This is a genomic window from Bordetella genomosp. 9, assembly GCF_002119725.1.
GTDB lineage: Bacteria > Pseudomonadota > Gammaproteobacteria > Burkholderiales > Burkholderiaceae_B > Bordetella_C.
The window spans coordinates 338,850-1,240,462 of record NZ_CP021109.1; the positions used below are offsets into that span (position 1 = coordinate 338,850).

The following is a 901,613-nucleotide window of genomic DNA, read 5'->3' on the forward strand; positions in this document are numbered from 1 at the left end:
ACAGCGCGAACTGCACCACGCTCACCGTGACCACGGTCTTGAGGTCATAGGTGCCGATCAGCAGCGCCAGCGGGATGCAGATGACCAGCGCCATCTTGAGCAGGGACAGCACCATCGGCAGCGCCTGCCGCACCACGTCCATCGCCGGGAAATAGCCCAGTGATCCGACGGTCAGCCCCACGTCGCTGGCGGCGCGGGTGACGATGTTGGGCAGCGTCATGTCGATCTGGCCACCGTAGTCCGTGTAGACCGCCCCCCGGTTGAGCTTCTGTTGCCGAGGGCTCGCGACGGCGCGGATCACCGAGTCGTTGACCTCGGCCTGGCTCAGGAAGCCCGCCCAGCCGGCCAGTCGTGTCAGCAGGCTGGGATCGACCTGGGCCAGCAGTCGTGCCCGCAGGCCCTGGCTGCCGTCGGCCCACCACTGCCGGCAGGTCGGGTAGCCGCCCCCGCCGGGCACCTGGGCCAGGCCGGCGTCGCGCGTGGCGTCGAACGGCCAGGCATCGCGCGGTGTCCTGGAGCGGTAGCTGTCGTAGAAGCCTGCGGTGCCGACGAAGTAGCTGGAACCGATCCAGGTGACGTCGTGCATCTGCTCCTCGCTCAGGCTGGGCCGGGTCATGAACAGCTTGGCGCGGGCGGGGCCGTAGCAGTCTCGGGTGAAGTCGCTGATCTCCTGGGCCAGTACCGGGTCGTCGATGCGGGTCGCGTCGATGTCCATGCGGATCTGCCGCAGGTCGGTGCCGCAGGGAATGGCCGCGACCGAGGCGCCGGTGATCGCGCGCGAGATCGCGTGCATGGCGAACCACCACACCGGCACCTTGGCCGACTGGTTGTTGATCGTGCTGAACGATTGCGACCAGCCCGTATCGGTCGGCTCTGGCACATTCACTTGGCATTGGGTCGAACGCGAACGGTCGTACTTGATGGTGTTGAAATCGACGTCGATGAAGGGGATGCCCGCGAACATGATCACCACGATGGCGACGAAGACGCGGTTCTCGATGCGAGCCGAGGACAGCACCCCCTTGTTGCCCTCGTCCGCGCCTTCCGCGCGGGCCTTCAGCCATTCCTGGATGATGATCGCCAGGAACGGGACGGCGAACATGCCGCTGGCGACCAGCACCGACCAGATGCCGTTGTGGACCACCCAGGACACCAGCGTCAGGTAGTACTCCAGGTAGTCGGTGGTGAACAGCGTCATGGCGAACCTCGCGCTACCGTGCCTGCATCAGCAGGCTGGCTTCCAGCGCGATCACGGCGACGATGGACGCAACCTCCGCGCGCAGCAGTCGCTGCCCGGCAGCGCGCTCCGGTTCCCGCGTGCGCAGGCGACGGCGCATCCAGAGCCAACCCCAGGCAGTGATGGCGTAGAGCAACAACCGCCAGACCAGGAAGGCCCCGGATTGCGCCGCCATCCAGCGCTGCCAGCCCTCGATGCTGCCCGCGATGCGGATGCCGACCACATTGACGGCGGTCGCGGCGATCAGCAGCGACACCGCCCACACCAGTACCCGGATGGCACGCCGGCTGGACAGCCAGCGCGGGCACCGCCCTGCGGCACTCATGGATGGCTTCCGCCGGACGGCGGCCGCTGCAATTCATCGACCCGATTGCGTACCGGGTCGCCCTCGTAGATGCCACGCGCACCGGCGGCGCGGGTGCTGTGGCGCTGGATGATCGCCATCGGCGAGTTGCTGGCCAGTTCGCGGCGCAGCTCCAGCTCTGCCTTCAGGTTGTGAATCTCGCGATCGAGGATGTCGCTTTCGTGGGTGACGGCCTTCTGGGCCAGTTCGTTGGCGGCCACGTTGGGCTCCTTGCGCCCGGTCAGCAGCGTGCGTTGCAGCAGCAGCGCCTTCTCCAGCACGCTGGCCAGCGCAACCTCCGAGGCCAGGCGCCGAGCCAGGATGTCCTGGTCCGTCTCGTCGCGCAGCGCCTCGATCACGCCACGGGTGATGGGCAGCGACGCGCTGCCCGCAGCCTGCAGGTTCTGCGCCGTGGTTGGACGGCTGCCGGCGACCAACTCCTGCAGGGCCTGCAGCTTGTCCTCGTATTCCTCCTGGATCAGCGGGGTCAGGCCAACGCCCGGCGTGGTGACGGTCTTGGTGCATGCATCGCAGGTGCGCTGTTCCTGCTCGCCTAGCACGCGAACGGCCCAGGCCGCGGCGGCATCGGGCGAACTCCAGGTCTGGCAGGCCATGTTGCCGCCGCAACTGGCTTGCGGAATCGAACTGGCATCGCCGACGCCACGGCCATTGAGCAGGTTGTAGCCGGCGCGGGTCACGTCGCCGACCACGCGCACCGGACGTTGGCCCGCGCCGCCGGCGTTGTCTCCGCCGACCCACGGTACGCCATTGTTGCCACGGTTCGCCTCGGCGTCGTCGATGGCCGAGACCGCATCGGTGCTCGCGACGGCCTGCTTCAGCGCCATGCCTTCGGCGAGTTGGCCCCAGCCGAGCTGCCCACCCGCCATGTCGGCCATGCGGTTGGCGATGGCACGGCAGGTCAGCTTGCTGCGATCGAAATCCAGCCTGGCTTGCAGCACCCCATTGGTCAGCAGGTTATACAGCCCTGGATCGGCGCGCTGGATGATCAGCGCGGGCAGCGACGCCACGGCAGCGGTGGCGTTCTGGATCACCGAGGACATGATGGCCTGGAAGCCGTTGGTGATGCCGTTCAACTGGTTCTGCAGCGTGGTGGTGATGCTCATGTCGCCACAGATCAGGTTGCTGTTCCAGCCGACGCCAACACCGATGGAGTGCATGTTGGCCGCACCGCTCATGGATACCGCGCGGCCGCCCCCAATGCTGTAGAGCACGTCGTCGCCGATCACGCTGCCCTGATGCTGGACGCCGTACTCGTTGACGCTGGTCTGCGCCCCGGCGCCGGAGCAGCACATTGCTGCAACGGCCAATGCGACGCAAAGAAATCGACGGGCGCTCGGCGGTGGAGTCGTCATGGCATCGGGCCTCACAGGAAATCGACGCTGCCGAGGAACACCTGGCCGCGGCGCTGGCAGCAGCTATAGGGACGCCACAATGCCCAGGCGTAGTCGCCTTGCCGGGCCTGCACCTTGGCATTGCCGTGGGGGAATACCGCGCAACTGCTGGACAGCGTGGGGGTCAGCTCCTGCCACTTGCCCGTGGCGGCATCGGTTTCCATCAGGGCGCCGGCCGGCCAGTAGCCATCGCGCGAACTGGCGAGCAGCGGTTGGTAGACGTGGATCTGGTTGCGGCGCGTCACGATGTCACCCGCGCGCTGGGCGACCACGGCTGCGGCCTTGTGGTCATCCACCTGGTGCAGGAAGCCGCCACGCGGATAGACGTTGCCCCAGAGATTCATGGCCGTGCGCGTGCCGATCTCGCGCCGGCCGGGAATCAGTGCTTCCGGATACAGCGCCTCGGGGATGTTGTAGCGCCATGCCAGCGTGTCGAGCGTGCTCAGCAGATAGGGCATGAAGGCGGTGCCGGCGCCCTCGCAGGTGTAGCCGGAGGCGCTGGCGAACTGGCTGAACACATAGCCACCCGGATGGCCGATGACGTCGGCGTTCTTGAACTTCGCCAGGTTGTTCTCGTGATCCTCGTTGGTGGTGCCGTCGCCGCCGGCCTTCGCGGTCGGGTTCGGCAGGCTCATCGCCCGCACCTCGACCCAAGGGTTCTCGCCGGTGTTCGAGTAGCTCGACACCACGGCATCCGGGATGTAGTGGCGCACCTTGACCGAGGTGCGTACGGTGCATCCCGTCCAGGTGCAATAGAGCCAATAGCAGATGCCGGTGACGCGGTATTCCAGGCAATCCGGCGACAGGGTGGAGGCCACGATGGTGGCGGTGTTCAGTGCAAAGGACGATGCGGAACACCCCAGCAGCAGCGCTGCGATGGCCAACCGCTGGCGCCGGGATGGCGCGAACGGACGCCTCGTCATGGCTGCGTCCTCCGGTATTGGTCGATGCGGGCTACCGCACGGGCCACGTCCGTCTCGCCATAGACCACGTATCGGCGATCCACCACGATGGCGGGAATCTTGGTGACGCCAAGGCTCCAGGCATCGGCAATACCCTGGTAGGCGGTGCCGATCCTTCGCTGCAGGTCTGTACCGCCCAATTTCAGGCGTTGCTGGACGATGGCGCTGGCGCGCTCAGGATCGGTGGGCAGGTTGTCGGCCAGCTCCGCTTCGAGCACCGCGGCCGCGTCCAGGATGAGGTGTCGGTCAGCCTGGCCAAGGACCGGATGATGCGAGTCGGTAACGACCCAGACTTCCGAAGCGGCGGCGCGAGTGGCCAACGCCAGAATGGCGATGGCCGTAGCAATCCATGCTGGGCGAGCGCGAGCGGCATGAGGAACAGCGCAAGAGTCCATGGGACAACACCGGAGGGAAGCCAATCCGGTGGCAGTCGAACCGAAACCAGTCCTCGACGCGACAAACAAAGCGGAGACCACCTCGCCCCGTTTTCACCATCCTTGTCTGCCCCGACTCGCTGATCCGGACCTACGCGCGTGCCATGAGCTGACTGTGTGCAGTGGATGGGTATGGGCCGATCCGGCCCCGTGGCCCAAGCTGTTCACATCGGACGCCGATGTGGCTTGATTGCTGGCCGAGATTGATATCGGCGATGACAACGGCCACGTATCTGGTTGTTGCGACTTGAGCCTAGACGATGTCCCCAGTCCTACTGGATGTCCTCGGCGGAAGGAATGCCGCGGCAGACCACATGGTCGCGGGAGGCGTTGAGCGCATAGACGTACCCGTACTGCCCTTTGCTGGCCGGGAACGCTTTGAGCTCGTGGGCGATGAGGCCAACGATCAGATCGTTGACCTGCATTGTGGACTAAGAGCGGCTAACAAAACCGCCTTGTACACCTGAGCGGTGATGACAAAATCGCCTGCATGGCACGTCGCAAAGAGATTCCCGCCGCGCTGTGGAAGCGCATCGAACCTTTGATCCCGCCCGTGAAGCCCTCGCCCAAGGGAGGGCGACCGCGCGTGAGCGACCAACAAGCCCTCAACGGTATCGTCTATGTCCTGCGCACCGGCATCCCGTGGGAGGAGTTGCCCCAGGAACTGGGCTACGGCAGCGGCATGACCTGCTGGCGGCGGTTGCGCGACTGGCAAGCCGCCGGGGTCTGGCATCGTCTGCATCAGGTCCTGTTGGCCGAACTGCGCCGGGCCGACAAGCTGGACCTGAGTCGAGCCAGCCTGGACGCGGCCAGTGTGGCCGCCCCCCGGGGGGCGCCTACACCGGGCCGAACCCGACCGATCGCGGTAAGCTCGGTAGCAAGCGGCACCTGATCACCGACTGCAACGGCATTCCCTTGGCGTTCTGTGTCACCGGAGCCCACCGGCACGACTCGGTGGTATTCGAGGAGTTGGTTGATGCACTGCCCCCGATCGCTGGCAAGCCGGGGCGTCCGCAACGCTGGCCGGGCAAGCTGCACGCCGACAAGGCCTACGACATCGACCGCTGCCGCGATCACCTCAACCAGCGAGGTATCACCCCGCGTATCGCCCGCAAGGGGATAGAACGCAACGATAGGCTGGGACGCTATCGTTGGGTAGTCGAGCGCACTCATGCTTGGTTCGCGGGCATGGGCAAGCTGCGCATCCGTTTCGAACGCCGGATCGATATCCATCTGGCCCTGCTGTCTCTCGCCTGCTCGGTCATCTGTCTTCGCCATCTTCCCGGGTTTTGTTAGCCGCTCTAATTGTGATCTCTCAGTAGGTTGTTCATCCGGGGCATCTCTGGAAGATGGGGGTTACGAAGCCAAACCAGCCCCCAGGAGCCCCGGATGAACAACCTACTGAGAGATCACAGCTAGAGGCAGAGAAGACTAAGCCACCAGCATCACCAGCAGAACGACGCACAGCAGCGTGATGTATGCCTTGGCGTGAATGGTATCGGGAATCCGGCCAATCCACCTCGATGTGGCCCGGATACCCAGCCATGAACCAACCGCCAAGACCGCGCAAGCGCGCAAGTCGATGTAACCCGCGTGCCATGCACCCAGCGGTGCATCGTTCCACGCCAGCAGCGCATAAGTCGCCGAGCCGACCACGGCCATTGGCAGCGACAGTGGGTTGGCCGCTGCTGTCGCAGCGGTCATGCTGGCGCCGCGGCGGCGCATCAGCGGCACGGTCATCACGCTGCCGCCCACGCCCAGGAAGGCGGCGATCGCACCAATCGCCGTGCCTGCGGCAGCGGTCATCCACCGTCCCCATGGACGAATCCGCGCAGCCGTTTCCTGGGTGAAGCCCGGCCGCAGGATGCTGTCGAGGATCGTCAACCCCAGGTAGAAGATGAAGGCCCAGCGTACCCAGTCCCCGCTCAATGCCAATGCGGCAGCCGCGCCCGGTATTGCGCCCACGGCGATGTAGCCCAGTAGCGGGCGCACCTGATCCCACGGCACCGTGCCAGCTTTGTGATGGCGCATCGTCGCCAGCCCCGCACCGAAGATCATCACGCAGGTGGACGTGGCAACGGCCACGTGCATGGCGGCGTCGCCCACGGCGCTGCCGCCATGCGTAGCCAGGAGCACGGAATACAGCACGGGCACGACGACGAAGCCACCGCCGAAGCCGAACAGCACGGTCGTTATCCCGGCGAGGAAACCAAAGAACAAAAGCAGGAAGTACATGGCGGAAACCGCATCGTGAGAGGACGAAACTTCACGATAGGGTGCGCCGAATTGGCTGTCTCTCGCTGATTGGTCAATAATCCTTTTGTTTAGGCCATCCATTGCCATGCGCAACATACCGCTGGACTCCGTGGATGCCGTGGCGCGCCCCGTGCTGGCCATCGGCACCGATTACCCGCCGGGCACCTTGCTCGACACCCATACGCACCGGCGCGCCCAGGTGCTGTACGGCATGAGCGGGGTGATGGAAGTGGAAACGGACGATGGCGCATGGGCCATTCCACCGTACAGCGGCGTGTGGATTCCCGCCGGCAAACCCCACCGCGTGCGGATGCAGGGTGTGAGTACGCGCAGCCTCTACATCGAGCCGGCTGCCGCGCCGCGCCCGGCAGATCACTGCGAGGCGCTGGTCATCTCCCCTCTGCTGCACCAGTTGCTGCTGGCCTCGGCGGACATGCCCGCGCTGTACGACGAGGACGGGCGCGACGGTGCGCTGGCGCAGTTGCTGCTGCACGAAGTGCGCCAGACGCAGACGATGCCCCTGTTCGCGCCGATCCCCCAAGACCGCCAGCTTGCACGGCTGTGCAAGGCGTTCCTGAAGTCGCCCAGCATCCAGGCCACGCCGCAGATGTGGGCGCAACGGCTGCACAAGAGCCTGCGCACTTTCACCCGGTTCTTTCACCAGCAGACGGGCATGAGTTTCGGGGCATGGCGGCAGCAAGCCTGCCTGCTGGCGGCGCTGCCCCGGCTATCGGCTGGGCAGTCCGTCACGCAGGTGGCGCTGGATCTGGGCTACGACAGCCCCAGCGCGTTTTCCACCATGTTCAAACGGCGGCTCGGCAAGACGCCGATGAACTTCATCAGCGAATCCGACACGGCCGCATCTCGGTAGGGGGTTCCGTGTCCCTGTCGTGAAATACACATCGCCCAGCCGCCGCAAGCAGGCAGTGGCTGAACGTTAACCATCCGTTCCCCATGATCGCCATGTTCATCGCTACCTTTCCTTTTCGGAGGACAAGGCCTGTCCTTGGCTGCGTACGGAATTCAAGCCCGCACCGCGTTTTCTTGCCCGCGTCCTGGCGATATCGACACGGCACCAGGGACGTACCTGCCAATGCTCAGCTTCGAACCGGTCGATGGCTGCTGCATCGCGCAAGGTCATGCCGATCATGTCCAAGCCATCGACCAGCATCCGCTTCTGCCTGGGTTGCAAATCGAAGGGATATTCATCGCCCTGCGGCGTGGAAACGATTTGCTTCTCCACGTCGATGGTCAGGCGCTTTTCCTGGCCATGCGCCACGCTGTCCATCAACGCCTGGACCTGCTCCGGCGGCAAGGTGACAAGCAGCAGGCGATTGTTCATCGCATTGAAATAGAAGATCTCTCCGTAACTCGGCGCGACGACAGCATCGAACCCGGCCTGCTGCAATCCCCATACCGCGTGCTCCCGGCTCGATCCGCAGCCGAAGTTCGCCCCGCCCAACAGAATGCGCGCGCCGCGATATTCCGGACGGTTGAGCACGAAGTCCGGGCGAAGCCGCCCTTCGGTGTCGAAACGCAGGTCATGCAGCAGTCCGTCTGCCAATCCGCTCTTGTCGATCCCCAGCAGGAACTGCTTGGGCATGATCTGGTCGGTGTCCAGGTTGCCGATTGGCAATGGCGCCGCCACGCCTGTGATACGGTGCGTTTCGCTCATGCACGGAACTCCTTGCGAATGTCGACGATGCGTCCGGCGATTGCGGCAGCGGCAGCCATGGCCGGACTCATCAGATGCGTGCGGCTGCCCCGGCCCTGCCGACCCTCGAAGTTGCGGTTGGTCGTAGAGGCGCAACGCTCGCCCGGCGCGAGTACGTCGTCGTTCATCGCCAGGCACATCGAACAGCCCGGCTGTCGCCATTCGAACCCTGCCTCGACCAGCACCTGCGCGATCCCTTCGCGTTCGGCCTGGTCACGGACCAGCCCGGAGCCAGGCACCACCATCGCCCGCACGCTTGGTGCAACCTTGCGCCCCTGCACCACCCGCGCCACCTCGCGCAGGTCCTCGATGCGGGCATTCGTACACGAACCGATGAACACGCGGTCGATCGGAATACCTTCGATCGGCGTGCCAGGCGCCAAGCCGATGTAATCCAGCGCCTTGTGCCAAGTTGCCTTCTCGATATCACCCGAGGCGTCGCTCAATGGCGGCACGGTGCCATTCACCGGCAGCGCCTGGTCGGGACTGGTCCCCCAGGTGACATAGGGGGCGACCTCGGAAGCATCGAAGCGATGCTCGGCATCGAAACGCGCCGATGCGTCCGTGCGGAGTTGCTTCCATGCCGTGTGCGCGGCCGCCAGCGCAGCGTCGTCCATATCGCAGATCCGCTCGGACACGTAGTCGGATGTGATCGCGTCAGGCGCGATCAGCGCCGCGCGGGCACCGGCTTCCACGGTCATGTTGCACAAGGTCATGCGCGCCTCGGCGGACAGTGCGGCGATAGCTTCGCCGACATACTCGACCGCATAGCCACGCGCGCCTTGTGCTCCGATCTTGGCGATGATGTGCAAGATCAGGTCCTTGGACGTCGTCCCCAGAGGCAGCCGACCATCGACCTGGATTCGCATGTCCTTGGCCACGCGGTACACCAGAGTCTGCGTGGCAAGCACATGCTCCACTTCCGACGTGCCGATCCCGAACCCGAGTGCCCCGAGGGCACCGTAGGTCGTGGTATGGCTGTCGCCGCATAATACGACCATGCCGGGACGGATCAGGCCAAGTTCCGGCGCGACGACATGCTCGATGCCTTGCATCGGATCACGCACGTCGAACAGCTCGATCCCCTGCTCAGCACAGTTGGCGGCAAAGTTCGCCGCTTGCCGTGCGGCGGGGGCGATGTCGATCGTACGCGCCGCGATCGGCACCGGGCGCGTGGGGATGACGTGATCGACCACGCCCATTTGCTGGTGTGGGCGCCGCACCCGCAATCCACGTTGCGCCAGTCCTGCAAAAGCTTGTGGGCTGGTGTATTCGTTCATGATGTGCAGGTCGACATATAGCAGCACGTTGTCGACATCCAGGCGTTCGACGGTGTGCGAATCGACCAGTTTTCGGTAAAGCGTCGTCGCTGGCATGGGCAGGCTCGAGGACATTCATGAAGGCAGGAAGGCGAGGACGTGATCGAGCAACACCTTGGGTGCTTCCTCCGGGATGTAGTGGCCGCAGGGCAGCGCCATACCCTTTACGCCGGGATTCCAGCGGCGCCACTCGGCCAGAGGGTCGAAGCACCGTTCGATCACGCCATCGCGTCCCCACAATGCCAGGAAGGGACATTGGATCTGCTTGCCCGCGGCAAGATCGGCCTGATCGTGTTCGAGGTCGATACCTACCGAGGCACGGTAGTCCTCGCAGATGCCATGTGCGGTTGCCGGATCGGACAGGCAACGCAGATAGGCAGCATAGGCCTCCGGCGCGAAAGGCTTCAGGCCGGCACTGCGGGCTCCCATGGTCTGCTTCAGGTAGAGATCCGGGTCGGCCCGGATCAACGTCTCTGGGAAAGGCGACGGTCGCACGAGGAAGAACCAGTGCCAGTAGGCGTGCGCGAATTCGAATGAGGTCTGCTGGTACATCGCCAGCGTGGGTGCCACATCCAGCGTGACCAGGCGGGATACCACATCTGGATGATCCAGCGCCATCCGCGCCGCGACCCGACCACCCCGGTCATGACCGATCACCGCGAACGTCGGCAGGCCCAGCGCCTGCATTAATCGCACTTGGTCCAAGGCCATCCGACGCTTGGCATAGTTGGCGTGGTCTGGCTCGCCTGGCGGCTTCCCGCTGTCGCCATAGCCGCGCAGGTCCGCAACGACAACCGTGAATTGCCGCGCCAGCGTCGGAGCCACCTTGTGCCAGATCGCGTGTGTCTGAGGGTGTCCATGCAGCAGAAGCAGCGCCGGCCCGGTGCCGGCCATCAACGCATGAATCTTGATGCCATCGACCGTGGCGGATACGTCGGAAAAGCCTTCGAACATCCCTTGCCTCCATGTTCCGACGGCCATTCTATTCCTGCATCAGAACGGCGTTATTGAATTATATTTATTCAATTCATAACTTATAAGAACGAATTGGAGCATCATGTCCGAGTTCTCCGACATCCGCCTTTTCACCCTAGTGGCGCGCCATCGCAGCTTGGCTGCGGCCGCGCGCGAACTTGGCGTCACCCCGCCAGCGGTCAGCAAGCGCCTGGCGCATTTGGAAAAGCGGCTCGGCGTGCGCCTGACCCATCGCACGACACGACGCCTGACACTCACGCCGGAGGGCGAACGCTACCTGGCCGAGGGATCACGCCTGCTCGGGGAATTGCAGGAACTTGAGCAAGTGCTGATCCGCGGCCATGCCGAACCGGCCGGACTGCTCCGTGTCAATGCCTCATACGGTTTCGGTCGTGCGCGGGTGGCACCGGCCATTTCGGCGTTCGTTGCCCGCTATCCCGCCATACGGGTGCAACTGCAATTGACCGACCAGCCCTTGAACCTGCGCGAACACGGTTATGACATCGGCATCCGCTTCGGCGATCCCCCCAGCACCCGGATCAATGCAAGGTTGTTGCTGCGCAATCACCGTCTTTTATGCGCTTCGCCGGCCTATGTTGCCCAGAACGGTAAGCCGAACGTTCCGCACGACTTGGTGCGTCACGCCTGCTTGATCGTTCGGGAAAACGATGCGGCCTACGGCGCTTGGCATTTCCGCCGCGGGAAGTCCACCGAGACGGTCAAAGTCGACAATGTGCTATCGAGCAACGATGGCAACGCCGTGCTGCGCTGGACGCTGGACGGCCATGGCATCGCCATCCGCTCAGCATGGGAAATCGCACCCTACCTGGCCCGGGGCGAACTGATTCCATTGCTGGGGGATTGGAAGCTACCCAACGCCGACATCTACGCGACCTACCTGGAACGCAGCGAGGTGTCGTCTGCCAAAGTGCGCGCGTTTCTTGATTTCATAGCAGAATATTTGACGACGAGTTGCAACGCCATCAAAAGGCAGCAATAAGCATTTCCAGGGGAGGAGTCATCGTGACGCCAAGGGCGATCACGCACTCGAGAGGCCGATGCCAGGCGGATCACACATCGGCACTGTTGCAATGCCCCATCAACAACGCCGATTCCACCATCCCCGGCAGCAGACTGCGCTGGGCGAGATCGCGCTTGAGCCCTCGCCGAGGTTGCGCCGCCAGAGTCCAGCAACAGCCGCGGCAGCGGACTTCAGTGCTTCATTTGTGATGCGCACAATCTCGTTGACGAACCTCATCCCGGCGCGCTTGGTCACGCATGAATGCAACCCAGCGGTCGGAGGCGAATGAGGTGTCGCTGGGGAGTGCAAACGATCACATGGCTTGACCGGCAGGTGCGACGGCGATGCAGTTGACATCGCCATTGCTACGGAATAGCATTCTAACTAACGATCGTTAGGTATTCTCGGATCGTTATCGGTTGTTGACCGATACGAATTCACCACATGGAGAGTTCTCGAATGAGTGCGGTTGCAGGACCAGTCGATGGTGAGGCGGGATTTCCGCTGAAGATCTACGACTTCCCTCGGGGCCCTTACCCGACGCGTGTCCGGATCGCCCTAGCAGAAAAAAACCTCCTGTCACGCGTGGAGTTCGTGATGGTTGATCTCCGCAAGGGGGAGCACAAGGATCCCAGGTTCATCTCGGATAAAAACTACTCCGGAACGGTTCCGGTGCTTGAGCTTGCGGATGGAACGTGCATTGCCGAGTGCACCGCCATCACGGAGTATCTCGATGCGCTTGTCGGCGGTCCGGTTTTGACGGGCTCCACAGCGTTCGAGAGGGGAATGATTCACATGATGAGCAAGCGCGCCGAACTGGAGCTGCTTGACGCCATCAGTGTTTACTTCCACCATGGAACGCCGGGTTTGGGGCCACTGGTGGAGCAATACCAGAACAGGGAATGGGGACTCAGGCAGCGCGACAAGGCCTTGCGAGGCATGCATTATTTCGACGATGTGCTTCGCAAGCGAGCTTATGTTGCCGGCGACGCGTTCTCCATGGCCGACATTACGGTCATCGCCGGACTGATATTCGCTGATATCGTCGACTTGGCGGTACCCGCCGAATGCACGGCGCTCTTGGCATGGTACGAAAGGATGAAAATGCGCCCCAGCGTAAAGAGCCAACCCGCATTTGCTCGCAGGTAGGCCGTTCGACGTACTCGTAACCAGACGGTCGCAAGACAAGATACCGCAGTGGAGCGTCATTACACAAGTCGAGGGCGACAGCCGTGGAGAGTCAGAGAAACACGAACTCCAGTGACAAGATCTTGTCCATTGCAACACGAATCGCCCAGGCGCACGGTTACGGTGGCTTGAGCGTTCGCCGCTTGGCCGAAGAAGTCGGTGTCAAACCTGCAAGTCTTTACCATCATTTCCCGAGCAAGGCGGCTCTCGCTGCTGCAGTTGCCAGGCGATACTGGGAAAATTCGTCGACGCAATTGGAAGAACTGTTGAATCGGCTTCCGGACCCCACAGATTGCTTGCGCAGATATCCCAATATGTTCAGGAAGGCGCTGGAGAACGACAACCGCATCTGCCTGTGCAGTTTCATGACGGCTGAATACGATGACCTTCCCGAGAATGTGAGGCAAGAAGTTCGAACATTCTCTGATGTGCATATCACATGGCTGGCTAAGGTTTTGGCGAGCGCCGGGATTGTCAATCCGAACATCGCGAAAGAACGCGCGCAGGCCATCTATGCTGCAATCACAGGAGCGCAGCTGATGGCACGTGGGCGTTCCGACTTAAGTCTTTTCGATACGTTGATCACGAGCTACAGGGCAACCGGGCTTCTGCCGGCCTAGAGGCGAGGCCAGCGGACGCACCACGAAGACAAGCGCTCGACTGCTGTTTGAGCAAGGCAACCGCCACGCTACGTTTGGGGCGCGTCCAACGCCCGGCATTCTCAGGGCTGGGGCTATGCATTCCAGGGCTCAGGGGCAACCTCAAGCCGTAGTGCTCCTATGCATGAGATCCCACGGCTGCGTGTCGTCGAAGCTCATGCTCAGATGCTCGATGAAACGGCGAACTTTCAACGACACATGGCGCTTGCTCGGATAGATGGCATGAATCGCCAAATCCTTTGTTTTGTGGTCAGGCAGCAGGACACGAAGCGCACCGCTGGCGATGGACTGCTCGAACACGAAGCTAGGGCCGTAGACCACCCCCGCCCCTGTCAGCGCTGCCGCGAGCAGCATCTGCATGTTGTTTGCAGCGAGCCGGATCTCACCATCAATGTGATATGTCTGGCCGTTAGCATCCGTAACGCTCCAGTCTCCGGCTGAAACCGCCTGGGAGAAAGCGAGCCGGGGTGCCTGGCGGAGCTGTTCGACGGTTTTCGGCTCGCCATGTCGTGCCAAAAAGGATGGGGCTGCACAGAACATCATGCGACACGAGGCGAGCCGCCGAGCAACGAGGTCGGAGTCCTGCAGACGGCCGATGCGGATAGCAACGTCGATGCCATCTGCCAGTAGATCGACATAGCGATCGCTCAGCGTGGTCTCGATCGAGACATCGGGGTATTCAGCCAGATAATTCGATACAACACGACCAAGATGCAGTGCCCCAAAGGTTGTCGGCGCAGCCACGCGCAAAATTCCATGCACACTCTGTTGCGCGTCCTGGGCTTCGCGGTTCGCGTCCTCGTATTCTTCCAGCAAGCGCTTGCATCGCGTGTAGTAGGACCTTCCTACATCCGTTAGCGTCAACTTGCGCGTGCTGCGTTGAAGCAACCGAACTTTCAGCTGTTCCTCGATCGCGGAAACGTGCTTGCCCGCCATCGACGGTGACAGGCCAAACCGTCGAGCGGCGCTTACCAAGCTGCCTTCTTCGACTGCGGAGACGAACACCGCCATGCTGAGCAATCTATCCATACCACCTCATTCGATATCCTGATTATCAGGTGGTGATAAATCTAGGCCTATTATCGTCCGAATGGAATGGGTCTAGCCTAGCACTGTAGCCAGCCGATCCCCGGTGGGCTTTAGCAAAAGGATGTTCCAATGAAGGTCGAATCGAACGGCATAGAGATCCATGTCGAGGAGCAAGGGCAAGGCGATCCGTCACTCGTTTTTCTGCATTACTGGGGCGGCTCCTCCCGCACTTGGAAGCACGTCTGCTCCAGGCTGGCGCCGAACTTCCATACGCTTGCTCTCGATCATCGCGGCTGGGGTCAATCCGACGCGCCTTCGATGGGCTACGGGCTGGCAGACCTTGCAGCCGATGCAGAGGGCGTGATTGCAGCGCTGCACCCGAAGCGCTACGTTCTGATCGGTCACTCGATGGGGGGCAAGGTCGCTCAGCTTATGGCTTCGCGGCGGCCTGCCGGACTGGCCGGGTTGGTTCTCGTCGCTCCTTCACCGCCATCGCCAATGATCTTGCCGAAAGAGGCACGCGAAATGATGGCAGGAGCCTACGCAAACCGTGAAACAGTGGAGGCGACTATCGATAACGTGCTGACGGCCCTCCCGCTGTCAGCGGAGGATCGCGAACAAGTGATCGCGGACAGCTTGCGTGGCGCGCCAGCGGCTAAGCTAGCTTGGCCCAGAGCGACCAGCTTGGAAGACATCACTGGGCAGGTAGGTGCCATCGACGTACCTACGCTTGTTATTGCGGGTGAGCTGGATCGCGTGGATTCGCCCGAGGTACTGAGGAAAGAATTACTTCCTCGCATATCGCAAGCCGTCATGACCGTAGTACCAGGTACAGGGCATTTGTCCATGTTGGAAACACCGGATGCATTGACTCCATTGATTGAGAATTTCTGCCGTTCACTGCCAGGGAAGGGGTGAAGCGGACATCGCGGCGGTGCGCAATCGAAGCGCCTCGCAGCTAATACGCGGCGAAAAGCTCGCCCCCCGAAGGGCGTTGCACGGACGTGGGCGGCGCAGTTCGTGCACTGGTACAACCACGAGCACCTGCACAGCGGGCTGCGCTTCGTGGCCCCGGCCGTTCGCCATGCCGGTCAGGATGAGGTCCAGTTGCAGGCACGCAGATGGGTATACGAGCTTGCCCGCCAGCGTCATCCGCAGCGCAGGACCGGACCGACCCGCAACTGGAGCCGCGTTGGCGCCGTCACCCTCAATCCCGACCGCGATGCGGGCGCGCCGAGGCAAAGCCGACAGCATGACAAGTAACCGATTAGCTGCATGAGATCAGGCGACAACTACCTTGACACGCACCGAGAGCACGCCGGCAACGGCGTGTTCTTACCCGAAGTCAAGGTCAGATCCTGAGCGAAAGTCCGTATCGCTACCACACTGGATCAGTGCAACGCCTTTTCGCCCGGGCGCAGCGTCAAGACACGCACACCGTTCCCGGTGACAGCAACGGTATGCTCGAACTGAGCCGACAATTGCCCATCGCGCGTAACCACCGTCCAGCCGTCGTCCTCAGTTCGAATGGCACGTCGTCCTTGGTTCACCATCGGCTCTATGGTGAAAACCATGCCTTCGCGCAGTACTAGCCCCGTTCGCGGCTTGCCCCAGTGCAAAACCTGGGGGTCCTCGTGCATTTCACGACCGATACCGTGCCCACAGTATTCCCGGACGATCGAATAACCATTCCTGCGGGCATGCCGCTCGATGGCGTGGCCCACGTCACCGAGCGTGGCACCTGGGCGGACAGCCTGGATGCCTTTCCACATCGCTTCATAAGCCACTTGCACGAGCCGCCGTGCCGGCTGCGACACCTGGCCCACCAGATAGGTCTTGCTGGAATCGGCGATGTAGCCATTCTTCTCCAGCGTGATGTCGAAATTGACGATGTCCCCGTCCTGCAGGATGTCCTCGGCGGAAGGAACGCCGTGGCAGACCACATGGTTGCGGGAGGCGTTTAGCGCGTAGGCGTAACCGTATTGCCCTTTGCTGGCCGGGCGTGCGTTGAATTCATGGACGATGAGGTCATCGACCAGATCATTGACCTGCATCGTGGACATGCCAATCAGATTCAGCCGATCAAGATGGCTGAACACCTGCGCCAAAAGCTGGCCTGACTCTGCCATCAGCGCAATTTCTTCTGGCCGCTTGGTCATGCCGCCCCCATCTTGATGGGTTGTGCCACAACGCCCGCGGCCCGCAGTTCACGGGCAACGATATCGTTGAAGCTTTGCGTTGGATTCATTTCGCACAGCATGCCGATCCTGATCCAGAAGGCTGCCTGTGCGTTGATCGACCGGCACGATACTGCGCTGGCCTTGCGCAGTTGGTCATGCAGATCGTCGTCGATGTTCACGATACCCATGTGTCTAGTTGCATATGAAACGTATACGAATCATATAGGCGTCTTGGCCGTAGCGCAAGTGAACTGCGCTGACGTGACCAAGTCGACGCCATGATGGTTTCCTAGGAGCCGGTAGCGCAGGCCTGACTCGGCGCGATAGCAATGGCGGGCCGAGTTCGCCGATCGGGCTATGACGGCATGGGCATCGGCAAGCTCGGCCAAGCTCCACTCTCGACCGAGGGCGTCGCCTTGACCTCGAACCTTCAGTCCCTGGCAAAAAAGGCATTCATGCCCGGCAGGTCGGACAGGTAGGTCTCGATAGCAGCGATCTTGCCATCGCGCAAGGTGCAGACCGTAGCCAGATGCTCGTCCAGTACGAGGTCATTCCGGCGTGCAGTGTTATGCAGCGAGAGCGCGACATTATCCCGGCTTACCAGAATGTGCTTGAGCTCGAAATTCAGGCCGAAGCTGGCAATTAGCTCAGCTCTGGCAACGACTGCTTCCGCACCGACCGCTGGACCAGAGATCTGATTGTCTCCGGGCAGAACCCAGGTGGCATCGTCGGTAAGAAGCTTACGGATCGCCTGCCAGTCGCGGCGGGTCAGTGCGGCATGAAACTGCTTGGCCAAAGCAAGCTTTGTTTCGTAGGTATGCATGACTATTCTCCTGTAGCGGGGTGTACAGCGAGATTAGACAGCGCCAGGAATGGATCTGTAAAATTGATATTTGATAGTAGTTAGCAATAGATTAAAGTTATGAAGAAGCACGACATGGGTCTACTGGTGTCGTTGGATGTTCTGCTTGAAGAGGCCAACGTCACTCGTGCAGCACGACGCTTAGCCATCAGCCAGCCTGCACTCTCAGCCCAATTGGCCCGCTTGCGGCAGGTGCTTGATGATCCTTTGCTGGTGCCGGCCGAGCGCGGCCGAGGTATGCGGTTGACGCCACGTGCAGCGCAGCTGAAATCACCCCTGCATGAGTTGCTGACACGGCTTGAGGATCTTGTCGAGGCGCCCTACGCTTTCGATCCCAGCACGGCCAAGCGCGATTTCACGATCGCCCTCAATGACAATGCCGCGATGACGATTGGACTGGATCTCATCGAGTGCATTCGGAAGCAGTCGTATGCAGGCATTAGATTGGCCATGCTCCAGATACCCCGGGATGAGGTCCTGGATCTTGCAGCTCGCGGCCGCATCGACCTGGTGATCGGCACCCGAGCCTTCATGCCCCCTGGTTTGCGCACCCATGATCTGGTCGACGACAGGTTTCAGGTGGCCCAACGCAAAGGGCATCCTCGCGGCACGGCTGCAATGACGCTGGAGCAATACTGCGCTTATGAGCATGTGCTGGTGTCTACCAATGGCAGTTATCACAGTGGGATCGATGATTTTCTTGCAGAGCTGGGGCATTATCGACACACCACGGTATCCGTGCAGTACTACACAGCGGTGCCACCGATACTTGAGCGCACGAACTGCCTGGCGACGTTGCCTGAGCGCTTCCTACACCGCTTTGATCACATGATCGACCGCTTCGACCTCCCATTCGCATTCGATCCGTTCCAGCTGCAGGTCGGTTGGCATCCGCGCTTTGACGAAGATTTAGGACATCAGTGGCTGCGTGAACAGCTGATTGCGGTGAGGCTGTTGGTTTCCACGCAGAACTGAGCCAGTTAGGCAGATAATTTCCATTGAGAACTGAGCCATGTGAACCTTCCCCCCAACGCGGTGAGCGACGGGGGCAGCGGAGTGATCCACATGGGACTTTTAAACATCATCCGGCGCATGGCGCTGCGAGAGAAGCAGTCGATCCGCGAGATCAGCCGGCGCACCGGTCTGTCGCGCAACACGATCGCGAAGTATTTGAGCGCGGGTACGATAGAGCCGACGTTCACGGTACCGGAACGACCGAGCAAGCTTGATCCTTTTGCCGACAAACTCGCGGCCTGGCTGAAGACCGAGACCGGAAAGTCGCGCAAGCAGCGCCGAACACTGAAGCAGCTTCATTCCGATCTGGTGGTTCTCGGCTTTACCGGCTCCTATGGTCGGGTCGCCGCATTCGCTCGTGATTGGCGGGCTGATCGGCAACGTGAGCAGCAGACGACGGGCCGCGGCATATTCGTTCCGCTGTCTTTCCGACCAGGCGAAGCATTCCATTTCGATTGGAGTGAGGACTATGCCGTGATAGGCGGCGAGCGCACGAAGCTTCAGGTCGCGCATATCAAGCTATCGCACAGTCGCGCGTTTTTTGTCAGGGCCTACCTGTTGCAGACGCATGAGATTCTGTTTGACGCCCATTGGCACGGCTTCCGCGTGTTTGGCGGCGTGCCTGGTCGTGGCATCTACGATAACATGAAGACAGCGGTCGATCGTGTGGGCCGCGGCAAGGAGCGACAGGTCAACATCCGTTTCCTTGCGATGACGAACCATTACGTCTTTGCGCCAGAGTTCTGCAATCCCGCCGCGGGCTGGGAGAAGGGGCAGGTCGAGAAGAACGTCCAGGATGCCCGACCGCGGCTGTGGCAACAGATGCCCGACTTTCCAGATTTGGGGGCATTGAATATCTGGCTGGAACAGCATTGCCAGGACCTGTGGCGGGAGACAGCGCATGGCACCTTGTCCGGCTCGATCGCGGATGTTTGGGCTGATGAGCGGGCAGCATTGATGGCGCTCCCCGCCATGTTTGACGGCTTCGTCGAGCAGAGCAAGCGCGTCTCGCCGACATGCCTGATCACCTTCGAGCGCAATCGTTACAGCGTGCCTGCGTCTTTTGCGAACCGGCCCGTCAGCCTGAGGATTTATCCCGAGCGACTGGTCGTTGCGGCCGAGGGCAATATCCTTTGCGAACATCCGCGGATCATAGAACGCAGCCACGACAAACCGCCGAGGACGATTTACGACTGGCGCCATTACCTTGCGGTCATCCAGCGCAAGCCTGGAGCACTGCGCAATGGCGCACCCTTCCTGGAATTGCCGCTGGCCTTTCGACAGCTGCAGGAGCAGATGCTGCGCCGCCCTGGTGGTGATCGTGAGATGGCCGATATCCTTGCCCTCGTCCTTCATCACAACGAACAGGCCGTCATCAGTGCTGTGGAATTGGCTTTGGATCAAGGCGTGGCAACCAAAATGCATGTGCTAAACCTGCTGCATATGCTGATCGACGATAAGACGACTGACGGTCCCGACGTCGATACGCCACAGGCACTGACTTTGCTGCGCGAACCCAAGGCCAATGTCGAACGCTATGATGGCCTGCGTGTCCGGATCGTTGGAGGTCGCCATGCGTCATGATCCAGCCAGTGCCGCCGTCGTCATCATGCTGCGAAGCCTGAAGATGTATGGCATGTCCCAAGCCGTCAGTGACCTGATCGAGCAAGGTGCTCCAGCCTTTGATGCAGCCGTGCCGATCCTGTCCCAGTTGCTGAAAGCCGAGATGGCCGAGCGCGAGGTCCGGTCCATCGCCTATCACATGAAGGCTGCCCGCTTCCCAGCCTACAAGGACCTCTCCGGATACGACTTCGCCGCCAGCGAAATCAACGAAGAGACGGTGCGCCAATTGCATAGATGCGAGTTCATCGACGGCGCGCAGAATATCGTGCTTGTCGGCGGACCGGGCACAGGAAAAACACATGTCGCCACCGCCCTCGGCATCCAGGCGATCGAGCATCACCGTCGAAAGGTCCGATTCTTCTCGACCATCGAATTGGTCAACGCGCTTGAGCAGGAGAAGGCTAAAGGCAAGGCGGGGCAGATCGCAGAGACCTTGGTCCGCCTTGATCTGCTCATCCTCGACGAGTTGGGATACCTGCCGTTCAGCGCCTCAGGGGGAGCACTGCTCTTCCACCTTCTGAGCAAGCTCTATGAACGGACGAGCGTTGTGATTACCACCAACCTCAGCTTCAGCGAATGGGCAACCGTCTTCGGCGACGCCAAGATGACAACCGCATTGCTCGATCGCCTGACCCACCGCTGCCATATCCTGGAAACAGGGAACGACAGCTTCCGCTTCAAGGCCAGCTCGGCAGCCGCAGCACAGAAGAGAGGACAAAACGCCAATCCCTTGACTAAACCCTGATCAGAAAACCATACTTAGAGGTGGCTCACTTCTCGGTGGAAAAACTGGCTCAGTTCCGCGTGCAAACCAACACCTTGAAGACCTAGAGCCGTGCCCGGACGCCAAATGCGACCGATTATCCGCCAGAAGGACTCCCGTTGACCCGCATGCGGTGCCACCGCTGGCAGCCGATAGATGGCAGCTAACCCGACGAGTGGCAGCACCGTGCAGGCAACCATCAGCCAAGCGAAGCCGAGCCTATTCAGGAGCGCAAGTCCCAATGGACCACCCGCTGCGTAGGCACCGTACATACCGACGCCAACGAGCGACATGACCCGGCCAGTTCTCGCCTGCCCCATCAGCCCAATGGCCCAGCTTATCATGCCCACATTAGCAACGCTCTCGCCGAGACCAAGCAGAAGGCGCCCGACGATCAGCACCGCGTAGCTGCCGCCCATGGGAAGTTGAGGCCAACTCGCGGTGAAGCAGATCAGCCCGGCCGCAGCATAGAGGAACAGGCCCCGCTGCATACAATGTTTGCCTCCGAGTCGATCAACATGGGCTCCAGCCCAGCCACGCGTGAGGATCGTCGATACAAAGGTAATCCCGACAGCTAGCCCCCCGTAGGCGTTATCCAGCCCCAGGCCATGCACGACGTGGACCGGCACCGCCGGCAACGACATTGCAATAGTAAGATACGAGAGAAACAATGCCGCTGTGAGGGCCAGAACCCGGCGATAAGCTAATTCGGGCTGTTCAACATCGGACATGGGCACGCACTCACCAGCAGGGTTGATTTGATTCTAGTTTGCTAGCATACTAGCTCCTATGGCTAGCGAAGATGTCAAGCAGTTCAACGTTTACCTTCCGGTCAGCCTGATCCGAGAGGTCAAACATCATGCGATTGAAGCCGAAATGTCGCTCTCGGCGCTCGTTGCCGACGCGCTACGCGCGTATCTGAACGAGAAAATCAACAAGAGAGGCGATCTTCCGCGCAGCCAAAACAGACGTAGAAAAGGAGATGAACAATGAAGACCGAAGGTGTGAAAGCAATCTTCCTGACGACCCATAATTGGGGAAAGTCCGCAAAGTTCTTTCAGTCCTTGGGATACGAGCTTGACTTTGAAACCGATCATAATTCTGGACAACTGCGCAACGAGGCGGGCCCGTATCTTTTCATCGCCGAAGTGCCAGAGAACGAGCAGCCTGCCATCCAAATGGTGCTAAAGATTCGCGATGGCGAAACCCTTGACCTTGCCCCCCCGTTTGAAGTCGTTTCGCCGTTCGCAGATACCCATTGGGGTACGCGGGAAATGACTGTCCGCGATCCGGATGGGCGGACCTGGAGCCTGGAAGCCCCAGCACAGACAAAAGCCGGCGCATCAACATGATGCAAGGCAAGGCGAACTTGGCGCCGGAGAGCACGGCAGAACGTACCGCGCTGTGGCGTGCCCTGCACGTCGAGATCGATGCAGCGCCTCACGTCTTTGAGGACAGGGTTGGGCTTCGCCTTCTGGCGCCCGGCGCGGAGTGGCGGCGTCGTCCCGACATGGATCCCGATTTTACAAAGACCTTTCGTGCGTCGATGGTTGCCAGAGCGAGGTTTGTCGAAGATCTGGTCATTGAACAAGCGGATCGCGGCGTTGCGCAGTATGTCATTTTAGGCGCCGGCCTCGACACCTTCGCCCAACGCAGGACAGACGTTGCGTGTCGGATGCGCATCTTTGAAGTCGATCAGCCGGCGCCCCAGGAATGGAAACGCCAACGGCTGACCGCGCTTGGCTATGGCATTCCTGAATGGTTGCGCTTTGTCCCGGTTGATTTCGAAGCAGGAGGCTCTGTCTGGCAGGCACTTGCGGAGGCGGGCTTCGATGCGAAGCAGTCGGCCATCATAGCTTCCACCGGCGTCAGCATGTACCTGACGAAAGAAGCAACTCTGGCAACTTTCCGTCAGGTCGCGGCGCTTGCGCCAGGATCGACACTCGCCATGACGTTCATGTTGCCGCTCTATCTCATGCCGCCTGATGTTCGGCTACAGCTTGGGCAGGCGCTCGAGGGTGCACGCGCAAGCGGAACACCATTCATTAGCTTATTCGCGCCTGAAGAGATAATGGCCATGGCTCGGAGTGCCGGCTTTCAGGATGTTCGGCATGTCCCCCCGAGCGCACTTGCACAACGCTACTTCACGAACCGGAAGGATGGCTTGCAATTATCGAGCGCGGAAGAGTTCTTGGTCGCGACGACCTAGAACTCTGGTTGACGAGGCCCTTTCAGCCAGTCTTCAAACTCAGACAGGCTGGTTACGCCGTATTCGAGTACAGCTTCATAAACTTGAAAGCTGGATGGGCGTCTACCTGAACAGGAACCGTTCGCCAGCGCGGTTTTGATCGCCAAAATCGACTGGCGAGCGGAAGTGGTCAGCTTTGACGGAATTGTGCGAAGATGTTTGAGATCAGGCTGCCTCTCCGGCTCGTCGACAAACCAGATGTCAAAGGTCCAGTCTCGGCCGGTCTCGTCGCGACAGGTTACCCCCAGATACAGGCCATCGGGATATTTTTCGACATCACTGTTCCAGATACCCGTATCATTGCGGAATTGAACAGAGCCTATAGAAGCATGCATAGCCAGCTTCCCGCCAAGTTCAGCCACCGCGCGGTGCGTCTCCTCATCCAGCTTCTTGCACGTAACGGTGATGTCGATATCCCGGCGGACCATCAGACCCAGTGCGGAACTTCCCACGCGCGTCGGACTTCCGATCTCTGACAGCAAGTTGTCCAAGCCGAGCGCATCTATTAGCGCGTCGGCTTCGGCCTGCAACTTCGCTTGATGAATGAGTAATTCTGATAACCCATCAGTTTTCGACATCTATACAACCCCTTTTACCGCTTATCAGCGCTGTCATTTTGAGTTTCCAGGTTTCTAAGGCTTCTAACGAAATCGCTCGCGATCTCTGCGCTGCGTTCTGTAAAATCTATGAGCAGGTTCAATTCGGCCGCCGAGTAGCGGTTAAACAGCCGTTCCGTCGCCGCCTGGAGAGGATGATAGATCGCTGCGAGTGCGCCTATGTTCTCGGGACGCAGCCGGACGTAGACACGTCGACGATCTTGCGGATCACGCTCACGAGTGACGTAACCGCCCTGCTCCAACCGATCGATCAGGCTCGTGACGGCTCCGGTCGTCAAGCCAGTATGCCGCGCCAAGTCACCTGCGGTGGCACAGCCGCGTAATTGAATCAGATCGAGGCACTCAAGGGCTGTAGGAGTGAGCCCGACTGCGTCGGCGACTGCCTGGCTAATTAAGATACTCTGGGCGCTAGCTATCCGAAGCGCTACGCCAAGCCTCGTCATCTGGTCTGTCCGCCGCTGATTTGACTTTACCATCAGATTCCCTTGGCAATCAAGATAATTGATCGTCAAGATATCACAGTTGGAGGCATCCGCAATGCATGGCGTGCTCGCTCCCTTCGCAGCCTTTACCGCGCTTGCTCTTGCCGCCATGAGCCTAGGCGGCGCGTTGTACGAGTGCCTGTTGGTGGATCGGATATGGCCTGCGAATATTCACTTGATCCAGCCGGAACAGGGTGGGCTCAACCGGAAGCTCTTCTGGATGCCTGTGCACTTTGTCTTTGAGTTCACTCTCATCGCCGCCTTGTGGCTGGTCTGGGCACATCCATCTGCACGCCTGTGCCTTTTCATTGCGGCGGCAAGCCATCTCGTTATGCGTGCCTGGTCAGGTATCTATTTCATCCCCCGCGCACTCGAGTTCGAACGAGCGAACCAAATGACGCCGGCTATGCAGGAGAAAGCAAGGAGATGGGTGCGGCTGAGCATTTGGCGCGTACCTCTAGACTTTGCGACACTGCTAGCGTTGTGTGGCGCAGTCACTGCCCTGCTGATTAGCCAATAGCTGCATGCCTGACCTCTTTGATATCGTTCTCCCGGAGAAAAATAGCATGATCGACATGACGACAATGGTTACGTACTGCGCAGTTGTTCTAGGCTTTGTCTTTATTCCGGGGCCAGCCACGCTGCTCACCGTGGCGCGGGCTACAACTTCTGGAACGAAGGTCGGGATCGCCACCGGAGCTGGGATTGCCGCTGGCGACCTGGTACACACGCTCATGGCCGTGGTCGGTATCTCGGCAGTCATAGCCGCCTCTGCCATGCTGTTCAGTATCGTCAAATATATCGGCGCTGCCTATCTCATTTATCTCGGTATACGCGCGCTTCTGGAAAAAACCTCAGTCAATCCGTCGGCCGGCGCAGTGCGGATTTCCGCTGGTCAGGCTTTCAGTCAGGCAATTTTGGCGGAAGTCCTTAATCCCAAGACAGCGTTGTTCTTTCTTGCATTCCTCCCGCAATTCGTTCGGCCAGAGAACGGGTCGATAACGCTTCAACTCATCATTCTAGGGATCATCTTTGTTGGCCTAGGCCTCGTCAGCACAATCCTATTCGCAGTGGGCGCGAGCGGGCTGGGCAATTTCCTGCGCCGGAACCCGTCGGTGATGAAATGGCAGGGGAAAGTGGTCGGCTGCGTGTACTGTGCTCTAGGGGTTCGACTAGCGCTTCAAGAGCGCTAGCACCTATGCCGCTTCAGCTTAAATGCCCGAGAGTGCAGCACGCCGGCGAGCTGCTCGATCGCCGGACCAATTTACTGCCGGGGCTCCTTCAGCAGATGGCGGAGCCCCGCACGGACCGGCCGCAAGTTCGCATCCGCATGCTTCATCCAGCGCAAAATCACGGAACGCCATCAGCCGTTGGTCTGTAGCCAATCCCTCCGGCCATGTGAGCGCATATACGTGGGGCGCGAGCGCCTTGACATTGTCACCATATGGCCGAACCAGACGACCGGCCTCCAGTTCCGCGTTGATCATCGGTGAACGACCTAGAGCAACGCCCAACCCATCGATAGCCGCGGAAAGCGCAACGCCATAGTGGCTGAAGCGGAGCCGTGGCTGTGTGTTATCGGCGCTCACTTTCAGCCGCTCCAGCCAATACGACCACGCCAACGCTCGGTCAGGCGCAGGGTCCTCCTCGATGAGCGTATAACGAGTCAGATCAAACTGCTTGTCTTCCCTAGGCTGCTTCAGCAAGATCGGGCTACAGACAGGATAACTCTCTTCCCGGAAGAGAAAAATCTCGTTGTCTGTCAGCCCGCCCGCCATACGGGCCAGCGCAGCATCGATGAATGCCTGCGGGTCGGCGGACAGTAGCTTTTCCGGGAGCCCGAATGGCTGGGCCAGGAAGAACCAATGGAAATTGGCGCGTCCAAATCGTTCGTCCACCAGATCCCATGCATCCAGAGTCGGAATCACGGCCAGCGAGGCGAAGTGCGTCACCTGCCCCGGGTAATCGAGCGCGAGGCGGTATCCGGCGCGTGCCCCCCGGTCGTGTCCCACAACGGCAAACCGGCGGTGTCCAAGTTTGGCCATCAAGGCAATCAAGGCGCTGGCCACGCGACGCTTGGTCCAGCGAGGCCGATCCGAGTCGGGCCGACTGCTACCGTAGCCGGGCAGGTCCGGCGCCACGACCGTAAACGACTGTGCCAGCCGTGGCGCGACATGTCGCCATGCAAGATGGGTTTGTGGGTAGCCATGTAGCAGCAGCACGGGCGGTCCTCCGGAGCCGCCAGTGACGCCGCAAAACGCCACGCCGCCCGCCTCGATGTGCAACTCTGAGAATCCAGCAACTGAGTTCCACGATGCAATGCCGTCGATACCCGACATCATCAACTCCGTACGGTATGGATCGCTAGCGTGAAAGAGCCATACGAACGAAATCCGACAGGTCCCGGTTGAAGCGCTCCGGTTCTTCGAGGAACGGCGCGTGCCCTGAATCGGCATACAGCTCGCTGCGGATCTGTGGGTTGAGGCTCGTAGCCCTGGCGATGCTGGGCTTGGCCTTCACGAGCGCATCCTGGGTGCCGTAGATCAGCAGGAGCGGAACCTCGGCCTTGCTCAATCCTTTGCCTGCCTCGACCGTCATCGACTGCACGGCACGTTGCATGTCCCACGATGCCAGCGCTGCGTTGGCCAGCAGCAAGGAGAACGTGGCCGCGTCGGGCTGGCGGCGGAAGCACAGCCGCAGGAAAGCGCGCTCGCCGTCCAGATAGGTTTGCAAGTCCGAAGCGATCATGTCGCGATAGACTTCAGGGTGCGCCACGATCTGGTCGGGCTTCAGCTCGATCACTCCGCCGACATAGACGGCACCGGCGATGGCTTTGTCGCCATAGACTGCCAGGTAGTTCGATATCACGGCACCGCCCAGCGACCATCCCACGAGCACCGGCTTGCGCGCGTGTGTCGATTCGATGATCGCGGCTAGGTCATCGGCCCAGCGGCGCCCGTCGGTGTAGGAACTGGCCTCGGCCGGTTTGCCCGACATGCCGTGCCCACGCAGGTCGTAAGTGATCAATCGATAATGCTGGAGTCGAGGGTCCTGTAATTGCTTACTCCAGTTCAGCCGGCTGCCCAGCAGGCCATGGATGAAAATGATGGGAGAACCCTCGGGATCACCAGCTTCCTGGACGGCCAGCACCACTCCATCGGGGGCAGTGACGGTGTAATTCCGGGTTGCGGCGAACGTAGCCGGCGCGGCGGCCAGTAGCGCGAATGTTGCTATCAGTGCGCCGAATGCACCACGAAGTTTCGACAAAGACATAGACACGTACTCCTAGGTTCCTAGAACACACCTAGTCTCAAGCCTCACATTGATGTGAGTGTCAAGCGGGGAAATGGTATAGTGGGTCCATGTCCAAGCCTCAAAGCCCCATGACCATTGGCGAGCTCGCCCACAAGACAGGGGCAAGCCGGCGCTCGATTCGGCACTACGACGACAACGGACTGCTAACTTCCGTACGCGCGGAAAACGGCTATCGGATGTTTCTCCCAGTCGCCGTCACTCAGGTCCGTCAGATCCAGAGGTTGATCGCCACAGGCTTCAGCTTGGCGGAAATCCGCGGTTTTCCCGATTGCATGCGCATGATCGAAGGCGCTGCAGCGTGTCCTGAAACGAGTGAAGTGCAACGCCGACGGCTCGCTTCCATAGAGCGGCAGATCGCGGACCTTGAACAGCGACGCGCACGGCTGCGCCAGATGCTGGTAGAAGAGGCCTAACAGGCTGTTGAAGTACACCCCATCCTCGATAGTCGATCGACATCAGTGTGAACCGCCCCGGGAATCCCGGAGACTCGTTGGTGTAAGTCACGCCGCTATAGCGAGCTCACGGGTCTGTTGATAGTAGTTCGCTTCGGCCCTCGGCCGGTGGGATGTCGCCGATCGCCCCAGCAACCGCTTGTGGTTGAACCAGTCCACCCACTCCAGGGTGGCCAACTCGACGTCCTGCAGGTTCCGCCAGGACCACCGGTGGATGACCTCGGCCTTGTACAGGCCGTTGCTCGCAGTCTTGCCGAATCATGTGTAGGCACAGATCCATTCCGGCGCACGCGCCCGCGACACCGTGGCCCCGAGGAACATGCGATAACCGTTGCTGGCACGCGCGGAGCTCAACAGGCCGTGCTCGTCGTAGTGGCGGATCAAGCGCACGCTGGCGTCGCCGCAGCACGCCAGTTCGCCGATGGAGAGGAGCGCGTGGGGCTCGCTCGGTTCATGGGGCATGGATACGCCGTTTCACCCGCTTGACGGGTTCACCCCCGATATCACGGACACTTACAAGAAGGCCGATGAAGGCCCTGAGGAGTGTTCATGTCGAAGCGAAGGAAGTTCAGTGCGTCAGTGCGGAGTTCAAGCGAGAAATCGTCCAGGCAGTTCAGCGCACAAGACTAAAGGATTTTCGATAGGCCGTTGGGCTGACTCCCACGATCCGACCGAAATGTTCCCGCAGGGAGGTGGGGCTTCCAAAGCCCACTGCACTAGCGATGTGCTCAACGGGTAGGTTTGTCGTTTCTAGCAAAGTCTGCGCACGCCTGACACGCGCCCTTAGAAGCCACTGGAGAGGGCTAGTGTTCAGTTGTTCCTGAAACCGTCGATTCAAGGTGCGGCTACTCATCGCAGCCCGCCCAGCCATGTCCTTCAGGGTTAAATCTTGATCTAGCCGCTCTTCGATCCATTGCAGCAATGGGCTGAGATTGGAAGATGCGTCTGGGGGATCGTAAGCGATGAACTGCGCCTGCCCGCCATCTCGTGCAAGAGGCATGACGGCACATCGTGCTGTGTCTGCTGCAACGGCATTGCCGCAGTCTTGTCGAATCATGTGTAGGCACAGATCCATTCCGGCGCACGCGCCTGCCGAGGTGAGTATCCGACCGTTGTCCACGAAAAGAACATTGGGGTCGACTGTGACCTGTGGGAAGAGATCTGCCAGAAGTTGTACACCACGCCAGTGGGTGGTGGCACGCAAGCCATCTAGCAGCCCCGTGCGTGCCAGGATGAAGGCGCCACTGCACAACGATGCGATCCTCGCACCATTCTTTTCCGCTGCTCGGATGGCTTCCAGCAGGGTGTTGGGGATAGGGGAAAGGACATCGTCGAGCCCCGGAATGATGACAGTCTGGGCATTCACGGCATGGCTCAAGCCCCAGCGGATACGCATGTCGAACAACTTTGTTCGAATACGATTCGACTGGGCGCATACGAGAACCTCGTATGGGATCTTCCCCGGCGGGAGGGGCGCGCGCCCGAACATCTCGCAGGCCATCGTCAGGTCAAACGGCACAACGCCATCAAACGCCAGGATGGCTACCCTGTGTACTGCACTTTGCTTCACAGAACTCGCTCCCTTGATTGGCGAGAATCCTTCGATAGATGGCATTCTAGCCAATTGGCGAACTTCCGACATGTCGACATACTTGCGCTTCCGGCGAGAGGAAAGTCGCTGAAAACATAACCATTGAACAAGGTCGAGGCATGCCTGCATCAATCAGGCGCCTGGATTGTTCTGACATATTGAGCCACCCAGCGGATGAGTCATGACCACAAGCGCACAGGCAGAAAAGAACTCACTCGATCAAATCAGAAGTATTGAATCCAAACAACTGAGGCGCCTGGAGAAGGCGTCGATCGTCGAGGCGACAACTCTGATCCTGCTAGTGTTCGTTGCGGCACCTCTCAGGCATTTCGGGGATTGGCCGTATGGCTCGAAGCTACTTGGGCCAATACATGGGATCGCATTCTTGGCGTACCTATGGACTGCCTTGCAAACTGTAGCCGGCGGCGGCTGGCATAAACGTGAAATGCTTCGATTGTTCGCAGTTGCGTTCCTGCCATTCGGCGGCTATCTCAATATCCGGTGGCTACGTGAACGGGCGAGAATATTCAACGATATCGGACAGGCCTGATGATGATTGCGGCGCTCTATCCCTATTTGGTGGCGACGCACGTGACAGCGGTGGTGTTTCTGGTAGGCGGCTTGCTTGCGCAAGAATGGATAGTAAATGCCATTTCGCAGTCCCCACCGGAAGAACAAGCAGGGATGCTGGCTGCATTGCAGCGCTTTGATCTCCTTGTCACGACACCTGCATTGTTGTTGACCTGGATCTTCGGGTTATCACTAGCGCTCAGCGCAGGATGGCTGTCGTCACGATGGTTGCTGGTCAAGCTGGCTTTCGTCGTCGCGCTCTCGGCTTTGCATGGGTTCCGTTCCGGGCGAATACGTCATTGCATTCGAACTGGAGCAGCTATAAGAAGAATTCCCGGTGCTGATCTCGGCATCGTGATTGCGATGCTAACCATAGCTGTGTTGGCATTTGTGAAGCCGGTCTAGCACGATAGCGGAAAGTCCTTCATGTCCCCGGACGTGGCGAACCTGTCTGCCGGCACGGGCCAGCAGGACGCGGGGCGAGATTCCGGAGCGTAACGATGCTGATGCGCCATATCCGGTATTTCATCGCCGTGGCGGAGGAACTCAGCTTTACCCGTGCTGCGGAGCGACTTCACATCGAACAGTCGCCGCTGTCGCGATCCATCCGCCAATTGGAGGATGATCTGGGCGTCCGGCTCTTCGAGCGTAACAGCCATGGCACCCGGCTCACCTGGGCTGGACAAGTCTTCCTTGAGGAGGCACGGCGCGTACTGGCAGCGGTCGAGCAGGCCCGTGCCGGCGCAAGGGCCGCCGCGACCGGATACCGCGGGCTCCTGAGAATCGCGCTGTCCGACGGCATCTCGCCATCGCACTTGAGCAACCTGCTGGCTCGCTGCCGCGAAGAGTCGCCCGAGGTCGAGATCAGCCTGTTCGAAGTGACACTCGCACAGCAGCTGAAAGGCCTGAGAGAGGGCGACTACGACGCGGGGTTCGCGAAGGCGGAGCATCCGGGGGAAGGATTGCTGGCCACGCCGGCGTGGAGCGAGCCTCTGGTCGTCGCGGTGCCGGCGCGGCATCCCGCCTTGATTCATCCCGAGCTTTCCCTGATGGAGCTGCTTTCCCATCCACTGGTGCTGTGTGACCCGAACGCGTGCGCAGGATGCAGCCGGCAACTCGACAGGCTGTTGCGTGCCGCGGAATGCGAGGTCAGGATTGCCGAAAGGGTGGCATCCCATGACCTGCTGATGGCGCTGGTCGCGGCGGGCTACGGCCTCGGGATCACCACCCGCACGCATCTGTCCCTGTGGCGGCACCCGGATGTCGTCTCGCGTCCGTTGGCCGGTGAAGTCCCCCCGTTGACGACCTACCTGTTGCGCCGGGATGCCGAAGACTCGGTGCAGTTGCGGAGCTTCGTCGAACGATTGCGAGAAACCACGATGCCTAACCTCGAAAAGGCGTAGGTAGGTGCGAGGGAGTAGGACGAGGTCCGGGACAAGACGGCAAGCTTGTTCACTTGTCTTCATGTAGTGGCGACCCCAATGCGGAGCATGGAAAGAGGCCATGATGGGTGCGCTGATCAAGCCTGTGAGTGTCCCGACAGCAGCGGATACAGGGACATCACGAGCAGCACGGCCATCGCGATGTTGAAGATGCGCAGGCGGCGCCGGTCCGTTGACAACGGCGTAGAGGGCCGCGATGGCCATCACCTCCAGCGCGCCGCCCTCGGTGGCTGAGTAGGTGGCAATGGCCCCGATGGCCATGGTGGCACGCCTTGGGATTGCCCCACTGGAAGGCGGCAGCCTTCCAGAAGCCGAATGGCCGATCTGGGGCGGCCGTCTCCCGCAACGGTTGTGAGGTATCAATCTTCCAGCATCAGGGTTAAACCTCAGGTCAACTTGAGGTCAAGCGAGGTTTCAGGCAGTGCGAATCGGCTGTTGGCGATCGGCCGCCCCCTCGCTAAGCGACCTTCTCGCGCGGACCCATGGCAAGGCCTGGACAGGCCGCGAACTCGGGTACGGGTGACGACATCACCGGATGGTCGTCATTGCGGGGGTGCGGGTGTCTCCGCTGAGTGCCGCGTCGGCGGCATGGGTGGGTCCTGGAGCGCGCGATGCATCGCTGGCGACCAGATCGAGTGCCGACAGAAGCGCATCACCGTCGATCGGCCCATGCAGCAGCAGTGATCCTCCCGTCAGGCTGTCTTCCAGCCGCACGGTGGGCGTGGCGTTGATACCGCTGCGCAGGGCCTCGTCGGCCTGCGCGCGAACGATAGCTGCGGAACGATCGCTGTCCAGGCATGCCTGGATGGCGGTCGTCAGGCCTGGCCAGGCCTGATCGGTCGGCAGCCCCTGGCCATCGCCGCGGGTGTTTTGGTAGAGCCAGGCGATGGCACCGAAGAAGGCCTCGTGGCCTTGCGCTTCGCCTGCGCACTCGGCCACGCGGGCCAGCCGGCTTGCCTCGGGATCGTGCATCGCCAGCGGCAGGTGATGCCACCGCAGGCTGGCCTCTGGATGGGCATCGATCCAGGCCACCAAGGTCGGGTAGTAGGCCTTGCAGAACGGACATTCCAGGTCGGCGTACAGCGTCAGCGTGAAGCGCGCATCGGCAGGGCCGTGGCGCCAGGGTGGGCCGGCCGGATGCGCCTGCGCGACCTCGGGCTCCGTGCGCGGTGTAGGTGCACCGGGCGTGCGGTACAAGAGCCAGCCCAGCAGGCCGGCTACAAGGATGCCGGCGACCACCCAGGGCAGCCGCGGGAGTCGCCCGGCGCGCTTGCGAAGGGCCTGGGACCGGCTCGGCAAGGTGGTTTGCTTCGAGGACATGACGCGCTCCGGTCATTTCGGCAGAGACAGCGGCGGCGATGCGATGCCACGCGCCTGGTCGATCTTCTCGGCTACCTTGAAGGCGGCATCCAATTCGCCGATACCGTACTGGCGCATGAGCTGGTAGCGCTCGGCCTTCTCTTCCGGCTCGGTCTGCGCAAGGGCCAGATAGAGGCTGGGCGGCACGGCGCGGAACAGCACTTCCATCGACTTGGACAGGATGACGCCCTCGCTGAACTTGCCCGCCTCCTTGCGCGCGGACAGCATCAGCGCCTTCTGCGCGGGCGACAGTTCGCGGAACCGGGCGATCTTCTCCACCTCGTCGGGCGGCATCGACAGGCAGATCCACCACTCGATCATGTTGAGCATGGGCTCGGCAGCCTTGGGCAGGTCGTCGATGTTCTGCGTCGCCAGCCAGTACCACGCACCGAGCTTGCGCCACATCTTGGTGATCTTGACCACGTAGGGCGCGAGCAGCGGGTTCCTGGTGATGATGTGGCCTTCGTCGGTGACGTTGATGATCGGCCGGCCCAGGAACTGGTCGCGCTCGGCGATGTTGTTCACCGTGTTGATCAGCGAGATGTAGGCGATGGAGAGCTGCGCGTTGTAGCCCTCGCGCGCGAAGGTGGCCAGATCCACGATGGTGATGTCCGCCTCGGGCCAGGGCGTGCCCGGACGGTCGAACATCTCGCCGTCCGCGCCCTGGCAGAGCATGTCCATCGCATCGGCCATCTCCAGCAGCCGCGCGCGCCGGGCATCCGGCAGGTTGGCGTCGCGGGCGCGTTCGCGCAGCGCGTCGCGCACGTCGCGGGTTAGCACCGTGCGCGCCTGTTCCACGCAGCGCTGGGCGGCGTCCAGGATGCACTGGCGAATCAGGCTGCGGTCGGCGCGCGTCATGCGCGCTTCCTCCTTGTCCTCGCCTCCGGTGATCATCAGCCGGGCGGTGATTTCGAGTTCGCCGAGCACGTCGCGCTGGTCATCCCCGTCATCAGCCGGATGGGTGTCGCCGTCCTCGTCCAGGGCGTCGGCATCCAGCGTCTGCACCTGGCCCGGTGTATCGACCAGGCGCCAGGCATCGGCGAACGGCGCCAGGCTCACGCCCGCGCCGGGTGCCAGCTTCACGCGATGCACGCTCAGGCCCAGCCGAGCGGCGAAGTCACCGAACAGGCCAAAGCTGTTGCCGGCCTCGACGATGAACAACCTCGGCCGGTAGATCGCCGTGACCTGGTTGAGGATGTTGTTCAGCGTGGCGCTCTTGCCGGAGCCGGTCGGGCCGAAGAGGAACAGGTGGGCGTTCATCTGCCGGTCGAGCCGGTTCAGTGGATCGAAGGTGATCGTGCCGCCGCCCCGGTTGAAGAAGGTGATGCCCGGATGGCCGGTGCCCTGGCTGCGCCCCCACACCGGCCCCAGGTTGGCCGCGTGCTGCGCGAACATCAGTTGCGTGTACCACTGCCGCTTGTCCGCCGCCGGGTCGAACAGGCAGGGCAGCCAGCGCAGGTAGGTGTTGAGCGGCGCCACCTCGTCCTCTTCGCGCACCGGCTGCAGGCCCGCATTGAGCATGACATTGACCAGTTGCAGACCGCGGGCGTCGAGCTGCGCCATGTCGCGGCCGCGCAGATAGAACGCCAGCGTGCCCCGGTACAGCTTGTGCGCGCTGCCGATGAGGCCGCGGGCCTGCTGCACGTCCTGGCGCGCCTGCTCGCTGGCGAGCGTCTCGCCGACCGCCTTGCGGGCCAGGTGGTTGAGGTGCGCCTCCAGCACATCCTGCGGCGTGGCGACCAGGGTCAGGCACATCACCGTGTCCTCGGGCATCTGGTCGAACAGCGCGTTCATCGCATCGCCGCCCTTGCGCGTCTCGCCGGTCACGTGCCCTGTCGCGGGCGGCGAGCGCAGGCGGTCCATGACGATGGCCCGGTGCGGCATGCCGTCGAAGAACCACAGGCCGCGGGCGACATCCGAGCGCGGCTGGCCGAAGAACAGGCGCTGCGCGAAGTCGCCGCTGGCCAACTCGATCTCGCCCTCTTCCCGGTCTTCCGGGTAGCGGGCCAGCGCGTAGAAGCGCTCCCGGTCTTCGGCCGTGCTGCCCAGCGCGCCGGGATTCGGGTTGAACCAGCGCAGCAGCCAGTCGTGAATGTCCGCCGCGCCAAGGCGCCGGGCCTTGACGCCGGCATTCGCCAGGCCGCCGACCAGGCGGTCGCAAATCGTCGCCAGGGCCTGCTCGGGCGATTGCCCGCGCCGGACCGATGTGGCGTCCGGGGTGCGCCGATAAACCACCATGCGCACGCGCCGGGTCTGGCCGCGCCACGGCAGGCGTGTGACCGTGGTGTCCTCGAACAGGCCACCGGGCTTGGCGATCGCGCGCAGGTGGTGACCGAAGAAGCGCAGATAGAACTCGCTGAACGCGCTGCCCTGCGCGCGTGGATGCAGGTACGCCCCCAGCGTGCGCAGGTAGTGGTCCCAATCGGCTTCGTCCTGCGCATAGAGCTGCACCACCCACGGGTTCTCGTCCAGTTCGTCGAAGGAGTCCTGCAGCGCGTTCTCCAGGGCATCGCGGGCCTGCCACAGCCAGGCGGTCTCGCGCCCTTCGGTACCGATCGGCTGTAACTCGAAGAACGCCGCCACCGATTGGCCATCTTCGAGCAGCATGCACCTCGTGGCCGGCAGGTACTCGACCCAGGGCAGCAGGTCGGCGAAAGACGGCGCCACGTCGTAGAGCGCCGCGTGGTCGGCCCGCGTCGCGGGTCGCCGATGATTCGACCCAAGGGCGGCGCCAGGTGCGTCGATGCCGTGCGCAGCGAGGCGGTCGACATGCCGCGTCCAGGCGTCCGGCTCGATGTCGGCCTGGACTGGCCTGGGGGCCGGACGACGCGGCCACGGCAGTCGCCAGCCCATCAGTAGTCCTCCAGCCGCTCGCCGGGCATCGCGTACTGCACGCGCTGGTAGAGCGGGAAGACGGTGCTGTAGCCGGGCACCGGTACTGGGTCGGTGCCGGCCAGGTGCGGAAAGACGTACATCACCAGATCGGGGTTCGGCAGTCGATGGAACTGTCGCTGGATCTCGTTCGCTGCAGTGCGGGTGTAGGCCGCGTTCCGGGCGGGCGCTGCGAGGGTGCCGGCGTCGGTCAGCGGACGGCGCAGGTCCTGGCGTGCGTCGAGCAGCAGGCGGCCGGCCTGGCCGCCGCTGTAGCCGCCAGTCTCGTGCTGCCAGATGTCCAGCATGGTGTGCTCGCCCCGGGGCAGCAGCTTTTCCGAGCTGGTGGCACAACCCGCGAGAACGGCGGCGGCGAGCAGGACAAGGGGGCGGTCAATCCAGGTCCGGCGCATGCACTTCTCCCATGAGGTGATTCACCCGGCGCCCCTTGGCGTCGTGGTCGATGGCGATCGGCTGCTCCAGGTGCACGGCCACCCTGGCGCCGGGCTGCACGTAGACCGCAGCGAAGGCCTGGCCGTAGAGCTTGTTGACCCAGTCGGCCATGTCGCGCACGCCACCGGCAAGGATGCGGCCCATGGCCTCGTTGCCCGAAATGCCGACCGTGCCCAGCGAACCGTTGTTGCTGGCGACCACGGCCACGCTGCCGTTGTCGGACTTGATGAGCGAAGCGGCGCCTGCGCCGGCCGCGGTGATCAACGCCTGCGATCCCAGGTACTGCTGGGCATTGCTGCGCCGCTCGCCCGAGACGCACGGGATGCCGTAGGGATCACTGATCCAGCCCAGGCCGTCCAGCAGACTGGTGCTGTTCTGGCTTTGATTGCGCTTGCCGTCGTCCTCCGGCACCGTGCGGATGGTGCCGTCGGTGAACACGAAGGTGATGGAGCGGACCTGCCCACGCACGCACGAAAGCGTCCAGTCGCCCGAGGCCGTGCCGCTGACCACCGCACCGGCCACGTCGGGAATCTCGATGCCGTTGGCCGCCAGGTTGTCCGCCCCGATCAGCACCTTGAAGGGAAACGGGTCGTTGACGGTGCCGTCGATGGGAATGCGACCGATCAGCGCGGTCATGGCGACCGAGCCCATCAGCGTGGCATTGGTGGGCACCGTATAGACCGCCTGGGTGGTGCCGCCAACGGCCTGCGCCGTCCTGTCGCCGACGGCCTCCGCCGCGGCCGACAGCTCCGGCGAGGCCGGGCCGAAGCTGGAGGGAAAGGCGGGCAAGCGCAGGCTGCTCGAACCGCCCTTGGGATCGGGCCGGGCGTCAGCCGGTTCGATCCAGCGCATGCCGCCATCCGTGAGCGGCCCGCCGTCATGCCCGTCCAGCCCGAGGCCGATCGGCAGGTCGGCGGCATCGCCCTTGCCGGACAGCCCGTCCAGGCGGCGCTGCAATTCCTGCATCAGCCCTTGCGTCTGCTGCCGGTCGCTGGCGGCCTGGGTTCGCTCCTGTTCCAGGCGGCGGCGTTCGCTGTCGAGGGCGTTCTGGATGCGCTGGTCGATCGCACCCTCGCGGGTACGCAGGCGCTCGTTCTCCGCCTTGTGCTGGCGGTTGTCGCTCAGCGCGGTCTGCAACTCGGTGCGGAGCTGCTTGACCTGCGCCACCAGGGTGGCGATGGTATCGCGCGGGGTGTCGCCCGCGATGCCGAGCGCCTTCATTTCTTCGGGAGTGAGCTGCCCCGAGACATCCTGCTTGCCAGGTGCAGCGTCACTGCCTGAGAACAACCTGGCACCGACGAACACCAGCAACAATGCCATCGGAATCAGCAGCCACTTCAACAGGGGATTACTCCTCATCGGACGTCCTCCCCGCAGCGGCGGCCGGCGGCAGGTTCGTGCCGGCATCGATGGGACTGAGCACCGGCATCAGGGACTCGGCCAGGCCACGGCCGCGCGTGACCAGATCCGAGCTGGATCGCTGGATTGCTAGCAGCATTAGCAAGATGAAACCGGATGCTTCGGGCTTTCGCGCGGCGTCCGAGGCAGTGATCAAAGAGGAGCGCGAGAAGAACCATCATCTGCTCGCAAATGACCTTGAGCGCTTGCTTTACGGCGATCAGGCAAACTTCGGGAAGAATGCGCGGAAGCTGCAAAGTTTGCCCAGCGTGCCGACAAATAAAGACAACGGGCTTGCGCTACTAGAAGAGCGTGCCGTGATTCGAGAGGAGAAAGACATCATTCTCTCGGATGCTTCGCAGTCGGCACTCGATGAAATCCTGATGGAGCACAACCGGGCGGACGTGCTCCGATCCTATGGCCTGCAACCCGCGCAGAAGCTGTTGTTTTGCGGGCCTCCCGGCTGCGGCAAGACGCTGGCCGCAGAAGTCATCGCGCATTCCCTGTCCATGCCACTCGTCCTCGTTCGGCTGGACTCGATCATATCGTCGTTTCTGGGGGAGACGGCTGCCAATTTGCGAAAAGTGTTCGATTACGTCGCAACGCATCCCGTGGTCGCATTGTTCGATGAATTCGACGCCCTGACCAAGGATCGTGGCGACAGCGCCGATCATGGTGAGCTCAAACGCTCCGTAAATGCCGTCTTGCAGATGATGGACGGTTATCGAGGCGAGAGCATCCTGATCGCCACCACCAACTACGAAACCCTATTGGACAAGGCGGTTTGGCGACGCTTCGATGAGGTTGTGCGCTTCGAGATGCCGAATCTGGAGCAGATCAAACGCTTGTTAGCTCTGAAACTCTCCGGTGTCCGCCGCAATTTCGAGCCCGACGATGGCCAGGTGGCATCCGTGTTCAAGGGGATGTCGCACGCCGATATCGAGCGTGTACTGCGGCGGGCCGTTAAGGAAATGATCCTGTCTGGGCGGGAGTTTTTGGAGAAGAGTCATATCGATAACGCACTTGCCAGAGAGTATCGCTACAAGAGTTAAGGCATGGAGGGGAGAAGATGGCCTATGAGCACCTGCGTCTAGATCGTGAAGAACCGATCAATCTTCGCCACCCGCGGAGGGGCGGGGGCGGTTTTACACCACAAGACCCACGTGCTTACGGCGCGGCGCTTGGCACAAAATTCCAGGCTGCAAGGGGGCGTATCACTGACCCGGATCAGGCCGACATTGGCGGCTACGATGATCGCAAGCTGATAAAGATTCAGCTGCGTCATGGAGAAAGCCTACCTCCGGACTCTTTCCAGGCTATTCCCGGTGTGGAAATCGTCAGCCAGGAAGAAAAAACTGTTGTTTTGGCCTTCGCCACTGATGAAGGTTTGGACGAATTCGAACGGCGTTTGGCAACGTTGGCGCGTGACGGTAGCGAAGCAGGTCGTTGAGCTGCTTCTCGTGCGCCTGACCTTCCTGCTCTTCGTCGAGATGCGTCAGCGCCTTAAACGGCGTCGCCGACAGCAGAAGCGTTGCATAACCGGTGCCTTCATGCAGCACCCGTCGCGCGATAATGTGTTCCTCCGAAACGGAGTCCTCGCCGGTAGCCGCATCCGGCGTAACGGGACCGGCGTGCAACAACGTCGAAAACCGCTGGAACTCATCGAGAATGAAGATACCCGTAGACAGGCTGATGGAGGAACATCGAACCTTCGAATATAGTCTGACCAACATGCCGATACGGGTGATGGTCTCCCACTACATCGCATTCTGCCGCGATAAGAGAAAGCGGCCGGAGTTCTTCTGCTGGCCAGGCATATGGATGGCTGCGAGCAAGGCCACCGCCGAGCATCGATCCCTCTTCCTTGCCCATCTGTCGCTGTTTCAGGACCGGGAAGACACGAACAAGATCTTCCCGCGTGCTATGCCAGGAAAGAGCCCGGATAACCTCAGAAGGCTGGTCAATGGCTTCTACAGCTCCATGCTTGTCTTCGATCTGGCGCGGCAGTGGGTGGTGGCCCCCGGTCCCTTTCGATATGATTTTTCGTGGCTTACCGGGGAGTCCGATAACGCTGAGCTGGTGACCAGCGCAAAGCGTCAATTCGTCCAGTTCTACGGGGTGGATCCCGACTCATTCGACCTCATAGACGGCGTCAACGTGCAGACCGTCGACAAGAGCGACGGATGAAGAAAGAAACCGCGCAGCACGCCAATCTTTGTCACCATGACTCGAGAACGGTCAGCTACTGACCGACCACAACCGCCCTGGGTGGATTCCCGGTTCGAGCTCGCCCGCGTCCAACAGCAGGCAATCGAGGCACGCTCGTCCGCCTTGCAACTATCCGTTGCGCAGGCTGCGTATCTGGCCAACGCCTGCGCCGCCGATGATCCGCTGTCGGTCTTGCGCGTGTTGGGCTTGGACGTCAGCACGCTGCAGACACTGCCTCCAAGGCCTTGGGCGGACATGGCGGCACGAACGTGCAGCGTGAGCTATCGCGGGCGGCTCCCCACCGACGTACTACGCGCCATGCTGCTCAGAGGCGAAACGTGGGATCCTTGGTGCCCTCATCTGGCTTACTTGCTGGACGAGGCGCCGCTATCGCTTCTTGTGCTCGCGCTCGAGGAAACGTCGCGGTACCACGACGTGCCCATAAAATGCCTCTGGCGCAACCTGGCTCGGCTGGTGGTCAGCTGCCAAAGTCGCCGGCTCGCCGATTGGCCGGCGCTGGTGAATGCCGGTTAGTGTCTTGGAACCTTCCCTACCGGCATTCACACCGTGAGCTTCGTCGCTGCTGTGGCGCGCCGATCGCGTCGCGCCATCGTGGGGAACGTGATCTCACAGGCTCGTTGGCGCGTTCCATGGATACAATCGCGGCACGACGACGAATCCCATGCGGGCGACGCGGGAATGACAAGACATTTACTCGGACAGAGCCGGCGCTTCGATATGGCCGGCTTGGTCTTCGGCGGCGCGGTCACCCTCGCTCTGCTGATTTCCTTGCTAGGCGCAGCAGCCCTCTACCAAATGCGCCGCGACATCCTGGCCAGCAACAAGGAAGCCGGGGCCAATCTCGCGCTGACGCTCGAGCGCAGCATCTCCCGCACACTGCAGGTGCATGATTTGGCCATCGCCGGCGTCGTCACTTCGCTGCAGGACCCCGCTGTCATGTCGCTGCCGCCCATCCTGCGCCAGCGCGCCCTCTTCGACGTCGCCATCAATGCCGAGGACATGGGGTCGCTGTTCGCCAGCGATGCGCAAGGCAACGTGCAGCTCGACTCGCAACAGTGGCCTCCCAGGTCGCTCAATGTCGCCGATCGCGATTACTTTCAGGCGCACCACCGGGACCCGGAGGCCGGACTGTATGTCAGCCGGCCGTTTCAAGGGCGCCTGCAGCCGAGCGACACATTTTTGGCGCTGAGCCGGCGCCTGGTTTCGCCAGATGGCAGCTTCGCTGGCGTCGTCAGCGGCAGCTTGCGGCTGTCGTACTTTCGCAAGCTGTTCAACGGGGTCAGCCTAGGGGGCGGCGGCACCATCACGCTGGTGCGTACGGACGGCACCATCGTGATGCGGCGCCCGTATGACGACGCGGTCATTGGCCGCGACATGTCGAACAGCGCTGTGTTCCCTCCCATTCTGCGCGGCAGCCACGGCACCTTTGTCGGCACCACGCCCATCGACGGCGTGCGCCGACTCTACAGCTACCACCGCACGCCCCAATTTCCGCTGGTCGTTGTGGTCGGACGTGCCATGACCGATGTGCTCGCACCCTGGTACCGCCGGGTGTGGACATTCGGCGGCATCATCGCCGCAGTCGACGTGTTTATCATTGCGCTGGCAGCGATGCTCGCCCGTCAATGGCGCCGGCGGCAAGCCATCGAGGACCATCTGCGTCACATGGTCGCCACCGATGGACTGACCGGCCTGGGCAGCCGGCGGGCGCTGGACGACGTCACCGATCGGGAATGGCGTCGAGCCCACCGCGAAAAGCAGCCCTTGTCACTGCTGATGATCGACGTTGACCATTTCAAGCAGTTCAACGACCTCTATGGCCACATGGCCGGGGATGATGCCCTCGCCGCGGTCGGCCGCTGCATTCAGCAGCATATCCGCCGTCCCGGCGACTATGCGGGCCGCTATGGTGGCGAAGAGTTTGCAGTGCTACTGCCGGGCACCGACGCGGCCGGCGCTGCGCTGATCGCGGAGCACATCCGCCAGGCGGTGGAACGGTTACACCTGGCTCATGCCGGCAGTCCGCTCGGCAGCCTGACGGTCAGCATCGGCACCGTGACGGACGGCGCAGACTGGAACGGTGGCCGCCATTTTCCGGATGTGCGCGCCTTCTTGCGTGCCGGTGATGAAGCGCTGTATCAAGCCAAACGTGCGGGGCGCAATCGGACCGTTGGCTCGGGCGTCCACGCGCCGGCGATCCCGGCCTGACCAAAAAAAAGCGCTGCCTTTGTTGCAAAAGCAGCGCGCTACAGTCCGTGTCGGAAGGCACGGACGGGGGACCCGGTCGACGCCATTGTGGCGTCGCTGATCAGGTCACAACGCATTATTGCAAGGAGGGACGGCACGTTTAAACTGGCAGACGAATAACCTGCTGCGGAGACACGCCCCTTCGCACGCTACCTTACAGACATGCCTTCACAGAGTTCGGTAACTTAGGACGCTGATGTAATCCGGCATCTTGTGAAATACAACGTTGCGCCCTTAGCTTCCGGCTTCGGTGGATGCCTTTCGCAGCGATACATCTGTCGGGGGATTCTTCGTCATCCGTCTTTGTCTACCGGTCAAAGAATGGTGCGGTAAGTCGCGAGGGTCCTGGTCGTTTGAACCAGGCCTTGGCGCAGCAAAATGTCGAGGTAACGGTCCACATCAATCGCGGGCTCCCTGAGTTGAGCACGCTGGCGTTGCGCCGCCGACACGACCGCTGCCGCGTCCAGGTCCAACAGGTTGTCCACGAACTCGTCGGGATGCTGCGATTCGATGCCGTAGGGCGCCAGCATCTCTGTCGGGAAATCCCGCTGGTTGAATGTCACGATCACGCTCGCGCCACAGCGAATCGCCGCAGCCAGCACATGGCGGTCGTCTGGATCTGGCAACGCCAGCCCAGCCACGAGCGCTTCGTATCCCTCCACCAAGGCGTCCGGGATAGCGCGATCCATCAGGTCGGATGTGCGGTCGACCTGGGCCTGGGTGAGATCTGGCCGGTTGGTCAGCAGGTTCCGTTTCCACTCATCGTGAATAGCCCGGCTCCACCGCGCCCGAAACCGCCCAGACAGTCCCAACCACATTAAGAAATCCCGCAGAGGCGCCGGATAGAGGACACATGCGTCGTAGACGGCGGTGAAGGAGGAATGCCTCATTCGTACCCCATTCCCAGCTCCTGCGACTGCTGGGCGAGTTCCGCCATTGCTTGTTCACTAGCGCGTTCACGTGCTTCTTTGTACTGCATCAGGTCGGCAAACCTTACCCTGCGGTGCTTGCCAGTCCGATGAAACGGCAACACACCGTCTTCGAGCAACCTGACGAAATGCGGGCGAGAGACGTTAAGCAGGTCCGCCGCCTCTTGGGTCGTTAACTCTGCATGGACTGGTACCACCTTCACGGCGTTCCCGTCGGCAAGTTCGGCCAGGATGTCAACGAGCAGGCGCAGCGCCGAGGTGGGCAGTTCTACTTCGTGCGCTTGTTTCTGGTCATCGAAAATCTGAATGTGTTGCGTTTCGAATTGAGTCGCCAAATAGGCTGCCAGGGCACGCTGACCCTGCACGGCCGCTTTCACCTCCCCCTCAGCGGGCAAGGTCATCTTGGATTGGGCAGTGTTGGTCATAAGTTACTCCTAGAAAGACGACTACAAGGCACATTGTATTCGAAATAAACGAAACATGCAATAGTGCGATTTGCACACCCAAGGTGGTCATGGGGCTGGGACCATTCCGAGCCCGTCGGCGATGCTCAACGGCCTCCGTTCGTCTTCGGTGAGGGAGTGCGAACTGTCCAGCGTCGCGGTGCGGCCCGCCAGCGAACCCCGATGTTCGCGAACGGATCGCTGAGTACGTACTGGTGATGGACCAGCCAGCGGAACATCGCACCAAGGATCGACAGGACATGTGATCGACCCTGCCCACAATGCCCGCGCGAAGGCCGCCAATCTGGCGACGAACATGGATGCCGTGGTCCCTTCCACGGGTCACCGCCTTGTAGTCGTTGTCTGCGGTAGATGCAGGGCTACCGGGAGCGCGAGACCGCCCCTGGCGAGCCGTCGATATGACGGAGCATGGCGCGACGAGCGCCCTTGACTTGCTCATCGCCGCGCATGCCCTTGATATCGGTGCCGTGCTGGTGACGAACGACCAGGCATTCAGGCGTGTCCCCGGGCTCGTGGTAGAAGATTGGTCGACGCCCACCGGCAATTGAAGGCGACCACCTTTTTGAGCAGCACAGACGCGCCGGTCACAATCTGACGTTCATCCTCTCCAGCGCACCATCGCCGACGCCGCGCACACACAACCTTGCACGGACCTCCCCGTCGCGCTCTGAGCGTGTTTGCGGTGACCCGTCCCGAGAAACGGAAGTGGCATGGCGGCGTGCCGCCACGTCCCTGGGAGTTCGGGGGCCGCAAGACCCCCCGATGCCCGGCACGCCAACCCATCCCTACCAGCGCCAGCGCGCGCCCAGATTGCCGAAGATGGCGTCGCGTTGGTGACCGTCCAGATTGGTCGTATAGCCGACCGTCGCATACAGGCTGCTGTGCTTGCCAAGGTTGGCCGCCACGCCGGCGCCGATCTGCCCCGCCGTGCCGCGCACGCTGGTACCGAGCGTGGTCGCACCGCCATAGGTCGTGTCGTCGCTGCCGCCGAACGAACGCAGCAGATTCACGCGCAACCACGGCTGCCACTGCACGCCGCGCGTCTCGAAGGTCGTTTCCAGGCGGGCGCCGATGCGGCCGAGCCAGCCACTGGTTCCCTGGAACGATACGTTCGAGATGCCATCGTTCAGCGAATCGACCCACACACGCTGCCAGATCAGCTGCGCCTGCGGCTCCAGGATCCAGCGGCCCGACAACGCCAGCGGCACACCGGCCTCCAGCGAGGCGGCCAGCGCCTTGCCGTCGGTCTCGGCGCCGACGCCGCGGCGCGATCGCGGATCGATCGTCAGCTTGCTGCCTTGCACGACCGCATCGGTGTACCAGCCGCTCGGGCCGACATGGGTCCAGTAGCCGCCGATGCTGTAGGCGTCGACCGTGATGCGGCCGGCGTCGTAGTCGGGAAAGCCGAGCGCGTTGCCGCTGACATCGCCAGAGGCGCGGGCGTAACCGAAGTAGGCCCCATAGTGGTTGCGATGGCCCTGCGGCGTGCCGTCGGCGTAGAGGTCGTGCCCTACCTGCAGACCGACCAGATTACCGTCGAACGCAGGCCTGGCCTCGCCGCCTTGGCGCGCCTCGTGATGGCCGCCCCAGACGCGTCCCCATGCCGCCGCGACCCTGCCCTTTTCGGCGAGCAGCGATTGCCGTCCCTGCCGGTCGTGGAACGTGCCGAGCTGCTCGATACCCAGTTGCCGTGCCACGGCGGGCACCTGGGCATAGACCGGCACCTCCATCCGATACAGCGGGGTGGCGGGCGCGCCAGGCGGCGGCGCTGGCGGCAGAGCGGGGGTACCGGGCGCGGCCACCGGTTGCACGACGGGCGCCGGAGCGGGGGCGGGCCCGGGGCCTGGGCTGGGCGCGGGAGCCGGAGCCGGCGCCGGACCTGGTGCCGGTGTCGGTGTCGGGGGCGGCGCGGGAGCGGGAGCCGGCTGCGGCGGCAGGCTTGAGCGCAGGTACCAGTTCTCGCTGGTCCCGGCGTTGACCCCGCCTTTGAACAGATAGTAGGTATAGGCGCCCGCGCTCAGCGACCCGCCGGCCAGCGCGAAGCTGCCGGCAGCCGTGGTAGCGCCGTCGCTCGTCATCACGACCGGAATGCCGTCCCCCGTGGTCAGCCCGCCGGCACCGCCGACATTGGTCACGCCGATGGTCGTGGTGCCGCTCCCCGCGCCGCGCGCGATCGCCAGCGCATCGGAGGGCGAGCCGTCACCGCCGAGCGCGGTCTGCACCAGCAGTTGTCCGTTGTTGCCGGCGTAGTTGCCGGCGATGGTCAGGCGGTCGGCCGTGCTGTTGCCGCCGGAGGTCAGATCGATGAGGCCGGCATTGGTCACGTTGACCAGCCCGCCGCTGTTGGCGCTGGCGATCGTGCTGGCGCCGATGCCGCCGGCCGACAGCCGGCTGGTGGCGTCGATCGTCAGCGCGCCCGCGCTGGCGCTGCCGTCGCCGAGGGTCAGCGCGGGATCGATGGTCAGCGCGCTGGCATTGGTCAGCGCCAGCGTCTCGAAATTGCGCAGCCGGCCGGCGCCGGTCAGCACCGTGTTGTCCAGCGTCAGGCTGTCCTCGCCCAGGCCACCATCCATCGCATTGAGGTTGGCCAGATTGGCATCGCGCAGATTTCGCAGGATCGCGGTATCGGTGCCGGCGCCGAGCGATACCTGGCCGCCGATAGTGCCGCCCTCGTCCCAGGTGAACCGGTCGGTGCCGGTCCCGGTGAAATAGCCTTGCCCTATCGTTCCCCCGGTCACGGTGGCGACGTTGTTGCCGTTGCCGAAGTCGACCACGCCGCCGACGCTGCCGCCGGACATGATCAGCGTATCGTTGTTGCCCCAGGCGACGATATCCCGATCGACTGTGCCGCCGGACATCCGCATTACGTTATTGCCGATGTTCAGGTCGATCATGCCGATGCGGCCGCCTGTCATCGTGGCGAAGTCGCCGTTGGAAAACACGTCGACGATATGGCCGCCGGACATCGTGAAGTTGTCAAGCGCACCGCCCTGATCCAGCGAATCGATCTGGCCGCCCGACATCGTGAAGTTGTCGACCCCGTCGGCGGTACGAATGGCGCCGCGCACGGTGCCCCCGCGCATGTCGAAGTTGTCCGCCCCGTTGTTGGTCTGCACCGCCGTCCCGACGCCGGTGATATTGCCGGTATTGACGATCGACACGGAAACGTTCGGCGCCGCACCGGCGGTAGCGATGGCCGTGCCTGCCGTCGCAGTGATATCCCCGCTGTTGACGATGGTTGCCGCACCGCCCAACTCAATACCGCGGCTTGCACCGACGATGGTGCCGGCGTTGTCGATGCTGACGGGGCCGCCTGTCGTAACCACGGCGCGGCCAGGCTGGCTCGAGATGGTGGCGCCAGTGACCTGCCCCCGGTTTTAGTACGAAGCGCAGGTGGAGTCCGAGGTTAAAAACTCTTTCTGCTCATGCCCCTGTGCAAACTGCGCCGGGGTCAGATAGCCGAGCGAGCTGTGAGGCCGCTCGGTGTTGTACTCGATACGCCATTCCTCAATCAGCTGCCTGGCGTGGCGCATTGAGACGAACCAGTGCTCGTTCAGGCATTCATCGCGGAACCGCCCGTTGAAGCTCTCGATGTAGGCGTTCTCCACTGGCTTGCCGGGCCTGATGAACGACAGCGTGACGCCCGCTTCGTAGGCCCATGCGTCCAGCACCTTACCAGCGAACTCGGGACCATTGTCCACCGTGATGGAAGCTGGCAAGCCTCGCATCTCCTTCAGCCGTTCCAGCACTTGCTTGACCCGCAGGCCCGGCAATGAGGTGTCAACCTCGATGACCAGGCACTCGCGCGTGTAATCGTCGACCACGTTCAGGCATCGAAACCGCCGACCGTAGGCCAGCCCATCGGAAACGAAGTCCATCGACCAACTCTGGTTCGGGCCGGTTGGCAGCGACAGCGGCTTGCGTTCGACCGCCGCAATGCGCTTGCGTCGCCGCTTGCGCACACTCAGGCCCGCCTTGCTGTACAGGCGCCAGATGCGCTTGTGGTTGGCCAGCCAGCCCTCCCGTTGCAACAGCACGTGAATCCGGCGATAGCCATAGCGGCGCTTCTGCGCGGCGATGGCCATCATCCGACCCGTCAGCGCTTCATCGTCAACGCGGCGGCGCGATTCGTAGTGGAACAGCGAGCGCGAAATCCCTACCAGCCCGCAGGCCCGGGTGACCCCCATGGCGCGTTCGGTCATCAATACCTGGACCGCTTCGCGCTTGGCCTGCGGGCTTGCTACTTTCGGGACAGCAGGTCCTTCAGTGCCGCGTTGTCCAGCATCGATTCGGCCAGCAGGCGCTTGAGCTTGTTGTTCTCCTGCTCCAACTCCTTCAGCCGCTGCGCTTCGGAGACCGTCATCCCGCCGAACTTCGCCTTCCAGTTGTAGTAGGTCGCTTCCGAGATGCCGTGCTTGCGGCACAGCTCTGCTGGCTTCAGGCCGGCCTCGGCCTCCTTCAGCACGCCAATAATCTGTTCTTCGGTGAATCGCTTTTTCATGACCGCTCCTCTTCGGAACGGACTCTACATCGTCAGCGTACTAATCGCGGGGAGCAGGTCACCAGCGGCATTGGTCAACGTGGAATCGGCGCCTAGCGAGACACCGATGCTGGCGGCGCCCGTGCTGGAGATGCTGCCCTGATTGGTGACGCGGCTTTGCGCATTGACCGCGACTGCAGTGGTATCGCCCACCGCGATGCCGGCGCTCGGCAACACATTGACCGTGACGTCGGTACTGGCCGGTGCCGCGGCGAGGGGCGTGGTCGCCGGATTGGGTGCGCCGGTACCGCATGTCACCGTCTGTCCTGTGGCGGGATTGAAAATATCGCACGTGGCCAGCGCTGCTTCCGGCCGGGCGATCGACAGCAGACAAAGCACCGGGGTCAGGCTTTGCGGACGGCACAAAACCCGGATAGCGGCAGCGATCCGCCGTAGTTTCATCGCGTTCTCCTCAATTCTTTTCGTAGGCATTCGATCACATGCCGCGAAATTATTGGAGAAAAGCCTTCACGGCGTTCTTCTTTTTTTTGTAATCAGAGTTCAGCAAGACCATTGCCGCAATACCACGGATCACTGGCTGGCCCGGCCGTCAGAAAAGCCAATTACCCTCCCGAAGCCGCCGCGGCACTGTTACTGGATATGGCGCTTGATGGTAGCGTTCCACCTGCGGATACCCTACGGAGAAGTCAGCTTGGAAGGTTGGACGACGCGCGCTCCAACGTTCCGAGCAGTTCCTTGAGTCGCTCGGTGTCGGCCCGTGACGCGTCGCCGCGCGCGAGTCCGCGGGCCAGCGATTCGATCAGCTCCGCCGCATCCGCGATCTCGCCCATGGCAACCGTCAATGCCGCCCCTTTGATGCGGTGCGCCTGGCGTGCTGTCTCTCTCCAGTCGCTCTCGCGGATGCAATGACGCAGCATTCGGACATCGTCGCGCATGGTCTGCTGAAACAGCGCGTGCAGGCTATCGCCATCCCGCTGGAAGGGTTCCGGCGCAGGCATCTCGAACTCCTCGCCAAGGTCGAGATCGCACCACATCTCCATCATCTGGGCCAATTGCCGCATGCGCACGGGTTTACTGAGCACCCCGTCCATACCGCTCGCAAAGCATCGTTCCTGGTGTTCTGCGTCCGACAAGGCGGAGATGGCAATGATGGGCGTATGGCCGCCCTGCTTGGTCTCCTTGAGTCGAATACGTTCGGCCAGCGTGTAGCCATCCAAATCAGGCAGATTGCAATCGAGCAGGACCATGTCGAACTGCGTCGGGTCGAACAGCGCCAACGCTTCGCTCGCGCTCGCTGCCATCGTGGCGCGACAACCCAGCGTCTGCAACTGTCGCCCTATGCTGTCACGCACGGCCTCGTGGTCATCGACGACCAGAATCCGAGCTCGCTCAATCAATGAATCCGGGGCAAGCGAGTCGGCAACGGGATTGGTTGCCTCCTCTGCGGTTGTGAGATCGGCTTGCGATGCCGGCGCTGTGCCCTCCGTCAACCTTACGCGGTCGCAGACCTCGACAGGTACGGTCACGGTAAAGACAGTCTGCACATTGGGTTCGCTGCGTACGCCAATCGTACCGCCCATCAGGGTCACGAGTTCCTTGCAGATCGCAAGGCCGAGCCCGGTGCCGCCGAACCTGCGTGTCGTGCTCTGATCGGCTTGCTCAAATGGCTCGAAAACGCGGCGCAACTGGGCTGGCGTCATCCCGATACCTGTGTCGTGGACCTCGAGCGTGAGCGTCCCGCGCCGATTCATGGTCGCTGCCCGCTTGCCGGGCTGCAATTTGCCCGCCTGATAAATGACGCTGACAGTAATGGCGCCGCGCTCGGTGAATTTGATGGCATTGGATAGCAGGTTCAGCAAGACCTGGCGAAGACGCGTCGGGTCGATCTTGAGCTGCAGTTCCGGCGGGCATTTGAGCGCAAGAGTCAAATGCAGCCCCTTGTCTTCTGCTCTCCGGCGCAGCATATCGACCGACTGCGTTGCCCACGTCCAGATTGGCGTCGCAACCATCTCCGGGGTCACCTTGCCCGCCTCCAGCTTGGAGAACTGCAGTACGTCGTCGAGCAGCGACAGCAGCGCTTCCGACGCGGTGACGGCGCTCGTCGTCAGCTTGCTCTGCTCCGCATCGAGACGCGTTCGTCGCAGCAATTCGACTGACGACAATATGGTCTGCATTGGCGTGCGGATTTCGTGGCCCATCACCGCAAGGAACATGGCCTTGGCCCGCTCGCTACGATTCGCAGCCAGCTTGGCTCGCCAGGCGAATCCGGCAAGCAGCGCGATTGCCAACACGATGGCAGCAAGGGCGAGGGCATGCGGCGCATAGTATTGCAGCACCGCCCGCATCGTTGGTTCGCCATAATCCGCCCCTTCAATCCATCTGTCGACGATGACGTCGGTTTGCTTTGCCGTCAACGCATTGAGGGATTTATCGACAATGGAGGCGAGCAATGGCAGGTCCCGGCGAACTCCCATCGACAGCTGCACCGGCAGTTCCGCAAGCGTGCCCGATACATGCAACTGCCCGAAATACATACGCCGCATCGTGGGCAACAGCATCAAGTCGGTGCCAATTGCCGCGTCCGCCGTGCCGTCGAGCACCGCTGCCAGAACGGCCTCCGCACTGGCAAGAGGCAACACCTTGATCTCGGGATAACCAGTCCGTAAAGCGCTCTCAAATGCGCCACCGCCTTTTGTTGCTACCGTCTGGCCGGCCAAGCGGCGAGCGTCGAACACCACCGGACCTCGCTCTCGCGTTACGACGATCGTAGCGGCGACAAAGTATGGCGAGGTGACCAGGATCCGGTTGTCGAGATTTCGCGGTGAATGCTCATACGATACCGCGGGAAGAAGATCGACCTGATGCGCTTCTAGGGCCGCACGCGCCTTACCCCATGCCATGCCGGGCACCGGCTCGAACTTCAGGCCGGTCAGCCGAGATATCGCCTCCAGATAGCCGGCGGACAGTCCCTTGTGGACGCCATCGTCCATGTACTCCACGGGGCGAAAATTCGGGTCTACTGCCGTGCGTACGACCGGATTGGCTTTAATCCATGCCATTTCCTCCGGCGAAAACAGCGCCTGCGACTGGGCGGCGGACCGAGACGGCATCAGAGCCAGACAAAAGGAAAGAAAGACGGCCAGGATCAAGTAATGCGAGCATGATCCGGGATCTCTGGACGATGCGGCGACCAACGTCATATCTTCCCGATTTCCTGGCGCAGGCGCGCCAATTCCATATCGGAATGCACGCCCAGCTTCCTGAAAGCCGATTGCTTCTGCGTGCTTACCGTCTTGATGCTTCGCTGCAGTTTGGCGGCGATCTCCGAAACGGTCATGCCCTGCAAATAACAACGCAGGACTTCGTGTTCCTTCTTTGTGAGTTGCGGGAAATAAGCCTGCAACCGCTCACCTTCATCGGTGTCCCCGATTGGCTCGACGACTGGCTGAACTACCGCGGGCCGCTCCCCCGCCTCTGGGCTGGGATACGGTTTTCCGGCAGCCACGGTCCGGATCGCATTGGCCAGCTCGCTCAGATCCTTCCGCTTATCGTAAAAGCCCAAGGCCCCTACCCGGCGCGTCAACTGCACCGTCGCCTCGCCTGCATGCGACGAACCGATCAGCAGGCGGAATTGCGGGTAACGGGCATGCAGGCTCTGGATAAGACTCAATCCGTCGACCTCGTCTGGGCCAAGTTCATAGTCGAGCACGAGTACGGTGCGCGAAGGAAAGTTCTCCGCCGCCTGCTTGCGAAGCCAGTCGAGCAATGCCTTGCCGGAAGAAAAACTGCCCAGCAGGCGTATGTCGGGACAGCCTGCAAGCTGGTGTTCATAGCCACTTCGCACGACCGGGTGGTCATCGAGGATTACCACGCCGATCGCCGTTTCGGCAGACAGAGTCACGCCATGCCCCTTTGGCCGGCAGACGCCGGCACGCGAGATATTGAACAAATGCAAGCCTGCCGGATTTTAGGGCAATTCCTAAATGAACGGGATCTTCACGCCGGTGCGCCGGCTTGATTTGCGTCCAATCCGATCGGCATCCTCCCTTTCGGAGCGATCCGATGGCCCCGCATCCACGCGTTGCCTACGATTCCCGTGTCGGCTCGTTTGCGTTCTGACGAACGCCCCTCCTGGCGGCCGATAACGGGCCACCGCCTGACTCTCCCGTGGATCCAGCGCTTTGCGCCCATTCTTTGCTCCCCGGGCTGCCGCCGTCAGTACGGAATTCTTACGCAAGATGGAAAACCCCATGCGGAACAAGACAAACTCGCGCGTACTCGCCCGAATACGGGCCTGGCGCTCAGCAGCATGCATAGCCGTCCTGCTGACCGCCTTTGCTGGCGGCGCCGTCCTGCACCATGTGGGAAGCAAAGTCGGCGCCTCGGCCCCGGAGCTTTCGCCGCTATTGCCGGTGGAAGAACTTCCGGAATGGAGCGATGAATCGGTTCCCTTTGGGGAGGATGAGCGCCTGCATATCAAATCGGGGTTGATCACCGGTGGCATTGCCGCCAGCCTGGCTCGCGCCCGGGTGCCCCAGTCCGCCATCAATCAGGCGCTCGCGCTGGCGTCAACGCGTGCGCCGGACGGCGCCGAAATGCTTCGCTTCAAGATCGCCTATGCGGTACGCGAGTACGCCGTGGAAGAGGTGACCCCGCGGCTGGTGGCCCTGCAGATCGGCGACGGAGAAGCGTCCATTGCCGCCGTTCGCTACCCGCTGCGGGGCGATGGCGAGCCGACCTATTACGACTTCCATGGCAACCCTTGGGGACCCACCTCCTTTGCGTGGCCTGTGGCACGCTCGCGTGCGTCGTCGCCGTTCGGTGGTCGAATTCATCCGGTTCTTGGAGTTGCGAAGTTTCATCGCGGCGTCGACCTCGCCGCGCCGCAGGGCACGCCGGTAATGGCCAGCGCGCCGGGCACAGTGACGTTCGTCGGGAACGTACGCGGATACGGCAATCTTGTCGCTCTACGGCACGCCAACGGTCTGGAAAGCTACTACGCGCATTTGCATGCGATCGCGTCCACCGTAGGCGTCGGCACCCGCGTTGCGCAGCGCGACGTGATCGGGACTGTGGGTGCGACCGGCACAGCCACTGGACCGCACCTTCATTTCGAGATCCGGCAGCATGGTAGACCGCTCGACCCGATCACCCTGATGCCCTCCCGCCCGAGGAGCGATCCAGACTTCTCCCGCGATCTGCGCAAAGTGCGCGCACATTTCGCTCCGGAAGGCGTCGCGATGCACCGATTCGTGCGGCTCTACTCGCAGGACACTTCACGCCGCATTTAGGACTGATCCGATTGCCGCTGATAACAGCTGTTATGGAGAATGGATCCATGCCAATCGCGAGTATCCTGATTCCCGCTGTCAAGCCCACTTATCTCGAACGTGCTATCCGTAGCGCATTGTTGCAATCGCTGCGCGATATCGAGATTCTGGTTGGCGACGATACGCCGGACGGCTCCTTGGCTCATGTGGTCGAACGATTTCATGATTCCAGGCTTCGCTACTTCCATCACGGCCATCAGAACGCGAAGCAGAACGCGGCGGCGCTGTGGCGCCGGGCCAATTCACCTTACGTCAAGTGGTTGCACGACGACGACGTCCTGTTGCCGCTATCGGTTGAGGTCCTCGTGGAAGCACTGCGGGCGCACCCGGATTCCAGGCTTGCATTCCATGGTCGCGTGTTTATCGACGATACGGGCGCGGTTTGCTGGTGCCCCGGCTCACCCATTGCCGACGGCGACACGGTGGCGATCACCAGGGCCGAACTGAGCCGCAGCCTCGTCGGGCGGCTGTACAACTGGGTGGGCGAACTGAGCAATGTCATGTTGACGCGGGACCGCGACGAAGCGGCGTACTTGTTCGATTACCGCGGCTGGCCAATTGATTGCCTTCAGGACGTCGCGATGTACCTGAATGCGGCTGAGGATGCGCCCATCATTGGGGTTGGAGGCGTCTATGGCGCCTACCGCCAGCACGACGGCCAGATGTCGAACTACGCGAGCCCGTATTTTCCGGCAATTCTTTACGAATGGGAGTTGATGGTCCGCGGCGAAGCGGCATCGAAGGGACTTTCGCGCAAGCGGCTGGTGGAAGCGAAGGAGCGCCTCATTGCGCATTATCGATTGCATGCCCGACTTTATCCCGAAATTGCACCATTGATGCACGGTGCAGACGAGATTGATCGCCTGCCAGCAGCGCAGCTGCTCCAAAGTACACGCTTTGCCGAGAACCTCCTGAGCGCTCGGACAGCAATCCAGGCCCGTATCGCGCAAGCCTGCGGCCGCGATAGCAATCTCTCCCGCCAATACGCCTGACGGTGCGATGCGCTTTAGGACGGATCCGATGGCACATGTAACGTGCCTCATGGACAATGAATTCCGGGAACTGCAAAACGGTTCCTGCTTGTCGCCTTAAGTCCCGCTTCAGGCGCCTCCCCGCACGCCCAGCGATCCTGGGCGTTCTTTTTGTGCGTGAACACATGCGGCACATCGCCAAGCCTGTTCCGCGTCCACACCTTCTGGCCATCGAGCCGGACAACCGCCACGCGGTGCACCGGTCTGCGCCCCGGAAAAGGAGGTTTTCACATGAATCAAGCAGTCGGCTTCATTGGTGCCGCCATTTTCGCGCTGGCACTGTTGCACACCGTTTTTGCGCACCGTGTCGATGCGCTCGGGACTCGATACCCCCGCCACGCGGGCCTATTTCACTTGCTCGGCGAGGTGGAGGTCGTCTTCGCGGTGTGGGCTCTGATCCTGGCGATTGCCATGACTGCCCTCATTGGACCGGCACCAACGATTGCCTACCTTGAATCCCGGCAGTTTGTTGAGCCCTTGTTCGTCTTCGCCATCATGGTCATTGCGGCGAGCCGCCCTATTCTCGACGGTGTCTCCGGGCTGGTGTTTGCATTGGCCCGCCTGCTGCCAGTGCGCAGGGAAACCGCTGTGGTCTGGCTTTCGCTCACCGCGATTCCGCTGCTTGGTTCGTTCATCACCGAGCCCGCCGCGATGACGCTCGCCGCAATGATCCTGCGCGACCGTCTGTTCACCACGGACGTCGGCGCGCGATGGAAGTACCTGGCGCTCGGCGTGCTGTTCGTCAACATCTCGATCGGGGGCACGCTGACCGCTTATGCAGCCCCTCCCGTGCTGATGGTTGCCGCCGCCTGGGGCTGGGACTCCTGGTTCATGCTGACTCAGTTTGGATGGAAGGCTGCGATCGCGGTGATGATCAATGCCACGGCACTGTCCTGGTTGATCGGCCCCAGGTTGTCGACTGCTCGCCGTGAAACGTCCGCCGGCGCGGCCGATCGGGTTCCCTTTGCCGTTACGCTGATTCACCTCGGCTTCCTGTGCCTTGTCGTCGCCACCGCGCACCATCCCGCGGTCTTTCTAAGCCTGCTGCTGTTCTTCCTTGGCTTCGTGCACGCCTATCGGCGATATCAGTCCCCGCTGATTCTGAAGGAAAGCCTGCTGGTAACCGTATTCCTTGGGGGACTGGTGGTTCTTGGCGGTCTGCAGCAATGGTGGCTACAGCCGCTCGTGGCGTCGATGAATTCCCTTGGGCTGTATGCGGGCGCGCTTGGACTGACCGCCGTCATGGACAACGCTGCCATTACGTATCTCGGGTCACTGATCGTGGGCATCGAAGATCCGGCCAAATACATGCTCGTGGCGGGCGCGGTGGCGGGGGGAGGTCTGACCGTCATCGCGAATGCCCCCAACCCCGCAGGCGTGGCCATCGTCCGCGCAGGCTTCGACAACGGTGCGGTCCGCCTCGGTCAACTGCTGCTGGCGGCCCTGCCGCCCACGGCTGTTGCCACCGGTGCTTTCCTGGCGTTGTAACCGGCTCGGCGTTATTGACGGCATATTTTTCTTCAATCTGCATAAAGAGTAATTGAATGGCGGCATTGCCGCCATTTCAGTATTTTCCACACGTCACTACGTCTCCCTCATCAGCACTGGAACTTAAGGACATTGATGTTACAACTTGATATCTATGAAACTTTGGTGGCAGCCGCACTGGTTTTGTTGGCCGGTCGGTTGCTGGTGGCGAAGCTGTCGTTCCTGAGGGCATTCAACATTCCGGAGCCGGTCGCCGGCGGGCTGGTGATCGCTGCGATTTTGGCAATCGCGCGGGCGGGCGCCGACGTCAGCGTGCAGTTCGATACCAGCATGCAGACTCCATTCATGTTGGCGTTCTTCGCCACCCTCGGTCTGAGCGCGGACCTGAACAATCTGCGCAAGGGCGGCAAGGTGATCTTTGTCTTTCTGGCAGTTGTAGTCGGACTGCTGGTACTGCAGAACGTCATCGGCGTCGGCATCGCCACAGCGCTGGGACTGAACCCGTACATCGGCATTCTGGCGGGCTCGGTCACCCTGTCCGGTGGGCACGGTACCGGCGTCGCATGGGGCGAAACGTTCCAGAACCAGTATCACGTCGCGTTGGCCCCTGAGCTTGCCATCGCCTGCGCCACCTTTGGCCTCGTGCTGGGCGGACTGATCGGCGGCCCAGTAGCCCGGCATCTGCTGCGCAAGGTCACCGTTCCGAGCACTGACAAGACCGACAGTGAGCCGATGCATTTCGAGCACCCGCAGGCGGTGCGGCTGATTACCGCGCCGTCGCTGGTGGAAACGCTAGCTCTGATTCTGGTCTGCCTCAGCGCTGGGCACGCGCTCTCCGCGACGTTCTCGACCACCGCACTGGCGCTTCCCACCTTCGTCTGGACCCTGTTTGTCGGCGTCCTGCTGCGCAATGTCCTTGCAGCTCTGAAGTACGACGTATTCGATCGCGCGCTCGCGGTACTCGGCAATGTCAGCCTGTCGATGTTCCTTGCGATGGCCCTGATGAGCCTGCGGCTTTGGGAACTGTCGTCGCTCGCCTTGCCAGTGCTATTGATCCTGGTTGCGCAGACGGTCGCGATGGCAGCGTTCGCGGTCTTCGTGACGTTCCGCGTGATGGGCCGGAACTACGACGCAGCGGTGCTCGCGGCGGGCCATTGCGGCTTTGGACTCGGAGCGACACCGACCGCGATTGCCAATATGCAAGCGGTCACCGACCGCTTCGGCCCTTCTCATTTGGCATTTCTAATCGTGCCAATGGTCGGTGCGTTCTTTATCGATATCGCCAATGCCGTAGTCATCAAGCTATTCCTCAGCCTGTCACTCACCTGAGTGGGTGAGGTTCTCCGACAGACTGGCGGCCCAGTCCCTTCCGGCTGCGGAGTTGGCCTGCCGTGTCATGCCAAGAATATGTTCGGCGGATCCACTGCTCAACTCTGATCAAGATTTTTTTCAATAGCGGCGACACGATGCCATTTCTTAGAATGGCACCGTGTCGCTGTCGCGCTTGATGCGCGCCATGGGCATGCCGGTCGGCGCCTCGCCGATTGGCGGCAAATGGTTCATGACCACCCCATGAAGAATGCGATACAAAGATCCCTCGACTTCGGTCGTTCTTCGACGGGATCGCCGCGCCTATATGGCGCGCTTTTTTTAATACGAGTTTCCGTAGGTCAGATTTTTGACAAATAAAATCAGACCTATAAATCTTTCAATAGCCACGGCCAGTTTATCAAGCATACAATCGCCGTGCAGAATTCGGCTTGTGATCGGCTGCTTATGTCGACGCATCATCGTTAAATAGAGCGGCATTTTTCCTTTTGCAATCACTCCGATTCCAGGGAACTCGTTCGTCCGCCGATATCGCCCAATATGCGAATCTACCGGTCCGGCCGATCCGTTCCCGGCATTACCGACGTAGAGCCTTTCTCTCAAACCTAGGAGAAGTGAATGCTTGATCCACGGGTCATCCAACAATACAAGAACTCGATCCGCGACGCGGCGTCGCCAATGCCAGATATCTCTGGAAAGACCATTCTGGTTGGCTTCTGGCACAACTGGCCAGCGCAACCGGGGCAAGGGTATCAGCAGGGTCGTTTTGCCGAGATGGCTCTGACGGATATCCCTCCTCAGTACAACGTCGTGGCCGTTGCCTTTATGAAAGGCAGCGGAATTCCAACGTTCAGGCCATACAACGTCACCGACAGCGAGTTCCGACGTCAGATCGGAATCCTGAACTCGCAGGACCGCGCGGTTCTGATTTCCCTCGGAGGCGCAGACGCTCACATCGAGTTGCATTCAGGCCAAGAAGAGGCGCTGGCCTACAAGATCATCGAGTTGGTGGAGACTTACGGGTTCGATGGCTTGGATATCGATCTCGAGCAGCAGGCGATTGCGGCTGCAGAAAATCGCACGGTAATCCCCGCGGCGCTTCGGATGGTCCGGGAACACTACGCCAAGGAAGGAAAGCACTTCATCATCAGCATGGCGCCGGAGTTCCCCCATCTAAGAATCACTAAGGATTACGTACCCTATATCAAGGCGCTGGAGGACCTCTACGACTTCATCGCCCCACAGTATTACAACCAGGGCGGCGACGGCGTGTGGGTCGACCACTTGAACAAGTTTGTCACTCAAGAGAACGATGCACTGAAGGAAGAATTCCTTTACCACCTCACAGACTGCCTGATCCATGGCACGCAGGACTTCACGCCGATCCCGGCGAATCGGCTGGCCATTGGACTTCCGTCGAACGTCGATGCCGCAGGTAACGGCTATGTCATTGACCCACAGCATGTTGTCAATGCATTGACCCGACTAAAGAATGCGGGCAACCCCATCAGGGGCTTGATGACATGGTCGGTCAACTGGGACAACGGTCAGAACAGATCCGGGACGCCATACAACTGGGAATTCGTCACCAGGTACGGTTTTGTATCCAGCGGTGAGGATGGAGGCGGCGAACGGCCCAGCGCGCCTGCCAATCTCACGTCGCCCGCTCACTCCGAAACCGGTATCGATCTGCGCTGGGACCCGTCCACGGGCGAATATCCCATTCAGTTCTATTCGGTCTATCGCGACGGGCGGATCATCGGTCGGTCTCAGACCACCCGATACGCCGATGAGGGGCTGTCTCCCGGGTCTGAGTACCGCTACTTCGTGACCGCCACCGATAGCAAGGGCAATGTATCGCCGAACAGCGCCACCCTGACCACATCGACATTACCCGGAGCAGCGCCACAGTGGCGCGAGGACCAGTGGTACGACCGCGGCGCCATCGTCGCGTTCGCGGGTAGCCAGTACACCTGCGTCCAGGAACATACGTCGAACCAGTATTGGAAGCCGTCGCTGGCAACGATGCTGTGGCAGAAACTGGCACGCGGCCGGTAAGGGGCCACGGTGGGCCCTGACTTCGCAATGCAACTCTCCATCCTTTTGAAAGCCGGAGATCAATGATGACAACGATTCGCCGCAATATTCCCCGTCACGGCCATGTCTTCTCGCCGGAATCCAGAGCCGTATTCGCCTATCTGAATGGCGATCTTGTGGAGAACGACCAGAACTCGCTGGAGGCGGGCAAATTCTTCCCCGCTACGGAGGGGAATCTAACAGACCCTATCGCGCCGACCGATATCAAGAACAATCCCCCTCCGGCCGACGGACAAATTGCGAGTGCTGGCTGGCCGTACGCCCGTTTGTTGGACGAGCCGGGAACCCATTGGCGCAAACATAAGGTTCGCGCGGGCCAGCCCCTGACGGTTTCCTGGAATTATTCCGCCGCCCACGTGACTCGGCGTTGGGTGTACTTCATGACCAAGAGGGGCTGGGATCCCCAACAGAAGCTGACGCGAGCCTCCTTCGAGGATAAGCCGTTCTTCACGGTCGAACTGCGCGCTCAGCCATACTGGGAGCACACCGACGCCCTTTGGCCGCCTTCGCCGACGGTACATGACGTAGTCTTGCCCAATCGGGAGGGGTATCACGTCATGCTGGCGATCTGGGAAGTGGCAAATACCGGTGCCGCCTTCTACCAAGTGATCGATCTCGACTTTGAGGCCAGCGGTGGGGGCGGCGAGCGTCCGAATCCGCCATCCCAGGTTCAGGCCGAGGTTGTGGCATCGACCGCGGCTGACCTGACATGGAGTGCGGCAACGGGGGGACAACCCATCGCCTACTACACCGTTCATCGTGACGGCAGCGTACTGGCGCGGGTCGATGCACCGTTTCGAAACTATCATGATGGCAGCCTCGCCGCGGACACCGAATACACGTACTTCATCTCCGCGACAGACGTCGATGGCAACCAATCCCTGCCGAGTCATACCGTCGTCATTCGGACTCCGGGGTCCGGGGAGGACATACCTCCCACCCCGCCTCGTGACCTACACTCAATGGAGACCACTGCCAGTTCGGTGCATCTGATGTGGGGTGGCTCCAGCGGCAGCGCGGGTATCAAGAACTATCTGGTGTACCGGAACGGCCGACAGATTGGCACCACCGAACCTTCTCGGCTCGAGTACACGGATAGCGGTTTGGCCGCCAACACCGAGTATCGCTATTTTGTCGCGGCACTCGACAATCAAGGGCGATTGTCAGTGCCCAGCAACGTGCTGACGGTGAAGACACGAGGCGATGGCGGTGCCATTCCGGAATGGGCGCCCAACGTGCCATACGAAGTGGGCGACAAGGTGACCTACTCTGGCCGCACCTATCAATGCCTGCAGGCGCATCCATCGAACTCCGGCTGGACTCCGGTCGACACCATCAATATCCTGTGGAAGGAGGTAGCCGTGCGACGATAGCGGAGGAGTTCTGGCCCTCGTCCCATGAGGGCCAGAACCACGCGTCTGCGTTTGCTCTGGCGGCCCCGTTTTCCGGGACCGTCTTTCCTTTCGGCGCGGCCGCGAAATGGCTGATGCCTGTCAGCCACCGGACTGAACTGGCCTGCCGTTCAGAGGTTGCACCGGGCGCGCGTTCATTGGATACAGCTGCTGGAAAGCCTGCAACTGTTCCGCCGAAATCTGCATAGGTTGCTTGAGTATTCGCCATTGCACGCCTTCCGTGCACGGCGGTGTTGTCAGCGAGCCCGCAAAGGCGTAGTACGACCGTTCGGCTGGAAGCAGCGCATTGGCTTGGATACCACCCGGAATCTTGATGGCCGTCCCTACTCGCGCGGACATTGTCGAGAACACCTTTTCAAGCAGCGGGCTGTGCTCGCCAACCTCGAACAGCACGCCGACGACGGCGAGGCGACCAGCATCGCTCCGATGCACAAGATGCGCCACCAACGGATAGGCTTTGCCATCGATCCGTTCTTCGCTCGGCGTGTGGAAATGGAACTGCAGCAGCTTGTACTTGCCGTCCTGCAGCGCGATGGTACCCCCGTCGGCAAGGTCGACTTGAATCGTATGGCCATTGTTGATCACGTTGGCCACGCTCTGGCGATAGTCGAATGCGATCGCCGGTAGATCGGCGTCGACGACATCCCGGATATCGATCGGGGACTGCTCCTTGCCAAGCTTGCACATGGCGTAGTCCTGGGCGAGATCGCCCCATTTTCCTGCTCCTGTCTCTCCGTGGTAGCTCCATGAGGGAGAGGACTGCGCCGCATGATCGGCGGCATTTGCCTGAGGCGATATATGCCCATCTCGATCACAACCTGATCCTGCGCGCGTACGACCGCCCTCCATCGGGCATGCAGGGCTATCTAATCACGCCCCGTGCGGCTCGCCGGTTGGTCGCCCACGCGAATCGGATCGTTTGGCCGATCGACGAAACGCTGGACCAGTACTGGAAGCACGGACTCCGACTTTGTACTGCCCTGCCCGCGGCGATTGGGATCGCAGACACATTCGAATCGACCATTGGCGACCGCGCACCGCGTCGCCGGCCTAAATGGAGAAAGGTGCAGCGCGAGCTGATCAATGCCTCTCAAGCGTTGCAGCGCAGGCTCTTCAACTTGAAGCACTACGGCTTCCTTCGGGGCAGTGCGTGATTCCTGGGCGCTGGATTCGCGCCCTTGCGCTACCGTCCCGGAGCCCACACAAGCATCGTCCCTCCATCATCCGCCAGGATCTGACCATCGCCTAACCTTGCAAAAAAAAAGCGCCCGGCGATTTACCGGGCGCGCGAAGGTCGGAGCGGGGAGCCCTGACCGTGGAGGTAGACAACAGAACAGGTGTCGAGTCGCTAATGTACCGCTTACAACTCCTCGCATGAATCGGATTGCTCCGAAATCCATGGTGCAAATTTTCTATCTGACTCCCGCCCCTTCGTTTGACCACCATACGCGGCATAACCGCTTCTCTCTCCCGCGAACCCATCCCGAACGCTTACGCGTCGGTCAATTGCGCAACTTCGATAGTTCTACATGCATAAACTTCGCTTCATTGCATTGACATTGGCCTCTGTGCTGTTCCACGGAGTCAGCTACGCCACTTCATCCTCCATCTCGGAGCCGACACAGGCGTCTCTTGCCCTCCTGTTGTTGTTCGCGTTCATCGGCGGTGCACTGCTGAATTTGATGCCCTGCGTGCTGCCGGTGCTCTCTCTCAAGCTGCTGTCGCTAGTGACGGGCGGCAATAGCAGAGCACAATTGCGCAGCTGCGCGACTTGGTACACGGTGGGCGTCGTCACGTCGTTTGCAGTGATCGGCATCGTAATTGTCGCGGTGCAATCCACGGGCAAGGCCTTGGGGTGGGGCTTTCAACTACAGGAGCCGACCTTTGTCGCCGTTTTGGCGTGGCTGATGACGTTGATCGGCCTGAGCTTGGCGGGACATTTCACGCTGGGCGGCGGCGGCGGCGGGGCCAGTACAAAGCTGTTGAATCGGAGCGGTCGCGCCGGCGACTTCTGGACCGGTGCGTTGACCTGTGTGGTGGCAAGCCCTTGCGTGGCGCCACTGATGGGCGCCCCTTTGGCGTATGCCTTTACGGCCCCCTGGCCGCTGGCGATGGCCGTGTTCGTGACATTGGGCTTCGGCGTAGCTGCCCCGTTCCTGGTGGTCGGATTCGTACCTGGGCTGGCCAGCCGACTTCCCAAGCCCGGCGCGTGGATGGACACCTTGAAGACGGTACTCGCATACCCGATGTTTCTCACGGGAGTCTGGCTGCTGTGGGTCCTGGGACGTCAGCTCGGCATCAATGCGGTCGCTGTTGCGCTGATCGCCGTCGTAGCGCTTGCACTGGGGCTCTGGCAATACGAGCGTTCCCGATGGGCCGATCGTGTTTGGGGCAAGCGAATGGGAGCCCTGGTCATCCTGGCCAGTCTCGCCATCTCCATCAGTGCGGGAAGAATTCCTGCGACCGGTATCCCAGAGCTCAAACCTTCGAATCTGAGCATCGCGACGCCGTACACCCCGAAAGACCTTGAACGACTCCGGAACGAAGGCCGCAGTGTCTTCGTCTCCGTTACCGCGGATTGGTGCATTACCTGTATCGCGAACGAGCAGGCGGTCCTGAGCCGTGCGGAGTTTGTGGATCTGTTACGCCGCACGGAAACGGTATATATGAAGGGCGACTGGACCAACGGCGACCCGGTCGTAGATGCCTTCCTGAAGGGCCATGGGGTAGCTGGCGTCCCGCTGTATGTTCTGTATCGGGGCACTGACGACAACGCGACAACGGTCCTTCCGCAGATTCTCACGATGGACAGCATTCGTACCGCGTTGGAGCGGCAAAGAATGACCTCAAACGATACTGCGTCATTTCAGGGGCGCTAACGACTTTCGGAACGCCTCGCGCCGTATCCTCGAATAGGCGCTTCGCTGCGGCTCCGTGCCTTCGGAGAGTCCAAGGGCGCCGGGGTTGAGAGCGAAAAGCTAAAGCAGTACGATTACCCCGCCCAGGTTCCCAACCGAGGCATCGAGCCTGCCCCAACGGGCTCATTCATGCGCTTGCCCCAGCAGGCGCATTTTTTTTCGTCGAACTCACGGGAGCGCTGCGCGGACTCTGCGTCCGCCTGGCGTCTATTGGGGCACGCCACCGTTTCCGCCATGATTGGCAGAGATCGACTGCAGCCCACCGCTAGTTCGCACACCGCGCGGGCCTGCGCGGTGCTGGTCGTCAATTCCTATCCTCAGCAGCGTGCCAAGGCACCTCAAAACCTCAGCCCTCCGGCTCCGAATCGAATACCACGGTAATCGTGCCGCGGTATTTGGCGCCAGGGTGTTTCACCATATCGGCCACCCCTTGCTCGCCGACCTCGATGTGTAGTCTGGAATCGGCCATCAGAACATATCCCTCCGGTTCGATCCTGGTCTGCTGATCCGCGACCAACGGTAAGCGCGTCACCGGTTGTCCGCTTTCCGTACGCATCCTTGACATGGTCAGCGCTACATCCAGCGGTGCGCTGGCATTCTGCTCGGTACTACGGATGACGCAGCGCCCATTCTGCGGAGCACCATCCGGACATGTCAGCTTGACGCTGAAGGGGTGGATGTGGTAAAGCTGAATGGCACATCGCGGAAGATCTTTGTCGGTCGACGTCCGCTGTTCAACCACGCGCCCCAGCCCCCCGGCGGCTCCAAGACGGCGCGGTCCGAGCCGGGAGGAAGGTGAAGTTCAAACTGATGATGGACGAAGAGCTCCAGCGCAATGACGATGGACGACCTCTCCACCGTAGCCCGATCACCGAAGTCAAAGTCGCCGCCCGGCCCAATCGTGAAAGTGTGCTCGCCCCGATAGGTACCGCTGGCCATGCGCAAGGGGTTCGGTGCAACGAGTTCATACCCGATGGACGTACTGATACCGTCGAAGCGAAATCCGTGTTGAGACTGCGGAAGATCGAACTTGGGAATCTTGATACATGCACCAGCGTCTTGTGGGAATTTCCACATAAACATGTACGAAGCCGGCCAAATCGCGCCAACACCGCTCTGTTGACAGGGTTGCGGTGCAGATACCCATGAGCCCCCGATCCACAACGCCCTGTGTGATTCTACGGCATCTGGAACTCCGGTGATCTCGGAGGCAGGCGTATTCAACTCATACTTTGCTGAAAAGGCCGACACACGGAAGCTCAGAATCTCTCTTTGTCCCGTGCGATCGTTTGTCACTGGGATTTCGACAAATCGCGAGGGAACTTTAATATGTGCTGCGTCCCTTCCACCTCGCTCGGCCTCCAAATCATAAGCGATTTGTCCGATCGGTAATGAAACGCTAAATGTTCCGTTGGAAACGCATTGATTTGGAAACTCCACGCAATATCCCGACAGCGGCGTCGTGTTGACAAAGCGGTTATTAGCGGGATTCTCCACGGAAGGCTTGAACTCGGCGGTAAAGGTGATGTCTGCCGCCACCGCGTATCCCGAAAAGACCGCGGACGCCAACGCCAACGCCAACGCCAACGCCGTGGCCGCTTTCCAATTATTGCTCTTCATTTCTACCCCTCCGAACAGATCAGCCGCGCAGTTGACTTTTTAACCGCCTGGCGCTTCAAGTTTAGACGCAGGGCATTGCAAATTACTACCATGCTCTATTCCCGCCCGGATCGGCTCGGTGAGCCATCCCCCAGTAAGTCGTAAACATGATTGCGCAGCTTGTACAGCTCGCCGAGACTGCGCAGCCCGAGCTTGCGGAATGCTGAAGTCTTCTGTGTGCTGATCGTCTTGATACTGCGCGAAAACTTGGCCGCGATCTCGCTGACCGAATCGCCCTCCAGCAGGCAGCGCAGCACTTCATGCTCTCTTGAGGTCAGCACAAGCGGATCGGCGGGACGATGCCTGATCCGCTCGCCCGCCTCCCCCATCGGCACACCGATCTCAGCTGCCACCGGCTCACTGACATAGCGCTTGCCGCTGGCGACGGCCCGGATTGCAGCAGACACCTCCGACATCGGCCTGTCCTTGCTGACATAGCCGCTGGCGCCGGCCCTAAGCGCCAATGAGATGGTTGCCGGGCTGCGCAACCCTGACGCCACTACGATGGCAGTGGCGGGATGACGGCTACGCAGTAGACGTATCAGATTCAAGCCATCAATGTCCCCGGGCCCCAGCACGTAATCGATCAGCAACAGATCCGCCGGCGATCGGCCAAGATGCTCCAGCAGATCGACGCTCGCGCGGAACAAACCGGCCACCTGAATACGCGGATCCTTGGCGAGGCATTGCTCCAGCCCCTTCAAGACCACCGGGTGATCGTCCAACACCGCAACCCGCAGCGGTAAGCTCGTTTTCCAATTCATGGTTCTTCCTGCCACGCGAGACAATGCCCTCTTATCAATAGCGTGCCGAGGCATGCCATAACCTTAGCCTTCCGGCTCAGAATCAAATACCACGGTAATCGTGCCGCGGTATTTGGCGCCAGGGTGTTTCACCATATCGGCCACCCCTTGCTCGCCGACCTCGATGTGTAGTCTGGAATCGCCCATCAGAACATATCCCTCCGGTTCGATCCTGGTCTGCTGATCCGCGACCAACGGTAAGCGCGTCACCGGTTGTCCGCTTTCCGTACGCATCCTTGACATGGTCAGCGCTACATCCAGCGGTGCGCTGGCATTCTGCTCGGTACTACGGATGAGGCAGCGCCCATTCTGCGGAGCACCGTCAGGGCACGTCAGCTTGACGCTGAACGGGGTCGATGTGGTGAAGCTGAATGGCACATCGCGGAAGATCTTTGTCGGTCGACGCCCGCTGTTCACCCACGCGCCCCAGCCACCCGACGGCTCCAGCACGGCGCGGTCCGAGCCTGGAGGAAGGTGCAGTTCAATCTGATGATGGACGAAGAGCTCCAGTCCGATGACGATGGACGACTTCTCCACTGTGGCCCGATCACCAAAGTCAAAGTCGCCGCCCGGGCCAATCGTGAAGGTGTGCTCGCCCCGATAGGTGCCGCTGCTCATTTTCAATGGATTCGGTGTAACCAGCTCATAGCCGATAGAGGTGTTGGGACCGTCGAAACGAAACCCATGCTCAGACTGCGGAAGATCGAACTTGGGAATCTTGATGCAGGCGCCCGGACCCACAGGGAAATTCCACAAGAACGTGTAATGCAAATCTGAAAGATATCCCATACCGGTGCCGCTACAGGGCGCCGGAGCATTCACCCACGAGGATCCGTGCCATAGCGATCGGTGTCCTGCTTGGGGGTTTTCAGCGCCCGTAATGGTCGTCACTGGGGTATTCAATCTATACGCTGTAGAGAAAGATGACACACGGAAGTTGAGGATCTCGCTAGCACCTGTTCGGTCGTTTACCACCTGAACCTGGACAAACTGCGATGGTAATTTGATATGCGCCGCTTCTCTGCCGCCCCGATCCGCCTCCAAATCAAACTGAACTTGCCCAATTGGCAATGCCACGCTGAACTGTCCATTCGGACAATGTTCTGGAAACGAGGCGCAGTACCCGGACTGCGGCGTCGTGTTGATAAAGCGGTTATGCGTGGGGTTCCCCACCGAGGGCTTGAACTCCGCGGTAAAGGTGATATCCGCCGCCACCGTCCGGCCCGCAAAGAGTGCTGCTCCTACCGCCAAGGCAATGGCCGCTTTCCAACTATTGCTCTTCATTTCCACCCTCCGGTCAGATCAGCCGCGTGGCTGAAGTTTCTCGTCCTGGCGTACCACCTGCTGCGCACCGCACTGCAGGTCCCCCACCATCAACGTATCGGCATCACGCTCGATATTCGGGCCGTCAAGTGAGAGCTCGCACTGCGCCACGTCGCGATGCCGGATGGTCACCGTTGGCGTCCGCTCGCTCATCTCCAGCGTAAAGAACCCATCGGCCTCCGTCACCGCCCGACCAGCGTGGTTCACCACATGCGCGCCCTTCAGCGGCTCCCCTTCTTCATCCACCACGCGGCCCATCACGGTGACGGTCTTCATCACGCGCACCTTCTGGTAGCCCACACCGCCCTTGTTGAGGTGATAAGAGCCTAGCGCGGGTTGCACCGCGGCCGCCGGCGCGTCGCCGCCATCAAAATCGAACTGCAGCTTGCCAGGGCGATACGCCGTGACCGGTACGAAGTTGCGACCCGGCTTCAACGTCGCACTGCCGCCGTGGCTATCGAACGCGCGCAAGGGCACTTCAGGAAGGTCCGACTCAACGTCGACGATCATGCCCGTGTCCCGACCCAGCATCTCGGAGCTCCCCGAGGCCGCAACCGCGCCCCCGCCCACGGCCATCGAGCTGTACAGATTGACACCGCCGCTCAGCGTGCCTCCGATCGAAGAGCGACTTGCGAACACGTCGCCATGTGCCAGCCTATGCTGAATCAACGCGTTGCCAGTCACGCCGATCCCGTAACGATCGCCAGTAGCACTCGCACCCACGCGCTTGATAATGTCGCCGTTCAAATCTTGCTGTACGCCCGCCGTAAAGTACTGGTCCCGACCACCGTTGGAAGCCGAACGCGTACCGACGCTGGCGTGGTACCGGCGTCCTTCCTTGCCAAGCATAAAGTTCAACGTCACATCGACGCCGCGGTTGCGGCGGCCGTTCAGCAGGCCCGCGGGGCGATCGAATGCCGACACACGCCAGTTGAGTTCGGTGCCGAAGAGCGTGTGGCGATGAGAGAGACCCAGATCGAGCCCAAGACCACTGGTCACCCCACTGCTGTGCGAAACCCGCCCCGTCAGAGCCGACGCTGACCCAATACGGTGGTGCACGGAAACGCCGCTGTTCTTGACGTTGCCGGCTCGCCGTTGTGCCAACGGATCGGCGTACTGCCAAGTGCGATTGTGATTCAGCGTAACCGTACCGCCGTTATAGCGGAACATTGCCTGGACGTCGGTCCCCATGCCATGCTGCGTCGAGTGATACAAGTTGGCATAAATGTTGGCCATATTGCTGACCTGCCAGTCCAACGATCCGCCGATCGAGCGATTACTGCCGATCTGCTGCGCCGACGCGCCGACGATCACGCGAGGATGCGCGAGATAGTTGATCACGCCGCCCATCGCCATATCGTTTTCGACGCTGCGGTCGCCGCTATCCAGCAAGCTACGCTGTTGCCCGGCAAAGACGGCGTATCGCCAGCGCTTTTCCAGATTGCGCCAGTTGTTCGGCTTGTATATCAATTCCGTTCGCGTGGACGTGACGTTACCGTCCTCGACCACCCGCACTTCGACCTCATAGATTCCGCCGGGAAGACGGCGCGTATCCAGCGCTTGCAGTCCCGGCTCGACTGGTTGGCTATGCATCATGACGCCATTGCGGTACACCTCGACGGTGCCCTGGCGATTGGCCGTGACATAGACGGGATAAAGGCTTGGCTTCTCGCTGGCAATCTCGAGGGCATCAGAGGTACCGGCCATCACGCCGAATGTTGTCGCGGGCAGCCCGCCGGGCGTACGCGGCGGACGGACGGCGCCTTGCATATCCGGAACAAAGAAGCCACCACGAACGAAATGCCCCTCCATTTCACGCTGCAGATACGCCCGCGGCGCCGAGTACTGGCGAGTCGAGTAGGTATCCGCACTCTGGGCTGCCAGCAGGCTACCCACCGCGGTCCAGTTGCCGACGCTACCGACCAGGTCGACGCTGTAGCGGCCCGCCAGGCTCTGCCGCTGGCCGCCGGTTACATTGAGGTTGTTGTGAAGAATCACGCCACGGCTGCCGGCTTCCGGCAAGGCGTAATATTTTGCCGTGGTCTGATCCCGCTCTGCCGCATTCGTGGCGATGCTCAACACCGAATTTTCCAGGCTGTAATGCAGCGCCATCAATCCGGCCTCGCACTTGCCTTCGCACTGGCCGAGACGGCGCGGTTCAGCCAGGTATGTGGCCCAACGTTGTCGCTCCTCCGGCGCGAGCGTACTGCCTTCGAAATCCGTGAACTCGATCAACTGGATCTCCGCAGTACGTGAAAGGGTCACGAGTGCATCGCCAAGATACTGGCCGTCTCGCTCCACGCGCACGCCCAGCGGCACCTCGAAGAAGTGTTCACGAAAATCCTCCGGCAGTTGCTCCGCTTGCTGAAGCACGGACAGAGCAGCTGCGGGCGGCTGAACGACAGCATGGCTGCTCGAAGCGAACGCCGCCATAGTCAACAACGTGGAATATACAAGTGTCTTCAACCGCATCGCGAATCACCCAAAAATAAGGGGGGCCAAGCCCCCCTCGCCGTTCAAGGTTAAAACGTAAGATTTCGCTGGGACAGTGCGCCGCTACGTATTACGGGGCAACCGATTCGAACACCATCGCGACGGTGCCCGTGTACTTGCCGGGATTGAAAGTGTTGCCATTGGGGGCAATGTGCAGGGGATATGCACGCTCATTGGCAGCATCGGCAGCCGTGATCAGCTCCGGCGCGCTGGTTGCACCGACCGGCAGCGTCTTCTTGTTCACCTGCACGTCCAGCGCAATCGAGTTCGCGCCGTCTGCCGTCGAGATCGTCGGCTCCGAAAGCAGGTAGCCGGTGATCGGGCCAATCGTGCTCTTTGCCAGCAGGTTGCGCTGCAGGGCGCCCAGCTTGCCGTTGGTGGCATCCCACGGCATGGCCTGCACTTCGCCGGCGTTCCAGTCGCTCGTCGTCGTCACGTAGAAAGTGGAAGTCGGAATGTCGGCCGACACCGTCACGGACATGTTTTGCGTTTCGGCGACGGCAACGCCCGAGGCCAGCACCAGCGACGAAATAGCAACAAGATTCTTGAACATAATTTGATTCTCCAAATAGAGACCCCTATCGGGTCGGTTTAAAAATGCCCCGAATCAGGGCTTACTTGCCGAAGCGAACTTCACGCTTGTGTTTCCCTTCGATCAACTCGAATCGGTAGGTCCGACCTGCGGTCTTTGCTACCACCATCTTCTTTCCCGGTAGCACGTGATGCACTGTCGGGCTCTCACAATTCTTGGCGTCGGCGGCACAGTTGAAGAAAGCGTCCAGCACCACCGTCGCATTACCGTTATTGGCTACCGTGTAGGTATCGCCGCCGTCGATCAGCTTGGTGTCGTAGCGCTCCTTTGCAGGACGCACGATCACAAAGGTTCCGTAACCGGCGAGCACGTTGACACCGGCCGACATGGCTTCGTTGTATTGCTCCCGCTCTTCTTCGCTCACGGCGAACTCATCCTGCTTTTCGGGAAGCACCGGAACGAAACGGACCCGGTAATAACGTTCCCGCTCGCGTGAACCTCGATACAACAATCGCGCTGCCTGGGTTCCACCGGCAGGGACGATTAGCCTGGTCGGACTGGCCACCATTCCTTCGCCGCCTTTCTTGCTGAACGTTGCGACATCGGTAGGACGTTCGCTCGGCTTACCATCGCTGTCGTAAATCACTTCGCTGACGCTTACCTTGACGAAAGCTGTCACGTCGCCGTTGTTGCGGACACGTTTCAGCATGCTGCTTTTGCCAGGCTCGAGATAGTCGTACAAGGTGCCGATACTGATCTCCGGCGCGCTGTAGACCGGCAGGGACAACATGCCCAGCATCGCAGTCAGCAGCGCTCGCTTGCCCATTGCATTGACTCTCATGACATCTCCTTGAATAGAGAATTCATCTGAACGCTACGCTCGCGTCGTTCGCCTCGCCGCTGGTTTGGTGCTCTGCTGCGGCTCGCTTACAACGCCTTGTGCTGCTTCTTGCTACTGCACTGCGTCGACCACGGAACGAATTATGGAAGCTAGGCCTTTTTCCCTCCATCGGAACGCTCCTAAGTCGACATTCGGAATACTCCGAAAACATCTGGTATGCGCCCAGGACAGGGCTGCATATCTGTGAATTCGCATGGACGCGGTTCGCGCCGCGCTGTTCGGTCGATGCTCGAAACATATCGACGAGGAAGGCGATATGGACCGATGCCGTCGTTGCGAACAGGCAATATTGAGAGAGAGAACCCGCAATGAACCACGCCACACGCGTTTTCGGCTTGGCGATGCAAGCACCATGTAGCATCGCGTGCGTGGAAAGGAGAAAGGATGGTGAGGTAAAGCAGCGCTGCCGCGGGTATCACCCGGCAGCCGTGCATCCAGCGCGCGACGATGCCAAAACATCGAACCGCGTACTGGCCCATTAGAGAGAATTTTCGGAGCGTTCCGATGGCCCCGCGGCGACTGGATGACAAGAATAGGACATCACGCCCCGCTCGTAGGACGAGCGTGTTCGACTCTCCTCTACGGATGGTATGTCCACGTAGGCGAACGGCTGACCAATGCAGCGGCCGGTCCGAGCCGGGGCTCTCTTTCACCGACTTCTGATTCCGGTACTGGGTCCATGACACGAGCACTCAAACATCTGATCGGCCCGCAAGCCCACCTGGTTTCGCTGTTCCGTACAATTCGTGCGGTTCCGTATGGCCTGCGGCTTCCTATCTTCGGCCCTGTCTCGACGCTCAACGAGATATTGAACATTCATGACAATTTCGGCAAAGGCGAGTTGCGCCACGTTGAAATTGAGCGATATCTGCGGCAAACGGCCGCCCCCGTCATCGTTGATTGCGGCGTTAACGTCGGCATCACGGTGCGCTGGTGGCGCCATTTGAACCCGCAGGCCCGAGTGATCGGCATCGACATGATGGAGGAAGCGCACGCTTTTACGAAGGCCCGGCTCCCTGGCATGGCGGACTGGTATGAACCTGTGACGTGTGCCTTGGCTGCTCAGCCGGGCCTGAGCATGGAGATCAGCTTCGACGACCCGCTCCTGGGCGAGAACAGCGTGACGTCGGGCCCCAAGGCGCATAAGCGGCGCGTCGTGACAGCGACGTTGGACGGTGCGTTGCTCCATCAGGGGGTGCGTCAGATCGACTTGTTGAAGATCGACATCGAAGGCTATGGCGCCGAAGCGCTCAAAGGCGCGGGCAATGTCTTGCCGATGGTGCGCTACGTCTTCTTCGAGACACATTCGCGATCCGAAACCTCAGAGGCCGCCGCTTTGCTCCACAACGCCGGCTTCAATCTGATTTCATTGCGCAATCGATCGTTCGTCTATGAGAACGTCGCTGCGTGCCGGCCATCGCGGCGGAGCTGATCCCGCGCATCGACCCTTCGCATTGCGGCCAGCGTGGCCGACGCCAGAACGCCCACGAGTTGCGTCGATTCTGCCTTTTGTTCATTGAACGACCGCTCCAAGCCTTTTCTCGCCGCGTATTGTGGAGAGAATTATTGATTGGCACAGCGAATGATGCCAGCACGGCACATTTCAAATTTTTTTATTCAACATTAAGCGGCATGCAATACGCTTGATGAAGCGCCCATTGGAGACCTTGCAAGGCAAGGTCGCGTTATCATGGACTGGAATTGATCCCCCATCACCCGCGGGCGCTGTGCGGCCTGCACGTGCGACCATGCCACTGCGCTACGCCAACCTTCGCGTCCTCGTCGTAGAAGATCACCCTTTCCAGCGGCTTGCGGCCGAGGCATTGCTGCATGAGTTGGGCGTCCGTACCGTGATATCGGCCGAAGGCGGAGTGCTCGCAGCGGACATCCTGTCGAGCGCCTCGTTCGATGTAGTGCTGTGCGATATCCAGATGCCGGAAGGCAACGGGCCGGAATTGATCGCCGAACTGCATCGGCGTGGTCAAGACGCGTTTGTCGGGATCCCACCCACTTGGATCTGGATGAGCGCGCTGGCCGCCGATATCCTGGAGTCGCACCGCGCACTAGCTCGTGCAGCCGGCATCGCGCGCGTCCACGCGCTGCGCAAGCCGCTCTCGACGGAAGCCGTCGAGGAGATTCTGTCCAGTACGCTGACGAAGCAGCCCACTGGTGAAACGACGGCGCCTTGGGTGCCTGACGATGCGGAACTGCTCGACGCCGTGCAGTCGGCCGCCGGCCTGACGCTCATGCTTCAGCCTCAGTACGAACTCGCCACCGGCCGCCTAGCGGGGGCTGAGGCGCTGGTGCGTTGGCGGCATCCCGAGCACGGCCTGGTGCGGCCCGATGTCTTCATCCCGCGGCTGGAGACAATGGACGCCGCCGATCCCGTCTTTTTCTTCGTCACACGGCAATGCCTGGCGGCGCAGCAGCGATTGCGTGCGGCGAGTATCGACATCAAACTGGGCATCAACGCCTCGGCACAAACGCTGTGTCGGCCTGGTGTGCTGGAACAATTCGATGCCATGGTGGCGGGCAGCGGCCTCCCGCCATCGGTATTGGCCATCGAATTGACCGAGGGCTATCCGGTGAATAATCCGTTGGCGCTGTCGGTAACAATGAACCGATTGCGGCTGATGGGTTATGGCGTGGCGATCGACGATTTCGGCATCGGCATTGCCACGCTCAAGCTACTCGCCGATCTGCCCTTTACGCAAATGAAGCTCGATCGTTCATTCGTGAGCGATGTCAATGGGGATAACCAGCGCGCCGCCATCTGCCGCAACATGATCGCACTCGCGCGAGATCTCGGCATCGAGTGCGTGGCGGAAGGGATCGAAACTGACCCGCAGCGTGTCGCACTGCGGGCCCTGCAATGCAGGTTTGGGCAAGGCTACCTGTGGTCGGCACCAAAACCCGTGGAGGCTTTCGTCGCGGATGCCATGGAGGAACAGGAGCGCTCAAACCTGTCTCCGGGAAGCGCATCGGTATCTTAGCGGTCTACGGCCTAGACATTGGGCTCGCAACCCACCATGGCCGCGTTGATACGCGTACCCGCCTGCTGCGGCAAGTACATCTAGGCAATGTATCTGGGGCCAGACGGAAAGATCGGCTTGATCGAGAAAGACCAGATTGGACGCGCCATGTCGCAGCCGTTTTTCTCGGCAGCCGGTCTTCTCGGCACAACGAGATCAGCGGCTGCGCCCTCACCTGGCACTTATGGGTCTCGGGGCGAAGCCCTGAGTTGAATGGAAAGGACAAAAGCGGGATGGGGGCGAATGCCACCGAGTGCTTCTGTCCGGTGTATGTGCGAGACTTGTCGCGTACGTACATTCCCTATCCTGTCCGAGAGCTTGCTGCCCAGAAGTCGAAGCTGCCGTCGAGTCTGGCGCAGAAGCTGTCCTGGAGGCCGACGTGACGGTCCGCGTTGGACTCTACGGTGAAGGGGAAGGTTGGCGGTGAAGCAAAGCCCCTTGATAGGCGCGAGGCGAAACTCAGTGCTGCAGCACTTCAAGCCACTGTGCGGCCTGCCTTTGGTAGCCGTACTTGCGCAAGAGCTGGCCGAAGACCGCCCATACCTCACCGATGGGAATCCTTTGACGTAGGGCGACCAGCTCGATCGCCATACCGACCACCTGGATCGGCGACTCATTAACGAAGTGCCCAACATGCGCCTCACGCCCAACAGGAACATTACCGGTGATGAGGATGTCTTCGAGTTCGTCTTCTCTAAGCGTTCCGCGGTAGCTCACGCTCGAAGACTGAGCGGCCATCCAAAGCCAACGGCGCACCTTCAGTGGCTGCAGTGTTGTCGTGTCGAGCCCCAGCGCACGGGCAAGGGCGCGGGGGTCAGTAGCGCTCAGCATGGAAGCTAGACGCCGCGCCTGCTCCATCGACAGTCCCACCGCCCGGCATCGTTCAGCCACGGCTTGCGGCGGGTCGCCTTGCGGAAGAGGTATCAGCTGTTCCAGATTTCCCAATTGTCGGAGCACTCATTGCTATGGCAAGGCGAGCATAGCCGCTTTTCCACGCCTACCAGATTGACTTTGATTGCCGGCATGGCACCGCATGCGTGACACGGCATCACGACGTCTTCAGGACGCTTACCAGCATCAAATAGGCTCTTCAGATGATCTGCGTCTAGCCGTGGGGGCAAAGGCATGCGTTTCGTCCTCTTAGATAAATGCTTGGTTTATTCTCAGCCGCCACGGCCACGCTCTTCGCGGGTCGAGCGAATGGTCCGAATCTTCGCCAACTCAACGTCCGCCACTGCCGGCACAACGGTCCGCCCTTCACCGCCCTTCGCTATGACAGCGGGATTGGCGGCCGGCAGGTCAAACAGCGCAGACAGCCTTGCGAAGGCGGTCACTTCGCCCGCTGCCGGCGTAGCCCTTGCTGCGCCCGTAAAGTTTCTATTCTGAATATTAATAGAGTTAGTGCTAAGGCCACCGCGGTCAGATAGCCTGACGATCCGTCGCTCCACATCGACCTGTGAAAGCCGCAGCCCAGTGATTTCGGACGAGCGCATGCCGCTCTTTATGGCGAGGGTCGAGTGCTGGGACGTGAAGCGCTCGCTGCGCTGGGTCGTCCGCTTTTGGGTCGTCGACACTTCCGCCAGGTAGCGCTTTAGCGTCGCGGATACAGTCAGCTTCTCGGACCGTGCGCCAGACAGATACACACCGCGGACCATCTCGTCCTTGGTTTCTTCGCGCCCAATCCTCGGCATCGCGCTTGTTGCGGAAGGTCTTGGCCGTAGTCCGCCAGCCGATCCTGCGGATGACTGACTTCCTCGTGCCGGAAGGCGTCTTGACGATGTCGCCATGAACCTGTTCTGAGAGCTGACTGTACCGAAAATTTACTTTTCAACACCCAGAACGCACAACGGGTCACGTGGCGAAGCTGGTCGCAATGCCATTGGCTGTGGTGGCCAGGCTGATTGCCGCCTCTTAGTCCGTGCGCCATATGGACTCGTTACTGCGCACCGCAGCAAGCGCGACGCCTACCGTCAGGAACACACCTGGTTTCAGGGCGATGCTTGCCAGGTGCTCTACATCTGCAAGCCTTGCCCTACGGTAGATCCCCTCATAATCAGTCTCGCAGTCCCCATAATGTCGCCGTTAATGGATAACGCAACCCTGCTTTATGGGTCTGTGCGCAGATCCGTTCGATCTACGCTACAAGAAACCTGTTGGGGTTTTTGCCAATCCAGCCCGGGGCGCGTCCACGCCCCGACCAAGTCGTGCCGGTCTTGGGGTTTCGGTACTTCACCACGGTGGGGCGCGCAGCGGGTCCCTTATCCTTCTTGGGACGGCCGCGCCGGCGCGGCAGCAAGTCGTCCACGGTCAGGCCGTACTCGTCCATCTTGGCTCGGATCTGCGTGATTACTTCCGCCACTTCGGCTTCCCTGGCCGCTGCCAATTCTGCCTCGATTCGCTCTTTTTCCTGCAACAGCTCTCTGTACGTTGCCACGGTGTTCTCCGTCAAATATTGCCTTCAGGCCGGATCAAGAATCGTTCGGGATGCGCTATGTCAGGCTTCGGGCGGCCCAAAATTTCCACCCGCGTGGATTCGGCGACCGAATGCTACAAAGGACGACGCTCGTCAACAAGTTCGCATAAAGTTGCTGTGTCGAAATCCAGGACTCTTTTGATGAAGACTACACTGATATTGCTGGCCATGACTTCCCTTGTATTCGTGGCTAACGCTGCGCAGCAGATTCCAGAATATAAGCTCATCGAACGGGACGTACACAAAAGCAAGGGTCAAGTCTACCTTAGAGTGGAGCTCAAGGCCCCTCCCCAGACCCGCGATTCTGCTCCTATCGAGACCCTTTGCAAATCCCTGGATACCGACGGCGCTCGCAAATTCGTCGTGTTTGTGCATCTCCCTGGAGAAGGCGCTCGGTCCGCCTATGCGTTTTGTGGACGTCTTCCAAAAAGCGACGGACTTGAAGTTCGAATGCTCTAGAAAGATGATATCTGTGAAGATTACGGCACTGGCCGCTTTGACAGTGACGTGTTCCACAGCGCCGCGCTCACGGGGACTGATTTTCAGCGGGCTTACATGGCGAAGCAGGAGGCTGCGGTCATCAATTACCTCACCGGCGTGCTTGACGGTACCGGAGCGGGCCATCGATATCGGCGTAACCGCGAGCGCAGAGGCTGTCAAACGGGGTGAAGCTCTGAACGGGATTTCATGATTGCACAACGACTTCCACGTCTGGATAGGCGGCGCAAATAATCGGAGAGAAGAAGCGATAGCTCTTTGATTCCATGAAACGCCAGCGAAGGCGAATTGCCTGCCGTGGCCGCGCGGCAGCTGCTTGACGACGCTTCCGCTTCAATGGCCCCGGACCCCTCGCCCCACCAAGGCTGGATCTGCCCAAACTCATCAAAATACGAAGGGCAACAGGAGTGCTCTTTGCTTGCCCGGCCTCTTCGGCGCGTTGACGCACCTGTCGCTCACGGTCTGGTGGCCGCGTCCACCAGGCGGGCGGGCAGCACGGCGCGAAGGTGTTGGATCGCCTTCGGGTTGACCGGCCCCCTGCCACGGTCGGCCAGCTGAAAGCCGATCACCAGTCCGGAAAGGGTATTGCCGTAGCCCGGTGCGGTGCCGAATCCCCTGATGCTGGACACGATATGGTCCGCGTAGAAGGCTTCGGCGGTGGTCGGCTGCACGAGATCGCAGCTGCCAAACTGCTGGGATGCCGTGCCATCGGCGTAGATCAGCTGCAGCGCATCGACCGCATAGCCATAGCAAACCTTGACGCGCTGAATTCCACCCCGCGGTACCACGGGCTCCCAACCCGAGCATCGACCTCCCTGGCCGCCGAACGTCAGCTGGGAAGCGCCACCGGGTCCTTGTCCCACGTCGTACCGCATCGCGATCGAATCGATCTTGACGCCACTGCAAACACGGATCTCCCGCACTGGACCGCGTGGTGGCGTGACCGCAGGGAGCGTGTCCGGCGGCTGAGCGCCATCGAAGTACGAACCCATCAGGATCGAGAAGATCTCGCGATCGAGCGAAACCATGACATTGACTGGATACTCATCGGGATCGAAATACGGCCAGCAATCGCGTATATCGCGCATGGCAATCTGCTGCCTGGCCTGGAGCGCCAGCACGCTCGCAAGCGGCTCGCTCCGGTTCATCGGACCAAACGGGTTCTGTCTGACGACCCGCTCGATGTCCTTCGCACAGGTCCTGTCGACATGATCGCCGTACGCGGCGATGCAGTCCTTCAGCTGCTTGCGGTAGTCGGCAATCACACTGGGAGGCAGACCGAGATTGGCGCCTTTCAGGCACAGGTCGCGCAGCAGCCCAAGATGAAGATTGGCGGCCTGGACGAACAGCGGCAGCAAGGCGATCTCGTGCCCAGCGACGCTGAACTGCGGGATGGCTTGTACGATCGTGACATTAAGCGACTCCGATACCCGCAAGATATGGTCCCGATCGCCGGTACCGACCGCGCTCGAGTACAGCTTCATGCCATCGGTAAGCCCGACGAGCGTCTGCCGCACCAGCGCGAAGATCGCCGCATCGATCTTCTCGTCGACGACCTTGTTCATGGCGTCGACGAATTGCTGCCACAGCGCCGTGGAATCGGGGCTGGGGAACAGCCTGTCAGGGATGAAGATCGAGCCTAACAACGAGAGGACGCCGCCGATCTCGGGCACCATCGCGAGTGCCCGGATCGTCAGATCGCGAAGGGTTTTCCACCACCAGTTCGCGTCGAACGTTTCGCCAAGGGAGAACGGGCTTTGCGGCGGTGCGGAGCCGGGCCCATCACCGCCGTCATTGTCGACGCCACCACAGCCATACAGCATGGGGTAGACGCCAGCGAGGGCGATGACTATACCGGTCTGGATGAACCTGCGTCGATTGATAGGTATGGGCGTTGCACTGGCACGGGAATCGAAGCAAAACGGGAACTGGTGCTGTCCCGCTTTGCTGTTTGCACCGACAATATCCGGCTCATGCTCGTTGCCGCCATTCGGGGAATCCTTATGCGCATTTGGGACAATTCCGATTGCGCAGGGCACGCCTATCGGCGGCAGTTTCGGCATAACTAGGCAACGTAAATGTCGACCAGCATTTCGTGGAAGTCCTGCGTGTACGTCTAAATCCGCGGCGGGAACTGCGCTTCTAGCGAACTACTGTGCAGTCCCTTGCTGACATCCTCGGGCGCGACTCATCACCGCATCGACCTCGCCGTCGGCATTGACAGGAACTGCATCACAACCGCGTCTGTGGACGCCTGCCGTGCAAGTAAAGCGCCATGCTGCGGTTGACCTTTGCTCCATGCACTCCCCACCTCTTCGCCATCAGTTCTGCTCGCAGCGCCTCAATCTCAGTCCAGACCAGGTTGTCGCGCGGACCTGCGAACACGCATTCAAGCATTCCAGCTTACGCAATGATGCTGTGACTCGATTCGCACGGGAGCGGAAACTCTCGCTCGAGCAAAGCCAAAAGCCGGTAGCACACTGCCGCCGCCCGAAGCAAAAGACTCCACCGAGCTGCGCTACCTAGACGATATTTCCGGCTATCTGGTGCGCCAGGACATTCGGCGCGATCGGGACCGTTGCGTAGGGTTGTTCAAGCATGTCGTGCCGCCGGCGGAGCGCTTCATGAGGAAAAGTCATGTCGATGCCGGCCCAGACTTGGCTCGACATCCAGGACGGAGCGATGCTGCTGCTCATCGTTGGGTCTGGCCTATACCCCGGCGAGATCATTACCCTGACGGTGCCGATGCTACGACCGGACAGCTCGGTCCCCAACATCGCTGTGCCGGCGCATGGTCGCGTCCCCAAGTGCGCTTGCCTGGTGTTGCCGTTCGCGGCAGAACGGGTGCTGCAAGTGATGTCCGGGGAAAGTGGGGAACCGGGGACCCGAGCCGTTGATCGGGCAACTGAGGTTTGCTTTGGCCGCGGCCCACGCCAACGAATAAGAAGAGGTGCCGTTCGCACGCCCCCTTTTGTCATTACGCCTCGATCGTGATCTTCACGTTTTCCGGCGAGACCCCGAATGCCTCGGCTAGCCGGCGTTTCGCTTCCGCGATGGTGAACGGCACAACTGAAGGCTGCTCGGCTGCCTGCTAAACTTTCTTCGCGACCCACAAAGTCCAGCGATCTTTTTCAAAAATGGCCTGAGACTTGTCAATTTGATTGCCGATATGCTCAATAAGCTGCTCAATTTCGCCGTCGTCCAGTTCATGAAGAATGGAACGACCCGTCCGGCCGCGCAGATCTTGGGCGAGCAAATCAAAACGATCATAAACTTTACGAGTTTCCCAAAGATTCTTGGACTCAATATTCGAGAATCCTGCTTTTAACAAAGCGTCATGCACGCGCTCATCTTTCGGTCTGCGCTTGGTTTCAAACTCGGTGAGCCTGGGGAAAAGCTCAAAAAAATACCCTCGAATGTGCTCCGATGAGCCAGGTATTTGCACATCTTCAGGCGTCCGATCCTGAATGATCAACTTGCCGCCAGCGACGAGCAGGCGGTAAGCCTCGGCAAAGCAATCGTCGAAATCCTGAAGATGATGAATCAATGCACGTTCGAACACGACGTCGAAATTCTCCGAAGACAGTCCCGTGTTTTCCGCCGATCCTTGTTGAAATGACACATTGGGACGCTCCTGCGCATTTTCCCTGGCGGCAATAACCATTTGCTCCGAGAAATCGACGCCGACCACGGCAGCTACTCCTAAGTCAGCCCAGGCATTCGAGTAAATGCCTCCGCCGCAACCCACGTCCGCAATACGAGCACCTCGCGGATCGACAACATCAAGGATGGCTTTCGCCCAACCGTCGTGAGCCTCTCTGCTGGCGTACGTATATCTGTTTTTCTCAGAATGAAAGTCGATGGTCATGATAAAGAACCCTTTCTATGAATTGACCATGCCATCTTACGAAGATACTTTGGATATGTAAAATATATTAAAAATACCGATTTGAAACTTTGTAAGTTTCAATTCGGCTTCACCCATGATCCGGGCCTGAAGTCGTATCCGGAATGCAGCAAGCTATGAACTGGCCCAGCGATGCCTTCGCTCATCGGCTAGACTGGCGAACCGCCCCAACGGCGAGTCCGTTGGTGTCTCTCGGTAGGCCAGTGTGAGCGGTGTCGTGAACGCATGGTCACCCGTCAGAGGGCGATAGACCACATTCCGCGTCAGAACACATCTCAAGGTCTGCGGGAGCACTGATATGCCTCTACCGGCGGCAACCAAGGTGACTGCGGACAGTAGACGAGGAACGTCCTCCGCCACTTGCGGTGCAAATCCGGCGGATCGGCACGCAGCAAGCAACCGGTCTTGCACACCGGGGCCATCCGCCTGGCGATAAAGAACGAAGGGCTGGTCGCGCAGTTGATCCAGGCCAATCGGGTCTGTGGTTTTAGCCAGCGGATGGTCGACTGGAAGAGCCGCAACCATGGGCTCTTCGCTGAGCAAAATCGAGCGCAACGAAGGATAGCGCTCGACGTTGGAACGCACGAACGCGGCGTCGAGTTGTTGTGCCTGAACCGCATCCAGCAGCGTGCGCGTGTTGTTTTCCTGCACGCTCATCTCAATCAGTGGATAGCGCGTCCCGAAGGCCCTGAGCAGTGCGGGCACGTCTTCATGCATTGCGGCGGAACTGGTGTAGCCGACGGCGATGCGCCCTAGTTCGCCTCGGGCGCTTTTCCGAACATGCAGCACGGCTTCATCCGCTTGAGCCAACAGCCGTCTTGCTTCCACGAGGAACACCTCGCCTGCGGCGTTGAGCCGGATACGCCGGGGAGCGCGGTCGAACAACTGCACCTCCAACTCTGCCTCCAGATCCCGAATCTGCTGACTCAAGGGCGGCTGCTGGATGCCCAAGCGATGGGCGGCCCGCGTCATGTGCTCTTCTTCCGCGACGACGACGAAGTACCTGAGATGCCTCAACTCCATAGGGCTGACTCCTAGGATGAAAAAAATATCAATCAGGTACTAATTATATATTTTACATTTCCTGCGTCTACCCCTACCATCCCTGTCAAATTGACCGATGTTGAGATGACCGAAAGTATTTCGTCACCTGCATAAAACGTGGAAGAAATTAGACTTCAGGGATTAACTTTGCCACAAGTATTCAACATACCGCTCGCAATTAAATCTTCATCTTTCACTGAGATTTAATAATCGAGGTTCACCATACCAAGAAGAGTTTGAAAGTAATCAGACGCCTTCCTAAATCACTTGGTAAGGTAATCTCATGCATCGTGTTTTGGTTAAAACGCTGCTCACCGCAGCTATGTAATGACCCAGCAGAACCTGCTCAGGTTAAGCGGCTAATGCAAATGCCTCAGCCGGGGTCTTCATGCCGAGCGCCTGGTGCGGTCGTCGGTCGTTGTAAAAGCGTATCCAGTCGCCGATCACGCGGCTGGCATGCTGGATCGTCTCGAAGCGATGCCGATGTACACACTGCTCTTTGAGCGTGCGGATCACGCGCTCGACCATACCGTTTTGCTGAGGGCAATGCGGCGTGATGAACTCCTGGCGCAATCCATAGCCGCGTACCAGTGCGGTGTAGCTGCGCGACGTGAACACCAGCCCATTATCCGAGCGCAACAGGAACGGCATCGGCACGCGACCCAACGTCCCGAAGCGGGCAATCAAGGCATGTTCCAGGGCGCTGCCCGCGGTGCAGGTCTTGCCGCTGCGAGATAGGTGCCAGCCTAAGAGTTCGCGCGTATGGCAGTCGATCACCAGCGCCAGCGTTGCCCAACCGTCCCGGCCAGCCCACACCCGGCACATATCCGTGGACCAGCGCTCGTTCGGCATCGTTGCCACCGATGGCAGGGCCTGGATCCGGGGCCTGAACCCGATCGGCCGCTTACGAACCTGCCAGCCCATCAACTGGAACACGCGTTGCACGGTGTTCTTGTTGAACCCCAGCAGATGCGCCACCGTCCGGTACCCAAACGACGGCGATTCCTCGATCATTGCCTTGATCGGCACGGCGAACTTGGGATCGGCCTTGGGCGCGGACTTCACCGGCTTGTAGTACACCGTGCGGCGCGGCACACCGAACCAGCGACACAGCTTGGCGATCGAGACGGTGATACCGTCGGCTTGCAGTCCCTGGCGGATCGTCTCGATCACTTCTCGTCCTCGCCCAGCAGGGACTGCAATTTTTTTCTGGCGCGCAGCTCCAGCATCGCTTCGCCGTACGCCTCTTGCAGGTCTTTAAGCTGGCGCTCGTACTGCTCACGCACATCCTGCGGGTTGGCTCGCAGGGCGTTCTCCATACCCCGCTTGCCGTCATCGACCCACTGCTCGACTTCCGATGGTGACAGGTCGTATTGGCGGCTCGCCTCGGCCACTGTCGTCTTGCCCTGAATGATGTCCAGCACCAGCGCGCTTTTGCGCTTGGCTGTTCAGCGTTTGATGTCTTCTTCCATCTTCGTGCTCATCGTCATTTCCTCGATTATGACGTGAGCAGGTTTTCACTGGGTCAATACAGGTGCGCCCACGCTGCTGATCCTCGATGAAGCCTGGCTGTTCCTCGATGACCCGGCGTTTGCCGCGCGTATCCGCCAGTGGCTCAAGACGCTGCGCAAGAAGAACGTCAGCGTCATCTTCGCCACGCAGAGCCTCGCCGACATCAAGGATTCGAGCATCGCGCCCGCGATCATCGAGAGCTGCGCGAGTCGGATTTTCGTGCCCAACCCGCAGGCGACCGAACCGCAGATTCGCACGATCTACGAGGGCTTCGGCCTCAACAAGCGGCAGATCGAAATCGTCGCCACCGCGCAGCCCAAGCGCGACTACTACTACCAATCCCGCCTCGGCAACCGCCTGTTCGACCTCGACCTGGGGCCGGCGGCTCTGGCGTTTGCGGGCGCTTCCACGCCGCAAGACCAGCGCGACATAGACCGCGTGCTGCTGGACGCCGGCGTGCCCGGCTTCGCGGGCGCCTGGCTGCGCCATCGCGGCCTCGATTGGGCGGTCGACCTGCTGCCCTCGTTCCCCGGCCTCGCGCCGGGCTCCCTCGCTGACCAACCCCTGGAGAACCTGTCATGAAAAAGCGCCTTATCGCCGCCGCCATCGCGGCCATGCTTTGCACTGCCACCGCCCATGCGCAATGGGTGGTGATCGACCCCACGAACCTCGTGCAGAACACGCTGACTGCAATCCGCACGCTGGAGCAGATCAACAACCAGATCCAGCAGCTTCAGAACGAAGCGCAGATGCTGATGAACCAGGCGCGCAACCTCGCCAGTCTGCCGTCCAGCGTGGTCGGCCAGTTGCGCGCCAATCTGGCGACGACCGAGCGGCTGATCGCCCAGGCTCGCGGCTTGGCCTACGACGTGACGAATCTGGATCGGGAGTTCGCGCGCCTGTATCCCGAGCAGTACGCCGCCACGGTGAGCGGCGACCAGATGTACCGCGACGCGCAGGAGCGTTGGAAGAACACCCTCAACGGCTTGCAGACCACGATGCAGATGCAGGCCCAGGTGTCGCAGAACCTGGGCGAAGACGAAAGCGTGCTGGCCGATCTCGTGGGCAAGAGCCAGTCGGCTCAAGGTGCGTTGCAAGCCATGCAGGCCATGAACCAGTTGCTGGCATTGCAGGCCAAGCAGTCGATCCAGTCGCAACGGCTCCAGATCACGCAGGATCGTGCGGCCTCGCTGGAACTGGCGCGGCAGGCGGCGGCCACCGAGCGCGCCCGCGAGGTGCGGCGACGTTTCCTGGGCGATGGCACGCAGTACACGCCGCAGCGCGTGGATTTCTACGGCAACTGACGGGAGGCCGCCATGCGATGCGTCCTCGCCCTTGGTGTCGTGCTGCTGGCCGCTTGCGGCGAGCAGCCGGCCGACCACCATGTCGATGCCCTGGCCGCCGATCCCGTGCGGCTGAAGGCATTGCGCGCGCAATGCGCGGCCGACCGGCAGGCCACGGGCGAGGACGCTTGCCGTGCCGCCGCCGAAGCCTTCCGGCGGCGCTTCTTCTCCGGCCAGGCCGGGCCGGATGAATACCAGACGCTGGCCGACCTGCCGCCGATCCCGCCGAGCTTCGAGGAACCGGCCGATGGCATGGCGCCGGCCGTTCCCGCCGAACCGGAGGACACGCCATGAATGACGTGACCATCATCGACCAATTCCTCAACACCTTTGCCGCTTATATCGACTCGGGTTTCGGGCTGCTGCGGGGCGAGGTGGCGTTCCTCACGGCCACGCTGATCGTCATCGACATGACGATCGCCGGCCTGTATTGGGCCATGAGCCATGCCACCGGCCAGGGCGAGGACGTGATCGCCAAGCTGCTGCGCAAGGTGCTCTACGTCGGTGCCTTCGCCTACATCATCAATAACTTCAACTGGCTGGCCAGCATCGTGTTCCGCTCGTTTGCGGGATTGGGCATCACCGCAACCGGCTCGGCCATCACGATGGAGAACTTCTTGCAGCCGGGCCGGCTGGCGAAAACCGGCATCGACGCCGGGGCGCCGATTCTGGAGCAGATCGGCGAGATGGCGGGCTTTCCCGAAGTGTTCGTGAACCTCGACCCCATCGTGGTGATGTTCCTCGCGTGGCGGGTCGTGGTCTTGTGCTTCTTCGTGCTGGCGATCCAACTGTTCATCACGCTGATCGAGTTCAAGCTGACCACGCTCGCCGGATTCGTGCTGGTGCCATTCGCGCTCTGGAACAAGACCGCGTTCCTCGCCGAAAAGGTCTTGGGCAACGTGGTGGCCTCCGGCGTCAAGGTTCTGGTGCTGGCCGTGATCGTCGGTATCGGCTCGGGCTTGTTCGCTCAGTTCCAAGTCCATCCCGCCGAGCCGTCTATCGACCACGCGCTGGTCATCATGCTGGCCTCGCTCACCTTGCTGGCGCTCGGGATCTTCGGCCCCGGCATCGCCACGGGCCTCGTGTCCGGTGCGCCGCAGCTCGGCGCGGGCGCAATGGCCGGTGCTGCTGTCGGCGCTGCCGGCACGGCCGTCGCCATCGGCGCCGCCGCGACGGGCGTGGGTGGCGCCGTGGCGGCTGGCGCGCGCATGGCCCCGGCTGCCGCAAAGCTGGCCGGTAGCGGCGCGCGCGCCGCCACGTCGGCGGCCAGCAGTGCGAAGTCAGCGTTCCAGGCCGGTTCCGCCGCCGCTGGCGGCGGCGCAAAGGGCGCGATGGCGGGCTTGGGCAACGTCGCCAAGACCGGCGCGCAGGCAGCCGGGCGAGGCGCTGCATCCCGCGCTTCCGCTGCCGGGCAACGCATGGCCGCTCCCTTCCGCGCTGGCTGGAATGGCGCTGCTGCCGATGGCGGCGCGGGTGCGGCATCCGGTCAGGGTGCCGCAGGCGAGGCCGCATCCGGCGCCGCTACGGCGCAGACACAGGAACAGCCCGCTTGGGCCAAGCGCCTGCATCGCCGCCAGCAACTCACCCACGCCGCGACCACCACCGCCCACGCACTGCGCGGTGGCGATGGCGGCGGCTCCGGCCAGGGGCCGAGCCTGCGCGATTCAGATTCATAAGGAGAACTGACCATGCGATTCAAGAAACCGCAGGTGCGCTACGCCGACACGCCGCAGCCTGCCACGCCGTACCAAGCTGCCGGCCAGGTGTGGGACGACCGTATCGGTTCGCCGCGCGTGCAGGCGAAGAACTGGCGCTTGATGGCGTTCGGCTGCCTGACGCTCGCGCTGCTGATGGCCGGCGGCCTGGTGTGGCGCTCGGCGCAGTCCTTCGTGACGCCCTACGTCGTGGAGGTGGACAACGCGGGCCAGGTGCGCGCCGTGGGCGAAGCCGCCACGCCGTATCGGCCCAACGATGCGCAGACCGCGCACCACATCGCGCGCTTCGTGACGCTGGTGCGCTCGCTGTCCATCGACCCCATCGTCGTCCGCCAGAACTGGCTCGACGCCTACGACTACACGACCGACAAGGGCGCGGCCGTGCTCAACGACTATGCACGGGTCAACGACCCGTTCGCGCGCATCGGCAAGGAGTCGGTGACGGTGCAGATCACCAGTGTCGTGCGCGCCAGCGACACGTCTTTCAACGTGCGCTGGACGGAGCGCCGCTACGTCAGCGGCGCCGCGGCGGGCCTGGAGAGGTGGACGGCCGTGGTGTCCATCGTGCTCCAGCCGCCGCGCACCGAAGAACGCCTGCGCAAGAACCCCCTGGGCATCTACGTCAACGGCCTGTCGTGGAGCCGCGAACTGGATTCTTCCGAAGGAGCCAAGCCATGAATGATCTTTTCCGTAAATCCGCCTTGCCGGTGATCTTGCTTGCCCTGGCGGGCTGCGCCACGCAGGGCAAGCCACCGCCGACCATCTCGCTCGATGAGCCGGTGCAGGCCCAGCCGCTACCCGAGCCACCCGCGCCGGTGGAGGTGGTGGCGGTGCCCGAGGTGCTGCCGATGCCGGCGCAGTTGAAGCCATTGCCCGAAGCCGAGGACGCCAAGCCCACGCCGGAGCCAGCCGACGAGAAGGTGCGCGTCTCGCGCGCCAATGCAGAGGCCCGCGTCGCGCCCACGCGCGAGGGCTACGTCAACGCAATTCAGGTGTGGCCATTCACCGATGGCGCGCTCTATCAGGTCTATGCGGCCGTGGGCCGCGTGACCGTGATTTCGCTCCAGCCGGGCGAGGAGCTGGTGACGGTGGCCGCTGGTGATACCGTGCGCTGGATCGTGGGCGATACGTCGAGCGGCAGCGGTGCTGATCTGCGCGTCAATGTGCTGGTCAAGCCGATCCGCTCGGGCCTCAAGACCAATCTCGTCATCACCACCAACCGCAGGACGTACCTGCTGGAGTTGGCTTCGACGGAAAAGACGTGGATGGCGTCGGCTTCTTGGGAGTATCCGCGTGACCGGATGCTGGCCTTACAGCGCCAGGCGCAGGCGGCCAGCGCCGCCGCGCCGGTGGACTCCGGCTTGTCGCTGGAAAACCTGCGCTTCCGCTACGCGGTCAGCGGTAGCAACCCGCCGTGGAAGCCGCTGCGCGCCTTCGACGACGGGTAGAAGGTCTATATCCAGTTCCCCGCCGGCATCGCGCAAGGCGAGCTGCCGCCGCTGTTCGTGATCGGGCCGGAAGGCGACGGGCAACTGGTCAACTACCGCTTCCGCTCGCCGTACTACATCGTGGATCGGCTGTTCGGTGCCGCCGAACTGCGCCTGGGCGGGGACAAGGGCGACGTGGTGCGAATTGAGCGCACGGACGGCGTTGCGCGGAGGAACTGACCATGAGCCAGGACGACACCCCCGACCTCGCCACGCCGCAGGCAGGCAAGGTCGTGCCGGAAGCGGTGGCGCTGCGCGCCCAGCCGCGTCCGGTCACTCGCCTGAACCGGCGCACGCTTGCCATCCTCGTCGGCGGCCTGTCGGTCGCCGTCCTTGGGGCCACGATCTGGTCGCTGCAACCGCAGCGGCGCGGTACGGGCGAGCAAACCGAGCTTTACAACGTCGATCGCGTCTCGAAGTCCGAAGGGCTGGATGCGCTGCCGACGGACTACTCGAAGCTGCCACCAGCCTTACCGCCCGATGTGCCCGAGCTGGGGCCGCCGTTGCCCGGCGACCTTGGCCCGGCCATCGTCGCTTCGCAGCAGCAGGTGACGCCGGGCTATTCGCCGCCAGGCCATGATCCCGAAGATGCCTTGCGCAAGGAGGCGGACGCGGCGGCGGCCTCGTCGGTGTTCTTCCGCTCGGGCGGCCAAGGGCAGACCGCCGCCACGGTCGCGCAGGCAGCGCCGGGGGCTGCAAGTACGCTTGCGGCCTTCGATCCGCTCGCTGCTGGGCCTGCCTCGACGGCGGCCCAGCCCGCCGACCCGACCGCCGTGCAGAACCGGCAAGACCAGAAAGAGTCGTTCCTGAAAGCCGGTTCTACGGAAACCCGCAATTCCGGCAATCTGGCGCTGCCCGCGTCGCCGTATCAGGTGATGGCCGGAACGGTGATCGCCGGTGCGCTGGTGACAGGCATCAAGTCGGACTTGCCGGGCGACGTGATCGGCACTGTGACGGAGCCGGTCTATGACACAGCCACCGGCAAGTTCCTGCTGATTCCGCAGGGGTCGCGCATCCTCGGGCGCTACAACAGCCAGGTCAGCTACGGACAGAGCCGCGTGCAGGTGGTGTGGAACCGGATCATCCTGCCCGACACGTCCTCGCTGACGCTCGACAACCTTGTCGGCACCGACCCGGCCGGCTACGCGGGCTTGGAGGATGACGTGGACTGGCACTGGAACAGCTTGCGCTTGAGCGCGGCGAGGATCAGTTGCCGATGCGCCCGCACCTGGCCGGTGTAGACCGGCGGATTGGCGCGGTTGAGTGAGTCGAGCAGTTCGTCGCCGAACTCGGACACGAAGTCCTGCAGGCTGAGTGTGAGGGGTGAAGCGGCCGCTTCGAGCAGGTCGCCCTGCACAGCGGTTTCGGGAACGGTTTCGAGATCGAGGGACATGGTGATGCTCCAAGGCAATGGGGCATGCACCTCCCACACGGGGCGGTGACATGCCCCTGGGTGCGAAGAAAGACGCGGCAAAGAAACGTGTAGGTGCCGCTGGATGCGGATCAGTATTCGCTGGGCAACAGCAGTGTGGTAACGCTGCGATCCCATTCGGTGATGATCCAGAGCTTCAGGTCGCACGTGACCTGGTAGGACGAGAACAGACGATCCTCGCCGGACTTCAGCGCGGCGTCGTTCTGCCGCCGATCGCTGTCGTCCAGGTCGCCCCAGTCGCCATGAAGATGGCGGCGCAGGTACGGCGTGGGGTTGAGCCGGCCCTGTCGGACCAGTTCGTCGACGCCGGCGGTCATGACCACCTGCCCGGGCGAAAAGCGTGCGTGCGACGCGAGGTTGAGGACTGCGAGTGCCATGGTGGTATCTCCTTCTGGAAGAAGGGGCCACGGCACCCCATCGGGGGCAACGTGACCCCGGTGGGTGGATGAAAGCGACGGCGAACCGTCAGGGAACAGCGATCAGCGGATGGTCAGCACTTCGCCCCACGTGGGCGAGCCCAGCGTCAAGTCCCATGCACGAATGACCGGCACGAACTTGTCGGTGAGGATGCGCGTCTCGGCCACGGAGCCGTCGTCGCGTTCGGTGTACTCCGTCTGGAGGGTCTTCTCCTTGTGGGTATCACCTTTGACGACGAGCACGCGCCCGCTCTTGGACGTCACCACGCCGGAGATCGCGCCTGCGGCCAAGGCCAGGGCGAGATGCCAGTGCGACAAGGCCCGCGCGGGCGGACGCAGCGATTGCTGCGCGGCGCCCAGGTGCGTATCGAGCGCCGGCCAGAGACCTTGTAGCCGGCCGACTTCATCGGCGAACTGCTCGGGCTCCATCGTCACGCGATAGAAGTGCTCCGGCTCGGCCGGGCTGGCAGGGACGGTGTACGGCAGGAACGGCCATTCGAGCGGCAGTTCCTCGGCTTCGGCGTCACCCTGTCCGATCTGCAGCAGCAGACCGCGGGTGGCCTTGACCGAATCCGATGCCTGGTCGCGTTGACGAATCCTGCGACCGAAGATCACCACCTGCTTGAACTGCGTTTCCACCGCACGGTAGATGCGCAGGTCGGCGAAGTGGCGCGTCAGCCATCCGACCAGCTCGGCGTCGAGCACGTAGGACGGCACGATGAAGACCAGCACGCCACCGTACTGCAGCAGCGGCAGCGCGCGCTGATAGAACAGCTTTTCCAGCCGCGCACGGCCCTGGCCTTGATAGCCGATGTTGCCGTTCACGTCCTTGCTCAGGTCGCCATACGGCGGGTTCAGCCACAGCAGCCCGAAGGACTGGCGCGAGATCAGCGTGTCCATCAGGTCGCCGTGGATGCAGCGATCGACCAGTTGCCGTGCGTGGCGGGCACGCTCGGCGTCGTACTCGACGGCGAAGGCCTTGACCTGCTCGCGCCCGAGGGCATGGGCCGCTTCCGCAATTGCCATGCCTTCGCCAGCGCAGGGATCGAGGATGGACATGGAGCCGGGAGACGGCGCCAGTGCGGACAAGGCCCGCTCCAGCGTCGGTTCGTCGGTGGGGAAGTAGCCATTACGAATGAAGTTGCGCGCCAGGCGCGGAAACATGAGTGCCATGGATCTCTCCTGGTGATGGATGAGGGAAGGCGGGCACGCGCGGCGCGCATGCCCGCCCGTTGGGATGGCTCACGCCACACGCCGAAGCGGTGCGTTCGCGGCCAGTTCGTACCGCGTGGCGCCGAGGGTGCCGTTGCGGATCAGCTCGCCCAACGCCTTCGTCAGCGCCGGGACATCGAGGGCCAGCCGATGGCCTTCCAGCGGCCCGAGGGCCAAGGGAAGACCGGTCAGCATCCGCCGTGTCTGCAACAGCGCCAGCACGGTGTCGCGCCAGTGGTCGAGCAGTGGCAGCGGGCAGGTCTCCTGCACCAGCGTCCACAGCCGGTCGAGCCGGTGCGCGGAATCCCTGGGCAGAAGCGCCAGCGCGCTGGCGTTGGCCTTGTCTGGCTTCACGCAGCGACGATCGAACAGCCACACGTTCGTCAGCGAACCGAACAGCGTTCGCCGATAGGCGCGGGTGATGCGCTTTTCCAGGTCCTCGACGTTGCCGACGAAGACCGGGATGGATGCGCCCTGCTCGGTGATGACGTGGAACTGATCCAGTCCCTGCTCATCCCGGCCGAGGGTCAGGCGGGCGAGGAACTCCTGAACAGCGGTGTCGCGCGCCCAGATCGAGAGAAAGACGAGATTGCCCTGCTCGTCACCGACGCAAGCGTCGGCCATGAGGTCGGGGCATTCGTCGATGCGGTACAACGGTTTCGCGGAAGAAGGTGCAGGCATGGTGATGTCCTCTTGGAAAAGAAGGAGCAACCACAGCCCGTGGGGCCATGCTCGCCCCGGTTGGGTGAAGGAAGATGCGTGCCGCTAGACAGCGCGCCCCGCGTGGAAGCGGTGAACCCGCTCGCGCCACTCGGGGCTTTGCACCGGCGCCATGTCGAGATAGCGCAGCGGGCACGAGTAGTAGTACGGATGCACGGACTCATCGAGTGACTTGTAGCCCCACTCAAGGCCCGCGCTTTCCAACAGATGGCAACCGATGTAGCAGACGGACTCACCGGCCGCGAGGCCCATGACGCCCGCCTGCCTGGCGGTGACGCGAACCACGGTCCACAGAACGTCGCCGTCCAGCGTGTGGTCGATGACTTCGCAGCAAGCGCGTTCGGACGCCTGCGGAGCGAGCAGCTCGCGGATCACCTGATCGCGCGTCTGACGAACGAAGGTCCAGCCCATGAAGGTCTCCTTGAAGAAATGGCCGGAGCCCTCCCCGTCGGGGGAGAACCCCGGCGGGTGGCGGAATGCCGCGCAAGGCGGTGGATGGATCAGGCAGCTTTGAGGTGCCAGTCCTGGGACAACGGAGCGAACTCGTAGCCCAGCTTGTCGAGACGGTCGCGCTGCTGACGCAGCACACGACGATCCACGGTCGCATCGAGCTTCACGGTCTCGCCCAGGGGCCACAAGGCACCGAACAGCGCCGCGTCGTCTGCCTCGGCCGAGGCCGCAGCGGACACGGGAGCCGGTTCGCTGCCGAACGGCGTGGTATCGACCAGGGGATCGCGCGGACTGCGCGGCTTCGCCTTCGGCTTGGCCGGGGGCGATGCCGGCACGGGCGCCTGCGCTTCCTCGTCGATCGGATCGACTTCCTGCGGACTCAGCCGGCGGGCCTCGTCGCGGCTCAGGGCGTCGATGTTGGACAGCGTCATCCCGCCCAGATGGGCGCGGATCTCGATGACCATGCGGCCGTTGGCGTTGTACGTGGAGGGGCGAATCTCGACGATGACGAAATCACCGTCGTACTTGCCCTCGTGGTACTGATCGAGTTCGGCGTTCTTCACGACGAACTCGCCGATCGAGGTTGCCAGGCGGCCGACGTTGAAGTCGCCGTTCCTGCCGTGGATGGTCTTGATGGCCAGTTGGCCGGGGATGGTGATCATGAAGGTCTCCTGCTGACGAAGAGAAGACAAGGCCCCGGGAATGGGGCCTTGCGGATCAGAACGACTCGGCAACGGCCAATGCGGGGGCATCGGCAGCGTCGTCGGCAGCATCGTCGGCAGCATCGGCGTCGGGCCTGGAAGGCTCCAGTGCCGAGGCCTGCTGCGCGGCGTGCGCATCGGACGTCGCAGGGACTTCCGGGTCGCGCTCGTCGGTCTCGGTCGGCTTGGGCTCGGCCTTGTAGACGAGCTTGCCGTCGACCTTGATCCAACTGACGAACAGCAGGCGGGCCTTGAGGCTCACCCCCTGCTCGCCGGCACGCTTGCCCTTGGAGTAGGTGAAGGTGTCGGTCCACAGGTCGCCCAGGCGGAAGCCGATCATCACCTTCTTCTCGGCGTCGACCGCCTGAATGCAGCGGCGCACCAGGTGCTGCGCTTCCGATCCCGATACGCGCGTGTCGAAACGCACATACGAGACGTCATCGCTGGGACCGTTCAGGGCTGCGATGTCGCAGGCCAGGAACGCATCGCCTTTCTTGGGCTTCACTTCGCGGATGCGATTGAGATACCCGAGGCCGGTGATGTGCAGATCGAAGTAGGATTTTTCATTGGAAGTGGTCATGGTGAATCTCCTGGGAACAATGAGGCGGAGACACACCCGACCCAGGCGGGGAAGGTGTGGAACCCCCGCGTGGGTTGATGGAACAGCTTGGTGGCATCGCCATCGAGAACCGATGGCCGTTCGCGCATGGATGCCGGTGCGAACTGGGGTGATCAACGCGGTCAGAACCGCGTCGCAGCCTTGAAGATCGTGGCTGCCTGGGCATGTCGCAGACGGACGTCAGCGGAACATGGCCGGAAGCGTGGCGCCGGGATGGCGCGCAGGCGAGCGGCAATCGGCACTCGCGGCTGTCCGCATTGCCGGGAAGAAAGAGGCCCCCGGAGCGGGGGGCCAGGGATGGGCGGTCAGTTACCGCTCGGCGTGGGAGGAACCGCCTGCAGCGACAGGTGTGTCGTGGTAGCGGACTCGTCGAGGTCGTCCTCGCTGCGCAGGATGCGCGCAAACACGCCCTCCTGCGGATCGAAGAACTCGCCGAAGTCATCGCCGCCGAACTCGGCACGCGCCAGTTCCCACCAGTCGTCGAAGCCATCGACATCCGGGTTGCAGCCGGCGGCATAGGCGATGGTCTTCTGGCGACCATCGGGTCGGCGCTCGCCGCGCTCGGCCAGGAAGTACACGCCCTGATCCTTGATCAGGATGACGCGGCATTGATTCGCCACTGCTTCGGCGAGCACGGGCCGCAGCTCCGTGCCTTTGAATCGAACAGTCATGGGTGTGGTCTCCAGGAAAAGGAATGAAGGGCCTCCCGCCGAGAGGACGGGAGGCCGTATGAAGGTCAGTGCCGGACGGCCTTGCGACCCGACAGGCACTGCACGCGGATGCGCCTCCAGCTCCCGTCGTCGATCAACCGTTCCAGCGTCTCGCCGAGGGTGTCGAAGAACACCTCATCGACCCGTTCGACCAACTCGCCGTCGCGGCGCAGTTCCACCGCGTAGAGGTCGAGGCCACGCTCATACAGCACGGTGACGCGACCCTGGAACTTCATCGTGGCGACGGTGAAGCCGATGGCCGGCGGCGTGCGGATGATGTCGGCGGGCAGCGGATCGACCCAGGTGATGTCCCGCGCACCGGCATCCACCAACATGTGGGTGATGCGCCGGAAACCATCGGGAGCGGGCAACTGCTCCAGTTGGTCGATCAGTTCCTGCAGCTCGGGGCAGCGCGGCTCGGGAATCGGCAGCTTCGCCGGTGCGGACCCGAGCACGAACCGCTTCACCGTGTAGGGCTGGCCGTCGCCGGTGAACTCGGTGTGCTCCTCGGGCGTGTCCGCCCGCTGACCGTCGAAGCGGCGTCTGACATAGGGTTCGACCTGCACCTTGGCGCCCTCGTCGGGCACTTCGGTCACGAGGGTGCGATCGAGCACCGCGAACTCGGCCCGTCCCGTCTTGACGACGATGGCCTCGTCGGTGGTGGCGATGACCTTGCCCTCGAAAGGCTTCGGGTCGATGTGAAAGCCCAGCGTCGAAACTTTGGGCTGGCCGTCGAAGATGTTGAACTTGAACGAACGGACGTTGGAAGGCACATGACCGACAACGAGCGTCGGCATCTGTGCGCGGATGGCTTGGGTATCCATGGGGAGACTCCTTGTGGCAACCAAGGGACTCCCGCCCGCAAGGGAGGTATGTCCCTTGAGGGTGAGGTGGATGGACGCGGTATGCGTCCGGCGAAAGAAACGACCAGCACGGCGAACCGCGCCGCAGTCTCGAAGGTCTCGACTGCCTGGGCATGCTGCCGGCAACGCCAGCGAACATGTGGCCAGCGTGCAGCACATGGCGGCGGCCGTCCGCCTGGAATCGGCAATGCGCCGGCACCGCGTTCCGCGAAAAAGAAGAGCCCCGACGTGGGGGCTCGAATGGGTTGCGGGTTACTCGTCGTCGTAGAGCGTCAGCCCGTCCAGCACTGGCGCGTCGGCATCGAACACCAACATGCGAACGTCGGCGAGCGCAGCCAGGTGCAACACTTCCACGAGGGACTCCGGCACGCCCTTGGCCCGGTGCTCCTGCCGCAGCTCTTCGGCGGTGATGCCCTCGACATGCTGCAGGTTCGCATCCGTCCAGGGCGTGGCGATCAGCTTCACGCCGACCGCCGGGCTGTAGGGAATGCGGAAGGCCACGAACAGAAAACCGCTCGGTGTGGCGATGTCCGCCAGTTCGGCGAGGAAGCGGCCGGCCTCCTCGGTGATGTGCGCCGAACTGATTTCCCAGGCACGGCTGTAGAACCCGGTCTCGAAGCGCAGGCGGCGTACCACCTCGCGCGCGGCTTCCTCGGAGTAGGTATCGCCGACGTGCAGCGGCTGGCCGGCTTCTTCGGCCATGACGGCGTAGACGAGGTTTCGGGCGATACCGTGGCTGGGGCACTGCGCGTCCAGCTCGGGCGGCACGTTCTGGCCCTCGGTGATCAGCGCGAAGTCGTCGCAGAAGACGCAGGCATGGCGCTCGACCTGGCTGTCGGGCAGATGCGACTGCGAGACGTGCAGCGGCAGGTAGCTCAGCGGGCAGTCGTCGTCGTAGGAAATCGCCAGCAGCCGCTGCACGGACAGGCCATCGTAGCCGCGGGCGAAGGGATTGTTGGAATGGGACATGGGATTCCTCCAGCAGAGGATGGCCGAGGCAATCCCCTGCCGGGGATTGAACCCCAGCGGGTGGATGAAGTGGCAGCCGGTCAGCCGGCCGCGGCGTCGGGCCACCTTGGTGGCGGGCGGCGCAGGTCAGTGGAAGATGCTGATTCGGGACATGGCCGCTCCTGCGAACGGAAGGAGGGACATGGCCCCGAACGGGGACGCATGTCCCTCGTGGGGTGGGATGAAAGGACGGTGGGTTGCCAGGCGCGGTTCACCAGCCGTTGTAGTGCAGCGTGAGGTCAGCGATGACCTGGCGCCGTTCCAGATCGAGGCCGCCGAAGTCGGACAGCCCCTCGAAGCCGCAACGCTTGAGCATCGCGCCGCCCTCGCGGGAGTTGTAGAAGCTCACCATCGCGGACAGGAACATGCGTTGACCGCTGCTCAGCACGCCCAGGGCGTCGTTGAGCATCAGCATGTTGGGCCGCAGGTCCCATTTGGTGGTGGCACGCTGCAGACCTTCGCGTGTGCCGTCGCCGAACCATTCGGCACCAGCGATGTTGACGCCGCGCTTCCACGCCTCGAAGAAGGCTTGGGGCGCGGCGGCGAAGTGCTGGTTTTCCAGTTCGATCTGATCAAGTACCTCTTGAGGCAGAGCACGGTTCATGACGGGGGCTCCTGATGATGGGATTCACGGGTGGAGGCGCTGCTGCCAGCGGCCCATTTGCAGGGCGTGCTCGGCAGCGTGGTGCGAGCGGAAGTAGCTGACCGACTCGCGCGAGACGGGACCATCCGCATCGGCGGTGCCGATGTAGTGGCCGGCTGCGCTGCACAGCACCTGCAGGGGCAGGCGCTTGCCGACGTAGGCCAGGGCCTGGTAGCCGATGGATTCGGCGCGGGCCTGTTCAGCACTCAAAGGTGCCGATGCGAACGCGAGGGACATATGGTTTCTCCTGGTGGTTGAAGACCGGGAGCACCACGCCCTGTCGGGAGCGGAGACCTCCCGAAAGGTTGAACATCGAAAGCACCCGCGTCGTGGCGACGCGCGTCCGCGGTGGTCGGTGCGAGGCGGACTGGATCGGTCAACGCGGCGAGGCGCGTTGCAGCCTTGAAGACCGGAGCTGCCAGGGCATGGTGCTGACGACCGTCAGCGACACATGCGGGAAGGATGGAAGCGCGGCGGCGCACCGTCGCCGATCAAACGGAACCGCCCGCCGTCCGGTTTGGCCCGAGCACTGCCGGCAGCAGCAGTGCACGATCCGTCCGCCCACGACAAAGGCGCCGAAGCCCCGTAAGGCTTCGGCTGGAGAAGAATCAATCCACCTATGGGCTGCAAGCAGGCCAGGCCGTCGTCAAAGCCATTCGCTGCGTCAGCAATCTCACCCGGCCCGTTTCGTGGCTGGGGCCGGCATCCTCTGGCGTGCATCCACACACAAAGGGAACCCGTTGTTCCGCCGGCGGGCACCGGCACCGAATACCGTCGACCGCAAGCGGTCTCCTGGCACCTCGCAGCTTTGCGGGCCAAGGCGTCAGGAGACCGCTCGTGGATGGACGGAAGCACTTCGATCAGCGGAATCGCGGCGAGCGCGATTCGACGAAGCAATGACCTTCTCGCCCTGCAAGCCGTGATTGGCCTGTGCAGGACGCGCACACCGTTGCAGAAGGGAACGCGCGCTGGGGAGTTCCGCGGGGCGCGGGAGGTTTGCCCCGCCGTCCGCAAGGGCCGGCGTGGCAGAGGGAGGCGTGGGCGTCAGTTCGCCTTGGGGCGCCGGCGCGGTGTCCTGGAGGTGCGACCGGATGCGCCGCGCTTGCCTGCCGGGACATCTTCGACCGGCTGCGTACCCTTGCAGTCCGGGTAGCGGCTGCACGACCAGAACGCGCCGCTCTTGCCGCTACGCTGGCGCATCGGGGCGCCGCACTGCGGGCAGTCCGGCGCGAGCGGCAGCTTGAGGTCCAGCGTGGCGCCGCGGTACTGCTGCACGAGCCGGGCGACCCAGCTCGATTGCTTGGCGATGAAGGTGTCCAGCGTCATCTGGCCGGCCTCGATCATGTCCAGTGCCTGCTCCCACACCGCCGTGGTCCCCGGGTCGGCGATGGCCGCCGGCACGGCGTCGATCAACGTGAAGGCCGCATCCGATGCACGGATGGCGCGGCCTTTCTTCAAGAGATAGCCGCGGGCCAGCAGCCCGCTGATGATGTTGGCGCGCGTCGCCTCGGTGCCGATGCCCGTGGTGTCCTTCAGCTTCTGCTTCAGGCGCGGGTCGGTCACGAGCTTGGCGACGCCCTTCATGGCCTTGACCAGCTCGCCCTGCGTGTAGGGCTTGGGCGGCAGCGTCTTCAATGCCTTCAGCTCGACCTGACCGACTTGACAGGCATCGCCAGCCTTCAACGCTGGCAATACTTGGTCGCGCCGTGCATCCTCTCCGTCCGTGTCGTCAAGGGCCGGCGCCGCCAGCATCTGGCGCCATCCGGCCACCGCGATCTGCTTGCCCACCGCCACCAGCGACTGCCCGCCGCACGTGAGCTGCGCCACCGTCCGGTCAAACTCGTGATGCGGCAGGAACTGCGCGAGGTAGTGGGCACGGATCAGCCGGTAGACGGCCAGCTCCTTGTCGGTCATCGCCGAGAGATTGGCCGGCTCCAGCGTGGGGATGATGCCGTGATGCGCCGTGACCTTGCCGTCGTTCCAGGCCCGCGAACGCTGTTGGCGATCCAGGCGCTCGATCAGCGGCCGCAGGCTGGGGTCGGTCTTGACCAGACTGTCGAGTACGGTCGGCACCTCGGCCAGCATGCTCTCGGGTAGGTAGCCCGAATCCGAGCGCGGATACGTCGTCGCCTTGTGCGTCTCGTACAGCGCCTGGGCAATGTCCAGCGTCTCCTGCACGTCGAGGCCCAACTGCTTGGAACACACTTCCTGCAAGGTGCCCAGGTCGAACGGCAGCGGCGGACCTTCGCGCATGCGCTCCGTCTCGACCGACACCACCTGGGCGCTGCCGGCGGCGCCCAGGCGGTCGGCGGCCTGCTGCGCCACTGGCTGTTGCAGGCAACGGCCCGCATCGTCGGTGCTGCCTTCGGGCGGTATCCAGTTTGCGGCGAAGGACTGGCCTGCATGCGACAGTGCGACCTCGGTCGCCCAGAACGGCACCGAGACGAAGCGCGCGATCTCGCGATCACGGTCCACGACCAGCTTGAGCGTCGGCGTCTGCACGCGCCCGACCGATAGCACGCCGTTGTAGCCGGCCTGGCGGCCCAGCAGCGTGAACAGGCGGCTCAGGTTCATCCCGATCAGCCAGTCGGCGCGCGATCGGGCGAGTGCGGAGAAATACAGCGGCAGCGTCTCGGCGGACGGCTTGAGCGCACCCAGCGCCTTGCGGATCGACGCATCGTTGAGCGCCGACAGCCACAGGCGCTGAATCGGCCCGCGGTAGCCGCATAGGTCGATGATCTCGCGGGCGATCATCTCGCCCTCGCGGTCGGCGTCGGTCGCGATCACGAGTTCGCCCGCCTTGGCGACGAGTTGCTGCACGACCTTGAACTGCGCCACAGTCGCCGCCTTGGGCTCGACACGCCAACGCTCAGGAACAATGGGTAGTTGCTCGATGGCCCAGCGCTTGTATTGCTCGCCGTAGCCTTCGGGTGGAACTGCCTCCACCAGATGACCGATGCACCAGGTCACGACGACACCCGCACCGCTGTAGCAGCCGTTGCCGCGTTGGCCAGCGCCCAGCACACGGGCGATGTCCTTGCCCTGGGACGGCTTCTCGCACAGGAACACGCGCATGAAGCCTCCTTGAAAATGTGCGGTTCATTGGATGGGCGCCAGCTTGGCAGGGCCAGGAGATGCCGGCAGCAAGGAAGCCGATTGATGCAGACGCCGCTTTGTGATCGGCAGGCGGTCCGTTGCCGCAGCGGTGCGCATAGACCGCAGGAGCTGGCACAGCAAGAGCGTCGTTTCGGGAGGGCGGCTGGAACGCCGTGGACGACCTTGGAGCTATCCCCTGGGGATAGCTCGCTGGTGCATCGCGGGCGCATGAGGGTTGCTACAGCCGCCCTCGGGGGCGGCGGCGATTGGCGAGCTACTGTCCGCCGGCTGGCTTGGGGCTGAGCGCCACCGACGCGATGCGATACAGCAGAATGCCCACGCGCCGCGCTTCGACCTTGAACGTGACGCGCTCGTTCTCGTCGGCGTCCTCCCATTCGTCGCGCACGGTGCGGCCCTCGACCAGCACCCGCATACCTTTCTGGTACAGGTCTTTCCAGTGGTCGGCGTCGCGGTGCCACAGCTCCACCGGCGCCCAGAAGCCGCCGCGATCTTCGTACTCGCCGTCCTTCTTCGGGATCGGGTTGTCGAAGTAGACGTTCAGGCGAAGCAGCCGGCGCGGCTCGTCGTTGCCGTTCGGAAATTCGCGGTAGTCCGGCGCAGAACCGATGTTGCCCTCGCCGACGAAGTGCGTGCTCATGGTGACTCCTTGGTGGTGGGTGGAACGGACGCGGTACGCCCGTGGACGCGCCGCAGGTAAGCCGCTTCGGCCTGCGCGGCCTTGTTGGCGCATTCCAGGGCTTGGCGGGCGATGCTGTGGGTCAGGCTGATCTGCATGTTCAGCACGATGCGCTGCAGTTCGATCGCGTACAGCTCGTCGATCAGCGAGCCCGGCGTCGCGGGGTTGGCCAGCAGGGCCTCCCACAACGCCACGCCCATGGAGGAACGGTCGAGGTTGCGCCAGCGCAGGAAGGTCGTCCCTGCGCCAGTGGCCTGCTGGGCCAGTTGCACGTCGAGCAGGCTGAAGGGGTAGGCGCGTGCCTGGGGCAGCACACGCCGCTGCGCCAGGCCAATTACGTCGTCGCGCAGCGCTGCGCACTGGCTGGCCCAGGTCCCCAGACTCCCCTTACCCTTAAAGGGCTGTAAAAGGCCTTTTAGGTAGCCTGCGTGTTCCAGCCGCTGGAAGTCCGCTTGTTCCAGCGCCACGAAGCGCGTGGAGTGACCGATGGGGGGCGATGCCGTCATGCGTCAGCACCCTCATTACCCGTCGCCGGATTGGCTGCGCCATCCTTGTGAGCCGGCGCATCGGGCTTGATGGCGGGCGCAGCAGGCGGCGTGCCGGGCTTGGTCGTCCGCCGCGCGATGGGTGGCGCGAAACGCGAGCGGCGCGTGCCTTCCAGCACGTCCTGCGGCAACTCGCCGAACTTCTCCAGCGCCGCTCGCGCCGCCGCGTTCTTCGCCGCGAAGTCGTCGCGCGTCGTGCCCGAGTAGCGGTACTGCTGGGCCAGCGAGAACAGGCTGCGCAGCGCGTGCGCGCCATCATTGAGCCAGCGCTCCAAGGTGCTGCGGTCGATCAGCGCCGTGTGGTGCGCCAGGATGAGTTTGCGTGCCAGGTCGTCGTAGTCGGCCAGCAGGTACACCGCCATGAAGCCGAGTTGGGCATTCACGAACAGCGGCAGCTTCACCGGCTGCACGTTCATGTTCTCGCCCAGCGACAGCGCCGGGGGTACATCAGCCAGCGCCTGGTCCACCTGCTCGCGCAGCGCCTGCAGCGTGCTCTTGGTCTGCTCCAGCTTGTCTTCGATACGCAGCATCCAGAAATCGGAGTACGGATCGTCCTGTTCGGCGCCGCGCTTCATCTTGTTCATGGCGCTGATGAAGCCGTTGAGACCGATGATGCCGGCGCGTCCCTCGGTCGGCGCACGGCCGTGCCAGATGCGCGAAGCGTGATGAGTGTGCAGCGTCAGCGACATCGCGCTGCGCAGCGACCCGAGATTCAATTGCAGGGGGTCATAGGCCATGGGTGACGACTCGCATTAACGGAACGAGTCGCCAGCATCGGCACCGACCGGAAGGCCGTCAGTCAACAAACCGCAATCGGCGTGCGCCTGGTTTGTCCGTGGCGGGAAGGCTGGCTGTCCCAGCTATCCCCTGGGGATAGCCTCGCGGCGGGTAGCGACGGCAAGCGCCGCCTGCTGTCCCAACTGTGCAATGAAACCTTCGAGTTGGCCGTCGGCGACATCGGCATGGCGGCCGGCGGCGATGTCGGCCCAGCCCATGCAAGCTGCTTCCTGCAGCGCCTTGAGTTTGGCTGCTTCAGGCTCCTTGGCATTCATGGTGAATCTCCACTGATGAAAACCGCCTTCACTCCCGTGCCGGCGGCCACTGCTGCGCGGCGTGCAACACGCGCAGGATGGACACCGCGCGGGTGTCCTCCATGTAGATCACCACGTAGTTCGCACGCACGACCATCTCCCGCGTGCCGGCCACGCGGCCAGGCCGGTAGAGCTTCGGGCGCTCCGGCAGCTTTGCGGCCTTGGCCTCGATGTCGTTCTTCAACCGCTGCGCGGCATCGGGGTTGTCGTCCGAGATGTAGTCAACAATCGCCAGCAGGTCGGCGCGGGCAGCTTGCCGCCACTCAAGTACGCGCACGCCGCTTCCTGTCGATCAGGGCCTGCGCCTCGTCCATGACCTGCTGGTGCGGCACCGGCGGCCGTGTGTCGGCCAGCGCCTCCTGGACCTTTGCCCGGAACCAGGCATCGTAGGCCTCCGGGTCGGCCGTGAGGCCAGCCGGCAGCGCACCTTCCTTGACCACACGGGTCAGCAGGATGCGCACGGCGTCCGAAACGGTGAGGCCGACCCCGGCGAGCTTCTCGGCGGCATCGGCCTTGAGCCTGTCGTCCACGCGGATGTGCAGCATCGAAGTCTGTGCGGCCATCGTTGATTCTCCTGTTATGCATTAGCCCCTATTTTGTATCTCAATTGAGACCTTGGCAAGGGTGTGGCCGGATCGACCCGCCAGAAGGCTCCCTGTCCCAGCTATCCCCTGGGGATAGCTCGGCCGGTCACGGGTCGCGCAGGGCCGCCCGCAGCCGCGCCAGGTGGGCGCGCGCCACTTCGGGGGATACCGGCGGTGCCGATGGCGCCGGTGCCGGTGCGGGTGGACGGGAAGCAGGCGACACCGTGGCGCTGTCGCCCGCCCAGGCCTTGAACTCCCCACGGATCGCCTTCTGGATGATGCCGAACAGGTAGCCAGCCGGGTTGCGCACCGTGCTGCCGCCACTGCGCGCCGCCCACTCGTCGAGCACCGCCTGGCGCTGCGCTTCGTCCACTTGCTGCAGGGCCACCAGCGCACCGGCCTGTTGCTCGTCCTTCAGGCGCAGGAAGCGCTCGGGTAGCCGCAGGTTCTGCAAGGCCCTCGCGCGCGGTACTGTACGTACTTCTTTATTTATACGATTCATACGTACTGTACGGTCCTCCTTCGGAATCCGAAGATGGCCGTCCTGCGCGGGTTCCAGCCCTGCTTCGGATTCCGAAGACGGGCGCACACCATTCCGAAGAAGGGCTTCCTGGCCTTCTTCGGATTCGTGGTCGGCACCCTCCTGTAGATAACCTGGCGTCGTCCAGCCATGCAGCGCCATGCGCTGCGCCAGCACCTGCAGGCGGGTCGGCAGCGTGCGGCCGCTGAGCAGCGGGTCTTCGGCAATCTCCTTGAGCGTGTTCATGCCCACGATCTGCACCGCCTTGGCGGCATGGGTCAGCGCCTGGCTGACCAGGCCGAGGTAGTCGGCATCGAGCTGCATCGCCTCGAAGGGCGACAGCGGTTCGTCGTGCAGCACATAGAGGTTGCCTTGGATGCGGCCGGTCTTCGGGTCGCGCCGTCGTCGCACCAGGCTCAGCCAGCGCGTCAGCCGCAGCAGCGTCAGGGCGCGCGCCACGGTCTCGTGCGATGCCTGCGCCGCGCAGGGCATCGAGGCCAGGTAGGGGCGCAATTGGTCGTAGGTGGGAAAGGCGGTCACGCCGTCGTCGCTGAGCTGCAGGCGGAACACCTGCCAGGCGTTGCGCTCCAGCGGCGTCAGGCGCCGGTCGAGGAACAGTCGGCGCGGCACGCTCTCATGGCGGTTGCCGCTGTAGAGGAAACCGTCCTGGTTCGGCGCCGTGCCCTGCGCCAGTTCCTTCGGCTCAAGGTGCCGCAGCGCCTCGTCGAACAACGCCGACAGCGCAACTGGGCCATCGCGCCGTGGTGCGCCGCACGTGGCCATGGCTACACCAGCCCCTGGTCGATCCAGTTCCGTATCGCCGACCAGATCACCGACATGGGCAGAGTCATGGCCTCGGCCAGGTCCATGGTCAGCGCCAGCATCGCCATGTCGTCGGTCAAGGCGATATGGCGCTCGGCGACGCCGGCCTTCCAGCGTTCCCACAAGGCCACGTCCTGCGCCTCGTCGAGCACCGGATGCCGGCCCTTGCGCTTGGGCAGCCCGAGGATGTCGCGGCGCAGCGCCACTTCCTGATGGGTGAGACCGTAGAACTTGCTGACCATCTCCGTGCTCGCCCCCAGGCGCAGCATGCGGTCCACCGTGGCGATCTCCCGCTCCACGTCGTGCACCTGGCTAAGCAGCCGCTTCAACACTTCCCGGTTCACCGACACCGAACACCACGACACCGTGGCATTCACCAGCATGCTCACGAGTTCGGGGTGCTTCAGCGCATCCAGTTCCTCCTCGCCGAAGCCCATGGCCTTGCAGCGGCGCAACTGGCCGTTGCGCAGGTCATGCAGGGCCTGGGCGATCACGGCCTGGTTGAGCGGGTGCGGTGCCGACATACGGGAGCCTCCTGCGCTCAGGAATCCTGGCTCGCTACGCCGGCTTCCAGATCCAGCAGCCGGCGCGCGAGGCGCAGGAGACGGAACAGCTTCACCAGCGCAGCATCGCTCAGCCGTGTGGCCGAGCCGCCGTGGCCATGCAGCAGCGCCGCCAGTTCGTCGGCCAGCAGTGCGCGGTCCAAGCCGTTCGCGGCGGGTGGCACCGAACTCAGCGCATCCAGCAGGGTCAGCACCGCCCTTGCGAATGCTGGCAGCGCCTTCGCGTGGCCCACGGCCGGCGCCGCGCAGACGAAGCCGATGCCACCGAGGCTGGCCTCGATGTGGTCGGCGACGGCCGCTTCCTCGGCGATCTCGCGCGCGAACTGCGCAATGTGCACGCGCAGGCGATCCGGCACGTCCAGCCCCGGCTCGATGTACCAGACGTCCGAGATGGGAAAGAGCCCCCCGGCCTGCACGGGGATCGCACGCAGCGCGTCGGCCTCGAAGTCGGGCAGCTTGTCGCCGAACTGATCCGCGACCATCCGTTGGATGGATTGCAGGCGCTCGGTGGTCGGCGCCGGTGTCACGATGTGCCCTTGCAGGCGCTCGTCGCGTGGTCCGCGCTGGTCCTCTGGCGCTTCGGGCGATGCAGGCGGTGTCGCTGCTGACACCGCATGCGAGACCGGCGTGGTGTCGCGCGGTACGGACGACACGGGTAGCTGCTGAGGTGCGGAGACCGGTGCGGAAGGAGCAGCAGGCACGACAGACGCCGCCGAAGGCATCGGCGCCGCCGGTTCGCTGGTCAGCGCACGCTGGCGGCTTTCGCTGTCGTTGATCTCCAGCGCCAGCGTGTCGTAGTCCGCCTCCAGCAGTTCGGCCATCTGGCCCACCAGTTCGTCCTGCACCCGCTGCGGCGAGAAGTCATCCGGCTGCGTGTCGAACTGCGCCAGCACGTCCTGAAACAAGGTGGCGAAGTCCACGGCCACGGTGCGGCCCAGCGCACGCCGCTCCCAGGTGCGCTCGCACGCCTTGCGCAGTACCGCGAGCCGGTCCACCTGATGTCGTCCCAGGCCGCCGTAGAGCAGGTTCGGTATCGCCGGCAGCAGATAGCGCACCGCATCGTTCATGCGGCTGATGTGTGACTGTGGCACCGGATAGCCGTCGGCCGTCAGCCGCCGTGCGAGTTCGCTCTGTGACAGCGCCTGGCCGCTTTCCTGCTCGTAGAACTCGCGCGCCTTCTCGATGCCCAGGGCGCGCTCGATGAAGGTCAGCCCACCGCGCAGTTCGTTCTCGGCCAGGTGCCCGGTCAACGCCACGATTTCGCCGCGCGCCGGCCACGGGCGGAACAGGCACGCGATCCGGAAGAAGCGGTCTTCCTTGGTTTCGCTCCACAGTTCGCGCAGGATGGCGAGCCGCGTATTGCCGCCGTTCCTGATGATGTAGTGCGCCTCGCCCGGCCGGCGGGTGATCGCGGGCGGGGCGTCCAGCCCGCGCTCGCGGATCGAGGCCTTGATTTCCTCGTAGGCCGGGTTGCGCGTCACGCGTGGGTCGTGTTCATAGGGGCGCAGCTCGTCCAGCGTCACCACCATCGGCGTGTCGGCGATGGGGTCGCTCAAGATCGCTGCCGACGGGCCGCTGCGGTCGAAGCCCTTGGTCAGCAGCTTGGCGGCCATGTCCTGAGGCGTCGGCTCAGCCATCGCTGCTCTCCCGAGATGCCGCTGGTGCCTGACGATCGGCGCGGCGAAGCTGCGCGCGAGCGTTGCGGCTCGCGCGGTGATCGCTCGCGGTCGAGCTGGTGTAGATCGCGGCGCAGCCGGGCTTGGTGAACACCAGGTGCCCGCCGCGCGTGCGTTTTACGTGCCAGCCTTCGCCCAGCGCGAACTCGATCAGGGTACGCAGCCGCGCATGGCCGCGCGCCAGTTCATGCGCGTTCGCCATGACTGGCTCCCGCTGCGTGACCTCTGCCGGTAACGCACGCAAAGCGTTCCCGCCAGGCCGGGAACAGTTCTCCCGCCAGCGCACGCATCGTCTCCAATGCCGCAGGCGCGTTGCGGCCTACTGGTTGCCGATACTCGACGCGATGCACTGGCAGCCCCCGTGTTGCGGCACGTGGGTAGGCTTCGATGGCCGGGACGTCGGTGTTCAGGACCTGTATGCCAGCGTGCGCCTGGAACACTTGTCGCAGGGCCTGCTGGATCAGTCGGGCGTTCGACGAAACCGGATGCACACGGTTGATGAGCAAGCGCAGCGGTGGCGGCTCGATGCCGAGGTGCCGATACGGAGCGATGTCCTCGATCAGTTGCAGCGTGCCGCGCCTCAGCTCACGCGCCGCCAGGATTTCCGGCGTCACAGGTGACAGCGCCAGACTGGAGGCCAGTACCGCCATCTCCAGCAGCACACTGCGCGCTCCCTGGGTATCGATCAGCAGCAGGTCGTAGTGCGGCGCCAGCGCGGGGAGCAGGTGACGCAGGCGCAGCCGGCCGTCGGGTGCGTGCAGCAGCAGTGTGTTCAGTTCGCCGCGGTGGTCATTCGACACCACTAGGTCGAGACCCGCCACAGCGGTCTGCGAAGCCAATTGCTCGATACGCTGCTCGTTGAAGGCCAGCATCTCGTAGATGCCGGCAGGCGCATGCGTGCCGAGCGTGAAGTAGCTCGACAAGGTGGGCTGTACGTCCAGGTCCAGCAGCAGCACGCGCAGCCCTGCATCGGCGATGAAGCCGCCCAGGTTCGCTGCGGTGGTCGTCTTGCCGACGCCACCCTTGGTCGAGATGATGGATACCACCTGCATGGCGCGACTCCTCGTGGAAGGGATTCCGACGGAGCGCGGGCTCACGCCCGTTCCCTGAGTCGATCGGTGATCCACTGATCGATCTCCACCGAATCCCAGCCGATGGCGCGTACCCCGAGGCGCAGGGGCTTGGGAAACTTGCCCTCCTTGATCAGGTTGTAGATGTGGGCGCGCTTGAAGCCGGTCTTGGCCTCGACTTCCGCGCGGCGCAGGATGCGGTGTTCGTTCGGCGTCGCGGTGGCGATGGTCTGGGCAGTCACGAGGGGCACTCCTTGGCGCTGTGTAGCGGCGGTGATGGACGTGCCCCGTATTCAATAGCGCGGTTCCCGCGCAGTCACCGCAAGTGCAGGCTCGGCGTCTGCACTTGCAGTCAGCGGTCCTGGGTGGCGAGATGACGCCTGGCTGCCGAAAACTTCGCCCACAGCGTTCGCTCGCTGATCCCGGACTTGTCGCCGTAATGGGCAACCAGCGCACTGATGACCGATTCCAGCGTCTCGAAGGACGAATAGGGAACGCCATTGGGCGACTTGCCCAGCAGCAGGGTCAGAAGACCGCCAACGATGTTCAAGTAGGTGGACTCACTGCGGGCGCCCGGCACCCCGGAACGCTTCTCGCGCTCCGTGCGCGCCTGGTGCTCCTGGCTGAGCGTCTGGAACTGGGCATAGAGCGCATCCCAGGCTTGCACCCTGTCGGCAAGCTGGAGCTTCAATGCCTCGCGATCCATGACCAGTGCCTGCACAGCATCGACACTGACGGCCGGATGCAGGTGACGCTCGAAGGCATCGAACAGGAAGGCCGGTCGCTGGTCGGGATAGAAGCGGATCATCCAGGCCTTCAGATCGACATGTCGGATCGTGAGGCTGGGGTCATCGAGCAAGGCGGGGTCGTTGCTCGTGATGCCGTCCTTGCCGTAGGGAAGGTCGAGATGCACCAGTGCGTCGTAGATCCGTTCCGCGTTCAGGCGAAGCTGTGGCCAGCGTGCCAGTTCGGGGTGCTCCGGCAAGCGGTTCATCCCCTTGGCGACATCGAGGATGCGACGCTCGAAACGCGACAGCCCTGCCCACTGGATGGCCGCCTCGATCGGACGGTAGAAGACCTTGGCGTGGGCGCCGGAAGAAGATGACTTGCGCATGACTGCTCCCTGGTAACCGGATTCAGGACATCTGCTTCCCTCGTTGATTGGAATCGCTGCCGGGACGCGCCTTCACGGCGCGAGACGGTGGCGGCTTGGCTTGTGGGAAAGGCCAGGATGACGGATGTTCGGCAGAGCAGCCGCTCTGTCGATATGGCGCTTGTCCACCAGCACCGAGCCTCTGCGTGGCGGTATGCTTCAAGCGGTTGACTGCACATGGCAGGATGGCTCGATACCGAGGTTTTGCTACAGACGCCATCGCGGCGAAAGACGGATTCGGTCTTCTCGCGTTCGAGCCAGGGCGTTACCGGCGTGCAAGACAGCGACGGTCCATCAGCAGACGCAGTGCGGGCGGAAACAGGTGTGGCGATGCCGCCTCGACGGGGTGCAACCAGGTTTCGGGCAAGACCCGAGGGGTCTGCCTACAGATCGACAAAGCATGACAGTCCGGTTCCGCACTCATGGGAAGGAGCGATTGGGTGGTTCCGACGACAGGACTAGCGATGACGAGGGGATTGCCTGTCGGGTCTCATTGGGCATTGGTGGCCTGATCGTCGTGCAAGATCAGGACAGCACGATGGCGTAGCGCGGTCCCCAGAACTGCAAGCAGGGTAACGGACCGAGAGCAGCCAGCCTTTTCATGGCCTACTGATTCCAAGCTTGGGCTTGTTGACCAGACCATACTTATGCATTCAAATTTGAATGCTTATTGCTGAATTAAGTTCATATCTGAGGCTTAAGCTATGTCCTCTTCCGGTCAGAAGCGCTCCGGTGCCCAGGTAGCCATGCCGCAGCCCGTCGCGCGTGCGCTGCATCGCCTGGGGCAGGACATCTCGGCGGCACGGCGCATGCGCCGCCTGAGCCAGGAAGACCTTGCTCAGCGCATCGGCACGTCCCTGAGCACCGTCAGGCGCATGGAAGACGGCTATCCCGGCACCGCGCTGCACACCTTCCTGCGCGCGCTGCACATGCTGGGCCGGCTCGATGACCTGTCAAGGGCGATGACCCTGGAGAAGGACGCCCTTGGCATGGAACTGGTGCGGGAATCGTTGCCACAGCGGGTGCGCAGCGTTTCCCGCTGGCAAGGGCAGCCGGCTGGGCGAACTTCGGGAGCCGGCGATGGTGACGCGAGCGGGAGTGTCGACGTACTGGAAGGCTTTTGACGGCGCCTTCTCCTTGGCTTGCGTCCCCCTGATCCAGCCGCATTGAGCAAGTCCCCTGGAATGGATGTCAACCATGGTGTAAACTGGCAACTGAAGTGTCAACCGAGAAGATGGAGCGGCCTGTGAGCGAACGAATGTCCAATGCGCCGGTGTACTACGCGCTGGCACAGGCGCATTTCAATCCGGTGGCGGCCATGGTCAAGTATGTCGACCAAATACAAGATCGACTGCGTCGTGAAGGGTACCCCTTGTTCGAGCCGCAGCAGGTCACTCACTTGGTCGTGTCCGGGCCAGGCCAGGCACAACAAGCCGAACCAAAGATCCAGCAAACGGTATCCTGGCTCCTGACCAGGAGCGATCGATCTGCGGGCTTTATCCTGTCCCCTTCGACAATCACGTTTCATACGACGCATTACGACACCCACAAGACATTCATTCCGGAATTACTGCGGGGGTTGGATGCCGTGCATGAAGCAGTCAGCCTTGACCATGTGGGTCGGCTTGGGTTGCGCTACCTGGATGCGGTGGTGCCGGCAGACGGGGAGTCCGTCGAACAGTACCTTGTCGGTGGCGTCCATGGGGTGGGATTCGACGCGGTTCGCCGGCACGCAATGAGCGAATCCGTATTCTCGACCGATGTTGGTCCACTCGTTCCCGGCGGAACCTTGGTTGCAAGGGTATACAGGGCAACGGCGCAGCTTGGTTTTCCTCCCGATATGTTGCCGAACGGGCTGGCACTGAATCCGCGTTTCGCCATGACCGCGCCACGCGAGCATGGTGTGCTCGATACCGACCATTTTTGCGAAGGTCGCATGCCTATCGACCTCGGCAAGCTCGAAGAACAACTGCGCTCGTTGCATGCCCCGATCAAGTCCGTGTTCAAGGCAACCATCACGGATCATGCGCGCCGGGCATGGGCGTAGCACTGGAGACCCGCATGTACACCGAGACGTTTCCAACAATCAGGACTTCGCCGTCGATCGTGCCCGTTCGGGTCGCGGCCACGGCCGCCTTCGCCCTGATGGGGATCACGCAGTTGGTTGGCGGTACTGGCAGCGTGTTCGATGTGACCCGGGCGGGGGAATGGCGCAGGCTGGTGGAGGCGCGGACTCCCATTCACGTCGAAATCGAGGTGGATGGCGAGGAGGCAGCTCGTCCCGATCTGCGAAGCGCTTCGGAGCATCTGGCCAACATCCGTGAGGTGCTCAATCCAGCAATCGCCGATCTCGCCGGGACCTTTGGCGTTTCCCGGCAAGCGATCTACAAATGGCTGGGGGGAGAGTCGACGCCAGAAGCGGACAACTTCGCTCGGATACAGGCACTCAGCCAAGTGGCCGACGCCTTTCGCGAAGCAGGCGTCAAACGGGGGCCAATGATGCTGAAGATGAAGGCGTTTGACGGCAGGTCTCTCCTGGATCTCATCGCTGCAAACCAGACTGTCATGGAGCATGTCCAAACGCTGATCTCAGAGGCTCAGGCCATGGATGCGGCATACGAAAGGTCGGGACTGGCCAAGAGCAAGGCCGCGCCAACGGATGATTGGCGTTCCGCTGCTTCCATTCCTGGCTATCCCGAGCAGTGATTCGGGGATCGCGCGATGCTGGACCGGGAGACGTCATGGCGGCAGGGAGATTTGCTGACCAGCGATGGATCGCTGCAACTGGGATTGGTCGAGTCACTGGAGGATGGCCGTTTCGCTGTCGTGATCTCCCACGACTGTGACATCCCCCACCCGCACGAACCCTGCATTGAGGTCATCGTGGCGGACTTGATCGGCGATGCCCGTGGGGATCCGCAACTGTCCCATGCCAAGAACCCCCGGCGGCTGCATCTTGCGTATGACAAGGCGGATGGAGGCTCGATGGTGCTGGAGTTGCGGCATGCAGAGAAGAGATCCATCCCGAGAGTCGAGTTTGGCCAGAGTGCGTCTCGGTTTCTTGAGGCGTCGCTTTCGGATGAATCGAAGCGCACCCTGAAGCAATGGCTGGCGGCACGCTATGGCCGGCCCGCGTTCCCCAACGCCTTCGAGAACCGGCTTGCGAAGCGTGTCGGCAAGAGAGACGTCAAGAGCCGGATCGCCCGCATCCTCGCTCCCGAAGCCCGACATCTGGTGGGATTGTTCTTCGATCTGGGTGAGCAGCGGGGCATTGAGGCTTCTGATGGTGAACCCTATGCGTTGTCCATATCGGTGGCCTATGACGCCATCGAAGGTGGGCCAGGTGCGCGTGAGTCCGCCGAGAGCGTAGTACAACAATTGCGAGAGCTTTTCATCGAAGCGTACGGCCCTCCCGATGCGGCAACGGAAATCGCCCTCGACGCCTGCGAGCCAGTCCCAGATACACACATGACCCTCGCCGACCTTCGGCGTGTGGATCAATGGCGACTTGAGTACCTCAGCCTGCATGACGATGAACATGGTGGCTTCCTGCCGGACGGCGTTGCCCCTGCGTGAGACGTGAGGTGGCTGGATGAGCCTGGGATTGGCTGGGGGCTCTTGCATTTGGCACAGGGCAGCGTCTGACGGCTCTGGGTAGGCCAATGCGGCAGTAGCGGGCACGCCGAGTTGCCGAGGGCTCGCTACAGGTACATAATCTGGCCTGAATCCGTAGCGCCAACGGAATAAACCCGTTATCAATCAACGATTTGAGTGCGGCGTGATGTTCCCATCACCCGCTCCACATCGACTTTCCACGGACTTCCACTGAACCTTAAGGGTGGGCGTGTCCTATTTCTGCTGACTCACCAGATAGCGTCGATGTGCCTGGAGAGCAGAAAAGATCGCAGGGATCAGCCGAAGGTTTGGCGGCTTCCAGGCCATAGCATCACGTCGGTTGCAGCCATCGCCACGCAAGGTTCCAAGACAACGCACCGTCCGTAGCGATCCGGGGCATGGCAATTTTCGGAGCGTTTCGATCCGGCCCAGCCTGTAAAAAGCCTATCCCAATATCGATGCCCCAGCGAGATATGAAGATAGCGGACAGGCCTGGCGCGGCGTTTCGCCGATTTGCCGTCTCGAATCTATGCGCACAGGCGGCCGAGCAGATCGGTCTAGCCACAGCGCCCATCATCGCGGTGTATTTGTTCCAGGCGACGGCGCGCGAAACCGCCATGTTGCAGATGGTGCAAAGCGCGCCCTTCCTATTGATGGCGATTCCCGCTGGGATGCTGGCGGATCGCACATCGCCTCGCGCCATGCTGATCGGCGCGGAGCTGATACGCAGCGCGAGCGTTTCGATCATCCTGTTGCTGCTCTTCTCGGATACGCTGACCCTTTCCTATCTGGCGGCACTCGGATTCCTGGGCGCGGCCGGTACCGTCGGCTATAACGTGACCGCGCCCGGCACGACGCCGATGCTGGTGGACCGCGCCGACCTGCCCGTGGCGAACAGCAGGCTGGAATTGGCGAGAAGCGTCGCCTTTACCGCCGGCCCGGGCATTGCCGGCCTGTTCTATCACGCCACCGGGGGTGCCGCGTCCTATGCGATCGCGCTGGTGTTGTCCTCGACGGCAGCTGGCATGGCCGCGACGCTGCCGCTACAGCGGCGGCCTGCGGCACAACGGCGCCATGTCCTTCACGAGCTGAGCGAAGGCTGCCGATTTACGTTTCTGAACCCGCATCTTCGTCCCGTGCTGATGACGGCCGTGGTATTCAACGTCTCCTGGTTCATCCTGCAAGCATCGTTCGTTCCCTTCGCCGCTCAGCGCTTGAATATGAATGCGGCGGACGTGGGCGCGGCCATGGCTATCTATGGGGTTGGAATGGTATGCGGCGCGCTGATAACACCCCGCCTGGCCCGTGCCCTGCCGTTCGGGATGCTGATAACCGTGGGCCCAATAGGCGGCCTCCTTGGCGCGGTGCTGATGGCGTCGGCAATCTGGCTGCCCGTCATCGCGCTGGCATGGGCGGGATTCTTTTTCTTTGGCGCCGGCCCCGTGGTCTGGGCCGCCACCACCGCGACGTTACGGCAAGCAGTAACTCCAGCGTCGTTGATGGGGCGCGTGTCGGCGGTTGTCACGACATGTACGTTCGGGGCGCGGCCCATTGGCGGGTTCGCCGCGGCCGTGATCGCGGCGGCGTACGGTCCCTCCGCGTGCATCCTGGCCGCGGCGGCGGGTTTTTTCGTGCAGGCCGCCATCATTCTGTATTCCGATATACGGCGACTGACCGCCATTCCCGCGCCAGGTACGGCCTGAAATGCGGCAAGCTCGCGACGATCCTCGGGAAAACGACGGCCCGGTACGCCTGCGCTTGCGCGAGGCTTGTCAGGACGATGAGAACGTCACCCCGCGGCAACCGGGCGAAAATGAACGGGATATTCTGCCGCCACAAGGGTCTGGTTCCATGAAAGGGACATCATTGAGTCATTCCGCCACCCCGTTTTTCGTCCATAATTGGCCAGCAGCCGCGCCGGCAGGCGTCAGCCTCCTTCCGCTCGTACGCCGGAACGCCGATACGCAGCCGGTGTACTGTAAAGGCTGCTTCTTTTGTCAATCAAGTTGGTCGCCGGTCGGCGTTCCAGCCCCGATTTCAAGTGGCCCCCTGTCGGGCATCACAGCAGTCGCCGCCGATGCGAGCGGCGATTCAGATGAGCTTTAGCGCCTTGCAGGACCAGGGAGATATTCATCCAATGCTGAGCCGCCGCGTCGCTGTTCTGTTTTTTGTTGCCATCGTTTCCGGTTGCTCGTCGACCAAGACGAGTCCCGAGGCGCCGGGCCCGCGCGCTGCCGCTTCGGTTTCGGGATCGAAGGCCGCCTCTGCCACCGGCGACCGCTGTACCTGGAACCGCAGCAAATGCATATTCGAAGGCTCGTATGAGCCTGGCGAACGCGACTATGCAGAGCAGGAAGCGAAGCGGCTCAATATGGCCGAAATCCAGCGCCTGCGCCGCAGCTTCGGAAACTGAGCGCTGACGGTAGCCGCCGTCCGGCCCGATCACTTCAAAACGAACGGCTGGCTGTCCGGCTTGCGCGACCCGTCATCCAACTGGCCGTCGTTCACCAAGGGACGCGGGATGGCGTCGTCGATGCGGTTCTGCGCCTGAACGATGGCGTTGTAGCGGCCATCGACATACGGGCGGATATCCACTTTCGTCCGGAGTGCGCCTGTCTCCACCAAGCCGTCGGCGATCTGCTGGAAGACCTCGGTCAGCTCGGCGTCGATGGGGTAGTAGGTGCCCATGCCTTCCTCCTTCAACAACAGCTTCCCCTGCTCGAAGGTCATGCCACGCTGCTTGACGTAGTTGGCGGTGATCCAATCGTCGGGGTGCTTCGCCTGCCAGTTGTACATGGCGACGGCGCGGCGCAGGAAGTCCGCAATGGCGGCGGATTTGGCGGGGTCATCCAAAGCGGACTTGCGCGCGACGATGGGGTTCAGGCCCCAGTTGTGGCCGGCGCCATTGGCGAGGACGGGCGGCGATCCCAGGCGGAAGTATTGGTGGCCAAGTACGATGGCCGCGTCCACCGCGCGTGACGAGAAGGTTGGCGCCACTTCGGATCCGGCCACCTGTACGCCTTTGACGTCCTTGCGCAAATCCAGGCCGTGATCGTGCAGGATGCTCGCCAGGATCATGTGGCGGCCGGTGCCGGCCGGATAGGCCACGGTGCGGCCGCGCAGGTCTTCGACCTTGCGGATGCCGCTCTCCGGCTGGATCACCAGATATGTGTTGGCGGGGCTGCCCGGGTTGGCCGTGATGGCGATGGCGACCAGGTCCTTCACACCCGCGCCGACGGCGATGGGCAAGGGCGCCTCGCCGATGTAGCCGACATCGACAGCGCCGGACACCAGCGCCTCCAGGACGGCGGGACCGCCGTTGAAGGTGGCGAAGGTGACGGCGTAAGGCGCGTCGGCGCCCACGCCGGACAACTTCCAGGGCACCGATCCTTCGCCGGCCTGTTCGGCGACGATCAGGCGGGTGCCGCGCGGCACGGCCCGCGCCAGCCTGGCGGCGAGCGTGCTGTCGTCGGCGCCGGACGTGGCGGGGACGTCAGCCGCTCGCGCCGCGCATGGCGCGATGGCCTGGGCAAACACCAGACCGATCGCGGCCAGCGTCGCGAGTCCTCGCCCGCGACGCTTCGGGATACGGCGGGCCGGCCAACCTGCCGGGCCGCAAAAAGACAAAGACGTCAAAAGCCAACGCATCCATCACTCCATCGAATAAAAAAAGACGCCCGGGCTGGACTGCCCTAGTCGGCTTCCACGTCCAGCGCTCGCAACAGCCGTTCGCGCAGGGCGGCGAAGCGCGGATCGGCGTGGTGACGCGGCGCTGGAATCGCGACCGAGGCATCGAACGCAATCCGCCCATCGCTCAGGACCAGCACACGGTCGGCAAGTGCGATGGCTTCGTCAACGTCATGCGTGACGAGCAGCACCGCGGGGCGATGGCGGCGGTGCAGATCCTGCAGCAGACGATGCATGCGGATGCGCGTTAACGCATCGAGGGCGCCAAAAGGTTCATCCAGCAGCAGGAGCTGCGGCTGGCGTACGAGTGCGCGGGCCAGCGCGGCGCGCTGCGCTTCGCCGCCGGAGAGCGTGCGGGGCCAGGCGTCCACACGGTGCGACAGACCCACCTCGTTCAGCGCGGCCAACGCCATCGCGCGGGTGCGAACGTCGCGCGGCAGGCCGACCAGGACGTTGCGCAGGACGCGCTGCCAGGGAAACAGCCGGGGGTCCTGGAATACGACGGCGCGCCGCGCCGGCACACGCAGTTCCCCCGACACGTCGCCGTCCAGTGCGCCCAGCACACGCAGAAAGGTGCTTTTGCCTGAACCGCTGCGGCCCAGCAGCGCCACGAATTCGCCTTGGGCGATGTCCATGGACAAATCGCGCAGCACCGCATGCGGGCCGAAACGCTTGTTCAGTCCGCGCGCGATGACGGCGGGAGGATCGGCAAGCAGGCCATCACGCGCCATCGAAAGCCCTCCGCCACACGAGCAGGCGCGCTTCCAGATAACGCACGAACGCCAGCGACGCCAGGCCGAGCAGGGCGTAGACGGCCAGCAGCACGAAGATCACGTCCACGCGGAAGTACTCGCGAGCGTCGCTCATCATGCGGCCCAGGCCGACGGGCGCGTTGATCGTTTCCGCGAAGATCAGCGACAGCCACGCGCCGGTCAGGGCCATGCGCAGGCCGACGAGGAAGCCGGGCAGGGCACCCGGCAGGATGACGGCGGCGATCAGTTCGCGTTGGCCGACGCCGAAGGTGCGAGCCGCCTCGATCAGGCCCGCGTCCACGTTGCGTATGGCGCTGTAGGTGTTGATGTAGACGCACACCACGACGTGCAGCGCGATCAGCAGCACTTTGGAGACATCGTCGATGCCGAACCATGCGATGAGAATCGGCAGCAGCGCAAAGTTCGGCACCGCGCGCAGCACTTCCATGTTCGCGTCGATGATGTTTTCACCGGCGCGCGACAGGCCCGATGCGACGGCGGCCGCCAGGCCGAGCGACAGGCCCAGCGCCAGTCCCTTGACCACCAATTGCAGCGAAGCGGCCAGGTTGTCCAGCAGCGCACCGCTGGCGGCGAGCTCGGCGGCCGTGCGCAATACGGTCAGCGGCGCGGGCGTCGTGCGCGGGTCGAAGACCTGGGCCAGGGTCAGCAGCTGCCATGCGGCCAGCAGCAGCGCCGGCCCCAGAAGCCGTTGCAGCCAGCGCGGCAGGGCCCCGGCGCCCGCCGGGCGGACGGCATATGCGCGGGGGTCGACCAGCCCCACGGTCCCGTCGTCGGCCGGACGCTGTCTGCCGACGGCGGCCGCATCGATCGCGCCGTCCATGGTCATGCTCCGCGGAACGGTTCGCCCGCCAGGGACTCGGACGGCCGGCCGTCCACTCCTACCGGCACGTCGCCTTCCAGCGTGATGCGATGCAGGACCCGGTCGAAGTCCAGGTGCTCGAAGTCGCGCGGCGCCAGGTGCAGCACGGCGCGGTTGTCCCAGAAGGCGATGCTGCCGGGCTTCCAGCGGAAGCGGTCGGTGTATTCCGGCCGCTGTATCTGGTCGAAGAGCAGGTCCAGGATATAGCGGCTTTCGCGAGGCGACACCCCGACGATCTGCTTGGTGAAGCTGGGGTTCACGTAGATGACGCGTTCGCCGGACTCGGGGTGCACGCGCACGACAGGGTGAATCGACGCCAGCGGTTTGGTGCGCACCCATTCGCCGATGCGCTCGTCGCTGCGTTCGGCGTTGTAGTTGGATCCGAAGCGATGCTCCGCGCGCAGGCCGTCGATGAGCTTGCGTATGGGCTCGGACAGCCCCTGGTAAGCGGCGGCGACGTTGGTGAATTGCGTGTCGCCGCTGTAGGGCGGCACGACGTCCGCGCGCAGGATCGAGTACGCCGGCGGGTTGATCAAAGGAGTGACGTCCGCATGCCAGCCGGGACCGTTGGCGCTGAGCTTGCGCGTGTAGTTCTTGCCGTAGCGCTTTTCGTAGGCGCGCGGGGAGACCGTATGGATTTCCGGAAAGCCGGCGGGCGCGACGTCTCCCTCGTAGGGATGGCCGGGCGTGACTTTGCCGAATTGCCGGCCGAAGGCGATCTGCTGCGCATGGTCCAGGAACTGGTCGCGGAAATAGACGACCTTCCATTTGCGGAGCGCGTCCTTGATGACGTCGATATGCTCGGGGGGAAGGGGCTCGCGCAAATCCACGCCGACGATCTCGGCGCCGGTCCACCCGGACTGCGGCAGTACTTCGATGCGGTTCAATACGGCACTCATCTGGGCCTCGCATGGTTGGAAGAGGGAGGGGCCAATGGTGAAGGGACACGGCCGCAGGCGGAACGAATAACTGCCTATTTGTTAATCCGGCATATGCGAATGACCGCGGGCGCATGATGCCCAATGGATGGAGGTCCTGCCCTGCATAGGGATGAAGGCGTCGTCCCCGCGCCCAAAAGCCGCTATCCTTTTCCGTACCTTGCGAGCAATTCGAGAAGGAGCACCATGATGGCCGACCCGTCCCCCGCTTCCCCGCTATGCAGGACCCGCCTCGCGTGCGTAGCCGTTGGCATGGCGTTGGCCGCGCTGGCAAGCGCGCCCGCGTCCGCGCAGGAGGGGAAGCCGTACGTGCCCATGGTGGGCCAGGAAGGCAAGGACGTCGTATGGGTGCCGACGCCCCAGCCGGTGGTGGACCGCATGCTGGACCTGGCGAAGGTGACGCCGCAGGATCGTCTGCTCGATCTGGGGTCGGGCGACGGCAGGACGGTGATCACTGCGGCCAGGCGGGGCCTGCGCGCCCAAGGCATCGAATACAACCCGAAAATGGTAGAGCTGGCGAGGCGCAACGCACAGGAGGCGGGTGTCGCCGACCGCGCCACCTTCATCACAGGGGATCTGTTCAAGGCCAACCTGACCGATGCGACGGTCATTACGATGTTCCTGCTGCCATCGATCAATGAGCAGCTTCGTCCCCGGCTGCTGCAATTGCGGCCCGGGACGCGCATCGTTTCCAACAGCTTCGGCATGGGGGACTGGCAACCGGACCAGTCCACGTCGGTACAGGGCGGCTGCGAACACTATTGCACCGCGCTGCTGTGGATCGTGCCGGCAAGGGTAGGGGGGAACTGGCGCATGGGGCAGCAGGAGCTGCGGCTGACGCAGAAATACCAGATGCTGAGCGGCACGCTGGATGCGGCGCCCATCGTCAACGGGCGGCTCGATGGAAGGCGGATTTCGTTTACGGCGAATGGCGTGCGCTACAGCGGCACCATCGAGGGGACGACGATGCAAGGCACGACCAGCGGCGGCGCGGACTGGAGCGCGACGAAACTTTGAACGGCCATGGGCCCTTGCGGGACGGGCGCCTGGGGAATGGCCGCGAGAATCAGCGGCTTGGCGGGCCGGCATCCGCCGCTGCGCCGCGAGTGAGGTGCTCGACGAACAATTTCGCGGCGGTGGGCAGGGTGTGAAAATCCCGCACACAGATTCGCAATTCCCGCTGCGCCCAAGGTTCGTCGATCGGCAGGATGCCGATGTCGAAGATGCGGGAATAGCGTTGGGCGATATCCATGGGCAGCACCCCCAGCCCCAGCCCCGCCTCAACCATTAGGCAAAGGGTATCGAAGCCGGTTACCTGCACCTTGACGCGCAGCGGATGGTCGAGCCTGTCGGCCGCGTTGGCGACGATCTGGTTGATGGCGCTGCCGGTATGCAGCCCCACGAATTCGTAGGCCAGGGCGTCGGCGAAGCGAAAGCCGGGCTTTTGCGTCAGCGGGTGGCTGGCGGGCGCGATCAGCACCAGGGTGTCGCGCCGGTAGGGCAGCACCTCCACGTCGCGTGCGGGGATCATCCCGGAGAAGATGCCGATATCGGCGGCGTTCTCCTGCACGGCCTTCAGGATGACGGGCGTGATTTTTTCTTCGAGCTGGAGCTGGATATTGGGGTAGGCGCTGGCGAAGGACTGGATGTCCCGCGGCAGGAATTGCGTCAGCGCCGAAATATTGGCGTAGACACGAATAAATCCACGCGCGCCGCTGGCGTACTCCCGCATCGAGACGGCGATGTCGTCCAGCTCGCGCAGCGCGCGGCGCGCCATGGCGGCCAGCGCCATGCCGGCGTTGGTCGGCTGGATCCCCTTGTTGGTGCGTACCAGAAGCTGGCTCTGCAGCTGGTCTTCCAGTTCGCTCATGCGCTTGCTCACCGCGGCCGCCGCGATGTGCTCGCGTTCGGCCGCGCCCGTGATCGTCTTTTCCTCGATCACGCTGATGAACAGGCGCAGGGATGTCGGGTCCAGGTGCATGCGGCGCAGTATATAAGTAAGGCCGCCGGCCCCCGGGGCGGGCGCGTCGCCGCTGGGCCGGCGAGGCCCCGCGCGCCGGTGCGGCATTCCGGGGCCGCGCCATCGCGGTTCGCGATGGCGCCATCGTAAAACGACGATTCTTCCGTATGCGCGGCATTGCTAGACTGCCGGTCCAGGAAGGAGGCAAATCATGAGCAGGCCCAGACTGTACATCCAGGAAGTTGCGCCGCGGGACGGTCTTCAGAACGAAGCCCGCTTCGTCGAAACCCAGGACAAGATCCGCTTCATCGACGCGCTGTCGGCGTGCGGTTACGCCAAGATCGAGGCGACGTCCTTTACTTCGCCCAAGGCCATTCCCGCCCTGCGCGATGCCGAAATCGTCATGCATGAGATCGCGCGCCGGCCCGGTGTGGTCTATACGGCGTTGGTGCCGAACGTCCGGGGCGCCGAGCGCGCACTGTCGTGCGGCGTGGATGAGGTCAACCTGGTCATGTCGGTCAGCGAGACGCATAACCGCGCCAATCTGCGGATGTCCCGCGAAGAGTCCTTTGCCCAGCTGTCGGACATCGTTGGCGCCGTGCGCGCAAGCGGCAGCGCGGTGGCGGTGAACGTGTCGCTGTCCACGGTGTTCGGCTGCCCGATGGAGGGGGATATCGACCGCTACGAAGTGTTCGAGCTGATGGACCGTTTCGCCCAGCGCGGCGTGGACGGCATCACGCTTTGCGATACCACCGGCATGGCGTATCCGGTGCAGGTGGGCGAGATTGCGGCGCAGGCCAGATCGCTCTTTCCCGGCCTGACGCTGACGCTGCATTTCCACAATACGCGAGGCATGGCGCTGGCCAACACACTGGCCGCGCTGGATGCCGGAGTGGACCGCTTCGATGCGTCGCTGGGCGGCATCGGCGGGTGCCCCTACGCGCCGGGCGCCAGCGGCAATGTGTGCACCGAGGAGTTGGTGCACATGCTGGAGCTGCAGGGGTACGACACGGGCGTGAACCTGGCGGGCATCCTGGCCGTGGCCGAGACGCTGCCTGGCCTGATAGGCCATGACGTGCCGAGCCAGATCCTGAAGGCCGGGACGCGCGAGCGCCGCCACCCTGCACCATGCGCGTGATCCCGCCAGGGCGATACCTGCGCACCGTGGGGCGGGCAGGGCAGCCCTGAAATGCGCGCGGCGCCCGCTCCCCGGGGCACGGCCCGTTCATTCCTGCGGCCCGATCTCCTGCAGAAGCCAGCCGCGGAACGCCGTCAACGCGGGCAAGGCCGCGTTGCGCGGCGGGTAGACCAGGTAATAGTTGCGGCGGCTGGCCACCGCATCGCCCGCCGTGGCGAGTTGTCCCAGCCGCAGTTCTTCTTCCACCAGCACGCGGGGCACCAGGCCGATGCCGATGCCCGCCATGACGGCCTGGATCAGATGCGAGGTCAGTTCGAAGCTCGGGCCCATGCGCATTCCGCGATGGGTCAGCCCATGATGCCGCAGCCACTCGCTCCAGCCCTGCGGATGCGTCGCGACGCTAAGCAACAGGTGCTCGCCCAGGCCCTTCTGCGTCAGTCTGAACTTCGGCGTGACAATGTCCGGGCTGCCGATCAGCACGTGGTGTTCGGTATGCAGGCGGTGTGCGGCCAGGTCCGGCCAGTCGCCGCTGCCGACGGCGATGGCGGCGTCGATGTCCGAGGTATTGAAATCGAAGGGGCGGATGCGCGAGTGCAGGTGAATGAGCGTGCCGGGATGCGCTGCATAGAAGCGGTGCAGCCGCGGCAACAGCCATTTGGAGCCGAACGTGGGCAGCGTGGCTAGCCTGAGCGTGCCGTGTCCGGACTGGAAGGCCAGCGCCTGCAGCGTCGCGCCGCGTATCCGCTCCAGGGCGGGCGCCAGCTCGCGCAGATACAGCCGCCCGACGTCGGTCAGCGCGACCTCCCGCCCCGAGCGCTGGAACAGGCGCGCGCCCAGCGTGGCTTCCAGGGCCTGTACCTGCCGGCTGACCGCCCCCTGCGTCAGCGAAAGTTCGGTGGCGGCGCGCGTATAGCTTTCGTGCCGGGCGGCCGCCTCGAAGGCAACCAGCTGCGACATGGACGGCAAAAGCTGACGGGGATTCATTACAAAACCTCATGAATAGCGCGCGGAATTTTCGCTTGTCCGGCGCGAATCGCCGGATGGAAAATCGCCGTAGAGCAGTTTACCGCCGCCCCGAATTCAGAAAAGGCCGCCGCCCCGTGGGACGCAGATTCCGCCGGCCAGCGGACCGCCCTTTGCATCCATGCAGAAAAATCACCTTTCCCGCAGTGCTGTGGCAATCGCCCGCCTTCCCCTCCACTCGACGATCCAGCCGCCGTACCGCGCTTTCCTCGACGATCTGGCGGCCAGCGGCTTTCGGGGCGAAATCGACGCGCGCGAGAGCTTGCGCACGGTTCTGTCGACCGACAACTCGATCTACCAGCGCGAGCCGCAGGCGGCCGTTTTCCCGAGGGATGAGGAAGACGTGCAGCGGGTCGCACGGCTATTGGCGCAGCCACGCCACCGGGCCGTGGCGGCGGCCCCGCGCGGGGGCGGCACGGGGACCAACGGGCAGTCGCTGACCGAAGGCATCGTGGTCGACCTGTCGCGGCATATGAACCGCATCCTGGAAATCGATCCCGCGGCGCGCCGCGTCCGGGTGCAGGCCGGGGTCGTGAAGGACCAGCTGAACGCCGCGCTGAAGCCGCACGGGTTGTTTTTCGCACCGGAACTGTCGACCTCGAATCGCGCCACCATCGGCGGCATGGTCAGCACCGACGCCAGCGGACAGGGCAGCTGTACCTACGGCAAGACCAGGCATCACGTCCTGGCCCTGGACACGGTTTTCCTGGGCGGCGAACGGCATGTGAGCGAAGCGGTGGACGATGCGCGGCTCGATGCGCTGTGCGCGCGCGACGATCGCGTCGGCGCGGCCTACCGATACGCGCGGCGGATTCCAATCGAGCATGGGGACGCCATTGCCCGGGTGTTTCCCCCGCTGAACCGCAGCCTGACGGGCTACGACCTGGCGCATCTGCGCGAAGCCGATGGACGCTTCAATCTGAACAGCGTGCTGTGCGGCGCGGAAGGTTCGCTTGCTTTCGTGGTGGGCGCCACCCTGAACGTCCTGCCGATACCGAAGCATTCGGTGCTGGTGAACGTGCGCTACGCGAGTTTCATGGATGCCCTGCGCGACGCCAAGGCGCTGATGGCGATGCGTCCGTTGTCCATCGAAACGGTGGACTCAAAAGTGCTGGCGCTGGCCATGAAGGACATCGTGTGGCGCGGCGTGGCCGACTTCTTCCCGGAAGACGGCGCGGCGCCGACGCGCGGCATCAACCTGGTGGAATTCTCCGGCGACGACCCCGCGGACCTGCGCGCGCGCGTCGCCGCCTTCCTCGAACATCTGCGGGCCGACCGCGGCGTCCAGCGGCTGGGCCATACGCTTGCCGAGGGCCATGCGGCGGTGGAGCGCGTTTACGGCATGCGCAAGCGCGCCGTAGGCCTGCTCGGCAACGTCGCGGGAGAAAGCCGTCCCCAGCCCTTCGTGGAAGACACCGCGGTGCCGCCGGAACACCTGGCCGACTACATCGCCGAATTCCGCGCCTTGCTGGACGGTCATGGGTTGGAGTACGGCATGTTCGGCCATGTGGACGCCGGCGTGCTGCACGTCCGTCCCGCACTGGACATGAAGGACCCGGCGCAGGCAGCCCTGGTCCGTCCCATTTCCGACGCCGTGGCGGCGTTGACTCAGAAGTACGGCGGACTGCTCTGGGGCGAACATGGCAAGGGCGTGCGATCGGAATACGTGCCGGCGTTCTTCGGGCCCTTGTATCCGGTGCTGCAGCAGCTGAAGGCGGCATTCGATCCGTACAACCAGTTGAACCCCGGAAAGATCGCCACGCCGGCGGAAAGCGAGGCGGTGCTGCTGAAGGTCGACCAGGTGCCCAGGCGCGGCGACCGCGACAGCCAGATCGACGAACGGGTATGGCAAAGCTACGGAGCGGCCATGCATTGCAACGGCAACGGCGCCTGCTACAACTACGACCCGGACGATGCCATGTGTCCGTCCTGGAAGGCGACGCGCGACCGCGTGCATTCGCCCAAGGGGCGCGCCTCGCTGATACGCGAATGGCTGCGGCGGCAGCAGGTCGAAGGCGTGGACGTGCTGGCGGCCGCGGCGTCGGCGCCATCGTTCCTGCGCGGCCTGCCGGCCCGCTGGCGCAACGACCGCGCCCGGCGCCGCGGCGAAGCGGACTTTTCGCACCAGGTCTACGACGCCATGGCTGGCTGTCTGGCGTGCAAATCCTGTGCGGGCCAGTGTCCGGTCAAGGTCAATGTGCCGGCGTTTCGCGCGCGCTTCCTGCAGCTTTATCACACGCGCTATGGCCGGCCGCTGCGGGACTACCTGATCGGGTCGCTGGAGTACCTGCTGCCGCTGCTGGCAAGGCTGCCAGGGCTCTACAACGCCACGATGCGCGCGCCTGCGGTTCGCGCGCTCATGGCCCGCGGCGCCGGCATGGCGGACAGTCCCCTGCTTAGCCGCTATGACTGGACGCGCCGCATGAAGGCGCTGGGCGCCCGCGACGCGCGGCCCGCGGACCTCCAGGCCTTGACGGAAGACCAGCGTGCCCGCAGCGTCATCTTCGTGCAGGACGCGTTCACGCGCTATTTCGATACGCCCGTTGCAGCGGCCTTCGTCGAGCTGGCCGTGCGCATCGGCTGCACGGTCTATATCGCGCCGTTCCTGCCAAACGGCAAACCGCTGCACGTTCATGGGTTCCTGCGCGCGTTCAATCGCGCCGCGCGCCGCAACGCGGCGCGATTGAAGGAACTGGCGGCAAGCGGCGTCCCGCTGGTCGGGCTGGATCCCGCAATGACGCTGACGTACCGGCAGGAGTATCGCGAGGCATTGGGCGACGACGGGTGTCCGCCCGTGGCGCTGCCGCAGGAATGGCTGGCGCGCGTTTTGCCCGCCCTGCCGGGCGACGGCACGTGCTACCGCCTGCTGGCGCATTGCACGGAAAAAACCAATGCGCCGGACAGCGCGGCGCAATGGAAGACCCTGTTCGCCCGCGCTGGACTGGCCCTGCACGCGCAAGCCAGCGGATGCTGCGGGATGTCGGGCACCTACGGCCACGAGACGCGCAACGTGGAGACGTCGCGCCGCATCTTCGAGCAGTCCTGGGCGCCCATTGTGGATGCCCAGGACGATCAGGGCGAATGCCTGGCGACGGGCTACTCCTGCCGCAGTCAGATGCACCGCATGCGCGCACGCACGCTGCGCCATCCGGTGCAGGTGCTGCTGGAGCGTTATTCCGCCTTGATGCCCAGTCCGTTGATGATGTCGGCGAAGCGCTTGATCTCCGACTGATAGAACGTGCGGAGCTGATCCGGCGTCATGTACTCGGGGTCGGCGCCCTGGGTCGCCAGGCTTTTCTTGACGTCGTCCTTCCCGAGCACCGTCCGGGTCGCCTGGTTCAGCTTGTCGATGACGGGCTGCGGCGTGCCTGCGCGCGCGAACAACGCGTACCACTGCGCGAACTGCAGGTCTTTGTATCCCGCTTCCGCGAAGGTGGGAACCTTGGGCAGGGAGCCCGACCGGTGCGTGCTCGCCACGCCCAGAATCTTGATCTTGCCCGACGCCACCAGCGGCGCGGCCGACGCCACGCCGACGAACGCCATGGATACCTGTCCGCCCATGGCGTCCGCCACGGCGGGGGCGTCACCCTTGTAGGGAACGTGCACCATGTCCAGGCCGGTCGCGGCCTTGAACGCCTCGCCGCACAGGTGCCCGGTGCCGCCCACGCCGCTGCTGCCGAATGCCAGCTTGCCGGGGTGCGACTTGCCGTAGGCGATCAGTTCCGCCACGCTGTTCACGCCAAGGTTGCTATTGACGGCCAGCACGATGGGCACGGACGCGACCATGCCGACCGGGGCGAAGTCCGCGTTCGGATCGTAGGACAGCGGCTTGTACAAAGTGGGGTTGGTGCCGTGGGTTGCGCTGTTGCCCATCAGCAGTGTGTATCCATCGGGCGCGGATTTGGCGACGTAGCCCGCTCCCACGATGCCGTTGGCGCCGGCGCGGTTCTCGACCACGATCTTGGCGTCCATCACGCCGGCCATCTGTTGCGCCATCAGGCGCGTCAGGAAGTCGTTGGCGCCGCCGGCCGCATAAGGCGAGACAGCCTGGATCGGCCGATCGGGGTAGTCCGCGTGGGCGATGCCGGCGCACAGCGCGAGCGTCAGGCCGCCGGCCAGGCGGCCCAGGCGATGGGAAAGCAGTCGTCTCATGATCATCCTCCGCCGCCATCGGTGGCGACTTTTCTTTTGAACACACGTATGCGCGCTGTCCGCGTGGCGCCGCGCATGGAAGAAAAGTCTACGGAGTTGCGCGCGCCGTACACGGCCTGAGGACGACGGGAATGGAATTTCAAGTCCACAACATGGACTTTCCGGTTTTGATTGCGAAATGGCGGGGGCCAACGAATGCGGCAGCGGGCGACGCTCCCTTCAGCGGCAAGGCTCCTGCCGTTGTCGACAAAGCTCAGACGTCGCTCCCGCGTTCGATGTGCTTGCGCAGCTCGGCTTCGATCGATTCCACCGCGTCGCCGAGGCACCGGACGACCATCTCCAGTCTGTCCTTGCCCAGACGGGACGCAAGGGTGGATACGCTGATGCCCGCGGCGGGCGAACCGTCCGGATAGCGGACTACGAGTCCCACCGAATGCACCGGCGGATCGTCCATGACCTTGTTGGTCGCATAACCGCGCCGCCGGGTGGCAGCGATGCTCGCGCGCAGCTGCGCCTCGGTGAAGCGCGGATTCTTGCGCCGCGTGCGCTCGACGTTGATGCGGCAAATGCGCTGCACGTCTTCGTCGGGCAGGGCGCTGAGCACCGCCAGGCCGCCGGCGCCGACGTTCAAGGGCCGATGCCGGCCGACGTCATGGACGAACATCTTGATCGGAAAGGAGCCATCGGCGCGCGCCACGCACACGCCGTCGAAACCCGAACGGACGGTCATGAAAACCGTGTCGCCTGTGTGTTCGGCGATCGCTTCCAGGTAGGGGTGGCAGATATCGCGCAACGCCAGCTTGGGCGCGGCGGCCAGGCCCATTTCGTAAAGCAGCGAGCCCAGGTAATAGCGTTTCGATTTGCTGTCCTGGCGGATCAGCTGTTCGGCGATCATCCCTTGCAGGATGCGGTGCGCCGTGGGGCGTTCCAGTCCGGTGCGCCGGTACAGGTCCACCAGGCGGCTGCCCGTGCGGTTGTGCGCGGTGATCAGCCGCAGCAGCGCCACGGCGCGATGCAAAGTCTGTGTGCCCACGGCGGCGGACGTGGCGGGGGCGGGCGTGGTCGGGCTCATCTGTCTCACTCCGGCTGGCGTGGCTGGCCGGAAACGCCGCCGCGCGCTGCGCGTCCTCTCCGGGACGACGGCCACATTCTATATGTTGGACGTTCGCGCAAGGAAGGCCGGGCCAGGGCGGAATCACGCTGCCGCGCGGCGGTATCTCGATATGTGGACGTTTTATTGGACGCGCGGCCTGCCGCCGGCCAGGGTCTTCACCTAGCATATAAAAAAGCACGCACAGGAAGGAGACATCGTGACCCAAAGCGGACGCTCGGGATCGTCATCGGCCGACCCGGTCAATGCGGCAGGCGACGCCGGCCTGCGGCAGACCCGGCATGGCGGTGTGTTGGTCTTGACCCTTGACCGTCCGGAGCGCCGCAATGCCTTGAGCCTGGCGCTCTACGAAGCACTGCTCGCGGCCCTGCGGGACGCCGGCACCGATGATTCGATCGGCGCAGTGGTCCTGACCGGCGCGGGGCAGGCGTTTTGCGCGGGCGGCGATGTGGCTCGAATGGCGGGGGCCGCCGATGCGCCGCCGCCGGCCTTCGAGAACAAGATGCGCGGCCTGCGTCGCCGCGCCACGATCAGCGAACTGCTGCACACCATGCCCAAGCCCACCATCGCGATGATGCGTGGACCGGCCGTGGGCGCGGGCCTGAGCCTGGCGCTGGCCTGCGACCTGCGCTATGCGGACACGTCGGCGCGTCTGCGCACCGGTTTTGTCAACGTCGGCCTGCCCGGCGACTTCGGCGGCCATTACTTCCTGCCGCGGTTGGTGGGCATGGCCAAGGCGCGTGAACTGTACCTGACGTCGCCCATGCTGGACGCCGCCGCCGCGCTGTCGATCGGACTGGTCAACGCGGTGCTGGCGCCGGACGCGCTGGAGCCGGCGGTGCTGGAAATCGCGAGCCGTCTGGCCGATGGACCGCGCACCGCCATCGCGCACATCAAAGGCAATCTCAACGATGGATTGCATCTCGGTTTGAGCGAGATGCTGGATCGCGAGTGCTGGCGGCATGTCCGCTGCCAGGAGACCGAGGATCACCGCGAAGCGGCCCGCGCCTTCGTGGAGAAGCGGGCGCCCCGTTTCGGCAAGGCGGGCGCTTGACCGCCGGGGCGGCGCGAGCGTGCACCGCCGGATGGAATTTTCAGGAGGATGGCATGAGCAAGTTATGTGAGGGGCGCGTGGTCATCGTGACCGGCGCGGCACGCGGCATCGGCCGCGAGTATGCGCTGCAGCTGGCTGCGCACGGGGCCAAGGTGGTCGTGAACGATCTTGGCGTGTCGCGGGACGGCATCGGCCAGGACCTGAGCGCCGCGCAGGCCGTCGTCGATGAAATCCGCGCCGCGGGCGGGGAGGCCATCGCCAACGGCGACGACGTCTCGGATTGGGAAGGCGCCCGTCACATGATCGAAAGCACCGTGGCGCACTACGGCGACCTGCACGCACTCGTGAACAACGCCGGCATCCTGCGAGACCGGATGATGGTGAATATGGAAGAGGGCGAGTGGGACGCCGTCATCCGCGTGCATCTGAAGGGCACGTTTGCGCCGTCGCACCACGCGGCGGTGCATTGGCGGGCGAAACAGAAGGCGACGGGCGAACCGGTCGATGCCCGCATCATCAATACGTCGTCCTCGTCCGGCCTGTACGGCAACGTCGGGCAGTCCAACTACGGCGCGGCCAAGGCGGGGGTTGCAGCCATGACGATCATCGGCGCCCGCGAACTCAAACGCTATGGCGTAACCGTGAACGCGATTTCGCCGCATGCGCAGACGCGCATGACCGAAGGACTGCGCGAGCGCACGCCGGAAGAGATCGAAGCCCGGCATCCGCGCTGGATCGCGCCCGTGGTGGTATGGCTGGCCAGCCGGGAAAGCAGCGACGTGACGGGGCGCGTCTTTGAAGTGGGCGGCGGTTTCCTGTCCGCCATGGAAGGCTGGCATCGCGGGCCGGAAGCCGAGCCGATCGACGACGCCACGCGCATCGGTCCGGTGCTGCAGGACCTCGCGCGCCGGGCGCGCCGCAACGCCGATATGAAGGGCAAGGATCTGGATTGAGCAATGATCGATAAACGCGTCAAACACATCGCGGACGCCGTCGCGGGCATCAAGGACGGCGACGTGCTGCTGGTGGGCGGCTTCGGCTCCTCGGGCCGGCCCGCCGAACTCATGCAAGGCGTGCTGGAGCTGGGCGTGCGCGACCTGACCATCGTCGCGAACAACGCCACGATCGGCCCGGACATCATGGGCGAACTGATGCGGGCCGGCCGTATACGAAAAATGGTGTGCTCGTTCCCGCGCGGCCTGCAGGGCAAGACCATCTTCGACGAGCTGTATGCCGCGGGCAAGATCGAGCTGGAACTGGTGCCGCAAGGAACCCTGGCCGAACGCATCCGTGCCGGCGCCGCGGGCATCGCCGGATTCTTCACTCGGACGGCGGCCGGAACGCGGCTGGCCGAAGGCAAGGAGACCCGCATCATCGACGGCCAGGAATACGTACTGGAAGCGCCCTTGCGCGGCGACGTCGCCCTGATCAAGGCATTGCGCGGCGACCGCTGGGGCAACCTGGTCTATCACCGCGGCGCCCGCATCAACAACCCCGTGATGGCCGGCGCGGCGAGACTCGCCGTCGCGCAGGTCAGCGAAATCGTCGAGCTGGGCGCCCTGGACCCGGAGCACATCGTTACGCCCGCCAATTTCATCGACCGGCTCGTGGAGGTCCCGCAATGATCAAAGGACTTAGCCGCCAGGAAATGGCGCGTGTCGCGGCGCAGGACATTCCGGAAGGCAGCTGCGTCAACCTGGGCATCGGCGTGCCCACGCTGATCGCCGACTACGTGCCGGCCGGACGCGAGCTGCTGCTGCACAGCGAGCAGGGCCTGCTGGGTCTGGGACCGGCGGCCGCGCCGGGCGAGGAGGATCCCGATGTGCTGAACGCCGGCAAGCAATTCGTGACGCTGCTGCCGGGCGCTTCGGTATTCAGTCACAGCGATTCCTTCCTGATGGTGCGCGGCGGCCATATCGACATTGCCTGCCTGGGCGCCTTCCAGGTTGCCGCGAACGGAGACCTGGCCAACTGGAGCACCGATGCGCCGGGGCAGATACCCGGGGTGGGCGGCGCGATGGACCTGGCCGCCGGCGCGGCGCAGGTGTGGGTGCTGATGGAGCATTGCCAGAAGTCGGGCGAGCCCCGCATCCTGGAGCGATGCACCTATCCGCTGACCGCGGCCGGCTGCGTCGACCGCGTGTACACGGACCTGGCCATGATCGAGGTTACGCCCGCCGGACTGGTGGTTGCGCGCATCGCCGACGGCCTCGATTTTTCAACCCTGCAATCGCTGACCGCCGCGCCGCTGACGCTCAGCCCCGATTGCCAGCCTTATCGTCCGGCCATGGACGAACCGGCCGCGGCCCGCGCGGCGCCAAAAGGAGTTTGACGGTGCAAACCGCTATCACCCGACTGTTCGGCATCGAGCACCCCATCGTTCAGGGCGGCATGCAATGGGTCGCCCGCGCCGAGCTGGTGGCCGCCGTATCGAATGCCGGCGCGCTGGGCGTGCTGACGGCCTTGACTCAACCCAGCCCCCAGGCGTTGCGCGAAGAAATTGCACGCGTGCGCTCGCTGACGGACCGCCCCTTCGCCGTGAACCTGACCTTCCTTCCCACGCTGAAGCCGGTGCCGTACGAGGCTTACCGCGACGCCATCATCGAAAGCGGCGTCAAGATCGTGGAGACGGCGGGCAACAACCCGGCCGCCCACATGCCGGCCTTCAAGGCTGCGGGCGTCAAGGTCATCCATAAATGCACCACGCCGCGCCATGCGCAGAAGGCCGAGCAGATCGGCGTGGACGCCGTCAGCATCGACGGCTTCGAATGCGCGGGCCACGTGGGAGAGGACGACATTCCGGGCCTGATCCTGATCCCCGCCACGGTGGCGAAGGTCGGCATTCCGGTCATTGCGTCCGGCGGCTTCGGCGACGCGCGCGGCCTGGTGGCCGCCCTCGCGCTGGGCGCGGAAGGCATCAACATGGGCACGCGGTTCATGTGCACGCGCGAATCGCCGGTGCACGAGAACATCAAGCGAACCATCGTCGCGAACACTGAGGCCGATACCTGCCTGATTCTGCGCAGTTTGCGCAACAGCAGCCGCGTCGCGCGCACGGCGCTTGCCCGCAGCGTGATTGAAATGGAAAAGGCGGGCGCGGGCATCGAGCAGATCGGTCCCAAGGTCGCCGGCGGCAAGGGCCGGCGGGTCTACGAGGAAGGCGATGTGGAAGAAGGTATCTGGACGGTCGGCATGGTGCAGGGCCTGATCCATGACATCCCGAGCTGCGACGAACTGGTGCGGCGCATCGTCGGGGAAGCCGAAACCCTCGTGCGCGGGCGGCTCGAAAACCTGCTCGCGACGGCGTGAACGAAGGAGAATCGAAATGCTGGAAGTGAATACCCCTTATGACCTGGAGCCCTATGTGGGCAAGCTGCTGGGCACCAGCGACTGGCTGGAGATAGATCAGGCCCGCATCGACGCCTTTGCCCAGGTCTCCGGCGACGACAATTGGATTCACGTCGACGTGGAGCGTGCGCGCCGCGAGTTGCCGGGCGGCAAGACCATCGCGCACGGCATGCTGACGCTGTCGCTGGTGACCTATCTGGGCGCGGATATCTGCCGCGTCCGTGAGCGCGCGCGGGGCATCAACTACGGCTCGAACAAGGTGCGCTTCACAGCGCCGGTGCAATGCGGGGCGCGCATCCGCCTGCACCGGACACTGGAGCGCTACGAACCCGTCGAAGGCGGCGTGCGGCTGACTTTCGGCAATCGCATGGAAATCGAGGGCGTCGAGCGGCCGGCCATGGTGGCCGAGACGATCTCGCTCATGTACGCGAAGGGACACTGACGATGAATGCCCAAACTGCGGCCGCGGGGGCGGCGCGATCGCCCTACGCCGTCTACCTGGAGCACCTGAAGGCGGGGCGGCTGGCTTACCAGTACAGCACCGTCGCCGGCAGGCCGGTCTTTTTCCCCCGGGTCCTGTGCCCCTACACCGGGTTGGATTGCCTGGAATGGCGGACCAGCGGCGGCATGGGCACCGTCTACAGCACTTCGGTCGTTTACCCGCGCAAGGGCGATCCCTACAACGTCGCCCTGATCGACTGCGATGAGGGCTTTCGCCTGATGAGCCGGGTCGAAGGCGTCGCGCCGCTGGACGTGGCCATCGGCATGCGCGTGCGATTCGAGACGCACGCGGCGGAATCGGACGATGACGATCCCTATCCCATCTTCAGACCGCTGCAGGCGGCCGGTGGTGCCAGCAATGACTGACTTGAATCCCATTCTGCATCGAGGACGCGCCGCCATCGTGGGCGCCGCGGAATCCGACCTGGGCGAGGTCGGGCCGGGCTTCTCCGCGCTGGACCTGATGGCGCAGGGCGTGCAGCGCGCGCTCGCCGACAGCGGCCTGGGCCTGCGCGACGTCGACGGCCTGTTCTGCGCGACGACGCAGAGCCGCATGGCCGGCCTGGCGCTGGCCGAGTACCTGAACCTGCCTGAGGCCTATATCGATTCCACCTCCACCGGCGGCTCTTCCTTCATGGGGCATCTGGCGCGCGCCGTGCAGGCGGTGGAGGCCGGGATTTGCAAGGTGGCCGTGGTGGCATACGGCAGCACGCAGCGGTCGCTCGGCCGCAAGAACACCAGTCCGCCGGAACGCAATCCTTACGAAGCGCCTTTCAAGCCTTTTCTGCCGCCCACCGCTTATGCGCTGGCGGCGGCCCGGCACATGCACGAATTCGGCACGACCCGCGAACAGCTTGCCGAGGTCGCGGTCGCGGCGCGGCAGTGGGCGCTGCGCAATCCCGTTGCGTGGGAAAAGGAACCGCTGACAGTGGAGCAGGTGTTGGCATCGCGCATGGTCAGCCACCCGTTGACGATACGCGATTGCTGCCTGGTGTCCGATGGCGGCGGCGCCATCGTCGTGACGTCGGCCGAGCGCGCGCGCAGGTTGCCCAAGCCGCCCGTGCATCTGCTGGGCGCGGGCCATGTCACGACGCACCTGACCATCTCCAATATGCCGAACCTGGTCGAGACGGGCGCGCGGCGCGCCGGCGAAATCGCGTACGCGCAAGCGGGCGTCGGACCGCGGGACATCGACGTCGTGGGCGTGTACGACGCGTTCACCATCAATACCATCCTCTTCCTGGAAGACCTGGGCTTCTGCGCCAAGGGCGAGGGCGGCGCTTTCGTCAGCGGGGGCAATATCGCGCCCGGGGGCAGCCTGCCCGTAAACACCAATGGCGGCGGGCTGTCGTACTGCCATCCCGGCATGTACGGCCTGTTTCTGTTGATCGAAGCCGTCCGGCAACTGCGCGGCGAATGCGGGGACCGGCAGGTGCCCGGCGCGGAAATCGCGCTGGCGCACGGCAATGGCGCGGTGCTGTCGTCCCAGTACACGGTCATCCTGGGCGGCGCGGAAACGGCATAGCGCGCGTCCGCCCGCCATCTTGCTGGCGGGCGGACAGCGGCCGGGACCGGCGGCCGGGCCGGCGCCAACCGAGCCCCTCAGAAGTCGATCTGCGCCGACAGCAGCACCGTGCGGGGTGCGGCGGGCGTCACGTAGCTGCCGCTGACCAGCCAGTAGTCCTTGCCGAACAGGTTCTCGATGTTGGCGCGCAATATCACAGACTTGCCCATGACCTCGGTCATGTACCGCGCGCCCACGTCGTAGCGCGTCCACGAGGGCACCTTCACGGTGTTGGCGGCGTCGTAGTAGGTCGAGGACGTATGGATGACGCGCGCATTCAGGCTAAGGCCGTCCACCCAGGGCGTGTCCCAGTCCACTCCCAGGTTCCAGGTGTTGTCCGGCACCCCGTTGGCATCGTTGCCGTCATTCATGCCGCCCGCCGTATGGGTCAGCTTGGCGTCGAAAAACGTCGTGCTGGCCATCACGCGCAGACCGCGCACCACTTCCCCGTAGGCGGACAGTTCCAGGCCGCGATTGCGCTGCTCGCCGCCGTAGCTGAAGACGTTCGTGACCGGGTCTGTCTGGGAATTCGGCTTCTTGATCTGGAACACCGATGCGGTGGTGACGACGCTGCCCCAATCCACCTTGACGCCGGCCTCGTACTGCTTGGATTTGTACGGCGCGAACGCCTGGCCGGCGTTTGCCGTGCCGATCGGCGCAACGTCGCCCCGCGTCAGCCCCGAGGTGAAGTTGCCGTACAGCGATACGTTGGACCAGGGCTTGAAGACGATGCCGGCCAGGGGCGACACCGCGTCTTCGTCATAGGACGAGGTGCGGGCGCCTGTCAGCGTGTCATAGTTGTCGAGCTCGACCCGCTGGTGGCGCAGGCCGCCGGTGATCAACAGGCGGTCGTTGGCGAAGGACAACGTATCGGCCAGCGCGATGCTCGACAGCGTGGTTTCCGAGGCCTTGCTGGGCGAAATCCGTTCAGCGGTGACCGGCGGCAGCGGCGACGGATGGTAGATGTTGGACGGGACGGTGGTATCCGAGGTGATGTAGGCGTTGCCCTGTTCCTGATGCAGCCGGTTGGCGGCCAGGCTCACGGTATGGCCGACCCCGAACGTGTCGAAGCGCGCCCGCGCGCCGATCTCGCCCGTGGAGGTCTTGCTGTACGAGTCGTAGTAGGCATTGAGGACATCGAAGTTGCCGCGTTCGTCCGCACTGGCCCACGGGAAGGTCTGGTCCGCCGATCCATAGCGATACCCCGCGGCGCCATAAACGGTGATGTGCTCGTTGACGTCGTATTCCAGCCGCGTCATCGCAGCCGAATCCTGCAGCTTCAGCTTCGTGCCCGGGAAGAAATTGCGGTGGCCCGACGGCGCGGACGGCAAGGATCCGATGCCAGGCTGGAAGCCGATCTGCGGGCGGAAATTGTCGATATCCTCGCGCGTGTCATAGGCATCCAGCGACCAGCGCAGCGCCTTGCCGCGATAGTCCAGACCGACGGCGCCGACCGTTTGCTGGTTGTTGCCTTTGTCGATGGCGGTCGCGCCGTCGCGGTAGACGCCGTTGACGCGGATGCCCCAGGCGTTGTCCTCGCCGAAGCGCCGGCCCACGTCGAACTGGCCGCCGAGCCTGCCCTTGCTTTCGTAGGTGGTGGTCAGGCGCGTCAGGGGATCGTCGCCGGCGCGCTTGGTCACGATATTGATGCCCCCGCCGATGCTGCCGTTCGGCGGAATGCCGTACATCAGCGTGCCCGGTCCTTTCAAAACTTCCACGCGTTCCATGATGGCTGCGGGCATCCGGCTGGACGAGGTCAGGCCGTACAAGCCGTTCAAGCCGATATCGCTGCTGCTCACGGTGAAGCCGCGGATCTGGAAGTCCTCGCCGAAGCCGCCGCTGGATGTCAGCGTCCGTACCGAGGACTCGTTGACGACCACGTCGGCGAGCGTGCGGGCCTGGATGTCTTCCAGCGCCTGTTCGGTGTAGTTGGTGGTGCTGAAGGGCACATCCATCGCGTCGGATGTGCCGAGCAGGCCCAGACCGCCGCCGGTCGCCACCTGGCCGCCCGCGTAGGGCGCGGGCAGGGCCGGATCCGCCGCGGCGCTGACGGTCACGGTGGGCAGTTGCACGGCCGAGGCCGCCGCAGCCGCGCCGGCGTCCGCCGGCGCGTTCAAAACATAGCCGCCGTTCGATTGCTCGATGGCCTGGATCCCCGTGCCCGCGAGCAGTGCGTCCAGGCCGCCCTGCACGGTAAAGCCGCCCTGCAGGCCGGCGCTTTGCCGGCCCTGCGCGATCTCCGGCCGGAAGGACAGCATGATTCCCGATTCGCGGCCGAAGCGGTTCAGCGCATCTTCCAGCGTGCCCGGGGGGATGTCGTAGTGGCGTGTAGCCGCGCCCTGGGCATGGGCAGCCGGCGCAAGGGCCGCGCCAACCGGAACCGCGAGGGCGCCAAGGCAGATGCGCCCCGCCACCCATGCGGAGGCGGTGCGGCGAAATAGGGCGCGCGGGTGGCGCGCGGGCGCAAAAACGTGATTCATAAGTGGCCTTTCGTGCGGATTGTGGAGTGACGCTTTCAATCCCATGACACGCGAAAAACCAAAAGGGATCAGTCCGCAGCAAATAATTCCGGCCGGCCGCTCCGGCGGCCATCGTACGGCTGGGCTCAGATGCGCTGCGCAGCGGGAACCGGGGTCAGGCGGACAGCCTTGCCACCCCAGAAACGGGAACGGATTTCGATGCGCACGCCCAGCGTCGTTCCGACATTGCGCAGCACCTTATCGATACTGGCGATCGGAAACGAACCGGATACCCGAACGCCGGCGATGGCCGGGTCGCAGGAAAGGGCGTCGGATGTGTAGCGGCCCAGTTCGGCCAGGAAATCGTCCAGCCGCATGCCGCGCGCCACGATGAAGCCGTCCCGCCATGCAATCACGGATTCGTCGGCCCTGGATGGCGGGTCCACGGTCCGCGAGCTGTAGCGCGTGCCGAACCCCGCCCGCACGACAAGGCTTGCACCCGGGTTGTCCCGGGGCCGCACTTCGACCGCGCCTTCGAAGACATCGAGCGCCGTGCCGCCATCGAACCGCCTGACCCGGTAGACGGTGCCCAACGCCCGCGCCATGCCTTCTGCCGTCTCCACCAGGAAAGGCCGGGCGTTGGGCGAGGAGTCCGCCGCCGTGGCGATGACGATTTCGCCTGCGAGCAATGCCACTCGGCGTTGTGCCGCATCGAAGCGGACGTCGATGGCGCTATCGGTGTTGAGCAGCACGCGCGTGCCGTCTTCCAGGACCCATGTGCGGCGCTCGCCGACGCCCGTGCGATAGTCGGAGGCCCACTGGCGCCAGGGCGCGAAGGCTTCCACGCCCCACGCCGCGGCGCCGCCCGCGATCATCACCGCCATCGCCTTGACCGCGCGGCGGCGATGCGGAGCGGGCGGGGGCGCCAGTGTCGCCTGTGCCACCGCGGCGTTGAAGGGCGACGCCAGCGGCTCCAGGCGGCAGCGTACCGATTCGATGCGCTGCCAGGCCCGCTCATGGTCGGGATGCTCTGTGCGCCAGCGTTGCCATGCTTCCTTGATGGCGGGACAGCCGCCGTCGTCCTGCAATGCCAGCAGCCATTCCAGCGCGCGTTCGGCCACCTCCGGAGGCACTTGCGCGGCGTCCGGCGTGGCGCGGTACCACGGCGAGGCGGGCGGGAAGGAGGTCATCCCGCAAACGACGTGAAGGAAAGATCGGCGAAATAGCAGCGCTGCAAGGCCTTGACGATGTAGCGCTTGACCGTCGGGATGGAAACGCCCAGCGCGCCAGCTACCTGGGCATGGGTCCGGCCGTCCAGCTGCGAAAGCAGAAAAGCATGCCGCACGATGGCGGGCAGGCCGTCCAGCAGCCGGTCGAGCTCGATCAGCGTTTCGAGCAGGATGGCGCGTGTTTCCGGCGACATCGCCATTTCTATTGGCGCCTGGGCCAGCGCTTCCAGGTAGGCCCGCTCCAGCTTTTCACGGCGCCAGTGGTTGGAGACCAGGCGCTGAGCCACGGTGGTCAGGAAGGCGCGCGGCTCCTCCAGCCCGGCCGGCACACGGTCGCTGGTCAGCAGGCGGATGAAGGTGTCGTGCGCCAGGTCGGCCGCCTGTTCCGCATTGCCAAGGCGGCGATGCAGCCAGCTCCTGAGCCAGGAGTGGTGATCGCTGTAAAGCGATTCGACATTGGAAGGGATAAGTAGTCCCGGGGTCCGCAAGATCGCGCCTTTCGATCGGGCCGCCGCCGGACGCCGGGTTTGACGCCAGTCAGGTCGACACGGCTTACTACAAATAATAATCGTTATTATTTAACGTGCGCGCGGGCGCCTTGTCAACCCTGCCAGAGGGCAAATTCCCGTTAACATGCCACGGGCTCGCCATGGCGCATGGCCCGGATCCAGCAATCCGCGGACCGCTCTGCCGATCCCTCGCCGCGGCGCGGACATGCCGCCTGTCCTCTATAGGTATCGCCGATCATGAAGTTCTACTTCTCGCCTGGATCCTGTGCGCTTGCCGTGCATATCGCGCTGGAGGAAGCGGGCGCAAACTACGAAGCGCAACGCGTGCACTTCGACCGCGACGAGCAGCGTTCGCCGGAATATCTGCGGATCAATCCGCTGGGCAGGGTCCCGGTGCTGGAAACGCCGCGCGGCGTGCTGACGGAAGTGCCGGCCATACTCGGTTATATCGCCGCGTCATACCCGGAAGCCGCCCTGGCGCCCGCCGATGCCTTCGATCTGGCCAGGATGCAATCGTTCAATGCTTTCCTGTCGTCCAGCGTGCACGTCGCCTATGCGCATCATTCGCGTCCTTACCGCTGGTCTGACGACGAGGCCTGCCGTGCGAGCATGGCGGCCAAGGCCGTCGGCAATCTGGCCGATCTGTTCGGCATCATCGAACGCCATCGCCTGGCGGGTCCGTGGGTCATGGGGGATCAGTACACCGTCGCCGACCCTTATCTTTACATCATGACGCGTTGGCTGGCGAAGCTTGCGGGCGGGCTGGCGCGTTTTCCGGACGTGGCGGCGCACCACGCCCGCATGAATACGCGCCCCGCGGTGCAGCGCGCGCTGCAATTGCAGGGGTTGGAAGCGGTCGCCGGCTGAAGCGTCCGCCAGCGTGGGCGGCATTGCAGCTCGCGCCAATCACGGCTCGCACTCAATGCAAGTTGAACACCCAGCAGCGCAAACTTTTCTGCGAGATCCGGCTGTTCACGACACGCACACCGAGGAAATGCGGATAGCGGCTTTTTTTCAGCTCTTCGCGCAGCTCCGGCGTCAATTGCACGGCGTCGTGCCTATCGGACAGCACGGTGGCCAGATGGCGGAAATTCAAGGCCAGGAAGCGCTCCTTGCGCCGGGCGTGGTTGACTTCGGTCACGCGGTCCAGGATGGTGTTCCAGAACCGCTCCAGACGGGGCGACGCGGCAACGCGGACCCCGATGGGAAATCGGCAAAGCTCGCCCAGTTGCGCGCGCAGGATTTCCTTTTCGATCTCGCTGCCCTCGCTGCGCAACGCATCGGACAGATAGGCTATCTGCGTTTCCAGGCGGCGGAACTGCCGCTTGAGCGAGGCGGCGTCCGTGTCGTCGCGCGAGCTTGCCACGCGCTCGCCCCAGTATTCGAGCAATGTCGGGAAGCCTTCGTGGCGCAGCACCGCGATCCGGCGGCGCAGCGCGGGATCGGCATGACGGTCCGCAAGCCGATCCAGCCAAAGCAGCAGGCCGGCTACGGGCATCAAAGGCGCGCTGGCATAAAGCCCGACTTTGGGATCGCGCTTCAAAAGTTCGCGCAGGTCCGGGTCGTTCGAGATATGGCGCAGCTCGTTCCAGCTGTCCAGCTCCATGGCTTGCAGCAGACCGGGCATCGCCGCCAGGACCGTTGTGCCGTCGTGAATGCAAGGGATAGTGATGTCGGCGAAAGGGGTATCGACGTATTGATGGGACATCGCACGCTCCATTTGGGACGATGGCGTTCCGATGGACGCTCATTCGGTCTGCCGGCGCAGCGGCTTTGCCGTGCCTTGCGGCGATAATCTGCGGCCAGGCTTGAAGCAATGCTAGTGAGCGGGCAGGTCCCTCTGCCTTTAGCTTTGCGTTGAAGCGTTTTGATATATGGAGCGATGTCGCCGTGGAGGCTCGCATTGGATAAAGCGTTTGCATTGACGTTCCGGCCCGCAACGCCGGCCGACGTTCCCGCGCTGCTGGCGCTGCGGCGCGCCACCATGGGCGCGCACCTGGAGCGCGCGAATGCGCCGCGCGATGAAGCCGCGCTGCTCGCGCGCGTGAACTACCGCCTGGAAGACGCGCTGCTGGTGTACGAGGGTGAGGAACTGGCGGGCCTGTTCAAGGTGTCGCGAACGCCCGGTGAATGGAAGCTGATCCAAGTGCAGATCGCGCCGCACCGGCAGGGGCAGGGCCTGGGCGGGCACCTGGTGCGCGGCCTGCAGGCGGAAGCCGCCGCGGCCGGCTGCGCGATCGTGCTGGACGTGTTGAAGGACAATCCGGCGCGGCGGTTGTACGAACGCTGCGGTTTCGTCGTGGTGGGCGAGACCGAGCTGGAGTACGAGATGCGTTGGAGACCTCGAGGCGCCGAAGCCACGAAGCCCTGAGGCCCGAGTTCTTTCGCTTATCAGTGGCCCGGCACGGTCCAGAAATAGATCATGCGCCCATCGACGGTGAGCGTTTTCTCGGGCGCCCAATCGCCCATATCGAAGGCGTGCGACACGATGCGTGTGCCCGGCTTCAACTTCAGCAGCATGGGCTTCAGCTTCAGATTCAGCGACGGCAGCAGGTACAGGCTGATCACCGTTGCCTGGGAAAGATCCTGCTGGAAAAGGTCGGCTTGCTCGAACCGCACCTTGTCCGTGACGCCTGCCTTTTGCGCGTTCGCGCGCGCCTCCTGGATGCGCTGAGGATCGATATCGATGCCGACGCCGCGAGTGCCGAATCGTTTTGCCGCGGTGATCGGGATGCGGCCGTCGCCCGATCCAAGGTCGTAGAGCACGTCTTTCGGCCCGACCTTGGCGACGTCCAGCATGGCGTCGACCACGTTCTGCGGCGTCGGCACGAATATGACGTCCGGCGCCCGGGCTGGGCGCGACGCCGTTTCCGCCGATTGCGCGGACGGCATCGCCGCGTGCGTCAGCAGGACGAAGCCCAGCAATGCGGCTGTCCACGATCGTCTGGCTATGCGCATGATGCAGCTCCTCGAAGAAACCGGGGTTGGGAATGGGGCGCGCCGGCAGCCGCTGTGTGTGGCGGCGTGCGCGCTGCGAGACGCTCGAGTGCGTCAGGCATGGCGCGCCCCGGGCGATGCGTTACGCGATCTCCACGCCAGCACCAGCGCGCCGAGCGCCAGGACCGCCAGCCCGGCGGCGGCGCCGATTCCCGTGTGGCGCACGCTGGCATACAGGAGATAGCCGCTGGTGATGCAGAAAAGCAGGGGCGTGAGAGGATAAAGCGGCACGCTGAAGGGACGTGGCGCCGCCGGGGCGCGCCGCCGCAGCACGAACAGCGCGATGCCCGTGAGCACGAAGAACAGCCAGAACACCGGCGCGGTGTACTCCACCATGGTGGCGAAGCCGCTGCGTGTCGCTGCGCCCAGGCCGACCAGGGCCAGCGCTATGGCGCCCTGGACCAGCAAGGCATGGGTCGGCGTATGGTGGCGCATGTCCCAGCGGCCGAGATAGGCGAACATCGGTTCGTCGCGCCCGAAGGCGTAGGTGGTTCGCGCGCCGGTCAATATGGTGGCGTTGGCCGAAGTCAGCGCCGACACCGCGATCAGCGCGCTGATGATCCGTGCGCCGTTTTCGCCGAGCACCGCGCGCAGCGCGTCGGCCGCCACGGCGTTCGAACCCGCCATGCCCGCCACGCCCAGGACTTTCGCGTATGCCAGGTTCACCAGCAGATACACCGCCGTGACCAGCGCCAGGCTCCAGAACAGCGCTCGCGGCAGGCTGCGGCGCGGTCCCACGACTTCGGCGGACACGTAAGCCGCCTCGTTCCAGCCGCCGTAGGTCAGCATCACGAAGATCAGCACCAGTCCCCAGTTGGTGGCGGACGCCGTGCCGGGCTGCGCGATGTTGCCCTCCGTCGATGGTCCCCCGAGCAGCAGCCCCGCCACGATGATGAAGACCACGCCCCCGACCTCGAACAGCGTCAGGACATTCTGCGTCCATTTGCCAGCCCGCAATCCAACGACGTTCAGCAGCGTCAGGACGACCACTGTCAGCGCGGCGTAGATTGCCGGGGAATAGGGACCGAGGCGAAAAATCTGCGTGGCATAGTCGCCGAACACGTAGCCCAGCAGCGCAATGGAACCGGTGGGAATGACCGTCAGGCGCGCCCATGCGAACAGGAAGCCGACTTTGTCGCCGAACGCCTTGCGCAGATAGTGATAGTCGCCGCCCGCGTCGGGATACGAGGTGGCCAGTTCGGCATAGCACATCGCTCCAGCCAGCGAGATCAGGCCGCCCACAGCCCAGGCGATCAGGATGTGGTTGAGGCTGGCCGCGTTTGCTGCGATCAGGGCGGGCGCGCTGAAAATCCCCGCGCCGATGACGATGCCGACCACAAGCGCCATGACGTCAAGGGTGGAAAGCAGGGGCAGTGGCCTGTCGGCCGGAAGGGAAGCAGCGGAATCAGCGGACGAGGAAGAGGAAGACGCGTCGCGCACGTAAGCCATCCATGACCGTAAGAGGAACGGGCAAGGCCTGTATAAGACGACGCCTTACCACATCGCTAGGCATGGTAGCACCGCATGCTCGAAATTTAAGCCTTTCGTCAGAAACAAAACGTGAGCCCGACTTCTTTCCCAAGGTAGACCGCGCCGGTGAATCCCATGCGGGCGGATCCGATGGCGACGTCGCGGCGCTTCCGGCTAGAAGCGTATGCCGAGGCCCAGATACAGGCCAGCCGTCTTCATGTTGTACAGGAAGTCGTTCGTCTCGTACTTCATGCTGATGATGCGATAGCCGAACTTGCCGACCATGGATTTACTGAAGTCGTAGTTCGTGCCTGCGATCAACTGCCAGGAATAGTCACTGCCGCCGGTGCCGGCGTCGGCATAGCCGATGAGCCGCCATCTGTCCGTCAGCGCATACGACGCCCGTACGCCGATGAAGCCGTCGGTCCAGTCTGTGCTCCGGCTGCGGTTGGCGCCTGCCGGCAGGATTCGGCTGTCGGGGAAGTCGAGGTCGCCTTTCAGGTACACATATCGGATGCCCGCGAGGACATCCACGGGCGTCCTCTCGTTGTCCACGACGCGGTAGGCGCCGGCGGTCTGCAAGATGGTTTGCTGCAGCGTCGCGTCCACCGATCCCCCAAGGCCGCGGGCCAGCGGGCGGGAGCGTTGGCTTACCTTCACGTACATCGCGTCGAACAGGATGCCCCATCGGCCTTTGCGGGCTTCGAAGGTGCCCATCGCGCCGAAGTCCAGATCGTCCCAGATCTCGGAGAAATCGGTGTCTATGCGGACCGTCGGGGTGCGGGCGCCGACGCGCCCCCATCCGTTCATGCCAGCCGCCCAGAAATACGGCGTCAGCTCGAACTGCCAGTCATTGCGATTCGCGGCGTCCTGCGCGGTGGCGGGCATCGCCGCGGCAAGCGCGGCAATTGCGCCCAATAGCCTCGGCACGGTATGCCGCGCGTACGACTTCTCCATGGCCAGCCTCCTGGTAGTGAACCGGGGGGCGGACCGCAACACGGATGGCCCGCCTGGAATGCTTTGCGCAGTGTAGGAGGCCGGCCCAGCCTGGGTCAGCCGTGATTTACCCGACCTTAGGCCTTATGGGGGAAAGTCCGTCGTTGCCCGGTCGTGGCCCATCGTCGTAGCGCCGCCGCTGGGAAGGCCGCGGGACTATGGCTGTTTGCGTATTGGCGCCGCAGGCGCGGGGGAATATCCTCCGAACATCCGAACATGACGGTCGCTCGTCGCACTTCGCGCGCATGCCGCCGGGTGTGGCGCACCGCCCCGTCGGCCATACCTGTCTGAGAAAGCGGGCAGACCGGAACGTGGCTCTTTCCGCCATTGGCTGTTGCAACCAGCGTTGTTATCAAACGGGAGAATGCCATGCACCTGCAAAGCAGAGTTCGGAGTCCGCATGCACGGGCGAAACGGGGTATCGCCGTTCTTTTCGCGTCGGCCGCCGCGGCGGTTTCCATGGCGGTACACGCCGACAAGCTTTCGCAAGAGGAAGCAAGCGCGATCGCCGTCGACGCGTACGTCTATTTTTATCCGCTCGTCTCGATGGACCTTACGCGCAGGCAGTCCACCAATGTCGCCGCGGCCGGTGAAAAGCCCGGATTCGCGCCGCCGAATGCCGTTTCCAACTGGCCGGAATTTCCGCCCGCCCATCTGAAGCTTGTCGTCCGGCCCAACTTCGATACCTTGTACTCCTCGGCCTTTCTGGATCTGAGCAAAGAGCCGGTTGTCATATCGGTTCCCGACACCGGCGGCCGCTACTATCTGCTGCCCATGCTCGACATGTGGACTGACGTCTTCGCCTCGCCGGGCTGGCGTACGACGGGTACGCAAGCGGGTCATTTCCTGATCGCGCAGCCGAACTGGCGGCCCGATCTTCGCGAAAAGTTCGAAGAATTCAAACTGCCCGCGGGAACCACCCGTATCGATGCGCCGACGCCCTATGTGTTGATGATCGGCCGCACCAAGACCGATGGTCCCGAAGACTACGCCGCCGTACACAGAATTCAGGCGGGCTACAAGATCACGCCGCTTTCCAAATGGGGCGGAACGGACCAGGTCGTGGCGGGCGAGGTCGATCCGGACGTGGATATGAAGACCCCGCCGAAGGTGCAAGTGGATACGATGTCCGCCGAAAAGTACTTCGCATACGCGGCGGAATTGATGAAAGTTCATCCGCCGCACATGACCGACCAGCCCATCGTCGCCCGCATGCGGCGCATCGGCATCGATGCCGGCGAAAGCCTGGATTTCGAATCATTGGACCCTGTGGCGCGCAACGCCCTGATGGCGGCGCCCGAAGCCGCACAGCGCCTGATGGCCTGGAAGATGTCCAGCCTGGCGCCCGTGGTCAACGGCTGGCTCATGAACACCACCACGATGGGAGTCTATGGCGACTACTACCTGAAGCGCGCGATCATCGCGCAGCAGGGCTTGGGCGCCAATCTGGTGGAAGACGCCATTTATCCCCTGAATATCGCCGATAAGGAAGGCAGGCCGCTCGATGGCGCGAACCGGTACGTGATCCGTTTCACGCGCGCGGACCTGCCCCCGGCGAACGCCTTCTGGTCGATCACGCTTTACGACGCCGAAGGCTTCCAGGTGGAGAACCGGCTGAACCGCTTTGCGGTCAGCAGCTGGATGCCCTTCAAATACGATGCGGACGGCGGGCTGGAGCTGTATTTCCAGAACGACAGTCCAGGCAAAGACAAGGAAGCGAACTGGCTGCCCGCGCCCAAGGGCCCCTTCAACCTCACCATGCGGCTTTACGCGCCGAAACCGGAAGCCCTGAACGGGAAATGGGCGCCGCCTGTCGTCACCCGGGCCGATGAGCCGATGCCGGTGACCGCCCAGTAGACGGCGCATCCGGCGGCGTGCCCGGCGGTTGGCGTCAGCCGATATTCGCGGCGTACGTATGTTCGACCACCGGCGGCGATGCGAAGTGAGGACCGACCAGTTCGCGCCATTTCGCGAAATCCTCGGAGCCGCGGAAATCCACCATGTGGTTTTCCACGGTCTCCCATTCGACGAACAGACGATAGCGGTTGGGAAACTCGACGGACCGCTGCAGCGTCACGCCGTGACAGCCCTTGGCGCGAAGAAAAAGCGGCTTGGCCTGGGCCACGCCGGCTTCGAAGGCGGCGTTCGCGCCTTCCTTGATTTCGATCTGGGCGATTTCGAAAAACATGCGTGCTCCTTTGTCGTTCCGCGCACCCGGCGCGGCGATTCAGCGCTTGATATGTTCGAGGGCGACCGGATTCGTCACGCCCGATTCCGTCAACGTCCGCGTTGCATGGATGGATGCATAGATCCACAGGATTTTCATCGGCTGGGTGTCCGACAGATTCCGGAAGCGATGCGGGACGTTGGGTGGAATCCAGGTCGTGTCCATGGGCTTGAGCCGATGCGATTCGCCGTCGATGTCGAGCATGGCGTCGCCTTCCAGCAGCATGACGCTTTCTTCGCAATTGTGGCTGTGAAACGGTATGGCGGTGCCGGGTGCGAATTCGGTGATGCCATTGATGAAAGCGGTCGCGCCGGCGCCCGCGGTGACGAGCGGGATGGTCCGGGCGCCGCCGCCGCGTTCGTAGGCCTGCAGTTCGTCCGGCCGGAAGATGCCTGGCCGCGGGCCGGTTCTGCCATCCGGCGCGGCTGTCGTATTCGATGTGGTCATGAGGTGCTCCTTCAACAACGCCGGCCCCGCCCTAGCGTGCCGGGCCGGTCCACACGGATTTGATATTCGTGAATTCCTTCAGGCCGTAGCTGCTCAGCTCGCGGCCGTATCCCGACTGCTTGATGCCGCCGAACGGCAGGCGCGGATCCGATGCCACCGTGCCATTCACGAATACGGCGCCGGCCTCGATGTCGCGGGCCAGCCGCTGGCCACGCCCGACGTCGCCCGTCCAGATCGCCGCGCCCAGGCCGAAGACCGTATCGTTGGCGATGCGGATGGCGTCGTCCGCATCCCGGCAGCGGATGATGGCCGCCGCCGGGCCGAAGGTTTCATCGCGGCCGGCAGCCATCTGCGGCGTCACGCGGTCCAGGACGGTGGGCCCATAGAAGTAGCCCTTGCCTTCGCCGGGCGCCCCTCCCAGCCGCAGCCGCGCGCCCGCGTCCACCGAAGCGTGCACCTGCGCGTGCAGCTCCATGCGCAGATTGTTGCGCGCCATCGGCCCCACATCGACCGCCGTATCGCGCGGGTCGCCCATCTTCAGCGCCCGGGTGTGGGTGACGAAGGCCTCCACGAAAGCGTCCGCGACGCCCTCTTCGACGATGAAGCGCTTGGCGGAGATGCAGCTCTGCCCGGCATTGTGAAAGCGCGCCTTGACCGCCGTGCGCGCCGCCAGATCGATGTCGGCGTCCGCAAGCACGATGAAGGGATCGGACCCGCCCAGCTCAAGGACTTGCTTCTTCAACGCGGCGCCGGCCTGCGCCGCAATGGTGCGGCCCACCGGGGTGGAGCCGGTGAAGGTGACGGCGGCGATGCGGTCGTCCGCGATCAGCCTCTGTACGCGGGATGCATTGACAAGCAGGGTCGAGAACAAGCCGGCCGGCGCGTCCGCGCGCTCGAACAACTTGGCCAGCGCCAATGCGCACTGCGGGACATTGTTGGCATGTTTGAGCACCGCGGTGTTGCCGGCCAGCAGCGCCGGCGCGGCAAAGCGCATCACCTGCCAGAACGGATAGTTCCAGGGCATGACCGCCAGCACGGTGCCCAGCGGGTCGAAGACGACCTCGCTGTGCGTGGCGTTGCTCGCAATGACTTCGGGGGCGAGCAGGCGCTCGGCTTCAGTGGCGTAGTAATCGCAGTTGACCGCGCATTTTTCCACTTCGGCCATGGCCTCGGTCACCGGCTTGCCCATTTCCGCCGTGATGAGCGACGCGTATTCCTGCTTGCCAGCGCGCAGCGTCGAGGCCAGGCGCCGAAGCAGCGCCTGGCGCTCCGTCAGGGACGTGCGGCGCCATTCGCGCTGGGCGGTGCGGGCCCGCGTCAGCGTGGCGTCGACGGCGGCGTCGTCGTGCTCCTGGAACGTTTCCAGGACGGTTTCATCGTAGGGGTTGATCGACTGGATCATGACTGCCTGCATGGCACGGACGTGCCGTTACTCCGCCTGAATGTTGTTGTCCCGGATCAGCTTGCCGTACACGGCATAGCCTTCCTTCGTCCGCTGCCCCAGCTCCTGCGGCGTGGAGCCGATGGGATTGGCGCCTTGCGCGGCCAGCTTGGCCTTGACCTCCGGGTTCTGCAGGACCTGTTTGACGGCGGCATTGAGCTTTTCGATCACCGCGGGGGGCGTCTTGGAGGGAGCGACCAGGACGAACCAGGACGAGAACGTGTACCCCGGGGATCCGGAATCCGCGATGGTCGGCACGCCGGGCATCTCGGCCAGCGGTTTTTCGGATGCGATGCCGAGCAGGTCCACGCGCTTGCCATCGACCAGACTCTTCGCCGTGGCCAGCGCCTGGAAGGCCACCTTGGCTTCTCCCTGCGCCACGCCCAGCGCGGCCGGCGTCGCGCCGCGATACGGCACATGCACCATATCGAGTTTGTTTTTGGAGGCAAACAAAGCCATGGCGATATGCTGTGGGCTGCCGATGCCGCCGGAGGCGTATTCGATGCGTCCGGGCGCGGCCTTGGCGGCGGAGATCAGGTCGCCGGCGTTCTTGTACAGGCCCGGCGTCGCAATCAGTCCCCATTCAAAGGTGGTCACCAGCGAAATCGGCGCGAAGTCCTTCAGCGGGTCCCACGGCGTCTTCGACAGGTTGGGGACCATCGTGAGGATGCTGTCATTGAATGCCCCGATGGTGTAGCCGTCGGGCGCCGCGGTGGCGACGCGGTTCGCGCCGATCGCGCCCGCCGCGCCGGGCTGGTTTTCCACGACGATGGATTGATTGAGGATCTTTCCCATCTCCTGCGCGACGAGCCGCGCCACGTTGTCCACGGCGCTGGCCGTGGCCAGGGGGATGATCATCGTGATGGGGCGGTCGGGGTATTCCGCGCGCGCCTGCGGCGCCACACCGGCCGCCATGCTCAGGGTTGCGGCGATTGTCATGAGTGCCCGACATTTGTTCCATGCCTTCACAGCGTTCTCCTCATTGGGTTGCGTAACCTCGCGGCGACACTCTAGGGACCGGTCCCCTGCGTGTCCAATGGCGATTTTCTATTCCTTGCATCGAAACAGGCCATAATTCGTTACGCTCTCGATTCGCCTGACAGGCGGGGCCGGGGCGCACCAAGGGGAGGCACGATGAGGCCGTTGGACACATGAACAACAAATCCGGAATCAAGCTGCGCCAGCTCGAATATTTCCTGGCCATCGCGGAGACGCTGCATTTTTCAAAAGCGGCGGAAAAGCTCTACGTGACGCAGCCGACGCTGTCCCATCAGCTGGCCGAACTGGAGGCCCATCTGGGCAAGGCCCTGTTCGACCGCTCCGGCAAGCACATACGGTTGACTCAGGTGGGCGAGGTTTTTCACGCTTATGCGAAGCGCACCGTAGACGAGCTGGCCGCCGGACTCGCGGCACTGGACGAACTGGACGCCCTGCGGCGCGGACAACTGAACATTGGCGTCAGCCAATCGTTCATGCGCAAGCTGCTGCCGCCGGTGGTGGCCGAGTTCATGCGGGCTTATCCCGCGATCCGCCTGAACGTTACGGAAATGATGGCGCCGCGCATCGAGGCGCAGCTTGCCGCGGGCGAGCTGCATCTTGGCATCGCCTTCGTGCCCCCGCGTCTGGAAGACACTGAAGTGCAAGCCCTGTTCAAGGAGCGCCTGATGCTCGTCGTCGGCAAGGATCATCGTCTGGCCGCACGCAAGCGCGTGCGGCTGGCGGATCTGGCGCGCGAACCGCTGGTGCTGATGAGCCGGGACTACTACACACGGGCGCTGGTCGAGCAATATTTCGAACAGCGGGGCCTGGTGCCGAATATCGCTTGCGAGACCAACGCGCTGAGTTTGATGATGGATCTGGCGGGCGCGGGAGCCGGGGTGGCGACGCTGCTGCCCGAAAGCGCCATCGACGGGACCGCCGATGTGGCGGTGGTGCCGGTGTACGAACCCGTACCGACCCGGGTAACGGCGCTGCTGTGGTCAAGGCGGCATCACCGCACCGCTGCCGCCACCGCCTTCGCGAGCTTGCTGCGCGCGCGCTTCCAGCCGTTCGAGGCGCCCCGGCGCCGCCGCCCGGCCGGGGCCGCCGGTCCGCTGCCGGGCGGCCGGCGCGCGACGGGTGTGCATACGCGGCCGTCCGCCGGCCCGGTAACGTCGTGAAGCATCCTTTATACGCATGGGCGCGCGCCTGCCTAAAATACGGGTTTTGCCCAGCCAGGAGCTACCCGATGCCGTTTCTTTCCTTGTCGCGCTGCTTGGTCCTTTCCCTTGCCGCCGCCGGCCTGGCCGGCTGTTCGACAACAACGGGGCAGGCGCAGGCGCAAGGACCCGGCGCCCGGCAGGCCGCCACGACCCCGGACTCCCTGGCCCAAACCCAATGGCGCCTGGTGCGCTGGCAGTCCCCGGACGGGTCGGACTACCCCATGCCCTTGGACCGCATCTACCCGCCGATGAGCATCGCCTTCACCGCCAAGAACCGCGACTACCGGGTAACCGGGTATTCCGGCTGCAATGAATTCAACGGGACGTATGCGCTGGAGAAAGGCAAGCTGATCATCACGCTGCCCAGCACCCGGGCGCTTACGTGCGCCACGCCCGATCTGCGCGAGGCCGAGCGCGCCTACCTGTCGGCCATCGCCCATATCTCCACATTCACCTTGGATAGCGGCGGCTCGCCGCATCGCATGACCTTCAACGTCCGCAACGGCGACGTCCTGACTTTCACGCGGGACCGCGACGTCTCCGCGCGTTGAACGGAGAGTTCTTCATGTCCTTGCCCCTCTTCCTGCGGCGCTGCGCCGTCATCGCGGCCGCCGCCTCCATGCTGGGCGCGTGCGCGTCCCCGATGCAGCCGGATCTGGCCGCGGCCCGGTACCAGCCGGCCTATGCCTCCGATTTTCTGGCTCAGACCAGCTGGGTGCTGGCGCGCTGGACGCGCGCGGGCGGAACGCTGCGTCCGGTCCCACGCAACGACGGCCGTGAGCGGCCCGTTACCATCAGCTTTTCGCACGAAGGCACGCAATTGCGGGTGGGCGGCTTTTCCGGCTGCAACAACTACGGCACCACCTATACCGTCGCCAACGGCAACCTGATCATCACCGCCAATCCTGTCATGGCGACGCGCATGGCTTGCGCCTCGTCCGAAAGCGCTGCCCTGGAACGCGAGTATCTGGCGGCGCTGCCGCGCATCCGGTCGACCTCGGTGGACGACATGAACAACCCGCGACGGCTATCCCTGTCGCTGGACAATGGCGAAGTGCTGGACTTCGCGCGTGTCGGAATGGCGCAGTGAGCATCAGGCATGGCCCAGATCACCAATATTGCCGCCTATAAATTCGTCACCATCGAAGACCCCCACGCGTTGCGGCCGGTGCTGCTGGAACGAGCCTCCGGCGACGGCTTGAAGGGCACCATCCTGCTTGCCACCGAAGGCATCAATCTGTTTTTGGCTGGATCGGCGGCGGGTATCGAGACCTTCCTTGCCGCGCTGCGCCAGGACGCGCGATTCGCCGACTTGGAAGTGAAATTCAGCTATTCCGGCGTCGTGCCGTTCCGCAAGCTGCGGGTCAAGGTCAAGCGCGAAATCATCCGGATGGATCATCCCTCCATCCGGCCCGAATCCGGACGCGCTCCCAGCGTGGACGCCGCCACGCTGTCGCGCTGGCTTGCGCGCGGCTGCGACGATGCTGGCCGTCCGCTTGTGCTGCTCGATACGCGCAATGCTTTCGAAGTCGACGCAGGCACGTTCGAAGGCGCGCTGGACTGGCGGATCGCCCGGTTCACGCAATTCCCGGCGGCATTGCAGGCGCACCGCGAGCAGTTGGAAGGCAAGACGGTGGTCAGCTTCTGCACCGGCGGCATCCGGTGCGAGAAGGCCGCGCTCTACATGGCCGAGCAGGGCATCGATCACGTGTACCAGCTGGAAGGCGGCATCCTGAAGTATTTCGAGGAAACCGGCGGCGCCGGTTTCAAGGGCAGCTGTTTCGTCTTTGACGAACGGGAGTGCCTGGGCACCGATCTGGCGCCCGCGCAGGCCTGACGCGAGAAGGCAAATGGTAAAAAAACCGTTGGGTATCATGGCCGCGCTCCACGACGAAATCGCGGGGTTGCTGGCCGTCATGGGGCCCGATGCGGAATGCCGCCGCATCGGCATGCGCGACTACTACGTGGGCGATCTGTATGGCCAGCGTTGCGTGGTGGTGCTGGCGCGGCTGGGCAAGGTCGCTGCCGCCGCCACCACGGTTACGCTGCTGCGCGAGTTCGACGTGCGGGCGGTGGTCTTCGCCGGCCTGGCGGGCGGGCTGGCGCAAGGCGTTCATATCGGCGACGTCGTCGTCGCCGATGCGCTCGTCCAGCACGACCTGGATGCCCGTCCGCTGTTTCCCCGCTTCGAAGTGCCGCTGCTGGGCCTGAGCCGATTCCCGACGGATCTTCGGATGAGCGGCGTGCTCGCGCAAGCCGCCGCGGATTACATGGTGTTGGGATTGTCGCGCGACATCGACGCAGAGACCCGCGATCTGTTCGCGATAGGCGCGCCCATGCTGCATCGCGGCCCCATCGCCAGCGGCGATCGATTCGTCGGCGACGCCGGCCTGGCTGCCGCGCTGCTATCGGATCTGCCCGGGACGCTCTGCGTGGAGATGGAGGGCGCCGCCGTCGCACAGATCTGTTATGAGTATGGCGTGCCCTGTGCGGTGCTGCGGACCATTTCGGACCGCGCCGATGCGTCCGCCCCTGTGGATTTCGCCGCCTTCCTGCACCGCGTGGCGAGCCGCTATGCCAGCGGCATCCTGCAGCGCTTCATCGAAAACTATACCGATTAGCGCACGCGCATCCCGGGTTGCGCGCCGCTGCCCGGCTCCAGCACGTAAATGCCGGGATGAGCCGCCTCGTCGCCGTGGCTGGCCGCCAGCACCATGCCTTCGGACACGCCGAACTTCATCTTGCGCGGCGCCAGGTTGGCGACCATGACGGTCAGCTTGCCGATCAGGTCTTGCGGCTTGTATGCCGACTTGATGCCGGAAAACACGTTTCGGTGGCGCCCTTCGCCGACGTCCAGCGTCAGGCGCAGCAGCTTGCTCGATCCTTCGACTTCCTCGCAATTCACGATGCGGGCCACGCGCAGGTCGATCTTGGCGAAGTCGTCGATGGTGATCGTATCGGCGATGGGCTCGCCGCCCGGCACCGTTGCGTCTGCCTCGGTGGCGGCCGGCTCGGGCGCAGCCGCCGGGGCCGGCGCTTCCACCAGCGCGTCCAGCATCTTCGGGTCGACCCGTTGCATCAAGTGTTTGAAGGGGGCGACGCGGGTGGGCAGCACGGCGGCGTCGCTCCATACGAAGCCGCTGTCCTGTCCGAACAGCTCGCGCGCGACCCGATCGGCCAGCGCCGGCAGCACCGGCGCCAGCATCACCGACAGCGCCTTGAAACCGGCCAGGGCACGTGAACAGATATCCTGCAGCGCGGCTTTCTGATCGTCGCCTGCCGTGGCCAGGCCCTTGGCCAGGACCCAGGGCTGGGCCGCGTCGAATGCCTGGTTGATGCGGTCCGCGTACGCCATGATTTCGCGGATGGCGCGGCCGTATTCCCGCGCCTCCAGCGACTCGCGCGCCGCTTCGGCCTGTTCGGCCAGTTCGCGCGACAGCGCCTGCTTGTCCCCCGCGTACGCCAGCACGCCGTCGAAGTGGCGCGTGATGAAGTTCGCTGCACGGCTGGCGATGTTGACGTACTTGCCGATCAGGTCGCTATTGACCCGCACGATGAAATCTTCCGCGGTGAAATCGACGTCTTCCACCTTGGCGTTCAGTTTGGCCGCGATGTAATACCGCAGCCATTCCGGATCCATGCCGACGTCCAGGTAACGCAAGGGCGAAATGCCGGTGCCGCGGCTTTTGGACATTTTCTCGCCGCTGACAGTGATGAAGCCATGCACGTTCAGCGCGTCCGGCGTCTTGCGGCCGGCGAACTTCAGCATGGCCGGCCAGAACAGGGCATGGAAGTAGATGATGTCCTTGCCGATGAAGTGCACCTGTTCCGTCGAGCCGGCCGGATCGAGCAGCGCGTCGAAGTCCAGGCCCTGCTTGTCGCAATAGGCTTTCAGGGAAGCCAGGTAGCCGACCGGCGCATCGAGCCATACGTAGAAGTATTTGCCCGGCGCGTCCGGGATTTCGATGCCGAAGTACGGGGCTTCGCGGGATATGTCCCAATCGCCCAGTTTCGCTTCGCCATCATCGGCGCCCAGCCATTCCCGCGTTTTCGCCAGGACCTCCGGCTGCAGGTGGCGGCCGCCGGCGGCATTCGTGCCCGCCGTCCACTCACGCAGAAACGCCACGCAGCGCGGATCCGAAAGCTTGAAGAAGAAGTGTTCCGAGCTTTTCAGGACCGGCGTCGCCTTGGTCAGGGTGGAGTACGGCGAGATCAGGTCCGTGGGCGCGTAGACGGCGCCGCACACTTCGCACGAATCGCCATACTGGTCCTTGGAATGGCAGACCGGGCATTCGCCCTTGATGTAGCGGTCGGCCAGGAACATGCCCTTGACCGGGTCGTAGAACTGCTCGATGGTCCGCGTTTCGATCAGACCCTGCGCTTTCAACGCCCGGTAAATGTCTTGCGACAGCGCCACGTTTTCCGGCGAATCGGTGGAATGCCAGTGGTCGAAACGGATGTGGAAACCGTTCAGGTATTTCGGCCGCTCGGCGGCGTAGCGCGCGACGAGTTCGCGCGGCGTAATCCCTTCGCTCTCCGCCTTGAGCATGATGGGCGCGCCATGCGCATCGTCCGCCCCCACGAAATGCACGGTATGCCCGGCCATGCGCATGGCGCGCACCCAGATATCGGCCTGGATGTATTCCATGATGTGGCCGATGTGAAAGGAGCCGTTGGCGTAGGGCAGGGCGGTGGTGACGAATAGGGTGCGTGACATGGCCGAAGGGCAGAGTGGAAAACCGGACCCGGCATTTTAGAGCCTGTTGCGGGGACGGAGCGAAAGCGGGGACGGGCGCCACGGCCGACGCGGCACGGCGCCGGATGCGGCGCATGGAACCAAAGGGCGATCGAGGGGACTGCCGTGGCAGCACTGGCATGCGCGCGGCGGCGCGATGCCGGGGCCCCGGTGGCGGCCTGGGCGTCCGAGCGGCAGCGCCCGGTCAGGCGCTTAGCGGACTTCGCGTACTTCGACGTCGATGACGTCCGGACGCACGGTTTGGAAAGGGCCGGCGCCGGGGGCGCCACGGGTGGCATTGCGCTGGTGCCAGTAGGCACGCACGCCAAAGGGGCGGCCACGAACCTTCGCGATCACGTACAGGATGCCGACCGCGATCGCGGTGGACACCATGAACACGATTGCCATGGCGCCGCCGACCAGAGCCAGTGCCGTGAAAGCGAGGGCGCGAACGAAGCGGGTGAGAGCGTTGTTCATGCTAATGAGGATAGGAAACGCGGCGAAAAGTTCCTGCAGATTCCGCTATCCTTGCAAGTCATAGAAGGCCGCACGGTGCTGAAAAAGCCAGGCTGTGAACCGGGGTAGCCGCGCCAAAGCCCGGGGTGCCTGTAGGAATATAGTGACATGAGTTTGACGATCCAACAAATAAAGGCCGTTGTCGAAGGTGTAACGGACCCGCAGACCGGCGCCAGCATCGGAAAATATGTAAAAGACCGCGACATCCGCATTGATGGGGACGCCGTCACGGTCGCGATCGAACTGGGCTACCCGGCGCGCACGCAGCAGCAGGCTTTGCGGCAGTCCGTCATTGATGCCCTGGCCGCGGCTGGCGCGCCCCAGGCGGAGGTATCCGTCACCTGGAAGATCGCCGCCCATGCCGTGCAGCGGGGCCTCAAGCCGCTGCCCAACGTCGCGAATATCATCGCCGTCGCCTCCGGCAAGGGCGGCGTCGGAAAAAGCACGACCGCTGTCAATCTGGCGCTGGCGCTGGCCGCCGAAGGCGCTCAGGTGGGCGTGCTGGACGCCGATATCTATGGTCCCAGCGTGCCGACCATGCTGGGCATTTCGGGGCGCCCGGTCAGCCACGACAACAAAACCATGGAACCCTTGATGGGGCATGGCCTGCAGGCCAATTCCATCGGCTTTCTCATCGACGCGGATTCGCCCGCCATCTGGCGCGGCCCCATGGTCACACAGGCGCTGGAGCAGCTGCTGCGCCAGACCAATTGGCGCGCGCTGGATTACCTGATCGTCGATATGCCGCCGGGCACGGGCGATATCGCCTTGACGCTGGCGCAGAAGGTGCCGGTCGTCGGCGCGGTCATCGTTACCACGCCGCAGGACATCGCACTGCTCGACGCCCGCAAGGGCCTGCGAATGTTCGAAAAGGTTGAAGTGCCCATCCTCGGCGTGGTCGAAAACATGTCCGTTCATATCTGCAGCCACTGCGGGCACGCCGAGCCGATTTTCGGCGAAGGCGGTGGCAAGCGCATGGCCGAGCAATATGGCGTTGCGTGGCTGGGCGGCCTGCCGCTGACCATCAACATCCGCGAACAGACGGATGCGGGCAATCCGACCGTGGTCGCCGACCCTGCCAGCGAAGCGGCCGCGCTTTACCGCGACATCGCGCGCCGCGTGGCGGTCGCGGTGGCAGAGCTGCCGCGCGACATGGCGGGCCGGATTCCGAACGTCGTCGTGCAGCCGACCTGACCCATGCGGCGGGTCCAGGGCCTTCTGCTATGCGCGCTGCTGGCTTTGGTCCAGATCGCGTATGCCAAGCCCCAGATCGTCATCGAACCCGGCGGCGCCGATCCCGCAACGGTCAAGGCCGTCAATGACGCTGTCGAAGTCATTTCCAGGCTGGCGGCGGATCAGGACGGCGGCGAAGCGGATCGCCTGCGCCGGCGCGCGCGCGACGCGGCGCTGGCGGCCCTTGCCACCCACGGTTACTTCGCGGCGCACGTCAATTTGAGTACCGGGCAGGATCTGGACGCCGGCACGTGGCATATCGCGATCGATCCGGGCCAGCGCGCCAAGGTGGTGGCGGTGGATATCGCGTTCACGGGCCGGATCGCGCAACCGCAATATGCGGCGCGGGTTGCGGCGCTGCGCAAAAACTGGTTGCTGCCTGCCGGCCGGCCCTTCATCAACGACGATTGGAACAAGGCCAAATCCGCGCTGCTGGATGGCGTGAGCCAGCGCGACTTCCTGCTGGCGCGCATTGCCTCGTCCTCGGCGGACGTGCAGGCCGACCAGGGGCAGGTGCGCCTGAAGGTGGTGATCGACAGCGGTCCGGCCGTGCGCATGGGCGCGTTGCAGATCGAAGGATTGAACCGCGTGCCGGCATCGCTGGTGCGGCGCTATGTGCGGTACACGCCGGGCGATGCCTACGATCAGGACAGGCTGAATCAATGGCAGCAGGCGCTGCAGGGCACCTCTTTCTTCCGCGGCGCCTTCGTGTCGATGCAGCAGCCGGGCGGCTCCGCGGCCGAGACGCCGCCGTCGCGCGACCCCGGCGCGTCCACGCCCGAAGGCGATCCGCGCGTATCGGCGGGCGCCCAGCCCGCTGCGCCCGTGGACAGCAATGCCGAGATAACGCTGCCCTTGCAGGTGCGGGTGGTGGAAGGGCCGCCCAAGCGCTTTTCCTCTTCCGTGGGCGTGGACAGCGACGTGGGCGTCGGCGCGGAAGCGATCTACCGGCAGCAGGTGGTGTTCGGCCAGCCTTTGACGATGGAATCCGGCGTGGGCGTGAACCGTCTGCGCCAACGGGTCTATACGGACTTTTATCTGCCGCCGGACGACCGCGGCAACAAGGACAGCGTCGGCCTGCTGGTGGAGCATTCGGACATCGAGGGACTGGAGCGCACGCGTTTTGCCGTCGGTGCGAGCCGGCTGCAGGAGCGCCATGGCGGCCCCGATGGGCGCGTGGACTACGAGACGCGGTGGGGCCTGCTGGCCGCGCACGACAACGTCCGGATCTCCGGCGATGACGCCTACAGCTTCCCAACCCTGACGGGCACCGTGGAATGGCTGCGCCGCGACGTGGACAGCAAGTACAACCCGCGGGAAGGGAATTTGATCTCGCTGGGGGGCGGCGTGGGCGTCAATCTGCAAAACGGACGTCCCTATACCCGGGCCCGCGTCCGCGGCCAGCGGTGGTGGCCCGTCGCGCAACGCGACGTCTTCACATTGCGGGCCGACGTCGGCAGGGTCTGGGCCGACAGCGATACCCTGGTGCCCGACGATTTCGGTTTCCGCACCGGCGGCGCGCGCAGCATACGCGGCTATCGCTACCTGAGCATCGGGCAGGACCGCGGCGATGCGGTGGTGGGGGCCCGCACGCTGCTGGACGGCAGCGTGGAATACGACCATTATTTCAACGACCGCTGGGGCATGGGCGTTTTCGTGGACGCGGGCGACGCGGCGGCGTCGTTCGGCGATATGCGTATGGCGTTGGGCTATGGCGTGGGCGCGCGTGTGCGAACGCCAGCCGGACCGCTGTTCCTGGACGTGGCCTACGGACAGCGCGACCATTCGCTGCGCCTGGCGTTTTCGCTGGGGATCGCGTTTTGAAAAGTCTGGTCCGGCTGCTACGGCATCTGCTCGTGTGGTGGTTGCCGACGCTTTTGCTGTTTCTGTCCGCCATCGCGGCCGGCACGGCGTGGCTGCTCGGTACGCAGACCGGTACGCAATGGCTGCTGCGCAACGCCGGACCGCAGTTCGGGGTCGTCGCTGAAAACGTCACTGGATCGGTTTGGCGCGGCGTGCGAATCGGCCATCTGCGGTACGACTCGGACGGGATCACGCTGCAGGCGCGCGATGTGGCGGCGCAGGTCGTGTGGGCGGAGCTGCTGCAGCGGCGGCTGCGCGTACAAGAGCTGGCGGCGGGCCAACTGGACGTCGGCATCTCTTCTGCGGCTGCGCCGCAATCCGACGAACAGGCAGCGGCGCCGTCGCAGCCGCCTTCTCTGCCGGTCGAGTTGGTCGTGGACCGGCTGGCGCTGGGTCGATTTTCCCTGCTCCAGGATGGCCGGCCATTGCCGGTCGAACCGGCCGGTTTGCTGGCGTCGTTGCAGGTCGGCGCAGAGGGGGCGAGCGCGCGCGTCGATGCTTTGCGTTTGTCGCACCCCATGGGGCAGGCTGACGTGACAGGGCTTGCCACGCTGACGCGGCTTGCAGCGCCGTGGCCGCTGGCGGCGAAACTGCATGTGACGACACGCGGGGCCGCATCGGACTCGCCCTGGTGTGTCGGGAGGTTCGTGCAGGAACTGGCGGCCCGCAAACCGGGCGCGAATGCCAAACCCATCGACGCGTGCCTGGTCAACACCGATATCGAACTGCAGGGATCGCTCGATGGCATGGAGGCCATGATCGCCGCGCAGGGCGGCGGCGCCGCATTGTTCGCCCAGGCAGAGCTGGCGCCCGATGAAGCGCTGCCGGTCCGGTACGCGACGGTGGCGGTGGAGATGCCCGACGGGACGTCCGCGGTTGCGGCCCTGCAGATCGAGTCCGACAAGGCGGCCGCGACGTATCGCGCCCAAGGCAACATCACGGCGGACCGCCTCGATCTGCGGCATTTGTCCGCGGATGCGATCCCTCCGGCGCTGCTGAGCGCACACGGCGCATTCAAAGCCGAATTCACTGAATCCTTCGTGCTGCGCAAAGGCAGCTTCGATCTGACCGTGGACAAAGGCAGCAGCTGGAACCGGCAAGCGCTGGAGGGCACGGCGCGGGCCACCGTGCTGACCGGGCAGCCTTTCGCGCCGGGTGCGGACACCGCCCATGCGGGCACCGCCCGGTCGCCATCGGCTGCGCCCGCGCAGTCCGGGCAGCCGGCGCAGACCTCAACGGCCGTCCAGGCGGCGGACGATTGGGCCGCCGCGCTGGCGGGATTGCGCGTGGAGAATCTGGCCATCGATCTGCGTCTGGGGCGCAACCGCCTGCGTGCCGCCGGCGGCATCGGCGCGGGCAACGGCGCATTGACGCTGGATGCGGCCGCCCCGCAACTGGCCGCATTCTGGCCCGGCCTGGAAGGCGCCGCCACCTTGAAGGCCGATCTGGCCGGCGCGATTGCCCGGCACCGGTTGTCCCTTCGCGGCACCTACACGCCGGCCGCGTCGCGCCCCGGCATGCTGGGGCGCGCGCCAATGCGGGTGTCCGTGGAGGCCGAAGGCGGCTATGGCGCCGGCAAGGGCGATGACGCCGCCGCACTGCAGACGGGTTGGCGCGGGACGGTATCGGCGCTGTCGTTTTCCCACGCGGGTTTCGATGTGGCGGTTCCTCGTCCGGTGGCGGTTACGTGGCTGCCGCATGCGCCCGCGCCGCTGTGGCAATGGCAGCTTGGGGCCGCGCGGGTGGAGCTGGGGCTGCCGGGCGGGGATCGGGTCGTGTTGGACCACGGCGGATCGCGCGGCGGTCCGGGGCGTTGGGAAACAGCCGGGCGCATCGACAATCTGGTGCTCACGCCGGCGCTGGTGCGGCGGGTGCGCCGCGCCATCGACCCGGAGGCGGCCGCAGATGCACCGGCGCGTGCCGATCGCGTCAATGGCAGGCTGCCGGCGAGTCAGCGCCGCATCGCCCTGGAGCTGTCCTGGGACTTGCGTTACGCGGGCGCGCTTTCCGGACGCGCGCGCATCGCCCGTACGTCCGGCGATCTGGTCATTCCCGGCGATCCGCCGATTCCGCTCGGGTTGCGCACGCTGGTCGCGAATCTTTCCGCCACGCCGGTTTCCGCCCGTGGCAGCCGTGTCGATGCGGACCTGCAGGTGGACACCGCGGCGATGGGTTCGCTGCGCGGCTCGGCCACCGCGATGGTGGAAGCCAGGCCGGATGGCGTCATCGCGCTCGCGGCCCGTCAGCCGCTGCGTGCGTCCCTCAACGCCGATATCGCGAACTTGCAGTGGTTGGAACTGTTCACCGGCGACAGCACCGAAGTCGGCGGGGCGCTCAAGGCCAACGTCCAGGCCCAGGGCACGCCGGGCGGCGTGTGGTCGGTAAATGGAACGTTGCGGGGAGAACGCCTGCGTTTCGTGCGCATCGACGATGGCGTGCGTTTGGTGGACGGCACGCTGGCGGCGCGCTTGCAGGAAGACCGGCTGATCCTCGATTCACTGCGTTTTCCCGCCACGCTGCGCGTCCTGCCGCGAGAGACACGCACGCGCGATTGGGTCACGCGGGATCCGGAGGCCAAGAACGGGTATGTCGACGCCAGCGGCGTCTGGCGCCTGGCGGATTCGGCCGGGCAGGTTCGCGTCGTACTGCGCCGTTTTCCAGTGCTGCAGCGCGCGGACCGCTTCGCCATGGTGTCTGGCAGTATCGACATCGATGCGGCGCTCCCGCGCATTTCGATCCATGGCGATGTCAAGGCGGATGCCGGCTGGGCCAGCATCGAAGTCCTGAGCGAGGTGCCTTCGCTGGATGGCGACGTGGTGGTGCACCGCCCTGGCGAGGAAGACGCGGCGCCCTCCACGCCTTTGCAGACCGACATGGATCTGAACGTGGACCTTGGCTCGCGCTTTTATCTGACCGGCATGGGCCTGGACACCACGCTGGCCGGATCGATGCGGATCCGCTACGCGGGCAACCGGCTGACCGGCATGGGGGCGCTGCACACTCGCGCCGGGCGCATCGACGCCTATGGCCAGCGGCTGCAGCTCAGGCGAGGCACCGTCACGTTCCAGGGTCCGCTGGACAACCCGCTGCTCGATATCGAGGCGCTGCGCACCGGCGAGCAGGTGGAAGCCGGGGTGCGCGTAAGCGGCACTGCGCAGCGGCCGCGCATCGACCTGATTTCCTATCCGGACGTTTCCGATGAAGAAAAGCTGTCTTGGCTGGTGCTCGGACGCGGGCCGGACGCCAGCGGCAACGACACGGCCTTGCTCGTGTCCGCAGGCACCGCGCTTTTGGGCAATGGGGAACCTTTCTACAAGCAATTCGGCCTGGACGACGTGACGATACGCAATGGCACGCTGGGCAGTTCCAACAGCTTGCTGCCCGACCAGACCGTGGCGGGCAGGGTGAACCAGGACGCGAGCGAAACACTGGGTACGCAGTTCATCGTCGCCAGCAAGAATTTTGCGGACGGTGTCACGCTCAGCGTCGAGCAGGCGCTGGCTGGTTCGGAAACAGTGGGCCGCCTCAGCTACCGCCTGTCGCGCCGATGGTCGGTCGACCTGAAGGGCGGTTCGGTCAACGGCCTGGAGCTGGTTTATCGGACCTTCCTGGGAGACTGACGCCGCGGGCTGGCCGCCGGGTGGAGGCTAAAATACCGCCCACTTCAACCCCTAGGTTCCCTTCCCATGAGTATCAAGAGCGACCTCTGGATTCGTCGCGCCGCGGCCAATGGCATGATCGAGCCCTTCGAACCCGGGCAGGTGCGCGCGTCCAACGGCGGCCGGATCGTGAGCTACGGCACCAGCAGCTACGGCTACGACGTACGTTGCGCCAACGAGTTCAAGATATTCACGAATATCAATTCGACGATCGTCGATCCCAAGAACTTCGACGAAAAGTCCTTTGTCGACTTCGTGGGCGATGTCTGCATCATTCCCCCCAATTCCTTCGCGCTGGCCCGCACGGTCGAATACTTCCGCATACCGCGCAACGTATTGACGATCTGCCTGGGCAAAAGCACGTATGCGCGCTGCGGCATCATCGTCAACGTCACGCCGCTGGAACCCGAATGGGAAGGCCATGTGACGCTGGAGTTTTCCAACACCACGCCGCTGCCCGCGAAGATCTACGCCGGCGAAGGCTGCGCGCAGATGCTGTTCCTGGAAAGCGACGAAGTCTGCGAAACCTCGTACCGGGATCGCGGCGGCAAGTATCAGGGCCAGCAGGGCGTCACGCTGCCGAAGACCTGACAGGTTCGCTGCCGGATTGGCTGCGGCGGCTACTTCGCCGGCGGGCGCTCATAGTGGATATCCCAGGCGTCTTCGCCGATCTGTACGAATCCGTGCCGCTGATAAAAGCGGTTGGACGCGCTGTCGCGCAACGCGCCCAGCCGCACGGGCAAGCCAACCGCGTCGGCCTGTTCGAAAACGCGCCGCAGCACTGCGGCGCCCAAGCCTTGGCCCTGGAAGCCTGGTAGGACGTACAGATGATCAAGTTTCAGCGCGTCCTTTTCACGCCGCACGGTATAGAAACCGACTCGGACGCCGTCCAGCAAAATCGATCGCGTGTCCGCCGGCGAGTACGTCGCCCGCAGCCGCTGCCGCGCACGGTCCGGGTCAAAGCGCCCAAGGCGTTCCAGGCTTTCCCGCATGGCTGCAATGCGCAGCTCGGCCAGCGCGTCGAAGTCGGCCTCTGCGGCGCCCGCGTACTCGATACGCGAAGGAGTCGAGGCGCCCGGCCGGGCCGGATGCGGCATCGGTGGGGTAGCGCCTGCTGCCGCGAGATCGTGGCTGGACATGAGGGCATGCTTCCTGGAGACGGTGCTCAACTGTAACGCAGCCCGGGTATGGCTTATGCGGGCCGGGCCGCTTTGCCGGCCACGCGGCGGCGCAACGCCGGTGTCGTCCGTCCGCAGTACACTCGCGTCGGCTTTTGGCCTTACCCCGCAGGAGTCCCGCGCATGAAATTCCGCTTTCCCATTGTCATCATCGACGAAGATTACCGTTCCGAGAACGCATCGGGGCTGGGCATCCGTGCGCTCGCGGCGGCCATCGAGGCCGAGGGCGTCGAGGTGCTGGGTGTGACCAGCTACGGCGACCTGAGCTCGTTCGCGCAGCAGCAGAGCCGGGCCAGCGCGTTCATCCTGTCGATCGACGATGAGGAATTCGACGTCGATTCGCCGGAAGACGTGGCAAGCGCGATCAAGAACCTGCGGACCTTCATCGGCGAGCTGCGTTTCCGCAATGCCGATATTCCCATCTATCTGTACGGCGAAACCCGCACGTCGCAGCACATCCCCAACGATATCCTGCGCGAGCTGCACGGCTTCATTCACATGTTCGAGGACACGCCGGAGTTCGTGGCCCGGCACATCATCCGCGAGGCGCGCGCCTATGTGGACAGCCTGCCTCCGCCGTTCTTCCGTGAACTGGTGAAGTACGCGCAGGATGGCTCGTATTCCTGGCACTGCCCGGGCCATTCGGGCGGCGTCGCGTTTCTGAAGAGTCCCGTCGGGCAGATGTTCCACCAGTTCTTCGGCGAAAACATGCTGCGCGCCGACGTCTGCAACGCCGTGGACGAACTGGGCCAGCTGCTGGATCACACCGGCCCGGTGGCGGAATCGGAGCTGAACGCCGCGCGCATCTTCCACGCCGACCACTGCTATTTCGTCACCAACGGCACATCGACCTCGAACAAGGTCGTGTGGCATGCCAACGTGGCGGCCGGCGACGTGGTGGTGGTCGATCGCAACTGCCACAAGTCCATTCTGCACGCCATCACCATGACTGGCGCGATCCCGGTGTTCCTGCGTCCCACGCGCAATCACCTGGGCATCATCGGGCCCATTCCCATCGAGGAATTCGAGCCCGAGAACATCATGAAGAAGATCGAGGCCAACCCCTTCGCTCGCGAAGCGAAGAACAAGAAGCCGCGCATCCTGACGCTGACCCAGAGCACCTACGACGGCGTCATCTACAACGTCGAGATGATCAAGGAAAAACTGGGCAACTACATCGACACGCTGCACTTCGACGAGGCCTGGCTGCCGCACGCGGCGTTCCACGAGTTCTACCAGGACATGCATGCCATCGGCCAGGGGCGCCCGCGCAGCGAGTCGGCGATGGTGTTCGCCACGCACTCCACGCACAAGCTGCTGGCCGGCATTTCGCAGGCGTCGCAGATCATCGTGCAGGAGTCCAAGACCCGCAAGCTGGACCGCAACGTATTCAACGAGGCGTACCTGATGCACACCTCCACCTCGCCGCAGTACGCGATCATCGCGTCCTGCGACGTGGCCGCGGCCATGATGGAGCCGCCCGGCGGCACCGCCCTGGTGGAAGAGAGCATCCGCGAAGCCATGGACTTCCGCCGCGCCATGCGAAAGGTGGAATCGGAATTCGGCCGCAACGACTGGTGGTTCAAGGTGTGGGGGCCCAATCGGCTGGTGGCCGAAGGCATCGGCAATCGCGACGAATGGCTGCTGGAATCCGGCGATCATTGGCACGGCTTCGGCGACATCGCCGGCGGCTTCAACATGCTCGATCCCATCAAGGCCACCATCATCACCCCCGGGCTGGATATTTCGGGCAGCTTCGGCGAGACGGGTATCCCCGCGGCGCTGGTGTCGCGCTATCTGACCGAACACGGCGTGGTGGTGGAAAAGACCGGCCTGTATTCGTTCTTCATCCTGTTCACCATCGGCATCACCAAAGGCCGCTGGAATACGCTGCTGACCGCCCTGCAGCAATTCAAGGACGACTACGACCGCAACCAGCCGATGTGGCGCATCCTTCCGGAGTTCTGCCGGGATCATCGCCAGTACGAGCGCATCGGCCTGCGCGACCTGTGCCAGCAGATCCACGAGGCGTACAAGGAAAGCGACGTGGCGCGCCTGACCACGGAGATGTACCTGAGCGATATGGTGCCGGCGTTGAAACCGTCGGACGCCTTCGCCCGCATGGCGCACCGCGAAGTCGAGCGCGTGGCCATCGAGGACCTGGAAGGGCGCGTCACCGGCGTGCTGCTGACGCCGTACCCGCCCGGGATCCCGCTGTTGATTCCCGGCGAGCGCTTCAATCGCACCATCGTGCAGTATCTGCAGTTCGCGCGGGCGTTCAACGCCCGTTTCCCGGGCTTCGAGACGGATATCCACGGCCTGGCCGAGGACATCGACGAGCGCGGCGAGGTGCGCTACTACGTCGATTGCCTTAAGGAAGACTGAGGCGGGCTTGCCGGAACGGATGTTCGACGTCGCCATCATCGGCGCCGGCGCCGCGGGCATGATGTGCGCCGCGGTGGCCGGCCAGCGCGGCCTGCGGGTCGTGCTGGTTGACCACGCCAAGCGCCTGGCCGAAAAGATCCGCATCTCGGGAGGCGGGCGCTGCAATTTCACCAATACCGGCACGGGGCCGGGTAATTTCCTATCCGAAAACCCGCACTTCTGCAGATCCGCCCTGGCCGGCTACGGTCCTCGGGACTTCCTGGACCTGTTGCGCCGGCATCGTGTTTCCTGGCACGAGAAGCATCGCGGTCAATTGTTCTGCGACGATTCCAGCGAGTCCGTCATACGCGTACTGCGCGCCGAATGCGATGCCGGCGGCGTTCAATGGCGCATGCCTTGCAGCGTGGCGGAAATCGCGCCGGCCGCCGGCCAGGGTTTCGAGTTGCGCACGACCTCGCATGGTGTCCTGCGGGCCGCCAAGGTGGTCATGGCGACCGGCGGCATGGCGATTCCCCAGCTGGGCGCCACCGATTACGCGTTGAAAGTGGCGCGCCAGTTCGGCCTGAAGGTCGTGGAGCCGCGGCCGGCGCTGGTGCCCCTGACCTTCGACGCGGCCCACTGGGCGCCTTTCGCGGCCCTGTCCGGCGTGGCGCTGGAAGCGGGCGTGCGCAGCGGCGCAGGCGAGTTTCTGGAAGATATCCTGTTCACCCATCGCGGCTTGTCGGGACCCGGCATTCTGCAGATTTCCAGTTTCTGGAATCCCGGCCAGCCCGTCGTGCTCGACCTGGCCAGCGGCCTGGACCTGGCGCAGGCGCTGATCGAAGCCAAGCGCGGCGGACGTCAGCAGCTGGAGACGGCGCTGGCGGCGCGCTGGCCCCGGCGGCTGGCGGAACAATGGCTGCGCGGCCTGGATGACGGGCGCGGGCAGCCGCTCGCTACGGCGCGGTTGGCCGACATTCCGGACAAGACGCTGCGCGCCTTGGCGCAGGACATCCATGCCTGGACGCTGACGCCCAGCGGAACGGCCGGCTACAAGAAGGCCGAGGTGATGCGGGGCGGTGTGGACACGCGAGGCCTGGACCAGAAAAGCATGCAGGCGCGCGCGGTGCCCGGTCTGTATTTCATCGGGGAAGCCGTGGACGTGACGGGATGGCTGGGCGGTTACAACTTCCAGTGGGCCTGGGCATCCGCCGTGGCCTGCGGCAAGGCGCTCTGACGGTCCCGCGGCAGCGGTTTTCCGGGGTCTGCATCGGTACCCCATCCATCCAGTCACGCGGCCGGCCCGGGGCGGGTCCTCCGGTCGGCGTCGCGGCGCCCGCTGTGCAACGTTCGCCGCCGGTGGGACACTGATGTGTCCGCGCGGCGGCGCGCTTCTTGCTATGGCCTGCGCACACGGGAAAGGGGACGCCTTTATGAACACCGACATTCGATCGCTGGCCGTCGCCAGCGCCGGCAAAGCCACCGCCGTCGTTGCGGTGGTGCTGCTTGCGCTGGGGGCCTGGGGCCTTTGGCTGATCCTTCGCGATCCCTATCCGCAGGTCGCGAACGCATGGCTCGGCGGCCTGGTGGCGGCAGGCGCGACGGCGGCCGGAACTTTGCCGGTCGTGTTCTCGCAGCGTCTGTCGGACAAGGTTCAGGACACCATGTTCGGTTTTGGCGCGGGCGTCATGCTCGCGGCCAGCGCGTTTTCCCTGGTGGTTCCGGGTATCGAGGCGGCCAGGGAACTGGGGCGCGGCCCGTGGGGCGCCGGCTTGACCGTGGGCGCCGCCATCCTGCTGGGCGCGGCGGCGCTGCTGTGGCTCGAGCGCACGGTGCCGCACGAACACTTCATCAAGGGCAAGGAGGGGCACGACGCCCGCAAGCTGAAGCGGACCTGGCTTTTCGTCTTCGCCGTCATGCTGCACAACCTGCCGGAAGGCCTGGCCATCGGCGTCGGGTACGGCGGAACGGACGCCGTGCGGGGCAGCGCCCTGGCCACGGGCATCGCCATCCAGGACATCCCGGAAGGCCTGGTGGTGGCGGTGGCTTTGCTGGCGGCCGGATACGGACGCACCTTCTCCGTGGCGCTGGGCATGACGTCCGGCCTGATCGAGCCGGTGGGCGCGCTGGGCGGCGCCGCCGTGATGGCCTGGTCGTCGATGCTGCTGCCCTGGGGCCTGGGTTTCGCCGCCGGCGCGATGCTCTTCGTCATCAGCCACGAAATCATCCCGGAGTCGCATCGCAAGGGGCATGAAGTCTTCGCCACCGGCGGTTTGATGATCGGTTTCGTGCTGATGATGCTGCTGGACACGGCCCTGGCCTGACGCCGGCGGCGCAGCGGGCCGGCCCCGGCCGGCGCGTTGGGGCATCTCCCCGTGCGCGTCGCCTTTCTCGGCGGCCCGATTCGTTGTATCCTTCGCCTCGCTGTCACGCATCGTGCGGGAGAGAGCGGCCGCCGCGCGGCGAGCCGCCGCCGAAGGCGCAATTCGCCCGGAATCGCTCAGGCAACCGATACCGCACCTGCCTTGCTCCATCGCGCCGTTCAATGGCGGTGGGGCGAACACAGCGCTCTGGAGAGGGCCGGCCATCCGCATCGCGGTGCGCCCGGACGCCGAAGGTGCAAACCCGCGCAGCGGGGCAACTCTCAGGCAAAAGGACAGAGGGGCGGAAACATCGCCGGTTCCCGGAAGCGTTCCGCATCCAGGCCGGTATTCCGTTACCCGCAGCCCTGTCCGGAGCCCTCCATGTCGCATTCCCTGAAGAACACCCCCCTGGCCGACGAGCACATCGCCGCGGGCGCCCGCATGGTCGATTTCGGCGGCTGGAACATGCCTTTGGCCTATGGGTCCCAGCTGGACGAACATCATGCCGTCCGCCGCGACGCCGGCATGTTCGACGTTTCGCACATGCTCAACGTCGACGTCACCGGCGCGGACGCCATGGCCTTCCTGCGCCGCCTGATCGCCAACGACGTCAGCAAGATCACCGCCACGCCGGGCAAGGCGCTGTACAGCTGCATGCTGAATCCGGAAGGCGGCGTGATCGACGACCTGATCGTCTACTTTTTCGCGCCGGACCGCTGGCGTGTCGTGGTGAACGCCGCCACGGCGGACAAGGACGTCGCCTGGATGAGGCGCGTCGCGCAGGCCGAATCCGTTTCCGTCGCCATCGAGCCGCGGCGCGACCTGGCCATGGTTGCGGTTCAGGGACCGAACGCCCGCGCCAAGGTATGGGCGGCGCGCCCGGCGTGGCAGCCGGACACCGAGGGCCTGACGGCGTTCACGGCCGCGCGGTTCGGCGCCGATACGCTGGTGGCGCGCACGGGTTATACCGGCGAGGACGGCTTCGAAATCGTGCTGCCCGCGGCGGACGTGGCCGCGCTGTGGCGCGACCTGGCCGCCCAGGGCGTGCGGCCCTGCGGCCTTGGCGCGCGTGACACGCTCCGCCTGGAGGCGGGCATGAATCTGTATGGCCAGGATATGGACGAACTGACCCAGCCCGGGCAGGCAGGGCTCAGCTGGACCGTTTCGCTGAAAGACGCCGAACGCGATTTCATCGGCCGTGCGGCCATCGAAAAATTCGCCACCCCCTGCGCCTTTTTCGGCCTGAAGCTGTCCGAACGCGGCGTGATGCGCGCCCATATGGCGGTGCGCACGCCGCTGGGCCAGGGCGAGACCACCAGCGGGACGATGTCTCCGACGCTGGGCGTTTCCATCGCCTTCGCCCGTATGCCGTCGGGCGTGAAGCCCGGCGACACCGTGGAGGTGGACATCCGCGGCAAATGGGTCCCGGCGACCGTGTGCAAATTGCCCTTCGTCCGTCACGGAAAAGCGGTCGAACACCCGTAAACTGACGCTGTCCGCCCAGGCCAAGCCGGAGCGGACGGGGCGCGCATTTCTCATTCTTCATTCATCGGTTCTCGAATTCCCAGGAGTCGCTTTCATGAGCCTGCCTACCGACCGCAAGTACACCGAATCCCATGAATGGGTGAAAGCCGAAGGCGACGTGTTCGTCGTCGGCATCACCGACCAGGCCCAGGAACAGCTGGGCGATCTCGTCTTCGTCGGCGACGTCAAGACCGGCGCGAAGCTGGCCAAGGGCGATACCGCCGGCGTCGTCGAGTCGGTCAAGGCCGCTTCGGACATCTACGCGCCCGTGGCCGGCGAAATCGTCGCGTTCAACGACGAGCTGGAAGCCAACCCCGCGCTGATCAACGAATCGGCCTATACCGCCTGGATCTTCAAGATCAAGCCCGACAATCCCGCCGACCTGGACGGCCTGCTGGACGCCGCCGGCTACGAAGCCCTGTAAGGCCCCCACCTCAAGAGACATCATGTCGCGCCCCCTCGACACGCATACCGATTTCATCCCCCGCCATATTGGTCCCTCGGACGCCGATCAGGCCGCGATGCTGCGCGTGCTCGGCGTATCCACCCTGGACGCGCTGATCGACGAGGTCGTGCCGCCGCGCATCCGCGTCGATGCGCCGCTGGCGCTGCCCGCCGCCCGCAGCGAGCCGGACGTGCTGGCCGAATTGCGCGAGATCGCGCGCGGCAATGAGGTCTACCGGCATTACATCGGCCAGGGTTACTACGGCACGCACACGCCCAATGTGATCCTGCGCAACATCCTGGAGAATCCCGCCTGGTACACGGCATACACGCCCTATCAGCCGGAAATCTCCCAGGGACGGCTGGAAGCGCTGCTCAATTACCAGACCATGGTCGCCGACCTGACCGGCCTGGATATCGCCAATGCGTCGCTGCTGGACGAAGGCACGGCCGCCGCCGAAGCCATGACGCTCGCACGCCGCGGTTCGAGCTCGCGCAGCAACGTGTTCTTCGTATCGCAACACTGCCATCCCCAGACGATAGAAGTGGTGCGCACGCGCGCCGACGGCCTGGACATCGAGGTCGTGGTGGGCGACGAGGCGAAGGACTTGCCCGACTGCTTCGGCGTCCTGCTGCAATACCCGCACAGCCTTGGCGCGGTCGCCGACTATCGTGCGATCGCCGAAGCCGCGCATGCGCGCGGCGCGGTGGTGGCCTGCGCCACGGATCTTCTGGCGCTGGCCCTGCTGACGCCTCCAGGCGAGTGGGGCGCGGACATCGCGGTCGGATCGGCGCAGCGTTTCGGCGTGCCCTTCGGCTTCGGCGGCCCGCACGCCGGTTTCATGGCCTGCAAGGATGCGTTCAAGCGCAATATGCCCGGCCGGCTGGTCGGCGTGTCGAAGGACGCACAGGGCGGCAATGCGCTGCGCCTGGCTCTGCAGACGCGCGAGCAGCACATCCGCCGCGAAAAAGCCACGTCGAATATCTGCACCGCGCAGGTGTTGCTCGCCGTGATGGCAGGCATGTATGCGGTGTGGCATGGACCCGCGGGAATACGCCGCATCGCCCGGCGTGTGCAGCGCGCCACTGCCATGCTGCGCACGGCGCTGTTGGACATGGGCGCCCAGGTGGTCAACGACACCTTCTTCGATACGCTGCTGGTGCGGACCGGCGCGGCAACCACAGCCGTGCGCGACGCGGCCGCCGCAGCGCGCATCAATCTGCGCGAGGTCGATGCGGCACATCTGGCCATTTCGCTGGACGAGACGGTGACGCCCGCCGACCTGACGCAATTGATTGAAGTCTTCGGGCGCGGCCTCGGCAAGGGTACGGAAGCTGTCGATCTGGAAGCGCTGGATGGGCGCGCGCAGGGCGGCATCCCGGCGTCCGTCGCGCGCCAGGGCGAGATCCTGTCGCATCCGATCTTCTCCAGCGTGCAATCCGAGACCGACATGCTGCGCTACCTGCGCAAGCTGGCCGACAAGGACCTGGCCCTGGACCGCAGCATGATCCCGCTGGGCTCCTGCACGATGAAGCTGAACGCCACGGCCGAGATGATTCCCATCACCTGGCCCGAGTTCGCGCAGATCCATCCCTTCGCGCCGGCCTCGCAGACCGGGGGTTACCGCACGCTCATCGAGAAACTGTCGAAGGCCTTGTGCGAAATCACCGGCTACGACGCGATCAGCCTGCAGCCGAATTCGGGCGCGCAAGGCGAATACGCCGGCCTGCTGGCGATCCGCGCCTACCATGAGGCCAACGGCCAGCATCAGCGCGACGTCTGCCTGATCCCGTCGTCGGCGCACGGGACGAATCCCGCATCCGCCCAGCTGGCCGGCATGCAAGTGGTGGTGGTTGCGTCCGACGCCAACGGCAACGTGGACGTGGCGGACCTGCGCGAGAAGATCGCCAAGGTGGGCGACCGGCTGGCGGCCCTGATGATCACGTATCCGTCCACGCACGGCGTGTTCGAGGAAGCCGTCACGGAAATCTGCGACATCGTCCACGAAGCCGGCGGCCAGGTCTACATGGACGGCGCCAACATGAACGCCATGGTGGGGCTGGCCAAGCCGGGCAAGTTCGGCTCGGACGTCTCGCACCTGAACCTGCACAAGACCTTTTGCATTCCGCACGGCGGCGGCGGCCCCGGCGTGGGCCCCGTTGCGGTGCGCGCGCATCTGGCGCCTTATCTGCCCGGCGTGGTGGACGCCAACGGCAAGCTGCCCGAAGGCGCCAAGGTGGGCCCGGTATCGGCCGCCCCCTTCGGTTCTGCCGGCATCCTGCCCATTCCGTACATCTATATCGCGCTGATGGGGGCCGAGGGGCTGCTGCGCGCCACCGAAGTGGCGATCCTGAATGCCAACTACATCGCCGCGCGGCTGCGCGACCACTACCCGGTGCTGTATTGCGGCCGCAACGGCCGTGTGGCGCACGAGTGCATTCTGGACGTGCGTCCGCTGAAGGAAACCAGCGGCGTGACGGCCGAGGACATCGCCAAGCGCCTGATCGACTACGGTTTCCACGCGCCGACGATGAGTTTCCCGGTCGCGGGCACGCTCATGGTCGAGCCCACCGAATCGGAAAGCCTGGCCGAGCTGGACCGCTTCATCGACGCCATGATCGCCATCCGCGGCGAAATCGCGCAAATCGAGCGCGGCGAGCGCGACCGTGACGACAACGTGCTGAAGAACGCGCCGCATACCGCGGCCATGCTGATGGCCGACGAATGGCATCACGACTACACCCGCCGCGAAGCGGCCTATCCGCTGGCCTCTCTGCAGGACGGCAAATACTGGCCGCCGGTGGCGCGGGTGGACAATGCCTACGGCGACCGCAACCTGGTCTGCGCCTGCCTGCCCGTGGAGGCCTATGCCTGAGTCCGTGAGCGTTCCCCGCTGCGCGGGAACGCGCGGAATCGGCGCTCGCTGACCGTCAGCGGCCGCGGCCAATCACGGGAAGCGTCCCGCGACGGCGGGCCGCACGCCCCAAAAGGTGGACCGAAGCCCGCCTTTTGGGGTTTTTTTGCGCCCATTGGCGTTGCATTGGCGCCCGGATTTCCTTTTGGACCTCGGCCAAGGCATACGTGGCGCCCGGATTTCCCTCCCGGACCCCCGCCTGGGTATACGACGCCCGGGGTTTTTCCCATGCCCGATCTCCGTTATTCCTGCACCGGGCTACCGCGCCGGGTAGCGACGCGGAGATTTTTCCTGCCCGCATGACAGGGCATCTGCCGGATCGTTCCAGGGTCGTTGCGCCCACGTATGGCTATCCCGCGATCGTGCAAATGGCGGCGGCCGTCGCCGCGGCGATCGCGGCAGAAGGAGGAACCATGCGTAGTGTCACGACCGGCGGCTTGCCGCCATCCTGCACGGACGTACCGCCGTACGGCGATCCGAAAAGTCGCTGGCGCAAGTTCGCCGTCCGGCTCTCATTGGGTCCCAGGCAGAAGACAGTGAGCGGAAAACCTTGCACGCGGGCCGCCGCCAACGCTGAGCCAAGGCCGTTCTCGCCGCAGAACACCGGCAGCGCGCTGCGCGCCAGACGAGCGATCGAACCGCTCGCCGAGCCCGGCAACGTCTTGACGTGCTCGCACACGGCGCCTGGCGTGGGGGCGCGCGCGGACAAGCCGAAAAGCCGGGTGAGATCGGTGCGCAAGGGATTGATGAACCGCCTTGGCCTGAGACAGAAGGGGGCAGGGCACAGCCAGGATGCCGCGCCGGCGGCAAGCGGCGATCTGGCGGAGGCCGCGGCGACCACGGCCGCGCCGAAGCACAAGCGCGCCGGCGATAACGCCTTGAGCAGGGAAATGGACCGGCAATGCGCGGCTGCCATGCGCGCCCTGCTTGCCGAAGCGGCGGCGTTCGGCGATCGATCGGACGCGTTCACCATCCGCCGGGATCTGAATCACCCCTTGGCCGCGGCGGCCGCGGAGGTGGTCAATTGCTGGCAGCTCGCCGCCGAGGCCAGGCGCGACAGCGACGATGCTGCAGACCGACGCTTGCGCGCCATCGTGGCAGCCGCGCTGGGCGAGATGGACGTACAAACGATCGCGCGCGCGCAGGCGGGGCTGAACTGCGCGCAGGATTTCATGATGAGCAGCTCGCCCGCGGAGCGGGCGCTCGAAGCGATCAGCGACCTGTGGGATCCGGAAGCGATACGGAGCATATGGGCGAAGCATCTCAAAGCAGGATTCGAGACCGGCTCAAAGCTCGACGTCACCGCGGCCGCCCGCGATTTGCGGCAAGCCGGGAAAGGGCCGTTCATCGACGATTCGAATTCCCGGCAGCTCGCGGGGCACCTTCCCGCGGTCATGCTCCATCGGTATGGGCCGGCGATGCTTGCGACGCTACGTGTGGTCTCCAGTGACTGGCTGGCGGTTCATGCGGCCTCGATAAATACATTGCATGAGGCATTCACGGGCAGGCAGGACCCGGCGACGGCCGGCGCCCTGTTGGCGCAAGCGCTGCGGACGATGCTGGACGAGTATCCGGATGCCCGTGCGGACGCGAACTGCGATATCAGATTGACGCAGGCGTTGATGGAGCTGCACGACGACGCCTTGGCCCATGCCGCGCAGCTGCTGCTGGGCAGCGGCCCCGAATACCGCCGGCGAATGGCGGAACTCAGATCTTGCATCGAAGAGGCCGAAACCGAGGAGGCGGACAGGGCCGTCCGGTCACGCCAGTTCGATGCGCTCAGGCAGAACCTGCAGAGGGTCGTCGAAGCCCGTGGCGTCCAAGAGGCCGGGTTGGATCAAACCGAGTGGCGCTGGATGCCGCCTCTGTCGCGGCATGATGCGCCGCCGGTGCGACGCAGTTTGATATCGCGAATCTTCAGACCCGTGGGGCGCCTTCTGCGGCGGGCAACGGCCTTTACCCGGTCCCGCTACGAACGGACTCTGCTCAACGATGCGCGCGAAGACTGCGCGGCCGCGGCGTGGAAACTGGTTTCCGCTGTGTGCGAGCCCGCCGGTGCGCAATCCGCCCGCCTGGAGGGCAGATGGTCGCGCTTCCTTGCGAAAGCCGGAAAGCTGTATGAGCTGGAAACCGGTACGGGGACGTTTCAGGACGCCGCATTCGCCCGCACCGAGTCCGGCGAACAATGCAAGGCTCTGTTCGGGGCGTATATCTTCCAGGCGCTCGCCCGCGTGCCGGGCGCGCATATCGACGCAATCGGCCGGCGGCTGGATGCGCATCCCTGGCTGTCGATGCGTTGCGATCATGCCGGAAAGAACCTTTTCAAGGCATGCCTGCGTGAGGCGCTCCTCAATGAGCCAGCTGTACGCGCCGCCACGGAAATGCTGCGCGAAGTGCCGCCGGCCCTGGATGCGGCGCGGCAGCAGGACAGGCCTGCGCCGGCAGCCGCGCCCGAAGTGCTGATGACCGTGCTGGAGCAGCGTTTCCGTCCACGGGATCTGACGCTGGAGCCTTTCCTGTTGCGCGGGCTGCGCCGGCTCGGGCAGGACGAAAAAGCGCGGCTGTACAAGGCAGTGCGAAGCCGGCCGGACCTGCCCCAGGGCCTGTTGCAGGAAACCTGCGAAATCGTATCGAGCTGGGCGCAGTCTCCCGACATGTAGTCCAGCCGGCATGGCGCTGCGCTGGCCGGAACCTCCGGCGCCGGCCAGCGCCGGCCGCGCCTACTTCGCCACCGGCATGGTGAACTCCGCGCCCTTGGCGATGCTGTCGGGCCAGCGTTGCATCACGCTCTTGTAGCGGGTGTAGAAGCGCACCCCTTCTTCGCCGTAGGCGTGGTGGTCGCCGAACAGGGAACGCTTCCATCCGCCGAACGAATGCCAGGCCATCGGAACGGGAATCGGCACGTTGATGCCGACCATGCCTACCTGAATCTGCCGTGCGAAGGCGCGCGCGACGCCGCCGTCGGACGTGAAGCAGGAAACGCCGTTGGCGAATTCATGCTCGTTGATCAGCTTCACGGCCGCGGCGAAATCGGGCACGCGCACAATGCACAGCACGGGTCCGAAGATTTCTTCGCGGTAGATGTTCATGGCCGGCTTGACGTTGTCGAACAGCGTGCCGCCCAGGAAAAAGCCTTTGTCCCGGCCTGGCACGGTCAGTTCGCGGCCGTCCACGACGAGTGTGGCGCCCGCCGCAATGCCGTCCTCGATATAGCCGCGCACCTTGTTGCGGTGCTGCGCCGTAACCAGCGGGCCCATTTCGGCTTCGGCATCCATGCCATCGCGCACCTTCAGCGCCCGCACCCTGGGCGTCAGGCGCTCGACCAGCTTGTCGGCCACGCTGCCCACGGCCACGGCCACCGAAATCGCCATGCACCGCTCACCCGCCGATCCATACGCCGCGCCCATCAGCGCGTCCGTGACCTGGTCCAGGTCCGCGTCCGGCATCACCACCAGATGGTTTTTCGCGCCGCCCAATGCCTGCACGCGTTTGCCGCGCGCCGTGCCCTGGGCATAAATCGTCTGCGCGATCGGGGTGGAACCCACGAAGGACAACGCCTGTACGTCGGGATGGGCGATCAGCGCGTCCACCGCCTGTTTGTCGCCATGGACGACGTTGAACACGCCGGGCGGCAGGCCGGCTTCGAGCAGAAGCTCCGCCAGGCGCACCGAGGCCGAGGGGTCGCGCTCCGAGGGCTTGAGCACAAAGGTGTTGCCGCATGCGATCGCCACGGGGAACATCCAGCACGGCACCATCATGGGGAAGTTGAACGGCGTGATGCCGGCCACCACGCCCAGCGGCTGACGCATGCTCCAGTTGTCGATGCCGCCGCCGATCTGTTCCGTGTACTGTCCCTTCAGAAGATGCGGAATGCCGCAGGCGAACTCGACGACTTCAATGCCGCGCGTGACTTCCCCCTTGGCGTCGGAGAACACCTTGCCGTGTTCACGGGTGATGAGCTCGGCCAGTTCGTCCTGATGTTTGTCCAACAGCGCCTTGAAGTTGAACAGCACCCGCGCGCGCTTGAGCGGAGCCGTCTCGGACCATGCCGGAAAAGCGGCCCGGGCCGCGGCGACGGCCTGGTCGACCTCGTCGGGGCTCGCCAGCGGCACATGCGAAACGATTTCGCCGCGCGACGGATCGAAGCCGTCGCTGTAGCGGTTGCTGCGGCCTTCGTAATGCTGGCCGTTGATGAAATGCGGAATGGTCTTCATGAAATCAATAACTCCATGGTGCGGCGGCTGCCGCCGTACCGGAACGTTGTAGCCCGTGCCTACGCCACTTCCTTAAGGACGGCGGCAATCGTGTGGAAGATCTCGTCGATCTGACTGTTTTCGATGATGAGCGGGGGCGAGATTGCCAGGATGTCGCCGGTGTAGCGGACCAGCAGGCCGGTGTCGAAGCAGCGCTGGAAGGCTTCGGCGGCACGCGCGCCTGGTGCGCCCGGACGGGGCGCCAGCTCGATACCGGCGACCAGCCCGATGTTGCGCACATCGATCACATGCGCGGCGCCGCGCAATCCGTGCGCGGCCTGTTCGAAGGCGGGCGCGAGTTCGCGCGCACGGGCGAACAGATTCTCACGCCGGTAGATATCCAGCGTCGCGAGCACTGCGGCGGCGGCCAGCGGGTGGGCCGAGTACGTGTAGCCGTGGAAGAACTCGATGCCGCCCGGGCCGCTTTCCACGATGGCATCGTGCACCTCGCGGCGGACGGCGACCGCGCCGCAGGGCACGGCCGCATTGCTGATGCCCTTGGCCATGGTGATCAGATCCGGCGTGACGCCGAAGGCCTCCGCCGCCGTAGCGGCGCCCACGCGCCCGTATGCCGTGATGACTTCGTCGAAAATCAGCAGGATGCCGTGCCGGCTCGTGATCTCGCGCAGGCGCTCCAGGTAGCCCTTGGGCGGCACCAGCACGCCCGTCGAGCCCGCCATGGGTTCGACGATCACCGCCGCGATCGTGCTGGGATCGTGCAGCGCCAGGATGCGTTCGAGTTCATCGGCGAGCTCCGCGCCCCAGGCCGGCTGCCCCTTCGAGAACGCGTTGCGCTCCAGGTTATGGGTGTGCGGCAGGTGGTCGACCGCCGGCAGCAGGGCGCCCGAAAACGCCTTGCGGTTGGCGGGAATGCCCCCTACGGAAATGCCGCCGAAGCCCACGCCGTGATAGCCGCGCTCGCGGCCGATCAGCCGGGTACGCTGCCCCTCGCCGCGCGCCCGGTGATAAGCCAGGGCGATCTTCAGCGCGGTGTCCACCGACTCGGACCCGGAGTTGGTGAAGAAGATGCGGTCCAGGCCGGCGGGCATCAGCCCCGCCACGGCGCTCGCCGCCTGGAAGGCCAGGGGATGGCCAAGCTGGAAGCCCGGCGCGTAGTCCATGGCGCCGGCCTGCTGCGAAATGGCCTGCGTGATCTCGTCGCGGCAGTGGCCGGCGTTCACGCACCACAACCCCGCCGTGCCGTCCAGCAGCGTGCGGCCGTCGAACGAGGTGTAGTACATGCCTTTGGCGGCGACGAGCATGCGGGGATTCGCCTTGAACTGCCGGTTGGCGGTGAAAGGCATCCACAGGTGGGAAAGATCGGGAGACGTCGAAGGCGCGTTCATGGTGGCTCCGGGAAAGGAAGCCCGCGCCGCATGCGCGCCGCCGGCCGCGGTGGGGACGGCGCACGGCGATGCCACGATGGCGCGGGAGGACCGGAGGATTGTGCGGCGGCCAGCGCCGGGTGGAAATATACAATCCGTGCAAAAATGCCAAACCGTACAGTGGATTTCTGGACAACTGTACAGTTTATGTATGGCAGATCCGCTTTTTCCCGATTTCCGTCCCGTCCGCGACCGCGCCAATGCCGCGACGCTCGTACAGCAGTTGGTGGATGCGGTCGCCCGGGCCATCGATACCCAGGCATTGGGCCCGGGCATGCCCTTGCCCTCGGTGCGCGAATTCGCGCGCGCGCATGACGTCAGCACTTTCACCGTGGCCAGCGCCTATGCCCGGCTGGTGGCCCAGGGATGGCTGCAGGCCCGGCCCGGCTCGGGGTATCGGGTGGCGGCGCGCATGCCGGCGTCCGCCGCCGCGCCGGCGCCGCGCGCGTGGGAGCCGCCCACCCCCGGCGCCGAATGGCTGCTGTCCGACGTGTTCGCCGATCATTCGATACCGGTGAAGTCCGGTTGCGGCTGGCTGCCGGGGGAGTGGCTGAACGAAGCCGGCCTGCATGCCGGCCTGCGGCATGTGGCCAGGCTTCCCGGCGGGCAGATCGCGGGCTATGGGCATCCCTACGGTTACGCGCCCTTGCGGGAAAGCGTGGCCGGCCATGTCGCCACGCTGGGCATGGTGGCCGACCCCGGCCAAGTGCTGCTGACCCAGGGTGTGACGCATGGCCTGGACATCGCCATCCGGACGCTGCTGCGGCCGGGCGATACGGTGTTGGTCGAACAGCCGTGCTACGCCAACCTGCTTGCGCTGGTGCGGCTGGCCGGGCTGCGTGTCGTGGCGGTGCCGCGCACGCCGGAAGGACTGGAACTGACGCGCCTGGAGCAGGCGGTCCAGACGCACCGTCCACGCGCCATGATCGTCAATACCGTCCTGCAGAACCCCACCGGCGCCAGCTTGACCATGGCCAACGCCTATCAGGTGCTGCGCATCGCCGAACAGAACGACTGCTGGATCATCGAGGACGACATCTCACGCGAATTGCTGCCCGGCGTCGCGCCTGTGCTGGCCGCGATGGACGGCCTGCGGCGCGTGATTTACCTGAGCGGCTATACCAAGGTCATCAGCCCCTCCGTACGCGTCGGGTACGCCGTCGCGCATCCGGACGTGGTGCGCGACATGGCGCGCACGAAGATGGCCGTCGGCCTGACGTCGCCGGAAATCATGGAACGGGTGGTGCACGAGGCCTTGCGCGAGGGCCGCTATCGCGCGCACGTCGCCGGCTTGCGAGAACGGCTGGCCGTGGCTCATGCGCGCGTCGAGCAGCGCCTGGCAGCACTGGACATGCCGGTGCACGTGACGCCGCGCGCGGGCTTGTTCCTGTGGGCGGGCCTGCCGCCGGCGTGCGCCGGCACCAGCGCGGACGCGCTCGCCGAACGCGCGCTGCGCGACGGTATCTGGCTGGCGCCGGGATCGTACTTCGACGCCGCCCAGGACGATTTGCCGCGCATCCGCCTGAATGTCGCATATTCCGACGACGACCGGCTATGGCGTTTCCTGCGCCATGCCGCGCAGAAGAGCGACGCCCGGCGCGGATGAGGAACGGCGTTTGCTATCGCGCCGCGGTTTCCCTTCCGGAGTTCACATGTCCGCGTCCAACGTTTCCGTTCCTTCCGCCGTTCAACCGTTCTTCGCCGACCGCGAGGCCGCCCAGCAGGCGCTGCAGCTCGTCATGCCCATGATCGACGCGGCCATGTCCAACCGCGAAGTCGGCGAAAGCGGCTTTCTGTATATCGTCATCATGAACCCCGCCGTGCGCCCGTGGGAAGCCAGCTTCGAAGAGGCCATCCTGCTGGAGCACTCGGTGGGCGACCGCGACAAGTGGGACGCGGATTACGCGGCGTACGCACGCGCCAAGGCCCGCACCACCTGGATGGCGCAGCGCGATACCCATGGCATGGCATCGGCGTCGCCGCATCTGCTGCGCGCCGGCGACGCGGGCGTATGGGGCAGCGCGGTGGTGGATGGCATCGTGGTCGCCACCAGCGGCGTCAACGCCTGGTATGACGAAGCGTTTTCCGGCGCCATTGCGTACGCGCTGCGGGCCGTGGCCAAGGGCAGGGCGCAGCAACACGCGCCCTGCATGCGTCTGGGCGAATAGCGGCCGCGGCAGGGGCGCTATCCGGACTGGCGGACCCGCTCGTACGTGACGAAGTCGTAGGCGTAGCCGTTTTCCGCCGGCTGCGGCGCGCGCGAGGTCTCGCGCCACTGGAAGGACGGCAGATAGGGGAAGAACGCATCGCCGTCCACGTCCGCCTGCACTTCGGTGGCGACGATGCGGTCGGCGCGGTCGACCACCGCGGCATAGATCTGCGCGCCGCCGATGACGAAGATCTCGTCCGTGCCGGCGCAGGCACGCAGCGCGGCGTCGATGTCCGGCACCACGGTGGCGCCGGCGGCAGCATAGCCGGCATTGCGGGTAACGACGATGTTGGTCCGTCCCGGCAGCGGCCGTCCCAGAGACTCCCAGGTCTTGCGGCCCATCACGATGGGGCGCCCGAGCGTCGTCCGCTTGAAATGCGCCAGATCGCCCGGCAATTTCCACGGCAGGCCGTTGTCCCGGCCGATGACGCGATTGCGGGCGTACGCCACCACCAGCGTCAGCCGCGGCGCGGCTCCAAATGAAGACTGCGCGTTTGTCGCTTGTCCGGCCGGGTGGGCCCGCGCCTGGTCCGCGTCTGTGTCAGCGCCCGGCTGCGTGTGTCCGCCCTGCTGCGTCATACCGCCACCGGCGCCTTGATGTGCGGATGGCACTGATAGTCCGCGACTTCGAAATCTTCGTACTCATAGTCGAAGATGGACGCGGGCTTGCGCTTGATCCGCAGCTTGGGATAAGGGTAGGGTTCGCGCGAAAGCTGCAGCTCGACCTGCTCGAAATGATTGCTATAGATGTGGCAATCGCCACCGGTCCACACGAAGTCGCCCACGTCCAGATCGCATTGCTGCGCGATCATGTGCGTCAGCAAGGCGTAGCTGGCGATGTTGAAGGGCACGCCCAGGAAAATATCCGCGCTGCGCTGGTACAGCTGGCAGGACAGCTTGCCGTCCGCCACGTAGAACTGCATGAAGGCATGGCATGGCGGCAGCGCCATATTGGGGATGTCCGCGACGTTCCAGGCCGACACGATCAGGCGGCGGGAATCGGGCGTGCGGCGGATCTGCTCGATCAATTGGGATATCTGGTCGATGTGTCCGCCGTCCGGCGTGGGCCAGGAGCGCCACTGGACGCCGTACACCGGACCCAGGTCGCCTTGCGCATCGGCCCATTCGTCCCAGATGGTGACGCCGCGCTCCTGCAGCCACCGGACGTTGCTGTCGCCGCGCAGGAACCACAGCAGCTCTATGAAGATGCTTTTGGTGTGCAGCTTCTTCGTCGTGACCAGGGGAAAGCCCTGCGACAGGTCGAACCGCATCTGGTAGCCGAATACGGACCGCGTGCCGGTGCCCGTTCGGTCCGTTTTGGTGACGCCATGCTCGTAGACATGGCGCATGAAATCTTCGTATTGGCGCATGGGAAATCCAAACGGCGATCAGGAAGCGCCGGCAGCCGAGTCCGCCGGCGCGCCGGCTTCCACGACGTCCACGGAAAACGTCAATTCTGCCGTCTTCGCGAGCATGGCCGAGGCCGAGCAGTACTTCTCATGGGACAGTTGTACGGCCCGCTCCACCGCTGCGCGTGGCAGTTTGTGGCCCGTCACAGTAAAGGCGAAATGGATGCGGGTGAACACCTTGGGGTCGGTGGCGGCCCGCTCAGCCTGGAGTTTCACGCTGCAGCCTGTGACGGCATGGCGGCCGCGCTTGAGGATGAGCACAACGTCGTAGGCGGTGCAGCCGCCCGTGCCCGCCAGAACCATTTCCATCGGCCGGAAAGCCAGATCATGGCCCCCGCCATCCACAGCGCCGTCCATGACGGCGACATGCCCGCTGCCGGACGTGGCCACGAACAGCATGCCCGAAGGGCCGCCCCAATCGATGGTGCATTCCATGTCGATATCCCGAATCGCGTAAAAAAAAGACTATAGCCGAGTGGAAGTCCACCCCCGAAGCGCTGGCGCGCTTCCCCTCGAGACGGCGCCCCGGCTGACCGGCGGAGTTGATCCGCGGCGCTCCGATGGGCTGTCTTTCTTATGAGGAGGGAAGGGGCCACGCCAATGCGTTGGCGCGCTTCCCTTTTATCGGGACGACGAGGGCATGCCGGCGCGTGCGGTCGGCGGCTGCACGGGTGGCGTGCTCTGCAATGGAGGCTGGCGCGGCGCGTCACTAAAATGGGGGGATCGAGCCGATGCCCTTGCAGGGCCGGTCGTTTACCGAAGGAGTTTTTCCGATGCCATCGCCGCAGTCGTCGCTCGCCAAATACCCGCAGCTGGTTCGCCGTGCGGGGCCGCTGGACGCTTTGTTGGGAGAGGCCGATCGCGCCCTGCGGGTGCTGGCGGGGGGATCGTCGGCGGGGCGGCCCTATCCGGCGGGGGCTGAAGTGCCGGAGAACCTGAGCCCGCCGGAGCGGCGGCATGCGGCCGGGCTGATGCGGGTCAATCACGTGGGCGAGGTATGCGCCCAGGCGCTGTACCGCGGGCAGGCATTGGGATGCGCCGACGAAGCGGCCAAACGGATGTTTCACGAGGCCGCTGCCGAGGAAGTGGACCACCTGGCGTGGTGCGAGCAGCGCCTGCGGGAGCTGCAAAGCCGTCCCAGCCTGTTGAATCCCTTCTGGTACGCGGGTTCCTTCGGGCTTGGTCTGCTGGCGAGCCGGGCCGGGGTGCGGCGCAACCTCGGATTCATGGCCGAGACGGAGAGGCAGGTGGAAGCGCACCTGGACAGCCACCTGAAGCGCTTGCCGGCGGGCGACGCCCGCTCCAGGCAGGTGGTGGATCAGATGAAGCAGGACGAGATCGGCCACCGGGTCAGCGCCGAGCGCGCCGGCGCGGCGTCGTTGCCCTTGCCGGTGCGCGGCGCCATGCGTTTGCTGTCCCGTGTAATGACCGGCACCGCTTACTGGCTGTGAGCCCATGCAGGGTTAACCCGCTCGTCCGGCGCGACGGCGGGACCGGAATGTGGCACAATGACTGAACCGGTTTCGCTGGTGGCACAGAGCCCTGGCGGCGTCGGGCGGGGCGGGATGGCCGCGACGCTCATCCATAATGCGATGCACCAAAACAACAGTCAGCCCCCTGTTGAGCGCGGAGAAAAATTCTTCTTGCATCGCACAAAAAGTTTGGCTATGATTCGTACATCGGATGTCGAAACGCAGTCGGCGCGGTGAAGAACCCCGGCAGCGGCAGGGTACCAGGGAGGGTACCCCAGGGTTAACCCTCTGCGACATGCCAAGGTTGTCTCCTCCACCCTCCTCCTTTGGTGGATTTAGCCCGAGATCGTCAGATCTCGGGCTTTTTTTTCGCCGTTTCTCCCCCGCCTGACTTGCGGGAAAACCGCGGGCCGTTATTTCCGGCACGGTGGTGGGCGGGGGCCTTCGCGACCCGGTTGCCGGCGGGTCCATCCTCTAAAATCCCTGGATCGTCAGCCGTAGGAAACCCGTCATGTTGCGCATTCAGGATGTCCAGCTCGCCGTCGTCGGGCTGGGGTATGTGGGGCTGCCCCTGGCCGTGGAGTTCGGCAAGAAGCGTCCCGTCCTGGGATTCGACATCAACGCGCACCGCATCGAAGAACTGAAGCGCGGACAGGACCACACGCTGGAGGTGGAGGCCGCCGAACTGGCCGCGGCCACCCATCTGAGCTACACCAACGACGCCGCGGCGCTGGCCGCCGCGAACGTCTACATCGTGACGGTGCCTACCCCCATCGATGCCTACAAGCAGCCGGACCTGACGCCGCTGCGCAAGGCCAGCGAGACCATCGGGCGCGTCCTGAAGCGAGGCGACATCGTCATCTACGAGTCCACGGTCTATCCGGGCGCAACCGAAGAAGAATGCGTGCCCGTGCTGGAACGCGTGTCGGGCCTCGCCTTCAACCGGGATTTCTTCGCGGGCTACAGCCCCGAACGCATCAATCCCGGAGACAAATCGCACCGGGTCAGCACGATCAAGAAGGTCACATCGGGATCGACGCCGGAAGTGGCCGACCTGGTCGATGCGCTATATGCGGAAATCGTGACGGCCGGCACGCACAAAGCCGCGTCGATCCGCGTGGCGGAGGCCGCCAAGGTCATCGAGAACACGCAGCGCGACGTCAATATCGCCCTGATCAACGAACTGGCGTTGATCTTCAACAAAATGGGCATCGACACCGAAGCCGTGTTGCAGGCGGCCGGCACGAAGTGGAACTTTCTGCCTTTCCGCCCCGGGCTGGTGGGCGGACACTGCATCGGCGTGGATCCGTACTACCTGACGCACAAGGCGCAGAGCCTGGGCTATCACCCGGAGATCATCCTGGCCGGGCGCCGTTTGAACGACGCCATGGGCAGCTATGTGGTGTCGCAGCTGGTGAAGGCGATGACCAAGCGCCGCATCCATGTGCAGGGCGCGCGCGTGCTGGTCATGGGCCTGACTTTCAAGGAAAACTGCCCCGACCTGCGCAACACGCGCGTCGTCGATATCCTGCGCGAGCTGCGCGAATACGGCGTGGAGGCGGACGTTCACGATCCCTGGGTGGATCCGGCCGAGGCGCAAGCGGAATACGGCGTCACCCCTGTGGCCGACCCCGAGCGCGGGCGCTACGATGGCATCGTTCTTGCGGTAGCGCATCGGCAGTTCGCCGAGATGGGGGCGGCGCGGATCCGCGCCTTCGGGAAGCCGCAGCATGTGCTGTACGACCTGAAATACGTGCTTGCTCCCGAGGAATCCGACCTGCGCCTTTGATTGTGACGTTTTCGAAAGGGCCAAGCATGACGCACCGCTATCAACAAATCACCGAAGACCTGCGCCGATCGCCGCGTACGTGGCTGGTGACCGGCTGCGCCGGTTTCATCGGTTCGAACCTCCTGGAAACGTTGCTGAAACTGGACCAGACCGTTGTCGGCCTGGACAATTTCGCCACCGGTTACCAGCACAATCTCGACGAAGTGATGGAGCTGGTGTCGGCGGAACAATGGGGCCGCTTTACCTTCGTCGAGGGCGACATCCGGGACCTCGATACCTGCCGGCGCGCTGTCACGGGCGTGGATTTCGTGCTGCATCAGGCCGCTCTCGGCTCGGTGCCGCGCTCCTTGAAGGACCCGATCACCACCAATGCCGTCAATGTCGATGGCTTCCTCAACATGCTGGTGGCCGCGCGCGATGCACGGGTGCACGGCTTTGTCTATGCCGCATCCAGTTCGACCTACGGCGACCATCCGGCGCTGCCCAAGGTCGAATCCAACATCGGGAACCCGTTGTCGCCCTACGCGGTCACCAAGTACGTGAACGAGCTGTATGCGGACGTCTTCGCCCGTTCGTACGGCTTCGGCAGCATCGGCCTGCGGTATTTCAACGTATTCGGCAAGCGGCAGGACCCCAACGGCGCCTATGCGGCGGTCATTCCCAAATGGATAGGGGCGATGATCCGCGGCGAGGACGTGGTCATCAACGGCGACGGCGAAACCAGCCGGGACTTCTGCTTTGTGGAAAATGCGGTCCAGGCCAACCTGCTGGCCGCGCTGGCCCAGCCCGAAGGCGTGAATCAGGTCTATAACGTGGCCTGCAATGCACGAACCAGCTTGAACCAGCTTTTCGAGCATCTGAGAAACCAGTTGGCCAAGCACGGCGTGAACTACGACAAGCCGCCGGTCTATGGCGATTTCCGCCCGGGCGACGTGCGCCATTCGCAGGCCGACATCGGCAAGGCGAACGACCTGCTGGGATACAAGCCCATGCACGACATCATCGAGGGCCTGGAAGTGGCGATGCCCTGGTATACGCAGTTCCTGCGCTAGGATCGACCGCCAGAAAGCAAGCGCCCGCCATTGCGGCGGGCGTTTTTTTCGTCGATTTCACCGGCCGATGGGCCGTGTCGACCGAGCCGGGGTCCGGCTCGCTTTCGCGCACGGCCTAGAACGGCAGCTTGACGTCGGGCTTCAGCGCCTGCAACTGCTTGCGGAAGTCCTCCTGGATGCGCGCCAGGGCGGCTTCATTGTCGGCTTCGAAACGCAGCACGACGACCGGCGTCGTGTTCGACGGCCGGGCCAGGCCGAAGCCGTCCGGATACTCCGCGCGTACGCCGTCGATGGTCACCACCTGGGTTGCGCCTTCGAACTGGCCTTTCTCCTGCAGGGCCTTGATCAGCGCGAAAGGCTCGCCTTCCTGCATTTCCAGTTTCAGTTCGGGCGTGGACATGGCTTGCGGCAGGGCTTCGAGGACCACCGACGGGTCCGCTTCGCGAGAAAGGATTTCGAGCAGCCGCGCGCCGGTATAAAGGCCGTCGTCGAAGCCGTACCAGCGCTCCTTGAAGAAGATGTGCCCGCTCATCTCACCGGCCAGCGGCGCGCCCATTTCGGCCAGCTTGGCCTTGACCAGCGAATGGCCCGTCTGCCACATCAGGGGCTGGCCGCCGGCCTCTTTCACCGCCAGGCCCACGTGCCGGCTGCACTTCACGTCATAGATGATGGTGGCGCCGGGATTGCGCGCCAGCACGTCGCGCGCGTAGAGGATCAGCTGGCGGTCCGGCCAGATGATCTGGCCCGACTTGGTAACCACGCCGAGCCGGTCGCCGTCGCCGTCGAAGGCCAGCCCCAATTCGCAATCCGTCGTCTTCAGGCACTGGATCAGGTCTTCCAGATTGTGCGGATCGGCCGGATCGGGATGGTGATTCGGGAAGTTGCCGTCAACGTCGCAGAACAGCTCGGTGACTTCGCACCCCATTTCGCGAAACAGGCGCGGCGCCACAGCTCCGGCCACGCCGTTGCCGCAGTCGATCGCGATCTTCATGGGCCGGGCAAGCTTGACGTCGCCCAGGATGCGCTCGAGATACCGCGGCACGATGTCCAGCGTGCGGCGTTTGCCGGGCGTGACGCCGGCAGGCGGCTGGCCGCCCGCGGCTTCCATGGCTTCGCGCAGCTTCTGGATGTCGGCGCCATACAGGGCGGCGCCGCCCAGCATCATCTTGAAGCCGTTGTACTTGGGCGGGTTGTGGCTGCCCGTGACCGCCACGCCCGAGCCGGTTTTTTCGGTGAAGGCGCCGAAATAGACGAGCGGCGTGGGAACCTGGCCGATGTCCAGCGTGTCCACGCCGCCCGCGTTCAGCCCCTCCTGCAGGGCCAGCGACAGTTCTTCGCTGCTCAGGCGGCCGTCGCGGCCGATCACGAGTTCGGAAATGCCTTTTTCCCGCGCGCGCGCCGCCAGCGCCAATCCAAGTTCCCGCGCGAAACGGGCGTTGAGCAAATCGGGCACGGTGCCGCGTATGTCGTACGCCTTGAAAATCGAGGCCGGAAAAGACGACGCATTAGCCACGGTGGTTCCTTTTGTGTCGGAGGATTCAGAACAGGAAGGGCGATTATCCCCGATAAGCGGGGGCGCTCCGCAGCAAGGCGCATGGCCTAGTGCGTTCGGCCGGCGAGGGCGACGGGGTAATCGGCTTCCGCCTGGCATGCCGGCGGCGGCGCGGCGTGCGGCCCGGACGATTCCGGGGCGCCGCGCCGGGGCGGGCGTATGCCGTCGTGGATTGTGGCACGCACGCCGGCCAGCGCGGTGTGTCGGAAATCGACAATTCTGACGGCGTGTTGCCGCCCTACAATAGGCCTTTCTTCCTTGCGCGGGATCCACGCCCGCACCGTGCCGATGACTTTTCTAGCCGAACTTCAAGCCCTGCTTGGCGCCGGGAATGTGCTGACCGGCGACGACGCCGACCCGTATGTCGTTGACTGGCGCAAGCGCTACCGCGGCCGCGCGCTGGCCGTGGCGCGGCCGGACTCCACGGACAGCGTCGCTGCCGTCATCCGCCTGTGCGCCCGGCACGGCGTGCCGGTGGTGCCCCAGGGGGGCAATACCGGCCTGTGCGGCGGCGCCACCCCCTTTGACGACGGCAAGGCGCTGGTGCTGTCCCTGGCGCGGCTCAACCGGGTGCGCGCCATCGACAACGACAACGACACCATCACCGTGGAAGCCGGATGCGTGCTGCAGGCGGTGCAGCAGGCCGCCGAAGCAGCGGGCCGTCTTTTTCCGCTGAGCCTTGCCGCCGAAGGCAGCTGCACCATCGGCGGCAACCTGGCGACCAACGCCGGCGGCACGCAGGTGCTGCGGTACGGCAATACGCGCGACCTGACGCTGGGCCTGGAAGTCGTCACGGCGGACGGCGAGATCTGGCATGGGCTGCGGGGGCTGCGCAAGGACAACACCGGTTATGACCTGCGCGACCTTTACATCGGCAGCGAAGGCACCCTGGGCGTCATCACCGCGGCGACCTTGAAGCTCTTCCCGCTGCCGGTGGCGCGCTGCACGGCCTTGCTGGCCGTGCCCAGCGTGGAGGCGGGGGTCCAGCTGCTGGGGCGGGCGCGCAACGGCTTCGGCGCGGCGCTCACCGGCTTCGAACTGATGGCTGGCAACTGCCTGCAGGCGGTGGTGCGGCTGTTCCCGCAACAGCGGCTGCCGTTCAGCGGCGAGGCGGCGCAGTCGCCCTGGTTCGCGCTGCTGGAGCTGTCCGACAGCGAAAGCGAAAGCCATGCGCGCGAGCGCTTCGAGGCCGTGCTGGGCGAGGCCATCGAAGCCGGCCTGGCCTCGGACGCCGCCATCGCGGAAAACGTCGCGCAAAGCCGCGCCCTGTGGCATTTGCGCGAAAGCATCCCACTGGCGGAAGCGGAGCTGGGCAAATCCATCAAGCACGACGTTTCCGTTCCCATTTCGCGCATCGCGGATTTCGTACGCACGACCAACGGCCTGCTCCAGGCCCGCTTCCCCGGTGTCGGCCATGTGATCTTCGGCCATCTGGGAGACGGCAATCTGCATTACAACGTCACGCGCGCCCCGGATCAGGACGAAACGGCGCTGCTTGCGCTGCAGCCGCAGGTCTATCAGGTGGTGCACGACAGCGTGCACGCGCATGGCGGGTCGATCAGCGCCGAGCACGGCGTGGGACAACTGAAGGTGGACGAGCTGCCGCGCTACAAGGACCCGGTCGAGCTGGCGCTGATGCGGCGGTTGAAGCAGGCGCTGGATCCCGCCGGCATCATGAACCCCGGCAAGGTGGTTCGGGTTTGAGCCGATCATGAGTCCCACGACGCCGCCCGCCGGGCATTACCGCGTTTTGATCGTGGAGGACGACGCCACGATCGCGGGCAACCTCTACAGCTTCCTGGAAACGCGCGGCTTCGTGCCGGACGCCGCCTATGACGGCCGGGCGGCGCTGGCGATGCTCACGTCCCAGCATTTCGATGCGGTGGTGCTCGACGTCGGCCTGCCGGGCATGGACGGCTATGGCGTGCTGCGGGCGCTGCGCACGGAGCATATGCTGCCGGTTCCCGTGCTGGTGCTGACCGCGCGCGACGAACTGGAAGACAAGCTCGCCGGGTTCTCGCACGGCGCCGACGATTACCTGACCAAGCCGTTCGCGCTTGCCGAGGTCGAAGCGCGCCTGCATGCGCTGATCCATCGGGCCAGCGGCACGGTGGGCAACCCGGTGCGCCGCTGGGGGCCGCTCAGCTACGACAGCCGCACGCGCATGGTGTCCGTGAACGGCAAGCCGGTGCATCTGCCGCGCAAGTCCTGCGTCATCATCGACGCCCTGTTGCGCGATCCCGGCCGCGTGGTGCCGCGCTCTGAGCTGGAAAGCCTGCTCTGGGGAAACGAGCCGCCTTCCTCCGACGCCCTGCGCAGCCAGGTGCACCTGTTGCGCAAGGCGCTGTCCGATGCCGGCTTCGACGGCATCGAAACCGTGCATGGCACCGGCTGGCGGTTGGTCGCCGATGTCGACGGCGCAGCGTCATGAGGGCCGGCGGCGGTACGCTGACCCAGCGGGTCGTCTGGGCCCTGACCGGCACGGTTTCCATCTTCGTTTCGTTGCTGGTCGTCCTGGCCTATCTGACCTTCGACCAGATGGAAGACGACCTGGTCAACGATATTCTGACCACTGAAACCAATCGCCTGATCCGGCGCGTCGAGAGCGGGGAAGAGGCGCTGCCGTCGCGCGGCACGCACGAACTGGGCGGCGCGATGCGGGCGTGGATGGAAGCGCCAGGGGCGCCCAATCCGGATATGCCTTCGGAAATCCGCGATCTGAACGACGGCCTGCATCTGGTCGAGCCGGGCACCGACACCTGGCACATACTGGTCGCGGACCTTCCCGCCGGCAAACGGTTGTACGTGATGTACGACGCGACGGACAACGAAGACCGTGTGTTCGACTTCGGCCTTATCGTGCTCGGATTGGGCGTGATCTGCATCGTGGTCGCCTATGGCGTCGCCCGCAAGGTGGCGTATCTGGCGGTGGGGCCGATGTTGGCGCTGACCGATCGCCTGACGACGTGGGCGCCGGGGTCCCCCGACCTGGCCGTCGAACGCGACGACGAGGCAGGACGGCTGATCGAGGCATTCAACCGGGTGCAGAATCAGGTGGACCGGTCGCTGGCGCGTGAGCGCGAATTCGCGGCCAACCTAAGCCACGAAGTGCGCACGCCGCTGGCCGCCATCCGCAGCGATGGCGAGTTGATGCTGATGTCGGACGGGCTGAGCCCCGACCAGCAGACCCGCTTGACCCGCATCGTGAAGAACGTCGACAGCGTCGCCGGCGCCCTGGAAAGCGCCCGCGCCATGGCCCGCGACGAGCGCCGCAAGCCGGAACCGGTGGATCTGGCGGAATGCCTGGACGGCGCGTGGCAAGGCCTGGAGGCGTATGCGGAGCAGGCCGACCTGCGCCTGGTCCACCAGGTGCCTCGCGGCATGGTGCGCGATCTTGACCGCTATGCCGTGCAGACCGTCCTGCGCAACCTCATCCGCAATGCCATCGAACATGCGGCGCCGGCTGTCCTGAGTGTACGGGCCGTCGAGGACGGTCTGGAGCTGCGCGACAACGGCAAGGGCATACGGCCGGAAGACCTGCCATTCGTCTTCGAACGCTATTACAGCGTGCGGCGCCGGGACGTCAGACAGGACGCGGATGCGGCACAGGCAGCGCAGGCGCTGGAGCGGGGCCTGGGCCTGGCCATCGCCAAACGGGTCTGCGACATGCAGGGATGGAGCCTGGACGTCGCTTCCCAGGTGGATGGGCCCGAGCACGGCACCACCTTCACGCTGCGTTTCAGCGGCGCGGCGGCGGACGATGCGGCCGACGGCCAGCCGGCGGCCGCGGCCATTTGACGATTTCTCGATGAGCGGGCGGGTACGGTTCCAGGGTTTCACGCCCTGGCCGCCTCATGCATACCGCCGTCTCCGCACGCCAAAGAACCGCAGTCCGCTCCGATACCTACCTGCTGACCCACGTCCTGGGCGTCACGCTGCTGTTGGCGCTGCTCGCGGAGGCCTCGCGCCTGTCCGGTCTGGACATGGCGATCGCGCGGATGTTCTTCGACGGGCAGGCGAACGCCTTCCCCTGGCGCGACTCGCGTCTGCTCGAGCTGATCGCGCACCGCATCGTGCTGGTCCTGCCCGTGGGCTTGGCGGTGGGCGCCCTGGCCGCCGCCGTCGCCAGTCATTGGTTCCACGTGCTGCGCCCATGGCGGGGAGCCCTGTGGGCCATCGTGCTGACCTGCGCGCTGGGCCAGGTCGTCATTTCGCAGCTCAAGCATTACACGGCCTTGCCGCGCCCCTACAACCTGGACGTGTTCGGCGGCTATGCCCATTACCCGCAGCACTTCTGGGCGGTCAACCGCAAGGAGGCCGGCGGCGCCCTGCCCAGCAATCACGCGGGCGCCGGCTATGCCATGTTGGCGCTGTATTTCGCGGGCTGGGCGCTGGGGAGCAGGACGTGGCGGTGGGCCGGGCTGGCGGCCGGGATTGCGGCGGGACTGCTGTTCTCGCTGGTGCGCATCGTGCAGGGCGCGCACTTTTTCAGTCAGACGCTATGGGCGGCCTGCGTCATGTGGGGGCTGGCCAGCATCCTGTTCTATTTGCCCATCGTCCGGGCCGCGCCCGCCGGGCAGGGCGGGCCGGACGGCGCATGGTCAACCGGCGCCGAGCAGGACGCGCGGCAGCCATAGCGAGAACGCGGGCACGTAGGTGACCAGCGCCAGCGCGGCCAGCAGGGCGCCGTAAAAAGGCCAGATGGTCCGCATGACCGTGCCCACGGAGACCTCGCCGATGGCGCAGCCGACGAACTGCGTGGTGCCGACCGGAGGGGTGTTCAGTCCCAGCGCGCAATTCAGCAGCATGACCATGCCGAACTGGACCGGTCCCATGCCGTACTGCATGCAGATCGGCAGGAAGATGGGCGTGCAGATCAGGATCGTGGCCGCCATGTCGAGGAAGGTCCCGAGCAGGAACAGCACGATGTTGACCATCAAAAAGATGGCCCATGGGCTGGTGGAGATCGAAGCCAGCAGCTCGCCGGTTTTCTCCGCCACGCCGTAGAAGCTGATCAGGTAGCCGAAGGTGGCCGAGATGCCGATCAGCAGCAGTACCACGCCCGTCGTCTTCACGGCCTTGGCCGCCGCCCTGACGAACTGCTGCCAGGTCAGGCTGCGATACACCAGCACCGTCAGCGCGAGGGCATAGATCACCGCCACGGCCGCCGATTCGGTGGCCGTGAAGACGCCGCTAAGTATGCCGGCGATGATGACCACCACGACGAACAGTCCGGGGAGGGCCGCCGCAAGCGAGCGCAGGACGATGCCCCATCCGGGGAAGGTGCCGGCGGTGTAGCCGCGATGGCGCGCGACGAAGTAGGCCGCCGCAAGATTGCAGATGGTCAGGATCAGGGCCGGCAGCAGTCCGGCGGCGATCAGCGCGGCGATGGACACTTTGCCGCCTGCGGCCAGCGTGTAGATGATGATGTTGTGGCTGGTCGGCATCAGCGCGCCGACCAGCGCGGCATGCGTCGTCACGTTGACGGCGTAGTCGGCGTGATAGCCCTCCCGCTTCATCATCGGGATCATGACGGAGCCCATGGCCGATACATCGGCCACCGGCGACCCGGAAACCCCGCCGAACAGCGTGCAGGCGACGACGTTCGACATGCCCAGCCCTCCGCGCACATGTCCCACCAGCGCACGGGCGAAGTTGACGATACGGTCGGCGATGCCGCCGTACAGCATCAGTTCGCCGGTGAAAATGAAGAAGGGAATGGCCAGGAAGGAAAAGGCGTTCATCCCAGAGGTCATCTGCTGGAACGCGACCGCGATCGGCAGGTCCTCGTAAAGGATCGCGGAAATGGACGCCAGACCGATGGCGAACGCGACCGGCACGCCGATGACCAGAAAGCCGAGGAAGGTAACGGAAAGCAGTGTCAGCGCCATGCTGGTACGACCTCCTGACGACGCAGCAGCGCCACGATGTGCTCTATTGAGAACAGCGCGATCAGGCCGCCTGACAAAGTTGCGGGTATGTATTTCCAGCCTTCCGAAATGCCCAGGTTGGGAATCAGGTAGTCGGAGACAGACTCGGCCAGAATGGCGCAGTTCCACGCCATCATCACCCCGAAGAGGAAGACCAGCGCATGAATCAGGATCTGCATGCGCCGCTTCGCGCCGTCCGGAAGAAGTTCCAGCAGCGACTCGAAGCCGATGTGCCCCGCGTCACGCACGCCGACCGCGGCGCCCAGCATGGTCACGTACAGCACCAAAAGCATCGCGATGCTTTCGGCCCACGTAGGCGTGCGGTTCAGCACATGGCGTCCGAAGATCTGGAAACCCACCGCCGCGATCAGGCACGCCAGGCCGGCCACGCTGATCCACATGCAGGCCCGGGCGATCCACCTGCACCCATGGGTGTAGGCGTCCAGCACGCGCGAGGCGCCGTCCCGGCGAGCCGCCGGGACAGTTTGTTCCTGCGAGCTCGCCAGCATGGTGTCACTCCATTGTCTGGATGCGCTGCACCAGCTCTTTCATCTCCGGCGTGGTCACGAACTTCGCGTACACCGGAGCCATGGCCTGCTGGAACGAGGCCTTGTCGACCTGCACGATCTGCGCGCCGCCCTTTTCGACGACCTGCCGGGACTTATCCTCGCGTTCCGCCCACAGCTTGCGCATGTAAGGCACCGATTCCTTCGCCGCGTCGCGCAGGATTTTCTGGTCCTGCGGCGACAGCTTGTCCCACTGGCGCTTGGAGAAGATCAGGATCTCCGGCGTCATGGTGTGCTCGGTCAGGGAAAAGTACTTCGCGACTTCGTAGTGATGGGCGCTTTCGTAGCTGGGGAAGTTGTTCTCCGCCGCGTCCACCAGGCCCGTCTTCAACGATGTGTAGACCTCGCCCATGGACATCGGCGTGGCGTTCGCACCCATTGCTTCCACCATGGCGACGGACAGGTCGGACTGCTGCACCCGGATCTTCAGGCCCTTGGCGTCGGCCAGCGTCTTGATGGGTTTGTTGCGGGTGTACATCGAGCGCGAGCCGCTGTCGTACCACGCCAGGCCGACGAAGCCGGCTTTCTCGCAGGACTTCAGCAGTTGCTCGCCGATGTCGCTGTCCAGCACCTTGTGCAGATGGTCGGTGGAGCGGAACAGGAAGGGCAGCGAAGGCACCCGCGTGTTCTGGCAGATGTTGTGCATGGCCGCGCTGCTCACGCGCGCCATCGTCAGCGCGCCCAGCTTCACCTGCTCGATGGAGTCGTTCTCCGACCCAAGCTTGGATCCGGAGAAGACCGTAATGGTCATTTTGCCGTTGGAGCGCTGCTTGACCAGATCGGCCATGTAGCGCACGGCCTGCACGGTGGGGTAGTCGTCCGGGTGGATATCCGCGGAGCGGAATTCCGCGGCCTGGGCGGACAGGGGCAGGGCGCCCATCGCGGCCAAGGCCAGGCACGCGCTGACGGCGGCTCTCGCGACGCTCTTCCCGCGTGGGGAAGCGGAAGGGCTCTGGCGGCCGCGGGGGCGGCCGCCGGCGACATCGTGGACGGTGTCTTGCAGCGTCTTGTGCAGCATCATTTGTCTACCTCCGTAGTGTTGCCGTCCGCCGTGCTTGTGGCGCGGAGGCGCGGCGAGCCTGTCCGTCAGGCTTCTGTCGCTTGCGGGTACGAAAAAATCGATTGCCTCGCCGGCGGGGAGAACCTTCCCAGTGCGCGCCGGTCAGAAGGGCCCGGCCTTGGTGAAGGCGCCGCCCTGGTAGCGTGCCTCCGGATCGTCGGCAGGCAGCGGCGGCCGCGATTCGACCTTGGCCCGGAACTGCTCCGAAGAATCCTTGGGGTGAAAACCAAGATGCGCCGCCCGCCAGTTGTCCCACCAGCTTTCGCGATTGGCCGAGGCGCCGTATACGATGGTGTGGCCGACGTGGGGCACGAAAAGCGACTGCGCGATCAGATGCGTCAGGTCGTCGTAGCTGAGCCACGTGACCAGCATGCGCCGGTCTTTCGCTTCGGGAAAGGACGAGCCGATGCGCAGGCACACCGTTTCGATGCCGTAGCGGTCGAAGTAGAAGCGCGACAGGTTTTCGCCAAAGGCCTTGCTGATGCCGTAATAGCCATCCGGGCGGACAGGCGCGTCGGCGTCGATGACCTGTCCCTGCCGGTAGAAGCCGATGACGTGGTTGGAGCTGGCGAAGACGATCCGCCTGACGCCGTGCTTGCGCGCGGCTTCGTAAAGGTTGTAGACGCCCTGGATGTTGGCGGGCAGGATCTCGTCGAAGGGGCGTTCGACCGAAACGCCGCCCATGTGGACGATGGCGTCGGCGCCGCGCACCATTGCGTCCACCGTGTCGGCATCGGCCAGGTTGCCCAGCATGATTTCTTCGCCGGGCTGGGCGGGGCCGAGGTCCGCGATGTCCGAAAGGCGCAGCGTCCCGGCATAGGGCTTCAGCCGCTCACGCAGGACTTTGCCCAGGTTGCCGCCGGCCCCCGTGAGCAGGAGCGTGCCGACCCGTGGCGGCTGCGGTGCGGGAAAGGTGCCCGGAAGGCTCACGACTTTGTCTCCGTTCTGCCCGCCCGGCGCCGCTATTTACACCGCACCGGTTTGGGTGTTCAATCGGTTTGCTTATAAGTCATCGTACAACGCCGAGCCAGTATAATGAGGGCCTCAAACGCCCGTCAAGCGGGGCGGGCGCTCCGGAATATCCCTTATGACGACGACATCCATGTCCGCCGAACTTCCCGCGCGCCGCCGCCCACGCAGCCTCGCGCAGGAACTGGTCGAAAGCCTGTCCAACCGGATACGCGCCGGCGAGATCCGGCCCGGCGACAAGCTGCCGACAGAATCCGAAATCATGCGCACGTTCGGCGTCAGCCGTACGGTCGTGCGCGAGGCGCTGTCGCGTCTGCAGGCGTCCGGTCTGGTGGAAACGCACCACGGCGTGGGCACTTATGCGCTCAAGCCGAACAATGGGGGGGATTTCCGCGTGGACCCGGCGGACATCGCCACCGTGCGCGACATACTGGTCATTCTGGAGTTGCGCATCTGCCTGGAAACGGAGGCGGCGGGCCTGGCCGCGGCGCGGCGCACCGAGGAACAGCTGGCGCAGATGCGCGAAGCGCTGGACGAGTTCCGCGCCGCGCTGGTGCCGGGAGGCGATACCGTCACCCCCGATTTCCGGTTTCATTTGCTGATTTCGCAGGCGACCGGCAACAAGTATTTCGCCGACCTGCTGTCGCATCTGGGCGCGGCCATCATTCCGCGCACCCGCATCAATTCCGCCAAGCTGGGCGACGAAGAACGCGAACCTTATCTGGAGCGGGTCAACCGCGAACACGAGGACATTTTCGAGGCTATCCGCAGGCAGGATCCCGAATCCGCCCGTGCCGCCATGCGCACGCATCTGGGCAACAGCCGCGAACGCCTGCGCCGGGCGCAGGAACGATAGCAAGGGCAGGCGTGCCGGGTCTATCAAGTCGTCATACGATGTATGACGACCATCAGGTTGCTGTCAGCGTGGTGGCTCAGGTCAGCGCGGGCAGCACGCGACCGACCGATGCGCCGAAAGACAGGCGCGGATAGTTCGGCTTTACGCATTCGGCGCTAAGCGTCACTTCGTCGCCATCCTCCAGGAAGGTGCGGGATTCGCCCCAAGGCAGCGACAGGGGCGCTTTGCCGCCTTGCGTCAGTTCCAGCAGGGATCCCGCTTCGGATACGTCGGGGCCGGACAAGGTGCCCGTGCCGAGCAGGTCTCCGGGTTGGAGATTGCAGCCGTTCACCGTGTGGTGCGCCAGCAGTTGCGCAACGGTCCAGTACGCGTGCCGGAAGTTGCTGCGCGACAGCGTTGCGGCCGGAGCGCCTTGTTCGCGTGAGCGGCCGGTGCTCAAGGACACCTGCAATCGGATGTCGAAGGCGCCCGCCGCCGTGTTGCGGGACGAAGCCAGATAGGGCAAGGGCTGCGGGTCGCCAGCCGCCCGCTGGAACGGCAGCCGGAAAGGCGCAAGCGCTTCCAGCGTGACGATCCAGGGCGAAATCGTGCTGGCGAAGTTCTTCGACAGAAAGGGGCCCAGCGGCTGGTATTCCCAGGCCTGCAGATCCCGCGCCGACCAGTCGTTCAACAGCGTCAGGCCGAACACATGCGATTCCGCCTCTTCCATCGCGATGCGGCGGCCCAGGGGGTTGCCCGTTCCGACGAATACGCCCAGCTCCAGCTCATAGTCCAGGCGCGCGCACGGCCCGAATGCGGGCGCGCCGCCTTCCTGGGACGGGCGCGTCTGGCCCACGGGCCGCGGGAAATGCTGCTGCACGCCGATGCTGGAGGCCCGCCCGTGATAGCCGATGGGCACCCACTTGTAATTGGGCAGCAGTGGGTTGTCGGGGCGGAACTGCCTGCCTACCGCCGTGGCGTGGTGTACGGAGATATAGAAATCCGTGTAATCGCCGATACGGGCCGGGACCGCAAACTCGGCTTCGGACTGCGGGACCAGCAAGGGTTCCAGCGTGTCGCGCAGCGCCGAGCCTTGCCGTAGCGCGCGCGACAGCGCCAGGCGCAGCGCCGACCACGCCGCCGTTCCAAGCGCCATCAAGGCGTTGAGTTCGGGGCCCTGGCAGGCCGCCAGGGCGCGCGCCGCGTCGCCGGTGAAAGGCTGCGCCTTGGCGAGCGCGTCCAGGTCCAGGATGCGGTCGCCGATGCCGACGCCGGGGCGGAAGTCGCCGGCGCCCGCGCGCCGGAACACGCAATAGGGCAGGTTCTGCACCGGAAAGCCGTTGGCCTCGTCGTTGGCGCTTTCCACCCAGCTGCGCAGCGAGGGGTCATGGGTTTCGTTCAGTTCGGTCATGGTTTCCATCTGTATTGCAGGGGTTGGCGGCTTTACGGGCGCGTCGGATCGAAATGCTTGCGCAAGTCCTTCCAGCATGCGTCGTAGTCGGTCTGCAGCTCCGGCCAGGACAGCGCGGCTTCCGTCGGGCGGATCACGCGCCGCGTTTCGAACATAAAGGCCATCGTGTCGCGGATGTAATGAGGCTTCGAGGTATCGGCATTGGACGCCTTTTCGAAGGTTTCGGCGTCCGGGCCGTGCGCGCTCATGCAATTGTGCAAACTCGCCCCGCCCGGCACGAAACCTTCGGCCTTGGCATCGTAGACCCCCTGGATCAAGCCCATGAATTCGCTCGCCACGTTGCGGTGGAACCAGGGCGGCCGGAACGTGTTTTCCATGACCAGGATGCGCGGCGGAAAGATGGCGAAGTCCATGTTCGCGGTGCCCGGCGTATCCGATGGCGACGTCAGCACCGTGAAGATCGACGGGTCCGGATGATCGTAGGTGATCGAACCCACCGCATTGAAGCGGCGCAGGTCGTACTTGTACGGCGCGTGGTTGCCATGCCAGGCGACCACGTCCAACGGCGAATGGTCGAGGCGGGTGCGCCAGAATCCGCCTTCAAACTTCGCCATCAGTTCGAAGTCGCCTTCCAGGTCTTCGTACCAGGCCACCGGCGTTTCGAAGTCGCGCGCGTTGGCGAGGCTGTTGGACCCGATGGGGCCGCGCTCCGGCGGACGCAGCGGCGCGCCGAAGTTTTCGAGCAGATAGCCGCGCGCCGTGCCATCGGGCAACACGACGCGAAACCGCGTGCCGCGCGGGATCACCGCGATTTCCAGGGGCGCGACGTCCATGCGGCCGAGTTCTGTGTCCACGCGCAGGCGCCCGGCCTGCGGGACGATCAGCAGCTCGCCATCGGCGTTATAAAAATAACGTCTCCGCATCGACGCGTTGGCGGCGTAAAGGTGTATGCCGACGCCGCCGTGCTCGTCGGGACTGCCGTTGCCGCCCACCGTGGCGATGCCATCGATGAAATCGGTGGGGGCGTCCGGCATCGGCCGGGGATTCCAGCGCAGGCGGTTCGGCGTGACGGGCTGCGCGCCGAACCGGCTGACCCAGCCGCCGGCCTGCGCGCAGGGCGCGTAGCGCGCATGCTGCGCGGCGGGACGGATGCGGTACAGCCAGGAGCGCCGGTTCTCCGCGCGTGGCGCGGTGAAGGCGGTTCCGGAAAGCTGTTCGGCGTACAGCCCATAGGGGCAGCGCGCGGGGGAATTGCGGCCCACGGGCAGGGCGCCGGGCAGGGCTTCGGTGGCGAAGCTATTGCCGAAACCCGTCTGGTATTGCAGGGTCTCGGCCTCCACGGGCAGGGATGTCGATGTCATGGCTGTCTCCGTTCTACCGGTTTCAACGGACGCGCGGGCTGGCGGCCAAACGAAACCTGGCTTGTGCGATCGCCATCGATTGTCTCCGGGTCCGCGCAGCGGCGCTAGATGAATGAGAAAATATGCGCCATAAATTTCGTGAATGTCCCCCATGCCCGACCTGCGCGCCCTGGATCTGAATCTTCTGGTCGTCTTCCAATATCTGGTGGAAGACCGCAACCTTTCCGCCGTTGCGCGTCGCATGGGCGTGACGCAGCCGGCCGCGAGCAATGCGCTGCGCCGTTTGCGCGAGGCTTTCAACGATCCGCTCTTCGTGCGGACGCCGCAAGGCATGCTGCCTACGCCCTATGCCCAGCATCTGTCCGGCTCGGTGGCGGAAGCGCTGAGCCTGCTGACGCATGCGCTGGAGGCGCCGCCCGGCTTCGATCCCGCGCACAGCACGCGCCGGTTTCGCGTGGCGATGACCGATGTCGGCGAAATCCACTTCATGCCCGAATTGATGGAGCGCTGTGCCAGGGATGCGCCGGGCGTGCGCGTCGAATCCGTGCGGCTGCAAGGCGCCGACCTGCAGCGCGAACTCGACGCCGGCCATGTGGACCTGGCGTTGGGCGCCTTTCAAGAGCTGGCCGGCGGCCTGCTGCAACGTATGCTGTTCCGGCAGGGGTATGCCACGCTATTCCGGCGCGGCCATCCCACCGCGCATGAAGGCATGGGGCTGAAGGCGTTCCGCGCCGAGCGGCATCTGATGGTTTCGCATGCGGCGCCGTACGGCCAGATCAATCAGGCGCTGGAAAAGGCCGGGGTCAGCCTGGCGGCGCATTTCTCGGTGCCGCACTTCGCGGCGGTGCCTTATATCGTCAGCGCCACGAATCTCCTTGCCACCGTGCCCCGCAAGCTGGCCGAAAGCGCGGCCTCGCGCTTCGGCCTGGGCATTCTGGCGCCGCCCGTCCGCGTCCCCGCGCTGCAGAGCAACGTTTACTGGCACCGGCGCTTCCACCGCGACGGCGGCAATCAATGGCTGCGGAACTTGATCGTCGATACGTTTGCGGAGCGTTGAAGGTGCGCCGCGTTCACGCCCGTTGGCATTTGACGCAGTAATAGGTCGCGCGCTGGCCCTGGACGATGCGGCGGATCGGCGTCGCACATACGCGGCAGGGCTGTCCCGCGCGTTCGTAAACCGCCGCATGGATCGTGAAGTAGCTGCCGGGTTCGCCGCCCGCGCCCACATAGTCGCGCAGGGTGCTGCCGCCGGAGGCCAGCGCGTCTTCCAGGGTTTGCCGGATTGCCGCGGCCAGCCGCTCGCAGCGGGCAAGCGAAAGGCGGCGTGCCGGTGTACGCGGGTGGATGCCGGCGCGGAACAGGCTTTCGGACGCGTAGATGTTTCCGACGCCCACGACTGCCTCGCCGGCCAGCAAAACCTGCTTGATCGGCGCGGAGCGGCCCTGGAAGCGGTCGCGCAGCCATTGGCCGCCAAACCGCGGATCGAAGGGCTCGATGCCCAGATTCGCAAGGAGCGGGTGGGATTCGATCGGGCCGGCATCGGCCGGGTGCCACAGCACGGCGCCAAAACGCCTTGGGTCGTGCAGCCGCAGCGTGGCGTGATCGAACACCCATTCAACGTGATCGTGGCGGCGGGGAGGTTCGCCTTCCGGCACCCGGCGCAGCGATCCGGACATGCCCAGATGCACGATCTGCGTGCCGTGGTCGAATCGCAGCAGCAGATACTTTCCGCGCCGCCCGCATTCCAGCACGGTGCGGCCGGAAAGCGTCTGCGCCAGGTCGGCGGGGACGGGCCAGCGCAGTCTCGGTTCTCTTACGATAAGCTGGACAAGCGGACGCCCTGTCATGACGGTCGCAATCCCGCGCCGCGTGGTTTCCACTTCAGGCAGTTCAGGCATTACCCAGTGTAAGATGATCAGTTGCGTGTACAGATTGTGCCATTTACCGGACGGGTCGCGTGAAGTCGTCGCATATGCATAACAGTTATCCATGGCGCAGCGCGCCGCCCGCGTCGAATGAAGCTGGCGTGGCCCTGACGGGGACGCCGCGAAGCCGGCTTGGCGCGTCCGCCTGCGTCGCCCCCTTCAGACGGAAGCGCGCAGCCCGGGGGCTGGCTTCATTCAAGTACGGGTTCGCGGCCCTGATGCTCGCGCTTGCCGGCGCCCACGCCACGCCGGCGCAGGCCGCCGAAAGGCACACCGCCGACGCCATCGCCCCCCGTGCGCCGCGCGCCCCTCAACCGGAAACGGATGTCATTCAGTTGCGCGAAGGCAAACCGCCTTATGTGCGATTGACGTCCAGCATCCTGTACCGGATTCTCGTGTCCGAAATCGCCGCACAGCGCGGGATGTATGGCACCGCGGCGTCCACGATGCTGGCCCTGGCCAAGGACGTCAACGATCCGCGCGTGGCGCGGCGCGCGCTCGAATTCTATCTGGCGGGCGGCAATCTGCGCGGGGCGCTTGACGCCGCGCGCGTCTGGTCGCGCCTGGCTCCTTCCGATACCGAAGCCAGCGCGACGGAACTGGCGCTGGCCGCCGCCAACGGCCAGACTGCCGGGCTGGCGCCCGCCCTGCGCAAGCGCATCGACGAAGCCAAGGATAAGCCCACCGCGATCGCGCAGACGCTGGCGGTGCTGGGCCGCATCAACGACCGCAGAACGGCCTTGTCCATTCTGGATGAGGCGCTTAGTCCGTCGGTCCGCAAGCTGCCGGCCGCGCGTTTGGCCCTGGCCGACGTCGCCAATGCCGCAGGCGATCGTCAGCGTGCGCTGCAGGAAGCCCGCGCGGCCCTGCAGGCCGACCCGAAATCCGAAGCGGCGGCCCAGCGCGTGCTCGACTATGGCATGAAGGTGGACCCGAAGCAGGCCGCCGCGGACGCCCGGGCTTTCATCGCCCGCCATCCCGATGCCCGGCGCCTGCGGCTGATGCTGGCCGCCCAACTGTCGGAGACGGGCGACTACGAAGGCGCCCTGAACGAACTGCGCGCCATGTCGCGCCGCTCGCCGGAGGACTTCGACCTGCTTTTCATGCAGGCCCAGCTCGCCTACCGGGCCGGCCGTCTGGACGACGCGCGCGGCTTCCTGCAGCAGTATCTGGATGTGCAGAACCAGCGGCAGAATGCGCTGGTGCCCGGCACCTCCGACGCCCCGGCCGCGGCCGCGGACGCGCACATCCTGCTGGCGCGCATCGCCGAGGACCAGGGCCGCTACAACGAAGCCATCGCGGAGCTTGGCCGCATCGACGATCCCGCCATGCGCTTCCAGGCCCGCATGCGCCAGGCGACGCTGCGCGCGAAGCAGGGCCAGGTGGATGCCGCCCTGGACATGGTGGATCAGGCGCAGCCGCAGGACGAGGAAGAACGCGTCCTGGGCGTGTTGACCAAGGCGCAGATCCTGCGCGACGCGGGCCGTACCGACCAGGCGGTGGCTTTGCTGGCCGGTGCGGACAAGGCGCTGCCGGACACCGTGGAGATCAAGTACGAACTGGCGATGCTGTACGAACGCCAGGACAAGATCGCCGACCTGGAACGCCTGTTGAGGCAGGTGATCGCGCTCGATCCCGATCATGCGCACGCGTACAACGCCCTGGGCTATACGCTTGCCGACCACAATATCCGTTTGCGCGAAGCGCTGGAGCTGATTACGCAGGCGCTGGACCTGTCGCCCGACGATCCGTATATCCTCGATAGCATGGGCTGGGTCAAATACCGCATGGGCGACAACGAGGCCGCCCTGACGTATCTGCAGCGCGCGTATTCCCGCCGGCCGGAACCGGAGATCGGCACCCATCTGGGCGAGGTTCTGTGGGTGCAGGGACGGCGCGATGAAGCGCGGGCGATTTTCAGCGCCGCCGCGCGCAAGGACCCCGGCAATAAAACGCTGCGCGACGCCTTGAAGCGCCTGGGGGTTTCGCTGTGATGTTTCGCGGTTGGCGCGCCGCCATGACGGCGGCGCTTTGCATGGTGCTGGCGGCGTGTGCCACGCCGGACCGGATCGCCGGCAGCGGCGCCGCGGGCGAGTTTTCCCGCGTCGGCCGGTTCGCGCTGACGGTCACCGCCGACGATGGCAAGCAGGACGCGGTTCAAGGCGGCTTCTCCTGGCTGGATGACGGACGCCGCTATGTCCTCGATCTGACCAATCCGCTGGGCGCCACGCAGGCGCGGGTGGAAGGACGTCCCGGCATGGCCGTGTTGAACAAATCCGATGGCACCCGGCTGCAGGCGCAGGACCCCGACGGGCTCGTGGAGGACGCCATCGGCAGCCGCGTGCCGGTTTCCGGCCTGCGCGATTGGCTGCGCGGGCGCCTGGCGCCGACGCCGCCCGCCACCCACGTGGAGCGCGATACCGAGCGGCGGCCGGTATCCTTCGACCAGGGCGGCTGGCAGGCCCGGTTGTCCCGCTACGACGCGCTGGGGCCCCAGGTGCTGGTGCTGGAACGCAAGGAACCGGACCGGCGCATTCTGCTGCGCCTGGTCGTGAATCCCTCCTGAACCGTGAACCTGTACGACGTTCCGGCTCCCGCCAAAATCAATCTGTTTCTTCACGTCGTCGGCCGCCGCGCCGACGGCTATCACCTGCTGCAAACGGTTTTCCGCTTCATCGGGCTGGCTGATACGCTGCATTTCGAATCCCGGGCCGACGGCGCCATCGTCCGGGAAGAGCCGTTGCCCGGCGTGCCGCCGGAAAACGACCTGACGGTGCGCGCCGCGCGCGCCTTGCAGGCAGCCGCCGGCGTGCGCCAGGGGGTATCGATCCGAGTGGAAAAACGCATTCCCATGGGTGGCGGGCTGGGCGGCGGCTCAAGCGATGCGGCCAGCACACTGATCGCATTGAACCGTTTATGGAACACGGGTTTGTCCCGCGCCGAGCTGATGCGGCTGGCCTTGCCGTTGGGCGCCGACGTGCCAGTGTTCGTTTTCGGCCAGCCCGCATTCGCCGAAGGGGTGGGCGAAGTTTTGACTGCCGTCCCGCTGCCGGAACGCGCGTATCTGATCGCGCAGCCGGACGCCACCGTGCCGACGCCGGCCGTGTTCGCGGATCCCGATTTGACAAGGGATACGCCATGTATCACAATAGCGGACTTTCTTGCTTCGTCGCGTTTCGAAGCCAGCGCAGGCAGCGATCCGGTTGACCGATCCTTTTCTGCATTTGGCCGAAACGACCTCGAGCCGGTTGTCTTCAAGCGTTATCCTGAAGTCCTTCGGGCGGCGCGCTGGCTGGCAGACCAGGGTCTTGGTATCGATGTGCGCATGTCCGGGTCCGGCGCCTGTCTTTTCGCCGAATTTCCGGATTTGTCCTCAGCGATTTTGGCGGAGCGCGAAATAGCCGCTACAATGCGCGTCGCCGGTAAAATGGCGGAGACGTCGCAGGCAATGCAAGAGCCGCCAGTGCGGTTCCGGTTGGTGCAGGCAAGCCCTGGGTTGATCGAGCATCCGTTGCGGCACTGGATTGCTAGCTAGTTGGGGAGTCGCCAAGTTGGTTAAGGCACCGGATTTTGATTCCGGCATGCGAAGGTTCGAATCCTTCCTCCCCAGCCCAACGATTTAGAAAAAGCTGTTGAACGCGCCTATTCCTTTTCGGCACAAGTTCAGCAGCTTTTTTGTTTTGCGATCGAAACGACCATAGCGTCTGCATCATGACAAAAGATAGTTTCATGATTTTCACCGGCACGGCCAACACCCGTCTGGCCGTCGACGTTGCCAATCATCTGGACATGTCATTGGGCAAGATGACCGTCGGTCGTTTTTCCGATGGCGAAGTCATGGTGGAAATCAACGAAAACGTCCGCGGCAAGGACGTGTTCGTGCTGCAGCCAACCTGTGCGCCCACCAACGACAACCTGATGGAAATCATGGTCATGGTGGATGCGCTGCGCCGGGCGTCCGCCGGCCGCATTACCGCCGCCATTCCGTATTTCGGCTACGCCCGCCAGGACCGCCGCCCGCGTTCGGCGCGCGTCGCCATCTCGGCCAAGGTCGTGGCGAACATGCTGCAGGTCGCGGGCGTGGACCGCGTGCTGACGATGGACCTGCATGCCGACCAGATCCAGGGGTTCTTCGATATTCCGGTGGACAACATTTACGCCGGTCCGATCCTGCTGGGCGATATCTGGCGCCGCAATTTCTCGAACCTGGTGGTGGTGTCGCCCGATATCGGCGGCGTGGTGCGCGCCCGCGCGCTGGCCAAGCAGCTCGAAGCGGACCTTGCCATCATCGACAAGCGGCGGCCGCGCGCCAACGTGTCGGAAGTGATGAACATCATTGGCGAAGTCGATGGCCGTACCTGCATCATCATGGACGACATGGTGGACACTGCCGGCACGCTGTGCAAGGCCGCGCAGGCGCTGAAAGAGCGGGGCGCAGGCGCTGTCTATGCCTATTGCACGCACCCCGTGCTGTCGGGCGGGGCGGTGGACCGTATCGAAGGCTCGGAGCTGGACGAACTGGTCGTCACCGACACCATCCCGCTGTCCGAGCGCGCGCGGCAGGTGGGCAAGATCCGCCAACTGTCCTGCGCCGGTCTGCTCGGCGAAACCATATTGCGTATTTCCAACGCGGAATCGGTCAGCTCGCTTTTCGCCGACTGAACCGAATCGCGTTTTTCCTTCTCGCTTTCACGCTGGTCGCGGCGCGGAAGCGGAACGCACGGTCCGCATGGTGCGGTCGTGTTTTTACCGGGGCGCGTGCGCGCCCCTCTGTCTGGAGTCATCCATGAAATTCAACGCCACTGCGCGTAGCGTTCAGGGTTCGAGTGCGAGCCGCCGCCTGCGCCGCGCGGGCCGGGTCCCCGCCATTGTGTACGGCGCGGGCAGCGAGCCCCTGAACATCGAACTCGACCACAACGAGATCTACCACGCCCTGCGCAAGGAAGAGTTCCACTCCTCCATCCTCGACATGCAGATCGAGGGCGGCAAGAGCGAACAGGTGCTGCTGCGCGCCGTTCAATGGCACGCCTACAAGCCGCAAGTCCTGCACGTCGACTTCCAGCGTGTGGACAGCAGCAAGATCCTGCACACCAAAGTGCCGCTGCACTTCATCAATGCCGAGATCTCGCCGGCCGTCAAGTTGAGCAGCGCCATCATCACCCACGTGATGAACGAACTGGAAGTCGCCTGCCTGCCGGGCGATCTGCCGCAGTTCATCGAAGTGGACCTGAGCAAGCTGATCGGCGGCGCTTCGGTGCACCTGTCCGACATTCAGCTGCCCAAGGGCGTGACGTACCTGGCCCATGGTGGCGATGCCAACCCGGTGCTGGCGTCCGCGCTGGTCAAGGGCGGCGCCGCGGAAGCCGGGGAAGGCGGCGAAGCGGGCGAGGGCGCTCCGGCGGCCTGATCGTCCTGATCCCGTGGCGGCGGGCCTGTCTGGCCGCCGCCTATCCTGCGAACCCTGCGTGTGGAATACCATACGCAGGGTTTTTCACATCTACGCCAGTCATGTCCGTACCGATACGCCTGATCGTCGGCCTGGGGAATCCCGGGCCGGAATACGAAACCACCCGCCACAACGCGGGCTTCTGGTTGGCCGATCACGTCGCCGACGATATGCGCGCCAGCTTCGCGATGGAAAAGGGCTTTTCCGGCTTCGTCGCCAAGGCGCGGCATGCGGGCGACAACGTGGTGTTGCTGAAACCGACCACGTATATGAACCGCTCCGGCCAGTCCGTGGGCGCGCTGGCGCGTTTCTACAAATTCACGCCGGAGCAGATCCTGGTTCTGCACGATGAACTGGACCTGATGCCGGGCCAGGTCAAGCTGAAACAAGGCGGCGGCCATGCGGGTCACAATGGCCTGCGTGATATCCAGGCTGCCTTGGGCAGCCCGGCATTCTGGCGGCTGCGGATCGGCATCGGCCATCCCAGGACGCTCGGCCTGGCGCAGCAGGTGGCCGACTTCGTGCTGCATGCGCCCCGGCGCGACGAGATGACCGGCATCGAGGCCGTGATCCATCGCTGCCGCGCCGTCATGCCGCTGCTGCTCGATGGCGAATTCACGCGGGCCACGCAGCAATTGCATCGAGAAAACGAGGGCTGACGATGCCGCCGAACCGACGGGGCGCCCTGCCGCGATTGCGCGCCGATATCGCCGACTTCTGGCGCTTCGTGCGCCGCCCCACGCTGCGCCGCTTGCCCCCGCGGCGGCAGGGCGCGAGCCTGGGCACGGATTGGAAGCCCCCCGTGCCCGCGCGCCGGCTGCTCGCCTGGGTCGCCTTGCTGTGGGGTATCAACCTGTTCGCCTTGGGGCCGCTGGCGGTGGCGGTCGCGGCGTTGGGCGGCGCCCATCACAAGCTGGAAATGGGCGCCATTCCCTGGTTCACCGCCATCGTATGGGCGCCGGTCGTGGAAGAGATGCTCTTTCGCTACGGTCTGCGCCGGCCGGCGCAGGCGTTGTGGGCGGTTCCTCTGATGATCTGGCCATTGCTGCACGGACCAGGGCCGCTTACCGCCACGGTGGTTGTCGGGGTGCTGGCCCTGGTGCTGGTTGCCCAGCGGCGAAGCATGGTGTCGCGCCGGCAATGGCACTGGGCTTGGCGCCGGCGCTATGTGCGGCATTTTCCCTGGGTGCTGCATGGAGCGGCGCTGGTGTTCGCCGGCATGCACCTGGGCAACTTCTACCTGAACCACACGCCGTTGTGGCTGATGCCGGTACTCGTCCTGCCGCAATGGCTGACCGGCCTGGTGCTCAGCTGGATGCGCACCCGGCGCGGGATCGGCGCCTCGATGGCCATGCACGCCATGTTCAACGCGGGGCCGGTGCTGGTCGTGCTCGCGTTGCTCAAGTGGGCGCCGCAGCTGGTGACGTAGGACAGGCCGCCGCGGCGCGTGGCTGATCCAGCTCCCCGGCGGCACCTCTTGCGGGCCGGGAACGCTTTTCCTTTTTGAAAGCCGAGCCGGCATCGGCGAGATTCTTGTCGCGTCGTCCGCGGTCGGTAAGCACAAGTCAACTCGACTCCAGGCTCGGACCGCGCTTCAAGGTGCCTAATGTGACTCCATCCTTGTTCTTCCATTCGGTCCAGCCGTTAGCGGCTGAGCCACAGACCACGGCTGCCGCAGCGCTAGGAGATTCGAAAAGAACGTTCTCTTTGAAGACTAGAAAGCCGTCATCAATTGCCGCTTTCCCTTGGTCGATGAGACTTTGTCTGAGGTTGAAATAATGATGCGATGTGAAGGAGGCAGTCGGCGTGCCTTTCCCTTTGGCGCCTTTGAGCACAACAAATCCTTCGGACGTATATTCGCCCAAGGCTGCGTTGCCTGCGCGCGGACAGAAGAACAGCTCTTGGTGCTCCGATTCCTGCGAAACCAACGGTTCAAAAATGCGATGGCCTAATGCGGCCGTCAGGATCCGCGTGGTTTCTAACATTTCTAGACATTCCGCCTCTAGTGGAGGCGGCGTATATGGTTTGCTGCCATCATTCCCGTTGATAGTGGCACACCTGCCTACATTCTTTGCTTCCTGGATGCACAACCATTCCAGAAAAAGGGCATGCGTTTGCGTTAGATTGTTCGTCTTGGAGATGAAGATCAACGCTCGTTGCCAGAAATCCAGCTTAGCGTTGTGCTGATCCAGCCGTTTCCCAATTTCACCGGACTGCCCGATATATATCGATAATCCGCCTTCTTCGCTGGCTCCCATCAACACATACACCCCAACGCGCTCGCTTTCTTTGGAAACCCGAAAGTCCTGAAGCAGTGTTCGGGGCACCTCTATTGCCTGGATAATGCGCGTCGTCAATTCAGCAATGCGAATCCCCGTTGGATCACCGCCAGGGAGGAAAATCTGGATGGTTTTGGCCAGGTCTTTCTTGTACATAGTCGTTTCGCTACGGGCTGTCTCGGTTACGACAGTTTAGGGCGAATCCTATGCCGCACGGCTGCGATGCGCAGCGGCCATGGTTTTTGTATGAAGCTGACTCGGCTTCTACATGGCAAAGGCAATAACGCTATGGGTCCAAGTGGTGACGTTGGCGATCATCCCAGGGGGCGGGACGGCATGGGATGCCTACTAAAAACGTCCGGCACTTCGCCCGCCGAAATCGACTTCCTTCCCGGCGCGTCCTTTGTGGTCCTTGCACCGGGCGTTTGGCGGCTACAATCGCTTTATGTGGAAAATAGGGCACATCAGGGCGGAACGGCGTCCAGTCGCAGCAGATCGCATGTCTAGACGATCGCTACGATGGCACGGTTTGCCGCGTTCTATGGCGGCTCCGCCGTGCTGCTCAATGTGCTGACTCATCAAGGATTTTCATGGCTCTGCAATGCGGCATCGTCGGCCTGCCCAACGTTGGCAAATCGACGCTTTTCAACGCCCTGACGAAGGCCGGTATCCCGGCGGAAAACTATCCCTTCTGCACGATCGAGCCCAATGTGGGGGTCGTGGAAGTGCCCGATCCGCGCCTGCAGAAGCTGGCCGAAATCGTTTCGCCCGAGCGCATCGTGCCGGCGACCGTGGAGTTCGTGGACATTGCCGGTCTGGTGGCGGGCGCCAGCCAGGGCGAGGGCCTGGGCAATCAGTTTCTGTCGCACATCCGCGAAACCGACGCCATCGTGAACGTGGTCCGCTGCTTCGAGAACCCGAATGTGGTGCATGTGGCCGGCAAGGTGGATCCCATTGCCGACATCGAAGTGATCGAGACCGAACTGGCGCTGGCCGACCTGCAGACCGCTGAAAAGGCGATGCATCGCCATACCAAGACTGCACGTTCCGGCGACAAGGAGGCCCAGCGTCTGGTCGCGGCCTTGGAAAAGTGCGTGGCGCAATTGAACGAAGCCAAACCCATCCGGACGCTGGACCTGACGGACGAAGAGCGCGCGCTGATCGCGCCCCTGTGCTTCATCACCTCCAAGCCGGCCATGTATGTCGGCAACGTCAACGACGACGGCTTCACCGACAATCCGCTGCTGGATCGCCTGACGGAATTCGCCAAATCGCGCAACGCGCCGGTCGTGGCGATCTGCGCGGCCATCGAATCGGAGATCGTCGATCTGCCGGAAGAAGACCGCGCCGCCTTCCTGGCCGACATGGGCATGGAAGAGCCGGGCCTGAACCGGCTGATCCGCGCGGCGTTCAAACTGCTGGGCCTGCAGACCTACTTCACCGCGGGCGTGAAGGAAGTGCGCGCCTGGACGGTGCGTATCGGCGCCACTGCGCCGCAGGCGGCGGGCGTCATCCATACCGATTTCGAGCGCGGCTTCATTCGCGCGCAGACCATTTCATACGACGACTTCATCGCCTACAAGGGCGAGCAGGGCGCGAAGGAAGCGGGCAAGATGCGGGCGGAAGGCAAGGACTATGTCGTCCAGGACGGGGATGTGATGAACTTCCTGTTCAACGTGTGATGAAGGGAGCCCCCTGGGCCGCCCGGCTCTGACATAAACCCGCCTGCTGGCGGGTTTATCGTTCCGGCAGCCTTGCGCCTACGCCTACACCTGCACCGCCCGGCCTCGCACCGAAGACCGCCGTCCTGCCGCCAGCGCCACCATCGCGATGACGATGGGCGGGAAGGCGATCCAGCAGACGACGTCCCAGCCGTAATTCGTCAGCACGCCGCCGGACGAGAACGAGCCCAGGACCATGGTGCCGAAGACCAGGAAATCGTTGAACGCCTGCACCTTGTTCTTCTCTTCGGGCCGATGGCATTCCAGCACCAGCGCCGATGCGCCGACGAAGCCGAAGTTCCAGCCCAGTCCGAGCAGCGTCAGCGATGCCCAGAAGTGATGGACGGTAAGTCCGCTCAGTCCGGCAGCGGCGGCGGCCGCGGTCAGCAGCAGGCCGGCCATCACGACGCGGGAAGCGCCGAAGCGCGAAATCAGGCGTCCGGTGAAGAAGCTGGGGCCGTACATGGCGATGACGTGCCATTGCAGTCCCAGGTTGGACGCTTCCTGCGGCAGGCCGCATAGCCGCATCGCCAGGGGCGCGGAGGTCATCAGGAAGTTCATCAGGGTGTAGCTGATGACGCCGCAGATGGCGGCGACGATGAAGGCGGGCTGGCGGATGATTTCGGACAGCGGGCGGCCGGCGGCGTTTTCCGCGGCGGTCGGCACGGGAAGCTTGACGCCCATCAGGATGCCGGCGCTGAGCAACGCCACGGCGGCCTGCGCGAAGTAGGTGACGGCGAACATGTGGGGCGGCCACAGATTCATGGTGTAGGTGACCAGCTGCGGTCCCAGCACCCCGGCCAGGATGCCGGCCGCCATGACGGTGGATAGCGCCCGGGCGCGATTCGCCGGCGGCACGCCGTCGGCGGCGGCGAAGCGGAAGGTCAGCACCACGGCGGCGTAGGCGCCGCCGAACAGCATGGCGGCGTTGAAGAGCCAGAAGTTTCCGGCCAGGATGGCCAGCGCCGATAGCAGGCCGACCAGCACGCCGCACGCGGTGCCGAGCAGGAAGGCGGCCCGCCTGCCGTAGCGTTGGGCGATGGCGCCGGCGGGCAGGGTGGACAGCGCCATGCCGACGACGAAGATCGAGATCGGCATGGTGGCGAGCGATTTGTCCGGCGCCAGCGTGTCGCCGATGATGGCCGCCGTGGCGTAGACGACGGTGGTGTTCGCGCCGGCGAGCGCTTGCGCGGCGGCCAATCGCGCCACGTTGCCTTGAAGAATTGCGGTGCCCAAAGCGTTGTCCCTGTTTTCACGCCGGGCGGCGCCCGGGCGTGGGTGCGGTGCGGTGTCGGCCGCCTGGCCTGCCGCCGGCGCGCGCCGCTCCTCCGTTCTTTCCCAAGCGGGACGATAGCTTATTTCTAAAAATTATTTGCTTATGACCATTTCGGCGGCGGGGGGAAGCCGATTGTCCTGGGCCTGCTCCGAGGCGGGCGGCTGCAGCGCCTGCGGGTCGCCGCCTCCCACGGCTTTGTAGACGGCGATCAGGCGCTGAAATACGCGGTGGTTGCTGTCCGCCAGGTCCCGGCGCGCCTGCAGCCATGTGCGTTCGGCGTCCAGCTGCACCAGGAAGTCGGTCAGGCCGCCGGCATAGCGCGCCTTCGCCAGCTCGTAGGCCTGACCGCTGGCCCGGGCTTTGGTGCGCAGTTCGCTGTTGCGGGTTCGCTCCGCGGCGTAGCCGGTGAGCGCGTCGTCGACCTCCTGCCAGGCCTTGAGCACGGTCTGCTGGTAGGCGACCGCAGCCTCCTGCTGCTGCAGCGAGCGCAGTTCGATGACGGCGCGCCTGCGTCCCTGGTCGAACAGCGGCAGGGACAGCGACGGGCCGATGCTCCACGTCCGCGTGCCCCATTCGCCGAAGCGGGAGCCCTTGAAGGATTCGTAGCCGAAGCTGGCGCCCAGCGTGATGCGCGGATAGAGGTCCGCCACGGCGACGCCGATGTCCGCGGTGGCGGCATGCAGCCGCGCTTCGGCGGCGCGGATGTCGGGACGGCGGCGGGCCGCTTCAGACGGCAGCCCCAGCGCCAGATCGGGCAGATGGGCGGGCAAGGCTTCCAGCGATGAATCGGCGCGCGCGGCAAGCAGGCTGTCCAAGTCTCCGGGCCGGGCATCGACGAGCAGGCCGATCTGATTCATCAACGCCGCCTCGCTGGCTTGCAGAGCGGGCGCACGGGCCTGCAGGTCCGCCAGCAGCGATTGCTGGCGGGCCACGTCAAGATCGTCGATGAGGCCGCCGCGCGCCCTGGCGCGCAGCAAGTCGAGGCCGTCACGCGCGGCCGCGATGTCCTGGCGGGTCAGCGCGCGCTGCTGCTGCGTCAGCCGCAATTCGAAATAGTCGCGCGCCAGTTCGCTCGCCACGGCCAGCCGCGTCTGGTCGAACAGTGCTCCCGCGTCGTCGACACTGGCGTCGGCGGACTCGATGGACCGGCGCACGCGGCCCCACAGGTCCGGCTCCCAGGAGGCGTCGAATCCGCCCTGGTACAGGTTGAAGGGTTCGCTGAGTACGGAGATCAGCGCTTCGCGGTTGGCGGGCGCGACGGCATCGGCCAGGCGCGTGCCGGCCGCATATTCGCTTTGCCGTTGGCGGTTGATGGCGCCCGTGGCGTCCAGCGTGGGGCCGCGCTGGGCGGCCACCGTCATGCGCTGCATCCGGGCTTGTGCGAAGCGCAGGGCGGCGGTGCGCAGGTCCGGGCTGCCCTGTGCCGCGCGGTCCTGCAGGTCGTTCAGGACGGGGTCGTCGAACGAGGTCCACCAGCGATCGGACAGCGGGCGGCTCGCCGTGGCGCCAACTGCGCCGGCGCGTCCGCCATCGCCGCTGCGCCATTCCTCCCATCCGGATGGCGCCGCGGTGGCGGGCGGCTGGTAGTCCGGTCCGACGGCGGCGCAGCCGGCCAGCACCGCGACGAGCAGCGGCAGCGCAAAGCCTGCCGCGCGACGGTGACGCCGGGATGCGAAGAAGGAAGCGGTAGTGATCGGCACGTCGGAATCCTCACGCGAGACGATGACGAAACAGCCAGGCCGCGAGCGGCAGGGTGATGGCGGCGATGCACGCGAAGGGCACCAGGTCGCTCCAGATGTCGGCAAGGCCGGCGCCTTCCAGATAGACGCTGCGCACCAGGTCCACGGCGAAGCGCAATGGGTTGGCATACGTGGCAAGCTGGAACGCGAAGGGCATGTTCCGCACGGGCGTTGCCAATCCGGACAGCAGCACCAGCGGCATGAGCAGCACGAAGGTGTAAAGCATGGCTTGCTGCATCGTCGCCGACAGGGCCGAGATGGAAAGCCCAAGTCCCACGATCGCGATGGTGAAGAGCAGCAGGCCGGCGAACAGCACCAGGACGCCGCCCATCATGGGGATCCGGAACCAGAACAGCGCGACGATCAGGATCAGGCCGGATTGCAGCAGGCCGATGACGATGGATGGCAAGGCTTTGCCGAGCAGGATCGCGCCGGGCCGGTAGGGCGTTACCAGCAGTTGGTCGAAAGTGCCTTGTTCGCGCTCGCGCGCGACGGACAGCGCAGCCAGTGTCATGGTTTGGATCATGCTCAGCGTGGCGATGAGCCCCGGCATGATGCTCCAGCGCGTTTCCAGGTTGGGGTTGTACCAGGCGCGCATTTCCACGGCGACCGGCGGCGGCGTGGCGCCGGGGAGCGTGGCGTTATAGGCGCCGACAATGTCGCGGATCTGGCCGGCCGCGGTGCCGGCCGTGGTGGAGTTGCGGCCGTCCAGAATCAATTGCAGCGGCGCGGCCTGGCCGGCGGACAGGGCGCGTTCGAAGTCGCCGTCGAAATGCAGCACCAGCAAGGCTTCGCCGGCATCGATCACGCGCGGAATCTCATCCACGCCGCGCAGCGTGGCGACCCGTTCGAATACCCCGGTGCCGTCCAGGCGCGCGAGCAGTTGTGTCGATGCCGCGCCGCCGCTCTGGTCCAGCACCGCGTACGGGACGTGCGTCAGGTCGTACGTGGCCGCATAGCCGAACAGCAGGCTTTGCAGGATTGCCGGCACGATAAGGATGACGCGGCTGGCCGGGTCCTTCAGAACGGCCAGGAATTCCTTCAGGCATAGATTTCCCAGCGGCCGCAGGAGGGCGGCTATGCGATCCATCGGGTGTCGTAAGGGCATGGCGGGTTCTCCGTGGCGCGTCCGGATCGGGCGGCGTCAGTCCAGCGTCTTGCGCGTCAGGCGGCCGACGGCAAGCAGCAGCGCCACGGCATAGCCGGCCAGGATGGCGCAGTCCTTCGCGATCAGGGGCCAGTAGTCCCCTGCCAGGAATACCGTCCGGACCAGCTCCATGAAATAGGTCGCGGGCAAGGCATGGCCGATGATGCTTACGATGGCGGGCACGTTGCGCAGGTCGAAGACGAAGCCCGACAGCATCATCGCGGGCATGAAGCTGGCCAGAATGGCAATCTGGCTCGCCAGGAACTGGTTGCGGGTGACGGCCGATATCAGCAGGCCGATGCCCAGGGCCACGAGCATGTAAAGCATGGCGCCGGCCAGCAGCGCGGCGAAAGAGCCTTGCAGGGGGACGTCAAACAGCAGCAGCGCTGCCGCCAGGCAAAGCGCCAGGCCCAGCAGCCCCACGCAGAAGTAAGGAATGATCTTGGCGAGCAGGATTTCGGCGGGCCGCACGGGCGTGACGAACAGCGCCTCCAGCGTGCCGCGCTCCCATTCGCGGGCCATGACGAGCGCGGTCAGGAAGGTGCCGATCAGCGTCATGATCAGGACAATCAACCCAGGCACCAGATACCACGTGCTGTCGTTTGCCGCGTTGAACCAGAGCCGGTCGACGACGATCACGCCGGCCGGTGCGGTGGACGCCGCGCGCTCGGCCTGCTTCTGCAGCCAGAGATTGACGGCGGCTTGCACGTATCCCCCCACGGCCAAGGCCCGCGTCGGGTCGCTGCCCTGCACGAGCGTCTGCACGCGCGCGTCCCCCGACTGCAGGCGGCGCGGAAAATCGGCGGGAATGCGCAGCACGGCGTCGGCTTCGTGCGCGTTCATCCGGCGGCGGGCCTCGGCGAACGAAGCCACCGGCTCGCAGGTCAGGTAGGGGGAGAGCGACAGGCTTGCGAGAAGATCATGCGCCTGTGGCGTCGGATCGTCCATTACGACCAGCACGCGCGCGTTCTTGACGTCGAGCGAGAGCCCGTAGCCGAAGATCAGGATCAGCGCGATCGGCAGCGCCAGGCCGATCAGCATATTGGCGCGGTCGCGCAAAAGCTGGCGCACCTCCTTGCGCGTCAGGGACACCAGCCGGCGCCAGAAATCCGCTGCGGGACGACCGCGATGCGTGGCGTTCATGGGGACGTCTCCGCGGCCGGCCGCATCGCGCCCGCCTGTCCGGATGGCGCCGCGTTGCCCGCCTGGCCGTTCATGCGGCTGCGTCCGTGTTCGACGATGCCGATGAAGGCCTCTTCCATCGTCATGCGGCGCTCGGGCGTGGCGCCGGCCTGCGCGCGCACCGCCGCGGGAGTTCCCAGCGCCAGCAGCTGGCCCGCATCCTGGATGACGATGCGGTCGCAGTACTCGGCTTCCTCCATGAAATGCGTGGTGATCACGATGGTGGTGCCCGTATCGGCCAGCGCGGTGATGCGGCGCCAGAAGGCCCGCCGCGCCAGGGGATCCGCCCCGCTGGTCGGCTCGTCCAGGAACAGGATCTCGGGCTCGTGCAGCAGCCCCACCGCCATGGCAAGCCGTTGCTTGATGCCGCCGGCCAGGCGTCCGGCGGCCTGGTCCAGTTGGCCGCGCAGCGCGAACTGCTCGGTGACCGCGTCGATACGCGTGCGCAGGCGCGCGCCGTACAGCCCGTAGGCGCCGCCGAAGAAACGCAGGTTTTCCAGCGCGGTCAGGTCGCCGTACAGGGCGAAGGCCTGCGAGACATAGCCGATGCGCGCGCGCGCCTGCGCCCGCGCGGTGCGCAGATCCATGCCGGCAACGCGGGCGCTGCCTCCGCTGGCGGGCAGCAGACCGCACAGCATGCGGAAAGTGGTCGTCTTGCCCGCGCCATTGGGCCCCAGCAGGCCGAAGATTTCGCCGCGGGACACGCTGAAAGTGGTGCGGTCCACCGCGGTGAAGTCGCCGAACTTGCGCACCAGATCCTTGACTTCAATGACGGGCGATGCGGGATCCTGGCCGCCGTTGCGGCCGGCGGTAGAAGCCGAAGCCAGCGCCGCGTTCGCGGTCTGCGTGGCGGACGCATGCCGCATGGCACTGTCATCCAGTGCATCTGCCGCCATTTCCCGATCTTCGTGGCCGTGAGGCGACGCCTCGTGCCCGCGCTGTGCATCCGCAGCCCGCATGCGCAGCAGCATCATGAAACCATCTTCCAGCCGCGCCGGCGACGGCTCCGCGTTGGCGGCATCCTCGCCCAACGCCGCGATATCGGCGCCGGGACGCAGAATGAAACGCACGTCGCCGCCCCGCGGCACGGCATCGACGACGAGGTCCGCGCGGTCCAACAGGCGTGCCTGACGGCGGCGCGGCGCCTCATCGGGCGCGGGCGCGACGACATAGCAGAGCCCCTGGGCATGCGCCGAGATCTCGGCCGGCGTGCCTTGCGCGAGCAGTCTGCCTTCATGCAGTACGTGCACCTGCGCGCAACGCTCCGCTTCATCCAGGTAGGCGGTCGCCACAAGCACGGTCAGGGTCTCGTCCCGCACCATGCGGTCGATGATCTCCCACAATTCCCGGCGCGAAAGCGGGTCCACGCCCACCGTCGGCTCGTCCAGCAGCAGCAGATCGGGCGATCGCACCAGCGTGCAGGCCAGTCCCAGCTTCTGTTTCATCCCGCCGGAAAGCTTGCCGGCCAGGCGCCCGGTGAAGCGGGTCAGGTCGGTCATCTCCAGCAAGCGCGCATACCGTTCGCGGCGCCCGTCCATCGGCACGCCATGCAGGTCGGCGTACAGGTCCAGGTTTTCGTGCACGCTCAGGTCGGCGTACAGACCGAAGCGCTGCGGCATGTAACTGATGCGGTTTTGCACGGCCTGGGGGTCGCGGCCGGCGTCATGGCCCAGCACCTGTAGATCCCCTTCGTCGGCCCGCATGAGTCCCGCGATCAGGCGAAGAAACGTCGTCTTGCCCGCGCCGTCCGGCCCCACCAGCGCCGTGACGGTTCCGCGTCCCGCCTGCAGCGTGACGCCGCGCAGGGCCTGCACGATCCGCTTGGGCGCCTTGACTTGAAAGCGCTTGCCGACGTCGCGCGCCATGACGGCCACGCCGCTGTCCCGGTCCATCACGCGGGGGCGCGCCCGGATGGCGGCAGCTCGATGCGCACCGTGGCCGGCATGCCAAGGCGCAGCCGGTCCTGCGGATCGTCGACCAGCACGCGGATCTCATAGACGAGGCTTGTGCGCAGCGTCTCCGTCTGCACGCTCTTGGGCGTGAATTCCGCAACGGACGAGATATAGCCAACCTTGCCATCGATCGGCTCGTCAGGATGGCTGTCGGTGTAGACGCGCGCGGCCATGCCCATGCGGATGCGGCCCAGGTCGGGCTCGTCGATATAGGCGCGGACCCACTTGGGATCGCGGATCGCCAGCGTGTACACCGGCCGCTGGGGCGACGCCATGTCGCCCGGTTCCAGCAGCCTGGCCCGCACGACCGCGTCGCGCGGCGCCCTGAGTTCGGCCAGATCCAGCCGGTGCTGCAGCAGCGCCGCCTGCGAACGCGCCGCTTCGAGCGCAGCCGCGGCTTCGGCAATGTCCTCCTTCCTTGGCCCCACGCGCGCCAGACGCAGTTCCTGTTGACGGCTTTCCAGTTGCGCCTGGGCGACCCGCAAACGCGCGGCCGCGCTGTCCAGATCTTCCTGGCTGACGGCGCGTCCCGCCGTGCCGCCCGCAACCGCGCGCAGGCGCTTCAATTGCCGGGCAGCCAGGTCGGCGTCCGCCTGGGCCGCGGCCACCTGCGCCTGCGCCTGCTGGATTTCCTCGGGCCGCGTGCCGTTGCGCAGGCGCAGCAGCGACTGCTCGCGCATGTCGACATCGGCCCGGGCTTGCGCCAGTTGCAGCGCCAGCGTCCGGGTGTCGAGCCGCGCCAGCACCTGGCCGGCGCGCACGGCGTCGCCTTCTTCGACACGCATTTCGGCGATGCGGTCGCTGCCGTCGAAGGCCAGGGAGATCTGACGGATGTCCACGTTGCCGTATAGCGTCAACCGGTTCGGGTCCGTGCTGGGACGATGCAGTATCCAGCCCGTCAAAGCGATGGCGGCCACAACCACGGCCACGACAAGGATTTTCTTCTTCATGGTGGAAGGCGGAAAAAGCCGCTCCAGCGCCATCTTGGCGGCGGATGGGGCCGTTGAAACGGGAACCGCATGCAAAGGCGGTTTTACTATAAATCAAATTTGAATTTGAATTAAACTGAGCGGGTTTTCACATGTTTCATCGCGGACACGGCCGCGTGGCGCACGCTTGCAGGCGCCGGCTGGGCCGCGTTGCCGCCGCCGCCATGCCGCCCCGGACGCCCGCCCATGCCTCGATACCCCTACGCGCCCGCGCGGACGGCGAAGCCACGCGCGCCAGCATCATCGAGGCCGCCGGCCAGTTGTTCGCCGAGCGCGGCTATGCCGATACCACCAGCAAAGCCATCTGCGAACGCGCGCGCACCAACATCGCGGCCGTGAACTATCACTTCGGCAGCCGCGACGACCTGTACCTGGCGTTGCTGCGCGAAGTCCACACGCATGTGATGGGCATGCCCTTCCTGCGCGAAATCGCAGCCAGCCGGCGTCCGGCGGAAGAAAAACTGCGGCTGTTCCTGCAGGGGCTGGTCGAGGCGATCGTGGACAGCGGCAGCTGGCACACCCGCTTGTGGGCGCGCGAGATCCTGTCGCCTTCGCCGCTGCTGTCGCGGGTCATGCGGGAGGAGGCGCTGCCGAAATTCCAGGTGCTGAGCGGCATCGTCTCGCAAATCACCGGCCTGGCGCCCGGCACGCCCGCGCTGACCTGTTGCTCGCTCAGCGTGCTCGCGCCCTGTCTGGTGCTGCTTGTGCTGGACCGGCGGATCGAATCGCCCGTGCAGGCGCTTTTTCAGCAGCCCGCCGCCGAGCTGGCGGCGCAGATGCACGCGCTGGCCCTGCATGGATTGAAGGCAGTCGCGCGTCCGCGCCGTCAGGGCGGCGCACGGCCAGCACGGTCTGCGCACGCGCAGCGTTAGCATCGCACCCCCTTTGTTACCATTGCGGTTTAGGCGCTGGCGCGCCCGCGGCACCCTTGCCGCGATCGCGGCCACCGCCTCAGGACATGGCAGGAGTACGACGCTCCGTATCGCGGGACACCCATGAAGACGTGGATCAAGCGCATATCGATAGGCTTGGCGGTGGCGCTCGCCGTCGTCATTGCGGGGCTGATCGTTTTTGTTCTTACGTTCGACCCCAACACCTACAAGGACAGGTTGCAAACCTGGGTACAGCAGCGCTACCACCGCACGCTGACCATCGACGGCGAGATCGAGGCCACGCTCTTTCCCCGGCTGGGCGTGACGCTGCAGGGCGTATCGCTTTCCGAGCCGGACAGCACGGAAACCTTCGCCGCGGTCGATAGCGCTCGCATGGCGGTGGCCATCTGGCCCCTGTTGTCCCGCAACGTGGTCGTCGACCACGCAACGTTCAGCGGGGTGCGGGCGCGTTTGGTGCGCGACAGGCAGGGGCGCCTGAACTTCCAGGATTTGCTGGGCGGACCTGCCGGGGAAAAGCAGGCGCCCGCGCAGCCCGGGCGCGAAACGGAAGGGCGCTCCGGCGCCTTCGGCATCGATATCGCCGGACTGAACATCAACGACGGCGAAATCCAGCTGCGCGACGATGCGACGGGGCAGGCGCTGACGGTGTCGCAACTGAACGCCAAGACCGGCCGCATGCGTGCCTCCGAACCCTTCGACGTGAGCCTGTCCGCCCACGTCGAAGGCGACAAACCTCGCCTGAACGCCGATCTATCGGCCCAGGGCGTCGCCATGCTCGATCCCGATGCCCGCCGCTATGCCGTGCGCAAGCTGGATCTCAAGGCCACGGGTCTGCTGCCGCGCGCCAACGCCCGCAATGTGTCCCTGCGTGGGGATCTCCACTATGACGAGCGGGCGCGTGCGGTCGAGGCCAGCACGCTGGAATTCGTCTTCCAGGGCGACGTCGAAGACGTGCAGGGCGGCACTGCCAGTGTGGACGCCAGTTTGGCGGCCGAGCATCTGCGCGTGGACCCGCAGCAGCAAACCGTGCAGGCCGCGAAGGCCGCGCTGCGGGCCAAGGGCACGCTGCCTAAAGGTCCGTTCGAGTTTGCGGCGGATGCGCCGGCCCTGGATATTTCGCCCGCAGCCGCGACAGGCAGCGGGCTGGCCGCACGATTGCGGCTGTCCGGCAATGAAGGGCTGGACATCCGGCTCGCCCTCAACGACCTTTCGGGCAACAGCGCCAATCTTGCCGTCGCCGACGCCAGGTTGTCGGCCGAATTGAAGCGCGGCGAGCGCAGCTGGATGTTCGATCTGGCTTCGCCGCTTGCCGTCGACACGGCGAAGCGCAGCGCGACGCTGGCGGCCGTGAACGGACAAGCGCTTATTGCCGGACCCGGTTTGCCGGCCGGCGGGCTGCGCATTCCCTACACCGGCGCCGCCGGCGTGGATATGGCCCGTGAGGCGGCCGACCTGAAACTGAATGCCCAGACGGAAGGCGGCAAGCTCGCCGTCACGGCCAGTGCGGCACAGCTGAAGAAGAAGCCGTCGCTGCGCTTCACGTTGGACGCCGACGCGGTGGACCTGGACAAGCTGATTCCGCCCGCACAGGCCGCCGCCAAACCGGCGAAGGATGCGGGCACGCCCCCGCCCGCGGCGGAAAAGCCGCAGGCTCCCGCCACGCAATCGAGCAACGCGGGCGCGGATGCAAACGCAGGCTCGAAGGCCGGCGCAGACAAAACGTCCCACGCCGCCGACGCGCCCGCGAAGGGCGAGGGGGGCGGCGCGCCGAAGGCCGCCCCGGGCAGCGACGCCGATCTGTCCGCGCTGGTCGGCCCCACGGCCCACGGCACGATCAAGGTCGGACGCCTGACCGGCCGCGGCGTGGCGGTGGAGAACTTGTCGGCCACCCTGCAGCTCGCGCAGGGCAGGCTGGAGATCTCGCCGCTGAACGCGGTGCTGTACGGCGGCAAGCTGGCGGGCGGGGCATCGCTGGACGCGGCGCATGGCAATGCCGTCGCCACGCGGTTCACCCTGGATGGCGTTTCGATCGGCCCGCTGCTGACGGCCATCACCAAACGCTCGTCCCTGACCGGGGTGGGCAGCGTCGCGGCAAACCTGACCACGCGCGGCGTGCACGGCGAGACGATGCGGGACAACCTGGGCGGCACGCTGCAACTGCGCTTGCGCGATGGGGCAATCAAGGGCTTCGACGCGGCCGGCGCGTTGCGCGATCTGAAGCAGGCGCTTTTGGGCGGCCGGCAGGACGGTCCCGCCGATGTTCCCGCCGACGCCGGCCGCGAAACCGTCTTCAGCCGCATGGACGCCGATTTCGCGTTGGCCGCTGGCGTCGCCACCATCAAACGGCTGGATGTGGTCTCGCCGGTGCTGCGGGTCAGCCAGGGCGAACCCGCCGTCATCGATTTGCCGAAAGGCCGGATCGATGTGGTCGCCAATGTGAAAATCGCCGATTCCCCGCCGCCCTATGCAGACGTCAAGGAACTGCGCGGAGTGGTGGTGCCGGTGCGCGTGGCAGGCCCTTATGACGCCTTGCGATATCGCGTCGATTGGCGCGCGGTGGCCGGCGGCGCGCTGTCGCAGGCCCTGCAGCGCGCCTTGGGCGGAAAATCCGAAGAGCGTCAGCGTGACGACTCGCGCCAGGACACCATCAGGGACCTGGGCAGAATCTTGAAGGGGATAACAGGAAAATGAGCGCCATTTACCATCCGGTTGCGCAGTGCGGCGGCCTGGACGATCCGCGTGCGGCGGACTACGACCGCCGCTGGCTGCTGGTCAATTCGGGCGGCCAGTGGGTCACGCGCCAGGCGTGTCCGGCCATCGCGGATATCGCGGTGGAATTGCGTTTTGGCTATCTGGTGCTGCGCGCGCCGGGCATGCTGCGCATCGACGTCCCGCTGGATGTGATCGAAGACGACGACAGCGTGCGCACCGCCGTGCTCGTGGGCGAGCAGGCCGTTGACGTGGTGGATGAAGGCGAATTGGCGGCGGCCTGGGTATCGAACTACACCGGGATCCCGTGCCGGCTGATGAAAGTGCATCCGGACATGGGCCCGGTGCATTGGCCTGAATAACCGGCCTTCAGCGCGCGCGCCGCGCCGTCATGATCGCGTGCGCGATCAGGCCAGCGGCCAGCCCCCAGAAGGCGGATCCCACGCCCAGGAAGGACATGCCCGACGCCGTGGCGAGCAGGGTGATCAGGGCCGCTTCGCGGCCTTCTTCGTCCCGCATCGCGGCCGCCATGCCGCCCATGATGGGCGCCAGCAAGGCCAATCCCGCCAATGCCGCGATGAGCGCGGGCGGCAGGGCCTGGAAAAACACGGCCACGGCGCCCGCGGCAGCGCCAAGCATCACGTACAGCACGCCATAGGTGACCGCAGCCACGTAGCGCCGGCTCGGATCGGGATGGGATTCCTTGCCGGCGCAGACGGCCGCGATGATCGCGGCCAGCGTGACGCTATGTGCGCCGAAGGGCGCCGCGATCAGCCCCACGCCGCCGCTGACTGCGATGATGCGCGATGCCGGCACGTCGCCGTAACCCGCCGCTTGCAGCACGGCCAGGCCGGGCAGGTTCTGCGACGCCATGCCGACCACGAACAGCGGGATCGCCAGACTGACGATGCCGCGCCAGGTGAGGACGGGCGTGGTCCAAACGAATTCGGTAAGGCGCCAATCCGCGCTGTCGAAACGCAGCAACCCCTGGGTTGCCGCAACGGCCAGGCCCATGGCGAGCACTGCCAGGATCGCGTAGCGCGCGGCGTAGCGCTTGAAAAGCAGATAAGTCAGCGCCATCGGCAGCACCAGCACCGCATGCTTGCTCATCGCCGAGAAAACGCCGATGCCGAAATTCAGCAGCACGCCGGCCAGCATGGCGGAGGCGATCTGCGGCGGTATGCGGCGCGCGATCGGGTCGATCCACCCCAACATGCCGCACACGAGCGCGAGCGCCGCGGCCACCGCGAATGCGCCGACCGCTTCGCCAAAGGGGATGCCGGGCAGGGCGGTGATCAGCAGGGCCGCCCCTGGGGTCGACCATGCCAGCACGATGGGCAGCCGCGTGCGCAGGCTCAGGTAGACACCGCCCAATCCCAGCGCAAGGCAAATCGCGCCAAGCCAGGAGCCGATCCGCGCCGCGTCCAGTCCGGCCGCATGCCCGGCCTGCACCATCAGCACAGCGGTGCCGCCGAAGCTGACCAGCACCGCCACCACGCCGGCGACCACGGCGGACAATGAGGTATCGCCGCGCAGCGTCAAGCCGCCGCTGGCGGCGCGATGGCCGGCTGTCGTGGCGTCGGTATTCGTGGAGGGGTCTGGCATGGGCGGAGGGAGTCGTCCGGCGCCTCAGGCGCGCCCGGTCAGCCTGCGGTACTTGGCCATCAACTGTTCCTGCCCTTCATGCCATTGCGGATGGATTTCGATGCATTCCACCGGGCAAACCACCTTGCACTGCGGCTCGTCGTAATGGCCCACGCATTCCGTGCATTTGTCAGGGTCGATGACGTAGTAGTCCTCGCCCATCGAAATCGCTTCGTTGGGACACTGCGGCTCGCAAACGTCGCAGTTGATGCATTCTTCGGTGATCTTCAGGGCCATGGAGGACAGCGGCGGGACGCCGGTCGGGCTTGCGCAACAGACGCGCGAACCCGGCCATTGTAATCCCGCCGTTCAATGCCGGCCGCCATTACCCGATGCGCTATGAAGGTCGCGTGCAACCGCTGCCACCCGATCCGGGACGCCGCGGATCCGGCTCCGCCGGTCCGCCAGCGTCGCCCCCTCGAGGGGGAAGCGCGCAGCGCTTCGGGGGTGGGCTCTCCCTCTCAGCGCGGCCAGCTCTGTTCGCGATGCTGGCGGGCTTTCTCGTGGAGCCAGCGTTCCACCGAGGGGAATACGAATTTGCTGACGTCGCCGCCCAGTTGAGCGATCTCCCGCACGATGGTGCCCGAGATGAACTGGTACTGGTCGGACGGCGTCATGAACAGTGTCTCGACGTCCGGCAGCAGATGCCGGTTCATGCCGGCCATCTGGAATTCGTATTCGAAGTCCGATACCGCGCGCAAGCCCCGTACGATGACGCGCCCGTTCTGCTCTCGCACGAAGTCCTTCAGCAGGCCGCCGAAGCTTTCGACGCGGACGTTGGGGTAATGGCCCAGGACTTCGCGTGCGATGGCGACGCGTTCGTCGATAGTGAAGAAGGGCTTTTTGTTCCGGCTGTGCGCCACGCCGACCACCACTTCATCGAAAAGCGCCGCGGCACGGCGCACCAGGTCTTCGTGGCCGCGCGTCAACGGGTCGAATGTGCCCGGGTAAACAGCGATGATCATGCGCCCTCCCTTGATTTATAGGTGTGTCACCTCTCCGAACCGGGGATTATTGATCGTTTTCTGCATCGCAGCAAACCGCAGTAGCGCATAGTGGACAGCGCCTGCGCGATCCTTGCGCAGTATTTCGAATTGTTCCGCCGGTTCGAGTTCGGATTCGCTTTCAGCGTAGATCAAAGCGTCCTCGTTCAGGATGCCCGGCAGCAGTGGCCAGAGGCGGGGCAGCCAGCCCTGACCGAATGGCGGGTCGAGCAGCACCAGGTCGTAGCGCGACGCGTCCATGCGGCGCAGCGTTTCCAGCGCGTCTCCGGCATGGATGCGCACCTGGGTGGCGCCCAGCTTGTCGCGCAGGGCGCGCAGCGCCGCCAGCGCCTGCCTGTCGCGTTCGACCATTTGCACATGCGCCACGCCGCGGGAAGCGGCCTCGAATCCCAGGGCGCCGCTGCCGGCGAACAGGTCCAGCACCGACTTGCCGCCGAACTCGCCCCCCCACAAATGGCTGAGCCAGTTGTAGAGCGTTTCGCGGACCCGGTCGGGCGTGGGCCGCAGGCCGGGCGCATCGACCACGGCGATGGGTGTACGCCGGTATTGGCCGCCAACGATGCGAATATACTTGTTCGTCATGCTGAATTTCTTCAAGAAAAGATTCCGTTCATCCACCGCCGAACCCGCTCAGGCTCCTGCGCCTGACGAGGCGTCGGCGCGCGCGGATGACGATTCCGGCCCCTCGGCCGATGTCCCCGCCGCGCCGCCGGCGACGGCCGATCAACCCACGCCTGCCGAACCGGCGCCCGCGCGCGAATCCGAGGCGGTGTCCGCGCCCGCCGCTCCGTCCACGGCCGCCGCTGATTCCGCGGCGCCCTCGGCGACCCAGTATGCACCCGAGCGCGCGGGCGCGCCGATGAACCCGCCTGCCTTGGCTCCTGCGGCGGCGCCCGACGCCTCGCCAGCGCCGGGGCCCGCGACGCAGGCCGCGCCGGACGCATCGGCGCCATCGGCGCCCCCCGCCGCCGAGCCTGCGCAGGCGCCGTGGCCTGCTGCCCGGCCCGAGCCGGTGGACCTGGCGGCCGCCGCCACCCGGGTGCCGGGTGAACCGGTCTTGCCCACGCCGCCGGAACCCGCAGCCGATGCCGCACCCGCAGGCCCCGCGCCCGAGGCGGAGCCCGCAACCGGCAAGCGTTCGTGGCTGCAAAGACTCAAGCAAGGCCTGTCGCGCACCGGCCAGAGCCTTGGCGGCCTGTTCGTGGGCGTCAAGGTCGACGAGAACCTGTTCGAGGAACTCGAAACGGCGCTCATTATGGCCGATGCCGGCATGGAGGCCACCGAGTCCCTGCTGACGGCGCTGCGCGCGCGCGTCAAGAAGGAACGCATAGAGGATGCGGGCAAGGTGCGCGAAGCGCTGCGGCAGATCCTGGCCGATCATCTTCGGCCCCTGGAGCGCCGCTTCGACGTGCACCGCGCCAAGCCCCTGGTGATCATGATCGCGGGCGTCAACGGCGCCGGCAAAACCACGTCCATCGGCAAGCTCGCCAATACCTTCCAGCGGCAAGGCGCCAGCGTTCTGCTCGCCGCCGGCGACACCTTCCGCGCAGCGGCGCGCCAGCAACTGATGGAATGGGGCGCGCGGAACAACGTTACGGTGATTGCGCAGGAAGGCGGCGACCCGGCTGCCGTGGCTTTCGATGCGGTCAATGCCGGCCGGGCGCGGGGCACGGGTGTGGTCATGGTGGATACGGCCGGACGCCTGCCGACCCAGCTTCATCTCATGGAAGAGCTGAAGAAGATCCGGCGCGTCATCGGGAAGGCAGACCCGGCGGCCCCGCATGAAGTCCTGCTGGTCGTGGACGGCAACACCGGGCAGAACGTGCTGGCCCAGATCCGCGCTTTCGATGCGGCGATCAACCTGACGGGCCTGGTGGTCACCAAGCTCGACGGCACGGCGAAGGGCGGCACGCTGGCCGCCGTGGCGGCCGGCACGCAAGGCGTGCGGCCCGTGCCGGTGTACTGGATCGGCGTCGGCGAAGGGCTGGAAGATTTGCAGCCCTTCGTGGCCGACGAGTTCGCCGCCGCGCTGCTGGGTATGGGGTAGGTCCACCCCGAAGCGCTGGCCGACCGGGAGGGGAGGCCCACCCCCGAAGCGCTCCGCGCTTCCCCCTCAAGGGGGCGACGCTGGCGGACCGGGAGGGAAAGGCCCACCCCCGAAGCGCTGACGCGCTTCCCCCTCAAGGGGGCGACGCTGGCGGACCGGCAAAGCCGGATCCGCGCGTCCCGGATCGGGGCGCAACCCCGTTTTGCCTTGTTTCGGTGCAGGATCACGCCCCTGGCGATGAGCGCTGATTATGAATTCCGTCCGCTTGAACCGTGTGGTGCGCGGCGATGCCGCGGAGCTGATTGCCGCGAATGCGGCGAGCCGCGGGTATCACCTGCCTTGGGTGCGTCCGTTTACCGATATGGCGGGGTTCGATAGCTGGTTCCAGCGCAGCCTGACGGGACCGAACGTCAGTCTGGTGGCGCGGGAAGCGGCGTCCAGCCGGATCGTGGGCGTGATCAATTTGAACGAGATCGTCGGGGGCGGCTTCCAGAGCGCGTATCTGGGGTACTACGGGATGGTGGAATTCCGCCGCAAGGGCCTGATGACGCAGGCCCTGCGCGAGGCAATCCGCTTCGCTTTCGTGGACCTGGGCCTGCACCGGCTGGAGGCCAATATCCAGCCGGCCAACGCCGCTTCACTGGCGCTGGTCAAGCGGCTCGGCTTCCAGAAAGAAGGGTTTTCGCCGCAATACCTGTTCATCGAGGGCGCATGGCGCGACCATGAACGGTGGGCCTTGCGCGCCGATATGCCGTATTGACGGCGAGGCTGCGCCGCCGTCGCAGCCGCTATTTCCAGAACTTCTTCGCCTGGCCGAGTTTGGCGAACGCATGCTCGGCTTCCGCGATCAGCTTTTCCTGGCGGGCGCTGATCCATCCCAACGCGAACCATGCCTGCGGATGACGGCTGCTCCATTGGCGATACAAGTCGTGCGCCACGGCCAGGTCGTTGATTTCACCCAGTACGTCCTGCACCGCCGCCAGCCGCCGGCGATAGTCGCGCGTTTTGTGTGGCGGCAGCAGCGATTCCGCGAAGCTCAGCCCATAACGCAGCCGCTTGGCGCGCTTTCGCAGGTCATGGCGCGATGGGATGTCCAACTCGGCGAAGCGCCGGCCTTCGCGCAATACGTGGGCGTGCCACTTCCGCAGGCGACGGGCCAGGAGCATGGCCACCGTGCGGGGCGCGCGCGGCGGCTGCAGCGGGATGATGGTCGGCTGAATGGCGCCGGAGGCGGCCATGCTTGCGTCCCGCGAGGCCCCATCGGCGCCGTTTGATGCCTTCGTGGTGTGCGCCGCCCACGCGCCCCGGGGGCCGTTGGCGCCGCTCTGGCCGTTCCCGTTTGCCGGCGCGGCGCTGTCGCCGTTCTTGCCAGATGCGTCATCGCCGCCGGTCGCGGCAGCGGTTTCGCACATCGAAGACGTGCCGGCAAGCGCCGCTTCCGGCGTCCCGATGGACAACGGCTCCCCGCCATCATCGCGATGGCCTCGGACGGGGACGACGACGTGGCCCGCCGCGGGCCGTGCCGATGCGGCGATGGAGGCGCTGGCGGCGTCGATCGGCGGCCGGGCGGTTTCGTCGGCGGGCCCGACGTCCAGGCTCCATTCCAGCGCGCGCAGCAGCCAGCCCTGGAAAGCGGCGCCCGATGCGGTTTCGCGCGCGGCAACGGGCGGGGCTTCCTCGTCGGGCATGTCGAAGGTCGGCATGCCGGCCTTTTCCAGCGCGGGGATGATGGATTCCTTCAATACATCCTGGTCGCGGTTGGCGCCGAAGGCGCTGAAATAGTCGCGCACCTCCGCCTGAATGTCGGCGGGCGGCAACTGCGCCCAACCCCGAAACAGGCGCCATGCCGAGCGCAGCCGGCGTATCCCCACGCGCAGTTGATGCACGTGTTCGGGCTGGCCCGCGCCGTAGACGTCCAGCGTATCGACTTCGGCGAGCATGGCGGCATTGCGGGCGATCTGGTCCAGGCACTCGGCTGCGACGGCGGCCAGACCCTGCGGCGCCGTCATCTCGGGTGTGAGCCGTATCGGCCTGGCGGGGCGCGGGCCCCAGAACTGCGCGATGGCGGCTGACCGCGATGCTTCGGTCAGGCCAGGCTGGGCCAGGGTCTGGGACAGTCGCGCCAGCGCGTCTCCGCGTTCGGATTTGCTGCGCGGGTCCAGCACCAGGCCGTATCGCGCCAACCAGTTCCGGGCCACGCCGAAGATCGCTGCCGCGCGGCCCGAGACGAGCTCGAACTCAACTTCTCGGATCGGCAGTTCCAGGTCGCCGGCGCGCAATACGCCGACGTCGTAGGCAATCTCCACTGTGCCCTGCCGAGTGCGGGTCTTGCGCACCAGCCGCGTGACGTCGGTTTCGTAGCGCAGGCCAAGCGGGCCCTTCAGATCCGCCAGCGCTTCGTGCACTTCCGTGCCGGCGTAGACGGACAGGTCCAGAATGGGGCCCGGTCGCGCATGGTTCATCTCGACGCGCGTAATGGCGTTGGAACCGGGGGTTTTCAGCGTCTGCACCCAGTTGCGACCTTCGCGGCGCAGGCGGATCGCGATGCGGGCGCGCGCGAGTTCGCGATCCGGCGTGTCGAAGTACATGGCGTGCAAGGGCAGCCGTTCCGCGCCGGCCTGCCTGAGTTCGCGCTCCACGCCGGCGCGCGACGCCTCGGGCACGTGCAGCTTGAGTTCCTGTTCCGACATGGCATTCCGCAAAAATCAAAGCCGCGATGTTACCCAGGGGCAGGGGCGAGATTGATGACGTGTAATAAAACTGAAAGAGGAGGAAGGCCCACCCCCGAAGCGCTTAGGCGCTTCCCCCTCAAGGGGGCGCGCCTGCGGACCGGCGGAGCCGGATCCCCGGCGCCCCGATTGTGGGGCGTCTGTTGCTGGCGATGGTGTTGCCGCTGGGCGAGTATGGCGTGCCTTTCGGACAGGGCGGGGTTATGGCTTTGGACTGGTGGCAGCGGTAAAGATTCTTGCGGCGGTGCCGGTCCGGCGGGGCGATACGCAATCCGCGGGTGTGCTTGCCGGCTGGGCGCTAAAATGTCCTGCTTTTTTCCCCTCCGCATATCCCGCCATGTCCGCCCACCCGTCCCCCGTTGCCCTCGCGCCCGACGCCGAGTCGTTCGGCATCTCGCCGGTTACCGAGATCATTGCCGAATTGCGCGCGGGACGCATCGTTATCCTGGTGGACGAGGAAGATCGGGAAAACGAGGGCGATCTGGTGATGGCGGCGGAGTTCGTGACGCCGGAAGCCATCAATTTCATGGTTACGCATGGCCGCGGCCTGGTGTGCCTGACCCTGACGGAGGAGCGCTGCCGGCAGCTCGATCTGCCGCTGATGGCCTCCCGTAACGGGACGCGCTTTGGCACAAATTTCACTGTCTCGATCGAAGCGGCGGAAGGCGTGGAGACCGGGATTTCGGCGGCGGACCGCGCGCGGACGATCCGCGCCGCCGTCGCGCGCGACGCCAAGCCCAGCGACCTCGTGCAGCCGGGCCACATCTTTCCCGTGCGGGCAGTGCCTGGCGGCGTGCTCGTGCGCGCCGGCCATACCGAGGCCGGCTGCGATCTGACCGCGATGGCAGGTCTGACGCCCGCGGCCGTGATCTGCGAAATCCTGAAACCGGATGGCACCATGGCGCGGCTGCCCGACCTGGTCGAGTTCGCAAAGGTCCATGGCTTGAAGATCGGGACCATCGCGGACCTGATCCAATACCGCAGCGAACACGAGTCCATCGTGCAGCGCCTGGGCGCGCGCGCCATGCGGACGCCGTGGGGCGAATTCCAGGCGGTGGCCTACCGCGACACCGCCACCCAGTCCATCCATCTGGCGCTGGTCCACGGGGCGATCGATCCCCAGCGCGAAACGCTGGTCCGGGTGCATGAGCCGGCGTCGGTGCTGGATGTGCTCGATATCGGCGCCAGCCAGCACAGCTGGGGCGTGGCGCAGGCGCTGCAGGCGATCGCCGCCGCGCCTGCCGGCGTGCTGGTGCTGATGAATTGCCAGGGCGAGGGCGAGCATCTGGCATCGCAGATCGCGGCATGGACGGCGCCGGCGGACGACGCGCGCGGCGCCACGCAATCCGGCGACCGCCTGGGCCTGCGCACCTATGGCATCGGCGCGCAGATTCTGCGCGACCTCAACGTTGGGCAGATGAAGCTGCTGGCCCGCCCGCGCAAGATGCCCAGCATGGCCGGCTTTTCGCTTTCCATTACAGGTTACGATTGCGACCCCCCGGCGTCCCCGGTACGCTAGCGCCAAGAGGCCTAGGATCCGAGACGTTCCCGCAACCCATAAGGCAGTCATCGATGAATCCCTACACCTTAACCCCCGACTTGAACGGCGAGGGCCTGCATATCGGCATCGTCCGCGCGCGCTTCAACGAGGAGATCGGCCAGGCCGAACTGGACGCCTGCCTCCAGGAACTGGAAAAGCTTGGCGTCGACGAACGGGACGTCATGGTGGTCACCGTGCCCGGCGCGCTCGAATTGGGCGTGACGCTGGCGCGCATGGCCGAAACCTATGAGTTCGACGCGCTGATCGCGCTCGGCGCGGTGATCCGCGGCGAAACCTACCATTTCGAGATCGTCAGCAACGAAATGGCCGCGGCGATCACGCGCATTACCGTGGAAACCGGCATTCCCATCGCCAATGGCGTGCTGACCACCGATACCGACGAGCAGGCCGAAGCCCGCGCCCCCGGAAAGGGCCGCGATTGCGCGCAGGTCGCCGTCGAAATGGCCAACCTGATCGCCGCCCTCGAACCCGAACCCGACGATGAAGACGAGGAAGAGGACGAGGACGACGAAGATTACGAAGACGAAGAAGACGATGACGACCGCCGCTGATCACGCCGCGCAGACGCGCGCCAATGCCCGCAGCGCTCGCCGCCGCGCGCGCGAGTTCGCCCTGCAGGGCGTGTACGCGTGGCTGCTGCGGGGTGGCGAAGGCACGCAGGACGCAGGTGAAATCGACGCCCACCTGCGCGACGCCGACGACTTCTCCGAGGCCGATGCGCAGTGGTTCAAGACGCTGCTGCACGGGGTGCTGCGCGAGGCGCCGCAGCTGCGCGAACAGTTCACCCCCTTCATCGACCGCCCCCTGAACGAACTGTCGCCTGTGGAGCACGGCATCCTGCTGATCGGCAGCTACGAGCTGATGCATCACGTCGAAGTGCCGTACAAGGTCGCCATCAACGAGGCCGTCGAACTGGCCAAATCCTTCGGCGGCACCGACGGCTTCAAGTTCGTCAACGGGGTCCTGGACAAGCTGGCGGCGGTGGTGCGGGAACAGGAAGTTCGCGCGGCCGCGCGCCGTTGATGCCGATGCCCGCCCGGGCGGCCGCTGTGCAGGAGCGCGCGTGGCTTCCGAATTCGACCTGATCGATCGTTATTTCAAGCGCCGCACGCCCGATGGCATGTTGGGTGTCGGCGACGATTGCGCGCTGTTCGGCGTGCCGGCCGGCATGAAGGTGGCCACCAGCACCGATCTGCTGATCGAAGGCCGCCACTTCTTTCCCGATGTCGATCCGCGTGCCCTAGGGCATAAATCGCTGGCGGTCAATGTATCCGACCTGGCCGCCATGGGCGCCCGTCCCATCGGCTGCCTGCTCGGACTCGCCTTGCCGCAGCCTCGCGAAGACTGGCTGTCCGCCTTTGCCGAAGGGTTTCATGGCATGGCCGATGCGGCCGGTTGTCCGCTGATCGGCGGCGACACCACGGGCAACCCGGGCGCCCTGGCCATCAGCGTGACCGTGTTCGGCGCGGTGCGTGCGGAAGCGGCCTTGCGGCGCGATGCGGCTCGCGTGGGTGACGATATCTGGGTGTCCGGCACGCTCGGCGAGGCGGACATCGCCTATCGCCTGATGAGCGGGCAGATGCCCCCGGATGACGGTTTGCTTGCCTGCGTGCGGCAAGCCCTGGAATGGCCGCAACCCCGCTTCGCATTGGGGCAGGCGCTGGCTGGCATCGCGCACGCCGCCATCGACATCTCCGATGGCCTGTTGCAGGACCTGGGCCATATTCTGAAGGCCAGCAGGGTCGGCGCGCGCCTGCGCATGGCCGACATGCCCGTCTCCCCCGCGTTGGCCGGCGTGCCGGCCGCGCGTCTGAGGCATGCCGTTTTGGCCGGCGGCGATGCGTACGAGCTGTGCTTCACAGCGCCCGGCGACCGCGCGGATGCCGTGCGCGCCGCGGCGGCCCGCGCCGGCGTGGCGGTCACCCGCATCGGATCGGTCGAGGCCGGAACCGGCGTCACCGTGCTCGATGCGCAAGGCATTCCGATGACTGACCTGCCCGCCGGCTTCGACCATTTCCGCTCCCCATGAACCACACACCGCCCAACTCCGAATCGATTTCCATGCGCGACAGGTCGCGCGTCGCCTATCCGGCTTTTTCCTGGATTTGCGGCTCGGCCAACCGCTTCATCGCCTTCGGACTGGGATCGGGCTTGTTACGGCCGGCATCGGGCACCTGGGGCACCTTGCTGGCCTGGCTGCTGTGGCTGCCGGCGGCGCGCTGGCTGAGCGATCCGGCGCTGGGCCTGCTTATTGCTCTGTCGCTGGCCTACGGCTGCTGGGCTTGCCATCGGGTGGGCCGGGAATTGGGCCAGCCCGATCATGTCGGGATGGTCTGGGACGAAATGGCCGCGTTCTGGCTCGTGTTGTGGTTGACGCCAAACGGGTGGCTGGCGCAAGCATGTGCTTTCGTCCTTTTCCGGGCCTTCGACATCGGCAAGCCGCCGCCTATCCGATACTTTGACGCGCGCATGAAGAACGGTATCGGCGTGATGTGGGATGATCTGCTGGCGGCGGCCTATACGCTGCTGGTGATGGCAATCGCGGTGCGTATGGGAGCGTTTCGATGACGAGTTTCGATAGTCACGTGTTGAGCCTCGCTTCGGCGCTGGGTAAGGAATTGTCCCGGCGCGGCTGGATGATGGGGACGGCGGAATCCTGCACGGGCGGCCTGGTGGCCGGGGCGGTCACCGCCATCGCGGGCTCGAGCGGTTGGTTTGACCGCGGCTTTGTCACCTACAGCAACGAAGCGAAGGCCGTGGACCTGCAGGTGTCTCCCGATACGCTCAATCTGTACGGCGCGGTCAGCGAACCCGTGGCCCAGGAAATGGCCAGCGGCGTCCTGCTGGCATCCACCACCGCGCGCGTGGCGGTATCGACTACGGGCATCGCAGGCCCGGAAGGCGGCACGCCCGGCAAGCCGGTCGGCATGGTTTGTTTCGGTTTCGCGATCCGCGCCGGCGACGGCATCACGACCCGCGCGGCGACCCAGGTCTTCCAGGGCGACCGCACCCAGGTGCGCGAACACGCCGTGGCCTTCGCACTCCTGGGCCTGCTTGAAACCATCGGCGCAAAATTGGAACAGCCGGCCCCCACACTCGCCTGAAGCGGTAATCGAAGCCAGTGCCCTCGAGGAGGAAGCGCGGTAGCGCTGCGGGGGTGGACCGCCGCGGGGATCCGGCTTTGCCGGTCGCCGCGTCGCCCCCTAGAGGGGGAAGCGCGGTAGCGCTGCGGGGGTGGGACCGTATCACGCTCTCACGGCGTTGATCTCGTCGCGCAGACGCTTCGCGGCCTGCGCGGCGGCTTCTCGCCAGTCGTCGCCGTTCGATGCGTAAAGAATTGCGCGCGACGAATTTATCAGGATTCCCGTGCCTTGCGCGTTGCGTGCATTGTTCACCGTAGCGTTCACATCGCCGCCTTGCGCGCCGATGCCGGGCACCAGCAGCGGGACGTCGTCGCCCACCCGTGCGCGGACCGCGGCGAGTTCGGCCGGGTAGGTCGCGCCGACTACCAGGCCGCACTGGCCGTGAGCGTTCCACTTGTCCGCCACCAGCCCGGCGACGTGCAGGTAAAGCGGATCGCCGCCTTCCGTTTTCAGGAATTGCAGATCGGACCCGCCGGGGTTGGACGTGCGGCAAAGCACGAAGACCCCGCGGTCGCGCCAGCGCAGGTACGGCTCCACCGAATCCAGTCCCATATACGGACTCACTGTGACGCAATCGGCCCGGTAGCGTTCGAACGCCTCGCGGGCGTATTGCTCGGCGGTGGAGCCGATGTCGCCCCGCTTGGCGTCCAGGACGATGGGCAGACCGGGGTGCCGCTCGCGGATGTGCGCGCACAGCGCTTCCAATTGATCTTCCGCGCGGTTGGCCGCGAAATAGGCAATCTGGGGCTTGAAGCTGCAGGCGAAGGGCGCCGTCGCATCGACGATATCGCGGCAGAAACGCAAGATGGCGTCCGGCTGGCCCGCCAGCTCGCGCGGCAGGCGGTTGACGTCCGGGTCCAGGCCCACTGTCAGCAGCGAGCCGGAAACCTGCCACGCGCGATCGAGTTTTTCCTTGAAATTCATTGTCCGTAATCCATTACGCAGCCCCCTTCCGCATCACACCACCGATCCCGACCGCGCGGATCGGACTCCGCCGGGCCGCCGCCTCGCCCCTTAAGGTGCGCAGCGCGCCAGCGCTTCGGGGGTGGGCACCCCCACCGCTCCCTAGAAGCACGCCCCATCGGGGCGCCGGGGATCCGGCTCCGCCGGTCCGCAGGCGCGCCCCCTTGAGGGGGAGGCGCGCCAGCGCTTCGGGGGTGGGCTCCCACCACGCCCCATCGGGGCGCCGCGGATCCGGCTCCGCCGGTCCGCAGGCGCGCCCCCTTGAGGGGGAAGCGCGCCAGCGCTTCGGGGGTGGGCTCACTTCGGGGGTGGGCTCATCTAGTGCAGCTTTACGCGCGGCCTTGTCCGCCGCAGCAGGACGCGGCCCAATGCCAGACATGCGGTGCGCCACAGTCCCAGCAGGGCACGGTGGTGCATCAGGTGCAGGCTCATATACATGAAGCGCGCCAGTGTACCGCTAACGAAAAGCCCGCGGCCGGCCAGCTTGCCCATCAGGCTGCCGACGCCGGCGCCCTGGCCCAGCGACACCAGCGACCCGTAGTCCTTGTAGACATAGCCCGTAGCCGGCTCGGGCTGCTGGCGGATGCGCGCGCCGATTTTGCGAGCCAGATACGCGGCCTGCTGGTGCGCGGCCTGGGCCCGTGCCGGCACGGTGCCGTGCCCGGTCCATGGCGCAGCGGCGCAATCGCCGAAGGCAAGAATGCGGGGATCCTGGGTTTCCAGGCGATCGTTGACTTCCAGCTGCCCGATGCGGTTCATGGGCAACTGCAGCCCGCGCAGGATGGGCGGGCCCTGTATGCCCGCCGCCCAAAGGCAGAGATGCGCATCGAATACCGCGCCGTCGTCCGTTTTGACGCTGTTCGCGGTGACTTCGGCGACGCGTCGGCCGGTATGAACCTTGATGCCGAGTTCCGCCAGCCGCTGCGCCGCGGCCCGGGACAGGCGCTCCGGCAACGGCGCCAGGATGCGGGAGGCGCCTTCGATCAGCGTGATGGTCAGGTCACGCTCCGGCTGGAAACTGGGCAAGCCGTAGGCGCCAACTACGTGGCTGGCCTCGTGCAGCTCCACGGCCAGTTCCACGCCGGTGGCGCCGCCGCCGACGATCACAATGTTCAATCGCGCGGTGGGGTCGTGAACCTTGGCCTGGTCCACCTGCACCATCGCCTTGAGCAGCGTCAGCCGGAACTCCTCCGCGTTGTCGGTCGAATCCAGGGTGATGGCGTGTTCCGCTGCGCCGGGCGTGTTGTAGAAATTGGCGACGCTGCCCACCGCGAGCACCAGCGTGTCGTAGGGCAGGGCGCGTTCGGGGATGATGGCCTTGCCGGAGGCGTCCACAACGGGCTGCACGCCGACCATGCGGTTGGCGCGGTCCACCCGCTGCATCCGGCCCAGCACAAAGGAAAAATGGCACAGATGCGCCAGCATCAGATAGGACAGCCCTTCCTGGTGGATGTCCAGCGTGCCGGCCGCGGCTTCGTGCAGCGAGGGTTTCCAGATGTGGAAGGGGCGCTCGTCGACCAGGGTGACGTGGGCGGGTCCGTGCGCGCGGCCGAGGCGCGCCGCCAGCTCCAATCCGCCGGCGCCGCCACCCACGATGACGACGCGATGGGCCGGTGTGGATGAGGAGCGCGCGGACATGCGCGAAGTATACGGCGTTAGAGCAGGAAACGGCCGATCGCCACGGCCACCCAGACCGCCACGGTGAATATCAGCAACAGGAGCACCGCGGCGCTGCCCAGGTCCTTGGCCCGCCCGAGCAACGGGTGCATTTCCACCGACAGCGCATCGGCCAGCGCTTCGACAGCGGAATTCAGAAGCTCGGCCACCAGCACCAGCACGACCGACATGATCAAGATGAAGACTTCCAGCACCGAACGGCCCAGCCAGAAGGCCGCCGGAATCAGCAGGATGGCCAGGACCAGCTCCTGACGGAAGGCTGCCTCGTAGCGGATGGCGGCACGCAGGCCCTGCATGGAGTAGCGCAACGCATTGAAAATGCGGCGCACGCCGCCGGTGCTTTTGTAGGGCGAATGCTGCGGTGTAGGCGTCATGGCGGATAGGCTGGCTGACTGGGACGGCGATGATAGGCGATAGCGCGGGCGCGGGCGGGGCGGCGGTGAGGGCTGCGCCCTGGCCCGCCGCAATGATAAGCAGAAACCCTAATTGTTTCATGGCGGGTATCGCGCGCAGTATGCGGTCAACTGGTAAGGCCACTTGACCGCATCCGAATGCCTTTTCAAGCCATCGAACCACGCCGCCTGTATCGGCAGATCGCCGATCAGTTGCGCGCCCTGATCGAAAGCGGGGAGTTCCCCGTGGGCACGCGCCTGCCGCCGGAGCGGGACCTGGCGCTGAAGATGGGGGTGTCGCGGCCGTCGGTGCGCGAAGCGCTGATTGCCCTGGAAGTGGAAGGGCTGGTCGAAGTCCGCATGGGCTCGGGCATCTATGTACGGGCGCGCGGCGAGGACGGGCAGGGGAGCGTGATCGCGGAGAGTCCGCTGGACACCATCCTGGCCCGGCAGCTGATCGAAGGCGAACTGGCGGCGCAGGCGGCGCAAACGATGCGGGCCCGTGACGTGGTTGGCTTGCGCGAAGCGCTGGACGTGATGCGCGAGGAAGCGGCGTCCGGCAATATCCCGGCGCGGGGCGACCGGCTGTTTCACGTCCGCATCGCGCAGGCTTCCGACAATTCGGTGCTTTTGCGGCTGGTGGGGGAGCTCTATGACGAGCGCCACAATCCGCTTGCGGTGCAATTGGGCAATTATTTTGAAAACGCCGACAGCTGGGCGGCCGCCATTGCGGAGCATGAACGCGTGGTGGACGCGATCCAGGCCGGTGACTCGAACGGGGCGCGCGCCGCCATGCGTGAGCATCTGGCGAAATCGCACGACCGCCTGACCGCCAATTGGTCGCCGCCGCGCGGCGACAGGAGGGTGCTGCAGTGAGCCTTGCCTGCAAGATACATGGCGCCCGCGATCTGCGCCTGGAGCCGGATCTTCCCGCTGCCCTCGGGCCGCACGACGTGGAAGTGCGGCTGGGCGCCGCGGGCATCTGCGGCTCGGACCTGCATTACTTCCTGCACGGCCGCGTCGGCGCTTTTGTCATCCGGGAACCGCTGATCCCGGGACACGAGGCGTCCGGCGTCGTCCTGCGCGTGGGCGATGCGGTCACGCGAGTGTCGCCCGGCATGAAGGTGGCCATCAATCCCTCGCATCCCTGCGGCCGCTGCGATTACTGCCGGGCCGGCCGCGACAATCTGTGCAGCAATATGCGTTTTCTGGGCAGCGCCAGCGTCTATCCGCACGTGCAGGGGATGTTCCGCGAACGCTTCGTCATGGGTGAGCGGCAGCTGACGCCGGTGGACGAAGACATTTCGCTCGGCGAACTGGCCTGCGCGGAGCCCTTGTCCATCGGCCTGCATGGCGTGCGCCGCGCCGGTGAAATGATGGGCAGGACCGTGCTGGTCACCGGCGGCGGCACCATCGGCTGCATGACCGTGCTGGCCGCACGGCTGGCGGGCGCGGCGCGCATCATCGTCTGCGATATCGCAGACCGTCCGCTGGAGATGGCCCGCACGGTGGGCGCGGACGAGACCGTGCGGTCCGATCGTGCCGGCGCCGGCGAACTGGCCGACGCGGCCGATATCGCCATCGAAGCCGCCGGCAGCCCCGCGGCGCTCGCCACCTGCCTGACGGCGACGCGGCGGGGCGGGCGCATCGTGCAGGTTGGCACGCTGCCCGGCGAAGGCCTGCACTTTCCCGCCAACGCCATCATGGCGCGCGAGCTCGACTATGTGGGCGCATTCCGCGCCGGCCCCGAGTTCGACTGGGCCGTGACCTATCTCCGTACGCGCAAGGTGGACGTCCGTCCCCTCATGAGCGCGCAACTCCCGCTGGATCAGGCCGCGGCGGCCTTCGAGCTGGCGGCCGACCGATCCCGCAGTACCAAGGTGCAACTCGTATGTGATTGAAGTCCCACGGACGGCGCCGGAGAGCGCATCGACGTCCTGACAGAAGAGAGAGGAGACACACATGAAGCAAGGCCAGGCAGTCAAAATGCTGTTCGCCGCCCTGGCGTTCGCCGTTTCGGCGGGCGCGACGGCGCAGACCAAGCTGAAATGGGCGCACGTCTACGAGACGTCGGAGCCTTTCCATACGCAGTCCGTCTGGGCGGCGCAGGAAATCGAAAAGCGAACCAACGGGCGCTACCACATCGATGTCTATCCCGCCTCGCAGCTGGGCAAGGAAAACGACATCAACCAGGGACTGACCCTGGGCACGGTGGACATGATCATCTCCGGCTCCAGTTTCGCGGCGAAGAGCTTCCCGCGCATCGGCGTCACCTACTACCCGTACACCTTCCGCGATCCGCAGCACCTGCTGGCCTACACCAAGAGCGCCATCTACCGCGAGCTGGCCGAAGGCTACGAGAAGAAGAGCGGCAACCATATCGTCGCCACCACCTATTACGGCACCCGGCAGACCACGTCGAACCGGCGCGTGCAGAAGTGCTCGGACATGCAGGGGCTGAAGATGCGAGTGCCCGACGTGCCGGCCTATCTGGCGATGCCGCGCGCCTGCGGCGCCAACACGTCGCCGATCGCATTCGCCGAGGTCTACCTGGCGCTGCAGAACGGCACGGTGGAGGCGCAGGAGAACCCGCTGACCACCATCGAGGCCAAGAAGTTCTACGAGGTGCAGAAGTACATCGCGCTGACGGCCCACATCGTCGATCACCTGAACACCATCATTTCGGGCCAGCTCTGGAAGAAGCTGTCGCCGGAGGACCGGAAGATATTCGCCGAGGTCTCGCAGGAAGCCGCCGAGCGCGCCTCCAAGGAGATCATCGCGCGCGAGCAGCAGCTGGTCGAGGAATTCAAGAAGAAGGGCCTGACCGTGGACACGGTCGACGTGGCGGACTTCCGCAAGACCGTGCTCGAAAAGGTGCCGTTCAAGCAATACGGCTACGAGAAATCCGACTGGGAAAAGATCCAGGCGGTGCAGTGACGGAGGAGTTTTCATGGCGACCGATGCACATGTGCGCGAGGCAGGCGTATCGGAACCCCGGACGGCGCAGCATGCGTCGTCCGTGGAGTCCATCGTCTCCAGTTTCGAAGAGGCCGATCACCAGGAGGTGGACCTGTCCGGTCATACCTTCGAGGACTGGATCTGCCTGGCCCTGTTCTGGGTGATGGCCCTGCTGGTGTTTCTGCAGTTCTTCACGCGCTACGTGTTGAACGACTCCTTCGCCTGGACGGAGGAGCTAGCCACATACAGCCTGATCGGCGTGGTCTTTATCGGCGCCGCCATGTGCGTGCGGCTGTGCCGCCACATCCAGGTCGACCTGCTGTACCGCTACCTGCCGCGGCCCGTGGGCCGGCTCTTTTCCACGGTCATCGACATCGCGCGCACCGTGTTCTTCGGCTACGTGGCATGGCTGGTCTGGCGCTACATCCAGCTGGTCGGCGACGAACCGATGACCACCATCGAATGGAACAAGGCCTATGTCTACTGGCTGGCCCTGTTCGGATTCGTGCTGATGTTCGGGCGTTCGCTGCAGGTCACGATGACGAACTGGCGGCAAGGCTACTCCAACCTGGAGCGCCCCGAAGCCTACGACAAAGCGGATTGAAGCAAGAAAACAGTAGCTGGCGCATAAGGGGCGTGGCATGTGGATTCTGATCTGTTCTTTCCTGTTGATGATGATCGTCGGCGTGCCGGTCGCCGTTTCGATGGCCGGCGCGTCGCTGCTTTACCTGCTCGTATCCGGCGACGTGCCGGACGTCGTGGTCGCGCAGCGCATGATCGCCGGCGTGGAGTCGTTTCCCTTGCTGGCGGTGCCGTTCTTCATCCTGGCGGGGAATTTGATGAACGTGGCCGGCATCACCGGCCGCATCTATAACTTCGCCGTCGCGCTGGTGGGCTGGATGCGCGGCGGACTGGGGCATGTGAACATCGTCGGTTCGGTCGTCTTCGCGGGCATGTCCGGCACCGCCATCGCCGACGCCGCCGGCCTGGGCACCATCGAAATCAAGGCCATGAAGGATCATGGCTACAACACCGAATTCGCGGTGGGCGTCACGGCGGCGTCGGCCACGCTGGGGCCCATCATCCCGCCGTCGCTGCCGTTCGTGATCTACGGCATGATGGCGAACGTGTCGATCGGCTCGCTGTTCCTGGCCGGCGTCATCCCCGGCGCGGTGCTCACGCTGCTGATGATGTTCACGGTGGCGTATTACGCGCGCAAGAACAACTGGGGCGGCGACGTCGGCTTCGACCTGCGGCGCCTGGGCGAGGCGACGCTGGAGGTCGTCATCGTGCTGGCCTTCCCGTTCTCGATCTGGGTGATGACGCAGGCGGGCGTGTCCACCAACTGGGCCGCCATCATTGCCTTTGCCGTGCTGCTGGTGCTGGACTGGCGCTTCAATTTCTCGGCGGTCATGGCGCTGATGGCGCCGGTTATCCTGATCGGCGGCATGACGCTGGGCTGGTTCACGCCCACCGAGGCCGCGGTGGCCGCCGTGATGTGGGCACTGTTCCTGGGGCTGGTGCGCTACCGCACCATGACGCTGCGCACGCTCGCCAAGGCGACCTTCGACACCATCGAAACCACGGCGTCGGTGCTCTTCATCGTGACGGCGGCCTCGGTGTTCGCCTGGCTGTTGACGACGACGCAGGCGGCGCAGGCACTGACCGACGCCATCCTGAGCGTGACCCACAACAAATGGGTCTTCCTGATGCTGGCCAACGTGCTGATCCTGATCGTCGGCTGCTTCATCGACACGATCGCCGCCATCACCATCCTGGTGCCGATCCTGCTGCCCATCGTGCTCAAGCTGGGGATCGACCCGATCCATTTCGGTTTGATCATGACGTTGAACCTGATGATCGGCCTGCTGCACCCGCCCCTGGGCATGGTGCTGTTCGTGCTGGCGCGTGTGGCCAAGCTTTCGGTCGAACGCACAACCGTGGCGATCCTGCCATGGCTGGCGCCGCTGTTCCTGGCCCTGATCGCCATTACCTACGTGCCCGAGATCACGCTGTGGCTGCCGCGCGCGCTGGGCATGGGCAATTGAGGATGACCGGCATTTCGAAAGAGGAGACGGAACGACATGGGTCAGCGATTGGCAGGTAAATCGGCTTTCGTCACGGCGGCGGGGCAGGGCATCGGCAGGGCGACGGCGGAGGCCTTCCTGCGCGAAGGCGCCCGCGTCATTGCCGCGGACATCAATCCGACCGGACTGAGCGCCCTGGCCGAACTGCCGCACTGCACGGTGTGCGAACTCGATATCACCGATGCGGCCGCGGTACGGGACGCCGTCAAGGCAGCCGGCGCGGTGGACGTGCTGTTCAACGGCGCGGGCTATGTCCACGCAGGCACCATCCTGGAGAGCACCGAAGACGAGCTCACCTTCGCCGTGGACCTGAACGTGCGCGCCATGATGCGGCTGATCCAGGGCTTCCTGCCCGGGATGGCGGCCAGGGGCCGCGGTTCCATCATCAACATGGCCTCGGTGGCGGGCAGCGTCAAGGCGGTGCCGAACCGCTTCGTTTACAGCACCACCAAGGCCGCCGTGGTCGGCCTGACCAAATCGGTGGCCATCGACTTCGTCGGCAAGGGCGTGCGTTGCAACGCCATCTGCCCGGGTACGGTAGAGTCGCCGTCGTTGCGCGACCGCATCGCGGCGCAGGCCCGGCAGACCGGGTTGACGCCGCAGGAAGTCGAAGCGTCCTTCGTGGCGCGGCAACCCATGGGCCGCCTGGGCCGTCCCGAGGAAATCGCGGCGCTGGCGGTGTATCTGGCCAGCGATGAATCGGCCTTTACCACGGGCACGGTGCAGGTGATCGACGGCGGCTGGTCCAACTGAATCCTTATCCATCAACGCAGAAGGAAGCACGATGAAACTCATGCGCTATGGCGCCAAAGGCGCCGAAAAGCCCGCCATGCTGGATCGCGATGGCAAGGTGCGAGACCTGTCCGGCGTGGTCCCGGACATCACCGCGGACTTGTTGACGCCGCAGGGCCTGGCGCCGCTGGCCAAGGTCGACCCGTCCAGTCTTCCGCTGGTGTCCGAACCTGGCCGCATCGCGCCGCCGTGGCGCGGCATGGGCAAGTTCATCTGCATCGGCCTGAACTATGCGGACCACGCGGCTGAGTCCGGTCTGCCGATTCCCGCCGAGCCGGTGATTTTCATGAAGACCACGAGCTGCGTGGTCGGGTGCAACGACCCGGTCGTGCTGCCGCAGGATTCCGTCAAGACCGACTGGGAGGTCGAGCTTGGTGTGGTCATCGGCGCGACGGCCCGCTATGTGTCCGAGGCGGACGCCCTCAAGCACGTGGCCGGGTACTGCGTCGTCAACGACGTGTCCGAGCGCGAATACCAGATCGAGCGCGGCGGCACCTGGGACAAGGGCAAGGGGTGCGATACGTTCGGCCCGGTCGGTCCCTGGCTGGTCACGGCCGATGAAGTGCCCGATGTCCAGAACCTCGGCATGTGGCTGGAGGTCAATGGCAAACGCATGCAGAACGGCAACACGCGCACCATGATCTTCAACGTGGCGCAGGTGGTCAGCTATGTCAGCCGGTTCATGACGCTGTATCCGGGCGACCTGATCAGCACCGGCACCCCGCCGGGCGTGGGGCTGGGCATGAAGCCGCCCGTATATCTGAAGGACGGCGACGAAATGCGCCTGGGCATCGAAGGCCTGGGTGAGCAGCGCCAACGCGTCCACGCCTGGAATCCCGAATTGATCGACGGCTGAGCCGTTTCCCCTCCCGCCGCCGCGCCTTGCGGCGGCATTGAAGCGAAATGCGAGCCATGAGCGCCATCGATAATCCCGTCATCCGGATCCACCCCGCCGACAACGTCGTCATCGCCCGGCGCCAGCTCCTGGGCGGCACCCGCCTGCCATCGGAAAACGTCACGGTGATGGGGCTGATACCGCCGGGACACAAGATCGCCGTGCGCGACATCGCGGCGGGTTCGCCGGTGCGGCGCTACAACCAGATCATCGGCATCGCCCGGCAGGACATCGCCGCGGGGCAGCATGTGCACAGCCACAACCTGGAGTTCAGCGAATTCCAGCGCGATTATGCGGTGGGCCGGGACGCACATCCGACCGACTACGTCGCCGAACCCGCGACCTTCCAGGGTATCGTCCGTCCCGATGGCCGGGTCGCCACGCGCAACTACATCGGCATCCTGACGTCGGTGAATTGTTCGGCCACCGTGGCGCGCGCCATCGCAGACCATTTCCGCCGCGACGTTCATCCGCAGGCGCTGGCGGCCTACCCCAATGTCGATGGCGTGGTGGCGCTGACCCATGGCGCAGGCTGTGCGACGGCAAGCGACGGCGAGCCTCTCAAGGTGCTGCGCCGGACGCTGGGCGGCTACGCCCGCCACGTCAACTTCGCCGGCCTGATGGTGGTCGGCCTGGGCTGCGAGACCAACCAGATCGGCGGCCTCATGGAGCAGGAGGGCCTGCACGAAGGCCGGCAGCTGCAGACCTTCAATATCCAGGACACCGGCGGCACGCGCAAAACCGTGGCGCGCGGCATCGAGCTGGTGGAATGGATGCTGGAAGAAGCCAACCGCGTGCAACGCACGCCGGTGCCGGCGAGTCACATAACGGTCGGCCTGCAATGCGGCGGCTCGGACGGCTATTCCGGCATCAGCGCCAACCCGGCGCTGGGCGCCGCGGTGGACCTGCTGGTGCGCCATGGCGGCACCGCCATCCTTTCCGAAACGCCGGAGATCTACGGCGGCGAGCACCTGCTGACGCGGCGCGCGGTGTCCCCCGAAGTGGCCGACAAGCTGCTGGCGCGCCTGCGCTGGTGGGAAGACTATTGCCGCCGCAACGATGCGGAAATGGACAACAACCCTTCCGCCGGCAACAAAGCGGGCGGGCTGACCACGATCCTGGAGAAGTCGCTGGGCGCCATCGCGAAAAGCGGCACTACCAATCTGGTCGATGTCTACGAGTACGCCGAGCCGGTCACGGCGAAGGGGCTGGTCTTCATGGACACGCCGGGATATGACCCGGTATCGGCCACCGGGCAGGTGGCAGGCGGCGCGAACCTGATCTGTTTCACCACCGGCCGGGGCTCGGCCTATGGCTGTGCGCCGGCGCCCTCGCTGAAGCTGTCCACCAATACCGCGCTGTGGCAGCGGCAGGAAGACGACATCGACATCGACTGCGGCGCCATCGTGGAAGGCGGCGCGACCGTGCAGGAAATGGGCGAGCGCATCTTCCAGCTGATGCTCGACACGGCGTCGGGCCGCACCACCAAAAGCGAGGCGCACGGCTACGGCCAGAACGAGTTCGTGCCCTGGCAGCTGGGGGCGGTGATGTAGGCGGGCCGGCTGGCGCAAGGCTATTCCGAGCGCCGACAGTAACCCGCGACTTGAACAGGCCCTGATCCATGACTCCCATAAAAATCACCAACGCGCGCGTCATTGTCTGCAGTCCCGGACGCAACTTCGTCACGCTGAAAATCGAAACCGACCAGGGCCTGACCGGCCTGGGCGACGCCACGCTGAACGGCCGCGAACTGGCTGTGGCGAGCTATTTGAACGATCACGTGCTGCCGTGCCTGATCGGCCGGGACGCGCATCAGATCGAGGACATCTGGCAGTTCCTGTACCGCGGCGCGTACTGGCGGCGCGGTCCGGTGACAATGACCGCGATAGCCGCGGTCGATACGGCCTTGTGGGACATCAAGGCCAAGGCCGCCGGATTGCCGCTGTACCAGCTGCTGGGCGGCAAGAGCCGCACTGGCGTGATGGTCTACGGCCACGCCAACGGGCGCGATATCGACGAAACCGTCGACGAAGTCCTGCGCTATCGGGAAATGGGCTATCGCGCGATCCGTGCGCAAAGCGGCGTGCCGGGCCTGCAGTCCGTGTATGGCGTGGGGCGGGGGCGCATGTTCTACGAACCGGCCGACGCGTCGCTTCCGTCCGAGCATGACTGGTCCACCGAGAAATACCTGGACCATACCCCGCGCCTGTTCGCGCGCGTGCGCGAGGCCGTGGGTTGGGACGTCCATCTGCTGCACGACGTGCACCACCGGCTGACGCCCATCGAAGCGGCGCGCCTGGGCAAATCGCTGGAGCCGTACCGCCTGTTCTGGATCGAAGACCCCACCCCGGCCGAGAACCAGGACGCCTTCCGCCTGATACGCCAGCACACCGTCACGCCGCTGGCGGTGGGCGAAATCTTCAACACGCTGTGGGACTGCAAGGACCTGATCCAGAACCAGCTGATCGATTACATACGGGCGACGGTCGTGCATGCGGGCGGCATCACGCATCTGCGGCGCATCGCCGACCTGGCGGCGATGTACCAGGTGCGCACGGGCTGCCACGGCGCCACGGATCTATCGCCGGTATGCATGGGCGCCGCGCTGCATTTCGATATCTGGGCGCCGAATTTCGGCGTGCAGGAATACATGCGGCACACCGAGGAAACGGACGCCGTCTTTCCCCATGCCTACCGCTTCGAAGACGGCATGATGGTGCCCGGCGACGTGCCCGGACACGGGGTGGAGATCGACGAGACCCTGGCGGCGAAGTTCCCCTACAAGCGCGCCTACCTGCCGGTGAACCGGCTCGCGCATGACGGGACGTTGTGGAACTGGTAAGGAGGACACCGAATGGAAAAGCCTGCTGCCGGCCAGACCCTGCGCCATTGCCACGCCGACGCGCTGGCCCAGTGGGGCGCCGCCTGCCTGCGTGCTCATGATGTGCCCGAGGATGACGCGCGTCTGTTGGCGCACAGCCTGGCGCAGACCAGCCTGTGGGGCATCGATTCGCACGGCATCGCGCGGCTGCCGCATTATTTGAACCGGCTCGCGCATGGGTCGATACTCGCGCGGCCGTCGATCGTTGTCGAGCGCACCGGCGTGGCGACGGCGCACGTGCGCGGCGGCCAGGGACTGGGAATCGTCGTGGCGCATCGCGCCAATCGCGCCGCCATGGAGATCGCGGCCGAATCGGGCGTGGCGGCGGTCGGCGTATCCGACTCGTCGCACTGCGGCGCGATCGGCCTCTATACCCGCGAGGCTGCCCGGGCCGGCATGGTGGGGCTGGCCTTCACGCATTCGGATTCCATCGCGGCGCCTTACGGCGGCCACGTGCCGTTCCTGGGCACCAACCCCATCTCCATCGCCTTTCCCCGCGAGGGTCGCGAGCCGGTGTGCCTGGACATGGCCACCACGTCGATCCCCTGGAACCGGGTGATGAACGCCCGGCGGGAGGGGCGGCCGCTGCCCGCGGGCGTGGCCTTGGACGCCGAGGGCCGGGACGCGATGGACGCCCAGGCGGCGCGGGCGCTGCGCCCGCTGGGCGGGCCGGAGTACGGCCACAAGGGCTATGCGCTGGCGTTGATGATCGAATTGCTGTGCGGCCCGCTGAACGGCAACCCTTTCGGGCCGCACATCTCGCCCATGTACGAAAAGCTCGAGCTCCCGCGCAGGCTGGGGGCCTTCTTCATCGTCGTCGATCCGCGCCGCTTCCCGGGGGGGCAGACCCTGGCCGCGACGGTCGAGCAGATGGCGCGGGAGCTGGCCGCCCAGCCCGGGCAGCCCCGCATGCCGGGCGATCCGGAGCAAGCATCCGCCGCACTGCGGGACAAAGAAGGGATTCCGATCGAGCCCGGACTGTGGGCGGAAATGGAAAGCTGGAGCCGGCAACTGCGCGTGCCCTTGCCCGCGGTGCGCGGCGCGGGCGCCTGAACGGCTCGCTGCGGGTCGCCGCGCGGCGGCGGCATCTGCGCCGGCTTTCGCGGGTCAGACTTGGCGCTGCCGCAGCGCCATCAGCAGCCCGCGAAGGCGATCGACCTGTCCCATCGCCTGCCGCATCAGCCAATACGGGCCTTGAAGCGCCTCCGGCAAGGGCGGCGCGCCGGCGTCCGGCAAGGATTGCGGCAACAGGTCGCCCGCCGCATAGGACTGGAGCTTCCTCGTGTTTCCCGCGCGCAGCGCACGCGCCATGGTCAGCAGCATGGCGCGCATGGTGCGGCCCTCGCGCCGGAATGCCTGAAGCACCGCCTGATGCGAGCCATCCGCCGATCCCAGCGGCACATTCGAGATCAGCTCCAACGTCGCAAGGAAAGATCGGTGCTGCGTCTGGATGGCTTCCAGCATGCCCAGCGGCACCTGCATTTCCTTGGCGACCGAAGGCATCAGATTGCGCAGGCTGATGGAACGGCGCGTCAGGTCCGCGAAGGCCGCATCGCGTGCTTCCGCCGTGAGCGTTTCGCCCGACAGCAGGCGGTCGATCAGCGCGCCCGCCCGGCGCAGGTTCAGCGCCATGCCGTAGCGCCAGGAAAAGCTCGCCAGCAGGGGCAGCGCAAAGGAAAACACCAACGCCACGACGATGCCGATGAACACGTTCAGCGTGCGCCACATGCCGGTTTCGATCGAATTGTCGCCATGGCCGGCGACGATGATCAGCGTGATGGCGGTAAGCAGCGCGATATAGCCGCCCCGTCCGATCGCGTAATAGCCGCAGATGCCCGCCATCAGCGAAAGCAGCGCGTAGGTGGCGGCGGGCGCCCCGAACAGGTCGTGCACCACGATCAGCAGCAATCCGGCGGCTGCCCCCAGCATGGTGCCGAGCCCGCGCTCCACGGCTTTCTTGCGGATATTGCCATGGTGCTGAATGCCGCCGATCACCACGAGCATGGACACCGACGCCCAATCGCCGTGCGGCACATCGAGCCCGCTGGTGATCAGAATGGTGGTCAGCATCGCGAGTGCGACCCGGATCGCGTGCAGCCCCTGCGCATGGCGGTAGCGCTGGTACGGCGACGCAAGATGCTGCAGCGACAGCGCCATGCGTCGCAGCGGGTCGTGCAGCCGGGAAAGGGTGGTGGATATCGACATGCAATGGCGAGGCGATCAGGACCGCGGCACGGTCGCGTACTGGCCTTCGCGGCTCAGGTACAAGGCATACTGGCGCGTGAACACCGCGCCGAAGAAGAAGATCTGCGCGGAATAGTAGATCCACAGCAGCAGCGCCACGACCGAGCCCGCGGCGCCATAGGCGGACGCCACCGCCCCGTGCCCGAGATACAGCCCGATGCCCCATTTGCCCAGCAGGAACAGCGCGGCGGTGACGATGGCGCCCGGCATGACGTGACGCCACGGAATGACGGCGTTTGGCAGCAGCTTGTAGATCACTGCGAATAGCGCGGCCACCACCGCGAAGGAAAACACGCCCGACAGGACCTCGGCCGCCATGGCGAAAACGGAATTGGCCCATAGCGCGCCGTAGTACTCATGCGCCGCCGACAAGGCGGCGTTCACCGTCAGCGAAACCAGCAGGAACAGGGCCAGCACCAGCACCAAACCGAAGGAAAGCAGCCGGCTGCGGACCAGCTTGTGCACGCCGCTGCTTGCCTTGCCGCGAACTTCCCACAGTTCGTCCAGGCTTTCCTTCAGCTCGGCGAAGGCGGTGGTCGCGCTGAATATCAGAACGCAGACGGAGATCACGGTCGCGATGACGCCGCTGCCGGACTCATGCGCGCTGGCGAGCACGATCTGGATGACTTCCGCCCCGCGGTCGCCCATCAGGTTGCGCAATTGGCCCACCAGTTCGGAACGCACCGCCTGTTCGCCGAAAAAGGCGCCTGCCACGGCGATGACCAATATCAGCATGGGCGCCAGGGAGAAGATCGCGTACAGCGCGAGCGCGGCGCCCTTGCTCGAGGCGCGGTGGTCGGACCACTGTTTGGCCGATGCGACCAGCAGCCGCCACAGTGTGGACGGCTGGGCGCGGAGACGGGAAAGATAGGACATATGCGGACTCGCCATCTTCAAGCGTTGACAACTTTGCGACGTGCCTCATCCGCGATGCGGCACCGGGGGCAGCAAGGTATGTTCCTGCCGGCGGCGCGGAAACGGGCGCGTCCAGTCCAGACCTTAACAGTTGGGCATCCATCGTTCCAATGCGTCCGGCACGCCGGCCGGTGCGCTGGCCATTTTGCCCCGGGACGCCGCCGTCAGCCATTGCCGGTCTTGCCACTGCTTGCAGCGGTTGAAAGATCGGCGCGCCAGAAACAGCAGAGGATGCGTTTCCTGATGCGCCATGCAGACAGGTCCAGTACGTTTGCGGCCTCGCCCTTGGATGCCCGCCGGCCACAACTGTCGCTACCGTGCCGGATACCGCTTGCCGATGGCTGGAGCTGGCTACGCGTTGCGTACGGGCCCGCTACTGGCCAGAAAGTTCTTATTCTGGCGAACAAAAAAATACTGCAGAATCGCCTGGCCTATTCATCCCTCAGTGAAAGCCGCGTCCGCCGTACACGGCGTGCTTGCAACGGGATACCGTTCGTCCGGCGATGCCTGATCACGTACCGGTTTCAAAATAGCGGCCAGAGAAGAGCTATGAGCATCCGTAAAAAGCAGTTCTACGACAAATCGTGCGGTGCAGCCGCCTTGCTCTGCGCCGCGAAAGAGTTGGGTATTCGCCACCTCCCGACAATTCCCGGCACGGCGATGCAAGGGCAAGAATTGCAGGCCGACAATTTCTGCGAATCTGCCCTTTACTATCTCACCAGTGGATCCAGTCTTGGGGCACGCCCAGTCGGAATGGATCTGAATAAAGGCGGCTATTCACTTCCGCATAACCTTGTGTTGGCGGCCCGCCTGATAGGATTGGACGCCCAGATCTACATGGCATCCACCTACCCCACCAAATTGGTGTCCATGCGTTATCCCCAGTGCGAGTCGCTTTGCGAGCAGTCGGGAGTTTCGGTCTTTCACAGGGAACCGCCGCCCTTGAGCCACGCTGAAAGGCTGCTGAAGATCATGGGCGTTATGAAAATGCTGGGCCTCCATTATGTTATGCAGCGGCCGGATTACACCTATATGGATCCCGCCGATGGCCAGGACTATTACTCTTTCCGCGAGCTGAACAACAGCTGGTTGAAGTGCTACATGGACATCGGCATTTCGATTCTTTTGAAAAAATCATAAACGGCCAGCGAAGTTTCCCGACGGAGTGCAATCAGCCTGGGGCATCCCTTGGCTGAAACGTCAATCTCCGGGCGGAGAGGCTACGTATATTTCGCCCGAGACCATCTATCGATCGCTGGTTGTTCAAGCACCGTGGCATGGGGAAACGGACACGATCCGTATGCCTGCTTGAGCTCCCCGCACTCCGAGTTGCGACAGTAGCCTCCGCGCCGAGGCAACAATAAAAAAGCCCCGGGGTCTCCCCCGGGGCCGTTTGCAGTCGGGCCCCGGTCACCCCGGGGCTTCGTACGGCAATACTTCTTAGAAGTCCATGCCGCCCATGCCGCCCATGCCGCCAGGCATGCCGGCCGGCGCAGCGGGCTTCTCTTCGACCAGCTCGACCACGGCGGCCTCGGCCGTCAGCAGCAGGCTGGCGACGGACGCGGCGTTCTGCAGGGCGGTGCGGGTAACCTTGGTCGGATCCAGCACGCCTTGCTCAACCAGGTCGGCGTACTCGCCGGTCGCGGCGTTGTAGCCGTAGTTGCCCTTGCCGCTCAGCACGGCGTTGACCACCACGCTCGACTCTTCACCGGCGTTCGACACGATCGTGCGCAGCGGCTCTTCGACGGCGCGCAGGATCAGCTTGATACCGGCGTTCTGGTCGGGCGTGTCGCCCTTCAGGTCGGCGATGGCTTGCTTGGCGCGCAGCAGGGCCACGCCGCCACCGGCCACCACGCCTTCTTCCACCGCCGCACGCGTGGCGTGCAGGGCGTCTTCGACGCGGGCCTTCTTTTCCTTCATTTCGACTTCGGTCGCGGCGCCCACACGGATCACCGCCACGCCGCCGGCCAGCTTGGCCACGCGCTCTTGCAGCTTCTCACGGTCGTAGTCCGAGGTGGCTTCCTCGATCTGGACGCGGATTTGCTTGACGCGGGCTTCGATCGACTTGGTGTCGCCGGCGCCGTCGATGATGGTGGTGTTTTCCTTGCCCACTTCGATGCGCTTGGCCTGGCCCAGGTCCTGCAGGGTGGCCTTTTCCAGCGACATGCCGGTTTCTTCGGAGATGACCACGCCGCCCGTCAGGATGGCGATGTCTTCCAGCATGGCCTTGCGGCGATCGCCGAAGCCGGGCGCCTTGACGGCGGTGGTCTTCAGGATGCCACGGATGTTGTTCACCACCAGGGTGGCCAGCGCTTCGCCTTCGACGTCTTCAGCGATGATCAGCAGCGGACGGCTCGACTTGGCGACTTGCTCCAGCACGGGCAGCAGGTCGCGGATGTTGCTGATCTTCTTGTCGTAGATCAGGACGAAGGGATCGTCCAGCGCGGCGACTTGCTTGTCGGGGTTGTTGATGAAGTAGGGCGACAGGTAGCCGCGGTCGAACTGCATGCCTTCGACCACGTCCAGCTCGTTTTCCAGCGACTTGCCGTCTTCGACGGTGATGACGCCTTCCTTGCCGACCTTGTCCATCGCGTCGGCGATGATCTGGCCGATCGACTGGTCGCTGTTGGCCGAGATCGAGCCCACCTGGGCGATTTCCTTGCTGGTCGTGACCGGCTTGCTCAGCTTCTTCAGCTCTTCCACGGCAGCGGCGACAGCCTTGTCAATACCGCGCTTCAGGTCGATGGGGTTGAAGCCGGCGGCAACGTACTTCAGGCCTTCCTGAACGATGGCCTGGGCCAGCACGGTCGCGGTCGTGGTGCCGTCACCGGCGTTGTCGGAGGTCTTGGAGGCAACGTCCTTGACCAGTTGCGCGCCGATGTTCTCGAACTTGTCCTTCAGTTCGATTTCCTTGGCGACGGACACGCCGTCCTTGGTCACGGTCGGGGCGCCGAAGGAGCGCTCGAGCACGACGTTGCGGCCCTTGGGGCCGAGGGTGGTTTTCACAGCGTTGGCGAGGACGTTCACGCCGCGGACGATACGCACGCGGGCGTCATCGCTGAACAGGACTTGCTTGGCAGCCATAGTAGTTCCTTACTGGAATTCGGTACGGTGTCGGGGAATTACTGGATCACGGCGAGGATTTCTTCCTCGCGGATGACGAGCAGCTCTTCGCCATCGACCTTCACGGTCTGGCCGGAGTATTTACCGAAGAGCACCTTGTCGCCAGCCTTCAGGTCAACGGGCAGAACCTTGCCGTCTTCCGTGCGCTTGCCGGGACCGACAGCGATCACTTCGCCCTGGTCGGGTTTTTCGGCCGCGCTGTCGGGGATGACGATGCCCGAGGCGGTTTTGCGCTCGTTGTCCAGACGCTTGATGATCACGCGATCATTCAGAGGACGCAGGGCCATGAAGAACTCCTGTAGTTCGATACGGTAGAGGGTTGTCTCACAGAACCGCCCGGGGGAGGGGTGTTAGCACTCGCCGGCGGTGAGTGCTAATTATAGGGGCGGTTGGGCGGGGTTCAAGGGGGAGGGGTGGGGCTGTTACAAGTCTGGGGGAGGATTGGCGCGATGTTGCCCCGTGTTCTCGGAATTCCGGTACGTGGGGCGGTCTGCGGCGATGATCTTGACATTTATGCTGGCGTTCGGCACAGTTGTCCCTTGTCCTAGGAACGGGGACAGCCGACCGCGAACGAAAATGAAAAGTCAAGACGTTTTGCTGCTCCTGAAGTTGGTGAGCTTGTCCAAAAGCGATCGCACCGGCGACAAATATTTGGACAGCCGCTGGCAAGATTGGGAAACCGAGGAGACTGCGCCGACGTTGGAGGTTGCCGCCAGCGGGTTGGAGGATCTGGACCACCTGCATCTACGTCCATTGGCGACACATGAGCACTCGAGCGCGGCTCAGTACGGCATACGACCGTTAGCGGAGATGACTGGAATCAGCAAGTCCCAGGTGAGCCTCTCGCTCGCTCGTTGCTATAAAAGCGGCTTGGCCAAGCCCGACCGCTTGACTGGTCTGCCCAAAGCCAACACGACAGCGTTGGCGGAATTCCTCGTATATGGCTTGAGATACGTGTTTCCGGCTTCCATTGGGCCGTTGACTCGTGGCATTGCCACCGCCTGGGCGGCGCCTGTGTTGGCCGAGACAGTGTTGTCTGGTGGTGAGATGCCACTAGTCTGGCCGGATCCTCGCGGCAAGACAAAAGGGCAGGCGTTGGAGCCTATATATAAAACTGTGCCGTTGGCCGTAAAGAAGGACTCCATGCTTTACAGTCTGTTGGCCCTCACGGATGCGATTCGAATTGGGCAAGCCCGCGAGAGAAGTATCGCAATCGATGTTCTAAACCGTATGTTGGAGCCACCGCGTGTCTGAGGCCGAGGTACATAAACGCATGATTCGGCATGTGGCCGGAGCATTGGGACCGGAACTTCTAGGCAAAGTGGCGTTTGTGGGTGGCTGCACGACCGGCCTGTTGATCACGGACGATTTTTCTCGCGAGCAGGTGCGCCATACCAAGGATGTCGATCTCATTATCCATGTCGTAGGCTACGCCGAGTGGGCAGAAGTGCAGAACCAACTGCGCTCTAAAGGTTTCAAGGACATACTATCCGGCGATGCTCCTATTTGCGCATTGCAACTCGGCGAGCTGCGCGTTGATTTCATGCCAGACGATGCTCGATTGCTCGGATTCTCCAATCGCTGGTATTCGCAAGCGCTGTCGACGGCGGAGCCCTATGCCATCGGCGACGACATAGTGATCCGGCTCGTAACGCCACCATACTTCGTTGCCACCAAGTTGGAGGCCTACAGCGGTCGCGGCAACAATGACCCATTGGGCAGCCAGGACGTTGAGGACATTCTCAATTTGTGCGATGGGCGCGAAGCGTTGGTTAACGAAATGGCGCAAGCGCCAGCGGATTTGAGGAACTACGTGTCCAGTGCCTTACGCCGCTTGCTGGAGCATCCCAGTATGGATCACGCAATCCAGAGCTGCGCTCGTGGAAACGTCGAACAAGAAAAGTACTTATATGGCGTGATCGATTCAATTGTGGCACTGGGTGCTTGATGTGGCAGATCCCAAACCTTGGCATAAACGAGTGGCGAACTAGACGAGGACGGGGCCGGCCCGAGAATCGAGACGCGGGCGGGGTGTACGTCAGCACAGATAAGGTCGTCGCCATAATTGTTGACGGCACGGTAAGCGGCTCCCACGGGGGTGCCTACGCGAACCATTGGGTGGCCAAAGTTATAACGATTGCGCATCAGCTTGACTCACTTGCCCCCAACGACTTTATCGCAGCCATGCGGTTAGCTCATAAAGAGCTTCACAATGGAGTCTACGTCCTTGAAACAGCCGCATATGCTGTCCTGGCCCTGAATAGGGCCGCTTGTAGTGCGTGGGCCATCAATTGCGGCGACTGCCGTGTCGGACAAATAACTGCGACGAACGAAGGGCGCTGGCTTACCCCTGTCCATACCGCCGCGAATGCTTTGGGGGAGTGCTTCAGTAGGGAGCATGCCGTCATGGATGCTCGCCACATTCTAACGCGCCGCCTACGCGCGCAGCGCTTCGATATACCGGAAGTGACATGGCTGGATTGGAACGATGCCGGCCCGTGGGTACTGGCGACCGATGGCTATTGGATAGACCATCTCCTACTGAATCGGCAACTTGACGACTTGGAAGACGATGCCAGCGTCCTTTCCCTTGGTTTGCCGTTGACCCACATCACTCAACACACTGACTGTTCAAATTTCCTTACTACGTTCGTGTAGTAAGCGCGCGTTTGGGCTGCCTTCTTTCTCCGCTCCCGCACCAGATTCTCGACTCCTGAGATCGAGTGCTTCATTAAATCCGGCGTTCTAGATTCGCTCGTCAAACACGAAAATCAACGTAAGCGGCCGGTAATCACGCCTTGACGACGGTTAATCAGGTAGCCGGTGTCCACCGATGCGGCAGCAGTTCGGCGATCCGATGGTTCTTGTGCGTCGGCAGCCGCGTGAGCACGTCTTTTAAGTAGGCATACGGGTCGTGGCCGTTCAGGCGTGCCGACTGAATCAGGCTCATGATGGCCGGCTGCACGCTGCCCACCGCGCAGCGACCCAGCGAACAACCAGTTTGCACGCCCGACCGCCCAGGGACGGATCTGGTTCTCGACCCAATTGTTGTCGATCGGGGCGTGCCCGTCGTTTTCGCATGCAGGTCATGGAACTTGCGCCGGGCGTGTGCCATACAGCCCAGTTCCGTGATGCCGGCCGCGAACCCGGCCTTGTAGCCCACATAATCGTCAGTCACCAGCTTGCCGCGCCAGTCGTCGAGGAACGTGCGGCAGTGCCCACCGGCGCGGCTGGGCGTGAAGTCATAGACCACTGCGCGCAGGCTGTCATAAGAGGTCGGCGTGTACGCCCACAGATAAGCCTTATGCGCCTTACCCGCCCCGGGTTTGAGCATCTGTACCGGCGTCTCGTCCGCATGCAACACGGCTTTGTCCAGGACTTCGGCCTTCAGCGCATCGACCAAGGGCTGCAACCGCAGCCCGCACACACCAACCCATTCGCCCAGCGTCGAGCGCGGCAGCGCCAGGCCGGCGCGTGCAAAGATGCTTTCCTAGCGATACAGCGGCAGGTGATCGGCGAACTTCGCCACCAGCACTTGCGCGAGCAGCCCCGCCGTCGCAATGCCTTTGTCAATGACCTGAGCCGGCACGGGCGCCTGGATGAGCGTCTCGCACTTGTCGCAGACCCATTTGCCGCGGATATGCCGCTGGACCGTAAAGGCGCCGGGCAGGTAATCCAGTTTCTCGCTGACGTCCTCACCGATGCGCTTCAGGCCGCAGCCGCAGGCGCAAGTCGTGGATGCCGGTTCGTGATGGATGTCGGTGCGCGGCAGTTCGGCTGGCAGCTTCATGCGTCGCGGCACCTGCGGCTGCGCAGGCTTGGGCCCGATCGTCTCGCGCAGCGCGTTCACTTCGTCTTCGATGGCCGCCATGTCGGCATCCATCGTCTCTTCCAACAGGCTTGCCTGCGCCGGGTTCAGTTGCTCGCTGCGCTTGCCGTAGCGTCACCGCTTGTACAGCGCCAGTTCCTGCGTGAGGTGATCGATGTGCGTCTGTTTGAAGAGCAGCACGCGGTCGCGCTCGGCGATCACCGCGTCGTGCGCCGCGATCTGGGCGTCACGCGTGGCCACCTCGCCCATCAGGCGTTCGGCCAATGCGCGCAGTTGCTGCGCGTCCAGGTGGTCCAAAGATGCGGTACTCATGGCCGCCAGTATGCCGCAGCGCTCGCGGTGGCGGTATTGGCGTCTTGCCGGATTGCCGGACGCTACAGCACCGAGATCGCACCTGCGGCGCCGACGTGCTGCCAAGGTAGGCCCAGCACCAGCGCCTGCCATTGTTCGGTGTCCAGCGCCATATGCGGACCGCGGGTCGCCTCGGCCCACGTGAACTTGCCGCCATTGAGCCGGCGCGCGGCCAGCCACACGCCGATCCCGTCGTGCACCAGCACCTTCATGCGGTTGGCGCGCCGGTTCGCGAAACAATAGGCGTGGTGCGGGGGTGCAATACCGAACACCGCCACCACCCGCGCCAGCGCCGTCTCGGTGCCAGCGCGCATGTCCAGTGGCTCGGTCGCCAGCCAGATCGCATCGACCCGGATCACCGTAGCCACTCCCGCAGCCACGCCACGCAGGCGCCGGCCTCGCTGACTGGCCATTGCACCGTCGCTTGTACCGGGCCGCGCGACAGCCGGATTTCAATATGCCGGCCCGGTGCCGGCAACGCCGGCGCGACCACAGGCACAAACGCGGCCGTGCCCGCGGGCGCACGGCTGGCGAGTCGGATCCATTTATGCACCAGATTCGCGTTCACGCCGTGCGACAGCGCGACGCTGGCAATCGATGCCCCAGGATGATTGCACTGCGCCACGATGCGCCTTCAACGTCTTCGGGTAAGACCGGCGCTTACGCAGCGGCGCTAATTCTGTCTTCGCCATGGTGCCCACCAAAAAATGGTGGAGACTAAATGAGGACAACGCCGTGGCTCAAGATGGGATCACCGGGCCCTTAAGCTGCTGCTCGGGCATACGAAGCTAGAAGCACAGTTCGCTACCTTGGCATCGACGTCGACGACACTCTTGAGATGGCTGAACAAAGAGAGGTTTGATGCATCCCGGCCGGCGAGCGGTCGCTTGCCGGCCGAAGCTGCTACTCGACCACGGAAGGTGGATCTACGAAAATCCCGCCTGGCCGGCCCGTAGGCCGGGGCCCACTGGACCTTGTCGACGAAAGGGCGAACTCAATGAGTATCGGCAACCCCAACTCCCCCGCTTATCCGCTCTTCAAGAGAGCCGTCCGTAGTGCCACGGAAAATGATTTGTCTATCCTGACTACCATCAGGAATGACGCGACGGCCTACAAGTTGAGTCGGAAAGATTTGGCCTGGGGCGGGAACGAGTGGACGCTAGAGGCGGCACGGCAGGCATTGGAGCAAGGTGGCTTACACGTCATCGAACAGAACGGAATGCCAGCCGGTATGCTGTCGTTGTCGTGGCAAGACGATGAGCACTGGGGACCGCAAGCTCCAAACGCCGGATATGTCCATGGGCTTTCCATAAGAGACGGCTTTCGTGGTCTTGGGCTTGGCGTATACGCCATCAACTGGTGTGCCGATGTCGTGCGCGCCAATGATCGTCAACGTCTAAGGCTCGATTGCGAAGTGACAAATACCAGTCTATGCAACTACTACGAGTCGCTTGGTTTTGCACGTGTGGGCACAAAACCTTTTCCCAGCGGCTATGTTGCATCACTCTATGAGTTGACCATCTACTAGGCTGATGAATCTGGGTGCCATCACGAGCGTTTCAGAAAGTGCGACGCAGATCGCCGTCCGTTGCGGGGCGTCCTCGGGCTTTCGACAATGACGGCTCGTGGCCACAAGCGCCCACCCACGACTGACAGTTTGCGGCGGCTCAGATCAATGTCGGCTCAAGCGATTGATCGAGCTGCCAGCAATGGACCCTGGATCGCACCCTGTGTAGGCGGTCGACAAGGTTCAGGCGGGGTCCATCGCAGTCCTTGCTAGCGGAATTGGCTAAAGGTCTTCAAAAGCTTCATGGTCGACTCGTAGTCGAGCTTGTCGCCCTCGTACTCGCATCGATACAGCCCCTGAAGGTTCGAGGGCAAGTTCACCCCCTTCTCGACCAGGAGGACCATCCTCTTGCCGTATAGCGCCATTGCGGCGCCAATCTCGATAAGCACGTTGTCGTTCAGCTTCGCATGCTGGTTGCCATCTTTGTCGAGATAGTGCCCCTCAGCGCCGACATGAAGCACCCCTGCGCCACACGAACGCATGTCCTCGAACACCTTCTCCGGCACCGCTATTGCGGTTGATTCGCGCTCAATCGAGACGATGGGTTCGAAATTACCGAAGAGGAGAAGTTCTTTGATCTGGCCAACGATCGCGCGCTGTTTGCCGTGCGTAATGAAAACGCGGTTTGCCTTCGAGTCCATCTCCCTAATAGGGGCAGCAGATGCAATAACGGTAGTGACAGGCTGTGCAACTCGTTCAGCGATGGAGCGCAGGCCCTCATCGAGGTTGGCGGGATCTGCTACGTCGTTGTCTTGAACGTCGGCAGTCGCCGCTGCGACGGGAACACTAGGGGAATCCAAGCTAACAAAGGGGCCGGTGGGAGTTGATTTGATGATCCCAGCGTATGCGCCATTCGCCTTGATGATCTCCAGCGCATTAGCCGTGCGGTCAGCCGGTAACCCTAGCGACTTCAACACATTTCCCGCTATGACATCGTTCGGAAGCTTCGCGCGCCGATATTTTTCAAAGAACTCGCGAAGTAGGCGAGGCTGCAATATGGCTTCGCGGCGCGCGACGATGTCCTCGCCCTCGGCCTCTGGCGCGACAAGCCGACGTCCGAGCGCGGTTAGTTTGATTACATTAGCGTTAATTCCGCCTTCAGAAAGGCCGTATGCGATGGACGCGCCAGTCAACGTTTGCCACGCACTACTCGTCGGGCTGATTCCGAGGGCGAGCGCTACGTCAGGCGGCGGCGCAGAGTCTCCTGCGAAGTTGTCTACCAATGCAGAAGCAATTTTTTGTGCATGCTGCAATGTGGCCAGCGGAAATTCCGACTGCTTGAAGTAGACTCGTTCGGACTTCTTCGGTGCAGTCGTCTTAGATCCGACCTTCTTGGCCGAGCCAGCGACAGTTTTCTTCGCCCCGCCTATCTTCTTACGCATTGCAGCCATTCCCACCCCCTTGATTGACCATTAATGATTGTAACGAATGACCCGCTGCGAGTTTCCGCTGCGGCTCGGAAGCAGGCATCAGTGATAGTTCGCTTCCGGCCAGGAACGGACATAAGCCAATAGCGAAACGGCGCTGCGCGAAAACGTTCTCAGGCAAGGGTAGCCACAGCCGCGTCAGGGTTTACCGGCCGACAGATCGATTACTACGACGTCACACGGGGCCAATATGGGTCGCAGGCGTTCGAGTCTTCTATGCCTACGCTTAAGGAATGAGCTGGCCGGTCTCGCGGGAAGGCAAGCCGAGACGGCGTCGCACGATCGAGTCGTTGCCTTGGTATCCCTTGGCTTGCTCCATTGCTGTGATCTCTTCTGCGGAATAAATCCGGATCGCACTGCCGGTGGAACTCGATGTGGCAGGCGGGACTTGAGACATCGTGATATGCGGCTGTACGACAACGCCCGCGGCCGGATTGTGGTACTCGACCGGCCCCAATGTCAGATCGGGCGCGCGCTGAACCTCGCGGTTCGAAGGTGCGAGCGGTGTCATCGGGCTGGTCGGCGTCGGCCGCGTTGGGGTCGCGAGCCCTGACGGTGTCTTTGCATCCCGACTCGGGGATGAAACTGATTTCTCTCCGCCCGAGAAAATTACAAATCCACCGATCACTAGTGCGCCAAGACCCAGTTGTCCGAATAGCCCCATGCCCGCATATCCAACATCCGTTCCTCCACACCCCGGACACTTGAGCGACAAGTTCTTTCCCTTCGGATACCACGTGTACTTGCAGTTTCGACACTTGTTCTGGGATCGCTTGGTCGCCATTTTTTTGTTCCGCAGACATATTTAGTAACTTTGTATACGTTACTGCATCTTTGGGCGCGCAGCAACTAGCGAGGGGCGCGGCCAATCAGCCAATGGTCAGCGCCCATTCAAACTTCTGCTTCGGAGTGCGGAATCGATGGACGGCTTCGGGTCGCGTGCTGTCGGCCCTGCCGTGTCGCCGCGACTCACGCGCTATGCAAAAATGGATTGGAGGGCATGCGGCTAGTACCTGCTGGCCGACGACGCGCTTGGACCGCCGTTCAAACGTCCGCCTTTCTCAACGTAGTGGCCCAGCACCTATCCTAGCAATCCGTCCAAGCGCGCTTCCAAGGTGGTCCCGTCAGATGCTTTGAAGATGCCGGGCTCGGTCTCGTAGATCACGTAGATGCCTAGCTCGTTGAAGAAATCTATCGTGTCGTTTGCGGTGCCATCCACTTCCCCGGGCAGCGTAAGCACGAGATGAGTATCCGGAGTACCACGCTTGCGCCGGTAGTGCAGCAACTGCCCGATCGCCTTGTACAACTCCCCGCCGAGAGATCCAGAAGTCTTTACCTCAAAGATAACCCGAGCCCGCATGTCGTGGCCGACAATCGCGCTATCGATGTTCACTGTGCGGCGAGCGATAAGTGGTTCCCGGCGGGTCCTGAGCTTAATCCAGTCCTCCAGCGCGCTCTTGAGCCGGTTACAAAGCGGTCCATGGCGATATTCGTAGGTTACGCCGTCTCGATTGCCGGCGGTCTTCATGCCTTCGAATTCGTCGCCGTCATTCCATCGCCACGGGTCTTCGTTTTTCGGGGCTTCTGCGGCTTTGTCTTCGTCTCGTTTGGCTTTCTCCGTAAGTTCGCCTCCCGTTTTGAACTGATCTTTGAGATCGAGGACGCGCAAGACGAACGCTTCGATATCTGCGACGAAGGTCGATGAGCCAAGTGCGACTACAGGAATAACTTCACGCTGCCGCTCACCATCTACGACAGAAACTACGAAGTCACGGAAAAAAGTTAGCGACTTTTCGCGCGCAATTTTTGTGCGAAATGCGTTAAACATCGCGCTGTGGCATAACCATGTGTCGCTGCCGTCAGCTGCCAGCATGCCGGCAACGCCTCGTTTTCCCAACAGGGAGACATTCACCTCGGCATTGGGGTAGAACGCATCCGTTGGGTCGCTCCCATGATCGACGAGCTTGAAAATATGGGAGACGACATTAGGTCGTAGCACACCGAATCCGACGTAGATATCGTTTCTTATTCCGCGCAAGATGCAGCTATCGAGTGTTTGGCGGTCGCCGTTGGGAAAACCCCAAGTCACCTTTAGCTCTCGATATGAGTGGCTCTCGATTTCGGCGCGCAGTTGTGCCGCCGCGCGGCGGATGTCCCCTTCGTTGCTAAGCGCACGCATCATACTGTTGAAAGCCCCGTTTTCGCATGGAGTCGCTATTCTAACGATTGTAAGTACGGGCTAATGTGCCGCACTTCGTCCACTTCCACCGGGTGACCGATTGGCCCCAAAAGCCGCCCCTTGCGGCGCTATACGTGAAGGGCTGCTCCGGGTCGGAACCGGACATCGGCCAGAGCCCCCTTCCCGTCAATTGCGGCCTTCGGGTTTAGCCGGTCAAGCAGTGGCTTGCGCCCCGGTATCCATCGCGGAGGCGATTGCGCTGCTCACAACGGATGTTGGGCACGTCCGAGAACGTCGCACGATGACCGTGGTGGCCATACTGCCATACTGTATAGTCACTTTCGCTCGGCTTTTCCGCCCCGTCTCGGCCACCGAATCGATTCAAAAATCTCCCGGCTGTACACATGCGTTCCCAACTTGCTCCATACGGTGCAGTACTTCTGCTGATTGACTTGCAGTGGGCGATTGACCATCCCGGTTGGGGCGAGCGAAATAACCCTGATGCCGAGCGGCAAGTCAGTCGACTCCTCGCCCATTGGCGAACCCAGGGGTGGCCTGTTTGGCACGTTCGGCATGACTCCACAGACTCCACGTCTCACTACAGACCGGGCCAGCCCGGACATGAATTCAAGCCGGAGACAGCGCCCATAACTGGAGAATCGGTCATTCCGAAGCAGACGAACAGTGCGTTCATCGGCACCGACCTGGAAAAAAGGCTTCGAGCCAATGACTTTCACACATTGGTCGTGGCGGGAGTCATCACGAACAATTCAGTCGAGGCAACCGTCCGGATGGCCGGGAACCTTGGTTTCCAGACGTGGCTTGTGGCTGACGGGTGTTTCACATTCGCTCAGACAGACTGGAATGGGTCACCGCGAAGCGCCGAAGATGTTCACGCCATGTCGCTCGCCAACTTGGACAACGAATATTGCACCGTCGTTACCGCAGATGCGCTGTTAAGCGCTCTCAGCTGAAACGAGCGTCCATTTGTTGCCCCTCACAACCATAATGCCGATTCTCCGCGGCTGGCCGATCTAGAGGCAAAGCATGCATTCCTGGCTGCTGGCTTTGGATGGGGCCCATATGCTGTCGCCATGGTTCAGGACCATCTGGATTCCGGCAAGCTCGCGCTCCTGCGGCTCGGAGCGCGAGCTTGGAACCGGTGTTCATTGCTTGGGCTTCCCGCCGGGAAACCGGCGCAGGGGCTGATCAACATTTTGGCGGCGACGGGATGCACTTATGTGGTGTCCTCTTCAACCCAGGATGGCGATAGTTAACGCTAGACCAGAGGCGTAGACACATGCGAGCATTTCCCGTATATCGAGCGCGACTGGGCTTCTATGCCGGGCTGGTTCTATTGCTGGCCGCGATACCCTTGTCGCCGCTCGGAAGGTCTTATTTCATGTGGCTTGTAGTCGCGCCTTCCATTGTGGTTTTCCTCGGTACATCGCTTTTCTTCATTCTGCTTACATATATACAGCCGTCATTCCGCAACCCTGGCGAGTACGAACATCTGCTGGGGATCCGAGCGACAAGGCTCTGGTGGGGTCTTTGTGCGCTGAGTGCAGCTATGACATGTACATTCCCGTGGGCAATGGATAATCCCCCAAGCATTCCCCTCTGGGTGTCCCAGGCAGGATTGGTCGTTTTCCAGGGAACTATCCAGCTTGCCTTGTTGCGGCGCGAGGCGAGGCTTTATGAGCGCATGCGGCAAAACCGAATGTCGTGAGATGGGCGCAAGACCAAGTCAGAAACTCATCAAGCCTTGGATCGGCCGCGTTGTTGACGCGTTCTCGCGCCCGACGCTGGCGCTGCGCACGTTGCCACTCAAGTGTGACGCAGCCCGGTGCAAGCGACGGTGCAACGGCCAGTCGACCTATATGACCCGAAATCCCGAGTCGGATGAAAACGGCAACGGGCAATGCGCGCGCTCATTCCCCACCTGTCGCCGCCGCGACTCCATCCAGCGCCCGCATGGCTTCATCCGGCAGACGAAGCCGTGCGGCATCCAGGTTCTCCTGCAAGTGGGCAACGGAAGAGGTGCCGGGGATCAGCAAAATGTTCGGCGAGCGCCTGAGCAGCCAGGCCAGGGCGACTTGCAGAGGCGTGGCGTCCAGCTCTCGCGCGACATCCGACAGGATGGACGATTGCAGCTTACTGAAGCCGCCCAACGGGAAGAACGGCACGTAAGCGATGCCCGCACGCGCGAGGTCGTCGATCAGCGCATCGTCGTTCCGGTGCGCCACGTTGTACAGGTTCTGCACGCAAACGATGTCGCAGATACCGCGCGCCTCGGCGACCTGCGCCGGCGTGACGTTGCTCAAGCCGATGTGGCGCACCAGGCCGCGGCGCTGCAGTTCAGCGAGCGCGCTGAGCGGCGCCTCGATGGATCCTTCCGCCGGCCCGTGCACGTCGAACATGATGCGCAGATTGACGGCATGCAGCACGTCCAGGCCCAGGTTGCGCAAGTTGTCCTCCACCGCCTGCGTCAGATCCGAGGCGGAAAATGCGGGTAACCACGAGCCATCCGCGCCGCGGCGCGCGCCGATTTTGGTGACGATGGCCAGATCCGCGGGATAGGGCGCCAGCGCCTCCCGGATCAATTGGTTGGTAATGTGCGGCCCATAGAAATCGCTGGTGTCGATGTGGTTCACCCCGGACTCCACGGCCTTGCGCAGGACCGCCAGGGCCGCGGCCTTGTCCTTGGGCGGCCCGAAAACACCGGGTCCGGCCAGCTGCATGGCGCCGTACCCCAGGCGTTTGACGTTGAGGCTGCCCAGGGCATAGGTGCCAGCCTGATCGATTGTCGACATGGTGCGTTCCTTATGAAGGATGGATAAGGCACCAAGATAGCCACCCCGGCACGCCGCGATAAGCCCATACAATCCGTACGGGCTGTGCGAAAAGGCGAACAATCTCATGAAAGTCGATCTGAACGATTTGAACGCCTTCGTGGCGGTGGCCCGCGCAGGCGGTTTCCGCGATGCCGCGCGCTTGAGCGGCGTCAGCGCATCGGGGCTGAGTGAAGCCGTGCGGCGCCTGGAGGCGCAGGTGGGCGTAAGGCTGTTGAATCGAACCACCCGCAGTGTCGCGCCGACGGAAGCCGGAACGGGTCTGCTGACGCGGTTGGCGCCTGCCTTGACCGAGATGCAGGCCGCGTTGGATTCGGTGAACAGTTTCCGCGACCGGCCCGCGGGCACGCTGCGCCTGAATGTGCCGGTCAGCGTGGCGCGGCTGGTCCTGCCCGCGATCGTGCCTGCATTCCTGGCCGCATATCCGGACATCGTGCTGGACGTGGTCGCCGAGGAAAACTTCGTCGACTTGCTGGCGGAAGGATGCGACGCCGGCATCCGTTATGAAGAGCGCTTGGAACTGGACATGATCGCGGTGCCTATCGGGCCTCGCGTCCAGCGCTTCGCGGCGGCTGCGTCGCCACAGTACCTGGAGCGCCATGGCGTGCCGCGGCATCCGCGCGAACTGGTGCATCATGCCTGCATCCGTGGCCGCTTTCCGAGCGGCGCGATGCCCGCATGGGAGTTCGAGCGGGACGGGGAGGTGGTGCGCGTGGATCCAACGGGACCGATCATCGTCCGCATCGGCGGCGCCGTGGACCTGATGGTCGACGCTGCGGTCGCCGGGACCGGCATCGTTTATCTGTTCGAGGACTGGCTGCGGCCGCACCTGGATAGCGGCGCGCTGCGGCCCGTGCTGTCGCCGTGGTGGCCCAGGTTTCCCGGGCCGTATCTGTATTACCCGGGCCGGCGCCTCACGCCCGCGCCGCTGAAAGCCTTCGTGGACTTCATCAAGGCCGGATAAGGCTGCGCGCGGTCACGCGTTGCCGGGAAAGGTCTGCCGCCATGGTCCACATGGCGGCCCATGCGCTGGCAATGCAGGCGCTGGGAATGCAGGCGCTGGTGAAGCACGTGCCGGCAATGCCGGCGCGATGCGGTCGATTCAATCCAGCTTCAGATTCGCTTCCTGCGCCACCTTCTGCCACTTGGCGATTTCGGCCCGGCGGAACTGTTCGAGTTCGGCTGGGGTGGATCCGATCGGCTCGGCGCCAATGCCATCAAGCACGGTCTTCACGCCGGGATCTTTCAGCACCTCGGCCAGGGCCTTGGAGACCTGTTCAATGATGGGGGCGGGCGTGCCCGCCGGCGCGAAGACCGCATTCCATTCGTAGGACTGGTAACCCGGCACGCCGGACTCCGCGATGGTGGGCAGATCAGGGGCTGCAAGCGAACGGGTGTCCCCGCCCACGGCGATGGCGCGCAGCTTGCCATTCTTGACGTGCGTCCACGACGAGCCCATGGAGGCAAACATTACCGGCACCTGGCCCGACATTACGTCGATCATGGCGGGGCCGCCGCCTTTGTACGCCACATGGACGAGATGCGTGCCAGCCAGCAGATTGAACAGTTCGCCGCCCAGGTGCTGGGCCGAGCCGGGGCCGGCCGAGGCGAAATAGACGGGCGGGCCATCCTTGGCCTTGCCGGCCTTGATCAAATCGGCGACGGTGCGCAACGGCGAGCTGGGCGTGACGACCAGCACATTGGGCACGCGCAACAACAGCGAAACGGGCGCGAAATCCTTGAGCGTGTCGAACTGCATTTTGCTGTGCAGCGCCGGATTCTGCGCGTGATTGGAGGCGTCCAGCATCAGGGTGTAGCCGTCGGGCTGGGCCTTGGCGGCCGCGGCGCCGCCGATCATGCCGCCGGCCCCGCCGCGGTTTTCCACGACCACGGGTTGACCCAGCTTCTCGGCCAGCTTGGGGGCGATCAGCCGGGCGACGGCGTCAACCGTGCCGCCGGGCGGGTAGGTGACGATCATGGTGATGGGGCGTTCCGGATAGGCGGCCGTGGCGCTCGCGGCGGCCAGCAGGCTGGCTCCGACGGCAACCATGGCGCGGCGCGCCAGCGTGTTCAATCTAGTCATGGCTTGTCTCCTCGATGCCAAATAACGCCGACGGCGTGTCGGCCAGAATGATGCGGCGCGCCCGGTCGTCTTCGACCCAGGCGGCCAGTCCGCGCCAGGCCGACGCGTAGTCGGCGTGATACTGGTTTTCGGTGTGCGGCCAGTCGCTGCCCCAAAGCAGACGCTCCGGCCCGTAAGCAGCCAGCAGCCGGGTGGCGGCCTGGCGAGCCTGGGCATCGCGGCCGTCCTGCGGCCAGATCCGGTAGGCGGCCGAGAGCTTGACCCAGATGCGGCCGGAGCTGGCCTGCTGAAGCAAGTAATGGAAGCCCGCGTCCTCCACGCCATCGGGGCGGCCGAAATGGTCCACAACGACCCGGCAGCCGCTTGGGATCAGCACGTCGAGGGATTCGCGCAGGCGACCGGCGGGAGCGTGTACTTCGACATGCCAATCCAGGGCCCGCAACGCTGTCAGCAGGCTTTGCCATTCGGCGCCCGCGAGCTCGGGCGTCGGCAGGCCAAACAGATTCAACCGTATGCCGCGCACGCCGGCTTGATGAAGGCGGCGAAGTTCCTCCGGGCTTATGCCGGGCTCGATCACGACGACACCACGCAGCCGGCCGCGGGCCTGAGCCAGCGCTTGCAGCAAAAAGCGATTGTCGGTGCCGAGAAAACTTGGCTGCACCAGCACGCCGTGCGTGAGCCCATGCCGATCGAGATGGCCGAGATAGTCGTCCAGCGTCGCATCGTGGTCCGGGGTATAGCGCCGGCGGTCTTGCATGGGCAGCCCGCGCAAGAACACATGGGCGTGGGTGTCTACGGCGAGGGGAATGCGGGGCGGCAAGCCGGGTCTCCGTCGTTCTGATTTGTATCGGGCGGGATTCTAGGCAGCCGGGATATATTGATCTATAGAGAAAAACCGTTTTTTCAATATCGGATCAATATGGAAACCCGGCATCTGCGCCATTTTCTGGCGGTGATAGATCAAGGCAGTGTCAGCCGCGCCGCCAATTGGCTGGGCATTGCGCAGCCGGCCTTGTCGCAATCGTTGCAGCGCATGGAGAAGGATCTTGGCGTGCGCCTGTTCGAGCGCGGCCGGCAGGGCGCGCATCCCACGCCCGCTGCCCTGGCGATTCTTGAAGACGTACGGGTCAGCGTGGCGCGCATCGATGCGGCAGCCAAGCGCGCGCGGGATATCGCGGCAGGCAGCGCAGGCCAATTGACCGTCGGTCTGGTGTCATCGGCCTTGTTCGATACCCTGCCGCGCGCCTTGAGGGCGCTGCGTCGTCAGGCGCCGGGCGTGAGGGTCGTGCTGCGGGAAATGAGCAATGCCGAGCAGGCCGAGGCGCTGGCCCAGGGTGAAATCGATATTGGCCTGATGCATACACCGGTTGCCGTGGCGGGCCGGATGCGCGAACGCCTGTTGTTGCGCGACCGGCTGGTGGCGGCCGTGCCCGATGAATTCGAGGTCCAGGCCGATGGCACGGTTTCGCTGGCCCAGATCGCGCAGGCCGGTCTGGTGCTGTATCCGCAAACCCAGTTGCCAGTGCTTTATGCCGGCATCCTGGACGCGATGCGCAAGTCCGGGCTCGCGCCCGTGGTGTCCCAGGAAGCCAACCGCACGCTTACCGTGCTGTCCTGCGTGGCGGGCGGGTGCGGCGTGGCCCTGCTGCCAAGCTGGATACGCAGTCTGGATTTTCGCGGCGTGCGTTTCTGCGAGGTCAGCGACGGTCAGGCCTTGCCCAGCTTCGACTTGAGCGCCATATGGCCGGCGCGTTCGGTCCCGACACTGGCCGACGTGTTTGCGAATCTGGATCTGCAGGCTTGAGCTGCGCCGGTGAGCATGGGCTAAGCGTTGGCGTGGTTGTCGGGACCGGAGCCAACTTCATCGCGCATGGCCTGTATGAAATCCACCAGCGCCGAATGGCTATCTTCCTTGCGCCAGACCGTCCCCACCGGCCCGAAGCTGAAGCTGAGCGGCAACCTTTGTACGGCGCCAAGATCTTGCAGCCGCGTCGCCATGGTTCCCGAACACACCGAGACGTAGTCCGTGCTGCGCAGGACGATCAGGGCCGTCATCACCGATGCGGTTTCCACCGCGGGCCGCAGCCCCGCGCCTCCCTGTTCCAATAGCTTGGCGTCCAACTGCATGCGCATCAAGGTGTTCGGTGGCGGCATGATCCACGCGTATTCCAGCAGGTCGGACCACGTTATTCCGGATTGCCCGGCAAGCGGATGCCCAGGGCCTGTAATCACCGCCACGTCGTCATCGAACAGAATCTCGTGAACGAGGTCCGGGCGGTACGTGCGCGCGTCGATGGAGCCGACGATCAGGTCCAGCTCGCGCTTTTCCAGGCCTTCCAGCAAGTCGTCCAGCTTGCCCTCGGACATCCGTATCGAGACGTTGGGGTTGCGGATCTGAAAGGCGCAGATCGCGGCCGGCACCAGGTGAGCGACGCCGGCGGTGACGCTGCCGATGTGCAGCCTGGCCGACGCGCCTTGCTGTATGGAACTGAATTCGTCGTGGGTGCGGTTCAGGTCTCCCAACACCCGGATGGCGAGCCGGCGCAAGGCCTCGCCCGCGGCGGTGAGCTGCAGCTGACGGCCACGCACGACGAGCCGGGTGCCCGCGATGCCTTCCAGATCGGTCAGCCAATGCGAGACCGCGGATTGCGTCATGTGCATGCGGGCCGCGGCCTCGGACAACGTGCGCGAGCTGTTCAGAATCAGGAATCCTTCCAGGTGCCGCATCTTGAGCCGGCGGATCCAGCTCCGTACCGCTGCAGCTTCAGTCATGAATATTTCCTCATACAAGCGTGTCCGGATTTCACTAGCCAGCACACGGCCGATTTCCCAATAATCCCCTGCCGATCGGCATAGAACAGTTGGATGGTACTTCCAGGCAGGGGAACTCAAGAATGAAGATTTATTCAAAGATCAGCGCCCTGATCGGCGCCGCGGCCTTGGCCACGGCGACGCTGGCGCATGCGGACAACTGGCCGGCGCGGCCGCTGAAGCTGATCGTGTCGCAGGGCGCGGGCGGCAGCACGGACACGATCGCCCGGACTTGGGCCGAACACGTGGGACGGACCATCGGCCAGCCCATCGTGGTGGAAAACCGGCCGGGCGCGGGCGGCATCATCGCCGCGCAGGCGACGCTGGCCCAGCCCGCCGACGGCTATACGCTCTTCATGGCGGGCGTATCGCAAATGGTGTTGAACAAGTTCGTCTACAAACCGTTGGCGTACGACCCGGACAAGGATTTCGTCGGGGTCGCGACGCTCAGCGTCGTGCCTTTCGTGCTGGTCGCCAATCCCGCGACGGGTTTCAAGTCGTTCGACGATCTGAAGAAGGCGGCGTTGGCCCGGCCGGATCATTTGAACTTCGCGTCATCGGGCCGGGGCAACTCCACGCACCTGGTTGTGGAGCTGCTGCAGAAGCAGACCGGCATACGCATGTCGCATATTCCCTACCGCGGCGAGACGGATGGGGTGGTGGCGACGGCGTCGGGAAGCACCGACGTCATGGCGCCGACGCTGAGCACGGCGCTGCCTTTGATCAAGAGCGGCAAGCTCGTGCCCCTGCTGCTGCTTTCCAAGCAACGCAATCCGGATCTGCCGGACGTGCCGACGGCGAAGGAGCTCGGCATGGACGGTTTCGACGATATCGGCTGGGCGGGCATCGCCGCCAAGACCGGGACGCCGCCCGAAGTGCTGGAAAAGCTGCATGCCGCGACCAACGCCTTTCTGGACGACCCTGCCACGGCGGCGAAATTCCAATCCATGCAGACCCAGATCCTGAAGACCGGTCAGGAAGCGCTCATGCGCTACACCGCCCGCGACACAATCAAGTGGCGCGATGCCATCGGCAACCTGGAATTGAGCCCGAACTGATATGAGCCGAAAAGCAATGGTGGTGTGCCCGCAGCCGGAGGCGGCCGAGTCGGGCATCGAGATCCTGCAGGCGGGCGGCAATGCCGTCGATGCCGCCGTGGCTTGCGCGCTGGCGCAGACGGTGGTGGACCCCTTGATGTGCGGCATCGCGGGATTCGGCACGGGCGCCGTTTACATGGCGGGCAAGGGCGTTCATGAATACATCGACTTTCATGCCCCGGCGCCCGCCGCGGCAAAGCCCGATATGTGGGCACACCTGCTGGAGGGCGAGGCGCGCGACGGCTTCGGCTTCAGTATCAAGGGCCGCCTGAACGACATCGGCCCGCAATCGATTGCGGTGCCTGGCACGCTGCGCGGACTGGAAGCCATGCATCGGGCCCACGGCCGGCTGCCCTGGCGCGATGTGGTGGAGCCGGCCATCGCCTGGGCTCGCGACGGTTTTTTCGTGCGCCCGGCAATGTATGCGTTCTGGATCGACGAGCCGCACATGGGCCGCGCCAGCAACCGCGAACGCCTGGCGTGGTGCGAGGATGGCCGCCGCCTGTACTGCCGTGCGGACGGCTCCCCGAAGACGATCGGAACGCCGCTGACCAATCCGGATTACGCCGAAACGCTGCGCATGATCGCGGCGGAAGGCGCGGACGCGTTTTATGTCGGCGCCCTGGCGGACCGGATGCTCGAGTTTCTGTCGGCCCAGGGCGCGCTGATCTCGCGCGAGGACCTGGCCGCATACCAGCCCGCGCGCAATGCGCCGCTGTCCGGGACGTATCGGGACCGGCGCATCACCACCAACCAGCCGCCCGGCGGCGGCGCAATGCTTATCGAAATGCTCAACATCCTGGAGCATTTCGATCTGGCCGGTCTGGGACACAACAGTCCTGAATACATCCGGGTGGTGTGCGAAGCCATGAAGCGCGCGACCGCCGACAAGGATCGCTATATCGGCGATCCGAAGTTCGTCGATGTCCCGCTGGACCGCTTGCTTTCCAAGGACTATGCGAGCCAGGCCGCCGCGGCCATCCGCGCGGGCGAAAAGGTGCGGATCGAACGCGTCGATAGCGCCGTAGTCGTTCCTCGCGATACGACGCATCTGTCGGTGGTGGACGGCGATGGCAATTGCGTGTCGCTGACCCATTCGCTGGCCATGCCATCCGGCGTTATCGCGCCCGGATTGGGGTTCATGTTCAATGGCTGCATGGGAGTCTTCGACCCTCGTCCGGGGCGGGCAGGGAGCATCGCGCCGGGCAAAAGCCGGTTCACGTCATCGTGTCCGACCATCGTTTTCCGCAACGGCGAACCGGAGATCGTACTGGGAGCGCCGGGCGGCACGCAGATCGCCATGGGCGTGCTGCAGAGCCTGTTGAATGTCATCGATTTCGGCCACCCGATGCAGACGGCCGTGTCCTTGCCGCGGTTCTCGGCCACCAGCAATGCGATCGATATCTGCAATCGCATTCCGCGCGCGGTGGAGCGCGCGCTGGCGGGACAGGGGTATGAGGTCATCCGCAATCCCTTTGGCTACACCATCGCGTGGGTGCACGCGATACGGATGGCCGATGGGCAGTTGCAAGGCGGCGCGGATCCGGGGCGGGATGGCGTTGCCTACGAGACTGTGGTGGCCGGATAAGCCGCTGCGAGCGGCTGCGGCATGGCGCGGGGAAATGCACGCATGGCCCTAGCGCGCTTGCCCTTGCCGCATTCCGATCATCGCGCGTGACAGGCGGCTTGCGGCAGCCAGGATATGTTCCTTGTGCCCCAGCAGCACTTCTTCGTTCAGGCGCGATAAAGGGCCGGAAATACACACCGCGCCGACCAGGCTCCAATTGATTCCGTAGACGGGCGCGGAGATGCTCGATACCTCTGCGTCGCGCTCGCCCAGCGAGATCATGTAGCCGGCGCGGCGTATCGACTCGTACGGTTCGTCGGGTTCGCCGGAGAAGGCAAGCAGCACGCGTCCCGGGCTGCCCAGGTTCAGCGGCAGCGCCGCGCCGACCCGGACATGATGGCGTATGGACCGGGGCCCTTCCACCCGCGCAACGCAGATCCGCTGATTGCCTTCGCGGACATAGAACGTGGCGCTTTCGCCGGTGACCTCGGATAGTTCGCGCAGCACCGGCTGCACGACTTCGACCACATTGAACGTGGCCTGATAACAGGCGCCCAGCCAGCCGGCCGCGCGGGCCAGCCGCCACGTGCCATCCGGCCGCTGCGCGAGGTAATCGTCCATCGCCAGTGTGCGCGCCAGGCGCAGCACCGTGGACCGATGGCATCCGGTGCGGCGGCTCAATTCCGCCAGCGAAAGATACGCGTCCTCCACGCCAAAGGCCTCAAGGATCCGCATGGCGCGCCGGACGGCTACGACGCCTTCTTCGCCCGCCGTATCGTCCCCGCTTTCTCCGGCCGATTGCTTCATTGTGCGATACATGTCTCGTTGTACGAAATGCCATTGTAATAGGCGGAACACCTGCCCACAATGCGCATCTCATAAAAAACATCGGAGACAGTCATGCGATTCCTGCGCCATGCGTTCGCCGCCCTCCTTGCCGGCGTCTGCGCCCTGCAAGCCGCCGCGGCCCACGCCTATCCCGACAAGCCCATTCGCCTGATCGTGCCGTTTCCGCCCGGTGGCGGGACCGATGCGCTGGCCCGGCAGGTGGCCAACGAGATGGCGGCCAGGAATGGATGGACGTTCGTCATCGAGAACCGCCCGGGCGCGGGCGGGAACCTGGGCGTGGACCAGGCGGCCAAGGCAAAGCCGGACGGCTACACGCTGGTGATCGGGCAGACGAGCAACCTGGCGATCAACCCGACCCTCTACGCCAAACTGCCCTACGACCCCGAAAAAGACCTGACGCCTATCGGCATGGTGGCGGAGGCGCCGCTGGTACTGGCAGTGGCGGCAAACGCGCCGTACAAAACGCTGGCCGACGTCGTCGCGGCATCCAAGGCCAAACCCGGCTCCATCGACGTCGCGACGTCGGGCAACGGCACGGTGGCCCACCTGGCGACGGAGATGTTCCAGAAGGCTGCCGGTATCCGGTTGACCCACGTTCCCTACAAGGGCGCGGCGCAGGGCGCTACCGACCTGATCGGCGGCCAGATCGACATGTACATGTCTTCCGTGCCGACGCTCATCGGTCATATCCGCAATGGGGCGATGCGGGCGCTGGCAGTTACCTCGCTCAAGCGCAGCGAGGACCTGCCTGACGTGCCGACCTTCGCGGAATCCGGCTTCAAGGATTTCGATGCCGTGACGTGGTTCGGATTGGCGGGGCCCTCGGGCCTGCCGGCGGACGTGGTGCGCACGCTCAACCACGCGCTGACCGCAGCCCTGGACGCGCCCTCCACCCGCAAGCTTTTCCAGGCGCAGGGCGCCGAGGTCCGCAGCAGCACCCCCGAAGCGTTCGCGAAGCTGATCCATGACGATCGCGTCCGCTGGGGCGAGATCGTCAAGGCTTCCGGCGCGCGCATCGATTGATGCGGATGGCCCGCGGCCCGCAGCGTATTTCCAAGCGCGTCACGGCGGCCCATCGCGCCGCCCCGCACGTTTTTCCGCAAACAAGGAACACCATGAGCAGCTCAGATATCGTCAAGGACTTTCCCCGCGTGTCTCCGCAGGTCGTCGCGCAGGCCGCACGTTTCCAGCCCGCCATCCTGGCCGACGTGGCCGGGCGCCGCGGCGCGATGCACGGCCGCATCCGGCCGTTGCATGCCTCGATGAAGCTGGCGGGTCCCGCGTTCACCGTGGAAGTCCGCCCCGGCGACAACCTGATGATCCATGCGGCCATCTCGCTTGCGCGCCCTGGCGATGTGTTGATCATCGACGGCAAAGGCGATCTCAGTTCGGCGCTGATGGGCACCATCATGATGACGGCGTGCAAACAACTGGGCCTGGCGGGCGTCGTCATTGACGGCGCGGCGCGGGACAGCCTTGAGATCATGGAAATGGACTATCCGGTGTTCGCGGCCGGGACCAACCCCAACGGTCCGACCAAAAACATTGGCGGGCGTATCGGCCATCCGATCACGGTCGGGGGCATAACGGTGCATCCCGGCGACTTCGTGATTGGGGACAACGACGGCGTGGTCGTCGTCGAGCGCGACAAGATCGAAGGCCTGCTGCCCGCCGCCGAGAAAAAGGTCAAGGACGAAGCAGCGCGCATTGCCGCCATCAAAAGCGGCGATACCGCGGCAAAGTGGCTCGTGTCGGCCCTGCGCACGGCCGGCGTCCTGAAAGAAGGGGAGTCGCTTTGAACGCGCCAGCCCATACGCGCAGCGGCCGCCCGGCGGTGCTTGTGACGGCCGCCGACCTGGCGCCGCAGGCGCTGGCCCTGCTCGCCGACTATGACGTCGTGTACGCCGGCAAAACCCCGGCCGAGGAAGACATCGTTGCGCTGTGCCGCGCGCACGATCCGGTCGCCATCATCGTGCGCTACAGCAAGGTAGGGGCGGCGGCCATGGACGCCGCGCCGTCTCTCAAAGTGATCTCCAAGCATGGCAGCGGCACGGATACCATCGACAAGCAGGCCGCGCAGGCGCGCGGCATCGCGGTGGTGGCGGCCGCCGGGGCCAATGCGGCGGCGGTGGCCGAGCAGGCCATGGCGCTGCTGCTGGCCTGCGCCAAATCGGTGGTGGCGCTGGATGCAAGAATGCATGCCGGCCATTGGGACAAGGCGACGCACAAGAGCGCCGAGCTCGCCGGCAAGACGCTCGGTCTGATCGGCCTGGGCGCCATCGGCCGCCGGATGGCCCGGATCGCGGCCAGCATGGAGATGCGCGTTATCGGTTTCGACCCCTATGCGCGCGAGCTGCCGGAGACCATCGAAAGCGTGGACCTGGACGCGATCTGGCGCGAGTCCGACGCGATATCTCTGCATTGCCCGCTGACCACGGACAACCGGGGCCTGTTGAATCGCGACACGCTGGCGCGATGCAGGCGCGGCGTCATTGTGGTGAACACGGCGCGTGGCGGACTGATCGACGAAGATGCGCTGCTGCAGGCCGTGCGCGACGGCCAGGTGGGCGCGGCAGGACTGGACAGTTTTGCCGTGGAGCCGATGCGCGCCGGCCATCCGTTCCAGTCGCAGCCCAACATCATCCTGAGCCCGCACATCGGGGGCGTTACGCGCGAGGCGTACGTCAAGATGGGCGTGGCCGCCGCGGAGAACGCCCTGGCGGTGCTGCGGCAGGCCGCGGTTCATCCGTGATGGCGGAGTAAACACATGGCGAAACGATGGAAGCACGCGCCGCCCGGCAGCTCCTGGGGCGAGTTCGGCGATGACGACCAGCGCGGCCGCATGAACCTGGTCGATCGGGCCAAGGTCCTGCAGGGGATGGCGGAGGTGCGCGAAGGACGGACGTTCTGCCTGTCCCTGCCGCTGGACCTGCCGGGCGGCATGGCCCTGAACCCCCGGCGCCTGCCGCCGCGGCGCTATGCGACGCTGCGCGACGGCAAGAGCGCGGGCGTGCAAGGCTATTGCTGGTCTTATGCCAGCGAGGACCCGGCGCTCACGGATGTGGTTTGCGATGACGTTCTCTTGATGAACACGCAGTATTCCACCCAGTGGGACAGCCTGGCCCACATGGGTAGCCGTTTCGATGCGGACGGCGACGGCGTGGCGGAAGCGGTGTTCTACAACGGCTTTCGCGCGGGCGAGCATATGCGGGCGGCCGCGGAGGATCCGCGGGCCAGCGAGGACTGGGCGCGTTTTCCGGACCCGCGCGCCGGCGCGCTGGGTATCGAGAATCTTGCGGAACATGGCGTACAGGGTCGCGCAGTGCTTATCGACCTGGAGCACCACCTGGGACGAAAACGCCAGGCCGTCGGTTATGACGCCCTGATGCGCATGCTCGACGCCGACGGCATCGTGGTGGAACCGGGCGATATGGTGTGTCTGCATACCGGCTTCGGCGACACCTTGGTATCCATGCGCGGCAAGCCCGACGTGGCGCATCTGCATGCCACCGGTAGCGGCCTGGACGGCCACGATTCGCGGCTGCTGCAGTGGATTGTCGATACGCGGCTGGCCTGCCTGATTGCGGACAATCCCGCCGTGGAGCTGGTCCAGCCGGTGAAGTTCGGCGAAGCAGGTCAGCCGATGCGAGGTCCGCGTTTGCCTTTGCACGAACACTGCCTGTTCAAGAACGGCATCCATCTGGGCGAGTTGTGGTGGCTGACGCCGCTGGCGCGCTGGCTTCGCGCGCACGGACGCAGCCGTTTTCTGCTGACCGCGCCCCCGCTGCGCCTGCCAGGCGCCGTCGGATCGCCCGTTACCCCTATCGCCACCGTTTGACAAAACACTCTGGTCCTATCCGGAGGAGACGACATGAAACTCTACCGTGCCTTTCTGGCCGCGGCCCTGGCGTTCGCGGCCACGGCCGCATGCGCGCAGTATCCCGACCATCCGATCAAAATGGTCGTGCCTTACTCCGCCGGCGGCGCCGCGGATGCGCAGTCGCGCATCGTCGCCGTCAAATTGAGCGCCCGCCTGGGCCAGCAGGTGATCGTGGAAAACCGGCCCGGCGCCAGCGGCACCATCGGCGCTGCCGCCGTGGCGCGCGCGCCCGCCGACGGCTATACCTTGCTGTACGACGCCACCGCACACGCGGTGAACCCCGTGCTTTACAAAACACTCGGTTATGACAGCAAGCGCGACTTCCTGCCCATCTCGCTGGTGAGCCTGACGCCCAATCTGCTGGTCGTGCGGACCGAGTCTCCGTACCGCACGATCGCCGACCTGACGGCGGCGGCCCGCCAGAAGCCCGGACACATCACCTTCGCCACGCCCGGGCAGGGCACCGCCCAGCACATCGCCGCGGCGCTGTACGCGCAAGGCAACGGGCTGCAGCTCACTCATATCCCATACAAGGGCGGCGCCCCCGCGCTGACGGACCTGATGGGCGGGCAGGTCGACATGATGTTCAGCAACATGGCTGCTTCTTCGCCGCTGGTCAAAAGCGGCAAGCTGCGCGCGCTGGCGGTGAGCGCCCGCGAACGCGTGGCCGGGTTCCCGCAGGTGCCCACGGTTGCGGAGTCCGGTGTGCGCGACTACGCGGTGTACGAATGGAACGGCGTGTTCGCGCCGGCGGGCACGCCGAAGGATGTCGCCGTCCGCCTGGAGACGGAAATGCGGGCGGTGCTGCAGGATCCGGAGGTGCGCCGCAGGCTGGAAGAACTCGGCGCGCAACCCATCGGGTCTTCCTCGCAGGATTTTGCGCGTTTCGTGGACGAGGAAATGCAGCGCGCCGAGCAGGTGCTATCCGCCTCGGGCATCAAGCAGGAATAGCCGGCGCGCATCGCGCCGTGAATCGGTATCCGCATCCAACACGCTGCCCGCAGCGGCAGCGGATCGGCCTTCCTGGGCCGGATGGCGCGCGAGATAAGCAAATACGGCAACCTGGGCCGGCGATCCGGGCCGAAGGCCGAACAGCCCCAAAGGGGCATATGCAAAGGAGGACAGGCGATGTTCCTGCTGAACCCACCCCGCGTGGTGGACTTCGACGTCTGGACGGCGATGCCGGACGCCTATCGAAAACCGCAACGCAGTGCCTGGGCGGATGCCAACCGAGGCGGCGCGCCGGCGGATTCCTTTCTTGAAGGACCGGTGTTCGACGCCCAGGGAAATCTGTACGTGACCGATATACCGTGGGGGCGCGTGTTCCGCATCGACCCTGCCGGCAATTGGATGCTGGTGGCCGAATACGACGGCGAGCCCAACGGCATGAAGTTTTTGGACAACGACCGGCTGCTGATCACCGATTACAAGAACGGCTTGATGTTGCTTGATGTCGCCTCGGGCGTGGTCACGCCTTATCTCGAGCGCCGCAACAGCGAGCGGTTCCGGGGCGTGAACGACCTGGTATTCGATCGCCAGGGGAACCTGTATTTCACGGACCAGGGGCAGAGCGGCTTGCACGATCCGACAGGGCGGCTATACCGCTTGCGCCCCAACGGGCAGCTCGACCTGCTGCTGGCCAACATCCCCAGTCCCAATGGCGTCGCGCTGGCGCCGGACGAACGCGTGCTCTATCTGGCCGTGACGCGCGGCAACTGCGTGTGGCGGGTTCCCCTGATGGCCGACGGCAGTGTGAGCAAGGTCAGCCAGTTCTTCACATCGTACGGACCCAGCGGTCCCGATGGGCTCGCTGTCGACTGCGAGGGCAACCTGCTCGTTTGCAATCCGGGCCTGGGCTACGTATGGCTTTTGAACGCGCGCGCGGAGCCTGTCGCGGTCTTTCGGAGCACGCGCGGCATGTCGACGACGAACCTGGCCTTCGGCGGGCCGGACCGGCGCACCGTGTTCTGCACGGAGTCGGTGTCCGGCAGCATCCTGAAGGCGGTCGCGCCGCACCCGGGGTTGCCGCTGGCGAGTCGGAGCGGAAAGCCCGCTTGACCGCGGCAGATCGCGGCATGCGCATCCCGTAGCTTGTTTTCATCCATCACAGGAGACTGCAATGTCCAATTTCAAAGGCGCAAAGCCTTCGTTCATGCTGCGCGCGGCGCGTGCGATCGCAGCCGCGGCGGCACTGGCCATCGCGGCGGGCGCGCATGCGGGCTATCCGGAACGGCCCATTACGCTGGTCGTTCCGTACGCGCCGGGCGGCGCCGCCGATGCGCTGGCCCGCCTGCTTGCCCAGCACATGGGGACCCGGCTGAACGCCAGCATCGTCGTGGAGAACCGCCCCGGCGCCAGCGGCACCATCGGCGAAAGCTATGTGGCCAAGGCGGCGCCCGATGGATACACCATGCTTTACGACGCCACGCCGTACTCCATCAACCCGCATCTGTTCGCAGAAATGCCCTACAAGCGCACCGCGCTGCAGCCGCTGTCGCTGGTGTCGCTGGCGCCCAATATCCTGATCGTCAAGGCGGACTCGCCGTACAAAGACGTGCAGGCGCTGATCGCACAAGCCAAAGCCCATCCCGGCAAAATCAACTTCGCCTCAGGCGGCAGCGGTACGGTTCAGCGCCTGGCTTCCGAGCTGTTCCGCCAGAAGTTGAGCCTGGATATGGTCCATGTGCCTTACAAAAGTGGCGGGCCGGCCATTACCGACGTGATGACCGGTCAGGTCGATTTCATGTTCAGTACCGTCGCGGCGTCATCGCCGCTGGTCGACGCCGGGCGTCTGCGCGCCCTGGCGATCTCCTCGCCGCAACGCGCGCCGCGCTTGCCCGACGTGCCCACGGTGGCGGAGACGGTGATCCCGGGCTACGAAGTGTACGAATGGAATGGCGTTTTCCTGCCCACGGGCGTGCCCGACGTGGTGGCGAAGAAGCTGCACGATGCGCTGGTGCAGGTGTTGCAGCAGGATGATGTGCGCAAGCGGTTCAACGACCTGGGCGCCGAGCCGGTGGGCTCCACTGCCGAAGCGTTCGCCGAATATTTGAAGAAGGAAGACGCCAAGTGGGCGGAGGTGGTCCAGCGCGGCAATATCCGCCTGGACTGAGGCGCCGCCTTCCTGTCAGATATCGGCCGTGCCGTTGGGCGCTAAGCCGCGCTGATGGTGGGCGCGGCGGCGCCCGATGAAGGTCCCGGCTGCACCGCCCGCAGGCTTTATGGCCTCATGCTTTATGGCCTATTCGACGCTGACCTTGGCCTGGTTGACGACATCCGCCCAGATCTTGTGTTCCTGCACGATCGCCTGGCCGAATTCGGCCGCGGGCGTGTACGAAAGCTCGGCCCCTTGCGCCGACACGGCGGCCTTCAGGTCCGGCATTGCCAACACCTTCTGCAGCGCCTGCGCGATCGTGTCGATGTTGGCCTGCGGTGTGCCCTTGGGCGCGACGAAGCCGAACAGGTTGTCCGCCTGCACGCCTTCGATGCCGGCTTCCTTCAAGGTGGGCACGTCGGGCAGCAGGCTGGAGCGGGTGCCGGATGCAACGGCCAGCACGCGCAGCTTGCCGGCCTGGATCAGCGGCATCGAGCCCGGGATACTGTCGAACATGAACGTGGACGAGCCGCTGACCAGTTCGGGCAAGGCCTGCGAGCTGCCCTTGTAGGGAATGTGGGTGACTTTGACGCCGGTCTTCAGCGCCAGCAGTTCCGATTCCAGATGGGACAGCGTGCCCGTGCCCTGGGATGCGAAGTTGTACTGGCCGGGCTGGGCCTTCAAATACGCGATCAGCTCGCCGACGTTCTGTATGGGCAGCGAAGCCGGCACTTCCAGGATGTGCGGCGAAATGCCCACGCCGGCGATCGGCACGAAGTTGTCGATCAGGCTGGCGGGCTGCTTTTTATAGATGGACGCGGCGATGGCCTGATTGGTGACGGCGGCCAGGTAAAGGGTATAGCCGTCGGCGGGCGCCTTGGCCGCGGCGGCGAGGCCGATGGCGCCGCCGGCGCCCGGCCGGTTCTCCACGATGACCGACTGCTTGAGTTCGATGGCCAGCTTCTGGCTGATTGCGCGCGCCAGGATATCCGTGGCGCCGGCAGGCGGGAAGGAGATGATCACCTGGATCGGGCGCTCGGGATAGGCGGCGAGCGCCGGCGCGGACGGCGCGGCAGCCAAGCCCAGCGCCAGGGCGGTTGCGCCCAGCGCGGCGCCGAGCCGGCGGAAGGAGGAGACGGGAAAATAACGAGCAGACATGCGGGATCCTTGTTTTGCTGGGAAAGCGGCGACGCGCTGGCGGTGGCCGCCCGACCGGAACCGTGGGGTATGCAATATGTATGCCAACTGGCATGACGGCCTGCCTCCCCTATACGTTAAGTAGCGCGGCGCCGGCCGGGCCCGTCGTGCACCGCCGCGGGGCAGGATGGGCGCAAGCTGGTGCGACGAGTTGCCCCCCGCCGACAGGCTTTCACCATAACCGGCAACGGCAGGCCGGCCTGTGTGAGGCGGTCATGGACCTGTCCGTGCAGAGTCCGCATCGCGCGTGCGGGGCCGATCGAACAGCCCCCGCAACAGATCGATCGGAACCGGGAACACGATCGTGGACGCGCGATCGTTGGCGATGTCGTACAGCGTGGACAGGTATCGCAGCTGCATGGCTTCGGGAAGCGCCGCTAGCGTACGGGCCGCTTCGACCAGGCGCTCCGCTGCCTGATGTTCGCCTTCCGCGTTGATGATGCGCGCGCGCCGGTTGCGCTCCGCCTCGGCCTGGCGCGCGATGGCCCGCACCATGCTTTCGTTCAGGTCAACGTGCTTGATTTCGACGTTGGCGATCTTGATGCCCCAGTTGTCGGTCTGGCGATCCAGGATCTGTTGCAGGTCGGCATTCAGCTTGTCCCGTTCGGACAGCATTTCGTCCAGGTCGTGCTTGCCCAGCACCGAGCGCAGCGTCGTCTGCGCCAGCTGGCTGGTGGCCTGCATATAGTGCTCGACCTGGATGATCGCCTTGTTCGGATCGATGACCCGGAAGTACACGACGGCATTGACTTTCACCGATACGTTGTCGTGGGAAATGATGTCCTGGCTCGGCACGTCCAGTACCACGGTGCGCAGATCCACCCGGACCATCTGCTGGATGAAGGGCACCAGGATAATCAGGCCCGGACCTTTTACGCCGGTGTACCGGCCCAGGGTGAAGACCACGCCGCGCTCGTATTCGCGCAGCACCCGCACGGACGTGAGCACGAGCAGCACAACCAGGATGGCAATGGCGATATAGGGGATAAGGGTCAGGATCACGGTGCGTCCTCCCGTTGCGCGGCGTCGGTGGCATCGACGGACAGGGTCAGGCCATCGCGCGCGATGACGACCACGTGGTCGCCTGGATGGAACGGCCGCCGCGCGCGGGCGTCCCAGGTTTCGTCGCCCAGCCGCACGCGCCCTTGCGCGCCGGACCAGAACAGCACTTCCGCGCGATGCCCGACCAAGGTGCTGTCGCCCGCGGGGCTGGACCGGCGATGCGCGCGCACGGCGACGGTGACCACGATGGCCAGCAGCAGGGCGACGACGGCGGTGGCGGTTGCCACGACCGGCACGGAAAGCGAAAAGGCGGCCTGGGCGCTATCGAACATGAACAGCGACCCCAGCGCGAAGATGGCCACGCCCACGACGCCGAGAAAGCCGGAGGCGCCCGTGAAGCCTTCCGCGGCCATCAAGCCGATACCGAGCAACACCAGCCCCACGCCGGCGTAGTTCACCGGCAGCAGGTTCAGCGCAAAGAGCCCGGTCACCAGCGATACCGCGCCCAGGACGCCCGGCAGCACCACGCCGGGCGTCATCAGTTCGAAGATGATGCCGTACACGCCGAGCAGCATCAGGATATAGGCGATGTCCGGGTTGGTGATGACGCCCAGGAAGCGCGTGCGCCAATCGGGCTCCAGGGTCGTCACGGCGGCATCGCGGGTAGCCAGCGTGACCTGTCTGCCCTGTACGTTGACGACGCGTCCATCGGCCTGGGCCAGCACGTCGCGCAGGTCCGGCGCAACGATCTCCACCACCTTGTCTCGCAGCGCTTCCTGCGCCGGAATGCTCACGCCATCGCGCACCGCTTTCTCGGCCCATTCGGCATTGCGGCCATGCAGGTCGGCCAGGCTGCGGATGAAGGCCGCAGCGTCGTTGATCGCCTTGCGCATGGAAGCGTCTTCGGAAGCCGGGTGGCCCGGCGCTTCATCCGCAGGCGGCTCGGCAGGCTTGCCGCTGTCCGGGCGGGCAGGCTCGCGCCGTTCTCCCGGTTGTTTCGGCGCGGGCGACCTGTCCCTTCCCGAGCCGGGAGGCGCTCCCATGCTGACCACGGTGGCCGCGCCAATGTTCGTCCCCGGCGCCATCGCGGCCAATTGGCAGGCGTAGACGATATAGGTGCCGGCGCTGGCGGCCCGGGCGCCGCCCGGCGCCACATAGGCGATGACGGGAACGGGCGAGGCCAGAATGGCCTGGATGATGTCGCGCGTGGATGAAACCAGGCCGCCGGGCGTGTCGATACGGATGACGACGGCGTCGGCATTGCGCGCCGCCGCGGCTTCCAGCCCATGCCCCAGATACTCCGTGGTGGCGGGGCCGATGGCGTCTTTTACGTCAAGGACGAGGACCGTGTGGGCGGCCGCCGAGCCAGTGGCTTGCGCCCAGGCCGCGGGAGCGAGGGCAAAGTTCGCCACGGCTGCCGCCAGCAGACAGAGCGACGGCAGGATGTGCAAAAGACTCCCCCACGCGGGGCCGAGCCGGGAATCGTGCTGTGCCGACATCGCGCCTCCTTGCCGGAGGTATGGCCTGGCGGATCGCGCCATGGCGACTGTACGGCCACGTTACTCTGATTTCCCAGGGCCGGCCAGCAGGCGCATGGGCTGCGCACCATGCGGCGCGAGCCCCCGCCGCGATGACGATATGGGCGTTCCATGTGACTGGTACGTCCGGTCATTCCATGGGAAAATGACCACCCTATCTGACCAGGGTGGCCGCCATGGATTGCCCGCACCACATCTCCAAGACTGAATTCAAAGCGCGTGCGTTGGAGCTGTTTCGGCAGATCGAAGCGACCGGCGAAACGATCATCGTCACCGACCACGGCAAGCCGTCTGTCGAAATCCGTCCTTATCGGGCCGAAGAGGCGCACCCGTTGACGCGGCTGCGCGGATCCGTCGTGCATTTCGCCGAGCCTTTTGCGCCTATCGGCGACGACACCTGGGAAGCTGCCCAATGATCGTGCTGGACACCCATGCCCTGGTGTGGTGGGCATCAGGCGATGCGCAACTGAGCGACCCCGCTCGCGAAGCGATCGAGGCCCAGCAGGAAAGCGGAACTATCCTGGTGTCGGCGATCAGCGCATGGGAAATCGCCATGTTGGTGAAAGCCGGACGGCTGGCCCTGACCATGGATGTGCAAGCGTGGCTGGAAACGCTTTCTGAAGTTCCGGGGGTACGCTTCGCGCCCGTGGGCGTGAGGGAGTCGGTGTTGTCGGTCAATCTTCCTGGCGAGTTCCATAAGGACCCGGCCGACCGGCTGATCGTGGCAACGGCGAGGCAACATGGCGCACCGCTGGTGACCGCGGATCTGAAGATCCGTAACTATCCGCATGTGCAAACAGTGTGGTGACTACACTGATGCCTGAGCGCGCCGCGTTCGATTGCGTCCCTATCCGTCCCTGAACAGCACGGGGTTTCAGCCTTGATTACCAACGTCAGCATTCTCGTCCGCGATCGTTCGGGCCGCACGCTTCTGCAGATGCGCGACAGCAACGCCAGGATCGGCCCGCTGGCATGGAGCTTCTGGGGCGGGGCCGTGGAGCGTGGCGACGCCGACCATACGCACACGGCGTCGCGGGAACTGGAGGAGGAGTTGGGCGTCGCCGCGCATCCCGCCGAGTTCATCGAGATAGGACGGCGCGTTGGCAGCGATGGGCAGGAGGCGCCCTTGATGTTGCTGACCCGCCCGGTCGAATGGGGTGAATTCCGGGTGATGGAAGGGGCGGGCGCTGGGTATTTCCGTGCCGGCGAGATACGGCAATTGCCGGTGACCCGCTCCGTGGCCTGGTATCTCGCCAATAAACCCGGCGTGTTCGATCTTGGCTGAGCGGCCGGCCAGGGCCGGCGCCGCGCCGTTGGGTTAGCATCAGCGCCCATGCGCCAGCCCACGACGCCCGATTCCAATGCAGGCACGCCATCCGCCATGCCCGAGGCGCTGCGGCGGGCCTATGCGCACTGGGATGCCGGACAGGCCCGGCAGGCCGAGATCCTGTGCAGGCAAATCCTGGCCGCCTCGCCGGGGCAGGCCGATGCTTCGCACCTTCTGGGCTTGATCGCGCACGCCTACGGCCGGCGCGAGCTTGCGCTGGAGCTGGTGCGGCAGGCCTGCCGCGCGCAGGACGTTCCTGGCTTGTACTTCAGCAACCTGGCGGAGATGTGCCGCTTGCAAGGCATGCTGGCCGAGGCCGAGGCGGCGGCGCGCCGGGCCGTCGACATCGCGCCGGACCTGGCGGGCGCATGGAACAACCTGGGCATCATCCAGCAGGAAAGCGGCCTTTACGCGGAAAGCGCCGCCAGCCTCGAACGCGTGGCCGCGATCCAGCCCGACAGCCCGGAGGCGCACAACAATCTCGGCAATACGTACGCGCGCGTCGGGCGTCTGCAGGATGCCCGGCGCGCGTACGGCAAGGCGCTGGCCTTGCGCGAGGATTACGCCGAAGCGCATAGCAATCTGGCCTTCGTGCTGGGCGAGCTGGGCTTGTACGACGAAGCGGCCAGCGCGGCGCAACGCGCCATCGAATGCAATCCGCGTCTGGCCGATGCCTATATCAACCTGGCCGGCATCGAGAACGCGCGTTCCGGCCCGGCGCGTGCGCTGCCATGGATAGAGGCGCTTCTGGCCTTCGCGCCCACGCATGCGGCCGCATTGGCGGCGCGCGCCCGATTGCAGGCGCAGCGCGGCGCGGCGCCTGCAACGCAAAACGAGGCCGGCGGCCCGAAGCCGGCAGGTCCGGGGGCGCGTCCGGCGGCGGGTGAGGATGCGGGTGCGGATGCGGGCGACGCCGCCCAACTCGCCCGGCAAGCCATGGCACTGCTGAACCAAAGACAGTACGCGCAGGCCGAAAGCCTGCTGCGCGCCGGTATCGACCCGCGCGGCTCGGCGTCCGCGCTGTGGCGGCTATTGGGGCTTGCCCTCAAGTTCCAGGATCGCGTCGAGGAAGCCTTGCAAATCCAGGAGATGCTGGTGCGGGCGATGCCGGGCGATATGTCCGCGCGTTTCGACCTTGCCGAGACGCTGCTGCTGCAGGGCGACTTCGCACGCGGGTGGCGGGAGTATCGCTGGCGCTACAGCCTTTCCCACACCGTCGAGATGGAGCGCAAGGTGCAGCGGCCCCGCTGGGATGGAAGCCATATCCCCGGCCGGACCCTGCTCATCCATGACGAGCAGGGCTATGGCGATACGCTGCAATTCATCTGGCTGGTTGAAGCGGCGAAGGCGCGCAGCGGGGCCCATGTCGTGCTGCAGGTGCATGGCGACCTGCTGCCGCTTGCGCGGCGCGTGACGGGCGCGGACGCGGTGATCGCGCGCGGTCGGATCCCGCCGTCCTTCGACGTGCACTGCGAATTGATGTCGCTGCCGATGGCGCTGGGATTGCGGCTGGACGACCTGCCGGTCCGGGCCGGCTATCTATCGGCGGATGCCGGGCGCATGGACAAGTGGCGGCAGCGGCTTGCCGCCTTGCCGCGGCCGTGGGTGGCGCTGGTGTGGGCGGGCCGGCCCACGCATACCAATGACGCCAACCGTTCCATGTCGCTTGCCGACCTCGCCCCGCTGGCCAGGCCGGGGGTTTCGTATCTTGCCTTGCAGAAAGGCCCCGCTGCCGCCCAGGCGGCCTCGCCCCCCGCGGGCATGCGCATCGTGCCGCTGGATGCGGAAATCCAGGATTTCGAGGATACGGCGGCCATCCTGGCCTTGGCCGATCTGCTGATTTCCGTCGACTCCGCCCCGGTGCATCTGGCTGGCGGCCTTGGCCGCCCCGCATGGGTCATGCTGCCTTTCGCGCCCGATTGGCGCTGGCTGCGCCAGCGTACCGACACGCCGTGGTATCCCTCGTTGCGGCTGTTCCGGCAACCCGCCCCAGGCGACTGGAACGCGGTGGTCAAGGACATCGCGCAAGCCCTCGCCCGGGAAATAGCGCCCTAATGCGGCATTGATGGCCCGATTGGATTCCGGCTGTCCACGTTAACGTCCCGCCGTGATCATGCAAGAAGTACGTGCGATGTAGCCGGCCCGCCCGTCACCGCGACTGCAACTTGTCTTCCTCACATCCCAGAACTGGCCGCGGAGCAGCCCCCCCGGGGCTGCGCCAGCATTGTCGCCACACCACGAAGGCAGGAGCAATTGCAGTGAAGCAGAAGCACCGGAAGAAGCGCGTCTACGAATCCCACAAAACCACTGCAATGGCCGGCCTGGAGGCACGTCCCCCGCGGATGCAGTTGCTGACCGGGGCCTCCCTGCTGGCCGCCAGCCTGCTTCCGGGCCTGGCGCACGCGGCGTGCGTATCGGCCGCGGGCCCCACCGACGCGCGGGTTTCGGACACTCAGACCTGCTATGTCTGGACCGCCGAGAATTTCGAAGTCACCCATAGCGGCACCATCGCGGGTGGCGACATCGGCGTCCAAGCCTCAGTCAGCGGGTTCGACGGCACGCTGGAGAACTTCGGAACCATCGTCGGTACGCTGGCCGGCATACAGAACGAAGGCAACCTGAGCGAGATATCCAATAGCGGCTTCATCGCGGCCACCGGCACCGGCGTCAACGTGGCCGGTATCCTGAACACGCCCACGGGCGATATCACCAGTATCGTCAATACAAACGGCAACTCCATCACGGGCGACCGCGCGGGCGTTTTCAATCAGGGCAAGATCACCCTGGTGAGCAATCTGGGGATGATCAGCAGCAGCAGCAACACACTGGGCGGCACGGTTGCGGGCGTCTGGAACGACGGCGGAACGATCGGCAATCTGGTCAACAGCGGCACTCTTCGAGGAGCGACGCGATCCGGACAACAGAACGGATTCGGCGTCGTTACGCAAAACGGCGGCGTCATCGATGCGCTGGACAACAGCGGAACCAGCACCGGCCTGGGCGGCGTTCTGGTGCAGGGAAACGGCGTCCTGGGCGCCTTGACCAATACCGGCACCATTTCGGGCGGCGCGGGCGGCATATTCCTGGAAGGCGGCACGATCGGGACCATCGACAATCGCGGCCTGATCGCCAGCATCCCGGTTCCCACAATCGGCGTGACGCCGACGTCCGACTTGTACAACGGCATCTTCGCCATGAACGGATCCAGCGTGGGTCCGGTCAGCAACACGGGGACCATCACTGGGCCCGGCGCGATCAACGTCGATGCGACGAGCTCGATCGGCGCCATCGCCAATAGCGGCCTGATCGCCGGCGATATCACGTCCGCCAGCACCGGCGACCTGGTGATCGCGGGCGGCAGCGGCAATACGGTGGGCACGCTGACGGGAACCAGCGGCGGCGTGGGCGTGGCGGACAAGGGTTTCATCAAGGTCAGCGCGGCCAACCTGGTGTTTTCCGGCGGCAACCTGCTGCTGAATGACGACATCAATGTCGTCGGCCATGCCGTCATCAACAATGGCGCGACGCTGCAGATGCCAAACCCGGTCCAGATCAAGGGCAACTACACCCAGGCCGGCGGCGGCCTGCAGTTCACCGCCGCCAGCCAGAGCGACTATAGCTACCTGGATGTACGGGGCGCGGCCGCCATCAGCAACGCCACCATCAGTCTGAAGGGGGCGGACCTGGCCTATGGCCAGACCTACGACGTGGTGCGCTCCACCGATGGCGCCACGTACAGCAACAACACGGCATTCGTCTCCAGCAACAACGGCCTTCTGGCGAAGCTCGCCAACGTGAACGGCAACCTGGTGGTGGTCCTGGCGCCCGACGCGCAGCACCATTACTGGGATGGCGCCAACACGACGGCCGACGGCGCCATCGCGGGCGGTTCCGGCACCTGGACGGCAACCGGGGCCAACTGGACGAGCACGGACGGCGCCAGCAACGGCAAGCTCGACGATGCCGACGTGCGGCCGGTCTTCGGCGGCGCCGCCGGCACGGTCACCGTGGATAACGGCCAGGGACCCATCAACGTCAGCGGCATGCAGTTCTCCACCGATGGCTACCGGGTGACGGGCGGCGCCATCGGCCTGGCCGCGGCCGCCTCCAACATCGAGGTCGACGACAACGCCACGGCGACCATCGATTCCGTGCTGGCCGGCCCGGGCGGCCTGGCGAAGACCGGCAACGGCATGCTGATTTTGAACGGCGTGAATACCTATGCCGGCGGAACGGCCGTGAACGGCGGCACGCTGGAAATCGGCGATGCCAGCCACCCGGGCGCGAGCATCCTGGGCGATGTCGCGGTGGCGGCGGCCGGCACCCTGCGCGGACACGGTACGGTCCTCGGCAATGTGACCAACGACGGCATCGTCCGTCCGGGCGGCTCCATCGGCACGCTGACCATCACCGGCGACTACACGCAATCGCCCGGCGGCACGCTGTTTGTCGACGTCAGCCCCACCAGCGCCTCGCAATTGAAGGTGGGCGGCAACGCTACCCTGGGCGGCACGCTGAACGTGCTGTACGGCCCGGGCACCTATAGCGCGGCCTCGTATCGCATCGTCGACGCGGCCAGCGTGAGCGGCCGATTCTCCAGCGTCACGAGCAACGCGCCCGCCGAACTGGCGCAGAGCGTGCAGAACCTGGCGGACGGCAGCACCCTGACGCTGGCGGCGCCGGCCGGCGGCGATAGCACCGACACCCCCGTCGATCCGGGCGCGGGCGCGGACCCCGGCCCCGGCGTCGTCGTCATCGCGCCGACCAATGCCACCATCTTCGGCGCCATCGCCTCGGCGGCGATCCGCGAAGGCCAGCGCGTGAACGACACGTTGCTCTCGCGCCTGGGGCAAGCCTGCGCCGACGCCGCATCGGCGGCCGACTGCGCCCGCCCCGGTCAACAGGCCTGGGCCCAGGTGGTCTCCAACACCGTGCACGTGCGCGGCAACAGCGACGCGTCCAGCTATAAGGACAGCCACTACGGCTTCCTGGCCGGCCTGGACCGTCAGGTCGGGGCGTGGACGGTCGGTGTCGCGGGCGGCTACAGCCACGTCGATGTCTCCGAGGACGAGGCAAGCGGCAAGATCGACTCGCTGCGCGTGGCCGGTTACGGCAGCCGCCGCGTCGGTCCCGTCGACATCGCCGCCACGGTGGGCGCGGCCTACGATTTCCTGCAGTCGCGCCGGTCCTTCGCCGGTGTGGGTACGGCTCGCGGCGATACGGACGGACAGGAGATCACCGCCGGCCTGCAGGCCAGCCTGCCCCTGGCCGCCGGCCCCGTGACCGTTACGCCGCGTGTGGGCTTGCGCTATCAGTATTTCCACGCCGACGGTTTCAATGAGACCGGCTCCACCAGCCAGAACCTGGATGTCGACGGCGAAAGCTTCAACAGCCTGCAGCCCTACGCGCAACTGGCGTTCGGCATTCCCTTCAGCACCAGCGCCAGCAAGCCGGCGCTGGTCGAAGCGCGGGTGAGCTATGCCTACGAGACCCTGGATACCCAGCGCGCTTTCAATGTGACCTCCGGCGACGGCACGCGCTTTACGCTGCCCGGTGTGGCGCCCTCGCGCGGCATGCTGTCGGCGGGCCTGGGACTGACGCTGCCCATCGGCAAGGCCCTGGATCTGACCGCCAGCTACGACCGTCTGTTCTCCACCGGCAATGTGTCGGCGCAGACGTTCCAATTGCAGGCCAGCTACCGGTTCTGATCCTGACGCCAGCCCTTGGGCCAGCCGATGGCCCCGGGGCTGGGCCGGCCGGCGCGGCGGCCGGCAAACGTTCAGACGCCGTCCGGCACGCCGTTGAACAGCCGGTACTTCCCGGTACCGGGCTCCCAATCCAGCAAATGCCCGCTGCCCGGTTCGCCCAGCCACGCCAGCACGTGGCCGGCGCGGATGGACGCCCACGTCCCGCTGCGCAACACCGTATTGAACGATTGCCCCGCCGGCGCCGCACGGTCGTAGCGCCGCACGGCCCAGCGGCCGCTGCCGGCATGCCAGAACAGCACTTCGCTGTCGCTGATGGAAAGAATCTGCGTGGCGGTGCCGATCTCGGCGTCGGGGAACGCGCCTTCGGCCAGCGGCGGTTCGCTCACGGTTCCATCGGGTTGTGGAACCGGAACGCCCATCAGGGGATCGGCACGGGCGCCGCGCCGATCCAGCGCCCATATGCGATACGTACGGGTCTGCGGGACCCAGTCCAGTACATGGTCGCCGCCCAGGTAGGCCAGCCTGTGCTCGCGCGCGACGCCGCCGGCCACTTCGTCGCGGATGGTGTACCAGCGTCCTTTGGCGCGCGGCGGGCCGGGCAGGAAGTCGGCCGCGCCCCAGTCCGCCGGGAACAGGCGGTAATCGCCCGTGGCGGGCACGTAGTCCATGACCAGGTCCCCGCCCATGTAGACCAGCACGTGGCCCGCGCCGATGGTCCGCCAGGTGCCCGATCTGACGGCGGGCGAGGGCAGCGGATCGCCGGCAATGGCCAGCGGTTCGAAGGGCCAGACGCGCCACGCTTTCGTGGCCGGCTCCCAGTCCAGGACCAGCCGTCGTCCCAGGTATAGCAGTTCGTGCCCCGTGCGGACGGTGTTCCATTGGCCGGACGGTACCGGGCCGCGGCCCCGCAGCGTGTTGAGCAGATCCGCGATGCGGCGCAGGTTCGGCATGACGCCGATGCGGTCGTTCTGCGGCGATGCCGAAGGCGTGTTCAACGTCCGGTCGCTCAGCACGGCGCGCATTTCGAACGGCGTCAGCCGGCGGCCAAGCGCATGGATCGCCATGCCCTGTACCGAAAGCGCCGCCCCTGCGATCAACGCCGTGGCGCTGGACGTGCCCCTGAAAGCCCAGGTGTACGGCATGCCGGCGAAGGGATTGGGCACGATGGGTCCGCCCGGCCCCGCGCGTAGCGACAGCGGCTGCACCGCCGAGCTGCTCAGGACGTGCTCGCCGTAGGCGAAGCAGTCGATGCGCGCGCCGCGCGGCGTGTATCGGGTGGGCGCGCGGGCCTGGGTGTTCGGGACAAAACCGGAACGGCACGCCGCCACGAGGATGGCGCCGGAGTCCAGGCCCGCGGGCCGGCGCAGGGTGCGCAAGCCGGTGGCCGGCACCTTGTAGCTGTCCAGATCGTAGAAGCGTCCCAAGGTGCCGTTGCCCGGGCCATTGCCGCCGGGCTCGACGACGATGATGCCGCGCGCGACGGCCGCGGCGATCGCGGCGAATACGGCGGGATCGTTTTCCACGGGCGAATAGTCCGCGTCCTGCAGTTCGATCAAAAGGATGTCGCCCGCCGACAGCGCCGCGCTGGCGATCACGATGGCGTTGGGCACGTCGAACAGCACCGTTCCATCCGCCTGGGTGCGAAAGCCCGACGCAACCCGCATGGCAGCGCGCGGGACGATGCCGACACCGCCGGTGGCGTTGTCGCGCATCAGCATGACGCCCAGCGACTCCGTGCCGTGATCGCGCAGGTCGCCCACCGCCTCCAGGGGCACCGCATCCGCATCCGTCAGAAACGTGATGCCCGCGTCGAGCAGGTCTTCGTGCTCCAGGTTCCAGTTGTATTCGACGTCCACCCCGCGCACGCCCTGGCCGTCGCCGCCCGGCTGCGTCCAGGCGAACTTGGCATCGAAGCCGTCCGGCGCGGGCTCCAGGTAGAACTGGCTGCCGACCAGCGGATCATCGGCGAAGTTGACCGCCGACATGGGCGGCAGGGTCTCGACGTAGACGCGGGCGAACAGGGTGTCCAGCGCCGACAGCGCGTCGGCCAGGGGCTGCGGGTCGATGCCGGGCGGGCAAACGACGGTGAAGAAGGCCTGCATCGGCGGGGTGCGCGGCTCCAGATCGCGCGCCTGGGCATTGAACACCGTATCGAGCTGATCGGCATCCACCGCATCGAACAGACGGTCCAGGCGCAGGTCCGGGAACAGGGCCAGCGCCTGGTCCCAAACCTCGCCCAGCAATTCGCGCAGCGCGACCTGGGCGTTATCGGCGTAGGGAATGGCGACGTCGTCGCGCAACTGCACGATCACGCGGCGCGCCAGGGTGCCGGGATCGAACCCGGGTTCGGCGCCGGGCTCGGAGCCGGGCTCGGGATCTTCTTCGCCTTCGCCGGCGCCATCCCCGCCGGCAGGCGGGCTTTCGGTGGGCGCGGGACCGCCGCCGTGCGGCGCAGGCGCGAGCGTCAGCACGTCGTCCAGCAGCACGATTTCCGCATAGACGATGCGGCCCGGCGCCGACGCGCCGGCGCCGGGGGCGGCGCCGCCGAGCATGCCTGTGGCGACATGGTCCGCGGCCACGTACTCGCGTTCCTCGATCACCAGCCGAAAGGCGCCGGACGCGGGCGCCTGCTGGAAGCGCACCGTGCCCTGCCAAAGCACGCCGTCGGCAACCTGGGCGAGCGGGTCGGCTTGCATGGTGGCCACCTCTTCGCCGACGTCGCGCCAGCCCAACTCGCCCAGGCCCGGCGTGGCCTGTTGCACGCGCACGCGGACCGCCGTCGGGGTGGGCGGCGCCGCGCCGGGCCCGGCGGGCGGCGGTCCGGCAGGCGCGGCGCCGCTGACCGTGACGCGCAACAGCGCGGGCCGGTAAGGGTCGGCGCTGATGGTGGCCGCGCGGTCGGGCGCCAGTTGCACGAAGTCGGAAAGGACGACGTTCGAAAGCTTGGCGTCGGCCAGCGCATTGGGCTGGTAGCGCGCCAGCGCCAGCCGTACGAAAGGCATGTAGCCCGGCGCGTCCAGCGCGATATCGGCAAACCACAGGCCGCGGCCGGCGTCGAAAAACACTTCATGGCCCGCGACGCCGACGCGGCCCGGCTGGCCGTCGTTGCCCGCGGGAACCGTCATGCCCAGCGTCAGGTCGTGCTCCAGCGCCACGGCCAGCGGAAAGTCGGATGGGCCGGGCGCGGAAGGCAGGGCGTCCGTCTGCCATATCGGGTCGCGTCCCCATTGCGTGACGAACGGCTTCCACGCATCGCGCAGCGCGGGCGTCGGCGCGCCCGCCTGCCAAAGCACCACGCCCAGCAGTTCGCCATCGCCGGATGCATACCAGGGCCGCTCCAGGTACACGCGTACGCCGCCGCCATAGCGCACGCTGCGAACCAGATTGGAGCCGGCCTGCCGCTCCCAGCCGAAGGCCGGAATCGCATATCGCAAGGCCGGCAGCGGCGGACGCGCCGATGCGGGAATGTTGACCTTGATGGGGTCGCTTTGGCGGGTGACGATGGCGTCTTCGGGAAAGTACTCGCGATAGCGCGAGGTCGCCGTCGCGGTGTAGCGCACGCGCCGGTGCCGCGTATCGCCGAAGTGATGGCGCGGCGCGGCCTCGTCTTCGGTCGGCATGCGGGCGTCGCGCCCCGGAATGTCGCCGCCCGTGGTGAAGAGGATCAGGTCCTGGACCGGGTCGTACAGTCCCACGGCGTGCGTGCCGCCGGGCGCGCGCAGGATGCGGTCGTTGACGGGATCATGCAGCGCGATGGCGTCGGCCGCGCCGGACCGCTGCTGGCGCGACGGCGGGGCGGGCGGCTGGCGGTCCGGTTCGTCGATCCATTCTTCCCATTCCCCGGCCAGGTCGATCTTTGCGGTCGAGGCGCCGTGCACGCGCAAGGCGCCGATCAGGCTGGCATGCAGGGCGCCGGGCTCGCGCCAGCCGGTGATGGCGTCGAGCTGTTCGGCAAGCGGGTCGTAGCGCTGTCCGCCGGCGAATCCGTAGCGCGTGTGCAGCGCCAGGGGTTGCAGGCGCGTCTGCGGCGTCGGGCGCTGTACCGCCAGGGCCTCGAACCGCGGGCGGCCGATCGGTTGCTGGACCGCGCTGACCAGCGTCAGCAGCGTGGGCGGCGTGAGCATCCACATCCCGCCTTCGAGCACGCGCTGCGCCAGCGTAGCCAGGGTTTCGCGCGCGCCGTCGCGGCGGTAGCTTTCGGGCATGGCCGCCGAGCGGTCCGCCAGGTATTCGCGCAGCCACTGCCACTGGCCCATCAGCTTGAGGTCGTCCGGAAGCAACGCACTGCTCAACGTGACGATGGCCGTCGCGCCTTTGGGCAGATGGACCGTCAGCACGCCCGAGGCGGCATCCCAATGCGGCGGATCCTCGCCATCGGCCAGCGCCAGCCGCAGCCCCTTGGCTTGCAGCAGGCCGGGCGCCGTTTCGAACGGGATCAGCGTGACGGAGCCGGCGCGCGGATTGGGGTCGTCCAGCGGCCGATAATGCAGCCCGCCCCCATCCGCCATGCCCACCGTATGCGCCGGGGCGCCGGGCAGGTCGCGGAAGGCGGCGATCCGCGCCAGCGGGTCGGGCAGATAGGGCAGGGACTCGATGCGATCGTGCGTCACGATGGGCAGCGCTTCCCGCTGCCCGGGGACCGGCGCACGCGGAAATTGCGCACCCTGTTCGTCGTCGCGTTCGCGCAAGGCCTGGTAGGTGGCGGCGTCGCCCTTGAGGCGGCCGCTGGCGTCGTCGAGCAGACCATGGCGCTCCAGCATCTCGACACTGGTGCGCGGCGGGGCCACGTGGCGCTGCGCGCCGCCGGTATCCGCGGCGACGCCGTCCTTCGACGGGTCGTCGTTGCCGGTGCGTATCACCAGCCGGTCCAGCGCCGATCCGCGGCCCGCGATGGCGGCATCGTCGCGCCGCACCAGCACCGGGCTGGGCACCGGCTCGTAGCGCAGATAGGCGAAGCCGGCCTCGTCGCGCGGAATGGCGAAAACCCGCGCCAGCGTCTGCCCCAGCGGGTCATCCACCGGCAGGCTGTTGCCGGCCAGATCGACCGCCCGCGCACGCAGGCGATAGCGGTGGCCGAAGCGCAGCTTGGGCAGGCTGTGCGGCACGACGCGGAAGCTGGCCGTCAGGTCGAACGGCGTCACGGCCTCGTTCTGCCGGTCGTCCGGCGCGCGCTGCGCGGGGTCGTCGGGCGGGACGGCCTGCGCCGGATCGCCGCTGCGCCCCAGCGCCTTGCCCGGCGGCGGCACGCTCAGGCTCCAGCCGTTCCAGCGCGCCAGGGCCTCGTGCAGGTAAAGGTCGGTTTCCGGCGCGCGCGCCGGATCGGGCGCGGCCTGCGTGGCCGCCAGCTGCATGAAGCCTTCCTCGTCCTGGGTGTCGAAGGCGGCGCCGGAAAAGGCATAGCGGCCCTGGCGCCGGTGCAGCGATCGCCAGGCGCCGTCGTCGGCGTCCCACACATCCACGCGCAGGCCGCGCAACAGGTCCTCCGCGAAAAAAGGCGTGTCGTCGGCCACGATGCCGGCCAGGCGGTCGTTGTGGCGCCGGGACTGCGCAAAGCCCGCCAGCAACGCGCGCCCGCGTTCGTCCTGCACCAGCGACAGGCCCGCGGATCGCAACGCAGGCACCGTATTGGCGTCATCGAACACCGCGGGGTGCAGCGAGCGGTTGAGCCGGCTGCCCTCCGCGGTCACGCCGCCGGCCAGCGACATCAGCTTGTGCATGGCGCCATCCACGTCGAACTGCGCCAGGCAGAATCGGTCCGGGTCCAGGGCCAGCAGGCCCATGACCGCCGCGCGGTCGCCTTGCGGACCGGGCGCCGTCATCCAATAGCGCTGGCCGTCCTCGCTCCGCAGATATTGATAGGCCGTCGCGCCCGCCGGGCCCGCGGACGTCTCCACGCGGAAGGCGTCCCAGCCGGGCTCCGCGGCCGCGACCGACAAGCGCCCGTAAGCGCCGCCGGCGGTTTCCGGGACGGCATCGGCCGGCAGGTCCAGGTCGAACACCAGGCCGAAGGCGCGCAGCAGCGCGGGGTAGGCATTCAGCGCCGCGATCACGCGATGGAAGTCCAGCACGGTCGCCATGTCCGGCTTGGCGATGGGTGCGCCCTGCGGCATGCGCGAGTACAGCGCGAATGCCGCCGTGACCTGGCGTTTCAGCGCTTGCAGGTCATCCGGGAAGCGCTCCAGTTGCGCGGCGCCGGGCAAGCCGTCCGCGCCGGCGGGCGCCGCCGCGCGCGGCCGGCGCGCGGGCCGCTGCCCGTCGAGCCGAAGGCCATGGACGGCGCGCAGCCGCTGCCGCTGCGTCTCGCTCCAGGCCTCCAATTGAAAACCTTCCACCAGATCCGCCAGCACGCGATCGCGGCGCGCCTGGGCTTCGCGGTCGGCGGAGTCCAGGGGCAGTCCCAGTTCGCGGCCTGCCTGCTGATACACCGACTTGACGGCGAGCATGGCGTCGCGCACCGGGTAGGAGAGCACCGTGCGGTCCGTGTAGTCTTCAAAGACATGATCGTCCACCCGCGTGTCTTCGCGAAACAAGGCGGTCCACAGGTCGGGCCGCAAGGGCGTGGTGTCGATGCGCGCCTCCAACGTCTTGCCCGCCGCGTCCAGGCGCAACAGCAAGCCGTCCTGGCGCAGCCGCTGCGCCCAATGCAGCCAATCGGGAAAGTCGCCCAAAGCGGGGGCGCCGGTCAGGCGTGGCGACACCAGGACCGAAACCGGAAGGGTGTCGCGCACGACGCTGACCGCGCGCGGAAAGACGGTGAACAGCAACGACTGCCGTGCCATGGTTGCCTTGCCTCCCTGCGCTATGCGAACGCGTCGGCGTACTCGCCCCACACATCCGGGGTGTGGATCAGATCGCCGAAGCTGGGGTCGCCGCCGTCGCGCCCGAAACTGCGTTCCACCGTCAGCTCCACGGATTTGCTGAAGAAGGCCACTTCCACGCTCACCATCAGCGTGGCGCGGCCCGTGACCTTGGTTTTGACCGAGTCGTAGGTGAAGCTCAGGTTGAACTCCACGCACACGGTGATCAGGCCCAGCACGGACAGCGCGCCGCCCATGCGCAGATAGCCGGACAGGACAACCTGGTCTTTGCTGTCGCGGATTTCCAGCTTGAAATAGATGCCGGCCAGGATATGCACGTTGCCGGACGCCACGCCGATATCCAGTTCGACCGCCGCGCCGAACTCCAGCGCGGCCTCGACGATGCGGATCCCCGTGGTGTCCAGCTGCAGATGAAAAAAACCGCCGCCGCCCAAGAGGGAAACGGTCAGCAGGAACGGCTTTTCGCGGCGCGAGAAGCCAAAGTCCAGCACCGGGCGGCCGTCGGCAAAGGGCAGTTGCAGGCCGGCATTCAACCCCAGGTTTTTCAGCGCGAACACGCCCACCGACAGCGGCGGCAACCCGATGTCGAAAGCCAGCGCGATGCGGTCCGGGCGCAGGTCCAGGCTGGGGCCATCGCCGAAGACGCCGGGCGGAATCAGGTCGGCCAACTGGCGCACGAAGTCCAGATCGCCGTCGAAAATGATCGGATGGTCCGGGTCCAGCGACACGGCCACGTCCATTTTTTGTCCGGCAACGCTGGCGAAGCGGAATGCGGCGAAGCGCACGGCCACCGCGCCGTCGAACAGCGCGATGCGAAAGGCCGTCAGTTCGCCCCGCATGGACGCTTTGGGCGGCGCGCCGGTCAGGGCCGTCTCCACCCGGGCTTCGATGGCCAGCCGCGCATTGTCATCCGGGTCGAAGGCCGCCACGCCGCCCGGCGCGGTCCAATCCTTGGGCGCGGTCTGCCAGGTGTAACGCGTCACCGCCGTCCCGCTTTCGATGGCCTTGACGATCTTCGGCGCGTTGGCCATCGAAGTGCCGGTGTGCAGGATGTCGGCCAGCGAAAACGCGCCGAACAGCAGCGGTTCGCGGCCTGCGGCCAGGCCGCCGAAAAACGCCTTGGGATCGAAGCGGTCCAGCACCGCTTCGGCCAGATTGCCGGCGATGGGCCCCTGCAGGCTGGTCAGGCCGGTCAGGTTGGCATTGGGCGTGGCGATGCCGCCCGCCTGCTCCGCGGCGAACATCAGGCCCAGCGCGCCATCGGCCAGATCGGCGCCCGCGTCTTTCTGGATGCGTGCGAAGAGGCCCACAGCGTCGTCCAGTCCGTTGGCCAGATAGCCGGGATCGAAGGCGATGGTGGTCCCCGCGCCGCCGCCCACCAGTTGCTCCACGCCGGACAGCGTCACGTCGGCCTTGGCGATCACGGGCATGAAGCCGCCGCAGGCGCCATCGCCGGCCACATCGAAGTACAGCGCGCGGACCGGCAGCACCGCGTTGTCGTCGCCGCCCGGCGCGAAGCGCAGCGGAAACCCGTCCACCGCCGCGCGCCGGCGTAAGGGCCGTCCGGCGAGGCGCGGCGCGCGGCGCCATTCGTCGCGCACCAAATCCATGCGTTCCGGCCCGCGCCGCACGAAAATAAGCGGCATGGCGAAGGGCACGGCGCGGCCGTCCGCATCGAAGCCCGCCACCGCGAAAGGCACGTCGCGCGCGGTCAGGCTGTCCATGATCCAGAACGCATAGTTCGCGCCGTCGATGGCCGCCGGCGCATCGGTGGGCTTGAACAGATGCGGCGTGACGCGCGTGCGTATCTCGATGCGGGTGAACGGCATCTCGCGTCCGTCGCCGGGATAGGCGCCGCGCGGATACGTGCGCACCGGTTCGCGCACCACGACATAGGCGTACTGGCGCAGCAAGGCGACCGGGCCGGGCCCGTTGTCCTCGAAGCGCCGTTCGGTCACCTTGACCAGCGAGGCGCGATGGCCCAGGGGGAACAGGCAGCCGTCGTAGACGATGCGCACGTAATGATCGCGTCCCTGGGCGGCGACGTGGACCCATTCGGTCATGTCCAGGTCGTCCACCGGTCCCCGCGCAAAGATCCCGTCCATGTCCAGCACGTCCTTCAGGCCAGGCGCGTAGGGAATGGCGCGCGCGACCGGCAGGCGCAGCTCGCGGCCGGGCGTGAAGGGCTGGATGCGATGCGGGTCGTGCGGCCCCGGCTGCGGCAGGTCCCAGTGCCCGCGCGAGCGCAGCCACCCGCCCAGGGCGGACAGCATCAACTGCTCGGCCTCCACCGGCGCGGGCGCAATGGGCGGGACGCGCCAGCGCCTGAAGTTGGCATAGTCGCTGGTCAGCGCGACGATCTGGTGGCGGTCGTTGGGATTCATGGCGGCCGTGCCAAGGTCCGGGTCGTCCGCCTTCTTGTCGGGCGCGCCGCCCGGCACATGGTCCGGCGACCAGATCGCCCGCAGCGGCACCGTCGCGCCGGGACCGGCCTCGCGCACGCCGCCTTGCGCATCGCGCAGCGCCACGCGGGTGTGCCACAGCTCGGTGCGGCCGCCATGACTGACCGGTTCGCGGCTATGCGTCCAGCATGCATCGCCGTTGGGCGACAGCAGCAGCCGGTAGGGCAGTTCGATGGCGGTATGCAGCGGCTCCGGCGGTGCGATCGCCGGCGCGCCATCCATCTGCGTGGCATCCGGTGTGCGCGGCAGGGCCGCGAGCGGGGCCAGCACCGGTTGCAGCGCGTCCCAGTCCAGCAAGCCTTCCACGGTCAATGGCAGCCAAGCCCGGTCCACCCGGAACACCAGGCGCGAGGGCCCGGCGATGCGAGCCTTGGCAACGCCGTGGGGCGGCAGGGTATCGGCGGGTTGGGACAGGTCGTCCTGCTCCGGCTGGCCTGGGGCGGGCGCCTGCCGCACCGGCGAAGGTTCGTAGTACGCCTGTTCCCCAATGGCCTGCGGCGGCAGTTCGAAGGCCAGCAGGCTGACGGCGTCGGGATTCAGGCGCGCCAGCCGCGGTCCCGAAGGGTGGGTTTGCGGCCGCAGGTTGTAGGCATGAACGACCAGATGCAGCAGGTCGCCGGGGCGAAGGATTTCGCCGACCCAGTCGGCGGCGGGCAGGGCGGGCGGCTGGTAGCGCGCATCGTGCGGCAGGTGGAGCTCGAATCCGGCCTCCAGCAGCTTCGCCCAGCCGACAGCGTCTCGCAGGTCTGGCATCGCATGCCCCCGGACGCGCGCCACGCGCACGCGTCGATCAAGGAAAGGACAGCGCTCGTCTGACACCGACCAGCGAGTGGCCAGCCATCGCGTGCCGGCGGCGTCAGCGGCCTCGGGGCCTGGGATCCGGCAGCGGCGAGAATTCCAGGAGTCTATGGGGCCTCGGCAGGGGCGGGCAATACGCCATGTGGACGAGCCCGCCCGGCTGAACCGAACCGGCTGTCGGGCAGGATTCGCGCCCCGGTGCGAACGGCTTCGCTGCAGGACAGCGCGCAGCGCGGCCGCCTGGTATCGGCCAGCGTGGACAACCTGAAACGTCAAGGGTCGGCTACCATAAGCCCCCGTATCGCGGCCGCGATCCGCGGCCGCATCGGCAAAACCGTACGCGAAGGCTCGCCGGCGACATCATGACCATCCGCTCACGCCGCCCGTTAGCCGCATGGCTGGCCCTGGCCGCCATGTGGCTGATCGTGTTCGCGCCGCTCGTGAGCCAGTTGATCGAGGCATATCGGCCCATCGACCCGGCCAGCGAAATCTGCTCGGTCTCGCGGCCGCATGGAGGCTCGCACCACGAGTCTCCCGATAATCCGCTGGCGGCCTGCGGCTATTGCGGCTTCCTATCGGGCCATCCCACGGTGCCCACGGCGCCAGCGGCCTTGCTGCCTTTGCTGATCGTGGCCGCCGGCGTGCCTGACGCGCCTCGTATCCGCCTTTTCGTGCCGCTTGGCACCTTTCCATCCGGCCGGCCAAGGGATCCGCCCCGCCACGGTTGATTTTCCTTTCTCCATGCCCTGCTGAAACGACGGCGCGGCGCTGATCGCTGAGCGCGATCGTCGCCGGCTGCCGCGCTTCGGCGGCCATCCGCCATGCCCGGCCGATACGTATCGGCCGGCGCCCGTGCACCCAGGAAACTCATGAAACCGTCTGCCTACCCTGCCGGCGCGTCCCGTCGCGCCCCGCAATTTGCCCCGCCGGTGTTTTTCCCGTTTTTGATCGCTGTTTGCTCGTTCCCCGTTCAAGCGGCCGGCACGGTCGCCGACCTGCCCGCGATATCCGTCACCGCGGACAGCCCTTCGGCGCTGACCGAGGCGGTATCGACCGGCTCTTATCTGGATATCACCCCCATGCAGACGCCGGCCAGCGTTGACACGATCACCCGCGAACAGTTGGACGAACGAGGCGACGCGAGCCTGGTCGATGCCATCACGCGCGCGCCGGGTTTCAGCAACATCGCGCATCCCGGCAACGGCGGCTCAGGACTTTCCGTCCGGGGCTTTACCGACGCGGCGTCCGTCATGCAGCTGTACGACGGCGTACGGCAATACGGCGGCATCGGCATCACCTTCCCTTTCGACACGTGGTCCGTGGACCATATCGAGGTGTTGCGCGGGCCGGCGTCCGTCGTCTATGGCGAAGGCGCGATCGGCGGGGTCGTGAATGTGATCCCGAAAAAACCGGCGCGCGGCCCGATCGAGAACGAAATGCAGGCCACCGCCGGTACGCACGACACGCAGCGCCTGGCGTTCGGCAGCGGCGGCGCCATCGATGACAAGCTGTCCTATCGCTTCGACATCAGCGGCAACCATTCCGGGAACTGGGTCGATATGGGCGATTCGCGCAATGCCGCCGTCTCGGGCGCGCTGCAGTTGGACGTATCGCCGGCGTTGTGGGTAAGGCTCAGCTACGCCCAGGGCTGGCAGCAGCCGATGCGTTACTTCGGAACACCGCTGGTGGACGGCAAGCTGGACGATGCCCTGCGAAGAAAGAACTACAACGTGGGCGACGCGATGATCAGGTATGACGACCGCTGGTGGGAGCTGGCGGCGCAATGGACGCCGAATGCCAATACCACCGTGCGCAGCCGGCTATACCAGGTGGACAGCCATCGCCACTGGCGCGATGCCGAGTACTACGATTACCTGCCGTCCAGCGGACTGGTGCAGCGGTCTTCCTACACGGAGATCCTGCATGACCAGACCCAGATCGGCAATATCAGCGACGCCACTTTCAAGGGCCGCGTGCTGGGCCTGGACAATCAGATCGCAATCGGGTTCGACGTCAGCCATAGCGCCTTCAAGCACACGAACAACTCGCCGTATTCCGGCACGTCGCTGGTGGACCCTTATGACGTCGCGCATGGCAGCTTCATCAACGTGGCCGGGACGACGCCGCGCTACAGGAACAAGGCGTCCCAATACGCGTTCTTCGGCGAAGACCGCCTTGCGCTGACGGACCAATGGTCCATCGTGGCAGGCGTTCGTTACGACCACGCCGACATCTCGCGGCAGGACCTGGTCCTGGACCGGAAGGCGTACGACAAAACCTTCGCCAATGTGGGCTGGCGGGTCGGCACGGTGTACGACATCCGGCCGGATCTGGCCGTTTACGGGCAGTACTCGGAAGCAGCGGACCCGGTAAGCGCGCTGCTGATGATGAGCCCCTCCAACAGCGGCTTCAAGCTGGCGACGGGCAGGCAGGTGGAGATCGGCGTCAAGCAAAGCTTCTGGGATGGCGGGGGAGACTTCACCCTGGCCGCGTATCGCATCGTCAAAAAGAACCTGCTGACCGCCGACGTGACGGACCCATCGGTCAGCGTCCAGGTGGGCCAGCAGTCGTCGCGCGGCATCGAGGCTACCCTGCGTCTGGACCTCGCCAGCAACTGGAGCCTGGACGCCAACGCGGCCATCCTGCGGGCTCGCTACGACGATTTCACCGAATCGGCGGGCGGCGCCGCGGTATCGCGCGACGGCAATGTGCCCGTCAACGTTCCCGAGCGCCTGGCGAATCTCTGGTTGAGCTGGCGCTTCCTGCCGGATTGGACGGCCATCGGCGGACTGCGCTATGTCGGGCGGCGCTACGCAGACCGTGCGAACACGCTCGAACTGCCGTCCTACACCACCATCGACCTGGCCCTGCAGTGGCAGGCGCGGCGTGACACGGCGTTCACATTGCGGGGCTTCAATGTATTCGACCGGCACTACGCCACGACCGCCTACTACAACCAGACGCAGTGGCTGGTCGACGATGGCCGGCGGGTGGAGCTGACGATGAACCATAAGTTCTAGCGGAGCATCGGGGGCTGGTGGGCGAGCGCTGCGCTCGGCTATCCTGAGACCACGTAATCGTCGCGGAGGACGCGATGCCGCCCAGATCTTCCATCGACGCCGACAGCGGCCCGCCGGACGGCGCGCCGCCCTTGGACAGCGTGCGTTTCGCGGCGAACCTCGTCAGCGCGGCGCTGATCATCGCCGGCTTGTACTACGGCCGCGACGTTCTCATCCCGCTGGCCTTCGCCTTCCTCATCAGCTTCGCCCTGAGTCCGCTGGTGGGCTGGCTGGGGCGGCTTCGCCTGCCGCGCAGCCTCAGCGTCATCCTGGTGATGGCCGTGGTGGCCGTGATGCTGGGCGGCCTGGGGCTATTGCTGGGCACCCAGGTGCGGTCCCTGGGCCAGCAGCTGCCAACGTACCAATCGACCATGCAGGCCAAGGTCGAGGAGCTCCGGTCGAGCCTGAAGACGCCCGGCGTATTCGATCGCGCCCTGGACACGATCACCTCGGTCCGCAAGCAGGTGGAAAGCGCGCCGCCGCCAGCGCCGGACGGCGCCCAGCCCGTGGTCGTCGAGCCAAGGGCGGCGTCCCCGCTGGATACTGCCCGCGCCTGGCTCGCGCCGGCGCTCGAACCGTTGGCCACCTTGGGCATCGTCCTGGTCTTCGTCTTTATCTCCCTGTATGACCGCGGCGACCTGCGCGACCGGGCGCTCAGGATATTCGGCGGCAACCTGCATCGGTCCACCGACGCCCTGGAGGAGGCCGGCACGCGCATCGGCAGGTATCTGCGCATGCAGCTGCTGGTCAACCTGAGCTATGGGGTGCCGATGGCGCTGGGCCTGTGGCTGATCGGCGTGCCGGGGGCGCTGCTGTGGGGCACCGTGGCGGCGGTCATGCGCTTCGTGCCGTACGTCGGCCCGATGATATCCGCGATATTTCCCATCGGCCTGGCCTTCGCCGTCGACCCGGGCTGGCACATGCTGCTGTGGACAATCGGCCTGATCGTCGTGCTGGAGCTGATCAGCAACAACGTGGTGGAGCCTTTGCTGTACGGCACCAGCACCGGCCTGTCGGCGATGTCGCTGATCGCCGCCGCAACCTTCTGGACGGTGCTGTGGGGGCCCGTGGGGCTGATCCTGTCGACGCCCCTGACGGTGTGCATCCTGGTGATCGGCCGTTATCTGCCGCACCTGCAGTTCTTCGAAACCCTGCTCGGCGCCGCGCCGGCGCTGGATACGCCCACGCGCCTGTATCAGCGCCTGATCGCCGACGACGCGGACGAGGCGATCGACATCGCCAGCGGCGAAGTCAGGAAGTCCTCGGTGAAGGACTTCTACCACGACGTCGGCATCGAAGTGCTCCGGCTCGCCAGCCGGGAACACCTGCGCAGCGCCACTGCCGAGCATCGCTGGCGGGTGTCCAACGGCATGGAGCGATTGCTGGACGATTTGCGCGAGGAATATCCGCCGGAAGTGCAAAGCCGCAACGCGATGACCGTCGTCTGCATGGGCGGCAAATGGGAGCTGGACAATCTGGCGTCGGAGATGCTGGCGCACGCGCTGCTGATGCAGGGCATCCGGGCGGAGTCGCGCCGGCTTCCGGCGGTGACGGCCAGGGCGATCGACAACCTGGCGCTGGACGGCGCGGAGCTGGTCTGCCTGAGCTATTTCACCGCCAATCCCGCCGCGCCGGCGCGTCATTTCTGCCGGCGCCTGCGCCATCGATGGCCCAGGCTGCGCATCGTACTCGCGCTGTGGAACGCGCCGGCCGAATTGCTGGAGCACGACGCGCACAAGGCGCTTGGGGCCGACGAGGTGGTCACGACCGTGAACGAAGCCGTCCTGCGCATAGAAGCCATGGTTGCGCCCGCGGCGGATCGCGAAGAGCCGCGGGGCGAGGCCAAAGACGAAAGCGCCGCAGCGCCGGCGCTGGACGCGACGGGGCTGCTCGACGGCCAGACGCGCGAAGAGCTCGATGGACTGGCCCAGCGCGCGGCGGACGTATTCGACGTCGGCTTCGCGGTTATCGTCGTGATCAGCGGCGATCGGGAACTCGTTGTGGGCCAGAACCGTCCATTGACAGGCGCCTTGCCGCGCGATGAGCGGGACATCGTGACGATGCCCCGCGACGAGGCAATCGGCAGGCCCGTCGTCGCGGGCGATACGACGCTCGTCGTGCCGGACACGGAACGGGACCCGCGGTTCGTCGATCATCCCGCCGTGCGGTTATGGAGCGTCCGGTTTTTTGCGGGCGCGCCACTGCGCAGCAAGGATAACGGCGTGTTCGGCGCGCTGTGCGTGTTCGACCGGGAACCGCGGACGCTGGACGACACGGCCATCGAGGTGCTGGACAGCATGGCGCAGGAGTTCGCCGCGGTGATCGCCGCGGCGCTGGACGAGCCCGGCGCGGCCGCCGCGCAGGACGAACCGCCGTCGGCCACGCTGGCGCAGCGGGTGCCTGAATAAGGGCCCCCGAAGAAAGCAGGAAAAGAGGCAGCAAATGAAACGCATACGGCAACTGTTGGCGCTGGCATTGCTGGCGTGCGCCGCCGTGCAGGCCGGCGCAAACCCCGTGGAAGGCGAAACGATGACGAAGCCATGGCAGTACCAGATCCGCATGAACGTCTCCCAGGAACTGGCGGACGCGTATCGCGAAGGCCGCGACACGCCGGCCTTGGTCCGGCTGCGCGACGCGCTGGGCCGCCACCATGCGGCCATCACCTCGCAGTACGACGCCTTCGCGCGCTACGTGGCGGAAGCGGAGCGCGAAGGCGTCCAGAACTATCCGCTGTACCAATGGACGCTGGACACGATCCGCGATCCGGACAAGCGGGCCAAGTACCAGCGCGTCTTCACCGTCTACGTGCAAGACCAGGAGGTGTACGACGAGGATGTCGCCAACGCCTTGCAGGCCGAGCTGTCCGCTTTGGGGCAGGCCAGCGGAATATTGCGCATCGACAAGTTCGATACCAACCCCGCACACAATCCCCAGCCGCCGCGCAAGAGCTGAACGCCGCCACGGAGGCCGACGGCCACTCCAAGGTAAACGCCTGCGAGGCTCGGCTACAATCCCCGCTTCAACCGCCCCGCATGGCGCCTTTCGTGCCTTGCCGCGGGCAGCAGGAGGACGACCTCCCCCGTCATGGGCATTCAATCCGGGACGACCCGGCTCTTGTGAGAGGAGAGCCGTCATGGCCTGGATCACACTGGTTTTCGCTGGACTTTTCGAGGTCGTCTGGGCTTACTCGATGAAGCTTTCGGACGGTTTTTCGCGTCTGGGGCCCTCTTTGGCGACGCTGGCGACGATGACCGCCAGCTTCCTGCTTCTCGCCTATTCCATGCGTACGCTGCCGCTCGGTACCGCCTATACGATGTGGACCGGCATCGGCGCGATCGGCGCCTTCGTCGTGGGCATCCTGGTCTTCGGCGAACAGCTCAGCGTCATGCGCGCGGTAGCTGCCGTACTGATCGTATCCGGCCTGTTGCTGATGAAGCTCAGCGCGCACTGAGCCGTCAGGCGTCGATCACCTTGCGGGTGAACGCCTCCAGATAATCCATCAGTGCGTTTGCGCCCCCGATGGCGGTCTTCTCGTCTCCCGTGGCGATGCCCTCGGCCATTACCATATGGCCGCGCGCGCCTTCGGCGACGTCGCCTTCGTGCTGGTAGGCATACCAGAAGCGGCGGCATTGGATGATCAGCGGCTCGACGGCATTGACCGCCGACACATTGCGGCAGGCCTCGTGGCACACGTAATCCAGCAACTGGTCGGCGTGCATGTAGTCGTCCAGATCGCCGCCTTCCGCCGCGCGCACCATTTGCGCGGCGCATTCGACGATGCGCTTGCGCTGCGCCGGCGTGGCGCGGCGCGCGGCGCTTGAAGCGATCAGCTGCTCCAGCGCCCGGCGCGTCTGGATCAGGTCCAGGTGATCGGCCAGCTGGATGGTGGACACGCGCAGGCCGCGCCGCGGTTCCTGGATGATCAGGCCGGCGGACACCATGCGCAACAGCGCCTCGCGCAGCGGCGTGCGGCCCAGGCCGGTCATCTGCACCAGTTCCGCTTCGACCACCGCGCTGCCCGGCTCGAGCTGCAGCGTGGCGATCATGCTTTCGATGCGGTCGTAGGCGACATCCGCCGCCCGCCGCTTGGGTTGTACTGCTGTCATCAGCGATTGCTTTCCTTGATTCTGCGCCATTGGACGTGCGCCAGCCATTCGCCGACGAAGCCGCGCCGGAAGAACGATACGCACAGCACGAAGATCAGGCCGATCACGATGGTCACGACGTCGCCCAGCGTGGCCAGGTAGTTCTGCAGGCTGACGACCAGCGCGGCGCCCACCACCGGCCCCCATACCGTGCCGATGCCGCCCAGCAGCGTCATCAGCAGCACCTCGGTGGACGTGGTCAGCGAGACGTCGTTCAGCGCCACCAGCTGGAGCACCAGCGCCTTGAGCGCGCCGGCCAGGCCCGCCACGGCGGCGGACAGCACGAAGGCCAGCAGCTTGCACCGGTCGGTGTCGTAGCCCAGCGATACGGCGCGCGGGGCGTTGTCGCGGATGGTCTTCAGCACCTGCCCGAACGGCGAGTGGATGACGCGGTACACGAACAGGAAACCCAGCACGAACACCGCCAGCGTGAAGTAGTACATGTGGGTGTCCACGCTCAGGTCCAGCAGTCCCAGGAACTTGCCGCGCGGAATGCCCTGCATGCCGTCTTCGCCGCGCGTCCAGCCGATCTGCACCGCCATGAAATAGGCGACCTGCGACAGCGCGAGCGTGATCATAGCGAAATAGATGCCGGTGCGACGGATGGCGAGCCAGCCGATCGCATAGCCGACCGCCGCCGCCAGCGCGACGCCGCAGGCGATGGCCGCCTCGGGCGGCAAGCCGCGCGCGGCGTACAGGATCATCATCTCGCCGGCGGCATAGGCGCCCCAGCCGAAGAAGGCGGCGTGGCCGAACGACACCAGCCCCGTGAAGCCGGTCAGCAGGTTGAACGCCAGCGCGAACAGCGCAAAGCACAACACCTTCATGATGAAGATGGGGTAGACCACCTGCGGGAACAGCGGCACGAGCAGCGCGGGAATCAGCAGCAGGACCAGTATGCGTATGGAAAGGGGGAACCGGGACACGGCTATTTCTCCTTGCCGAACAGGCCGGCGGGACGCGCCAGCAGCACCAGGGCCATCACCACGAACACCACCACGGTCGATGCCTCGGGGTAGAACACCTTGGTCAGGCCCTCCAGCAGGCCCAGCGCCAGGCCGGTCACGATGGCGCCCATGATGGAACCGAGCCCGCCGATCACCACTACGGCGAACACGATATTCAGCAGGTTGGCGCCCATCAGGGGATTGACCTGCATCACGGGCGCGGCCAGCACGCCGGCCACCCCGGCCAGCGCCACGCCGAAGCCATAGGTCAGGGTGATCATCACCGGCACGTTCACGCCAAACGCCTGCAGCAGCCGCGGGTTTTCCGTGCCGGCCCGAAGCAGGGCGCCCAGGCGCGTCTTCTCGAACAGATACCAGGTCATCAGGCACAGCGCCAGCGAGGCTGCCACCACGAAGCCCCGGTACGCCGGCAGGAACATGAACCCCAGGTCGAAGCCGCCCTGCAGGCTTTCCGGCGGTTCATACCCCACGCCCGAGATGCCGTAGAAATAGCGGAAGCCGCCTTCCATCATCAGCGCGATGCCGAAGGTCAGCAGCAGGCCGTAGAGGTGGTCCAGGTGGTAAAGGCGCTTCAACAGCGTCTTTTCGATGACGATGCCCAGCGCGCCGACGATCAGCGGCGCCAGCACGAGCGCGGCCCAGAAGTTGATCTGTACGCCCAGCACCTGGGGCAGCTGCGTGAACCCGATCCAGGCAAGAAAGGCGGCCATCATGAACTGCGCGCCATGCGTGAAGTTCACGATATTGAGCAGCCCGAAAATAATGGCCAGACCCATGCTCAGGATCGCGTAGAAGCAGCCGTTGATCAGCCCGACCAGCAATTGGGCGAGCATGGCGGGAAGAGAGATGTCGAACATAAGGGCGCGGCAGCCTATGGTTCCGGGATTCGGCGCGGCCGGCGCTCGTCGCGGCGGCCGCGCGGGCGATGCGCCGGACACGGGAAGGGGCCCGCGTCCGCCGCACCGGCCATCACAGCTTGTTCAGCGGGCAGGCGGCCGACGGTTTCGGGAAAACGTCCTCGCCCTTGAGCACCGCCTTCACGTTGTAGTAGTCCCAGGGCGCCTTCGACTGGGCCGGCGTCTTCACCTGCAGCAGCAGCATGTCGTGCACCAGCGCGCCGTCGGCGCGCAGCTTGCCGTTGCGGATGACCGCATCGTTGATCGTCATCTCGCGCAGCTTCGTCATGACGGCCGGCGCGTCATCGGTGCCGGCGGCTTCGATCGCCTTCAGGTAGCTCAGCGTAGCGGAGTACACGCCGGCTTGCGCGGCCGTGGGCATTCTCTTGGCCTGCTCATAGAACTTCTTGGCCCAGGCGCGCGAGGCATCGTCGTAGTCCCAGTAGAACGCTTCCGTCAGGTACATGCCCTGCGCCTTCGCCAGCCCCATGCTGTGCACGTCGGAGATATAGGTCAGCAGGGGCGCCACGATCTGTTTCTTGGTGATGCCGAATTCGTTGGCCTGCTTGACCGCGTTCACCGTGTCGTTGCCGGCGTTCGCCAGCGCGATGACGTCGGCCTTGGACGCCTGCGCCTTCAACAGGAAGGACGAGAAGTCATTGCCGGGGAAGGGGTGGCGCGAGGTCCCGACCACCTGCCCGCCGCTGGCCTTGATGATCTCCGTTGCGTCCTGCTCGAGGGAATGGCCGAAGGTGTAGTCGGCCGTGATGAAGTACCAGGACTTTTTTCCATCCTGCACCAGTGCGCGGGCGGTGCCCGCGCCCAGGGCAAAGGTGTTGGTGGTCCATTGCGCGTTCAGCGGCGAGCATTTTTCGCCCAGGATCGAGGTCGCCACGCCGGCCGACGGCATGGTCACCTTGCTTTTCTGCCGGGCGATCTCCATCACGGCCAGCGCGGTGGAGGTCGTCGGAAAGTCGGTGATCATGTCGACCTTGCCCTGATCGAACCATTCCCGCGCCAGATTGGCGGCCACGTCAGGCTTGTTCTGGTGATCGGCCGCCACCACTTCCACCGGCTTGCCCAGCACTTTGCCGCCCATCTCGGCCGCGGCAAGGCGCGCCGCGATCACGGAACCGTTGCCGGCCAGGTCCGAGTACACCCCGGACAGATCGGTCAGGACGCCGATCTTGACCACATCGTCGCTGACGCCGGCGGCGTGAGCGCTGCCCAGCAGGCCCAGGGCGGCCAGCGTACTTGCTGCGATAGTTTTGCGTTTCATCACTGCGCTCCATATTGAAGTGTGGGTACTGCCCGCGCCGCGTCGCGGCGGCTGTCGCTGCGAAACACTGTTGGTTGCCGGGTGCGCCTTGGCGCCGTCAGACGCCCAGCAATGCGTTGAGGCGTTCCTGCGAACCGGCCACCTCGCTCTTGTCGATGACGGCAACGACTTTGCCGTGCTCGATGACGTAATGCCGGTCGGCCAGATGCTGGGCGAAGCGGAAGTTCTGTTCGACCAGCACCGTGGTGTACCCACGCTCCTTCAGTTGCCGGATCACGCGGCCCAATGCCTGCACGATGACCGGCGCCAGGCCCTCCGTGATTTCGTCGAGCAGCAGCAGCCGCGCGCCGGTGCGCAGGATGCGCGCCATCGCCAGCATCTGCTGTTCGCCGCCGGACAGGCGCGTGCCCTGGCTGCGCGCCCGTTCCTTCAGATTGGGGAACATCTGGTAGATCTCGTCCAGCGACATGCCGTCCGGTCCCACGGTGGGCAGCAGCAGCAGGTTTTCCTCGGCGGTCAACGACGCATAGATACCGCGCTCTTCGGGGCAGTAGCCCACGCCCCGCCGCGCCACCTGATGCGGCGGCAGCTTCGAGATTTCTTCGCCGGCGAGCTTGATCGAGCCGCTGCGCCGGCCCACCAGGCCCAATATGGATTTCAGCGTCGAGCTGCGTCCGGCCCCGTTGCGGCCCAGCAGCGTCACGCATTCGCCGGCCCGCACCTCCAGGTCGATGCCGTGCAGCACATGCGACTCGCCATACCAGGCGTTGAGCCCGCGCACTTCGAGCATGGCGCCCTCACTCATCTTCCACCCCCATATAGGCCTCGCGCACGGCGGGGTTGGCGGAGACTTCGGCGTAGGGCCCTTCGGCCAGGATCTCGCCACGCTGCAACACCGTAATGGTGTCGCTGATGTCGGCCACCACGTTCATGTTGTGTTCCACCATCAGGATGCTGCGGCCCGCCGACACCTGCTTGATCAGATGCTTGACACGATCCACGTCCTCATGGCCCATGCCTTGGGTCGGCTCATCCAGCAGCAGCAGCTCGGGCTCCAGCGCCAGCGTGGTCGCGATTTCCAGCGTGCGTTTGCGTCCGTAGGGCAGGTCGCCGGCGGGAATGTCCAGATGCGAGCGCAGCCCCACCTGGTCCAGCAACGTTTCCACCCTGGCATGCAGGGCCTCGAGCGTGCGTTCCGATCGCCAGAAGCAGTAGTCCACGCCCAGCTTGCGTTGCAGGGCCACGCGCACGTTTTCCCGCACCGACAGCTGACCGAAGACCGCCGATATCTGGAACGAGCGAACGATGCCGCGCCGCGCGGTCTGCGCCGGACGTTCCTGCGTGATGTCGATGCCGTTGTACAGAATCTGCCCGCGCGTGGGGATGTGAAACTTCGTCAGCAGGTTGAAGACGGTGGTCTTGCCCGCGCCGTTCGGTCCGATCAGCGCATGGATGGCGCCGCGCCGCACCGCCAGATCGACGTCCCGCACCGCGACGAAGCCGCGGAATTCCTTGGTCAGACCACGGGTCTGGAGAATGATGTCGTCTTGCATCGCGGCTGGCCTCGGTAAGGGGGGCTTGCGGCGGTCAGGCAGGACGGCCCGGCACGCCGGCAGTGGCCGGCGCGCGCGTGGGGCTCCCGCACGATCGGTTTACTTGGACTGGTACTGCTTCGGGCGCTTGGACAAGGCTTCTTCGATGATGGCCGCGCAGCGGGCCCGCTCATCGCCGGACAGCGGCATGCGGGGCCGGCGCACGTTCTCATTGCCCACGCCGGCCAGCGTTTCGGCCAGCTTGATGTTCTGCACCAGCTTGGTCGACACGTCCAGATGCAGCAGCGGCGTGAACCACTGATACAGCTTCAGCGCCTGCGCCCATTCGCCGGCCTTCATCAGTTCGTAGAGGGCCACGGTTTCGCGGGGGAAGGCGGTGACCAGGCCGGCGAGCAGACCGTCGGCGCCCAGCGCCAGCGCTTCGAAGGACAGATCGTCCACGCCGATGAACAACTGATAGCGCGTGCCCAGCGCATTGCGCAGATCGGTGATGCGGCGGATGTTGTCCGTGCTTTCCTTGATGGCGACCAGCCACTCGCAATCCGCAAGCTGCGCCATGTGCTCGGGCCGCAGATCGACCCGGTAGGCGACCGGGTTGTTGTAGATCATGCAGGGCTTCCTGGCGGCTTCGGCGATCGTGCGCACGTTCTGCATGGCTTCTTGCGGATCGGCCACGTAGATCACCGAGGGCATCACCATGAAGCCATCCACGCCCAGGTCCACGGCGGCCTTCACGTAGCGCAGCGCTTCCCGCGTGCTCGTTTCCGACACGTTGGCAAGCACCGGGATGCGGCCGTTGCTGACTTCCACAGCGGTCTTCGCCACGGCCAGCTTTTCTTCCAGCGACAGCGTGCTGGCCTCGCCGAGCGAGCCGCAGGTGACCAGGCCATGCACGCCGTTGTCGATCAGGAAATTGAAATGCCGGCGCATTTCCTCGTGATCGAGCGATTCGTCCGCATGGAATTTTGTGGTGACGGCGGGGAATACCCCTTGCCAACGCGGGTTGCTCACCTGGAAGTCTCCTCGGTTAGACGCCGTCCCGATGGGGAGGCGATGCAGGCGAGAAGTCTAATATCCCGTAAATATATTTAGAAGATATTTTTGACTAGGGGTTTCACTAGGGGTTTTCCGCGCGCCGCATGAAGACGTCTCCTTCATGCTCGAGCCATGCGCAGAACAGGCCAACGATGTCGTCGCCGCGCTTTTCGTCGGCGACATACGCGCAGTAGCTGCGCGACGGCAGCCGCGGCCCGGCGAACGGCGCGACCAGCCGGCCCGTGGCCAGATCGGCGGATACGAGCGCGGTTGGCCCCATCGCGACACCGATGCCGTCGACGGCCGCCTGCAAGGTCAGATAGAAGTGATCGAAAGTCAATGTGCCGGCCGGCCGCAAACCCGGAATTCCGGCGCTCGCCAGCCAGTCCGGCCACAGGCGCGGCAGGCTGGAAGTGTGCAGCAGGGTGTGCCGCGTCAGATCGTCCGGCGATCGCAGCGGCGCTTCGCGCAGCAGCGCGGGGCTGCACACGGGAAGCCTTTGCTCGGTCAGGAACGGCCGCATCGAATAGCCGTAGAACGTGTCCGGACCGCCGCGGATGATTACGTCGTAGCTTTCCTGCAGGCTTTCGAGCGGCAGGTTCGACGTTTCCACCTGGACTTCCACGTCGGCATGCGCGGCGCGGAATTCCGCCAGCCGCGGCACCAGCCAACGCAGGGTGAAGGTGGCGGGCGCGTTCACCAGCAGCGTGCGGCAGACGGTTTCCGGCACCCCGTATCGCGCGGTGGCGTACGAGAGCCGGTCGAACAGCGGGCCGATCTCCTTCAGATAAGCATGCGCCGCCGGCGTCAGTTTGACGCGCCGGTTATGACGCTCGAACAAGGGCGCGTCCAGCCAGTCTTCGAGCAGACGCACCTGCTGGCTCACCGCGCCGTGCGTCACGTGCAGTTCCGCAGCGGCTTCCTTGAAGCTGCCGAGCCGGCCGGCGGCCTCGAAAGCGCGCAATGCGTTGAGCGGGGGCAGTAGACGTTTCATTTGCGAATTTTTCTAACGCGAACCGGCAATTTATTTGGTTTGATGCGGCTACACAAGATAGATATTCTTCTTTGTCGCTGGCCTTCCGGCCGGCGCCTCGTCCTTCACCTCCCCAACATGCTCAGTTATACCGGCGGTATCGTCCTCCTTGCCGCCATGCTCCACGCCAGCTGGAACGCGATGCTGCATGGCAATCGCGACCGCTTCCTATCCATGACCTGGATGAGCGTCGCCATCGCGGCGGTCGCCACCTTCGTCGTTCTCTCCGTACCCGCCCCGCCGCGCGCCGCCTGGCCCTGCATCGCCGCATCGGGGCTTGTCCACTGCATCTACAACGTGAGCCTGGTGCGGTCATATCGGCGCGGCGACCTGGCGCTGGCGTATCCCATCGCGCGCGGCTCGTCGCCGCTGCTCGTCACGATCGGCGCGGCGATCTTCACGCACGAAACCATCGGCCCATTGCGCGCGGCGGGCATCGCGATGATCTCCGGCGGCATCGTCGCGATCGCGCTGGAAGGCCGCCGGGTGTCGCGGACGGGCGCGCTGGCGGCGCTGTTCACGGGGGCGACCATCGCCGTCTATACGGTGATCGATGGCATCGGCGTCCGCGCGTCCAATGGACAGGCGCTCGCCTATACCGCCTGGATGTTCCTGTTCTATTGGCTGATGCCCCTGCTGTTCGTGGCGGTGCGCGGCGTCGCGCCGTTGTGGCAGCCCCTGCGGGCGGAGCCCTTGTCCGTCATGACGTCGCTCGCCGGCGGACTGGTCTCGATCGCCGCCTACGGCATCGTTATCTGGGCGCTGCAATCGGACGCCATGGGCGCCGTGTCCGCGTTGCGCGAGACCAGCGTGGTCTTCGCGGTGCTGATCGGACGCATGTTCCTGCGCGAGACCGTCAGCGCGATGCGCTGGCTCGCATGCGTCGTCGTCGCGGCAGGCGCCGTTTGCCTGGGGCTGTGAAGCATCGCCGGCGAGCTTGCCGGTTTTTCCATGGAGAACATCGTCAATGAACAACGTATCGCAGGCGCCGGTGATTCTGATAACGGGCGGAAGCCGGGGCATGGGCGCGGCCACCGCGCGGCTGGCCGCCGGGCAGGGCTACGATGTCGCCTTCAGCTTCGTTTCCAACGAAACCGCCGCGCTCGCGGTCGCGTCCGAGATCCAAGCCTTGGGGCGCAGGGCCTTGCCGGTGCGCGCCGACAGCGCGGATCCGCAACAAGTCGCGCAGCTCTTCGCCGCGATCGATGAGACGTTCGGCCGCATCGACGTCCTGGTGAACAACGCCGCGATTCTCGCGCGGCAGTCCCGCCTGGAAGACCTGGCGTTCGAAAGAATGCAGCGCATCTTCGCCGTCAACGCCATCGGCCCGATTCTGTGCGCGCAGCAGGCCGCGAAGCGCATGGCCTATCGCCACAACGGACGCGGCGGCGTCGTGATTAACGTGTCGTCCGCGTCGGCGCGGCTCGGCAGCCCCAACGAATACGTGGACTACGCCGCATCGAAAGGCGCGGTTGAAACCTTCACCACCGGTTTCGCCAAGGAAGTCGCGCGGGATGGGATACGCGTCAATTGCGTGCGGCCCGGACACATCTACACCGACATGCACGCCAGCGGCGGCGAGCCGGGACGGGTGGATCGTGTCAAGGACACCATCCCGATGGGAAGAGGCGGCCAGCCGGAAGAGGTCGCGCGCGCCATCCTGTGGCTGGCGAGCGCCGAAGCTTCGTTCGTGACCGGCACCTTCCTGGACGTGACGGGCGGCAAGTAGAAGGCGGCGAGCAGAGACCTCGCTTCGCCAACCCGTCAGTCGTCGAGGCCCAGCAAGGCCGGAAGCTTCGCCATATCGGCGAACACGGCGATCGCGCCGCTGCCCAGCAGGGCTTCCGCCGGACTGTGGGCCGGCCCCCCGGGGCTATAGCCCAGCACCGTCGCGCCCGCCGCCACGCCTGCCGTCACGCCCGTTACACTGTCCTCGATCACGACACATGCGCCGGGCTCGGTCTTCAGCGCGGCCGCGGCAGCCAAATACACCTCTGGACTGGGCTTGGACTGCGCCATCTCATAGCCGCTGAACGTCCGGCCCTGGAAATAGGGCATCAGGCCGGTCTTGGTCAGCTGCAGTTCCAGTTTCACGCGATCCGCACCGGACGCGCAGGCAATGCGGCCATCCAGCCGCCGGTGCAGCAGTTCGACGGTCTCCAGCACATTGGGAATGGCCTGCACCTGCTTGCTCAGCGCCTCGTTGCGACGGCGCCAGAATTCCGACAGCCACTCCGGCCCGACGGCCCGCCCGGATGCTTCGCTGATCCAGGCCAACTCGTCTTTCATCGTCTTGCCGACGAAGCGGCGCAGCACCGCTTCATGCGTCATCACCACGCCCAGCTCCTGCAGCATGTCGCGCAGAACGCCGGTGGAGATGTGCTCGCTGTCCACAAGCACGCCGTCGCAATCGAAGATCACTGCCTGGAATTTCAAGCGTCCCCCAACTTGTCGGAATGCGGCGGCTCGATGCCGGCCGCGATGGATATCGATGTTACCTGCTTCGGCTGTTGTGCTGATTCCGTGGTGCTGATTCTGTTGTGCCGATCTCGTTGCAGATCTGTTGTGCAGATCCTGTTGTGCCGATCCTGGTGCTGATCCCGTTGCTGATCCCGTTGCCGATCCCGTTGGCGATCCTGTTATGCCGATCCGTTTCGCAGGCGACGCGTATCGCCTTGCATTGCCGTGATCGCGCGCGCCGCTACTTCAACTACCCAGGTGGGACAGCACGTTGAGCACCTTGCCGGCTGGATCGCGCACGTAAAAGCGCCGCACGCCCCAGGGCTCGTCGGTCAAGCCGTAGACGATCTCCGCGCCATGCGAGACGGCCCGCTGATGGACCTGATCGACGTCGCTGACCTCGATGGAGATGTCGGGTACCGGCGTGCCCGAACCGCCTTCCGTCGCCATGCTGATCTGCGCGGCAGCCGTGGTGCCGGAGGACAGTGTGACGATCCACCCGTGGTCCATGACGACGTCCATATCGAACAGATCGTCGTAAAAGCGCTTCGTCTCTTCGAGAGAAACGGAGGCGATATTCGGCACGATGCGCAGCACCGTCATCTTTGTCTCCTTGAATATGACCGTTGTCAGGCTCGATGCCGCGAAGATTCGCGGCATCGTCTGCGCCGCAATTCTATTCTTCAGGCGGGGAGGGCCGCTCGCTCAGCAGAGCCGCGCATGCGGCTGCGAGATCGTCGAAATGATGCAGCAGGATGTCCGGAGCCAGTTCGGCAGCCGGGATTTCGCTGTAGCCGAAGTCGACCAGTATCAAGGGCGTGCCTGCGGCCCTGGCCGCGCCGGCGTCGGTGTCCGCATCGCCCACCATCACCGTGCGGCGCACATCGCCCCCCACCGCTTCCACTGCTTCGATAAGGTGAGCCGGATGCGGTTTGGCCGCGGTGACGGCATCTATGCCGACCACTCCATCGAACAGATCGGCCATGCCGAGCTGGGTTAATAAGCTGCGCGACAAGTCCGTGGGTTTGTTGGTGCAGACGACCAGCTTGGCGCCCGCCTTTCTTATTGTTTTCAGGGCGTCGATCACGCCGGGGAAGGGCAGGGTTTCATCAGCGATATGCTCGGTGTAGTGGCTGATAAAACGGCCGAAAAGCGCCGCTGTCCGACCGGCGGGATCTTGCTCGCCGGCATTTTCAAGGCCCAATTGAAGCAACCATCGCGCGCCGCGGCTGATATAGGGGCGGCCTTCTTCGTAGGTCAGGGGTTTCAGGTTTTCCGCGAGCAGGACTGCGTTCACCGCCGCGATGAGATCAGGCGCGGATTCAACCAGAGTGCCGTCGAGATCGAAGGCGATGGTTGCGTTGTTCAGGGTGGTGAGGTTAATCACGGTGACGGGATGTGCTTGGGATCGCTTGGTGGGGTAGACAAGTAGTTGCCGGAGCGTGGTTGTAGTGTGGGCGGGGCAATGAGGGCCTGAAGTTCTAGGAGCGCAAATTCATCGGCTGCTTTTGGCTCTGGCCCAGAGCGGAAGCTCCGATGTGCGCCTATGGACCGCTCTTACCAGGCCCGGTGCAGTGAAAGGTCGACGGGAAACCAACGATACCGATGTCGAAGTACCTTTTGTCGAAACACGGCACTGCTGAATCAGCTTGACGCCGACGCACATTCGGAAGCTGGCGGCAGCGCAGCCAGCGCCTCCTGCGTGAAGATTGCGCTCCGCGGCAGGATCCCGCTCGCCACGACGTTTTCTACGGTGGCCGCCGGGTCGGCAACAAAGAATGCCAGCACCAGCCCCCGCTTGGCACGGGTACAGCAAACGTACAGCAATCTCAGTGTTCGGCTCCAGGTGTTCTCATCACCGTCCTGTGCTCGTGCACGATCTGCCGCACGGGCGTCAGCGCTCGCGAAGACCCGCTCATAGTTGTACGTGCGGTAGTCGCTCTCCTCCTCGTCCATCACCACAACGACGCGGTCGAACTGAGCGCCCTTTACTCCATGCTGCGTGGCATAGGGAGAACCTTCAGAGACATATCGTTCGTATGGCCGAAGCTCTTGTGCGGCGCACTGGAAGAATTTGAGCATTGCGGCGTCCGAGGATTGCCCTTCGGCAGGAGCGACGTCAGCCGCTTCAGCCTCTTGAGCAACGTCGCCAATGTCTCCGACGAACCCTAGTACTCGCTCATAGCGCTCGTCGAACTCAAATAAACCGGAGTCGCGGAGATGGATGGCTATGTCGCCAACAGTGGTGTCCGCCTTGTCCAGCATGGCGACGAGCTTCAAAACGGCTGCGTGGAGCTCACGCAGTACGCTCGCGGCACGGCGGCCTGCTAAGGCGGCGGGCGCCAGGCGTGGGCTGAACTCCCGGAGCAGGTTCATCACTGCGAACTCGTTGCCCGCGTTCATCGCCGCAACGATCGGCAGCGTGAAACTTAGGAAGGGTCGGACTGGCCAGCCAGTACCGTCCTGCATCCCCTGCTTCATGGCGTCCGACGTCTTGTCGTTCAGCGCCGAGTAGATGCCGCCGAATCCGAGCCGATTTGCGGCCATGCGATGCACGATGACAAGAATTTTTACCGCAAGGTCCGGGATAGTCCAACGTTCGTCGTTGTTCGCTGCCGCGCTCCATGCTCGAACCCTTGCCAGGGCCTCGGTTCGGTTCAATGTGTTCGGTAGGACAAACATCCGAGCCGAGCCCTCCACGAGCTTGAGCTCACCGTCGACCCTCTCGTGCAGCCCGCGAATTTGCTCCATGCCGTCGCCCTGCGCACGCACGGCGTTGGCGACGTCTAGGATTTGCTTGGCGCAGCGAAAGTTCTCCGGCTTCGTGATGGATCGCCAATGGTCTTCGAGGTGGATGTCCCCCACCCCTCTCATGAAGATCGACTGCATCGGGTCGCCAAAAAAACCAAGACAGAACTTACCCCGCATTTGGGTTTCAACTTCCTTGAAGGACTTAACCACGCCTGCGAACGTGTCCTGACTCTCGTCAATGAACACGAACGGATAGTTCAGCGCTACGACCCGTCGGAACAGGGGGCGGTTTTGTAGCAGGAAGTCAGCGAGCTGGAGGATGTCCTCGTGACCAAGGATGCCTTTTGCGTAGTCACTGCCTTTGCCATAAGTGAACGTTCTGACGTGGTCGAGAGCCTCCAGATTTTTGGCGTGGCGCTCCTGATCGGCCTTGTTCCTGTCGCGCGTATTTTGCTGAACACGCGAACCGTAGTTCATGAACTCTTTTTCCAGTTTGGAGATCCGCCTGCGAATGTCGTTCTGCAGCCAGATTTTGATGTCGGCTTGAAATGTCTTGGTAATGCCCCAGTAGAAGCTGTGAATCGTCGAAACATGAACCAGCGGATTGGCGTTGACGTCCGCCAAAATTTCATTGGCCGCGAGATCCGTATAGGTGATGCAGGCGACCCTCTGCTTCCTCGCCCGCATGCTGGCGCCGTGCACCAAAATCACCCAGTCCAGCGCCTTGATAAGGGAGGTGGTCTTCCCGGAACCTGCGCCGGCACGAACCACAAAGGGCTGCGGGGGAGTTGCGGTAATGCACGCGTAGATCTCGCGATCCGCATCTGTGTCCGGGCTATCGACTCGCCTACTCATCACGTCCGCTCCGCGCCAGCAATGACCGCAATAGCAGCGGGCGCAGTTGGCTCAATCGTCGAGAGCCCGGTGGCGATGGCTGCGTCCGCCTCAACTTCGTGGGCCACTTTCGCTTCTAGCCAAGCCAACCCTTCGGCGATGTACGTGGGAACCTTCCATCCATTGACCGGCCCACTTGCGAGGACCTCTAGAGCGAAGCGGGTCTTGTCAAAGTTCTTGCCGATCACCCTATCATGCAACTTTTTAGCCAGTTCCTCGGGGCTACCGGGCGCGCGTCTCAGCTTGAGACCGATCGCTCGATTGGCCTCAGCTTGGCACCAGTCGGCATTCTCAATGCCAAAGGCCTCCTCAAAAGTGCGGCCGCATAGCTGCGCGGTCGCCGAACCGACTGTCACGGAGACTTTTGTTTGATATGCGACTCGGACTGCTGCGCCGGAGCCTTCGGCTAGCGACAGCGTCTTCTGCTCCGGCGTAACTTCCCAGAGTTCGGCCACCGAGCGCTTCTTTGGAATCCAGCTGATGAGCGTTTGGTTGGAAGTGACGGCCCCTTCCACGTGCGCATGGCATGTGCTGCCGCGTTTCTTGGACTTCTTCCTGCCGCTTGGTTGTGTCGCGTCGTCTTCTTCGAGTTCGAAGGGCTTTAGCTCGTCATCTTCGTCATCATCGTCCAGAACGCCGCCAGCACTGGCCGCTTGCGAGGCGGCCTTCTCGTCATCCGACTTGACCGTCACACTGTCAAGGTCCGTAATGACGAGCGTCGTCAGGCCGATGAAGCTGATGAGGTCTTGGAAGCGATGGGCAAACGCTCCACCAACTTCAAGAATGGTCAGGGCGGATGAACGAAGGCGCCTAGCAGCCGACTCGATCATAGCTGGCAGGAGCAGGCGCTCGACGTTGCCCTCTACCAAAATGACCGCGTCCGAAAAAAAGAGGTCGCAATGAGTCAGCTTCAGATATCGCTGAAGGAACTCACGCGCGGAAGCGTCGGCCTCGCCGATCTTGAAGCGGGACAGATTCCGCACGTCCGTGTGATGGTCTAGTTGGTCGCTGACGCGGCGGAAGTACCGGATGGGAGAAAATCCGCGCTCATAGAGGATGTGCGGGGAATGGGTAGTGATGACGAGCTGCGTGTGAAAAAACGTCGCGTGGTCATTGGTATCTTCAAGAAGGCGCAGAACGTTCCTGATAAATACCTGCTGGATCTGCGCATGCAGATGAGCCTCAGGCTCTTCAATGAAGACCAAATGCAGCGGCGGCCGCTTGTCTTCCTCAGCTTTCCACTGCTCGTGTAGATCGAGCAGTTCCACCACCATGTAGACCAGGTTCTTGAACCCCAGGCCGTTGTAGCTGTCGGGCAGTTGAGCGGTGGCTGCGCCCGGAATCACGTAGTGGACCTTGGCGTCTTGCCCCAGGACGGTCGTTGGGTCCAAAGCCGCCCGAATGACGATTTCGGGATTGTTCACACCTGGATAGCCGAGCTTGGCAAGGCGCTTGAGGGTTTCACTGAAGACCTCCTCTAGGTGGAAGTTCAGTTCTTTCTCAGAGGTATCAAGTGCTTTGAGAGCCGCGTGGTCGTCGCCACGCTTCTCCAGGTTGCGGTGGTAGAAGCGGCTGAGGCGTCGCGAAAGGCTTTCGGCGCGATCAGAGCTCGCAGCATCCGGGTCATCGAGGTGCCGCTGCGCGCGCAAGAAGTCCACCCTCACCAGCGACTTGAGAATGGTCGCGCCACCCGGCTCCTTGCCTAGCGGCTGCGGCTCGTAGTCGGCCGCCGCCTGATAGTTGACAAAGACCCTCTCATCGAGCACGTAGTAGCGGAAGGTATATTCCTTGCTCAGTTCCTTGGTGAGGTACTTCGTCAAGCTTTGTGGCCAGGGTTTGTACTCGTCAGCGTCGGCTCCGGTTTCCACCTCGGCAGCAGGTTCACTGGTTGCTTTGCGCTGTGCCGCTAGCGCAATCGCCGCGCTGTTGGCCTTCTCATGCAGGTCATGGAACCGTTGGACGAGTTCGTAGGCATCGCGAGGCTCAAATGCCACACGGATCCCCACGCACTTTCCATCCCACTCAGTGCTCGGAAGCAGCGACATCGCGGTAGCGAGGTCATCTTCGCCTACACGGAACCAGAGATCCAAGAGGATGGACGGCAATCTCTTGGGCGCATTCTCATCCCCTGGATCCGATTTTCCGATGGCATCGATTTCGGCCCATAGCGCTGCGCTGAAGTCAAAGAGCTCAAACTTCTTCGTATCGCCCCGGAGCATGGAATACAGCCCTTGGACTGCGGACGTCTTCCCGCTGTTGTTGGCGCCGACGAAGATAGAAATTTCGTTATCGAGTTCGATGACAACGTCGCGCAATCGGCGGTAGTTCTGCAGCCGATAAGCCTGTAGCTTCATGGTGACCTACCTTAAGGATGGGCGGGAGGCTTGGTGTTGGGCGCGGGGCTGGCAGCACTCCTCACTGCGTTCGCACTCGCCTCGTTGCTGTATTCGATGGTATTTTGCTACAAACTGGTACATCTTGCAGCCTAACCAGATTGTGTAGGCACGCGTGCGGATTCGCCGACAACTATGGAATCCGCACGACTTCAACGGCTCAAGGACCCTGGCGAAGCAGGCGATACGGAATAACCCGGCAGCGAAGCGCCAGTTTTCGCAGTCCAGGCATCGGCAAGGCGCTGTGGGCATACCCCTCCTGTACCGCAAGGTATTTGGTTAGCGGCTGCTTTGCAAAGCTTGGGGCTACGCATCGATGGCATCGCCAGTCTGCCAAGCCTCCGGCGCTCGGAAACAGCTCAGACATGCCCTGCTAAAGGCGGGCAGCGACATCCGGACCGTGCCTCATCTCCTGGTCACGCGAATGTGGAGTACGACCACATCCGCACGCGCGTGTTGTGGATGTAGCGCGGGGCAGAACTTAACGCCTTGAACTTGCTAACTCGCACAGAGGTGCCAAATCGGTCGTTCGTGAAGTTTCTTTATCCAGCCTTCGACGGAAATTCACGTTAATCGAGCGAATATCCGCGTCTGGTCGGACGCGGACGTCGCCCTGGCCCCGGCGACGTCCATTTCGATGGAAGGGTTGGACGGCATAGCTACGGCCTAGCCTTTTCCCCTGCTTTGATCTGTGACGGATATTCTCGGTAGCCTGCTGCCAGCTTCTTGAGATTAAGACGTTCTTCAGCAGTCGTGGAGCATTTGGGGATAGAGATACAACGGCGAGTTCTGCGGATCTAGGCGGTTGTTCCCCTTCACCGTGATCCATTTCCGAACGCTGAAACACGCCTTATGCCCTCAACAGGAAAGCAGGGCGAAGCCGCATGGTGAAAATTGCGGGCTGTGTGCCCGCCCTTGACGAAAGTGTCCAGGGGAAAGTGTTTTTCTTTTTCTCCCTAAAAAACAAAGTCGCGAGTGAACATCCGCGCCCATTCAGATGGGCCGGATGCGCTCACGAGAAGGGATTCAATACTCGGCTTCCAGTACCTACGAAATCATCAATGTTCCGGGACACCACGGTAAGGTCGTGGATCAGCGCCGTCGCCGCGATGAGCTTGTCCAGGGCGTGTTCCGGACGCGGCACTCGGAGACGCCCCCATACCTCGGCGATCTCGGCGCCGATTGGCAAGATGTTGGACCCGTATTCACGCAGAACGATTTGAAGCCAAGCTTCCAATGACTTCGCCTGCGCGATATCGCCACGATGGCGAATCAGTGTGACGCTTCTGCGCAGCTCTCCCACTGTTACGGCGGAAAGGTATACCTCTCGGTCCTCGGCCACCGCATTGCGGAAGAATTGAATTACACCGGCATTGGCGCGACTTCCCTTCCTCACCTCGCTAATGACGTTCGTATCAACCAAGTACACCGGGGCCCTCTGCAGCGTCGTTTACGCGCTGGAAGTCGGCGTCCTTACCAACATCCGGAATGCTCATCAGTACTTCGGCAAGGCTTTTTCGGATCGGCCGTCGGAGCGCGCGGGCAAGGATCTCGCGGTGTTCCGCTTCCGCGCTCCGGCCGTGTGCGGCCGCCACCTCGCGTAAGGTTTGGACAAGAGCTTCATCCACTCCCCGGACCAATAGACTGGCCATGGCGATCTCCCGTTTGGCAATGATATCAATGATATCATGCCCGTTCTTTGCCCGTCCTTCGCCCGTCTTTGGCGCGTCGCTCCCTTCCCGCGGCTGTACAAGCGCGGGCACGAAAGGCATGACCATTCAATCGTCAACGCGCGGATTTATCCTTGCGCAGCATGATTCGATCTGCGAAATGATTCCGCGATCCTTGGAATAAAGGCGTTTGAATGCCGGGCGCGAAGGCTTTACCGCAACATACCCACAGCCAAATCCACAAACGCCCGGACCTTCGCGGGCGCTTGCCGCCCTTCGGTATAAAGCACATGAATCGGCAGCGGCGGCTCTTCATATTCCTCCAGCACAGTCTGGAGCTTTCCCTCACGCAGCGCCGGTTCGATCTGGTAGTGAAGCACCCGCGTCAGTGCCAATCCAGCGATCGCAGTGGCAATCGCCGCTTCATTTGTATTGGACTGCAGCCAGTTCTGAATCGTCACTCGCTGATCACGGGCGAACCGCCATTCGGGCGATACCCACGCCCCGGTCGATGCGGCGATGCGGTGGTTCCTGAGGTCCGCAGGCAGCAGGCGTTTTCGGAACACCGTGCTGCTGAAAATACGCCGGCGACCCGCATACCACCCGTCGCACGGTGCCCACCTGAACCGCCGAAAAGCCTGAATCCTGCAGGCGTCCGATGCGCACGGCAACGTCAATGCCTTCGTCTATCAAATTCACTTGCCGGTCCACGAACAGCACGCGCCCATTAACGGCCGGATAGCGTTTGAGGTATTCGTGCATGATCGGCAAGACGTACATCTGGCCGAAGAGGACCGATGCCGTGACGGATAGCGTGCCGGACGGGGCGGCATAGGAACCGGCTGCCGCGGCTTCGGCTTCTGCGATGTCCGCCAAAATGCGCTTGCAGTCCTGCAGGTAGCGCTTGCCGGGTTCGGTCAGTTTGACCGAGCGGGTGGTGCGGATAAAAAGGCGGGCGCCGATGATGTCTTCCAGCGCCGCGATGCTTCGCGTGACGGCGGAGGCACTCATATGAAGCTGGCGGCCGGCGGCCGCGAAGCTTTCGGTGTCCGCGACCTTGACGAATATCCGCATTGCCTGCCAGCGATCCACCTTGACGCTCCCCTGGTTGTATCGGGCCCCTATATTACGATCCGGCTGGGCGCGATGGCCGGCGGCTCAAAGAAGCGATCTGGAGACCCGGCCGAGACCGCCGGTCTAAAAACCGAAATGACTCAACCCGGGATGATCGTCGGGCCGGCGTCCCAGCGGCCAATGGAATTTCCGGTCCGCCTCGGCGATGGGGTGCTCATTGATACTGGAATGCCGCACGCGCACCACGCCGTTTTCGGCAAGACGGACTTTCTCGATGGCGGTCTGTTGGGTGAAGGCCGGCAGAGGCGGACGGGACATTGGGGTCTCCTGGACTTGGAACAGCGATGGATGGGTCAGCCGAAGATACCGCCATGGCGGACCTTAGAGCGCGAGATGGATGGGCGTTTCCTCGCCCGTATCTTGCCGTGCCGGCACGGCGCAGCAAATCAGCACTTCGTCGTCGGCCACATCGGCCGTCGGCATCCTGACGTAGGCGACGGATCCTTTGAGCAGCTTGGTGCGGCACGTTCCGCAACTTCCCGTACGGCAACCGAATTCCGGCTGAAGGCCGCGCGCTTCGGCAAGTTCCAGCAGGGTGCCGGCCCGCGGCGTCCAGCGCGCTTCCTTCAGCGAGCGCAGGAAGGCGACTGGCACCGGGGTGGTGGCAGCCGGCCGCGGGGGTGGGGCGGCGAGGCCGGTGTCCGCCGTACGCGCCAGGGAAGAGGGGCCGAACGATTCGGCATGGATGCGCCCATCGGCGACGCCGTAGCTTCTCAGGCCGTCGTACAGCGCCTGGGAGAAAGCGGGTGGTCCGCACAGATAGAAGTCGTAGTCGTTGAACGACAGGAAGCGGGTCAACAGCGTCATATCGATGCGGCCCGCGGCATCGTAGTCCCGGCCTTCTTCGGCGCCCGTGGTGTCGCTGAGTACGCGCACGATCCGGACCGCGCCCTTCGCCGCCGCCACAAGTTCCGACAGCTCGGCGTCGAACGCGCGGTCGGCCTTGCTGCGTGCGGCTTGGAACAGGATGGCGGGCCGCACGCGGTGTTTGCGCAGTCCCTCATAAACAATGTGTCGCAGCATAGCGAGCATTGGGGTGATGCCGACGCCGCCGGCCAGCAGCACCGCCGGGCGGTTCTGGCGCGCGTCGATGGTGAACGTGCCGGCCGGCGCCCGTGCTTCGATGACGTCGCCGGCCCGGACATGGTCGTGCAGGTGCCGCGATACCGCGCCGTCGCGCTTCACGCTGATGCGATAGATGTGGTCCGAAGGAGCGACCGAGAGTGTGTAGGTGCGTACGGCCGGCGTGGCGGCGCCCGGCAGGGTGACGCGTATCGGCAAGTGTTGGCCGGCCTGATGGGGCAGCACCCCGAGTCCATCGGCCGGCTCCAGGTGAAACGATCGGATGGACCGGCTTTCGTCGACGATCCGGGCGACGGTGAAAGGCCGCCATTGCGCGGCCAGCTCGCTGGCGCGCAAGCGCTCCGCGGCTTGCCGCCAGTCTCCGGTCATCAGTGAATTCGGTGACCAGCCGTCCTGCTGGAATGTCCAGCGCAGCGCCAGCGCGCCACGGCGGCGCACGATGCGGCGCGGACGAAACGTCCAGAGCCGCTCGGCCCCCTGAAAGGCTGCGATTTCAGGCGAGTCCAGGATGACTTCGGCGTCGCCGGTCATTTGCAGGACGTCGCCGCGTTCGTAGTCCACAAAGAGAAGGCCCGCCTTGCCATTGAGGACGATGTTGCCCAGCGTGGCGAAGAACAGATTGCCGTCGAAGTCCGGGACAGTGAGCACGCCGTCGTCGGCGACGCGCACGAATCCGGCCTTGCCGCCTCGGTGCGACACATCGACCTGGCGTCGATCCTCGCGGTCGGCATACGAGGCGACGAAGAATGCGTCGGCCGCCGCTATCGCCGCGCGCGCATCGGCGTCCAGCTCGGCCAGGTCCTCGCGTGGCGCGGCAAAGGCTTCGCCTGGATCGCGCGCGAAGGCGAAGTCGCGCAGCTGGATGTACCTCGGGCAGTTGCCGAAGCTTTGGTCCACCTGGACACGCAGGCCGTCCGTGACCCTTGCGATGATGCCGTTCATGCGGTTGCGGCGGCGCGTGTGCATTTCGATGCCGAGCAGACCGATGGGCGCCCCGGCGCCCAGGCCTTCGCCCGCGGGATCGCCGCTATCTGCCCGAGCCGAAATGTCCAGGATCGTCGGCGTGGGCGACGTCATGAATCCGGGCCGGCCCGCGAGGGTCGTGGCCCATGCGTCGCCGGCGGCATCGACGCTGCCCAGCACGATGAACGGCAACTGCGCATAGAAGTCGCGGTGCTGGTCCGGCATGTAGTCGCGCACCACGCGCTTGCCGACCACGGCCATGCGCTCGGCGACGCCCAGCTTTTCCTGTATGAAGATCTCGCCGGCGTGCCACGTCGGCAGCTTGGACGGTTTCTGTGCCATGTCGGTGTCTTGGGCGGTTGGGATGCGCGGGCGCGGCCGGCTTCGGCGCCGCGTGCGGCTTCAGGCGGCGAGCCCCGCCGGCGTCTTTGCGAACGGCACGAAGCCGGGCAGCGCTTCCATCCGGCGCAGGAACCCGTTGACCCCCGGATAGCTGGCCAGGTCGACATTGCCTTCGGGCGCGCGCGCGACGTAGCTGTAGATCGCCACATCGGCGATGGTCGGCGCGGGCCCTGCCAGCCAATCGCGATCGCTCAGGTGGTTTTCCAGTTTGGCGAGAATCGCGTGCGCCCGTGCGATGACCTCGTCGGGATTGAATTTGGCGCCGAACACCGTGACCAGCCGCGCTGCCGCCGGCCCGTACGCCACTTCGCCCGCCGCGACCGACAGCCAGCGTTGCACGGCCGCCGCGCCTTGCGGGTCTTCCGGCAACCAGTCGGTGCGGCCGGCTTTCTTCGCCAGGTAGACCAGGATGGCGTTGGAATCGGCGATCACGACGCCGTTGTCGTCCAGCACGGGTACTTGGCCGAAGGGATTGAGCTTGAGAAATTCCGGGGTTTTGTGTGCGCCGGCCTGCAAGTCGACCTCGACGAGTTCGTGCGGCAGGCCGAGCAGCGAGACGAAAAGGCGTGCGCGGTGCGCGTGTCCGGAAAGCGGGTGGTGGTAGAGCTTCATCGCGTATCTCCGAGAGGGACGGGCGGAGTGCCGTGCCGTTCTCGAAGATTAATTGCGGCTCTCGATAAGGAGAATCCGTTGAATGGGCACTTCAAAATTGCGGTCAACGCAATAATGCGGGGCCGTGCCGGCTGCCGGCGGTCGCGGCCTACCGCCACACTCACCCGTTTCGCCGCACTCGCGCCCGTGGCCCAGCCAGAACGCAGCACCGCCCAGACGGCCTACAGCAGATTCGCCCCGGACAGCGCCGGGGTTTGCGCAATGCGCTCCGTGATGGCGCGGCAGGCCTCGAGCAAGGGCGCGACATACGCTTTTTCGGGATCCGGTTTTTGCCGGAAGCGCAGCGTGCTGACGCTGATCGCCGCCACCGGCACGCCATCGCGTCCGAAGATCGGCGCGCCAAAGCAATAGATGCCGGCTTCGTTTTCCTCGGCATCGACGGCCCAGCCGCGGCGGCGGGCTTCCCCAAGCTGACGCCGCAGCGCCGCGACGTTTGCCGGCGTATTGGGCGTGTATTGCGCGAAGGGCTGCGGCAGCGCGTCCAGCGCGGCCTTCTGCGCGTCGTCGGGCAGCATGGCCAGGTAGGCCTTGCCGACGGCGGTGGAGTACATGGAGACGTTGGTGCCGATGCGGGAATTCATCTGCACGGCGCTGGGGCTTTCCAGCTTTTCGATATAGACCATGTGCGTGCCGTTCGGCACGGCCAGATGCACCGTCTCCCCGGTGACATCGCGCAGATGCTTAAGGTCCTCCACTGCGGCCAGCCGGATCTCCGACCGCCCCCAGCTGCGGCTCGCCAGCTGGATCAAACGCGGTCCCAGGGTTAGCATGCCGGTCTGCGTATGCTCGGCCAGCAACCGCTCCGCCGTCAGCGCCGCCACGATGCGATACACCGTGGCGCGCGGATATCCGCTGACCTTGCTCAGTTCGGCAACCGTCATCGGCTGCGGCGTGTCCGCCACGAGCTGCAGCAGATGCATGAACTTCGAAAAAGCCGCCGTGCCCGCAACCTGGGCGGCGGGAGGCGTGGCAACAGAGCGATTGGCTGACATGACGATCAAAAAACCGCGGCCGAGCCGGCCGCTATGAATGGATTCAGGCGCCTAGAGTATTCCACGCCGCCCAAGGAGACGCCCCATCGGGGCGCCGCGGATCCGGCTCCGCCGGTCCGCAGGCGCGCCCCCTTGAGGGGGAAGCGCGCCAGCGCTTCGGGGGTGGACCATCACCCAATCAAATATCCGCCATCCACCGGCAGGATCACGCCCGTCATAAACCCCGCCGCCGGCGTGCATAGAAACGCCACGGCATCCGCCACATCCGCCGGCGTGCCCCATCGCCCCAGCGGCGTACGCGACAGGATCGGCCCCGAGCGGGCGGGGTCATCCTGCAGCGCCTGCGTCAGCGGCGTGGCGATCCATCCTGGCGCGACGGCGTTGACGCGGATGCCGTCGGCGGCATAGGCGAGCGCCAGCGACTTGGTCAATTGCGCCACGCCGCCTTTGCTGGCCGCATAGCCTGGCACCAGCGAACCGCCGAAGAAGCTCAACATCGACGCGGTGTTCACGATGCAGCCGCGCCGGCGCGCCAGGCGTTCGCGCGCCGCGCTGCAGACGCGCATCGTGCCCGTCAGGTTGACGGCCAGCACCTGCTCGAACACCGCGGGGTCATGCTCGGCCCCGCGCCGGATGATGCCGGCGCAGTTGACCACGATATCCAGTTCGTCCAGTCCGCTGAACATGGCTTCGACATCGGCGGCATGGCTGACGTCGCCGATACGCACCTCGATGTCGCGGTTCAGGTCCGTGGCGTCCGAACGCAGGCCGGTGGCGATGGTGCGCGCGCCCAGCGACGCCAGGCGGTTCGCGACCGCCGCGCCGATGCCCTGCGTGGCGCCGGTGACCAGTGCGGTCTTGCCGGCGAATAGATCGGTTTGATACGTCATCGTCGCTCGTTCAGAAAGTGCCGGGATAGGCGCCGCCGTCGGCCAGGATGTTCTGTCCGTTGATATAGGCGGCGTGCGTGCTGCACAGGAAGGCGCAGATGGCCCCGAACTCTTCCGGGTTGCCGAAGCGGCCGGCCGGGATGCCCGCCTGCCGCGCGGCGCGCAGCGCGCCGATGTCCTTGCCCGTCTTGGCCGCCTGCGCGGCGAAGCCGGAATTCAGGCGATCGGTGTCGAAGGCGCCCGGCAGCAGGTTGTTGATCGTTACGCCGCGCGCGGCCAGCCCGGTGCGGGCCACGCCGGCGACAAAGCCCGTCAGGCCGCTGCGCGCGCCGTTGGACAGGCCCAGCACATCGATGGGCGCCTTGACCGAACTGGACGTGATGTTGACGATGCGGCCGAAGCCGCGTTCGGCCATGCCGTCTACGGTGGCCTTGATCAGCTCGATGGGCGTGAGCATGTTGGCGCGCAGCGCGGACAGCCACTGTTCTTCGTTCCAGTCGCGGAAGTCGCCCGGGGGTGGGCCGCCCGCGTTGGTGACGACGATGTCGTAGTCGCGATGCGCCGCGAAAACCGCCTGGCGGCCTTCGGCGGTCGTGATGTCGGCGGCAACTGCCTTGACGAAGCTGTCGCTGCGCGAACGCGCTTGCTCCAGCCGCTGGCGGGCGGCCTCCAGCGCATCCCCGCCGCGCGCGACGATGACCACGTTGACGCCCTCGCGAACCAGGGCCAGCGCGCAGCCGTAGCCCAGACCCTTGCTGGCGCCGCCCACCAGGGCGGTCCTTCCCGAAATACCCAGATCCATCGTTGCTCCTCGTCGCGCCCCCGGATTACGGGCGCATATTGAACTTCTCGATCAGCGCCTTGAAGGTCGCGTTGTCGCGCGCCATCAGCGCCGTGAAGGTTTGCTGGTCGGCCACCACATAGCCCAGGTTCTGTTCGGCCATGAACTTCTTCAGGCTGTTTTCCGCGGCGGCCTTGCGGAACGCATCGCCCAGCGCATCCAGCACGGGCTGCGGCGTGCCCTTGGGCGCCGCAATGCCCCGCCACGTGCCGATCGACAAGTCTATATTGCGTTCCTTCAGGGTCGGCACATTCTCCATGCCGGTCACGCGCTGGTCGGCCATCACCGCCAGCGTTTTCAGCTTGCCGGCTTTCACATACTGGATGACTTCCGCGGGGCTGACCGCCACGGCGTCGATATGCCCGCCCAGCAGTGCCAGCACGGCGGGGTTGCCGCCATTGAAGGGGATGTGGTTGAACTTCGCGCCGGTCTTGTCTTCCAGCGCGGCGGCGGCCAGGTGCCAGATGGAGCCGATGCCGGCGTTGCCCAGCTGGATCGCTTCCGGCTTGGCGCGCGCCGCTTTCAGGAAGTCTTCGATCGTGTTGTAGGGCGAGTCGGCGCGCACCGTAATGGCGGACGGGTCGGCGTTCAGCTGGATGATGGGCGTGAACTTCTCGTACGTCGTCTTGGTCAGGCCCAGGTGCGGAATGATGACCATGTCGGCGGTGACGAGCGCCAGCTTGTAGCCGTCCGGCGGCGCGTTGGCCACCTCGGTCAGGCCGATGGCGCCGGCCGCGCCGGGCTTGTTCAGGACGACCAGCGGTTGCGGCAGATGCGTGCGGGAAGCATCCGCCATGGCGCGGGCCAGGGCGTCGGTGCCGCCGCCCGCCGCGAACGGCACGACCAGTTCGATGGGCCGGGCAGGGAAGTTCTGGGCCTGCGCCGCGGGCAGGGCGGCGAGCAGGGCAGCGCTGCCAAGCAGCGCGGAAAAAAGACCGCGAGTGAACGCGCGACGTTTCATGATGTTGTCTCCGATTGCTGTTATGAGTCCGCGAGGGGTCGAAAGGCTAGTAAGTGGCGCGGCCCCCGGAAAGGTCGAACACCGCGCCGGTGTTGAAGGTGCATGAATCCGAGCAAAGCCAGGCCACGAGTTCCGCGACCTCGTCCGGCTCGCCCAGGCGCTGCATCGGGCTTTTGGCGATCATGGTCTGCACGTGTTCGGGCGCCATCTGCGCCAGCAGCGCCGTGCGGACCGCGGCGGGCGCCACCGCGTTGACGCGGATATCGGTCAACGCCAGTTCCTTGCCCAGGGATTTGGTCAAGGCGAGTACGCCGGCCTTGGCGGCGCTGTACGCCGCGGCGTTGGGCGTGCCTTCCTTGCCGGCCAGCGAGGCGATGTTGACGATGCGGCCCTTGCCGGTCTTGCGCATGTGCGGCACGACCGCGCGGCAGACGTTGAAGGTGCCGGTCAGGTTGACCTGCACGATGGCGTCCCAGGCGGCCGGGTCGTATTCATCGACGGGCAGCGTCGGGCCGGCATAACCCGCGCTGTTGATCAACATGTGGATGCCGCCGAGCCGCGTCAGCGTCTGGGCGCAGGCCGCTGCGACGCTGGCGCGGTCCGTCACGTCGACGGCAAGGGCATACGGCGCCGCCTCGCCGGGACGCAGGTCCCAGACCGCCACGGTGGCGCCATGGGCGCGCAGTTGCCGCGCGATCTCCGCGCCGATGCCGTTGGCGCCGCCCGTTACGACGGCGACGCGTCCGCTGTAGTCATACTTCGCCTTGGCTGGGCGCATGGCTTACCGGATGAATTGCTGAACGTAGTCTTCGCCCAGGCCCACGTCGGCGAAGTGCTTGCGGCACATGTCGATCTTGGTGAAGACGTCTTCGTAGCCCATGCCCTTGCCCCACGGGTCGGTGTAGTACATGACGCCGTTCACCTGGAAATAGGTGATCATCTCTTCCACGTCGGGCGGCACGTACAGCGTGTGCGTTTCACCGGGCGGCTCGAAGACGTAGCTGCCTTCCGTGGCTTCCCAATCGTGTTCCAGGTAGCGCCAGCGGCCCTTGAGCACGAAGCCGTGCACCGCCTGGGGATGGCGATGGCGGCTGAGCACGCCGGATTTGCGCACGCGCAGCAGGTTCATCCAGTAGCCCTGGCTGGCGTTCAGACAGAGCGGGCGGAACCACACGTTTTCCGCTTGCGGGACCCAGAGTCGTTCGTCGGTGGGGATGGCGTTCGGAATGACGATCTCCGGCAACGCCTCGCGCGGGTTGGGATATTGATAAGGGGTCAGCGGTTCGGCATCGGGTCGATCGATAGGCATTGTCCGTCCATCCCGTTGTCCATATTATGGGCAACATGTTTATGTTATGGACAGGCAGTATATCGGCAATGCCGCCGGGCGATAGGGCGGGTAAACCCTTGGACAGGATGCCGGGGCTTGTCAACGCTGGAAGGAGCCCCGCATGGGTACGCAAACAGGCCCTAGGCCACCTGCCGCCGCAGCGCTTCGGGCGTCCACAGCCGGCCCGGCACGGACGCCAGCAGGGCCTGGGTGTAGGGATGCGCCGGGCTGGCGAATATGCGCGCCGTATCGCCGTGCTCGACGATCTCGCCGTTTTTCATTACCGCGATTTCGTCGCAGACCTGTGCGGCCACCCGCAGGTCGTGCGTGATGAACAGGATGGAAAGATTCAGCCGGGCTTGCAGGCTCGCGAGCAGATCCAGCACCTGGGCCTGCACGGACACGTCCAGTGCCGAGACCGGCTCGTCGGCCACCAAAACCTTCGGATCCATCGCCAGCGCCCGCGCCAGGCCCACACGCTGCCTTTGCCCGCCGGAGAACTCGTGCGGATAGCGATCCAGCGCATCGGGCGACAGCCCCACGAGTTCGAACAGCTCCCGCGCCCGGCGCCACGCCGCCTGCCGCGGGACGCCATGCGCGACCGGCCCCTGGACGACGATGTCGCCCACGCGATGGCGCGGATTGAGCGAGCCGTAGGGATCCTGGAAAACCATCTGCACCAGCGACGCATGACGTCTTCGGTCGGCGGCGCGCTTGAGGCTGACGCGCTCGCCGAAGACGTGCATGTCGCCCGTTTCCGGCACGAGCAGGCCCAGTACGTTGCGGGCCAGCGTCGATTTGCCCGATCCGCTTTCGCCCACGATGCCGAGGGTGCGCCCGGCGGGCAGGGTCAATGAGACATTCTTCACCGCATGGGTGACCCGGGCCCTGCGCCGGCCCCAGCGCTGCTTGCCGTAGGTCTTGGACAGACCGGTGATCGTCAACGCGGCGGGCGCGGTTTGCGCCGCAGGAGGCACGCGGCGCGCCGCGGGTTGCAGCGGTGGAACGGCAGCGATGAGCGCGCGGGTGTAGGCGGCGCGCGGACGGTAAAGGACTTCGCCGGCGGCGCCCAGCTCCACCAGCCTGCCTTTCTGCATCACGGCGACGCGATCCGCGATCTCCGCCACGACGCCGAAGTCGTGCGTGATGAACAGCACCGCGGTGTCCTTGCGCCGCTGCAGGTCGTGTATCAGGTGCAGGATCTGCGCCTGCGTCGTCACGTCGAGGGCGGTGGTCGGCTCGTCGGCGATCAGCAGCCTGGGTTCCAGGGCCAGCGCCATCGCGATCATGGCGCGTTGCCGCTGCCCGCCTGAAAGCTGGTGCGGATACGCGCGTGCGGCCTGTGCCGGATCGGGGATGCGCACCGCGTCGAGCAGCGCCAGGGTGCGCGTGCGGATTTCCCGTGCGCCCAGCGAGGTGTGGACGCGAAAGACCTCCGCGATCTGGTCGCCGATGGTGCGCAGCGGATTCAGGGCGGTCATCGGCTCCTGGAAGATCATGCCGATTTCCTTGCCGCGCAGGCGCCGCAGGCGTTCCGCCGGCGCGGTGCGCAGATCCTCGCCCTGCCACACGATGCGCCCGCCGCTGGCGGATACGCCTTCAGGAAGCAGGCCCAGGATCGCGCCGGCGGTCAGCGATTTGCCGGAGCCGCTTTCGCCGACCACGCAAAGGATTTCGCCGGGATGCACGTCCAGGCTGACGTCTTCCAAGGCATGCGGACGGTCGCCGCCCGCGGGCAGCGCGACGGTGAGATTCTGGATGGAAAGCAGGGCGGTCATTGCGTGATTCTTCGTGGTGGGCGGGCGATGGAAGGGGCTTTCACAATCGTTGGCCGCCGCTGGCGTCGATGCGTTGGCCGGTGACCCAGCGTGCCGCGTCGCTCGCCAGAAACGCCACGATGTCCGCGACGTCGCCGGGCTGCCCGACGCGCCCCAGCGCGACGGTCCGTGCGATGCCGGCCGCCTGGGCCGGGTCGCTCGCACGCGGGTTCAGGTCCGTGGCGGTTGCGCCGGGCAGCACGGCATTGACCGTGATCCCGCGCGGGCCCAGCTCCGCAGCCAGCAGCAGGGTCAGCGCTTCCAATCCGGCTTTTGCCGGCGCGTAGACGCTCATCTCCGGGTAGGCGGCGCGGGTCCCCATGGATGACACGTTGACGATGCGCCCGCCGTCCCGCAGCACGGGAATCAGGCGCTGGATCAGGAAGAACGGCGCTTTCAGGTTCACCTGGATGACGCGATCGAAGTCCTGCGGATGAACTTGTTCGATACGCGCGCGCAGGCCGATGCCGGCATTGTTCACGAGAATATCCAGGCCATCGGCGCCGGCGCCCGGCAACGCGTTCTTCACGGCGGCCGCCAGAGCATCGGCGCCATCGGCGGTTTCCAGGTCCGCCGCCACGGTGGATGCGCGGCCGCCATCCTGCTGGAGCCGCGCGGCGAGGGCTTCGGCGGCGTCCCGCCTGTGCTTGTAATGGATGAAGACGTGCGCGCCCTGATCCGCCAGCGCCGAAGCGATCGCCCGGCCGATGCCGCGGCTCGCGCCCGTGACCAGGGCGGTCTTTCCAGTCAGGTCGAAACGGCTCATGCGGTCACCTCCTCGCCGGCGGTTTCCCAGGCCTGCCGGGCCTCCAGATCCCGGGCCAGCCGGATCAACGCGTGCCGGTCTACCTTGTTGGTGCCGGCCCAAGGCAGCTCCGCGACGAATCGCACGCGCCGGGGATGCTGATAGGCGGGGCCATGGTCCAGCGCGTGGCGTTTCAGCGTGTCGGAGTCCAGCGTGCTGCCCGCGCGCCGCACCACGAAGGCCACCGGCACGTGGCCGCGTTCCTCATCGGGCAGGGGCACGACGCAGGCCTGGCTGACGTCGGGGTGGCGCTCCAGCAGCTTTTCCACTTCCACCGGATAGATGTTCTCGCCGGCGCAGACGAACATGTCGTCGGCGCGGCCGATGAAGTAGAAGAACCCCTGCTCGTCGCGGCGCATGACGTCGCCGCTGTAGTACCAGCCGTCGCGCAGCACCTGCGTGCTTTTCTCCGGCAGGTTGTGGTAACCCTTGAGTACGGCGGGATTGCGCATCAGCAGCACGCCTTCGTTCTCGTTGGGGCCGTCGATCAGCCGCACCTGCGCCGGGTCCAGGGGATAGCCCAGCGCCAGGCCGGGCGCGGGGATGCCGTCCGGATGCGGCCCGAACACGGCAGGGCCGGCCTCGGTGGTCCCATACCCATGGGTGATCTGCGTGCCGGGAAACGCGCGGCGGATACGCTCCAGCAGGTCCAAGGTCATCGGCGCCGACCCCAGCATGACGCGCTTGAGGGACGAGAAGTCGCGGCCGCGCAGGCGCGCCGGATCCTTCACGATGCGGGCGAACATGGTCGGCACGGCGGTCAGGATCGTGATGCGATAGCGTTCCAGCGCGTCCACGTAGCTGTCGACGTCGAAGCCCGGCAGGATGACCAGCAGGCCGTGGATCGAGAACGCCCGCTTGGCCATGAACAGGCCGTTCATATGGAACAGGGGCTGTGCAAGCAGAAAGCGCTGCTGCTCGCCGCCCGCCGGCAAGGCGGTCGCCGTCAAGGCCCACAGCTGGCCGGCATGGGTCAGCGGCACGCCCTTGGGTTTGCCCGTGGAGCCGGATGTATAGAGCATCTGCGCGATATCGTCCGCGCCGGGGCGGACGCTTTCGAATTCCGCCGGGACGATGCGGGACGCGAATCCGTCCGCGCCCTCGTCATCGAAATCCAGCACCGGCACGCGGCCCGCAAAGGCGGCGCGGCGCGGGCCATCGGTAAAGGCGACCGCGATGCCCGCATCCTGCAGAACGTAGTCCAAGGTCTCCTGCGGCTGCTTGATATTGATCGGCACGGCGACATAGCCGGCGCGCATGATGCCGAAGTAGGCGATCAGGTACTCCGCCCGGTTCAGGGATGCGATCGCCACGCGCGCGCCGCGCGGCAGGCCCTGCGCCCGCAGCCAGTTCGCGACGCCGCCAGCCAGCGCGCGCACTTGGGCATGGGTGTAATGGCGCGGGTGGTCCGCCTCGCGCAGGTCCACCACGGCGGGGGCGTCCAGCGGCAGGGAAGGATCGTTCAGGTCGCCCAGGTTGTAGAGAGTGTCGGTCATGGAGAGTCTGCAATAACGCTGCGGCCGTTGCGTCAACGCTTGCGCAGCTTGGGGTTCAGGGCGTCGTTCAGGCCGTCGCCGACCAGGTTCAGGGCCAGCACGACCAGCATGATCGCGACGCCCGGCACCGCGCACAGGTACCAGGACGAGCGGATCAGGCTGCGGCCTTCGCCGACCATGCGGCCCCAGCTGGCGATGTTGGGATCGCCCAGGCCGAGAAACGAGACGACGGATTCGTACAGGATGGCGCCCGCCACGACGAGCGAGGCCATGACGATGACCGGCGGCAGCGCATTGGGCAGGATCTCGCCGAACACGATGCGCAGCGGATGCAGGGCCACGGCGCGGCACGCCTGCACGAATTCGCGTTCCTTGAAGGACAGGAACTCGGCGCGGGTCAGGCGGGCGATGGGCGGCCACGACACTAGGCCGACGGCCAGCGTGATATTGCCGATGTGCGGCCCGAGCACGGAGACCACGGTCAGCACGAACACGACGTTGGGAATGATTTGGAACAGTTCGGTCAGGCGCATCAGGGCTTCGTCGGTCCATCCGCCCGCCCATGCCGCCATCGCGCCCACCGTTACGCCGATGACGGTTGCCGTGGCGGCGGCGACGAGCCCGATCAGCAGCGTCGCCCGCGCCCCATGCGCGATCATGGCCGCAATGTCGCGCCCCATCGCATCGGTGCCCAATGGAAAGCGCCACGACGTAAAAGGCCAGGTCTCCGGCGCGGCCACGATGCGCAGCGGATTGCCGGGATAGAACCACCCCGCGCCCGCCGCCAAAATCGCCACGGCGAGCAGCAGCACGGCCCCGGCCAGCGCGCCGCGATTGCGCGCGAACCGCGCCAGGAACCCCCCAGCGCCGAAGCGCGGTCGCCTCAACGCTGGGGCCAAAGTATCCGAAATACCCATATCAAAGCTCCATCCTATTCACCCTATCCGCGGATCGAGCCGGGCGTACAGGATGTCGACGATGATGTTTGCCAGGATCACCACCGCCGAACTCAGCACCAGGATGCCCAGCACCACCGGGTAGTTGCGGCTCATGACGCTGTCGAACAGCACGCCGCCGATGCCGGGCCAGCTGAAGACGGCTTCCACGACGATGCTGCCGCCCAGCACCGCGCCCAGTTGCAGCCCCAGCAGCGTGACGACCGGCAGCATGGCGTTGCGCACGATGTGCCGCAGCACCACCGCGCCGCGCCTCATGCCCTTGGCATAGGCGGTCCGCACGTGGTCCATGCGGCTCACTTCCAGCATGGAGGCCCGCATCACGCGCGCGTAGTTGGCGCTGTAGAAAAGCCCCAGCGTCAGCGCCGGCAGCGCCAGGTGATGCAGGACATCCAGCGCCTGTGCCCAGAACCCGCCGTCCAGGCCGATGGTTTCCATGCCGCCCACCGGGAACCAGCCGAGCTTTACCGAAAAAAGAATGATCAGCATGATGCCGAGCCAGAAGCTGGGCGCGGCAAAGCACAGCACGGCGAACACGGACACCGCGGTGTCCCACCACGTGTTGACCTTGATCGCGGACAGGATGCCGGCGGCCGATCCGGCCACGACCGCGATGGCGAGCGCGCTGAGCATCAGCAGCAGGGTGGCGGGCAGGTGCGCCAGGATCACCTCGAGCACCGGCAGGTTGTGGCGATACGAGTAGCCCAGGTCCAGCCGCGCCACGGACGCCACGTATTTCGCCAGTTGCACCGATGGCGGCTGATCGAGCCCGTAGGTGGTGCGCAGGCGCTCGATCAGCGCGGGGTCGGTCACCTGCTGCTCGGCGGTCATCACGTCCAGGAAGGTGCCGGGCACCATCTGGATCAGGGTGAAGTTCAACACCACCACACCCAGCAGCAGCGGTATGGCCTGGACGATGCGGCGCAGGATGAGACCGAAAGCCATGATGCGCCTCAGGCGTCCAGCCAGACGTCGTCCAGGGATTCGCCCTGTACGTTCGCCGCCGTGGTGAAGTTGCGTACCTGCTTGCCCGCCAGCGTGAAGGACTGCATTTCCACCAAAGGCACGATGGGCACGTCGGTCGACGCCAGCCGCGCGAACTCGCCAGCAAGTTTTCTGCGGGCGGCGGGATCGGTCTCCACGGCCAGGCGGCCGACCAGGCTGTCCATCTGGGGGTTGGAGTAGCCGGTGGCGTTGCGGAAGGCCGCGCCTTTGACGATGCCGTCGGTGGTGAAGTACTGGGTGACGGTGGGCACCAGCTCCAGCGGCGCCGTCCAGTTCGAGATGGCGATGTCGTAATCGTAGTCGCCGTAAATGCGTTTCAAGGCCGTGGCGCGGTCCGCGTTATCGAGCCGGACGGCAATGCCGATGTCTTCCAGCGCCTGCTTCACGTACTGCCCCAGCTTGGCGTTTTCCTCGAACCATGCCGCGGCCAGCAGGTTGACCGTGAAACGCTTGCCGTCCTTCACGGGAAGGCCGGCCGCGTCCAGCAGAGCGGCGGCCTTTTTCGGATCGAAGTCGTAGCGGGGCACGTCCTCGGTGTAGAACAGGCTGTTGCTGCTGAACACCGGCGATATCGCGGGCTTGCCGCGACCGAAGTAGATCGTGTCCACGATAAACTTGCGGTCGATCGCATGCAGGATGGCCTGCCGGACTTCGCGGCGGTTGACGAAGTTGCGGCGCTGGTTGAATTCCAGCGTGACGGTCCATGCCGAGTTCGCGTAGCCCCGCGTGTCCACGACCACCTTGCCCGTCTTGACGAGGCGGTCGATGTCGCGCGCGGGCACGGGGTTGGAGTAGGCCAGCGCCAGTTCGCCGGTCTCCAGCGCGGCGCCGCGCGAGGCGGGGTCGGCCCACCAGCGGATGATCAGCTTGTCCACGTAGGGCCGGCCCGTCCGCCAGTAGTCGGCGTTGCGCGCGTACTGCACGTGGCTGCCGCGCACCCACTGGCCGAATTTCCACGGGCCGGTGCCGACAGGCGCGTTGTTCAGGGGATGGGTGATGATGTCCTTGCCTTCGTACAGATGGCGCGGAAGGACCAGCTGGAACTGGCCGGCCAGGATGGACTTCAGGAAGAACTCGGGCGTGGGCTGATCGAAGGTCAGCACCACGGTGTGGCTGTCCGTCGCCTCGGCCTTGTTCAGCGCCTTCAGCGCGATGCCGGCCGAGATCGGCTTCCAATGATGCTGGAAGTTGAACACCACGTCGCGCGCGTCGAAGTCGGCGCCGTCGTGCCATTTCACGCCCCGGCGCAGGGCAATGGTGTACTGCTTGAAGTCCGCCGAGGCGCTGACCGATTCCGCAAGCACCGGCTGGAACTGAAGCTTGTCGTCGAGTTTCAGCAGGCGCTCGAGGATTTTGGTGGAGGTCTGGAAGGGACTGGAGCCGCCGCCGCCCGGCACGAACAGCGCTTGCGGTTCCAGTCCGCCCCAGCTCGCGACGAGGGTGCCGCCGCGCCGCGGCGTTGCGGCCTGCGCGCGCGACGCGGGCATCCAGCCATAGCTTGCCGCAAGGCCGGCGCCGGCGGCGCCGCGAATCAGGAAATCGCGCCGCGATAGTCCTTGTTGCTTCATGATGCTTCCTTTGCGATAGGTCAGGACAGGGTGGAATAGCTGGCCCGTCCGATCGCCACCAGTACGCCCTGGTCGTTGAACAGATCGACGTCGGCGACGCCGACGGACTTTCCGGCGCGGCGCACCCGCGCTACCGCCAGCAGGCCGGTATCGATGGCCGGGCGCAGATAATCGACGCGGAAGTTGATGGTCGGAAGACCCCGGCCCAGCAGCATGCCGATCGCGAAATCGCCGACCGTATCGATGATTGCGGCCAGGGGGCCGCCATGCCACTGCCTGCTATGCGCGCCCCGCTCGAACTCGGGCCGAAACGGCGCCTGGACGGTCAGAAGGCCGTGTTCGTGATCGACGTCGCGCACCTGCAGGTGCAAAGAGGCGATGAACGGAGAGCGGTCGAAGCAGCCCTGGATGGCCGCGGCGTCCAGCTTTTCATGGTCGGAGACGGGATGGCTCATGGCGTCACCAGCACCTTGCCGAAGACCTTGCGGTCCTCCAGCGACGACAGGGCCTGCGCGCCCTGCTCGAGCGGCCACTCGCGGTCGATCAGCACCTTCAGGCGCCGCGTGCCGACCAGTTCCAGCAGGCGGTGCAGGTCCTCGCGTTCCCAGCCGTTGGAACCCAGGATCTGAAGTTCGAAAGTCCAGATGTAGCGCAGGTCTTCCTTGGGATCGAAGCCGGCGGTGGCGCCGCAGGTCAGGACGCGGCCGCCCAGGCGCAGGCAGCGCAGCGACTTGACCCAGGTATCGCCGCCCGTGAAGTTGACCACTACGTCGACGCCGCCGCCGCGGACGCTGCGGCGGCGCGCGGCCTTGCCATAGCGCTCGTGCACGACTTTGACGAAGTCTTCCTCGGTGTACAGGATGACGTCGTCCGCGCCGAGCTCGCGCAGGCGTTCGGCTTTCTCGCGCGACCCGGCGCATGCGATGACGGTGGCGCCGGCCAGTTTGGCCAGTTGCACCGCGCATACGCCGACGCCGCCGCTGGCGCCCAGGATCAGTACCTTCTCGCCGGCCTGCACGCGGCCGATGGTCTCCATCATGCGCAGCGCGGTCCCGTAGGCGACGGGCAGGCTGGCGGCCTCGGTAAAGCTCACTTCATCGGGCAGCCGGATCAGCTGATGCGCCGCGACGCGGCAGAGTTCAGCCAGTCCGCCATGCGTGGTCTCGCCCACCAGGCCGCCGTTCACGCGGTCGATGGGATCGACAAGGACGCGATCTCCCGGCTTCCAGTCCCTGACCTCACTGCCGACTTCGGCGATTTCGCCCGCGACGTCCAGGCCGATGATCACCGGGAAGGGCAGGCGGATGCCTGGCATGCCGCGACGCGTGAACACGTCGTGATAGTTCAGCGACGACGCTTTGACGCGGATGACGACGTCGTCGGGCCCGGGCCGGGGATCGGGAAACTGGCGGTCCAGCGTCAGCTTGTCGGCGCCGCCGTGCTCATGCAAAACAATGGCTTTCATAAATGAGGGAGGATAAGGTCAATGCCAGGCGGCCAGCCCGTTCAGGGCCTGGCCGGTGATTTCGATGCCGTGGCGGATCACGGACCTGCGCCAATGGCCGGCGTACGGCACGAAGGCGTCAATCAGGTCCGCGCGCAGCTGCCGGTCGCGCGCGGGGTCGGGACGTTCGGGCGCGCGGAAACGCAGCCATTGGTCCAGACGCAGGGCCTCGCGCATGTGCAGCCCGCGCGTGCCGAACTCCACCACCGCGCCCGCGACCTTGCGGCCGGGAAGAAACGCTTCGACGCCGCGAAACACCAGGCCTTGATAGTCGGGGCGCGCCAAGCCGTGCGGCCGCTGGCCCAGGACGCGATCGCGCCCCCACCACTGTGCCGCCTGCTGCTGCGTCTCGCTGCCCTCGTCGTTGAAGCACAGGAAGAATGGCTCGCCGTACTCGCCGATGCCGGTGTGCCAATCGATGAAGGCGACGCGTTCGCTGCGCGCCAAGTGCTCGGACAGAATGCGTTCCAGCGTCAGGTTGGACCACTCCCGGCCCTGGCCGCCGTAGACGAGCCCTCGCGGGTGCCGGTACTGTCCGCTTGCCGTCGCATTGAACAGCGCGTCGTCGCCGTGCTTTGCGCGGAAGGTCTCGATGGCCTGCCGGACGCCCGCCTGCCCGGCATCGGTCCATTCCAGGGGGATCAGGTGCGGATGGAGCTCGTCATAGGCCGCGTTCACCGGGTACGGCTGCTCGTGATCGACGAAGTTGCGGTTCAGGTCGACGTTGTTCTCGGTGGTGCGCGTCTGGTACGCCCAGCCATAGGGATTGATCGCATGGACGAGCACCACGTTGGTGTCGGCGGGCAGCTGGCGCGCCGCCGGCGTCGCCATCCATGCCACCTGCGCCGCGGATCCCGCCGCGCCTTCCAGGCCATGCGTGCCGCTCACCACCAGCAGCGTGCGAGACGCATCGGCCGGCCCCAGCCGGGCCACGTCCACGCTCAGTGGCTGTCCATCCGGGCCTTGCGCCGTTGGATGGGGATAGCGCCACAGCGGCGCATCGAGGGCCCGGGCGGCCGCGATGAAACGCGCGCGGCCATCCGCGTAATCCAGCGCGAAGGCCTGCCAGCTTTCCAGGATGCCGCTCACGATGCGTCCTCCTGCACGAAAACCTGAAGGGCCCCCGCGGCATGGGCAGGATCGACGACGATCCGGTCCTGGGCGCCGTCGCGGATGGCCACGCCATTGCGGACCAGTACGTCTCGCGTCCTGGCAATGTCGCGCACGCCGATGACGGAGCCGGCCAGCCACTTGCCGTTCAGCGCGGCGGGCGGCCGGATGCCGGCATAACGCGAGGAGAAAGCGGCGGGGGTCAGGAAGCGCAGGCGCAGCGAGCCGCGCCGCAACTCCCAGCCGTCGCTGTCCGCGTTGCCAATGGAGATCGCGCCGAAGGCCTTCGCATAAGCCTCGCGCAGGCTGTCGGGCTCGGGATGAACGGCCACCAGCGCCTCGATGCGGCGGGCGGTGTTCTCGTGCGCCTGCCACTCCGGCCGGAAAACCAGATGACGCGTCAGGTGGCCGCAGGTGAAGTAGTCCGGCAGTCCGAAGACCCCATCGGGAAAGTTCAGGTTCAGCCAGGCCGCATCTTCGGTTCCGTCCGGCAGGTGCACCGGCCGCCCGCCGCTGACGGGCGCATCGGCTTGAATGCCTACCGCCGCCAGTTCCCGCTGCACGGCCGCGCTGTCCGTGGTCTGCAGCGCCACGGCTACCGGCCCTTCATAGTCGTCGGGATAGCGCCTGAAACGCGATGTGGCCCGCTGTTCCGGCGGAAAGTACAGCAGCTCCAGATAGTTCGAATCGAGTATCACGGTCTGGTTGCGGGTGCCGGTGTGATGGCGGCCTTGAGGCGCCAGCGCAAAACCGAGTTTTCTGTACAGGTCGCTGGTGGATCCCAGGTCGTTGACGCGGATGATGTAGTGATCCAGTCCGGTCACGGAGGGCAATGACATCGGTTGCTCCTTCTGAAGAGCTGGTCAGGATCGCATGCGCCAGCGGCGCCGCGAACGATCCGTTTCTTATGTCGATATGAACGCCGCGCGCGGTCGGCGCATCGCCCTGCGGAGCGCTGTCCGCATATGCGTTGTTGCGCCATACGCTTATGCGATTCGTGTCTTAACACGCGCGGGTATGGGGCGGGTATGGGCCTTGCGCCGGGCGGGCTCCGCCGCGAGGCGCAGCGCCGTGCGACGGCAAGTGGATTCGGTATGAGCAGCATTGAACGCAGGAACCTGGTGATCTGCCGCGCGGGGCGCAGATCGCTGCATACGACATGGCTGGATGACGCGGCAACACGCACCTGGGATCTTTACCTCTGCCCATATCAGGATGTCGCGCCCGGGCAGCCCGATGGGGGCGTTGTCATCGGCGACGTGATACCCGGACCGAAATGGTCAGGCTTGCGCCAGTTGATGCGCGACTGGAATGGCTGGCGCGACTACGACCGGGTCTGGCTGCCCGACGACGACCTGTTCGCGACACAGGGCACCATCGATCGCATGTTCGAGCTGGCCGACGCGCTGTCATTCGATCTGTGCGCGCCGGCCCTGCACGAGGCGTCCTATTACGCGCACTTCAGCACGATGCGCAACCGCCGCTGCGTCGCGCGCCATACGGGCTTCGTCGAGATCATGGCGCCTTGCTTCAGCAAACGCGCGCTGGATGGGTTGCTTCCTACACTCGAACTCACCACCACCGGATGGGGATGGGGCCTGGATTCGCTGTGGCCCAAGCTGCTCGACTATCGCCACGTCGGCGTCATCGATGCCGCACCGGTCCTGCATACGCGCGCCGTCGGGGCCTTTCGCGACGAAGCGCTGGGGCGGCGGGTCCACGAGGAATCCGACCGCATCATGGCGTCGCACGACTGCGGGCAGGTTCACACCACTTACGCGGCCTTCGACCGGACGCTGCGTAGCATGGACCTTTCCAGCGATGCATTGAACGTCCTGCTCGTGGATGGGTGGCGCTATCTGCTAGATGCGAATCCGCGGGCGCTGGCCTGGATCATGGCGTTCCAACAGCCGCGCGAAGGCTGGCCATCCTATCCGGTGGCCGGCACGCCGGCGGGCGGCCCGCCGATGGCTGGCGGCCGCTCATAGGGGACGCTCATGCCCACCGCCGATGTACTGCCCGATGCGGACGACCGCGCGCTTGCGCCGTCCGCGCCCACCCGCCTGTGCCTGGACACCTTGAGCGCGCTGCCGTCCGCAATAGCGCGGCCGAATTTCGATGTGCGCCGGCTGCGGCCCGGCATCCTGCATCTGGGCTGCGGCGCCTTTCATCGCGCGCACCAGGCATTGATGACGCAGCATGCCATTCATGCCGAATGTCCACGGCCCGGCATGCCGCCGCCGGCGTGGGGCATCGTCGCGGCCAGCCTGCGCAGGCGCGGCACGCTGCAGTCCCTGCGCCGGCAGGACGGCTTGTATAGCGTCATCGCACGCGGCGCCGACGCTACCGCCGTCGACGTTGTGGGTACGGTACGGGCCACGCTCTACGGCCCGGAGGACATGGCCGCGCTGCTTGCGTGGCTGGGCGACCCGGCCTTGCGCATCGTCACCTTGACCATCACGCCGGCGGGTTATTGCACCAGCGCCAAGACCGGACGCCTGGACGAGCAGCATCCGGATATCGCGCAGGATTTGCGCGACGGCAGCCATCGCACCGCGATCTCGCTGCTCGTGCGGGGACTCGCGCTGCGGCGCGCGATGGGACTGGCGCCGCCGGTCGTGCTGTCGTGCGACAACGTGCCGCGCAATGGGGGGCTGCTGCGGCAGGCCTGCATCGACTACGCGGCATTGCGCAGCGATGCCATGGCGCAATGGCTTGCACGGCAGGTGCAATTCCCTTGCACCATGGTGGATCGCATCGTGCCCGCCGCGACTGCCGGCGACGATCCCGACGCCGTGCGGCGCCTGGGCATGGCCGACGGCGCGTCGGTGTGCGCGGAGCCTTTTCTGCAATGGGTGATCGAGCGCTTCGACGGTCCGCGCCCCATGTGGGAAGCCGCGGGCGCGGAGTTCGTGCAGGACGTTTCGCCCTGGGAAGCGTCCAAGCTGCGCCTGTTGAATGGCGGCCATCTGCTGGTGGCGTATCTGGGTCTGCTGGCCGGTTACGATACCGTGCAGCGCGCCATGGCCGACCCCCTGTTGGCCAGGCTCGCGCTGCGCTTCATGCTCGAGGAGCAAATGCCCACCCTTCCGCCCAGCAATCACGACATCCGCGCTTACGCCGGCCAGCTGATCGCCCGCTGGCGCAATCCCGCCATCGCGCACCGGCTCGACAGGGTGGGCCGCGACAGCGCGGCCAAGCTTCCCGGACGGCTGGTCGCGTCGCTGCGGGACAACCTGCGCGATGGCAGGGCCGCGCCCTGCACGCTGCTGGCCATTGCCGCATGGATGCGATGCGCCGCGGGGCTGGTGCCGGCGCGATCCGGCAGTGCGCTGGCGCCGGAGCCGGGCCTCGCAGTGGCGGCGCGGACCGCCGCCGCGTCCGGTGCCGCCCAGCCCAAAACCATAGTGGACGCCTTCCTGGACCTTTCCGGCGTGTTCGACGACACGCTGCGCATGAATACGGCGCTGCGCGCCGCTTTGGTCGATGCAATGACGCGGCTGCAGCATGGCGGCGTGCGCGGCGCGATGGCGCGCTGCCTGGCGGAGGGATCGCAATGAACGCGCGCTATCCGGACTCCCGGCCCGGCGTGGACGCGGTCGTGTTCGATATGGACGGCCTCCTGCTGAACACGGAAACGCTGGCGGCGCAGGCGCTGCTGCTGGCGGGCAGGGAAGTGGGCATCGATACGCCGCAGGATTTCTGCCATTCCCTGATCGGGGTGCCCGCCGACGAGTGCCGCCGCCTGCTGTTGGACCGTTATGGCCGGAAAGCGCCCGCGGATGACTTTTTCGCGGCCGCGACGCGGCAATTGCTCGCCATGGTCGACGATGGCATGTTGGAGCTTCGTCCGGGCGCGGAAGACCTTTTGCGCTACCTGGAAGCGCGCGGCGTGCCAAGGGCTGTCGCCACGTCGTCGTCGCGCAATAAGGCGCGTCACCATCTTTCCGCCGCCGGGATCGCCGGCCGGTTCGACGCGGTCGTCACCCGCGACGACGTGGCGCGCGGCAAGCCGCATCCGGACCTCTATCTGTGCGCGGCGGCCCGTCTTGGCGCCGAGCCTTCGCGCTGCCTGGCATTCGAGGATTCCTATAACGGCGTGCGCGCGGCTCACGCGGCCGGCGTGCCGGTCATCATGGTGCCCGATCTCCTGAAGCCCACCGACGAGATGCGGCGCCTGTGTGCGGACATCCTCGAGGACCTGGGCCAGGGCATCGAATGGATCGCGGCGGCCGGATCGCCGGGCGTCGCCCTTACGGCGCGGATGACGCGGCCTGCGGGGGCCGATGCAGGGCCACGGCATGGTCGCCCTGGCGCGGATACCGGCGCATCACCGCGGGATCGTGCCCCGGAATGATGTGTTCCGGCGATTCCGCATACCGGGCCAGGATCTCGTAGCCGGCCAGCATGTCGGCCACGTTGTAAACGATGGGGAAGGGCGAGGCCTCGCGCATGTTGTCGTAGAAGTGACTGGCGTCGGAGGCCAGCACCACCCATCCGCGTTCCGTGTGCACGCGCACCGCCTGCAGCCCCTGGGTGTGTCCGCCGATGTGCAGGACCTGGATGCCGGGAGCGATTTCCTGGTGGCCGTGGCAAAAGTTCACGCGCTTGTCGTAGACGCCGCGCAATACATCCACCACGTCTTCGACCGCATAGGCATGGCGCAGCACGTCGAAGCGCATATTGCAGCCGCAGGCGTAGTGCATTTCGCTTTCCTGCAGGTGGATGCGCGCGTGCGGCAGGCGGCGCAGGTTGCCGGCATGGTCGTAATGCAGGTGCGTGACGATTACGTCGCCGATGTCCTGCGGGGCCAGCCCGAACGCCGACAGAGCGTCGATGGGACAGCGCAGGAACTGGCGGCCGCGCTCGCGCGCCGCGGCCTCGTTGAAGCCGGTGTCGATCAGGTAATGGCGCTTGCCGTCGCGCAGCAGCCAGACGTAATAGTCCATCGGCATCGGGCCGTCGTGCGCATCCGGCGGCGTAATGAAGTTCTCGCGCCGGGTGCGCTGCACGGTGGCGTAGCGGATGGCGTAGATTTCGTAGCGCGGCAGCATCATCGGGCCTCCAGGCGTTCGAGTTCGGGGCGCAGGTAGTCCAGCAGCCGCGCCGGGTTTTCGATCATGGGAAAGTGGCCCAGATCGGGCATGGTCAGATAGCGCGCGCCCGGTATCAGCGCCGCGACGCGTTGGGAGTCCTCGGGGCGTGCGGAGTAGTCATAGGCGCCCGTCATCAGACAGATGCCGAAGCGCGACGCGTCCAGGCCGGCCAGGTGCGTCGGCGCGTCGAAGTCCTCGCTGTAGAAATGCAGGTCCGACGCGTAGACGCCGAAGCCGCCCTGCGAATAGATCCAGGCGGCCTCGCGGCGCATGGCCAGCGGCGACTGCGGCGCCATCAGGCCGCGCACGTAGGCGGCGTTGTGCGCGGCCTGGTTCACCTGCGGATGGCGAAGCATCGGGGTCAGGCGTCCCGCGGCCCGCCAGGGCGCTTCCAGCGCGATGACGCCCGCGACGTCGGCCGGGCTGCGCGCGGCGGCATACAGGGCCATGGCGGCGCCCATGGAGCAGCCGAGCAGCACGGACGGCCCGCCGGCGCATTGCCGGATGACCGCCTGGCAGATGGCGAGGTAATCGTCGCGGCGCAGGTCCGGCGCCGTCCATGTCGTGCCGGGCAGCGGCGGGCTGCGGCCGTGGCCGGGCATGTCGAAGGCGATCATGCGCCATTTCGCGCGCAGCGCCGGGTCGGCCATCAGGGCATGGTATTGGCGCGCGTCCGCGCCGGCGGTGTGCAGCAGAACGAGCGGCGCCCCCTCGCCGGCTTCCTCGATATGCAGGCATGCCGTCGTGCCGCCGAAGGCGATATCGGCATAACGGCCATGAATGGCGCTGCGGTCCAGTTGGGAATGGGGCGGGCCGGCGCCGATCTGGCCGCGCAGGATTTCAAACAGGCGCTCCAGCGCATGCAGCGCCTGGGCCAGCGGCAGCTCGCCGCCTTGGATGGAGAAGCCTTGCGCGAAGCGCATGGCCGCGGTGAAGGATTGGTAGCCCGGCGGCGGGGCCGGGCGCAGCATTTTGTCCCATGTGGACGCGGGAGCGGAAAGCTGCAGGGACGTTGCCGCATCCGGCGGACCGGCGGGGTCGCCGGGCCACGCCGTCAGCTCGCCGCCGCCGTCCACCCGCAAACGGATGGCGGCGGGCAGGGCGCGCGTGGCGGCCTGGAATTCACGGTCCCGGCTCGCCTGGGCCAGCGCGGCTTGCAGCTTCTCCTCGATCGCGTTCATGGTCTTGAGTCTCCTCTTGTTGCCGCCGCAACACCTCCAGCGCGGCGCGCTCGGCGTTGACGATGTGCGCGCGCGCGGCCGCCTGCGCCCCTTCGGGATCGCGTTTGGCGATGCACGCGAAGATGCGGTCGATCTCGGCCAGGCTGCGCGGCAGGCGCTGCGGGCTGGCGAACGACGTGGCGCGCAGCAGATTGATGCGCGACAACAGGCCGGGCAGCATGTCCTTGACCAGATCGTTGTCGCAGCCGCCCAGGAGCACGTCGTAGAACTCGCGCTTGGCCGCTAGCAGGGCCGTGCGGTCGCCGTCCTTGGCGCAGCGATGCAGCGCCTTTACCGTCTGCTGCAGGCGCGCGATGTCGCTGTCCGTGGCCAGCCGGGCGAATTCGTGCGCGGCATAGCCTTCCAGCAGGGCCCGCATCGCGTACAGGTCGCGCGCCGCCTTGGCGGTCAGGCGCACCACCGTGGGGCCGCGATGCGGTTCGATGGTGATCAGACGCTCCGCTTCCAGGGTGCGCAGCGCTTCGCGCAGCGTGGGGCGGCTGATGCCCAGCTGCTCGCACAGTTCGTGCTCGCGCAGCTTGTCGCCGCCCTTCAGGCGGCCCTGCATGATGGCGGTGCGCAGATAGTCTTCGACGCGGGTTCGCAGCGTGCCGGGTTTCTCGAACACGGAATCGGGACTGGCCATGACTTCCTCGGCTGGCTTGGCGCCCCGCATGCCGTCGGGCGCGCTCATGACGCCGCCCCGGCCGCGGGCGCGAAAAGGAAAAGCCGAACTATATCCCGCCGCACGATCACATCCCCAGGTAGGCCGCCCGCACCCGCTCGTCGTTCAGCAGCGCGGCGCTGTCGCCGGACAGCACCACGCGCCCGGACTCCAGCACGTAGGCGTGGCGCGCCACGGACAACGCCAAACGGGTGTTCTGTTCCACCAGCAGGATGGTCAGGCCCTCGCGGTGGATGTCCAGCATGGCCTGGTGCAGTTCCTCCACGATTTTGGGCGCCAGGCCATGGCTGGGTTCGTCCAGCAGCAGCAGCCGGGGCTGCAGCATCAGCGCCCGCCCGAAGGCCACCATCTGCTGCTCGCCGCCGGACAGCGTGCCCGCTGCCTGCCGGCGCCGTTCGTACAGACGCGGGAACAGCGCATAGATGCGGTCGCAGGCGCGGCGCAAGGCGGCGCGATCGCGGCGGCGCGTATAGCCGCCCATCCAAAGGTTCTCCTGGACCGTCATTTCCGCGAAAACGTGGCGGCCTTCCGGGACATGCGCGATGCCCAGGGCGGGGACCTCGTGCGGCGCCAGCGCCTGGACGTCCCTGCCATCGAAGCGGATCCCGCCGCTGACCTTGGGCAAAAGGCGGGAAATGCAGCGCAGCAGCGTGCTTTTGCCGGCGGTATTCGCGCCCACGACGGCGACGAAGCCGCCGTCCGGCACGGTCAGCGACACGTCCTGCAGCACGGGATTGCGGTCGTAGCGCGCCGACAGGCCGTCGATCTGCAGCAGGCTCATGCGGGCACCTCCACCTGTTCCAGCGATTTGCCCAGATAGGCTTCGATCACCACCGGGTCCGCGGCGATTTCCGCGGGGCTGCCCTCGGCGATTTTCCTGCCGAAGGACAGCACCAGAATGCGGTTGCACAGGCGCATGATGGCGCGCATATGGTGTTCGACCACCACGAAGGTGATGCCCGATTCGTCCCGCAGCTGGCGGATGAGATCGAGCATGGCGTCCATCTCGCTATCGTTCAGCGCCGCCATGACCTCGTCCAGCAGGAAGACCCGGGGGCCCGTGCACAGTGCGCGTGCGAGTTCGACACGCGCCTGTTCGGGGAAGGACAGGTCGCGCGCCAGTTTGCCGCCGATGGCGGCCAGGCCGACGCGGGCGAGATTTTGCCGCGCCAGTTCGCGCGCATGCGCCACGTCATGGCGCAGCAGGCCGCCGACCAGGACGTTTTCCAGCACCGTCATTTCCGGGAACAGCGCCACGTTCTGGAACGTTTTGGTCATGCCGCGCGCGGCGATCCGGTGGGGCCGCCAGCCGGTCACGGCTTCGCCGTCCAGGGTGATGCGGCCGCCGTGCGGCCGGTACAGGCCGACCAGCAGGTTGAACAGCGTGGTCTTGCCGGCCCCGTTGGGGCCGATCAGGCCCAGGATGTCGCCGCGCGCCACCGAAAACGACACGTCGTCCACGGCTTTCAGGCCGCCGAACCGGCGCGACACGTTTTCCACAGTCAGGATGTGTTCAGGCATGGCGGCTCCGCAGTACGCGCAATCGTCCCCACAGCGCGGAAAGCCCGCGCGGCTCGATCAGGATGATGGCGATCAGGATCAGCCCATAGGCCAGTTGCGACACGCCCGCCGTATGCCCCGACAGCCATTCATTGAAGGTTTCCTCCAGCGGAATCATGACCAGCGCGCCGACCAGCGGCCCGGCCACCGTGCCCACCCCGCCGATGATGCAGATCAGCGCCACCTTGACCGAAATGCCGACCAGCGAGAACACCGTGTCGGGATCGAAAAAGAAAATGAACTGGGCGTACAGGGTGCCGCAGGCGCTCATGAGCGCGGCGGAGATCACCGCGGCCAGGATGCGCGTGCGCCAGGTATTCACGCCGATCACTTCCGCGGCCATGGGGTCCGCCTTCACGGCGCGCAGGCGGTATCCCAGCCGCGAACGGCTGATCGTCCAGAACACCAGCGTGCTGACCAGCACCGCGCCCAGCATCAGGTAGTAGTACGGCACGCTGGACTTGAACTGCATCAGCGCCAGGCTGCCGTCGGAATAGGGCACGGACAGGCCCACCGGTCCGCCGGTGACGGCGGACCAGGTATTGGCGATGGCGCGCATGACTTCGCCGAAAGCGAGCGTGGCCAGGGCGAAGTAATGGCCGCGCAGCCGCATGGTGGGCAGACTCAGCAGCGCGCCGGCCAGTGCGCCGACGGCCATGGCGGCCAGCATGCCGATCCACGGCGAGATGCCGAAGCGAATCAGCAGCAGCGTCGAAGTATATGCGCCCAGCCCGAAGAAGGCGGCGTGGCCCAGCGAGATCTGGTTGGCCAGGCCGCCGACGATATTCCAGGCCTGTCCCATCGCGGCGAACAGCAGCACCAGGGACAGGACGCGGATGCCGTAGCCCTGGTCTTCCAGCAGCCACGGCGCGGCCAGCGCCACGGCCAGGGGCAGCGCCCATTGCAGCGAATTGCGGATCGACGTCATCAGCTTGCCTTTTTCAATAGGCCTTCCGGGCGCCACGCCAGCACCAGGATGAACACCGCGAAAAGCACCAGGTTCTGCAGTTGCATGGGCAGCACCAGCGAGGACAGGGACTGGATCACGCCCACCGCGATGCCGCCGACGACCGCGCCCAGCACGCTGCCCAGGCCGCCCAGGACGACGGCGGTGAACATGAGCACGCTGAACTGCGCGCCCACGGTCGTGGACGCGGTCAGATAGGGCAGGATGATGCCGCCGCCCAATGCCGTCATGCCCACGCCCAGGCCGAAGGCCAGCTGGTGGATGCGGTGGGTCGAAACGCCGGACAGGCGCGCCGCCATGGGGTCCTGGGCGGTGGCGCGCACGGCCATGCCCCACCAGGTTTTCTTCAGCACCCACCACAGGGCCAGGCCCGCCGCCGCGGCGACGACGAAGGCCAGCACATACGGCGCGGACAGCAGCAGCGGGCCCACGGCGAACGCGGTCATCTGGTAGGGCGTCTGCACCGAGCGGAACTCCGATCCGAACAGGATCAGCGCGAGGTTTTCCATGACGATCAGCAGGCCCACCGTCAGGAATATCTGCGCCACCGCGGGCGCCTTCAGCACGCGGTCGATCAGGAATTTCTGCGTGAACACGCCCAGCACGAACGCCACGGCGAAAGACAGCAGCGAGCCGATCACCGGGTCCAGGCCCAGCAGCTTCCATGCGAAGTAGGCGACGAACATGCCGACCATCAGGAACTCGCCCTGGGCGAAGTTCACGATGGACACCACTCCGAACACCAGCGTGAGACCGATGGAGATGACCGCATATACGCCGCCCAGCAGGATGCCGTCCGCAAGCGCCTGCAGGAACGCCATCTCAGGCTCCCTGGGCGGCGGTGATGAGCTTGCCCTTGGCCAGTTCGCGCGGCCATACTGAGACCAGCTCGTTGTTCTGCCACTGCACCATCACCGGTTGCGCCAGCGTGTTCAAGCCTGCGGCGTCGAATTGCACGCCGCCGCCGGACATGACGCCCGCCCATCCCTGGTCGAAGCGCGGCCCGCGCAGCGCCTTCGACACGGCCTCGGGCTTGTCGGAACCGGCGGCTTCCAGGGCCTGGGCCAGCACGCCGAGGCAGACCGCATGTTCCAGCGCCTCGTGCGGCATGAAGGTGCCGTAGCGCTTGCGATAGCGTTCGGTGTGCTCAGGCTGCTGGTCGTAGTTGGCGGGCGCGATGGACAGCACGCCCTGCGCATACGGACCCAGGGCCTTGGCAAAGTCCGGAATGACATAGCCGGCGGCGCCGCCCACGACGGGCAAGGTCAGCTTCTGTTGCCGCATCACGCGGATGATCAACAGGCTGTCGTTCAGGTATGAAATGGGAAAGACCAGTTGCGCGTCGGAGCCGCGCAGTTTGCTGATGAGCGGCGTGACGTCGGTAATGCCCAGGGGATACGCCTCGTCCAGCACGATTTCGGCGCCCGCCTTCTTGGCGGCGTTGCGCACGCCCACGGCCTGCGAGCTGCCGTACGCCGTGTCCTCGTACATGAGGGCGATCTTCTTGATTTTGTCCGCGCCCGCCACCACCGCCGCCGCGTAGTCGTACTGCGCCTGGCCCAGCACCGAGCCTTTCGATACGACCTGATAGATGTTCTTGAAGCCGCGCTCGGTCAGGATGTCGGAGAAGGACATCGTCAACAGCGGAATGCCGCGCCGTTCGGTGACCTCCGAAACGGCCAGAGTCAGCGAAGAGGCATACGCGCCGATCAGGGCCGTGCAGCGGTTGCTGGTGATCAGACGCTGCGCCACGGTGGCGGCCGTGGTCGGCTGGGAGGTGGCGTCGGCGATCACCAGTTTGATTCTGGCTCCGCCCAGGGACTTGACGCCGCCCGCGGCGTTCAATTCATCGGCCACCAATTCGAGTCCCTGGCGCGAATTGATGCCGAACTGAGCGTTGGCGCCGGACAGGGGCAGGATCACGCCCACATTGATTTCCGCAGGGGCTGCCAGCAGGCGGCCCGGCATGCCGAGCGCGGCAAGGCCGGTCGCGCTGCCCGTCGCCGCCAGAAAAGACCTGCGCGAGCGCAGGTTCGCATTGCCTCGATCTTGCATCGCTGTCTCCTCGTTTTGTTTTATGGCGCCGGTCCTGGCCGGCGCTGCCATTATTGTTGTCGTCTTATTGACTGTCAATCAGATTGTCTGACAATATGGCGGCACGCCGGACGCCATCGCGCGCCGCACGCCGGCCCCCGCCGGCCGCCATCAACGAGGAGGAATCCATGGCAGACAAGCAAAACCCCGTGCAGGAACTGTTCGACCAGGGCCTGCAATTGCGCCGCGAAGTCCTGGGCGCGGAGTATGTGGACGGATCGCTGGCGCGCGCCAACGAATTCATGATGGCCTTCCAGCGCATCACCACGGAATGGTGCTGGGGCTATGCCTGGGGGCGGCCCGGCCTGGAGAAGAAGACGCGCAGCATGTTGAACCTGGCCATGCTCACCGCTTTGAACCGCCCCGCCGAAATCAAGCTGCACGTGAAGGGCGCGCTGAACAACGGCGTCACGCCGGACGAGATCAAGGAGATCCTGCTGCACGCGACCGTCTACTGCGGCATCCCGGCCGGCCTCGACGCCTTCAAGGTGGCCAACCAGGTGCTGGAGGAATCGGGCGCGTTCCAGGAGAAACAGGCATGAGCGCCCCGCGCGTAGGCTTCATCGGGGTCGGCAGCATGGGCTGGCCGATGGCGACGCGGCTGCACCAGGCCGGGTTCGGCTTGACGGTGTTCGACGCCGCGCCGGGCCACGCCGCGCGCTTTGCGGCGGAAGTGGGCGGGCAGGCCGCGGCGGACTGCAAGGCCCTGGCTGCGCAAAGCGAAATCGTCGTCACCATGCTGCCGACCAGCGCCATCGTGGAAAGCGTTCTGCAAGGGCCACAGGGCGTCCTGGCCGGCTTGCGGCCCGGCGCCGTCATCGTGGAGATGAGCTCCGGTGTGCCCGCTCACACGCAGCGCCTGGCCCAGTCCGTTACGGAAGCGGGCGGCGAGCTCGTCGATGCGCCGGTATCCGGCGGCGTGCCGCGCGCCCGCACGGGCGAGCTCGCGATCATGTTCGGTGGAAGCGCCGCCACCCTGGAACGCGTGCGGCCCGTGCTGCAGGCGATGGGCAGCTCGGTGCTGCACACCGGCGCGGTCGGCAGCGCCCACGCCATGAAGGCGCTGAACAACCTGGTGTCGGCCGGCGGCTTTCTGATCGGCGTGGAAGCGATGCTGATCGGCCAGCAGTTCGGGCTCGACCCGGAGGTGATCGTCGATGTGCTCAACGCGTCGACCGGGATGAACAACTCCACGCAGAAAAAATTCAAGCAATTCGTGCTGTCGCGGGCGTTCAACTCCGGCTTCGGCCTGGACCTGATGGTCAAGGACCTTGGCATCGCGCTGGGCATGGCCGGCGACACCGGCACGCCTACCCCGTTCGCCGCCTTGTGCCGCGAGATGTGGGCGGCGGCCGGCAAGTCGCTGGGCAAGGGGCAGGACCACACCGCGGTCGCGCGCCTGTGCGAACAGTTGGCAGGCGTCGAACTGAAGCCGCGCCGCGACGGCTGAACGAGTGCGCGGCGGGACATGCGCCCGCCGGCTTTTTCCCATACCAAGATTCACCCGCGAAGGTGAAGGGCGGCGACCGCCCGCCGAGGAGACAACACATGAAAACTTTCTGGATTGCCGCGATCTGCCTGGCCCTGACCGCGAGCCCCGCGCTGGCGGACGACTATCCCGCGCGCCCCATTTCCATGGTGGTGCCTTATGCGCCGGGCGGCTCCACCGACGGCCTGGCGCGCATCGTCGCCACCGCCATGGGAAAGAACCTGGGCCAGACCGTGGTGGTCGAGAACCTGGGCGGCGGCGGCACCATGATCGGCAATCAGCGCGTGGTGCGTTCGGAGCCCGATGGCTACACCATCACGTTCGGGAATATGGGATCGCTCGCCATCGCGCCGTCGCTGTTTCCCAAATCGAACTTCGATCCGCGCCGGGACATGGTCGGCGTCGGGCTGGTGGCCACCGTGCCGATGGTGTTGTCGGTCAGCAAGGCCAGCGGCATCACAACCCTGGGGCAGCTGCTCGAGCGCCTGCGCGCCAAGCCGAATTCCGTGAACTTCGGCAACGCCGGCTCCGGTTCCACCAGCCATATCGCGGCGGTGAATTTCCTGTACGTCACCCATACCCAGGCGATGCAGGTGCCTTACCGGGGCGCGGGCCCCGCCATCGCGGACCTGATGGCGGGAACCGTGGATGCGGTGATCGACCAGACGGTGACCATGATTCCGCTGCATACCTCGGGCAGGGTGCGCGCGCTGGCAGTGGCTTCGCAAAGCCGGCTGCAGCAGTTCCCCGACGTGCCGACGTTCGCGGAAGCCGGCGTGCCGGCCTTCGACCTGAGCGTGTGGAACGGCATCGCGGCGCCGGCCGGCACCCCGCCCGCCGTCGTGGCGCGCCTGGAGAAGGCGCTGAATGCCGCGCTGGACGATCCGGAAGTGCGGAAATCCCTGGACGGTCTGGCGGCCTTGCCGCCTGCCGCGGATCAACGCGGCTCGGCCGCGTTCCAGGCGCTGATCGCCCGCGACGTGCCGCGGTTCAAGAAGCTGATCGACGAGGCGGGCGTGACGGTGAACTGACGGGCGGCCGGGGCGTCAGGCGCCCAAGGTCGAGATGTCCATCACGAAGCGGTACTTGACGTCGCCCTTCAGCATGCGCTCGTAGGCCTCGTTGATCTCGCCGGCGCGGATCATCTCGATATCCGCGACGATTCCGTGCTCGGCGCAGAAGTCCAGCATCTCCTGGGTTTCCGGAATGCCGCCGATCATGGACCCTGCGATCGAACGCCGCTTCGTGATCAGGTTGAACACGTTGGGCGAGGGATGCGGCGTCGCAGGGGCGCCAACCAGGGTCATGGTGCCGTCGCGCTTGAGCAGCGCCAGGAAGGCATCCAGATCGTGCGGCATCGCCACGGTGTTCAGGATCAGGTCGAAGCTTTTGGCGTGCGCGGCCATTTCCTGGGCATTCCGGGAAACGACCACTTCGTCCGCCCCGAGCGCCGTTGCCGCTTCGCGCTTGGATTCGGAAGTCGTGAAGGCGACGACGTGCGCGCCCATCGCATGCGCCAGCTTGATGCCCATGTGGCCCAGGCCGCCGATGCCCACGACACCGACCTTCTTGCCGGGTCCCGCGTTCCAGTGCCGCAGCGGGGAGTAGGTCGTGATGCCCGCGCACAGCAAGGGCGCGACCGCGGCGAGCTGGGCTTCCGGGTGGCGCACGCGCAGAACGTAGCGCTCATGAACGACGATCTGCTGCGAGTAGCCGCCCAGCGTATGGCCGGGCTCGTCGGGCGTCGGCGAGTTGTAGGTGCCGATCATGCCGTCACAATAGTTCTCGAGTCCTTCCTCGCATTCGTGGCAGTGCTGGCAGCTATCGACGATGCAGCCGACGCCGACCAGGTCGCCGACGCGGTAACGGGACACGTGGGCGCCCACCGCGGCGACGCGGCCGACGATTTCGTGGCCCGGAACGCAGGGGAACAGCGTGCCGGCCCATTCGGCGCGGACTTGATGAATGTCGGAATGGCAGACGCCGCAATACGCGATGGCGATCTGGACATCGTGCGGACCGGGTTCGCGGCGGGTGATGCGCAGGGGCTCCAGGGGCTTGTCGCCCGCATGGGCGCCGTAGGCGTGGACTAGCATTGAATCTCCTATTGCAAGGGGGAGCGGACGCGGGCGCGGATGCGCGGCGCCGGCTTCCCCCGTAAACCAGGATGTTCATTTTCCGGGTCGGACCAGGGCGGCGGTAGCGCGATCCGCTCATTTTCTTGCACGATCCTATGTGATCGGCCAAATATCGGCCCGCCGCGGCCGTCGTTTCAGTAAAGTGTCAACCGGCAGGCAGCAGGCCTGCATCGCCGCTCCGTAGCCACCTCACCGCGAATCCGCCCGCATGAAATCGCAAAGCATCCCGCAAGGCGGGCCAACCGAAGAACCGATGGCCCGCATCATCGCCAAATGGGCCGGCGAACCCGGCGATCATGGGACTCCCATCGGCGCGCTCAGCTTCTTCCGCCGCGAGGCGCCTTCTCCTCCGTGCATCTGCATGATCGAGCCCAGCATCGTGCTGGTGGTGCAGGGGACCAAGCAGATGGTGGTCGGCGGCCAGGCCTATCCCTACGATGCATCGCACTTCCTGATCACCTCGCTCGATATCGCGGGCAACTCGGCGGTTATCGACGCCAGCGCGCGGCGGCCCTGCCTGGGCCTGACCTTGAAACTGGACCTGCGGACGATCACGGAGCTGATCGCGCAGGGCGGCCTGCCGCCGCCGCGCGAGCGTGCCGCCGCAAGCAGCGTGGGAATCGGAACCGTCACACCCGCCATCCTGGAGCCATTCAGGCGCCTGCTCGGTTTGCTGGAAGAGCCGGAAGCCATTCCCGTTCTCGCGCCGCTCATCCAGCGCGAGATCCACTTCCGCCTGCTGATGAGCGGCCAGGCCTCGCGCCTGCGGCAGATCGCTTCCGTGGACAGCCAGGGGCATCGCATCGCCAAGGCGATCGAATGGCTCAAGATCCATTACGCCTTGCCGCTGCGCATCGAAGAGCTGGCCGCCCGCGTGCAAATGAGCGCGCCGACGTTTCATCATCATTTCCGCCAACTGACGGCGATGAGCCCATTGCAGTACCAGAAATGGCTGCGCCTGAACGAGGCGAAGCGGCTGATGCTGAACGAACACCTGGACGCCGCCAGCGCCGCGTTCCGCGTTGGCTACGAAAGCCCGTCGCAGTTCAGCCGGGAGTACCGGCGCCTGTTCGGGGCGCCTCCCAAGCGCGACATCGCGACGCTGCGCGCGCAGGCGGATGGGGCCGCCGCCGGCCTTGCCCTATGATTGCACCCAAACAAGCCCGTCCGGGCGCAGATCATAGGAGACAAAGGTTTGCCGGCCGCCGACACCCCGTCCACCCCGGAACCGTTCCCGACCTTCGAGACTTCCGACTTCTCGGGGGCCGGCACGTTCTACTTCGACCTGGTGCGCCTGCAGGATCGCGATGACATTCCGCGCGGTTTCCTGCATCGCCACAAGTACTACCACCTGCTGTGGATGACGCAGGCGAGCGGCACGCATCTGCTGGACTTCGAGCAGTTCGAGGTGCGCGATCATTCGGTGTTCTTCCTGTCCCCGGGACAGGTGCATGCCTGGACGTCGTCGGTGCCGCCGCGCGGCTACGTGCTGAATATCAGCACGGAGTTCTTCGCCAAAATGTTCCCGCGCGCGGACGACATCGCCAGGTTCCCGTTCTTTCACCTGACTCGCGGAACGCCGGTCATCTATCTGTCGCCCGAGCAGCATGACGGCATGCTGCCGCTGCTGCAGCAAATGGAGCGCGAGACCATGGAGCGGGGCATGGGATGCTTCGATGTGGTGCGCTCCTACCTGCTGATCCTGCTGACGCAGCTGCGCCGCCTGTACCGCGAGGAAGATGCCGGCGAGGGCGCAGGGCCCAGCTTTTCCCTGACGCGGCGGCTGGGACTCCTGATCGAGGAACATTACCTGACCTTCGGCGCGATCCGGCAGTATGCCGAGGCTTTGTGCGTCAGCGAGCGCCAGCTGAACGAAGCCGTCAAGCGCACGCTCGGCCGCACCGTGAGCCAGCTGGTGCAGGAACGCATCGCGCTGGAGGCCAAACGCCTGTTGAGCAATACGGGCAAGGGAATCGCGGAAATCGCCTTCCAATTGAACTTCGAGGATCCCGCGTATTTCGCCCGCTTCTTCAAGAAGCACAGCGGCTGCACGCCGGGCGAGTTCCGCCGCCGCTATTGCCGGCCCATAGACTGAGCGAGCCGCCCGGCGCAAAAAAGTCCAACACAAACGCCGATCTGTCCTAACGCCTCCGGTCCCCGGATGCGTACAGTTCGTCGGACCCGCAACAGCCGCCATGCGGCGCGATGGATTCGATGAACGACACTCCCAAATTGATGACGGGCGGAAGGCTCGTGGTGCAGGCGCTGTTGGAGCAGGGCGTGGACACCGTCTTCTGCGTGCCGGGCGAAAGCTATCTGGACGTGCTGGACGGACTGTACGCCGAGCAGGCGCGCGTGCGCGTGGTGACGTGCCGGCACGAAGGCGCGGCCGCCTTCATGGCCGAGGCGCATGGCAAGCTGACCGGCCGGCCCGGCGTGTGCATGGTCACGCGCGGCCCCGGCGCGACGAACGCCAGCATCGGGGTGCACACCGCCTTTCAGGACTCCACGCCCATGATTCTTCTGGTGGGGCAGGTGGGCGGCGATATGGTCGAGCGCGACGCGTTCCAGGAAATCGACTATCGCCGGATGTTCGGCCCCTTCACCAAATGGGTGGCGCAGATCGATAGCGCCGACCGCGTGACGGAATACATGAATCGCGCGTTCACGGTCGCCATGTCGGGCCGGCCCGGCCCGGTGGTGCTGGCGCTGCCGGAAGACATGCTCACGCAATCGGCCTTTCCCGCGCCCCCAACGGGCCCGGTGCGGGTCCCGCGCGCGTGGCCCGCCCCTGCGGCGCTGCAAGACATGCAAGCCATGCTTTCGCGGGCCAGCCGGCCGCTGATGGTCGTGGGCGGCTCGGGGTGGACCGCCAAGGGCCTGGAACATCTGAACCGCTACGCCGCCCTGAACGGGTTGCCGGTGGCGTGCTCATTCCGGCGGCAGGATCTTTTCGACAACCGGCATGCGCAGTACGCCGGCGAGGTGGGCATCGGGATCAACCCGGAGCTGGCCCAGGCCGTGCGCGACGCCGACCTGATCCTGGCGGTGGGCGCCCGGCTCGGCGAGATGGCCACCAGCGGCTATACGCTGCTGCAGTCGCCGGTGCCCCGGCAAAACCTGGTCCACGTATTGAACGGGGCCGAGGAGCTGGGACGGGTGTATCAGCCGGCGCTGGCGATACAGGCAGACCTGAACGCCTTCGCCGAAAGCGCCGCGGCGCTGGCGCCGGTGGACGGCGGCGGGTGGCGCGGCTGGCTGACGAGCCTGCGGGAGAACTATCTTCGCTATACCGAACCGCCCGCCCCGCGCGGCCGGCTCGATCCTGCCGCCGTCATCGTCGCGTTGCGTGACCGCCTGGACGCCCGCGCGATCCTGACGAACGGGGCCGGCAACTACAGCGCCTGGGCGCACCGCTACTACCGCCACAGCCATCCGAATACGCAACTGGCGCCGACCAGCGGGGCGATGGGATACGGCGTGCCGGCCGCGATCGCGGCCAAGTTGCGCCACCCCGACCGCCAGGTGGTCTGCCTGGCGGGAGACGGCTGCTTCCTGATGACGTCCCAGGAGCTGGCCACCGTGCGCCAGCAGCGCCTGGCCATCGTCTTCATCGTCTTCAACAACGGCATGTACGGCACGATCAGAATGCATCAGGAAATGCATTACCCCGGCCGTCCCGTCGCCACCGACCTGTCGAATCCGGATTTCGTCGCCTATGCGCAGTCCTTCGGCATGGGCGCGGAGCGGGTAGAGCGCGATGCCGACTTCGGCCCGGCGTTGACACGTGCCCTGGCCAGCGGGTCCGCGTATTTGATCGAGCTGGCGCTGGATCCGGAGCTGCTTACGCCGCGCGCCACGCTGAGCGGATTGCGCGAGCGGGCGCGGCAGGCGACGGCGTAGGCGGCAGCGCCGCCCGCCCGACAGCCAATTTCATAACAACGACGACAAGCGAGACAACCATGAAAAACATCCTGAGGCCTTTCCTGCGCCTTTGCCTGGGCGCCGCCCTTGCCGCCGGCGCGGCGGCAGCCCAAGCCGACTTTCCCGATCGCCCGCTGCGCGTCATCGTGCCGTTCGCGCCGGGCGGCGCGACGGACGTGATCGCCCGCACCGTGGCGCAGGCGATGTCCACGCGCCTGGGCCAACCGGTTGTCGTGGAAAACAAGGCCGGCGCCAACGGCAATATCGGCGCCGTGATGGCGGCGCGCGCCACCCCGGACGGCTACACCCTGCTGATGGCGACGTCCAGCCACGCCATCAATGCCACGTTGTATCCCAAGCTCGATTACAGCCTGACAAACGATTTCGCGGCGCTGTCCAATCTTGCATCGGTGCCGCTGCTGCTGGTCGTCAACCCGCAGGTCCCCGTGAAAACGGCAGCCGAACTGGCCGCCTATGCGCGCGCCAACGGCAACCGCATCAACTACGCGTCCGGGGGCACCGGCACGGCCGCGCACCTGGCGGGGGCGCAGTTCAATTCGCTGGCTGGCGCGCAGATGGCGCATGTGCCTTACAAGGGCGGCGCCCAGGCCTTGAACGACCTGATGGGCGGCCAGGTGCAGATCATGTTCGCCAACCTGCCCGAGGTGTTGTCGCAGGTGCAGGCCGGCCGCCTGAAGCCGCTGGCCGTCACCGGAGACAAACGTCATCCCGCCTTGCCGGACGTGCCCGCCTTCGCCGAGACGCCGTTTCCGCAGATGACCGCACGCTCGTGGTTCGGCCTGTTCGCCCCGGCCGCAACGCCGGCTCCTGTGATCGGGAAACTCTCGGCGGCCATCACGCAAAGCGTGGCCGACCCCGCGGTGCGCGACAAGCTGCTTGCGCTGGGCGCGGACCCCATCGGCGACGATCATGCGGCTTTCCAGAATTACGTGAACCAGGACGTCGCCCGCTGGAGCGCCCTGGTCAAGCAGTCCGGCGCCACGGCGGAGTGATCCCTTTGACGGAAGCGCCGCTTCCGTCCCTTGTTGGCAGCCAAGACCGCGAGCAGCGCCATGGCAAGCCGCCCTGGCAGGGCCTGGCCCTGTCTGCCGTTTTTCCTGTTTCATCGAAGAGGCAACCGACATGCTTTACGACGTTCGCACCTATACCTGCCGCGCCGGCACCATCAGAAAGCACCTCGCGCTTTATGCCGAACACGGCTACGAGGTGCAAAGCCGGCATCTGGGCAAACCGCTGGTGTACCTGCAGACGGAAACCGGCAACGTGAACAGCTATATGCACATCTGGGCCTATCGCGACGCCGCCGATCGCGAGGCGCGCCGCCAGGCGCTGCAAAAGGATCCCGCCTGGGCGGCGTATCTGGCCAAGAGCGCCGAAGCCGGCTACCTGATCAGCCAGGAGAACCGGCTGATGACGCCCACCGCGTTCTTCCAGCCCTGATCCGCGCCGTCGGGCGCAGGCCGCCGCCGGTATCATCGGCATGCTTCCTGGACTCATGGAGTTTGCATGACCGACTACCCCCAACTCTTCAGCCTCAAGGGCCGGATCGCCGTGGTGCTGGGCGCGGCATCCGGTATCGGCCAGGCGTCCGCGCATGCGCTCGGCGCGATGGGCGCCACCGTCATGTGCGCGGACCGCGACGAGGCCGGCGCGCAGGCGACAGCCAGGCAGATTGCCGATGCCGGCGGAACGTCCGGCTGGATGCAGACCGACGCCGCCAGCGGCGCGGCCATCGCGGCGCTGGCCGAAAAGGTGCTGGCCGATCACGGACGCGTGGACGTGGCGGTAGCCACGCCCGCACTCAATATCCGGAAGCTCATCGTCGATTACACCGACGAGGAATTCGACCAGGTCGTGAATCTCAATCTGAAGGGCGCCTTCCATTTCATGCGCCATTTCGGCCGGCCCATGATGAAGCAGGGCTCGGGAAGCATGATCCTGTGTTCGTCCATGCGGGCGGTGACGATCGAGCCCGGCCTGGGCATCTACGCCGCGACCAAGGCCGGCATCGCGCAGATGGTCAAGGCCTTCGCGGCTGAAGCGGGCGGATATGGCGTGCGGGTCAACGCCGTGATGCCCAGCATCATCGAAACGCGCCTGACCGCGCCGTTGAAGGAGCGGCCGCAAATCTACGAAACCTATGCCGGACACACCGTCCTGAACCGCTGGGGACAGCCTTCGGAAGTGGGCGCGGCGGTGGCCTTTCTGGCTTCGGATGCGGCCAGCTATATCTCCGGGAGCAGCTTGTCCGTGGACGCGGGTTGGACGGCCATCGACGGGCCGCCCACCGGTTTGACGCAGACGCGGCCGTCCGAATAGGCCATCGCATCGGGGCTGGGCAAAGGCCCCCTAATTGATGGGCGCTATCAGAATTTATGATTGGACGGCGCGCCACGCGGACGTTTACCTTGCGGCTACAACACATAAAGAGGAGACAAAGATGCCGCAATTCCGTCGTCTGGCGGCCGCATTGGCGGTCGCGCTCGTCATGCCTTTGGCCGATGGCGCCGCCCGCGCGGGCACCGTCACCGTCATCACCTCCTTTCCCAAGGACCTGACCCAGGCCTACAAGACCGCCTTCGAGAAGGCCAATCCCGGCGTCACGCTGGAGATATTGAACAAGAACACGGTGGCGGGGCTGGCCTATGTGCGCGAGACCCCGGCGGGCCAGCGGCCGGACGTCTTCTGGGCCAGCGCCCCGGATGCCTTCGAGGTGCTGAACCGCGACAAGCTGCTCGCGCCTGCCAAGGACGTAATCAATCCGAAGGTGCCAGACAAGATCGGCAGTTTCCCGATCAACGACCCGGGCGGGATGTACTACGGGCAGGCGCTGGCGGGCTACGGCATCATGTACAACACCCGCTACATCAAGGCGCACAAGCTGGCGCCGCCCAAGCAATGGACGGATCTGCTGGCGCCGGAATGGTTCGGCCACGTCGGCATTACGTCGCCCTCGCGCTCCGGGACCATGCACCTGACGGTGGAGACGATTCTGCAGGGCGAGGGCTGGGATCGGGGCTGGCAGACCCTGCTGCGCATGGCGGGCAACAGCAGCGCCGTGACGGAGCGTTCGTTCGGCGTGCCGGACGGCGTCAACAACGGGCAGTTCGGCGCGGGACCGGTCATCGACTTCTTCGGCCTGTCCAGCAAGTTTTCCAAATTCCCGGTGGACTTCGTCTATCCGACGGAAACGGCCATCGTGCCGGCCAACATCGCGCTGATCGAAGGCGCGAAAAACGCGGATGAAGGCAAGGCCTTCATCAAGTTCGCGTTGAGCGCCGCCGGGCAGGAGGTGCTGCTGGAGCCGAAGATTTCGCGCCTGCCGGTGCTGCCGTACAGCGAGCTGGAAGGCAAGATCCCGGCGGGCTATCCGGACCCGCTCGAATTGGCGAAGCGCAGCACCGTGCATTTCGACGTCGACCTGTCGCAGCAGCGGTACTACCTGGTGCAGTCCCTGTTCGACCAGACCATCACCTTCCGCTTGAAGGAGCTGCAGCAGGCCACCAAGGCCATCCATGACGCCGAACGCAAGCTTGGCGACAAGGCCAAATCCGGCAAGGCCGCCGAGCTGCTCGCCCAGGCCCGCAAGCTGGCGTGGTCGCCCCTGGTCGGCCAGCAGCAAAGCGGGGAAGCGGAGTTCCTGAAACTGTTCGCCGGCGACAAGCGCGATAGCGCGGTGAACCAGAAAATCACCCAGCTCGAAGGCGACTGGAACGGCAAGGCGCGCGGCAACTATGAGGAAGCCGCGCGGCTCGCGCAGCAGGCCGCCGCGCAGTAACGCGCGCAGTAACGGATAGCGGTTTCCTGCGGAGCATCCCGTGTCTCTTAACCTTGCGTCGAGCAAAGGCCCGGCGGTGGTGGCGGCCTGCGTCATCGCCTTCCTGGCCGCCTTTCTGATCGTGCCGGTGGCGACGGTCTTCCATGCCGCCTTCGTCAACGCGGACGGCAGCATCACGGCGGGCCACTTCCGGGCTTTCTTCAACCAGCCCCTGATGCAGGAGGCGTTCTACAACAGCCTTTACGTGGCGGTGTGGTCCACGCTGATCGCCAGCGTGCTGGCCATACCGCTGGCGTACTTCACCGTGCGCTTCCAGTTCCGCGGTGCGCTGTTGATCCAGACGCTGGGCATCCTGCCGCTGATCATGCCGCCTTTCGTGGGGGCGGTCGCGATGCAGCTGATTTTCGGCCGCTCCGGCAGCGTCAACCTGTTGCTGGGCGACTGGTTCGACATCAACTTGCCGCTGATGGAAGGCTTGAACAGCGTCATCTTCGTCGAGGCGCTGCATTACTTTCCCTTCATCCTGATGAACCTGGTCGTCGCGCTGCGCAACATCGATGGCGCGATGGAGGAGGCCGCGTTCAACCTGGGGTCGCGCGGATTCCGGCTGTTCCGCCGGATCATCTTCCCGCTGGCGCTGCCGGGCTATGTGGCCGGCGCGTCGCTAGTGTTCGTGAAAGTGTTCGACGACCTGGGCACGCCGCTGGTGCTGGGCACGACCAATATGCTGGCGCCGCAGGCGTACCTGCGCATCACCCAGGTTGGCCTGGAAGACCCGCTGGGCTATGTGATCAGCGTCATCATCATCGCCTTTTCCATTGCATCCCTCTGGCTGTCCGCCCGTGTGCTGAAAGGAAAGGACTATTCCACCTTGCAGAAAGGCGGCGCCGGCATCCAGAAACGGCGGCTGCGCCGGGGCGAAGCCGTGCTGGCCTATGGCTGGATCATCCTGGTGCTGCTGCTGGTGCTCTCGCCGCACATCGGGGTGCTGCTGCTGTCCTTCGCCAGCGTCTGGAGTTTCGCGCCGCTGCCCGACGGCTACACGCTGGCCCATTACGCCACCGTGTTCCAGGACTCGGGCGGCATGATCGCAAATACCCTGCTGTATTGCGGACTCGCGGCCGGCATCGACGTGGTCCTGGGGACCGCCATCGCCTATCTGCTGCTGCGTACGCGCCTGCCGGGCCGGCACTGGCTGGACTGGCTGGCGTCGGCCGCGCTGGCGGTGCCCGGCATCGTGCTGGCCATCGGCCTGCTGCGAACCTTCCGCCACGTCGAGCTGCCTTTCATGGCCACGACCTTGACGTCGTCGTGGGTCATCATCATGATCGCGTACTCGGTGCGCCGGCTGCCGTACGCCTTGCGATCGTGCGTGGCCGCGCTGCAGCAGATCAACGTCTCGCTGGAGGAAGCCGCGCAGTCTCTGGGCGCCAATCGCTGGCGGACCGTGCGCCGGGTGGTGGTGCCGCTGATGGCGGGCGGCATGCTGGCCGGGTTCGTTACCAGCTTCATCACCGCCGCCGTGGAGCTGTCCGCCACCATCATGCTGGTCACACGGGAAAGCCAGGCGCCGATGAGTTACGGGATCTACCTTTACATGCAAAGCGCGTCGGGACGCGGCCCGGGCGCGGCGCTGGGCGTGCTGGCGGTGATTGCCGTCGCGGTGGGCACCTACGTCAGCCACGTGCTGGTTGCGCGCACCGGTGCGCGGCGGCCCGACCGCGTGGAGGAAACGCTGGCGCTGGATCCGCAGAATGCGCCGGCCACGCGCCGATTGGAGACGACATGAAAAAAGTCAGCGTGGAGTGCCGCGGCATTTCCTTGTCCTACGGCAGGACGGAGGTGCTGAAGGATCTGAATCTGCACATCGAACCCGGCGAATTCTTTGCGCTGCTCGGGCCTTCCGGATCGGGCAAGTCGACGCTGTTGCGGCTGATCGCCGGCTTCAACCAGCACTCCCAGGGGCAGTTGCTGGTCGATGGCAAGGACATGACGGGCGTGCCGCCCTGGCGGCGCAACATCGGCATGGTTTTCCAGAACTACGCGCTGTGGCCTCACATGACGGTGCGGGACAACGTCGCTTTCGGTCTGGTCGAACGTCGCGTGCCGCGTGCGGAAATCCGCGAACGCACCGATGCCGCGCTGGCGCTGGTGGGGTTGTCGCAGTACGCGGGCCGGCGGCCGAACGAGTTGTCCGGCGGTCAGCAGCAGCGCGTCGCGCTGGCCCGCACCATCGTCATCGAACCGCAGGTGCTGCTGCTGGACGAGCCGCTGTCCAATCTGGACAAGAAGCTGCGCGTGCAGATGCGGCGTGAGTTGCTGGCCCTGCAGCGCCGCCTGGGCATAACGACCATCTTCGTGACCCATGATCAGGAAGAGGCGATGACCACGGCGGACCGCATGGCGGTGCTCGACCGGGGCGTGCTGCAGCAGATCGGCGCGCCGCATACCTTGTTCGACTTCCCCGTCAACGGCTTCGTGGCGAACTTCGTCGGCACGATGAACGTGCTGGAAGGCGCGGTGAAGGAGCGCACCAGCCATAGCGTCACGCTGGCGGTCGATGGCGTGGGCGATTTGCAGATGCCCGTTCATGGCGAGGTGCCGGCCGCGGCGCGGCTGGCGGCCAGTTTCCGTCCGCACGTGGTGCAGATCGACATGGCGGGCGGCAATACCGATGCGCGTTACCTCTGGCTGCCGGGCGTGGTGCAGGCCAGCGAGTTCCAGGGCGAGTTCACGCGCTACCAGGTGCAGGTGGGTGAACGCACGATCACCGCCGACCAGTCCCATCTTGCCGGTTTGTCGATTTTCCCGGTCGGGGCGCCCGTCACGGTGGGGGTGGAGCCCGCCCAGATCCGCCTGCTGGCCGCGTGAGCGGGCCGGCGTAGCGGACGGCCGCGGCAAGATGGAGATCTATCAAATACGGGCTTTCGTCAAAGTGGCGCGGCTGGGAAACCTGACGCGGGCGGCCGAAGCGCTTTGCCTGACGCAGCCCGCGGTGACGGCGCAAATCAAGGCGCTGGAGCAAAGCCTGGGCGTGGCGCTGTTCGACCGCAACGCGGGCCGCCTGACGCTGGCCAAGGCCGGCGAAGTCCTGCTGCCTACCGCCGAGGCGTTGCTCGCGCTGGGCAATCAGCTCAGGTCGGAAGCCCGGGGGCTGCAGGGCGCGCTGCACGGTGTGCTGGATCTGGGCGTGCCCAGCGAGCAGCCCGATTTTCTGCGCCTGGGCGAACTGGCTTCGGAAGTGACCCAACGCCTGCCTCTGATCGAGCTCAAGACCCACGTGCTGCCCACCGTGCAGCTGTCGGAGCAGGTGATGGCGGGGCGGCTCACCGCGGCCCTGGCGGTGGCCGCGCGGCCGCCGCTGGGCCTGCAATGGACGCCGCTGCGCAGCGTGCATTACCGCATCGCCCTGCCGCACGAACAGGCGGAAGCGGTCAAGCGGGGCGGGTGGCGTGAGCTGGCGCAGCTGCCGTGGCTGGACGGGCCGGCGGGCAGCCACGCTCATCTGCTGCTGCGCGAGATGTTCGAACGGCACGGGCTGGCGCCGCGCGTCGTCATGCAGAACGACGACCATGCCAATCTGGACGCGCTGGTGCGTGCGGGGGCGGGCTGCGCCTTGCTGCGCGAAGAGATCGCGATGGCGGGCGCGGCGGCGGGCGATTTCGTCGTCTGGGGCAACGCCCGCGCGGCGGCGACGCTGGGCTTCGTCCTGGCGCCCGAGCGCGCCGGCGAGCCCTTGCTCGTCGCCCTGGAATCCGTGATGCAGAAGATCTGGCTGGGCGGGCCGGCGGCGTAGCGTCAGGGCCAGGCCGGCAAAACCCCGGCGCGGCCGTGGCAAACGCGGAAGGCCTTAATCCACCTTCGCGTTCGAGCGCTTGACCACTTCCTCCCAGCGCGGCACTTCGCTGGCGACGAAGGCTGCGAATTCCTCGGGGGATCCGCCGACTTTCTCGGAGCCAAGCTCGGCCAGCTTGCCCGCGACTTCCGGGTTGGCCAGGGCCTTGGCGACCGCGGCGTGAAGCTGCGTCACCAGCGCGGGCGGCGTGCCGGCGGGCGCGAAGACGCCGTACCAGTTCGTGATGACGAAGTTCTTGAAGCCGGCTTCCGTCATCGTCGGGATGTCGGTGAAGCCCGCCGCCCGCGTCGCGCCCGTGGTCGCCAGCGGCACCACGCGGCCGGCCTTGGCCTGCGGCGACAGCGCCGCCGTGGTCTCGAAGGCCATCTGCACCTGTCCGCCGACCACGTCCATCATGGCCGGTCCCTGGCCCTTGTAGGGGATGTGCAGCAGGTCCGCGCCGGTGGCGAGGCGGAACAGTTCGCCCGCCAGGTGCTGCGGGCTGCCGCTGCCGCCCGAGGCGAAGCTGTACGTGCCGCTCTTTTGCAGCAGGCCGACCAGTTCGGGCAGCGTCTTCGCCGGCACCTTCGGATTGACGTAGAGCACCAGCGGCATGGCAGCGACTTCCGCCACGGGCCGCAAGGCCTCCACCGGGTCCAGCCTTAGCTTGTACAGATTGCGGTTGATGACGATGCCGGTGTTGTTGCCCAGCAGGACCGTGCAGCCGTCCGGCTCCGCCCGCGCCACGTATTCCGTGCCGATATTGCTGCTGGCGCCGCCACGGTTTTCCACGATGACCGGCACGCCCAGGTCGCCTTGCAACGAAGGCGCGATCAGGCGGGCCAGGATGTCGGTGGTGCCGCCGGGCGGGTAGGGCGACACGATCTTCAGGTTCTGGCAGGGATAGGGCGCGGCTTGCGCGGATGGGGCAGCCGCGATCATGGCCAGGGCCAGGGGCGTCGCGGCCAGGGCGGTATGCAGGGCGTTGGACAGGCGTGGTTTCATGTTTGCTCCTCCTTTTATTTATCGGTGTGGACGGCGTCAGGCTGGGGCGCGCGCATGCGCGCGTTGGTCCAGGCTGTTCGCGACGTATCAGCGGCCGCGGCGTTGCAGCGTGTGGTACCCATGCGCCTGGCGCGCCTGCGTCAGCGACATGCCGGCGCGCACGCTGTCCACGATGGCCTGCTCGGCGTCGCGCGTGCGCAGGGCCAGCGCCAGCACTTCGTCTTCGCGCGCCTGGGGCACGACCACGACGCCGTCGCCGTCGCCCAGCAGGATGTCGCCCGGGCGGACCCGGACGTCGCCCAGGCTGACGTCGCCGTTGACCTCGTCAACCTGTACGCGGTCCTTGCCGGTGCGCATGAAACGCCCGCGGCTGAACAGGGGATAGGAAAACTGGGCCGCCGCGTCGGCGTCGCGGCAGACGCCGTTGATCACGGTGCCGGCGATGCCGCGCCGCGATGCGACTTCGGTCAGGATGCCGCCCCACACCGTGCAGTCGGTTCTGCCGCCGTTGTCCAGCACCACGACGGCGCCCGCGGGTACATCGTCGATATAGTCGCCCACCGTGCCGGGTTGAACGTCCGCCGGGGCGTAGCGCACGGTGTAGGCGCGGCCCAGCAGGCGCTGCGCGGCGCTGACTGAGGCGATACCCAGCGCGCTGCCCGGCAGTCCCAGCCGGTCCAGGGCGTCGGAGACTTCAGCCGTGGAAAGCTCGGCATAGCCGGAAGGAATGGGCCGGCTGGCGGGGATGCCGGCGGCGGGCGCGGTGGGTTGCATGGCGTGGAGTCCGTATGGGAACGCATCGGGAATGCGGCCATCCTAACCACGCGGTTCGGTGGCGTCCAAGACAAGTCGACTATCGTTTCATAGATTTTTTCTTATAGTGCGCGCACGCGGCGGGCGGCCGGCCGTCATCGGTGGCGGGCATTGCGACCGGGGCTATTGTCTGCCGGCCGGCAGCAGGACGGACAGGAAGTCCGCCAGCGCGGGCGAGTCGTCGTCCTGCCGCCACGTCGCCGTCAGCGTGGTCAGGGCGGCGGCGCTGGCCCCGGACAGCGGCAGGTACACCACATCGGCACGGCCGTGCCGCGCCACCGACTCCCCGACGAGCGTGACGCCCAGGCCCGCCGCCACCAGCGCGATCGCGGTTTGTATCTCGTAGGCCTGATGCGCCACCCGCGGCGTAAAGCCCGCGTCGCGGCACAGGCTTTCCACCAGTCGCGGAAACCGCGCATTCGGATGCTTGGGATAGAACACGAAGGGAAGCTCGGCCAGATGCTGGACGCGCAGGCGCGGCCGCTTCGCCAAGGGGTGGTCGGCCGGCAGCACCGCCATCAGCTTTTCCTGCAGCAGCACCTGTGTTGCGCAACCGGGAATCGGTTCGGCCTGGCGGCCGATGCCGATATGGATGCGATGTTCCTTCAGCGCCGCGGCGTGCTCCTCCGCAAGCATCTCGTACAGCTTCAGTTCGACACCGGGGTGGGTGCGGCTGAATTGCTTGAGGGCGGGCGGCAGCACGCTGTACATCGCCGAGCGTGTGAAGCCGATGCCCAGCCAGCCGCGCCGGCCTTCTCCGATGTCGCGCGCGGCGCTGGACGCGCGCTCGTACTGGGACAGGATCTGACGCGCTTCGGCCAGGAAGAACGTGCCGGCTTCGGTCAGGCGCAGCGGCCGTGTGCGGCGATCGATCAGCGCCGCGCCCAGGCGGTCTTCCAAGGTGCGTATCTGCTGGCTCAGCGCGGGCTGCGCCACGTGCAGGCGCTGCGCCGCCCGCGTGAAGTTGCGCGTTTCGGCCAGGACCACGAAAAACTGAAGGTGCCGAAGATTCAAGTCGGCCTCGTCCAAAAGGGATGCACGGATCCGCTAGTCTACTTTCGCGCCCCGCGCCCCGCTGGTGCTGCGCGCGCTGCCCGGGGTAACGTCCCAGCGCGTCGTGCTGGGACGGCCGGCATGAGCGCGTGCGGCCGCCGCTATCCGCGCAGGCCATTGATGCCTGCCAGGCAACACACTGATCCTCGCCGCGCGTCTACCGGCGCGCGGCGCCCGGGCCTACGATGAGAGCGTTGCCTGAGCGCATGCAGCCGATGCTGCGAGAGCGCAAAGGCCCTTCACACCGATCGAGGATCCATCATGAGTCAACGCATCAACGCCTTCGCCAAATCGCCCGAGCTGTTCAAGAAGTACATCGAGTTCAGCACGCTGGTGAAGTCCAGCGCCATCGAAGCGCCGCTGCTGCACCTGATCGACATCCGCGCTTCGCAAATGAACGGCTGCGGCTTCTGCCTGGACATGCATGTGAAGGAAGCCAAGATCCATGGCGAACGCGAGCTGCGCCTGCACCACGTCGCCATTTGGCGCGAATCCCAGCTGTTCTCGGATCGCGAACGCGCCGCGCTGGCCTGGACGGAAGTGTTGACCCGTTTGCCCGAGCACGGCGTGCCCGATGAGATCTACGAATCGGTGCGCGCGCACTTCTCCGAAAAAGAGCTTTCCGACCTGAGCTTCGCCATCATGGCCATCAACGGCTGGAACCGGCTGAACGTCGGCTTCCGCACGCCGCCGGGGTCGGCCGACAAGGCCTATGGCCTGGACAAGGCGAATCTGGAATAGGCCCGTCCGCGCTACGGCCAAGGATCGTTCCATGAATACACCGCAACCGCCGCCCGTGGAGGCCCTGGCGAAGTACCGGGGCGAAGCATTCCGGCCCCTGTACACGGGCACGGTCACGGTGTCGGGCGGCGCGGCCGCGCACGGACGGGCGTCCGGGATCGCCCGTTCGGACGACGGCGCGCTGGATGTCGCGCTGCGATTGCCGCTGGAACTCGGCGGTCCGGGCGGGGGCAGCAATCCGGAGCAATTGTTCGCGGCGGCGTTCGCGGCCTGTTTTCACGGCGGCTTGAGCCTGCTGGCCGCACGCGACGGCCTGCAGACCTGCGACGCCAGCGTCCGGGCGCGCGTGACCTTCGGCCGCGATCCGGCGGATGGCCTGTATGCCCTGACCGCCTGCATCGACATCCGCCTGCCCGGCCTGGATCGCGCAGTCGCGGACGAGCTGGTGCGCAATACCGAACGCCTGTGCCCCTATTCCAAGATGGCGCGGCAGGGCATTCATATCGTGGTCGCCTTGACTGGTTAGACGCTCTCAGCTTGCCGGCTTCAGGAAGCTTTCGGTGGTGTGCAGGTCCAGCGCGCGAATGTGCGTCGTCATGAAGTCGACGAAGACGCGGATGCGCGATGGCAGGTGCTGGCGGCTCAGATAGCAGATGTAATGGCCGCGGTCGTCCGGCGCGTATTGCGGCAGGCAGGCTGTCAACGTTCCGTCCCGCAGATGATCGCGGATCTGGTATCCGGCCATCTGCGCAATGCCTTCGCCATCCAGTACCGCCTGCAGCACCAGATCGGGGTCGTTGAAAGCGAGCATGGCCTGGGGCGCCTGCGGGGCGAACCTGCGGATATGGCCGCCTACCTTGAATTCCCACTCGTAGACCCGCCCCGAGGGCAGGCGGAAATTCACGCAGCGATGATGGGCCAGATCTTCGATGCGGTCCGGCTGGCCGTGCGCGGCGATATAAGCGGGCGACGCGCACAGCAGCATCTGCATGGGAACCAGCTGCCGGGCAATGATCTGGCTGTCTTCCATGCGGCCATTGCGGAAGGACACGTCCACGCCGTCGCTCGTGAAGTCCGTGGGCCGGTCGTCCAGCAGCAGTTCGACGGCGATGTCCGGGTAGGCCGTCCGGAAGTCCTTCAGCAGCGGCCCGACGATCTTGCGGCCGAAACCCACGGCGGCGCTCACGCGCAGCCGGCCCGATGGCGGGCCTTCGCGCAGTTCGCGCATGTCGTCCAGCGCCTGCACGATGCGCTCGACCCCCGCATGGCAGTTCGCGTAGAAGCGTTCGCCCTCGCGCGTCAGCGACGTGCTGCGCGTGGTCCGCACGAACAACCGGATGCCTAACTGGTCTTCCAGCTTTTGCACGCTGCGGCTCACCGCCGACCGTCCGATGCCGAGCCGGTCTCCCGCCTTGGCGAAGCTGCCTTCGGCCGCCACGGCGATGAACGCCACCACCCCGGCATAGCTGGTGGCAAAGCTGGCTGCCAGCGCGTCAGCGCGGGCGCCGGGCGCGACCGGGAAGGAAAGCGCACCCTGGGCCGCGATCGCGCCGGCCGGGGAGCCGGCGCCGTCCGATGAAGAGGAAATGTTGTCCATGCCCCATAAGACGTTTCAGCCGATCATTTTGTGACTGTAGGCCCCCCCCCGAAGCGCTGACGCGCTTCCCCCCCAGGGGGGCGACGCTGGCGGACCGGCGGAGCCGGATCCGCGGCGTCCCCGGTCGTGGGGCACCTGTTTTCATGGGTGAGGTCGGGCGGGGAGGCTCGTTCCCGAGGCGCTTCGCGCTTCCCTCTTAAGGGCACCACGCTGGCGGACCGGCGGGGCCGGATCCGCAGCGTCCCCGAGGGGGAGCGCCGGTGTGTGGTGTGTCGGTGGTGCTGGGGCTGAAGAGGGGGCGGAGCGTTGGGCGGCGCTTCCGTTCAGGGAGGGACGTTGACGTTGCTTACTGCACGGGAATCAGGGCGGGGGCGCCCTTGTTTTTGATCAGGAGGACGACGAACTTGGCGGGTTGGGACTGGCTGGCGTTGCGGCCGACGATATGGATGTCGTTGGGGCCTTCATAGAAAGTCTGGCCCGGCGTGAGGGTGACGGGGTCGGCGCCTTTGACCTGCATCACGATCTTGCCTTCCAGCACGTAGACAAAGGCATGCGCGTCGTGGCGGTGGATGGGGTCGACGGCGCCCGGCGGATATTCGACGGTGATCATCTCCGCTTCCTTGCCGGGGAAGTCCGGCATGTCCCGGGTCATCAGCGGCGTGACGATGGCCTGGGGGGCGGCAGGGGCGGCGCCACTGTGCGCGGCGTGCGCAGCGGCAGGCGAAGCGGCGAGTGCCTGCTGGCCCAGCAGCGCGCCCGCGGCCAAAAGGGCAAAAGTAAATCCGGCGATTTTCGGCATGACGATTCCTGGATGTTGAACTGCATGCCTATGCTAGGAACGACCCGCGCACCCCGGAAGATCTCCGCAAGGGACCGCGCTGTTGCCCGCACGGCACCAATAACGCGCGCACTCCCCCCAACGCCAAGTCAGCCCACCCTCCCAACCCAACCCTACCCATGAAAACGGGTGCCTCACGACCGGGGACGCCGCGGATCCGGCTCCGCCGGTCCGCCGGCGTCGCCCCCTTCGAGGGGGAGGCGCGTTAGCGCTTCGGGGGTGGGCTTTCCCTCCGGTCCGCCAGCGTCGCCCCCTTCGAGGGGGAAGCGCGTTAGCGCTTCCGGGGTGGGCTTTCCAATCCTCGCGAGCTTGTCGGGATTGCGCTGGACCAGCACGCGGACGATCCGCGAGCCGTCGGTTTCGTAGGTCTGCACCGATTCCAGCTCGCCCTGGATGAAGCGCAGCAGGGCCCATTGGCCGTTGACCTGCGCGACCTCGATGCGCAGGGTGTCGCCATAGCGGCGGCGGCCGGCGTAGAACAGTTGGGCCAGGCGCTTGGCGCCCACCAGGCTGGAAAAACTCGGCACCTTGCCGCCGCCGTCGCCGATCAATTCGGCGTCCTCGCGCAGCAGTGCGTGCAGGGCCTGGAAGTCGCCCTGCTGCATGGCCTGCGCGAAGCTCAGCATCAGGCGCCGGTGGGTTTCCGGCGCAACCGGGTGGCGCGGGCTTGCCTGTTGCAGCTGCTGTTTGGCGCGGCGGACCAGCTGGCGGCAGGCAGCCTCGGATTTGCCCAGGGTGTGGGCCACGTCGCGGTAGTCGGCGTCGAACACCTCGCGCATCAGGAAGGCGGCGCGCGCCTCCGGCGTCAGGCGTTCGAGCATGAACAGGAAAGCCACGGACACGTCGTCGGCCAGCGCGTGGATTTCCTCCGGCGTGGGCGGCGATTCCATCAATATCGGCTCGGGCAGCCAGACGCCAACGTAGTTTTCACGCTGCGCTTTGGCGGCCCGCAAACGGTCGATCGCAAGACGGGTGGTGACGGTGACCAGCCAGGCCTCCGGATTGTCCACGGCGGCGTGGTCGGCTTCATTCCAGCGCAACCAGGCGTCCTGCACCACGTCGTCCGCGTCGGCAACGGCGCCCAGCATGCGGTACGCGATGGCATGCAGCCGGGGGCGGATTCGGGTGAAGAGGCCGGTGGGATCGGGCATGGACGAACGCGGTACGCGCAAATGGCAGGGCAGGAGCGCCGGTATTTTGCTGTTCGCCCGACCGTTCGGCAAATCCGGCCGTCGTGCCCGGGACAGACCATTCCAATTCCCGGCGTTACCGCCGCCGCATTGTCCGTGCAGATGGAAAATTGATTTCCTTTTCCAAAGGTTTATCCCGATCCTGCAGCCGAGCAGAATGACCCCATCGAGCGAGGTATTCAGCGCTGCCGTGTCCAAGCGGCCTTCGCGGTGCACCTGCCGCTCGCACAGAGACAGAGAGGAGTACTGCAATGAAAGCCAGAAGCATCGTTTCCACCTTGGTTCTTTCCCTTGCCGCGATCGGCGCGGCGCAAGCGCAGACCACCCCGTTCCAGGGCGTGTACGGCAAGACCTACAGCAATGTGACCCGTGAGCAGGTCGTCGAAGAGCTGCGCGCCGCCCGCGCCGCCGGTTTGACCGGCAATCAGGATCCGGACAACCAGCCCTTCACTCCGCAGAAGGCGACCCCCGCAGCTAACGCGAATATCGCCGTGCAGCCGAGCCGGGACGAGCAATCCCTGGCGCAACTGAAGTTCGGCGACATCGACAACATGCCTTTCCAAGGCAGCTGATCGCATGGGCGGGAAATCCCGCCCGGCATGTGGCTCCCCATCGCGCACGGCCGCTGGCATACTGGCTTGCCGGTCCTGAAGGGCCGGCAAGCCGGGGGACGCGGCCGTGTCCGTTCATGCGAGCGGGCGCCGTCCCAGAGGATGCATTCCATATCGGGACAGGAGGAGCCATGACGACGTCGAATGAAACCGGGCGGGACGATGATCGCCCTCCCATGCAGGCCCCGCCGGTGGTGCCGCGCGAGGCGTGGGAGGCCGCGTGGGAGCAAATGCTGGCAAAGGAAAAAGCGCTGACCAGGGCGCGTGACGCCTTGGCGGCGGAACGCCGCCGCATGCCGTGGATGGCGGTGGAAAAAAGCTATGCCTTCGACGGCCCCGCGGGCCAGGCCAGCCTGCTCGATCTGTTCGACGGGCGGCGGCAACTGATCGTGTATCGGGCGTTTTTCGAGCCGGGCGTGTTCGGCTGGCCGGATCACGCCTGCCGCGGCTGCTCCATGGTGGCCGACCAGGTGGCGCACGTGTCGCACCTGAACGCGCGGGACACGACGCTGGTTTTCGTTTCCCGGGCGGGGCAGGGCGATATCGCGCGCCTGAAAGCCCGGATGGGCTGGCAGATGCCGTGGTTCACCATCACGGATGGCTTCGACGCCGATTTCGGCGTCGACGAGTGGCACGGCACCAATGTGTTCTACCGCGATGGCGATCGCGTGTACCGCACCTATTTTGTGAACAACCGCGGCGACGAGCAGATGGGCGGCACCTGGAACTATCTGGATATCACGCCGCTGGGCCGGCAGGAGACCTGGGAAGACTCGCCGCCGGGCTACCCGCAGACGCCCCCCTACAAGTGGTGGAACTGGCACGACAGCTATGTCGCCGGCGCGCCGCCCGACAAGAAGTGGGTGGAGGTCTCCGACGCAGGCGAAGCCGCGTTCCGCAAGCAGGGCGAGCGCGGCGAGCCGCCGCTTTGATCTGGGCCGGGATGCCGCTGCCGGTGAAGGGGCCGCGGCATCCCGCTCCGGGCCTCAGATCGAGCGGCCGTCGAAGTGTTTGACGGGAATCGACGCCAGGTCGAGCCCGTCGATGCAGCGCAGATTGATGGCGGCCATGGCCTCGCCCGATGGCTGCGCGCCTTCGCCATAAGGATGGATGCCGCAATTCGGGCAAAAGCGGTGTTTGATGACGTGCTTGTTGAACGTATAGGTGCCGAGATCCTGTTCCGGCGTCAGCAGCCGCATGGCACTGCGCGGCACGAACCACATCAGCGCGGCCTTGCGCTGGCACATCGAGCAGTTGCACGACATGGCCGAAGCGATGTCGCCTTCCACCTCGAACCGGACCCGGCCGCAGTGGCAGCTTCCTTCGTATTTCATGGCGAATCTTCCTTGTTCAGTGTATTTGAGCGGCCGAAAAGTCCGTGCCGTGTTTACGTGAGCGCGCCGTCGTCCTGGGCCAGTCCCACACCCAGCTTCTCGCGCAGCACCGCTGCGGCGGGTTCGGCGGCCACCAAGACCAGCTTCAACGTGGCGCGCGTGGCGCCGACGAACAGCTTGCGGATCGCCCGTTCATCCAGTTCCTGGAAATCGATCTCGGCAAAGACGACGGCCGGCACGGACTGGCCCTTGAATCGGTAGACCGATTCCGCCAGCACGTCGCCGGACGAATACACGGGCTGTCCGAACAGATCGTATTCCCCGGTGAAGCGTCGCAGCAGATGGGGCCCCAGCCGGTCCTTCGCCAGCACCTGCGACGACTTGTGGCCGTGATAACTGAGCACGGCCACGTCCTCCTGGCGAAAGCCGGCCGAATAGCATTTGCGGATGCCAAGCTTCACCGCGCGGGCCAGGCTTTCTTCGTCGTGATAGGAGATCAGTTCGACGTCGGCGTCGGTCACGGGCGCCTGGGCGTCGATGCGCACGTCGTCCGGCAGGATGGTTTGCAGGAAGCCGACCACCGGACGCGGGCTGCGGAAATTGCTCTGCGCGCGCAGCCGCACCCAGCCGGGCAGGTCCGGCGGCGTGTTGCCGTACAGATTCTGCATCGGGTCTTCCAGCCACAGCACGCGCGCATCGGGCTTGGCAAGTCTCAACACCATGTCGCGCCAGCGCGCGTCGAAGTCCTGGCCCTCGTCCACGATGACCGTGTCGAACAGGAAATCCGGCGACACGGGCAACGACTCGGCCTGGTCCACCAGGCGCCCGAAGGCATCGGGCTGCGAGAAGTCCGGCGCGCCGCCGGCGGCCCGTACCAGGCGATCGCACAGCATGTGGAACGAGCAGGCCAGGCCGCCCGCGGGCGCGATGCGATTGAAATGATCGGCCAGCGGCCGGTTGAAGCACACGTACAGCGGACGCTTGCCCTGTTCGATGGCGTCGCGGTATTCGGCCAGCGCCAGCTGGGTCTTGCCCGAGCCCGCGGTGCCGGTGACGCGCAGCCGATAGGGCTCGATGTCGAGCTGGCGCGCCCAATGCGCCAAGCCGCCCGCCAGCCGCGTCACCATCGTGCGGGCCTGTCCGATCAGGGCGCTGACGTCGATTTCCAGCCGGATGATGTCGCGCAGGAAACGATCGACGCGCACCGCGGCCGGCGCAGGATCGCCCGCCGGGAGAATCTCGCGGATCACCGCGCACAGGCGGTCGCGCCGGCCGGCATCGACGATGCGCTCGGGCGACAGGCCGGCCGTGGTGGGCGCCACCACGCGGTGGTCCGGACAGTAGAGCAGGTAGTCCAGCCGCACCTCCGCGCCGTCCAGCGTGCGCGCGAGCTTCGCGCGCAGGTTTTCGGCGGTGCGCGCCATCTGCACGGGAATCAGCTGGGTCTTGCCGCCATGGCGCTTGGCCAGTCCTTCCGGCGTTTCGTCCAGCGCGCCGGATTTCTGCTCGATGACCAGCAGTTCGCCGGCGCGGTTCACAATGACGAAGTCGATTTCGCCGTAGATGGCGTGCCGTCCTTCCACATTGGTCCAATGCACGGCGTGATAGACGGTGTAGTCGTCCGGCAGTCCCGCCTTCAGGCGGGCCAGGGTTTCCAGTTCACGTTGCGCCGGTCCGCTGCGTTGCTGGCTTTCCCAGCCGTCCGGAATGATGTGTGCCACGTCCGCTCCGCATCCGAATCACCGGCGTGAGGATAACGCACTCGTTCAGAGCCGGGCGGCGACCATGACGACGGCCAGGGCGAGCAGGGCGGCGCCCAGCGGGGCGCGGATGCGCGCGCCCCAGGACAGGTTCTTTTCGATGGCCATCGCACTGGCGAGCAGCAGCATCCAGCCCAGGCTGCCCATCCCCACGGCAAACATCAGCAGCATCAGCGCCCAGCAGCAGCCGACGCAGAACAGGCCGTGGTGCGCGCCCAGCACGAAGGCCTGGCGCGCGCCGGAGCCGCCGCGCCAATGCCGGATGACGAAACTCAGGGGCGTCCGGCAGCTATCCAGGCAGCGGTACTTGAGCCTGCTGAACTGGAAAGCGCCCGCCAGGGCGATGCATGCGACGCCGATCAGCCAGCCGTTCCACGCCAGCACCGGCGCCCGGGCAAGCAGGGCCAGAACGGCCGCGTGCAGGCCGTGCGCCAGCGCGCCGAACGCCGCCCATACCGTCATGTAGCCGAGCCCCAGCAGTACGAGCAGCCGTCCGCGATCGCGCCGCCGCGCCGTCAGCCGGCCGAAGATATCGAACAGCGGCAAGACCGTGGGCAGCATCATTGCGGCCGTCATGAGGATCCACGCCACGCCGTACAGAACGGCGGGAACGACGATATCGCCGGCGGGAATGGCGCGGCACAGATAGGCCGCCGGCCCCGTCGCCGTCCAGTCGCCGTGATCCAGATAGCGGCCATAGGGGCTGCGCGCCCAGGCCCACAGCGCGGCCCATGACAGGGCGATCAGCGCCGCGAGTATCGGCAGGAAAATGCGGCGTTGGCGCGGGCGGGACGCCGCGGCCGCGGCGCCATTCATGCGTCGAACACGAAGGTGGACTGCAGGGCGTTGTGGTCCTTGATGTCGACGTCGATGCCCAAGGCGTCATTCCGGGAACGGTAGCGGGGCGCCTTGCCGACGAAGACCGGCGCGCCGGGCACCGTGGAAAAGATGGTGTCGGTGAGCGTGGTCTGGGCGCCAGTGGCCCCGAGATACGGCTCCAGCTTCGCGTAGTAGTCATCGCCGATCTGCAGCTCGCCCTTGCCTTCGGCGACGGTGAAGCGGATAGGCGCCCGTTCCACCGATACGACCTCGCCGACCAGCTGCACGAGATCGGCAATGGGGCCGCCGGCCTGGCCGGTGTAGACCTTCAGCAGCGCGGCTTCCTGCTCGGGCGATGCCTGGTCATCGACGTAGATGGCGGCCTTCCAATTGCCCTGCAGAATGTTGCCCGGGACATGAGCCACCGCGGCGATCGTGTTGCCGCCGACATCCACGTCGTCGACCGTCCCCTTGTCGATGCGCCAGGCGACGATGGTGTCGCAGGTGCCGTTATCGGGGTCCTCGCCGATCCAGCAGGGACAGAGGACGTTGCAGTTGCAGACCTCGAGCAGACGGCCTTCCAGGTGATAGCTCATACGAACCTCCCCCGCCGTGCGGTTCATGGCCGTGATGGCGGCTGGCAACCAGAAGCACGAGCCGATTCTTGTTCCCGGCCGGAAGGCAAGTCAAGGCGATTGTGGGCCCGGGCGAAGACTTCGATCTTTCGATGGTGGCGGAAGGAATGGGCCGATGAGGCGGGCCGCGGCGCGCAGGCCCGCGCCATGGCGGCGCGGGCGATCTAGGCGGCGGCTTGCCAGGCAGGCGGCTTCTGGCCCGTGGCGTGGCGCGAGCGCCCGGAACTCAGGTAGTCCGCAATGGAGTCCTGCGTGACTTCGCCGATATACGCGTTGTTCGCATCCAGCACCGGCATCCACGACGAATTGAACTGGTACATGCGCGAAAGCACGATGCGCAGGTTGTCGTCCGGACCGACCGAGGCCGAGAAGGGCCGCAAGTGTTCGCCGCAAACGCCTTGTCCGCTGCGCGCCACGCGCCGCTGCACGAAGCCCAGCGCCTGATTGTGTTCGTCCACGATGGTCAGGTGGCGATCATCGTTTTCTTCCATCATGCGATAGGCCTCGGCCAGCGGCGTATCCATGCGCGCCGTGCCGGGCTGGGTGGCGGCGTCGCCGGCCTTCACCAGAAGCAGGCGCTTGAGCGTCGCGTCCTGGCCGACGAAGGCCGCCACGAATTCGTCGTGCGGATGTGCGAGCAACGTATCGGGATGGTCGAACTGCACCAGCTTGCCGCGGCGGAACACGGCCACCTTGTCGCCCAGCTTGATCGCTTCGTCGATGTCGTGGCTGACCATGATGACGGTCTTCTTCAGGTCCCGCTGCATCTGGAAGAATTCGTTCTGGATGGATTCGCGGTTGATCGGGTCGACCGCGCCGAACGGCTCGTCCATCAGCAGCACGGGCGGGTCCGCGGCCAGGGCGCGGATCACGCCGATCCGCTGCTGCTGTCCGCCGGACAGCTCGCGCGGATAGCGCTTCATGTAGATCTTGGGGTCCAGGGCCACCATGGCCATGAGTTCGGCGGCGCGTTCGCGGCAGCGCTTCTTGTCCCAGCCCAGCAGGCGCGGCACGACCGTGATGTTTTCTTCGATCGTCATATTCGGGAAAAGGCCGATCTGCTGAATGACGTAGCCGATGTGGCGGCGCAGCTCCACCTCGTTCAGCGCCATCGTGTCCTGCCCGTTGATCAGCACGCGTCCGGACGTGGGCTGGATCAGCCGGTTGATCATCTTCAGGGTGGTGGTCTTGCCGCAGCCGGAAGGGCCCAGGAAGACGCAGATCTCGCCTTCTTCGACGTTCAGGCTGACCGCGTCCACGGCATTGAACGGCTTGCCGTCCTTCTGGATGTAGGTCTTGGTCAATCGATCCAGTTCGATCATGGCTTTTGTACCCCCTTGGAAGTCAGCAGTCGCTGCAGGCCCTGCAGCGCGAAATCCGCGACGATGGCCAGCAGGCTGACCAGCACCGCGCCCACCAGCAGCTTCATCATGTTGCTCTGGCCGATGGCGCGCAGGATCAAGGTCCCCAGGCCGCCCGCGCCGATGACGGCGGCGATGGTCATTACACCGATATTCATGACGACGGCGGTCCGCACGCCGCCCAGGATCACCGGCACCGCCAGCGGCAGATCGACCAGGCGCAGGCGCTGCCAGAACGTCATGCCGATGCCGATGCCGGCTTCCTTGATGCCGGGGCTGACGTTATGCAGCGCCAGATAGGTGTTGCGCATGATGGGCAGCAGCGAATACAGGAAAACGGCGATGACGGCGGGCACCGCGCCGATGCCGGCGCCGAAGCGCGACAGCAGCGGAATCATCAGTCCGAACAGCGCGATCGACGGCAGGGTCAGCACGACGGTCGCCACGCCGAGCAGCGGCGAGGCCAGCCATTCGTGGCGGCTGATGAAAATGCCGGCCGGCACGCCCACCAGAATGGCGAAACCGACGGCGCTGCCCACCAGCCAGATATGCTCCAGCGTCAGTTCCAGCAGTTCGGCCCAGTTCGCCGACAGGTAATCGAAAAGCGTCATGTTGGCCTCCGGGTCAAGGCAGCTTGTGGGTGCGCAGGAAATCCGCCGCCACGTCGCGCACGGACCGCCCGTCGATATCCACCTGCTTGTTCATATCCAGCATGACGTCGTTGTCGAGCACCGCGGCCAGCGCGTTCAAATGGCGGGCAAGGTCCGGATGCCTGTCCAGCACTTCCCGGCGCACCACCGGCGTCGCGTTGTAGTTGGGGAAGTAATGGCGGTCGTCTTCCAGCGCCACGATGTTGAAGCCGCGCACGCGCCCATCCGTGGTGTAGATCAGGCCCACGGTCACCTGGTTGTTGTGCAGCGCGGTGTAGACCAGACCAGGGTCCATCTGCTTGAGTTCCGAGCGGTCGAACTTCATGCCGTACAGCGCCTGCAGGGGTTTCAGACCGTCGGCGCGGTTGGCGAATTCCGCATCCATCGCGAAGATATGCTTGCGGCCATTGTCCGCCCGCAGTTTCTCTACGAGCTGGGAAATGGTCTTGACGTCCCACTCGCGCGCGATCTGCTGCGGCACGCCCAGCGCATAGGTGTTGTTGAGCCGGGCCGGATCCAGCCAGACCAGCCCGTGCGGCGCGTCGGCTTCCCTGACTTTCTCGTAGAGGGCCTGGGGGTCGAGTTTCACGGCGTCGGGAATCTTGTTGTAGACCAGCGCGGCGGTGCCGGTGTATTCCCAGACGATGTCCAGCTGGCCGTTTTCCTGCGCGCTGCGCATGAGCGTGCTGCCCAGGCCGGCGCGCACGTCGACGCTGTAGCCCTTTTGACGCAGATAGTCGGCGGTGATCTGCGCCAGCACGTACTGCTCGGTGAAGTTCTTTCCGCCCACGCGCAGGGTGTCGGCGGCGTGGGCCGCGCACAGCGGCAACAGGGCGCACATCAGGGCGCACATCAGGGTGGCGAGCAGGCGGCGCGTCCTGCCTTGGAATCGCAGCATCGTGGTGGCTTCTCCTCGTTCGTGGCCCGGCATCGGCCGGGCGGTTCTGTCGGTGCGCAACGGATACGCGATGAAGCGCCGCGCGTGCGCGGCGCCGGGCATTCAGGCCAGGCGGCCGCGCCATGCCAGCGCATACCGGCTGGCACCCGCGACGATGCCGTCCAGGATCAGCGCCAGCGCCGTGGTGGCGGCGGCGCCGATCAGCATTTGCGGCGTGTTGTTCAGGTAGATGCCCGGGAAAATCAGCGTGCCCAGGCTGTCGGCGCCGATCAGGTAGGCCAGCGGCGCGGTGCCGACGTTGATGGCGAGCGCGGTCCGCACGCCGCCGATGATGATGGGCAGCGCGTTGGGAAGTTCGACCCGCACCAGCGCCTGCCATGGTGTCATGCCGATGCCGCGGGCAGCTTCCAGCATCGCGGCGGGCACGTTCTTCACGCCTTCATAGGTGTTGCGCACGATGGGCAGCAGGGACGCCAGAAACAGGGCCGTGATGGCCGGCGGCTCGCCGATGCCGAACACGCCCAGCGCGATGGCGAGCACCGCCAGCGACGGGATGGTGTTGCCCACGTTGAACACCTGCATCAGGCGTTCGGCATAGCGCGCGGCGCAGCGCCGGCTCAGCAGCACGCCGGCGGGTATGCCGACGATGAGCGCCAGGGCCATGGAATAACCGACCAGGATCAGGTGGCGGCCGATGTAGTAGCGCAGGTCCCCGCTGTATTGCCGTAGCGCCTGCTCGCCGATGGCATGGGCGAGCAGCAGCACTGCCAGCGCGATGATGGCGGCCATGGCGGCGGACTTTGCCAGGCGTATGTTCATGCGAGGGCCTCCGTGTTGTTGTTGGACGCGGCGAAACGGCGATGCCACGCCATGCATGCACGACGAGCGATGCCGCACACAGGGGTCGGTCGGAACCGTGGAGCGTTCGGAGGAAAACGAATCGCATCGGATCGTTTCCGCGTCATCCCGGGCGCCACGTCGGGCACAGGGATCACGCAACGGCCGGACCCAGGATGGGTATCCGGCCATGGCTGTCGGGCGGACAGCCGTGAACGCGGTTTTGACGATGCGCCGCCGTGGTCGAAACGCCTCGGCGGCGCGCTGGAAAGGCCGAAAGTATACCGCCATCCGCGGCCGGCGTCCAGTCCCTGGTTGAGGAAGCCGTCAAAATGCCGCTAAATGCCAGCCAACAGCACGAAATTGACAGAGGATCGAAGCAGCGCCAAAGACCGGTACGACAACGCCCGGCGCGCGACCAAGGAAAAGATCGACAAGGTGATCCGGGTAAGGTAGGCTTCAGCACCCTTACACGCAGGTTCCACGCCATGTCCAATATGTCGATCGAAGGCACCGTCGCCGCGGCGGTCGGTCTGCAGCAGGCCAACGCCATGCAGGACGCGCAGAATGTATTGCTGCGCAAGGTGCTGGACAATCAGGCGCAGACCATCGTGAGCCTGATCGGTTCGGTTGCGCCACAGCTGGCGACGTCCGGCATGGTGGGAACCCGCATCCACGTCACCGCCTGATCGCCGATATCGCGATATCGGCGCAGTCCGGCGGCAAGGTTCATCTTCACGCAAGTTCCATGAATGCTGCCCCCTCGCGCGACGACGTGCGATTGATCGACTGCACCGAAGCCGAACACGCGTCGGCCATCCTGGAAATCCTGAACGAGGCCATCGTTCATTCGACAGCCCTGTATGACTACGTGCCGCGGCCGCCCGAGTCCATGGCGGCCTGGTTCGCGGCCAAGCGCGCCGGCGGGTTCCCGGTGGTGGGCGCGGTGGATGGCGCCGGACGTCTGCTGGGCTTTGCCAGCTGGGGCACGTTCCGGGCGTTTCCCGCCTTCAAGTACACGGTCGAACACAGCGTCTACGTCCACCATGCGCATCGCGGCCGCGGTCTGGGCCCATTGCTAATGCGCGAGCTGATCCGCCGCGCCCGGCAGGCCCAGCTGCACGTGCTCGTCGGATGCATAGACGCCAGCAATACCGGCAGCATCGCCATGCACGAAAAGCTCGGGTTCGTGCATTCCGGCACGATCCGGCACGCGGGATTCAAGTTTGGCCGCTGGCTGGACGCGGCCTTCTATCAGCTCAATCTGGATACGCCGGCGGAACCGCGCGACGGCTGATCGCAGGTCACGCGGGGGCATGGCGGGCGGGCGCCGGGCGCAACGGGCGCTGCGTGGCGCCCACCGCCACTTCCGTCCGGTCAATCGGGAATCTGCGGCTCCACCAGTTTCGCCAGTTGGGCGAGCGATTCCTGCCAGCCCAGGTAGCACATCTCCACGGGAATCAATTCAGGAATGCCTTCCTGGACGATTTGAATGTCCGTGCCGCCGGTCACCTCGCGCAGGCTGATGGTGGCCTGCATTTCGCCCGGCAGGTTCGGGTCGTCGAACCGGTCCGTGTAGCGGATTTTCTCGGAGGGCACGAGTTCCAGGTACTCGCCGCCGAAGGCGTGTTCCTTGCCCGAACCGAAGTTGCGGAAGGACATCCTGAAGGTGCCGCCGACGCGAACCTCCATGTGGTGAACCCGGCAGGTGAAGCCATAGGGCGGAAGCCATTTGGCGATGGCGTCGGCTTCCAGGAAGGCGCGGTAGACGCGTTCGGGAGTGGCGCGCAGAACGCGGTGCAGTCGGACAGTGCCAGTGGTCATGTCGGTATGCCTCGAAAAGGGTGGATGTATCGCTACGACGATGCAGCGGCATCCGTATCGACACGCCCGCGGCCAGGGAAAACCCTGGGGGCCCTTTCAGTGCCGGATCTCCGCCAGGAACTTTTGCGCGCGCGGCGATCGCGGCTGCGTGAAAAACGCTTCCGGCGCCGCCGTTTCGACGATGCGGCCCTGGTCCATGAACCAGATGGTATCGGCCACGTCGCGGGCGAATCCCATTTCGTGGGTGACGCAGATCATCGTCATGCCGTCCTTGGCCAGGCCTTTCATTACCTGCAGGACTTCGCCCACCATCTCCGGGTCCAGGGCGCTGGTGGGCTCGTCGAACAGCATGACGGGCGGCGACATTGCCAGGGCGCGCGCGATCGCCACGCGCTGCTGCTGGCCGCCCGACAGTTGCGCCGGATAGGCCTCGGCCTTGTGCGCCAGGCCGACGCGGGCGAGCAGGGCCATGGCGGTTTCGCGGGCCTCGGCCCGGCGCGCGCGCTTCAGCGACAGCGGGGCCAGCATCAGGTTTTCCAGCACGCTCAGATGCGGAAACAGGTTGAACTGCTGGAATACGAAACCGATATGGCTGCGCAGCTGGTCCACCTTGACGCCGGGGCCGTTGACGTCCTGGCCGTCGACCTCGATGCTGCCGCTCTGGATGGGCTCCAGGCGGTTGATGGTGCGGATCAGGGTCGATTTGCCCGAGCCCGAGGGCCCGCACACGACCACGACTTCGCCGCGGCGGACTTGCGCGCTGACGTCGGCCAGCGCGTGATAGTCCCCGTACCACTTGTTGACGTTGGAGAATCGGATCATACGGGTTGCACCACTTTGACCCCCAGGCCGGCGCGGCGGCGGCTGATGCGCAGCTCGGTCAATCGCACCAGTGAACTCAGGGCCAGATTCAGGAAGAAATAGGTCAGGGCCAGCAGGCCGAACACCTGGAAGGGCTTGGTCAGCAATGTGCTGTTGATCTGGTTGGCGGCGTAGGTCAGCTCCTGCACGCTGATCACATAGGCCAGCGAGGTTTCCTTCACCGTGGAAACGAACTGGCTCATCATGCTGGGCAGCATGTTGTACAGCGCCTGCGGCAGGATCACCTTGCGCATGGTCTGCAGATACGACAGCCCCAGCGCGCGGCTCGCTTCCTGCTGTCCCCGGGGCAGCGCCTCAATGCCGGCGCGGATGATTTCCGCCAGGTAGGCGCTTTCATAGCAGACCAAAGCCACGACCATCGTGGTCGTGCCGGCCACCGGACGGCCGATGATCACGGGCACGAAAAAGTAGGCCCAGAAGATGAACATCAGCAGCGGCAGGCCTCGCACCAGGTACACCACGGCGGTGGCCGGTACATAGAACACGCGCCACGGGCTGATTCGCCCCAGCGCCAGCAGCACGCCGCAGGGCAGGGCCAGCGCCAGACTGATCGCCGCCAGCCCCAGCGTGGCCGCCAGTCCGCCCAGCGGGCCATGCGGATACTGCCCCACCAGGAGCAGCAGCCAATTGTCCTTGACGATGTCCCACATATCAGCGTGCTCCCGACGGATGGAAACGGCGTTGCAGCAGCGCGCCCGCGGCCATGATCAGCAGCGACAACGCCAGATAGATCACCGTCACCACCGCGTACGCTTCGAACGTCCGGAAGGTGTTGTTCTCGATCTCGCGGCCGGCGGCGGTGAGCTCGATCACGCCGATCGCCATGGCCAGGCTCGTGTTCTTCACGAGCAGCAAGGTCTGGTTCAACAGCGGCGGTATGGCGATGCGAAAGGCCTGCGGCAGCACCACCTTGGACATGATCTGCAGATACCGCAAACCCAGGGCGCGCGCCGCTTCCACCTGGCCCTGCGGAATGGACCGCACGGCGCTGCGCAGGTCCTCGCACACGTAGGCCGACATGACCAGCCCGATGGCGATGCACGACAGGATGAACTCGCTGCCATGCCCGTTGAGCCAATCGGATACGGCCTGCGGCAGCAATGCCGGTATGCCGAAATACCAGAAAAGAATGTGGACCAGCATGGGTACATTGCGGTGGAACGCGATGTAGAGCGCGATCGCCGAATTGGCGACGCGCGATCCCGTCAGGCGGATGACCGCCAACACGCTGCCCACCACGAACGCCAGTATCCAGGCCAGCGCGGCCAGCGCCAGGGTCGTTGCCAGACCCCGGATCAGCCAGTCCGTGTATTCGCCCTGGAAGATGGCGCCGAAGTTGAAGACGTAGTGCATGAGCGCGAACTCCGGCGCGGGGCGTCAGCCCTTGATCGCCTCGATATGGAAGTCCCGCTTCATGCCGTACTGCGTGCCGGCGCCGAACCACTTATCGAACAGTTTGGTTGCCTGGCCGGAGCTTTCCAGTCCGTCCAGCACCTTGTTCACCTGCGTCAGCATGGCGGTGTCGCCCTTGCGCACGCCGATGCCCCACGGTTCGACGAACAGCGCCGGCTCCAGGATCTTCACGGGCACCGCCGAATCGGCGGCCTGCTGCTTGAGCTTGACCAGCATCAGTTCGGACGCCACGAATCCGCTCACCTTGCCTTGCTGCAAGGCAAGGAAGGCGCCGCTGGGGTCCTTGAACGGCACGGGGTCGACATTGGGGATGTACTTGCGGGCGCCTTGCTCGGACGACGAACCGCGCACCGCGCTGACCCGTTTGCCGGCCAGGTCGGCCGGCGCCTTCAGGTCCTTGTCGGACTCGCGCGCCAGCACCTTCTGCAGGCTGACGAAGTGCTGGTGCGAGTAGTCGATCTGTTCCGCGCGCTGCGGGCTCCAGCCCAGGTTGGCGGCCACCACGTCCACGCGGCCGGCAATCAGTTCGGGGATGCGCGCTTCCACGGCGATCAGCTTCAGCTCCAGCGGCACGCCGAGACTGTCGGCGATGGCCTTGCAGATGTCGACCTCGTAGCCGACGATGGCGCGCGTTTTCGGGTCCTGAAAGCTGAACGGTTCCGCGGTGCCCATGGTGCCGCAGATGAACTTGCCGCGCGATTTGATGTCGCCGATGGTGTCGGCGTGGGCGCTGCCCAGGGCCAGGGTCATGCAGCCGGCGGCGACGATGGAAAGCAGTTTCTTCATGTGTGTTCCCCTTAACGATTGCGTTGGTGCTTGGTGCTGCGGCCTCTTCATGGGGCCAAGGGTACCAGGGCCGCTGGCCGGCCCAGGGACGTCGTCAGGCCAGACGCGCGCAAGCTTCGGCGATGCGTCGGCAACCTTCTTCGATACTCTCCATGGATGTGGCGAAACTCAGGCGCAGATAGGGCGAAAGCCCATATGCGGCGCCATCCAGAACGGCGACGCCGGCCTCGTCCAGCAGATACATCACGACATCCAGGTCGCTTTCCAGCAGCTTGCCCTGCGGCGTGCGGCGCCCCAGCAGTCCCGCGACCGACGGGTATACGTAGAAGGCGCCCTGCGGGTCCCGGCACGTGATGCCGGGAATGGCGTTCAGAAGCGAAACGATGCGGTCGCGGCGGGCGTGGAAAGTGGCGGCGGCATCGGCCACGCAGCCCTGGTCGGCTTCCAGCGCATGGCGCGCGGCCGCCTGGCTGATGGCGCTGACGCAGCTGGTGCTTTGCGAGATCAGCGTGGCCATGGCTTTGATCAGCGTCTTCGGTCCGCCGGCGTAGCCCAGGCGCCAGCCGGTCATTGCGTACGCCTTCGATACGCCGTTGACCGTCAGCGTGCGTTCGGCCAGCGCGGGCGCGATCGCCGCCGGCGACACGTGTCCGGCGTCGCCATAGGCCAGGTGTTCGTAGATTTCGTCAGTCAGCACCCACACGTGCGGATGGCGTTCCAGCACCTCGGCCAGCCCGCGCAGTTCCTCTGCGCCGTACATGGCGCCGGTGGGGTTGCTGGGCGTGTTCAGCAGCAGCCACTTGGTGCGCGGCGTGATGGCGGCGGCCAGCGCGTCGGGCGTCAGCTTGAAGCCGGTGTCCTCGCCGCAAGGCACGACGACCGGCGTGCCGTCGTTGACCAGCACCATGTCCGGGTACGACACCCAGTAGGGCGCGGGAACGATCACCTCGTCGCCCGCCTGCACGGTCGCGGACAGCGCGGTGAAGATAAGCTGCTTGGCGCCGACCCCGACGATCAATTGATCCAGTCCGTAGCGCAGACCGTTCTCGCGCTCGAACTTCGCCTGCACCGCGCGCAGCAGCGCCGGCGTACCCAGGGACGACGTATATCGGATATCGCCGCCGCGCAGGGCGTCGATGCCGGCCTGCACAATGTGAGCCGGCGTGGGCAAGTCCGGCTCGCCAACGGTGAAGTCGACGATGTCGCGGCCCGCGGCGCGCAGCTGATCCACGCGCGCCTTGGCCGCCATGCTGGGCGACGGCTTGATCGCGCGCGCCCGGTCCGCCAGGAAGTCCGGTGATGTAGCGGGGATGGTTGTCGCTTGTGTCATCTCATTAGTCATGGCGCCAAGCACCATTTCCGTCACATAAAACAAATCGTCAGATCAGGGACGCCGCGGATCCGGCTCCGCCGGTCCGCCGGCGTCGCCCCCTAGAGGGGGAAGCGCGTAGCGCTTCGGGGGTGGGCCTACCCGGGACGCCGCGGATCCGGCTCCGCCGGTCCGCCAGCGTCGCCCCCTAGAGGGGGAAGCGCGAAGCGCTTCGGGGGTGGGCTTTCCCCCCGGTCCGCCAGCGTCGCCCCCTAGAGGGGGAAGCGCGTCAGCGCTTCGGGGGTGGGCCTCCCCTTACGGCAAATGCGGCCTGCATCCAGCTCTGGGTGCGCTCGCCGGTCGCGATCTCGGCCATGATCCGCGCTTCCTTTTCCGCGTGCGCGCGGGCCGCTGCGATCAGCGTCTCGGCCTGATCGGCGGGGAAGCTGACCAGTCCATCCTCGTCCCCGACGACGATGTCGCCCGGGTGGACCACCTGCCCGCCGATCGACACGGGCACGTTGACCTCGCCCGGGCCGTCCTTGTAGGGGCCGCGATGGATGTGACCGCGCGCATAGCAGGGGAAGCTGTCGGCTTCGAACGCGGCCACGTCGCGGATGGCGCCGTCGACCACCACGCCGGCGCAGCCGTGCTGCTGCAGGTAGCGCTTCATGATCTCGCCCAGCACGGCGTTGCTCAGGTCGCCGCCGGCATCGACGACCAGCACGTGACCCGGCTGTATCTGCATCATGGCGCGATAGATCATCAGGTTGTCGCCGGGACGGGTCTTCACGGTCAGCGCCGTGCCGACCAGCTTGCCGCGCCCGTTGTAGCGGCGCAGCCCGGCGATGCCTTCGCGGCGCGCCAGGTTGTCGCTCAGATGCGGCGTGACGATGCCGGCCAGCGCTTCGAGCACGGCGGCGGGAGCAACGGGAGGGGCCGGCAGTTCGCGCATGCCGGAAAGGGATGTGGCCATGGAAATCGCTGGGTTTGCTGCGGAAATTGCCCGTCGCAAGGATGGGCGGTGAAGGAAGCCTGAATAGTGCGAGCTTTTGAAGCGCTGAAAAAGCGATTAAATTTCCACGGGCGATATCGCTTTTTGGAATATACGGGTTAGCCCTTATGAGAATTTATGGAATGAACGGGCCGGCCGCATGCTGACCTTCAAGCAGATCGAAGCCCTGTATTGGACGGTCAGGCTGGGGACGTTCTCGGCCGCCGCGCAGAAACTGCACACCAGCCAGTCGGCGATCACCAAGCGCATCCAGGAACTGGAAGCCGACTTCGACATCGCGCTGTTCGACCGTTCCGGCTACCGCGCCGAGCTGACGGCCCGGGGGCACGAGGTATACGCGATGGCCGAGCAGATGCTGGCGCACCGCGACCGTCTGCTGGTGCGGCTGAAAGGCCAGCACACCCTGACGGGCACTTTCCGCTTCGGAATCACGGAAATCACGGCGATGACCTGGCTGCCTGCCTTGATCCGCCTGCTGCGCGCGCACTATCCGCGCATCACGCTGGAGCCGCATATCGATTTGGGCCGGGATCTGCAGAAGCGCCTGCATGCCGGTCAGCTCGACATGGCGTTCCTGCATGGCGAATTCGCCGACGGGGAATTGCAGGTGGTTCCGCTGCAGCGGCTGGAGTTCGCTTGGATGGGCAGTCCCGACATGATCGATCCGAGCCGGGTCTACACCCCGCGCGATATCGCGGCGCTGCCGCTGCTGCGCCAGAGCCGCGACTCGGGTCTGAACATGATCTACGACGGCTGGCTGCAGCCCTATACGCCCGCCAGCAATATGTTCACCATCAACAGCCTCATCGCCATGGCGGGATTGACGGCCGCCGGCTTCGGCGTCAGCTGCCTGCCGCGCGACTACTTCGCCGGCATGGTCAGCGCGCGCCAGCTCGTCATCGCGCGCACCAGCATCGCCCCGCCGCAATCGCTGTATTGCGCCATGTTCCGGCGCGAGGCCGACGTGGCGTTCTGCGAGAGCGTCGCGAGCCTGGCGCAAAGCTGCTGCGACTTCTCCAGTACGATGTGAGGCCGCTGTTTGCCCTGTCCGGCGCGGCGCGCCCAAGCGCTGGGGACCCTGCGCCTTCTAGGCCGGAAAGCGCGCTTTTGGGCAGGGATATGAGCAAGGAGTGTCATCGATGCCATCACGCTTTATTCCCGTTCCCCTCGAGCATGCCAGCCGGCTGCTGAATCACGGTCCCACCGTCCTGGTGACCAGCCGGCACGGCGATCGGCGCAACATCATGGCCGCCGCGTGGTCCATGCCGGTGGAGTTCACGCCGCCGCGCATCGCGGTCGTCATCGACAAGCGCACCTATACCCGCGAACTGGTCGAGGCCAGCGGCAGTTTCGCCATCTGCATACCTGGCGCGGGTTTTGTCGATCGGACCTACGCTGTGGGCAGCGTATCGGGGGCGGACGGCGACAAGTTCGCGCGCTTCGGCATCGAGCCCCTGCACGGACCCGCGCTCGGCCTGCCGGTGCTCGAAGATGGAATGGCGGCCTGGCTGGAATGCCGGCGCATTCCCGAGACCCATACCGAGGATGCGTACGACACCTGCTTCGCCGAGGTCGTCAGCGCCGCGGCGGATCCCGCCGTCTTCGTTTCCGGGCATTGGGAGTTCCGTGAGGACAACCGCGCGCTGCATACCCTGCATCATCTGGGCGCGGGCAATTTCGCGGTGGCGGGCGTGACCATCAAGGCCACGCCCCTGGCCGGCAGCTAGGGCCTGTTGACGTACCCAGGCGGGGCTCCTTCCAGCGTTCACAGGCCCTGAGCGACCCGCGTCGCCTTATTGCAGGCGGGTGCGGATTTCGTAGGCCATCTGCTTCAGCGCAGTGCGCGTGACCGCATCGTCGGCCAGGGCGTTGAGCAGGCCATAGTCGTGGATGGTGCCGTTGTAGCGCGTCACGGTGACTTCGTTGCCGGCGGCGTCCAGCTTGGCGCCGTAGGCTTCTCCTTCGTCGCGCAGCACGTCGAATTCGGCCACCTGGATCAGCGCCGGCGGCAGGCCCTTCAAATCCTGCAGCGAGGCGCGCAGGGGCGAAGCGTACTTCTCGTTGCGCTGCGCTTCGCTGCGGGTATAGGCGTCCCAGAACCAGCGCATCATCGAGCGGCTCAGGAAATAACCGTTGGCGTAGGTTTTGTACGAGCCGTTGTCGAAGGTGTGGTCGGTCACCGGCCACAACAAGCCCTGGAAGCGGATGGCCGGTCCCTGGCGGTCCTTCGCCATCAGGCTCACCACCGCCGCCATATTGCCTCCCACGCTGTTGCCCACGACGGCCAGGCGGTTGCCATCGACGCCGATCTCATTGCCATGGGCCGCGACCCATTTGGTGGCGGCGTAGGCCTGGTTGATCGCGACCGGATAGCGGGCCTCGGGCGATGGGGTGTAGTTGACGAAGACCGCGACGGCCCCGGATTGCACCACCAGGTCGCGCACCAGGCGCCGGTGCGTGGGGTAGTCGCCCAGGATCCAGCCGCCGCCGTGGAAAAACATGAAGACGGGCAGCGTGCCGCTGGCCCCGGCCGGACGCACGATGGTCAGAGGCACCGTCAGGCCGTCCTGCGTGACCGTTTTTTCCGTGGTCTCGATCCCGGACAGGTCGACTTTCACGCTTTGTTGCGCGCCGGCCAGGACCTGGCGCGCCTGTTCCGGCGGCAGGGTCTCGATGGCGGGGCCCTGGGCGCTGTTCAGGACGTGCAGGAATTGCGACACCTTGGCGTTGGGCTGCGGCGCGGCGGCGCCGCCAGCGCCGGCGGCAACGGCGGCGGTGGACAGGCCGGTGACGGCGGCGGCGAGCATCAGTTTCTTGAAGGTCTTCATGGTGATTCTCCGGTCGGTTGGAAATGCGCTGTGTCGAAAAGGCGATGAACCGTTTATTTCTATCTATCTATAGATAGACAAGTGGCGCCAAAAAAACCCCGCCGTCAGGCGAGGCCGATGCGCAGCCAGCGCATCGTCGATGATTCCTTCGCGCGTCCGTCGCCGGACCCGCGGCTATCGTGCTTGCGGTCAGCCCGCCTTGACGGCGGCGACCACGTCTTTCAACCTGGCCTTGGAGCCGAACAGGCGCCCCGCCAGCACGCTGCCCTGGAAGGCGGCGTACAAAGCCCGCGCCGCCGACGCACGATCGCCGCTGACACGCAACGTGCCGTCTTCCTGCCCGCGGGCCAGCACTTTTTCGAGCCAGCTCTCGTTGGCCTTGAAAAAGCCCTGCACCGCCGAGCGGATGTTGTCGGGCAGCGAGGCGATATCCGCCGCCAGCATGCCGCACAGACAGATGCGGTCGCCATCGTGCATCAGGACGCCGAAGGCCTTTGCGTACTGCTCCAGCTGCCGGGACGCGGGCTGCCTGTCGTCGATGGCGCGGACCTGGGCCAGCATTTCGGTGCTATAGCCGTTGACCGCCTCCAGCACCAGGTCTTCCTTGGTGGGGAAGTAGTAATGGATGCTGGACGTCTTCACACCGACGAGCGCCGCCAGGTCCCGGTAGCTGAAGCCGTTGTAGCCGCGGGTCATCAGCAGCACCCGGGCGTGATTCAGCAGTTGTTCGCGGACAGGCATCGTTTCCATGGCGAGAATTCTATCTATCAGGAGATAGATAAGTCAAGCGGTCCGGAAAAATGTTTTCGTGAGAAGGGGTACGATGCCGCCCGGCATGCAAGAGACGTACGGCGCAGCGATATGACGAGAAGCAAGGCGACCCTGATTGGACTGACTGCGGTGGTGTGTTGGAGCACGATCGTGGCGTTGATACGCGGCGTGGCCGAGGCGCTGGGACCGGCAGGCGGCGCGGCCATGATTTATACGGTGGGCTCGGCGCTGCTGGTGTGCACCGTCGGTTTGCCGCGGCCCTCCAGCTTCCCGCGCCGCTACCTGTTCGCGGGTGGCGTGCTGTTCGTCGCCTATGAGCTGTGCCTGGCGCTTTCCCTGGGGTATGCGGCCAGCGGCCGCCAGGCCATCGAAGTCAGCCTGGTCAATTACCTCTGGCCCAGCCTGACGATTCTGTTCGCGGTGGTCTTCAACGGGCATCGGTCCACGATGTGGCTCGTCCCCGGCGTGGCGTTGGCGTTTATCGGCGTGTGCTGGGCGCAGGGCGGGGCGGACGGGCTGGACCTGGCCGGGATGGCGGCCAATATCGGCAGCAATCCCTTGAGCTACGGACTGGCCTTCACGGGCGCCGTGATCTGGGCGGCGTATTGCACGGTGACGGCGCGCATGGCAAACGGCAAGAACGGCGCCGCGCTTTTCTTCATGCTGACCGCGCTGGCCTTTTGGGTGAAGTATCTGACCAGCGCCGAGCCCGCGCTGCATTTCGACTGGACCGTGGCCGCGCAGGTCGCGATGGCCGCGGCGGCGATGGGACTGGGTTATGCGGCCTGGAACGTGGGCATCATGCACGGGAATATCGCCGTGCTGGCCGTCGCGTCCTATTTCATTCCGATTTTCTCGTCGGCCCTTGCCACGGTGCTGCTGTCCGCGCCGCTGGCGGCGGGATACTGGAAGGGCGCCGCCATGGTGTGCGCGGGGTCGCTGCTGTGCTGGTGGGCGACGCGGGCGCGGTCCTGAGTCGCCGGGCCGGCGGCGGGCCGGCCCGGCCCCATCGGGTTTTCCGATGTTGCGGCATCGCCCGGCTTTGTCCCGCCCGCCGCCGTCGCGCGCGCCACTGTCCCGCGCGCCACGCAAGCCGTCTCAGGCCGCGACCGCCGGAAAATCGACGTCGGTGTCGTTGATGCGGTTGAAGACGTTGGTAAAGGTGATCACCGCTACGGCCAGCGCGATGTCGGCCAGCTGCCGTTCGTCGTAGCCGGCGGCGCGGATGGCGTCGTATTCCGCTTGCGGGATCGTGCCGGGACGGCGGATCAGCACATTCAGGAATCGCACCAAGGCGTCCTGCAGGGCATCGCCCGTGGGCTCGCCATGGCGTGCCTGCCGCATCGCTTCGGGTGCGAGGCCGGTCATCTTGCCCACCAGCGTATGTGCGGCAACGCAATAGTCGCAACCGGCGGCTTCGCTCACGACCAGCTTGATCAGCTCCTGGTCCTGCCGGCTCAACGCGCCGGACGTCAACACCGCATCGGCCTGCAGCATGACGGCCAGGGCGGCGGGGGCGTGGGTGCCCAGCGTCGCGTAGGCATTCGGCACGCGGCCCACGGATTTTTTGATTCTCTGGAACACTTCGGCGGTGGCGCCAGTGGCTTGTTCAAAGGCGACGGCGGGCAGACGGGAAGACATGGCGGAACTCCTTGGCAAGTAATGAAGGTTTTGATGTCACGGCTTCACTTTACGCAGCCTGCCTTGGGTTGATAATGTCGCGCATCCTCAAAAACATGCTTATTCGTCTCACGCCCATGGCGTGTGGCCCATTGCCATGGACTGGTTGAGCGGTTTGCTGGAATTCACGCCCATCGAGGGCCACGTCGATTTTCGCTGTCTCCTCGGCGCGCCCTGGGAGGTGCGGCATGATCGTGCGCCGGCCAGCGACATTCCGTACCACGTGCTGTTGCGCGGCAGCGCCATCCTCGAAGACGGCGAGGGTCCGCCGCAACCCTTGCGGGCCGGGGACATCGTGCTTTTTCCGCGCGGCGCGGCGCATCGCCTGCACGACGGCAGCGGCGCGCCGGCCCGGCCGCCGCGCGATCGCCAGGCTGGGGGCGTGCTTGTGAAGGACAGCACCGAAGGCGGCGAGCCCGACTTCGATATGTTGTGCGGACGTTTCGTCGTGCGGTCCGGCCATGACCGGCTGCTGCGGGATCATCTGCCCGCCACGCTGGTGGTGCGGACGCATGGGCAGGGCTCGGCCCCACGGGATGCATCCCCGCTGACAGGGCTCATCGGCCTGATGCGGGCGGCCTCGCTGGAGGAAGCGCTGGGCGGCCGCGCCTATCTGAATGCATTGTCCGCGGCGCTGTTCGCGCTGGTATTGCGCTTCGCCAGCGCCGGCGGCCAGGCCCCGCATGGCCTGCTGGCGCTGGCAAGCCAGCCGCGTCTGCGCCCCGCGTTGACGGCGATGGTGTTCGAGCCGGGAAAACCGTGGACGCTGCCGGAGCTGGCGTCGCTGTGCAATATGTCGCGGGCGACTTTCGCGCGCCAGTTCCAGGACAGCATGGGGCAGTCCGCGGCCGACATGCTTGCCGGCATTCGCATGGCGCGCGCCGCGCGGTTGTTGAGCGAGGCGGCGCTGTCGACCGGGGCGGTCGCCGACGCGGTGGGCTATCAATCCGAAGCCGCTTTCCAGCGCGCCTTCAAGCAGCGGACCGGCATGACGCCGGCGCGCTGGCGCGCCGTCCACCGGCCGGCGGCGGGCCCGGAGCCGGACGGCGCGGAACCGCTCAACCACCGATCAGCTTGACGAGTGCGGGTACGGTCAGCACCGCCGTGTAGTAGCCCATGAATTGCACGCCGGTGTTGAAGGCAAAGACGCGCGACAGCAGTCCGCCCAGCAGACCCATGGTCAGGATGACCAGCAGTCCCAGCAGTTGGCCTTCCCACACGCTGATGACGACGATCAGGCCGACGAAGGTGGCGATGATCGCCTCATGGCTCACCTTGCGGGAGACGAACAGCGCGGCGCGGCGGGCGTAGTTCATCGCGAAGGGATAGGAGACCAGGGCGGCGATCACGACAGCCAGCATGCCGTAGCCCAGGAATTCCCAATGGTTCATCAGATTGTGCAGGTTGTGCGTCTGTCCCGTCGCGCTGTCCACCGTGAAGCGCGGCGGCGCGTTGAACAGCGGCGCAGCGGGGCCGGCTGCCACCGGGCTGAGCGGCAGGCCGAAGGCGATCAGAGGGATCAGCGCTTCGGCGATATAGGTGGCTTCGGTGACGCCGTTGCGCGCGCTCAGCACGGTCGCCAGCCGATGATAGGCATGCCGCACGCGCGCGCCAACCATCTCTCCCAGCACCACCGTCATGGCCACGGGGCTGAAGACGAAGGTTGCGCTGGAGACGGCCGCCGTGGCCAGCGTCCATCGCGTCTGCGTCCGGTCCAGCACCTTGAACGGGTTGGGGAAATAACCGGACCAGCCCTTGACGTCGGGCGCCAGCGATAGCGTACGCACCTTGTCCCGCGCCATCCGCTTGCGCCCCAGCGGCGACATCACGGCAAACAGATCGGCGATCAGCGGACCGATGGCGATGCCCAGGAAATAACTGACGCTCAGCTTCACCCCGTACTTCGCGGTCAGGCTTTGCAGCGCGACGATGACGACCACGAAGGGAACCAGCAGGGCCACCGACGCCCAGCGTCCTGCGGAAAAGTAGGCAATCAGCACGGCGGCGGCCAGGAAAATCCAAGGCGCGGTACGCGTGATCGCGGGGCCGAACGGCGCCAGCAGCACGGCGAACAGCACGGCCAGCGGCACCGCGACGAAGGCGGCGATGATGGCGCCGGAGATCATCTTGCGCAGCGCGATGTGCGGCACGCCGAGCTTGCGCAGCATGTTGGCGTCCTGCAGCAGCGGCGTGGCCATGGTGTCGCCCGGAATACCCAGCAGCGCCGTCGGCACGGCGTGCGTCATGTGCTTGGCGACCGCGCCCGCCAGGAAGAACGTGAAAACGCCGGCGGGCGGCACGCCCAGCAGGGCCACCAGCAGCGTCAGCGGCGCGATGGTGGTGGTTTCGTCCGTGCCCGAGATCAGCCCGATGCCGGCGAATACCACTGCGCCCACCAGGCCCATGGCGGCGGCGACCAGGATCTGGTTCAAAAGAATGGGATCGTTCATGCCAGGGCCTCCTTCGCGGCAACCGGATGCGCATGGCTGGCGGCCGCCTGGCCGGCGAACAGCTCGTGCAGGCCGAGCTCGCGCAGCTCCTCGATCGCCGCCGGCGGCAGGTCGGCAAGCGTGCCGAGCCCGCCCGGTTCGCTTGCGAGTTCGGCCAGCACGTCTTCACGCCATGCGGGATCGGCCAACGCGGTGTCTTCCACGACCTCGCGCTTGGGCGCAAACAGGCGCGCGCAGACGATGCCCGCGACCACGCTGCCTGCCAGGCCCGCGAGCATGGCATACGCATGCGCCAGCTCGGCCGACGACGCCAGGTCGCGCAGCCAGCGCCCGGCCGCGACGAAGGCGGCGACGCTGATCGTCACGCCGATGACGATGGACCACGCCAGGTGACGCAGATCGACGGTGTCGCTCCACACTTCCGCGAGCCGCCAGGCGGGTTGACTGGGGTTCGTTCTCATGATGCTCTCCTCCAGGTTGCGGCCGGCGTACGGGAAGTTTGCGCCGGCCGTCGTTTTTGTCTTGCTAGGCCTGTCCGCGCAGGGCCTTCAGCAGCGCGACGGCGCGGTCGGCGCGCACGTCTTTTTCCTCGGCCATGCGGCGTGCAATGGTATCGACTTCATCGCCCGTGGCGCCGGCCAGCAGCGCGATGTTGCGCGCGTGCAGGGCCATGTGGCCCCGCTGTATGCCTTCGGTCGCCAGCGCCCGCAGGGCGCCCAGATTCTGCGCCAGGCCCACCGCCACGGCGATCTCCGCCAGTTCCTGCGCCGAACGCACGCCCAGGATCTTCAGGGCCAGGCGCGCCAGGGGATGGGTCTTGGTCGCGCCGCCCACGAGTCCCACGGCCATCGGCATTTCGATCGAGCCCACCAGCGCGCCCGTGGCGTCCTTTTCCCAGGCGGTGAGCGAGGTGTAGCGTCCGGACCGCGCGGCATAGGCGTGGGCGCCGGCTTCGATCGCGCGCCAGTCGTTGCCTGTGGCAACGATCACGGGGTCGATGCCGTTCATGATGCCTTTGTTGTGCGTGGCGGCGCGGTACGGATCCACCGCGGCGAAGGCCCAGGCATCGAGAACGCCTTCGATGATTTCCTCGCCGCTGCGCTCGCGCGTGGCCAGCACCTGAGGCGTCAGCCTGACCCGTGCGCGCGCCAGCCGCAGGTCGGCCAGGTTGGACAGGATGCGCAGCCGCACCGACCCGCCGGTGATTTCTTCCAGCAGCGTCGCCACCGCTTCCGCCATGGTGTTGACCGTATTGGCGCCCATGGCGTCGCGGACATCGACGATCAGGTGCACGACCAGCATCGGGCCGCGCGGCGTGTCGGGGAAGAGGTGCGCCTCGATATCGCGGCAGCCGCCGCCCAGTTCGACCAGGACCTTGTCGCGGCTGTTGGCCAGCGCGACGATGCGGTCCTTTTCGCGCAGCAGCGCCAGCCGTGCGCCCTGCGGGTCCGTCAGGCCCAGGATCTGGATCTGCGCGCGCATCAGCGGCGCGGTGCTGGACGTTTCGAAACCGCCGCATTCCCGGGCCAGCTTCGCCATATACGAAGCCGCCGCCACGACGGACGGCTCTTCCACCGCCATGGGCACGAGCACGTCGCGCCCGTTCACCTGGAAATTGGCGGCCACGCCCATGGGAAGCTCGAACGTGCCGATAACGTTCTCGATCATGCCGTCGGCGCGATCCAGCGCAAGCGCGCCGGGGCGAGCCAGCAGGGCGTGTTCCTCGCCGGTCAGGTGGACGGCGCCTGCGATGGCGTCCAGTCGTTCGGAAGGGGGCAGGGCGCGGAAATTGGGAAGGCGCGAATCGACCACGATGCAATGTCTCCGTATGCGTATCGGTAGGCCGATCCTAGGTAAACTGTACCGCCATTGACAGGTACAGTTTGGGCCGACAGTACCATCGCACTGCACCAATTTCCCGGGAGGCATCATGGCGGACCGCGAGCATGGCGGATGACGGCAAGGCGGCGCGTCCCGGCCGCCCCGCGCCCATCGCGGAAAGCCTGGCGCGCCTGATCGCGCAGCAGATCGCCGACGGGGTGTACCGCCCCGGCGACAAGCTGCCCTCGCTGCGCGAAGTGGCGCAGTTGCATCGCTACGCCAAGAACACCGTGGTGGTGGCCTTCGAGATGCTGGTGGCGCAAGGACTGGTCGAGCCGCGGCGGGGATCCGGGTTCTACGTGCTGGACAAGCACTTTGCGCGCAAGCCGGCGGAAGAGGAATCCGGCCAGTTGAGCCGCGCCATGGATATCGTGTGGCTGATGCGCGAACAGTTGAAGACGCAGCCGGATGCCGTGGCCGTCGGCGACGGCTTCCCGCCGGTCGAATGGCTGGCCGATATGCGCATGGACCGCTATCACCAGAAAGTCGTCCGCACCGGGCTGGGCAGCCTGTTCCGCTACGGCAGCCGCTTCGGCTACGCGCCGCTGCGCGAAAGCCTGGTGCGCAAGCTGGGCGACATCGGCGTCAACGCGGCGCCGTCGCAGCTGGTGCTGACCCATGGCGCCAACGAGGCCATGGATCTGTTGATCCGCTACTTCCTGGCGCCCGGTGCGGCCGTGCTGGTGGACGACCCCGGCTATTACCCCTTGTTCGGCAAGCTGAAGCTGGCCGGCGCGCGGATGCTCGGCGTGCCGCGGCTGCCGGACGGGCCGGACCTGGCGGCGCTGGAGCAATTGCTCGCGCGATTCAAGCCGCGGCTCTTTTTCACGCAATCGCTGGCGCACAACCCGACCGGATCGGACATCTCAGCGGCCAAAGCGTATCGCTTGCTGCAGCTGTGCCACAGCCATGGCGCGATGCTGGTGGAAAACGACCCGCTGGCGGACTTCAAGCCGACGTCGGCCGTGCGCTTGGCCGCGCTGGACCAGCTCGCGCGGACCATCTATATCGGCAGCTTCTCCAAGTCCTTTTCGGCGGCGCTGCGCGTGGGCTTCATCGCCTGCGATCCGGCGCTGGCGAGCGACCTCGCCGACCTGAAAGCACTGGTGCATGTGAGCAGCTCGGAATACTGCGAGCGCATGGTCGACGTGATGCTGCGCGAAGGTCACTACGAGCGGCATCTGTTCCGCCTGCGCCGCAGGCTGGAAGCGGCAACGGCGCAGGCCCTGCAGGTGTTGGACGGCCTGGGCGCCGAAGTTTTTGCCCGGCCGGCCAGTTCGCTTTATCTGTGGACCGCGTTTCCCGGCGTGGCCGACACCGTGCCGCTGGCGCGCGATCTGATTCCGGAAAAAATCCTGATGGCGCCGGGCCGGGTGTTCAGCGTCGATGCCGACAAGGCATCGCGCTGGTCCCGGTGCAACGTCGGCGCGGTGCTGGATGAACGGTTCGGCGCCGCGCTGGCGCGCCGCATCGGCGTTGCGCTCCCCGCGCCGCCGCGGGGAGCCTGACAAGGCAGGGGCACGATACCGGTTCAGGCGGTGCGCGATATCCAGTCCATATCGATTCAGGCATGCGGCGCGCATGGTGGCGGCGATGCATTACGGAACCACACCACGGCCACGCCATCCGCGACATAAAGCGTGTATGCGGCACGGCGGGAAACATAGGAAAACCGGCAGGATTCGATGGCCGCGATTTGCTCGGGAGCGGCCGCGCCGTAGGGCAGCGCCACGCCCGCGTGCTTGAACTGGTCTTCCGCCCAGCCCCATCCTTCGGTCAGATGGACCGGAACCAGGCGCGTCAGGAGAGGAAATTTGCTGGCGTTGTGCGCAACCACCGGCGGCATGCCAGCGCTGCCCTTCAACGCGAGACGCCGCACCGCGACGGTCCCGCTCGCCCTGGCCAGATCGTCCGCCACGTCGCGCGAGATGGCGAGTTCATAATCCTTTTGCAGACCCAGGGAATTTCCGTAAACCGACGCGAAGATGATCAACGGATAGGCCGCTGCCGCCAGGATGACGACGGCGAGTTTGCTCGAACCTCGGTACTTCGATATCAGCGCTGCGATGCACACATTGCAGAACACCGCGATGGCGCCCACGCCTATCTGCGTACGGGGAACCAGCACGGGCGATTGCAGCAGCAACATCGGCCCCCATGCCGCCAGGAGCAACGCTGCCGGCAGCACGACGATATTCGCCGCGAGCAAAACACGGGTCCGGTTCTGGCTTGAACGCCACCATGTTCCGGCATACAGCGCGGCGATGACCAGCGTGCCCGCAACGGCCAGCACGATTTGGATCAGGAGGACGCCACCGGCGGGGCTGCGCAGGCAGGCGACGACAAACAGCAGACCGTCATGCAAGTTGCGCCAGACGGTCTCCACGGCGCTGGAAGGTCCCGCCAGGGCGGCATGCTGGCTGGCGTAATGGCCATGAACCGTCTTTCCGGCGATGAAGGAATACACGATGGCGGCGCCGATCAGCTGCAGGATGCGCGTCGCGCCCTGTTGGAATACGGCGCGCGGCGTTTCCCGGTCCAGTTGCTTCAGGACCAAGCCCAACAACGCGAGGACGATGAATACGTTGACCGCCGCTTGGTAAAGGCACAGGCTGGCCAGGACCGCGACAGCCCCACGCGCGGCGTCGCGCCATCCTCGAAGCTCTGCGAAGCCCGCCTGTGCCGCAAGACAGGCCGCCAGCGACATCGGCAGGGCGTCGAACTTGTATGACAGATTCTCGAGAAAGAAGGGGCTGGCAAGCAGGGGAAGCAGCGCGAGCGGCGCGGCCCAGGCGCCGCTGAGCCGAAAGCGCTTTTCCAGGACGGTGGCAAGCCACGCGAACATGCCGATCGCGGCCAGTTGCGGCAGCGGAGAAAGATCCACCAGCGGCGTGCCGAGGTTCGCGAGCTCCATCACCACGTTGGCAAGCGGCCTGCCGTCCGTCCCCCAGCCCAGATAGCCCGACAGAGAGCGGCCCAGGTCGTCGATATAGAAGCGGTCGGCATGAAGGATGGGATAGAGCGCCAGGCCGTACAGCGCCAGTGCCGCCAGGAATATCTTCGTCTGCCGCTGTCGCGCCTGTTGCCGGGGCGTTGGAAAGACGTAATCCGCCAGGAAAGTATTGGTCTGAGTCACCCGCTTCTTCCGTGTCGCTCGCGCGTAGATCTTGTTGAACGGCGGCCGCTGCTTGCCGCGGCATGGCGGCGGCGATTGTGTCCGGAACCGCGTAGATTTCCCGTGAAACCGCGCAAGCGGGCCTCGTAGCGGAGCAAGGCGCCAAACGCACCGTCGCGGTGCACGCCGCGCCTGGGCGGTGCGCGCGCGCATCGCCATGGTGCGGTGCGAACCGGAAATTCCCATCCGGTGGGAATCGAGGCGGCGGCGGCGGTTTCGGGGTTTTCCCTGATAAACGCGAAATTCGGGGGATTTCCCGGCGATATCGCGGCCGATCGGAAGCTTCGTTCTTGGTGAAAACCCGGTTTCGTCCCACTCAGTGGGACTGATGACTTGGCGTGCCGCCTTCCGTGCCCGATACTCCCCGCCATGTCGTCAATGCCGCAACCTCCCGCGTCGCAAGACCGTGTCCTGCTGGTGCTCGCCACGCTGGCCCAATGGAATGGGCCCGTGACGGCTCAGGAGCTGGCCCAGGCCACGGGATTGCCGCGCAGCTCGCTGTATCGGCAGCTCGCACGCCTCAAGCACTGGGGGTTCGTGCAGGAAGAAGACGGCTGCTACGCGCCGGGCCCGATGGGTCTGCAGCTGGCGCAGGGTTTCGACGCGACGTCGCATCTCGTACACGTCGCCCGCATGGACATGCAGCGGCTGGTGGCGCAATCGCATGAAAGCGTGGGACTGATCGTCGCGGTGAACGACCGCGCCATCTGTCTGGACATGCTGGAAAGCCCGCAGGCCTTGCGCTGTTCGTTCGAGAAGGGCCGCAGCGTGCCGCTGCGCAAGGGGGCCACCGCCAAATGCCTGCTGGCGCATCTGCCCGCGGCGCGGCGCGACGCCGTGCTGGACGGGTGGGCGCAGGAGCCGCCGGATCCGCAGCGGCCCGATCGCGCGGCGCTGGCGGCCATACGCCAGGCGGGATATGCCTGCAGCCAGAGCGAGGTGGACGAAGGCGTCTGGGGCGCGAGCGCGCCGCTGTTCGGCCCCGGCCAGCGCCTGGCGGGCGCCATGACGTTGATGGCCCCCGTATCCCGCGCGTTGCCGCGCGAGGCGGAATTGATCCAGATGGTGGTGGTGGCCGCTGCGCGCGTGTCCCGCCTGCTGACTTTGACCTGACGCTTTGACCTGACGCTTTGGATTGACGCGCGTCTCCGTTGACCCGCCATCGCCGGGATTTCCGTCCCGGCCCCGACCTTCGACCACCCACGATTCCCGACCATAAAGGAGTCTCCACATGAAAGTCCTCCGTCGCCGTGTCCTGCAGGCCGCGATCGCCCTGTGTCCCATGCTGTGGGCCGCCGCCCCCGCACCCGCCCATGCCGCCCAGGACGTCATCCGCGTGGTGACGGACGCCACCTTCCCGCCCATGGAGTACGTGGAGGACGGCAAGCTCACGGGCTTCGACGTCGAGCTGGTGGAAGCGCTGGCCAAGGCGATGGGCAAGAAGGTCGAATGGACGCAGATCGATTTCAAGGGCCTCATTCCCGGCCTGGTCGCGCGCCGCTACGACATGGCGGTGTCGGCCATCTACATCACGGACGAGCGCCGCAAGGTGGTCGACTTCGGCGATTCCTACTATGCCGGCGGCCTGGTCGCGATGGTCAAGGCCGACAACAAGGCCATCCAGTCGCCCAAGGACCTGGAGGGCAAGCAGGTGACCGTTCAGGTCGGCACGAAGTCGGTGAGCTATCTGAAGGAACACTACCCCAACGTGAAGCTGGTCGAGGTCGAGAAAAACGACCAGATGTTCAACCTGGTGGCGATCGGCCGCGCCGACGCCGCCGTCACGGGACTGCCGGCCGCCTATCAGTACGTGCGCACGCGCGGCGGCCTGCGCGTGCTGCCGGAGCAACTGACCACCGAGGCCTACGGCATGGCGGTACGCAAGGATATGCCCGAGTTGACCGCCGCCCTGAACCAGGCGCTGGGCAAGATCAAGGCCGACGGCACCTACGACGCCATCGTGAAGAAGTGGTTCAGCAACGCTAACTGAGGTTCCGCATGGATCTGGATTTTTCCCCGGTCTGGGCCAATTGGCCCGACCTGGTGCGCGGCGCGCTCGTCACGGTGGAGATCGTCGCGGTCTCCCTGCTGTGCGGATGCGTGATCGGCCTGCTGGTCGGCATCGGCCGGCTCAATCCGCGCCGCCGCCTGGTCTACGGTTTCTGTTCGGCCTACGTGGCCGCCATACGCGGCACGCCGCTGCTGGTGCAGCTGTTCATTCTGTTCTTCGGCCTGCCCCAGTTCAACATCATGCTGCCTGCGTTCGTGTGCGGCACCATCGGTCTGTCGGTGTATTCGGGCGCCTACGTGTCGGAAATCGTGCGGGGAGCCATCCAGTCCATCGACCGAGGCCAGGTCGAGGCGGCGCGTTCGCTCGGCATGCCCGGCCGCATGGCGATGACCAGCGTGGTGCTGCCGCAGGCCTTCGTGCGCATGATCCCGCCGCTGGGCAACGAGTTCATCGCGCTGATCAAGAACTCGGCGCTGGTGTCGCTGCTGACGATCCATGACGTCATGCATGAAGGCCAGAAGATCATATCGGTGTCCTACCGCTCGCTGGAGGTGTATCTGGCCATCGCGGTGATCTATTTCATTTTGACCGGGGCGACGACGTTTTTGTTGCGGCGAATCGAGCTTCGTCTGCGCGCCGGAGGAATGGTCCAATGACGGTTGCTGCGATGAATAACGACGTCATGCGGAGCGCAGGCGCGCCGGCCCCCATGGTGAGCATCCGCGGGCTGACCAAGGCCTATGGCGAGAACGTGGTGCTGCGCGGCGTCGATCTGGATGTGATGCCGTCGCAGGTCGTGGTGGTGATCGGCCCCAGCGGCTCGGGCAAGAGCACGCTGCTGCGGTGCTGCAACGGACTGGAGCTGGCTCAGGCCGGCGATATCCAGGTGTGCGGCCAGCCGCTGCTGGCGGGCGGCCGCATGCTGCCGGACAGCCGTTTGAACAAGCTGCGCGAAGAAGTGGGCATGGTGTTCCAGTCCTTCAACCTGTTCGCGCATCTGAGCGTGATGGACAACATCACGCTGGGGCCGCGCAAGCTGCGCGGCGTGCCGCGCCGCCGGGCGCAGGAAGAGGCGCGCGCGCTGCTCGATAAGGTGGGGCTGGCGCACAAGGCGGACGCCATGCCGGCCAGCCTGTCCGGCGGGCAGAAGCAGCGCGTGGCCATCGCGCGCGCCCTGGCGATGCGCCCGCGCGTCATGCTGTTCGACGAACCGACTTCCGCGCTGGATCCAGAGCTGGTCGGCGAGGTCCTGAAGGTGATGAAGATGCTCGCTGCCGAAGGCATGACCATGATGGTCGTCACGCACGAGATGGGCTTCGCCCAGGAAGTGGCCGACGTCGTGGTGGTGATGGACGGCGGCGGCATCATCGAGGCGGGGCCGCCGTCGCAGATATTTTCGGCGCCCGTTCAACCTCGCACGCGCGAGTTCCTGCAGGCGGTGCTCAAACGTGGCTGATGGACGTCAAGGAAGCGCGGACGCGGCGGCGCTGCACTTTTTCGACCTGGACGAGGTGCCGGCGCAGCCGTGGAAGAACGGCGGCGGCACCACCCGCGAGATCGTCTGCTGGCCGCCTGGCGCGGGCATGGACGATTTTCTCTGGCGCATCAGCGTGGCGCGCATCGATACCGGCGGCCCGTTCTCGCGCTTCGAGGGCGTGGACCGCATCATCACGCTGCTGTCCGGATCGGGCGTGGTCCTGCAGGGCGGATTTGACGCGGGCCGGCATGCGCTGACCCAGCCGCTCGCGCCCTTCGCGTTTCCGGGCGACGTGGCGGTGGATTGCGCGCTGCAGGGGGGCGCTTGCGAGGACCTGAACGTCATGAGCCGGCGCGGCCGCGTCCGCGCGGCAGTGAGGGTGCATGACCGCGCCGGCACGCTGCCGGCGGCCAGTTGCGGCCTGCTGCTGGCGGTGGGAAGTGCGTGGCGGGTGCAAGCCGGCGACGGCGTCCCGCGCATGCTGCAGCCGTCCGGCGGCTTGTGGTGGGCGGGAATGCCGCAATGCTGGCAGGTGCGGCCCGAAGCCGTTCAGCACGATGAGGACGGCCGAAGTCATCGAGACGGCCAACGCCAGGAACGGGCCGCCGCAACGTCGGCGAGCGGCGCGGGCCTGGTGGTGGTGGTCATTGACATGCCGCCCGCGACGGGCGGTTCGCAGGAGCAGGAAGCAAAATGAGCAATGCAAACCGCCTTTGGGCGGCCGACGCGCTGCTGCCCGGCGGCTGGGCCCGCGGCGTGACGCTGGCATGGGACGAGCAGGGTCGCCTGACCGACGTGCGGGCGGGCACCGAACCGGCGCCGGGCGTCGCCACGGCCAAGGGTCCGCTGCTGCCCGGCATGCCCAATCTGCATTCGCACGCCTTCCAGCGCGGCTTCTGCGGGCTGACCGAGTATCGCGGCGAGGCGGCGGACAGCTTCTGGAGCTGGCGCGAACGGATGTACCGCTGCGCAGCCCGGCTGGATCCCGGGCAGGCGGAGACGATCGCCACCTGGCTCTACGCCGAGATGCTCGAAGCCGGCTATACGCACGTGTGCGAATTCCATTATCTGCACCACGACAAGGACGGCCGCCCCTATGCCGATGCCCCCGAGATGGCGATGGCCCTGCTGCGGGCCGCTGCGCGTGCAGGCATCGGCATGACGCTGTTGCCGGTCCTTTACCAGACCGGCAATTTCGGCGGGGCGGCGCCCCATGCCGGGCAGCGCCGCTTCCTGCACGACACGGAGGCCATGATGCGGCTCCTGGAAACCCTGAAGCCGCTTTGCGACGCCCAGGGCGCGCGGCTTGGTCTGGCGCCCCATTCGCTGCGCGCCGTACCGCCGGCGTCCCTGCGCGATGCGCTGGCGGGCCTGGATGCGCTGGACCCCACGGCGCCCGTGCATATCCACATCGCCGAACAGGTCAAGGAAGTGGAAGACTGCATTGTGTGGAGCGGCCTGCCGCCCGTGCGCTGGCTGCTGGAGAACGTTGCGGTGGGGCCGCGCTGGTGCCTGGTCCATGCCACGCACATGCGCGCGGACGAAGCGCGCGATGCGGCGCGCACCGGCGCAGTGGCCGGGCTGTGCCCCACGACGGAGGCAAACCTGGGCGACGGCTTTTTCGACATGGCGCATTGGCGGGAGGAAGGCGGGATGTGGGGCATCGGCTCGGACAGCCATTCCACCGTCAACGCGGCCGAGGAGCTGCAGTGGCTGGAGTACGGTCTGCGCCTGACCACGCGTCAGCGCAACGTGATGGCCGAGAACGCGCACCCGCACGTGGCGACCGCCATGACGCTGGCCGCCGTGGCTGGCGGGGCGCGCGCCAGCGGCAGGCCGCTGGCCGGCATGGCGCCGGGCCAGCAGGCGGACTTCGTCGAACTGGACCCCGGCCATATCGCGCTGGCGGGACTGGACGCGCGCGACATGCTTTCGGCGCACGTCTTCGGCAGCCACCGCACCTCGGCGATCCGCACCGTCTGGGTGGGCGGCGTGCCGCGCGTGCGCGACGGCCGCCACAGCCTGCGCGAGGCCGCGATGACGGCCTTCGTCCGGGTCCGGCGCGCCTTGGCCGCCGAGACCTGAGCCGCCCATTCATGGCCGCGGCGCATGGGCCGTGCAGCGGCCGATCAACCGCCCCGGCGCTTTCCGGCATCGAAGGCGCCGGCGGCGAACCCGCACGATTCATCATCCGTGGAGGTACATCCAATGTCCCAGTCCATCAAGCAGAACGCGGCCGATACGCAGGAAGGCCACCCGCTGTTCAAGTTCAGGCAAGGCACCGCTCCCTTGCTGGTCTCGATGCCGCACGTCGGCACCTATGCGCCCCCGGACATCGCCGCGCGCTGGACCGACGAAGCGCGCCATGTGCCGGATACGGATTGGCATCTGGAGCGGCTCTACGATTTCGTGGTGGAGATGGGCGCGTCGGTGCTGGTTGCCACGCATTCGCGCTACGTGGTGGACCTGAACCGTCCGCCAGATGGCAGCAGCCTTTATCCCGGGCAGAGCGTGACCGGTCTGTGCCCCGTCGACACCTTCGATGACACGCCGATCTATCGCGACCCCGGCGACCTGCCCGGCGACGCAGAGGTGGCGGCCCGGCGCGCCACGTTCTGGCAGCCCTATCACGACCAGCTCGCGAAGGAGCTGGCCCGCCTGCGCGCCGAGCACGGCCGGGTCCTGCTGTGGGACGCGCACTCCATCCGTTCCGTGCTGCCGCGCTTCTTCGAGGGAAAGCTGACCGACCTGAACCTCGGCACGGGCAAGGGTTCGAGCTGCGATGCCAATGTCGCGCAAGCCGTCCATGCGATCGCGCAGGAAGGTCTGGCGCAAGGCTATACCAGCGTGCTGAACGGACGCTTCACCGGCGGCTACATCACCCGTCACTACGGAAAGCCGGAGCAGGGCATTCATGCCATTCAGCTGGAAATGACCCAGTCCAGCTATATGCAGGAAGTCTTGCCCTTCGACTACCTGCCGGATACCGCCGCACGCATCCAGCCGCTGCTGCGGCGCATGGTGCAGACGGCCCTGGATGGCGTGATGCGGTTGGGCTAGGGGCGGCGTCCGGCGCTTGCGCGCTTCATGGTTTGCGGCGCGCTATATTGCTGCGGACATCCCTATTGAGCGCGAGCCATGAACACATCGCCCCCGGCCGGCCGCATGCCGGTCTATTTCCTTTCGCATGGCGGCGGCCCGTGGCCGTACATGGAAGGGCCGATGCGGCGGCATTTCCAGTTGCTGGAGCAGTCGCTGCAGGACATCCCCAGGCAGCTGCCCGGCCGGCCCAAGGCGGTGCTGGTGGTCTCCGGCCATTGGGAGGCGCCGGCGTTCACCGTGTCGGCCTCGCCGCAACCCGGCATGGTGTTCGACTACTACGGATTCCCGGACTACACCTACCGCATCAGTTACCCGGCGCCGGGCTCGCCGGCGTTGGCCGAGCGCGCCCGCCGTCTGCTGACGGATGCGGGCTGGGACGCGCAAAGCGATCCGGATCGCGGGTTCGACCACGGGACCTTCAGCATGTTGAAGCCCATCTACCCGGATGCGGATATGCCGGTCGTGCAGCTGTCCATGAAGGCCGATATGGATCCCGCCGAACACATCGCCGCCGGCGAGGCGCTGGCGCCGCTGCGCGACGAGGGCGTGCTGATCCTGGGCAGCGGGCTCAGCTATCACAACCTGCGTCAATGGGGCCCCGCCGCGAAGGCGCCGTCCGAGGCTTTCGACGGCTGGCTGCGGCAGGTTCTGCTGGATTCCGGTCCGCAGGCGCGGCGCGATGCGTTGCTGCATTGGGAAAGCGCGCCCGCGGCGCGTCAGGCCCATCCGCGCGAAGACCATTTGATTCCCTTGATGGTGGCGGTGGGCGCCGCGGGCAGCGATCCCGCCACCTGCGTCTATGGCGAATCGTTCATGGGCGCCATCGCGGCGGCCAGCTACCGGTTCGGCCACGACCGCACGCCCACGGCGTTTGACGTTCGCGGCCAGGCGCTGGCGGCGTAGACCCAAGCGACGGCGGAGTCCGCCCGGCGAAGGCCGACGGCGTCTGGCCGAGCGCCTTGCGGAACATGCTGGTGAATGCGCTGGGGCTGTCGTAGCCCAGTTCCAGGGCGACCCGGGTGACCGGCGCGCCGCGCGACAAGTGCGACAGGGCGGCCATCAGGCAGGCCTGTTGACGCCATGCGCCGAAGGACATTCCGGTCTGTTGACGAAAAAAGCGACTGAAGGTGCGAGGGCTTTTGTTGAGCCACGCCGCCCATTCCTGCGGTGCGACGCGGATATGGGGTTGCGCCAGGAATGCCCGGCATAGCGCCGCCAGCGCAGGCTGCGCGGGAAGCGGCGCGAACAGCGGCAAGGTCTGCGCCGATCGCACTTCGTGCAGCAGCAGAAGCGCCAGCGCGCCGTCTCGGCCCTGGGCGTCGTAGCGGGCCGGCATGTCCGCGGAAGCGAGCAGGAGTTGATGCAGCAGCGGGCTTACGAGCAGGACCTCGCAGCGCGACGTTGACCGGGGGGCGGCGGCGGGTTCGATGTACAGGCTGCGGGTGCTGACGCCGCGCATGCGCACGCGGTGGCGTTTGCCGGCGGGGATCCATACACCGGCATAGGGCGGGACGACCCAGGCGCCATCGTCCGTATCCACTTCCATCAAACCGGTCATGCCATATAGGAATTGCGCGCGCCGATGGCTGTGGAAATCGAGCAGTGTGCCGGGCGCGTAATCGGTGCCTATCGCTAGCACGGGGCGGCGGACGCGGTCGACGGTGTGCAGGGCGACATTGCGCATGGCGTTGGAGGGTTGGCCGAAATGCGATGGTTCTTGTCCGGCCATCGCGAGCCGGACAGAACGGGAAAGGCCATCATACGCCTTCGTTTTTCATTGCGGTGACGCGTCATGTATGGGCTTTTGCTGGTTTTCGGCTGTCTGGCGGGGGTGACGACCGTGCTGTTCGGTTTCGGCGGCGGGTTCGTCGTGGTGCCCTTGCTGTACGCAATGTTGGCGGCATCCCATGCGCCCGATACGGCGATCGCCCGGAACGCAATGCATATCGCGGTGGCGACGTCGACTTGCGTAATGATTTTCGGAGCGTCGATGGCAACCTGGCGCCATCATCGCGCGCGGACTTTGGCTTGGGAGCATGTGCGGCCGCTGGCGGCTTATATCGCGGCCGGTGCGGTGGCCGGCGCCGCGGCCGCGGTGTCGCTGAGCGGGGACTGGGTCCGCTGGGCCTTCGTCGCCTACCTGGCCGCAACGATCCTGGATAGCCTGCTCAGGCCGGGATTTCTTCACGACGCGTCCGAACGCATCCGGCCGATGAGCCGGTTGGCCACGGCGGCCGCCGGCATCATTATCGGGACGATAGCGGCCTTTCTGGGCGTGGGCGGCAGCGTCATGACGGTTCCCCTGATGCGCCGCCGCGGCGCCAGCATGACGGCGGCGACCGCCATGGCCAACCCCTTGTCCCTGCCGATGGCGCTGACCGGCACGGCCACCTATGTATTGATGCAAGACCAAAGTCATGCGCTTGGCGCCTGGTATGCGGGCTATGTCGATGTGCGCGCCTTCGTGGTCCTGGCCGCCGGGTCGTGGCTCGGGATCCGCGTGGCTTCGCGCTGGATCGGCCGTATCCCCGATGCGCTGCACGCGCGTATCTATCTTCTCCTGCTGACCGTCGTGCTGGCCGTCATGGTCGTGGCTTAGCGCAGTCGGCCCTGCGGGTCCGTCGTTTGCTAATGCGATGATCGGCGCCGGCCGCGATGGCCGGCATTGCCATTGGCTATTCCTTTGTCCGGCGCGCATCCCAGCGGCGCCGCTTTACGGAGAAATCGCATGACGCTTGCAAAAGCTTTGACCGGCATTGCGCGGATTGCGTCGGCCTGCCTGGCGATTGCCATCATCCAGGGTTGCGCGACGCATCAGGAATCGAACGAGGCGCTGGTGCCCATGTTCCAGGGGCAGCGGGTGTGGAATGGCGTGACGACCACGCCGGAGGGGCGCGTATTCGTCAGCTACCCGCAGGCCGATGGCGCCGGTATGCAGGTCGCCGAGCTCGATGCCCAAGGGCGGCCCTATCCTTTCCCTGACGCAACGTGGAACGCGCCGCAGGACTGGAGCGCCGGCACGGTGGGCAGCGGCTTCGTCCACGTGAACGCCTTGCGCATTGGCCCGGATGGCAATCTGTGGATCGTGGACGCGGGCGCGCCGGGACTCGGCAAGCCGGCGGTGAAGGGCGGCGCCCGACTGTTCCGCTTCGAACCGCAAAGCCGCCGTTTGATCCAGACCTTCGATCTGGCCAGCGCGGTGCACCCTTATAGCTATATCGACGACATCCGCTTCAACGGACGGTTCATCTACATCACCGACGCCGGCGCGCCCGGGCTGATCGTGCTCGACACGCAGTCCGGCACCGTGCGCCGCGTGCTGGACGGCAACCGCTCGGTGGTGGCTTCGCGTCCCCTGCGCGCCGATGGCCGCGCGGTCACCGACGCGAAGGGGCAGCCGTTGCGCGTGCACGCCGATCAGCTGGAGGTTTCGCCGGACGGGCAGTGGCTGTACTTCCAGCCGGCTTCGGGGCCCATGGCGCGTATCGCCACGCGCTGGCTGAACGACCCCACCGTGTCCGAAAAGGAAATCGAATCGCACGTCGAACTGGCCTGGGCCGATACGCCGAGCACCGGCGGCACCGCAATCGACGCGAACGGCAATCTGTACGTGACGGATACGGACAAGCGCCGCATCCTGCGCGTCTCGCCCGAGGGCAAGATCTCCACGCTGATCCAGGACGACAGGCTGATCTGGGCCGACGCGTTGTGGATCGATCGCGAAGGCTACCTGTGGATACCGGCATCGCAGCAGAACCTGACGCCTGAATTCAATGGCGGCCGCATGGCGGTGCAGTACCCGGTGTGGATCTACAGGCTGCAGATTCACGCGCAGCCCAGCCCGCGGGATCATTCGTAGGCGCGGGTCTCGCGCACGCAGGCGAAGGCCGGAAGGGGCGTCCTTCCGGCCTTCGCTTATTGTCGCCGCGCCGCGATATGATGACGCCGCGCCGCGCCCGCGGGGGGCGCGACAAAAGAATAGTGAGGAGCAGCATGAAAACACTCGCACGCGGCCTGTTCGCCGCCGGCACGCTGGCCATCGCGTCGATGGCCGCCATGGGCGCCGCGTCCGCGCAGGAAGCGGCGGGATGGCCCGCCAAGCCGATCACCATCGTCGTTCCCTACGCGCCGGGCGGTTTCGCCGATACGCGCGTGCGGTTGATCGCCAGCAAGCTCGAAGGCCGCCTTGGAAAGCCCGTGATCGTGGAGAACAAGGCCGGGGCGGGCGGGGTCGTCGGCACGACGTTCATCGCGCGCGCGAATCCGGATGGCTACACCATCGGTACGGGCAATCTGGCGCCGATGGCCGTGAATCCCACGTTGATGCAGTCCATACCCTACGATCCCGCCAAGGATCTGGCGCCGGTCATCCTGATCGAGAACAGCCCCCTGGTGTTGAGCGTGAACAATTCGGTCAAGGCGAACAGCCTGAAGGAGCTGATCGCGCTGGCGCAGGCCGAACCGGGCAAGCTGACTTTCGGGTCTTCCGGCATGGGCGGCGCGCACCATCTGTCCGGCGAGATGTTCCGGGAGCAGGCGCATATCGACATTACGCACGTGCCGTACAAGGGCGGCAACCTGGCTGCGACGGATTTGATGGGCGGCCACATCACCATGATGTTCGAAATGGGATACTCCGCGCTGCCTGCGATCCGCGGCGGCAAGGTGCGTCCCATCGCGGTCACGTCTTCGCATCGCCTGAAGGTGCTGCCTGACGTGCCGACGATGGCCGAGGCGGGCCTGCCCGGCTTCGAGTCGTACAACTGGCAGGGCATCGTCGCGCCGGCCGGCACGCCGCGCCCCATCATCGACCGCCTGAATCAGGAACTGAATGCAGTGCTGAAGGATCCCGAAGTGGCCAAGGCCATCGAAGACACCGGCAGCGAGGCCGGCGGCGGCAGCCCCGAGGACTTCGGCGCGTTCATCAAGTCCGAAACCGCCAAGTGGGCGCACGTTATCAAGCAGGCCAACATCGCTCCCCAGTAAGCGAGCGCAAGCCTGGAACGCCCCAAAACTTCATGGCGGGTTTTGGGGCGTTTTCATGATGGCGCCGCGTGCTGCGCGGCCCTACAGCGTCGCGCCGCCGTCCACGACCAGCAGCGCGCCCGTCACATACGCGGCCTCGTCCGAAGCCAGGAACAGCGCCGCCTTCGCCACGTCCCAGCAGGTGCCCTGGCGCCCCATGGGGCAGCGGGCATCGCGCTGGCGCATCGCTTCCGCAAAGCCTTCCGGGGGAAGGTCGCCGTACATCACGCGGATGTGCGGCGTGTCCATGTAGCCGGGCACCACGACGTTGCAGCGGATCTGGTCGGGCGCGTATTGGCGCGCAATGATGCGCGATACGTGGTTCAGGGCGGCCTTGGAAGAGTTGTAGGCCAGGTAGGGAATGCCGGTGTACTGCAGGCTCGCCGTGGACGATACGTTGACGATGCTGCCGCGTCCGCGCTGCTGCATGACCGGGATGGCTTCCTTGCAAGCCAGGAACACGCTCTTCAGGTTGACGTCGTGGACCCGGTCCCAGGCGGCTTCGGGCGTGTCGACCGGGCCGCCCATGTATTCGATACCGACGTTGTTGTGCAGGATGTCCAGTCCCTGCCAGCGGTCGGCGACAGCCCGCACCGTACGGGCGACGTCCTCGTGGCGGCTGACGTCGGCCTGCAGCGCGAAAGCATCGCCGCCTTCGTCTCGTATCATCGCCACGGTCGCTTCGGCCGCGTCCAGGTTCACGTCCGCCACCGCCACGCGCGCGCCTTCCCGCGCATAGGTCAGGGCCACGGCCTGCCCGTTGCTGATTCCGATTTCGGGCAGCGACGCTCCGCCGCCCATCACCAGCGCAATCTTGTCCTGCAATCGGCCTTGCATGTCTGTCTTCCTCCTGGCCCGTTATGGGCTCGTTGCTTTTCCGGATGGGCCGCGGCGGATCGGGATCGCGGCGAGGCGATAACGATGCGGGGCCGCTGCTAGTTTAGAGGCGCGGCCAGGTTCTCCCGCAGCCACGTCACGGCGCTGCGCGCGCGCGGCGACAAGGGCCATTCCGATCGGTGGATCAGCCAGAGCCGATCGACGACTGGCGTGCCGCATTCGACGATCTGGATGGCGTGCTGACGGCGGAAGGCGCGGTTGGCGTAGCGGGGCAGGACAGTGAATCCGAGCCCCCGGGCCACCGGCTCCAGGATCAGACCTACCTGATTGCTGAACCCCCGTACCGGGACGTCACGGATGCCCGGCGCGCCGGGGAAGCGCCGGCTGAGCAGCCGGCTTGCCATGGCTTGACCGTCGGGGTGGTCGATGAAGCCGAGACGAACGAGATCGTCCCATTGCTCGATGCGGGCGTCCGCGGGCGCAACCAGCTCCAAGGGTTCTTCGGCGAAGGGCTCCGCCGCCAGCCGCGGGTCGTCCGGCTTCATGGTCAGCACGCCCAGCTCGTAGCGGTTCTGCAGCACCGCTTCCAGCACTTCGACGTCGGGCGCGAAACGATGGCGTATGGCAAGACCGGGTCGCAGCTGCTGCAGGTCCAGCAGCAGGGGATACAGCGCCAGGCCGATACTCCCCGGCGTGACGATGCTGATGTCGCCGTGCGCTGCATCGGTGGAGCCCAGGCGCTGCCGCAGGTGCTGGCCGGCGCGCTCCACGTCGCGGCAGTATTGCAGCAGCGCCTCGCCTGCCGGCGTCAGTTCGATCTGGCGCGGCCGGCGTACGAGCAAGGGGCCCAGTTCCTGTTCCAGGTGGCGAACGTGCTGGCTGACGGCGGCCTGGGTCAGGCCCAGCCGGTCGGCCGTGCGGGTGAAGTGGCGCAATTCCGCCAGGACGGCGAAGGTGCGCAGCCATTGCGGCAGCAGCATAAGAAACTTTAATCAAATCTATAACGGATTGCCGGTTTTCATTATAGGGACGCCGGTCTACGCTGATACGCTGTCCGCGCGGCGCCACCTCGCGCTGCGCGCTTGCCTGGCCCGGCAGCCGCCGGGGCCGCGAAACGTTTTTCTCATGCTGTAAGCCGGGTGCGCTCGGCGAGTTGCAAACGATATGTCCACATTGTTCACACCCTTCAAGCTCAAAGACGTCACGCTCCGCAATCGCATCGCCGTTCCGCCCATGTGCCAATACAGCGCACAGGACGGCTACACCAACGAATGGCACCAGGTCCATTACCCCGGCATCGCCCGCGGCGGCGCCGGCCTGGTGATCGTCGAAGCCACCGCGGTATCGCCGGAAGGCCGCATCACGCCGAACTGCACCGGCCTTTGGGACGACCGTCAGGCCGAAGGCATGGCCCGCATCGCGGCCGGCATCAAGGCCGCCGGCGCGGTCCCCGGGATCCAGATCGGCCATGCCGGGCGCAAGGCCAGCGCCAATCGCCCCTGGGAAGGCGACGACCACATCCCCGAAACCGACCCGCGCGCATGGCAGACGATCTCGCCGTCCGCGCTGGCGTTCGGCGGCGGGCTGTCCCGCGTACCGCGCGCCATGACGCTGGCCGATATCGAGCGCGTCAAGGCGGATTTCGCCGCGGCGGCCCGCCGCGCCCGCGATGCGGGTTTCCAATGGCTCGAACTGCACTTTGCGCATGGCTACCTGGCGCAAAGCTTTTTCTCGGTCCACGCGAACCAGCGCGATGACCGCTATGGCGGCAACTTCGAGGGACGCAGCCGCTTTCTTCTGGAAACCCTGGCGGCGGTGCGCGAAGTCTGGCCGGAGAACCTGCCATTGACCGCGCGCTTCGGCGTCATCGAATACGACGGCCGCGACGAGCAGACCCTGGCCGAATCCATCGCCTTGACGCGCGCCATGCGGGCGGGCGGTCTGGACCTGTTGAACGTCAGCGTCGGCTTTTCCACGCCACAGGCCAATGTTCCGTGGGGCGTCGCATTCCTGGCGCCGGTTGCCGAGCGGGTGCGCCGCGAAGCCGAACTCCCCGTTGCGGCGGCCTGGTGCATCGATGGCGCGCAGACCGTGGAACGTGTGGTCGCACAGGGGCAGATGGATCTGGTCATGATCGGCCGCGCCCACCTGGCCAATCCGCACTACCCGTATCAGCTTGCATTGGAGCTGAAAGCGCAGCGTCCGGCGTGGACGCTGCCCGCTCCGTATGCGTACTGGCTGGAGCGCTACAAAGGTCCGGGCAAGGCTGCCGCGCAATGATCGGCCGGCGCCAGTGTGCGCCATGCGGGTGCGCCATACGGTGCGCCGCCCATCGCGGCGCTATGCGGCGGTGGGCGTTCCGCTTTCTTCCAGGCGATGCGCCGTCAGCGCGCGCCGATGGCCGTTCAAGGCATGCTGGCGCAAGGCGTTGGCCGCCGCGTCCGCGTCGCGGGCCGCCAGCGCCTGCAGGATCGCGCGGTGTTCCGCGTGCGACGCGGCGGAGCTGCCTGCCAGTGTGAAGCCGCGCCGGCGCAACAGGTGCATGCGGTTGACGACCTGCCGGTAGACGCCGAGCAGGGCCGCGTTGCCGGTCATCTCGACCATGCGGTCATGGAAGGCGACGTTCAACTCGAAATAACGGTTCACCCCTTGCCGGCCCGCATTGGTTTCCAGCTCGGTCAGCAATTCCCCGAGTTCGGCGAGTTGCGCGTCGGTGATGCGCGGGGCCAGCCGGCGTCCCACCATCTCGTCCAGTCCCGAGCGCAAATCGTAGAGTTCGGCCGCTTCTTCATCGGAAAGGTCGCGGATGAATACGCCGCGGTTCTTCTCCAAACGCACCAGACCCGCTTCTTCCAGGGCGCGGAAGGCTTCGCGCAACGGGCTGCGGCTGACGCCCAATCGCTGTGACAGCTCGCTCTCGTTCAGCCGCGAGCCTACCGTCAATTCGCCGGACTTGATGCCGCGCAGGATTTCCTCCTGCACCAGGCCCGACAGGGTCATGGAGCGCAACAGATCGAACGGCGAGTGGGAAGGGGTAGGCATGGGGTTTGGGCGGAAAGTGCGCGCGGATCCATCCCGGGTGGGTTCCGGCAGCGTTCCGAGATCTTCAGGGCCGCGTAAGGATAACAAAGGGATAACAAAGCCCCGCAACTCGGATATCGTCGGATCGTCGACAATATGTAGAATGCCCATCCACAAGGGCCGGCCACGGACGGTCGCGAAGCGCTCGGGGCCGCCAATGGGTCAAGCGCAAAACCGCGGGCAAACGCCCCGCCCCCAATGCGGCAAGGGCTGCCGCGGGATGGAATTCGAGGAGCAAGGGGCATGAATGAAGCAACGACCCGGCCGCTGATCGGCAAGGTGGCCATCGTGACCGGGGCAGCGCGCAATATCGGCCGCGCCATAGCGGTGGAGCTGGGCCGCCAGGGCGCGAGCGTGATCGTCAACGCGCACACGTCGGCCGCCGAAGCCGAGCAGACCGCCGCGCTGGCCGAACAGGCGGGCGGTCAGGCGGCGGTGCACCTGGCCGATGTGTCGCGCCCGGAAGGCGCGCAAGGCCTGATCGCTGCCGCCGTGGCGCGTTTCGGCTGCATCGACATCCTGGTCAACAATGCCGCCGTGCGGCGGGAAGTGCGCTTCGATGACTTGGGATGGGAGGAATGGCGGCGTGTCACGGGCGTGATCCTGGACGGCGCTTATCTGTGCGCGCACGCGGCGGCACCCCATCTGCGTCAATCCGCCGCGGGCGCCATCGTCAACATCGGCGGCATGTCGGCGCACAGCGGCGCGCCGGGCCGTGCGCACGTGGTGGCCGCCAAAGCGGGATTGGTTGGCTTGACCCGCGCGCTCGCGCACGATCTGAGCGACAGCGGCGTGACGGTGAACTGCGTGGTGCCGGGACTCATCGATACCGTCCGCGGCCATTCGGCGCAGGGCGCGCCCGCCCACCACGCGACGCATGCCACCTTGCTTGGCCGGCGCGGCGCCGCGCAGGAAGTGGCCGATCTGGTCGTCTTTCTCTGCGGTCCCAAGGGCCGCTATCTGACCGGACAGACGCTGCACGCCAACGGCGGCGCCTATCTGGGCTAGCTGGCATCGCGGCCTGATGCGCGACGGCCGTGGGAAGTCCGACTTCGGGCGCCAGGAACAAGCCTAGAATGAACTTTCCGTTGTCGCGGCCATCTGAACGGCATTGATCCCGGCGCCGGGACGCGACACATCCGATCATCGGCAGCCATGGTGGGAGGTCCGCTCATGCAACCCAAGACATTCGCCCGATCGCTTTTTCTTGTCGTCAGTCTGCTGATCGGTTTTGCGGCCGTGGCGGCCGATGCCACGCCCGACCAGGTCTACGAGGCCGCGCAAGCCGGCCGCTATGGCGAAGCGCAGTCCATGATGGATCAGATTCTGCGCGACCATCCCAACAGCGCCAAGGCGCATTTCGTCGAAGCGGAGCTGCTGGGCAAGCAGGGCAAGCTCGCGCAGGCGCAAGAGGAACTGAACATCGCGCTGCGCCTGGATCCCAGCCAGAACTTCGCGCGCCCGGGCGCCGTGCAAGAGCTGCAGACCCTGATTGCCGCGGGACACCCGTCCCCGGCGCGGCAAGCCATCGCCGGCATCCCGTGGGGGCTGATCATCGGCATCGTGGTCGTCGCGCTGGTCGTGCTGATGATCATGCGTGCCCGCGCCAGCGCCAACGCGCGGGCACGTGCCGGCTATGGCCCCGCGGCGGGCGGACTGAACCGTTATCCCCCGGCGGGGCCGGGCACGCCCTACGGACCGGGCGCCGGCTACGGTTCGGCGGCGGGCCCGGGCGCGCCCGGCTATGGCGGCGCGGGCGGAATGGGGTCCGGCATCATGGGCGGCCTGGCGACCGGCGCGGCGGTTGGCGCTGGCGTGGTCGCCGGCGAAGCCTTGATGAATCGCGTGCTGCACGGCGGTTCCGGGACGGCGGCGCAAGGCAACGATAGCGTGGCGTCCGCAGATTCCGCCCAGCCCCCGGATGCTTCGAACCCGGCAGAACAGACTTATGACATGGGCGGCAAAGACTTCGGCCTGCGCGACGCCAGCTCTTGGGACGATCCCGGCAACGCCGGCGGCGATCCATGGGACGATGGCGGCAACACCCGGAACGTCGCCTGGAATGACGACGGCGGATCCGGCGGCTGGGACGATGGCGGCGGCTTCACCGACGACGGCAGCAACGACGACGACTGGACGTGACGCCGGTGATTCTGCGAGCCGCCTCCGTGGCGTCTGGCCCTTACGGCGCGCGTGAGAGCAACACCTTTACGCCGGCGGCGACGAAGGCCGCGGCGAAGAGCGCCTCGAGCGGCCGCCGCAATCTCAGATAACCGCGCGTCATGGCGGCGCTGGAGAAGAGCAGCGCGTAGCCATGGAACAGCAACAGGCTTTGCGCGGCGATGGCCAGCACGATGACGGCCAGCGATTCCGGGGGCGTATGGGCCGGGACGCCGACGGCGTACAAGGAGCCGAAGAAAAGAATCGCCTTCGGATTGGTCAAATGCAGGACCAGCCCTTTCACATAGGCTTGGCGCCAGGATACATACCGTGCTTGCGCGATTGCGATGCCCTTGGGCCGCAGCGCGGACCTTATCGATTTGGCGCCCAGATACAGCAGGTAGGCGGCGCCCACATAGCGCAGCGTCTCGAATATCCACACGTTGGCCAGCATGGCGGCGCTCAGGCCGAATGCCGCGGCCACGGACCAGACCACCGACCCGCTCGTGATGCCGGAGGCCAGCGCCAGCCCGAAACGGCGGCCCGAGGTCATCGAGGTGCTGGCGATCGCCAGCGTGGCGGGACCCGGCGAGCCGGCCGCAATCAGCGCCGCGCCGAGGATGAGCGGAAGATGTATGCCGTCGAGCATGGGGTGACCTCCTGGCAGGAAACTGTAGCAAAAGCCCTCATGCCCAGGTAGAGCCGGCTGTCTTCAGCGTGCCGCGCTGCGGCCCTTGCGCGCGCCGGCCGGGCGCGGCGCGTCCTTGCCGGCGGGCATCGGCCCGCCGTGGATCTGCTCCAGCCAGGACAAGGCATCCACATAGGAAAGAAACTGCCGCAGATAGCCGGGCGACACCTCGCTCATCAGCGAAAGCGCCCGATGCACGAGCAGGCTGGAGTTCAAGGGGCCAGCGTTCTCCGGCACCTGCTCCTGCGACTGCCGCAGCCGGTGGCGCGTGCTGACCGTGGTCCACACCTCGCGGATGTCGTCCAGCAAAGGCAGCTCGGGATAGGCGCGGCGCCACGCCACGGCATCGCGCCATGCGTCGGGCAGGGCGTCGCCGGATGCATGGCGGGCCATGTCGTCGAGCAGTTCGGTCAGGGGCGTGCGGGGCCGGTGTGCCTTATTCATGCGCGGCTGCCGGCGACGACGATGGCGTGGCGGGCTGCGCCTGCCCTTGCGCCGCATTGGACGAGGATCGCGGGATCGGCGCGATTTCCACGCGCCTGTTCTTCGCGCGGCCTTCGGCATCCGCGTTGGACGCCACGGGCTGCTCCGCGCCGAAGGCCGCCGCGAAGACCGCGTTCGACGGCACGCCGGCGGCGATCAGTTCGCGCGTGACCGTGAGCGCACGCTGCGCGGACAATTCCCAATTGTCGGCGAAGCGGCGGTTGCCCTCGCGCACCTGTTGATCGTCCGTGAAGCCGCTGACCATCAGGATCTCGTCACGCGTGCGCAGGTAACCGGCCAGCGGTTGGGCAAGGCTCTTCAACACTTCCCGGCCTTCCGGCTGCAGCTGATCCGAGTTCAGCGCGAACAGCACGCTGCCGCTGATGCCGATCCGGCCGTTCACCAGCGTGACGCGGCCGGCTGCGAGCGGCGCGGCCAGCGCTTCTTCCAGCGCCTGGCGGCGCTGGGTTTCCTGCTGGCGCTGTTGCACCTCGGCCTCCAGCTTGGCGGAGAGTTCGAGCTGTACGGCAATGACGCCCACCAGGATCAGCACGAAGGCGCCCAGCAGCCCCGACATCAAGTCGCCGAAAACCGCCCAGGTCGGGACGGCGGGGTCGGGGCCTGCTTCGATGTCGTCTCTCATACCGCGTCGGCGCCGCTGTCCGCGCGCTGCGCGGTCAGATCCTGCAGCGCTTCGATGATCTGCTTCTGCGACAGCACGCTGAGGTCGACCACTTCACGGGCCTGGGCTACGTAGTAGGCCAACTGTTCGTCGCTGCGCGCGCCCGATTTTTCCAGGGCCGTCTCGATGCTTTGCAACTGCGCCGCCAATCGCTCGCTGGTCGCGCCGAAGTCGCGCACGGCCTCGCCGAAGGCTTCGCCCAGCGCCGCGATGTCGTTTGTCCCGCCGGCCACCTGTTCGGCGGCGGCCGATAGCCGGCCGGCTTCGTGGCTGGCGGTTTCGGAAAAGCGGGATCCAACGGATTCCAGCGTGCCGGCGAGTTCGGCGCCCACGGCCTGCACGGTGTCGCCGAAGCGGGTGCCCGCCGACTCGACCGCGTCCGCGAGATGCATGCCCAGGGTTTCCGTGGTATCCGCGAAGCGCGTGCCGGTCGCCTCCGTCGTGTCCGCGAACCGCGCCGCGGCGGCTTCAACGGTGTCGGTGAAGCGGGTTCCGACGCCTTCCACGGTCTCCGTGTAGCGGGAACCGACGGTTTCGACGGTTTCGGTAAGGCGAGTGCCCACACCTTCGACGGTCTCCGTCAGGCGTGCCCCCACGGTCTCCACGGTTTCCGTGAAGCGCGTGCCGGCGCCTTCGACGGTTGCCGTGAAGCGCGTTCCAACGCCCTCGACGGTTTCCGTGAACTGCGTTCCAACGCCTTCGATGGCGTCGGTGAATCGGCTCCCGGCGGTCTCCACGGTGTCCGTAAAACGCGTCGCGGCGCTTTCGACCGTGTCGGTAAAGCGTCCGCCAACGGTGTCCACCGTTTCCGTGAATCGGGAACCGACGCTTTCCAGCGTGCCGCTGAGCTGGGTCCCCACGGCCGCGACCGTGTCGTTGAAGCGGGCGCCAACGGCTTCGACGTTGTCGCTGAAGCGCATACCCACGGCCTGCACGGTGTCGGCGAATTTGGAACCGACGGCGTCCAGATTGTCGGTCAGGCGCGTGCTGACGCGCTCGACGGTGTCGCCGAACCCGGCCTCCACGTTTTCCAGTTTGTCGGAGAACGCCGTGCTGGCATTGTCCAGCTTGTCCGTGAACTGCGCCCCGACGCGTTCGAGCAGCTGCGCCGACGTCGCCACAAGTGCGTCCACGGCCTGGCGCTGCTCGTGCGCGGCATGGTTGACGGCGTCCAGCAGGGTGGAAACGGTCTCCAGCAAACGATTGCGCTCGTCCAGCATGGCGTTGTCGCGCACCATGCTGTCGGACAGTTTCTGGCGCAGTTCCGCGATGACTTCAGCGGCGGCCTTCGGCGCTTCCGACGCCACGTGCACCAGCCGGCCGATTTCGCCGATGGTCTCGCGCGCGTGGGTTTTCGTGCTGGCCGAGATTTCGTCGGCGGTGCGCGCCAGGACCTCGCAGATTTCCTGCTGCCGGCTGACGGCACCCGCGGTGGCTTCACGCCATTCGTCGCGCAGAGAGCGCGTCATTTCGCCGAAGGTGTCGCGCCATACGGCCAGCCGCGCTTCGTCGCGGGACGCCAGATCGGCGCGCAGGCCGGCGTGCGATTGGTCCAGCGCCTGCAGCAGCGAGGCCGATTGCTGTTCCAGGGCGGCCACGGCCGCGCCCAGCGCCTGGCGGTTCTCGCCCGCCAGCCGCTCGCCGGTGCGCGTCTGTTCGGACAGCGCCTGCGTCCAGGCTTGGGACAGGCGGCCGGAAACGCCGTCCAGGCGGGACGACACGCCGTCTAGCAGGGCGGCGGAGCGCTGTTCGAAGGTCCCGGAAAAGCGATCGAGGCAGGCGCGCAGGTCTTCCGTCAGCGCGGCGCCGGCCTGTTGCTGTTCGGCCAGGGCCTGCTTCCATATATCGGCCACGGCCTGGGTGGAACCTTCGAAGCGCGCCGACAGGCCGTCCAACTGCTGCGTCATCGCCTGTGCGACAGTCTCGCGCCACGCCGCTGTTTCGCGCGTGAATCCCGCCAGGGTGGCCTGCACCGCGGGCTGGATGGCGTCGCTGGCGGCGCGCGCGCTTTCCGCGACGCCGGCTTTCAGCGACTGCGCGAAAGACTCGGCCAGCCGCGCGTAGGCAGTTTCCGTTCTTTCATGGAAGGCCTCCTGGCTGGCGGCTAGTTTGGCGTGAGCCGCGTCCGTGCGGCTCTGCAGGGCATCCTGGCCCGCGGCCATTTGCTGTATCGCTGCCTGGCTTTGCCGTTCCAGGCCCGCGATCATCGCTTCCAGGCGATCCACCAGCGCCGGCATGGCTTCGGCCTGGCGCTGCAGCAGCTTCAGACTTTCCTCGCGCTGATGGGCAGGCGAGTAGACGCGCAGCGTCGTGGCGATCCGGGCATCCAGCCGTTGGCCGGCCTGTACGCGCTCGCGGCGGCAGAACGCCGACAGCAGGCCCAGCATGGCGGAGGTCGCGACGCCGGCCACCGATGTGCCGAAGGCAAAGCCCAGGCCCTTCACGGGGGCGGCAAGGGATGCGCGTATGGCCTGCAGGTCCGCGGCGCTCTCAAGCGCGATACCGGTGCCGCGCAAGGTGCCGACCATGCCGAGAAAGGTGCCCAGCATGCCGAGCAGCACCAGCAGACCGACCAGATACGGCGTGAGCGCCGGCCCGGGGAGGGCGGCCCGCTCGCCTTCCACGCGCAATCGCGTGGCCACCCGCAGGCTGGGGTGCAGCTGGTCGAGCCATTCCTCCAGCTTCGCGGGCGCCCCGGACAGATTTCCCACGGCGCGATCCAGGGTGCCGGTGGCGCCGTGATAGCGCCATAGCTCCACCGCGCCGGCAACATAGAACACGGCGATCGCGACGGTCACCGCCAGGGCGATCGGGTTGGCGGCGTAGCCCGTGCCGACCCAGGCGACGATGCCCAGGCCAACGAGGAAAACGGCGATATTCAGAATTCTGGTCATGGCGTCCTGTTAGCGGGTGCGTAGAGCGGCAAGCAGCCCATCCACCGGCTGAAAGCGTATATCCAGTTCGGCAAGCAGCACGCTGCGCATGTCGGCGCGGAAGGTTTCCAGCCATGCGCCGCGCCGGGGTTTGCGCGCCGCGCCGGCTTCCTGCGCCTGGGCCAGCGCGGCTTCTTCGGCCATGCGCAGACGCTCGAAGTGTTTTTCCAGCAGGCCGGGCACGAGCGCGAGCAGCGTACGTTCGCGCCCGCCCAGGGCCCGTTCCATGACGGCGTCCACCATGGCCAGGCGCGTCATGGCCGGCGCGCGGGCGGCCAGCGCCGCGCGCAGACGGCCGCGCAGGCTGCCGATGTCGGTTTCCATCGCGTGCTGCATGGTCATATAGCGTTGGCGGTAGATCGTGTAGTCGGCCGGTTCGTCCGCGACGTCCGCGCGGCCGTGGCGATGCGCGACCGTGCGTCTTCTGGCGGCGGCATTGGAAATGGCGGTCGTCAGCGATGCGCGCACTTGCGCGCACGCGGTTTCCTCGCCATCTTCCTTGCCATCGCGCGCGGCCGGGGGCGATGCCTCCGGCAAACGGGCGTTGAGCGCCCCGGACAGCGCGATCGCATCCGTCCATTCAAGCCACAGGCTCAAGCGGTCCGCAAGGGATTGGGCGGGTTGGGCGACATCGACGTCCGTCAACCGCACGAGCAAGCGAATGAGCGCCGGACCGCTCAGGCCCTGGCGCCGTGGGACTTGCACCATACCAGCCGATCAAAAAATCCTGCAGTTTACACGGCGCGGCAGGCCGCGGGACGGGCGCCGCCCGCGCTCGGCGGCCAAGCAAGCGGTGCTGGCAGCGCCGGCAGGGACGGCATGCCGTTTGCGTCGATTCGCGTCTCTTCCCGCCGCCGCGCCGCCATGCGACTTCATCATCTGAACTGCATTTCATCGTGTCCCCTGGGCGGCCACCTGATGGACGGCCGCACCGATTGCCTGTTCTGCCGCGGGACGCTGTGCTGCCATTGCATACTGGCCGAGACGCCGCAGGACGGCCTGGTGCTCGTGGACACGGGCTTCGGGCTGAACGATGTGCGCGACCCGCGCAGCCGGCTGAGCGCTTTCTTCCTGGCGCTGCTCAAGCCCGACTTCAAGGAGGCCATGACGGCTGTGCGGCAGGTCGAACGGCTGGGCTACAAGGCCTCCGACGTGCGGCATATCGTCCTGACGCACCTGGATTTCGACCATGCGGGCGGACTCGACGACTTTCCGCAGGCCACCGTGCATCTGCTGCGGCGCGAGCGCGAATCGGCCGCGCTGCAATCCACCTGGCTGGACAGGCAGCGCTACCGTCCGGCGCAATGGTCGTCGCTGCGCCGATGGAAGACCTATCTTCCGGGCGACGGCGATGCGTGGTTCGGCTTGCGCGGCGTGCGGCGGATCGAGGGCATACAGGCCGACATCGCGCTGGTGCCGCTTCATGGGCACACGCTGGGGCATGCCGGCGTCGCGCTGGCAGGCGAGGACAAATGGCTGCTGCAGGCCGGCGACGCATACTTCTATCATCAGGAACTGGACCTGGAGCGGCCGCGCTGCACGCCCGGCCTGCGCTTCTATCAGTGGATGATGGAAAAGGACCGCAAGGCGCGGTTCCAGAACCAGGCCCGGCTGCGCGAGCTGCGGCGCGAACATTCGGGGCAGGTGACCATCTGCTGCAGCCACGATCCGCACGAGTTCGATGCATTGAAGGCCGCGGCGGCCCCATTGCGCCCCGCAATGTCGTGACACGGCGGCGCCACGGCCGCGCCGGGACGATTCAGCCGCGGTGCTCGATCTCCGAAGCCACGGAGGCATGGTTGACCATGGCGACCAGCGACACGCCGCCGATGATGTTGCCCAGCAATGTCGGCGCGAAAAAGCGCAGCAGGAAGTCCCGCACCGGCGCATGGTGAGCCAGGACCGCGTAGGCCGCTTCCACCGAACCGGCGATGATATGCGACAGACGGCTGACCGCCACCACATAGCTGATCAGCAGAACGGTGAGCAGGCGTGCGGACCGCGCGCTTGGCAGCAGCCACACCATCAAGGCGATCAGCCATCCCGCGAACACCGCGCGCAGGGTCGTCGACCAGAAGCCGTGCGCCATGGGCTCCAGGGACAGCGTGTCCAGGGCTTTGACGACACTGGGCTGGAACACGTCCGGCACCGTGAGCAGCGCCGCGAAAGCAAACGTCCCGGCCACGTTCGCCGCCAGCACAACCGCCCATAGCCGCAACGCCGAAGCCAGGGTGGCGGCGTTCCGGTGCATCAGGACCGGAAGCACCACCGTCAGCGTGCTTTCGGTGAACAGCTGCTGTCGGCCAAGGATGACGATGACGAAGCCGGTGCAATAGCCCAGCCCGGCGACCAGATGGCGCCATTCCGTCTCCGGTAACCCGGCGGACAGCACCGCCTGGACAAGGAAGGAAAACCCCATGGAAAGGCCGGCCGCCAGTCCCGACCACGCCAGCGCCGCGGCCGGCCGCCGCAATGCCGCTTCGCCGTCCTCGCGCACGACCTCATGTATGACCAGCGCGTGCGGCGTCGAATGGTCGGCGGCCTGCTCGCGTTCGTCCTCGGAGAGATGGGGAGAATTGCCGCCGGCGGCGCTGTCGCTGGACATGATGATGGGTGCAGGTTGAGGTTGCCGATATCTCGTTGCCGATATCTCTGTCGTGGCCCTTGTCCGGCGCTCGTGTCGCGGGCCGTCGTGAAGGCAGGGCGCCCTGAGGCAAACGCCGTACCCGCGCGCCGCGCCCGGCGCACGCGTCCTGGCTGGTGCAAACCGGCGCCCCAGGATCGATCTGCCGGAGCGCGGCGATAATGCCGCGGTCCATGCCTTCTACCGGCATCTGGGATACGGCCCGGACGATGTGGCTGGCTTCGGCAAGCGCCTCGTCCCGGATCTCGCGGACGCGCCGCCGGCCGGCCTCGTCGATGCAGCGGGACGGCAGGGCGGATGAAGTCGCCGGCTGGAACGTGGATTGCGCCCCCGCGCGGATCCTGGCGGGGCGGCATCGCGCCGTTCCGTCATTGGCCATTCGAATCAGGTGAATAAGTTGTTATGTCGGAATCGCTGAAGCTGGAGCGCCGCCAGGCGGCGTTTGCAAATTCCGCCCGGGACTTGAGCCGGGCCACGCGCGCCGTGATGGCGCAGTTTTTCGTCAACGGCGCATCGTTCGCCGCCTGGGGCGTGCAGATACCCGAGATCAAGACACGCTTCGGGATATCGGATTTCGTGCTCTCGTTCGCCATGCTCGCAGTGGCGGGCGGCGCCATCGTGGCGATGGGGCCCGTGGGCCGCTGGGCCACGCGCGCGGGCAGTGCGCGTGCGCTGGTGATCAGCGGGGTGGTGTATGCCGTCGCGACCGGCCTGATCCCGTTCATGCCCAGCTATGCCGCCCTGTTGCCGCTGCTCATCGTGCTGGGCATCGGAATGGGCGGCTTCGACGTCACCATGAACGTGCAGGCCGCCGCGGTGGAGGGGCGCTCGCACAAGCCCATCATGTCGACCCTGCACGGCATGTTCAGCCTGGGCGGCATGGTCGGCGCCGGCGTGGGCGGCGCGATTGCGCTGGGCGGCTTGCCGTCCTGGGCGCATGTCGCGGGAACGGCCCTGGTGACCTTGCTCGCCATTGCCCTGGGCAGGCGGTATCTGATCGACGACACGCCGGGGGCGCAGGCCGTACGGGAGGCCCATGGCCGGCCGGACGCGAAGCGCAAACCCGGAAGCGGCGGCCGGCGCGCCGGCTCCATGCCGGCCCGCCGCAGCACGGCCCGCGCGGCGTTGTGGATACTCGGTTTTTTCGCTTTCCTCGGGCTGATCTGCGAAGGGGCGATGTATGACTGGGCCAGCGTGTACCTGCGCGACGTGGCGGGCGCGGCCGCCCAGCTGGCGGGGTATGGCTATGCGGCGTTTTCCACGGGCATGGCATGCGGACGTTTCGCCGCCGACCCGCTGCGCCGCCGGATCGGCGATGGCCGCACACTGGCGATCAGCGGGTGGCTCGGGTTCGCCGGCATCGCCCTTGCCGTCGGCATGCCGTGGCCGCTATGGACGTTGCTGGGCTTTTTCGTGATGGGCCTGGGGGTCGCGAACCTGATGCCTTTCTTCTTCCTGGCCGGCGCCCGGCTGCCCGGCATGAGCGCCGCGCAGGGGGTGGCGGCGATCGCCCGCTGCGCCTATGCGGGCATGCTGCTGGGCCCGGCGATCATCGGCGCCATCACGCACCAGGCCGGCCTGCAGGCCGCGCTGGGCGCTGTGGCCCTGATCATGGGCGCCATCGCGGCGGTCGGTACGCGCCAGGTCAGGCGGTTCGCCTGACCGTCCGCGCGGCGCTCGTCAGCAGGCGGCGCGGTCCCGCGCCCTGCTGCGCCAGGCGGTCGGCGGGATTGCGCAGGCCGCAGCCCTCCATGGACAGGCAGCCGCAGCCGATGCAGTCGTCCAGCATGTCGCGCAGGCGTTTCAACTGCGCGATGCGCGCATCCAGGTCCGCACGCCATTGCGCCGAGAATCGTTGCCAGTCCGCGCGGGTGGGCGCGCCGCCGGGCGGCAGCGTCGCCAGCGCCGCTGCGATGTCCGCGAGCGAGATGCCGACGTGCTGGGCAACGCGTATCAGCGCGACACGCCGCAGGACGCCGCGCGCATAGCGCCGCTGATTGCCGGACGTGCGCACGCTTTCGATCAGCCCTTCGCGCTCGTAGAAATGCAGCGTCGAGACCGCCACGCCGCTGCGGCGCGCCAGCTCGCCCACGGAAAGCATGGGCTTGATGCCTGCTTGATGCAGGGCGGCCTCATGGCGGGTGAGCGGACGGGGAAAGTCCCGGTTTTCTTCATTTGCGCGCGTCATCACGTCTCCTGTTCGCGGCGGCGGGGCCGCTGCAGCCGCCGTTCGTGGCGGCGGCGTCGCAGTCGCCGCTTGACCTCAAGTTTAGTTGAGGTTTTAGCCTGTGGTCTCGCAACGGACGGCCGATGCATGCCGCGCCGCAGGTTTGGACTTTTTGGCAGAAAACGCGTGGAAATAGGCATCCGGATTCAGGCCCGCCGCTTCATAATCCTTTCCGTGATCGAGGACTCCCCCCGCCTGCGCGCGTTGCCGCCGGCAAGGCCCTCGCCAAGCCTGGGGCGCGCCGCGGCGCCCACCGGAACGTCACGCCCGATCCGGCGCCTGCCGATCGGCGCGCATGCGGCAGTGCCGGCGTCTCGTCGGCCGTGCAGTCCTTCCAGCCTGTCCGGCCCCTCCATCCCGTTTGATCCGCCGGCATTGCCCGCATGTGCACACGCCCTGCGTACGCCGCGGCATCCTTGCGCGCGGGCGCCGCGCCTTCGATGTCGCATCAATCCCGCCGGCCGTGCCTGACGGCAGTCCGGTTTCGCACCCGTTGGCATCCGGTGCGTCCGGCCGCCGGGCCGGCCGGCATCGCAAAATTGGATAAGGAATAAGCCATGCATCATCCCAATACCGTTTTGCTTTTCGTCGAGGACCCCGTTGCCAGCGCGTCGTTCTACGCGTCGCTGCTCGGTTGCAAGCCGGTGGAGGCGTCTCGCACATTCGCGCGGTTTGCCTTGTCTTCGGGGATCCAGCTGGCCTTGTGGTCGCGCCGGGATGCTGCGCCATCCGTCATTGCGCGCGGGGGCGGCAGCGAATTGGGCATACCAGTGAGCGATGACGCGACCCTGGACGCCCTGTACGCCGACTGGAAAGGGCGGGGGCTGCCTATCGTGCAGCCGCTGACGGATATGGATTTCGGGCGGACCTTCGTGGCCCTGGATCCGGACGGTCACCGATTGCGCGTGATCCGGCCCGGCGTCACGGCGGATGCGCGCGCGCGGCGCGGGGAAGAAGAGGCCATCGCGGCGTAGCAGCGGGCCTGCCGTTGGATGGGTCCATGGGGATGCCGGTCCCCGGCGCCCCGGCTCGCCCGGGTAATCCCTGAAACCTCCGTCCGTCCATCTCGGCGCCGTGTTTGTATAATCGTATACGATTAGACAACCGACAAAAATAGGCGCGGAATGGACTGGCTTTCCCCTCCCGTGGGTCAGGAGACCTTCGAGGAAATCAAGAACACCTCCCTTGGCAAGCTCGTCCGCGACCAGTTGCTGAACCAGATCCTGGCCGGCGAGTTCGCGCCCGGCCAGGCGTTGCGCGAATCGGAACTGGTGGAGCGGCTGAAGGTGTCGCGCGTTCCCGTGCGCGAAGCCCTGCGTGAGCTGGAAAGCTCCGGCCTGGTGGTATCGCGCAAGCATTCAGGCGTCTACGTGCGCGAGCTGTCGGACGAGGAGGTGCGCGATCTCTATCAATTCCGGTCGCTGCTCGACAGCCATGCCGGCCGCATGGCCTCACAGCTTCCCGATGCCCGCCGCCAGGCACTGGTCGCGGCGCTGGAGCCGTGCACGCAGGCGATGGACGCGGCCATCCGCGACCAGAATCCGCAGGCCTACTACCGGGAAAACCTGCGCTTTCACTGGTTGTTCATCGAATACGCCGGGAATCGGGAGATCGCCAAGACCTATCGGGAGGTGATCCACAAGCTGCATCTTGCCCGCCTGAAGAACCTGTCCACCGCGGAACACCGCGAGCAATCGAACGCCGAGCACAAACAGATCGTCAAGGCGCTGCGCGAGTCCACGACCATCGCGCATGCCAACTATTGCGCGGAGCTGCTGGCGCATCACGTGATCAATGCGCACGACCGTCTGTCCGCGATGTAGCGGCGGGCGGCCATAGGCCGGCTGCCGCGACGGGACGACGCCGGCATGCATGACGGCCGGATCGTCAGGCGGCGCGTGGAGGAGCGCGCCCGCCGCCAGCGGACTTGCGTCGCACGAATCACCCATCCACCACAAAGAGGAGACATACATGAACCGCCGTTCCTTCCTGCTTGGCGCGGGCGCCGCCGCGATGAGCCTGCCGCATCTGTCTTTCGCGGAACCGAAGTTTCCCGATCGCCCGATCACCTACATCGTGCCCGTTGCGCCCGGCGGCGGCAGCGACTATGTGGGGCGCGCCACCACCAGCGCCTGGGGCAAGGCGCTGGACACGACTTTCGTCGTGGAAAATCAGAGCGGCGGCGGCGGCGTTATCGCCTGCCAGAAAACGATGCGGTCCAAGCCCGATGGCTACACGCTGATGCAGGGCTACGTCGCCACGCTGGGTACGAGCCCCGCCACGCGCAAGGTGCCCTACGATCCCGTGCAGGACTTCACCGCCGTCGGCATGATCGGCGGCACGCCCAATGTGCTGGTGGTGAACGCCAGGCTGCCCATCGATAACCTGAAAGCGTTCATCGCGTACGCCAAGGCGCACAACACCATGAACTACGGTTCGGCGGGCGCCGGCTCGCTGACCCACCTGCTGATGGAGCTGCTGCAGCAACAGGCGGGCACGAAAATGGTGCACATCGCCTATAAGGGCATTGCGCCGGCTTTCACGGACCTGCTGGGCCAGCAGACCCAAGCCATGTTCCCCGGGCTGGCCGCTGCCGTGCCGCATCTGCGCGCGGGGAGCGTGCGGGCCATTGCCCTGACGGGCGATCGCCGCAATCCCGGCTTTCCCGACGTGCCGACCTTCAAGGAGCTGGGCTTCGATGGCTTCGACGACGTACTGCAATGGTATGGCGTCTCGGGCCCGGCCGGCATGGACGGCGGCGTGGTGCAGATCTTGAACAGCTCGCTCAACAAGGTGCTGAAGGACCCGGCCTTGACCAAACAGTTGGACACCGAGGCCATTATCCCCATGCCCATGTCGCCCGCCGAGTTCGCCGCCTACGTCCGCAAGGACTTCGAACGCTGGTCCCAGTTGGCCAAGGCGCAGAATATCCGCCTGGACGCCTGATTGCGCGCGGGTATTGCGCCCGCTGATTTCCAACCCTTCAATGTAGAGACCCCATGGCCCTGAACACCAAGATCGAAGCCGACCGCAATGCGCCGCCGGTGACCCGCACACTTGCCGAACATGTCGTGAACCACCCCTCCCGCGGCTGGGGCGACGATGTGGAGCACGAGGCCCATCGCACTTTCATGAACTGGCTGGGCTGCGCGGTGGGCGCGTCCCGCCACGAAGCGGCCTTGGCGGCGCTGCGCGCCGTCCAGGCGCTGCAGCCCTCCGCCCAGGCGACCATCCTGGGGCGGGGCGAGCGCGTCGATATCGCCAGCGCGGCGCTGATAAACGGCATCACGTCGCACACCTTCGACTTCGACGACACGCACCTGAAGACCATCATTCATCCGGCCGGCCCGGTGTGCTCGGCGGTGCTGGCGCTGGCCGAGCTTACCGGCGCCAGCGGGCGCCAGATCATCGACGCCGTGGTGCTGGGCATCGACGTCTCGTGCCGCGTCGGCAATATGCTTTACCCGCATCACTACGACCGCGGCTGGCACATTACCGGCACCACGGGCGGCCTGGGGGCGGCGGCGGCATGCGCGCGCCTGCTCGGTCTGAGCGTGGACCAGACGCAGATGGCGCTGGGCATTGCGGCCTCGCAGCCGGTGGGCCTGCGCGAGCAGTTCGGCACCATGACCAAGCCCTTCCATCCTGGCGGCGCCGCCAAGGCCGGGCTGATGGCGGCCTTGCTGGCGCGCGAGGGCTTTACGTCGAGCAAGCGCGCCATCGAGGCGCCGCGCGGCTTCGCCCAGGTCGTATCGACCAAGTTCGACTGGAACGAGATCACGGACCAACTCGGCAAACGCTTCGAGATTTCGTTCAACGCCTACAAGCCCTTCGCCTGCGGCATCGTGATCCACCCCAGCATCGACGCGTGCGTGCAACTGCGCGCCAAGGGTGTGACGCCGGAAAACCTGGCCCGCATCGATCTGCGCGTTCACTCGCTGGTGCTGGAACTGACCGGCAAGAAAGAACCGGTGGACGGGCTGGAAGGCAAGTTCAGCGTGTACCACGGCTGCGCCGCCGGGCTCATCTTCGGCCGCGCGTCGGAAGACGAATACGCGGATGACATCGTCAACCGCCCTGACGTGGTGGACGTGCGCCGCAAAGTCGTGGCAACCGTGGACGACGCGATCGACGAGGCGAGCGTGGATGCCGTTGCCACCCTGAAGGACGGCAGCAAGGTGCACATCTTCGTGGAGCATGCCATCGGATCGCTGCAGCGGCCGATGAGCGACGCCGATCTCGAAGCCAAGTTCAGCGGCATGTCCGACCCCATCCTGGGCGCGGACCAGACCCGCAAGCTGATCGACGCCTGCTGGCAATTGGCGAAGGCGGCGGACGTGCGCGGCCTGGCCGCGCTGGCGCGCCCGGCGGCGTAAAAGCCGGCCGGCGGCGCACGCCGGGACTCCGCCGGCCAGCGCCGGCAAGCCGGGAATCACACAGGAAAGGGCCCGCCTTGCGCGGGCCCTTTTGCCGTCACGCCACGTGATCCATTTCGGCGTGCCGCCGCACCATCCATAGCGCGCGCTCCCGCATCAGCGCCACGACCTGCGGCAGCCGGCGTTCATTGAGGCGTTCCGCGATGGCGGTGATGGTGATTGCGGCAAGGGCCTGTCCGTCCACGCCGCGCACCGGAACGGCCACCGCGCTGGTGCCCGGCATCAGGCCCTGCGGCGCATGGGCAATGCCGGTCTCCCTCGCGACCTGGACCCGCCGCGAGATTTCATGGGGATTCTCCTTCAGCACTTCAATGCGGCGCGCGTTCGCGTTTATCAGCGCATCGCTTTGGTCCGGCGGCATGCAGGAGAGCATCGCGATACCGGAGACGCCGATGCCCAGCGGCCGCCGCACGCCGACTTCGATGGACAGGACTTGGATCGCGTAGTGGCCAGTCTTGCGCGCGACGCATATCGAATCCGTGCCATGGCGCACGCTCAGGAAGACCGTGTCGCCCACTTGCTGAGCAAGGTCGGTCAGATAAGGCTCCGCTTGCGGCATAAGCGGGAAGCGGTGCGAGCGGGCCAGGGCCAGCACCGGTATCTCGGGGCCGATGCGGTAATGGCGGTTCGCCGGATTCTGTTCGATGGCGCCTTCGCGCACCAGCGTCTGCAGCAGGCGGTGCACCGTCGGCTGGTTCATTCCGGTCATTGCGACGAGGTCGGTCAGCCTGACGCCGCGCTCCTGGCCGCAGGCGACCATCCGCAACAGGAGCATGGCGCGGCTGACGGTCTGGCTGCCCGCCGACGCGTTCGCGTCGTCGTCCTGGGGCGCGCCGGCATCGCGCGGACGCCGGCTCATGCTGGCCTGCCTTCGCCAAGCACCGTCTTGGGCGTCTGCGCAATCACGCGTTTGGTGATGATGGGCCCGAGCTGCGCGTAGTTGGGGCCGCCTATGCGGCAGACCGGCCGCAAGCTGGCCGTGTCGATCTTGCCGTCATGCATCAGGCCGTCGCGCACATGAAAGACCACTACCTCGCCCACGACGAACTCCGCTCCCGTATCGCCGAAGGGGATGACGCGATGCACCCGGCACTCCATGCTGATGGGAACGTCGCGCAGGCGCGGCGGCGCGATCCCGACGCTCGGTTCCACCCGCAGGCCGAGGAGATCGGTTTCGCTGACTTCGGGCGGATGTTCGACCGCGCTCAGATGAATGGCGTCCAGCATGGTCTCGTCGCCGATGTTCACGACGAACTCCCCCGACGCGTGAATGTTCCGCGCGGTGTCCTTGCGGGCGCCGGCCTTGCGGCCGATGTTGATGCCGAGCATCGGCGGCTTGTTGGAAACGAAGGTGAAGCAGCTGAAGGGCGCCAGGTTGACGACCCCGTTTTCGTTCACGGTACTGATCCAGGCGATGGGGCGGGGCACGACGATGCCGCTCATCAGTCTGTACGTCTGTTCGGGGTTCATCTCTTCCGAGCGTATCTGCATGGGCGCGCCTCTTTCGGCAGGGTGATGGAGGGGAAGGGCGCGCCGCAGGCGCGCCGACAAAAATCAAAAAAATAGTTCAATACATGGACTTTTTTGGATTCTGTCGTCGCGTCTTCGGGATAACCCTGGAACGGTAAAAACGCAAAATCGTCCGTAAACTGGGAACAATGATACTCCTGGTGTGCCGCCGCCATTATTCAAAACGGTGCTACGTGCAGTCCGACTATTGGACTTTTTACGCCGAAATTCGTTGTTGCGGGATCGCCTCGCCGCTACAGTGCGCCCACAACGTAGAACCACAACGTAGAACCATATGGAGACCGCATAACCATGAAGCGCCTGATCCCTGGATCGCTCGCGGTGCTGGCAGCCGCTGCCGCCTTGGCCGCCGCGTGCCCGGCTCCTGTCCAGGCAGCGGACTGGCCGCAAAAGCCTGTCCGCATCGTCGTTCCCTATCCCCCCGGCGGCAATGTCGATGTGGCCGCGCGCATCATCGCACCGGGTCTGCAGGCGGCGTTCGGGCAGCCCTTCATCGTGGACAACAAGGGCGGCGCCGGCGGAATGATCGCGGCGGAGGACGTCGCGCGTTCCGCGCCCGATGGCTACACCCTGTTCCTGGCCGCAAACGGGCCGCTGCTGTTCAGCCCGGTCATCTTCGGCCGCGCCTCCTATCGCTGGGACAAGGACTTCGTGCCGATCAGCTCCGTCTCCTTCACCCCGCTGGTGCTGCAGGTCAAGCCTTCGTTGCCGGTCAAGAGCGTGCAGGAGCTGCTTGCCATGGCGCGCAAGGATCCCGGCAAGCTCACCATGGCTTCGCCCGGGGCCGGAACGACGAACCATTTGGTCAGCGAGCTGCTGCAATCGTTGACCGGCGCGCATTGGACCACGGCCCATTACAAGGGCAACGCGCCGGCCACCACCGATCTGCTGGGCGGCCAGGTCGATTTCAACTTCGACCAGCTATCCGTGTCGCTGCCCTACATCAAGGACGGCAAGCTGCGTCCGCTCGCCGTAACGACGAGCGAACGCCTGCCCGCGCTGCCGGATGTGCCGACCTTCGCGCAAGCCGGCGTATCGGGCATGGAGGCATCCACATTCACCGGTTTGCTGGCCCCCAAGGGAACGCCTGACGACATCGTGAAAAGGCTCAGCCAGGCGTTGGAGAAGATTCTCAAGCAGAAGGACGTCGTCGAACGCTTCGATGCGCTGGGCGCGCAGGCGCGCGGCAGCAGCCCCCAGGCTTTTCATGACTATCTCGCCAAGGAAGACGCCCGCTGGACGCCGATCATCAAGAACGCGGGCATAACAGCCAATTGAGGACCGCTATGGCACGTGTGAGCGTCTATACCGAAGGGTTCAGCCACAAGAACCCCATTCCCGCCGCCTGTCGCATCGGCGACATGATGTACTCCGGCAGCATCCAGGGCACGGACCCTGCCACCGGCGCGTACGGAAAGACTTTGGCGGAGCAGTGCCGATTGATGTTCGACCACGTCGAACGCATCGTCACGGCGGGCGGCGGCTCGATGGAAGACATCATCAAGATAACGGTCTGGATGAAGGACCGTTCGCAGCGGGCCGCGCTGAACGAGGTGTGGCGGAAGTATTTCCCCGATTCCGCGTCCCGGCCGGCACGCCATACCATGCAGGCCGACCTGGACGGCGACAAGCTCATCGAGTGCGACTTCATCGCCGTCATCGCCTGATCACTGCCCGTACCCCGCCGGAACCACATGCCCGACTACCAGCCATTCCACCCCAATCCCACGGCGCCCGTCCGCATGCCGCCGCCGCGCAGCTGCGACAGCCAGTTCCACGTGTTCGGTCCCGTCGACAAGTACCCGGTGCGGCCCGGCGCGGCCTACCAGATGCCGACGGCCACTATCGATGTCGCGCTGCGCCTGCATCGCACGCTGGGCATCGAGCGCGGCGTGATCGTGCAGGCCACCACCTACGGCGCGGACCACGAGGTCGTGCTCGACGGGCTGGCCGCGGCCGGTCCCGGCTATCGCGGCTGCGCCAATGCGGCCGTGCTGCTGGAGCGCGACGATGCCTACATCGCGCGGCTGCATGACGCCGGGGTGCGCGGCGCGCGCTTCACGCGCCAGGCGCTGGGCATCGTCATGGGCCCCGCACAGTTCGACCGCGCCCTGGGGCGCATCCGGGAGCTGGGCTGGTACGCCAAATTCCAGCCGGAGCCCGAAGGCATCATGGAGCAGGTGGCGCAGTTCGAAAAACTGGAAATACCGGTGCTGATCGACCACATGGGCCGCGCCGATCCCGCCAGGGGCGCCGCCGACCCCACGCTGCGCAAGCTCGTCGAACTGCTCAAGCGCGGCAATTTCTGGGTGATGCTATCGCTCACCGAAAAGCTGTCTCGCCAGGGGTATCCGTGGGACGACGTGCTGCCGATCGCGCGTGCCTGCATCGAGGCCGCGCCCGACCGCGTGGTGTGGGGCAGCGACTGGCCGCATCCCGTTTCGGTGAAGCAGCCGCCGGACGAGGGCCGCCTGGTGGACCAGTTGTTCCGTTACGCCGGGGACGACGCCACGCTGCACAAGATACTGGTCGACAACCCCGCCCGACTGTTTGGATTCGACGCATGAAACTCGTCTCTTTTCGCGCCCGCGGCGGAGACCGCTTCGGCGTCGTGGCCGGCGACGGCATCGTCGATCTGTCCGGCCGTCTGGGCGAAGGCATCGCGACCTTGCGCGATGCGCTGCAGGCCGACGCTTTGCCGCGCATCCGCGCGCTGGCCGGCGCGGCGCCCGATTACGCGCTGGCGGACGTGGCCTTGCTGCCGCCCATTCCGCATCCGGAGAAAATCATCTGCGTGGGCGTGAACTACGGCAAGCGCAACGAGGAATACAAGGACGGCAGCGCGCCGCCCGCTTATCCCAGCGTGTTCCCGCGCTTTCCCGGATCGTTCGTCGGCCATGGGCAGGCGCTGGTCCGCCCGCTCGAATCCGAACAGCTGGACTACGAGGGCGAGATTGCCATTGTCATCGGCAAGGGCGGGCGGCGCATTGCCGAGGCCGATGCCGAATCGCACATCGCCGGCCTGACCTGCGCAAACGAGGGCACCGTGCGCGACTGGGTCCGCCACGGCAAATTCAACGTTACCCAGGGGAAGAACTTCGACGCGAGCGGTTCGATGGGGCCATGGCTGGTCACCGCCGATGAATTCGACGGCTATGACGCGTTGACGGTGACCACGCGCGTCAACGGCGAAGTCAGGCAGCACGATACGACGGCCAACCTGATGTTCAGCTTCCGCCACTTGATCCACTACATCTCGCTCTGGACGACGCTGCGGCCCGGCGACGTCATTTCCACCGGAACGCCGGTCGGCGCGGGCGTGCGTTTCGATCCCCCGCGCTTTCTGCGGCCGGGCGACCGCGTCGAGGTCGAAGTGCCGGGCATCGGGGTGCTGTCCAATATCGTCGCGGACGATCGGGGAGCCGCATCATGCTGACCACCGAAGCGCACAAGGCCGCAGCGCGGCTGCTGCTCGAAGCCGAGCGCAGCGTCAAGCCCGTAACGCAGCTTGACCAGACCTTTCCCGGCCTGGAGATCGCCGACGCCTACGCTATCCAGAAAGAGGTGATCGCCGCCCGCATGGCGGCCGGCGCGCGCCTGCGCGGCCACAAGATCGGCCTGACGTCCAAGGCCATGCAAAGCACGGTCGGCATCGACGAGCCCGACTACGGCCATCTGCTGGACGACATGTTCCACAACGACGGCGACACGCTGGATGCCAGCCGCTACATCGTGCCGCGCGTGGAAGTCGAGCTGGCCTTCGTGCTGGGCCGGCCGCTGCGCGGGCCGGGCGTGACGCTGGTCGATGTGCTCAATGCCACCGATTACGTCGTACCCGCGCTGGAACTCATCGACGGCCGCAGCAAGTATCCGCGCCGGATCGTGGACAACATCGCGGACAACGCCGCCTGCGCGGGCGTCATCATGGGCGGCCGGCCGGTGCGCCCCGACGACGTGGACCTGCGATGGGTGGGGGCGCTGTTGTTCAAGAACGGCGTCATCGAAGAATCGGGCGTGTCGGCCGCGGTGCTCGGACATCCCGCCATGGGCGTTGCCTGGCTGGCCAACAAGCTGGCCGTCTTCGAAACCACGCTGGAAGCCGGGCACGTCATTCTTGCCGGCTCGTTCACGCGCACGGTAGCCGTCGCCAAGGGCGACGTCATCCACGCCGACTACGGGCCCCTGGGCAGCATCAGCGTGCGTTTCGCCTGAGGCCGCTGCCTATTCGCCGTCCCAATAGTCCAGCGTGCCGGCCTGCCGGCCGACGTAGGCGAAGCCGCCCGCCGGATCCAGCACCGAGAATTTGCCCGAGTCGGGGTAGTGGCATAGCTCGGGCGCGTTCATGGTGCTCACGGCGAGCACCCTGAGCGGCGCCTCGCCGGTGTTGACGAGCTGGTGCGCGGTTTCCGGGCCGCCCGCCGGACAGGCCACCACGTCGCCCGCGCGCACGGGATGGCGGGCGTCGCCGAAGCGCAGTTCGCCATGGCCTTCGATCACGAAGAACATTTCTTCGTTGGCACGATGGCAATGAAAAGGAAAGGCGCGCTTGCCCGGCGCGATCTCGGTCACGTTGTAGCCCAGGCGGCTCGCGCCCAGCATGCGGCCGATCGGCGCCATGCGCCCGCCATAGCGTTCCGCCGGCAGCTCGGAGCCGTATTGGCGCGACAGATCGGCCAGATCGACGTATTGCGCGTCGGCGATGTTGAGGACAGGCGGCGTGGTCATGAGCGTCTCCCCGTAGCGGTTGGATGTCGTCGCGCCACTGTACGGCATCGTGGGCGACATTTCACGGTGGTTGCCACGCCGGGCGCCCCGCCCGTGCCGCCGTCGTCGCCATCCGCGATTGCCGCATCGCAGGCATGGGCTTACCATGGCCCATGCACAGCGCGGCGGCGCACCGCCGCCGCGCCGCCAGCCACGGCACGGGAGGATCCGGCCCCATGCGCGACCAGCCCTTGTTCCTGTTCGACGTCGACAACACTCTGTTCGATAACGACCGCATGAAGGAAGACCTGGGCGAGCGCTTGCGCGATCGGCTGGGCGCCGGCGTGCGCGACCGTTACTGGGACATCTATGAACGCCGCCGCACGGCGCTGGGCTATTCCGACTATCTGGGCAGCCTGCAGGCGCTGCGCGAGCCGGGCGTCAACGACGGCGAGCTGATGGACGTGTCGAGCTTCCTGCTGGAGTACCCGTTCGCCCGCAACGTCTATCCGGGCGTGGATCAGGTGCTCGCGCGGGCGCCGGGCGCGGTCATTCTTTCCGATGGCGATGTGGTCTTCCAGCCGCACAAGATTCGCGGCGCGGGGCTATGGCGCGCCGTCGAAGGCCGCGTGCTGATCCATATCCATAAGGAAAAAATGCTGGACCAGGTCGCGCGCGCGCACCCCGCGCCACGGTATGTAATGGTCGACGACAAGCCGCGCGTGCTCGCCGCCATCAAGGCGCGATGGGGCGACCGCGTGACCACGGTCTGGGTGCGGCAGGGTCACTATGCCACGGCGCCCGGTATTCCCGCCGGGCAGCAAGCCGATATCACGCTGGACCACATCGGAGATCTCGCCGACGTCGATCCCCGCGCACGATCGGGATAGTCGTCGGACGAGCGATCATTCCCTTCAAGGAGGCCGCCATGCAAACCGGTTACGACCAAGCCTTGTATCTGCTGCCGTTCGATCACCGCAATTCGTACGTCAAAGGGATGTTCAACTTCACGCCGCCGCTGGACGCCAGCCAGCAGTCGAAGGTGGAGGACAGCAAGCAGCTGATCTACGAGGGCTTCCTGCGGGCCGCCGCCAACGGCGTGTCCAGGGAAAACGCCGGCGTGCTGGTGGACGAGGAGTTTGGCGCCGCCATCCTGCGCGACGCCCGCCGGCGGGGCTATGTCACGGCGCTGTCAGTGGAGCGCAGCGGCTCTGACGAGTTTCACTTCGAGTACGGCGACGACTATGCCCGCCATATCGAGGCCTTCGATCCGAGTTTCGCGAAGGTGCTGGTGCGCTACAACCCCGGCGACGACGACGCCATGAACGAGCGTCAGGCCGCGCGCCTGCGCGAGCTGTCGGAATACTGCCGGCGCACCGCGCGCCGCCTGATGTTCGAATTGCTCGTGCCTGCCACGGAAGGACAACTGCAGAGCGTCAACGGCGACAAGAACGAGTACGACTTGCGTCTGCGGCCGAGGTTGATGATCGAGGCCATGGACGCCCTGCAGCGCGCCGGAGTCGAACCCGATGTATGGAAGATCGAGGGCCTGGACCGCCGCGAGGACTGCGAACGGGTCGTCCAGCAGGCGCGCCGCGATGGCCGCGACCGCGTCGGCTGCATCATCCTGGGCCGCGGCGCCGACGACAGCAAGGTGCGCGGCTGGCTGGAAACCGCCGCGCAGGTGCCCGGCTTCATCGGCTTCGCAGTCGGGCGGACGAGCTTTTTCAACGCGGTGGCGGACTACGAGGCCGGCAAGGCCAGCCGCGAGGAAGCCGCACAGCGCATCGCGGCACAATACGCCGCATGGGTCGATATCTTCGAGCGGGCGCGGCAGGCGCGGGCTTGAACGGCATCGAACGGTCTGCATGCGGCGCGACGGCCGCATCACAGCGAAAATGGAGCAATCATGAAGTCCGGATATGAAAGCCGCAGCATTTGTCGTGGCGCCTGTGGGAGGGAAGGAAATGGGCAGGGCGGGGCAGGCTGGCATTTCGCGGCCCGGCGTCTGCGCGCCGCGGCGGCGGTTTGCCTGGGGTGCCTGATGATGGCGGGTTGCGCCGGCGATCCGCGCTTCGATCATCCCGGCCCGCCCCATCCGGGCGCGGCGAATCCCTGGAGCATGGGCGGCTTCAGCGATCCCGGGCCCAATTACCCTGCCACGGGACATTGAGCGGGGATACGAGGCGTTTGGATTGGCAGCGATATCCATCGTCTGGCGCCGGCCTCGCTGCGAATTCCACCTTTCGGATACGTGCCGGCGCCGCATGGCGCCGGTACCATGCAGGGCGAAAAGGGATTTATCCAATCCTTCACGGCGACTGCCCCATCCGGGCGCGCGCCGTCCTTTTCCTCGACGAGGAGCGTCCGATGATCCGATCCATGCGTTTCCCTGCCGCGGCCGTATCGGCGGGCGCGCTATGCCTTTCCGCATTGCTGCCGCTGCCGGCACGGGCGGCGCCGCCGGCGTTCTCGCTGGAGGCCAAGGGCTTGCGCGACAACGGCAACCTGAGCCGCGCGAATGCCGGCAACGGCAAGGACGGCGCGGGGGCGATGTGCGGCGGCGATAACGTCTCGCCGGAGCTGACGCTGGGCAACCCGCCCGCCGGCACCCGGAGTTTCGCCGTGACCGTGTACGACCCGGACGGCGGCAGGGGGCTGGGGTTCGTGCATTGGGTGCTTTACGACATCCCCGCCAGCACCAAATCGCTACCCCGCGGGATCGGCACCAAAGGCCCGGCGGGCGCGGTATCGGGGGTGAACGGTACGCGCGGTTCCGGATACTACGGCCCATGCCCGCCGATGGGCGACAAGCCGCACCACTATATCTTCCAGGCATACGCGCTCGATATCGAGCCCGGTACGTTGAAGGCGGGCTTGACGCGCGATGCGTTGATCGAAGAAATGCGCGGGCACGTGCTGGGGTCGGCCAGCGTGATGTTGCGGTATGGCAGGCCGGCGAAGGGGCGGTAAGGATGCGCGCCGGCCATGCCCAACGAAACTTGGACGAATAAGCAAACGATCAGCCCCGCCGCAAACGATCAGCCCCGCCGCGCCGCCGGCGGCAAGCCCAGTTCCTTCCCATCCGCAACCGCATCCAGTGCGGCGATGCAATCGCGCACGATGCGGGACGGCCGCCGGTCGGCCGGATAGAGCAGCAAGCTCCGGAAATAAACCGCGGGCGCGAAGGGCTTCAGTATCAGGCCCGACCCGATGTATGGATGCGCGGTCAGAGGATTGACCAGGCCGCATCCCAATCCCGCCAAGACCATGGCGCACACCGTCGCGGAAAACGGTGTTTCCAGTACGACCTGCGGCTCGGATTCGTGTTCGCGCAGGATCTGGTCGGCCGTGCGGCGCGTCGTGTCCTGCGGCGCCAGGGCAATGAACGGTTGGCCGTGCAGGTCGGCCGGCGTGATCCTGTCGCGCTTCTGCAGAGGGTGGCCGGGATAAAGGGCGATGTGCGCGCGGTAGGTGGCGTATTCGCGGTAATCGACGCCGGTCAGGTCCACTTCGTCGGCCGCCAGGCCCAGATCGAATTGTCCCTGCGCGACCAGGTCCCGCACTTCGGACGACATGCGGGATTGGAACGTAATGGCCACCTGCGGATGGCGCCGGTGGAAAGCGCGCAGCGCCAGCGGAACCAGCGTATTGCTCAATGAGGCGAGCGAGGCGAGCTTGAGTTCGCCGGCGCCGAAGTCGCGGATGCGCGCGGCGGCGTTGCGCAGCTGGTCCATGCCGGTGAAGCAGCGCGCCACCTCTTTGTGCAGCAGATGCGCTTCGGCGGTGGGCACCAGGCGGCTCTTGACCCGTTCGAACAGCGGGAAGCCGACCTTGCGTTCCAGTTCCTGTATGGCCTTGCTGACCGCGGGCTGCGAGATGCGCAGCACTTCGGCGGCGCGCGAGGCCGTGTGGTTGGTCATCAAAGCGTGGAAAGCCTCGATCTGCCGCAGGTTCATCAGCGAAGTCCCCCAATGTGTCCGCGAGTCCATAACCTGGAGGAATAGACTCGGCCTTTTTGAATATTAGACGGGATACCCGCCTTCAAGTAATTTTCGCGGCTTGAACAACGAATAAGAAAGGCGGCGCGAATGAACAGCGATTGGACCCAGTGCGCGATCACCCCGGCGGTCAGCCACGATGGCTTTGCCAGTCTGGGGGTGGCGGTGTACCGGGCATCGACGATTCCGTTCGAAAACGCCCATGCCTATGCGACCCGCCGCGAGCGGGGGAGCGAAGGCTATTCCTATGGCCTGTACGGCACGCCGACCACGCGCACGCTGGAGCGGAAGATCACCGAGCTGGAACAGGGCCGCCGCACCCTGCTGACGCCCTCCGGCCAGGCGGCGATTACGGCGGCGATGCTTTGCCTGCTGCAGACCGGCGACCAGGTGCTGATTCCGGACACGGTGTATCCGCCGGTGCGCGATTTCGCCGACCAGGACCTGGCGCGGCTGGGGATCGAGGCGGCCTATTACGACCCCACGGATATCGATGCGCTGGCGCGCCGCATGGGCGGCCGCGCCCGGCTCGTGTGGGTGGAATCGCCGGGGTCGACCACGATGGAGGTGCAGGACCTGCCGGCCATCGCGGCGCTGGCGCACGCGCGCGGCGCGCTGGTGGGCTGCGACAACACCTGGGCGACGCCGCTGAACTTCAAGCCGCTCGCCCATGGCGCCGACATCGTGGTGGAGGGGCTCACCAAGTACTTCTGCGGGCACTCCGACGTCATCATGGGTTCGATCACGGTACGCGATGCCGCCCTGGCGGACCGGCTGCGCAACTTCCTGGGCCGGCAGGGCACAGGAGTTTCGGCGGACGATTGCGCGCTGGTGCTGCGCGGGCTGGAGACGATGGCGCTGCGCATGTCCTATAACGCGCGAGTGGCGGCCAGCCTGATCGAGGCCATCCGCCGGCAGCCGGAGGTGGCGCGCGTGCTCTATCCGGCATTGCCTGAAACCCCCGGCCATGCGGTGTGGCGGCGCGATTTCCAAGGCGCGAGCGGGGTGTTCAGCGTGGTATTCACGCCGGACGCGGCGCCCCACGTGGCCGCGGCTCTCGATGCGCTGCGGATTTTCGTGATCGGCGCATCGTGGGGCGGCACGCGCAGCCTGGCGGCGCCGATGCCGGTGCGCGCGCACCGCACGGTGCGGGGTTGGGAAGGCGACGATCTGGTCCTGCGCCTGAGCGTAGGCATCGAAAGCGAAACCGATCTGGCCGAGGATATCGACCGGTTTTTCACCGCGCTGCGGCGCGAGATGGCGCGGGGGCAGGCGCGCTAGCGCGATCCCCGCCTGGCACTGACACTTCAAGGGGAAGTCATGATGCATCACACCAAAAAGAACTGGCTGGGCCGTTTCCTTGCATTGGGCGTGGCGGCCTGCGCCGCGGCCTTCGCGCCGGCGGCGGGGGCGGCGTCGACCAAGGACGCCATCCTGGAGTCGGGCACGTTGACCATCGGCATCCATAACCGCGCGCCCTGGGGCTTTCGCGATGCCGACGGCAAGGCGGCGGGGTTTCATGCCGACCTGGTGCGCGAAGCCTTTGCGCCTCTGGGTGTGAAGAACATCAATTTCGTCATCACGGAATTCGGTGCGCTGATCCCCGGCCTGACGGCGCGGCGCTTCGATATGGTGGCTTCGGGCCTCGCGATCACGCCGCCGCGTTGCGAGGTGGTGATCTTCAGCGAACCGGATCTGGCGGTGGGCGATGGGCTCATCGTTGCCAAGGGCAACCCCTTGAAGCTGCGCAGCTACGCCGATATCGCCGCCAACCCGAAGGTGCGGCTGGCGGGCGGACGCGGCACCCTGAACTCCAAGAACGCGCAGGATGCCGGGGTGCCGGCGAGCCAGATGGTGTTCCTTGACAGCCCTCAGTCGCAGCTGTCCGCGCTGATCGCCGGCAGGGTCGATGCGGTGACCTTGTCCGCGCCCAGCGTGGTGTCCCTGCTGCAGGACCCCAACGTCAAAGGCGTCGAGCGGGCGCGACCCTTCCAGGGCCTGATCCGCAACGGCGTGCCGGCGGCCATGTACACCGGCATCGCCTTCCGCAAGGAAGACGAAGACCTGCGCGATCTCTTCAACAAGCAGCTGGCGAAGCTGAAGGCCGACGGCACCGTGAGCAAGCTGATGGAACGCTATGGGTTCACGCCGGATGACGCGCCGCCGTCGGCCGTGACCACCGCCCGCGTCTGCGCCGGCGAATACTGAGCGCGCCGCGGCGACCGACCATGGACTTTCCCGGTATCCTGGCCGGCATCCTGCAGGGCTTGCGCGTGACCGCATTGGTGACGCTGTACGGGATGCTGTGGGCCGTGCCCTTTGCGCTGTGCTTCGGCGTGCTGCAGTACTTCACGCGCGGCTGGACGCGCGCCGCGGTAACCGCGGTCATCGAATTCTGGCGCAGTTCGCCGGTGCTGATCCTGCTGTTCATGTTGTATTACACGCTGCCGAGCTTCGGCATCACGCTCTCCAGCATGACGGTCGGCGCGATGGCGCTGGGCCTGAACATCGGCGGCTACGGCAGTCAGGCGGTGCGGGCGGCCCTGCAGGCGCTGGACCGGGGCCAGGTCGAAGCCGGCCTGGCGCTGGGCTTGCGTCGTCTGGACGTGCTGCTGACGATAGAGCTGCCGCAGGCGCTGGCGGCCATGCTGCCGACCTTCGTCAACCAGTTCATCCAGCTGGTGAAGGGCACCGCCGTGGTCTCGCTGATCACGCTGACCGATATGACGTTCCGGGCCAAGGAAATCGCCGAACTCACATACAACCCCATCGGCATCTATACGGCGCTGCTGGTGGCTTATCTGATCGTCTGCTATCCGGCGACGCTGCTGGGCCGATGGCTGGAGAACCGCGTGGGCATCGCGCAAAGGGGCAACCGTGAAATTTGACCCTGACTTCGCCTTGTCGGTGATGCCCGTCATTCTGTCGGGTCTGGGCGCGACGCTGTTCGCCGCCGTGGCGGCGAGCGTGGGCGCGGCGGCGCTGGGTTTCGTGCTGGAGATGCTGCGCCGGTCCAACCGCGTGATGCGCTACGTGCTGCGTTTCGTCATCGACGTGATCCGCTCCACGCCGGTGCTGGTGCAGCTGTACTTCATTTACTTCGTGCTGCCGGTCACGGGGCTGACGCTGCCCGCCATGACATCGGGCATCATCGGCTTGTCCATCTACTACAGCGGGTATCTGGCCGAGGTCTACAAGGGCGGCATCGACAGCATCGATACGGGGCAGTTCGAGGCCGGCAAGGCGCTGGGGCTGCGGCGCATCGACGTCATGTGGTTCGTGATTGCGCCGCAGATGCTGCGCAACGTCGCCGCGCCCATGGGGAATTACTTCATTTCGGCGCTGAAGGCCACGCCTTATCTGGCGGTGATCTCCGTGCCGGAGATGTTGGGGCTGGCCTTGGAGGTGGGATCGAATTCCTTCCGCTACGCGGAGCCGATGGTGGCGGTGGGCGCCATCTTCCTGCTGTTGGCGCTGGCGATGGGCCAGCTGGTGCGGCTGCTGGAAAACCGGCTGCTGGCGTCATCGCGGCGCTAGGGCGGCGTGCGCAGCGCCGGTGTGAGGCACGGACGTGAAGACATAATGCATACGGGCAATGAAGGGGATAGGACAGCGATGACCGCCACAGCACATAGCGAAGCCGGCCGCGGGAACGAAACGCAGCCATCGCACGGCGCCGCCCGGGCGGCGGCGGAGAGTCCGGCGGTCGCGCCCGCGGTGCAGATCACGGGCTTGAGCAAATGGTACGGCGCCTTCCAGGTGCTGCACGATATCGACCTGACCGTGCAGTCCGGCGAGAACGTGGTGATCTGCGGGCCGTCGGGATCCGGCAAGTCGACGCTGATACGCTGCATCAACCAGTTGGAAACCCATCAGGCCGGCCGCATCGTGGTCAACGGGCATGAACTGGGCCAGGGCGTGCCGAAGCTGCACGAGGTGCGCCGCGATATCGGCATGGTGTTCCAGCACTTCAATCTGTTCCCCCACATGACGGTGCTGCGCAATTGCACGCTGGCGCTGACGCGGGCGCGCGGCATGGGGCGGCGCGAAGCGGAGGACATTGCCCGGCACTATCTGGCGCGCGTGCGCATCCCGGAGCAGCAGGACAAGTTTCCCGGACAGCTTTCGGGCGGCCAGCAGCAGCGCGTGGCCATCGCGCGCGCGCTGTGCATGAATCCCAAGGTGATGCTGTTCGACGAGCCGACCTCGGCGCTGGACCCCGAGATGATCAAGGAAGTGCTGGACGTGATGGCCGATCTGGCGAGCGACGGCATGACGATGCTGTGCGTGACCCATGAAATGGGGTTCGCCCGCAGCGCCGCCGATCGCATCATCTTCATGGACCAGGGCCGCATCGTGGAAGAGGCGGATCCGCAAACCTTCTTCACCCAGCCGCGGCATCCGCGTTCGCGGCAGTTCCTGGGCCAGTTGCTCTGATGGGCGCTGTGATGCCCGCAACCCTTCAATGTGCCGGCGGCCGCGCGATGGCGGCGCAGGCGTACGGACGAATCGCATGAACAATTCCGCATCCAGTGATCGCCTTGCCAGCGTTGCCGCTGCGCCGGCCGCCAGCCGGGTCTGGACCTCGCTGGATTTCGATCGCGGCGGCAAGCAGTCGGGCTTCCTGCACGTGCCGCACTCCACCGACTTCTCGGCGTATGGCACGGTGGCGATCCCTATTGTCTGCATACGCAACGGCGATGGACCGACGGCCTTGCTGACCGCGGGCAATCATGGCGACGAGTACGAGGGGCAGGTGGCCTTGCTGCGGCTGGCGCGCGCCCTGCGGCCGGAGCAGCTGCGGGGCCGCGTCATCCTGATTCCGGCGCTGAACTTCCCGGCCGTGCATGCCGGGCGCCGCGCATCGCCGCTGGACGAAGGCAACCTGAATCGCCTGTTTCCCGGCGACCCCAATGGCGGCCCGACGGCGATGCTGGCGCACTACATCGGCAGCGTGCTGTTCGCCTTGAGCGATCTGGTCATCGACCTGCATTCCGGCGGACGTTCGCTGGACTACGCGCATTGCGCGCTGGCGCAGCACGGCCGCGATGACGTGCAGCGCGCCCAGGTCGACACCTTGCTGCAGGTGTTCGGCGCCCCATACAGCATCCTGACGTCAGGGCAGGGCGGGGGCGGGGCCACCACGCTGTATGCGGCCGCCGCGCAGCGCGGCCTGCCTGCGTTGACCACCGAACTGGGCAAGGGCGGCACGCTGGACCCCGTCGGCCTGCGCCGGGCCGAACAGGGCGTGCGGCGGGTGCTGCGCCACTACGGCATCGCGCCGGACCTGGATTGCGAAGCGGCATCGCCGACGCGGCTGTTGCGCTCCCTGGGTCCGCGTGCAGGCATCTACGCCCATTGCGACGGCTTGTTCGAGCCCTTGGCCGAGGCTGGCCAGGAAGTGCGGGCCGGCCAGTTGGCGGGCTATCTGCATCGCTACGACGATCCCCTGCGCGACGCGGAAGCCTTGTACTTCCAGGCGGACGGCGTGGTGTCGTGCCGGCGTTTCCCGGCGCTGGCGCATCGGGGCGATTGCCTGTACCACCTGGCCGCTTGACACCGCCTGACACCGCCGGGCGCTGCCCTCAAGCCGGCGCCAGCGTGATCCAGGTGGGCGCGTGGTCGCTCGGCTTGTCCCAGCCCCGCACGTCGCGGTCCACGCCGGCGTCCGCCAGGCGCGGCGCAAGCGCGCGATTGAGCAGCAGGTGGTCGATGCGCAGGCCGGCGTCGCGGCCGTAGGCGTTGCGGAAATAATCCCAATAGGTATAGATGCGCGCGTCGGGATGACGGGTGCGGATCGAGTCCGTCCAGCCCTGCTCGATCAGCTTGTGAAACGCGGCGCGCGATTCCGGACGGAACAGCGCATCGTTCACCCAGCGTTCGGGCTTGTAGACGTCGATCTCGGCAGGCATGACGTTGTAGTCGCCGGCGAGCACCGTCGGCTGCGGGCTGTCCACCAGCCCGGCCGCGTGCGCCATGAGTCGGTCGAACCACTTCAGCTTGTAGTCGAATTTGGGCCCGGGCGCGGGGTTGCCGTTGGGCAGATACAGGCATCCCACCACCACGCCCTGCACGATCGCTTCGATATAGCGGCTTTGCAGGTCCTCGTCGTCGCCCGGCAGGATGCGCCGCGACTCCTCCGGCTCGCAGCCCCGGGTCAGGATGGCGACGCCGTTGAAACTTTTCTGGCCGTGCCAGATGACGCCGTAGCCGGCATCGCGGATGGGGCCTTCGGGGAATTTTTCCTGCGGCGCCTTCAGTTCCTGCAGGCAGACGACGTCCGGTTTGCTTTGTTCGAGCCAGCGCAGCAGATTGGGCAGACGGCTGTTGATGCCGTTCACGTTGAAAGTGGCGATTTTCATCGGAAGTTCCGGACGTTTTTGGGGAATGCTCAATGATACCGGCGCGGCATCTCAGGCGGCCGGGGCGCCCAGCGAATGCGTGGTCAGCACCTCCAGCACCCGCCGTCCGGTTTCGGTGGCGACGGTCACGCGCACCACGCCAGTGGTGCGGCCGCGATGCAGCACCTCGGCACGCGCGCGCAGTTCGCTGCCTTCGCCCGGACTGACGTAGCTGGCCGTCATGCTGCTCGCCATCCATCCGGCGGGCAGCGCGGCGCGCGCGGTGGCCTGGGCGAAGCCCAGCAGGACGCCGCCCTGCACGTGGCCGACGCGATTGCCGATATGCGGGCCGTTGGCCAGCGTGCCGGTCGCGCCGTCGCGGCCGGGCTGGGTGCGATAGCCCCAGAACGATTGCGCGAAATCGCCCGCCGCGCCGCTGTCGCCCAATGCCATTTGCGCGCGTTCGTAAATGGCGCGTTCGTCCTTGCCCAGGTCGCGGTCGGGGTCGGGCAGCGGCGCATCGTCCGCGCGGGGATCGGCGGGAGAAAGAAAGGGAATGGGCGTGCCGGCCGGCAGGTTCAGCACCATGAAGGTGGCGGCGCCCAGTGCGATCTCGCGATCGCCGCTGCGCAACGTGACCCGGCTGATCGCCTGCCGGCCCGCTGCGCCATGCAGGTAGCCATGGAAACTGCTCTCGGCTTGCAGCGGGGCGTCGCAGGGCGCGCCGGTGAGTTGCAGCTGCATGTTGACCGTGGCGAGCCGCGTGTCGCTGGGCAGCGCCGCGCGTACGGACGCGGCCAGCGCCAGATCGGCCAGCACGGCCACCGCCGTGCCGTCCGCCAGTCCGTCCGGCGCGCGCCCGTCGCCCCGCAGGCTGACGATGCTGCGTTCGACGCTGACGCGATCGAAAGAGATGCCCAGGTAGTTGCCGGGAAAGTGGAAACCCTGTTCCCGGCCTCGCCGTATCGCGCGCAGCACGCGCTGCAAAATGGGGTGAAGCGGGGCAGGGCGGACGTCGGCAACTGACATGCGGGTCTTCTTGAAGGAGGCGGGCGCGGGGCCGCTGCGGCGGCCGACGGCGATGATAGCCCGGCGCGATGACCGCCGTTGTACCCGCCGTTGTACCCGCCGTTGTACCCGCCGTTGTACCGCTGGGGCGCAGCCGATTGCGCGGCAAGCCGGGCCGCGAGCGCCGGGCCGTGCGCTTCACGCGGCAACGGGCAATCGGACGGCGGCATCGCCCTCGATGTGATCGCGCATCATCGCGCCCAGACGGTCGGCAAGCGCCCGGTTCTCACCGGTCTGCTTGAGCAGCACCAGCGGCACGCTGGGCAGGACGGGCAGGCCGGCTTCGCGGGCGTCGAGCGCCCGCACGGTGGCCGGCAGGCCATACGGCGTGCGCACGTTGATGCCCAGGCCGGCGGCCGTGGCGGCCCAGAGCCCGCTCAGGCTGGGGCTGGTGAAGACCAGGCGCCACGGAATGCGCGCGCGGTCCAGCGCCGCGGCCGCGCTCTGCGTGAACAGGCAGGGACGATCGAAGGCGATCAGAGGCAAAGGCTCGTCGCGATCGGCGCGCCAGCGATTGGCGGCCGAACCCACCCAGGTCATGCGCGGGCGCGCGATGACTTCGCGCATGCCTTCCTGCGCCGCGGGATCCGCGCGGCTCCTGGATCCGTCCAGGTCCGTGGTGTCCCAGAGCAAGGCCAGGTCCAGCTGGCCGGCGTCGAAGCGTTCCTGCAATTCCGTATTGCGGGCCACCCGGGCTTCGATGCGGGCCTTGGGGTGGGCGCGGGCGAACCGGCCCAGCAACTGCGGCAGCATGGTTTCGCCAAAGTCTTCCTGCAGTCCCAGGCGGATCCAGCCCGCCATGTCCAAGCCCCGCGTGGCGACGGCGGCTTCGTCGTTCAGGCCCACCAGCCGGCGCGCGTAGTCGAGCATGACTTCGCCGGCATCGGTCAGCGCCAGGCCGCGTCCCGACTTGCGGAACAGCGGCGCGCCAGCCTGCTCTTCCAGTTTGCGGATCTGCGCGCTCACGGCGGATGTGGAACGGCCGACGCGGTCGGCCGCCTTCGCGAAGCTGCCCAGTTCCACGCCGATGACCAGGGTGCGCAAGGCGGCGATGTCGAGGTTGATCTGCATGGCGGTCATCCTGTTTTATCGAATCGATACGCAAATATTATGCGATTTTCAGAACGGTCGAAAGCCGTCAGACTGGCGCCATTCCTTCTTTCCAACAGGTGCCGCGATGATTTCCGCAATTGCAATGAAGCGCGCCATGCCCGCGACCGCGGCGGCGCGGAACGCCGCCTCATCCGCCGCCGAATGGCAGCCGGCCGGCAGGCGTCCTGCCCGGCGTCACGCCTCTCCGGCCGGGACCGCCCGTCCCGGCCCGGTGCTCGACCGCGGGCACCGCTGGAAAGTGCTGGCCGCCGGCGTGGTCGCCAATGTCAGCTTTTCCGCCGCGGCGGCGGGCATCCCCACCACGGCGATCTGGCTGCGGTCCGGCTATCGCCTGGACGACGCGGCGCTGGGCGTGGCGCTGGGCGCCGTGGGCCTGGGCGTTGCGATGACCGAGCTGCCCTGGGGCGTGGCCACCGATCGCTGGGGCGACCGTCCGGTGCTGCTCACCGGCTTGTCGATTACCGCCGCGGCGCTGCTGGCGATGGCGGTTTTCATGGTGCCGTCCGCGGCCTACGTGCCCGCCTTCCATTGGCTGCTGGCGGCGATGGCGCTGGTCGGGCTGGCGGGCGGCAGCGTGAACGGGTCGAGCGGGCGCGCCATCATGCGCTGGTTCCGGGAAGGCGAGCGCGGGCTGGCGATGAGCATCCGGCAGACGGCAGTGCCGATGGGCGGCGGGCTGGGCGCCTTGCTGCTGCCGTGGCTGGCCTCCACCGCCGGCTTCCGGGCGGTGTACGGCGTGCTGGCCGCGATGTGCGCGGTATCGCTGCTGCTGGCGTGGCGCTGGCTTTTCGACCCGGATGACGACGAAGCCGGTCAGCCGGCCGCGGCTGCGTCCGCGACGCCCGCGTCTTCGCCATCGTCCGGGCCGCTGCATGACCCGACGATCTGGCGCATGGTTCTGGCGATCGGCCTGCTGTGCGCGCCGCAGTTCGCCGTGCTGACGTTCGCCACGGTGTTTCTGCACGATTTCGCCGGCGTGGGCATCGTCGGCACCACGGTGGCGATGGCGTCGGTACAGCTGGGCGCGATGATCTTCCGCGTGTGGAGCGGCCGCTATACCGATGTGCACGGCAACCGGCGCGGCTACGTGCGGGCCGTGGTGTTGATCGCGGTGGCGGCGTTCGCCGGCCTGACGCTGGCGACGGCGTGGCAGGCGCCCGCCGTGTGGCTGATTGCCGCCATCGTCGCCGCCGGCGTTGCCGTGTCGGCCTGGCATGGCGTCGCCTATACCGAACTGGCAACCTTGGCGGGGCCCGCGCGCGCCGGCACCGCGCTGGGCATGTGCAACACGCTGGTGTACGGCAGCCTGTTCCTTGCGCCGTTGTCCATCCCGCACATCCTGGCGGCCAGCTCCTGGACCGGTGTGTGGCTGTTGGCGGGCGTGGTGTCCCTGCTGACTTGGCCCATGTTCCCCAGGGCGCGGCGCGTCCCGGCGCAGGCGGGCAAGGCCGGACGCTGACACCCGGGGGCGGCGCCGGCCCGCCGCCGCTGCCGCGCCTGAATCGCGGTCCGGCGCGCCCGGAGGGAAGGGATTCCGATACGGGAGCGCCGCTTCGCCTTACTTGTTCGCTGCCAGCCCCAGCTTGCGCACGATGTCCGCTTCCAGCGCATATTGTCTGGCGGCGTAGTCGGCGTAGTCCTTGCCGTTCATGTAGACCAGCTCCTGGCCGTATTGCGTCAGCACCTGCCTGAAGGCATCGGACTCCGCCACCTGCCTGAAGGTGTCATGCAGCCTGGCGACAACGTCAGCGGGCATGCCCTTGGGCCCGGCGATGCCGAATGGCGCGTTGGCCGGCGGGGTGCCGTCCAGCTCCTTCAGGGTGGGCGTATCGGGATATTGGGCGCTGCGATGCTCGCCCCATGTCACCAGCATGCGCATCTTGCCCGCCTGCACCAGCGGCTGCACGGTGGTGGAGCCCGCGTAGGCGGCGACCTGCTTGCCCATGACGGCGGTGAGCACGTCGGATTCGCCCTTGTAGGGGATATGCCGCCACGTCACCCCATTGCGGGCCGCGATGTCTTCCATCATCACGTTCGAGGCGCTGCCCACGCTGGCGGTGCCGTAGGTGATTTCGTTGGGATGCGCCTTGGCGTAGCCGATGAAATCGGCCCAGGTCTTGAACGGCGAATCCGCCGGCACCGCCACGCCCAGCGTGTAGCCGCTGAGCATCATGATGTAGGTGAAGTCATGGACCGGGTCGTAGCCCATGTCCTGTATGTGCGGCATGCGGAAGACCGGGCTGGGCAGGATGGCGAGCATGTAGCCGTCCGGACGGCCGGTCTTGATGGCGCGGGCGCCAAGCGTTGCGCCTGCGCCGCCGCGGTTCTCGATGACGATGGACTGCCCCAGCCTGGGCGCGGCCAGCTCGGCGAACTTGCGCACGACGATGTCGGTGGAGCCGCCGGCCTGGTACGGCACGACGATATGGATGGGGTAGGCCGGATAGGCGTCGGCGGCGCGCGAGGGCGGCGCCACGGCCGCCAGCGCGCTCAGCGCGGCAAGCAGGAGAAGACGGGAAAGTTTCATCGGCGGCTCCTGGGCTTCAGATGGCGGACCAGCTCTGCGCCAGCGCGCGCTGGAAGTTGCCGCCCAACACGCCCATGATCTGCGTATCGCCCAGGCCCGCGGCGTGCAGCGCGTGCGTGAAGGCCGGGAATTGCGCGGGCGTCGGCGTTTCGACCGGATAGCGCGCTTCCATCACGTCGCCGAAGGCGTTGGAGAAGTCGCCGCCGGACGCCGCGTATTTCGTGCGCGACATCACCATGACGTGGCGCACGGCCTCATAGGTATCGACCGACGGAAAATCGGTGCCTATGCCCACGTGCTCATAGCCGACCAATTGGCCGATGTGCCGGACGTTGGCGACGAAATCTTCCAGCAGGGGCTGGCGGCGCGGGTCGCCGCGCCAGTTCAGGTAGGCGTGGATGCTGCAGCCGATGACGCCGCCCGTTTCCGCCACCGCCTTGAGCACGGCGTCCGACTTGTTGCGGGGCCGTTGAATGACGGCATTGGCATTGGCGTGGGTCAGGAATACCGGCTTGCTGCTGTGGCGCGCGGCGTCCAGGCAGGTCTGCTCGGCGCAATGGCTCAGGTCCACTGCGATGCCGACGCGGTTCATCTCCGCGACCATGCGCACGCCCAGGTCGCTCAACCCGGCATTGCGCTTTTCCAGGCAGCCGTCGGCCAGCAGGTTGGCTTCGTTGTACGTGAGCTGGATCACGCGTATGCCCAGCGTATGGAAGAGCGCGACGCGGTCGAGCTGATCTCCCAGCGGTTTGCCGTTCTGCCACCCCATGATCAGACCGAGCTTGCCTTCGCGCTTGGCCCGCGCGATGTCATCTGCGCGCTCGACCAGCAGCCATGGCGAACCGGGCTCGGCGCAGCGCTGCCGCCATGTCATGGCGTCCTTCAGTGCCTGCTCGAAATCCGCTCCCATGTCGGTGACCGTGAGATTGATGGCGCTGACGCCGCCGGCGAGCATGTCGCGGGCGCTGCCGTCGCTGAAGAAAACCAGCCCGTCGACGATGACGGACTTGCGGTGCAGTTCGGTGATGCGATCCATCGGTTGCTACCCCTTGCCTTGACGTTGTCTGAATGCGTGGCGCCGCTATGCGGCGAAACGGTCGAAGCGGAAAGCGTGCATGTCCGCGCGCGGTGCGCGGTGCTGTATCAGCGCCGCCATGGCCTCGCCCACCGCCGGCCCGATGCCGAAGCCGTGCCCGGAAAAGCCCGACGCCAGGAACAGGCCCGGCGTGCCCGGCACTTCATCCATCACCGGCAGCGCGTCGGGCGTGACGTCGATATAGCCGGCCCACGATTGGGCAATGCTGGCGCCCTGAAAAACCGGAAAGGCCTGGACCAGGCGCTGCCAGGCCTGTTCCACGCCGCGGCGCGACGGCGAGGGATCCAGCACGCGGTGCCGCTCGAAGGGCGAGGGCCGGTCGGCGGGGAAACGGCGCGGCAGGGCCAGTTCCTGGAAGAACCGTTTGCCCAGGCGCAGCCGCACGAAGGTGTTGTTCGCCAGCCAGGGGCGCAGGAAGTGGCGCATCAGGCGGAAGCTGTCGGGCACCAGGTCGGCCATGGATGAGCCGAACTGGGACACCGTGTATCCGCCGTCGGCCCGCTTGCGGCAGGTGAAATCCTTGCCGTTGACGGTCACGTGCAGGCCGGCGTCGAACGGCGCGGTGCGCAGGACCGAGCCGCGTACTTTCAGCTGCGGGAATTCCGCGCCCAGGTTGCCGCAGAACAGGCGCGACCAGGCGCCGGCGGCAACGAGCACGGCCTGGGCTTGCACCCGCCCGCGTTCCGTTATCACCGCGGCGACACGGCCGGCCGCCCGCTCGATGCCCCGCACCGCGCAATGCTCGAAGATCTGCCCGCCTGCCGCGCGCGTCAGCGCCGCGATGCCTCGGGTGGCAAGCTGCGGCTCGGCCACGCCGTCGCTCGCGCTGAACAGGCCTCCGCTCCACGCGCGCCGGGACGCCGGGAGATACGGGAGCGCCGCCTGGCGCCCGAGCAGTTGCGCATCCACCCCATAAACCCGGGCCTTGCCAACCCAGGCCTCGTGCGCCGCGGCGTCGGCGTCGTTTTCCTGCAGGTACAGGATGCCCGTGCGCCGAAAGCCGACGTCGGTTTCGGCCTGGATCTCGCCCCACAACTGGTTGGCGCGGATGGCGAGCGGCACTTCGGGCAGGTCCCGCGTCAGCGTGCGGACCCATCCCCAGTTGCGGGACGACTGCTCGCACGCCAGCGTGCCTTTCTCGAAGACGGCGACGCGCATTCCCGCCCTGGCCAGACGCCAGGCGGTGGCCACGCCCACGATGCCGCCCCCGATGATGGCGACGTCGACGGCGGCCGGCAGGGGCAGCGCCGCGCCGGCCAAGGCAGGGGAAGGCGCGGTGGAATGAGGCAACGCGGAAGAAGACAACGACGTCTCGCTACTGTTTTTAGTGTTATCGCTATGCGATAATTAGATCCGTATAGCGATAGTTATAGCGCTGCCGCCCGCGCGCAACAACGTGCGGATTTCCCTAATCGTTCGTCCCCGGCGAAACAGGCCCGTCGCGGACCATGTGCCCGCGGCCTGCAGGAGAAGCCATGCCCGACGCGTCCGCGCTGATGATCCAGTCGCTGGAAAAGGGGCTTGCCGTGCTGGAAAGCTTTCGCGATCACGCGACCTTGAGCCTGCAGGAGATCGCGCAGGAGAACGGCATCACGATGGGATCGGCGCAGCGGGTCGCGCATACGCTGGAACAGACGGGCTACCTGCGCAAGGACCCGCGCAGCAAGCGTTACAGCGTCACGGTAAAGGCCGTGGGCCTGGGATACAGCTACCTGTATCGCCAGCCATTGTTCCAGCACGCCCATGCCGTCATGCACCAGGTCAACCAGGAGTGCGGCGAAATCGTGAACCTGTCGGTGCCGGACGCCGAGGACAACATGGTGTTCGTCATGCGCGTCGCCCCGGCCAGGCATATCCCGGTCTATATGCCGGCCGGCACCCGCATCCCGTGTTTCGCTTCCGCATCGGGACGCGCCTTGTGGACGCATCTGCCGCCGGCCGAGCTGGAGCGCAAGCTGCGTTCGGTGGCGCGGCGCAAGCACACGCCGCACACGACCACGGACGCCGAGGCCCTGCGCGCGCTCATCGAGCAGGCGCGCCGTGATCGCTATGCGTATGCGGATGAGGAGTTCTATCCGGGGGACGTGAACGTCGCCGCGACCGTGCTGGACGCGCAGGGAGAACCGGTCGCCGCCGTCAATATTTCGGTGCCCAAGCCGCGCTGGTCGCTGGCGCGCGCCCGGCAGGAGCTGGGACCGCTGGTGATCCGCGCGGCCCGCGCCATCGGCCAGCATGCATGAGGGCAGGGGCCGGCTTATCGCCCGGCCTGGGGAGCCGGGCGGCCGGAGGGCGGCCGCCCGATCCGGCGGACCGGTCTATCGCCCGCCCCCGGCGGCATGGGACACGTATTGCGCCAAGGCGCGAATGTCGGCATCGCTGAGCGTGTCGTAGGCGGGCATCCCGCCCAGGCCCTTGCGCAGGACGGCCTCCACCCGCGCGGCCGTCGGCTTGACCTCGTCCAGCGACGGACCGATCGCGCCGAACGCATCGGCATCGGCCAGGGTATGGCAGACCGCGCAGGGCGGCGTCGCGGCTTCCTTGAAGAGCAGCAGGCCGCGCGCCGTCTCCGCGCCGGTGGCGTCGGCCTGCGCCGCGACGGCGGGCAGCGCCGGCGTCACGGCAGACAGCGCAATCGCCAGCATACGCATCGGCGCACGCAACGCCGCAGGGACCGGAACGGTCATCATGCGGGTACCTTGATTTTCAGGGCGTGGTCGCGCCAGCTGTTGTTGGAATAGCCGGCCTCGTTGTCGTTGCGGTTCTCCACCTGTACCGCGCCGCGCACGTCCGTGGCGCGGCTGACGAAGGTGTAGTCGCCCGGCCGCAGATCGACCGGCAGCGCGAACTGCCGCCAGGCATAGCGTCCCAGGTCCGGTCCCACGAAAAACGCCGTCTTCCAATTCTGGCCGCCGTCGATGGACACCTCGACCAGCTTCACCGCATTCATGCCGCCGAAGGCCACGCCGCGGATCACATAGCGGCCGGCGGGCAGGGTGCCCTCGCTTTCGAATCCATTGATCCAGGACTTCGGCTCCATCTGCCACACCGCGGGCTGATCCGGCGTTTCCTTCGCCCCCACCGGCGCGATGCGGTAGCGCGTGTTCTGGATGGCCGCGGGCGTCTGTTCCGGCGTGAACGCCAGGCGCTTCAGATACTTGACGTTGTTGACGCCGGAATAGCCGGGGACGATCAGCCGCAAGGGGCCGCCGTGCGCCAGCGGAATCGGCTCGCCGTTCAGCTCCCACGCCAGCATCGCGTCCTGCATGGCCTCCAGCGGCACCGAGCGCTCCACCATCACCGTGTTGGCGTCGATGCCGGCTGGCAGCGTCTCGCCGCCGCGTCCGGTCATGTAGCGCGCGCCCGCCGCCGGCCCGCCCAGCGCATCGACCAGTTGCCGTACCGGCAGGCCGCTCCACATCACGCAGCCGGCCGCGCCCACGTTCCAGGGCGTCCCGGTGGGCTTGTGCGGAAAGAATTTGCGTCCGTTGCCGCTGCATTGCAGGACCATGGCGATGGTCGCCACGTCCATCGTCTTGAGCTCGCCCAAGGTGATGCTGCGCGGCCGCATGACGCCTTCGACGTTGACGGACCAGGCGTCGCGGTCATTCAGGATCGAAGGGTCGGGCGGCGAGATGTTGTTGCGCACGTAGAGCTGCGACGTTGGCGTGATGACCCCGTCGCCAAAGGCCGTGCGGCGGGTTTCGATCGTGTTGGGCGTGTGGACGATGAGGTCGTCGGCCTTTTTCCAGGCTGTGTAGGCGGGCAGGGGCTTGGATGGCGGCGTCGGGTTGGCGACCGCTTCCTGGGGCTTGGCGCCTGCCGCCGCGGGCGGCGCCTCCGGCGGGGACGACGGCGGCGTGTCCGCCGCGTGCGCGGCGCGTCCCATGAGTATCGAGGATGCGAGGGCGCCAGCGGCCCCGGCAGTGCCGGCAAGCAGCCGGCGACGGTTTTCGTTGAGCTGCGACGATCGGCTCATATCCGTCTCCCCCGCCGCGCGGCCGCGGGACCGTGGATCCGGCGCCGACGCGTGTATCCGTTGTCTGGCCGTCGTCGTTCCCGCAGGAAGCGTTGACGGGCGCCCGCGTTCGGGCATTGGGGGCATTGTGTGCCTTCCGGTGTGCGCTGCCTAGCGGAAAGTCGGCGCAATCCGCTCTAGACCGGACGGAGTAGGTCATCAGGACGAAGCCGCGTCCCGCGTCGCGGGAACGCCCGGCTCGCCCAGATCCCAATACAGCCCCGTCATTGCCCGCAAACCTTCGCGCAACAACGCCGGCGGCAGGTGTTCGTTGGGCGCATGCTGCGAGCAGGCGGGATACGAGTGAGGGACCCAGATGGTGCGAAGCCCGAGCACTTCCGTGAAGATGTCATTGGGCAGCGAGCCGCCCAGGTTCGGCAGGATGGCGGGCTTTTTGCCGGTCGTCTTCGCCAGCGAGGCGACGGCCCAGCGCACCCAGGGATCCGCCGGGTCCAGCCGGGTTGCCTTGAACATGGTTTCGCGTGTCAGCGACAGTTGCACCATGGGGAAACCGTGGCGGTCCAGATGGCGTCGCAGCGCGGGCAGCAATGCGTCGGGATCCACGCCCACCACGAAACGCAGCTGGCAGCGCGCCCAGGCCCGGGGCGGGATGGCGTTGACCGGCGTTTCGGGATTGCCCGTCTTGAAGGCCAGCACCTCGAAATTGCACCAGCCGTACACCTGCTCGGCCGGCGTCAGCCCCGGCTCGCCCCAGTCCGGGTCGATGGCGGGGCCGTCCGCGCCGCCGTCCACTTCGCAATCGGCCAGCACTTCCCGCACCGGGGCCGGGATCTCCTTCGGCACCCATGCGGGAATGCGGATCTGCCCGGTCGGGGAAACGATGCTGGCGATGGCGTGGGCGAGCTGGATGCCGGGGTTGGACAGCAGCCCGCCCCAGTTGCCGGAATGGTGGCCGCCTTCGCGCGCCTCGATCGTCATGTCGAAATTCAGGCCGCCGCGCGCGCCCAGAAAAATCGTCGGACGGTCCGCACGCAGACGCGGGCCGTCCGAAGCGATCAGCAGGTCGGCGGCGAACAGGCCGCGGTGCGCCTCGCACAGTTCGCGCAGGCCCGGCGAGCCGGTTTCCTCGCCCATTTCGACCAGGTACTTGGCATTGAAACCGAGCCTGCCGCGCGTCTCCAGCACCGTGCGCAGGGCCTCCATGTTCACCGTGTGCTGGCCTTTGTTGTCGGCGATGCCGCGGCCGTACCAGCGGCCTTGGGCTTCGGTCAGCCTCCATGGCGACAGCCCTTCATGCCATTCGGCGTCCAGTCCCCGGATCACGTCGCCGTGGCCGTAACCGAGCACCGTGGGCAGCGCCGGATCCTCGATCCGTTCCGCGTACAAAAAAGGCGCCCGTGCCTTGGGATGCGCCAGGATGCGGCAGGCGAATCCCATCGCTTCGAATGCCGGCTGCAATTCCGTCCCCAGGTATGCCGCCAGTTCGCCCGCGCGATCCGGATTCTGGCTTTCCGTCGGGATGGCGATGCGGCGGGCCAGCCGTTCGCGGAAGGCCCCGGATTCGAAGAAATGGTCGGCACGGGCTACTGCGTCGGCGCGCGTCATGGTGTCCCTCTCGGTCGTGGCGGAGCTGACGGTATAACACCAGCGCCGCCCGGCGCGCGACCGCCGGCTCAGGCTTCGAGCACGGTGGCGAACCCGCCGTAGATCATGCGCTTGCCGTCGAAGGGCATCGGGGCGCGATCGGGGGACAGGCGGGGGTCTTCCATCGCCGCCTTCATGCCCCGGTCGCGCACTTCGCGCGACGGCCACGCTATCCAGGCGAACACGACCGCTTCGCCCGGCTCACGCTTCACCGCCATGGGAAAGGACGTGATCTTGCCTTCCGGCACGTCGTCTTCCCAGCACTCCACCACCTTCAGCGCGCCGTGTTCCTTGAATACCGCCGCGGCCGCCTCGGCATGCCTGATATAGGCCTCGCGGTTTTCGCGCGGCACGGCGGCCACGAATCCATCTACGTAAGTCATCGTTCTATCCTCCTGTCGGGATGGCGCGGCGCGCCCCGTGCGCGCCGCCGTCCCGCCCTGTCGACGACCGGCATGCGCCAGGATCGACATGGCGCGGGCGCGCCGCCGTCATTGCGCCTTTTCATTCCGCATCGCGCAAGGGGACATTCCGCCATGGGCACACCTGCGAAGGTAGGATAGCGATGCGGCGTGCAACCGCGCCGCGGGCGGCATCGCGCATCGCGATGCCGCCCATGCCGCTTCCCGAAGGACATCCATGACCGGCAACCCATCCCCCGCGGCTGCGGCCGCACCGCTCAGCGACGCGGCCGTCGAATCCCTGCGCGCCCGCACGCCGGGTACGCGCACGACGGTCCACTTCAATCACGCGGGCGCCTCGCTGCCGTCTGCCGACACCCTGGACGCCGTGCGCGCCCACCTGCTGCTGGAGGCCGAACGCGGGCCCATCGAAGCGGCGTCGATGGCGATGGAGCAGGCGGAGCAGGCCCGTGCGCTGGGGGCCGCGCTCTTCAATGCCGAGCCGTCCGAGGTCGCGCTGACCACGGGCAATTCGGCCGGCTGGGGCAGCGCCTTTGCCGCGCTTGGCCCGTGGAAGCCGGGCGACCGCATCCTGGTGGGCCGGCACGAATGGGGCGGCAACGTGGCGGCGATGCGCTTGCTCGCCGGCGGCGCCGGCGCCAGCATCGAAGTCATCCCTTCGGACGACGCCGGCACGGTCGATCCGGACGCGCTGCAAGCCATGATCGACGACCGCGTGCGCCTGATATCGGTGACCTGGCTGCCGGCCAATGGCGGATTGATCAATCCTGCGGCCCGGGTGGGCGAGGTGGCGCGCCGCCACGGTATTCCCTACTTCATCGATGCCGCGCAGGCGGCCGGCCAATTGCCCATCGACGTGCGCGCCCTCGGCTGCGACGTGCTTGCCGCGGTGGGACGCAAGGCCTTGCGCGCACCGCGCGGCACGGGGCTGCTATACGTACGCCGGGATTTCCTGCCGCGCCTGACGCCCGCGATGCTGGACGCGCATTCCGCCCCGCTGGATGGGCGCGGCGAACCGGCCATGCTCGAGAGCGCCGCGCGCTTCGAACCGGCCGAACGTTCCTATGCCTTGCTGTGCGGTCTTGCCAGCGCGCTGCGCCAGGCCCTGGATATCGGCATCGACGCCATCCGCGCCCGCGTCGACCGCAATGCGAGCGTCTTGCGCGAGGAGCTGGCCGGCATTCCGGGCGTGCGCGTGCTGGACCAGGGACGCGAGCGGTCGGGCCTGGTGTCCTTCGCCATCGAAGGCATGGACGCCGGCGCGGTTGCCGCGGCGCTGGGGCGGCAAGGCATTTCGATCGGCAGCAACGGCGTGCGCTACACGCCGTTCGATATGCTGGCGCGCGGTCTGACGGATATCGCGCGGGCGTCGGTCAGCTACCTGACCACCGATGCGGAAATCGGCCGCCTGACCGAGGCCGTGCGGAAACTGGCCGCCGGCTACATGCCCATCGACAGGAATCCGCCGTCCACGGGCAAGGTGACGCCGGTGACGTAGCTGCCGGCGCGCGACGCCAGGTAGACTGCCGCGCCGGCCAGCTCGTCGAGTTCGCCGAAACGTCCCATGGGGATGCGCGACAAGGCCCGCGTCTTGCGGGCTTCGGTCATCGCGCCGCGGTTCAGGTCGGTCAGGAAGAAGCCCGGCGCGATCGCGTTGACGCGGACGCCGCGCGGCGCCCACTCGGCGGCCAGCGATTCGGTCATCGCGCGTACGCCGTGCTTGCTGACGCAGTAAGGGCCGTTGCGCGGAAAGCCGCGAAACGACGCCATGGACGCAATGTTGATGATGACGCCCTCGCCGCGCGCGGCCATCGGCGCGCCGAAGCGCGTGCATGCGAACCACACGCTTTTCACGTTGGTGTCCATCAGGCGGTCGTAGTCGGCTTCGTCGAAGTTTTCCGCATCGTTCAACGTCATCACGCCCTGCGCGTTGACCAGTATGTGCGGCGTATCGCCCGCCGCATCGAGTTGCGCCGCCAGGCTTTCCAGCGCGCCGATATCCGTGGCATCCAGCGCAAAGGCGCGCGACTGCCGGCCCAGCGCGCGGATGCCGTCGCCCGTTTCGTTCAGCTTGTCGCCGCGCCGTCCGGCGACGTGCACATCGGCGCCCGCCCGCGCCAGTCCCATCGCGATGGCGCGCCCGATGCCGCTGCCGCCGCCGATGACCAGCGCCTGGCGGCCCGACAGGGTGAAGAGTTCTTCATGTGTCATGCCTGCTCCTTGGTGGAAGATGAAGCGTCAGGGCGTGGCGCCCGTGTCCTGTGCGTAGCCCAGCCGCTCGGACAGTTGCCGGCTGCAGCGCTGCAGCGGCCCGCGAACGGCCTGCAGCTTCTGATGCGTCATGCGATGGCGCGGCCCGACCACGCACATGGATCCGATGACTTGGCCGCTGTAGCAGAAGACCGGCATGGCGATGCAGCGCAGCCCTTCGTGCTGCTCGGCGTCGTCGATGGCATAGCCGGCCGTACGGATGCGCCGCAGCTCCGCTTCGAAAGCCTCGCGCGTGGTGATGGTCTTGGCGGTGTGGGCGACCATCGTGGTGCGCGCCAGGACCGCGCGGATTTCCGCGTCGGGCAGCCAGGCGGCGATGGCCTTGCCCACCGCGGTGCAATAGATCGGCCGTTCGGCGCCCACGTTCTGCACCACGCGCACGGGTCCGTCCGCTTCGCGCTTCGCGGCAATGGTAACGACGCCGTCCATCCATGCCGCCACGCTGGTGCCTTCGTCGGTTTCGGCCGTCAGCGTTTCGAGGATCGGCTGCGCGATCTCGCCCAGCTGCTCGACGCTCCACTTCTGCCCCGTCATGCGGTGCAGCTTGGGCGTCAGCGCATAGCCGCGCGTGGTCCCATCCTGGCGCAGATAGCCCAGCGCGACGAGCGTGCGCAGCAGATGATGCGCGGTGCTGCGATGCAGGCCCAGGCGGCGCGCCGCATCGGCCAGCGTCATCGGACCCGTGGCCGCCGCAATCATCTCCAATGCGGCCAGGCCGCGTTCCAGGGAACGATGCGTGACATTCGCAACGGATGCGCCGGCGGCGGGGTCGTGTTTCATAGTATCGAACAGTGTTTGATGCCACGTTTCAGCGCCTAGAATGGCAGCACCAGAGACCGCGCGCAAGCGGCAGGAAGGGCACGAGAAGTCCTGGCGGCACATCGGGCACACGAGGAGACGAATGATGACGATCCGGATCAGGCGGTTCGCGCGCCGGCACGCGCGCGCCATCGGTGTCGCGCTTGGGTTGCTGGCGTTATGCGGAGCGCCGGCGGCGCAGGCGCAGAAAACCTATACGCTGCGGCTGAACCACGTACTCGGTCCCAAGGAACCTTTTCATGAGGGCTTCCTGGAATGGGCGAAAGCCGTCGAAAAGCGTACCCAGGGCGGCCTGAAAATCCAGGTCTTCCATAGCGCCCAGCTGGGCGTGGAGGAAGACATCATCGAGCAGATGCGGCAAGGCGCCGCCATCGGCCAGAACACCGATGCCGCGCGGCTGGGCAACTATGTGCCCGGCATCGCCGTCATGAACGGCCCTTATTTCGTGGAGACGCTGGACGAAGTCGCGCGCCTGCGCGAGTCGCCCACGGTCGCGAAATGGACGGACGAACTCGCGTCCCGGCATGGCCTGAAAGTGGTGTGCTTCGATTGGGTGCAGGGCTATCGGCACTTCTTCACCAACCGGCCGGTGCGCAAGCCGGCCGACCTGGAGGGCGAGCGCGTCCGCACGCCGCCGGCGCCTATCTGGCAGGAATCCATACGGTCGCTCGGCGCGTCGCCCGTGGCGCTGGCATTCGGCGAGATGTACCCCGCCCTGCAACAGAAGGCCATCGACGGCGTGGAGCTGGTCTACAACAATATTCCCGGCGGACGCTTCTACGAAGTGCTGAAGTTCGCCAATGAAACCCGGCACATCATGCTGCTGAACTTCGAGGTGGTCAGCGCCAGGTTTTTCGACAGCCTGCCCGCCGATTACCAGAAGGCGCTTGTGGAGGAATGCAGCAATGTCGGCATCCGCACGTCCAAACGCGTCCTCGAACTCGAGGATGGCGTGCGGGAGCAATTGCGCAAGCGGGGCATGACGATTGTTCAGGACGTCGATATCGCCGCCTTTCGCAAGGCGGGCGAGCAGGCCTATCGGGCCTTGAACCTGATGGACGCGCGCCGCGCCGTGTACGCGGATATCGGCAAGAACTAGGCGCGCCGGGCGGCGCCAACGGAAACGCCGCCCGCGCGGCGCCGTGGCGGCAAAGCGGACGGCGCAACCGGCGGGGGAGCACGACATGACGCGATTTCTGCTGCATCTGCGGCGCGCCGAGGCGCTGGCGGCCGCGACTTTCCTGGTGGCGATGGTGCTGCTGATTTTCGCGGGCGGCATTGCCCGCCTGATGCATCATCCCTTGAACTGGACCACCGACGTCGCAACCTGCCTGTTCGCGTGGGCCTGTTTCCTGTGCGCCGATATCGCCTGGCGCAACGACAGCCTGATGTCCATCGATCTCGTCACGCGCGCCTTGCCCACGCGCTTGCGCGCCGCCTGCGCCACGTTCAACTATGTGGTCATCGTCGCGTTCCTGGTTTATGTCGCCGCGATGGGGGGCTGGCTGTCGTGGATCAGCCGGGCGCGAAGCTTCCAGGGCATGCCAGGCGTCAGCTATTCCTGGGTCACATTGAGCATGCCGGTGGGCGCGGTGCTGCTGCTGATCACGACCTGGCAGAAAGTGCGCGCCTCGCGCGGCGCGGCCGTTGCGCCGGCACGGACGGAGGAAACGCCGTGCTGATCGTCACCATGGCCTTCCTGGTCCTGCTCGCTACCGGCATGCCCGTGGCGTTCGCCATCGGCATCGCGGGCGCCCTGTTCTTTGCCGGCAACCCCGACCTGCCGGCAACCATCCCGATCCAGCTGACGGTATCGCAGACGCAGAACTTCGCGCTGCTTGCGGTGCCGCTGTTCATCATGGCCGGCAATTTCATGAACCAGTCCGGCATTACGCGGCGCCTGCTGGCCCTGGCCGCGGTCCTGACCGGAAGGCTGCGCGGCGGGCTGGCCCAGGTGTCGGTGGTGTTGTCCGGGCTCATGGGCGGCGTGTCGGGCTCGTGCATCGCCGATGCCGCCATGCAGGCGCGCATGCTGGGCCCGGAAATGCAGGCGCGCGGCTTCTCCAAGGGCTACGCCGCCGGCATTTTCTCGTTCGGCTCGCTGCTCACCCCGATCATTCCGCCGGGCATCGGCATGATCCTGTACGGGACCGTCGGGCAGGTTTCCATCGGCCGGCTGTTCGCCGCCGGCTTCGTGCCGGCCTTCCTGCTGTGGATCGGGCTGGCGCTGACGATCTCCTTGACGGCGCGGCATCGCGGCTACGGGGCCGAACGCGCGCGCCGCGCCTCGCTGCGCGAAATTGCCGGCGCGGCTCGGGCGGGCCTGTGGGCGCTGCTTTTTCCCGTCTTTCTGCTGCTGGGATTGCGGGCCGGCGTTTTCACCCCATCCGAGATCGGCGCGTTTGCCGTGGTGTACGCCGTGATGGTGGGGGTATTCGCGTACCGCCAGCTGGGCCGGGCGGGGTTCAGGGAAGCGCTGGAGGGCAGCCTGAGCGACGTCGGGGCCGTCATGTTCCTGCTGGCGCTGTCGGGCATCTTCAGCTACGGCATCGTGTACGACCAGGTGCCGGATACGATTTCCGGCGCCATACTCGGCGCGACGCGCAACGCCGACCTGGTCATGCTGTTCATCGTGCTGTTCGTGCTGGCGGCCGGCTGCTTCATCGACGGCGCGGTGCTGATCATCATGCTCACGCCCATCTTCCTGCCGCTGGTGACCGAGCTGGGCGTGGATCCGGTGCACTTCGGCATCGTCTTCATCGTCGCGGCCACCATCGGCAATTTCACGCCGCCGGTGGGCGCGGCCATGTATGCCGTGTGCTCGATCCTGCGCTGCCCCATCGGCCTCTATACGCGCGAATCCTGGCCCTTCCTGCTGGTTGTCTGTCTGATAGCGGCGGGGCTGATCTTCATTCCCGGGCTGGTGCTGTGGCTGCCGGACCTGCTGTTCGGCCCCACGTAAAGGCCGTGGGACGCCGCCGTCCGGCGGCTCGCAGCGGCAGGCCAGGCGCGGCGGGCGGCGCCGCGGGCCGGGCCGGCGGTCTCCTTGCCATCCGTGGGGGATCGCCCTAGTATCCAGGACAGATCAACCGACGGCGCCGCGACGACGGGCCGCAATCCCACGGAGACTCACCCCATGAAACGCGACGCGCTGCTGGCCGGCGTGCTGGCATGCGGCCTGTTGGCCGCTACTCCCGCCATCACCCATGCGCAGACGGAACCCGTCTTTCCCAAGGTCATGACGATGGTCGTGCCCTTCCCGCCGGGCGGCAGCAATGACGTCTTTGCGCGCGTGCTGGCCGACAGGTTGTCGGCGCGGCTGCATAACTCCGTGATCGTGGAGAACCGCCCCGGTGCGGGCGGCGCGATCGGCGCCGACTACGTCGCCCGCGCGCCCAAGGACGGCTCCGTGCTGATGTTGACGTCCTCGACGTTCGCGACGAACGCGGCGGTGCAGCCCAAACTTCAGTACGACGTGGTCAAGGACTTCACGCCCGTGGCGATGCTGGCCTCCAGCCCCATGGCCATCACCGTGGGCAAATCGTCCCGCTACGACAGCCTGCGCACCTTGCTCGACGAGGCCGGCAGGCAGCCGGGCAAGCTGACCTATGGCAGCGCGGGCATCGGGTCGGTCAATCAGATGGCCAGCGAGATTCTGGCCGGGATGGCGAAGGTGTCTTTCACGCACGTGCCGTACAAGGGCATGTCGCCCGCCATGAACGATCTGTCGGCGGGGCGGCTGGACTTCATCGTTGCCAGCTTTGCTTCGCTTTCCTCCATGCTGAAGAGCGACCGCGTGCGCGTGCTGGCCGTGACATCGCCCGAACGATCGCCTTTCTATCCCGATCTCGCGACGGTTGGCGCCACGGTTCCCGGCTACGCGGTGGAGCTGTGGTGGGGCGTGCTCGGTCCGGCCGGCCTGCCGGACGCGATGGTGGGGAAGCTGAATGCCGAAATCCGCTCGGTCGTTGCGGAACCGAAGATGCGTGACATGTTCGCCCAGGAAAGCGCGGTGCCGGCAGACATGTCGGCGTCCCAGTTCGGCGACCTGGTCAAACGCGACGCCGCCACGTGGAAACAGGTGGCGCAGGAGCGGCATATTTCCATCGAGTAGCGGCCTCGTCTGCCGTGGCGCTGCCGCCGACATGCGGCGTGGAGGACGTGAACAGCGCCCGGCGGACGGCACGGACCTTGCGCCGCCGCGCCGAGCGCCGCGCCGGCGCCTGGCCTTGCCCGCGCCAGGCGGCGCGGCGGCAGGGGAAGTCCATGCAGATCCATGCTAAGCGCCGCCGTCCACCGTCCCGCGGGCGCGCGACCGCAATCCGATTGCCGCTGATCGGTATCGCCATGCTCTGGCTGGCGCTGGCCCTGACGGGCTGCGCCATCAGCCCGCGCATCGGATTGGACGACCGGGCGCGCATCGCCGGCAAAACCTATGTGGTGACCGGCGCGTCCAGCGGCTTCGGCCGCGGCGTCGCGCTCGAACTGGGCGGGCAGGGCGCCAACGTGGTGCTGGCCGCGCGCCGGCAGGACGTGTTGAACGAAGTGGCGGATGAGGTGCGCGCGCGCGGCGGCGCGGCCTTGGTGGTGCCCACGGATGTGGGCCGGTTCGAAGATATCGCGCATCTGGCGGACGCCGCCGTGGCGCGCTTCGGCCGCATCGATGTCTGGATCAACAACGCCGGCGTCGTGGCGCTGGGCCGCTTCGAGGATATCCCGGTGCAGGATCACGCGAGGCTGGTCCAGACCAACCTGATGGGCGTGATCTACGGCAGCCACGTGGCGATGCAGCGGTTTCGCGCACAGGGGCGCGGCACGCTGGTCAACATATCTTCGATGGAAGCCGTGGTGCCGTTGGCGTATCACGCGTCCTATGCGGCCAGCAAGGCCGCCATCTTCAGTCTCGGCCGTGCGCTGCATGAGGAACTGCGGCTGAGCGGGCAGCGGGATATCCAGGTGGCGACGGTGTTGCCGTGGGCGGCCGATACGCCGATCCTGCAGCACGCGGCCAACTATACGAACCGCGAGCCGACGCTGGTATCGATGGACGATGCCCAGGTCGTGGTCGATGCCATCGTCTGGATATCCGTGCATCCGCAGGAAACGCTGCCGGTGGGCTGGAAGGCGCGCAGCACCTATGTGATGCATCACCTGCTGCCCGGCGCCACCGAGCGCATCGCCGCGGGCATGGAACACGACAAGCAGATCGAGCGGGCGCCGCCGGCGTCCACGACGCAGGGCGCGCTCTATCGGCCGCTGCAGCAGGGCACCGGCGTCGAGAGCGGCGAACCGGCCCGCTAGAAACCCAAGGCCACGGCCAGGCCACCCGCGGCAAGGCCAATGACCACCACGCCGAAGAAGACCGTCGCCAGTTCCCGCGCGCGGAAGGCGCGCGCCAGCATGGCCAGCGAGGGCAGGCTGATGGGCGGCAGGGTCATGAGCAGCGCGGCGGCGGGCCCGGCCGCCATGCCCAGCGACAGCATGGCCTGGACGATGGGGACCTCGCCCGCCGTGGGGATGACGAACAATGCGCCGGCCACCGCCAGGGCGGCGATCCACCAAAGGTGGTTGTCCACGTCCGGGGAGACGTGCGGAAACAGCCATGCCCGGGCGGCGCCCAGCAGCAGCACCAGGACGATGTATTCCGGAATCAGCCGCAGCGTCATGCCTGCCAGGATGGCCAGCCAGCGCTTGAACGGATGGTCCGCCGCGCCCGTATCGGCGACGCCGCTCCCGCTTGCCGTCGCGGATGCAAGCGCCTGCATCGTTTCGGCGTCCACGCCGCGCCCGCCGCCGGCGCCAATGCGATTGACCAGCCATCCCAGGCCGAACACCATCACGACGCCCAACCCCAGGCGCAGCGCCGACCAGTGCCAGCCCAGCACGAAGCCCATGAAAACCAGCGTCGCCGGGTTCAGCACGGAATTCCCGAGCCAGAACGCGATCGCGCTGCCGGGCGCCGCCTGGCACTTGCGCAGGCCCGCGACGACGGGGGCGGCGCAGCAGGTGCACATCATGCCGGGCAGCGCCATCAGGCCGCCAGCCACCACGCTACCCAGTCCCGTGCCGCCCAGGGCGCGCACGATCCAGCCGCGGGGAATCAAGGCCTGGACCGCGGAGCCCAGCAGCAGACCGAGCACCATGGCTTGCCAGATGGCCTTGCCGTAGGCGATGGCGTAGCCGATCGCGGCGTCGAATGACGGCGGCGGCGCGCTATCGGCCCCGCCCATCAGGATGGACGATCCGATGGAGTGATTGGCCGCGGCGGCCCAGGCGCGGTTGTAATAGGGCAGCCATTTCACGTAGAACAGGCCGGCGATGGCGATCAGCAGAAAAACGGCGATGCCCAGCGCCGGGCTGGCGGGGCGTCGTGAAGCAAGCGCGGGTTTCATGATGCGGAGATGTGGAGTACGACGCGGCGTAGACGCCGCGGCGGCGCCATTTTACGGCGAAGGATTATGATTACTGCCGCGACCCGCAACGCCCCATGAATCTGCCGTTTCCCATCCGCGAAGAATGCCCGCCCGGCGCCTGTGTATGCGACCGCGAACGCCTGTTGAGCGATCCGCGTGCGGACGTGCGCATTCTCAAACTGACCAAGTTCGAGGAAAAGCGGCTGATCGCCCGCATCGAAAGCGTGCGCGACTACGCGGACCTGAAGCATGTGGAAAGCCGTCTTCACGAGCAACTGGGCATACGCCTGCATATCGTGCCCAGCGCCAACGAAGTCCGCACGGTTCGCGGGTTCAACATCCACCTTGACGCGTGCCCAGGCCTGTGCCGCCTGACGCGCAAAAGCATTCCCGCGGCAGTGCGGCGCTGCCTGGAGGCACGGCCCGACATCGCCTACGACATTTTGAACGCGCACGATCTGCTGCGCGATGCCTAGGGCCGGTCGTCACGCATTGGAGCGTTGAAAAGACCGCGCTGCAGGACTACGTCGGGCCCCGCAGGGCATCCGCAGCGATCAGGGCCGTGGGCTGGCCGCCCGGCTGGATCTCCGCAGCTCTCTTCGCGGACACCCACATCTTGCTGGAGCGGTCGCGCAGCATCTCCAGCGTTTTGTCGCGGAACGACACGGCCTTCTGCCGGGCGGCTCGGCGTTCCAGCCAGCCGAAGGTACATCGCGCCCAGTACTTGATATCGAAGTGCCGGGTGCCCAGACCGTCGATGATCACGAGATGCAGGCGCCCGTCGTCCTTGGATCGGCGGACGACGAAATTGTCGAGGCCGCGATCGGCCAGCATGACGCCGTGACGCGCCAGCCATTCCGACGTTTCGTAGATCAAACCCACGGCCTCGATTTCGCTGATCATGCCGCTGCGCACGGCCTGCGGCAGCGTCGGACAGGGCGTACCGTCCGGCTGCAGCATCAGATCGACCACCAGGCCGCGGCCGCGGTTGATCTGCACCCAGCCATGCACGCGCGGCAGGTGCGGACCGGCGATCCCCAGGCGCGCAAGATGCCGGCCGTAGTGGTAGTCGATCTCGTTCTGCGCGCGCTCCTGGTCCGGCTTGGCGACCTTGATGCCCAGCGAAGGATTCGAGGGATGGCGCCAACACTCGCGATCGTGGCCGGAACCGATTTTTTCGGATAGGACAAGGACAGCTTCAGGCGCGGGCCGGGGCCGGTCCAGCGCCCCGTCCAGCGGTAGGGTGCTCATGGTTCATGTTTTCTTGTCATCTTTGTGCAACACATTTGACGGCGATTCAACACCGCTGGCAACCGCTTGTGTCCCATCCGTCGTGCGATGGCAACGCGCGGAGGATTTTTCGTTCAGTCGGATGTCAGGAATGGTCGCGGCGCGGCATCACCTGCGCCGCGGCTTCCCAGCCAAATACGCTGCGTCCGCCGTATACGGGCGAGTCGCGGCGTTCCTGGGCGACGTAGTCGTCCAGCGCGGGGCCGCGCGCCGACCGTTCCAGCAGCCTCGCCTGGCGGTCCAGGCGGCGCAGGGCATCCAGCTTTTCTTCGTTGCCCAGTCTGGCCTGTCCGACTGCCGCTTTCATGACGGCAATGGTCTGGTCGTACACATCCAGGGGCACAGGATAGGGATGGCGGTCCTTGCCGCCGTGCGCCATGGAGAACCTGGCGGGATCCGTGAATCGGCAGGGCGCGCCATGCACGATCTCCGCAACCAGCGCGAGGGAATGCACCGTGCGCGCGCCAACGCCGGGAACCAGCAGCAATTCCGCGAAATCGCTGGGGCCGCACTCGGTAGCGGCCGCCAGTGCGGCATGCAGCCGCCGCAGATTGACGTCCTTGGCGCGTACGTCGTGATGCGCGGGCATGACGAGGTGCGGCGCGCAAGCATCGGGAGACCCTGACCCGGCGGCCAGGTCCGACGCCGCCACGTCCGTGCTGGCGGCCGGCCGCGGTGACGCCACGGCCAGCGGGGCGGGCTCGAACAGGGACAATTGCGCGGGCGCCGTTGCCACGGCACACTCGGCGGCCCGCGATGCGGCTCGTCCGGGCCGCGTCGATGCGGCCCCAGCCGATTTCGGCGATTTCGCCGATTTCGCCGAATTCGCCGAATTCGCCGATTGGGCCGTTTGCGCCGATGCGGCGGGCCGCGTCGCAGAGCTCCCGCCGGACTGCGCCGCCTGCGCGGCGCGCGCCAGCGCGGCTGCTTCCGCCACGATGAAGTCCGCCCCGCGGCCATTCAGCAGTTCCAGTTGTCCCGCACGCGAGGCCGCGGCCCGCGGGTCCGTCAGGTTGACGATCTCGCCCTGGTTCGGCCCGTCGATCGCCGTGTGCGGCGCCTCCACGAAGCTGCGCAGGTCTTCCGATAGCCAGTGATAGCGCCGCGCAAGGCGACTGGCGCCGTTCATCCCTTGCTGCACGACCGTCCATTTGCCGTCATCGGTGACGATAAAGCCGTGCAGGTACAGGTCGAAGCCATCCTGCACGGCGGCGCTGTCGACCTTCGCCACCAGCCGGCTCGCCCGCGCCAGCGCGTCGCCGTCCAGGCCCACGCGATCGCCGATGGCGAGCAGCTCCTGCGGCGTTTTGCGGGAGTGGTTGCCTCGCCCGCCGCACACATGGATGCCGAGTTCGTGCGCCATGGGGCCGAGGCCGCGCTTCAACGCGCCGATGACGCTGGTCGTGATGCCGGAGGAATGCCAATCCATTCCCATGACGGCGCCGAACGACTGGAACCAGAAAGGGTGCGCCAGCCGCCGCAGGAATTCGTCGCGGCCGTAATGGTGGACGATGGCCTGCGCGATGACGGCGCCCAGGCGCGTCATGCGCGCGCCCAGCCATGCCGGCACGCGGCCGCCGTGCAGGGGAAGATCGGCGCTGCCGGCGCGCTTCATCGCACCCGGCGCGCCGGCGCCGCCAGATTGTCGGGGAGGGGCGCCATGACGCATGGCAAAACCAGCGCGGCGAACGGCGCCGCCGCGGCGGCAATCAAGGCCTGGGAGTGAACGAGTGAGCGGCTGTTCCGCATCGTGCTGGCGGGGCCGATCAACGCGCGAAGAGGTTGCACGGGCATGGACGAAGTGGCGAGGCAGAGAGAGCTGCCGGCCCATTCTACTCGCGCGGGCCGGGGCATCCCGCCGCCGGTTTCACCGGTCTCGGGCGCCTCGGCCGGCTGATCGGCTGATCGGCGCGGCCCCGCGTATCACCACACGACGCGAATCCCCGCCGCCATCGCGCGCTGGACCGAAACGCGCTGTGCGCCGCCGGCGGGCGCCATGCCGCCCGCTTCGCCGTACAGCTCGACGTTGCGGTTCAGGCGCCAGCTCGCTCCCGCGGACAGCTCGACGGCGGTATGGCCGCGTTGCGCCGCGATGCGGGCCGAGCCCGCCGGCCCGCGCACGCGCTGGACGTCGGCGCCGTGCAGCGCGTGCCACAGATTGGCGCGGGCATAGGGCCGCAAGCCGGCGGCACCGATGTCGTCGGCCGTTACGCGCACGCCGATTCTTCCCATCACGGCGGTGCCCGGACGCTGGCGTACCGTGGCAGCGGGCAGTGCGACGTCATCGAAATGGCGGTGAATGACGACGGCCTGGATCTGCGGCTCGGCCCGCCAGCCAATGCCCACCGGCAGCGGCACGCCTGCTTCCACGGAAACCAGCGTGCTGCGCGACCGGACGTTCGCGCCCCGCGGGCCAGGCAGGCCGGCAATGCCTGGCGCTGCCGTTGCCACGCCCGCCGTCTCCGTCTTTCCGCGTTGGCGGCCGTGTTGCGCAACGACGCTCGCATACGCGCCCGCTTCGTTCGTGCGGATCCAGTACGCCCCGGCATAGTGTCCGCGGCCATGCAGCCGGCCCGCGTCGGCGCCGCGCATCCCGGACACATCGCCGTGCACATGATGCCGCCACGCCAGCGTGCCGCCATAGATCCCCATGGAAACCTGCGGGCCGGCATAGATGTCCGCGCCGGCCACCGCGCCCGTCACGGATCCACGGCTGCGTGGCGACACGGTGCCACGCTGGCGGATATGCGCGCGCTCATCGAGAACATGGGCCCACGCGCGCCGCCGCGACGCGCCGGTATCGGAATGACGCGGCGCCTCCGCATCGTCGCGGCCGCGCCGCGCCCCCGCGAGCACGGCGAGATCGGCGTGCGCGAGGACGGCCGGCAGCGCGGCGTGCAGCGCGATCTCCGGACGATAAGCGGTTCGCCCGGATCCCGCGGGAAAGCGCGGATCGGCGCGCGGCAAGGTGCTGCGCAGGTACCAGCTTTCCCCGTTGCCCTGCGCATCCCCGGGGAACAGGCGGTATTCGAATGCGCCGGCGGCGACCTGGCCTTCCGTCAGGACGAAGGCGTCGCGCGTGGTCTGGGCGGTGGTCGTCGCGCCGTTGACCGCGCGCACGACTTCGATGCCGTCGCCATCCGTGGCGGCGCCCAGGCCGTCGGCATTCGCAACCGTGATGCGGGTGTGTCCGGCCGCGCGTCCGCCGTCGATGACCAGACGATCCGTTGCGCTCCCGCTGCCGCCGAGCACCGTCGTCAGGTGCAGTTCTCCATTCAGCCCGACGTAGTCGCCTTGCACGGTCAGCGTGTTTCCCGGCTGGGTCCCCTGCAGTCGGATCGTGCCGGCGTTGACCAGTGCCGCGATGGTCTGCGGCCTGCCCCCGGTGTCCAGTACTGCGTCCTGTGCGATTCGATATTGCATGCCGGCGCCCAGGGCATCGTCCGTGCCGGCGCGCACGGCGCCTTCCATGATGGCGAGCGTGCCGGCAGCCGTGTTGCTCCCGGCCAGTTCAAGTGTGCCGGCTCCCGTCTTCGTCAACGCGCCATCGCCGGTCAGCGGTCCCGCGCCAGCGCACGATGCGCCCGCCCGTGTCGATAAGGCCGCCTTGCGCGCCGAGCCGGATGGGGCGGCCGCTGTCGACGTCGCCGGTCGTCCGAAGGGCGCCTCCGGCGAAGGTCAGCGGCGCGCGCGGCGCGCCCAGATTGCGGTCGTCGCCGATCTCCAGAATGCCTTCCTGAAGCAGAACGCCGCCGGTGTGGCGGTTGGCGCCGCCCAGTTGCAGGGTCCCGCGTCCCGTCTTCATCAATATGGCGGCACCTTCGATGGCGGCCTCGATCGTGGCGCGCATCGTCTCCGAGCCGGAGACGCCGTCGCCGACGCGCAGCGGCGTCAGCGCCGCCGTGGCCTTGAGCACACCGGGGCCGGTGAGGCGATAGCCGTCCGTTGCGAACTGCGCGCCGGAAAAGGTCACGGGGGCATCGCGGCTGGCGATTTCCACCGTGCCGGGTTGTCCATCGAATACCGCGTATGCGCCATCGGTCCATCCGCCCGCGCCGTCCGCCTGCGGATCGCGGCCTTCCCATATCAACAGCGGCCCTGCAGCCGTGTGCACCACGTCGATACGGCCGGATCGCGATGTGCGTATCGACCAGTCGTATGCCCGCGTTCCCGCGGGCACCGCGCGGATCTCCATGGTTCTGTCCGTCAATTGGCCGCGATAACGCATCAGGCGGTGGATGCCGCGCCGGTATGCGGCAGCGTCCTGCCCGGCGATGTCCAGGGCGCCGTCCAGCACGACATCGCCGTCCACGTCGATGCGCGGGGGACTTTCCGCGCCGTCATGCGCATCGCCGTCCGTGACAGGCAGGCGTACGGTGGCGCCTGGAGACAAGGTCAGCGACGGCATCGACAGCGTGCGCGTCGCATCCGGCGCGAGCAGGGCGCCGCCATCGTCGATCCGCACCGGGCCGCCCAGCGTCCCCTCGCCGCCCAGCGCCGCGCCTTTGCGCACGACGACCGCGCCCGTGGCCGCGTGTTGATCGCCATTCACGATGAGCGTGCCGCGCCGCACGTCGGTCATGCCGGAATAGGTGTTCGCGGCAAGCAGCACGGTGGTGCCGCTGCCGGCGTGCACGATGCGTCCGGGGCCGTGAATGCCGGCGCGCATCTGCACCGCGTCGCGGCGGTTGAAGATCAAGGTGTTGTGGTTATGGACGGGACCCGCGACCGAACCGGCGACGCCGCCGTTGCCCAGTTGCAGCGCGCCGTCGCCGATGGCGGTCGGGCCGGTGTAGTGCTGGTCGGCGGTCAGTGTGGTCTTGCCCGCGCCGATGAAGTACACGCCGCCGTTCCCGCTGATGCGGCCGTCGAAGACGGTGTCGGCGTCGTGATCGAACTCGACCAGGTCGTGGTTCAGGATATGCCCTGCCACGCTGCCTTGCGCGTAGCCGTCGCCGATCCGCAGGATGCCGCGTTCGACGATGGTGCCGCCGGTGTACGTATTGGCGCCAGTGAGGCGCAGCAGCCCCGGGCCTGATTTGCGCAGGCTGCCCGGGCCCGACATGTCATAAGAAATGGTCATTTGCCCGCCGGGCTGTTGCACCGGAACATCCAGGCGGCTTTTCAGAATGAACCGGCGCCGCTCGCCGTCGCGTCCGGCCTCGGCGGGCGCCGCCGCGTCCAGCATCAGCAAAGGCATGGCAAGCAGCGGCATGGTCAGAAGCGATCGCGTCGACCATTGGCGCCGGGCGCCGGCCCCCTGCGCGCCGCGCGCCTTGCCGGCGGGTTCCCGCCCCGCGCCATGGGATCCCGGTTCCCGCAGGACTGGCTGCGTCCGGGCCAACGGGCGTGGCTGCGCTCGGGCCAGGGGCGAGGGCTGCGCCGCGGCCAACGGAAGGGATGTGGGCCTGCCCAAGGGATCGCGCCGGGTTCGCGCGAGCGATTCGGGATGCGGCTGGCGCTGCGATGCGGGGCGGGCTCTCGCGAGCAATGCAGGACGGACCTTCACCATGGATCAGTCTCCGTAGACGGCGCGTGCGCGAGGCCTGGGCCGGCCGCCGTGTGGCGGTGTCCGGCATCGGGCGCGCGGAAAAGGAAAAGGCCGGCGGGGAGCCGGCGTCCGGCAATCCCGGCGGAGTCTAGGAGTCTGATACCGAGTAAGACGAAGAGAGGGGCGTAATGCGGACTGGTCCTAGGTTCAAACGACCGACATCGTCCCAAGGACCGGGAGTCGATCCGAAAAGGCGCGGTGTCGGTGCGGGGGTTTGGCTGATATCCCGATGGTGGGCCGGACCGTGTCCTAGTTCTGCTTGTCGGCGTCCAAACGTTCCGGGTCCAGCCGCATGCCGCCGCGGCGATGGGTCAGGAACGTGATGCCCCACAGGATCACCCCCAGCAGCAACAGCCACCCGGCAACGTGGTACTGGATCGGGTCGCGGCCCGTCAGCGGCGTCACCAGGAACAGGCAGGAGGCCGCCCCAAGCCATGGGACCAGCGTCACGGTGCGGAAGTGTTCGTGCTGCACCCGGTCGCGCCGCAGCACGAGCACGGCGACGTTGACGAACGCGAAGACGGCCAGGAGCAGCAGGGCGGTGGTGCCGCCCAGGGCGCGGATGGCCTGCGATTCCGCTCGCGACACCAGAATCGTCAGCGCCAGGCCGATCACCGTGGTGAACAGAATGGCCGCCCACGGGGTGCGGGTCCGCTCGTGTACCCGCGAAAGAAAGCCGGGCAGCACACCCTGATTCGCCATCCCGTACAGCAGGCGGCTGGCCATCATCATGTTGATCAGCGCCGAATTGGCCACCGCGAACATCGATATGACCGGCATGATCTGTTCGGTCGGCAGGCCGGGCGCGGCGCGTTGCACCACCAGCACCAGCGGCGTACTGCTCGCAGCCAATTCGCCGACGGGCACCAGTGCGACCGCGCAGATCGATACCAGGACGTAGATGGCCGCCGTCAGGCCCAGGCCGGTCAGCATCACTTTGGGGAAGATGCGATGCGGCGCGTGCGTTTCCTCCGCCATGTTGACGGAGTCCTCGAAACCCACCATGGCGAAGAACGCCAGCGTGGTGGCCGAGGTCACGGCCAGGAAAACGCTCTTGTCTTCCGGCGTTTCGAACGCCATGGCGCGCGAGAAATCCGCCTGTCCGCCCGCAATGGCATAGAAGCCCAGCACAATCACCATGAGAAGGCCGCTGAGCTCGATCAGCGTCAGTACGACGTTGGCCTTGACGCTGTGCGAGGCGCCGCGCAGGTTCAGGAGCATGACCACCGCCAGGAAGCCCAGCGCGCCCAGCGTGACGATATTCCCGTCCGCCTGCACGCCGAAGGCCGCGAACAGGTTGGCGGCAAAGGCGCGCGAGGCCGTGGCCGCCGAGGTCAGCCCGGAACACATGACCGTGAAAGCGACGATGAAGGTCAGGAAATGCACTCCGAAGGCCTTGTGCACGTACAGCGCCGCGCCGGCGGCCTGAGGATACTTCGTCACCAGCTCCAGGTACGACAGGGCCGTCAGCAGCGCCACCACGAAGGCCACGAGAAAGGGCAGCCATGCCGCGCCGCCGACTTCCTTGGCGACCTGTCCCGTCAGGGCATAGACACCGGTGCCTAGAATGTCTCCGACGATGAAGAGCAGCAACAGTTTGGGCCCCATGACGCGCGCGAGCGGCGTGTGATTGTCGGCCGCACGGCCGGTCGATGGCTGGGTGGCGCTGGACATGGCGTGATTCCTATGTTGGCTTTATTCGATCTGTGATGTATCCCGTGAACGCGACGCGTCAGTCATTGGCATAGCGGAATTCAGGCAGGGCCCGCAGCGAATCCTTCGTCGCGCCTTCCATGCGCAGGCGCTTGTCGACCACCTGCAGCTGCTTGAAAGGCACGGCGACCAGGCGTTTGCCCATGCCGAGGAATCCGCCAACGGACAGGATGGCGTACGGCTCCTGATCGCCCGGACTGACGATGATGTCGTCCACGGTGCCGATTTTGTTGTTGTCGTTGTTATGGATGTCCGCGCCGATCAGTTTCGACGCCCGATAGCCGGTCGCGAGCTGCACCACGTCGACGCGTTTCTGGGTAATCGATTGCGGGGCGCCCTGCGCGAGCGGCGCGCCGATCGGCAAGGTGACGGCCAGGATGCCGGCCGCCAGGGCGGCCGCGATCGGAACGGGTGTGGCGGTTCGCTTCATGATGGAAATCCTCCCAAGGTGCGGGCGGGCCGGCATGCCCGCCCTCGCGGCGAGGCTGGCCGGCGCCGGAAGCGCCGCCGGCCAGCCCATCCGTATGCGCCCGGAAGCAAGCAGCGGGCCTGACAGTACAGATGGCGGTCTTTCGCGCGCCGCTCTGTACATTGCGCCCCGCGCCCCTTTAATGCGTCCGTAAGGTGCAGGGGCTACTTTGTCGGGGAGCGGCCGGCGGCCATCTTGCCTGTCGGGATGCGTGGTCCGCTTACCAAGACAGGAATCGGCAGAATGCAGCAACCCCATACGGCGGAACGTCCTTCCGCCTTCACCCTCGCGCGCATGGTCGTGCGCGTGACGGCCGGCAACTTTCTCGAACAGTTCGACTTCTTCCTTTTCGGCTTTTATGCCACCCAGATCGCGGCGGTGTTTTTTCCCGCGAGCAGCGAGTTCGCGTCGCTGATGCAGACCTTTGCGGTGTTCGGCGCCGGCTTTTTGATGCGGCCGCTGGGCGCGGTGGTGCTGGGCGCGTATATCGACAGGGTCGGACGGCGCAAAGGCCTCATCGTCACCCTGTCGCTGATGGCGTGCGGCACGATTCTGATCGCCTTCGTCCCCGGCCATGCCTCCATCGGCCTGTTGGCGCCCCTGCTCGTGCTGCTGGGACGCCTGCTGCAGGGTTTTTCGGCGGGCGCCGAGCTGGGGGGCGTTTCCGTCTATCTTGCGGAGATGGCGACGCCCGGCCGCAAGGGTTTTTATACGGCGTGGCAATCGGGCAGCCAGCAGGTATCGATCGTCGTCGCCGCCGCCCTGGGCTTCGCGCTGAACCGATGGATGGATACCGCGACGATCGCGGCCTGGGGCTGGCGGATTCCTTTCTTCGTCGGCTGCATGATCATCCCCTTCATCTTCGTGCTGCGCCGCCGGCTGGAAGAGACGCAGGCCTTCAAGGCGCGGCAGCACCGGCCGGGCTTGCGCGAATCGGCGATTTCACTCGCGTCCAACTGGAAGCTGATGCTGGCCGGGGCGGCGATGGTGGCGATGACCACTGCCTCGTTCTACCTGATCACCGTCTATGCGCCGACCTTCGGCAAGACGGTGCTGCACCTGACCACGTCCGACAGCTTGCTCGTGACGCTGTGCGTCGGCGTCTCCAACTTCATCTGGCTGCCCGTGGGCGGCATGATCTCCGACCGGTTCGGGCGCAAGCCGGTGCTGCTTGCCATGACCGCGCTGGCGATCGTCACGGCGTATCCCGTCCTGTCCTTCCTGGCCAACGGGCCCACCTTTGCCAAAATGCTGCTGGTGCTGCTGTGGCTGTCGTTCCTGTACGCGATGTACAACGGCGCCATGATCGTGGCCTTGACCGAGGTGATGCCGGCCTCGGTGCGGGTGGCGGGCTTTTCGGTGGCGTACAGTCTGGCGACGGCCATTTTCGGGGGCTTCACGCCGGAGATATCGACGGCGCTGATCCACGTGACGGGCGACCGCGCGTCCCCGGGATACTGGATGACCTTCGCCGCGCTTTGCGCCTTTCTTGCGACGCTGGCGCTGTACCGGCGCGGCGCCACGGCCGCGCGGCTGGCGGCGCAGGCCCGCTGATATCCAATAACGATTTGTCCATCTTCATGTCGAGGAGACCATGAAAGCCCTGACGTTTCTGTCCCAACCGGCCCTGCGTGGCCTGAAAGCCAGGACCGGCCTGCTGGCGGGCTCGCTGCTGGCGGCTTCGATCGCCTTCAGCCCCGTCCAGGCGGCCGAACTGCATGTCCTCATCTCCGGCGGTTTCTCCGCCGCGTACGAGAAGCTGGGCAAGCAATTCGAGGCGCAGACCGGGAACACGCTGGTCACCGAGCACGGCCCATCGATGGGCAAGACGCCGGAAGCGATTCCAAACCGCCTGGCCCGTCATGAGCCCGCGGATGTCGTCATCATGGTGGGCTATGCGCTGGACGACCTGATCAAGAAGGGACAGGTGGACCCCGGCTCCCGCGTGGAACTGGCCGACTCCGCCATCGGCATGGTGGTCAGGCAGGGGCAGCCCAAGCCGGATATCTCCACCGAGGCCGCACTGAAGAAGACGCTGCTGGATGCGAAATCGGTGGCGTATTCGGATAGCGCCAGCGGCGTGTACATCGAAAGGGAATTGTTCAAAAAGCTGGGCATCGAAGCGCAGCTCAAGCCCAAGGCCGTCAAGGTGCCGAAGGTCCCCGTCGCCTCGCAGGTTGCCAGCGGCAAATACGAGATCGGCTTTCAGCAGGTTGCCGAACTGCTGCCGGTTCCGGGGGTAACGTTCGTCGGCCGGATCCCGGACTCCGTGCAGTCGATCACCCGCTTCGCCGGCGGCGTGCCCGTCAGCGCGTCGCATCCGAAGGAGGCGGCCGAACTGCTGAAGTTCCTGTCGTCGCCGCAGGCGCAGCCCGTGGTCAGGGAAACGGGCCTGGAATCGGTCGCGAAAAAGTAAGCGTCGGCCGCCGGGCGCAACGATCGCGGACGATCCCGGCGATCATGCTCAGGCGGCCTCGGGACAGGCGCGGCTGCCGTCCTTCAACTGCTCCAGGAACCATCGTCCCGCCGGCCCGGGAGGATGGTCGTGGCGATAGACCGCATGCACCGGGATCGGCGGGACGCGGCAGTCGGCGCTTTCGCGCGTGAGCGCGACCAATTCGCCGCTGGCGATCTGCGCCTGCACCATGGCAAGCGGCATGTGTCCCCACCCAAAGCCGGCGCACAGGAAGGCATGCTTGGCGCCCATGTCGGCGAGCCGCCAGGTCTGCTGCGAGAAAACCCCGTAGTGGTTGCCTTCGGTGAGGCGGGTGCGGTCGGTCAGCACCAGCTGCACGTGCCGGCCCAGTTCCCTGGCGGTGATTTCTCCCTGGAACGACGCCAGCGGATGCGACGGCGCCACCACTTTGACCATGGGCACGTCCAGCAGCTTCTCTGCCTGCAGGGCGTCCGGAATGGTGGGCAGGCTGCCGATCACGCCCAATGCGCAGGTGCCGTCGAGCACCGGCTTCAGGACGCCGCCCAGCGCTTCCACATACAGGCGCAGCGGCGTGTGAGGGAACGCCCCCCGGAAGCCGCCCACGGCCAGCGTCAGGGCCTGCATGGGGTACATGACGTCGATGACGGCGGTCAGCTCCGGCTCCAGCCCTTCGGCCATCGATTTCGCCTTGGCCTTGAATGCGTTCATGCCCTGCAGGACGCCGCGCGCTTCCTGCAGCAGCGCCCGGCCGGCATCGGTGAGCACCGGATAGCGGCCGCCGCGGTCGAACAGCCGCACGCCGGTCTGCGCCTCCAGGTTCGCCAGGGTATGGCTGACCACGGACTGCGCGCGCCGCAGCTGGCGCCCCGCGGCGGAAAAACTGCCCGTTTCGGCGGCGGCCACGAAGGTCCGCAGTTGGTCGATGGATATGGCGTCCAGCATGGCGTATCGGCGTGACGGATGGCGGGGTCCCAAATATACGCGCCGGCCGCATGGTTGTGCGCCGTTTCCCTGCGGCCCGGCCTTTCTACTCATCGACGACGCGCCGCCGCGGCCCGCGGCATACGGGCGGCGCACGGGCATATGGGTTGCACAGGGCAGACGCCCGACCGAAGGAGATACCCCATGGCTGAAACCACCACCGATCACGAGACCATCCGCAAATGGGCGGAAAAGCAGGGCGGCAAGCCTGCGGCGGTCGATCGCACCCACAAGGACGGCGACGTCGGCATCGTGCGCATCATGTTTCCCGAGGCGCCGCATTCGGAGCATCAGTCGCTGGTCGAGATTTCGTGGGACGAGTTCTTCGAGGAATTCGATTCCCGCAAACTGGCGCTGCTGTACGAGCCGGACGGCATGTTCAGCAAGCTGATCGGCCGCGAGACGGCCGAACGGCGTGAGCACGGAGATCACGGCGCGGCGCGCAAATGAACGCGCCGGCGCAGTGGACCCGTCCGCTGGAGCCACGCATGACGCCGGCGCGCGTGGCCGTGTTCCGCGCCTTGAACCTGGGCGACATGCTGTGCGCGGTGCCGGCGCTGCGCGCATTGCGGGCCGGACTGCCGCGCGCCGAAATTTCACTCGTCGGCCTGCCCTGGGCCCGCGCCTTCCAGGCGCGCTACGCCGCCTATGTCGACCGCTTCATCGAGTTTCCCGGGTATCCGGGATTGCCCGAAGCGACCGCGCGCCCCGATGAACTGGATGTCTTCTTCGCCGGCATGCGGAAACAGCACTTCGATCTGTGTTTGCAGATGCACGGCAGCGGCCCCACCAGCAACCGCGTGGTGGCGCAGTTCGGCGCGCACCGGGCCGTGGGTCTGGGTTCGCCGGACGACGCGGCATCCGTTCGCATCTGGCCCTATCCTTCGGACCGCCATGAGGTGCTGCGCAACCTTTATCTGGTCGAACAGTGCCTGGGCGTCGATGGCCGGGACGACGCGCTGGAATTTCCGCTTACGGCGCAGGATTGGGCGGAGCTGCGCACCCATTCCGATTTGATGGCCTGCCTGGATACGCCGTACGTCTGCCTGCAGCCGGGCGCGCGGGATCCCGCCAAGCGGTGGCCGGCGGCGGATTTCGCGCGCGTCGGCGATGCCTTGGGCGAGCGCGGCTGGCGCGTGGTATTGACCGGCTGCGGCGCCGAGCGTGCGCTGGCCGAAACCGTGGCCGCCCGCATGCGCCATCCTTGCCTGATCGCCGCGCGGGACATCTCCGTCGGCGGGCTGGCGGCGCTGCTGTCGGGCGCGAGCCTGCTCGTGTCCAACGATACCGGCGTGGCGCATCTCGCTGCCGCGCTGCGGGTGCCGAGCGTCGTCATCTTCTTTGCGACGGATCCGATGCGCTGGGGCCCGCCGATGAACGGCCCGCATCGCGTCGCGGGAGGCAATTGCATGCCGCCGGCCGATACGGTATGCGCGGCCGCGATAGGGCTGCTCGAACGCGTCCGTTCGCCGGTGAGCTGAGTCTCCACGGGGCGCTGCGCCGCGCGGCCTAGGCGGCGAATGCAGCGTCGGCGTCATACAACCGGCATGCCTGCTCGATGACCGCATCCGCCGGGACGTCGTTGACGAACGACGCGTCATGCCCGCAGCGATGGTCGATGCAGCTCAGGCCGCATACCGGGCAGTGCACGCGATACGACACCGCCAGGCCCTGGTTGCGCGCGGTCAGCGGGCCGTAGCTGTGCAGATTGCCGATCCAGTAGATCGTCACCGCGGGGCGGTTCAGGGCCCGGGCGAGATGCGCGGGGCCCGTGTCGTTGGAGACCAGCACGTGCGCGCGCTCGAGCAAGGCGCACAGCCCGCCGGGCGAAAGCCGCCCCGCCGCATCGATGGCCGGTGCGCGCATCGACCGGCAGACCGCCGCCGTGATGGGCGCTTCGCCGGCGCTGCCATTGACGATGACTTGCGCGCCGCGCGCGGCCAGCGCATCGCCCACGGCCGCGAAGCGCGCCGCGTCCCAGCGGCGGCGCGGGTCCGTCGCGCCGGGCTGCAATATTGCAAAGGGCTCGCGCAGCGAAGGCAGGCGCCGTTCACATTCCTCGCGATCGGCCGCGCGCGGATGCAGCCGCGGTTCGACCATGGCGCCGTGCGCTCCCGCCAGCGCCACGCAATCGCGCAAAAGCATCGCGCGGGGCATCAGGTCGTGCACGGCCGGAATGTAGGCATAGTCGCGGTCCAGCGGCGCGGCGTCCAGCGTGCGCATGCCGGCCGTCACCCGCGCACCGAGCGCCAGCACGAAGGGATTGCTGTAGCGGCCCCCGCCATGCAGCTGCAGCGCGATGTCGAAATTGCGCTGCCGCAGCTGATCCAGCACTTGCCGGATGGGCGCCTCCCGCACCGGTTCGCCGGCGGGCGCCGTGATGCCGGGAATGGGCGGCAGTACGACCACTTCATCGACCGGTCCTGGCCGCGCCGCCAGAAAGTCGGCGTGCCACTGGCAACCGAGCAGCGTGATGCGCGCTTCGGGATAGGTATCGCGCAACGCCTGCAGCGCCGGCAGCGCCAGGATGAAGTCGCCGATGGCGTTCGCCCGCAGCACCGCGATGCGGGCGACGCCGGACAGCGCGGCAACGGGCGGCGGGCCGCTCATGTTCCGTCCTTGAACCGCCAGCGCGGCAGGTCCACCTGCCGGTCCGGAACGGTGGTGGGCAGCTCCTGGTGATAGGCGGACGACGGCATGATGCCGCAGCCGCCATAGCGCGCCATCACGCGCATCTGCGCATAGACGTCCTCGCCGCAATGGATGGCGGGCACGTCGCGCCAGAACCCGAAGCCGCCGCAGTCGAGCAGCTTGGCGCGGTCGTAAAGCACGCACCCGCCCGTCCACGCGACCTTGTAAGCGCGCCAGCGCCGGCCGGCCGGCAGCGCGGCGCGCTGCACGTGCCACAGGTTCGCGGCATTGTGCAGGACATGGCGCGACCACGCCGGCCCGTCCGGCTCGATACGTTCGGGCCGGACGATGTCATCGTCCCAGAACTCCACCGCCTGCTGGTGCGGACGCACGTCGTCCCGATATGACAGGCCGATCACTGCGTTGCCGATGAAGCCGCAACCGATCTGGGCCATCGCGTCGGCCATGCGTTCGATGGCCTCTGGCTCCAAAATGACGTCATCGTCCAGGAACAGGACATAAGGCGCGCTGGCCTGCCGCAGAAGATAGTGCCGCTGTTGCGCGAGGCCGCGCCGCGGCAGGTTGCGGGTCAGGGAAACCCTCTTGCGGCGCGCCCGCAGCAGCCGGACGATGGAACGCGCTTCGCCCGATTCGTATCCGGGCGCGCCGTCCGATTGGTCCGCCACGTGTATGTCGAAGTCCTCGAAGCGCTGGCCCATGAGCGACGTCAGCGTGACGGCAAGCGCCGCGGGCCGGTTGCACGTGGGAATCAGGACGTCCACCGCCGTCATCGCGCATCCCGCGCCGGGGCAGCCGGCGCGGCCGCCCCATACAGGTAAGGGTTCAGCGCGGGGTCGTTGTACATCTTGAACTGCCGGTGCGCGCGATACGTGCAGCGTCCGTGCACCAGGCCGTCGAACAGCGCCTCCAGGCATGCGCGCATGTGGGCATGCTGGGCCCGCAGGGCGGCAAGCCGCGCCGCGCACCGGCGCCGGTGCGCTTCGTCGGCGTCCTGGCGCTGCGCCTGCAAGGCCATGTGATGGATTTTCAGGCGGCCGATCGACATGCGGTCGATCAGCGATCCGGCAGTCTCGCTGTTCACCCAATGCAGGCCGTGCGGCGCCCCGTCTGCGTGACCGACCGCGGCCAGGATCAGGTCGTCCATGGCTTCGATCGCGTCGTTGCGGCACTGGTTGTACCGGTCGATGGCGCGCTTGTTGGCCACGATGGCGCTGTCGGGCGCGTCGCGCCGGCGCGCCTGGTCTTCCTCGTTCCACAGCAGGCTGTTGTAGCGGTGGTTCTCCAGCGCCTGCCGCAGCAGCGGGTGTTCGGGCGGCTCGACGTTGCGCGCCGGCCAACCGGGCTCGCGCAACGCGTGCGCGTGCAGGGTGTCGATGTCCGCTGCGTCGCAAAGCGCCAATCGGGGTTGCGGGTGGTCGCGCAGTGTCATAGGTCCTCCCGTTTTCGTATCGGGTCGCGCGGACGGCGCCGGGCGTTGCGCATCAGCATGGGCGGCCTCCGCGGGCAATTCCTGCCCAGCGGTGGCCAAGGCCATGCCGCCGCGTCGCCACAGGCCCGATGCGGCATGCGCAGTCCGGCGTTGCGGCCGTCGGGGCCTCAACCGGCGCGGGTTGCGCGACGGCGCTCATGCAACCGACATGCCATCGCACACGGCACGCATCCTGCGCGCCTCTTGCGGCCAGGCGGGAAGGAGTCCGCCGCGTGCAATCCTGACCGATTCACATCTCGCGGGAGACGCTATGAAGAACAGCATGGTCGATACGATCGTCGCCGCGGCGCTGGGCGCGGCCGCGATGTATTACTTCGATCCGGAACTGGGGCGGCGCCGCCGCGCCATGCTGCGGGATCAGCTGGCCGGCCGCGGCCACGACGCCGAACGCTTCCTGCGTCGCAAGGCGCGCTACGTACGCGGTCATCTGCAAGGCATGGCGGCGCAAACGCGCTCCGCCATGTCGCCAGCCGGCGAGCCCGCCAGCGACCGGCGCATCGCCGAACGGGTACGCGCCGCCATCGGCCGGGCCGTCAGCACGCCGGGCGCGGTGGATGTCAACGTGGCAGCGGGCAACGTGCTGCTGACGGGCCACATCCTGGCCGCGGAGCGCGAAAAGCTGGTGTCGACGGTGTCGGCGGTGGAGGGCGTCGAGCGGGTGACGGACCAGATGTCCGCCTACGACGACGCTGGCAACGTGCCGGAGCTGCAGGGCGCCAGCAAGGTGTGACGCCATCCGGGCGTGCCGGCCCGCCCGCATTGCGATGGGGGCAGGGACGGCCTTAGAGCGCCTTGTAGTAGTAGGTGGTGCTGCAAGGGCTGCCGTCGGGCATCAGCGCGTAGGCCGGCACGTCGCCCACGCGCTGCCATCCTGCGCGCTGGTACACCCGTTCGGCGTCGCTGCCGGTGGCCGTGTCGAGCACGAGCACGGTCAGCCCTTCGTCACGCGCAACCTCCTCCGCCGCAGCCATCAGCCGGGCGGCCACGCCGCGCCGGCGGGCACGGCTGTGCACGAGAAGCTTCGAGATATCCGCGCGGTGCGGCTGGTTTTCGACGCCCGCGAAAACGATCTGCACCGTTCCGACCACGCGCTCGTCGTCATCCTCGGCGACGAGCAGCACCCGATTGCCGCCCTGCACGCCGCGCACGACGCCTTCCCAGAAACCGGTCGCCTTATCGCGCGTCATCGGCAGCATGAAGCTGACGGACGCGCCGTTCTCGACGCAATCGACCAATATGTCGGCCAGTTGGCCGATACAGGCTTGTGCCTGGACACCGTCCAGGCGGCGCACGCGAACCGGTGAAGTCATGGGGAGGCCTTCCTCAAGGTTGAGCAGGCCGAGTTTATCCGGAGGTTTCTTTTTCCGGACGGAGATTTTCGGTACCCCATTGACGCAAGGCTTGCAGCACCGGCTGCAGGCGCCGGCCTTTTTCGGTCAGGTGGTATTCGTGGTGGTCGTTGCGTTCCGCCGAAGGCCGGGTTTCCAGCACGCCAAGCGCGACCAGCTTGCGCAAGCGGGCGCTCAGGATGTTCCTGGCCATCCCCAGGCGTTGCTGGAAGTCGCTGAAGCGGCAGGCGCCGGCCAGCGCCTCGCGCACGATGAGCAGGCTCCACCAGTCGCCCACCGCGTCGAGCGAGCGCGCGATGGGGCAAGGATCGTCCAATAACCGTTTGCGCTGCATGGTGTCTGCCTCCCGCCTTTCTGCTTATGGTTGCAATGTTAAACCATGGTGCGTATGATCCTTATGGTTTCGAAATTAAACCCAAAGACTTTCACGCCAACCCTTCGCCGCGTCCCAGGCGCGGCCGCCGGAGTGACCGCGATGACTACGCTTTTCGATCCGCTCGACATAGGTGAATTGCGCCTGCCCAACCGCATCGTGATGGCGCCATTGACCCGGCTGCGTGCGCCGGGCGGCGTGCCGAATGCGCTGATGGCCGAATACTACGTCCAACGGGCGTCGGCCGGCCTCATCATTACGGAGGGCACGCCGGTCTGTGAAGAAGGCGTCGGTTATCCGAACGTGCCGGGCATCTGGAGCGAGGCGCAGGTGCAGGGATGGCGCATCGTGACGGATGCGGTGCACCGCGCGGGCGGGCGCATCGTCGCCCAGCTCTGGCATGTCGGCCGCATCTCCCATCCCTTGCTGCTGGGCGGGCGCCTGCCGGTGGCGCCGAGCGCGATCGCGGCGGACGGGCATGTCAGCCTGCTCCGCCCGCAGCAATCCTATGTGGTGCCGCGCGAGCTGGGCCTGGAGGAAATTCCCGGCATCGTCGCGGCCTTTCGCAAGGCGGCCCGCAATGCCAAGGCGGCCGGCTTCGATGGCGTGACCATCCACGGCGCCAACGGCTATCTGCTGGATCAGTTCCTGCAGGACGGGACCAATCGCCGCACCGACGCATACGGGGGCGCGGTGGAAAACCGCGCCCGCCTGATGGTGGAAGTGGCCGAAGCCGTGCTCGGCGAATGGGGGCCCGGACGCGTCGGCCTGCATCTGGCCCCGCGCGCGCCCTCGCATTCCATGTCCGACAGCGATCCCGCCCGCACCTTCGGCTATGTGGCCCAGGCGATGCGCCGGCTGGGAATGGGGTTCCTGTTCGTCCGCGAGACGGAGGGCGACGGCGCCTTGCTGCCGCGGCTGAAACAAGCGTTTGGCGGCGTGGTCATTGCCAACGACGGCTTCGACGCGGACTCGGCGGCCGGCGTGCTGGCGCGCGGCGATGCGGACGCCGTGTCCTTCGGCAAGGCGTACATCGCCAATCCCGACCTGGTGGAGCGGCTGCGCGCGGGCGCGCCGCTCAATGCCGTGGACACCGGGACCATCTACGACCTGGAGCATTGCAGCGGGCGCGGGTACACCGATTACCCGACGATGGAAATGGCGGCGGCCTGACGCGCCGTTGGCACAGGCGGCGCACCCGCGGCGCGCTCAAGACGCGGTCCAGAACCGGCTGATCGGCGGATTCGCGCCGGTCACCGGATCGGTGGCCGGAAAGGGCAGCGTGGCGATGCGATCCAGCATTCCTGCCGTGGGCGCCTCGCGGCAGATGTCCCACTTCTGGCCCGGCGGGTAGGCGCCTACAACCATGAAATCCGGACTGGCCGTGAGCTGACGATGACCGGTGCCGGCGGGAAGGACGACGACGTCGCCCTTGTTCACCTGGACTTCCCTCCCGTCCGGCCCGCCCAGCATGAGGCGGGCGGATCCCCGCGCGACGCCCAGCACCTCGTGCGCGGACGAATGGTAGTGGTGGTAATCGAAGATGCCGTCGCGCCATTGCGGCGGCCACCCGTTGCGTTCGAACAGCGCCTCGAAGGCGCCGGCGTCGGCCTGCGCCAGCGCTTCCTGATAGTGCAGCACCGGCAGGCGCGGGTGATTCGGCACCCAGCCGTTGCGCGCAAGCCGGAGCGTGACCGGGGTATTCATGATTCCTCCTGCTTCAATGGTTTCGCCCGGATGGTGTACGACGCGTTGCCCAGGCCGGTGCCGACCGTCAGCACGCCCCAGCGGCGCAAGTCCTCCAGATAAGGCAGCTCGGACAGACCCTGCACGACGGCGTCGTTGTGCAACTGAACCTGTGTTTCCTCGCCGCCGATGGCCGGCAGGCGCTTGCACAGCTCGGCCGGCAGGTGGAACTCCGGATTCTCCCAGTCGCCGGGCAGGTTCTGCGTGCCGCGGCTGATCGAGCCGTCCTGCCGGATGCGGCCAGGACAGGCCACGCCGACCCAGGGTGCCAGTTCGATCTTTTCCCTGGCCGCATAGTCGATCTGGGTCTGCAGCATCTCGGCGATGCCGCGCACGACGTGCTCGCGCCGGGTCGCGTCGCGATCGCGGGCATGGCTCCACTTCTCGGCGCTTACCACCTTTGCCTTGCGGGCGTCGCCGTTCTTGGGCATGCGCACGATGCCGCAACGCACGTTGGTGCCGCCCAGGTCCACCGCCAGAATGGCGCGGTAGCGCTGCGCCAGCTCTTCCGGCATCAGGTGGAGCCAGCCGATCAGTCCCCCTTCGTCGGAATGATGATGCAGCGGGTGCAGCTGTACGTGGATATCGTCATGGAACAGCTTGCGGCCGGCCATCTTCAGCGCCTTGGCGCCGATTTCGCTCTGCTTCAAGCCGCCGCCGATCATGATGCGCTTCACGCCTTTCCACGAGTCGTGCCGCAGGAAGCGCCGCACCACGCGGGCCAGCTGTTCCGAATAGTCCTCCAGCGCCGATTGAATGGCGGCGGCGGCCGGCCCTTTGCCGGCCAGCAGCTCGTCCAGCTTCTTCTTGCTGATTTCTTCCGTGGGCTTGCCGCCGAAAGGATCCTGCCCGTGCAGCGCTTCGAACAGCGTGCGCCACGCATCCAGAATCGCCTGGAAGGCGGAGCGGCTGGCGGAATCGCCCACGTAGCCATTGCCGTCGCGCAGCGCAAGGCTGTAGCTGTTGATGGTGACGTGCGGCAATTCCATCGCGCCGTGCGCGAGACGGTTGTTGCTGGTCGGCATGGACGGTCCCCTGGCCCGTGTCGTCGATCGCCGCCATGCGCCTGGGCTGTCCCGTACAGCGTCGGCCGATGCGGCGCAACGCCTGAGCAGGCGGCGTGCCCGGAACCGCCGTTACGGCGGACCGCCGGTCAGCCGGGGTTCCGCCGGCGCAGCGGTGAGCAAGGGGTAAGGATTGAGCGCGCCGCCGTGCGCGTAGATGCCATAGTGCAGATGCGGCGGCGTGCCCTGGGCGTTGGAGAGGCGGGCGGCGGACTTACAGCGTTCCCACCGTCTGCGGGGTCTCGCCCTCCAGCGGCGCGGTCAGGGCCAGGGCCTGGCGCTCGAACAGGCGGCGGTACACGCCATCGGGGCGCTGGATCAGGGCGTCGTGCGTGCCCTGTTCGATGATGCGGCCTTTCTCCATCACGATCAGGCGATCCAGCGCCCGTACGGTGGACAGGCGGTGCGCCACCACCAGGGTGGTGCGGCCCACCATCAGCCGCTCCATCGCCTGCTGGATCAGCATCTCGCTCTCGCTGTCCAGGCTGGAGGTGGCCTCGTCCAGGATCAGGATCGGCGCATCGGCCAGGAAGGCGCGCGCGATCGCCACGCGCTGGCGCTCGCCGCCCGACAGCTTGACGCCGCGCTCGCCCACCAGCGTTTCGTAGCCGCGCGGCAGCGCCATGATGAAATCGTGCGCGCTGGCGAGCCGCGCGGCATTTTCGATCTCCGCCTGCGTGGCGCCGGGCCGCGCATAAGCGATGTTCTCGGCCAGGGTGCGGTGAAACAGCACCGGCTCCTGCTGGACGATGGCGATCTGCGCGCGCAGCGAAGCCTGCTGTACCTGCGCGATGTCCTGGCCGTCGATCAGAATGGCCCCTTCGTTCACGTCGTACATGCGCTGGATCAATTTGATGAGCGTCGTCTTTCCCGATCCGGAATGACCTACCAGGCCGACGCGCTCGCCGGGCGCGATGTGCAGGGAAAAATCGCGGTACAGGGGCGTGGCGTGGCCGCCGTACTGGAACGTCACGCGGTCGAACCGGATATCGCCATTCTCGATGCGGATCGGCTTGGCGCCTGGACGGTCGGCGATTCCCAGGGGCTGGCGCTCCAGGTTGACCAGCTCTTCCATGTCGTTGACCGACCGCTGCAGGTTGCGCACGTGCATGCCGACGTCCCGCATGTAGCCTTGCAGGATGAAGAACATGGTCAGCGCGAAGGCGATGTCGCCGGCGCTGGCGCGGCCGTTGGCCCACAGCAGCAGCGCCGCGCCCACGATGGCCGTGCGCATGATGACCAGCATCACGCCCTGGAGCCCGCCGTTGAACGTGCCACGTATCCAGCCCCGGTAGGTGCGGCGGCGCCATTTGCCCACGATGCGCTGCAGCCGCGCTTCCTCGCGCGTCTCGGCGCCGAAGGCCTTTACCACCGCGTTGCAGCTGATGGCGTCGGCCAGCGCGCCGCCCAGACGGGTGTCCCAGACGTTGGCCAGGCGTGCAGCCGGCGCCACGTAACCCAGCGACAGGCTCACCGTCACGGCCAGGTAGATGACGGCGCCGACGCCGACAATGGCGCCCATGACCGGCCAGTGCGCGCCCAGCAGCGCGGTTGCGCCCACCAGCATCACCAGCGAAGGCATCAGGGCAAGCAGCAAAGTGTCGTTGAGCAGATCCAGCGCCCAGATGCCGCGCGTGATCTTGCGCACCGTGGAGCCGGCAAAGGTGTTGGCGTGCCAGTCGCTGGAAAAGCGCTGCACCCGATGGAAGGCCTCGCCGCAGATCCGGCTCATCATGCGTGTGGTCAAGGCGGAAATCACCGCGAAGGCATACTGGCGCAGCAGCATGCCCGCCAGGCCCAGCCCGATCAGCAAGGCGAAGGCCGACACGGCGGCGCGCCAGACGGCCGGGTCGCCTGGCTTGCCCGACGTCACCGCGTCGATCAGCCGGCCCGCATACATGGGGGTGACGACATCGGCCAGGGCCGAACAGAGGACCAGCGCGGCGATCAGCAGGATGCGGCTGGGCTCGTTGCGCCAATGGTGAAGGGTGAAGCCGAGGACGTCCTTGAAAACGTGGCCTCGCAGATCGATACGCTTAGGGGTCATACCAGGAAAGAGAAAAGGCGGTGCGAAGCCGCGGGCGGCGGCGCGGCTTCGAAGCATTCCATTATCGCCGCCGGCCGCCCTGCCGGACGTCCTCGCTGGCGGGCGGACGCATCGTCGATGCCGCAGCCGGCGCTTCCACACGAAGCACGGGCGATTCCTGCTACCCGGACACCGGCCTGACCTGCGCCCGCGACAGGCCGCCGCGCTGGCTGTGCGATCCGTGCTCGTTGGCGTAGACCCAGGTGAACTCGGCGCCCAGCAGAAAAACCTGCGCCGCGTAGTAAACCCAGATCAGGACCACGACCAGCGAGCCGGCCGCGGCGTACGAAGACGCGACAGACGCCTTGCCCAGGTACAGCCCGATCAGGAATTTGCCGATTTCGAACAGGACCGCCGTGACGAACGCGCCGGTCCAGACGTCGCGCCACGCCACCGATGCGCTCGGCATGAACCGGTAGATCATGCCGAACAGGGCGGTCATGATGACCAGCGCGACGACGACGTTGAGCACCTGCAGCAGGATTTCCCACGCCGGCAGCAAGCCGGCTGCCCACGCTCCGAATGCGCCCAGCACGGCGCTCACCACCAGGGACACCAGGAGCAGGAAGGCCAGCGCCAGGACGAGCCCGAAAGACAGCAGCCGCGCGCGGATCATGCCCCAGATGCCGGAAGGTTTCTGCCGCTCCGGCACCTTCCAGATGCGGTCCAGCGCGCTTTGCAGTTCCGCGAACACGGTCGTCGCGCCGATTGCCAGCACCACCAGACTGACGATGGTCGCCACGATGCCTTGCTCGGGCTCCTGCGCGCCCTGGACCACGCCTTCCACTGCCTTGGCCCCGTCCGGGCCAACCAGCCCGCCGATCTGGTCGAACAGCTGGCCCTGCACCGCTTCGCGCCCCCAGAAGAAGCCCGCGATGGCGATGACGATGAGAAGCAGCGGCGCCAATGAAAACACGGTGTAGAACGCGATGGCCGCCCCCATGCTGGCGGCGTAGTCGTCCATCCAGGCCTTGACGGCCTTCTTCACCAAGCCGAAGAAGCGCTTGATATGCATGGCGGTCCCCTTCCTGTCGTCGTGGGGCACGGGTGGAGCAAACGGTGTGCCTTTCCGATGCGGCGGTGCGCGGACGCGCCGGTCACGCGCGGCGGCGCGCCATGGTAGCGCGCCGCGAGGGAACAGGGGCCAGGCCGGGTCGGCCAGGGTCCGCGCGAGTGCGGAACCGCGCGAGTGCCGAACCGCGAGTGCCGAACCGCGAGTGCAAACCTCAACAAAATTTCGTTCTGAAGCAGGCAAAACCAAGTTTTGCCAAGGGGAACGCCATCAATAATGAAGCCGCCCGGCTTTGCAGGGGACGGGCCGGCCAGGTGCCGGCTGCCGCCCCGCTCCGGGACATGTCGCGAAGCGGCGTGCTGCCGCCCGCGCCATCGGAAAACACCATACGGAGACGACCATGCAAACCACCGAACGCTTGTCCCGACGGCGCCTGTTCGGCGCGGCGGCCGCCTGTGCGCTCGCGATCCTGGCGCCCTACGCGCCGGGCGCGCACGCCGAGTATCCGGACCGCGCGATCAAACTGATCGTGCCCTATCCTCCGGGGGGCGCCACCGACGTGGTGGGACGCGTCATCGCCATGAAGCTGTCGGAGGAGCTGAAGCAGCAGGTGGTGGTGGAAAACCGCGGCGGGGCGGGCGGCAACCTGGGCGCCGACGCGGTCGCGCGGTCCGATCCGGACGGCTACACGCTGCTGATGGGCGCCATCACCTCGCACTCCATCATGGCCACCCTGGAGAAAAAAACCATCTCCTACGATCTGATGCGGGACCTGACGCCGGTGGCCACCATTGCCGCCGTGCCGCTGGTATTCGTGGTCAATCCCAAACTGCCGATACACAACCTGCAGGAACTGATCGCCTATGCCAAGGCCAATCCCGGCAAGCTCACCTACGCCTCGTCCGGCGCGGGCGCGCCGCAACGGATGGCGGCCGAGCTCTTCAAGCGGCAGACGGGCGTGGACATGCTGCACGTGCCGTATCGCGGCAGCGGTCCCGCGATGACCGATCTGGTGGGCGGCCAGGTATTGACCATGGTGGAAACCGTGCCGGCCTCGCTGCCGTTCATCAAGAGCGGGCAATTGCGCGCCCTTGCGGTTACGATGCCGGAACGCATCTCCATGCTCCCCGATACGCCGACGGCCGCCGAGGCGGGCCTGCCCAATTTCAACGTGGCGTCGATGTTCGGCGTGCTGGTGCCCGCCCGCACGCCGGCCCCCGTGGTGGACCGGTTGAATGCGGCGCTGGGCAGGATTCTCGTGATGCCGGATACGAAGGAAAAGCTGTTGCAGCAGGGCGCCTATGCCGTGGCGCCGGCTCCCGCAAGCCAGGCCCGCCAGCGCCTGCAGGCCGAAGTGGACCAGTGGGCGCAGGTGATCCGGGATGCCAACATCACGGTGGATTAGCCGCCGGCGGCGCCATGGCGGCAGCCCCGGCCGCGCCGGTGCGGGATGCCGATGCGCTGGCGGCGACGCGGTATCGCGGCGTATGGACGGCATCCCGCCGCTGTGCGCCGGTTTCAATGAGTGAAGGAAATCCATGTCATCGAAGTCATCTCCTCCGTCTCCGTCCGACGCCCCCACGGGCATGCGCAAGGGCCTGACCAGCTACGGCGACGCCGGTTTCTCCCTGTTCCTGCGCAAGGCCTTCATCAAGGGCGCCGGGCTGACCGACGATGCGTTGAGCCGGCCCATCGTCGGCATCGCCAATACCGGCAGCGGCTTCAACCCCTGTCACGGCAACATGCCGCAATTGGTGGAGGCGGTGAAGCGCGGCGTGATGCTGGCGGGCGGACTGCCGGTGGAGTTTCCCACCGTCTCGATCCATGAAAGCTTCGCCTCGCCGACCAGCATGTTCCTGCGCAACCTCATGGCCATGGACACCGAGGAGATGATCCGCGCGCAGCCCATGGACGCCGTGGTGCTGATCGGCGGTTGCGACAAGACCGTGCCGGCGCAGCTCATGGCCGCCGCCAGCGGCAAGGTGCCCGCCATCCAGCTGGTCACCGGCTCCATGCTGACCGGTTCGCACCGCGGCGAACGGGTCGGCGCCTGCACGGATTGCCGCCGCTTCTGGGCCAAGTACCGGGCCGAGGAAATCGACGACGCCGAGATCGCGGACGTCAACAATCAGCTGGTGGCCAGCGTGGGCACCTGCTCCGTCATGGGCACCGCCAGCACCATGGCCTGCATTGCCGAGGCCCTGGGCATGGCCGTGCCGGGCAGCGCCTCCCCGCCCGCCGTCACGGCCGACCGCATCCGCGTGGCGGAGCGCACCGGCGCCGAAGCCGTGGCCCTGATCGGCCGCAAGCTGACGCCGGATCGCATCCTGACGCCCAAGGCCTTCGAGAACGCGCTGCGCGTGCTGCTGGCCATCGGCGGCTCCACCAACGGCATCGTGCACCTGACCGCCGTCGCGGGACGCCTTGGCATCCGCATGGACCTGGACGCCTTCGATCGCATCGGCAAGGAAACGCCGGTGCTGGTGGACCTGAAGCCGTCCGGCCAGCACTACATGGAAGACTTCCACAAAGCCGGCGGCCTGCGCACGCTGCTGCGCGAACTGCGGCCGCTGCTGCATCTGGACGCGATGACGGTCACCGGCCGTACGCTGGGCGAGGAACTGGACGACGCACCGCCGCCGTTCCCGCAGGAAGTCGTGCGTCCCTTCGGCGACCCGGTCTACGCGCAAGGCGGCATCGCGGTGCTGCGCGGCAACCTCGCGCCCGGCGGCGCCATCATCAAGCAGTCGGCCGCGACGCCGGCCCTGATGGAGCACGAAGGCCGCGCGGTGGTGTTCGAAGACGTCGAAGACCTGGCGAAACGGGTGGACGACGAGTCGCTCGACATCCGGGCCGACGACATCATGGTGCTGAAGAATATCGGGCCGGTGGGCGCGCCGGGCATGCCGGAGGCGGGCTATATGCCGATCCCGCGCAAGCTGGCGCGCGCCGGCGTGAAGGACATGGTGCGCATTTCCGACGGCCGCATGAGCGGCACCGCGTCCGGCTCCATCGTGCTGCATGTGACGCCGGAGTCGGCCATCGGCGGGCCGCTGGCGCTGGTGCGTACGGGAGACCGCATCCGGCTCAGCGTCAGCCGGCGCGAACTCTCCCTGCTCGTCGATGACGCGGAACTGGCCCGCCGCAAGGAAGCCTGGCGGCCGCGTCCTGCTCGCGAAGGCGACGAGCGGGGCTACCGGAAGCTTTTCCTGACCGCGGTGACGCAGGCCGACAAGGGCTGCGATTTCGACTTCCTGCGGCACCCCGGGGACAACGGCAGCACGCCGGTCGGCAAGCAGTAGGGCGCCTGGCGCGGGCGCGCCGCCGGCGTCAGTCGCCGTGCGGCGCCCGCCGCCGGGGCGGCCGCGAGAAAACGGTCCGGGCGTCTTCCAGCAGCGTTTCGGCCAGTGACGCCCGCGCGCCGGGCGATTGCCAGACGAGCCCCACGCGGCGCACCGGCGCGCGTCCAGGCAGGGGGATGCGCGTCAGGGCATAGCGGGAAGACCACAGAGAGGACCAGTCCGGCAGCAGGGCCACGCCCAGCCCCTGGTCGACGAGGGCGGCCACGCCCAGCAGGCTGTCCATTTCCAGCCGCTGGCGCGGCACGATGCGATGATCGCGCAGATAGCGGTCGGCCAGTTGTCCACCCAGTACGGACCGGTCGTAGCGGATGAAAGGTTGGGTGCGCAGCAGCTCGTGCGGGTCGCGGCCTTCCATGCCGGCGGGCGCCACCACGACCAGCGGCTCCTCCATGACGGCCTGCCACCGCACGGTCTTGCCGATCGCGAATTGCGGCTCGACGACGATGGCCGCGTCCAGTTCGCCGGCGCCCACGCGGTGGCACAGGTCCACCGAGGCGCCGGGCGTGACGAACACGGACAGGCTGGGATGGCGCTCGTAGACGCGCCTGAGCACCGGCGGCAGCACGCTGGTCATCGCCGATACGAAAACGCCTAGCCGCAGCTCGCCCATGGCGTCGTCGTTTTCCGCCAGCGCCGCCAAATCGCGCGCATCGCGCAGCAGCGCGCGGGCGCGATCCAGGATGCGCATGCCGGCCTCGGTGGGCCGCACCGAGCGCCCGGCACGCTTGATCAGCGACAGGCCCAGCGCATCTTCCAAAGCCTTGATCCGCGCCGCCACGGCGGTCGGGGTCAGGTCGAGGCGCCGCGCCGCCTGCGCGAACGACCCGCTTTCCACCACCGTGACGAAGCTCTGCAGATATCGCGTATCCATGCGGGATGTCCGTTTGCCGCGGTTGGCTGCCGGACCGACGGCTGCGGCCGGCGCGTCTTCGCAACCCGCGAGTGCTGGAGGATCGGCCGTTTCTGTGGAATCGGGCCGCGAATCGTGAAAAATATTGCGGTCTGATAGTAACGGAAAGGCCTGTTTCTATGACAGGATGGCGTATCACCATACCAGGCATGCGCCGCGCTCGCCTTCGAGCCCGCGGCCGATAAGGAGGAGTCCCCATGTCCCTGCCCGATCGTCTGCGCGGCGTTCTGTCGCCCGTTCTCACGCCCTTCAATCCGGACCTGACGCCCAGCGCCGACGGCCTGGTCCGGCACTGCCGCGCGCTGGTGGAGCAGGGGGTGGGGCTGGCTGTGTTCGGCACCAATTCGGAAGCCGCGTCCATGACGGTGGCGGAAAAGCGCGCCCTGCTGGATGCCTTGCTGGCCGCGGAGCTGCCGCCCGATCGCATGATGCCCGGCACTGGCGCTTGCGCGATCGGCGACGCCATCGAGCTGACCCGCCATGCGGTGCGTGCGGGCTGCGCCGGCGTACTGGTGCTGCCGCCGTTCTATTACAAAGGCGTGAGCGACGAAGGTTTGTTCCGCGCCTATGCCCAGTTGATCGAAGGCGTCGCCGACGACCGCCTGCGCGTCTACCTGTATCACATCCCGCCGGTCAGCGGCGTGCCGATCACGCTGGGATTGATCGAGCGATTGCTCAAGGCCTATCCCGGCCAGGTCGCGGGGGCCAAGGACAGCTCCGGCGACTGGGACAATACGGCTGCCATGGTGCGCGAGTTCGCCGCCGGCGGCTTCGACGTCTTCCCCGGCAGCGAGGTTTTCCTGCTGCCGGGCCTGCGCGCCGGCGCGGTGGGATGCATCACCGCCACGGCCAACGTCAACGCGGGCGAAATCATGCAGTTGTACCGGCAATGGCAGACGCCGCAGGCCGACGCTCTGCACGATCGCGTCCGGCGGATTCGCGGCATCTTCCAGGCCTTGCCGATGATTTCGGCGATGAAGGAAGCGGTGGCGTGGCAGTCCGGCGATACGGCGTGGCGCGCCGTGCGTCCGCCGCTGGTCGAGCTCAAGGAATCCCAGGCGGCCGAGCTGCGCCGTCAGTTGACCGAAGCGGATTACCGCATGCCGATGGCCGAGACGCTGGCGTACGCGAAGGGCTAGCGTTGGCAGCCGCCCTGGGGGGATGCCCCGGGGCGGACCGCTACTCGGTCTGGATGCCGGCGGTCTGGATCAGTTGCCGCCACTTCGCCACTTCCGATTTCTGGAAGGCGGCGAGCTGCTGCGAATCCATGCCGCTGCCGTCGATCGCCATGTCGTCGAATTTTTTCCTGACGTCCGGCTCCTTCAGGATTTTCAGGATTTCGGCGCTGAGTCTGTCGACGATGGGACGCGGCGTGCCGGCTGGCGCGAACACCGCTTGCCAGGACACGACCTCGTAGTCCTTCAGACCCAGTTCCTGCATGGTGGGCACATCGGGAAGATGCGGGTCGCGCTTGGCCGATGTCACGGCCAGCGCGCGCAGCTTGCCGGATTGCACCAGCGGCAGGGCAGGCGGAATGTTGTCGAACGCCATGGAAAGCTGGCCGCCCAGCAGCGCCTGCAGCACAGGCGCGCTGCCCTTGAAGGGGACGTGCATGATGTCCACCTTGGCCGTCACCTTGAACAGTTCTCCGGAAAGATTTTGCGACGTGCCGTTGCCGGACGAACCGTAGCTGAGCGCGCCCGGCTTCGCCTTGGCGGCGGCCAGCACATCCGCGACGCTATGCAAGGGGCTGTCGGCCTTGACCAGCAGCACGTTGCCCAGCTTGCCGGTCAGAGCCACCGGCACGAAGTCCTTCACCGCGTCATACGGCATGTTCTTGTACAGGCTGCCGTTGATCGAGTGCGAACTGATCGTGCCGCCGACCAGCGTATAGCCATCGGGCTTGGCCTTGGCGACGAAATCGGAGCCGATATTGCCGCCGGCGCCGGGCCGGTTTTCCACCACGACGGTGGTGCCCAGCGCAGGGCCCAGCTTGCTGGCCACCAATCGCCCGATGATGTCGGTGGCGCCGCCCGGCGCGAAAGGAACGACATAGGTGATCGGTTTGCCGTGCGGCCAGGCATCGTCGGCATGCGCGCCGGCGGTCAGGCCCAGGACGCAGACGGCGGACAAGGCAAGTCGGATGGCAGCGTGCATGGATGTCTCCTCTGTGTATGGTTTTATGCCGCAGCGAAATAGCATAAACGCGCGGTCGGGAGGCGATATCCGAACAGACCCGGATGGACGGCGGCGCAAGACGGCGTTTCGCCCGCTCCGGGTTCGTTATTGCAGCAGCGTCGCGGCCAGGCCCGCGGCCGCGCAGGCGCCGATCAACGGGATCACGCCCGCCTTGAAACGGAACAGGGCGATGGCGGCCGCCAGCGCGAGCAGGGCCGAGAAGGCGTCGAAACGGCCATGGAGGCCATCCGGCCAGAAGACGTGGTAGCCGAAAAAAAACGCCAGGTTCAGGATGACGCCGACCACGGCGGCGGTGATTGCGGTCAACGGGCCGGTGAAGGCCATGTCCTTTTTCGTGGCCTCCACCAGGGGGCCGCCGGCCAGGATGAAGGCGAAGGAGGGCAGGAACGTGAACCACGTCACGACCGCGGCGCCCAGCGCGCCGCTCAGAAAGGGCAGGCCCGGCCCGAGCAGCGTGTGCGCATGCCCGGCGACGTAGCCGACGAAGGCGGTGACCATGATGAGCGGCCCCGGGGTGGTCTCGCCCAGCGCCAGCCCGTCGAGCATTTGCGTGGCGGTCAGCCAGCCATAGTGGCCCACCACGGCCTGCTGGATATACGGCAACAGGGCATAGGCCCCGCCAAAAGCCAGCAGCGCAGCCTTGGTGAAGAACCAGCCCATCTGTGTGTACGCGCCCTGCCAGCCGTACAGCGCCGCCAGCAGGCCCAGCGGCGCAGCCCACAGCGCCAGAGCGCCCGCGGCCACCAGCCACAGCCGGCGCCACCGGAACCGCGCATGGGGCGGCGTGGGCGTGTCGTCGTCGATCAGCGCCGTCGAGTCACGGGCCGCTTGCCCGTGCCCGGCGCTTCCCAATGAGAACCGCTCGGGCCATGCTTTGCCGCCCGCGAAGCCGAGTATGGCTGCGGCGGCGACGATCAGCGGGAAGGGAACGTTGAACGCGAAGATGGCGATGAAGGCCGCCGCGGCAATGGCCCACAGCGCGCCGTTCTTCAGGGCGCGGGTGCCGATGCGATGCGCCGCATGCAGCACGATCGCCGTCACGGCGGGCTTGATGCCGTAGAAGATCCCGGCGACCACGGGCAGGTGCCCGAACGCCATGTAGACCCAGGACAGCGCGATCAGGATGAACAGCGACGGCAGCACGAACAGGCCGCCGGCGACGATGCCGCCGCGCGTGCGGTGCAACAGCCATCCGATATAGGTGGCGAGTTGTTGGGCCTCGGGACCGGGCAGCACCATGCAGTAGTTCAAGGCATGCAGGAAACGGCCTTCGCTGATCCAGCGCCGGCGTTCCACCAGTTCGGTGTGCATGATGGCGATCTGCCCGGCCGGGCCGCCGAAGCTGATGAAGCCGAGTTTGAGCCAGAACCAGAACGCCTCGCGGAAGCTGACCGGCGATGGCGGCGGGTCGCGAGTGTCCGACGACGAAGGGGCGGATCGAAAGGCGGCTGTCATGGATGTGTCATGGTTCAAAAGCACCGCCGCGCGGCAGGACTTCCTGCCGCCGCATGGCGCCGGACCGCGCGGATTGTCGCAGGAATCTCATTGCAACGCGGACTGCGCCTCGGATGCAGCGGGAAAAGCAGCGGCGAAGCGGTGGCAAAGGACGGCGGCAGAAGCGGCGGCGAGCGATTGCAGCTTTATCGCGGATGAAGCAGGGCCGTAACGGCGCCAACGGGATGCCAGCAATAGATACCGTCCCCTTCCGAAGGGCGCGACGGCCAGGCTATTTCGTGCGAAGGCGTCCGATTAATGGCGAACATGGCAGTTCGCGAGGCCCAGAGCGGAACCCCTGCCATATGGCCGATACGAAGGCGGCGATCCGGTGGCGCATCGGCGCTGCCACTCATTCACCGCCTTGATGGCCTTTCGTTGATGATTCACTCCGTGCCTGCATTCCGCCGTCCCCCGACCCTTGCCGCCTGTTGGCGCGCGTCACCTCTCCCTTTCTATCGCCCGTCCTGAACGGCAACCCTGGAAGTCACCCATCCGAGGCAAGCCGTCCCCTGCTCGTCACGCGGGCGCGCGGGCCGGAGAGCTTGGCGGTCCAGCCCTCGGCTTTGCCAGCGCGGCACGGCTGCTCCCGATCGGGATTTGTTAGCCGGGGGCTCTCCACGTTCGCCGTCGCACCGCCATCGCGCCATGCTGCCGTGCGGACATGGCCGGCCCGCGGGCAGGCGCCGCTGTTTCACTCTTGACAACCCTCCACCGTATGAAGCCATCCAAGCATCCGAACAAAAACGGCGCCTTCGCTGCCGATCCCGCTCACCCCGCACAGAAAGAGAACGCGGCTCATTCGGCCGCGGACGCCCGTCCGCCCGCTGCGGCGCCGCGCTGGATCAGCCGGGCGCTGTACGGCGCCGCATCCGTCGGGTTCCTGGTATGTCCCGGCGCGGGCGTGTTTGCCGCGGACGATGCCGCGCAGACCGGGCGGGACAAAGCACGGACGCTTTTTGCACGGCAGGGAAACGCCGGCTTGGCGCAGTATGCGCCCGTCCCGCGGCATCCGGGCGCCGCGCCGCATGACAGCGCAATGCGCGATGTGTACCGCGACGAAGATGCGCCGAACAGCATTGGCGCCTTGCTCCGCGGCGAAAACCGTGATCTTTACCGCGTCGACGTGACGCTGCGCGGCGCGAACAGCACGGGGATGCGGCTGACGCCTGCGTCCCGGCTTACGGTTGATGAGACGGATATCAACGTGCACGGCCCTGACAGCACGGCGTTTTCCATGCAAGGAAGAAAACCGGCGCCGGGCGACAAGCTATGGCAACCCGGCGAGACCAGCGCCCACGTTGCCAACGGCGTTATCCGGACCACTGGCGCGCGTTCTCCCGCGATCCAGCTATCGCACTCCATGCTGACGCTGAAAGGAATCTGCGTGTCCGCGGAAGGACCCGGCGCGCGCTTTGCCGTCGGCAACGAATCCGGCGTCTTCCGGATGGAGGGCAATCGGACGCAACCGACGCTGAAAAGCACGGGCTACGCCATGGCCGCGTGGACCAGCAACACGAGCCAAAAAGCGAAGTTCCATTTGAAGCGCGTGTCCGTGACGAGCGACGTCCATGGCCTGCTGGAGGTAGGGCGCGGCGAGGGGGACGCAGGCAAGGCGCCGCCGGCAAGTGTCGACCTGATCCTGGATGAGACCAACGCGATCGGCGATGTGCGAGGCGGCACACCGCTATCGCCAAGTGCCGATATCACCTTGCTGAACCGCTCCAGTTGGCAGGGCGCTACTGACGTCGGCAGAAGAGTGGAGGTGCGCAGCGGCAGCGAGTGGAAGATCGACGATCATTCCCGTGTCGATACGCTGTTCACGGAAGCCGGCACCGCCGTCGCGTTTCAGGACAGGGCGCCCATCGCGGGCAGCCGCAAGGCGTTCTATACCCTGGAGTCGGCCCATCTCCATGGAGAGAGCGAATTCCGCATCACGACGGATATGTCAACGGTAAGCAGCGACAAGCTCGTGGTGAAAAAGACCGTGGAGGGCCGGCATGTGATCGCGCCGGGCAATGTCGGTCAAGCGCCGGAAAAGATCACCTCCGTCGATGTGGCCGACGTGCCGAAGGGCGGCGCCGCCGGATTCGCCTTGCCCGGCGGCGCGCCGACCGTCCAGCTCGCCGGCCATTCCTATACGTTGCAGAGCACACAGGAGGAAACCGGTAGGGAAACGGTTTGGCTGGTTCCGGAGGGCGCTCCCTTCATCCGGCCTTTCTGGGCCGCCAAGGATCCGTCCACGCCGCCTCGTGAAACCAAAGTGGTGGCCGAAATCTCCCGCGGTGTCGAGAACTCCCGCTACACGATGCAGGAGGATCCGCTGCGCGAGCCGAAGGTGATCGCCGAAATGCCCGCCGTCATCCATGGCGTCCCCGATCCGATACGGCCGGAAACGCCGCGCGAACCGACGGAGGTTGCGGAGACGCCGGCCGTGGTCCAACGCGTCTTCGCCACGATGCAGCTGGACCCGCCGCGCGCGACCAAGGTGGTGGCCGAGATTTCCCGCGGTGTCGAGAACTCCCGCTACACGATGCAGGAGGATCCGCTGCGCGAACCGAAGGTGATCGCCGAAATGCCCGCCGTCATCCATGGCGTCCCCGATCCGATACGGCCGGAAACGCCGCGCGAACCGACGGAAGTTGCGGAGACGCCGGCCGTGGTCCAACGCGTCTTCGCCACGATGCAGCTGGAGCCGCCGCGCGAAACCAAAGTCGTGGCCGAGATTTCCCGCGGTGTCGAGAACTCCCGCTACACGATGCAGGAGGATCCGCTGCGCGAGCCGAAGGTGATCGCTGAAATGCCCGCGGTTGTCGAAGGCACGGGTGAATCGATGGAGCTGGATCGCGCGCGGCCCAAAACAAAGGTCGTCGCCGTAGCGCCCGCTGTTACCCATGGCGAGGGTGCCGAGACGGAACCGAAGGCGCCCGTCTCTGACCAGCCGGAAGGCAACGAACCCGCGGCGCCTCGGGCCCCGGAGAACCCCAAGGTGCCGCCCCGCGACGACGGCGGCGAGTCCGGAGCGGGCGGCGATGGCGTGAACGCGGACGGTGACCCGGGCAACGATCCGGGCAACGATCCAGGCAACGATCCAGGCAACGATCCGGGCAACGCGGACGAGGACGGCAAACAGGACAAGCGGAAGGAGCGGGCAAAGCAAAAGGAGCAGGACAAGCAGCAGGAGCAGGACAAGCAAGAGGAACAGGGCGAAGCGCAGGATGGCGAGCACGCCGAAGAGACCGGGCAGGAAGAGACGGCGCAGGAAGAGACGGCGCAGGGAGAGACGGCACAGGAAGAGGCTGAGGAGGAGGCTGAGGAAGAGGAGCCCCCCGTCGAGGAAGAAGCGCCGCAGGAACAGGCCGCGGCGCAGGCGGAACCCCCGCCGCCGCCGGCTGCGCCGCCAATGTCGCCCGGCATGGCGATGGCCGTGACGAACTCCGGGCTGGCAGCGGGTCAAAGCCTGTGGAATGCGCAACTCGGCGCGGTGAACCGGCGCCTGCGTGCCGTCCGCGACGGCGGCGCTTCCACTCTGCCGACCGGCATCCACGCTGTTGACGAAACCGGGACAGGCATCTGGTTCGACGGCGTGGAAGGGCGCCAGAAAATCCGGCATCCGCTGACGGGCGAGTACAAGCAGGACATCTATGGCTTCGTGATGGGGATCGATCGCGCCATCGATGTGAAGGCCGGCCGCTGGCATCTCGGTCCGCTGGTGGGGTACCTGAATTCCAGCCGCGATTTCAAGGACGGCAAGGGCAACACCCATAGCGTTCAGTTGGGCGCCTACGCGACCTTCCTGAGTGCCGGCGGCAGCTACTTCACGGCTATTGTCTCGGCCGGACGTTATCAACATCGGATGCGCGTGGCGGATGAGCCGCGGGCGCAGACGACCACGGGATCGTTCCGCAACAAGGGCGCCGGCGTTTCGCTGGAGGCCGGCAAGCGTATGGACCTGCCAAAACGCTGGTTCGTCGAGCCGCACGCCGGTATCGATTACCTGCGTGTCGGCGGTTCGCGCTATCGCCTGAGCGACGACACGAAGGTGCGCGACCACGGCGGCCATTCGCGCCAGGTGCGCGCCGGTCTGCGCGTGGGGCGTGACGTGGAAGGAGGCAATGGCGGCATCCTGACCCCGTACGTGCGCGTCGGCATGGCGCACGAGTTTGGCAACCGCAATCGCGTCACCGCAGGCGGCACGACGACGGCTGCGGATCTGGGCGGCAACCGCCTGGAAGCCGGCCTGGGGCTGGAGGCGAAGTTCGGAAAAGGCAACAGCGCCTACGTCGACTACGGCTATGCGAAGGGCAGCCGCTTCGAGCAGCCTCGCGTGGTGACGGTCGGCTTCCAGTATCGCTGGTAATGAAGGGCGGCCTTGCCCGCATGCGGGCAAGGCCCGGCCCCATCGGCAGGTCTAGCTTGCGCCGGTGCGGTGCTTCGGCGAGAGCCAGGCCGCGCAACCGGCGGGTCCTCCCTGGCCGGCGACATACATGGCGCCGTGGCGGTAGAGGCGCCAGGCATCCAGGTCCTGCGCACCGGCCAGCACCCAGACCGCGCCGGCGCGGTCGGTCCAGGCAATCCGCGCGCCGGTGCCTTTCAGGGCGGCGAGCATCGCCGCGCCGCCCTGGCCAGGCCGCATCACGACCGTCATCGTGTCGCCGTATCCCCGCAAGGGAAACAGATTCAGCGTGCCGGCAAGCAGGCACGCGCCGGCCAGTCCCATCGCAAGTCCGCGGTGCCCGGGACTCGATCCCGCAGGACGGCGCCGCAGCCACCATCCCGCCGCCAACGGGATCAGGCCGAAGACGATCAGCCAGGCCAGATCCCACAACAGCGGATTGTCCGAGTCCATGCGGATGCGATGGATGCGCGTGATCCAGTGCGACAGGACGGCGTCCAGCACATGCCAGACGCCGAAGCCTATCCAGAAGTTGGCGAGCAATCGGCGGCCGCCGCGCGGCAGCGATAGATCGGCGCGCGCGCGATAGAGCAGGTAAAGCCCCGCCAGCCCGATGACGTACATGACCGCGTGGAAAAGGCCGTCCGCCATGACCTGTATCCGCAGGTCGGCAAAGCGCGGGGATTGCAGTCCCGACAGCAGATGGTGCCACTGCAGGATCTGGTGCAGCAGTATGCCGTCGAAGAAGCCGCTGACCGCGAAGCCGAGCGTATAGCCGGCCCAGTTGTAAGAGGGGGAATAGCGCGTTTCCGCGCGGTACATGGTATGGGCTGCATTCATGGCTGTTCCTCGCGCTGGCCGGGGCGTCCGGCGGGCGGCCGCCCTGCGGGAATCGGTCAAGCGATAAAGGCGGCGCGCCGCGGATTTCCAGAAAACGAAAACGCGGGGCAGCAGGTTTCGGACCTGCCGCGGCCGCGACCGGAGCCGACATGGAGTCCGCCTCGGCATGCGATTTGCAAAACCGCCAGGCGCAATCGCAACGTATCGCTTGCACGATCGGCGCGATACTCGCAACATCGTCGCATTCCGGCGGTCGCCGCGACGGGCCTTGCCCAGGTCCGGCCGGTCCCCGTAGCGGGAAGCTGCCGGAGCTGTACACGGAGGTTTGACGTGGACATCTTCGAAACCATCACGGCTCACCAGGAAGCGATGCGCCTGCCGCTGTACGCGGTCACCGTTACCGCCGCGGCGCGCGTCGACACGCCGGTTCTGTTGATCCTGCACTGGCACGGCTTTCGCCGCGAAACGCCACTGCGTCTGGCGGGCGGCGAACAGCCGCCGGCCCGGCCCGTCGCCGGTTCGGCGCTGCAGATCGACGACCATTGGGATTCGGTCGCGGCGCTGGACCAGGCCATGCTGGATGCGGCGTGGCGCCTGGGCGCGTGGGATGTCGAGCGCGAGACGCGGCCGCCATGGTGGCGGCTGGGCGCGCCGGCAGGAGAAGCGTTGGCCTGCCGGCGGGCGTTCGGGGAATACCCGGACGCCGATCCTGGCGAGGAGACGGTCATCGCGGAGGCGCCGGACCGTCCCGCCATGATGGAGATGGCGGCCCGCCGGGGCTATATCCGCTGGCTGTTCCGTCCGCGCAAGGCGGGGCTGTGGGCGGAACTGAACGACGAGGACAGCACCGTGGACGAAGCGGGCGGGCGGCAACCGCCTTGCCCCGTTGCGCCGCGCCCCTGGACGGGCGCGGACCGCAGCCGCACCGTTTACCGGCTCGGCCATGTCGATCGGCTCATCCTGCCTGATTCAATTTGATACAAACTCGTCGCCGCCCCGCCTCTTGAAGGCGGGCGGACAGCCCTTATCTCCCGGTCCGCGGCCGCTCCGGCCGCCTGATGCGCCCCGCCGCCGCCATTCCTGGCGCTGTCCGCGGGGCTGCATGGATTCCCTTTCTGGTGATCTGTCATCGCTTAGGAGATCAATCATGAAGATTCGTCCCCTTCACGACCGGGTTATCGTCAAGCGAATCGAAGCGCAGCGCAAGACCGCTTCCGGCATCGTGATTCCGGACACCGCCGCGGACAAGCCCGAACAGGGCGAAATCATCGCGGTTGGCAGCGGCAAGGTCCTGCAGGACGGCACGGTGCGCCCGCTGCAACTGAAAGTCGGCGACCAGGTGCTGTTCGGAAAATATTCCGGCCAGACGGTCAAGGTGGACGGCGAAGAGCTGCTGGTGATGCGCGAGGACGACATCTTCGCGGTATTCGAGCAGACCAGCGAGCTGAAAAAAGCCGCCTGATCCCCCGCATAACCACGGCTATTGCATCGGAGTAGAAAAATGAGCGCGAAAGACGTCAAGTTCCATGACACCGCCCGTGCCCGCGTGGTCAAAGGCGTCAACATCCTGGCCGACGCCGTCAAGGTGACGCTCGGCCCGAAAGGCCGCAACGTGCTGCTGGAGCGCAGCTTCGGCGCGCCCGTGATCACCAAGGACGGCGTGTCGGTGGCCAAGGAAATCGAACTGAAGGACAAGTTCGAGAACATGGGCGCCCAGATCGTCAAGCAGGTCGCGTCCAAGACCGCCGACGTGGCGGGTGACGGCACCACGACCGCCACGGTGCTGGCGCAGGCCATCGTGCAGGAAGGCATGAAGTACGTGGCCTCCGGCATGAACCCCATGGATCTGAAGCGCGGCATCGACCAGGCCGTCACGGCGGTGGTGGAAGCGCTGCGCAAGCAATCCAAGGCCATCTCGACCAGCAAGGAAATCGCCCAGGTGGCCGCGCTGTCCGCCAACGCCGACGAGGCGATCGGCAAGATCATCGCCGACGCGATGGAGAAGGTGGGCAAGGAAGGCGTGATCACCGTCGAGGACGGCAAATCGCTGGAAAACGAACTGGACGTGGTCGAGGGCATGCAGTTCGACCGCGGTTACCTGAGTCCGTACTTCATCAACGATCCGGAAAAACAGGTCGCCACGCTGGACGATCCGCTCGTGCTGCTGCATGACAAGAAGATCTCCAATGTGCGCGATCTGCTGCCCGTGCTGGAGGCTTCCGCCAAGGCCGGCAAGCCGCTGCTCATCGTGGCCGAGGACGTCGAAGGCGAAGCGCTGGCGACGCTGGTGGTCAACGCCATGCGCGGCGTGCTGAAGGTCGTGGCGGTGAAGGCGCCCGGATTCGGCGACCGCCGCAAGGCCATGCTGGAAGACATCGCCATCCTGACCGGGGCCACGGTGATCTCCGAGGAAACCGGCAAGCAGCTCGAGAAGGCCACGCTGGAAGACCTGGGCAGCGCCAAGCGCGTCGAGGTGCAGAAGGAGAACACCATCATCATCGGCGGCGCCGGCGAGCAGTCCCGCATCGATGCCCGCGTGAAATCGATCCAGAAGCAGATCGAGCAGGCCACCAGCGACTATGACCGCGAGAAGCTGCAGGAGCGCGTCGCGAAGCTGGCCGGCGGCGTGGCGGTCATCAAGGTGGGCGCCGCGACCGAAGTCGAGATGAAGGAGAAGAAGGACCGCGTCGACGATGCGCTGCACGCCACCCGCGCGGCCGTCGAGGAAGGCATCGTGCCCGGCGGCGGTATCGCGCTGCTGCGCGCGCGCGCCGCGATCGGCGAACTGAAGGGCGCGAACGCCGACCAGGACGCGGGTATCCGCATCGTCCTGCGCGCGCTGGAAGCGCCGTTGCGCGCCATCGTCGCGAATGCCGGCGAAGAGCCTTCGGTGGTCGTTGCCAAGGTGCTGGAAGGCAGCGGCAACTTCGGCTACAACGCCGCGACCGGCGAGTATGGCGATCTGCTGGAAGCCGGCGTGGTCGACCCGACCAAGGTCACCCGCACCGCGCTGCAGAACGCTTCGTCCATCGCCGGTCTGATCCTGACGACGGACGCCACCGTGGCCGAGCTGCCCAAGGAAGAAAAGGCGGCCGCGCCCGCGGCGCCCGACATGGACTACTGATCGCCTCGGACATCCTCGCCTGCATGCTTGAAAACCGCGCCGCCCCTGGTGGCGCGGTTTTTTTCTGTCGGTAGGATGCATCGATGCGTCGCATCGGCGCTGCGGAACGGGCGCTCGAAGCCGGCTTGGCGCGGGTGGAAGCGGCACGCCTGCGGACCGGCCGCGGCGGCGTCGCCCGGAAGGCGCGCCATTGCACGTAAAATCGCCGCGCCGGGGCGATGGTTCTCGCATTGCGCGGCCATCATGCACGTCGATCTCCTGACTCTATACCTGCTCGCCGCCGGCACGCTGCTCGTCAGTGCGGCAATGACCTACTGGGAGCGCCGCAGCAATCCCAAGCGCGCCGCATCCCTGCGCATTCTGGCAGCGGGGTTCGCGACTCTGGCGGCAGGCTGCGCCGCCGTGCTCTTCCGTCGCAGCCTGCCCGGCATGGCCGTTTCAGTGGTGAGCAATCTCGTCATCCTGACCGGATACCTGCTGGTCCTGCAGGGCGTGGCATCGTTGAGCGGCCGCCGCTACCGCATAAGTCCGGCCGTCCTGCTCATCGGGATGGGCGCGGTATGGGCGACGGCCGGATTGCGCTCGCAGGAAATGGTCTGGAGCTATCTGAGCTCCATCCCCATCGCCATCGCGAGCGGCATGACGGCCTGGGAACTATGGCGATGCGAGCCCATGCGGCCGCTGCCGTCCAGGCATATCGCTGTGGCCGTGACCGGCGCGCATGCGCTTGTCTATGCGGCCAGGGCATCCATCCTGCCGTGGCTGGTGTCGGCGTACGGTCCTGGCGTACAGGCCATCGCCAGCAACATCACCGTCTACGAGGGCGTGCTCTATTCGGTGATTCTGCCGATGACGCTGATCAAGCTGCTGCGTGAAGAAACGCATGGCCAGCTGCTGCGGGAGTCGCAGACCGATTACCTGACCCGGCTCGGCAATCGCCGATGGTTCTTCGAAGAGGGCGAACGCGTGATCCGCATGGAAAAAAGCGATGGCCCGTTTGCCGTGCTGGCGTTCGACCTGGACCACTTCAAGGCCATCAACGATGTCCACGGACACCAGGCGGGCGACAGGGTGTTGAAGTCTTTCGCGGAGATCGCCCGCAGCGTCTTCGGAGCGGACGCGATTCTGGCGCGTATCGGCGGTGAGGAATTCGCGGCCTTGCTGTGGGGCCGCGACGCCGTCAACGCGAGGGTGATGGGCGAGGCCGTGGCGCGCCGCTTCGCCCAGACGATTTCCGGCCGTGACGACAGCATGGCCATACCGGCGACGGTGAGCATCGGCCTGGCCCGGTACGATCGCGCCCCGCCGCCGCTGGCGGATGCCTTGGCCGCGGCCGACCGCGCCCTGTACCGCGCCAAATCGCTGGGCGGCAATCGCCTGGAGTCGGCGCAACTGGCCGCGGCCCCGGCCGCCGGATGATCCGGCGGGGCCGGCCCCGCCGGGCGGCTAACCGCGCGCCGGCGCCAGCGTAAACAGACGCACCGCTTCTTCCAGCACTGCGGCCTGCTCGCTCAGGCGCGCCGCCGTGGCGGCGCCCTGTTCCACCAGGGCTGCGTTCTGCTGCGTGGCGCCGTCCAGTTCGGCGACGGCTTCGTTGATCTGCAGGATGCCGCGCGCCTGGCTGCCGCTGGCGTCGGCCACTTCGCGGATGACGTCGGCCACCCGATGCACCGCGGCGTCGATGGCCGCCATCTGGCGCGTGGTGCGCTCCACGAGTTCGGTGCCCTCGGCGATCTGCGCCACGCTGGTCTGCACGACATCCTTGATTTCCCGCGCGGAGGCGGCGCAGCGCTGCGCCAGGTTGCGCACCTCGCCCGCCACGACGGCGAAGGACTTGCCGACTTCGCCCGCGCGGGCGGCCTCGACGGCGGCATTCAACGCCAGGATATTGGTCTGGAAGGCAATGCCGTCGATGACGCCAGTGATGTCGGCGATCCGCTGCGATGCGGCGGTGATGCCTGTCATCGTGTGTTCGACCTGCGTGGCGATGCGGCCGCCATCCTCGGCGGCCGTCAGCGCTTCCTGCACCAGGTTCAGCGCCCGCACGGCGGCGTCCGCGTTGCCCTGCACCGAACGCGTCAGTTCGTCCATCGTCGCCGCCGTCTGTTCCAGCGAGGCGGCCTGTTGCTCGGTGCGTTGCGACAGGTCCAGATTGCCGCTGGACATTTCGCGGGTCGCGTCGATGACCCCGCGAATCTGCAGGCGCACGTCCTGAACGATGGCGGTGAGATTCGCCTGCAACTGGCGCAGCGCGCGCTGGGCCTGGCCCAGGTCGTCGCGGCCATGCGATTCGATGTCGGCCGTCAGGTCCCCCGCGGCCAGGCGCGCGGCAAAGCCGGACATGTTGCGGGCGGGCGCTCCGATCTGGCGCGAAAGCAGGGCCCACGCGATACCGCTGACGACGGCCGCCGCGCCGGCGCCGATCCAGAAAGGCAGGGGCGCCACGCCGCCGAAGGCAAGGCAACCGGCCAGGGCCAATGCCGCCAGCGATGCCGCGTGGCCGATGCCCACGCGCGCGGCCATGGGCAGCCGGCCAAGCCGGCCCAGCGCGCCCGCCAGGCCTGTGCGCACGAGCGCGCCTTCCTGCAGGCGCCAGCCGCGCAGGCGGCCTTCGCGCATGCTGGCGTACAGCGCCTCCGCCTCTTCCACTTCCTCACGGCTGGGGCATACCCGCACGCTCAGGAATCCAACGGCCTCGCCATCGCGCATGACGGGCGTGACGTTGGCGCGCACCCAGTAATGGTCGCCGTTCTTGCGGCGGTTCTTCACCATGGCGGTCCAGGGACGTCCGGCCCGTATCGTGGTCCACATGTCGGCGAAGGCTTCGCGCGGCATATCGGGATGGCGGATGACGTTGTGCGGCTGCCCGACCAGTTCTTCCCTGCTGAATCCCGAGACTTCGATGAAGGCGGGATTGCAGTATGCAATGGTGCCCTTCAGGTCCGTCGCGGACACCAGCATCTCGTTCGTCGGAAACAGGTATTCCCGCTGCGTCACAGGTTCGTTGATGCGCATCTTTCCCCCTCCGGCAGGTTGGCGTGCCGGGCGCTGCAAAATCTAGAAACGTCATGTTACTAGATAACCATACACGCGTCAGGGGCAAGACCGGTGCGCGCCGGGCGTTGCGCCGCGGACAGGAGGCGGGGGGACGATGCGCCAGCCGAACGGCATGGAGGACGGCTATCCGCGGCGCGCCACGCTCAAGACACAGCCGACGGCCAGTACGGCCAGCGCGCCCATGGCGAAAGTCGCCATCGGCATGCCGCGCGCCATGTCGCGCGCGATCTGCCCGGCCTGGGGCCCAACCAGCTTCATCCGGCGCCGGGTCATCTCCGCGCCGAGCTCCTGCAGCCGCTCCATCGAGAACAGGCGCTCGGCCTCCGGCAGCAGCACCGTTTCTTCGTCCGCGACGTGGTGGATGACGTCGCGCATCAGGGCCATGACGGTTTCGTCGTAGCGCGCGTCGGTTGGCTCCATCGCGCGCAGCTCCCCGATCAGACGGCGCATCTCCATGTGCTCGGGAACGCTTTTCTGTATGACTTCGTTCTCCGTCACGGCGCGCATGGCGGGATAGAAGATTTCTTCTTCCAGCGTGGCGTGGATCTCCAGCGCGGTACAGATCACGCCAACCAGGCCGGCTTTGCGCGAAGGCGGGAGGTCGGCGTGATAGCGATGGAAGGTGGTCAATACATGGGTGTGGTCCAAACGGATCATGCTGGTGATCCGGGGAAGCAGCCGCTGATACCTGCGCGATTGGCGCTCGGGGCCGTGGCCGTATTCGAATTCGGAGGAGTCGGAAGGAAAGTCAGTGGCGCTCATGGCGGGCTCCCGGGTGGAAGGAAGGACGGCCGGGCATCGGCCGGGTCCTACGCCGCGCAAGCTCCATTCCCGTCCCGCGGGTTGAGCCCCGGCCTGAACAGCGTCTCGGACACAATGCGCACCGCGCCATGCTGCCGGAACGCGCACGGGTTCGGCGGCGATTTCACGCCTGGGACATCGCCGCGGCGCGTCACGGATCCGATCGGCGCGCCGTTCTGCGGTCCGCTGTCTTTCGGGAGGCGACCTTCCGACCGGCATCGCGGCTCAATGCGCGGCCCGTCGCGCCGTCGCGGCGCGACATCTCCGAATCCAGAATCAGGCGGCCCTGCAATTTGCCGTTCAGTTTTTTCACGAAACCGGATGCCTCGGCCATGTGTTTCGCCATCAGCTCACGCACCGTATTGGCGTCCCCCGCGCGGGCGGCGGCCAGGATGGCCTGGTGCAGGCGTACGTTGGCCTGGCCGAAACGGCGCTGCGTGCGCACCGGCGTATCGTTCTCGAACACGGTGAGCTGGCGCAGCATCGCGTTGATCAACTGGCACAGGAACCGCAGGAAGGGATTCGGGTTCGCCAGGGCCAGGATGTCGTGGAAGTTCAGGTCTTCCTTGCGCTGGGCGACCACGTCGTCGGTCTTGCCGGAGGCCGGGTCGCAGCACTCGATACTGTGCTCCAGGGCGTGGAAATCCGCGTCCGTCAGATAGGGCACGGCGCCGGCCGCGAGTTCCGGCTCGAGCAGCTTGCGCGCCGTATAGATATCGTCGATCGTCACTTCCTTGAAGAACAGATAGTTCTGCAGCAGCTGGAACGTGCGATCAAGCGTCACTTCGACGATACGTCCGCCGCCCGCGGGTCCGGTGCTGATGGTGACCAGACCCTGCACCTCCAGGGACTTCAACGCCTCGCGCATGGTGCTTTTGCTGACGGCGAACAACTGCTGCAGCTCGGTCTCGCGCGGCAGCCTGTCGCCGGGACGCAGGTTGCGTTCTGTGATCAGCCGCTTGATTTCCCCCGCGACCAGATCGGCGCGCTTGGACTTGCCCGGTCCTGCGCGCGCCGCGGCGCCGGCTTCGCGTGCCATGTCTCCCCCTCTTTGCTGAATCGCCCTAGGGTAAATACGCCCGTCATGACGGGGTCCGTCGTGTTGACGCGCCGTATTGGCACCCATATTATCAGTTCAGCCTATTTATCATGATAAATAAGGGGAACGCCTTGAACCGTCGCGATTTGCTCAAACTCGCCGCCCTGGCGGCGCTGCCCGGATCCGTCTCTTTGCGCGATGCCTATGCGCAGGCTGCACAGACGATCCAGTTCGGCTGTCCCGTTCCGATGTCCGGACCGTTCGCGGCAAACGGCAAGTACGCGGACCTCGGCATGAAGCTGGCCATCGAGCAGTATGGCAAGGTGCTCGGGATGCCGCTGGCGTACACGACGCTGGATACCGAAGGCAAGCCGGCCACCGCCGTGCGCAAGGTGCAGGAGCTTGCGCAGCAGAAGGGCGCGCGCTACTTCGCGGGCGGCATACTTTCGTCCGAAGCGCTGGCCATGGGCAAGGAAGTGCAGAAGGCCGGCGGTATCTTCATCACCACCGCGGGGGCCGATGAAATCACGGGATCGGACTGCAACAAGTCCACCTTCCGCTGGTCGGTTCCCACCTACGGCGCCATCGAGCAGACCGTCCGGCCGCTGATCGAGACGCTGCCCAAGGCCAAGCGCTGGTACACCATCACGCCGCAGTACGTGTTCGGCGACGGCCTGCTGAATGCCGCCAAGAACATCTTCAAGGAAAAGGGCATCGAGCACGTCGGCAACAGCTACCATTCGCTGACGGAAAAGGAATTCAGCGGCTATCTGACCAACGCCATGGCGGCCAAACCCGACGTCCTGCTGCTGCTGAACTTCGGTTCCCAGTCTTCCGACGCGCTGCGCCAGGCGGTCAGCTTCGGCATGAAGCAGAACACCACCATTCTGATGGCCTGGGCGTCCGGCCTGGAGCAGTTCGAGTCGCTGGGCGCGGACCTGTGCGAAGGCGTGTACTTCGGCGCGCAGTATTGGCACGGCATCGACAGCCCCGGCAACAAGGACCTGGTCAAGCGCTGCCAGGATGCCTTCAAGTCGAATCCCAATTACAGCCTGGCGGGTTCGTACATCTGCACCAGGATCCTGATCGACGCCATTGCCAAGGCGGGCAGCGCCGATCCGGCCAAGGTCATCGCGGTGCTCGAGGGCATGAAGTACGCGGGACTGACCGGCGAAGAGGAAATCCGCGCGGAAGACCACCAGGTTTTGAAGAACTACTACCTGCTGCGCGGCAAGGGCAAGAAGTCCATGAAGGACAAGGACGACTTTGCCGACATCCTGCACGCCGGCAAATCCTTCCTGCCCGTGGCGCAGACCGGCTGCAAGCTCTGACGACCGTTCGCCGATGTCCCTGGCGCTTCCATGAACGTTTACCTGCTGCAAGTCGTCAACGGCATCGGTATCGGGATGCTGTATTTCCTGCTGGCGGTCGGGCTGTCCATCATCTTCGGGCTGCTGCGCTTCGTCAATTTCGCCCATGGCGCCTTCTATCTGCTGGGCGCCTATTTCTGCTACCAGGCCGTGGCGTGGGGCCTGGACTTCTGGCTGTCCCTCGTTGCCGTACCGTTGCTGGTCGGCGTGCTGGCCTGGGCGGCGGAACGGTCCTTGTTGCGGCGCGTGTACGACCAGCCGCATGAATTCCATATCCTGATCACCGTCGGTCTGGCGCTCGTGCTGCAGGAAGCCGTGATCCTGGGCTGGGGGCCGCTGGGCGACAACGTCGCCACGCCGGACGCGCTGCAGGGCGTGGTGATGTGGGGCGGGTTCATCTACCCCAAGTACCGCCACAAAGGGCTTTGGGGATTGGGCGAGCGCCTGTGGTCCGCACGGCGCGGCGGCGCGTCGCTGCGCGCCGGGGAGAACCGGCCATGATCTCGCCGCACGATTCGCGCGCCAGGCCGGGCGATCACGCGCCCCCCATTCTGGAAGCGCAGGGCATCGTCAAGCGCTACGGCAAATTCACCGCGCTGGCCGGGGTGGACCTGCGCGTGCTGCCCGGCACCGTGCATTCGGTGATCGGGCCCAACGGCGCGGGCAAGACGACCCTGTTCCACACATTGACAGGGACCGTGCCGGTCAGCGGGGGCCGGATCGTGTTCGACGGCCATGACGTGACGCGCGAGCCCGACAACGTGCGCGTGCGCCGCGGCATCGCCCGTTCCTTCCAGGTGACGAGCCTGTTCGCCAACCTGGACGTGCGTGAGAACCTCAGGCTGGCAGCGCAGGGCGCGCATCCATCGGGCGCGTTCGACCTGTGGCACCGTCCCGGCCGCGATCCCGCGCTGAACGAGCGCGTCGATGCGCTGCTGGACCGCCTGGGGCTGCGCGCCCGGGCCGGCGTGGCGGCGGCCGCGCTGTCGCACGGCCAGCAGCGCCGGCTCGAAGTCGGCATGGCGATGGCGGCGCGCCCGCGCGCCATCTTCCTGGACGAGCCCACGTCCGGCATGGGCGTGGACGACCTGGACGAAATGAAGGCCCTGATCCGCGGACTGGCCGCCGACCACACCGTCGTGCTCATCGAGCACAACATGAACATCGTGATGGATATCTCCGATACGGTGACCGTGATGCAGCAGGGGAGGGTGCTGGTGGAGGGGCGGCCGGCGGCGATCCGCGACGACCCGCGCGTGCGCGCGGCCTATCTGGGCAACATGATCACGGGAGGCCGGGCATGAAGCTGGAATTGCGCGACGTCCATGCCTGCTATGGCAAGAGCCACATTCTGCAGGGCGTGTCGCTGTCGGTGGGCGAAGGCGAACTGGTGACGCTGCTGGGCCGCAACGGGGCGGGCAAATCCACCACGTTGAAGACCATCGCGGGCGCGCTGCATCCCGTGCGGGGCGAGATCCGGTTCGACGGGGCGTCCGTGGGCGGCCTGCCCGCGCATCGGGTCGCTGCGCGCGGCCTGTGCCTGGTGCCCGAACATCGGGGGATTTTCCGGCTGCTCACGGTGGAGGAAAATCTGCTGCTGGGCGCGCGGCGCCAATCGCCCTGGCAGCTTGCCGACATCTACCGCATATTCCCGCGGCTGAAGGAACGCCGGCGCAACGGCGGCGCGCAATTGTCCGGCGGCGAACAGCAGATGCTGGCGATCGGGCGAGCCCTGATGAATCATCCCCGCCTGCTGATGCTGGATGAGCCCGTCGAAGGGTTGGCGCCGGTGATCGTCGAGGAGATCGTGGCGCAGTTGAAGTCCATCCGCGAGCAGGGGGTGCCGATACTGCTGGTGGAGCAGAACCTGGAGGTCTGCACGCAGTTGGCCGACCGCCACTACATCATCGAACAGGGCGCCATCGTGTACGAAGGCACGAACGCCGAATTCGCCGCCGACGAGGCGGTAAAGGACCGATATCTGGGCGTGGGCGTCTGAAGGCCCGCATCGGCGGCAGCGGCCGCGCCGCGGCGCCTTCCCGCTGCCGCGCCGCCCCGCCAACACAGCCGTCGCCCCTGGCGGCGGCGTTCATGGGAAACCGACATGTCCGACTCTTCCGCAATCGCTTCCACCCATCGCCCCGTCATGGGCGCCTTGAATTCCGCCGCGGATGCGGCCGGCTCTTCCTTTCTGCCGGAGACGGCGGCCGCCCTGCGGGTTGACGGCGCACGGCTCTGGGATGCGCTGATGACGCTGGCGCGTATCGGCGCCACCGACAAGGGCGGCGTGCGCCGCCTGGCGCTGACCGAGCTGGACGGCCAGGGCCGCGAGCTCGTCATGCAGTGGGCCCGCGCGATCGGCTGCAGCGTACGGATCGACGCCATCGGCAACATCTTCATGCGCCGCGCGGGGCTCCGCGACGATCTGCCTCCCGTGATGACGGGCAGCCATATCGATACCCAGCCCACCGGCGGAAAATTCGACGGCAATTACGGCGTGCTCGCCGGGATCGAAGTCCTGCGCACCTTGCACGACCATGGCGTCCGGACGCAGGCGCCGGTGGAAGTGGCGGTGTGGACCAACGAGGAAGGTTCGCGTTTCGTGCCCGTGATGATGGGCTCGGGCGTGTTCGCGGGCGCCTTCACGCTGGAGCACGCGCTGGCGCAGCGCGACCGCGATGGCATCAGCGTGGCCCAGGCGCTGAAGGCGATCGGGCACGATGGCGCCGAGCCGGTCGGCGGACGTCCCGTCGCCGCGTATTTCGAGGCCCACATCGAACAGGGTCCGATCCTGGAGGCCAACGACACCGTGATCGGGCTGGTCAGCGGCGCCCTGGGCCAGCGCTGGTTCGATGTGACCGTTACGGGGATGGAAGCGCATGCGGGCCCCACGCCCATGGAATTGCGCCACGACGCCCTGCTGGCGGCCGCGGACATCGTGCGCCAGGTCAATCGCATCGCGCTGGATCATGCGCCGCATGCGCGCGGGACGGTGGGCTGCCTGGACACCTATCCGAATTCGCGCAACGTCATTCCGGGCCGCGTGCAAATGACCGTGGACCTGCGCGCCGCCGACGATGCGACGCTGAGCGCCATGGCGAAGGCGCTGCATGCGTACTGCGCCGGGCGCCCGGGCGTCGCGGTGGACGTGCGGGAAGTGGTGTATTTCCCGCCGCAGCCCTTCGACCGGACGCTGATCGGCGCGCTGGCCGAGGGCGCCCGCGCACTGGGGCTGTCCGCCATGGAAGTGGTCAGCGGCGCGGGGCACGATGCCGTCTACCTGGCGCGCGTGGCCCCCACGGCGATGATTTTCGTGCCATGCAAGGACGGCATCAGCCACAACGAAATCGAAGACGCCCGGCCCGAGCATCTGGAAGCCGGCTGCAACGTGCTGCTGCAGGCGGTGCTGCGCACGGCGGGCGTGGCGCTCACGGGGGAGGCCGCGGCATGAAAGTCCTGATCGCGCGCATGAATCACGAAACGAATACGTTCTCGCCCGTTCCAACGCCGCTGTCCGCCTTCGGGCGCGGCGGTCCCGCCTACGGCGACGACGCGCGCCGAGAGAACGAGGGCGCGCGCACGGCGATGGGCGCCTTCATCGACCTGGCGAAGGCGCGCGGCGCCGGCATCGTGACGCCGCTGTCGGCCTGGGCGTATCCCAGCGGGCCCGTGCATGCGGATGCCTACGATGCCATGTGCGCGCGCATCCTGGACGCCGTGCCCGGATGCGAGGCGATATTCCTGGACCTGCACGGCGCCATGGTGGCGCAGAACAGCGACGACGGCGAAGGCGATCTGCTCGCGCGCGTGCGGGCGGCCGCGCCGGGCGTGCCGATCGCGGTGGCGCTGGACCTGCACGGCAACGTGACCGCGCGCATGGTGGAGAACGCGGACGTCATCGTCAGCTTCAAGACCTATCCCCATGTGGACATGTACGAAACGGGCGAGCACGCGGGACGGCTGCTGTGGGAGACGATCGATGGGCGCTTCCGCCCCGTCATGGCATGGCGCCGGCCGCCGCTGATGACCCACACGCTGCGATCGGCCACCGACGCGGGCGCGATGCGCGATGCGGTGCAGGCCGCCCGCGAAGCCGAAACCAGCGGGGTGGCCGCGGCCTCCGTGCTGGCGGGCTTCGGGCTGGCCGATATTCCGCATCCCTGCATCAGCGTCGTCGTGGTGGCGGACGGCGACCGCGCCCTGGCCGAAAGCGTCGCCGAACGCATCGCCGCGCAGATATGGAGGCAGCGCGATGGCTTCGTCTATCGCAGCGAGCCGCTGGCGGATTCGCTTGCCAGGGCGCAGGCCATGGCGGTCGATGCCCGGCGGCCCATCCTGCTGCTCGACCATGGCGACAATTGCAATTCCGGCGGCACCTGCGATACCACCGCCGTGCTGGAAGCGGCCCTGGCGCGCGGCATGAAGGACATCCTGGCCGGTGTGATCTGCGACCCGGAAGCGGTCGCCCACATGATCGAGGCCGGCGTGGGCGCCCACGTCACGCTGCCGCTGGGCAACAAGCGCTCGCTCGCCTTCCTGGGCATCGACGCCAGGCCCATGCAGGCCAGCGGCGTCGTGCGCGCGATCACCGACGGCGAGTACGTGATCACCGGCCCCACCTACACCGGCATGCGCGTGAGCATGGGGCGCACGGCGGTGCTGGATCTGGGCGACGCCCGCGTGGTCGTCTCGGAGCAGACGCACGAACCGTGGGACCTTGCCGTGTTCGAAAGCGTCGGCGAGGATCCGCGCCGCGCCCGCTTTCTGTTGCTGAAGTCGCGCATGTATTGCCGGCCGGTGTTCGTGCCGATCTCGGACGGGCTGGTGGAGTGCGACAGCCCGGGCGTGACGACTTCCGATTACGGCATCTTTCCGTACGCCAAACGGGCGCGTCCGCTTTACCCGCTGGAAGACGCCACGTTCGATCCCGCGCAGCCCTGCGGCTGATGCCGGCGCGGGGCGCGACGCCACGCCGGACGCGCCGCGCTATTCCACGCCCACGAAGCCTTCGGTCTGGCGCCGCCACAGGCGCGCATAGACGCCGTCGCGCGCCAGCAGTTCGGCATGGGTGCCCATCTCGACGATGCTGCCGTGGTCCATCACGACGAGCCGGTCCATGCGCGCGATCGTGGACAGCCGGTGGGCGATCGCGATCACGGTCTTGCCGCGCATCAGCGTTTCCAGGTTTTCCTGGATGGCGGCCTCGACGTCGGAATCCAGGGCCGACGTGGCTTCGTCCAGCACCAGGATGGGCGCATCCTTCAGCAGCACGCGCGCAATGGCGATGCGCTGCCGCTGCCCGCCGGACAGCTTGACGCCGCGTTCGCCCACGTGGGCATCCAGACCGCGGTTGCCCTGCGCGTCGCTCAGGCCAAAGATGAACTCGTCGGCGCGGGCCTGGCGGATGGCGTGCATCAGCGCCTCCTCGCTGGCGTCCGGCCGTCCATACAGCAGGTTCTCGCGCAGCGACCGGTGCAGCAGCGAGGTGTCCTGCGTCACCACGCCGATCTGCGACCGCAGGCTTTCCTGCGTGACCTTGGTGATGTCCTGCCCATCGATCAGGATGCGTCCGGACTCGATGTCGTACAGCCGGAGCAGGATGCTGACCAGCGTGGACTTGCCTGCCCCCGAGGGACCGATCAGGCCGATCTTTTCGCCGGGGGCCACATCCAGGTTCAGCCCGGAGAACACCAGCCCGCCCTTGCCGTAGCCGAAGCCCACGTTCTCGAAGGTCACGCGTCCGCGCCGCACCCGCAGGGGCTGCGCATCCGGGCTGTCGTCCACCACGCGCGGGCGCGCAATGGTCTGCATGCCGTCCTGGACGGTCCCGACGTTTTCGAAGATGCCGTTGACCACCCACATGATCCAGCCCGACATGTCGCTGATCCGCATGGCGAGCCCGGTGGCCAGCGCGATGTCGCCCACCGACATGCGGCCCTGGCTCCAGAGCCACAGCGCGAGCCCGGGCGTGCCGGCGATCAGGATGCCGTTCAGGATGGCGATGGTGAAGCCCATCTTCGTGATCAGCCGAGCGGCGAGCTGGGCCTGGCCGGTCTGTTCCGCCATGGCCTGCCGCGCGTAGTGTTCCTCGCGCTGGCTATGCGCGAACAGCTTGAGCGTGCCGATATTGGTGTAGCCGTCCACGATGCGGCCCATCAGCTTGGAGCTGGCCTCGGAAGCCGCGGCCGACCGCGTCTTCACGCGCGGCACGAAGCGCACCAGCGTGATGACGTAGCCAACGATCCATACGACCAGGGGCAGGGTCAGGCGCCAGTCGGCATCGAAGAACAGGATCAGCGCGCTGCCGGAATAGATCAGCACATGCCACACCGCATCCACCGCCTGCAGGGTGGATTCGCGCAGCGCCACGCCGGTCTGCAGGATGCGGTTGGCGATGCGTCCGGCAAAGTCGTTGTGGAAAAAACCCAGGCCCTGCTTGAGCACGTAGCGGTGGTTCTGCCAGCGCACCAGCGTGGTCAGGCCCGGCGCCAGCGTCTGGTGCACCAGCATGTCGTGCAGCGCCGTAATCGCCGGCCGCAATGCCAGCACCACCAGCGCCATGCCGATCAGCGTCTTGCCGTGTTCGGCGAAGAACGCCATGCTGGGCGTTTCCCGCACCAGGTCGACGATGCGGCCCAGGAAGCGGAACATGGTTACGTCCACCAGCGCGCCGGCCAGTCCGACGCACAGCAGAAACAGGAGCGCGAAGCGCACCTGCTTCAGATAGTGCCGGTAGAAGCGCACGATGTCGTCCGGCGGCGGTTCGTCCCGCGCGGGCCGGAAGGGGTCGATCAGGGTTTCGAAGCGTCGGAATATCGGATGGTGTCGCGTGGATGACATGGTGGAGGGGATGGGGAGTCGGGATGCTGCTGCGGCGTCGTGCGGCCGGAAGCGGGCAAAGGAAGGCGCGGCCGCGCCGTATGTTATCGGCCGATGCGGCGGCTGTCTGCCGCCGAGCGGATTTGTTTCATCGGCGGGCGATAGCGGGTTGAAGGGGCGGCGGATGGGCAGGCGCGCCCGGCGGGTCTGCGGGCGGCAAGCGGAGGGGGAGAACGGAGGGACGGCAGGGATGGGCGGCGCTGCGGCGCCGCCCGCCCGGCATCCGTCAGACGCGGCTTCCGGAACCGGCTTTGATGGCGTAGTAAATGAGATAAAGCGCCGCCAGTCCCACGATGATGTAGATCAGGCGCGAGATCGCCGAGCCGGCGCCGAAGATGGCGGCGACCAGGTCGAAGTTGAACGCGCCCACCAATCCCCAATTCAAGCCGCCGATGATGGCCAGTATCAGGGCAATCCAGTCCAGGGGGTTGAGAGTACGGACGGCCGTGCTGCCGGTGGTGGTGGGTTGGGTCGTGTTCAGTGCCATGGCTCACTATCCTCCCGTCGCAAGGACGCAGGTGCGCGGCATCGTCGGCTTCAGAAGGAAAGCCGGCCGCGAGAGGCCTCGCAGCAACGCACATGCCCGCGTTTGACAGCGCCGCGCCCGGCGCAGTACACCCTTACCGGTTTTGCTCCGCTGATCCCGGCGGCAGGGCTTGCGGCGGAATGGGTCCGCGCCGGCCTGCCGCGTTCCCCTTGCCTTCGGTGTCGGATGCTTCTTTCCTTCGCGCTTCAACAACCCTATCCGGTCGGCGCGGGCATGCCCGCGAATCAGCGCTGGCTCGCCATGCTGGCCATTCTTCTCGGGGTGTGCATGGCGAGCCTGGACACCGCCATCGCCAACACCGCCTTGCCGGCGATCGCGCAGGATCTGAATGCCTCGGAGGCGCATTCCATCTGGGTCATCAGCGCCTATCAGCTATCGATGGTCGCCGGTCTGCTGCCGGCGGCCACGCTCGGCGAGATCGTCGGGCACCGCCGCGTGATGCTGTTCGGCCTGGTGGTGTTCACGCTGGCCTCGCTGGCCTGCGGCGTGGCGCCTTCGCTGGGCTGGCTGGTTGCCGGCCGTCTGGTGCAAGGACTCGGCGCCGCGGCGACGATGGCGGTGAACGGCGCCATGCTTCGCTTCATCTACCCCGACGAGATGCTGGGCCGCGGCGTCGGCCTGAATTCGCTGATGGTGGCGCTGGCCTTTGCGGCGGGGCCGACTGTGGCGTCGCTGGTGCTGACAGTCGCCACCTGGCACTGGCTGTTCCTGATCAACGTGCCCGTTGGCGTGCTGGCCATCGTCTTCAGCTTGCGCGCCATGCCGCCGACACTGCGCAGCAAGCGCCGTTTCGACACCCTGGGCGCCTTCCTGTGCGCGGGCTTCCTGGCCCTGCTGGTGTTCACGTTGAACGAGGGCGCACAACTCGCAAGCTGGCAGGCGATTGCCGCTGCCGCGGCGCTCTGCCTGGTCTGCCTGCTGCTTCTGATGCGGCGGCAGGCTGGCCATCCCGCGCCTTTTCTGGCGGTGGATCTGCTGCGGCGGCCCCTGTTCGCCTTGTCGGCGGCGACCAGCGTCTGCAGCTTCGCCACCCAGTCGCTGGCTTTCGTGTCGCTGCCTTTCCTGCTGCAGAACGCATTGGGCTACACGCAGGTCGAAACGGGTTTCCTGATTACGCCGTGGCCCGCCCTGGTGGCCATCATGGCGCCCATCGCCGGCCGGCTGTCCGACCGCTTCCATGTGGGCGCGCTTGCCGGCGTGGGCCTGGCGATGCTGGCCGCCGGCATGGCGCTGCTGGCCACCATGCCGGCGGAGCCCTCCGTTTTCGGGCTGTGCTGGCGCCTGGCGATCTGCGGGGCGGGCTTCGGGTTTTTCCAGTCGCCCAATGTGCGCGCGCTGATGACGTCGGCGCCGGCCGAACGCGCCGGCGGCGCCAGCGGGATGGTGGGAACGGTGCGCCTGCTGGGCCAGTCGGTGGGCGCGGCGCTGGTCGCCGCCTGCTTTCACGCTTATGGCGGCGGCGGCGCGGTGGTTGCGCTGTGGCTCGGCGTACTGTTCGCTGGGCTGGCCGGCGTGGCGAGCGTCATGCGGTTGCGGTACCGGCCGGGGCCGGGCTGACGCCGGCGGACGGGGCCCGCTGCCGGCGCCAGGCGGCGAGATCGCGGGCCGGCATGGGCCGCGCGAACAGATAGCCCTGCGCCAGGTGCACGCCTTTCTGCATGAGATAGGCGCGTTGCGTTTCGGTTTCGATGCCTTCGGCGATCATCGCCAGTCCCAGCTGGCGCGCCAGACCGATGATGGCGTCCAGCACCACGTTGCCCACCGCTTCGGTGCCGGCGGCGCTGACGAAGGCGCGGTCGATTTTCAGGCAGTAGGGGTCCAGCTTTTCCAGGTAGGCCAGGGAGCTATGCCCGGTGCCGAAGTCGTCCAGCGCCCAGCGCACGCCCAGATCGCGCAACGAGGCCATGTTCTCGCGCAGCGCTGCCGTATCGGGCAAAGGGTGACGTTCGGTCACTTCCAGCACCAGCACGATGTCGCCATGGGCGCGCACCCGCGCCAGCAGCAACTCCACATCCGCCACGAAACGGGTCTCGGCCATATGCTGCCCGCACACGTTCAGCCCCAGGTGGCTGCCGGGCGGCAGATCGAGCGCTTCCAGATCGCCGGCGACCAGGCCGAACATATGGCGCGTCAGGTCGCCGATGATGCCGTGTTCTTCGGCAGCCGCAATGAACAGGTCGGGCCGCACGTTGCCCAGGCGCGGATGGCGCCAGCGCAATAGCGCTTCGACGCCGGACGGCCGACCCGTGCGCAGGTCGATCACCGGCTGGTACGCCACGTGGAACTGGCGCTGGCGCATGCCTTTCCGGATCTCGCCGGGAATCGAAACCCGCCATCCGTAGAGCCGGTAGGCGGCGTAGCCGCACAGCAGGCCGGCCAGGACCAGGAAGGCCGCATAGTGCCGCCACACATGGGCGCGGGCCGCGTCGCGTTCGGTGATCAAGGGCGTGACGCGCACCTCCACGGGGAAAGGCGCCGAGGCCGAGACTTGCGTGTCGGCCGCAACCGGATACGCCGGGCGCTGCCGTTCCCCCGCGTCCAGCAACGGCAGCTGGCGCGGTCCCAGGGTGATGTCGACGTCGTATTTGCCGCCTCGCGCGGCCGCCGTCTTCAGGTCGTAAAGATGCTGGGCGTCCAGGAAGGCCACCACGCCGTCGCCGTCGCGGGGCGCCTGCGCCACCATCACGGCGGGCCGGTCCGGCACGAGCAGGGTGCCGGCCACCGGCGCGATATGCATACCCCGGGGCACGTGCTCCTGCGGCGATATCGCGATCAGCGGCGTGCGCTGCGGCCCGTAATCGGTGGAGCAATAGGCTTCGTCGTTGCGCACCAGCAACAGCGACCGGATGTAGGGCTGCAGCGCCGCCGTTTGCTGGAGCAGCGGCAGCACTTCCTCACAGGGCCGGTTCAGCACCGCCGCCAGGCGCTGGGTGGCGTCGGCCGCGCGCAGCAGGATGTTGTCGATCTGGCGCCGGATGACCGTGGCGGTGACTTCGGCTTCGCCGTCGATTTGCCGCTCGCTTTCATGAAGCACGACAGGCAGGACGAGGAGAAAGGGCAGCGCGGCGGCCAGCGTCGCCACGGCGATGGCGGCGAGCCTGCGGCGAACGGATAAGCGGGTGGGCACGCGCTGCCTCCTTCCAGGGCCCCGGGGCGCCGCTCCGGGCGCGGAGCGGGTGCTGGTATGTCAGCAGAACTCCGACAAAATGTAAATGGCCGTGCCGCCACCATGCCGGTCGGACATTTCCGATGCAGCCGCCGGGATCCCCTACTGGCCGCGATTCCCTACTTGCCGCCAGACACGTCCAGGAACGCCCCCGTGGAATAGGCGGCTTCGGGCGAGAAGAACCACATGATGGCGCCGGCCACTTCTTCCGCCTTGCCGCCGCGGCCCAGCGGGACGCTGTGCTTGACCCGCTCCACCCGGCCCGGCTCGCCACCGCTGGCGTGGATCTCCGTGTCGATCACGCCCGGACGCACGGCGTTCACGCGGATGCCTTCCGCGGCGACTTCGCGGGCCAGCCCGACGGTCAGGGTATCGAGCGCCCCCTTGGATGCGGCGTAATCGATGTATTCCCCGGCCGAGCCCAGGCGGGCCGCCATCGACGACACGTTGACGATGACGCCGCCCTGTCCGCCGTCGCGCGTGGACATGCGCCGCACGGCTTCGCGGCAGCAGGTGAAGGGCGCCACGACGTTCACTTCCAGGATCCGCCGCAGACGCGCCGAATCGATATCGCGCAAGGTGGCCTGCCGCTCCAGGATGCCGGCATTGTTGACCAGGCCGTCGAGCCGGCCGAAGCGCTCGTCCACCGCGGCGAACAGCGCCAGGATGTCGGATTCGACAGCCATATCGGCCCGCACCGCGATGGCCTGGCCGCCCCCCGATTCGATCTGCGCGACCACGTCCTGGGCCGCCTGCGCATTCTGTTTGTAGTTGACGCAGACGGCGTAGCCGCGCTGCGCGGCGAGCAGGGCGGTAGCGGCGCCGATGCCGCGGCTGGCGCCCGTGACGATCATGACTTTTTCCATGCGCGAGTCCCCCGTGGTGAATGACGCCGCCATGCTGACGCGTCGCGCAGGAATTGGCAACGACGGCGTGCGGCGTTACAGGGCGAAGGGGAAGGTGTCCGGCACGCCGCCGTGCGGTTCGCGCGCCAGCGGGGTGACGGCGGCGGTCTGGTCGAACCACACGTAGGCATCGTATTGGTCGGCCAGCGTGGCCTCGGCATAGTGACTGTAGAGTTCCGTATCCGGCCTGTAGATCACGCCGATATAGCGTTCGAGCCGGGGCTGTTTCAGCAGGGCGCGCAAGCCGTCATGCACCCCTTCGCGCAGATCGAGCAGGAAGCGCGGCTGCCCGGCCTGGTGCATCAGGTATTCATAGCTGTCCGGACGGGCCGGCCGCACGCGCATCAGCCGCATGGGGCCGTCCCAATCGTCGGCGGCGGCGACGGTGCCGGCATAGGTGCCGAAGCCGATCAGGGCCGCGTCGTCGCCATAGCGCTGGCGGCAAAGCTGGCCGATATTGATTTCGTCGCGCACCCGGCCCATCTCGGTGGCGGACGCATCGCCGATGTGCGAGTTATGGGCCCACACGACCGCGCGCGATTGCGGCCCTTTCGCTTCCAGCAGGTGATTCAGCGTGTCGAACATGTGCGTGTCGCGCAGATTCCAGCTTTGCGCGGGGCCCATGTACAGCGTGCGGTAATAGCGCTCCGCCGCGGCCACCAGACGGGCGTTCTGCGCCGCGTCCAGAAAGCTTTCGCCGTCCCGGCCCGCGTACTCCAGCCGCTTGTCCAACAGGTCGCGCAGTTGTTTGAGCACCGCCTCCTCGCATTGGCGGAAGCCCTGGCTTGCCATTGCCCGGGCGTAGACCGTGGGGTCCTTTTGCCAGGGCGTCAGGCAGCCGTAGCGTTCGCGCGCGATGCGCGCCGCATCCGGGTCGGTGCGGTCCAGGTAATCCAGCACGGCGCCCATCGACGCGGACATGCTGTACAGGTCCAGTCCATAGAATGCGGCCCGCTCCTGCGGTGCCAGCACGCCGTTGTAGGCGTGCAGCCATTCGACGAAGGCGGCCACGTCCGTGTTGCGCCACATCCATGTCGGAAAGCGCTGAAAGGGCGGTTCGGCGGCGCCTGTCTCCGGGCGATGGCGCACATAGCGGTCGATCGCCGCGGCGTCCGGCCAATCGGCTTCCACGGCGATGATGTCGAAGCCATGCGCCTCGACCAGCCTGCGCGTGATGGCGGCGCGCGCCCGGTAGAAGTCCGCGGTGCCATGGCTGGCCTCGCCCAGCAGGACGATGCGCTTGCCGGCGAAGCGGTCGAAGAGCGGGGCGAACAAGGGGTCGTCGATGTCGGGCAGGGCTTCGGCGGACTCCCAGATGCCTTCGGTGACGCCTTCCGGGACGGGGCCCTGCCACGAGGGCACACCGATCACCGTGGCGGGCCGGCCGCTGCCGGCGGGCGCCGGAACGCGGGCGGTTTCGCCGTCATTCGACCGCTCGGGCCGCTCGTCGGGCCAGCCCTGCTCGCCGACCAGGGGCACGAAGGCCACCGCGCCCAGGTCTTCTTCGTCGTACCTGTCCCGGTTCACCCGGGTGATCCGCACCAGCCGCTGGCGGCGCCGATCATCGGCCACCGGCATGACGATGCGTCCGCCCACGGCAAGCTGCTCGCGCCAGGCTTGCGGCACTTCGGGCCCGGCGGCGGCAGCCAGGATCGCGTCGAAAGGGGCCTCGGCCGGCAGCCCCAGCGTGCCGTCGGCCGTGTGGACGCGCACGCGTTCGTAACCTTGCGCCTGCAAGGTGGCGCGCGCCTGCGCGGCCAGTTCCGGCAGGCGTTCCACGGAATCGACGCGGTCGGCAAGCTCGGCGAGTATCGCCGCCGCATAGCCGGAACCGGTTCCGATCTCCAGTACCCGGTCCGACCGGTCCAGCCGCGCGGCCTGGGCCATCAGCGCCACGATATAGGGTTGCGAGATCGTCTGGCCGGCGTCGAGGGGCAGCGGCGCGTCGTCGTAGGCGAATTCCGCCAGCGATGCCGGCACGAAGGCGTGCCGCGGCACCCGTTCCATCGCGGCCAGCACCCTCTCGTCGTGAATCCCACGCGCGCGCACCTGGCGTTCGACCATTTTGCGGCGCTTCGTCGTCGTTTCGTCCATGCACATCCTCCGGTGGGGGCGGTGCGGGCGAGCCGCCGCCGACGGCCGCCTGCGCGCCCGGCGACAGGCCGCCCCATGCGCCGCAACGTGCGTGCCGCGCCGACGTTCCTTCGCGATGTCCTCATGCTTGTTCCGGGATGCAACGGGAAGACTCTGCCGCGCACGGATCGCCTTCGCCCTTGACACAAACGGCTACAAGGACGGCATGCGTGCTCGGTTCAACGGTGTCAGTCTGACGGCGTGCGGGTTTACCCGAGGGCATGCTGTACCCTTACGGGTTTTTTTCATAGGACCTGCTGACACTGGCATGACGACACCGACTTCTCCCTGCCTGCCCCGGTCCCCGCTGACTGCCGCCGCCGGCACGGCCGCCGCCGGCCGTTCCCGCCTGTGGGAGCTCGACGCGCTGCGCGGCCTGATGCTGGTCTTGATGCTCTCGACCCATCTGCCGACGAACTTCGGCATCCCGACGAGCCAGCCCCTGGGCTTCGTGTCGGCCGCGGAAGGCTTCGTGATGTTGTCGGCGTACATGGCCGGACTGGTCTATACCCAGCGCTATCTGCGCCATGGGCTGTGCGCCATGCAGCAGTCCTTCCTGAAGCGGGCGCTGGTGGTCTACGGCTGCCAGGCGGCGTCGCTGCTGTTCCTGTTCACCGTCATTGCCGGCCTGGGTGTGAAGCTGTCCCAGCCCGCGGTGCAGAACCTCATCTGGTTTTACCTGCAGCAGCCCGTGACGGCGTTTTTCTCGGCGCTGGGCCTGATCTATAACCCGCCGCTGCTCGACATTCTTCCGGTGTACGTCCTGTTCATGCTGGCCAGCCCGTGGGTGCTCACCTATGGCCTGCGGCATGGCTGGCGAGCCATCCTGATCCTGAGCGGCGTGCTCTGGTTCGCCACCCAGTTCGAGCTCTCGCGCTTCCTGTACGGCGGCGTGGTGGCGCTGACAGGCCTGCCCGTGCCCTTCAGGGAAACGGGCGCTTTCGAAACCTTCGGCTGGCAGTTCCTGTGGGTCTTCGGCCTGTGGCTGGGATCCACCCACGCGCGCGTCCCGCCGGCCGAACGCCGCCCCTTGCCGGCATGGCTGGCGGCCGGCGCGACGGTCGTCGGCGTGACCTTCCTGATCTGGCGCCACATTGCGGGTCTCGGCGCCTTCCCGGAGGGCAATCCCTTCAACTTCCTGTTCGACAAGTGGCACCTGGGCCCCCTGCGCCTGCTGAACTTCTTCTCGCTGGTCGTGCTGGTGATGGTGTCCGGCCCGTGGCTGAGACGGCATCTGCCGCGCGTCGGCTTGCTGGAAACCCTGGGCCGGGCGTCGCTGTCGGTCTTCTGCGCCCATCTGGTCATCGTCCTGATGGTGCTTTGCGTTATCGGCGAACCGGGGCCGGATCGCGCGCTCTGGAAAGATCTGGCCCTGTTCGCCGGCAGCGTGGGGACGCTGTACGTGGTGGCGCGCCTGGTGGGCGACAACAAAAGCCGGCGGCCGCCGCCGCGGACCGCCTCAGTTCAGATGCGCGGAAATGACCCGCTTCCATAAGTCATAGCCCGCCGCGTTCAGATGCAGCGCGTCCTCGCGGAACAGTTCCGGGCGCGGGCGTCCCTGCGTATCCAGCATGGGCGTATACACGTCGATGAAATCCGTGTTGCGGGTCTGCAGCGTGTAGGCCCGGATCAGATCGTTGGTCTCGCGGATGCTCGGCATCAACGCGGCGCGCGCGGGACTGGGCTTGATGGAAATGTAGGCGATGCGTGTGGCCGGCAGGCTCTGCCGGACGCCTTCGACGAAGGCGGCGAAGGATTGCAGCACCTGGCGCGGCGTGCGGCCTTCGGCCAGGTCGTTGTCGCCCGCGTAGACCAGCACCAGGCGCGGACGATAGGGCTCAACCAATTGGCGCAGATGCCGCGTGCAGTCCAGCATGCGCGATCCTCCGAAGCCGCGCTTGACCACCACCGGCAGCGAGCGGAATTCGGTCTCCAGGCCGTTCCACAGCCGGATCGATGAGCTTCCGACGAAAAGGACGCCGCCGGGCGCCGGCGGATTCGCCCTGTCGGCCGCCGCGAAGGCCGCCAGGCTTTCGTCCCAGCGGTGATCCGCCGCGAGCGCTGCGGCGGTAGGTTCACGCGTCGTGGGGGAGGTGATTGCCTGGGGAGCGGCCAGGCTGGCGGCATCCGCGGCCTGCGCCCGCACGGCGGCGGGCAGGGCGGCGGCCAGCAGCGGCGCGGCCGCGAGGGCCGCGCAAAGGGAGAAAAAAGGGCGCTGGGAATTCATCCGCGAGGTTCCGCCTTGCCTGGCTGGGGCGACAGTCCGAGCGCCATCATGCGGGCAATCTCGTGGAAGAAATATTAGCGCTTGCCCTGACCCCGCTTTCCTCGCGCCGCAGCGGCCGCTATTGCCCGGCCGGACCGGCGTCCGGATGCAACGGCAGCGGCGCGCCCGCTCCGACGCGGTCCACGATCAGGCGGTAATGCCGCGGGCTGCGGTGCTTGGCGAAGTTGAAAACGTGCTGGCGGAAGGTCGTGCCGAGATCCAGATCCACCTGGGCAGCGATCACTTCGTCTTCCTCGCCGCTGGCGCGGGCGACGATTTCCCCGGAGGGAGCCACGATCATGGAGCTGCCGATCATGTGGAAGCCGTCCTCGGCGCCGCACTTGGCGGCGGCGCCCACCCACACCGCGTTCTGGTACGCGCTGGCCTGCAGCACGATCTCGTGATGGAAAGTCCGCAGGTGCACGGGCTCGTTCCAATGGATGTTCACCGACGGGGTGTTGTAGCCCAGCACGATCAGTTCGGCGCTTTGCAGCGACATGGAGCGCCAGGTTTCGGGCCAGCGGCGGTCGTTGCACAGGCACATCCCGACATTGACGTCCTGCGTATTCCACACCGGGAAACCCAGGTCGCCCACCTGGAAGAACTTCTTTTCCAGGTGCTGGAAGGGCGCGTCGGGCTTGTGGTCGTCGTGGCCCGGCAAGTGGATCTTGCGGTACTTGCCCACGATCTTCGCCGAGCGGTCCACCAGCACCGCCGTGTTGAAGCGGCGGCCGTCCGGCGTCAGTTCCGCATAGCCCAGGTAGAAGCCCACGCCAAGCTCGCGGGCGGCGTCGAACAGCGGCTGCACGTCGGCGTTCGGCATGGACCGTTCGAAGAAGCGTTCCACCGCTTCCTCTTCCGTCATCCAGTAGCGCGGGAAAAACGTGGTCAGCGCCAGTTCGGGAAAGACCACCATGGTGCACTGGCGCGCGGCGGCCTCGCGCAGCATGGCGACCAGCCGTTTGACGACGGCTTGCCGGGAGTCGGCCAGATGGACCGGGCCCATCTGGGCGACGGCCAATCCGAATTTGCGGGCGCGGGAAGTCTGGGTCATGACGGCTCTCCGGGAAGGACGGCGGAAGCGCAAGCCCGCACGGGACCGTGCGGGGGCGTTCCGCGAATGAAATGTGCCGCATGATGCGCGATGCCGGCGCGCCGCGAAACCGGCCGCCATGCCGGGGCGGATGGCCGTCGGAAACCGCCAGGCGGGGCGCAAGTCGTTGATGTTGCTGTTGTTTCCCCGTATGACGGGCGGCGCTGACGGGCGGCCGGCATAACCTGCGTTTATGGCCGCCGTACAAATCTCGATGGCGGCGGCTACTCGCTGCGCTGGTAGCGGTCGTCGGGACCGGAGTGATAGTGGGTGACGCGGTCGCCCCTGGGGCCAAGGTACACGTACATCACCGAGTGCCAGCGGCCGTCCAGGACGTAGCGATAGGACCACACCACTTCGTATTTGTCGCCCAGGCCGACGGCGCGGATCTGGGCCGGCGGCCCGAATTCGCAGCGCACCGCCTCGGGCGTCCAGTCGCCTTGCTTCAGGCGCTGGAAATGTTCGGGCGTCAGCAGTTCCTCCATGCGCAACGCCCGTCCCTGGCTGTCCAGGTCCGTGCCCCAGGCCGCGCTGCCCGACGGCTGCTGCGACCAGACGACGCGCCGCGTACCGTCGGGCCGGTTGCAGGTGTAGCTGGGCTGGCCGTAGCGCGCGGTCATTTCCGGCAGCGGCGTGCCGGGCGGGGTGTGGGCGATGTTGGCGCATCCCGCCAAGAGCAGCGCGGCCGCCATTCCGGCAGCGGGGCCGTGCCGCCACGGCCCGGCCGCCCGAAATCTTCCTGCGGCCGCGGGAAGACCTGGAATTCGACAGCGAAAGCGGGGAAGGTTCATGGCGGTGTCCTGCAAGGCCGGACGCGGCCCGCCCGAACAGCTTACCGTGGGCGTCAAGCCGGTGCGAACATTCCCGCCAGCTCCGCCGCCCGCACGCAGGCATGCAGGGCAAGGCCGATCAGGCCGCCCACGACCATGCCGTTGAAGCGGATGTATTGCAGGTCGCGCCCGATGCTCAGCTCCAGCTCGTCGACAAACTCGCGCTCGTCCCAGTTGCGCACGGTCTGCGAGATATGCGCCGTAATGCCCTGCCGCAGTCCGGCGGCCAGGCGGTCCGCACCCGTCAGCACGTGCTGGTTGATGGCATCGCGCAGGGCCGGGTCCTGGCCCAGGTTGCGCCCCAGCGCGAGCAGCGTCTGCTCCAGATGCCTGCCCAGCGCGGACTCGTCGCTGAACAGGTCGCGGCGCAGGCTGGCGCGCACTTCGTCCCAAATGCCCTGTACATAGGCGCCTACCTGCTCGTGCGCGATGATGCGTTCCTTCAGCGCCTCCACCTGGCGCTGCAGTTCCGGGTCCTCGCGCAGCCGCGCGACGTAGCCCGCGATCCATGCCTCGTAGTCCCGGCGCAGGGGGTGGTCCGGCTGCGCCAGCACGTCGCGCAGTTCATCCAGCATGGCCCGCGCGAGCCGGTCGGCCAGGCTGTCGGCAATGTCGTCCACGGGTTTGACCATATTCAAGGCCTTGGCCATGCGCGGCCATTCCTTGCGCGCGTACTTCACCATCAGCGCCGAGGCGCGGGCGCGCACCGGTTCGCCGTTCAGATAACCCGCCAGGCGGTTCAGGGCCTCATCCAGGATGGCGTGATGCCGGCCGTCGCGGGCCAGCAGGTCGAACAGGTCGCCCGCCGTGCGGGCGGCATTCCACTCCCGCAGGCGGGCGACGACGAAACGCTGGATGCCATCGCGCACCGCCTGTTCGTCCAGCAGGTCCAGGGCATGCAGCACCCAGGTGCGGGCCGTGGCCGCGACCACGCGCGCCTGGCGCGGATCGCTCAGCCACTGCCCCAGGCGCGCCGCCGGGTCGAACACGCGCAGGCGCTCCAGAAGCGAGGCGGAATCCAGGAAGTGGTCGCGCACGAAAGCGGCCAGGTTGTCGGCGATGCGCGCCTTGTTGGAAGGGATGATGGCCGTATGCGGAATCGGCAGTCCCAGCGGCCGGCGGAACAGCGCGACCACGGCGAACCAGTCGGCCAGTGCGCCGACCGTCGCCGCCTCGCAGAACGCGCGCACCCACGCCCAAACGCCTTGCCCGCCCATCGCGTAGCTGAGCGCGACGCCGGCCAGCGTGGCGGCCAGCGACGCCAGCGCCCAGGTTTTCATGCGGCGCAAGGCGGTCCTGCGGGGATCGTCCGGCAAAAGCGGTGCTCCAGGCAATGCGATAAGGATGCCGAAGATTTTAGGCGGGTTTAGTATCTGCGGCGGGCGCCCGCGCATGCGCGCATCGTTGCGGCGCCGTTCGAGTTCCATAGGAGACGCGTATGAAAGTCGCGGTAATGGGCGCCGGCGCGGTCGGCTGCTATTTCGGCGCCATGCTGGCCCGGGCGGGACACGAGGTCGCGCTGATCGGCCGGCCGGCGCACGTGGATGCCATCCGCTCGAAAGGCCTGTTCCTGGATACCCGTTCCTTCCAGGACCACATTCCCATGGCGGCGGGCACCGGGCCGGAGATGGCGCGCGACGCATCGGTCGTGCTGTTCTGCGTGAAGTCGGCCGACACGGAGCGCGCCGGCGCCGCGCTTGTGCCGCACCTGGCGCCCGACGCCCTGGTGTTGAGCCTGCAAAACGGCGTCGACAACGCCGAGCGGCTGCAGGCCATCCTGCCGCAGACGGTGGTGCCGGCGGTGGTCTACGTGGCCACGGAAATGGCGGGGCCGGGCCATGTGAAGCACCATGGCCGAGGCGAACTGGTCATCGGTCCTTCCGGCCGCAGCCAGGAGGTGGCGCGGGATTTTGCCGCGGCCGGCATTCCGGTGGAGATTTCCGACAACGTGATCGGCGCGCTATGGGCCAAGCTGATCGTCAATTGCGCCTACAACGCCCTGTCGGCGATCACGCGGCTGCCGTACGGGCAATTGTTCAAGGGCGAGGGCGTGCAGCAGGTCATGCGCGACGTCGTGCACGAATGCCTGGCCGTCGCGCAGGCGCAAGGCGTCACCGTACCGGGCGACAGCTGGGCCGCCGTCCTGAAAATCGTCGAAACCATGCCCACGCAGTTCTCGTCCACGGCGCAGGACCTGGCGCGCGGCAAGGCCACGGAAATCGATTTCCTGAACGGCTATGTCGAACGGAAAGGGCGCGAGCGCGCCATCGCCACGCCCGTTAACCGCACGCTGCACGCGCTGGTGAAGCTGCTGGAGAACCGGGCGGACGCGGAAGGGTCTCCGGTCTGACGGCGGCAGAGGGCGGGCCCGACGGCCGGCCCGGCTGCGCGGCGCGCCACGCGCCTGCCGGCGCGTCGCGTTCAGCCGAACAGCTTGGCGGCGGTGCGGGCGACCAGCGCGCCCTGGTGGCGCGCCCCGTCCAGGTCGATATCGCTGGGCTGGCGGGAACCGTCGCCGCCGGCGATGGTCGTCGCCCCGTACGGCGCGCCGCCCACGATTTCCTGCAGGCTCATCTGCCCTTGATGGCTATAGGGCAATCCGACCACCACCATGCCGAAGTGCAGCAGATTCGTGATGATGGAAAACAGCGTCGTTTCCTGGCCGCCATGCTGGCTCGCCGTGGAAGTGAAGGCGGCGCCGACCTTGCCGTTCAGCACGCCGCGCATCCACAGGCCGCCCGTCTGGTCAAGGAACGCGGCCATCTGCGACGACATGCGGCCATAGCGGGTGCCCGTGCCGATCACGATGGCGTCGTAGTTTTCCAGATCGGCCACCGTTGCGACGGGCGCGGCCTGGTCCAGCTTGAAATGCGCATTGCGCGCCACTTCTTCTGGGACCGTCTCCGGCACGCGCTTGATATCCACCTGCGCGCCCTCGCCGCGGGCGCCTTCCGCGATGGCCTGCGCCATCCGTTCGATGTGTCCGTAAGAGGAATAGTAGAGAACCAGTACCTTCGCCATTGCCTTTCCCTTGCCGTTGGTGGAGAAGGCGAGCCCACGCCCGCCGCGGCGTGGCGTTTCCGCCAGCCGATTGACGTAGGTTAGAAGCCGCGGCGCGGCCGCGGAAGCCTATCTCTTTCGATGGCGTCCATCGAAAAACCCGATAGGTTGGGGCGGTTGCCCATCGGGATGCGCGGGGCCGCGGCGCGCCGGGTGCGCGCGACCGCGGAAAGATCCACCGGACGCGGCCGGGTGCAGCCGGGCGGCAGGCCGCGCAATGCCGCGATCAGCCGCGCCGGGCGCAGGTGGCCCGGGCGGCATTCAGGCTGGCCGCCGCTTCCCGCATCCGGATGGCTTGTTCGCCGGGATCCTGCGGCAGCTTCCCGGTGGCGAACGCCATCACGACTTTGTCGGGCATGCCTGCGGCGTAGGCCTGGCCGACGCAGGCGCAGTAGCTTTCGCGGGCTGCGGCGCCGGCTGGGGCGTAGGGATCCAGCTGCGGCTGTTTTTGCAGCAGGCTGCGGCACTGTTGCACATGGGCGGGCACGAGCTTCTGGCGCATTGCGCCCAGCGCGGCGCCCTGGGCCTTGGCATCGCCGGGCCAGCCCAGCAAAGCGCCAGCCAGCAGGCAGGCAGCCAGACCCGCGGCCAGGCGCAGGATTCCGGACGACAGCAGGCGGGCGGGGTGGGGCGCCATACGGCTGCGCATCAGCATTTCGATTCCCTCTACGGAACGGGCGGGCGGCTGCGGCCTGCCCGGGGGCAAGGCGAAAGCCATTGACGGGGTTTCTATTCTTCGCCCAAACAGGAAGGCAACAAACGGTAAATAAGCTGGCATTTGTGCCACTGATCCGGCTAAGGGCGCCACGCGCCACGCAGTACCTTCTGGCATTGGCGCGAACCGGCGCCGATCCAGCCCGTCATCAAAAAACCAGGAGGGGAACGCCATCATGTTCGGCTTAGTATCCGTTGCGCCGGGCGTCCCGCGCAGGCGGGCCGGCGCCGCCGACAGTGGCGAACTCGCCGCGCTTTACCGCTCGCAGGCGGTCATCGAGTTCGATCTGGACGGCCGCGTGCTCACCGCCAATGACAACTTCCTGCGCATCTTCGGTTATGAGCTGGACGCGGTGCAGGGGCAGCATCACCGCCTGTTCGTGGATCCCGCCGAAAGCGCGTCGCCGGCCTACACGGCGTTCTGGGAGAGCCTTGCCCGCGGCATACCCCATAGCGGCCGATACCGCCGGCTGGCGCGCGATGGGCGCGCCGTCTGGCTGCAGGCCAGCTACAACCCGGTCCTGGATCGCCATGGCGATCCGGTCAAGGTGATGAAGATCGCCACGGACATCACCGAGGAGCAGCGCCGCAACGACGACGCAACGGGCCAGCTCGCGGCCATTTCCAAGGTCCAGGCCATCATCGAGTTCGCGCTGGACGGCACCATCCTGCGCGCCAACCGCCTGTTCCTGGATGCCGTCGGCTATGACGAGGACGAAGTGGTGGGGCGCCATCACAGCATGTTCGTCCTGCCGGAAGAAAGGCAGTCGCCGGCCTATGCCGAGTTCTGGCGCCGCCTGGCGGCCGGCGTTCACGACACGGGCCAGTATCTGCGCATCGGCAAGGGCGGCCGCCAGGTATGGATCGCCGCCAGCTACAACCCCATCCTGGATGCCGCGGGGCGTCCCTTCAAGGTGGTGAAGTACGCCACCGACATTACCGCCCGCGTGGTGGCCGCCGAGCAGTTGCGGCAGGCCGTTCAGGGCCTGACCGATAACGCCGGGCGCGCCCAGCAGGCCAACGCGCTGGCCCAGGAGGCGGCGGGCGTGGCCGAGGCCGGCGGCCGCACCGTGCGCGCGGTGGTCGACACCATGGACGCCATTACGGACAGTTCGCGCCGCATCGCCGACATCATCGGCGTCATGGACGGTATCGCCTTCCAGACCAATATTTTGGCGCTGAACGCTGCCGTGGAGGCTGCCCGGGCCGGCGCGCACGGCAAGGGCTTTGCCGTCGTGGCCGCCGAGGTGCGCAACCTGGCGCAGAACAGCGCGGCGGCAGCCCGGGAAATCAAGGCGCTGATTCAAACATCGGTGCAGCAGATAGAGCAGGGCGCGGCCCTGGTGCAATCCGCGGGCAGCACGATGGAAGAAATCGTCGCGTCCTCGCGGCGCGTGACCGGCATCACGGCCGAGGTCGTGGAGGTCTCCCTGGCGCAATCGCAGAGCCTGACGCAAGTCACGGACAACCTGGCCGGCAGTTGACGGACCCGGACGCCGGCGCGGCGCCGGCCCTCGTCCAAAAAGGCATAGGCCGGCTTCGAACGCGCGCATACAATTCTCGCGCGGCCGGCGCCACGGCACGCCCGTCCGCGACGCACAGTCCGCAACCGGGCGGCAGGCGCGGCCAGCGGCCTTGCCCGCGCGGCGGGAAGGCATTCCAACGGAGACAACCATGGGCTACATGCTGCTCATCGTCGAGCCGCGCGGCCAGCGCGCCGAACGATCCGAAGCCGAAGGCCGCCAGGTCTATGAACAGATGAAGCGCTTTGCCGGCGACCTGCAGTCGCGCGGCAAACTGATTGCGTGTGAATCGCTGGCCGCCGACCGCGAAGGCGCCCGCGTCCAGGTCAGGGAAGGACGCACCCGTCTGCTGGACGGCCCCTTTGCCGAAGCCAAGGAAATGATCGGCGGCTTTTTCCTGCTCGATGTGGACACCCGGGAAGAAGCGCTGGAAATCGCGGCTGCCTGCCCGGCCGCGCAGTGGTGCACGGTGGAGGTGCGGCGCGCCGCGCCGTGCTACGAATAGCGCCGCTGTCGAAAAACGCATCCTGCAATCGTCGTGTCGCAAGAGGGCCGCGCCGCGGCCCCGCTACCGCGACACGGAGAATGCCATGCGTTTCCTCATCATCGTCAAGGCCACCGCCGCCACCGAGGCGGGCGTCATGCCGGAAGAAAGCCTGTTCGCCGCCATGGCGGATTATCACGAGGCCCTGGCCAAGGCGGGCGTGTTGCTGGATGCGGCGGGATTGCGGCCGACCTCCGAAGGCTGGCGCATCGATTACCGCGACGGCGCGCGCACATTGACGTTTGGCCCTTTCGCCATGGCCGAGGGCGGGCTGATGGCCGGCTATACGCTGATACAGGTGCGGTCGCGCGACGAGGCGCTGGAGTGGTCGCGCCGCTTTCCTGCGCCGCACGGCGCGACGGCGCCGGCCCAGATCGAGGTGCGGCCGCTGTACGAAGCCGAGGATTTCGCGCCCGGCGCCTCGCGCGACCGCCTGCGCGCACTGCGCGACCACGCCGGGCTGGCGGCCTGACGCAGGCTACGGGGAGAATCGCCATGCACAAGCAAATCTATGTCAATCTGGCCGTGCGGGACCTGGGAGCCGCCCGCGCCTTTTTCGAGCGGCTCGGCTTTTCCTTCGAGCCGCGTTTCAGCAACGATCAGGCTGCCTGTCTGGTATTGGGGGAGAACATCTACGCGATGCTGCTGCGCCAGGACTTCTTCAAGTCGTTCACCGACAAGCCGCTCTGCGATCCGGCCGCGGCGACCGAGGTCGGTCTGCCTGTCGTGCGACAGCCGCGAGGCGGTGGACGGCCTGATCGCGAAGGCCCGGGACGCCGGCGCGCGCCTGCCGCGCGAGCCGCAGGACTATGGGTTCATGTACGCGCACGCCTTCGAGGACCCGGACGGTCATATCTGGGAGCTGGTGTACATGGACCCCGCCGCGGCGCAGGCCGGCACGGCCTGAGCATCCCCATGGCGACGCAGGCCACGCATGCCGCCATCGAGGCGGTCTGGCGCATCGAGGCGGCCAAGGTCATCGCGGGAGTCGCACGGCTGGTCCGCGACGTCGGGCTTGCCGAGGACTTCGCCCAGGACGCGCTGGTGGCGGCCCTGGAACATTGGCCGCGCACCGGCGTGCCCGACAACCCCGGAGCCTGGCTCATGACCACCGCGAAGAACCGCGCCCTGGATCGCCTGCGCCAGGATGCGCTGCACGCGCGCAAGCAGGAACAACTGGGCCACGACATGGATGCGCTGGAGACCAGTGTGGAACCGGACTTCGTGGACGTGCTGGACGCCGCGCGGCAGGACGACATCGGCGACGATCTGCTCAGGCTGGTGTTCATCGCCTGCCATCCCGTTCTGTCGATGGACGCGCGGGTCGCGCTCACCCTGAGGCTGCTGTGCGGGCTGTCCACGGACGAGATCGCGCGCGCTTTCCTGACCGCCGAGACGACCATCGCGCAACGCATCGTGCGCGCCAAGCGCACCTTGTCCAAGGCCGGCGTGCCTTTCGAGGTGCCGCCGCCGGACCAGCGCGCCGAGCGGCTGGCGTCGGTGCTGGAAGTGATCTACCTGGTGTTCAACGAAGGCTATGCCGCTACGGCGGGCGACGACTGGATGCGGCCGGCGCTGTGCCAGGAGGCGATGCGCCTGGGCCGCGTGCTTGCCAGCCTGGCGCCCGGGGAAAGCGATGTGCACGGACTGGTCGCCCTGATGGAGCTGCAGGCGTCGCGCATGCATGCGCGGGTGGATGGACAGGGACGCCCGGTCCTGTTGCCCGATCAGGACAGGGCGCGCTGGGACAGGTTGCTGATACGTCGCGGCCTGGACGCCTTGCGGCGCGCCGAGGCGCTGGGCGGCGACGGCCCGTATTGCCTGCAGGCCGCGCTGGCTGCCTGCCATGCCCGTGCGCCCAGCGCGGCCGAAACCGACTGGCCCCGTATCGTGGCGCTTTACGACGCGTTGATGCGCCGTGCGCCATCGCCCGTCGTGGCCTTGAACCGGGCGGTCGCGGTGAGCATGGCAAGCGGCCCGGCGGCCGCGCTGCCCCTGGTCGACGCCCTGGGGGACGATCCGGCCATGCGCCAGTATCCCTGGCTGTACAGCGTGCGCGGCGATCTGCTGGCGCGGCTTGGGCGCAGGGCGGAATCACGGGCGGCGTTCGAAGAAGCGGCCGCCCTGACGCGCAACGCGCGCGAACGGGCGCTGCTCATGGAACGCGCGCGCGAAGTCGGGCGGGCCGATTAGGCGCGGGCCGATGAGGCGCGAACCAATTGCGCGCGTACCGACGCGCAGGCCCACGGGCGCAGCGGGAAGGTATTCCGGGCCTTGCCCGGCCAGCGCGGACGCTTATTCGCCCTTGCCGTCGCCGGTATAGCCCAGCCGGCGGCTGATGGCCTGCGCCTCGTCGCGCAGCGCCCGCGCCACCACGCCATCTGGCGACGGATCGAAGCCGCCGGTGGCGCCCAGGGCAGTCAGGACCGCGCAGGGCCGCCCCGTGTAGTCGTACAGGGCGGCCGCCACCGCGCTGATGCCGCGCAGATTGGTGTCGCGCACCGCCGCGCAGCCCGCCTGCAGCACCGAGCGCCGCAGGGCCCCGATGGGGTCCGTGGCATCCAGCAGTGCCCGTTGATCGGGCGGCGCGGCTTTCAATTCCGCCGCGGCGAGCGCGCGCACGCGGCTGTCGTCCAGCGTCGCCAACAGCACCCGCCCCGTCGCCGACCAGAGCATCGGCAGCACCGACCCCACCCGCACGTTCACCGTGACGGGCAATCCCGGTTCTTCGAAACGCACGATGGTCGGCCCCTTGTTGCCCATCACCGCCACGAAACACGTCACTTCCAGGGTCTCGCGCAAGCGCGCCAGCGACGCTTCCGCGATCCGGATCGGATCCGCCTGGCGCATCGCCGCCACGCCCAGCAGCAGGGCTTCCAGGCCAAGGTAGTACTGCTGCGTCGCACTGTCCTGGTCGACCAGGCCGGTCTCCAGCAGGCTGGCCAGGTAGCGGTGGACCTTGGCCGGGCTTTCGCCGATGTGCGAGGCGATCAGCGTCAGGCTGGCCCGTCCGCCCAGCTGGCCCAGGGCCTTGAGCACGGCCATGCCCGTTTCGGCGGACTGGACGCGCTGGCGCCTTTCGCGTGCGCGGCCAAGTTCTGCGGCGGGGGGTGTCGGGTTCATCGTTTTTCTGATTGGACGGACGCGTGAGAAGCCGGCCGGCCGGGGAAGCCGGCGGCAGCAGGGCAAAGGGTAAGCCCGGTTGACGAATTACGCAATGCGTATATGATTTACGCAAAAGCTGAAAACAGCCACAACAACGTACGGAGACAACCATGCCCTTTGCCCGCCTGATGCGCGCGCTCGCACTCGCCGTTCTGCCCGCCGTGGCCGCCGCTCCCGCCGCAGCCGATACCTACCCGTCCAAGCCGCTGCGCTGGGTCGTGCCCTATGCCGCGGGCGGCGGTTCGGACTTTCTGGCCCGCACCGTCAGCCAGGGCCTGTCGCCGCGGCTGGGACAGCCCGTCGTGGTGGACAACAAGCCGGGCGGGAACACGGCCATCGGCGCTTCGGAAACCGCCCGCGCGCAGCCCGACGGCTACACCATGCTGTCGGCGGACAACGGCACGCTGGTGTTCAACCCGGCGCTGTATGCGAAGCTGTCCTACGACCCGGTCAAGGACCTGGCCCCCGTCACGCTGATGGGCCGCTTCCCCATGATTCTCGTGGCCGGCCCCGGCCTGAAGGCCGCCGACGTGAAGGGCTTGCTGGCCGAGGCCAAGGCGCGCAAGGAAGGACTGGACTATGCTTCGGCCGGCGCGGGCAGCCCGCACCATCTGGCCATGGAGCTGCTCAAGGTGGAGACCGGCGCGAACCTGGTGCACGTGCCTTATCGCGGCGCGGCGCCCGCCCTGTCGGACGTCGCCGCCGGCCAGGTGCCCATCATGATGGTCGACCTGGCCGCCGGCGCGGGCTTCATCAAGGGCGGCAAGGTGCGGGCCCTGGCCGTGGCGAACCCCACGCGGCTGCAGCAGCTGCCGGACGTGCCCACGTTCGCCGAGCTCGGCTACAAGAATGTGGAGGCCGCCGCCCAGGTCGGCATCGTCGTGCCCGCCGCCACGCCGCAACCCGTCATCGACATCCTGAACCGCCAGCTGGTGGCGACGATCAACGACCCGGTCATCCGCCAGAAGCTCATCGACTTCGGCATCGAGCCGGTGGGCAACACGCCGGCCGAGTACCGCGACCTGCTGCAGGCCGAACGCGCCCGCTGGCACAAGCTGATTCACGACCTGAACATCAAGCTGGATTGAGCGCCGCCGCGCGGCCTCCCGGCGTTTTCCGGAGCGACGCCATGTCCCAAACCGCCAATCCCACCGCCGCGGGCGGCTGTCCCGTCGCGCATGCCGCGGCCCAGGCGCCGCGCGGCTGCCCCGTCCACGTCAGCGCCCGCGCGGCGGAGTTCGATCCCTTCGGCGACGGCTATCAGCAGGATCCGCCCGAGTACGTGCGCTGGGCGCGGGAACAGGAGCCGGTTTTCTACAGCCCGAAGCTCGGCTACTGGGTGGTCACCCGCTACGACGACATCAAGGCCATCTTCCGGGACAACATCACCTTCAGTCCCTCCATCGCGCTGGAGAAGATCACGCCCACGGGGCCGGAGGCCAACGCCGTCCTGGCGTCGTACGGCTATGCCATGAACCGCACGCTCGTCAACGAGGACGAGCCCGCCCACATGCCGCGCCGGCGCGTGCTGATGGAGCCCTTCACGCCGGAGGCGATCAAGCACCACGAGCCCCTGGTGCGCCGGCTCGCGCGCGAATACGTCGACCGCTTCATCGACGACGGCAGGGCCGACCTGGTGGACCAGATGCTGTGGGAAGTGCCGCTGACCGTCGCACTGCATTTCCTGGGCGTGCCCGAGGAAGACATGGACCTGCTGCGCCGGTATTCCATCGCGCACACGGTCAATACCTGGGGACGCCCCAAGCCCGAGGAGCAGGTTGCCGTGGCCCACGCGGTGGGCAACTTCTGGCAGCTCGCCGGCAAGATCCTGGACAAGATGCGCCAGGATCCGGACCAGCCCGGCTGGATGCAGTACGGGATACGCAAGCAGCGCGAACATCCCGATATCGTCACCGACTCCTACCTGCACTCGATGATGATGGCGGGCATCGTGGCGGCGCACGAGACCACCGCCAACGCATCGGCCAACGCCATCAAGCTGCTGTTGCAGCATCCGGACGCCTGGCGGGATATCTGCGATGACCCCTCGCTCATCCCCAATGCGGTGGAGGAGTGCCTGCGCCATAACGGCTCGGTCGCGGCATGGCGGCGCCTGGCCACGCGCGACACCGAGATCGCGGGCGTGCGCATTCCGGCGGGTTCCAAACTGCTGATCGTCAGCGCTTCGGCCAACCACGACGAAAGGCACTTCGCCGATGCCGACCTGTTCGACATCCGCCGTGAGAACGCCAGCGATCAGCTCACCTTCGGTTATGGCGCGCATCAGTGCATGGGCAAGAACCTGGCGCGCATGGAAATGCAGATTTTCCTGGAGGAATTGACCCGCCGGCTGCCCCATATGAAGCTGGCGGAACAGAAGTTCACCTACGTGCCCAACACGTCGTTCCGCGGTCCCGAGCATCTCTGGGTGGAATGGGATCCCGCGCAAAACCCGGAACGGCGCCGCCCGGAAATCCTGACCCTGCGCCAGCCCGTGCGCATCGGCGAACCCTCCACCCAGGCGATCGCCCGCACGCTGGTGGTCGAGAACGTCGCTGCCGTGGCGCGCGACATCCTCCTGCTGACGCTGGCCACCACCGACGGCAGGGCGCTGCCGCGCTGGGCGCCGGGCGCGCATATCGACATCGAGTGCGGCGATACCGGAATGTCCCGCCAGTACTCGCTATGCGGCGATCCCGCCGACACCAGCCGGCTGCGCATTGCCGTGCTGCGCGAGGCCGAAGGCCGCGGCGGCTCGGCGTGGATCCACGCCAACGTCAAGCCCGGCATGCGGCTGCGCGTGCGGGGCCCGCGTAACCATTTCCGCCTGGATGAAAGCACGCCGCGCGCCCTCTTCATCGCGGGCGGCATCGGTATTACGCCCGTCAGCGCCATGGCGCGCCGCGCGCGTGAACTGGGCATCGACTACACGCTGCATTACAGCGGCCGCTCGCGCGCCGCCATGGCGCTGCTGCCCGAGCTGATCGACCTGCACGGCGATCGGCTGCACGTCTACGCCAGCGACGAGGGGCTGCGCAACGACTTCGCGGCGCTGCTGGCCCGGCCCGACCCGGATACCCAGATCTACGCCTGCGGGCCGGAGCGGATGCTGGACGCCCTGAAGCAGGCCAGCGCGCATTGGCCGGAGGACGCGCTGCGCGTCGAGCATTTCCATTCAACGCTGGGCCGGCTGGACCCGTCCAAGGAGCATGCCTTCGAGGCGGAATTGAAGGACTCGGGGCTGGTCGTTACCGTGGCGGCCGACCAGACGCTGCTGGCGGCCCTGCGCGCGGCCAATATCGACGTGCAGAGCGACTGCGAGGAAGGCCTGTGCGGCTCTTGCGAGGTGCGCGTGCTGGCCGGCGAGATCGACCACCGGGATGTGGTACTGACGCGCGCGGAACGGGAAGCGAACAACAAGATGATGAGCTGTTGCTCCCGTGCGCGCGGCCAGCGCATCGTGCTGGAACTGTAGGGCTTCGCGCGCCGGGCGCGAAGCCATGCGTGTGTCCGGCCCGGGGAGCCGGACAGACCCTCAGTGACCCGTCGGGTCGCCGCGGCGGCTGGTTTCGAACAGGAACCAGGTGCGCTGTTCGGTTTCGTCGATCCAGTTTTCGATCAGGCTCGCGGTGGCGATATCGCGGTGCTCGTCGCAGATGTCGTGCACTTCGCGCATGAACGCCGTCAGGCTCTTGTTGTCTTCCTGCAGCTCGGCAAGCATGTCCAGCGGCTGCACGTATTCGGCGTCGTTATCGAGCAGACGCTGCGTGCGCGAGATATGGCCGATGGAACGCAGGGTGGTGCCGCCGAGCTTGCGGATGCGTTCGGCGATCGGGTCGGTCATCGCGAAGATTTCCGTGGCCTGCTCGTCCAGCAGCAGGTGATAGTCGCGGAAGTGCGGCCCGCTGATGTGCCAATGGAAATTCTTGGTCTTCAGGTACAGCGCAAAGACATCCGCGAGAAGTCGGTTGAGCGCACCGCTGATATCGCGCGTGCCTTCGGTGGAGATGTCCGAAGGGGTCGCCAGGGGCGCCTGGCGGCGCTTGGCGAGTTCGCTTTTCTTGCCCGAATTCTTGGAAGTGCCTGCGGGTTTCTTCATAAGATCACCTGGAGAGAAGCCGACGGTTGGAAACGCGATAGGGTCCATCGCCGCGGATGGACCATGGGCAGTCTAGCTCAGGTTTCAGTGACACGGGCTGCCGTTTTGCGCGGGCGCCGTGCGCGGGCTGGCGACTGGCGCGCGCGCTTGCGCGGCGCCTCGTTGTCGGCGGCGCCCTCGCCCTCGCCCTGGCCCTTGCCCTCGCCCTGGCCGGTCTGCGCTTCCTGCGCCATGACCGCCGGGCTGGCCAACGGCGTATCCGGCGCGGCCGCCGGCAGCGGCGCTTCGGCAGGCGAAGCAGGGGCCTTTGCCGCGCGGCCGCGCGGGCGGCGCGCCGGCACGGACTGCGTGGGCGCAGCCGCTTCGCCGGCGTTGGACCGCAACGCCGCTTCGCCGGTATCGCCCGCCGATGCGCCGTCATCGGCCGGCGCGGCAAAGGGCTCGCCGGCATTCGCCTGGTCCGCGCCATTCGCCTCGTCCGCGCCATTCGCGCTGCCGGCCATGGCCGCGTTCTCGTTCGCGCTCCGTGCGCGGCGACGCGCCGGGCGCTTCGGTTTCGACGGCGGCGCGGCCGGCGCCGCCTGCTCGATGGCGTCCGCCGCCGTCAGCGCAGGTTCCGCGGCTTCGCCTGCCTCGCGCGCATTGCCCTGCGTATCGGCGCCGGACGCCTGCGAGGCCGCGCCGGTGTGCGACCAGTACAGATACGTGCCGGACTTTTCATCGCGCCCCACCTGCAACAGCCCGCGCGCCTGCGCTTCGTCCAGCAGACTGCCGAAGGCCCGGAAGCCGTAGTACGACTCGTTGAAGTCCGGCCGGCGGCGCTTGATCGCGTCTTTCAGCGCCGACGCCCAGATCTTGCCGCTGTCGCCGCGCTCGGCCACCAGGGCCTCGAAGGTTTCCACCGCGATGTCGATGCCTTGCGCCCGCCGCGTTTCGATGTCGTCCTTGCGCGCCTCGTCTTCCTTGCGCGCTTCGTCCTCGCGGCGGCGGCGGTCGTCTCCGCTTGCGCGCCGCGCGGTTGCGGACGAGGCCCGCGTGGCCCGCCGCGACGAAGACCGGGCGCTTTCGCGCACCAGATCGTCGTAGAAAATGAACTCGTCGCAATTGGCGATGAGCAGATCGGAAGTCGACTGCTTCACGCCCACGCCGATGACGTGCTTGGCGTTTTCGCGCAGCTTCGACACCAGGGGCGAGAAGTCCGAGTCGCCGCTGATGATGACGAAGGTGTCGAGATGGGACTTGGCATAGCAAAGGTCCAGCGCATCGACCACCAGGCGGATGTCCGCCGAGTTCTTGCCGGACTGCCGCACGTGGGGGATTTCGATCAGCTCGAAATTGGCCTCGTGCATCGGCGCCTTGAAAGCCTTGTAGCGGTCCCAGTCGCAATACGCTTTCTTGATCACGATGCTGCCTTTCAGCAGCAGCCGCTCCAGGACCAGCCGGATATCGAATTTTTCGTAATTGGCATCGCGCACGCCCAATGCGACGTTTTCGAAGTCGCAGAACAGCGCCATGCTCACGTTGTCGTGGGAAGCAATCATTGAATCTCCTTGGCCGGGCCGAAGTCCGCCGCCGCGCCGAAGGCGAGGCGCAGCGCATGGTCGCGGACATCCTCAGGCCACGCCGCCATGCATTGGACCATGGTCTGGGCATCGCCGGCGAACAGGGCGCGCGCGGCTTCCTCGAAGCCCGGCATATCGCCGGCCATGGCCGACATGAAGCGGTAGGCGGCCTCGCGCATCGCGCGTTCCCCGGTGCGCCGATCCCGCATGGCGGCCTCGACCAGTTTGCGCAGCGCGACCGACGCGCCGCCGGGTTGTTCGTTCAGCCACTCCCAATGGCGGGGCAGCAGGGTCACTTCGCGCGCCACCACGCCGAGCCGGGGCCGCCCGCGTCCACGCGGCGTGGCGGACCGCGGTTCGCCGTGAGTCGAAGGCGCATGAACGGTGGTGTCGCTTCCAGGTCCGGCGTACGCCTGCGCCAGCCGCGCCAGCACGTCGCCGCCGCTGCCACGGGTGTCGATATCGATGAGGCGGCCGGTGGCGTCGTCGAATGTCAGGACGCTGGCGCCGGCCGGCGACGGGTCCCGCTCGATCGCGGCCTTCACCGCCAGGGCGACATCTGCGAGCGAACCGGCGGCAAGCTTGCGATGGCCTGCGAAGGCGGTGCAGGGGGTCTGGACAGTAATCGGCATGGCTTCGATAAGTGATGGGGAGAAGTGACAGAAAGACGGGCGGGCGGCTGCCTTGCCAGGACAAGGACGACTGGGTGCAGGCTGCCGCCGGCAGGCTTGGCAAGTCGTCGCCTGCCGGCGGGGCGGGCCGCACGAGCGGGCCTGACCGTTGCGAAGCGGCAAGGCAGTAATTTTACCCGGATTAAAATATCAGGCAAGAGGACCTGCCGCGTCGCGCAAGTCCGGGTTCGATGCCTCGGAAACGTCCTGAAACCGCCGTAGCATGGCCCGAAGGAATTGCGACGGCGCGGGAGCGGTCAAATGAGTACAGTATCGAACGACGCCCGGCAGCGCGGCGCTGCAGGGGTTGGAGCATGAACATGAAGATTTTCACTGTAAAAGCGGCCGCCGCCGCCGTGGCGCTGGCCATGGCCGCGGCCGTTTCCACGCCCGCGATGGCGCACCGCTATTACCACCGCGGCTGGCATGGCGGCTCGGGCTGGTGGGTCGGCGGCGCGCTGGCCCTGGGCACCACCGGCGCCATCATCGCCCTGAATTCGCGGCCTTCCGTCGTCTACACGGCGCCGGTCTACACCGCGCCGGTCTACGCCGCGCCGCCAGTCGTGTACACGCCGGCGCCCGTGTATGCGCCCGCGCCGGTCTACGTCCCGCCGCCTGTCGCGTACACGGCGCCGCCCGCCGCGGCGGCTTATACCGCGCCGCCCGCCACCGGCAATCTCATTGCCTATCCCGCGCGCGGCCAGAGCCAGGCGCAGCAAAGCCGAGACCGCAACGAATGCCAGGGTTGGGCCATGAACCAAAGCGGCTACGACCCCGCGCATCCGAACGAATGGACCAACAACGTGATGGTCGACGCGTACAACCGCGCGATGAGCGCCTGCATGACGGGGCGCGGCTATTCCGTAAGCTGACCCTTCATTCGACCTTGCCGATCTTGCGCACGGCATCCGTCATCTTGGCCGCGTCCGCATCCCAGTATTGCTGGAACTCCGGCGCATCCATATAAAGGATCGGACTGCCTGCCTGCTGGATGGTGTCGCGCACCTTGGAATCCTTCGCCGCCGCGGCGGCCGCGGCGCGCAGCTTCTGCACCACGGGCGCGGGCGTCGCGGCCGGCACGAACAAACCCGACCACTGCGCGAAGGTCACGTCGTAGCCCAGTTCCTTCAGGGTCGGCGTGTCGGGCAGCGCCGCCAGCCTGCTTTCCCCCCACGTCGCCAGCGGGCGCACCCGCCCGGCCTGGATGTATTGCAGCACCGACGCGGGACCGGTGGACACCGCCTGCACCTGGCCGCCCAGCAAGGCCACGATCGCCGGGCCCGCGCCGCCATAGGGCACGTGCAGGACGTGAATCCCCGAGGCGCTGCGCAGCATCTCCATCGGAACGTGCATCGTCCCGTAGTTTCCGGAGGAACCATAGCTGACGGGCTGCGCATCAGGCCGGCGCAGGTCGTCGATGAATTGCCGCGCCGTTTGCCACGGACTGTCCGAGCGAACCACCAGCACCGTGGGGTCCGCGGTGAATCGTGCGATGGGCTTGAACTGGTCCAGGCGGTACATCGGCGACCGTCCCAGGATGCGGTCGGCCTCGGGGATGATGGAAATCGACGAAAGCGCCATCAGTACCGTGTAGCCGTCGGGTTCGGCGCGCGCCACGGCGCCCATGCCGACGCCGCCGCCTGCACCCGCGCGGTTTTCCACCACCACCGATTGCTTCAGGTATCGGCTCATGGCATCCGCCACCGGCCGCGCCACCGTGTCGGCCACGCCGCCCGGCGGGAAGGGCACGATCATCGTGATGGGTTTGGCGGGCCAGTTGTCCTGCGCCAGGCAGGCGGCCGCTGCGCACAGGGATAGCGCGGCGATGGCCGATTTCAGCATTGTTTTCATGGGTCTCCTCCGTTCGTTGTACGAATCGTTCTGGAGGCGAAGCGGAGACCCGCGTGTCTACAGCCGGACCGCGATTGCCGCGCCGCCTGACGCGGACAGACGGGCAGGCCCGCCGCCGCGCATGCAAGACCGGTGCATTGACGGAACGGGGCGATCGGCCCCCCGCTGCAACCCCGGGACTTCAGGCCTAGTCTAGCGGCTAAGGGCGCCGCGCGCACGCTGCCGTGACTGCATGCCGATCAGCCGCGCAGGGGAACCTTGCCGCGCGGGTGCGGTCGATTCATGGAGGCCGTCATATCGGCCCGGAAGAAGGAGTTCCCGATGAATGAGCTGTTCAAAGGATTGATCGGCGCCGAGCTGACACTGCTTGGCGTGCCGAACCCGGCGATGCCTGTGGGCATGACCGCCGAGCCCGCTCGCGCGCTGCCCAGGGCGTTGGCGCGGGAAGCCGCGCATTCCGTTCAGGAAGATGACAGCGCACCCGACGCCGCCAAGGTGAAGTTCGACGAAAGCCATTACCGCATCGCGGCGGGATAGGCATCCAAGTGTCGCCCGCGGAGTGGCCGGGCGCTTGCGCCCGGGTCAACGCCGCGGGCCCACCATGATGGGCGTTGGCGGCGTTTTCTGCGCTGCCTCGGCGTCCGGCACGTCGATGCGCAGATCGCTGCGGGCCCGTCCCACGCAGGGAAGGATCCAGCCTTCCTCCATTTCCTCCGAAGTCAGGCCCGGCCGTCCGCCGGGATAGGCGACTTCTCCCTCGACCAGATAACACATGCAGGCGCGGCATGTGCCGTTGCGGCATGAGCTCGGCATACGGATGTCCGCGCGTGTCGCAGCGGCGAGCAAGGTGTCGCCGGCGTCGGCATCGAAACGCCATTCGGAAGGGATTAGGGTGACCGTGTAGCGGCCGCTTGCGCCTGTCATCGCGGCATTCTAGTGAAATCCGCGCTCGCCTGATCTACACTGGCATTCCTGCAGGTTATCTTTTCGATAACCGGAATTCATGGACAGCCGGCGTTATGGATTTTTCGCTGCGTGAGCTTTCGTACTTCCTGGCCGCCGTGACGCACGGCCACCTGGGCCGGGCCGCGTCCGCTTGCGACGTCACCCAGCCGGCGCTGTCCAAATCGCTCAAGCGCCTGGAAGATGAAACCGGACTGGCGTTGTTCGACCGCGCCAACCGCACGCTGCGGCCGACGTCCGCGGGACTGGCCTTCGCCGAGCACGCCCGCAAGGTCGTCAACCAATACGAGGACGCGCTGCGGCACGCCGAAAGCCTGCGGGCCGGCAAGGGCGGAATGTTGCGGCTTGGCGCGACGGCGGCCACCATGGATACGGTCGTCATGCCGGCGCTGCAGACGCTGCTGCCGGCGCAACCCGGCCTGCAGGTCGCGCTGACCCTTGGGTTGTCCGATGAACTGCCCGACTTGGTGCAGCAAGGCGATCTGGACCTGGCGGTGGCGCCGTCCGACGGCCGCGGCGGCGTGCTGCGTCAGGAAGCCGTGGGCCACGACGTTTTGAAACTGGTTGCCGGCCGCCGCAACCCGCTGGCCGGGCGCCCGGGCCTTGCGTTGGCGGACCTGGCGGCGCAACGGTGGGTGCTGCCCAAGCGGACGTCGGTCGCGCGCCAGCGTCTGGACGCCTTTTTCGCCCGTGAAAACCAGCCCTTGCCGAGGGCGGTGCTCGAGGTGGACTTCGTGTCGGCCGGGGCGCTGAAGCTCGTGGCGGGCACGGATCTGCTGACCGTGGCGCCGGCGGAATTGCTGGACGACACGCCCGATGCGGGCGTGGCCGCGCTATCCGTGGACGCGGCCTTGCCGCTGACCCGCGACATCTCACTGCTGAGCCGGCGGCAGGCCGTGTGGTCGCCCATGATGAAAGCGTTCCGCGCGGTCCTCAAGAACCGCCGGTAAGAAAAAGGGGAGGCGGATATGCAGGGGCGCAAAACCGCGCGGGAGCACCGATCCGTGGGCGACTATCTGCGCGGCATGGCCGTGGCGGCAATGGTGGGCGTCCTGGGTTCGCTGGCCGCCCATGGGTTCCGCTGGGGGCTGGATCACGCGTCCGCGGCGCTGTTCGGGACGGCGGACGACATCACGCGGCTGTTTGCCGGACTGCCCTGGTATATCCGCATCGCATGTCCGACCGTCGGCGGCGCGCTGGCCGCCCTGCTGCTCGCGCGCGCCCAGCGGCGTGAGCAGCAAACCGGCATGGTGTCCGAATACCTGGAAACCATCGACGGCAAGATGCCGGCCGTTCCCATCGTGCCGTCGCTGCTGCGCTGCGCGTCCTCGTTCTTCTCCATCGTCTCCGGCGGGTCCATCGGCAAGGAAGGCGCCATGGTGCAGCTTTCCGCCACGGCGGGTTCCGCCGTCTGTGCGCGCCTCCCCCGCCTGCGTGGCGAAGACTTCCGGCTGGCGGTGGCCATGGCCGCAACCGGCGGCCTGGCGGCGGTCTATCACACGCCGCTGGCGGCCGCCATTTTCATTGCGGAGATCGCCTTCGGCGGCATCGAGATGCGGCGCATCGGCTATCTGTTCACGGCCGCGGTGGCGTCCACCTGGATCACCAGCGCGATGGGACACTTCACGCCCCTGTACGCGCTGCCTTCGTACGCGTTCGACGTCACGGGCCCCGGCGTACTGGCCGTTGCGGCCCTGGGTCTGCTTGCCGGGGCGGTCGGCTCGGTGTTCCTGTGGTGCACCCGGCGCGCCCGGACGTGGTTCGCGCGCGTGCATCGTTCGCTGGTCGTGCGCATGAGCCTGGGCGGCCTCATCGTGGGCGTGATCACGCTTATCGCGCCGGACGTGACGGGCAACGGGTTCGAACCAATCGCCCGACTGCTGGACGGCGATACCCTGGCCACGCCGCTGCTGCTCTTGCTGGGTTTGAAAATCCTGGCGACGGCCGCCACGGTGGGCTCCGGCGCGATCGGCGGCCTGTTCACGCCTTCCTTGCTCATCGGGGCGCTGACCGGGACGGTTTGCGCGCCGTTTGCCGCGCACGCGTTCGGGCTGCAGGACAGCGCCGTGCTGTTCGGCGTGCTGGGCATGGCGGCGGCGCTGGCGGCCACCACGCAAGCGCCTTTGATGTCCACCTTGATGGTCTTCGAGATGACGCAGGAGCCGTCTTTCGTGTTTCCGCTGATGATCGCCACGGTAGGCGCGTATGCGGCGTCCATGTTGTTCGGCCAGGCGGGCGCCTACGAAGTCATCGCCCGCCACCGCGCGCGCTATGAGGGCCGCAGCCGGCTGGCCGACGCGACGGCCGGCGCCGTGATGCGGCCGCCCGGCCTGCTGGCGCCCGCGTCAGGTACGCTGCAGGCCGCCCTGCAGGTGGGCTTGAAGCAAAAGAACCGTTTCGTCTTCCTGGTGGACGACGCCCAGCGCTTTGCCGGCGCGGTCTGGACCAATGACCTGATGGCGCGCGTCAACGCCGGCGAAGGCGGACGCGCGGCGCTGCGTGAGATGGCCGATGCCGACTTTCCGGTGGTCTATGCCAGCCAGCGGCTGCTCGACGTGTGGCAGACGGTGGTGGAATCTCCTGCCGAACGCACCCCGGTGCTGAGCGATCCGACGCAGCGGCGCGTGGTGGGGATACTGCAGAAAAGCGAATTGCTGAAGCAGGCCCGCCAGCTGTTCGCGTGAACGGGCATCAGCGTACGGCGGTATCGCGCAAGGCATCCAGGCGGCGAGCCAGACCTTGCCACCATCCGCGCCGGCGCCGGCGCACGTTGCCGCGATAGTCCTGCTGCGTTTCTTTCGGCAGGGCGCCGAAAGGCGGGTCCGCGCGGTAATCGTCCGGGCGGTGGCCGGCAGCCACAGCTTCCTGGTAGTAGCGGTCGAAAAGGTCGCGAAGATCCTCGCGGGGGTGGGGCCGGACGGGGCCGTCATACCAATGTGCGCCGCCTTCGGCCAGCCGCCGGCGCATGGCATAGCGGTGGGAGAACTGCGTGCTCATGTCGGAATAATGCAGGATGCCGATGGCCTCGGCCGGCAAGTCTTCACCGTCGATGCAGTTGTATCGCGCGTCCAGCGGCTGGATCAGATCCGGCCGGCGGGCGAAGAAGCGCTTCAGCTTGCCATGCGTATCTGGATCGCGCTGCATGGCAGCCAGGTCGGGCAAATGGCGCCGCGCCCGGGCGCAGTCCCAAAGCGTGACGCAGTAAAGCCACCCATCGCCGTCCCGCCGCGCGGCCATCACGGCATCGTTTTCCAGCGGCATCCGCCATATCGGTGCGATGTCATCGAGCACCAGCATATCGGCATCCATATACAGCGCGCGTCCTTCGTAATTGCAGCACGCCGGCAGGCTCCAGCGCAGCGCCGAAAAAGGCGTGGACCAGGTTTCGGTCCGCCACCCGCTGCGTCTGGACGGGTCGCAGTGCCAAGGGCTGTCCGTGCGCCGCGTCAGCCGCATCCAATGAATCCGGACTGGCAGCGAGGCATGTTTCCGTACGCTGTAGTCCAGCACCATCATCTGCTCGAGATCCCCGTTATTGGGATCGCACCCGACGAACAACTGCACGGTGTCTTGCATGGTCATCTCCGTTTCGGTTGCGCCGACGACGCGCAAACGATTTTTGTGGCGGTACTCCGGGCGCCGTTGCGAGCCGCGCGGGCGCCGGTTCAACGGTACGCGGCGGGCCGGGCACCGGCGCCCGATCCGGCCCCTGGCGGATGGGCACAGGGGTTGCGGCGGCCCGTTCGACGTGATTGGACCGGACCCCCGGTCGGAAAGGAGAGTTCGATGGAACACTGTAAGCGCGCCGCATTGTCATTTTTCCTTTTCACCGCCACGGCGGTCGCAGCCGTCGCTCACGGCGCCGAACTGACGACGAGCGATCAGCGTTTCATCGAGCACGCCGCACAGGTCAATACCTTCGAAACGCAAGCAAGCGAGTGGGCGGCGCGCAACGCGGAGCATGACGACGTGAAGCGCTATGCGGACATGATGATCCAGGATCATGGAAATGTCTCGCGCGAGCTGAAGGCCCTGGCGGCCGCCAAGGGCGTGACCTTGCCGACGGATCTTCCGGCGGGCGAATCGCGCAGCTTGAAAACGCTGCGCGCCGAAACCGGCACCCGCCTGGACGAGGACTATGTCGACAAGGTGGCGGTGGCCGCTCACAAAGAGGCGGTGCAGGAATTCGTGGACGCTGCAGAGCATGCCAAGGACCCGGAGGTCAAGGCATTCGCCCAGCAGACGCTGCCCGTCCTGAAGGCGCATTGGGAGGCGGGGATGGCATTGCGCAAAAGCCTGTCGGCCAGCGGCAAGGCGAGCCCCGGCGAAAACGCCGGACCCGCTGGCGGCGTGTCCCCCGCATCGCGCCAGGCGCCGCCCAGCCTGCTGCCCGGCGACAAGGGGGCCGCGCCGGCGCCCGAGCGGTAGGCGCAGCGCCAGGCGCTTGGCGGGGGGACCGTCGCCACCGCCCCAGGGCAAAAGAAAGCGCGCCACCTGGGCGCGCGTTTCACTGCCGGCCTGCCGGCCTGTCCTGCGGATACTCACGGCGGCACCGCCAGCGCTTCGAGCGCGCGGATGCCGTCCAGCGCGGCGTCTGTCGGCGTGCGGAACACGAATTGGGATTGGATGACCTGCGGCACCGTCGTCTTGCCCGTGTCGACGACTTCCACTTCCCAGCGGAATCCCCCTTGGGTCGCTGGCGCCAGCCAGAGCGTCGCCCGGGAGCCGGGGGTTTCCTTTGTCAGTATCTTCATCGCGTTCCACGCCTCGCCGGATAACCGGCGTGTCACACCAAATGCGCTTCCACCGTAATCTCTTCTTTGCGTTGCAACATCTGCCTGCCCACGTTGCGCAAATCCACGTTCAGCACGATCAGTTTGGGGAAGAGCTCACCTTCCTCTTCCTCGATGTGGTGGCTGATGTACTGGCCCAGGACGGTTACGCGCGCGTGAAACAACGGATCGTCGGTGGTCATTCCCTGGATCTGCGCGATGAGGTTGCGCGCGCAGCCGTGTTCGACGATGGCCCGGTCCAGCAGGCGCCCGAAAGCCACGGGGTTCTGGGCGCGCAGAAAGGGATAGAAGATCTCCTCCTCGATCTGGGCGATAACCGTCAGCGTCAGGCAGGCCTCGTGCGCGATGGCCTCGCGGATCTCCGGGTCGGCTGCCTTCCCGAAATCCTTGAAGAGCTGCTTCACCTTGCGGTGATCGTCCAACATCATCGACAGGGCGTCGCGCTGCGCGAGGGGGATATCCGCCTTATTCATACTGTTCTCCTTGTCCACGGGTCTTGCCGCAAGGTCGCGGCGCGGGACAGGAGCAAGCGGCGTGCCTGGCCAGGCATTACTTTTTGCTACCGGAGCGGTTCTCCACGGGCGCCGCCCCAGGCGTCTGCCGGCCGGGGTCCATGACGTCCTTGGGATCGACGCCCGGCGGGAACGTCTTGGCGTTCACCGACTGAGGATCGGCGGGGTGGTTGCCCATCGTCCGCTCCGGCTGGTCTTCCCTGGGGCCCGTGTCGGGGCGCAGGGTGGCGTGCGCCTGCGGATCGCCGCTGTGATCCGTGGGGGCCTGCCGATTGGATTTGCGGTCTTCCGTCATGACGGTCTCCTGTTGCGATATCGGAATATCCATGGCGCGGGCGAGGGCGGCCCGCCCGATGCCGGTGTCCCGCACGGAATGTGCCCATGCCGGCCGACCTGACCTGTGCAACTTCTGCGCATCAAGGATGAGTATGGTCTCCCTGTGTGCCCATCATCAGCGGCGCGCCGGGGACGGCGGCATTGCCCGCCGCCGCCTGCCCGCTGGGCGGTTCGGCGTGTGCCCCCATTGAAGGCGGCGCGCCGGTCGCGGCCGGTCCCCGCGCGACCAGCAGGCGTTGCGCCTCGGTTTCCGCCGGGATGGGCCGGCGGTTTCGCCATACCCATCGGGCCCCGGCAAGGGCATCCATGGCCACGCGCCATGCCGCGCCCTGGCGCCGCGCGGCATCGAGCACGGCCAGCGTCTCGCGCGCCGCTGCTCGCAAGGGCAATCGGAGCCAGGCCGCCCAGATGGCGTTGCGGCCGAGCAGACGCACCCGTCCCGGCCGGTCGCGCTGCGGCGATGGCCAGTGCCAGGTGTGGATGTGGCCGGCGTAAAGCATGTCCCAGCCCGCCGCCGCCAGATCCAGCGCCAGCAGCGTCTCCTCGCCGCCAATGAAAAAGCGCGGCTCGTAGCCGCCGGCGGCCAGGAAGGCATCGCGCCGGAAGACGCACGCGCCGGCCATGAAACCCAGCAGGCGCATGGTGCCTTCCGGCCCCGGACCCAGGGGGCTGCGCGCCATGATTTCGCATGTCGGGTCCGTCCGGCCGTCGGGGCCGACGCGCACGCAGGCATTGATCAGGGCCGCGCGTGGGGCGGCGTCCAGCAGGCGCGCCGCCTCATCCAGCGCGCCGGGTTCCCAGCACGTGTCGTCGTCGCAGAACGCGACGTAGGGCGTTTCCGCGGCGGCCACGCCAAGGTTGCGGCCGGCCGCGCCCAGGTTGCCTGGCGCGCACACCACGCGCACGGCCGGAAAGGCGGCGGCGACGGCGCCGGCCGTGCCGTCGCGCGAGCCGTTATCCACCACGATGATCGGCGTGCCGGGCGCGTTGGCGGCCAGGCGCCGCAGATTGCGGATGAGCTCTTCGCGGCGGTTGTAGGTGAGCACCACCACCGAAACCCGCGGCGGGACGGCGGCGTCTTCCAAGCCATGCGGCTTCATGCCGGCTCCTGTTTGACGGACTCGCGCAGCAGCCAGAATCGTTCGGGGGCCGCCGCGTCGCCTTCGCCTTTCTTCACGCCCAGCTCCGGCAACTGGCTGGCGTAGGCGGCCACCGCCGAGGCCTTGCGGTGCACATTGGGCTGCGCGCCGAAGACGACCGGGGTCAGGCTGATGCCGCGCGTATAGAACTGCACCAGCCGCGCGTGCAGCAGGCCCGGCTTGGTGCGATACAAGGCATCTTCGTAGGCGATCCAGTTGCGCTCCGGCGTGTCGCGGAACAGGCTGAGCGCCGCATCCGATGTGAGCAGATGGTCGCCGTGGAAGAGCCCGATGGGAAACAGGACGGTGCGCGCCTGCGCCTTGTCCAGCACGCCGGCCAGCGCGGCCGCGATCTTCTCGACCTTGGGGTTCGCCCGGTTGGTCGCCCGCACGTACTGGTCGTCCAGAAAGGGCAGCCGGACCGGACGCGCCTTGAGCAGGTGCAGCGCCTTGTCGTCCTCCGTCAGCCGATGCCGCATCGCCGCCAGGCCGTCCGGAAACCCGCAGCGCCGGTCCCATTCGGTGACGGGCACCGATGCTTCGGGCACGCCCGCGAACACGGTGATGACCGTGCTGCCCGGATAGGCGGCCAGCAGCGCCCCGCATCCGGCGACCGCGTCGTCCAGATGCGGCGAGACGGCCGCGATATTCCCGGGTTCATCGATGCACTTCACCTCTGCCTCCCCGCCGCTGGGCGTCACCGCGCCCCCGGCGTCCTCAAAACCTCAGCAAGCATCCTTCCAGCGCATCCGCGATATCGCTCGATTCAAGGGGCGGCGCCCACGCGCTCCGTGGGCGGGGCTTCCGCCCGGTCCGCCGGCGCCGCGCCCTTGAGCGGAAAGCGCGAGGCGTTTCGAGGGTGGGCCTCGGCCAGCCGGCGGAAGTAACGGATAGTGTGGCGCAGTCCTTCGTCCACCGGCACGCACGGCGCCCAGCCCAGTTCACGCGCGGCCAGGCTGATGTCCGGACACCGCTGCGTAGGGTCGTCGGCGGGCAGCGGCTTGAATTCCATGGGGACGTCGGTGCCGGCAAGCCGCTGGATGCGCTGCGCGATCTCCAGCACCGTCAGCTCTTCCGGGTTGCCCAGGTTCACCGGTCCGGTGAAATCCTCCGGGCTTTCCATCAGCCGTTCCAGCGCATCGACCATATCGTCCACATAGCAGAAGGCGCGGGTTTGCGTACCGTCGCCGTAGATGGTGATGGGCTTGCCCTGCAGCGCCTGCAGGATGAAGTTCGAAACCACGCGGCCGTCGTCGGGCGCCATATTCGGCCCATAGGTGTTGAAGATGCGCGCAACCTTGATCTTCACGCCATACATGCGCGCGTAGTCATTGAACAGCGTCTCGGCGCATCGCTTGCCCTCGTCGTAGCAGGCCCGGATGCCGATGGGGTTGACATGGCCCCAGTAGCTTTCGCGCTGAGGATGCACTTGCGGATCGCCATAGACCTCGCTGGTGGACGCCTGCAGGATGCGCGCGCCGGTCTTGCGCGCAAGCTCCAGCATGTTCAGCGCGCCCACCACGCAGGTGCGCAGGGTGTGCACCGGCTGCGTCTGATAGTGGATGGGCGAGGCGGGGCAGGCCAGGTTGTAGATGCGGTCCACCTCCGCGTGGAACGAATCCACCACGTCATGGGTGACGAGCGTGAATCGCGGATGCGCCTGCAGCGGCTCGACGTGCTGCACCTGCCCGGTATAGAAGTTGTCCAGGCAGATCACGGTATGGCCTTTGTCCAGCAGCCGCTTGCACAGGTGCGAGCCGATGAATCCGGCGCCGCCCGTCACGAGCACGCGCAAGGGTCGAGGAAATGCTTGGGTCATTCTTGGTCTCCCATCAGCCTGGAAAACAGCGCCTGCCAATCCGCAATGAAGCGGTCCATGCCATAGCGTTCCAACGCGGTCTTGCGCGCCTCGGCGCCCCATGCCGCAGCGAGCCCGGGGTCCGCGATCAGTTCCTGCATCACCGCGATCAACCGATCCGGATCGGTATCGATGTAGCCGTTGCGCCCGTTGACGATGACGCGCGCCAGCTCGGTCGCGGCAAAGCCCACCACCGGCACGCCGGCCATCATGGCTTCGATCAGGGCCAGGCCCAGGCTGGTGTAGCGGATGGGGCTGAAAAAGAAGCGGTAGCGCGAGACGAAGTTCCCCACTTCCATGTTGGGGATTTCGCCCAGGCCACCCAGCGATTCGGCGTCCATTCCGATCAGGTCCAGGGGCACGCGCTCGCGCGCCTGCAGGAACAGATCGGCGCCCATGCGGCGGCCGCGGCGCCGCAGGTGGTTCAGCACGACGATGCCCTTGGGCATGCCGCCGTCAACGCAGATGCGGGACGGCGCGGGCACCCCGTGTTCGATCACCGCGGTGCGCGTCGCCCCGTTGTCCCAGGCGGCGCGGTTGTAATGCGTCACGTGAACCACGATGCCACGTTCGTGGCGGAACCAGTGGCGGGTGTCGGTCGGGTGGGGCAGCGGCGGGTCGTGTTCGATGTACACGCTGGGCAGGGCCAGCTGGCGCGCCGACAGCAGCGTCTCGCGTTCCTCATAGGTGGCGCGCGACTGGTACACGATGCAGTCGAAGTCCTGATCGCGCAGTGTGTCGGCCGGCGCTTCCCGCACGTTCGGTCCCCACGGGATACGGTTGCCCAGCGCGCCATAGCCGGGCGGGTTGCCCTCGCGCACGGGGATGATGAATTCGTGCGGCACGCGCGTCAGCGCGTACAGGTAATTGCCATGAACGTGCCACGTCAGAATGCGCAGCTTGCGGCGGGCACTGTTGCTAGACATGGTCGGCGACTCCTTGCGGAAGGGTGACGTGCGAGGCGGGCCAGTCCAAGGCCGGGCTCGCGGCGGCGCGGCGGCCAAGCTGACGCTGCGCCGCCCGCAGGACCTGCTCCACCGAAACGTTCAGCGCGCAGGGATGGCCGATCGGACAGGACTCGTGGGCGCAGGGCCGGCAGGGCGGGTAATCGGCCAGGACGGTATGGCGCGCGCGGTCCAGAGGCGCCCAGCGGCGCGTGTCGCTGCCGCAGGCGACCACGACGCTGCGCGTACCGACGGCCGCCGCGATGTGCGAGACGCCCGTATCGTTGCAGACGATCAGGGGGGCGCGCGCCAGCAGCGCCGCCAGGCCGCCCAGCGACGTGCGGTCCGCCAGGTCGATGGCCGCGCCGCCGGCGGCCGCGGCAACGCCCGCGGTGAGTTCGCGTTCCGCGGCGCTGCCGGTCACGGCAATGCGCCAGCCCTGGCTCGCCAGCGCGGCGGCCACGCGGCCGAAGCGCTCGGCGGGCCAGCGGCGCGAACGCAGGCGCGCGCCGGGATGGACGAAGACCGTGGCGGCCGGATCGAACCCGTAATCGCGCGCGACGCGGTCGGCTTCGGCCGCATCGGCGGCCGTCAGGGGCAGGTCCAGCGCATCATCGTCCACCGGCACGCCGAGAAAACGCATCAATGCCGTATAGCGAAGCGGTTCCGGCAAATCATCGGGCCACGGGAAAAGCCGTCCCGGCTGCGCCATCGCGGGATCGGGGACGAAACCCGCGTGCTGGCGCGCCCCCAGCGCGCGCACGATGGCCAGGGAAAGGCTGCCGCTGCCGTGCATTTGCAGGGCGAGATCGAAGCGGCGCGCGTGGGCTTCGCGGTAGAAGGCCGGCAGATCGCCGGGCCGCGCGGCCTGCTCGGGGAACGCCGGGATGCCGGGGAACAGCATCAGCTCGTCGATGTCCCGATGAAACCGCTGCACGAACGGCCGCGCGCTCTCGAGCCCGATCAGGGTGATGTGCGCGCCGGGGCAATGCCTGCGCAAGGCGCGCAGCGCCGGCACCGCGCAAAGCATGTCGCCCAGTTGCAGGGCCCGGAACACCGCAATGCGGCGCGGCGCGGGATGCCAAAGGCCGTCCGTCGTCATGGGAACCCCGCCCGGTAACGCAGCGAGCCGACGACGCGCCAGAAGATCGACGCCGGCGGAATCGCCGCCGAGGTCATCACCATCTCGGCGATGTGGTCCAGCGAGCGCCGCGTGCCCTTCAAGCGGCGCGCGCAGAACCACAGCGTCGCGGCCAGCCATGCCGCGCCGGCGATCGCGCCGGCTGTCGTTTGCCCGGCCGCAAAGGCTGCCAGGGCCGCCATCAGCAGCGCGGTGACCGACAAATAGAACCATGGCGGATGCGGCCGTATGCGCTCGCGATAGAGCCGCGGATGCTTTTTGTACAGCAGCGTGTCGTAGACGATCTTGCGCTGCATGCTCAGGCCCGCGCCGAAGCTGGCCGGCCGCACGGGATGAACGACGATGGCCCGCGGCGCCTTGACGATGCGCATCCCGTGTTCGAGCAGGGAAAAGTGCAGGTCCGAATCCTCGCGCCACGCGAGCTGGAAACGCGGATCGAAGCCGCCCACGGTCTCCAGCGCCTGCCGGCGCACGAAAACATTGGCCGTGGCGAATTCGGCGTCTTGGAGGCGGCTGGCGTCCAGTTCGTAGTCCGTGGGATTGGGCGGCAGCGGCATCACGATACGGCCGGACAAGGCGTCCACGCCAGGCGTGAAAGCCGCCAGCCCTTCCGCCAGCCAGGCGGCATCGGGCACGGTGTCGTCGTCGGTGAAGGCGATCAGCGGCGCGCGCGCGTGGCGCCATCCCGCGTTGCGGGCGCCTGCGGGCCCCTGCGTCCCGGTCACGGGCAGGTAATGCACCGCGGGGCCATCGGCCGCCGGCGTCATCCTGCGCACGACGTCCCGGGCGGCGTCGCTCGGGCCGTCGTCGCACACGATGATCTCGTACTCCTGCGCGGGCAGGGTCTGGCGCAGCAGCGCGCCCAGGCAGCGTTCGAGCAGATCGGGACGGCGGTAGGTCGGCACCACCACCGAGATGCGAGGCAAATCTTCTGCGCTCATCGGGGCTCCTTTGCTTTTCGCCGCAACGTCAAACCGGTTTTTCCACCAGATAGCTGCCGATCACCAGCGCATCCAGCGGCGAGGTCCAGAACGATTCCAGCGCATCGCGGGGCGTGCACACCACCGGCTCGCCGCGCGTGTTGAAGGAGGTGTTCACCAGCACCGGCACGCCGGTGCGGCGCTCGAAGGCGGCCAGCAGGTCGTAATACAGGGCGTGCTGGTCGCGCCGCACGGTCTGCACGCGCGCCGTGCCGTCGATGTGGCGGACGGCGGGAATCTGTTTGGCCCGATGCGGCAGTACGTCGTACACGAACAGCATGAAGGGGGCGCAGATGCCGGACTTGCCGCGGGCGTCGAACCATTCGTGCGCGCGTTCTTCCATCACGACCGGCGCCACCGGCCGGAAGTCCTCGCGGTCCTTCAGACCGTTGAGCCGAGCCTGCATCGCGCTGTCCAGGGGCGAGGCCAGGATGGAACGCGCACCGAGCGCGCGAGGACCGAATTCCATGCGGCCCTGGAACCAGCCCAGCACCTTTTCCTGCGCCAGCAGCTCGGCCGCGGCTTCGGCCACGTTATCCAGGCGCCGGTAGGCCAGGTGGGAACGGTCCAGGAAGCGTTCGATCTCTTCGTCCGCGTACTCCGGTCCCAGATAGGCATGCTGCATGGTCCAGCGGCGCCCGGCGCGTTCGCGCCGTTCGTAATCGACCCACAGCGCCGCGCCCAGCGACGTGCCGGCATCGCCGGCGGCCGGCTGCACCCATACCGATTCGAAAGGCCCGTTGGCGGCGATGTGCGCGTTCATCACGCAATTCAGCGCGACGCCGCCGGCCATGCTCAGGTCGCGGGCGCCGGTCTGCTCGTGCAGCCAGCGCGCCATATGCAGCGCGGTTTCCTCCAGCACCTTCTGCAGCGAATGCGCAATGTTCATGTGGCGCTGCTCGAAGGGCGCGCCGCGCTTGCGCGCCGGACCGAAGCGCGCGACCAGGTTGACCGGTTCGATGGTGTAGCCGCCTTCCTTGTCCAACCGCACGATCTCGCGGAAAACGTCGACGTACTCGGGCTTGCCGTAGGAAGCCAGCGCCATCACCTTGTATTCGTCGGACGACCGCAGAAAACCCAGGTACTGCGTCACGTCTTCGTACAGCAGGCCAAGCGAATGGGGCAGGTCGATCTGGCGCAGGCGCCGGTAGCGGCCGTTGGCGAAGTGGCCATAGCTCGTGGTGGCCCGCTCGCCGCGCCCGTCCATCGTAAGCACCGCGCATTCGTCGCACGGCGCGGCCAGGAAGGCGCTGGCTTCGTGGGAAAGATGGTGCTCGACGAACTGCCAGCGTTGCAGCAACTGTTCCAGGCTCAGGCCTTCGAACCGTTCACGCAGGTGATGCGGCGCGCCGCCGATCAACTGGCGCGGGGCGTTGACGATGTACGACAGGAACAGCGGATCCCAGGGCGACTCGCCGTTGGGACCGCGCGGCTGGCGCGAAGGCTCCAGCGGCAGCGTGATGGTTTCCGGCAGCGAGCCGCCGCCGGCGAGCAGCGACGGGTCGAAGGAGTACGCGACATGGTCCACGTCGTACAGCGAGATGCCGGCGTGGCCCAGGCAGTAGTCGATCGCGTGATAGGGCAGTTGCCAGGTGCTGAAGGGCACCGGCCGTTTGCCGTGCTTGATCCGCGTGAAGCGTTCCTCCTCGGCGGCGGCAATCACTTCGCCGTCGCGCACGAGCGTGGCGGAACAATCGTGGAATGCGGCGTTGATACCCAATGTGTACATGGCGTTATCCTTCTGATGCGACAGGCGGTGGTGCATCGCCGGGCGGGCGATTCGAAAACGGTCGCGGTGCGGGGCCGGCGTGCGGCCCTACGCCGCTGCGATCATCGTCGGCGGACGCGCGCGGGCGTGTCCTTCCAGCAGCTCGAAAGCCGCTTGCGCCACGCGCCACGGCGCGACGGCGCTCAGACAGGCGTGATGGCCCTCCGGGCAGACGCTGCGATAGCAGTATTTGCATGGCACATCGCGATACAGCAGGCGGTGCGGAACCTGCCACGGCGTGTGCTGGGGGTTGGTCAGGGCGTACAGATCGACCACGGGCGTGCCCAGGGCGGCGGCCATGTGCACCGGCCCCGAGTTGTTCGATATCAGAACGCCGGCGCGTTCGATCAGCGCGCCCAGTTGGCCCAGCGTCAGCTTGCCCGCCAGATTCACGAGCTTGTGCGGCTCGGCGCTGCGATCGACCACGTCCTGCACCAGGCTGCGCTCGTCGGATGAGCCAGTCAGCACCACGCACTCGCCCGCGCCGGCAACCATGTCGATGGCCTGCGCGAACAGCACGGCCGGATAGCGGCGCGATTCCGCCGTGGCGCCGCAATGCGCCAGCACCCAGTTCTCGTGCGGCGACACCCCGTGCGCCCGCAGCACATCGTCCAGCGCCTGGTGGTCCGCGGGCGTGGTCCGGAACGACAGGCGGGTGTCGTCCGCGCGCGCGCCGATCGTGGCGACCAGGTCGAGCTGCCGCTGCACCTCGTGCCGCGCCTGCGGCAGCGGCTCGATTTCTTTCACCCAATCGGTGATCAGGTGATAGGGGTTCTCGCGGCTGTACGCCAGCACGCGGGGGATACCGGCGGCGAAGCAGGTCAGGGCGGCGGGCAGCGCGCTCTGGCTGTAGACGGTGAAGATCACCGCCGCGTCAAAGCGCGCTGCGCGCAACCTGTCCAGCGTGTCGCGATAGGCGTCCGGCGTGCTTGCGGCGTTCTTCACCCATGCCGCTTCGTACGTAATCACCTCGTCGATTTCCGGGATGTGGCGCGCCACCGCGGCGCCGGAGCGCGACGCCAGCAAGGTCAGCCGGCGCGTGGGCCGCACGGCCTTCAGCGCGCGCAGCGCCGGCGTCGTCATGAGTACGTCGCCCATGTTGTCCAGGCGCACGCACAACACGTTGTCGGCGTGCTCCCAACCGGCGCCGCCCTGCGGCGCGGCCGCGGACGTTGCAGTCGGCGCGCTGCCCGTGGCATCCGCGATACGCACGCTCATGCCGCCTCCCTTCCGCTCGTGCGGGCCGGAGGCAGCGCACGCGCGATCACGCGCGCGGCGGCGTAGAGATCGGCCGCCATATCGGTGGGCGTGCGGAAGGCCCCACGCAGCCACTCGGTTTCGTTGCCGTTCACCAGCAGCAGCGTGCGGCAGCCCGCGCGTGTGCCGGCTTCCACGTCGTCCAGGATGTCGCCCACGAACCAGGAGCTGCGCAGATCGATGCCGTGTTCGCTCGCGGCCCGCGTCAGCAGGCCCGGCATGGGCTTGCGGCACAGGCAGGACAGCGCGTACTCGGGGCGCTTGCCCTGCGGATGATGCGGGCAGTAGTAGAACCCGGACAGGCGCGCGCCTTCGCGTTCGAACATGGCGGACAGCCGTTCCCGCACGGCCGCCAGCGCCGGCTCCTCGAAGCGCCCCAGCGCGACGCCGGGCTGGTTGCTGATGACGATCAGCGGATGGCCGAGCCGTCCCAGCAGCGCGACGGCGGCGCGGGCGCCAGGCGCCCATGCCATGCGGTCCGGATCGACGTTATAGGGCACGTCCTCGAGCAGCGTGCCGTCCTTGTCCAGGAATATCGCGGGCTTCAGGGCCATGAGGTCTCTCGCATGGGCAGCACCATCACTTCCGGAATGACGGTCTCGTCGGGCTGCGTCAGCACGAAGCGGACGGCGCGCGCCACGTTGGCGGGATCCTGGAGATTGCTGGCGTCGATGTCGGGGAATCGTTCCAGCAGAAAGGGCGTGCGCATGCCGCCGGACAGCACCGCGGACACCTTGATGCCCTGCGGCCGCAGCTCGGCGTGCAAAGCATGCGACAGCCCCATCAGGCCCCACTTGGTGGCGTGGTACACGGCGGCGTTGGGCCAGGCGCGGCGCGCGGCCGTGGAGGCGATGTTCACGATGTGGCTGCCCTTGCCCAGGTAGGGCAGCGCCAGCTTGGACATCAGGAAGGGCCCCGTCAGGTTGGTGCGCACCACGCGGTCCCAATCGGCCGTGCTGATTTCCGAGATCGGCGCGGTGACATCGACGCCGGCATTGTTGATGACGGCGTCGAGCTTGCCGTACTTGTCCACGACCTGGCGCAGCACCTGGCCGGCCTGCGTTTCATCGCCCACGTCCAGGGCCACGGCCAGGCCCAGTTCGGCCGGCAGGCTTTCGGCGACCTTGCGGGCGGCGGCTTCGTTGCGGTCGGCCACCACGACGCGCGCGCCGTCGTTGGCCAGCAATTCGCATATCGCCTTGCCCAATCCGCTCCCGCCGCCGGTCACGATGACGACGCGGCCGGACAGCGTGGAAGTATCGATGTCATGCATTCAAGCTTCTCCTAGGCGATGGCGCGCGCGGCATCGGCCGGCGCGTGAGCGGCGGCCGGCAGGGCTGCCGGCGCCATGATTTCGTCGAAGACGTTCAGCAGGTCCAGGCTGACGCGTTCCCATGTGAAGTGCCTGCGGGCCCGCCGCATGCCGGCCTCGCCCATGCGATGGCGCAGCAGGCTGTCGCGCGCCAGCATGGCCAAACGCTCGGCGAGCGCATCGGGATCCTTGGGCGGCACCAGCCATCCCGTTTCGCCGTGGCGCACCGAATGACGGATGCCGCCGGTATCGGAGCCGATGACGGGCCGCCCGCAGGCCATGGCTTCCACCGGTGTGATGCCGAAGGGTTCGTACCACGGCGTGGTGACGAAGACGTCGCTGGCGCAGTAGTAGGCCCGCAGTTGCAGGCGGTCGCGGCGGCCGGTGAATTCGACGTGCGGCAGCACGCCTTCGTCGCGGGCGATGGCGCGCAGGCGCGCGAGTTCCGGCGTGGCCTGCTCGCACGGCTCGCGGCTGTTGCCGCCGACGACGCACAGCCGCGCGTCGATGCCATGCACGCGGCGCAGCCGGCCCAAGGCGCGGATCACGTTGTCCACGCCCTTGCGCGGCACCATGCGGCCCAGCTGCAGCACCGTGAACCGGTTGTCGTTCCAGCCCAGCTCTGCGCGCGCGCCGGCGCGGTCCATGGGCCGCATTTCCGCGGGGTCATAGCCGCACGGCACGATGGAGATGCGGCGCGGATCGGCGCCGTAAAGCTCCATCAGGTCCTGCCTGTCCTGCGGGCATTCGGCGATGATGCGGTCGGCCCGCGCGATGACGTCATCCTCGATATCGAAACGGCTCTCGGGGAACAGGTCGGCTTCCTTCTGGAACTTGCGGCGCACCCGCCCCAGCGCATGGAAAGTGACGGCGAACGGAATGCCGCAGGCGCGCGCCGCCGGCATGGCCGCCATGGCCGACATGAAGAAGTTGGCGTGCACGATGTCGTAGGCTTCGCGCTGGCTGGCGAAGTAGCGCGTGAGGAAGTCTTCGAAGGCGCCCATGTAGGGCAGCAGCTCTTCCTTCGGAATCTGGCGGGCGGGTCCCGCCGGAACGTGGATGACCCGCACGTTGTCCCGCCATTCCATTTCGCGCGGCAGGAAAGGGCTGTCGGCCCGGGTGAACACGTCCACTTGATGGCCGAGGCGGCCGAAGTGGCGGGCGATCTGCGCGACGTAAATGTTCTGCCCGCCGCTGTCCACGCTTCCCGCCAGGGCCAGTGGCGATGCATGTTCACTGACGATTGCGATTTTCCGCATGATTGTTCTCCGTGCCGGGTGAGTTATCGCGCTGCTCTGCCGGAGAACCCTTCGGTCTCTCGCGTCTTGCCCTGCGCGTCGTTCGTAATGCCCTCCTTGCTCGGGCGCCCCGGTAGGGCAAACGGCGTGCCACGCGGCGGCGCGCTTTGTAACGGTTCTCGGGATGCGCGTTTACCCGCGGTGTTTCACCGGTACGGATTACAAGCGTCGGAACTTTCCACCAATCAGCCCAGCCGTCGTATTGACGATGAGATGGGGGTCGGGCGGTTTGCCCACGTGCACCTGGAAGCCGGCCATCAGCGCGCGCAGGCGGCCTTCCGAAGGCGTGTGGCCGGACAGCGCGACGGCAGGCAGCCGGCGCGGCAAGGGGATGGCGCGTTCGGCTTCCAACTGGCGGACGGCGCTCACGAGCGCGTAGCCATCCATGTCGTCCAGCGTGACGTCGCATACCAGCGCGTCGGGCCAGGCATCCGGCACGGTGCTCTGCAGTGATTCGAGCAGCGCCGCACCGGTCTTGAAGTGCCGCACCATGGCGTCGGCGTCTTCCAGCGCGCGCGCGATGGCGTCGCGTTCCTCATCGCTGTCGTCCACCAGGAAGACGCGCGCCCCGCGCAGCGACGCCTGGGCCACGGATGGGGAATAGGGCAGCGCCGGCGTCACGGAGGCGCGCAGCGGCATCTCCAGCCAGTACGTGCGGGCCGGCCCGCCGGCGGCGACATCGAAACCGAAGCGGCCGCCGAACTTCTCGACTTCCGCGCGCAGGCGCACCGGATCGAGCGGTGGCCGTCCGCCCAGCACCGCATTCAATTGTTCGGCCGGTTCCAGCGCGGCGGCGTCCGCGGGCGGCAGGCGGCTGTCCGTGACGGAGATCCGCGCGGCATCGCCCTGGCGCCGCAGGCTGAGCTCGACGCGGCCTTCGGCGGGGGTGGCCGCAATGGCGTTCAGGCACATATCCCACACCGTCTGCTGCAGCACGCTGGGATCGCCCATGACGCGGGCGTTCTCCATGCTGAGCTGCGTGTAGAGGGTGACGCCCTTTTCTTCGATGGCGGGCCGTACGCCGTCCAGGACGCCCGCCACCAGCGTGGCAAGGTTCACCGGTTGCGAGGTCACACGCGATCCGACGCTTTCCAGTTCGCTCTGCTGGCGCTGCAGGGTCCACATTTGCGCGTAAATGCCCTGGCGCGCCAGCAGCTCCGTATGGGTGCCGCGTTCGACGATGCGGCCGTGTTCGAGGACGATGATCTCGTCCGCGTTGACCACCGTGGACAGGCGATGGGCGATGATCAGCGTGGTGCGGCCTTCCGCGATGCGGTCCAGTTCGGCCTGGATCGCGCGCTCCGTGCGCGTGTCCAGGGCCGACGTCGCCTCGTCGAACAACAGGATGGACGGATTCTTCAGGATGGCCCGCGCGATCGCGATGCGCTGCCGCTCGCCGCCCGAAAGCTTGACGCCGCGCTCACCGACCACGGTGTCGTACTGCGCGGGCAGGCTTTGCACGAAATCGTGCAGGCGCGCGCCCTTGGCCGCTTCGATGACGTCGGCCAGCGACGCGCCCTGCCGGCCGTAGGCGATGTTGTAGGCGATGGTGTCGTTGAACAGCATCGTGTCCTGCGGGACGATGCCCAGGCAGCGCCGCAGGCTGCCGGGATCGACGTCGCGGACATCGACGCCGTCAACGGTCACCTTGCCGGAGTCCGCTTCGTAGAAGCGGAACAGCAGGCGGCCCAGGGTTGATTTCCCCGAGCCGCTGCCGCCGACGACCGCCAGCGTGCGGCCGGCCGGAATGTGGAAACTCACGTCCCAGAGGATCTGCCGGCCCGGTTCGTAGCTGAAGTTCACGCCCTCGAAGCGCACCTCCCCGCCTTTGGCGCTGAACGCCGGCAGCGGCGCGGCGGGATCGGTTTCCGGCGGCAGGCGCAGCAGCGAACTCACCTGTTCGGCGTTGATCATCGCTTCCTTGGTCTGGCGGAACACCAGGCCCAGCGTATTCAGCGGCAGGCAAATCTGGATGATGTAGGCGTTGACCAGGACAAGGTCGCCCACGGTCATGTCGTGGCGGGTCACCTGCAGGCCCGCCAGCAGCATGACGGCGCCCACGCCCAGTGCGATGACGGCGCTCTGGGAGATATGCAGGGTCGACAACGCATGCTGGTTGTCGATGCCCACGGCGCGCCAGCGATCCAGCAGCTCGCGCAGGCGGCGGGACTCGTGGGCCTCGCTGGTGTAGTACTTGACCGACTCATAGTTGAGCAGGCTGTCCACCAGGCGGCCGCCCGCGGCCGAGTCCAGGTCGTTGATCATCCGCTGGTAGAAGATGCGGCGCTTGGTCAGCACGTAGGTCACCGACGCATAGATGACGAAGGTGACGGCCACCAGTACCGCGAACCAGGGATCGTAGCCGCTGACCAGGATCGCCACCACCGACCCGATTTCCACCAGGGTGGGCAGCAGGGTGAACAGTGCCGTGCCCATCAGGAAGCCGATACCCGCGGTGCCGCGTTCCACGTCGCGCGCCAGCGTGCCGGTCTGCCGGCTGGCATGAAAGCGCGCCCCGAGCTTGTGCAGATGCTCGAAAATCCGCAGGTTGAAGTCCGCGACCGTTGCCTGTGTCACCGGCGAAAAGACCACGTCGCGCAGCTCGGTGAAGAGCCCGCCGGCGAAGCGCAGCAGCGTGTAGCCGATGAGCAGGAATACGGGCAGGGTCAGCAAGGCATCGGGCCGGCTCAGGTGATCGACCACCATCTTGAGCGCCACCGGCACCGCCACCGCGAACAGTTTCGCAAGCACCAGCAGCACCATCGCGGCCGCGGCGCGGCGCCGGTACTTCCACAGTGATCGTCCCAGGGTGCGCAGGACTTCGGATCGGGCATAGCGGGATGCCTGTTCTGCCATTCCTCCCTCCGATGGCTGACTGCCGATAGTGGCCGGCGCGCGGGCAAGGTTTGTGCCCAACCATGGGGACGGTCAATCCGCCATCGGCCGGTTCGGCTAGTACGCCAGGATGATGCGATGGCTCACCCGCCCATGCGGATGGCCTAGAACCGGCTAGGCCAAGCGCGCGGGTTGTGAACACGCCGCGATGCGGTCTAAGGTAGGCGCGTTGTGTCAGGCACGTCTCATTCCGCCGTGGGGAACCCGCTCGCATCGAACCGCCCGCAGCACCGTTCCCGCCATCCCCGCCATGTCCGTATCGACCTCCCGCCCGCCGCGAAGCGGCCCTTCGTCCCTTGGATACGACTACCCGTCCCCCACGCCAGGGCAGGCTTCGCGCTTTCTCGCGCAAGCCACTTTCGGCCCGACGCCCGCGGAGATCGAGCGCGTCGTGAAGATGGGTTATGCGGCCTGGCTGGACGAACAGCTTGCCATGCCGCCTTCGCAATCGCATTTCGACTGGCTGTTGTCCATCGGCGCCAATAACGAGGCCAACAAGGGCAACGGGATCAACGCCGCGCTGGAGTCGACGCTGTGGCGCAAATTCATCAGCGCCCCGGACCAGGTGCGCACGCGCATGGCGTTCGCGCTTTCGGAGATCTTCGTGGTGGGCGTCTCGGCGATCACCGCCAACTGGCCGCTGTTCGGCGCAGCGTCCTTCATGGACGTCCTGGCCGATCACGCGCTGGGCAATTTCCGCGACCTGCTGCAGGCCGTGACGCTGAATCTTTCCATGGGGTGCATGCTGACGTACCGCGGCAACCGCAAGGAGGATCCCCGTACCGGCCGCACGCCCGACGAGAACTACGCGCGCGAAGTCATGCAGCTGTTCACCATCGGGCTCTACCAGCTCAATCCGGACGGCACGCTCAAGCTGTCGGGCGGCAAGCCGGTGGAGACCTATACCAATGACGACGTGCGCGGGCTGGCGAAGGTGTTCACAGGCTGGGACCTGAACGGCAGCGAAGAGGACGTGGGGTTTCACCGCCGTCCCATGGCCCTGAATCCGGCGCTGCATTCCATGTCGGAGAAGCGTTTCCTCGGCGCCGTCATTCCGGCCGGGACGGGCGGCGTCGCATCCCTGAACAAGGCCCTGGACGTGTTGTTCTCCCATCCCAACGTCGGCCCTTTCATCGGCACGCAGCTGATACAGCGGCTCGTGACCAGCAACCCCAGCCCCGCGTATGTCAAACGCGTGGCCGCCGTATTCGCCAATGACGGAACGGGCACGCGCGGCAATCTCCGCGCCGTGGCGCGGGCCGTACTGCTGGACCCGGAGGCCCGCTTCCCCGACCTGTCGTCGCCAACCTGGGGCAAGGTGCGCGAACCCATCGTCCGCTTCGCCGCCTGGGCGCGGGCCTTCGGGGCCACGTCCAACAATGGCAAATGGGCCATGCCGGACACGACGGACAACACCATACGGCTGGCGCAGAGCCCGATGCGATCGGCGTCGGTGTTCAACTTCTTCCGCCCCCGCTATACGCCGCCGGGCGGGGCCATCGCCGCGCGCGGCCTGGTGGCGCCGGAACTGCAGATCACCGACGAAACCAGCGTCGCCGGCTATTTGAATTTCGTCGCGATCTATGTGGACCGCGGCTGGGAAGACCTGCAGACCGGTTACGAAGCGGAGCTGGCACTGGCGGGCGACACGTCGGCGCTGGTGGACCGCATTGTGCTGCTGCTCGCCGGCGACGCCTTCAGCCGCGATACGGCCGTCGCCATCGCCAAGGCAGTCGCGACCATCCCGGCGCAACGGCCCATCGACCGCGTGCGTGCCGCCGTAACGCTGGTGGCGGCCGCCCCTGAATATCTGGTGCAACGATGACGCAATCCGCATCCCGCCGCGAGTTCATGAAGCGGGTGTCCGCCCTGGGCGCCGCCGGCGTGGCCGGCGGTGCGGCGCCGCTGGCGCTGCAGCTGGCCGCCAGCGGCGAGGCGGCGGCCCAGGCTGCCGCGCCGAAAGGGGCCGGCGCCGCGGACGATTACAAGGCGCTGGTGTGCGTGTTCCTGTATGGCGGCAATGACCCGTACAACACGATCGTCCCGTACGATGCCGATAGCCATGCGCGCTATTTCGGTACGCGGCCCGACATCGCGCTGGCGCGCGACGCCCTCGGGCCGACGGTGCTGCGGCCGCGCGAAGCGGGGGACGATGGCGGCACGTATGCGCTGGCGCCGTCGCTGGCGCCGCTCAAGCCGCTCTTCGAGCGCGGCATCCTGGCGGTGCAGCTGAATGTCGGCCCGATGGTGGTGCCGACCACCAAGGCCGACTATGCCGGCGGCCGGGTTCCCATGCCGCCCAAGCTTTTCTCGCACAACGACCAGCAATCGTACTGGCAGGGCCTGGCGCCCGAGGGCGCGTCGTCCGGCTGGGCCGGCCGCCTCGCGGACCTGTTCGCGGCCGCCAACGGCAACAGTACGTTCGCCAGCGTGACCGCGGGCGGGACCTCGCTGCTGCTTTCCGGCCGGAAGGTGTCGGCGTATCGCGTCAGCCCCGCGGGATCGACACCCATCGAGCTGCTGCAGCGGGACACCTATGGCTCCACGGCGTGCACCGATCTGTTGCGCGCCTTGCTGACGCAGCCGGGCGAACATCTGTTCCAGCAGCACATCGCCGCCACCCTGGCGCGCTCGATCCGCGCCGACGCGCAACTGCGCGCCGCGTTGGAAGGCGTTTCCGTGCCGGGCGGCTTCGGCACGCCGCTGGGCGGGCAACTGAAGATCGTCGCGCGCATGATCGCGGCGCGGCGGGCGCTGGGCGTGAAGCGACAGGTGTTCTTCGTCTCGCAGAACGGCTACGACAATCACGACGGGCTCAGCGGCACGCATCCCGCGCTGCTGCGCGAGCTGGCCGGGGCGCTCGCGGATTTCCAGCAGGCCATGGACCATCTTGGCGTGGCGGACCGCGTGACCACATTCACGGCGTCGGAGTTCGGCCGCACGCTGGTGTCGAACGGCGATGGATCGGACCACGGCTGGGGCGGCCATCATTTCATCCTGGGCGGCGCCGTGCGCGGGGGGCGTTTCTACGGCAGCCAGCCCGATTGGGACATCGAAGGGCCCGGCTACGTCGACCATGGGCGCTTGCTGCCCAGCACGTCCGTCGAGCAGTTCGGCGCCACGCTGGGCGCCTGGTTCGGCGCGGACCCCGGCGCCCTGAACGACGTGTTTCCCCATCTGCGCAACTTCGGGCCAGCCGATCTGGGATTCCTGCGGCGCGCTTGAAGCGGTGAGGGGACGCACTCGCCCATCGGCGTTAGGCCATCGTGCCGGGAGACAGGCTGCCGGCCCTTGCCGCATGATCTGGGGCCGGGGAAGAGACGCGCCGGCGCCTTGGCGCCGCAGGGGCCGTGGCTGCGCGGCGGGCCGCCGCACATGCACGAGAACCATGAGGACACAATGGCGAACCACCGAGAGCAACGATGGGCGACGATGGCTGTTCCTGATGACCTTGGCGCTGGGCCTGATGCTGGCGCTGGCCGTTCCCCGCGCGCAGGCGGGTGAGATCTACCGCTACAAGGATCCCTTCGGCAATTGGCGCAGCATGATCGTGGACAAGGGCATGGCGCGCACCTACAAGCGCGCACAGGCCCGCGCGGCGGTGCGCAAGGGCGGCGACGCCCGGTGTACCGAATGCGCGCGGCGCTATACGGTCGGCGGCCCCGCCGTGCGGACGACGCTGGCCGCCGCCGGCCGCCAGAACGATGCGCGTTTGGAAGCGCTCAGCGTGCACAGGGGCCTGGATGACTACCGCAGCGTGATCGCAAAGGCCGCCGCCGATTCCGGTCTGGACAGCGCCCTGCTGGGCGCGGTGATCGCCGTTGAATCGGGCTTTCGGAAGGACGCGAGGTCGCCGAAAGGCGCACTGGGGCTGATGCAGCTGATGCCGGACACCGCGGCGGCCCTGCTGGGCGATCTGGACGTAGAACGCGCCCTGGTCGACCCGGCCATCAATGTGCGCGCCGGGTCGCGCCACCTGCGCAGCCTGATCGACCAGTATCCCGGCCGGCTCGACCTTGCCCTGGCGGCCTACAACGCCGGGCAGGGCGCGGTCCAGAAGTACGACGGCATCCCGCCTTACGCGGAAACGCAGCAGTATGTGCGAGACGTGATCGCGCTGTATGCCCGGTACAAGGCGGGCTGGTGACACGCGATGTTCCGCAGGCTGGGGAACGGATGGCCCTACGCCGAGCCCGATGGCGCCGCGGGCGTCATCGCCTCGCCCGCCGCGCCATTGCCCCGGCGGTCTCGCGTGGTCCATGGCGCCAGCGCATGAGGCACGCGCATGTCGTCGGGCATCTGGAAGTCCTTCAGCGCCACGCCCCGCATGCGCTCGGGCGAATCCGGCAGGCCGCTGCGGTCGCCATAGCCGTACAGGCTGGGCGGGGGCGCGTCGGGCGGATAGCTGCGTGCGGCATACACGTCCAGCGCCGTTACCGCCGCCACATTCATGGCGGCCATCCCCGTGCGCAGCGCGCTCGGGCCGCGCTTGTCCGCCATGGCAAGCGACGCCAGGTCGACCATATCGCCGCCGACCCTTGCCCAAAGCCAGGGCCTGGGATTGCGGCCGGTCAGGATGGCCACGCCGCAGGCGATTTCGCGCAGGCCGTACAGCCGCACCATGTCCTTGCGGGCGCGCAAACCGCATACGCGGTTGATCAGTCCCGGCGCGGCAAGTTCCGCCACGCCCAGCGCGATACTGAACCAGCCGAGGCCGCGCGCCACCTTGGCCGGCGTCGATGCGGTGCGCGCGGTGGGGAAACGATAGACGTCATTCATGAGTTGCTCCGGTGATCTGGTGGTCCAACGTTCGAGCATCGGGGGCGGCGCCTCAAGGTCTGAGAACCACCTTGACGCAGCCGTCCTTCTTGTCGCGGAAGGTTTTGTACATCTCCGGACCGTCTTCCAGGCTGACGCGATGCGTAATGACGAAGGACGGATCGATCTGCCCGTCTTCGATGCGTTTGAGCAGGTCGTCGGTCCAGCGATTGACGTGGGTCTGTCCCATGCGCCACGTCAGGCCCTTGTTCATGGAAGCGCCGAAAGGGATCTTGTCGATCAGGCCGCCGTAGACGCCGGGCACGGAGAGGATGCCGGCCGGGCGGCATACGTAAATCATTTCGCGCAGCACGTGCGGGCGGTCGGTCTCCGCCATGACGGCCTGTTTCGCGCGGTCGTACATGGCATCGAGAGAACGCGTCGCGTGCGACTCCATGCCGACGGCATCGATGCATTTTTCCGGGCCCTTGCCGCCGGTCAGATCGGCCAGGCGTTCCAGCACGCTCTCATGGTCGAAGTCGATCGTGATGGCGCCGCCGGCGCGCGCCATTTCCAGCCGTTCCGGCACGCGGTCGATGGCGATGACCTGGCGCGCCCCCAGCAGCAGCGCGCTGCGTATGGCCATCTGTCCGACCGGCCCGGCGCCCCAGATCGCCACCGTGTCGGTGGGCTGGATGTCGCACTGCACGGCGGCTTGCCATCCCGTCGGGAAGATGTCGCCCAGAAACAGGACCTGCTCGTCGGTGAGGCTGTCGGGCACCTTGATATGGGTCCTGTCCGCGTACGGGACGCGCACGTACTCGGCCTGCCCGCCGGGATAGCCGCCGGTCAGATGGGTGTAGCCGAACAGGCCCGCGGTGGTATGGCCGAACAGCTTGTCCGCCACGTTCTTGTTGCGGTTGCTGCGCTCGCATACCGAGAAATTGCCGCGCTTGCATTGATCGCATTCGCCGCAGATGATGGTGAAGGGCACGACGACGCGATCGCCGACCTTCAGCGCCTTGTTCTCGGCGCCGACCTCGACGACCTCGCCCATGAACTCGTGGCCCATGATGTCGCCGTGCTTCATGCCGGGCATGAAACCGTCGAACAGATGCAGGTCCGAGCCGCAGATCGCGCAAGAGGACACTTTGACGATTGCGTCGCGGGGATGCTCGATCTGCGGGTCGGGGACGTTGTCGCAGCGGATATCGCGTTTGCCATGCCAACAGAGTGCTCTCATTTCCGATCTCCCTTTCAGTTGCCACGCAGCGGGCTCGACGGGCGGGGCGAAGCAAGGGCCATGCCTCGCGGCGGTGGCCTATAGGGTGGATAGGCAACGGTCGCGCGATGTGGTCCCATAACGGCTTTTCGCGGCCCTTGTGCCATCGCGATGGACAGGCGTAAACGGCTTACGCCTGAGCAGGACTACTCAACAGGTGATGCATGCATGCGTTCTGGATGTCGATTTCCGCCCTTGGGGAAGCCAGGCTGGTGCTGCCGGCGGCCCTGATCGCCATGATGTTCGTTGCGATGTCGGAGCGGCCGCCGGTGATCAAGTGGATATGGTCGTTTGGCGCGGCCGGCGCCATCGTGCTCATCTCCAAGCTGGCCTTCCTGGGGTGGGGCATAGGTTGGGCCGCGATCGACTTCACAGGCTTCAGCGGGCACGCCATGGTTTCCGCATCGGTCTACCCGGTGCTGGGCTACGCCCTGGGGAATCGCCGCTCACGAAGGACGGCGTTGGGCCTGGCTGCAGCGGGCGCCGTGCTGGCCGTGCTGATCGGCGTGTCGCGCCTGGCGCTCTCGGCGCACTCGGTGTCGGAGGTCGTGCTTGGGTTGCTGGTGGGCGCGATGGTCTCCTGCGCCGCGCTGGGCAGATGGCCCGCGGGACGGCTGGGCGTGCGCACGGGGGCGGTCATGCTGGGCTTCACGCTCTCTGCCGCGGCCAGTCATTCGGTGGCGCCCGGCGTTCGCACGCATGATGTCGTGGTGGCGCTTGCGCTGGCGTTGTCCGGCGAAGAGACGCCGTATACGCGCGAAGCCTTGCATCGCGGGGCACGAGGCTCCTGAGCGCCGGGTGCGGACCTGACCGCGTCCTGAAAGGATGCGACATTCCGGAATGTCATAATCACGGTCCTTTCACACCCCCGCCTGGTTTCGTCATGCCGCTTGCCATCGGTGCATTCATTGTTCCGCTTATCGTGGCTTGCGCGCTCTTCATGGAAAACGTTGACGCCACCGTGCTGGTAACGGCGCTGCCGTCGCTGGCGCGCGACTTGGGCGAAGACCCCATCACCCTGAAGCTGGCCGTGACCAGCTACGTGGTGGGCCTGGGCGTCTTCATCCCGATCTGCGGCTGGGTGGCGGACCGGTTCGGCCCGCGCAGCGTATTCCGCGCGGCGATCGGCGTATTCGTCGTGGGATCGCTGCTGTGCGCGGCGGCGCATTCGCTGTTCACATTCGTGCTGGCGCGCTTCGTGCAGGGCATCGGAGGCGCAATGATGGTCCCGGTGGGACGCATCATCATCTTCCGTTCCGTTCCGCGCGCCGACTTCGTGAAGGCGGTCAATTACCTGACGGTGCCGGCCCTGCTGGGGCCAGTGGTCGGCCCGCTGCTGGGCGGGTTCATCACGACCTATCTGCACTGGCGGCTCATGTTTTTCATCAACGTGCCGATCGGCCTTTTCGGCATCTATCTCGCGAACCGCCATATCGACGATGTGCGCGACGCCGAGCCCGGTCATCTGGACTGGCCCGGCTTCGTGCTGTCCGCAAGCGGCGCCTCGCTCTTCATGCTGGGAATGTCGCTGATCGGCAGCGGCGTGATCGACGACCGGGCCACCGTCGCGATGTGCGTGCTCGGGCTGCTGTTCTCGGGCTTGTACGTGCTGTATGCCCGCAGGGCCACGCAGCCGTTGCTGGACCTGGATTTCCTGCGCATTCCCACCTTTCATACGAGCGTGCTGGGGGGATCGCTGTTTCGCATCGGCCTGGGCGCGGTGCCGTTTCTGCTGCCGCTGGCATTGCAGGAAGGCTTGGGCATGACGCCGTTCGAAGCGGGCTCCATTACGTGCGCGTCCGCGTTCGGCGCCTTGTTCATGAAGATCATGGCGCAGCCGATATTGCGGCGCTTCGGCTTCCGGAAGGTGTTGATGGTGAACGCGGCGCTGGCGGGCCTGGCGCTGGCCAGCTATGGCGTGTTTCATCCCGACATGTCGCGCGCCGCGATCTGGGCCATCGTGCTGTTCGGCGGCATCTTCCCTTCGTTGCAATTCACGGCGCTGAACGCGCTGGCCTATGCCGATATCGCGAGCCCGGACGTCGGCCGCGCCACCAGCGTGGCAAGCGTCATCCAGCAGATGTCCCTTGGGCTGGGCGTGACTGTGGCCGGCATCGTGCTGCAGATTTCGCACGTCGCACAGGGACACGCCGAAATCGTATGGACCGACTTCTGGCCGGCTTTCCTGGTGCTGGGTCTGTTTTCGGCGGCTTCGATTCCCGTCACCGCCCGCATGCCGCACGGGGCGGGTGGCGAGCTGGCGCGGGGGCGCTGAGCCGCTTCGCCGCAAGTGCCGGCCGCTCTCGAGCGGCGTCGGCATGCATGTCTGGCGCGGCGCGCCGGTGCGCGAGAGATACGCGCGCACGGCGAAGCGCCGCCAATGCGCGCGCCGCGGGATTACAGGAAAGACTTGGCCTGATTCAGGATGGCGTCGCACACCTGCCTGGTCGCGGCTTCCTTCCAGCCGCCGCCGCTCAGGTCGACGGTATTGCCGGAACCCGTCTGCAGCAGCCCCTTGACCCCGGACAGATAGCCGCTGTCCTTCTGCGCGGGCTGCCCGGTCGTGCCGCTCAGCTTGCGCATCAACTGGTCCTTCAGCGACGACGCATTGGCCTGCTGCAGGTAGTTGTTGTTGATGCAGTACTGCAGCACGCCGGTCGCATTGCCCAGGCTGCCCGCCTGGGGCGTGGCCGCGTTGGCGCTGGTGGCCGCGCCGCTGTTGAATTTGCCCAGGCCGCCAAGCCCGTCCAGCGCCCCCTTGAAATCCAGACCCTGAGCCAGCACCGGCGCGCCGGATACGGACGTCAGCAGGCCGGCAAGCAAGGCGGCGCGAACGCGGTTGCGAAATTTCATTCCTATCTACTCCTGATTGAACAAAGGCCGGCGAAGCGGCCAGCCCGCGGCCTGCCGCGCGCCGGGTTGCGGCGTGCTGGCGCGTTGCCGGTATCGGGCGATAATGGGCGGCGCCGCGAGGTCGCGGCGCCGGCCGTCACGTCGGTGGGCGCGCGCGTCGGCGTGACCGGGCGCTGCGCCGCTGCCGGCGTAAGGATAGGCGCATGCGGCCGCTCGCCAAGTAACGATGTGTCAACCCGCCCCATCATGACGATACGTATCCTGCTGTCCCGTCCCACCGCCGAACGGCTGCGCGAACCCATCGCGCGCATCATGCGCGGGCGCGCATGGGAGCTGCGCCTGGCGTCGCCTGTGCTGGGCCACGCGCACGACGACGTCGACATCGCCTTCATCTCCCGCGATGTGACGGGCGCGTCGACCAAGCACGTGGTGATGGAGTCGCTGCAGGCGTTCTATGAATCGCTGCGCGCGTCGCCGGGACTGCGCTGGGTGCACGTGCATTCGGCGGGACTGGACCGGCCCATCTTCCCGGAGTTGAAGGCCCGTGGCGTGCACGTGACCGCGTCCGCGGGGGCGAACGCCGAGCCCGTTATGCAGACCGCGCTGGCCGGCATGCTGGCTTTGGCGCGGCGCCTGCACGTGCTGATGGACGCGCAGCGCCAGGCGCGCTGGCTGAAGGCCACCGAAATGACGGTGCCGCGCGACCTGGCGGGACAGACGGCGGTGATCGTGGGCTGGGGCAGCATCGGACAGCGCCTGGGCGCCGTTCTGAAGCTGCTGGGATTGAAGATCGTGGTCGTCCGCAGCAGCGATACGCCGGTGGACGCGGAAACGCCGACGGTGGCGTTCGAAGCGATACACAGCGTGCTGCCGCGCGCGGACTGGCTGATCCTCGCCTGTCCCCTGACCGACCGTACGCGCGCACTGATCGACGGCTCCGCGCTGGCCGCTATGCCGTCCGGGGCGCACCTGATCAATGTCGCGCGCGGCGAAGTCGTGGTGGAGCGCGCCTTGATCGAGGCGCTGCAATCCGGCCGCCTGGGCGGCGCCTATCTGGATGTCTTCGAGCACGAGCCGCTGGACGCGGCATCGCCGCTGTGGCGCATGCCCACGGTCATCGCCACGCCGCACGCCGCGGGACATTCCGACGGCAACGCGGCGCGCGTCGACGCGATCTTCCTGGAAAAGCTGGAGCGCTGGGTGGCGGGCGGCACGGCGGAGGCGGCGGCCGGTTAGCGCAGTTTGCGCGCCCTCAGCGTTGCAGGCCCCAGCGCTGCACCGTGGCGCGTTCGAGCGCGTGGAACACCACGTTTTCGACTAGCAGGCCGATCGCCACGACCAGTATCAGGCCGGCAAAGACGCGATCGGTATACAGCTCGTTGCGGTTCTGGAAGATGTACCAGCCCAAACCGCCGCGGCCGGATGAGGCGCCGAAGACCAGTTCGGCGGCGATCAGCGTGCGCCACGCGAACGCCCAGCCGATCTTCAGGCCCGAAAGTATCGAGGGCAGCGCGGCGGGCACCAGGATCTGCATGACGTAGCGCACGCCGCGCAACCCATAGTTGCGGCCCGCCATGCGCAGCGTTTCGGGCACGCCCTGGAAGCCCGCGTAGGTGTTCAAGGCCAGCGGCCAGAGCACGGAATGCACCAGCACGAAGACCAGGCTTCCCGTTCCCAGGCCGAACCACAGCAAGGCCAGCGGCAGCAGCGCAATGGCCGGCAAGGGGTTGAACATGGACGCCAGCGTCGTCAGGATGTCGCGGCCCAGCCGATTCGAAACGGCCAGCGTGGTCAGGACGAAGGCAAGCACGATGCCGGCCACATAGCCCTGCAGCAGCACCCGCAGTGACAGCCAGGCTTTCTGCAGCAGTTCCCCGCTGGCCAGGCCGCCGGCGAGCGCGCGCATGGTGGCGCTGAAGGTTGGCAGCAGCAGGTCGCTGTCCTGCAATCGCGCCACGGTTTCCCAGATCAGCGCCAGCGCGGCGAGGATGCACAGTTTGCGGACCCATGCGCGGTCGCGGAGGCGGACGGGGATCCTCTCGTCAAGGGCGTACTGGCCGGCCGGCAGGGCAGGGAGTTCCAGCTCATATTCCGGACGTACCGGCGGGTGGAGACTGCTCATCGTCTTTCCTTAAGCCGCCCTGCGGGCAGCCACGGCATCCGGCTTTGCCTCGCCGCGCGTTCCGTCGAACAGCAGGCGGTGGATGCGGCGGGCGGCGGCCTGGAAGGCCTCGCCCCCGGTGCTGTGCAGATCCCATTCGTGGCTGTTGATCTCGGCCCGGACGCGGCCCGGATGCGGCGTGAGCAGGGCGATGCGGCTGCCCACGACCAGCGCTTCCTCGATGGAATGCGTGACGAACAGCACCGTCACCCCCAGTTCCTTCCAGAGGGCGAGCAGTTCTTCCTGCATGCGGCGCCGGGTCAGCGCGTCCAGGGCGGCGAACGGCTCGTCCATCAGCAGCACGGCCGGCTGCATGGCGAGCGCGCGCGCGATGGCCACGCGCTGCTTCATGCCGCCGGACAGCTCGTGGGGGTAGGCGTGGGCGAAGCGCCCGAGCCCGACCTTTTCCAGGTAGTGCATCGCGCGCTCGCGCGCCGCGCTTCTGGCGGCCTTCCGCGATGCCAGCAAGGGGAACATGACGTTCTGCAGCACGGTTTTCCAGGGCGGAAGCTGGTCGAATTCCTGGAACACGACGATCCGATCCGGCGCGGGGCCGGTGATGATCCGGCCGCGCAGGCGCATTTCTCCGCTGACGGGCCTGATGAAGCCGGCGGCCGCCTTGAGCAGGGTGGATTTTCCGCATCCGGACGGGCCGAGCAGTACGAAGCAATCGCCCTCGTGGACGTCGAAGCTGACGTCGTGGGTCGCGCGGACCACGCGGTCGGATGTGCGGTATTCGAGGCTGACGCGATCAACTTCCAGCAGCGGGGCGGGGCGTACGCCGTCCCGCGGCCGGGCTGGCCCCTGCGCGATCGCAGCGTGCCGGTCAGCTGCCGCCGGAAACTCGCGGGTCATCGAAGAAATAGTCCTTGAGAGCGCCCGGCCGGGTCTTGATCGCGCCGATGCGGTGCATGAATTGGCCCAGCCCCAGGGTATTGCGCGGCTCCACCTGGATGGACACTTCGGGATCCTTGATGATCCCGATCACAAGGTCCCGGTCGATACGGGATTTCTGCACGCGCAGATAGGTGTCCGCCGCTTCCTCGGGATGGGCCTTGATGAATTTGGCCGCTTCATCGAGGGCGTCGATGAAGGCCTTGTAGGTTTTCGGGCTGCCATCGCGGAATTTCTCGGTGGCGTACAGGACGGTGGACGATGACGGGCCGCCCTGTACGTCATAGGAGTTCAGCACGATATGCGCGGCGGGGTTGCCGGCCAGTTCCTGCTGTTGGAAGGGCGGGTTGCCGAAATGCGCGTTGATCTGGTTTTGCCCCTTGATGATCGCGGCGGCGGCGTCCGGGTGCGGCACGGCGACCGTCAAGGCATCCAGCCTGTTGTAGGCCTCGTCGCCCCACTGCTTGGCGGCCGCCCATTGCAGAATGCGGGACTGCACCGACACAGTGACGGCTGGCACCGCAATGCGGTCCTTGTCGGTGAAATCGGCGATCGTTTTGACGGCCGGATTGTTCGACACCAGGTAATAGGGGAAATTGCCCAGCGAGGCCACGCCCTTGACGTTCTGCCGTCCGCGCGTGCGGTCCCAGATGGTGAAGAGCGGCCCCACGCCGGCGCCCGCGATATCGATGCTGCCGGACAGCAGGGCGTCGTTCACGGCGGACCCGCCGGAGAGCTGGACGAACTCGACATCGATGTCCACGCCGGCGGCCTTTCCGTGCTTTTCGATCAGCTTCCGGTCCTGCACCACGTCGAGCAGCAGGTACACGATGCCGAATTGCTGCGCGATGCGGATCTTTCCTTCCGCATGGGCCGCGCCCGCGGACGCCGCCAGCCCCAGCCCGAGAACCGCCGCGATGATTTTCTTTTTCAGTCGTCGCATGATCAGAACGGAATGTCGCCTTCGATGGTGGTCCGGTAGAGCTTGCGGCGCAGGTGGTCGGGGGTGCCGCCCGCCAGGTGCATGACGGAGCGGTTGTCCCAGAACACCATGTCGCCGGGTTGCCAGACGTGCGTGTACAGGTACTGCGGCTGCACGCTCAGCTTGAACAGTTCGGCCAGCAGGTCGCGGCTTTCGTCCTCCGGGATGCCCAGGATCCGGGTCGTGAAGTGCTCGTTGACGAACAAGGCTTTGCGTCCGGTCTCGGGGTGCGTGCGCACCACGGGATGCACGACGGGGCGCACTTCCTCGATCTGCTTTTGCGTCAGTGGCGGCCGCCATGGACTGCGGGCGCGCAGTTCCTCGTACTTCGCCAGATAGCTGTGCTCGGCGCGCTTGCCGTCCAAGGCGCGCTTCAGCGCCTGGGGCAGCCCCTCGTACGCGGCATGCTGGTTGGCAAACAGCGTGTCGCCGCCGTCGGCGGGCAATTCCTGCGCATGCAGCAGCGAGCCCATGCTGGGCTTTTCCTTGTAGGAAAGGTCGGAATGCCAGAACGCGCCGGCATCGCCCAGTCCGATCGGCTGGCCGTTCTCCTTGATGTTGGAGACGACCAGGACCTCGGGATGGCCAGGCAACTGGAAATTGCGCAACACGTGAATCTGCAGCGGACCGAACCGGCGGCTGAAATCGACCTGCTGCTGCGGGGTGATGCGCTGGTCCCGGAAGATCAGGACGTGATGATCCAGATGCGCGCGGTGGATGCGCCGGAAGTCGGCGTCCGACAGCGGCAGGGAAAGATCCAGGCCCAGCACCTCGGCGCCCAGCGGACCGGGCAGGGGGCGGATCTGGATGGGAGAGGCAGGGGCATGGTCCGCAGGGGCGGTTTTCGGAATGGCGCTCATCGAAACGGGTATCGCATCGGCTTGGGATGCGCCACCTTAGCTCGGCCGCACTCTGCCGCGAACGACCGATTTCTTCGATGTATGCGGCTTTTGGTTCTAAAGACTTCCGGGAATGTGCTTATGCGGCCGTGCCGGTCAACGCCCGCCGCATCGGGGCGCGGCGCAGGGAAGGTCCGGGAAAGTCTCGTTGCGCGGTCCGCCCGATACGGGCGCATAATGTGGGCCCGCCGTGGCAGAAAACCGCCCGGTATTTCATCACGTGCCAGCGATGAAAGTGCAACCGCTACGATTCGACCGCAATGTGATCGACGATATCCTGGCCGGCAGGAAAGTGCAGACGCGCCGCATCCTGAAGCCGCAACCGCCCGATACGACGGTGAACTGGCTGCGCGAATTCGGCCCCGAAGGGAAATGGGTGGCGGTGGAAGAGCCGCCTCCGCCGCCATCGCGGCGGCGCGCGCGCCGCGTCGGCTGCCCGTATGGCGATCCCGGCATTTCCATCCGGCTCTATGACGAAGCCGGGACGCCGTTCGCCGATGCCACGCTGGTGGGCGTGCGCGTGCAGCGCCTGCAGGACATCAGCGATGCGGACGTGGCCGCCGAGGGGTGCGCCGAAGGACACGGTCCGGGCGGGGGCTTCCTGCCAGGCATCCCCATGAAGTCGGTATTCGCCCTGGCCTGGTGCGAAACCTACGGGTCGCGGGCATGGGCGGCAAACCCATGGGTGTGGGTGCTGGAATTCAGGGTGACGCGGCCGCTGCCGTATCCGCCCCAGCCCGCCGCGGCGCCCTCGCTTCAAAGCGCCGGGCAAGAAAGTCGATGAAGGTGCGCACCCTGGCCGACAGGTGGCGGCGGCTCGGGTAATAGACGAACAGATCCGCCGGCGCAAGCGTATAGGCGGGCAGCAGGCGCCGCAGCCGCCCCGTCTCCAGGTAGCGCGCCAGGTCCCATTCCGAGCGGATCAGAATGCCGTGGCCGTCCAGCGCCCACCCCAGCACGATGTCGCCGTCGTTGCTCGCCAGCGCGCCGGCGACCTTCACGACTTCGGTCTGGCGGTTGCGCGTGAAGCGCCACACGCCGTAGGCCTCGTCGTTCTGCCGGTGGATGATGCAGCGATGCGCGGCCAGATCGGCCGGTCGCTGGGGCGCCCCATGGCGCGACAGATACGCCGGCGATGCGCACAGGAAACGGCGATTGGTCATCAGCCGGCGCGCGCTCAGGCGGCTGTCTGGCGGTGCGCCGAAGCGCACCGCCAGGTCGAACCCCTGTTCCACCAGGTCCACGGGGCGGTCCGTGACTTCCAGCTGCACTTCGACGTCCGGGTGCGTCCGCGCGTACTCCGATACCAGGGGCGCGATGACGGTGCGGCCGAACCCCAGCGTGGCGTTGACCCGCAGCACGCCGCGCGGCTCCGCCCGGCTGCTGGCGACCTGGTCTTCCATCTCGCGGATCTGTTCCAGGATGCGGCCGGCATGGCGCAGGTAGGTCTCGCCCTCGCTCGTCAGGCTGATCCGGCGGGTGGTGCGATTGACCAGCCGAACCCCCAGGCGCTGTTCCAGCTGGGCCAGCCGCTTCGTCGCGGCGGGCGGCGTCATATCGAGTTCGCGCGCCGCGGCCGACAGGCTGCCGTGCTTGGCGACCAAGACGAAAAAGGTCAGTTCGGACGCGGTGTCGGTTTTCATGGGGGGCGGCCTGAACGTCGTTCGGAGTATTAACCTGCAGTGAATAATAATTTTCCAGCAGGTGAATTCAAAGCCGCGCGGGTTTCGTTAACCTGCGGTCAGTGCCGGCATGCGCCGGCCGCCACATTGGAGACCGCCATGCGCATCGTCGAAATCCGCGAACAGACCCTGCCTATCAGTTCGCCCATCCGCAACGCCTATATCGACTTCAGCAAGATGACGCTCAGCCTGGTCGCCGTCATCACCGACGTGGTCCGCGACGGCAAGCCGGTGGTCGGGTACGGCTTCAATTCGAACGGCCGGTATGGACAGGGCATGCTGATGCGCGAACGCTTCATCCCTCGCGTGCTGGCCGCCGACCCCGACACCCTGATTGACGAAACCGGCCAGAACCTGGACCCGCACAAGATCTGGGCCTGCATGTTCACCAACGAAAAGCCCGGCGGCCACGGCGAGCGCTCCGTCGCCATCGGCACGCTGGACATGGCGATATGGGACGCGGTGGCCAAAATCGCCAACAAGCCGCTGTTCCAGCTGCTGGCCGAGCGTTACGGCAATGGCGCGCCCAACCGCAAGGTCTTCGTGTATGCGGCCGGCGGTTACTACTACCCCGGTCAGGACCTGGAGAAACTGAAGGACGAGATGCGCAGCTATCTCGACCGCGGCTATACCGTCGTCAAGAAGAAGATAGGCGGCGCGTCGCTGGACGAGGATCTGCGGCGCATCGATGCGGTGTTGAGCGTGCTGCAGGACGGGCAGCGCCTGTGTGTGGACGCCAACGGCCGCTTCGACCTGAAGACCGCAATCGCTTATGCCAAAGCCTTGTCCCAATACGACCTGTTCTGGTACGAAGAGGCCGGCGATCCGCTGGACTACGCGCTGCAGGCCGAACTCGCCAAGCACTACGACAAGCCCATGGCGACGGGTGAAAACCTGTTCTCCATGCAGGATGCCCGCAATCTGATCCGCTACGGCGGCATGCGGCCCGACCGCGACTGGCTGCAGTTCGATTGCGCCCTGAGCTATGGCCTGGTTGAATACCTGCGCACGCTCGATATGCTCAAAGACCATGGCTGGTCGCCCAGCCGCTGCATCCCGCACGGCGGCCATCAGATGTCATTGAACATCGCGGCCGGCCTGGGCCTGGGCGGAAACGAATCCTATCCGGATCTGTTCCAGCCGTTCGGCGGATTCCCGGATGGCGTGCGTGTCGAAAACAGCTTCATCACCATGCCGGACCTGCCGGGCATCGGTTTCGAGGGCAAGTCGGATCTGTACGCCGAGATGCGCAAGCTGTCCGCCTGATGCCTTGGCGGCGAGGCGGGGCGTTTCAAGCGGCTCCGGCCGCGGCGCCTCCCGCGGCCGCTTCGTCCAGGTACCACAACAGATCCCCCTGCGGCCGCACCCTGCCGGAGGGAACGCCCGGATCATGCGCGCGGGCGCGGGCAACGGCCTCGCGTTTTTCAGCGCCCGCAACCATGAACACCACCGTTTGCGCGCTTTCCAGCGCGGGCAGGGTGAGCGAGACGCGGGCTTCATCCTTCACGCCCACGACCGGCACCGTCCATGCATCGGTCGTGTCCACATGGGGCGTGCCGGGAAAGAGCGAGGCGGTGTGACCGTCGTCGCCGATGCCCAGCAGGTTGACATCGAACAGCGGCCGCGCCGGGTCCAGGCTGGCTGCGCCGTAGTATTCGCGCAGGGCTTCGGCGTAGCGGCTCGCGGCCGACTCCGGCGTGCCGTCGTCCGGCACAGCATGCACATTCTCCGGCGGGATGGGCACCCGGTCGATCAGCGCCAGGCGCGCCATGCGGAAATTGCTTTTCGGATCGTCGTGCGGCACGAAGCGCTCATCGCCCCAGAACAGGTGCACGCGCCGCCAGTCGATGCGGCCGGCACGCTCGGGCGCGCCCAGCAGCTCGTACAGCGGCCGGGGCGTGCTGCCGCCGGACAGCGCGATCGAAAAGCGGCCCTCGCTCGCAGCGATGCGCGCGACGAGCCAGTCGGCCAGATGCTCCGTCAGGCTGGCGGCGTTCTGGAATATGCAGGCATGTTCGTCTTTCATTCTGCCTCCCGCAGGACATATCGATAGATGGCGTCGGCCAGGCCGTCGTCCGCATTGCTGGCAGCGGTGACCGTGGCGCGCGCGCGAACCTGCGCCGAGGCCTGGCCCATCGCGATGGAAAAGCCGGCGCGCTCGAACATCGGCACGTCGTTTTCGCCGTCGCCGATGACGGCCGTCTGGGCCAGCGGCACCCCCAGATGGCGGGCCAGCGCCGCCACGGCCTCGCCCTTGTTGGCGCGCGCGTGGGTGACGTCCAGGTAATAGGCCTGCGACCGCACGGCATAGGCATCCGGCGCGATCAGCGGATTGATTTCGCTTTCCAGACGCATCAGCTCCTGAGCGTCGGCGCTGGCGGCGACGATCTTGCCGATACGGTCGGAATAGGGTTCGAAGCTGTCCACCACGGTGGCGTCGAAGCCCAGGGTATGCCGTTCCAGCGGGACGTAGGGGCCGGCCGGATCGCGCAGCAGCCATCGGTCGTCGGCGAAGACCCAGGTTTCCACCGGGCGGCTTTCGAACAGGGTCAGCGCCGTGCGCGCATTCGCGGGGGTGAGGGGGTGCGATTCCATCGTCCGCCCCGACGGATCGACGATGGCCCCGCCATTGAATGCCGCGGTGGGGGCATCGATTTCCAGTTGCCGGACCAGGGGCGCCATGCCGCGCGGCGGCCGGCTGCTGACCAGCGTGAAGGCCACGCCGGCGTCGCGCAGGGCGCGCACCGCCGCAAACGTGCGCGAACCGATGGTCTTGTCCGGGCGCACCAGCGTGCCATCCACATCCGAAACCAGCAGGCGGATGCGCGGCGGCGCCGGCGCTACTTCAGGCTGTGCCATGCGCGACCGTCCCGCCGCAGCAGTTCGTCGGCCGCTTCGGGCCCATCGCTGCCGGCGGGGTAGTACTGCACGTCCTTGCAGCCTTCCCATGCATCCAGGAAGGGCTGCACCGCTCGCCAGCCGTTTTCGATGTTGTCGGCCCGCTGGAACAGCGTCTGGTCGCCGATCATGCAGTCGTACAGCAGCGTTTCGTACCCCGTCGACGGCTGCATCGCGAAGAAGTCGGAATAGGCGAAGCCCATGCGGATATTGTCGATCTCCAGCGTGGTCCCCGGCCGCTTGGCCTGGAAGTCGAACCACATTCCTTCGTCAGGCTGGATCTGGATGATCAGGTAGTTCGGGCGCATGCGGTGCACGTGCGTGTCGCGGAAGGGCGACATCGGCGCGGGCTTGAAGCAGATGGCGATCTCGGTGTCGCGCACGCTCAGGCGCTTGCCCGTGCGCAGATAGAACGGCACGCCGGCCCAGCGCCAGTTGTCCACCCACAGCTTCAGCGCCACGTAGGTTTCGGTGCAACTGTCCGGCGCCACGCGCGGCTCCTCGCGGTAGCCGGCCACGCGCGCGCCGTTGATTTCACCGGCGGTGTACTGGCCCCGCACGGAGTTGCGCCGCGCCTCTTCCGGCGACTGCGGCCGGATGGCGGCAATGACCTTGGCTTTTTCGGTGCGCACGGCGTCTGCCCCGAAGGCGGCGGGCGGCTCCATGGCCGTCATGGCGAGCAGCTGGAAAAGGTGATTGGGCACCATGTCGCGCAGCGCCCCTGTGCGTTCGTAGAAGTTGCCGCGTTGCTCCACGCCCACCGTTTCCGCCGCCGTGATCTGCACGTGATCGACGTAGTGGTTGTTCCAGAACGCCTCGAACAGCCCGTTGGCGAACCGGCTGACCAAAATGTTCTGCACCGTTTCCTTGCCCAGGTAATGATCGATCCGGTAGACCTGGCGCTCGTCCATGACGCCGAGAATGCCGGCGTTCAGTTCCTGAGCCGTCTTCAGGTCGGAGCCGAAAGGCTTTTCCACCACCACGCGGCGAAACTGGCCGTCGGTTTCTTCCAGCAGGCCGGCATGCGCCAGGCGCTGGATGACCTCGCAGAAAAAGCGCGGCGCGGTCGCCAGGTAGAAGATCGCGTTGCGCGTGCCCGACGAAGCGATGCGCTGGGCGATCGCCTGGTAGGTGCTGTCATCCAAGAAATCGCCTTCCAGGTACGAGATGCGCTGGGCCAGTCCGCGCCACAAGGTCTCGTCCAAACCGGCCGCCCCTTCGCCCCCGTCCTGCGAGCCGGGCTTGCCGCCCTTGGCGGCATGCTGGCGCATGAAGTCCGCCAGCTTTTCACGATAGGCTTCGTCGCTGACCTGGTTGTGGTCCACGCCGATGATGCGCAGCGCGTCGTCCACCAGGCCGTCGCGCGTCAGGTTGTACAGCGACGGCACCAGCAGGCGCTTGACCAGATCGCCATGAGCGCCGAACAGGAACAGGTTTACCGGCGGCGCCACCTGATCGCGGGAGGGCCGCGGGGTTTGGGTATCGACGGCCATTACTTCTTCTCCTCGACATGCCCCCCGAAACCGAAGCGCATGGCCGAAAGCAGTTTGTCGCCGAAGGTGGCGTCCTGGCGCGAGCGGAAGCGCGCGAACAGGGCGCTGGCCAGCACCGGCGCGGGCACGGCCTGTTCGACCGCCGCGTCGATGGTCCAGCGGCCTTCGCCGCTGTCGGCCACTTCACCGGAAAAGCTGCTGAGCTTCGGATCCTTCGCCAGCGCGATGGCCGTCAGGTCCAGCAGCCAGGACGACACCACGCTGCCGCGCCGCCACACTTCCGCCACGTCGGCCACATCGATGTTCAGCCGCTGGTCTTCCGGCACCTGGTCCGATCCCTTGGTCTTCAGGATGTCGAAGCCTTCGGCGTAGGCCTGCATGATGCCGTACTCGACGCCGTTGTGGACCATCTTGACGAAGTGGCCGGCGCCCGCCGGCCCGGCATGGATATAGCCCCGTTCGGCGCGGTCGTCGCGGCCTTCGCGCCCCGGCGTGCGGGGAATGTCGCCCAGGCCGGGCGCCAGGCAGGAGAAGATGGGGTCGAGGTGGCGCACCACGCGGTCCTCACCGCCGATCATCATGCAGTAGCCGCGTTCCAGGCCCCAGATGCCGCCGGAGGTGCCGACGTCCACGTACTCGATCTTGCGCGCCGCCAGCGCCTTGGCGCGGCGGATGTCGTCCTTGTACATGGTGTTGCCGCCGTCGATGACGATGTCGCCGGGCTCAAGCAGATTGGACAGGGTCTCGATCATGTGCTCGGTGACGTTGCCCGCCGGCAGCATCACCCACACGGCGCGCGGCTTGGCGAGTTTGGCGATCAGCGCTTCCACGTTGTCCACGCCCGTCGCGCCCTCGGCCTGCAGTTCCTTCACCTTGTCCAGGCTGCGGTTGTACACGACCACCTCGTGCTTGCCCCGCATGAGGCGGCGCGCGATGTTGGCGCCCATGCGCCCGAGTCCAATCAATCCGAGTTGCATACGGTTCTCCGTGGTGGCGGGGCGGGCGGCGGCGCCGCGCATCGCCCCGGGATCGAATCAGTTCAACACTTGCCGGGCTGCCTTGACGAGGCGGGCCAGGCCGCTTTCCACGTCGCCCCCGCGGATGTGTACGCGCAGATAGCGGCGCCCGCGTTCGGCCAGCACTTGCAGGTCGCCGATGGCCTGCGCGGCTTGCACGGTGCCGAAGCTGATCTTGCGGCCGGGCACGGGCAGGTCGCGGGCCGGGTCGGCGGTGATCTGCAGGAACACGCCGCTGTTCGGGCCGCCCTTGTATGCCTGGCCGGTCGAATGCAGGAAGCGCGGACCGAAGCCGCCCACCGTGGCCACTTTGCGGCGGTCGCGCACGGTAGCGCGCAGCGCGGCGATCTGCCGTTCGTGCGCGGCGTTGCGCGCGATATACGCAAGCACGGCGGCATAGTCGCCCGCCTGCAGCCGGCCCAGGTGAGCCCTCAGCACGCCTTCGACGGTGCCGTCGGCCGCCAGCGCGCGATCGCCGTAGAACACCAGGTCGCCGTCCTGGGCGATCGGCGTTTCGGGCGCCAGTTCGCCGGTCCGCTCGTAGGCGTCGGTCAGGGCGCGCGTTTTGACCTTGCTCGCTTCCACGTCGGGCTGGTCGAAGGGATCAATGCCGATGACGGCGCCGGCCACCGCCGTGGCGACTTCCCAACGGAAGAATTCCTGGCCGATCGCCGCCGCGCGGGGGAGGGTGATGCGGATGACGGGATGCCCCGCCGCGGCCAGGGCCTGTACCTTGGCGTCGAGCTGGGCATTGTCGTCTTCGGCGCAGCGCAGATAGGCGAAGACGCGGTCCTGGCCATAGACGTCCGGAGAGCCGATGGGCTCCAGGTCCACCGGCACGATGCCCTTGCCATGCTTGCCGGTGGATTCGGCCAGCAGCTGTTCCAGCCAGGAGCCGATCGTGGCAACCTTCGGCGACGCGAAAATCGTGACCTTGTCGCGACCGGCCCTGGCGGCTTCACCCAGGATGGCGCCCAGGCGGAACCCCGGGTTCACCGTGGGCGGCGAGGTGGGACCGCAGGCGCGCACCATGGGCTGCGTCGTTTTCATGAAGTGGGCGACGTTGTGCCCCATCACGCCCAGCGGCACCATGCCGAACACCGACAGGACGGAATAGCGGCCGCCGATGGTCGGGTCACCGTGGAAGATGGCGCGATAGCCCGCCTCGCGCGCCGCGGCTTCCAGCTTGGAACCCGGATCCGTGATGGCGATGAAATGCCTGCCCGCGGCTTCGGCGCCCAGCGCGGCCACCGCCGCGGCATGGAAATGCGCGTTCAGGATTTCCGGCTCCAGCGTCGATCCCGACTTGCTCGAAACGATGAAAAGCGTGCGGGCGATGTCGATGCCGCGCTCGACGGCGCAGATCTCATCCGGGTTGGTGGAGTCCAGCGCGTGCAGCGCCAGCCCTTGGCCGCTTTCGCCCAGGGTTTGCGCCAGCACTTCGGGACCCAGGCTGGACCCGCCCATGCCCAGCAGCACCGCGTGCGTATAGCGTTCCGCCTGCAGGTCGCGCGCCAGCGCGGCAATGGCGTTGGCGTCGATCTGGCGGCCCTGGCCGGCCGGGAGCCAACCCACCCAGCGGTCTTCCTGCTGCCCGGTCCACATGGCGGCGTCGCCGCGCCACAGCCGGCGGGTCCAGCCGTCGGCGCGGGCGCGGTCCAGGCACTGCTCCACCGCCTCGGACAGGGGCTTGGGCAGGTCGTACGACACGCCGTTGATCTGCTCGCCCAGATACGCCAGGCGCTTGGCCGCCACCGCCGCCAGCAGGGCGTCGAAGGCGTCGCAGAATTGCCGCGTGCCATCGTGCACCAGTTCGCGCGTGATGCCGTCCAGGTCCAGGTTCAGGCGTTCCGCGTCCGCCAGGGCGCGCCGCGCGTCTTCCACGTCCTGCGTCAGAGTGGGCGCCACCGTGCCGCTGTCGCGGAAGGCGTCCATGGTGGCCGTCGGCATGGTGTTGACCGTGTCGGGGCCGATCAACTGGTCAACATACAGCGTCGCCGGATAGGCAGGGTTCTTGGTGCCCGTGGACGCCCACAGCAGGCGCTGCGGCTGAGCGCCGCGCTGGGCCAGCGCCTTCCAGCGGTCCTCGCCGATCATCTCCAGGTAATCCTGGTAGGCCAGTTTGGCGTTGGCGATGGCGATCCTGCCTTTCAAGCCGTTGAGCGTGGCGGTATCCGCCCCCGGCTGTTTCAGCGCTTCGTCGATCTTCTTGTCGATGCGCGTGTCTATGCGGCTGACGAAGAAGCTCGCCACGCTGGCGATGCGGTCGATCGGCTTGCCCTCCCTGGCTCGCGCTTCCAGCCCTTCGATATAGGCCTGCGCCACGGCGCGATACGCCTGCCGGGAGAACAGCAGCGTGACGTTGACGTTGATGCCCTCGGCGATCAGCTGACGGATGGCGGGCACGCCGGCCGGGGTGCCGGGGACCTTGATCATCAGATTGGGCCGGCCCACCGCCTGCCAGAGCCGGCGCGCTTCGGCAAGGGTGCCTTCGGTGTCGTAAGCCAGATAAGGCGAAACCTCCAGGCTGACGTAGCCATCCTTGCCGTTGAGCCGGTCGTAGACCGGCCGCAGCGCGTCGGCGGCCTGCTGGATATCCCGCACGGCGAGCTGTTCGTAGACATCGCCCGGCTCGGCGTCGGCCTGGTACAGGATGGCATGCAGCTGTTCATCGTAGGCGGTGCCGTGGCCCATCGCTTTTTCGAAGATCGACGGGTTGGACGTGACGCCGGTCAGGCTGTCTTCGCGCACCAGTTTGTCCAGGCCGCCCTGTCCCAGGAACTCGCGGCTGAGGAAGTCCAGCCATATGGCCTGTCCGGCTTCGGCCAGCCGCGTCAATGGATTTGCTGTTGCTGTCATTGTGTGCTCCTTTTGTTTTGGGCCTGCTCGCGCGCGGCGCGAACCACATTGTCTACCGTGAATCCGAATTTCGCCTGCAGCTTGGCGATGGGCGCCGAGGCGCCGAAGGAATGCATGACAACCATGGCGCCGGTGGCGCCGACGTAGCGGTCCCAACCCAGCCGCCCGGCCTGCTCCACGGCGACGCGCCCGCCCACGTCGGGCGGCAGCACGCTGTCGCGATAGGCCTGGTCCTGTTCCTCGAACAGATCCCAGCTGGGCATGGACACCACGCGGGCCGCGATGCCTTCGGCGCGCAGCTGCTCGTAGGCTTGCAGGCACAGCGGTACTTCGCTGCCGGTGCCGATCAGGATGACCGCCGGCCGTTGCGGCGCGCAGTCGGCCAGCACGTAGGCGCCGCGCGTCAGCCCGGCGGCGCTGGCGTAGCGCGTGCGGTCCAGCGTGGGCAGCGGCTGACGCGTCAGGATCAGCGCGGTCGGCCGGTTGGTCTGCGCCAGCGCGACCTTCCACGCTTCCACCGTTTCGTTGGCGTCGCAAGGGCGCAGCACGCGCAGGCCGGGAGTGCCCCGCAATTGCGCCAGTTGTTCCACCGGCTGGTGGGTCGGGCCATCTTCGCCCACGCCGATGGAGTCGTGCGTGAATACGTAGATCACCGGCAATTCCATGATCGCGGAAAGCCGGATGGCCGGCTTCATGTAGTCGCTGAAGATCAGGAAGGTCGCGGTGTAGGGTCGCAAATGCGACAGCGCCATGCCGTTGGCGATGGCCCCCATGGCATGTTCGCGAACGCCGAAATGCATATTGCGGCCGCCGTAGCTGCCGCGCTGGAAGCTGCCGGCGCCATCGAAGGTCAGCAAGGTCTTGGTGGACGGCGCCAGGTCGGCCGCGCCGCCGAGCAGCCAGGGAATGCGCCTGGCAAAGGCATTCAGCGCCTTGCCGCCGGATTCGCGGGTGGCCATGCCCTTGGCCTCGGCGTCGAAGACCGGCGCATCGGCATCCCAGCCGGCCGGCATCTGGCCTTGCCGCATGCGGCGCAGGTCCTCGGCCAGCGAGGGCTCGCTTTCCTGCAGCTTCGACAGCGCCTCTTCCCACTGCGCATAGGCGGGCGCTCCCCGCGCCGCCATGGCGTCGCGCAGGCGGTGGCGCACCTCGTCGGGCACCAGGAAGTGGGCATCCTGCGGCCAGCCGTAGGCCTGCTTGGTCAGGCGCACTTCCTCTTCGCCCAGCGGCTCGCCGTGGGCGGCGGCGGTATTGTGCTTGTGCGGCGCGCCGAAGCCGATGACGCTATCGACGACGATCAGCGTGGGGCGGTCCTGGGTGGCCTGGAACTCGCGCAGCGCCGCCGCCATCGCGAGCCGGTCGTTCGCATCGCGCACGTGCAGCGTCTTCCAGCCGTACGCCTCGAAGCGCGCCGCCACGTCTTCGCTGAAGGCCAGTTCGGTATGGCCTTCGATGCTGATGGTGTTGTTGTCGTAGATCCAGCAGAGGTTGGACAGGCCCAGATGGCCGGCGATGGACGCGGCTTCGCCGGACACGCCTTCCATCATGTCGCCGTCGCCGCAGATGACGTAGACGTTGTAGTCGAACAGGTCCAGGCCGGGGCGGTTGAAGCGCTGCGCCAGATAGCGCTGCGCGATGGCCATGCCCACGCTGTTGCCGCAGCCCTGGCCCAGGGGGCCCGTGGTCGTTTCCACGCCGGTGGTCAGGCGGTATTCAGGATGGCCCGGCGTCTTCGAGTCGAGCTGGCGGAATTGCCTGATGTCGTCCAGGCTGACGGCCGGGCGTCCGGTGAGCCGGCCGTCGGCATCGATTTCCACGACGTCGGCCAGGTGCAGCAGCCCGTAGAGCAGCATGGACGCATGGCCGGCCGACAGCACGAAGCGGTCGCGGTTGGGCCAGTCCGGGTGCGCGGGGTCGTAGCGCAGGAAGTCGTGCCACAGCGTGTAGGCCACGGGCGCCAGCGCCATGGGGGTGCCGGGGTGCCCGGCATTGGCTTTCTGCACCGCGTCCATCGCGAGCGTGCGCAGCGTGTCGATGCACAGCAGGTCCAGGCGTTCGTCGTTGTTCGCGGCAGCGGAAGACGGGGAAGTGTTCATGAGGCCTCTCTCTGGCTTAACGCGGATAAACTGGCGCACACCGCAAACGCCATGCCCGGGGACTGCGGGCGGCGCGCCGTGCATCCGCGCCGGACGCCTGCTCCCGCTACGGCACCGCAACGATCCGGCCGTTCTTGCGCCACAACGCCGCGCCGCCTTCCAGGCCGGCGTCATTGGAACCCACGGCGATGTGGCGGTCCGACGGCAGGTCCAGCCGCGCGGCGTTGCCGCCGCCGATGTAGATGCGATCCGGCATGAACAGGATATCCACCAATTCGAGCGCCCGCAGGACCCGTCGGTTCCATCGTTTTTTGCCGATCGCCTTGCGCGCCGCTTCCCCCAGATATTCGTCGTAGGTCTTGTCCTTGTGTATGGGGTGGTGCGCCAGCTCCATATGGGGCATGAGCTCGCCGTCGCGGAACAGCGCGGTGCCCACGCCTGTGCCCAGCGTCATCACGAATTCCAGCCCGCGGCCGCTGACCAGGGCCAGGCCCTGCATATCCGCATCGTTGAGCATCTGCGTGGGCTTGCCGCCGAAGGCGCGGGAAATCGCCTGCTCGAGCGGGAAGCCCGCCCACAGGCGGGTATCCAGATTGGGCGCCGTCAGCACGCGGCCGTCGCGGACGACTCCCGGAAACCCCACGGAAATGCGGTCGAAGGCCGGCAGGGCGGCGACCATGCGCTGGACGTTTTCCAGCAGCGCCTCGGGCGGGCAGGGGTGCGGCGTTGGAACGCGCATCCGTTCAGCGAGCATCTGACCCTTTTCGTTGACGACGGTGGCCTTCAGGCCGGTGCCTCCGATGTCGATGGCCAGTATGCCGGGCTTCATGCGTCGCGTGCTCCTTATGCCGGGGCGCCGCGGGGGAATCCCGCAGCTCCGCAGTAAGGTACACCAAGACCTTGAAGGATGGTATCGGCCGGGTGCGCGCTTATTTCAAAATCGCGAGGCCGTCGGCGGCGCGCACCCCGCTGCCCTCGGTCAGGACGAAGAGCGCGCTTCCACCAGACGGTCGCCCAGCGACTGCGCCATCGCGGCAAAGCGCAGGATGGCGTCTTCCAGGGCCGCAACGTCGGCTCGCGCGCTGCCGCGATAGCCGTCCAGCAGGCGACGCCGGACGCGCCATCGGTCGTCGCGCGTGCGCTTGCCGCGGATCTGTTGCGTTTGAAGGGCTGGATATCGGCGGCGCTGGACGCGGTGCCGGATCGGAAGGGCTGACTGCGGCGCGCCGCGCAAGCCGCCATGCGGGCGGCCGCGCGGCGGCCTGCCAAACCCGGCGCGCCGATCGCAGCGGGCCAGGCAATGGGGCGAACCCGCGCGGCAGGCCTTGCGCCGCTGAGGATGCGCCGGGGTCAAGCTCCGGCGGTTGCCACCTGCACGTTCAGCGTCTTGCCCAGGAAGTCGGCGCTCAGGTCCGTCTTGCCGGGTGCGATGTCGAAGGCGCGCGCCACCGCGCCGGCGGTTACGACGTCGCCAGCGCGCAGCGTGATGCCGTAATCGCAGGCATGGTCGAACAGAAAGCGCAGCGCCTGCATGGGGTCCACGCCCTGGTCGCCGCTCAGGCCGCCGCCCATGTGCGTGCCGTCGGCGTACACGGCGACTGTCGCCACGCCGCGCGCGATGTCGGCCGCATCGATTTGCGGCCCCAGGATGGACGCCTCGAACCCCACGTTGTCGCCGACGAAACTGGGCCAGCCCACGGCGCGCCGGTCGATGAAGCGCGACAGCACCAGCTCGAAGGCGATGTGCGTGGAAGCCACCGCGCGCATGGGATCGGCCGGCGCCGCGCCCGGCGCGATATCGCGTCCCAGCACGAAGGCAACTTCGAACTCCACCGTGACGGGCGTCCTGCAGGCGATGGGCACCGTGGCGCCGGCGGGGTACCGGTGCCTGTCCAGCACCCGCCCGATCAGCGGGCGGTCCAGGCCGCCCGCGCGCATGGCCGCGGCGCTGCCCACGCCCAGTTTCCAGCCGGCCTCGCGGTCGCCGGTGTCCGCGATGCGGGCCTTGATGAATGCGTCCTGCACGGCGTAGCCCTGCCGCAGGTCGGCCGGACGGACGTCCGGGGGAAGGGCTTGCAGCTGTCGTCCTTCCCGCCATGCCTGCGCCAGCAGTGCGGCCGCGGGGGCGGGATCAAAAACGTCGGTCACGATGGGTCCCTCTCGATGTGGTGGCTTGCCGTCATGCATCGTCATCGGCAGACGGTCAGCGCTCATCTTAATCCGGCCGCCGCCGCGCCGGTTCAGACCGGCCGGCGCAATCGCCAGAGAGACGTCACTTCCCGCACGCGCGCGGCATGCAGCGGATCGGCCGCGTCGGCCGCCTTGCGGTGCGCCGGCCGCGTGTCGAGACGGCCGGCGACTTCGAGGCCGGCCTGCGCGATCCAGGCGAGCAATTCGTCGCGGCGGCGCAGTCCGAGATGCTCGGCAAGATCCGAGAGGATCAGCCATCCCTCGCCTTCATCGGTCAGGTGCGCCGCCAGCCCGGCCAGAAAGCCCCGCAGCATCCGGGATTCCGGGTCGTAGACGGCGTACTCGATGGGCGCCGCGGGCCGGGCCGGCACCCAGGGCGGGTTGCACACGATCAGCGGCGCGCGGCCATCCGGGAACAGGTCGGCCCGTATCAAGGCCACATGACCGGTCAACCCCAGGCGCCCGATGTTTTCGGCGGCGCAGGCCAGCGCCCTCGGATCCTGATCCGTGGCGATCACCCGGCGCACGCCCCGGCGGGCGAGCAAGGCGGCGATCACGCCCGTTCCCGTTCCGATGTCGAAGGCCAGATCCAGCGCGGGCAGCGTCGCCTGCGCGACCAGGTCCAGATACTCGCCGCGCACCGGGGAATACACGCCGTAGTGCGGGTGGATGGTTCCCACGCCGGCGACCGGGACCCCTTTTTCGCGCCATTGGCGGGCACCGATCAATCCCAGCAGCTCACGCAGCGACGCGACATATGGGCGGTCGGCGTCTCCGTAGACGTCCTGGCAGGCTTGGGCCACGTCGGGCGCCCGCCGCAAGGCCAGCACGTGGCCAACGCCGACCGGAACGAGCAGCATACCGAGCGTGCGCGCCCGCTGCGCCCGCGCCTGGCGATGCAGGTGGAAGGCCTCGGGATAGGCCGCGGGGGGACGCTTTTTGCCGGAGTCGGCCGCGCGCCGGTCGATGCGCCGGGCCATGGCCTGCAGCAGCTGCCGCGCATTGTGATAATCGCCGCGCCATAGCAGCGCCGTGCCTTCGCAGGCCAACCGGTAGGCCGCGTCCGCCGTCATCGCGTCGTCGGCGACGACGACGCGCCTGGGCGGCGCCGCGCCGCTTTCCGAACGCCAGCGCGCGCGTTGCGGCGCGCCGTTTTCCGTCCAGACGAGCTCGGGCGGCGCTAACGCGTCCTGGGGAGGGGCAGGCGGAATGGATGAGGACATCGAGGAAGGCGTTGAAAACCCGAAGGCGATGGCGGGGCGGGCGGTGCCGCGATGGCGACGATTTTACGGGCGGGGATCGAACTTTCCCCGGGCGCGCCGCTCCAAGTCCGGCGCCCGGCGTGTTGCCGCGGCGCAACGCGCCGGCGAGGCGCCGCCCGGACGGTTCCGATATCCGCCGCGCGCGGCGGTTTCCGGCGCCCGACGGCGCGCGCCATCACGGTCCGTATGTCAAAATTCAGGGCGCTTTTTTCCGATACTGAGAGATCCCACTTGAAGCTCAAGCCTTTCGCCGCCGGCGCCTTGATCGCCGCCTGCCTCGCGTTTCTCTCGTCCGCCCATGCCGAAGGCCAGACGGCCGTGTCCAAGCACAGCGGCCCGATTTTCGTACTGAATTCCCTGGACGCCTCCATCAGCGTCATCGACCCCGCCACCTACAAGGAGCTGCGCCGCATCCCCACGGGCAAGGAGCCGCACCACCTCTATTTTTCGCCCGACCAGAAATCCCTGATCGTCGCCAATTCGGTCGGCGATTCGCTGACGCTGGTGGACCCGCGCACCGGACAGGTGCAACGCACGCTGAGCGGTATCGTGGACCCCTATCAGCTGCGCTTTTCGCCGGACATGAAGTATTTCGTCACCGCGGCGAACCGGCTCGATCACATCGACATCTATCAGTACGTGCCGCGCGCGGAAGGCTTCGATCTGAAGCTGCTCAAGCGGGTGCCGGCGGGCAAGACGCCCAGCCATATCGGCATCGACAGCAAGAGCACGACGGCCTACGTCTCGCTGCAGGATAGCGACGAAGTGATCGCCATCGACCTGGCCACGCAGAACGTGCGCTGGAAGCTGCCGGTCGGCAAGACCCCCGCCGACGTCTATATCGTGCCCGGCGACAAGGTGATGCTGGTGGCGCTGACGGGCGACGAGTACGTCGAGGCTTACGACATCAGCGGCGCCACGCCCAAGCTCATCACGCGCCTGAAAACCAACAAGGGCGCGCACGCCTTCCGTTCGCAGGGCGACGGCCAGCACATCTTCGTCAGCAACCGCGCCGCCAATACCATCAGCCGCATCGACTTCAAAGCGCTGAAGGTGGTGGCCGAATATCCGGCGCCCGGCGGTCCGGACTGCATGGACCTGATGGCGGACGGCAAGACGCTGCTCGTCACGTCGCGCTGGGCGCGCAAGCTTTCCGTCATCGATATCGACAAGAAGGAAGTCGTGCGACAGGTGAGCGTGGGCCGCTCGCCGCACGGCGTCTGGACCCTGGACCATGTCTCGATGCGATAGCGCCGCGGCCCGCCCCGCCCGTCGCCGCGGCCTGCGGGCAACGGCCGGCGCGGCGGCGCGCGGCACGTTCGGCGCCGTGCTGGCGCTCGTCACCGCAACCGGGGCGGCGGCGCCGGCCTCCTGCGCCAAACCCCTCTACCTGACCTTCGACACCGGCCACATGGGCGTGGCGCCATTGGTCGCCGACGTACTGGCGCGGCATCACGTCAAGGTCACCTTCTTCCTGGCCAACGAGCGCACCCAGACCGATGGCAGCTCGCTGGACGATCACTGGGCGCCCTGGTGGCGCGCCCGCGTGGCTGACGGCGACGTCTTCGGCAGCCACACCTACGATCACGTCTATTGGCAAAAGGATCTGCCCGACGGCAGGTTCCTGATGCGCCCGAGCGCCGGGCCCAATGCGGGCAAGCGCGAGATCTTCACCGCGCAGCAGTATTGCGACGCATTGCGGAAGTCGGCGGCGCGTTTTCGCGAGATGACGGGCCATGACATGCTGCCGCTGTTCCGGGCGCCCGGCGGAAAAACCTCACCCGCGCTGCTCAAGGCCGCGGAGGCGTGCGGGTATCGCCACGTGGGATGGTCGCCCGCCGGTTTCCTGGGCGACGAGCTGCCCAGCGACAAGTATTCCAACAGCCGGCTGCTGTCGCGAGCGCTTGCTTCCATCCGGCCCGGCGACATCCTCATGGCGCATCTGGGCATCTGGTCGCGGCAGGACCCCTGGGCCCCCGCCGTTCTCGAACCCCTGATCACCGGGCTGCAGGCCCGCGGCTTCTGTTTCGAAACCCTGGACCGGCACCCGGCGTATCGCGGATGGGTGGCGGCGCACCGGCCACAGGCCGGCACGGAATCGCCGCCTGTCCGGTGATCTCGTTTCATCGTCAGTTTGATCGGTTCTGCTATCGCGATGTTGGACACATTCAATCATTTCATCGGTATCTGCCAGGACGCCTTGTTCGAGTCCGTCATCCAGCCTGTGCTGTACCAGCTCGGGCTGGCCAGCGTGGCGGAAGACGCCTACGACGCCACGCTGTGGCTGATCGCCGGCATACTGCAGATCGCAGTGCTGGTGTGCGTGATCGGCCCGCTGCAGCGCTGGCGGCCAGTCGAGGCGATCACGGACCGCCGGGCGGTGCGGGTAGACATCCTCTACACCATCATTCATCGCCTGGGACTGTTCCGGGTGGCGCTGTTCTTCGCCATCGACCCCTTCTGGGACAGCATCTTCGGCGAGCTGCACGTGTGGGGCCTGTCCACGTTGCAGTTGGACAACCTGTGGCCCGGCGTCACGGACCACCCGCTGGTCAGCCTGGCGATATACCTGGTCATCTTCGACCTGGTCGAATACTTCTACCACCGGGCCCAGCACAACTTCGAGTGGATGTGGGCCTTGCACGCGGTGCACCACAGCCAGCGCCAGATGACGATGTGGAGCGACAACCGCAATCATCTGCTGGACGACGTGCTGCACGACGTGGTCATCGTCATCGTGTCGCAGCTGATCGGGGTGCCGCCGGCGCAGTTCGTGGCAGTCGTCGCCATCCTGCAACTGGTCGAAAGCGTTTCGCATGCCAACCTGCGCATCGGGTTCGGACGGCTGGGCGAACGCCTGATCGTCAGCCCCCGCTTCCACCGCGAGCACCATGCCATCGCCTACGAGGCGACGCCGACCGGCAAGGTCGTGGGCAGCAATTACGCCGTCATCTTCCCGGTCTGGGACATTCTGTTCCGTACCGCCCGCTTCGACGGCCGCTTCGGGCCCACCGGAATCGCCGATCAATTGCCCGAGGCGGGCGGGCGCGACTACGGCGATACCTTTCTTGCGCAGCAGTGGCTGGGTATCAAGCGGCTGTGCCGGATTCGCCGCCGGCGGCGCGCGGCATGACGATGTCGAAGCGCGTGCCATCGGCCGGCGTGGAGTGCACGATGACCTCGCCGCCGTGCGCGTCCACGAACTTCTTGACGATGTAGAGCCCAAGGCCGAGCCCGTTCTTGGACGCCCGGCTTTCGAGGCTCGCCTGGAAGGGGTTGAACAGGTTCGGCAGATGTTCGGGCGGGATGGCGCCGCGGTTCCAGACCCGCACCACGATGCGATCGGGGTGCTGGCCGTCGATGGACAGCGACACCTCGCTGTCCGCCTCGCCGTGTTGCAACGCATTGCCCAGCAGGTTCGAAATCACCTGGGAAAACCGGTCGACATCGATGGCGCCCAGCGTGTCGCCGTCCATGCTGAACCGCACGCGTTCCCGCTGCGCCGCGTCGGCGATCTCTTCGATGATGGCGCGGCAGACGTCGGCATAATCGGTGCGCACCCGCTGCAGCACAAGGCCGTTGGAGCGAATGCGCGCGACGTCCAGCAGCTGTTCCACCATCCGCGCCATCCGCCCCGCGCTGAAGCGGATGCGGTGCGCGTTCTTCTTGACCGCTTCCGGGTTGTCCGAGCCGCGCAGCAGCAGCTCGGATCCGTGCAGCACCGCGGACAAAGGGTTGCGCAGGTCGTGCCCGAGCACGGCGGTGAACATTTCGTTCAGCGTCAGCGCCTGGCGCAGTTCTTCCAGTTGGCGGGCAAGCAGCTTCTTCTGGGTATAGAGCTCGACGAAGATATTGACCTTGCTCACCAGCACGTCGCTGTCGATGGGCTTGTAAAGAAAGTCCACCGCGCCGGCCTCATAGCCGCGGAAATGCGCCTCGCGTTCCTGGGTGCCGGCCGTCAGGAAAATCAGCGGCACGCTGCGCGTGCGCTCGCTGCCGCGTATCAGCTCCGCCAGCTCGAAACCGTTCATCTGCGGCATCTGCACGTCGACCAGCGCCAGCGCCACCTCGTTGACCAGCAACAGCTCCAAGGCTTCCACACCGGAATGCGCCTTCAGGACGCTGATGCCGGGCCGGGCCAGCAGGGCTTCGATGGCGACGAGGTTCTGAGCGATGTCGTCGACGACCAGTATGTTGATGTTCTCACTCACGGTCAGGGTTCCCGTTCTTTCTTGCGTGTTTGCCCAAATCCGCCAGCGCGCACGCCAGCGTCCCCATGGACATGATGCGGTCGGCACCCGCCATTGCAATGGCGCTGGCGGGCATCGCAGGGGCATCGGCGCTGTCGGGGTCCTGCACCCAGGCGCGTCCGCCGAGTTCGCGCACACGCTTCAGCCCGGCGGCGCCATCGGGGCTGCCGCCGGTCAGCACGATGCCAAGCAGCCGGTCGCGGTACGCTGCCGCGGCCGATTCCAGCAACAGGTCGATCGACGGCCGGGAAAAATTGACCGCCTCGTCCTGCGACAGCGCGAAGGAGCGGTCGGGCTCGACCAGCATGTGATAGTTCGGCGCGGCGATGTACACGACGCCCGGTACGATGAATTCCTTGTCCTCGACTTCCTTGACGGGCAAGACGCAGCGCGCGGCGAACAGGTCGGGCAGCAGGCTGACGCGGTCGGGCGGCAGATGCAGCACGATGGCAATGGCGGCCGGAAAATCCTTGGGCAATGCCTGCAGCAGCCGGCCGATCGCATCCACACCGCCGGCGGAGGCGCCGATGGCGACCAGCTCGGTCATGGCCTGCGCGTAGGGCGATCGGGTCATAGGCGTTGATAGATCCGTTGGCGCGGCGCGATTTCCGCAAACCGGCTGGCCTGCGCGGTGAAGCGCAGGCTTTCCTTCGCGCCGAGCCCGAGAAAGCCGCGCCGCACCAGCGATTCGTGAAACAGGCGGGCGGCACGGTCCTGCAGCTCGCGGTTGAAATAGATCAGGACGTTGCGGCAGGAAATGAAGTGCACTTCGGAGAACACGCTATCGGTGGCCAGACTATGGTCGGCAAACACGATGTGTTCACGCAGCCGCCGGTCGAAGCGGGCATCGTGCAGGTTGGACGTGTAGTAATCCGACAGCGACGCCGTGCCGCCGCTTTCGCGGTAATTGCGGCTGAACTGCGCGATACGGTCGACCGGGTAGATCCCGCTCTCGGCCGCGCGCAGCGCCTCGGTATTGATGTCGGTGGCATAGATCAAGGCGCGCGACAGCAGATCTTCCTCGTGCAGCAGAATCGCCAGCGACCAGACTTCCTCGCCGCTGCTGCATCCGGCCACCCAGATTTTCACCGAAGGATACGTCTTGAGCACCGGCACGACATGTTCGCGCACGGCACGGAAATAATCCGGGTCGCGGAACATTTCGCTGACCTGCACGGTGAAGTACTGCAGCATCTGCGCGAATACGGCTGGCTCGTGCAGCACCATGTTCTGCAGCTGCGTGACGGTGCTGCAGTTGAAGTGGTCCATTGCCTGCCGCACGCGCCGGCGCATCGAGGCCACGGCATAGCCGCGGAAATCGTGCTGGTAGCGCAGGTACACGCCCTCCAGCAGCAATTTCAGCTCGATGTCGAACAGCGTTTCGTCGGCGCCGGCATTCACTTGGGCATCCATACGCGGCATAGCGACACCAGTTTATCGACGTCGATGGGTTTGGCGATGTAGTCGTTGGCGCCCGCCTCCAGGCAGTTCTTGCGGTCGTCGGTCATCGCCTTGGCGGTCAGCGCGATGATGGGCAGGTCGCGCAACGCCGGCTTCTTGCGGATCTCCCGCGTCGCCGTCAGGCCGTCCATTTCCGGCATCATCAGGTCCATCAGCACGATGTCCACGTGCGCGTCCTTCGCCAGCGCGTCCAGCGCCTCGCGTCCGTTGCGCGCCACCAGCAGCTCCGCCCCCAGCGGCTCCAGCACGCTGGACAGGGCGAAAATGTTCCGCACGTCGTCTTCCACGAGCAGGATGCGGCGGCCTTCGAACACCATGTCACGCTGGCGGGCCTGCATCAGGAGCTTTTGCTGGTCGGGCGGCAGCGAGGCTTCCACACGGTGCAGGAACAGGGTCACTTCATCGACCAGCCGCTCCGGCGACTTGGCGCCCTTGATGATGATGGACCGCGAATAGCGGCGCAGGCGCTGTTCTTCGTCCCGAGTGAGCGCGCGGCCGGTATAGACGATGACCGGCGGGAATGCGTATTTGCGGCCGCTGCCCATTTGCTCGAGCAGGTCGTACCCGGAGGCGTCCGGCAGCATCAGGTCCATCACCATGCAATCGAAGGTGCGGTCCGACAGGTGCCGCAGGGCATCCGCCACGGTGCCGGCGGTAGTGATTTCGATGTCGTCGCCCGCCAGCAGCAGCGAGATGCTTTCGCGCAGGTCCGGATCGTCCTCGACCACCAGGATACGGCGCGCTCGCCGCTGCAGCTTTTCCTCGACCCGGCCGAAGGCCTCCACCAGTTCTTCGCGCGCCACCGGCTTCAGCGCATAGCCGACCGCGCCCAGTTCCAGCGCGGTCTGCACGTGGTCCGCCACCGAGACGACGTGGATGGGAATGTGACGCGTCGCGGGATCGTGCTTGAGCTGGTCCAGCACGCTGAGCCCCGACTGATCGGGCAGGCCCACGTCCAGCAGGATGCCGCTGGGCCGCAGCTCCCGCGCCAGCCGCACGGCTTCCCCGCCGTTGGATACCAGCACGCAATCGAAGCGCAGCTCGTGCGCCAGGTCGTAAAGAATGTCCGCGAAGCGCTCGTCGTCCTCGATGACCAGGACCAGCCGGTCGAAATTGCGCTGTTCCAGGTCGCCGCGGGCCGGCCGGAAGCTGCCCGGCCGGGGCTGCGCCAACGCCAGTGCCGTATCGCGCTGGGGCCTGGGCTCCGGCGCGGATGGCGTCGCCGCCGCCGCTGGCTGCGGGGACTGGGCCGGGGGCCGAATTTCGGCCGCGGCGCGGCCGTCGTTGCCTGCAGCCGCCGCGGCGGAATTCATCGGGAAAGCGGCGGCCGGAGCGGCCAGAGCGCCAGAAGGGCCGGCTTCGCCGCCTGCCGGCGCCGAGGCGCCTCGCTGCACGACGGCTTCCAGGTTGGTGGCGATCTCCGCGGTGAAGGTGCTGCCTTCGCCCACGGCGCTTTCCACGCGCAGTTCGCCGCCGAGCAGCCGCGCGAGCTCACGCGAAATCGACAGGCCCAGCCCGGTGCCGCCGTATTTGCGGCTGGTGGTGCCATCGGCTTGGCGGAAGGCCTCGAAGATGACCTCCTGCTGGTGGGGCGGGATGCCGATGCCGGTGTCGCGCACGGCGAACGCCAGGCGGCCCGGACCGGCCCCCCGCACCGACAGCACCACTTCGCCGCTCTCCGTGAACTTGAAGGCATTGGCCAGCAGATTCTTCAGCACCTGCTGCAGCTTGGCCGGATCGGTCACGAAAGTCTGGGGCGCGTTCTCGTCGATGTCGATGCGGAACCCCAGCTGCTTGCCGGCCGCAATGGGTTCGAACATCTGGCGGATCGGCTCGAGCACGCCGGCAGCCGATACGGTTTCCGGCTCCAGGTCCACGTGGCCTGCCTCGATCTTCGACAGGTCCAGGATGTCGTTGATGAGCGACAGCAAGTCCGCATTGGCGGAATGAATGGTGCGGGCGTAGCGCTGGATTTCCTCCGGCGGCAGCGACGCCGATTTCTTCGGGTCCGCCAGCATTTGCGACAGGATCAGCGAGCTGTTCAGCGGGGTGCGCAGCTCGTGCGACATGTTGGCCAGGAATTCCGACTTGTACCGGCTGGCCCGCGAAAGCTCGCGCGCATTGATTTCCAGCGTCTCGCGCGCCTTGAGCAATTCCTGCTTCTGGCGCTCCAGCCGCTGCGTGTGCTCTTCCAGTTGCGCGTTGCTCTGGATCAGGTCGGATTGCTGCTGCTCCAGCCGCGCCTGCGATTCGCGCAGCGCGCGACCCTGTTCCTCCAGTTCCTCGTTGGAGACCCGCAATTCTTCCTGCTGGGTCTGCAGCTCCTCGCTTTGCCGCTGCGTTTCCTCGAGCAGCTCCTTCAGATGTTCGCGGTAGAGCGCCGAGCGCAGGGCGACGCCGACGACTTCGCCGGCGGCGCGCAACAGGTCCAGTTCAAGCGAAAAGTCCTCGCGGTTATGCAGGAACCCGAGCTCGAGAACCCCCTGCACGCGACCATCCGCCATGACCGGCGCGATGACGAGGGTGCGAGGCGGCGCTTCGCCGATCCCGCTGTTCACGCGGACGTAGTCCGCCGGCAGGTCGCGCAGCACCTTGGGGTTGCCTTCGGCCGCCACCTCCAGGCTGAGCCCGCGCGCCTGCGATGCCTCAGCCGCCTCGGCGGCGCCCGGCTGGTCTTGGCCGTAGCCCGCAATCCATGTCAGCGCGCCCCGTTCCAGCCGATACAGGGCGCCCACCTGCACGTCCATCACCTCGGCCAGCGCCCGCAGCGCGTTGCGGCCGATATCGTGCACGCTCTGTTCGCCCAGCAGGGCCTGCGCGAGCGTGCCTTCCCCCTGCTGAAGCCAGATAAGCCGCTGTGCGTCCAGCCGCGCGGTGATGACCTGCATTCCCAGCAGCGCCGTCGCGAACAGGGTGACCACCCCGAACGTGCGGTTCATCATGTTCTGCATCGGGACGTCGCCGCCCAGGGGCAGGAAGGTGCCGGCAACGATGAAGATCAGCCCCATGAAGGCCACCATCACCGGCAGGTGCTTCTGTCGCTGGAAAACGCTGAGCACCACCGGCAGCATGTAGAAGACCCACACCGCCACCCCGATCGGGGTGACGACGTCGATCGCGAAAATGGCCACGCTGAGCGCGGCAACGCCGAGATAAACCGGCAGGTCGTCTTTCGGAGTCGGTCGCATGAGTCGCATTGGGAAATGGCCGCGCAGGATGCGCGCAGCGGAAATAGTACCGCACGTTACTTGCTGTATCGGGCGGGCCGCCCGGGAGCAAGTCCCGTGCCGGAGCGCGATTGCGCCGTCGCGGCAGCTCTTCAGCGATGCAACTGATATGGTCGCATTCGCGCCGAAGTGGAACTGTTTTCGGCGGCTGCGCTGCCGTACAGTCCATCCGTCCGATCGGAGGTGAAGAACATGACATGGGAACCGGCCCAGGCGCCTCGCCAGACGCGCTATGAAGCGGTGGCCGCCGACATCGTCCGCTCGATCGAGGCGGGCACCCTGCGGCCAGGCGACCGCCTGCCCTCGGTCAGGCAGGCCAGCGCGGCCCGACGTGTCAGCGCATCCACGATCTTCCAGGCCTACTACCTGTTGGAGGCCAAGGGGTATATCCAGGCGCGCGATCGCTCCGGGTACTACGTGACCCTGCGCCGGCGGACCCCGCCGGAACCGGACACCACGCGGCCCGATGGCATCCCCGGCCCGGTGGACATCGCCGGTCTCGTTTTCGATGTCCTGGGCGCCATGCGGGACCCTCGCACCATTCCTTTCGGATCGGCGTTTCCCGCGCCGACGCTGTTCCCCTTGGTCAAGCTGGCCGGCGCGCTGAAGACGGGTCTGCGCCGCATGGACCCCTGGAGCAGCGTGTCGGATATGTTCACCGGCAACCCGGACCTGCGGCGCCAGATCGCCGTGCGCTACCTGATCGACGGGATGGACGTGCAGGCCGACGATCTGGTCATTACGAACGGCGCGCTGGAAGCGCTGCAGCTCGCGCTGACCGCGGTGACGCGGCCGGGCGACACCGTCCTGATCGAATCGCCCGCTTTCTATGCCACGCTGCAGTCATTGGAGCGGATGAAGCTGCACGCGGTGGAGGTGCCCACCAGCCCGCGCACCGGCATCGACTTGCAAGCCCTGGCGCAGGCCATCGAACGCTACCGGCCGCGCGCCTGCTGGATCATGTCCAACTTCCAGAACCCCACGGGCAGCCTGATGCCAGACGCCGCGAAGCGCGAGCTGGCGGCTTTGCTGGCGCGGCACGACATTCCGTTGATCGAAGACGATGTCTACGGGGAGCTTTATTTCGGGCGCGCGCGTCCCTTGCCGGTCAAGGCCTGCGACCGGGACGGCAGAGTGCTGCATTGCGGGTCGTTCTCGAAATGCCTGGCGCCGGGATACCGGGTCGGCTGGATCGCGCCGGGCAGGTACGCGCGCGAAGTGCAGCGCCAGAAGCTGATGACGACGCTGGCGTCTCCCAGTCCCAACCAGTTGGCGCTGGCCGAGTACCTCGACCATGGCGGCTACGACCGCCATCTGCGCCAGCTGCGCGTCACCCTGGCGCGGCAGCAGGAAGCGATGCTGGGCGCGCTGGCGCGTTATTTTCCTGAAGGCACCCGCGTGTCCCGGCCGCAGGGCGGTTATTTCCTATGGGTGCAGCTGCCGCCGGGCGGCGACGCGCTGGCCGTGTACCGCGCCGCGCTGGAACGCCACATCAGCGTGGCGCCCGGGCCGATCTTTTCCCCGCGCGGCGGCTACGGCGATTGCCTCAGGCTGAACTATGGGCATCCCTGGGATACAAGGCTCGAGGGCGCCATGCGCCAACTGGGCGACATCGTCGCGGCGCAGGCCGACAGCCCGCCGCAGCGCCAGCGCGGGACTCAATCGACGTCGTCGGGCGGCGTGCGGTAGCCGCCTGCCGGATCGTTGCTGACCCGGCGCTCGAGTCGCCTGAGGACGCCCAGGATGACCAGGGCCAGGATGGTGCTCAGGATGGCGACCACTTCCTTGCCCATGCCGGCCGCGATACCGATGGCGGCCGTGAGCCAGATGCTGGCGGCGGTGGTCAGGCCCTTGATTTCGCCGGCTCTGCTCAGCTTGATGATGGCGCCCGCGCCCAGGAAACCGATGCCCGAGATCACGCCCTGCATGACGCGGCTCAGATCGTTGACCTGCATGCCCCCCTGCAGCGGCGCCAGCACGAACAGCGCCGCGCCAAGCGAAACCAGCATATGGGTGCGCAGGCCGGCGGCCTTGCCGCTGCGTTCGCGCTCATAGCCGAGCAGGCCGCCCAGGAGAACGGCGACGCCGAGCCGCACGATGACGCGGGTGTAGGACTCGACATCTCCGATATCGGAAAACTCGGAGGCCAGCGTGTCCCATATCGTCTGTGCCGGGCCGCGGGTCATACCGGCGGACGGGTGTTCTGCTTCATCGCGTCGTCCGGGTCCGCCGCATTGCTGTTGCCGAAACCCTTGATGTCGCCGCTTTCGCCCGGCCGGTACAAAGTGCCGTCGCGCGATATCGCGGGCGCGTTGCGTTGCTGGCGTCCCATCTGTTTCTTGGCGGCGCGGTCGGCCAGTCCGGGGAGCAGCTTGAACATGGCGGTGTTGATGACGGACATCGCGCCCACCCTGACTTCGCGCTTCGGATCGGTGGCCGCGTCCAGAATGGCCGAGGCCACCTTTTCGGCCTCGATCATGGGCGTCGGCAGCTTGGGTGCCTGCGACATATAGTTCGCGGCATGCTCGGGAAAGGGCGTGTCCACGGCGGTCGGCTGGATAAGCGTGACCGAAATCGGCGCCTCGTCCGCCTCCAGCTCGATGCGCAACGCATCAGTAAAGCCTTTCACAGCGTGTTTGCTCGCCGAATACATGCCTTGCAGCGGCACCGATGCGTCGGAAACCTCGCTTCCCACGTTGATGAGCGCGCCGCCTTGGTTGGCCTTGAGCAGGGGAACCGCGGCCAGCGATCCGTGCACGACGCCCCAGAAATTCACCTGGAACAGACGCTGGCTGGCTTCTTCCGGCACTTCGTCCAGGCGCCCGAAAATCGACAGCCCCGCGTTGTTGATCCAGGTATCGACGTGACCATAGCGATCCAGCGTCATCCGCGCGATGCGGTCCACGTCCTCCCGGCGGGCGACGTCGGCCGTCACGGCCAGAGCGCTGCCGCCGTTCTTGACGATCTGGTCGGCGATGTGGGTCAGTGTCTCCTGACTGCGCGCCGCCATGACGACGCGGGCCCCCTGGTGCGCCGCCAGCATGGCGGTGGCCAGCCCGATGCCGCTGGATGCGCCGGTGATCACAATGACCTGTTCGGCGATGGGTTTGAGTTGGATCCGCATGGCGTCCTCCTGCCGGGGATTGGGATACGGGCGCCGGGTGCAAGGATCGTGCCGAGCCGGCAAGGCATGAGATGCAGGAATCGGTCCTAACTCCTGCGCTGTTCAGGCGGACGGATTGGTCCTACTCAAGAATGCCGAGTCGCGAAACTGCCGCGTCTTTCCTGGCGGGCGAGGGCGCCGCGCCCTTGGATGCCGCCGTCCCGCCAGGCCACTGGAGAACACGGATATGACTCCTCTGAACTTCAACCCCTCCATGCCGACGGATCGTGCCGATATCCAGGCGGCTTCTGCCCAAGGGCGGTTGGGTGGAAGACTGTTCCAGGTATGCATGCGTTCGATGCGGCGCGCGGCTCGCGACGCATCGCGGGTTGCTGGCCGGATCGGGCAAGGGGATGCGAGCGGGCGGCGGCTCGTGGCCGCCAGGCCGGTGGATTCCGGCCGTATGGGCCGGGCCTTCCAACCGGACGGAACGGCACCGGCCAACCCGGGCCATTCCGGTTTCCGCCGGCCGCCGGACCCCGGCGCTGGCGCCGCCGCGGACCATGCTCGCGGCCGGCCAGCCGTACCGTTGCCCGAACCGCCGCCTCCGGGGAGGCCGGGATCACAGGCGGCGGCCACCGGTTGCGAACCGGCAGTGCCTTCGGGCGTGCGGCTGAAGAAGTCGGCGGACCCGAATGTGCCGCCGCCGTCGCCGCCGCCTCTGCCGCCCCGGCCACGCCCGGCATCGGGCGGCGGCATGCTGGTAGGCAAGGCGCCGCGCTTGCCGCCGCGGGGAGCGTCGGCGGTGACGGCGTTCGCGCCGCCGGCCGGCGCGCCGCAAGGACCGCGGTCGGCCGCCTCCGGCAATTCCCCCTACGCGACCATCGCGAGTGCGCCGCCCAAGCGCGAAGTGTCGCCCTATGCCACGCTGAAGCCCCTGCCGCCGCCGCATCGCAAACCATCGGCGCCCGCGGCCTGCGCACCGGCCGATGTCCCCTCGCCCTCCGGATGCGGGGCGCCGGAGCCGCCGCCGCGCGCCCAGACGGAGTCCAGGGCGCCGACGAAGGCGCCCCTGCCGCCCGACCGGCGTATCCGCGAGGGTGGTTGACCGCGGAGCCGGACGCGACCGGCCGGGAGCCGCGCGCTTTGCCTACCCGCCCAGGAACCGGCGCACGGCTTCGTTGAACGCCCGCGGATTGCCCAGGTTCATCCCGTGCGATGAACCGGCGATCCGAAGCTGCTGCGCATTCGGCAACCAGGCGTGCAGGGCATCGAGAATGGCCGGGTAGGGCGCCGGACTGAGCGCGCCGCCGATCAGCAGCACCGGGTGGGCCACGGCCCGCGCATCGTTTTCGGTCAAGCGGTAGGCCGGCTCCGCCACCTGGGCGGCGAGGGTGTGCGCGTTGTCCATCACCATCTGCTTGAACCAGGGCACCATGCGGCGCCAAGTGTCTTCGCCGCTCACGGTGTCGATGAACAGCGCCAGCCCCGCCTCGAGGTCGCCGGATTGGATGGCGCGCAACGCCTTGTGGCGAAAGTCGCCGCGGCGGTCTTCGCCGTCGTTCACCATCAGCCCCGGGTCCGCCAGGACCAGCGCCGCGACCTTTTCGGGATGGCGGCGCGCCACTTGAAACGCCACGTTGCCCCCGCGCGAATGACCCGCCACGTGGGCGCGCCCACCGCAATGGGCGTCGATGAAGGCGGCGATGTCATCCGCATGCGCCTGGGCCGAAAACCCTTGCGGGCTCGCGATTGCGTCATCCGGCCAGTAACCGCGCAGGCTCACTGAGAAGACCTGGAAGTCACGCGAAAGCGCGGGAATCTGCGCCTTCCAATAACGCATGTCGCAAAGCGAGCCATGAATCAGGACGAGCGGCGCGCCCTTGCCATGAACGACATGCGCCAGGCCGTTGTGCGGGAAGGCCGATCGTTGGATCGGATAGGGAAAGTCAGCGGACATAGGTTCATGCGATAGCGCGATGGGCGCCATGGATGCAGCGCGCCATTAGACGCCAATGCGCCACCGCTTGTCGACCGCCTTGTTCATGAACCGGCGCGGCGTGAATGAGCGAAGCGGCGGCCGACGATGCGGTGTGCGCGAGCGCTTCTGCATGCGCCCCGATGGCGGGAAGCCAGGCGTTCAAGCAGCGTGCATTTTCACCTTCACGCGGCGTTGCTTCGTTCAGATTTTTCTCGTTTCGGGCCGCCATTCCGGCCGATAAAGTTTGCCTAACCGCGGGACATCGGCATGTGCCGCGGTGTACGGGCCGCATCCGGCACAGCTTTGGCCGCATGGCGATGGCATGCCGTGCTTCCCAGCCCCCGAGTTTATTGAAAGAGACGATTCGATGCCCCTCATCGATGTACCAGGCCTGTTGGCCGCATTATCGGATGACGCGCCATGCGGGCCCGACCTGCAATATGCGCCTGAGTACGTCGAACTGCAGCAATGGATGCGCGGCACGCCCGACGTCGAATACGGCAGCATGCACCAGGCCGCAGCAGACCCGGACTGGCGTGCCGTGAAAACCCGCGCATTGAGCCTGCTGGAGCGTTCGCGCGACCTGCGGCTTGCGATCCATCTTTGCCATGCCATGGTCGCCCTGCACGGTTACGCGGGATTGGACGAAGGTATCGAGCTCATCGAGGGACTGCTGCGCACGCATTGGGACGGCTTGCATCCTCAATTGGATGCCGAAGACGGCAACGATCCGACGGAAAGGATCAACGCGCTGCTTGCCTTGGAAGACAAGGAGGGCCTGTGGCGCACGCTGTATGTATATCCGCTGGTCCGGCCAGCGGGCCACCCCGGCTATGGCGTTCGCGACGTGGACATCGCGACGGGCGACCTCACGGTCGCCGATGGCGAACCTGCCGGGATTGCGGAGATCGAGGCCGCCTTCAGCAGCGCGCCGTTGGACGAACTCGAAGCGCTCCATGCCTGTCTGGTCCGGGTCAACGATCGGTTGGATGCCATTGGGGCGCTGCTCGTCCAATTAGCCGGCTACGGTCACGTGGTAAGCCTCGTTGCGCTGTCCGGACTATTGAAGCGGGCGCTGCGGGCCGTTCAAAACGGCATCGCGACGCATCCGGCCCGGGTAGCGGTCCTGGCGTGCGGAGATGACGCCTGTGAAGAGGGCAAGCCGGCCTCGTCGGCCAGGGATCCTGCCTCCTTGTCCAGCCGCGACGATGTGGCGCGGATGCTGGACCGCATTTGCGAATACTACGCCACGCACGAGCCGGCCAGTCCGGTGCCGCTGCTGCTGCAGCGGGCGCGCCGTCTCGTCGGATTGGACTTCGTCAGCATCGTGACCGACCTGTCGCCGCAGAGCCTGCCGGAGATCCACCACCTGGCGGGGACACGGCACAACGAATGATGGCCGCCGCCGTCCGTCCGCCGGCCGCCTCCCTGCGGCCAAATCCTTTCAATGGAGTGACATTTCAATGAGCAGGCCAAGCAGCCAGAAGTTTCTCGGACGGACCCGTCCGCCGCGTGTACAGATCGAATACGACGTCGAGGTCAATGGGGCCGAGAGGAAGGTTTCGATTCCCTTCGTCATGGGCGTCATGGCGGATCTGTCAGGACAGCCGACGGAGCCGTTGCCTCCCGTGGCCGAACGCACGTTCCTGGACTTCGACAGCGATAACTTCGATGACCGCATGAAGGCCATCCGGCCCCGTGTGGCGGTCACCGTACCGAACTCCCTGACGGGTGAGGGGAACCTGGGCCTGGAACTCACCTTTGAGTGCATGGAGGACTTCAGTCCGACAGCCGTTGCACGCCGCGTCGAGCCGCTGCGCCGCCTGCTGGAGGCCCGTGGCCATCTGGCCAACCTGCTGACCTACATGGATGGAAAGGTTGGCGCGGAGGATCTCGTCGCGAAGCTGCTGGCCGATCCCGCTTTGCTGAAAACCCTGGCCGCCGCGCCGGCGCCTGCGGCGGACGCCCCCGCCGATGCCTCCACTCCGTCCGCCGAACAAGGCGAGACGACCCCCTGACCCCTGAACTCATCGAGGAGCCTCACCCATGAGCGATGACATTGCCGCAGCCGAAGCCGAAGCCGGTTCGGCCGCGCCGGCCGCCGAGGCGGCGCTGGACAACGATTTTGCCGCGCTGCTGCGCAAGGAATTCAAACCCAAGACGCAAGAGGCGGAACGCGCGGTCGAAGCGTCCGTGCGAACCCTGGCCGAACACGCGCTGGCCGACGCGGCGGTCGTATCCGACGACGTGATCGCGACCGTGCAGTCCATGATCGCGGAGATCGACCGCAAGCTGACCGAGCAGATCAACCTGATCCTGCACAACGAAGCTTTCCAGAAATTGGAAGGCGCGTGGCGTGGCCTGCACTACCTGGTGTCCAACAGCGAGACCGACGAGCAGCTGAAGGTGCGCGTCATGAACATCTCGAAGGCGGACCTGTACCGGACGCTGAAGAAGTACAAGGGAGCGGCCTGGGATCAAAGCCCGCTGTTCAAGAAGTTGTACGAGGAAGAATACGGGCAGTTCGGCGGCGAGCCGTATGGCGCGCTTGTCGGGGACTACTACTTCGACAACAGCGGTCCGGATGTGGATCTGCTTGCGCAGCTGGCGAAGATCTGCGCCGCGGCGCACATGCCCTTCATCGCCAGCGCCTCGCCTGCCGTCATGCTGATGGAATCCTGGGCGGAGCTTGCCAACCCGCGGGATATCACCAAGCTGTTCCAGACGCCTGAGCACGCGGCATGGCGCGCGCTGCGGGAATCGGAGGACTCGCGCTATATCGGCCTGACATTGCCGCGCTTTCTGGCGCGCGCGCCCTACGGAGCGCGCAGCAACCCCGTGGACGATTTCGATTTCGAGGAAGACACGGCCGAAGGCGACAGCAGCCGCTACGTCTGGGCCAACGCGGCCTACGCGATGGCGGTGAATATCAACCGCTCCTTCAAAACCTACGGATGGTGCTCTCGCATCCGGGGCGTCGAATCGGGCGGCGCGGTGGAAGAACTGCCGGTGCATGTCTTTCCCACCGACGAGGGGGGCCTGGAAACAAAATGCCCGACGGAGGTCGCCATCAGCGACCGGCGCGAGGCGGAGCTGTCGCGCAATGGGTTCCTGCCGCTCGTGCACATGAAGAATTCCGGCACCGCGGCCTTCATCGGCGCACAGTCGCTGCACAAGCCGGCCGAATACGACGATCCGGTCGCTACCGCCAACGCGGCGCTGGCCGCGCGCCTGCCTTACCTCTTCGCCTGCAATCGCTTCGCGCACTATCTGAAATGCATCGTGCGCGACAAGATCGGGTCGTTCAAGAGCCGTGACGAGATGGAGATGTGGTTGCGCCGGTGGATCGCCAACTATGTCGACGGTATGCCGGCGCACTCGTCGGATGCGGACAAGGCCAGGAAACCGCTGGCCGAGGCGGCCGTCGTCGTCGAAGAAGTGGAGGGCAGCCCCGGCTACTACACCTCGCGCTTCTACCTGCGGCCTCATTACCAGCTCGAAGGACTGACCGTATCACTGCGGTTGGTCTCCAAACTTCCCTCCGTGGGAGGAAGCTGATGACAGCGGAAAACCGTTGTGCTTTTCGTCCGCGTGATGCGGGCATTTCATTTATCTGCAACCACATGTCAGGAGTCACTGAATGAGCGAATTCGCTTACAGCATGAAGTTGGAAGGCATCGAGGGATCGAGCGACCTTGCGGACAAGGAAGTGAACATCAAAGAGTTCAGCTATGACATCTCCGCCGCGCCGCGCGATGTGGACCGGGTGTCCGGGGCGCTGAAACCGGGGCTGCCGCGGGTCAGCCCGGTCAGGGTGTTCAAGCTGATGTGCAGCGCCACGCCGGTGCTGATGAAGTGCATCGCGACCGGCAAGGAAATCGATAAGGTGACGCTGACGGAATACACGACGAGCGGCGAAGCTGGGAAAAAGGAAAAGTACCAGGTGCTCACGCTGGAGAACGTCTATATCACCATGCATACCGTCGCCAACGGCGGCTTTGAGACGCTCGAGCTCGACCCCATCGTGGTCACCCACGAGTTCTTCAAGCGCGACGAGAAGACCAACATCGTGTCGTCCGCCGGATCCGCGATGTTCAACCGCTTGTCCCGCGTCTTCGAGAACTCATCCGGCGGCTGATAGGAAGGGGACGTCCGGAACCAACCCGCCGCATCGACAATGGCCGAACTCACCAGCAAGGACCGCTTGCAGCCTGCGCTGCTCGACCGGCTTACCGACGAGGAGCCATGGGCGGCTCATGAGCCGCGCGATCGGCGGGTCATTTCGATGCGGCAGTTGCGCCATGGCGTGTTGCGCGACCTGGGCGCGCTCCTCAACGCGTCTCGTCCGCTCGAGCGCCTGGATCTGACGAAGTACCCGTATGTCGCCAGGTCGGTGCTGAACTATGGGTTTCCGGCCTTGACCGGACGGGTCCAGTCGGGCCTGGACCCGTCGGAGATCGCCGGCTCGATCGCCGATGCCATCCTTGCGTTCGAGCCTCGCATCCTTCCGCACACCCTCAGCGTCACGCCCGTGCCGCCGGAAGACACCGGCCACGCTAACACCCTGGCTTTCCTGATCGAAGGCGACCTATGGGCGCAGCCCTATCCAGAGCGTCTGTACGTCAGGACGGAGCTGGACCTGGAGGACGGAGAAGTCATGCTGCGCGCGAACGATGGAGGACGTCATGACGCCTGAACTGCTGCGTTACTACAACCAGGAACTGATGTATCTCAGGGAAATGGGCGGCGAGTTCGCTCGGATGTTTCCCAAGATCGCAGGGCGTCTCGGCATGGAAGGGTTCGAGTGTGCCGACCCCTATGTGGAGCGGCTGCTCGAAGGTTTCAGTTTCCTTGCCGCCCGCATCCAGCAGAAGCTCGACGGCCGTTTCGCCCCGTTCGCCAATCAGCTTGCCGAGCTGGTGTATCCCCATTTCGCGGCGCCGACGCCCTCCATGATCGTGGTGGAGATCGATCCCGACGTCGACAACCCCGGGCTTGCCCAGGGGCTGCTGGTGCCGCGGGATACGGCGTTGCATAGCCGTCTTCCTCACGAGGGCAGCACCCGCTGCGAGTATCGGACCGCGCATGCGGTCGCCCTGTGGCCGCTGCGCCTTCATCACGCCGACTACCGGCCGTATACGGGCTTCCCCGCTTATGCCTCGCAAGACTCGCGCGGCGGCCCTTGCGCCGTCATGCGCTTGCGCATCGGGCGGCTGGACGGCCGGCCGGTCAACGAGCTGGATCTCGACAACCTGACTTTCTACCTGCACGGCAGCGGCGATCTGCCGGCGCAGTTGTACGAGCAATTGCTGGGACATGCGCTCAGCGTCGTGATAACGCCCGTCGATCGCGGCGCATCATGGCAGGAGGCGTTGCCGCCGCGGTGCCTGTCGGCCGAGGGCCTGGACGATGACCAGGCGCTGCTGCCGCCGCCGCCGCGCGCATTTGGCGGGTACCGCCTTTTGCACGAGTACTTTTCCTTCCCGGAGCGCCTGCGCTTCGTCGCGCTGAACGGATTGCGCCAGGCGCTGAAACGCTGCGCGGACCCGCAGTTCGACATCGTTATCCTGCTGGACGATTACCAGCCGAAGTGGGAACGGCTGGTCGATGCGTCCCGGTTCAAGCTGAATTGTACGCCCGCCATCAACCTGTTTCCTCGCCGGGGCGACCGCATCGCCATCGACGATGGGCGTTTCGAGCATCACGTGGTGCCCGACCGTACGCGGCCCCTGGATTTCGAGGTCTATGCCGTGCAATCCGTACGGGGGTACCGCGAGACGGGCGGCGACGCCGAGCTTTTCCTGCCGATGTACCGCAGCGTGGATCCCGCGTTGGACATCGGCCACGTCGGCGGCTACTTCCAGATTCGCCGTGAGACGCGTCTTCGTTCCGAGCGCGAACACCGGCATGGCGGACGGTCGCGCTATGCGGGCTGCGAAACCTATATCGCACTGACCGAGGATCCCCGCCACGGGAACGACGAGCCGCTGCGGCAGCTCGCGCTGGACCTGCTTTGCACCAATCGCGACCTGCCGCTGTCGATGCCCCTGGGCACGGGAAGGACGGACTTCACGCTGGGGTCGGACCTGCCGGTCGGACCAATACGTTGTGTGGCCGGGCCCACCGAACCGCGGCCCATGCTCGCGGAAGGCGCCGCGGCGTGGCGCTTTCTTCGCCTGCTGTCGCTGAACTATCTGTCGCTGTCGGACGGGGACGCCGTCAGCAATGCCGAGGCGCTGCGCGACGTGCTCGACCTCTACCGGCCCTTGAACGACGATGCCGCGCGCCGCAAGGCGGCAGGCATCGTACAGGTGGCGTCGCGCCCGGTCGTGCGGCGGCTGCCGCATGCCGGGCCCGCCTGTTTCGGCAGGGGACTGGAGATCGCCGTCACGCTGGACGATGACGCCTTCGAAGGCTGTGGCGCGTTCCTGCTGGGCGCGGTGCTGCAGGCATTCTTCGCTACCTGCGTATCCATCAATCATTTCACGGAGACCATCGTGCGCACGCTGCGAGGCGGTGAGCGGATGCGGTGGCCGGCGCGGAGTGGACGATGCCAGATCCTGTAGCGCTGCAAGAGAGGTACGTGGCCGGTGCCGGCCGCTATCGCTTTTTCCAGGCGGTCCGGCTGATCGAGCGCGCGTACGCCGGCTATCCCCGCATCGGCGAATCGTTGCGTCCATCCGACGATCCTGTACGGTTCGGGCAGGAAGCGGAACTGGCCTTTGCCGGCGCGGAGGTGGCGCATGCGCGCATGCCGGACGACAGTGCGCCGTTGCGCCTGGTTCTCAACGTGGGCGGCCTGCTGGGGGTGGACGGACCCATGCCCCTGCATTTCACCCAGTACGTCCGCGACCGGCGCTGCCATGCGGGAGATCGTTCCTGGATGGCGTTCCTGGACATCTTCCATCACCGCATGATCAGCCTGTACTACCGGGCATGGTCCCAGGGGCAGCCGGCGGTGGGCCGGGATCGTCCGGCCGACGATCCTTTCGTGGGCTATCTCGGCGTCCTGTCCGCGGGGCGCGCAGCGGACGCCCGGTCCCCGGATGGCGATGTCGATCCCAACCTGCAGTTTGCGGGACTGCTGTGCCTGCGCAGCCGTCCGGCCAAGGGGCTCGCGCGGTTGCTGTCCGAGTATTTCCTGGTGGACGCGCACGTGGAAAGCCATATCGGACATTGGATGTCAGTCCCGTCATCGGAGCTGACCCTGCTGGGTGGCCGGGGGGCGCGGAAATTGGGCGAGGGCCTGGTGCTGGGCCGACGGCTCTGGGACAGGCAGCACAGGTTCCGGGTGCGTCTGGGGCCCCTGCAGGCGCCGGATGTCGCCCGCTTTCAACCCGACGCCCCGAGTTTCGCCCGCCTGGCGGCATGGGTGCGCCGGTACAACCGTGACGGACTGGATTGGGATGTGGCCCTGCGGCTGGCCCCCGGCGCTGCGCGCCCGGCGCCGTTGGGAAGGCGGCTCAGGCTCGGCCGCAACAGCTGGCTGGGCGCGCCGGACGCAAAGCGTTGTCCCGACATTGTGTTTTCAACCCGGCCGGCGTGCGCGCCGGTCTTTCCAGGATAGGCATCATGGCGGAAATCAGCCGTGCCGCGTTATTCGGCAAACTCAGCTCGCTGGCGTTCCGGACATTGGAAAGCGCCACCGTTTTCTGCAAGTTACGCGGCCACGCAGCCGTTCAGTTGGAGCACTGGCTTCACCAGATCCTGCAAGGGCAGGATTCGGATCTGCACCGCATCGTCAGGCATTACGAACTGGATGCCGGCGTGCTGAGCCGCCATCTGGTGGAGGCCCTGGACCGGCTGCCGCACAATCCTGGCGGGGCGGTCGATCTGGCTCCGCAAGTGGAAGAAGCGGCCGAGCGCGGCTGGGTGTACGCGTCGCTGATGCATAACGCCGAGCGGGTGCGATCCGGGCACCTGCTGCTCGCCATGTTGAAGACGCCGTCCTTGCGCCGGGCGCTGCTCGCATTGTCGCGGCAGTTCGCGCAGATCGGCGTCGACAGCCTTGCAAGCGAGTTCGAGACGCTGCTTGCAGCATCGCCTGAAGCCGGCGGCGACGGCCCGCCTGCCGCTGCCATTCCGGGCGAAGCAAGCGGCGCCATAGCGCCGGCCCTGACCGGCGCACAAGAGGCGCTGGCGCGCTACACCGTGGACTTGACGGCGCAGGCGCGGGCGGGGGAACTGGACCCCATCGTCGGCCGCGACGAGGAGATCGGCCAGGTCATCGACATTCTGCTGCGGCGGCGCCAGAACAACCCGATCCTGACCGGTGAAGCGGGCGTCGGCAAGACGGCGGTCGTCGAAGGTCTGGCGCAGCGGATCGCCTGCGGCGACGTGCCTCCGGCCCTGCGCGCCGTCACGTTGCGCACGCTCGATCTCGGTCTGCTGCAGGCCGGCGCCAGCATGAAGGGCGAGTTCGAGCAGCGCTTGCGGCAGATTGTCGAGGAAGTGCGTGTTGCGCGGCCGCCGGTGATCCTGTTCGTTGACGAGGCCCATACCTTGATCGGCGCCGGCGGCGCTGCCGGGACGGGCGATGCCGCCAACCTCATCAAGCCGGCGCTGGCGCGCGGTACCTTGCGCACCATCGCGGCAACAACCTGGTCCGAGTACAAGCGGCACATCGAAAAGGATCCGGCCCTGACCCGCCGCTTCCAGCCGGTCGCGGTGGCGGAACCGGACGAAGACAAGGCGCAGCGCATGCTGCGCGGCCTGGTGCCCGCGATGGAAGCGCACCACGGCGTGCAGGTCCAGGACGAAGCATTGCGCGCCGCTGTGTGCCTGAGCCGGCGCTATATCGCCGACCGGCAGTTGCCGGACAAGGCAGTGAGCCTGCTGGATACCGCTTGCGCGCGCGTCGCGGCAAGCCAGCACGCCGCGCCGCCGGCGCTCAATCGAGCCCGTGCACAGGTGTCGTCTTTGGAGGCGGAGCTCGAGATGGCGCAGCGCGAATCCGCACTGGGCATGAGCGATGCCGCTCGCGCCGCCGAGCTGGCCGTCCAATTGGAGGCGGCGCGCGCGGAGTGCCAGGCGGTGGAGTCCCGGTGGCGGTCGGAACAGGCGCTGGTGCAGGCGATCAGGCAGACCCGCGCGGCTCTGGAGGCGGACGACCAGGCCACAGATACGCCGCCGGAAAAGACGGAGCCCCATGGCGCCCGGCGCGCATCCCGATTGGCGGAGCTGGGCAGATTGCGCGACGAACTGGAAGCGCGGCAGCAAGGCTTTCCATTGGTCCTGCCCCAGGTTGACAGGCATGCGGTCGCGGCTGTGGTCCAGGATTGGACGGGCATTCCTGTCGGCCGCATGGTCACCGACAACATCGAGCATTTGCTCAATCTCGACAAGGTATTGGCCGAGCGTGTGGTTGGCCAGGCAGCGGCGTTGAATCGCATTGCCCGCTGCCTGCAGACGGCGCGCGCCGGACTGACGCGTCATGCGCGTCCGCTCGGTGTGTTTTTGCTTGCCGGGCCATCGGGCGTCGGCAAGACGGAGACGGCTTTCGCTCTGGCCGACGCGCTGTACGGCGGGCAGCAGAACCTCATCGCGCTCAACATGAGCGAGTACCAGGAAGCGCACAGCGTATCGAAACTGAAAGGGGCTCCGCCGGGTTATGTCGGTTATGGCGAGGGCGGAGTGCTGACCGAAGCCGTGCGGCGGCGGCCGTACAGCGTCGTGCTGCTCGACGAAATCGAAAAGGCGCATCCCGATGTGCACAAGGTCTTCTATCAGGTGTTCGATCGGGGATGGATGGAGGATGGCGAAGGCCGCATCATCGATTTCCGGAACACCTTGATTCTGCTCACCAGCAACGCCGGTGACGACTGTCTCGCGCGCTTGTGCGCAAACCCGTCGGCCCTTCCTTCGCTGGATGAAGCCGCAGACGTGCTGCGCGAGCCGCTGCTGCAAGTGTTCCCGCCGGCCCTGCTGGCCCGCATGACAGTGATTCCCTACTACCCCTTGCAGCGGGCGGCGCTGGAAACGATCGTCCGCAAACAATTGGCGCGATTGCAAGAGCGGCTGCGGGACGAGCATGGCATCGAATGCGACATCGACGAGGACGTCGTCGCGGCTGTCATTGCGAGCTGCGGGGAATGTGACAGCGGCGCGCGCCTGGTCGAAGCCGTGCTCGACCGCGCGGTGCTCGCTGAAATAGGAGTGGCCATGTTGCGCGCCCGCGTGCAGGGGGAGCGGATCGCCCATATCCGCATCGTCGCGACGGACGGAAACCTGGGCTGCGTGTTTTCGTAAGGTGCTGGAGGGAACGCATGGCGCAACTGGTTGTCTCGGGAGCCCTTCTCGAATGCACCATGGGGGCTACGCCCGCGGTGTTCATGGTGGAGCCGGTCAGCGGCGTGGCCGCCGAAGCGCGGCCCGCTGGAACGATCATGGACCACATCCCCGAGGTCAATATTTCGACGTTCGGCTTGTGCCGCTCGCCGGCGAATCCCGCTGTCGCGGCCGCGACAGCTGCTGCCGCCGGGGTGCTGACGCCGCAACCCTGCATTCCCGCGACGGCCGCGCCATGGATGCCGGGCGTGCCGAACGTCCTTATCCGAGGATTCCCGGCGTTGCACTCGGTAAGCCGTTGCCTCTGCAACTGGGCAGGCGTGATCTCGATCACGAACGCCGGAACGATGCGCACGGAAGTGCCGGAGCTTTAGTCGTGAGCGACGCCGTATGACCGACATCCAGACGTTGCGCGATATCGTTGTCCGAACCGGCGCCATTCCGGATGGCGTCCAGGTTGTGTGCGAGCGGTTGCGCGGCAGGGAGCGCCTTGGACAGCCGTACCGGTTCGAAGTGACGTTCTGCTGCCGCCGTCATACCGTCGCTGCCGGCGAGATCGTCGGCAAACCGATCTCAGTTGCCCTGAAGACGCCGCACGGAGATCGGCAGTTCAACGGCATCGTATCGCGCTTCGATGTGGTCGACCCAGGCGGCATCAACGGCCTGCCGCGCGAGTGGACCCGCTATCGCGTGCAGGTGCGCCCCCAGCTTTGGCGTCTCGCGCATTCGATGCGTTGCCGCTTCTTCCACGATAAGACGGTGCTACAGATCGCCGGGATGCTGCTGCAGGACGTGAACTGGCGCAACGAGTGCGCAGACAGCTACCCGCCGATGGCGCATTGCGCACAGTACCGTGAGTCCGACCTCGACTTCCTGAACCGGCTGCTGCAGCGGGAAGGCATCTATTACTACTTCGAGCATCAGAACGGCATCGATACGATGGTTCTCGTCGATGGAAAAAGGCCGCATCCGTTCGTACGCGGCGACGTCTCCATCCCGTTCGATGCGTTGCGCTCGCGGGGACCCGCGCCGGGCGCGATCTACCGCTGGACTTTCAGCGACGGCATGGCGCCGGCGCAAAGCCGCACCGATACCTTCGACTTCCGTCACGTGGCTGCGGGGGAGGACGGTCAGCTGATCGAAACCGTGCCTGGAAACAATGGGGTGAAGGCGAGCACCATAGACGATTACGCCATGCGCTATGCCGATGTCGGCGACCTGGTTGAGCTCGACGACAGCGCCTACAGCAAGAGCGTGCAGCATCGGCAGCGCCTGGCGCTCGTCCATCTTCAGCAGCGGGAGGCCGCGGCGGCCGTGGGACGCGGCCGCGCCTCGGCAAGAGCAATTGCACCGGGATGCCGATTCCGGCTGGTCCGGCATCCCGATTCGAAGCAGAACGGCGAGTATCTGATTACCGGCGCGCGGTACTCGGTGCGCGCCGGTCGCGGCGGAGACGATGCGTCCGCGCGCGGCTCAACCGCGGCCGTATTCGACTGCCGCTTCAAGGTCATACGTGCAAGCCAGACCTTCCGGCCTAAGCCCTCCGCGCCCGTCCCGCGGGCCGGCTTGCAGACGGCAACCGTGGTGTCCGCCGGCGGCGCGCCGTACATGGCCGACAAGCACGGACGGATCAAGCTGAAGTTTCACTGGGAGGTGTTCAACCCGCCCGGCGCCGACGCGGGTCAGCGAGCCTGGGTGCGTGTGGCGCACCCCTGGTCAGGTCGTCAACGGTCCGCCATTTTTCTGCCCCGCGCGGGCGACGAAGTCCTCGTCGCCTTCCTGGATGGCGACCCGGATCATCCCGTCGTGATCGGCAGTCTGCACAACAACCTCAACACGCCGCCGTTCGAGCTTCCAACGCACGGCGCCATTTCCGCCATCCGGACGGCTTCCGTCGCAAATGGCGGCAAGCAGCGCAATGAGCTGCGATTCAACGATAAGGATCTGCAGCTGTTGTTCTACACCGACGGCCGCAGCGACAGCTATGTCAGGCAGAGCCGCTTCACGCGCGTCGAAGATTCCGAGCACTTGTTCGTAGGAAAGGAACAGCGCGTTCAGGCGCACGACCAGCACCTGACCGTGCTGGGGAACCAGCACGGCACCATCAAAGGAAATGTTTGGTGCAAGGCGGGATCGAATCTCGTCCAGCAAGCCGGGCAGACCGTCCATATCAAGGGCGGCGTCAGCGTCCTGATTGAAGCCGACGTGGGCGTCTCCTTGAAGTCGGGAAGCAGCGTCGTCACGCTTACGCCGGCGGGCGTCGAGATCTTCGGCACGGCTGTCCAGATCAACTGTCCGGGCGGCAATGGCGCCGCGCAGGCGCCCCCTGGTCCTCCCGGTGAACCGCATGAGCCGGAAGAAGCCGATCAAGGCTCCGATTTTCTTTGAAGGATGGACATCATGGCTGTTTTCTTCCCGGACCGGGCCGCAATGTCTGCCCATTTCCCCGACGCGCTGGCGCGCGCCGAGCTGTTGTCTGGCGATCCGGTCCTGGATCGTCGTCTCGCCGTCCTTGCCGAGGCGGACCCGCTCGGTTTGCGTGTGCCCAGGCGGACCAGCGCGGCCGACCTGCGTGCAGTGCGGGCAGACTTGACGCCGCCCGAGCGCCAGTCATATCGCATCGGTCGTCCAGCGCCGGAGGATTCGAATGGATGAGCGTTGCGGCGTTGTGGCGCGCCCCATGGCGCTGGCTGGCCGGCTGACACGCTGGCTCATCGCGTTGTCGATGCTGATGCTGGCCGGTTGTGCCGCGGAGGCGCCCGTGCGGCCCCCATCGGTCCGCCTCGATATTTCGGCAGCCGCCGGATTGAACCCGGATCGTCAGGGCAGGGCGGCGCCTGTGGTGCTTCGCGTCTACGAACTGACGGACCCCTACGATTTCCAGCGTCTCGACTTCTTCGAACTTTGCGACCACGGGGATGCCGCACTGGGCAAGGCCGGCCTTGCGCGCATCGCTGTGACGGTGCGGCCGGGCCAGCGCTTGACGCTGCTGCGCGACGCCGATCCCAAGACTCGCTTTCTTGGCGTCGCGGTCGCTTATCGCGAGATCGACCGCGCCGCCTGGCAAGCCGTCGCGAAGCTGCCGGAAAGCGTGTCGAGCGCATGGAAGGTGACGCTCGGCGCCCATGGCGTGACCATTAGCCGCGAGACCGCTTCACCGGACACGGGGCTGGATGGGGGCATCGGCGCCGTTAAGCCGTTTTGGACCGCCCTGCCCGGAGCGTCGCGGTCGGCGCCGCTGGCGTCCGAGGCCAATGGGACGAAGAAGGAAAACCATGTACTGGAACAATAAAGTCGTCTGGTCGGAGGGAATGTTGCTGCAGCAGCAGCACTTGCAGCAACAGGACCGCTACTGGCGCAATTACATCCATGCGCGCTGCAGGCTGCTTCGTTATGGCTGGGGATTCAGCAAACTGGAATTGGATGAACACCAGTTGGCCCTGGGCAAGGTGGCGCTATCGGCCTGTGAGGGAATCATGCCCGACGGCACACCCATTTCCCTGCCGGCGGACGATGACCTGCCGCTGCCCCTGGACGTGCCGGATCATATGCGCGACGCCGTGGTCGTGTTGGCGCTGCCAGTCCTGCGGCCCGGCGCGGCGGAAGCGAGTGCGCAGGATACCCTTGTGAGCACACCGTATCGCACCGTCGACTGGACCGTGCGCGACAGCAATGCCGAAGGCGATCAGGACGCATCGCTCCAGGTGGGCCGCCTGCGTTTGCGCCTGGCGTTTCAACGCGATGTCGATGGCCATGCCGTTCTGGGCGTGGCCCGCGTGCTCGAGCGTCGCGCGGACAATACGGTGGTGCTGGACCGGGGATACTGTCCGCCGGTCCTGGATTGCCGCGCCGCTCCCCGTTTGAGCCGCTTCATCGAAGAACTGGTCGGGCTGCTGGGCCAGCGCGGCGCGGCCATCGCACAGCGCCTGGCCCAGCCTGGCGATCACGGCGCCGCCGAAATCGCGGAGTTCCTGCTGCTGCAGTTGCTCAATCGGGCCGAACCGCTGTTTGCGCATTGGTCCGCCGCCGGCGGCCCCCATCCCGAGCGCCTCTATCGTGAACTGCTGCAGCTTGCCGGCGAGCTGTCGTGTTTCGTCCAGGGCAACAGGCGTCCGTCCCAGTTCCCGCCTTATCGCCACGATGATCTGGAGGCAACGTTCCAGCCGCTGATCGACAATTTGCGGCGCGGCTTATCGACCGTCATAGAACGCAACGCCATTGCGATACGCCTGGCCGAGCGCGCAACCGGCACCCGGGTAGGCAGCCTGCCGGATCCCGCGCTGCTGCGTACCGCCTCTTTCGTACTCGCCGTGAGCGCAGACATGCCGCCCGATGTGCTGTGGGCGAGCCTCCCGGCCAAGATGAAAGTCGGCCCGGTGGAGAAAATCCACGATCTCGTGACTCTGCAGTTGCCAGGCATCGCGCTGCGCCCGCTGCCGGTTGCGCCGCGCCAATTGCCTTTCCATGCCGGACGCAGCTATTTCGCGCTGGATGCCGCCGACGAACTATGGCGCGAGCTCGAGGGATCGGCGGGCATCGCATTGCATCTGACAGACGACTTTCCCGGTTTGCAAATCGAGCTTTGGGCGATACGGCAATGAGCGCCAGCGAGAATCTTGATACAGCGCCCTGCGCGGGCAACGAGGGGATGCCGGTCGCCGCAGGCACGGCCGGCGAAGGCAGGCCCGCTTCGGTAGCGGAAATCCTGCCGGCCATCGACGCGCCCCTGCCCGGACCGCCCGAGTTCCTGCCCGGCCATCCGGTCAACCCCCTGGTCGGGGCCGCGTACCCGCTGCTGGAAATAGGCGGCTTGTTGCGCACGGCGAGGTGCGAGCCGATGCCGCTGGAGGCGCTGCGCGGCAGGCTCATTGCCATGGTTCGCGAGTTCGTCGACGCGTGCGTGCATTTGGATACCGAGACGGTGGCGGCCGCACGCTATTGCCTGTGCACATTCCTGGACGAGGCCGTCGCGGCGGCGCCTTGGGGCGGCGAGGCATGGTCTACGCGCAGCCTGCTGGTGATCTTCCATGGCGAGGCTTCCGGTGGAGAACGGTTCTTCACGATCCTGCATAAGTTGTCGCAGAACCCGGCGGCCCACATCGACGCGCTCGAGCTCCTGCACATTATGTTGGCGCTCGGCATGCAAGGCCGCTACCGCCTGTCGCCGGACGGTAGTGCGACGCTCCTGCAGGTGCGCCAGAAGCTGCGTGCGCTGATACGCCAGGTTCGCGGCGCCCCGGAGGCATCCCTGTCGCCTCACTGGCGGGGCGAAAAACCGTACAAGCGCAGACGGTGGCCCGCGCGGCCGCTGGCATGGTTGTGCCTGGGGTGCGCGTGTCTGGCAGCCGCCATGTACGGGCTGGCCGCCGAACGTCTGCGCCAGCAGGCGCTTGCGGCGGCCCGGGCGCGCCAAGCGGTGCAGGCGAAAGCGCCCGTCGCTCCATTGCGCGCGGCCGTTGCGGCGCAACCTGCACGCCCCGCGGATACGCTCCCGGCCGTAACGCCCGCGCCGGTAGTGCCCGCGACGCGGCAATCCGGCGCGGCAGGCATGGCGGCGTCGCTCGCCCACACCCTGGCGGGCGATATCGCGGCCGGCCGGGTGCAGGTGGAGAGCCGTCCGGATCGGGTCATTCTGACCGTTGGCACGGACACGCTGTTCGCATCGGGAAGTTCCCGGATCGCCCCGGCATATCTGCCGTTGGTCCGCCGTATCGGCGATGCCTTGCGTACGGTGCGCGGACGCGTGCTGGTGATCGGCCATACCGACAATCGGCCGCCCGCTCCCGGCGCGCCTTCGAACTGGGCGCTTTCGCTCGCTCGTGCAGGCAACGTGCTGGACGTTCTGCGCGAACAGACTGGGGAACCCGAACGATTCCTCGCACAGGGCAAGGGCGATACCGAGCCTGTTGCTTCCAACGATACGCCCGCGGGACAGGCCCGCAACCGGCGCGTCGTCATCGTGGTGCTTGCGCCGGGTGCAGCGGCATAGCAAACCCGGACGCTTTGTTTTTCCGACAAAAGGACCAACATCCGTGATCAGGCCGCTTTTTCGCATGCTGACGTTGCGTGCAATCGTCATGGCTGTGCTGGCGTTGCTCGGCATCGGCGCAATCGTTCATCTATCGCCGCGCATCGCCTATGCGGGTTACGCGCCTTTCTCGACGCCGGAAGCTCGGGTATGGCTGGCGCTGGGCTTGTTGTGCCTGCTGCTGCTGGGATGGGCAGGGGCGGCGGCCTCGAGGCGGATCGGCCGGCTGCGCGTCATATGGGAGGCGCCGCCGCCGTCTCCCGCCGTGCAGGAAACCATCACGCACGACGCCAAGGTGCTGCACAGGTTGAACGAGCTGTTCCGCGCCACGTTGCGTACCTTGCGTGCAGGCGGACCGGCATGGCGCCTGGGCCGTCACAGTCTGTACCGTCTGCCATGGTATGTGGTGCTTGGACGCCGCGGCAGCGGCAAGACCGCCCTCCTGGAAGCGGCGCGCCTGAAGTCGCGCGACCAGCCCGACGACGGCCCTCACCGGGATGGCGACCCTTGCCGATTCTGGCTCGCAGACCAGGCCGTGCTGATCGAGACCGCAGGGGCCGATTACACGGCGCCGGTGTTGTCCGGTACGCCGCACGCGGTATGGCAGCGGCTGCTGAAGCTGTTGCGCCGCGCAAGGCGCAAGTGTCCGGTCAACGGCGTGATCGTCACTGTCAGCGCGTCGGACCTTCTCGCGGACGCGGGCGAACGCGATGAGATCGCCAGCGGATTGCGCGGCCGCCTGAGAGAAATGCTGCGCAAGCTCGGGATCCGGTTTCCGGTTTATGTGGTCGTCACCCACTGCGATCGGCTTGCCGGCTTCACTTCCTTTTTTTCGCACATGGATCGCGCCGGAACCGAGCAGGTCTGGGGGATGACCCTGTCTGGCGAAGACGTGCCCGGCGCCGTGTTCGAGCAGGAATTCGCGCTTCTTGTGAAGCGTCTCCAGGGGCGGGTCGTCCCTCTGGTCACAGCGGCACGAGACGAGGCCCTGGCGGCGCGGATATTCGCTTTCCCGGCTCAGTTCGAAGCGCTGGGCGAGCCGCTGCAGGCGCTGCTTCGGGATGTTTTCACGCCATCGCCCTACGCCTTGGCGCCGTGGCTGCGCGGGGTGTACTTCACCAGCGCCGTGCAGGACGGCGACGAACGCGCACGGCCGGCCAGCGCAATGGCCCATGCCATGATCGCCTCCGGACAGATCCGGACAATTGCGGGCGCGCACGACTATTTCACCGCCCGCTTGCTGAAGCAGGTCGTTTTTCCGGAGAACCACTTGGCGGGTGCGCGTCCGCCGGGAAGGGCCGGCCGTCTGTATCGCTGGTTGGCGGCGATCGCTTTCATCGCCGGGACCCTGGCGGCGGCGACGGCGATATGGCTTGGCTACGCACGCAACCGGAGCGCGATCGATGCGATGGCGCGCGATACCGCCATCCTGGCAGAAAAGGCGTCCGCCGAGCAGGCGCCCGGACCGACGGATGACCCGTCCGCGATGATCGACCTGCTGAATGCCGCGGCGCGTCCGGTTTCCGCCGCGCCGCAGTCGGGCGCCGACGCATTTTTTCTGCGGCAGCCGGGGCTTTATCAGGGGCGCAGGCTGGGCGAGGCCGCGCATGCCGCCTACCTCGCCTTGCTGAGGCAAACCCTGCCGCCATTCATCCATGCCCGGGCGCGGCGTGCGATGGCCGATACCAGCCGTGGCGAGTTCGACCGGCTCATGGCCTTGCGTACCTACCTTATGCTGGCCGGCTCCACGCGCCGCGATGGCGATGCGGTCCTTGCCTGGTTCACCGACGACGTGCGGACGATGGCGCTGCCGCCCGCCCGTCGCGCCGACATGCTGCGTCATGCGCGCGTCCTGCTGGAGCAGGGTGACTGGGGTCCCCCTTTGCCCGTCGACGCGGCTCTGCTCGGCCACGTGCGGGAGCAGCTTTCCGGGCTTCGGCTCGTGGATTCGCTATACGGCGAGTTGCAAGGGAAGCTGCGAGGTGTCATGCCCGGCACCTTGTCGCTCGCCAGGATGGCAGGCGTCGACGCGCCGCTGGCCTTGAGCCGTGCCAGCGGCCGCCCGCTGTCGGACGGTGTGCCGGCGGCGTATACGGTCGCGGGTTATCGCGCTTATCTGCGATTGCGAGACGCGGCCGTCGCCGGGGCTTCGGACTGGCAGATGGCGCTGGGACAGGCGGGCGCCGCCGGATTGGATGCCGCATCGCTGCGCGCGAGGCTGGACAAGCTGTATTTCTCCCAGTACATCGATGCCTGGGACGCGTTGCTGGCAGACGTGCAGTTGACCGCGATCGAACCCGATGCAAGCAACGCGGCCGCCGACGCGCGGCTGCTCGCGGGAGCGCAATCGCCCTTGCGGCTTTTCCTGCAGGCGGCGGCCCGGGAAACGACCCTCGCCGGCATCGATGGCGACGGAAAGGCGTCGAATCCGACGCCCGTGGATGAGCATTTCGCAGCCCTGCACGATCTGTTCAAGGCCGGGCCCGGGCAGACGCCTCCGATCGATCAAGTGCAAGGCCGCATTGCCGAGGCCGCCGTGTTCCTGGACGCCGTCGATGCCGCGATGCGCCGCAATATTCCCCTGCCTCCCTCCGACGCGATCGACACGCTCGAAGACGAGGCGCAGGATCAACCGCCGCCCCTGGGCGGCGTGCTGCGGCAGTTGGCGTCCATCGGCAAGGCCGTCGCGCTTGGCGACACGCGTGAGCGGCTGGACGAAACCTGGCGAGCCGAAGTCGCGCCGTTTTGTCACGCCGCGGTGGATGGCCGCTATCCCTTTGATCGCACCTCTACCAAAGACGTGACGCAGAGCGATTTCAATCGTCTGTTCGCGCCGGGCGGCCTTATCGATTCATTTTTCCAGGCCAATGTCCAACGCTACGTCGATATGACGACGCACCCCTGGCGATGGCGTCCCAACGGGCGGCGCCTGGGATTGTCGCGCGCCGCCCTGCAGGCATTCGAGGATGCCGCTTCGATAAAGCGGGCATTTTTCCCCGATGGCGGCAATACCGCATCGGTGCACTTCCAGCTGCTGCCGCTTTCACTGGATCCCTATTTCACCCGCTTCGAGATGACGGTCGGCGGGCAAACCCTCGAATACGCGCACGGGCCCGTTCGTCCCAAGACTTTCGTCTGGCCAGGCGGCGAGCCATCCGCACGGCTCGCGTACGAGCCGCCTGCGCCGGACGGGCGTGGCGGCGTGACCGTGCTTGGCCCCTGGGCCCTGTTCCGGCTGCTCGATCTCGGCAGCGTGCAAGCGGTGCGGCCGGAGCGCTTCATTGTTCGTTTCAACCTGCACGGCAAGGCGGTGTCTCTTCAGCTCGATGCGCAAAGCGTCATCAACCCCTTCGGTCTGGCGGCCCTGCAACGTTTCCGCTGCATCGACCGGCTGGCGCCGTCAAGGCCGCCGTCCGCGCCGGCGTCAGGCCGCGTCGAGCCCGCCGGCGACAGCCGGGACCGCTAGTTCTTCCTGGCGCTGGAGGGCGCCCTTGCCACGTTTTTCATGGAGTCAGTCGTATGACCTTCGGATCGCGATCCAACCAGAAGCACCGCCCCCTGAGTGGCGGAAAACCCCTCATCATGTCGTATTCGGAGTGGTGCGCGACCCTTCCCGGCGGGGTGCCGAGGGTGGGCCGCTTGCCGGCGGTCGCCGAAGCACTGAGGCGCTATACCGACAACCCCGGGCCTGGTTCGTTGGCCGCGCTGCGCGACGCGCTGAACGCATGGCGGCGCCATTTCCCTGACGACTATGTCTCGGTTGTGGATCCCACCCGGATCCTGTACGAGCAGGTCAGGCGGGTATGGGAAATGCCGTATGGAGACCCCGTCCTGCTGCGCCGGAGGATCGCCTACGAGACGCGCGTCCGATTGCTCTACATGTTCTCCGAGCTGTGGGTCAACCCCAACTTCTTTTCTGACATTGCGGCCGTCGTGATAACAAGTGCGAAGCTCACGCTCAACATGACGGGCGTGAGCGGCAAGGCGACCGCGGCAATGACCTCTGCAGGCGCGACGACCGCCATGGCACAACATATCCAACGCCACGGCTGGGACGGCGTTTCGACCCTTGTCAATAACGGCAAGGTCGCCGCGGAGCAGGTGTGGAACGCGCGCCAGGATGCCCGCAGCGCGAAGGACCCATGGAAAGCGTACGACCTCCCGAGAGGCGGACCCATGCAGGTCTTGCAAGACGTCAACACCTTGAAGGACATCATCAGGGATATGGTGAGGACGGCCTGGAATTATGTGATCGCCTTCGCGAAGGTCACATGCAACGGAATTGGCGAAGCGGTGAAAGCGGAGATGCTGGATAACGGCTGGAGAAACCTGGCGGAGGAGATCATCAAGTTCCTCGCGGCAGAAGTGTTTCGTGACTTCGATCCGTGGTCCTCGGAATTCATGGATGCCTTGAAGCTCGCGAAGGGGATGGCCACCCGCCTGAAGTCAATGTATTCAGCGCGCATGCGGGAGTGCCGGAATCGCTTGGAGGGCGATCTGAGCCAGGGCATCGTCAAAGCCCTGTACAAAGGCGCATGGCTGCAGACGGTCGGGGACGCGATCAAGACCGTCGAAAAGGCAGCGGAAGGTGTAGCGTTCGACGTTCTCCACTGGAGCGGCCTAGGCTGGCTGAGCAGCCGTGCGATGAGCATCATCTTCGCCCTCATGAAAGGGATGTTCGGTATTGCATGGCGCTATTGGGAGCGTTCGAATGTCATGCGGCTCGCGGCGGATGCCCGCGCCTTTCTGATTGAAGGCGACTATGTTTTCGGAAATCCTAACCGGTACGGTGACCAGGCGGCGCCCATCATCGACCACGCGGTCAATGTGCCGGCCGGAAAAGCGGCGGATGAGGCCGCGTTCACCGACTGGTTCCTCGGATATGCACGACAGTCGCCTTCCGTCGCCGCGCTGGTGTTTGGCGCGGACATGTGCGAGCCGGTGTCATTCTTCAATGTGCTGGATCAGCATGGCGAGTTGCGTACGGAAGACTATATGGAAGCGGTGCGCAATCTGGGGCGGCTTCGGACTCTGTCCACCGGATATCTGAGCTGGGTGGGGCTCGGCGCGCAAAGGCCGCCCGGGCCTGTTGCCATTCGCGGGGAGTGGGACGTGCCGCTGGAGGTGCGTCTGCAAGCGTTCACAGGGAAGGAGATCGGCCCCGACATCCTGCAGCGCAACCGTGAGCGGGCCAACCGTCTGCGGATGAACGCGGAATGGATGGCGATGCGCTAGGCCATTGGCGCCGGGATCGCCCCCGAACGGTTGGGGTGCCGCCGGGGCGAGGTCTTGCCTCGAACAACGAGCGGGTCAGCTCCGTTCGGGCAGGGCATCGTCGATCATGACGTAGGGCAGGCCACGGTCGCATCGCACGATGCGGCCGCGCACCCCGTAAACGGTTGCGAGGGTATCGCCGGTAAGCACCTCGGCAGGAGCGCCCTCGACGACCATACCGCCGTCCAGCAGCACGATTGCATGATCGGCGTGCCGAAGCGCGATATTCAGGTCATGGGCAACCATCAGCGTCACGAGCCGGCGCGCCCGGGTCTCCTGACGCAGCATGGTCATGACTTCGAACTGATGCCGCAGGTCCAGGGCGGACAGCGGTTCGTCCAGCAGCAGCACGCGCGGATCGCGAACGAGCGCGAGGGCCAGGCCGGCAAGCTGACGCTGCCCGCCGGATAGTTCATCCAGATGCCGCAGGGCCAGATGGGCGATCCCCATCCGTGCCAGCAGCGCATGGGCGGCCGCGGGGCCGGGGCTGCGATTGTCCCCGTCCGGCGCGTGGGCCGCGGCCTGCACGGCTTCCAGCACCCGCAGGTGCACGGCTGCCGGCAGGTCCTGGGGCATATAGGCCACCAGTCGCGAACGCGCGGCCGGAGAAAGACTCGTCAGCGTTTCGCCGTCCAGCGCCACGCATCCTTCCCGCACGCTTATCAGTCCGGCGATGGCCTTCAACAGGCTGGACTTCCCGCTGCCGTTCGGCCCCAGCAGCGCGGTAATTTCCCCGGGCGGCAGCGCTTCCAGATCCAGGCCGTGAATGACGTCGTGCCTGCCATATCCGGCCCGCAGCCCTTGAATCGTCAGCCCGGGGCAACGTCCGCTCTCGCGGACCCTGTTCTTCGCGAGCGTCATGGCAATCGGCGGCGCAATACCACCGCACCGAAAAAAGGCAGGCCGACCAATGCCGTTACGATTCCCACCGGCAGCACGGCCCCCGGCACGATGCTTTTGGCCAGAACCGAGGCCAGCGACAGAATGACGGCCCCCACCATGGCGCTGCCGGCCAGATAAAAGCGGTGATCCTCGCCGAACAGCCGCCGTGCGATGTGCGGCGCCACCAGGCCGACGAAGCCGATCACCCCGGCCAGCGATACGGCCAGGGCAGCGAGCAGGCTGATGCGCGCCAGCGCGCCGGCCCGCAGCCGCCGGACATCCACGCCGAAGCTGGCGGCCCGGTCCTCCCCCAGGCGCAATGCCGTCAGCCGCCAGGCCGCGCGCAGGGAGAACGGCGCGGCCAGCGCCAACCCGGCGGCCAGCACCCCCAACCGGGGCCAGCTGGTCCTGTCCAGACTGCCCAGGGTCCAGAACACCAGGTTTTGCAGGGCCTGGGCGCTTGCCAGGAACTGCACGGCCGATACCAGCGCATTGCAAAGGAATACGAGGGCAATGCCGAACAACACCACTCCGCTTGCCTGGATCCCGCTCCAGCGCGCCGCCGCATCGATCGAGACGGCCGCGCCGCCGGCGAAGGCCAGGGCGCTCGCCACGACGGCCCAGTCGGCGGGCAGGCCGGCGGGCAGCCAGGCGCCGAACACGATCGCCAGCGACGCACCCAGGGCGGCGGCCGACGATACGCCAAGGGTGTCGGGGCTGCCGAGCGGGTTATTCAGCACGGTCTGCATTTCGGCGCCGGCCAGACCCAGCGCCATGCCGACCGCGACGGCGGTCAAGGCGTAAGGCAGGCGGATGCTCCAGACGATGACGTGCTCCACCGCGGGGACTGCCTGCGGGGTGAGCAGGGCGTGAAGCAGGGAAGAAAAGGGCAGGTCGGAACTGCCGACCAGGAAGTCGGCGAGCACGGCCGCCACGACGCACACGGCCAGCCCGCCCAGCAAAAGGACGCGGCGGCGCAAGATGCCCCGGTAGGCTCGGACCGGGTCGCGAACCGCCGCGCAAGACATGGTTTACTGCAGCAGTTGCAGGCGGTTCTTGGCCGTGTCGGCCGCCGGCGTATTGGGATAGTCCTTGACGATGCGCTGCAGGGTCGCCTTGGCGCCGGCCCGGTTGTTCAATTCGATCTGGCTGCCGGCAATGACCAGCAGGGCATCCGGCGCGCGGGGATTGTCCGGTGCGTTCTTCACCATGGTCTGCAGCTGGTCGATGGCGCCCTTGAAGTCCTTGGTGGCGTAGCGGCTGCTGCCCAGGTAGAACTGGGCCGTAGGCGCCAACTGGCTGTTGGGATACAGGGCCAGGAAGGCGGTGAATGCCTCGGCGGCTTCTTTGTACTGACCGTTGCGGAAGCGCTCGATGGCGCCGTCATAGGCAGACTGCTCCTGTGGATCGCCCGCCGTTGCGCCGCCGGTATCCGCCTGCGACCCATTTTCCGGCGCCTTCGGCACCGCCTGGTGCGTGGCCATCTCGATCTGGTTGCGCAAATCGGTCACCTGCTGCTGCAGCGACTGGATCTGCGTGGAGAACTGTCTGACGGCGGCGTCGTGCTTGTTCTGCTGCAACGCCAGCTGCTTGCGCAGCTCGATGATGGCCGTGCGCGCCTCGTCGTCCGAAAACGCATGCGCGGAGGAGGAGAGGGCGGCGAAAGCCACGCCGGCGGCGGCCACCAGGATACGCAAAGACGGGAGTCGGTCGCTCATGAGAATTCCTGGGTCAAGATAAAAACATGCGCCGGGGGCCGCAAGACCAACCCGACGCATGTCGCAAGGTACTACTTAAGGGCCGTTCGGATCAACGCAGATAGTTGATGTCCACGCGGCGGTCCTGAGCGTAGCCCGCTTCGTCCGTACCCGTGGCGTGTTCCTTGCCGAAGCTGATCACTTCGATCTGGCCGGCGTTGACGCCGTTCAGCTTCATCTGGTCCGCGACGGCGTTGCCGCGACGGGTGCCCAGGGACAGGTTGTACTCGGCGCTGCCACGGGGGTCCGTGTTGCCTTCCAGGCGGACGCGCTGGTTGGTGTGGCCGGCCAGGTAGTCGGAATGCATCTTGATGAGATCCGAGTACTGCGGGTTGACAGTGTAGCTGTCGAAGTCAAAGAAGACGCTCTTTTGTTGCGCCAACGGGCTGCTGGGGTTGAACGGGTCCATGACCGTCCCGGTCCCGGTGGACGTCGTTCCACCCGTGCCCGTACCCTGGCCTCCCTTTTCATCGAGGGGGACGGAGCTGCAGGCAGCCAGCGACGCGACCAGCGCTGCAAAAGTTAGGGTTTTGGCAATGCGCGACTTCATGATGGTTCCTTTGTTAAGTGAGTCACACGTAGTTAGCGGGTAAATGGGCCCCAAGTCGGCTCGTTGATTTGCCCGTTCAGTACCGAAAGCGTCTGGCGAACGCGTCCGTCGCTGGAAACTACGGCAAGAACGTTACGGCCGCCTTGGATCGCCGCGTATAGTACTTGCATTCCATTCGGCGCAAAACTGGGTGACTGGTCGTCGTTGCCGTTTGTCAGCAGAGTTTCGGTGCCGGTTGACAGGTTCAGCGATGCGATGCGAAATGCTCCGTCGCGTCTTGCAACGTACACGAGGGTCGACCCATCGGGCGAAATACGGGGTGAAACGTTGTAACTACCGTTAAACGTCAGGCGTCGCGCCTCGCCGCCGTCCAGGCCGACCTGGTAGATCTGCGGGCCGCCGCTGCGGTCGCTGGTAAAGATGATGGAGCGGCCGTCCGGCGTGAACGTGGGTTCGGTGTCGATGCCCGGCGAACGGGTCACCCGGCGCAGCCCCGAACCATCGGCGCCAATGACGTAAATTTGCGACAGTCCATCGCGCGTCAGCACGATCGCGAGCTTGCTGCCGTCCGGCGACCACGCCGGCGCGCTGTTGTTGCCCTTGTAGTTGGCCACCGGCACACGCGCGCTGGTCGCCAGCGTGTGGACATAGACCACCGGCTTTCCGGATTCGAAACTCACGTAGGCCAGGCGGGCGCCATCCGGCGACCAGCGCGGCGAAATGATCGGTTCCCGAGAGCGCAGCGCCACTTGCGGGTTCTGGCCATCGGCGTCCGCCACCTGCAGCTCATAGGTGCCGCCCTGTTTCAGGACATAGGCGATACGCGTGGAGAACACACCCCGGATGCCCGTGATTTTCTCGTAGATGCGGTCGGCGATCTGGTGGGCGATGCGGCGCAGTTCCTGTTCCGAGCCGGAAAACGCCACGCCGTCCAGCTGCCCGCGCTTGACCGTATCGGCCAGGCGGAAGCGGATGTCGTAGCGGCCGTCCGGCGTCTGCGTGATGCTGCCGTACGACAGGAAGTCCGCCCCCTTGCCACGCCACTCGTCGTAGTTGACTGCGCTATCGACCGTCAGCCCCGAGTTGGAGGCATCGATCAGGCGGAATTGGCCTGTACGCCCCAGATCGGCGCGGATGACGTCCGCCAGGGCCTTGCCACGGGTGGCGTCGCCGGCGAAGTCGGCAATCGCCACCGGATACTGGGTCGCGCCGGTGCCGGAAATGTCCACCCGCAGCTGGGCGTGAGCGGGCCGGCCAGCCAGCAGGACTGCCAGCAACATCAGCAGGCCGAAACCGTAGGTCCGTAATGCCTGGATCGGGGATCGGCGAGAGGCTGGAGTCATGGTAAGCAATCTCCTGTCAGTCATACATGCGATAGATAACGTCGATCAGCGGCTCATACCTGCCTGTCGAGGGCTTCGGGAAGGGATTGCAGCGCCGTATCCCGATTTCCACGGCTCGATCGAACCCCGGGTTGCCCGAGGAAGAGGTGAGGGTGACCGCCGAAACGCTGCCGTCAGAGCGTAACTGTACCCGGTATTGCGCGGTGGGGTTGGCCGACCCCGCGCGCGGCGGTGTCGGATACGACACGCCCGGCTGGATGCACGCGCGCACCTTCGCGCCATAGCCGTCGTCGCGGCCGCCGCCGGCCTGGTTGCGGTCGGCCGTCCCTCCCGGGATTCCCGCGGCGCCCAGGGCGTCATTGCGGAAGGCTTCCTTCAGCGCACGGTCCGCCGCGGCTTTCCTGGCGGCTTCTTCCTTCGCTTTCTTCTCCGCGGCGGCTTTCTCCGCGGCCGCTTTCTCGGCAGCGGCTTTCTCGGCAGCGGCTTTCTCGGCCGCCGCTTTTTCTGCAGCCGCCTTCTTGGCCGCTTCTTCCTTGGCCTTCTTCTCGGCGGCTGCCTTTTCCGCGGCCGCTTTCTCCGCGGCAGCTTTCTCGGCGGCAGCTTTCTCCGCGGCAGCCTTCTCGGCCGCCGCCTTCTTCTCTGCCGCGGCTTTTTCCGCGGCTGCCTTGGCAGCGGCCGCCTTTTCAGCTTCTTGCCGCTGCTTCTCCAGGCGCTGCTTTTCTTCCAAGGCGGCCTGCTGGCGCTCCTTCTCCAGGCGCGCCTTTTCCGCCGCTTCCGCGGCCTGGCGTTCCTTTTCTTCCTGTTCCTTCTTCTTGCGGGCCTCTTCCAGGGCGATCTCGGGATCCGGCGTGTCCTTGGGCTGGACCTGCGGCGTGGGCGGAGGCGGGGGAGGCGCCGGTTGCTGGGGCGCCGGCGGCGGAGGCGGAGGCGGCTCCGGCTGCGGTTGCGGCGGGGTCGGCGCCGGTTCCGGCTCCGGTTCAGGCTGCGGTGGCGGCGAAACGGGGGAGTTCCCGTCGGCCCACAACTGCACCTGCACCGGCCCGGGGTTTTCGGAGCGCCAATTCACGCCCAGGATCAGGACGAGGACGAGTATGGCGTGGACCAGGACGGCGAAGCCGAACGCTTTGCGGTTGTCCTGAACGGGCGGGGCTTCCGGGGGGCGGCCGTGGTGCTTGATGAGAGGCGGCGTCATGGATCGGAACGATGGGATCGCGGCGGGTCAACGCTTTGGCGCGGCGGCGGGCCGCTGCGGGGCCGGCTGTCCGGCCGCCGCGGCAGCCGCGCCGGTCGAAGACTGCTGGTCCACCAGCAGTCCCAGCCGCGTGATGCCGTTGGTGCGCAACTCATCCATGACCTTGACGACCGATTCGTATGGCACCTTGCCGTCCGCGGCAATGACCACCGGCGTGTCCGCCGTAATGCGCGACCGGACCTGGCTGACGAGTTCGGCGCGGCCGATGTTCTCGGGATTGGCGCCCGGCTCGCGCATGCGCAGCGCGATATCGCCGTTCTGCGAAATTTGCACTTCCAGCGGCTTCACCGGCACATCGGAGGCCTGTCCGACCGAAGGCAGGTTGATCAGGCCGGGCGTGATGAGCGGTGCGGTCACCATGAAAATGACCAGCAGAACCAGCATCACGTCGATATAGGGAACGACGTTGATGTCGGACTTCATGCGGCGGCCGGCACGGCCGCCAGAGCGTACCGAAGGCATTAGCGTACCTGCCGTTGCAGAATATTCAGGAACTCGTCCACAAAGCTGTCGAAACGAATGGACAGCCGGTCGATGTCATTGGTGAACCGGTTATAGGCGACCACGGCGGGGATGGCGGCGAACAGGCCGATGGCCGTGGCGATCAGCGCTTCGGCGATGCCGGGGGCGACCGAAGCCAGCGTGGCCTGCTGCATATTCGACAGGCCGATGAACGCGTGCATGATGCCCCATACCGTACCGAGCAACCCGATATAGGGGCTGACTGAGCCGGCCGATGCCAGGAAGTTCAGGTGCGCTTCCAGCGCATCCATTTCGCGCTGGTAGGCGGCCCGCATGGCGCGGCGCGCGCCGTCCAGGACGGCATTCGCGTCGCTGGCCGCGGCGCGGCGCGCCTTCAGGAACTCCGTCATCCCGGCGTCGAAAATGCGCGCCAGCGCGCCCTGCTCGGCGCGGCGGCTGGCCACCGCCTGTTGCAGCATCGAGAGATCGCCGCCGGACCAGAAGTCGTCCTCGAAACGGCGGGTTTGCTGGTGCGCCCGTTTGATGGCGTAGCGCTTGCTGAAAATGTAGGTCCAGGACATGATCGAAATGCCCAGGAGCAGCAACATGATCAATTGCACCGGCACGCTGGCATGCGCGATCAGTGCGAACAACGACAGGTCGTTCGAGACTTGCATTTTTATCCCTGAATAGATTCGAGTGTTGCGCGCAATTCCGGAGGCAGTTCCACCGGCTTCAGGCTCCCCGCATCCACACAGCACACTTGGATGTTGCCCTCTGCCAGCAGTTCCCCGCTGCGTTCCGCCCGCTGCGCGAAGTGTATCGAAGCCCGGCCCACTTTTGTGACGCGCGAGCGGATGGTCAGTACGTCGTCCAGCCGGGCCGGCTTGCGGTACGCCATGTCCAGGCCGCGCACCACGAAGACATGGCCGGATTCCCGCGCCAGCCGGGACTGGTCGAAACCGAGCGCGCGCAGCCATTCGGTACGGCCGCGCTCCATGAATTTCAGGTAATTGGCGTAGAAGACGATGCCGCCGGCATCCGTGTCCTCGTAATAGACACGGATGTCCAGCGTCGATTCCGGGGATACGGCGACCGGCGAAGGGGAGATCAAAGGGTTTCCAGCTTGGACAGCACTTGCGCAAACGCCATGTCGGCGGGGACCGTCGTGGCGGCCGCCTCGCGGCGGGCCTGCAATTCCACCACACCGTCCTTCAGTCCGCGTTCTCCAACTGTTACGCGCAGGGGGACGCCGATCAGTTCCCACTCGGCGAACATGACGCCGGGACGCGCGTCGCGGTCGTCCAGAATGACGTCCACGCCGCGTTCACGCAGGGCGGCGTAGAGCGCCTCCGCTTCGTTACGAACTGTTTCACTCTTGCCCCAGCCTACCGGGCAGATGACCACTTCGAAGGGCGCCAGCGCGCGCGGCCAGATAATGCCGCGGGCGTCGTTGTTCTGCTCGATCGCCGCCGCCGCGATGCGGGTGATGCCGATGCCGTAGCAGCCCATCTCCATCAGAGCCGGCTTCCCGGTCTCGTCGAGGTAAGTGGCCTTCAAAGCGGACGAGTATTTGGTGCCCAGGTAGAACACATGGCCGACTTCGATGCCCCGCTGGATGACCAGGGTGCCCCGGCCGTCGGGCGCCGGATCGCCTGCCACCACGTTGCGCAAGTCCGCCACGCAGACCGGTTCGGGCAAGTCGCGTCCCCAATTTACGCCGACGAAGTGGTAGTCCTCGCGGTTGGCGCCGCAGGCGAAGTCGCCCATGTTGGCCACCGTGCGGTCCGCCACCACCTGCACCTGCTTGGCGGTGCCGATGGGGCCCAGGTAGCCCGGCCGGCAGCCGAAATGCTCGACGATTTCCGCTTCGGTGGCGAAACGGTAGCCCCGGTCCAGGCCGGGAACCTTGGCCGCCTTGATTTCGTTCAAGGCGTGATCCCCGCGCAGCAGCAGCAGCCAGATCCGCACGTCGCCCGGTTCCGGCTCGGTGGCGAGCACGATGGACTTGACGGTCGTTTCCAGCGGGATGCCGAGCAGGGCGGCAACGTCCTCGCACTTGGCCGCGCCGGGCGTCGGCACTGCTTCCAGCGCGCGGCCGGCCGGCTGGCGGGCGGCGATCAGAGGCGCGGCCTCGGCCAGTTCGATATTGGCCGCGTATTGCGTTTCGGGGTTGTAGACGATCAGGTCCTCGCCGGTATCGGCAATGACCTGGAACTCATGGCTGCGCGTGCCGCCGATGGAACCGGTGTCCGCCGCCACCGCGCGAAACTCCAGCCCCAGCCGCCGGAAAATGCGCATATAGGCCTCGTACATGGCCTCGTAGCTGCGCATGGCGCCGGCTTCGTCGCGGTCGAAGGAATACGCGTCCTTCATGGTGAATTCCCGCCCGCGCATCAGCCCGAAGCGGGGCCGCCTTTCGTCCCGGAATTTGGTCTGGATGTGATAGAAATTCACCGGAAGCTGGCGCCAGCTGTGAATTTCGTTGCGCGCGATGTCGGTAATGACCTCTTCCGACGTCGGCTGCAGCACGAAGTCGCGTTCATGCCGATCCTTGATGCGCAGCAATTCCGGTCCGTACTGCTCCCAGCGGCCCGATTCCTGCCAAAGCTCCGCCGGCTGGACCACCGGCATGAGCAGCTCGATGGCGCCGGCGGCGTTCATCTCTTCCCGAACGATGGCTTCGATCTTCCGGATGACGCGCAGGCCCAGCGGCATATAGGTATAGATTCCCCCGGCCAGCTTGCGGATCATGCCGGCGCGGGTCATCAGCTGATGGCTGACGATTTCGGCCTCGGCGGGCGCTTCTTTGAGTGTATTGATGTGATAGTGGGACGCTCGCATGGTTTCCAGGAGGCGGCAGGTACGTATAATCAGGCGTCATTGTATTGAATTTGGTGGGGGTGGCCCATGCTCGACCGCGAAGGCTACCGTCCCAATGTCGGCATCATTCTCGTCAACACCAAAAACGAGGTCTTTTGGGGTAAGCGGATCCGGGAACACGCCTGGCAATTCCCGCAGGGCGGCATCAAATATGGCGAAAGCCCGGTGCAGGCCATGTACCGCGAACTCCACGAAGAAGTGGGCCTGAAGCCCGAGCATGTCCGAATTTTGGGGCGCACACGCGATTGGCTGCGCTACAACGTGCCGGATCATTTCGTCCGGCGGGAATGGCGCGGCCACTACAAAGGCCAGAAACAGATCTGGTTCCTGTTAAGACTGGTAGGGCGCGACAGCGACGTCTGCCTGCGGGCCACGCCGCATCCCGAATTCGACGCATGGCGATGGAGCCAGTACTGGGTGCCGCTGGACGCAGTGATCGAATTCAAGCGGGACGTCTATACCCAGGCCTTGAACGAACTCTCCGCCATTTTGTTCAGGCGACATCACGAAACGCGTTATCTGCGCCAGCGGGTGCATGGTCAGCGCGCAGCCGAAAATCTGGCTGGAGGATCGGACGGCCATGCGCATATTGCTGGTTGAAGATGAGCGCGATATGGCTTCGTGGCTGGTGCGCGCGCTGGCGCAGAGCGGGTTCGTGCCCGATCACGCGCCGGACGCCCGCACCGCCGAAGCATTCATGGCAGGTACCGAATACGATGCGATCGTGATGGATCTGCGCTTGCCGGACAAGCACGGCCTGGTGGTCCTGCGCGAAATGCGCAACCGCGACGACCGTACACCGGTGCTGGTCCTCACCGCGCAAGGCGCACTGCAGGACCGCGTGCGCGGGCTGAACCTGGGCGCGGACGATTTCCTCACCAAGCCTTTCGCGCTGGAGGAACTCGAAGCCCGCCTGACTGCGCTCGTGCGCCGCAGCCGCGGGCGGCAGCATCCGCGGCTGCAATGCGGTTCGCTGTCGTACGACAGCGAAAGCCGCGCGTTCACCCTGGACGGGTCGCTCCTGTTCCTCACCCCGCGTGAACACGCTGCCCTGGCCGCGCTGCTGACCCGCAGCGGCTATCCCGTGGACAAGTCCCAGCTGTTCGGCAAGGTGTTCAACCACGATAGCGAGGCCAACCCGGACGCCATCGAGGTCGTGCTGCACCGCTTGCGCAAGAAGCTGGCGGGCAGCGACATCCGTATTGTGACGGTGCGCGGCCTGGGATACATGCTCGAAAGCGTGACCAGCGAATCCGCTGGCGCCGAGTAGTCCGGCCGGTGCGGGACACTCTTCCGTGTTGACGGGCCCAGGGGGGCGCTTCCGCCCCGTGTCCGCATCCTTGCCGGGCCGCCGGGGCGCGGCGCCATCCGACGCGCCCCGGCCCTGGTCGTCGCGCGTCGGCATCCGGGCGCTGTTGATCACCTTGCTGCTTCCCGGCGTCATCGCGCTGCTCGTCATCGACAGCTGGAACGACTACCAGACGCTGGCGGATATCACAAACGACGCGTATGACAGCGCCTTGCTGGAGCCGGCGCGCGTGCTGGAAAGCAGTATCGAGTTCACGCCCGACGGCGCGCTGCAGGTGGTGACGCCGCTGTACGCGCAGGTCATGCTGGAATCGCGCGCGGGTCTGCGTAAATACTTCCGCATCGAGGAAATCGATCCGCCGTTGCCGTCCGGCCAGCCGCCCGCCGCGCCTGGCGTTGCCCTGCTCGGCATGCCCGATCTGCCCCGGCCGCCGGTCTGGCCGCGCTCGGACGGACAACCGGTGTTCTACGACGGCCTCTATCGCAGCGATCCGGTGCGTCTGGTGGCCATCGTCCGTGACCTGTATTACCACGGCACGCACAGGCAGGTCCTCGTTCTGGTCGGAGAAAGCACCGGCAAGCGCATCGAAGCCGAAGACGCCGCGCGGCGCAAGGAACTGCTGCGCGACGGCCGCATGCTGGCGCTCGTCGTGCTGATGGTCTGGTGGGGCGTTGCCTGGGCGCTGCGGCCGCTCTCGCGGCTGCGCAACGACATACGTGCGCGCTCGGCCGACGATCTGACGCCGCTGGATGCGCGGCGCGTGCCTTCCGAAGTCACTCCGCTTGTCGAAGCCGTCAACCACCATATCGCGCGACACCGGCACATGCTGGAGGAGCAGTCGCGATTCCTGGACGACGCGTCGCATCAGTTGCGCACACCGCTGGCCATCATGCTGACTCAGGCCCAGTACGCGCTGCGCGAACGCGATCCCGAACTGATGCGCGACGGGCTGCGCGCCATCGTGGCGCAGCTCGGGCGCACCCGGCGATTGACCGAACAGCTCCTGCAGCTGGCGCACGCCAGCCAAAGCGGCGATGCGCCTCATCGCACGCTGGATCTGAACCAGGTGGCCCGCGACGTCGTGCTGCAATATCTGCCGCTGGCGCACGAAAAGCAGCAGGATCTGGGCTGGAGCGATGTCCGCGGTGAAACCGGCGAGGCCGGTGAAAGCGGCTTGACAGGGCCGGCCGCGCCAGTTGCCGGGTCCGAAGTCGAACTGCACGAAGCCATCGCCAACCTCGTCCACAATGCGGTGAATTACGCGCCGCGCGGCGCGCGCATAACGGTGTCGGTGGTGCGCACGGCCGCGAGAGTCGAAGTGCGGGTATCGGACAACGGTGCAGGGCTCAGTCCGGCGCTGCGCGCGCGCGCCTTCGAACGCTTCGATCGCGCCGGCGTCGAGGCCGGCGGCAATCCCACCTCGGGGTCCGGGCTCGGCCTTGCCATCGCGCGCGCCTACGCGCAACGCAACGGCGGCGACATCGTGCTTGCCGACGGCGAACCGAACGACCGTGGCGGGGTGGGGCTTTGCGCCATCCTCTGGGTCCCTTGCTTAGGGGATAACCCTGGGATTCAGGAACCCGACAGTCAATAGAAAGCGGATTAGCAGGTTCCCTCCTTATTCTGCCCTCCAGGCTCACGGTGCTCCGTGAGAGGGGATCGCTCACCCTGAGCGGATCCCATAAAGGCTGGTGCAAGCCTAGTACTCGGAGGAATGCGGTGGAAACACTGAAAAAATACAAAAAGGACTATTACGGCGGCATGCTGATGGTCCTGATCGGCCTGGGGTCGATCTATGGCGGTTTGAACTACCAAGTCGGCACGCTAAGCCACATGGGCCCGGGATTTTTCCCCGCCTCGGTCGGCGGGCTGCTCGTACTGGTCGGCATTCTGATCGCGATCGGGGCACGCACGTCCAAGGATGAAGCGGACGACGAAGGCGCGAGCGTTCCGTCATCGCATCCCTCCGGCATGCCGGATATGCGCGGCGCGATCTGCATCATCCTGGGCATCCTGGCCTTCATTTTCCTGGGCCACTATGGCGGCCTGCTGCCTGCCACGTTCGCCATCACTTTCATTTCCGCGCTGGGCGACCGGAAGAATACGGTCAAGCAGGCATTGATTCTTTCTCTGGGCATGGTGGTCATCGCCGTGGTCGTGTTCTGGTGGGCGCTGCAACTGCAGCTGCCGCTGTTCCAGTGGGGTTGATACGCCATGCATCAAGCACTTGTTGATCTCTGGTACGGTTTTGGCGTCGCGTTCGAACCCCATAACCTGATGTGGTCGTTCTTCGGCGTGCTGGTGGGCAACCTCATCGGCGTGCTGCCCGGCATGGGCGCGCTGTCGGCCATTTCGATCCTGCTGCCGCTCACCTACGTCATGCATCCGGTTCCCGCGATCATGATGCTGGCGGGCATCTTCTATGGGTCGCAGTACGGCGGCGCCATCGGGGCCATTCTGCTGAACCTGCCCTCGCATCCGCCGCACGCGGTGACCTGCCTGGACGGTTATCCCCTGACCAAGCAGGGCAAGGGCGGCACGGCGCTGGGCATCACCATGATCGCGTCGTTCTTCGCGGCTTCGGTCGGCATTCTGGTGATGATCTTTTTCTCGCCGCTGCTGGTCGAAGTCGCGTTCAAGTTCGGTCCGACCGAAATCTTCTCCATCATGCTGCTGGGCCTGATCGCCGGCTCGACGATGTCGCGCGGGTCGCCGTTGAAAGGCATCGCCATGACGCTGTTCGGACTGCTGTGCGGCGTTGTCGGCACGGACGTCAACACGGGCACGATCCGCTTGTCATTCGGCATTCTGGATCTGTCGGACGGTCTCGAACTGGTCGCCATCGCCATGGGGTTGTTCGGCGTCGCCGACTTCCTCATGAGCGTGAACCGCATGGCCATCATCGGCACCGGCACCAAGCTGCGGCTGCGCGATATGCGTCCCTCCGCCAAGGAGCTGAAGCAATCGTTCCTGCCCCTGGTTCGCGGCACGCTGGTCGGCACGGTATTCGGCGCGATGCCCGGCACGGGTCCCACCATCACGACCTTCATCGCCTACGCGCTGGAGCGCAAGATTTCGAAGACGCCCGAGCGGTTCGGAACCGGCATGCTGGCCGGCGTGGCCTCGCCCGAAGCCGCCTCGCATTCCAAGACGCAGGTGGACTTCATTCCCACCATGAGCCTTGGCATTCCGGGCGACGCGGTCATGGCGCTCATTCTCGGCGGCCTGCTGATTCAGGGCATCCAGCCCGGTCCGCAGCTGATCACGGAGCACCCGGACATCTTCTGGGGCCTGATCGCCAGCTTCTGGGTCGGCAACGTGCTCCTGGTCATCCTGAACGTGCCGCTGATCGGTGTCTGGGTGAAGCTGTTGCAGGTGCCGTATCGCTACCTGTTCCCGTCCGCGCTGTTCTTCATCGCGGTGGGCGTATTCAGCACGCAGAACAGCCTGTTCCAGATCTGGGAGGCCCTGGCCTTCGGCGTCATCGGTGCGGTGTTCATGTTGCTGGACTTTTCCGTCGCACCCATCCTGCTCGGCTTCGTGCTCGGCCCGATGGTGGAAGAAAACTTCCGTCGCGCGCTGCTGCTGTCGCGCGGCGACATGATGATCTTCCTGCAGCGTCCGATCAGCGCGTGGTTCGTCGGCATCTCGGCGCTGCTGATCCTGATCCAGATCATCGCGCACGCGCGCCGGAAGCTGAAGAAGCGCGGCAAGCCCATGCTGCCCAAGACCGCCTGACGCCACGCGCGTCGAACAAGCCGCCGGCGCCGCAAGGGCCGGCGGTTTTTTTGCGCGCGCCGTCAGCCTGCCGGATGCCCCCGATATCCGTCCGCGGCGCCTCGTGATAAGGTTCTCGCCTTGCTCGGGCAGCCTGCCCGGCCCGTACCTGAACCTCGCGTGCCAGCCGGCGCGCATCCGCACCCGACGCCATGCACGTCCTATTCGCCTGCCCTCACAACGACCCCGCCGACTGGCTGCCGCTGCTTGCCTCCGAACTGCCGGATTGCAGAATCTCCGTGTGGGACCCGCAAGGTCCGCCGTCCGGGGCCGATGTCGCGTTGGTCTGGAAGCCGCCCGCCGCGCTCTTCGCGCACGAGCCCAATCTGAAGGCGCTGTTCAACCTAGGCGCTGGCGTCGACGCGCTGCTTGCCATGCCGGAGCTGCCGCCGCATATTCAGATCGTCAGGCTGGAAGACGCGGGCATGGCGGTGCAGATGGCGGAGTATGCCCTGTACGCGCTGTTGCGGGCATCGCGCAATTTCGGGCGCTACGAAGCCGATCAGGCCGCCGCGCGGTGGGCGCCTTTACCCGGACTGCGCCGCGCCCAGTGGCCAGTCGGTGTGCTGGGCCTGGGAGAAATGGGTGCGCGCGTGGCGCAGTCGATCGCGGCCTTCGATTACCCGGTCGCGGGATGGTCGCGCAGCCCGCGCTCGATCGATGGTGTTCAGTGCTTTGCCGGCCAAGATAAGTTGTCCGGTTTTCTGCGGCGCACACGGGTGCTGGTGAACGTGCTGCCCCTGACGCCCGAAACCAACGGCATCCTCAACCGAGAGACCTTGTCGCAGTTGATGCCCGGCGCGCACCTCATCAACGTGGGCCGCGGTCCGCACCTGAACGAGGACGATCTGCTCGCCTTGCTGGAGGAAGGCAGGATCGAAGGTGCGACGCTGGATGTGTTCGGCGTCGAACCATTGCCGCCGTCACACCCCTTCTGGACCCATCCCCGGGTGCATATCACGCCGCACATTGCGGCCAGCACCTTGCGGGAAGAGGCGGTCGCCCAGATTGCCGCCAAAGTGCGCCGGCTCGCGCGCGGCGAGCCGATCAGCGGCGTCGTGACGCCGCAAAGAGGCTACTGAGCGGCCCCGGCGCGTCGCTTCGCCGGCGCCCGCCGTCAGTCGCGCAGACGCTTGATCAGGCTGGACGTGTCCCAGCGTCCGCCGCCCATTTTCTGCACATCGCCGTAGAACTGATCGACCAGGGCCGTCAAAGGCACGCGTGCGCCGTTGTTGCGCGCTTCGGCCAGGACCAGGCTCAGGTCCTTGCGCATCCAGTCAACCGCGAAGCCGAAATCGAACTTGTCGTCCACCATGGTGCCGCCGCGGTTTTCCATCTGCCAGCTTTGCGCCGCGCCCTTGCTGATGACGTCGAGCACCAGCTTCATGTCCAGGCCGGCGGCCTGTCCGAACGCGATGCCTTCGGACAGGCCCTGCACGATGCCGGCAATGCAGATCTGGTTCACCATTTTCGCCAGCTGCCCCGCCCCCGGCGAGCCGACCAGCGTCACCGCCCGGCCGAAAGCCTGCGCGACCGGCTTGATCCGTTCGAAGACTTCCGGTTCGCCGCCGCACATGACCGTCAGCACGCCGTTGACGGCGCCGGCCTGTCCGCCGGAGACCGGCGCGTCGACGAACTGAAGGCCGCGCTGGCGTGCTTCGGCGTACAGCTCGCGCGCAACCTGCGCCGACGCCGTGGTGTGATCGACGAAGACGCTGCCTTGCCGCATCCCGGCAAAGGCGCCGTTGTCCCCCAGCACGACGCTGCGCAAATCGTCATCGTTGCCGACACAGGCGAAAACGATATCGGCGTCCGTCGCCGCCTCGCGCGGCGTGGCGGCGGCCTTGCCTCCGAATTCCTTGACCCATTCCTGCGCTTTCGCGGCCGTGCGGTTGTAGACGGTCACTTCATGTCCGGCGCGTGCCAGATGTCCCGCCATGGGAAAACCCATGACGCCCAGGCCAAGGAAGGCCACTTTCTGAGGCGATGTCGCGTCGTAGGTCTTACTGCCGATGGAAGCCATGCAGATCTCCGAGTGCAAAGAGGTAGGTAAATGGTTGTGGCCGCGCGCCCTTGGCGCGCCCAGGATTAGAATCCGGCTGCCAGCCCATCGCGGCGGCTATCGCTGGCCGCCACGTAGCCGTCCACGGCGGGGTCGCCCAGGCGCCAGATGAACTGACCGGAGCCGAAGTCCATGTACGGGTCTTCCAGTCCTTCCAGCAAGTGTCCGCGTGCGCGCAAGGCGTCCAGCACCTGTTGCGGCATCTCGCGCTCGACATCCACCGAGATGCCGTGATTCCATTTCCAGCGCGGCGCATCGCAGGCGGCCTGCGGCTGCTGGCCGAAATCCAGCATGCGCACCAACGTCTGCAGATGGCCCTGCGGCTGCATATTGCCGCCCATGACGCCAAAGCTCATCACCGGCGCGCCCTCTTTCATCAGGAAGCCGGGAATGATGGTGTGGAAGGGGCGTTTTCCGCCGGCGACCACATTCGCATGGTTGGCCTCCAGATTGAAGCCATGGCCGCGGTTCTGCAGGCTCACGCCGGTGCCGGGCACCACCACACCTGAACCGAACCCCATGTAGTTGGATTGGATGAAGCTGACCATCATGCCGTTGCGATCGGCGGCGGTCAGATAGATCGTGCCGCCGACCGGCGCATGCCCCGTGGTGAAAAGCTTGGCGCGGCGCATGTCGATCAGCTTGGCCCGTTCTGCCAGATAAGGCTCGGACAGCATCATCTCCGCTTCGATCCGCATGTGGCGCGCATCCCCCACATGGGCGTAGACATCGGCGAACGCCAGCTTCATCGCCTCTATCAGCAGGTGCTGCGTATCGGGATGATCGACGGGGCGCGAGGCGACGTCGAAATGCCGCAGGATGCCCAGCGCGATCAGCGCCGCGATGCCCTGGCCATTGGGAGGAATCTGATGCAGGGTATAGCCGCGGTACTCCTGCGCCAGCGGCGCGACCCACTCAGGCTGATAGTCCCGCAGGTCGGCCAGCGTCATGGCGGCGTCGTGCGCCTGCGCGTGGGCGACCAGCTTGTGCGCCGTCTCGCCCTCATAGAAATCGCGCCCGCGCGTGGCGGCGATGCGCTTGAGCGTACTGGCCGCGCCTTTCAGCACGAAATGCTCGCCGATCGCCGGCGCGCGCCCGCGCGGCAGGAAGTGTTCGGCAAAACCGGGCAACGACTGCAGGAGGTCGGCCTGCGCCGCCCATTTCTGATGCACGACGGGCGATACGGCGAAACCGCGCTCGGCATAGTCGATGGCGGGCGCCAGCACATCCTCGAAGGACAGGGAGCCCATCTTCTCGTGCAGCGCGGCCCAGCCCGCAACGCAGCCGGGCACCGTCACGCTGTCCCATCCCCGCATGGGAATCAGGCCGTTGTGCTTGCGCTTGAAATAGTCGGGGCTCCAGGCCGCCGGCGCGGTGCCCGATGCGTTCAGGCCATGCAGGCGCGAGCCGTCCCACACAATGGCGAAGCAGTCCGAACCCAGGCCATTGCTGACCGGTTCGGTCAGGGTAAGCGTGGCGGCCGCCGCGATGGCGGCATCCACGGCGTTGCCCCCCTGCGCGAGAACGCGCAGGCCGGCTTGCGCGGCCAGGGGCTGCGACGTCGCGACAATGTTGCGGGCAAAGATGGGTGTCCGCGAGGTCCTGTAGGGGTTCTGCCAATCGAAGGTCATAGGGCACAGCTTTCAGGACGGGGTAAACCCCTACTTTAACGTAAGAGATTGTGTGCGCTGCACCATACGGCTATCTAATCCTTAAGCGGGGCTCATGCCGCGCGTCCTTCCTCGGGCGCGCCCGTCCCGCCTATCTGATCACACGAAAAAAAAGCGCCCGGATAAACCGGGCGCTTCGATTCGCCTGCCGCCCTTGCGAGCGGGCAGGGCGTCGATCAACCTTCCTCGACGAAGGTTTCTTCGCGCTTCTTGCGGATCGTCGGCAGCGCCACGATCAGCACCAGCGCTGCGGCCATGGCCAGCAGCGTGGCGGACAGCGGACGCGTGAAGAAGGTGCCGAAATCGCCGCGGGACAAGAGCAGGGCGCGACGGAAGTTTTCTTCCATCATCGGTCCCAGCACCAGGCCCAGCAGCAGCGGGGCGCCTTCGCACTTCAGTTTGGCCCACACATAGCCGATCAAACCGAAGGCCGCCGTCATGAAGATGTCAAAGGTGTTGTAGTTGAGCGAGTACACGCCGATCGTGCAGAACACGAGAATGGCGGGGTACAGCACGCGGTAAGGCACCTTCAGCAGCTTTACCCACAGGCCGATCAGCGGCAGGTTCAGCACCACCAGCATCAGGTTGCCGATCCACATCGAGGCGATCAGTCCCCAGAACAGCTCGGGGTGGCTGCTCATGACCTGCGGGCCGGGCTGGATGTTGTGGATGGTCATCGCGCCCACCATCAGCGCCATCACCGCGTTGCCCGGGATGCCGAGCGTCAGCAGCGGGATGAACGAGGTTTGCGCGGCGGCGTTGTTGGCCGATTCCGGGCCGGCCAGGCCGGCCGGGTGGCCCTTGCCGAAACGCTGCGGGTTGCGCGACAGCTTCTTCTCCAGCGTGTACGACGCGAAGGAAGACAGCACCGCGCCGCCGCCAGGCAGAATGCCCAGCGCCGAACCCAGCGCCGTACCGCGGATCACGGCGGGATAGGCTTCCTTGAATTCGGTGCGGTTCGGGTACAGGCTGCCGATCTTGTCGGTGATGTCGACGCGGTTTTCCTTCTGCTCCAGATTGGTCATGATTTCGGCAAAGCCGAACACGCCCATGGCGACGATGGCGAAGTCGATGCCGTCCTGCAGCTCCGGGATGCCGAAGTCATAACGTGCCACGCCCGAGTTCACGTCCGTGCCAACCATGCCGAGCAGCAGGCCCAGCAGGATCATGGCGATGGCCTTGGGCAACGAGCCCGACGCCAGCACGACCGCGCCCACCAGCCCCAGCACCATCAGGGAGAAGTATTCCGCCGGGCCGAACTTGAACGCCACTTCCGCCAGCGGGGGGGCGAACGCGGCCAGCAGCAGAGTGGCCACGCAGCCAGCGAAGAACGAGCCCAGGGCGGCGATGGCCAGTGCCGCGCCGGCGCGGCCGTTGCGGGCCATCTGGTGCCCATCGAGCACGGTCACCACGGCGGACGTTTCACCGGGCAGCGCCACCAGAATGGCGGTGGTCGACCCGCCGTACTGCGCGCCGTAATAAATGCCGGCCAGCATGATCAGGCCGGCCACTGGCGGCAGCACATAGGTGATGGGCAGCAGCATCGCGATGGTCGGCACGGGTCCGATGCCGGGCAGCACCCCGATCAGGGTACCGAGCAGACACCCAAGCAGGGCATAGATCAGGTTCTCGGGCGACACCGCGACCGAGAAACCCATAATCAAATGTTCAAACAATTCCATGGCCGTGACTCCTTAGTTTGCGCCAATGAAGGACGGCCAAAGCGGGAAGATCAGCCCCAGGCCCTTGATGAAGGCCAGGTAGACGAACACCACCAAAAAGATTCCGTTGGCCACGGCCACTTTCCAATTGAACTCGTGGCTGGCCAGGCTGCTGAGGACCACCAGCAGGAACACGGAGATATAGACGCCCAGGAAACGGAGAACCAGGCCGTAGACCACGACCGAGCCCAGTACCAGCAGGGCGATGCGCCAGTCGAACTTGTCGACGTGGGTTTCGGTCGCCTTGGCGGAAAGCGACCCGATCAGGACGATGGCGCCCAGCAGGGCCAGGACGATACCCAGCCAGAATGGAAAGTACCCCGGCCCCATGCGCGCAGCGGTACCCATCTGGTAGCTGGTCGCTTGCCAGGCGAATCCCAGTCCGAGGGCGATAAACATCACCCCGGACCAGAAGTCCTGTTTGTTGCGTAGCTGCATGATTGTCTGCTCCTAATACAGCATGTGATAGAAAAAACGTTCAGGTGTCGGTGTGCTCGTTGAAAGTAAATTCAAAGTTATTGGAATGGCTGCATGGTAATTGAGGGCATGGAGGGATGAAACCCTGTAATTTGGCTGAATGCCTATGGTTTTCCCTAGAATTGAACGTCTCCGCCGCCCGAGTTGTAACGAAGCCAGCCCCCTCGGGGCAAAATGAAAGCTTTTTGAAAGTTTCTAGAAAGAGAAGGGAAAGCTGGGGTGGCGGGCCGTCGCATCTTCGCCACGGCAGCATCGCAAACCGTCTCGCGCGCCTGCTGCTGAGCGAGCCGGTGGCCTCACCATATATATAGAGATATAGAGGACCCGCGTGGAAAGCGGTGGGCTGCGAGCGGGTTCAATCCGCGTGCGGCGGTTCAAGCCCGCTGCCCACGCCATGGCGCCGCATCGCGAGGGCTGAACGAAAGGATAGGGACAGCCGTTCGTCAAACCGGGTTGCCGCCCGGGTTCTACCGAATATTGCCATGTATCACACCGTGCATATGACGGTGTGGCGGCGCTGCGAATGGTTTACGATAGCGCCCATGTTGCAAGACCTCGACCAACTCGCTGCCCGCATCGGGCAACTCGTGCAACGCACCCGACAGCTGCACAGCGAACGGGATGCGCTGCGATCCCGCCTGTCTCAGGCAGAGCAGGAAGCGCGCAGGCTGCGCGAACGCTGCGATGACGCCGACGCGCGCCTGCAGGCGTTGCAGGACCGTCTGCAGAATCACGACAGCGAGCTCGCTGCGAAGCTGTCCCAGGCCGAAGAGGCCCAGGCTCATTTGCGGGCCGAACTCGAGAAGCACGCCCAGGAACGCCAGGCGCTGGAGAACCAGCTCGCAGCTCGCGAAAGCGAATGGCAGTCCCGCTTGAACGCGCGTGAAACCGATCTGCAGCGGCTGCGCGTTGCGGCTGTGGCCGCCCGCGAACGCATCGACGCGGTGCTTGCGCGCCTGCCCGGCGCCCCGGTCGAGGAACATCAGTAAGTTATGGAACGCATAGACGTCAATATCCTCGGGCGCGAGTACTCGCTTGCGTGCTCGACGGATGAAAAGCCCACGCTGCTCGCGGCGGTGCGCCACGTGGATCAGCTGATGCAACGCATCCAGGCCACTGGCAAGGTGTCGAGCAACGAACGCATCGCGGTCATGGCCGCATTGCAGATCGCCGGCGAACTGCTATCGATGAAAGCGCCCGATGGGCCGCTCGGCGGGTTGGCGGTTGGCGACTTCAAGCGTAGAATTGAAGACATGAATTCGATGCTGGATGACGCCCTCTCCGGGCAGGAAAAATTGTTGTAGCGATGTGGCACGCTGCGGCGTGCGGCCTTGAAAAACCTGGCCACCACCTTCACCATCGCAACATCGATCCTGCAGAATTCAACGCACGGTTTTCCAGTTTGTCCCTGCCGTGTTCGTGACTGGACCATACATTCTCTGAACCTATGCTTTATGGCATACAGGTTGCGTGAATGTGGGGCTGGTGTGATCGTCTCTCTGTCAGACGAACCCGAGGTCCCTCCGATCGCGACCACCTTGAACCTAACGGTTCGAGATGCCGGTCCTGACGGCACAGGCGGGGCATTTATCCGGCGGGCCTGCATTGCGCAGGCCCGCCCGGCCTCTCCCCCGCATCGCGCGACACCATCTTTGCATGGCCTACACTTTGCGCGCGTGCTTATCCCCGCCGTGGCCCATCGCCGATCCCGATATGCTGCGATGGCGCCTTCTTTGTTCACCACTTCCGTGAGACCACGCCCAATGCTGAAACGCTCGCCGGTTTTTTCTCCTGCCCGCATCGCGGCCCAGCTCGCTCTTGCTTCCGCCGCCACGTTCGCTTCAGCGGCCGTCTTCGCGCAGCCCGCGCCGCCGGCGGGTGCGGCCGACGCCGCCCGAGATACGCAATCAGCGGCCGCGGGTCCAGTGATGACCTTGCAAGCCGGCGCTTCCGAAGAGGTCAAGCAGGATACGGTACAGATCACGATTGGCGCTCAGGTCGAGGCGGCGGACCAGGCTTCAGCGGGCAAGAAGCTGAATGCACTGTTGGACGACCTTATGAAGCGGGCCAAAGGGGCCAGCGATGTGACGGCACGAACCGGCAATTACCATGTATGGCCGAACAACAACAACAAAGGCAAGCTTGTGGACTGGCGGGGGGAGGGCAGCATCGTCCTCGAATCCACGGACTTCGCTGCCGCGGCGGCGCTGGCCAGCCAGCTTGGCGACAAGAGCGCCATCGTCAACATCGCCTTTACCCTTTCTCCCAAGGCCCGGGCGGACGCTGAGCGGCGGCTGTTGAAACAGGCCGCCGAGGCGTTCCAGCAACGTGCCTTGGCGGCCGCATCCGCGTTCGGCTTCTCGGGCTACCGCTTGCAGAAGCTGGAGCTTGGCGGTGGCGCGATGGCCCCGCGCCCTTATATGGCGATGGCCAAGGCGGCGCGGGCCGAAGCCGCTGCCGACGTGCCGCTGGAGGCCAATACCGTCACGGTTGGCGTCGACGTGACGGGGACGATCGTTTTGCAGTAAGCACGAAAAGCAGGACGCCGAACACGACCATGGGGATGGACAGCCATTGCCCCATGCTCAGGCCGCCTGCCAGCAAACCCAGAAAGTTGTCCGGCTCACGGGTGAATTCAACCAGAAAACGGAAAAGCCCGTAGCCGATCAGGAACACCGCGCTCACCTGTCCGGTGGGTCGCGGCTTGCGCGCAAACCACCACATCACGATGAACAGCGCGATGCCTTCCAATCCCAGTTCATAAAGCTGGGAGGGATGGCGGGGAATGCCGTCGCCGCTTTGCGGAAACACCATGGCCCACGGCACGGACGAGGGCCGGCCCCACAGCTCGCCATTGATGAAGTTGCCCAAGCGCCCCATGGCTAGAGCGAGCGGAATCAGTGGCGCGATGAAGTCGCTCACGGTGAAAAAAGAAACGCCGCGCTTGCGCGCAAAGAACAGCATCACCAGGATCACGCCCAGCAAGCCGCCGTGGAACGACATTCCGCCTTGCCAAAGATAGAAGATTTCCAGCGGATGGCTGAAGTAATACCCCGGCTTGTAGAACAGCACGTATCCCAGGCGGCCTCCCGCAACCACCCCGATCACGCTATAGAAGATCAGATCTTCCAGATCGCGCGGTGTAAAGCCGCCTTGCACCTTGCCCTGTGAGATGCGCCACCGGCCAAGCAGATAGACCAGGCCGAACCCGAACAGGTACATCAAGCCGTACCAATGCACGGCCAGTGGACCGATATGGACTGCCACAGGATCGAATTGGGGATATCGCAGCATGGTTGGATGTATAAAACGAAGTGGCCCGATCATAACCGGCCCAGGGCTGGCCGCATCGCCGGCGCGTGCCGGCAAGGAGCGAGACCATGGCAGCGAACGAACGTTCCCGGCATATCACTCAAGGGGTCGCGCGCGCGCCGAATCGCGCGATGTACTACGGCCTGGGATATCGGGAGACGGATTTCGACAACCCCATGATCGGCGTCGCCAACGGGCATTCCACGATCACGCCGTGCAACAGCGGTTTGCAAGCGCTGGCTGACGCGGCGGTGCAGGCGATACGGGAGGCAGGCGCCAACCCGCAGACGTTCGGCACCCCGACGATATCGGATGGGATGTCCATGGGTACCGAGGGCATGAAATACTCCCTGGTGTCGCGCGAAGTCATCGCCGACTGCATCGAAACGGCGGTGCAGGGCCAATGGATGGACGGCGTCGTGGTCATCGGCGGGTGCGACAAGAATATGCCCGGCGGCATGATCGCCATGGCGCGAATGAATGTGCCGGCCATCTATGTCTATGGCGGCACGATCAAGCCGGGGCACTACAAGGGCAAGGACCTGACCATCGTTTCGGTCTTCGAAGCCGTCGGCGAATACACCATGGGCCGCATGGACGAGACCGACTTCAAGCAGATCGAAAAATGCGCGGTGCCCGGTTCCGGGTCCTGTGGCGGCATGTACACCGCAAACACCATGAGCGCGGCTTTCGAAGCCATGGGAATCAGCCTGCCTTACTCCAGCACCATGGCCAACGAGGATCCGGAAAAAGCCGTCTCGGCGGCCGAATCGGCCCGCGTTCTCGTGGAAGCGGTGCGCCGGCAAATCCGGCCGCGCGATCTCATTACGCGCCGCTCGATCGAAAATGCCGTGTCGGTCATCATGGCCACGGGCGGATCGACGAACGCCGTGCTGCATTTTCTGGCGATTGCGCATGCGGCGGAAGTCGAGTGGACGATCGACGACTTTGAACGCATTCGCCAGCGGGTCCCGGTCATCTGCGACCTGAAGCCTTCCGGGCGCTACGTGGCGACGGACCTGCATCGCGCAGGCGGCATTCCGCAGGTAATGAAACTGCTCCTGAATGCGGGCCTGCTGCACGGCGACTGTCCCACTATCACGGGCCGGACCATCGCCGAGACATTGCGCGACGTGCCCGATGCGCCTCCAATGGATCAGGATGTCATCCGTCCCATCGATAAGGCGCTCTATCCGCATGGCCATCTGGCGATACTCAAAGGCAACCTGGCGCCCGAGGGCTGCGTGGCGAAAATCACCGGCTTGAAGAACCCGGTCATCACCGGGCCGGCCCGCGTCTTCGATTCGGAGGACGACGCCATGGCCGCCATCATGGCCCGCGCCATTCGTCCGGGCGATATCGTGGTGATCCGGTATGAAGGCCCCAAGGGCGGTCCCGGTATGCGGGAAATGCTTTCGCCCACCTCGGCCCTGATCGGCCAGGGCCTGGGTGAAAGCGTCGGGCTGATCACGGACGGCCGGTTTTCCGGCGGAACGTGGGGCATGGTAGTCGGCCACGTCGCGCCCGAGGCCTATGTCGGCGGCCCCATCGCGCTGATTCACGAGGGCGATTCGGTTACCATCGACGCCCACCGACTACTGCTGCAACTCAATATCAGCGACGACGAGATGGCCGCGCGCAGCAAAGCCTGGACACCGCCCAAGCCCCGTTATACCAGGGGTGTACTGGCGAAGTTCGGCAAGCTCGCCGGCACCGCCAGTCGCGGAGCCGTCACCGATGCGTTTGAAGATTGATGCAATAAGCACCCGCGCGGCGATCGCCGTCCTGGGAACGTTTCTGATGCAAGGCGCGATGGCGCAGACGCTTGGGGAATCCCTGGTCAGAGACAAGGTATGCCTGGGGTGTCACCAGGTGGACAGCGCCCGCGTGGGTCCGCCGTTCACCGCCATCGCGCAGCGCTACGGCGGGCAGCCCGGCGCCGAGGATTATCTGGCCAATTCCATCCGCAACGGCGGCCGTTACCGGTGGGGCAAGCTTTCCATGGCCGCCCAACCCCAGGTCAGCCCGGAAGAAGCGCACGAGATCGCCCGCTGGATTCTGTCGCTCGCGCCGGCCAAGCAACAGCCCTGACGCCAAGCTGCAAGAGGGCCGCATGCGCGGACCCCCCGGTTCGTACGAATGACCCGGCCAAGCGGCCGGGCCATGTGCGGCATCTCAGGCATCCGCCGTCGTCGCGGCGGGTTTGCCGGCGCCTTCGGTTGGCTTCAGCACGCCGCGGCGCATCTGGTCGAGTTCAATGGACTCGAACAAGGCCTTGAAGTTGCCTTCGCCGAAGCCGTCGTTGCCCTTGCGTTGGATGATTTCGAAAAAGATCGGCCCGATCTGGTTTTCGGTGAAGATCTGCAGGAGCAGGCCGCCGCCCGGCGCGCCGTCCAACAAGATGCGGTTCTTCGAAAGCCGGGCCGTGTCTTCCCCATGGCCGGGAATCCGGCGGTCCAGCAGTTCGTAATAGGTGTCCGGCGTATCCAGGAAGCGCACGCCCTGCCGGCGCAAAGCTTCTACCGTGGCGTAGATGTCGTCGGTTCCCATGGCGATGTGCTGGATGCCTTCGCCATGGTAAAGATCCAGGTACTCCTGGATTTGCCCCTTTTCTTCCGTGCCTTCCTCATTGATCGGGATGCGGATATTGCCGCAGGGCGAGGTCATCGCCTTCGACTTCACGCCCGTGACCTGTCCTTCTATATCGAAATAGCGGATCTCGCGGAAGTTGAACAGCCGCTCGTAAAAGCCCGCCCATTCCGCCATGCGCCCCTTGTACACGTTATGCGTCAAATGATCGATCGACGTCAGGCCTGCGCCGGCGTGGGTGAGGTCGCTTTCGGCCGTTTGCGGATCGATAGGCTCGAAATCCACGTCGTAGATACTGATGTCGCCGATTCCACCGTGGCCCGACTTGCCGCGCCAACGGTCCACCAGATAGATCAGGGAGTCGCCAATGCCCTTGATCGCCGGAATGTTGAGTTCCATCGGGCCGCTGTGTGAATCGAAGCCCCAGGCCCCCAGGTCCAGGGCGCGCCGATAGGCGGCCGCCGCGTCCTGCACACGAAACGCGATAGCGCAGATCGACGGCCCATGCAGGCGGGCAAATCGCTGGGCGAAGGAGTCGGGCTCGGCGTTGACCAGGAAATTGATGCCGCCCTGGCGGTACAGCACCACGTCCTTGTGGCGATGGCGCGCGATGGCCTTGAAACCTAGAAGTTCGAATACGCGTCGCAGGGCGGCGGGGTCCGGTGCGGCGTACTCGACGAATTCAAATCCGGCAGTGCCCATGGGGTTGTCCCAGGGCTGGAAGGCTGCGGTCATGGCTTTGTCCCTTTGTTGGTCGGTGTTCTGCGGAAAAATTGTAGGGAACATCCGCGGGCAGACGATTGCGGAAATGGCCGCGTTTCCGGGTTCCGAGGCAATAAAATGCTGAAAAGCGGAAAACTGGGGACAAATATGCCAAGAGAAGAGCTGGATCGGACCGATCGCAGGATTTTGATGGCGCTGCAGCGCGATGGCCGCCTGACGAACCAGGAGCTGGCGGACCGGGTGTCGTTGTCGCCCAGTCCATGCTTGCGCCGGGTGCGACGTCTGGAAGAGGAGGGCTATATCCGCCAGTATGTGGCGCTGCTGGACGCAGAAAAGGTGGGCTTCGGCCTGGTCGCCTATGTGACCATCCGGTTGAACAAACACAGCGGATCCAGCCACGCGCCGATGTCCGACTTCGCGCGCGACGTGCAGATGTGGCCCGAAGTGGTCGCCTGCTACGCGATGACGGGCGACATGGACTACCTGTTACGCGTCCAGGTTCAAGATCTGGCGCACTTTTCGCGTTTCGCCATGGACACCTTGATGCAACACCCTGCCGTCATCGACATGCGCAGCAGCTTCGCGCTTCAAAAAATCAAGGAAACCACGGAGCTGGTTTTGTAGAGAGGGCGCTATGGATGGGCGCCGGCCGCCGCGGGAGGCGTCGCCAGCGCTCCGCAGGCGAGCAGGCCGCACGAGTTGGTGTCCTTGGCACGTTGTGCTAATATGTCGAGTTCCAGTCGCATGATTGAACCGCTGCCGCTTTGTCCTGGCGGACCGCTGCAAGGGTTCTTGGCTTGGTCGCTTTTCCGGTTCAGCCGGTGGGGAGGCCAGGTGGGTGCGACAGGCGCGAGATCGCGATCGCAATGCGTCGCCCGATTTGGCTGCTTCGGCGGCAGTTCAGGGCGGCGCGGCTGCAAAGCGGTGGGGCGGTATCATGAAAAAACGTGAATCGCCACCTCCTGAGTTGACAGCCCCAAAAAATGCGTTCATAATCTCGTTTCTCTGCTGCTGACACAGCAACGACGCAAACGACGCGACGGAAACGAAGCGACGGCCCGGCAAGCGAAAGCGACCCGGCAAGCGGATGCGGCGAAGTGAGCCAAGGCGTGGTGACACGGCGCGGCGTGTGGTGGTAGAGCTTGTTCTTTAAAAACGAAACAACCGATAAGTGTGGGCGCTTGATAAGACTGAGGCGCACCTGCTTGGCGAGCAAGATGCCGGGACGCGAGTCCTGGGGTTGAGTGAGCCGGGCGGGGCCGAAGAAATCAAGTGCTCACAGAAGTAAGTTTGAATCAGGCAGAGCAATCTGTCTGGGTTCTCACTTCCTTTGAGAGCGCTAAGCGAAAGACGAATCCGGTGGCTGTTCCTGTAATGGGGGTGGCGCGGGATTCGTACGAACAGAGATTGAACTGAAGAGTTTGATCCTGGCTCAGATTGAACGCTGGCGGGATGCCTTACACATGCAAGTCGAACGGCAGCGCGGACTTCGGTCTGGCGGCGAGTGGCGAACGGGTGAGTAATGTATCGGAACGTGCCCAGTAGCGGGGGATAACTACGCGAAAGCGTAGCTAATACCGCATACGCCCTGAGGGGGAAAGCGGGGGATCTTCGGACCTCGCACTATTGGAGCGGCCGATATCGGATTAGCTAGTTGGTGGGGTAACGGCTCACCAAGGCGACGATCCGTAGCTGGTTTGAGAGGACGACCAGCCACACTGGGACTGAGACACGGCCCAGACTCCTACGGGAGGCAGCAGTGGGGAATTTTGGACAATGGGGGCAACCCTGATCCAGCCATCCCGCGTGTGCGATGAAGGCCTTCGGGTTGTAAAGCACTTTTGGCAGGAAAGAAACGGCGCCGGCTAATACCTGGCGCACCTGACGGTACCTGCAGAATAAGCACCGGCTAACTACGTGCCAGCAGCCGCGGTAATACGTAGGGTGCAAGCGTTAATCGGAATTACTGGGCGTAAAGCGTGCGCAGGCGGTTCGGAAAGAAAGATGTGAAATCCCAGGGCTTAACCTTGGAACTGCATTTTTAACTACCGGGCTAGAGTGTGTCAGAGGGGGGTGGAATTCCACGTGTAGCAGTGAAATGCGTAGATATGTGGAGGAACACCGATGGCGAAGGCAGCCCCCTGGGATAACACTGACGCTCATGCACGAAAGCGTGGGGAGCAAACAGGATTAGATACCCTGGTAGTCCACGCCCTAAACGATGTCAACTAGCTGTTGGGGCCTTCGGGCCTTGGTAGCGCAGCTAACGCGTGAAGTTGACCGCCTGGGGAGTACGGTCGCAAGATTAAAACTCAAAGGAATTGACGGGGACCCGCACAAGCGGTGGATGATGTGGATTAATTCGATGCAACGCGAAAAACCTTACCTACCCTTGACATGTCTGGAATCCCGAAGAGATTTGGGAGTGCTCGCAAGAGAACCGGAACACAGGTGCTGCATGGCTGTCGTCAGCTCGTGTCGTGAGATGTTGGGTTAAGTCCCGCAACGAGCGCAACCCTTGTCATTAGTTGCTACGAAAGGGCACTCTAATGAGACTGCCGGTGACAAACCGGAGGAAGGTGGGGATGACGTCAAGTCCTCATGGCCCTTATGGGTAGGGCTTCACACGTCATACAATGGTCGGGACAGAGGGTCGCCAACCCGCGAGGGGGAGCCAATCCCAGAAACCCGATCGTAGTCCGGATCGCAGTCTGCAACTCGACTGCGTGAAGTCGGAATCGCTAGTAATCGCGGATCAGCATGTCGCGGTGAATACGTTCCCGGGTCTTGTACACACCGCCCGTCACACCATGGGAGTGGGTTTTACCAGAAGTAGTTAGCCTAACCGCAAGGAGGGCGATTACCACGGTAGGATTCATGACTGGGGTGAAGTCGTAACAAGGTAGCCGTATCGGAAGGTGCGGCTGGATCACCTCCTTTCAGAGCGCGCGTCTTGGTTTTGCAAGCGGCCACACTTATCGGTTGTTGGATAGACTGGATCGGTGATGCCTTGGGGGCGCGGGTGTTGGTGCGCGTCTTCGGGGGTCAGCAAGCGGATCCGATGCGAATTGGGTCTGTAGCTCAGTCGGTTAGAGCACCGTCTTGATAAGGCGGGGGTCGTTGGTTCGAATCCAACCAGACCCACCAAGTTAGACTGGGGGTGTAGCTCAGCTGGGAGAGCGCCTGCTTTGCAAGCAGGATGTCATCGGTTCGATCCCGTTCACCTCCACCATTTTCCTGGGTTTTTTGCTTGGCGAAGTGGGTTGGACAGTGGTTTGGAAAGGGGATCCGCGTTCGAGAGTCTAACGGTCAGTGCCGCGTGCGGTGTTGAGCGTTGGGTTTTTTGGCCCGACGGTTTATCGGTTTATTCGTTCTTTAACAATCTGGAAGAAGCACAACGAGAAGTATTGGCGGTGCATTGTTGTTTGATGCGCCGTTGGATACGGGTTGTGATTGCATGATTAGTTCAAACTCAAGTGAATTGAGGGTGAACGGCACAAATGCGCAAAGCATCATGTCAGTAGCAAGACGGTTGCTAGGAAGGTTTTATAGCCATTAGCGTTATAGGATCAAGCGACTAAGTGCATATGGTGGATGCCTTGGCGATCACAGGCGATGAAGGACGTTGTAGCCTGCGAAAAGCTGCGGGGAGCTGGCAAACAAGCATTGATCCGCAGATGTCCGAATGGGGAAACCCACTGCCGCAAGGCGGTATCCTGAACTGAATCCATAGGTTCAGGAGGCGAACCGGGTGAACTGAAACATCTCAGTAGCTCGAGGAAAAGAAATCAACCGAGATTCCGAAAGTAGTGGCGAGCGAAATCGGAAGAGCCTTTACGATTTAGCACGCAGGATAGCCGAACGGGATGGAAAGCCCGGCCGTAGCAGGTGATAGCCCTGTAGGCGAAATTCTGTGTGTGGAACTAAGCGTAAGAGAAGTAGGGCGGGACACGTGAAATCCTGTTTGAAGATGGGGGGACCATCCTCCAAGGCTAAATACTCGTGATCGACCGATAGTGAACCAGTACCGTGAGGGAAAGGCGAAAAGAACCCCGGAAGGGGAGTGAAATAGATCCTGAAACCGTATGCATACAAACAGTCGGAGCCTCGCAAGGGGTGACGGCGTACCTTTTGTATAATGGGTCAGCGACTTACATTCAGTGGCGAGCTTAACCGGATAGGGAAGGCGTAGCGAAAGCGAGTCCGAATAGGGCGATTCAGTCGCTGGGTGTAGACCCGAAACCAGATGATCTATCCATGGCCAGGTTGAAGGCACGGTAACACGTGCTGGAGGACCGAACCCACTAGTGTTGAAAAACTAGGGGATGAGCTGTGGATAGGGGTGAAAGGCTAAACAAATCTGGAAATAGCTGGTTCTCTCCGAAAACTATTTAGGTAGTGCCTCAAGTATGACTGCGGGGGGTAGAGCACTGTTATGGCTAGGGGGTCATGGCGACTTACCAAACCATGGCAAACTCCGAATACCCGCAAGTCCAGCTTGGGAGACAGAGCACCGGGTGCTAACGTCCGGACTCAAGAGGGAAACAACCCAGACCGCCAGCTAAGGTCCCCAATTACCGCTAAGTGGGAAACGAAGTGGGAAGGCTTAGACAGTCAGGAGGTTGGCTTAGAAGCAGCCATCCTTTAAAGAAAGCGTAATAGCTCACTGATCGAGTCGTCCTGCGCGGAAGATGTAACGGGGCTAAGCGGTAAACCGAAGCTGCGGGTGTGTACTTTGGTACACGCGGTAGGAGAGCGTTCTGTAAGCCTGTGAAGGTGACTCGTAAGGGTTGCTGGAGGTATCAGAAGTGCGAATGCTGACATGAGTAGCGATAAAGGGGGTGAAAAGCCCCCTCGCCGTAAGTCCAAGGTTTCCTGCGCAACGTTCATCGGCGCAGGGTGAGTCGGCCCCTAAGGCGAGGCAGAGATGCGTAGCTGATGGGAAGCTGGTTAATATTCCAGCACCGTCGTACAGTGCGATGGGGGGACGGATCGCGGAAAATCATCAGGGTGTTGGAAGTCCCTGTTGCTGCATTGGAGAGGGCGCTTAGGCAAATCCGGGCGCGTGACTCAAGGGTGTGGCACGAGCGAGCAAGGCTCGCGAAGTGATTGGAAGGGGTTCCAGGAAAAGCCTCTAAGCTTCAGCTGTACGAGACCGTACCGCAAACCGACACAGGTGGACGGGATGAATATTCCAAGGCGCTTGAGAGAACTCGGGAGAAGGAACTCGGCAAATTGATACCGTAACTTCGGGAGAAGGTATGCCCCGGTAGTGTGAGGCGCCTGCGCGCCGAGCATGATGGGGTCGCAGAGAATCGGTGGCTGCGACTGTTTATTAAAAACACAGCACTCTGCAAAGACGAAAGTCGACGTATAGGGTGTGACGCCTGCCCGGTGCCGGAAGGTTAAGTGATGGGGTGCAAGCTCTTGATCGAAGCCCCGGTAAACGGCGGCCGTAACTATAACGGTCCTAAGGTAGCGAAATTCCTTGTCGGGTAAGTTCCGACCTGCACGAATGGCGTAACGATGGCCACACTGTCTCCTCCCGAGACTCAGCGAAGTTGAAGTGTTTGTGATGATGCAATCTACCCGCGGCTAGACGGAAAGACCCCATGAACCTTTACTGTAGCTTTGCATTGGACTGTGAACCGGCCTGTGTAGGATAGGTGGGAGGCGCGGAAACCGAGTCGCCAGATTCGGTGGAGCCGACCTTGAAATACCACCCTGGTCTGTTTGCGGTTCTAACCTTGGCCCGTTATCCGGGTTGGGGACAGTGCATGGTGGGCAGTTTGACTGGGGCGGTCTCCTCCCAAAGCGTAACGGAGGAGTTCGAAGGTACGCTAGGTACGGTCGGAAATCGTGCTGATAGTGCAATGGCATAAGCGTGCTTGACTGTGAGACTGACAAGTCGAACAGGTGCGAAAGCAGGACATAGTGATCCGGTGGTTCTGAATGGAAGGGCCATCGCTCAACGGATAAAAGGTACTCTGGGGATAACAGGCTGATACCGCCCAAGAGTTCATATCGACGGCGGTGTTTGGCACCTCGATGTCGGCTCATCTCATCCTGGGGCTGTAGCCGGTCCCAAGGGTATGGCTGTTCGCCATTTAAAGAGGTACGTGAGCTGGGTTTAAAACGTCGTGAGACAGTTTGGTCCCTATCTGCCGTGGGCGTTGGATACTTGACGGAGCCTGCTCCTAGTACGAGAGGACCGGAGTGGACGTACCTCTGGTGTACCGGTTGTCATGCCAATGGCATTGCCGGGTAGCTATGTACGGAAGAGATAACCGCTGAAGGCATCTAAGCGGGAAACTCGTCTGAAGATTAGGTATCCCGGGGCCTCGAGCCCCCTGAAGGGTCGTTCAAGACCAGGACGTTGATAGGTCGGGTGTGGAAGCGCAGTAATGCGTTAAGCTAACCGATACTAATTGCCCGTGCGGCTTGATCCTATAACCCTGATGGTTGCAACACCCATCCCAAGCAAACACCGGCTTGCATAGCCATGATGCTTGCCCACTGTGCCGGCAGCACCTGCCCCGAACAGGCAGCGCTGCCCTGCAGTCCAACCCATCCAAACCCCAATACCCTCGCCGCGACGTCGCCTGCGACGCCGCGCGTGCTTTAACCAGATTGGCGTGGCGCGACCCCCGAAAGGCCCGGACCTTACCCGGCCCCACAAGGACCCCGCACCGCGCAACCCTTTACGCCTGACGACCATAGCAAGGTGGTCCCACTCCTTCCCATCCCGAACAGGACAGTGAAACGCCTTCGCGCCGATGATAGTGGACGGACGTCTGTGAAAGTAGGTCATCGTCAGGCTCTTATCCCGCAAAACCCCGCCGGCTTCCGGCGGGGTTTTGTCTTTGTGCGCGCCCATCCTCCAACGCGCCCGTCGCGCCGCAGCCTGCACGCCTGCAACCCGGTCCGGCCCCCAGGCCCGGACCGCGACGCTTGCGCGCAGATCGACGAGAGCCGAGTTGCCATGGATCCTGCGTGCCAGGCGCCGCCTGGCACGCCCAGTGCGCCCGAACATCCGGTCTTGGGCACGCGCGAGCGCGCCGATTTGCGCGCTCGGGGCTCCCGTTGATGTGACCTCCCTGATGCGTGTGGCGTGTCGGGATAACGCTGCGTGCAGCGTCCTGGCCGCACGTGTCGCCATGTCCAATGAAGCGGGGTCGCGCCGCGATCCCCTTGCGTGGCGCCCGTATGATGCATGAAAGCCGCAATGCCCTTGCGTGGCGCCCGTATGATGCGTGAAAGCCGCAATGCCCTTGTCACGGGGCAAGTCATCCATGTTGTGCGGTAACATGTCCGCATCAACAAGAAGGAGCGGTTATCGTGAGTGATCCCCAGATCCCTGTTTCCAGCAACGCCCCGGACCTGCGCACGATTACGCACGTCGCGTATGGACTTTACGCCTTGGGGTTCGTGACGGGCGGTTTTCTGGCCATCGCCACCCTGGCGGCGATTGTGTTGGTGTACGTGAAACGCGCGGATGCTGCGGGCACGTACTACGCGGGCCACTTCGATTGGTTGCTCCGCACTTTCTGGTGGGCGCTGTTGTGGCTGATCATCAGCGCCATTGCCACCCTGATCTTCATCGGCTGGATAGGCGTGGTGGCGACAGTGATCTGGGTCCTTTATCGCCTGATCAAGGGATGGCTTGCGCTACTCGAGGGCAGGGCGCCCGCTGCGTACGCATAAGTCAACGGCCGCTGCCTTGCGATGCAGGGCAGCCCCCGCTTTCGAACGCGTGGCGCAAAGTCAAAACGGCTGGCAGGCATGCCAGCTGTTTTTCATTGGGGAGCGATGAATTCACGGGGCCACGACGATGGGTGGCCCGAGCGACGGAAAGCGTCAGATTCGTTGATACGGCTGCTGCTGCCGATGAAGCAAGCGCCGCCCGATGAGGCCCGCAGGATGAGCGTTGGCGGCTGAGTCAGCCGGGCCCACACGCTCGCGCGGGAGAAAAGTCGGCTTATTTCAGGTGGGCGTTGACCAGCTTGGTCAGTTCGAACATGGAGACCTGATCCTTGCCGAACAGCGGACGCAGCTTGTCATCCGCATTGATGTTGCGCTTGTTGTTCGCGTCTTGCAGGTTGTGCTTCTTGATGTATTCCCAGATTTTCTTCGTGACTTCGGTGCGTGGCACGGCCTCGGGACCGATGACCGCCGCCAGATCCGCGCTCGGGGTGAGCGGCTTCATGAAAGCGGCATTCGGCTTACGGGCGGACGCGGTTTTGGAGGGTGTGGCCATAATGCGGCTCTCCTTCTCTGAGTGTTGGAAAATTGATCCTGCGGCCGGAGCATAACGTGTCTCCGCCCTAAAGACAAAGGCATTTATGGTCTGTAGCAACTAAAATGGACCACGAAACTCCGCAACTTTGTAATCCGTGACGGGCTATGTATCCGCGTTCACCGCTTGAGTCTATACGCCTATTCCATGATGAACTTACGGCGCTTCGGCGTGATCTGCACGCACATCCCGAACTGGGGTTCGAAGAGGTGCGCACATCGGGCATCGTCGCTGGCGCGCTTCAGGCGCTTGGGATCGAAGTGCACCGTGGTATCGGTAAAACCGGCGTGGTGGGCGTGATCCGAGGTCGCGGGACGGACAGCGGCAGAATGATCGGCCTGCGCGCCGATATGGATGCGCTGCCCATGACCGAAGACAATACGTTCGCGCACAAGTCGACAAAGCCCGGACTCATGCATGGGTGTGGACACGATGGCCACACCGCGGTCTTGCTTGGCGCCGCTCGCTACCTGGCGCAAACGCGCAACTTCGACGGCACGGCGGTGTTGATTTTTCAGCCGGCGGAAGAAGGGCGAGGTGGCGCGAAGGCGATGATGGAAGACGGTCTGTTCGACACCTTCCCTTGCGACGCCATCTATGCCTTACATAATTGGCCGGGCTTGCCGCCGGGCACCATCGGAATCAATCCCGGGCCGATGATGGCCGCCGCGGATCGGTTCGAGATCGTCATTTGCGGAAGGGGAGGGCATGGCGCGCACCCATACCAGACCATCGACCCCGTGGTCGTCGCCGGTCATCTCATCACCGCCTTGCAAAGCATCGTGGCACGCAATGTGAATCCCCTGGATTCCGCCGTGGTGTCGGTAGGTTCCGTGCAGGCCGGGCATCCCGGTGCGATGAGCGTCATCCCGCGCGAAGCGCGCCTGGTCGGCACGGTCCGCACCTTCCGCAAGACGGTGCAGGAGCTCGTCGAAAGAAGAATGACAGAGCTCGCGAAGTCGATCGCCGGCGCGTTCGGCGCGACCGCGGAAGTGAAGTACGAGCGGGTCTATCCCGCCACGTTGAACACGCCGCAGCATGCCAATCTGGTTGCGGACATCGCGACCGAGATGATCGGCAAGGAAAACGTCGTCCGGGACCTGGTGCCTTCAATGGGTTCGGAGGACTTCTCTTTCATGCTGCAAGCGCGTCCGGGCGCCTATTTCCGGCTGGGACAGGGCGGCGCGGAATCGGGCTGCACCCTGCACAATAGCCATTTCGATTTCAACGACGCAGTCATTCCGCTCGGCGCCGCCATGTTCTGCGCGCTCGCCGAACGGGGCATGCCGTTATCGGAATAAGGCTGCCGCATCATTTCATGCTGGCCGGCGGCGGCCCGCGACATTCAAACTGGATATCCGATGTCTACACCGAATATGAATACGCTGGTCATCACGCGACCCGATGACTGGCACCTGCACCTGCGCGATGGCGAAGCCATGGCGGCGGTGGTCGCCGACTCGGCCAGGCAGTTCGCGCGCGCGATCGTCATGCCCAACCTGAAGCCGCCAGTTACGACGACCGCCCAGGCCGTCGCGTATCGCCAGCGAATCGAGGCAGCACTCAAGCAGGCGGGTGTAGCCGATGGCGCTTTCACGCCGTTGATGACGCTGTACCTGACGGACAATACCTCGGCGGACGAAATCCGGCTTGCGGCCGATTCCGGCGTTGTGCACGCGGTCAAGCTTTATCCGGCCGGCGCGACCACCAACTCGGACGCGGGCGTCACCGATCTGCTGGGCAAATGCCGTCCCGCGCTGGACGCGCTGGAAAAGTGCGGCATGCCGCTGCTTGTGCACGGCGAAGTGACCGATCCGCAGGTCGACGTGTTCGATCGCGAGGCCGTATTCATTGATCGCGTGATGCGGCCCTTGCGCCAGGCCTATCCCGCGCTGAAGGTGGTGTTCGAGCACATCACCACGAAAGATGGCGCGGAGTACGTGCGCGATGCCGAAGGGCCTGTGGCAGCGACCATTACGCCGCAGCATCTGCTCTATAACCGCAATGCGCTGTTCCAGGGCGGCATGCGCCCGCATATGTACTGCCTGCCAGTTCTCAAGCGCGAGATCCATCGCCAGGCGCTGGTGGCCGCCGCCACCAGCGGCAGCAGCCGTTTCTTTCTGGGCACCGATAGCGCGCCGCACGCGCGCGGGCTGAAAGAACACGCCTGCGGTTGCGCGGGCTGCTATACGGCGTTGCACGCCATGGCCCTGTATGCCAAGGCTTTTGAAGAGGCCAACGCCCTGGATAAGCTGGAAGCCTTCGCCAGCCATTACGGCCCCGACTTCTATGGGCTGCCCCGCAACCGCGGCACGCTGACCCTGGTGCGCGAGTCCTACGCCATTCCGGAAGAGGTGCCTTACGGCCGTACGACGCTGGTGCCGCTCGCTGCCGGCGAAACCCTGGCGTGGCAGGTCAGGGCGTAGTCTCGCGGCGCGCTTCCAGCTGCTCCCATCGGTCGAATTTTTCTTCCAGGCTGCGGTCGATGGCGGCAAGGCGCGCGTTGATTTCGGCCACTTTATCGGGCGCATTCCGATAAAGTGCACCATCGGCCAACTGCGCGGACAACGTGGCCTGTTCGGATTCCAGCGCTGCGATCAGGTCCGGCAACCCTTCCAGTTCCTTCAGTTCCCAGGCGGTCAAGCGTGACGGCCTGGCGCTCTTCGGTTTGGCAGATTCGGCTTTGGCGGCCGCCGGTGCAGTGGCGGGTTTGGCGGTTTCCGCCGCGGCATCGACGACCGCCGGCACCGGACGCTGGGCGAGCCACTCGTCATAGCCGCCCACATAGTCGTTCCAAATGCCGGGCGCGTCGTTGGCGATGGTTTGCGTGACGACGTTATTCAGGAATTCGCGATCGTGGCTGACCAGGAGCACCGTGCCGGTGTATTCCTGCAGCAGGGACTCGAGCAGCTCCAGCGTTTCGATGTCGAGGTCGTTGGTCGGTTCGTCAAGCACAAGGACGTTGGCGGGCCGCGCGAACAGCCGGGCCAGGAGGAGCCGGGCCCGCTCGCCGCCGGACAGGCTGCTCACCGGCGAACCCGCCCGCGCTGGCGAGAACAGGAAATCGCCGAGATAGCTCATCACGTGCTTGCGCACGCCGCCGATCTCGACCCACTCGCTGCCCGGACTGATGACGTCGGCAAGCGTGTCGGTTTCGTTCAGCTGCGCGCGCATCTGGTCGAAATAGGCGACCTCCACATTGGTGCCTACGCGGACCGTGCCTGCGTCGGGCGGCAATTGGCCGAGGATCAGGCGCAGCAAGGTGGTTTTGCCCGCGCCGTTGGCGCCGATGATCCCGATGCGGTCGCCGCGCAGGATGGTCGTCGAATAATCCTGTACGACGATGCGTTCACCGAAAGCCTTGCGAACGTGCTGCAGCTCGGCCACCAGCTTGCCGGACCGCTGCCCTTCGGCCAGCGCCAGGCTCACGTTGCCCTGGCGTTCGCGGCGTTCGGCGCGTTCCTGGCGCAGGCGCTCCAGGCGCCGCACGCGGCCTTCGTTGCGGGTACGGCGTGCTTCCACGCCCTTGCGTATCCACACCTCTTCCTGGGCCAGGAGCTTGTCGAAGCGGGCCTGTTCGAGCCGCTCGGATTCCAGCCACTGCGCCTTGCGCTGCTGCCACTGCGAGAAATTGCCAGGAAAGCTGAGCAGACGTCCACGGTCCAGTTCAACGATGCGCGTGGCGATGTTGTCAAGGAAGCGGCGGTCGTGCGTGATGATGACCGCGCTCCCTTTCCAGTCGCCAAGCATCTGCTCGAGCCACGCAATACCGTCGAAGTCCAGATGGTTGGTAGGTTCGTCCAGGAGCAGGAGATCCGGCTCGCCGGCCAGGGCGCGTGCCAGCGCCACGCGCTTGCGCGTGCCGCCGGACAGCCCTGCGATGGGGGCGTCGCCGGGCAGGCGCAGGCGCTCCAGCAGCGATCGCACCCGCGAAGGACGCTGCCAGTCTTCGGTTTCCTCGATAGGGCCGCAGACCGTCTCGAACACAGTCGCGTTCTCGTCCAGGATGGGTTCCTGCTCGACGGTGGCCACCTTCAAGCCAGCCGCGCGCGCGATTTCGCCATCGTCGGGGTCGCTGCGCCCATCCAGCAGGCGCAGCATCGATGATTTGCCAGCGCCGTTGCGTCCGATCAGGCCAATGCGTTCGCCCGCCTGGATGGCGAAGTCCGCACCGTCGAGCAGGGGATGATGACCATAGGCCAGTTGGACGCCGGTAAAGGTGATGAGTGTGGCAGCAGCCATGAAGCGACAACGCGGTTGCAGAGAAAGCCGATATTGTCGCAGGAAGGCCCCCGGGCTGTCGCGGCGGGGCTGTCGGGCACGGCGCGCGTCCGGCCGCCTATCTTTTCAGCGGCTCGTCCATGACGGCCGGGACAGGCATGGCCGCCTTCGGGTCCTTTCCGTTTTCCGCCGGGTCGAAATAGCCGTCGGTCAGTGTGCCGAGGAAGGCCACCACGTCGTCGATCTCCTGGGGCGTGAGGGCGGGCGTATCGCCGGGCCTGCCGCCGAAGGGCGGATCCATATTGACGTTTTCGCGGAACTGCGGGGGCAAATCGTCGAACTTGTCCACCGCGCCATCCTGCCGGCGGGGATACCAGCGCTCGGGCTGCACGTCCCGCGTTGCATAGAAGGTGACCACTTCCCGCAAGCTGTGGAAGACGCCGTTGTGGAAAAACACTTTCCGCGTGGCGGCGTTGCGCAGCGTCGGCGACCGGAAGCGCCCGCAGTATTCGGGATGATCGCGCAGATCGGTGCGGTAGGGACCGCACAGGCCCAGGTCGAAGTGCGACGGATCCCGGTTGTCGGCAATGTCGCGATTGCGCGGAACACCCAGAGCGATGTGCCCATAGTCGTTGAACAAGGGCAGCGTGCCTGGCGGGCCAAACCGGTGGCAGCTTGCGCAATTGCCCTTGTCTTCGGCGGCGAACAGCCGCAGGCCGCGCGTTTCCTGCTCGGTGAAGCGCGCCCGGCCCATCATGACCGCGTCGAATTTGCTGCTGTACGGAAAGAACAGCGCCGGTGTGTCCTGGTAATACGCCAGCGCCTGCGCGATCGCATCGAACGCCTTGCTGTCGTCATCGAAAATCCGTCCGCCGAACAGGCGGCGCACCGTGTCGGCATACGGGGCCGCGCGCACTGCGGCCACCACCTGCGCGGGACCGGCGTTGCCCATCTCGCGCGGGTCGAGCAGCGGGATGCGGGCTTGCGCGTCGGCGCGATCGACGCGTCCGTCCCACGTCAGTCCACCTGTCGGCCCGGCGTCCGTGCTGTTGTCGCCTTCTTCCTCGCTGTCGACGAAATTTTCATCGAAGGGCGGGGTCTGCTGCAGGTACATGAGAGAAGGCACGGCGCGTACGCCGTCTTGCTGCATGCCTGCCCCGCCCGGCTGCACCGGGCGGCCGTCCGGCGGCCCGAAGTAATGCGCGGGGCTGTGACAGCTGGCGCATGACTGCCGGCCGGACGCGGACAGCCGGGGATCCGTGAACAGCAACTGCCCCAAGGCGGCCAGATCGGCGGCGCGCGACCGGGCGTAGGCGCGGTCATAAACGGCAGGCGGCTCGGGATACTCGGCATCCTTGACCGTGCCGCCTGAGGCGTATGCAAACAGGCCCGCCATTGCGACGGTCGCCCATAAGGCACGAAGCGGGATCTGCGCGCGGCGCAGCGTCGGAAAACCGGAACGAGACATGGAAAGCGCGACTGACGTGCGGACGCGGCGAAGCGTTCGTGAAACGAGAACGCATCGAGCCTAGCAATGCCATGTGTCAGTTCATTGAGCGATGGCTGACCGAAGCCTGAACCGGAACCCGCCCGTTCAGCAACGCTTCAGTGAAGCTTCACGAAGTTCACATGCAAGTCGTGGACCATCCCGCACGTTTGCTTTGCCACTCCGAAAAGGACCTGTTGGGTATGAAACGCACGCTTGCCTCCCGCCGCGCTGTCGTGCGGTCACTGACCGCGATTGCAATCCCAGGCGTGCTCGCCGCCTGCTCCGGCGACCATGGGAACGAGGTTCATTCGGCGGCGGTCGAACGGGCGGTCAAGAACATCGATACCGTGGTGGTGATCTACGCGGAGAACCGCAGTTTCGACAATCTATATAGCGACTTCCCGGGCCAGAGCGATCCGTTGGCAAGCGCCCGGGTCGCGCCCCAGCTCGACCGCGATGGGAAGACGGTCTTGAAATCCCTGCCGCCGGTATGGGGCGGGCTCACCCAGGCGCGGGCCCAGTTCGCCAACAAGGTTCCAGTGGTGCCGCGCGCCATGACGGAAGGGATGCCGAATGCGCCTTTCTCCATCAATGAGACCTATCCCGGCGTGGACCTGGATGCGGTGAACGCCGATATGTGGCACAACTTCTACCAGAACCAGATGCAGATCAATGGCGGCAGGAACGATATGTTCGCCGCCTGGGCCGATAACGGCGGCGGCCTGGTGATGGGCTTGTTCACCGGCAATGCGGACAAGCTGCCGCTGTGGAAGGTCGCCGAAAAATACACGATGGCAGACCACTTCTTCATGGGCGCCTTCGGCGGTTCCTTCCTGAATCATCAGTACCTGATCGCCGCCGCGGCGCCCGTCGTGCCGGTCAATGATGGCAACAGGAGCAAGGTCGCCAAGCTGTCCGACGGCGATCAGGGGTGGCGCCTTGCGGTGAATCCCGAGGCGCCCGGCGCGGACTCCGCACTGAGCGGTCCGGCCACGGCAATCTTTATTTCCAACGGCGCCACGCTCACCCCGGACGGCTACGCGGTCAATACCATGCAGCCGGCATATCAGCCCAGCGCCAACAAGCCCGCGCCGAATGCGGACGGCAGGACGGCCGGTCTGCTCGCCGATCCCGCCAATCCGACCACCGTGCCCCCGCAGGTTCATGCGACGATCGGCGACTTGCTTACGCAGAAGCACGTTGGCTGGGCCTGGTACGCAGGCGGCTGGGGCTTTCAGACGGCACGCTCGACGAACCCGGAAGCGTGGGCGGGATCCGACTACGCCAGCGTGGGGGTCGGCAATGGCGGCGAACCTTTCGTCAATTTCCAGTTCCATCACCAGCCGTTCAATTACTTCAAGCGCTTCGATCCCACCACTGCCCAGGGCCGTGCCGAGCGCGCCGAGCACCTGCGGGATGCCGGCATCCATGGCGAGAAGTTCATTCAGGACATCCGCGCCGGCGCGCTGCCGCCGGTCGCCTTCTACAAACCCGTGGGCAATCTGAACGAGCACAGCGGCTACGCCGATGTGCTGCGCGGCGACCGGCATATCGCCGAGGTCATCGCCGAGCTGGAGAAAAGCCCGCAATGGCCGCATATGCTGGTTGTCGTGACCTATGACGAAAACGGCGGCATCTGGGATCATGTGGCGCCGCCGAAGGGCGACCGCTTCGGACCGGGCTCCCGCATTCCGACCATTCTTGCGGGGCCGACCGTGCGCAGGCACTATGTCGATCATGCCGTCCTGGACACCACGTCCATCCTGCGCTTCATTACCCGCCGTTGGGATCTTCCCGAACTGCCTGGACTGGCGGCGCGCAGGACGGCGCTCAGGAAGAATGCGGGTGTGGAACAGGGCGACCTCAGCGAGGCGCTGGACGTCTCCTCCGCTTCCTGAGGACCTGCTCTGCCGGAACGTGCGGGCGGCGCGGCGCCCGCATGGTCTAAAATGCAGCCAGCAAGACGAATCGGGCAGTCGCGGTGCGCCACGCGCATCGAGGAAGGTCCGGACTCCACAGAGCGCGGTAGCGGCTAACGGCCGTCCGGGTCCGCAGCGGGTTTCCGCGGCGGGCTCGAGGAATAGGGCCACAGAGACGAGTCTGCGGAGCGGGCGCGGATGTCCGCGCACAGGCACGGCGACTCCGTGTCGCGCGATCCGGTTTTCCGGGGCGCGGCGCCGCAGGGTGAAACGCGGCAACCTCTACCGGGAGCAACATCAAATAGGCATGCGCGCGGTCTTCGGACCGGAAAGGGCGGCTCGTCCGAGCATGCGGGTAGATGGCTAGATCCGGTCAGTAATGGCCGGGCCAGAGGAATGATTGCCCGCCGGGCTTGCCCGGCGTACAGAATCCGGCCTATAGATTCGTCTTGCCTCTCTTACGACAAATTACCTTTGCCCTTCCAACGATCTTTTCACGGGCTAAGGTACGACTTTTAGATCACTTTGTAACCCCCTGATTTCTCAGGGGGTTTTTCTTTTCCGAATTTTTGCGTGTGCTCTAAGTCCTTGTTGTCATTGAAAAAATTGTGTCCGGTTGCTTGACCGCGCCTGTCCCTTCCCGTAGAGTGGGAAAAAGTAGGTTTTTGTGCAATTAAGTGGGAGGAGTGGGTGTTCCAGGGAAGCAGCGCGCTCACGCTGGATGCCAAGGGGCGGATTTCGATTCCGACCCGGCATCGTGACGCCCTGGTCGCTCAGGCGGAGGGCCGGCTCACGCTGACCCGCCACCCGGATGGTTGCCTGTTGCTCTACCCGCGTCAGGAGTGGGAGAAGAAGCGCGAGATCATCGCGGCGCTTCCCATGTCCGCCCGGGCCTTGCAGCGGCTGCTGCTGGGCAATGCCCAGGATGTGGAGCTGGACGGATCCGGCCGCATCCTGATCGCCCCCGAGCTGCGCAATGCCGCCGGAATGACGCGCGAAGTGATGCTGCTCGGCATGGGTGCGCACTTCGAGCTGTGGGATGCCGCTTCCCTGGCCCGCCGCGAGGCGGAAGATCTGGCCCAGGGGATGCCGGAAGTGCTGAATCAGTTTTCGTTCTGAAACCGACATGGAACTCGAACATCGGCCCGTGCTGCTGGCGCCGACGGTTGATGCGTTGCTGCTGCCGCGTTTCGGCAGCCGTAAGGCCGCCGGCCGCAGCGGGGACGGTGCGGACGATGCCGCGCGGCGTCTCGACGGCGTGTACGTCGACGGCACGTTCGGCCGCGGCGGACATTCCGGAGCGTTGCTGTCTCGCTTGTCGGCAAAGGGCAGGCTGGTGGTGTTCGACAAGGATCCCAGCGCGATAGCCGTCGCGCGGCGGCTCGCTGCCGCCGATGCGCGCGTAACGGCCGTGCACGACGGCTTCGCTTCCATGCCGGAAGCGTTGCGGGATCTGGGGTTGGACAAGGTGGACGGCGTCATGCTGGATCTCGGGGTGTCTTCTCCGCAGATCGACGACGCCGGGCGGGGTTTTTCTTTCATGCGCGAAGGCCCGCTGGATATGCGCATGGATACGACCCGCGGTCTCACGGCCGCGGAATGGCTGGCGCAGGCCAGCGTGGAAGAGATGCGGGAGGTCATTGCGGAATATGGCGAAGAACGGTTTGCTTTTCAGATTGCAAAAACGATTGCAGCTCGCCGCGCAACAGGGCCGCTGCGCACCACGCTCGAACTCGCCGAGCTCGTCGCAGGCGCCGTCCGCACGCGCGAAAAGGGGCAGCATCCGGCCACACGCACCTTTCAAGCTTTACGGATTTACCTCAATCGGGAACTCGAAGAACTCGCACGCGCCCTCGCGGCAACTCTAGATCTGCTCGCGCCCACGGGGAGGCTGGCGGTGATCAGTTTTCATTCGCTCGAAGACCGAATGGTCAAGCAGTTCATCGCGGCGGCGGCCAAACCCGGCGCGGCTCAGGCTCGCCTGCCGCTGCGCGAGAGCGAAATGCCGCAGCCGCTGCTTCGTTCGCTCGGCCGCGTGCTGGCCGATCCCGAGGAAACGTCGGCGAATCCGCGCGCGCGTTCGGCCGTTCTGCGGGTTGCCGAGCGCACCGCCGTGGCGGTGCCGCCCGGCGGCGGCGCGGCATTTGTCGGCGCCGAACCGCTGGCCGCTTCCCGCGCCCGGCGGCGCGACAAGGGGAGGCACTGATGGGCCGACTGAGCCTGCTCCTGGCCGTGGTGCTGATGTCGTGCGCCATTTCCCTGGTGACCAGCCGCTATCAGGCACGGCAGCTTTTCATCGATTACGACCGCGCGCAGGCCCAGGCTCGCGATCTGGATAACGATTGGCGCCGCTTGCAGCTGGATCGCGCCGAACTTGCCCGCAACGCGCGCGTGGACCGCGCCGCCCGCGAAGATCTGAAGATGATCCCTATCGTGCCGGAGCGCACGATCTATCTGAACCAGCCGGCTCCCAGCGGAGGCGTCCAATGAAGCGCCTGCCATTTTTCAATAGTCCGGTATTGCGCGGGCAGTTGCCCGCGTGGCGCGCCCGCCTTGTGCTGATCCTGCTTTTCCTGGGCTTCGGGACGCTGACCGCCCGCGCCCTGTTCCTGCAAGGCATCAGCACGGACTTCCTGCAGCAGCAGGGCGAGCGCCGCTACGAACGCACGCTGACGCTGGCCGCCACGCGTGGCAAGATCGTCGACCGCAACAACGTGGTGCTGGCGTCGAGCGTGCCGGCGCGTGCGATCTGGGCGATTCCGGAGGATGCGCGCGCCGCCACGCCGTCGCAGCTGGCCGCGCTGGGTAAGCTGCTGGACATGCCGGTCGGCGACCTGAACAAGCGGTTTGCCAACGAAGACAAGAATTTCGTTTACCTGAAGCGTCAGGTCCCGATGGAAATCGCGGACAAGATCAAGCAATTGAACGTTCCGGGCATCCATCAGCAGCCCGAAACGCGGCGCTATTACCCGGAAGGCGAAGTCATGGCGCACGTCGTCGGCTTCACCAACGTCGAGGACCAGGGGCAGGAGGGGGTCGAGCTTGCGTTCAACAAGCTCCTGTCCGGCCGCCCCGGCACGCGGCGCGTGATCAAGGACCGTCTCGGGCGAGTGATCGAGGACGTCCAGGCGGTGACGGAACCCGTCAACGGCAAGGATCTGCGCCTGTCCATCGATACGCGCGTGCAGTACGTGGTGTACAAGGCTTTGAGCGACGCCATCGCGCTGCACCACGCGCGCGGCGCGGCGGCGGTCGTACTCGACGCCCAGACCGGTGAGGTGCTGAGCATGGCAAGCCTGCCCACCTACAACCCGAGCGACCGCAGTTCCCTCGATTCGGACGCCCTGCGCAATCAGGCCATCACGGATACCTTCGAGCCGGGTTCCATCATGAAGCCGTTCACGGCGGCGCTCGCTCTGGACCTGGGGCGCATCACGACCTCGACCATGTTCGAGACCGGCAACGGGCATTTCCGCTACCAGGGTTCCACCATCAGCGACGTCAGCCGCAACGGCACGATCAACGTGGCCGACGTGCTGCGGCGGTCCAGCAATATCGGCATGACCCTCATTTCGGAGAAGCTCGAGGCGCGCGAAATGTGGGATCGCTTCACCGAGCTGGGGCTGGGACAGGCGCCGCAACTGGGCTTTCCCGGCGCCGCGCCGGGCCGCCTGCGCCCTTGGGACCGCTGGCGCCTGATCGAAAAAGCGACCATGGCGTACGGCTATGGGCTTTCCGTTTCGCTGCTGCAGATGGCGCGCGCCTATACGGTTTTCGCCCGCAATGGCGATATGGTGTCGCTGACGCTGGTCAAGCGCGACAGCGAACCCACCAGCGTGAAGGTCTATAGCCCCAAGGTTGCCACGCTGATCCGCGGCATGCTGGAAGCGGCCGCCGGACCGGACGGCGCCAAGCTGGCGCAGGTCCAGGGCTACCGCGTCGCCGGCAAGAGCGGGACGGCGCGCAAGATCGTCGACGGCAAGTACAGCACCAGCCGTTATCGCAGTTCGTTCGTGGGGTTTGCGCCGGTGTCCAACCCCCGCATCGTCGTCGCCGTGACCATCGATGAACCGCAGACGGGCGGCTATTACGGCGGCGCAGTGGCGGCGCCGGTGTTTTCCACCATCGTCGGGGGCAGCCTGCGGCTCATGAATGTGCAGCCGGATGCGCCCTTTGAATCGACCGTGGTTGCAGGTCTGCAGGAGCCGGCGCGATGAACGCTTCCACGGTGAATACGGGCGTCGCATCGCCTGCCGGCGCCGACGAGATCGCGCAGTGGCTGCGCCAGCATGCCGCCTTGGGCGCGGATTTGCGTCTGGATTCCCGCGAAATCTGCCCCGGCGACGTCTTCGTCGCCTGCCAGGGACGGGCCACCGACGGCAGCCTCTATATAGAGCAGGCGATCGCACGGGGTGCGGCCGCGGTTCTGGTGGAAGGGCCGCGCGACGCCGCTGCACCTCCGATCGCTACGGCAACGCCCTTGCGCGTGGTGGATGGTTTGCGCGCCATGCTGGGCGCGCTGGCGGATCTCTGGTATGACCAACCCTCCGCAGCGGTCGGCGTCATTGCCGTCACCGGGACCAATGGCAAGACATCCACGGTGCAATGGCTTGCGCGGGCGCTGACGCATGCGGGCAAGCCCTGCGGCGCGATCGGCACTCTGGGCGCGACGCTGCCGGACGGACGCGAGCTTCCCGGCGCCTTGACCACGCCCGATGTGCTGGCCGTGCACCGGCTGCTGGCGACCATGCGGCGCGAAGGGGCGCAGTTCGTCGCGATGGAGGCCTCGTCGATCGGCATCGAGCAGGGCCGCATGGACGGGGTGCGGGTGGATATCGCGGCCTTTACCAATCTCAGCCGCGACCATCTGGATTACCACGGCACGATGGAAGCCTACGAGGCCGCGAAGGCGAAGCTATTCGTCCGGCCGGGCTTGACCCGCGCGGTCATCAACGCGGATGACGATGCCGGCCGCCGATTGATTGCGTCGCTGCCCGCCGAACGTGTGCTGGCATACGGGATACACGCCGCGGATATGCCGGCGCCCCCCGCGGTGCAGGCACGCGACGTGTCCGTCACGGGCCAGGGCCAGATCTTTACGCTGGCCACCTCGCAGGGTGAAGCGCAGATCATGACGGGCCTGCTGGGTCTGCACAATGTGTCCAACCTTCTGCTGGTCGCGGGCGTGCTGCAGGCATTGGGCTGGACGCTGTCGGACATCGCGCGCGAACTGTCGGCGGCCACACCGGTTGCCGGGCGCATGGAGATTGTCGCCCCGCCGGTGCTGACGGCCGGCGCCGCGGCCAATGGGCCGATGGTCGTCGTCGATTACTCGCATACGCCCGACGCGCTGGAGCGCGCGTTGATCGCGCTGCGGCCGGTCGCGCGGGCGCGCGGCGGCAGGCTGGTGTGCCTGTTCGGCTGCGGCGGCGATCGCGATGCCGGCAAGCGCCCGGTGATGGGAGCCATCGCAGCCCAAAGGGCGGACCGGGTGATATTGAGCAACGACAATCCTCGCAGCGAGGATCCCGACGCGATCCTGGCGCAGATCCAGGCCGGCATTCCTGACGGCGTAACGCCCGTGGTCGAGCCGGACCGCGCTCGCGCAATCCTGCACGCGGTATGGTCGTCCGCCGCCGAAGACGTGGTCCTGCTGGCCGGCAAGGGGCATGAAACCTATCAGGAGGTCGCGGGCGTCAAACACACCTTCGACGATCGGGTATGGGCGCAGCTGGCGCTGCTGCTTCCCGGCGTGGAGGCGGTGTCCACCGACACGCGCACCATCGGTCCGGGACAATTGTTCGTCGCCTTGTCGGGCGAGCGCTTCGACGGCCACGATTACGTGCCGCAGGCCGCGGCACAGGGAGCGGTTGCGGCGCTGGTTGCGCGCCGTGTCGAAGGCGCAGCGCTGCCGCAGCTCGTGGTGGGCGAAACCAAAGCCGCGCTCGGCCGCATTGGCGCCGCCTGGCGTGCACGGTTTTCCATTCCCGTGATCGCCGTCACCGGCAGCAACGGCAAGACGACGACGAAGGAAATGATCTCCGCCATCCTGGCGGATTGGCTGGGCGAGGACCAGCGGCTCGCCACCGCCGGCAACTTCAACAACGATATCGGCGTGCCGCTGACGCTGCTGCGTCTGCGCGGTCACCATCAGGCCGCCGTGTTCGAACTGGGGATGAACCATCCCGGCGAAATCGCGCTGCTGGCCGAGATGGCCGCGCCCACGGTCGGCCTGGTGAACAACGCGCAGCGCGAGCACCAGGAATTCATGCATACCGTACAGGCGGTGGCCGAGGAAAACGGCGCCGTGCTCGCGGCGCTGCCGGCGTCCGGTTACGCGGTCTATCCCGGCGACGACGCCTACACGCCAACCTGGGATGCAATGAGCGCGACGCCGCGCGTTCTGCGTTTCGGTCTTCAGGCCGGGCTCGACGTTTACGCCGAACAGATCCGGATGGACGCCTTGGGCAGCCGGTGCCAATTGGTCACACCTGCTGGCACAGCGATTCTGGAGCTCCCGGTCCCGGGCATGCACAATCTGCGCAACGCGTTGGCGGCTACGGCCTGCGCCCTGGCCGCCGGCGCGCCGCTGGCCTCGGCGTGCCGGGCGCTGGCGGCGTTCAGCCCGGTGACGGGTCGCATGCAGCGCCATCAATTGAGTGACGGAACCTTGCTCGTTGATGACACCTACAATGCGAATCCGGATTCCGTCAGGGCGGCCATCGATGTTCTTGCTCAACTGCCGGCGCCGCGCGCGTTGGTATTGGGGGACATGGGCGAGGTGGGCGCCAACGGTCCGGCGATGCACCGCGAGGTGGGCGAATACGCCCGCGATCGCGGTATCGATCTCTTCCTGAGCCTGGGTTCGGCCGCCGGCGATGCCGCGACGGCCTTTGGTCCACAGGCAAGGGCTTGCGAGAGTGTGGAAGAAATTGTGACGGCGCTGCGCGGTCAAGCCGCGCGCGCCGTATTGGTAAAGGGTTCGCGCTTTATGCGCATGGAGCGGGTAGTGAAGGCGTTGTTGAGTCGTGACGGGCATGCGCCCCTGGGGCAGGGAGAACGGCATGCTGCTTGAGATCGCCCGCTGGCTCTCCGACGACATCCGAACCTTTGGGGTATTCGAGTACATCACCTTGCGTGCGGTGTTCGCCTGCGCCACGGCCCTGCTCATCGGGCTGTTCGCAGGGCCGCGCGTCATCCGCAAGCTGACGGAACTGAAGATCGGGCAGGCGGTGCGCGCCTACGGCCCGCAGAGCCATCTGGTGAAGACGGGCACCCCCACCATGGGCGGCGCGCTCATCCTGATCGGCATCGGCATCAGTACGCTGCTGTGGGCGGATTGGAGCAACCGCTTCGTCTGGGTGGTGCTGCTGGTCACGTTCGGCTTCGGCCTGATCGGATGGATGGACGATTACCGCAAGGTCGTGCATCGCAATCCGGAAGGGATGCCCGCGCGGCAAAAATTCTTCTGGCAGGCCCTGATCGGGCTGGTTGCCGCGGTGTATCTGGCGTTCGCGGTGTCCGCGCCCGCCAACACCGAACTGTGGCCGCTGTTCCGAGGCTGGGTGGCCAGCGGCTTTTCCATGCCGCTGCCAACCCGCGCCGACCTGATCGTGCCGTTTTTCAAAACGGTCAGCTATCCATTGGGCGTGCTGGGCTTCGTCGGACTCACGTGGTTCGTCATCGTGGGCACGAGCAACGCGGTGAATCTGACCGACGGGCTCGATGGACTGGCGATCATGCCGACGGTGATGGTCGGCGGCGCGCTGGGAATTTTTTCCTACGTGATCGGGCGCGCCGACTATTCCAAATACCTGCTGTTTCCTTATGTGCCGGGCGCGTCCGAACTGATGGTGCTGTGCGCCGCCCTGGCTGGCGCCGGTCTCGCTTTCCTGTGGTTCAACGCATACCCGGCGCAGGTTTTCATGGGCGACGTCGGCGCGCTGGCGCTCGGCGGCGCGCTGGGCACGATCGCGGTTATAGCGCGCCAGGAAATCGTGCTGTTCATCATGGGCGGCGTATTCGTTGTCGAAACGCTGTCGGTCATGGTGCAGGTGACCTGGTTCAAGTACACCAAGCGCAAATACGGCGAGGGCCGGCGCATCTTCCGCATGGCGCCGCTGCATCACCACTTCGAAGTGGGCGGCTGGAAGGAAACGCAGGTCGTGGTCCGTTTCTGGATTATCAGCATGATGCTGGTATTGATTGGTCTTTCGACGTTGAAGTTGCGATGAGCGCGCCGGAACATTCCGCTTCCTCCGCTTCCGATACCTCGCGCGTCCTGATTCTGGGTCTGGGCGAGACGGGCATTGCCGCCGCGCGCTGGTGCGCGCGCAGCGGCGCACGCCTGCGCATTGCCGACACCCGCGAACAGCCCGGCGGCCTGGAGACGCTGCGAGCGGCGTTCGACGGCGCGCTGCAGGGCGAGCAGCCCGAGTACCGGCTCGGACTCGGTTCCTTCGAGGCCGGTTTGCTGGATGAAGTCACCCAGGTCGTCATCAGCCCGGGCCTGGCGCCGAATCAAAGCCCGGCCCGCGAGCTTCTTGCCGAAGCCGACGCGCGCGGCATCGAGGTGGTGGGTGAAATCGAGTTGTTCGCGCGCGCCCTGGCCGGCTTGGCCGAAAGCCGCGACTATCATCCCCGGCTGCTTGGGGTGACCGGGACGAACGGCAAGACAACGGTCACCGCCCTGACGCGTCACATGATCGAGGCTGCCGGCCTGACGGCGCGCGCAGCGGGCAACATCGGCCCGGCGGCGCTTACCGCGCTCATGGACGCCCTGGACCGCGACGAGCTGCCCCAGGCGTGGGTGCTGGAGCTGTCGAGCTTCCAGTTGCATACCACGCAAAGCCTGGCGCTGGATGCCGGCGTCGTGCTCAACGTCACGCAGGATCATCTGGACTGGCATGGCGACATGCAGGCCTACGCGGATGCCAAGGCGCGTTTGCTCAAGATGGCGCGAATCGCGATTGTGAACCGCGATGATGCGCTCACGGCCGCCATGGTGGAGAACCTGGCGGGGATGCAAGTGCGCAGTTTCGGGCGGGACGCGCCGGCGCTGGTCGGCGATCTGGGTCTGGAGCAAGGCCAAGGCGTGGCGTGGCTGGCCGCGTGCGAGGCCAACGATTTCGACATTCCCGCCCCGGCTCCGGCACGCCGGAAGAAAGATGCGCCGCCCCCGGTGCGTCCCGCAGGACGCCTGTCCCGGCTGATGCCCGCGGACGCGCTGCTGATCCGGGGCATGCATAACGCGACGAATACCCTGGCAGCGCTGGCCCTGGGCCGCGCCCTCGATCTGGGCTGGGGGCCCATGCTGCGCGCGGCGCGCGAGTATGCCGGCGAACCCAACCGGGTGGAATTCGTGCGCCGGATCGCGGATGTCGACTTCATCAACGACAGCAAGGGCACCAATGTGGGCGCCACGGTCGCGGCCCTGGAAGGGCTGGGCCAGCCCGTGGTGCTGATCGCTGGCGGTCTGGGCAAGGGACAGGATTTTTCGCCGTTGGTCGCGCCCGTGACGCGGCATGGCAGGGCGGTGGTGCTGATCGGCCAGGATGGGCCGGAAATCGGGCGCGCCCTGGCCGGCACCGCCGTCGCCTGCGTGGCGGCGGACGACATGCGCGCTGCCGTGCGGCAGGCGATGGAACTGGCGCAGCCGGGCGATGCCGTTCTCCTTTCGCCTGCCTGCGCGAGCATGGATATGTTCCGCAATTACGTTCATCGGGGCCAGGTCTTCGCCGAAGCCGTGCAGGAACTGGCGCTGGACCACGGGGAGATCGCATGAGCCTGTTCGCGGAACTGACCGGCAGCGTGAACGCGGTGCGTCCGGGCCGCACGCGCATGCGCAGCTTCGATATGCCGCTGGTGATCGCGTCCGGCACGTTGCTCGCGCTTGGGTTGTTGATGGTCTATTCCGCCTCCATCGCGCTGGCTGATGGTCCTCGCTATGCGGCATACGGTCAGTACTATTTCGTCGTCCGCCACGCCGCCTTCGTCGCCATCGGGCTGATCGCCGCCGCGTGCGTGATCACGATTCCGGTGCGCGTGTGGCAGCGCCTGGCCGTGCCTTTGTTCATGGTATCGCTGGCGCTGCTGGCGCTCGTCCTGATTCCGGGCATCGGACGCGAGGTCAACGGCGCGCATCGCTGGTTTCCGCTGGGCCCGGTCAATTTCCAGCCTTCGGAGCTGATGAAGGTTGCCGCGCTGCTCTACGCCGCGGACTACACCGTGCGCAAGCAGGAGCACATGCAGAACTTCGCACGCGGCTTCCTGCCGATGGCCTGCGCGCTGGGCGGCGTCGGCCTGTTCCTGCTGCTCGAGCCGGACCTGGGCGCCTTCATGGTCATCGTCGCCATCGCGATCGGCATCCTGTTCCTCGGCGGCATCAATGGAAAGTACTTCAGCAGCCTGCTTGGCGTGCTGGTAGGCACCTTCCTGCTGCTGATCTGGGCGTCTCCCTGGCGCCGCGCGCGGCTGTTCGCCTACCTGGATCCCTGGAACGAGGACAACGCGTACGGCAGCGCCTACCAGTTGTCGCATTCGCTGATCGCTTTGGGCCGCGGCGAGTGGTTCGGCGTGGGGTTGGGCGCCAGCGTGGAAAAACTGCACTACCTGCCCGAGGCGCACACCGACTTCCTGATGGCGGTGGTGGGCGAGGAATTGGGATTCGCGGGCGTCCTGCTGGTGATCTGCCTGTTTGGCATCATCGTGCAGCGCGGCTTCGAGATCGGCCGTCAGGCCATCGCGATGGAGCGTACTTTCGCCGGCATGGTGGCCCAGGGCGTCGCCATCTGGTTCGGCGTGCAAGCCTTCATCAATATGGGCGTGTGCCTTGGCCTGCTGCCGACCAAGGGCCTGACGCTGCCGCTGATGTCCTATGGCGGCTCGGGCATCATCATGAACCTGGCGGCGCTTGCCATGCTGATCCGCGTCGATCTGGAGAACCGGACGATGATGCGCGGAGGTCGGGTATGAGCGCACTTCAGCGCGTGCCGGCCCTGAGCGAAACCGTGCAGCAGCGGCGTGAACCCCGCTTGTCGCGCACGGCGCTGATCATGGCCGGCGGCACGGGCGGACACATCATGCCGGGTCTGGCGGTGGCCGCGGTCCTGCGCGAGCGCGGGTGGCAAGTGCGGTGGCTCGGGAACCCGGAAAAGATGGAAGGCCGCCTGGTGCCGGCGCACGGCATCGACATGGCGCCGCTGCGCTTCCAGGGCGTGCGCGGACGCGGGCTCACGGCGCTGCTGCAGCTGCCCGGCCGGCTGCTGGCCGCGCTGCGCCAGGCCTGGCGGCATCTGTCCGAGACGCGTCCCGATGTGGTCCTTGGCATGGGCGGCTATGTCGCTTTCCCAGGGGGGGTGGCGGCCGCGCTGCGCGGGATTCCGCTGGTCGTACACGAACAGAACGCCGTGGCCGGAACGGCGAACCGCACGCTGGCCCGCCTGGCCGCACGCGTGTTGACGGGTTTCCCCGGTGTGCTGCGAGGCGGCGAAGCCGTGGGCAACCCCGTGCGCGCCGAGGTCTGCGCCGTACCGGCGCCTGCGCAGCGTTATGCGGGTCGCGATGGCGCGCTCCATGTGCTGGTCGTTGGCGGCAGCCTGGGCGCGCAGGCCTTGAATACGATCGTTCCGCAGGCGCTTGCCCTGCTGCCGGCGGCGTCGCGGCCGCAGGTGACGCACCAGGCCGGCGAGCAGCATATCGATGCCCTGCGTGCGGCCTATGCCGCCGCGGGCGTGCAGTCGGATTGCAGGGCCTTCATCGACGATATGGCGGGCGCCCTGGCGGCGGCTGACGTCGTCATTTGCCGCGCGGGTGCGATGACGGTGGCGGAAATCGCCGCCGCGGGCGCCGCCGCGCTTTTCATTCCTTTTCCGCACGCGATCGACGATCACCAGACCGCGAACGCCCGTTACCTGAGCGACGCTGGCGCGGGCTGGCTGCGCCAGCAAGCCGACCTGACGCCGCAATGGCTCGCCGAATGGCTGACGCAGCGCAGCCGCGGCGAGCTGTGCGATGTCGCCGCCCGTGCGCGCGCCCGAGCCATGCCGGACGCCGCCCAGCGCATCGCCGACGCATGCGAAGCCGTCGCGGCGCGCCGCGTGGGTCGCGGAGTCAACAGAACATCATGAAACACAGAATTCAACATATCCATTTCGTCGGGATCGGCGGGTCCGGGATGAGCGGCATCGCGGAAGTGCTGCTGAACCTGGGCTACCGTGTCAGCGGCTCCGACCTGAGCGACTCCGCCGTGACGCGCCGCCTGTCGGAATTGGGCGTGTCCGTCGTCATCGGGCATGCCGCCGCCAATATCGCAGGCGCCGACGCCATTGTGACTTCCACGGCGGTGGCCGGCGACAACCCCGAAGTCATCGCCGCGCGGGCCGCCCGCATTCCGGTCGTGCCGCGCGCCATCATGCTGGCCGAACTCATGCGGCTCAAGCGGGGCATCGCGATTGCGGGTACGCATGGCAAGACCACCACGACCAGCCTGGTGGCAAGCGTGCTGGCGGCCGGCGGCCTGGATCCCACCTTCGTGATCGGCGGCCGCCTGAACTCCGCCGGCGCCAACGCGCGGCTGGGGCAGGGCGAATACATCGTGGTCGAAGCCGACGAGTCGGATGCCTCGTTCCTGAACCTGCTGCCGGTCATGGCCATCGTTACGAACATCGATGCCGACCATATGGATACGTATGGCCACGACGTTGCCCGGCTGAAGAGCGCTTTCATCGAATTCACCCAGAAGCTGCCGTTCTACGGGAGCGCGGTGCTGTGCATGGATGACGCCAACGTCAGGGAAATCATGCCCTTCGTGTCGCGTCCGATCACGACCTACGGCTTGAGCGCCGAGGCGCAGGTGTCGGGCCGCAACGTGCGCACCGACGGCACGCGCATGTGCTTCGATGTGTTGCGGCGCGACCGCGACATCGAACTGCCGCCCTTGTCGGTATGTCTGAACCTGCCCGGCCTGCACAATGTACGCAACGCGCTGGCCGCGATCGCCGTGGCGTCCGAGCTCGGCGTGCCGGACAAGGCCATCTGCAATGCGCTGGAGTCCTTCCATGGCGTGAACCGGCGCTTTACCCAGGTCGGCGATTTCGCGGTGCCCAAAACGCACGGCGGAGGCACGTTCACCGTGATCGACGACTACGGCCATCATCCCGCCGAGATGGCCGCCACGCTGGCGGCCGCTCGCGGCGCCTGGCCGAAGCGGCGCATCGTGCTGGCCTTCCAGCCCCACCGCTATACCCGCACCCGGGATTGCTTCGAGGATTTCGTACGTGTGCTCGGCTCCGCCGATGCCGTTCTGCTGACGGAAGTCTATGCAGCCGGCGAGCCGCCCCTGGTGGCCGCGGACGGGCGCGCCCTGGCGCGCGCGCTGCGCGTGGCCGGCAAGGTCGAGCCCGTCTTCGTCGAAGATGTGGCCGAGCTGCCGCAGGCCACGCTGGACTTCGTGCGGGACGGCGACGTCGTCATCGTCATGGGCGCCGGATCCATCAGCAAGGTGCCGGCGCAGATAGGAGAACTCGCATGAGCATCGATGATCGCCAGAACGCCGCCGCGCGCGAAGAAAGCCTGCGCCGTGCGCGCGCTGCCGCCCAGTCGGGACCGGATGGCCGCGGACTGGGCCGCGTCGGCGTGCTTTATGGCGGCCGCTCGGCCGAGCGCGAGGTCTCGCTCATGTCCGGCGCCGGAGTGCATGAAGCGCTGCGCAGCGTGGGCGTGGACGCGCATCTGTTCGACACCGGTACGCAGGGCCTGGGCGAGCTGGAGGCGGCCGGGTTCGACCGCGTCTTCATCGCGCTGCACGGCCGTTACGGCGAAGACGGAACCATCCAGGGCGCGCTGGAGTTGCTCGGCATTCCCTACACCGGGAGCGGCCCGGCGGCTTCGGCGATCGCCATGGACAAGATCATGACGAAGCGGATCTGGCTGCAGCACGGCCTGCCCACGCCCGACTTTGCCGTCCTGGATGCGCACACCGAGCTGCGGCGCGTTCCCGACAGCCTGGGCCTGCCGCTGATCATCAAGCCGCCGCACGAGGGCTCGACGGTCGGCATCACGAAGGTGCTCGGCTATTCGGACATGAAGGAAGCCTATGCCGAGGCGGCGCGGTTCGATAGCGAAGTGCTGGCGGAGCAGTTCATCGCTGGCCGCGAACTGACGGTCGCGCTGCTGGGCGCGGGCAGCACGGCCCGGGCGCTGCCGGTGATCGAAATCGCCGCGCCCGGTGGCAACTACGACTACGAGCACAAGTACTTCTCTGACGATACGCAGTACTTCTGCCCGGCCGATCTGCCGGAGGCGGTTGCGCGCGAGGCCCAGCGCGTCAGCGTCGAGGCCTACCGCGCGCTGGGCTGCGAGGGCTGGGGCCGCGCCGACCTGATGCTGGATGCCGAGCAGCGCGTATGGCTGCTTGAAATGAATACGTCTCCCGGTATGACGAGCCATTCGCTGGTGCCCAAGGCGGCGCAGGCGGTTGGCATGACGTATCCGGAACTTTGTGTGGCAATTTTGTCCGAGGCTTCGTGCAAAGTACGCAGCCCGGCGCGCAACCGTTGATTTGGATATTCCGTGTGGAACGATGCTCGCACCACCAACCTGATCGCCAACACGCTGGCCGTGCTGGCGGTGCTCGCCATGCTGGCGGCCGGGCTGGTGTGGCTGGCGAAGCGGCCGTATTTCGATCTGGCCGCGATCGAGCTGGAAGCGGCTCCGGGCTCGCAGCTGCACTATGTATCGCCCGTCAGCGTGCGGGCGGCGATTGCGGGCGAGCTCAAGGGCAATTTCTTCACCATGAACCTGGACAAGGCGCGTGCGGTGTTCGAGTCCGCGCCCTGGGTGCGGCACGCGACCGTGCGCCGCATCTGGCCCAATGTGCTGCGCGTGCGGATCGAGGAACAGCAGCCCCTGGCGCTCTGGAACGAAAACCAGATGATCAATACCTGGGGCGAGTCGTTCACCGCGAATACGGGCGAGCTGGACGACGAGTCCGCCTTGCCGCATTTCTACGGGCCCGAGGGCAGCGAAAGCCTGGTGGTGCAGCGCTATGCCGAGCTGGCGCGCTGGTTCGCGCCGCTCGATATGCGTGTCGAGGATCTGGAGCTGAGCCCCCGCTATGCCTGGCGGGCGACCCTGTCGAATGGGCTCAAGCTGGACCTTGGGCGAGACCCGGGCGCGGATGCGCCCGACCCCAACGGGCCGCCGGGAGCCTTGCCGTTCGCCGCGCGCATTCAGCGCTTCGTGCAGGCCTGGCCCGCCCTGACGCAGAAACTGGAGGGCCGCACCATTTTGCAGGCCGATTTGCGCTACCCCAACGGGTTTGCATTGGCTCTGGCGCCGTTGCCGGAATCCGAATCCAAAACCAAACCGAAATCCAATTTGAAAAAGCGCTAACGCCATGACCCGTGACATCAAGGACTTAATCGTCGCCCTCGATATCGGAACCAGCAAGGTGGTGGCTGTGGTGGCCGAGATCCTGCCGGAAGGCCGGTTCGAGGTGCTGGGCCTGGGCCAGCACGAATCGCGCGGCATGCGTAAGGGCGTGGTCGTCAACATCGAAACAACGGTGAATTCCATCCAGCGCGCGCTCGAGGAAGCCGAGCTGATGGCCGATTGCAAGATCCGCGACGTCTACACGGGCATCGCCGGCAGCCATATCCGCAGCTTCAACTCCAGCGGCATGGTCGCCGTGAAAGACAAGGAAGTTACCGCCACCGACGTGGCGCGCGTCATCGAAACTGCCAAGGCGGTCAACATACCGACCGACCAGCAGGTGCTGCACGTGCTGACGCAGGAGTTCATCGTCGACGGTCAGGAAGACATCCGCGAACCGATCGGCATGAGCGGCCTGCGCCTGGAAGTGCGCGTGCACATCGTGACGGGCGCGGTCAGCGCCGCGCAGAACATCGTCAAGTGCGTGCGGCGTTGCGGCCTGGAAGTGCAGGACCTGATCCTGCAGCCGCTGGCTTCGAGCCTGGCTTGCCTGACCACCGACGAGAAGGAGCTGGGCGTCGTGCTGGTGGACATCGGCGGAGGCACCACCGACGTGGCGATTTTCACGGGCGGCGCCATCCGGCATACGGCGGTCATTCCGATCGCCGGCGATCAGATCACCAACGATATCGCGGCGATGCTGCGCACCCCGACGCCCGACGCGGAGGAAATCAAACTGCGCTATGGCGTGGCCAAACAGGTGCTGGCAAGCCCGGACGAAACGGTGGAGGTGCCGGGCCTGGGCGACCGCGGCCCGCGGCTCGTCAAGCGGCAGGCCTTGGGTGCGGTCATCGAGCCGCGCATCGAGGAACTGTTCACGCTGGTGCAGCAGGTGGTGCGCGATTCCGGCTATGAGGACTTGCTGGCCTCGGGCGTCGTGCTCACCGGCGGGTCGGCGCAGCTGCCCGGCATGGTCGAGCTGGCCGAGGACGTGTTTCTGAAACCGGTGCGGGTCGCCGTGCCGGAGTACGAAGGCAGTCTCGCCGACGTGATGCGCAACCCGCGCTTCGCGACCGTCATGGGGCTGTTGCAGGAGGCCCGCATGCAACGCATGCGCGGCCGCAAGGTTGCCGCGCAGACGGGGAATTTCAAAACCCTGTTGGCGCGGATGAAGGAGTGGTTCATGAACTAGGAGGGCGACAGTCCTCCAGGGACCGTGCTGCCGGCGGTCCCGCGGTGCGCCGGGGCGGGATGGCTGGCGCGCCGGGAGACGTTTCAAACCCGTGGCGGACCTGAGGGTCGGCGTCGGCTTTGAAGCGATTCACAAAGAAGGTAGTTGGGGAAATTTCTTGTGATTTGCATATCAGACTTGAGGGAGTCTTCATGATGAACTTTGAAATGCTCGAAAACAGCACCAAAGGGACCGTGATCAAGGTCGTTGGTGTCGGCGGTGCGGGCGGCAATGCCGTGGCGCACATGATTCGCAATGGCGTGAGCGGCGTCGATTTCATCTGCGCCAACACGGACGCACAGGCGCTGGCGGCCACGAACGCCCCGGTGCAGATCCGCCTGGGCCGCACCGGCCTGGGCGCTGGCGCCAAGCCCGAGCAGGGCCGCGCGTCGGCGGAAACCGCACGCGAGGAGATCCGCGCGGCGCTGAACGGCGCGCACATGGTGTTCATCACCGCCGGCATGGGCGGCGGCACCGGCACCGGCGCCGGTCCGGTCGTCGCCGAGGTCGCCAAGGAGCTCGGCATCCTGACGGTCGGTGTCGTCACCAAGCCGTTCGCTTTCGAGGGCACCAAGCGCCTGAAAATGGCCGAAGAGGGCATCAACGAACTGGCGAAGCATGTGCATTCGCTGATCGTCGTGCTCAATGAAAACCTGTACGAGCTGATGGACGAGGACGCCACGCAGGAAGACTGCTTCAAGGCGGCGGACGACATCCTTCACAATGCCTGCGCCGGCATTGCCGAAATCATCAACGTGGAAGGCAATGTCAACGTCGACTTCGAAGACGTCAAGACCATCATGGGCGAGCAGGGCCAGGCCATGATGGGTACGGCGACGGCCTCCGGCGCCGACCGCGCCCGCGTGGCGGCCGAGCATGCCATTGCGTGCCCGCTGCTGGAAGGCGTGGATCTGCACGGGGCCCGCGGCGTGCTGGTCAATATCACCGCCAGCCGCACCCTGAAGATGCGCGAAACCCGCGAAATCATGGAAACCATCCGCGGCTACGCTTCCGAGGATGCCACCGTGATCTTCGGCACCGCCTACGATGAATCCATGGGCGACAACCTGCGCGTCACGGTGGTGGCCACGGGCTTGGGCCGCACCCAGAGCCGTCCGCAATTGGTGCAGAGCACGGCCGAAGTGCTGCGTACCGGTACGGACAACTTCCCGATGGCCGGGATGATGCCCAATGGCTCCGGTCAGGGCGATTACCGCAATCTGGACATGCCGTCGGTGATGCGCAACCCGCGCACGCAGGCGTCGGCCCAGGTGCGCGCCCTGGAAAGCTCGGGCATGGACCACTTCGACATTCCGGCGTTCCTGCGCAAGCAGGCCGACTGAGCGTCAGGCGGTTCGCAACTCCCTCAACCCCGGCCCGCTTCCCCGGCGGGCCGGGAAGGGAAAGACGCGCCCCCGGCCGATAGATACAAGCTATCATTTCGGTTAGTTACTTTGCGTTGGTCGCGCATTTCCGCGGCGTTACAATGACGCATTCCGACAAGGCCCTCCGGTTTTGTCCAACCAGAATACGAAAACTTTCTCATGTTCCGTCAACGCAGCATTCAGAACTTGGTCAAGACCACCGGCGTCGGCGTGCATTCCGGACGCCGGGTCGAGCTCACGCTTCGTCCCGCTGCGCCGAATACTGGGATCGTTTTCCATCGCATCGATTTGCCCGAAGTGGTGGATCTTCCGGCACTGGCGACCGCCGTCGGCGATACCCGCATGGCGTCGGTCCTGCAGCAAGGCAATGTGCGCGTTTCCACGGTCGAACACCTGATGTCCGCCCTGGCCGGGCTGGGCATCGATAATCTGCACGTGGATCTGACGGCCGAGGAAGTGCCGATCATGGACGGCAGCGCAGCCACTTTCGTTTACCTGCTGCGTTCCGCGGGCATCGTGGAGCAGAACGCGCCGAAGCAGTTCATCCGCGTCAAGAAGACCATTGAAGTCCGGGAAGGCGAAGGCCGCAATGAGAAATGGGCCCGGCTGGAGCCCCATGACGGCTTCGCGCTGGCGTTTTCCATCGACTTCCGGCATCCGGCCATCGATTCCACGTCGAATTTCGCCGAGGTCGATTTCGCTACCCACTCGTATACCCGTGAAATCGCCCGCGCGCGTACCTTCGGTTTCGTGAACGAGGTCGAGGCGCTGCGTTCGATGGGCCTGGCCCGCGGCGGCAGCTTGGACAACGCGATTGTCATGGACGAATACCGCGTCCTGAACAGCGACGGGCTGCGCTACGACGACGAGTTCGTCAAGCATAAGATCCTGGACGCGATTGGCGACCTTTATCTGATCGGCAAGCCGTTGGTCGCGCGCTATGTCGCGTGCAAATCAGGCCATTACCTGAACAACCAGCTGGCCCGCGCGCTGCTCGCGCAGCAGGAGTCCTGGGAACTGGTGTCGTATCAGTCGCAGGCCGAGGCGCCGCAGGCGTTCCGCTACGAGTGGAAGCTGGCCTGACGGCCTCGAACACGCCGTCGCGCGGCTTGGTCCGCGCGATCCTTTGCTCAGCCCTGGCGATGGTGCCGTAGCAGGCGCTCGACGGCGTCTGCCAGCGGTCCCGGGTGCAAGGTTTCCCTCAGCGCCTGGAAGGCGTTCAGCGCGGTTTCGTCCAGCGGCACGGCTTCCTTCGGCGGACGTGCCGGTTTCGTCCCTGCGCCCGGCAGGCCCGCTTGAACCTTCACTGCGATTTCGTTAAGGTTCCACCCGCCCGCTTGCAGCGCCTGCGCGATTCGGGGCGCCATCTGGCGCAGCTTCGCCGCGTGGGCCGCGCTTGGCACGGCCAATTGCAGGCGATCGTGCTCGAGCCGCGCCACGCGGCATACGGCGCCCAGGGCTGGCGGCACGGCCGCCGCCACGGCGCGCTGGATCTGCAGGTGCAGGCGCGCGGTCGCCAGCACGCCGGCGCCTCGGGCATCGTGGCCCAGCCAGCCCAGCGCGGTATGGTCCGCCCGAGGGGGCTTGGCGAAGGGACGGTGTGCCGCGGATCTTTTCATGCCGGGGTGGAAAAGGATTGCTCGATTGAAGTTTGTCATTATGCATGGCCGGCGCGGGTCGCCGGGACATTTCACGCTGGAAGGCGGCCGGCTGGCCCTGCTGATGAGCGGCGTATTGCTGCTGGCCGCTCTCGCCGGCGCCTTGCTGTATCGCGGCTTGATGCCGGCGAGCGTCCTTCCCGCCGCGCAGGCGGTCGGTGTCGCGCCGGCCGGCGCGCCGGGACCGTACACCGACGACATGCTGCGGCGTACGCTCGCCTTGCTCGCCGAGAAAGTCGGCACCCTGCAGGCCCGGCTTGCCGGCGTGGACGCGCTGGCCCGCCGTCTTGCGGTTGCGGCCGGTGTTCCCATGCCGGCGGGTTGGGACGGCGCGCCGCCGTCCCAGTTTCCCGAAGCATCGCCCGCCTCGTCGCTGCAGGCGGTCGCCGCCGATGACGTCCTGGACGGCGCGATGGACGAAGCAGGCCAGGCTGAGGCGGCCGCCCCGGAGGGCGGCGTGCCGCAGCCGCCCGTCGAACCCGGCCCGGCCCAGGCGCTCGGCCGCCACATCGACATGCTGGCCGAGGAATTGGCCGCCCGCATGGCGGCGCTGCAGGTCTTCGATATGGCGCTCACGCGCCGCGCCGCCGACCTGGCGCGCCTGCCGACGTCCATGCCGCTGACCGACTACCCCTATCTGAGCTCATCCTACGGCTGGCGGCGCCATCCGGTCAGCGGCCGCTACACGCGGCATGAGGGCCTGGATTTCGCCGCGCCCGGCGGCACGCCGATCCTGGCGGCCGCCGGCGGCGTGGTCCGCGCGGCGGGTCCGGACGCGGGATACGGTCAGCGGGTCGAGATCGACCATGGCGACGGGCTGATGACCCGCTATGCCCACGCATCGAAGGTGCTCGTCAAGGCGGGCGACCTGGTCGAGCGCGGGCAGCCGATCGCTCGCGTGGGTTCTTCAGGCGTATCGACCGGGCCGCACCTGCATTTCGAGGTGCGTCTGGGCGGACAGGCTCTGGATCCGCGCCTCTTTCTTGGCCGCCCATCGACCGCGCCGCCGGTGATGGCGTCCGCGCCCGGGCCCATCGTCCGTTGACGACCGGCCGGGGCCCGGCCGCCGTGCCGGACCGTGCGGCGGAACGTTGCGGCCGGGTGCGTTACACTCGATCGTTTCCCGGCGGGCCACTCCGCTCCATCAACAACAAGACATGTCGCGCGCCGGCATTCCGCCGTCGGCGGTAAGGCGCGCGCGGATAGACGAATGGTTTCTCTGCTCAAAAAACTCATAGGCAGCCGCAACGACCGGCTGCTTAAGCAGTATCGCAAGCTGGTGAGCCAGATCAATGGTCTGGAACCGGGCATCGCGGCGCTCTCCGACGAGCAACTCGCGGCCAAGACGCAGGAATTCCGCAACCGCTATCAGCAGGGCACGTCGCTGGACGACCTGCTGCCCGAAGCTTTTGCCGTGGTTCGGGAGGCGGGCAAGCGCGTGTTCGGAATGCGCCATTTCGACGTGCAGATGCTGGGCGGCATCGCCCTGCACAACGGCAAGATCGCCGAAATGCGGACCGGTGAAGGCAAGACGCTGATGGCGACGTTGCCCGTCTACCTGAACGCGCTGTCGGGCAAGGGCGTGCACGTGGTTACCGTGAACGACTACCTGGCCCGCCGCGACGCGGAATGGATGGGACGGCTGTACCGTTTCCTGGGGATGACCGTCGGCGTGGTCGTGCCGCAGCAGCCCAACGAGGAAAAGAAGGCGGCGTACCAGGCCGACATCACCTACGGCACGAACAACGAGTTTGGCTTCGACTACCTGCGCGACAACATGGAGTACCGCGTCGAAGACCGGCGCCAGCGCGGGCTGTCCTACGCCATCGTCGACGAGGTCGACTCCATCCTGATTGACGAGGCGCGCACGCCGCTGATCATTTCGGGCCAGGCGGAAGACCATACCGAGCTGTACATCCGTATGAACGCGGTGCCGCCGCTGCTCAAGCGCATGGAATCCGAACCCAAGCCGCAGGAGCCCGAGCCCGAAGGCGACTACTGGGTCGACGAAAAGAGTCAGCAGGTTTATCTGTCCGAAGCCGGACACGAGCACGCCGAAGCCATCCTGACGCGTCTGGGCATCCTGCCCGAAGGCGAATCCCTGTATGAGCCGCGGCACATCGCGCTGATGCATCACCTAATGGTCGCGCTACGCGCGCATACGCTGTTCTTCCGCGACCAGCAATACGTGGTGCAGGACGGCGAAGTGATCATCGTGGACGAATTCACGGGCCGCCTGATGGTGGGCCGGCGCTGGTCGGACGGCCTGCACCAGGCCGTCGAGGCGAAGGAAGGCGTGAAGATCCAGCACGAGAACCAGACGCTGGCTTCGATCACCTTCCAGAACTACTTCCGCATGTACGACAAGCTGGCCGGCATGACCGGCACCGCCGACACGGAAGCGTACGAGTTCCAGGAGATCTACGGGCTAGAAACCGTCATCATCCCGACCAACAAGCCGATGATCCGCAAGGATCAGAACGACCAGGTCTTCAAGACGGCGCGCGAGAAGTACGACGCGATCCTGGCCGACATCCGCGATTGCCACGAGCGCGGCCAGCCGGTGCTGGTCGGTACGACCAGTATCGAGAACTCCGAACTGCTCTCGGGTTTGTTGCAGAAAGCCAAGCTGCCGCACGAAGTGCTGAACGCCAAGCAGCATGCCCGCGAAGCCGAAATCGTCGCGGAAGCCGGCAAGCCGGGGCATATCACCATTGCCACCAACATGGCTGGCCGCGGCACCGACATCGTGCTGGGCGGCAGCGTGGACAAGCAGGTGGACCTGGTCCGTGCCGATCCCAACCTGTCGGAAGAGGAAAAGAACGCGCGTATCGAGAAGATCCGGTCCGAATGGAAGCCGGCCAATGAAAAAGTGAAGGCTGCCGGCGGCCTGCGCATCATCGGTACCGAGCGGCACGAATCCCGCCGTATCGACAATCAGCTGCGCGGCCGCGCCGGACGCCAGGGCGACCCCGGCTCGTCGCGGTTCTATCTGTCGCTGGAAGATCCGCTTATGCGTATCTTCGCCGGCGATCGCGTGCGCGCCATCATGGAGCGCCTGAAGCTGCCCGAAGGCGAGCCGATCGAGGCTGGCATGGTCACGCGCTCGATCGAAACGGCGCAGCGCAAGGTGGAAGGCCGCAACTTCGATATCCGCAAGCAGCTGCTCGAATACGACGACGTCGCCAACGACCAGCGCAAGGTGCTGTACGCGCAGCGCAACGAAGTGCTGGAGGCCGCGACGATCGGTCCGACGGTCGAGAGCATGCGCGACGGCGCCATCACTGAACTCTTCCGCGCTCACATCCCCGAGGAATCGGTGGAGGAGCAGTGGGATGTTCCGGGGCTGCAGCGTGCGCTGGAGTCGGACTTCCATATCTCGCTGCCGTTGACGGAGATGGTGGAAAAGGAACCCAACCTGACCGACGACGAACTGCTGGAACGGGTGCGCGAGGCGGCCGCTGCGGCGTATCGCGCCAAGGTGGAGCAGGTCGGCACGGAAGGCTGGGCGCAATTCGAACGCTCCATCATGCTGCAGGCCATCGATCAGCATTGGCGGGAGCACCTGTCGGCGCTGGACTATCTGCGCCAAGGGATCCATCTGCGCGGCTACGCGCAGAAAAATCCCAAGCAGGAATACAAGCGCGAGGCTTTCGAGCTGTTCTCCGGCATGTTGGACCGCATCCGCGATGATGTGGTCAAAGTGCTGATGACGGTTCGCATCCAGTCGCAGGAGCAGGTCGCCGCCGCGGAGGCGGAAGCTGCGCAGTCCCATGTCCACAACGTGCAATACCAGCACGCCGACTACGACGAAGCGCTTGGCAAGCAAGCGGACAGCGCCCCGGCCCAGCAGCCCGTGCGCAACGTGCTGCCCAAGGTCGGCCGCAACGATCCTTGCCCGTGCGGCAGCGGCAAGAAGTACAAGCAGTGCCACGGCAAGCTCGTCTAGGCGAGCGTGACCCGGCGGGCTTAGCTTGCGCGGGCGGTCCCAGGAGCGCTTGATGAAAGAAGCAGGCAATGCGGCGGAACTGGACCATGCGGTGATCATGGTCCGCGACCGTCTGGAAGAGGCGGCGCCGCATTTCACCGGGCAGGGCTACACGCTGAGCGAAACGGCGTTGCACAACCTTGGCTCCTGGAACCGCCTGATGGTTCTGGAGCACGCCTACATCGAGCTTCTGGGATGGCCGCCGGGCAAGCCGCCGGCCCGCAAGGAGATTGCCGATTCTCCGCTGGGACTGGAGGCGCTCGTGCTTCGCACCGACGATGCGCAAGCCACCTACGAACGCTTGCGCGCCGCGGGCTACGCCGTCAACCCGGTGCAGGTTCTGACCCGGCCCGCCAATGTGAATGGCCAAACCGTGGAAGCGCGCTTTCACACCGTCCGTTTCGCGGAGCAGCCCATCCCCGGCATGCGTCTGTACTTCTGTCGTCATCTCACTCCCGAGTGCGTGTGGCAGCCCGGGTTGATGCACCACGCCAACGGCGTCCGGGCCCTGGTGGAGGTAGCGGCGCGCGCGCCCAACCCGGCCAGCGTGGCGGCCGTTTTCGCGTCCCTCGCCGATAGCGCGGCCTTGCCGGCGGCCGACGGCAGCTGGGTTGTGCCGCTGGGCCATGCGCGACTGCGCATCGATCAAGGGGCCCCCGAGACCGCCAATTCGCTCGTGTCGCTCACCGTGCAAGACGCGCACGGGCAGCGCCATCTGCTCGATACCGGCTTCTGATTCCTCCGCGGCGCCGGGACGGCTTTGCGGGAAAACCCTTGTGGTCGCGCAAAGTGCATACACTTTAGTATGCAGTTTCCTTCCGAAGCGCATCGCGCGCCACAGCCATGGCCCTGCCTCGATATGCGGCCCGTACCTCCGAGGGCATCGCAAGCCTGTACGAGACCGTCAAAACCATGGCGGTCCAGTTTCAATTCAAGCCCGGCCAACGCATCAACGAGGTCGAGCTGGCGCGGCAGCTGAACGTCAGCCGTACGCCTCTGCGCGAGGTTTTGAACCAGCTGATGGTGGAGGGCTTCGTCACCCGGGCCGTCAACCGCGGCTTCATCGGACGTCCGCTGGACGCCAAGCAGATCCACAGCCTGTATGAATTCCGGTCCGTCCTGGAATGCGGCATCGTCCGCGTGGCATGCCAGCGGGCCACGGACGAACAGCTGGCGGTCCTGCGGGCGGCGGTGCAGGCGTCCCGCGATGTGCCGGAGGATGCGGACGCCACGCGCCTGCTCGCGCTGGACGAGTCCTTCCACGTGTCACTGGCGCGGCTGACCGGCAACGAGGAATTCGTGCGCAGCCTGGAAAGCGTCAATGCGCGTATCCATTTCGTGCGCTGGATCGATATGCGGCAGGGGCGCCGCAGCCATACCCAGGCCGAACACCTGCAGATCGTGGACGCGCTGCAGGCGCGCGACGAAGCGTTGCTGCAGACGCTGATGGGCCGTCACATCGGCCGGCGGCTGGACCAGATCACCGACGTTATCCGCACAGGCTTTTCCACCATCTATATGCGGGACCAATTGGAAGACCAGGCCTGAACCACACGCAAGGGGAAACCATGACGACGCTGAAGCACCCGAACAACCGATTCCGGCCGGCGCGCAAGCGCCTGGCTGTCCTTGGCGTGCTTGGCGCCACGCTGGCGGGCGCCTTGCTGCCGATGGCGCCGGTGGCGCACGCTGCGGATGAGCGGCCGCTGATCCTGGTGGTGCCATACCCGCCCGGCGGCAGCACCGATATTCTGGCGCGTATCCTGCAGCCCAAGCTGTCCGAACGCATGCACGGGCGCAGCGTCATCGTCGAAAACCGCGCCGGCGCGGCCAGCCAGATCGCCACCGCTTTCGTCGCGCGCGCGGCGCCCGACGGCAATACGCTGCTGGTCAGTTTCGACAACCACGCACTCAATCCCGCGGCAAAGTCCAACCTGCCCTACGACACGTTCAAGGACTTCGTCGGGATCTGCCAGACCGTGCGCTTTCCGCTCGTCATCGGCGCCAACCCGTCCGTTCCCGGCGATACGCTCAGCGCTTTTTTCGACGCTGTCCGGAAGAACCCGCGCAAGCAATACAACTTCGCTTCCACGGGCGTCGGCTCCCTGAACCATCTTGCGCCCGAGCAGCTCAAGCGGTTGTCCGGCGTGGACCTCCTGCATGTGCCGTATGGCGGCGGCGGACCCGCCGTGCAGGCGGTGGTGGGCGGGCAGGCCGATATGACGTGGCTCAGCTACGCGGCCCTGCGCGGCCAGATCCAGGCGGGCAAGATCAAGCCTCTGGCCGTGGCCGGCGAAAAGCGCCTGCCCGACCTGCCCAACGTGCCCACCGTGGCCGAGTCCGGCTATCCCGGGTTCGAGGCCTATTCATGGAGCGGGATGTTCGCGCCCGCCGGCACGCCGGCGGCTACGGTAAAAGCCTTGACCGCCGATTTCCAGGCTGTCCTTGCCGACCCGGAAGTTCGCCGCAAACTGACCGAGGCCGGCTTCGAAATCGTCGCGTCCGACGGACCGGCGCTGGACGCCTATGTGAAGCGCGAGTACCAGCGCTGGGACCAGTTCATCAAGACCAACCACATCAACCTGGAAAACTGACATGGCTCAACTCAATGGCGCCGAGGCGATGGTGCGCATGCTTCAGGCCTACGACGTAAAGCACATCTTCGGCCTGTGCGGCGATACCAGTCTGCCGTTCTACGACGCGCTTTACCGGCTCGACCACGGCATTCAGCACGTGTTGACGCGCGACGAACGCAGCGCCGGGTACATGGCGGATGCCTATGCCCGTGTCAGCGGGAAGGTGGGCGTGTGCGAAGGCCCGAGCGGGGGCGGCGCGACCTACCTTCTGCCTGGACTGGTCGAGGCGAACGAATCCTCCATCCCCGTGCTGGGCATCACTTCGGACGTGGCCGTGGGATCGCGCGGACGCTATCCCCTGACCGAACTGGACCAGGAAGCGCTCTACCGGCCATTGACCAAATGGAATCGGACCATCGACCGCGCCGACCAGATTCCGGGCATGGTGCGGGCGGCGTTCCGCGCCATGACGGGCGGCAAGCCGGGCGCCGCGCACCTGTGCTTCCCCTACGACGTGATGAAGCAGAGCGTCGATGCCGCCGACATCTGGGCCCAGCCCGAGCATGGCCGCTTTCCCGCGATGCGCTATGCGCCCGATCCCGCCGACGTCGCGCGCGCGGCGGCCATTCTGGCAGAGGCCCGTTCCCCGGTGATCCTGTGCGGCGGCGGCGTCGTGATCGCTGGCGCATGCGCGGTCTTGCAGACGCTGGCCGAATCGCTGAAAGCAGCGGTGTGCGTTACCGTCAGCGGGCAGGGCAGCCTTGCCGACAACCACCCCCTGAATGCGGGCGTGGTCGGTTCCAATGGCGGCATCATGGCGACCCGGGACGTGGTCGCGGCGGCGGACGTGGTGCTGTTCGTCGGCTGCCGCGCCGGCTCCACGTCCACCGAGCATTGGCGCTTTCCCAGCCGCGATACGACCATCCTGCACATCGACATCGACCCCATGGTCGTCGGCGCCAATTACCGCACCGAGGTCGGCATGGTGGGAGATGCCCGCCTGGCGCTGGAAGCCTTGGTTGCGGAAGTCATGCCGCGCCTGGCCCGGCGACGGTCCGACGCCGTGGACGGCGCGATTCTGGTGGGCAAGGCGCGCGCCGCGCGCGCGGCCCAGCTGGATGCGCTGGCGGCATCCACGGAACGTCCCATCCGGCCCGAACGCGTCGTCAAGACGCTGAACCGCCTGCTGCCCGACGATGCCATCGTCTGCGCCGACCCCGGCACGCCGTGCCCGTACTTTTCCGCGTACTACGACGCCAGCCGGCCCGGACGCCATTTCATCACCAACCGCGCGCACGGCGCGCTGGGCTATTCCCTGTCGGCCGCGTTCGGCGCGTGGTTCGGCCGGCCGCAGTCCAAATGCGTATCGGTGATGGGCGACGGCAGCTTCGGCTTCACCGTCGGCGAATTGGAAACAGTGGTCCGCCACAAAGCGCCTCTGCTGATGATCGTGTTCTCGAATTCGGTCTACGGCTGGATCAAGGCCAGCCAGAAGGCCGGCTATGACGAGCGCTACTACAGCGTCGATTTCGCCCGTACCGATCACGCGCGCGTGGCCGAGGCCTATGGTGTGAAGGCATGGCGGGTGGAAGACCCGGCCCAGCTCGAAACGGCGCTTCGCGAAGCCATGGAGCACGACGGCCCGGCGCTGGTCGACGTGCTGGCGCAACCGCTGCAGGACGCCGCCGCGCCGGTCAGCCAGTGGATGGGCTAAAGGCGTAGCGACGGGCCGTCGTGGCGGCCGGCTTCGGTGGAAACGATCCGGTTCACGCCTGTCGCGATGGCCCCTTCGCCGACGCCGTACACGTGCAGCGAAACCGCCGTCTCATCGCCGGCGTTTCCCAGGCGGTGAATCTGCTCCAGGCCAGGGCCGGCGGTAACGATGTCGCCTTGCCGCCGGATCTGCCGCCGCCAGGGCCGTGCGCACCCCGACGCCGCATCCCAGCGATACAGCGTTTCGGCAAGCTCGCCTTTGACGACACGGTAAGCGCACCAGGTGTGATGGCCGTGGACAGGGCTGAACTGCCGCGGCGGCCAGATCAGATAGACGATGGTAAACAATCCGTCCGGATCCGCGTACGCGACATGCCGGCTGTAGCCCTGCGCGGGACGCGCCGCGGGCGCTGTCGCGGCATCCAGCGCCTGCATGGGATCGGATCGCGCAACGCCCTCGGCGAGTGTGGCGAGCATGGCCGGCGGCGGCAGATCGCGGCCGGCGAGAATGGCCTCGCGAAGGGGCGCCAGCCCGGGCGGAGGAGGTGCATACTGCATGGCGGGCTCCAATCAAAACCTGATGCCATGCTATCGGGCCATGCCGGCAAAAAATTTGCCGAATTCCGCCGTCGCCGTTCAAGGATTGGAAAAAGCTTGCGCGGACGCGGCCAGCGGCAAGTCGAAGGCGCGCACCCGAGGCGCATCGCCGCGCCACGGTTCCACGTCCACCAGCGCGGACATCGCGCTGCTGCCCTGGGTCAACGCGGATGTGCCGATATCGGGCGTCAGCACATTGGGATTGCCATGGCGTTCGGGTCCGTTTTCATCGGAATCCAGCCATGCGCCCGTCGACATGACCAGTACGCCGGGCATCACCCCATCGTCAATGACAGCGCCGGCCAGGCACGACCCGCGATCGTTGTGGATGCGGACCAGCTCGCCGTGCCGGATTCCGCGCGCGGCAGCGTCGTCGGGATGGATGCGCACCGGTTCCCGCCCGTGGATCTTGCCGCCTTGCGATAGGCGCGCCGGGTCCAGCTGCGAATGCAGCCGGTGCGCCGGCTGGCTGCTGATCAGATGCAGCGGCCAGCGCCGCGCAAGTCCGCCGCCCAGCCATTCCGCAGGCGGCAGCCACGCCGCATGTCCCGGGCAGTCGGCGTAGCCGAAGCCAGAAATGTGCTCCGAATACAGCTCTATGCGCCCAGACGGCGTGCGCAGGCGGTGCGCGTCGGGATCGTGCCGGAAATCCTCGAACAGCACGAAATCCCGCCGCGGCGGCGGCAAGGCCAAATGGCCCGCGCGCCAGAAATCGTCGAAAGACGGCGCTTCCGGCAGGTCGCCGGCTGCCTGCCAGCGCGCGCGCATACCGTCATACATATGCCGCAGCCAGGCCTGTTCGTCCCGGCCTTCGGTATACCTGTCCTCGTATCCCCCCAGTGCGGCCAACTCCCGATAGATGTCGAAATCGTCCCGGCTCATGCCCTGCGCCGGCAGGGCGCGGTGCATGGCGAGGATATAACCGTCACGCGACGATGCGCCGATGTCGTTCCGCTCCAGGGTGGTGGTCGTGGGCAGGACGATATCGGCCCGCCGTGCCGTCGGCGTCCACCACGTTTCGTGGACGACGATGGTTTCGGGCCGTTCCCACGCCCGCTGCAGCCGATTCAGGTCCTGGTGGTGGTGGAAGGGGTTCCCGCCTGCCCAATACACCAGCCGGATGTCGGGATAGGTGTGCTCCGCGCCGTTGAAGGGGTAGGCCTCGCCGGGCTGCAGCAGCATGTCGGCGATGCGCGCAACCGGAATGGACCGGCGCGCCGGGTTGGCGCCTTCGTGCATTTCGGGCACCGGTGCGTCGATGCGAGGGTTGCCGGCGCTGTTGATGGAGCCCAGTCCGAAACTGAATCCGCCGCCGGGCAGGCCGATCTGCCCGAGCATGGCGGCCAGCGCAATACAGGCCCAGTAGGGCTGCTCGCCATGGTGGGCGCGTTGCAAGGACCAGGTGCAGTTCACCAGCGTCCGCGATCCGGCGGCCGTCAAGGCAAGTTGGCGTATGGTGTCCGCCGGCACGCCGCAGATGTTGTGCGCCCACTCCGCCGTCTTCGGCTGGCCGTCCGTCTCGCCGCGCAAATACGCGGCGTAGCGCTCAAAACCAACGCAATAGCGGCGCAGGAACGCGGCATCGTGCCGGTCGCGGGTCAGCAGGACGTGCGCCATTGCGATCATCATCGCAGCGTCCGTGTTCGGGCGGATGGGTATCCACTCCGCCTGGACGTCCCCGGGCAGGTCGCCACGGGTAGGCGAGATGGCCACGATGCGGGCGCCGCGCGCCGCCGTGCGACGCAGCCAGTGCCCGGTGGTATGTTCGCCCGCGCCGCCGGCGATTACCTGCGCGTTCCGTCGCGGCATGCCGCCGAAGGCCAGGATCAGCTCGGTATGCGTGGCGACGCTGCTCCAGTCCGTGACCTTGCCAGTCAGCGGCGCGTACGTGCCGATGATGTGGGGCAACAGGAATTGCGCCGCGCCCCAGCTGTAGTTGCCCACCTGGTCAGTGCAGCCGCCGCCGGCATAGAGGAACCGGCGCGTCTGGCTCATGGCGTTGTGGAACCGGCCAGCGGAGGCCCAGCCGTACGAGCCGCCGAAGATCGCCGCCGGCCCATGCTGCGTCCGGACCCGCGTCAGCTCCTCGTGCACCAGCCGGATGGCCGTGTCCCAGCTGACTTCCACATAGCGATCGCGGCCGCGCCTGTCGCCATGGCCGCGGCTGCGCAGCCAGCTTTCCCGCACCGCCGGCCTGGCGATCCGCAAGGGTGAATGCACCATCTCCGGCATGGTATGGATCATGGGCGACGGATCGCGGTCGGCCGCGAAGGGCTCGCAGGCGACCAGGCGGCCATCGCGCACGACGGCGGTGTAGGTGCCCCAGTGCGAAAGGGTCGGGTAGCGTTGAACGGTGGATGTCATGATTCCCGTGGTTTACCACACTGTGCGCCCGGTGGACGGCGGCGGTGGGAACGGGCAAGATGGCGCCCTGCCAGGAGGAAAACCCATGGATCAGACCGATATCAAGATCCTGCGCCTGCTGCAAAAGGATGCCGGGTGTTCGGTCGCGGAGATCGCGGAGCAGGTCAACCTGTCGGTGACGCCGTGCTGGCGCCGTATCCAGAAGCTGAAGGAAGACGGCGTCATCGCGCGGAACGCAGTGCTGCTGGATCCGAAGGCGCTGGGGCTGAACCTGACCGTCTTCGTGTCCATCAAGACGAGCCAGCACAGCGCCAAATGGACGCGCACGCTGGTCGACACGGTCATGGCCTTGCCGAACGTGGTCGAGTTTCATCGCATGGCAGGCGACGTGGATTATCTGTTGAAGGTTGTCGTGGAAGACATGACGGCCTACGACCGCTTTTATCGACGCCTGATCGAAGCGGTGGATCTGCTGGATGTGAGCGCGAGTTTTTCCATGGAGGTCATCAAGAGCACGACGGAACTTCCACTCGATGCCGCCTAGGCCCTGCCCTGGCAAAGGCTTTTCGTTGCGGTAGCGCAACGCGAACACTTTTTTTATTTCAGTCCATTCCTCGGCCGATGTCTTGGAACCTTTTTTCTGCGCGTCTGGCGTAGGATCGCAACGTTCTCAACATTGCAGCGAGTCGAGCCGAGTATGTCCGCGGTCTTTTCCGCCGCCGAGCCGCCGCAGGGCGGCGCCTCCCAGGAGGGGGAGTCAGAACCGTCCTCCGCGTTCGCGGCCATGCCGCGCCGCGCCTTTCCGCAGACCGATCCTTGTGCTTGCCTGTCGCCGGCCAGCATGCTGGCCGGCTGGGACGGGCAGCGCGATCTGTGGGTCTTTGCCTACGGATCCCTGATCTGGCGCCCGGGTTTCGACTGGCAGGAGCGCCGGCTCGCCACCGTCCACGGGTACCACCGCTCGCTTTGCCTGTGGTCACGCCACCATCGCGGATCCGATCAGGCGCCCGGGCTGGTGTTCGGCCTGGACCGCGGCGGCTGCTGCCGCGGCGTGGCGTTCCGTATAGCCGCAGCCCAGGTGCCGGCCACCTTCGCGGCGCTTTGGGACCGCGAGATGATCGGCGGCGCCTATCGCCCCAAATGGCTGACGTGCCAGAGCGAACAGGGCCCCGTGACGGCGCTGGCATTCCTGCTGAATCGCGCTTGCGCCGACTATGCCGGCGACGTGGCGGAAGAACGCCGTCTGGACATCATCCGCACGGCCGTAGGGCGGTCCGGCGCCTGCCTCGAGTACGTGCTGGAGACCGACAGGGCGCTGCGCAATCATGGCATTACGGATTGCCGCCTGGGAGAGCTGGTGCGCCGGCTGGCTCCGGCGTTCTAGGGCGGCGCCGCAGGCAGGCGCGCCGCGCCTTGGGGCATCGTCAAAGCAGGAAGATCGTCGCCAACCCAAGGAAAATGAAGAAGCCGAGCGAGTCGGTTGCGAAGGTCAGCAGAACCGACGAGCCGATCGCCGGGTCCTTGCCGAAGCGGTCACGCACCATGGGCACCAGCACGCCGACAGATGCGCCCACCAGCATGTTGCAGACCATGGCCGCCATCATGACCAGCGCGATGGAAATGGATCCCGATATCGCCCAGGCGAACAAGGCCGCCACCACGCTGCCGCACAGTCCCACAAGCAGGGTGACCAGGAGCTCGCGCTTGACCAGCTGCCATAGATTGCGCCCGGTGATCCGCCCCACGGCCAGGGCCCGGATGATCATGGTCATGGTCTGATTGCCGGAATTGCCGCCGATGCCCGCCACGATCGACATCAGGAAAGCCAGGATCACGATGTGGCTTACGGTGCCCTCGAAGCGCGAGGCCACGAACGACGCGGTCGCGGCGGTGCACAGGTTGAACAGGAGCCACGGCGCGCGGTTGCGCAGCGCCATCATCACCGGCGCGAAGATATCTTCTTCCTGCAGGCCCGCGCGCGAAAGCGCCTGCTCCTGGGAATCTTCGCGTATGACGTCCACGACGTCCGCGATGGTGACGCGGCCGATCAGGCGGCCCTGGTCGTCCACGACGGGCGCCGAAACCAGATCGTAGCGCTCGAACGCGCCCGCCGCGTCGGCGTCCGAGTCGAGCGCGGACAGAGTCAGGTAGTCCGTCGTCATCACGTCGCGCACCACCGTCTCGGGCTCGCTGACGAGCAGCGTCGATAGCGGCAGGATTCCCTGCAGCTTGTCCTGCCGGTCGACCACGAAGATTTGGTCGGTATGGTCGGGCAGTTCGTGCAGCCGCCGCAGATAGCGCAGCACCACCTCCAGCGAAACGTCCTCGCGCACGCGGACCATCTCGAAGTCCATGATCGCCCCGACGCTGTCTTCGGGGTACCCCATGGCTTCTAGCAGCTGCGCCCGTTCCTCGTCGGTCAGGCCTTTCTGGACTTCGGCCACCACGTCGGCCGGAAGGTCCGGCGCCAGGTCGGCCAGTTCGTCGGCGTCCAGGTTTTCGGTCGCAGCGACCAGGTCCTGCCGGTCCATCGCTTCGATCAGCGATTCCCGCACCCAGTCTTCGACTTCCAGCAGCACGTCCGCGTCGTGTTCGGCGCTGACCAGCTTCCACACGGTCTGGCGTTCGTCCTTCGGCAGCGATTCCAGGATGAACGCGATGTCGGCGGGGTGCAGCCCGTCCACCAGGGCTTTCAGTTCCGTCTCGTGCTGGCGGTGAACCAATTGTTCGACCAGATCCGCGCGGGTGTCGCCTTCCTCCTGGCGATGCACCAGGCTTGCGACGAGTTCCTGGCGGCGCAGCAGCTCCTGCACCTCGGCAAGGGCATGCTGGGCGTCTTCGGGATCGAGGCGGCGCGGCGTGGCCTGCGGTTTCTGCGCGATGGCGGGTTCGGTCATACGCGGCAGTCCGTCATAGCACGGGCAGGGGCCGGCTGCGGCGGGCGTCGTCCGTCGCAACGTAGACGAGCGTGGCTTCGGTCACTTTGACGATCTCGGCATCCAGCCGCTGGCGCTGCGCGTAGACTTCCACTTCGACCGTAATGGACGTGTTCCCCGTCTTGACGATGTCGGCGTAGAAACTGAGCAGGTCGCCGACGAACACGGGCTGCTTGAAGATGAAGGAATTGACCGCGACTGTGGCCACGCGGCCGGCCGCGCGCCGGGCCGCCGGAACGGAGCCTGCGATATCGACCTGGGCCATGATCCAGCCGCCGAATACGTCGCCGTGCACGTTGGCGTCCGCCGGCATGGGCATGACGCGGAGCACGGGTTCCCGGTTGGCGGGCAAGGATACGACGGGCGATGTTCTGCTGGTGGTCATGGACCGGCTCCTGACGGACAACCGGCCGATTATGCAGGAATTTTGTCCCCGTCGCGTGACAGCCCGCCGGGCGTTCAAGCGAGCAGTGCGACGAGCCCGTAGCCGCCGAAAATCAGCCACAGGAAAAGGATGAAACCCAGCGCCAGAACCCGCGGGCCGGCCTTGCGGATCTGGCTGAACCGCGTCTCGATACCCAGGGCCGTCATGGCCATCGTCAAGGCGAAAACATCCAACTGGCGCAAATGGGCAACCGCATCGTGGGGCAGGATGTCGAGCGAGTTGACCATGGCCAGCGCAAGGAAGCCGATGGCGAACCAGGGGATCGGCAGGCGCGCGGCCTCGGCCCCGGCATGGGCCGCTTGCGCGCTGCGCCGCAGCCACAGTCCGAGCACGAGCAGCACTGGCACCAATAGCGCCACGCGTGTCATCTTCACAATGGTCGCGATTTCCGTGGTTGCCGGGTCCACGTTGCTGGCCGCGCCCACGACCTGGGCGACCTCGTGCACCGTGCCGCCGATGTAGATGCCCAGATGCCGCGTGTCGAAAGGCAGCCATCCGGCATGGTAGAGAACCGGATACAGGAACATCGATAGCGTGCCGAACAGCACGACCGTCGCAACGGCGACCGCGCTTTTGTGCGGCTGCGCGCGCAGGGTGGGCTCAAAGGCCAACACGGCCGCTGCGCCGCAGATCGCGCTGCCTGCCGCTGTCAGCATGGCGGTGTCGCGGTCCAGCCCAAGCAGCCGCTGGCCGACCACCGTGCCGAGAAGCAGCGTACCGGCCACGACAGCGGTAGACACCGCCAGGCCGGGCAATCCTACCGCTGCAATTTGCTGCACGCTGATGTTCAATCCGTAGAATGCGACGGCGATGCGCAGCAGGCGCCGGGCGGCGAAATTGACCCCCGCGCTCCAGTCCTGCGGCATCGATCCGCGCAGGAAATTGCCGTACAGCATGCCGCACACGATCCCGATTACCAGCGGCGAGAAACCGAGCTGGCGCAGAAAGGGCAGGGTCGCCAATTGCATGACGGCGGCGGCCAGCAGCCCGACGAACAGAACGCCGTTCAGCTTGTCGCGCCATGGCGTGGCGAGGGAAAGGGAAGTCGTGGACGTGGACATGGCTTGGGCAGTTGTACAGGCCGGCGCACAGGCAGAGCTTTATGACTCGGCGCGCTTGTTTAATAACTGGAAGTCATGTTAATCCGTGGGCTCATATCCCCGAAATGGTCATTCCCGATGTCTAATATAAGAAAACCTGATATCGGACCCCATGACGCCTGAACAGCTGCTGACCTTCGCCCATGTGGCAGAAGCCGGGAACATCAGCCGGGCGGCGGAGCTGCTGCACTTGTCCCAGCCGGCGGTCTCGGGGCAGCTCCGCGCGCTGCAGGAATGGTTTGGCGAGCCGCTCTATCGGCGCAGCGGCCATGGCATCGTGCTGACGGCGGCCGGCGAACGGCTGGTCGAGCACGCGCGCCAGTTGCGCCAGGCATACGGGCAGGCCCGCGAGCTGCGCGACGCTTGGCGCGGCATCGCCTCCGGGTTGCTGCGGCTGGGGGCCAGCACCACGCCGGCCAGCTATTGCCTGCCGGCCCTGGTCGCCGCCTTCCGGGCGAAATACCCCGCCGTCTCGCTGCAGCTCGCCGACGGCAATACGGCGGAGATCGTCCAGCGCCTGCCGCTATTGGATATGGCCTTTATCGAAGGCGATATACCCGCAGGGCTGCCCGCCGACACCGCTGTGCATGCGTGGCGGCAGGACGAAGTGGTGGCCATCGTCCCTGCGGATCATCCGCTGGCGGACCGACGGGCCATCACGCTGGCCGATCTGGCCCACTATCCGCTCGTCATGCGTGAGCCGGGCTCGGGGGTCCGGCGCCTGGTGGAGCGGGCGTTCCGGTCCGAGGGACTGGCGCCCGGCGCCGCACTGGAACTGGCGGGCGTGGAAGGAGTCAAGCAGGCGGTCCGCGCCGGATTGGGTATCGGCTTCGTCTCGGCGATGTCCATGCGGCATGAGGACGGCGCGCTTACCGCGCTGCGGGTGGGCCGCAAAGGGCTGACGCGCACGCTCAGCATCCTGCTGCCCAATGCTTCGGCCCCCGCGCGCGCGGCGGCGCTGTTTCTGCAAATGTGCCGGGAAGACGCGGCTGACGCGCCCCACTAGATATGGGGCCACGTCAGTTGGCATCGCTCAACGCGCCTGGAGCGGCGGCTGTTCGCTGGAAAGCCAGCGCAGCGCCAATTGGACCCACAAAGACGCGCCCAACGGCAGCAGTTCGTCGTTGAAGTCATAGCTGCCGTTGTGAAGCATGCAGGGGCCCATGCCGTGGCCCGCTTCCCGGTGGTCGCCGGCGCCGTTGCCGATCCAGACATAGCAGCCGGGCTTTTCCTGCAGCATGAAGGCAAAGTCCTCGGCGCCCATGGAAGGCTGCACCTGGTCGTTCACTGCCGCGGCGCCGACCAGATCGCGCAGCACCTCCGCGCAGAACGCCGCTTCCCGCGGGTGATTGATCGTGGGCGGATAGTGGCGCTGGAAATCGAAGTCGGCCTCGCAGCCCATCGCCGCGCAGGTATGGACGGAAATATCGCGCATGCGCTGTTCGATGAGATCCAGCGACTCGACCGTAAAGGTGCGCACCGTGCCCCGCATCTCCGCCGTCGTCGGCACGACGTTGTCCGCGCTGCCGGCGTGAATCTGCGTGATACTCAGCACGGCGGCGTCCAGGGGGTTGCGATTGCGGGTGATAATGGTCTGCAGCGATTGCGCCAGCTGCACCGCGGTCATGACCGGGTCGATGCCCAGATGCGGCATTCCCGCATGCGCGCCTTTGCCGGTGATCACAATGCGGAAATCGTTGCTGGAAGCCATGATGGGACCGTAAGTCAGGCCGAACGTGCCGGCGGCCATGCCGGGCCAGTTGTGCATGCCGAACACCGCCTCCATGGGGAATTGCTCGAACAGCCCATCGTCGATCATCCGCTTGGCGCCGCCCCCGTGTTCCTCGGCAGGCTGAAAAATGGCGTAGACCGTGCCTGCGAAATCGCGATGCGCGGCCAGATAGCGCGCCGCGCCCAGCAGCATGGCGGTATGCCCGTCGTGGCCACACGCGTGCATGCGGCCGGGGTTGCGGCTCGCATGCGGGAAAGTATTGAGTTCCTGCATGGGCAACGCGTCCATATCGGCCCGCAGGCCCACGGCCCGCCCGCCGTCGGCCTGCCTGCCGCGGATGATGCCCACGACCCCCGTGCCCGCCAGGCCGCGATGGACCTCGACGCCCCACTCCTGCAACTTCGCCGCGACCACGTCCGCGGTGCGGAATTCCTCGAAGCAAAGCTCCGGATGGGCATGGATGTCGCGACGGATCGCCGCGAGATCCGCTTGCCAGGCGATGATTGGTTCAAGCAGTTTCATGGGACACCGTAGTCGGGTTGCACGCGTCACGATGCGCGGCAAAAATAGGGCGGGCCGGGGCGGCGCGCCTTTGCGCCGGGTCTTCCGCGGCCGGTAGTCAGACGACCGAGCGTATCATCAAATACGCCGCTTATTAATGGAGACAACTACCATGCAGCGCCCGTGGCTTGCCGAGTATCCCGCCGGCGTGCCCGCCGAGGTATCGGTCGATGGCTATGTCTCGCTGGTGGACCTGCTCGATCGCGCGTGCGAACGCTACGCAACCCGGATCGCCTGCACGGCGATGGGGACCAACCTGAGCTACGAGGCCATCGATATCCATGCGCGCCGTTTCGCGGGATGGCTGCAGTCGCTCGACATGCCGCGCGGCAGCCGGGTCGCCGTGATGCTGCCCAATGTCCCGGCCTATCTGGCGTGCATGCTGGGCACGCTGCGCGCCGGGCATGTCCTGGTGAACGTGAATCCGTTGTACCGGCCCGCGGAGCTGGAGCGCCAGTTGCGCGATGCGGGCGCCCAGGTCATCGTCATCCTGGAAAACTTCGCGCATACGCTGCAGAGCGTTGCCGAACTGGGCGGTGTGCGGCACGTCGTCGTGACGGCCATCGGCGACCTGCTGGGCGGCATCAAGGAAACCGTCGTGAATCTGGCGGCCAGGCACGTCAAAAAAGTCGTGCCGCCCTGGCGGATCGAAGGGGCGCTGCGCCTGCCGCGCGCGCTTGCATTGGGCCAGCGGCACGGTTTCGAACAGCCGGCGTTGTCGATGGAAGACCTGGCGATCCTGCAGTACACGGGCGGCACCACCGGCACGCCGAAAGGCGCGATGCTGACGCACCGGAATCTGGCGGTCAATATCCTGCAAACGGAGGCCGTGGCGTGGCCCGCGCTGCACGACGTGCCGGGGCAGCTCACCATCATCAGCGCACTGCCGCTGTATCACGTGTTCGCAATGACCGTCTGCGGCCTGTATGGGATGCACGCCGGCATGCGGAACCTGCTTATTCTGAATCCGCGCGATCAGCCCGCACTGATCAAAGCCTGGCGGGCAGTGCCGGTCCATATCTTTCCCGGCGTAAACACCCTTTTCAACGCGTTGGCGCGCAATCCCGCCTTCGCGTCGCTGGACTTCTCCGCACTGCGGCTGACCTTCGGCGGCGGCATGGCGGTACAGAGGGCCGTGGCCGACCGCTGGCGCGCCATCACGGGCCGGCCGATCATCGAGGGCTACGGCCTGTCCGAGACTTCGCCGGTGGCCGCGGTCAACCCGACCGATACGCACGTTTTTTCCGGCACGATAGGTTTGCCGGTTCCTTCGACCGATGTGGCGATCCTGGATGATGAAGGCCACGCCGTCCCCGAAGGAGAGCGCGGCGAAGTCTGCATCAAAGGGCCGCAGGTCATGCGGGGATATTGGCAGCGTCCCGATGAAACGCGGCAGGTCATGACGGACGACGGCTATTTCCGCACCGGCGATATCGGGACGATGGACCGTCGCGGCTACATCCGAATCGTGGACCGCAAGAAAGACATGATCGTCGTCTCCGGCTTCAAGGTCTATCCCAACGAGGTCGAAGACGTGATTGCGACGCACCCTGGGGTGCAGGAAGTCGCCGCGGTCGGCGTCGCGGACGAACGCTCGGGCGAATCCGTGCGGGTGTTCGTGGTGCCCAAGGATCCGTCGTTGTCAGAGGCCGATGTCCTCGCGTGGTGCCGCGACAAACTGACGGGCTACAAGCGGCCGCGCAGCGTGGTTTTCAGAACCGAACTTCCCAAAACGAATGTCGGCAAAATTCTGCGCCGCGAACTGCGGGAGGCGGCGCAGGATACCGCCGAAAGCGCGACGGCGGCCTCCTGATACGCGCCGGTCGAAACGCGCGTTCGGGCCGCTCGGGCCGCTCGGGCCGTTCAGGCCGCTCGGGCCGTTCAGGCCGCTCAAACAGATACTTCGTGTACGGCTGCGGGGGCAGCTTTCAGGCCGCCGTGCCGCGGGACAAGTGCGGCGCAATCATCGCTTTCAACGCCGCGGCGATCGCCTGGTTTCCGGAAACCACGTAGCCGCCGATGGGCCAGGGATCCACCCCATACATGTCTTCGGCAACGCCGCCGGCCTCGCGCACGATCAGCGTCCCAGCCGCCACGTCCCAGGGCGCCAGTCCCATTTCCCAATATCCGTCGTAACGTCCTGCCGCGGTCCAAGCCAGGTCCAGCGCGGCCGCGCCCAGCCGTCGCACGCCGCGCGTCACGTTGATCGCTTCGTGCAGGGTGGGCATGTACTGCTGCGCGAAGGAAAAATCGCGGAATGGAAAGCCCGTGGCCACCACCGCGTCGTCAAGGGTTTGCGTGCGCGAACATGCAATCCGCCGGCCGTTCAGCCACGCGCCCGACCCGTGCACCGCGGTAAACATCTCTTCGCGGTTGGGGTCGTAGATCGCGGCGACGACCGGGGTGTCCTCAGTCAATGCGGGGCCCGCGGCCAAACGGGTGCCGGCGTGGGCGATCAGGGCGATGGAAACCGCGTATTGCGGAATGCCGTGCAGGAAATTCGTCGTGCCGTCCAGCGGGTCGATGTACCAGGTCGCGGGCCCCGCCACCTGCCCGCCGGTCTCTTCGGCAACGATGCCGAACTGCGGCGTGCGCGTGCGCAGCTCCTCGATAACCGCCGCCTCGGCCTCGCGGTCAGCCTGCGAAACCAGATCGTTGCGGGCCTTGCGGTCGATCACCAGGTCCGACCGGTGGTGCGCGTACGATTGCAGGATGGCGGCGCCGGCGTGCGCAGCCGTGACGGCGGCGTCCAGCGCCGCGCAAAGATCCAGGGGCGCATTCTGGGAAAGCTGCGCTGGGGTTTGCATGCTCGAATGACCTTTTTCGTGTTATGCCGCCGCGCCGTCGGAACCCATTCCGGCGAATCGATGCGCGGTTTGGGCTCAACGACTCATTGCCCGGACCAGGGCGGAAAGCGCCGATAATCGCGGCTGTCCTTGACGCGGGCGGCGGGCCGGGACCCGCGTCCTTTCAACGGATTCTACGCCGGCCGCACCTTCTTCATGATGTATTGCCCATGTCCGAGTCTTCCAGTGTTGCGTATCGGCCCTTGAAGCCGGCTGCGCCCGTCATCGATGCGCGAGGCGTTCCGTTCAGCCCGGAATACGGCGATATCTATCACGCGGCCGACGGGGCGATGGCCCAGGCTCAGCACGTTTTCCTGGGGGGAAACGACTTGCCTCAACGCTGGCGAGGCCGGGCGTCGTTCACCGTGTGCGAAACGGGCTTCGGGCTGGGTTCCAATTTCCTGGCGCTTTGGCTTGCGTGGCGCGCCGACGCCCAACGTCCACGCCGTCTGCATGTGGTGTCTTTCGAGGCGCACCCCCTGCTGCCGCAAGACTTGGCCGGCGCGCTGGCGCGGCTGCCGGCCGACAGCGGCTGCCGGGTGCTTGCGGACCAGTTGCTGCGCCAATGGCCGCCGTTGCTGCCAGGCGTGCACCGGCTCGAATTCGAACGGGGCGGGGTGACGCTGACGCTCGCATTCGGCGATGCCGGCACCCTGGCGCCCCAATTGGATTTCGTGGCGGACGCTTTCTTTCTGGATGGGTTTGCGCCAGCGCGCAATCCGGAAATGTGGACCCCCGCATTGCTGCAGGCGCTCGGCGCGCATGCCGCGCATGATGCCACGGCGGCAACCTGGTGCAGCGCTGGCCGCGTGCGGCGCGCGCTGCAGGAGGCCGGCTTCGCGGTCGACCGGCGCCCCGGCTTTGCCGGCAAGACCCACATGACCGTCGCGCGGCGCATTGCAGCCGGGCGCGCGCCGGCAGGCGATCCGCCGGCGCATGTCGCCATTGTGGGCGCGGGTATCGCCGGCGCGGCGGTGGCGCAGGCCCTGGGCCTGCGCGGCATTCCGGTCACGTTGCTGGATCCCGCGCATGATGCCGCCCATCGCGGGCACCTGGCCGCTGCCGCGACACCGCTGGTCGCGCTCGACGACAACCCCCGCGCGCGCCTGTCGCGGGCTGGGACCTTGCGCGCGCTGGCCCGCTGGGGCGATCTGGATGGCGATGCGCGGCCCTTGCAATGCGGCACGCTGCAGTTGTCGCGGGACGCAGGCCGTGCTGCGGATGCCGGCAAGGTATTGGCGACGCTCGGTTTTCCCGCATCCTGGGTGCGGCAGGTGGATGCCGCGGAAGCCTCCGACATCGCCGGTCTGGCGGTGTCCCGCGGCGGTCTGTTTTTCCAGGCAGGCCTGCTGGTGCGGCCCGATGCGCTGATACACGCGCTCTCGGCGGCGCCGGGCGTGCGGCGCGTGCCGGGCGCCGTTCACCGCATGGAGCGCAATGGCGACACGTGGCGCCTGGAGGACGAAGCGGGGCGGGTCCTGGCCGACGCGCCGGTGGTCGTGGCGGCCAACGCCGTGGGGGCCCGCCGCCTGCTGCATGCCAGCGGATTGCTGGAGCCGTTGCCGCGGCTGGCCCAAATGCATGCGCTGGCGGGCGAGGTGACCCTGTTGCCCGCGCACGCGCTGGCTGGCGGGCCGCGCTGCATCATCGGCGGCGAAGGCTATTTGCTTCCCGCGGTGCACGGGCATTGCGTTGCCGGCAGCACCTACGTGCACGGCGCCGCCGAAGCGACGGTGTCGGCGGGCGGGCAGGGCGTCAATCTCGCCAAGGCGGCCGCGCTGCTCGATGCCGATGCCGCGGCTGCGGTCCGGAGCATGGCGGCCGGCGCCTTGTCCGGGTGGGCGGGCTGGCGCGCGGTCTTGCCGGGCAGACTTCCCGCCGTGGGCCCGGTGAGTCATGCGGAGGGCCTGTACCTGGCCACCGGATTCGGCTCCAGGGGGCTGAGTTGGGCGGCCTTGGCGGGGGACATCATCGCCGCTCACCTGTGCGGTGAGCCCGCGCCATTGGAAAACGATTTGCTCCGCGCCATTGCGCCGCGCTAGGTAAATCCTTGAATAGCGCGTCTTGTCTGTGATGGCGGCGTGGGCGTTTTGATTTTCGGGCTGACCCGCGGGCCGGGATTCGTTTCCCCAAGGAAGACGAAAGATGCCCGCATTTAGCTTGATTTGGGAGCCGGATGGCGCTCGGCGGCGGGTTCGACGGTTTTGAGAACCCATTGACGTCAGCGCCCACTTCGGCCGCATCGGGCGTCAATGCGGCTTCCGGCGGAACGCCCCTATAAGCGCAAATCCGATGCCGAGTTTATTTCACGCGCCAAATCCGTCAAAATAGCGCCTTTTGGTGCTTTTTGGCTTAAGCGGGGGATGCTCGGTGCCGCCCAAGTTCGATTTTGCGCATACTAACCAGCTCGAAAGCATCGAGCTGTCGACCGCCCGCCCAAGCCGAATCGACTTCGATACGGGCGACGGTCTGCGTTTCGTGGTCGAGGCACACGCACCGGGTGTTTATCGAATCCGTTGCGGCTTTCCTCAGACGCTTTCCGAGGACAAACCTTCCCTGCGCGAAAAGGCGGTGGCCGAGATGCTGCTGGCGCGGCAGGAAGCGGTCGGCGAAGCCACCGTCACGCCGCGTGAAGGGGGCGGCTGGCGCATCGTCCAAGGCGAAACCGCGCTTGAGGTGCTTACGGATCCCGTGCGCATCGCGCTGTACAAAGGCGACAAGCAGGTGCTGGCATCGGAAGTCTCCGAGCACGCGCCCGGTTTCGGCTACAACGCGCTGGAAGAGTCCGAGGAAGCCCAATGGACGGCGGGATTCGCGCTGGACGCTGCCGATCGCATCTACGGCCTTGGCGAAACCCCGGGAGACCTCAACCGCCGCGACGAAGAGGTCGTATCCGACGACCCCGAGCATCGCGCGCTCCCGCTTGCCTGGAGTCCCAGCGGCTGGGGCGTGTACGTCAATACGATACGCCGGGTGCAGCACGCTCTGGGCGCGGCGCCGGCAGACAGCGCGTATATCGTCACGGTGGATGATCCGGTTCTCGATATCTTCCTGTTCGCCGGCGAGCCCGCCGAAATCCTGAACCAGTACACGGCGCTGACAGGCCGGGCCGGCCAGCCCGTCCTGTGGGCCATGGGTGTCTGGCTGCGGCAGGCCGAAGGCGAGATGGCGACGCAGACCACGGCGCTGATCGAACGCTGCCGCGCCATGGAGATCCCCCTGGATGCGGTCCAGCTCGCGCCGCCGGCGGCTTGGGCGTTCCAGCCGGACAAGCTGCAATTCGAGTGGGATGCTGCGCGGTTCCCTGACGCGCGCCAACTCTTCGCGCTTTTTCACAAGCATCACGTCCATGTGTGCGCGCCCGGTTTTCCTGGCGTGCCGCGCCATACGCCGCTGTTCGAAGAGCTCGAGGATCGCGGGTGGCTGCTCACGCGCGACGACGGTAACGCGCAGGTCTTCGACGGAACGCCGGTTTCCGGCGGCCGGCCCTACGGCCTGCTCGATCTCACCAATCGCGACGTTTACGGGCTGTGGACGGAACGGCAGCGCCAGCTGATCGAGGACGGCCTCGATGCACCGTCCTGCGATATCCAGCTGGCCATTCCGGACGGCATTACCGCGCGCGGCGGAGAATCCGGGCCGGCGTTGCGCACCATCTATCCGCTGCTGGCGCGGCGGGCGCTCTTCGACGCGATTGCCGGGCACAAGGTGCCGCCCGAGGGCGTCGTGCCGAGCACGGACCTCTTCCCCGCCGCGCAAAGGCTGCCGTGGCAGAACGGTCCTCGCGTCTCCAACGATTGGCAGGGGCTGCAACATACGCTTCGCACCGCGCTGTCCATCGGCGCCAGCGGCTTGCCGGTCCAGGTCCACGCCATCGGCAACGCGGCCGCCCCGATGGATGGCATGACACCGGAGCTCTATCTGCGCTGGCTGACGTTCGGCGTGTTCTCCGCCAACTTCTGTTTCGAGGGCGTGGAGAAGCTGTTGCCGTGGTCGTTCGGGGACGAAGTGCTGACGCACGCCCGCACCTGGCTGCAATGGCGCTATCGTCTCATTCCCTATGTGCTTGGCGCCGTCGAGGACGCCGTGCGCACCGGCCTGCCAGTGCAGCGTTCGATGGCGATGGCGTTCCCCCACGACCCCGACGCGCACGCATGGGACCTGCAGTACCTGCTTGGGCCCGCGCTGCTGGTAGCCCCGATCGTCCAGCCCGGCAATGAAGTACGCGTCTATCTGCCCAAGGGCGAAGCCTGGTGGGACCTGAATACCGGCCATCGTTATGAAGGCGGCACCACCTGGACGGTGAGCTGCAGCCTGGGGCAGTACCCCGTATTCGGCCGCGAAGGCCACATGCTTTGCCTGGGCCCCGCCGCCCATCACACGGGTGAATTCAATTCGGCGCGCATCCTGGACGAAGTCTGGATGTTCGGCATGCCGATGCACAATCCGGTGGTCATGCGGAACAAGATCCGCGTCATGCAGATGCAGGGCTCCAGCTACATCAAGGGGCTGGAAGGCCTGCGCATTCTTCCTTCCGAAGGCCTGGAGGTGAAGCGCCGCGGCGCGGAAGTGCGGATTTCCCGAGCGAGGTGATGAGGCCCACCCCCGAAGCGCTGGCGCGCTTCCCCCTCAAGGGGGCGCGCCTGCGGACCGGAGGGAGGGCTCACCCCCGAAGCGCTGACGCGCTTCCCCCTCAAGGGGGCGCGCCTGCGGACCGGCGGAGCCGGATCCGCGGCGCCTTGATCGGTCCTTGTTCTTTTGTGGTGGAAGGGGGGCGTGGAGCGCTATTGCGCTTGCCCTCAAGGGGGGCGGAGCCGAGTCCGCGGCGCCTTGATTGGCCTGCTTCTTTTGAGGTGGAAGCGGCTCCCTTGGATTGCTGGCGCGCTTCCTCTTCAGAAGCGGACCTGCGGAGTCTATACGCGGCATGTCGATGGGGCCTTCTTCAGGGGGAAGGGCGCGGTGTCGAAGCGTCGGTTCCCGGGCTCTCCCTGAAGGTGCGCTGGCTTTCTGGTTCGCGGTGTTTGGGTAGCCGTAGCGGGGACCGTGTGGCCGCGGGATTACGTTTGTTTTATGGGTGGTGCAGGTCGGCGCCATGGAGAGCTGGCATGGCTTGCCTTCCCGGGGCGGCGGTGTGGACGGCTTATAATCAAAAGTTATAAAACGGGCACGAAACAGTCGTTCTGATATTGATCGCGCTCGTTCACAATGTCGCGCCATGATTCATATTCAAAATCTCCATAAGACTTATGCCACGCCGCATGGCCGTTTCGAGGCACTGCGTGGCATCACCCTGCACATCGCGCAGGGCGAGGTCTTTGGGATCATCGGCCCCAGCGGGGCCGGCAAAAGTACGCTTGTCCAGTGCATCAACCTGCTGGAGCGTCCCGACGAGGGCACGATCTCCATCGGCAACCAATCATTGACCGGGTTGCCCGAAGTCCAGCTGCGGCAGCAGCGCCGGCGCATCGGCATGGTATTCCAGGGATTCAATCTGCTCGCGCGCCGCACCGTGTACGGCAACGTCGCACTGCCTTTGGAAATTGCCGGCGTACCGCGCGCTGATATCCCAGCGCGGGTCGAACGCCTGTTGAGGCTCGTGGGCCTGGAGCATCTGCGCGACCGCTTCCCTGCGCAGATCAGCGGCGGACAGAAGCAGCGCGTGGGCATTGCGCGCGCGCTCGCCAACGAACCCGACGTGCTGCTCAGCGACGAGGCAACGTCCGCGTTGGATCCCGAGACCACGCATAACATCCTGGCGCTGCTGCGCGATATCAACCGCCAGACCGGCGTCACCGTGGTGATGATCACGCACCAGATGGAAGTCGTGCGCGAAATCTGCGACCGCGTTGCGGTTCTTTCCCAGGGCCAGATCGTCGAGCTTGGGCGGACCGCGGAAATCTTCGCTTCGCCGCGGCATGAGGTCACCAAGGCAATGGTATCGGCGGCAACGGCATCCGAGCTGACGGATGCCACGCTGCAGGCACTGCGCGCACGCATGCGCGACGCCGTATCGGCCAGGCCGGACGCCGCGGTTCACTTGCTGCGGCTGTCGCTGGGAGGAGCGCAAGGCGCTGGCGATGTCCTTTCCGATCTTTCGCGCCGCTTTTCCCTTGATGTCAGCCTGATTCAGGCTCGCATCGAGGATGTGCAGGGCATCGCCGTGGGAACGGCGTTCGTCCTGGTCCAGGGCGCCACGCAAGCCCTGCAACACGCATTGTCCGACCTCGCGGCGCGCGATATCGCCGTGCAAGAACTGGCTCATGAACCCGCAACAACTGATCGATCTTCTCACTACGTCGCTGCTTGAAACCCTGTTGATGGTGGGCGTTTCCGGCTGCATCGCCGTCATCGCCGGCATTCCGATCGGCGTGGCGCTGGTGGTGACGTCCCGCGGCGCCATGCTGCAGCATTTGGGAATCAACCGCGTGCTGGCGATCATCGTCAACGCCACGCGGTCGGTCCCCTTCATCATCCTGATGGTGGCGATCATTCCGTTCACCCGCTGGATTGCTCATACATCCATCGGCACCACGGCGGCCATCGTGCCGCTGTCGCTGGCGGCCATTCCATTCATGGCCCGTATCGCCGAGAACGCCATGCGTGAAGTCGATCCGGGTCTCATCACCGCAGCGCGCGCCATGGGCGCCTCGCCGCTGCAGATCATCGCCAAGGTGCTGCTGCCGGAAGCGCTGCCGGGGCTGGTGGCGGGGACCATCGTGACCCTGGTCAGCCTCGTGGGCTACTCGGCCATGGCCGGCGCCATCGGCGGCGGCGGGCTGGGCGACATGGGCATACGCTATGGCTATCAGCGTTTTCTGCCCGACGTGATGCTCGCGGTGGTGGTCGTGCTGATCGCGCTTGTGCAAATCGTGCAAAGCATCGGCGACTGGATCGTGCGCCGCATGTCGCACCGCTGATCGTACCGTCCCGGCAACCAAGGTTTCCTCAACAAAACTGCTCCCCATATGAAGCTCAACTCGATCAAAGCAATCGCCACGTTGGCGATGGCCGCAGGTGTCGTCCTGGCTCCCGCTGCATCCGCCCAGGACAAGCCCCTGACCGTTGGCGTAACGGCCGGCCCGCACGCGGAAATCATGGAGGTCGTCAAGCAAGAGGCCGCCAAGCAGGGCATGGCGATCAAAATCGTCGAGTTTTCCGACTATGTACAGCCGAACGTCGCGTTGGCTGCCGGTGACCTGGACGCCAACAGCTACCAGCACCAGCCCTATCTGGACAACGCCAATGCCGACCGCGGATACAACCTGGTGAGCATCGCCAAGACGGTGATTTTCCCCATCGGCATCTATAGCAAGAAGGTGAAAAGCCTCGCCGACCTCAAAGAGGGCGCCCGCATCGGTATCCCGAACGATCCGACCAACGGCGGCCGTGCACTGTTGCTGTTGCAAGCCCAGGGCTTGATCAAGCTGAAGGAAGGCGTCGGCCTGAAGGCGACGCCGCTGGATGTGGCAAGCAATCCCAAAAAACTGCGTTTCATCGAACTGGATGCGGCTCAGCTGCCCCGTTCACTGGACGATACCGACGCCTCGGCCGTCAACACCAATTTCGCCATGCAGGCCGGGCTGGATCCCAAGCGCGACGCCATCGCGCAGGAAGCGCCGGATTCACCCTACGCGAACGTCCTTGTGGTGCGCGCGAAGGACAAGGACCGGCCGGAGTTCACGAAGCTGGTCGCGGCTTATCATTCGCAACCGGTCAAGGACTATATCCAAACCAAGTATCGCGGCGCCGTGATCGCGGCGTGGTGAGCCCTCGGATAGAGGCGGCGATCGCCATTGGACGGTGATCCGTGTCGCCCAGCTTTTGACAAGGCCCTTGGATTCGGACATAATGCCGGGCTTCGGTCGGGTCGTTAGCTCAGTCGGTAGAGCAGCGGACTTTTAATCCGTTGGTCGCGCGTTCGAGTCGCGCACGACCCACCAGCCAAAGCATCAGATGCACCCCTGAAAACGCAGCCTGCGCCGGCTGCGTTTTTGTTTTCGGAACGCAGCCCTCGCCGGCTGCGTTTTTGTTTTCCGAAGCATCCCTGCGTTCGGCGCGTTCGGCGCGTTGGGCGCATTGGGCGCTTCGGGGTGCCCACTTCAGCGGTGGCGATGCCTCACCCGCGAATGCCCGGCTTGTCAGCCCTTGAAACGCATGCGAACGGCCGAATGCCGCTGCTCGGGCCGCGATAATCCCACGCTCATCCACCAAAATACTTCGGTCCGCGCAACATAATCCGTCGCGCCGCATGAAATTGTCCTGCTCGCGGCAATGCGCAACGGTCCTGTCCCCTTCCCCTGTCCTGACGGCCGGTCGTAACCGCCATCGACGGTCAGCTAAGAAATTTCCTATTTTTCTTCGCGACTGCGCTGCCTAGACTGGGCCCGAGTATGGTTTCGGGCGAATGTGCGACAGATGATCCACGTTGGTCACCGTGCAACGATCGATGTGCGACGGCTCTACGGAACCGGCCATTCGACGACGCGGCAACCGCATTGCGCGGTTGATTCCCGCCAGCGACGCCTTGCACCGGCAGTGTCCGGAAATGCCGCAAGCCTCGCCCCGAATCCTCAGCCCTGGCGCCAGGTCGGTGCCGTCAACCCTTTGCATATGGTCGATCGAAAATACTCGGCCGACCTCGATTCCTATGTCCCAAATTCTGGATAGGCCCGTACGAATCTGCCTGCTCGGAGATTTCCAGCTCTTCGTCGAAGGCGTCGATAAAACGCCGCTGATTGCCTACAGCAAGCCCAAGCTGCTGCTGGCCTTGCTGGCGCTATCGCTCGAGAAAAAGCAATCTCGCGCCGTGCTCGCGGAAATGCTTTGGCCGAACTGCGCGTCCGGGGCGCGAGCCAACCTGCGGCACGCGTTGTGTGTACTGCGGCACGTGCTCGGCCCGATGGAGAAAGCCGTCCTTTCCACCTCGAGCACGCTGGCGCTTGACCAGGACCTGGTTACCGTCGATGTGCTCGCGCTGTGCGGCATCGGAGCGTATTCCGGCCTGACGCTGGAGCAAAGGCTCGCCTGCGATCGGGGCGAGCTGCTCGAGCAGCTTGTCACTCCTGTCAATGCTGCCCTTTCCGCATGGCGCATGAGCTGGCAGTCGCGCCTTTCTCAGGAAGTCTCCCAATGCCGGCAGACCTACATCGCGCGACTGTGCGAACGCGGCGCCATGCAGGAAGCCCTGGAAAGCGCTCGGCAATGGGTCCAGATCCATCCGGGCGACGAACACGCGCATCGCGACTTGATCCGGTTGTTGCGGGACAGCGGCCGCCGCGAAGCGGCGACGAAGGCATACGAGCATTGCGTCGCGGTGATGGGCGAGTATTACGGCACCGGTCCATCCGCCGAAACGCGTTCCCTTCTGGATGTCGAGTCACCCAGCGATCGGGCCGTCAACATGGCTGCGTCACCGCATGCCGACGCCCGGCCCATCGCGGTCCTGGCCATCGCGATCGGCCACGATCGCGATGCGATGGCGGGCGAAGACGTGATCGATCGCGTGCAGAAAGTGCGTCAGCGCCTGATCCGGCTCGCCCAGGCCGCGGGCCGGCGGATCTGCCTGGGGGCCGACGGAAACCTGGCGGTGCTGTTCGGGTATCCCATGCTCAATGAACGTCCGGCCGAAGCGGCGGCTCGGTTGGCGTGCTTCATTCAGCGGCATGTGCTTGCGTCCAACGTATCGCTCGGCATGGGCATACATGCGGACCTTGCCTACGTTCCGCCGGACAGCGGCTCGCTGCCCATGATGCTGGTGGGACAGAAAGCGCTGCGTTTGGCTTATCTGGCGGAAACGGGTGAAACGCTGCTCTCCGATGCCGCGCGAACCCGCCTGAGCGACCGTTTCACTGTGCGCGAAGACGAACGGTATGGATTGAAGATCGGCGTGCTGCAGGGCCCGTGCCAGACGATCACCGTACACCGGATGTTCGGCAGAACCACGGAATTCGATATCCTGGTCCGCCGCTGGAACAGCCTGCGGCGCGATGGACGTCCGCACGTCATGTATCTGCGTGGCGAACAGGGTATCGGCAAGTCTTTGCTGGCCAAGGTCTTCGCCGAGTACGTCAAGCGCGGCGGGGGCAGCGTGGCCACGCTCCGCTGCGACCAGGAGAACCGGCACACCCCGCTGCACCCCTTCCATGACTACCTGCTGGATCGGCTGAATGCATGTGAGCAGGGCGCCGCGGACCCGGCGTGGGCGTGCGAGGTCCGGTATGCGCAGGCGATGGAATTCTTGGGCTACAAGCTGGGCCTGGACAGACAGACCAGTAATGCGCTCGTGGACCACTTCTTGAGCATGCGCAGTGTCGCCGGGGTAGACGTCCGGCATCCCGAAGTCGCCGGTCTTATTCCCCCGCTTGCCACCATGCTGCTCCACGCCGATGGTCAGGGGCAGCCCTTGCTCGTCATGATCGACGATGCGCAATGGATGGACGAGGCGACGCGGGATGTGCTCCTAGCAGCACTTCAAAACAGGCGCCGCGATCCGGTGATGATTCTGATCTGCGGCAGGAATCTTCAACTTTCGGTATCGGCCGATGAGACGATCACCATGCCGCCGTTGCCGCGCGACGCGATGGTTCAATTGGTGAGCCACCGCGCCAAGGACAGCCGCCTGTCGCCGAAACTGCGCAAGCGCATCGTAGAAAAAGCGCGGGGCGTACCGCTTTATGCGGAGCAAATGGTGCTTCATATGCCGGCAGACATCGAAAGCGAGCCATCTCCTCTGATTCTCGACCTGCTCGCGGTGCGGGCGATATGTGAGCGTGACGACGAGACGGACAGTGTCCAGCCGAGGGTCGAGGACGAATATTCCCTGCCTTTTCTGGAGGCAGACTGACATGTGAAGTGAAGAAATCCGTTCAGCATGGCGGTGTGCCGGTGCGCGATGTCGCCATGGCGTACAGGAACTCCGCCAAGGGCGCCGCCACTGATCGAGCCCTTGATAATGCTGAGGCTTCCTATGTGCAGGAAGTCGCCCAGGAGAGGCTTATATGGACGCGCGTAGCCTGATCGCGTTGTTTGGTGAGGAAAGTGGAGTGCCCTTGTCTCTCGGAGAGTCCGGCACCATCGACCTCATCTTCGAGAACAACATCACCGTCACGCTGGAACATGACGATGCGCAGGATATCCTGCATGCCTATATCGTCGTGGGGCAGGAACCGGTCGAGAGCACGCAATGTCTGGCTCTTTATCGCGACATGCTTTGCTCCAATGCTTTCGGCCACGAAACCGAGGGGGCAACCCTTGCGCTGGACGAACGCAATGGGGAAATTCTGTTAACCCGTCGGATGGAGCTGGCCGATGCCACGGTCAGCCAATTGCGCCGTATTGTCGAAACCATGGTCGACGTCGGCGTGGTCTGGAAAGAAAAAATCGGCACGCTGTGCCATCAGGGCCTTGCGGGCGAGGGCATCCCCTCTGAACGGCCGGCATCGCGGCCCGGCGGCCTCCGAGCCTAAATCAGGCCCAAATCCCTGGCACAGGAATAAAGGTCGGCATCATGAACGGCGCCCAGCTTCCTCATGGCGTCTTTTTTCTGTCGACTCGTCGTCTTCGGGCTCAGGTGAAGGATCTCGGCAATCTGGTTGTTGCTATAGCCCTGGGCGAATAATCGTACAACTTCGATTTCTCGTGGGGACAGCGGCACCCGTTGGGCAACCTTGGAAGGGGCGACTCCCAACGCGCCGAGCGTATGCTCGATATTGCGGCTGATATAGGTCATCCCATGCGCCGCGCGTTGAACCGCAGTCGCGATTTCCGCGGTTGTGGCCCCTTTGTCTACAAGGGCCAGCGCGCCGGCATCCAGGATGGGAGTCAACAGCGCCGGAGTCGAAATTTTTGTCAATACAACGATGCGTAGCCCGGGGTGCTTTCTCTGAATATCCAGCAGCATAGCGATCCCGTCGGGACTACGCTCGCTTGGCATCGAGAAATCCGTAACCAACACGTCGCAATCGCAGGCCGAAAGGCATGCGAGCAAGCTTTGTGGCGACGTGGCGGTGCCGACGATCGATATCCCGCCGACGGCTTCCAGTGCGTTTTTCACGCCCAGAAGCACTATCGGATGGTCATCAGCCAGGATGACGCGGATCACGGATCGACCCAGGCCCATGCCGACTAGGCTCGCGCGCCTTCCGTTTCATGTCCATAGTTCGTTGGCGGCGTACGAAGCGTGGCGGTCGCGCTATTGCCCATTGGTTGCGTCATGGTACGGAACTGACGGCGATAGGCGGTCGGCGTGATGCCGTTTTCGCGGCGAAAAGCCACCGAAAAATTGCATACGCTGGGAAATCCGACATGGACTCCGATGTCGCGCACCGGCATGCCCGTCTGCGCCAACAAACGGCGTGCGGTCTCCATTTTCTTTCCGAGGATGACCTTGTGCGCTGACTTCCCCATTTTGGACTTAAACAAAGCGGAGAGCTTGCGTTCGTTCGTTCCTACGGACCGCGCGAGTTGGCGGACAGTATGTATGCTACCCACGTCCAGCGCGATGGCGTTCAGGGCATTGCGCAGCAACAGATCCTCCGAAGCCACTGTTCTCGTCCGCGGCGACATTGGCTCTATGCGCCGCCTTGCGCCGCTTCGCAAATGTGTCGATATCCGCGCCAGCACTTCCTCTGGATAGACCGGTTTCACCATGCAATCGACCGCACCCAACGCGAATGCTTCGTGGCTGGCGGCCTGGTTATGCCTTTCGAACAAAAACACGAGCGGCGTGCCTCGGGTGTCTGGAGCTTGCATGAGCAGTCTCCCCAGCATCAACGGGTCCATACTGGACATTGCCCCGTCTATTACGATGATGTCGGGATGCCATGCCTGGGCATAGTGATAGCCGCGCCAACCCGAGGCCAACGTTACGCGAAACAGTTGGGCCCGCAGGAAATCCATGGTGGCCTGCAGCTGTTCCGGCGCATCGGAAACCACAAGGACATGTGATGGCCGCGGATAGGCGTCAGCCCCAAAGGACCCTCCGATGCTACCCTGCGGCGCAGCGCTTTGAGGCGCCGTTGCCTCTCCACATGGCGGCAGAAACGGGGTGGGAATAGAACTCATGCTGTCTCCTTGTTCCTAACCTTGGCTGCCCGAGTGCCGAATTCATGCCACGGCGGGGCAAAACCATGCTAAGGAATCCTTCGGCCGCATGCTTTTTAATTCCCGGTCAGTCGTTTTGAAAAATGCTGCTGTTTTGCGCCACGAGGGTCCCCGGAGGCACGGAGGACAACGGGCCAGAAGCGTTCCGACGGAAGGCCACGGGGCTGCAGCCGGATTGGCGGCGGAAGGCCGAGGCAAAGTTCGCCGGACTGGAAAAACCGAGACGGTCCGCGATCTCCGCCACGGATAAGGACTTGTCCTGTAGCAGCGTGCGAGCGCGTTCCATGCGCTGATCGCGCAGATAATCGGGAATCGATTTTCCGAGCAACGACCGGAAGGCATGCGTCAAGCGCTTTTCATTGACGCCGATCAGGCGGGCCAACCGCTTCTGTGACGGGGCGTCCGACAGATGTTCGCGCAGGTACTGTGTCGTCATGCTTACGATTGCCTGCTCGTTCGAAAGTGGCATGGTGTCCGACCCTTTTTGAGGGGCTGTGCTCTCATGCTTAGGGTCAGCCGACCGGCGGCCGCGCCGCTGCAGCTGCACCCGAATTCGCGCCAATACCTCCTCGGGGTTATAGGGCTTCAATACGTAGTCGGCCCCACCGACGTCAAAGCCTTTCAGGCGATCGTCAAGTTTTGTACAAGCTGTTACGAAGATCACGGGTATGTGCGCCGTGGCCGGGTTTTCCTTCAACAGCTTGCATGTGGAGTACCCGTCCAGTTTCGGCATGGCCACGTCAAGCAGGATGGCGTCTGGTGCGGGGTCCGCCAAAGCGCGCTCATAGGCCTGTTTGCCGTCGAGCGCGACCATTAATTTGAACCCTTCCTGACTTAACATCTGCACAAGCAGCTTCAGGTCCGCGGGGCTGTCGTCTGCGAGCAGAAGTCGGGTTGGCAACTCTCCGGCATGTTCGTAAGGCATGGCAGTTCTCCGTTGGGCCACACTGTCGGCGACGAAACGTCTCGTTCAGGTGTGACGTCTGATATCGCAATTATTAACATATGGGAACGGCGTCTCCAACAAGGTGTTTAGTACCGAAGTTGGACGTGAAAGCCGGAGGCGGCCGGGCGGGCAGGAAGATCGCCTTGATTGTTTCTTCTTCGAATCAAACCGAAAATTCGCGTATCGTGCCGGCAAAATCTGCCATTTTCGATTCTTCAGGCGGGCGTGGCGGCTCGCGGAGCGTACAATGGGCGCCGATAGATTTTCGGTGACGGGTCGGCGAAAGCAAGACTCAAGAAACTGGCTGCTTCATAGAATTAACGTGTAGTTTCATTTTAAACATCGAGGACGGTGTTTCGGGAAGGCTCGAACGCTACGCGTTCCCACCATCAAGCCGCCCGGCGAGCGGGCAGCCCGGCGGAATACATAAACCAAGTCAGTGCGCCGGTGTGCGGCACATTAATCGGCTCTACGGGACGATGTTTCGGGCGATCGTTTTCAACATGTCCCCCATGCTTTTTACGTAGTTCGTGACGACGGTGCTTTTCACCGACAGCTTGGTGATGGCTTTTTGGAAAGCGTACAGGTCGGGTAGGGCAGGAGAGGGCTTCCCGCTGATGTCCTGTACGCTCGCATCGACGGCGTCTTCGTCCGTGTTCAGCTGGCTCGTCAGGTTATCCAAACCGAAATTGTCGAGGTTCATAGGGCTCCTTACTTTGCATGCAGTGGGTTGGGGACCGCCGATTCGGCGCAAGCGCCCATCTTCGTCAGAATTGCCTGGGCCGCGGCCGCGGCTTGGGCCACTGTGGCCGCCGTCCGGAAATCAGCCGGGCGAAGTTGCAGGCGCATGTACTGTTTGGCCCGTGCCTCGAGGGTTTTGAAATGTTGAATCAGCGCGCGCGCTTCCGCACCGCCGGGAGTGAGGCCGAACAAAGTCAGGGCGGCGGAGTCGGAGATAGGAATTTGGCGGGCTTCCATTGGCTACCGTGGGATGACTATGGGATAGGGTTCGTCGAACACGACCCGTGTGTCTTCAATCGCCTTGAGCCGGTAATCCGCGTAGGTTCCTCCCACCAGAAGCCGCGTTCCGTCGCCCAGGACGAGCCACGGCTGCGGTCCCCCGACGATGCTCGCGATGCGGAAAGGCAGCGTGTGCGCTGCGGACTCAGCCTTGGGCGGCGCATCGATAACGAACGCATCGAGATAACGCGTATTGAGCAGTTTGACCAGCGCGACAAGCTGCTCCTGCTCTGGCGTGTTCAGGTTGACAGGCTTCAGGTCTACCCGGCCTTGAGTCCAATCTGCCTTGATCGCGGGCAGGCCGGATCGAGCAGACGCAGCGGCAAATGCTTCGATCACCTGACTCGCCAGGAGGACGTCCCCTGGAGCGGCATCGACTTCGTCGTTACGGTTTCGCAGAAATTCCAGGATCGCCTGACGGGTCGGCGCATCCGCCACCACGGCCTGTAAACGCAGCGGCCCGGGACCTTGCCGTTTCAAACGAAAACGAAGATCCATCTTATTCAACCCATCAGCGACTCTTCGTTCGACCTCGACTTGGTTTTTCGTAACGAGATCCGGCGTGGGCGAAATAGCCGCGAGGGCGGTGGCGAGGCGAGTTTGCTCCGCTTCATCGCGGACCCAGCCGCTCAGCACGTACCGTCCAGATCCGGTCGGCGAGACCCGGATCGAGTCCGCCAGGTTCAATTCACCAAGCAATTTTTCGATATCAGCCAGACTTTTGAGATCCGGTATCTGCGAAATGGCTTTCCGCGGGGCGTCGTTTACGGACGGCGAAAATGCGGCGACCGCAACGCCGCCGCAAACGAGAACGGCGAGCGCGGCGGACGTCAGCCACAAGGCGGTTCTTCTGCGGCCCTCTCCTGCCGGATGGTCCGCGGTTGCCCCGTGGGGCTTCCAACCATCTGCGCAGGGCAAATCCGCCACGTCGCGGTGGCTGGCTTCCGTTCCGGCGGGGCTTTCCGGCGCCACACTGAGTTCGGGCCAGGCGTCGCCTGCTGCGGAAACCGTGACCCAAAGGGGGCCCAACCGAACAGGCGTGTTGAGACGCCATACTTTTGGCGCGATGTCCGTGCCGGACGTTTCGTCTTGAAGCGCTATGGACCATCCCGCCGTGTCAACTCGAATTACGGCGTGGCGCGGCGCGATACCGCCGTCCAACAGAACGACGTCGCAAGCTACGTCGCTCCCTATCACCACGGTGTCCGATACAACGCAGCGGGCGCGCTCATGCAGCCCGGTCAGAACGCGAAATTCGAATTCGCCCGACACTTTCATACCTCTTGATACGCCTGCCACGCCGATGTGAGCGTTACAGCTCGATCCTGGCAAGCGGCTGCACGTTCACCTCGGGCGTCAGTTCCTGATAGGACAGCACCGGCAAGTGGTACAAATCCTGTTCAATCAACTTGCGTACGTAGCGGCGGATATCCATGGTAGTCAGGAGTACGGGGCGAGCCGTGCTGGTCTGCAGATTTCCGACGGTTCGGTGAATGCTATCGAGCAACGCCTGCGACTTTTCGGGGTCCATCGCCAGATAGCTTCCGGCCGCAGTCTGCCGGATAGCGTCGCGAACGGTGTCCTCCACGTCCGGTGAGAGAAGATATGCCGGCATGAAGTTCTGACCGTTCGTGTACTTGTGGCTGATGTAGCGCTTAAGTGACGAGCGGACGTGTTCGGTAAGCAGGACAATGTCCTTTTCCTTCTGCGCCCAGTCCACCAGCGCTTCCAGAACAGCCCGCAGATCCCGGATCGAAATGTCTTCGGACACCAAACGCTGGAAGATCTCGGCGATCCGCTGAATCGGCATAACGCGGTGTGTTTCCTTGACGAGCTCCGAGAAGTCCTCCTCCATCGCCGACATCAGCTGCCGCGTCTCTTGAATGCCGAGAAAATCCGCGGCGTGCTTGCGCAGAATCATCGAAAGCCGCCAGGCGGGAACCTGATGGGTTTGCAGGACGGGCGTCCCCATGCCGTCGAGCGCTGGAAGATGCGCCCGATCCACCCAGAAACCGGCCTCGTCTGCCGGAAAAGATGCGTCGCGATGGTGAGGGATTCCCATGGCGTCCAGGTTGTGAACGCTTTCGCGCACCAATACGGCATCCGTCCGTATCCGGCCGGATGCCGCCGGCACCTCGAAAAGCAGGATCCGGTACTCCTGATCCGGCAACGTGGCGCTCTCGCGCACCTGAACTGCAGGAAAGGGAACGCCCAGATCCTGGTACAAGGAATGCCGGACGTCTTGGATTGCGCCCTTCAAGCTGCCGTCCTGGACCAGGCTTCCCAGGTCAGGCGCCACTTCGACCACAATGGGGGCGGCCGGTTTGAAGGCATTGGGACCGTCAGCCATATCGTCAGCCCCGGCAGTGTCGCCGATCCCGCCGGCGGAGATTCCGTCTCCCGCGGATCCGGTCTTTCTGCCGCGGGCGTTGAGCAGTACCAATCCGATTGTGCCGGTGCACACCGCCAGGACGAGGAACACGGTAAATGGCATTCCGGGAATCAAACCGACCGCCAAGGCAATGATGGAGGCAATGATCAGTGCCCTTGGCTGTGCCAGAACCTGCGTGCCGATATCATTGCCCACGTTCGATCTCTCGTTGCCGGTCGGCACCCGCGTAACGATAATCCCGGCGCAGATCGCGGTGAGCAAAGCGGGAATCTGTGCGATCAAGCCGTCGCCTACGCTCAGCACCGAATATGTCATCGCGGCTTCGGATGCCGTCATGCCGCGCTGTAGCGACCCGATGATCCAGCCCCCCAGCAGGTTTACGGCGACGATGATCAGGCCCGCGATGGCGTCGCCTTTTACGAACTTCATCGCCCCATCCATCGCGCCGTACATCTGGCTTTCCTTTTCGACCAGCGCCCGGCGCCTCTTGGCCTCATCAATCTGTATTGCATTGGCACGCAGGTCGGCGTCAATGGACATCTGCTTACCCGGCATGCCGTCCAGCGAAAATCGGGCGGCGACTTCGGCGACCCGCTCGGCGCCTTTGGTAATGACGATGAACTGAACGATCGTCAGGATGAGAAACACGACCAGCCCGACCACCAGATTGCCGCCCACGACGAAGTTCCCGAACGTATCGATGATGTGGCCCGCGTTTCCGTCCAGCAGAATCAGCCTGGTGGTGGAAATGGAGATGCCCAGGCGGAACAGCGTGGACACGAGCAGGACCGCCGGGAAGGACGAGAATGCGAGCGGAGACGGGAGATAGATCGCCACCATCAGCAGAACGCAGGACGCCGTGATATTGATTCCTATTAGCACGTCCATGATTGCCGGCGGCAAAGGCAGAATCATCATGAAGACGATCGCCATGACGATCATGGCGAGCAGGATGTCGTTGCGGCTTGTCGCGATCGCGACGACGCGTCTTATCGCGTGCATGGTTTCGAGTCTGTCAGATGGATTGCGATGTCCCTGTGCGCCCGGTCAAGGCCAGCTTCGGCGCGCCGGCCCGGCGTATTGCGGCATGGGCTTCTTCCCTTCGGCCGAGCGCCACCAGGATTTGCGCAAGGACCACCTGGTATGTCCGACGCTGCGCCGGCGAGGGATCGACGCGTTGCAGTGTCGAAAAGGCGCGGCTGGCGAACCCGGCGCGCAGTTGCGCCAGGGACAGCAGGGTCAAAGCACGAGCGTCGCATTTGCCGAAGCGGTCCGCGGCTTCAAGCAGGGAAACGGCCTCGTGCGGACGGCCATTCTGGACGCTCAGGAAGGCCAGGGTATGCAGCAGCTCGACGCTTTCGCCGGAAAGCGCCGTTCCGGATGTGCTGTTCATCCTGCGTAGAGCGCCTTGCGCACGACCGACGATTGCCGTCGCAAGGCGATTATGCCGCTGACGACGTTCAGCGAGCCGATGGCGACGGCGTCGCCGCCGTTCCGCGCCAGCATCGCGATCGAGTTGAAACATCGCTCCAGCGCCCGGTCAAAGACGCCGGGATGGTTCAAACCGTACTTGCCGGGGTCGGGCGCCAGGTCGTGGCTGATTGTTATCTCGAGCGTCGGGCGATCGAGCCAGGCCGGTGGCGAGGTAGGTTGAGCGGACGATTCGGTGAACGGCCGCGACGCAAGTAAAGGCGGGCCTGAAGCGGCGCCGCTCGTCATGGCGGTCCGGTCCGCTGCAACGGGACCGACACGATCGATGGGATAGGGCCTGGTCAGAATTCGATTGATCATTCAATGGTTCCTGGCGCAGGGATGGGCATTCGCCCGTGCGCGTTCACGGCTTGAGCACGCTCATGCGGCTGGGCATGTTCGGAGGCCGGGATGCGGTTGCCACGGCCATGCTCGAAGGGGCAATGGTAGTGGCGCCGGCTCCTTCAAAGTTCCCAAGCCTCGCAGGCGCCTGCCGAACGTTGAATCCGCTATCGCGGTCAATTCGTCCGGCGCAATGACGTCAGGAACCGGAATCTTGGGGCACGCACCTACCTGCGCATCCGCGACATTGCGGCTGGAAGTCAGATAGGAGTATCGGTAATGAGCAGTTTTGGCATGCCAGGGGTTTTCACCAAGGGGGGGCCTGGGGCCCGGATGTACGACAGTTTCTTGAGCGGCACCGATACCTCCATGGTGGCCGACTGGGCCTTGGCCTTTGCATCCATTCTTGCGACCTCGGAGGCCGTGCTGCGCGCCACCTCGCAAGCTGTGCTGCGGCAGAACCAGCGTGTCGACGAGCAGGTGAAAAAAATGAACGTCTACGAGGACGCCAAGAGCGCCGTGGCCAATCTGTTGGGGAAGTTCTCGCCGCAGGCGGAGAACGACGCCAAGCTCGGCGATGCTGAGGATAAAGGCGGATCCATACCGGATTCCCTCAGTAAGCTGAACAAGGCGCTCGTCGACCTCGGCTTTACCGACGATCCGAACAAGTGGACCAAAGACAACACCAAAGGCGATTTCGAAGCGCTGCGCACCACGCTGGATGGGAAGTCGCAGACCCTGGGTACTGAACAGAACCTGCAGTCCACAAGGATGAACTCGATGGTCGGCCGCATGTCGGCGGACATGACGCAGCAGTCCAATATCGTCAAGGCGGAAGGGAACCTGCTGATGAACGTGGCCCGGAATTCCGGTTGAGCCAGTCGGCCGGCGCGGGTGGCCGTTGCCGGCGCACGCGGGATGCGCTGGCACCGCCCAAGGAAAGCGCCTTGCGCGGATCGGTCCGGGTGATGGCAAACCCGGCGGTGACGGAGCAACTCAATCCAGGTGGCAATCTATGGGCAGAAAAGGCGGCGGATCGGGCGCCGACGACTATAAGCGTCTTTTGTATCGGTTGTCGGCCCTCGTGCGCGAAGGCGGTTCAATCCGGAAAATGGCGGGTGTTGCGCAAGCCTCGACCGAAGGCCTTTATGCCGTGGCCTACGAAACGTTCCAGAAGCGGCAGTATGAAAAGGCGCGCGTATTGTTCTCGCAGTTGGTTGTCTATGACCACATGGACAGCCGGTTCATCATGGGACTGGCCGCGACGCTTCATAAGCTGGAGCGATTCGAGGAGGCCCTTCGCATGTACGCGATCGTCGCGATGATGAAGATCGACGATCCCGTTCCTTTCATGATGAGCGGCGATGCCCAGCTTGCGTTGGGCCGTGCCGAAGACGCCATGGAGTCGTATGCGCTCGCGATGTCGGCATGTCTCGGCACCGCTCACGAGACGGTGCGCGAGCGCTGTATGCGCCGCATGGAACAAGCCAAAAAGAATGCTTCGAAGGAAGCTGGCCCTGCCGAGGGTCCGGCGTTCAGTCAGCCATGTGCGCGCTGAACGCGAATCGGCAATCAGATTGATATTTTCGGAGGTGAATGATGGCAATCACAGGTGTGCAGGGACAGAGTGGCGCAGTCTATCCCGTTCTTCCGCAAGACGGGAAAACCGAGCAGCCGCGAGCGATGTCGTGGGGCGATATCGCCTCGGTTCTCGTGGAGGCGCAGCGCCTGGTCGGAGAAGAGTCGCAGAAAGTTGCCAACAAAGAGATGGAAACCTACATGAAAGATATGCAGGTCAATCGAACACTCAATATGGTCGCCACCGAGAACAGCATCGCAGCGCGAAGAACTTCGATGTGGGTGCGTTTCGGGGTCCAGGTCGGCACAGGGATCGCCGGCGCCGCGATGGGGGCGTACGCGCTCAGGGGCAACGCCATTGCAGCCAGGAAAACGGAAGCAATGGGCAAACTCACCAAGGAGGCTGACCTGAAGTTGCAAGACTCGGCCAAGCTCCTTGCCGAAGCGGAGAAAAGCGGAGACGCCAGCCGACTTGCCCGCGCGCGTGTGGAAGCACAGACAGCACAGGAAGAAGCGGCGGGCGTGCAGACGCAAGTCCAGAAGATCTCCAAGGAAATCGATGGTCTGAACAAGAATCGGGAAGTGGCCCAGACGTTCGCGAACACCAGTACGCAGGTCATGTACGCGGGCAACGAGCTCGGTACGGGCATCCCGGAGGCACAGGCCAAGCGAAACGATCTGGCCGCCCAGGTTGGAAACACGACCGCAGGGCTGGATAGGGAAATGGCTGAACGCAGGCGTGGAAACGCCAGCGAGGCCGTCAAGCGCGCCGACGAGGTGGCCCAGGCGCTGGTGGAAATCGCGCGCGTCAATGCAAGAAACCTCGGTGCGTGACCGGGTTGAAAGGACTGGCTTCTCGACGAGGAAAAAATGCAAGTATTGAACAGCGTCCGCCTACCCGGCGAAGGGGCGCTCCCAACCGCAGCGCCCGGATCGGGACGCCCGAGATCGGATATCAATGCAGGGAATGGCGTACAGGATATCGCGGATCTCACCGATGGCTGGGACAGCGTTCTTGAGCAATTGATGGGCTATGTGCCCGGCTCATCGGAGGACGGCAGCGGGACGGCGCAGGGGGGCGAAAACAGCTTCCGTGATGGAGCCCCAACCGATGCGGAAGAATTCGTTCCGATGCCGCCGCCACTCGTAGCCGTCCCGGACCTCGACCAACTGTTCGCCGAGATACAAGGGACCAGACAGACTCTGATGTCGGCATGGATGTCGTCCCAGGCGAAGGACGCCTACGACGCAAGCAAGCGTCGCGTGGACGAAACGACGGCGCTGCGAATGAAGCAGCTTAAAGAGATTGCCGAGAAGGAGCGGGCGGCTCAAAAGACCGGCTGGTGGGCCAAGGCCCTGGGCTGGTTCACGAAGATTCTTGCTCCGGTGGTCGCTGCCGTCGGTCTGGTGGCGGCAATCGCCACAGGCGGAGGCGCCATTGTCATCACGATGGCAGCCTTGGCGTTGGCCGGTGCGCTGCTGCAATCGTCTGGCGTGCAATTGAGCGACGCAATCAGCAAAGTCGTGGGGAAGGTTCTCATGACCGTCATGCCAAAAGACATGGCGCAGAACACTGCCGACATCATCACCGGATGTGTGATGACGGCCACGGGATTCGGGTTGCTGCTGGACCCAAGTTGCGTCGCCACGATGGCGCGCGGAATCGCGAACGCAGCAGGCGCCAGCAAGGAGGTCGTTGCCATAGTGGAGGCGGCCGCCAACATTGCCGGTAGCTTGATGGCAATCGGGTTAACGCTTGGGGTCGCCAGCGCAAGCGGGGCGAGCACGGCCGCGTCAAAATTTTCGAGTGCCTTCCAGCAGCAAGTGACGAGTGCGATGAAGTTCCTGACTGGGGGGCGCGCCTCATTACAGTTGGTCGCGCGTTGGCTTCAGATAGGGTCGCAAACGCTGTTGGCTGCAACGAGGACGGTGAACAGCGGCTTTCAGATCAAGCTGGGATATGACGAGCTGCGGCTTGGTCTGGTGCAGCAGGAGGGCGTTTTTCTCCAGAGTGTGGTGACGGCGGCGATCGAGGACTTGTCCCTCGTTCAGGACGCGATGAAGCGTAGCATCAAAGAGGCAGGAAAGCTTTACCAGGATATGGTCAACTCGACGGCGGACTACGTACGCTCTTCCATCGAGCGGGCCTCCATCCCTATCCCTGTGTAATCGGTATGCAGCCTGGCCGTTTGGCTGAATCACCGGTCGATATGGTCGACGCCGACGCTACCCAGAAGCTGGCCTTGGTCGGGTTCATGGGAGCGTTGGCGGGCTGTTCCGAACCGGCGGAGGCACTCTTCCTATGTCTGCGAAAACTATGTCCCGGCAATGTCTACGCGGACATGGGTCTCGCCATGGTATGGACCCTTTCCGATCGGACTACGGAAGCGCTTTGTTTGCTCGAAAACCTGTGTTGCAAGAGTCATGAGCAGCATGCATTCCTGGAGTTGTGCAGGGGAATCGCATACCGCCAGGAAGGGCGCCATGCGAATGCCGACCGTTGTTTTGCAGTGGTGAGCGCAGCGGGCGGGCCGCCGTCGGAGTTCGCCGCTTTGCTTGGCGCTGCATCCAGCGCGTCATGATCTCTGCTCGATCGACGCGCCGGTTATCCGGCTTTTCTTTTTCTCTCTTCTTTCCATCAAGGTAATCAGACATGTTGTCCGCAATCGACGGTTCGCTGCTCGCTGGCAGGAAGGGCGACACGCCCGTCCGACCGGACCCGGCCTCCTCTGAGGCGACGAAGCAATTCAATGCGATCATGAATGGCTCCAGCGGCCAACCGGACGGCGGAGGCAATGCCATATCGGTTCAATCCCAGCTCTTGGCGCATGCATTGAGTGCCGCGCCGTCGTCTCAGGCGAACTCACGGAGTATCGGCGATCGCATCCTGGAGGTATTCCGCCACGGCGCGGTGGCAATTACTCATGACTGGTCCGAGGTACAGAACGGTCTTCAGCGCGTCGGCAACAATGTTTCATCGTCGTCGGGCGGTCAGACCTTGCACGACTTGGTGACGCTGCAGATGCGATTCGTCATTGCAGCCACAAAGACGGACATGATGACCAAGGCGATCGGCAAGACGCTGTACACGGTCGATAGCATCTCCAGAATGTGATGAACGAACGCGTGATGCCCGTGCTCGCAAGACCTGAGTGTCCGGACCCGACAGCCGTGCGCCCTGGCGTTGGCTGCCGCCGATCAAGTTGGCAGCGATGGATGCTGGCTACGTTCTGTGTGTTGGTGCTGGTCGTGCTGGCTGGCTGCTCGCCTCGTGTGGAGCTGTTTTCAGAAACCACCGATGCGGAAGCGAACGAAATGCTCGCCGCCCTGTTGCAATCGAACATACGCGCAGTAAAGGAAATCAAGAAAACCGGCGTCGTGCTGACCGTTCCCGAGGCCGACGTAGGACGCGCATTGCAAGCGCTGCGGCAACGCGGACTGCCCCGTGAACGGTACGAGGGCATGGGAAAGATTTTCCATAAAGACGGAATGATCTCTTCGCCGCTGGAGGAAAGAGTGCGATATGTATACGCGCTTTCCCAAGAATTGGAAAACACGCTTTCGAAGCTGGACGGCGTGTTGGTAGCGCGGGTACATGTGGTCCTGCCTGAGCAGGAGCCGGGCAAGAAGGAAAAGACCGAATCGAGTGCGGCGGTGTTCATCAAGTACCAGCCGGGGAATAACGTGGATCTGCTTCGTCCTCAGATACGTGCGCTGGTGGCGCGCGCCATTCCGGACCTGGACGAAGGCCGCGTTTCGGTGATCCTGGTGGCCGCGCATCCCGCCGCAGCAGGGGCCGCCATGTTGTCAGGTGGCGCAGGCGCCGGTTCGGACGTATCGCCGGCACCGCCAGCGGAGCCCGAGCCTAACGCCACATTGCGGTATCTCGTCGCGTCCGGCTTGCTGCTTGCCGCGGTTGCAGTGGTTGGCGGCCTCACGTTGGTGCTGCTGCGGCGGCGGGCCCGAAACATCGACGTCAACGCGGCAGATTCCACCTTGGCTGGGCAGGATCAGTGAGGCTGGAAAGTCCCATTTCTTCATTGGATGCGGCGATGCTGGCGTTCAACTTTTGTCCCAGCCGCACGCTGCACCCCTCGAGGCGAAAAGACTACGCTTCAGAGGCATTCCTGCATGCCATCGACACGATGCCGGCCGAAAGTGCCATTTGGCACAGGCACTGGTCGCGTCAAATATTGCGGCAGGAGAAGCTGGATAGTGCTCCGGTAACGGATCTGTCGTTACCCGCCCTTCGGATCGCCCTGCTGGACCCAGAGTCGCTGTTGGAGCTGGCCCGCGCCCTTGGCGCGGTGCTGTGCGCGCCGAGATTGCGACTCGCTATCGCGGGCGCCCAAGTGCGCGTCCTCGCCACCGCTTTGGGGGCGACCGCCTTGCGGTGGCTGGCCCATGGGCGGCGATGGCATCCCGGCTTGGCGGGGGACCCATACACGGACGTCGCGGCCGCGGCGGACGATGTTGACCAGTTGGGCTGCGGCGTACTGATGTCGGCTTTCGGCACAGCTGGCAGGCCGTTGGCGCGGCGAGCCGAATTGAAGCTTCCGGCACATGCTCCCGCGCGGCGCGAACTGCCGGGGGACGAGGCGATGGATCTGGTCCTGCGCATGTCAATGGAGTGGAATCATGTCGTTCCTGCTTGACCGCGGCGGCATGGCAGCGGCGCCTCACAACGCGGTAAACGAGGATCGCCGAGACCGCGAGGAAGCATTTACGGAAAGCGTAGACCGACACGCCGGGCGTCCGGATACGGATGGCCACGCCGGACTGGCCGTGCGGCCATTGGGGAAGGTCCTGCGAGCCGAATCTTACGCCAGGGTCGTTGATGCGGCGGAAGTGCTGCGGCACGCGCGGAGCCGGGCGGCGCGTATCCTCAAGGACGCGAAATCGGCTTTCCACGCGGAGCGCGCGCGGGGCTACGCCTTGGGCAAGGAGGAGGCCAGGGCCGAGTTGGCCGCCGAAATGGTCTCCATGTCGCGCCGCATGCGTCTTCAAATCGAGGGCATGGAAAGCGGACTAGGCGAGATCGTTGTCGCCGCGATGAGAAAAATCATCGCGGACTTCGACGACAGGCAACGTGCGCTGGCGGCGGTTCGCAGCGGGCTCGCCCTGATGCGGCAGCAGAACCACGTCACCTTGCGCGTGAATACCGACGTCGCCGCTGCGCTGCGCGAGGATATCGACGGCCTTCGGAAGGCCTTTCCCAAAGTGGGCGACATCGAGATTGTGGAAGATGAAAGACTGGGGCGGGATGTCTGTCGGCTGGAAAGCGCGATCGGTACGGTCGACGTCAGCCTCGAAGCGCAGCTGGAAACCCTAAGGCGCGTACTGGAGAATGCGCTATCGCGGGGCGGCCTGGCTACTCCCGAAAACGAAGGGAGCGAGCGCGATGTTTGAGCGGGCGATGGAAACCATGCGCGCCGCGCTGGCCGAGGCGCGGCCCCTGACGCTGGTCGGGCGGGTGACGCAGGTGACCGGCACGATCATCCGAGCCGCCGTTCCGGGAGCGCGCGTGGGTCAACTATGCACATTGCGCAACCCCGGGGCGGATCCGGACATGCAAGCGGAGGTCATCGGTTTCGCGGAAGGCCGGGCGTTGCTGACCCCCATCGGGGACATTCAAGGCCTTGGGCCTGAAACCGAAGTGCTTCCCACGGGCGAAAGTATGCGGGTAGCGGTTGGGCCCGCGTTGCTGGGCCGGGTGCTCGACGGATTGGGACGGCCCTTGGACGAGGCCGAGCGCGGCCCGTTGTTGTGCGATGAGTATTACCCGGTACTGCGCGATGCGCCGCATCCTTTGGTGCGACGCGCCATCGACCGTCCATTGCCGCTGGGTATCCGGGTGCTCGACGGTCTGCTGACTTGTGGTTGCGGACAGCGCCTGGGCATCTTCGCCGCTGCGGGAGGCGGCAAATCGACGCTGATGGGGATGCTTGTCAACGGCGCGGACGTGGACGTCCGCGTCGTGGCCCTCATCGGAGAACGGGGCCGGGAAGTCGGGGAGTTTCTCGAACACGAGCTCGGACACGCCGGTCTACGAAAGAGCGTGATCGTGTGCGCGACGAGCGACCGGTCCGCGATGGAAAGGATTAAGGCCGCGTTCGTAGCGACCGCCATTGCGGAATATTTCCGCGACCAGGGAAAGCGCGTGCTGTTTCTCATGGACTCGGTCACCCGCTTCGCCCGGGCGCAGCGGGAAATCGGATTGGCCGCGGGAGAACCTCCCACCAGGCGCGGATTTCCGCCCTCTGTGTTTGCGGTCCTTCCGCGGCTGCTCGAGCGTGCCGGCACGAACGACCGCGGCTCGATCACAGCGTTTTACACCGTGCTGGTGGAGGGCGACGATATGACCGAGCCCGTGGCCGACGAAGTGCGCTCCATCTTGGATGGCCATATCGTCCTTTCCCGCAAGCTTGCGGCGGAAAATCATTACCCAGCGGTGGATGTACTGGCATCGGCCAGCCGCGTGATGAGCCGCATCGTGTCGGCCCCCCATGCCACCGCAGCAGGACGGTTCCGCGAGCTTATGGCCAAGTATGCCGAATTGGAGTTGCTGGTGAATATCGGCGAATACCAGCCCGGCAACGATCCCCTCGGCGACGAAGCGGTGCGCAAGATTCACGATATGCGCAAATACCTTCGCCAGGGCACGCAGGAGGTGGACGATTTCGACACCGCGGTGCGCCGACTGATGGATCTGGCCGAAGCATGACAGATGTCCGCGCGAAGCTGTTGCGGGTACGCGAATCGCGGGAGCAGCGTGCCGCACGCGCTTTGGTTGGTCTGCGCGCCGCGTGCAATGAGGCGGACGCGCGTGTGAAGCGCGAGCGCCGGCGCCTGGAGGACTGGCGCGTACAAGCGGAGGAAGAAGAGGCGTCTTTGTATGCCAAGTTGATCGGCAACGCCGTATCGCCACGCGCGATGGCCGCAAAGCTGGCCAAGGTCGAGGCGCTGCGTCAACGCACCCGAGAGCATTGGCGCAGCCTGGAAGAGGCGCAGCGCGCGGCCGATGCGGCCGAGCTGGCGCTGCGTAGCGGTCAGGAAGCACGATTGCAGGCCATTAAAGCCACGCAGAAGTGTCTCGAGGCAATAAACCTGGAGCTTAAGGAAAGGGTAATGGCAGAAGAGCGAAAACTGGATGCCGAACTCGACGAGGTCGCGGTGTTGCAGCACCGCAGGGAGGTGGCATGAGACAGTTGGCCGCAGACGGGGCGACAGGCCTACAGACTTCTCCGTCACAGTCCGGCCCGTCGCCTCAAGTCCACGCAGGCGGGAAGCCTGACGCGCCAGGCCGCGAAGGCGCGCGGACGGATTGGCTTCCCGCCACGATGGTGTCTCTGATGGATGTCCAGCGCTTCAGGCAAATATTCTGCGGGGACGACGTTGCCGATGAAACAGTCGGCGCCGATGCCCAGGCGGTGCAGTGTCTCACGAGACTGCCGCGGCACGAGGCTCCAACCGTTTCCTCGGTCGACGAAAAGGTCCAGCACGTCAGGCATTGCATGGAGCAGGCGTCACGGCAGGATACGGCTCCAGCTCATGCCATGTCCGACGGTATGAATCCACTGGGTATCGAAGCGGTCGCCGCGGTGGTGCGCAAGGTCTACCTCGGCGCCTATGAAAAGGGCGAGCGTTTCGTGCGCATCGCGTTCGAGGAGCGGCAGTTGCCGGCGACCGAAATGTCGGTATTCGAAGACGCGGGCTGCGTGAACGTGGCATTCGTCACGCGCGATGCTGCTGTGCACCGCAGGCTGGTGGCGGGCGCACAGCCGCTTGCCGCGCGCGTGGCGCAGGTCTTGCCCGCCGATGTGCGGCTGAGCGTCGCACCGGGCGGCGGCCACACCTTCCAGGCGGTGGAAGTTCGAGCGGATGCCCCATTGCAGAAGCCGGACGGCACGGACGGCACGGACGGCACAGCGCGATGAAGAGCGTCCGGAGGTACCAGCCGCCTGCCATGAGCCGGCGTGAAGCCGCTGCGCGTACGGCGATAGCGCGACACGGGCGAGTGCTGCGGCCGAGGCATCGTGCCGGCGCCAGGGACAGCGCATGGGCGCTTGCAATTGAGCTTCCTTTCGATGGCACGGGCGATCGGCAGCCTGCGGCATCGCGCTGGCTAATGTGGAAGGACGCGGCGGTAGGCTTGTGCCTGCATCCGGGCGCGGTCGAAAGCTGGCTGGCAGCGAAGATGCCCGAGCTCGCCGCCAATGAACTGCCTGCCGCGTTTGTCGATGCAGTGATCGAAGCCTTGATTGAGGACATTTGGGCTTTGCTCCCAGAGGGAACGCCGCGTCCGGTCTTTCTCTCTGCTTGCCCGGACGGCCAGCAGCAAAGGCAGCATCGCTGGCATGCCGTAAGGCTTTCATTGCTTGGTGTCGGCACGAATGCTCAGGTTTGCACCACCATGCTGGCGGACGACACCGCGTTGGGCAACCTCGCTGCCGTGCTCGCCGGCGTGCGGCCTGAGGCCGATCGCTTGCCGCTGTGCGGCATCCACGTACCCGTAGGGGCCGTGGTGGGGGAAACGTTTCTGAGCGTCGAAGAGATCCGTTCGCTGACGTTGGGCGACGTCGTGCTGTTCGATCGGCAGGCAGGATCTGGCCGTGATGAATCGTGGCTGGTGCTTCCCGGCCATCAGCGCGTGCGGGCCAGACGGGCCGCAAACACCTCCTCGGCATTTCTGATCATCGACCACTGGATTTCCGACATGACTGACCTTTCGTATCCGCCGCCTGACGCGCCGTCATTTCCCGACGAGCTTGCGCATACCGAAACGGCCGGTATCGACCCTGGCCTTGGCGCCGAGGGCGCCCAGCCCGGCATGGGAAGCGACATGGAAGAAAGCGACGCACACAGGGCCGCGGCATGCTCCGATGAGCAGACCAATCGCGGTCCGTCGGCCGATCCAGCCGCTTCCGCAGCTGCGGCCGGCGGTGCGCCCGACCTACGTGCGATTCCGGTCCATCTGACTTTCGATCTGGGACACAAGGCCGTATCGATCGCAGAGCTGCAGGAACTGCGTCCAGGAGAGATATTCGAACTGGGCCGCTCCATTCAAGACGGTCCCGTGTATGTCCGGGCCAACGGCAAATGCATCGGAATCGCCGATCTGGTCGATGTCGAAGGCCGGCTGGGCGCCCGCATCCTTGCCTTGAGCGACGGCGAGCATCCTGAATGTCTCTAAGCGACATCGATCCAATCACCGTGATGGCGGTCATGGCCGCGGTGGCGCTTCTGCCCATCGCGGTTGTCATGACGACCTCATTCCTGAAAATCTCGGTCGTACTCGCCTTGCTTCGCAACGCCATCGGGGTGCAGCAGGTGCCGCCCAACATGGCGCTGAATGGGCTGGCGTTGATTCTGTCTGCCTATGTGATGGCTCCCGTTCTGGGACAGGTGGCGGATGCAATCCGTGAGCCGGAGACTCCCGTGGCACAGGGCAGTCATGACGCCTTGCGCGATGACGCCGTTGAAGCCGGGAATGGAGGAAGCAGCGAAGGGGGCGGCGGTTCCTCGGCGCCGCCGCCGGTCAGCCGGTACGCGCCAGGTGGCGCGAGCACGCCGGATGGTCCGGGCGCGGCGTCGGGCAAGCTGGACCGGATGCTGGATGCTGTCCAGCGGGGGGCGGCGCCGATGCGGGCCTTCATGATGAAGTTCAGCAAACCGGCGCATCGGCAATTCTTCGTCGACACGGCGGCGAGCCTGTGGGGCGAAGGCGCCGCCCGGGGACTGAAGGAAGACAATTTTTTCGTACTCGTGCCCGCGTTTGTCCTTTCGCAGCTGAACTCGGCGTTCCAGGTGGGTTTTCTCCTGTACCTGCCGTTCATCATCATCGACCTCATCGTCTCCAACGTATTGCTTGCAATGGGGATGATGATGGTGTCGCCCGTGACTATCGCGATCCCGCTGAAGCTGTTCCTCTTCGTGATGCTGGACGGCTGGACGCTGTTGATCAAGGGGTTGGTCCTCTCCTATTCGTAGACGGAGAGGACCGCCCCAAGAGCGTTGACGCCGCTTCCCTCGAGCGTTGATGCGGCTCCCCTCGAGCGGCGCCGCCGACGGACCGGCGCCGCACCGGATCTTTGGCGTACCCCAATCGGTGTTGTTTTCGTGGCTGGGCGGCGGCCTGCACGCGCAGGATGGGGGCCGCAGGAAGGTCGCGGTCAGGAGTCAAGGGGCAGGGAAAGGTGCGGACAATTTGTGGCAACGAAGGATCGGCATGAACTCGAATGAGCTGGTGTTCTATTTGAAGCAGGCGCTTTATCTGGTGTTTTGGCTGTCCTTGCCCCTGTTGGGCGTGGCATCGGTCGTAGGGACGCTCTTTTCGCTCTTTCAGGCGTTGACCCAGATTCAGGAGCAGACGTTGTCCTTTGCTATCAAGCTGGTGGCGGTGTTTGCCACGCTTTTGTTGACGGCAGGATGGATAGGTTCGGAAATTTTCAACTATTCATTGTCGGTTTACGGAATCTTCCGAACTATTCGGTAACCAAGTTGGAACCGCATGAGCGACTTCGTCACTTACGCCGCCGTCAAGGATCTGATGTTCGCTCTGACGGTCACTCAGCCGCGCATCCTGGTCACGCTCATGATGTTGCCAGTATTCAGCAAGCAGCTACTGCCCGGCCGGCTGCGCGGCGCTGTCGCGGTCCCGCTCGGATTGCTCGTCACGCCATTGACGTTGCCGGGCGCGCAGGCCAGTGACTTGAGCCTGGCGCTGCTCGCAGCGCTCGTGGTGAAGGAAGCCTTCGTCGGCGTGGTTCTGGGCTTTTTCGCCGCCATTCCGTTTTGGATATTCGAAGCCATGGGATCCCTTATCGACTATCAGCGGGGCGCAAGTATGGGAGCACTCTTCAATCCGACGATGGGAACGGAAGCGACGCCACTGGCGATCGTATTCCAGCTGGCTTTTGGCGTCCTGTTCTTGAGTGGCGATGGAATCAACCTGATGCTTTCGATGTTGTTTGACAGTTTCCGCCTATGGGATCCCTGGCAGTGGGCCCCATCGCTGCGCATGGAAGTTGTACCGATCATGCTTTCCCAACTGGACCGTTTGATGCGGTTGGTGCTTCTGTTCGCCGCGCCGGCGATGGTCATGATGTTGCTTGCGGAACTGGGGCTGGCGCTGGCGAGCCGCTTCACCCCCCAGTTGCAGGTCTTTTTTCTAGCAATGCCGATAAAGACGGCGATCGTCTTGCTCGTGATCGTGCTTTGCCTGGCCAATGTGTTCGAGCAAGGGGCGCTTGAAACGCGGCGGATCGCCGATACGATCCCGCTCCTCACCGATCTGTGGCGGGCGCCGTGAGCGAGGAAAAGACCGAAAAGCCGACGCCGAAGAAGCTCGATGACGCAAGGAAGAAGGGAGACGTCCCCTACAGCCGCGATTTCACCCAGACCCTGCTGACGCTGGCGCTGCTCATCTTTCTCTTGGGAAATGGAACGCAGATTGTCGAAGATCTGCAGCGCATCATCCGCATCCCCGCTGGCCTTTACGAGCAGCCGTTCGGCGCCGCCTTGAAGCTCGCGTTCCTGGAGGGACGTGCGATTCTGCTGCAGGTGTTTGGCAAGGTTTTGGCCATCGTGATTGGCGTTGGCCTTTTCGTCGAGTTCATCCAGATCGGCATCGTGGTGGCGGTGGAGAAGATCAAGCCGTCCGGCAAGAAGCTAAACGTGGTCGCCAACGTCAAAAACATTTTCTCGTCGCGAAACCTCGTCGAGGTACTCAAGTCCGCCGTCAAGATCGTCTGCTTTTCGTTGCTGGTCATCCTGCTGCTGCGGCAGGGGCTTGAGCCGTTGGTGCACAGCGCTGCGGCCGGCATGGATGGTTTGCTTTCCGTCATGGAGGCCTTGTTCCAGGTCTTGCTGGCCTACACCGCGATCTTCTGTCTTGTCATTGCTGGTTTTGACATGGGCTGGCAGCGCTGGCAGCGCACGCGGCGGCTCAAGATGACGAAGCAGGAGGTCACGCGGGAGCACAAGGACATGGAGGGAAGGCCGGAGATCAAGCAGACGCGCAAGCGCCTGCATCAGGAGTTCGCCAACAGCGGCCCGGTGAATGCCGTTCGCAAGGCTTCCATGCTTGTTGTCAACCCTACGCATATCGCTGTTGCGCTGCGCTACGAGCCCGACATCACGCCGCTGCCGATTGTGCTGGCGAAGGGCCGCGACCGTCTAGCGCTCGAGATGATCCAGATGGCAAGGCAGGTCGGCGTGCCGATCATGCGCGATGTACCGCTGGCGCGGGCGCTGCTGGCCGACGCCAGGGAGAACCAATACATACCGAGTGAGCTGGTCGTCCCCGTTGCCAAGATCCTTCGGGAGGTCCGCGACTTCGCGGATCGGGAAGGCGGCCCGGCGGGCGCACGCTCCGATTTCCATGGACACGACGAACGTAAATGAAACGAATCAAGAAGCCCGGAAAACTATCGACTTCCATCCTTGGAGCTACTGCGCGCTATGGCTTTGCGTTGGCTGTGACGATCCTGTCGGCGACGGCCGCCAATGCGACTCCCACCTGGCCTATGGCGCCATACAGCTACTTCGCGAACAGCGAGCCGCTCGAAGAGGTACTGCGAAAGTTCGCCAGCGGCTTCAGTCTTGGTCTGCGCATGGCGCCAGGCGTGAATGGGCTGGTGAACGGCAAATTCACGGCGGCCAGCCCCAGCGATTTCATGGATAAGTTGTCCGGCGTCTATGGGTTCACCTGGTTCGTCTATGCAGGCACCCTTTATGTGAGTCCGGCCAGTGCGATGGTGACCAAAACGGTAAGCGTGGGCAGTGGCTCCATTTCGGGCGTACGGCAGGCGCTGGATCGATTGGGCGTACTCGATCCGCGATTTGGCTGGGGGGAAGTACCCACGCAGGGCCTGGCCCTGGTTTCGGGCCCCCCGCAATACGTCGATCTGGTGGAGCGTACGATAAAGTCCTTGCCGCGCAGCGATGGCCGGCAGGCGGTGGCGGTTTTTCGGCTGAAGTATGCATCGGTCAATGATCGCGTGGTCCGCTACCGCGATCAGACCGTGAAAACGCCCGGCCTGGCGACTGTCCTGCGTCAACTGGTGTCCGGCGGATCGATGACCGGCAGTGCCGCCATGGGTGGCATTGTTGGCGCGGCGCCCGGGAACGCGTCGGGAAACTATGCCGGGGCGGGAATCAACGGGTCGCCGGCGCCACTCGATGACGGGAGCGGCAATGCTGGCAACCTTCTTGCCGGCGGGATGCGCACTCAGCAAGCGATCGTGGAGGCGGATGCCCGTCTTAATGCGATCATCGTCCAGGATATTCCCGAGCGCATTCCAATCTACCGCGCCTTGATCGAACAGCTCGACGTGCCCAGTACGCTGATCGAGATAGAAGCGATGATCGTCAATGTCAGCGCCGACGCGTTGGACAAACTTGGCGTGAAGTGGGGGGCTACCGCGGGCAAGACGTCCGTTTCTTATGGCGGCGTTCCGCAGCAATTCGACGATGGCTTGGAACCGGGATCGATCGGCATCGGCGTAACAGGGGTGCTACGGGCTCAGCTGACGGCGCTCGAGAAAAGGAACGAGGCAAATGTGCTGTCACGCCCGTCGGTTCTTACTGCCGACAATATGGGTGCGGTCCTCGATACTTCCAAGAGCTACTACATCAGTTTGAAGGGAGAACGCGTGGCTGCCGTCAAACAGGTCCAGGCGGGAACCAGCCTGAGGGTGACACCCCGGTACATTTCGTCTCCCTCCGGTCCGAAGGTCGAAATGGCCATCGATATCGACGACGGGGCGATCCTGGACGAGTCGCCCAAGGTGGACAACTATCCGATGACCACCGAGACCACGATCAGCACGCTGGCGACCGTGGCGGACGGCGACACGCTGTTGATTGGCGGGCTGCGGGTGACAACGGATCAGGACAAGAAGGTCAAGGTGCCCCTGTTGGGTGATATCCCGCTGATCGGTTCGCTGTTTTCGTACAAAGAACGTGCTTCCAACAAGCAATGGCGCTTGTTCCTGATTCGGCCTAGGGTGGTGCAGGTGAATGGGGAGCCGGTCTTGGCAACGTCGCTGAGCCGGTGGGGCGACGTAGTGAATGAGACCTGGGAAGCGGCCTCGCCGGCCTCTGCGCTCGAGCTGATGGGCCCGGCGTTGCGCCTGGCCAGCGAGGGAAACACCAAGGTCAATCACAGCATTGCAACGATGAGCCTTCCACCGTTGCCGGCTGCGGGAGGCCAATGAGCGCCCTGACGAGCTGCGGGTCAGGCGTCCAGGTACAAACCCTTGGATTGCAGCTTGTGCCGCAAGGCTGCACGCGCGCGGGAAAGGCGGCTGCGTATGGTGCCGACTGGGACCGTGAGCCTTGCGGCCGCCTCTTCATAGGTCATGTCGTTCAGCCCCATCATGAGCAGGATGCTGCGCATGTTCTCCGGGAGTTCGGCGATGGACTCTTCGAGCAGGCGCAACGTCTGGTTCTGTTCTGCCACGCCATCTGGCGCGAGCTCCTGTGAGGCGTGGTCGTGCAAAGCGTCTTCGCTGACGAAGTAGTAGCGGCATTCCGGCGCACGCGACAAATAGTTGCGCACCAGGTTCAGCGCGATGCCGTACAGCCAAGTGGAAAGCTGGGATTCGCCACGGAAGCTGTGATACGACTTGGCTGCTTCCAGAAACGCCTGTTGCGCGAGGTCTTCCGCGTCGGGGCAGTTGCCGATGTGCTTGATGATGAAACGATGCAGACGCGTGGCGTGGTTCTGCACCAGCTCGCGGAACACGGCTTCGTAGGAATGGGTGGATGTTGCGATGGGGGTGCATGCGGTCGCGCCATGTTTCGACACTTCGTAGGCAACGGGCAGGGCCGTCGATTCGCCGTGTGAGTGATCGTGAAGGTGTTGCATAAGGTAGCCAAGAGGTCACGGGGCGGACCAGTATGGCGCAATCCCTGGTTCCCTCGAGCGTCTTGTTCACCCACACAAAACACCGCCTTAAACGTCGCTTCAACGCGCTAGAGAGCCAGTCCGAAATGCAGTGTGAATCGGGCTGAATGTGGCGTCGGAAACTTTACTTTCTGCGCGCGACGTGATGATCGGATGGAGGCACGAATACGTCCTACGTGGGCATTTTCCGTATCGCGTTCCCCTCCATGTGACGATGCCGCCACTCAGAAATTTCTCCTATGCGGCATTAGATGGGCTTCCTAGAATTGCCGTGGCCTCGCGCGAGAACGGCGACCTTCCCCCCCTGGTGTCTCCCTCCATCAGGTATGCCGCTCCGTCGCGAGCGCCGCTTGGGACAGGGCCGGCGATGATGACGAATATGAAAGAGATGTACTGGGTGTCGAGGATTTCCTCATGGAACTACATCGACATTGCGGGAAAGACCCATGGCCGCATAGATTGGTTCGACGAAATACTCGACCTGGGCTTCTGGTGGCAGACGGCTCATGAAAGCGGCTCGTGCTCCACGCTGGACCGTGCCAAGCGCAGTGTGGAAGAGGCATTGTGGCGGCGTGAGATGGCGCTGGCGGCGCTTTGTGCGCCTTATGAGGCGATGCCTCAAACTTGAACGCGCCCCAGGGGCGCTATGCGTAGTGGTCGGCGGGCATGGGCTTGCCGAGATAATACCCCTGACCATATCGGCAGCCTCGTTTCAACAGCGCATCCTGATGCGCGCGCGTTTCGATGCCTTCGGCCACGATCTGTATGTTGAGGCTGGCGCCGAGCGCAATGATGGCATCGACGATCGAGGCGGCGGCCGGGTTCTGCACGAACGACTTGTCGATCTTTAGAAGATCGACAGGAAAGCGCTGCAGCTGCGTCAGCGAGGCGTATCCCGTGCCGAAGTCGTCCAGTGCGATGCCGATGCCCGCGGCATGCAAGGTCCGCAGTGTGTCCTCCACGACATCCGCGCCCGGTCCAAGGTAAACGCTCTCGGTGATTTCCAAGGTCAATTGGTCGGGGCGCAGGCCGTGCTCGTGCAGCATGGTCAGTATCTGGTCGGCAAGTTCGACGCGATAGAACTGGGCGGCGGCCACATTCACCGATACGCGCTTGAAGTCGAAGCCCTTGGCCATCCACGCGCGCATTTGCCCCAACGCGCCGAGCAATGCTTCGTTGCCCAATCGCGTGGCCAGCGTCGGATCCTCGAACGCCGCACTGAAACAGCTTGGCGGCAAAATGCCTCTGTCGGGCAAAGACCAGCGCATCAGCGCCTCGAAGCCGGAAAGCTGCTGCGTGCGTATGTCGTAGATCGGCTGGTAATACAGCAGGAATTCTTTTCGTTCTATCCCACGGCGTACGTCCCGGAGAAGTTGAACGCGCTCCTCCAGCCTATGGCGCATCTCCGGTTCGAAGGCGACCGTCCGGTCTCCGCCCGCCTTTTTGGCCTGATAAAGGGCGATATCAGTGCTGCGTACGATCTGGTCCGCATCCGCGGCCTGTGCCGGCGCGTGGCACAGGCCGATGCTGGCGGATACGGAAAGCGTATGTTCGGCATAGTGGAGCGGCTCTTTCAGTCGTACGTGCAACCGCTCCATGTGCGCCAGGAGCGCATCTGTCGGCCTGGGCGGCGCGATCACGGTGAATTCATTGCTGCCCACGCGGGCGACGAAAGTGCCTTGCGGAAAATGGCGCTTGATACGCTTGCCGATTTCGATCAGCAGTTCGTCTCCCGCGTGATGCCCCAATGTGTCATTGACGTCCTTGAAGCCATCTATGTCGATGGAAATGAGGACGATGGGTTCGTGCCTTGAGAAAAGGCGCGCCAGTTCCAGAAGGAACGCGCCACGGTTGGGCAGGCCGGTCAATTTATCCGTATAGGCCAGCTCATGGAGCTGACGTTGGGATTCGACCTCGTCGGTGATGTCTTCGACCAACCCGTGCACATGGACGACCTGGCCGTCCCGGGTTTCCGGCTCGGCAAGCACGTGGACCCAGCGCGACGAGCCGTTTTTGTGCTCGATGCGTCGGCGAGCCTCGTAACTCTTGCCCTCCAGCAGCAGCCGACCCGGATCTTCGAGACGCTGCACGGCGGAGTCGGCCGTTTGAAAGCGGCGCATCACCGTGTCAAAGGTGGTGGGGCTGGTCGCGTCGATGCCGAAGATCTCCCTTGCTTGCTGGCTGAGCGTCAGATCACCGGTAATCGCGTTGTATTCCCACCCGCCCACTTTGGTCAGCCGGAAAGCACGAGAGAGCAATTGTTCCCGACGCCGCGTGTCAGCGAGCGTTCTTTGGGCACGCAGTGCCGCGCTTGCTACCGCGGCGAAATCCCGAAGTCGCTCTTCATCCTCCCCGGAAAACGCCCGGGTGCAGCCATGTGCGATGCACAAGGCCGCGACGGGCTGCCCTTCTTCCAAGGTCAGGGGAGCCGCGGCGAAGAACCGGACCGGCCCGTCTACCTTCAAGAGCGCATCGTCCTTGCGGGCGGTGGACAGTTCGCCCAGGTCCCGGACGACCACGTCATTGGCCAGCAGGGCAGCACAGCTCCATTCCGTCAGCAGGGAAGCGGCGCCGGCACCTGCGCCGCAGGACCATAGGCTTACTGGCGCTGTGTCCCGAAGCCATGTAACGGCGCACATGGACACATCAAAAAAGCGTATCGCGAGGCGACACAGCTCTTGCATTCCGGGCACGCCTTCGCCGTCGCGCAGGTCGAGAGCGCTCAGTGGGATGAGCGGTCCGGCAATTCCGCGTTCGATATTGGGCGAGGCGCTCATGCAAAGGTTTCGTCAAAGAAGCCGGGCACCGCGCCAGACCTACGCCGGCCTGGGGCGTGCGTCAAACAGCATCATTCCGCTATTTGTATCGCTGCGGCGGCCGGAGGTGAGAGCAACCATATGTTGCTGTGTCTTTCTATCTTCCAGCCATAAAAATGCGCGATAGCCTGCATGTCCTCGTGGGAGATGGGCGGCGCGCCTTCCGGCTGCAACGCGCGGCCCGTCGCGTCCGGCGGAGCTGGCAGGGCTTCCGCGACGATGGCGTCCGGGCCTTGCTGCCGTACATGGAGAACTCCGCGAGGCGGCAAGGCATGGATCGCCTCGATCATCCAGGCCATGACGACATAACGGCCGCTGCGGTGATCCACCGCCACGGTATGTTGGAAGTCGTCGATTTGGATTTTCTTGCCGGACAGCAGCAATTGAGAAAATGCCAGGCGCCGGCATTCCTGCAGAATGGCATGGACGGAAAGCGGTGGACTTTCGTCCTGAAACCAGTTATTCAGCAAGCGGATGGCCGCCACGCTGTCGTCCAGCATGGTATCGAGGTCGCCCACGAAAGGCGGCGGATCGCTGGCCACCAGCGTGCCCTTGGCGATGGCCTTTTCCAGCAAGACGATGGTCAGCTTGGCGTTGGACAAGGGCTTGAGCGCGTCGTGACGCAGCACAGGAAAGACATGCGCCAGCACCTTGAACTGGATGCCATGGATGGCGAGCGGATCGAGCGCGGTGGCGGACATTACTTTGCGGCCCCCCTGGGTTGGGCCAGCAGTCGCTCCAGTTCGGCAAGGTCCAGCGGCTTTTCCAACCAGACATCGAAGGCGGAGGCTTCCGTGCGGTCGCCGCTGCGCGGCAAACCGCTCAGCGCGAATATCCGTACGTCCCGTCCCAACAATCTGCGCAGTTTGGCAGCCAGTTCGTAGCCGTCGACATCCGGCAGGACGATGTCGGTAATGATCACGTCTGGACGCACGTCCTGGCATGCCGCCAGAGCCTCCTGTCCCGTGGCGGTCGTCTTGGCGCGGTAGCCGAGCAATTCGACGAACTCCGACAGCAGCTCCGACGCCATCTCGTTATCGTCCACGATCAGAATCTGGAGGTTTTCATCGGTCATGCTTGCATATTCTCCGGTCGCGAACGGACGATCTGGCTGGTAGTGTGACACGATAAAACGCCGCACTCCGATACCGCCGAGGCTGGTTACACCCCAATGGCAAAGTTTCGCTTTGTTTCTCGCGGCGATCAAGTGCCGTGACGCTGCCGGCGGACGGCGGCACGGATGAGCAGATACGCCATTGTGCCTCGAAAGTCCGCCCGCACGGGCAAAGCCGCCCCCCTCCGTACGGGGGACTGCTTTTGGCTCCCGGATCAGGCTCTTTCCAGGCCTGGTCGCAGGGCTGCGGCGGCACGGCCCGCGGCGCCGTGCAAAGGCGGGAGCGCGTAGCGGCCTTCGCGGTACGCCCAACTGGGCCATAGGGCATGGGCGAGCGCCTCGCGAGCCAGCCGCTCGTCCACCGGCACGGCTTCATAGGTATCCGGCGGGCCATAACGGTACTGCACGGGCGCCTTCTGCGGACCCAGCACCACCAGCCGGTCTCCCTTCAGATAGCCGTAGTTGTCGCCATACTGCATGATGGCCCGCCCTGTGTCGCCGTCAGGCAGGGGCCGGGTCATGTCCCGGCCCAGCATGGGGTGGCGGCATTCCAGACCCATCAAGGACAGCAAGGTTGGCGCAAGGTCGATCTGGCTGATGATGCGCCCGTCGCGGCGCGCCTGCACGTCGGCGCCCAGAATCACCGAAGGGATGTGGAAGTGCCGCACCGGCACCAGGCTGGCGCCGGAAACGCGGGAGTCATGGTCGGCGGCGATCAGGAAGACCGTATTCTCCCAATATGGGGAGTTCTTCGCCTGTTCAAAAAAGCGGCCCAGCGCCCAGTCCGCGTAGCGCACCGTATTTTCGACCGTGGCCGGATTTCCGTCGGGCTCGATGCGGCCCGCCGGGTATTCCCAGGGGGTATGGTTGGAGACCGTGAACGCCAGTGTGAAGGTGGGCTGGTCCCCGTCGCTGCTCAGCAGACGATGCAGCTGGTTGAACATGTCTTCGTCGGACGCCCCCCAGGTACCCACGAACTGCGGGTCGACGAACTCGGCCCGATCAACGATGCGGTCGAAGCCGTTGCCCAGGAAGAAGCCCTTCATATTGTCGAAGTGCGCTTCCCCGCCATAGATGAAACGGGAGTGGAAGCCATGGCGGCCGAGCAAATCGGCAAGCGTGAAAAAGCCCCGCTGGGCATCGGGAAGCTTGACGACCGCTTGCGCGGGCGTGGGCATGAAACCGGTGACGACCGCTTCCAGGCCGCGCACCGACCTGGTGCCGGTTGCATAAGCCCGCGTGAAGTTCCAACCCTGTTCGGACAGCGCATCCAGGCATGGCGTCAGGGGCCGGCCGCCCAGGTTGGCGACGTACTGGGCGCCCAGGCTTTCCTCCAGGATGATCACCAGGTTCAACGGACGGGCGCGCGGCCGCGCCGGCGACTGCACGTGCATGCTCGGGTACTTGGGATCCGCCGGCGGCTGCGGAAGGTCTGCTGCCTCCAGCACCCGCGCGTGCATTTCCGCTTCCGGCATGTTGCCGTAGACCGCCGACGCGGACTTTTCGTTTTTCATGCTGTAGACGGCATACAGCACGCTATATAAAGAGTTGAGTGGCAGCATATTGAGCATGCCGTCCGCGCAATAGGCCACCGTCGAAGGGTTGATGGGCCGGTGCGCCAGCGTGCCTCGGATGGCGAGGATGCCGACCGCCAGTGCGGCCACGCTGATCAGCGGCATTTGCCACCATGCCAAGGCCGCATCGGGCCGCGGATCGCCGAACAGCAGATGGCCCGCCCAGGCGGCCAGCGCGACGACCACAAGTCCCCCGACGAGGGGCGCCTTGAAGCCGCGCCACAGCATGGCGGACACTTCGCGGGGGTGCTTCAGGTATTCGACGAACAGCCGGTTCGGGCGTGCGTCGTATTCCATGATGAAAGGCGGCGTGGCGACTTCCATGAACACCAGCAGCAGCCAAGCCACCTGGAACCACACCGACGTAATCGCAGCGGCCAGCGGGATGTGTCCGAGCCATGGCGCAAACACGGCTGGCGCGATGGCCAGCACGGAGACTTCGTGCGCGTCGATTCGCCAGCCTCCCAGAACGATCGGCCATAGGCCGCCGGCGTTGCGCACGCGTTCCCGCTGCCAGGCGGCCAGGGCCAATCGGCTGGCCGTCAGCAGAATCAGCGCCGAAACAATGAAAATCCAACACAGTTGCCGCATGGGCTTTCGAGTCTCCCGGCATGCGGCGGCAAGCCGTCATGCACCGTTGATCGTGAGGCCGGCGCTTGGGCCGGCAGCGACGGGGCGTTGCCCCGGCCGCAATGTTAATGCTTAACCGCTCCGCGACGGGCCGGGCCGGCGCTTTGGCACGGAATATGCACATCCGGGCGGACGGCCGGGCCCCCTCGATGCCCGAACCCATCAAAAGAAGGCGAGAGCATGGCGCGCAGATACAAGATCCTGACCGGTATTGTCATTGCGGTGATTTTAGTCCTCGCCGTGGCTGTCGTTCTGCTTGCGACGCTGGACTGGAACCGGTTCAAGCCGCTGATCAACGAGAAGGCGTCCGCCGCGCTTGGGCGGCCCTTCGCCATCAATGGCGACTTGCAAGTCGAATGGCGGCGTCCCGAGGGCGAGCACGGGTGGCGTGCATGGATCCCGTGGGCGGAGGTGACCGCGAACGATATAACGGTGGCGAATACCGAATGGGGCCGGGCCGATCGATTCGCGGCGCTGAAAAGCGTACGGTTTCGCATCGGGCTGCTGCCCCTGCTGTCGCATCGCGTGGTGTTGCGGCAGATTCAGCTTGGCGAACCGACCGTCAATCTGGAGCGCATGTCGGATGGCAGGGCGAACTGGACGTTCAAACAGGATGACGAGTCCGCAAAGGACGAGAGCGACTCGCCGTCGTCATGGCAGATCGACGCAGACGAAATCGGCTTCGACAAGGGCAGCGTCGGGTACTTCGACGAGACCCGCCAGGCGGATATGAAGGTCGTGATCGATCCGCTCGGTAAAGCGGTTTCCATCGGCAATCTGGCCGGCAGCGCGGGGGCGGCCCTGACCGGCGGGGGCGGCGCGCCGCCGGGCAAGGATGCGCCGCCTCCCCAGGCCGGCAAGGACGGCCAGCCTCCTCAAGCCGGCCAGCCTGGCCAGTCGCAATCCGCCGAGGCGCCGGCTTATGTGTTCGGCTGGCAGGCGAGCGGCAAGTACAAGGGGCTCCCGGTGGATGGACAGGGGCGCGTCGGCGGCATGCTGGCCCTGCAGGACGCCAATCGGCCGTTTCCGCTCGAGCTGAAGGTTGCGGTGGGGCAGACGAAGGCGTCCGCCATCGGCACGCTGACCAACCCCATGCACCTCGGGGCGCTCGATCTTCGCCTGACCTTGTCCGGAGCAAGCATGGCCGATCTCTACCCCTTGATCGGCGTGGCGCTGCCCGACACACCGCCCTATAGCACCGATGGGCGCTTGATGGCGCGACTGCAGGACCCGCAAGGGGCGGTATACGAGTACCGGGGCTTCAATGGCAAGCTGGGCGACAGCGACCTGCATGGCGATGTGATGTACACGGCTTCCAAGCCGCGCCCTCGCCTGCAGGGCCAGTTCACCTCGAATCTGCTTCGCTTTGCCGACCTGGGGCCGCTGGTGGGGGCGGATACGGGCAAGGACAGCGGCAAAAAGAAGATATCGGACAGCGCCAGGGTGGCGCAGGCCGAGCGCGCTTCCGGCAAAGCCGATGCGCAAAAGGCCGCGACGCCGGCGGACCAGCCGCCCGACAAGGCCCTGCCCGTGCAGGAATTCCGGACCGAGCGTTGGAGCGCCATGGACGCCGACGTGACATTGAAGGCCAAGCGCATTGTCCAGACGGCAGATCTGCCGCTCACGAACCTGCAGGCCCACGTCGTCATGCAGGCGGGCGTGCTGACGCTGACGCCGCTGCGCTTCGGGATGGCCGGCGGCAACCTGAACGCCAACATCCGACTGGATGGGTCGAAAGCGCCGATGCAGGGCCAGGCCAGAATCGAAGCCCGGCGGCTGGAGCTGAAGCAGCTTTTTCCGAAGGTGCAAACGATGCGGCGCAGCCTGGGCGAACTGAACGGGGATGCTGCCCTGAGCGGCAACGGCAACTCCGTGGCCGCGCTGCTCGGCACCGCGAACGGCGAGACCAAGGTGCTGGTGAACGACGGCGTTATCAGCAGCAGCTTGATGGAGCTGGCGGGGCTCAATGTCGGCAACTACGTGGTGGCCAAACTCTTCGGCGACGAAGAGGTGCCGATCAATTGCGCGGCGGCCGACGTCCAGTTCAAGAATGGGCTCGCCAAGCCGGATCTGTTCGTCTTCGATACCGAGAACGCGGTCGTCAACATCGACGGGACAGTGGACTTCAAATCGGAAAAGATCGATCTGGACATCACGCCGCACAGCAAGGGACTGCGCATCATTTCCCTGCGCTCGCCGCTGTACGTGGCGGGTACGCTGAAAGACCCGAAGGCGGGCGTAAAGGTCGGGCCGCTGGTGGCGCGTGGCGCAGGGATGGTGGCCTTGGGCGCGGCCCTCACGCCGGCCGCCGGCCTGCTGGCCCTGATCGTGCCCAGCAATTCCGGGGCGGAGAACCAGTGCGCCACGATGCTGAATCAAATGCGCCAGCCGCCCAAGGCGCCGCCGCCCCGTCCGGCGCAGCAGAAGCGCTAGGCGCCGGCGGCGCAGCGGCAGGCTCGTTCGGCGTCAAGCTGCTCGGGAGGCCGAGGGCGCCGCCTTGCCCGCGACCCGGAAGCCTTGCGCGGTGTCCGGCGCCGCCACGCAGGTCAGGTTGCGGCCGTTGTTCTTCGCGTGGTAGAGCGCCTTGTCGGCTTCTTTCAGAACCGCACGCACTTCCTTGCCATGGTCAGGGTAGCGGGACACGCCGATCGAGATCGTGACCCGGTCTCCGGCGGGATTGACGGCCGTCGCCATGGCGGTACGCAGACGTTCCGCAGCCCGCACCGCATCGTCCAGCGTCGTGGCGGGCAACAGCATGATGAATTCCTCGCCGCCTGCACGGGCCAGGACGTCGTTGCTGCGCGATCCCTGGCGCATCAGCGAGGCAAGCGCGCGTATGACTTCATCCCCGGCATCGTGGCCATGGCGGTCGTTGATGGCCTTGAAGTGGTCGATATCGATGACGGCCACCGAGAAGGGCACGCCGGTCGCGGTGAATTCCTCCAGCGCTTTCAGAAGCCCGCGGCGGTTCAGAAGGGAGGTGAGCGCATCCGTCGTGGATTCGCGCCGCAGGCTGCGCATCTTGTGGTTGATGCTGCCCAGGCCGGTCAACAGCGCGCGTTTCAGTTGGGCCGCCTCGAAATACCAGGACTTGACGTTCCTGATCCGGTCGGACGCCTCTCCATCGTCCATGTGCCTGGCCGCCCGGGCAAGCTGCCACAACGGCCGCGCGATCAGGCCGGAAAGCCAGCCGATGCACACGAGCAGGATCAGCAGCAGCGGCAGCGTATTGCGCACCGTCAGCCACAGCAGCTCGTCCATGCGCTGCAGCGTTCCCGCAACCGGCCGCTGCGCCACCAAGCCCCAGCCCGTTGCCGGCACCAGCGCGTAGCCGCTCAGCATATCCACGCCCTTGCTGTTCACCACGCGCTGTTCGCCTTCCTGGCCCTGCATCAAGTCATCGATGACCGCATTGCCTGAGATCGTCTCGCCGATGCGCCAACGCTGCGGGTGGTAGATGAGCGTCCCGGTACGGTCCACCACATACAGGTACGACCCGTCGCGGTAATAGTGCTCGCCCAGCAGCGAGTGCAGGGCGTTCTTTTCATGCAGATAGAGCGTTCCGCCGATGAAGCCCGCGTAGTTGCCGGCAGGGTCGAAGATCGGGTGCGAGCTGAGGATGACCCAGCGCCCGGTCAAGCCTACATAGGGTTCGCTGATCGCAGGTTGCCGCGTGCGCAGCGCCTGCTGCGCCGGCCCGCTTTCCAGCTGCGCGCCCAGCAGATTCGGAACCGCGGGATCGACGGCGAGGACACGGCCTTCCGCGTTGACGATGACGACCGAGTTGAAATGGTCGTTCTGGCGCATCAGCCGGCGCGCTTCATCCGCCAGCTTGTCCGGGCGGGTGGCCATGTCCGCCAGCATCAATGCACTGTAGGCCAGCTCCATCTGAACGGTGCGCACGAAGGTGTCGGTGGTCGAGGCCAGCTTGGCCGCGTACACCCGGTTGCCTTCCAGCGTGTTGTTCAGCAGTATCTCCCGCTGAACCCGGTAGCTCGCGTAAAAGCTGTTCCCGAGCGCGAGAAGCACGGAACACAGGCAAAGCCACAGAATGAGGCGGCGCAGGTCGATGCGGAACATGGGATGAGGTGGCTGCCGCCGGATCGGTACTTTGTAGGAATTGTCCGACGATGATAACCGTGTCCAAGCTCCTGGAAGGAGGCCGCCTGGCTGGGACGCGATCCGAAGCCCCGGCTGCAGGGGCCGTTGTCGCGCTGCCGCGACAGGCCGGCCCCGGATAGCGGCGGGGCCGTCCGTCCGTTTGGCGGAAGTCCCTGTTTTATGTACAATTCCGCTTCTTGGCTGGGGCCGCTTTCCGCGATCGCCGGTCAGGACCCAGCGAAATGATCCAGGCGACGCCTGCATCCGTCGCGACGGGCTGTTAGCTCAGTTGGTAGAGCAGCGGACTCTTAATCCGTAGGTCGAGTGTTCGAGCCACTCACAGCCCACCAGAATTCCTTTGAACACAAGCGCTTAGCCCACCCGTCGCGGTGGGCTTTTTGCGTCTTGGGGTTTTCCCCTCGGGCTTCGGTCCGCCGCCGTGCCGTCGAACACCAGCGCCACCTTCCCGAAATGCGAGCCGTTCTCCAGGTAGCGTATCGCGTCGGCCGCATCCCGCCAGGATAAGGAGCGGTCGATGACCGGCTTGATATCCAGTGCTTCGATGGCGCGGATCATCGCCTCGAACGACTCGCGGGAGCCGACCGGGATGCCCCGCACTTCAATCTGGCGGGTGAAGACCTCCAGCGGGTTGATCGCGCCGTCCTTGCCGCCCGGGTAGCCAATGACATGGATCTGGCCCCGCCGGGCGGTCGCCCGCAAGGATTCGGAGAACGTGCGTGGTCCTCCCACCTCGATGACATGATCCACGCCGCGGCCGTCGGTCATCGCCAGTACGGCCTCGGACCAGGCGGGATGCTGCCGGTAATTGATGCCTCCAAAGCGCGAGGCCCCGGCATGCGAGGGGTCAACGGCGATGGTTCCGCTTCGAAGCGGCGTGGCGCGCGGACCGTGCGGGCCGCCCCCGCACGGCGGCGTCCTGTAGTTGCGGCGCAGCCTGACGCAGATATTCCCACAATCGGTCCGCGACCGGACCGTGCGGCCGATCGCGGCGGCGGGCTGCGACGAGTTGCTCCACCCGCCCCGGCAGGTGGCGTCCGGCGATGGAGACCAACGTGCCTTCCTGCAACTCCCGCTCGACCAGAAAGTGGGGCAGATGTCCCCACGCCATCCCCTGCATGATGATTTCCTTCTTCATGCCGGGGTCCGGAACCGTGTATTGCGGCGCGCCCGGAATCACGAAGTGCTCCTGGGGCGAGGGACGACGGGCGCTGTCACGAATCACGCATTGGGCGAGGTTGCGCAGCTGTTCGGGCTTGATATGCCGCGATAAGGGGAAAGGAAGGAACCCTGGGGCTACCACCGGAATCAGTTCGACCTTGCAAAGGTCCAGCCATTCGATACGCGTGTCGCTCTTTTCGATGCGATGAAGGATCAGGTCGGCGTCGCCTTCGAGCAGCCGCTCCCAGGGGCCCGTGACCGCTTCCACATCGAGATGCCACCGCGTCGCCGGGTGGCCGGCGAAAAAAGGCGCCAGTAGCCGCAGCGTAGCAGCGGGCGGACAAAGGTCGCCCATCACCACACGAAGCTCGGCTTCCTCCCCAATCGCGAGTTGCTCCGCGTGAGCCTGCAACGCATGCCACTCCAGCAGCAGCGACTGCGCCTGCCGATGGAAGGCGCGTCCCGCCGCCGTCAGCCTGACCCGGTAGCCGCTCCGATCCAGCAGGGCGAAGCCCACTTGCCGCTCCAGCCGCGCGACGGCGGCGAATACGGCCGGATGCGTCCGGTGCAGCGCCAGTGCGGCGGCCTGGAACCCGCCTTCGCGGACAACGGCGTCGAAGCAGCGAAGGTCTTGCAGCGTGAATGGCGGCATTGTCAACGTGAATTACAGAGATGCTGATCACTTTGTAATTTTCTCAAAACCGCCGCGTACATACGATGACCGCTGTCATGGCCCCGACGCCAACCGGCGGACGGGCTCAACCCAAGAGGAGGAAAACCATGTCAGCGAATAGCATCTTCACTACCAGCGACGGCCGGCGGATCGCTTATCGTTTGGAAGGGCAGGGCGGGCGCCCCGTGTTGATGTTGTCCAACTCCATCGGCACCGATATGTCGATGTGGGATGGCATCATGCCGGCGTTGCTCGAGAGGTTCCAGGTATTGCGCTATGACATGCGCGGCCACGGCGGCTCCGATGTTCCCTGCGGCCCTTATTCGCTGGACCGGCTGGGACGCGATGCGTTGGAACTCATGGACGTCCTGGAACTCGCCCGCGTCGATGTTTTGGGGTTGTCGCTGGGCGGTATGGTGGCGCAGTGGCTCGCCATGCACTTTCCCGAGCGTATCGACAGGCTGGTGCTGGCCCACACCGCGGCGTACCTGGGACCGGCCGCGCAATGGGAACCGAGGATCCGGACCATCCTGCAAGCGCCGGCCGAGCAGACCGCCGAGGCCTTCCTGGTCAACTGGTTCCCGGCGGCCATGCGCGAGCGGGACGACCCCGCGCTGGCGCCGTTCCGCGCCGTGCTGCTACGCACCCAGGCAAAGGGGATCGCCGGCTGTCTGGCGGCGGTACGCGATATGGATATGCGCCGCGGCCTGGCGCTGATCGACCGTCCCACTTTGGTGATCGGCGGCCGATTCGACACGGTGACGAGCGCCCAACACAGCGAAGAACTGGCTGCCGGGATCCCGGGCGCCGCACTGGTGCTGCTTCCGGCCGTGCATATGTCCAATGTGGAGTTGCCGGAAGCCTTTATCGACACGGTCGGCCAATTTCTTTCGATAAGCGGTTAAGCGGGCAGGCAGGCGGCTTGTTGGCGTGATCCGTCGTTCAACGCGGATCGGATCCGCGATACGGCAGCAGCGCGTGCAGCGGTTGGAGTGCCAACATGCCCGCCCCGTCCGGCAGGCATTCGGGCTGGCGCGGTACGGCGCGAGCATTTTCGCGTGCGTATCCCGAGTCGCGTTCGCAGTGTGGCGGCTTGCTACCGAAGGATGACCGCATTGGCCCATCCTTCTGTTTCGGACGGATGACGAATCGAGAAAATCAACAAATGAAAATATTTAAAAAAGATCTCTCGCGCCTGCACCGGCGAACCGTGTAATGGATGTAATTTATTTCGCTCCATTTCGTCCTTATTCCCGGGCGCCTTGACTCATTTCAACAGCGATACAAATGTTTAGAAAGAAAGATTGCTGTGCTTCACGTCTAGGATGCACCGGCCGACCCGCTCAGCCGTTTGGCTGGTGAATTAGGCCTAATCCGTTTCCGCGTTCCAGACCTTTGCCCCGCTGATCAAGACGAATCGTTGCACCGTGGTGTCGGTGATGTGGCGTTCGTCGATGGGGAAGGGCTTGCTGTTTCGCGGCACGGTGACCAACAGTGAGGGACCAGTGGTTAAAAGAATCGCAGTGTGTGGCCTGGGTTATGTGGGCCTGCCGGTCGCCGTGGCGCTAGCCCGGCGCTTCGATGTCATCGGTTTCGATGTGGACAAGCGCCGCATCGCGCGCCTGAAGGAGGGCGACGATTGGACGGGGGAAATCGAGCGCCATGTGCTGCTCGACTCTTCCCTTCGCTTGACGAGCGAAGTGACGGAGCTTGAAGGATGCGATTTCTTCGTCGTGGCCGTTCCTACGCCGGTCGATGAGAAGAACAACCCCGACTTCTCGCTGCTGGTTCGCGCCTGCCAGCTGATCGGTCCCGTCCTGCGTCCGGGCAATATCGTGGTTTTCGAATCCACCGTGCACCCCGGCGCCACCGAAGAGATTTGCGGGCCGGAACTGGAAAAAGCCTCGGGCCTGCGTTGCGGCGTCGACTTCAAACTCGGCTACAGCCCCGAGCGCATCAATCCCGGCGACCGCGAACACCCGCTGGAGAAGATCGTCAAGATCGTGTCCGGCCAGGATGCCGAGTCGCTTGAAATCATCGCCGGCGTCTACGAAAAGATCATCGAGGCGGGCGTCCACCGGGCCTCCTCGATCAAGGTCGCGGAGGCTGCGAAGGTTCTGGAGAACACGCAGCGCGACATCAATATCGCCCTGATGAACGAGATGTCGAAGATCTGCGATTTGATCGGCATTCGCACCTCGGAAGTATTGGCCGCCGCGGGAACCAAATGGAATTTCCTGCGGTTCACGCCGGGCCTCGTGGGGGGGCATTGCATCGGCGTGGATCCGTATTACCTGACGTCCAAGGCGCAGGAGCTGGGCTATCACCCCGAGGTAATCCTGTCGGGCCGTCGGATCAATGACGGCATGGCGGCGCACGTGGCATCGCGCATCGTCCAGGTGCTGGCGCGCAACGGCAAGCTCAATGCTTCGACGCGCGTGGGCATTCTTGGGATGACGTTCAAGGAGAACGTGCCCGATATCCGCAATTCGAAGGTGGTCGACCTGCATCGGGCGCTGGGCGATTACGGCATTGCGCCGGTGGCCTGCGATCCGATGGTGGACGCGGCCCAGATGGAACACGAGTACGGCATCAGGCTGGTCGATCGGAAGGACTTCAGGAACATGGACGTCCTGATCCTGGCCGTGCCGCATCGCCAGACGATGGAGTCCATCTGGGACGACCTGCCGGAACTCGTCAAGAGCGGAGGCATGGTCTGCGACCTGAAGTCGGCGCTGGATAGCAGCCGCCTCCCGTCCGATCTCTTGTACTGGACTCTCTAGGTTCAGGCTGTCAACCCAACATCAGAGGCGACCCTGAATGGCTGCTTTCACCATTGCCCCTATTGGAACCTGCCGCATCCATACCCCGCTGCGCGACGCCGTGGGGCGCTACCCGATCAAGCTGCAACTCGGCCGCAACTACGGCTTCGTGCATACGAGCGCCGAGGCGCTCCAGCAGGCCAGGTTCATGTACGGCCAGTGCGAGATTCCCGCCGACGTGCAAAGGCTGATCTTCCGCCCGTCGAACGGCGAGCAGGCCCGCCGCGGAACCCATACGCCGGCCGACCTGTACATGATCGAGCTGTCGTCGCGCAAGCTCCTCACGATCGACGGATACCCGATCCAGTCCAACTATCTGGTGCGTTACTTCAGCGAATTCTTCGCCGACCGGACTCGCACGCGGACGTTCTGGTCCCTGGCCGCCGCCGACCGGCTCGAGGAGCGCCGCGCGCTGCTGGATAAAGACCCGGTCTTCAAGAGTCTTCCGTCGGACGAGCGGGATCTGCTGGCCCGCATCGTCAAGCGCGACCTCGACGACACGGAAGTCGAAGCGGATATGCGTCAGCTTGTCGATCTGCTTGGCAAGGACAAGGTGGTTTTCGTCACCCACGTCAACGCGTTGACGCCCGACAATGTGCCCATCGAGCAGCGGCAGCAGCTGATCGCCGCGGTCGGCGCGGCAGCTGAACGCATCGGCGTGCCGTGCTACGACCCGACGCCGCTGATGAACCGGCTGGGCCAGGCCGACGCGATGGAAAACGGCGGACTCGACCTGACGCATTACACCGAGCTCTTCGCCGAGCGCCTGTCGGCCGACTGGTACAAGAGCTACGTCAGGCCCAGGATGGGTGCGTCCGCGCCGGCGCCCGCCGCCGCGCGCCTTTCGGCCGACGAGAGCGCCGAGCGCATCGAGAAAACCTGGGATTCCGGGGACTTGCGCGAGGCCTCGCGCCGCGTGCGGGACGTGCTGCGCCGATATCCCGGACTGCCCGACCATGTCACGCTGCTGGCCCGCATCCAGGCGGAACTGGGCGATTACGAAGGCGCAATCGCCCTGTTGGAAAACGGCGATGGGACGGTGGCGTCGGGCAGCAAGGCCGAGCAGATTCTCATGCGCAGCCACTTCGGGCTCGGACACCACGATATCGCGTACTCGCTCGCAGCCGGCTTGTTGGGCGACGAAATAGAAACACCCGAAATCGTCCGTGTCGCTGCGGTTTGCGCCGCCCAGCTTGGCAATGTGGACGAGGCGATCGGGAACTGGCGGCAGCTGTTCCGCATTTCCTCCGCGGACGAGGACGAGGCGCTGGAGGCGGCCGACACGGTGCTGTCGATGCTGCAGGCGAGCGGGGACATGGACGCCGTCACCCGCTGGGTGGACGAGGTCCGCGCGAAGATGCCGTCGTATGGCCGAGGCTTCGCCGTGTTGTGGCGCGACCGCCTGATGGCCGGAGACCGGGCCGGTTTGCGCGCCCTCGCATCGGAGTCCCCCGCGCTGTCCGATCTCGATGCGCTCGAGCTGGTGAAGGAAGCGGCATGGCGCGGCTGCATGGTGGCCGCCAGCGCGTTGGCAGTTGCCTGCGGATTGCCCCAGAGCGAGCAGGAGGATATCCGTGCGTGGCTGCGTGCACAGTCGCAGGCATGGGCGGAAGAAGGCGCGCGTGCATTGGAGGAAGGGCGCCTTCGCGATGCCGCGGAGAGAATCTGCGCGCATCGTATGCTGGATCCCGATGCCATGGCCGGCGTTCGTGCGCAGCGGGCGTTCGAGCGCGCAATGCGCACCCGGGTGCGGGCCGCGCTGCTCGCGGGAAATCACCAGGAAGTGATCGAGCTGACGGATATCGCGCTCGATGCAAAGGTGGATTTCCCCGAGCTGGACGCCATGCGCGGCAGGGCGGCCGACGCGCTGGGCGACAAAGAGACCGCCATGCGGCATCTCAAGCGGGCGGCGTCCGGCGAGTCCGCGCCGTTCAGCACGCTGCTGTTTTTCGCCAGGGTGGCCTTCAATGGCGGCTGGTTCGGTGAAGCGATCGATGCCTACAACGCCGTCCTTGTCCACCCGTCGGCGGATCAGAACGCGAAGGACGAGGCGGAGCGCCAGCTGCGCCGCCTTGGGCCGCGCTCGATTCGCGCCGCCCGGGAAATGCTGGCGGCGGGCAATCATCAGGCGGCCTGGGACCTGTTGGAGCGTGTGGCGCAGTCCTGGCCCGAAATGTCGGAGATCGCGCACGAGAAACGCCGCATCCTGGCGACGCTGTATGCCGAGTCGCGCGCGCTGGATCCTTCGAGCGCCACCGAGCGCCTGGCGCTGGGCGAAAGAATCCTGAAGCTCGTGCCCGACGACCCCATCGGCTTGCGGGCCGCCGCCGTCGGGGCGATGCGTCTGCACCGCTTCGAACAGGCCTTGCCTTACTGGCAGCGGCTCAAGGAACGTTCGGACAACCCGGAGCAGTTCGACCACTATATCGAACGCTGCCTGGTTTGGATCGAAAAAGCCAACCGCAGGAAGGCCGCATGAGCGCCCGGCCGGATGCCGAGCGCGAGGACCATACGCCCGATCTGGAATGGGTTCGCGCCCAGCTGGCGGAAATCGTCGCCGCGTCGGGCAGGGTCCAGCTTGCGCAGGCCAATCTGAGCCGGGCAGAGGCGCTGGCGCGCGACCATCCGGCAGATCCGAAGGTCCGCTTCTACCTTCTTCGGCTGAAGGAATCGGCGGGCTTCAACGAGGGCATGTCGGAGCAGTGGTCCGAGCTCCTGCGCGAATGCCCGGACGACCTGCAGATCGTTCGCTATTGCGCCACGCGTTTGGTCAAGGACAGGCACATCGATGATGCCCTGGCCTTGATCGACCGCTACCTTCCGGAATCGGACCCGACCCCGGAGCGGCTGTTCGCCCGCGCCAAACTGCTCAGCGACATACGTGCGCACGAGCAGTCCGACGCCTTGTTCCGCCGCCTGATCGCGACCCATGACGACCGCAATGTGCGCGTCGAATTCGCCAAGCGGCTGCGCAAGCGCGGCTTGCTGGCGGACGCCTACAAAACAATCGAGCCGGTCGCCGATCAGCTCGTGCCGGGCAGCAAGGCGGCGGAACTTGCAAGCGCCCTGGCCAGCGATTACGTGTTCTACCGCGGATTCGAGCGCGAAGAGGATCTGGTTGGCAAGGACGTGCGCATCGTATCGATGAAGCACGCCATCCTGCATTTCAAGGATCGCAAGATCGCCGAGCAGCCGCAGGAAAACGCCGTGTCCATCGCGTTGGTGACCGGCAGCCTGGGCCCCGGCGGCGCGGAGCGGCAGCTCACGCGCCTTGCTCGCGAGTTGCAACGCATGGCGGCGACAGGCGAGCGTCAGCCCGGCCCCATACGTGTGAAGCCCGAAAAAGTGGAAGTGCTGGTGAAGCAGCACACCGAGCCCGCCGGATCGGGAAAGAAGCAGGGCCTGGATTTCTTCCTGCCGGTCCTGGCCGATGCGCGGATTCCGGTCACCGAAATCAATGGGCTGCCGGCGATCTCGGCCTCGCATCAGCCGGTGGATGACCCCATCCTGAATCGCCTGCTGGAGCAGTTGCCGCCGCCGGTGCATTACGGCGTAACCCGCCTGACGCCGCTGCTCAGGGCCAACCGGTTCGACGTCGTGAGCCTGTGGCAGGACGGCACCTGCCTGTTCGGCGCGCTGGCGGCGCTGCTTGCCGGCGTGCCGACCATCCACCTGGTGTTCCGGGGTCTGCCGCCGAATATCCGCAAGGACCGCTATCGCGAAGAATATCCGGTGCTGTATCAGGCGCTGGCCCAGGTTCCGGGGATCCATTTCGTCAGCAACAGCCGCACGGCGGCACAGGAGTATGCGCAGTGGCTCGGCATCCCGCTGGACCGCTTTCATATTCTCTATAACGGCGTGCCTGAGCTGGCCACCGGCGCTTCCCCGGAGGACGAGGCCAAGTGGAAGGCTTTCGAGGCGTCGACCGCCGACGCAACCGAGACGATCGGCGGCGTGTTCCGGCTGGAGCCCGACAAACGTCCCCAGCTGTGGATCAAGTTGGCCGCCCAGTACCTTAAGCGGCGGCCGCGGGCGCGCTTTTTCATCGTGGGCGACGGCCGCCTGCTCGATCAGATGCTGGAATTGGCGCAGGAGCTCGGCGTTACCGAGCGGCTCATGTTCGTCGGCCTGTCGAACCACGTCGGCTACTGGTATACGAGAATGGACGTCAAAGTGCTGCTTTCGCGGTACGAGGGCTTGCCGAACGTCCTTATCGAGGCGCAGCTGCTTGGCGTGCCGGTTGTGTCCACGCCCGCCGGGGGCGCGGGCGAATGCTTCGTCGAGAACGTCACCGGCCACTTGCTGAGCGACGTCAACCACCCCGACCTGAACGAGGCGTGCGAAAAGATCGAGTCGATCGTGGACCGCATGCGCGGCAACGATGTGTTGAAACAGCACAGCCGCCAGCGGGCGCGCGAGCTGTTTTCGCTCAATGCGATGCTGAACAAGTTCCTGAGTCTGTGCGTCACGGTGATGGGCAGGAACGATGCGTCCATCGGCATCGGGCAAATGCGTTTGAAGGAGGCCTGATTGCACGGCCGTCTTCGGGTGATTCCAAGAACAATGATTGCTATGCAGAACAACGTACCGGCGCCGGCGCGACGCGGCAGGGCGGCGCCGGTCATGGTATTGCTCGCCGCCCTTTCGCTTACCGGTTGTCAGCTGCCGCGTTCGGGGCCGATGCTGAGCGAAATGACATCGGCGCATGACGACAAGGACGTGATCGTCAAGGCCGTCACGCCGGAACTGGCTAGGCTGAGCAATGTGCCGGAAGTCTCGGATTTCCCCAAACGCTTCCGAGACGCGGACCATGCCGGCTTCGACGTGCTGGTCCCGGGAGACGGCATCAACGTCACGGTCTGGGAGCGCGATGGCCTGGGCGTTTTCGCGGCCAACGAAGCCGGCGTGAGCGACCTGGGGAATCACGAAATAGACCGCGCCGGGAATATCCACCTTCCCATGCTGGGAAAAATCCGGGCTGCCGGATTGACGCTGGCGCAGCTGCATGATGCCGTTGTGGCGCGCCTGAGCAAGCTCGTAATCAGTTCCGACGTCAGTGTGACCCGTGCGGCCGACGCACGCGGGCAGATGGTCACCGTCCAGGGCAACCTGACCAAGCCGGGCATGTATCCCATTACGCAGACGACGCAGCGCCTGAGCAGCGCGCTGGCGCTGGCGGCGCCGGTGCAGACCAATCCGGAGCAATTGGTGATAACACTGCGCCGCGGCAAGGACGTTGCCTCCGTGCGGTTGTCGGATATCTACCGCAACCAGGACAACGATATCCTGCTGCAGGCGGGGGACGTCATCACCGCGCACGATGCCCGCGAGTACCTGACCGTGCTGGGCGCGGCCGGTGCGCAGGGCCGGGTCGCCATCAGCAAGCGCAACTACACGGTGCTGGACGCCCTGGGCGATGCCAAGGGTTTGGACGACAAGACCGCGGATCCGCGTTCGGTATTCCTGTTCACGCCGGCCAAGCCCGGTACGCAAGGCGCGCCGGACACCTTGCCGGTGGTTTACCAGTTCGACCTCACACGGCCGGAACAAGTGGCACTGGCGGGCCAGTTCACGGTGCGCGAGGGGCAGGCCATCTATATCTCGGATGCGCCGTTCACCCAGGTGCAGAAAGTCTTGTCGGCATTCCGCGTGACCATGAGCGCGGGCTTCAGCGCGACGCGGGCGATCGACAGCGACTCGGGTTCCAGTTCGGTGGTGAATCAATAGCGTGTCGACGAGCAACGAGGATCGCATAAAGGGCTGGCGGGCACGCCGGAAGGACAGAAACTACGCGGTAGGTTCCGGCGTCGCCGTCTGGCGGCTGGATGTGACGTCGCTGTTCGACCCGGAGACGTCGCCGGCCGCCGTGCTCAGGCGCATGGCCGCGCGCGTCCAGGGCGAGCGGCACGACTCCGTGGCGGCGCGGCGGACGGTGTACGACGCCATACAGGCGGAGCTCGAAGGGGAAATCGAACGCCGCGGCGTCGCCGATACGGTCGCGGATTTCGCCAGGCGGCGGCTGCGCACCATGGTGCGCCTGCTGGAACAGGACATCCGGGAAGGGACGGACGTATTCCAGCCGGGATACCTGCCGGCCAGGCTGGCGGCGGAGGACGAGCGCCTGGCGGCGGCCCATGCGCGGCGGCAGCGGCGGCGCAGGCTGGACGAGGCCCAGCATGCCCGCCGCCATGCCTCGCGCAACGACATTGCGCTGAAGATCGAGCTTTCTCCTGAAGAAGCGGCCGATCTGGCGATTCTGCGCGAACGCATGCGGTTCCTGCACGATGGGTATCGTCCGCGCGACGTCGATGAGGGCAGGCCGCGCCTGCGCACCCTGTTGCCGATGTTCGTCTACCAGCTGCATGTCATGCATGGCGAAAGCCGTGTGGCGCTGCTATGGGCGCTGGTCGGCCCCGTTGTGTTGCTCACCATCATCTCGTCGCTGTATTTCCTGATGGGAACGCACTACATCTTCGGCATGGACGTGCCGACGTTCTCGCTGTTGGGCGCGACGACCTGGATCATGTTCCGGCAGACGATCTTCCGAAGCAGCACGAGCTATGTATCGGCGCGCGGGCTGTTGAACTTCCAGGGCGTCACGCCGCTCATGGGCGCCCTGGTGCAGGCGCTGATCTACGTGCCGGTGTATCTGGCCGCGTTCGCCGTATTGATCGGGATCGGCAGCGCGTTGGGGCTGATCACGCTGCCTGCCAACCTGGCGGGTTTTGTGTTCTACGTCGTGCTGATGGGAATAGGAGGCACCGCAATGGGCGTGCTGTTCGGCGCGATCGCGACAGCCTGGCACTTCTTCCTGCGCCTGGCGCCGGTGATCGAGCGTGCCCTGCAGATTTTCTCGGGGGTGTTCTTCGTGTCGGAGCAGCTGCCGGAGCAATTCCGCCCCTGGCTGCTCTGGTCGCCGTTCGCCCATGGCATGCAGCTCCTGCGCTCGGCCTACTTCGACGGCTATGACTCGCAGGACGCCAGCCTGAGCTACTTCCTGACTTCGCTGGTCTTCCTGGCGGTGATCGCCCTGGCGGCGGAGCGCCTGGCCCGCAGCAACGTCCAGCCGATGTGAGGGCCAGCGATGATCCATCTCAACGGCGTCACCGACCAGCCTTATGCATTTGGAACGCGGCAGCCGCTGCTTGCCAATGTGAGTCTGGACATTCCTGTCGGGCGTTATGCGCTGCTATCGCCCACCCCGGAGCTGCATCGGCAGCTCATCGACGTCCTGTGCCGGCTGCGCCCGCCCAGGGAGGGTTTCGTCAGGCACGAGGGCAGCGTTTCCTGGGCGATAGGCCGGCAGGGTTTCATCCGCGGCAAGGCGACAGGCATGCACATGATCCAGTTCGTCTCCGAAATGTATGAGCTGGACGCCGATGCCACCTTCGAGCTGGTCGCGGATCTGGTCAGCGACCCGGGCTGCCTGTCGCGTCCCATGGAGCACTGGCCGCTTTACGCAAGGCAGGAGTTTTCCTTCGCGCTCGCATTGGCGCCTGCTTTCGACGTTTACGTGATCGAAGGGGCCATGCCGTTCGAGCCCTGCCGCTTTACGCGCCTGTGGCTGGCGCTGTTCGAAGAGCGGCTGGTCGGCCGGACGCTTATTTTTTCCAGTTATCGCCAGAACCAGATGGCGGACTACTGTTTCAAGGGCTTAGTGTATGAGCGAAGCGCTCTCAGAATCGAAGACGACCTCGACCGGTGCATCCGCAAGTATCCGCCAAGACGGTCCAGGAGCGAATCCGCCAGCGCCGGGGAAGACGACTTCGGAGGCGGACTCGGGGACAGCCAGTTCGGGCTCTGACGGCGCGTCCGAGATCCAGCGCCGCCATCGCGAACGGCAGGCGGCGCTGCGCGAGCGCCGCCGTCATCGCTGGATCAACGCGGGCATCGTCATCGCGCCGGTGGTCGCCGCGCTCGTCTATGCGATGTTCATTGCGACGCCCCGCTACGAGGCCGAGTCGCGGTTCTTCGTGCAGTCGGGATCCGGCCAGCAGCAGGCGGCCGGGGGCGGGGCGTCGAGCTTGCTTACCACCGGCAATATGACGGGCATGCTGGGGGGCTTCGTGGACGGCTGGGCCGTCAAGGACTTTCTGGAGTCCCGCGATTGCATGCGCCAGCTCGATCAGAAGGTGGGTTTGCGCCGATATCTGATGCATGGCGGACTGGACCTGGCGAACCGTCTTCCCGAAGATGCGAGCGAAGATGCCCTGTATCGCGCCTATCGGTCCGCGGTCCAGGTTTCCTTCAACGCCCTTGAGCAGATCGACGTGTTGCGGGTCAAGGCGTTTTCGCCGGACGACGCGGCCACCCTGTCAAAGGCGCTGATCGGCCTGGCCGAGGACTTCGTGAGCCGGATGAACGAAAAGGGCGTCGAGGACAAGCTGCGGGTGAGCCAGGAATCCGTCAAACGCGCGGAGCGCAAGGCGCTGGAGGCCCGGGAGGCGCTGACGGCGTGGCGGACGAAACACGGCAATATCGATCCCACGGCCACCGTAACGATGCTGCTCAATCTGTCGAGCCAGCTCGAAGGCGAACTCAACAGCGCCCAGATCAATCTGGACAAGATCCGGGCGCTCGGCAACAAAGACCATCCCATGCTAAGGCCGGCGCAGATGCAGGTTGCGGCCCTGCAGAAGCGGATTGCGGCGGTGCGGCAGCGGTTGAGCGGCCAGGGCAACACGGAGGCCACGCTGCTCAAGTCCTACGAGGCGTTGCGCAACGCACAGGCGTTTGCGGATTCGAACCTGACGCTGGCCCAACAGTCCTACCAGCAGGCCATGGTGGACGCCCTGCGCCTGCAGCGGTACTTGTCCATCATCGCCCAGCCGGTTCCGACCGACCGGCCCAGCAGCCCCCGTACGGCGATCCTGCTGCTGGAGGCGCTGGCGCTGGGATTCGTGCTGATGTTCATCGTCCGCATCACCGTTTCTTTGTTGAGGGGGCTGCGCCATGGGTGACACGGTCATGGCAAGCCGGTCCGCGGATTCCGGCGCCACCGCCCGGCTGCGCGATGTCATCGCCGGTATCCGCTCCGCGGATAACCCCGTGCTGGCGATGGATGCGCTCGACGTTGCGCTTGTGCGTGCCGCGGATGGCCGGCGCGACGTCCGGCGATTGCTGGTATCGCCATGCGTGCGCGAAGGCGCGCTGGATGCGGCCATCGCCGCGCTGAATGTGCTGGTGGCCGCGTATCCCTCGCAGCTGGAGGATCGCCGGCTGCTGGCGAGCCTGCTGGGCAGAACGGAACAATGGGAGCGGGCGATCGAGCAGGCGGATGCCGCGGCGGAGATCGAACCCGGCGACGTAACGTTGCATGCGGCGCGGATCCAGCTGCGTCTGCAGGCCGGGAAGGCCGGGGATGCAGCCGCGGTCGCGCGCGCCACCGCCGGACTGGCGGCGAGGGAACCGGGCGAAGCCCACTTCTGGATGCTGGCATTCGCCCGCAACGGCGATACCGCCGAGGCGGCGCGCGTCGCTGCCATGCTGGACCCCGACCGGCTGCCGAACGTGCGGGTGGCCGCAATGGCGGTGCGCGCATTGCTCGACGATGACAGGATAGCGGCCGCGATCGCCCTGGGCGATGCCGCGCTGCGCGCCGGCCACGACAGTCCGGCCCTGCGCACCTCGCTGGGGATGGCGCATCTTCGGCGCGGTACCGAAGATGACCGCAGGCAGCATGCGCTGGCGCATTTCGAGGCGGGACTGCGCACGGCGCCATCGGACGTGCGGCTGCTGTCGCTTCACGGCGAAACGTTGCTGCGCGCGGGGCGCTACAGGGAAGCGATCGCGCCGCTGAAGCAGGCGATCGACCTTGCGCCGGAACTGGACCAGACGCGGGCGCTGTACGCGCGTGCATTGCGCTATTCATTGCAGTACGGCGACGCCGCGGACCAAATGATGGCGCTGCTGCGGAAATCGCCGGACAACCTGCTGTGGCAGCGGTCCGCCATTGGGGCACTGTCCCAGGCGGGCCGCAAGGAAGAAGCCGAGGCGCTGTACGACCAGTATGTGTCCAGGCGCAGCAAGCAACTGCCGGACACCTTTCAGGAGGCCCTGGCACGGCTGGACGACCGGCTGGATACGGCGCCCATTCCCCGCGCCCGGCTGGATTGGGCCTGGTCGCTGCGCGGCAATGCCGATGCCGACCGCGCCCAATGGGAGCGCGCGGCGCGCTGGGGCCATCTGGTGGACCATCTTCTCTTCGATTGGCTCGAATGCCGGGAGGACCAGGCGGAAGAGGCCATGCACCTGCTGGGCGACCTGGACAGCGGGGAACGTTTCTTCGCGCCGCTGCTCGCGTCCGGACGGGGCGTCGTGCTGGCCACGGCGCACGTCGGTCCCATGTACGCCGGCCTCATGGCCCTGGAACTGGTCGGCATTCCATCGCGCTGGCTGGCGACCGCGCCGAGCATTGCGCGCACCAGCTATGCCACGGCGCTCATCTCCACGGCAGACCAGACCGAAGCCCAGGTCGCCAAGGCCTGCATGCGCGCGCTTACATCGGGCTTCGTGTTGTGCCTGGCGGTCGATGGCGCGGCGAATCCGGCGGCGCCCAGAACGACATTCGAAGGCCAGGAAGTGACGTACTCGAGTTTTGCGTCGCATATGGCGCACAGGCTGGGCGTGCCGTCGGTGTTCTATGCGCCGCGATGGGAGAACGGCCGCATTACGTACACGCTGGAAAGGCTTCCCGATCCAGCGCAGGGCGAGGATCCCGACGCATACGCCCAGCGGTGGAAGCAGGCTTATTTCGAACGGCTCAGGGAACACCTGGCCGGCCCCCCGGAAAACCTGCGCCTGAGCGGGGGCATCTGGCGGCACGTGAAGGCGCCGGACCGGTCGGCGCAGCAATAGGAATGCGGATTCATGCACTCAACTGACATCAAGGACGATATGACGATCTATCCGTGGCTGCGCGACGAATCGCAGCGCGACCTGCGCGAGGAAATGCTGGCGCGGCGCCGCCGTTGGCTGGTGACCGGCGCGGCGGGGTTCATCGGCTCGAATCTGGTGGAGGCGCTGCTGCGCCTTGGCCAGGATGTGGTCGGCCTGGACAATTTTTCCACCGGGCACAGGCACAACCTGGACGAAGTCCGCAGGAACGTCGGGGAGGACCACTGGGCGCGGTTCGCGCTGCATGAGGCCGACATCCGCGACATGGCGGCCTGCGAACGGGCGGTGGCCGATGCCGATTATGTGCTTCATCAGGCCGCCCTGGGCTCGGTGCCGCGCTCGGTGAAGGATCCCGTGACGTCGCACGAGGTCAATGTGTCGGGATTCCTGAATATGCTGGATGCGGCGCGGCGCGCGTCGGTCCGCGGTTTCGTTTATGCCGCGTCCAGCTCCACCTATGGGGACGAGCCCAACCTTCCCAAGCGCGAAGACCGGATCGGCAAACCGTTGTCGCCCTATGCGGCCACCAAGCTCGCCAATGAAATCTATGCGGATGTGTACGCGCGCACGTATGGATTCGCCGCGACGGGCCTGCGCTATTTCAATGTTTTCGGTCCCCGCCAGGACCCGAACGGGGCCTATGCGGCGGTGATTCCGAAATGGATCGCGGCCATGATCGGCGGCACGGCCGTCCATATCAATGGCGATGGCGAGACCAGCCGGGATTTCTGCTTCGTGGGCAATGTCGTGCAGGCCAACCTGCGCGCGGCGTTGCGCCAGGCGGCCGGGACGAGCGAGGTGTACAACGTGGCGGTTGGCGGCCGCACGACCTTGAACGATCTGTTCGGCATCATCAGAGACGGCCTTGCGCAGCACGGTTTCGACTATGCGCTGCCGCCCGAATACCGGCCGTTCCGAGAGGGCGACGTGCGTCATTCCCAGGCGGACGTCTCCAAAGCGATGGCCGGGCTCGGTTATGCGCCGCTGTTCGACCTGCGGCGCGGGATGGAAGAAGCGCTGCCCTGGTATATCGGTTTCCTGACCGCGCGGGCGGCTGCCTGAGAGGTGACGACCATGATGCGTTGGCTGCTTGCGGCGTTGGTGTTGTATGGCGGCGCGGCCGCCGCGGATCAATCCTGCGACATCCCGGATACCCGCTGTCCGATCGTCTCGTCGCTGCTGGCGCAACGGGAGGGCTACGGCCGCGATGCCACCGGCGGGCTCGGCGGCCGGTTTGTGGAGGTTACGTCCGACCGCGATTCGGGGCCTGGAACGTTGCGCGAGGCGCTCAAGCATGCCAAGGGTCCGACGTGGATACGGTTCGCGTCGGACATGACGATCGTTCTGGACTCACAGCTGCGCGTGCCGTCGAACGTAACGATCGATGGGCGGGGCAGGCGCGTCACGCTGATCGACGATGGGCTGGGCGTCTACGGCAGCCGGAACGTCATTCTGACGCATCTGACGATAGACGGGCGGCTGAGCCGGCTCACGCAGGCCGTCAATGTGGCCAATGGCAGCCGCGACGTCTGGGTGGACCACCTGGATCTTTCGCGATTCTCGGACCGGCTGCTCAATGTGAAGAACGGGTCGACCGATGTGACGGTGTCATGGACGAAATTTCACGATTCCAACAAGGTGATGTTGCTGAACAACATTACCTCGTCCAATCTCTTCAAGAATTACGAACGCGACGCGATCGCCCGGGTGACGCTGCACCATAACTATTTCTTCAATACGGTGCAGCGCAATCCGCGCGGACAGTTCGGCACATTCCATCTATTCAACAATCTCCTGGAGAACTGGGATTTCTACGGCATGAGTTTCAGTTTGGAGGCCCGGGCGCTGATCGAGGGAAATATCTTCAGCAACGTATCGCGCCGGAACTGCGCCGAGCCCGAGTTCTTTCCGACGGTGGAAGGCATCAATGTGAATTACTGCCGCTACATCCCGGAAGCGCCGGATCGCAGCGCGTTGCCCAATGGGGAATCCGACCGCCGCAACTATGAGAAATCCCACGCCAGGTATGGCTACAGGCACGATTTCAAGGCGGCTTTGCGTTTGAGGGACAACCTGTACCTGGGTGACGCGAAGCCTGTGTTGCAGGACTATCGGCCCGACGCGGTCCCGGCGCCGCCGTATTGCTACAGCTATGAACGGCCGACGCCCGAGCTGGCGGAAAAAATCCGCCGGCTGGCGGGGAATGTGGCAGAAGCCCCGCCTGCGATAACGCGCAGCGGGGCGGGGTGCCGCTAGATTCTTGCCTTCGCCCTACCGTTCGCCGGAGTTCGCGGCGCGCCGCTCCCTGGCGCGCCGCGCCATCAGATTCAAGCCTTCGATCAGGGCGGAGAACGCCATGGCGGCGTAGACGTATCCCTTGGGAACGTGCGCGCCGAACCCTTCCGCGATCAGCGTCATGCCGATCATGAGCAGGAAGCCGAGGGCCAGCATGACCACCGTGGGATTGCGCTGGATGAAGCGGGCCAGGGGGGCGGCCGCGAGCAGCATCACAAGCACGGCCACGATGACGGCGATGAACATGATGGGAATATGTTCGGTCATTCCCACCGCGGTAATGATGCTGTCGATCGAGAACACCAGGTCGAGCAGCAGGATCTGGCCGATGGCGGCGGCGAAGCCGATCGTGGCCGTCTTGCCCTCGAACATATCGCCGCCGGGATCCGGGTCGACATGGTGATGGATCTCCTTGGTCGCCTTCCAGACCAGGAACAGACCTCCCGCGATCAGGATAAGGTCGCGCCAGGAAATGCCGCGTCCGAACACCTCGAACAGCGGCTGAGTCAATTGCACGATAAAGGCCACCGTCCCGAGCAGCGCCAGGCGCAGCACGAGCGCCAGACCGATACCGATGCGCCGGCCCCGCGCCTGCTGCGATTCGGGCAGCTTGTTGGTCAGGATGGAGATGAAGATCAGGTTGTCGATCCCCAGGACGACTTCCATGGCAACGAGCGTCGCCAGGGCGATCCAGGCGGCGGGTTGCTGGGCCAGTGACAACAGGTATTCCATACGCGCTCTCCGGCTGATGCGACGCGCCGTACGCCGTCGCGACCGCCCATGATAGAGGGTATTCGCCTTCCGCCCGTAGAGGGTATTCGCCGTCCTGCCCGCGCCGCCCGCGCAGCCTCGCGGGCGCGGGCGGCATCCCTGGCCATCGGCGCCGGATCAGCCCTGCAGGCTCGCCTGCAGGATCGCCAATGCTTCTTCGAATACGTCGTCCTGGACGGTCAGCGGGAACAGGAAGCGGATCACGTTGCCGTACATGCCGCAGGTCAGCAGCAGCAGGCCTTTTTGCAAGGCGCGCTGTTGCACGGCGCCGGCGAACGCCGCGTCGGGCGCCCCCGACGCGTCGGCAAACTCGACGGCCACCATGGCGCCCAGGCCGCGCACCTCCGCGATTTGCGGCACGTGCGCGCGCATGGCATCCAGTCGCGACCGCAGCCGCTCTCCCAGCGCGTGCGCGCGTTCGGCCAGGCCTTCTTCGGCGATGACGTCAAGCACCGCGTGGGCGGCAGCCAGCGCCAGGGGATTGCCGGCATAGGTGCTGCCCAGGCCTCCCGGAGCGGGCGCATCCATGATCTCGGCGCGACCGCAGACGCCGGAAAGCGGCATGCCGCCCGCCAGGCTTTTCGCGAAGGTCATGATGTCCGGCGCGACGCCGAAATGTTCCATGGCGAACAGCTTGCCCGTCCGCGCGAAACCGGTCTGCACCTCGTCGGCGACGAGCAATATGCCGTATTGATCGCACAGCGCGCGCAGTCCCTGCATCAGGGCCACGGGCGCGGGGTTGAATCCGCCTTCGCCCTGCACCGGCTCGATGATGATGGCCGCAACGCGATGGGGATCCACGTCGGTCTTGAACAGATTCAGGATGGCCTTCAGGGAGTCTGCGTGGGTCACTCCCTGCAAGGCGCTGGGATAGGGAACGTGGTAGACATCGCCCGGGAAGGGGCCGAAGCCGACCTTATAAGGCGCCACCTTGCCGGTCAGCGCCATCGTCAGCAAGGTGCGGCCATGAAAGGCGCCGCCGAAGGCGATGACCGCCGGACGGCCAGTGGCCGCGCGGGCAATCTTGACCGCGTTTTCCACCGCCTCGGCGCCGGTGGTGAAGAATGCTGTCTTTTTGGCGTGCGCGCCCGGCGTGGCGGCGTTGATCCGCTCCGCCAGGGCCACGTAGGATTCGTAGGGGACGACCTGGTAAGCCGTATGCGTGAACCGCTCCAGTTGCGCCGCGATGGCCTGGGTGACGCGAGGATGCCGATGCCCGGTGTTCAGCACGGCGATGCCGGCCGCGAAGTCGATGTAGCGGCGGCCTTCGACGTCCCAGAGCTCGGCGTTCGATGCCCTGTCGGCATAGAAAGGGCAGCTTATGGCGATGCCGCGGGGCGTGGCCGCTGCGCCGCGGCGTTGCAGCGATTCGTTGTTCATTTCGGTTCTCCCAGGATGGTCGCGCTTCGCCCGGCGCCCGCGCGGCGCGCGGGGGAGGAAGTCCGGCGCAGTATCATGCGCATTGGTTCTTGGACATAGACCCAGTCGCGCGAAAACGATGGAACCAATTCGCCGTGGGGCGCCGGGGTGCGCCAGCGTGATGGGGCAGGGGAGAGAGCTTGGACACCGTCGTAGCCGACTGGCTCAGGGCAGCGCTGGAGAGCCCGGCAACGGAGCCGACATATCGCAGACTGGTGCGCCTGTTGCAGACCGCGATCCTGCGGGGGCAGCTGACGCCGGGTCTGCGCCTGCCCGCTTCGCGGGTGCTGGCCGCCGACCTGGGCATCGCCCGCAATACCGCGATCCAGGCCTACGAGCAATTGCAAGCCGAGGGCTATGTCGTATCCAGAACCGGCAGCGGAACCTATGTCGCCGAGACCCGGCCGCCCGCTTCGGGGCCGTCGCGTGAAAGGACGCCGCGCCAGCCGGCGGGCGGTATGGGGCTCTCCCGGCGCGGGCGGCGCACCATCGAAATGGCAGGCGTATCCCGGGTCCAGTGGGGGGCGTTCATGCCTGGCGTGCCGGACGTGACGGCGTTCCCGGCCCGGCTGTGGAGCCGCCTGCAGAACCAGGTCTGGCGGCATGCCCGCCATGAGCTGATGACCTACGCGCCTGGCGGCGGCTATCCCCCGCTGCGCGAGAGCATCGCGACCTACCTGCGGGTGTCCCGGGCGACCGCCTGTGCGCCGGAGCAGGTCGTCATCACCACCGGCATCCACCAGTCGGTCGACCTCGCGATCCGTCTGCTGTGCGACGTTGGCGACGAGGTCTGGGTTGAGGATCCGTGCTATTGGGGGCTGCGCAATCTCCTGCTGTCCTCCGGCCTGAAACCGGTGCCCATCCCCGTGGACGCCGAAGGCATCAACCCGTCGGCCAGACACTTGAAGCGTCCCCCCCGCCTGATCATCTGCACGCCGTCGCACCAGTACCCCCTTGGTTGCGTGATGAGTCTGCAGCGGCGCCGCATGCTGCTGGCATACGCGCGCACACACGGATGCTGGATCGTCGAGGACGACTACGACAGCGAATTCCGTTATGGCATCGGTCCGCTGGCCGCCCTGCAGGGGCTGGACGAGGATGGCCGCGTTATCTACGTCAGCAGCTTCAGCAAGGTGCTGTTCCCCGGCATGCGCGTGGGTTATATGGTTGTCCCGGACTCGATGGCGGCGCTGTTTGCAAAGGGCAGCGCGGAGCTTTATCGGGAGGGCCAGATGATGACCCAGGCAACGCTGGCGCGCTTCATCGACGGCGGTTATCTCGCATCCCACATACGCCGGATGCGCGCGCTGTACCAGCAGCGCCGGGACGCCATATTGGAGGCGATCGGTCAAACCTACGGGAACGGGCTGAGCGTGCATGGGGGAGAAGCGGGCCTTCATCTGGTCCTTGCGTTGCCGGACGGCGTTGACGATGTGGAGGTAACGCGCCGGGCGGAGGCAGCCGGCATACTGGTGCGTCCGCTCAGCGGCTACTACGCATCGCCCCGATCCGCGCCGTCAGGTCTTATCCTGGGGTATGGCTGCGTGGCGGCCGAACGCATCGCCTCGTCTTTCGCCACGTTGGCGCGAGCGATCGGGCCGCGGCCCGGGAAACCACTAGTATGAAAATACGATAAACGGCGATACGCTGTCTCCATATTGACCTGGTCATTGGTGCGGCATGGGTTTTACGCCGGGGCGCACATCGCGACCAAACCGTGGAGCGCCAGGGGGAGAACGGCAGGCATGGCGGTGAAAGGGGGCGGGGTGAATTCGAGTTTGTATTATTATCCTACGGCAGCGCCCCGTACTGCGCCTTTCGACACGCCGCGCGCCCGCGCAATTGACCAGTTTGAAGCAGACTCATGGCATTCCTGAAGAAAGAACCCGTTCCCACGCTGCGGCCAGACGCCAACCTGACCGACCGCATCACCGACTTGTTGGCCGCGGAGATCACCGGCGGCCAGTATTCGGTGGGAGAAGTGCTGCCGCCGGAGCAGATCATCGCCGACCGGCTCAATGTCTCGCGCACCGTGCTGCGTGAAGCGGTGTCCCGGCTGAAGGCGGAAGGGCTGGTGCAGAGCAAGCAGGGGGTAGGCCTGACGGTCATGATGACTACCCGGCCGGCGGTTCTGCGCATGATGGTGGCCGACGAAGGCGATGCCGAGCAGGTCCTGCGCATCGTGGAATTGCGCCGCGGTTTCGAGATCGAGGCGGCAACGCTGGCCGCACAGCGGCGTACCGAGACCGATCTGGCCGCGATGCGCGCCGCGTTGGACGCGATGGCGCAGGCGATCGCCGACCGCAATGTGGCGGCGGGCGTGGATGCCGACCTGGGATTTCACCGGGCGGTGGCGCAAGCGACCAAGAATGAGCACTACCTGAGCTTCTTCGATTTTTTGGCCGGCCTGCTGCGGCAGAACCTGCTGGTGTCGCGTTCGCGCTCGGCCAAGCTGGCCGGCCGGGCCAGCCAGGCGCAGCGCGAGCACGAAGCGCTGTTCGAGGCCATCGAGGCTGGCGACCCGGAAGCCGCGCGGGATCGCGCCCGCACCCACGTCGAACACACAGAGGCTCGTTTGCGCTCGAGCCAGGCGCTGGACTGGCATTAGCCGGCCCGGCGCCGCCTATGCCACCGAGGAGACATCGATGCAGACGACCGCCCCCATACAGGCAGCCCCGCAGGACGCAACACCGTCCCATCCGGACGCCGATCCCCGGCTGTGGTGGGAGGTCCAGCAGTTCCTGCATTACGAAGCGGATGTACTCGATTCCCGCGACTTCGATACCTGGCTGACGCTGCTCGACGAGTCCATCGTGTATCGCATGCCGCTGGCGCGCAATGTGCGGCGCGATGCGATGGCGGCGGAATACACAGGTCCCGGCGAAGCCGCCTGGTTTGACGAAGGCATCGAGACGCTGCGTCAGCGCGTGGCGCAGATCAACACCGGTATCCACTGGGCCGAAGAACCCGCATCGCGCATCTCGCACCTTGTGACCAACGTGCGGATCACCCGGGTGGATGGGGATGCCGCCGGCGTGCAGCAGGTGGCGGTGCGTTCGCGCTTCCTGGTTTACCAGAACCGGCTGCAGGGTGAGGTTTCGCTGTTCGTCGGCAAGCGTAACGATGTCCTGAGAAGGGACGGGGCGTCGTGGAAGATTTTGAGCCGCGAGATTCTGCTCGATCAGAACGTGCTGCTGTCCAAGGCATTGACGACATTCTTCTAAGGCGCTGGGGACATTCATCAAAGCTGGCTGGCAGGGGGGGCATGATGACGAACGCCGAAGTCCATACGGCGATTATCGGGGCGGGACATGCCGGCGTTGAGTGCGCCTGCGCCCTGCGCAGCTTAGGCGTGCAGGGACCGATCGCCCTGATCAGCGATGAAGCGCACGCTCCGTATGAGCGGCCGCCGTTGTCCAAGGCATTGCTGCTGGGCGCCACGGACGTGACGCGCATCGTGCTTCGCAGCGAGGCGGTGTTCGAGAAACTCGGCCTGATCAGGATCCAGGGAGATCCGGTCGAGACGCTGGACCCCCGTACGCATACGCTGGGCACCCGGTCCGGCCGCACGCTGCGCTTCGCCCATGCGGTACTCGCCACGGGTGCGATTGCGCGCGGACTTCCGGGCCTGCAAGGCGAGGGCGTCTACGCCGTGCGCAACGCGGATGACAGTCTGCTGCTGCGCGCCGCGCTGGCGCCCGGCGGCCGGCTGCTGGTGGTCGGCGGCGGATACCTCGGGCTGGAAGCGGCATCGTCCGCGGCGAAGCTGGGCGTGGCGGTGACCGTGCTGGAGGCCGCCGACGGCATCATGCCGGGCAAGGTGTCGCCGCTGACCGCGGAGCGTTTCGCCGCGATGCATCGCGGCGCCGGCATCGAGCTCGTGCATGGCGCCGCCGTGCAGTCCTGGCGGCGGACGGAGGGGCAGTGGCATGCCACCCTGGCCGACGGCCGCGTGTACCGCGCGCCGGCCGTGCTGGTGGCCATCGGCGCCGTCGCCAATACAAGTCTGGCAGAGCGGGCCGGCATCGCATGCCAGGGCGGCGTCGTGGTCGACGCCGCCTGCCGCACGTCCGCCCCCGATATCTATGCCGTCGGCGATTGCAGCATCGGCTATCGGCGGGAGCTTGGGCTTTCGATGCGCATCGAAAGCGTACAGAACGCGATGGCGCAGGCGCGTATCGCTGCGTGCGCCATCGCCGGCAAGGCGCCGACGCCCGAGCGCGTGCCGACGTTCTGGTCCGAGCAGCATGGCTGCCGCCTTCAGATGGCGGGCATGGTGCACCCGGGCCGGCCCTGCCATGACGAGATGATCGACACGCCGCGCGGCTGGATCGTGGAGCGCCGCCAGGAAGGCCGTCTCGTGGCCGTCGAAGCCGTGGACAGCCCGGCCGAATTCGTGCGTGCCGTGCAGCGCTTGAACGCCGTATGGCAGGAGCCGGCGTGACGCCGGCGTCGTTTTCTTCCGTTGAACGTGGAATCACCATGCCCGTAGCGATATTCGAATTACCCGACGGCACCGAGCACACCGCGGAGGTGCCGGAGGACTGGTCTTTGATGGAGGCGGCGCGCCGCGACGGCGTGGAAGGCATCGTGGCCGAATGCGGAGGCGGCGCGATATGCGGCACCTGCCATGTGCTGGTGCACGAGGAGTGGCTCGCCAGGCTCGAACCGGCCAGCCCGACGGAGGCCGCCTTGCTTGAGGTCGTCCCGGAACGCTCGCATGCCAGCCGGCTGTCCTGCCAGTTGATCATGAAGGCGGAGCTTGACGGCATACGCGTGCGCGTGCCGAGCGAGCAATTGTCGATGTGAATCCACCGGTTCTTTGGCTCTCGGGAGTCTGCCCATGACTGATTGGAAAACCGTGAATCTCGTCGAGCTGGCCGCCGGAGACAAGGTGCGCATGGCCGATGGCGCGATCGCAGAGGTCGTGGAGAATCCGCAGGACGGATTCTGGATCACCGTGCGCTATCTCGAACACCCGGCCGGCCCTGCCGCCATCACTGGCGAGGAAGTGAACGTCTTCGCCACCGATATCGAGAGCGTGCAGGGCTGAGGCCCGGCGCTCGTTCCCACTGGAGTGATCTGGAATGACCAAGAAACCCTGCATCATCGTGACCGCGCCCGTTCCCCAGGACTTGCGCCAATTGCTGGATGCGGCCTTCGATACGGTCGATGTGCCGGCGGGTCAAAGCCCCCTGGAAGCCCTGCCGCAATCGCAGTGGGCCGCCATCGACGGCATGGTGTGCACGGTGAAGACCCGCGTGGATGGCGCGCTGTTGGATGCGTTGCCGGCGCTGAAGGTCGTATCCAACTTCGCGGTGGGCTTCGATAACGTGGATATGGACGCCGCAAATGCACGCAAGGTGCTGGTGTGCAATACCCCCGGGGTACTGGACGGCGCGGTCGCCGACCTGACCATCGGTCTGATGCTGTGCGTCGCGCGCAATCTGGTGGCCGGCGATGCCTTCGTGCGGTCCGGGGCGTGGACGAAAGGGCCTTTCCCGCTTGCCACCGATATCCGGGGCAAGACGCTGGGCTTGCTTGGCATGGGGCGTATCGGCCGCGTGGTGGCGCGCACCGCGCGCGCCTTCGACATGGACGTGATCTATCACAACCGCAAACCCGACGCCCAGGCCGAGTCGGAAGGACTGGCCCGCTATGTCGAACGCGACGCCCTGTTCGCGCAGGCGGATGTGGTCAGCGTGCATATTCCCCTGACGGCGGAAACCCGGCACAGCGTGGGCGCGCGTGAATTCGGCCTGATGAAGAAAACCGCCATCCTCCTGAACACTGCGCGAGGCGCGGTGGTCGACGAGGCGGCGCTGATCGATGCGCTGAAGAATGGCACGATCGCCGGCGCGGGACTCGACGTCATGACTCAGGAACCCTTGCCGGTATCGAGCCCGCTGATCGGCATGCCCAACGTGGTTCTCCAGGCGCACATCGGCAGCGCGACGGTGGAGACGCGGCGCGCCATGATTGATCTGGCAGTGCATAACCTGCTCGACGCGTTGGGCGGCAAGCAGCCCAAGGCCATGGTGAATGGCCAGGCATGGCCCTTGGCGCGCCAGGCTGGCGCAAACGCGTAGTCCAGGACGGGGGATCGGTACTTCCCCCAATTTGGCGGCGCAGTTTGTAGGATTATCGTATTCAGGCCCGGGCGAGCGCTCGGGGTACCGGCCGGGGCGGCTCAGCCCGGCCCTGCAACAACGTGGCGGGATAGTCATGTCAGCGTCTAGCATCGAGACCCTGGTCCGCGCCGACGAAGGAATGGTCAGCCGTTCCATCTTCGTCGACGACGGAATTTTCAAGCAGGAACTGGAGCACATCTTTTCCCGCGCCTGGCTGTTCGTCGGGCACGAGAGCCTGGTGCCGAAGGCGGACGACTACTTCGTCTCGCGCATGGGGACCGAATCCGTCATCCTGACGCGCGACCGCCAGGGCAAAATCCAGGTCATGCTCAATAGCTGTGCGCACCGGGGCATGAAGCTGTGCCGCTACGATCACGGCAACAACCGCACCTTCACCTGTCCGTACCACGGGTGGAGCTTTTCCACCGACGGCAAGCTGGTGGAGCGGCCGGGAGAACTGGTCGGCGTCCCGGGTCATGCCACACATTACAAGGGCGAGCTGAACAAGAAGGAATGGGGCCTGAAGACAGTGGCCCAGGTCTGCAACTACAAGGGCGCCATCTTCGCCACCTGGGACCCCAACGCGCCGCCTTTCGAGGAATACCTGGGCGGCATGCGGCTTTATCTGGATGCCGCGCTGGACCACCGCGACGGCCGCGAAGGCGGCTCAGAAGTGATCGGCGGCGTGCAGAAATGGCGCGTGAACTGCAACTGGAAGTTCGCGCCCGAGAACTTCATCGGCGACCTGTACCACGACATCAGCCACCGGTCGGTGGACATCGTGGGCATCGGTCCCAGCGGCGGCAAGGGCCGTCGCGACCCGTCGGTTTCGCGTTCGGCCATTTGCTTCCCGCAGCTGGGCCATGGTTTGCTGGGGCGCCTGCCTTACTTCGAAGAGCCGCCTTATTCGCCGATGTACGCCCGGTATCCGGAGGTGGAAGCCTATTACCGCGAAGTGCACGAGACGCGTGTGCGTACGCTGGGCGACCGCATGCGGGTGCAGTTGAGCGTGGGCACCATCTTCCCGAATATGTCTTTCCATGGGCGTCAGCCCCGCTCTCTGGCGGTGTTCCATCCCATCAGTCCGACCGAAATGGAGATGTGGCGGATGTACCTGATCGACGCCGACGCGCCGGAAGCCGTCAAGGACGCCGCGCGCCATTATTTCCTGCGCTATTCGGGCCCTGGAGGCATGACGGAATCGGACGACATGGAAAACTGGACCGGCGCCACCGAGGCAAGCATGGGCGCCATGTCCCGTCAGCTGTACTTCAATTACCAGATGGGCGTCGGTCACGCCGAGCCGGTGCCGGAAATCCCGGGCGCCGTCGTCAATGGCGAGTACACCGAGGAGAACGCGCGGGCCTATTACCGCCGCTGGGCGCAATTCATGAAGGGCGGTTCCTGGGATGCCCTGATGGCGCCGAGCCGCCGGGGCGCCGCCATTTGAACGCGGCGTATCGCCGCGGCATGGCTTGAGCGGGATCGCCAGCAGCGATCCCGCGGAATCACCGCATCACGCATCACACATCAAGCATCACCGCAGCACCGCTTCACTGCAGCACCGCTTCACCGCAGCATCGCTTCACCGCAGCATCGCTTCACCGCAGCACCGCTTCACCGCAGCATCGCTTCACCGAGTTCATCCGCTTGCAACCGGGCACGAAGGCCTTGGTAAACCTGGAGTGAATCATGAAACGTCGTGCCTTATTGCAGGCCGCCGCAGGCGGCCTGTGCGCGCTCGCTGCCTGGCGTCCGGCATTTGCCGATGATCCGACCTGGCCGTCCAAACCGATCAAGCTCATCGTGCCGTACCCGCCCGGCGGGGTAACCGACATCGCTGGACGGCTGGTCAGCGAGATCGTCTCCCGGCGGTTCGGGCAACCCGTGGTGGTGGAGAATCGGCCGGGCGCCAACGGCCTGATCGGCAGCCAGATGGTCGCGCGGGCGCCGGCCGACGGATATACGCTGCTGCTGAACGGGCTGGGCGGGATCGTCTTGCCGCCGGCGACCTCCCAGGGCTATCCCATCGACTACGGCAGCGCGCTCACCCCCATCGCCGAGGTCGCGGAATTCGTCAACGTGCTGGTGGTTGGCGCCAACTCGCCTATCCGGTCTCTCGACGACCTGCTGGCCCGCGCACGTGCGAAGAGCGCGAATGCGCTCAGCTATGGCTCCAACGGCACGGGGACTTCCGCGCACATGACGGCGGAATTCTTCTGCATGCGCAACGGCGTGAAATGCCTGCATGTTCCCTACAAGGGCAGTTCGGAAGTGCTGGTCGACGTGACGAACGGCAATCTCGATTTCACCTTCAGCAATCTTCCGCCGGTCATGGGCCTGATCAAGAAGGGCCTGGTGCGGCCGCTGGCCGTGACCAGCCCCTACCGCAGCCGCGAGCTTCCCGATGTCGCGACCATGGAGGAGTTGGGCATGCGCGACTTTGCGGTCACCAGCTGGCTGGGCGTTTACGGCCCGGCCGGGATGGACGCGAAGCTGGTCCAGCGCCTGAGCGACGCCATCGTCGAAGGCGTCCGCGATCCGGCGACTGCGAAGACGCTGGGCGGCGCCGGCTTCGAGCCGAAGGGCGCCGGAGCGGAGGCGTTTGCCAAGCTGAACCGCGATGAGCTGAAACGCTGGGCGGGCGTTGCCCGCGAGGCTGGCGTGTCGTTGAAATTTGGATCCTGAGGCCATGCCCGACGTATCGAACCTGCCGGCCGACAGCGCCGCATCAGTCTTCCCGGCATCCGCGCATGCGGCCCCGCCGGCAGCCGGGCCGGCCGCGCAGAACGGCGCGCAATGGCTGCTGCGTTCGGCCGCGGCATCAGGCCTGCGGGTGTGTTTCGCCAACCCTGGCACGACGGAGCTTCCCTTTGTCGCGGCGTTGGATCATGTTCCGCAGGTGCGGCCCATCCTGAGCCTGTTCGAGGGCGTGTGCTCGGGCGCCGCGGACGGCTATTTCCGTATCTCGCGCATGCCGGCGATGACGCTGACGCACCTGGGTCCCGGCTTTGCGAACGCGATCGCGAACCTGCACAACGCGCGCCGCGCGCGCTCGCGCATTCTGAACGTGATCGGCGAGCACATGTCGTGGCACCTGTCTGCCGATCCGCCCCTGGCGTCGGATATCGAGTCGCTCGCGCGTCCGGTGTCCGCGGGGGTATGGCGCGCCGATAGCATGGCCAACCTGCAATCCGGCGTGCAGTCCGCCCTGCGGGAAGTCCTGCGGCCGGACGGCGGTATTGCGAGCCTCGTGCTGCCGATGGACATGCAGCAGGGAGCCGCCGACTGGGGGCCGGCGGCGGTGGCGTGCGCGCCGGCGCGGGGCGTCTTCGATGAATCGGCCGTCCACACATTGGCGCAAACGATCCGCCAGGGCCAGCGGGTGTTGCTGTTCCTGGGCGCCGGCGCCATGACGACGGAAGCCTTGACGCAGGCATCGCGTTTCGCGCAACTGGACAACGTAGACCTGATCGGCGAAACCTTCCCGGCGCGCAGCGAGCACGGCGGCGGCCTGCCTTCCATCCGGCGTTTTTCCTACCTGGCCGAGCAAGGGCATCCCTACCTGCTGGAGTACGCCCGGGTAGCGCTGGTCGATGCCTTGCCGCCGGTGGCGTTTTTCGGGGCGCAGGGCTATCCGAGCTACCTTGGCGATCCTGCTCGCATGACGACGCTGTCCGAGCCGGGCGGCGGCGGCCTGGCGGCGCTGCGCCGGCTGGCCGACTCGCTCGGTCTGCAGCCGGCGCGATTGCAGGCGCCGGCACGGATTTCCGATGCGGGCCTGAGCGACGATCTGACCGCCGCGGCGGCAGCGCAGGTGATCGCAGCCAACCTTCCCGACCAGGCCATCGTTTCGGTGGAGGGCGGCACGATCGGCTTTCCGTTCAATGCAATGGCAAGCCAAGCGGCCCGCCACAGCACCATCGTAATGACCGGCGGCGCCATCGGCCAGGGCCTGCCCGCAGCCTTCGGCGCTTCCATTGCCGCGCCCGACAGAAAGGTGGTGGCCCTGCAATCGGACGGCAGCGCGCTCTACACGGCGCAGGCGCTCTGGTCCATGGCGCGCGAGCGCGCCAACGTGGTGGTGGTGATCGCGGCGAACCGCCGCTATCAGGTGCTGCAGAACGAAATGCAGCGCACCGGCCATGTGCTGCAGCGTCCCGACGTGCAGGCCTTGCTCGACCTGTCCGGCCCGTCCGTCGATTGGGTGCAGCTGTCCCGTTCGCTCGGTGTGCCGGCGGCAAAGGCAACCACCACGTCCGAACTGCGCCGGCTGTTCCATCAGGCGGTGGCCGAGCCGTCGCCCTTCCTGATCGAGGCCGTACTGCCTTGAGGCGGCCTTCCCGCATTCCCTCCATATCGACCAGGACCATCATGCACGACAACTACATCGGCGGCCGGTGGGTCGCCTCCGCGCAGGCGCGCGCAAACATCAATCCTTCCGATCTTGCCGACGTCATCGGCGAATACGCTCAGGCGGATGCGGAACAGGCCGCGCAGGCCATCGGCGCGGCGCGCGCCGCGGCGCGATCATGGGCCCGCACGACCGCACAGCGCAAATTCGATGTGCTGGACGCCATCGGCACCGAGATCCTTGCCCGCCGCGAGGAGCTTGCAACGCTGCTCGCGCGCGAAGAGGGCAAGACCCTGAACGACGCGCGTGGCGAAGTCGACCGGGCTGGCGGCATTTTCAAGTTCTTTGCTGGCGAAGCGGTGCGGGTGCCGGGACAGGTGCTCCCCGTCAACCGCGCCGGCATCGAACCGGAGGTGACGCGGGAGCCGGTGGGCGTGGTCGGCATCATCGCGCCCTGGAATTTCCCGCTCGCCATTCCCGCTTGGAAGATCGCGCCGGCGCTGGCATACGGAAACGCCGTGGTGTTCAAGCCGGCAGACCTGGTGCCCGGATGTGCGTGGGCGCTGGCGGAAATCATCAGCCGCGCCGGTCTGCCGGAAGGCGCGTTCAACCTGGTCATGGGGCGCGGCTCGGTGGTGGGGCAGGCCTTGCTGCAAGACCGCCGTGTGGACGCCATCAGCTTCACCGGTTCCGTCGCCACCGGCCGCAAGGTGGCGGAGGCCGCCATCGGGCGGCTCGCCAAGGTGCAAATGGAGATGGGGGGCAAGAACCCGCTGGTCGTTCTGGATGATGCCGACCTGGATGTGGCGGTGGAATGCGCGGTCAACGGCGCATATTTCCAGACCGGTCAGCGCTGCACGGCGTCGAGCCGCTTCATCGTCCAGCGCGGCATCTACAACGCGTTCGTTCAGGGCGTGAAGCGCCGCCTGGAAGGACTGAAGGTGGGCCATGCGCTGCAGGCTGGCACGGATATCGGCCCCGTGGTCGACGAAAATCAATTGGCGCAGAACGAAAACTACCTGCGCATCGGCAAGGATGAAGGTGCGGTGCTCGCCTATGGCGGCGAGCGCATCAAGGCGGATACCGAAGGCTATTTCATGCGTCCCGCGCTCTTCGTGGATTGCAGCAATGCCCAGCGCATCTGCCGCGAGGAAATTTTCGGCCCCGTCGCGGCGGCCATTCCGGTAGGCAGCTATGAAGAGGCGCTGGAAGTCGCCAACGATACGGAGTTCGGTCTTTCGTCCGGCATCTGCACGACGTCGCTGAAGCATGCGAACCACTTCAAGCGGGAGTCGCAGGCCGGTATGGTCATGGTCAATTGCCCCACGGCGGGGGTGGACTATCACGCGCCCTTCGGCGGACGCAAGGCGTCCAGCTACGGGGCGCGCGAGCAGGGACAATATGCGCTGGAGTTCTATACCGCAGTGAAGACCGCCTACGTCGCGGCCTAGCATTCACCCGCGCATGACGGCGCGCCGGCCGGGCGGCGCGCTATCCCTTGCCGCCGTACTCGACGACGATATTGGCCCGTTGCGCGACGCTGCTCCAGCGTTGCAGTTCGGCGGCGGAAAAGGCCTGGAAATCTTCGGCCTCGCGGAACTTGGGTTCCAGTCCGGCGGCGATCAGGCGCTGCTGCTGCAGCGTCGTGGACATGCCCTGCACGATGTCGCGCGACAGTTGCGCCACGATGGCCGGGCTGACCTTGGCCGGCACGTACATGCCGAGCCAGCTGGTGACTTCGAAATCCGGCATGCCCTGCTCCTGCATGGTGGGTACGTCAGGCAGCTGGCGGGCGCGATAGGGGCTGGTCACCGCCAGGGCTTTCAGCTTGCCGGCGCGCAGCATGGGGAGGGTGGGGGGCATGTTCATGAAACACAGATCGAGGTCGCCCATCGAGGTGCCCACCAGCGCTTCGCTGGCGCCCTTGTAAGGCACGTGGTCCAGCTGCAGCCCGGTCTGCATGGCAAACAGCTCGGCGGTCATCTGCGCGGAGCTGCCCACGCCATTGCTGCCGTACAGAGCTTTCCTGGGCGATTTCCTGAGGTCGGCGATCAGGTCCTGCACAGAACTGGCGGGGTGATCCGGACGCACCACCAGCACATTGACGAACTCCGCCACCTGCGCCACGGGCAGCAGGGCGCGCGGAATGTCCAGAGGCAATCCGCGCAGCGTCGCGGGCGGCAGCACGTTGTGTCCCAGGCCGCCCGTGGTCAGGGTATAGCCGTTCGGCTCCGCCGCCGCGGCGGCTGTCATGCCGATGACGCCCCCGGCGCCGGGCTTGTTCTCGATGACGACGCTCTGGCGGTAGCGCTCGGCCAGCATGTCGCCCACCAGCCGGCCGGCGACGTCGGTGGCGCTGCCCGGCGTCGATGACACGATGATCTTCAATGGCCGGTTGGGATACCCGGAAGTGGACTGGGCTCTTGCCGTCGGCGACATGGCAAGGATCGCCGTGCAGCCCATCGTCTTCAGCGCGGTGCGTCGCTTCATCGTCATCCCCTTGCCGGCCGTGGCCGTGTGGTTTGTATGATTAACGTACGAACAAGATACGCCGTTCCTCCGCAACGCGAACACTGCGGGAAACCCGTACGTCTGCGGCATGCCGCGCCACACGCCCGGCCGGCGGTGCTCTGCCGCCCCGTCTTAAAATCGCTGCGCCCGCTTATCCCTCGATGACTTCCGAACGCATGTCCGATTCCGCGCGTGATTTACCGATGAAACGCCCGCTGCCACATCCGCCACTGTCCGCCAAGCGTCGGCGCCTGCTGGGCGCTTCCGCATCGCTGGGGCTGGCCGGCGTGCTGTTGTCGGGGTGTGCGCCGGCGGTGCGGCGCGGACAGGGGCAGGGCGACAGCGGCGTAGCATCGAGCGCCGAGACGGCATCCCTGCCGGCGATGGGGCACGGACGCTTCGCCGCGCCCGTGCCGGCCTTCCGCCCCGGCAGCACGGTGGCCATCGTGGCGCCCGCGTCGGCCGCCCCGAACGCCGCCGACGATGCCGCCAGCTGGCTGCAATCCAGGAACGTGGCGGCGCGCATCATGCCGGCATCGCGCACCCGCATGCAGGCGCCGCTGGACTATCTGGCCGGCCCCGACGCGGCGCGGCTGCGGGACCTGCACGATGCGTTCGCGGCGCCGGACGTCGGCGCCGTGTGGTGCCTGCAAGGCGGCTTCGGCTCCTGGCGCTTGCTGGACGCCCTGGACTATGGGCTGCTGCGCAGGCACGCCAAGCCGTTCATCGGCTACAGCGATATCACCGCCTTGCATCTGGCGATCCAGCGGCACGCGGGCTTCGTGACCTTTCACGGTCCCATGCTGGGCCAGGATTTCCTGGCGGGGCGCGAGCCGCCCACGGAGTCCGCCTTGTGGCGGATGATCGGCGGCCAGGCCGGGTCCGGCAGTCCCGTGGCGCCGCCTCCGCAGCCCATGCTGACCACCTTGCTGCCGGGACGGGCGTCGGGCCGGCTGATCGGCGGAAACCTGACATTGATCGCCGCATTGATCGGGTCGCGGCACGAGATCGATACGCGCGGCGCGATCCTGTTCATCGAAGACGTCAACGAGGCGCCGCCACGGGTGGACCGCATGCTGTCCCAGCTGCGCGAGGCCGGCAAGTTCGTCGGCCTGCGCGGGGTGCTGGCCGGAAGCTTCACCGGTCTGGGCGCATCGGAACCCGACGGCCTCGCACAAGCCGCCATCTACACGCTGCTGCAGGACTATTTCAGTGGACTCGGCATACCGGTCATCGCCGGCTGGCCCAGCGGCCATGGCGATCCCAACCTGACGCTGCCGCTGGGCGCCCACGTGACGCTGGACGGAGACCGCGGCCTGACGTTGGAGCAGGCGGTGGCGACGTAACGCTGCGTTCCGTCCAGCAGCGGGCCAGCGTCAACAGGCCCTAGGTCACCGACCGCGTCAGCCCGCCGTCGACCTTGATGTTCTGGCCCGTGATGTATCCCGCGCCTTCCGACAGCAGGAAAGCGACCGTCGCCGCGATTTCCTCCACCTTCCCGTATCGGCCCATGGGTACGGATTGCCGGCGTTCCTCCGTGCCGGGCAGGCTGTCGATCCAGCCCGGCAGAACGTTGTTGATGCGGATGTTCCTGGCCGCATACGCGTCCGCATAGATCTTGGTGAAGCTGGCCAGTCCTGCGCGGAATACCGCCGATGTGGGGAACATCGCCGCAGGCTCGAACGCCCAGGCGGTGGTGATGTTGACGATGGCGCCGCCGCCCTGGGCTTCCATGATGGGCGTGACCAGCCGGATGGGACGGATGGCGCTGAGCAGGTAGACGTCCATGCCGCGATGCCAGTCTTCGTCGGAGATTTCCACGATGGGGGCCCGGGGGCCATGGCCGGCGGAATTCACCAGCGCATCGATCCTGCCCCACTTGTCCATTGCCAGGTCGACCAGGCGCTTCAGGTCGTCATTCGACTGATTCGTTCCCGTGACGCCCACGCCGCCGAGCTCCTTGGCGAGGGCTTCTCCCTTGCCGGACGACGACAGTATGCCGACGTGGTAGCCGTCCGCGGCAAGCCTGCGCGCCGTGGCCGCGCCTTGTCCGGAACCGCCCGCGATGATCAGCGCAACTTTCGTGTTTTGCATGTTGATTTCCATGGGGTTGGCAAGAGGCATCGATATTAGCGCTGGCGACCGCTGCGGACACCGCACTGCGACAGCTCAGGTTTTCTGGCCGATTCCGAACACATCCCGGAACCGCAACCGGCCCAACGGCGTGACCGCGACGGCGCGTGTGCCCTTGACGCGGCGCACCCACCCCTGTTCCAGACAATGCGCGCACAGTGCCGGCGGTCAGCGCGCCGGCAATATGAAAGCGCCGTTCGCTCCAGTCCAGGCAGGGCCGGCAGAAGATGCGCCCGCGCCCGGACGTCGAGGCTCCACGGCAGCCTCCATCCAGCCGGATGCCAAGTTCGCTCAGGAACGTTTCGCCTTGTCTGGTGAGGGCGCCGCCCTCGCCGGAAAGATCGATGTGGCCGCGCGCGGTCATGTTGTCGGCGATGGCGACGGCCAGTTCGCCTGCCAGGTGGTCGTAGCACGTCCTGGCGTACCGCAGCGCCTGGTCCTTCGGCCCGGTGGCGAGCGCGGGCGCGGCATCCGTCCGCACGCCGTGGCGTTCGGCGGCGAGCGTCATCAGGCTTTCCAGCGTGCGGGCCACGGACGGCGAGGCCAGGCGGTAATAACGGTGACGGCCCTGCCGCTGGACCGTCAGCAGGCCGGCGACGGTCAGCCGGGAAAGATGGCCGCTGGCCGTCTGCGGCGTAATGCCGGCGAGCCGCGATAGCTCGGTGGCCGTCAGCGCGCGGCCGTCCATGAGGCCGGCGAGCATGCTGGCGCGCGCGATGTCGCCCACAAGGGCCGCGGTTTCGGCAAGGGATGCAATGGTTGCCATGGCGCCTCCGTCGATGCGGACACCATGCCAAGGTACCGGTTTTGTCCCGCGGACGCTACGGCGCCAGCCGAAGCGTCCGGACGGCGCCGCGCAATGCCGGCGGTTCAGCGCGCGGTATGGCCTGCCGTCATGTCGAATCGCGCGGCCCGCAGCAGCGCGGGGTCGGTTTTCATCAACGCGAGGCTGCTGGCCGCCGCCAGCGTGTCGCGCCAGATCGCCATATCGAGCGATCCGGGCGATCGATTGTCCGGCTCGCCCGGTCCGAGCCGATCGAGCAAATCGAAGGTGCGGGAGACCTGCGAGGGCATGATGGCGTCTTGCTGCAGGTCGCCCATCACGTATTTCATGATGCGGGTGGAGCGGTTCGCAGATTGCTCGATCGAAGCCTCCACCAATGCGCCGTCGCGATACCCGATGCGCGCCACGCTGCTGGCCGTATCGTCCAGCTGGTAGAAGTAGTAGTTCTGCGACTCCGGCTTGTCGGTGAGGTTCAGCGGGGTGTCCGGGTAGAGCGACTGATGATAGCTGGCGGTCAGATGCGCCTGCTGGGATTGCTCGATGGACCGATTGCGCGCATCCGCGCCTTCCACCCGCGTCTGCTGCGAGAACTGGTAGGCGAACGTGTCGAGTTCGTCCGGCTGCAGCGGATTGATCGACGGCGCGTCGCTCGCCCGCACCGACGCGCTGAAGTCCGCCAGGCCGGTGAGCATGCCGCGGTCGGTATCGTCCAGGCCGATGGGCTTGCCGGCCGCCGCCACCGGCGCGCCGGTCTGGGGCGGGTAGTGGCTGTTCAGCGTCGTGAAGGCGTCTTCGAACATCTGCACCAACGACGCGTTGCCGCGGCCCCGGATGCCGGCCTGCTCGATCTGGCTTACATACGTGTCCAGGGCGCGGGCCTGCTGTTCGGCGCTGCCGATGAGGCCGGCGTTCGACATGTCCACATTCACGCTTACCGTGCCGATCGCACCGGTGAACGCGACGCTGCGCTCCTGGCTGTCCGCATGAAAAGCCAGCGTCTGCGCGCTGCCGTCGGCCAGCGTGAAGCTGGCATTCAGGTCAACCGAGGACAGGACGCTTGAATCGAAGCGGGTCAGGCCCTCGAGCGCCAGCGTCGGCGGCTCGCCCGCAAGTCCGTCGATGGCGGCCTGGAAGGCGGCGCCCAGCCCGGCCAGCGCGTTGCGCTCCGCGTCGCTCAGGGTGCCGTTGGAGACCTGGATCTGTACGGCGAGCCCGCCGGCCTGGCTGCCGAGCGTCAGCGTCACGGAGGCGCCGCCGCGGGTCTGGATCTGCAACGTAACCTGGTTGTCCGCCTGGTTGTGCAGTTGACTGCGACGCACCTGGTCCAGTGCGGTGGCGTTGGCCGGGTCGGCCGACGCGCTGCGCAGGACGGATTGCGCATAATTGCCGCCGTCGGTGGCAAGGTGGCCCATCAGCGCGGCGCCCAGTCCGGCGAATCGGCCGCCCAGCGTGCCGGCGGCATAGTTGCGCGACATGATCGACGTAATGGTGTCGGCGGCCTCGCTTTCCCAGCTGGCCACGGCCGGGTTCAGCGACCCGGCGGGCGTGTAGGTCTGGGCGGCCAGCGCGGCCTGCAGGTCCGTCAGCGTGACGCTGGCCGACGGCGCCAGCGCGACGGAAGCCTGCGTGGCTTCATTGCTGGCGGCGCTGGTATTGCCGGTTGCCGCGGGCTGGATGGCCAGGGCGGAACCGGCGATGGGAAGCATGGCTTGCATGGGCGGCGTTCCAGGCGACGGAGGCGGGAAAAAACCCGTAACGTCCCTGATAACGGCGCCGCCGCCACGTTCTTAAGCGGTTTTTCCGCCTGCCGAAGCGCTGCTTGCCGTCTGGCCGAACAGAATCTTCTTTCCTTCCTCGGTCACCGCCGGGCGATTGGTCCAGGGTGCGCCTTTCTCATAGGCGCGGATGGTGGCCGGGCGCGCGCGGACGCGATCGAACCACTGGCGCAGGTTGGGGAAGTCGTCCAGATTCTGCTGTTGCTGTTTCCATGGGACGATCCAGGGGTACGACGCCATGTCCGCAATGGTGTATTCATCGCCAGCGATGTAGGTCCGTCCTTCCAGGCGGCGATTCAGCACGCCATACAGGCGGTTCGTTTCGCGGACGTAGCGGTCGATGGCGTAGGGCAGTTTCTCCGGCGCATAAATGCCGAAATGATGGTTCTGGCCGGCCATCGGCCCAAGCCCGCCCATCTGCCAGAACAGCCATTCCATGACGGTCTTGCGGCCCCGCACGTCCGCCGGCAGGAACTTGCCGGTTTTTTCGGCCAGGTATTGCAGGATGGCGCCGGATTCGAAGACCGTGATCGGTTCGCCCCCGTCTGCCGGGCGGGTATCGATAATCGCGGGCATCCGGTTGTTGGGCGAGAAGGCGAGAAATTCAGGCTTGAACTGGTCGCCTGCGCTGATATCCACGGGGTGGATGTTGTAATCCAGTCCGGCCTCTTCAAGAAACATCGTGATTTTGTGGCCGTTCGGCGTGGGCCAGTAATAGAGCTCGATCATCGTTTCCTCTTTTCGAATGCGGGAAGGGGCGATGCCGGACGGCGGCCCCTAACCGGCCGGCGCCGCGGCTGCCCAGGTCGTCGGCAGACCTTCCGTCAGCGTGGCGACGAAGCGCGCGGTGCGCGGGTCCGCCGGACGGGTGAAGATGGTCTGGGCCGAGCCCGATTCCACCACGGCGCCATTTTCCAGGAAGATCACCTGCTGCGCGATATTCGCGGCCAGACGCAGATCGTGCGTGGCCATGAGCATGGTCATGCCTTCGCTGGCGAGCTGGCGCAGCACATCGACCACTTCGGCGGCCAGGCCCGGGTCCAGCGCGGACGTCGGTTCGTCGCACAGCAGGACGCGCGGCGACGGGGCCAATGCGCGCGCGATGGCCACACGCTGCTGCTGCCCGCCGGAAAGCGTGGCGGGCCAGGCGTCGGCCTTGTCCTGCATGCCGACCTTGGCCAGGAGTTCGTGCGCGCGTGCGGCGGCGCGGGCCTTGGGCCAGCGCTGCACGGTCACCAGGCCTTCCATGACGTTCTCCAGCACATTGCGGTGCGGGAACAGTTGGAAGTTCTGGAAGACCATGCCGGTCTGGCGCCGCACCGGCTGAATGGCATCGGGCGTCGTGCGGACGCCGGGCTGGAAGGCGACGCGGGCCTCGCCCAGTTCCAGTTCGCCGGACTCCGGAATTTCCAGCAGGTTCACGCAACGCAGCAGCGTGCTCTTGCCGCTGCCCGAGGGCCCGATGAGCGCGGTGACGCTGCCCTCGGGCACGTCGATGCTCACGTCCTTCAGGACATGCAGCGCGCCGAAGCGCTTCTGGATGTGCGACAAGCGGATCATTGCGTCCTGCCGGCGAAGACGGCGTGTTTGCCGAAGCGCTTTTCCAGGCGTACCTGCGCCGAAGACAGCACAGTGCTGAATACGAGGTAGATCAGGGCCGCTTCCGTGTAAAGGATCAGCGGCTCATACGTGACGGCGGCGATCCGCTGGGCGGCCTGGAAGATTTCCGGTACGGTCAGCACCGCCGCCAGGGATGTGTCCTTGACCAGCGCGATGAAGGAGTTGGACAAGGGAGGCACCGAAACGCGCGCGGCCTGCGGCAGGATCGTGCGCCGTATCGCCTGCCAGCGCGTCATGCTAAGCGAATAAGCCGCTTCCCATTGGCCTTTGGGGATGGATTCGATGGCGCCGCGGATGACTTCGGAGTTGTAGGCCCCGACGTTCAACGTAAAGCCGATGAGCGCGGCGGGCAGCGGGTCCAGCACGATGCCGATATTGGGCAGGCCGTAGAAGATAACGAACAGCTGCACCAGCAAGGGCGTGCCGCGGATCAGCCACACGTAAAACCGTACGACCGCGACCGCGGGCGCTGGACCGAACAGCCGGATCAGCGCCACCACGAAGGCCAGGAGCAAGCCGGCGGTGAAGGAAATCAGCGTCAGCGGAACGGTGAACTGCAGTCCGGCCTGCAACAGCGGCCAGAACGAGTCCGTCATCAGCTTCAACCAGGCCGGCACGTCCATCCCTTAGCGCGCCGAGAGATCCGTGCCGAAGTACTTTTCGGAAATCTTTTTGTACGTGCCGTCGGCCTTGATGTCGGCCAGGGCCTTGTTGATCGCGGCCACCAGGTCCGGATTGCCCTTGCGCACCAGGACACCGGACTCGCTGAACTCCGCCGTCTTGTCGCTGGCGACAGCCCGCACCTTGGCGTCCGGCTTGTGCTTTTTGAAGTCCAGGAAAGACAGGTTGTCGTTGATGGTCGCATCGACGCGGCCGGACAGCAGCAGGTCGATGGACTCGTTGAAGCCTTGCACCGGCACGACTTGCGCCCCGTACTTCTGGGCCAGTTTGCCGAAGTTGCTCGTCAAGGTGTTCGCGGAGCGCTTGCCCTTCAGGTCATCGAACGACTTGATCGTGCGGTTGTCGTCGCGGACGATGAGAACCGCCTGGGAAGAGATATAGGGATCCGAGAAGTCGTACTTGGCCTTGCGCGCGTCCGTGATGCCAACCTGGTTTATCACCGCGTCATAGCGGCCGGCATCCAGGCCGGCGATCAGGCCGTCCCACTTGCCTTCCACGAAATCGGCTTTGACGCCCAGGCGCTGCGCGATGGCGCGGCCGATTTCGACGTCGAACCCGGTCAAACCTTTCGCGTCGTGATAGGTGAAAGGCGCATACGTTCCTTCAGTGCCGATGCGTATCACGCCGGCTTTCTTGATTTGCGCCAGGTCGTCCTGCGCATACGCCATGGCGCTTGCCGCGATTCCCAGCAAGCCCACCGCCAGCATCGAAAAAAACCGCTTCATTTCGGTCTCCAACAGGCGAAGAAAGGGGGACGGTAAGATTCGTCCGAATCCGCACTCTAGCAGGCCGTCTATTTTTCCACAAAGCATATAGGGACGTATCAATATGCGTATTGGTTATATGACTACCGCCTTTCATGCGATGCCCGATCCGGCGGGATCGCGCTAAGCTGCCTGTCAGTTTGAATTGGCGGATGGGCAAGCCCCACTGCCGCAGCTGCGGCCGCATCGGCCGGCCGCCATCTGGTTTCCCTGCCGCAATCTCATCCAAGTAAGAGGACTCTCATGCGCATCCCGACGCTCGCGTTTGCCGTCGCCGCCACCATCATGACCGCCGCGGCAGCCGCCGAACCGGTGACCTATGAACTCGATCCCGATCACACCTACCCGAGCTTCGAAACGGACCACTTTGCCGGCGCGTCGATCTGGCGCGGCAAGTTCAACAAAAGCCATGGCACCGTGGTGCTCGATTCCCAGGCGGGCACCGGCCGCGTCGACGTGACGGTGGACATGGCGTCGGTGAACACCGGCAACGCCAAGCTGGACGAAGAGCTGCGCACGGACAAATTCTTCGACGTGGCGCGCTATCCCACGGCGACATTCAAGTCGGACAGCGTGCAGTTCAAGGACGGCAAGCCCGTGGCGGTGCAAGGCACCTTTACGATGCATGGCGTTTCGCGCCCCTTGACGCTGACGCTGGTGTCTTTCAAGTGCTACCAGAATCCCATCATCAAGAAGGAAGTGTGCGGCACCGAAGCGACGGCCACTTTCGATCGCTCCGACTACGGGATTTCCTTCGCCAAGGACTACGGGTTCTTCATGAAGACGACCCTGCACATTCAGGCGGAAGGCGTCCGGCAATAACCGCCATTGCGGGCCGCGCCCTCGCGCCGACGGGCGGATGCGCAGTGCAATCCATCCGTACGGCAGCGGGGCGTCAGCACGCTGTCAGCCCCCATTTGGCCGGGGCGCGATCGTTATGGAATAATCTTTCGCGCCTCGGACACCGAGGCCAATCCAGCCGCCGTGTTTCCCATCAGCCTCCCGCGCCAGCCCGCTACGAACGAGCTCCATCGCCACGATGGAGCTTTTTGTTTTTCCGCATGCGGCCCTTGCCGGCGAGGGCGCCTGTCCATGCATCCCTGCTTCCGATGACACCCCGTTCGCGCATTTCCCCGCATTCCTTCGGATTCATCCTGTTCTGCGGCGCACTCGCCGCGCTGGCCTCGCTTTCCATCGACGTCGGCCTGCCGGCCTTCGGCGCGGTGGCGCGGGACCTCGATACGGATCCGGCGCGGGTGGCGCTGAGCCTGAGCATCTTCTTCGTTGGCTTCGCCGCGGCGCCGCTGGTCTACGGGCCGCTTTCGGACAGACTGGGCCGGCGCCCGCTGCTGCTGTTCGGTTGCGCGCTGTACGTCCTGGGCGGCGCGGGCTGCACCGTGTCGGGATCGATTTCGACGTTCCTTGCGTGGAGGCTGGTGCAGGGCGCCGGCGCGGGCGCTGGAGCGGTGCTGTCCATGAGCCTGGTGCGCGATCACTTCGAAGGCGCCCGCGTCCGGCAACTGCTGTCCCATATCGCCATCATCCGCGTCATCGCGCCGATGGTGGCGCCGTCCGTGGGGGCCTTCCTGCTCGATATCGGCAACTGGCGCTGGATCTACGCGATGATGACCATCGCGGGCCTGGCGATCCTGGCGGTGGTCTGGCTGGGCCTGGAGGAGTCCGCGCCCGCGCGGCTTCATCCGCGCGCGCAGCGGCCGGCCGCCACCCCCACGGCCGGGGCCTACCTGATGCTGCTGCGCAAGCCGCGCAGCCTGGCCTATATGGCGATTTGCGCGCTGGGCTTCGGCAGCCACTTCGCCTACGTGACCGGATCTTCCCTGGTGCTGATGGAAACGCTGGGCGTTTCGCCGCAGGTCTTCGGGCTGCTGTTCGCGATGAGCGCCGCCGGTATCATGCTGGCCTCTTATCTGAGCGGCCGGCTGGCCGGCCTTGTCTCCGGCGACAGACTGATCCAGGTCGGTCTTTCCATCGCCCTGTGTTCCGCGCTGATCATGCTGGCGCTGACGCTGGCGCACGCGATCAGGCCCTGGAACCTAGTGCCGTTCTTCATTCTGAACGCTTTCTGCTACGGACTGATCACGCCCAGCACGCAGCAGGGGGCGCTGCAGCCGCTCAAGGAAGTGGCGGGCGCGGCATCGGCCTTGATGAATGCGTTGATGATGGGAATGGGCGCCTTCGCCAGCGCCATGGTAAGCCGCTATTTCGGCGGCTTGGGCGCGTTGGCGGTGACGGGCAGCATGGCGGTGTTCTGCGCGTTGGCGCTCGCGGTCTGCCTGGCGCTGCGCCGCTGGGGACAGGCGGCGCCGCATTGAAAGCGGTGTGCCGCCCGGCCGGGCCGGGCGGCAGCGCCGTTACGGCGCGGGATTCGGATAGCGGGTGTGGATCGCTTCGATTCCCGCGAGCACGGCTTCGTCCAGCGTGACGCCGACGCTGTCGATGTTCTCCTTCAACTGCTCCAGCGTGGTCGCGCCAATCAGGTTGCTGGTCACGAAGGGCCGAGTATTGACCCAGGCCAGGGCCAGTTGCGTCGGAGTCAGGCCGTGGCGGCGCGCCAGCTCGACGTATTCCTGCGTGGCCGCCACCGACTGCGGGCTGCTGTAGCGCGTAAAGCGGTCGAACAGGGTCAAGCGTGCGCCCGCGGGCCGCGCGCCGTTCTCATACTTGCCGCTCAACATGCCCATGGCCAGCGGAGAATAGGCCAGCAGGCCCACGTTGTCGTGGTGACTGAACTCGGACAGCCCCTGCTCGTAAAGCCGGTTCAACAGGTTGTAAGGATTCTGGATGGACACGATGCGCGGCAGGCCGTCCAGTTCGGCATGCCGGAGAAAGCGTGCGACGCCCCAAGGCGTTTCGTTCGAGACGCCAATGTGGCGGACCTTGCCCTGGCGCACGAAATCCTGCAGCACGGACAGGGTTTCCTCGATGGGCACGGTGTAGTCGTCCTTCACCCAGGGGTACGCGCCGCGGCCGAACGTCATGGTGGTGCGGTCGGGCCAGTGCAGCTGGTACAGATCCAGATAATCCGTTTGCAGGCGCTTCAGGCTCTCGTCCAGCGCCTGGGTCAGGTTCTTGCGGTCGTGAAACGTCTTGCCGCCGCGGATATGTCCGGGCCGCTTGGGGTCACGCACGGGACCGGCGATCTTGCTCGCCAGCACGATGTCCTGGCGGCGCTTCGTTTTGGCGAGCCAGGTGCCGATGTACGTCTCGGTGCGTCCCTGGGTTTCCGCTTTCGGCGGCACCGGGTACATTTCGGCGGTGTCCACCAGATTGACACCATGGGCCAGCGCATAGTCCAGTTGCTGATGTGCGTCCGCTTCGGAATTCTGCTCGCCCCAGGTCATTGTGCCCAGGCCGATCAGGCTGACTTCGATGTCGGTATGGCCGAGTTTGCGATATTTCAAGGCGTGGCTCCGAAAAAAAGGCGGGGCGAGCCCCGCGCTGCGGGGATGTTACACCCGCGCCCGTCATGGCGCCCGCCGGCGGCCGGGCGCTACTTGGCGGTTTTGCTGAAGTCGCCCGCCACCGCGGTACTGAAGTCTTCCGGCTTCAGGTATTTGCGCAGGACCGCGTTGACGTCCTCGGCGGTCAGCGCCGCGATCTTGCGGTCCATGTCGGCGGACCACGCGAAGGTGCGCCCCAGGCGGATGTAATCGACCCAGGCGCTGGCCAGCACGTCGTCCTGGGCACGCGCCAGGCGGCGGTAGTTGAGCAGGGCGGCGATGCCGTCGCGGATCTCGTCCTCGCTGAATCCATCCTTGCGCGCGCGCGCCAGCTCTTCGCGCATCGCCTGTTCCAGCCGCTGGCGATTCTCGGGGGCGTAGATCGCGTAAATGGTCCAGGCGCCGCGCGGTTCATAGGACGACGCGTTCAGACTGCTGCGGACGTTGTAGGACAGCCCGTCTTTTTCGCGGACCCGCTCCCACAGCCGCGAAGTTTCGGAGCTGCCCAGCAGGAAGTTCGCCATGTAGAGCGCGGGGAAATCCGCAGAGGTGTCCTGCATCGGCAAGGCCAGCCGGCTGGCATAGAAGGCGTTGGCCTTGTCCGGCGTGGCGATCTCCATGGTCTTGGCCGGCACGGCGTGGTACGGCTCGGGCACCCGGGTGTAGGGCTCGCCGCGCTTCCAGCCTGCAAGCCCCTTCTTCAAAGCGGCCTGCGTCGCGTCGGGATCGAAGTCGCCCACCGCCGAGAACGCGACGGTGCCGGCGCCGTAGAAGCGCGCGTGGAAGCGCGCCAGCACGTCATGCGACAGCGAACGTACGCTGGCGAGCGATTCCTCGAAGGTGGGCACGTAGCGGATGTCGTCCTTGGGCCACGGATTGTCCTGGCGGGCCAGGGCGCGCAGCGCCAGCGCAGACGGTTCGTTCATCGCGTTCTGGATGGCCGTGATGGCCTGGGCCTTGTATTCCTCTACCTGGGCCTGCGGGAAATTGGCATTGCGCACGACATCCAGCACGGTGGAGACGACTGCCGGCAGGTTCTCGCGGGTCGTGGAGATGGACACCGACAGATTGGTCCCCGAGCCGCTGAAATTGACGTCCGCCTTCAGCTGGTCGAAGCGGTCCTGAATGGCCTGGCGTGAAAGCTTCGATGTTCCGCGGTCCAGCATGTCGGCGACGGCATCCGCGACGGCGCGCTGGCCGCGCAGGGTATCGACGTTGCCGAACTGGATCAGCAGCCGGGCGCGCACCCGGTGGCCGCGGGTCGGTTTGGGCAGCAGGGCAAGGTCCACCTTGCCATTGGGCAGCTTCAAAGTGGTGCGCTGCGTCTGCTTGTCGATGTTCGCGGGCGACGGGTCGAAAGCCGCCGCCTGCGCATAGCCCGGGTCGCCCTTGTAGTCCTTGAGCACGTCGGTCACGTCCACCCGGGTGTTGGCGGGGGCGCGCACCGGCGTGGGCGTCGGAATATAGCGGCCGGCCGTGCGGTTGCTCGGGACGAGGTATGCGGCGGCGACGCGCTGCACGTCGGCCAGCTTGGCTTGCCGGACCCGGTCGCGCTGCAGGAAGAACAGGCGCCAGTCGCCGCTGGCGATGGCCTCGGACAGCGCGACGCCGATGCGCTGAGGATCGCTGTAGGTCTGTTCCCAGTCGCGCAGCCATTTGGCGCGGGCGCGGTCCAGTTCTTCCTGCGTGAAGGGGTGGCGCCCGATCGACTCCAACGTGGACGTCATGGCTTTCAGCGCGGCGGCCTGGTCCATGCCCGGTTCCAGCTGCGCGCCGAACATGACGATGCCCGGGTCGCGTTGCTCGATGGCGAAACCGAAAACTTCCGAGGCGAGCTTGCGCGGCACCATTTCGCGATACAGCCGGCCGGACGGCGTATCGGACAGCATGACCGTGGCCAGGTCCAGGGGCACGTAATCCGGGCTGCCGGCGGCGGGCGCGTGATACATCGCGGCCACCAGCGGCGCGCCACCGGTGCGCCGAAGCGTGACTTCGCGTTCGCCGTCCTGAACCGGTTCGACCGTGTATTCGCGGGGCAGCTCGCGCGCGGGGCGGGGCACCTTGCCCAGCGTGCGCCCGATTGCCTGCAAGGCCTGGTCCGGATCGAACTTGCCGGCCACGATCAGCACCGCGTTATCGGGCTGGTAATACTGATGGTAGAAAGACCGCAACTGCCCGATATCGACGTTCTCGACGTCCGAGCGCGCGCCGATGGTGTCCTTGCCGTAGTTGTGCCACTGGAATGCGGCCGCCTCCATCTTCTGCATGAGAATGCGGAAGGGGCTGTTTTCGCCGCTTTCCATCTCATTGCGCACGACAGTCATCTCGGAGTCCAGGTCTTCGCGCGCAATCAGTGAGTTGACCATGGCGTCCGCCTGCCATCCCAGGTACCAGTCCAGGGTCTCCGGGTTCGCGGCGAAGCTGGCGAAGTAATTCGTGCGGTCGCTGGACGTGGACCCGTTGGCGGCCAGGCCGCGGCGCGAGAATTCGCCCATCGCGTTGCGCGTGGTGGGCGTGCCCTTGAACAGCATGTGTTCAAGCAGGTGGGCCATGCCTGTCTGGCCGTAGTTCTCGTTGCGCGAGCCGACCAGGTAAGTCATGTTGACCGTGGTGGTCGGCTTGGAGTCGTCGGGCGCGAGCAGGACGCGCAGGCCGTTGCTCAGGCGGTATTCCGTGATGCCCTCGACCGACGCGACCTCCTTCGTGCCCTCCGGCAGGGTTGCGGCGCCGGCCTGGAAAGCGATGAACGATGACAGCAACAGCGTTTTCAGGTGGCGCGACAATGCTGGCGGATACATGGGCATGGACGAGATTCCCTGGTGGATGAGTTCAGTAATTGGAGTGTATACGGGGCGATAGGTTCCGGCCGTTGGCGCGTGGTTCCTGGATGCTGCGTGGCCGATCGGGCACGCCGCCTCGACGGCGCGCAGGGCGGGCAAGGTATATTTCCACCTCGCTTTTTATCGGCCCTGCATTTCGAGGAATCATTCCCGATGAATTTTTCGCGCAAGATCCTGTTTCTGTTGGCCGGCTGGAGCCTGTGCGCCGTCGCCGCGGCTCGCTCGCCGGTGATCGTGGATACCTATCCTCCCGCCAAGGGCGGGAAGGCGCCGCAGTACACCGTCGATGCGGAGACCCGGCGGCTGGACCGCAGGCAGCTCGGCATGGCCCTGGCCGCGGTCGGCAAGGACAAGAACCGCGGCGTCAACACGCCGGTGGCCGTGCTGATCGACCCTGCGCTCAGCCTGACCGACATCAACGCCGTCAGCCGCGTGGTGCGCCAATCTGGCATGAAGCATGTCCGCTATTTCGTTTACCAGGGCGACCGGTCCATGGTCTCGGAATTCGTCCCGAGCAACCCCGACAGCGCATTTCCGCGTTCGCGCCTGGAGTCGGAAATGATGGCGGCGCCCAAATAGGCCGCGCCGGCTGGCGCGGCATCGCGGCGCGCCGCCGGAAAACGTCATTTGGATAGCATGTGCATGGCCTGTTCGAGTCCCGCGACGGTGACGGGATACATGCGGTCGTGCATGATCTCGCGAAGGATGGCGATGGACTGGCGGTAAGGCCAAGAGGCCGTGGGCTCCGGATTCAGCCAGGCGGCCTTGGGCCAGGCCTCCAGCAGCCGCTGCAGCCATACCGCGCCCGCTTCCTTGTTCATGTGCTCCACCGAGCCGCCCGGCTGCAGTATTTCATACGGGCTCATGGTGGCGTCGCCGACGATGATCAATCGCCAGTCGGCGTTGTACTTGCGCAGTATGTCCCAGGTATCGAAGCTGTCGCTCTGGCGCCGGCGGTTGCTTTGCCAAAGGCGTTCGTAGGGACAATTGTGGAAGTAGTAGACCTCCAGGTGGCGGAATTCGCTGCGTGCCGCGGAAAACAGTTCTTCGACGCGGGCGATGTGGTCGTCCATGCTGCCGCCCACGTCCAGCAGCATCAGAACCTTCACGGTGTTGCGCCGTTCCGGCACCATGCGCAGGTCCAGATGCCCGGCGTTGCGGGCAGTGCTGGCGATCGTGTCGTCCAGGTCCAGCTCCAACTCGGAGCCCTGGCGCGCGAAACGCCGCAAGCGGCGCAGCGCCACCTTGAAATTGCGCGTTCCGAGTTCCAGCGTGTCGTCGTAGTCGCGGAACTGGCGCATGTCCCAGACCTTCACGGCGCTGCGGTTGCCGGCCGATTCCCCGCCGACCCGTATCCCTTCGGGGTGGTAGCCGCCGTTGCCGAAGGGCGATGTGCCGCCCGTGCCGATCCACTTGCTGCCCCCGGCGTGGCGGCCGGTCTGCTCGTGCAGCCTTTCCTTGAACAGCTGCATCAGCTTATCCCAGCCGTGCGTCTCGATGGCTGCTTTCTCTTCCGGCGTGAGCGTGCGTTCGAACGCCTTGATGAGCCAGTCCAGCGGGATTTCCTTGTCCGGCGGCAGCGCCGCAGCAATGCCGCGGTAGTAGGCGGCAAAAGCCTGGTCATAGCGGTCGAACAGGGTCTCGTCCTTGACCAGCGCCATGCGCGCCAGGTGATAGAAGTCGTCCAGCGTGGGCGGCATCAGCGACGTTCGCAGCGATTCGAGCAGCGTCAGGTATTCCTGCACCGAAACGGGCAGCTTGTGCGCGCGCAGATGGTAGAAGAAGTCGATCAGCATGGCGGCCTCCGTCGGCGCGGCCGGCGCATCGTTCAAGTCAACAGGCCCTAGCGCCGCTGGCCCGAGCGGGTCATGGCGGCCAGGCGCTCCAGCAAATGCATGTCCTGCTCGTTTTTCAAGAGCGCGCCCGCCATGAGCGGCACGGCGGTGGCCGCGTGCGCTTCGATCTGGCCCGCGGGAACGTTTTCGGCGAGCAGGAGCCTCAGCCAGTCCAGCAGCTCCGAGGTCGAAGGCTTCTTCTTGAGCCCGGGCGCTTCGCGCAGCGCGAAAAACGTGTCCAGCGCGGCCCGCAGCACGTCGGCGCGCAGCGTCGGGAAGTGAACGGCCACGATATCGCGCATGGTTTCGCGATCGGGAAAACGGATGTAGTGGAAAAAGCAGCGGCGCAGGAAGGCGTCCGGCAGGTCTTTTTCGTTGTTCGACGTGATGATGACAAGCGGGCGGTGCCTGGCCACGATGGTCTGCCGCGTTTCATACACATGGAACTCCATGCGGTCCAGCTCGCGCAGCAGATCGTTGGGGAACTCGATGTCCGCCTTGTCGATTTCGTCGATCAGGAGCACCACAGGCTCGGGCGCCTCGAAGGCCTGCCATAGCACGCCCTGGACGATGTAGTTGCGGATGTCGCGCACCTTCTCGTCGCCCAGCTGAGAATCGCGCAGGCGCGATACGGCATCGTATTCGTACAGGCCCTGGTGCGCCTTCGTCGTTGACTTGATATGCCATTGCAGCAGGGGCCGGCCGAGCGCCCGGGCGACTTCTTCGGCAAGCATGGTTTTGCCGGTGCCGGGTTCTCCCTTGATCAGGAGGGGGCGCTGCAGCGTCAGGGCGGCGTTGACGGCCAGCTTGAGATCGTCGGTGGCAACGTAGCGATCCGTGCCTTCGAATCGGGGCTGGGCGGCAGGGGAAGCGTCGGGCATGAGGAAGAGCCTCGCATGCGGCGGCCGCATGGGATACGGCCTTTCGTTGGCAATGGCCAATTATCGTACAATCAGTCGGTTTGCAGCCCGGAGGAGGCCGGTCCGCGAACCGTTCAGCAAAGCAGTTCCAGAAGTTCCAGCAACCAAAGCCGCCACATCAAGAGCCCATTCATGAAGTTGCGAACCACTGTAATGCGTAAGACGTCGCTGCTCGCCATCATGGTGTCCTGTGCCATCGTGGCGCCCGCGCATGCGGCCGACGGTGCCCAGGGCGGAAATGCCCAGGCCGGCAAGGGCAAAGTGTCCATGTGCATAGGCTGCCATGGCATTCCCGACTACAAGACCGCTTTCCCCGAGGTCTATCGCGTACCGATGATCGCCGGCCAGAACGCCAAATACATCGAGAACGCGCTTAACGCATACAAGAAGGGCGAGCGCAGCCATCCGAGTATGGACGCCATTGCGGGCAGCCTGTCCGATCAGGACATCGCCGACATCGCGGCGTATTACGCCAACCTCAAATAAGCAACGGGGACATTCATGAAACGCACGATCGTGACCCTGGCCGGGGTATTGCTGGGCGCAGCCGCCACCGTGTCGCAGGCCGGCGACCTGGATGCCGGCAAGGCGGTGTATCAGAAGTTCAACTGTGCATCGTGCCACGGCGCCGACGCCAAGACCCCGACAGATCCTTCGTATCCGATACTCGCGGGGCAGCACGAAGACTTTCTGCGCCATGCGCTCACGGCGTACAAGCGCGGCCAGTCCGGCGCGGCGTCCACCGCGAATATCCGCAAGAACCCCATCATGGGGGCATTCGCGGCGCAGCTCAGCGATACCGACATCGACAACGTCGCGGCCTGGCTGGCCAGCCAACCCAGCGATCTGGGCAGCCGCAAGTGACGTTGGCGGCTCCGCAGGCCGCATTGATCCCATCCATTCGCAGCGGCGGCGCCAGGCCGCATCGCCTCAGCGCTCCGCGCGTTGGCGGATAAGGTCGATATAGGTATCGCTATCCAGCGGTTTGCCCAGCCGCTGCGCTTCCCACACAACCTGTCCAAGGCATTCCATGATTTCGTGCGCCGCATGGTGTGCGTCGCTGCGCGCGACCAGCTTCTGGTAGGCAGCGCGGATGCCCGGCGGGTGATCGATGGATAGTTGTTCCGCGATCGCCAGGTGCATCGACAGGTGCAGGAAAGGATTCGTGCGGCCCTTTTCGACCGGATATTCCGCCGTCATGGCATCCTGGCTTCCCAGGTCGTCATGGTATTCCGGATGCTCGACGATCCAGTCGATCGCCATGGATTCCAGCGGGGTCAGCACGTCGCCGTCGCGGTGCTTGCGCCAGGCTTCGATGAAAAACTCGCGCACTTGGTCGCGTGACGGATTGAACATGATGTGGGGACGGCAAAGATGCGTGTCGGTGTACCGCCATTTTACCCGCCGCCCCCGGCAGTCCGCGGTGAAGAGGCTGCCGCCAGCAGGGGAATCCCTGCCGTGCACACGCCTGGGCAGATAGAATGCGGGCATATATCCAGCAGGATACGGAGCATCCATGTCGTACCAGCACATCCAGACCCCGGCGACGGGCGGCAAAATCGCGGTCAATCCGGACGGCACGCTGAACGTGCCGGATCAGCCCGTCATCCCTTATATCGAAGGTGACGGCGTCGGCGTGGATATCACGCCGGTGATGAAGGCCGTCGTGGACGCCGCCGTGGAAAAGCGCTACGGCGGCAAAAGGCGTATCCACTGGATGGAGGTCTACGCGGGCGAGAAAGCCACGCGGCGTTACGGCCCCGACATGTGGCTGCCGGAAGAAACGCTGCGCGCTTTGCGCGAGTACGTGGTTTCCATCAAGGGCCCGCTGGCGGCTGCGCCGGTGGACGGCGGGGTCCGTTCGCTTAACGTCGCGCTGCGCCAGGAACTGGACCTGTATGTCTGCCTGCGCCCGGCGCGATATTTCCGCGGCGTCCCTGCGCCGTTGCGGGAACCGGAAAAAACCGACATGGTGATTTTCCGGGAGAATTCCGAGGACATCTACGCGGGAATCGAATTCGCTGCCGGTTCGGACGCCGCCCGCGAGTTGATCGATTTCGTGCAAAACCGCTTCCACGTCAAGCACCTGCGTTTTCCGGACTCCTCGGCGATTGGCCTCAAGCCCGTGTCGCGCGAGGGTACGCGCCGGCTGGTCCGCAAGGCGGCGCAGTATGCCATCGACCATGACCGCGCGACACTGACCCTGGTGCACAAGGGCAACATCATGACCTACACCGAAGGCGGTTTCCGCGATTGGGGTTATGAATTGCTGCGCGAGGAATTCGCTGCCGTGCAGATCGACGGCGGCCCGTGGTGCCGATTCCGGAACCCCCGCACAGGAAGAGAAATCGTTGCAAAAGACATCATGGTTGACGCTTTTCTGCAACAATCCATGCTGCGTCCAAGCGAGTTCGACGTCATCGCAACCATGAATTTGAACGGCGACTATATCTCTGCGGCGGTGGCGGCGCAGGTCGGCGGCATTGGCATTACGCCGGGCGCCAATATGTCGGATTCGGTGGCCATGTTCGAGGCCACGCATGGCACGGCGCCCAAATACGCCGGCAAGGACTATGTCAATCCGGGCTCGGAAATCCTGGCGGCCGCCATGATGCTGCGCCACCTGGGCTGGACGGAAGCGGCGGATCTGATTATTGCCAGTATGGAAAAAGCCATCCTGGCCAAAAAGGTCACTTTCGATTTCGCCCGTCTGTTGCCTGGCGCGGAGCAGGTTTCATGCTCCGGTTTCGGCCGGGTGATGATCGAGAATATGTAACGCCGTCCGGACCCTCGCCATCCGTCGGGGGCCGGTCCTGCGGCTCCGAAGCCGTTTCCGGTACACCGCTGTCCTGCCCGTCCCGTTGGGGATGGGCATGTCGGGCGGGGTGGCCCCTCGCGTCGTCCGCATCGTCCCCGCCAACCGGCCGCTCATCGACGTCGCCGGCATTGGCCGCATGTCCATCCACATTGCGCGCATTCGCGGCCTGTTTATCGCGGACAAGATTATCCGGCTCGTGTCCGTCGCCATCGACGGCGGGGCGCAGCGGATCGGCCACGCCGTCGCGCGCCTGGTTTTCCGCGGCGAGCGATTTGACGTATGCCACGACTTTTCTTTGCACATGCGCGGGCAGCGCATTGTAGGCAAGCAGCAAGTCCGCCAGATCGTCATCCCGGGTATAGAACCACGGCGTTGGAATGTTCAGCGCCTGGGCCAGCCTTTCGATAAGGAAAAACCCAGGCGTGTGCTTGCCACGCTCGTATTGATTCATCCGCGAGCTTGCGGACATTTCGTCCAAGCCGGCTAGCGTTCCCAACCTTTCCTGGGAAAGGCCCGCGCGTAGTCGTGCCTCTTTCAGCCTGCTGGTTAGCATGAATAGGTGCCTCGTTTACACCTGGCGATGGTGGTCCATTTTCACGGCTGACTCCCTAAGAATTTCGTAGTGGCGAAAGTATCGCCAGATTTGTAAAATGTATCTTTCTGATACGTCGCGTTTTTTGCGGGGCGTCGAAATTGTCAACTTACTCCGCTATCGATAAACATCGGGGGCCCCCTGGCGAAATTCCCAGCCGGGAACTGCAGGCAGCGCTGATGCAGCTGGAGGCGGACCTGCGCAAATTGGCCTCGACGGTGCACCTATTGTCGTCCTTCCTTGGGCAGGGCGGCGGTTTTTCGCGATTTGGCGCCGCTGGAGCGGACGACCGGATACCGGAAACCGGCCAAACCGGCGCGCGATGGCGTTTGCGGGAAGGCGGGTGGACACTCGTGTCCCCGCACGGCCAGCGCCTTGCGCTGACGACGCTGGAGCGAAAATTCATGATCGCCCTGTTCGAGGCGCCGAAGCGAAGCCTTCCGCGCAACGACGTCGGCATCCTGACCACGGGCCGGGGCGATGCGAACGGCAAGTCGACTTCTCCCCGCGGCGTGGACGTCATGGTGAGCCGGCTGCGGCGCAAGGCCCAGGCGGTGGGCATGCCCTTGCCTTTGCGGTCCGTGCGCCGCTGGGGCTATATGTTCACCGAAGAGGCGGAAGTCGAGTAGGCAGCCGCGGGGCGTGGCCGCTGGGGTAGCCGCCCGGATAGTAGTAGCTTCAGCGCGGCGTTGCCGCGATAGGACTCAGCCCGCGAAGCGATACCCGACGCCGACTTCCGTCAGCAGGTAGACCGGCTGTGCGGGATCCGTTTCCAGCTTCTGCCGCAAGTGCCCCATGTAGATCCGCAGGTAGTGATTGCTTTCCACGTGCGACGGTCCCCACACCTCGCGCAGCAGTTCCCGGTGCGTCATGACTTTGCCCCGATGCGCGATCAGCGCCGCGAGCAGGCGGTATTCCATGCCGGTCAGATGCACGTGCTGGCCGCTGCGCTGTACGACGCGGCGCGAGAAATCGACGCGGACGTCGCCGAAGACGATTTCCGCCGGATTGCCGGCGCCGCCGCGTGCGTGGCGGCGCAGCAGCACGCGCAGGCGCGCCAGCAGTTCCCCCACGCCGAAGGGCTTGACGAGATAGTCGTCCGCTCCGGCGTCCAAAGCCGCGATTTTGTCGGTCTCGGCCGTTCGCGCCGACAGCACCAGCACCGGCACCTCCGTCCATGCGCGCAGTTCGCGTATCAGCGTCATGCCGTCGCCATCGGGCAGGCCGAGGTCCAGGATGATCAGGTCCGGCTGCCGTGTGCCGGCTTCGATCAGCCCGCGCCGCACGGTCTCGGCTTCGGAGACCGCGCAGCCCTCCTCCTGCAGGGCCGTGCGGACGAAGCGGCGGATGTTCGCGTCGTCTTCGATCAGCAGAATGGCGGGATGAAAATCGAACATGTCTTCCCTGTCATGGCGTATGCGCTGGCCCGGCCGGCGCCGCAGCCGCGACGCCTTCCACCGGCGGTTCCGGAGCGATGGCGGGCGCCTGCCCCAAGGGCAGCAGGATGACGAAGCGCGCGCCGGCATAGGGCGGTTCGCCCGGCTCGACCCAGATGCGGCCTTGATGCGCCTGCATGATGGCCTGGCATACGGCCAGGCCCAGCCCTGCGCCAGGCGTGGCGGATTCCCGTTCGCCGCGTACGAACTTTTCGAAGACCGTTTTTTCCTGCCCGGCGGGGATGCCGGGTCCATCGTCGGCCACGCGCATCAGAAGATCGTGCTCGCGCGGCAGGGCGTCGATATGCACGTGGCTGCACGGGGGCGTGTACTTGGCGGCGTTCTCCAGAAGATTGCACAGCACCCGCTGCATCAGTACGCCATCGCATTCGACCAGCGGCAGATCCGAAAGCGGCGCCACGGATATGTGGTGCCGGCGCAGCGGTTCCCGCATCTCGGCGATGGCCGCGCCCACCAGTTCTTCCACCGACTGCCATTCCTTGCGCAAAGCGACTTCACGGTTCTGCAGGCGCGCCATGTCGAGCAGGTTCACCACCATGGCGTGCATGCGCCGGGTTTGCTCCCGCATGGCGAGCACGATGTCGCGCTGCCCCGGCGCCAGCGCAGCCGGATCGCGCATCAGCGTGTCAGTCATGCCGACCAGGCTGGTCAGCGGCGTGCGCAGATCGTGGGAGATGGCCGACAACAGCGAACTGCGCAGTTGTTCCGACGCCATGTTGACCAGCGCCTGTTGCGCGACCTGCACGTAGTGCACGCGTTCGATCGCGATGGCGATCAGTGTGGCGTAGGCGTCCAGGTGCGGCCGTTCCGGCGAGGTCATGAAGGCCGCGCCGCCGGGCGGCTCCAGCACCAGTACCCCGCGAGTGCGCATGGGCGCTTTCAACGGCAGATAGAGCAGCGGGCTTGCGGACAAGGTGCCGGTGCCGCAGCCGGCGGGCTGCCCATGGTCGGAGACCCATTGCGCGAGCGCGGTTTCGATGTGCAGCGGCGTATCGGGATGGGCGGAACCCAGGCGGTCGTCGTCGCCGGCCAGGAGCAGCGCGCAGGGGCGCCCGAAGGCGGCGTTCAGATAGGAGGACGCCGCCGCGGCGATCTGCTCGGGCATCAGCGCCGACGACAGCTCGCGCGCGAACTCGTACAGGCCGCGCGCCACGCTTTCGCGCCGCGCCGACGCCAGCGCCAGCTGCCGCAGCCCGGCCGTCAACTGGCCGATCAGCAGGCCCGCCGTCAGCAGCACGAAGAAGGTGACCAGGTACTGCACGTCCGACACCGCGAAGGACCGCGTGGGCTGCACGAAGAAGAAATCGAAGGCGGCGACGCTGATCACCGAGGCCAGCGCCGCCGGCCCGCGTCCGTGGCGCAACGCCACGGCCATCACCGCCAGCAGATAGAACATGGCGATATTCGTTTGGTGCAGGGCGGGGAAAGCCGCCAGGGACAGCGCCGTGGCGACGGCGCAATGGACGCAGGCCCAGGCATAGCGGACCGCGCCGGGCCGCGGGGCCGGCTGCGCGCGGCCCGGCGCGTCGCCGGCGCGCGGGCCGCCATCTCCGGCTCGTGGCGCGCCATCGCGAAGATGGGGCGCGCCCAGGCGCCTGGCTGGCCCGCGCGCGGAAGCCGGTTGCGCAGGCGCGGCCAGGCGGATGACGTCCAGCTCCGGGCAGCCGGCGGCCAGCAAGTCGGCGAAGCTGCGGCGCCGCCAGAGACCCGCCGGCGACAGCAGGGCGGCCAGCCACGCGCGCCAGCGCTTGCCCAGGCCGCCGCCGGCACGGGTGCGGCCGATGACCGCCTTGGTGACATTGTGCCGGCGGACGTAGCCGACCAGCGACTGCACCAGATCGGCGCCGCCCAGCGTTTCGACGCGGGCATCCAGCTCGCGCGCGGCGGCCAGCGCAGCTTGCAGCGCCAGCCGCTGCGACGGCGAGGGCGCGATCAGGCTGGGCGCCTCCACCGTGACGACGTGCAGTTCGCCGTCCAGCTGCTGCGCCAGGCGGTGCGCGGCGCGCACCACGTACTCGGCCTCGTCGTCCGCGGCCAGGCAGGCCATGACGGCCTCGCGCGTGCGCCATACGGTGTCGACCGCGCGGTCGCGCCGGTAGGCCTGCACGTCGTCGTCGACGCGCTCGGCCATGCGGCGCAGCGCCAATTCGCGCAGCGCGATCAGGTTGCCCTTGCGAAAGAAGTTGCGGGCCGCGTGGCGCGCCTGTTCCGGCAGATATACCTTGCCGTCACGCAGGCGCCGCAGCAGCTCGTCTGGCGGCAGGTCCACCAGCACCACTTCATCGGCTGCGTCGAACAGGCGGTCCGGCACGGTCTCCCAAACGGGGATGCCGGTGATGCTGCCCACCGCCTGGTTCAGGCTGTCGAGGTGCTGGGCGTTGAGCGTGCTCCAGACGTCGATGCCGGCGGCCAGCAGTTCCTCGACGTCCTGCCAGCGTTTGGCGTGGCGCGCGCCCGGGGCATTCGAATGCGCGAGTTCATCGACCAGCACCAGGGCGGGGCGCCGCGCCAGCGCGCCGTCCAGATCGAACTCGGGCAGCACGTGGCCGCGGTAGGCGTAGTCCCGGCGCGGCAGCAGCGGGATGCCGTCCAGCAGCGCGGCGGTTTCCCGGCGGCCGTGGGTTTCCACGACCCCGGCCAGCACGTCAACGCCGAGGGCGTGCTGGGCCGCCGCGGCCGCCAGCATGGCGTAGGTCTTGCCCACGCCGGCCGATGCGCCGAAATACAGGCGAAGCCGGCCGCGGGCCGCGCGCTGGGCCGCCCCATCGATGTCCCGCAGCAAGGCGTCGGGATCGGGGCGTTCGGGAGGGGGGCTGGACATGGTGTCGTCGGGGGGCGGGACAGCGTCACTATATCCCTATCGCACCGCCTTCACGCCGTCCAGGTCCAGGTTCAGCGCCAGCACGTTGACGACCGGCTCGCCGAGCAGGCCGAAGAAGGGCCGGCGCGTGTGCGCCTCCACCCGTTTGGCGACCTCCAGCGTGCTCATATTGCGCGCCCGCGCCACGCGGGCGATCTGGTAGTCCGCCGCAGCCAGGCTGATGTCCGGATCCAGCCCGCTGCCCGACGCGCTGATCAGGTCCACCGGAATGGGCCGGGCATTGTCGGGATCCGCGGCGTGCAGCGCCTCGATGCGCGCCTTGGCCGCCTGCGCCAGCGCCGGATTGCGCGGCCCCAGGTTGGAGCCGCCGGAGGCCGACGCGTTGTACGGCATGGGAGCGGTGGCCGACGGGCGTCCCCAGAAGTACTTGGGCGAGGTGAACTGCTGGCCGATCAAAGCCGACCCCAGCACCTGGCCGTTCCGTTCGATCATCGAGCCGTTGGCTTCGCGCGGAAACAGCAGTTGCGCGACGCCGGTGGTGGCGTAGGGATAGAGCAAGCCGGTGATGACGCTCAGGATGGCGAAGACGGCCAGCGCGGGCCGCAGCACGCCGCCCTGCATCGTGGACTTTTCTTGCATATTCATGATGATTTCCTCACAGGGCGCGCCGGCTCAAGTCCAGCCCAGCGCCGCCAGGACCATGTCGACCAGCTTGATGCCGATGAAGGGCACCAGCAGGCCGCCCAGGCCGTAGATGAACAGGTTCCGCCGCAGCAGCACGCCCGCGCCCAGCGGCCGGTACCTGACGCCCTTGAGCGCCAGCGGGATCAGCACCACGATGATCAGCGCGTTGAAGATCACGGCCGACAGGATGGCTGATTGCGGCGTTGCCAGGCGCATGACGTTCAGTACGCCCAGTTGCGGATAGACGGTGGCGAAGGCGGCCGGGATGATGGCGAAGTACTTCGCCACGTCGTTTGCCACGCTGAAGGTCGTCAGCGCGCCGCGCGTCATCAGCATCTGCTTGCCGATTTCCACGATCTCGATCAGCTTGGTGGGGTTGGAATCCAGGTCCACCATGTTGCCGGCTTCCTTGGCGGCCTGGGTGCCCGAGTTCATTGCGACGGCGACGTCGGCCTGCGCAAGCGCGGGGGCGTCGTTGGTGCCGTCGCCGGTCATCGCCACCAGGCGGCCTTCGCTCTGGTAGGCGCGGATCAGCTTCAGCTTGGCTTCGGGCGTGGCTTGCGCCAGGTAGTCGTCGACGCCGGCTTCGGCCGCGATGGAGGCCGCGGTCAGCGGGTTGTCCCCGGTGATCATGACCGTTTTGATGCCCATGCGGCGCAGCTCGCCGAAGCGCTCCTTGATGGCGGGCTTGACCACGTCCTTGAGTTCGACCACGCCCATGACGCGGCGGCCGTCGGCCACGGCCAGCGGCGTGCTGCCGCGGCGCGCGACGTCCTCGGCCGCGCGGATCACCGCAGGATCCATGGTGACGCCCATCTCGGCCAGCCATTGCCGGATGGCGTCGACCGCGCCCTTGCGCACCTGTCGCGTTCCCTGGTTCACGCCGCTCATGCGGGTATGGGCGCTGAAGGGCACGAATTCCAGGCCGGGCAGGGGGCGCGCCGGCGCGTGCAGGGCCTTGTCTGCCAGAAGCACGATGCTGCGCCCTTCGGGCGTATCGTCGGCCAGCGAGGCCAGGCGCGCGGCTTCGGCCAGTTCGCGCGGCGCGACGCCGGGCGCGGGCAGCAGCGCGCTGGCCTGGCGGTTGCCGAAGGTGATGGTGCCGGTCTTGTCGAGCAGGAGCACGTCGACGTCGCCGGCGGCTTCCACCGCGCGGCCGGACATGGCGAGCACGTTGGCCTGCATCATGCGGCTCATGCCCGCCACGCCGATGGCCGACAGCAGGCCGCCAATGGTGGTGGGGATCAGGCAGACCAGCAGGGCCACCAGCGCCGTCACGGTTACCACCTGGCCCGCCTTGGCGGCTTCCACCGAATACAGCGAGAAGGGCAGGAGTGTGACCGTGACCAGCAGGAACACCACCGTCAGGCCCACCAGCAGGATGGTAAGCGCCAGTTCGTTCGGCGTCTTCTGCCGCTTCGCGCCTTCCACCATGGAGATCATGCGGTCCAGGAAGCTTTCGCCGGGATTGGCCGCGATGCGCACGAACAGCCAGTCCGACAGCACGCGCGTGCCGCCCGTGACCGACGAGAAGTCGCCGCCGGATTCGCGGATCACCGGCGCCGATTCGCCGGTGATGGCGCTTTCGTCGACGGAGGCCACGCCCGCGAGCACCAGGCCGTCGCCGGGGATGATTTCGCCCGCTTCGACCAGCACCACGTCGCCTTTGCGCAACTCGCCCGAATGGCGCGCGACGCCGCGGTCGCGGTAGGCCGCGGGGTGGGCGCCCGCCGCATCGGCATCGTGGAAATCGCGCAGCACACGCGCCGTGATGGTCGTGCGCAAACCGCGCAGCGTCGCGGCCTGCTGCTTGCCGCGGCCCTCGGCCAACGCTTCGGCGAAGTTGGCGAACAGCACGGTGAACCACAGCCACACCGCCACACCGAAGATAAACCCCGCCGGCGCCTCGGCCTGGCCGCGCAGCGCCATGATCCACAGGAACGTCGTCAGGATGCTGCCGACGTAGACCACGAACATCACGGGGTTCTTCAGCTGGGCGGAGGGCGCCAGCTTGCGCAGGCTGTCCATCAGCGCCGGCGCCAGCAGCGCCGCGGAAAAGAACTGGAAGTCGCGCGGCGGCAAGCCGGCCGCCTCGTGGGGGGCCGCCTGCGGCGTCGCTTGTGTCGCGACGGCCGCCAGGGCGTCGCCATTGGAATGCTTGGCCATGTTGATGTTCCAGCGTTATCAGGGTTGCAGGTGTTCCGCCACGGGGCCAAGCGCCAGCGCCGGCACATAGGTCAGCGCGCCGACGAGCAGGACCGACCCGATGAGCAGGATCACGAAGAGGACGCCGGTGGTCGGCATGGTGCCCGGGCCGGCGGGAACGCGGTGCTTGCGCGCCAGCGAACCCGCCATCGCCAGGACGGGCACGATCGCGCCGAAGCGGCCGAACCACATCGCGAGGCCCAGCAGGGTGTTGTAGAAGGGCGTGTTGGCCGACAGCCCCGCAAAGGCGCTGCCGTTGTTGTTCGCGGCCGACGTCAGGGCGTACAGGATTTCCGAAAACCCGTGCGTGCCGGGGTTGAATACGCCCGCCTTGCCGGCCGTCAGGGTGACGGCCAGCGCGGTGCCCGCCAGCACCAGCAGCGGCGTGATCAGGATGACGATGGACACCATCTTCACTTCGTGGGCTTCGATTTTCTTGCCCAGGTACTCCGGCGTGCGGCCTATCATGAGGCCCGCGATGAAGACGGCCAGAATGGCGAAGGCCAGCATGCCGTAGAGTCCTGAGCCGACGCCGCCGAACACGACCTCTCCGAGCTGCATGAGCAGCATGGGCGGCAGGCCGCCCATGGCCGTGAAGGAATCGTGCATGCCCGCCACGGCGCCGCAGGATGCGGCGGTCGTCGCCGTGGCGAACAGCGCCGTCGGACCTATGCCGAAGCGCGCTTCCTTGCCTTCCATATTGCCGCCCGGCGACAGCGCCACGGATCCGCTGTCCGCCGCCGCCTGAGCCAGCATGGGGTTGGACTGGTATTCGTAATGGCCCGTCGCCACGGCAAGGGCCGCGAACAGCACGACCATCGAGGCCAGCACCGCAATGCCCTGGCGCCGGTCCCCCACCATCTGCCCGAAGGTGAAGCAAAGGGCCGCCGGGATGATGAGCATCGCCAGGATTTCCAGGAAGTTGGACAGCGGCGTCGGGTTCTCGTAGGGATGCGCCGAGTTCGCATTGAAAAAGCCGCCGCCGTTCGTCCCCAGCATCTTGATCGCTTCCTGCGAGGCGACCGGGCCCATGGCGATCGTCTGCGTGTGCGCCGTCACCGATACAGTCAACGGCTGACCTTTCTCGTCCAGGGCGGGTTGTCCGTTGGCGTCCATCCTGGGCTGCATGTACGCGACCGGCTCCAGCAGCGGGACATCGCGATAGGAGGCGAGGTTCTGGATCACGCCCTGTCCGGCCAGGACGACGGCCAAAAGGAAGGCCAGCGGCAATAGCACATACAGCGTGCCGCGCACCATATCGACCCAGAAGTTGCCAACGGTGGCAGCGCCATGCCGCGCGAATCCGCGGATCAGCGCGAGCAGCACGGCGATCCCGGTCGCCGCGGAGACGAAGTTCTGCACCGTCAGTCCCAGCATCTGGGTGAGGTAGCTCATCGTGGTCTCGCCCGCGTAGCCCTGCCAGTTGGTATTGGTCGCGAAGCTGATCGCGGTGTTGAGCGCCGAGTCGGGCGAGACGGCGCCCATACTCGCCGGATTGAGCGGCAGCAGACCCTGGGAACGCTGCAGCACGTAGGTGAAGACGGCGCCGATGGTGCCGAACGCCAGCACTGCGGTGGCGTAGCGTTTCCAGCCCATTTCGGCGGCGGCATTCACGCCTGCGATGCGGTAGATCAGCCGCTCCAGCGGCCGCCCCCAGGCCGACCATCGTGAGCGCCCGTTTTCCATGACTTCGTGGATATAGCGGCCCAGCAAGGGGGCGAGCGCAAGCAGCACTGCCAGCAGGAATGCCAGCAGGCCCAGGTATCGGGCTTCCATCAGAATTTCTCCGGCTTGAACAGCGCCACCAGCAGGTAGACGAAAAGAAACAGCGCCAGCGCGCCGCTGATCAGGTAAAGCCAGTTCATGGGAGGTTTCCTTTTTCCAGCGCGTCGCAGAACGCGATCAGCGCAAGGCTGAGTGTGGCCATGATGGCGAACGCGGCCAGGCATAAAGCGTCCATGGTGGTGGTCCCTCGGTCCTCTAATAAGGCGGCCGCCGCAGGCGTGCAGACGCGCGGGCGGACAGGCAGCAGCTTAGGGAGCCAGCCATAAAAACGGGGTAAAGCTTCGGGAAGGCGGTGTAAACGGGATATAAAGACGCGACTCGTCTCCGCCGGGACGGCTTCGAATGCACCATTCTGGTGCGACTGGTCGGCTTGCGGCGGCCGGCGTGCGCCGTCCTAGGGCATACCCCTAGTGTTTCACTCCCGGATATGGTGCAGAATCCTGTCCCATGCAGGTGAGGAGACAAATGCCCCAAGAAGGGCAGAAACCGGGCGGCACCGGTACATAAATAAAGCTGTATCTAGAAGAGCAAACGCACAACGGCTGGCACCATGAAGTGCCAGCCGTTGTCGCATTCAGCGCACGACTCGCTCGCGATCCGCGCGATCCGTGCAAGTCGGGCCCAACATGGCTCCGTCATGGCGCATATGCCGACATCGCGTACTCACGACTCCGGCCGCGACAGCGCCGGCAACACTTCAGGCCCATCCTGGGCAAGCAACGTCAGGCGCATCGCCGTGCTGCTTGCGCTGTGGGCCGCACTGACCATCCTGCCCGTTTACTTCGGCCCGCGGCTCTCGTTTTCCTTCCTGGGCTGGCCTTTCTCTTATTGGATGGCGGCCTATGGCGTTCCGCTGGCCTTCCTGCTCATCGTGGTCGGGTATGCGGCCATCATGAACGGCGCGGGCGACACGGACTGACATGCTGCCCGCCGCCCATGACGCCGGCATGACCGTCCCTGCCGTGCCGCGACGCCGCGGCGCGCGCCGGCGTCGCGTGCGGACGAGGGCGAGGACGCGCTGATGCCCGGCGGCGGCAAGATCTCGCGCGAGCTGGACGTGCGGCTGCGGCGCATATATGTGCTGTACGCCGCGGGGTTCGGGTTGCTGATCCTGTTGCTCGCGCTGCTCGAAGTCATGGGCATGCCGCACAACTGGATCGGTTATGTCTTTCTTCTGGTCACCTTCACCTTGTATGCCGGCATAGGCATCGTCTGCCGGACCTCGGACCCTGTCGAGTACTACGTCGCCGGCCGCCGCGTGCCCGCGTTCTACAACGGCATGGCGACGGCCGCCGACTGGATGTCGGTGGCGTCCTTCATCGGCGTGGCCGGCACGCTTTACGTCAGCGGATACGCCGGCCTGGCGTACGTGATGGGGTGGACCGGCGGGTATGTCCTGGTGGCGCTGCTGCTGGCGCCGTATCTGCGCAAGTTCGGGCAATACACCGTGCCGGACTTCCTCGGCGCGCGATACGGGGGCAATCTGCCGCGGCTGGCGGGCGTCGTTTGCGCCGTACTGTGTTCCTTCACCTATCTGGTGGCGCAGATTTACGGCGTGGGAATCATCACCACCCGCATGACAGGCATTTCCTTCGAACTTGGCATTTTCCTGGCCCTGGGCGGCATGCTGGTGTGTTCCTTCCTGGGCGGCATGCGGGCGGTTACGTGGACGCAGGTCGGCCAGTTCATCATTTTGATCATCGCCTACGTCCTGCCCGTGATCTGGCTGTCCATCAAATTCACCGGCATGGCGGTCCCGCAGGCAGGGGCGGCGGTCGCCTTGCAGCACGTGGTCCAGGCGGAAACCCGTCTGCAGGACGATCCGGCGGAACAAGCGGTGCGCCGCGAATGGGCGTCCCGGGCCGCCCGCATGGACGCGCTGCTGCGTACCTTGCCGGAATCCTGGGAGCAGGAGCGCGCGCGCTTGCGCGACCGTGTTGCGCAATTGAATGCCGCCGATGCGCCGATGCTCGAGATCCGCTCGGTGGAACGGGAGCTGGCCGCCTATCCGGCCACCCCCGAGGAAGCGCGCAGCCGGTGGTATCGCGATCGCCAGGAATTTCGCGCGCGGGCGCGGGCGCCGACGCCGCCGGCTCTGCCCGTGCCTGGCGGGCCGGACGGCGGCACGCGCAATTTCCTGGCGCTGGTGCTGTGCCTCATGCTGGGCACCGCCGGTTTGCCGCACATACTCATGCGCTCGTACACCACGCCGTCCGTGCGTGCCGCGCGGCGGTCCGTGTGCTGGACCCTGCTGTTCATCCTGCTGCTGTACCTGTTGGCGCCGGCGCTGGCGATCCTGGTCAAGTACGTCATCTACACGCACCTGGTGGGCGCCCATTACAGCGGCTTGCCCGATTGGGTGGCCGCGTGGAGCGCCATCAGTCCGGCCCTGGTCGATGTGGTGGACGTGAACGGCGACGGCATCGTCCAGCTGGGCGAAATCCATATCGGCGCCGACGTGGTCGTGCTGGCCTTGCCGGAGATCGGCGGACTGCCCTATGTGGTGTCCGGGCTCGTCGCGGCGGGCGGGCTGGCGGCCGCGCTGTCCACGGCCGACGGGTTGCTGCTGACCCTCTCCAATGCGCTGTCGCACGACATGTGGTACCGGGTCGTGTCGCCCCGCATGACCCCGGCGCGGCGCGTCATGGTGTCCAAGATCCTGCTCCTGGTGGCGGCCTTTGCCGCGGCATGGGTGGCGGCGCGCCGGCCCGCCGACATCCTGATCATGGTTTCGGCAGCCTTCTCCCTGGCCGCGTCATCGTTTTTTCCCGCACTGGTCATGGGCGTGTTCTGGAAGCGCGCCAACAAATGGGGCGCGGTGACGGGAATGGCCATGGGACTGGCGGTGGCCTTCGGTTATATGGCCCATACCCACCCCTGGCTGCGCGAACTGGTGTTCGGCATTCCGCCAACCGCGCCCGCGGCGCTGTGGTGGGGCATACAGCCGCTGGCGGCCGGCGTATTCGGCGCCCCTGCCGCCTTTCTGACCATCGTGGTCGTGTCCTTGCTGACGCCTCGTCCGGATGCCGCGACCGAGGCCCTGGTCGCGTATGTGCGAGACCCCCGGCGCGCGGGCGGCCGCCCGGAATCGCTCCTGCATGGCGTGGGCGAAGGCAGCGCCGCGCCGCCCGGGCAGACCACGGGCAACGCCGCGTCGCTCAGCCCCGCACCGACGAGGAAAAAACATTCATGACGACGACCCCGGCGATGATTAGCGCCATGCCGACAAGCGCAGGCAAATCCAGCCGCTGGTCGAAAAACACGAAGCCGACGAGGGTGATGAGGGCAATGCCTACGCCGGACCAGATGGCATAGGCCACGCCCATCGGCATCTGGCGCAGCGTCAGCGAAAGAAAATAGAAGGCAACGCCATAACCCACGACCGTGACGGCAGACGGCAGGAAGCGGGAAAAGCCGTCCGATGCCTTCAGCGCACTGGTGCCGATGATCTCGGCCACGATGGCCGTGAATAGATATACCCACTTCACCGGCGCGTCTCCTCGCCTTGCCGCAACAGCACGAGCAGGGCGCCGGCGCCGCCTTCGCGTTCCGGCGCTTCGGAAAACGCCATGACTTGCGGCTTTTGTACCAGCCAGGTCCGGACCTTGTCCTTCAAAACAGGCGTCAGCCCTTCGGAGCCGTATCCCTTGCCATGCACGATGCGCACGCAGCGTATGCCGTGTTCCAGGCATTCGTCGATGAAGGACAGCGCGGCATGGCGCGCCTGCTCCACGCGCAGCCCGTGCAAGTCCAACTCGGCGCCGGCCGGCCATTGTCCCCGGCGCAGCCTGCGCGCCGAATCCGGCGCGGCGTCGGCGCGGACGAAAGCGGTGCCGCCTTCCGAGAGCAGATGGGTGACGTCGCCGTCCGACACGCCGGCATCGGCACGCCGGGCCGTTTCGCCCAGCGCGGACGCGCGGCGCTGGGCCGCGATGGCGCCCGCGTCGGCGCGATGCGCGTGCACGACGCGGTTGCCGGACGGCAAGGGCGTGACAGCCCGCATCGCCTGTCGAAATGCGCGCAGGTCGGCTTGAGGATCTTCGGCGGCTGGATCGGAGCCGTCTTGCGGCCCCGTGCCGCGCTCGGGCAGGCGCGCTGTCCCGCGGGCCGTGTTTTCATGGCGCGTCATCGCGCGCGCGGCGGCCTGCGCCGCCGCTTCTTCCTGGCGCCGCTGCGCCAGGGCCTGTTCCCGCAGACGTTTCAGGTCGGCGAAGCCGCCCTTACTGCCCCGCATTCTCCAGCCACCGCTGTGCGTCCAGGGCCGCCATGCAGCCAGAGGCGGCGCTGGTGATCGCCTGCCGATAGACGTGGTCCTGTACGTCGCCCGCGGCGAAGACGCCGGGCACGGAAGTCATGGTGGCCATGCCCGACAGGCCGCTCTTGGTGACGATGTAACCGTCTTTCATGTCGAGCTTGCCCTGGAAAATGTCGGTGTTCGGATGATGGCCGATGGCGATGAACGCGCCCATGGCGGCCAGGTCCTCGGTCTGCCCCGTCTGGTTGTTGCGGATGCGCACGCCGGTGACGCCGCTGTCATCGCCCAGGACTTCTTCCAGCTCGGAGAACAGCTTCAAACGCATGTTGCCGTTCTGCACCTTGTCCATCATGCGATCGACCAGGATCGGCTCGGCGCGGAACTTGTCGCGGCGGTGAATGACCGTGACGGTGCGGCAAATGTTGGAGAGATAAAGGGCCTCTTCGACGGCGGTGTTGCCGCCGCCGACCACCACAACGTCCTGGTTCTTGTAGAAGAACCCGTCGCAGGTGGCGCATCCCGACACGCCGCGGCCCATGAACGCTTCTTCCGAAGGCAGGCCGAGATACTTGGCGGACGCGCCGGTGGCGATGATCAGCGCGTCGCAGGTATAGACGTTGCCCGTGTCGCCGGTGAGCGTGAAGGGGCGTTGCGCCAGATCCACGCTGGCGATGTGGTCAAACACGATTTCGGTGTTAAAACGTTCGGCGTGCTGCTGGAACCGCTGCATCAGCTCGGGGCCTTGCACCCCTTGCGCGTCGGCCGGCCAGTTGTCGACTTCCGTCGTCGTCATCAGTTGTCCGCCCTGCGCGAGCCCGGTGATCAGCACCGGTTTCAGGTTGGCTCGCGCGGCGTATACGGCGGCGGTATAGCCGGCCGGACCGGAGCCGAGAATCAGCAATTGGGCATGTTTGGGAGTCGTCATCGGGCACGCTAAGCAAAGTGGATGCCCAATTATAATGAGGCCTATGCCGCGTATTTCAACCGCTTCTCCGCGCGCCTCGCGCAACACGCGCAACGGTCCGTCGCCGTTGCAGATCCGAATTTCCTCCCTGCTTCGCGAAGCCCGCTGGATACTCTTCGCGGCGCTGGCGGCGTGGCTGACCCTCGTGCTGGCCACTTGGAGCCCCGCCGACCCCGGCTGGTCGCATTCGGTCCCGGGCGGCGTCGTGCACAACAAGGGCGGAATGCTGGGCGCCTACCTGGCCGACATCCTGCTCTATCTGTTCGGGTTTTCCGCCTGGTGGTGGGTCGTGCTGCTGCTGCACCGCGTGCGCGCCGGCTACCGGCGCCTGGCGGGCCAGTTGCGCACGCCTTCCGGCAATGCCGAGCCGCTGCCGCGCGTGCGTTGGGAGCAGGGCGTCGGTTTCGCGATGCTGCTCATCGGTTCCATGGGGCTGGAAGCGCTGCGCCTGTACACGCGCGGCACCCATCTGCCGGGCAGCGCGGACACCGGCAGCGGCGCGGGCGGCGTTATTGGCCATACGCTGGCGGAGCAGTTGTCGGGCGCGGTGGGCTTCACGGGGGGCACGCTGGCCTTCCTGGTGCTGGTGGCCATCGGCCTGAGCCTGTTTTTCTCGTTCTCCTGGCTGGTCATCGCCGAACGCGTCGGCGGCGCCATCGAAGGCGTGGTGCGGCGCGCGCGCGAGCGGGTCGACGCGCGCCAGGACCGCAAGCTGGGCGAGGTTGCCCAGGCCGCGCGTAGCGAGCAGGTGGTGGCCAAGCAGGAAAAACTGGTGCACGAGCAGCCGGTGCGCATCGAGCCCGCCATTACGGTGGTGCCCAAGTCCGATCGCGTCGAGCGCGAGAAACAGCAGACACTGTTCTCGCCGCCCGCCGGCGAGGGCGACCTGCCCACCATCAGCCTGCTCGACCCGCCGCCGGTCATGCAGGAAACCGTCTCCGCGGAAACCATCGAATTCACGTCGCGCCTGATCGAGAAGAAGCTGGCGGATTTCGGCGTATCGGTCACCGTCGTGGCGGCGCAGGCGGGCCCCGTGATCACGCGCTACGAGATCGAACCGGCCACGGGCGTCAAGGGCAGCCAGGTGGTGAACCTGGCGAAGGACCTGGCGCGTGCGCTGAGCCTGGTCAGCATCCGCGTGGTCGAAACCATCCCCGGCAAGAACCTGATGGGCCTGGAGCTGCCCAACCCGCGCAGGCAGATGGTCAAGCTGTCGGAGATCCTGGGTTCGCAGACGTATCACGCCAGCGCTTCGACGGTGACGATGGCGCTGGGCAAGGACATCGCGGGCAACCCCGTTGTCGCCGATCTGGCCAAAATGCCCCACCTGCTGGTGGCCGGCACCACGGGTTCCGGGAAGTCCGTGGGGATCAACGCCATGATCCTCTCGCTGCTGTACAAGGCCGACGCATCGCAGACGCGGCTGATCCTGATCGATCCGAAGATGCTCGAAATGAGCGTCTACGAAGGCATTCCGCATTTGCTCGCGCCGGTGGTCACGGATATGCGGCAGGCCGCCAACGCGCTGAACTGGTGCGTGGCCGAAATGGAGAAGCGCTACCGGCTCATGAGCAAGATGGGCGTGCGCAACCTGGCCGGCTACAACACCAAGATCCGCGACGCGATCAAGCGCGAAGAGCCTATCCCGAATCCCTTCTCGCTGACGCCTGACCAGCCCGAGCCGCTGCAGCCGCTGCCCACCATCGTCGTGGTCATCGACGAACTGGCTGACCTGATGATGGTCGTCGGCAAGAAGATCGAAGAACTCATCGCACGGCTGGCGCAAAAGGCGCGGGCCGCCGGCATTCACCTGATCCTGGCGACCCAGCGCCCCAGCGTGGACGTGATCACCGGCCTGATCAAGGCCAACATCCCGACCCGTATCGCGTTCCAGGTGTCGTCCAAGATCGACTCACGCACCATCCTCGACCAGATGGGCGCCGAAACGCTGCTGGGCCAGGGCGACATGCTGTATATGCCGCCGGGCACCGGGCTGCCGGTGCGTGTGCACGGCGCTTTCGTTTCCGACGACGAAGTGCATCGCGTCGTCGAACACCTGAAGGCGCAAGGCGAACCGAACTACATCGAGGGCCTGCTCGAGGGCGGCGTGGAAGGGGAGACCGGCGATGGCGTGGGCAGCGTGACCGGCCTGACCGACAGCGAATCCGATCCTATGTACGACCAGGCCTGCGAGGTCGTGCTCAAGCACCGCCGCGCTTCGATTTCGCTGGTGCAGCGGCATCTGCGCATCGGCTACAACCGCGCGGCGCGGCTGCTCGAACAGATGGAGCAGGCGGGCATGGTGTCGGCCATGCAATCCAATGGCAACCGGGAAATTCTTGTCCCCGCTTCGGCGCGTGAGGAAGCATGATGCGAGTACTGCGAAATCTGGCGGCGGCCGCCATGACGGGGGCCATTGCGGCGGCCCTGTGCATGCCCGGCATGGCGCGGGCAGCCACCGCGCAGGAACAGCTGCACGCCTTCGTCACCTCGGTCACGGCGGCCAGCGGATCCTTCACCCAGGCCACCAGCGGCGGACAGGCGTCGCAGCCGCGTCCGCCGCAAAGCGGCACCTTCTCCTTCCAGCGCCCCGGCAAGTTCCGCTGGGCCGTGCAAAAGCCGTACGAGCAATTGATCGTCTCGGACGGGAAGCAGGTCTATCAATACGATCCCGACCTGGCTCAGGTTACCGTGCGCAAGGTCGACCAGGCCATCGGGACGTCGCCCGCGGCCATCCTGTTCGGGTCGGGATCGCTGGAGCAGTCATTCGATGTCTCGGCCTTGCCGGCCAAGGACGGCCTGGAGTGGCTGCGCGCCAAGCCGCGCAGCACCGACGCGGGTTTTTCCCGCGTGGACATCGGTTTCCGGAACAACGAACCGGTGCGTATCGAGCTGCTCGATGCCTTCGGCCAGACCACGCGCGTGGATCTGTCGAACATCGTGCCGAATCCCCGGATCGACGCCCAGGACTTCCAGTTCACGCCGCCCAAGGGCGTGGACGTCGTGCACATGTAAGGCGCGCGTTTCGCGGCGTCCAGCCCGCGCCGCCGCGGCCATGTACGGCGGCGCAGCGCAGCCCCATGCATCGGTCAGGAATCAACCGTTACGGCTTTTTGTAGGCGACGCAGTCGATTTCGACTTTCGCGTCGACCACCAGGCGGGATTCGACGCAGGCGCGCGCGGGCGGGTTCTGGCCGAAATAGGATTTGAACACTTTATTGAACGACGCAAAGTCGCGTGCGTCGGCCAGCCACACCCCGCAGCGCACGACGTGTTCCGGGCCGTAGCCGGCCTGCTTCAGGATGGCGAGCAATTGCTGGATGGCCTTGTGGGCCTGAGGCACGATCCCGCCTTCGACCACTTCGCCGTCTTCCATGGGCACCTGGCCCGATACGTACAGCCAGCCGTCGGCGGCCACGGCGCTGGAAAAGGGCATGTGCGCGCCGCCGCCGCCGGTGCTGCCGGCCGCGCCGTAACGCGTGATGCCATTGCCGTCAGGTTGGGGAATATCGCTCATCAGTACGCTCCTTTGTCGAGTTTGAGTGTCGCGGCGCTCAGTCGGCCAGCAACCGGAAACCGCCGCGCAGGTCGCCCTGGCGCGGCAGCCAGCGGCCTGCCCGGTCGCCCGTTGCCTGGCCCTGCCAGTAGGAAAGTTCGCCGTTGACCCACACGCCGTCGATACCGGCCGCGCTTTGCAACGGTGCGTCGAAGGTGGCCCGGTCGCGCACGGTTTCCGGGTCGAACAGGACCAGGTCGGCCCAATGGCCCTCGCGAATCAGGCCGCGGTCGCGCAGGCCGAAGCGGGCGGCCGAAAGACCGGTCATCTTGTGCACGGCTTCGGCAAGCGGAAACAGGCCCAGATCACGGCTGTAATGCCCCAGTACGCGCGGGAAGGCGCCCCACAGCCGCGGATGGGGATGCGGGTCGTTGGGCAGGCCGTCGGAGCCGATCATCGTCAGGCGGTGAGCCAGCACCCGGCGCACGTCGTCCTCGCGCATGCCGTGATAGACCGCGCCGGCGGGCTGCAGGCGGCGCGCGGTCTCCAGCAGCGGCAGGTCCCAGTCGCGCGCGATGTCGGCCAGCTTGCGGCCGGCCTGTTCGGGATGGGACGCGGACCATGTGATGTCGATATCGAAATCGTCAGTGACCTGCTTCAAGTCCAGCGTGGACGAACTGGCCGAATAGGGGTAGCAATCGCAGCCCACGTGCTGCAGGCGTCCTGCGCCTTCCAAACTGGCCAGAACTTCAGTGGTTCGACCCCAGTTGCCGGCGCCGGCGCATTTCAGGTGCGAGATCACGACAGGCACCCGCGCATGGCGGCCCACCGCGAACGCTTCCTGCATGGCGTCCAGTATCTCGGCGAACTCGGAGCGCAGATGTGTCGTGTACAGGCCGCCGAATTCGTCCAGGGTCTGTGCCAGGGCCTGCACTTCGCGCGTATCCGCGTTGAAGGCCGAGGCGTAGGCCAGTCCGGTGCTCAGGCCGATGGCCCCGTGGGCCAGCGCCTCGCGCAACTGCGCCCGCATGGCGTCGATTTCGGCCGGAGTCGCGGGACGGTCCAGGCGGTCCATATGGTTGTTGCGCAGCGCGGTGTGCCCGATCAGCGCGGCCACGTTGACGGCGGGGCGCGCGCGATCGATGGCGGCCGTGTAGTCGGCGAAGGTGGGATAGCGGAAATCGTCCGCGCCGCCCAGCAGGTTCATGGGGTCCGGCGGCTCGCCGCGCAGCCGCACGGGCGATGCACTGATGCCGCAATTGCCCACGACCACGGTGGTGACGCCCTGTGAAAGCTTGGGCAGCATGCCAGGCGTGCGGATGACGTTGGTGTCGTCGTGCGTGTGCACGTCGATGAAACCGGGAGCCAGCACGCGTCCTCGGCCGTCGATGCGCGTGCGCGCCGGGGCGTCGTCCGCTACGCCGATGGCTGCGATGCGGCCATCGCGCACCGCCACGTTGGCCCGGAACTCGGCGCCGCCGCTGCCATCCAGCACACGCACCGGCCCGATCAGGGTGTCGTACATCGTGTCAATCTCCGAGCGGCAGGCGGTTGGGCCCGCCGCGGTATTCGTCCAGGGCCAGCTTGATGCGGCGCAGGCGGTCGCGGGTTTCCTCCTGACGCGCCATTGCCAGTTCGGTGGCAAGCAGGTCTATCGCCAGCATCATCGCGTAGCGCGAGGAAGATGGCTTGTAAATGAAATCCGTCTCGTCGGTGCGCACGGGGATGACCACATCGGCCAGCTCCGCCAGCGGCGCGGAGGCATCGGTCAACGCCACGATCCGGGCCCGGTACTGTTTGACGATCCTGGCGCCCGAGAGCATTTCGGGCGTCAGCCCGGAAGCGGACAGCATGATCACCGCATCGCGTTCGTCCAGGGTGGCGGCCACCATGCGCAGCAGCACCGCGTCGCTGTACGCGGCAACGGGGTATCCCAGACGCACCAGGCGCGACTGCATCTCCTGCGCCAGCACCGCCGATGCGCCGCCCATGCCGAACACATAGGTCATGCGGGCGCCGCGGACGATTTCCATGGCCGATTCGAACAGCGTCTCGCTGAACAGGGGCAGATGCGCGCGCAGCGTACTTTCGATGTCGGCGTAGATGCGGGCGTAGAAGGTGCTTTCCTCGGCCGGCACGCTGGGATCCAGGAAGCGTGTCCCCACGGCGCTGGCCTGGGCGAGCTTCATTTTCAGATCGCGCGTGTCGTCGCAGCCCACCGAGCGGGCGAACCGCGAGATGGTGGCGATGCTGACGCCGGCCTTGTTCGCCAGCTGGTCCACGGTGGCGCCGGCCGCCATGGCGATATCGTCAAGGATCGCGTCGGCGACCTTGCGTTCGGTGGCGCTGAGGTTGTCCCGGCAGCTACGGATCTGATAAACGATGTCGCGGATCTGGGTCATGGGTGCAGGCCCGTTGGTGCTGGAAGATGCGCTCGCGCGCTTCACGCGAGTTCGGCGGCGCGCAGACAGGCTACCGACTGGCCGCCGCCCACCGGTTCGGGTTCCGGCACGATCTGGGCGCAAGCCTCGATGGCGTGCGGGCAGCGCGTGCGGAACACGCAGCCGGACGGCGGATCCACCGGACTGGGGATGTCGCCCTTGAGCAGGATGCGCTGGCGCGGCGCGCGCGGATCCGGCACGGGGGCGGCGGACAACAGGGCGCGAGTATACGGATGCCGAGGGGCCGCATAGACCCGGCGCGTGGGGCCGCGCTCCATCACGCGGCCAAGATAGAGCACCACGACTTCGTCGCACAGGTAATTCACGACCGCCAGGTCGTGCGCCACGAAAAGCATGGCCAGTCCCAGGTCGCGCTGCAGGTCCTGCAGCAGGTTCAGCACCTGCGCCTGCACCGACACATCGAGCGCGGAAACCGGCTCGTCGGCGACGATGAACTCCGGTTCGACGGCGAGCGCGCGGGCGATGCCGATGCGCTGGCGCTGCCCGCCGGAAAACTCGTGCGGATAACGCCGGGCATGGTCCGCGTTCAATCCGACGCGGGTCAGCAATTCCGCAATGCGTTCGGATCGGCGATCCCGCGCCAGCCCGTGCGTATCCAACGCTTCGCCCAGAATCTCCGCCACGGTCATGCGCGGATTCAGGCTGGCGTAGGGATCCTGGAACACGATCTGCATGCGCCGGCGCCAGGGCAGCATGGCCGCTTCGTCCAGCCTGCTCAGGTCCGTGCCGTCGAAGACGATGCGGCCGCTGGTGGCGGCCAGCAGCCGCAGCAGCGCACGCCCCGTCGTGGTCTTGCCCGAACCCGATTCACCGACCAGCCCGACGATGGTGTTGCGCGGCACGTCGAAACTGACGCCGTCAACCGCCTTGACGACGGGCGCGCCGCGCCGGCTCGACGTGGGGAAGTGCACGCGCAGATCGTGGACGCTGAGCAGGGGCGCCCGGGCAGCCTCATCCTGCGTCGTTGCCGGGGCGTCGTTCATGATGGCGGCCTTGGCCTCGGTCATGGTGGCGGAATTCGTGGCGGTATCGGTCATTGCGGAATGTGCTGGGCGTCCGTGACGCGGGTTTCGGGAACGACCCGGATGCAGCGGGCGCGGTGGCTGCCCCGCACGGCGGCCAGTTCGGGCACTCCGCGGGTGCAGGCATCGATCGCCATATCGCAGCGCGGCGCGAAGGTGCAGCCGGCGGGCAGGGCCGTCACGCTCGGCACGTTGCCCGGTATCGCGCGCAGGCGCTCGCCGCTGGCGAGCAGGGCGTCCGTGGGAATGCACGACAGCAGTCCGCGCGTATAGGGGTGGCTGGGCCGCTCGAACAGATCGTAGACATTGGCGTCCTCCACCACGCGGCCGGCGTACATGACGGCGACCCGATGGGCGATCTCCGCAACCACGCCCAGATTGTGCGTGATGAAGAGAATGCTCATGCCGAGCTCCGCCTGCAGCCGGCGCAGCAGGTCCAGGATCTGCGCCTGCACCGTGACGTCCAGCGCGGTAGTCGGTTCATCGGCGATCAGCACGGACGGATTGCAGGCCAGCGCCAAGGCGATCATGACGCGCTGGCGCATGCCGCCCGACATTTGGTGCGGGTACTCGTGCACGCGCCGCGCGGCGGCGGGAATCTCGACGCGTTCCAGCATCTCGCGCGCGCGGGCAAGCGCCGCCGCCCGCGAACCGCCTTCGTGCTGGAGCACCGCTTCGGCAATCTGGTCGCCGACGGTGTACAGCGGATTCAGGCTGGTCATCGGCTCCTGGAAGATCATGGCGATCTCCTTGCCGCGGATATCCCGCATGCGGGCCGCCGGCGCCCGCGCCAGGTCGTGTTCCCTGCCGCCACGGTCGCGGAACAGGATGCGGCCGGCCTCGATGCGTCCCGCGGGCTTGGGCAGCAGTCCCATGATGGACAGGCTGGTCACGGATTTGCCCGAGCCGGATTCCCCCACGATGGCCAGCGTTTCAGCGCGCGCCAGATCGAAGGTGACGCCGTCCACGGACTTGGCGACGCCGTCGCGGCTATGAAACCAGGTCTTGAGTCCTTCCACGGACAGCACGACATCGCGTGCGCTTGCCGTCATGTCACAACTCCTTGCGCAGGCGCGGGTCCAGCACATCTCGCAGACCGTCGCCCACCAGCTGCAGGGACAACACCGACAGCACGATCGCGATGCCGGGAAAAATCATGATCCAGTCCGCCGAACCCATGTACTGCTGGCCCGCATTGATCATCGTCCCCCAGGTCGGGATGTCGGGCGATACGCCGACGCCCAGGAAGGACAGCCCGGCCTCGGCCAGGATGGCGTAGGCAAAGATGAACGTGCCCTGGACCAGGATGGGGGACACAAGATTGCGCAGCACGTGCACTGCGACGATCCGCCGTGTGGGCACCCCGAGGGCGCGCGCGGCTTCGACGAAAGGCAGCTCGCGGATCACCAGGGTCGACGCGCGCACGATGCGCGCAAGCCGCGGCGTGTAGACGATGCCCAAAGCAATCACCACGTTGACCACGGAAGGGCCCAGGGCCGCCACCAGCGAAATCGCCAGCAGGATGTCCGGGAACGCCATCATGGCGTCGATCAGCCGCGAAACGAACTTGTCGGCGCGGCGGAAAAAGCCCGCGATCAAGCCCAGCGCGATGCCGAGGACGCTGGACAGGATCACCACGGCGAAGCCCACGGTCAGCGACAGGCGGCCGCCGTAGATGACGCGGCTGAACACATCGCGGCCGAAATCGTCGGTGCCGAACCAGTGCGCCGCGCTGGGCGGCTTCAGCCGGTTGACTATGGATAGCTTGTAGGGGTCGTAGGGGCTGACCAGGGGCGCCAGCACCGCGGCGCCCACCAGCACCACCAGCACCAGCAGGCTCAGAAGCACCGTCTTGCGGGAAACGAGCAGGCGCAGGATCTGCCAGCGCTCGCCGCCGGACTGCGAAACAATGGCGATGGACATCAGTAGCGCACCCGAGGGTCGACCAGCAGATAGAGCAGGTCGATGAGAAGGTTGATCAGCACATAGATGGCTGCCACGACGAGCAGCGCGCCCTGGATCACGGGGTAGTCGCGCCGCAGGACAGCCGACACCACCAGACTGCCGACGCCGGGCAGGCCGAAGACCGTCTCCGTGACGACCGCGCCGCTGACGAGCAGGGCCGTGGTCAGGCCGATGACAGTCAGGATGGGAATCAGGGCATTGCGCACCGCGTGCTTGAGGATGACCTTGCGCTCGGTCAGGCCCTTGGCGCGCGCGGTGCGCACGTAATCGTCGCGCAGAACATCGAGCATGCTGGCCCGGATGAAACGCGTGATCAGCGCCGAATTGACCAGGCCCAGCACCACGGCGGGGAGCACCAGATGGCTCAGCCGCGTGCCGAACGACGCCCCGGGTCCGCCGTATCCCGACACCGGCAGCCATCCCAGCTTGACGGCGAACACCTGCATCAGCAGCAGGCCAAGCCAGAAGCTGGGCACGCTCGAAGTAAACATGGAGAAGCTCAACACGGACTGGTCGAGCGCGGTCCCGCGCTTGACCGCCGACAGAATCCCCACGGGCAGGGCGATCAGCGTGGCGATGATCAACGACATCAGGGTCAGCCAGAACGTCGGCTCTGCCCGATCGGCCAGCGCGGACAGCACGGGCTTGTCGAGAAAGATGGACTGGCCCAGGTCGCCCCGGGCCAGTTGGCCGAGCCAGGTTGCGTATTGCACGGGCAGAGGCTGGTCCAGCCCCAGCCGCGTGCGCAGCGCGGCGACGTCCTGCTGGCTGGCCTCGGGGCCGAGCATGACGGCCGCCGGGTCGCCGGGTGTGACGCGGATGATCACGAATACGATCGTGGCCACCAGGAACATGACGGCGACCAGGCCGAGCAGGCGGTTGAACAGATAGGACAGCACGGGGAATCCTCGATAAGCCGGTTACTTCGACGCCTTCCAGGCGTTCCAGAAGTACGGCCACGGCGCCGGCGTCACGCCCTCCAGGCCGGGCGACTTGGCGGCCACGGCATTGAAGTCGCCTACCTTGATGAAGGGCACCTCGTCGAAGATGACCTGCTGCACGTCGGCCCAGCGCTTCACGCGTTCTTCCTGGCTGGCGGCCCGGTTGAACTTGTCCAGCGCCTCGTTGCGGCGCGGGGTGTCCCACCATCCGGGCGAGGTTTTCGAAGGGAAGTCGATCAGCGCCGGCTCCGGCAGGAAGGGGCTGTGCGTAATGAAGATGTCCCACAGGGCAGGATCCTGGCGGCGCTGCGTCAGCGTGGCCCAGTCGACGACCTGCATGTCCACCTTGAAGCCAGCCTGCTTCAAATACTCGGCGGCGACAAGGGCCATCTTGTAGTGGAACTCGTACTGCTGGCTCGTCAGGATGCGGATGGTGCGCTCGCTGCTGCCGGACTCCTTGATCAGCTTCTTGGCGCCCTCCAGGTCGGCCTTGTTGTAGACCTTGGTGCCCGCGTCGGTGTGCCACGGATAGCCTTTGGGATACATGGCGCCGTCCACGGCGTAGTAATCGGGGCTGCCGAAAGCGGCGGCCAGCATGTCTTCTTCGTTCAGCGCCATTTGCACGGCCTGGCGCATTTTCACGTTCGACATGATGCCTTGCCGGGTATTCATCACCAGGCGGGGCCAGCCGAAGGGTTTGAGCAGCACCGGCTGCGAGGCGCCGGATTTCAGCTTGCCGGCGGATTCGACCGGGATGGCGTCGACATAGTCGTATTGGCCGGCGACGGCGCTTTCCACGCGCGTGTTGGCGTTGGGCACGGGCACGAATCGGATCTCGTCCAGGTACTGCATGCGGGCGCCGCCGTAGCCGTCCGGCTCGCCCTCGCGGCGCTTGTAGCCGGGATAGCGGACCAGCTGCAGATACTGATCCGGCACCCGCGCCTTGACCATGTACGGGCCGGTGCCGATGTATTCCGTGATCGAGGCGCCGATTTTGCTCTTGGGCATGATCACCGCGGCGCCGTTGTTCATTGCCAGCAGCGCGGTCAGGGGCGCGTAGGGCTGGGTCAGGACGATGCGGACCGTATGGTCGCCGGCGGCCTCGATGGCCTTGATCAGCGGGGCGGTCTGCTTGCCGCGCGAGGCCGTGGTTGTCCAGCGCTGCAGCGACGCAACGACGTCATCCACGCTCATTTTGCTGCCATCGTGGAAAGTCACGTCCGCGCGCAGGGGAATCGTCACGGTCAGTCCATCGGCGCTGACCGTCGGCAGGGATTGCGCCAGCAGGGGCGTCACGTTCCACTTCGCATCGAAGGTGTACAGCGTCTCGTAGATGTGCTGGGTGATGATGCCGACCAGGTCAGCGGTGCTCGACATGGGGTCCAGCGTGGGGGGTTCGCCGATCGTGGCCACGGAAATGGTGCCGCCCTTGACGGGCGCGGCGTGCGCGGAACCGGCCAGCGCCGCCATGCCGATCGCGGCGGCGGCCAGCAGGGTTTTCAGCCCGTCGCGGCGACGGGAAACCAGTGAGTTCATCGAGCGTGCTCCAGACAAAGGTTCAGGACGGCCGACGCCGCCGGGCGGTTACTGCAGGATCAGAAAAAGGTCTGCGCGATATCGATCACGCGATAGTCGTCGTCCACCAGCAGCACCTGCTTCCATTTGTCGAAGGTCAGGCAGGGGTGGGAAATATCGAAGGCGATCATGTCGCCCACGCGGATGTCGTCGCCGGGGGCGATGCGCATGAACGCATGCTGGTCCATCATCGCGGTGATTTCCCAGCCGGCCGGCGCCTGGCCTGGCGCCAGCGCCCCTGGACGATAGTGGCGGCTGGGGACGGGCAGGCCGGCATCGAAGGCCGCGTCGCGCTTGCCCATGCCGATGATGGCGCGGCCGGGCTCCGGCAGCGACTGCACGTAGGCCCAGACCTGCAGCGCCGGCAGCAGGCCAGGGGCCATGTCGCGCGCCACGTCGTTGTCGCGGCCGATGCGCTCGGCGGCGCCGCGATAGATGCCCACGTCGTGACTCAGGTAGCAGCCGGGGCGCAGCACGATGTCCAGCGGGCGCCCGATGTCCAGACCGGAGAACTCCTGCGCCACCACGTCGAACCATGCCGAGCCGGCGCCCGTAAGAATGGCGGCGCCGTCGGGCGCAAGACGGCCCTGCGTCTGCAAGCCGCGCAGGGTCGAGACCGCCCGGCGCAGGAAATCGCGGATGGCAGCCTCCTCGGAGAGCACGCCTTCGTACACTTCCACGCCCGCCAGCGCCAGCGATTGCGGCCAGCGGGCCGCTTCGTCCACCACCGACTGCAGCGCGGCGTCGTCGCGCACGCCGGTGCGGCCGCCCGGCACCCCAAGCTCCACGAGCACCCGCAACGTGCGGCCGCTTTCCGCGAAAAAACGCCCCAGGGCCGCGACGTTGGCGGGGTCGTCCACCAGGCAGCAGAATTCGAAGCCCGGGTCGGCCAGCATTTCCGCAATCAGCGCCATATTGGCGCGGCCGACGAGCTGGTTCGCCATGAGGATGCGGCGCACGCCGTGGCGGTAGGCCGCGTTCACCTGCGGCGCGGTGGCAAGCGTGATGCCCCAGGCGCCGCCCGCGAGCTGCCGGTGAAAAAGGGCAGGACTCATGGTGGTCTTGCCGTGCGGCGCCAGCTGCACGCCATAGGCCTGCATGAAAGCCTGCATCCACGACAGGTTGTGGCGCACCCGGGATTCGTAAAGCACGGCGGCGGGCAGCGAAACGTCCTCGGCCAGCAGATTCCAGCCCAGGCCCGCGGCCTGGGCGGCCATACAGCCGGAGGACAGGGCCCCAAGCCCTTTCCCGACGGGGTCCAGGGGAGGATAGGAAACGGGAGCGTCTGCCATGACTGAAAATTTTTACCGTGCAATTTCGTTTGAGCCATTATCCTGAAAATTATTTACAGACCGCCAGCCAGGGATTTCCCGTATGGCACCGTCCGGGATCGCCTTCCGTCCCGCATTGCGCGCGGGGGGCGAAGCCCCCATATCTGGTGTAATAGCCGCTCGATTTACCCCATATTTCAAATGAGCAACGATCTGTTCGCCGCCGACCCGGCGCAACGCGCGCACATCCCGCTGGCGGAACGGCTGCGTCCGCGTTCCCTGGCCGACGTGGTGGGGCAATCCCATCTGTTGGGCGAGGGCAAGCCGCTACGCGTGGCCTTCGCGTCCGGCCGGCCCCATTCGATGATCTTCTGGGGTCCGCCGGGCGTGGGCAAGACCACCCTGGCGCGCCTGATGGCCGACGGCTTCGATGCCCACTTCATCGCTATTTCGGCGGTGCTGGGCGGAGTCAAGGACATCCGCGACGCCGTGGCCTCCGCCCAGGTGGCCCAGGGACAGGGGCGCCGCACCATCCTGTTCGTCGACGAAGTGCACCGTTTCAACAAGGCGCAGCAGGACGCGTTTCTGCCGTATGTGGAAAGCGGCCTGTTCACCTTCATCGGCGCCACCACGGAGAACCCGTCCTTCGAGGTGAATTCCGCGCTTCTGTCCCGCGCGCGCGTCTACGTGCTGCAATCGCTCACCCGCGATGAGTTGATGCAGTTGATCGACCGCGCGCTCGCGGAGTTGAATGCCACGGCATCACCCGACCACGCGATGCGTTTCGACGACACCGCGCGTGAACAATTGGCGGGATGGGCCGATGGCGACGCCCGCCGCCTGATCAACGCAGTGGAGGTGGTGGCCGAATCCGCACGGGCGGCCAATCGCGATACGGTCGATGCCGAATGGCTGGAAACCGCGCTGTCGCAGAATCTGCGCCGTTTCGACAAGGGGGGCGACGCCTTCTATGACCAGATCAGCGCCTTGCACAAATCCGTGCGGGGCTCGGACCCGGATGCCGCGCTGTACTGGTTCGCGCGCATGCTCGACGGCGGCGCCGATCCCCGCTATCTGGCGCGCCGCATCGTCCGCATGGCCATTGAAGACATCGGCCTGGCCGACCCGCGCGCCACCGAGATCGCGCTCAATGGCGCGGACATCTACGAACGCCTGGGTTCGCCGGAAGGCGAGCTGGCCCTGGCGCAGGCAGTCGTCTACCTGGCCTGCGCCGCCAAATCCAATGCCTTGTACAACGCGTACAACGCGGCACGTCGCTTCGCCGAGCAGAATGGCAGCGCGCCGGTCCCCATGCATCTGCGCAACGCGCCCACGAAACTGATGAAGCAACTCGGGCACGGCCGCGCCTATCGCTATGCTCATGACGAACCTCATGGCTATGCGGCAGGCGAACGTTATTTTCCCGACGGCGTCGACGCCACCTTCTACCAGCCGACCGACCGCGGCCTGGAAGCTAAAATCCAGCAGAAGCTGGCCTTCCTGCGCGAACTGGACGCGCAGGCCAAGTCCGGCAAGCGGTAGGGGCGCGACACCGCCCCCTGCCATCCGCAAACCTCGCCTTAGAGTGCCCCCAGGGCGGGGCCACGCCGGGCCCGCCTGTTACAGGGGCGGCCCGGGGCGGCCCGGCGTTTCCTCGAGAAAAACATGCTTGACCCAACCCTGCTGCGCAAAGACCTGCAAACCGTCGTCGACCGGCTCAAGACCCGTGGCGTGCAATTCGATACCGAGCGCTTCAACGCGCTGGAATCCCGCCGCAAGTCCGTGCAGACGGAAACCGAGTCCTTGCAGGCGCGCCGTAACGCGCTGGCCAAGCAGATCGGCCAGTTGAAGGCCAAGGGCGAAGACGCGAGCGCCGTGATGGCGGAATCGCAGGCCCTGCCGGCGCGTCTGAAGCAGCTGGAAGAAGAGCTGGCTGGGATCCAGGAGTCGCTGACCGAACTGCTGCGCGTCGTGCCGAATCTGCCGCATCCCAGCGTGCCGGTCGGCGCGTCCAGCGAAGACAACGTCGAAGTGCGGCGCTGGCTGCCCGGCGCCGCCGGCCAGGATGGCAATCCCGCGCCCTTGCCTTTCGAACCCCGCGATCACGTGGCGATCGGGGAACCGCTGGGCCTGGATTTCGACATGGCGGCGAAGCTGTCGGGCGCGCGGTTTTCCTTCATGCGTGGGCCGGCCGCGCGCCTGCATCGCGCGCTGGCGCAGTTCATGCTGGACCTGCACACGGGCCAGCATGGCTACACGGAATGCTATACGCCGTACATCGTCAATGGGTCCACGCTGTACGGCGTAGGCCAGCTGCCCAAATTCAAGGACGATATGTTCTGGGTGACCAAGGGCGGCGCCGATGACGGTCCCGGGGAAGACCAGTACCTGATCTCCACCTCGGAAGTCACGCTGACCAGCGTGGCCCGCGACGCGATCCTGGCAGAGGCCGATCTGCCGATGAAACTCACGGCCCATACGCCTTGCTTCCGCTCGGAAGCCGGCAGCGGCGGGCGCGATACGCGGGGCATGATCCGCCAGCACCAGTTCGACAAGGTGGAAATGGTGCAGATCGTGCACCCCGATACGTCTTACGCTGCGCTGGACGAGATGGTCGGCCACGCTGAGCGCGTGCTGCAGTTGCTCGGCTTGCCGTACCGGGTGGTGCTGCTTTGCACCGGCGATATGGGTTTCAATTCGGCCAAGACCTACGATCTCGAAGTATGGCTGCCGGCGCAGAATACGTGGCGCGAGATTTCGTCCGTGTCCAACTGCGAGAACTTCCAGGCGCGCCGCATGCAGGGGCGTTTCCGGAATGCGCAGGGCAAACCGGAGTACGTGCACACGCTCAATGGATCGGGCCTGGCCGTGGGCCGGGCGATGGTGGCCGTGCTGGAAAACTACCAACAAGCCGACGGCAGCGTCATCGTGCCGGAGGCGCTGCGCCCCTATATGGGCGGCGTCTCGGAATTGCGGCCCTGACGGCGGGGAGGCTTTTCGATTCAGCCGCGTATTGCGGCTTGTGACCGCGTCCGCCCCGGCTCTGAAGGCTCAGCGCGGGGCGGCGCAGGGATGCGGTCAGTGGTCGCGATGGCCTCGGCCATGGTGCTTCCAATCGCCGTGGTGGTGGCGCGGGCCGCCGTGGTAGTACGGGCCGGGGTAGTAGTACGGACGGGGCGCCATGTAGACCGGCCGCGGCGCCACGATTACCGGCGGCGGGGCGACATAAACGGGCGCGGGGGGCGGCACGTAGACCGGCGCGGGCGCTGCATAGACCGGGCCGCCCACGATAACCGGCGGCACGCCGATGGAAATGCCCACATCCACGCGCGCCATCGCGGCGCCCGAGACGATCAGAGCGGCGGCGCCCAAACCACAGACTATCCAACGTTTTTTCATAATTGCACCTGCGCTTTGCTGCCTGGGCAGCGATGGAAATCGACGCCTCTATTGTCCGGCAAAAGCTGACCGGGCGCTGTCGGCCTCCAGGGGCAAAAGGCGACAATCCGCTACATCGGCGGCGTTGCGGTGTGTGAATTTGTGGATACGTGGATTGATGTGGAGTCCCGGCCCCCGGGGAAAGCCGAGCAGAGGAAATCGGGTGAAACAGATGCGGCGGCCCCGTCCGCCGGTTCTGTTTTAACAATAGGTTTCAAACTCCCCGGGGGAAGCCGCGCCAATGTTGAACGCCCCCGCCCAGCCGTACGCATTCTGAAAAACTTTATCTCTCCTTGTTTCGCAGCCGCAATAAAGGCTTCTACAGGCAGCGGCACAATGCCGCTCAACCGAGCGCCAGCCCGGCGTCGGACCCAACAGCAGGGAGGTTCGCATGGAAACTCGAACGGTCAATGGCTTTCGTGTGCGTTGCGCGGTGGCGGCAGAGGGCGATCGGAAATACCGTGTTCAGGTGTGGACCCGCAAGATAGGCGTGAATGCCCCGGAAAAGTGCTGGCCCATGGCTGGCGGCCGCACCTTTACTTCGCAGGATGAAGCCGAGCGCAGCTGCCGTCTGCTGTTCCAGGGTATCCGCGGCGTGCGCTACAACGGCGAGCCTGAATATTCCCGCAATTGATTGCCGTACACTGCCGTTTTTCCGGTCCGGCGGCAGTGCGATGGCGTATGAAAACCTGTTCTGGGGCATGGCCACGGTAGTGGCCATCGCCATTCTGGGCGGCGCATTTTGCGCTCGGGCAGCACGGTTGCGCACGACGCTCGCCGGCTGCGCCGTGCTGGCGATATTCAACGGCGGCTGGGTGCTGCTCGCCACGGTCGGAAGCGATATCGCCGATCAGGCGCCCATTCTCGCCGTGGCGGCGGTCCTGTTCACCCTGGTCATCGGCGGCGCCGCGGCGCTGGCCATGCGGCGCTTGATGCGCAAATAGAGCGGCGCCGGCAGGCCCCTCACGCCACCGCGTTCTCGAGCACCCCGATGCCCTGGATTTCGATGCGGATGACATCGCCCGATTTGACGAACCTGGGCGGATTGAAGCCGATACCCACGCCGGCCGGGGTGCCGGTCGCGATGACGTCGCCGGGCTTGAGCTCGATGCCGGCCGAGATCGTTTCGATCAGGGTCGGGATGTCGAAAATCAGAAGCGACGTGTTGGCGTTCTGGCGCAGTTCCCCGTTGACCCAGCATTTGACGTCCAATTGTGTGGCGTCCAAGGCGTCGGCGGTCACGACATAAGGCCCCATGGGGCAGAAACCGTCCAGGGACTTGCCAAGGAACCACTGCCGGTGGCGCTTCTGCAAATCCCGCGCGGTGAAATCGTTGACGATGGTGTAGCCGAACACGTGGGCGAAGGCGTCCGCCTTTTTGATGCCGCGGCCGGCCTTCCCGATCACCACCGCGAGCTCCGCCTCATAGTCCAGCTGCTGCGTTACCTCGCTGTGCGGCGGGATCTTGTCGCCCGGGCCGATGACGGTGTTGTAGGCCTTCGTGAACACCACGGGGGCTTCGGGCGCATGCTCGCCTTCCTTGGCGCTGCTGTCGAATCCGGATTTGCTGAACTCCGCAGCGTGCTCGTGATAGTTCTTGCCGACGCAGAATATGTTGCGGCGAGGCTGCTCGATAGGTGCAAGCACTTTTGCCCGATCCAGGGGGGTGCCCTCGCCTTTGGGCGCGAGGCTATGCCGCAGGCCGTCGTAATCCTGAACCAACTGGACCATATCGCCGGAAAAGCCCGGCGCCAAATCGGATACAGGCCAAAACTGGCGGTTTTCGCCGTCGACCACGGCGACGATGCGTTGGTCCCGATAGAGAAGCTGGGCGAATTTCATGACGGCTCCCTGGTTGAAGAGGGGCTACTGTAGAACCAATAGGGCCGGTACGGCAAGTCAGAATGGGCATACATTGACCAATTGGTACTGGTTCTCTAAGCTTGCCGCCCATGGACAATACGAGCAATACATCCGACCCGGGCGCTACCGGGGTGCGGGCGCCCGGCGCCAAAACTTTGCTGCACCATCTGCAGTCAGAGATCCTGGGCGGTCGCCTGGGCCCTGGGGTGAAGTTGCCGCCCGAAAGGGAACTGAGCGAGCGCTTTGGCGCCTCGCGCGGCACGGTCCGCCGCGTGTTGTCGACATTGGCCGAGCGCGGCCTGATCAGGCGATCCGCAGGCAGCGGCACTTTCGTATGCGCTCAAGCCGGCTCCATGGCAAAACAGGCGCCAGTCCCGGGCGCGTCTACGCACGTCAGCCCGGCGGAGCTGATGCAGGCCCGCCGGCTCATAGAGCCTTTGTTGCCGTCCATGATCGCGCGCAACGCAACGGCGGCGGATTTCGCCCGTATGGCGCATTGCCTGGAGCAGGCGGAAGCAGCCGCGACGATCGAAGCCTTCGAGCATTGGGACGGGGCCCTCCACCAAGCCTTTGCCGTTGCTACGCATAACGCCTTTTTCACGCAAATACTTGAACTGATGAACCGCGTGCGCGAGCAGGGCGACTGGGGCACATTGAAACGCCATTCACTGACGCCGGCGCGGCGTGCGGAATATGAACGGCAGCATCGCGCCATCGTCAACGCGCTGCGGGACCGGGACGCCGCGTTGGCGGCGGCGCTGATGGCGGAACATCTGGACGTAATCCAGCGCAATTTATTTGGAGAATAGCCAAGCGGGCAGCGCGTACTGTTTCCTCCGAATGCGAGCCCCAACACCGTCCACCCCGTCATTATTCCCATTATTCAGCGGCGTTCGATAATGCCGACAAACGCAGCCGGCCGCATTCAGGGGGCGAGCCGCCGGTGGTCATTGGATCAGGTGAAGCCTGCCCGGAGGCCCGGTTTCGGCGGACTTTTTGCGAAGAATCAGGGCAGGCCTTTCGCCTTCGTCGAAAAACACCGGGACGCAATAGCGTGCGCGCCCGCCGCGCGTCGTCGCCAGATGCGGCCCCGCTACGAGCAGATCATTGGACCAGCGTGCCATGATGTCGCCGACGCGCAATACCCATGGGCCGGCCCAGGCGATCCCGGCGCCGTCTTCCTGGCCGTGTCCATCCGAGGGAAACCGAATGTCGATATTTGGCAGTTTCTCTCCCCACAAAATGACGAGCTGGTCGTGCCGCTCGCCCCGGATACCCAGCCCTTTGTCCTCGCCGCCATATTGCTGCAAGCGCGCGTAAAGGACCGGGTGCCGGTACAGGCCACGGAAAGCGTCCGCCGGTTTGCCCTGGGCAATCGCGCAGCCTTTGAGCAGATTGCGGCACAGCGCGAATATTTCCCGGTAGTAACGTTCCACGAGTGCGCCGGTCGACCGGGCGCACGGCCTCTTCGCCGCCATTGGGGCCGCCGGGCCGCCTTTGTTCCATCCGTACCGAAAAGGCCCGGTGTCCGCCGCCGCATATATGGGCTCGGAAGAGGCGAGTGCCGCTTGCTTGAAAATACCGCGTTTGTCCGCCAAATAGCCTCGGCCATCCGAGGCGGAACAAATGATGTTTTTGAATTTCGCATCCAGCAAGAAAAAATGCGCGGAGGACAGGTAGACTGCCCGCAACAGCCCGGGGGAGATGCCGTGGCCGGCGAGGTAAAACAATCGGTTATCGTTGCATGCTTCCCGGATTTGCCGCATGACGGCCAGCATCGCGGTTCGGCTTCCGGGCCGGATTAATGGTCCGACGTCGATAACCGGTACGCCGCAGAAGTCAGAGAAAGCCGCGGCCTTCTGCCCAGTGTTGTCAAATGCGGGAGCTCGGTCCGAGCCGCTCGTCGAGTTTTTTTGCGGCATGGTTTGTAGATTAAATCTGATTATGTCGACTCATAGCTTATCGGCCGGCGTGCCGATTTACCACCAGATTGCGCAGGTATTGCGCCGAAGGATCGAAGCCGGGGAATGGGGACATGGCAACCACCTGGCGACGGAGCAGGCTTTGTGCCAGGAATTCGGCGTAAGCCGCACCACCGTCCGGCATGCGCTCAGCCAATTGAAAAGAGAAGGCCTTTTGAGCAGCCGTCGCGGCGTCGGCACGCGGCGGGTCGGCGAACCGGCGCGCACCAAATATGTCAGCAGTTTGTCCGATCCGTTGCATGCGACGCTGGACAGCCAGCCGCGCGTGGAGTCGGTGCAACTTGTGTCTGTGCGAGGCCAGATTGCCGACTTCCTGAAACTGAAGGAAGGCGACGAACTTCTCAAGCTTGTACGCGTGCATTTTCTAGAGGGAGAACCACTCTCGGTGGTGGAAAGCTATTTGCCTCCCATTATGCAGACCGCCATCGATCAGTTTCCCCATCGCAGTCTGCACGACATCATGTGGAATGACTTCGGTCTGAAAGTGGCCAAAAGCGAGCATGCGGTGTCTATCGCTCGTGCCGACAAGCATGTAGCGGATCTGCTGAAGATCGGCCTGGGCGACCCGGTCATGCATGTCAGGGCGCGCACCTACCTTCAGGATGGGCGCCCGGTCCGGTGGACGGATAATTTTTTCCGGGAAGACCGGTACCAGTACACCGCCGATTTCTTCTGGGAACCTCCTCCGCCGCGTCAGCAACCGGAGCGCAAAGAGGCGGGGGAATGAAAAGGAGCTGTTTGATGAAGTGGAGGTTGTATGCGCTTGTCTTCTGCCTGGCTGTTTGCAACGTGAGCGTTGCAGCGGACAGCTATCCGGATCGGCCCATTCGCGTGTTGCTGGGATTTCCGGCCGGAGGCGGCGCCGACATGGTGCTGAGAGCCATCGCGCCGGGCCTGGCGGAAGCCCTGGGCCAGCCGGTCATCGTCGAAAACCGTCCCGGGGCCGGCGGCAATCTCGCAATGGATGCCGTGGCCAAGGCGCCGCCGGACGGCTACACGCTTTTGATGGCCGCACCGGGTCTGGTCACCAATAACAGCCTTTACGAAAACCTGAGCTTCGATCCCGCCAAGGATTTCGCCGCCATTGGAATGGCGAGCACCGTGCCCAACGTCCTGCTCATTCATCCGTCCCTGCCGGTCGATTCCGTCGCGGAACTTGTCGATTATGCGAAGCGCCACCCGGGAGAACTCAACTACGCTTCTTCCGGGGTCGGCACGTCGATCCATCTGGCCACCGCGCTTTTCGAGCGCGATACCGGCGTGCGCATGACCCATGTGCCGTACCGCGGTGGGCCGCAGGCCATGAGCGATTTGATTGGCGGGCAGGTTCAGGCGATGTTCGCAGTGCTGCCGCTTGCGCTGCCCCACATCAAGGCTGGACGGTTGCGGGCGCTGGCAGTCACCTCGCAAACCCGCTCGCCGTCACTGCCTCAGGTGCCTACGATGATCGAGGCGGGCGTAAAGGGTTATACCGCGACGACCTGGAACGGGCTGGTGGCGCCGGCGGGAACCCCCGAACCCGTCATCCGCAAACTGAACGCGGCCCTGCACTCGGCGCTGGATCGGCCGGACGTCCGCGCCACTTTCGCGGCAATGGGGCAGGAGGTGGTCAAGGACACGCCGGAGGAGTTCGCGGACATGCTGAAAGCCGAAACCGCCAAATGGGAAGCCGTGATCCAGGCCGCCGGCATCAAAGCGGAATGAACGGGAGTACGAGGACACCCATGCAACCCAGACGCTATGGTCCGTTTCCCTATATTCCCGTACCCGCACGTCCACGCTTCACTTTGCCGGGCGGCGCTCGCATCGCATTATGGGTGAATCCGAATGTGGAGTTTTTCCGGCTGGATGACGTCATGCCGGGAAGAGTCAACGAACGGGTGCCGCGCGATACCGCCAAGGTTCCCAACGTGCGGAACTGGGCCGTACGCGATTACGGCAATCGCGTCGGCTTCTGGCGCATCCTTGAAACGCTGAATCGATACGGCATCCGCGCCAGCGCTGCCCTGAACAGCGAGGTGTGCGACCACCATCCCGAAATCATCGAGGCCGCCGTCCGGCATGGCTGGGAATTGCTCGGGCATGGGGCCACCAATGCCTTGCGGCTGGACGAGATGCCCGAGCAGGCCGAGCGGCAGGCGATTTTCGACGTTTTGGATCGCATCGAGAAAGCCTGCGGCACCCGCCCGGTGGGATGGCTGGGCCCGGGACTCTCGGAAACGTGGCGCAGCTTGGAATACCTGTCCGAGGCCGGCATCCGCTATGTGTGCGATTGGGTGAACGACGACCAGCCGTACACGATGGAAGTCGGCAGTCCGGCCATGGTGTCGATACCGTACAGCGTCGAGACGAACGACGTGCCCGCGTACTTCGACATGAAAATGTCCGTGCCGGAGTTCGAGGCGATGATCCGCCGCCAGTTCGACGTCCTGTACCGGGAAGCCGAAACGTCGGCGCGCGTGATGGCTATCGCCGTGCATCCCTTCGTGACCGGCCAGCCGCACCGCATCGGGGCGCTGGACGGGGCGTTGGAATACATCTGCCGCCATGAAGGCGTGTGGCTCGCCACCGGGCGGGAAATCCTGGCGCATTATCTGCAAAGCGACTTCGCCAAGGGCATGTCGCGGGGCTGACGCGAACACGCGCCGCGCGGGGCCGGCCCCGTCGCGGCGCGTGCGGCTGCCTCGGGGCGCTGCCTCAGGGCGCCGTCATTCCCACCGCCCCCATTACGCACCTGAGCAGCAAGGCGACCGCGCCGAGCACCACAACGCTGGCGCTCCAAATGGCGATCAGCCAGCCCAGGCGTTTCCACAGCGTCGTACCTGTTTTCATTGCATGGCGCCTTGCCCAGGATGAAAGGCCCTAGTGATATCCATCCCCGCGCCGCACCTTGCCGCGGAAGACGTAGTAGCCCCACGCCGTGTACATGAGAATGATGGGGACGATCAGAAGGGCGCCGACCAGCGCAAATCCCATGCTTTGGGGCGGCGCGGCAGCGTCCCAGATGGAGACGGTGCGCGGAATCACGTGCGGCCACAGGCTGATGCCGAGCCCCGTGTAGCCCAGGAATACCAGGGCCAGCGCGCAGATGAAGGGCGCGGCATGGGCTCCGCCGCGAACGGTGCGAACCAGGAGCAGCAGGAAAAAGACCACCAATACCGGCACCGGCGCGAAATAGAAGAGATTGGGCAGGCTGAACCAGCGATCCGCGATATGGGCGTCGGCCATCGGCGTCCAGACGCTGATCACGGCGATCGCCGCGCCGACCGCCCACGCTGCCCGGATGGAAACCCGGCGCGCATGATGGAGCAGGGCATCTTCGGTTTTCATGACGAGCCAGGTGCCGCCGAGCAGCGCGTAGGCGGCGAGCAAGGCCACGCCGGTGAAGAGACTGAACGGCGACAGCCAGTCGAACGGTTCTCCCGCATAAACGCCGTCGCGCACGGGCAGGCCCATGACGTAGGCGCCCAGGGTGACGCCCTGGAAGAATGTCGCGACCGCCGAGCCGCCGATAAAGGCCTTGTCCCACCAGTGGCGGCGCCGTTCGCTGGCCTTGAAGCGGAATTCGAACGCGACGCCGCGAAAGATCAGCCCGATCAGCATCAGGATGATCGGCAGGTAGAGCGCGCTCAGGACCACGCTGTAGGCCATCGGAAACGCGGCCAGGAGCCCGGCGCCGCCGAGCACGAGCCAGGTTTCATTGCCGTCCCAGACCGGCGCGACGGTGTTCATCATGACGTCGCGGTCTTCCTTGTCCGGGAAGAAGGGAAAGAGAATCCCGATACCCAGGTCGAAGCCGTCCATGATGACGTACATCATGATGCCGAACAGGATGATGACGGCCCAGATCAGCGGCAGGTCGATGCCCACGGTCAGCCCTCCGTGGCTGGCGCGGCGGAAGCCGGCAGCGTGGGTTCGCCCGTGGCCGCGGAGAGCGGGCGCATCGGCTGGCGGTCCAGTCCGGGGCCGCCGTCCGGCGCCGGCTCTTCGGCATCCGTCCGCGGGCCGCGGCCGATCAACTTGAGGATATAGACGGTGCCGGCTCCGAACACGATGAAGTACACCACGACGAAAAGCGCCAGGGTGAAGCCCAATTGGCCTGCGCCGTGCGGCGAGACGGCATCGGCGGTGCGCAGCATGCCGTAGACCACCCACGGCTGCCGTCCGATCTCGGTCGTCATCCAGCCCGCCAGGATGGCGGCCAGGCCCGCCGGACCCATGCACATTGCGAACCGCAGGAAGCCCCGGTGGCCGTACAGGCGCTGCCGGCGCCGCAGCCACAGGCTCCACAGCCCGAGCAGGATCATCAGCACGCCAATGCCGACCATGACGCGGAAAGTCCAGAAAACGACCGTGGCGTTGGGCCGATCCTGCGCCGCGAACTCTTTCAGGGCGGGAACTTTGCCGTCCCAGCTGTGGGTCAGGATTAGGCTGCCCAAGCGGGGGATTTCGACGGGGTAGCGAGTCTCCTCGCGCGCCATGTCCGGAATGCCGAACAACAGCAACGGGGTGCCCTCGCCGGCCGGCGCCGGATCCCAATGGCCTTCGATGGCGGCGATTTTGGCCGGCTGGTGCTGCAGCGTATTCAAGCCGTGCATATCGCCGATAACGGCCTGGACGGGGGCGACGATGAGCGCCATCCACATCGCCATCGACAGCATCTTGCGCACCGCCGGCGTGTCGCGGCCTCGCAGCAGGTGCCAGGCCGCGCTCGCGCCGACGTTCAGCGCCGTGCTCAGATAGGCCGCGACGACCATATGGCTCAGACGGTACGGGAAAGACGGGTTGAAAATGACCTTCAGCCAGTCCACCGGCACCGCGCGCCCGTCGATGATCTCGTGGCCCTGCGGCGTCTGCATCCAGCTGTTGGATGCCAGGATCCACGTGGCGGAGATAAGGGTGCCGATGGCCACCATGACGGTGGAGAGCATGTGCATGCCCGGCCCCACCCGTTTCCACCCGAACAGCATGACGCCCAGGAAACCGGCTTCCAGGAAGAATGCCGTCAACACTTCATAGGACAGCAATGGTCCCGTGATGCCGCCCGCGAAAGTGGAAAAATGGCTCCAGTTGGTGCCGAATTGATAGGCCATGACCAGGCCGGACACCACGCCCATGCCGAAGTTGACCGCGAAGATCTTCAGCCAGAAGTGATAGAGGTCGCGATACAGCGTTCTGCGCGTGGCCAGCCACAGTCCCTCGAGCACCGCCAGGTAGCTGGCGAGTCCGATCGTGATCGCAGGAAAAATGATGTGGAAGGAAATGGTGAACCCGAACTGAATCCGGGCCAGGGTCAAGGCGTCCAATCCAAACATGGCGATACCCGGGCTCGAGGCTGGGCCGATGAATGACTCAGCGAAGATAGCGCCGGGCGCCCGGCGCGTAAAGGATCAGCCGCCCGCCGATGGATACGGCGCAAGTGCACGTTCACGGGCGCCCGTTGAATGCCGTCAATGGTGGCGCCGCGCTCCCTGGCCTTGCTGCCGGCTGCTGTTCTGGTCCTGGCCGGTGCCCAGCTGCGTGGCGTGGCCGTCCTTCTTGGTCCGATGCTGGCCGTCGCCGTGGCTGCGCTGCGTCTCACGCGGCTGATCGTCGGATTGCTTGGGTGTGTCTTCGTTCTGTGGATGGCTCATGGTTCCTCCGTTGTCCTTGCCGATGAGCAGGCAGGCGGTTCCCGCGGACTGCCTGGAGCCTGCCCCGTCGCACTCCGCATGCCCGGGCGTTCACGGCGTGCCGTCCAGCAGCTCCCGGCAGTGGCGTGCGATCTGCCGCTCCTCTTCAGTGGGCACGATCATCACCCCCGGTCCCGGCACGGCAGGTCCGATGCCCATGAAAGCGAGCCCCTGCACGATCCGCCTGCGCACCTCGGCGCTGTGCTCGCCGATGCCTCCCGTGAAGACGAGCACATCGATGCCGCCCATCAGCGCGGCATACGCGCCGATCTGCTTGCGCACCGCCGTCGCGAACACCTCCACTGCCAGCGCTGCCAGCTCGTCGCCCGCCGCGGCGCGGGCGGCCAGGGTCTGCATGTCGCTTTCGCCTTCCGCAATGCCGGCGAGCCCGCTGTCACGGTTGAGCAGATGCTCCAGCTTTTCGGCATCCAGGCCTTCCGAGCGCATCAGGTAGAGCAGAACGCCGGGGTCGAGGTCGCCGCTGCGCGTGCCCATGGGGATGCCTCCGGTCGGAGTCATCCCCATCGACGTATCGATGGACCGCCCGTCCATGACGGCGCACAGGCTGGCGCCGTTGCCCAGGTGCGCGAACACCGCCCGCGCGGGCAGGTCCGGTCCCAGCCGATGGACCAGCGATGCGTAGGACAGCCCGTGAAAGCCATAGCGGGCGACGCCCGCATCCGCATAGCGGGCGGGGATGGGCAGCCTCATGGCCCGTGCCGGCAGCGTGTTGTGAAATGCCGTATCGAAGCATGCGAAATGGCGCGCGTGCGGCCAAAGGGCTTGCGCCTGCTCGATCAGGCTCACCGCAATGGGAATATGCAGGGGAGCGAAGTGCACGGCAGCCCGCAATTGCGCCAGTACTTGCGCGGTCAGCGCCTGATGCGCGCGCAGGCGGGGGCCGCCATGGACGATGCGGTGGCCGATGGCCGCGGGAGGGGAAGCGCCGGTTTCCCCCAGCGTGCGAGCCACGATGGCGAGGGCGTCGGCCTGGGTCGGCATGCCGTAGCGGTCGTCATGAAGCACCTGCCCGTCGCCGTCGCGAATGCGCAGCCGGCCTTGCGCCTTGCCGACGTTTTCGGCGCTGCCCTCCAGCACGGCGTGCTCGTCGTCCGCACCGCGGCGAAACAGCGCGAACTTCAAGGAAGACGAGCCGCTGTTCAAGGCGAGAATGGTGGCTTCGGTGGCTTGCATGGCGCATTCTCCGGCATGGCCGCGAGCGAGCGGCCGGTCTCGGGCACGGCGTCAGCCGGACCACACCCAGTCGCGAATGTCCTCGCGGTCGATGCCTTCGGCATGGGCGTGGTCCAGGTGCGTGATGATCTGGTCGCGCAGCCATTCCTTCGCATGCGCGCCGCGATCGCGCAGCGCCGGGATCCAGTCGATGGCGCTGATCGCCAGATGGAAGCGGTCGATCTGGTTCAGGATGGCCAGCTCGAAAGGCGTATTGATGTTGCCTCGTTCCCGATACCCGTGAACGTGAAAATTCGCGTGGTTGCGGCGCCGGTACGTCAACCTGTGTACCAGCGCCGGATACGCGTGGAAATTGAAAATGACGGGCCGGTCCGCGGTGAACAGGGAATCGAAATCCCGATCCGATAGGCCGTGCGGATGGGCGGTGTCGGGCATCAGTCGGAACAGGTCCACCACATTGACGAAGCGGATCTTCAGCTCCGGGAACTTGTGCCGCAGGATCTCGACCGCGGCGAGCGCCTCCATTGTCGCCACATCGCCCGCGCATGCCATGACCAGGTCCGGCTCGGCGCCTTCGTCGGTGGACGCCCATTCCCAGATGCCGATGCCCTTGGTGCAGTGGCGGATCGCGGCATCCCGGTCCAGGTATTGCAGGTGGGGCTGCTTGTCGGCCACGATGACATTGACGTAGTCGCGCGTGCGCAAACAATGATCGGCGACGCTGAGCAGGCAGTTCGCGTCCGGCGGCAGGTAAACCCGCACGACTTCCGGGCTCTTGTTGCAGACGACGTCCAGAAAGCCTGGGTCCTGGTGGGTGAAGCCGTTGTGATCCTGGCGCCAGACTAAAGATGTGATCAGCAGATTGATGGATGGAATGGGCGCGCGCCAGGCAAGTTCCAGCTTCGCCTTTTCCAGCCACTTCGCATGCTGATTGAACATCGAATCGATGACGTGGACGAAGGCCTCATAGCTGGCGAACAACCCGTGCCGCCCCGTCAGCACGTAACCTTCGAACCAGCCTTCCAGTGTGTGCTCGCTGAGCATTTCCATCACGCGGCCGTCGCGCGCAAGATGGCCGCCGTCCTGGTCCTCGGGCAGCGTCTGCGCCATCCAGGTTTTTCCGGACGCCTCGTACACCGCCGTCAGGCGATTGCTGGCGGTTTCGTCCGGGCCGAACAGGCGAAAGTTCGTGGGGTTGCGCCGGATCACGTCGCGCAGAAACCGGCCCAGGACTTCCGTCGGCGATATATAGCCGGCCGCCGGTTGCTGCACCGGCACGGCGTAATCGCGGAAGTCCGGCATATTCAACGCCTTGCAGAGCAGTCCGCCATTGGCGTGCGGATTCGCGCTGATGCGGCGCTCGCCCCGTGGGGCGAGGTCCCTCAGGGCCTGTGCCGGCGCGCCCGCTTCGTCGAACAGGTCTTCGGGCCGATAGCCGCGCAGCCAGGCTTCGAGTTCCCGCAAGCTTTCCGGGTTCGTGGCAGGATCCGGTATGGGCACCTGGTGGGATCGCCAGAAACCGGCAACCCGATGCCCGCCCACCTTTTCGGGGCCGGTCCATCCTTTCGGCGACCGCAGCACGATCATCGGCCAGCGCGGGCGGCTGGTGTCGCCATCCTGTCGCGCCCGCCGCTGGATCGCATGGATTTCATCGATGCACCGGTCCATTGCGGCGGCCATCTGGCGATGCATCATCTGCGGATCATCGCCTTCCACAAAATGCGGGCGGTGGCCATAGCCGGCCAGCAGCGACGTCAATTCCTCGCGCGGGATGCGGGCAAGGATGGTCGGGTTGGCGATCTTGTAGCCGTTCAAATGCAGGATGGGCAGGACAGCCCCGTCGCGCACGGGATCGAGGAATTTGTTGGAGTGCCACGCCGTGGCGAGCGGGCCGGTCTCGGCTTCGCCGTCGCCCACCATCACCGCTGCGATCAGGTCGGGATTGTCGAACACCGCCCCATAGCCGTGCGCCAGGCTGTAGCCGAGTTCTCCGCCTTCATGTATCGAGCCCGGCGTTTCCGGCGTGCAGTGCGAGCCGATGCCGCCCGGCGAGGAAAACATGCGGAAGAATCTCTGCATGCCGGCTTCGTCCTGGCTGCGGTCTGGGTAGATATCGCTGTATCCGCCATCCAGATAGGCATGCGCGAGCGTGGCAGGCGCCCCATGGCCCGGGCCGGATATGTAAATCACGTTCAGGCCGCGTTGCCGGATAAGCCGGTTCAGGTGCGCCAGCGCAAAGGTTTGCCCCGGGGACGAGCCCCAGTGTCCAAGCAGTCTGCGCTTGATGTGTTCAGGTTTGAGCGGCTCCCGCAGAAGCGGGTTGGCGCGCAGGTAGATCATGCCTGCCGCCAGGTAGTTGCTGGCGCGCCAGTAGGCGTGCAGGCCTCGCAACTCCTCGTCGGTCAGGGGCTGACGGTGCTCCGCGGGCTGGGCGGCTTCGTCCATCGTTCCGGCTCCTTGCCAGGCTGGCGGGCCAGGCTCAAGAAAAACCCGCGGCGCGGGGTATCCGCGTGGGGATTCTTTCGGAAACTGCGTGTCCGGCCCCGTGGTCCGGCGCGGGGGGCGCTTGGGCGTCGGGCGCTGGCGGCGCTAACATCGTGCCGCCGCAGCGCCGTCCTGGCAAGTCCCGCGGCGTATGGCATGCACCGATTCAACGGAACACAAATGAACGCTTCAGGAAGGCAGATACAGATTCCCGCGTTGTACATGCGCGGCGGCACGAGCAAAGGCGTGTTCTTTCTTCCCGATGACCTGCCCGCCGATCCTGCCCGGCGGGATGCGGTGCTGCTGCGCATCGCGGGCAGCCCCGATCCGTACGGCAAGCAGATCGACGGCATGGGAGGCGCGACTTCCAGCACCAGCAAGGTCGTCATCGTCGGCAAGAGCACGCGCGAGGACTGCGATGTGGATTACTGGTTCGGCCAGGTGGCGATCGGCCAGGCGCTGGTCGATTGGAGCGGCAATTGCGGCAATCTCACCGCCGCCGTCGGGCCCTTCGCCATCCACCGCGGGCTGGTCGACGCGCCGGCCGATGGCATCGCCACGGTGCGCATCTGGCAGGCCAACATCCGGCGCCGCATCATCGCGCAAGTGCCGATGCGCGACGGGCAGGTGCAGGAATTGGGCGACTTCGAGCTGGACGGCGTCACCTTCCCCGCCGCGGAGATTGCACTGACCTTCCTCGATCCGGGCGCTGCCGGCGATGCGGACGGCGGCGGCATGTTTCCCACCGGGCGCACCCTCGACATCCTGGACGTCCCCGGCGTTGGCCGTATCGAAGCCACGTTGATCGACGCGGGCAACCCCACCGTACTCGTGGACGCGTCCGCACTGGGGCTGACCGGTACGGAAACGCAGGCGCGCATCAACGGCGACGCGGCCTTGCTGGCGCGGCTGGAAGCGGTGCGGGCGCATGGGGCGGTCGCCATGGGGGCCGCGCGCACGCCGGAGGAAGCCACGACCACCCGGCAGCACACTCCCAAGCTGGCTTTTTTCGCGCCGCCCGCCACTTATGTCGCTTCCAGCGGCGCCACGGTGGAAGCGGCCCGGATCGACATCGTGGCGCGCATCATGTCCATGGGGCAGCTGCACCATGCCATGACGGGTACCGGGGCGGTCGCCATTGCGGCGGCGGCCGCCGTGCCCGATACCATCGTCAGCCGCCTTCTTGGCGGGACGCGCGATGGCCTGGCGTTCGGGCATGCGTCCGGGCGCTTGCGGGTCGGCGCGCAGGCCCGGCAGCGCGGCGCGCATTGGGAGGTGACGAAAGTCACGCTGAGCCGCAGCGCGCGCAGGCTGATGGATGGGGCGGTGTTCGTCCCTCAGGGCGTCTTCGGCGGCGATCAGGGTTGACGCGCGCCGTCCCCTCCATCCGATGGGGCGGCGTCGATCCACGCCCGTAGCGAGCGCGACAGCGCGTCCAGCGCGGCCAGTACCGGCTTGCATGCGTCGCGGGCGGCAGACGGGCATTCGCGCTGCGCGATGGCTTTCCGGGCTGCGTTACAACTTGCCGCCAGTCCCGTTGCGTCGATCATGCGGGCCACGCCCAGCATGGCGTGCAGGGCGTCCTGCGCGGCGCCAGTGTCTCCGTCCGCCAGCGCCCGATCCAGCGTGGCCGCGTCCCGTGCATTGGCCTGTACCAGTTCCCGCAGAAAGCGCTGCGTCACCGCGGGGTCGCCCACCGTCAAGCCATCCACCGCGGCCGGATCGAAATGCAGGCCATCGCGCCACGCCTCTGCGCGCACGCCAGGCGCGCGCATGGCGTCGCGCAAGCGGTGCTGCAGATCCGCCAGGGTCAGGGGCTTGAACAGGCAGGCGTCCATGCCGGCTCGCAGGCACCGGTCAATTTCCTCACGGCGCGCATCGGCGGTATAGGCCCACAATGCGCAGCGATGGCGCCCAGCCGCGGCTTCCGCGGCGCGGATCCTGCGCGCCAGCCCTTCGCCCCGTTCGCCCCCAAGATTGCAGTCGGTAATGACAAGATCGTACGCGCCAGGGCGCCACGCGCGCCACGCCGCCTGCGCGTTCCCCGTTTCCACGACGCGATGCCCAAGGTGCTCGAGCTGCTTGCGCAGTACCGTCCGGCACGGACCGTTGTCGTCCACGATCATGATCTGCAAGGTCCGGTGCGGCGCGTGGGCCTCCCTGCACGGCAACAGGACGGGCCGCGGTACAGTCACGCGCGGCGCCTCGAAATCGAAACTCACCGTGCACCCTCTGCCAGGCGCGCTTTTCAAAGTCAGCGTGCCGCCCATCAGCGCCGCCAGGCGTCGCGCGATGCAAAGACCCAGTCCGCTGCCCTGGCAGGCCCGGGCGCCGTCCCGCGTCTGGGAAAAAGGAGCGAACAGCCTTTGCTGGTCCGCATCGCTTATCCCGATCCCGGTATCCTCCACTTGCACACCGACGGCGAGCCGGTTGGCGGCCATCATGCGTGCGCGCACACGCACGGCCACGTGGCCGTCGTGCGTGAACTTCACCGCGTTGCTGACCAGATTCCCCAGGATCTGCCTGAAGCGCACCGTATCGACCAGCACGTCGCAATCCGCTGCCGCGTCCACCTCGAGTTTCAGCGCCAGACCTTTGGCGCGCGCCATGCCGGCAAACACCTGCACGACGGAATGGGCCAGCCGGCGCGGATTCGCGGGCTCGGGCAGCAGCTGCAGTTTGCCGCAGCCCATTCTTTCCAGGTCGAGGATATCGCCGACCAGACGCAGCAGGGCCTGGGCCGCTCCATGCGCCACCCGAAGATGATCCTGTACGTCATGGCCGGCGGCCGCGTCGCGCAAACCCAGTTCCAGCATGCCGACGATCGCATTCAAGGGCGTGCGGATCTCGTGACTCGCCGTTGCGACAAAATCGCTTTTCGCGCGATGTGCCGTTTCCAGCGCGCGTTGCGCGCGGCGCCGCTTGGAGAGTTGCCGACGGAGATATGCGTTCCACCCGGCAAGCAGCGCCGCAGCCAGGGCAGTCACGCCCAGTACCGGATCCAGCAACCGCCACTGATCTTCCAATAGGACGTTGATCATGGAGGTCGAGGCGAGCTGCGTCCGCTCGGCGTGCGCAGCGACGCCGACCATGAGCGGCAGCACTGCGGCGAACCTTATCGCGGCGGCGCGCATGTGCGGCCGCATGCTAGACCAGGCCGTTGCGCCGGGCTATGTCCGTCAATTCGAGCAGCGTGGCGGCGTTCAGCTTTTCCTGCAGCCGGCTCTTGTAGGTGCTGACCGTCTTCTCGCTGAGCATCAGCGTCGCGGCGATGGTCTTGTTCAGTGCGCCGCGCGCCAGATGCTGCAGGACCACCAGCTCGCGGTCCGACAACTGTTCGATCAGCGCCGCCTCGCTCATGGCCGCGCCCCGTTCGCCACAGGGATGCAATGCGACGCTGGGGAAATAGGTATTCCCGCGCAGGACGGCCTTTGCCGCCCCGACCAGTTCCTGCAGTTCCTTGCCCTTGTAAACGAATCCCGTGGCGCCGGCGTGAAGGCAGCGCGCCGCCAGATGTTCCGGATTCTGTGCACTGAGCACGACGATGCCGGGCTTGTGTCCGCGGCCGTCCGCGCGCAGCCGGTTGATCACCATCAGGCCATCCATCTTCGGAATGCCGATGTCCAGAATGATCAAATCCGGACGATGCTGGCGCGCCGCGCTCAACGCGTCCACGCCGGTGGCGGCCTCGGCCACGACTTCCCAGCCATTCTGCTCCAGTACGGTCCTGACCGCGAAACGGATCATGGGGTGATCGTCGACGATCACTACGGTGCCTACTCTTTGCACATGAACCTCATCGTTCGACCGCGTGCGTCGTGCCGCTTGAACGGCCCTCAGGGGAGGGGCGGGCGGCCAGCGTACAGGGCATGGAACCCGCCGCGATCGCATGTTGCGACGCGGCACTTGCGCTGACGCGGATTGGGAGGCGATATCGGAATATGCCTCCGGGGAAAGCGCGGCAAGTATAAGTAGCTCGCTCTCGTCCTGGCGCGTCCGGACGCCATGGCCCGTTGCAGAACGGCTACTTATTGCGACTGGTTGCAAAGCGCATGCCGAGAAAACAAAAAGCCACGGCCGAGGCCGTGGCGAAAACAAGCACGTGTGGTTGCCCTTCATCGACGTATGTTTCGGCCGCCGATGCCTGGCATATGCAACCCTAGCATTAGCCTAAGGAATAGGTACGGACCAATGTTTCGAAAGAAAACGAAAAATCATCGCAAAATGAGGGCATATTGCGCCTTCGATCGCTTGACAACATCATGGTGACAGCGGAGCCTACGCGCTGCGTATCTCTCAGCGCGATCGCGGGCCTGTGCCGTCCGCGCGCCGACGAAGCCGTCAAGAGGGGAGTTGCCTTGATTCTCCTCGCTGCCGCACGCGTGCTATAGATGCGCGACGCCGTAAGGGGAGTGTATGGAACTCTATATGACGATGGGAGAGGGGTATCGGCTGACGCTCGATGTGGAGCAGTCCATATCGGGCGACTACGGCTGGTATATCTACCTCGCCCTGTCCAAGGAGCAAGGCAAGGGCACGCTGGTCGCCAGCGATACTGTTTGTGAATCCGCATCTGAAGCGGCAGCCGCCGGCATGCGTGCCCTGGAGCGATACAAGCTGGAACAACCGATCTCGGTCATTACCCCCCGCAGCACGGCCATGTGCTAGGCCGCACATCCCGTTGTTCCCGCCAATCCCGAACCGCTTTCCTCTCTGCGCTCACGCCAGGCTGCCGTGCGTCAGCAGGTGGCGGCGTACACCGCCTTGGCGTTCCAGCATCCAGCCGGGATATTCGGGCGGCAGCGCGCTCACTCGATCGAGCGCCGCCAACTCGTCATCGGTAAGCCGCACCGCGGTTGCGTTGATGTTGTCCTGCAGCTGTTCGATCCGCTTGGCGCCGACGATGACGGTGGTGACGGCGGGCTGGTGCAACAGCCACGCCAGCGCAATCTGCGCCACGGACACGCCTCGCGCTTCGGCAATGGCGCGCATCGCGTCCACGCAATCGAACGCGCGCTCGCGATTGACCGGCGGGAAGTCGAACGTCGTACGACGGCTGCCGGCTTGGGCTTCGCCCTTCCGGTCGTACTTACCGCTCAACAGCCCGCCCGCAAGGGGGCTCCACACCATCAACCCCACGCCTTCGCTGCGCAGCAGCGGCACGATCTCGCGCTCCAGGTCCCGGCCGGCGATGGTGTAGTAGGCCTGCAGCGACTCGAACCGCGCCAGACCGAGCCGTTCCGAGATACCCAATGCTTTCATAATCTGCCAGGCGGCCCAGTTCGACACGCCGATGTAGCGCACGTGCCCGTGCTGGACCAGCGTATCGAGCGCCCGCAAGGTCTCCTCGATCGGAGTGGCCGGGTCGAAGCCGTGCACCTGGTACAGGTCCAGGTGGTCCAGTTGCAGCCTCGTCAGCGAGGCCTGGACGCTTTCCAGAATGTGGAAACGTGACAAGCCGCGCGAGTTCACGCCCCGCGTGCCGGTTTCTCCAAAAACCTTGGAAGCGACGACGACGTTCTCGCGCGGCACCTTCAAGTTGCGCAGCGCCTGTCCGGTCAGGCTTTCCGAGCGCCCGTCGGCGTAGACGTTCGCGGTGTCGATGAAGTTGATGCCGGCATCCAGGGCGGCGCCGATCAGGCGATCCACTTCGTTCTGGGCGAGATTGCCGATCTGCCCCCAAATGGTGCCGCCCTCGCCGCCGAACGTCATGGTGCCCAGGCACAGCTCGGACACGAACAGGCCGGTATTGCCGAGTTTTTTGTAGCGCATGAGAATGCTCCTGACGGGTGGTGAATTCGCCGCTGCGGGCAAGCCGTGCGGCCTGGCATGGCAGCAAGTATGCGTCCGCGCCACGCCCCCCAAGCTGCTCGATCCTGCTGAATTCATGCCTAATCCTCCAGGCGTTGGGGGTTCCCGCCAAAGGGCATCTTGCGGACAGCCCATCCGGCGGTATGCTCCCATTGCACAAAATTCCACGGCGCTGCGGCTGTCCCGCGGCCTTGGCCAGTTACGGTGAACCATGGGTTTGAACGACGATACGGATTCGCTTTTCGAGCGCCGCGGCGCCCCCGGCGACGCGCCCTGTTCGCAGCCGCCCACCAGCTTCCCCGCCGCGGTGGCGCCCGTTTCCGGGCCGCGGCAGGAACTGGTCGAACGCTTGTCCAGGCTGACGGGCAGCCTGGAAGGGTCGATGCACACCGCGGTCCCTGGGCTGCATCTGCACCGCATCACATGCAGCGACGGGCCGCATCATGCCGTGCAGCTGCCGGTCTTCGCCGTCATCGCCCAAGGCTCAAAGCAGTTGCTGGTCGGCAACGAGGTCTACCGCTACGATCCGCTGCATTACATGGTGTCGTCCGTCGAGCTGCCGGTGGCGGGCAAGGTCGCCGTGGGCAGTGCCTCCGAGCCCTATCTGGGCCTGCGGCTGGACCTGGACGTCGACGAGATCCACGCGCTGATCAGCGATATCGACGTTCCCGGCCCGCTGCAGGCCGAACCGACGCGCGGCCTGTACGTGAACCCGTTGAACGACACGCTGCTCGATGGCGTGCTGCGCCTCTTGCGTCTGCTGGAGACGCCGCGGGACATCCCTGTGCTGGCGCCCATGGTCAAGCGCGAGATCCTGTATCGCCTGCTGGTGAACGGGCAAGGGGGCGTATTGCGGCAGCTGGTGATGAAGGACAGTCATACGCAGCGGATTGCGCGGGCCATCCAGCTTCTGCGCGAGCACTACTCGCGGCCGCTGCGGATCGAGGAGCTGGCGCGGCAGGCGCATATGAGCCCGTCTTCGTTCCATCACCATTTCAAGGCGGTGACGGCCATGAGCCCGCTGCAATTCCAGAAGCAGCTGAGGCTGCAGGAAGCGCGCCGCCTGATGTTCATGAGCGACGCCGACGTGGCTGTGGTGGCGCACCAGGTGGGTTACGAAAGCCCGTCGCAGTTCAGCCGCGAATACAGCCGTTTGTTCGGTACCGCACCCCTGCGCGACAAGCGCCGGTGGCTGCGGACGTCCGCCGCGCATTAGCGCGGGGTGCGGCGCGCTACTTCACGCGCTGCTTTTCCAGCTTGCGCGCGAGCGTGCGGCGGTGCATGCCCAGCCGCCGGGCGGTCTCGGAAATATTGAATCCGGTGGCCGCGAGCGTTTCGTGGATCCGCTCCCATTCCAGCGTCTTGATCGACGTCGGCCGGTCGCTCAGCTCGACGTCGATGTCGCCGCCGTCGCGGCCGAAGGCCAGTTCGATGTCGTCGGTGTTCGAAGGCTTGGCGAGATAGTGCCGCGCCCCCAGCTTGATGGCTTCGACCGCTGTCGCGATGCTGGCGTAACCGGTCAGGACGACGATGATGGTGTCCGGATGCTGCGCATGCAGCGCCTGCACGCACGCAAGCCCCGAGGCTTCGCCCTTGAGCTTCAAGTCGACGACCGCATAGTTAGGCTTGTGTTCGGGCAGCAGCGCCATCACGCCGTCCAGGCCGGTCGCATGCAGGACCCGGTAACCTCGGCGTTCGAACGAACGGCCCAGCGTCCGCGCGAAGGCCTCGTCATCTTCCACGATCAAAAGCAGGCGGTCGCTTGCGTCGTTGTCGCGGGGCCGGGCGGCGGGGCTCGATGCTGGGGCATCCCCGCCGCTGGGGCCGCTGGGCGGCATATCGGACTCAACTGGCGGCGGCATGGTCTTTGTCTTCCTCCAGGGTAAGCGCGGACAGCGGAAGCCGCAGGGTGACGCGCGCCCCGCCTTCCGGCCGGTTTTCCGCGTTCACCTGTCCGCCGAGCGTGCGAGCCACGTTCACGACCAGGAACAGCCCCAGTCCGCCGCCGGGACGCCCCTTGCTGGACTGATACGGCTTGCCGAAGCGCGACAGCATCTGCGGGGCGAAGCCGGGCCCGTCGTCCACGATGTCCACCACCAGGGCGTCGCCTTCGTCTTCGTGCGCGGCGCGCAGTTCGACCCGGGATCGCGCGGCTTCCCAGGCGTTGTCCAGGACATTGCAGATCATCTGCTTGAGCGCGGTGTCCGACACGATGCGCCGGTCCATCCCGAATTCGTTGTCATAGCGCAGGCGTTCGCCGGCGCCCCGACTGGCGCGCCAATCCTTCACCAGATCGTCCAGGAAGGTGTTGACGGTAGTTTCCGCGGGCGCTTCGCCGCGCGCTTCGCCCGCGGAAAGCAGGATGCTGCCGACGATGGACTTGCAGCGCGCCACCGCGCTTTGCATTTCGGATATCTCTTCGAGCAATTGCGGATCGCCGCGGAACGGCTTCATGTGGCGCCAGTCGCCCAGGATGACCGCCATGGTGGCCAGCGGCGTGCCCAGCTCGTGCGCCGCGCCGGAGGCCAGCAGGCCCATGCGCACGATGTGCTCTTCTTCGGCGGCGCGCTGGCGCAGGTCCGCCAGATGGGCATCGCGCGCCCGCAGGTTCCCATGCACGCGCGTGATGAACACCACCAGCAGCGACGCGTTCAGGGCGAAACAGATGAGCATTCCCTGCACATAAAGGCTGGCCAGCCCGTTGCCGTGGTCCAGCGGCAGCGTCAACGGCCGGCCGGCCGCCGCCAGGAACATGAAGCAGAGCAGGGTCACCATCACCAGCGTCCACGTGCTCCAGGGCTTCAGCAGCACCGCGCCCAGGGTCACCTGGACCAGGTACAGGAAGACGAAGGGATTTGTGGCGCCGCCGCTCAAGTAGAGCTGGGCGGTCAGCATGCCGACGTCCACCAGCATGGCCACCAGCAATTCGCTGTTGGTGACCTCCGGCGCCAGCCGCAGCCGCAGCATTCCGACGATATTGAAAGCGATCAAGCCGCCCAGGACGGGCAGCATGTAGTTCAGGGGCAGGGGCACGCCGAAGCCCATGGACACGACGTAGATGGTGGCCACCTGGCCGAGCACCGCGATCCAGCGCAGCTGGATCAATTGATGCATATTCTTGTGGCCCGTCGTGTCGTACTTTCCCCGCATCTTCGCGTCCCCTTCCTAGCCGCGAAGTTTATTCTCTTCCTCCGACCGCCGCAGGCGCCGTTCGTCGCGCACGATGTAAATGGCGGCGCCCGCGACCATCAGGGCCAGCGTGTACCAGGTGATCGCGTAGACCAGGTGGCTGTTGTGGAAGGCGATGACCGTCATGCCGCCCCGCGGCCAGCCATCCGGGCCGACGGCCGGATCCGGCGCGGCATCGACGAAATAAGGCGCTACGTCGTTCAGGCCGCGGGCGGCGGCAATGGCGGCGACGTCGCGGGAATACCACCGGTCGTTACGCGGGTCGTTGTCGCGCAGGAAACCCCCGCCCGGTTCGCTGACGCGGAGCAGGCCGGTCACCATCACGCCGGATTCGGCGGCCGCTTGCGGGCGGGCGATGCGCGCGCGGCGATCGCCCGGCACGAAGCCGCGGTTGATCAGGACGATGCTGCCATCGTCGCGCCGCAACGGCGTCATGACCCAATAGCCGCTGCCCAATTCCGTGCTCGCCTGCACGAGCGCTTCCTTGTCGAACAGGTAGCGGCCGGTCAGGGAGACGTGCCGGTACTCATCCTTGTCCGCCGTCACGCCGGGCCATTCGCCAGGGCCGGGCGCGGGCGCGGCGGGCGCATGAACGCGCTGGTCCACGCGGGCGATCAGGTCGAGCTTCCAGGCCCGCCGGTGCACCTGCCAGGTGCCGAGCGCGCAGAAGCCCGCAAAAAGCAAAACCGCCACGACCGCCATGCAGATCAGGACTGCCGGGCGGCGCCGGACGCGCGTGTCGGCGTCCGGCTGGGCGGTGTTTGTCCGGTCCCCGGGCGGCGGCGCCGAAGACGGCGCGCTGCCCTGGGGGCCGCTAGGTGTTGCCATGGTCACGAGGGGTGGGTTTCATCCTAGGGCATGTTCTTCATGTCGGTCATGGACGGCATCATGTTCACGTTCAGGTGGTACATCACCCAAAGCGAACCGGCCAGCGTGATGATCACCATGATCAGCGTGAACATCAGGGCCAGCAGGGTCCAGCCGCCTTCCGAACGCGCGTTCATGTGCAGGAAGTAAATCATGTGGACCACGATCTGCACCGCGCCCAGGCCCAGGATGACCATCGCCGTCGTGCTGGACTGGTCGAAGACCTTGCCCATGACCAGCCAGAAGGGAATCGCCGTGAGGATGACGGACAGGACGAACCCGGTGACGTATCCCTTCAGGGTGCCGTGCGCGGCGTCGTCATGCTCGTCGTGATGATCATGGCCATGGTCGTGATCGACATGGGCCAGCGTACCGTTATGCGTGCTCATGGCAACACTCCCATCAGATAGACAAAGGTGAATACGCCGATCCAGACGACGTCCAGGAAGTGCCAGAACATCGACAGGCACATCAGGCGGCGCTTGTTGGCGGCGGTCAGGCCGTAGCGGCCCACCTGGACCATCAGCGTGATCAGCCAGATGATGCCGCTGGTCACGTGCAGGCCGTGCGTGCCGACCAGGGTGAAGAAGGACGACAGGAACGCGCTGCGCGTCGGGCCGGCGCCCTCATGGATCAGGTGCGCGAATTCGTACAGCTCCAGGCCGATGAACGCAGCCCCGAACAGGCCGGTGATGGCCAGCCAGAGCTGCGTGCCGCCGACGCGGTTGCGGTTCATCTCCAGCATGGCGAAGCCATAGGTGATGGACGACAGCAGCAGCATGGACGTGTTCACCGCCACCAGGGGCAGGTCGAACAGGTCGGCGCCGGACGGGCCTGCCGCATAGCTTCGCCCCAGCACGCCATAGACGGCGAACAGGCTGGCGAAGATGAGGCAGTCGCTCATCAGGTAGATCCAGAAGCCCAGCAGGGTGCCGTTCTTCGGATGGTGTTCCTCGGTCAGGTAGAAGCTCAGGGGCTCCTGCGGCGCCGCTGCCGCGGCGCCGTTTTGGGTAAGGACTGTGGTCTTAGACATGGTTGGCTAGCAGACGGGTACGCTCGGCTTCGACGCGAACGACTTCGTCCGCAGGAATGTAGTAATCGCGCTTGTAGTTGAAGGTATGGCCGATGGCCACGCCCAGCAGGGCGACGAAGGCGACGATGGCCAACAGCCACATCTGCCAGATCAGACCGAAGCCCATGGCCGTGCTCAGGCCCGCCAGGATGATGCCGGCGGCCGTGTTCTTCGGCATGTGGATCGGAATGAAGCCTTCGGTCGGACGGCGGTAGTTGCGCTGCTTCATCTGCCACCAGGCGTCGTTGTCATGGACTTGCGGGGTGAACGCGAAGTTGTAGACGGGCGGAGGCGAGGAGGTCGACCATTCCAGGGTGCGGCCGTTCCAGGGGTCGCCCGTCACGTCGCGCAGTTGTTCGCGGCGGCGGAAGCTGACCACCAGCTGGATCAGGAAGCTCGCGATGCCCAGCGCGATCAGCACGGCGCCGAAAGCGGCGATCACGAACCAGATCTGCAGCGAGGGATCGTCGAAGTGGTTCATGCGGCGCGTCACGCCCATCAGACCCAGCACGTAGACCGGCGCGAACGCCACCCAGAAGCCCACCAGCCAGAACCAGAACGAGCACTTGCCCCAGAACGGGTCCAGCTTGAAGCCGAAGGCTTTGGGGAACCAGTAGTTGATGCCCGCGAACATGCCGAACAGCACGCCGCCGATGATCACGTTGTGGAAGTGCGCGATCAGGAACAGGCTGTTGTGCAGCACGAAGTCGGCCGGCGGAACCGCCAGCATCACGCCCGTCATGCCGCCGATCACGAACGTCACGATGAAGCCCACCGTCCACAGCATCGGCACGTCGAAACGGATGCGGCCGCGGTACATCGTGAACAGCCAGTTGAACACCTTCGCCCCGGTCGGGATCGAGATGATCATGGTCGTGATGCCGAAGAACGAGTTGACGCTGGCGCCCGAACCCATGGTGAAGAAGTGGTGCAGCCACACCAGGTACGACAGCACGGTGATCACGACCGTCGCGTAGACCATGGAGGCATAGCCGAACAGGCGCTTGCCGCTATAGGTGGACACGACTTCCGAGAACACGCCGAAGGCCGGCAGGATCAGGATGTACACCTCGGGGTGGCCCCAGATCCAGATCAGGTTCACGTACATCATCGGGTTGCCGCCGAAGTCGTTCGTGAAGAAGTTCGTACCGACGTAGCGGTCCAGCGACAGCAGTGCCAGCACGGCGGTCAGGATCGGAAAGGCCGCCACGATCAGCACGTTGGTGCACAGCGACGTCCAGGTGAAGACCGGCATTTTCATCATGCGCATGCCCGGCGCACGCATCTTGACGATGGTCACCAGCAGGTTGATGCCGGACAACAATGTCCCGACCCCCGCGATCTGCAATGCCCAGATGTAGTAATCCACCCCCACGTCCGGACTCTGCAGAATTCCCGACAGCGGCGGATACGCCAGCCAGCCGGTGCGCGCGAATTCGCCCACGAACAGCGACAGCATCACCAGCACGGCGCCGCTGACCGTCATCCAGAAGCTGAAGTTGTTCAGGAAGGGAAAGGCCACGTCGCGCGCGCCGATCTGCAGCGGCACGACGTAGTTCATCAGACCCGTGACCAAGGGCATGGCCACGAAGAAGATCATGATGACACCGTGCGCGGTGAAGATCTGGTCGTAGTGATGCGGCGGCAGGTAGCCGGCCACGTCGCCGAAAGCGACGGCCTGCTGCAGCCGCATCATGAGCGCGTCGGCGAAGCCCCGCAGCAACATCACGATCGCCAGCACGATATACATGATGCCGATCTTCTTGTGGTCGATGCTGGTGAACCACTCGCGCCACAGGTAGCCCCAGACGCGGAAATAGGTGAGCGCGCCCAGCAGCGCGATGCCGCCCAGGGCGACGACCGCGAACGTCACCACCAGGATCGGTTCATGGTAGGGAAACGCCTCAAGGGTGAGGCGACCGAATATCAGTTTCTGAAGGTCTAGGTTCTCAAACATCTCGATTCCCGTAACGGGAGGCGCAAGGCGGAAAGTGGGGCGGGCGGCTTACAGCGGAACGCGGTCGTCCAGGACGGCGGCCCCGGTGGGGTTGGCGGGGGTGCATACCGCGCCCACGTAGTTGCGGGCAGGCATGTCGGCCAGGCCCAGACGGATACGCGTGGACCCGTTGTTCGCCACGTTGTACGTACCGGCGGTGCCCAGGCCGCCTTTCGCGTCGATCGCCATCATGTCCTTGATGCACATGCGGTTGGACTCGACGCAGCGGTTCAGGATGGCGTCGTACAGGTCGGGCGCCACGCTGGCGTAGCGGCGTACGGGTTCTTTCTCGCTGGGTTGCTCCAGCTTCAGGTAGACGGGGCGCGTCAGCTCGCCGCCGCCTTGGCGGGTCTGCTGCACCCAGTTCTCGAAGTCGGCGGTATTCATGCCGTAGAACTTGAAGCGCATGTCGGAGAAGCCTGCGCCGCTGTAGTTGGCGGAGAATCCGTCATACACGCCGGCGGCATTGATGACCGCATGCAGCTTGGTTTCCATGCCGGGCATGGCGTAGACCTGGCCCGCAAGCGCCGGAATGAAGAACGAGTTCATCATCGTGGAAGACGTGATCTTGAACTCGATGGGGCGATTCACCGGCGCCACCAGCTCGTTTACCGTGGCAATTCCCTGTTCCGGGTAGATGAACAGCCATTTCCAGTCCAGCGCGACGACTTCCACGGTCAGCGGCTTAACGTTCGTCGGCAGCTCGTGGCCTTCGGCGATGCGGTCCAGCGGACGATAGGGGTCCAGCCTGTGGGTGCTGACCCAGGTCAGCGCGCCGAGCGCGATGATGATCAGCAGCGGGGCGGACCACACCACCAGCTCGACGACGGTCGAATGGTGCCATTCGGGGTCGTAGTGGGCCTGGGTATTGGAAGCGCGGTAGCGCCATGCAAAGACAAGGGTCAGGATGATCACCGGGACGATGATGATCAGCATCAACACCGTGGAAATGATGATCAGGTCGCGTTGTTGCGCCGCGATATCGCCAGAGGGAGACAGGACCACCGCATTGCAACCGCCCAGCAGGGCGACGAGGGCGACGAGGGGGAGCAGGAGCAGTCCGCGGGGAAGCTTGGAGGATGACATGCCGGACGACGAAAGCCTATACAAGAACAGGGCGGAAGTTTGATGCGGCCGTGTAAGGTCCGCGTAAGTTAGACGCAAAAAGTCATGCGAAATGTACAGTTTTTGCCGCACTGCGGAAAGTGGACATTTTGTCCCACCTATGGCGGCCGCCGGAAAGTCGTGCCATGCTAAGGCTTACGTGGGCCTGCGCAGGGCGACTTTCGGAGCGGCAGGCCCCGGAGACAGAAGGAGGAATAAGATGTCCATGACTGCCGGATATACTCACCCGTCCTCGACCACGCTTGAGCACGACGCCAGGCTGACCACCGCGGACCACTCCAAGGTCGCGCCAGGGGAAATCGCCGTCGGCGTCGTTATCGGCCGCGCTTCCGAGTACTTCGATTTCTTCGTGTACGGGATCGCCTCGGTGCTTGTCTTCCCGCAGGTTTTCTTCCCGTTCCTGACGCGGCTGGAAGGGATCCTGGCCGCCTTTGTGGTGTTTTCCTTCGCCTTCATCGCGCGGCCGTTCGGTACGGCGCTGTTCATGGCTGTGCAACGCCGCTGGGGACGCAGCTTCAAGCTGACCGCCGCGCTTTTCCTTCTGGGCACCGCGACGGCCGGCATCGCGTTCCTGCCGACCTACGCCACGCTGGGCGAAACCGCCATTATATTGCTCGCCGTTTTCCGCTGTCTCCAGGGCGTGGCGACCGGAGGGGCGTGGGACGGCCTGCCCTCTCTGCTGGCGTTGAATGCGCCGCAGGAACGGCGCGGCTGGTATGCGATGTTGGGCCAGCTGGGCGCGCCCATTGGTTTTCTGCTGGCCGGGGCGCTTTTCCTGTACCTGCACACCGGCCTGGGCGCGGAGGATTTCACCGAGTGGGGCTGGCGCTACCCGTTCTATGTCGCCTTCGCCATCAACGTGGTGGCCCTGTTCGCCCGGCTTCGCCTGGTGGTCACGCATGAATACACCCGGCTGCTCGAAGAGGGCGAGCTGGAGCCGTTCGGCGTCATGTCGATGTTCCGCAACCAGGGATACAACATTTTCATCGGCGCCTTTGCCGCGCTTGCCAGCTACGCGCTGTTCCATCTGGTCACGATCTTCCCCTTGTCCTGGCTGGCGCTGCAGTCCACCCAGTCGATCAACGCGATCCTGAGCGTCCAGGTCGTCGGCGCCTTTCTGGGCATTCTCGGCACGATCGCCTCTGGCTGGCTCGCCGACCACATCGGGCGCCGCAACACCCTTGGGATGCTGGCGTGCCTGATCGGGGTGTTCAGCCTGTGCACCCCCTGGCTGCTCGATGGCGGCACCGCCGCACAGGATGCCTTCATCCTGATCGGCTTTGCCCTGCTGGGCTTGTCGTATGGCCAGGCATCCGGCACGGTGACCGCCAACTTCGCCCGCCGGTTCCGCTATACCGGCGCGGCGCTGACCGCGGATTTCGCCTGGCTTTTCGGCGCCGCGTTCGCGCCCGTGGTGGCGCTGAGCCTGTCCATGCGTTTCGGTCTGGCGGCCGTCAGCGCCTATCTGCTGTCCGGGGTGGCGTGCACGCTGCTGGCGCTGCGGATCAACCGGTCTCTCGAATCGCAGACGCGCGATTGAAGCGCCGCGGCGGCCGACGCGCGCATGCGCGCACGGCGCCGCGCGGTAGTGAAAAGCCGGGGTGTCCCGGCTTTTTTTTCGCCTAGGCCCATCGCTTGCCGGCCGGCGCCGTTCGAGCGGGCGAGCACCCCGCTTGCTCGGTGGCGCCCCGTCCCGCGTGCGCAGTGTCGCGCCCGCGCATCGCCGCGATGGTGCCAGTTTAATGAATGAGTTACATTAGCGCCGCTCGATGGGGCAAAACGGGGTGGGGCCAAAGAGCGAGTATCGCCATGAGCACCGGCGCTTCGTGCCCGCTTAACGAATCAGAAAAAACAAAGATGGCAGCATTCGCCTGCCCATGGCGAGAGGGTTACATGCATTTTGCGCCTCCACGTACTCATACGCGCGTTTCCAGGCCGCTGGGCGCCGCGATTGTCGCAGCGCTGTTGCTGGCGGGCTGCGGGGAAAAACCGCAGATGAATCCTGGCCCGCCCCAGGTCAGCGTCATCACCGTCCAGCCAGAGCGCACGCCGCGCGTGGCCGATCTTCCCGGCCGTGTCGACGCCGTGCGGGAAGCCGAAATCCGCGCGCGCGTGACGGGGATCGTGCAGAAAATCGTTTTCCAGCAGGGCGGCGACGTCAAGGAAAACGACCTGCTGTTCAAGATCGATCCGGCCCAATACAAGGCCGCATACGATCAGGCCGCCGCGCAGTTGAAACAGTCGCAGGCCGACCTGTACAGCGCCAAGGCGCTTGCCGACCGTTATGCGCCGCTGGTCAAGGCCAACGCAGTCAGCAAACAGGAATACGACAATGCGGTCGCCAGCTACCGGCAGGCAGACGCCGCGGTGGCCGCGGCGAAGGCGAATCTCCAGAATGCCGCTATCAACCTCGGCTATACCAATGTCACCTCCCCCATCAAGGGACGCATCGGCAAGCCCCTGGTGACGGAAGGCGCCCTGGTGGAAGCATCGTCGGCGACCCAGATGGCGCTGGTGCAGCAGCTGGATCCCATTTACGTGGACTTCACCCAGTCGACCTCCGATCTGGCGGCGCTGCGCAAGGCCTTCAATGCGGGCCAGCTGCAGAAAGTCGGCAACGACGCGGCGCTGGCCAAGGTCGTCCTGGAGGACGGCTCCGAGTACCAGCATGCCGGCAAGCTGCTTTTCACCGGCATCACGGTGGATCCCACGACGGGCCAGGTGAACCTGCGCGCCGAATTCCCGAACCCGGACCAGGTGTTGTTGCCCGGCATGTACGTGCGGGTGCGCCTGACGCAGGGCATCAGCGACCAGGCGCTGCTCGTGCCGCAGCAGGCCTTGCAGCGGACGCCCGACGGCATGCAGAGCCTGATGCTGGTCAAGGACGGCAAGATCGATCAGGTCACGGTGACGACCGGCGAAGCGATCAACGGCCGCTGGATCGTCACGAGCGGCCTGAAGGCCGGCGATGTGGTAGTCGTGGAAGGCTTCCAGAAGGTGCGGCCCGGGGCGCCCGTGCAAGTATCGCAATGGGCGCCTGGCAAGGGCAATGCCGCGGCCGGGCAGGGCGCGGCGCAGCCGGGCCAGGGCGGGCAATCCGGCCAGCAGGGCGCGCCAGCAGCTGGCCAGCAAGGCCAGCCCGGCGGCCAGCAAGGCCAGGGCGCGCAGTCCGGCCAGCAAGGCGCGCCCGCGCAGCCCGCCCAGCCGTCCTCCGCGCAGAAGTCGTAAAGGGCCCGGCGCCCCGCCGCCGGGCGCCGCTCACCCGTTTCCCGCGCATAGTCTTCAGGGTCAGCCCTCATGCCGCAATTTTTCATCGATAGACCGATCTTTGCCTGGGTGGTCGCGCTGTTCATCCTCCTGGCGGGGATGCTGGCCATTTCCAGAATGCCGGTGTCGCAGTATCCCAACGTCGCGCCGCCCGCCATCGAGATCACCGCGACCTATCCTGGCGCGTCCGCCAAGGAAGTGGCCGATTCGGTGACCAGCCTCATCGAAGACCAGCTCAACGGCGCCAAGGGGCTGCTGTATTACGAGTCGGTCAGCGATTCCAACGGCCAGTCCACCATCACCGCCACCTTCGCGCCGGGGCGCGACCCCGATCTGGCGCAGGTGGACGTGCAGAACCGCGTGGCGAACGTCACGGCGCAGCTGCCCGCCGCCGTTGCCCAGCAGGGGCTGCAATTCCAGCAGACCAGCGCCGGCTTTCTGATGATCGTCACGGTGTCGTCCACGGACGGCTCGATGGACCAGACGGCGCTTGCCGACTACGTCACCCGCAATATCAAGAACCCCGTGTCGCGGGTGCCCGGCGTCGGCCAGTTCCAGCTGTTCGCCGCGCCGCGCGCCATGCGGATCTGGGTCGATCCGCAGAAACTGGTGGGCTACGGCTTGAGCATGGCGGAAGTCAATCAGGCCATCGCGCAGCAGAACGTGCTGATCTCCGGGGGCAATATGGGCGGCCCGCCCAACCCCGCGGACCAGCGCACCACAGCCACCGTGGTGGCGAACGGGCAGCTGGCCACCGTCGAGGGATTCGGCAACATCATCCTGCGCGCCAATACCGACGGTTCGCTGGTGCGCGCCCGTGACGTCGCGCGCGTGGAAATCGGCGCTGACAACTACTTTTTCGGCGCGCGGCTCAATGGCAAGCCGACCGCCGCCTTCGCGATCATCCTGTCGCCGGACGCCAATGCCCTGGCGACGGCGAAGGGCGTGCGCGAGCAGATGGCCCAGTTGGCCCGGTATTTCCCGGCCAACATCAAGTACGACATTCCGTACGACACCGCGCCTTACGTCGAAGTCTCCATCCGCGACGTGGTCAAGACCCTGCTCGAGGCCATGGTTCTGGTGTTCCTGGTGATGTTTCTGTTCCTGCAGAACGTGCGGTACACCATCATTCCCGCGCTGGTCGTGCCGGTGGCCATGATGGGCGCCTTCGCCGTGATGCTGGCGCTCGGCTTTTCCATCAACGTGCTGACCATGTTCGCCATGGTGCTTGCCATCGGGATCCTGGTGGACGATGCCATCGTGGTGGTGGAAAACGTCGAACGGATCATGGCGACCGAACGGTTGTCGCCGAAGGAGGCCACCGCGCGCGCGATGCCGCAGATCACCGGCGCAATCATGGGGATCACGCTGGTGCTCGTCAGCGTATTCCTGCCATTGGCGTTCATGGGCGGGTCGGTGGGCGTGATCTACCGCCAGTTCGCGGTCGCCATGGCGGTGTCGATTTTCTTTTCCGCCTTCCTGGCGCTGAGCTTCACACCGGCCTTGTGCGCCACCATCCTCAAGCCCGTGCCGGCCGATCGCCATCAGGAACGGCGCGGCTTCTTCGGTTGGTTCAACCGCCGCTTCGATAGCGGCACGAACCGCTATCAGAACTGGGTCGCGCGCATCCTGCATAAAGGCGGCCGGATGATGCTGATCTACCTGCTGCTGGTGCTGCTGCTCGGCTGGCTGTACCTGCGCATGCCGTCGTCCTTCCTGCCCGAGGAAGACCAGGGTTATGTCATCAGCAACATCGAGCTGCCTTCGGGCTCCAGCGCCAACCGGGCGGTGGACGTGCTGGAGCAGGTGGAAAAGTACTTCCTGAGCCAGCCCCAGGTGGAGAACATCATTGCCGTGCAGGGTTTCAGCTTCAACGGCAACGGCCTGAACGCCGCCATCGCGTTCACCACCCTGAAGGACTTCGACGAACGCAAGGGCCAGGGCGATTCCGCCCAGGCGGTGGCGTTCGGCGCCCTCAACAAGCTGCTCATGGGCATTCACGACGCCATGGTGTTCACGGTCGTGCCGCCGGCCATTTCGTCGCTGGGCAACGCGACCGGTTTCGACTTCCGCCTGCAGGACCGCGCCGGCGCCGGAACCGAAGCCCTGGGCGCGGCCACCGCGCAGTTGATGGGCCTTGCCATGAAAAGCCCGGTTTTGTCGCAGGTGCGGATCTCCGGTCTGGGTCCGAGCGCGCAGTTGACGCTGACCATCGACCGCGCCAAGGCGGCCGCGCTGGGCGTCAATTTCGACGAGGCGGCCACGCTGGTATCCACCGCCGTGGGCAGTGCGCTGATCAACAAGTTCCCCAATTTCGGCCGCATGCAGAACGTGTGGGTGCAGGCTGACGCGCCTTACCGCATGCAGGTCGAGGACGTCCTCAAGCTCAATGCCCGCAACGCCAGCGGCGGCATGGTGCCGCTGTCCAGCTTCGTGACCGCGAAGTGGGGGCAGGGGCCGGTGCAGATCGTGCGCTACAACAGCTACGAATCCGTGCGCATCGCCGGCGATGCGGCGCCCGGCCATACCAGCGGCGAAGCCATTCAGGAGATGGAGCGCCTGATGGGCCAATTGCCGGCGGGCTTCGGCTACGAATGGAGCGGCTTGTCCTACCAGGAACTGGAGGCTTCCGGACAAGCGCCGATCCTGATGGGGCTGTCGCTGCTGGTGGTGTTCCTGGTGCTGGCGGCGCTGTACGAAAGCTGGGCCATTCCCCTTTCCGTGATGCTGGTGGTGCCGCTGGGCATGCTGGGCGCGGTCGCGCTGGTCGGCCTGATGGGCATGTCCAACGACGTGTACTTCCAGGTTGGCATGGTGACCGTGATCGGTCTGGCCGCGAAGAACGCGATCCTGATCGTGGAATTTGCCAAGGACCAGTATGCCCGCGGCTCGGGCCTTTACGAGGCGGCGGTGGAGGCCGCGCGGCTGCGCTTCCGTCCCATCCTGATGACGTCGCTGGCGTTCATCCTGGGCGTCGTCCCCTTGGCGATCGCCACCGGCGCGGGCGCCGCGAGCCAGCGCGCCGTCGGTCTGGGCGTGTTGGGCGGGATGCTGGCGGCTACGCCTTTCGCGGTGATTTTCGTGCCGACCTTCTTCGTCGTGGTGCTGGGACTATTCAAGACCAAACCGCGCCTGCTGGGCGCCGAAGCCAAGGAGTTCGAGGCGCAGCAGGCAGCCCGGAACCGGACTGGCGGGCCGGCCGCGCCGGCCTCCGAGGGACAGGAGGGGCAATGATGATCGCCCGCACCACAATCAATGGCAGGGGCCGGATGCTCCTGAGCGCGACGGTGGCGGCCGCGTTGGCCGGCTGCAGCCTGGCGCCGAAGTATGAGCGGCCCGCCGCGCCCATTCAGGCGGACTGGCCCGACCAGCCCAGGATCGTCTATAGCGGTTACGACAAGGCCGCCACGGCCGGTACGCAGCCGGCCGGCGCGATGACGTCGACGGGCGGCGTCGCGGCTGCCGATATCGGCTGGCGCGATTTCTTCCGCGATCCCCGCCTGCAGGCCCTGATCTCGCTTTCGCTGGCCAACAACCGAGACCTTCGCGTCGCCGTCCAACGCGTCGAAGAGGCGCGCGGACTGTGGGGCGAGCAGCGCGGCCAGCTCTGGCCCAGTATCGGCGCTGGAATCCAGGGCACGCGCCAGCGCCTGCCGCGCGATATGCGCGTGGGCGGACCGGATTCCCCTTCGATCAGCAGCCAGTACCAGGCCGGACTGGGCCTGACGACGTTCGAGATCGACCTGTTCGGCCGGCTCCGCAGCCTGTCCGAGGCGGCGTATCAGCAGTTCCTCGCCACGGAGCAGGCGCGCCGCAGCGTGCAGATTTCGCTGATCGGCGAGGTGGCGCAGGCGTACCTGAACCTGCGCGCCGCCGAGGTGCAGCTGGACCTTACCCGTAAAACGCTGGAGTCCCGGCAGGCGTCGTATGACCTGGTCAGGCGGCGTTTCGAAGGGGGCGTGTCGTCTGAATTGGATCTGAACCAATCCAAGTCGCTGCTCGATACGGCGTCGGCCGACCTGGCGCAATTGGCGCGTACGCAATCGCAGGCCATCAACGCGCTGGTCCTGCTGGTGGGCGCGCCATTGCCGCCCGACCTGCCGCCACCCGCACCGTTCGATGCATCGCAGGTCCTCGCATCCATTCCCCCCGGCTTGCCGTCCGACCTGCTGGAACGCCGGCCCGACATTCTTTCGGCCGAAAACAGCCTGCGTGCCGCCAACGCCAATATCGGCGCGGCCCGCGCGGCGTTCTTTCCGACCATCTCGCTGACGGGCCTGCTCGGCGTCGCCAGTCCGTCCCTGTCGGACCTGTTCAAGGGCGGCAACGGGTTCTGGAGTTTCTCGCCGTCGATCACCACGCCGATCTTTGCCGGGGGCAGTATCCAGGCCGGGTTGGACGTGGCGCGCGCGCGCGACAACATCGCCGTGGCGCAATACGAAAAAGCGATCCAGCAGGCATTCCAGGAGGTGTCGGACGCGCTGGCGGGCGAAGCCACGTACGGGGCGCAATTGCAGGCGTTGCGGGCGCTGGAGGCATCGTCGGCGCGCTCGCTGGAGCTGTCCAACATGCGCTATAGCGGCGGCGTAGACAGCTACCTGCAGGTGCAGAACGCCCAGGTCACCTACTTCGACGCTCAGTTGACGCTGGTTCAGACCGGGCTGGCATCGCTGCTGAACCGTGTGCAGTTGTACAAAGCGCTGGGCGGGGGCTGGGAAGAGACCACCGTGACGAAACAGGCTCAGGCGGATAACGCGTCGCGCAACTGAGCCAAGCGGTGAGCGCTCTGCGCGCTTTCCGGCGATGCCGGGTGCGGTGGGGCGCGAATTCGCCTCGCTTCTCCAGGATTCCGGTTCCCGCGCAGGGCTGCCCGACGGCCCGGCGGGGCGGGCAACGGAACACAATTTGCTGCTTCAGACGGATTGCGCGGCCGCGCCGAGGCCGCGCGTACGTTTGTCCGCATCGCCGGATGGCGATGCCAGCGCCGAGGTGTTCCGATGCCAGATACCCCCGCACTGCTGCGCGAACGTCCGCAGCCAATCGACTCGCAGCCTCCTGGCCCGCGGCCGTCCGCCGGGGTGCCGCTGCAGGAAGGCGCCACCACCGCGCCGCACCGCGTCGTCATCGTCGGTGGCGGCGCCGGCGGCCTGGAGCTGGCCACCGAACTGGGCCGGCGTCACGGCAGCCGCCATGTCACGCTGATCGACAGCCGGATGCTCCATATCTGGAAGCCGACCCTGCACGAGGCGGCTGCCGGCACCGTCGATGTCCAGCAGGAAGGGCTGTCGTACCTGATGCTGGCAAGCCTGTCGCACTTCAACTTCGTCCTGGGCCCGATGCAGGCGGTCGACCGCGCCCGCCGTATCGTGCGCGTGGGCGCCGTAACGGGACCGACCGGCGAAGCGCTGCTGCCGGAACGGGATATCCCCTACGACACCCTGGTCATCGCGGTGGGCAGCACGTCGAATTTTTTCGGTACACCGGGCGCCAAGGAATTCGCCATTACGCTCGATACGCCCGAGTCCGCCGAGCAGTTCCGCCTGACGATGCTCCAGGCGATGGTGAAAGTGGATCAGGCCAAGGCGCACGACCCGCAAGCGCGCCTGAATATCGCCATCGTGGGCGGCGGCGCCACGGGCGTCGAGCTGGCCGCCGAGCTGCACGAGGCGAGCCGGCTGGTGGCGGCGTACGGTCTGCCGCATTTCGATCCGCGCCGCGATCTCAATATCCGCATCATCGAGGGCGCGCCGCGGATTCTGGCCGCCTTGCCCGAAAAGCTTGCGCGTGCGGCCCAGCGGCGGCTGGAAAGCCTTGGGATCGAGGTGGAAAGCGGCTGCCTCGTCTCGCAAGTGACTGCCGATGCGGTGCACACCAAGGACGGCAGGATATTCCCGGCCAACCTTTGCATGTGGGCGGCGGGCATCAAGGGGCCCGACGTACTCGGCACGCTGGATCTGCCCCGCAACCGCTCCGGACAACTGGAAGTGGACGCATGCCTGCAGACCGAGGATCCCCACATCCTGGCCTTCGGCGATTGCGCGGCGGCGCCTCGGCCGAGCGGCGGCGTCGTGCCGGCCCGCGCACAGGCCGCCCACCAGGAGGCGGCGTATCTGCGCCGGCGTCTGAGCGCGCGCATTGCCGGCCGCTCCGAGCCGTCAGCGCCTTTCACCTACAAGGACCATGGTTCGCTGGTCTCGCTGGGACGCGAGCGGGGTGTAGGCAGCCTGATGGGCGCGCTGATGGGGCGCGGTTTCTTCGTCAGCGGCACAATCGCGCGCTGGATGTATGCCAGCCTGCACCTGATGCATCACCGTACCGTGCTCGGCTTGTCGCGCACGATCTCGCTTGCGTTGGCGCGCCTGCTGACGCGCCGCTCGCATCCGCGCGTCAAACTGCATTGACGGGCCAACCCAGACCCACAGGGGATCATCATGGAAACGATCGCGATCCTTCGATTCGAAACGTACGAAGACGCCATGAATGCCCGCGATGCCGTGTCGCACCGCCATTCCGCCGATCTGAGCGCCGCGCGCGTGGATCTGCGCGACGACGAGGCTGGCCCGACGCAGGGCAACTTCGTCACGGGCAACAAATTGCACGACGGCAAGCAGACCGGGCAGTACGCCGAACAGTTCAAGAACCCCTGCGTTCAGGGACCCGTTGTCGTCATCGCCGAATGCCACAATGCCGAGGCGGCGGCGCGCGTCACGGAGTTTCTTGCCGCGCTCGGCGGCCGGGAAGTTCAGGCCCCCTCCGCGCCGCAATAGGGGCGCCGCATCGCGGTATGGCTCTTGCAGTCTCCAAGGCGCCGCCGCCTTGCGCGGCGCCATTCGCACAGGAGGCTTGAATGACTGAGAAGAATCCGAACGCACCGCAGACCGAAAACCTGCCGTCTTCCGGCGCCGGCGCGCATCGCAAATCGCCGGACGAACCGATCCGCAGCCGCAGCGCGGACCCAGGCCAGAGCAGCTATGGCGGATTTTCTGGCGAGGACCCTTCGCGCCAGGCCCAGGATCTGGAAGGAACCGGCGAGGACGCCGTCCGCAAGCCGGGCAAGTAGGTCCGTCGCGCGTCCGCGGCGAATCGCGAGCAGGAAATAAAAAAGAGGCCACGGCGGTTGCGGTGGCCCCAAAGCTCGTGTGCGGGTCTACGACGTACCAGCCGCATGTGAATACAGCCAGTTCGACCCGCTGAAAAAATTAACATCGCGACAAGTCCGTCTCGTGGCGAAGCTGCGACGGTTGGTAACAGCTTGCTGCCGGGCGGTCCTGCCCTGCGGTTTTACGGCCAAATCTCCGCGTCAGGCGAGTTCTGACCAGACAGCTTCGCCGTCGCGGCGCGCGCTGCTGTGCAATACATGGAAAGTAACGATACGGCGCCCCCGCGGGCGGCCGCGACGCGCCCGTAATGCGTACAAACGCGGTAAGGGGTGCCGATCCTTGAAGTGGGCCTTCGCTCCTGCGATTGGCCTTGAATTGAGCGGCTGCCGTGGGGCGAGCGGCATCTCGGGACTATCCCCTAGGTTCTACTCATTGGGCACGGGCGTTGCCATCTTCGTGCTACTTACCAATGGGGGCGCACGATGATTGACGAACGCAAAGGTGGCCGCAAGCCAAGGGGCTTTGCCGCGATGGATCCCGAGCTGCTGCGCGGGATCGCGGCACAAGGAGGCCGCGCCGCGCATGCCATGGGAAAGGCCCATCGATTCGATTCGCAGGAAGCCAAGCTCGCCGCGGCGAAACGGCACGCCACGAAATCGGCGAAGCCGCACGCCGAGGCAGGCGCACACGCGGATCGAGCCGAGACGGCAGACGCCGCGCCCAGTGAAACAACGCCGGCCGGCGCGGAATCGAAGTCCTGACAACAAAGGCAGGCTGCGGCCCGCTTTGGATTGGGACCGTTGGTGCGGTTGAGGCAGCCACGCCTGCATCACACGTCCTAGCGCTTTGCGCCGAAGCCGTTGAGCCTAGGAGCGATGGCCGTCTATTTTCGCAGGCCGCTCACGCCCAAACTTCTCGTCGACCCGGCTTCCATGCACGCCCGGGCCAAATCGACGGGAGAGCACGATGAGCAAAGCAACCGCGGCAAGCTCGGATGGGAATGCGGTCGGGGATCACGCCTGGCCGTGGCGCAGCGGCATGGTGTCCAGGAACGCGGGCATCCGCAGCCTGCCCATCCCGGTCCATCCGGAGGTCCTGGCCTTTCTGTTGGGCGACCTGGTGGGACGCAAATTGCGCGTTTCGCCGGGACCGGTCGCGACGGAGTCCGAGCCGGGACGAGTGACGATTCTGGTGGACCCGGAAGGCCGCATCGCAGATATGTGGATCGACCCAGACTAGAGCGGTCGTGAATGCGCCGTCTTCGATCTCGCGGGATCTTTGATGCGTGGTTGGACGCCGCATGGCATGGGGCTTATGCGGCTTCGTCGCGCCATCGATCCTGCGAGGGGGCCGCGCCGCAATTCGTTCGCGCCTATCGGCATGGTCTGGATGGTTGACCGTGCGGAACCTTGCTTCCCTTGCAATACGTACGCCGGCGAATCGCGCACCCCTCCAAGCGTCTCGCTTAACGGTATTTCGGCATGCCGCCGAAATACCGTCAAAAAGGGGGCTGGATGGCAATGGATCGGACTGGATCCTTCAGGACAACAAAAAACCCGCAAAGCCTTCGCTGGTGCGGGATTTCTGATGCGGCTGGACGCCTTTGCACTTGTGATTGGCGGGAGGGTGTCATCCATAACCGTTGTCTAATCGACTGATAGTTATGGGAATTTGATTTTTGATGTTTAAAAAGTACCCCCATAAATACCCCCAAGCTTCTACCGCTACATGATCATCACTCGATACGGGTTCAGCAGTCGCTCATAGGTGCGGTTCTGGTAGTAGGCTTCCTCCGACTGCCGCTCGCGGTTTGCGAAAAGGTCGCCGACCTGCAGCAAGATGGCGGCATGGACGGGCGCCGGCATAGCTTTCTCTAAATCGGTGCGCGCCATGTTGAGGTAGTCGGCGGCGGCATCCGTCGCCGCATCAATCATGCGCTGCAATTCGTCGTCGGCATCGTCGCCGCTGAAACGTATGTGCAGCTTCGCTTCTTCCAAAGTCACCATAGCTTTCTCCTGTGAATGAGTGGCGGCCACCGGCCCTGCGAGGTACCGCGCCGCCTGTCGGGGTTTCTCCATGCTGGGGCACTCACCGACTAATCCCCATCCAGCTACCCGGTTTCCCGTCGCGGCTGGCACGCGATCAAACAAACATAAAGGCCCCTCCGTCGTAGACGCTGGGCCCCACTTCTTCGGAACGGGACGCAAGGCCGAAAGCCATCGCCATTGCCACCATGCCGTCAATGCGTCCGGTGGCGCGGGCCTTGTCCAGCTTGCGCGATCCGGCAGGGTCTTTCGTTATCACCGCGTTGGCGGCGCACATGGATAGGACAGGGTGCATGCCGTGAGCTACGCGGGCGTTCAGTAGTTCGGCCTCCAGCGCGTCGATCGCCGGTGCCATGTCCTTGTATCCCTGGCCCCATTCCACAAGCGGAAGCTCGATGCCGAAGCGATCCAACGGTTTCCTCAAATCCTCCATGCGCCAGCGGTCGTAAGCGATAGCCTGCAGGTCTAGGCCCGCCACAATCTCGGCGATGTTGACGGCCACATGGTCATAGTCCACCGTCGCGCCGGGCGTGGTGCGCAGGAAGCCTTGCGACACCCATAGGTCATACGGAGCGCGATCTTTCTGTGCACGGTCATGCAGGCCTCTCTCCGGGGTCCAGAAGTGGCATTGCGTCTGCCATACGCCGTCCACCTGCCCGATGAGGATCAGGGCGGTGAGGTCGGCGCGGCTGGATAGGTCCAGCCCACCATATACCGGCCCATCGAAGGGCACGGGCTGTGTGCCGCAGGACTTCCACACGTCCGGGGACACGAAGAAGCTTTCCGCCGAGACTCGCTGATTCAGCAGCAGGTTGCGAACGCTGTTCTCCATACTGGGCATGCGCTGCGCCTGCTTCATCTGCTCGGCGAGATCGTCACGGCTGCGGAATAGGCCCAGGGCAGGATTGGCGGCCTCCCAGGCGCTCTTATCCATCAAGTCGCAGTCCGACGGCGCAGCGTACACGTGCGACACGATGCGCGGGTCCTTGCTCTTCTCGGCGTCATCTAGCCACACTGAAAGCAGGTCGGTATCGCTTGCCGCCTGGGTCGATATCACCAGCAAGAGCGGATCGGCGTGCGCGCCCTGACTCGTCAGAATGGCGTCCACAAAGTCACTCCGCGGGCCGCGCACCTGGCCCACCTCATCAAGGATTGCCAGGACCGGGGACAGGCCGTGCGCGGTCTTGCCGTCCGCAGCAAGCGCCCGGTACTCCGTATTGAGC

At 65.8% G+C, this 901,613-nt stretch carries 814 protein-coding genes, 5 tRNA genes, 3 rRNA genes, 2 other RNA genes, 18 pseudogenes and 2 riboswitches (2 of these 844 cut by a window edge); of the genes and pseudogenes, 412 read left to right on the forward strand and 430 right to left on the reverse strand.

All coding sequences use genetic code 11. The annotated features are described in order from the left end of the window. The 6 genes and pseudogenes from CAL13_RS01530 to CAL13_RS01555 all read right to left on the reverse strand — a co-directional run. A protein-coding gene (locus tag CAL13_RS01530) for a conjugal transfer protein TraG N-terminal domain-containing protein (protein ID WP_086071291.1) crosses the window boundary here: on the reverse strand, positions 1-1,198 show its 5' portion. Its footprint begins 320 nt before the window's first position; only the first 1,198 of its 1,518 coding nucleotides appear in the window; its start codon is at positions 1,196-1,198; its stop codon lies off the left edge, out of view. Positions 1,199-1,211: 13 nt separating this feature from the next. Continuing rightward, entirely contained in the window at positions 1,212-1,562 is a 351-nt protein-coding gene (locus tag CAL13_RS01535; RefSeq protein ID WP_086071292.1) for a hypothetical protein, read from the reverse strand. After that, positions 1,559-2,953: an integrating conjugative element protein gene (locus CAL13_RS01540; protein ID WP_043223424.1), complete on the reverse strand. Its 1,395-nt coding sequence runs from the start codon at positions 2,951-2,953 to the stop codon at positions 1,559-1,561. The genes CAL13_RS01535 and CAL13_RS01540 overlap by 4 nt, the downstream gene beginning before the upstream one ends. Before the next feature lie 11 nt (positions 2,954-2,964). Next, a complete protein-coding gene (locus tag CAL13_RS01545; protein ID WP_086071293.1) occupies positions 2,965-3,915 on the reverse strand; it encodes a TIGR03756 family integrating conjugative element protein in 951 nt (316 codons plus the stop codon). Next, entirely contained in the window at positions 3,912-4,349 is a 438-nt protein-coding gene (locus CAL13_RS01550; protein WP_032958302.1) for a TIGR03757 family integrating conjugative element protein, read from the reverse strand. The genes CAL13_RS01545 and CAL13_RS01550 overlap by 4 nt, the downstream gene beginning before the upstream one ends. A gap of 317 nt (positions 4,350-4,666) precedes the next feature. Continuing rightward, positions 4,667-4,819 (reverse strand): annotated as a pseudogene (locus CAL13_RS01555) (type I methionyl aminopeptidase); the annotation flags it as partial. Between the two features lie 59 nt (positions 4,820-4,878). Between CAL13_RS01555 and CAL13_RS01560 the strand changes: the two are divergent. Further along, positions 4,879-5,684 (forward strand): IS5 family transposase gene (locus tag CAL13_RS01560; RefSeq protein WP_420042408.1). Its coding sequence is split into 2 segments (ribosomal slippage): positions 4,879-5,206 and positions 5,206-5,684, totalling 807 coding nucleotides; the frame shifts between segments, so codons are not numbered across the junction. Between the two features lie 135 nt (positions 5,685-5,819). Here the strand turns inward: CAL13_RS01560 and CAL13_RS01565 are convergent. Further along, positions 5,820-6,623 carry a sulfite exporter TauE/SafE family protein gene (locus CAL13_RS01565; protein WP_027350552.1) on the reverse strand — a complete coding sequence of 268 codons (804 nt, stop codon included), beginning with the start codon at positions 6,621-6,623 and terminating at the stop codon, positions 5,820-5,822. Between the two features lie 106 nt (positions 6,624-6,729). Between CAL13_RS01565 and CAL13_RS01570 the strand changes: the two genes are divergently transcribed. Continuing rightward, positions 6,730-7,515 (forward strand): AraC family transcriptional regulator, encoded by a 786-nt coding sequence (locus CAL13_RS01570; protein WP_027350551.1) that lies wholly within the window; start codon positions 6,730-6,732, stop codon positions 7,513-7,515. 102 nt (positions 7,516-7,617) lie between these two features. Here the strand turns inward: CAL13_RS01570 and leuD are convergent, their stop codons facing one another. Genes leuD through CAL13_RS01585 form a run of 3 tightly spaced genes read right to left on the reverse strand, consistent with a single transcriptional unit; the run spans position 7,618 to position 10,631 of the window. Then, positions 7,618-8,319 (reverse strand): 3-isopropylmalate dehydratase small subunit, encoded by a 702-nt coding sequence (gene leuD, locus CAL13_RS01575; protein WP_223850484.1) that lies wholly within the window; start codon positions 8,317-8,319, stop codon positions 7,618-7,620. Continuing rightward, positions 8,316-9,734, reverse strand: a complete 1,419-nt coding sequence (leuC, locus tag CAL13_RS01580) for a 3-isopropylmalate dehydratase large subunit (RefSeq protein ID WP_043223483.1) — start codon at positions 9,732-9,734, stop codon at positions 8,316-8,318. Before leuC ends, leuD begins: the two co-directional genes overlap by 4 nt. A gap of 18 nt (positions 9,735-9,752) precedes the next feature. Continuing rightward, entirely contained in the window at positions 9,753-10,631 is an 879-nt protein-coding gene (locus CAL13_RS01585) for an alpha/beta fold hydrolase (RefSeq protein ID WP_086071294.1), read from the reverse strand. 103 nt (positions 10,632-10,734) lie between these two features. Here CAL13_RS01585 and CAL13_RS01590 point away from each other — a divergent pair, with 103 nt between their 5' ends. The 3 genes from CAL13_RS01590 to CAL13_RS01600 all read left to right on the forward strand — a co-directional run bounded on the left by CAL13_RS01590 (position 10,735) and on the right by CAL13_RS01600 (position 13,481). Then, positions 10,735-11,652: a LysR family transcriptional regulator gene (locus tag CAL13_RS01590; protein WP_086071295.1), complete on the forward strand. Its 918-nt coding sequence runs from the start codon at positions 10,735-10,737 to the stop codon at positions 11,650-11,652. Positions 11,653-12,132: 480 nt separating this feature from the next. Further along, positions 12,133-12,822 (forward strand): glutathione S-transferase, encoded by a 690-nt coding sequence (locus CAL13_RS01595; protein WP_086071296.1) that lies wholly within the window; start codon positions 12,133-12,135, stop codon positions 12,820-12,822. An 83-nt stretch (positions 12,823-12,905) separates the two neighbouring features. Beyond that, positions 12,906-13,481, forward strand: coding sequence for a TetR/AcrR family transcriptional regulator (locus tag CAL13_RS01600; protein ID WP_024128187.1), 576 nt, complete (start codon positions 12,906-12,908; stop codon positions 13,479-13,481). Positions 13,482-13,622: 141 nt separating this feature from the next. Here CAL13_RS01600 and CAL13_RS01605 read toward each other — a convergent pair whose 3' ends face one another. Next, positions 13,623-14,549: a LysR family transcriptional regulator gene (locus tag CAL13_RS01605; RefSeq protein ID WP_086071297.1), complete on the reverse strand. Its 927-nt coding sequence runs from the start codon at positions 14,547-14,549 to the stop codon at positions 13,623-13,625. A 129-nt stretch (positions 14,550-14,678) separates the two neighbouring features. Here CAL13_RS01605 and CAL13_RS01610 point away from each other — a divergent pair, with 129 nt between their 5' ends. Beyond that, the gene (locus CAL13_RS01610) at positions 14,679-15,467 is read left to right on the forward strand and encodes an alpha/beta fold hydrolase (RefSeq protein WP_086071298.1); all 789 of its coding nucleotides are present in this window, start codon (positions 14,679-14,681) and stop codon (positions 15,465-15,467) included. A gap of 102 nt (positions 15,468-15,569) precedes the next feature. After that, complete coding sequence (locus CAL13_RS21100; protein ID WP_052754977.1) at positions 15,570-15,812, forward strand: hypothetical protein; 243 nt, start codon at positions 15,570-15,572, stop codon at positions 15,810-15,812. Between the two features lie 128 nt (positions 15,813-15,940). On the opposite strand, the gene map is transcribed toward CAL13_RS21100, so the two are convergent. The 3 genes from map to CAL13_RS01625 all read right to left on the reverse strand — a co-directional run bounded on the left by map (position 15,941) and on the right by CAL13_RS01625 (position 17,552). Continuing rightward, entirely contained in the window at positions 15,941-16,708 is a 768-nt protein-coding gene (gene map, locus CAL13_RS01615) for a type I methionyl aminopeptidase (RefSeq protein WP_001554377.1), read from the reverse strand. Continuing rightward, the gene (locus CAL13_RS01620; protein WP_009618131.1) at positions 16,705-16,917 is read right to left on the reverse strand and encodes a ParD-like family protein; all 213 of its coding nucleotides are present in this window, start codon (positions 16,915-16,917) and stop codon (positions 16,705-16,707) included. Before CAL13_RS01620 ends, map begins: the two co-directional genes overlap by 4 nt. A 242-nt stretch (positions 16,918-17,159) precedes the next feature. Next, complete coding sequence (locus CAL13_RS01625; RefSeq protein WP_001554375.1) at positions 17,160-17,552, reverse strand: nuclear transport factor 2 family protein; 393 nt, start codon at positions 17,550-17,552, stop codon at positions 17,160-17,162. Positions 17,553-17,651: 99 nt separating this feature from the next. Between CAL13_RS01625 and CAL13_RS01630 the strand changes: the two genes are divergently transcribed. The 3 genes from CAL13_RS01630 to istB all read left to right on the forward strand — a co-directional run bounded on the left by CAL13_RS01630 (position 17,652) and on the right by istB (position 20,973). Next, positions 17,652-18,566 (forward strand): LysR family transcriptional regulator, encoded by a 915-nt coding sequence (locus CAL13_RS01630; RefSeq protein ID WP_230592673.1) that lies wholly within the window; start codon positions 17,652-17,654, stop codon positions 18,564-18,566. A 90-nt stretch (positions 18,567-18,656) separates the two neighbouring features. Continuing rightward, entirely contained in the window at positions 18,657-20,189 is a 1,533-nt protein-coding gene (gene istA, locus CAL13_RS01635; RefSeq protein ID WP_086071299.1) for an IS21 family transposase, read from the forward strand. After that, positions 20,179-20,973 carry an IS21-like element helper ATPase IstB gene (gene istB, locus CAL13_RS01640; protein WP_086071300.1) on the forward strand — a complete coding sequence of 265 codons (795 nt, stop codon included), beginning with the start codon at positions 20,179-20,181 and terminating at the stop codon, positions 20,971-20,973. The genes istA and istB overlap by 11 nt, the downstream gene beginning before the upstream one ends. Before the next feature lie 14 nt (positions 20,974-20,987). Here the strand turns inward: istB and CAL13_RS01645 are convergent, their stop codons facing one another. Continuing rightward, positions 20,988-21,722 carry an MFS transporter gene (locus tag CAL13_RS01645; protein ID WP_198297888.1) on the reverse strand — a complete coding sequence of 245 codons (735 nt, stop codon included), beginning with the start codon at positions 21,720-21,722 and terminating at the stop codon, positions 20,988-20,990. Between the two features lie 58 nt (positions 21,723-21,780). Between CAL13_RS01645 and CAL13_RS01650 the strand changes: the two genes are divergently transcribed. From CAL13_RS01650 to CAL13_RS01660, 3 genes are read left to right on the forward strand one after another with little or no spacing between them, the layout of a single operon-like run. Then, complete coding sequence (locus CAL13_RS01650; RefSeq protein WP_062737779.1) at positions 21,781-21,984, forward strand: ribbon-helix-helix protein, CopG family; 204 nt, start codon at positions 21,781-21,783, stop codon at positions 21,982-21,984. After that, positions 21,981-22,343 (forward strand): glyoxalase, encoded by a 363-nt coding sequence (locus CAL13_RS01655; RefSeq protein WP_032972548.1) that lies wholly within the window; start codon positions 21,981-21,983, stop codon positions 22,341-22,343. Before CAL13_RS01650 ends, CAL13_RS01655 begins: the two co-directional genes overlap by 4 nt. After that, positions 22,343-23,200 carry a class I SAM-dependent methyltransferase gene (locus CAL13_RS01660; RefSeq protein WP_032972751.1) on the forward strand — a complete coding sequence of 286 codons (858 nt, stop codon included), beginning with the start codon at positions 22,343-22,345 and terminating at the stop codon, positions 23,198-23,200. The genes CAL13_RS01655 and CAL13_RS01660 overlap by 1 nt, the downstream gene beginning before the upstream one ends. Here CAL13_RS01660 and CAL13_RS01665 read toward each other — a convergent pair. Both CAL13_RS01665 and CAL13_RS01670 read right to left on the reverse strand, forming a co-directional pair. After that, positions 23,197-23,817, reverse strand: coding sequence for a hypothetical protein (locus CAL13_RS01665; RefSeq protein ID WP_043223441.1), 621 nt, complete (start codon positions 23,815-23,817; stop codon positions 23,197-23,199). The genes CAL13_RS01660 and CAL13_RS01665 overlap by 4 nt on opposite strands. Positions 23,818-23,831: 14 nt before the next feature. Next, the gene (locus CAL13_RS01670) at positions 23,832-24,368 is read right to left on the reverse strand and encodes a MarR family winged helix-turn-helix transcriptional regulator (protein ID WP_198297889.1); all 537 of its coding nucleotides are present in this window, start codon (positions 24,366-24,368) and stop codon (positions 23,832-23,834) included. Between the two features lie 25 nt (positions 24,369-24,393). On the opposite strand from CAL13_RS01670, the gene CAL13_RS01675 reads away from it, so the two are divergent. Further along, positions 24,394-24,858: a hypothetical protein gene (locus tag CAL13_RS01675; protein ID WP_043223445.1), complete on the forward strand. Its 465-nt coding sequence runs from the start codon at positions 24,394-24,396 to the stop codon at positions 24,856-24,858. 46 nt (positions 24,859-24,904) lie between these two features. Beyond that, positions 24,905-25,531 (forward strand): LysE family translocator, encoded by a 627-nt coding sequence (locus tag CAL13_RS01680; RefSeq protein WP_032963801.1) that lies wholly within the window; start codon positions 24,905-24,907, stop codon positions 25,529-25,531. Positions 25,532-25,549: 18 nt separating this feature from the next. On the opposite strand, the gene CAL13_RS01685 is transcribed toward CAL13_RS01680, so the two are convergent. Together CAL13_RS01685 and CAL13_RS01690 are read right to left on the reverse strand one after the other, a co-directional pair. After that, a complete protein-coding gene (locus CAL13_RS01685; protein ID WP_080701648.1) occupies positions 25,550-26,680 on the reverse strand; it encodes an alpha/beta fold hydrolase in 1,131 nt (376 codons plus the stop codon). 22 nt (positions 26,681-26,702) lie between these two features. After that, a complete protein-coding gene (locus CAL13_RS01690) occupies positions 26,703-27,611 on the reverse strand; it encodes an alpha/beta fold hydrolase (protein ID WP_086071302.1) in 909 nt (302 codons plus the stop codon). Positions 27,612-27,721: 110 nt separating this feature from the next. Here CAL13_RS01690 and CAL13_RS01695 point away from each other — a divergent pair, with 110 nt between their 5' ends. Next, positions 27,722-28,066, forward strand: coding sequence for a MerR family transcriptional regulator (locus CAL13_RS01695; protein ID WP_442857349.1), 345 nt, complete (start codon positions 27,722-27,724; stop codon positions 28,064-28,066). Between the two features lie 87 nt (positions 28,067-28,153). Here CAL13_RS01695 and CAL13_RS21415 read toward each other — a convergent pair. The 3 genes and pseudogenes from CAL13_RS21415 to CAL13_RS01710 form a co-directional block, all read right to left on the reverse strand. After that, positions 28,154-28,345: pseudogene (locus tag CAL13_RS21415) on the reverse strand (IS3 family transposase); the annotation flags it as partial. Between the two features lie 48 nt (positions 28,346-28,393). Further along, positions 28,394-28,567, reverse strand: a pseudogene (locus tag CAL13_RS01705) (MerR family DNA-binding transcriptional regulator); the annotation flags it as partial. Positions 28,568-28,718: 151 nt separating this feature from the next. Next, the gene (locus CAL13_RS01710; RefSeq protein WP_086071304.1) at positions 28,719-29,675 is read right to left on the reverse strand and encodes a GlxA family transcriptional regulator; all 957 of its coding nucleotides are present in this window, start codon (positions 29,673-29,675) and stop codon (positions 28,719-28,721) included. 202 nt (positions 29,676-29,877) lie between these two features. Between CAL13_RS01710 and CAL13_RS01715 the strand changes: the two genes are divergently transcribed. From CAL13_RS01715 to CAL13_RS01725, 3 genes are all read left to right on the forward strand, one after another. Beyond that, positions 29,878-30,246: a DUF3817 domain-containing protein gene (locus tag CAL13_RS01715; RefSeq protein WP_027350538.1), complete on the forward strand. Its 369-nt coding sequence runs from the start codon at positions 29,878-29,880 to the stop codon at positions 30,244-30,246. Further along, positions 30,246-30,671: a CopD family protein gene (locus tag CAL13_RS01720; RefSeq protein WP_232467731.1), complete on the forward strand. Its 426-nt coding sequence runs from the start codon at positions 30,246-30,248 to the stop codon at positions 30,669-30,671. Before CAL13_RS01715 ends, CAL13_RS01720 begins: the two co-directional genes overlap by 1 nt. 95 nt (positions 30,672-30,766) lie before the next feature. Further along, the gene (locus CAL13_RS01725) at positions 30,767-31,669 is read left to right on the forward strand and encodes a LysR family transcriptional regulator (RefSeq protein WP_012492785.1); all 903 of its coding nucleotides are present in this window, start codon (positions 30,767-30,769) and stop codon (positions 31,667-31,669) included. A gap of 567 nt (positions 31,670-32,236) precedes the next feature. Here the strand turns inward: CAL13_RS01725 and CAL13_RS01735 are convergent. From CAL13_RS01735 to CAL13_RS21105, 5 genes and pseudogenes are all read right to left on the reverse strand, one after another. Beyond that, entirely contained in the window at positions 32,237-33,028 is a 792-nt protein-coding gene (locus CAL13_RS01735; RefSeq protein WP_198297891.1) for a DsbA family protein, read from the reverse strand. Between the two features lie 12 nt (positions 33,029-33,040). Next, positions 33,041-35,920 carry a conjugative transfer ATPase gene (locus CAL13_RS01740; RefSeq protein ID WP_086071305.1) on the reverse strand — a complete coding sequence of 960 codons (2,880 nt, stop codon included), beginning with the start codon at positions 35,918-35,920 and terminating at the stop codon, positions 33,041-33,043. Beyond that, positions 35,920-36,351 carry a TIGR03751 family conjugal transfer lipoprotein gene (locus CAL13_RS01745; protein WP_086071306.1) on the reverse strand — a complete coding sequence of 144 codons (432 nt, stop codon included), beginning with the start codon at positions 36,349-36,351 and terminating at the stop codon, positions 35,920-35,922. Before CAL13_RS01745 ends, CAL13_RS01740 begins: the two co-directional genes overlap by 1 nt. Further along, positions 36,332-37,750 carry a TIGR03752 family integrating conjugative element protein gene (locus CAL13_RS01750; RefSeq protein ID WP_086071307.1) on the reverse strand — a complete coding sequence of 473 codons (1,419 nt, stop codon included), beginning with the start codon at positions 37,748-37,750 and terminating at the stop codon, positions 36,332-36,334. The genes CAL13_RS01745 and CAL13_RS01750 overlap by 20 nt, the downstream gene beginning before the upstream one ends. After that, positions 37,740-37,856, reverse strand: a pseudogene (locus CAL13_RS21105) (TIGR03749 family integrating conjugative element protein); the annotation flags it as partial. The gene CAL13_RS01750 and the pseudogene CAL13_RS21105, both read right to left, overlap by 11 nt. Before the next feature lie 40 nt (positions 37,857-37,896). Between CAL13_RS21105 and CAL13_RS01755 the strand changes: the two are divergent. From CAL13_RS01755 to CAL13_RS01775, 5 genes are all read left to right on the forward strand, one after another. After that, positions 37,897-38,841, forward strand: coding sequence for an AAA family ATPase (locus CAL13_RS01755; protein ID WP_086071308.1), 945 nt, complete (start codon positions 37,897-37,899; stop codon positions 38,839-38,841). 17 nt (positions 38,842-38,858) lie between these two features. Further along, a complete protein-coding gene (locus CAL13_RS21420; protein WP_232467732.1) occupies positions 38,859-39,239 on the forward strand; it encodes a hypothetical protein in 381 nt (126 codons plus the stop codon). Between the two features lie 218 nt (positions 39,240-39,457). Further along, the gene (locus tag CAL13_RS01765; RefSeq protein ID WP_086071309.1) at positions 39,458-39,976 is read left to right on the forward strand and encodes a hypothetical protein; all 519 of its coding nucleotides are present in this window, start codon (positions 39,458-39,460) and stop codon (positions 39,974-39,976) included. A 144-nt stretch (positions 39,977-40,120) separates the two neighbouring features. After that, positions 40,121-40,531 carry a hypothetical protein gene (locus CAL13_RS01770; protein ID WP_086071310.1) on the forward strand — a complete coding sequence of 137 codons (411 nt, stop codon included), beginning with the start codon at positions 40,121-40,123 and terminating at the stop codon, positions 40,529-40,531. A 33-nt stretch (positions 40,532-40,564) separates the two neighbouring features. Continuing rightward, positions 40,565-42,226, forward strand: a complete 1,662-nt coding sequence (locus tag CAL13_RS01775) for a sensor domain-containing diguanylate cyclase (protein ID WP_232467733.1) — start codon at positions 40,565-40,567, stop codon at positions 42,224-42,226. A 353-nt stretch (positions 42,227-42,579) separates the two neighbouring features. On the opposite strand, the gene CAL13_RS01780 is transcribed toward CAL13_RS01775, so the two are convergent. Both CAL13_RS01780 and CAL13_RS01785 read right to left on the reverse strand, forming a co-directional pair. Continuing rightward, positions 42,580-43,155 carry a PIN domain-containing protein gene (locus CAL13_RS01780; RefSeq protein ID WP_086071312.1) on the reverse strand — a complete coding sequence of 192 codons (576 nt, stop codon included), beginning with the start codon at positions 43,153-43,155 and terminating at the stop codon, positions 42,580-42,582. Continuing rightward, positions 43,152-43,619: a helix-turn-helix domain-containing protein gene (locus CAL13_RS01785; protein ID WP_086071313.1), complete on the reverse strand. Its 468-nt coding sequence runs from the start codon at positions 43,617-43,619 to the stop codon at positions 43,152-43,154. The genes CAL13_RS01780 and CAL13_RS01785 overlap by 4 nt, the downstream gene beginning before the upstream one ends. Positions 43,620-44,056: 437 nt before the next feature. Here CAL13_RS01785 and CAL13_RS21425 point away from each other — a divergent pair, with 437 nt between their 5' ends. After that, positions 44,057-44,206, forward strand: coding sequence for a PIN domain-containing protein (locus CAL13_RS21425; RefSeq protein WP_332459895.1), 150 nt, complete (start codon positions 44,057-44,059; stop codon positions 44,204-44,206). Between the two features lie 237 nt (positions 44,207-44,443). On the opposite strand, the gene CAL13_RS01795 is transcribed toward CAL13_RS21425, so the two are convergent. The 5 genes from CAL13_RS01795 to CAL13_RS01815 all read right to left on the reverse strand — a co-directional run bounded on the left by CAL13_RS01795 (position 44,444) and on the right by CAL13_RS01815 (position 52,060). Beyond that, a complete protein-coding gene (locus tag CAL13_RS01795; RefSeq protein ID WP_086071314.1) occupies positions 44,444-46,984 on the reverse strand; it encodes an autotransporter family protein in 2,541 nt (846 codons plus the stop codon). Positions 46,985-47,035: 51 nt separating this feature from the next. After that, a protein-coding gene (locus tag CAL13_RS01800) for an IS3 family transposase (RefSeq protein ID WP_112189128.1) occupies positions 47,036-48,159 on the reverse strand; the annotation gives its coding sequence in 2 pieces (ribosomal slippage) (positions 47,036-47,901 and positions 47,901-48,159; 1,125 coding nt in all). Between the two features lie 24 nt (positions 48,160-48,183). After that, the gene (locus tag CAL13_RS01805) at positions 48,184-48,600 is read right to left on the reverse strand and encodes a hypothetical protein (RefSeq protein ID WP_086071315.1); all 417 of its coding nucleotides are present in this window, start codon (positions 48,598-48,600) and stop codon (positions 48,184-48,186) included. 245 nt (positions 48,601-48,845) lie between these two features. After that, positions 48,846-51,359, reverse strand: coding sequence for an ATP-binding protein (locus CAL13_RS01810; RefSeq protein WP_086071316.1), 2,514 nt, complete (start codon positions 51,357-51,359; stop codon positions 48,846-48,848). After that, the gene (locus CAL13_RS01815; protein ID WP_086073468.1) at positions 51,356-52,060 is read right to left on the reverse strand and encodes a response regulator transcription factor; all 705 of its coding nucleotides are present in this window, start codon (positions 52,058-52,060) and stop codon (positions 51,356-51,358) included. The genes CAL13_RS01810 and CAL13_RS01815 overlap by 4 nt, the downstream gene beginning before the upstream one ends. 349 nt (positions 52,061-52,409) lie before the next feature. Here CAL13_RS01815 and CAL13_RS01820 point away from each other — a divergent pair, with 349 nt between their 5' ends. The 6 genes from CAL13_RS01820 (at position 52,410) to CAL13_RS01845 (ending at position 60,807) form a co-directional block, all read left to right on the forward strand. Continuing rightward, complete coding sequence (locus tag CAL13_RS01820; RefSeq protein WP_157664775.1) at positions 52,410-53,450, forward strand: M23 family metallopeptidase; 1,041 nt, start codon at positions 52,410-52,412, stop codon at positions 53,448-53,450. A gap of 47 nt (positions 53,451-53,497) precedes the next feature. Next, a complete protein-coding gene (locus CAL13_RS01825) occupies positions 53,498-54,481 on the forward strand; it encodes a glycosyltransferase family 2 protein (protein WP_157664776.1) in 984 nt (327 codons plus the stop codon). Positions 54,482-54,751: 270 nt separating this feature from the next. Then, entirely contained in the window at positions 54,752-56,008 is a 1,257-nt protein-coding gene (locus tag CAL13_RS01830) for a putative Na+/H+ antiporter (RefSeq protein ID WP_086071319.1), read from the forward strand. A 135-nt stretch (positions 56,009-56,143) separates the two neighbouring features. Next, a complete protein-coding gene (gltS, locus tag CAL13_RS01835; RefSeq protein WP_086071320.1) occupies positions 56,144-57,337 on the forward strand; it encodes a sodium/glutamate symporter in 1,194 nt (397 codons plus the stop codon). A 618-nt stretch (positions 57,338-57,955) separates the two neighbouring features. Continuing rightward, a complete protein-coding gene (locus tag CAL13_RS01840; protein ID WP_086071321.1) occupies positions 57,956-59,395 on the forward strand; it encodes a glycosyl hydrolase family 18 protein in 1,440 nt (479 codons plus the stop codon). A gap of 62 nt (positions 59,396-59,457) precedes the next feature. Beyond that, positions 59,458-60,807 (forward strand): lytic polysaccharide monooxygenase, encoded by a 1,350-nt coding sequence (locus tag CAL13_RS01845; RefSeq protein ID WP_232467734.1) that lies wholly within the window; start codon positions 59,458-59,460, stop codon positions 60,805-60,807. 120 nt (positions 60,808-60,927) lie between these two features. Here the strand turns inward: CAL13_RS01845 and CAL13_RS01850 are convergent, their stop codons facing one another. Then, positions 60,928-61,533 (reverse strand): carbonic anhydrase, encoded by a 606-nt coding sequence (locus tag CAL13_RS01850; protein WP_232467735.1) that lies wholly within the window; start codon positions 61,531-61,533, stop codon positions 60,928-60,930. Between the two features lie 842 nt (positions 61,534-62,375). On the opposite strand from CAL13_RS01850, the gene CAL13_RS01860 reads away from it, so the two are divergent. Continuing rightward, entirely contained in the window at positions 62,376-63,725 is a 1,350-nt protein-coding gene (locus CAL13_RS01860) for a protein-disulfide reductase DsbD family protein (protein ID WP_086071324.1), read from the forward strand. A gap of 385 nt (positions 63,726-64,110) precedes the next feature. Here CAL13_RS01860 and CAL13_RS21575 read toward each other — a convergent pair whose 3' ends face one another. The 7 genes from CAL13_RS21575 to CAL13_RS01890 form a co-directional block, all read right to left on the reverse strand. Then, positions 64,111-64,233, reverse strand: a complete 123-nt coding sequence (locus CAL13_RS21575) for a hypothetical protein (protein WP_269768189.1) — start codon at positions 64,231-64,233, stop codon at positions 64,111-64,113. A 185-nt stretch (positions 64,234-64,418) separates the two neighbouring features. Then, the gene (locus CAL13_RS21110; RefSeq protein ID WP_157664777.1) at positions 64,419-65,384 is read right to left on the reverse strand and encodes a hypothetical protein; all 966 of its coding nucleotides are present in this window, start codon (positions 65,382-65,384) and stop codon (positions 64,419-64,421) included. 95 nt (positions 65,385-65,479) lie between these two features. Next, the gene (locus CAL13_RS01870; protein WP_086071326.1) at positions 65,480-66,187 is read right to left on the reverse strand and encodes a response regulator transcription factor; all 708 of its coding nucleotides are present in this window, start codon (positions 66,185-66,187) and stop codon (positions 65,480-65,482) included. Positions 66,188-66,250: 63 nt separating this feature from the next. Continuing rightward, positions 66,251-67,510, reverse strand: a complete 1,260-nt coding sequence (locus CAL13_RS21115) for a hypothetical protein (RefSeq protein WP_157664778.1) — start codon at positions 67,508-67,510, stop codon at positions 66,251-66,253. An 18-nt stretch (positions 67,511-67,528) separates the two neighbouring features. Then, entirely contained in the window at positions 67,529-69,982 is a 2,454-nt protein-coding gene (locus CAL13_RS01880) for a CS1-pili formation C-terminal domain-containing protein (RefSeq protein ID WP_198297892.1), read from the reverse strand. 130 nt (positions 69,983-70,112) lie between these two features. Beyond that, positions 70,113-70,595, reverse strand: coding sequence for a CS1 type fimbrial major subunit (locus tag CAL13_RS01885; protein WP_086071329.1), 483 nt, complete (start codon positions 70,593-70,595; stop codon positions 70,113-70,115). Positions 70,596-70,656: 61 nt separating this feature from the next. Continuing rightward, entirely contained in the window at positions 70,657-71,415 is a 759-nt protein-coding gene (locus tag CAL13_RS01890; protein WP_198297893.1) for a hypothetical protein, read from the reverse strand. A gap of 739 nt (positions 71,416-72,154) precedes the next feature. On the opposite strand from CAL13_RS01890, the gene CAL13_RS01895 reads away from it, so the two are divergent. Continuing rightward, positions 72,155-72,907 (forward strand): FkbM family methyltransferase, encoded by a 753-nt coding sequence (locus CAL13_RS01895; RefSeq protein WP_157664779.1) that lies wholly within the window; start codon positions 72,155-72,157, stop codon positions 72,905-72,907. A 316-nt stretch (positions 72,908-73,223) separates the two neighbouring features. After that, on the forward strand, positions 73,224-74,468 hold the full coding sequence (locus CAL13_RS01900; RefSeq protein ID WP_086071332.1) for an EAL domain-containing response regulator: 1,245 nt from the start codon (positions 73,224-73,226) through the stop codon (positions 74,466-74,468). Between the two features lie 498 nt (positions 74,469-74,966). On the opposite strand, the gene CAL13_RS01905 is transcribed toward CAL13_RS01900, so the two are convergent. The 3 genes and pseudogenes from CAL13_RS01905 to CAL13_RS01915 form a co-directional block, all read right to left on the reverse strand. Beyond that, the gene (locus tag CAL13_RS01905; protein WP_157664780.1) at positions 74,967-75,452 is read right to left on the reverse strand and encodes a hypothetical protein; all 486 of its coding nucleotides are present in this window, start codon (positions 75,450-75,452) and stop codon (positions 74,967-74,969) included. 572 nt (positions 75,453-76,024) lie between these two features. Continuing rightward, positions 76,025-76,286 (reverse strand): annotated as a pseudogene (locus CAL13_RS01910) (site-specific integrase); the annotation flags it as partial. A 355-nt stretch (positions 76,287-76,641) separates the two neighbouring features. Beyond that, positions 76,642-76,941 (reverse strand): H-NS histone family protein, encoded by a 300-nt coding sequence (locus CAL13_RS01915; protein WP_086073470.1) that lies wholly within the window; start codon positions 76,939-76,941, stop codon positions 76,642-76,644. 180 nt (positions 76,942-77,121) lie between these two features. Here CAL13_RS01915 and CAL13_RS21120 point away from each other — a divergent pair, with 180 nt between their 5' ends. After that, positions 77,122-77,439: a hypothetical protein gene (locus CAL13_RS21120; protein WP_157664781.1), complete on the forward strand. Its 318-nt coding sequence runs from the start codon at positions 77,122-77,124 to the stop codon at positions 77,437-77,439. Positions 77,440-77,933: 494 nt separating this feature from the next. On the opposite strand, the gene CAL13_RS01925 is transcribed toward CAL13_RS21120, so the two are convergent. From CAL13_RS01925 to CAL13_RS01950, 6 genes are all read right to left on the reverse strand, one after another. Next, complete coding sequence (locus CAL13_RS01925) at positions 77,934-79,541, reverse strand: insecticidal delta-endotoxin Cry8Ea1 family protein (RefSeq protein ID WP_086071335.1); 1,608 nt, start codon at positions 79,539-79,541, stop codon at positions 77,934-77,936. Between the two features lie 459 nt (positions 79,542-80,000). Then, positions 80,001-80,174: a hypothetical protein gene (locus CAL13_RS01930; protein WP_157664782.1), complete on the reverse strand. Its 174-nt coding sequence runs from the start codon at positions 80,172-80,174 to the stop codon at positions 80,001-80,003. Positions 80,175-80,569: 395 nt separating this feature from the next. Further along, the gene (locus CAL13_RS01935; RefSeq protein WP_086071337.1) at positions 80,570-81,346 is read right to left on the reverse strand and encodes a class I SAM-dependent methyltransferase; all 777 of its coding nucleotides are present in this window, start codon (positions 81,344-81,346) and stop codon (positions 80,570-80,572) included. 153 nt (positions 81,347-81,499) lie between these two features. Then, positions 81,500-82,408 (reverse strand): LysR family transcriptional regulator, encoded by a 909-nt coding sequence (locus CAL13_RS01940; RefSeq protein WP_086071338.1) that lies wholly within the window; start codon positions 82,406-82,408, stop codon positions 81,500-81,502. Positions 82,409-82,780: 372 nt separating this feature from the next. Next, positions 82,781-83,602 (reverse strand): IS3 family transposase, encoded by an 822-nt coding sequence (locus CAL13_RS01945; RefSeq protein WP_086071339.1) that lies wholly within the window; start codon positions 83,600-83,602, stop codon positions 82,781-82,783. Further along, complete coding sequence (locus CAL13_RS01950) at positions 83,599-83,856, reverse strand: transposase (RefSeq protein ID WP_232467811.1); 258 nt, start codon at positions 83,854-83,856, stop codon at positions 83,599-83,601. Before CAL13_RS01950 ends, CAL13_RS01945 begins: the two co-directional genes overlap by 4 nt. Before the next feature lie 106 nt (positions 83,857-83,962). Here CAL13_RS01950 and CAL13_RS01955 point away from each other — a divergent pair. The 7 genes and pseudogenes from CAL13_RS01955 to CAL13_RS01985 all read left to right on the forward strand — a co-directional run. Beyond that, positions 83,963-84,523, forward strand: a pseudogene (locus tag CAL13_RS01955) (TraG/VirB4 family ATPase); the annotation flags it as partial. Then, on the forward strand, positions 84,520-85,245 hold the full coding sequence (gene trbJ / locus CAL13_RS01960) for a P-type conjugative transfer protein TrbJ (protein WP_023087421.1): 726 nt from the start codon (positions 84,520-84,522) through the stop codon (positions 85,243-85,245). The pseudogene CAL13_RS01955 and the gene trbJ, both read left to right, overlap by 4 nt. A 12-nt stretch (positions 85,246-85,257) precedes the next feature. Beyond that, the gene (locus tag CAL13_RS01965; RefSeq protein ID WP_086071340.1) at positions 85,258-85,578 is read left to right on the forward strand and encodes an EexN family lipoprotein; all 321 of its coding nucleotides are present in this window, start codon (positions 85,258-85,260) and stop codon (positions 85,576-85,578) included. Further along, the gene (trbL, locus tag CAL13_RS01970; protein ID WP_086071341.1) at positions 85,575-86,960 is read left to right on the forward strand and encodes a P-type conjugative transfer protein TrbL; all 1,386 of its coding nucleotides are present in this window, start codon (positions 85,575-85,577) and stop codon (positions 86,958-86,960) included. Before CAL13_RS01965 ends, trbL begins: the two co-directional genes overlap by 4 nt. 12 nt (positions 86,961-86,972) lie before the next feature. Further along, positions 86,973-87,677, forward strand: coding sequence for a conjugal transfer protein TrbF (gene trbF, locus CAL13_RS01975; protein WP_086071342.1), 705 nt, complete (start codon positions 86,973-86,975; stop codon positions 87,675-87,677). Continuing rightward, positions 87,674-88,666: pseudogene (gene trbG / locus CAL13_RS01980) on the forward strand (P-type conjugative transfer protein TrbG). Before trbF ends, trbG begins: the two are co-directional and overlap by 4 nt. Before the next feature lie 2 nt (positions 88,667-88,668). Further along, positions 88,669-89,688 (forward strand): annotated as a pseudogene (locus CAL13_RS01985) (TrbI/VirB10 family protein); the annotation flags it as partial. Here CAL13_RS01985 and CAL13_RS01990 read toward each other — a convergent pair. The 26 genes and pseudogenes from CAL13_RS01990 to CAL13_RS02115 all read right to left on the reverse strand — a co-directional run. Next, positions 89,652-89,879 (reverse strand): annotated as a pseudogene (locus CAL13_RS01990) (DEAD/DEAH box helicase); the annotation flags it as partial. The pseudogenes CAL13_RS01985 and CAL13_RS01990 sit on opposite strands and share 37 nt — an antisense overlap. 110 nt (positions 89,880-89,989) lie before the next feature. Beyond that, positions 89,990-90,295 (reverse strand): hypothetical protein, encoded by a 306-nt coding sequence (locus CAL13_RS01995; protein WP_086071343.1) that lies wholly within the window; start codon positions 90,293-90,295, stop codon positions 89,990-89,992. A gap of 102 nt (positions 90,296-90,397) precedes the next feature. Beyond that, entirely contained in the window at positions 90,398-91,507 is a 1,110-nt protein-coding gene (locus tag CAL13_RS02000) for a DUF6094 domain-containing protein (RefSeq protein WP_086071344.1), read from the reverse strand. 69 nt (positions 91,508-91,576) lie between these two features. Further along, on the reverse strand, positions 91,577-92,227 hold the full coding sequence (locus tag CAL13_RS02005) for a hypothetical protein (protein WP_086071345.1): 651 nt from the start codon (positions 92,225-92,227) through the stop codon (positions 91,577-91,579). 84 nt (positions 92,228-92,311) lie between these two features. Continuing rightward, complete coding sequence (locus CAL13_RS02010) at positions 92,312-92,677, reverse strand: hypothetical protein (RefSeq protein ID WP_086071346.1); 366 nt, start codon at positions 92,675-92,677, stop codon at positions 92,312-92,314. Positions 92,678-92,766: 89 nt separating this feature from the next. Further along, positions 92,767-93,378 (reverse strand): DUF3275 family protein, encoded by a 612-nt coding sequence (locus tag CAL13_RS02015; protein WP_086071347.1) that lies wholly within the window; start codon positions 93,376-93,378, stop codon positions 92,767-92,769. A gap of 55 nt (positions 93,379-93,433) precedes the next feature. Then, positions 93,434-93,997, reverse strand: a complete 564-nt coding sequence (locus tag CAL13_RS02020) for an STY4534 family ICE replication protein (RefSeq protein WP_086071348.1) — start codon at positions 93,995-93,997, stop codon at positions 93,434-93,436. Positions 93,998-94,341: 344 nt separating this feature from the next. Further along, positions 94,342-94,707 (reverse strand): DUF3085 domain-containing protein, encoded by a 366-nt coding sequence (locus CAL13_RS02025; RefSeq protein ID WP_086071349.1) that lies wholly within the window; start codon positions 94,705-94,707, stop codon positions 94,342-94,344. Between the two features lie 65 nt (positions 94,708-94,772). Then, entirely contained in the window at positions 94,773-95,570 is a 798-nt protein-coding gene (locus CAL13_RS02030; protein WP_086071350.1) for a GTPase, read from the reverse strand. A 291-nt stretch (positions 95,571-95,861) separates the two neighbouring features. Then, on the reverse strand, positions 95,862-96,578 hold the full coding sequence (locus CAL13_RS02035; RefSeq protein ID WP_016446172.1) for a DUF5983 family protein: 717 nt from the start codon (positions 96,576-96,578) through the stop codon (positions 95,862-95,864). 250 nt (positions 96,579-96,828) lie between these two features. After that, complete coding sequence (locus CAL13_RS02040; RefSeq protein ID WP_086071351.1) at positions 96,829-97,221, reverse strand: hypothetical protein; 393 nt, start codon at positions 97,219-97,221, stop codon at positions 96,829-96,831. A 24-nt stretch (positions 97,222-97,245) separates the two neighbouring features. Further along, positions 97,246-97,497 carry a hypothetical protein gene (locus CAL13_RS02045; protein WP_086071352.1) on the reverse strand — a complete coding sequence of 84 codons (252 nt, stop codon included), beginning with the start codon at positions 97,495-97,497 and terminating at the stop codon, positions 97,246-97,248. 807 nt (positions 97,498-98,304) lie between these two features. Then, the gene (locus CAL13_RS02050; RefSeq protein WP_086071353.1) at positions 98,305-100,335 is read right to left on the reverse strand and encodes a DNA topoisomerase III; all 2,031 of its coding nucleotides are present in this window, start codon (positions 100,333-100,335) and stop codon (positions 98,305-98,307) included. Between the two features lie 295 nt (positions 100,336-100,630). Next, the gene (locus CAL13_RS02055; protein ID WP_086071354.1) at positions 100,631-101,014 is read right to left on the reverse strand and encodes a single-stranded DNA-binding protein; all 384 of its coding nucleotides are present in this window, start codon (positions 101,012-101,014) and stop codon (positions 100,631-100,633) included. Next, positions 101,011-101,559, reverse strand: coding sequence for a DUF3158 family protein (locus CAL13_RS02060; RefSeq protein WP_086071355.1), 549 nt, complete (start codon positions 101,557-101,559; stop codon positions 101,011-101,013). The genes CAL13_RS02055 and CAL13_RS02060 overlap by 4 nt, the downstream gene beginning before the upstream one ends. Further along, positions 101,556-102,335, reverse strand: coding sequence for a PFL_4669 family integrating conjugative element protein (locus CAL13_RS02065; RefSeq protein WP_086071356.1), 780 nt, complete (start codon positions 102,333-102,335; stop codon positions 101,556-101,558). Before CAL13_RS02065 ends, CAL13_RS02060 begins: the two co-directional genes overlap by 4 nt. Before the next feature lie 123 nt (positions 102,336-102,458). Next, positions 102,459-102,650, reverse strand: a complete 192-nt coding sequence (locus CAL13_RS02070) for a hypothetical protein (RefSeq protein ID WP_027350501.1) — start codon at positions 102,648-102,650, stop codon at positions 102,459-102,461. A 28-nt stretch (positions 102,651-102,678) separates the two neighbouring features. Then, positions 102,679-102,966 carry a type II toxin-antitoxin system RelE/ParE family toxin gene (locus CAL13_RS02075; RefSeq protein WP_086071357.1) on the reverse strand — a complete coding sequence of 96 codons (288 nt, stop codon included), beginning with the start codon at positions 102,964-102,966 and terminating at the stop codon, positions 102,679-102,681. Next, a complete protein-coding gene (relB, locus tag CAL13_RS02080) occupies positions 102,953-103,252 on the reverse strand; it encodes a type II toxin-antitoxin system RelB family antitoxin (RefSeq protein ID WP_086071358.1) in 300 nt (99 codons plus the stop codon). Before relB ends, CAL13_RS02075 begins: the two co-directional genes overlap by 14 nt. Positions 103,253-103,379: 127 nt before the next feature. Then, entirely contained in the window at positions 103,380-104,576 is a 1,197-nt protein-coding gene (locus tag CAL13_RS02085; protein WP_086071359.1) for an STY4528 family pathogenicity island replication protein, read from the reverse strand. A gap of 2 nt (positions 104,577-104,578) precedes the next feature. After that, positions 104,579-105,139: a DUF2857 domain-containing protein gene (locus CAL13_RS02090; protein WP_004255086.1), complete on the reverse strand. Its 561-nt coding sequence runs from the start codon at positions 105,137-105,139 to the stop codon at positions 104,579-104,581. 17 nt (positions 105,140-105,156) lie between these two features. Further along, positions 105,157-106,815: a ParB family protein gene (locus tag CAL13_RS02095; RefSeq protein ID WP_086071360.1), complete on the reverse strand. Its 1,659-nt coding sequence runs from the start codon at positions 106,813-106,815 to the stop codon at positions 105,157-105,159. After that, the gene (locus CAL13_RS02100) at positions 106,808-107,056 is read right to left on the reverse strand and encodes a hypothetical protein (protein ID WP_048939778.1); all 249 of its coding nucleotides are present in this window, start codon (positions 107,054-107,056) and stop codon (positions 106,808-106,810) included. Before CAL13_RS02100 ends, CAL13_RS02095 begins: the two co-directional genes overlap by 8 nt. After that, entirely contained in the window at positions 107,040-107,906 is an 867-nt protein-coding gene (locus tag CAL13_RS02105) for a ParA family protein (protein ID WP_086071361.1), read from the reverse strand. The genes CAL13_RS02100 and CAL13_RS02105 overlap by 17 nt, the downstream gene beginning before the upstream one ends. A 41-nt stretch (positions 107,907-107,947) precedes the next feature. After that, the gene (locus CAL13_RS02110) at positions 107,948-108,166 is read right to left on the reverse strand and encodes an AlpA family transcriptional regulator (protein WP_009461157.1); all 219 of its coding nucleotides are present in this window, start codon (positions 108,164-108,166) and stop codon (positions 107,948-107,950) included. A 110-nt stretch (positions 108,167-108,276) separates the two neighbouring features. Next, entirely contained in the window at positions 108,277-109,038 is a 762-nt protein-coding gene (locus CAL13_RS02115) for a hypothetical protein (RefSeq protein WP_086071362.1), read from the reverse strand. Positions 109,039-109,781: 743 nt separating this feature from the next. On the opposite strand from CAL13_RS02115, the gene CAL13_RS02120 reads away from it, so the two are divergent. The 6 genes from CAL13_RS02120 (at position 109,782) to CAL13_RS02145 (ending at position 115,105) form a co-directional block, all read left to right on the forward strand. Then, positions 109,782-110,201 carry a helix-turn-helix domain-containing protein gene (locus CAL13_RS02120; RefSeq protein WP_086071363.1) on the forward strand — a complete coding sequence of 140 codons (420 nt, stop codon included), beginning with the start codon at positions 109,782-109,784 and terminating at the stop codon, positions 110,199-110,201. A gap of 122 nt (positions 110,202-110,323) precedes the next feature. Next, a complete protein-coding gene (locus CAL13_RS02125; RefSeq protein ID WP_232467736.1) occupies positions 110,324-111,124 on the forward strand; it encodes a TIGR04255 family protein in 801 nt (266 codons plus the stop codon). Between the two features lie 14 nt (positions 111,125-111,138). Next, positions 111,139-111,783: a transcriptional regulator gene (locus tag CAL13_RS02130; RefSeq protein WP_086073471.1), complete on the forward strand. Its 645-nt coding sequence runs from the start codon at positions 111,139-111,141 to the stop codon at positions 111,781-111,783. Between the two features lie 15 nt (positions 111,784-111,798). Continuing rightward, positions 111,799-112,653, forward strand: coding sequence for a hypothetical protein (locus CAL13_RS02135; RefSeq protein ID WP_086071365.1), 855 nt, complete (start codon positions 111,799-111,801; stop codon positions 112,651-112,653). Between the two features lie 512 nt (positions 112,654-113,165). Further along, complete coding sequence (locus CAL13_RS02140; protein ID WP_086071366.1) at positions 113,166-114,395, forward strand: MFS transporter; 1,230 nt, start codon at positions 113,166-113,168, stop codon at positions 114,393-114,395. Positions 114,396-114,787: 392 nt separating this feature from the next. Next, positions 114,788-115,105: a hypothetical protein gene (locus tag CAL13_RS02145; RefSeq protein WP_232467737.1), complete on the forward strand. Its 318-nt coding sequence runs from the start codon at positions 114,788-114,790 to the stop codon at positions 115,103-115,105. A 29-nt stretch (positions 115,106-115,134) separates the two neighbouring features. Here CAL13_RS02145 and CAL13_RS02150 read toward each other — a convergent pair whose 3' ends face one another. From CAL13_RS02150 to CAL13_RS02165, 4 genes are read right to left on the reverse strand one after another with little or no spacing between them, the layout of a single operon-like run. Beyond that, positions 115,135-116,340 carry a PhnD/SsuA/transferrin family substrate-binding protein gene (locus CAL13_RS02150; RefSeq protein ID WP_086071367.1) on the reverse strand — a complete coding sequence of 402 codons (1,206 nt, stop codon included), beginning with the start codon at positions 116,338-116,340 and terminating at the stop codon, positions 115,135-115,137. Between the two features lie 44 nt (positions 116,341-116,384). Beyond that, entirely contained in the window at positions 116,385-117,110 is a 726-nt protein-coding gene (locus CAL13_RS02155) for an ABC transporter ATP-binding protein (protein WP_086071368.1), read from the reverse strand. Then, positions 117,100-117,972, reverse strand: coding sequence for an ABC transporter permease (locus tag CAL13_RS02160; protein ID WP_232467738.1), 873 nt, complete (start codon positions 117,970-117,972; stop codon positions 117,100-117,102). Before CAL13_RS02160 ends, CAL13_RS02155 begins: the two co-directional genes overlap by 11 nt. 2 nt (positions 117,973-117,974) lie before the next feature. Further along, the gene (locus CAL13_RS02165; protein ID WP_086055929.1) at positions 117,975-118,910 is read right to left on the reverse strand and encodes a TauD/TfdA dioxygenase family protein; all 936 of its coding nucleotides are present in this window, start codon (positions 118,908-118,910) and stop codon (positions 117,975-117,977) included. A 225-nt stretch (positions 118,911-119,135) separates the two neighbouring features. Between CAL13_RS02165 and CAL13_RS02170 the strand changes: the two genes are divergently transcribed. Beyond that, positions 119,136-119,966, forward strand: coding sequence for an SAM-dependent methyltransferase (locus tag CAL13_RS02170; protein WP_086071370.1), 831 nt, complete (start codon positions 119,136-119,138; stop codon positions 119,964-119,966). Between the two features lie 49 nt (positions 119,967-120,015). On the opposite strand, the gene CAL13_RS02175 is transcribed toward CAL13_RS02170, so the two are convergent. Then, a complete protein-coding gene (locus CAL13_RS02175; RefSeq protein ID WP_086055931.1) occupies positions 120,016-120,930 on the reverse strand; it encodes a LysR family transcriptional regulator in 915 nt (304 codons plus the stop codon). A gap of 190 nt (positions 120,931-121,120) precedes the next feature. Here CAL13_RS02175 and CAL13_RS02180 point away from each other — a divergent pair, with 190 nt between their 5' ends. Further along, entirely contained in the window at positions 121,121-122,047 is a 927-nt protein-coding gene (locus CAL13_RS02180) for a hydroxymethylglutaryl-CoA lyase (protein WP_086071371.1), read from the forward strand. Between the two features lie 87 nt (positions 122,048-122,134). On the opposite strand, the gene CAL13_RS02185 is transcribed toward CAL13_RS02180, so the two are convergent. Then, positions 122,135-123,031, reverse strand: a complete 897-nt coding sequence (locus CAL13_RS02185) for a LysR substrate-binding domain-containing protein (protein ID WP_086055933.1) — start codon at positions 123,029-123,031, stop codon at positions 122,135-122,137. Positions 123,032-123,221: 190 nt separating this feature from the next. Here CAL13_RS02185 and ydiJ point away from each other — a divergent pair, with 190 nt between their 5' ends. Then, the gene (gene ydiJ / locus CAL13_RS02190) at positions 123,222-126,302 is read left to right on the forward strand and encodes a D-2-hydroxyglutarate dehydrogenase YdiJ (protein WP_232467739.1); all 3,081 of its coding nucleotides are present in this window, start codon (positions 123,222-123,224) and stop codon (positions 126,300-126,302) included. Here the strand turns inward: ydiJ and CAL13_RS02195 are convergent. Both CAL13_RS02195 and CAL13_RS02200 read right to left on the reverse strand, forming a co-directional pair. After that, entirely contained in the window at positions 126,242-127,222 is a 981-nt protein-coding gene (locus CAL13_RS02195; RefSeq protein WP_086059169.1) for a Bug family tripartite tricarboxylate transporter substrate binding protein, read from the reverse strand. The genes ydiJ and CAL13_RS02195 overlap by 61 nt on opposite strands. 253 nt (positions 127,223-127,475) lie before the next feature. Beyond that, positions 127,476-128,294, reverse strand: coding sequence for an IclR family transcriptional regulator (locus CAL13_RS02200; protein WP_086071373.1), 819 nt, complete (start codon positions 128,292-128,294; stop codon positions 127,476-127,478). 238 nt (positions 128,295-128,532) lie between these two features. Between CAL13_RS02200 and CAL13_RS02210 the strand changes: the two genes are divergently transcribed. Genes CAL13_RS02210 through CAL13_RS02245 form a run of 8 tightly spaced genes read left to right on the forward strand, consistent with a single transcriptional unit; the run spans position 128,533 to position 134,761 of the window. Next, on the forward strand, positions 128,533-129,387 hold the full coding sequence (locus tag CAL13_RS02210; RefSeq protein ID WP_232467740.1) for an enoyl-CoA hydratase: 855 nt from the start codon (positions 128,533-128,535) through the stop codon (positions 129,385-129,387). Positions 129,388-129,440: 53 nt separating this feature from the next. Further along, positions 129,441-130,340 carry an SDR family oxidoreductase gene (locus CAL13_RS02215; RefSeq protein WP_086071375.1) on the forward strand — a complete coding sequence of 300 codons (900 nt, stop codon included), beginning with the start codon at positions 129,441-129,443 and terminating at the stop codon, positions 130,338-130,340. Positions 130,341-130,343: 3 nt separating this feature from the next. Continuing rightward, positions 130,344-131,012 carry a 3-oxoacid CoA-transferase subunit A gene (locus CAL13_RS02220; protein WP_086071376.1) on the forward strand — a complete coding sequence of 223 codons (669 nt, stop codon included), beginning with the start codon at positions 130,344-130,346 and terminating at the stop codon, positions 131,010-131,012. Continuing rightward, entirely contained in the window at positions 131,009-131,719 is a 711-nt protein-coding gene (locus tag CAL13_RS02225) for a 3-oxoacid CoA-transferase subunit B (RefSeq protein ID WP_086071377.1), read from the forward strand. The genes CAL13_RS02220 and CAL13_RS02225 overlap by 4 nt, the downstream gene beginning before the upstream one ends. A gap of 2 nt (positions 131,720-131,721) precedes the next feature. Then, positions 131,722-132,696 carry an NAD(P)H-dependent flavin oxidoreductase gene (locus CAL13_RS02230; protein ID WP_198297707.1) on the forward strand — a complete coding sequence of 325 codons (975 nt, stop codon included), beginning with the start codon at positions 131,722-131,724 and terminating at the stop codon, positions 132,694-132,696. A gap of 16 nt (positions 132,697-132,712) precedes the next feature. Continuing rightward, a complete protein-coding gene (locus tag CAL13_RS02235; protein ID WP_198297895.1) occupies positions 132,713-133,177 on the forward strand; it encodes a MaoC family dehydratase in 465 nt (154 codons plus the stop codon). A gap of 2 nt (positions 133,178-133,179) precedes the next feature. Then, a complete protein-coding gene (locus CAL13_RS02240; RefSeq protein ID WP_086071378.1) occupies positions 133,180-133,602 on the forward strand; it encodes a Zn-ribbon domain-containing OB-fold protein in 423 nt (140 codons plus the stop codon). Next, positions 133,595-134,761 (forward strand): thiolase, encoded by a 1,167-nt coding sequence (locus CAL13_RS02245; RefSeq protein ID WP_086071379.1) that lies wholly within the window; start codon positions 133,595-133,597, stop codon positions 134,759-134,761. The genes CAL13_RS02240 and CAL13_RS02245 overlap by 8 nt, the downstream gene beginning before the upstream one ends. Before the next feature lie 77 nt (positions 134,762-134,838). On the opposite strand, the gene CAL13_RS02250 is transcribed toward CAL13_RS02245, so the two are convergent. The 3 genes from CAL13_RS02250 to CAL13_RS02260 all read right to left on the reverse strand — a co-directional run bounded on the left by CAL13_RS02250 (position 134,839) and on the right by CAL13_RS02260 (position 138,976). After that, the gene (locus tag CAL13_RS02250) at positions 134,839-137,280 is read right to left on the reverse strand and encodes a TonB-dependent receptor (RefSeq protein WP_086071380.1); all 2,442 of its coding nucleotides are present in this window, start codon (positions 137,278-137,280) and stop codon (positions 134,839-134,841) included. 125 nt (positions 137,281-137,405) lie between these two features. Next, positions 137,406-138,449, reverse strand: coding sequence for a FecR domain-containing protein (locus CAL13_RS02255; RefSeq protein WP_086071381.1), 1,044 nt, complete (start codon positions 138,447-138,449; stop codon positions 137,406-137,408). Then, on the reverse strand, positions 138,446-138,976 hold the full coding sequence (locus tag CAL13_RS02260; RefSeq protein WP_086071382.1) for a sigma-70 family RNA polymerase sigma factor: 531 nt from the start codon (positions 138,974-138,976) through the stop codon (positions 138,446-138,448). Before CAL13_RS02260 ends, CAL13_RS02255 begins: the two co-directional genes overlap by 4 nt. A 258-nt stretch (positions 138,977-139,234) precedes the next feature. Here CAL13_RS02260 and CAL13_RS02265 point away from each other — a divergent pair, with 258 nt between their 5' ends. After that, positions 139,235-139,864, forward strand: a complete 630-nt coding sequence (locus CAL13_RS02265) for a glutathione S-transferase family protein (protein ID WP_198297896.1) — start codon at positions 139,235-139,237, stop codon at positions 139,862-139,864. A gap of 52 nt (positions 139,865-139,916) precedes the next feature. Here the strand turns inward: CAL13_RS02265 and CAL13_RS02270 are convergent, their stop codons facing one another. Continuing rightward, the gene (locus CAL13_RS02270; RefSeq protein ID WP_086071384.1) at positions 139,917-140,705 is read right to left on the reverse strand and encodes a hypothetical protein; all 789 of its coding nucleotides are present in this window, start codon (positions 140,703-140,705) and stop codon (positions 139,917-139,919) included. Positions 140,706-140,900: 195 nt separating this feature from the next. On the opposite strand from CAL13_RS02270, the gene CAL13_RS02275 reads away from it, so the two are divergent. Beyond that, the gene (locus CAL13_RS02275; protein WP_232467741.1) at positions 140,901-141,368 is read left to right on the forward strand and encodes a GNAT family N-acetyltransferase; all 468 of its coding nucleotides are present in this window, start codon (positions 140,901-140,903) and stop codon (positions 141,366-141,368) included. A 20-nt stretch (positions 141,369-141,388) separates the two neighbouring features. Here CAL13_RS02275 and CAL13_RS02280 read toward each other — a convergent pair whose 3' ends face one another. From CAL13_RS02280 to CAL13_RS02290, 3 genes are all read right to left on the reverse strand, one after another. Further along, complete coding sequence (locus CAL13_RS02280; protein WP_086055947.1) at positions 141,389-141,955, reverse strand: SAM-dependent methyltransferase; 567 nt, start codon at positions 141,953-141,955, stop codon at positions 141,389-141,391. Between the two features lie 93 nt (positions 141,956-142,048). Further along, positions 142,049-143,443: an APC family permease gene (locus tag CAL13_RS02285; protein WP_086071386.1), complete on the reverse strand. Its 1,395-nt coding sequence runs from the start codon at positions 143,441-143,443 to the stop codon at positions 142,049-142,051. Positions 143,444-143,638: 195 nt separating this feature from the next. Beyond that, positions 143,639-144,421, reverse strand: a complete 783-nt coding sequence (locus tag CAL13_RS02290) for a hypothetical protein (RefSeq protein WP_086055949.1) — start codon at positions 144,419-144,421, stop codon at positions 143,639-143,641. Positions 144,422-144,829: 408 nt separating this feature from the next. Here CAL13_RS02290 and CAL13_RS02295 point away from each other — a divergent pair, with 408 nt between their 5' ends. Then, a complete protein-coding gene (locus tag CAL13_RS02295) occupies positions 144,830-146,317 on the forward strand; it encodes a DUF1254 domain-containing protein (RefSeq protein ID WP_086071387.1) in 1,488 nt (495 codons plus the stop codon). Positions 146,318-146,351: 34 nt separating this feature from the next. On the opposite strand, the gene CAL13_RS02300 is transcribed toward CAL13_RS02295, so the two are convergent. From CAL13_RS02300 to CAL13_RS02315, 4 genes are read right to left on the reverse strand one after another with little or no spacing between them, the layout of a single operon-like run. Then, positions 146,352-146,648 carry an antibiotic biosynthesis monooxygenase family protein gene (locus CAL13_RS02300; protein ID WP_086071388.1) on the reverse strand — a complete coding sequence of 99 codons (297 nt, stop codon included), beginning with the start codon at positions 146,646-146,648 and terminating at the stop codon, positions 146,352-146,354. Positions 146,649-146,687: 39 nt separating this feature from the next. Next, the gene (locus CAL13_RS02305; RefSeq protein ID WP_086071389.1) at positions 146,688-147,134 is read right to left on the reverse strand and encodes a cupin domain-containing protein; all 447 of its coding nucleotides are present in this window, start codon (positions 147,132-147,134) and stop codon (positions 146,688-146,690) included. 31 nt (positions 147,135-147,165) lie between these two features. After that, a complete protein-coding gene (locus CAL13_RS02310) occupies positions 147,166-148,536 on the reverse strand; it encodes an NAD-dependent succinate-semialdehyde dehydrogenase (RefSeq protein WP_086073475.1) in 1,371 nt (456 codons plus the stop codon). A 27-nt stretch (positions 148,537-148,563) separates the two neighbouring features. Next, complete coding sequence (locus CAL13_RS02315; RefSeq protein WP_232467743.1) at positions 148,564-149,514, reverse strand: Bug family tripartite tricarboxylate transporter substrate binding protein; 951 nt, start codon at positions 149,512-149,514, stop codon at positions 148,564-148,566. A gap of 212 nt (positions 149,515-149,726) precedes the next feature. Here CAL13_RS02315 and cynR point away from each other — a divergent pair, with 212 nt between their 5' ends. The 5 genes from cynR to CAL13_RS02340 all read left to right on the forward strand — a co-directional run bounded on the left by cynR (position 149,727) and on the right by CAL13_RS02340 (position 153,397). Beyond that, complete coding sequence (cynR, locus tag CAL13_RS02320; protein ID WP_086055954.1) at positions 149,727-150,734, forward strand: transcriptional regulator CynR; 1,008 nt, start codon at positions 149,727-149,729, stop codon at positions 150,732-150,734. 68 nt (positions 150,735-150,802) lie between these two features. Further along, entirely contained in the window at positions 150,803-151,327 is a 525-nt protein-coding gene (locus CAL13_RS02325) for an META domain-containing protein (protein ID WP_086071390.1), read from the forward strand. A gap of 14 nt (positions 151,328-151,341) precedes the next feature. Next, positions 151,342-151,866, forward strand: a complete 525-nt coding sequence (locus CAL13_RS02330; protein ID WP_086059174.1) for an META domain-containing protein — start codon at positions 151,342-151,344, stop codon at positions 151,864-151,866. Positions 151,867-151,875: 9 nt separating this feature from the next. Then, on the forward strand, positions 151,876-152,613 hold the full coding sequence (locus CAL13_RS02335; protein WP_086071391.1) for a sulfurtransferase: 738 nt from the start codon (positions 151,876-151,878) through the stop codon (positions 152,611-152,613). A gap of 37 nt (positions 152,614-152,650) precedes the next feature. Then, entirely contained in the window at positions 152,651-153,397 is a 747-nt protein-coding gene (locus CAL13_RS02340; RefSeq protein WP_232467744.1) for a 5'-methylthioadenosine/adenosylhomocysteine nucleosidase, read from the forward strand. Here CAL13_RS02340 and metG read toward each other — a convergent pair. Both metG and CAL13_RS02350 read right to left on the reverse strand, forming a co-directional pair. Continuing rightward, positions 153,394-155,493 (reverse strand): methionine--tRNA ligase, encoded by a 2,100-nt coding sequence (gene metG / locus CAL13_RS02345; RefSeq protein WP_086055958.1) that lies wholly within the window; start codon positions 155,491-155,493, stop codon positions 153,394-153,396. The genes CAL13_RS02340 and metG overlap by 4 nt on opposite strands. A gap of 231 nt (positions 155,494-155,724) precedes the next feature. After that, positions 155,725-155,988, reverse strand: coding sequence for a hypothetical protein (locus tag CAL13_RS02350; protein WP_086055959.1), 264 nt, complete (start codon positions 155,986-155,988; stop codon positions 155,725-155,727). A 147-nt stretch (positions 155,989-156,135) separates the two neighbouring features. Here CAL13_RS02350 and apbC point away from each other — a divergent pair, with 147 nt between their 5' ends. The 4 genes from apbC to dcd all read left to right on the forward strand — a co-directional run bounded on the left by apbC (position 156,136) and on the right by dcd (position 163,373). Further along, positions 156,136-157,221, forward strand: coding sequence for an iron-sulfur cluster carrier protein ApbC (gene apbC, locus CAL13_RS02355; RefSeq protein ID WP_086071393.1), 1,086 nt, complete (start codon positions 156,136-156,138; stop codon positions 157,219-157,221). A 3-nt stretch (positions 157,222-157,224) separates the two neighbouring features. Beyond that, the gene (locus tag CAL13_RS02360) at positions 157,225-159,084 is read left to right on the forward strand and encodes an autotransporter assembly complex protein TamA (RefSeq protein ID WP_086071394.1); all 1,860 of its coding nucleotides are present in this window, start codon (positions 157,225-157,227) and stop codon (positions 159,082-159,084) included. Continuing rightward, positions 159,081-162,743 carry a translocation/assembly module TamB domain-containing protein gene (locus tag CAL13_RS02365; RefSeq protein ID WP_086071395.1) on the forward strand — a complete coding sequence of 1,221 codons (3,663 nt, stop codon included), beginning with the start codon at positions 159,081-159,083 and terminating at the stop codon, positions 162,741-162,743. Before CAL13_RS02360 ends, CAL13_RS02365 begins: the two co-directional genes overlap by 4 nt. A 66-nt stretch (positions 162,744-162,809) precedes the next feature. Then, entirely contained in the window at positions 162,810-163,373 is a 564-nt protein-coding gene (gene dcd, locus CAL13_RS02370) for a dCTP deaminase (protein WP_086055963.1), read from the forward strand. A gap of 29 nt (positions 163,374-163,402) precedes the next feature. Here the strand turns inward: dcd and CAL13_RS02375 are convergent, their stop codons facing one another. After that, positions 163,403-163,921: a GNAT family N-acetyltransferase gene (locus CAL13_RS02375; RefSeq protein ID WP_232467745.1), complete on the reverse strand. Its 519-nt coding sequence runs from the start codon at positions 163,919-163,921 to the stop codon at positions 163,403-163,405. Positions 163,922-164,083: 162 nt separating this feature from the next. On the opposite strand from CAL13_RS02375, the gene CAL13_RS02380 reads away from it, so the two are divergent. From CAL13_RS02380 to gcvP, 6 genes are all read left to right on the forward strand, one after another. Then, positions 164,084-166,345 (forward strand): arginine/lysine/ornithine decarboxylase, encoded by a 2,262-nt coding sequence (locus CAL13_RS02380; RefSeq protein WP_086071397.1) that lies wholly within the window; start codon positions 164,084-164,086, stop codon positions 166,343-166,345. 19 nt (positions 166,346-166,364) lie between these two features. Next, on the forward strand, positions 166,365-167,561 hold the full coding sequence (locus tag CAL13_RS02385; RefSeq protein ID WP_086071398.1) for an NAD(P)/FAD-dependent oxidoreductase: 1,197 nt from the start codon (positions 166,365-166,367) through the stop codon (positions 167,559-167,561). A 196-nt stretch (positions 167,562-167,757) separates the two neighbouring features. Next, complete coding sequence (locus CAL13_RS02390; RefSeq protein WP_086071399.1) at positions 167,758-168,648, forward strand: ZIP family metal transporter; 891 nt, start codon at positions 167,758-167,760, stop codon at positions 168,646-168,648. A gap of 105 nt (positions 168,649-168,753) precedes the next feature. Next, positions 168,754-168,851, forward strand: a riboswitch (glycine riboswitch). A gap of 33 nt (positions 168,852-168,884) precedes the next feature. Next, a riboswitch (glycine riboswitch) is annotated at positions 168,885-168,994 on the forward strand. A gap of 74 nt (positions 168,995-169,068) precedes the next feature. Beyond that, positions 169,069-170,172, forward strand: a complete 1,104-nt coding sequence (gcvT, locus tag CAL13_RS02395) for a glycine cleavage system aminomethyltransferase GcvT (protein ID WP_086071400.1) — start codon at positions 169,069-169,071, stop codon at positions 170,170-170,172. A gap of 94 nt (positions 170,173-170,266) precedes the next feature. Next, entirely contained in the window at positions 170,267-170,635 is a 369-nt protein-coding gene (gene gcvH, locus CAL13_RS02400; RefSeq protein ID WP_086055969.1) for a glycine cleavage system protein GcvH, read from the forward strand. 22 nt (positions 170,636-170,657) lie between these two features. Further along, a complete protein-coding gene (gene gcvP / locus CAL13_RS02405; protein ID WP_086071401.1) occupies positions 170,658-173,531 on the forward strand; it encodes an aminomethyl-transferring glycine dehydrogenase in 2,874 nt (957 codons plus the stop codon). Positions 173,532-173,919: 388 nt separating this feature from the next. Here the strand turns inward: gcvP and CAL13_RS02410 are convergent, their stop codons facing one another. Continuing rightward, entirely contained in the window at positions 173,920-174,309 is a 390-nt protein-coding gene (locus CAL13_RS02410; protein ID WP_086071402.1) for a hypothetical protein, read from the reverse strand. A 7-nt stretch (positions 174,310-174,316) separates the two neighbouring features. Here CAL13_RS02410 and CAL13_RS02415 point away from each other — a divergent pair, with 7 nt between their 5' ends. Next, positions 174,317-176,230 (forward strand): hypothetical protein, encoded by a 1,914-nt coding sequence (locus CAL13_RS02415; RefSeq protein WP_086071403.1) that lies wholly within the window; start codon positions 174,317-174,319, stop codon positions 176,228-176,230. Positions 176,231-176,290: 60 nt separating this feature from the next. Here CAL13_RS02415 and CAL13_RS02420 read toward each other — a convergent pair whose 3' ends face one another. Together CAL13_RS02420 and CAL13_RS02425 are read right to left on the reverse strand one after the other, a co-directional pair. Next, on the reverse strand, positions 176,291-177,784 hold the full coding sequence (locus tag CAL13_RS02420; RefSeq protein ID WP_086071404.1) for a CoA-acylating methylmalonate-semialdehyde dehydrogenase: 1,494 nt from the start codon (positions 177,782-177,784) through the stop codon (positions 176,291-176,293). 59 nt (positions 177,785-177,843) lie between these two features. Continuing rightward, positions 177,844-179,169 carry an aspartate aminotransferase family protein gene (locus CAL13_RS02425; RefSeq protein ID WP_198297710.1) on the reverse strand — a complete coding sequence of 442 codons (1,326 nt, stop codon included), beginning with the start codon at positions 179,167-179,169 and terminating at the stop codon, positions 177,844-177,846. 190 nt (positions 179,170-179,359) lie between these two features. Here CAL13_RS02425 and CAL13_RS02430 point away from each other — a divergent pair, with 190 nt between their 5' ends. After that, the gene (locus tag CAL13_RS02430; RefSeq protein ID WP_086071405.1) at positions 179,360-180,814 is read left to right on the forward strand and encodes an aminotransferase-like domain-containing protein; all 1,455 of its coding nucleotides are present in this window, start codon (positions 179,360-179,362) and stop codon (positions 180,812-180,814) included. A 46-nt stretch (positions 180,815-180,860) separates the two neighbouring features. Then, complete coding sequence (locus CAL13_RS02435) at positions 180,861-181,376, forward strand: hypothetical protein (protein ID WP_086071406.1); 516 nt, start codon at positions 180,861-180,863, stop codon at positions 181,374-181,376. A 17-nt stretch (positions 181,377-181,393) separates the two neighbouring features. Here the strand turns inward: CAL13_RS02435 and CAL13_RS02440 are convergent, their stop codons facing one another. From CAL13_RS02440 to CAL13_RS02450, 3 genes are read right to left on the reverse strand one after another with little or no spacing between them, the layout of a single operon-like run. Beyond that, positions 181,394-181,996 (reverse strand): dihydrofolate reductase, encoded by a 603-nt coding sequence (locus tag CAL13_RS02440; protein WP_086071407.1) that lies wholly within the window; start codon positions 181,994-181,996, stop codon positions 181,394-181,396. After that, positions 181,993-182,787: a thymidylate synthase gene (locus CAL13_RS02445; protein WP_086071408.1), complete on the reverse strand. Its 795-nt coding sequence runs from the start codon at positions 182,785-182,787 to the stop codon at positions 181,993-181,995. The genes CAL13_RS02440 and CAL13_RS02445 overlap by 4 nt, the downstream gene beginning before the upstream one ends. Positions 182,788-182,805: 18 nt before the next feature. Further along, complete coding sequence (locus CAL13_RS02450) at positions 182,806-183,261, reverse strand: OsmC family protein (protein ID WP_198297711.1); 456 nt, start codon at positions 183,259-183,261, stop codon at positions 182,806-182,808. 338 nt (positions 183,262-183,599) lie between these two features. Between CAL13_RS02450 and coq7 the strand changes: the two genes are divergently transcribed. The 4 genes from coq7 to CAL13_RS02465 all read left to right on the forward strand — a co-directional run bounded on the left by coq7 (position 183,600) and on the right by CAL13_RS02465 (position 187,139). Continuing rightward, a complete protein-coding gene (coq7, locus tag CAL13_RS02455; protein WP_086071409.1) occupies positions 183,600-184,277 on the forward strand; it encodes a 2-polyprenyl-3-methyl-6-methoxy-1,4-benzoquinone monooxygenase in 678 nt (225 codons plus the stop codon). A gap of 57 nt (positions 184,278-184,334) precedes the next feature. After that, entirely contained in the window at positions 184,335-184,535 is a 201-nt protein-coding gene (locus CAL13_RS21125) for a hypothetical protein (RefSeq protein WP_157664783.1), read from the forward strand. Positions 184,536-184,809: 274 nt separating this feature from the next. Continuing rightward, entirely contained in the window at positions 184,810-186,087 is a 1,278-nt protein-coding gene (gene tviB / locus CAL13_RS02460; RefSeq protein WP_086055979.1) for a Vi polysaccharide biosynthesis UDP-N-acetylglucosamine C-6 dehydrogenase TviB, read from the forward strand. Positions 186,088-186,113: 26 nt separating this feature from the next. Next, the gene (locus CAL13_RS02465) at positions 186,114-187,139 is read left to right on the forward strand and encodes an SDR family oxidoreductase (protein WP_086055980.1); all 1,026 of its coding nucleotides are present in this window, start codon (positions 186,114-186,116) and stop codon (positions 187,137-187,139) included. Positions 187,140-187,254: 115 nt separating this feature from the next. Here the strand turns inward: CAL13_RS02465 and CAL13_RS02470 are convergent, their stop codons facing one another. Then, the gene (locus CAL13_RS02470) at positions 187,255-188,652 is read right to left on the reverse strand and encodes a phosphomannomutase/phosphoglucomutase (RefSeq protein ID WP_232467746.1); all 1,398 of its coding nucleotides are present in this window, start codon (positions 188,650-188,652) and stop codon (positions 187,255-187,257) included. A gap of 327 nt (positions 188,653-188,979) precedes the next feature. On the opposite strand from CAL13_RS02470, the gene CAL13_RS02475 reads away from it, so the two are divergent. The 4 genes from CAL13_RS02475 to CAL13_RS02490 are packed head-to-tail and all read left to right on the forward strand — an operon-like array spanning position 188,980 to position 193,328. Then, on the forward strand, positions 188,980-190,395 hold the full coding sequence (locus tag CAL13_RS02475; RefSeq protein WP_086073477.1) for an FAD-binding oxidoreductase: 1,416 nt from the start codon (positions 188,980-188,982) through the stop codon (positions 190,393-190,395). A 7-nt stretch (positions 190,396-190,402) separates the two neighbouring features. Further along, a complete protein-coding gene (locus CAL13_RS02480) occupies positions 190,403-191,122 on the forward strand; it encodes a response regulator transcription factor (protein WP_086071411.1) in 720 nt (239 codons plus the stop codon). Then, complete coding sequence (locus CAL13_RS02485; RefSeq protein ID WP_086055984.1) at positions 191,119-192,489, forward strand: sensor histidine kinase; 1,371 nt, start codon at positions 191,119-191,121, stop codon at positions 192,487-192,489. The genes CAL13_RS02480 and CAL13_RS02485 overlap by 4 nt, the downstream gene beginning before the upstream one ends. A 56-nt stretch (positions 192,490-192,545) precedes the next feature. Further along, entirely contained in the window at positions 192,546-193,328 is a 783-nt protein-coding gene (locus CAL13_RS02490) for a phosphatase PAP2 family protein (RefSeq protein ID WP_086071412.1), read from the forward strand. On the opposite strand, the gene CAL13_RS02495 is transcribed toward CAL13_RS02490, so the two are convergent. The 4 genes from CAL13_RS02495 to CAL13_RS02510 form a co-directional block, all read right to left on the reverse strand. Then, positions 193,293-194,582, reverse strand: a complete 1,290-nt coding sequence (locus CAL13_RS02495; protein ID WP_086055986.1) for a TRAP transporter large permease — start codon at positions 194,580-194,582, stop codon at positions 193,293-193,295. The genes CAL13_RS02490 and CAL13_RS02495 overlap by 36 nt on opposite strands. Then, positions 194,573-195,130 (reverse strand): TRAP transporter small permease, encoded by a 558-nt coding sequence (locus CAL13_RS02500; protein ID WP_420042409.1) that lies wholly within the window; start codon positions 195,128-195,130, stop codon positions 194,573-194,575. The genes CAL13_RS02495 and CAL13_RS02500 overlap by 10 nt, the downstream gene beginning before the upstream one ends. 4 nt (positions 195,131-195,134) lie before the next feature. Beyond that, complete coding sequence (locus CAL13_RS02505) at positions 195,135-196,067, reverse strand: TRAP transporter substrate-binding protein (RefSeq protein ID WP_086073478.1); 933 nt, start codon at positions 196,065-196,067, stop codon at positions 195,135-195,137. A gap of 282 nt (positions 196,068-196,349) precedes the next feature. After that, complete coding sequence (locus tag CAL13_RS02510) at positions 196,350-197,177, reverse strand: NAD-dependent epimerase/dehydratase family protein (protein WP_086071413.1); 828 nt, start codon at positions 197,175-197,177, stop codon at positions 196,350-196,352. Between the two features lie 157 nt (positions 197,178-197,334). On the opposite strand from CAL13_RS02510, the gene CAL13_RS02515 reads away from it, so the two are divergent. Further along, positions 197,335-198,072: a FadR/GntR family transcriptional regulator gene (locus tag CAL13_RS02515; RefSeq protein WP_232467747.1), complete on the forward strand. Its 738-nt coding sequence runs from the start codon at positions 197,335-197,337 to the stop codon at positions 198,070-198,072. A 76-nt stretch (positions 198,073-198,148) separates the two neighbouring features. Here the strand turns inward: CAL13_RS02515 and fahA are convergent, their stop codons facing one another. Both fahA and hmgA read right to left on the reverse strand, forming a co-directional pair. Beyond that, positions 198,149-199,462: a fumarylacetoacetase gene (gene fahA, locus CAL13_RS02520; protein ID WP_086073479.1), complete on the reverse strand. Its 1,314-nt coding sequence runs from the start codon at positions 199,460-199,462 to the stop codon at positions 198,149-198,151. 32 nt (positions 199,463-199,494) lie between these two features. Then, on the reverse strand, positions 199,495-200,823 hold the full coding sequence (gene hmgA / locus CAL13_RS02525; protein ID WP_086071414.1) for a homogentisate 1,2-dioxygenase: 1,329 nt from the start codon (positions 200,821-200,823) through the stop codon (positions 199,495-199,497). A 151-nt stretch (positions 200,824-200,974) separates the two neighbouring features. Here hmgA and CAL13_RS02530 point away from each other — a divergent pair, with 151 nt between their 5' ends. Further along, positions 200,975-201,880 (forward strand): LysR family transcriptional regulator, encoded by a 906-nt coding sequence (locus tag CAL13_RS02530; RefSeq protein ID WP_086059180.1) that lies wholly within the window; start codon positions 200,975-200,977, stop codon positions 201,878-201,880. Between the two features lie 13 nt (positions 201,881-201,893). On the opposite strand, the gene mutM is transcribed toward CAL13_RS02530, so the two are convergent. Continuing rightward, the gene (mutM, locus tag CAL13_RS02535) at positions 201,894-202,721 is read right to left on the reverse strand and encodes a bifunctional DNA-formamidopyrimidine glycosylase/DNA-(apurinic or apyrimidinic site) lyase (protein WP_086055989.1); all 828 of its coding nucleotides are present in this window, start codon (positions 202,719-202,721) and stop codon (positions 201,894-201,896) included. Positions 202,722-202,966: 245 nt separating this feature from the next. On the opposite strand from mutM, the gene CAL13_RS02540 reads away from it, so the two are divergent. The 8 genes from CAL13_RS02540 to CAL13_RS02575 all read left to right on the forward strand — a co-directional run bounded on the left by CAL13_RS02540 (position 202,967) and on the right by CAL13_RS02575 (position 209,623). Further along, positions 202,967-204,742: a tetratricopeptide repeat protein gene (locus CAL13_RS02540; protein WP_232462486.1), complete on the forward strand. Its 1,776-nt coding sequence runs from the start codon at positions 202,967-202,969 to the stop codon at positions 204,740-204,742. A 23-nt stretch (positions 204,743-204,765) separates the two neighbouring features. Then, positions 204,766-205,314 carry a lipoprotein insertase outer membrane protein LolB gene (lolB, locus tag CAL13_RS02545; RefSeq protein ID WP_232462487.1) on the forward strand — a complete coding sequence of 183 codons (549 nt, stop codon included), beginning with the start codon at positions 204,766-204,768 and terminating at the stop codon, positions 205,312-205,314. 3 nt (positions 205,315-205,317) lie between these two features. After that, positions 205,318-206,283, forward strand: coding sequence for a 4-(cytidine 5'-diphospho)-2-C-methyl-D-erythritol kinase (gene ispE / locus CAL13_RS02550; RefSeq protein WP_086071416.1), 966 nt, complete (start codon positions 205,318-205,320; stop codon positions 206,281-206,283). A 1-nt stretch (position 206,284) separates the two neighbouring features. Further along, a tRNA-Gln gene (locus CAL13_RS02555) sits at positions 206,285-206,358 on the forward strand. 101 nt (positions 206,359-206,459) lie between these two features. After that, complete coding sequence (locus CAL13_RS02560; protein WP_198297712.1) at positions 206,460-207,410, forward strand: ribose-phosphate pyrophosphokinase; 951 nt, start codon at positions 206,460-206,462, stop codon at positions 207,408-207,410. Between the two features lie 124 nt (positions 207,411-207,534). After that, entirely contained in the window at positions 207,535-208,155 is a 621-nt protein-coding gene (locus CAL13_RS02565) for a 50S ribosomal protein L25/general stress protein Ctc (RefSeq protein WP_086055994.1), read from the forward strand. A 101-nt stretch (positions 208,156-208,256) separates the two neighbouring features. Beyond that, complete coding sequence (pth, locus tag CAL13_RS02570; RefSeq protein WP_086055995.1) at positions 208,257-208,853, forward strand: aminoacyl-tRNA hydrolase; 597 nt, start codon at positions 208,257-208,259, stop codon at positions 208,851-208,853. A 2-nt stretch (positions 208,854-208,855) separates the two neighbouring features. After that, a complete protein-coding gene (locus tag CAL13_RS02575; RefSeq protein WP_086071417.1) occupies positions 208,856-209,623 on the forward strand; it encodes a CPBP family glutamic-type intramembrane protease in 768 nt (255 codons plus the stop codon). A gap of 136 nt (positions 209,624-209,759) precedes the next feature. On the opposite strand, the gene CAL13_RS02580 is transcribed toward CAL13_RS02575, so the two are convergent. After that, positions 209,760-210,629 (reverse strand): GIY-YIG nuclease family protein, encoded by an 870-nt coding sequence (locus CAL13_RS02580; RefSeq protein WP_086071418.1) that lies wholly within the window; start codon positions 210,627-210,629, stop codon positions 209,760-209,762. 434 nt (positions 210,630-211,063) lie between these two features. Between CAL13_RS02580 and ychF the strand changes: the two genes are divergently transcribed. Next, positions 211,064-212,155, forward strand: coding sequence for a redox-regulated ATPase YchF (gene ychF, locus CAL13_RS02585; protein WP_086055998.1), 1,092 nt, complete (start codon positions 211,064-211,066; stop codon positions 212,153-212,155). Positions 212,156-212,239: 84 nt separating this feature from the next. On the opposite strand, the gene CAL13_RS02590 is transcribed toward ychF, so the two are convergent. From CAL13_RS02590 to CAL13_RS02615, 6 genes are all read right to left on the reverse strand, one after another. Further along, complete coding sequence (locus CAL13_RS02590; protein WP_086071419.1) at positions 212,240-213,430, reverse strand: MFS transporter; 1,191 nt, start codon at positions 213,428-213,430, stop codon at positions 212,240-212,242. A 132-nt stretch (positions 213,431-213,562) separates the two neighbouring features. Beyond that, a complete protein-coding gene (locus tag CAL13_RS02595; RefSeq protein WP_232467748.1) occupies positions 213,563-215,170 on the reverse strand; it encodes an efflux transporter outer membrane subunit in 1,608 nt (535 codons plus the stop codon). Positions 215,171-215,180: 10 nt separating this feature from the next. Beyond that, positions 215,181-216,299 carry an ABC transporter permease gene (locus CAL13_RS02600; RefSeq protein ID WP_086071420.1) on the reverse strand — a complete coding sequence of 373 codons (1,119 nt, stop codon included), beginning with the start codon at positions 216,297-216,299 and terminating at the stop codon, positions 215,181-215,183. Positions 216,300-216,353: 54 nt separating this feature from the next. Then, positions 216,354-217,499, reverse strand: a complete 1,146-nt coding sequence (locus CAL13_RS02605) for an ABC transporter permease (RefSeq protein ID WP_086071421.1) — start codon at positions 217,497-217,499, stop codon at positions 216,354-216,356. After that, on the reverse strand, positions 217,496-219,430 hold the full coding sequence (locus tag CAL13_RS02610; protein WP_086071422.1) for an ATP-binding cassette domain-containing protein: 1,935 nt from the start codon (positions 219,428-219,430) through the stop codon (positions 217,496-217,498). Before CAL13_RS02610 ends, CAL13_RS02605 begins: the two co-directional genes overlap by 4 nt. After that, on the reverse strand, positions 219,430-220,440 hold the full coding sequence (locus CAL13_RS02615; RefSeq protein ID WP_086073481.1) for an HlyD family efflux transporter periplasmic adaptor subunit: 1,011 nt from the start codon (positions 220,438-220,440) through the stop codon (positions 219,430-219,432). Before CAL13_RS02615 ends, CAL13_RS02610 begins: the two co-directional genes overlap by 1 nt. A gap of 131 nt (positions 220,441-220,571) precedes the next feature. On the opposite strand from CAL13_RS02615, the gene CAL13_RS02620 reads away from it, so the two are divergent. From CAL13_RS02620 to CAL13_RS02630, 3 genes are all read left to right on the forward strand, one after another. After that, positions 220,572-221,351 carry a TetR/AcrR family transcriptional regulator gene (locus CAL13_RS02620; protein WP_232467749.1) on the forward strand — a complete coding sequence of 260 codons (780 nt, stop codon included), beginning with the start codon at positions 220,572-220,574 and terminating at the stop codon, positions 221,349-221,351. Positions 221,352-221,474: 123 nt separating this feature from the next. Then, positions 221,475-224,063 (forward strand): AsmA family protein, encoded by a 2,589-nt coding sequence (locus CAL13_RS02625; protein ID WP_086071423.1) that lies wholly within the window; start codon positions 221,475-221,477, stop codon positions 224,061-224,063. Then, a complete protein-coding gene (locus CAL13_RS02630) occupies positions 224,060-224,443 on the forward strand; it encodes an MOSC N-terminal beta barrel domain-containing protein (RefSeq protein ID WP_086056004.1) in 384 nt (127 codons plus the stop codon). The genes CAL13_RS02625 and CAL13_RS02630 overlap by 4 nt, the downstream gene beginning before the upstream one ends. 7 nt (positions 224,444-224,450) lie before the next feature. Here the strand turns inward: CAL13_RS02630 and CAL13_RS02635 are convergent, their stop codons facing one another. The 4 genes from CAL13_RS02635 to rsmD form a co-directional block, all read right to left on the reverse strand. Beyond that, positions 224,451-225,686 carry a benzoate/H(+) symporter BenE family transporter gene (locus CAL13_RS02635; RefSeq protein ID WP_086071424.1) on the reverse strand — a complete coding sequence of 412 codons (1,236 nt, stop codon included), beginning with the start codon at positions 225,684-225,686 and terminating at the stop codon, positions 224,451-224,453. Positions 225,687-225,710: 24 nt separating this feature from the next. Continuing rightward, on the reverse strand, positions 225,711-225,962 hold the full coding sequence (locus CAL13_RS02640) for a YfhL family 4Fe-4S dicluster ferredoxin (RefSeq protein ID WP_086056006.1): 252 nt from the start codon (positions 225,960-225,962) through the stop codon (positions 225,711-225,713). A 224-nt stretch (positions 225,963-226,186) separates the two neighbouring features. Further along, a complete protein-coding gene (gene coaD / locus CAL13_RS02645) occupies positions 226,187-226,690 on the reverse strand; it encodes a pantetheine-phosphate adenylyltransferase (protein WP_086056007.1) in 504 nt (167 codons plus the stop codon). A 15-nt stretch (positions 226,691-226,705) separates the two neighbouring features. Then, on the reverse strand, positions 226,706-227,311 hold the full coding sequence (gene rsmD / locus CAL13_RS02650; protein ID WP_086056008.1) for a 16S rRNA (guanine(966)-N(2))-methyltransferase RsmD: 606 nt from the start codon (positions 227,309-227,311) through the stop codon (positions 226,706-226,708). A gap of 277 nt (positions 227,312-227,588) precedes the next feature. Here rsmD and ftsY point away from each other — a divergent pair, with 277 nt between their 5' ends. Further along, positions 227,589-228,776: a signal recognition particle-docking protein FtsY gene (ftsY, locus tag CAL13_RS02655; RefSeq protein WP_198297950.1), complete on the forward strand. Its 1,188-nt coding sequence runs from the start codon at positions 227,589-227,591 to the stop codon at positions 228,774-228,776. Positions 228,777-229,026: 250 nt separating this feature from the next. Then, positions 229,027-229,536: a GNAT family N-acetyltransferase gene (locus CAL13_RS02660; RefSeq protein WP_086056009.1), complete on the forward strand. Its 510-nt coding sequence runs from the start codon at positions 229,027-229,029 to the stop codon at positions 229,534-229,536. Positions 229,537-229,564: 28 nt separating this feature from the next. On the opposite strand, the gene CAL13_RS02665 is transcribed toward CAL13_RS02660, so the two are convergent. Next, the gene (locus CAL13_RS02665) at positions 229,565-231,466 is read right to left on the reverse strand and encodes a CYTH and CHAD domain-containing protein (RefSeq protein ID WP_086071425.1); all 1,902 of its coding nucleotides are present in this window, start codon (positions 231,464-231,466) and stop codon (positions 229,565-229,567) included. Positions 231,467-231,842: 376 nt separating this feature from the next. Here CAL13_RS02665 and ribBA point away from each other — a divergent pair, with 376 nt between their 5' ends. Genes ribBA through CAL13_RS02695 form a run of 6 tightly spaced genes read left to right on the forward strand, consistent with a single transcriptional unit; the run spans position 231,843 to position 236,170 of the window. Further along, positions 231,843-233,024, forward strand: a complete 1,182-nt coding sequence (gene ribBA, locus CAL13_RS02670; RefSeq protein ID WP_086056011.1) for a bifunctional 3,4-dihydroxy-2-butanone-4-phosphate synthase/GTP cyclohydrolase II — start codon at positions 231,843-231,845, stop codon at positions 233,022-233,024. Between the two features lie 53 nt (positions 233,025-233,077). Further along, positions 233,078-233,617, forward strand: a complete 540-nt coding sequence (gene ribH, locus CAL13_RS02675; protein ID WP_086056012.1) for a 6,7-dimethyl-8-ribityllumazine synthase — start codon at positions 233,078-233,080, stop codon at positions 233,615-233,617. Next, positions 233,601-234,089, forward strand: coding sequence for a transcription antitermination factor NusB (gene nusB, locus CAL13_RS02680; protein ID WP_086056013.1), 489 nt, complete (start codon positions 233,601-233,603; stop codon positions 234,087-234,089). Before ribH ends, nusB begins: the two co-directional genes overlap by 17 nt. A 40-nt stretch (positions 234,090-234,129) precedes the next feature. Next, entirely contained in the window at positions 234,130-235,095 is a 966-nt protein-coding gene (gene thiL, locus CAL13_RS02685; protein ID WP_086071426.1) for a thiamine-phosphate kinase, read from the forward strand. Next, on the forward strand, positions 235,092-235,634 hold the full coding sequence (locus tag CAL13_RS02690) for a phosphatidylglycerophosphatase A family protein (protein ID WP_420042410.1): 543 nt from the start codon (positions 235,092-235,094) through the stop codon (positions 235,632-235,634). The genes thiL and CAL13_RS02690 overlap by 4 nt, the downstream gene beginning before the upstream one ends. Further along, positions 235,631-236,170 carry a CinA family protein gene (locus CAL13_RS02695; RefSeq protein ID WP_086071427.1) on the forward strand — a complete coding sequence of 180 codons (540 nt, stop codon included), beginning with the start codon at positions 235,631-235,633 and terminating at the stop codon, positions 236,168-236,170. Before CAL13_RS02690 ends, CAL13_RS02695 begins: the two co-directional genes overlap by 4 nt. Before the next feature lie 141 nt (positions 236,171-236,311). Here the strand turns inward: CAL13_RS02695 and pyrF are convergent, their stop codons facing one another. The 3 genes from pyrF to CAL13_RS02710 all read right to left on the reverse strand — a co-directional run bounded on the left by pyrF (position 236,312) and on the right by CAL13_RS02710 (position 239,223). Continuing rightward, positions 236,312-237,133, reverse strand: coding sequence for an orotidine-5'-phosphate decarboxylase (pyrF, locus tag CAL13_RS02700; protein WP_086071428.1), 822 nt, complete (start codon positions 237,131-237,133; stop codon positions 236,312-236,314). Positions 237,134-237,490: 357 nt separating this feature from the next. Then, positions 237,491-238,810, reverse strand: coding sequence for an NAD(P)/FAD-dependent oxidoreductase (locus CAL13_RS02705; RefSeq protein ID WP_086056017.1), 1,320 nt, complete (start codon positions 238,808-238,810; stop codon positions 237,491-237,493). 17 nt (positions 238,811-238,827) lie between these two features. Next, positions 238,828-239,223 (reverse strand): diacylglycerol kinase, encoded by a 396-nt coding sequence (locus CAL13_RS02710; RefSeq protein WP_086071429.1) that lies wholly within the window; start codon positions 239,221-239,223, stop codon positions 238,828-238,830. A 177-nt stretch (positions 239,224-239,400) separates the two neighbouring features. On the opposite strand from CAL13_RS02710, the gene CAL13_RS02715 reads away from it, so the two are divergent. From CAL13_RS02715 to CAL13_RS02760, 10 genes are all read left to right on the forward strand, one after another. Next, positions 239,401-240,117, forward strand: coding sequence for a FadR/GntR family transcriptional regulator (locus CAL13_RS02715; protein ID WP_086056019.1), 717 nt, complete (start codon positions 239,401-239,403; stop codon positions 240,115-240,117). Next, a complete protein-coding gene (locus CAL13_RS02720; RefSeq protein ID WP_086071430.1) occupies positions 240,114-241,142 on the forward strand; it encodes an L-idonate 5-dehydrogenase in 1,029 nt (342 codons plus the stop codon). Before CAL13_RS02715 ends, CAL13_RS02720 begins: the two co-directional genes overlap by 4 nt. A gap of 61 nt (positions 241,143-241,203) precedes the next feature. After that, positions 241,204-242,178, forward strand: a complete 975-nt coding sequence (locus CAL13_RS02725) for a sialic acid TRAP transporter substrate-binding protein SiaP (protein WP_086056021.1) — start codon at positions 241,204-241,206, stop codon at positions 242,176-242,178. 13 nt (positions 242,179-242,191) lie between these two features. Beyond that, positions 242,192-242,803: a TRAP transporter small permease gene (locus CAL13_RS02730; protein WP_086056022.1), complete on the forward strand. Its 612-nt coding sequence runs from the start codon at positions 242,192-242,194 to the stop codon at positions 242,801-242,803. Positions 242,804-242,840: 37 nt separating this feature from the next. Beyond that, the gene (locus tag CAL13_RS02735; RefSeq protein ID WP_086071431.1) at positions 242,841-244,247 is read left to right on the forward strand and encodes a TRAP transporter large permease; all 1,407 of its coding nucleotides are present in this window, start codon (positions 242,841-242,843) and stop codon (positions 244,245-244,247) included. Between the two features lie 36 nt (positions 244,248-244,283). Further along, the gene (locus CAL13_RS02740; RefSeq protein WP_086071432.1) at positions 244,284-245,039 is read left to right on the forward strand and encodes an SDR family oxidoreductase; all 756 of its coding nucleotides are present in this window, start codon (positions 244,284-244,286) and stop codon (positions 245,037-245,039) included. 31 nt (positions 245,040-245,070) lie between these two features. After that, complete coding sequence (locus CAL13_RS02745) at positions 245,071-245,934, forward strand: fumarylacetoacetate hydrolase family protein (protein WP_086071433.1); 864 nt, start codon at positions 245,071-245,073, stop codon at positions 245,932-245,934. Positions 245,935-245,990: 56 nt separating this feature from the next. Further along, positions 245,991-247,526, forward strand: a complete 1,536-nt coding sequence (locus CAL13_RS02750; RefSeq protein WP_086056026.1) for a UxaA family hydrolase — start codon at positions 245,991-245,993, stop codon at positions 247,524-247,526. A gap of 77 nt (positions 247,527-247,603) precedes the next feature. Then, positions 247,604-248,815: a D-mannonate dehydratase ManD gene (gene manD / locus CAL13_RS02755; protein ID WP_086059186.1), complete on the forward strand. Its 1,212-nt coding sequence runs from the start codon at positions 247,604-247,606 to the stop codon at positions 248,813-248,815. Between the two features lie 12 nt (positions 248,816-248,827). Next, positions 248,828-249,907: an Ldh family oxidoreductase gene (locus tag CAL13_RS02760; RefSeq protein WP_086071434.1), complete on the forward strand. Its 1,080-nt coding sequence runs from the start codon at positions 248,828-248,830 to the stop codon at positions 249,905-249,907. 54 nt (positions 249,908-249,961) lie between these two features. Here the strand turns inward: CAL13_RS02760 and CAL13_RS02765 are convergent, their stop codons facing one another. After that, positions 249,962-251,059, reverse strand: coding sequence for an FUSC family protein (locus CAL13_RS02765; RefSeq protein ID WP_086071435.1), 1,098 nt, complete (start codon positions 251,057-251,059; stop codon positions 249,962-249,964). Between the two features lie 15 nt (positions 251,060-251,074). Next, entirely contained in the window at positions 251,075-251,974 is a 900-nt protein-coding gene (locus tag CAL13_RS02770; RefSeq protein WP_086071436.1) for a YihY/virulence factor BrkB family protein, read from the reverse strand. Positions 251,975-252,562: 588 nt separating this feature from the next. Between CAL13_RS02770 and CAL13_RS02775 the strand changes: the two genes are divergently transcribed. Next, positions 252,563-253,153, forward strand: a complete 591-nt coding sequence (locus CAL13_RS02775; protein ID WP_157664784.1) for a hypothetical protein — start codon at positions 252,563-252,565, stop codon at positions 253,151-253,153. Positions 253,154-253,453: 300 nt separating this feature from the next. On the opposite strand, the gene groL (CAL13_RS02780) is transcribed toward CAL13_RS02775, so the two are convergent. After that, entirely contained in the window at positions 253,454-255,097 is a 1,644-nt protein-coding gene (groL, locus tag CAL13_RS02780) for a chaperonin GroEL (RefSeq protein WP_086056030.1), read from the reverse strand. 38 nt (positions 255,098-255,135) lie between these two features. After that, the gene (gene groES / locus CAL13_RS02785; protein ID WP_086056031.1) at positions 255,136-255,423 is read right to left on the reverse strand and encodes a co-chaperone GroES; all 288 of its coding nucleotides are present in this window, start codon (positions 255,421-255,423) and stop codon (positions 255,136-255,138) included. A 289-nt stretch (positions 255,424-255,712) separates the two neighbouring features. Here groES (CAL13_RS02785) and CAL13_RS02790 point away from each other — a divergent pair, with 289 nt between their 5' ends. Both CAL13_RS02790 and CAL13_RS02795 read left to right on the forward strand, forming a co-directional pair. Then, positions 255,713-256,390: a hypothetical protein gene (locus CAL13_RS02790; RefSeq protein ID WP_086071438.1), complete on the forward strand. Its 678-nt coding sequence runs from the start codon at positions 255,713-255,715 to the stop codon at positions 256,388-256,390. Then, positions 256,383-257,084 carry a hypothetical protein gene (locus CAL13_RS02795; RefSeq protein WP_086056032.1) on the forward strand — a complete coding sequence of 234 codons (702 nt, stop codon included), beginning with the start codon at positions 256,383-256,385 and terminating at the stop codon, positions 257,082-257,084. Before CAL13_RS02790 ends, CAL13_RS02795 begins: the two co-directional genes overlap by 8 nt. An 864-nt stretch (positions 257,085-257,948) precedes the next feature. On the opposite strand, the pseudogene tnpC reads toward CAL13_RS02795, so the two are convergent. The 3 genes and pseudogenes from tnpC to CAL13_RS02815 all read right to left on the reverse strand — a co-directional run bounded on the left by tnpC (position 257,949) and on the right by CAL13_RS02815 (position 259,941). After that, positions 257,949-259,277 (reverse strand): annotated as a pseudogene (tnpC, locus tag CAL13_RS02805) (IS66 family transposase). Between the two features lie 62 nt (positions 259,278-259,339). Beyond that, entirely contained in the window at positions 259,340-259,729 is a 390-nt protein-coding gene (gene tnpB / locus CAL13_RS02810) for an IS66 family insertion sequence element accessory protein TnpB (protein WP_232467751.1), read from the reverse strand. After that, positions 259,672-259,941 carry a hypothetical protein gene (locus tag CAL13_RS02815; RefSeq protein ID WP_086071439.1) on the reverse strand — a complete coding sequence of 90 codons (270 nt, stop codon included), beginning with the start codon at positions 259,939-259,941 and terminating at the stop codon, positions 259,672-259,674. Before CAL13_RS02815 ends, tnpB begins: the two co-directional genes overlap by 58 nt. 372 nt (positions 259,942-260,313) lie before the next feature. On the opposite strand from CAL13_RS02815, the gene CAL13_RS02820 reads away from it, so the two are divergent. Further along, entirely contained in the window at positions 260,314-260,844 is a 531-nt protein-coding gene (locus tag CAL13_RS02820) for a GNAT family N-acetyltransferase (RefSeq protein WP_232467752.1), read from the forward strand. 248 nt (positions 260,845-261,092) lie between these two features. On the opposite strand, the gene CAL13_RS02825 is transcribed toward CAL13_RS02820, so the two are convergent. The 3 genes from CAL13_RS02825 to CAL13_RS02830 all read right to left on the reverse strand — a co-directional run bounded on the left by CAL13_RS02825 (position 261,093) and on the right by CAL13_RS02830 (position 264,492). Next, positions 261,093-262,265, reverse strand: a complete 1,173-nt coding sequence (locus tag CAL13_RS02825; RefSeq protein ID WP_157664786.1) for a TIR domain-containing protein — start codon at positions 262,263-262,265, stop codon at positions 261,093-261,095. 271 nt (positions 262,266-262,536) lie between these two features. Next, positions 262,537-262,821, reverse strand: coding sequence for a hypothetical protein (locus CAL13_RS21135; protein ID WP_157664373.1), 285 nt, complete (start codon positions 262,819-262,821; stop codon positions 262,537-262,539). A 570-nt stretch (positions 262,822-263,391) separates the two neighbouring features. Next, the gene (locus tag CAL13_RS02830; RefSeq protein WP_086071441.1) at positions 263,392-264,492 is read right to left on the reverse strand and encodes a hypothetical protein; all 1,101 of its coding nucleotides are present in this window, start codon (positions 264,490-264,492) and stop codon (positions 263,392-263,394) included. Between the two features lie 401 nt (positions 264,493-264,893). Between CAL13_RS02830 and CAL13_RS02835 the strand changes: the two genes are divergently transcribed. Continuing rightward, positions 264,894-265,463 (forward strand): cysteine hydrolase family protein, encoded by a 570-nt coding sequence (locus CAL13_RS02835; RefSeq protein WP_086071442.1) that lies wholly within the window; start codon positions 264,894-264,896, stop codon positions 265,461-265,463. A 957-nt stretch (positions 265,464-266,420) separates the two neighbouring features. On the opposite strand, the gene CAL13_RS02845 is transcribed toward CAL13_RS02835, so the two are convergent. Beyond that, a complete protein-coding gene (locus CAL13_RS02845) occupies positions 266,421-267,302 on the reverse strand; it encodes an aldo/keto reductase family oxidoreductase (RefSeq protein ID WP_086071444.1) in 882 nt (293 codons plus the stop codon). Between the two features lie 106 nt (positions 267,303-267,408). On the opposite strand from CAL13_RS02845, the gene CAL13_RS02850 reads away from it, so the two are divergent. Next, complete coding sequence (locus tag CAL13_RS02850) at positions 267,409-268,305, forward strand: LysR family transcriptional regulator (RefSeq protein ID WP_086056039.1); 897 nt, start codon at positions 267,409-267,411, stop codon at positions 268,303-268,305. 138 nt (positions 268,306-268,443) lie between these two features. On the opposite strand, the gene CAL13_RS02855 is transcribed toward CAL13_RS02850, so the two are convergent. Beyond that, a complete protein-coding gene (locus tag CAL13_RS02855; RefSeq protein ID WP_086071445.1) occupies positions 268,444-269,424 on the reverse strand; it encodes a tripartite tricarboxylate transporter substrate binding protein in 981 nt (326 codons plus the stop codon). Next, positions 269,417-270,244, reverse strand: coding sequence for an amidohydrolase family protein (locus CAL13_RS02860; RefSeq protein ID WP_086071446.1), 828 nt, complete (start codon positions 270,242-270,244; stop codon positions 269,417-269,419). The genes CAL13_RS02855 and CAL13_RS02860 overlap by 8 nt, the downstream gene beginning before the upstream one ends. Before the next feature lie 99 nt (positions 270,245-270,343). Here CAL13_RS02860 and CAL13_RS02865 point away from each other — a divergent pair, with 99 nt between their 5' ends. Then, complete coding sequence (locus tag CAL13_RS02865; RefSeq protein WP_086071447.1) at positions 270,344-271,228, forward strand: LysR family transcriptional regulator; 885 nt, start codon at positions 270,344-270,346, stop codon at positions 271,226-271,228. Between the two features lie 20 nt (positions 271,229-271,248). Here CAL13_RS02865 and CAL13_RS02870 read toward each other — a convergent pair whose 3' ends face one another. After that, positions 271,249-272,196, reverse strand: coding sequence for a LysR family transcriptional regulator (locus tag CAL13_RS02870; RefSeq protein WP_232467753.1), 948 nt, complete (start codon positions 272,194-272,196; stop codon positions 271,249-271,251). A 122-nt stretch (positions 272,197-272,318) separates the two neighbouring features. On the opposite strand from CAL13_RS02870, the gene CAL13_RS02875 reads away from it, so the two are divergent. Both CAL13_RS02875 and ggt read left to right on the forward strand, forming a co-directional pair. Beyond that, positions 272,319-273,293: a Bug family tripartite tricarboxylate transporter substrate binding protein gene (locus tag CAL13_RS02875; RefSeq protein WP_086071448.1), complete on the forward strand. Its 975-nt coding sequence runs from the start codon at positions 272,319-272,321 to the stop codon at positions 273,291-273,293. A gap of 1 nt (position 273,294) precedes the next feature. Beyond that, a complete protein-coding gene (gene ggt / locus CAL13_RS02880; RefSeq protein WP_086071449.1) occupies positions 273,295-274,920 on the forward strand; it encodes a gamma-glutamyltransferase in 1,626 nt (541 codons plus the stop codon). A 48-nt stretch (positions 274,921-274,968) separates the two neighbouring features. On the opposite strand, the gene CAL13_RS02885 is transcribed toward ggt, so the two are convergent. After that, positions 274,969-275,706 carry an IclR family transcriptional regulator gene (locus CAL13_RS02885; protein ID WP_086071450.1) on the reverse strand — a complete coding sequence of 246 codons (738 nt, stop codon included), beginning with the start codon at positions 275,704-275,706 and terminating at the stop codon, positions 274,969-274,971. A 93-nt stretch (positions 275,707-275,799) separates the two neighbouring features. On the opposite strand from CAL13_RS02885, the gene CAL13_RS02890 reads away from it, so the two are divergent. From CAL13_RS02890 to CAL13_RS02920, 7 genes are all read left to right on the forward strand, one after another. Then, on the forward strand, positions 275,800-276,771 hold the full coding sequence (locus CAL13_RS02890; RefSeq protein WP_086071451.1) for a Bug family tripartite tricarboxylate transporter substrate binding protein: 972 nt from the start codon (positions 275,800-275,802) through the stop codon (positions 276,769-276,771). A 92-nt stretch (positions 276,772-276,863) separates the two neighbouring features. After that, positions 276,864-277,547, forward strand: coding sequence for an RraA family protein (locus tag CAL13_RS02895; protein WP_086073486.1), 684 nt, complete (start codon positions 276,864-276,866; stop codon positions 277,545-277,547). Beyond that, on the forward strand, positions 277,544-278,500 hold the full coding sequence (locus CAL13_RS02900; protein ID WP_086071452.1) for an NAD(P)-dependent oxidoreductase: 957 nt from the start codon (positions 277,544-277,546) through the stop codon (positions 278,498-278,500). Before CAL13_RS02895 ends, CAL13_RS02900 begins: the two co-directional genes overlap by 4 nt. 15 nt (positions 278,501-278,515) lie before the next feature. Beyond that, positions 278,516-279,586 carry a cyclase family protein gene (locus CAL13_RS02905; RefSeq protein WP_086071453.1) on the forward strand — a complete coding sequence of 357 codons (1,071 nt, stop codon included), beginning with the start codon at positions 278,516-278,518 and terminating at the stop codon, positions 279,584-279,586. 33 nt (positions 279,587-279,619) lie between these two features. Further along, a complete protein-coding gene (locus CAL13_RS02910) occupies positions 279,620-280,579 on the forward strand; it encodes a Bug family tripartite tricarboxylate transporter substrate binding protein (RefSeq protein WP_086071454.1) in 960 nt (319 codons plus the stop codon). A gap of 177 nt (positions 280,580-280,756) precedes the next feature. Then, entirely contained in the window at positions 280,757-281,686 is a 930-nt protein-coding gene (locus CAL13_RS02915; protein WP_086071455.1) for an SMP-30/gluconolactonase/LRE family protein, read from the forward strand. Between the two features lie 94 nt (positions 281,687-281,780). Beyond that, a complete protein-coding gene (locus CAL13_RS02920; protein ID WP_086073487.1) occupies positions 281,781-282,740 on the forward strand; it encodes a Bug family tripartite tricarboxylate transporter substrate binding protein in 960 nt (319 codons plus the stop codon). Positions 282,741-282,869: 129 nt separating this feature from the next. Here the strand turns inward: CAL13_RS02920 and CAL13_RS02925 are convergent, their stop codons facing one another. The 3 genes from CAL13_RS02925 to CAL13_RS02935 form a co-directional block, all read right to left on the reverse strand. Further along, positions 282,870-283,880 carry a Bug family tripartite tricarboxylate transporter substrate binding protein gene (locus CAL13_RS02925; RefSeq protein ID WP_086071456.1) on the reverse strand — a complete coding sequence of 337 codons (1,011 nt, stop codon included), beginning with the start codon at positions 283,878-283,880 and terminating at the stop codon, positions 282,870-282,872. A gap of 252 nt (positions 283,881-284,132) precedes the next feature. After that, a complete protein-coding gene (locus tag CAL13_RS02930; protein ID WP_198297951.1) occupies positions 284,133-284,915 on the reverse strand; it encodes a slipin family protein in 783 nt (260 codons plus the stop codon). A gap of 2 nt (positions 284,916-284,917) precedes the next feature. Then, the gene (locus CAL13_RS02935) at positions 284,918-286,420 is read right to left on the reverse strand and encodes an NfeD family protein (protein ID WP_086071458.1); all 1,503 of its coding nucleotides are present in this window, start codon (positions 286,418-286,420) and stop codon (positions 284,918-284,920) included. Positions 286,421-286,635: 215 nt separating this feature from the next. On the opposite strand from CAL13_RS02935, the gene CAL13_RS02940 reads away from it, so the two are divergent. The 5 genes from CAL13_RS02940 (at position 286,636) to CAL13_RS02960 (ending at position 293,494) form a co-directional block, all read left to right on the forward strand. Beyond that, on the forward strand, positions 286,636-286,875 hold the full coding sequence (locus CAL13_RS02940) for a type II toxin-antitoxin system Phd/YefM family antitoxin (protein WP_086071459.1): 240 nt from the start codon (positions 286,636-286,638) through the stop codon (positions 286,873-286,875). Continuing rightward, entirely contained in the window at positions 286,872-287,267 is a 396-nt protein-coding gene (locus CAL13_RS02945; RefSeq protein WP_086071460.1) for a type II toxin-antitoxin system VapC family toxin, read from the forward strand. Before CAL13_RS02940 ends, CAL13_RS02945 begins: the two co-directional genes overlap by 4 nt. Before the next feature lie 72 nt (positions 287,268-287,339). Beyond that, entirely contained in the window at positions 287,340-287,744 is a 405-nt protein-coding gene (locus CAL13_RS02950; RefSeq protein ID WP_198297898.1) for an NUDIX domain-containing protein, read from the forward strand. Positions 287,745-287,792: 48 nt separating this feature from the next. Next, on the forward strand, positions 287,793-289,841 hold the full coding sequence (locus tag CAL13_RS02955; protein ID WP_232467755.1) for a tetratricopeptide repeat protein: 2,049 nt from the start codon (positions 287,793-287,795) through the stop codon (positions 289,839-289,841). Positions 289,842-290,044: 203 nt separating this feature from the next. Further along, entirely contained in the window at positions 290,045-293,494 is a 3,450-nt protein-coding gene (locus CAL13_RS02960) for an autotransporter outer membrane beta-barrel domain-containing protein (RefSeq protein WP_086071462.1), read from the forward strand. A gap of 71 nt (positions 293,495-293,565) precedes the next feature. On the opposite strand, the gene CAL13_RS02965 is transcribed toward CAL13_RS02960, so the two are convergent. Together CAL13_RS02965 and CAL13_RS02970 are read right to left on the reverse strand one after the other, a co-directional pair. Beyond that, positions 293,566-300,273, reverse strand: a complete 6,708-nt coding sequence (locus tag CAL13_RS02965) for a S8 family serine peptidase (RefSeq protein WP_086071463.1) — start codon at positions 300,271-300,273, stop codon at positions 293,566-293,568. Positions 300,274-300,293: 20 nt separating this feature from the next. Beyond that, positions 300,294-303,527 carry a hypothetical protein gene (locus CAL13_RS02970; RefSeq protein ID WP_086071464.1) on the reverse strand — a complete coding sequence of 1,078 codons (3,234 nt, stop codon included), beginning with the start codon at positions 303,525-303,527 and terminating at the stop codon, positions 300,294-300,296. A 407-nt stretch (positions 303,528-303,934) separates the two neighbouring features. On the opposite strand from CAL13_RS02970, the gene CAL13_RS02975 reads away from it, so the two are divergent. The 5 genes from CAL13_RS02975 to CAL13_RS02995 all read left to right on the forward strand — a co-directional run bounded on the left by CAL13_RS02975 (position 303,935) and on the right by CAL13_RS02995 (position 310,082). Further along, positions 303,935-304,300, forward strand: coding sequence for a DUF2946 domain-containing protein (locus CAL13_RS02975; protein WP_086056058.1), 366 nt, complete (start codon positions 303,935-303,937; stop codon positions 304,298-304,300). Positions 304,301-304,441: 141 nt separating this feature from the next. Further along, a complete protein-coding gene (locus tag CAL13_RS02980; RefSeq protein ID WP_086071465.1) occupies positions 304,442-306,592 on the forward strand; it encodes a TonB-dependent receptor in 2,151 nt (716 codons plus the stop codon). A 74-nt stretch (positions 306,593-306,666) separates the two neighbouring features. Further along, positions 306,667-309,039 (forward strand): AI-2E family transporter, encoded by a 2,373-nt coding sequence (locus CAL13_RS02985; RefSeq protein WP_086071466.1) that lies wholly within the window; start codon positions 306,667-306,669, stop codon positions 309,037-309,039. 34 nt (positions 309,040-309,073) lie between these two features. Then, complete coding sequence (locus CAL13_RS02990; protein ID WP_332457751.1) at positions 309,074-309,583, forward strand: hypothetical protein; 510 nt, start codon at positions 309,074-309,076, stop codon at positions 309,581-309,583. A 181-nt stretch (positions 309,584-309,764) separates the two neighbouring features. Continuing rightward, positions 309,765-310,082, forward strand: coding sequence for a DMT family transporter (locus CAL13_RS02995; protein WP_086056061.1), 318 nt, complete (start codon positions 309,765-309,767; stop codon positions 310,080-310,082). Positions 310,083-310,086: 4 nt separating this feature from the next. Here the strand turns inward: CAL13_RS02995 and CAL13_RS03000 are convergent, their stop codons facing one another. The 8 genes from CAL13_RS03000 to gcvA form a co-directional block, all read right to left on the reverse strand. Next, on the reverse strand, positions 310,087-310,737 hold the full coding sequence (locus CAL13_RS03000) for a GntR family transcriptional regulator (protein WP_086056062.1): 651 nt from the start codon (positions 310,735-310,737) through the stop codon (positions 310,087-310,089). Beyond that, positions 310,737-311,702: a branched-chain amino acid ABC transporter permease gene (locus CAL13_RS03005; protein WP_086056063.1), complete on the reverse strand. Its 966-nt coding sequence runs from the start codon at positions 311,700-311,702 to the stop codon at positions 310,737-310,739. The genes CAL13_RS03000 and CAL13_RS03005 overlap by 1 nt, the downstream gene beginning before the upstream one ends. Positions 311,703-311,704: 2 nt before the next feature. Continuing rightward, positions 311,705-312,601 (reverse strand): branched-chain amino acid ABC transporter permease, encoded by an 897-nt coding sequence (locus CAL13_RS03010; protein ID WP_086056064.1) that lies wholly within the window; start codon positions 312,599-312,601, stop codon positions 311,705-311,707. 112 nt (positions 312,602-312,713) lie between these two features. Beyond that, positions 312,714-313,919, reverse strand: a complete 1,206-nt coding sequence (locus CAL13_RS03015) for an ABC transporter substrate-binding protein (RefSeq protein WP_086071467.1) — start codon at positions 313,917-313,919, stop codon at positions 312,714-312,716. 97 nt (positions 313,920-314,016) lie between these two features. After that, entirely contained in the window at positions 314,017-314,724 is a 708-nt protein-coding gene (locus CAL13_RS03020) for an ABC transporter ATP-binding protein (protein ID WP_086071468.1), read from the reverse strand. Continuing rightward, positions 314,717-315,472 (reverse strand): ABC transporter ATP-binding protein, encoded by a 756-nt coding sequence (locus CAL13_RS03025; protein WP_086056067.1) that lies wholly within the window; start codon positions 315,470-315,472, stop codon positions 314,717-314,719. The genes CAL13_RS03020 and CAL13_RS03025 overlap by 8 nt, the downstream gene beginning before the upstream one ends. A gap of 99 nt (positions 315,473-315,571) precedes the next feature. Then, entirely contained in the window at positions 315,572-316,483 is a 912-nt protein-coding gene (locus CAL13_RS03030; protein ID WP_086056068.1) for a dihydrodipicolinate synthase family protein, read from the reverse strand. A 106-nt stretch (positions 316,484-316,589) separates the two neighbouring features. Beyond that, the gene (gcvA, locus tag CAL13_RS03035; protein WP_086071469.1) at positions 316,590-317,501 is read right to left on the reverse strand and encodes a transcriptional regulator GcvA; all 912 of its coding nucleotides are present in this window, start codon (positions 317,499-317,501) and stop codon (positions 316,590-316,592) included. Positions 317,502-317,618: 117 nt separating this feature from the next. On the opposite strand from gcvA, the gene CAL13_RS03040 reads away from it, so the two are divergent. Continuing rightward, the gene (locus CAL13_RS03040) at positions 317,619-318,461 is read left to right on the forward strand and encodes a DMT family transporter (RefSeq protein ID WP_086071470.1); all 843 of its coding nucleotides are present in this window, start codon (positions 317,619-317,621) and stop codon (positions 318,459-318,461) included. Positions 318,462-318,507: 46 nt separating this feature from the next. After that, positions 318,508-319,269 (forward strand): SDR family oxidoreductase, encoded by a 762-nt coding sequence (locus tag CAL13_RS03045; RefSeq protein ID WP_086071471.1) that lies wholly within the window; start codon positions 318,508-318,510, stop codon positions 319,267-319,269. 35 nt (positions 319,270-319,304) lie between these two features. Here CAL13_RS03045 and CAL13_RS03050 read toward each other — a convergent pair whose 3' ends face one another. From CAL13_RS03050 to CAL13_RS03180, 27 genes and pseudogenes are all read right to left on the reverse strand, one after another. Next, positions 319,305-319,976, reverse strand: a complete 672-nt coding sequence (locus CAL13_RS03050; protein WP_086056072.1) for an HAD family hydrolase — start codon at positions 319,974-319,976, stop codon at positions 319,305-319,307. A gap of 270 nt (positions 319,977-320,246) precedes the next feature. Then, entirely contained in the window at positions 320,247-320,603 is a 357-nt protein-coding gene (locus CAL13_RS03055; RefSeq protein ID WP_086071472.1) for a VOC family protein, read from the reverse strand. Positions 320,604-320,676: 73 nt separating this feature from the next. Then, a complete protein-coding gene (gene gph, locus CAL13_RS03060; RefSeq protein WP_086071473.1) occupies positions 320,677-321,387 on the reverse strand; it encodes a phosphoglycolate phosphatase in 711 nt (236 codons plus the stop codon). Positions 321,388-321,644: 257 nt separating this feature from the next. Next, entirely contained in the window at positions 321,645-323,606 is a 1,962-nt protein-coding gene (locus CAL13_RS03065; RefSeq protein WP_086071474.1) for a UvrD-helicase domain-containing protein, read from the reverse strand. Then, a complete protein-coding gene (locus CAL13_RS03070; protein ID WP_086071475.1) occupies positions 323,606-325,999 on the reverse strand; it encodes an AAA family ATPase in 2,394 nt (797 codons plus the stop codon). Before CAL13_RS03070 ends, CAL13_RS03065 begins: the two co-directional genes overlap by 1 nt. A gap of 1,051 nt (positions 326,000-327,050) precedes the next feature. Next, positions 327,051-327,467, reverse strand: a complete 417-nt coding sequence (locus CAL13_RS03075; RefSeq protein ID WP_086071476.1) for a type II toxin-antitoxin system VapC family toxin — start codon at positions 327,465-327,467, stop codon at positions 327,051-327,053. Then, positions 327,454-327,690: a FitA-like ribbon-helix-helix domain-containing protein gene (locus CAL13_RS03080; protein WP_086073489.1), complete on the reverse strand. Its 237-nt coding sequence runs from the start codon at positions 327,688-327,690 to the stop codon at positions 327,454-327,456. The genes CAL13_RS03075 and CAL13_RS03080 overlap by 14 nt, the downstream gene beginning before the upstream one ends. 230 nt (positions 327,691-327,920) lie before the next feature. Further along, positions 327,921-328,800, reverse strand: a pseudogene (locus tag CAL13_RS03085) (LysR family transcriptional regulator). Positions 328,801-328,905: 105 nt separating this feature from the next. Then, positions 328,906-329,037 (reverse strand): annotated as a pseudogene (locus CAL13_RS03090) (DUF1348 domain-containing protein); the annotation flags it as partial. 126 nt (positions 329,038-329,163) lie between these two features. Beyond that, positions 329,164-331,230 carry a 2Fe-2S iron-sulfur cluster-binding protein gene (locus CAL13_RS03095; protein ID WP_086071478.1) on the reverse strand — a complete coding sequence of 689 codons (2,067 nt, stop codon included), beginning with the start codon at positions 331,228-331,230 and terminating at the stop codon, positions 329,164-329,166. Between the two features lie 60 nt (positions 331,231-331,290). Then, entirely contained in the window at positions 331,291-331,902 is a 612-nt protein-coding gene (locus CAL13_RS03100; protein ID WP_086071479.1) for a glutathione S-transferase family protein, read from the reverse strand. Positions 331,903-332,123: 221 nt separating this feature from the next. After that, positions 332,124-332,954: an IclR family transcriptional regulator gene (locus CAL13_RS03105; RefSeq protein WP_086056081.1), complete on the reverse strand. Its 831-nt coding sequence runs from the start codon at positions 332,952-332,954 to the stop codon at positions 332,124-332,126. Between the two features lie 170 nt (positions 332,955-333,124). Beyond that, complete coding sequence (locus CAL13_RS03110; protein WP_086071480.1) at positions 333,125-333,844, reverse strand: SDR family NAD(P)-dependent oxidoreductase; 720 nt, start codon at positions 333,842-333,844, stop codon at positions 333,125-333,127. Between the two features lie 10 nt (positions 333,845-333,854). Beyond that, positions 333,855-334,646 (reverse strand): SDR family oxidoreductase, encoded by a 792-nt coding sequence (locus CAL13_RS03115; RefSeq protein WP_086071481.1) that lies wholly within the window; start codon positions 334,644-334,646, stop codon positions 333,855-333,857. A 25-nt stretch (positions 334,647-334,671) separates the two neighbouring features. Further along, complete coding sequence (locus tag CAL13_RS03120) at positions 334,672-335,646, reverse strand: tripartite tricarboxylate transporter substrate binding protein (protein ID WP_086056084.1); 975 nt, start codon at positions 335,644-335,646, stop codon at positions 334,672-334,674. Between the two features lie 46 nt (positions 335,647-335,692). Then, positions 335,693-336,424, reverse strand: coding sequence for an SDR family NAD(P)-dependent oxidoreductase (locus CAL13_RS03125; RefSeq protein WP_086071482.1), 732 nt, complete (start codon positions 336,422-336,424; stop codon positions 335,693-335,695). 3 nt (positions 336,425-336,427) lie between these two features. Then, entirely contained in the window at positions 336,428-336,955 is a 528-nt protein-coding gene (locus tag CAL13_RS03130) for a 2,4'-dihydroxyacetophenone dioxygenase family protein (protein ID WP_086071483.1), read from the reverse strand. A 161-nt stretch (positions 336,956-337,116) separates the two neighbouring features. Beyond that, positions 337,117-338,754 carry an ABC transporter ATP-binding protein gene (locus CAL13_RS03135; protein ID WP_086071484.1) on the reverse strand — a complete coding sequence of 546 codons (1,638 nt, stop codon included), beginning with the start codon at positions 338,752-338,754 and terminating at the stop codon, positions 337,117-337,119. A gap of 40 nt (positions 338,755-338,794) precedes the next feature. Then, positions 338,795-339,559, reverse strand: coding sequence for a glucose 1-dehydrogenase (locus CAL13_RS03140; protein WP_086071485.1), 765 nt, complete (start codon positions 339,557-339,559; stop codon positions 338,795-338,797). Further along, positions 339,556-341,094 (reverse strand): class I adenylate-forming enzyme family protein, encoded by a 1,539-nt coding sequence (locus CAL13_RS03145; RefSeq protein WP_086071486.1) that lies wholly within the window; start codon positions 341,092-341,094, stop codon positions 339,556-339,558. The genes CAL13_RS03140 and CAL13_RS03145 overlap by 4 nt, the downstream gene beginning before the upstream one ends. Positions 341,095-341,126: 32 nt before the next feature. Next, positions 341,127-342,011: an ABC transporter permease gene (locus CAL13_RS03150; protein ID WP_086071487.1), complete on the reverse strand. Its 885-nt coding sequence runs from the start codon at positions 342,009-342,011 to the stop codon at positions 341,127-341,129. Between the two features lie 18 nt (positions 342,012-342,029). Continuing rightward, the gene (locus CAL13_RS03155; RefSeq protein WP_086071488.1) at positions 342,030-342,995 is read right to left on the reverse strand and encodes an ABC transporter permease; all 966 of its coding nucleotides are present in this window, start codon (positions 342,993-342,995) and stop codon (positions 342,030-342,032) included. 8 nt (positions 342,996-343,003) lie between these two features. Continuing rightward, the gene (locus CAL13_RS03160) at positions 343,004-344,623 is read right to left on the reverse strand and encodes an ABC transporter substrate-binding protein (protein WP_086071489.1); all 1,620 of its coding nucleotides are present in this window, start codon (positions 344,621-344,623) and stop codon (positions 343,004-343,006) included. 20 nt (positions 344,624-344,643) lie between these two features. Next, on the reverse strand, positions 344,644-345,078 hold the full coding sequence (locus CAL13_RS03165) for a PaaI family thioesterase (RefSeq protein WP_086071490.1): 435 nt from the start codon (positions 345,076-345,078) through the stop codon (positions 344,644-344,646). Further along, positions 345,075-346,088 (reverse strand): quinone oxidoreductase family protein, encoded by a 1,014-nt coding sequence (locus CAL13_RS03170; RefSeq protein WP_086071491.1) that lies wholly within the window; start codon positions 346,086-346,088, stop codon positions 345,075-345,077. The genes CAL13_RS03165 and CAL13_RS03170 overlap by 4 nt, the downstream gene beginning before the upstream one ends. Positions 346,089-346,106: 18 nt before the next feature. Next, positions 346,107-347,216: a M14 family metallopeptidase gene (locus CAL13_RS03175; RefSeq protein WP_086071492.1), complete on the reverse strand. Its 1,110-nt coding sequence runs from the start codon at positions 347,214-347,216 to the stop codon at positions 346,107-346,109. Beyond that, positions 347,213-348,076 carry a VOC family protein gene (locus CAL13_RS03180; protein ID WP_086071493.1) on the reverse strand — a complete coding sequence of 288 codons (864 nt, stop codon included), beginning with the start codon at positions 348,074-348,076 and terminating at the stop codon, positions 347,213-347,215. Before CAL13_RS03180 ends, CAL13_RS03175 begins: the two co-directional genes overlap by 4 nt. Before the next feature lie 255 nt (positions 348,077-348,331). Between CAL13_RS03180 and CAL13_RS03185 the strand changes: the two genes are divergently transcribed. The 3 genes from CAL13_RS03185 to CAL13_RS03195 are packed head-to-tail and all read left to right on the forward strand — an operon-like array spanning position 348,332 to position 351,594. Further along, complete coding sequence (locus tag CAL13_RS03185; protein WP_086071494.1) at positions 348,332-349,225, forward strand: DUF707 domain-containing protein; 894 nt, start codon at positions 348,332-348,334, stop codon at positions 349,223-349,225. A gap of 9 nt (positions 349,226-349,234) precedes the next feature. Beyond that, entirely contained in the window at positions 349,235-350,797 is a 1,563-nt protein-coding gene (locus tag CAL13_RS03190) for a mannitol dehydrogenase family protein (RefSeq protein WP_086071495.1), read from the forward strand. Next, on the forward strand, positions 350,794-351,594 hold the full coding sequence (locus tag CAL13_RS03195; protein WP_086071496.1) for an HAD family hydrolase: 801 nt from the start codon (positions 350,794-350,796) through the stop codon (positions 351,592-351,594). Before CAL13_RS03190 ends, CAL13_RS03195 begins: the two co-directional genes overlap by 4 nt. Here the strand turns inward: CAL13_RS03195 and CAL13_RS03200 are convergent. From CAL13_RS03200 to CAL13_RS03235, 8 genes are all read right to left on the reverse strand, one after another. After that, entirely contained in the window at positions 351,491-352,294 is an 804-nt protein-coding gene (locus tag CAL13_RS03200; RefSeq protein WP_086071497.1) for an N-acyl homoserine lactonase family protein, read from the reverse strand. The two genes, CAL13_RS03195 and CAL13_RS03200, sit on opposite strands and share 104 nt — an antisense overlap. Further along, positions 352,291-353,514, reverse strand: coding sequence for an alpha/beta fold hydrolase (locus CAL13_RS03205; protein WP_086071498.1), 1,224 nt, complete (start codon positions 353,512-353,514; stop codon positions 352,291-352,293). Before CAL13_RS03205 ends, CAL13_RS03200 begins: the two co-directional genes overlap by 4 nt. Beyond that, positions 353,456-354,199 carry a GntR family transcriptional regulator gene (locus CAL13_RS03210; protein ID WP_198297952.1) on the reverse strand — a complete coding sequence of 248 codons (744 nt, stop codon included), beginning with the start codon at positions 354,197-354,199 and terminating at the stop codon, positions 353,456-353,458. The genes CAL13_RS03205 and CAL13_RS03210 overlap by 59 nt, the downstream gene beginning before the upstream one ends. 106 nt (positions 354,200-354,305) lie before the next feature. Further along, entirely contained in the window at positions 354,306-355,019 is a 714-nt protein-coding gene (locus CAL13_RS03215; RefSeq protein ID WP_086056102.1) for an ABC transporter ATP-binding protein, read from the reverse strand. Further along, positions 355,016-355,759 carry an ABC transporter ATP-binding protein gene (locus CAL13_RS03220; protein WP_086056103.1) on the reverse strand — a complete coding sequence of 248 codons (744 nt, stop codon included), beginning with the start codon at positions 355,757-355,759 and terminating at the stop codon, positions 355,016-355,018. Before CAL13_RS03220 ends, CAL13_RS03215 begins: the two co-directional genes overlap by 4 nt. After that, positions 355,752-356,726, reverse strand: a complete 975-nt coding sequence (locus tag CAL13_RS03225; protein ID WP_086071499.1) for a branched-chain amino acid ABC transporter permease — start codon at positions 356,724-356,726, stop codon at positions 355,752-355,754. The genes CAL13_RS03220 and CAL13_RS03225 overlap by 8 nt, the downstream gene beginning before the upstream one ends. Beyond that, positions 356,726-357,586: a branched-chain amino acid ABC transporter permease gene (locus CAL13_RS03230; protein WP_086071500.1), complete on the reverse strand. Its 861-nt coding sequence runs from the start codon at positions 357,584-357,586 to the stop codon at positions 356,726-356,728. Before CAL13_RS03230 ends, CAL13_RS03225 begins: the two co-directional genes overlap by 1 nt. Before the next feature lies 1 nt (position 357,587). Then, entirely contained in the window at positions 357,588-358,820 is a 1,233-nt protein-coding gene (locus CAL13_RS03235; RefSeq protein WP_086071501.1) for an ABC transporter substrate-binding protein, read from the reverse strand. 167 nt (positions 358,821-358,987) lie between these two features. Between CAL13_RS03235 and CAL13_RS03240 the strand changes: the two genes are divergently transcribed. The 3 genes from CAL13_RS03240 (at position 358,988) to CAL13_RS03250 (ending at position 361,379) form a co-directional block, all read left to right on the forward strand. Further along, positions 358,988-359,401 (forward strand): carboxymuconolactone decarboxylase family protein, encoded by a 414-nt coding sequence (locus CAL13_RS03240; RefSeq protein ID WP_086059200.1) that lies wholly within the window; start codon positions 358,988-358,990, stop codon positions 359,399-359,401. Next, positions 359,398-360,309 (forward strand): NAD(P)-dependent oxidoreductase, encoded by a 912-nt coding sequence (locus CAL13_RS03245; protein WP_086056106.1) that lies wholly within the window; start codon positions 359,398-359,400, stop codon positions 360,307-360,309. The genes CAL13_RS03240 and CAL13_RS03245 overlap by 4 nt, the downstream gene beginning before the upstream one ends. Before the next feature lie 98 nt (positions 360,310-360,407). Next, the gene (locus tag CAL13_RS03250; RefSeq protein WP_086071502.1) at positions 360,408-361,379 is read left to right on the forward strand and encodes a Bug family tripartite tricarboxylate transporter substrate binding protein; all 972 of its coding nucleotides are present in this window, start codon (positions 360,408-360,410) and stop codon (positions 361,377-361,379) included. Between the two features lie 15 nt (positions 361,380-361,394). On the opposite strand, the gene CAL13_RS03255 is transcribed toward CAL13_RS03250, so the two are convergent. Continuing rightward, on the reverse strand, positions 361,395-362,444 hold the full coding sequence (locus CAL13_RS03255) for an NAD(P)-dependent alcohol dehydrogenase (protein ID WP_086056108.1): 1,050 nt from the start codon (positions 362,442-362,444) through the stop codon (positions 361,395-361,397). Between the two features lie 250 nt (positions 362,445-362,694). Between CAL13_RS03255 and CAL13_RS03260 the strand changes: the two genes are divergently transcribed. From CAL13_RS03260 to CAL13_RS03305, 10 genes are all read left to right on the forward strand, one after another. After that, positions 362,695-363,633: an AraC family transcriptional regulator gene (locus CAL13_RS03260; RefSeq protein ID WP_086071503.1), complete on the forward strand. Its 939-nt coding sequence runs from the start codon at positions 362,695-362,697 to the stop codon at positions 363,631-363,633. A gap of 48 nt (positions 363,634-363,681) precedes the next feature. After that, positions 363,682-364,581: a helix-turn-helix domain-containing protein gene (locus CAL13_RS03265; RefSeq protein ID WP_086071504.1), complete on the forward strand. Its 900-nt coding sequence runs from the start codon at positions 363,682-363,684 to the stop codon at positions 364,579-364,581. Positions 364,582-364,700: 119 nt separating this feature from the next. Next, complete coding sequence (locus CAL13_RS03270) at positions 364,701-366,389, forward strand: thiamine pyrophosphate-binding protein (RefSeq protein ID WP_086073491.1); 1,689 nt, start codon at positions 364,701-364,703, stop codon at positions 366,387-366,389. Positions 366,390-366,448: 59 nt separating this feature from the next. Then, positions 366,449-367,423, forward strand: coding sequence for a tripartite tricarboxylate transporter substrate binding protein (locus CAL13_RS03275; RefSeq protein WP_086071505.1), 975 nt, complete (start codon positions 366,449-366,451; stop codon positions 367,421-367,423). A 130-nt stretch (positions 367,424-367,553) separates the two neighbouring features. Continuing rightward, positions 367,554-367,871 (forward strand): NIPSNAP family protein, encoded by a 318-nt coding sequence (locus tag CAL13_RS03280; RefSeq protein ID WP_086056111.1) that lies wholly within the window; start codon positions 367,554-367,556, stop codon positions 367,869-367,871. Between the two features lie 66 nt (positions 367,872-367,937). Next, a complete protein-coding gene (locus CAL13_RS03285) occupies positions 367,938-368,750 on the forward strand; it encodes an SDR family NAD(P)-dependent oxidoreductase (protein ID WP_086071506.1) in 813 nt (270 codons plus the stop codon). 121 nt (positions 368,751-368,871) lie between these two features. Then, complete coding sequence (locus CAL13_RS03290; protein ID WP_198297899.1) at positions 368,872-370,209, forward strand: ABC transporter substrate-binding protein; 1,338 nt, start codon at positions 368,872-368,874, stop codon at positions 370,207-370,209. Positions 370,210-370,249: 40 nt separating this feature from the next. Continuing rightward, complete coding sequence (locus CAL13_RS03295; RefSeq protein WP_086071507.1) at positions 370,250-371,998, forward strand: ABC transporter permease; 1,749 nt, start codon at positions 370,250-370,252, stop codon at positions 371,996-371,998. Continuing rightward, positions 371,995-373,080 carry an ABC transporter ATP-binding protein gene (locus CAL13_RS03300; protein WP_086056114.1) on the forward strand — a complete coding sequence of 362 codons (1,086 nt, stop codon included), beginning with the start codon at positions 371,995-371,997 and terminating at the stop codon, positions 373,078-373,080. The genes CAL13_RS03295 and CAL13_RS03300 overlap by 4 nt, the downstream gene beginning before the upstream one ends. Before the next feature lie 31 nt (positions 373,081-373,111). Then, on the forward strand, positions 373,112-374,005 hold the full coding sequence (locus CAL13_RS03305; protein ID WP_086056115.1) for a LysR family transcriptional regulator: 894 nt from the start codon (positions 373,112-373,114) through the stop codon (positions 374,003-374,005). A 54-nt stretch (positions 374,006-374,059) separates the two neighbouring features. Here CAL13_RS03305 and CAL13_RS03310 read toward each other — a convergent pair whose 3' ends face one another. The 3 genes from CAL13_RS03310 to CAL13_RS03320 all read right to left on the reverse strand — a co-directional run bounded on the left by CAL13_RS03310 (position 374,060) and on the right by CAL13_RS03320 (position 376,876). Beyond that, complete coding sequence (locus tag CAL13_RS03310; protein ID WP_086056116.1) at positions 374,060-375,049, reverse strand: Bug family tripartite tricarboxylate transporter substrate binding protein; 990 nt, start codon at positions 375,047-375,049, stop codon at positions 374,060-374,062. An 87-nt stretch (positions 375,050-375,136) separates the two neighbouring features. Continuing rightward, positions 375,137-375,823, reverse strand: a complete 687-nt coding sequence (locus CAL13_RS03315) for an RraA family protein (protein ID WP_086071508.1) — start codon at positions 375,821-375,823, stop codon at positions 375,137-375,139. A 162-nt stretch (positions 375,824-375,985) separates the two neighbouring features. Continuing rightward, entirely contained in the window at positions 375,986-376,876 is an 891-nt protein-coding gene (locus tag CAL13_RS03320) for a LysR family transcriptional regulator (RefSeq protein WP_086073493.1), read from the reverse strand. Between the two features lie 300 nt (positions 376,877-377,176). On the opposite strand from CAL13_RS03320, the gene CAL13_RS03325 reads away from it, so the two are divergent. Next, positions 377,177-377,656, forward strand: a complete 480-nt coding sequence (locus CAL13_RS03325) for a carboxymuconolactone decarboxylase family protein (RefSeq protein ID WP_086071509.1) — start codon at positions 377,177-377,179, stop codon at positions 377,654-377,656. A 31-nt stretch (positions 377,657-377,687) separates the two neighbouring features. Beyond that, positions 377,688-378,182, forward strand: coding sequence for an Ohr family peroxiredoxin (locus CAL13_RS03330; protein WP_086071510.1), 495 nt, complete (start codon positions 377,688-377,690; stop codon positions 378,180-378,182). A 6-nt stretch (positions 378,183-378,188) separates the two neighbouring features. Here CAL13_RS03330 and CAL13_RS03335 read toward each other — a convergent pair whose 3' ends face one another. The 3 genes and pseudogenes from CAL13_RS03335 to CAL13_RS03345 form a co-directional block, all read right to left on the reverse strand. Further along, entirely contained in the window at positions 378,189-379,109 is a 921-nt protein-coding gene (locus CAL13_RS03335) for a LysR family transcriptional regulator (RefSeq protein WP_232462575.1), read from the reverse strand. 490 nt (positions 379,110-379,599) lie between these two features. Beyond that, positions 379,600-380,052, reverse strand: a complete 453-nt coding sequence (locus CAL13_RS03340) for a cupin domain-containing protein (protein ID WP_086071512.1) — start codon at positions 380,050-380,052, stop codon at positions 379,600-379,602. A gap of 335 nt (positions 380,053-380,387) precedes the next feature. Then, a pseudogene (locus CAL13_RS03345) lies at positions 380,388-381,242 on the reverse strand (RNA polymerase sigma-70 factor); the annotation flags it as partial. A gap of 290 nt (positions 381,243-381,532) precedes the next feature. Here CAL13_RS03345 and CAL13_RS03350 point away from each other — a divergent pair. Then, positions 381,533-381,853, forward strand: coding sequence for a DUF4148 domain-containing protein (locus CAL13_RS03350; RefSeq protein ID WP_086056123.1), 321 nt, complete (start codon positions 381,533-381,535; stop codon positions 381,851-381,853). 170 nt (positions 381,854-382,023) lie between these two features. Further along, positions 382,024-382,824 (forward strand): DUF899 domain-containing protein, encoded by an 801-nt coding sequence (locus CAL13_RS03355; RefSeq protein ID WP_198297900.1) that lies wholly within the window; start codon positions 382,024-382,026, stop codon positions 382,822-382,824. Between the two features lie 54 nt (positions 382,825-382,878). On the opposite strand, the gene CAL13_RS03360 is transcribed toward CAL13_RS03355, so the two are convergent. The 8 genes from CAL13_RS03360 to CAL13_RS03395 form a co-directional block, all read right to left on the reverse strand. Then, entirely contained in the window at positions 382,879-383,226 is a 348-nt protein-coding gene (locus tag CAL13_RS03360) for a GFA family protein (protein ID WP_086071513.1), read from the reverse strand. Positions 383,227-383,279: 53 nt separating this feature from the next. Beyond that, complete coding sequence (locus CAL13_RS03365; protein ID WP_086071514.1) at positions 383,280-384,947, reverse strand: ATP-binding domain-containing protein; 1,668 nt, start codon at positions 384,945-384,947, stop codon at positions 383,280-383,282. Between the two features lie 45 nt (positions 384,948-384,992). Beyond that, on the reverse strand, positions 384,993-385,802 hold the full coding sequence (locus CAL13_RS03370; protein WP_086071515.1) for a DUF2182 domain-containing protein: 810 nt from the start codon (positions 385,800-385,802) through the stop codon (positions 384,993-384,995). Next, positions 385,799-386,401, reverse strand: a complete 603-nt coding sequence (locus tag CAL13_RS03375) for a DUF1326 domain-containing protein (RefSeq protein ID WP_086071516.1) — start codon at positions 386,399-386,401, stop codon at positions 385,799-385,801. Before CAL13_RS03375 ends, CAL13_RS03370 begins: the two co-directional genes overlap by 4 nt. 203 nt (positions 386,402-386,604) lie before the next feature. Next, positions 386,605-387,762: an osmoprotectant ABC transporter ATP-binding protein OsmV gene (locus CAL13_RS03380; protein WP_086056128.1), complete on the reverse strand. Its 1,158-nt coding sequence runs from the start codon at positions 387,760-387,762 to the stop codon at positions 386,605-386,607. Next, positions 387,759-388,412 carry an ABC transporter permease gene (locus CAL13_RS03385; protein WP_086056129.1) on the reverse strand — a complete coding sequence of 218 codons (654 nt, stop codon included), beginning with the start codon at positions 388,410-388,412 and terminating at the stop codon, positions 387,759-387,761. Before CAL13_RS03385 ends, CAL13_RS03380 begins: the two co-directional genes overlap by 4 nt. A 13-nt stretch (positions 388,413-388,425) precedes the next feature. Continuing rightward, positions 388,426-389,349 carry a glycine betaine ABC transporter substrate-binding protein gene (locus CAL13_RS03390; protein WP_420042411.1) on the reverse strand — a complete coding sequence of 308 codons (924 nt, stop codon included), beginning with the start codon at positions 389,347-389,349 and terminating at the stop codon, positions 388,426-388,428. Positions 389,350-389,451: 102 nt separating this feature from the next. After that, positions 389,452-390,168 carry an ABC transporter permease gene (locus CAL13_RS03395; RefSeq protein WP_086056130.1) on the reverse strand — a complete coding sequence of 239 codons (717 nt, stop codon included), beginning with the start codon at positions 390,166-390,168 and terminating at the stop codon, positions 389,452-389,454. A 506-nt stretch (positions 390,169-390,674) separates the two neighbouring features. Between CAL13_RS03395 and CAL13_RS03400 the strand changes: the two genes are divergently transcribed. After that, positions 390,675-390,875 (forward strand): putative motility protein, encoded by a 201-nt coding sequence (locus CAL13_RS03400; RefSeq protein ID WP_086071517.1) that lies wholly within the window; start codon positions 390,675-390,677, stop codon positions 390,873-390,875. A gap of 59 nt (positions 390,876-390,934) precedes the next feature. Continuing rightward, on the forward strand, positions 390,935-391,483 hold the full coding sequence (locus tag CAL13_RS03405) for a GNAT family N-acetyltransferase (protein ID WP_086071518.1): 549 nt from the start codon (positions 390,935-390,937) through the stop codon (positions 391,481-391,483). Positions 391,484-391,563: 80 nt separating this feature from the next. Here CAL13_RS03405 and CAL13_RS03410 read toward each other — a convergent pair whose 3' ends face one another. The 7 genes from CAL13_RS03410 to CAL13_RS03440 form a co-directional block, all read right to left on the reverse strand. Beyond that, on the reverse strand, positions 391,564-392,010 hold the full coding sequence (locus tag CAL13_RS03410; RefSeq protein WP_086056133.1) for an SRPBCC family protein: 447 nt from the start codon (positions 392,008-392,010) through the stop codon (positions 391,564-391,566). Between the two features lie 96 nt (positions 392,011-392,106). After that, positions 392,107-392,832 (reverse strand): amino acid ABC transporter ATP-binding protein, encoded by a 726-nt coding sequence (locus tag CAL13_RS03415; protein WP_086071519.1) that lies wholly within the window; start codon positions 392,830-392,832, stop codon positions 392,107-392,109. Further along, positions 392,829-393,542: an amino acid ABC transporter permease gene (locus CAL13_RS03420; protein ID WP_086071520.1), complete on the reverse strand. Its 714-nt coding sequence runs from the start codon at positions 393,540-393,542 to the stop codon at positions 392,829-392,831. Before CAL13_RS03420 ends, CAL13_RS03415 begins: the two co-directional genes overlap by 4 nt. Position 393,543: 1 nt before the next feature. Further along, positions 393,544-394,245, reverse strand: a complete 702-nt coding sequence (locus tag CAL13_RS03425) for an amino acid ABC transporter permease (protein WP_086071521.1) — start codon at positions 394,243-394,245, stop codon at positions 393,544-393,546. Between the two features lie 24 nt (positions 394,246-394,269). Next, on the reverse strand, positions 394,270-395,091 hold the full coding sequence (locus CAL13_RS03430) for an ABC transporter substrate-binding protein (RefSeq protein WP_086071522.1): 822 nt from the start codon (positions 395,089-395,091) through the stop codon (positions 394,270-394,272). A gap of 94 nt (positions 395,092-395,185) precedes the next feature. Next, positions 395,186-396,421, reverse strand: a complete 1,236-nt coding sequence (locus CAL13_RS03435; RefSeq protein ID WP_086059207.1) for an aminotransferase class I/II-fold pyridoxal phosphate-dependent enzyme — start codon at positions 396,419-396,421, stop codon at positions 395,186-395,188. A 268-nt stretch (positions 396,422-396,689) separates the two neighbouring features. Next, positions 396,690-397,376 carry an RraA family protein gene (locus CAL13_RS03440; RefSeq protein ID WP_086071523.1) on the reverse strand — a complete coding sequence of 229 codons (687 nt, stop codon included), beginning with the start codon at positions 397,374-397,376 and terminating at the stop codon, positions 396,690-396,692. A gap of 178 nt (positions 397,377-397,554) precedes the next feature. Here CAL13_RS03440 and CAL13_RS03445 point away from each other — a divergent pair, with 178 nt between their 5' ends. Continuing rightward, on the forward strand, positions 397,555-398,445 hold the full coding sequence (locus CAL13_RS03445; protein ID WP_086071524.1) for a LysR family transcriptional regulator: 891 nt from the start codon (positions 397,555-397,557) through the stop codon (positions 398,443-398,445). A 109-nt stretch (positions 398,446-398,554) separates the two neighbouring features. Next, entirely contained in the window at positions 398,555-399,142 is a 588-nt protein-coding gene (locus CAL13_RS03450) for a flavin reductase family protein (RefSeq protein WP_086071525.1), read from the forward strand. Between the two features lie 66 nt (positions 399,143-399,208). Here the strand turns inward: CAL13_RS03450 and CAL13_RS03455 are convergent, their stop codons facing one another. Then, positions 399,209-400,243, reverse strand: coding sequence for an alpha/beta hydrolase (locus tag CAL13_RS03455; RefSeq protein ID WP_086071526.1), 1,035 nt, complete (start codon positions 400,241-400,243; stop codon positions 399,209-399,211). Between the two features lie 189 nt (positions 400,244-400,432). Next, positions 400,433-400,993, reverse strand: a complete 561-nt coding sequence (locus CAL13_RS03460; RefSeq protein ID WP_086056142.1) for a TetR/AcrR family transcriptional regulator — start codon at positions 400,991-400,993, stop codon at positions 400,433-400,435. A gap of 111 nt (positions 400,994-401,104) precedes the next feature. On the opposite strand from CAL13_RS03460, the gene yddG reads away from it, so the two are divergent. Further along, the gene (gene yddG / locus CAL13_RS03465) at positions 401,105-401,989 is read left to right on the forward strand and encodes an aromatic amino acid DMT transporter YddG (protein ID WP_086071527.1); all 885 of its coding nucleotides are present in this window, start codon (positions 401,105-401,107) and stop codon (positions 401,987-401,989) included. 123 nt (positions 401,990-402,112) lie between these two features. Here yddG and CAL13_RS03470 read toward each other — a convergent pair whose 3' ends face one another. Next, positions 402,113-402,655 (reverse strand): carboxymuconolactone decarboxylase family protein, encoded by a 543-nt coding sequence (locus tag CAL13_RS03470; protein ID WP_086071528.1) that lies wholly within the window; start codon positions 402,653-402,655, stop codon positions 402,113-402,115. Between the two features lie 136 nt (positions 402,656-402,791). Between CAL13_RS03470 and CAL13_RS03475 the strand changes: the two genes are divergently transcribed. Beyond that, entirely contained in the window at positions 402,792-403,772 is a 981-nt protein-coding gene (locus tag CAL13_RS03475; protein ID WP_086071529.1) for an AraC family transcriptional regulator, read from the forward strand. On the opposite strand, the gene CAL13_RS03480 is transcribed toward CAL13_RS03475, so the two are convergent. The 3 genes from CAL13_RS03480 to CAL13_RS03490 form a co-directional block, all read right to left on the reverse strand. Then, positions 403,753-405,144 carry a tripartite tricarboxylate transporter permease gene (locus CAL13_RS03480; protein ID WP_086056146.1) on the reverse strand — a complete coding sequence of 464 codons (1,392 nt, stop codon included), beginning with the start codon at positions 405,142-405,144 and terminating at the stop codon, positions 403,753-403,755. The two genes, CAL13_RS03475 and CAL13_RS03480, sit on opposite strands and share 20 nt — an antisense overlap. Further along, positions 405,141-405,605: a hypothetical protein gene (locus CAL13_RS03485; protein ID WP_086071530.1), complete on the reverse strand. Its 465-nt coding sequence runs from the start codon at positions 405,603-405,605 to the stop codon at positions 405,141-405,143. Before CAL13_RS03485 ends, CAL13_RS03480 begins: the two co-directional genes overlap by 4 nt. Positions 405,606-405,669: 64 nt before the next feature. Continuing rightward, entirely contained in the window at positions 405,670-406,959 is a 1,290-nt protein-coding gene (locus tag CAL13_RS03490) for a hydroxymethylglutaryl-CoA reductase, degradative (protein ID WP_086059208.1), read from the reverse strand. 131 nt (positions 406,960-407,090) lie between these two features. Here CAL13_RS03490 and CAL13_RS03495 point away from each other — a divergent pair, with 131 nt between their 5' ends. Next, entirely contained in the window at positions 407,091-408,533 is a 1,443-nt protein-coding gene (locus CAL13_RS03495; protein WP_086056148.1) for an aminotransferase-like domain-containing protein, read from the forward strand. A 56-nt stretch (positions 408,534-408,589) separates the two neighbouring features. Here the strand turns inward: CAL13_RS03495 and CAL13_RS03500 are convergent, their stop codons facing one another. Further along, on the reverse strand, positions 408,590-410,161 hold the full coding sequence (locus tag CAL13_RS03500) for a glucosyltransferase domain-containing protein (protein WP_157664787.1): 1,572 nt from the start codon (positions 410,159-410,161) through the stop codon (positions 408,590-408,592). 417 nt (positions 410,162-410,578) lie between these two features. Here CAL13_RS03500 and CAL13_RS03505 point away from each other — a divergent pair, with 417 nt between their 5' ends. The 8 genes from CAL13_RS03505 to CAL13_RS03540 all read left to right on the forward strand — a co-directional run bounded on the left by CAL13_RS03505 (position 410,579) and on the right by CAL13_RS03540 (position 417,693). Next, positions 410,579-411,313 (forward strand): IclR family transcriptional regulator, encoded by a 735-nt coding sequence (locus tag CAL13_RS03505; RefSeq protein WP_420042412.1) that lies wholly within the window; start codon positions 410,579-410,581, stop codon positions 411,311-411,313. Between the two features lie 118 nt (positions 411,314-411,431). Next, positions 411,432-412,190, forward strand: a complete 759-nt coding sequence (locus CAL13_RS03510; RefSeq protein WP_086071532.1) for a transporter substrate-binding domain-containing protein — start codon at positions 411,432-411,434, stop codon at positions 412,188-412,190. 8 nt (positions 412,191-412,198) lie between these two features. Continuing rightward, positions 412,199-412,867, forward strand: a complete 669-nt coding sequence (locus CAL13_RS03515) for an amino acid ABC transporter permease (protein ID WP_086056152.1) — start codon at positions 412,199-412,201, stop codon at positions 412,865-412,867. Continuing rightward, complete coding sequence (locus CAL13_RS03520) at positions 412,864-413,667, forward strand: amino acid ABC transporter ATP-binding protein (RefSeq protein ID WP_269768190.1); 804 nt, start codon at positions 412,864-412,866, stop codon at positions 413,665-413,667. Before CAL13_RS03515 ends, CAL13_RS03520 begins: the two co-directional genes overlap by 4 nt. Then, entirely contained in the window at positions 413,660-414,385 is a 726-nt protein-coding gene (locus CAL13_RS03525; protein WP_232467756.1) for a HutD/Ves family protein, read from the forward strand. The genes CAL13_RS03520 and CAL13_RS03525 overlap by 8 nt, the downstream gene beginning before the upstream one ends. After that, a complete protein-coding gene (locus CAL13_RS03530) occupies positions 414,382-415,773 on the forward strand; it encodes a formimidoylglutamate deiminase (RefSeq protein WP_086071533.1) in 1,392 nt (463 codons plus the stop codon). The genes CAL13_RS03525 and CAL13_RS03530 overlap by 4 nt, the downstream gene beginning before the upstream one ends. Before the next feature lie 123 nt (positions 415,774-415,896). After that, entirely contained in the window at positions 415,897-416,748 is an 852-nt protein-coding gene (gene hutG / locus CAL13_RS03535; RefSeq protein ID WP_086071534.1) for an N-formylglutamate deformylase, read from the forward strand. 78 nt (positions 416,749-416,826) lie between these two features. Further along, positions 416,827-417,693: a DODA-type extradiol aromatic ring-opening family dioxygenase gene (locus CAL13_RS03540; RefSeq protein ID WP_086056154.1), complete on the forward strand. Its 867-nt coding sequence runs from the start codon at positions 416,827-416,829 to the stop codon at positions 417,691-417,693. Here CAL13_RS03540 and CAL13_RS03545 read toward each other — a convergent pair. Continuing rightward, positions 417,602-418,474, reverse strand: coding sequence for an AraC family transcriptional regulator (locus CAL13_RS03545; RefSeq protein WP_086073499.1), 873 nt, complete (start codon positions 418,472-418,474; stop codon positions 417,602-417,604). The two genes, CAL13_RS03540 and CAL13_RS03545, sit on opposite strands and share 92 nt — an antisense overlap. A 108-nt stretch (positions 418,475-418,582) precedes the next feature. Between CAL13_RS03545 and CAL13_RS03550 the strand changes: the two genes are divergently transcribed. From CAL13_RS03550 to CAL13_RS03560, 3 genes are all read left to right on the forward strand, one after another. Then, a complete protein-coding gene (locus CAL13_RS03550) occupies positions 418,583-419,389 on the forward strand; it encodes a sulfite exporter TauE/SafE family protein (RefSeq protein WP_086071535.1) in 807 nt (268 codons plus the stop codon). Between the two features lie 129 nt (positions 419,390-419,518). Continuing rightward, on the forward strand, positions 419,519-420,649 hold the full coding sequence (locus CAL13_RS03555) for an SMP-30/gluconolactonase/LRE family protein (RefSeq protein WP_198297901.1): 1,131 nt from the start codon (positions 419,519-419,521) through the stop codon (positions 420,647-420,649). A 134-nt stretch (positions 420,650-420,783) separates the two neighbouring features. Beyond that, the gene (locus CAL13_RS03560; protein ID WP_086071536.1) at positions 420,784-421,776 is read left to right on the forward strand and encodes a Bug family tripartite tricarboxylate transporter substrate binding protein; all 993 of its coding nucleotides are present in this window, start codon (positions 420,784-420,786) and stop codon (positions 421,774-421,776) included. Between the two features lie 81 nt (positions 421,777-421,857). Here CAL13_RS03560 and CAL13_RS03565 read toward each other — a convergent pair whose 3' ends face one another. Both CAL13_RS03565 and CAL13_RS03570 read right to left on the reverse strand, forming a co-directional pair. Beyond that, positions 421,858-422,652 carry an SDR family NAD(P)-dependent oxidoreductase gene (locus CAL13_RS03565; protein WP_086056156.1) on the reverse strand — a complete coding sequence of 265 codons (795 nt, stop codon included), beginning with the start codon at positions 422,650-422,652 and terminating at the stop codon, positions 421,858-421,860. A gap of 98 nt (positions 422,653-422,750) precedes the next feature. After that, entirely contained in the window at positions 422,751-423,632 is an 882-nt protein-coding gene (locus CAL13_RS03570) for a LysR family transcriptional regulator (RefSeq protein ID WP_086056157.1), read from the reverse strand. A 184-nt stretch (positions 423,633-423,816) separates the two neighbouring features. Between CAL13_RS03570 and CAL13_RS03575 the strand changes: the two genes are divergently transcribed. Further along, a complete protein-coding gene (locus CAL13_RS03575) occupies positions 423,817-424,932 on the forward strand; it encodes an NADH:flavin oxidoreductase/NADH oxidase (RefSeq protein WP_086071537.1) in 1,116 nt (371 codons plus the stop codon). A 60-nt stretch (positions 424,933-424,992) separates the two neighbouring features. On the opposite strand, the gene CAL13_RS03580 is transcribed toward CAL13_RS03575, so the two are convergent. Next, positions 424,993-425,694 (reverse strand): GntR family transcriptional regulator, encoded by a 702-nt coding sequence (locus tag CAL13_RS03580; RefSeq protein WP_086071538.1) that lies wholly within the window; start codon positions 425,692-425,694, stop codon positions 424,993-424,995. Between the two features lie 282 nt (positions 425,695-425,976). Between CAL13_RS03580 and CAL13_RS03585 the strand changes: the two genes are divergently transcribed. Beyond that, positions 425,977-426,741 carry an SDR family NAD(P)-dependent oxidoreductase gene (locus CAL13_RS03585; protein WP_086071539.1) on the forward strand — a complete coding sequence of 255 codons (765 nt, stop codon included), beginning with the start codon at positions 425,977-425,979 and terminating at the stop codon, positions 426,739-426,741. 165 nt (positions 426,742-426,906) lie between these two features. Further along, positions 426,907-427,875, forward strand: a complete 969-nt coding sequence (locus CAL13_RS03590; RefSeq protein WP_086071540.1) for a tetratricopeptide repeat protein — start codon at positions 426,907-426,909, stop codon at positions 427,873-427,875. Between the two features lie 40 nt (positions 427,876-427,915). On the opposite strand, the gene CAL13_RS03595 is transcribed toward CAL13_RS03590, so the two are convergent. The 5 genes and pseudogenes from CAL13_RS03595 to CAL13_RS03615 all read right to left on the reverse strand — a co-directional run bounded on the left by CAL13_RS03595 (position 427,916) and on the right by CAL13_RS03615 (position 433,387). Further along, complete coding sequence (locus CAL13_RS03595) at positions 427,916-428,542, reverse strand: LysE family translocator (RefSeq protein ID WP_086056160.1); 627 nt, start codon at positions 428,540-428,542, stop codon at positions 427,916-427,918. Positions 428,543-428,605: 63 nt separating this feature from the next. Continuing rightward, positions 428,606-429,004, reverse strand: a pseudogene (locus CAL13_RS03600) (DUF2894 domain-containing protein); the annotation flags it as partial. A 13-nt stretch (positions 429,005-429,017) separates the two neighbouring features. Then, entirely contained in the window at positions 429,018-429,707 is a 690-nt protein-coding gene (locus CAL13_RS03605; protein WP_086056162.1) for an OmpA family protein, read from the reverse strand. Further along, the gene (locus CAL13_RS03610) at positions 429,704-432,640 is read right to left on the reverse strand and encodes a DUF802 domain-containing protein (protein WP_086071542.1); all 2,937 of its coding nucleotides are present in this window, start codon (positions 432,638-432,640) and stop codon (positions 429,704-429,706) included. Before CAL13_RS03610 ends, CAL13_RS03605 begins: the two co-directional genes overlap by 4 nt. A 9-nt stretch (positions 432,641-432,649) precedes the next feature. Next, entirely contained in the window at positions 432,650-433,387 is a 738-nt protein-coding gene (locus tag CAL13_RS03615; protein ID WP_086071543.1) for a DUF3348 domain-containing protein, read from the reverse strand. Positions 433,388-433,543: 156 nt separating this feature from the next. Between CAL13_RS03615 and CAL13_RS03620 the strand changes: the two genes are divergently transcribed. Further along, complete coding sequence (locus tag CAL13_RS03620) at positions 433,544-434,407, forward strand: MBL fold metallo-hydrolase (RefSeq protein ID WP_086073501.1); 864 nt, start codon at positions 433,544-433,546, stop codon at positions 434,405-434,407. A 31-nt stretch (positions 434,408-434,438) separates the two neighbouring features. On the opposite strand, the gene CAL13_RS03625 is transcribed toward CAL13_RS03620, so the two are convergent. Continuing rightward, positions 434,439-435,284 (reverse strand): formate/nitrite transporter family protein, encoded by an 846-nt coding sequence (locus CAL13_RS03625; RefSeq protein ID WP_086059215.1) that lies wholly within the window; start codon positions 435,282-435,284, stop codon positions 434,439-434,441. Positions 435,285-435,725: 441 nt separating this feature from the next. On the opposite strand from CAL13_RS03625, the gene CAL13_RS03630 reads away from it, so the two are divergent. Continuing rightward, positions 435,726-436,985 carry an MFS transporter gene (locus tag CAL13_RS03630; RefSeq protein WP_232467757.1) on the forward strand — a complete coding sequence of 420 codons (1,260 nt, stop codon included), beginning with the start codon at positions 435,726-435,728 and terminating at the stop codon, positions 436,983-436,985. On the opposite strand, the gene soxR is transcribed toward CAL13_RS03630, so the two are convergent. Then, the gene (gene soxR / locus CAL13_RS03635) at positions 436,969-437,424 is read right to left on the reverse strand and encodes a redox-sensitive transcriptional activator SoxR (protein ID WP_086056166.1); all 456 of its coding nucleotides are present in this window, start codon (positions 437,422-437,424) and stop codon (positions 436,969-436,971) included. The genes CAL13_RS03630 and soxR overlap by 17 nt on opposite strands. Before the next feature lie 683 nt (positions 437,425-438,107). Here soxR and CAL13_RS03645 point away from each other — a divergent pair. From CAL13_RS03645 to CAL13_RS03660, 4 genes are all read left to right on the forward strand, one after another. Beyond that, positions 438,108-438,524: a VOC family protein gene (locus tag CAL13_RS03645; RefSeq protein ID WP_086056168.1), complete on the forward strand. Its 417-nt coding sequence runs from the start codon at positions 438,108-438,110 to the stop codon at positions 438,522-438,524. Between the two features lie 150 nt (positions 438,525-438,674). Beyond that, the gene (locus CAL13_RS03650; protein ID WP_086071544.1) at positions 438,675-439,373 is read left to right on the forward strand and encodes a GntR family transcriptional regulator; all 699 of its coding nucleotides are present in this window, start codon (positions 438,675-438,677) and stop codon (positions 439,371-439,373) included. A 148-nt stretch (positions 439,374-439,521) separates the two neighbouring features. Next, positions 439,522-440,496 carry a Bug family tripartite tricarboxylate transporter substrate binding protein gene (locus CAL13_RS03655; RefSeq protein ID WP_086071545.1) on the forward strand — a complete coding sequence of 325 codons (975 nt, stop codon included), beginning with the start codon at positions 439,522-439,524 and terminating at the stop codon, positions 440,494-440,496. Positions 440,497-440,549: 53 nt separating this feature from the next. Continuing rightward, a complete protein-coding gene (locus CAL13_RS03660; RefSeq protein WP_086071546.1) occupies positions 440,550-441,926 on the forward strand; it encodes an MmgE/PrpD family protein in 1,377 nt (458 codons plus the stop codon). 97 nt (positions 441,927-442,023) lie between these two features. Here CAL13_RS03660 and CAL13_RS03665 read toward each other — a convergent pair whose 3' ends face one another. Next, a complete protein-coding gene (locus CAL13_RS03665) occupies positions 442,024-442,845 on the reverse strand; it encodes an IclR family transcriptional regulator (RefSeq protein WP_086071547.1) in 822 nt (273 codons plus the stop codon). After that, on the reverse strand, positions 442,842-443,477 hold the full coding sequence (locus CAL13_RS03670) for a flavin reductase family protein (protein ID WP_086071548.1): 636 nt from the start codon (positions 443,475-443,477) through the stop codon (positions 442,842-442,844). The genes CAL13_RS03665 and CAL13_RS03670 overlap by 4 nt, the downstream gene beginning before the upstream one ends. A gap of 330 nt (positions 443,478-443,807) precedes the next feature. Between CAL13_RS03670 and CAL13_RS03675 the strand changes: the two genes are divergently transcribed. From CAL13_RS03675 to hpaH, 5 genes are read left to right on the forward strand one after another with little or no spacing between them, the layout of a single operon-like run. Continuing rightward, on the forward strand, positions 443,808-444,794 hold the full coding sequence (locus CAL13_RS03675; protein WP_086056174.1) for a Bug family tripartite tricarboxylate transporter substrate binding protein: 987 nt from the start codon (positions 443,808-443,810) through the stop codon (positions 444,792-444,794). An 8-nt stretch (positions 444,795-444,802) separates the two neighbouring features. Beyond that, positions 444,803-445,183, forward strand: a complete 381-nt coding sequence (locus CAL13_RS03680; RefSeq protein ID WP_086056175.1) for a RidA family protein — start codon at positions 444,803-444,805, stop codon at positions 445,181-445,183. Positions 445,184-445,210: 27 nt separating this feature from the next. After that, positions 445,211-446,083 carry an amidohydrolase family protein gene (locus CAL13_RS03685; RefSeq protein WP_086071549.1) on the forward strand — a complete coding sequence of 291 codons (873 nt, stop codon included), beginning with the start codon at positions 445,211-445,213 and terminating at the stop codon, positions 446,081-446,083. After that, positions 446,080-446,952: a fumarylacetoacetate hydrolase family protein gene (locus tag CAL13_RS03690; protein ID WP_086071550.1), complete on the forward strand. Its 873-nt coding sequence runs from the start codon at positions 446,080-446,082 to the stop codon at positions 446,950-446,952. Before CAL13_RS03685 ends, CAL13_RS03690 begins: the two co-directional genes overlap by 4 nt. Then, positions 446,946-447,728 (forward strand): 2-oxo-hept-4-ene-1,7-dioate hydratase, encoded by a 783-nt coding sequence (hpaH, locus tag CAL13_RS03695; protein ID WP_086071551.1) that lies wholly within the window; start codon positions 446,946-446,948, stop codon positions 447,726-447,728. The genes CAL13_RS03690 and hpaH overlap by 7 nt, the downstream gene beginning before the upstream one ends. Before the next feature lie 9 nt (positions 447,729-447,737). Here the strand turns inward: hpaH and CAL13_RS03700 are convergent, their stop codons facing one another. Beyond that, positions 447,738-448,241, reverse strand: a complete 504-nt coding sequence (locus CAL13_RS03700; RefSeq protein WP_086071552.1) for a cupin domain-containing protein — start codon at positions 448,239-448,241, stop codon at positions 447,738-447,740. A gap of 215 nt (positions 448,242-448,456) precedes the next feature. On the opposite strand from CAL13_RS03700, the gene CAL13_RS03705 reads away from it, so the two are divergent. The 3 genes from CAL13_RS03705 to CAL13_RS03720 all read left to right on the forward strand — a co-directional run bounded on the left by CAL13_RS03705 (position 448,457) and on the right by CAL13_RS03720 (position 451,193). Beyond that, positions 448,457-449,110 (forward strand): HAD family hydrolase, encoded by a 654-nt coding sequence (locus tag CAL13_RS03705; protein WP_086073503.1) that lies wholly within the window; start codon positions 448,457-448,459, stop codon positions 449,108-449,110. Between the two features lie 38 nt (positions 449,111-449,148). Beyond that, complete coding sequence (locus CAL13_RS03710; protein WP_086071553.1) at positions 449,149-450,069, forward strand: 2-deoxy-5-keto-D-gluconate 6-phosphate aldolase domain-containing protein; 921 nt, start codon at positions 449,149-449,151, stop codon at positions 450,067-450,069. A gap of 521 nt (positions 450,070-450,590) precedes the next feature. Beyond that, complete coding sequence (locus tag CAL13_RS03720) at positions 450,591-451,193, forward strand: YbhB/YbcL family Raf kinase inhibitor-like protein (protein WP_232462504.1); 603 nt, start codon at positions 450,591-450,593, stop codon at positions 451,191-451,193. A 68-nt stretch (positions 451,194-451,261) separates the two neighbouring features. Here CAL13_RS03720 and CAL13_RS03725 read toward each other — a convergent pair whose 3' ends face one another. Then, the gene (locus tag CAL13_RS03725; protein ID WP_086056182.1) at positions 451,262-452,179 is read right to left on the reverse strand and encodes a LysR substrate-binding domain-containing protein; all 918 of its coding nucleotides are present in this window, start codon (positions 452,177-452,179) and stop codon (positions 451,262-451,264) included. Between the two features lie 132 nt (positions 452,180-452,311). Here CAL13_RS03725 and CAL13_RS03730 point away from each other — a divergent pair, with 132 nt between their 5' ends. The 6 genes from CAL13_RS03730 (at position 452,312) to CAL13_RS03755 (ending at position 457,778) form a co-directional block, all read left to right on the forward strand. Continuing rightward, positions 452,312-453,502 carry a trans-sulfuration enzyme family protein gene (locus tag CAL13_RS03730; protein WP_086071554.1) on the forward strand — a complete coding sequence of 397 codons (1,191 nt, stop codon included), beginning with the start codon at positions 452,312-452,314 and terminating at the stop codon, positions 453,500-453,502. Positions 453,503-453,541: 39 nt separating this feature from the next. Then, positions 453,542-454,429, forward strand: a complete 888-nt coding sequence (gene ehuB, locus CAL13_RS03735) for an ectoine/hydroxyectoine ABC transporter substrate-binding protein EhuB (RefSeq protein WP_086071555.1) — start codon at positions 453,542-453,544, stop codon at positions 454,427-454,429. A 20-nt stretch (positions 454,430-454,449) separates the two neighbouring features. Then, complete coding sequence (locus tag CAL13_RS03740) at positions 454,450-455,109, forward strand: amino acid ABC transporter permease (protein ID WP_086056185.1); 660 nt, start codon at positions 454,450-454,452, stop codon at positions 455,107-455,109. Further along, entirely contained in the window at positions 455,099-455,758 is a 660-nt protein-coding gene (locus CAL13_RS03745; RefSeq protein WP_086071556.1) for an amino acid ABC transporter permease, read from the forward strand. Before CAL13_RS03740 ends, CAL13_RS03745 begins: the two co-directional genes overlap by 11 nt. A 78-nt stretch (positions 455,759-455,836) precedes the next feature. Further along, positions 455,837-456,658, forward strand: a complete 822-nt coding sequence (locus CAL13_RS03750; RefSeq protein ID WP_086071557.1) for an amino acid ABC transporter ATP-binding protein — start codon at positions 455,837-455,839, stop codon at positions 456,656-456,658. 76 nt (positions 456,659-456,734) lie between these two features. After that, positions 456,735-457,778, forward strand: a complete 1,044-nt coding sequence (locus CAL13_RS03755; protein ID WP_086071558.1) for a succinylglutamate desuccinylase/aspartoacylase family protein — start codon at positions 456,735-456,737, stop codon at positions 457,776-457,778. A gap of 28 nt (positions 457,779-457,806) precedes the next feature. Here CAL13_RS03755 and xth read toward each other — a convergent pair whose 3' ends face one another. From xth to CAL13_RS03770, 3 genes are all read right to left on the reverse strand, one after another. Then, complete coding sequence (xth, locus tag CAL13_RS03760; RefSeq protein ID WP_086071559.1) at positions 457,807-458,583, reverse strand: exodeoxyribonuclease III; 777 nt, start codon at positions 458,581-458,583, stop codon at positions 457,807-457,809. A 51-nt stretch (positions 458,584-458,634) separates the two neighbouring features. Further along, positions 458,635-459,591: a PaaI family thioesterase gene (locus CAL13_RS03765; protein ID WP_086071560.1), complete on the reverse strand. Its 957-nt coding sequence runs from the start codon at positions 459,589-459,591 to the stop codon at positions 458,635-458,637. 177 nt (positions 459,592-459,768) lie between these two features. Beyond that, entirely contained in the window at positions 459,769-460,710 is a 942-nt protein-coding gene (locus tag CAL13_RS03770) for a LysR family transcriptional regulator (protein ID WP_198297904.1), read from the reverse strand. 97 nt (positions 460,711-460,807) lie between these two features. On the opposite strand from CAL13_RS03770, the gene CAL13_RS03775 reads away from it, so the two are divergent. Next, the gene (locus CAL13_RS03775) at positions 460,808-462,202 is read left to right on the forward strand and encodes an MFS transporter (RefSeq protein WP_232467758.1); all 1,395 of its coding nucleotides are present in this window, start codon (positions 460,808-460,810) and stop codon (positions 462,200-462,202) included. 99 nt (positions 462,203-462,301) lie between these two features. Here CAL13_RS03775 and CAL13_RS03780 read toward each other — a convergent pair whose 3' ends face one another. Genes CAL13_RS03780 through CAL13_RS03790 form a run of 3 tightly spaced genes read right to left on the reverse strand, consistent with a single transcriptional unit; the run spans position 462,302 to position 465,671 of the window. Next, positions 462,302-463,270 carry a tripartite tricarboxylate transporter substrate binding protein gene (locus CAL13_RS03780; protein WP_086071561.1) on the reverse strand — a complete coding sequence of 323 codons (969 nt, stop codon included), beginning with the start codon at positions 463,268-463,270 and terminating at the stop codon, positions 462,302-462,304. A 16-nt stretch (positions 463,271-463,286) separates the two neighbouring features. Beyond that, positions 463,287-464,306: a dipeptidase gene (locus CAL13_RS03785; protein WP_086071562.1), complete on the reverse strand. Its 1,020-nt coding sequence runs from the start codon at positions 464,304-464,306 to the stop codon at positions 463,287-463,289. A 45-nt stretch (positions 464,307-464,351) separates the two neighbouring features. Continuing rightward, complete coding sequence (locus CAL13_RS03790; RefSeq protein ID WP_232467759.1) at positions 464,352-465,671, reverse strand: NAD(P)/FAD-dependent oxidoreductase; 1,320 nt, start codon at positions 465,669-465,671, stop codon at positions 464,352-464,354. Positions 465,672-465,841: 170 nt separating this feature from the next. Here CAL13_RS03790 and CAL13_RS03795 point away from each other — a divergent pair, with 170 nt between their 5' ends. Beyond that, positions 465,842-466,606 (forward strand): IclR family transcriptional regulator, encoded by a 765-nt coding sequence (locus tag CAL13_RS03795; protein WP_232467760.1) that lies wholly within the window; start codon positions 465,842-465,844, stop codon positions 466,604-466,606. 75 nt (positions 466,607-466,681) lie between these two features. Here CAL13_RS03795 and sorU read toward each other — a convergent pair whose 3' ends face one another. The 4 genes from sorU to CAL13_RS03815 all read right to left on the reverse strand — a co-directional run bounded on the left by sorU (position 466,682) and on the right by CAL13_RS03815 (position 470,369). Further along, positions 466,682-467,053, reverse strand: coding sequence for a SorU family sulfite dehydrogenase c-type cytochrome subunit (gene sorU / locus CAL13_RS03800; protein WP_232467761.1), 372 nt, complete (start codon positions 467,051-467,053; stop codon positions 466,682-466,684). Further along, positions 467,050-468,342, reverse strand: a complete 1,293-nt coding sequence (gene sorT / locus CAL13_RS03805; protein WP_086071564.1) for a SorT family sulfite dehydrogenase catalytic subunit — start codon at positions 468,340-468,342, stop codon at positions 467,050-467,052. The genes sorU and sorT overlap by 4 nt, the downstream gene beginning before the upstream one ends. Positions 468,343-468,540: 198 nt before the next feature. Next, entirely contained in the window at positions 468,541-469,947 is a 1,407-nt protein-coding gene (locus tag CAL13_RS03810) for a M20 family metallopeptidase (protein WP_086071565.1), read from the reverse strand. 68 nt (positions 469,948-470,015) lie between these two features. Beyond that, positions 470,016-470,369, reverse strand: coding sequence for a DUF1428 domain-containing protein (locus tag CAL13_RS03815; protein ID WP_086071566.1), 354 nt, complete (start codon positions 470,367-470,369; stop codon positions 470,016-470,018). A gap of 256 nt (positions 470,370-470,625) precedes the next feature. Between CAL13_RS03815 and CAL13_RS03820 the strand changes: the two genes are divergently transcribed. After that, positions 470,626-471,906, forward strand: coding sequence for an aminotransferase class V-fold PLP-dependent enzyme (locus CAL13_RS03820; protein ID WP_086071567.1), 1,281 nt, complete (start codon positions 470,626-470,628; stop codon positions 471,904-471,906). Here the strand turns inward: CAL13_RS03820 and CAL13_RS03825 are convergent. Both CAL13_RS03825 and CAL13_RS03830 read right to left on the reverse strand, forming a co-directional pair. Next, a complete protein-coding gene (locus tag CAL13_RS03825) occupies positions 471,849-472,619 on the reverse strand; it encodes an SDR family NAD(P)-dependent oxidoreductase (RefSeq protein ID WP_086056198.1) in 771 nt (256 codons plus the stop codon). The two genes, CAL13_RS03820 and CAL13_RS03825, sit on opposite strands and share 58 nt — an antisense overlap. Before the next feature lie 27 nt (positions 472,620-472,646). After that, the gene (locus CAL13_RS03830; protein WP_198297905.1) at positions 472,647-473,459 is read right to left on the reverse strand and encodes an IclR family transcriptional regulator; all 813 of its coding nucleotides are present in this window, start codon (positions 473,457-473,459) and stop codon (positions 472,647-472,649) included. A 121-nt stretch (positions 473,460-473,580) separates the two neighbouring features. Here CAL13_RS03830 and CAL13_RS03835 point away from each other — a divergent pair, with 121 nt between their 5' ends. From CAL13_RS03835 to CAL13_RS03855, 5 genes are all read left to right on the forward strand, one after another. Beyond that, the gene (locus tag CAL13_RS03835; RefSeq protein WP_198297906.1) at positions 473,581-474,597 is read left to right on the forward strand and encodes a C4-dicarboxylate TRAP transporter substrate-binding protein; all 1,017 of its coding nucleotides are present in this window, start codon (positions 473,581-473,583) and stop codon (positions 474,595-474,597) included. An 85-nt stretch (positions 474,598-474,682) separates the two neighbouring features. Next, the gene (locus CAL13_RS03840; RefSeq protein ID WP_086071568.1) at positions 474,683-475,180 is read left to right on the forward strand and encodes a TRAP transporter small permease; all 498 of its coding nucleotides are present in this window, start codon (positions 474,683-474,685) and stop codon (positions 475,178-475,180) included. Continuing rightward, positions 475,174-476,460, forward strand: a complete 1,287-nt coding sequence (locus CAL13_RS03845; protein ID WP_086056200.1) for a TRAP transporter large permease — start codon at positions 475,174-475,176, stop codon at positions 476,458-476,460. The genes CAL13_RS03840 and CAL13_RS03845 overlap by 7 nt, the downstream gene beginning before the upstream one ends. 174 nt (positions 476,461-476,634) lie before the next feature. Continuing rightward, positions 476,635-477,612: a tripartite tricarboxylate transporter substrate binding protein gene (locus CAL13_RS03850; RefSeq protein ID WP_086071569.1), complete on the forward strand. Its 978-nt coding sequence runs from the start codon at positions 476,635-476,637 to the stop codon at positions 477,610-477,612. A gap of 152 nt (positions 477,613-477,764) precedes the next feature. Continuing rightward, the gene (locus CAL13_RS03855; RefSeq protein ID WP_086073509.1) at positions 477,765-478,799 is read left to right on the forward strand and encodes an SDR family NAD(P)-dependent oxidoreductase; all 1,035 of its coding nucleotides are present in this window, start codon (positions 477,765-477,767) and stop codon (positions 478,797-478,799) included. Here CAL13_RS03855 and CAL13_RS03860 read toward each other — a convergent pair. Then, positions 478,796-479,890: a permease gene (locus tag CAL13_RS03860; protein ID WP_086071570.1), complete on the reverse strand. Its 1,095-nt coding sequence runs from the start codon at positions 479,888-479,890 to the stop codon at positions 478,796-478,798. The genes CAL13_RS03855 and CAL13_RS03860 overlap by 4 nt on opposite strands. Before the next feature lie 95 nt (positions 479,891-479,985). On the opposite strand from CAL13_RS03860, the gene CAL13_RS03865 reads away from it, so the two are divergent. Beyond that, entirely contained in the window at positions 479,986-480,387 is a 402-nt protein-coding gene (locus tag CAL13_RS03865) for a hypothetical protein (RefSeq protein WP_086071571.1), read from the forward strand. 46 nt (positions 480,388-480,433) lie between these two features. On the opposite strand, the gene CAL13_RS03870 is transcribed toward CAL13_RS03865, so the two are convergent. The 6 genes from CAL13_RS03870 to CAL13_RS03895 all read right to left on the reverse strand — a co-directional run bounded on the left by CAL13_RS03870 (position 480,434) and on the right by CAL13_RS03895 (position 488,895). After that, on the reverse strand, positions 480,434-481,162 hold the full coding sequence (locus CAL13_RS03870) for a YrbL family protein (RefSeq protein WP_086071572.1): 729 nt from the start codon (positions 481,160-481,162) through the stop codon (positions 480,434-480,436). A gap of 124 nt (positions 481,163-481,286) precedes the next feature. Next, complete coding sequence (locus CAL13_RS03875) at positions 481,287-482,816, reverse strand: DUF763 domain-containing protein (RefSeq protein ID WP_086071573.1); 1,530 nt, start codon at positions 482,814-482,816, stop codon at positions 481,287-481,289. A 308-nt stretch (positions 482,817-483,124) separates the two neighbouring features. After that, positions 483,125-484,741, reverse strand: a complete 1,617-nt coding sequence (locus CAL13_RS03880; RefSeq protein ID WP_086071574.1) for an autotransporter family protein — start codon at positions 484,739-484,741, stop codon at positions 483,125-483,127. After that, on the reverse strand, positions 484,713-486,416 hold the full coding sequence (locus tag CAL13_RS03885; protein WP_198297907.1) for an autotransporter-associated beta strand repeat-containing protein: 1,704 nt from the start codon (positions 486,414-486,416) through the stop codon (positions 484,713-484,715). The genes CAL13_RS03880 and CAL13_RS03885 overlap by 29 nt, the downstream gene beginning before the upstream one ends. Positions 486,417-487,001: 585 nt before the next feature. Beyond that, positions 487,002-488,426 (reverse strand): APC family permease, encoded by a 1,425-nt coding sequence (locus tag CAL13_RS03890; protein WP_086071576.1) that lies wholly within the window; start codon positions 488,424-488,426, stop codon positions 487,002-487,004. A gap of 58 nt (positions 488,427-488,484) precedes the next feature. Continuing rightward, a complete protein-coding gene (locus CAL13_RS03895) occupies positions 488,485-488,895 on the reverse strand; it encodes a PRC-barrel domain-containing protein (protein ID WP_086059227.1) in 411 nt (136 codons plus the stop codon). Between the two features lie 282 nt (positions 488,896-489,177). Between CAL13_RS03895 and CAL13_RS03900 the strand changes: the two genes are divergently transcribed. Both CAL13_RS03900 and CAL13_RS03905 read left to right on the forward strand, forming a co-directional pair. Beyond that, a complete protein-coding gene (locus CAL13_RS03900; protein ID WP_269768191.1) occupies positions 489,178-490,488 on the forward strand; it encodes an MFS transporter in 1,311 nt (436 codons plus the stop codon). A 40-nt stretch (positions 490,489-490,528) separates the two neighbouring features. Continuing rightward, positions 490,529-491,350 carry a substrate-binding domain-containing protein gene (locus CAL13_RS03905; protein ID WP_086071577.1) on the forward strand — a complete coding sequence of 274 codons (822 nt, stop codon included), beginning with the start codon at positions 490,529-490,531 and terminating at the stop codon, positions 491,348-491,350. Between the two features lie 48 nt (positions 491,351-491,398). Here the strand turns inward: CAL13_RS03905 and CAL13_RS03910 are convergent, their stop codons facing one another. Beyond that, positions 491,399-492,313: a LysR family transcriptional regulator gene (locus CAL13_RS03910; protein ID WP_086071578.1), complete on the reverse strand. Its 915-nt coding sequence runs from the start codon at positions 492,311-492,313 to the stop codon at positions 491,399-491,401. A gap of 183 nt (positions 492,314-492,496) precedes the next feature. Between CAL13_RS03910 and CAL13_RS03915 the strand changes: the two genes are divergently transcribed. Further along, positions 492,497-492,802, forward strand: a complete 306-nt coding sequence (locus CAL13_RS03915) for a hypothetical protein (RefSeq protein ID WP_086056210.1) — start codon at positions 492,497-492,499, stop codon at positions 492,800-492,802. Further along, entirely contained in the window at positions 492,799-493,833 is a 1,035-nt protein-coding gene (locus tag CAL13_RS03920) for a glycosyltransferase family 9 protein (protein WP_086071579.1), read from the forward strand. The genes CAL13_RS03915 and CAL13_RS03920 overlap by 4 nt, the downstream gene beginning before the upstream one ends. Before the next feature lie 28 nt (positions 493,834-493,861). Here CAL13_RS03920 and CAL13_RS03925 read toward each other — a convergent pair whose 3' ends face one another. The 3 genes from CAL13_RS03925 to CAL13_RS03935 are packed head-to-tail and all read right to left on the reverse strand — an operon-like array spanning position 493,862 to position 496,433. Beyond that, positions 493,862-494,962, reverse strand: coding sequence for a glycosyltransferase family 9 protein (locus CAL13_RS03925; protein ID WP_086071580.1), 1,101 nt, complete (start codon positions 494,960-494,962; stop codon positions 493,862-493,864). Continuing rightward, the gene (locus CAL13_RS03930; RefSeq protein WP_086071581.1) at positions 494,959-495,774 is read right to left on the reverse strand and encodes a glycosyltransferase family A protein; all 816 of its coding nucleotides are present in this window, start codon (positions 495,772-495,774) and stop codon (positions 494,959-494,961) included. The genes CAL13_RS03925 and CAL13_RS03930 overlap by 4 nt, the downstream gene beginning before the upstream one ends. Further along, the gene (locus CAL13_RS03935) at positions 495,771-496,433 is read right to left on the reverse strand and encodes a DUF4254 domain-containing protein (RefSeq protein ID WP_157664790.1); all 663 of its coding nucleotides are present in this window, start codon (positions 496,431-496,433) and stop codon (positions 495,771-495,773) included. Before CAL13_RS03935 ends, CAL13_RS03930 begins: the two co-directional genes overlap by 4 nt. 310 nt (positions 496,434-496,743) lie before the next feature. Here CAL13_RS03935 and CAL13_RS21140 point away from each other — a divergent pair, with 310 nt between their 5' ends. Beyond that, positions 496,744-497,223, forward strand: a complete 480-nt coding sequence (locus CAL13_RS21140; protein ID WP_157664791.1) for a BON domain-containing protein — start codon at positions 496,744-496,746, stop codon at positions 497,221-497,223. A 52-nt stretch (positions 497,224-497,275) separates the two neighbouring features. On the opposite strand, the gene CAL13_RS03945 is transcribed toward CAL13_RS21140, so the two are convergent. Together CAL13_RS03945 and CAL13_RS03950 are read right to left on the reverse strand one after the other, a co-directional pair. Then, positions 497,276-497,803, reverse strand: a complete 528-nt coding sequence (locus CAL13_RS03945; RefSeq protein ID WP_086056215.1) for a GNAT family N-acetyltransferase — start codon at positions 497,801-497,803, stop codon at positions 497,276-497,278. Between the two features lie 34 nt (positions 497,804-497,837). Next, the gene (locus CAL13_RS03950; RefSeq protein WP_086071583.1) at positions 497,838-498,176 is read right to left on the reverse strand and encodes a winged helix-turn-helix transcriptional regulator; all 339 of its coding nucleotides are present in this window, start codon (positions 498,174-498,176) and stop codon (positions 497,838-497,840) included. 141 nt (positions 498,177-498,317) lie between these two features. Between CAL13_RS03950 and CAL13_RS03955 the strand changes: the two genes are divergently transcribed. Continuing rightward, entirely contained in the window at positions 498,318-499,388 is a 1,071-nt protein-coding gene (locus tag CAL13_RS03955; RefSeq protein WP_086071584.1) for an alkene reductase, read from the forward strand. Positions 499,389-499,424: 36 nt separating this feature from the next. On the opposite strand, the gene CAL13_RS03960 is transcribed toward CAL13_RS03955, so the two are convergent. From CAL13_RS03960 to CAL13_RS03980, 5 genes and pseudogenes are all read right to left on the reverse strand, one after another. Beyond that, on the reverse strand, positions 499,425-499,922 hold the full coding sequence (locus CAL13_RS03960) for a cupin domain-containing protein (RefSeq protein WP_086071585.1): 498 nt from the start codon (positions 499,920-499,922) through the stop codon (positions 499,425-499,427). Further along, positions 499,919-500,986, reverse strand: a complete 1,068-nt coding sequence (locus tag CAL13_RS03965) for an ROK family protein (protein ID WP_086071586.1) — start codon at positions 500,984-500,986, stop codon at positions 499,919-499,921. The genes CAL13_RS03960 and CAL13_RS03965 overlap by 4 nt, the downstream gene beginning before the upstream one ends. Positions 500,987-501,097: 111 nt before the next feature. Then, positions 501,098-501,220: pseudogene (locus tag CAL13_RS21440) on the reverse strand (M23 family peptidase); the annotation flags it as partial. 19 nt (positions 501,221-501,239) lie between these two features. Beyond that, positions 501,240-503,072: an ABC transporter ATP-binding protein gene (locus tag CAL13_RS03975; protein WP_086056219.1), complete on the reverse strand. Its 1,833-nt coding sequence runs from the start codon at positions 503,070-503,072 to the stop codon at positions 501,240-501,242. A 160-nt stretch (positions 503,073-503,232) separates the two neighbouring features. Then, complete coding sequence (locus tag CAL13_RS03980) at positions 503,233-504,126, reverse strand: YihY/virulence factor BrkB family protein (RefSeq protein ID WP_086059231.1); 894 nt, start codon at positions 504,124-504,126, stop codon at positions 503,233-503,235. A gap of 397 nt (positions 504,127-504,523) precedes the next feature. Between CAL13_RS03980 and CAL13_RS03985 the strand changes: the two genes are divergently transcribed. Continuing rightward, entirely contained in the window at positions 504,524-505,528 is a 1,005-nt protein-coding gene (locus tag CAL13_RS03985) for a Bug family tripartite tricarboxylate transporter substrate binding protein (protein WP_086071587.1), read from the forward strand. A gap of 133 nt (positions 505,529-505,661) precedes the next feature. Beyond that, positions 505,662-507,425, forward strand: coding sequence for an IlvD/Edd family dehydratase (locus CAL13_RS03990; RefSeq protein ID WP_086071588.1), 1,764 nt, complete (start codon positions 505,662-505,664; stop codon positions 507,423-507,425). Positions 507,426-507,453: 28 nt separating this feature from the next. On the opposite strand, the gene CAL13_RS03995 is transcribed toward CAL13_RS03990, so the two are convergent. Next, complete coding sequence (locus CAL13_RS03995) at positions 507,454-508,356, reverse strand: LysR substrate-binding domain-containing protein (RefSeq protein ID WP_086071589.1); 903 nt, start codon at positions 508,354-508,356, stop codon at positions 507,454-507,456. 236 nt (positions 508,357-508,592) lie between these two features. On the opposite strand from CAL13_RS03995, the gene CAL13_RS04000 reads away from it, so the two are divergent. After that, positions 508,593-509,534: a dihydrodipicolinate synthase family protein gene (locus tag CAL13_RS04000; protein WP_086071590.1), complete on the forward strand. Its 942-nt coding sequence runs from the start codon at positions 508,593-508,595 to the stop codon at positions 509,532-509,534. A gap of 40 nt (positions 509,535-509,574) precedes the next feature. On the opposite strand, the gene CAL13_RS04005 is transcribed toward CAL13_RS04000, so the two are convergent. Beyond that, complete coding sequence (locus CAL13_RS04005) at positions 509,575-510,552, reverse strand: Bug family tripartite tricarboxylate transporter substrate binding protein (protein ID WP_086056224.1); 978 nt, start codon at positions 510,550-510,552, stop codon at positions 509,575-509,577. Between the two features lie 126 nt (positions 510,553-510,678). Next, positions 510,679-512,049 (reverse strand): chromate efflux transporter, encoded by a 1,371-nt coding sequence (gene chrA, locus CAL13_RS04010; RefSeq protein ID WP_086071591.1) that lies wholly within the window; start codon positions 512,047-512,049, stop codon positions 510,679-510,681. Positions 512,050-512,806: 757 nt separating this feature from the next. Between chrA and CAL13_RS04020 the strand changes: the two genes are divergently transcribed. Then, positions 512,807-516,448 carry an autotransporter outer membrane beta-barrel domain-containing protein gene (locus CAL13_RS04020; RefSeq protein ID WP_198297908.1) on the forward strand — a complete coding sequence of 1,214 codons (3,642 nt, stop codon included), beginning with the start codon at positions 512,807-512,809 and terminating at the stop codon, positions 516,446-516,448. Between the two features lie 51 nt (positions 516,449-516,499). Here CAL13_RS04020 and CAL13_RS04025 read toward each other — a convergent pair whose 3' ends face one another. Continuing rightward, positions 516,500-517,324, reverse strand: a complete 825-nt coding sequence (locus CAL13_RS04025; protein WP_232467762.1) for a DUF2243 domain-containing protein — start codon at positions 517,322-517,324, stop codon at positions 516,500-516,502. 330 nt (positions 517,325-517,654) lie between these two features. Between CAL13_RS04025 and CAL13_RS04030 the strand changes: the two genes are divergently transcribed. From CAL13_RS04030 to groL (CAL13_RS04040), 3 genes are all read left to right on the forward strand, one after another. Beyond that, positions 517,655-518,302 carry a diguanylate cyclase gene (locus CAL13_RS04030; protein WP_086056229.1) on the forward strand — a complete coding sequence of 216 codons (648 nt, stop codon included), beginning with the start codon at positions 517,655-517,657 and terminating at the stop codon, positions 518,300-518,302. 169 nt (positions 518,303-518,471) lie between these two features. Beyond that, entirely contained in the window at positions 518,472-518,786 is a 315-nt protein-coding gene (groES, locus tag CAL13_RS04035) for a co-chaperone GroES (protein ID WP_086056230.1), read from the forward strand. Between the two features lie 39 nt (positions 518,787-518,825). Next, positions 518,826-520,448: a chaperonin GroEL gene (gene groL, locus CAL13_RS04040; protein ID WP_086056231.1), complete on the forward strand. Its 1,623-nt coding sequence runs from the start codon at positions 518,826-518,828 to the stop codon at positions 520,446-520,448. Here groL (CAL13_RS04040) and CAL13_RS04045 read toward each other — a convergent pair. Further along, positions 520,442-520,693 (reverse strand): hypothetical protein, encoded by a 252-nt coding sequence (locus tag CAL13_RS04045; RefSeq protein WP_086071594.1) that lies wholly within the window; start codon positions 520,691-520,693, stop codon positions 520,442-520,444. The genes groL (CAL13_RS04040) and CAL13_RS04045 overlap by 7 nt on opposite strands. On the opposite strand from CAL13_RS04045, the gene CAL13_RS04050 reads away from it, so the two are divergent. Then, positions 520,692-521,867, forward strand: a complete 1,176-nt coding sequence (locus CAL13_RS04050; RefSeq protein ID WP_086071595.1) for a GGDEF domain-containing protein — start codon at positions 520,692-520,694, stop codon at positions 521,865-521,867. The genes CAL13_RS04045 and CAL13_RS04050 overlap by 2 nt on opposite strands. Positions 521,868-521,894: 27 nt before the next feature. Here the strand turns inward: CAL13_RS04050 and CAL13_RS04055 are convergent, their stop codons facing one another. The 3 genes from CAL13_RS04055 to CAL13_RS04065 all read right to left on the reverse strand — a co-directional run bounded on the left by CAL13_RS04055 (position 521,895) and on the right by CAL13_RS04065 (position 525,345). Next, the gene (locus CAL13_RS04055) at positions 521,895-523,463 is read right to left on the reverse strand and encodes a methyl-accepting chemotaxis protein (RefSeq protein ID WP_086056233.1); all 1,569 of its coding nucleotides are present in this window, start codon (positions 523,461-523,463) and stop codon (positions 521,895-521,897) included. 165 nt (positions 523,464-523,628) lie between these two features. Continuing rightward, on the reverse strand, positions 523,629-524,162 hold the full coding sequence (locus CAL13_RS04060) for a hemerythrin domain-containing protein (RefSeq protein ID WP_086059232.1): 534 nt from the start codon (positions 524,160-524,162) through the stop codon (positions 523,629-523,631). Positions 524,163-524,457: 295 nt separating this feature from the next. Then, the gene (locus CAL13_RS04065) at positions 524,458-525,345 is read right to left on the reverse strand and encodes a FadR/GntR family transcriptional regulator (protein WP_086071596.1); all 888 of its coding nucleotides are present in this window, start codon (positions 525,343-525,345) and stop codon (positions 524,458-524,460) included. Between the two features lie 131 nt (positions 525,346-525,476). Here CAL13_RS04065 and CAL13_RS04070 point away from each other — a divergent pair, with 131 nt between their 5' ends. From CAL13_RS04070 to CAL13_RS04095, 6 genes and pseudogenes are all read left to right on the forward strand, one after another. Beyond that, positions 525,477-526,676, forward strand: a complete 1,200-nt coding sequence (locus CAL13_RS04070) for an ABC transporter substrate-binding protein (protein ID WP_086073512.1) — start codon at positions 525,477-525,479, stop codon at positions 526,674-526,676. A gap of 30 nt (positions 526,677-526,706) precedes the next feature. Beyond that, positions 526,707-527,186, forward strand: a pseudogene (locus tag CAL13_RS04075) (branched-chain amino acid ABC transporter permease); the annotation flags it as partial. Positions 527,187-527,212: 26 nt separating this feature from the next. After that, positions 527,213-528,019, forward strand: coding sequence for an ABC transporter ATP-binding protein (locus tag CAL13_RS04080; protein WP_086071597.1), 807 nt, complete (start codon positions 527,213-527,215; stop codon positions 528,017-528,019). Beyond that, complete coding sequence (locus CAL13_RS04085) at positions 528,016-528,714, forward strand: ABC transporter ATP-binding protein (protein ID WP_086056237.1); 699 nt, start codon at positions 528,016-528,018, stop codon at positions 528,712-528,714. The genes CAL13_RS04080 and CAL13_RS04085 overlap by 4 nt, the downstream gene beginning before the upstream one ends. 147 nt (positions 528,715-528,861) lie before the next feature. After that, positions 528,862-530,166, forward strand: a complete 1,305-nt coding sequence (locus tag CAL13_RS04090; protein WP_086073513.1) for a Zn-dependent hydrolase — start codon at positions 528,862-528,864, stop codon at positions 530,164-530,166. Then, on the forward strand, positions 530,163-531,662 hold the full coding sequence (locus tag CAL13_RS04095; protein ID WP_086071598.1) for a M81 family metallopeptidase: 1,500 nt from the start codon (positions 530,163-530,165) through the stop codon (positions 531,660-531,662). The genes CAL13_RS04090 and CAL13_RS04095 overlap by 4 nt, the downstream gene beginning before the upstream one ends. A gap of 39 nt (positions 531,663-531,701) precedes the next feature. On the opposite strand, the gene CAL13_RS04100 is transcribed toward CAL13_RS04095, so the two are convergent. Together CAL13_RS04100 and CAL13_RS04105 are read right to left on the reverse strand one after the other, a co-directional pair. Beyond that, complete coding sequence (locus CAL13_RS04100; RefSeq protein ID WP_086071599.1) at positions 531,702-533,555, reverse strand: ABC transporter ATP-binding protein; 1,854 nt, start codon at positions 533,553-533,555, stop codon at positions 531,702-531,704. A gap of 265 nt (positions 533,556-533,820) precedes the next feature. Beyond that, positions 533,821-534,081: a DUF378 domain-containing protein gene (locus tag CAL13_RS04105; RefSeq protein WP_086056241.1), complete on the reverse strand. Its 261-nt coding sequence runs from the start codon at positions 534,079-534,081 to the stop codon at positions 533,821-533,823. Positions 534,082-534,354: 273 nt separating this feature from the next. Between CAL13_RS04105 and CAL13_RS04110 the strand changes: the two genes are divergently transcribed. Next, entirely contained in the window at positions 534,355-535,698 is a 1,344-nt protein-coding gene (locus CAL13_RS04110) for an MFS transporter (protein ID WP_232462508.1), read from the forward strand. Here the strand turns inward: CAL13_RS04110 and CAL13_RS04115 are convergent. The 3 genes from CAL13_RS04115 to CAL13_RS04125 form a co-directional block, all read right to left on the reverse strand. Then, complete coding sequence (locus CAL13_RS04115) at positions 535,664-537,268, reverse strand: EAL domain-containing protein (protein ID WP_086071600.1); 1,605 nt, start codon at positions 537,266-537,268, stop codon at positions 535,664-535,666. The genes CAL13_RS04110 and CAL13_RS04115 overlap by 35 nt on opposite strands. Positions 537,269-537,426: 158 nt before the next feature. Continuing rightward, entirely contained in the window at positions 537,427-538,173 is a 747-nt protein-coding gene (locus CAL13_RS04120; RefSeq protein WP_086073514.1) for an SDR family oxidoreductase, read from the reverse strand. Between the two features lie 75 nt (positions 538,174-538,248). Next, positions 538,249-540,306 carry a protein-L-isoaspartate(D-aspartate) O-methyltransferase gene (locus tag CAL13_RS04125; RefSeq protein ID WP_086071601.1) on the reverse strand — a complete coding sequence of 686 codons (2,058 nt, stop codon included), beginning with the start codon at positions 540,304-540,306 and terminating at the stop codon, positions 538,249-538,251. A gap of 307 nt (positions 540,307-540,613) precedes the next feature. Here CAL13_RS04125 and opgC point away from each other — a divergent pair, with 307 nt between their 5' ends. Beyond that, positions 540,614-541,840 carry an OpgC domain-containing protein gene (gene opgC / locus CAL13_RS04130; RefSeq protein ID WP_086071602.1) on the forward strand — a complete coding sequence of 409 codons (1,227 nt, stop codon included), beginning with the start codon at positions 540,614-540,616 and terminating at the stop codon, positions 541,838-541,840. Here opgC and CAL13_RS04135 read toward each other — a convergent pair. From CAL13_RS04135 to CAL13_RS04150, 4 genes are all read right to left on the reverse strand, one after another. Beyond that, a complete protein-coding gene (locus CAL13_RS04135) occupies positions 541,805-542,572 on the reverse strand; it encodes an SGNH/GDSL hydrolase family protein (RefSeq protein ID WP_086071603.1) in 768 nt (255 codons plus the stop codon). The two genes, opgC and CAL13_RS04135, sit on opposite strands and share 36 nt — an antisense overlap. Before the next feature lie 118 nt (positions 542,573-542,690). After that, complete coding sequence (locus CAL13_RS04140; protein ID WP_086056246.1) at positions 542,691-543,665, reverse strand: N-carbamoyl-D-amino-acid hydrolase; 975 nt, start codon at positions 543,663-543,665, stop codon at positions 542,691-542,693. A gap of 263 nt (positions 543,666-543,928) precedes the next feature. Continuing rightward, positions 543,929-544,468, reverse strand: coding sequence for a hypothetical protein (locus CAL13_RS04145; RefSeq protein ID WP_420042435.1), 540 nt, complete (start codon positions 544,466-544,468; stop codon positions 543,929-543,931). An 80-nt stretch (positions 544,469-544,548) separates the two neighbouring features. Next, positions 544,549-545,814, reverse strand: coding sequence for a DUF445 domain-containing protein (locus CAL13_RS04150; RefSeq protein WP_232462579.1), 1,266 nt, complete (start codon positions 545,812-545,814; stop codon positions 544,549-544,551). A 158-nt stretch (positions 545,815-545,972) separates the two neighbouring features. Here CAL13_RS04150 and CAL13_RS04155 point away from each other — a divergent pair, with 158 nt between their 5' ends. Then, entirely contained in the window at positions 545,973-546,884 is a 912-nt protein-coding gene (locus tag CAL13_RS04155) for a ketopantoate reductase family protein (protein WP_086071604.1), read from the forward strand. 71 nt (positions 546,885-546,955) lie between these two features. Here CAL13_RS04155 and wrbA read toward each other — a convergent pair whose 3' ends face one another. Together wrbA and CAL13_RS04165 are read right to left on the reverse strand one after the other, a co-directional pair. Then, a complete protein-coding gene (wrbA, locus tag CAL13_RS04160; RefSeq protein ID WP_086056249.1) occupies positions 546,956-547,555 on the reverse strand; it encodes an NAD(P)H:quinone oxidoreductase in 600 nt (199 codons plus the stop codon). Positions 547,556-547,820: 265 nt separating this feature from the next. Beyond that, positions 547,821-548,243 carry a hypothetical protein gene (locus tag CAL13_RS04165; protein WP_157664792.1) on the reverse strand — a complete coding sequence of 141 codons (423 nt, stop codon included), beginning with the start codon at positions 548,241-548,243 and terminating at the stop codon, positions 547,821-547,823. 241 nt (positions 548,244-548,484) lie between these two features. Here CAL13_RS04165 and CAL13_RS21580 point away from each other — a divergent pair, with 241 nt between their 5' ends. The 5 genes and pseudogenes from CAL13_RS21580 (at position 548,485) to CAL13_RS04190 (ending at position 552,568) form a co-directional block, all read left to right on the forward strand. After that, a complete protein-coding gene (locus tag CAL13_RS21580; protein WP_086071606.1) occupies positions 548,485-549,792 on the forward strand; it encodes a methyl-accepting chemotaxis protein in 1,308 nt (435 codons plus the stop codon). A gap of 190 nt (positions 549,793-549,982) precedes the next feature. Continuing rightward, the gene (locus CAL13_RS04175; RefSeq protein ID WP_086056252.1) at positions 549,983-550,336 is read left to right on the forward strand and encodes a YciI family protein; all 354 of its coding nucleotides are present in this window, start codon (positions 549,983-549,985) and stop codon (positions 550,334-550,336) included. Positions 550,337-550,421: 85 nt separating this feature from the next. Then, positions 550,422-550,847, forward strand: coding sequence for a YciI family protein (locus CAL13_RS04180; protein WP_086056253.1), 426 nt, complete (start codon positions 550,422-550,424; stop codon positions 550,845-550,847). A gap of 23 nt (positions 550,848-550,870) precedes the next feature. After that, a pseudogene (locus CAL13_RS04185) lies at positions 550,871-551,282 on the forward strand (VOC family protein). Positions 551,283-551,290: 8 nt separating this feature from the next. After that, entirely contained in the window at positions 551,291-552,568 is a 1,278-nt protein-coding gene (locus CAL13_RS04190; RefSeq protein ID WP_086071607.1) for an RNA polymerase sigma factor, read from the forward strand. A 102-nt stretch (positions 552,569-552,670) separates the two neighbouring features. Here CAL13_RS04190 and CAL13_RS04195 read toward each other — a convergent pair whose 3' ends face one another. Next, positions 552,671-553,498, reverse strand: a complete 828-nt coding sequence (locus CAL13_RS04195; protein WP_086056256.1) for an IclR family transcriptional regulator — start codon at positions 553,496-553,498, stop codon at positions 552,671-552,673. 152 nt (positions 553,499-553,650) lie between these two features. Between CAL13_RS04195 and CAL13_RS04200 the strand changes: the two genes are divergently transcribed. Then, positions 553,651-554,628: a Bug family tripartite tricarboxylate transporter substrate binding protein gene (locus CAL13_RS04200; protein WP_086071608.1), complete on the forward strand. Its 978-nt coding sequence runs from the start codon at positions 553,651-553,653 to the stop codon at positions 554,626-554,628. Positions 554,629-554,669: 41 nt separating this feature from the next. Then, positions 554,670-557,015: a cytochrome P450/oxidoreductase gene (locus CAL13_RS04205; RefSeq protein WP_086071609.1), complete on the forward strand. Its 2,346-nt coding sequence runs from the start codon at positions 554,670-554,672 to the stop codon at positions 557,013-557,015. Positions 557,016-557,075: 60 nt separating this feature from the next. Here CAL13_RS04205 and CAL13_RS04210 read toward each other — a convergent pair whose 3' ends face one another. The 3 genes from CAL13_RS04210 to CAL13_RS04220 all read right to left on the reverse strand — a co-directional run bounded on the left by CAL13_RS04210 (position 557,076) and on the right by CAL13_RS04220 (position 559,833). Continuing rightward, entirely contained in the window at positions 557,076-557,639 is a 564-nt protein-coding gene (locus CAL13_RS04210; protein WP_086056259.1) for a Dps family protein, read from the reverse strand. A gap of 77 nt (positions 557,640-557,716) precedes the next feature. Beyond that, positions 557,717-559,180, reverse strand: coding sequence for an NYN domain-containing protein (locus CAL13_RS04215; protein ID WP_086071610.1), 1,464 nt, complete (start codon positions 559,178-559,180; stop codon positions 557,717-557,719). After that, positions 559,177-559,833 (reverse strand): DUF2239 family protein, encoded by a 657-nt coding sequence (locus tag CAL13_RS04220; RefSeq protein ID WP_086071611.1) that lies wholly within the window; start codon positions 559,831-559,833, stop codon positions 559,177-559,179. Before CAL13_RS04220 ends, CAL13_RS04215 begins: the two co-directional genes overlap by 4 nt. 359 nt (positions 559,834-560,192) lie before the next feature. Here CAL13_RS04220 and CAL13_RS04225 point away from each other — a divergent pair, with 359 nt between their 5' ends. Further along, positions 560,193-560,744, forward strand: a complete 552-nt coding sequence (locus CAL13_RS04225) for a hypothetical protein (protein ID WP_086059237.1) — start codon at positions 560,193-560,195, stop codon at positions 560,742-560,744. A gap of 4 nt (positions 560,745-560,748) precedes the next feature. On the opposite strand, the gene CAL13_RS04230 is transcribed toward CAL13_RS04225, so the two are convergent. Then, positions 560,749-561,723, reverse strand: a complete 975-nt coding sequence (locus CAL13_RS04230) for a tripartite tricarboxylate transporter substrate binding protein (protein WP_086056262.1) — start codon at positions 561,721-561,723, stop codon at positions 560,749-560,751. Positions 561,724-562,044: 321 nt separating this feature from the next. Between CAL13_RS04230 and CAL13_RS04235 the strand changes: the two genes are divergently transcribed. After that, complete coding sequence (locus tag CAL13_RS04235; protein WP_086071612.1) at positions 562,045-562,260, forward strand: hypothetical protein; 216 nt, start codon at positions 562,045-562,047, stop codon at positions 562,258-562,260. Between the two features lie 45 nt (positions 562,261-562,305). On the opposite strand, the gene CAL13_RS04240 is transcribed toward CAL13_RS04235, so the two are convergent. Further along, positions 562,306-562,647, reverse strand: coding sequence for a 2Fe-2S iron-sulfur cluster-binding protein (locus tag CAL13_RS04240; RefSeq protein ID WP_086071613.1), 342 nt, complete (start codon positions 562,645-562,647; stop codon positions 562,306-562,308). A gap of 95 nt (positions 562,648-562,742) precedes the next feature. Between CAL13_RS04240 and CAL13_RS04245 the strand changes: the two genes are divergently transcribed. Beyond that, on the forward strand, positions 562,743-563,636 hold the full coding sequence (locus tag CAL13_RS04245; protein WP_086071614.1) for a LysR family transcriptional regulator: 894 nt from the start codon (positions 562,743-562,745) through the stop codon (positions 563,634-563,636). Between the two features lie 18 nt (positions 563,637-563,654). Continuing rightward, positions 563,655-565,370 (forward strand): chloride channel protein, encoded by a 1,716-nt coding sequence (locus CAL13_RS04250; protein WP_086071615.1) that lies wholly within the window; start codon positions 563,655-563,657, stop codon positions 565,368-565,370. Positions 565,371-565,377: 7 nt separating this feature from the next. Here the strand turns inward: CAL13_RS04250 and CAL13_RS04255 are convergent, their stop codons facing one another. After that, positions 565,378-566,262, reverse strand: coding sequence for a glycosyl transferase (locus CAL13_RS04255; protein ID WP_086071616.1), 885 nt, complete (start codon positions 566,260-566,262; stop codon positions 565,378-565,380). Positions 566,263-566,472: 210 nt separating this feature from the next. On the opposite strand from CAL13_RS04255, the gene CAL13_RS04260 reads away from it, so the two are divergent. Continuing rightward, the gene (locus tag CAL13_RS04260) at positions 566,473-567,114 is read left to right on the forward strand and encodes a DUF4142 domain-containing protein (RefSeq protein WP_157664793.1); all 642 of its coding nucleotides are present in this window, start codon (positions 566,473-566,475) and stop codon (positions 567,112-567,114) included. Between the two features lie 113 nt (positions 567,115-567,227). Here the strand turns inward: CAL13_RS04260 and CAL13_RS04265 are convergent, their stop codons facing one another. From CAL13_RS04265 to CAL13_RS04335, 15 genes are all read right to left on the reverse strand, one after another. Continuing rightward, entirely contained in the window at positions 567,228-567,440 is a 213-nt protein-coding gene (locus tag CAL13_RS04265) for a hypothetical protein (protein ID WP_086056268.1), read from the reverse strand. Positions 567,441-567,472: 32 nt separating this feature from the next. Continuing rightward, on the reverse strand, positions 567,473-567,952 hold the full coding sequence (locus CAL13_RS04270) for a hemerythrin domain-containing protein (RefSeq protein ID WP_086056269.1): 480 nt from the start codon (positions 567,950-567,952) through the stop codon (positions 567,473-567,475). A gap of 76 nt (positions 567,953-568,028) precedes the next feature. After that, positions 568,029-568,286 carry a hypothetical protein gene (locus CAL13_RS04275; RefSeq protein ID WP_086071618.1) on the reverse strand — a complete coding sequence of 86 codons (258 nt, stop codon included), beginning with the start codon at positions 568,284-568,286 and terminating at the stop codon, positions 568,029-568,031. Between the two features lie 121 nt (positions 568,287-568,407). Next, the gene (locus CAL13_RS04280; protein ID WP_086071619.1) at positions 568,408-569,427 is read right to left on the reverse strand and encodes a glycosyltransferase family 2 protein; all 1,020 of its coding nucleotides are present in this window, start codon (positions 569,425-569,427) and stop codon (positions 568,408-568,410) included. Continuing rightward, positions 569,424-570,140, reverse strand: a complete 717-nt coding sequence (locus CAL13_RS04285) for a PIG-L deacetylase family protein (RefSeq protein WP_157664385.1) — start codon at positions 570,138-570,140, stop codon at positions 569,424-569,426. The genes CAL13_RS04280 and CAL13_RS04285 overlap by 4 nt, the downstream gene beginning before the upstream one ends. Before the next feature lie 92 nt (positions 570,141-570,232). Beyond that, positions 570,233-571,285, reverse strand: a complete 1,053-nt coding sequence (locus CAL13_RS04290) for a UDP-glucuronic acid decarboxylase family protein (RefSeq protein WP_086071620.1) — start codon at positions 571,283-571,285, stop codon at positions 570,233-570,235. After that, complete coding sequence (locus CAL13_RS04295; protein ID WP_086071621.1) at positions 571,282-572,250, reverse strand: glycosyltransferase family 4 protein; 969 nt, start codon at positions 572,248-572,250, stop codon at positions 571,282-571,284. Before CAL13_RS04295 ends, CAL13_RS04290 begins: the two co-directional genes overlap by 4 nt. Further along, positions 572,243-573,370: a glycosyltransferase family 9 protein gene (locus CAL13_RS04300; RefSeq protein ID WP_086071622.1), complete on the reverse strand. Its 1,128-nt coding sequence runs from the start codon at positions 573,368-573,370 to the stop codon at positions 572,243-572,245. The genes CAL13_RS04295 and CAL13_RS04300 overlap by 8 nt, the downstream gene beginning before the upstream one ends. Then, entirely contained in the window at positions 573,367-574,350 is a 984-nt protein-coding gene (locus CAL13_RS04305) for a glycosyltransferase family 2 protein (RefSeq protein WP_086071623.1), read from the reverse strand. Before CAL13_RS04305 ends, CAL13_RS04300 begins: the two co-directional genes overlap by 4 nt. A 28-nt stretch (positions 574,351-574,378) precedes the next feature. Further along, positions 574,379-576,118: a carbamoyltransferase family protein gene (locus tag CAL13_RS04310; protein ID WP_086059239.1), complete on the reverse strand. Its 1,740-nt coding sequence runs from the start codon at positions 576,116-576,118 to the stop codon at positions 574,379-574,381. Between the two features lie 87 nt (positions 576,119-576,205). After that, positions 576,206-577,375, reverse strand: coding sequence for a glycosyltransferase family 9 protein (locus CAL13_RS04315; protein ID WP_086071624.1), 1,170 nt, complete (start codon positions 577,373-577,375; stop codon positions 576,206-576,208). Beyond that, the gene (locus CAL13_RS04320; protein WP_086056278.1) at positions 577,372-577,968 is read right to left on the reverse strand and encodes a D-glycero-alpha-D-manno-heptose-1,7-bisphosphate 7-phosphatase; all 597 of its coding nucleotides are present in this window, start codon (positions 577,966-577,968) and stop codon (positions 577,372-577,374) included. Before CAL13_RS04320 ends, CAL13_RS04315 begins: the two co-directional genes overlap by 4 nt. Further along, positions 577,959-578,687, reverse strand: a complete 729-nt coding sequence (locus tag CAL13_RS04325) for an SDR family oxidoreductase (RefSeq protein ID WP_086056279.1) — start codon at positions 578,685-578,687, stop codon at positions 577,959-577,961. Before CAL13_RS04325 ends, CAL13_RS04320 begins: the two co-directional genes overlap by 10 nt. An 11-nt stretch (positions 578,688-578,698) precedes the next feature. After that, entirely contained in the window at positions 578,699-579,985 is a 1,287-nt protein-coding gene (locus tag CAL13_RS04330; RefSeq protein WP_086071625.1) for a glycosyltransferase, read from the reverse strand. A 198-nt stretch (positions 579,986-580,183) separates the two neighbouring features. After that, positions 580,184-582,880: an ABC transporter transmembrane domain-containing protein gene (locus CAL13_RS04335; RefSeq protein WP_086071626.1), complete on the reverse strand. Its 2,697-nt coding sequence runs from the start codon at positions 582,878-582,880 to the stop codon at positions 580,184-580,186. Between the two features lie 289 nt (positions 582,881-583,169). Between CAL13_RS04335 and CAL13_RS04340 the strand changes: the two genes are divergently transcribed. The 3 genes from CAL13_RS04340 (at position 583,170) to CAL13_RS04350 (ending at position 587,066) form a co-directional block, all read left to right on the forward strand. Continuing rightward, positions 583,170-584,744, forward strand: a complete 1,575-nt coding sequence (locus tag CAL13_RS04340) for a DUF1800 domain-containing protein (protein ID WP_086071627.1) — start codon at positions 583,170-583,172, stop codon at positions 584,742-584,744. Continuing rightward, complete coding sequence (locus CAL13_RS04345; RefSeq protein WP_086071628.1) at positions 584,741-586,144, forward strand: DUF1501 domain-containing protein; 1,404 nt, start codon at positions 584,741-584,743, stop codon at positions 586,142-586,144. The genes CAL13_RS04340 and CAL13_RS04345 overlap by 4 nt, the downstream gene beginning before the upstream one ends. A gap of 163 nt (positions 586,145-586,307) precedes the next feature. After that, complete coding sequence (locus tag CAL13_RS04350) at positions 586,308-587,066, forward strand: lytic transglycosylase domain-containing protein (protein ID WP_086071629.1); 759 nt, start codon at positions 586,308-586,310, stop codon at positions 587,064-587,066. A 35-nt stretch (positions 587,067-587,101) separates the two neighbouring features. Here CAL13_RS04350 and CAL13_RS04355 read toward each other — a convergent pair whose 3' ends face one another. Together CAL13_RS04355 and CAL13_RS04360 are read right to left on the reverse strand one after the other, a co-directional pair. Then, a complete protein-coding gene (locus CAL13_RS04355; protein ID WP_198297909.1) occupies positions 587,102-587,698 on the reverse strand; it encodes a hypothetical protein in 597 nt (198 codons plus the stop codon). Positions 587,699-587,750: 52 nt separating this feature from the next. Next, positions 587,751-588,920 carry a zinc-dependent alcohol dehydrogenase gene (locus tag CAL13_RS04360; protein ID WP_086056285.1) on the reverse strand — a complete coding sequence of 390 codons (1,170 nt, stop codon included), beginning with the start codon at positions 588,918-588,920 and terminating at the stop codon, positions 587,751-587,753. A gap of 218 nt (positions 588,921-589,138) precedes the next feature. Between CAL13_RS04360 and CAL13_RS04365 the strand changes: the two genes are divergently transcribed. Both CAL13_RS04365 and CAL13_RS04370 read left to right on the forward strand, forming a co-directional pair. After that, the gene (locus CAL13_RS04365) at positions 589,139-589,750 is read left to right on the forward strand and encodes a phosphatase PAP2 family protein (RefSeq protein WP_157664794.1); all 612 of its coding nucleotides are present in this window, start codon (positions 589,139-589,141) and stop codon (positions 589,748-589,750) included. A gap of 92 nt (positions 589,751-589,842) precedes the next feature. After that, positions 589,843-591,234, forward strand: a complete 1,392-nt coding sequence (locus CAL13_RS04370; RefSeq protein ID WP_086071631.1) for an MFS transporter — start codon at positions 589,843-589,845, stop codon at positions 591,232-591,234. A 122-nt stretch (positions 591,235-591,356) separates the two neighbouring features. Here the strand turns inward: CAL13_RS04370 and CAL13_RS04375 are convergent, their stop codons facing one another. Then, positions 591,357-591,812, reverse strand: a complete 456-nt coding sequence (locus tag CAL13_RS04375) for a DUF2501 domain-containing protein (protein WP_086071632.1) — start codon at positions 591,810-591,812, stop codon at positions 591,357-591,359. Between the two features lie 246 nt (positions 591,813-592,058). Here CAL13_RS04375 and CAL13_RS04380 point away from each other — a divergent pair, with 246 nt between their 5' ends. Next, the gene (locus CAL13_RS04380; RefSeq protein ID WP_086071633.1) at positions 592,059-593,048 is read left to right on the forward strand and encodes a D-2-hydroxyacid dehydrogenase; all 990 of its coding nucleotides are present in this window, start codon (positions 592,059-592,061) and stop codon (positions 593,046-593,048) included. Positions 593,049-593,064: 16 nt separating this feature from the next. On the opposite strand, the gene CAL13_RS04385 is transcribed toward CAL13_RS04380, so the two are convergent. The 4 genes from CAL13_RS04385 to CAL13_RS04400 are packed head-to-tail and all read right to left on the reverse strand — an operon-like array spanning position 593,065 to position 596,709. Further along, positions 593,065-593,934, reverse strand: a complete 870-nt coding sequence (locus tag CAL13_RS04385; protein WP_086071634.1) for an ABC transporter permease — start codon at positions 593,932-593,934, stop codon at positions 593,065-593,067. A gap of 9 nt (positions 593,935-593,943) precedes the next feature. Further along, positions 593,944-594,828, reverse strand: a complete 885-nt coding sequence (locus CAL13_RS04390; protein ID WP_086071635.1) for an ABC transporter ATP-binding protein — start codon at positions 594,826-594,828, stop codon at positions 593,944-593,946. After that, positions 594,800-595,810, reverse strand: coding sequence for an ABC transporter substrate-binding protein (locus tag CAL13_RS04395; RefSeq protein ID WP_086071636.1), 1,011 nt, complete (start codon positions 595,808-595,810; stop codon positions 594,800-594,802). The genes CAL13_RS04390 and CAL13_RS04395 overlap by 29 nt, the downstream gene beginning before the upstream one ends. A 2-nt stretch (positions 595,811-595,812) precedes the next feature. Beyond that, positions 595,813-596,709, reverse strand: coding sequence for a TauD/TfdA dioxygenase family protein (locus CAL13_RS04400; RefSeq protein ID WP_086071637.1), 897 nt, complete (start codon positions 596,707-596,709; stop codon positions 595,813-595,815). Between the two features lie 268 nt (positions 596,710-596,977). Here CAL13_RS04400 and CAL13_RS04405 point away from each other — a divergent pair, with 268 nt between their 5' ends. Beyond that, complete coding sequence (locus tag CAL13_RS04405) at positions 596,978-597,532, forward strand: hypothetical protein (RefSeq protein ID WP_232462509.1); 555 nt, start codon at positions 596,978-596,980, stop codon at positions 597,530-597,532. Here the strand turns inward: CAL13_RS04405 and CAL13_RS04410 are convergent. Next, complete coding sequence (locus tag CAL13_RS04410) at positions 597,450-598,391, reverse strand: LysR family transcriptional regulator (protein WP_086056294.1); 942 nt, start codon at positions 598,389-598,391, stop codon at positions 597,450-597,452. The two genes, CAL13_RS04405 and CAL13_RS04410, sit on opposite strands and share 83 nt — an antisense overlap. Before the next feature lie 138 nt (positions 598,392-598,529). Here CAL13_RS04410 and CAL13_RS04415 point away from each other — a divergent pair, with 138 nt between their 5' ends. After that, on the forward strand, positions 598,530-599,696 hold the full coding sequence (locus CAL13_RS04415) for a mandelate racemase/muconate lactonizing enzyme family protein (protein ID WP_086071638.1): 1,167 nt from the start codon (positions 598,530-598,532) through the stop codon (positions 599,694-599,696). 25 nt (positions 599,697-599,721) lie between these two features. On the opposite strand, the gene pgl is transcribed toward CAL13_RS04415, so the two are convergent. The 10 genes from pgl to CAL13_RS04465 form a co-directional block, all read right to left on the reverse strand. Continuing rightward, positions 599,722-600,456, reverse strand: a complete 735-nt coding sequence (gene pgl, locus CAL13_RS04420; protein WP_086071639.1) for a 6-phosphogluconolactonase — start codon at positions 600,454-600,456, stop codon at positions 599,722-599,724. Beyond that, positions 600,453-601,289, reverse strand: coding sequence for a Cof-type HAD-IIB family hydrolase (locus CAL13_RS04425; RefSeq protein ID WP_086071640.1), 837 nt, complete (start codon positions 601,287-601,289; stop codon positions 600,453-600,455). The genes pgl and CAL13_RS04425 overlap by 4 nt, the downstream gene beginning before the upstream one ends. Beyond that, on the reverse strand, positions 601,271-602,821 hold the full coding sequence (zwf, locus tag CAL13_RS04430) for a glucose-6-phosphate dehydrogenase (RefSeq protein ID WP_086071641.1): 1,551 nt from the start codon (positions 602,819-602,821) through the stop codon (positions 601,271-601,273). Before zwf ends, CAL13_RS04425 begins: the two co-directional genes overlap by 19 nt. Continuing rightward, a complete protein-coding gene (gene gnd, locus CAL13_RS04435) occupies positions 602,821-603,798 on the reverse strand; it encodes a phosphogluconate dehydrogenase (NAD(+)-dependent, decarboxylating) (protein WP_086059240.1) in 978 nt (325 codons plus the stop codon). The genes zwf and gnd overlap by 1 nt, the downstream gene beginning before the upstream one ends. Positions 603,799-603,855: 57 nt before the next feature. Then, on the reverse strand, positions 603,856-606,696 hold the full coding sequence (locus CAL13_RS04440; RefSeq protein WP_086071642.1) for a bifunctional transaldolase/phosoglucose isomerase: 2,841 nt from the start codon (positions 606,694-606,696) through the stop codon (positions 603,856-603,858). After that, positions 606,693-608,792 (reverse strand): transketolase, encoded by a 2,100-nt coding sequence (tkt, locus tag CAL13_RS04445; protein ID WP_086071643.1) that lies wholly within the window; start codon positions 608,790-608,792, stop codon positions 606,693-606,695. The genes CAL13_RS04440 and tkt overlap by 4 nt, the downstream gene beginning before the upstream one ends. 106 nt (positions 608,793-608,898) lie before the next feature. Further along, on the reverse strand, positions 608,899-609,621 hold the full coding sequence (locus CAL13_RS04450) for an ROK family protein (RefSeq protein WP_086071644.1): 723 nt from the start codon (positions 609,619-609,621) through the stop codon (positions 608,899-608,901). A 150-nt stretch (positions 609,622-609,771) separates the two neighbouring features. Further along, positions 609,772-610,026 carry a hypothetical protein gene (locus tag CAL13_RS04455; protein WP_157664795.1) on the reverse strand — a complete coding sequence of 85 codons (255 nt, stop codon included), beginning with the start codon at positions 610,024-610,026 and terminating at the stop codon, positions 609,772-609,774. 116 nt (positions 610,027-610,142) lie between these two features. Continuing rightward, positions 610,143-611,006, reverse strand: a complete 864-nt coding sequence (locus CAL13_RS04460) for a 2-keto-4-pentenoate hydratase (protein WP_157664796.1) — start codon at positions 611,004-611,006, stop codon at positions 610,143-610,145. A gap of 26 nt (positions 611,007-611,032) precedes the next feature. Beyond that, positions 611,033-612,205, reverse strand: a complete 1,173-nt coding sequence (locus CAL13_RS04465; RefSeq protein ID WP_086071647.1) for a methyltransferase — start codon at positions 612,203-612,205, stop codon at positions 611,033-611,035. A 225-nt stretch (positions 612,206-612,430) separates the two neighbouring features. Between CAL13_RS04465 and CAL13_RS04470 the strand changes: the two genes are divergently transcribed. Genes CAL13_RS04470 through CAL13_RS04480 form a run of 3 tightly spaced genes read left to right on the forward strand, consistent with a single transcriptional unit; the run spans position 612,431 to position 615,377 of the window. Continuing rightward, entirely contained in the window at positions 612,431-613,495 is a 1,065-nt protein-coding gene (locus CAL13_RS04470; protein WP_086073515.1) for a YVTN family beta-propeller repeat protein, read from the forward strand. Beyond that, positions 613,479-614,360 carry a polysaccharide deacetylase family protein gene (locus CAL13_RS04475; RefSeq protein WP_086071648.1) on the forward strand — a complete coding sequence of 294 codons (882 nt, stop codon included), beginning with the start codon at positions 613,479-613,481 and terminating at the stop codon, positions 614,358-614,360. The genes CAL13_RS04470 and CAL13_RS04475 overlap by 17 nt, the downstream gene beginning before the upstream one ends. Before the next feature lie 39 nt (positions 614,361-614,399). Beyond that, complete coding sequence (locus CAL13_RS04480) at positions 614,400-615,377, forward strand: sterol desaturase family protein (RefSeq protein ID WP_086056307.1); 978 nt, start codon at positions 614,400-614,402, stop codon at positions 615,375-615,377. Here the strand turns inward: CAL13_RS04480 and CAL13_RS04485 are convergent. The 4 genes from CAL13_RS04485 to CAL13_RS04500 are packed head-to-tail and all read right to left on the reverse strand — an operon-like array spanning position 615,334 to position 621,143. After that, positions 615,334-616,455, reverse strand: a complete 1,122-nt coding sequence (locus tag CAL13_RS04485) for a hybrid sensor histidine kinase/response regulator (protein ID WP_198297991.1) — start codon at positions 616,453-616,455, stop codon at positions 615,334-615,336. The genes CAL13_RS04480 and CAL13_RS04485 overlap by 44 nt on opposite strands. Then, positions 616,448-617,068: a chemotaxis protein CheB gene (locus CAL13_RS04490; protein WP_086056309.1), complete on the reverse strand. Its 621-nt coding sequence runs from the start codon at positions 617,066-617,068 to the stop codon at positions 616,448-616,450. Before CAL13_RS04490 ends, CAL13_RS04485 begins: the two co-directional genes overlap by 8 nt. Further along, positions 617,065-617,907 (reverse strand): CheR family methyltransferase, encoded by an 843-nt coding sequence (locus CAL13_RS04495; protein WP_198297768.1) that lies wholly within the window; start codon positions 617,905-617,907, stop codon positions 617,065-617,067. The genes CAL13_RS04490 and CAL13_RS04495 overlap by 4 nt, the downstream gene beginning before the upstream one ends. Continuing rightward, positions 617,892-621,143 (reverse strand): response regulator, encoded by a 3,252-nt coding sequence (locus tag CAL13_RS04500; RefSeq protein WP_086071650.1) that lies wholly within the window; start codon positions 621,141-621,143, stop codon positions 617,892-617,894. The genes CAL13_RS04495 and CAL13_RS04500 overlap by 16 nt, the downstream gene beginning before the upstream one ends. A 231-nt stretch (positions 621,144-621,374) precedes the next feature. On the opposite strand from CAL13_RS04500, the gene CAL13_RS04505 reads away from it, so the two are divergent. Beyond that, entirely contained in the window at positions 621,375-622,871 is a 1,497-nt protein-coding gene (locus tag CAL13_RS04505) for an aminotransferase-like domain-containing protein (protein ID WP_086073516.1), read from the forward strand. Here CAL13_RS04505 and CAL13_RS04510 read toward each other — a convergent pair. The 3 genes from CAL13_RS04510 to CAL13_RS04525 all read right to left on the reverse strand — a co-directional run bounded on the left by CAL13_RS04510 (position 622,841) and on the right by CAL13_RS04525 (position 626,245). Further along, entirely contained in the window at positions 622,841-623,368 is a 528-nt protein-coding gene (locus CAL13_RS04510; RefSeq protein ID WP_086071651.1) for an MgtC/SapB family protein, read from the reverse strand. The genes CAL13_RS04505 and CAL13_RS04510 overlap by 31 nt on opposite strands. Further along, positions 623,365-624,306, reverse strand: a complete 942-nt coding sequence (locus CAL13_RS04515; protein WP_086056313.1) for an SDR family oxidoreductase — start codon at positions 624,304-624,306, stop codon at positions 623,365-623,367. Before CAL13_RS04515 ends, CAL13_RS04510 begins: the two co-directional genes overlap by 4 nt. 1,129 nt (positions 624,307-625,435) lie before the next feature. Continuing rightward, positions 625,436-626,245 (reverse strand): alpha/beta fold hydrolase, encoded by an 810-nt coding sequence (locus CAL13_RS04525; RefSeq protein WP_086071653.1) that lies wholly within the window; start codon positions 626,243-626,245, stop codon positions 625,436-625,438. A 388-nt stretch (positions 626,246-626,633) separates the two neighbouring features. Here CAL13_RS04525 and tssA point away from each other — a divergent pair, with 388 nt between their 5' ends. From tssA to CAL13_RS04610, 16 genes are all read left to right on the forward strand, one after another. Further along, entirely contained in the window at positions 626,634-627,662 is a 1,029-nt protein-coding gene (gene tssA / locus CAL13_RS04535; RefSeq protein WP_086071655.1) for a type VI secretion system protein TssA, read from the forward strand. Between the two features lie 67 nt (positions 627,663-627,729). Beyond that, the gene (gene tssB / locus CAL13_RS04540) at positions 627,730-628,284 is read left to right on the forward strand and encodes a type VI secretion system contractile sheath small subunit (protein ID WP_086071656.1); all 555 of its coding nucleotides are present in this window, start codon (positions 627,730-627,732) and stop codon (positions 628,282-628,284) included. A gap of 28 nt (positions 628,285-628,312) precedes the next feature. Then, positions 628,313-629,824, forward strand: coding sequence for a type VI secretion system contractile sheath large subunit (gene tssC, locus CAL13_RS04545; RefSeq protein WP_086071657.1), 1,512 nt, complete (start codon positions 628,313-628,315; stop codon positions 629,822-629,824). An 82-nt stretch (positions 629,825-629,906) separates the two neighbouring features. Then, positions 629,907-630,404 carry a type VI secretion system tube protein Hcp gene (locus CAL13_RS04550; RefSeq protein WP_086071658.1) on the forward strand — a complete coding sequence of 166 codons (498 nt, stop codon included), beginning with the start codon at positions 629,907-629,909 and terminating at the stop codon, positions 630,402-630,404. A 39-nt stretch (positions 630,405-630,443) separates the two neighbouring features. Beyond that, the gene (gene tssE, locus CAL13_RS04555; protein ID WP_086056320.1) at positions 630,444-630,962 is read left to right on the forward strand and encodes a type VI secretion system baseplate subunit TssE; all 519 of its coding nucleotides are present in this window, start codon (positions 630,444-630,446) and stop codon (positions 630,960-630,962) included. Continuing rightward, positions 630,952-632,832 carry a type VI secretion system baseplate subunit TssF gene (gene tssF / locus CAL13_RS04560; RefSeq protein WP_086071659.1) on the forward strand — a complete coding sequence of 627 codons (1,881 nt, stop codon included), beginning with the start codon at positions 630,952-630,954 and terminating at the stop codon, positions 632,830-632,832. Before tssE ends, tssF begins: the two co-directional genes overlap by 11 nt. Then, positions 632,817-633,833, forward strand: coding sequence for a type VI secretion system baseplate subunit TssG (tssG, locus tag CAL13_RS04565; protein ID WP_086071660.1), 1,017 nt, complete (start codon positions 632,817-632,819; stop codon positions 633,831-633,833). Before tssF ends, tssG begins: the two co-directional genes overlap by 16 nt. Positions 633,834-633,838: 5 nt before the next feature. Continuing rightward, positions 633,839-636,514 carry a type VI secretion system ATPase TssH gene (tssH, locus tag CAL13_RS04570; RefSeq protein ID WP_086071661.1) on the forward strand — a complete coding sequence of 892 codons (2,676 nt, stop codon included), beginning with the start codon at positions 633,839-633,841 and terminating at the stop codon, positions 636,512-636,514. A 17-nt stretch (positions 636,515-636,531) separates the two neighbouring features. Then, positions 636,532-636,927 (forward strand): DUF4280 domain-containing protein, encoded by a 396-nt coding sequence (locus CAL13_RS04575; protein WP_086071662.1) that lies wholly within the window; start codon positions 636,532-636,534, stop codon positions 636,925-636,927. Positions 636,928-636,943: 16 nt separating this feature from the next. Then, complete coding sequence (locus CAL13_RS04580) at positions 636,944-638,941, forward strand: type VI secretion system Vgr family protein (RefSeq protein ID WP_086071663.1); 1,998 nt, start codon at positions 636,944-636,946, stop codon at positions 638,939-638,941. A 12-nt stretch (positions 638,942-638,953) separates the two neighbouring features. Then, complete coding sequence (locus CAL13_RS04585; RefSeq protein WP_157664797.1) at positions 638,954-639,208, forward strand: hypothetical protein; 255 nt, start codon at positions 638,954-638,956, stop codon at positions 639,206-639,208. A 25-nt stretch (positions 639,209-639,233) separates the two neighbouring features. Continuing rightward, positions 639,234-639,845: a type VI secretion system lipoprotein TssJ gene (gene tssJ, locus CAL13_RS04590; protein WP_157664798.1), complete on the forward strand. Its 612-nt coding sequence runs from the start codon at positions 639,234-639,236 to the stop codon at positions 639,843-639,845. Beyond that, a complete protein-coding gene (gene tssK, locus CAL13_RS04595) occupies positions 639,829-641,154 on the forward strand; it encodes a type VI secretion system baseplate subunit TssK (protein WP_086071666.1) in 1,326 nt (441 codons plus the stop codon). The genes tssJ and tssK overlap by 17 nt, the downstream gene beginning before the upstream one ends. Further along, positions 641,151-642,542 carry a type IVB secretion system protein IcmH/DotU gene (gene icmH / locus CAL13_RS04600; RefSeq protein ID WP_232467764.1) on the forward strand — a complete coding sequence of 464 codons (1,392 nt, stop codon included), beginning with the start codon at positions 641,151-641,153 and terminating at the stop codon, positions 642,540-642,542. The genes tssK and icmH overlap by 4 nt, the downstream gene beginning before the upstream one ends. A gap of 43 nt (positions 642,543-642,585) precedes the next feature. After that, the gene (tssM, locus tag CAL13_RS04605) at positions 642,586-646,047 is read left to right on the forward strand and encodes a type VI secretion system membrane subunit TssM (protein ID WP_157664800.1); all 3,462 of its coding nucleotides are present in this window, start codon (positions 642,586-642,588) and stop codon (positions 646,045-646,047) included. Positions 646,048-646,100: 53 nt separating this feature from the next. Then, positions 646,101-647,816, forward strand: a complete 1,716-nt coding sequence (locus tag CAL13_RS04610) for a hypothetical protein (protein WP_086071669.1) — start codon at positions 646,101-646,103, stop codon at positions 647,814-647,816. A 75-nt stretch (positions 647,817-647,891) separates the two neighbouring features. On the opposite strand, the gene CAL13_RS04615 is transcribed toward CAL13_RS04610, so the two are convergent. From CAL13_RS04615 to CAL13_RS04660, 10 genes are all read right to left on the reverse strand, one after another. After that, on the reverse strand, positions 647,892-648,716 hold the full coding sequence (locus CAL13_RS04615) for an ABC transporter ATP-binding protein (protein WP_086071670.1): 825 nt from the start codon (positions 648,714-648,716) through the stop codon (positions 647,892-647,894). Then, positions 648,713-649,765, reverse strand: coding sequence for a FecCD family ABC transporter permease (locus CAL13_RS04620; RefSeq protein WP_086071671.1), 1,053 nt, complete (start codon positions 649,763-649,765; stop codon positions 648,713-648,715). Before CAL13_RS04620 ends, CAL13_RS04615 begins: the two co-directional genes overlap by 4 nt. 3 nt (positions 649,766-649,768) lie before the next feature. Further along, complete coding sequence (gene ybgF / locus CAL13_RS04625) at positions 649,769-650,455, reverse strand: tol-pal system protein YbgF (protein ID WP_086071672.1); 687 nt, start codon at positions 650,453-650,455, stop codon at positions 649,769-649,771. A 91-nt stretch (positions 650,456-650,546) separates the two neighbouring features. Next, positions 650,547-651,044: an OmpA family protein gene (locus tag CAL13_RS04630; protein WP_086071673.1), complete on the reverse strand. Its 498-nt coding sequence runs from the start codon at positions 651,042-651,044 to the stop codon at positions 650,547-650,549. 32 nt (positions 651,045-651,076) lie between these two features. Beyond that, on the reverse strand, positions 651,077-652,387 hold the full coding sequence (gene tolB, locus CAL13_RS04635; protein WP_086071674.1) for a Tol-Pal system beta propeller repeat protein TolB: 1,311 nt from the start codon (positions 652,385-652,387) through the stop codon (positions 651,077-651,079). Between the two features lie 16 nt (positions 652,388-652,403). After that, positions 652,404-653,579: a cell envelope integrity protein TolA gene (gene tolA / locus CAL13_RS04640; RefSeq protein ID WP_086056336.1), complete on the reverse strand. Its 1,176-nt coding sequence runs from the start codon at positions 653,577-653,579 to the stop codon at positions 652,404-652,406. 27 nt (positions 653,580-653,606) lie between these two features. After that, the gene (gene tolR / locus CAL13_RS04645; protein WP_086056337.1) at positions 653,607-654,101 is read right to left on the reverse strand and encodes a protein TolR; all 495 of its coding nucleotides are present in this window, start codon (positions 654,099-654,101) and stop codon (positions 653,607-653,609) included. Further along, positions 654,101-654,778, reverse strand: a complete 678-nt coding sequence (gene tolQ, locus CAL13_RS04650) for a protein TolQ (protein ID WP_086056338.1) — start codon at positions 654,776-654,778, stop codon at positions 654,101-654,103. The genes tolR and tolQ overlap by 1 nt, the downstream gene beginning before the upstream one ends. A gap of 2 nt (positions 654,779-654,780) precedes the next feature. Next, positions 654,781-655,212 carry a tol-pal system-associated acyl-CoA thioesterase gene (gene ybgC / locus CAL13_RS04655; RefSeq protein WP_086059244.1) on the reverse strand — a complete coding sequence of 144 codons (432 nt, stop codon included), beginning with the start codon at positions 655,210-655,212 and terminating at the stop codon, positions 654,781-654,783. Then, positions 655,212-656,945, reverse strand: a complete 1,734-nt coding sequence (locus CAL13_RS04660) for a proline--tRNA ligase (protein ID WP_086071675.1) — start codon at positions 656,943-656,945, stop codon at positions 655,212-655,214. The genes ybgC and CAL13_RS04660 overlap by 1 nt, the downstream gene beginning before the upstream one ends. Positions 656,946-657,011: 66 nt before the next feature. Between CAL13_RS04660 and CAL13_RS04665 the strand changes: the two genes are divergently transcribed. The 6 genes from CAL13_RS04665 (at position 657,012) to CAL13_RS04690 (ending at position 663,152) form a co-directional block, all read left to right on the forward strand. Further along, positions 657,012-657,584, forward strand: coding sequence for an RNA pyrophosphohydrolase (locus CAL13_RS04665; protein ID WP_086056340.1), 573 nt, complete (start codon positions 657,012-657,014; stop codon positions 657,582-657,584). Beyond that, positions 657,565-658,254, forward strand: coding sequence for a response regulator (locus tag CAL13_RS04670; RefSeq protein ID WP_086059245.1), 690 nt, complete (start codon positions 657,565-657,567; stop codon positions 658,252-658,254). Before CAL13_RS04665 ends, CAL13_RS04670 begins: the two co-directional genes overlap by 20 nt. A gap of 70 nt (positions 658,255-658,324) precedes the next feature. Next, positions 658,325-659,887 (forward strand): sensor histidine kinase, encoded by a 1,563-nt coding sequence (locus CAL13_RS04675; protein ID WP_086073517.1) that lies wholly within the window; start codon positions 658,325-658,327, stop codon positions 659,885-659,887. Between the two features lie 173 nt (positions 659,888-660,060). Then, positions 660,061-660,501 (forward strand): tripartite tricarboxylate transporter TctB family protein, encoded by a 441-nt coding sequence (locus CAL13_RS04680; protein ID WP_086059246.1) that lies wholly within the window; start codon positions 660,061-660,063, stop codon positions 660,499-660,501. A gap of 6 nt (positions 660,502-660,507) precedes the next feature. Further along, a complete protein-coding gene (locus CAL13_RS04685) occupies positions 660,508-662,031 on the forward strand; it encodes a tripartite tricarboxylate transporter permease (RefSeq protein WP_086056342.1) in 1,524 nt (507 codons plus the stop codon). 191 nt (positions 662,032-662,222) lie between these two features. Further along, a complete protein-coding gene (locus CAL13_RS04690) occupies positions 662,223-663,152 on the forward strand; it encodes a 2-hydroxyacid dehydrogenase (RefSeq protein ID WP_086071676.1) in 930 nt (309 codons plus the stop codon). 35 nt (positions 663,153-663,187) lie between these two features. Here CAL13_RS04690 and CAL13_RS04695 read toward each other — a convergent pair whose 3' ends face one another. The 4 genes from CAL13_RS04695 to CAL13_RS04710 form a co-directional block, all read right to left on the reverse strand. Next, on the reverse strand, positions 663,188-664,093 hold the full coding sequence (locus tag CAL13_RS04695; protein ID WP_086071677.1) for an NAD(P)-dependent oxidoreductase: 906 nt from the start codon (positions 664,091-664,093) through the stop codon (positions 663,188-663,190). Between the two features lie 65 nt (positions 664,094-664,158). Continuing rightward, on the reverse strand, positions 664,159-665,763 hold the full coding sequence (locus CAL13_RS04700) for a gamma-glutamyltransferase family protein (RefSeq protein ID WP_086071678.1): 1,605 nt from the start codon (positions 665,761-665,763) through the stop codon (positions 664,159-664,161). 215 nt (positions 665,764-665,978) lie between these two features. Next, positions 665,979-667,484: a tripartite tricarboxylate transporter permease gene (locus CAL13_RS04705; RefSeq protein ID WP_086071679.1), complete on the reverse strand. Its 1,506-nt coding sequence runs from the start codon at positions 667,482-667,484 to the stop codon at positions 665,979-665,981. Positions 667,485-667,496: 12 nt separating this feature from the next. After that, positions 667,497-667,961: a tripartite tricarboxylate transporter TctB family protein gene (locus CAL13_RS04710; protein WP_086056347.1), complete on the reverse strand. Its 465-nt coding sequence runs from the start codon at positions 667,959-667,961 to the stop codon at positions 667,497-667,499. 581 nt (positions 667,962-668,542) lie between these two features. Here CAL13_RS04710 and CAL13_RS04715 point away from each other — a divergent pair. The 4 genes from CAL13_RS04715 to CAL13_RS04730 all read left to right on the forward strand — a co-directional run bounded on the left by CAL13_RS04715 (position 668,543) and on the right by CAL13_RS04730 (position 670,528). Then, positions 668,543-668,989, forward strand: coding sequence for a hypothetical protein (locus CAL13_RS04715; RefSeq protein ID WP_232462511.1), 447 nt, complete (start codon positions 668,543-668,545; stop codon positions 668,987-668,989). A 3-nt stretch (positions 668,990-668,992) separates the two neighbouring features. Further along, positions 668,993-669,304: a cell division protein ZapA gene (locus tag CAL13_RS04720; protein ID WP_086056349.1), complete on the forward strand. Its 312-nt coding sequence runs from the start codon at positions 668,993-668,995 to the stop codon at positions 669,302-669,304. Positions 669,305-669,402: 98 nt separating this feature from the next. After that, positions 669,403-669,589, forward strand: a non-coding RNA gene (ssrS, locus tag CAL13_RS04725) — 6S RNA. A gap of 177 nt (positions 669,590-669,766) precedes the next feature. Continuing rightward, positions 669,767-670,528 carry an SIMPL domain-containing protein gene (locus CAL13_RS04730; RefSeq protein WP_420042436.1) on the forward strand — a complete coding sequence of 254 codons (762 nt, stop codon included), beginning with the start codon at positions 669,767-669,769 and terminating at the stop codon, positions 670,526-670,528. On the opposite strand, the gene lgt is transcribed toward CAL13_RS04730, so the two are convergent. Continuing rightward, the gene (gene lgt, locus CAL13_RS04735; protein WP_086056351.1) at positions 670,485-671,294 is read right to left on the reverse strand and encodes a prolipoprotein diacylglyceryl transferase; all 810 of its coding nucleotides are present in this window, start codon (positions 671,292-671,294) and stop codon (positions 670,485-670,487) included. The genes CAL13_RS04730 and lgt overlap by 44 nt on opposite strands. Positions 671,295-671,380: 86 nt before the next feature. Between lgt and ilvD the strand changes: the two genes are divergently transcribed. Both ilvD and CAL13_RS04745 read left to right on the forward strand, forming a co-directional pair. Further along, positions 671,381-673,066 carry a dihydroxy-acid dehydratase gene (gene ilvD, locus CAL13_RS04740; protein ID WP_086071681.1) on the forward strand — a complete coding sequence of 562 codons (1,686 nt, stop codon included), beginning with the start codon at positions 671,381-671,383 and terminating at the stop codon, positions 673,064-673,066. Further along, positions 673,050-673,403 carry a c-type cytochrome gene (locus CAL13_RS04745; protein ID WP_086059247.1) on the forward strand — a complete coding sequence of 118 codons (354 nt, stop codon included), beginning with the start codon at positions 673,050-673,052 and terminating at the stop codon, positions 673,401-673,403. Before ilvD ends, CAL13_RS04745 begins: the two co-directional genes overlap by 17 nt. Before the next feature lie 84 nt (positions 673,404-673,487). On the opposite strand, the gene hppD is transcribed toward CAL13_RS04745, so the two are convergent. After that, positions 673,488-674,636, reverse strand: a complete 1,149-nt coding sequence (gene hppD, locus CAL13_RS04750) for a 4-hydroxyphenylpyruvate dioxygenase (protein ID WP_086059248.1) — start codon at positions 674,634-674,636, stop codon at positions 673,488-673,490. Between the two features lie 135 nt (positions 674,637-674,771). Here hppD and CAL13_RS04755 point away from each other — a divergent pair, with 135 nt between their 5' ends. The 7 genes from CAL13_RS04755 to CAL13_RS04785 all read left to right on the forward strand — a co-directional run bounded on the left by CAL13_RS04755 (position 674,772) and on the right by CAL13_RS04785 (position 682,328). Next, positions 674,772-675,248 carry an Lrp/AsnC family transcriptional regulator gene (locus CAL13_RS04755; protein ID WP_086059249.1) on the forward strand — a complete coding sequence of 159 codons (477 nt, stop codon included), beginning with the start codon at positions 674,772-674,774 and terminating at the stop codon, positions 675,246-675,248. 785 nt (positions 675,249-676,033) lie between these two features. Beyond that, positions 676,034-677,564, forward strand: a 16S ribosomal RNA gene (locus tag CAL13_RS04760). A gap of 130 nt (positions 677,565-677,694) precedes the next feature. Further along, a tRNA-Ile gene (locus CAL13_RS04765) sits at positions 677,695-677,771 on the forward strand. A gap of 9 nt (positions 677,772-677,780) precedes the next feature. After that, a tRNA-Ala gene (locus CAL13_RS04770) sits at positions 677,781-677,856 on the forward strand. 335 nt (positions 677,857-678,191) lie between these two features. Next, positions 678,192-681,073: ribosomal RNA gene (locus tag CAL13_RS04775) — 23S ribosomal RNA — on the forward strand. Between the two features lie 257 nt (positions 681,074-681,330). Next, positions 681,331-681,443 (forward strand): 5S ribosomal RNA (gene rrf / locus CAL13_RS04780). The 16S, 23S and 5S rRNA genes sit together here with 2 tRNA genes alongside, the layout of an rRNA operon. A gap of 519 nt (positions 681,444-681,962) precedes the next feature. After that, positions 681,963-682,328: a DUF4870 family protein gene (locus CAL13_RS04785; protein ID WP_086056353.1), complete on the forward strand. Its 366-nt coding sequence runs from the start codon at positions 681,963-681,965 to the stop codon at positions 682,326-682,328. A gap of 274 nt (positions 682,329-682,602) precedes the next feature. On the opposite strand, the gene CAL13_RS04790 is transcribed toward CAL13_RS04785, so the two are convergent. Beyond that, complete coding sequence (locus tag CAL13_RS04790; protein WP_066354569.1) at positions 682,603-682,881, reverse strand: SWIB/MDM2 domain-containing protein; 279 nt, start codon at positions 682,879-682,881, stop codon at positions 682,603-682,605. Positions 682,882-683,027: 146 nt separating this feature from the next. Between CAL13_RS04790 and CAL13_RS04795 the strand changes: the two genes are divergently transcribed. Then, the gene (locus tag CAL13_RS04795) at positions 683,028-684,221 is read left to right on the forward strand and encodes a M20 aminoacylase family protein (RefSeq protein WP_086056354.1); all 1,194 of its coding nucleotides are present in this window, start codon (positions 683,028-683,030) and stop codon (positions 684,219-684,221) included. 60 nt (positions 684,222-684,281) lie between these two features. Then, positions 684,282-685,346, forward strand: a complete 1,065-nt coding sequence (pyrC, locus tag CAL13_RS04800; RefSeq protein ID WP_086056355.1) for a dihydroorotase — start codon at positions 684,282-684,284, stop codon at positions 685,344-685,346. Here pyrC and CAL13_RS04805 read toward each other — a convergent pair. Together CAL13_RS04805 and CAL13_RS04810 are read right to left on the reverse strand one after the other, a co-directional pair. Further along, positions 685,336-687,162: an ATP-binding cassette domain-containing protein gene (locus CAL13_RS04805; protein ID WP_086071682.1), complete on the reverse strand. Its 1,827-nt coding sequence runs from the start codon at positions 687,160-687,162 to the stop codon at positions 685,336-685,338. The two genes, pyrC and CAL13_RS04805, sit on opposite strands and share 11 nt — an antisense overlap. 97 nt (positions 687,163-687,259) lie before the next feature. Next, a complete protein-coding gene (locus CAL13_RS04810; protein WP_198297911.1) occupies positions 687,260-688,609 on the reverse strand; it encodes a cytochrome-c peroxidase in 1,350 nt (449 codons plus the stop codon). Between the two features lie 221 nt (positions 688,610-688,830). On the opposite strand from CAL13_RS04810, the gene acpA reads away from it, so the two are divergent. The 17 genes from acpA (at position 688,831) to lpxC (ending at position 709,680) form a co-directional block, all read left to right on the forward strand. Beyond that, the gene (acpA, locus tag CAL13_RS04815) at positions 688,831-690,528 is read left to right on the forward strand and encodes an acid phosphatase (RefSeq protein ID WP_086073518.1); all 1,698 of its coding nucleotides are present in this window, start codon (positions 688,831-688,833) and stop codon (positions 690,526-690,528) included. 62 nt (positions 690,529-690,590) lie between these two features. Further along, positions 690,591-691,004: RNase P RNA component class A (rnpB, locus tag CAL13_RS04820), an RNA gene on the forward strand. Between the two features lie 235 nt (positions 691,005-691,239). Then, positions 691,240-691,668, forward strand: a complete 429-nt coding sequence (gene mraZ / locus CAL13_RS04825; RefSeq protein ID WP_198297727.1) for a division/cell wall cluster transcriptional repressor MraZ — start codon at positions 691,240-691,242, stop codon at positions 691,666-691,668. A 7-nt stretch (positions 691,669-691,675) separates the two neighbouring features. Further along, entirely contained in the window at positions 691,676-692,755 is a 1,080-nt protein-coding gene (rsmH, locus tag CAL13_RS04830; protein ID WP_086071684.1) for a 16S rRNA (cytosine(1402)-N(4))-methyltransferase RsmH, read from the forward strand. Then, positions 692,755-693,039, forward strand: a complete 285-nt coding sequence (ftsL, locus tag CAL13_RS04835; RefSeq protein WP_086056360.1) for a cell division protein FtsL — start codon at positions 692,755-692,757, stop codon at positions 693,037-693,039. The genes rsmH and ftsL overlap by 1 nt, the downstream gene beginning before the upstream one ends. Then, positions 693,036-694,766: a peptidoglycan D,D-transpeptidase FtsI family protein gene (locus tag CAL13_RS04840; protein ID WP_086071685.1), complete on the forward strand. Its 1,731-nt coding sequence runs from the start codon at positions 693,036-693,038 to the stop codon at positions 694,764-694,766. The genes ftsL and CAL13_RS04840 overlap by 4 nt, the downstream gene beginning before the upstream one ends. Further along, positions 694,763-697,624, forward strand: coding sequence for a bifunctional UDP-N-acetylmuramoyl-L-alanyl-D-glutamate--2,6-diaminopimelate ligase MurE/UDP-N-acetylmuramoyl-tripeptide--D-alanyl-D-alanine ligase MurF (murF, locus tag CAL13_RS04845; RefSeq protein ID WP_086071686.1), 2,862 nt, complete (start codon positions 694,763-694,765; stop codon positions 697,622-697,624). Before CAL13_RS04840 ends, murF begins: the two co-directional genes overlap by 4 nt. After that, a complete protein-coding gene (gene mraY, locus CAL13_RS04850) occupies positions 697,614-698,783 on the forward strand; it encodes a phospho-N-acetylmuramoyl-pentapeptide-transferase (protein ID WP_086056363.1) in 1,170 nt (389 codons plus the stop codon). Before murF ends, mraY begins: the two co-directional genes overlap by 11 nt. Then, the gene (gene murD, locus CAL13_RS04855) at positions 698,780-700,333 is read left to right on the forward strand and encodes a UDP-N-acetylmuramoyl-L-alanine--D-glutamate ligase (protein WP_086071687.1); all 1,554 of its coding nucleotides are present in this window, start codon (positions 698,780-698,782) and stop codon (positions 700,331-700,333) included. Before mraY ends, murD begins: the two co-directional genes overlap by 4 nt. Further along, on the forward strand, positions 700,330-701,523 hold the full coding sequence (gene ftsW / locus CAL13_RS04860) for a putative lipid II flippase FtsW (RefSeq protein WP_086056365.1): 1,194 nt from the start codon (positions 700,330-700,332) through the stop codon (positions 701,521-701,523). Before murD ends, ftsW begins: the two co-directional genes overlap by 4 nt. 80 nt (positions 701,524-701,603) lie before the next feature. Continuing rightward, a complete protein-coding gene (murG, locus tag CAL13_RS04865) occupies positions 701,604-702,677 on the forward strand; it encodes an undecaprenyldiphospho-muramoylpentapeptide beta-N-acetylglucosaminyltransferase (protein WP_232462582.1) in 1,074 nt (357 codons plus the stop codon). After that, positions 702,674-704,080, forward strand: a complete 1,407-nt coding sequence (gene murC, locus CAL13_RS04870) for a UDP-N-acetylmuramate--L-alanine ligase (RefSeq protein WP_086056367.1) — start codon at positions 702,674-702,676, stop codon at positions 704,078-704,080. Before murG ends, murC begins: the two co-directional genes overlap by 4 nt. After that, positions 704,077-705,108, forward strand: coding sequence for a D-alanine--D-alanine ligase (locus tag CAL13_RS04875; protein ID WP_086071688.1), 1,032 nt, complete (start codon positions 704,077-704,079; stop codon positions 705,106-705,108). The genes murC and CAL13_RS04875 overlap by 4 nt, the downstream gene beginning before the upstream one ends. Before the next feature lie 12 nt (positions 705,109-705,120). Continuing rightward, a complete protein-coding gene (locus tag CAL13_RS04880; RefSeq protein ID WP_086056369.1) occupies positions 705,121-705,942 on the forward strand; it encodes a cell division protein FtsQ/DivIB in 822 nt (273 codons plus the stop codon). A 4-nt stretch (positions 705,943-705,946) separates the two neighbouring features. Continuing rightward, the gene (gene ftsA / locus CAL13_RS04885) at positions 705,947-707,173 is read left to right on the forward strand and encodes a cell division protein FtsA (protein ID WP_086056370.1); all 1,227 of its coding nucleotides are present in this window, start codon (positions 705,947-705,949) and stop codon (positions 707,171-707,173) included. 191 nt (positions 707,174-707,364) lie between these two features. Then, positions 707,365-708,555, forward strand: coding sequence for a cell division protein FtsZ (ftsZ, locus tag CAL13_RS04890; RefSeq protein ID WP_086056371.1), 1,191 nt, complete (start codon positions 707,365-707,367; stop codon positions 708,553-708,555). A gap of 201 nt (positions 708,556-708,756) precedes the next feature. Next, complete coding sequence (gene lpxC, locus CAL13_RS04895) at positions 708,757-709,680, forward strand: UDP-3-O-acyl-N-acetylglucosamine deacetylase (protein WP_086056372.1); 924 nt, start codon at positions 708,757-708,759, stop codon at positions 709,678-709,680. A gap of 47 nt (positions 709,681-709,727) precedes the next feature. Here lpxC and CAL13_RS04900 read toward each other — a convergent pair whose 3' ends face one another. Continuing rightward, positions 709,728-710,216, reverse strand: coding sequence for a DciA family protein (locus CAL13_RS04900; RefSeq protein ID WP_086056373.1), 489 nt, complete (start codon positions 710,214-710,216; stop codon positions 709,728-709,730). A gap of 40 nt (positions 710,217-710,256) precedes the next feature. Between CAL13_RS04900 and CAL13_RS04905 the strand changes: the two genes are divergently transcribed. The 6 genes from CAL13_RS04905 (at position 710,257) to CAL13_RS04930 (ending at position 718,533) form a co-directional block, all read left to right on the forward strand. Further along, positions 710,257-711,300, forward strand: coding sequence for a M23 family metallopeptidase (locus CAL13_RS04905; RefSeq protein WP_086071689.1), 1,044 nt, complete (start codon positions 710,257-710,259; stop codon positions 711,298-711,300). Positions 711,301-711,465: 165 nt separating this feature from the next. Further along, a complete protein-coding gene (gene secA / locus CAL13_RS04910; protein ID WP_086056375.1) occupies positions 711,466-714,204 on the forward strand; it encodes a preprotein translocase subunit SecA in 2,739 nt (912 codons plus the stop codon). A gap of 52 nt (positions 714,205-714,256) precedes the next feature. Beyond that, the gene (locus CAL13_RS04915; RefSeq protein ID WP_086071690.1) at positions 714,257-714,979 is read left to right on the forward strand and encodes a VOC family protein; all 723 of its coding nucleotides are present in this window, start codon (positions 714,257-714,259) and stop codon (positions 714,977-714,979) included. Between the two features lie 107 nt (positions 714,980-715,086). Next, positions 715,087-715,791, forward strand: coding sequence for a GntR family transcriptional regulator (locus CAL13_RS04920; RefSeq protein WP_086056377.1), 705 nt, complete (start codon positions 715,087-715,089; stop codon positions 715,789-715,791). 122 nt (positions 715,792-715,913) lie between these two features. Continuing rightward, positions 715,914-716,837, forward strand: coding sequence for a tripartite tricarboxylate transporter substrate binding protein (locus CAL13_RS04925; protein ID WP_086073519.1), 924 nt, complete (start codon positions 715,914-715,916; stop codon positions 716,835-716,837). Between the two features lies 1 nt (position 716,838). Continuing rightward, a complete protein-coding gene (locus CAL13_RS04930) occupies positions 716,839-718,533 on the forward strand; it encodes a thiamine pyrophosphate-binding protein (RefSeq protein ID WP_086071691.1) in 1,695 nt (564 codons plus the stop codon). Here the strand turns inward: CAL13_RS04930 and CAL13_RS04935 are convergent. Together CAL13_RS04935 and CAL13_RS04940 are read right to left on the reverse strand one after the other, a co-directional pair. Next, positions 718,530-719,090: a cysteine dioxygenase family protein gene (locus tag CAL13_RS04935; RefSeq protein ID WP_086071692.1), complete on the reverse strand. Its 561-nt coding sequence runs from the start codon at positions 719,088-719,090 to the stop codon at positions 718,530-718,532. The two genes, CAL13_RS04930 and CAL13_RS04935, sit on opposite strands and share 4 nt — an antisense overlap. A 78-nt stretch (positions 719,091-719,168) precedes the next feature. Beyond that, complete coding sequence (locus CAL13_RS04940) at positions 719,169-721,493, reverse strand: molybdopterin-dependent oxidoreductase (RefSeq protein WP_086071693.1); 2,325 nt, start codon at positions 721,491-721,493, stop codon at positions 719,169-719,171. An 85-nt stretch (positions 721,494-721,578) separates the two neighbouring features. On the opposite strand from CAL13_RS04940, the gene CAL13_RS04945 reads away from it, so the two are divergent. Continuing rightward, the gene (locus tag CAL13_RS04945) at positions 721,579-722,037 is read left to right on the forward strand and encodes an Lrp/AsnC family transcriptional regulator (protein ID WP_086059252.1); all 459 of its coding nucleotides are present in this window, start codon (positions 721,579-721,581) and stop codon (positions 722,035-722,037) included. 240 nt (positions 722,038-722,277) lie between these two features. After that, entirely contained in the window at positions 722,278-722,877 is a 600-nt protein-coding gene (locus CAL13_RS04950) for a gamma-glutamylcyclotransferase (protein WP_086073520.1), read from the forward strand. A gap of 40 nt (positions 722,878-722,917) precedes the next feature. Here the strand turns inward: CAL13_RS04950 and mgtE are convergent, their stop codons facing one another. From mgtE to CAL13_RS04965, 3 genes are all read right to left on the reverse strand, one after another. Further along, the gene (mgtE, locus tag CAL13_RS04955; protein WP_086056381.1) at positions 722,918-724,390 is read right to left on the reverse strand and encodes a magnesium transporter; all 1,473 of its coding nucleotides are present in this window, start codon (positions 724,388-724,390) and stop codon (positions 722,918-722,920) included. Positions 724,391-724,403: 13 nt separating this feature from the next. Further along, positions 724,404-724,814, reverse strand: coding sequence for an acyl-CoA thioesterase (locus CAL13_RS04960; protein WP_086071694.1), 411 nt, complete (start codon positions 724,812-724,814; stop codon positions 724,404-724,406). Positions 724,815-724,888: 74 nt separating this feature from the next. Further along, positions 724,889-725,935 (reverse strand): YeiH family protein, encoded by a 1,047-nt coding sequence (locus CAL13_RS04965; RefSeq protein ID WP_086056383.1) that lies wholly within the window; start codon positions 725,933-725,935, stop codon positions 724,889-724,891. Between the two features lie 151 nt (positions 725,936-726,086). On the opposite strand from CAL13_RS04965, the gene CAL13_RS04970 reads away from it, so the two are divergent. Next, on the forward strand, positions 726,087-726,980 hold the full coding sequence (locus tag CAL13_RS04970; protein ID WP_086056384.1) for a LysR family transcriptional regulator: 894 nt from the start codon (positions 726,087-726,089) through the stop codon (positions 726,978-726,980). Between the two features lie 27 nt (positions 726,981-727,007). On the opposite strand, the gene CAL13_RS04975 is transcribed toward CAL13_RS04970, so the two are convergent. After that, positions 727,008-728,228 (reverse strand): M20 aminoacylase family protein, encoded by a 1,221-nt coding sequence (locus CAL13_RS04975; protein WP_086071695.1) that lies wholly within the window; start codon positions 728,226-728,228, stop codon positions 727,008-727,010. 151 nt (positions 728,229-728,379) lie between these two features. Between CAL13_RS04975 and CAL13_RS04980 the strand changes: the two genes are divergently transcribed. Further along, positions 728,380-730,080 (forward strand): AMP-binding protein, encoded by a 1,701-nt coding sequence (locus tag CAL13_RS04980; RefSeq protein ID WP_086056386.1) that lies wholly within the window; start codon positions 728,380-728,382, stop codon positions 730,078-730,080. A gap of 115 nt (positions 730,081-730,195) precedes the next feature. Here the strand turns inward: CAL13_RS04980 and CAL13_RS04985 are convergent, their stop codons facing one another. Beyond that, positions 730,196-731,074 carry an inositol monophosphatase family protein gene (locus tag CAL13_RS04985; protein WP_086071696.1) on the reverse strand — a complete coding sequence of 293 codons (879 nt, stop codon included), beginning with the start codon at positions 731,072-731,074 and terminating at the stop codon, positions 730,196-730,198. 209 nt (positions 731,075-731,283) lie between these two features. On the opposite strand from CAL13_RS04985, the gene mnmC reads away from it, so the two are divergent. The 8 genes from mnmC (at position 731,284) to CAL13_RS05025 (ending at position 742,578) form a co-directional block, all read left to right on the forward strand. Next, positions 731,284-733,155, forward strand: a complete 1,872-nt coding sequence (gene mnmC, locus CAL13_RS04990) for an FAD-dependent 5-carboxymethylaminomethyl-2-thiouridine(34) oxidoreductase MnmC (protein ID WP_086071697.1) — start codon at positions 731,284-731,286, stop codon at positions 733,153-733,155. Between the two features lie 328 nt (positions 733,156-733,483). Continuing rightward, positions 733,484-735,706, forward strand: coding sequence for a glycoside hydrolase family 31 protein (locus tag CAL13_RS04995; RefSeq protein WP_086071698.1), 2,223 nt, complete (start codon positions 733,484-733,486; stop codon positions 735,704-735,706). A 622-nt stretch (positions 735,707-736,328) separates the two neighbouring features. Beyond that, on the forward strand, positions 736,329-737,420 hold the full coding sequence (locus CAL13_RS05000; RefSeq protein ID WP_086056390.1) for a methionine ABC transporter ATP-binding protein: 1,092 nt from the start codon (positions 736,329-736,331) through the stop codon (positions 737,418-737,420). Then, positions 737,374-738,030: a methionine ABC transporter permease gene (locus tag CAL13_RS05005; RefSeq protein ID WP_086056391.1), complete on the forward strand. Its 657-nt coding sequence runs from the start codon at positions 737,374-737,376 to the stop codon at positions 738,028-738,030. The genes CAL13_RS05000 and CAL13_RS05005 overlap by 47 nt, the downstream gene beginning before the upstream one ends. A 48-nt stretch (positions 738,031-738,078) precedes the next feature. Next, a complete protein-coding gene (locus CAL13_RS05010) occupies positions 738,079-738,879 on the forward strand; it encodes a MetQ/NlpA family ABC transporter substrate-binding protein (RefSeq protein WP_086071699.1) in 801 nt (266 codons plus the stop codon). Positions 738,880-738,977: 98 nt separating this feature from the next. Further along, a tRNA-Lys gene (locus CAL13_RS05015) sits at positions 738,978-739,053 on the forward strand. Positions 739,054-739,760: 707 nt separating this feature from the next. Continuing rightward, positions 739,761-741,956, forward strand: a complete 2,196-nt coding sequence (locus CAL13_RS05020; protein ID WP_198297912.1) for an AAA family ATPase — start codon at positions 739,761-739,763, stop codon at positions 741,954-741,956. A gap of 154 nt (positions 741,957-742,110) precedes the next feature. Further along, positions 742,111-742,578, forward strand: coding sequence for a type III secretion system chaperone (locus tag CAL13_RS05025; protein WP_086071701.1), 468 nt, complete (start codon positions 742,111-742,113; stop codon positions 742,576-742,578). On the opposite strand, the gene CAL13_RS05030 is transcribed toward CAL13_RS05025, so the two are convergent. The 9 genes from CAL13_RS05030 to CAL13_RS05070 form a co-directional block, all read right to left on the reverse strand. After that, positions 742,575-743,213 carry a response regulator transcription factor gene (locus CAL13_RS05030; RefSeq protein WP_198297913.1) on the reverse strand — a complete coding sequence of 213 codons (639 nt, stop codon included), beginning with the start codon at positions 743,211-743,213 and terminating at the stop codon, positions 742,575-742,577. The two genes, CAL13_RS05025 and CAL13_RS05030, sit on opposite strands and share 4 nt — an antisense overlap. A 23-nt stretch (positions 743,214-743,236) precedes the next feature. After that, a complete protein-coding gene (locus CAL13_RS05035; RefSeq protein WP_086071703.1) occupies positions 743,237-744,175 on the reverse strand; it encodes a helix-turn-helix domain-containing protein in 939 nt (312 codons plus the stop codon). Positions 744,176-744,281: 106 nt separating this feature from the next. Continuing rightward, positions 744,282-745,139: a response regulator transcription factor gene (locus CAL13_RS05040; RefSeq protein ID WP_086071704.1), complete on the reverse strand. Its 858-nt coding sequence runs from the start codon at positions 745,137-745,139 to the stop codon at positions 744,282-744,284. Between the two features lie 490 nt (positions 745,140-745,629). Further along, entirely contained in the window at positions 745,630-745,863 is a 234-nt protein-coding gene (locus CAL13_RS05045) for a hypothetical protein (RefSeq protein ID WP_086071705.1), read from the reverse strand. Between the two features lie 8 nt (positions 745,864-745,871). Further along, positions 745,872-746,138 carry a hypothetical protein gene (locus CAL13_RS05050; protein ID WP_086071706.1) on the reverse strand — a complete coding sequence of 89 codons (267 nt, stop codon included), beginning with the start codon at positions 746,136-746,138 and terminating at the stop codon, positions 745,872-745,874. A 3-nt stretch (positions 746,139-746,141) separates the two neighbouring features. Then, positions 746,142-747,458 (reverse strand): type III secretion system inner membrane ring subunit SctD, encoded by a 1,317-nt coding sequence (gene sctD / locus CAL13_RS05055; RefSeq protein WP_086071707.1) that lies wholly within the window; start codon positions 747,456-747,458, stop codon positions 746,142-746,144. A 34-nt stretch (positions 747,459-747,492) separates the two neighbouring features. Continuing rightward, positions 747,493-749,574, reverse strand: a complete 2,082-nt coding sequence (gene sctV, locus CAL13_RS05060; RefSeq protein ID WP_086071708.1) for a type III secretion system export apparatus subunit SctV — start codon at positions 749,572-749,574, stop codon at positions 747,493-747,495. Positions 749,575-749,587: 13 nt separating this feature from the next. Further along, positions 749,588-749,965, reverse strand: coding sequence for a tetratricopeptide repeat protein (locus CAL13_RS05065; RefSeq protein ID WP_086071709.1), 378 nt, complete (start codon positions 749,963-749,965; stop codon positions 749,588-749,590). Beyond that, entirely contained in the window at positions 749,962-750,363 is a 402-nt protein-coding gene (locus tag CAL13_RS05070) for a hypothetical protein (RefSeq protein WP_086071710.1), read from the reverse strand. Before CAL13_RS05070 ends, CAL13_RS05065 begins: the two co-directional genes overlap by 4 nt. Positions 750,364-750,663: 300 nt before the next feature. Here CAL13_RS05070 and CAL13_RS05075 point away from each other — a divergent pair, with 300 nt between their 5' ends. From CAL13_RS05075 to sctC, 17 genes are all read left to right on the forward strand, one after another. Next, positions 750,664-751,260 (forward strand): hypothetical protein, encoded by a 597-nt coding sequence (locus CAL13_RS05075; protein ID WP_157664802.1) that lies wholly within the window; start codon positions 750,664-750,666, stop codon positions 751,258-751,260. A gap of 139 nt (positions 751,261-751,399) precedes the next feature. Next, positions 751,400-751,942 carry a tetratricopeptide repeat protein gene (locus tag CAL13_RS05080; RefSeq protein ID WP_086071712.1) on the forward strand — a complete coding sequence of 181 codons (543 nt, stop codon included), beginning with the start codon at positions 751,400-751,402 and terminating at the stop codon, positions 751,940-751,942. Between the two features lie 38 nt (positions 751,943-751,980). After that, positions 751,981-752,796, forward strand: coding sequence for a hypothetical protein (locus CAL13_RS05085; RefSeq protein ID WP_086071713.1), 816 nt, complete (start codon positions 751,981-751,983; stop codon positions 752,794-752,796). A gap of 36 nt (positions 752,797-752,832) precedes the next feature. Then, positions 752,833-754,131: a type III secretion system translocon subunit SctE gene (gene sctE / locus CAL13_RS05090; RefSeq protein ID WP_086071714.1), complete on the forward strand. Its 1,299-nt coding sequence runs from the start codon at positions 752,833-752,835 to the stop codon at positions 754,129-754,131. 484 nt (positions 754,132-754,615) lie between these two features. Next, positions 754,616-755,077 carry a hypothetical protein gene (locus CAL13_RS05100; RefSeq protein WP_086071716.1) on the forward strand — a complete coding sequence of 154 codons (462 nt, stop codon included), beginning with the start codon at positions 754,616-754,618 and terminating at the stop codon, positions 755,075-755,077. A gap of 101 nt (positions 755,078-755,178) precedes the next feature. Beyond that, positions 755,179-755,979, forward strand: a complete 801-nt coding sequence (sctJ, locus tag CAL13_RS05105; protein WP_086071717.1) for a type III secretion system inner membrane ring lipoprotein SctJ — start codon at positions 755,179-755,181, stop codon at positions 755,977-755,979. Positions 755,980-756,014: 35 nt separating this feature from the next. Continuing rightward, a complete protein-coding gene (locus tag CAL13_RS05110) occupies positions 756,015-756,617 on the forward strand; it encodes a SctK family type III secretion system sorting platform protein (RefSeq protein WP_086071718.1) in 603 nt (200 codons plus the stop codon). Beyond that, entirely contained in the window at positions 756,601-757,371 is a 771-nt protein-coding gene (locus tag CAL13_RS05115) for an HrpE/YscL family type III secretion apparatus protein (RefSeq protein ID WP_157664803.1), read from the forward strand. The genes CAL13_RS05110 and CAL13_RS05115 overlap by 17 nt, the downstream gene beginning before the upstream one ends. A gap of 7 nt (positions 757,372-757,378) precedes the next feature. Further along, complete coding sequence (gene sctN / locus CAL13_RS05120; protein WP_269768192.1) at positions 757,379-758,686, forward strand: type III secretion system ATPase SctN; 1,308 nt, start codon at positions 757,379-757,381, stop codon at positions 758,684-758,686. After that, complete coding sequence (gene sctO / locus CAL13_RS05125; protein WP_086071720.1) at positions 758,683-759,165, forward strand: type III secretion system stalk subunit SctO; 483 nt, start codon at positions 758,683-758,685, stop codon at positions 759,163-759,165. Before sctN ends, sctO begins: the two co-directional genes overlap by 4 nt. A gap of 353 nt (positions 759,166-759,518) precedes the next feature. Next, positions 759,519-759,899 (forward strand): hypothetical protein, encoded by a 381-nt coding sequence (locus CAL13_RS05135; RefSeq protein ID WP_086071722.1) that lies wholly within the window; start codon positions 759,519-759,521, stop codon positions 759,897-759,899. A gap of 191 nt (positions 759,900-760,090) precedes the next feature. Next, positions 760,091-761,155 carry a type III secretion system cytoplasmic ring protein SctQ gene (sctQ, locus tag CAL13_RS05140; RefSeq protein WP_157664804.1) on the forward strand — a complete coding sequence of 355 codons (1,065 nt, stop codon included), beginning with the start codon at positions 760,091-760,093 and terminating at the stop codon, positions 761,153-761,155. Positions 761,156-761,187: 32 nt separating this feature from the next. Further along, on the forward strand, positions 761,188-761,952 hold the full coding sequence (locus tag CAL13_RS05145) for an EscR/YscR/HrcR family type III secretion system export apparatus protein (protein WP_157664805.1): 765 nt from the start codon (positions 761,188-761,190) through the stop codon (positions 761,950-761,952). Positions 761,953-762,001: 49 nt separating this feature from the next. After that, on the forward strand, positions 762,002-762,457 hold the full coding sequence (sctS, locus tag CAL13_RS21675) for a type III secretion system export apparatus subunit SctS (RefSeq protein WP_420042413.1): 456 nt from the start codon (positions 762,002-762,004) through the stop codon (positions 762,455-762,457). 15 nt (positions 762,458-762,472) lie between these two features. Next, positions 762,473-763,273 (forward strand): type III secretion system export apparatus subunit SctT, encoded by an 801-nt coding sequence (sctT, locus tag CAL13_RS05155; RefSeq protein WP_086071725.1) that lies wholly within the window; start codon positions 762,473-762,475, stop codon positions 763,271-763,273. Further along, positions 763,270-764,367: a type III secretion system export apparatus subunit SctU gene (sctU, locus tag CAL13_RS05160; protein ID WP_232467765.1), complete on the forward strand. Its 1,098-nt coding sequence runs from the start codon at positions 763,270-763,272 to the stop codon at positions 764,365-764,367. The genes sctT and sctU overlap by 4 nt, the downstream gene beginning before the upstream one ends. Continuing rightward, positions 764,364-766,181, forward strand: a complete 1,818-nt coding sequence (sctC, locus tag CAL13_RS05165) for a type III secretion system outer membrane ring subunit SctC (protein WP_086071727.1) — start codon at positions 764,364-764,366, stop codon at positions 766,179-766,181. Before sctU ends, sctC begins: the two co-directional genes overlap by 4 nt. 20 nt (positions 766,182-766,201) lie before the next feature. Here sctC and CAL13_RS05170 read toward each other — a convergent pair whose 3' ends face one another. Beyond that, positions 766,202-766,834: an RNA polymerase sigma factor gene (locus tag CAL13_RS05170; RefSeq protein WP_086056420.1), complete on the reverse strand. Its 633-nt coding sequence runs from the start codon at positions 766,832-766,834 to the stop codon at positions 766,202-766,204. 406 nt (positions 766,835-767,240) lie between these two features. Here CAL13_RS05170 and CAL13_RS05175 point away from each other — a divergent pair, with 406 nt between their 5' ends. After that, positions 767,241-767,501, forward strand: coding sequence for a hypothetical protein (locus tag CAL13_RS05175; protein WP_157664806.1), 261 nt, complete (start codon positions 767,241-767,243; stop codon positions 767,499-767,501). 16 nt (positions 767,502-767,517) lie between these two features. On the opposite strand, the gene CAL13_RS05180 is transcribed toward CAL13_RS05175, so the two are convergent. From CAL13_RS05180 to CAL13_RS05195, 4 genes are all read right to left on the reverse strand, one after another. Beyond that, a complete protein-coding gene (locus CAL13_RS05180) occupies positions 767,518-769,650 on the reverse strand; it encodes a putative bifunctional diguanylate cyclase/phosphodiesterase (protein ID WP_086071729.1) in 2,133 nt (710 codons plus the stop codon). A 71-nt stretch (positions 769,651-769,721) separates the two neighbouring features. Further along, positions 769,722-770,390, reverse strand: coding sequence for a hypothetical protein (locus CAL13_RS05185; RefSeq protein ID WP_086071730.1), 669 nt, complete (start codon positions 770,388-770,390; stop codon positions 769,722-769,724). Then, the gene (locus CAL13_RS05190) at positions 770,390-770,764 is read right to left on the reverse strand and encodes a response regulator (RefSeq protein WP_086056424.1); all 375 of its coding nucleotides are present in this window, start codon (positions 770,762-770,764) and stop codon (positions 770,390-770,392) included. The genes CAL13_RS05185 and CAL13_RS05190 overlap by 1 nt, the downstream gene beginning before the upstream one ends. Positions 770,765-771,018: 254 nt before the next feature. After that, positions 771,019-772,968 (reverse strand): LTA synthase family protein, encoded by a 1,950-nt coding sequence (locus CAL13_RS05195; protein ID WP_086071731.1) that lies wholly within the window; start codon positions 772,966-772,968, stop codon positions 771,019-771,021. Positions 772,969-773,187: 219 nt separating this feature from the next. Between CAL13_RS05195 and CAL13_RS05200 the strand changes: the two genes are divergently transcribed. Continuing rightward, positions 773,188-775,440: an AsmA family protein gene (locus tag CAL13_RS05200; RefSeq protein ID WP_086071732.1), complete on the forward strand. Its 2,253-nt coding sequence runs from the start codon at positions 773,188-773,190 to the stop codon at positions 775,438-775,440. Between the two features lie 33 nt (positions 775,441-775,473). Here CAL13_RS05200 and CAL13_RS05205 read toward each other — a convergent pair whose 3' ends face one another. Next, positions 775,474-777,087, reverse strand: a complete 1,614-nt coding sequence (locus tag CAL13_RS05205) for a sensor domain-containing diguanylate cyclase (protein ID WP_086071733.1) — start codon at positions 777,085-777,087, stop codon at positions 775,474-775,476. 295 nt (positions 777,088-777,382) lie between these two features. Here CAL13_RS05205 and CAL13_RS05210 point away from each other — a divergent pair. Further along, positions 777,383-777,458 (forward strand) — tRNA-Lys (locus CAL13_RS05210). Positions 777,459-777,480: 22 nt separating this feature from the next. Here the strand turns inward: CAL13_RS05210 and CAL13_RS05215 are convergent. Both CAL13_RS05215 and CAL13_RS05220 read right to left on the reverse strand, forming a co-directional pair. Next, positions 777,481-777,894 carry a zinc-binding dehydrogenase gene (locus CAL13_RS05215; RefSeq protein WP_086071734.1) on the reverse strand — a complete coding sequence of 138 codons (414 nt, stop codon included), beginning with the start codon at positions 777,892-777,894 and terminating at the stop codon, positions 777,481-777,483. Positions 777,895-777,973: 79 nt separating this feature from the next. Beyond that, positions 777,974-778,939 carry a LysR family transcriptional regulator gene (locus CAL13_RS05220; protein ID WP_086071735.1) on the reverse strand — a complete coding sequence of 322 codons (966 nt, stop codon included), beginning with the start codon at positions 778,937-778,939 and terminating at the stop codon, positions 777,974-777,976. Between the two features lie 128 nt (positions 778,940-779,067). Here CAL13_RS05220 and CAL13_RS05225 point away from each other — a divergent pair, with 128 nt between their 5' ends. The 11 genes from CAL13_RS05225 (at position 779,068) to CAL13_RS05275 (ending at position 794,934) form a co-directional block, all read left to right on the forward strand. Next, positions 779,068-779,865, forward strand: coding sequence for an alpha/beta fold hydrolase (locus CAL13_RS05225; protein ID WP_086071736.1), 798 nt, complete (start codon positions 779,068-779,070; stop codon positions 779,863-779,865). Positions 779,866-780,483: 618 nt separating this feature from the next. Next, positions 780,484-781,743 carry a nucleotide sugar dehydrogenase gene (locus CAL13_RS05230; RefSeq protein ID WP_086056434.1) on the forward strand — a complete coding sequence of 420 codons (1,260 nt, stop codon included), beginning with the start codon at positions 780,484-780,486 and terminating at the stop codon, positions 781,741-781,743. Positions 781,744-781,780: 37 nt separating this feature from the next. Next, entirely contained in the window at positions 781,781-784,261 is a 2,481-nt protein-coding gene (locus tag CAL13_RS05235; protein WP_086071737.1) for a tetratricopeptide repeat protein, read from the forward strand. Further along, positions 784,258-786,312 (forward strand): glycosyltransferase, encoded by a 2,055-nt coding sequence (locus CAL13_RS05240; protein WP_086056436.1) that lies wholly within the window; start codon positions 784,258-784,260, stop codon positions 786,310-786,312. Before CAL13_RS05235 ends, CAL13_RS05240 begins: the two co-directional genes overlap by 4 nt. 42 nt (positions 786,313-786,354) lie before the next feature. Further along, entirely contained in the window at positions 786,355-787,509 is a 1,155-nt protein-coding gene (locus CAL13_RS05245; RefSeq protein ID WP_086056437.1) for a polysaccharide biosynthesis/export family protein, read from the forward strand. 1 nt (position 787,510) lies between these two features. Then, the gene (locus CAL13_RS05250) at positions 787,511-788,857 is read left to right on the forward strand and encodes an ABC transporter permease (protein WP_086056438.1); all 1,347 of its coding nucleotides are present in this window, start codon (positions 787,511-787,513) and stop codon (positions 788,855-788,857) included. A 9-nt stretch (positions 788,858-788,866) separates the two neighbouring features. Beyond that, the gene (locus CAL13_RS05255) at positions 788,867-789,586 is read left to right on the forward strand and encodes an ATPase (RefSeq protein ID WP_086071738.1); all 720 of its coding nucleotides are present in this window, start codon (positions 788,867-788,869) and stop codon (positions 789,584-789,586) included. Positions 789,587-789,710: 124 nt separating this feature from the next. Further along, on the forward strand, positions 789,711-790,742 hold the full coding sequence (locus tag CAL13_RS05260) for a sugar ABC transporter (protein WP_086059258.1): 1,032 nt from the start codon (positions 789,711-789,713) through the stop codon (positions 790,740-790,742). Beyond that, entirely contained in the window at positions 790,735-792,639 is a 1,905-nt protein-coding gene (locus CAL13_RS05265; RefSeq protein WP_086071739.1) for a tetratricopeptide repeat protein, read from the forward strand. Before CAL13_RS05260 ends, CAL13_RS05265 begins: the two co-directional genes overlap by 8 nt. Positions 792,640-792,678: 39 nt before the next feature. Then, positions 792,679-793,740, forward strand: a complete 1,062-nt coding sequence (locus CAL13_RS05270) for an SDR family oxidoreductase (protein WP_157664916.1) — start codon at positions 792,679-792,681, stop codon at positions 793,738-793,740. Between the two features lie 12 nt (positions 793,741-793,752). Further along, complete coding sequence (locus CAL13_RS05275) at positions 793,753-794,934, forward strand: pectate lyase family protein (RefSeq protein WP_086071740.1); 1,182 nt, start codon at positions 793,753-793,755, stop codon at positions 794,932-794,934. A gap of 15 nt (positions 794,935-794,949) precedes the next feature. Here CAL13_RS05275 and CAL13_RS05280 read toward each other — a convergent pair whose 3' ends face one another. Next, entirely contained in the window at positions 794,950-795,705 is a 756-nt protein-coding gene (locus tag CAL13_RS05280) for a TerC family protein (protein ID WP_086071741.1), read from the reverse strand. Positions 795,706-795,861: 156 nt separating this feature from the next. Continuing rightward, the gene (gene gabT, locus CAL13_RS05285) at positions 795,862-797,124 is read right to left on the reverse strand and encodes a 4-aminobutyrate--2-oxoglutarate transaminase (protein WP_086071742.1); all 1,263 of its coding nucleotides are present in this window, start codon (positions 797,122-797,124) and stop codon (positions 795,862-795,864) included. A 179-nt stretch (positions 797,125-797,303) separates the two neighbouring features. Here gabT and pdxR point away from each other — a divergent pair, with 179 nt between their 5' ends. The 11 genes from pdxR to CAL13_RS05340 all read left to right on the forward strand — a co-directional run bounded on the left by pdxR (position 797,304) and on the right by CAL13_RS05340 (position 809,099). Continuing rightward, entirely contained in the window at positions 797,304-798,788 is a 1,485-nt protein-coding gene (gene pdxR, locus CAL13_RS05290; protein ID WP_086071743.1) for a MocR-like pyridoxine biosynthesis transcription factor PdxR, read from the forward strand. Between the two features lie 239 nt (positions 798,789-799,027). Beyond that, on the forward strand, positions 799,028-799,771 hold the full coding sequence (locus CAL13_RS05295) for a FadR/GntR family transcriptional regulator (RefSeq protein WP_086056444.1): 744 nt from the start codon (positions 799,028-799,030) through the stop codon (positions 799,769-799,771). 37 nt (positions 799,772-799,808) lie between these two features. Beyond that, positions 799,809-800,387, forward strand: a complete 579-nt coding sequence (locus tag CAL13_RS05300; RefSeq protein ID WP_086071744.1) for a 3-phenylpropionate/cinnamic acid dioxygenase subunit beta — start codon at positions 799,809-799,811, stop codon at positions 800,385-800,387. 41 nt (positions 800,388-800,428) lie between these two features. Then, positions 800,429-801,607 (forward strand): NAD(P)/FAD-dependent oxidoreductase, encoded by a 1,179-nt coding sequence (locus CAL13_RS05305; RefSeq protein WP_232467766.1) that lies wholly within the window; start codon positions 800,429-800,431, stop codon positions 801,605-801,607. A 38-nt stretch (positions 801,608-801,645) separates the two neighbouring features. Further along, positions 801,646-801,972 carry a 2Fe-2S iron-sulfur cluster-binding protein gene (locus CAL13_RS05310; RefSeq protein WP_086059261.1) on the forward strand — a complete coding sequence of 109 codons (327 nt, stop codon included), beginning with the start codon at positions 801,646-801,648 and terminating at the stop codon, positions 801,970-801,972. Positions 801,973-802,006: 34 nt separating this feature from the next. Beyond that, entirely contained in the window at positions 802,007-802,216 is a 210-nt protein-coding gene (locus CAL13_RS05315) for a hypothetical protein (protein WP_086056446.1), read from the forward strand. 34 nt (positions 802,217-802,250) lie between these two features. Further along, the gene (locus CAL13_RS05320) at positions 802,251-803,252 is read left to right on the forward strand and encodes a 2-hydroxyacid dehydrogenase (protein WP_086071745.1); all 1,002 of its coding nucleotides are present in this window, start codon (positions 802,251-802,253) and stop codon (positions 803,250-803,252) included. 136 nt (positions 803,253-803,388) lie between these two features. After that, entirely contained in the window at positions 803,389-804,744 is a 1,356-nt protein-coding gene (locus tag CAL13_RS05325; protein ID WP_198297731.1) for an aromatic ring-hydroxylating dioxygenase subunit alpha, read from the forward strand. Positions 804,745-804,986: 242 nt separating this feature from the next. Then, positions 804,987-805,982 carry a Bug family tripartite tricarboxylate transporter substrate binding protein gene (locus tag CAL13_RS05330; protein ID WP_232467767.1) on the forward strand — a complete coding sequence of 332 codons (996 nt, stop codon included), beginning with the start codon at positions 804,987-804,989 and terminating at the stop codon, positions 805,980-805,982. A 4-nt stretch (positions 805,983-805,986) separates the two neighbouring features. Next, positions 805,987-807,627, forward strand: coding sequence for an acetolactate synthase large subunit (locus CAL13_RS05335; RefSeq protein ID WP_086071746.1), 1,641 nt, complete (start codon positions 805,987-805,989; stop codon positions 807,625-807,627). A 41-nt stretch (positions 807,628-807,668) separates the two neighbouring features. Next, entirely contained in the window at positions 807,669-809,099 is a 1,431-nt protein-coding gene (locus tag CAL13_RS05340) for an aldehyde dehydrogenase family protein (protein WP_086071747.1), read from the forward strand. Between the two features lie 40 nt (positions 809,100-809,139). Here the strand turns inward: CAL13_RS05340 and CAL13_RS05345 are convergent, their stop codons facing one another. Then, the gene (locus CAL13_RS05345; protein WP_232467768.1) at positions 809,140-810,138 is read right to left on the reverse strand and encodes a Bug family tripartite tricarboxylate transporter substrate binding protein; all 999 of its coding nucleotides are present in this window, start codon (positions 810,136-810,138) and stop codon (positions 809,140-809,142) included. A 431-nt stretch (positions 810,139-810,569) separates the two neighbouring features. Here CAL13_RS05345 and CAL13_RS05350 point away from each other — a divergent pair, with 431 nt between their 5' ends. Next, positions 810,570-811,505: a S66 peptidase family protein gene (locus CAL13_RS05350; protein WP_086059264.1), complete on the forward strand. Its 936-nt coding sequence runs from the start codon at positions 810,570-810,572 to the stop codon at positions 811,503-811,505. 40 nt (positions 811,506-811,545) lie between these two features. Here the strand turns inward: CAL13_RS05350 and CAL13_RS05355 are convergent, their stop codons facing one another. Next, the gene (locus CAL13_RS05355; RefSeq protein WP_086059265.1) at positions 811,546-812,253 is read right to left on the reverse strand and encodes an SDR family oxidoreductase; all 708 of its coding nucleotides are present in this window, start codon (positions 812,251-812,253) and stop codon (positions 811,546-811,548) included. On the opposite strand from CAL13_RS05355, the gene CAL13_RS21625 reads away from it, so the two are divergent. Further along, positions 812,225-812,950 carry a hypothetical protein gene (locus tag CAL13_RS21625; protein WP_332459907.1) on the forward strand — a complete coding sequence of 242 codons (726 nt, stop codon included), beginning with the start codon at positions 812,225-812,227 and terminating at the stop codon, positions 812,948-812,950. The two genes, CAL13_RS05355 and CAL13_RS21625, sit on opposite strands and share 29 nt — an antisense overlap. On the opposite strand, the pseudogene CAL13_RS21630 reads toward CAL13_RS21625, so the two are convergent. From CAL13_RS21630 to CAL13_RS05385, 6 genes and pseudogenes are all read right to left on the reverse strand, one after another. Next, positions 812,927-813,058, reverse strand: a pseudogene (locus tag CAL13_RS21630) (ArsR/SmtB family transcription factor); the annotation flags it as partial. The gene CAL13_RS21625 and the pseudogene CAL13_RS21630 overlap by 24 nt on opposite strands. Before the next feature lie 104 nt (positions 813,059-813,162). Further along, positions 813,163-814,791: a hypothetical protein gene (locus tag CAL13_RS05365; protein ID WP_086071748.1), complete on the reverse strand. Its 1,629-nt coding sequence runs from the start codon at positions 814,789-814,791 to the stop codon at positions 813,163-813,165. A gap of 72 nt (positions 814,792-814,863) precedes the next feature. Then, positions 814,864-815,580, reverse strand: a complete 717-nt coding sequence (locus CAL13_RS05370) for a glutathione binding-like protein (protein WP_086071749.1) — start codon at positions 815,578-815,580, stop codon at positions 814,864-814,866. Between the two features lie 48 nt (positions 815,581-815,628). After that, positions 815,629-816,411 carry an amino acid ABC transporter ATP-binding protein gene (locus CAL13_RS05375; protein ID WP_086071750.1) on the reverse strand — a complete coding sequence of 261 codons (783 nt, stop codon included), beginning with the start codon at positions 816,409-816,411 and terminating at the stop codon, positions 815,629-815,631. After that, positions 816,408-817,088, reverse strand: a complete 681-nt coding sequence (locus tag CAL13_RS05380) for an amino acid ABC transporter permease (protein WP_086073524.1) — start codon at positions 817,086-817,088, stop codon at positions 816,408-816,410. The genes CAL13_RS05375 and CAL13_RS05380 overlap by 4 nt, the downstream gene beginning before the upstream one ends. 9 nt (positions 817,089-817,097) lie before the next feature. After that, positions 817,098-817,877 carry an amino acid ABC transporter substrate-binding protein gene (locus tag CAL13_RS05385; RefSeq protein WP_086059267.1) on the reverse strand — a complete coding sequence of 260 codons (780 nt, stop codon included), beginning with the start codon at positions 817,875-817,877 and terminating at the stop codon, positions 817,098-817,100. 282 nt (positions 817,878-818,159) lie between these two features. On the opposite strand from CAL13_RS05385, the gene CAL13_RS05390 reads away from it, so the two are divergent. Further along, positions 818,160-818,738, forward strand: coding sequence for a YceI family protein (locus CAL13_RS05390; protein WP_086071751.1), 579 nt, complete (start codon positions 818,160-818,162; stop codon positions 818,736-818,738). 287 nt (positions 818,739-819,025) lie between these two features. Beyond that, positions 819,026-820,249 carry a multidrug effflux MFS transporter gene (locus tag CAL13_RS05395; protein ID WP_157664807.1) on the forward strand — a complete coding sequence of 408 codons (1,224 nt, stop codon included), beginning with the start codon at positions 819,026-819,028 and terminating at the stop codon, positions 820,247-820,249. A gap of 39 nt (positions 820,250-820,288) precedes the next feature. Here CAL13_RS05395 and CAL13_RS05400 read toward each other — a convergent pair whose 3' ends face one another. Then, entirely contained in the window at positions 820,289-821,338 is a 1,050-nt protein-coding gene (locus tag CAL13_RS05400; RefSeq protein ID WP_086071753.1) for an NADP(H)-dependent aldo-keto reductase, read from the reverse strand. Between the two features lie 89 nt (positions 821,339-821,427). Beyond that, positions 821,428-824,175, reverse strand: coding sequence for a M16 family metallopeptidase (locus tag CAL13_RS05405; RefSeq protein WP_086073525.1), 2,748 nt, complete (start codon positions 824,173-824,175; stop codon positions 821,428-821,430). Positions 824,176-824,370: 195 nt separating this feature from the next. On the opposite strand from CAL13_RS05405, the gene CAL13_RS05410 reads away from it, so the two are divergent. Continuing rightward, positions 824,371-824,796 carry a hypothetical protein gene (locus tag CAL13_RS05410; protein WP_086056458.1) on the forward strand — a complete coding sequence of 142 codons (426 nt, stop codon included), beginning with the start codon at positions 824,371-824,373 and terminating at the stop codon, positions 824,794-824,796. Between the two features lie 44 nt (positions 824,797-824,840). Here CAL13_RS05410 and CAL13_RS05415 read toward each other — a convergent pair whose 3' ends face one another. Together CAL13_RS05415 and CAL13_RS05420 are read right to left on the reverse strand one after the other, a co-directional pair. Continuing rightward, positions 824,841-826,013, reverse strand: coding sequence for a vWA domain-containing protein (locus CAL13_RS05415; protein ID WP_086059269.1), 1,173 nt, complete (start codon positions 826,011-826,013; stop codon positions 824,841-824,843). Between the two features lie 47 nt (positions 826,014-826,060). Next, positions 826,061-826,933 carry an AAA family ATPase gene (locus tag CAL13_RS05420; protein WP_086056459.1) on the reverse strand — a complete coding sequence of 291 codons (873 nt, stop codon included), beginning with the start codon at positions 826,931-826,933 and terminating at the stop codon, positions 826,061-826,063. Positions 826,934-827,104: 171 nt separating this feature from the next. Here CAL13_RS05420 and CAL13_RS05425 point away from each other — a divergent pair, with 171 nt between their 5' ends. Beyond that, complete coding sequence (locus CAL13_RS05425) at positions 827,105-827,458, forward strand: c-type cytochrome (protein ID WP_198297732.1); 354 nt, start codon at positions 827,105-827,107, stop codon at positions 827,456-827,458. Positions 827,459-827,473: 15 nt separating this feature from the next. Then, entirely contained in the window at positions 827,474-827,836 is a 363-nt protein-coding gene (locus CAL13_RS05430; protein ID WP_086071754.1) for a c-type cytochrome, read from the forward strand. Positions 827,837-827,902: 66 nt separating this feature from the next. On the opposite strand, the gene CAL13_RS05435 is transcribed toward CAL13_RS05430, so the two are convergent. Further along, positions 827,903-828,328, reverse strand: a complete 426-nt coding sequence (locus CAL13_RS05435) for a DUF1841 family protein (RefSeq protein ID WP_086056461.1) — start codon at positions 828,326-828,328, stop codon at positions 827,903-827,905. 160 nt (positions 828,329-828,488) lie between these two features. On the opposite strand from CAL13_RS05435, the gene icd reads away from it, so the two are divergent. Next, the gene (gene icd / locus CAL13_RS05440; protein ID WP_086071755.1) at positions 828,489-829,748 is read left to right on the forward strand and encodes an NADP-dependent isocitrate dehydrogenase; all 1,260 of its coding nucleotides are present in this window, start codon (positions 828,489-828,491) and stop codon (positions 829,746-829,748) included. On the opposite strand, the gene CAL13_RS21635 is transcribed toward icd, so the two are convergent. Further along, a complete protein-coding gene (locus CAL13_RS21635) occupies positions 829,663-830,343 on the reverse strand; it encodes a helix-turn-helix domain-containing protein (protein WP_086071756.1) in 681 nt (226 codons plus the stop codon). The two genes, icd and CAL13_RS21635, sit on opposite strands and share 86 nt — an antisense overlap. A gap of 140 nt (positions 830,344-830,483) precedes the next feature. Between CAL13_RS21635 and CAL13_RS05450 the strand changes: the two genes are divergently transcribed. Further along, the gene (locus CAL13_RS05450; RefSeq protein WP_157664398.1) at positions 830,484-831,011 is read left to right on the forward strand and encodes a helix-turn-helix domain-containing protein; all 528 of its coding nucleotides are present in this window, start codon (positions 830,484-830,486) and stop codon (positions 831,009-831,011) included. A 75-nt stretch (positions 831,012-831,086) separates the two neighbouring features. On the opposite strand, the gene kdpE is transcribed toward CAL13_RS05450, so the two are convergent. The 6 genes from kdpE to kdpF are packed head-to-tail and all read right to left on the reverse strand — an operon-like array spanning position 831,087 to position 839,414. Then, positions 831,087-831,779, reverse strand: coding sequence for a two-component system response regulator KdpE (kdpE, locus tag CAL13_RS05455; RefSeq protein ID WP_086071757.1), 693 nt, complete (start codon positions 831,777-831,779; stop codon positions 831,087-831,089). 10 nt (positions 831,780-831,789) lie between these two features. Next, on the reverse strand, positions 831,790-834,660 hold the full coding sequence (locus CAL13_RS05460) for a sensor histidine kinase (protein WP_086071758.1): 2,871 nt from the start codon (positions 834,658-834,660) through the stop codon (positions 831,790-831,792). Positions 834,661-834,696: 36 nt separating this feature from the next. Further along, on the reverse strand, positions 834,697-835,305 hold the full coding sequence (kdpC, locus tag CAL13_RS05465) for a potassium-transporting ATPase subunit KdpC (protein ID WP_420042414.1): 609 nt from the start codon (positions 835,303-835,305) through the stop codon (positions 834,697-834,699). 27 nt (positions 835,306-835,332) lie between these two features. After that, positions 835,333-837,510: a potassium-transporting ATPase subunit KdpB gene (gene kdpB / locus CAL13_RS05470; protein WP_086071759.1), complete on the reverse strand. Its 2,178-nt coding sequence runs from the start codon at positions 837,508-837,510 to the stop codon at positions 835,333-835,335. A gap of 18 nt (positions 837,511-837,528) precedes the next feature. Then, positions 837,529-839,325 carry a potassium-transporting ATPase subunit KdpA gene (gene kdpA, locus CAL13_RS05475; RefSeq protein WP_086071760.1) on the reverse strand — a complete coding sequence of 599 codons (1,797 nt, stop codon included), beginning with the start codon at positions 839,323-839,325 and terminating at the stop codon, positions 837,529-837,531. Then, positions 839,325-839,414: a K(+)-transporting ATPase subunit F gene (gene kdpF, locus CAL13_RS05480; RefSeq protein WP_086056469.1), complete on the reverse strand. Its 90-nt coding sequence runs from the start codon at positions 839,412-839,414 to the stop codon at positions 839,325-839,327. The genes kdpA and kdpF overlap by 1 nt, the downstream gene beginning before the upstream one ends. A gap of 566 nt (positions 839,415-839,980) precedes the next feature. On the opposite strand from kdpF, the gene CAL13_RS05485 reads away from it, so the two are divergent. After that, positions 839,981-840,253, forward strand: a complete 273-nt coding sequence (locus tag CAL13_RS05485) for a DUF4212 domain-containing protein (protein ID WP_086059271.1) — start codon at positions 839,981-839,983, stop codon at positions 840,251-840,253. A 102-nt stretch (positions 840,254-840,355) separates the two neighbouring features. Beyond that, complete coding sequence (locus CAL13_RS05490; protein WP_086071761.1) at positions 840,356-842,527, forward strand: sodium:solute symporter family protein; 2,172 nt, start codon at positions 840,356-840,358, stop codon at positions 842,525-842,527. Here CAL13_RS05490 and CAL13_RS05495 read toward each other — a convergent pair. Genes CAL13_RS05495 through trxB form a run of 3 tightly spaced genes read right to left on the reverse strand, consistent with a single transcriptional unit; the run spans position 842,493 to position 844,514 of the window. Beyond that, entirely contained in the window at positions 842,493-842,822 is a 330-nt protein-coding gene (locus CAL13_RS05495; protein ID WP_086056471.1) for a DMT family transporter, read from the reverse strand. The two genes, CAL13_RS05490 and CAL13_RS05495, sit on opposite strands and share 35 nt — an antisense overlap. Beyond that, positions 842,819-843,568 (reverse strand): Smr/MutS family protein, encoded by a 750-nt coding sequence (locus tag CAL13_RS05500; RefSeq protein WP_086071762.1) that lies wholly within the window; start codon positions 843,566-843,568, stop codon positions 842,819-842,821. The genes CAL13_RS05495 and CAL13_RS05500 overlap by 4 nt, the downstream gene beginning before the upstream one ends. After that, a complete protein-coding gene (gene trxB / locus CAL13_RS05505) occupies positions 843,555-844,514 on the reverse strand; it encodes a thioredoxin-disulfide reductase (protein WP_086056473.1) in 960 nt (319 codons plus the stop codon). The genes CAL13_RS05500 and trxB overlap by 14 nt, the downstream gene beginning before the upstream one ends. Before the next feature lie 43 nt (positions 844,515-844,557). On the opposite strand from trxB, the gene CAL13_RS05510 reads away from it, so the two are divergent. Both CAL13_RS05510 and lolA read left to right on the forward strand, forming a co-directional pair. Continuing rightward, a complete protein-coding gene (locus tag CAL13_RS05510; protein ID WP_086071763.1) occupies positions 844,558-846,924 on the forward strand; it encodes a DNA translocase FtsK in 2,367 nt (788 codons plus the stop codon). Then, the gene (gene lolA / locus CAL13_RS05515; protein ID WP_086059272.1) at positions 846,924-847,568 is read left to right on the forward strand and encodes an outer membrane lipoprotein chaperone LolA; all 645 of its coding nucleotides are present in this window, start codon (positions 846,924-846,926) and stop codon (positions 847,566-847,568) included. Before CAL13_RS05510 ends, lolA begins: the two co-directional genes overlap by 1 nt. An 88-nt stretch (positions 847,569-847,656) precedes the next feature. Here the strand turns inward: lolA and CAL13_RS05520 are convergent, their stop codons facing one another. Genes CAL13_RS05520 through CAL13_RS05560 form a run of 9 tightly spaced genes read right to left on the reverse strand, consistent with a single transcriptional unit; the run spans position 847,657 to position 857,306 of the window. Then, the gene (locus tag CAL13_RS05520; RefSeq protein ID WP_086056475.1) at positions 847,657-848,070 is read right to left on the reverse strand and encodes a RidA family protein; all 414 of its coding nucleotides are present in this window, start codon (positions 848,068-848,070) and stop codon (positions 847,657-847,659) included. Positions 848,071-848,107: 37 nt separating this feature from the next. Beyond that, on the reverse strand, positions 848,108-849,574 hold the full coding sequence (locus tag CAL13_RS05525; protein ID WP_086071764.1) for an N-acyl-D-amino-acid deacylase family protein: 1,467 nt from the start codon (positions 849,572-849,574) through the stop codon (positions 848,108-848,110). Positions 849,575-849,578: 4 nt separating this feature from the next. Continuing rightward, on the reverse strand, positions 849,579-850,451 hold the full coding sequence (locus CAL13_RS05530) for a MurR/RpiR family transcriptional regulator (RefSeq protein WP_086056477.1): 873 nt from the start codon (positions 850,449-850,451) through the stop codon (positions 849,579-849,581). Between the two features lie 41 nt (positions 850,452-850,492). Then, positions 850,493-851,518, reverse strand: coding sequence for an ABC transporter ATP-binding protein (locus CAL13_RS05535; RefSeq protein WP_420042437.1), 1,026 nt, complete (start codon positions 851,516-851,518; stop codon positions 850,493-850,495). A gap of 26 nt (positions 851,519-851,544) precedes the next feature. After that, entirely contained in the window at positions 851,545-852,585 is a 1,041-nt protein-coding gene (locus CAL13_RS05540) for an ABC transporter ATP-binding protein (RefSeq protein ID WP_086071765.1), read from the reverse strand. A 1-nt stretch (position 852,586) separates the two neighbouring features. Beyond that, a complete protein-coding gene (locus CAL13_RS05545) occupies positions 852,587-853,456 on the reverse strand; it encodes an ABC transporter permease (RefSeq protein ID WP_086056479.1) in 870 nt (289 codons plus the stop codon). Then, complete coding sequence (locus CAL13_RS05550; RefSeq protein WP_086056480.1) at positions 853,456-854,397, reverse strand: ABC transporter permease; 942 nt, start codon at positions 854,395-854,397, stop codon at positions 853,456-853,458. Before CAL13_RS05550 ends, CAL13_RS05545 begins: the two co-directional genes overlap by 1 nt. Positions 854,398-854,418: 21 nt before the next feature. Further along, positions 854,419-855,975, reverse strand: a complete 1,557-nt coding sequence (locus CAL13_RS05555) for an ABC transporter substrate-binding protein (RefSeq protein ID WP_086071766.1) — start codon at positions 855,973-855,975, stop codon at positions 854,419-854,421. A gap of 59 nt (positions 855,976-856,034) precedes the next feature. Continuing rightward, the gene (locus CAL13_RS05560) at positions 856,035-857,306 is read right to left on the reverse strand and encodes an amino acid deaminase (protein WP_086071767.1); all 1,272 of its coding nucleotides are present in this window, start codon (positions 857,304-857,306) and stop codon (positions 856,035-856,037) included. Between the two features lie 180 nt (positions 857,307-857,486). Between CAL13_RS05560 and CAL13_RS05565 the strand changes: the two genes are divergently transcribed. Next, positions 857,487-858,827, forward strand: a complete 1,341-nt coding sequence (locus CAL13_RS05565) for a replication-associated recombination protein A (protein ID WP_086056483.1) — start codon at positions 857,487-857,489, stop codon at positions 858,825-858,827. 123 nt (positions 858,828-858,950) lie between these two features. Next, positions 858,951-860,267, forward strand: a complete 1,317-nt coding sequence (gene serS, locus CAL13_RS05570; RefSeq protein WP_086056484.1) for a serine--tRNA ligase — start codon at positions 858,951-858,953, stop codon at positions 860,265-860,267. A 96-nt stretch (positions 860,268-860,363) separates the two neighbouring features. On the opposite strand, the gene CAL13_RS05575 is transcribed toward serS, so the two are convergent. Continuing rightward, a complete protein-coding gene (locus CAL13_RS05575) occupies positions 860,364-860,684 on the reverse strand; it encodes a hypothetical protein (RefSeq protein ID WP_086071768.1) in 321 nt (106 codons plus the stop codon). Positions 860,685-861,114: 430 nt separating this feature from the next. On the opposite strand from CAL13_RS05575, the gene CAL13_RS05580 reads away from it, so the two are divergent. Both CAL13_RS05580 and CAL13_RS05585 read left to right on the forward strand, forming a co-directional pair. Beyond that, on the forward strand, positions 861,115-861,357 hold the full coding sequence (locus CAL13_RS05580) for a hypothetical protein (protein ID WP_086056486.1): 243 nt from the start codon (positions 861,115-861,117) through the stop codon (positions 861,355-861,357). A 40-nt stretch (positions 861,358-861,397) separates the two neighbouring features. Continuing rightward, complete coding sequence (locus tag CAL13_RS05585) at positions 861,398-861,667, forward strand: hypothetical protein (protein WP_086071769.1); 270 nt, start codon at positions 861,398-861,400, stop codon at positions 861,665-861,667. Between the two features lie 19 nt (positions 861,668-861,686). Here CAL13_RS05585 and CAL13_RS05590 read toward each other — a convergent pair whose 3' ends face one another. Next, entirely contained in the window at positions 861,687-862,565 is an 879-nt protein-coding gene (locus tag CAL13_RS05590) for a fumarylacetoacetate hydrolase family protein (RefSeq protein WP_086071770.1), read from the reverse strand. A 110-nt stretch (positions 862,566-862,675) separates the two neighbouring features. On the opposite strand from CAL13_RS05590, the gene CAL13_RS05595 reads away from it, so the two are divergent. Beyond that, positions 862,676-863,395: a FadR/GntR family transcriptional regulator gene (locus tag CAL13_RS05595; protein ID WP_086071771.1), complete on the forward strand. Its 720-nt coding sequence runs from the start codon at positions 862,676-862,678 to the stop codon at positions 863,393-863,395. Between the two features lie 138 nt (positions 863,396-863,533). Here CAL13_RS05595 and CAL13_RS05600 read toward each other — a convergent pair whose 3' ends face one another. Continuing rightward, a complete protein-coding gene (locus tag CAL13_RS05600; protein ID WP_232467771.1) occupies positions 863,534-864,364 on the reverse strand; it encodes a 2-oxoglutarate and iron-dependent oxygenase domain-containing protein in 831 nt (276 codons plus the stop codon). Here CAL13_RS05600 and CAL13_RS21145 point away from each other — a divergent pair. From CAL13_RS21145 to CAL13_RS05620, 3 genes are read left to right on the forward strand one after another with little or no spacing between them, the layout of a single operon-like run. Continuing rightward, complete coding sequence (locus tag CAL13_RS21145) at positions 864,351-865,295, forward strand: GntR family transcriptional regulator (RefSeq protein WP_157664808.1); 945 nt, start codon at positions 864,351-864,353, stop codon at positions 865,293-865,295. The genes CAL13_RS05600 and CAL13_RS21145 overlap by 14 nt on opposite strands. Before the next feature lie 14 nt (positions 865,296-865,309). After that, on the forward strand, positions 865,310-866,272 hold the full coding sequence (locus tag CAL13_RS05615; RefSeq protein ID WP_157664809.1) for a Bug family tripartite tricarboxylate transporter substrate binding protein: 963 nt from the start codon (positions 865,310-865,312) through the stop codon (positions 866,270-866,272). Between the two features lie 20 nt (positions 866,273-866,292). Further along, the gene (locus tag CAL13_RS05620) at positions 866,293-867,201 is read left to right on the forward strand and encodes a polysaccharide deacetylase family protein (RefSeq protein WP_086056493.1); all 909 of its coding nucleotides are present in this window, start codon (positions 866,293-866,295) and stop codon (positions 867,199-867,201) included. Positions 867,202-867,265: 64 nt separating this feature from the next. Here the strand turns inward: CAL13_RS05620 and CAL13_RS05625 are convergent, their stop codons facing one another. From CAL13_RS05625 to CAL13_RS05650, 6 genes are all read right to left on the reverse strand, one after another. Continuing rightward, on the reverse strand, positions 867,266-867,400 hold the full coding sequence (locus tag CAL13_RS05625; RefSeq protein ID WP_086071774.1) for a DUF2474 domain-containing protein: 135 nt from the start codon (positions 867,398-867,400) through the stop codon (positions 867,266-867,268). 30 nt (positions 867,401-867,430) lie between these two features. Continuing rightward, a complete protein-coding gene (cydB, locus tag CAL13_RS05630) occupies positions 867,431-868,438 on the reverse strand; it encodes a cytochrome d ubiquinol oxidase subunit II (RefSeq protein WP_086071775.1) in 1,008 nt (335 codons plus the stop codon). A 2-nt stretch (positions 868,439-868,440) separates the two neighbouring features. After that, on the reverse strand, positions 868,441-869,883 hold the full coding sequence (locus tag CAL13_RS05635; protein ID WP_086071776.1) for a cytochrome ubiquinol oxidase subunit I: 1,443 nt from the start codon (positions 869,881-869,883) through the stop codon (positions 868,441-868,443). A gap of 135 nt (positions 869,884-870,018) precedes the next feature. Further along, the gene (locus CAL13_RS05640) at positions 870,019-870,201 is read right to left on the reverse strand and encodes a hypothetical protein (protein ID WP_086056497.1); all 183 of its coding nucleotides are present in this window, start codon (positions 870,199-870,201) and stop codon (positions 870,019-870,021) included. A gap of 90 nt (positions 870,202-870,291) precedes the next feature. Beyond that, positions 870,292-871,434 (reverse strand): acetate/propionate family kinase, encoded by a 1,143-nt coding sequence (locus tag CAL13_RS05645; RefSeq protein WP_086071777.1) that lies wholly within the window; start codon positions 871,432-871,434, stop codon positions 870,292-870,294. 51 nt (positions 871,435-871,485) lie between these two features. After that, complete coding sequence (locus CAL13_RS05650) at positions 871,486-873,879, reverse strand: phosphoketolase family protein (RefSeq protein ID WP_086071778.1); 2,394 nt, start codon at positions 873,877-873,879, stop codon at positions 871,486-871,488. Between the two features lie 219 nt (positions 873,880-874,098). Between CAL13_RS05650 and prpF the strand changes: the two genes are divergently transcribed. After that, the gene (prpF, locus tag CAL13_RS05655; protein ID WP_086071779.1) at positions 874,099-875,286 is read left to right on the forward strand and encodes a 2-methylaconitate cis-trans isomerase PrpF; all 1,188 of its coding nucleotides are present in this window, start codon (positions 874,099-874,101) and stop codon (positions 875,284-875,286) included. Here the strand turns inward: prpF and CAL13_RS05660 are convergent. Both CAL13_RS05660 and CAL13_RS05665 read right to left on the reverse strand, forming a co-directional pair. Further along, positions 875,277-877,022, reverse strand: coding sequence for an ATP-binding protein (locus CAL13_RS05660; protein ID WP_198297915.1), 1,746 nt, complete (start codon positions 877,020-877,022; stop codon positions 875,277-875,279). The genes prpF and CAL13_RS05660 overlap by 10 nt on opposite strands. A 43-nt stretch (positions 877,023-877,065) precedes the next feature. Beyond that, positions 877,066-877,707: a response regulator transcription factor gene (locus tag CAL13_RS05665; RefSeq protein ID WP_232462521.1), complete on the reverse strand. Its 642-nt coding sequence runs from the start codon at positions 877,705-877,707 to the stop codon at positions 877,066-877,068. 627 nt (positions 877,708-878,334) lie between these two features. On the opposite strand from CAL13_RS05665, the gene CAL13_RS05670 reads away from it, so the two are divergent. Next, positions 878,335-878,586 carry a hypothetical protein gene (locus CAL13_RS05670; RefSeq protein WP_157664810.1) on the forward strand — a complete coding sequence of 84 codons (252 nt, stop codon included), beginning with the start codon at positions 878,335-878,337 and terminating at the stop codon, positions 878,584-878,586. Positions 878,587-878,637: 51 nt separating this feature from the next. Here CAL13_RS05670 and CAL13_RS05675 read toward each other — a convergent pair whose 3' ends face one another. Continuing rightward, positions 878,638-879,690: an aldo/keto reductase gene (locus tag CAL13_RS05675; protein ID WP_086071782.1), complete on the reverse strand. Its 1,053-nt coding sequence runs from the start codon at positions 879,688-879,690 to the stop codon at positions 878,638-878,640. 250 nt (positions 879,691-879,940) lie between these two features. Here CAL13_RS05675 and CAL13_RS05680 point away from each other — a divergent pair, with 250 nt between their 5' ends. Continuing rightward, on the forward strand, positions 879,941-880,945 hold the full coding sequence (locus CAL13_RS05680) for an AraC family transcriptional regulator (protein WP_086056505.1): 1,005 nt from the start codon (positions 879,941-879,943) through the stop codon (positions 880,943-880,945). 16 nt (positions 880,946-880,961) lie between these two features. Here CAL13_RS05680 and CAL13_RS05685 read toward each other — a convergent pair whose 3' ends face one another. Genes CAL13_RS05685 through cyoA form a run of 7 tightly spaced genes read right to left on the reverse strand, consistent with a single transcriptional unit; the run spans position 880,962 to position 887,939 of the window. Next, positions 880,962-881,591 carry a response regulator transcription factor gene (locus tag CAL13_RS05685; protein WP_232467772.1) on the reverse strand — a complete coding sequence of 210 codons (630 nt, stop codon included), beginning with the start codon at positions 881,589-881,591 and terminating at the stop codon, positions 880,962-880,964. Then, entirely contained in the window at positions 881,575-882,879 is a 1,305-nt protein-coding gene (locus CAL13_RS05690; RefSeq protein WP_086056507.1) for an ATP-binding protein, read from the reverse strand. The genes CAL13_RS05685 and CAL13_RS05690 overlap by 17 nt, the downstream gene beginning before the upstream one ends. 15 nt (positions 882,880-882,894) lie before the next feature. Further along, positions 882,895-883,746: an SURF1 family protein gene (locus CAL13_RS05695; protein WP_086071784.1), complete on the reverse strand. Its 852-nt coding sequence runs from the start codon at positions 883,744-883,746 to the stop codon at positions 882,895-882,897. A 23-nt stretch (positions 883,747-883,769) separates the two neighbouring features. Continuing rightward, on the reverse strand, positions 883,770-884,174 hold the full coding sequence (gene cyoD, locus CAL13_RS05700) for a cytochrome o ubiquinol oxidase subunit IV (RefSeq protein ID WP_086056509.1): 405 nt from the start codon (positions 884,172-884,174) through the stop codon (positions 883,770-883,772). Next, positions 884,171-884,818, reverse strand: coding sequence for a cytochrome o ubiquinol oxidase subunit III (cyoC, locus tag CAL13_RS05705; RefSeq protein WP_086056510.1), 648 nt, complete (start codon positions 884,816-884,818; stop codon positions 884,171-884,173). Before cyoC ends, cyoD begins: the two co-directional genes overlap by 4 nt. Further along, complete coding sequence (gene cyoB / locus CAL13_RS05710; RefSeq protein ID WP_198297916.1) at positions 884,811-886,814, reverse strand: cytochrome o ubiquinol oxidase subunit I; 2,004 nt, start codon at positions 886,812-886,814, stop codon at positions 884,811-884,813. The genes cyoC and cyoB overlap by 8 nt, the downstream gene beginning before the upstream one ends. Positions 886,815-886,862: 48 nt before the next feature. Next, complete coding sequence (gene cyoA / locus CAL13_RS05715) at positions 886,863-887,939, reverse strand: ubiquinol oxidase subunit II (RefSeq protein ID WP_086071786.1); 1,077 nt, start codon at positions 887,937-887,939, stop codon at positions 886,863-886,865. A 238-nt stretch (positions 887,940-888,177) separates the two neighbouring features. Here cyoA and CAL13_RS05720 point away from each other — a divergent pair, with 238 nt between their 5' ends. From CAL13_RS05720 to CAL13_RS05760, 9 genes are all read left to right on the forward strand, one after another. Next, entirely contained in the window at positions 888,178-889,518 is a 1,341-nt protein-coding gene (locus CAL13_RS05720) for an MFS transporter (RefSeq protein ID WP_232462523.1), read from the forward strand. Between the two features lie 353 nt (positions 889,519-889,871). Then, positions 889,872-891,206: an efflux RND transporter periplasmic adaptor subunit gene (locus tag CAL13_RS05725; protein ID WP_086071787.1), complete on the forward strand. Its 1,335-nt coding sequence runs from the start codon at positions 889,872-889,874 to the stop codon at positions 891,204-891,206. A gap of 69 nt (positions 891,207-891,275) precedes the next feature. After that, positions 891,276-894,479, forward strand: a complete 3,204-nt coding sequence (locus tag CAL13_RS05730; protein WP_086071788.1) for an efflux RND transporter permease subunit — start codon at positions 891,276-891,278, stop codon at positions 894,477-894,479. Beyond that, a complete protein-coding gene (locus CAL13_RS05735; RefSeq protein WP_269768193.1) occupies positions 894,476-896,014 on the forward strand; it encodes an efflux transporter outer membrane subunit in 1,539 nt (512 codons plus the stop codon). The genes CAL13_RS05730 and CAL13_RS05735 overlap by 4 nt, the downstream gene beginning before the upstream one ends. A 228-nt stretch (positions 896,015-896,242) precedes the next feature. After that, on the forward strand, positions 896,243-897,646 hold the full coding sequence (locus tag CAL13_RS05740; protein ID WP_086071789.1) for an NAD(P)/FAD-dependent oxidoreductase: 1,404 nt from the start codon (positions 896,243-896,245) through the stop codon (positions 897,644-897,646). Between the two features lie 30 nt (positions 897,647-897,676). Continuing rightward, the gene (locus CAL13_RS05745) at positions 897,677-898,012 is read left to right on the forward strand and encodes a hypothetical protein (protein WP_086056516.1); all 336 of its coding nucleotides are present in this window, start codon (positions 897,677-897,679) and stop codon (positions 898,010-898,012) included. An 80-nt stretch (positions 898,013-898,092) separates the two neighbouring features. Further along, complete coding sequence (locus CAL13_RS21460) at positions 898,093-898,305, forward strand: hypothetical protein (RefSeq protein ID WP_086071790.1); 213 nt, start codon at positions 898,093-898,095, stop codon at positions 898,303-898,305. A 522-nt stretch (positions 898,306-898,827) separates the two neighbouring features. Beyond that, complete coding sequence (locus CAL13_RS05755) at positions 898,828-899,106, forward strand: KGG domain-containing protein (RefSeq protein WP_086056518.1); 279 nt, start codon at positions 898,828-898,830, stop codon at positions 899,104-899,106. Positions 899,107-899,311: 205 nt separating this feature from the next. Further along, positions 899,312-899,584: a hypothetical protein gene (locus CAL13_RS05760; protein ID WP_086056519.1), complete on the forward strand. Its 273-nt coding sequence runs from the start codon at positions 899,312-899,314 to the stop codon at positions 899,582-899,584. 485 nt (positions 899,585-900,069) lie between these two features. On the opposite strand, the gene CAL13_RS05765 is transcribed toward CAL13_RS05760, so the two are convergent. Together CAL13_RS05765 and CAL13_RS05770 are read right to left on the reverse strand one after the other, a co-directional pair. Beyond that, positions 900,070-900,351: a head-tail connector protein gene (locus CAL13_RS05765; protein ID WP_086071791.1), complete on the reverse strand. Its 282-nt coding sequence runs from the start codon at positions 900,349-900,351 to the stop codon at positions 900,070-900,072. A 136-nt stretch (positions 900,352-900,487) separates the two neighbouring features. Further along, positions 900,488-901,613, reverse strand: partial view of a terminase large subunit gene (locus CAL13_RS05770; protein WP_086071792.1) — the 3' portion only. 380 nt of this gene lie beyond the right edge of the window; only the last 1,126 of its 1,506 coding nucleotides appear in the window; its start codon lies off the right edge, out of view; the stop codon is at positions 900,488-900,490.

What these genes read in the sequence shown, in the direction of transcription:
- CAL13_RS01535 (WP_086071292.1), bottom strand. Translation starts at nt 1,562, where the DNA reads ATGAGTGCCGCAGGGCGGTGCCCGCGCTGGCTGTCCAGCCGGCGTGCC.
- CAL13_RS01540 (WP_043223424.1), bottom strand. Translation starts at nt 2,953, where the DNA reads ATGACGACTCCACCGCCGAGCGCCCGTCGATTTCTTTGCGTCGCATTG.
- CAL13_RS01545 (WP_086071293.1), bottom strand. Translation starts at nt 3,915, where the DNA reads ATGACGAGGCGTCCGTTCGCGCCATCCCGGCGCCAGCGGTTGGCCATC.
- CAL13_RS01550 (WP_032958302.1), bottom strand. Translation starts at nt 4,349, where the DNA reads ATGGACTCTTGCGCTGTTCCTCATGCCGCTCGCGCTCGCCCAGCATGG.
- CAL13_RS01565 (WP_027350552.1), bottom strand. Translation starts at nt 6,623, where the DNA reads ATGTACTTCCTGCTTTTGTTCTTTGGTTTCCTCGCCGGGATAACGACC.
- CAL13_RS01570 (WP_027350551.1), top strand. Translation starts at nt 6,730, where the DNA reads ATGCGCAACATACCGCTGGACTCCGTGGATGCCGTGGCGCGCCCCGTG.
- leuD (WP_223850484.1), bottom strand. Translation starts at nt 8,319, where the DNA reads ATGAGCGAAACGCACCGTATCACAGGCGTGGCGGCGCCATTGCCAATC.
- leuC (WP_043223483.1), bottom strand. Translation starts at nt 9,734, where the DNA reads ATGCCAGCGACGACGCTTTACCGAAAACTGGTCGATTCGCACACCGTC.
- CAL13_RS01585 (WP_086071294.1), bottom strand. Translation starts at nt 10,631, where the DNA reads ATGTTCGAAGGCTTTTCCGACGTATCCGCCACGGTCGATGGCATCAAG.
- CAL13_RS01590 (WP_086071295.1), top strand. Translation starts at nt 10,735, where the DNA reads ATGTCCGAGTTCTCCGACATCCGCCTTTTCACCCTAGTGGCGCGCCAT.
- CAL13_RS01595 (WP_086071296.1), top strand. Translation starts at nt 12,133, where the DNA reads ATGAGTGCGGTTGCAGGACCAGTCGATGGTGAGGCGGGATTTCCGCTG.
- CAL13_RS01605 (WP_086071297.1), bottom strand. Translation starts at nt 14,549, where the DNA reads ATGGATAGATTGCTCAGCATGGCGGTGTTCGTCTCCGCAGTCGAAGAA.
- CAL13_RS01610 (WP_086071298.1), top strand. Translation starts at nt 14,679, where the DNA reads ATGAAGGTCGAATCGAACGGCATAGAGATCCATGTCGAGGAGCAAGGG.
- map (WP_001554377.1), bottom strand. Translation starts at nt 16,708, where the DNA reads ATGACCAAGCGGCCAGAAGAAATTGCGCTGATGGCAGAGTCAGGCCAG.
- CAL13_RS01620 (WP_009618131.1), bottom strand. Translation starts at nt 16,917, where the DNA reads ATGGGTATCGTGAACATCGACGACGATCTGCATGACCAACTGCGCAAG.
- CAL13_RS01625 (WP_001554375.1), bottom strand. Translation starts at nt 17,552, where the DNA reads ATGCATACCTACGAAACAAAGCTTGCTTTGGCCAAGCAGTTTCATGCC.
- CAL13_RS01630 (WP_230592673.1), top strand. Translation starts at nt 17,652, where the DNA reads ATGAAGAAGCACGACATGGGTCTACTGGTGTCGTTGGATGTTCTGCTT.
- istA (WP_086071299.1), top strand. Translation starts at nt 18,657, where the DNA reads ATGGGACTTTTAAACATCATCCGGCGCATGGCGCTGCGAGAGAAGCAG.
- istB (WP_086071300.1), top strand. Translation starts at nt 20,179, where the DNA reads ATGCGTCATGATCCAGCCAGTGCCGCCGTCGTCATCATGCTGCGAAGC.
- CAL13_RS01645 (WP_198297888.1), bottom strand. Translation starts at nt 21,722, where the DNA reads ATGTCCGATGTTGAACAGCCCGAATTAGCTTATCGCCGGGTTCTGGCC.
- CAL13_RS01650 (WP_062737779.1), top strand. Translation starts at nt 21,781, where the DNA reads ATGGCTAGCGAAGATGTCAAGCAGTTCAACGTTTACCTTCCGGTCAGC.
- CAL13_RS01655 (WP_032972548.1), top strand. Translation starts at nt 21,981, where the DNA reads ATGAAGACCGAAGGTGTGAAAGCAATCTTCCTGACGACCCATAATTGG.
- CAL13_RS01660 (WP_032972751.1), top strand. Translation starts at nt 22,343, where the DNA reads ATGCAAGGCAAGGCGAACTTGGCGCCGGAGAGCACGGCAGAACGTACC.
- CAL13_RS01665 (WP_043223441.1), bottom strand. Translation starts at nt 23,817, where the DNA reads ATGTCGAAAACTGATGGGTTATCAGAATTACTCATTCATCAAGCGAAG.
- CAL13_RS01675 (WP_043223445.1), top strand. Translation starts at nt 24,394, where the DNA reads ATGCATGGCGTGCTCGCTCCCTTCGCAGCCTTTACCGCGCTTGCTCTT.
- CAL13_RS01680 (WP_032963801.1), top strand. Translation starts at nt 24,905, where the DNA reads ATGATCGACATGACGACAATGGTTACGTACTGCGCAGTTGTTCTAGGC.
- CAL13_RS01685 (WP_080701648.1), bottom strand. Translation starts at nt 26,680, where the DNA reads ATGATGTCGGGTATCGACGGCATTGCATCGTGGAACTCAGTTGCTGGA.
- CAL13_RS01690 (WP_086071302.1), bottom strand. Translation starts at nt 27,611, where the DNA reads ATGTCTTTGTCGAAACTTCGTGGTGCATTCGGCGCACTGATAGCAACA.
- CAL13_RS01695 (WP_442857349.1), top strand. Translation starts at nt 27,722, where the DNA reads ATGACCATTGGCGAGCTCGCCCACAAGACAGGGGCAAGCCGGCGCTCG.
- CAL13_RS01715 (WP_027350538.1), top strand. Translation starts at nt 29,878, where the DNA reads ATGACCACAAGCGCACAGGCAGAAAAGAACTCACTCGATCAAATCAGA.
- CAL13_RS01720 (WP_232467731.1), top strand. Translation starts at nt 30,246, where the DNA reads ATGATGATTGCGGCGCTCTATCCCTATTTGGTGGCGACGCACGTGACA.
- CAL13_RS01725 (WP_012492785.1), top strand. Translation starts at nt 30,767, where the DNA reads ATGCTGATGCGCCATATCCGGTATTTCATCGCCGTGGCGGAGGAACTC.
- CAL13_RS01735 (WP_198297891.1), bottom strand. Translation starts at nt 33,028, where the DNA reads ATGTCCTCGAAGCAAACCACCTTGCCGAGCCGGTCCCAGGCCCTTCGC.
- CAL13_RS01740 (WP_086071305.1), bottom strand. Translation starts at nt 35,920, where the DNA reads ATGGGCTGGCGACTGCCGTGGCCGCGTCGTCCGGCCCCCAGGCCAGTC.
- CAL13_RS01745 (WP_086071306.1), bottom strand. Translation starts at nt 36,351, where the DNA reads ATGCGCCGGACCTGGATTGACCGCCCCCTTGTCCTGCTCGCCGCCGCC.
- CAL13_RS01750 (WP_086071307.1), bottom strand. Translation starts at nt 37,750, where the DNA reads ATGAGGAGTAATCCCCTGTTGAAGTGGCTGCTGATTCCGATGGCATTG.
- CAL13_RS01755 (WP_086071308.1), top strand. Translation starts at nt 37,897, where the DNA reads ATGAAACCGGATGCTTCGGGCTTTCGCGCGGCGTCCGAGGCAGTGATC.
- CAL13_RS21420 (WP_232467732.1), top strand. Translation starts at nt 38,859, where the DNA reads ATGGCCTATGAGCACCTGCGTCTAGATCGTGAAGAACCGATCAATCTT.
- CAL13_RS01765 (WP_086071309.1), top strand. Translation starts at nt 39,458, where the DNA reads ATGAAGATACCCGTAGACAGGCTGATGGAGGAACATCGAACCTTCGAA.
- CAL13_RS01780 (WP_086071312.1), bottom strand. Translation starts at nt 43,155, where the DNA reads ATGAGGCATTCCTCCTTCACCGCCGTCTACGACGCATGTGTCCTCTAT.
- CAL13_RS01785 (WP_086071313.1), bottom strand. Translation starts at nt 43,619, where the DNA reads ATGACCAACACTGCCCAATCCAAGATGACCTTGCCCGCTGAGGGGGAG.
- CAL13_RS21425 (WP_332459895.1), top strand. Translation starts at nt 44,057, where the DNA reads ATGACGGAGCATGGCGCGACGAGCGCCCTTGACTTGCTCATCGCCGCG.
- CAL13_RS01805 (WP_086071315.1), bottom strand. Translation starts at nt 48,600, where the DNA reads ATGAAACTACGGCGGATCGCTGCCGCTATCCGGGTTTTGTGCCGTCCG.
- CAL13_RS01810 (WP_086071316.1), bottom strand. Translation starts at nt 51,359, where the DNA reads ATGACGTTGGTCGCCGCATCGTCCAGAGATCCCGGATCATGCTCGCAT.
- CAL13_RS01820 (WP_157664775.1), top strand. Translation starts at nt 52,410, where the DNA reads ATGCGGAACAAGACAAACTCGCGCGTACTCGCCCGAATACGGGCCTGG.
- CAL13_RS01825 (WP_157664776.1), top strand. Translation starts at nt 53,498, where the DNA reads ATGCCAATCGCGAGTATCCTGATTCCCGCTGTCAAGCCCACTTATCTC.
- CAL13_RS01830 (WP_086071319.1), top strand. Translation starts at nt 54,752, where the DNA reads ATGAATCAAGCAGTCGGCTTCATTGGTGCCGCCATTTTCGCGCTGGCA.
- gltS (WP_086071320.1), top strand. Translation starts at nt 56,144, where the DNA reads ATGTTACAACTTGATATCTATGAAACTTTGGTGGCAGCCGCACTGGTT.
- CAL13_RS01840 (WP_086071321.1), top strand. Translation starts at nt 57,956, where the DNA reads ATGCTTGATCCACGGGTCATCCAACAATACAAGAACTCGATCCGCGAC.
- CAL13_RS01845 (WP_232467734.1), top strand. Translation starts at nt 59,458, where the DNA reads ATGATGACAACGATTCGCCGCAATATTCCCCGTCACGGCCATGTCTTC.
- CAL13_RS01850 (WP_232467735.1), bottom strand. Translation starts at nt 61,533, where the DNA reads ATGTGCAAGCTTGGCAAGGAGCAGTCCCCGATCGATATCCGGGATGTC.
- CAL13_RS01860 (WP_086071324.1), top strand. Translation starts at nt 62,376, where the DNA reads ATGCATAAACTTCGCTTCATTGCATTGACATTGGCCTCTGTGCTGTTC.
- CAL13_RS21575 (WP_269768189.1), bottom strand. Translation starts at nt 64,233, where the DNA reads ATGGCCGATTCCAGACTACACATCGAGGTCGGCGAGCAAGGGGTGGCC.
- CAL13_RS21110 (WP_157664777.1), bottom strand. Translation starts at nt 65,384, where the DNA reads ATGAAGAGCAATAATTGGAAAGCGGCCACGGCGTTGGCGTTGGCGTTG.
- CAL13_RS01870 (WP_086071326.1), bottom strand. Translation starts at nt 66,187, where the DNA reads ATGAATTGGAAAACGAGCTTACCGCTGCGGGTTGCGGTGTTGGACGAT.
- CAL13_RS21115 (WP_157664778.1), bottom strand. Translation starts at nt 67,510, where the DNA reads ATGAAGAGCAATAGTTGGAAAGCGGCCATTGCCTTGGCGGTAGGAGCA.
- CAL13_RS01880 (WP_198297892.1), bottom strand. Translation starts at nt 69,982, where the DNA reads ATGGCGGCGTTCGCTTCGAGCAGCCATGCTGTCGTTCAGCCGCCCGCA.
- CAL13_RS01885 (WP_086071329.1), bottom strand. Translation starts at nt 70,595, where the DNA reads ATGTTCAAGAATCTTGTTGCTATTTCGTCGCTGGTGCTGGCCTCGGGC.
- CAL13_RS01890 (WP_198297893.1), bottom strand. Translation starts at nt 71,415, where the DNA reads ATGAGAGTCAATGCAATGGGCAAGCGAGCGCTGCTGACTGCGATGCTG.
- CAL13_RS01895 (WP_157664779.1), top strand. Translation starts at nt 72,155, where the DNA reads ATGACACGAGCACTCAAACATCTGATCGGCCCGCAAGCCCACCTGGTT.
- CAL13_RS01900 (WP_086071332.1), top strand. Translation starts at nt 73,224, where the DNA reads ATGCCACTGCGCTACGCCAACCTTCGCGTCCTCGTCGTAGAAGATCAC.
- CAL13_RS21120 (WP_157664781.1), top strand. Translation starts at nt 77,122, where the DNA reads ATGAAGACTACACTGATATTGCTGGCCATGACTTCCCTTGTATTCGTG.
- CAL13_RS01925 (WP_086071335.1), bottom strand. Translation starts at nt 79,541, where the DNA reads ATGCCGAAACTGCCGCCGATAGGCGTGCCCTGCGCAATCGGAATTGTC.
- CAL13_RS01930 (WP_157664782.1), bottom strand. Translation starts at nt 80,174, where the DNA reads ATGAGCAGCAGCATCGCTCCGTCCTGGATGTCGAGCCAAGTCTGGGCC.
- CAL13_RS01935 (WP_086071337.1), bottom strand. Translation starts at nt 81,346, where the DNA reads ATGACCATCGACTTTCATTCTGAGAAAAACAGATATACGTACGCCAGC.
- CAL13_RS01940 (WP_086071338.1), bottom strand. Translation starts at nt 82,408, where the DNA reads ATGGAGTTGAGGCATCTCAGGTACTTCGTCGTCGTCGCGGAAGAAGAG.
- trbJ (WP_023087421.1), top strand. Translation starts at nt 84,520, where the DNA reads ATGAAAAAGCGCCTTATCGCCGCCGCCATCGCGGCCATGCTTTGCACT.
- CAL13_RS01965 (WP_086071340.1), top strand. Translation starts at nt 85,258, where the DNA reads ATGCGATGCGTCCTCGCCCTTGGTGTCGTGCTGCTGGCCGCTTGCGGC.
- trbL (WP_086071341.1), top strand. Translation starts at nt 85,575, where the DNA reads ATGAATGACGTGACCATCATCGACCAATTCCTCAACACCTTTGCCGCT.
- trbF (WP_086071342.1), top strand. Translation starts at nt 86,973, where the DNA reads ATGCGATTCAAGAAACCGCAGGTGCGCTACGCCGACACGCCGCAGCCT.
- CAL13_RS01995 (WP_086071343.1), bottom strand. Translation starts at nt 90,295, where the DNA reads ATGGCACTCGCAGTCCTCAACCTCGCGTCGCACGCACGCTTTTCGCCC.
- CAL13_RS02000 (WP_086071344.1), bottom strand. Translation starts at nt 91,507, where the DNA reads ATGGCACTCATGTTTCCGCGCCTGGCGCGCAACTTCATTCGTAATGGC.
- CAL13_RS02005 (WP_086071345.1), bottom strand. Translation starts at nt 92,227, where the DNA reads ATGCCTGCACCTTCTTCCGCGAAACCGTTGTACCGCATCGACGAATGC.
- CAL13_RS02010 (WP_086071346.1), bottom strand. Translation starts at nt 92,677, where the DNA reads ATGGGCTGGACCTTCGTTCGTCAGACGCGCGATCAGGTGATCCGCGAG.
- CAL13_RS02015 (WP_086071347.1), bottom strand. Translation starts at nt 93,378, where the DNA reads ATGATCACCATCCCCGGCCAACTGGCCATCAAGACCATCCACGGCAGG.
- CAL13_RS02020 (WP_086071348.1), bottom strand. Translation starts at nt 93,997, where the DNA reads ATGACCACTTCCAATGAAAAATCCTACTTCGATCTGCACATCACCGGC.
- CAL13_RS02025 (WP_086071349.1), bottom strand. Translation starts at nt 94,707, where the DNA reads ATGACTGTTCGATTCAAAGGCACGGAGCTGCGGCCCGTGCTCGCCGAA.
- CAL13_RS02030 (WP_086071350.1), bottom strand. Translation starts at nt 95,570, where the DNA reads ATGGATACCCAAGCCATCCGCGCACAGATGCCGACGCTCGTTGTCGGT.
- CAL13_RS02035 (WP_016446172.1), bottom strand. Translation starts at nt 96,578, where the DNA reads ATGTCCCATTCCAACAATCCCTTCGCCCGCGGCTACGATGGCCTGTCC.
- CAL13_RS02040 (WP_086071351.1), bottom strand. Translation starts at nt 97,221, where the DNA reads ATGAACCGTGCTCTGCCTCAAGAGGTACTTGATCAGATCGAACTGGAA.
- CAL13_RS02045 (WP_086071352.1), bottom strand. Translation starts at nt 97,497, where the DNA reads ATGTCCCTCGCGTTCGCATCGGCACCTTTGAGTGCTGAACAGGCCCGC.
- CAL13_RS02050 (WP_086071353.1), bottom strand. Translation starts at nt 100,335, where the DNA reads ATGCGCGTGTTCCTGTGCGAGAAGCCGTCCCAGGGCAAGGACATCGCC.
- CAL13_RS02055 (WP_086071354.1), bottom strand. Translation starts at nt 101,014, where the DNA reads ATGAGCACGCACTTCGTCGGCGAGGGCAACATCGGTTCTGCGCCGGAC.
- CAL13_RS02060 (WP_086071355.1), bottom strand. Translation starts at nt 101,559, where the DNA reads ATGACGGCATCGCCCCCCATCGGTCACTCCACGCGCTTCGTGGCGCTG.
- CAL13_RS02065 (WP_086071356.1), bottom strand. Translation starts at nt 102,335, where the DNA reads ATGGCCTATGACCCCCTGCAATTGAATCTCGGGTCGCTGCGCAGCGCG.
- CAL13_RS02070 (WP_027350501.1), bottom strand. Translation starts at nt 102,650, where the DNA reads ATGAATGCCAAGGAGCCTGAAGCAGCCAAACTCAAGGCGCTGCAGGAA.
- relB (WP_086071358.1), bottom strand. Translation starts at nt 103,252, where the DNA reads ATGGCCGCACAGACTTCGATGCTGCACATCCGCGTGGACGACAGGCTC.
- CAL13_RS02085 (WP_086071359.1), bottom strand. Translation starts at nt 104,576, where the DNA reads ATGGCCACGTGCGGCGCACCACGGCGCGATGGCCCAGTTGCGCTGTCG.
- CAL13_RS02090 (WP_004255086.1), bottom strand. Translation starts at nt 105,139, where the DNA reads ATGTCGGCACCGCACCCGCTCAACCAGGCCGTGATCGCCCAGGCCCTG.
- CAL13_RS02095 (WP_086071360.1), bottom strand. Translation starts at nt 106,815, where the DNA reads ATGGCTGAGCCGACGCCTCAGGACATGGCCGCCAAGCTGCTGACCAAG.
- CAL13_RS02100 (WP_048939778.1), bottom strand. Translation starts at nt 107,056, where the DNA reads ATGGCGAACGCGCATGAACTGGCGCGCGGCCATGCGCGGCTGCGTACC.
- CAL13_RS02105 (WP_086071361.1), bottom strand. Translation starts at nt 107,906, where the DNA reads ATGCAGGTGGTATCCATCATCTCGACCAAGGGTGGCGTCGGCAAGACG.
- CAL13_RS02115 (WP_086071362.1), bottom strand. Translation starts at nt 109,038, where the DNA reads ATGCGCAAGTCATCTTCTTCCGGCGCCCACGCCAAGGTCTTCTACCGT.
- CAL13_RS02120 (WP_086071363.1), top strand. Translation starts at nt 109,782, where the DNA reads ATGTCCTCTTCCGGTCAGAAGCGCTCCGGTGCCCAGGTAGCCATGCCG.
- CAL13_RS02130 (WP_086073471.1), top strand. Translation starts at nt 111,139, where the DNA reads ATGTACACCGAGACGTTTCCAACAATCAGGACTTCGCCGTCGATCGTG.
- CAL13_RS02135 (WP_086071365.1), top strand. Translation starts at nt 111,799, where the DNA reads ATGCTGGACCGGGAGACGTCATGGCGGCAGGGAGATTTGCTGACCAGC.
- CAL13_RS02140 (WP_086071366.1), top strand. Translation starts at nt 113,166, where the DNA reads ATGAAGATAGCGGACAGGCCTGGCGCGGCGTTTCGCCGATTTGCCGTC.
- CAL13_RS02145 (WP_232467737.1), top strand. Translation starts at nt 114,788, where the DNA reads ATGAGCTTTAGCGCCTTGCAGGACCAGGGAGATATTCATCCAATGCTG.
- CAL13_RS02150 (WP_086071367.1), bottom strand. Translation starts at nt 116,340, where the DNA reads ATGCGTTGGCTTTTGACGTCTTTGTCTTTTTGCGGCCCGGCAGGTTGG.
- CAL13_RS02155 (WP_086071368.1), bottom strand. Translation starts at nt 117,110, where the DNA reads ATGGCGCGTGATGGCCTGCTTGCCGATCCTCCCGCCGTCATCGCGCGC.
- CAL13_RS02160 (WP_232467738.1), bottom strand. Translation starts at nt 117,972, where the DNA reads ATGGACGGCGCGATCGATGCGGCCGCCGTCGGCAGACAGCGTCCGGCC.
- CAL13_RS02165 (WP_086055929.1), bottom strand. Translation starts at nt 118,910, where the DNA reads ATGAGTGCCGTATTGAACCGCATCGAAGTACTGCCGCAGTCCGGGTGG.
- CAL13_RS02170 (WP_086071370.1), top strand. Translation starts at nt 119,136, where the DNA reads ATGATGGCCGACCCGTCCCCCGCTTCCCCGCTATGCAGGACCCGCCTC.
- CAL13_RS02175 (WP_086055931.1), bottom strand. Translation starts at nt 120,930, where the DNA reads ATGCACCTGGACCCGACATCCCTGCGCCTGTTCATCAGCGTGATCGAG.
- CAL13_RS02180 (WP_086071371.1), top strand. Translation starts at nt 121,121, where the DNA reads ATGAGCAGGCCCAGACTGTACATCCAGGAAGTTGCGCCGCGGGACGGT.
- CAL13_RS02185 (WP_086055933.1), bottom strand. Translation starts at nt 123,031, where the DNA reads ATGAATCCCCGTCAGCTTTTGCCGTCCATGTCGCAGCTGGTTGCCTTC.
- CAL13_RS02195 (WP_086059169.1), bottom strand. Translation starts at nt 127,222, where the DNA reads ATGAGACGACTGCTTTCCCATCGCCTGGGCCGCCTGGCCGGCGGCCTG.
- CAL13_RS02200 (WP_086071373.1), bottom strand. Translation starts at nt 128,294, where the DNA reads ATGAGCCCGACCACGCCCGCCCCCGCCACGTCCGCCGCCGTGGGCACA.
- CAL13_RS02215 (WP_086071375.1), top strand. Translation starts at nt 129,441, where the DNA reads ATGAGCAAGTTATGTGAGGGGCGCGTGGTCATCGTGACCGGCGCGGCA.
- CAL13_RS02220 (WP_086071376.1), top strand. Translation starts at nt 130,344, where the DNA reads ATGATCGATAAACGCGTCAAACACATCGCGGACGCCGTCGCGGGCATC.
- CAL13_RS02225 (WP_086071377.1), top strand. Translation starts at nt 131,009, where the DNA reads ATGATCAAAGGACTTAGCCGCCAGGAAATGGCGCGTGTCGCGGCGCAG.
- CAL13_RS02235 (WP_198297895.1), top strand. Translation starts at nt 132,713, where the DNA reads ATGCTGGAAGTGAATACCCCTTATGACCTGGAGCCCTATGTGGGCAAG.
- CAL13_RS02240 (WP_086071378.1), top strand. Translation starts at nt 133,180, where the DNA reads ATGAATGCCCAAACTGCGGCCGCGGGGGCGGCGCGATCGCCCTACGCC.
- CAL13_RS02245 (WP_086071379.1), top strand. Translation starts at nt 133,595, where the DNA reads ATGACTGACTTGAATCCCATTCTGCATCGAGGACGCGCCGCCATCGTG.
- CAL13_RS02250 (WP_086071380.1), bottom strand. Translation starts at nt 137,280, where the DNA reads ATGAATCACGTTTTTGCGCCCGCGCGCCACCCGCGCGCCCTATTTCGC.
- CAL13_RS02255 (WP_086071381.1), bottom strand. Translation starts at nt 138,449, where the DNA reads ATGACCTCCTTCCCGCCCGCCTCGCCGTGGTACCGCGCCACGCCGGAC.
- CAL13_RS02265 (WP_198297896.1), top strand. Translation starts at nt 139,235, where the DNA reads ATGAAGTTCTACTTCTCGCCTGGATCCTGTGCGCTTGCCGTGCATATC.
- CAL13_RS02270 (WP_086071384.1), bottom strand. Translation starts at nt 140,705, where the DNA reads ATGTCCCATCAATACGTCGATACCCCTTTCGCCGACATCACTATCCCT.
- CAL13_RS02280 (WP_086055947.1), bottom strand. Translation starts at nt 141,955, where the DNA reads ATGCGCATAGCCAGACGATCGTGGACAGCCGCATTGCTGGGCTTCGTC.
- CAL13_RS02285 (WP_086071386.1), bottom strand. Translation starts at nt 143,443, where the DNA reads ATGGCTTACGTGCGCGACGCGTCTTCCTCTTCCTCGTCCGCTGATTCC.
- CAL13_RS02290 (WP_086055949.1), bottom strand. Translation starts at nt 144,421, where the DNA reads ATGGAGAAGTCGTACGCGCGGCATACCGTGCCGAGGCTATTGGGCGCA.
- CAL13_RS02295 (WP_086071387.1), top strand. Translation starts at nt 144,830, where the DNA reads ATGCACCTGCAAAGCAGAGTTCGGAGTCCGCATGCACGGGCGAAACGG.
- CAL13_RS02300 (WP_086071388.1), bottom strand. Translation starts at nt 146,648, where the DNA reads ATGTTTTTCGAAATCGCCCAGATCGAAATCAAGGAAGGCGCGAACGCC.
- CAL13_RS02305 (WP_086071389.1), bottom strand. Translation starts at nt 147,134, where the DNA reads ATGACCACATCGAATACGACAGCCGCGCCGGATGGCAGAACCGGCCCG.
- CAL13_RS02310 (WP_086073475.1), bottom strand. Translation starts at nt 148,536, where the DNA reads ATGATCCAGTCGATCAACCCCTACGATGAAACCGTCCTGGAAACGTTC.
- CAL13_RS02315 (WP_232467743.1), bottom strand. Translation starts at nt 149,514, where the DNA reads ATGACAATCGCCGCAACCCTGAGCATGGCGGCCGGTGTGGCGCCGCAG.
- cynR (WP_086055954.1), top strand. Translation starts at nt 149,727, where the DNA reads ATGAACAACAAATCCGGAATCAAGCTGCGCCAGCTCGAATATTTCCTG.
- CAL13_RS02325 (WP_086071390.1), top strand. Translation starts at nt 150,803, where the DNA reads ATGCCGTTTCTTTCCTTGTCGCGCTGCTTGGTCCTTTCCCTTGCCGCC.
- CAL13_RS02330 (WP_086059174.1), top strand. Translation starts at nt 151,342, where the DNA reads ATGTCCTTGCCCCTCTTCCTGCGGCGCTGCGCCGTCATCGCGGCCGCC.
- CAL13_RS02335 (WP_086071391.1), top strand. Translation starts at nt 151,876, where the DNA reads ATGGCCCAGATCACCAATATTGCCGCCTATAAATTCGTCACCATCGAA.
- CAL13_RS02340 (WP_232467744.1), top strand. Translation starts at nt 152,651, where the DNA reads ATGGCCGCGCTCCACGACGAAATCGCGGGGTTGCTGGCCGTCATGGGG.
- metG (WP_086055958.1), bottom strand. Translation starts at nt 155,493, where the DNA reads ATGTCACGCACCCTATTCGTCACCACCGCCCTGCCCTACGCCAACGGC.
- CAL13_RS02350 (WP_086055959.1), bottom strand. Translation starts at nt 155,988, where the DNA reads ATGAACAACGCTCTCACCCGCTTCGTTCGCGCCCTCGCTTTCACGGCA.
- apbC (WP_086071393.1), top strand. Translation starts at nt 156,136, where the DNA reads ATGAGTTTGACGATCCAACAAATAAAGGCCGTTGTCGAAGGTGTAACG.
- CAL13_RS02360 (WP_086071394.1), top strand. Translation starts at nt 157,225, where the DNA reads ATGCGGCGGGTCCAGGGCCTTCTGCTATGCGCGCTGCTGGCTTTGGTC.
- dcd (WP_086055963.1), top strand. Translation starts at nt 162,810, where the DNA reads ATGAGTATCAAGAGCGACCTCTGGATTCGTCGCGCCGCGGCCAATGGC.
- CAL13_RS02375 (WP_232467745.1), bottom strand. Translation starts at nt 163,921, where the DNA reads ATGTCCAGCCACGATCTCGCGGCAGCAGGCGCTACCCCACCGATGCCG.
- CAL13_RS02380 (WP_086071397.1), top strand. Translation starts at nt 164,084, where the DNA reads ATGAAATTCCGCTTTCCCATTGTCATCATCGACGAAGATTACCGTTCC.
- CAL13_RS02385 (WP_086071398.1), top strand. Translation starts at nt 166,365, where the DNA reads ATGTTCGACGTCGCCATCATCGGCGCCGGCGCCGCGGGCATGATGTGC.
- CAL13_RS02390 (WP_086071399.1), top strand. Translation starts at nt 167,758, where the DNA reads ATGAACACCGACATTCGATCGCTGGCCGTCGCCAGCGCCGGCAAAGCC.
- gcvT (WP_086071400.1), top strand. Translation starts at nt 169,069, where the DNA reads ATGTCGCATTCCCTGAAGAACACCCCCCTGGCCGACGAGCACATCGCC.
- gcvH (WP_086055969.1), top strand. Translation starts at nt 170,267, where the DNA reads ATGAGCCTGCCTACCGACCGCAAGTACACCGAATCCCATGAATGGGTG.
- gcvP (WP_086071401.1), top strand. Translation starts at nt 170,658, where the DNA reads ATGTCGCGCCCCCTCGACACGCATACCGATTTCATCCCCCGCCATATT.
- CAL13_RS02415 (WP_086071403.1), top strand. Translation starts at nt 174,317, where the DNA reads ATGAACCGCCTTGGCCTGAGACAGAAGGGGGCAGGGCACAGCCAGGAT.
- CAL13_RS02420 (WP_086071404.1), bottom strand. Translation starts at nt 177,784, where the DNA reads ATGAAGACCATTCCGCATTTCATCAACGGCCAGCATTACGAAGGCCGC.
- CAL13_RS02425 (WP_198297710.1), bottom strand. Translation starts at nt 179,169, where the DNA reads ATGAACGCGCCTTCGACGTCTCCCGATCTTTCCCACCTGTGGATGCCT.
- CAL13_RS02430 (WP_086071405.1), top strand. Translation starts at nt 179,360, where the DNA reads ATGGCAGATCCGCTTTTTCCCGATTTCCGTCCCGTCCGCGACCGCGCC.
- CAL13_RS02435 (WP_086071406.1), top strand. Translation starts at nt 180,861, where the DNA reads ATGTCCGCGTCCAACGTTTCCGTTCCTTCCGCCGTTCAACCGTTCTTC.
- CAL13_RS02440 (WP_086071407.1), bottom strand. Translation starts at nt 181,996, where the DNA reads ATGACGCAGCAGGGCGGACACACGCAGCCGGGCGCTGACACAGACGCG.
- CAL13_RS02445 (WP_086071408.1), bottom strand. Translation starts at nt 182,787, where the DNA reads ATGCGCCAATACGAAGATTTCATGCGCCATGTCTACGAGCATGGCGTC.
- CAL13_RS02450 (WP_198297711.1), bottom strand. Translation starts at nt 183,261, where the DNA reads ATGGAATGCACCATCGATTGGGGCGGCCCTTCGGGCATGCTGTTCGTG.
- coq7 (WP_086071409.1), top strand. Translation starts at nt 183,600, where the DNA reads ATGCCATCGCCGCAGTCGTCGCTCGCCAAATACCCGCAGCTGGTTCGC.
- CAL13_RS21125 (WP_157664783.1), top strand. Translation starts at nt 184,335, where the DNA reads ATGACTGAACCGGTTTCGCTGGTGGCACAGAGCCCTGGCGGCGTCGGG.
- tviB (WP_086055979.1), top strand. Translation starts at nt 184,810, where the DNA reads ATGTTGCGCATTCAGGATGTCCAGCTCGCCGTCGTCGGGCTGGGGTAT.
- CAL13_RS02465 (WP_086055980.1), top strand. Translation starts at nt 186,114, where the DNA reads ATGACGCACCGCTATCAACAAATCACCGAAGACCTGCGCCGATCGCCG.
- CAL13_RS02475 (WP_086073477.1), top strand. Translation starts at nt 188,980, where the DNA reads ATGACTTTTCTAGCCGAACTTCAAGCCCTGCTTGGCGCCGGGAATGTG.
- CAL13_RS02480 (WP_086071411.1), top strand. Translation starts at nt 190,403, where the DNA reads ATGAGTCCCACGACGCCGCCCGCCGGGCATTACCGCGTTTTGATCGTG.
- CAL13_RS02485 (WP_086055984.1), top strand. Translation starts at nt 191,119, where the DNA reads ATGAGGGCCGGCGGCGGTACGCTGACCCAGCGGGTCGTCTGGGCCCTG.
- CAL13_RS02490 (WP_086071412.1), top strand. Translation starts at nt 192,546, where the DNA reads ATGCATACCGCCGTCTCCGCACGCCAAAGAACCGCAGTCCGCTCCGAT.
- CAL13_RS02495 (WP_086055986.1), bottom strand. Translation starts at nt 194,582, where the DNA reads ATGGCGCTGACACTGCTTTCCGTTACCTTCCTCGGCTTTCTGGTCATC.
- CAL13_RS02500 (WP_420042409.1), bottom strand. Translation starts at nt 195,130, where the DNA reads ATGCTGGCGAGCTCGCAGGAACAAACTGTCCCGGCGGCTCGCCGGGAC.
- CAL13_RS02505 (WP_086073478.1), bottom strand. Translation starts at nt 196,067, where the DNA reads ATGGGCGCCCTGCCCCTGTCCGCCCAGGCCGCGGAATTCCGCTCCGCG.
- CAL13_RS02515 (WP_232467747.1), top strand. Translation starts at nt 197,335, where the DNA reads ATGACGACGACATCCATGTCCGCCGAACTTCCCGCGCGCCGCCGCCCA.
- fahA (WP_086073479.1), bottom strand. Translation starts at nt 199,462, where the DNA reads ATGACCGAACTGAACGAAACCCATGACCCCTCGCTGCGCAGCTGGGTG.
- hmgA (WP_086071414.1), bottom strand. Translation starts at nt 200,823, where the DNA reads ATGACATCGACATCCCTGCCCGTGGAGGCCGAGACCCTGCAATACCAG.
- CAL13_RS02530 (WP_086059180.1), top strand. Translation starts at nt 200,975, where the DNA reads ATGCCCGACCTGCGCGCCCTGGATCTGAATCTTCTGGTCGTCTTCCAA.
- mutM (WP_086055989.1), bottom strand. Translation starts at nt 202,721, where the DNA reads ATGCCTGAACTGCCTGAAGTGGAAACCACGCGGCGCGGGATTGCGACC.
- CAL13_RS02540 (WP_232462486.1), top strand. Translation starts at nt 202,967, where the DNA reads ATGCTCGCGCTTGCCGGCGCCCACGCCACGCCGGCGCAGGCCGCCGAA.
- lolB (WP_232462487.1), top strand. Translation starts at nt 204,766, where the DNA reads ATGACGGCGGCGCTTTGCATGGTGCTGGCGGCGTGTGCCACGCCGGAC.
- CAL13_RS02560 (WP_198297712.1), top strand. Translation starts at nt 206,460, where the DNA reads ATGACAAAAGATAGTTTCATGATTTTCACCGGCACGGCCAACACCCGT.
- CAL13_RS02565 (WP_086055994.1), top strand. Translation starts at nt 207,535, where the DNA reads ATGAAATTCAACGCCACTGCGCGTAGCGTTCAGGGTTCGAGTGCGAGC.
- pth (WP_086055995.1), top strand. Translation starts at nt 208,257, where the DNA reads ATGTCCGTACCGATACGCCTGATCGTCGGCCTGGGGAATCCCGGGCCG.
- CAL13_RS02575 (WP_086071417.1), top strand. Translation starts at nt 208,856, where the DNA reads ATGCCGCCGAACCGACGGGGCGCCCTGCCGCGATTGCGCGCCGATATC.
- CAL13_RS02580 (WP_086071418.1), bottom strand. Translation starts at nt 210,629, where the DNA reads ATGTACAAGAAAGACCTGGCCAAAACCATCCAGATTTTCCTCCCTGGC.
- ychF (WP_086055998.1), top strand. Translation starts at nt 211,064, where the DNA reads ATGGCTCTGCAATGCGGCATCGTCGGCCTGCCCAACGTTGGCAAATCG.
- CAL13_RS02600 (WP_086071420.1), bottom strand. Translation starts at nt 216,299, where the DNA reads ATGGATCGCATAGCCGCCCTCCTGCGGCCGCTGGGAAATCTATGCCTG.
- CAL13_RS02605 (WP_086071421.1), bottom strand. Translation starts at nt 217,499, where the DNA reads ATGAACGCCACGCATCGCGGTCGTCCCGCAGCGGATTTCTGGCGCCGG.
- CAL13_RS02610 (WP_086071422.1), bottom strand. Translation starts at nt 219,430, where the DNA reads ATGGACCGGGACAGCGGCGTGGCCGTCATGGCGCGCGACGTCGGCAAG.
- CAL13_RS02615 (WP_086073481.1), bottom strand. Translation starts at nt 220,440, where the DNA reads ATGAAGAAGAAAATCCTTGTCGTGGCCGTGGTTGTGGCCGCCATCGCT.
- CAL13_RS02620 (WP_232467749.1), top strand. Translation starts at nt 220,572, where the DNA reads ATGTTTCATCGCGGACACGGCCGCGTGGCGCACGCTTGCAGGCGCCGG.
- CAL13_RS02625 (WP_086071423.1), top strand. Translation starts at nt 221,475, where the DNA reads ATGAAGACGTGGATCAAGCGCATATCGATAGGCTTGGCGGTGGCGCTC.
- CAL13_RS02630 (WP_086056004.1), top strand. Translation starts at nt 224,060, where the DNA reads ATGAGCGCCATTTACCATCCGGTTGCGCAGTGCGGCGGCCTGGACGAT.
- CAL13_RS02635 (WP_086071424.1), bottom strand. Translation starts at nt 225,686, where the DNA reads ATGCCAGACCCCTCCACGAATACCGACGCCACGACAGCCGGCCATCGC.
- CAL13_RS02640 (WP_086056006.1), bottom strand. Translation starts at nt 225,962, where the DNA reads ATGGCCCTGAAGATCACCGAAGAATGCATCAACTGCGACGTTTGCGAG.
- coaD (WP_086056007.1), bottom strand. Translation starts at nt 226,690, where the DNA reads ATGATCATCGCTGTTTACCCGGGCACATTCGACCCGTTGACGCGCGGC.
- rsmD (WP_086056008.1), bottom strand. Translation starts at nt 227,311, where the DNA reads ATGACGAACAAGTATATTCGCATCGTTGGCGGCCAATACCGGCGTACA.
- ftsY (WP_198297950.1), top strand. Translation starts at nt 227,589, where the DNA reads ATGAACCCGCCTGCCTTGGCTCCTGCGGCGGCGCCCGACGCCTCGCCA.
- CAL13_RS02660 (WP_086056009.1), top strand. Translation starts at nt 229,027, where the DNA reads ATGAATTCCGTCCGCTTGAACCGTGTGGTGCGCGGCGATGCCGCGGAG.
- CAL13_RS02665 (WP_086071425.1), bottom strand. Translation starts at nt 231,466, where the DNA reads ATGTCGGAACAGGAACTCAAGCTGCACGTGCCCGAGGCGTCGCGCGCC.
- ribBA (WP_086056011.1), top strand. Translation starts at nt 231,843, where the DNA reads ATGTCCGCCCACCCGTCCCCCGTTGCCCTCGCGCCCGACGCCGAGTCG.
- ribH (WP_086056012.1), top strand. Translation starts at nt 233,078, where the DNA reads ATGAATCCCTACACCTTAACCCCCGACTTGAACGGCGAGGGCCTGCAT.
- nusB (WP_086056013.1), top strand. Translation starts at nt 233,601, where the DNA reads ATGACGACCGCCGCTGATCACGCCGCGCAGACGCGCGCCAATGCCCGC.
- CAL13_RS02690 (WP_420042410.1), top strand. Translation starts at nt 235,092, where the DNA reads ATGAACCACACACCGCCCAACTCCGAATCGATTTCCATGCGCGACAGG.
- CAL13_RS02695 (WP_086071427.1), top strand. Translation starts at nt 235,631, where the DNA reads ATGACGAGTTTCGATAGTCACGTGTTGAGCCTCGCTTCGGCGCTGGGT.
- pyrF (WP_086071428.1), bottom strand. Translation starts at nt 237,133, where the DNA reads ATGAATTTCAAGGAAAAACTCGATCGCGCGTGGCAGGTTTCCGGCTCG.
- CAL13_RS02705 (WP_086056017.1), bottom strand. Translation starts at nt 238,810, where the DNA reads ATGTCCGCGCGCTCCTCATCCACACCGGCCCATCGCGTCGTCATCGTG.
- CAL13_RS02710 (WP_086071429.1), bottom strand. Translation starts at nt 239,223, where the DNA reads ATGACGCCTACACCGCAGCATTCGCCCTACAAAAGCACCGGCGGCGTG.
- CAL13_RS02715 (WP_086056019.1), top strand. Translation starts at nt 239,401, where the DNA reads ATGCCTTTTCAAGCCATCGAACCACGCCGCCTGTATCGGCAGATCGCC.
- CAL13_RS02725 (WP_086056021.1), top strand. Translation starts at nt 241,204, where the DNA reads ATGAAGCAAGGCCAGGCAGTCAAAATGCTGTTCGCCGCCCTGGCGTTC.
- CAL13_RS02730 (WP_086056022.1), top strand. Translation starts at nt 242,192, where the DNA reads ATGGCGACCGATGCACATGTGCGCGAGGCAGGCGTATCGGAACCCCGG.
- CAL13_RS02735 (WP_086071431.1), top strand. Translation starts at nt 242,841, where the DNA reads ATGTGGATTCTGATCTGTTCTTTCCTGTTGATGATGATCGTCGGCGTG.
- CAL13_RS02740 (WP_086071432.1), top strand. Translation starts at nt 244,284, where the DNA reads ATGGGTCAGCGATTGGCAGGTAAATCGGCTTTCGTCACGGCGGCGGGG.
- CAL13_RS02745 (WP_086071433.1), top strand. Translation starts at nt 245,071, where the DNA reads ATGAAACTCATGCGCTATGGCGCCAAAGGCGCCGAAAAGCCCGCCATG.
- CAL13_RS02750 (WP_086056026.1), top strand. Translation starts at nt 245,991, where the DNA reads ATGAGCGCCATCGATAATCCCGTCATCCGGATCCACCCCGCCGACAAC.
- CAL13_RS02760 (WP_086071434.1), top strand. Translation starts at nt 248,828, where the DNA reads ATGGAAAAGCCTGCTGCCGGCCAGACCCTGCGCCATTGCCACGCCGAC.
- CAL13_RS02765 (WP_086071435.1), bottom strand. Translation starts at nt 251,059, where the DNA reads ATGTCGATATCCACCACCCTTTCCCGGCTGCACGACCCGCTGCGACGC.
- CAL13_RS02770 (WP_086071436.1), bottom strand. Translation starts at nt 251,974, where the DNA reads ATGTCCTATCTTTCCCGTCTCCGCGCCCAGCCGTCCACACTGTGGCGG.
- CAL13_RS02775 (WP_157664784.1), top strand. Translation starts at nt 252,563, where the DNA reads ATGAGCATCCGTAAAAAGCAGTTCTACGACAAATCGTGCGGTGCAGCC.
- groL (WP_086056030.1), bottom strand. Translation starts at nt 255,097, where the DNA reads ATGGCTGCCAAGCAAGTCCTGTTCAGCGATGACGCCCGCGTGCGTATC.
- groES (WP_086056031.1), bottom strand. Translation starts at nt 255,423, where the DNA reads ATGGCCCTGCGTCCTCTGAATGATCGCGTGATCATCAAGCGTCTGGAC.
- CAL13_RS02790 (WP_086071438.1), top strand. Translation starts at nt 255,713, where the DNA reads ATGAAAAGTCAAGACGTTTTGCTGCTCCTGAAGTTGGTGAGCTTGTCC.
- tnpB (WP_232467751.1), bottom strand. Translation starts at nt 259,729, where the DNA reads ATGGCCAGTCAGCGAGGCCGGCGCCTGCGTGGCGTGGCTGCGGGAGTG.
- CAL13_RS02820 (WP_232467752.1), top strand. Translation starts at nt 260,314, where the DNA reads ATGAGTATCGGCAACCCCAACTCCCCCGCTTATCCGCTCTTCAAGAGA.
- CAL13_RS02825 (WP_157664786.1), bottom strand. Translation starts at nt 262,265, where the DNA reads ATGCGTAAGAAGATAGGCGGGGCGAAGAAAACTGTCGCTGGCTCGGCC.
- CAL13_RS21135 (WP_157664373.1), bottom strand. Translation starts at nt 262,821, where the DNA reads ATGACACCGCTCGCACCTTCGAACCGCGAGGTTCAGCGCGCGCCCGAT.
- CAL13_RS02830 (WP_086071441.1), bottom strand. Translation starts at nt 264,492, where the DNA reads ATGATGCGTGCGCTTAGCAACGAAGGGGACATCCGCCGCGCGGCGGCA.
- CAL13_RS02835 (WP_086071442.1), top strand. Translation starts at nt 264,894, where the DNA reads ATGCGTTCCCAACTTGCTCCATACGGTGCAGTACTTCTGCTGATTGAC.
- CAL13_RS02845 (WP_086071444.1), bottom strand. Translation starts at nt 267,302, where the DNA reads ATGTCGACAATCGATCAGGCTGGCACCTATGCCCTGGGCAGCCTCAAC.
- CAL13_RS02850 (WP_086056039.1), top strand. Translation starts at nt 267,409, where the DNA reads ATGAAAGTCGATCTGAACGATTTGAACGCCTTCGTGGCGGTGGCCCGC.
- CAL13_RS02855 (WP_086071445.1), bottom strand. Translation starts at nt 269,424, where the DNA reads ATGACTAGATTGAACACGCTGGCGCGCCGCGCCATGGTTGCCGTCGGA.
- CAL13_RS02865 (WP_086071447.1), top strand. Translation starts at nt 270,344, where the DNA reads ATGGAAACCCGGCATCTGCGCCATTTTCTGGCGGTGATAGATCAAGGC.
- CAL13_RS02870 (WP_232467753.1), bottom strand. Translation starts at nt 272,196, where the DNA reads ATGACTGAAGCTGCAGCGGTACGGAGCTGGATCCGCCGGCTCAAGATG.
- CAL13_RS02875 (WP_086071448.1), top strand. Translation starts at nt 272,319, where the DNA reads ATGAAGATTTATTCAAAGATCAGCGCCCTGATCGGCGCCGCGGCCTTG.
- ggt (WP_086071449.1), top strand. Translation starts at nt 273,295, where the DNA reads ATGAGCCGAAAAGCAATGGTGGTGTGCCCGCAGCCGGAGGCGGCCGAG.
- CAL13_RS02885 (WP_086071450.1), bottom strand. Translation starts at nt 275,706, where the DNA reads ATGAAGCAATCGGCCGGAGAAAGCGGGGACGATACGGCGGGCGAAGAA.
- CAL13_RS02890 (WP_086071451.1), top strand. Translation starts at nt 275,800, where the DNA reads ATGCGATTCCTGCGCCATGCGTTCGCCGCCCTCCTTGCCGGCGTCTGC.
- CAL13_RS02895 (WP_086073486.1), top strand. Translation starts at nt 276,864, where the DNA reads ATGAGCAGCTCAGATATCGTCAAGGACTTTCCCCGCGTGTCTCCGCAG.
- CAL13_RS02905 (WP_086071453.1), top strand. Translation starts at nt 278,516, where the DNA reads ATGGCGAAACGATGGAAGCACGCGCCGCCCGGCAGCTCCTGGGGCGAG.
- CAL13_RS02910 (WP_086071454.1), top strand. Translation starts at nt 279,620, where the DNA reads ATGAAACTCTACCGTGCCTTTCTGGCCGCGGCCCTGGCGTTCGCGGCC.
- CAL13_RS02915 (WP_086071455.1), top strand. Translation starts at nt 280,757, where the DNA reads ATGTTCCTGCTGAACCCACCCCGCGTGGTGGACTTCGACGTCTGGACG.
- CAL13_RS02920 (WP_086073487.1), top strand. Translation starts at nt 281,781, where the DNA reads ATGCTGCGCGCGGCGCGTGCGATCGCAGCCGCGGCGGCACTGGCCATC.
- CAL13_RS02925 (WP_086071456.1), bottom strand. Translation starts at nt 283,880, where the DNA reads ATGTCTGCTCGTTATTTTCCCGTCTCCTCCTTCCGCCGGCTCGGCGCC.
- CAL13_RS02935 (WP_086071458.1), bottom strand. Translation starts at nt 286,420, where the DNA reads ATGTCGGCACAGCACGATTCCCGGCTCGGCCCCGCGTGGGGGAGTCTT.
- CAL13_RS02940 (WP_086071459.1), top strand. Translation starts at nt 286,636, where the DNA reads ATGGATTGCCCGCACCACATCTCCAAGACTGAATTCAAAGCGCGTGCG.
- CAL13_RS02945 (WP_086071460.1), top strand. Translation starts at nt 286,872, where the DNA reads ATGATCGTGCTGGACACCCATGCCCTGGTGTGGTGGGCATCAGGCGAT.
- CAL13_RS02955 (WP_232467755.1), top strand. Translation starts at nt 287,793, where the DNA reads ATGCGCCAGCCCACGACGCCCGATTCCAATGCAGGCACGCCATCCGCC.
- CAL13_RS02965 (WP_086071463.1), bottom strand. Translation starts at nt 300,273, where the DNA reads ATGGCACGGCAGTCGTTGCTGTTCACCGTCTTTCCGCGCGCGGTCAGC.
- CAL13_RS02970 (WP_086071464.1), bottom strand. Translation starts at nt 303,527, where the DNA reads ATGCCAGACCTGCGAGACGCTGTCGGCTGGGCGAAGCTGCTGGAGGCC.
- CAL13_RS02975 (WP_086056058.1), top strand. Translation starts at nt 303,935, where the DNA reads ATGACCATCCGCTCACGCCGCCCGTTAGCCGCATGGCTGGCCCTGGCC.
- CAL13_RS02980 (WP_086071465.1), top strand. Translation starts at nt 304,442, where the DNA reads ATGAAACCGTCTGCCTACCCTGCCGGCGCGTCCCGTCGCGCCCCGCAA.
- CAL13_RS02985 (WP_086071466.1), top strand. Translation starts at nt 306,667, where the DNA reads ATGCCGCCCAGATCTTCCATCGACGCCGACAGCGGCCCGCCGGACGGC.
- CAL13_RS02990 (WP_332457751.1), top strand. Translation starts at nt 309,074, where the DNA reads ATGAAACGCATACGGCAACTGTTGGCGCTGGCATTGCTGGCGTGCGCC.
- CAL13_RS02995 (WP_086056061.1), top strand. Translation starts at nt 309,765, where the DNA reads ATGGCCTGGATCACACTGGTTTTCGCTGGACTTTTCGAGGTCGTCTGG.
- CAL13_RS03000 (WP_086056062.1), bottom strand. Translation starts at nt 310,737, where the DNA reads ATGACAGCAGTACAACCCAAGCGGCGGGCGGCGGATGTCGCCTACGAC.
- CAL13_RS03010 (WP_086056064.1), bottom strand. Translation starts at nt 312,601, where the DNA reads ATGTTCGACATCTCTCTTCCCGCCATGCTCGCCCAATTGCTGGTCGGG.
- CAL13_RS03015 (WP_086071467.1), bottom strand. Translation starts at nt 313,919, where the DNA reads ATGAAACGCAAAACTATCGCAGCAAGTACGCTGGCCGCCCTGGGCCTG.
- CAL13_RS03020 (WP_086071468.1), bottom strand. Translation starts at nt 314,724, where the DNA reads ATGAGTGAGGGCGCCATGCTCGAAGTGCGCGGGCTCAACGCCTGGTAT.
- CAL13_RS03025 (WP_086056067.1), bottom strand. Translation starts at nt 315,472, where the DNA reads ATGCAAGACGACATCATTCTCCAGACCCGTGGTCTGACCAAGGAATTC.
- gcvA (WP_086071469.1), bottom strand. Translation starts at nt 317,501, where the DNA reads ATGAAACGTCTACTGCCCCCGCTCAACGCATTGCGCGCTTTCGAGGCC.
- CAL13_RS03040 (WP_086071470.1), top strand. Translation starts at nt 317,619, where the DNA reads ATGCTCAGTTATACCGGCGGTATCGTCCTCCTTGCCGCCATGCTCCAC.
- CAL13_RS03045 (WP_086071471.1), top strand. Translation starts at nt 318,508, where the DNA reads ATGAACAACGTATCGCAGGCGCCGGTGATTCTGATAACGGGCGGAAGC.
- CAL13_RS03055 (WP_086071472.1), bottom strand. Translation starts at nt 320,603, where the DNA reads ATGACGGTGCTGCGCATCGTGCCGAATATCGCCTCCGTTTCTCTCGAA.
- CAL13_RS03065 (WP_086071474.1), bottom strand. Translation starts at nt 323,606, where the DNA reads ATGAGTAGGCGAGTCGATAGCCCGGACACAGATGCGGATCGCGAGATC.
- CAL13_RS03070 (WP_086071475.1), bottom strand. Translation starts at nt 325,999, where the DNA reads ATGAAGCTACAGGCTTATCGGCTGCAGAACTACCGCCGATTGCGCGAC.
- CAL13_RS03080 (WP_086073489.1), bottom strand. Translation starts at nt 327,690, where the DNA reads ATGGCCAGTCTATTGGTCCGGGGAGTGGATGAAGCTCTTGTCCAAACC.
- CAL13_RS03095 (WP_086071478.1), bottom strand. Translation starts at nt 331,230, where the DNA reads ATGGCACAGAAACCGTCCAAGCTGCCGACGTGGCACGCCGGCGAGATC.
- CAL13_RS03100 (WP_086071479.1), bottom strand. Translation starts at nt 331,902, where the DNA reads ATGAAGCTCTACCACCACCCGCTTTCCGGACACGCGCACCGCGCACGC.
- CAL13_RS03105 (WP_086056081.1), bottom strand. Translation starts at nt 332,954, where the DNA reads ATGTCAGCCAATCGCTCTGTTGCCACGCCTCCCGCCGCCCAGGTTGCG.
- CAL13_RS03110 (WP_086071480.1), bottom strand. Translation starts at nt 333,844, where the DNA reads ATGACGTATCAAACCGATCTATTCGCCGGCAAGACCGCACTGGTCACC.
- CAL13_RS03115 (WP_086071481.1), bottom strand. Translation starts at nt 334,646, where the DNA reads ATGGATCTGGGTATTTCGGGAAGGACCGCCCTGGTGGGCGGCGCCAGC.
- CAL13_RS03120 (WP_086056084.1), bottom strand. Translation starts at nt 335,646, where the DNA reads ATGAAACGTCGCGCGTTCACTCGCGGTCTTTTTTCCGCGCTGCTTGGC.
- CAL13_RS03125 (WP_086071482.1), bottom strand. Translation starts at nt 336,424, where the DNA reads ATGCGCCCAGCCAAGGCGAAGTATGACTACAGCGGACGCGTCGCCGTC.
- CAL13_RS03130 (WP_086071483.1), bottom strand. Translation starts at nt 336,955, where the DNA reads ATGCCTATCGATCGACCCGATGCCGAACCGCTGACCCCTTATCAATAT.
- CAL13_RS03135 (WP_086071484.1), bottom strand. Translation starts at nt 338,754, where the DNA reads ATGACCGCCCTGCTTTCCATCCAGAATCTCACCGTCGCGCTGCCCGCG.
- CAL13_RS03140 (WP_086071485.1), bottom strand. Translation starts at nt 339,559, where the DNA reads ATGAGCCGTTTCGACCTGACTGGAAAGACCGCCCTGGTCACGGGCGCG.
- CAL13_RS03145 (WP_086071486.1), bottom strand. Translation starts at nt 341,094, where the DNA reads ATGACCGACACTCTCTACAACCTGGGCGACCTGAACGATCCTTCCCTG.
- CAL13_RS03150 (WP_086071487.1), bottom strand. Translation starts at nt 342,011, where the DNA reads ATGGGTATTTCGGATACTTTGGCCCCAGCGTTGAGGCGACCGCGCTTC.
- CAL13_RS03155 (WP_086071488.1), bottom strand. Translation starts at nt 342,995, where the DNA reads ATGGCTTTCGGTCTCATCCTGCGCCGCATCGTCCAGGCCATACCGCTG.
- CAL13_RS03160 (WP_086071489.1), bottom strand. Translation starts at nt 344,623, where the DNA reads ATGAAGCAACAAGGACTATCGCGGCGCGATTTCCTGATTCGCGGCGCC.
- CAL13_RS03165 (WP_086071490.1), bottom strand. Translation starts at nt 345,078, where the DNA reads ATGAGCCATCCCGTCTCCGACCATGAAAAGCTGGACGCCGCGGCCATC.
- CAL13_RS03170 (WP_086071491.1), bottom strand. Translation starts at nt 346,088, where the DNA reads ATGAAAGCCATTGTTTTGCATGAGCACGGCGGCGCCGACAAGCTGACG.
- CAL13_RS03180 (WP_086071493.1), bottom strand. Translation starts at nt 348,076, where the DNA reads ATGTCATTGCCCTCCGTGACCGGACTGGATCACTACATCATCCGCGTC.
- CAL13_RS03185 (WP_086071494.1), top strand. Translation starts at nt 348,332, where the DNA reads ATGAGCAGCATTGAACGCAGGAACCTGGTGATCTGCCGCGCGGGGCGC.
- CAL13_RS03190 (WP_086071495.1), top strand. Translation starts at nt 349,235, where the DNA reads ATGCCCACCGCCGATGTACTGCCCGATGCGGACGACCGCGCGCTTGCG.
- CAL13_RS03195 (WP_086071496.1), top strand. Translation starts at nt 350,794, where the DNA reads ATGAACGCGCGCTATCCGGACTCCCGGCCCGGCGTGGACGCGGTCGTG.
- CAL13_RS03200 (WP_086071497.1), bottom strand. Translation starts at nt 352,294, where the DNA reads ATGATGCTGCCGCGCTACGAAATCTACGCCATCCGCTACGCCACCGTG.
- CAL13_RS03205 (WP_086071498.1), bottom strand. Translation starts at nt 353,514, where the DNA reads ATGAACGCGATCGAGGAGAAGCTGCAAGCCGCGCTGGCCCAGGCGAGC.
- CAL13_RS03210 (WP_198297952.1), bottom strand. Translation starts at nt 354,199, where the DNA reads ATGGCCAGTCCCGATTCCGTGTTCGAGAAACCCGGCACGCTGCGAACC.
- CAL13_RS03215 (WP_086056102.1), bottom strand. Translation starts at nt 355,019, where the DNA reads ATGAGCCTGCTGCAGATCGACGGCCTGTCGGCGCGCTACGACCGCAAT.
- CAL13_RS03220 (WP_086056103.1), bottom strand. Translation starts at nt 355,759, where the DNA reads ATGCCTGAACACATCCTGACTGTGGAAAACGTGTCGCGCCGGTTCGGC.
- CAL13_RS03225 (WP_086071499.1), bottom strand. Translation starts at nt 356,726, where the DNA reads ATGACGTCGATCCGCAATTCGCTGCAATGGGCGCTGCCCCTGGCCGTG.
- CAL13_RS03230 (WP_086071500.1), bottom strand. Translation starts at nt 357,586, where the DNA reads ATGGCGTTCCTGCAGGCGCTTGCGGACGGCATCCTGCTGGGCGGCGTA.
- CAL13_RS03235 (WP_086071501.1), bottom strand. Translation starts at nt 358,820, where the DNA reads ATGCAAGATCGAGGCAATGCGAACCTGCGCTCGCGCAGGTCTTTTCTG.
- CAL13_RS03240 (WP_086059200.1), top strand. Translation starts at nt 358,988, where the DNA reads ATGGCAGACAAGCAAAACCCCGTGCAGGAACTGTTCGACCAGGGCCTG.
- CAL13_RS03245 (WP_086056106.1), top strand. Translation starts at nt 359,398, where the DNA reads ATGAGCGCCCCGCGCGTAGGCTTCATCGGGGTCGGCAGCATGGGCTGG.
- CAL13_RS03250 (WP_086071502.1), top strand. Translation starts at nt 360,408, where the DNA reads ATGAAAACTTTCTGGATTGCCGCGATCTGCCTGGCCCTGACCGCGAGC.
- CAL13_RS03255 (WP_086056108.1), bottom strand. Translation starts at nt 362,444, where the DNA reads ATGCTAGTCCACGCCTACGGCGCCCATGCGGGCGACAAGCCCCTGGAG.
- CAL13_RS03260 (WP_086071503.1), top strand. Translation starts at nt 362,695, where the DNA reads ATGAAATCGCAAAGCATCCCGCAAGGCGGGCCAACCGAAGAACCGATG.
- CAL13_RS03270 (WP_086073491.1), top strand. Translation starts at nt 364,701, where the DNA reads ATGAACGACACTCCCAAATTGATGACGGGCGGAAGGCTCGTGGTGCAG.
- CAL13_RS03275 (WP_086071505.1), top strand. Translation starts at nt 366,449, where the DNA reads ATGAAAAACATCCTGAGGCCTTTCCTGCGCCTTTGCCTGGGCGCCGCC.
- CAL13_RS03280 (WP_086056111.1), top strand. Translation starts at nt 367,554, where the DNA reads ATGCTTTACGACGTTCGCACCTATACCTGCCGCGCCGGCACCATCAGA.
- CAL13_RS03285 (WP_086071506.1), top strand. Translation starts at nt 367,938, where the DNA reads ATGACCGACTACCCCCAACTCTTCAGCCTCAAGGGCCGGATCGCCGTG.
- CAL13_RS03290 (WP_198297899.1), top strand. Translation starts at nt 368,872, where the DNA reads ATGCCGCAATTCCGTCGTCTGGCGGCCGCATTGGCGGTCGCGCTCGTC.
- CAL13_RS03300 (WP_086056114.1), top strand. Translation starts at nt 371,995, where the DNA reads ATGAAAAAAGTCAGCGTGGAGTGCCGCGGCATTTCCTTGTCCTACGGC.
- CAL13_RS03305 (WP_086056115.1), top strand. Translation starts at nt 373,112, where the DNA reads ATGGAGATCTATCAAATACGGGCTTTCGTCAAAGTGGCGCGGCTGGGA.
- CAL13_RS03310 (WP_086056116.1), bottom strand. Translation starts at nt 375,049, where the DNA reads ATGAAACCACGCCTGTCCAACGCCCTGCATACCGCCCTGGCCGCGACG.
- CAL13_RS03315 (WP_086071508.1), bottom strand. Translation starts at nt 375,823, where the DNA reads ATGCAACCCACCGCGCCCGCCGCCGGCATCCCCGCCAGCCGGCCCATT.
- CAL13_RS03325 (WP_086071509.1), top strand. Translation starts at nt 377,177, where the DNA reads ATGAGTCAACGCATCAACGCCTTCGCCAAATCGCCCGAGCTGTTCAAG.
- CAL13_RS03330 (WP_086071510.1), top strand. Translation starts at nt 377,688, where the DNA reads ATGAATACACCGCAACCGCCGCCCGTGGAGGCCCTGGCGAAGTACCGG.
- CAL13_RS03340 (WP_086071512.1), bottom strand. Translation starts at nt 380,052, where the DNA reads ATGCCGAAAATCGCCGGATTTACTTTTGCCCTTTTGGCCGCGGGCGCG.
- CAL13_RS03350 (WP_086056123.1), top strand. Translation starts at nt 381,533, where the DNA reads ATGAAAGCCAGAAGCATCGTTTCCACCTTGGTTCTTTCCCTTGCCGCG.
- CAL13_RS03355 (WP_198297900.1), top strand. Translation starts at nt 382,024, where the DNA reads ATGACGACGTCGAATGAAACCGGGCGGGACGATGATCGCCCTCCCATG.
- CAL13_RS03360 (WP_086071513.1), bottom strand. Translation starts at nt 383,226, where the DNA reads ATGAAATACGAAGGAAGCTGCCACTGCGGCCGGGTCCGGTTCGAGGTG.
- CAL13_RS03370 (WP_086071515.1), bottom strand. Translation starts at nt 385,802, where the DNA reads ATGAATGGCGCCGCGGCCGCGGCGTCCCGCCCGCGCCAACGCCGCATT.
- CAL13_RS03375 (WP_086071516.1), bottom strand. Translation starts at nt 386,401, where the DNA reads ATGAGCTATCACCTGGAAGGCCGTCTGCTCGAGGTCTGCAACTGCAAC.
- CAL13_RS03380 (WP_086056128.1), bottom strand. Translation starts at nt 387,762, where the DNA reads ATGATCGAACTGGATCGATTGACCAAGACCTACATCCAGAAGGACGGC.
- CAL13_RS03385 (WP_086056129.1), bottom strand. Translation starts at nt 388,412, where the DNA reads ATGACGCTTTTCGATTACCTGTCGGCGAACTGGGCCGAACTGCTGGAA.
- CAL13_RS03390 (WP_420042411.1), bottom strand. Translation starts at nt 389,349, where the DNA reads ATGCTGCGATTCCAAGGCAGGACGCGCCGCCTGCTCGCCACCCTGATG.
- CAL13_RS03395 (WP_086056130.1), bottom strand. Translation starts at nt 390,168, where the DNA reads ATGAACATACGCCTGGCAAAGTCCGCCGCCATGGCCGCCATCATCGCG.
- CAL13_RS03400 (WP_086071517.1), top strand. Translation starts at nt 390,675, where the DNA reads ATGTCCAATATGTCGATCGAAGGCACCGTCGCCGCGGCGGTCGGTCTG.
- CAL13_RS03405 (WP_086071518.1), top strand. Translation starts at nt 390,935, where the DNA reads ATGAATGCTGCCCCCTCGCGCGACGACGTGCGATTGATCGACTGCACC.
- CAL13_RS03410 (WP_086056133.1), bottom strand. Translation starts at nt 392,010, where the DNA reads ATGACCACTGGCACTGTCCGACTGCACCGCGTTCTGCGCGCCACTCCC.
- CAL13_RS03415 (WP_086071519.1), bottom strand. Translation starts at nt 392,832, where the DNA reads ATGATCCGATTCTCCAACGTCAACAAGTGGTACGGGGACTATCACGCG.
- CAL13_RS03420 (WP_086071520.1), bottom strand. Translation starts at nt 393,542, where the DNA reads ATGTGGGACATCGTCAAGGACAATTGGCTGCTGCTCCTGGTGGGGCAG.
- CAL13_RS03425 (WP_086071521.1), bottom strand. Translation starts at nt 394,245, where the DNA reads ATGCACTACGTCTTCAACTTCGGCGCCATCTTCCAGGGCGAATACACG.
- CAL13_RS03430 (WP_086071522.1), bottom strand. Translation starts at nt 395,091, where the DNA reads ATGAAGAAACTGCTTTCCATCGTCGCCGCCGGCTGCATGACCCTGGCC.
- CAL13_RS03435 (WP_086059207.1), bottom strand. Translation starts at nt 396,421, where the DNA reads ATGACACAAGCGACAACCATCCCCGCTACATCACCGGACTTCCTGGCG.
- CAL13_RS03440 (WP_086071523.1), bottom strand. Translation starts at nt 397,376, where the DNA reads ATGGCCACATCCCTTTCCGGCATGCGCGAACTGCCGGCCCCTCCCGTT.
- CAL13_RS03445 (WP_086071524.1), top strand. Translation starts at nt 397,555, where the DNA reads ATGCTGACCTTCAAGCAGATCGAAGCCCTGTATTGGACGGTCAGGCTG.
- CAL13_RS03450 (WP_086071525.1), top strand. Translation starts at nt 398,555, where the DNA reads ATGCCATCACGCTTTATTCCCGTTCCCCTCGAGCATGCCAGCCGGCTG.
- CAL13_RS03455 (WP_086071526.1), bottom strand. Translation starts at nt 400,243, where the DNA reads ATGAAGACCTTCAAGAAACTGATGCTCGCCGCCGCCGTCACCGGCCTG.
- CAL13_RS03460 (WP_086056142.1), bottom strand. Translation starts at nt 400,993, where the DNA reads ATGGAAACGATGCCTGTCCGCGAACAACTGCTGAATCACGCCCGGGTG.
- yddG (WP_086071527.1), top strand. Translation starts at nt 401,105, where the DNA reads ATGACGAGAAGCAAGGCGACCCTGATTGGACTGACTGCGGTGGTGTGT.
- CAL13_RS03470 (WP_086071528.1), bottom strand. Translation starts at nt 402,655, where the DNA reads ATGTCTTCCCGTCTGCCCGCCGTCGCCTTTGAACAAGCCACTGGCGCC.
- CAL13_RS03475 (WP_086071529.1), top strand. Translation starts at nt 402,792, where the DNA reads ATGGACTGGTTGAGCGGTTTGCTGGAATTCACGCCCATCGAGGGCCAC.
- CAL13_RS03480 (WP_086056146.1), bottom strand. Translation starts at nt 405,144, where the DNA reads ATGAACGATCCCATTCTTTTGAACCAGATCCTGGTCGCCGCCGCCATG.
- CAL13_RS03485 (WP_086071530.1), bottom strand. Translation starts at nt 405,605, where the DNA reads ATGAGAACGAACCCCAGTCAACCCGCCTGGCGGCTCGCGGAAGTGTGG.
- CAL13_RS03495 (WP_086056148.1), top strand. Translation starts at nt 407,091, where the DNA reads ATGGCGGATGACGGCAAGGCGGCGCGTCCCGGCCGCCCCGCGCCCATC.
- CAL13_RS03505 (WP_420042412.1), top strand. Translation starts at nt 410,579, where the DNA reads ATGCCGCAACCTCCCGCGTCGCAAGACCGTGTCCTGCTGGTGCTCGCC.
- CAL13_RS03510 (WP_086071532.1), top strand. Translation starts at nt 411,432, where the DNA reads ATGAAAGTCCTCCGTCGCCGTGTCCTGCAGGCCGCGATCGCCCTGTGT.
- CAL13_RS03515 (WP_086056152.1), top strand. Translation starts at nt 412,199, where the DNA reads ATGGATCTGGATTTTTCCCCGGTCTGGGCCAATTGGCCCGACCTGGTG.
- CAL13_RS03520 (WP_269768190.1), top strand. Translation starts at nt 412,864, where the DNA reads ATGACGGTTGCTGCGATGAATAACGACGTCATGCGGAGCGCAGGCGCG.
- CAL13_RS03530 (WP_086071533.1), top strand. Translation starts at nt 414,382, where the DNA reads ATGAGCAATGCAAACCGCCTTTGGGCGGCCGACGCGCTGCTGCCCGGC.
- hutG (WP_086071534.1), top strand. Translation starts at nt 415,897, where the DNA reads ATGTCCCAGTCCATCAAGCAGAACGCGGCCGATACGCAGGAAGGCCAC.
- CAL13_RS03540 (WP_086056154.1), top strand. Translation starts at nt 416,827, where the DNA reads ATGAACACATCGCCCCCGGCCGGCCGCATGCCGGTCTATTTCCTTTCG.
- CAL13_RS03545 (WP_086073499.1), bottom strand. Translation starts at nt 418,474, where the DNA reads ATGCGCAATGTCGCCCTGCACACCGTCGACCGCGTCCGCCGCCCCGTG.
- CAL13_RS03550 (WP_086071535.1), top strand. Translation starts at nt 418,583, where the DNA reads ATGTATGGGCTTTTGCTGGTTTTCGGCTGTCTGGCGGGGGTGACGACC.
- CAL13_RS03555 (WP_198297901.1), top strand. Translation starts at nt 419,519, where the DNA reads ATGACGCTTGCAAAAGCTTTGACCGGCATTGCGCGGATTGCGTCGGCC.
- CAL13_RS03560 (WP_086071536.1), top strand. Translation starts at nt 420,784, where the DNA reads ATGAAAACACTCGCACGCGGCCTGTTCGCCGCCGGCACGCTGGCCATC.
- CAL13_RS03565 (WP_086056156.1), bottom strand. Translation starts at nt 422,652, where the DNA reads ATGCAAGGCCGATTGCAGGACAAGATTGCGCTGGTGATGGGCGGCGGA.
- CAL13_RS03570 (WP_086056157.1), bottom strand. Translation starts at nt 423,632, where the DNA reads ATGCTGCTGCCGCAATGGCTGCGCACCTTCGCCGTCCTGGCGGAATTG.
- CAL13_RS03575 (WP_086071537.1), top strand. Translation starts at nt 423,817, where the DNA reads ATGTCCACATTGTTCACACCCTTCAAGCTCAAAGACGTCACGCTCCGC.
- CAL13_RS03580 (WP_086071538.1), bottom strand. Translation starts at nt 425,694, where the DNA reads ATGCCTACCCCTTCCCACTCGCCGTTCGATCTGTTGCGCTCCATGACC.
- CAL13_RS03585 (WP_086071539.1), top strand. Translation starts at nt 425,977, where the DNA reads ATGAATGAAGCAACGACCCGGCCGCTGATCGGCAAGGTGGCCATCGTG.
- CAL13_RS03590 (WP_086071540.1), top strand. Translation starts at nt 426,907, where the DNA reads ATGCAACCCAAGACATTCGCCCGATCGCTTTTTCTTGTCGTCAGTCTG.
- CAL13_RS03595 (WP_086056160.1), bottom strand. Translation starts at nt 428,542, where the DNA reads ATGCTCGACGGCATACATCTTCCGCTCATCCTCGGCGCGGCGCTGATT.
- CAL13_RS03605 (WP_086056162.1), bottom strand. Translation starts at nt 429,707, where the DNA reads ATGAGAGACGACATCGAAGCAGGCCCCGACCCCGCCGTCCCGACCTGG.
- CAL13_RS03610 (WP_086071542.1), bottom strand. Translation starts at nt 432,640, where the DNA reads ATGACCAGAATTCTGAATATCGCCGTTTTCCTCGTTGGCCTGGGCATC.
- CAL13_RS03615 (WP_086071543.1), bottom strand. Translation starts at nt 433,387, where the DNA reads ATGGTGCAAGTCCCACGGCGCCAGGGCCTGAGCGGTCCGGCGCTCATT.
- CAL13_RS03620 (WP_086073501.1), top strand. Translation starts at nt 433,544, where the DNA reads ATGCGACTTCATCATCTGAACTGCATTTCATCGTGTCCCCTGGGCGGC.
- CAL13_RS03625 (WP_086059215.1), bottom strand. Translation starts at nt 435,284, where the DNA reads ATGTCCAGCGACAGCGCCGCCGGCGGCAATTCTCCCCATCTCTCCGAG.
- CAL13_RS03630 (WP_232467757.1), top strand. Translation starts at nt 435,726, where the DNA reads ATGTCGGAATCGCTGAAGCTGGAGCGCCGCCAGGCGGCGTTTGCAAAT.
- soxR (WP_086056166.1), bottom strand. Translation starts at nt 437,424, where the DNA reads ATGCTTTCCGTGGGCGAGCTGGCGCGCCGCAGCGGCGTGGCGGTCTCG.
- CAL13_RS03645 (WP_086056168.1), top strand. Translation starts at nt 438,108, where the DNA reads ATGCATCATCCCAATACCGTTTTGCTTTTCGTCGAGGACCCCGTTGCC.
- CAL13_RS03650 (WP_086071544.1), top strand. Translation starts at nt 438,675, where the DNA reads ATGGACTGGCTTTCCCCTCCCGTGGGTCAGGAGACCTTCGAGGAAATC.
- CAL13_RS03655 (WP_086071545.1), top strand. Translation starts at nt 439,522, where the DNA reads ATGAACCGCCGTTCCTTCCTGCTTGGCGCGGGCGCCGCCGCGATGAGC.
- CAL13_RS03660 (WP_086071546.1), top strand. Translation starts at nt 440,550, where the DNA reads ATGGCCCTGAACACCAAGATCGAAGCCGACCGCAATGCGCCGCCGGTG.
- CAL13_RS03665 (WP_086071547.1), bottom strand. Translation starts at nt 442,845, where the DNA reads ATGAGCCGGCGTCCGCGCGATGCCGGCGCGCCCCAGGACGACGACGCG.
- CAL13_RS03670 (WP_086071548.1), bottom strand. Translation starts at nt 443,477, where the DNA reads ATGCAGATACGCTCGGAAGAGATGAACCCCGAACAGACGTACAGACTG.
- CAL13_RS03675 (WP_086056174.1), top strand. Translation starts at nt 443,808, where the DNA reads ATGAAGCGCCTGATCCCTGGATCGCTCGCGGTGCTGGCAGCCGCTGCC.
- CAL13_RS03680 (WP_086056175.1), top strand. Translation starts at nt 444,803, where the DNA reads ATGGCACGTGTGAGCGTCTATACCGAAGGGTTCAGCCACAAGAACCCC.
- CAL13_RS03685 (WP_086071549.1), top strand. Translation starts at nt 445,211, where the DNA reads ATGCCCGACTACCAGCCATTCCACCCCAATCCCACGGCGCCCGTCCGC.
- CAL13_RS03690 (WP_086071550.1), top strand. Translation starts at nt 446,080, where the DNA reads ATGAAACTCGTCTCTTTTCGCGCCCGCGGCGGAGACCGCTTCGGCGTC.
- hpaH (WP_086071551.1), top strand. Translation starts at nt 446,946, where the DNA reads ATGCTGACCACCGAAGCGCACAAGGCCGCAGCGCGGCTGCTGCTCGAA.
- CAL13_RS03700 (WP_086071552.1), bottom strand. Translation starts at nt 448,241, where the DNA reads ATGACCACGCCGCCTGTCCTCAACATCGCCGACGCGCAATACGTCGAT.
- CAL13_RS03705 (WP_086073503.1), top strand. Translation starts at nt 448,457, where the DNA reads ATGCGCGACCAGCCCTTGTTCCTGTTCGACGTCGACAACACTCTGTTC.
- CAL13_RS03710 (WP_086071553.1), top strand. Translation starts at nt 449,149, where the DNA reads ATGCAAACCGGTTACGACCAAGCCTTGTATCTGCTGCCGTTCGATCAC.
- CAL13_RS03720 (WP_232462504.1), top strand. Translation starts at nt 450,591, where the DNA reads ATGATCCGATCCATGCGTTTCCCTGCCGCGGCCGTATCGGCGGGCGCG.
- CAL13_RS03725 (WP_086056182.1), bottom strand. Translation starts at nt 452,179, where the DNA reads ATGAACCTGCGGCAGATCGAGGCTTTCCACGCTTTGATGACCAACCAC.
- CAL13_RS03730 (WP_086071554.1), top strand. Translation starts at nt 452,312, where the DNA reads ATGAACAGCGATTGGACCCAGTGCGCGATCACCCCGGCGGTCAGCCAC.
- ehuB (WP_086071555.1), top strand. Translation starts at nt 453,542, where the DNA reads ATGATGCATCACACCAAAAAGAACTGGCTGGGCCGTTTCCTTGCATTG.
- CAL13_RS03740 (WP_086056185.1), top strand. Translation starts at nt 454,450, where the DNA reads ATGGACTTTCCCGGTATCCTGGCCGGCATCCTGCAGGGCTTGCGCGTG.
- CAL13_RS03750 (WP_086071557.1), top strand. Translation starts at nt 455,837, where the DNA reads ATGACCGCCACAGCACATAGCGAAGCCGGCCGCGGGAACGAAACGCAG.
- CAL13_RS03755 (WP_086071558.1), top strand. Translation starts at nt 456,735, where the DNA reads ATGAACAATTCCGCATCCAGTGATCGCCTTGCCAGCGTTGCCGCTGCG.
- xth (WP_086071559.1), bottom strand. Translation starts at nt 458,583, where the DNA reads ATGAAAATCGCCACTTTCAACGTGAACGGCATCAACAGCCGTCTGCCC.
- CAL13_RS03765 (WP_086071560.1), bottom strand. Translation starts at nt 459,591, where the DNA reads ATGTCAGTTGCCGACGTCCGCCCTGCCCCGCTTCACCCCATTTTGCAG.
- CAL13_RS03770 (WP_198297904.1), bottom strand. Translation starts at nt 460,710, where the DNA reads ATGACCGCCATGCAGATCAACCTCGACATCGCCGCCTTGCGCACCCTG.
- CAL13_RS03775 (WP_232467758.1), top strand. Translation starts at nt 460,808, where the DNA reads ATGATTTCCGCAATTGCAATGAAGCGCGCCATGCCCGCGACCGCGGCG.
- CAL13_RS03780 (WP_086071561.1), bottom strand. Translation starts at nt 463,270, where the DNA reads ATGAAACTTTCCCGTCTTCTCCTGCTTGCCGCGCTGAGCGCGCTGGCG.
- CAL13_RS03785 (WP_086071562.1), bottom strand. Translation starts at nt 464,306, where the DNA reads ATGGATCGCATCACCGAACTGCACCGCAAGTCCGTCATCGTCGACGGG.
- CAL13_RS03795 (WP_232467760.1), top strand. Translation starts at nt 465,842, where the DNA reads ATGCCCGACGCGTCCGCGCTGATGATCCAGTCGCTGGAAAAGGGGCTT.
- sorU (WP_232467761.1), bottom strand. Translation starts at nt 467,053, where the DNA reads ATGATGACCGTTCCGGTCCCTGCGGCGTTGCGTGCGCCGATGCGTATG.
- sorT (WP_086071564.1), bottom strand. Translation starts at nt 468,342, where the DNA reads ATGAGCCGATCGTCGCAGCTCAACGAAAACCGTCGCCGGCTGCTTGCC.
- CAL13_RS03810 (WP_086071565.1), bottom strand. Translation starts at nt 469,947, where the DNA reads ATGACGCGCGCCGACGCAGTAGCCCGTGCCGACCATTTCTTCGAATCC.
- CAL13_RS03815 (WP_086071566.1), bottom strand. Translation starts at nt 470,369, where the DNA reads ATGACTTACGTAGATGGATTCGTGGCCGCCGTGCCGCGCGAAAACCGC.
- CAL13_RS03820 (WP_086071567.1), top strand. Translation starts at nt 470,626, where the DNA reads ATGACCGGCAACCCATCCCCCGCGGCTGCGGCCGCACCGCTCAGCGAC.
- CAL13_RS03825 (WP_086056198.1), bottom strand. Translation starts at nt 472,619, where the DNA reads ATGACACATGAAGAACTCTTCACCCTGTCGGGCCGCCAGGCGCTGGTC.
- CAL13_RS03830 (WP_198297905.1), bottom strand. Translation starts at nt 473,459, where the DNA reads ATGAAACACGACCCCGCCGCCGGCGCATCCGTTGCGAATGTCACGCAT.
- CAL13_RS03835 (WP_198297906.1), top strand. Translation starts at nt 473,581, where the DNA reads ATGATGACGATCCGGATCAGGCGGTTCGCGCGCCGGCACGCGCGCGCC.
- CAL13_RS03840 (WP_086071568.1), top strand. Translation starts at nt 474,683, where the DNA reads ATGACGCGATTTCTGCTGCATCTGCGGCGCGCCGAGGCGCTGGCGGCC.
- CAL13_RS03850 (WP_086071569.1), top strand. Translation starts at nt 476,635, where the DNA reads ATGAAACGCGACGCGCTGCTGGCCGGCGTGCTGGCATGCGGCCTGTTG.
- CAL13_RS03855 (WP_086073509.1), top strand. Translation starts at nt 477,765, where the DNA reads ATGCAGATCCATGCTAAGCGCCGCCGTCCACCGTCCCGCGGGCGCGCG.
- CAL13_RS03860 (WP_086071570.1), bottom strand. Translation starts at nt 479,890, where the DNA reads ATGAAACCCGCGCTTGCTTCACGACGCCCCGCCAGCCCGGCGCTGGGC.
- CAL13_RS03865 (WP_086071571.1), top strand. Translation starts at nt 479,986, where the DNA reads ATGAATCTGCCGTTTCCCATCCGCGAAGAATGCCCGCCCGGCGCCTGT.
- CAL13_RS03870 (WP_086071572.1), bottom strand. Translation starts at nt 481,162, where the DNA reads ATGAGCACCCTACCGCTGGACGGGGCGCTGGACCGGCCCCGGCCCGCG.
- CAL13_RS03875 (WP_086071573.1), bottom strand. Translation starts at nt 482,816, where the DNA reads ATGAAGCGCGCCGGCAGCGCCGATCTTCCCCTGCACGGCGGCCGCGTG.
- CAL13_RS03885 (WP_198297907.1), bottom strand. Translation starts at nt 486,416, where the DNA reads ATGCCGCTGCTTGCCATGCCTTTGCTGATGCTGGACGCGGCGGCGCCC.
- CAL13_RS03890 (WP_086071576.1), bottom strand. Translation starts at nt 488,426, where the DNA reads ATGTCCAGCGCCACCCAGCCATCGACCGGCCGTGCGGCCGACAATCAC.
- CAL13_RS03895 (WP_086059227.1), bottom strand. Translation starts at nt 488,895, where the DNA reads ATGAAGCGAACCGCCACACCCGTTCCGATCGCGGCCGCCCTGGCGGCC.
- CAL13_RS03900 (WP_269768191.1), top strand. Translation starts at nt 489,178, where the DNA reads ATGCAGCAACCCCATACGGCGGAACGTCCTTCCGCCTTCACCCTCGCG.
- CAL13_RS03905 (WP_086071577.1), top strand. Translation starts at nt 490,529, where the DNA reads ATGAAAGCCCTGACGTTTCTGTCCCAACCGGCCCTGCGTGGCCTGAAA.
- CAL13_RS03910 (WP_086071578.1), bottom strand. Translation starts at nt 492,313, where the DNA reads ATGCTGGACGCCATATCCATCGACCAACTGCGGACCTTCGTGGCCGCC.
- CAL13_RS03915 (WP_086056210.1), top strand. Translation starts at nt 492,497, where the DNA reads ATGGCTGAAACCACCACCGATCACGAGACCATCCGCAAATGGGCGGAA.
- CAL13_RS03920 (WP_086071579.1), top strand. Translation starts at nt 492,799, where the DNA reads ATGAACGCGCCGGCGCAGTGGACCCGTCCGCTGGAGCCACGCATGACG.
- CAL13_RS03925 (WP_086071580.1), bottom strand. Translation starts at nt 494,962, where the DNA reads ATGAGCGGCCCGCCGCCCGTTGCCGCGCTGTCCGGCGTCGCCCGCATC.
- CAL13_RS03930 (WP_086071581.1), bottom strand. Translation starts at nt 495,774, where the DNA reads ATGACGGCGGTGGACGTCCTGATTCCCACGTGCAACCGGCCCGCGGCG.
- CAL13_RS03935 (WP_157664790.1), bottom strand. Translation starts at nt 496,433, where the DNA reads ATGACACTGCGCGACCACCCGCAACCCCGATTGGCGCTTTGCGACGCA.
- CAL13_RS21140 (WP_157664791.1), top strand. Translation starts at nt 496,744, where the DNA reads ATGAAGAACAGCATGGTCGATACGATCGTCGCCGCGGCGCTGGGCGCG.
- CAL13_RS03945 (WP_086056215.1), bottom strand. Translation starts at nt 497,803, where the DNA reads ATGACTTCACCGGTTCGCGTGCGCCGCCTGGACGGTGTCCAGGCACAA.
- CAL13_RS03950 (WP_086071583.1), bottom strand. Translation starts at nt 498,176, where the DNA reads ATGCAGCGCAAACGGTTATTGGACGATCCTTGCCCCATCGCGCGCTCG.
- CAL13_RS03955 (WP_086071584.1), top strand. Translation starts at nt 498,318, where the DNA reads ATGACTACGCTTTTCGATCCGCTCGACATAGGTGAATTGCGCCTGCCC.
- CAL13_RS03960 (WP_086071585.1), bottom strand. Translation starts at nt 499,922, where the DNA reads ATGAATACCCCGGTCACGCTCCGGCTTGCGCGCAACGGCTGGGTGCCG.
- CAL13_RS03965 (WP_086071586.1), bottom strand. Translation starts at nt 500,986, where the DNA reads ATGCCGACCAGCAACAACCGTCTCGCGCACGGCGCGATGGAATTGCCG.
- CAL13_RS03975 (WP_086056219.1), bottom strand. Translation starts at nt 503,072, where the DNA reads ATGACCCCTAAGCGTATCGATCTGCGAGGCCACGTTTTCAAGGACGTC.
- CAL13_RS03980 (WP_086059231.1), bottom strand. Translation starts at nt 504,126, where the DNA reads ATGCATATCAAGCGCTTCTTCGGCTTGGTGAAGAAGGCCGTCAAGGCC.
- CAL13_RS03985 (WP_086071587.1), top strand. Translation starts at nt 504,524, where the DNA reads ATGCAAACCACCGAACGCTTGTCCCGACGGCGCCTGTTCGGCGCGGCG.
- CAL13_RS03990 (WP_086071588.1), top strand. Translation starts at nt 505,662, where the DNA reads ATGTCATCGAAGTCATCTCCTCCGTCTCCGTCCGACGCCCCCACGGGC.
- CAL13_RS03995 (WP_086071589.1), bottom strand. Translation starts at nt 508,356, where the DNA reads ATGGATACGCGATATCTGCAGAGCTTCGTCACGGTGGTGGAAAGCGGG.
- CAL13_RS04000 (WP_086071590.1), top strand. Translation starts at nt 508,593, where the DNA reads ATGTCCCTGCCCGATCGTCTGCGCGGCGTTCTGTCGCCCGTTCTCACG.
- CAL13_RS04005 (WP_086056224.1), bottom strand. Translation starts at nt 510,552, where the DNA reads ATGCACGCTGCCATCCGACTTGCCTTGTCCGCCGTCTGCGTCCTGGGC.
- chrA (WP_086071591.1), bottom strand. Translation starts at nt 512,049, where the DNA reads ATGACAGCCGCCTTTCGATCCGCCCCTTCGTCGTCGGACACTCGCGAC.
- CAL13_RS04020 (WP_198297908.1), top strand. Translation starts at nt 512,807, where the DNA reads ATGAAGCCATCCAAGCATCCGAACAAAAACGGCGCCTTCGCTGCCGAT.
- CAL13_RS04025 (WP_232467762.1), bottom strand. Translation starts at nt 517,324, where the DNA reads ATGAATGCAGCCCATACCATGTACCGCGCGGAAACGCGCTATTCCCCC.
- groES (WP_086056230.1), top strand. Translation starts at nt 518,472, where the DNA reads ATGAAGATTCGTCCCCTTCACGACCGGGTTATCGTCAAGCGAATCGAA.
- groL (WP_086056231.1), top strand. Translation starts at nt 518,826, where the DNA reads ATGAGCGCGAAAGACGTCAAGTTCCATGACACCGCCCGTGCCCGCGTG.
- CAL13_RS04050 (WP_086071595.1), top strand. Translation starts at nt 520,692, where the DNA reads ATGCACGTCGATCTCCTGACTCTATACCTGCTCGCCGCCGGCACGCTG.
- CAL13_RS04045 (WP_086071594.1), bottom strand. Translation starts at nt 520,693, where the DNA reads ATGATGGCCGCGCAATGCGAGAACCATCGCCCCGGCGCGGCGATTTTA.
- CAL13_RS04055 (WP_086056233.1), bottom strand. Translation starts at nt 523,463, where the DNA reads ATGCGCATCAACGAACCTGTGACGCAGCGGGAATACCTGTTTCCGACG.
- CAL13_RS04060 (WP_086059232.1), bottom strand. Translation starts at nt 524,162, where the DNA reads ATGATCCGTTTGGACCACACCCATGTATTGACCACCTTCCATCGCTAT.
- CAL13_RS04065 (WP_086071596.1), bottom strand. Translation starts at nt 525,345, where the DNA reads ATGGCACGCGAAGCCGGCGCCGCGGCGCGCGCAGGACCGGGCAAGTCC.
- CAL13_RS04080 (WP_086071597.1), top strand. Translation starts at nt 527,213, where the DNA reads ATGATCTCGCCGCACGATTCGCGCGCCAGGCCGGGCGATCACGCGCCC.
- CAL13_RS04085 (WP_086056237.1), top strand. Translation starts at nt 528,016, where the DNA reads ATGAAGCTGGAATTGCGCGACGTCCATGCCTGCTATGGCAAGAGCCAC.
- CAL13_RS04090 (WP_086073513.1), top strand. Translation starts at nt 528,862, where the DNA reads ATGGGCGCCTTGAATTCCGCCGCGGATGCGGCCGGCTCTTCCTTTCTG.
- CAL13_RS04095 (WP_086071598.1), top strand. Translation starts at nt 530,163, where the DNA reads ATGAAAGTCCTGATCGCGCGCATGAATCACGAAACGAATACGTTCTCG.
- CAL13_RS04100 (WP_086071599.1), bottom strand. Translation starts at nt 533,555, where the DNA reads ATGTCATCCACGCGACACCATCCGATATTCCGACGCTTCGAAACCCTG.
- CAL13_RS04105 (WP_086056241.1), bottom strand. Translation starts at nt 534,081, where the DNA reads ATGGCACTGAACACGACCCAACCCACCACCACCGGCAGCACGGCCGTC.
- CAL13_RS04110 (WP_232462508.1), top strand. Translation starts at nt 534,355, where the DNA reads ATGCCCGCGAATCAGCGCTGGCTCGCCATGCTGGCCATTCTTCTCGGG.
- CAL13_RS04120 (WP_086073514.1), bottom strand. Translation starts at nt 538,173, where the DNA reads ATGGAAAAAGTCATGATCGTCACGGGCGCCAGCCGCGGCATCGGCGCC.
- CAL13_RS04125 (WP_086071601.1), bottom strand. Translation starts at nt 540,306, where the DNA reads ATGGACGAAACGACGACGAAGCGCCGCAAAATGGTCGAACGCCAGGTG.
- opgC (WP_086071602.1), top strand. Translation starts at nt 540,614, where the DNA reads ATGACGACACCGACTTCTCCCTGCCTGCCCCGGTCCCCGCTGACTGCC.
- CAL13_RS04135 (WP_086071603.1), bottom strand. Translation starts at nt 542,572, where the DNA reads ATGAATTCCCAGCGCCCTTTTTTCTCCCTTTGCGCGGCCCTCGCGGCC.
- CAL13_RS04140 (WP_086056246.1), bottom strand. Translation starts at nt 543,665, where the DNA reads ATGACCCAGACTTCCCGCGCCCGCAAATTCGGATTGGCCGTCGCCCAG.
- CAL13_RS04150 (WP_232462579.1), bottom strand. Translation starts at nt 545,814, where the DNA reads ATGAAAACCTGGGCGCTGGCGTCGCTGGCCGCCACGCTGGCCGGCGTC.
- CAL13_RS04155 (WP_086071604.1), top strand. Translation starts at nt 545,973, where the DNA reads ATGAAAGTCGCGGTAATGGGCGCCGGCGCGGTCGGCTGCTATTTCGGC.
- wrbA (WP_086056249.1), bottom strand. Translation starts at nt 547,555, where the DNA reads ATGGCGAAGGTACTGGTTCTCTACTATTCCTCTTACGGACACATCGAA.
- CAL13_RS04165 (WP_157664792.1), bottom strand. Translation starts at nt 548,243, where the DNA reads ATGCGCAGCCGTATGGCGCCCCACCCCGCCCGCCTGCTGTCGTCCGGA.
- CAL13_RS21580 (WP_086071606.1), top strand. Translation starts at nt 548,485, where the DNA reads ATGTTCGGCTTAGTATCCGTTGCGCCGGGCGTCCCGCGCAGGCGGGCC.
- CAL13_RS04175 (WP_086056252.1), top strand. Translation starts at nt 549,983, where the DNA reads ATGGGCTACATGCTGCTCATCGTCGAGCCGCGCGGCCAGCGCGCCGAA.
- CAL13_RS04180 (WP_086056253.1), top strand. Translation starts at nt 550,422, where the DNA reads ATGCGTTTCCTCATCATCGTCAAGGCCACCGCCGCCACCGAGGCGGGC.
- CAL13_RS04190 (WP_086071607.1), top strand. Translation starts at nt 551,291, where the DNA reads ATGGCGACGCAGGCCACGCATGCCGCCATCGAGGCGGTCTGGCGCATC.
- CAL13_RS04195 (WP_086056256.1), bottom strand. Translation starts at nt 553,498, where the DNA reads ATGAACCCGACACCCCCCGCCGCAGAACTTGGCCGCGCACGCGAAAGG.
- CAL13_RS04200 (WP_086071608.1), top strand. Translation starts at nt 553,651, where the DNA reads ATGCCCTTTGCCCGCCTGATGCGCGCGCTCGCACTCGCCGTTCTGCCC.
- CAL13_RS04205 (WP_086071609.1), top strand. Translation starts at nt 554,670, where the DNA reads ATGTCCCAAACCGCCAATCCCACCGCCGCGGGCGGCTGTCCCGTCGCG.
- CAL13_RS04210 (WP_086056259.1), bottom strand. Translation starts at nt 557,639, where the DNA reads ATGAAGAAACCCGCAGGCACTTCCAAGAATTCGGGCAAGAAAAGCGAA.
- CAL13_RS04215 (WP_086071610.1), bottom strand. Translation starts at nt 559,180, where the DNA reads ATGATTGCTTCCCACGACAACGTGAGCATGGCGCTGTTCTGCGACTTC.
- CAL13_RS04220 (WP_086071611.1), bottom strand. Translation starts at nt 559,833, where the DNA reads ATGCCGATTACTGTCCAGACCCCCTGCACCGCCTTCGCAGGCCATCGC.
- CAL13_RS04225 (WP_086059237.1), top strand. Translation starts at nt 560,193, where the DNA reads ATGAAGATTTTCACTGTAAAAGCGGCCGCCGCCGCCGTGGCGCTGGCC.
- CAL13_RS04230 (WP_086056262.1), bottom strand. Translation starts at nt 561,723, where the DNA reads ATGAAAACAATGCTGAAATCGGCCATCGCCGCGCTATCCCTGTGCGCA.
- CAL13_RS04235 (WP_086071612.1), top strand. Translation starts at nt 562,045, where the DNA reads ATGAATGAGCTGTTCAAAGGATTGATCGGCGCCGAGCTGACACTGCTT.
- CAL13_RS04240 (WP_086071613.1), bottom strand. Translation starts at nt 562,647, where the DNA reads ATGACAGGCGCAAGCGGCCGCTACACGGTCACCCTAATCCCTTCCGAA.
- CAL13_RS04245 (WP_086071614.1), top strand. Translation starts at nt 562,743, where the DNA reads ATGGATTTTTCGCTGCGTGAGCTTTCGTACTTCCTGGCCGCCGTGACG.
- CAL13_RS04250 (WP_086071615.1), top strand. Translation starts at nt 563,655, where the DNA reads ATGCAGGGGCGCAAAACCGCGCGGGAGCACCGATCCGTGGGCGACTAT.
- CAL13_RS04255 (WP_086071616.1), bottom strand. Translation starts at nt 566,262, where the DNA reads ATGCAAGACACCGTGCAGTTGTTCGTCGGGTGCGATCCCAATAACGGG.
- CAL13_RS04260 (WP_157664793.1), top strand. Translation starts at nt 566,473, where the DNA reads ATGGAACACTGTAAGCGCGCCGCATTGTCATTTTTCCTTTTCACCGCC.
- CAL13_RS04265 (WP_086056268.1), bottom strand. Translation starts at nt 567,440, where the DNA reads ATGAAGATACTGACAAAGGAAACCCCCGGCTCCCGGGCGACGCTCTGG.
- CAL13_RS04270 (WP_086056269.1), bottom strand. Translation starts at nt 567,952, where the DNA reads ATGAATAAGGCGGATATCCCCCTCGCGCAGCGCGACGCCCTGTCGATG.
- CAL13_RS04275 (WP_086071618.1), bottom strand. Translation starts at nt 568,286, where the DNA reads ATGACGGAAGACCGCAAATCCAATCGGCAGGCCCCCACGGATCACAGC.
- CAL13_RS04280 (WP_086071619.1), bottom strand. Translation starts at nt 569,427, where the DNA reads ATGAAGCCGCATGGCTTGGAAGACGCCGCCGTCCCGCCGCGGGTTTCG.
- CAL13_RS04290 (WP_086071620.1), bottom strand. Translation starts at nt 571,285, where the DNA reads ATGACCCAAGCATTTCCTCGACCCTTGCGCGTGCTCGTGACGGGCGGC.
- CAL13_RS04295 (WP_086071621.1), bottom strand. Translation starts at nt 572,250, where the DNA reads ATGTCTAGCAACAGTGCCCGCCGCAAGCTGCGCATTCTGACGTGGCAC.
- CAL13_RS04300 (WP_086071622.1), bottom strand. Translation starts at nt 573,370, where the DNA reads ATGACGACGGACGGCCTTTGGCATCCCGCGCCGCGCCGCATTGCGGTG.
- CAL13_RS04305 (WP_086071623.1), bottom strand. Translation starts at nt 574,350, where the DNA reads ATGAGCGCAGAAGATTTGCCTCGCATCTCGGTGGTGGTGCCGACCTAC.
- CAL13_RS04310 (WP_086059239.1), bottom strand. Translation starts at nt 576,118, where the DNA reads ATGTACACATTGGGTATCAACGCCGCATTCCACGATTGTTCCGCCACG.
- CAL13_RS04315 (WP_086071624.1), bottom strand. Translation starts at nt 577,375, where the DNA reads ATGAGCGTGCGTATCGCGGATGCCACGGGCAGCGCGCCGACTGCAACG.
- CAL13_RS04320 (WP_086056278.1), bottom strand. Translation starts at nt 577,968, where the DNA reads ATGGCCCTGAAGCCCGCGATATTCCTGGACAAGGACGGCACGCTGCTC.
- CAL13_RS04325 (WP_086056279.1), bottom strand. Translation starts at nt 578,687, where the DNA reads ATGCATGACATCGATACTTCCACGCTGTCCGGCCGCGTCGTCATCGTG.
- CAL13_RS04330 (WP_086071625.1), bottom strand. Translation starts at nt 579,985, where the DNA reads ATGCGGAAAATCGCAATCGTCAGTGAACATGCATCGCCACTGGCCCTG.
- CAL13_RS04335 (WP_086071626.1), bottom strand. Translation starts at nt 582,880, where the DNA reads ATGGCAGAACAGGCATCCCGCTATGCCCGATCCGAAGTCCTGCGCACC.
- CAL13_RS04340 (WP_086071627.1), top strand. Translation starts at nt 583,170, where the DNA reads ATGTCCGTATCGACCTCCCGCCCGCCGCGAAGCGGCCCTTCGTCCCTT.
- CAL13_RS04345 (WP_086071628.1), top strand. Translation starts at nt 584,741, where the DNA reads ATGACGCAATCCGCATCCCGCCGCGAGTTCATGAAGCGGGTGTCCGCC.
- CAL13_RS04350 (WP_086071629.1), top strand. Translation starts at nt 586,308, where the DNA reads ATGAGGACACAATGGCGAACCACCGAGAGCAACGATGGGCGACGATGG.
- CAL13_RS04355 (WP_198297909.1), bottom strand. Translation starts at nt 587,698, where the DNA reads ATGAATGACGTCTATCGTTTCCCCACCGCGCGCACCGCATCGACGCCG.
- CAL13_RS04360 (WP_086056285.1), bottom strand. Translation starts at nt 588,920, where the DNA reads ATGAGAGCACTCTGTTGGCATGGCAAACGCGATATCCGCTGCGACAAC.
- CAL13_RS04365 (WP_157664794.1), top strand. Translation starts at nt 589,139, where the DNA reads ATGTCGATTTCCGCCCTTGGGGAAGCCAGGCTGGTGCTGCCGGCGGCC.
- CAL13_RS04370 (WP_086071631.1), top strand. Translation starts at nt 589,843, where the DNA reads ATGCCGCTTGCCATCGGTGCATTCATTGTTCCGCTTATCGTGGCTTGC.
- CAL13_RS04375 (WP_086071632.1), bottom strand. Translation starts at nt 591,812, where the DNA reads ATGAAATTTCGCAACCGCGTTCGCGCCGCCTTGCTTGCCGGCCTGCTG.
- CAL13_RS04380 (WP_086071633.1), top strand. Translation starts at nt 592,059, where the DNA reads ATGACGATACGTATCCTGCTGTCCCGTCCCACCGCCGAACGGCTGCGC.
- CAL13_RS04385 (WP_086071634.1), bottom strand. Translation starts at nt 593,934, where the DNA reads ATGAGCAGTCTCCACCCGCCGGTACGTCCGGAATATGAGCTGGAACTC.
- CAL13_RS04390 (WP_086071635.1), bottom strand. Translation starts at nt 594,828, where the DNA reads ATGACCCGCGAGTTTCCGGCGGCAGCTGACCGGCACGCTGCGATCGCG.
- CAL13_RS04395 (WP_086071636.1), bottom strand. Translation starts at nt 595,810, where the DNA reads ATGCGACGACTGAAAAAGAAAATCATCGCGGCGGTTCTCGGGCTGGGG.
- CAL13_RS04400 (WP_086071637.1), bottom strand. Translation starts at nt 596,709, where the DNA reads ATGAGCGCCATTCCGAAAACCGCCCCTGCGGACCATGCCCCTGCCTCT.
- CAL13_RS04405 (WP_232462509.1), top strand. Translation starts at nt 596,978, where the DNA reads ATGAAAGTGCAACCGCTACGATTCGACCGCAATGTGATCGACGATATC.
- CAL13_RS04410 (WP_086056294.1), bottom strand. Translation starts at nt 598,391, where the DNA reads ATGAAAACCGACACCGCGTCCGAACTGACCTTTTTCGTCTTGGTCGCC.
- CAL13_RS04415 (WP_086071638.1), top strand. Translation starts at nt 598,530, where the DNA reads ATGCGCATCGTCGAAATCCGCGAACAGACCCTGCCTATCAGTTCGCCC.
- pgl (WP_086071639.1), bottom strand. Translation starts at nt 600,456, where the DNA reads ATGAAAGACGAACATGCCTGCATATTCCAGAACGCCGCCAGCCTGACG.
- CAL13_RS04425 (WP_086071640.1), bottom strand. Translation starts at nt 601,289, where the DNA reads ATGGCACAGCCTGAAGTAGCGCCGGCGCCGCCGCGCATCCGCCTGCTG.
- zwf (WP_086071641.1), bottom strand. Translation starts at nt 602,821, where the DNA reads ATGGCCGTCGATACCCAAACCCCGCGGCCCTCCCGCGATCAGGTGGCG.
- gnd (WP_086059240.1), bottom strand. Translation starts at nt 603,798, where the DNA reads ATGCAACTCGGATTGATTGGACTCGGGCGCATGGGCGCCAACATCGCG.
- CAL13_RS04440 (WP_086071642.1), bottom strand. Translation starts at nt 606,696, where the DNA reads ATGACAGCAACAGCAAATCCATTGACGCGGCTGGCCGAAGCCGGACAG.
- tkt (WP_086071643.1), bottom strand. Translation starts at nt 608,792, where the DNA reads ATGAACACTTCCCCGTCTTCCGCTGCCGCGAACAACGACGAACGCCTG.
- CAL13_RS04450 (WP_086071644.1), bottom strand. Translation starts at nt 609,621, where the DNA reads ATGAAGCCCGGCATACTGGCCATCGACATCGGAGGCACCGGCCTGAAG.
- CAL13_RS04460 (WP_157664796.1), bottom strand. Translation starts at nt 611,006, where the DNA reads ATGAGCGCTGACCGTCTGCCGATGACGATGCATGACGGCAAGCCACCA.
- CAL13_RS04465 (WP_086071647.1), bottom strand. Translation starts at nt 612,205, where the DNA reads ATGTCCTCATCCATTCCGCCTGCCCCTCCCCAGGACGCGTTAGCGCCG.
- CAL13_RS04470 (WP_086073515.1), top strand. Translation starts at nt 612,431, where the DNA reads ATGTCAAAATTCAGGGCGCTTTTTTCCGATACTGAGAGATCCCACTTG.
- CAL13_RS04475 (WP_086071648.1), top strand. Translation starts at nt 613,479, where the DNA reads ATGTCTCGATGCGATAGCGCCGCGGCCCGCCCCGCCCGTCGCCGCGGC.
- CAL13_RS04480 (WP_086056307.1), top strand. Translation starts at nt 614,400, where the DNA reads ATGTTGGACACATTCAATCATTTCATCGGTATCTGCCAGGACGCCTTG.
- CAL13_RS04490 (WP_086056309.1), bottom strand. Translation starts at nt 617,068, where the DNA reads ATGACCCGATCGCCCTACGCGCAGGCCATGACCGAGCTGGTCGCCATC.
- CAL13_RS04495 (WP_198297768.1), bottom strand. Translation starts at nt 617,907, where the DNA reads ATGGATGCCCAAGTGAATGCCGGCGCCGACGAAACGCTGTTCGACATC.
- CAL13_RS04500 (WP_086071650.1), bottom strand. Translation starts at nt 621,143, where the DNA reads ATGCGACCGACTCCGAAAGACGACCTGCCGGTTTATCTCGGCGTTGCC.
- CAL13_RS04505 (WP_086073516.1), top strand. Translation starts at nt 621,375, where the DNA reads ATGACATGGGAACCGGCCCAGGCGCCTCGCCAGACGCGCTATGAAGCG.
- CAL13_RS04510 (WP_086071651.1), bottom strand. Translation starts at nt 623,368, where the DNA reads ATGACCCGCGGCCCGGCACAGACGATATGGGACACGCTGGCCTCCGAG.
- CAL13_RS04515 (WP_086056313.1), bottom strand. Translation starts at nt 624,306, where the DNA reads ATGCGGATCCAACTCAAACCCATCGCCGAACAGGTCATTGTGATCACC.
- CAL13_RS04525 (WP_086071653.1), bottom strand. Translation starts at nt 626,245, where the DNA reads ATGTCCGCTGACTTTCCCTATCCGATCCAACGATCGGCCTTCCCGCAC.
- tssA (WP_086071655.1), top strand. Translation starts at nt 626,634, where the DNA reads ATGCCCCTCATCGATGTACCAGGCCTGTTGGCCGCATTATCGGATGAC.
- tssB (WP_086071656.1), top strand. Translation starts at nt 627,730, where the DNA reads ATGAGCAGGCCAAGCAGCCAGAAGTTTCTCGGACGGACCCGTCCGCCG.
- tssC (WP_086071657.1), top strand. Translation starts at nt 628,313, where the DNA reads ATGAGCGATGACATTGCCGCAGCCGAAGCCGAAGCCGGTTCGGCCGCG.
- CAL13_RS04550 (WP_086071658.1), top strand. Translation starts at nt 629,907, where the DNA reads ATGAGCGAATTCGCTTACAGCATGAAGTTGGAAGGCATCGAGGGATCG.
- tssE (WP_086056320.1), top strand. Translation starts at nt 630,444, where the DNA reads ATGGCCGAACTCACCAGCAAGGACCGCTTGCAGCCTGCGCTGCTCGAC.
- tssF (WP_086071659.1), top strand. Translation starts at nt 630,952, where the DNA reads ATGACGCCTGAACTGCTGCGTTACTACAACCAGGAACTGATGTATCTC.
- tssG (WP_086071660.1), top strand. Translation starts at nt 632,817, where the DNA reads ATGCCAGATCCTGTAGCGCTGCAAGAGAGGTACGTGGCCGGTGCCGGC.
- tssH (WP_086071661.1), top strand. Translation starts at nt 633,839, where the DNA reads ATGGCGGAAATCAGCCGTGCCGCGTTATTCGGCAAACTCAGCTCGCTG.
- CAL13_RS04575 (WP_086071662.1), top strand. Translation starts at nt 636,532, where the DNA reads ATGGCGCAACTGGTTGTCTCGGGAGCCCTTCTCGAATGCACCATGGGG.
- CAL13_RS04580 (WP_086071663.1), top strand. Translation starts at nt 636,944, where the DNA reads ATGACCGACATCCAGACGTTGCGCGATATCGTTGTCCGAACCGGCGCC.
- CAL13_RS04585 (WP_157664797.1), top strand. Translation starts at nt 638,954, where the DNA reads ATGGCTGTTTTCTTCCCGGACCGGGCCGCAATGTCTGCCCATTTCCCC.
- tssJ (WP_157664798.1), top strand. Translation starts at nt 639,234, where the DNA reads ATGGCGCTGGCTGGCCGGCTGACACGCTGGCTCATCGCGTTGTCGATG.
- tssK (WP_086071666.1), top strand. Translation starts at nt 639,829, where the DNA reads ATGTACTGGAACAATAAAGTCGTCTGGTCGGAGGGAATGTTGCTGCAG.
- icmH (WP_232467764.1), top strand. Translation starts at nt 641,151, where the DNA reads ATGAGCGCCAGCGAGAATCTTGATACAGCGCCCTGCGCGGGCAACGAG.
- CAL13_RS04610 (WP_086071669.1), top strand. Translation starts at nt 646,101, where the DNA reads ATGACCTTCGGATCGCGATCCAACCAGAAGCACCGCCCCCTGAGTGGC.
- CAL13_RS04615 (WP_086071670.1), bottom strand. Translation starts at nt 648,716, where the DNA reads ATGACGCTCGCGAAGAACAGGGTCCGCGAGAGCGGACGTTGCCCCGGG.
- CAL13_RS04620 (WP_086071671.1), bottom strand. Translation starts at nt 649,765, where the DNA reads ATGTCTTGCGCGGCGGTTCGCGACCCGGTCCGAGCCTACCGGGGCATC.
- ybgF (WP_086071672.1), bottom strand. Translation starts at nt 650,455, where the DNA reads ATGAGCGACCGACTCCCGTCTTTGCGTATCCTGGTGGCCGCCGCCGGC.
- CAL13_RS04630 (WP_086071673.1), bottom strand. Translation starts at nt 651,044, where the DNA reads ATGAAGTCGCGCATTGCCAAAACCCTAACTTTTGCAGCGCTGGTCGCG.
- tolB (WP_086071674.1), bottom strand. Translation starts at nt 652,387, where the DNA reads ATGACTCCAGCCTCTCGCCGATCCCCGATCCAGGCATTACGGACCTAC.
- tolA (WP_086056336.1), bottom strand. Translation starts at nt 653,579, where the DNA reads ATGACGCCGCCTCTCATCAAGCACCACGGCCGCCCCCCGGAAGCCCCG.
- tolR (WP_086056337.1), bottom strand. Translation starts at nt 654,101, where the DNA reads ATGCCTTCGGTACGCTCTGGCGGCCGTGCCGGCCGCCGCATGAAGTCC.
- tolQ (WP_086056338.1), bottom strand. Translation starts at nt 654,778, where the DNA reads ATGCAAGTCTCGAACGACCTGTCGTTGTTCGCACTGATCGCGCATGCC.
- CAL13_RS04660 (WP_086071675.1), bottom strand. Translation starts at nt 656,945, where the DNA reads ATGCGAGCGTCCCACTATCACATCAATACACTCAAAGAAGCGCCCGCC.
- CAL13_RS04665 (WP_086056340.1), top strand. Translation starts at nt 657,012, where the DNA reads ATGCTCGACCGCGAAGGCTACCGTCCCAATGTCGGCATCATTCTCGTC.
- CAL13_RS04670 (WP_086059245.1), top strand. Translation starts at nt 657,565, where the DNA reads ATGCGCATATTGCTGGTTGAAGATGAGCGCGATATGGCTTCGTGGCTG.
- CAL13_RS04680 (WP_086059246.1), top strand. Translation starts at nt 660,061, where the DNA reads ATGGTCCTGATCGGCCTGGGGTCGATCTATGGCGGTTTGAACTACCAA.
- CAL13_RS04685 (WP_086056342.1), top strand. Translation starts at nt 660,508, where the DNA reads ATGCATCAAGCACTTGTTGATCTCTGGTACGGTTTTGGCGTCGCGTTC.
- CAL13_RS04690 (WP_086071676.1), top strand. Translation starts at nt 662,223, where the DNA reads ATGCACGTCCTATTCGCCTGCCCTCACAACGACCCCGCCGACTGGCTG.
- CAL13_RS04695 (WP_086071677.1), bottom strand. Translation starts at nt 664,093, where the DNA reads ATGGCTTCCATCGGCAGTAAGACCTACGACGCGACATCGCCTCAGAAA.
- CAL13_RS04700 (WP_086071678.1), bottom strand. Translation starts at nt 665,763, where the DNA reads ATGACCTTCGATTGGCAGAACCCCTACAGGACCTCGCGGACACCCATC.
- CAL13_RS04705 (WP_086071679.1), bottom strand. Translation starts at nt 667,484, where the DNA reads ATGGAATTGTTTGAACATTTGATTATGGGTTTCTCGGTCGCGGTGTCG.
- CAL13_RS04710 (WP_086056347.1), bottom strand. Translation starts at nt 667,961, where the DNA reads ATGCAGCTACGCAACAAACAGGACTTCTGGTCCGGGGTGATGTTTATC.
- CAL13_RS04715 (WP_232462511.1), top strand. Translation starts at nt 668,543, where the DNA reads ATGTTGCAAGACCTCGACCAACTCGCTGCCCGCATCGGGCAACTCGTG.
- CAL13_RS04720 (WP_086056349.1), top strand. Translation starts at nt 668,993, where the DNA reads ATGGAACGCATAGACGTCAATATCCTCGGGCGCGAGTACTCGCTTGCG.
- lgt (WP_086056351.1), bottom strand. Translation starts at nt 671,294, where the DNA reads ATGCTGCGATATCCCCAATTCGATCCTGTGGCAGTCCATATCGGTCCA.
- ilvD (WP_086071681.1), top strand. Translation starts at nt 671,381, where the DNA reads ATGGCAGCGAACGAACGTTCCCGGCATATCACTCAAGGGGTCGCGCGC.
- CAL13_RS04745 (WP_086059247.1), top strand. Translation starts at nt 673,050, where the DNA reads ATGCGTTTGAAGATTGATGCAATAAGCACCCGCGCGGCGATCGCCGTC.
- hppD (WP_086059248.1), bottom strand. Translation starts at nt 674,636, where the DNA reads ATGACCGCAGCCTTCCAGCCCTGGGACAACCCCATGGGCACTGCCGGA.
- CAL13_RS04755 (WP_086059249.1), top strand. Translation starts at nt 674,772, where the DNA reads ATGCCAAGAGAAGAGCTGGATCGGACCGATCGCAGGATTTTGATGGCG.
- CAL13_RS04790 (WP_066354569.1), bottom strand. Translation starts at nt 682,881, where the DNA reads ATGGCCACACCCTCCAAAACCGCGTCCGCCCGTAAGCCGAATGCCGCT.
- CAL13_RS04795 (WP_086056354.1), top strand. Translation starts at nt 683,028, where the DNA reads ATGTATCCGCGTTCACCGCTTGAGTCTATACGCCTATTCCATGATGAA.
- pyrC (WP_086056355.1), top strand. Translation starts at nt 684,282, where the DNA reads ATGTCTACACCGAATATGAATACGCTGGTCATCACGCGACCCGATGAC.
- CAL13_RS04805 (WP_086071682.1), bottom strand. Translation starts at nt 687,162, where the DNA reads ATGGCTGCTGCCACACTCATCACCTTTACCGGCGTCCAACTGGCCTAT.
- CAL13_RS04810 (WP_198297911.1), bottom strand. Translation starts at nt 688,609, where the DNA reads ATGTCTCGTTCCGGTTTTCCGACGCTGCGCCGCGCGCAGATCCCGCTT.
- acpA (WP_086073518.1), top strand. Translation starts at nt 688,831, where the DNA reads ATGAAACGCACGCTTGCCTCCCGCCGCGCTGTCGTGCGGTCACTGACC.
- rsmH (WP_086071684.1), top strand. Translation starts at nt 691,676, where the DNA reads ATGGAACTCGAACATCGGCCCGTGCTGCTGGCGCCGACGGTTGATGCG.
- ftsL (WP_086056360.1), top strand. Translation starts at nt 692,755, where the DNA reads ATGGGCCGACTGAGCCTGCTCCTGGCCGTGGTGCTGATGTCGTGCGCC.
- CAL13_RS04840 (WP_086071685.1), top strand. Translation starts at nt 693,036, where the DNA reads ATGAAGCGCCTGCCATTTTTCAATAGTCCGGTATTGCGCGGGCAGTTG.
- murF (WP_086071686.1), top strand. Translation starts at nt 694,763, where the DNA reads ATGAACGCTTCCACGGTGAATACGGGCGTCGCATCGCCTGCCGGCGCC.
- mraY (WP_086056363.1), top strand. Translation starts at nt 697,614, where the DNA reads ATGCTGCTTGAGATCGCCCGCTGGCTCTCCGACGACATCCGAACCTTT.
- murD (WP_086071687.1), top strand. Translation starts at nt 698,780, where the DNA reads ATGAGCGCGCCGGAACATTCCGCTTCCTCCGCTTCCGATACCTCGCGC.
- ftsW (WP_086056365.1), top strand. Translation starts at nt 700,330, where the DNA reads ATGAGCCTGTTCGCGGAACTGACCGGCAGCGTGAACGCGGTGCGTCCG.
- murG (WP_232462582.1), top strand. Translation starts at nt 701,604, where the DNA reads ATGGCCGGCGGCACGGGCGGACACATCATGCCGGGTCTGGCGGTGGCC.
- murC (WP_086056367.1), top strand. Translation starts at nt 702,674, where the DNA reads ATGAAACACAGAATTCAACATATCCATTTCGTCGGGATCGGCGGGTCC.
- CAL13_RS04875 (WP_086071688.1), top strand. Translation starts at nt 704,077, where the DNA reads ATGAGCATCGATGATCGCCAGAACGCCGCCGCGCGCGAAGAAAGCCTG.
- ftsA (WP_086056370.1), top strand. Translation starts at nt 705,947, where the DNA reads ATGACCCGTGACATCAAGGACTTAATCGTCGCCCTCGATATCGGAACC.
- ftsZ (WP_086056371.1), top strand. Translation starts at nt 707,365, where the DNA reads ATGATGAACTTTGAAATGCTCGAAAACAGCACCAAAGGGACCGTGATC.
- lpxC (WP_086056372.1), top strand. Translation starts at nt 708,757, where the DNA reads ATGTTCCGTCAACGCAGCATTCAGAACTTGGTCAAGACCACCGGCGTC.
- CAL13_RS04900 (WP_086056373.1), bottom strand. Translation starts at nt 710,216, where the DNA reads ATGAAAAGATCCGCGGCACACCGTCCCTTCGCCAAGCCCCCTCGGGCG.
- CAL13_RS04905 (WP_086071689.1), top strand. Translation starts at nt 710,257, where the DNA reads ATGCATGGCCGGCGCGGGTCGCCGGGACATTTCACGCTGGAAGGCGGC.
- secA (WP_086056375.1), top strand. Translation starts at nt 711,466, where the DNA reads ATGGTTTCTCTGCTCAAAAAACTCATAGGCAGCCGCAACGACCGGCTG.
- CAL13_RS04915 (WP_086071690.1), top strand. Translation starts at nt 714,257, where the DNA reads ATGAAAGAAGCAGGCAATGCGGCGGAACTGGACCATGCGGTGATCATG.
- CAL13_RS04920 (WP_086056377.1), top strand. Translation starts at nt 715,087, where the DNA reads ATGGCCCTGCCTCGATATGCGGCCCGTACCTCCGAGGGCATCGCAAGC.
- CAL13_RS04925 (WP_086073519.1), top strand. Translation starts at nt 715,914, where the DNA reads ATGGCGCCGGTGGCGCACGCTGCGGATGAGCGGCCGCTGATCCTGGTG.
- CAL13_RS04930 (WP_086071691.1), top strand. Translation starts at nt 716,839, where the DNA reads ATGGCTCAACTCAATGGCGCCGAGGCGATGGTGCGCATGCTTCAGGCC.
- CAL13_RS04935 (WP_086071692.1), bottom strand. Translation starts at nt 719,090, where the DNA reads ATGCAGTATGCACCTCCTCCGCCCGGGCTGGCGCCCCTTCGCGAGGCC.
- CAL13_RS04940 (WP_086071693.1), bottom strand. Translation starts at nt 721,493, where the DNA reads ATGACATCCACCGTTCAACGCTACCCGACCCTTTCGCACTGGGGCACC.
- CAL13_RS04945 (WP_086059252.1), top strand. Translation starts at nt 721,579, where the DNA reads ATGGATCAGACCGATATCAAGATCCTGCGCCTGCTGCAAAAGGATGCC.
- CAL13_RS04950 (WP_086073520.1), top strand. Translation starts at nt 722,278, where the DNA reads ATGCCGCGCCGCGCCTTTCCGCAGACCGATCCTTGTGCTTGCCTGTCG.
- mgtE (WP_086056381.1), bottom strand. Translation starts at nt 724,390, where the DNA reads ATGACCGAACCCGCCATCGCGCAGAAACCGCAGGCCACGCCGCGCCGC.
- CAL13_RS04960 (WP_086071694.1), bottom strand. Translation starts at nt 724,814, where the DNA reads ATGACCACCAGCAGAACATCGCCCGTCGTATCCTTGCCCGCCAACCGG.
- CAL13_RS04965 (WP_086056383.1), bottom strand. Translation starts at nt 725,935, where the DNA reads ATGTCCACGTCCACGACTTCCCTTTCCCTCGCCACGCCATGGCGCGAC.
- CAL13_RS04970 (WP_086056384.1), top strand. Translation starts at nt 726,087, where the DNA reads ATGACGCCTGAACAGCTGCTGACCTTCGCCCATGTGGCAGAAGCCGGG.
- CAL13_RS04975 (WP_086071695.1), bottom strand. Translation starts at nt 728,228, where the DNA reads ATGAAACTGCTTGAACCAATCATCGCCTGGCAAGCGGATCTCGCGGCG.
- CAL13_RS04980 (WP_086056386.1), top strand. Translation starts at nt 728,380, where the DNA reads ATGCAGCGCCCGTGGCTTGCCGAGTATCCCGCCGGCGTGCCCGCCGAG.
- CAL13_RS04985 (WP_086071696.1), bottom strand. Translation starts at nt 731,074, where the DNA reads ATGCAAACCCCAGCGCAGCTTTCCCAGAATGCGCCCCTGGATCTTTGC.
- mnmC (WP_086071697.1), top strand. Translation starts at nt 731,284, where the DNA reads ATGTCCGAGTCTTCCAGTGTTGCGTATCGGCCCTTGAAGCCGGCTGCG.
- CAL13_RS05000 (WP_086056390.1), top strand. Translation starts at nt 736,329, where the DNA reads ATGATTCATATTCAAAATCTCCATAAGACTTATGCCACGCCGCATGGC.
- CAL13_RS05005 (WP_086056391.1), top strand. Translation starts at nt 737,374, where the DNA reads ATGAACCCGCAACAACTGATCGATCTTCTCACTACGTCGCTGCTTGAA.
- CAL13_RS05010 (WP_086071699.1), top strand. Translation starts at nt 738,079, where the DNA reads ATGAAGCTCAACTCGATCAAAGCAATCGCCACGTTGGCGATGGCCGCA.
- CAL13_RS05020 (WP_198297912.1), top strand. Translation starts at nt 739,761, where the DNA reads ATGTCCCAAATTCTGGATAGGCCCGTACGAATCTGCCTGCTCGGAGAT.
- CAL13_RS05025 (WP_086071701.1), top strand. Translation starts at nt 742,111, where the DNA reads ATGGACGCGCGTAGCCTGATCGCGTTGTTTGGTGAGGAAAGTGGAGTG.
- CAL13_RS05035 (WP_086071703.1), bottom strand. Translation starts at nt 744,175, where the DNA reads ATGAGTTCTATTCCCACCCCGTTTCTGCCGCCATGTGGAGAGGCAACG.
- CAL13_RS05040 (WP_086071704.1), bottom strand. Translation starts at nt 745,139, where the DNA reads ATGCCTTACGAACATGCCGGAGAGTTGCCAACCCGACTTCTGCTCGCA.
- CAL13_RS05045 (WP_086071705.1), bottom strand. Translation starts at nt 745,863, where the DNA reads ATGAACCTCGACAATTTCGGTTTGGATAACCTGACGAGCCAGCTGAAC.
- CAL13_RS05050 (WP_086071706.1), bottom strand. Translation starts at nt 746,138, where the DNA reads ATGGAAGCCCGCCAAATTCCTATCTCCGACTCCGCCGCCCTGACTTTG.
- sctD (WP_086071707.1), bottom strand. Translation starts at nt 747,458, where the DNA reads ATGAAAGTGTCGGGCGAATTCGAATTTCGCGTTCTGACCGGGCTGCAT.
- sctV (WP_086071708.1), bottom strand. Translation starts at nt 749,574, where the DNA reads ATGCACGCGATAAGACGCGTCGTCGCGATCGCGACAAGCCGCAACGAC.
- CAL13_RS05065 (WP_086071709.1), bottom strand. Translation starts at nt 749,965, where the DNA reads ATGAACAGCACATCCGGAACGGCGCTTTCCGGCGAAAGCGTCGAGCTG.
- CAL13_RS05070 (WP_086071710.1), bottom strand. Translation starts at nt 750,363, where the DNA reads ATGATCAATCGAATTCTGACCAGGCCCTATCCCATCGATCGTGTCGGT.
- CAL13_RS05075 (WP_157664802.1), top strand. Translation starts at nt 750,664, where the DNA reads ATGAGCAGTTTTGGCATGCCAGGGGTTTTCACCAAGGGGGGGCCTGGG.
- CAL13_RS05080 (WP_086071712.1), top strand. Translation starts at nt 751,400, where the DNA reads ATGGGCAGAAAAGGCGGCGGATCGGGCGCCGACGACTATAAGCGTCTT.
- CAL13_RS05085 (WP_086071713.1), top strand. Translation starts at nt 751,981, where the DNA reads ATGATGGCAATCACAGGTGTGCAGGGACAGAGTGGCGCAGTCTATCCC.
- sctE (WP_086071714.1), top strand. Translation starts at nt 752,833, where the DNA reads ATGCAAGTATTGAACAGCGTCCGCCTACCCGGCGAAGGGGCGCTCCCA.
- CAL13_RS05100 (WP_086071716.1), top strand. Translation starts at nt 754,616, where the DNA reads ATGTTGTCCGCAATCGACGGTTCGCTGCTCGCTGGCAGGAAGGGCGAC.
- sctJ (WP_086071717.1), top strand. Translation starts at nt 755,179, where the DNA reads ATGCTGGCTACGTTCTGTGTGTTGGTGCTGGTCGTGCTGGCTGGCTGC.
- CAL13_RS05110 (WP_086071718.1), top strand. Translation starts at nt 756,015, where the DNA reads ATGCTGGCGTTCAACTTTTGTCCCAGCCGCACGCTGCACCCCTCGAGG.
- CAL13_RS05115 (WP_157664803.1), top strand. Translation starts at nt 756,601, where the DNA reads ATGTCGTTCCTGCTTGACCGCGGCGGCATGGCAGCGGCGCCTCACAAC.
- sctN (WP_269768192.1), top strand. Translation starts at nt 757,379, where the DNA reads ATGGAAACCATGCGCGCCGCGCTGGCCGAGGCGCGGCCCCTGACGCTG.
- sctO (WP_086071720.1), top strand. Translation starts at nt 758,683, where the DNA reads ATGACAGATGTCCGCGCGAAGCTGTTGCGGGTACGCGAATCGCGGGAG.
- CAL13_RS05135 (WP_086071722.1), top strand. Translation starts at nt 759,519, where the DNA reads ATGTCCGACGGTATGAATCCACTGGGTATCGAAGCGGTCGCCGCGGTG.
- sctQ (WP_157664804.1), top strand. Translation starts at nt 760,091, where the DNA reads ATGTGGAAGGACGCGGCGGTAGGCTTGTGCCTGCATCCGGGCGCGGTC.
- CAL13_RS05145 (WP_157664805.1), top strand. Translation starts at nt 761,188, where the DNA reads ATGGCCGCGGTGGCGCTTCTGCCCATCGCGGTTGTCATGACGACCTCA.
- sctS (WP_420042413.1), top strand. Translation starts at nt 762,002, where the DNA reads ATGCGGCTCCCCTCGAGCGGCGCCGCCGACGGACCGGCGCCGCACCGG.
- sctT (WP_086071725.1), top strand. Translation starts at nt 762,473, where the DNA reads ATGAGCGACTTCGTCACTTACGCCGCCGTCAAGGATCTGATGTTCGCT.
- sctC (WP_086071727.1), top strand. Translation starts at nt 764,364, where the DNA reads ATGAAACGAATCAAGAAGCCCGGAAAACTATCGACTTCCATCCTTGGA.
- CAL13_RS05170 (WP_086056420.1), bottom strand. Translation starts at nt 766,834, where the DNA reads ATGCAACACCTTCACGATCACTCACACGGCGAATCGACGGCCCTGCCC.
- CAL13_RS05175 (WP_157664806.1), top strand. Translation starts at nt 767,241, where the DNA reads ATGATGACGAATATGAAAGAGATGTACTGGGTGTCGAGGATTTCCTCA.
- CAL13_RS05180 (WP_086071729.1), bottom strand. Translation starts at nt 769,650, where the DNA reads ATGAGCGCCTCGCCCAATATCGAACGCGGAATTGCCGGACCGCTCATC.
- CAL13_RS05185 (WP_086071730.1), bottom strand. Translation starts at nt 770,390, where the DNA reads ATGTCCGCCACCGCGCTCGATCCGCTCGCCATCCATGGCATCCAGTTC.
- CAL13_RS05190 (WP_086056424.1), bottom strand. Translation starts at nt 770,764, where the DNA reads ATGACCGATGAAAACCTCCAGATTCTGATCGTGGACGATAACGAGATG.
- CAL13_RS05195 (WP_086071731.1), bottom strand. Translation starts at nt 772,968, where the DNA reads ATGCGGCAACTGTGTTGGATTTTCATTGTTTCGGCGCTGATTCTGCTG.
- CAL13_RS05200 (WP_086071732.1), top strand. Translation starts at nt 773,188, where the DNA reads ATGGCGCGCAGATACAAGATCCTGACCGGTATTGTCATTGCGGTGATT.
- CAL13_RS05205 (WP_086071733.1), bottom strand. Translation starts at nt 777,087, where the DNA reads ATGTTCCGCATCGACCTGCGCCGCCTCATTCTGTGGCTTTGCCTGTGT.
- CAL13_RS05215 (WP_086071734.1), bottom strand. Translation starts at nt 777,894, where the DNA reads ATGACCGACGGCCGCGGCGTGGATCATGTCATCGAGGTGGGAGGACCA.
- CAL13_RS05220 (WP_086071735.1), bottom strand. Translation starts at nt 778,939, where the DNA reads ATGCCGCCATTCACGCTGCAAGACCTTCGCTGCTTCGACGCCGTTGTC.
- CAL13_RS05225 (WP_086071736.1), top strand. Translation starts at nt 779,068, where the DNA reads ATGTCAGCGAATAGCATCTTCACTACCAGCGACGGCCGGCGGATCGCT.
- CAL13_RS05235 (WP_086071737.1), top strand. Translation starts at nt 781,781, where the DNA reads ATGGCTGCTTTCACCATTGCCCCTATTGGAACCTGCCGCATCCATACC.
- CAL13_RS05240 (WP_086056436.1), top strand. Translation starts at nt 784,258, where the DNA reads ATGAGCGCCCGGCCGGATGCCGAGCGCGAGGACCATACGCCCGATCTG.
- CAL13_RS05245 (WP_086056437.1), top strand. Translation starts at nt 786,355, where the DNA reads ATGCAGAACAACGTACCGGCGCCGGCGCGACGCGGCAGGGCGGCGCCG.
- CAL13_RS05255 (WP_086071738.1), top strand. Translation starts at nt 788,867, where the DNA reads ATGATCCATCTCAACGGCGTCACCGACCAGCCTTATGCATTTGGAACG.
- CAL13_RS05260 (WP_086059258.1), top strand. Translation starts at nt 789,711, where the DNA reads ATGTTCATTGCGACGCCCCGCTACGAGGCCGAGTCGCGGTTCTTCGTG.
- CAL13_RS05265 (WP_086071739.1), top strand. Translation starts at nt 790,735, where the DNA reads ATGGGTGACACGGTCATGGCAAGCCGGTCCGCGGATTCCGGCGCCACC.
- CAL13_RS05270 (WP_157664916.1), top strand. Translation starts at nt 792,679, where the DNA reads ATGACGATCTATCCGTGGCTGCGCGACGAATCGCAGCGCGACCTGCGC.
- CAL13_RS05275 (WP_086071740.1), top strand. Translation starts at nt 793,753, where the DNA reads ATGATGCGTTGGCTGCTTGCGGCGTTGGTGTTGTATGGCGGCGCGGCC.
- CAL13_RS05280 (WP_086071741.1), bottom strand. Translation starts at nt 795,705, where the DNA reads ATGGAATACCTGTTGTCACTGGCCCAGCAACCCGCCGCCTGGATCGCC.
- gabT (WP_086071742.1), bottom strand. Translation starts at nt 797,124, where the DNA reads ATGAACAACGAATCGCTGCAACGCCGCGGCGCAGCGGCCACGCCCCGC.
- CAL13_RS05295 (WP_086056444.1), top strand. Translation starts at nt 799,028, where the DNA reads ATGGCATTCCTGAAGAAAGAACCCGTTCCCACGCTGCGGCCAGACGCC.
- CAL13_RS05300 (WP_086071744.1), top strand. Translation starts at nt 799,809, where the DNA reads ATGCAGACGACCGCCCCCATACAGGCAGCCCCGCAGGACGCAACACCG.
- CAL13_RS05305 (WP_232467766.1), top strand. Translation starts at nt 800,429, where the DNA reads ATGATGACGAACGCCGAAGTCCATACGGCGATTATCGGGGCGGGACAT.
- CAL13_RS05310 (WP_086059261.1), top strand. Translation starts at nt 801,646, where the DNA reads ATGCCCGTAGCGATATTCGAATTACCCGACGGCACCGAGCACACCGCG.
- CAL13_RS05315 (WP_086056446.1), top strand. Translation starts at nt 802,007, where the DNA reads ATGACTGATTGGAAAACCGTGAATCTCGTCGAGCTGGCCGCCGGAGAC.
- CAL13_RS05320 (WP_086071745.1), top strand. Translation starts at nt 802,251, where the DNA reads ATGACCAAGAAACCCTGCATCATCGTGACCGCGCCCGTTCCCCAGGAC.
- CAL13_RS05325 (WP_198297731.1), top strand. Translation starts at nt 803,389, where the DNA reads ATGTCAGCGTCTAGCATCGAGACCCTGGTCCGCGCCGACGAAGGAATG.
- CAL13_RS05330 (WP_232467767.1), top strand. Translation starts at nt 804,987, where the DNA reads ATGAAACGTCGTGCCTTATTGCAGGCCGCCGCAGGCGGCCTGTGCGCG.
- CAL13_RS05335 (WP_086071746.1), top strand. Translation starts at nt 805,987, where the DNA reads ATGCCCGACGTATCGAACCTGCCGGCCGACAGCGCCGCATCAGTCTTC.
- CAL13_RS05340 (WP_086071747.1), top strand. Translation starts at nt 807,669, where the DNA reads ATGCACGACAACTACATCGGCGGCCGGTGGGTCGCCTCCGCGCAGGCG.
- CAL13_RS05345 (WP_232467768.1), bottom strand. Translation starts at nt 810,138, where the DNA reads ATGAAGCGACGCACCGCGCTGAAGACGATGGGCTGCACGGCGATCCTT.
- CAL13_RS21625 (WP_332459907.1), top strand. Translation starts at nt 812,225, where the DNA reads ATGATCAGCGCAACTTTCGTGTTTTGCATGTTGATTTCCATGGGGTTG.
- CAL13_RS05355 (WP_086059265.1), bottom strand. Translation starts at nt 812,253, where the DNA reads ATGCAAAACACGAAAGTTGCGCTGATCATCGCGGGCGGTTCCGGACAA.
- CAL13_RS05365 (WP_086071748.1), bottom strand. Translation starts at nt 814,791, where the DNA reads ATGCAAGCCATGCTTCCCATCGCCGGTTCCGCCCTGGCCATCCAGCCC.
- CAL13_RS05370 (WP_086071749.1), bottom strand. Translation starts at nt 815,580, where the DNA reads ATGATCGAGCTCTATTACTGGCCCACGCCGAACGGCCACAAAATCACG.
- CAL13_RS05375 (WP_086071750.1), bottom strand. Translation starts at nt 816,411, where the DNA reads ATGATCCGCTTGTCGCACATCCAGAAGCGCTTCGGCGCGCTGCATGTC.
- CAL13_RS05385 (WP_086059267.1), bottom strand. Translation starts at nt 817,877, where the DNA reads ATGAAGCGGTTTTTTTCGATGCTGGCGGTGGGCTTGCTGGGAATCGCG.
- CAL13_RS05390 (WP_086071751.1), top strand. Translation starts at nt 818,160, where the DNA reads ATGCGCATCCCGACGCTCGCGTTTGCCGTCGCCGCCACCATCATGACC.
- CAL13_RS05395 (WP_157664807.1), top strand. Translation starts at nt 819,026, where the DNA reads ATGACACCCCGTTCGCGCATTTCCCCGCATTCCTTCGGATTCATCCTG.
- CAL13_RS05405 (WP_086073525.1), bottom strand. Translation starts at nt 824,175, where the DNA reads ATGTATCCGCCAGCATTGTCGCGCCACCTGAAAACGCTGTTGCTGTCA.
- CAL13_RS05410 (WP_086056458.1), top strand. Translation starts at nt 824,371, where the DNA reads ATGAATTTTTCGCGCAAGATCCTGTTTCTGTTGGCCGGCTGGAGCCTG.
- CAL13_RS05415 (WP_086059269.1), bottom strand. Translation starts at nt 826,013, where the DNA reads ATGCTGATCGACTTCTTCTACCATCTGCGCGCGCACAAGCTGCCCGTT.
- CAL13_RS05420 (WP_086056459.1), bottom strand. Translation starts at nt 826,933, where the DNA reads ATGCCCGACGCTTCCCCTGCCGCCCAGCCCCGATTCGAAGGCACGGAT.
- CAL13_RS05425 (WP_198297732.1), top strand. Translation starts at nt 827,105, where the DNA reads ATGAAGTTGCGAACCACTGTAATGCGTAAGACGTCGCTGCTCGCCATC.
- CAL13_RS05430 (WP_086071754.1), top strand. Translation starts at nt 827,474, where the DNA reads ATGAAACGCACGATCGTGACCCTGGCCGGGGTATTGCTGGGCGCAGCC.
- CAL13_RS05435 (WP_086056461.1), bottom strand. Translation starts at nt 828,328, where the DNA reads ATGTTCAATCCGTCACGCGACCAAGTGCGCGAGTTTTTCATCGAAGCC.
- icd (WP_086071755.1), top strand. Translation starts at nt 828,489, where the DNA reads ATGTCGTACCAGCACATCCAGACCCCGGCGACGGGCGGCAAAATCGCG.
- CAL13_RS21635 (WP_086071756.1), bottom strand. Translation starts at nt 830,343, where the DNA reads ATGCTAACCAGCAGGCTGAAAGAGGCACGACTACGCGCGGGCCTTTCC.
- kdpE (WP_086071757.1), bottom strand. Translation starts at nt 831,779, where the DNA reads ATGTTCGATTTTCATCCCGCCATTCTGCTGATCGAAGACGACGCGAAC.
- CAL13_RS05460 (WP_086071758.1), bottom strand. Translation starts at nt 834,660, where the DNA reads ATGTCCAGCCCCCCTCCCGAACGCCCCGATCCCGACGCCTTGCTGCGG.
- kdpC (WP_420042414.1), bottom strand. Translation starts at nt 835,305, where the DNA reads ATGAATATGCAAGAAAAGTCCACGATGCAGGGCGGCGTGCTGCGGCCC.
- kdpB (WP_086071759.1), bottom strand. Translation starts at nt 837,510, where the DNA reads ATGGCCAAGCATTCCAATGGCGACGCCCTGGCGGCCGTCGCGACACAA.
- kdpA (WP_086071760.1), bottom strand. Translation starts at nt 839,325, where the DNA reads ATGGAAGCCCGATACCTGGGCCTGCTGGCATTCCTGCTGGCAGTGCTG.
- kdpF (WP_086056469.1), bottom strand. Translation starts at nt 839,414, where the DNA reads ATGAACTGGCTTTACCTGATCAGCGGCGCGCTGGCGCTGTTTCTTTTC.
- CAL13_RS05485 (WP_086059271.1), top strand. Translation starts at nt 839,981, where the DNA reads ATGCCGACATCGCGTACTCACGACTCCGGCCGCGACAGCGCCGGCAAC.
- CAL13_RS05490 (WP_086071761.1), top strand. Translation starts at nt 840,356, where the DNA reads ATGCCCGGCGGCGGCAAGATCTCGCGCGAGCTGGACGTGCGGCTGCGG.
- CAL13_RS05500 (WP_086071762.1), bottom strand. Translation starts at nt 843,568, where the DNA reads ATGCGGGGCAGTAAGGGCGGCTTCGCCGACCTGAAACGTCTGCGGGAA.
- trxB (WP_086056473.1), bottom strand. Translation starts at nt 844,514, where the DNA reads ATGACGACTCCCAAACATGCCCAATTGCTGATTCTCGGCTCCGGTCCG.
- CAL13_RS05510 (WP_086071763.1), top strand. Translation starts at nt 844,558, where the DNA reads ATGCCGCGTATTTCAACCGCTTCTCCGCGCGCCTCGCGCAACACGCGC.
- lolA (WP_086059272.1), top strand. Translation starts at nt 846,924, where the DNA reads ATGCGAGTACTGCGAAATCTGGCGGCGGCCGCCATGACGGGGGCCATT.
- CAL13_RS05520 (WP_086056475.1), bottom strand. Translation starts at nt 848,070, where the DNA reads ATGAGCGATATTCCCCAACCTGACGGCAATGGCATCACGCGTTACGGC.
- CAL13_RS05525 (WP_086071764.1), bottom strand. Translation starts at nt 849,574, where the DNA reads ATGTACGACACCCTGATCGGGCCGGTGCGTGTGCTGGATGGCAGCGGC.
- CAL13_RS05530 (WP_086056477.1), bottom strand. Translation starts at nt 850,451, where the DNA reads ATGACCCAGATCCGCGACATCGTTTATCAGATCCGTAGCTGCCGGGAC.
- CAL13_RS05535 (WP_420042437.1), bottom strand. Translation starts at nt 851,518, where the DNA reads ATGACCGAGGCCAAGGCCGCCATCATGAACGACGCCCCGGCAACGACG.
- CAL13_RS05540 (WP_086071765.1), bottom strand. Translation starts at nt 852,585, where the DNA reads ATGACGGCAAGCGCACGCGATGTCGTGCTGTCCGTGGAAGGACTCAAG.
- CAL13_RS05545 (WP_086056479.1), bottom strand. Translation starts at nt 853,456, where the DNA reads ATGTCCATCGCCATTGTTTCGCAGTCCGGCGGCGAGCGCTGGCAGATC.
- CAL13_RS05555 (WP_086071766.1), bottom strand. Translation starts at nt 855,975, where the DNA reads ATGAACTCACTGGTTTCCCGTCGCCGCGACGGGCTGAAAACCCTGCTG.
- CAL13_RS05560 (WP_086071767.1), bottom strand. Translation starts at nt 857,306, where the DNA reads ATGGCAGACGCTCCCGTTTCCTATCCTCCCCTGGACCCCGTCGGGAAA.
- CAL13_RS05565 (WP_086056483.1), top strand. Translation starts at nt 857,487, where the DNA reads ATGAGCAACGATCTGTTCGCCGCCGACCCGGCGCAACGCGCGCACATC.
- serS (WP_086056484.1), top strand. Translation starts at nt 858,951, where the DNA reads ATGCTTGACCCAACCCTGCTGCGCAAAGACCTGCAAACCGTCGTCGAC.
- CAL13_RS05575 (WP_086071768.1), bottom strand. Translation starts at nt 860,684, where the DNA reads ATGAAAAAACGTTGGATAGTCTGTGGTTTGGGCGCCGCCGCTCTGATC.
- CAL13_RS05580 (WP_086056486.1), top strand. Translation starts at nt 861,115, where the DNA reads ATGGAAACTCGAACGGTCAATGGCTTTCGTGTGCGTTGCGCGGTGGCG.
- CAL13_RS05585 (WP_086071769.1), top strand. Translation starts at nt 861,398, where the DNA reads ATGGCGTATGAAAACCTGTTCTGGGGCATGGCCACGGTAGTGGCCATC.
- CAL13_RS05590 (WP_086071770.1), bottom strand. Translation starts at nt 862,565, where the DNA reads ATGAAATTCGCCCAGCTTCTCTATCGGGACCAACGCATCGTCGCCGTG.
- CAL13_RS05595 (WP_086071771.1), top strand. Translation starts at nt 862,676, where the DNA reads ATGGACAATACGAGCAATACATCCGACCCGGGCGCTACCGGGGTGCGG.
- CAL13_RS21145 (WP_157664808.1), top strand. Translation starts at nt 864,351, where the DNA reads ATGACGGCCAGCATCGCGGTTCGGCTTCCGGGCCGGATTAATGGTCCG.
- CAL13_RS05600 (WP_232467771.1), bottom strand. Translation starts at nt 864,364, where the DNA reads ATGCTGGCCGTCATGCGGCAAATCCGGGAAGCATGCAACGATAACCGA.
- CAL13_RS05615 (WP_157664809.1), top strand. Translation starts at nt 865,310, where the DNA reads ATGAAGTGGAGGTTGTATGCGCTTGTCTTCTGCCTGGCTGTTTGCAAC.
- CAL13_RS05620 (WP_086056493.1), top strand. Translation starts at nt 866,293, where the DNA reads ATGCAACCCAGACGCTATGGTCCGTTTCCCTATATTCCCGTACCCGCA.
- CAL13_RS05625 (WP_086071774.1), bottom strand. Translation starts at nt 867,400, where the DNA reads ATGAAAACAGGTACGACGCTGTGGAAACGCCTGGGCTGGCTGATCGCC.
- CAL13_RS05635 (WP_086071776.1), bottom strand. Translation starts at nt 869,883, where the DNA reads ATGTTTGGATTGGACGCCTTGACCCTGGCCCGGATTCAGTTCGGGTTC.
- CAL13_RS05640 (WP_086056497.1), bottom strand. Translation starts at nt 870,201, where the DNA reads ATGAGCCATCCACAGAACGAAGACACACCCAAGCAATCCGACGATCAG.
- CAL13_RS05645 (WP_086071777.1), bottom strand. Translation starts at nt 871,434, where the DNA reads ATGCAAGCCACCGAAGCCACCATTCTCGCCTTGAACAGCGGCTCGTCT.
- CAL13_RS05650 (WP_086071778.1), bottom strand. Translation starts at nt 873,879, where the DNA reads ATGGACGAAGCCGCCCAGCCCGCGGAGCACCGTCAGCCCCTGACCGAC.
- prpF (WP_086071779.1), top strand. Translation starts at nt 874,099, where the DNA reads ATGAACGCTTCAGGAAGGCAGATACAGATTCCCGCGTTGTACATGCGC.
- CAL13_RS05670 (WP_157664810.1), top strand. Translation starts at nt 878,335, where the DNA reads ATGGAACTCTATATGACGATGGGAGAGGGGTATCGGCTGACGCTCGAT.
- CAL13_RS05675 (WP_086071782.1), bottom strand. Translation starts at nt 879,690, where the DNA reads ATGCGCTACAAAAAACTCGGCAATACCGGCCTGTTCGTGTCCGAGCTG.
- CAL13_RS05680 (WP_086056505.1), top strand. Translation starts at nt 879,941, where the DNA reads ATGGGTTTGAACGACGATACGGATTCGCTTTTCGAGCGCCGCGGCGCC.
- CAL13_RS05685 (WP_232467772.1), bottom strand. Translation starts at nt 881,591, where the DNA reads ATGCCGCCGCCAGTTGAGTCCGATATGCCGCCCAGCGGCCCCAGCGGC.
- CAL13_RS05690 (WP_086056507.1), bottom strand. Translation starts at nt 882,879, where the DNA reads ATGCGGGGAAAGTACGACACGACGGGCCACAAGAATATGCATCAATTG.
- CAL13_RS05695 (WP_086071784.1), bottom strand. Translation starts at nt 883,746, where the DNA reads ATGGCAACACCTAGCGGCCCCCAGGGCAGCGCGCCGTCTTCGGCGCCG.
- cyoD (WP_086056509.1), bottom strand. Translation starts at nt 884,174, where the DNA reads ATGAGCACGCATAACGGTACGCTGGCCCATGTCGATCACGACCATGGC.
- cyoC (WP_086056510.1), bottom strand. Translation starts at nt 884,818, where the DNA reads ATGTCTAAGACCACAGTCCTTACCCAAAACGGCGCCGCGGCAGCGGCG.
- cyoB (WP_198297916.1), bottom strand. Translation starts at nt 886,814, where the DNA reads ATGTTTGAGAACCTAGACCTTCAGAAACTGATATTCGGTCGCCTCACC.
- cyoA (WP_086071786.1), bottom strand. Translation starts at nt 887,939, where the DNA reads ATGTCATCCTCCAAGCTTCCCCGCGGACTGCTCCTGCTCCCCCTCGTC.
- CAL13_RS05720 (WP_232462523.1), top strand. Translation starts at nt 888,178, where the DNA reads ATGTCCATGACTGCCGGATATACTCACCCGTCCTCGACCACGCTTGAG.
- CAL13_RS05725 (WP_086071787.1), top strand. Translation starts at nt 889,872, where the DNA reads ATGCATTTTGCGCCTCCACGTACTCATACGCGCGTTTCCAGGCCGCTG.
- CAL13_RS05730 (WP_086071788.1), top strand. Translation starts at nt 891,276, where the DNA reads ATGCCGCAATTTTTCATCGATAGACCGATCTTTGCCTGGGTGGTCGCG.
- CAL13_RS05735 (WP_269768193.1), top strand. Translation starts at nt 894,476, where the DNA reads ATGATGATCGCCCGCACCACAATCAATGGCAGGGGCCGGATGCTCCTG.
- CAL13_RS05740 (WP_086071789.1), top strand. Translation starts at nt 896,243, where the DNA reads ATGCCAGATACCCCCGCACTGCTGCGCGAACGTCCGCAGCCAATCGAC.
- CAL13_RS05745 (WP_086056516.1), top strand. Translation starts at nt 897,677, where the DNA reads ATGGAAACGATCGCGATCCTTCGATTCGAAACGTACGAAGACGCCATG.
- CAL13_RS21460 (WP_086071790.1), top strand. Translation starts at nt 898,093, where the DNA reads ATGACTGAGAAGAATCCGAACGCACCGCAGACCGAAAACCTGCCGTCT.
- CAL13_RS05755 (WP_086056518.1), top strand. Translation starts at nt 898,828, where the DNA reads ATGATTGACGAACGCAAAGGTGGCCGCAAGCCAAGGGGCTTTGCCGCG.
- CAL13_RS05760 (WP_086056519.1), top strand. Translation starts at nt 899,312, where the DNA reads ATGAGCAAAGCAACCGCGGCAAGCTCGGATGGGAATGCGGTCGGGGAT.
- CAL13_RS05765 (WP_086071791.1), bottom strand. Translation starts at nt 900,351, where the DNA reads ATGGTGACTTTGGAAGAAGCGAAGCTGCACATACGTTTCAGCGGCGAC.